Source organism: Bacillus sp. OV322 (assembly GCF_900112495.1).
Taxonomy (GTDB): domain Bacteria; phylum Bacillota; class Bacilli; order Bacillales; family DSM-1321; genus Peribacillus.
This window is the reverse complement of record NZ_FOMA01000002.1, coordinates 1-699,651: the sequence shown is the minus strand read 5'-3', so window position 1 is coordinate 699,651 and position 699,651 is coordinate 1. Positions and strand designations below refer to the sequence as shown.

639 protein-coding genes, 7 tRNA genes, 1 other RNA gene, 14 pseudogenes and 10 riboswitches are annotated in these 699,651 nt (G+C 42.3%); of the genes and pseudogenes, 195 read left to right on the top strand and 466 right to left on the bottom strand.

Annotated features, from left to right (window positions below; genetic code table 11):
• Window positions 1–542: 542 nt before the first annotated feature.
• A complete protein-coding gene (locus tag BM126_RS07660; RefSeq protein WP_090988943.1) occupies window positions 543–734 on the top strand; it encodes a hypothetical protein in 192 nt (63 codons plus the stop codon).
• Window positions 735–788: 54 nt separating this feature from the next.
• Here BM126_RS07660 and BM126_RS07655 read toward each other — a convergent pair whose 3' ends face one another.
• From BM126_RS07655 to BM126_RS07645, 4 genes are all read right to left on the bottom strand, one after another.
• Complete coding sequence (locus BM126_RS07655; RefSeq protein ID WP_090988942.1) at window positions 789–1,709, bottom strand: DMT family transporter; 921 nt, start codon at window positions 1,707–1,709, stop codon at window positions 789–791.
• Window positions 1,710–1,903: 194 nt separating this feature from the next.
• Complete coding sequence (locus tag BM126_RS22260) at window positions 1,904–2,074, bottom strand: hypothetical protein (protein WP_170846107.1); 171 nt, start codon at window positions 2,072–2,074, stop codon at window positions 1,904–1,906.
• Between the two features lie 413 nt (window positions 2,075–2,487).
• Window positions 2,488–2,700, bottom strand: a complete 213-nt coding sequence (locus tag BM126_RS07650; RefSeq protein WP_071350853.1) for a hypothetical protein — start codon at window positions 2,698–2,700, stop codon at window positions 2,488–2,490.
• 210 nt (window positions 2,701–2,910) lie between these two features.
• A tRNA-Ala gene (locus BM126_RS07645) sits at window positions 2,911–2,983 on the bottom strand.
• A gap of 172 nt (window positions 2,984–3,155) precedes the next feature.
• On the opposite strand from BM126_RS07645, the gene BM126_RS07640 reads away from it, so the two are divergent.
• On the top strand, window positions 3,156–3,377 hold the full coding sequence (locus tag BM126_RS07640; protein WP_090988941.1) for an alpha/beta-type small acid-soluble spore protein: 222 nt from the start codon (window positions 3,156–3,158) through the stop codon (window positions 3,375–3,377).
• A gap of 92 nt (window positions 3,378–3,469) precedes the next feature.
• Here BM126_RS07640 and pstA read toward each other — a convergent pair whose 3' ends face one another.
• The 5 genes from pstA to BM126_RS07615 all read right to left on the bottom strand — a co-directional run bounded on the left by pstA (window position 3,470) and on the right by BM126_RS07615 (window position 10,242).
• A complete protein-coding gene (pstA, locus tag BM126_RS07635) occupies window positions 3,470–4,399 on the bottom strand; it encodes a phosphate ABC transporter permease PstA (RefSeq protein ID WP_090988940.1) in 930 nt (309 codons plus the stop codon).
• Window positions 4,396–5,295 (bottom strand): phosphate ABC transporter permease subunit PstC, encoded by a 900-nt coding sequence (pstC, locus tag BM126_RS07630; RefSeq protein WP_090988939.1) that lies wholly within the window; start codon window positions 5,293–5,295, stop codon window positions 4,396–4,398. The genes pstA and pstC overlap by 4 nt, the downstream gene beginning before the upstream one ends.
• Before the next feature lie 71 nt (window positions 5,296–5,366).
• Window positions 5,367–6,263: a phosphate ABC transporter substrate-binding protein PstS family protein gene (locus tag BM126_RS07625; RefSeq protein WP_090988938.1), complete on the bottom strand. Its 897-nt coding sequence runs from the start codon at window positions 6,261–6,263 to the stop codon at window positions 5,367–5,369.
• Window positions 6,264–6,616: 353 nt separating this feature from the next.
• A complete protein-coding gene (locus BM126_RS07620) occupies window positions 6,617–9,556 on the bottom strand; it encodes an OmpL47-type beta-barrel domain-containing protein (protein WP_090988937.1) in 2,940 nt (979 codons plus the stop codon).
• A gap of 257 nt (window positions 9,557–9,813) precedes the next feature.
• Window positions 9,814–10,242, bottom strand: coding sequence for a cell wall hydrolase (locus BM126_RS07615; protein ID WP_090988936.1), 429 nt, complete (start codon window positions 10,240–10,242; stop codon window positions 9,814–9,816).
• Window positions 10,243–10,760: 518 nt separating this feature from the next.
• On the opposite strand from BM126_RS07615, the gene BM126_RS22255 reads away from it, so the two are divergent.
• The gene (locus tag BM126_RS22255; RefSeq protein WP_177201348.1) at window positions 10,761–10,925 is read left to right on the top strand and encodes a hypothetical protein; all 165 of its coding nucleotides are present in this window, start codon (window positions 10,761–10,763) and stop codon (window positions 10,923–10,925) included.
• 421 nt (window positions 10,926–11,346) lie between these two features.
• Entirely contained in the window at window positions 11,347–12,738 is a 1,392-nt protein-coding gene (locus tag BM126_RS07605) for an amino acid permease (RefSeq protein ID WP_090988934.1), read from the top strand.
• Between the two features lie 113 nt (window positions 12,739–12,851).
• Here the strand turns inward: BM126_RS07605 and chbG are convergent, their stop codons facing one another.
• Window positions 12,852–13,562, bottom strand: a complete 711-nt coding sequence (gene chbG / locus BM126_RS07600; RefSeq protein WP_090988984.1) for a chitin disaccharide deacetylase — start codon at window positions 13,560–13,562, stop codon at window positions 12,852–12,854.
• Window positions 13,563–13,666: 104 nt separating this feature from the next.
• Here chbG and BM126_RS22770 point away from each other — a divergent pair, with 104 nt between their 5' ends.
• Window positions 13,667–13,822, top strand: coding sequence for a hypothetical protein (locus tag BM126_RS22770; RefSeq protein WP_256213010.1), 156 nt, complete (start codon window positions 13,667–13,669; stop codon window positions 13,820–13,822).
• 12 nt (window positions 13,823–13,834) lie between these two features.
• Here the strand turns inward: BM126_RS22770 and BM126_RS23140 are convergent.
• From BM126_RS23140 to BM126_RS07580, 4 genes and pseudogenes are all read right to left on the bottom strand, one after another.
• A pseudogene (locus BM126_RS23140) lies at window positions 13,835–14,317 on the bottom strand (diguanylate cyclase domain-containing protein); the annotation flags it as partial.
• Between the two features lie 315 nt (window positions 14,318–14,632).
• Window positions 14,633–15,016: a PDC sensor domain-containing protein gene (locus BM126_RS07590; protein WP_090988932.1), complete on the bottom strand. Its 384-nt coding sequence runs from the start codon at window positions 15,014–15,016 to the stop codon at window positions 14,633–14,635.
• A gap of 51 nt (window positions 15,017–15,067) precedes the next feature.
• Window positions 15,068–15,460 (bottom strand): hypothetical protein, encoded by a 393-nt coding sequence (locus BM126_RS07585; protein WP_090988931.1) that lies wholly within the window; start codon window positions 15,458–15,460, stop codon window positions 15,068–15,070.
• A 13-nt stretch (window positions 15,461–15,473) separates the two neighbouring features.
• On the bottom strand, window positions 15,474–16,733 hold the full coding sequence (locus BM126_RS07580) for an ATP-binding protein (protein ID WP_371261426.1): 1,260 nt from the start codon (window positions 16,731–16,733) through the stop codon (window positions 15,474–15,476).
• A gap of 263 nt (window positions 16,734–16,996) precedes the next feature.
• Between BM126_RS07580 and BM126_RS07575 the strand changes: the two genes are divergently transcribed.
• A complete protein-coding gene (locus BM126_RS07575; protein ID WP_090988929.1) occupies window positions 16,997–17,515 on the top strand; it encodes a MerR family transcriptional regulator in 519 nt (172 codons plus the stop codon).
• Between the two features lie 53 nt (window positions 17,516–17,568).
• Here the strand turns inward: BM126_RS07575 and BM126_RS07570 are convergent, their stop codons facing one another.
• Together BM126_RS07570 and BM126_RS07565 are read right to left on the bottom strand one after the other, a co-directional pair.
• Window positions 17,569–18,387, bottom strand: coding sequence for a class I SAM-dependent methyltransferase (locus BM126_RS07570; RefSeq protein WP_371261417.1), 819 nt, complete (start codon window positions 18,385–18,387; stop codon window positions 17,569–17,571).
• A 90-nt stretch (window positions 18,388–18,477) separates the two neighbouring features.
• Window positions 18,478–18,756, bottom strand: a complete 279-nt coding sequence (locus BM126_RS07565; protein WP_090988927.1) for an HNH endonuclease — start codon at window positions 18,754–18,756, stop codon at window positions 18,478–18,480.
• Window positions 18,757–19,237: 481 nt separating this feature from the next.
• On the opposite strand from BM126_RS07565, the gene BM126_RS07560 reads away from it, so the two are divergent.
• From BM126_RS07560 to BM126_RS07550, 3 genes are read left to right on the top strand one after another with little or no spacing between them, the layout of a single operon-like run.
• Window positions 19,238–20,107, top strand: coding sequence for a permease (locus BM126_RS07560; protein ID WP_090988926.1), 870 nt, complete (start codon window positions 19,238–19,240; stop codon window positions 20,105–20,107).
• Between the two features lie 13 nt (window positions 20,108–20,120).
• The gene (locus BM126_RS07555) at window positions 20,121–20,960 is read left to right on the top strand and encodes a TIGR03943 family putative permease subunit (RefSeq protein WP_090988925.1); all 840 of its coding nucleotides are present in this window, start codon (window positions 20,121–20,123) and stop codon (window positions 20,958–20,960) included.
• A 24-nt stretch (window positions 20,961–20,984) separates the two neighbouring features.
• The gene (locus BM126_RS07550; RefSeq protein WP_090988924.1) at window positions 20,985–21,644 is read left to right on the top strand and encodes a DNA alkylation repair protein; all 660 of its coding nucleotides are present in this window, start codon (window positions 20,985–20,987) and stop codon (window positions 21,642–21,644) included.
• A gap of 67 nt (window positions 21,645–21,711) precedes the next feature.
• On the opposite strand, the gene BM126_RS07545 is transcribed toward BM126_RS07550, so the two are convergent.
• The 3 genes from BM126_RS07545 to BM126_RS07535 form a co-directional block, all read right to left on the bottom strand.
• Window positions 21,712–24,078 carry a penicillin acylase family protein gene (locus BM126_RS07545; protein ID WP_090988923.1) on the bottom strand — a complete coding sequence of 789 codons (2,367 nt, stop codon included), beginning with the start codon at window positions 24,076–24,078 and terminating at the stop codon, window positions 21,712–21,714.
• A gap of 235 nt (window positions 24,079–24,313) precedes the next feature.
• On the bottom strand, window positions 24,314–25,150 hold the full coding sequence (locus BM126_RS07540; protein WP_141770034.1) for an STAS domain-containing protein: 837 nt from the start codon (window positions 25,148–25,150) through the stop codon (window positions 24,314–24,316).
• Between the two features lie 183 nt (window positions 25,151–25,333).
• Window positions 25,334–26,200 carry an STAS domain-containing protein gene (locus BM126_RS07535; protein WP_090988921.1) on the bottom strand — a complete coding sequence of 289 codons (867 nt, stop codon included), beginning with the start codon at window positions 26,198–26,200 and terminating at the stop codon, window positions 25,334–25,336.
• A gap of 205 nt (window positions 26,201–26,405) precedes the next feature.
• On the opposite strand from BM126_RS07535, the gene BM126_RS07530 reads away from it, so the two are divergent.
• Together BM126_RS07530 and BM126_RS22250 are read left to right on the top strand one after the other, a co-directional pair.
• Window positions 26,406–26,621: a DUF3006 domain-containing protein gene (locus BM126_RS07530; protein WP_071350198.1), complete on the top strand. Its 216-nt coding sequence runs from the start codon at window positions 26,406–26,408 to the stop codon at window positions 26,619–26,621.
• A gap of 68 nt (window positions 26,622–26,689) precedes the next feature.
• Window positions 26,690–26,833 carry a hypothetical protein gene (locus BM126_RS22250; RefSeq protein ID WP_177201347.1) on the top strand — a complete coding sequence of 48 codons (144 nt, stop codon included), beginning with the start codon at window positions 26,690–26,692 and terminating at the stop codon, window positions 26,831–26,833.
• 41 nt (window positions 26,834–26,874) lie between these two features.
• On the opposite strand, the gene BM126_RS07525 is transcribed toward BM126_RS22250, so the two are convergent.
• From BM126_RS07525 to BM126_RS07510, 4 genes are all read right to left on the bottom strand, one after another.
• Window positions 26,875–27,159: a hypothetical protein gene (locus tag BM126_RS07525; RefSeq protein ID WP_090988920.1), complete on the bottom strand. Its 285-nt coding sequence runs from the start codon at window positions 27,157–27,159 to the stop codon at window positions 26,875–26,877.
• A 115-nt stretch (window positions 27,160–27,274) separates the two neighbouring features.
• Window positions 27,275–27,604 (bottom strand): hypothetical protein, encoded by a 330-nt coding sequence (locus BM126_RS07520; RefSeq protein ID WP_256213009.1) that lies wholly within the window; start codon window positions 27,602–27,604, stop codon window positions 27,275–27,277.
• A 144-nt stretch (window positions 27,605–27,748) separates the two neighbouring features.
• Window positions 27,749–28,960, bottom strand: coding sequence for an MFS transporter (locus BM126_RS07515; RefSeq protein WP_256213008.1), 1,212 nt, complete (start codon window positions 28,958–28,960; stop codon window positions 27,749–27,751).
• 190 nt (window positions 28,961–29,150) lie between these two features.
• Window positions 29,151–30,539: a branched-chain amino acid transporter BcaP gene (locus BM126_RS07510; protein ID WP_090988918.1), complete on the bottom strand. Its 1,389-nt coding sequence runs from the start codon at window positions 30,537–30,539 to the stop codon at window positions 29,151–29,153.
• A gap of 660 nt (window positions 30,540–31,199) precedes the next feature.
• Between BM126_RS07510 and BM126_RS07505 the strand changes: the two genes are divergently transcribed.
• Both BM126_RS07505 and BM126_RS07500 read left to right on the top strand, forming a co-directional pair.
• Entirely contained in the window at window positions 31,200–31,946 is a 747-nt protein-coding gene (locus tag BM126_RS07505; protein WP_090988917.1) for a glycerophosphodiester phosphodiesterase, read from the top strand.
• A 191-nt stretch (window positions 31,947–32,137) separates the two neighbouring features.
• Window positions 32,138–33,424, top strand: coding sequence for a glycoside hydrolase family 18 protein (locus BM126_RS07500; protein WP_090988916.1), 1,287 nt, complete (start codon window positions 32,138–32,140; stop codon window positions 33,422–33,424).
• Window positions 33,425–33,487: 63 nt separating this feature from the next.
• Here BM126_RS07500 and BM126_RS07495 read toward each other — a convergent pair whose 3' ends face one another.
• Both BM126_RS07495 and BM126_RS07490 read right to left on the bottom strand, forming a co-directional pair.
• Window positions 33,488–34,780 (bottom strand): ATP-binding protein, encoded by a 1,293-nt coding sequence (locus tag BM126_RS07495; RefSeq protein WP_141770033.1) that lies wholly within the window; start codon window positions 34,778–34,780, stop codon window positions 33,488–33,490.
• A gap of 52 nt (window positions 34,781–34,832) precedes the next feature.
• Window positions 34,833–36,743: an MASE3 domain-containing protein gene (locus BM126_RS07490; protein WP_090988914.1), complete on the bottom strand. Its 1,911-nt coding sequence runs from the start codon at window positions 36,741–36,743 to the stop codon at window positions 34,833–34,835.
• Between the two features lie 228 nt (window positions 36,744–36,971).
• Between BM126_RS07490 and BM126_RS07485 the strand changes: the two genes are divergently transcribed.
• Window positions 36,972–37,955: a potassium channel family protein gene (locus BM126_RS07485; RefSeq protein ID WP_090988913.1), complete on the top strand. Its 984-nt coding sequence runs from the start codon at window positions 36,972–36,974 to the stop codon at window positions 37,953–37,955.
• On the opposite strand, the gene BM126_RS07480 is transcribed toward BM126_RS07485, so the two are convergent.
• The 6 genes from BM126_RS07480 to BM126_RS07455 all read right to left on the bottom strand — a co-directional run bounded on the left by BM126_RS07480 (window position 37,956) and on the right by BM126_RS07455 (window position 44,626).
• Window positions 37,956–38,360 carry a YugN-like family protein gene (locus BM126_RS07480; RefSeq protein ID WP_090988912.1) on the bottom strand — a complete coding sequence of 135 codons (405 nt, stop codon included), beginning with the start codon at window positions 38,358–38,360 and terminating at the stop codon, window positions 37,956–37,958.
• A 205-nt stretch (window positions 38,361–38,565) separates the two neighbouring features.
• On the bottom strand, window positions 38,566–40,470 hold the full coding sequence (locus tag BM126_RS07475; RefSeq protein WP_090988911.1) for an FtsX-like permease family protein: 1,905 nt from the start codon (window positions 40,468–40,470) through the stop codon (window positions 38,566–38,568).
• Complete coding sequence (locus BM126_RS07470; protein ID WP_090988910.1) at window positions 40,445–41,215, bottom strand: ABC transporter ATP-binding protein; 771 nt, start codon at window positions 41,213–41,215, stop codon at window positions 40,445–40,447. The genes BM126_RS07475 and BM126_RS07470 overlap by 26 nt, the downstream gene beginning before the upstream one ends.
• Window positions 41,216–41,368: 153 nt before the next feature.
• Window positions 41,369–42,340, bottom strand: a complete 972-nt coding sequence (locus tag BM126_RS07465; protein WP_090988909.1) for a sensor histidine kinase — start codon at window positions 42,338–42,340, stop codon at window positions 41,369–41,371.
• Window positions 42,337–43,044, bottom strand: coding sequence for a response regulator transcription factor (locus BM126_RS07460; protein WP_090988908.1), 708 nt, complete (start codon window positions 43,042–43,044; stop codon window positions 42,337–42,339). The genes BM126_RS07465 and BM126_RS07460 overlap by 4 nt, the downstream gene beginning before the upstream one ends.
• A 418-nt stretch (window positions 43,045–43,462) precedes the next feature.
• On the bottom strand, window positions 43,463–44,626 hold the full coding sequence (locus tag BM126_RS07455) for an iron-containing alcohol dehydrogenase (protein ID WP_090988907.1): 1,164 nt from the start codon (window positions 44,624–44,626) through the stop codon (window positions 43,463–43,465).
• 137 nt (window positions 44,627–44,763) lie between these two features.
• On the opposite strand from BM126_RS07455, the gene BM126_RS07450 reads away from it, so the two are divergent.
• Window positions 44,764–44,997: a DUF378 domain-containing protein gene (locus tag BM126_RS07450; RefSeq protein WP_090988906.1), complete on the top strand. Its 234-nt coding sequence runs from the start codon at window positions 44,764–44,766 to the stop codon at window positions 44,995–44,997.
• Between the two features lie 430 nt (window positions 44,998–45,427).
• On the opposite strand, the gene yugI is transcribed toward BM126_RS07450, so the two are convergent.
• Window positions 45,428–45,832, bottom strand: a complete 405-nt coding sequence (gene yugI / locus BM126_RS07445; protein WP_071350220.1) for a S1 domain-containing post-transcriptional regulator GSP13 — start codon at window positions 45,830–45,832, stop codon at window positions 45,428–45,430.
• 579 nt (window positions 45,833–46,411) lie between these two features.
• Here yugI and BM126_RS07440 point away from each other — a divergent pair.
• Window positions 46,412–47,245 (top strand): alpha/beta fold hydrolase, encoded by an 834-nt coding sequence (locus tag BM126_RS07440; RefSeq protein ID WP_090988905.1) that lies wholly within the window; start codon window positions 46,412–46,414, stop codon window positions 47,243–47,245.
• Window positions 47,246–47,282: 37 nt separating this feature from the next.
• Here BM126_RS07440 and BM126_RS07435 read toward each other — a convergent pair whose 3' ends face one another.
• Window positions 47,283–47,543, bottom strand: a complete 261-nt coding sequence (locus BM126_RS07435) for a DUF1871 family protein (protein ID WP_090988904.1) — start codon at window positions 47,541–47,543, stop codon at window positions 47,283–47,285.
• A 141-nt stretch (window positions 47,544–47,684) separates the two neighbouring features.
• Here BM126_RS07435 and BM126_RS07430 point away from each other — a divergent pair, with 141 nt between their 5' ends.
• Window positions 47,685–48,854: a MalY/PatB family protein gene (locus BM126_RS07430; RefSeq protein ID WP_305728151.1), complete on the top strand. Its 1,170-nt coding sequence runs from the start codon at window positions 47,685–47,687 to the stop codon at window positions 48,852–48,854.
• A gap of 39 nt (window positions 48,855–48,893) precedes the next feature.
• On the opposite strand, the gene BM126_RS07425 is transcribed toward BM126_RS07430, so the two are convergent.
• The 4 genes from BM126_RS07425 to BM126_RS07410 form a co-directional block, all read right to left on the bottom strand.
• On the bottom strand, window positions 48,894–49,643 hold the full coding sequence (locus BM126_RS07425; RefSeq protein WP_090988903.1) for a TraR/DksA C4-type zinc finger protein: 750 nt from the start codon (window positions 49,641–49,643) through the stop codon (window positions 48,894–48,896).
• Window positions 49,644–49,941: 298 nt separating this feature from the next.
• Window positions 49,942–51,234: a CitMHS family transporter gene (locus tag BM126_RS07420; protein ID WP_090988902.1), complete on the bottom strand. Its 1,293-nt coding sequence runs from the start codon at window positions 51,232–51,234 to the stop codon at window positions 49,942–49,944.
• A gap of 438 nt (window positions 51,235–51,672) precedes the next feature.
• A complete protein-coding gene (locus BM126_RS07415; RefSeq protein ID WP_090988901.1) occupies window positions 51,673–52,356 on the bottom strand; it encodes a response regulator in 684 nt (227 codons plus the stop codon).
• 16 nt (window positions 52,357–52,372) lie between these two features.
• On the bottom strand, window positions 52,373–53,956 hold the full coding sequence (locus BM126_RS07410; protein WP_090988981.1) for an ATP-binding protein: 1,584 nt from the start codon (window positions 53,954–53,956) through the stop codon (window positions 52,373–52,375).
• 148 nt (window positions 53,957–54,104) lie between these two features.
• Here BM126_RS07410 and BM126_RS07405 point away from each other — a divergent pair, with 148 nt between their 5' ends.
• Window positions 54,105–54,896, top strand: coding sequence for a DUF817 domain-containing protein (locus BM126_RS07405; protein ID WP_090988900.1), 792 nt, complete (start codon window positions 54,105–54,107; stop codon window positions 54,894–54,896).
• A 9-nt stretch (window positions 54,897–54,905) separates the two neighbouring features.
• Here BM126_RS07405 and BM126_RS07400 read toward each other — a convergent pair whose 3' ends face one another.
• Window positions 54,906–55,166, bottom strand: coding sequence for a hypothetical protein (locus BM126_RS07400; protein WP_371261416.1), 261 nt, complete (start codon window positions 55,164–55,166; stop codon window positions 54,906–54,908).
• Between the two features lie 103 nt (window positions 55,167–55,269).
• Entirely contained in the window at window positions 55,270–55,863 is a 594-nt protein-coding gene (locus BM126_RS07395) for a peptidylprolyl isomerase (protein WP_090988899.1), read from the bottom strand.
• 394 nt (window positions 55,864–56,257) lie between these two features.
• Here BM126_RS07395 and BM126_RS07390 point away from each other — a divergent pair, with 394 nt between their 5' ends.
• Window positions 56,258–56,644, top strand: a complete 387-nt coding sequence (locus BM126_RS07390) for a kinase-associated lipoprotein KapB (protein WP_090988898.1) — start codon at window positions 56,258–56,260, stop codon at window positions 56,642–56,644.
• Between the two features lie 41 nt (window positions 56,645–56,685).
• Here BM126_RS07390 and kapD read toward each other — a convergent pair whose 3' ends face one another.
• Window positions 56,686–57,309, bottom strand: a complete 624-nt coding sequence (gene kapD, locus BM126_RS07385; RefSeq protein WP_090988897.1) for a 3'-5' exonuclease KapD — start codon at window positions 57,307–57,309, stop codon at window positions 56,686–56,688.
• Between the two features lie 366 nt (window positions 57,310–57,675).
• On the opposite strand from kapD, the gene BM126_RS07380 reads away from it, so the two are divergent.
• Window positions 57,676–59,553, top strand: coding sequence for a transglycosylase domain-containing protein (locus tag BM126_RS07380; protein WP_090988896.1), 1,878 nt, complete (start codon window positions 57,676–57,678; stop codon window positions 59,551–59,553).
• Between the two features lie 28 nt (window positions 59,554–59,581).
• Here BM126_RS07380 and BM126_RS07375 read toward each other — a convergent pair whose 3' ends face one another.
• Both BM126_RS07375 and BM126_RS07370 read right to left on the bottom strand, forming a co-directional pair.
• Window positions 59,582–60,139 carry a DUF5366 family protein gene (locus tag BM126_RS07375; protein WP_090988895.1) on the bottom strand — a complete coding sequence of 186 codons (558 nt, stop codon included), beginning with the start codon at window positions 60,137–60,139 and terminating at the stop codon, window positions 59,582–59,584.
• Between the two features lie 128 nt (window positions 60,140–60,267).
• Window positions 60,268–60,657, bottom strand: a complete 390-nt coding sequence (locus BM126_RS07370) for a hotdog fold thioesterase (protein ID WP_090988979.1) — start codon at window positions 60,655–60,657, stop codon at window positions 60,268–60,270.
• 179 nt (window positions 60,658–60,836) lie between these two features.
• Here BM126_RS07370 and BM126_RS07365 point away from each other — a divergent pair, with 179 nt between their 5' ends.
• Entirely contained in the window at window positions 60,837–61,241 is a 405-nt protein-coding gene (locus tag BM126_RS07365; RefSeq protein ID WP_090988894.1) for a YuzC family spore coat inner layer protein, read from the top strand.
• Window positions 61,242–61,443: 202 nt separating this feature from the next.
• Here BM126_RS07365 and BM126_RS07360 read toward each other — a convergent pair whose 3' ends face one another.
• Window positions 61,444–62,943, bottom strand: a complete 1,500-nt coding sequence (locus tag BM126_RS07360) for a leucyl aminopeptidase (RefSeq protein WP_090988893.1) — start codon at window positions 62,941–62,943, stop codon at window positions 61,444–61,446.
• Between the two features lie 308 nt (window positions 62,944–63,251).
• Here BM126_RS07360 and BM126_RS07350 point away from each other — a divergent pair, with 308 nt between their 5' ends.
• Complete coding sequence (locus BM126_RS07350; protein WP_071350236.1) at window positions 63,252–63,734, top strand: divergent PAP2 family protein; 483 nt, start codon at window positions 63,252–63,254, stop codon at window positions 63,732–63,734.
• Between the two features lie 91 nt (window positions 63,735–63,825).
• Window positions 63,826–64,635, top strand: coding sequence for a cobalamin-binding protein (locus tag BM126_RS07345; protein ID WP_090988891.1), 810 nt, complete (start codon window positions 63,826–63,828; stop codon window positions 64,633–64,635).
• A gap of 87 nt (window positions 64,636–64,722) precedes the next feature.
• On the opposite strand, the gene BM126_RS07340 is transcribed toward BM126_RS07345, so the two are convergent.
• From BM126_RS07340 to BM126_RS07325, 5 genes are all read right to left on the bottom strand, one after another.
• Window positions 64,723–65,424 (bottom strand): 3D domain-containing protein, encoded by a 702-nt coding sequence (locus BM126_RS07340; RefSeq protein ID WP_090988978.1) that lies wholly within the window; start codon window positions 65,422–65,424, stop codon window positions 64,723–64,725.
• 411 nt (window positions 65,425–65,835) lie between these two features.
• Entirely contained in the window at window positions 65,836–66,159 is a 324-nt protein-coding gene (locus BM126_RS07335; protein ID WP_071350238.1) for a YuiB family protein, read from the bottom strand.
• A 198-nt stretch (window positions 66,160–66,357) separates the two neighbouring features.
• Window positions 66,358–66,480 (bottom strand): YuiA family protein, encoded by a 123-nt coding sequence (locus tag BM126_RS22245; RefSeq protein ID WP_177201346.1) that lies wholly within the window; start codon window positions 66,478–66,480, stop codon window positions 66,358–66,360.
• Between the two features lie 151 nt (window positions 66,481–66,631).
• Window positions 66,632–67,114: an NUDIX domain-containing protein gene (locus tag BM126_RS07330; protein ID WP_090988890.1), complete on the bottom strand. Its 483-nt coding sequence runs from the start codon at window positions 67,112–67,114 to the stop codon at window positions 66,632–66,634.
• Window positions 67,115–67,368: 254 nt separating this feature from the next.
• On the bottom strand, window positions 67,369–68,595 hold the full coding sequence (locus BM126_RS07325; RefSeq protein ID WP_090988889.1) for an NAD(P)/FAD-dependent oxidoreductase: 1,227 nt from the start codon (window positions 68,593–68,595) through the stop codon (window positions 67,369–67,371).
• Between the two features lie 467 nt (window positions 68,596–69,062).
• On the opposite strand from BM126_RS07325, the gene BM126_RS07320 reads away from it, so the two are divergent.
• On the top strand, window positions 69,063–70,055 hold the full coding sequence (locus BM126_RS07320) for an NAD(P)/FAD-dependent oxidoreductase (protein WP_090988888.1): 993 nt from the start codon (window positions 69,063–69,065) through the stop codon (window positions 70,053–70,055).
• A 164-nt stretch (window positions 70,056–70,219) separates the two neighbouring features.
• On the top strand, window positions 70,220–70,861 hold the full coding sequence (locus tag BM126_RS07315) for an SDR family oxidoreductase (protein ID WP_090988887.1): 642 nt from the start codon (window positions 70,220–70,222) through the stop codon (window positions 70,859–70,861).
• A gap of 44 nt (window positions 70,862–70,905) precedes the next feature.
• On the opposite strand, the gene BM126_RS07310 is transcribed toward BM126_RS07315, so the two are convergent.
• Window positions 70,906–71,037 carry a YjcZ family sporulation protein gene (locus BM126_RS07310; protein ID WP_090988886.1) on the bottom strand — a complete coding sequence of 44 codons (132 nt, stop codon included), beginning with the start codon at window positions 71,035–71,037 and terminating at the stop codon, window positions 70,906–70,908.
• Between the two features lie 85 nt (window positions 71,038–71,122).
• On the opposite strand from BM126_RS07310, the gene BM126_RS22240 reads away from it, so the two are divergent.
• Window positions 71,123–71,275: a hypothetical protein gene (locus tag BM126_RS22240; RefSeq protein WP_177201345.1), complete on the top strand. Its 153-nt coding sequence runs from the start codon at window positions 71,123–71,125 to the stop codon at window positions 71,273–71,275.
• 528 nt (window positions 71,276–71,803) lie between these two features.
• Here the strand turns inward: BM126_RS22240 and BM126_RS07305 are convergent.
• The gene (locus tag BM126_RS07305) at window positions 71,804–72,166 is read right to left on the bottom strand and encodes a HesB/IscA family protein (protein ID WP_090988885.1); all 363 of its coding nucleotides are present in this window, start codon (window positions 72,164–72,166) and stop codon (window positions 71,804–71,806) included.
• Between the two features lie 208 nt (window positions 72,167–72,374).
• Between BM126_RS07305 and BM126_RS07300 the strand changes: the two genes are divergently transcribed.
• Window positions 72,375–73,085 carry a DUF2225 domain-containing protein gene (locus tag BM126_RS07300; protein ID WP_090988884.1) on the top strand — a complete coding sequence of 237 codons (711 nt, stop codon included), beginning with the start codon at window positions 72,375–72,377 and terminating at the stop codon, window positions 73,083–73,085.
• 156 nt (window positions 73,086–73,241) lie between these two features.
• Here BM126_RS07300 and BM126_RS07295 read toward each other — a convergent pair whose 3' ends face one another.
• Entirely contained in the window at window positions 73,242–73,478 is a 237-nt protein-coding gene (locus tag BM126_RS07295; protein ID WP_071351866.1) for a YuzB family protein, read from the bottom strand.
• Window positions 73,479–73,716: 238 nt separating this feature from the next.
• On the opposite strand from BM126_RS07295, the gene BM126_RS22235 reads away from it, so the two are divergent.
• From BM126_RS22235 to BM126_RS07280, 4 genes are all read left to right on the top strand, one after another.
• Window positions 73,717–73,857, top strand: coding sequence for a hypothetical protein (locus tag BM126_RS22235; protein ID WP_177201344.1), 141 nt, complete (start codon window positions 73,717–73,719; stop codon window positions 73,855–73,857).
• 49 nt (window positions 73,858–73,906) lie between these two features.
• Entirely contained in the window at window positions 73,907–74,974 is a 1,068-nt protein-coding gene (locus tag BM126_RS07290; protein WP_090988883.1) for an NAD(P)/FAD-dependent oxidoreductase, read from the top strand.
• 206 nt (window positions 74,975–75,180) lie between these two features.
• Window positions 75,181–75,354, top strand: a complete 174-nt coding sequence (locus tag BM126_RS07285; RefSeq protein WP_090988882.1) for an asparagine synthase — start codon at window positions 75,181–75,183, stop codon at window positions 75,352–75,354.
• A 447-nt stretch (window positions 75,355–75,801) separates the two neighbouring features.
• Window positions 75,802–76,050: a DUF2164 domain-containing protein gene (locus tag BM126_RS07280; protein ID WP_090988881.1), complete on the top strand. Its 249-nt coding sequence runs from the start codon at window positions 75,802–75,804 to the stop codon at window positions 76,048–76,050.
• Between the two features lie 281 nt (window positions 76,051–76,331).
• Here the strand turns inward: BM126_RS07280 and BM126_RS07275 are convergent, their stop codons facing one another.
• Window positions 76,332–76,637: a DUF3243 domain-containing protein gene (locus tag BM126_RS07275; RefSeq protein WP_071351870.1), complete on the bottom strand. Its 306-nt coding sequence runs from the start codon at window positions 76,635–76,637 to the stop codon at window positions 76,332–76,334.
• Window positions 76,638–76,879: 242 nt separating this feature from the next.
• The gene (locus BM126_RS07270; protein WP_090988880.1) at window positions 76,880–77,209 is read right to left on the bottom strand and encodes a YuzD family protein; all 330 of its coding nucleotides are present in this window, start codon (window positions 77,207–77,209) and stop codon (window positions 76,880–76,882) included.
• Between the two features lie 150 nt (window positions 77,210–77,359).
• On the opposite strand from BM126_RS07270, the pseudogene BM126_RS07265 reads away from it, so the two are divergent.
• Window positions 77,360–77,581, top strand: a pseudogene (locus tag BM126_RS07265) (NifU family protein); the annotation flags it as partial.
• 117 nt (window positions 77,582–77,698) lie between these two features.
• Here BM126_RS07265 and thrB read toward each other — a convergent pair.
• From thrB to yutH, 6 genes are all read right to left on the bottom strand, one after another.
• Window positions 77,699–78,631: a homoserine kinase gene (gene thrB, locus BM126_RS07260; RefSeq protein ID WP_090988879.1), complete on the bottom strand. Its 933-nt coding sequence runs from the start codon at window positions 78,629–78,631 to the stop codon at window positions 77,699–77,701.
• The gene (thrC, locus tag BM126_RS07255; RefSeq protein ID WP_090988878.1) at window positions 78,628–79,689 is read right to left on the bottom strand and encodes a threonine synthase; all 1,062 of its coding nucleotides are present in this window, start codon (window positions 79,687–79,689) and stop codon (window positions 78,628–78,630) included. The genes thrB and thrC overlap by 4 nt, the downstream gene beginning before the upstream one ends.
• Window positions 79,686–80,984: a homoserine dehydrogenase gene (locus BM126_RS07250; RefSeq protein WP_090988877.1), complete on the bottom strand. Its 1,299-nt coding sequence runs from the start codon at window positions 80,982–80,984 to the stop codon at window positions 79,686–79,688. The genes thrC and BM126_RS07250 overlap by 4 nt, the downstream gene beginning before the upstream one ends.
• Before the next feature lie 518 nt (window positions 80,985–81,502).
• Window positions 81,503–82,417, bottom strand: a complete 915-nt coding sequence (locus BM126_RS22765) for a L,D-transpeptidase family protein (protein ID WP_256213007.1) — start codon at window positions 82,415–82,417, stop codon at window positions 81,503–81,505.
• A 41-nt stretch (window positions 82,418–82,458) separates the two neighbouring features.
• The gene (locus BM126_RS07240; RefSeq protein WP_090988876.1) at window positions 82,459–83,442 is read right to left on the bottom strand and encodes a 2-hydroxyacid dehydrogenase; all 984 of its coding nucleotides are present in this window, start codon (window positions 83,440–83,442) and stop codon (window positions 82,459–82,461) included.
• A gap of 87 nt (window positions 83,443–83,529) precedes the next feature.
• Complete coding sequence (yutH, locus tag BM126_RS07235) at window positions 83,530–84,582, bottom strand: spore coat putative kinase YutH (protein WP_090988875.1); 1,053 nt, start codon at window positions 84,580–84,582, stop codon at window positions 83,530–83,532.
• A gap of 120 nt (window positions 84,583–84,702) precedes the next feature.
• Between yutH and BM126_RS07230 the strand changes: the two genes are divergently transcribed.
• Window positions 84,703–85,200, top strand: a complete 498-nt coding sequence (locus BM126_RS07230) for a phosphatidylglycerophosphatase A family protein (protein ID WP_071351877.1) — start codon at window positions 84,703–84,705, stop codon at window positions 85,198–85,200.
• A gap of 153 nt (window positions 85,201–85,353) precedes the next feature.
• Here BM126_RS07230 and BM126_RS07225 read toward each other — a convergent pair whose 3' ends face one another.
• From BM126_RS07225 to BM126_RS07215, 3 genes are all read right to left on the bottom strand, one after another.
• A complete protein-coding gene (locus BM126_RS07225; protein ID WP_090988874.1) occupies window positions 85,354–86,124 on the bottom strand; it encodes a TIGR01457 family HAD-type hydrolase in 771 nt (256 codons plus the stop codon).
• Between the two features lie 178 nt (window positions 86,125–86,302).
• Complete coding sequence (locus tag BM126_RS07220; RefSeq protein WP_090988873.1) at window positions 86,303–86,740, bottom strand: DUF86 domain-containing protein; 438 nt, start codon at window positions 86,738–86,740, stop codon at window positions 86,303–86,305.
• Window positions 86,741–86,759: 19 nt separating this feature from the next.
• Window positions 86,760–88,064 (bottom strand): EAL domain-containing protein, encoded by a 1,305-nt coding sequence (locus tag BM126_RS07215; protein WP_090988872.1) that lies wholly within the window; start codon window positions 88,062–88,064, stop codon window positions 86,760–86,762.
• A 212-nt stretch (window positions 88,065–88,276) separates the two neighbouring features.
• On the opposite strand from BM126_RS07215, the gene BM126_RS07210 reads away from it, so the two are divergent.
• Window positions 88,277–88,543 (top strand): DUF3055 domain-containing protein, encoded by a 267-nt coding sequence (locus BM126_RS07210; protein ID WP_090988871.1) that lies wholly within the window; start codon window positions 88,277–88,279, stop codon window positions 88,541–88,543.
• Window positions 88,544–88,616: 73 nt separating this feature from the next.
• Window positions 88,617–88,889, top strand: a complete 273-nt coding sequence (locus BM126_RS07205; protein WP_071351882.1) for a cytosolic protein — start codon at window positions 88,617–88,619, stop codon at window positions 88,887–88,889.
• Window positions 88,890–89,227: 338 nt separating this feature from the next.
• Here BM126_RS07205 and BM126_RS07200 read toward each other — a convergent pair whose 3' ends face one another.
• Window positions 89,228–89,503: a YutD family protein gene (locus tag BM126_RS07200; RefSeq protein WP_090988870.1), complete on the bottom strand. Its 276-nt coding sequence runs from the start codon at window positions 89,501–89,503 to the stop codon at window positions 89,228–89,230.
• Between the two features lie 114 nt (window positions 89,504–89,617).
• Here BM126_RS07200 and BM126_RS07195 point away from each other — a divergent pair, with 114 nt between their 5' ends.
• Window positions 89,618–90,316, top strand: a complete 699-nt coding sequence (locus tag BM126_RS07195; RefSeq protein WP_090988869.1) for a YhcN/YlaJ family sporulation lipoprotein — start codon at window positions 89,618–89,620, stop codon at window positions 90,314–90,316.
• 95 nt (window positions 90,317–90,411) lie between these two features.
• Here the strand turns inward: BM126_RS07195 and lipA are convergent, their stop codons facing one another.
• Entirely contained in the window at window positions 90,412–91,329 is a 918-nt protein-coding gene (gene lipA / locus BM126_RS07190) for a lipoyl synthase (RefSeq protein WP_090988868.1), read from the bottom strand.
• Between the two features lie 238 nt (window positions 91,330–91,567).
• Here lipA and BM126_RS07185 point away from each other — a divergent pair, with 238 nt between their 5' ends.
• Together BM126_RS07185 and yunB are read left to right on the top strand one after the other, a co-directional pair.
• A complete protein-coding gene (locus tag BM126_RS07185) occupies window positions 91,568–92,518 on the top strand; it encodes a M23 family metallopeptidase (RefSeq protein ID WP_256213006.1) in 951 nt (316 codons plus the stop codon).
• Between the two features lie 110 nt (window positions 92,519–92,628).
• Complete coding sequence (yunB, locus tag BM126_RS07180) at window positions 92,629–93,366, top strand: sporulation protein YunB (protein ID WP_090988866.1); 738 nt, start codon at window positions 92,629–92,631, stop codon at window positions 93,364–93,366.
• A gap of 40 nt (window positions 93,367–93,406) precedes the next feature.
• On the opposite strand, the gene BM126_RS07175 is transcribed toward yunB, so the two are convergent.
• The 4 genes from BM126_RS07175 to BM126_RS07160 form a co-directional block, all read right to left on the bottom strand.
• Entirely contained in the window at window positions 93,407–94,492 is a 1,086-nt protein-coding gene (locus BM126_RS07175; RefSeq protein WP_090988865.1) for an HD-GYP domain-containing protein, read from the bottom strand.
• Between the two features lie 261 nt (window positions 94,493–94,753).
• Complete coding sequence (locus BM126_RS07170; protein WP_090988864.1) at window positions 94,754–95,062, bottom strand: YunC family protein; 309 nt, start codon at window positions 95,060–95,062, stop codon at window positions 94,754–94,756.
• 57 nt (window positions 95,063–95,119) lie between these two features.
• Window positions 95,120–96,490: a bifunctional metallophosphatase/5'-nucleotidase gene (locus tag BM126_RS07165; RefSeq protein WP_090988863.1), complete on the bottom strand. Its 1,371-nt coding sequence runs from the start codon at window positions 96,488–96,490 to the stop codon at window positions 95,120–95,122.
• Between the two features lie 156 nt (window positions 96,491–96,646).
• Window positions 96,647–97,492 (bottom strand): DUF72 domain-containing protein, encoded by an 846-nt coding sequence (locus BM126_RS07160; protein ID WP_090988862.1) that lies wholly within the window; start codon window positions 97,490–97,492, stop codon window positions 96,647–96,649.
• 259 nt (window positions 97,493–97,751) lie between these two features.
• Here BM126_RS07160 and xylB point away from each other — a divergent pair, with 259 nt between their 5' ends.
• The gene (gene xylB / locus BM126_RS07155) at window positions 97,752–99,254 is read left to right on the top strand and encodes a xylulokinase (RefSeq protein WP_090988861.1); all 1,503 of its coding nucleotides are present in this window, start codon (window positions 97,752–97,754) and stop codon (window positions 99,252–99,254) included.
• Window positions 99,255–99,375: 121 nt separating this feature from the next.
• Here xylB and sufB read toward each other — a convergent pair whose 3' ends face one another.
• From sufB to BM126_RS07070, 19 genes are all read right to left on the bottom strand, one after another.
• Window positions 99,376–100,773, bottom strand: coding sequence for a Fe-S cluster assembly protein SufB (gene sufB / locus BM126_RS07150; protein WP_090988860.1), 1,398 nt, complete (start codon window positions 100,771–100,773; stop codon window positions 99,376–99,378).
• A gap of 188 nt (window positions 100,774–100,961) precedes the next feature.
• On the bottom strand, window positions 100,962–101,399 hold the full coding sequence (gene sufU / locus BM126_RS07145; protein ID WP_090988859.1) for a Fe-S cluster assembly sulfur transfer protein SufU: 438 nt from the start codon (window positions 101,397–101,399) through the stop codon (window positions 100,962–100,964).
• The gene (locus BM126_RS07140; protein ID WP_090988858.1) at window positions 101,389–102,618 is read right to left on the bottom strand and encodes a cysteine desulfurase; all 1,230 of its coding nucleotides are present in this window, start codon (window positions 102,616–102,618) and stop codon (window positions 101,389–101,391) included. The genes sufU and BM126_RS07140 overlap by 11 nt, the downstream gene beginning before the upstream one ends.
• Entirely contained in the window at window positions 102,618–103,925 is a 1,308-nt protein-coding gene (gene sufD / locus BM126_RS07135; RefSeq protein ID WP_090988857.1) for a Fe-S cluster assembly protein SufD, read from the bottom strand. The genes BM126_RS07140 and sufD overlap by 1 nt, the downstream gene beginning before the upstream one ends.
• Window positions 103,926–103,939: 14 nt before the next feature.
• Entirely contained in the window at window positions 103,940–104,725 is a 786-nt protein-coding gene (gene sufC, locus BM126_RS07130; RefSeq protein WP_090988856.1) for a Fe-S cluster assembly ATPase SufC, read from the bottom strand.
• A gap of 420 nt (window positions 104,726–105,145) precedes the next feature.
• On the bottom strand, window positions 105,146–105,298 hold the full coding sequence (locus BM126_RS22230; RefSeq protein WP_177201343.1) for a YuzK family famiily protein: 153 nt from the start codon (window positions 105,296–105,298) through the stop codon (window positions 105,146–105,148).
• Window positions 105,299–105,539: 241 nt separating this feature from the next.
• On the bottom strand, window positions 105,540–105,902 hold the full coding sequence (locus tag BM126_RS07125; protein ID WP_305728150.1) for a carboxymuconolactone decarboxylase family protein: 363 nt from the start codon (window positions 105,900–105,902) through the stop codon (window positions 105,540–105,542).
• Window positions 105,903–106,020: 118 nt separating this feature from the next.
• A complete protein-coding gene (locus BM126_RS07120) occupies window positions 106,021–106,860 on the bottom strand; it encodes a MetQ/NlpA family ABC transporter substrate-binding protein (RefSeq protein ID WP_090988854.1) in 840 nt (279 codons plus the stop codon).
• A gap of 29 nt (window positions 106,861–106,889) precedes the next feature.
• A complete protein-coding gene (locus BM126_RS07115) occupies window positions 106,890–107,558 on the bottom strand; it encodes a methionine ABC transporter permease (RefSeq protein ID WP_090988853.1) in 669 nt (222 codons plus the stop codon).
• Complete coding sequence (locus BM126_RS07110; protein ID WP_090988852.1) at window positions 107,548–108,585, bottom strand: methionine ABC transporter ATP-binding protein; 1,038 nt, start codon at window positions 108,583–108,585, stop codon at window positions 107,548–107,550. The genes BM126_RS07115 and BM126_RS07110 overlap by 11 nt, the downstream gene beginning before the upstream one ends.
• Before the next feature lie 182 nt (window positions 108,586–108,767).
• Window positions 108,768–108,878, bottom strand: a riboswitch (SAM riboswitch).
• A gap of 192 nt (window positions 108,879–109,070) precedes the next feature.
• Complete coding sequence (locus tag BM126_RS07105; RefSeq protein WP_090988851.1) at window positions 109,071–110,384, bottom strand: O-acetylhomoserine aminocarboxypropyltransferase/cysteine synthase family protein; 1,314 nt, start codon at window positions 110,382–110,384, stop codon at window positions 109,071–109,073.
• 112 nt (window positions 110,385–110,496) lie between these two features.
• Window positions 110,497–110,601, bottom strand: a riboswitch (SAM riboswitch).
• Window positions 110,602–110,943: 342 nt separating this feature from the next.
• On the bottom strand, window positions 110,944–111,489 hold the full coding sequence (locus BM126_RS22760) for an MFS transporter (RefSeq protein WP_256213016.1): 546 nt from the start codon (window positions 111,487–111,489) through the stop codon (window positions 110,944–110,946).
• 117 nt (window positions 111,490–111,606) lie between these two features.
• Window positions 111,607–112,056: an MFS transporter gene (locus tag BM126_RS22755; RefSeq protein ID WP_256213005.1), complete on the bottom strand. Its 450-nt coding sequence runs from the start codon at window positions 112,054–112,056 to the stop codon at window positions 111,607–111,609.
• A gap of 349 nt (window positions 112,057–112,405) precedes the next feature.
• The gene (locus BM126_RS07095; RefSeq protein ID WP_090988850.1) at window positions 112,406–112,711 is read right to left on the bottom strand and encodes a thioredoxin family protein; all 306 of its coding nucleotides are present in this window, start codon (window positions 112,709–112,711) and stop codon (window positions 112,406–112,408) included.
• Between the two features lie 6 nt (window positions 112,712–112,717).
• On the bottom strand, window positions 112,718–113,080 hold the full coding sequence (locus BM126_RS07090; protein WP_071351301.1) for a toprim domain-containing protein: 363 nt from the start codon (window positions 113,078–113,080) through the stop codon (window positions 112,718–112,720).
• 377 nt (window positions 113,081–113,457) lie between these two features.
• Window positions 113,458–113,841 carry a glycine cleavage system protein GcvH gene (gene gcvH, locus BM126_RS07085; protein ID WP_090988849.1) on the bottom strand — a complete coding sequence of 128 codons (384 nt, stop codon included), beginning with the start codon at window positions 113,839–113,841 and terminating at the stop codon, window positions 113,458–113,460.
• A gap of 82 nt (window positions 113,842–113,923) precedes the next feature.
• Entirely contained in the window at window positions 113,924–114,280 is a 357-nt protein-coding gene (locus BM126_RS07080) for an arsenate reductase family protein (protein ID WP_071351303.1), read from the bottom strand.
• Between the two features lie 145 nt (window positions 114,281–114,425).
• Window positions 114,426–116,210 (bottom strand): acyl-CoA dehydrogenase family protein, encoded by a 1,785-nt coding sequence (locus BM126_RS07075; protein WP_090988848.1) that lies wholly within the window; start codon window positions 116,208–116,210, stop codon window positions 114,426–114,428.
• Between the two features lie 64 nt (window positions 116,211–116,274).
• Window positions 116,275–117,453, bottom strand: coding sequence for an acetyl-CoA C-acetyltransferase (locus tag BM126_RS07070; RefSeq protein ID WP_071351305.1), 1,179 nt, complete (start codon window positions 117,451–117,453; stop codon window positions 116,275–116,277).
• A gap of 33 nt (window positions 117,454–117,486) precedes the next feature.
• On the opposite strand from BM126_RS07070, the gene BM126_RS22750 reads away from it, so the two are divergent.
• Entirely contained in the window at window positions 117,487–117,615 is a 129-nt protein-coding gene (locus BM126_RS22750) for a hypothetical protein (RefSeq protein ID WP_256213004.1), read from the top strand.
• A gap of 25 nt (window positions 117,616–117,640) precedes the next feature.
• Here the strand turns inward: BM126_RS22750 and BM126_RS07065 are convergent, their stop codons facing one another.
• The gene (locus tag BM126_RS07065) at window positions 117,641–120,031 is read right to left on the bottom strand and encodes a 3-hydroxyacyl-CoA dehydrogenase/enoyl-CoA hydratase family protein (RefSeq protein ID WP_371261425.1); all 2,391 of its coding nucleotides are present in this window, start codon (window positions 120,029–120,031) and stop codon (window positions 117,641–117,643) included.
• 218 nt (window positions 120,032–120,249) lie between these two features.
• On the opposite strand from BM126_RS07065, the gene BM126_RS07060 reads away from it, so the two are divergent.
• Complete coding sequence (locus BM126_RS07060) at window positions 120,250–120,378, top strand: YuzL family protein (protein WP_083392113.1); 129 nt, start codon at window positions 120,250–120,252, stop codon at window positions 120,376–120,378.
• A 163-nt stretch (window positions 120,379–120,541) separates the two neighbouring features.
• Here the strand turns inward: BM126_RS07060 and BM126_RS07055 are convergent, their stop codons facing one another.
• Window positions 120,542–121,456 (bottom strand): proline dehydrogenase family protein, encoded by a 915-nt coding sequence (locus tag BM126_RS07055; RefSeq protein ID WP_090988846.1) that lies wholly within the window; start codon window positions 121,454–121,456, stop codon window positions 120,542–120,544.
• Window positions 121,457–121,625: 169 nt separating this feature from the next.
• On the opposite strand from BM126_RS07055, the gene BM126_RS07050 reads away from it, so the two are divergent.
• The gene (locus tag BM126_RS07050) at window positions 121,626–121,907 is read left to right on the top strand and encodes a hypothetical protein (RefSeq protein ID WP_090988845.1); all 282 of its coding nucleotides are present in this window, start codon (window positions 121,626–121,628) and stop codon (window positions 121,905–121,907) included.
• A 26-nt stretch (window positions 121,908–121,933) separates the two neighbouring features.
• The gene (locus BM126_RS07045) at window positions 121,934–122,272 is read left to right on the top strand and encodes a spore coat protein (RefSeq protein WP_090988844.1); all 339 of its coding nucleotides are present in this window, start codon (window positions 121,934–121,936) and stop codon (window positions 122,270–122,272) included.
• A 67-nt stretch (window positions 122,273–122,339) separates the two neighbouring features.
• Here the strand turns inward: BM126_RS07045 and BM126_RS07040 are convergent, their stop codons facing one another.
• The gene (locus tag BM126_RS07040) at window positions 122,340–123,425 is read right to left on the bottom strand and encodes a GGDEF domain-containing protein (RefSeq protein WP_090988843.1); all 1,086 of its coding nucleotides are present in this window, start codon (window positions 123,423–123,425) and stop codon (window positions 122,340–122,342) included.
• A 189-nt stretch (window positions 123,426–123,614) separates the two neighbouring features.
• Window positions 123,615–124,790, bottom strand: a complete 1,176-nt coding sequence (locus BM126_RS07035; protein ID WP_090988842.1) for an FtsW/RodA/SpoVE family cell cycle protein — start codon at window positions 124,788–124,790, stop codon at window positions 123,615–123,617.
• A 324-nt stretch (window positions 124,791–125,114) separates the two neighbouring features.
• Between BM126_RS07035 and BM126_RS07030 the strand changes: the two genes are divergently transcribed.
• The 3 genes from BM126_RS07030 (at window position 125,115) to BM126_RS07020 (ending at window position 129,722) form a co-directional block, all read left to right on the top strand.
• On the top strand, window positions 125,115–126,077 hold the full coding sequence (locus BM126_RS07030) for a LacI family DNA-binding transcriptional regulator (RefSeq protein ID WP_090988841.1): 963 nt from the start codon (window positions 125,115–125,117) through the stop codon (window positions 126,075–126,077).
• A 144-nt stretch (window positions 126,078–126,221) separates the two neighbouring features.
• A riboswitch (Lysine riboswitch) is annotated at window positions 126,222–126,403 on the top strand.
• 82 nt (window positions 126,404–126,485) lie between these two features.
• Entirely contained in the window at window positions 126,486–127,934 is a 1,449-nt protein-coding gene (locus tag BM126_RS07025; protein ID WP_090988840.1) for an amino acid permease, read from the top strand.
• Between the two features lie 600 nt (window positions 127,935–128,534).
• Window positions 128,535–129,722, top strand: coding sequence for a D-alanyl-D-alanine carboxypeptidase family protein (locus BM126_RS07020; protein ID WP_090988839.1), 1,188 nt, complete (start codon window positions 128,535–128,537; stop codon window positions 129,720–129,722).
• A 170-nt stretch (window positions 129,723–129,892) separates the two neighbouring features.
• Here BM126_RS07020 and BM126_RS07015 read toward each other — a convergent pair whose 3' ends face one another.
• The 3 genes from BM126_RS07015 to BM126_RS07005 form a co-directional block, all read right to left on the bottom strand.
• Window positions 129,893–130,456 carry a YhcN/YlaJ family sporulation lipoprotein gene (locus tag BM126_RS07015; protein WP_090988838.1) on the bottom strand — a complete coding sequence of 188 codons (564 nt, stop codon included), beginning with the start codon at window positions 130,454–130,456 and terminating at the stop codon, window positions 129,893–129,895.
• 501 nt (window positions 130,457–130,957) lie between these two features.
• Window positions 130,958–131,287 carry a DUF948 domain-containing protein gene (locus tag BM126_RS07010; protein ID WP_090988837.1) on the bottom strand — a complete coding sequence of 110 codons (330 nt, stop codon included), beginning with the start codon at window positions 131,285–131,287 and terminating at the stop codon, window positions 130,958–130,960.
• A 341-nt stretch (window positions 131,288–131,628) separates the two neighbouring features.
• The gene (locus tag BM126_RS07005; RefSeq protein WP_090988836.1) at window positions 131,629–133,593 is read right to left on the bottom strand and encodes a lipoteichoic acid synthase; all 1,965 of its coding nucleotides are present in this window, start codon (window positions 133,591–133,593) and stop codon (window positions 131,629–131,631) included.
• A 644-nt stretch (window positions 133,594–134,237) separates the two neighbouring features.
• Here BM126_RS07005 and BM126_RS07000 point away from each other — a divergent pair.
• Window positions 134,238–134,513: a DUF1450 domain-containing protein gene (locus BM126_RS07000; protein WP_090988835.1), complete on the top strand. Its 276-nt coding sequence runs from the start codon at window positions 134,238–134,240 to the stop codon at window positions 134,511–134,513.
• Between the two features lie 147 nt (window positions 134,514–134,660).
• Complete coding sequence (pssA, locus tag BM126_RS06995) at window positions 134,661–135,374, top strand: CDP-diacylglycerol--serine O-phosphatidyltransferase (RefSeq protein WP_090988834.1); 714 nt, start codon at window positions 134,661–134,663, stop codon at window positions 135,372–135,374.
• 66 nt (window positions 135,375–135,440) lie between these two features.
• Window positions 135,441–135,530: riboswitch (cyclic di-GMP riboswitch) on the top strand.
• Window positions 135,531–135,827: 297 nt separating this feature from the next.
• Here pssA and BM126_RS06990 read toward each other — a convergent pair.
• Entirely contained in the window at window positions 135,828–136,766 is a 939-nt protein-coding gene (locus BM126_RS06990) for a F510_1955 family glycosylhydrolase (RefSeq protein ID WP_090988833.1), read from the bottom strand.
• Window positions 136,767–137,015: 249 nt separating this feature from the next.
• On the opposite strand from BM126_RS06990, the gene BM126_RS06985 reads away from it, so the two are divergent.
• Window positions 137,016–137,522 carry a cupin domain-containing protein gene (locus BM126_RS06985; protein ID WP_090988832.1) on the top strand — a complete coding sequence of 169 codons (507 nt, stop codon included), beginning with the start codon at window positions 137,016–137,018 and terminating at the stop codon, window positions 137,520–137,522.
• 46 nt (window positions 137,523–137,568) lie between these two features.
• On the opposite strand, the gene BM126_RS06980 is transcribed toward BM126_RS06985, so the two are convergent.
• The 7 genes from BM126_RS06980 to BM126_RS06955 all read right to left on the bottom strand — a co-directional run bounded on the left by BM126_RS06980 (window position 137,569) and on the right by BM126_RS06955 (window position 145,023).
• Complete coding sequence (locus tag BM126_RS06980) at window positions 137,569–139,083, bottom strand: sodium:solute symporter family protein (RefSeq protein WP_090988831.1); 1,515 nt, start codon at window positions 139,081–139,083, stop codon at window positions 137,569–137,571.
• Between the two features lie 222 nt (window positions 139,084–139,305).
• Window positions 139,306–140,052, bottom strand: coding sequence for a 3-oxoacyl-ACP reductase family protein (locus BM126_RS06975; RefSeq protein WP_256213003.1), 747 nt, complete (start codon window positions 140,050–140,052; stop codon window positions 139,306–139,308).
• A gap of 17 nt (window positions 140,053–140,069) precedes the next feature.
• The gene (locus BM126_RS06970) at window positions 140,070–141,794 is read right to left on the bottom strand and encodes a methyl-accepting chemotaxis protein (RefSeq protein WP_090988829.1); all 1,725 of its coding nucleotides are present in this window, start codon (window positions 141,792–141,794) and stop codon (window positions 140,070–140,072) included.
• 335 nt (window positions 141,795–142,129) lie between these two features.
• Window positions 142,130–142,217, bottom strand: a riboswitch (cyclic di-GMP riboswitch).
• A 278-nt stretch (window positions 142,218–142,495) separates the two neighbouring features.
• Window positions 142,496–142,633 carry a hypothetical protein gene (locus BM126_RS22225; RefSeq protein WP_177201342.1) on the bottom strand — a complete coding sequence of 46 codons (138 nt, stop codon included), beginning with the start codon at window positions 142,631–142,633 and terminating at the stop codon, window positions 142,496–142,498.
• A gap of 110 nt (window positions 142,634–142,743) precedes the next feature.
• Window positions 142,744–143,472, bottom strand: a complete 729-nt coding sequence (locus BM126_RS06965; RefSeq protein WP_371261415.1) for a nucleotidyltransferase domain-containing protein — start codon at window positions 143,470–143,472, stop codon at window positions 142,744–142,746.
• Window positions 143,473–144,156, bottom strand: a complete 684-nt coding sequence (locus BM126_RS06960) for a Dph6-related ATP pyrophosphatase (RefSeq protein ID WP_371261414.1) — start codon at window positions 144,154–144,156, stop codon at window positions 143,473–143,475.
• A 102-nt stretch (window positions 144,157–144,258) separates the two neighbouring features.
• Window positions 144,259–145,023 carry a class I SAM-dependent methyltransferase gene (locus BM126_RS06955; RefSeq protein WP_090988828.1) on the bottom strand — a complete coding sequence of 255 codons (765 nt, stop codon included), beginning with the start codon at window positions 145,021–145,023 and terminating at the stop codon, window positions 144,259–144,261.
• A gap of 381 nt (window positions 145,024–145,404) precedes the next feature.
• Between BM126_RS06955 and BM126_RS06950 the strand changes: the two genes are divergently transcribed.
• Window positions 145,405–147,291, top strand: coding sequence for a terpene cyclase/mutase family protein (locus BM126_RS06950; RefSeq protein WP_090988827.1), 1,887 nt, complete (start codon window positions 145,405–145,407; stop codon window positions 147,289–147,291).
• A gap of 95 nt (window positions 147,292–147,386) precedes the next feature.
• Here the strand turns inward: BM126_RS06950 and fosB are convergent, their stop codons facing one another.
• The 3 genes from fosB to BM126_RS23270 form a co-directional block, all read right to left on the bottom strand.
• Window positions 147,387–147,812, bottom strand: coding sequence for a metallothiol transferase FosB (gene fosB / locus BM126_RS06945; protein ID WP_090988974.1), 426 nt, complete (start codon window positions 147,810–147,812; stop codon window positions 147,387–147,389).
• A 217-nt stretch (window positions 147,813–148,029) separates the two neighbouring features.
• Window positions 148,030–148,995 (bottom strand): quinone oxidoreductase family protein, encoded by a 966-nt coding sequence (locus tag BM126_RS06940; protein ID WP_090988826.1) that lies wholly within the window; start codon window positions 148,993–148,995, stop codon window positions 148,030–148,032.
• Between the two features lie 111 nt (window positions 148,996–149,106).
• Window positions 149,107–149,190, bottom strand: a complete 84-nt coding sequence (locus tag BM126_RS23270) for a putative holin-like toxin (RefSeq protein WP_371261424.1) — start codon at window positions 149,188–149,190, stop codon at window positions 149,107–149,109.
• 744 nt (window positions 149,191–149,934) lie between these two features.
• Between BM126_RS23270 and BM126_RS06935 the strand changes: the two genes are divergently transcribed.
• Window positions 149,935–150,255 carry an HIT family protein gene (locus BM126_RS06935; RefSeq protein ID WP_371261413.1) on the top strand — a complete coding sequence of 107 codons (321 nt, stop codon included), beginning with the start codon at window positions 149,935–149,937 and terminating at the stop codon, window positions 150,253–150,255.
• A 285-nt stretch (window positions 150,256–150,540) separates the two neighbouring features.
• On the opposite strand, the gene glpK is transcribed toward BM126_RS06935, so the two are convergent.
• Together glpK and BM126_RS06925 are read right to left on the bottom strand one after the other, a co-directional pair.
• Window positions 150,541–152,031: a glycerol kinase GlpK gene (gene glpK, locus BM126_RS06930; RefSeq protein ID WP_090988825.1), complete on the bottom strand. Its 1,491-nt coding sequence runs from the start codon at window positions 152,029–152,031 to the stop codon at window positions 150,541–150,543.
• A 66-nt stretch (window positions 152,032–152,097) separates the two neighbouring features.
• Window positions 152,098–152,922 carry an MIP/aquaporin family protein gene (locus BM126_RS06925; RefSeq protein WP_090988824.1) on the bottom strand — a complete coding sequence of 275 codons (825 nt, stop codon included), beginning with the start codon at window positions 152,920–152,922 and terminating at the stop codon, window positions 152,098–152,100.
• A gap of 1,056 nt (window positions 152,923–153,978) precedes the next feature.
• On the opposite strand from BM126_RS06925, the gene BM126_RS06920 reads away from it, so the two are divergent.
• The 5 genes from BM126_RS06920 to BM126_RS06900 are packed head-to-tail and all read left to right on the top strand — an operon-like array spanning window position 153,979 to window position 157,360.
• Window positions 153,979–154,335 (top strand): YwqH-like family protein, encoded by a 357-nt coding sequence (locus tag BM126_RS06920; protein ID WP_090988823.1) that lies wholly within the window; start codon window positions 153,979–153,981, stop codon window positions 154,333–154,335.
• Window positions 154,336–154,340: 5 nt separating this feature from the next.
• Window positions 154,341–154,628, top strand: a complete 288-nt coding sequence (locus tag BM126_RS06915; protein ID WP_090988822.1) for a DUF5344 family protein — start codon at window positions 154,341–154,343, stop codon at window positions 154,626–154,628.
• 28 nt (window positions 154,629–154,656) lie between these two features.
• Window positions 154,657–156,267 (top strand): LXG domain-containing protein, encoded by a 1,611-nt coding sequence (locus BM126_RS06910; protein WP_090988821.1) that lies wholly within the window; start codon window positions 154,657–154,659, stop codon window positions 156,265–156,267.
• A 29-nt stretch (window positions 156,268–156,296) separates the two neighbouring features.
• Window positions 156,297–156,605 carry a hypothetical protein gene (locus tag BM126_RS06905; RefSeq protein ID WP_090988820.1) on the top strand — a complete coding sequence of 103 codons (309 nt, stop codon included), beginning with the start codon at window positions 156,297–156,299 and terminating at the stop codon, window positions 156,603–156,605.
• 29 nt (window positions 156,606–156,634) lie between these two features.
• Window positions 156,635–157,360: a hypothetical protein gene (locus BM126_RS06900; protein ID WP_090988819.1), complete on the top strand. Its 726-nt coding sequence runs from the start codon at window positions 156,635–156,637 to the stop codon at window positions 157,358–157,360.
• A gap of 328 nt (window positions 157,361–157,688) precedes the next feature.
• On the opposite strand, the gene BM126_RS06895 is transcribed toward BM126_RS06900, so the two are convergent.
• From BM126_RS06895 to BM126_RS06885, 3 genes and pseudogenes are all read right to left on the bottom strand, one after another.
• On the bottom strand, window positions 157,689–157,934 hold the full coding sequence (locus tag BM126_RS06895) for a hypothetical protein (protein WP_177201341.1): 246 nt from the start codon (window positions 157,932–157,934) through the stop codon (window positions 157,689–157,691).
• A 161-nt stretch (window positions 157,935–158,095) separates the two neighbouring features.
• A pseudogene (locus tag BM126_RS22745) lies at window positions 158,096–158,227 on the bottom strand (methyl-accepting chemotaxis protein); the annotation flags it as partial.
• Window positions 158,228–158,244: 17 nt separating this feature from the next.
• Window positions 158,245–158,796 carry a HAMP domain-containing protein gene (locus BM126_RS06885; RefSeq protein WP_090988816.1) on the bottom strand — a complete coding sequence of 184 codons (552 nt, stop codon included), beginning with the start codon at window positions 158,794–158,796 and terminating at the stop codon, window positions 158,245–158,247.
• Window positions 158,797–159,388: 592 nt separating this feature from the next.
• Here BM126_RS06885 and BM126_RS06880 point away from each other — a divergent pair.
• From BM126_RS06880 to BM126_RS06870, 3 genes are all read left to right on the top strand, one after another.
• Window positions 159,389–160,327, top strand: a complete 939-nt coding sequence (locus BM126_RS06880; protein WP_090988815.1) for an ABC transporter permease subunit — start codon at window positions 159,389–159,391, stop codon at window positions 160,325–160,327.
• A gap of 1 nt (window position 160,328) precedes the next feature.
• On the top strand, window positions 160,329–161,309 hold the full coding sequence (locus tag BM126_RS06875; RefSeq protein ID WP_090988814.1) for an ABC transporter permease subunit: 981 nt from the start codon (window positions 160,329–160,331) through the stop codon (window positions 161,307–161,309).
• A 219-nt stretch (window positions 161,310–161,528) separates the two neighbouring features.
• Window positions 161,529–162,152, top strand: a complete 624-nt coding sequence (locus tag BM126_RS06870) for a MarC family protein (protein ID WP_090988813.1) — start codon at window positions 161,529–161,531, stop codon at window positions 162,150–162,152.
• Window positions 162,153–162,208: 56 nt separating this feature from the next.
• Here the strand turns inward: BM126_RS06870 and BM126_RS06865 are convergent, their stop codons facing one another.
• Together BM126_RS06865 and BM126_RS06860 are read right to left on the bottom strand one after the other, a co-directional pair.
• Entirely contained in the window at window positions 162,209–164,494 is a 2,286-nt protein-coding gene (locus BM126_RS06865) for a sensor domain-containing protein (protein WP_090988812.1), read from the bottom strand.
• Between the two features lie 159 nt (window positions 164,495–164,653).
• A complete protein-coding gene (locus BM126_RS06860; RefSeq protein ID WP_090988811.1) occupies window positions 164,654–164,962 on the bottom strand; it encodes an iron-sulfur cluster biosynthesis family protein in 309 nt (102 codons plus the stop codon).
• A gap of 165 nt (window positions 164,963–165,127) precedes the next feature.
• Here BM126_RS06860 and BM126_RS06855 point away from each other — a divergent pair, with 165 nt between their 5' ends.
• The gene (locus tag BM126_RS06855; RefSeq protein ID WP_090988810.1) at window positions 165,128–165,574 is read left to right on the top strand and encodes a MarR family winged helix-turn-helix transcriptional regulator; all 447 of its coding nucleotides are present in this window, start codon (window positions 165,128–165,130) and stop codon (window positions 165,572–165,574) included.
• A gap of 109 nt (window positions 165,575–165,683) precedes the next feature.
• Here BM126_RS06855 and BM126_RS06850 read toward each other — a convergent pair whose 3' ends face one another.
• The 6 genes from BM126_RS06850 to BM126_RS06825 form a co-directional block, all read right to left on the bottom strand.
• Window positions 165,684–166,106, bottom strand: coding sequence for an organic hydroperoxide resistance protein (locus BM126_RS06850; RefSeq protein WP_090988809.1), 423 nt, complete (start codon window positions 166,104–166,106; stop codon window positions 165,684–165,686).
• A 258-nt stretch (window positions 166,107–166,364) separates the two neighbouring features.
• Entirely contained in the window at window positions 166,365–167,321 is a 957-nt protein-coding gene (locus tag BM126_RS06845) for a glycerophosphodiester phosphodiesterase (RefSeq protein ID WP_141770037.1), read from the bottom strand.
• A 332-nt stretch (window positions 167,322–167,653) separates the two neighbouring features.
• Window positions 167,654–168,694, bottom strand: a complete 1,041-nt coding sequence (locus BM126_RS06840; RefSeq protein ID WP_090988808.1) for an oxidoreductase — start codon at window positions 168,692–168,694, stop codon at window positions 167,654–167,656.
• A 61-nt stretch (window positions 168,695–168,755) separates the two neighbouring features.
• Complete coding sequence (locus tag BM126_RS06835) at window positions 168,756–169,703, bottom strand: aldo/keto reductase family protein (protein WP_090988807.1); 948 nt, start codon at window positions 169,701–169,703, stop codon at window positions 168,756–168,758.
• Between the two features lie 394 nt (window positions 169,704–170,097).
• Window positions 170,098–170,712, bottom strand: a complete 615-nt coding sequence (locus BM126_RS06830; RefSeq protein WP_090988806.1) for a PH domain-containing protein — start codon at window positions 170,710–170,712, stop codon at window positions 170,098–170,100.
• 63 nt (window positions 170,713–170,775) lie between these two features.
• Window positions 170,776–171,294, bottom strand: a complete 519-nt coding sequence (locus tag BM126_RS06825; RefSeq protein WP_090988805.1) for a GNAT family N-acetyltransferase — start codon at window positions 171,292–171,294, stop codon at window positions 170,776–170,778.
• A gap of 139 nt (window positions 171,295–171,433) precedes the next feature.
• Here BM126_RS06825 and BM126_RS06820 point away from each other — a divergent pair, with 139 nt between their 5' ends.
• The 6 genes from BM126_RS06820 to BM126_RS06795 all read left to right on the top strand — a co-directional run bounded on the left by BM126_RS06820 (window position 171,434) and on the right by BM126_RS06795 (window position 177,531).
• Entirely contained in the window at window positions 171,434–172,270 is an 837-nt protein-coding gene (locus BM126_RS06820; protein ID WP_090988804.1) for a class I SAM-dependent methyltransferase, read from the top strand.
• Window positions 172,271–172,663: 393 nt separating this feature from the next.
• Window positions 172,664–174,760 carry an EAL domain-containing protein gene (locus BM126_RS06815; RefSeq protein WP_090988803.1) on the top strand — a complete coding sequence of 699 codons (2,097 nt, stop codon included), beginning with the start codon at window positions 172,664–172,666 and terminating at the stop codon, window positions 174,758–174,760.
• A gap of 498 nt (window positions 174,761–175,258) precedes the next feature.
• Complete coding sequence (locus BM126_RS06810) at window positions 175,259–175,585, top strand: PadR family transcriptional regulator (protein WP_090988802.1); 327 nt, start codon at window positions 175,259–175,261, stop codon at window positions 175,583–175,585.
• A 14-nt stretch (window positions 175,586–175,599) separates the two neighbouring features.
• Window positions 175,600–175,938 carry a DUF1048 domain-containing protein gene (locus tag BM126_RS06805; RefSeq protein WP_090988801.1) on the top strand — a complete coding sequence of 113 codons (339 nt, stop codon included), beginning with the start codon at window positions 175,600–175,602 and terminating at the stop codon, window positions 175,936–175,938.
• Between the two features lie 59 nt (window positions 175,939–175,997).
• Window positions 175,998–176,768, top strand: a complete 771-nt coding sequence (locus BM126_RS06800) for an ABC transporter ATP-binding protein (RefSeq protein WP_090988800.1) — start codon at window positions 175,998–176,000, stop codon at window positions 176,766–176,768.
• On the top strand, window positions 176,761–177,531 hold the full coding sequence (locus BM126_RS06795) for an ABC transporter permease (RefSeq protein ID WP_090988799.1): 771 nt from the start codon (window positions 176,761–176,763) through the stop codon (window positions 177,529–177,531). Before BM126_RS06800 ends, BM126_RS06795 begins: the two co-directional genes overlap by 8 nt.
• Before the next feature lie 187 nt (window positions 177,532–177,718).
• Here BM126_RS06795 and ssrA read toward each other — a convergent pair.
• The 4 genes from ssrA to BM126_RS06775 all read right to left on the bottom strand — a co-directional run bounded on the left by ssrA (window position 177,719) and on the right by BM126_RS06775 (window position 182,029).
• Window positions 177,719–178,080, bottom strand: a transfer-messenger RNA (tmRNA) gene (gene ssrA, locus BM126_RS06790).
• 125 nt (window positions 178,081–178,205) lie between these two features.
• Window positions 178,206–178,673 carry an SsrA-binding protein SmpB gene (smpB, locus tag BM126_RS06785; protein WP_071352808.1) on the bottom strand — a complete coding sequence of 156 codons (468 nt, stop codon included), beginning with the start codon at window positions 178,671–178,673 and terminating at the stop codon, window positions 178,206–178,208.
• 168 nt (window positions 178,674–178,841) lie between these two features.
• Entirely contained in the window at window positions 178,842–181,214 is a 2,373-nt protein-coding gene (gene rnr / locus BM126_RS06780; RefSeq protein WP_090988798.1) for a ribonuclease R, read from the bottom strand.
• Window positions 181,215–181,282: 68 nt separating this feature from the next.
• Window positions 181,283–182,029 carry an alpha/beta hydrolase gene (locus tag BM126_RS06775; protein ID WP_090988797.1) on the bottom strand — a complete coding sequence of 249 codons (747 nt, stop codon included), beginning with the start codon at window positions 182,027–182,029 and terminating at the stop codon, window positions 181,283–181,285.
• A gap of 350 nt (window positions 182,030–182,379) precedes the next feature.
• Here BM126_RS06775 and BM126_RS22220 point away from each other — a divergent pair, with 350 nt between their 5' ends.
• Entirely contained in the window at window positions 182,380–182,541 is a 162-nt protein-coding gene (locus tag BM126_RS22220; protein WP_177201340.1) for a hypothetical protein, read from the top strand.
• Here BM126_RS22220 and secG read toward each other — a convergent pair.
• On the bottom strand, window positions 182,518–182,751 hold the full coding sequence (gene secG / locus BM126_RS06770) for a preprotein translocase subunit SecG (protein WP_090988796.1): 234 nt from the start codon (window positions 182,749–182,751) through the stop codon (window positions 182,518–182,520). The two genes, BM126_RS22220 and secG, sit on opposite strands and share 24 nt — an antisense overlap.
• A gap of 267 nt (window positions 182,752–183,018) precedes the next feature.
• Between secG and BM126_RS06765 the strand changes: the two genes are divergently transcribed.
• A complete protein-coding gene (locus BM126_RS06765; RefSeq protein WP_090988795.1) occupies window positions 183,019–183,807 on the top strand; it encodes a M15 family metallopeptidase in 789 nt (262 codons plus the stop codon).
• A gap of 79 nt (window positions 183,808–183,886) precedes the next feature.
• Here the strand turns inward: BM126_RS06765 and BM126_RS06760 are convergent, their stop codons facing one another.
• The 9 genes from BM126_RS06760 to rpoN all read right to left on the bottom strand — a co-directional run bounded on the left by BM126_RS06760 (window position 183,887) and on the right by rpoN (window position 194,032).
• The gene (locus BM126_RS06760) at window positions 183,887–185,020 is read right to left on the bottom strand and encodes a restriction endonuclease (RefSeq protein ID WP_177201339.1); all 1,134 of its coding nucleotides are present in this window, start codon (window positions 185,018–185,020) and stop codon (window positions 183,887–183,889) included.
• Between the two features lie 205 nt (window positions 185,021–185,225).
• Window positions 185,226–186,521 (bottom strand): phosphopyruvate hydratase, encoded by a 1,296-nt coding sequence (gene eno, locus BM126_RS06755; RefSeq protein ID WP_090988793.1) that lies wholly within the window; start codon window positions 186,519–186,521, stop codon window positions 185,226–185,228.
• A 30-nt stretch (window positions 186,522–186,551) separates the two neighbouring features.
• The gene (gpmI, locus tag BM126_RS06750; RefSeq protein ID WP_090988792.1) at window positions 186,552–188,090 is read right to left on the bottom strand and encodes a 2,3-bisphosphoglycerate-independent phosphoglycerate mutase; all 1,539 of its coding nucleotides are present in this window, start codon (window positions 188,088–188,090) and stop codon (window positions 186,552–186,554) included.
• Complete coding sequence (gene tpiA, locus BM126_RS06745) at window positions 188,083–188,844, bottom strand: triose-phosphate isomerase (protein ID WP_090988791.1); 762 nt, start codon at window positions 188,842–188,844, stop codon at window positions 188,083–188,085. Before tpiA ends, gpmI begins: the two co-directional genes overlap by 8 nt.
• A gap of 36 nt (window positions 188,845–188,880) precedes the next feature.
• Complete coding sequence (pgk, locus tag BM126_RS06740; protein ID WP_090988790.1) at window positions 188,881–190,068, bottom strand: phosphoglycerate kinase; 1,188 nt, start codon at window positions 190,066–190,068, stop codon at window positions 188,881–188,883.
• A gap of 152 nt (window positions 190,069–190,220) precedes the next feature.
• The gene (gene gap, locus BM126_RS06735) at window positions 190,221–191,228 is read right to left on the bottom strand and encodes a type I glyceraldehyde-3-phosphate dehydrogenase (protein ID WP_090988789.1); all 1,008 of its coding nucleotides are present in this window, start codon (window positions 191,226–191,228) and stop codon (window positions 190,221–190,223) included.
• Window positions 191,229–191,288: 60 nt separating this feature from the next.
• Window positions 191,289–192,311 carry a sugar-binding transcriptional regulator gene (locus BM126_RS06730; RefSeq protein ID WP_090988788.1) on the bottom strand — a complete coding sequence of 341 codons (1,023 nt, stop codon included), beginning with the start codon at window positions 192,309–192,311 and terminating at the stop codon, window positions 191,289–191,291.
• A gap of 148 nt (window positions 192,312–192,459) precedes the next feature.
• Window positions 192,460–192,759: a glutaredoxin family protein gene (locus tag BM126_RS06725; protein WP_256213001.1), complete on the bottom strand. Its 300-nt coding sequence runs from the start codon at window positions 192,757–192,759 to the stop codon at window positions 192,460–192,462.
• Complete coding sequence (gene rpoN / locus BM126_RS06720; RefSeq protein ID WP_256213014.1) at window positions 192,710–194,032, bottom strand: RNA polymerase factor sigma-54; 1,323 nt, start codon at window positions 194,030–194,032, stop codon at window positions 192,710–192,712. The genes BM126_RS06725 and rpoN overlap by 50 nt, the downstream gene beginning before the upstream one ends.
• Before the next feature lie 503 nt (window positions 194,033–194,535).
• On the opposite strand from rpoN, the gene BM126_RS06715 reads away from it, so the two are divergent.
• Window positions 194,536–194,796, top strand: a complete 261-nt coding sequence (locus tag BM126_RS06715; RefSeq protein WP_090988785.1) for a hypothetical protein — start codon at window positions 194,536–194,538, stop codon at window positions 194,794–194,796.
• A gap of 113 nt (window positions 194,797–194,909) precedes the next feature.
• On the opposite strand, the gene BM126_RS06710 is transcribed toward BM126_RS06715, so the two are convergent.
• A tRNA-Arg gene (locus BM126_RS06710) sits at window positions 194,910–194,981 on the bottom strand.
• Between the two features lie 330 nt (window positions 194,982–195,311).
• Here BM126_RS06710 and clpP point away from each other — a divergent pair.
• Window positions 195,312–195,920, top strand: a complete 609-nt coding sequence (clpP, locus tag BM126_RS06705; protein WP_071352830.1) for an ATP-dependent Clp endopeptidase proteolytic subunit ClpP — start codon at window positions 195,312–195,314, stop codon at window positions 195,918–195,920.
• 81 nt (window positions 195,921–196,001) lie between these two features.
• Here clpP and BM126_RS06700 read toward each other — a convergent pair whose 3' ends face one another.
• The 7 genes from BM126_RS06700 to BM126_RS06670 all read right to left on the bottom strand — a co-directional run bounded on the left by BM126_RS06700 (window position 196,002) and on the right by BM126_RS06670 (window position 202,764).
• Window positions 196,002–196,256 carry an HPr family phosphocarrier protein gene (locus BM126_RS06700; RefSeq protein WP_090988784.1) on the bottom strand — a complete coding sequence of 85 codons (255 nt, stop codon included), beginning with the start codon at window positions 196,254–196,256 and terminating at the stop codon, window positions 196,002–196,004.
• Window positions 196,257–196,277: 21 nt separating this feature from the next.
• A complete protein-coding gene (gene whiA / locus BM126_RS06695) occupies window positions 196,278–197,234 on the bottom strand; it encodes a DNA-binding protein WhiA (protein WP_090988783.1) in 957 nt (318 codons plus the stop codon).
• Between the two features lie 150 nt (window positions 197,235–197,384).
• Window positions 197,385–198,380, bottom strand: coding sequence for a gluconeogenesis factor YvcK family protein (gene yvcK, locus BM126_RS06690; RefSeq protein WP_090988782.1), 996 nt, complete (start codon window positions 198,378–198,380; stop codon window positions 197,385–197,387).
• A complete protein-coding gene (gene rapZ, locus BM126_RS06685) occupies window positions 198,361–199,266 on the bottom strand; it encodes an RNase adapter RapZ (RefSeq protein WP_090988781.1) in 906 nt (301 codons plus the stop codon). The genes yvcK and rapZ overlap by 20 nt, the downstream gene beginning before the upstream one ends.
• A 37-nt stretch (window positions 199,267–199,303) precedes the next feature.
• On the bottom strand, window positions 199,304–199,762 hold the full coding sequence (locus tag BM126_RS06680) for an NUDIX hydrolase (protein WP_090988780.1): 459 nt from the start codon (window positions 199,760–199,762) through the stop codon (window positions 199,304–199,306).
• 374 nt (window positions 199,763–200,136) lie between these two features.
• Entirely contained in the window at window positions 200,137–201,087 is a 951-nt protein-coding gene (trxB, locus tag BM126_RS06675) for a thioredoxin-disulfide reductase (protein WP_090988779.1), read from the bottom strand.
• Between the two features lie 174 nt (window positions 201,088–201,261).
• A complete protein-coding gene (locus BM126_RS06670; protein WP_090988778.1) occupies window positions 201,262–202,764 on the bottom strand; it encodes a tetratricopeptide repeat protein in 1,503 nt (500 codons plus the stop codon).
• Window positions 202,765–203,200: 436 nt separating this feature from the next.
• Here BM126_RS06670 and BM126_RS06665 point away from each other — a divergent pair, with 436 nt between their 5' ends.
• Window positions 203,201–203,857 carry a phosphatase PAP2 family protein gene (locus BM126_RS06665; protein WP_090988777.1) on the top strand — a complete coding sequence of 219 codons (657 nt, stop codon included), beginning with the start codon at window positions 203,201–203,203 and terminating at the stop codon, window positions 203,855–203,857.
• A gap of 51 nt (window positions 203,858–203,908) precedes the next feature.
• Here BM126_RS06665 and hisIE read toward each other — a convergent pair whose 3' ends face one another.
• The 8 genes from hisIE to BM126_RS06625 form a co-directional block, all read right to left on the bottom strand.
• On the bottom strand, window positions 203,909–204,547 hold the full coding sequence (hisIE, locus tag BM126_RS06660) for a bifunctional phosphoribosyl-AMP cyclohydrolase/phosphoribosyl-ATP diphosphatase HisIE (protein ID WP_090988776.1): 639 nt from the start codon (window positions 204,545–204,547) through the stop codon (window positions 203,909–203,911).
• Window positions 204,544–205,302: an imidazole glycerol phosphate synthase subunit HisF gene (gene hisF, locus BM126_RS06655; protein ID WP_090988775.1), complete on the bottom strand. Its 759-nt coding sequence runs from the start codon at window positions 205,300–205,302 to the stop codon at window positions 204,544–204,546. Before hisF ends, hisIE begins: the two co-directional genes overlap by 4 nt.
• The gene (gene hisA / locus BM126_RS06650; RefSeq protein WP_090988774.1) at window positions 205,303–206,037 is read right to left on the bottom strand and encodes a 1-(5-phosphoribosyl)-5-[(5-phosphoribosylamino)methylideneamino]imidazole-4-carboxamide isomerase; all 735 of its coding nucleotides are present in this window, start codon (window positions 206,035–206,037) and stop codon (window positions 205,303–205,305) included.
• Entirely contained in the window at window positions 206,034–206,669 is a 636-nt protein-coding gene (gene hisH / locus BM126_RS06645; protein ID WP_090988773.1) for an imidazole glycerol phosphate synthase subunit HisH, read from the bottom strand. Before hisH ends, hisA begins: the two co-directional genes overlap by 4 nt.
• Window positions 206,670–207,257 (bottom strand): imidazoleglycerol-phosphate dehydratase HisB, encoded by a 588-nt coding sequence (hisB, locus tag BM126_RS06640; protein ID WP_090988772.1) that lies wholly within the window; start codon window positions 207,255–207,257, stop codon window positions 206,670–206,672.
• A gap of 130 nt (window positions 207,258–207,387) precedes the next feature.
• On the bottom strand, window positions 207,388–208,665 hold the full coding sequence (gene hisD / locus BM126_RS06635) for a histidinol dehydrogenase (RefSeq protein WP_090988771.1): 1,278 nt from the start codon (window positions 208,663–208,665) through the stop codon (window positions 207,388–207,390).
• Window positions 208,666–208,689: 24 nt separating this feature from the next.
• Window positions 208,690–209,316, bottom strand: a complete 627-nt coding sequence (gene hisG, locus BM126_RS06630; protein WP_090988770.1) for an ATP phosphoribosyltransferase — start codon at window positions 209,314–209,316, stop codon at window positions 208,690–208,692.
• Between the two features lie 2 nt (window positions 209,317–209,318).
• Complete coding sequence (locus BM126_RS06625; RefSeq protein ID WP_090988769.1) at window positions 209,319–210,488, bottom strand: ATP phosphoribosyltransferase regulatory subunit; 1,170 nt, start codon at window positions 210,486–210,488, stop codon at window positions 209,319–209,321.
• A 380-nt stretch (window positions 210,489–210,868) separates the two neighbouring features.
• Here BM126_RS06625 and BM126_RS22215 point away from each other — a divergent pair, with 380 nt between their 5' ends.
• A complete protein-coding gene (locus BM126_RS22215; RefSeq protein ID WP_177201338.1) occupies window positions 210,869–211,015 on the top strand; it encodes a hypothetical protein in 147 nt (48 codons plus the stop codon).
• 9 nt (window positions 211,016–211,024) lie between these two features.
• On the opposite strand, the gene BM126_RS06615 is transcribed toward BM126_RS22215, so the two are convergent.
• The 5 genes from BM126_RS06615 to hprK are packed head-to-tail and all read right to left on the bottom strand — an operon-like array spanning window position 211,025 to window position 214,964.
• On the bottom strand, window positions 211,025–211,564 hold the full coding sequence (locus BM126_RS06615) for an acyltransferase (RefSeq protein ID WP_090988767.1): 540 nt from the start codon (window positions 211,562–211,564) through the stop codon (window positions 211,025–211,027).
• The gene (gene ppaX / locus BM126_RS06610; protein WP_090988766.1) at window positions 211,561–212,214 is read right to left on the bottom strand and encodes a pyrophosphatase PpaX; all 654 of its coding nucleotides are present in this window, start codon (window positions 212,212–212,214) and stop codon (window positions 211,561–211,563) included. Before ppaX ends, BM126_RS06615 begins: the two co-directional genes overlap by 4 nt.
• On the bottom strand, window positions 212,204–213,151 hold the full coding sequence (locus BM126_RS06605) for a nucleoside recognition domain-containing protein (RefSeq protein ID WP_090988765.1): 948 nt from the start codon (window positions 213,149–213,151) through the stop codon (window positions 212,204–212,206). Before BM126_RS06605 ends, ppaX begins: the two co-directional genes overlap by 11 nt.
• Window positions 213,152–213,178: 27 nt before the next feature.
• On the bottom strand, window positions 213,179–213,988 hold the full coding sequence (gene lgt, locus BM126_RS06600) for a prolipoprotein diacylglyceryl transferase (RefSeq protein ID WP_090988764.1): 810 nt from the start codon (window positions 213,986–213,988) through the stop codon (window positions 213,179–213,181).
• A 37-nt stretch (window positions 213,989–214,025) separates the two neighbouring features.
• A complete protein-coding gene (hprK, locus tag BM126_RS06595; protein ID WP_071349909.1) occupies window positions 214,026–214,964 on the bottom strand; it encodes an HPr(Ser) kinase/phosphatase in 939 nt (312 codons plus the stop codon).
• 336 nt (window positions 214,965–215,300) lie between these two features.
• Between hprK and BM126_RS06590 the strand changes: the two genes are divergently transcribed.
• Window positions 215,301–215,855, top strand: a complete 555-nt coding sequence (locus tag BM126_RS06590) for an N-acetylmuramoyl-L-alanine amidase (protein ID WP_090988763.1) — start codon at window positions 215,301–215,303, stop codon at window positions 215,853–215,855.
• A gap of 54 nt (window positions 215,856–215,909) precedes the next feature.
• Here BM126_RS06590 and BM126_RS06585 read toward each other — a convergent pair whose 3' ends face one another.
• The 5 genes from BM126_RS06585 to BM126_RS22210 all read right to left on the bottom strand — a co-directional run bounded on the left by BM126_RS06585 (window position 215,910) and on the right by BM126_RS22210 (window position 223,211).
• Window positions 215,910–217,010 (bottom strand): DUF4097 family beta strand repeat-containing protein, encoded by a 1,101-nt coding sequence (locus BM126_RS06585; RefSeq protein WP_090988762.1) that lies wholly within the window; start codon window positions 217,008–217,010, stop codon window positions 215,910–215,912.
• A gap of 317 nt (window positions 217,011–217,327) precedes the next feature.
• A complete protein-coding gene (gene uvrA, locus BM126_RS06580) occupies window positions 217,328–220,201 on the bottom strand; it encodes an excinuclease ABC subunit UvrA (RefSeq protein ID WP_071349912.1) in 2,874 nt (957 codons plus the stop codon).
• Window positions 220,202–220,207: 6 nt separating this feature from the next.
• On the bottom strand, window positions 220,208–222,187 hold the full coding sequence (gene uvrB, locus BM126_RS06575; protein WP_090988761.1) for an excinuclease ABC subunit UvrB: 1,980 nt from the start codon (window positions 222,185–222,187) through the stop codon (window positions 220,208–220,210).
• A gap of 373 nt (window positions 222,188–222,560) precedes the next feature.
• Window positions 222,561–222,794 (bottom strand): CsbA family protein, encoded by a 234-nt coding sequence (locus tag BM126_RS06570; protein ID WP_090988760.1) that lies wholly within the window; start codon window positions 222,792–222,794, stop codon window positions 222,561–222,563.
• Between the two features lie 228 nt (window positions 222,795–223,022).
• On the bottom strand, window positions 223,023–223,211 hold the full coding sequence (locus BM126_RS22210) for a hypothetical protein (RefSeq protein ID WP_177201311.1): 189 nt from the start codon (window positions 223,209–223,211) through the stop codon (window positions 223,023–223,025).
• On the opposite strand from BM126_RS22210, the gene BM126_RS06565 reads away from it, so the two are divergent.
• Window positions 223,210–224,091 carry an alpha/beta fold hydrolase gene (locus BM126_RS06565; RefSeq protein WP_090988972.1) on the top strand — a complete coding sequence of 294 codons (882 nt, stop codon included), beginning with the start codon at window positions 223,210–223,212 and terminating at the stop codon, window positions 224,089–224,091. The genes BM126_RS22210 and BM126_RS06565 overlap by 2 nt on opposite strands.
• Window positions 224,092–224,178: 87 nt before the next feature.
• Here the strand turns inward: BM126_RS06565 and BM126_RS23265 are convergent, their stop codons facing one another.
• Both BM126_RS23265 and BM126_RS23260 read right to left on the bottom strand, forming a co-directional pair.
• Window positions 224,179–224,478, bottom strand: coding sequence for a catalase-related domain-containing protein (locus tag BM126_RS23265; protein WP_371261423.1), 300 nt, complete (start codon window positions 224,476–224,478; stop codon window positions 224,179–224,181).
• A complete protein-coding gene (locus tag BM126_RS23260; RefSeq protein ID WP_371261412.1) occupies window positions 224,403–224,798 on the bottom strand; it encodes a catalase in 396 nt (131 codons plus the stop codon). Before BM126_RS23260 ends, BM126_RS23265 begins: the two co-directional genes overlap by 76 nt.
• A 445-nt stretch (window positions 224,799–225,243) precedes the next feature.
• On the opposite strand from BM126_RS23260, the gene BM126_RS06555 reads away from it, so the two are divergent.
• The 3 genes from BM126_RS06555 to BM126_RS06545 all read left to right on the top strand — a co-directional run bounded on the left by BM126_RS06555 (window position 225,244) and on the right by BM126_RS06545 (window position 228,204).
• Entirely contained in the window at window positions 225,244–226,779 is a 1,536-nt protein-coding gene (locus BM126_RS06555) for an N-acetylmuramoyl-L-alanine amidase family protein (RefSeq protein WP_090988759.1), read from the top strand.
• A gap of 426 nt (window positions 226,780–227,205) precedes the next feature.
• Entirely contained in the window at window positions 227,206–227,745 is a 540-nt protein-coding gene (locus BM126_RS06550) for a YceI family protein (RefSeq protein WP_090988758.1), read from the top strand.
• Window positions 227,746–227,910: 165 nt separating this feature from the next.
• On the top strand, window positions 227,911–228,204 hold the full coding sequence (locus tag BM126_RS06545; RefSeq protein WP_071353690.1) for an antibiotic biosynthesis monooxygenase family protein: 294 nt from the start codon (window positions 227,911–227,913) through the stop codon (window positions 228,202–228,204).
• 160 nt (window positions 228,205–228,364) lie between these two features.
• Here BM126_RS06545 and BM126_RS06540 read toward each other — a convergent pair whose 3' ends face one another.
• A complete protein-coding gene (locus BM126_RS06540) occupies window positions 228,365–228,802 on the bottom strand; it encodes a C40 family peptidase (protein ID WP_090988757.1) in 438 nt (145 codons plus the stop codon).
• 221 nt (window positions 228,803–229,023) lie between these two features.
• On the bottom strand, window positions 229,024–231,129 hold the full coding sequence (locus BM126_RS06535) for a catalase (protein WP_090988756.1): 2,106 nt from the start codon (window positions 231,127–231,129) through the stop codon (window positions 229,024–229,026).
• Window positions 231,130–231,748: 619 nt separating this feature from the next.
• Between BM126_RS06535 and BM126_RS06530 the strand changes: the two genes are divergently transcribed.
• Window positions 231,749–232,162 (top strand): acyl-CoA thioesterase, encoded by a 414-nt coding sequence (locus BM126_RS06530; RefSeq protein ID WP_090988755.1) that lies wholly within the window; start codon window positions 231,749–231,751, stop codon window positions 232,160–232,162.
• A 42-nt stretch (window positions 232,163–232,204) separates the two neighbouring features.
• On the opposite strand, the gene BM126_RS06525 is transcribed toward BM126_RS06530, so the two are convergent.
• Window positions 232,205–232,840 (bottom strand): metal-dependent hydrolase, encoded by a 636-nt coding sequence (locus BM126_RS06525; protein WP_371261411.1) that lies wholly within the window; start codon window positions 232,838–232,840, stop codon window positions 232,205–232,207.
• Between the two features lie 344 nt (window positions 232,841–233,184).
• On the bottom strand, window positions 233,185–233,358 hold the full coding sequence (locus tag BM126_RS22205) for a hypothetical protein (RefSeq protein WP_177201337.1): 174 nt from the start codon (window positions 233,356–233,358) through the stop codon (window positions 233,185–233,187).
• Window positions 233,359–233,539: 181 nt separating this feature from the next.
• Between BM126_RS22205 and BM126_RS06520 the strand changes: the two genes are divergently transcribed.
• Window positions 233,540–233,938: a GNAT family N-acetyltransferase gene (locus BM126_RS06520; RefSeq protein ID WP_090988753.1), complete on the top strand. Its 399-nt coding sequence runs from the start codon at window positions 233,540–233,542 to the stop codon at window positions 233,936–233,938.
• Window positions 233,939–234,000: 62 nt separating this feature from the next.
• On the opposite strand, the gene BM126_RS22740 is transcribed toward BM126_RS06520, so the two are convergent.
• Window positions 234,001–234,126 (bottom strand): hypothetical protein, encoded by a 126-nt coding sequence (locus BM126_RS22740; RefSeq protein ID WP_256213000.1) that lies wholly within the window; start codon window positions 234,124–234,126, stop codon window positions 234,001–234,003.
• Window positions 234,127–234,302: 176 nt separating this feature from the next.
• Here BM126_RS22740 and BM126_RS06515 point away from each other — a divergent pair, with 176 nt between their 5' ends.
• Window positions 234,303–234,965 carry a lysozyme family protein gene (locus tag BM126_RS06515; protein WP_090988752.1) on the top strand — a complete coding sequence of 221 codons (663 nt, stop codon included), beginning with the start codon at window positions 234,303–234,305 and terminating at the stop codon, window positions 234,963–234,965.
• A 27-nt stretch (window positions 234,966–234,992) separates the two neighbouring features.
• Here BM126_RS06515 and BM126_RS06510 read toward each other — a convergent pair whose 3' ends face one another.
• The 4 genes from BM126_RS06510 to BM126_RS06495 form a co-directional block, all read right to left on the bottom strand.
• Complete coding sequence (locus BM126_RS06510) at window positions 234,993–235,454, bottom strand: nucleoside 2-deoxyribosyltransferase (RefSeq protein ID WP_090988751.1); 462 nt, start codon at window positions 235,452–235,454, stop codon at window positions 234,993–234,995.
• A gap of 169 nt (window positions 235,455–235,623) precedes the next feature.
• Complete coding sequence (locus tag BM126_RS06505) at window positions 235,624–235,899, bottom strand: IDEAL domain-containing protein (RefSeq protein ID WP_071352594.1); 276 nt, start codon at window positions 235,897–235,899, stop codon at window positions 235,624–235,626.
• A gap of 423 nt (window positions 235,900–236,322) precedes the next feature.
• A complete protein-coding gene (locus BM126_RS06500; protein ID WP_090988750.1) occupies window positions 236,323–237,453 on the bottom strand; it encodes a cation:proton antiporter in 1,131 nt (376 codons plus the stop codon).
• A 287-nt stretch (window positions 237,454–237,740) separates the two neighbouring features.
• Window positions 237,741–239,099 carry a copper amine oxidase gene (locus BM126_RS06495; protein WP_256212999.1) on the bottom strand — a complete coding sequence of 453 codons (1,359 nt, stop codon included), beginning with the start codon at window positions 239,097–239,099 and terminating at the stop codon, window positions 237,741–237,743.
• 854 nt (window positions 239,100–239,953) lie between these two features.
• Here BM126_RS06495 and BM126_RS06490 point away from each other — a divergent pair.
• Window positions 239,954–240,349, top strand: a pseudogene (locus BM126_RS06490) (carboxymuconolactone decarboxylase family protein); the annotation flags it as partial.
• Window positions 240,350–240,481: 132 nt separating this feature from the next.
• On the opposite strand, the gene BM126_RS06485 reads toward BM126_RS06490, so the two are convergent.
• Window positions 240,482–241,312: a hypothetical protein gene (locus tag BM126_RS06485; RefSeq protein ID WP_090988747.1), complete on the bottom strand. Its 831-nt coding sequence runs from the start codon at window positions 241,310–241,312 to the stop codon at window positions 240,482–240,484.
• Between the two features lie 413 nt (window positions 241,313–241,725).
• On the opposite strand from BM126_RS06485, the gene BM126_RS06480 reads away from it, so the two are divergent.
• The 3 genes from BM126_RS06480 to BM126_RS06470 all read left to right on the top strand — a co-directional run bounded on the left by BM126_RS06480 (window position 241,726) and on the right by BM126_RS06470 (window position 243,145).
• Window positions 241,726–242,040, top strand: coding sequence for an ArsR/SmtB family transcription factor (locus tag BM126_RS06480; RefSeq protein WP_090988746.1), 315 nt, complete (start codon window positions 241,726–241,728; stop codon window positions 242,038–242,040).
• Between the two features lie 190 nt (window positions 242,041–242,230).
• Window positions 242,231–242,662: a DMT family transporter gene (locus tag BM126_RS06475; RefSeq protein ID WP_090988745.1), complete on the top strand. Its 432-nt coding sequence runs from the start codon at window positions 242,231–242,233 to the stop codon at window positions 242,660–242,662.
• Window positions 242,663–242,674: 12 nt separating this feature from the next.
• Window positions 242,675–243,145 (top strand): DMT family transporter, encoded by a 471-nt coding sequence (locus tag BM126_RS06470; protein WP_090988744.1) that lies wholly within the window; start codon window positions 242,675–242,677, stop codon window positions 243,143–243,145.
• Window positions 243,146–243,409: 264 nt separating this feature from the next.
• Here BM126_RS06470 and BM126_RS22200 read toward each other — a convergent pair whose 3' ends face one another.
• The 7 genes from BM126_RS22200 to gltB all read right to left on the bottom strand — a co-directional run bounded on the left by BM126_RS22200 (window position 243,410) and on the right by gltB (window position 254,102).
• Window positions 243,410–243,559, bottom strand: coding sequence for a hypothetical protein (locus BM126_RS22200; protein WP_177201336.1), 150 nt, complete (start codon window positions 243,557–243,559; stop codon window positions 243,410–243,412).
• 104 nt (window positions 243,560–243,663) lie between these two features.
• Complete coding sequence (locus BM126_RS06465; RefSeq protein WP_256212998.1) at window positions 243,664–244,485, bottom strand: SDR family oxidoreductase; 822 nt, start codon at window positions 244,483–244,485, stop codon at window positions 243,664–243,666.
• A gap of 94 nt (window positions 244,486–244,579) precedes the next feature.
• Window positions 244,580–245,971: a cytochrome P450 gene (locus BM126_RS06460; protein ID WP_256212997.1), complete on the bottom strand. Its 1,392-nt coding sequence runs from the start codon at window positions 245,969–245,971 to the stop codon at window positions 244,580–244,582.
• Window positions 245,972–246,142: 171 nt separating this feature from the next.
• Window positions 246,143–246,967: an alpha/beta fold hydrolase gene (locus BM126_RS06455; RefSeq protein ID WP_090988742.1), complete on the bottom strand. Its 825-nt coding sequence runs from the start codon at window positions 246,965–246,967 to the stop codon at window positions 246,143–246,145.
• Between the two features lie 454 nt (window positions 246,968–247,421).
• Window positions 247,422–247,982: a histidine phosphatase family protein gene (locus BM126_RS06450; RefSeq protein ID WP_090988741.1), complete on the bottom strand. Its 561-nt coding sequence runs from the start codon at window positions 247,980–247,982 to the stop codon at window positions 247,422–247,424.
• Between the two features lie 61 nt (window positions 247,983–248,043).
• The gene (gene gltD / locus BM126_RS06445) at window positions 248,044–249,525 is read right to left on the bottom strand and encodes a glutamate synthase small subunit (protein WP_090988740.1); all 1,482 of its coding nucleotides are present in this window, start codon (window positions 249,523–249,525) and stop codon (window positions 248,044–248,046) included.
• Window positions 249,526–249,542: 17 nt separating this feature from the next.
• On the bottom strand, window positions 249,543–254,102 hold the full coding sequence (gene gltB / locus BM126_RS06440) for a glutamate synthase large subunit (RefSeq protein ID WP_090988739.1): 4,560 nt from the start codon (window positions 254,100–254,102) through the stop codon (window positions 249,543–249,545).
• A gap of 130 nt (window positions 254,103–254,232) precedes the next feature.
• Between gltB and BM126_RS06435 the strand changes: the two genes are divergently transcribed.
• Entirely contained in the window at window positions 254,233–255,135 is a 903-nt protein-coding gene (locus tag BM126_RS06435; protein ID WP_090988738.1) for a glutamate biosynthesis transcriptional regulator GltC, read from the top strand.
• Between the two features lie 28 nt (window positions 255,136–255,163).
• On the opposite strand, the gene BM126_RS06430 is transcribed toward BM126_RS06435, so the two are convergent.
• The gene (locus BM126_RS06430; RefSeq protein ID WP_090988737.1) at window positions 255,164–255,973 is read right to left on the bottom strand and encodes a uroporphyrinogen-III synthase; all 810 of its coding nucleotides are present in this window, start codon (window positions 255,971–255,973) and stop codon (window positions 255,164–255,166) included.
• A 172-nt stretch (window positions 255,974–256,145) separates the two neighbouring features.
• Here BM126_RS06430 and BM126_RS06425 point away from each other — a divergent pair, with 172 nt between their 5' ends.
• From BM126_RS06425 to BM126_RS06410, 4 genes are all read left to right on the top strand, one after another.
• Window positions 256,146–256,442 (top strand): hypothetical protein, encoded by a 297-nt coding sequence (locus tag BM126_RS06425; RefSeq protein WP_090988736.1) that lies wholly within the window; start codon window positions 256,146–256,148, stop codon window positions 256,440–256,442.
• A gap of 91 nt (window positions 256,443–256,533) precedes the next feature.
• A complete protein-coding gene (bacA, locus tag BM126_RS06420; protein WP_090988735.1) occupies window positions 256,534–257,328 on the top strand; it encodes an undecaprenyl-diphosphate phosphatase in 795 nt (264 codons plus the stop codon).
• A 452-nt stretch (window positions 257,329–257,780) separates the two neighbouring features.
• Entirely contained in the window at window positions 257,781–259,067 is a 1,287-nt protein-coding gene (locus tag BM126_RS06415) for an MFS transporter (protein WP_090988734.1), read from the top strand.
• 156 nt (window positions 259,068–259,223) lie between these two features.
• Window positions 259,224–259,775: a GNAT family N-acetyltransferase gene (locus BM126_RS06410; protein ID WP_090988733.1), complete on the top strand. Its 552-nt coding sequence runs from the start codon at window positions 259,224–259,226 to the stop codon at window positions 259,773–259,775.
• A 15-nt stretch (window positions 259,776–259,790) separates the two neighbouring features.
• Here BM126_RS06410 and BM126_RS06405 read toward each other — a convergent pair whose 3' ends face one another.
• From BM126_RS06405 to BM126_RS06385, 5 genes are all read right to left on the bottom strand, one after another.
• Window positions 259,791–260,459: a GTPase domain-containing protein gene (locus BM126_RS06405; RefSeq protein ID WP_177201335.1), complete on the bottom strand. Its 669-nt coding sequence runs from the start codon at window positions 260,457–260,459 to the stop codon at window positions 259,791–259,793.
• A 6-nt stretch (window positions 260,460–260,465) separates the two neighbouring features.
• Window positions 260,466–261,494: a GTPase gene (locus tag BM126_RS06400; RefSeq protein WP_090988731.1), complete on the bottom strand. Its 1,029-nt coding sequence runs from the start codon at window positions 261,492–261,494 to the stop codon at window positions 260,466–260,468.
• 226 nt (window positions 261,495–261,720) lie between these two features.
• Window positions 261,721–262,698, bottom strand: coding sequence for a sugar ABC transporter substrate-binding protein (locus BM126_RS06395; RefSeq protein WP_090988970.1), 978 nt, complete (start codon window positions 262,696–262,698; stop codon window positions 261,721–261,723).
• A gap of 100 nt (window positions 262,699–262,798) precedes the next feature.
• Window positions 262,799–263,941: a methyl-accepting chemotaxis protein gene (locus BM126_RS06390; protein ID WP_371261422.1), complete on the bottom strand. Its 1,143-nt coding sequence runs from the start codon at window positions 263,939–263,941 to the stop codon at window positions 262,799–262,801.
• A 1,011-nt stretch (window positions 263,942–264,952) separates the two neighbouring features.
• The gene (locus BM126_RS06385; protein WP_256212996.1) at window positions 264,953–266,194 is read right to left on the bottom strand and encodes a PDZ domain-containing protein; all 1,242 of its coding nucleotides are present in this window, start codon (window positions 266,192–266,194) and stop codon (window positions 264,953–264,955) included.
• Window positions 266,195–266,585: 391 nt separating this feature from the next.
• Here BM126_RS06385 and BM126_RS06380 point away from each other — a divergent pair, with 391 nt between their 5' ends.
• Window positions 266,586–267,929, top strand: a complete 1,344-nt coding sequence (locus tag BM126_RS06380) for an amino acid permease (protein ID WP_090988729.1) — start codon at window positions 266,586–266,588, stop codon at window positions 267,927–267,929.
• A 39-nt stretch (window positions 267,930–267,968) separates the two neighbouring features.
• Here BM126_RS06380 and BM126_RS06375 read toward each other — a convergent pair whose 3' ends face one another.
• From BM126_RS06375 to selD, 5 genes and pseudogenes are all read right to left on the bottom strand, one after another.
• Complete coding sequence (locus BM126_RS06375; protein ID WP_090988728.1) at window positions 267,969–269,426, bottom strand: S41 family peptidase; 1,458 nt, start codon at window positions 269,424–269,426, stop codon at window positions 267,969–267,971.
• Between the two features lie 408 nt (window positions 269,427–269,834).
• A complete protein-coding gene (locus BM126_RS06370; protein WP_090988727.1) occupies window positions 269,835–270,209 on the bottom strand; it encodes a hypothetical protein in 375 nt (124 codons plus the stop codon).
• A 227-nt stretch (window positions 270,210–270,436) separates the two neighbouring features.
• Window positions 270,437–271,484 (bottom strand): annotated as a pseudogene (locus BM126_RS06365) (IS1595 family transposase).
• A 130-nt stretch (window positions 271,485–271,614) separates the two neighbouring features.
• Window positions 271,615–272,661 (bottom strand): tRNA 2-selenouridine(34) synthase MnmH, encoded by a 1,047-nt coding sequence (mnmH, locus tag BM126_RS06360; protein WP_090988726.1) that lies wholly within the window; start codon window positions 272,659–272,661, stop codon window positions 271,615–271,617.
• Between the two features lie 28 nt (window positions 272,662–272,689).
• Complete coding sequence (gene selD / locus BM126_RS06355) at window positions 272,690–273,733, bottom strand: selenide, water dikinase SelD (RefSeq protein ID WP_090988725.1); 1,044 nt, start codon at window positions 273,731–273,733, stop codon at window positions 272,690–272,692.
• A 287-nt stretch (window positions 273,734–274,020) separates the two neighbouring features.
• On the opposite strand from selD, the gene BM126_RS06350 reads away from it, so the two are divergent.
• Together BM126_RS06350 and BM126_RS06345 are read left to right on the top strand one after the other, a co-directional pair.
• On the top strand, window positions 274,021–275,055 hold the full coding sequence (locus tag BM126_RS06350; RefSeq protein ID WP_371261421.1) for a permease: 1,035 nt from the start codon (window positions 274,021–274,023) through the stop codon (window positions 275,053–275,055).
• 478 nt (window positions 275,056–275,533) lie between these two features.
• Complete coding sequence (locus BM126_RS06345; protein WP_090988723.1) at window positions 275,534–276,577, top strand: serine hydrolase domain-containing protein; 1,044 nt, start codon at window positions 275,534–275,536, stop codon at window positions 276,575–276,577.
• Window positions 276,578–276,615: 38 nt separating this feature from the next.
• On the opposite strand, the gene BM126_RS06340 is transcribed toward BM126_RS06345, so the two are convergent.
• The 8 genes from BM126_RS06340 to secA form a co-directional block, all read right to left on the bottom strand.
• The gene (locus tag BM126_RS06340; protein ID WP_256212995.1) at window positions 276,616–277,998 is read right to left on the bottom strand and encodes a murein hydrolase activator EnvC family protein; all 1,383 of its coding nucleotides are present in this window, start codon (window positions 277,996–277,998) and stop codon (window positions 276,616–276,618) included.
• A gap of 121 nt (window positions 277,999–278,119) precedes the next feature.
• Entirely contained in the window at window positions 278,120–279,013 is an 894-nt protein-coding gene (gene ftsX, locus BM126_RS06335) for a permease-like cell division protein FtsX (RefSeq protein WP_090988721.1), read from the bottom strand.
• Window positions 279,003–279,689: a cell division ATP-binding protein FtsE gene (ftsE, locus tag BM126_RS06330; protein WP_090988720.1), complete on the bottom strand. Its 687-nt coding sequence runs from the start codon at window positions 279,687–279,689 to the stop codon at window positions 279,003–279,005. Before ftsE ends, ftsX begins: the two co-directional genes overlap by 11 nt.
• 185 nt (window positions 279,690–279,874) lie before the next feature.
• Entirely contained in the window at window positions 279,875–280,123 is a 249-nt protein-coding gene (locus BM126_RS06325; RefSeq protein WP_090988719.1) for a hypothetical protein, read from the bottom strand.
• A 51-nt stretch (window positions 280,124–280,174) separates the two neighbouring features.
• A complete protein-coding gene (gene cccB / locus BM126_RS06320; RefSeq protein ID WP_071351749.1) occupies window positions 280,175–280,495 on the bottom strand; it encodes a cytochrome c551 in 321 nt (106 codons plus the stop codon).
• A 49-nt stretch (window positions 280,496–280,544) separates the two neighbouring features.
• Entirely contained in the window at window positions 280,545–281,408 is an 864-nt protein-coding gene (locus BM126_RS06315; protein ID WP_090988718.1) for a YitT family protein, read from the bottom strand.
• A 494-nt stretch (window positions 281,409–281,902) separates the two neighbouring features.
• A protein-coding gene (gene prfB / locus BM126_RS06310; protein WP_139194358.1) for a peptide chain release factor 2 occupies window positions 281,903–283,001 on the bottom strand; the annotation gives its coding sequence in 2 pieces (ribosomal slippage) (window positions 281,903–282,928 and window positions 282,930–283,001; 1,098 coding nt in all).
• A 200-nt stretch (window positions 283,002–283,201) separates the two neighbouring features.
• Window positions 283,202–285,715, bottom strand: a complete 2,514-nt coding sequence (gene secA / locus BM126_RS06305; RefSeq protein ID WP_090988717.1) for a preprotein translocase subunit SecA — start codon at window positions 285,713–285,715, stop codon at window positions 283,202–283,204.
• A 332-nt stretch (window positions 285,716–286,047) separates the two neighbouring features.
• Between secA and BM126_RS06300 the strand changes: the two genes are divergently transcribed.
• Complete coding sequence (locus BM126_RS06300) at window positions 286,048–286,374, top strand: helix-turn-helix domain-containing protein (RefSeq protein WP_071351753.1); 327 nt, start codon at window positions 286,048–286,050, stop codon at window positions 286,372–286,374.
• Window positions 286,375–286,488: 114 nt separating this feature from the next.
• Here BM126_RS06300 and BM126_RS06295 read toward each other — a convergent pair whose 3' ends face one another.
• From BM126_RS06295 to sipW, 5 genes are all read right to left on the bottom strand, one after another.
• Window positions 286,489–286,650 (bottom strand): anti-repressor SinI family protein, encoded by a 162-nt coding sequence (locus BM126_RS06295; protein WP_141770032.1) that lies wholly within the window; start codon window positions 286,648–286,650, stop codon window positions 286,489–286,491.
• Window positions 286,651–286,678: 28 nt separating this feature from the next.
• A riboswitch (cyclic di-GMP riboswitch) is annotated at window positions 286,679–286,766 on the bottom strand.
• Window positions 286,767–286,967: 201 nt separating this feature from the next.
• A complete protein-coding gene (locus BM126_RS06290) occupies window positions 286,968–287,153 on the bottom strand; it encodes a hypothetical protein (protein ID WP_090988715.1) in 186 nt (61 codons plus the stop codon).
• Between the two features lie 20 nt (window positions 287,154–287,173).
• Entirely contained in the window at window positions 287,174–287,911 is a 738-nt protein-coding gene (locus BM126_RS06285) for an LPXTG cell wall anchor domain-containing protein (protein WP_090988714.1), read from the bottom strand.
• A gap of 97 nt (window positions 287,912–288,008) precedes the next feature.
• The gene (locus tag BM126_RS06280; RefSeq protein ID WP_090988713.1) at window positions 288,009–288,623 is read right to left on the bottom strand and encodes a TasA family protein; all 615 of its coding nucleotides are present in this window, start codon (window positions 288,621–288,623) and stop codon (window positions 288,009–288,011) included.
• Between the two features lie 77 nt (window positions 288,624–288,700).
• Window positions 288,701–289,273, bottom strand: coding sequence for a signal peptidase I SipW (sipW, locus tag BM126_RS06275; protein ID WP_090988712.1), 573 nt, complete (start codon window positions 289,271–289,273; stop codon window positions 288,701–288,703).
• A gap of 306 nt (window positions 289,274–289,579) precedes the next feature.
• Here sipW and BM126_RS06270 point away from each other — a divergent pair, with 306 nt between their 5' ends.
• Together BM126_RS06270 and BM126_RS06265 are read left to right on the top strand one after the other, a co-directional pair.
• Window positions 289,580–289,906: a helix-turn-helix domain-containing protein gene (locus BM126_RS06270; protein WP_090988711.1), complete on the top strand. Its 327-nt coding sequence runs from the start codon at window positions 289,580–289,582 to the stop codon at window positions 289,904–289,906.
• Window positions 289,903–290,475 (top strand): class D sortase, encoded by a 573-nt coding sequence (locus tag BM126_RS06265; RefSeq protein WP_177201333.1) that lies wholly within the window; start codon window positions 289,903–289,905, stop codon window positions 290,473–290,475. Before BM126_RS06270 ends, BM126_RS06265 begins: the two co-directional genes overlap by 4 nt.
• A 38-nt stretch (window positions 290,476–290,513) precedes the next feature.
• Here BM126_RS06265 and BM126_RS06260 read toward each other — a convergent pair whose 3' ends face one another.
• The 29 genes and pseudogenes from BM126_RS06260 to BM126_RS06120 form a co-directional block, all read right to left on the bottom strand.
• Window positions 290,514–291,044, bottom strand: a complete 531-nt coding sequence (locus BM126_RS06260) for a chromate transporter (protein WP_090988710.1) — start codon at window positions 291,042–291,044, stop codon at window positions 290,514–290,516.
• Complete coding sequence (locus BM126_RS06255; protein WP_090988709.1) at window positions 291,041–291,613, bottom strand: chromate transporter; 573 nt, start codon at window positions 291,611–291,613, stop codon at window positions 291,041–291,043. The genes BM126_RS06260 and BM126_RS06255 overlap by 4 nt, the downstream gene beginning before the upstream one ends.
• 45 nt (window positions 291,614–291,658) lie before the next feature.
• Window positions 291,659–293,269 (bottom strand): gamma-glutamyltransferase family protein, encoded by a 1,611-nt coding sequence (locus tag BM126_RS06250; RefSeq protein WP_090988708.1) that lies wholly within the window; start codon window positions 293,267–293,269, stop codon window positions 291,659–291,661.
• 337 nt (window positions 293,270–293,606) lie between these two features.
• Entirely contained in the window at window positions 293,607–294,122 is a 516-nt protein-coding gene (locus BM126_RS06245; RefSeq protein ID WP_090988707.1) for a TasA family protein, read from the bottom strand.
• Window positions 294,123–294,159: 37 nt separating this feature from the next.
• Window positions 294,160–294,711 (bottom strand): signal peptidase I, encoded by a 552-nt coding sequence (locus BM126_RS06240; protein ID WP_177201332.1) that lies wholly within the window; start codon window positions 294,709–294,711, stop codon window positions 294,160–294,162.
• 20 nt (window positions 294,712–294,731) lie between these two features.
• Window positions 294,732–295,790, bottom strand: a complete 1,059-nt coding sequence (locus BM126_RS06235) for a hypothetical protein (RefSeq protein ID WP_141770031.1) — start codon at window positions 295,788–295,790, stop codon at window positions 294,732–294,734.
• Between the two features lie 496 nt (window positions 295,791–296,286).
• Window positions 296,287–296,850 (bottom strand): ribosome hibernation-promoting factor, HPF/YfiA family, encoded by a 564-nt coding sequence (gene hpf / locus BM126_RS06230; RefSeq protein ID WP_071351766.1) that lies wholly within the window; start codon window positions 296,848–296,850, stop codon window positions 296,287–296,289.
• A 161-nt stretch (window positions 296,851–297,011) separates the two neighbouring features.
• Window positions 297,012–297,359 carry a flagellar protein FliT gene (locus tag BM126_RS06225; RefSeq protein WP_090988704.1) on the bottom strand — a complete coding sequence of 116 codons (348 nt, stop codon included), beginning with the start codon at window positions 297,357–297,359 and terminating at the stop codon, window positions 297,012–297,014.
• Entirely contained in the window at window positions 297,359–297,760 is a 402-nt protein-coding gene (fliS, locus tag BM126_RS06220; RefSeq protein ID WP_090988703.1) for a flagellar export chaperone FliS, read from the bottom strand. Before fliS ends, BM126_RS06225 begins: the two co-directional genes overlap by 1 nt.
• Window positions 297,761–297,783: 23 nt before the next feature.
• On the bottom strand, window positions 297,784–299,277 hold the full coding sequence (locus BM126_RS06215) for a flagellar hook-associated protein 2 (protein WP_256212994.1): 1,494 nt from the start codon (window positions 299,275–299,277) through the stop codon (window positions 297,784–297,786).
• Between the two features lie 13 nt (window positions 299,278–299,290).
• Window positions 299,291–299,656 (bottom strand): flagellar protein FlaG, encoded by a 366-nt coding sequence (gene flaG, locus BM126_RS06210; RefSeq protein WP_090988702.1) that lies wholly within the window; start codon window positions 299,654–299,656, stop codon window positions 299,291–299,293.
• Window positions 299,657–299,917: 261 nt separating this feature from the next.
• A pseudogene (gene pseI, locus BM126_RS06205) lies at window positions 299,918–300,971 on the bottom strand (pseudaminic acid synthase).
• Between the two features lie 211 nt (window positions 300,972–301,182).
• Window positions 301,183–301,555 (bottom strand): annotated as a pseudogene (locus BM126_RS06200) (polysaccharide biosynthesis protein); the annotation flags it as partial.
• Between the two features lie 9 nt (window positions 301,556–301,564).
• Window positions 301,565–303,439 carry a motility associated factor glycosyltransferase family protein gene (locus BM126_RS06195; RefSeq protein ID WP_177201331.1) on the bottom strand — a complete coding sequence of 625 codons (1,875 nt, stop codon included), beginning with the start codon at window positions 303,437–303,439 and terminating at the stop codon, window positions 301,565–301,567.
• Window positions 303,429–304,028, bottom strand: a complete 600-nt coding sequence (locus BM126_RS06190) for a DUF8042 domain-containing protein (RefSeq protein WP_090988700.1) — start codon at window positions 304,026–304,028, stop codon at window positions 303,429–303,431. Before BM126_RS06190 ends, BM126_RS06195 begins: the two co-directional genes overlap by 11 nt.
• Before the next feature lie 361 nt (window positions 304,029–304,389).
• Window positions 304,390–305,634, bottom strand: a complete 1,245-nt coding sequence (locus BM126_RS06185; protein WP_090988699.1) for a flagellin N-terminal helical domain-containing protein — start codon at window positions 305,632–305,634, stop codon at window positions 304,390–304,392.
• A gap of 143 nt (window positions 305,635–305,777) precedes the next feature.
• Complete coding sequence (gene csrA / locus BM126_RS06180) at window positions 305,778–306,014, bottom strand: carbon storage regulator CsrA (RefSeq protein ID WP_090988698.1); 237 nt, start codon at window positions 306,012–306,014, stop codon at window positions 305,778–305,780.
• Window positions 306,014–306,463, bottom strand: coding sequence for a flagellar assembly protein FliW (gene fliW / locus BM126_RS06175; protein WP_090988697.1), 450 nt, complete (start codon window positions 306,461–306,463; stop codon window positions 306,014–306,016). Before fliW ends, csrA begins: the two co-directional genes overlap by 1 nt.
• Window positions 306,464–306,474: 11 nt before the next feature.
• A complete protein-coding gene (locus BM126_RS06170) occupies window positions 306,475–307,050 on the bottom strand; it encodes a DUF6470 family protein (RefSeq protein WP_090988696.1) in 576 nt (191 codons plus the stop codon).
• A 46-nt stretch (window positions 307,051–307,096) separates the two neighbouring features.
• Window positions 307,097–307,960, bottom strand: coding sequence for a flagellar hook-associated protein FlgL (flgL, locus tag BM126_RS06165; RefSeq protein WP_090988695.1), 864 nt, complete (start codon window positions 307,958–307,960; stop codon window positions 307,097–307,099).
• A 14-nt stretch (window positions 307,961–307,974) separates the two neighbouring features.
• Window positions 307,975–309,552: a flagellar hook-associated protein FlgK gene (gene flgK / locus BM126_RS06160; RefSeq protein WP_090988694.1), complete on the bottom strand. Its 1,578-nt coding sequence runs from the start codon at window positions 309,550–309,552 to the stop codon at window positions 307,975–307,977.
• A 74-nt stretch (window positions 309,553–309,626) separates the two neighbouring features.
• A complete protein-coding gene (locus BM126_RS06155) occupies window positions 309,627–310,118 on the bottom strand; it encodes a flagellar protein FlgN (protein ID WP_090988693.1) in 492 nt (163 codons plus the stop codon).
• Window positions 310,119–310,182: 64 nt separating this feature from the next.
• Window positions 310,183–310,446 (bottom strand): flagellar biosynthesis anti-sigma factor FlgM, encoded by a 264-nt coding sequence (gene flgM / locus BM126_RS06150; protein WP_090988692.1) that lies wholly within the window; start codon window positions 310,444–310,446, stop codon window positions 310,183–310,185.
• Window positions 310,447–310,693: 247 nt separating this feature from the next.
• Window positions 310,694–311,098: a TIGR03826 family flagellar region protein gene (locus BM126_RS06145; RefSeq protein WP_090988966.1), complete on the bottom strand. Its 405-nt coding sequence runs from the start codon at window positions 311,096–311,098 to the stop codon at window positions 310,694–310,696.
• A gap of 79 nt (window positions 311,099–311,177) precedes the next feature.
• Window positions 311,178–311,867 (bottom strand): ComF family protein, encoded by a 690-nt coding sequence (locus BM126_RS06140; protein WP_256212993.1) that lies wholly within the window; start codon window positions 311,865–311,867, stop codon window positions 311,178–311,180.
• Window positions 311,860–313,251, bottom strand: a complete 1,392-nt coding sequence (locus BM126_RS06135) for an ATP-dependent helicase ComFA (protein WP_090988690.1) — start codon at window positions 313,249–313,251, stop codon at window positions 311,860–311,862. Before BM126_RS06135 ends, BM126_RS06140 begins: the two co-directional genes overlap by 8 nt.
• Window positions 313,252–313,344: 93 nt before the next feature.
• Entirely contained in the window at window positions 313,345–314,187 is an 843-nt protein-coding gene (locus tag BM126_RS06130) for a DegV family protein (protein ID WP_090988689.1), read from the bottom strand.
• 453 nt (window positions 314,188–314,640) lie between these two features.
• Window positions 314,641–315,327, bottom strand: coding sequence for a response regulator (locus tag BM126_RS06125; RefSeq protein ID WP_090988688.1), 687 nt, complete (start codon window positions 315,325–315,327; stop codon window positions 314,641–314,643).
• Between the two features lie 53 nt (window positions 315,328–315,380).
• Window positions 315,381–316,523 carry a sensor histidine kinase gene (locus BM126_RS06120; protein ID WP_090988687.1) on the bottom strand — a complete coding sequence of 381 codons (1,143 nt, stop codon included), beginning with the start codon at window positions 316,521–316,523 and terminating at the stop codon, window positions 315,381–315,383.
• Between the two features lie 720 nt (window positions 316,524–317,243).
• On the opposite strand from BM126_RS06120, the gene BM126_RS06115 reads away from it, so the two are divergent.
• Window positions 317,244–317,876: a YigZ family protein gene (locus tag BM126_RS06115; protein ID WP_090988965.1), complete on the top strand. Its 633-nt coding sequence runs from the start codon at window positions 317,244–317,246 to the stop codon at window positions 317,874–317,876.
• A gap of 162 nt (window positions 317,877–318,038) precedes the next feature.
• Window positions 318,039–319,049 carry an LCP family protein gene (locus BM126_RS06110; protein WP_090988686.1) on the top strand — a complete coding sequence of 337 codons (1,011 nt, stop codon included), beginning with the start codon at window positions 318,039–318,041 and terminating at the stop codon, window positions 319,047–319,049.
• Window positions 319,050–319,334: 285 nt separating this feature from the next.
• Here the strand turns inward: BM126_RS06110 and BM126_RS06105 are convergent, their stop codons facing one another.
• The 8 genes and pseudogenes from BM126_RS06105 to BM126_RS22195 form a co-directional block, all read right to left on the bottom strand.
• A complete protein-coding gene (locus tag BM126_RS06105) occupies window positions 319,335–320,390 on the bottom strand; it encodes a glycosyltransferase family 4 protein (protein ID WP_071351786.1) in 1,056 nt (351 codons plus the stop codon).
• A gap of 309 nt (window positions 320,391–320,699) precedes the next feature.
• On the bottom strand, window positions 320,700–321,431 hold the full coding sequence (locus BM126_RS06100; protein ID WP_090988685.1) for a WecB/TagA/CpsF family glycosyltransferase: 732 nt from the start codon (window positions 321,429–321,431) through the stop codon (window positions 320,700–320,702).
• Between the two features lie 584 nt (window positions 321,432–322,015).
• Window positions 322,016–322,813: a teichoic acids export ABC transporter ATP-binding subunit TagH gene (tagH, locus tag BM126_RS06095; protein WP_090988684.1), complete on the bottom strand. Its 798-nt coding sequence runs from the start codon at window positions 322,811–322,813 to the stop codon at window positions 322,016–322,018.
• 17 nt (window positions 322,814–322,830) lie between these two features.
• Window positions 322,831–323,637 (bottom strand): ABC transporter permease, encoded by an 807-nt coding sequence (locus BM126_RS06090; protein ID WP_090988683.1) that lies wholly within the window; start codon window positions 323,635–323,637, stop codon window positions 322,831–322,833.
• 4 nt (window positions 323,638–323,641) lie between these two features.
• Window positions 323,642–324,850, bottom strand: a pseudogene (locus BM126_RS06085) (CDP-glycerol glycerophosphotransferase family protein); the annotation flags it as partial.
• 134 nt (window positions 324,851–324,984) lie between these two features.
• A complete protein-coding gene (locus BM126_RS06080; RefSeq protein ID WP_090988681.1) occupies window positions 324,985–327,036 on the bottom strand; it encodes a glycosyltransferase in 2,052 nt (683 codons plus the stop codon).
• Window positions 327,037–327,126: 90 nt separating this feature from the next.
• Window positions 327,127–330,444: a CDP-glycerol glycerophosphotransferase family protein gene (locus tag BM126_RS06075; RefSeq protein ID WP_177201330.1), complete on the bottom strand. Its 3,318-nt coding sequence runs from the start codon at window positions 330,442–330,444 to the stop codon at window positions 327,127–327,129.
• Between the two features lie 72 nt (window positions 330,445–330,516).
• The gene (locus BM126_RS22195; RefSeq protein ID WP_177201329.1) at window positions 330,517–330,681 is read right to left on the bottom strand and encodes a hypothetical protein; all 165 of its coding nucleotides are present in this window, start codon (window positions 330,679–330,681) and stop codon (window positions 330,517–330,519) included.
• A 403-nt stretch (window positions 330,682–331,084) separates the two neighbouring features.
• Between BM126_RS22195 and tagD the strand changes: the two genes are divergently transcribed.
• The 3 genes from tagD to BM126_RS06060 all read left to right on the top strand — a co-directional run bounded on the left by tagD (window position 331,085) and on the right by BM126_RS06060 (window position 335,148).
• Window positions 331,085–331,483, top strand: coding sequence for a glycerol-3-phosphate cytidylyltransferase (gene tagD, locus BM126_RS06070; protein WP_071351794.1), 399 nt, complete (start codon window positions 331,085–331,087; stop codon window positions 331,481–331,483).
• A complete protein-coding gene (locus tag BM126_RS06065; protein WP_090988679.1) occupies window positions 331,476–332,642 on the top strand; it encodes a CDP-glycerol glycerophosphotransferase family protein in 1,167 nt (388 codons plus the stop codon). Before tagD ends, BM126_RS06065 begins: the two co-directional genes overlap by 8 nt.
• Window positions 332,643–333,270: 628 nt before the next feature.
• Window positions 333,271–335,148, top strand: a complete 1,878-nt coding sequence (locus tag BM126_RS06060) for an N-acetylglucosaminidase (protein WP_256212992.1) — start codon at window positions 333,271–333,273, stop codon at window positions 335,146–335,148.
• Window positions 335,149–335,419: 271 nt separating this feature from the next.
• Here BM126_RS06060 and BM126_RS06055 read toward each other — a convergent pair whose 3' ends face one another.
• A complete protein-coding gene (locus BM126_RS06055) occupies window positions 335,420–337,852 on the bottom strand; it encodes an SH3 domain-containing protein (RefSeq protein ID WP_177201328.1) in 2,433 nt (810 codons plus the stop codon).
• 374 nt (window positions 337,853–338,226) lie between these two features.
• On the opposite strand from BM126_RS06055, the gene BM126_RS06050 reads away from it, so the two are divergent.
• Together BM126_RS06050 and BM126_RS06045 are read left to right on the top strand one after the other, a co-directional pair.
• Entirely contained in the window at window positions 338,227–340,371 is a 2,145-nt protein-coding gene (locus BM126_RS06050; protein ID WP_090988676.1) for a S8 family serine peptidase, read from the top strand.
• Between the two features lie 649 nt (window positions 340,372–341,020).
• Window positions 341,021–342,028 carry a C40 family peptidase gene (locus BM126_RS06045; protein ID WP_090988675.1) on the top strand — a complete coding sequence of 336 codons (1,008 nt, stop codon included), beginning with the start codon at window positions 341,021–341,023 and terminating at the stop codon, window positions 342,026–342,028.
• Here the strand turns inward: BM126_RS06045 and BM126_RS21875 are convergent.
• Complete coding sequence (locus tag BM126_RS21875) at window positions 342,023–342,208, bottom strand: hypothetical protein (protein WP_141770030.1); 186 nt, start codon at window positions 342,206–342,208, stop codon at window positions 342,023–342,025. The two genes, BM126_RS06045 and BM126_RS21875, sit on opposite strands and share 6 nt — an antisense overlap.
• Window positions 342,209–342,298: 90 nt before the next feature.
• On the opposite strand from BM126_RS21875, the gene BM126_RS06040 reads away from it, so the two are divergent.
• The 3 genes from BM126_RS06040 (at window position 342,299) to BM126_RS06030 (ending at window position 345,559) form a co-directional block, all read left to right on the top strand.
• Window positions 342,299–343,735 (top strand): MBOAT family O-acyltransferase, encoded by a 1,437-nt coding sequence (locus BM126_RS06040; protein ID WP_090988674.1) that lies wholly within the window; start codon window positions 342,299–342,301, stop codon window positions 343,733–343,735.
• A gap of 26 nt (window positions 343,736–343,761) precedes the next feature.
• Window positions 343,762–344,964 carry a DHHW family protein gene (locus tag BM126_RS06035; RefSeq protein WP_090988673.1) on the top strand — a complete coding sequence of 401 codons (1,203 nt, stop codon included), beginning with the start codon at window positions 343,762–343,764 and terminating at the stop codon, window positions 344,962–344,964.
• Between the two features lie 184 nt (window positions 344,965–345,148).
• Window positions 345,149–345,559, top strand: coding sequence for a hypothetical protein (locus BM126_RS06030; RefSeq protein WP_071351801.1), 411 nt, complete (start codon window positions 345,149–345,151; stop codon window positions 345,557–345,559).
• Between the two features lie 105 nt (window positions 345,560–345,664).
• Here the strand turns inward: BM126_RS06030 and BM126_RS06025 are convergent, their stop codons facing one another.
• Both BM126_RS06025 and secA2 read right to left on the bottom strand, forming a co-directional pair.
• On the bottom strand, window positions 345,665–346,540 hold the full coding sequence (locus BM126_RS06025) for an accessory Sec system S-layer assembly protein (protein WP_090988672.1): 876 nt from the start codon (window positions 346,538–346,540) through the stop codon (window positions 345,665–345,667).
• A complete protein-coding gene (gene secA2 / locus BM126_RS06020) occupies window positions 346,540–348,921 on the bottom strand; it encodes an accessory Sec system translocase SecA2 (protein ID WP_090988671.1) in 2,382 nt (793 codons plus the stop codon). Before secA2 ends, BM126_RS06025 begins: the two co-directional genes overlap by 1 nt.
• Window positions 348,922–349,095: 174 nt before the next feature.
• On the opposite strand from secA2, the pseudogene BM126_RS23255 reads away from it, so the two are divergent.
• A pseudogene (locus BM126_RS23255) lies at window positions 349,096–349,422 on the top strand (peptidoglycan-binding protein); the annotation flags it as partial.
• Window positions 349,423–349,464: 42 nt separating this feature from the next.
• Window positions 349,465–349,806 (top strand): annotated as a pseudogene (locus tag BM126_RS23250) (C40 family peptidase); the annotation flags it as partial.
• Window positions 349,807–350,168: 362 nt separating this feature from the next.
• Here the strand turns inward: BM126_RS23250 and BM126_RS06010 are convergent.
• Window positions 350,169–353,690, bottom strand: a complete 3,522-nt coding sequence (locus tag BM126_RS06010) for a S8 family peptidase (RefSeq protein WP_090988669.1) — start codon at window positions 353,688–353,690, stop codon at window positions 350,169–350,171.
• 436 nt (window positions 353,691–354,126) lie between these two features.
• Between BM126_RS06010 and BM126_RS06005 the strand changes: the two genes are divergently transcribed.
• A complete protein-coding gene (locus tag BM126_RS06005) occupies window positions 354,127–356,670 on the top strand; it encodes a YhgE/Pip domain-containing protein (RefSeq protein WP_090988668.1) in 2,544 nt (847 codons plus the stop codon).
• A 70-nt stretch (window positions 356,671–356,740) separates the two neighbouring features.
• Here the strand turns inward: BM126_RS06005 and BM126_RS06000 are convergent, their stop codons facing one another.
• Entirely contained in the window at window positions 356,741–357,421 is a 681-nt protein-coding gene (locus BM126_RS06000) for a spore coat protein (protein WP_371261410.1), read from the bottom strand.
• A 156-nt stretch (window positions 357,422–357,577) separates the two neighbouring features.
• On the opposite strand from BM126_RS06000, the gene BM126_RS05995 reads away from it, so the two are divergent.
• The 4 genes and pseudogenes from BM126_RS05995 (at window position 357,578) to BM126_RS05985 (ending at window position 362,751) form a co-directional block, all read left to right on the top strand.
• Window positions 357,578–358,987 carry an alkaline phosphatase gene (locus BM126_RS05995; protein ID WP_090988667.1) on the top strand — a complete coding sequence of 470 codons (1,410 nt, stop codon included), beginning with the start codon at window positions 357,578–357,580 and terminating at the stop codon, window positions 358,985–358,987.
• Window positions 358,988–359,161: 174 nt separating this feature from the next.
• Window positions 359,162–360,766 (top strand): annotated as a pseudogene (locus BM126_RS05990) (bifunctional UDP-sugar hydrolase/5'-nucleotidase); the annotation flags it as partial.
• Window positions 360,743–361,522, top strand: coding sequence for an Ig-like domain-containing protein (locus BM126_RS23245; RefSeq protein WP_371261420.1), 780 nt, complete (start codon window positions 360,743–360,745; stop codon window positions 361,520–361,522). The pseudogene BM126_RS05990 and the gene BM126_RS23245, both read left to right, overlap by 24 nt.
• Window positions 361,523–361,638: 116 nt before the next feature.
• Window positions 361,639–362,751: a DUF5050 domain-containing protein gene (locus BM126_RS05985; RefSeq protein ID WP_177201327.1), complete on the top strand. Its 1,113-nt coding sequence runs from the start codon at window positions 361,639–361,641 to the stop codon at window positions 362,749–362,751.
• 56 nt (window positions 362,752–362,807) lie between these two features.
• Here the strand turns inward: BM126_RS05985 and BM126_RS05980 are convergent, their stop codons facing one another.
• The 3 genes from BM126_RS05980 to BM126_RS05970 all read right to left on the bottom strand — a co-directional run bounded on the left by BM126_RS05980 (window position 362,808) and on the right by BM126_RS05970 (window position 366,209).
• The gene (locus tag BM126_RS05980; RefSeq protein ID WP_090988664.1) at window positions 362,808–363,524 is read right to left on the bottom strand and encodes a polysaccharide deacetylase family protein; all 717 of its coding nucleotides are present in this window, start codon (window positions 363,522–363,524) and stop codon (window positions 362,808–362,810) included.
• Window positions 363,525–363,603: 79 nt separating this feature from the next.
• Window positions 363,604–364,557, bottom strand: a complete 954-nt coding sequence (locus tag BM126_RS05975; protein ID WP_090988663.1) for an LCP family protein — start codon at window positions 364,555–364,557, stop codon at window positions 363,604–363,606.
• Between the two features lie 449 nt (window positions 364,558–365,006).
• A complete protein-coding gene (locus BM126_RS05970; RefSeq protein ID WP_177201326.1) occupies window positions 365,007–366,209 on the bottom strand; it encodes a right-handed parallel beta-helix repeat-containing protein in 1,203 nt (400 codons plus the stop codon).
• 541 nt (window positions 366,210–366,750) lie between these two features.
• Between BM126_RS05970 and BM126_RS05965 the strand changes: the two genes are divergently transcribed.
• The gene (locus BM126_RS05965; protein WP_090988661.1) at window positions 366,751–369,300 is read left to right on the top strand and encodes a bifunctional 2',3'-cyclic-nucleotide 2'-phosphodiesterase/3'-nucleotidase; all 2,550 of its coding nucleotides are present in this window, start codon (window positions 366,751–366,753) and stop codon (window positions 369,298–369,300) included.
• A gap of 49 nt (window positions 369,301–369,349) precedes the next feature.
• Here BM126_RS05965 and BM126_RS05960 read toward each other — a convergent pair whose 3' ends face one another.
• The 4 genes from BM126_RS05960 to BM126_RS05945 all read right to left on the bottom strand — a co-directional run bounded on the left by BM126_RS05960 (window position 369,350) and on the right by BM126_RS05945 (window position 374,243).
• Window positions 369,350–371,209 (bottom strand): S8 family serine peptidase, encoded by a 1,860-nt coding sequence (locus BM126_RS05960; protein ID WP_090988660.1) that lies wholly within the window; start codon window positions 371,207–371,209, stop codon window positions 369,350–369,352.
• Between the two features lie 208 nt (window positions 371,210–371,417).
• A complete protein-coding gene (locus BM126_RS05955) occupies window positions 371,418–372,635 on the bottom strand; it encodes a right-handed parallel beta-helix repeat-containing protein (RefSeq protein ID WP_090988659.1) in 1,218 nt (405 codons plus the stop codon).
• A gap of 250 nt (window positions 372,636–372,885) precedes the next feature.
• Entirely contained in the window at window positions 372,886–373,632 is a 747-nt protein-coding gene (locus BM126_RS05950) for a TasA family protein (RefSeq protein ID WP_090988658.1), read from the bottom strand.
• A gap of 65 nt (window positions 373,633–373,697) precedes the next feature.
• Window positions 373,698–374,243 (bottom strand): signal peptidase I, encoded by a 546-nt coding sequence (locus BM126_RS05945; protein WP_090988657.1) that lies wholly within the window; start codon window positions 374,241–374,243, stop codon window positions 373,698–373,700.
• 370 nt (window positions 374,244–374,613) lie between these two features.
• Between BM126_RS05945 and BM126_RS05940 the strand changes: the two genes are divergently transcribed.
• Window positions 374,614–376,992 carry an immune inhibitor A domain-containing protein gene (locus tag BM126_RS05940; RefSeq protein ID WP_090988656.1) on the top strand — a complete coding sequence of 793 codons (2,379 nt, stop codon included), beginning with the start codon at window positions 374,614–374,616 and terminating at the stop codon, window positions 376,990–376,992.
• A gap of 439 nt (window positions 376,993–377,431) precedes the next feature.
• Here the strand turns inward: BM126_RS05940 and BM126_RS05930 are convergent, their stop codons facing one another.
• The 3 genes and pseudogenes from BM126_RS05930 to BM126_RS05920 form a co-directional block, all read right to left on the bottom strand.
• Window positions 377,432–377,746: a hypothetical protein gene (locus tag BM126_RS05930; protein ID WP_090988654.1), complete on the bottom strand. Its 315-nt coding sequence runs from the start codon at window positions 377,744–377,746 to the stop codon at window positions 377,432–377,434.
• A gap of 441 nt (window positions 377,747–378,187) precedes the next feature.
• Entirely contained in the window at window positions 378,188–379,024 is an 837-nt protein-coding gene (xerA, locus tag BM126_RS05925) for a site-specific tyrosine recombinase/integron integrase (protein ID WP_256212991.1), read from the bottom strand.
• A gap of 111 nt (window positions 379,025–379,135) precedes the next feature.
• Window positions 379,136–379,920: pseudogene (locus BM126_RS05920) on the bottom strand (tyrosine-type recombinase/integrase).
• Window positions 379,921–381,337: 1,417 nt separating this feature from the next.
• Here BM126_RS05920 and BM126_RS05910 point away from each other — a divergent pair.
• The gene (locus BM126_RS05910) at window positions 381,338–381,781 is read left to right on the top strand and encodes a hypothetical protein (protein ID WP_090988652.1); all 444 of its coding nucleotides are present in this window, start codon (window positions 381,338–381,340) and stop codon (window positions 381,779–381,781) included.
• A gap of 924 nt (window positions 381,782–382,705) precedes the next feature.
• On the opposite strand, the gene BM126_RS05905 is transcribed toward BM126_RS05910, so the two are convergent.
• The 4 genes from BM126_RS05905 to BM126_RS05890 all read right to left on the bottom strand — a co-directional run bounded on the left by BM126_RS05905 (window position 382,706) and on the right by BM126_RS05890 (window position 392,742).
• On the bottom strand, window positions 382,706–385,609 hold the full coding sequence (locus BM126_RS05905; protein WP_090988651.1) for a hypothetical protein: 2,904 nt from the start codon (window positions 385,607–385,609) through the stop codon (window positions 382,706–382,708).
• Between the two features lie 736 nt (window positions 385,610–386,345).
• Complete coding sequence (locus BM126_RS05900; protein ID WP_256213012.1) at window positions 386,346–386,546, bottom strand: glycoside hydrolase family 3 N-terminal domain-containing protein; 201 nt, start codon at window positions 386,544–386,546, stop codon at window positions 386,346–386,348.
• 463 nt (window positions 386,547–387,009) lie between these two features.
• Window positions 387,010–390,096: a hypothetical protein gene (locus BM126_RS05895; RefSeq protein WP_090988649.1), complete on the bottom strand. Its 3,087-nt coding sequence runs from the start codon at window positions 390,094–390,096 to the stop codon at window positions 387,010–387,012.
• A 630-nt stretch (window positions 390,097–390,726) separates the two neighbouring features.
• Complete coding sequence (locus BM126_RS05890; protein WP_090988648.1) at window positions 390,727–392,742, bottom strand: penicillin-binding transpeptidase domain-containing protein; 2,016 nt, start codon at window positions 392,740–392,742, stop codon at window positions 390,727–390,729.
• A 175-nt stretch (window positions 392,743–392,917) separates the two neighbouring features.
• Between BM126_RS05890 and BM126_RS22190 the strand changes: the two genes are divergently transcribed.
• A complete protein-coding gene (locus BM126_RS22190) occupies window positions 392,918–393,082 on the top strand; it encodes a hypothetical protein (protein WP_177201324.1) in 165 nt (54 codons plus the stop codon).
• A gap of 52 nt (window positions 393,083–393,134) precedes the next feature.
• Here BM126_RS22190 and BM126_RS05880 read toward each other — a convergent pair whose 3' ends face one another.
• Window positions 393,135–394,586: a hypothetical protein gene (locus BM126_RS05880; RefSeq protein WP_090988646.1), complete on the bottom strand. Its 1,452-nt coding sequence runs from the start codon at window positions 394,584–394,586 to the stop codon at window positions 393,135–393,137.
• Window positions 394,587–395,172: 586 nt separating this feature from the next.
• Here BM126_RS05880 and BM126_RS22185 point away from each other — a divergent pair.
• Window positions 395,173–395,316 (top strand): hypothetical protein, encoded by a 144-nt coding sequence (locus BM126_RS22185; RefSeq protein WP_177201323.1) that lies wholly within the window; start codon window positions 395,173–395,175, stop codon window positions 395,314–395,316.
• A gap of 36 nt (window positions 395,317–395,352) precedes the next feature.
• Here BM126_RS22185 and BM126_RS05875 read toward each other — a convergent pair whose 3' ends face one another.
• Together BM126_RS05875 and BM126_RS22735 are read right to left on the bottom strand one after the other, a co-directional pair.
• Window positions 395,353–395,661 (bottom strand): hypothetical protein, encoded by a 309-nt coding sequence (locus tag BM126_RS05875; protein ID WP_090988645.1) that lies wholly within the window; start codon window positions 395,659–395,661, stop codon window positions 395,353–395,355.
• Window positions 395,662–395,940: 279 nt separating this feature from the next.
• Entirely contained in the window at window positions 395,941–396,069 is a 129-nt protein-coding gene (locus BM126_RS22735) for a hypothetical protein (protein WP_256212990.1), read from the bottom strand.
• Between the two features lie 195 nt (window positions 396,070–396,264).
• On the opposite strand from BM126_RS22735, the gene BM126_RS05870 reads away from it, so the two are divergent.
• Window positions 396,265–397,152, top strand: a complete 888-nt coding sequence (locus tag BM126_RS05870) for a tetratricopeptide repeat protein (RefSeq protein WP_090988644.1) — start codon at window positions 396,265–396,267, stop codon at window positions 397,150–397,152.
• Window positions 397,153–397,332: 180 nt separating this feature from the next.
• Here BM126_RS05870 and BM126_RS05865 read toward each other — a convergent pair whose 3' ends face one another.
• Window positions 397,333–397,902, bottom strand: a complete 570-nt coding sequence (locus BM126_RS05865) for an REP-associated tyrosine transposase (protein WP_090988643.1) — start codon at window positions 397,900–397,902, stop codon at window positions 397,333–397,335.
• A gap of 155 nt (window positions 397,903–398,057) precedes the next feature.
• Between BM126_RS05865 and BM126_RS05860 the strand changes: the two genes are divergently transcribed.
• Window positions 398,058–399,671, top strand: a complete 1,614-nt coding sequence (locus BM126_RS05860) for an SWIM zinc finger family protein (protein WP_090988642.1) — start codon at window positions 398,058–398,060, stop codon at window positions 399,669–399,671.
• Window positions 399,661–402,642, top strand: coding sequence for a DEAD/DEAH box helicase (locus BM126_RS05855; RefSeq protein WP_256212989.1), 2,982 nt, complete (start codon window positions 399,661–399,663; stop codon window positions 402,640–402,642). Before BM126_RS05860 ends, BM126_RS05855 begins: the two co-directional genes overlap by 11 nt.
• 52 nt (window positions 402,643–402,694) lie before the next feature.
• On the opposite strand, the gene BM126_RS05850 is transcribed toward BM126_RS05855, so the two are convergent.
• Window positions 402,695–403,147, bottom strand: a complete 453-nt coding sequence (locus BM126_RS05850) for a hypothetical protein (protein WP_090988641.1) — start codon at window positions 403,145–403,147, stop codon at window positions 402,695–402,697.
• Between the two features lie 251 nt (window positions 403,148–403,398).
• Between BM126_RS05850 and BM126_RS05845 the strand changes: the two genes are divergently transcribed.
• Window positions 403,399–403,791, top strand: a complete 393-nt coding sequence (locus BM126_RS05845) for a helix-turn-helix domain-containing protein (RefSeq protein ID WP_090988640.1) — start codon at window positions 403,399–403,401, stop codon at window positions 403,789–403,791.
• Between the two features lie 37 nt (window positions 403,792–403,828).
• Here the strand turns inward: BM126_RS05845 and BM126_RS05840 are convergent, their stop codons facing one another.
• From BM126_RS05840 to BM126_RS22730, 9 genes are all read right to left on the bottom strand, one after another.
• Window positions 403,829–407,569 (bottom strand): S8 family serine peptidase, encoded by a 3,741-nt coding sequence (locus BM126_RS05840; protein ID WP_090988962.1) that lies wholly within the window; start codon window positions 407,567–407,569, stop codon window positions 403,829–403,831.
• Between the two features lie 198 nt (window positions 407,570–407,767).
• Window positions 407,768–408,676 carry an ABC transporter permease gene (locus BM126_RS05835; RefSeq protein WP_090988639.1) on the bottom strand — a complete coding sequence of 303 codons (909 nt, stop codon included), beginning with the start codon at window positions 408,674–408,676 and terminating at the stop codon, window positions 407,768–407,770.
• Window positions 408,677–408,687: 11 nt separating this feature from the next.
• The gene (locus tag BM126_RS05830) at window positions 408,688–409,692 is read right to left on the bottom strand and encodes an ABC transporter permease (RefSeq protein ID WP_090988638.1); all 1,005 of its coding nucleotides are present in this window, start codon (window positions 409,690–409,692) and stop codon (window positions 408,688–408,690) included.
• Between the two features lie 407 nt (window positions 409,693–410,099).
• Window positions 410,100–411,686 (bottom strand): ABC transporter substrate-binding protein, encoded by a 1,587-nt coding sequence (locus BM126_RS05825; protein WP_090988637.1) that lies wholly within the window; start codon window positions 411,684–411,686, stop codon window positions 410,100–410,102.
• A gap of 51 nt (window positions 411,687–411,737) precedes the next feature.
• A complete protein-coding gene (locus BM126_RS05820) occupies window positions 411,738–412,706 on the bottom strand; it encodes an ABC transporter ATP-binding protein (protein WP_090988636.1) in 969 nt (322 codons plus the stop codon).
• Window positions 412,687–413,691: an ABC transporter ATP-binding protein gene (locus tag BM126_RS05815; RefSeq protein ID WP_090988635.1), complete on the bottom strand. Its 1,005-nt coding sequence runs from the start codon at window positions 413,689–413,691 to the stop codon at window positions 412,687–412,689. Before BM126_RS05815 ends, BM126_RS05820 begins: the two co-directional genes overlap by 20 nt.
• 380 nt (window positions 413,692–414,071) lie before the next feature.
• Window positions 414,072–414,440: a hypothetical protein gene (locus tag BM126_RS05810; protein ID WP_090988634.1), complete on the bottom strand. Its 369-nt coding sequence runs from the start codon at window positions 414,438–414,440 to the stop codon at window positions 414,072–414,074.
• A 24-nt stretch (window positions 414,441–414,464) separates the two neighbouring features.
• A complete protein-coding gene (locus BM126_RS05805; protein ID WP_090988961.1) occupies window positions 414,465–414,827 on the bottom strand; it encodes a single-stranded DNA-binding protein in 363 nt (120 codons plus the stop codon).
• A gap of 61 nt (window positions 414,828–414,888) precedes the next feature.
• Complete coding sequence (locus tag BM126_RS22730; protein ID WP_256212987.1) at window positions 414,889–415,023, bottom strand: hypothetical protein; 135 nt, start codon at window positions 415,021–415,023, stop codon at window positions 414,889–414,891.
• Between the two features lie 83 nt (window positions 415,024–415,106).
• Between BM126_RS22730 and BM126_RS05800 the strand changes: the two genes are divergently transcribed.
• On the top strand, window positions 415,107–415,541 hold the full coding sequence (locus tag BM126_RS05800; RefSeq protein ID WP_090988633.1) for a YwpF family protein: 435 nt from the start codon (window positions 415,107–415,109) through the stop codon (window positions 415,539–415,541).
• Window positions 415,542–415,898: 357 nt separating this feature from the next.
• Here BM126_RS05800 and fabZ read toward each other — a convergent pair whose 3' ends face one another.
• The 7 genes from fabZ to BM126_RS05765 all read right to left on the bottom strand — a co-directional run bounded on the left by fabZ (window position 415,899) and on the right by BM126_RS05765 (window position 422,019).
• Complete coding sequence (fabZ, locus tag BM126_RS05795; protein ID WP_071352312.1) at window positions 415,899–416,330, bottom strand: 3-hydroxyacyl-ACP dehydratase FabZ; 432 nt, start codon at window positions 416,328–416,330, stop codon at window positions 415,899–415,901.
• 97 nt (window positions 416,331–416,427) lie between these two features.
• Window positions 416,428–416,688, bottom strand: a complete 261-nt coding sequence (locus BM126_RS05790; RefSeq protein WP_090988632.1) for a DNA-directed RNA polymerase subunit beta — start codon at window positions 416,686–416,688, stop codon at window positions 416,428–416,430.
• Between the two features lie 42 nt (window positions 416,689–416,730).
• On the bottom strand, window positions 416,731–417,573 hold the full coding sequence (locus BM126_RS05785; protein ID WP_090988631.1) for a flagellar hook-basal body protein: 843 nt from the start codon (window positions 417,571–417,573) through the stop codon (window positions 416,731–416,733).
• A 72-nt stretch (window positions 417,574–417,645) separates the two neighbouring features.
• Window positions 417,646–418,485, bottom strand: coding sequence for a flagellar hook-basal body protein (locus tag BM126_RS05780; RefSeq protein WP_090988630.1), 840 nt, complete (start codon window positions 418,483–418,485; stop codon window positions 417,646–417,648).
• Window positions 418,486–418,874: 389 nt separating this feature from the next.
• Complete coding sequence (locus BM126_RS05775; RefSeq protein WP_090988629.1) at window positions 418,875–419,876, bottom strand: rod shape-determining protein; 1,002 nt, start codon at window positions 419,874–419,876, stop codon at window positions 418,875–418,877.
• 369 nt (window positions 419,877–420,245) lie between these two features.
• The gene (gene spoIIID, locus BM126_RS05770; protein WP_071350753.1) at window positions 420,246–420,518 is read right to left on the bottom strand and encodes a sporulation transcriptional regulator SpoIIID; all 273 of its coding nucleotides are present in this window, start codon (window positions 420,516–420,518) and stop codon (window positions 420,246–420,248) included.
• Window positions 420,519–421,161: 643 nt separating this feature from the next.
• Complete coding sequence (locus tag BM126_RS05765) at window positions 421,162–422,019, bottom strand: stage II sporulation protein SpoIIQ (RefSeq protein WP_090988628.1); 858 nt, start codon at window positions 422,017–422,019, stop codon at window positions 421,162–421,164.
• Window positions 422,020–422,358: 339 nt separating this feature from the next.
• On the opposite strand from BM126_RS05765, the gene BM126_RS05760 reads away from it, so the two are divergent.
• Window positions 422,359–422,778 carry a VanZ family protein gene (locus tag BM126_RS05760; RefSeq protein WP_090988627.1) on the top strand — a complete coding sequence of 140 codons (420 nt, stop codon included), beginning with the start codon at window positions 422,359–422,361 and terminating at the stop codon, window positions 422,776–422,778.
• Between the two features lie 37 nt (window positions 422,779–422,815).
• Here BM126_RS05760 and spoIID read toward each other — a convergent pair whose 3' ends face one another.
• From spoIID to glyA, 29 genes are all read right to left on the bottom strand, one after another.
• Entirely contained in the window at window positions 422,816–423,853 is a 1,038-nt protein-coding gene (gene spoIID, locus BM126_RS05755; protein WP_090988626.1) for a stage II sporulation protein D, read from the bottom strand.
• Window positions 423,854–424,074: 221 nt separating this feature from the next.
• On the bottom strand, window positions 424,075–425,379 hold the full coding sequence (gene murA / locus BM126_RS05750) for a UDP-N-acetylglucosamine 1-carboxyvinyltransferase (RefSeq protein WP_071351109.1): 1,305 nt from the start codon (window positions 425,377–425,379) through the stop codon (window positions 424,075–424,077).
• 32 nt (window positions 425,380–425,411) lie between these two features.
• Window positions 425,412–426,161: a YwmB family TATA-box binding protein gene (locus BM126_RS05745; protein ID WP_177201322.1), complete on the bottom strand. Its 750-nt coding sequence runs from the start codon at window positions 426,159–426,161 to the stop codon at window positions 425,412–425,414.
• A 167-nt stretch (window positions 426,162–426,328) separates the two neighbouring features.
• A complete protein-coding gene (locus BM126_RS05740) occupies window positions 426,329–426,571 on the bottom strand; it encodes a DUF1146 family protein (RefSeq protein ID WP_090988624.1) in 243 nt (80 codons plus the stop codon).
• Window positions 426,572–426,880: 309 nt separating this feature from the next.
• Window positions 426,881–428,368, bottom strand: coding sequence for an NADH-quinone oxidoreductase subunit NuoN (gene nuoN, locus BM126_RS05735; protein WP_090988623.1), 1,488 nt, complete (start codon window positions 428,366–428,368; stop codon window positions 426,881–426,883).
• A 6-nt stretch (window positions 428,369–428,374) separates the two neighbouring features.
• Window positions 428,375–429,895 carry a complex I subunit 4 family protein gene (locus BM126_RS05730; protein WP_090988622.1) on the bottom strand — a complete coding sequence of 507 codons (1,521 nt, stop codon included), beginning with the start codon at window positions 429,893–429,895 and terminating at the stop codon, window positions 428,375–428,377.
• Window positions 429,892–431,763, bottom strand: a complete 1,872-nt coding sequence (gene nuoL, locus BM126_RS05725) for an NADH-quinone oxidoreductase subunit L (protein ID WP_090988621.1) — start codon at window positions 431,761–431,763, stop codon at window positions 429,892–429,894. The genes BM126_RS05730 and nuoL overlap by 4 nt, the downstream gene beginning before the upstream one ends.
• Before the next feature lie 70 nt (window positions 431,764–431,833).
• Entirely contained in the window at window positions 431,834–432,148 is a 315-nt protein-coding gene (gene nuoK / locus BM126_RS05720) for an NADH-quinone oxidoreductase subunit NuoK (RefSeq protein ID WP_071351103.1), read from the bottom strand.
• Window positions 432,145–432,669: an NADH-quinone oxidoreductase subunit J gene (locus tag BM126_RS05715; protein WP_090988620.1), complete on the bottom strand. Its 525-nt coding sequence runs from the start codon at window positions 432,667–432,669 to the stop codon at window positions 432,145–432,147. The genes nuoK and BM126_RS05715 overlap by 4 nt, the downstream gene beginning before the upstream one ends.
• Window positions 432,666–433,085 carry an NADH-quinone oxidoreductase subunit NuoI gene (gene nuoI / locus BM126_RS05710; protein ID WP_090988619.1) on the bottom strand — a complete coding sequence of 140 codons (420 nt, stop codon included), beginning with the start codon at window positions 433,083–433,085 and terminating at the stop codon, window positions 432,666–432,668. The genes BM126_RS05715 and nuoI overlap by 4 nt, the downstream gene beginning before the upstream one ends.
• A 73-nt stretch (window positions 433,086–433,158) precedes the next feature.
• Window positions 433,159–434,166, bottom strand: a complete 1,008-nt coding sequence (gene nuoH / locus BM126_RS05705; protein ID WP_090988618.1) for an NADH-quinone oxidoreductase subunit NuoH — start codon at window positions 434,164–434,166, stop codon at window positions 433,159–433,161.
• Entirely contained in the window at window positions 434,166–435,266 is a 1,101-nt protein-coding gene (locus tag BM126_RS05700; protein ID WP_090988617.1) for an NADH-quinone oxidoreductase subunit D, read from the bottom strand. The genes nuoH and BM126_RS05700 overlap by 1 nt, the downstream gene beginning before the upstream one ends.
• Before the next feature lies 1 nt (window position 435,267).
• Complete coding sequence (locus tag BM126_RS05695) at window positions 435,268–436,410, bottom strand: NADH-quinone oxidoreductase subunit C (protein WP_090988616.1); 1,143 nt, start codon at window positions 436,408–436,410, stop codon at window positions 435,268–435,270.
• Window positions 436,411–436,923: a NuoB/complex I 20 kDa subunit family protein gene (locus BM126_RS05690; RefSeq protein WP_071351097.1), complete on the bottom strand. Its 513-nt coding sequence runs from the start codon at window positions 436,921–436,923 to the stop codon at window positions 436,411–436,413.
• Entirely contained in the window at window positions 436,914–437,288 is a 375-nt protein-coding gene (locus tag BM126_RS05685; protein WP_090988615.1) for an NADH-quinone oxidoreductase subunit A, read from the bottom strand. Before BM126_RS05685 ends, BM126_RS05690 begins: the two co-directional genes overlap by 10 nt.
• 1,048 nt (window positions 437,289–438,336) lie before the next feature.
• Window positions 438,337–438,741 (bottom strand): F0F1 ATP synthase subunit epsilon, encoded by a 405-nt coding sequence (locus tag BM126_RS05680; RefSeq protein ID WP_090988614.1) that lies wholly within the window; start codon window positions 438,739–438,741, stop codon window positions 438,337–438,339.
• A gap of 24 nt (window positions 438,742–438,765) precedes the next feature.
• Window positions 438,766–440,163, bottom strand: a complete 1,398-nt coding sequence (atpD, locus tag BM126_RS05675; RefSeq protein ID WP_071351094.1) for a F0F1 ATP synthase subunit beta — start codon at window positions 440,161–440,163, stop codon at window positions 438,766–438,768.
• A 95-nt stretch (window positions 440,164–440,258) separates the two neighbouring features.
• On the bottom strand, window positions 440,259–441,116 hold the full coding sequence (gene atpG / locus BM126_RS05670; RefSeq protein WP_090988613.1) for an ATP synthase F1 subunit gamma: 858 nt from the start codon (window positions 441,114–441,116) through the stop codon (window positions 440,259–440,261).
• 35 nt (window positions 441,117–441,151) lie between these two features.
• On the bottom strand, window positions 441,152–442,660 hold the full coding sequence (gene atpA, locus BM126_RS05665) for a F0F1 ATP synthase subunit alpha (RefSeq protein WP_071351092.1): 1,509 nt from the start codon (window positions 442,658–442,660) through the stop codon (window positions 441,152–441,154).
• A gap of 24 nt (window positions 442,661–442,684) precedes the next feature.
• A complete protein-coding gene (locus BM126_RS05660) occupies window positions 442,685–443,221 on the bottom strand; it encodes a F0F1 ATP synthase subunit delta (protein WP_090988612.1) in 537 nt (178 codons plus the stop codon).
• Window positions 443,218–443,745 carry a F0F1 ATP synthase subunit B gene (atpF, locus tag BM126_RS05655; RefSeq protein ID WP_071351090.1) on the bottom strand — a complete coding sequence of 176 codons (528 nt, stop codon included), beginning with the start codon at window positions 443,743–443,745 and terminating at the stop codon, window positions 443,218–443,220. Before atpF ends, BM126_RS05660 begins: the two co-directional genes overlap by 4 nt.
• A gap of 136 nt (window positions 443,746–443,881) precedes the next feature.
• Window positions 443,882–444,106: a F0F1 ATP synthase subunit C gene (atpE, locus tag BM126_RS05650; protein ID WP_071351089.1), complete on the bottom strand. Its 225-nt coding sequence runs from the start codon at window positions 444,104–444,106 to the stop codon at window positions 443,882–443,884.
• Window positions 444,107–444,185: 79 nt separating this feature from the next.
• Window positions 444,186–444,920, bottom strand: a complete 735-nt coding sequence (atpB, locus tag BM126_RS05645; RefSeq protein WP_090988611.1) for a F0F1 ATP synthase subunit A — start codon at window positions 444,918–444,920, stop codon at window positions 444,186–444,188.
• 22 nt (window positions 444,921–444,942) lie between these two features.
• Window positions 444,943–445,311, bottom strand: a complete 369-nt coding sequence (locus BM126_RS05640; protein ID WP_071351087.1) for an ATP synthase subunit I — start codon at window positions 445,309–445,311, stop codon at window positions 444,943–444,945.
• 9 nt (window positions 445,312–445,320) lie between these two features.
• Window positions 445,321–445,542 carry an AtpZ/AtpI family protein gene (locus BM126_RS05635; protein ID WP_071351086.1) on the bottom strand — a complete coding sequence of 74 codons (222 nt, stop codon included), beginning with the start codon at window positions 445,540–445,542 and terminating at the stop codon, window positions 445,321–445,323.
• A 256-nt stretch (window positions 445,543–445,798) separates the two neighbouring features.
• Entirely contained in the window at window positions 445,799–448,021 is a 2,223-nt protein-coding gene (locus BM126_RS05630; protein WP_305728147.1) for a S8 family serine peptidase, read from the bottom strand.
• 181 nt (window positions 448,022–448,202) lie between these two features.
• Window positions 448,203–449,345: a non-hydrolyzing UDP-N-acetylglucosamine 2-epimerase gene (gene wecB, locus BM126_RS05625; protein ID WP_090988959.1), complete on the bottom strand. Its 1,143-nt coding sequence runs from the start codon at window positions 449,343–449,345 to the stop codon at window positions 448,203–448,205.
• Window positions 449,346–449,367: 22 nt separating this feature from the next.
• Window positions 449,368–449,997 carry a uracil phosphoribosyltransferase gene (upp, locus tag BM126_RS05620; protein WP_071351084.1) on the bottom strand — a complete coding sequence of 210 codons (630 nt, stop codon included), beginning with the start codon at window positions 449,995–449,997 and terminating at the stop codon, window positions 449,368–449,370.
• A gap of 202 nt (window positions 449,998–450,199) precedes the next feature.
• Entirely contained in the window at window positions 450,200–451,441 is a 1,242-nt protein-coding gene (glyA, locus tag BM126_RS05615) for a serine hydroxymethyltransferase (RefSeq protein WP_071351083.1), read from the bottom strand.
• A 367-nt stretch (window positions 451,442–451,808) separates the two neighbouring features.
• Here glyA and BM126_RS05610 point away from each other — a divergent pair, with 367 nt between their 5' ends.
• Window positions 451,809–453,236 carry an MDR family MFS transporter gene (locus tag BM126_RS05610; protein WP_090988610.1) on the top strand — a complete coding sequence of 476 codons (1,428 nt, stop codon included), beginning with the start codon at window positions 451,809–451,811 and terminating at the stop codon, window positions 453,234–453,236.
• Between the two features lie 134 nt (window positions 453,237–453,370).
• Here the strand turns inward: BM126_RS05610 and BM126_RS05605 are convergent, their stop codons facing one another.
• From BM126_RS05605 to BM126_RS05540, 14 genes are all read right to left on the bottom strand, one after another.
• Window positions 453,371–453,958 (bottom strand): TIGR01440 family protein, encoded by a 588-nt coding sequence (locus BM126_RS05605; protein ID WP_090988609.1) that lies wholly within the window; start codon window positions 453,956–453,958, stop codon window positions 453,371–453,373.
• A gap of 18 nt (window positions 453,959–453,976) precedes the next feature.
• A complete protein-coding gene (gene rpiB / locus BM126_RS05600) occupies window positions 453,977–454,426 on the bottom strand; it encodes a ribose 5-phosphate isomerase B (RefSeq protein WP_090988608.1) in 450 nt (149 codons plus the stop codon).
• 234 nt (window positions 454,427–454,660) lie between these two features.
• Window positions 454,661–455,950 carry a methyl-accepting chemotaxis protein gene (locus BM126_RS05595; protein WP_090988607.1) on the bottom strand — a complete coding sequence of 430 codons (1,290 nt, stop codon included), beginning with the start codon at window positions 455,948–455,950 and terminating at the stop codon, window positions 454,661–454,663.
• A gap of 23 nt (window positions 455,951–455,973) precedes the next feature.
• Window positions 455,974–456,417, bottom strand: a complete 444-nt coding sequence (locus tag BM126_RS05590; protein WP_090988606.1) for a low molecular weight protein arginine phosphatase — start codon at window positions 456,415–456,417, stop codon at window positions 455,974–455,976.
• A 502-nt stretch (window positions 456,418–456,919) separates the two neighbouring features.
• The gene (locus BM126_RS05585) at window positions 456,920–457,435 is read right to left on the bottom strand and encodes a manganese efflux pump MntP (RefSeq protein WP_371261419.1); all 516 of its coding nucleotides are present in this window, start codon (window positions 457,433–457,435) and stop codon (window positions 456,920–456,922) included.
• Window positions 457,436–457,608: 173 nt separating this feature from the next.
• Window positions 457,609–458,661, bottom strand: a complete 1,053-nt coding sequence (locus BM126_RS05580; protein WP_090988604.1) for an L-threonylcarbamoyladenylate synthase — start codon at window positions 458,659–458,661, stop codon at window positions 457,609–457,611.
• A gap of 435 nt (window positions 458,662–459,096) precedes the next feature.
• Window positions 459,097–459,897 (bottom strand): stage II sporulation protein R, encoded by an 801-nt coding sequence (gene spoIIR, locus BM126_RS05575; protein ID WP_090988603.1) that lies wholly within the window; start codon window positions 459,895–459,897, stop codon window positions 459,097–459,099.
• Between the two features lie 299 nt (window positions 459,898–460,196).
• Window positions 460,197–461,066, bottom strand: coding sequence for a peptide chain release factor N(5)-glutamine methyltransferase (prmC, locus tag BM126_RS05570; protein ID WP_090988602.1), 870 nt, complete (start codon window positions 461,064–461,066; stop codon window positions 460,197–460,199).
• A complete protein-coding gene (gene prfA, locus BM126_RS05565; RefSeq protein ID WP_090988601.1) occupies window positions 461,059–462,129 on the bottom strand; it encodes a peptide chain release factor 1 in 1,071 nt (356 codons plus the stop codon). Before prfA ends, prmC begins: the two co-directional genes overlap by 8 nt.
• Before the next feature lie 407 nt (window positions 462,130–462,536).
• On the bottom strand, window positions 462,537–463,157 hold the full coding sequence (locus BM126_RS05560; RefSeq protein WP_071351071.1) for a thymidine kinase: 621 nt from the start codon (window positions 463,155–463,157) through the stop codon (window positions 462,537–462,539).
• Window positions 463,158–463,391: 234 nt separating this feature from the next.
• A complete protein-coding gene (rpmE, locus tag BM126_RS05555; protein WP_090988600.1) occupies window positions 463,392–463,592 on the bottom strand; it encodes a 50S ribosomal protein L31 in 201 nt (66 codons plus the stop codon).
• A 143-nt stretch (window positions 463,593–463,735) separates the two neighbouring features.
• Window positions 463,736–465,016 carry a transcription termination factor Rho gene (gene rho, locus BM126_RS05550; protein ID WP_071351069.1) on the bottom strand — a complete coding sequence of 427 codons (1,281 nt, stop codon included), beginning with the start codon at window positions 465,014–465,016 and terminating at the stop codon, window positions 463,736–463,738.
• A gap of 415 nt (window positions 465,017–465,431) precedes the next feature.
• Entirely contained in the window at window positions 465,432–466,394 is a 963-nt protein-coding gene (glpX, locus tag BM126_RS05545; RefSeq protein ID WP_071351068.1) for a class II fructose-bisphosphatase, read from the bottom strand.
• Between the two features lie 117 nt (window positions 466,395–466,511).
• The gene (locus BM126_RS05540; RefSeq protein WP_071351067.1) at window positions 466,512–467,795 is read right to left on the bottom strand and encodes a UDP-N-acetylglucosamine 1-carboxyvinyltransferase; all 1,284 of its coding nucleotides are present in this window, start codon (window positions 467,793–467,795) and stop codon (window positions 466,512–466,514) included.
• Window positions 467,796–468,104: 309 nt separating this feature from the next.
• Between BM126_RS05540 and BM126_RS22180 the strand changes: the two genes are divergently transcribed.
• Window positions 468,105–468,278, top strand: coding sequence for a hypothetical protein (locus BM126_RS22180; RefSeq protein ID WP_177201321.1), 174 nt, complete (start codon window positions 468,105–468,107; stop codon window positions 468,276–468,278).
• Window positions 468,279–468,390: 112 nt separating this feature from the next.
• Here BM126_RS22180 and BM126_RS05535 read toward each other — a convergent pair whose 3' ends face one another.
• Both BM126_RS05535 and BM126_RS05530 read right to left on the bottom strand, forming a co-directional pair.
• Window positions 468,391–469,248, bottom strand: coding sequence for a class II fructose-bisphosphate aldolase (locus tag BM126_RS05535; protein ID WP_090988599.1), 858 nt, complete (start codon window positions 469,246–469,248; stop codon window positions 468,391–468,393).
• Window positions 469,249–469,508: 260 nt separating this feature from the next.
• On the bottom strand, window positions 469,509–469,880 hold the full coding sequence (locus BM126_RS05530) for a response regulator (protein ID WP_071351064.1): 372 nt from the start codon (window positions 469,878–469,880) through the stop codon (window positions 469,509–469,511).
• A gap of 563 nt (window positions 469,881–470,443) precedes the next feature.
• Here BM126_RS05530 and BM126_RS05525 point away from each other — a divergent pair.
• Window positions 470,444–470,974 (top strand): DUF2529 domain-containing protein, encoded by a 531-nt coding sequence (locus tag BM126_RS05525; RefSeq protein WP_090988598.1) that lies wholly within the window; start codon window positions 470,444–470,446, stop codon window positions 470,972–470,974.
• 323 nt (window positions 470,975–471,297) lie between these two features.
• On the opposite strand, the gene BM126_RS05520 is transcribed toward BM126_RS05525, so the two are convergent.
• The 9 genes from BM126_RS05520 to BM126_RS05480 form a co-directional block, all read right to left on the bottom strand.
• Window positions 471,298–472,902, bottom strand: coding sequence for a CTP synthase (locus tag BM126_RS05520; RefSeq protein ID WP_090988597.1), 1,605 nt, complete (start codon window positions 472,900–472,902; stop codon window positions 471,298–471,300).
• Between the two features lie 317 nt (window positions 472,903–473,219).
• Window positions 473,220–473,807 carry a DNA-directed RNA polymerase subunit delta gene (gene rpoE, locus BM126_RS05515; RefSeq protein ID WP_371261409.1) on the bottom strand — a complete coding sequence of 196 codons (588 nt, stop codon included), beginning with the start codon at window positions 473,805–473,807 and terminating at the stop codon, window positions 473,220–473,222.
• 497 nt (window positions 473,808–474,304) lie between these two features.
• Window positions 474,305–477,571, bottom strand: a complete 3,267-nt coding sequence (icmF, locus tag BM126_RS05510; RefSeq protein WP_090988596.1) for a fused isobutyryl-CoA mutase/GTPase IcmF — start codon at window positions 477,569–477,571, stop codon at window positions 474,305–474,307.
• A complete protein-coding gene (locus tag BM126_RS05505; RefSeq protein ID WP_090988595.1) occupies window positions 477,549–478,229 on the bottom strand; it encodes a TetR/AcrR family transcriptional regulator in 681 nt (226 codons plus the stop codon). The genes icmF and BM126_RS05505 overlap by 23 nt, the downstream gene beginning before the upstream one ends.
• 134 nt (window positions 478,230–478,363) lie before the next feature.
• Window positions 478,364–479,503: an acyl-CoA dehydrogenase gene (locus BM126_RS05500; RefSeq protein WP_090988594.1), complete on the bottom strand. Its 1,140-nt coding sequence runs from the start codon at window positions 479,501–479,503 to the stop codon at window positions 478,364–478,366.
• A gap of 43 nt (window positions 479,504–479,546) precedes the next feature.
• The gene (locus BM126_RS05495; protein WP_090988593.1) at window positions 479,547–480,677 is read right to left on the bottom strand and encodes an acyl-CoA dehydrogenase; all 1,131 of its coding nucleotides are present in this window, start codon (window positions 480,675–480,677) and stop codon (window positions 479,547–479,549) included.
• 24 nt (window positions 480,678–480,701) lie between these two features.
• Window positions 480,702–481,562, bottom strand: coding sequence for a 3-hydroxybutyryl-CoA dehydrogenase (locus BM126_RS05490; RefSeq protein WP_090988592.1), 861 nt, complete (start codon window positions 481,560–481,562; stop codon window positions 480,702–480,704).
• A gap of 69 nt (window positions 481,563–481,631) precedes the next feature.
• Complete coding sequence (locus tag BM126_RS05485; RefSeq protein WP_090988591.1) at window positions 481,632–482,819, bottom strand: acetyl-CoA C-acetyltransferase; 1,188 nt, start codon at window positions 482,817–482,819, stop codon at window positions 481,632–481,634.
• A 393-nt stretch (window positions 482,820–483,212) separates the two neighbouring features.
• Complete coding sequence (locus tag BM126_RS05480) at window positions 483,213–485,327, bottom strand: (Fe-S)-binding protein (protein ID WP_090988590.1); 2,115 nt, start codon at window positions 485,325–485,327, stop codon at window positions 483,213–483,215.
• Window positions 485,328–485,598: 271 nt separating this feature from the next.
• Here BM126_RS05480 and cls point away from each other — a divergent pair, with 271 nt between their 5' ends.
• Together cls and uvsE are read left to right on the top strand one after the other, a co-directional pair.
• Complete coding sequence (gene cls, locus BM126_RS05475) at window positions 485,599–486,804, top strand: cardiolipin synthase (RefSeq protein ID WP_090988589.1); 1,206 nt, start codon at window positions 485,599–485,601, stop codon at window positions 486,802–486,804.
• 26 nt (window positions 486,805–486,830) lie between these two features.
• Window positions 486,831–487,787, top strand: coding sequence for a UV DNA damage repair endonuclease UvsE (gene uvsE, locus BM126_RS05470; RefSeq protein ID WP_090988588.1), 957 nt, complete (start codon window positions 486,831–486,833; stop codon window positions 487,785–487,787).
• A 66-nt stretch (window positions 487,788–487,853) separates the two neighbouring features.
• Here the strand turns inward: uvsE and argS are convergent, their stop codons facing one another.
• The 4 genes from argS to speE all read right to left on the bottom strand — a co-directional run bounded on the left by argS (window position 487,854) and on the right by speE (window position 492,469).
• Window positions 487,854–489,524 (bottom strand): arginine--tRNA ligase, encoded by a 1,671-nt coding sequence (argS, locus tag BM126_RS05465; protein ID WP_090988587.1) that lies wholly within the window; start codon window positions 489,522–489,524, stop codon window positions 487,854–487,856.
• Window position 489,525: 1 nt separating this feature from the next.
• Window positions 489,526–489,966: a YwiB family protein gene (locus BM126_RS05460; RefSeq protein ID WP_090988586.1), complete on the bottom strand. Its 441-nt coding sequence runs from the start codon at window positions 489,964–489,966 to the stop codon at window positions 489,526–489,528.
• A 606-nt stretch (window positions 489,967–490,572) separates the two neighbouring features.
• Window positions 490,573–491,451: an agmatinase gene (speB, locus tag BM126_RS05455; RefSeq protein WP_090988585.1), complete on the bottom strand. Its 879-nt coding sequence runs from the start codon at window positions 491,449–491,451 to the stop codon at window positions 490,573–490,575.
• Window positions 491,452–491,641: 190 nt separating this feature from the next.
• Entirely contained in the window at window positions 491,642–492,469 is an 828-nt protein-coding gene (speE, locus tag BM126_RS05450; protein ID WP_090988584.1) for a spermidine synthase, read from the bottom strand.
• A 472-nt stretch (window positions 492,470–492,941) separates the two neighbouring features.
• Between speE and BM126_RS05445 the strand changes: the two genes are divergently transcribed.
• Window positions 492,942–495,008 carry a transglycosylase domain-containing protein gene (locus BM126_RS05445; RefSeq protein WP_090988583.1) on the top strand — a complete coding sequence of 689 codons (2,067 nt, stop codon included), beginning with the start codon at window positions 492,942–492,944 and terminating at the stop codon, window positions 495,006–495,008.
• Window positions 495,009–495,173: 165 nt separating this feature from the next.
• On the opposite strand, the gene BM126_RS05440 is transcribed toward BM126_RS05445, so the two are convergent.
• Both BM126_RS05440 and BM126_RS05435 read right to left on the bottom strand, forming a co-directional pair.
• Complete coding sequence (locus BM126_RS05440) at window positions 495,174–495,686, bottom strand: YwhD family protein (RefSeq protein WP_090988582.1); 513 nt, start codon at window positions 495,684–495,686, stop codon at window positions 495,174–495,176.
• 24 nt (window positions 495,687–495,710) lie between these two features.
• A complete protein-coding gene (locus BM126_RS05435; protein WP_090988581.1) occupies window positions 495,711–496,379 on the bottom strand; it encodes a site-2 protease family protein in 669 nt (222 codons plus the stop codon).
• A 255-nt stretch (window positions 496,380–496,634) separates the two neighbouring features.
• Between BM126_RS05435 and BM126_RS05430 the strand changes: the two genes are divergently transcribed.
• The gene (locus BM126_RS05430) at window positions 496,635–496,820 is read left to right on the top strand and encodes a 2-hydroxymuconate tautomerase (RefSeq protein ID WP_071351043.1); all 186 of its coding nucleotides are present in this window, start codon (window positions 496,635–496,637) and stop codon (window positions 496,818–496,820) included.
• Between the two features lie 209 nt (window positions 496,821–497,029).
• Here BM126_RS05430 and BM126_RS05425 read toward each other — a convergent pair whose 3' ends face one another.
• A complete protein-coding gene (locus tag BM126_RS05425) occupies window positions 497,030–497,539 on the bottom strand; it encodes a YwgA family protein (RefSeq protein ID WP_090988580.1) in 510 nt (169 codons plus the stop codon).
• A 47-nt stretch (window positions 497,540–497,586) separates the two neighbouring features.
• Window positions 497,587–498,894: an HD domain-containing protein gene (locus tag BM126_RS05420; RefSeq protein WP_090988579.1), complete on the bottom strand. Its 1,308-nt coding sequence runs from the start codon at window positions 498,892–498,894 to the stop codon at window positions 497,587–497,589.
• A gap of 467 nt (window positions 498,895–499,361) precedes the next feature.
• On the opposite strand from BM126_RS05420, the gene BM126_RS05415 reads away from it, so the two are divergent.
• Window positions 499,362–500,108: an RsfA family transcriptional regulator gene (locus tag BM126_RS05415; RefSeq protein WP_090988578.1), complete on the top strand. Its 747-nt coding sequence runs from the start codon at window positions 499,362–499,364 to the stop codon at window positions 500,106–500,108.
• A 398-nt stretch (window positions 500,109–500,506) separates the two neighbouring features.
• On the opposite strand, the gene BM126_RS05410 is transcribed toward BM126_RS05415, so the two are convergent.
• Window positions 500,507–501,349, bottom strand: coding sequence for an octanoyl-[GcvH]:protein N-octanoyltransferase (locus tag BM126_RS05410; RefSeq protein WP_090988577.1), 843 nt, complete (start codon window positions 501,347–501,349; stop codon window positions 500,507–500,509).
• 156 nt (window positions 501,350–501,505) lie between these two features.
• Window positions 501,506–502,483, bottom strand: a complete 978-nt coding sequence (pta, locus tag BM126_RS05405) for a phosphate acetyltransferase (protein WP_090988576.1) — start codon at window positions 502,481–502,483, stop codon at window positions 501,506–501,508.
• Between the two features lie 752 nt (window positions 502,484–503,235).
• Here pta and hemQ point away from each other — a divergent pair.
• On the top strand, window positions 503,236–503,997 hold the full coding sequence (gene hemQ / locus BM126_RS05400; RefSeq protein ID WP_371261408.1) for a hydrogen peroxide-dependent heme synthase: 762 nt from the start codon (window positions 503,236–503,238) through the stop codon (window positions 503,995–503,997).
• Between the two features lie 258 nt (window positions 503,998–504,255).
• The gene (gene gerQ / locus BM126_RS05395) at window positions 504,256–504,750 is read left to right on the top strand and encodes a spore coat protein GerQ (protein WP_090988574.1); all 495 of its coding nucleotides are present in this window, start codon (window positions 504,256–504,258) and stop codon (window positions 504,748–504,750) included.
• Between the two features lie 97 nt (window positions 504,751–504,847).
• Here the strand turns inward: gerQ and BM126_RS05390 are convergent, their stop codons facing one another.
• From BM126_RS05390 to BM126_RS05380, 3 genes are all read right to left on the bottom strand, one after another.
• Window positions 504,848–505,216 carry a DUF423 domain-containing protein gene (locus BM126_RS05390; protein WP_090988573.1) on the bottom strand — a complete coding sequence of 123 codons (369 nt, stop codon included), beginning with the start codon at window positions 505,214–505,216 and terminating at the stop codon, window positions 504,848–504,850.
• An 18-nt stretch (window positions 505,217–505,234) separates the two neighbouring features.
• A complete protein-coding gene (locus BM126_RS05385; RefSeq protein WP_090988572.1) occupies window positions 505,235–505,534 on the bottom strand; it encodes a YwdI family protein in 300 nt (99 codons plus the stop codon).
• Between the two features lie 128 nt (window positions 505,535–505,662).
• The gene (locus BM126_RS05380; protein ID WP_090988571.1) at window positions 505,663–506,349 is read right to left on the bottom strand and encodes a uracil-DNA glycosylase; all 687 of its coding nucleotides are present in this window, start codon (window positions 506,347–506,349) and stop codon (window positions 505,663–505,665) included.
• A gap of 216 nt (window positions 506,350–506,565) precedes the next feature.
• Between BM126_RS05380 and BM126_RS05375 the strand changes: the two genes are divergently transcribed.
• On the top strand, window positions 506,566–506,895 hold the full coding sequence (locus BM126_RS05375; protein WP_071351030.1) for a YflT domain-containing protein: 330 nt from the start codon (window positions 506,566–506,568) through the stop codon (window positions 506,893–506,895).
• Window positions 506,896–507,011: 116 nt separating this feature from the next.
• On the opposite strand, the gene BM126_RS05370 is transcribed toward BM126_RS05375, so the two are convergent.
• The 4 genes from BM126_RS05370 to BM126_RS05355 form a co-directional block, all read right to left on the bottom strand.
• The gene (locus BM126_RS05370) at window positions 507,012–508,031 is read right to left on the bottom strand and encodes a MoeB/ThiF family adenylyltransferase (RefSeq protein ID WP_090988570.1); all 1,020 of its coding nucleotides are present in this window, start codon (window positions 508,029–508,031) and stop codon (window positions 507,012–507,014) included.
• A 6-nt stretch (window positions 508,032–508,037) separates the two neighbouring features.
• Window positions 508,038–508,271: a molybdopterin converting factor subunit 1 gene (gene moaD, locus BM126_RS05365; RefSeq protein ID WP_090988569.1), complete on the bottom strand. Its 234-nt coding sequence runs from the start codon at window positions 508,269–508,271 to the stop codon at window positions 508,038–508,040.
• A complete protein-coding gene (locus tag BM126_RS05360) occupies window positions 508,264–508,728 on the bottom strand; it encodes a molybdenum cofactor biosynthesis protein MoaE (RefSeq protein ID WP_090988568.1) in 465 nt (154 codons plus the stop codon). The genes moaD and BM126_RS05360 overlap by 8 nt, the downstream gene beginning before the upstream one ends.
• A 131-nt stretch (window positions 508,729–508,859) precedes the next feature.
• The gene (locus tag BM126_RS05355) at window positions 508,860–509,501 is read right to left on the bottom strand and encodes a molybdenum cofactor guanylyltransferase (protein ID WP_090988567.1); all 642 of its coding nucleotides are present in this window, start codon (window positions 509,499–509,501) and stop codon (window positions 508,860–508,862) included.
• Between the two features lie 200 nt (window positions 509,502–509,701).
• On the opposite strand from BM126_RS05355, the gene pdxK reads away from it, so the two are divergent.
• From pdxK to bshB2, 3 genes are all read left to right on the top strand, one after another.
• Complete coding sequence (gene pdxK, locus BM126_RS05350) at window positions 509,702–510,532, top strand: pyridoxine/pyridoxal/pyridoxamine kinase (protein WP_090988566.1); 831 nt, start codon at window positions 509,702–509,704, stop codon at window positions 510,530–510,532.
• Window positions 510,533–510,710: 178 nt separating this feature from the next.
• Window positions 510,711–511,058 (top strand): YojF family protein, encoded by a 348-nt coding sequence (locus BM126_RS05345; protein WP_090988565.1) that lies wholly within the window; start codon window positions 510,711–510,713, stop codon window positions 511,056–511,058.
• Between the two features lie 58 nt (window positions 511,059–511,116).
• Window positions 511,117–511,791, top strand: a complete 675-nt coding sequence (bshB2, locus tag BM126_RS05340; protein WP_090988564.1) for a bacillithiol biosynthesis deacetylase BshB2 — start codon at window positions 511,117–511,119, stop codon at window positions 511,789–511,791.
• A gap of 214 nt (window positions 511,792–512,005) precedes the next feature.
• Here bshB2 and BM126_RS05335 read toward each other — a convergent pair whose 3' ends face one another.
• Window positions 512,006–512,905, bottom strand: coding sequence for a Cof-type HAD-IIB family hydrolase (locus BM126_RS05335; RefSeq protein WP_256212985.1), 900 nt, complete (start codon window positions 512,903–512,905; stop codon window positions 512,006–512,008).
• A 198-nt stretch (window positions 512,906–513,103) separates the two neighbouring features.
• Between BM126_RS05335 and BM126_RS05330 the strand changes: the two genes are divergently transcribed.
• Both BM126_RS05330 and BM126_RS05325 read left to right on the top strand, forming a co-directional pair.
• Window positions 513,104–513,634, top strand: a complete 531-nt coding sequence (locus BM126_RS05330) for a C40 family peptidase (RefSeq protein ID WP_090988563.1) — start codon at window positions 513,104–513,106, stop codon at window positions 513,632–513,634.
• A 438-nt stretch (window positions 513,635–514,072) separates the two neighbouring features.
• Entirely contained in the window at window positions 514,073–515,050 is a 978-nt protein-coding gene (locus BM126_RS05325; protein WP_090988562.1) for an aldo/keto reductase, read from the top strand.
• 91 nt (window positions 515,051–515,141) lie between these two features.
• On the opposite strand, the gene BM126_RS05320 is transcribed toward BM126_RS05325, so the two are convergent.
• The 3 genes from BM126_RS05320 to BM126_RS05310 form a co-directional block, all read right to left on the bottom strand.
• On the bottom strand, window positions 515,142–516,248 hold the full coding sequence (locus tag BM126_RS05320; RefSeq protein ID WP_090988561.1) for a PRK06851 family protein: 1,107 nt from the start codon (window positions 516,246–516,248) through the stop codon (window positions 515,142–515,144).
• Between the two features lie 223 nt (window positions 516,249–516,471).
• On the bottom strand, window positions 516,472–516,978 hold the full coding sequence (gene ybaK / locus BM126_RS05315; protein ID WP_090988560.1) for a Cys-tRNA(Pro) deacylase: 507 nt from the start codon (window positions 516,976–516,978) through the stop codon (window positions 516,472–516,474).
• 6 nt (window positions 516,979–516,984) lie between these two features.
• Complete coding sequence (locus tag BM126_RS05310) at window positions 516,985–517,584, bottom strand: cob(I)yrinic acid a,c-diamide adenosyltransferase (RefSeq protein WP_090988559.1); 600 nt, start codon at window positions 517,582–517,584, stop codon at window positions 516,985–516,987.
• A gap of 518 nt (window positions 517,585–518,102) precedes the next feature.
• Between BM126_RS05310 and BM126_RS23240 the strand changes: the two genes are divergently transcribed.
• Complete coding sequence (locus BM126_RS23240; RefSeq protein ID WP_090988558.1) at window positions 518,103–518,324, top strand: YczI family protein; 222 nt, start codon at window positions 518,103–518,105, stop codon at window positions 518,322–518,324.
• Between the two features lie 110 nt (window positions 518,325–518,434).
• On the opposite strand, the gene BM126_RS05300 is transcribed toward BM126_RS23240, so the two are convergent.
• The 5 genes from BM126_RS05300 to BM126_RS05280 all read right to left on the bottom strand — a co-directional run bounded on the left by BM126_RS05300 (window position 518,435) and on the right by BM126_RS05280 (window position 524,363).
• Window positions 518,435–519,751: a heme ABC transporter ATP-binding protein gene (locus BM126_RS05300; protein ID WP_256212984.1), complete on the bottom strand. Its 1,317-nt coding sequence runs from the start codon at window positions 519,749–519,751 to the stop codon at window positions 518,435–518,437.
• Window positions 519,748–520,806 carry a FecCD family ABC transporter permease gene (locus BM126_RS05295; RefSeq protein WP_090988556.1) on the bottom strand — a complete coding sequence of 353 codons (1,059 nt, stop codon included), beginning with the start codon at window positions 520,804–520,806 and terminating at the stop codon, window positions 519,748–519,750. The genes BM126_RS05300 and BM126_RS05295 overlap by 4 nt, the downstream gene beginning before the upstream one ends.
• On the bottom strand, window positions 520,769–521,719 hold the full coding sequence (locus BM126_RS05290; RefSeq protein ID WP_090988555.1) for an ABC transporter substrate-binding protein: 951 nt from the start codon (window positions 521,717–521,719) through the stop codon (window positions 520,769–520,771). Before BM126_RS05290 ends, BM126_RS05295 begins: the two co-directional genes overlap by 38 nt.
• A gap of 123 nt (window positions 521,720–521,842) precedes the next feature.
• Window positions 521,843–522,021, bottom strand: a riboswitch (cobalamin riboswitch).
• A gap of 231 nt (window positions 522,022–522,252) precedes the next feature.
• Window positions 522,253–522,621: a DnaJ family domain-containing protein gene (locus tag BM126_RS05285; RefSeq protein WP_256212983.1), complete on the bottom strand. Its 369-nt coding sequence runs from the start codon at window positions 522,619–522,621 to the stop codon at window positions 522,253–522,255.
• A 128-nt stretch (window positions 522,622–522,749) separates the two neighbouring features.
• Window positions 522,750–524,363 carry a putative polysaccharide biosynthesis protein gene (locus BM126_RS05280; protein ID WP_090988554.1) on the bottom strand — a complete coding sequence of 538 codons (1,614 nt, stop codon included), beginning with the start codon at window positions 524,361–524,363 and terminating at the stop codon, window positions 522,750–522,752.
• A gap of 211 nt (window positions 524,364–524,574) precedes the next feature.
• On the opposite strand from BM126_RS05280, the gene BM126_RS05275 reads away from it, so the two are divergent.
• Complete coding sequence (locus BM126_RS05275) at window positions 524,575–524,841, top strand: autorepressor SdpR family transcription factor (protein WP_071351013.1); 267 nt, start codon at window positions 524,575–524,577, stop codon at window positions 524,839–524,841.
• Window positions 524,842–524,845: 4 nt separating this feature from the next.
• Window positions 524,846–525,478, top strand: a complete 633-nt coding sequence (locus BM126_RS05270; RefSeq protein WP_090988553.1) for an SdpI family protein — start codon at window positions 524,846–524,848, stop codon at window positions 525,476–525,478.
• Between the two features lie 53 nt (window positions 525,479–525,531).
• Here the strand turns inward: BM126_RS05270 and BM126_RS05265 are convergent, their stop codons facing one another.
• A complete protein-coding gene (locus BM126_RS05265; RefSeq protein ID WP_090988552.1) occupies window positions 525,532–526,401 on the bottom strand; it encodes a GNAT family N-acetyltransferase in 870 nt (289 codons plus the stop codon).
• Window positions 526,402–526,588: 187 nt separating this feature from the next.
• Between BM126_RS05265 and BM126_RS05260 the strand changes: the two genes are divergently transcribed.
• Window positions 526,589–526,662, top strand: a tRNA-Arg gene (locus BM126_RS05260).
• Between the two features lie 329 nt (window positions 526,663–526,991).
• On the opposite strand, the gene BM126_RS05255 is transcribed toward BM126_RS05260, so the two are convergent.
• From BM126_RS05255 to BM126_RS05240, 4 genes are all read right to left on the bottom strand, one after another.
• A complete protein-coding gene (locus BM126_RS05255; protein ID WP_256212982.1) occupies window positions 526,992–527,882 on the bottom strand; it encodes a protein kinase family protein in 891 nt (296 codons plus the stop codon).
• 652 nt (window positions 527,883–528,534) lie between these two features.
• Window positions 528,535–528,681, bottom strand: a complete 147-nt coding sequence (locus tag BM126_RS22175) for a hypothetical protein (RefSeq protein ID WP_177201318.1) — start codon at window positions 528,679–528,681, stop codon at window positions 528,535–528,537.
• A 266-nt stretch (window positions 528,682–528,947) separates the two neighbouring features.
• Window positions 528,948–529,766 carry an STAS domain-containing protein gene (locus BM126_RS05245; RefSeq protein WP_090988549.1) on the bottom strand — a complete coding sequence of 273 codons (819 nt, stop codon included), beginning with the start codon at window positions 529,764–529,766 and terminating at the stop codon, window positions 528,948–528,950.
• A 413-nt stretch (window positions 529,767–530,179) separates the two neighbouring features.
• Window positions 530,180–530,779 carry a TetR/AcrR family transcriptional regulator gene (locus BM126_RS05240; RefSeq protein ID WP_090988548.1) on the bottom strand — a complete coding sequence of 200 codons (600 nt, stop codon included), beginning with the start codon at window positions 530,777–530,779 and terminating at the stop codon, window positions 530,180–530,182.
• An 87-nt stretch (window positions 530,780–530,866) separates the two neighbouring features.
• Here BM126_RS05240 and BM126_RS05235 point away from each other — a divergent pair, with 87 nt between their 5' ends.
• A complete protein-coding gene (locus tag BM126_RS05235) occupies window positions 530,867–531,415 on the top strand; it encodes a hypothetical protein (protein ID WP_090988547.1) in 549 nt (182 codons plus the stop codon).
• 96 nt (window positions 531,416–531,511) lie between these two features.
• On the opposite strand, the gene BM126_RS05230 is transcribed toward BM126_RS05235, so the two are convergent.
• Window positions 531,512–533,698 (bottom strand): DNA topoisomerase III, encoded by a 2,187-nt coding sequence (locus BM126_RS05230; protein WP_090988546.1) that lies wholly within the window; start codon window positions 533,696–533,698, stop codon window positions 531,512–531,514.
• A 391-nt stretch (window positions 533,699–534,089) separates the two neighbouring features.
• Here BM126_RS05230 and BM126_RS05225 point away from each other — a divergent pair, with 391 nt between their 5' ends.
• Complete coding sequence (locus BM126_RS05225) at window positions 534,090–535,646, top strand: ABC-F family ATP-binding cassette domain-containing protein (RefSeq protein WP_090988545.1); 1,557 nt, start codon at window positions 534,090–534,092, stop codon at window positions 535,644–535,646.
• Between the two features lie 80 nt (window positions 535,647–535,726).
• Here BM126_RS05225 and BM126_RS05220 read toward each other — a convergent pair whose 3' ends face one another.
• The 10 genes from BM126_RS05220 to BM126_RS05175 all read right to left on the bottom strand — a co-directional run bounded on the left by BM126_RS05220 (window position 535,727) and on the right by BM126_RS05175 (window position 545,860).
• Window positions 535,727–536,677, bottom strand: coding sequence for an ATP-grasp domain-containing protein (locus BM126_RS05220; protein ID WP_090988544.1), 951 nt, complete (start codon window positions 536,675–536,677; stop codon window positions 535,727–535,729).
• A gap of 38 nt (window positions 536,678–536,715) precedes the next feature.
• Complete coding sequence (locus BM126_RS05215) at window positions 536,716–537,765, bottom strand: LLM class flavin-dependent oxidoreductase (protein ID WP_090988955.1); 1,050 nt, start codon at window positions 537,763–537,765, stop codon at window positions 536,716–536,718.
• Between the two features lie 95 nt (window positions 537,766–537,860).
• A riboswitch (SAM riboswitch) is annotated at window positions 537,861–537,967 on the bottom strand.
• An 83-nt stretch (window positions 537,968–538,050) separates the two neighbouring features.
• Window positions 538,051–539,244: a class I SAM-dependent methyltransferase gene (locus BM126_RS05210; RefSeq protein WP_256212981.1), complete on the bottom strand. Its 1,194-nt coding sequence runs from the start codon at window positions 539,242–539,244 to the stop codon at window positions 538,051–538,053.
• A 360-nt stretch (window positions 539,245–539,604) separates the two neighbouring features.
• Window positions 539,605–540,237 carry a response regulator gene (locus BM126_RS05205; RefSeq protein ID WP_071351003.1) on the bottom strand — a complete coding sequence of 211 codons (633 nt, stop codon included), beginning with the start codon at window positions 540,235–540,237 and terminating at the stop codon, window positions 539,605–539,607.
• Window positions 540,230–541,276 carry a sensor histidine kinase gene (locus tag BM126_RS05200; RefSeq protein WP_090988543.1) on the bottom strand — a complete coding sequence of 349 codons (1,047 nt, stop codon included), beginning with the start codon at window positions 541,274–541,276 and terminating at the stop codon, window positions 540,230–540,232. Before BM126_RS05200 ends, BM126_RS05205 begins: the two co-directional genes overlap by 8 nt.
• Window positions 541,273–542,004, bottom strand: coding sequence for a cell wall-active antibiotics response protein LiaF (gene liaF / locus BM126_RS05195; protein ID WP_090988542.1), 732 nt, complete (start codon window positions 542,002–542,004; stop codon window positions 541,273–541,275). Before liaF ends, BM126_RS05200 begins: the two co-directional genes overlap by 4 nt.
• A 96-nt stretch (window positions 542,005–542,100) precedes the next feature.
• Window positions 542,101–542,745, bottom strand: coding sequence for a PspA/IM30 family protein (locus BM126_RS05190; RefSeq protein ID WP_090988541.1), 645 nt, complete (start codon window positions 542,743–542,745; stop codon window positions 542,101–542,103).
• A gap of 22 nt (window positions 542,746–542,767) precedes the next feature.
• Window positions 542,768–543,115 carry a lmo0954 family membrane protein gene (locus tag BM126_RS05185; protein WP_090988540.1) on the bottom strand — a complete coding sequence of 116 codons (348 nt, stop codon included), beginning with the start codon at window positions 543,113–543,115 and terminating at the stop codon, window positions 542,768–542,770.
• Between the two features lie 341 nt (window positions 543,116–543,456).
• Window positions 543,457–544,365 (bottom strand): phosphotransferase, encoded by a 909-nt coding sequence (locus tag BM126_RS05180; RefSeq protein ID WP_177201317.1) that lies wholly within the window; start codon window positions 544,363–544,365, stop codon window positions 543,457–543,459.
• A 124-nt stretch (window positions 544,366–544,489) separates the two neighbouring features.
• Window positions 544,490–545,860 (bottom strand): DEAD/DEAH box helicase, encoded by a 1,371-nt coding sequence (locus BM126_RS05175; RefSeq protein ID WP_090988538.1) that lies wholly within the window; start codon window positions 545,858–545,860, stop codon window positions 544,490–544,492.
• A 350-nt stretch (window positions 545,861–546,210) separates the two neighbouring features.
• Between BM126_RS05175 and BM126_RS05170 the strand changes: the two genes are divergently transcribed.
• Complete coding sequence (locus tag BM126_RS05170; RefSeq protein ID WP_090988537.1) at window positions 546,211–547,509, top strand: NCS2 family permease; 1,299 nt, start codon at window positions 546,211–546,213, stop codon at window positions 547,507–547,509.
• A gap of 52 nt (window positions 547,510–547,561) precedes the next feature.
• Here BM126_RS05170 and BM126_RS05165 read toward each other — a convergent pair whose 3' ends face one another.
• From BM126_RS05165 to BM126_RS05150, 4 genes are all read right to left on the bottom strand, one after another.
• The gene (locus BM126_RS05165; protein WP_090988536.1) at window positions 547,562–548,554 is read right to left on the bottom strand and encodes a hypothetical protein; all 993 of its coding nucleotides are present in this window, start codon (window positions 548,552–548,554) and stop codon (window positions 547,562–547,564) included.
• A gap of 21 nt (window positions 548,555–548,575) precedes the next feature.
• The gene (locus BM126_RS05160; protein WP_090988535.1) at window positions 548,576–548,815 is read right to left on the bottom strand and encodes a hypothetical protein; all 240 of its coding nucleotides are present in this window, start codon (window positions 548,813–548,815) and stop codon (window positions 548,576–548,578) included.
• A 650-nt stretch (window positions 548,816–549,465) separates the two neighbouring features.
• The gene (locus BM126_RS05155; protein ID WP_090988534.1) at window positions 549,466–550,047 is read right to left on the bottom strand and encodes a hypothetical protein; all 582 of its coding nucleotides are present in this window, start codon (window positions 550,045–550,047) and stop codon (window positions 549,466–549,468) included.
• 8 nt (window positions 550,048–550,055) lie between these two features.
• Window positions 550,056–551,249 carry a ParM/StbA family protein gene (locus tag BM126_RS05150; RefSeq protein WP_090988533.1) on the bottom strand — a complete coding sequence of 398 codons (1,194 nt, stop codon included), beginning with the start codon at window positions 551,247–551,249 and terminating at the stop codon, window positions 550,056–550,058.
• A 537-nt stretch (window positions 551,250–551,786) separates the two neighbouring features.
• On the opposite strand from BM126_RS05150, the gene BM126_RS05145 reads away from it, so the two are divergent.
• The 3 genes from BM126_RS05145 to BM126_RS05135 all read left to right on the top strand — a co-directional run bounded on the left by BM126_RS05145 (window position 551,787) and on the right by BM126_RS05135 (window position 553,828).
• Window positions 551,787–553,328 carry an FAD-dependent oxidoreductase gene (locus BM126_RS05145; RefSeq protein ID WP_090988532.1) on the top strand — a complete coding sequence of 514 codons (1,542 nt, stop codon included), beginning with the start codon at window positions 551,787–551,789 and terminating at the stop codon, window positions 553,326–553,328.
• Between the two features lie 107 nt (window positions 553,329–553,435).
• A complete protein-coding gene (locus tag BM126_RS05140) occupies window positions 553,436–553,627 on the top strand; it encodes a hypothetical protein (protein ID WP_090988531.1) in 192 nt (63 codons plus the stop codon).
• Window positions 553,628–553,828: a YwbE family protein gene (locus BM126_RS05135; protein ID WP_090988530.1), complete on the top strand. Its 201-nt coding sequence runs from the start codon at window positions 553,628–553,630 to the stop codon at window positions 553,826–553,828.
• A 39-nt stretch (window positions 553,829–553,867) separates the two neighbouring features.
• Here the strand turns inward: BM126_RS05135 and rluF are convergent, their stop codons facing one another.
• Complete coding sequence (gene rluF / locus BM126_RS05130; RefSeq protein ID WP_090988529.1) at window positions 553,868–554,554, bottom strand: 23S rRNA pseudouridine(2604) synthase RluF; 687 nt, start codon at window positions 554,552–554,554, stop codon at window positions 553,868–553,870.
• Between the two features lie 131 nt (window positions 554,555–554,685).
• Between rluF and BM126_RS05125 the strand changes: the two genes are divergently transcribed.
• Window positions 554,686–555,315, top strand: a complete 630-nt coding sequence (locus BM126_RS05125) for an SIMPL domain-containing protein (RefSeq protein ID WP_090988528.1) — start codon at window positions 554,686–554,688, stop codon at window positions 555,313–555,315.
• A 53-nt stretch (window positions 555,316–555,368) separates the two neighbouring features.
• Here the strand turns inward: BM126_RS05125 and BM126_RS05120 are convergent, their stop codons facing one another.
• Window positions 555,369–556,628 carry a M14 family metallopeptidase gene (locus BM126_RS05120; RefSeq protein ID WP_090988527.1) on the bottom strand — a complete coding sequence of 420 codons (1,260 nt, stop codon included), beginning with the start codon at window positions 556,626–556,628 and terminating at the stop codon, window positions 555,369–555,371.
• Window positions 556,629–557,730: 1,102 nt separating this feature from the next.
• Between BM126_RS05120 and BM126_RS23235 the strand changes: the two are divergent.
• The 5 genes and pseudogenes from BM126_RS23235 to BM126_RS05095 all read left to right on the top strand — a co-directional run.
• Window positions 557,731–558,258, top strand: a pseudogene (locus BM126_RS23235) (methyl-accepting chemotaxis protein); the annotation flags it as partial.
• Between the two features lie 185 nt (window positions 558,259–558,443).
• The gene (locus BM126_RS05110; protein ID WP_090988525.1) at window positions 558,444–559,223 is read left to right on the top strand and encodes a transporter substrate-binding domain-containing protein; all 780 of its coding nucleotides are present in this window, start codon (window positions 558,444–558,446) and stop codon (window positions 559,221–559,223) included.
• A 33-nt stretch (window positions 559,224–559,256) separates the two neighbouring features.
• Window positions 559,257–559,922 (top strand): amino acid ABC transporter permease, encoded by a 666-nt coding sequence (locus tag BM126_RS05105; protein WP_071350983.1) that lies wholly within the window; start codon window positions 559,257–559,259, stop codon window positions 559,920–559,922.
• A 12-nt stretch (window positions 559,923–559,934) separates the two neighbouring features.
• Window positions 559,935–560,678: an amino acid ABC transporter ATP-binding protein gene (locus BM126_RS05100; protein WP_090988524.1), complete on the top strand. Its 744-nt coding sequence runs from the start codon at window positions 559,935–559,937 to the stop codon at window positions 560,676–560,678.
• A 276-nt stretch (window positions 560,679–560,954) separates the two neighbouring features.
• Window positions 560,955–562,607 (top strand): glutamine--tRNA ligase/YqeY domain fusion protein, encoded by a 1,653-nt coding sequence (locus tag BM126_RS05095; RefSeq protein WP_090988523.1) that lies wholly within the window; start codon window positions 560,955–560,957, stop codon window positions 562,605–562,607.
• A 303-nt stretch (window positions 562,608–562,910) separates the two neighbouring features.
• Here BM126_RS05095 and msrB read toward each other — a convergent pair whose 3' ends face one another.
• From msrB to BM126_RS05070, 5 genes are all read right to left on the bottom strand, one after another.
• A complete protein-coding gene (gene msrB / locus BM126_RS05090) occupies window positions 562,911–563,882 on the bottom strand; it encodes a peptide-methionine (R)-S-oxide reductase MsrB (protein WP_090988522.1) in 972 nt (323 codons plus the stop codon).
• A gap of 188 nt (window positions 563,883–564,070) precedes the next feature.
• A complete protein-coding gene (locus tag BM126_RS05085; protein ID WP_090988521.1) occupies window positions 564,071–564,673 on the bottom strand; it encodes an AmiS/UreI family transporter in 603 nt (200 codons plus the stop codon).
• Window positions 564,674–564,788: 115 nt separating this feature from the next.
• The gene (locus BM126_RS05080) at window positions 564,789–565,973 is read right to left on the bottom strand and encodes a NupC/NupG family nucleoside CNT transporter (RefSeq protein ID WP_090988520.1); all 1,185 of its coding nucleotides are present in this window, start codon (window positions 565,971–565,973) and stop codon (window positions 564,789–564,791) included.
• A 104-nt stretch (window positions 565,974–566,077) separates the two neighbouring features.
• Complete coding sequence (locus BM126_RS05075; RefSeq protein WP_090988519.1) at window positions 566,078–566,476, bottom strand: cytidine deaminase; 399 nt, start codon at window positions 566,474–566,476, stop codon at window positions 566,078–566,080.
• Between the two features lie 385 nt (window positions 566,477–566,861).
• Window positions 566,862–567,797 carry a sugar-binding transcriptional regulator gene (locus BM126_RS05070; RefSeq protein WP_090988518.1) on the bottom strand — a complete coding sequence of 312 codons (936 nt, stop codon included), beginning with the start codon at window positions 567,795–567,797 and terminating at the stop codon, window positions 566,862–566,864.
• Between the two features lie 362 nt (window positions 567,798–568,159).
• Between BM126_RS05070 and BM126_RS05065 the strand changes: the two genes are divergently transcribed.
• Window positions 568,160–568,864: a YukJ family protein gene (locus BM126_RS05065; protein ID WP_090988517.1), complete on the top strand. Its 705-nt coding sequence runs from the start codon at window positions 568,160–568,162 to the stop codon at window positions 568,862–568,864.
• A gap of 327 nt (window positions 568,865–569,191) precedes the next feature.
• On the opposite strand, the gene gntK is transcribed toward BM126_RS05065, so the two are convergent.
• Window positions 569,192–570,742, bottom strand: a complete 1,551-nt coding sequence (gene gntK / locus BM126_RS05060) for a gluconokinase (RefSeq protein WP_090988953.1) — start codon at window positions 570,740–570,742, stop codon at window positions 569,192–569,194.
• A 505-nt stretch (window positions 570,743–571,247) separates the two neighbouring features.
• Between gntK and BM126_RS05055 the strand changes: the two genes are divergently transcribed.
• Window positions 571,248–572,075: a MurR/RpiR family transcriptional regulator gene (locus BM126_RS05055; RefSeq protein WP_090988516.1), complete on the top strand. Its 828-nt coding sequence runs from the start codon at window positions 571,248–571,250 to the stop codon at window positions 572,073–572,075.
• Between the two features lie 147 nt (window positions 572,076–572,222).
• On the opposite strand, the gene BM126_RS05050 is transcribed toward BM126_RS05055, so the two are convergent.
• Genes BM126_RS05050 through BM126_RS05040 form a run of 3 tightly spaced genes read right to left on the bottom strand, consistent with a single transcriptional unit; the run spans window position 572,223 to window position 574,420 of the window.
• On the bottom strand, window positions 572,223–572,951 hold the full coding sequence (locus BM126_RS05050; protein ID WP_090988515.1) for an amino acid ABC transporter ATP-binding protein: 729 nt from the start codon (window positions 572,949–572,951) through the stop codon (window positions 572,223–572,225).
• Entirely contained in the window at window positions 572,948–573,592 is a 645-nt protein-coding gene (locus tag BM126_RS05045; protein WP_090988514.1) for an amino acid ABC transporter permease, read from the bottom strand. The genes BM126_RS05050 and BM126_RS05045 overlap by 4 nt, the downstream gene beginning before the upstream one ends.
• 57 nt (window positions 573,593–573,649) lie before the next feature.
• Window positions 573,650–574,420: a transporter substrate-binding domain-containing protein gene (locus tag BM126_RS05040; RefSeq protein ID WP_090988513.1), complete on the bottom strand. Its 771-nt coding sequence runs from the start codon at window positions 574,418–574,420 to the stop codon at window positions 573,650–573,652.
• Window positions 574,421–574,872: 452 nt separating this feature from the next.
• Here BM126_RS05040 and BM126_RS05035 point away from each other — a divergent pair, with 452 nt between their 5' ends.
• Together BM126_RS05035 and BM126_RS05030 are read left to right on the top strand one after the other, a co-directional pair.
• A complete protein-coding gene (locus BM126_RS05035) occupies window positions 574,873–576,762 on the top strand; it encodes an OPT family oligopeptide transporter (RefSeq protein ID WP_090988512.1) in 1,890 nt (629 codons plus the stop codon).
• The gene (locus tag BM126_RS05030) at window positions 576,755–577,111 is read left to right on the top strand and encodes a PqqD family protein (protein WP_090988511.1); all 357 of its coding nucleotides are present in this window, start codon (window positions 576,755–576,757) and stop codon (window positions 577,109–577,111) included. Before BM126_RS05035 ends, BM126_RS05030 begins: the two co-directional genes overlap by 8 nt.
• Window positions 577,112–577,158: 47 nt before the next feature.
• Here the strand turns inward: BM126_RS05030 and BM126_RS05025 are convergent, their stop codons facing one another.
• From BM126_RS05025 to BM126_RS05000, 6 genes are all read right to left on the bottom strand, one after another.
• Entirely contained in the window at window positions 577,159–578,205 is a 1,047-nt protein-coding gene (locus BM126_RS05025; protein ID WP_090988510.1) for a class I SAM-dependent methyltransferase, read from the bottom strand.
• A 348-nt stretch (window positions 578,206–578,553) separates the two neighbouring features.
• Window positions 578,554–578,997, bottom strand: coding sequence for a threonine/serine exporter family protein (locus BM126_RS05020; protein WP_177201316.1), 444 nt, complete (start codon window positions 578,995–578,997; stop codon window positions 578,554–578,556).
• Between the two features lie 12 nt (window positions 578,998–579,009).
• Complete coding sequence (locus BM126_RS05015; RefSeq protein ID WP_090988508.1) at window positions 579,010–579,765, bottom strand: threonine/serine exporter family protein; 756 nt, start codon at window positions 579,763–579,765, stop codon at window positions 579,010–579,012.
• A gap of 283 nt (window positions 579,766–580,048) precedes the next feature.
• Window positions 580,049–580,483 carry a hypothetical protein gene (locus BM126_RS05010; RefSeq protein ID WP_177201350.1) on the bottom strand — a complete coding sequence of 145 codons (435 nt, stop codon included), beginning with the start codon at window positions 580,481–580,483 and terminating at the stop codon, window positions 580,049–580,051.
• Between the two features lie 15 nt (window positions 580,484–580,498).
• A complete protein-coding gene (locus tag BM126_RS05005; protein ID WP_090988506.1) occupies window positions 580,499–580,843 on the bottom strand; it encodes an ASCH domain-containing protein in 345 nt (114 codons plus the stop codon).
• Window positions 580,844–580,938: 95 nt separating this feature from the next.
• The gene (locus BM126_RS05000) at window positions 580,939–581,748 is read right to left on the bottom strand and encodes an alpha/beta fold hydrolase (protein WP_090988505.1); all 810 of its coding nucleotides are present in this window, start codon (window positions 581,746–581,748) and stop codon (window positions 580,939–580,941) included.
• A 475-nt stretch (window positions 581,749–582,223) separates the two neighbouring features.
• On the opposite strand from BM126_RS05000, the gene BM126_RS04995 reads away from it, so the two are divergent.
• A complete protein-coding gene (locus tag BM126_RS04995) occupies window positions 582,224–583,489 on the top strand; it encodes a dicarboxylate/amino acid:cation symporter (protein ID WP_090988504.1) in 1,266 nt (421 codons plus the stop codon).
• 76 nt (window positions 583,490–583,565) lie between these two features.
• On the opposite strand, the gene BM126_RS04990 is transcribed toward BM126_RS04995, so the two are convergent.
• The 9 genes from BM126_RS04990 to BM126_RS04950 form a co-directional block, all read right to left on the bottom strand.
• Complete coding sequence (locus BM126_RS04990; RefSeq protein ID WP_371261418.1) at window positions 583,566–585,782, bottom strand: alpha-galactosidase; 2,217 nt, start codon at window positions 585,780–585,782, stop codon at window positions 583,566–583,568.
• A 112-nt stretch (window positions 585,783–585,894) separates the two neighbouring features.
• A complete protein-coding gene (locus BM126_RS04985; protein WP_090988503.1) occupies window positions 585,895–586,884 on the bottom strand; it encodes a LacI family DNA-binding transcriptional regulator in 990 nt (329 codons plus the stop codon).
• A gap of 23 nt (window positions 586,885–586,907) precedes the next feature.
• Window positions 586,908–587,957 carry an aldose epimerase family protein gene (locus tag BM126_RS04980; RefSeq protein WP_090988502.1) on the bottom strand — a complete coding sequence of 350 codons (1,050 nt, stop codon included), beginning with the start codon at window positions 587,955–587,957 and terminating at the stop codon, window positions 586,908–586,910.
• Window positions 587,958–587,972: 15 nt separating this feature from the next.
• Window positions 587,973–589,472: a UDP-glucose--hexose-1-phosphate uridylyltransferase gene (gene galT / locus BM126_RS04975; protein ID WP_090988951.1), complete on the bottom strand. Its 1,500-nt coding sequence runs from the start codon at window positions 589,470–589,472 to the stop codon at window positions 587,973–587,975.
• A 13-nt stretch (window positions 589,473–589,485) separates the two neighbouring features.
• The gene (gene galE, locus BM126_RS04970) at window positions 589,486–590,475 is read right to left on the bottom strand and encodes a UDP-glucose 4-epimerase GalE (protein ID WP_090988501.1); all 990 of its coding nucleotides are present in this window, start codon (window positions 590,473–590,475) and stop codon (window positions 589,486–589,488) included.
• Window positions 590,472–591,653: a galactokinase gene (locus tag BM126_RS04965; protein ID WP_090988500.1), complete on the bottom strand. Its 1,182-nt coding sequence runs from the start codon at window positions 591,651–591,653 to the stop codon at window positions 590,472–590,474. Before BM126_RS04965 ends, galE begins: the two co-directional genes overlap by 4 nt.
• A gap of 510 nt (window positions 591,654–592,163) precedes the next feature.
• Window positions 592,164–592,469 carry a hypothetical protein gene (locus BM126_RS04960; protein ID WP_090988499.1) on the bottom strand — a complete coding sequence of 102 codons (306 nt, stop codon included), beginning with the start codon at window positions 592,467–592,469 and terminating at the stop codon, window positions 592,164–592,166.
• 122 nt (window positions 592,470–592,591) lie between these two features.
• Window positions 592,592–593,281 carry a DsbA family protein gene (locus tag BM126_RS04955; protein WP_090988498.1) on the bottom strand — a complete coding sequence of 230 codons (690 nt, stop codon included), beginning with the start codon at window positions 593,279–593,281 and terminating at the stop codon, window positions 592,592–592,594.
• A 51-nt stretch (window positions 593,282–593,332) separates the two neighbouring features.
• A complete protein-coding gene (locus BM126_RS04950; protein ID WP_090988497.1) occupies window positions 593,333–594,529 on the bottom strand; it encodes a class I SAM-dependent rRNA methyltransferase in 1,197 nt (398 codons plus the stop codon).
• A 386-nt stretch (window positions 594,530–594,915) separates the two neighbouring features.
• Here BM126_RS04950 and BM126_RS04945 point away from each other — a divergent pair, with 386 nt between their 5' ends.
• Window positions 594,916–595,857, top strand: coding sequence for a Gfo/Idh/MocA family protein (locus BM126_RS04945; protein WP_090988496.1), 942 nt, complete (start codon window positions 594,916–594,918; stop codon window positions 595,855–595,857).
• Window positions 595,858–595,938: 81 nt separating this feature from the next.
• Here the strand turns inward: BM126_RS04945 and BM126_RS04940 are convergent, their stop codons facing one another.
• The 4 genes from BM126_RS04940 to BM126_RS04925 form a co-directional block, all read right to left on the bottom strand.
• A complete protein-coding gene (locus tag BM126_RS04940; RefSeq protein ID WP_090988495.1) occupies window positions 595,939–596,955 on the bottom strand; it encodes a PTS sugar transporter subunit IIC in 1,017 nt (338 codons plus the stop codon).
• Between the two features lie 697 nt (window positions 596,956–597,652).
• Complete coding sequence (locus tag BM126_RS04935; RefSeq protein WP_177201315.1) at window positions 597,653–598,147, bottom strand: DUF4825 domain-containing protein; 495 nt, start codon at window positions 598,145–598,147, stop codon at window positions 597,653–597,655.
• Between the two features lie 127 nt (window positions 598,148–598,274).
• Window positions 598,275–600,482, bottom strand: coding sequence for a sensor histidine kinase (locus tag BM126_RS04930; protein WP_090988493.1), 2,208 nt, complete (start codon window positions 600,480–600,482; stop codon window positions 598,275–598,277).
• A complete protein-coding gene (locus tag BM126_RS04925) occupies window positions 600,460–601,155 on the bottom strand; it encodes a response regulator transcription factor (protein WP_090988492.1) in 696 nt (231 codons plus the stop codon). Before BM126_RS04925 ends, BM126_RS04930 begins: the two co-directional genes overlap by 23 nt.
• 244 nt (window positions 601,156–601,399) lie before the next feature.
• On the opposite strand from BM126_RS04925, the gene BM126_RS04920 reads away from it, so the two are divergent.
• The 4 genes from BM126_RS04920 (at window position 601,400) to pepT (ending at window position 606,704) form a co-directional block, all read left to right on the top strand.
• Entirely contained in the window at window positions 601,400–602,866 is a 1,467-nt protein-coding gene (locus BM126_RS04920) for an alpha-amylase (protein ID WP_090988491.1), read from the top strand.
• A 262-nt stretch (window positions 602,867–603,128) separates the two neighbouring features.
• Window positions 603,129–603,611 carry a hypothetical protein gene (locus BM126_RS04915; RefSeq protein ID WP_090988490.1) on the top strand — a complete coding sequence of 161 codons (483 nt, stop codon included), beginning with the start codon at window positions 603,129–603,131 and terminating at the stop codon, window positions 603,609–603,611.
• 346 nt (window positions 603,612–603,957) lie between these two features.
• Window positions 603,958–605,316: an MATE family efflux transporter gene (locus BM126_RS04910; RefSeq protein WP_090988489.1), complete on the top strand. Its 1,359-nt coding sequence runs from the start codon at window positions 603,958–603,960 to the stop codon at window positions 605,314–605,316.
• A 149-nt stretch (window positions 605,317–605,465) separates the two neighbouring features.
• Complete coding sequence (gene pepT / locus BM126_RS04905; protein ID WP_090988488.1) at window positions 605,466–606,704, top strand: peptidase T; 1,239 nt, start codon at window positions 605,466–605,468, stop codon at window positions 606,702–606,704.
• Between the two features lie 193 nt (window positions 606,705–606,897).
• Here the strand turns inward: pepT and pulA are convergent.
• The 5 genes and pseudogenes from pulA to BM126_RS04880 all read right to left on the bottom strand — a co-directional run.
• Window positions 606,898–608,787: pseudogene (gene pulA, locus BM126_RS04900) on the bottom strand (type I pullulanase); the annotation flags it as partial.
• A 173-nt stretch (window positions 608,788–608,960) separates the two neighbouring features.
• Window positions 608,961–610,535, bottom strand: coding sequence for an MDR family MFS transporter (locus BM126_RS04895; protein ID WP_090988486.1), 1,575 nt, complete (start codon window positions 610,533–610,535; stop codon window positions 608,961–608,963).
• Between the two features lie 11 nt (window positions 610,536–610,546).
• Window positions 610,547–611,266, bottom strand: a complete 720-nt coding sequence (locus BM126_RS04890; protein WP_090988485.1) for a polymer-forming cytoskeletal protein — start codon at window positions 611,264–611,266, stop codon at window positions 610,547–610,549.
• A 16-nt stretch (window positions 611,267–611,282) separates the two neighbouring features.
• The gene (locus BM126_RS04885; RefSeq protein WP_256212979.1) at window positions 611,283–612,026 is read right to left on the bottom strand and encodes a polymer-forming cytoskeletal protein; all 744 of its coding nucleotides are present in this window, start codon (window positions 612,024–612,026) and stop codon (window positions 611,283–611,285) included.
• Window positions 612,017–612,643 (bottom strand): YhbD family protein, encoded by a 627-nt coding sequence (locus tag BM126_RS04880; protein WP_090988484.1) that lies wholly within the window; start codon window positions 612,641–612,643, stop codon window positions 612,017–612,019. Before BM126_RS04880 ends, BM126_RS04885 begins: the two co-directional genes overlap by 10 nt.
• A gap of 185 nt (window positions 612,644–612,828) precedes the next feature.
• Between BM126_RS04880 and BM126_RS04875 the strand changes: the two genes are divergently transcribed.
• Window positions 612,829–612,951, top strand: coding sequence for a DUF4023 domain-containing protein (locus BM126_RS04875; RefSeq protein WP_371261407.1), 123 nt, complete (start codon window positions 612,829–612,831; stop codon window positions 612,949–612,951).
• A gap of 79 nt (window positions 612,952–613,030) precedes the next feature.
• Here the strand turns inward: BM126_RS04875 and nagE are convergent, their stop codons facing one another.
• From nagE to BM126_RS04860, 3 genes are all read right to left on the bottom strand, one after another.
• The gene (gene nagE, locus BM126_RS04870; RefSeq protein WP_090988483.1) at window positions 613,031–614,494 is read right to left on the bottom strand and encodes an N-acetylglucosamine-specific PTS transporter subunit IIBC; all 1,464 of its coding nucleotides are present in this window, start codon (window positions 614,492–614,494) and stop codon (window positions 613,031–613,033) included.
• Between the two features lie 225 nt (window positions 614,495–614,719).
• Window positions 614,720–616,600: a molecular chaperone HtpG gene (gene htpG / locus BM126_RS04865; protein ID WP_090988482.1), complete on the bottom strand. Its 1,881-nt coding sequence runs from the start codon at window positions 616,598–616,600 to the stop codon at window positions 614,720–614,722.
• A gap of 124 nt (window positions 616,601–616,724) precedes the next feature.
• On the bottom strand, window positions 616,725–617,030 hold the full coding sequence (locus BM126_RS04860; protein WP_090988481.1) for an ArsR/SmtB family transcription factor: 306 nt from the start codon (window positions 617,028–617,030) through the stop codon (window positions 616,725–616,727).
• A gap of 353 nt (window positions 617,031–617,383) precedes the next feature.
• On the opposite strand from BM126_RS04860, the gene BM126_RS04855 reads away from it, so the two are divergent.
• Window positions 617,384–618,142 (top strand): TrmB family transcriptional regulator, encoded by a 759-nt coding sequence (locus tag BM126_RS04855; RefSeq protein ID WP_090988480.1) that lies wholly within the window; start codon window positions 617,384–617,386, stop codon window positions 618,140–618,142.
• Between the two features lie 124 nt (window positions 618,143–618,266).
• Window positions 618,267–619,442 (top strand): MFS transporter, encoded by a 1,176-nt coding sequence (locus tag BM126_RS04850; RefSeq protein WP_090988479.1) that lies wholly within the window; start codon window positions 618,267–618,269, stop codon window positions 619,440–619,442.
• A gap of 61 nt (window positions 619,443–619,503) precedes the next feature.
• Here the strand turns inward: BM126_RS04850 and BM126_RS04845 are convergent, their stop codons facing one another.
• Both BM126_RS04845 and BM126_RS04840 read right to left on the bottom strand, forming a co-directional pair.
• Window positions 619,504–620,349, bottom strand: a complete 846-nt coding sequence (locus BM126_RS04845) for a KPN_02809 family neutral zinc metallopeptidase (protein ID WP_090988478.1) — start codon at window positions 620,347–620,349, stop codon at window positions 619,504–619,506.
• Window positions 620,350–620,721: 372 nt separating this feature from the next.
• Window positions 620,722–622,068 carry an amino acid permease gene (locus BM126_RS04840; protein WP_090988477.1) on the bottom strand — a complete coding sequence of 449 codons (1,347 nt, stop codon included), beginning with the start codon at window positions 622,066–622,068 and terminating at the stop codon, window positions 620,722–620,724.
• A 186-nt stretch (window positions 622,069–622,254) separates the two neighbouring features.
• A riboswitch (glycine riboswitch) is annotated at window positions 622,255–622,335 on the bottom strand.
• Between the two features lie 538 nt (window positions 622,336–622,873).
• On the opposite strand from BM126_RS04840, the gene BM126_RS04835 reads away from it, so the two are divergent.
• Window positions 622,874–624,025 carry an amidohydrolase gene (locus tag BM126_RS04835; RefSeq protein WP_256212978.1) on the top strand — a complete coding sequence of 384 codons (1,152 nt, stop codon included), beginning with the start codon at window positions 622,874–622,876 and terminating at the stop codon, window positions 624,023–624,025.
• 462 nt (window positions 624,026–624,487) lie between these two features.
• Here the strand turns inward: BM126_RS04835 and BM126_RS04830 are convergent, their stop codons facing one another.
• Complete coding sequence (locus BM126_RS04830; protein ID WP_090988475.1) at window positions 624,488–625,111, bottom strand: hypothetical protein; 624 nt, start codon at window positions 625,109–625,111, stop codon at window positions 624,488–624,490.
• 203 nt (window positions 625,112–625,314) lie between these two features.
• Window positions 625,315–625,416: riboswitch (purine riboswitch) on the top strand.
• 90 nt (window positions 625,417–625,506) lie between these two features.
• Between BM126_RS04830 and ade the strand changes: the two genes are divergently transcribed.
• The 3 genes from ade to BM126_RS04815 all read left to right on the top strand — a co-directional run bounded on the left by ade (window position 625,507) and on the right by BM126_RS04815 (window position 629,616).
• A complete protein-coding gene (ade, locus tag BM126_RS04825; RefSeq protein WP_090988474.1) occupies window positions 625,507–627,249 on the top strand; it encodes an adenine deaminase in 1,743 nt (580 codons plus the stop codon).
• A gap of 206 nt (window positions 627,250–627,455) precedes the next feature.
• Window positions 627,456–628,187, top strand: coding sequence for a GntR family transcriptional regulator (locus BM126_RS04820; protein ID WP_090988473.1), 732 nt, complete (start codon window positions 627,456–627,458; stop codon window positions 628,185–628,187).
• An 82-nt stretch (window positions 628,188–628,269) separates the two neighbouring features.
• Window positions 628,270–629,616, top strand: a complete 1,347-nt coding sequence (locus tag BM126_RS04815) for a GntP family permease (protein ID WP_090988472.1) — start codon at window positions 628,270–628,272, stop codon at window positions 629,614–629,616.
• A gap of 48 nt (window positions 629,617–629,664) precedes the next feature.
• On the opposite strand, the gene BM126_RS04810 is transcribed toward BM126_RS04815, so the two are convergent.
• Window positions 629,665–630,096 (bottom strand): DUF3995 domain-containing protein, encoded by a 432-nt coding sequence (locus BM126_RS04810; protein ID WP_256212977.1) that lies wholly within the window; start codon window positions 630,094–630,096, stop codon window positions 629,665–629,667.
• 226 nt (window positions 630,097–630,322) lie between these two features.
• Here BM126_RS04810 and BM126_RS04805 point away from each other — a divergent pair, with 226 nt between their 5' ends.
• Window positions 630,323–631,615, top strand: a complete 1,293-nt coding sequence (locus BM126_RS04805; protein WP_090988471.1) for a phytoene desaturase family protein — start codon at window positions 630,323–630,325, stop codon at window positions 631,613–631,615.
• Window positions 631,602–632,456 carry an RNA polymerase sigma-70 factor gene (locus BM126_RS04800; protein WP_090988470.1) on the top strand — a complete coding sequence of 285 codons (855 nt, stop codon included), beginning with the start codon at window positions 631,602–631,604 and terminating at the stop codon, window positions 632,454–632,456. The genes BM126_RS04805 and BM126_RS04800 overlap by 14 nt, the downstream gene beginning before the upstream one ends.
• Window positions 632,457–632,568: 112 nt before the next feature.
• On the opposite strand, the gene BM126_RS04795 is transcribed toward BM126_RS04800, so the two are convergent.
• From BM126_RS04795 to BM126_RS04780, 4 genes are all read right to left on the bottom strand, one after another.
• Window positions 632,569–633,060, bottom strand: a complete 492-nt coding sequence (locus BM126_RS04795) for a methylated-DNA--[protein]-cysteine S-methyltransferase (RefSeq protein WP_090988469.1) — start codon at window positions 633,058–633,060, stop codon at window positions 632,569–632,571.
• Window positions 633,044–633,961, bottom strand: a complete 918-nt coding sequence (locus BM126_RS04790; protein WP_090988468.1) for a DNA-3-methyladenine glycosylase family protein — start codon at window positions 633,959–633,961, stop codon at window positions 633,044–633,046. Before BM126_RS04790 ends, BM126_RS04795 begins: the two co-directional genes overlap by 17 nt.
• Window positions 633,942–634,517: a bifunctional transcriptional activator/DNA repair enzyme AdaA gene (locus BM126_RS04785; RefSeq protein ID WP_090988467.1), complete on the bottom strand. Its 576-nt coding sequence runs from the start codon at window positions 634,515–634,517 to the stop codon at window positions 633,942–633,944. Before BM126_RS04785 ends, BM126_RS04790 begins: the two co-directional genes overlap by 20 nt.
• Window positions 634,518–634,858: 341 nt before the next feature.
• Window positions 634,859–635,743, bottom strand: coding sequence for a DMT family transporter (locus tag BM126_RS04780; RefSeq protein ID WP_090988466.1), 885 nt, complete (start codon window positions 635,741–635,743; stop codon window positions 634,859–634,861).
• 145 nt (window positions 635,744–635,888) lie between these two features.
• On the opposite strand from BM126_RS04780, the gene BM126_RS04775 reads away from it, so the two are divergent.
• Entirely contained in the window at window positions 635,889–637,262 is a 1,374-nt protein-coding gene (locus BM126_RS04775) for an aminotransferase-like domain-containing protein (protein WP_090988465.1), read from the top strand.
• Between the two features lie 337 nt (window positions 637,263–637,599).
• On the opposite strand, the gene BM126_RS04770 is transcribed toward BM126_RS04775, so the two are convergent.
• Entirely contained in the window at window positions 637,600–638,469 is an 870-nt protein-coding gene (locus BM126_RS04770) for a LysR family transcriptional regulator (RefSeq protein WP_090988464.1), read from the bottom strand.
• A gap of 122 nt (window positions 638,470–638,591) precedes the next feature.
• Between BM126_RS04770 and BM126_RS04765 the strand changes: the two genes are divergently transcribed.
• The 6 genes from BM126_RS04765 (at window position 638,592) to BM126_RS04735 (ending at window position 645,378) form a co-directional block, all read left to right on the top strand.
• Window positions 638,592–639,833 carry a benzoate/H(+) symporter BenE family transporter gene (locus tag BM126_RS04765; RefSeq protein WP_177201314.1) on the top strand — a complete coding sequence of 414 codons (1,242 nt, stop codon included), beginning with the start codon at window positions 638,592–638,594 and terminating at the stop codon, window positions 639,831–639,833.
• 782 nt (window positions 639,834–640,615) lie between these two features.
• Window positions 640,616–640,939, top strand: coding sequence for an ArsR/SmtB family transcription factor (locus tag BM126_RS04755; protein WP_090988948.1), 324 nt, complete (start codon window positions 640,616–640,618; stop codon window positions 640,937–640,939).
• A gap of 19 nt (window positions 640,940–640,958) precedes the next feature.
• Window positions 640,959–641,924 (top strand): TIGR03571 family LLM class oxidoreductase, encoded by a 966-nt coding sequence (locus tag BM126_RS04750; protein ID WP_090988461.1) that lies wholly within the window; start codon window positions 640,959–640,961, stop codon window positions 641,922–641,924.
• A 25-nt stretch (window positions 641,925–641,949) separates the two neighbouring features.
• Window positions 641,950–642,957: an LLM class flavin-dependent oxidoreductase gene (locus tag BM126_RS04745; RefSeq protein ID WP_090988460.1), complete on the top strand. Its 1,008-nt coding sequence runs from the start codon at window positions 641,950–641,952 to the stop codon at window positions 642,955–642,957.
• Window positions 642,958–643,067: 110 nt separating this feature from the next.
• Complete coding sequence (locus tag BM126_RS04740) at window positions 643,068–644,093, top strand: LLM class flavin-dependent oxidoreductase (RefSeq protein WP_090988459.1); 1,026 nt, start codon at window positions 643,068–643,070, stop codon at window positions 644,091–644,093.
• A gap of 163 nt (window positions 644,094–644,256) precedes the next feature.
• Window positions 644,257–645,378 (top strand): NADH-dependent flavin oxidoreductase, encoded by a 1,122-nt coding sequence (locus BM126_RS04735; RefSeq protein WP_090988458.1) that lies wholly within the window; start codon window positions 644,257–644,259, stop codon window positions 645,376–645,378.
• Between the two features lie 274 nt (window positions 645,379–645,652).
• Here the strand turns inward: BM126_RS04735 and BM126_RS04730 are convergent, their stop codons facing one another.
• The 6 genes from BM126_RS04730 to BM126_RS04705 all read right to left on the bottom strand — a co-directional run bounded on the left by BM126_RS04730 (window position 645,653) and on the right by BM126_RS04705 (window position 651,350).
• Window positions 645,653–647,041, bottom strand: coding sequence for an amino acid permease (locus BM126_RS04730; protein WP_141770029.1), 1,389 nt, complete (start codon window positions 647,039–647,041; stop codon window positions 645,653–645,655).
• Between the two features lie 404 nt (window positions 647,042–647,445).
• The gene (locus tag BM126_RS04725) at window positions 647,446–648,132 is read right to left on the bottom strand and encodes a DUF4386 domain-containing protein (RefSeq protein ID WP_090988457.1); all 687 of its coding nucleotides are present in this window, start codon (window positions 648,130–648,132) and stop codon (window positions 647,446–647,448) included.
• 4 nt (window positions 648,133–648,136) lie between these two features.
• Window positions 648,137–648,367: a helix-turn-helix transcriptional regulator gene (locus tag BM126_RS04720; protein ID WP_090988456.1), complete on the bottom strand. Its 231-nt coding sequence runs from the start codon at window positions 648,365–648,367 to the stop codon at window positions 648,137–648,139.
• Between the two features lies 1 nt (window position 648,368).
• Window positions 648,369–648,815, bottom strand: a complete 447-nt coding sequence (locus BM126_RS04715) for a hypothetical protein (RefSeq protein ID WP_090988455.1) — start codon at window positions 648,813–648,815, stop codon at window positions 648,369–648,371.
• Window positions 648,816–649,361: 546 nt separating this feature from the next.
• Window positions 649,362–649,859 carry an LURP-one-related/scramblase family protein gene (locus tag BM126_RS04710; RefSeq protein ID WP_090988454.1) on the bottom strand — a complete coding sequence of 166 codons (498 nt, stop codon included), beginning with the start codon at window positions 649,857–649,859 and terminating at the stop codon, window positions 649,362–649,364.
• A 261-nt stretch (window positions 649,860–650,120) separates the two neighbouring features.
• A complete protein-coding gene (locus BM126_RS04705; RefSeq protein ID WP_090988453.1) occupies window positions 650,121–651,350 on the bottom strand; it encodes a TerD family protein in 1,230 nt (409 codons plus the stop codon).
• Window positions 651,351–651,614: 264 nt separating this feature from the next.
• On the opposite strand from BM126_RS04705, the gene BM126_RS04700 reads away from it, so the two are divergent.
• From BM126_RS04700 to BM126_RS04680, 5 genes are all read left to right on the top strand, one after another.
• Complete coding sequence (locus BM126_RS04700; RefSeq protein WP_071349590.1) at window positions 651,615–652,355, top strand: SDR family NAD(P)-dependent oxidoreductase; 741 nt, start codon at window positions 651,615–651,617, stop codon at window positions 652,353–652,355.
• Complete coding sequence (locus BM126_RS04695) at window positions 652,345–653,376, top strand: S-adenosylmethionine:tRNA ribosyltransferase-isomerase (RefSeq protein ID WP_090988452.1); 1,032 nt, start codon at window positions 652,345–652,347, stop codon at window positions 653,374–653,376. Before BM126_RS04700 ends, BM126_RS04695 begins: the two co-directional genes overlap by 11 nt.
• A gap of 10 nt (window positions 653,377–653,386) precedes the next feature.
• Complete coding sequence (locus BM126_RS04690; protein WP_090988451.1) at window positions 653,387–653,737, top strand: VOC family protein; 351 nt, start codon at window positions 653,387–653,389, stop codon at window positions 653,735–653,737.
• A gap of 88 nt (window positions 653,738–653,825) precedes the next feature.
• Entirely contained in the window at window positions 653,826–654,944 is a 1,119-nt protein-coding gene (locus BM126_RS04685) for a GAF domain-containing sensor histidine kinase (protein WP_305728146.1), read from the top strand.
• Window positions 654,945–654,956: 12 nt separating this feature from the next.
• Window positions 654,957–655,583 carry a response regulator gene (locus tag BM126_RS04680; protein WP_090988450.1) on the top strand — a complete coding sequence of 209 codons (627 nt, stop codon included), beginning with the start codon at window positions 654,957–654,959 and terminating at the stop codon, window positions 655,581–655,583.
• 675 nt (window positions 655,584–656,258) lie between these two features.
• Here the strand turns inward: BM126_RS04680 and rlmH are convergent.
• The 23 genes from rlmH to BM126_RS04560 form a co-directional block, all read right to left on the bottom strand.
• Window positions 656,259–656,738 (bottom strand): 23S rRNA (pseudouridine(1915)-N(3))-methyltransferase RlmH, encoded by a 480-nt coding sequence (gene rlmH, locus BM126_RS04675; RefSeq protein ID WP_090988449.1) that lies wholly within the window; start codon window positions 656,736–656,738, stop codon window positions 656,259–656,261.
• Window positions 656,739–656,843: 105 nt separating this feature from the next.
• A complete protein-coding gene (locus BM126_RS04670) occupies window positions 656,844–657,002 on the bottom strand; it encodes a CxxH/CxxC protein (RefSeq protein ID WP_090988448.1) in 159 nt (52 codons plus the stop codon).
• Window positions 657,003–657,205: 203 nt separating this feature from the next.
• Window positions 657,206–658,417, bottom strand: a complete 1,212-nt coding sequence (locus BM126_RS04665) for a S1C family serine protease (RefSeq protein WP_090988447.1) — start codon at window positions 658,415–658,417, stop codon at window positions 657,206–657,208.
• A gap of 538 nt (window positions 658,418–658,955) precedes the next feature.
• A complete protein-coding gene (locus BM126_RS04660) occupies window positions 658,956–659,750 on the bottom strand; it encodes an MBL fold metallo-hydrolase (RefSeq protein ID WP_090988446.1) in 795 nt (264 codons plus the stop codon).
• Between the two features lie 5 nt (window positions 659,751–659,755).
• On the bottom strand, window positions 659,756–660,556 hold the full coding sequence (locus BM126_RS04655) for a two-component system regulatory protein YycI (RefSeq protein ID WP_090988445.1): 801 nt from the start codon (window positions 660,554–660,556) through the stop codon (window positions 659,756–659,758).
• Between the two features lie 2 nt (window positions 660,557–660,558).
• Window positions 660,559–661,863 (bottom strand): YycH family regulatory protein, encoded by a 1,305-nt coding sequence (locus BM126_RS04650; RefSeq protein WP_090988444.1) that lies wholly within the window; start codon window positions 661,861–661,863, stop codon window positions 660,559–660,561.
• Complete coding sequence (gene walK / locus BM126_RS04645; RefSeq protein WP_090988443.1) at window positions 661,860–663,692, bottom strand: cell wall metabolism sensor histidine kinase WalK; 1,833 nt, start codon at window positions 663,690–663,692, stop codon at window positions 661,860–661,862. The genes BM126_RS04650 and walK overlap by 4 nt, the downstream gene beginning before the upstream one ends.
• A gap of 5 nt (window positions 663,693–663,697) precedes the next feature.
• Window positions 663,698–664,405, bottom strand: a complete 708-nt coding sequence (gene yycF, locus BM126_RS04640) for a response regulator YycF (RefSeq protein ID WP_071349577.1) — start codon at window positions 664,403–664,405, stop codon at window positions 663,698–663,700.
• A 493-nt stretch (window positions 664,406–664,898) separates the two neighbouring features.
• A tRNA-Phe gene (locus tag BM126_RS04635) sits at window positions 664,899–664,971 on the bottom strand.
• A 5-nt stretch (window positions 664,972–664,976) separates the two neighbouring features.
• Window positions 664,977–665,052: transfer RNA gene (locus BM126_RS04630), tRNA-Asp, on the bottom strand.
• Window positions 665,053–665,132: 80 nt separating this feature from the next.
• Window positions 665,133–665,204, bottom strand: a tRNA-Glu gene (locus BM126_RS04625).
• 4 nt (window positions 665,205–665,208) lie between these two features.
• A tRNA-Lys gene (locus BM126_RS04620) sits at window positions 665,209–665,284 on the bottom strand.
• 229 nt (window positions 665,285–665,513) lie between these two features.
• A complete protein-coding gene (locus BM126_RS04615) occupies window positions 665,514–666,806 on the bottom strand; it encodes an adenylosuccinate synthase (RefSeq protein WP_090988442.1) in 1,293 nt (430 codons plus the stop codon).
• 232 nt (window positions 666,807–667,038) lie between these two features.
• Window positions 667,039–668,403, bottom strand: a complete 1,365-nt coding sequence (gene dnaB / locus BM126_RS04610) for a replicative DNA helicase (protein ID WP_090988441.1) — start codon at window positions 668,401–668,403, stop codon at window positions 667,039–667,041.
• A 173-nt stretch (window positions 668,404–668,576) separates the two neighbouring features.
• Window positions 668,577–669,026, bottom strand: a complete 450-nt coding sequence (rplI, locus tag BM126_RS04605; RefSeq protein WP_071349574.1) for a 50S ribosomal protein L9 — start codon at window positions 669,024–669,026, stop codon at window positions 668,577–668,579.
• On the bottom strand, window positions 669,023–670,993 hold the full coding sequence (locus BM126_RS04600) for a DHH family phosphoesterase (RefSeq protein ID WP_090988440.1): 1,971 nt from the start codon (window positions 670,991–670,993) through the stop codon (window positions 669,023–669,025). Before BM126_RS04600 ends, rplI begins: the two co-directional genes overlap by 4 nt.
• A gap of 45 nt (window positions 670,994–671,038) precedes the next feature.
• On the bottom strand, window positions 671,039–672,004 hold the full coding sequence (locus tag BM126_RS04595) for a YybS family protein (protein WP_141770028.1): 966 nt from the start codon (window positions 672,002–672,004) through the stop codon (window positions 671,039–671,041).
• A gap of 239 nt (window positions 672,005–672,243) precedes the next feature.
• Complete coding sequence (gene rpsR / locus BM126_RS04585; protein ID WP_071349572.1) at window positions 672,244–672,483, bottom strand: 30S ribosomal protein S18; 240 nt, start codon at window positions 672,481–672,483, stop codon at window positions 672,244–672,246.
• Between the two features lie 42 nt (window positions 672,484–672,525).
• Complete coding sequence (gene ssb, locus BM126_RS04580) at window positions 672,526–673,044, bottom strand: single-stranded DNA-binding protein (protein WP_071349571.1); 519 nt, start codon at window positions 673,042–673,044, stop codon at window positions 672,526–672,528.
• A gap of 60 nt (window positions 673,045–673,104) precedes the next feature.
• The gene (gene rpsF / locus BM126_RS04575; RefSeq protein ID WP_071349570.1) at window positions 673,105–673,389 is read right to left on the bottom strand and encodes a 30S ribosomal protein S6; all 285 of its coding nucleotides are present in this window, start codon (window positions 673,387–673,389) and stop codon (window positions 673,105–673,107) included.
• 493 nt (window positions 673,390–673,882) lie between these two features.
• Complete coding sequence (ychF, locus tag BM126_RS04570; RefSeq protein WP_071353229.1) at window positions 673,883–674,983, bottom strand: redox-regulated ATPase YchF; 1,101 nt, start codon at window positions 674,981–674,983, stop codon at window positions 673,883–673,885.
• 164 nt (window positions 674,984–675,147) lie between these two features.
• Window positions 675,148–675,345 (bottom strand): DUF951 domain-containing protein, encoded by a 198-nt coding sequence (locus tag BM126_RS04565; RefSeq protein WP_090988437.1) that lies wholly within the window; start codon window positions 675,343–675,345, stop codon window positions 675,148–675,150.
• 26 nt (window positions 675,346–675,371) lie between these two features.
• Complete coding sequence (locus BM126_RS04560; RefSeq protein WP_177201312.1) at window positions 675,372–676,238, bottom strand: mechanosensitive ion channel family protein; 867 nt, start codon at window positions 676,236–676,238, stop codon at window positions 675,372–675,374.
• 313 nt (window positions 676,239–676,551) lie between these two features.
• Between BM126_RS04560 and yyaC the strand changes: the two genes are divergently transcribed.
• Window positions 676,552–677,178, top strand: a complete 627-nt coding sequence (gene yyaC, locus BM126_RS04555; RefSeq protein WP_090988436.1) for a spore protease YyaC — start codon at window positions 676,552–676,554, stop codon at window positions 677,176–677,178.
• Window positions 677,179–677,242: 64 nt separating this feature from the next.
• On the opposite strand, the gene BM126_RS04550 is transcribed toward yyaC, so the two are convergent.
• From BM126_RS04550 to rpmH, 11 genes are all read right to left on the bottom strand, one after another.
• Window positions 677,243–677,956, bottom strand: coding sequence for a DUF554 domain-containing protein (locus BM126_RS04550; RefSeq protein ID WP_090988944.1), 714 nt, complete (start codon window positions 677,954–677,956; stop codon window positions 677,243–677,245).
• A 102-nt stretch (window positions 677,957–678,058) separates the two neighbouring features.
• Window positions 678,059–678,919, bottom strand: a complete 861-nt coding sequence (locus tag BM126_RS04545) for a ParB/RepB/Spo0J family partition protein (protein ID WP_090988435.1) — start codon at window positions 678,917–678,919, stop codon at window positions 678,059–678,061.
• The gene (locus BM126_RS04540; RefSeq protein ID WP_090988434.1) at window positions 678,912–679,673 is read right to left on the bottom strand and encodes a ParA family protein; all 762 of its coding nucleotides are present in this window, start codon (window positions 679,671–679,673) and stop codon (window positions 678,912–678,914) included. Before BM126_RS04540 ends, BM126_RS04545 begins: the two co-directional genes overlap by 8 nt.
• Window positions 679,674–680,028: 355 nt before the next feature.
• Entirely contained in the window at window positions 680,029–680,886 is an 858-nt protein-coding gene (gene noc / locus BM126_RS04530) for a nucleoid occlusion protein (RefSeq protein WP_071353235.1), read from the bottom strand.
• Between the two features lie 252 nt (window positions 680,887–681,138).
• Window positions 681,139–681,855: a 16S rRNA (guanine(527)-N(7))-methyltransferase RsmG gene (gene rsmG, locus BM126_RS04525; protein WP_090988432.1), complete on the bottom strand. Its 717-nt coding sequence runs from the start codon at window positions 681,853–681,855 to the stop codon at window positions 681,139–681,141.
• Window positions 681,856–681,884: 29 nt separating this feature from the next.
• Window positions 681,885–683,771 (bottom strand): tRNA uridine-5-carboxymethylaminomethyl(34) synthesis enzyme MnmG, encoded by a 1,887-nt coding sequence (gene mnmG, locus BM126_RS04520; protein ID WP_090988431.1) that lies wholly within the window; start codon window positions 683,769–683,771, stop codon window positions 681,885–681,887.
• Window positions 683,772–683,849: 78 nt separating this feature from the next.
• On the bottom strand, window positions 683,850–685,235 hold the full coding sequence (gene mnmE, locus BM126_RS04515; protein WP_090988430.1) for a tRNA uridine-5-carboxymethylaminomethyl(34) synthesis GTPase MnmE: 1,386 nt from the start codon (window positions 685,233–685,235) through the stop codon (window positions 683,850–683,852).
• A 290-nt stretch (window positions 685,236–685,525) separates the two neighbouring features.
• A complete protein-coding gene (gene jag / locus BM126_RS04510) occupies window positions 685,526–686,146 on the bottom strand; it encodes an RNA-binding cell elongation regulator Jag/EloR (RefSeq protein ID WP_090988429.1) in 621 nt (206 codons plus the stop codon).
• Window positions 686,143–686,931, bottom strand: a complete 789-nt coding sequence (gene spoIIIJ / locus BM126_RS04505) for a YidC family membrane integrase SpoIIIJ (protein ID WP_090988428.1) — start codon at window positions 686,929–686,931, stop codon at window positions 686,143–686,145. Before spoIIIJ ends, jag begins: the two co-directional genes overlap by 4 nt.
• 158 nt (window positions 686,932–687,089) lie before the next feature.
• Window positions 687,090–687,458: a ribonuclease P protein component gene (rnpA, locus tag BM126_RS04495; RefSeq protein ID WP_090988426.1), complete on the bottom strand. Its 369-nt coding sequence runs from the start codon at window positions 687,456–687,458 to the stop codon at window positions 687,090–687,092.
• A gap of 84 nt (window positions 687,459–687,542) precedes the next feature.
• Window positions 687,543–687,677 carry a 50S ribosomal protein L34 gene (gene rpmH / locus BM126_RS04490; protein WP_083392281.1) on the bottom strand — a complete coding sequence of 45 codons (135 nt, stop codon included), beginning with the start codon at window positions 687,675–687,677 and terminating at the stop codon, window positions 687,543–687,545.
• Window positions 687,678–688,707: 1,030 nt separating this feature from the next.
• Here rpmH and dnaA point away from each other — a divergent pair.
• From dnaA to BM126_RS04445, 8 genes are all read left to right on the top strand, one after another.
• Window positions 688,708–690,057, top strand: a complete 1,350-nt coding sequence (dnaA, locus tag BM126_RS04480; RefSeq protein ID WP_090988424.1) for a chromosomal replication initiator protein DnaA — start codon at window positions 688,708–688,710, stop codon at window positions 690,055–690,057.
• A gap of 201 nt (window positions 690,058–690,258) precedes the next feature.
• Complete coding sequence (gene dnaN / locus BM126_RS04475) at window positions 690,259–691,395, top strand: DNA polymerase III subunit beta (protein ID WP_090988423.1); 1,137 nt, start codon at window positions 690,259–690,261, stop codon at window positions 691,393–691,395.
• Between the two features lie 371 nt (window positions 691,396–691,766).
• Window positions 691,767–691,982: a S4 domain-containing protein YaaA gene (yaaA, locus tag BM126_RS04470; RefSeq protein ID WP_071353536.1), complete on the top strand. Its 216-nt coding sequence runs from the start codon at window positions 691,767–691,769 to the stop codon at window positions 691,980–691,982.
• A 16-nt stretch (window positions 691,983–691,998) separates the two neighbouring features.
• Window positions 691,999–693,117, top strand: a complete 1,119-nt coding sequence (gene recF, locus BM126_RS04465; RefSeq protein ID WP_090988422.1) for a DNA replication/repair protein RecF — start codon at window positions 691,999–692,001, stop codon at window positions 693,115–693,117.
• Between the two features lie 12 nt (window positions 693,118–693,129).
• Window positions 693,130–693,378, top strand: coding sequence for an extracellular matrix regulator RemB (gene remB / locus BM126_RS04460; RefSeq protein WP_071353538.1), 249 nt, complete (start codon window positions 693,130–693,132; stop codon window positions 693,376–693,378).
• A gap of 112 nt (window positions 693,379–693,490) precedes the next feature.
• Window positions 693,491–695,410, top strand: coding sequence for a DNA topoisomerase (ATP-hydrolyzing) subunit B (gyrB, locus tag BM126_RS04455; protein ID WP_090988421.1), 1,920 nt, complete (start codon window positions 693,491–693,493; stop codon window positions 695,408–695,410).
• A 148-nt stretch (window positions 695,411–695,558) separates the two neighbouring features.
• The gene (gene gyrA / locus BM126_RS04450; protein ID WP_090988420.1) at window positions 695,559–698,117 is read left to right on the top strand and encodes a DNA gyrase subunit A; all 2,559 of its coding nucleotides are present in this window, start codon (window positions 695,559–695,561) and stop codon (window positions 698,115–698,117) included.
• A 130-nt stretch (window positions 698,118–698,247) separates the two neighbouring features.
• Window positions 698,248–699,321 carry an HD-GYP domain-containing protein gene (locus BM126_RS04445; protein WP_071353558.1) on the top strand — a complete coding sequence of 358 codons (1,074 nt, stop codon included), beginning with the start codon at window positions 698,248–698,250 and terminating at the stop codon, window positions 699,319–699,321.
• Window positions 699,322–699,651: the final 330 nt, after the last annotated feature.

The following is a 699,651-nucleotide window of genomic DNA, read 5'->3' as shown; positions in this document are numbered from 1 at the left end:
CGCCAGCGTTCGTCCTGAGCCAGGATCAAACTCTCCGAAGAAATGTTTGACTTGCTCATTTGCTTTTAGAGTGTGTGCTCACTATTTTAAAACGTCGGCGCTTAGTTTTGTTCAGTTTTCAAAGAGCAATTACGATGTATTATTTTGTCGTTTCTCGCAAGAGGCGACTTCTATAATTTATCACATCTTAAGTTATTTTGTCAACAACCTTTTTTAAAAATTTCTTTCGGTCTGTTTCAGTAAATAACTTGTTGTCTCAGCGACATGTATTAATATATCATGGTTAAAAAATGATTGCAATATATTTTTAATACTTTTTTCAAAAAATATTCATGCCCCTAATTAGCCTTACAATAACTGCTATTCCTGCAACACTCACTAAAAGGCAGTGCAACTTTCTTATCTTATCCTTTTAACCGCTATTTGACTATAACTTTCCTTAAAGGCATCTCTTTCCGCTGATTGTCTTGGGCAAGATGTTAACTAGCATACTCCGCATGGATTACGCATACATTTTATAAATCACAATTTGAGGTGTAGCAATGATTCCTTCTATCGGACTAGTAATCTCTTACTTAATGGCTTTGTACTTATTTAACGTGGCTTATTTCGAAGCAATTAAAATCAGCAATCAAGAAGGAAAAGTAAATGGCACACTGTTAATCATGAGTGCCGCTATGGCCATGGTATTCACAGAGTTTACTATGGTATTCCACAGTCAATCTTTTGGATAATATAAAAAGAAAACGCAGCAAGCCCCAAAAGCTTGCTGCGTTTTCTTTTTTTGATTAACCGGATTTCGCTTCCAGACCTTCTGCATCTTTTTCTTTGATCTTACTTTTATTTGTTTCAGCCAGAAACAAAATCAAAGCAGCCAGAATGATAGCTCCCCCTGTTATTTGAGGCCACTTTACATGTTCACCCAGAAGAAAATACGCTAAAATAGACGCGCCGACTGGCTCAAGAAGAATTGCCATAGATATAACAGTCGTACTGATCCATTTTAAGGACCAATTAAAAAGCGAGTGCCCGAGAAGGTTCGGAAAAACAGCCAATAATATAAAATACAGCCAATCGAGCGGCGGATAAGGACCCAGATCCTCTCCTGATAACAGCACATAAAGAAACAATGTGACTGTACTGGCTGTATAAACAATAAAAGTATAGGTTCCAGAGGATATTCTTTGTCTTACATTCTGCCCAAATAGCAAATAGGCGGTTACCAGCCCGCAGGCCAGCAAAGCAAGGATATCACCCCACAGCGCCATGCCGTTTAACCGAAAGTCACCCCAGCTTATAAGTGCACATCCGCAAATAGCTACCGCTCCGCTCGCTATCGTTTTAAACGAGAAGCGTTCTTTAAAAAAGAAGTATGCACCAGCAAAAGCAAAAATAGGCTGGACAGTGACAAGAACAGTCGAACTTGCTACAGATGTAAAGTTGAGCGATTCAAACCACAGAATGAAATGAAACGCTAGAAATACTCCAGCTGCTGCAGCATAAATGGCATCTCGCTTTTTGACCAGGAGAATTTCAAAACGGTACTTCGTAATAAAAATCGGCAGCATCAGCAGCACTGTGAATAACAGCCGGTAAAACGCAATGACCCCTGACCCGGCTGTCGATGCCATTACCAGTATTGCAGAAGCAGAAACAGATAGCACTCCAATCATTAAAGCAATATAGGGATTTATTTTAGGCTCCTGCATGACAATTCCTTTCTGAACACTCAGCAATTGAATTCATTTTATAGATGAACAGATTTAATTCTGCAGTCTGAAAAATATGTACAGCCGTGCCTTCTGGAAAGAAGTTATGCAATTTTCCAAAAAAACGCCGTGTGAAAAAGCTCATTTTCTAAAAGAAGTGAGCTTTTTTTGGGAATATGAATTCATTCTGGCACTTAAAGGGTTAAAAATTCATCTTCAAAATAAAAAGTAGTAGGGTTTTCCTTGATGGTATACGAATATTTTTTCATGTTGGCAACATATTGCCATTTATTAATGGTAACTGTTTCTCCAGACGTTTTTAATTTCACTTTTTCTCCGGTTTGGTACTTGTTTTTAACTGCCACAATTACACCTCTTCTTTATAAGTAGAAATAATTCCATAGTCTGCGTGCATTTTTGCCAAATCAGCCAGTCATAAAGCAGGTTAAACATATAGCTCAAAGTCCCGGCAGGAAATTCCAGCTGCATTTCCGGGATAGAGCGTTACTTTTACTATTATAAAGTGATAGCCGGCATTAAAGGTATTAACAGACGTCTCCTTTAAACCCTCATTTAGACAAAAGGCGACACCATTCCTCCAATCCACTTTCATTAATAATTTTGCCCTAAAAGTATACTCAATCTCTATTTTACCATTATTGCACCAAATAATCTTTTATATAAATAAACAAATGTCAGGATAAAGCAAAATTACATCCTAAAAAAAGCCTTCCTCCCTGTACTGGCAGTACATGCAGGATAAAAAAAAAACATCCGATTAATCGGATGCATATTTCATTATGCCGTGTAAATAGACGCTATCTTCCTTCTCGACATACTCCCGTAATTTAATTTTCCCTTCTGACTCAAGCTCTTTGGCTATGGCTTGAATCTTACTTCCATCTTCTAGAGTGCTTTTAGGAATTTCTACTGAAAAAAAATTCCCTCCGCTGGCATTTTGCATATTTTTAAATAACGAAATTTTATCCATTGGACATCCCCTTTACTATCTTTTCGGCAAACAAGGAAAATATCCTTCTTTTGCAGCGGATACTGGCTAATTTTACATTCTTCTGCCATGCCGCAAAAGCGGATTCCATAATACAGGCTTCGCTGGCAAGCCAGGAAATCCGGGTACAAGATTAACAGATCAAAAAATAAAAGACCCTTGGGAATCCAATCCCAAGGGTTCTAAGAAAGATGGAGCATAGCGGGATCGAACCGCTGACCTCTACGCTGCCAGCGTAGCGCTCTCCCAGCTGAGCTAATGCCCCGTATGTATCAGGTACAATTTATATTTTATCTTTTTTTTGTAAAAAGTCAATACTTTTTTAAGTGAAAATCTGCAGACAGATTTCCTGCTGGATATTTAACCATCATTTACAAAGTATTCTTTCCCGGAAAGAAGGAAGATTAAAAGTATACCAACAAAGGAGGTGAAAACACATGTCAAACCGCAGTGGTGGAAGAAATCAATTATTGGTTTCAGGTGCTGAACAAGCTCTTGAACAAATGAAGTACGAAATCGCTTCTGAATTCGGTGTACAGCTTGGAGCAGATACTGTTTCTCGCGCGAACGGATCAGTAGGAGGCGAAATCACTAAGCGTCTTGTAGCTACAGCTCAGTCTCAATTAGCTGGACAATCAGGAACTTTTGGTACTCGTTAATCTAACTGAATAATATGGCATTGGCTACCTGTTTTCAGCAGGTAGCCTTTCTCAAAATAAAGGCTCATCCTAGGCGGATGAGCATGTCTTACCTATGCAGCACTTTTTAAGGCTTTATCTGCTTTCTTCTTCTTTTTTGATCCTTTGAAATGCTTATCAAGTAAATTGGATGCCAGGCGGGCCGAAATATTGAAAATCAGCACCATAATAATAAGGACTGCAGCAGACCTTGTCGCAATTAAACGCGCGTCCGGAACTATTCCTTCAGAATTCAGCTTCCAGATATGAACAGCAAGTGTTTCTGCCGGCCTGAAGATGTTAAAGGGATTAACAGGACTTGACAGATCAGCAGCAGAGTTTAACATCGGTGTCGTGAGCCCTGCCGTATAAATTAGAGCAGCCGCTTCCCCGAATACTCTTCCCGCTGTCAAAATGATGCCTGTAATGATTTCACGTGAAGCAAACGGAAGTGATACCTTCATTAATGTCTGCCATCTCGTTGCTCCCATTCCCAGACTCGCTTCCTTTATGTTTGAGGGTACAGTGCTTATGGCCATTTCACAAATCCTCGATAAGCTGGGCAGATTGAGTATAGTAATAACAAGTGCTCCTCCTATCAGTGTGTAGCCCCACTTTGCCAATGTTACAAAGATCAGCAATCCAAAAAGTCCGACTACAATAGAAGGAAGAGATGCCATCGTTTCTATGCAAAGTCTTACAAAGTTCAAAAATCTTCCTTTTTTTGCGTACTCAGCCAGGTAGATTCCAGCTCCGAGCCCTAATGGAACTGAAATGATCAATGAAAGCACAAGCAGATAAAACGAGTTAAAGAGCTGCGGGCCAATGCCGCCTCCTGCCATCGTATTGCTCGGTGTGCCAAAGAGGAAATCCGGATCCCAAAATCCCCAGCCCAGTGCCATGATTTTTCCGACCAAAAATACAAGCAGTGTGATGACCGCAACAGCAACGATATAAAATATTCCTGTCCAGATATTATTTATAACCCGCGCTTTATTTTTCATGCTTGTTCCGCACCTCTTTTTCCGATCATTCTGATGATGAAAATAAACAAGAAAGAAATAAGCAGCAAGATCATAGCCAATGTCCATAATGCGTTATTCCACGCTGTGCCATTAAGCGTGTTGCTCATATCCATAGTGAGGATACCAGTTAAAGTTGCAGTTGGGCTATAAAGGCTGTCGGCCATTTTGACTGTATTTCCGATAACCATTTGAACGGCAAGGGCTTCACCGAATGCTCTCGCCAGACCTAGCACTATCGCTGTTAATATACCCTTTTTGGCTGCAGGCACGATAATTCTGCTAATAGCCTGCCAGCGTGTGGAGCCAAGCCCATAGGAAGCTTCCAGATATTCAAATGGAACACCCTTTACAGCATCATCGGCAATGCTTGCAATAGTAGGCAGGATCATAATGCTCAGCACAATAATTCCTGCAATCAGACTGAATCCTACTCCGCCAAATTGGTCACGCAGCAGCGGAACCAGTATGGTAACACCCAAAAATCCGTATACTACCGACGGCACCCCAACAAGAAGCTCAAGTACCGGTTTTAAAACTTTCGAACCGAATTTCGGTGCAATGTAATTATTAAAAACGGCTAATCCAATAGCCACAGGCGTACTGAGCACAACCGCACCTATTGAAACAAAAGCAGACCCCATTATGAATATTAGCGCACCATAAGATTTGTCTGCAGGATCATTAGGACTCCAATTTTTAGACGTGAGCATTTCTGCAATTGAAAGATGGCTTTGCAGGAATGACTGAATGCCCTTGCCGCATATGAACACAATAATGGATAATGTGGTCAGCACAATCAGCAGTCCGCAAATCGTTACAAGTGTTCGTCCAAGGTATTCACTCGTAACATAGTTTATTGATTTTTTCCCCTTCATCCCGAGAACCCCCTTACCATTGACTGCAATGAAAGAAGGCTGACTGTCACAGCCAGCCATTCCAGCAATTTTTATTTTAAGTCTGACATTGGAATATAACCCATTTCTGTAACCTTATCTGCAAATTTATCTCCTGTTACATAATCAATGAAGCCTTTAATGCCGTCTTTAGGATGGCCATCTGTAATCATGTACTCATAAGACCAGAATGGATATTTTTTATTCACGATATTATCTGAAGTTGGTTCAACATCGTTAATTTTTAACGTCTTTAGGCTGTCCTTTTTATCTCCTACTAAATAGGATAGGGCAAGGTAACTGATAGAACCTTTTGTAGAGTTTACTGATTGCTCAACTGCACCATTTGAATCTTGCGCAGTACCGATGCTGTCATCAATCTTAACTCCGGCCATCATTGTTTTTTCAAAAGTTGCACGTGTACCGGATGATGCCGGGCGATTTATCACATTAATTTTTTCATCTTTTCCGCCAACTTCTTTCCAGTTCTTGATTTTGCCTGAAAAGATTCCTTGGATTTGATTTTCTTTTAAGGTTTCTACTGAAACATCTTTATTTACAACTAACGCAAATCCGATTCCAGCTACTTTAGTATCTACAAGCTTGTCGGCTTTTGATTTATCTTCTAATTTATCGGCTGAAGGAACATCAGAATTCCCGATATTCACAGCGCCGGCTGCTACTTGATTAACACCTGTTCCGCTTCCGCCGCCTTGAACAGTTACAGAGAGATCAGGGTATGTTCCTTGAATTTCATTGGCTGCTTCTTCAGCTAAAGGCTGAAGTGCTGTTGATCCTGCTGCAGTAACAGTTCCTGAGTAAGCTGTTTTATTATCATCAGCTTTTTTGGCATTATCACTGCCTTTTGAATCATCAGCTTTTCCGCATCCTGCAAGTGCTCCTGCCATTACTAGAGCAGCCATAGATAATTTCAAACCTGTAATCTTCATTAAATTTCCCTCCGTTAATAGCTATTTATCTTTCTAGTACTTTGTACTCTCTTTGGGGTACAATCTCATCTTAATGGTCAATTGTTATGCCAATATGAACTCACTTTGAATTCTATGTAAATATTTTTACTATTGTTTTAAGACAGACTCATGGCTAAAAGACGCCTTCCTAATTAAGAAACCCAAAGTTATCGGGTGGGGACAGCCTTTATTTCATCAGAAAAAAACCTGTGAATATTAGTCATTACTTTACATGAAGTTTACAATCCGAACACTTATGGCAGGAGTGCCATTTTTTATGCATAAAAAAAGAAGGCTGCAGACAATATCTGCAGCCTTCTCTACTATGCTATTTACTGTCCTTGAATATAATCCATGTCTTGAATGATGATTTCAGCAAATTCTTTATCGATGAATATCTTTTTCAGTGTTCTTACTTCAGTTTCAAGGGCCTTTAGCTTCTGCTCTATCACTTTCTGTTTCTTAGCTTGCTGGATAGAAGCAATCTGTGCCTGCAGGCTTTTTGCAATTCCTTTATTCTCGAATTTGCCCTGTTTGACTCCTATGTCAATTAGTTCATCAAGATGGTCTATGTCGATCTTTGACTCTAGCGTATATGTTTCTGTTATTGTATTTCCCGCTTCGTCCTCAGCGGTGACTCGAAGTTTATGTTTTCCTGCTGTTAAATCCAATGGAGAAACAGCCTGCAAATCTGAAATCACTGTATTATCCAGTATATATTTAACCGATTTTACTCCGCTAAGCTGATCTGCTGCTGTAATTTTCACAGGTATCGCTGAGTCTGTCTGGTAAAATGATACCTGTCCATCCAGCGTTATTTCCGGGGCATGCATGTCGATCCAGACCTGGACGGATTTCACGCTTTCCACATTGCCTGCTAAGTCATAAGAACGGAATTCTACTATATTCTTCCCTTCATCTGAAATGGCAGCATAGCCATTTGAAACTGTCCACTCTCCGCCATTAACTCTGTATTCGGTCCTGGCAACTCCTGTACCGCTGCCATCATTAGCGGAAAAGGCAATTTGAACAGTTTCCTTATTGTAAACACCCGCTCCAAGCTTGCCGCTGCTTGTAACTGATGTAACTGGCGGGGCAGAATCTGCAGACTGTATCTGTTCTATTGATAATGGTTTTAATTGATAAGCACCATTAAAAATAGAAGAAATCCCTGTAATGTTGACCTGGGAACCTGCTGGATACAATTGTGTTAAACGGTCATAAGAAATGCCTGTCCTGCCGTCAATTCGCACAATGGTTTCCTTTCCTTCGGGACTCGCTGCCGTAAATTGAAAAGTGCCTGAACCATTAGCAGGATCATATTTTACTATTTTAAGATTTTCCAGCGTGATAAGCTGCCCTTGATTTTCGTTATTCACAGCATCTTGTACACGAGGATCAACGCTTGCTGTTCCCGTCTTTTTCAGAGAAACAGGGTCTGTCAGCTCCACTTCAGAATTATAGGTTTTCTTAACTGCAGTTATCTGGACTTTGTCTCCTTTATGGTATCCCGCTTCATTTTGGTACACATATGTCCCGCCGGAGGCATCTTGCAGATAAAAGCCCATTCCTCCGAACACTCCTGGTTCAGAAGTAATCGTTCCTTCAACGGTAACAAGTGTGCCATCCGCGCTTTCTCTTGCATCAGTAACAGATATTGCATCCGGAATAGCAGGCTTGTCCTCAGGAAGCGGTTCTGCCGGCACATCCGCAATTGTTACCGCTTCTGTAACTGCGTTATTGCTGCCTTGCTTCAGTCTTAAGCTTGCAGCACCTTTTGTTCCATTAATATGAACGGTCAGGTCTTTATAAGCTTTTCCCTGGTCATTTGCCGTAACGGAAAAATCAGAGCTGTAGCCCTCCGTCTTAGGCCAGGAGCCATCTTCATTTTTCACCTTAGCAATCTGTGTCCCGCCTGATAAATATATGCCCAGCTTTAAGCCTGAAACTGTTTGTCCCGGGTTCAAGCCGCTCAATGAAACTCTTATTTGAAAATCCTGTGATGAAGGCAATGTGCTTTGGTGAATTAGGCTGTATGCAGGATTTGCTGCAGGTGTCTGGGATGAACCATATGATCCTGGCTTGAAGGTGGAAGGATCATACCATTTGTACCCTGCTTGAGGCTGTGACCACGGCTCAGCCTGAGGTTCTGTTGTCGTAGCAGGATCTTCGTTTTCCGCTTTAGCGGCATCAAGAATCAATGGAGTCTTCTGATCCAGTTCGATTCCAGCCTGGCTGAAGTTTGTATAGCTTTCCTTTTTAGCAAGCCATTCAACTGTCTGCACAAGGAATGTGCTGTCGTTTGCTTCTTTAAATCCATCATAGGTAGTTTTCTTTTGTCCCGTTTCCTCTCTCAGGTATTTCGGTGAGGCATCCTCTACAGGAGAAGAATCTCCAATGAATGCAGCTTTTCCGCCGCCAAGTTTGGAAATTGCCGCAAACGGCCCCTCTGCTTTTCCGCCTCCGCTGTAAACTCCCTTATCAACAGCCGAGCCCCAGGAAGGAGGATTTTGCGGAAGATAAACCAGACCCTTTGCTTTTGAAGGATCTAAAACAGCCAAAGTAGAACCGGCATGGACTGCTACTGACTTCACACCTTCTGTAATGCCAAAAGACTGTGCAGGAGCTGAAATATCCGACGCATTCACATCTCCTACTGCATTATAGCGGAAACGGATTCCAAAGTTGCTTGCCATCCAATCCGAGCTTTGCACCCCTTGCATCGCCGGGGAATTGGCTTCTTCCTGAGTCATCCCTTTTGAAGGATTATCAAATGCCCCGCGCCGGTAGCCATTCATTACTTCAGATGCATCCCAGCGATTTTTATTGCGGTCAGCATTATAATGGTCTGCAATGAAAAAGATGCTTCCTCCGCTTTGCACATATTGGATCATGGCATCCTGCTCTGATTTTTTATAAGGAATATTTGCTTCACCAATTACGAATACATCATAGTCCTTAAGTTTATCAAAGGTAACGGCCTGTTCACCGTAGTTAAAAGGAATATTGCGGGATAATTCCGATACAGCGAAGCCTTTTTCCTTTAAGCCATTAGCAAAATCCGAGAATCCCCCATCAATCACCCAATCCGCTGCTCCGGATGTCTGGCCATGAGTATTGTCAAAAAGCACCTTTTTTCCAGTGCCATCCGGCAGCACATTGTCAGCAGCTGCAGCATGGACATTCGAAGGCGCAAAGCCAAGCGCATTCGCAGCCACCATGAGTGTTAAAACCGCAATAGTAAGCCACTTACCGTTAAACCATCTCTCCATTCGTGAATTCCTCCTGAAATTTTTTTGTATTCAACTTGATTATACTTAGTAATAATGTCAATTTCTTCATTAAATTGAATATTAAATTTTGAAGGTTCAGAATAAAGTAGTCTTTTTGATTCTTGTTTTTGCCGTAATAGGCAAAAGGACCCTTCTTCTTCTATATGAAATAGATTGTCCAAAAAAGTGATACTGTTTACCTCACACATGGCAAATAAAAAAGCGCTGCTAAAAGAGCGCTTTTCCTGGCATTCAAATTAAAAAGTGTTATAAACGTTTTGGCAGGTGTCTGCTGTCGGTTCATAAAAGCAATGAAGCTTGTAGCGTCCCACAAAGGGCTGATTGTACCATTGAGAAGGACAATTAGCCGGCGGCCTGAAATACCATAAGCTGTACTTGCCCGGCCACTGCTGTTCTCCATTAATGCTCCTCCGCGCCAGGCGCCTTTCCTTTTCCCTCGCACGCTGATAGAAATATCCATGTATCGTGGCTTCAAAGGCATGCGGCTGATAAACCATTTGCGGGATTGTTCGCAATCCTTTAAAATCTGAACAATTGGCCCTGATTCTGTTAATGCCGACATTGCCGACCAGAAGCATTCCTTTAACTCCCTCTCCTTCCCCTTCAGCCCTGAGCAATCGTGCTAAAAGGTCAATATCTGCTGTTGTCGCTTTTACGACTGCCATGATGCAACGCCTCCTGTCTAAACCATTTATATGGATATTTACTAAATGAATGACAGAGGATAAGCAGTTTTTTTATCCCATTTTAACAAGCAATAAAAACCACACAGTCAAAAATGGACATCCGATGTCAATGAGCTCCTTCTTATGGCAGGTATTCGAAAATAAACATATTGTGCCTGCGCATGGAGAAAAAGGAATAAAATTACATCTACATACTTTTTATTTGTTTCTATAGGCATTATGATTAATTTAGGCTCTTTTCTTAAAGATTGTTGTTTTTTTAATTTGTTATGTGAGGCGTTCCCATTGTCAAGTCAGGCTGATTGGAGCGTTAGGTGCGAGACTCCTGCGGGATGAGCAGAACAGGTGAGACCCCCGCAGGCGCAGCCGAGGAGGCTCAACGGCTGCCCCGCGGAAAGCGAGCATCCTGGAACGGAAATCAACCACCTTGTCTCATAGCAACAAAGTTTACGAAAACAGCCTTAATTTAAAACATCTCAATGAAAAGGAGGCGCGGGATGGCGGATTCACGGAGAAAGAAGAAAAAAAAAGAAGAAGAAGAATCCTTTCTTTCTGAATTATTTGGAGAGCTTGTCGGATCACTGATTGAATATGTCATTTTTTGGCCATTTAAGCTGGCTGGAAGGGCTATCGGAAAACTTCTGGGAGGATTTTGGAACTAAAATAAAAAGCCCAACTGGCATATATCCTCCCTTTTTGGCATCCTGCTTAATGGGGTGCCTTTTTTTATCATTCAATATATCTATTTTACGGAGGTTTTCTTTACAAATTAGCCAATAAGATATACTATTATCAAATAATATTAATAGAATATTATAATAATTTTTTCATGTTCCAGAGCGATTTTATTAGACTTGCCTCAGTTAAGTTAAGCTTAAGCTTGATTTTGAACCAATGATGATTTTAGCCGAATATGGTGACTCTTGGAGGAAAAGCAGATTTAGGGAGATCGATTTGAAAAGGCTTACATAATCAAGGATTACGATAGCTATGAATTGATATTAAAACTGGACATGCATCTCTCCTCGTATTAATGTAACACTAATATACTATATTACATAATTGAAAGAAAAGGTGAAGGCTATGAAAAAGAACATCGATGACTCTCTTTTGCAGAGAGGCTTGGAACAAAGGCATATCACCCTTATGTCTTTAGGGGCGGCAATAGGAGTCGGATTGTTTCTCGGTTCGTCATCTGCTATTAAATTGGCAGGTCCGGGAATTCTCTTGTCTTACACTGTCGGCGGAATCATCATTTACCTTATAATGAGGGCCCTTGGCGAAATGGCGGTCAAAAATCCTGTTGCAGGATCCTTCAGCCGTTATGCCCGGGAAACCATCAGCCCGCTTGCAGGTTTTATAACCGGATGGAATTACTGGTTCTTATGGATTGCCACCTGCATGGCTGAAATTACGGCAGTAGGCATTTACATGCAATTCTGGTATCCCGGGACACCTGAATGGGTATGGGCGCTTGCAGCACTTATTTTAATGACACTTATTAATTTCCTGGCAGTCAAGGCATACGGGGAATTGGAATTCTGGTTTTCACTTATTAAAATTGTCACAATCATTTTAATGATAGCCATCGGCCTTGGCATGATTATTTTCGGAATCGGAAATGGCGGACATGCCTTGGGATTCAGTAACCTTTATAAAAATGGCGGATTCTTTCCGCATGGACTGAAAGGAGTGCTTTTATCCTTCCAGATGGTCATGTTTGCTTATCTCGGGGTAGAAATGCTTGGAGTCACGGCGGGCGAAGTAAAAAATCCGAAAAAAGCGATAAGAAAAGCCATCGATACAGTATTCTGGAGAATTCTCATTTTTTACGTGTTCTCACTGACTGTCATTATGTCCATTTATCCCTGGGACGAAATCACTGCCCGCAATAGCCCGTTTGTCTTGACCTTTGAGAAAATCGGCATTCCGGGAGCAGCAGGCATTATTCAGTTTGTTGTACTTACGGCAGCACTTTCCTCCTGCAACAGCGGGATATTCAGTACAGGAAGAATGCTATTTAATCTTGCACAGCAGGGAGAATCGCCAAAAGGCTTCAAACGGACTAATAAAGGCGGCGTTCCGGGCCTTGCTGTCATTGTTTCGTCAGCCGTGCTATTGATCGGGGTATACTTAAATTACATCCTTTCCAAGCATGTGTTCAGCTATGTAACCTCTATTGCGACATTTGGGGCCATCTGGACTTGGGGAACTATTTTGGTCACCCAGATGGTATCAAGGCATAGGATGAGCGCTGAAGAAAAGAAGATGCTTCAGTACAAGATGCCGTTTTACCCTTACTCTTCATATATCTCGCTTGCGTTTTTGCTGTTAGTGACCATATTATTGGGATTCTCAAAAGATACGAGGATTGCTTTAATTATCGGGCCGCTCTGGATCGGGCTTTTAGTAGTCATCTATTATGCGGCCGGACTTAAGAATCGGAGCCATCAGGCAGCAGCAGCAGAAAAGTAATAAGAAGCCCCCGCTTTAATGAGCGGGGGCTTTCTTATTACTTCTTTATCCAGTGCCTAGCCCCTCGAGGTCATAAGGTATGTATGCAGTGAAGGCAAAACTTCTAACCAGCTTTATAGTTTGGCTAGTGCCATATTTTTCGGCAGGACGGTGTTTGTTAATATTAATGTTTCACGCAGTCGGGCCAGATTGTAGGAAGATCCCTCCATGATAGAGGTGTCCAAATATGCCGGGTGGCACATCACTTCAACAAGGGCATTGTCGGATACTTTTTCATGAAGCTTATTAAAGTAATCCTCTGTTGCTCCTTCTCCATAAAAGTCATCTAAAAAGACGTCAGAAAAATAGGATACCCCTTCCTGCCCGTTTCCCGTTTTCCGGAGCGGCAAACCGTATTTCTTTGAAAGCAATTCAGTAACAGGCATGATTTCCTTTGTACCGTGCATATGGTGATGGCTGTCAAGATGGGTGGGCTCTAAACCGGAGGAAAGGAAAGCCTCAATTTGAGCAGACCATTCCCGTTCTATTTCATCCAGTGAAAAGCTGCCCTCTTTTAATAGCTGTGACTGTTTCTTAAAATTACCGTTTTGATCCGTCAAACTCCTCACATCCTTCAGCAGCGGACTGCCGCAGGTTAAGACAAGATGGATGCCTGTCTTTAACGAAGGATGCTCTTTCGCAAGCTGAATGGCATGTTCGGTTCCTTCCATATTCATCATCATTGTCGCAGAATTCACGATGCCAAGAAGGTGACTGTCGAGTATCCCATAATTCACACCTCTTGAGTATCCAAAATCATCTGCATTCACTATTAAATGAATCATTTCCCCACTCCCCGCCGTATAGCTATTCTGCAAAAAAACAGTAACTTTGACAGATATTCTGCACCCGGCAGGCATTTTCCTCCAAGACTCGCATTTTCTTTAAAATGATATACGCATGTATAGCCGTTTTAAACAGACAAAAGACATTCCTTTTTGGGAATGCCTTTAATCAATTATCGTTATTCCGCCATTTTCTTTTCAGAAAAGCAAAAGCGGTTTCTTCCATTGGCCTTGGCAGCATACAGTGCCTGATCTGCTAATTTCAATACCTCTTCAGGGTCTTTTCCATCCAATGGCTAAATAGCCCCGCCAATACTGCATCCTATTTGTATCAACTGGCCTTCAATTATAAACGGCCTATTTAAAACAGAGATGACCTCTTGGGCAAGCTGTCCTGCTTTTTCACGAGGCTGTTTCTGTTCATGCTCTATGGCAGCAACAAATTCATCTCCGCCAAGCCTGCAAAGACAGTCACCCTGCCGCAAGGTTTTTCTTATCCTCACCGCGGCCTGCTTTATTAACAAATCTCCAGTATGATGTCCAAAGCTGTCATTAACCGCCTTGAAACCATCAAGATCAAAGAAAAGAAATGTCAGTGTATGCCCTTTCAGATCCTGCTCTTTCTTTAGTTTTTCCATATAAAGAAGTATGGATATCCTGTTTGGCAGTCCTGTAAGCCCATCACGATAGGCAAGCATCTCCATTTCCCCAAGCTGAGTTTCTTTCTTGCTAAGGGATAACACCATCTCCCGCATTGAAGCGGAGAGGATCTCAATATCTTTTATTCCTTTCATGACAGGAATTTCTATACTATTTCCGGCACTTACCATTTTTGCTGCAGAGGTAAGGGACTGCAGGGGCTTTGATATTCTCCCTGCCATTGCCCAGCTCAATAGGGCGAAGATAACACTTGAAGCTGCACCTAGGAATATAATGAATCTTTGAAGATCTTCAGCCCGGGTAAATGCAGCAGCTTCAGGCTGGCGCACAATGACAGACCAGCCGAGCCCCGAATAGTTCTTGTAACCCTTGCTTTTTGCAAAACCTGTAACATATTTTTTTCCGTCCGGCTAGGTTACAGATTCCCAATTATGCCCAGCTCCCTGCTTGAGGTTCAGCGGTTTGCCTTCCATATTTTTAGGGCCGAGCAGGATAATGTGTTCTTTAGAGCTGATAATGAAAATGTCTATCCCTTTTCTCTTGCCTTGGAGCGGCCTTATGATGTCATTTTTTACTTCTCTTGACCATGTCCAGCTCAGGTGGGCAGCGAGCACACCCTTAAACCTGTTTTGCCTGTCCCTTATCGGTGTGCTGATATCAACAAATTGCAGCGGCTCTCCATTCGGGTTTGGCAATATCTTAGATAAAAGTACGGCGTCATGGACATCACCTATATACGGCTTTTTGACGGCATTTTTGAATACTGGACGTTCCGAGATATCTTTATTCGCCAAAATACGGCCGGTAGCTGCTCTTACTACTCCTTTATCATCCGTAATGCCGACCTAGGAAAATGAAGGGATGCTTTTTTTCAGCTGATTAAGCAAATGCTCATCTCTATAATCTCCGGCATGCTGTTTTTGTGTTAAAAGTTCACTTAGAACTTCCACTTCACTGTATCTCGACCACATAAAGTAATCTAGTTTATCTGCCATCTGAAAGGCAGCCTCATAAAGCGAATTCCCCGCCTCCCCCTTAAGCTGAGAAGTCGTCCTGTTTGAAATGGCACTGCTTAAAATTGCACTAAAAATAAAGATAAGAAAAGCAAAGCTAATAGCAAAAATCGTTCTTAGTTTCATAGACACAGGTACATTTCTCCAATTTCTTTTTTCTAAATCAATTGTCAGCAGACATGCTTCATGGAGCCTGTGCTGTACCTTCCAGGCTCTCTTGGGCATATTTTATTCATTCTTAAAATCTTTCATTTTTAAATGACGGCAAGGAAGTCGGGAAAGCTATTAAAAATTCCGTTCCCTCTCCTATCCCGCTTTGAACCCTGATGCTTCCGTTCAAGGCGCGGATGATTCCATAAGAAACCATCATGCCAAGGCCGGTTCCTTTCGAGCCCTTCGTAGAATAATATGGCTCTCCTAATCTTTTAAGCTGTTCTTTGTTCATTCCGCACCCGGTATCCTTGATCCTAATGTCAATCTGTTTTTCTGAGTAGTTTGTTTCGATGGTCAATTTTCCGCCATTAGGCATTGCCTCAATTGCATTTTTTATCAAATTTAGAAAGCATTGATGAAATTTCTGGCGATTTCCCTGAATGGTCCCCACTACTGCAAATTCAGTAATGATTTCAATTGAAAATTGATTCGCAAGAGGCTGTAAAACGTTTATGACATGCCTTAGCTCTTTTTTTACATTCACCTCTTCCATATATTCAAGCGCAGGTTTGGAAAAGGTCAGATAATCCTGGATGACTCTTTCAGCAGATTTCAATTCATCTTTTACCAGGGAGAGATACTGATTTCTTTTCACTGTGCTCACTGATGATTCCTGAAGAAGCTGTACAAACCCAATTGCTGCGGTTAGCGGGTTCCTGATTTCATGTGATATGGCAGCACCCATTTGTTCAACCGCCTGCAGCTTTTCAGCTTTAATAAGCTGCTGATACATATGCAGATTTTTAATGACAAATTCAATGGAATAAGAAATCATAAATACGCCAAGCGGAGGAACAGCCATGTATGCGAAATACACATCCACCCAATTATAGCGGGGATGAAGGTATCCCAGCGGAACTAAAGTCAAAACACTGATAAGAACAGTAAGTGATACAGAAAAACCTATACGCTTCCTGGGACCCTGTTTCCAAAACCAGGGGTAAAGCTTCCATAAAATCACTGCCAGAGGCACATAGAAGCCAAGAGTAAAATAAAAGCCCTGATTGACTCCGTAAAAGAAGCGGATCAAGATGACAGCCAAAGAAGCAAGCGGCCCAATTCCTAAATAAAGGCCGCCTATCACTATAGGGACCTCTCTTAAATCAAACAGGATGTTTGGTGCTGCTTCATACGAAAAATACAAGCACATCCACAGGGATGCAATGAACCAAATAATAGCAGACGACTTCGAAAAGGGCATTTCCCTTCTCCTATCTGACCAAATCAAGTAAATGAACAAAAAAATAAATAATATCACAAGCGTAAAGAAAAAATGCTTTGTCATTTCCATTCTGATCACCGCCTAAAGAGGTTCTTATGGAAAAATTCTACAGGTTTTTTCAATCTAGGACAATCCTATAATAGGTTATGTCGAATAATATTTTTTCCGCCATGATTGGCGAAGCAAATTCTTCTGCTGCAGTTTTAACAGCAATCATGATGAAAAACATAAAAAATACTCTTTCTTTGCTGAATGGAAACTTGTTTTGTCGCCTTGGAAGGAACTTGAAGGTTCTTAGAGAACTAAATGTTCTAAGGAGGGATCTTATGAATACAGTTGCAGCAGCAGAGTTATTAGGAGTTTCACCAAGGACCATCCAGCGCTGGGTGAAGCAGTTTAATCTCAAGATGGAGAAAAACGAACTGGGGCATTATTCGTTTACCGAGGAGAACATTAATCAATTAAGAGAAATACACGCTCAATCAGCAAATCCTGTTTCCCCTGCTGATCATAAAGATAACGAAAAGCCTAGAAGAAAAGGAAAAATTGAAGCATCTGAAGAAAGCCGCATTGCTGAAAATCTTATGGCCCGGTTCAATGAAATGGAATCAAGGCTCGAATCAAAGGCAGATTCTGTAGTCACTTATCAAATACTCCAGCATCGGCGGGAAATAGAAGATTTGCAAAGCCAGATCAAAGCACTGACTAAACGCCTGGAAAAAGCTGAAAATGCTGAAAAAGGCACTTCTGCATCATCCGCTGGGGATATGGCCATTTTTGACAGCGGCAGCCCGCAGAAGAAACAAAAAAAGAAAAAGCTGCTTAGCACCCTATTCAGCTTTTGAAAGCACAGCCCTTTTATAGTGCTGTGCTTTCCCCTTTCATTAACGCATTGGCTTCAGCATTTTTTTCCTATATAAAGCAAATGTGATGAAATGCCTAATATATACGGATCTGATGCTTTTTCTACAATCAATCTTCTAACCTTGCTTAATTCTTCCTGTCCTGCCTGCTCCCAATAATTCCAGCTTTCCTGACTGAGGGCTGCACCAACGTTGGACCCAATCAGTTCCAAGGTCTGAAAACCATTGGACTCCATAAACGGCTTTATTTCCTCCAGTTCAAAATAATAAACTCCTGTGAATCGTCCTGAATCAGCATGATTGAACAATCCGGTCGAATTAAACTCGTTAATGGAATCCATCGTGTGATTTGGCTTCCATGAAAGCGGATTTTGCAGGGAAGTAATCAAATGGCGAACCCTTGACATGCATGCCACAAAGACAATTCCGTCTTTTTTCGTGACTCTGTGAAGCTCACGGACAGCCTGGATTCTGTCCTGTTCCTTCTGCAAATGATATAGCGGGCCAAGCATAAGTGATGCATGATAAGTATTTTCAGGCAAGCCTGTTAACTGTCTGGCATCTCTTGCATAAAACCCTTCAAACTGATGTAATACATTCTGTTCCTTCGCTTTTTCCTGTGCAGTCTCTACCATCTTGGGAGTCAGATCGGTTAAAGTTACCCTGTATCCCTCACCCGCAAGCTTAAGTGCATATTTCCCTGGCCCGGCCCCATTATCCAGCACCCGTCCCTTTTTAAGCAGGTGCTTTTTTATATAGTGCCAATTAACCTGGAACTCCAGAGGTTCCCTGTCAAGGCGCCCCCACTCATCATAATTACTATAATAGGAAATTACGTTATCTGTTATATCCATTTTCATCCTCCCCTAATTGTGAGCATTGTTTGCATATAATGGTATTCTGCTAAATAAATGGATATCCTTTATTTCCTTATATTTCCAATATTATTTTTGCTTCGATTTTCTTGTTTTGACCAATTTTTGAGGAGGCTGCTTTCTGATCCATTTTATATACTTTTTAATTTCCTCATCATCCTGCAGTAATCCAATGGTATACATCCGTACAGCCAATTCTTTATTTGAATACATAGCATGTATTTGTTTGTGGCAGGGTTTGCACAATAAAGCCGTTGGCAGATGGCTTCCCCCTTCTTCCCTTGGTGTTAAGTGATGAATGGTCAGTTCTGTATGATTCCTTCCGCATAATTCACACTTGCCGTTCAAATTCCATCATCCCTCTCCGTGAATTATTAAGTGAAACCTCCATCATGGAGGGAATCATCTCATCACTGCTTCAGATCCTTCGAATAACACTGTCTTGACGCTATCTTAACTGCCATGAAGCAGGAAAAGGTATATGCAGGTATACCATGAGTATTGCCCTCATCCTTTACTTAATGCCTGTAAGAGGAATGGCTCTATCCTAAAGCCCTATTCTGATAAGATGCCCATCTGCTCATAGTAATGAAAAATTGACTTAGGGCAGCTCCTTCTCTACTATCTTAATGAATGGCTCTGTTAAACCTGCCTGCTGATCTATGCTTAAGGCGCTCTTTCACCAGGCAGTTCTTCTCTTGCATCTGCCGTGTCTTCCTTAACCCGCTTTCACGCAGTCTGCACCTATCGAACTAATCATCATTATTACTTCATATACAACTGAGCTTAACAGAGCATAATGAATAAAAGTTTTGGAGGAACGGCCCGTATGAGTCAGTCACTACTGCAAATGAACACGATCTTTATCAGTATTTTAATAGAAGCACTGCCATTCATCTTATTGGGAGTCTTAGTTTCCGGTGTGATACAGATTTTCGTCACCGAAGAAATGATTGCAAAAATCATACCAAAAAACCGTATTTTATCTGTTATTGTATCCACCCTGCTTGGAGCTCTGTTTCCAGCATGCGAATGCGGCATTGTTCCGATTGCAAGACGCTTAATATCCAAAGGAGTGCCGCTTCATGCAGCGATCGGCTTTATGCTGACAGGTCCTGTCATTAATCCCATCGTCCTTTTTTCCACCTTCATTGCCTTTGGAAACAACTGGAAAATGGTGCTGTACCGCGGAGGCATTTCCTTTTTGGTTGCATTGATTGTCGGACTTATTATTTCTTATCAATTCAAACAGCCCCAATTGAAACATGAACATGTATCCCATGTTCATATGGATACCTTTAAGTCTAAGCTTATGGCGATGCTCAAGCACTCTATTGAAGAGTTTTTCTCGGTAGGAAAATACCTCATCATAGGGGCACTGATTGCCGCAGCCGTCCAGACGTTCCTTAAAACATCTGTACTGCTTGATATTGGGCAGGGCCGGGTATCCGGCAACATGGTCATGATGGCCATGGCCTATGTGCTGTCTCTTTGCTCTGAAGCGGACGCCTTTGTTGCCAGCTCATTCAGGAGCACCTTCTCCACAGGCTCGCTGGTAGCCTTCCTTGTGTTCGGTCCCATGCTCGACATTAAAAATACCATTATGCTTCTCGGCACCTTCAAAGTGAAATTTGTCCTTTATCTGACGCTGTACATCATCCTTTCAGTCCTTGGCCTTACTTTATTGTTTAAATTTTAACGAGGTGTTTTTTATGATTCGGTTACTTATCTTAATTGGCTTTACTTTTTTATTCATGCATTTGCATGCCTCTGGAAATATTTCGAAATATATTAACATGAAATATGCCTATATCTCGGAAACAGCCATCTACATTTTGGCTATTTTCACCTTGATCGGATTATATCTATATGTAAAAGAAGATGACAAAAAAACGTGCAGTGATGATTGTCATTGCGGCAGCGATCATACCCATGAAAGCAAAGGCTGGAAGAAATACCTGACATATATATTATTTCTGATTCCAGTTTTCACAGGGCTTTTCCTTCCTGTTGCAACGATGGATTCAAATATCGTCGCAAAAAAGGGATTCCATTTCCCTGTCTATAATGACACAGACCAGTACAGCCAGCATCAATTTCTCCAGCCCAATACCAGTCTTTACTATGGGACAGACGATTATCAGACCCTTATGGACCGTTCATTGAAAAAGCTTGATAAAAAGGAAAAGCTTGAATTGAATGACAGCAACTATCTGACTGATCTTGAAACCATCTATAATTATCCTGGGGATTTCACGGGCAAGACCGTTAAACTGATTGGTTTTGCCTACCATGCTGAGGATGTGGCAAAAAATCAGATCTTCCTGTTCCGATTTGGTATCATACATTGTGTTGCCGATTCGGGCGTGTTCGGTATGCTGGTCGATCTCCCTGAAAACATAAAAACCAAAAATGATGATTGGCTATCTGTCACAGGTGAATTAGATACCGTATATTATCAGCCATTTAAAAAAACAATCCCTATTCTTAAGGTAAAGTCCGTCCAGACAATCTCAAAGCCGGATGATCCTTATGTGTACAGAAAATATTAATACTATGAAAGGGAGGCAGGTACAATGCTTACAATGATGCTTCAGGAGCAGTTCGAGCAGCACCGCGACACAGAACAGGCTGTGCCGATGAGCAAATATATGAAAAACCTGTTCCCTTTTTTAGGAATTAAAACTCCACTGAGAAACGAACTAACCAGACAATTTTACTCTGAAACAGAAATATTAATGAAACCCTTTCTTCCCGAGCTTGTTCTTGAGCTTTGGGAAAAATCTGAGCGTGAATATCAATATGCGGCACTGGACTATATCAGCAAAAAGCTGAACGTGCTGTCAAAAGAACATTTCCCCCTTCTAGAACAGCTTATTACAGAAAAATCCTGGTGGGATACAGTAGATGCGCTGGCAGCAAAGCCTGTTGGAAAATTGGCTATCCATTATCCGGAACTGATTGCTGAGCACCTAGATGAGTGGAGCACCTCCGATCATCTTTGGCGCAAGCGGACTTCCATTCTTTTTCAGCTAAAATATAAACATCAAACAAACGAAGAACTGCTTTACAGGTATATTCTGCAAAATGCAAACAGCAGGGAATTCTTCATTCAAAAAGCTATAGGATGGGCACTGCGCGAGTATTCCAAAACAGCACCTGACTCAGTAAGACAATTTATCAGTACCCATACATTGGCCATGTTAAGCATACGCGAGGGCAGCAAATATCTATAGCCGAGAATGGCCTGCACTCCATCATGGGAAAGGGAAGACACCAAATGGTGCCTTCCCTTTCCTTATGCTATGGTTTCAATGTCAAAATATCCCCCTTAGGGTTATTAAGAATTGTCTTATGATACCTTCCATTTGCCCAGTCATCCATTTGGTCATGATACCATCTGGATTTTACATTTCCTGATTGTCCAGGCCCGACAAGATGATAGGCTTCGTCCATGCGGCTAAGATCTATTACAAATCGCCAGGAGCCCCCATGGTTCACTATTCCTTCCTCTGTAAATGCAGCAGCCTGGACAGTGACACTGCTTCCCCCAACAGGAATGGGAGCTTCCCTGTTGAATAATAAATTCAGCGGAGCGACACTTGAGAGGGGATGGGTAAATTGAATTTGATGATAGTCTCCCCATTTCCAATCCTCCATTTTCTCCCCTTGCAGTTTTCCAGCCTGTTTTATTGTCTTTTCAAGGGACTGCTCCAAAACTTTTTCCAATCCTCCCGCTTCCGTCACCCATGGGCCCGGCTTTCCTTCAAGACCTCTTCTCAGCAATTCATCTACTGCCTGTTTTTTGCCTTTAAAAAGCTTTAACGTATCTTCAGGTATTTGCTTTGACAGCAGCACATCTGATATATTCTGCATCCACAAGTTAAAAATCAGCGGAGCAGGGGAATCCTTCGAGTCTATAAAATTCCAATCTTTTAAAATCTCCAGTGCCTGCTTATCCCTGCTGCTTTTAATATGTTTAAGTTCATGACTAAATTGCGGAACATACTCCCTTGCCTGCAGATTCATTTGATCCATCTGCAGATTTTCCATATCCTTCACAGTCAGGTGATCGTTCGCTTTCAGCACTTCCTGTATGCGCATTTGCCTGTACGGCTGGGCCCAGTTATTTGAGATATGATACGGATAGTCATCGGAAATCACTTTATTGTTAGCAGTTGAAATGAAGCCTTCACTTGGATTAACCGTTTTTGGCAGTTCATCGAATGGAATATAACCCTTCCACTCATACTCATCCGTCCAGCCGGGAACCGGAAGCATGCTGTCTCCTTTTTTCCGGATGGGAATTTTTCCATTTGCCTTATAAGCTATTGTCCCGTCTTTTGAGGCAAATACAAAGTTTTGGGCCGGTGTCTCAAATTTCAGCAGTGCCTCCTCAAAGCTGTTCCAGTCCTTCGCTTTATTCATTTTCAGGACTGCTTCCAATTCAGAGGAAGGATCTAATGCGGTCCATCTAAGTGCCAGAACCGTATTCTTTCCGCTTTCGCCTGCAAATTCGGATATGACTGGCCCATGCCGTGTCACCGTTACCTTATAGTCGATTGTTTTTTTATTTTTTACTTTTATTGGCTCGCTGACAATAGATGCCTTTTCCCATTTCCCCTTATAGTAAAATTCATTCTTTTGCACCGGATTTCTTCTTTCTATATACAGGTCCTGGACATCAGGGCCTGTGTTGGTGACTCCCCAGGCAATATTCTTATTATGCCCAAGGATTATTCCTGGAACGCCCGCAAATATGACACCGCTTACATTTACACTTGGGGCTTCCAGATGCATTTGATACCATATTGAAGGAGTTGCAAGTCCCAGATGAGGATCATCCGAAAGAAGAGGTTTTTTGGATGCCGTTTTTTGGCCGCTGACTACCCAGTTATTGCTTCCGTTGTATTCGAATGGAGTAACTGCATGTGCAAAGCTTTTTTCAATATTCAATTCTGATTTCCCGATTATATAGGGCGCGCTTCTTGGATAGCCAGGAAAAAGATCATATGCTTTATTCTTTGGGAAAGTCTGGAGCAAATATTGCCTAAAGGCCTGATCCTCCCAGTTTCCGCCTAAATCAAACGCCATATATTTTCCGATTGTGAGGCAATCTGCAGGCGTCCAGGGTTCTGGCTTATATCCAAGCAGCTTAAATTCAACCGGCCATTTCCCGTTTTTCTTCAGTTCTTTAATATAAGCATTGACTCCTTCTGAAAAGGATTGAAGAGCTTCCTTTCCTTTTGGGGAATATTGCTTATAAGATGATTCGGCAGCCCTTCTTAATCCCAGCGTGCGGAAAAACTTATCATTTTCTGCAGTTTTGTCGCCAATCACCTCGCTCAGCCTGCCTGAAGCCTGCCTCCTGCTCAAATCCATTTGAAACAATCTGTCCTGTGCCTGTATGTAGCCCTGTGCCATAAACAAATCATGTTCATTTTTTGCTTTAAGATGCGGGACACCGCTTGAATCTCTAACGACAGTTACAGGCCCCAAAAGGCCCTGCAGCCCAATTTCTCCATTTGTTACAGGCAGTGAACGGGCGAGATAAAAATTCGCGCCGGCAAATGCGGCGAGCAGCAGCACTGCCGCTATGCCCAGTACCCATAAAAGCCGTTTTCCTCTCTTTTTCTTCGTTTTTATCTGAGGTACAGCAGTATCAGCCATTTAAGTCCCTTCTTTCCACTTTTCAAATTCCCGCATTATCGTCTGCGATTAAACCTGAATGAAGATTGCCCTAAGCGATCCATTCAACTGGCCGCCAGCCAAAATGGGGCTGCGTGACTTCACTGCAGACGCATGTCTATTATATTCTCTGTTACCGTTCTTATTTCCTATTTTTACTATCCTGTTTTTTTGAAATCAAAAAAAAGCAAAGACATCAAGTCCCTGCTTTTTCTGCTTATTCACCATCCAGCTGATAGTTCTTTAAGGCGGCAGTCAAACTGGAGTAGACAGCAATATTGTCCAAGTTTATTTCCAGTTCTTCAATCTTCTCTTTTATTTGCTTGCTAATGCCTATAAAAGCTGTTTCCACTTTTATCTTTTCCAGCATAATAGACAGCTGGAAAATTTGCTGCATAGAATCATCCGCATCGGTTAACCCTGAAAAATCAATGAAGAGCAGACTGACCTTTTTGGATGCGCAGTGGGCGATAATATGTTCTTTTATCACCTTGGCCCTCTTCGTATTCATTTCTCCGAACAGCGGCATTAAATATGCCGCAGAAGAAATCGGTATGATTGGTACGGTAAGAGAATAAATAATTGTATTCTGCGCATCGATTTTATTGGAGCTCTCTTTCTGGAAAAAGCCTAAAAGCGCTTCGGTAATTTCATCAAAAGCTATATATACAAGATCGCTCCATAGCATAATTTCCTGATTGGAAATTCTGCCGGAATTCATTTCCACGAATTCACCAATGGCCTCCCAATATATTCCCCTGAGCTTTTTCACCTGATATGCCAGCTCAGAAATCGAAGAATCCTTATTTCCATGCTTGGCCACCTGTTCAATCCAATCCTGCAAAGATGAAAAAAACAGCCCTCTATCCACTAAAAAGACCTTATGCAAATGGATGATGAACAGCTGGCTCTGCACCCGCAGTTCATCCAGCCTGACTGAATCAGGCGAAGTAAACAATGAATCAAAATGATGATTAAATGTTTCAATCCACCGGTCTGCAATATCCGTTGAACGATCCAATAAAAAGTTATATAATTCCTTATTATTTTGCATCCTACCATCCCCAATATTAAAGCAAAAGCAAGGAGAGAAAAAGCTGCCCGGCTTTCCTTTCTTTATGTCCAGCTTAATCAAGCAGTTTATACCTTACTCCCCTTTTATTTTTCCCAAATAAAAAGAAAAGCAAAACATTATTTCTTACTATCAATGCGTCAGGAGTGCCTGAAGACGATTCTCCTATTTGGCCAGTTCAGCAAAGGATATCCCTTTTTCACTAAACAAATCATACATTGCCTGCCTGAAGCTGCCAAATGTTTTCACATCATTAACAAGACCCTGTTCTACGATTTTTCTAGCCGCACCAGGAGAAAACCCTGCAAATCTCGGTTCAGTTCCTATCAATTTCAATGATTTCACCAGCTGATCCAGAAGATGAAATGTAAAGGCATCCACATCCTCCGTCTGCCCGGAAAAGTCTAGAATAATATACTCAGCATTATTCTCAGAACAGCTGCTGAGCACATTCATCTGGATGGCTTCCATCCGGGACGCATCAATCCTGCCAATGAAAGGGACCAGCAGTGTGCCTTCTAAGACAGTCTGGACAACAGGAGCAGAAAGTTCTTCTATTAACATTTTATTCTCTTTAATTTGCAGTGCCGCATCATCCGCTGCTGCTGCATTTTCCTTAAAGCTTGCAATATAGCATTCGCTAATGCTGATTATGGATGCATCAAGCACTTGATCTACAATGGAAGCTGCCTGAAGCAGCGCACTTGCAGATAACCGCTCCTGATTTACTTCCTCCTCGAAAAAATCCCAAAAGGCTTGTCGGGCCTTCTTCGTGTTTTCCAGTGCGGATTCAAGAGTATACCCGGAAGAAATGAGTATCACCCCAATTTCCTTTGCTTTTATTTTCATTTTATCAATGGCTGTACCCGGGTCTCCTGACAATGCTTCGGCATGGATCCCGATAAGCTCGCTTCTGATTTTGACCATATCATTCCCCGAAATTTGTGAGCCTTCATATTCCGCGCCCAGCTTTTCAGCCATTTTGACTTTTACGGCGCTTAATCTTATTCCTATATTTTCTATACTTTTCATAGAATCCTCCAGATTGTTATATCTATATACCCAAAACCATCACTTTATATGTAAAAACATTACACTTTGTTTCTGAAAAACGCCACTATATTAGTTTTATAGATAGAATTTATCTCATTTTCTCCCGATGGCAGAAAAATTATTGTTTACAAACCAGTATGAAGCGGGAATACCAGCATTAATATAAAAAGGAGGGTGATTAAAAATGGATGAACTTAAAAAGGGCTTAATTAACCGCTTTGAAGGTGATTACGGAATTGTGGAAATAGACGGTGAAACCGAAGGCATCCCAAAAAATCTTTTTCCAGCCAATGCGAAACCTGGAGATTCTGTAGAAATTTTCGGAACGATGATTACGATTATTGAAAATGAAACCGAAAAGCTGAAATTCGAAATGGAAGAAATCATTGGCGGCATATAATTCATGTTTATCAACAGCCTTACCGGGTATGGAAATACTACATGATGCATACATCCGGGAGGGATTAGATGAGCGAAAACAGAAGAGACTATGAAGCCGAGAATATGACTGATTTGGTCAGGCTGATCAATTCAAAAAACAACGCGGGAAGAATCAAAAAAATTCTAACCGAGCATAAACAAAAAAAAGAAGCCTCTAAAAAGAGAGGCTGAATATAAAAGCAGCCTGGCCCCCCTTTTAAGGGGGCTAATTGCTATTTCTGGCCAGCCAATATGATAAGGTATATGACCATTATCACCAAAACACCTGAAATACCGGCGCCAATTATAGAAAACCATCTGCCTTTTCTATCTTTTTCCCTGAAGATTCCCGTTACGCATAAAAAACAGGAAAGATAGGCAAGCAGCAAGAAAACCAGCCCTATCGCTCCGTATACCAGCATTGGCAGGGAGAACTTCAGCCGGACCAGCGCATATAGCGCAGACCCGGTTAAAAGGGCGGCCACACTCATATAAAAACCCGCAATACCTTTTTGCACTACCCAAACACCCCATGAAACCAGTCTGATAGTATCATAACATCTTTTTGGGGCCCTGGATGCTGTATTTTTTTTTGACCAGCTGCTTACTATTATGTATTTAGCATAACTGCCGCTACTTTTTTCTTTGTATATCGGTCACATGATTTCCCTTATAGTCAATATAAACTGTATCCCCTACCCGATAATCCAGATATCGGCCGCAATCGATTTCCAGTGTTTTTCCGTTACTGAACTCCATCGCACATGAATTGCCTTCCGCTGTTTTGGAAACATTGATTACTTTTTTCGTTTTAAATCCCACAGCTTTTCCGTTTGCATATTCCGGATAATATTTTTCATTGATCCGCACCTTTTCCATATTGGAAGAATCCTGAAAAAATACAAAAAGTAAAATGGCCAGCATACCAGTTAATCCTGCGAGTACAGATGATTTATATTTCAATTTATCTATTAACCTCTCTTCTTTTCAAAATGGTGCTCTCTATGTATTTATCCCATTTGAGAAAATATATTCATAAACTGCAAAAAATATGACAGAGAGTTTTAGATTAATAAAAGAAGATCCCCCGGAGCCTGCATAGATGACTCAGCCATCTTCCCGCAAAAAGGCATTTTCTGTTTTACCGATGAATAGTGCCAAAACAAAGGCTGCAGCAAGCAAAATGCCAGCCGCACCGATTACACCGCCCCATCCATAGCTGTGAAGGAACACACCCCCTGCAGCACCTATTAAGCTCGACCCCGCATAGTAAAATAGCAGATAAAGAGACGAAGCCTGTGCTTTTTCGTTTTTATTTGCCAAGATTCCAACCCAGCTGCTTGCGATAGAATGGGAACCAAAAAAACCGAATGTAAAAGCAGTTAGCCCAGCAATTTTCATCACCATGCTTCCGCTTAATGTCAATGCACCTCCGGCTATCATTAAAAGTATTCCTGCAGAAATGACTTTCGTGCGGTCCATCCGATCAGCAAGCTTTCCCATCCAGGCAGAACTGAAGGTGCCTGCGAGATAAATGATAAAAATAAACCCGACTAGGGTCTGCGACAAGTTATATGGAGGTTCCATAAGCGGAATTCCGGCATAATTAAATATAGCCACAAATGAACCCATCAATAAAAAACCGATGGCATAGAGGAACAGAAGCCCTCTATTTTTCAAATTATGAATCAGCGAACTTCTTATGCTTCTGAGAGATATCGGGTTTGCTAAGATATGTTTTGAGGGCGGCAGCATTCTCCAAAAGGCCATGCTGATCAGCAGGCTTAAAGCCCCCAGACAGCCTATTGCAATATTCCAGTTCAGAAAATCCGATAATGAACCCACAATCAGCCTGCCGGCAAGTCCGCCAATGCTTGATCCGCTGACATAAATCCCTATAACATAGCCAAGGCTTTTCGGATGGAATTCCTCAGTAATATAAGCCATGGCAATGGAGGGAAATCCGGCTAATGCCGCTCCCTGTATAGCACGGATGGCAAGGAGCAGGGGAAGGCTATGGACAAAGCCGACACTGATTGAACATAAAGCTGAAAAAGTCAATGCAGCACCCATGATCGGTTTTCGGTCACCAGCCCCAGAAAAAATTGAGATAATGAACAAACATATGGCGAGCATGCCAGTGGAAAAAGAAAGGGCAAGACTGGCATTTGCCGGCAGTACATGAAATTGCTCCGCTATGACCGGAATCACCGGCTGTGTACTGTATAAATCCGCAAATGTTACAAAGCTTCCAAAAAACAAAGCCAGGATGGTTTTCCTGTAAAGCTTTCCTGAGGGTGATATATATTCCATATCCATTCAGACCTTTCAAATAAAAATTGTTCTTTATCTTAATCCTTTTCAGTGTGTGTGTCCAATGTACGGACTTCAGCGATTTTTAAATAAGGTCCTCTTTTTAAAAAAACTCCTGCTCTTTCGCACTAAATTAAACGGCACGCGCACGGAAAACCAAAAAGCTTCATCATAAAATTATGATGAAGCTTTTTTATTAACGCTGATTAAGATGGCTGTGTTTTTTACCGTAAAAGAGATAAACAGCAAGCCCTGCGATCAGCCATATGAGAAAGGATATCCAGGTAATCGCTGGAAGGCTTAATGTTAAATACACACAAAACAAGGCGCTGATTGCAGGTAAAACCGGCACGAAGGGAACCCGGAAGGATGCTTTGATTTCAGGATGCTTTACCCTAAGGACGATAATTGCTATTGATACTAGTGTAAAGGCAGCAAGAGTGCCCATGTTCACCAGGTGTGCAAGGGTCGTCAGATCGACAAATCCTGCAATAGCTGCAGCAACAATGCCAGTCAGCCATGTATTTGAGAAAGGAGTTTTGTACTTTTTATGGACCACAGACAAACGCTTGGGAAGAAGTCCGTCACGGCTCATTGAATAAGATAACCTTACCTGGGCATAAATCAGTGCAAGCAATACAGTCGTAATTCCTGCAACAGCCCCTACTGAAATAATACCCGCCATCTGATCCTGGCCGACAGCTTTTAATGCAAAGGAGACAGGATCACCGACATTTAATTTTGTATAGGGCACCATCCCTGTCAGGATAAGGGAAACAACCATGTATAAAAACGTACAGATACCAAGGGAAGCAATGATTCCAATCGGCATATTTTTTTTGGGATTTTTCACTTCTTCAGATGCCGTAGCGATGACATCAAATCCTATATAAGAAAAGAAAACTGTTGCAGCACTTGTAACAATCCCTTTGAAGCCGAACGGCGCGAATGGGGTCCAGTTCTCAGGTTTGACATAACCAGCCCCCGCAGCAATGAACGCCAGGATGACGGAAAGTTTTATAAATACCATTACATTATTAAATCTTGTACTCTCTTTGACACCTCTGCTTACTAGTGCTGTAATCAGCAAGATAATAATAACCGCCGGAAGGTTAATGATTGCTCCCTTCCCTGTCCCGGGTGCCTGGGTTAATATATCTGGTATGTATATGCCAAAACCGGCAATCAGCGACTGAAAATAAGAGGACCAGCCAGTAGCCACGGCAGACACAGCCAAAACATATTCGAGCATGAGGTCCCATCCGATCAGGAAGGCAAAAATTTCACCCAGGGTAGCGTATGTATAGGTATACACACTCCCTGACACCGGAACAGCCGACGAAAACTCGGCATAGCACAAAGCAGCCAGGGCGCAGGCAACACCGGCGATAATAAATGAGATAAGCAGCGCAGGACCTGCACTTTTTGCAGCGACCACTCCTGTAATTACGAAGATGCCTGTCCCGATTACGCAGCCTACGCCCAAAAAGATTAAGTCCAGCAGACCTAACGAACGGTTCAATTTTTTCACTTGGCTTTTTGCCACCAAGTCAGGAATTGAGACTTTACGGAAGATTGAGTTCATATAATTCTCCTTGAAAGCTAATTTAGTTAAGAGATTGAATTGTCTAAATATTTTAATTTCTTAACAGTTCAATATTTAAAGGATATTGTCGTTCTATGTCGAAGTCAAGACTTTTATCGTAAAATAATATAATAAGGCCTTTTTTATCAAAAAAAAACCAATAACTTACTAAAAAGCGGAAGCGCCTTGATCAGCCCGTGCAGCAAATAGGGTTTTGACCTTAGAGGCGCTTTTTGCCTCTCAGGGCAAAACATCTAACAAGGAACGAAGGCTAATTACTCTGCCTCCTGCAGAAACGCCTTCATGACCTGCATCGTGCAGGCCTCAGCGGGCTAGGCGCTGGAGCTGGATTACCAAAAAGTGCAGGCAAAGTACGCTCCTAATATCTTACCTTTTAAATCATCTTTTCAAACAACCGCAGGTTTAAGCCCACCTTAAGCAGCCATAAGCTTCAGGGTAAGAATTCCCTTGCATAACCAAAAATCCCGTCCTTGCAAAAGAGACGGGGCTGCCCGCAATTTATTAGTTTCTTTCAGAAAGGAAATCCGCCGGCAAAGCGGGACCCGGCTGCCCCCCGTTCCGTATGCCATTTTCTTTATAAGTGTAATTTCAAAGACAAGGGAATAGAGTAATAACTAATGTATACAAGGAGGATGACATATGAAGAATGTATGTATATTTGCCCACAGAGGTTCCAAAGGGACACATCCTGAAAATACCCTCTCAGCATTCGAAGCGGCTTTGAGAAGCGGTGCAGACGGCATTGAGCTTGATGTCCACCTGACCAAAGACGGTAAATTGGCAGTCATCCACGACGAAACTCTGGAACGGACTACCACTCTGTCAGGCTATGTAGCGGACTATACGGCCGAAGAGCTGAAAATGGGTGATGCAGGCATAAAGTTTTCTCCTTCTTTTAAAAATGAAAAAATCCCGCTGCTTGAGGAAGTGTTTCAATGGGCAAAAGACACCTCTCTTATCATAAACGTGGAGCTGAAAAATGATAAATTACCATACGCAGGATTAGAGAAAAAGGTTATAGAGCTTATACGCGGGTACTCCTATGAAAAGAGGATTATCCTTTCTTCCTTCAACCATAAATCTATCGGCATAGCCCAAAAAATAGCTCCTGAAATTGAAAGTGCCCTTTTATTTGAAAAATTTCCCGTTAATTTTGAAGAATTGCTTAAAGCTAATCAAGGAGCAGCTTTTCATCCGGCACTGGCCGGCTTCACTAAGGAACACGCATTAAAGGCGAAGGCTCTAGGATGCAAGGTCCGCCCTTATACAGCGAATTCAGAGTGTGATATTATCCATATTCTTGAACTGGGTGTTGAGGGACTGTTCACCGATTTCCCTGCAAGGGCCATCGAGCTTGCATATGAATTCCAGGAGAGCAAGAAGTAATTCATTTACTTGCGTCAGCTGCCATTTCAAAGATTTCACAGTAATATGTCCGATACATAATCAGACTCATTCAAGCTGTTTTTTCCTTTAATAACATTAATTGAATTTCCCGACATAAAATGATTATAGCGTACCCAAACAAAAATGACTTTTAATCATATGGCGAACGTGATCAATTAGGAGGGAAGAGGATGCAAATACATGTGGTTGCTTCTAATGAAACTCTGTCAAGCATTGCCCAGGCGTATGGAACCACTGCACAAAGCATCGCAGAATCAAATAGAGTGCCAAATCCTGATCGTCTGGTTATCGGGCAAACACTTGTTATACCGATCACCGGCCGCTTTTATTTCGTCAAAACCGGTGATACGCTTTGGAGCATATCGAGGAAATTTGGAATTTCATATGAAGAGCTTGCCAGAATTAATGGAATTCCGGTCAATCAGCCGCTTTCCTCCGGCTATCGCCTGTATATTCCGCCTATGCCAAAAACGGAGCGGGAATTCAATGGTTATGTGGAGCCTCTCGGAACAAGTGTTACACAAGCACTGGAAAACAGCGCAGTAGAGGCAGCACCTTACTTAACCTACCTGGCTCCCTTCAGTTTTCAGGCACAGCGGGACGGCAGTTTAAAAGCCCCCCCTCTTAATAATTTTGAAAGCATTGCGAGAAATAATCGAAATGTGCTGATGATGGTGATAAACAACCAGGAAAATGGCCAATTCAGCGATGAACTGGGCAGAATTCTGTTGACAAACCCTGCTATACAGGCTGCATTTCTGAACAATGTAGTAAGAACTGCCAAGCAATATGGTTTTAGGGATATTCATTTTGATTTTGAATACTTAAGACCTGCTGATAAGGAAGCCTACAACCAATTCTTGCGGACCGCGAAGGCGAGATTCAGCCAGGAAGGCTGGCTGTTGTCTACAGCGTTAGCTCCCAAGACGAGTGCAGCTCAAAAAGGAAAATGGTATGAAGCACACGATTATAAAGCACACGGTCAGATTGTTGATTTCGTCATCATCATGACCTATGAATGGGGCTACAGCGGCGGGCCTGCTCAGGCCGTTTCACCAATAGGGCCGGTCAGGAAGGTTCTCGAATATGCCATTACCGAAATTCCCCCATCCAAAATAATAATGGGCCAAAATTTATATGGGTATGACTGGACACTTCCCTTCGTCCAGGGATCACAAGCAAAGGCACTGAGCCCGCAGGCAGCCATTCTGCTTGCCGGAAGAAATAATGTACCCATTGAATATAGCAAAACTGCCCAGGCCCCGCATTTCAGCTATACGGACACACAGGGAAAGAAGCATGAAGTATGGTTTGAGGATGCCCGGTCCATCCAGGCTAAATTCGATTTAATGAAAACATTGGGTCTCCGCGGAATGAGCTATTGGAAGCTTGGACTGCCTTTTCCGCAAAATTGGCTTTTGATCAGTGATAATTTCAATGTAAGAAAGCGGAGCTAGTTATCGATATATCAAGCAAAAAAGCTGTCTCGGGCAGAAAGCATACCGGACAGCTTATCATTTTCAGGCTAGCGGCAGCTTCATTGTAACTACAGTGCCTTTACCCACTTCAGAATCAAAGGACAAATAACCGCCAATTTTGTGAACTTGTTCAAATGCCACATGCAGGCCATTTCCAGCAAATTTGCTTCCGCTCAGTCCATTGCTTCTCGCTATGTCACGCAGAACGTCCCTGGTCATCCCGATTCCCGAGTCTATTACCCGTAACTTCACGTGATTTCTCGATCTTTCGGCTTCAATTAATACCCTTCCTCCTTTAGAAGTGGCATCAATGGCATTTTTCAGGATATTCAAAATCGCTTGCTTGAATGGTATCTTATCTCCAGTAAGTTCTATATTCTGGTTCAATGAATAAGTAACTGTAACGCCTTTTGTATGGGAGTAGGGAGATGTAATTTCCACAATCTCTTCTATAGCCGGAAGCAGGAAAAAACCGGATTTCGTTCCATTTTCATTACTCGAATAAGATTGATAGCCTGAAAGAACGCGCTGTGCCTCCTCAAGCTGGTTCAAAGCAAGTTTATGATGCCCGGCACTTGATGCATCAGCAGTATTTAGCTGAATTTTCTCCAGACTTTCCTTTACATTCCCCAATGGCTTTTTCAGTTCATACGAAAAGAGAACAAACATTTCATTGACCATATGCGCCTTTTCTGTTTGATGAAAGGTTTCTCTTAGACTGGTTAACCGGATGATATTTTCCGAAAAGTAAATGAAAAGCAGCATCGATAATATATAGCTTGCACCCATAAGAAGAAAAACATTAGTTCCCTCTTCGTAAAAGAAACCGAGATTGTCCATGAACCAAAAATGAAACATAATCGCCACAAGAACTAATGAAAAGGTTAATACGGCCATTATAAAGCCAGCCTGCATTTTCTTTTTTAATGCTAAGCCGTGAAACCATCTCCGCATAACAATAAAAATGATAAATAAAATAACCTCTATAACTGTTACATTCAAGATGCTGGCCAAGCCCCCAAGACTCATGCGGTAGCTGAGAAGAATTACGCCGGCAATGCCGCCTGCCGGCCAGCCGCCATAAATAATGGCAATAATAAACGCCACCCAGCGCAAATCCCAAAGAAAGCCGTTTCCATAAGCAATCGGAAACGTCATGCATAAAACGGCTGCCAGCCCTGCAATGATTCCCAGGAGAATTTGCCCGTTTCTGGCTCTTTGCGTACTAATAAATTGAAAAAAATAAATCGGGGTCAAAATAAGAAAGAAGTTTAAGAGAACCTCTTTCATAGCAAGATGAAAATGCATCAAATAATCTCCCTCAATGAATTTCAAAAGCGCAAGCGCCCGTTCAGCCCGAAAATAGCCTGCCCCCCGCCATGGATTATCAGGCCCTTACAACAATCAATGTCTGGTCATCGTAAACACCTGGCCCATGATAATCCCTGATTGCATCGAACATACTATCAGCTATATATTGTACAGGCATTGTTAAATCAGCCTTGCGGAACGCTTCTCTTAATACATCATTATTATCAATTTTATTGTTCTTTTTCTCAATAATGCCGTCTGTATAAAGCAGCAGGTAATCCCCTTCTTCGAGCTGAATATCCTTCGATTGATAAACAAACTCATTATGGATCCCGATAATCGGATCTCCTGTCGTAAGTTCAGTAAATTCGTCTTTTTCTGTTTTATACAGTAACGCCGGTTCATGACCCGCGCTAGAATAAGAGAATATTTTTGTATCTTGATTATAGAATCCTACGAGCATAGTAATGAAAGAATAATTGTCCATATATTTTGCAAAAAAACGGTTAACATCCTCTAAAATAAGCGGTGGCTTCCGGTTAGCTTCCATAGCAAATTTCATCATGGTCATTTGTATGGCTGCGGGAATTCCTTTTCCGCATACATCTGCAATGGCAATTGTCATCCCTTCTGGCTGCTGGACAAAGGCATAGAAGTCCCCATTCAGCTTTTTAAAAGGTTTACTGACAACACCGATATTCTCCAAATCTGATGATTGATTCCCTGCAGATAGCAGTGACTGCTGAACAGAAACCGCAAGATCTATTTCATGATCCAGCATGTTCTGCTTATTCTGGAGAACTTCAAGCTGCTTTCTTTGGGAAATGTCAAAAAAGGTAACGACCGTTCCAACTATGTTTTTCCCTTCAAGAATAGGTCTTGTGAAAAACTCAACTGGTACAGGCGTACCGTCTTTTCTCCAAAAGCAGTCTTCTTTGACATGATGGGAAAGGCCTGTGCGCGAAGTATTTGAAATCACGCAATCTTCCTCAAAATGTCTGGTCCCATCTGCTTTTGTATGATGAATCAGGGGATGTAACTTCCTTCCTATCAGCTCATCTTCCCTATAGCCCAGCATTTTTGTACCTGAAGCATTGACGAAAATTAGCCTGCCATCCAAATCTGTTCCATAAATCCCCTCTACTACTGTATCAAGCAGCCGGCTGTACTTTTCAGACAGCACTTTAACTGTCTCGTATGGGCGTTCTCCCAATAATATGATAACGGCCCTGAACAGATAAAAATAACCAATGATCTTAAAGATGTGGCCTAAGAAATTTTTCTGGTCATAGTAATGTTCATACGAAGCAAACAGGATGGAAGAAAACATCAGCAAACATGCTCCAGCAGCAAGGAATAAATACTCTCTTTTTCCGCCGCTTTTATAAAGGAACAGCCCGCGAGCCAAAACCATTGCATGCAGAAGTGCAAATAGATATTCCAGGCAATTTTTTAATATAGTAGGTGAACCATTTTGGAAAAGGGCAGGAAAGCTTTCAGATTTCAGAAAAATAAGCAGGGAAATAAAAATGGCATAAAGACTGAAGGCTATGAAGGTATTTTTGGTGATTTCGTCATTTGTCCCTTTTTTTGGCAAAAAAATCACAAGAAGAAGTGCAATGGATTCCGTAAAACGGGCCGTAATCCAAAACAGATTTGAAAAAGTAAAACTATTATCAACAATATCATTCGCAAGCCCTTTATATGTCAATGTGTGAAAGAGGTCAAACACACCTGTTGCTATAAACGATCCTGCAAGGATAATTGCGGGAAGAGTAGAGGAATATTTGTAAAAAAAGATTCCGAGCAAAACAATTGTAAACACAATCAGTGTACTGGCCAATTCCAGAATGATATGAATAAATGTATAATGACTTTCCAAGTATTGTGTCCAGTCAGGAATCAGGCTGCGATTCACTAACACAGGCAAGAATACACAAAATGATACTATTGCCATGATGATCGAACTATTTTCAATTTTCTTCATAGCATCACCCTTTCATCCCTCTTATCCAAAGCATAAACTAATACCTATGGATTCACAATAAGAGGTTCATGGGTAATTAATATTATTTCAAAAAACTAAGGCATCTTAATATCTCTATTCAAGTACGTTCTTATCTGATTGATTTTTAAGGCAGGAGAAGGAAAAGCCCTTATTAGTTAGGGAAATGTTGTCCATACTGTTAGGAAAAGAAAAAAGAAGGGGAATTTAATGTTTAAACTCAGAACACTTCCGGCAAACGGGAATATGCTTCGTCTTTTAAGGCTGCTTGTCATTATCTTTATTTTCCTTGCAGCATTCGGAAGTGCCATACACCTCGCAGAGCCTGAAACCTTTCGTTCCTATTTTGACGGCATTTGGTGGGCAATCGTTACCGCCTCTACAATTGGATACGGAGATTTTGTTCCAGAAACCATGAAAGGAAAGGCAATTGGCATTTTGCTTATATTATCAGGTGCAGGAGTCCTAACCTCTTATTTTGCGTCCGTTTCAGCTATTGCTGCATCATCTGAACAAGATTACGCAGAAGGGAAAAAAATATGCAGCAAAAGCGGACATTTAATTATAATCGGCTGGAACGAACGATCAAAATTGCTTATTCAGTCCATTCTGGAGAAAAAAAGAAGGCAAATCGTTTTGATTGATGCTACTCTCACAAGGCATCCATTGATACAGCATAGATCCAATGTTCATTTTATCCGGGGTAATGCCGCCTATGACGGAGTGCTGGAAAAAGCTAATGTTGCGGGCGCTTCGAGAGTCCTGATCACGGCTGATTTAAAACAGGATGAATTTCAGACCGATATGTTTTCCATATTAACCTTAATCAGCATTAAAGGACTTAATCCGGATATTTATTGTTCCGTAGAAATACTGACAAAGGAACAAAGGTCCAATGCCTTGCGTGCGGGTGCCGATTCGCTGATCGAAACGAATGAGTATGCAAGCAGCTATATGTTCAGGGATCTGGGTGAAGCTGACCAAAAAAGTGTAAAGTTGGAAAGCTCCGTTTTTTCGGAAATTCCTTTAAAACCAGAATGGAATGGCCTCACGTTCCAAGAATTGTGCCATATTCTGGTCGATTCAAATATATTGCCAGCAGGCATCGTCCGAAATGGGAATACGATGATGAATCCCCCGCTTTCATTTTCTATGGAAAGTTATGATCTCCTGCTGATTGTGAATGACAAATAGTTAATCAAGCAGGATTTTTTCCAGCTCATGCAAAATGGATTTTCCAAGCGAAATATAAATATGAGGAAAGTCTCCGTCAGGGTCAACAGGTTCTGCAAATTGGTTAAACGAAGCGGATACGTTTCCTGTGTTTCCCTCCTGATCCAGGCCATTTTCATAAACATGTGACAGCAGATATGGTTTTTGCAGTTCGACCGTTACACCTGGGGAATCCAATTGCCCATCTATAGCTTTGAACGGGATGCGGAGGAACTGATATCCTTCTGCGTCATCTATCTTATAGTCAAAACAGCCATGATCGTAATCCCAATTCCCCCCAATCACATAACCTGCCGGCTTCATCATTGTTTCTAAATCCAATAAAGAAAAAACCCTGCCCTCAATACCAGAAGAAAGCTCAATCATCAAAAAACCCCCTAAACCGCTTTTCGTATAGCATATCCCCCCGCCGGGAAATAATCCGGGAAATGGGGTCTGACCCCTAAAATAAGATAACTCCTTCACAAGAACTGCAAAACACTGCCATTTTTATTTATGAGAAATATCAGAAAACCTACAATACAAAAAACATCTGAATAGGGTAATCAGATGTTTTTTGTATTATTCCTTTTCACACCAATGTTTTCTTCAAATTTTGCAAGTAACGGGAACGGATCAATAGGAAATAGATAACCTGAGCTATTAAGAAACTAGTCAGTACAATGACGATCTCCCGCACGATAGATATAGCGAAAAAGCTCTGTAATGCCATGAAAGCAAAAATACTATGAATAAAGGCCGCTAGAATTGGGACGAAAAAGAGTAATACCAGTTGACGAGTTACTATTTTATTCAATTCTTGATCCGTTAATCCAACCTTCGCAATTGTTAAATACTGACGGCGGTCATATTCCAAATCCGCATACAAGCGGAAGTATAGAAAGCTTCCTGCCGCAATAAAGAAGACAGCCCCGATCAGTAAAGCTACGAATAGCATCATCTTGTACATATTCATTTGGTTTTCATAGATAGTCCCGCTGACAGTCATAGAGTATGGACTTTTGGCAGAATAAAACTTCATCCCATTTTCCGCAAGATTTTCTCCCATACCTGCCGTTTTCTCAAGGTCCTTTGTGTAAAATCCGGTATACATTCTCGATTTAACCGCCAATAGCTTATCAAACAGTCTATCACTGACCACAAGACCTTCACTCATAATCAGCTGCATCGGGAATACCACATGTTCAGTCAGCTTAGTTTGAGAAAGCTTTATTTTTTCCTGCTTTAATTTATACGTATTCTGTTCCGAATTGCTTAGGGTTGCCGTTCGCATTGCGAATACATTCAGGCCAGATACAGACTTTTCCGTCATTTCATAGCCGGCTTCTGTTGCTATTTTTTTATAGTCTGAGAAGGCTACAACAGGTATTTTCTCAGGTGTATACCGATTGTTTGAGGACGCAATCGCCAGATATTTAATCGGTACCTGGTTGGTCGTATAATCAATCTTTTTCTCCTTAAATTCTGCTTTAATTTGATGTAGATTCTGCTGGTCAGCCTGTTGATCCTCCCCGCCTACATAACCGATTTCCGCAGGATAGTCTTGTTTTACTTGCTTGCTCACGACATTAAAAGAAGCAAGGGTTCCGACTGCACAAAAGGCCACCGTGGACACAATTGTTACCATAAAAAACATTCTGGCATTGTCTTTTAAGCGATACGCAAGTGAAGAAATGGTAATAATATTCGTTCTTCTCCAAAATAGGCCACGGTTTTTCTGGAGTAATTTTGTTAGGAATACGGAGAGCTGCGTGTAGAAGAAATATGTTCCACTAACTGTCATCGTAATGACTGGCAATATTCGAAACATTAATGTCTGGACTGTGGCAGTTGCAGCTAAGTAATAACTGGCAATAAGCAATACCGCTGATAATAGAGAGAAAAAGATGGATACCTTTGGTTCTTTTTTCGGTTTCTCACCCGCTTGAAATAGATCAATTAACTTATTAACTCGAACGAGTGCAGTTGTAAATAATGAAATACAAAAGAACAAAAATAAAAAGGCACAGATGGTAAGTCCCATTGCCTTACCAGAAAAATAGAATGGCAGCGCGCCAATGCCTATCATCTTCGCGCCAACCATGAGAAACAATTTTCCGGTAATTAACCCTAAACCAATTCCGGCACCAATCGCTCCTATTCCAATAAGCATATTTTCTAAAAATACCATAAGGTTTAATTGGTTTCTCGTCATCCCATGCATCATTAATATTCCAAATTCCCGCTTCCGTGATTTAAGAAAGGTGCTGACAGAATATAGAACAAATAAGAATGAAAAAACATACATGATGACTTCTGCTGCTCCCATTAACTGAATGGCAAGAATACTAGTCACACTCTTATGTATATCTGGATGAAAGATGAAAAGGGCATAAACAAAGAATATCATTACTGAAAAAGCACTGCTGAGAAAGTAGGCAGCATAGGTCCGTTTATTGCGGACAACATTTCTATAGACGAACTGCGGAAAGGTCACGGCTGTCCCCTCCTAACAAAGCAAGCATATCCATAATCTTTTGGAAAAAAGCCTGGCGGTTATCGCCATGATAAATTTCATTATAGAGTTGACCATCTTTAATAAAAATGACGCGATGGCAGTAGCTTGCTGCAAACGGATCATGTGTAACCATTAAAGCCGTTGCTTGTTCTTCTTGGTTGATCGCAGTCAATGTCTCCATGACATCCTTCGATGCTTTGGAGTCCAGGTTTCCAGTCGGTTCATCTGCCAAAATAAGTGACGGATGATGAATGATTGAACGTGCAATTGCTGTTCGCTGCATTTGGCCGCCGGAAATTTCATAGGTTCTTTTTTTCAAGATGGAATCAATTCCAAGCTTTTTTGCTACAGAATGTAATTTTTCATCCATCTCTTTCACACTTACACCATCAAGGGTTAAAGGCAAGACAATATTTTCCTCGACTGTTAACGTGTCGAGCAGATTAAAATGCTGAAAAACAAAACCAAGCTCGTGGCGTCTGAATAACGCTGTTTCCCTTCGATTTAACACATGAGGATTTTTGCCATTAATTAATATTTCACCAGCCGTCGGCCGATCAATCGTGGCAATCAGGTTTAAAAGTGTCGTTTTCCCGCTTCCCGACGGACCCATAATCCCAACAAACTCACCCTTTTCAATCGAAAAATTAATATTATCCAATGCCCTATGAGCAACCTTTCCTTCATAAATCTTCTCTATTTGATTCACTTCCAAAATGTACATAATCTCTCACTCCTTTTCCCTCAACTAATACCTCCATTCTAACCAGAAAATAGCCTGACCTCTATCTCTCTACCTTACAATTATCTTACACAATTGTAAGGTAGCCAAAAACGTCTTCTAGATGATCGAATGTACACAAATAGTACCTGTCAGCTAAATAACGATTCGCACGGTTGTTCCTTTATTGACGGTTGATTGGATTTCGATGTGATGACCTAATTTTTTACATATCTGCTTAGCGAGGTAGAGTCCCATTCCGGTTGATTCTTGGAAGTTGCGGCCGTTTTCCCCTGTGAAGTAGGGATGGAAGACGCGTGCTAGGTCACTTGCCGGTATTCCTACCCCTTCATCCCGAATTTCTAGGAACACTTGGTTCTCACGGTGATAGCCATGAAAGTAAATTTTACGCCCCTCATCAACTGTGTATCGAAGGGCATTGGTAATAATCTGAGTTAAGGCAAAGGACAGCCATTTTTCATCTGACGCAATCCGCAAATCGTCATCAAATTGAAAGGAGGGAAAAATGCGACGGCGGATAAATAAACGTTTTTGACTGGAGACTGCTGCTCTGGCAACAGCTTGCAGATCAAGAGTTTCCACATAAAAATCATGTTCAAAGTTTTCCAATCGTGATGTATATAGAACCATTTCCAGCCCTTTTTTTAGGCGATCCAGCTCGTCCCCAATTGCTGTAAAGCGGGAATTATCCTCATCCTGGATCATTAAGTGAATAACGGATAATGGTGTCTTCATTTGATGAACCCATTGATTAATAAACTGCGTATGGTTTTCCAGCTTATATTTATAATTATGTAAATCCGTTTTATAATGCCGAAATTGACTTTTTAAAAGTCTATCTAAACTTTCTGCCAGCGGAGCCTGCTGAGGAGGGAAGCTAAAATCGTCCACCGAGGATAACGGATTTTCTAATCGCGTATAAAAGGAGCGATTCATCAGGTAACGGATACAGAGATATCCGAGCAATAAACAGCTGCTGAGAAATGCTGCATACATACTAATCTTCATATGGTGATACCCATCAAGCCAATAAACGACGGTGATGACCAATAATTGAACTAGATAAAAAACAAGCATGAGAATTTGGTCACGTAAGAATAGCTTCATTCTTTATTCCCCCAATCCGAATTGGGCAAAAAGCGATAACCTTGGCCGCGGATGGTTTGAAGTGCCTCATGAATATCCAATGAAGCTAACTTCTTACGAACCCGGGCAATATAAACATTTAGCGTATTATCATCTACAAATACCTGATCATCCCAAATTTTTTCTAGTAACCGGTCACGGCTGACCACCCGCTCCGCCTTTTTCATTAATTCATCTAAAATTTTTGCTTCTGTATGACTTAGTTCGATTTCTTTACCACATAAACTAAGATTCAGCCTTTCCACATCAAGGGTTAATCCAGCAACCGTAGTTGTCCGTCCACTTTGCGGGACCGCATAGGTGCCATACGCCCTTCTTAGCTGACTATTGATTTTCGCCGTCACAATTTCATAATCAAATGGTTTCGTAATATAATCATCCGCTCCATTTTCTAATGCCATTATCTGATCCATCTTTCCTTCTCTGGCAGATATAAATAAGATTGGGCAGGTGGAGATACTGCGGATTTGCCGGCACCAATAATAACCATCGTATTTCGGCAGATTGACATCCATTAAAACCAAATGTGGCTCATATTCCTCAAATTGAGTTCTGACTGTATCGAAAACATCGACAGCCTTTGTATCATAGCCGAATTTATGTAAATGAGCCTGAAGCAAACTTACCAGTTGTTTGTCATCTTCAACAATGAACAGTTTAAACATCCTTATTCTCCTTTTCGTATATCCTACCTTGATTGTATCAAAAGCCAAGGAGTGAGCGAAAGTTCTGCCCTCTTCAATACAAAAAATCCCCTGATTCTTCAGGAGATGCTTGCAGGCGGCTTAAAAATCATTTATAAACAAGTTTATATCGGGTTTCATCAATCACTCTTTCATCTGAAAGAGTGTACAACTATTGTAAGAACAAAAAGACAAAATGCCAATTAAGGCTCATTCTCAGGGACTAACGTATATAAATCCGAATGAAATGGCATGACGATTGATTATGTTTAAGTAATATAGTTTAAACCTCATGAGGTATCGCTATTGTTTAATAGTAACAAAAAAACGCCCTACTGGGCGTTTTTTCTAAAAATGTAAATATTCTTGCCGTGGAGCTGTCTTTCCTTTTACCTATTTTTTATAAAGATGCGCGTAAAATGGACATAACATCTTCACGATTCAGAACCTTGAATTTGCCGAATTCTCCATTTGCCATCGCTTTATCAGCCATTGCATCAATTTGTGAATCGTCGATGTCATAATCAGCCAATCTTGTAGGCGCACCAAGGCTGCTCCAGAATTCACGCAGTTTAGCGATTCCTTCCAAAGCTGTTTCCTCGTCCGTCTTGCCTTCAGGATCTACATTAAAGACACGTACAGCAATTTGCTTGAGGCGTGTAGGGTCTTCTTTCATTGTATGCTTCATCCAGTTAGGGAATAGAATTGCCAAACCTCCTGCATGAGGAATATCATATACAGCTGACACGGCATGTTCAATGTTATGTGTAGCCCAGTCACCGCTGTAGCCGACTTGCAGGTAGCCATTTAAGGCAATTGTTCCTGAATATAAGATTGTTTCTCTGTACTCATAATTTTCCAGGTCGTTAAGCAGCTTCGGAGCTGTTTCAATAACAGTCTGAAGAAGTGACTCACAGAAACGATCCTGCAGAGGAGCACTTGTTGCCTCATGGAAATATTGTTCAAATACATGAGACATCATGTCTACAATTCCATATACAGTCTGATTTTTCGGCACAGTATATGTATTCTCAGGGTCCAGGATTGAAAGTTGAGGGAATGTCAGAGGACTTCCCCAGCCGTATTTTTCTTTTGTTTCCCAGTTTGTAATAACAGATCCTGCATTCATTTCTGATCCAGTCGCTGCAAGTGTTAATACTGTTCCAAATGGAAGCGCAGCTTCAACAGGGGCTTTCTTGATGACAAGATCCCAAGCGTCGCCATCATATTTTGCTCCGGCAACGATAGCTTTGGTGCAATCAATAACACTTCCGCCTCCTACTGCCAAAACAAATTCAATTCCCTGCTCTTTACAGATTTCTACACCTTTTCTTACTGTAGAAATCCGGGGATTTGGCTCAACACCTGCAAGCTCATGCAATTCGATGTCCAGTCCGTTTAATTCTGCAATGACCTTATCATACAAACCGCTTTTTTTAATGCTTCCTCCTCCATAAACAAGAAGAACCTTCTTTCCATAAGCAGGAATCTCATTTTTTAATTGCTCTATTTGTCCCTTGCCAAAAATTAATTTTGTAGGATTTTTATAAGTGAAATTTTGCATCATGCAACCTCCTTTTTTTTCATTATGCCTAAAAAGGACTCAAAATACAAAACATCCGTTTGTAATGTTTTTATGTATAGATTCACTGGAGAAAAAGAAAGATAAGTTAGAACACTATTCTTCAAGGAGGTAATACAATGAGTGGTATTCAAAGAACTGCCCTGGTACTGACTATCATCGGTGCTATTAACTGGGGACTTATCGGCTTCTTCCAATTCGACCTCGTTGCAGCCATTTTCGGCGGACAGGCTTCTGCTCTTTCAAGAATCATTTACGGTTTGGTGGGAATTGCCGGCCTTGTCAACCTTGGACTTCTTTTCAAACCAAGTGCAGAAGTTGCAAGAGAACCAGAAGCCAGAACCGAAAGATAAGATAAGGTGAAACTTCATTTAGCGGCGCTCTTTCCGCTGAAGGTTAGCTGAACCAATCGGACTTTTACTGGCAGTCACCTCGTGCTTAACTTTGGGGCCTTACTGCCAGTTAATGTCGGGTAAGGTGAAACTTCCTTCAGCGGAGTTCTTTCCCGCTGATGGTTTATAAAGACAGACCAGTATAAATGCCCATTCGGCAAAATTGAGGATCGTTTTCTTGTTCATGTCCATTTCTGCATACGATGATGTTAGCGGCTATGGAATGATTCATGCAGAGCGGTCCTCTTTTTTTCGTTTTTTGATATTTCTTTATTAAAAGGTACTGAATTCTTTCGCGTCACGCATAAAAAACAGGGGTTTCAGATGCAATGTCTCCAATAAAGCAAAAAAAAAACCAACAGATAAATACCTGTCGGCCTTGCAGCGGTTCTTATTTTTTAATTAAATCTTCGCGCTGAGATTGGTCAATCCACTCTTGAAGCTTATCTTTTAATGTGTTAAAGCCTTCACCAGAGTCGTTTGTTGTAGCTTTAACAGCTGCCTGGCGTTTTTTAGGCGCTTTTTTAGCTGGAGCAGCCGGACGCTCAGGAGCTTCTTCAGTTGCACGGATAGATAATCCGATTTTTCCTGCAGCTTCGTCGATTGAAAGTACTTTAACTTGTACTTCATCGCCAACTTTTAAATGTTCGTTGATATCTTTTACATATCCGTGAGTAATTTCAGAAATATGAACAAGACCTTGTGTAGAATCGTCTAACGCAACAAAAGCACCGTATGGCTGGATGCCTGTCACTTTACCTGCAACAACATTACCAACTTCGTATTTTTCAGACATGGAAACACTCCTAAATAAAATATATTTTTTCCTCTTTTTCACGCAATATAAAATTATATCATACATTTTCAAAATTATCAAAATGGATATTGATGACATTTTCAGATCAGCAATTATTTTCACTGGCTCATAATCTCCTTCACCATAACAAAAAAAAGAGGAAAAGGCTACAAAAAGTAATTTCCACCATTCAGCCATTCTTAAACCCTGCATACATTCTTGGCTTTTATTTCTGTCTAAGCAGGTATATTCCTTAAAAAGGGCGGTCATAATGATTGTAAGACTTTTAAGGCTTATTTGAGCCGGAAACATTTAATACGGCCGCGCTTGCTGTATGAATGCTTTTCAAGTATTCCCCCTTTTTGAAGGCTGCCTGTAATGGGCAGCCTTTTTTTCTGTTTGCACAAGCTGCTCACAGGGAGAGGCATAACCGGCCTATTATAATTCCTACTGCGCCTATAGCTTCTCCCCATCTGTTCCGCTTCATTCATGCCTTAAGCCAAAAAAAAAATAAACTTACGGCCATACGTTATATCATAATGGGTAAAATAAGGAAAACAGTGATAAGGAGAAATTATAATGGCGCTTAACATTGAAAAGTCAGTACACAATATTAATGGCACAGAACTATATGTCGAGCGTTTTGAGCAGAGCAGCAGTGCCCCTGTACTTGTCCTGCTGCACGGGTTTCTTTCTTCCTCCTTCAGTTTCAGGCGTCTCATTCCATACCTGGCGGACGACTTTACAGTGATATCCATTGACCTCCCTCCATTTGGGCAGAGCGGGAAATCCACTTCATTTACATATTCCTGCAATAATCTGGCTATGACGGTCATTCAATACCTTGAGGCGGAAGGTGTGAAATCCTGCTGCCTGGCCGGCCACTCCATGGGCGGGCAGATTTCCATGTATGTGATGAAAAACCGGCCTGATCTCATTTCAGATACCGTTCTCTTATGTTCTTCCAGTTACTTGCCGGGAGCTCAGCGGCATCTTAAATATATAAGTCATTTGCCTTTTTTTCCGTATCTTGTCCGGCGCCGGCTTGAAAAAACGGGAATCGAAAAGAATCTGCAGAATGTCGTATATAACCAGAATTTAATCGATGATGATATGCGCACAGGCTATCTCACACCATTTTTGGATAATCAGATATTCAAGGCACTGGCAAAAATGCTGAGAGACCGGGAAGGAGATCTTGCAGAACAGGATTTGCATAATATCCAGACAAGATGCCTCCTGATTTGGGGTGAACATGATAAAGTAGTTCCTTTAACAATTGGACAAAGGCTTCATCGCGATCTGCCTAATTCATCCTTGATTGTAATAAAAGATACCGGGCATTTGCTTCCGGAAGAACAGCCGGAAATGGTTCATCGTTATATGAGGGATTTCTTTTTGGACGCCAAATAAAAACACGGCAAGGAATTTGCTTCCTAGCCGTGTTGCCTTATATCGAACAGCTTGCATTATTTTTAATAAAAAAAAGATGGCTGGCCATCGACTGGCATTTCTCAATATCCAAAACTTCTTCAAAAGAAAATTCGTAAATGTCCTGAATCTTTTCTGCAAGCTGCAAACTGGTTGTACATTCCCGCATGCTTATGAGTACGTCGGCAATTTCCGTTTCATAAAAGTCCTCTCCAAGCTGAAAGGGATCCCAGTTTTGCAGAGCGGCAACCAATTCTATATTCATTTGCTGATTTTCCATTTGTTATCACCTGCTTAAAAATTTCCTGAGTTCTTGTTATGATATATAGTAACACATAATTTCATTTCCAGTCAGAGGCCGAATAATGATCAGGCAAAAAAGTAATTATATTTAAATCAAATTCATAGGCGGTGAACGATATTGGAATACAATACTTTTGAAAGCATGATTGAAAGAAGGAATACAGGATCAGTAAAATGGGATAAAACAGAAATCTTGTTTGGTGCCAAGGACTTGCTTCCAATGTGGGTAGCAGATATGGATTTCCCTTCTCCCCCTGAAGTCCAGGAGGCGCTCATTTCAAGAATTAAGCACCCAGTGTTCGGTTATACAGCGCCATCAGAATCCATATATACTTCTATTATAAATTGGATGGAAAAGCGGCACAGCTGGACCATCCAAAAAGAATGGATTACCTTTAGCCCGGGCATCGTCGCTGCGATTGGCACTGCAATCAATGCTCTGACAGAACCAGGAGATAAAGTTATGATTCAATCTCCCGTCTACACACCTTTCTTTGATATGATAAAAAATAATAATAGGACCGTCGTAAATAACCAGCTTTCTTTAATTGAAGATCATTATGAGATTAACTTTGAAGATTTTGAGCAAAAGCTTAAAAGTGGTGTCAAAATGGTCTTGCTTTGCAGTCCGCATAACCCCGGAGGAAGAATTTGGCGCCGGACGGAGCTTCAGAAAATTGGCGAACTATGCCTAAAATATCAGGCTTTAGTGGTTTCTGACGAAATACATGGTGATTTAAGCCACTCCGGTCTCACCCATTTGCCGCTTGCCTCCCTTGATGCCCGCTTCACGGAAAATGTCATTACACTTATGGCACCAAGCAAAACATTCAATATTGCCGGCCTGCAGTCTTCGTTAATCATATGCAGCAATACCCTCATTCAAAATCGCCTAAATGAATATCAGCACAAAAATGGCTTTCACGGTTTAAATTTGTTTGCACTTACTGCCACTGAAGCCGCCTACCTTCACGGAGAAGCTTGGCTGAATTCCCTGCTGACTTACCTGCAGGAAAACATCCGGATTGCAGAGGAATTCATTAAAAGTGAGCTGCCGCAATTAAGATGCATCCACCCAGAAGCCTCTTACCTATTATGGATAGATTGCAGGAAGCTGGGCTTGAGCGGCAAAAGCATCCAGGAAAGGCTCATTTCAAAGGGCAAGATTGCACTAGAACCAGGCGAAAAATACGGACCGGGCGGAGAAGAATTTGTCCGGATGAACATCGGCTGTCCGCGAAGCATGCTGCTTGACGGCCTAAGCCGGTTAAAAACCGCATTAGCATAATCAAAAAAGTGTGAAGACCTCTCTTCACACTTTTCCTTTTTAATCCTCTGTATAAGGATCATGTTCATATGCAGGCAGATCGCCAAAGCTTGTCATGGTACCTTGTTCATCAAGAAGATCTTCGTATTGCTCATGCTGGGAATTAGGATATACCGTAACATTTTTCCCCTCTATATCAGTTCCGGCAAAGTTTTCATAATCCTCAACATAGCCGGTATTTTCTTCTGATTCCACATACATGTCATCATAATGGCCAGGAGGCCTTGCAAAATCCGAAGGGGACTCTGAAGTGCCGTAGCTTGCGACATCCTGCCAGGAATCTTCCGCATCATATGCTACATTTTCATCTTCTTCATCTTTTTCAAATTTCCCGAAAGGTGGCATTAAAACACCCTCCTCTACCGGGCGGTTATGGGAGGTATCCTGTGAAGGACTGTGCGCTATACAAAATTGAGTCGTAGGCAAAGCCTCCAATCTTTCAACAGGAATCTCACCAGAACAGACCTTACACGTACCATAGGCCCCTTCATCAATCGCTTGCAGTGCACCCTCAATGTCTTTGATTTCGTTTTGGTAATGCTCGTACAAAGCGATGTCCTTTTCCCGTTCATAAAGTTCAGAGCCTTCATCTCCGGGATGATTGTCATAGCTCGATAGCTCGCCCGTTGAAGCATGCGGATGATCTTCATTCAAGTTCAGATCCCCATTTGCCTCTAATCTGTCCTCCAGATCCTTCTTTAGGTTTTGCAGATTCGTTTTAAATATTTCGGTTTGTCTTTTGGAGAGCATTTTTGCAACATCCTTTCCTTACCCCTGATCTATAAATCAGCAAGTGACATTTGAGAAGTGAACTTGACAGCATTTCTATTACATAGTATTTTCCGTCTCTCATTCTTTCATGAAGGGATTTTTTTACAATTGCATTCATATCCAAATATCATAAATGTCTGGATTTCGCTTCACCTAAAAATAGGGCAAAACCTCTTTCAAATCACGCTTTAGAACAAACACCATGTGGAGCCAAAGATAAAATAAAAAGAGGCTGCTTCAAAGGCCTTACATGGGCCAGTGAAACAGCTTCTTAGGATTATAAAGGGATGATAGAAAGTACAATGGCAGCAAGAATCATGATACCAGCCGAACCGCATGCCCATTTGAGGAAAGAACGCTGCAGATCGCCGAAATCCTCGCCTACCATACCTACCAATAAATATGTGGACGGCACAAGCGGGCTTAACAGATGCACCGGAAGCCCGAGTAGCGATGCCCGCCCGATAAATGCGGGATCAATCCCATAGCCTGCTGCTGCCTTCGAAATTAATGGAAGGATGCCATAATAAAATGCGTCATTAGACATGAAAAAGGTAAAAGGTGCCGAAATGATGGCTGTAATTAATGCAAAGTGCGATCCAAAAGCATCTGGGATATGTGTAATCATTGTATTGGCCATTTCATCTACCATCTTGGTTCCTGAAAGAATCCCGGTAAAAATCCCTGCAGCAAAAACCATGGAAACGACAGACAATGCATTATCTGCGTAATGTGAGACCCTTTCTTTTTGATCACTTAGTTTTGGATAATTAATTATGATAGCAATAGCAAATCCGGCCATGAACAATACTGGCGCCGGAAGCAGTTCTTTAATCAATCCAGCCAGTAATGCAATTGTCAGCAAATAATTTACAGCAATCAGTCTCGGCCTTTTCAAGGAAGGCCCTTCAGCAGCAGCAGCCTGCATCGCAGTTGTACGGAAATCGATTTGAAGAACCCCTATCCTTTTCCGTTCTTTCCTGCCAAGACAATAGGACATGAATAACACAAACAGAATCCCCGCTATCATCGATGGAATGACTGGAGTGAAGATATCATGCATTTCTAAATGCAGGGCGGTCATGGCCCTGGCAGTCGGCCCTCCCCAAGGAAGGAGATTCATCACTCCGGATGCAGAAACCGCAATCCCTGCCAGGACAAGGGGCTTCATCCCTATTCGTTTATATAATGGCAGCATGGCTGAAATGGTGATCATATAAGTTGTGGTTCCATCTCCATCAAGAGAAATCATAAGTGCAAGCACTGCAGTTCCGATTGCAATCTTCACTGGATCTCCTTTTACTATCTTAAGGATAGCTGAAATGATGGGATCAAATACACCTGCGTCAATCAAAATCCCAAAAAAGAGAATAGCGAACAGAATCATGATTCCAGTAGGCGCCACACTTTTAATTCCTTCGAGCGCCATTGGGCCTATTTCTTTCCCAAATCCCCCTATCAGGGCAAATATGATTGGCACCGCAATCAGCGCAACCATCGCAGATAACCGTTTCGTCATGATTAAAACCATAAATAGAAGAATCATTAAAAATCCAAGTAAAGCAAGCATCCATATCCCTCCCCTGACTTATACATTCAGTGTAATAAAAACACTCAAATTTGTAAGCGTTTACAAATTAAAATAATTAAAAGAAATTAAAACCATTTTGATCATAAAGTTCACAATTAAAGCGTAAGCGCCTTGGTTAGCCTCGACCAGCATAAGGCGCGCAAGAATAGAAGGCGCTCTTTGCCTTCAATTCACTTATGACCTCGAGAGGCTAGGCGCTGAAGCTGGATAACAAGTAAAGCGTAAGCGCCTTGGTTAGAGGAATAAAGACTAAATACGCCGCGTCCTGCGGCAGCGTCTTTGTGATTCGCATTCTTAGGGCCACAGCATGGGGCACGCAAGTTTAACAGCAGCCTTCCCCCAAGAGCTCCCCGCCCGGATGTGATTCAACAGCCATCCTATATACTAAAAAAGGCCGGTTCTATTGAACCTCGCCTTTTAAACAGGATAATACTTTCTTTCCGGCCTTCCTACAATCCCGTACACCACTTCGGCCTTCCCTTCTTGAACTGAAATTAAGTATTCAAGATAGCGGCGGGCTGTTGTTCTTGAAGCCCCTATTTCCTTGCCCGCTTCTTCAGCAGATAAGCCATTTCTTTGTGTCTGCAGAACATACTTTACTTTCCCAAGAGTGATCTCATCAATTCCTTTCGGCAGGACTTCGGAAGTGCCTGGTACTTCCCGTTTCCCTTTGGAAAATAATAGATCAATATACCTCTGATCTACTTCCTGTCCGGATTCCATCAGAGCATGCTTATGAAGAAACTCTTGTATGATGTTATTAAAACGTTCTCTGCTAACAGGCTTAATCAGATAATTTTCAATTCCGTAGCTTAAGGCTTTTTCCAGAAATACTTTATCTGCGGCCGCTGTCACTATGATAATTCCAATTCCCGGAAATCTCTCGCGTATCTCAGCAAGCAGCTCTGTCCCCAGCACATCCGGCATGTACACATCAAGCAGCAGCAGACCGGGATTTTTTGAGTTCAATAACTGAAGGGTCTCTTTTCCGTTCAGAGATTTTCCAACTACCTCGATTTCATCGAAATCCTCAAGAAACTTCTCATGAATATCAGCAATCCGAAAGTCATCCTCTGCGATAACCGCTTTGATTTTCTGCATATTTCTGCCTCCTTGCTCATTTCTTTGGAAGATACACGATAAAATCAGTACCGCTTTCTTCCGTGCTTTGCACCTCAATCATCCCGCCTAGTTCCCTAACCGCTTCTTCAGCATTTGAAAGCCCATAGCCTCTTGGTTCGCTTCCCTTCTTCGATGTGTATCCCCTCTCAAAAAGATGACTCTTTTCTTCAGGCCCCATTCCCTTGCCGTTATCAGATATCTCAAAAATAATATCCTTGCCAATATCAGTAGCAAAAAACGAGACCTCCCCATCTTCTTTTCCAAACACTGCCTCAAAGGCATTATCCAGCAAATTCCCGAGGATGATAATTAAATTGGAAAGCTTGATATGATCTGGCAGCGGTTCTAAATGGCTGTCCGGAACTACATGGAAATTCAGCTTTTTTTCCGAGGCCTTTCCTAATTTGCCCAGCAAAATCGCCTGGACTTTTATATCCTTAACCTGATTGAATACTACCGAATTCTGGTATTGCAGTATATTCGTTTCGTTTTGGATCATTTTGAGGGCTTCATCATGTTCCCCAAGCTGCAAAAGGCCGGACAGCACATATAATTTATTGGTAAATTCATGTGTTTGGGCTCTAAGGTCCTCTGAATATCTTTTTACTTCAGATAGCGTATTGACCATCTGTTCGATTTCTGTTTTATCCCGGAAGGAAGCGACAACTCCCCTCATTCCCCCATTCTCAAAAATAGGGGTACTATTCACAATAATTGTCTTATCTCTCCATGTAATTTCCCGATCTATCGCCGGAATTCCGGAGCTTAGAACCTCATAAAGATGATCAGACGGGAATAATCGGTCAGCTTTCATATGGCGGACAGATCCCTTAATATGAAGCAGCCTTTTGGCAGGCTGGTTCATCATCGTAATGAATCCCTCTTTATTGATGGCAAGTATCCCTTCCTTCACGGCATGAAGAACTGCGTTTTTCTCTTTGTAAAGAGAAGCAATTTCATAAGGCTCCAAGCCTAATGTATCTCTGCGGATATTCCCTGAAAGCACTATGCTTCCAATGATGGAGACTAAGAGGGCAAAAAGAGAGACAAACAAGACCTTTGTAATGTTTTCTGTAATTTGTTTATTAATATCCTCCAGCAGAAAGCCTACGGAAACGATGCCGATTACTTGTCCCTTTTGATTAAAGATGGGAGACTTTCCTCTAAGAGATGGTCCGAGTGAGCCTTTTGCCTTCGATACATAAAAATCCCCTTTAGTGATGGCCCTCTCATTATCTCCGCCCCTCATTTTTTTTCCGATTTCCGCTGCAAGGGGATGGGAATACCGGATTCCATCCTTGTTTCCGATTACTATAAATTCCGCTCCAGTTTTTTTCCTGACTTTTTCAGCAAGAGGCTGAATGGTTTTGGAAGGATCACTGCTATGGAAAGCCCGGATGACATCAGGCATAATTGAAACCGTTTTCGAAATTTCCAGTGCCAGCCTTCCTTTGCTCTCTTCTATCTGGCTGCTCTCCATGTAACTGAAAAATCCTGTGAAAATAATGATAAGCAGAAGCCCCAGGGATAGAACAAGCCCCAGTATTTTTATCTGCAATGATACTCTTAGCGCCTTCAGCCCATATCCCTCCACATCTTAACTGCCATTTTTACTAATGCAAGAAACAGGATTGTCTGCAAGAAGTATTCACGGTATTTTTTTCTATTCAAAAGTCCCTTTAACGTATATTCTTTAATTATTCCATTTTGCTGGAAGGAGCCGTTTTATGACTGTAATTAAAAATTTATGGAGTTTTGCCTATCAGCAGGCTTGGTCCTGCTTGTTTCCTGCTATCATATTCCTGACTTTGGCAATATCCAAAGTTCTCCCCTTCCCATTCCTACACCGATATGACTTTATTTTGCTTGTCTGCCTGTCTGCCCAAGTCCTGCTTGTCCTCACAGGCATTGAAACCTTGGATGAACTTAAGGTCATCATCCTGTTTCATATCATTGGGCTTGCTCTGGAATTGTTCAAGGTGCACATGGGTTCATGGGCATATCCTGAAAGTGCCTGGACAAAATTCCATGGCGTCCCGCTTTATAGCGGATTTATGTATGCCAGTGTCGCAAGCTACATGTGCCAGGCATGGCGCAGGCTGGATTTGAAGCTGCTCCGGTGGCCCCGCACTGATTGGGTGCTTATACTGGCCGGGGCGATTTATCTGAATTTCTTTACCCATCACTTTCTGCCTGACTTCCGCTGGGTGCTTACAGCTCTTGTAGTCCTGCTTTTTTTTAACACATATGTGTCGTTCAGGGCCGATGGCGAATTATACAAAATGCCCCTTGCCCTTTCTTTCGCCTTAATCGGATTCTTCATCTGGATTGCCGAAAACATCGCTACCTTTTTTGGCGCCTGGGAATATCCAGACCAGCAGAAGGCATGGCATCTTGTTTCATTCAGCAAGATAAGCTCCTGGCTGCTGCTGGTAATTGTAAGCTTTCTGATAGTTGCAATTCTTAAACACGTAAAGCAAAAAGAGGAAGTTTTAACAGAGATAAAAACTAGTATATAAAGGTTAGAGCTATTTCAGCTCATCACTGATTTGATTTTTCTTAAGAAGCTCTTCTTCCAAGTGCTTCGTTTTTAAAGCTTCTTTCTTTGAGACTGAGATAATAAGTTTCATCGTGAGCACAGCACCAATTACAAAGATCACAGATGTAATGGCTGCAGGGATATACTCAGATTTATCTTTTGGAAAATAAAGAAATAAAGCAAGCACTGATTCTGTAATATTCATGTCATTGCATTCCTTTCCGAATAGTCCGAAATTTCCTTCTTCCATTATATCAGTATCTCTCCGCACCAACCACACAAGTTCTTAGGCGGTATTTGCGCTGCTTATAGTAAAAAGAACGCAAGCAATAAATATGCTTGCGTTCTTTTTATTATCCCAGTACTTTGATGGACTTAATGATAATGTCTTCTACAGGTCTGTCACCGTTTAAAGTGGGGAAGTTCGCAATGCTGTCTACGATTTCCAGGCCTTCAATCACCTGGCCGAATACAGTATGCTTGTGATCAAGCCACGGTGTTCCTCCTTGTTTCATGTAAGCTTCAATAATTTCCTCCGGATAGCCGGCCTGTTTCATTTGCTCACCCATCCGGCTGTCCACATTTTGGGCCTGGACGATAAAAAACTGGCTTCCATTTGTACCCGGTCCCGCATTAGCCATAGAAAGCGCCCCGCGGAGATTGAAAAGCTCCATGGAAAATTCATCTTCGAAAGTATCTCCCCAAATGCTCTCGCCGCCCATGCCAGTTCCATCAGGGTCTCCGCCCTGAATCATAAAGTCCTTGATGACACGGTGAAAAATAACACCATCATAGTATCCATTTTGGGCATGAGTAATAAAGTTCTCCACAGTTTTTGGCGCCTGCTTCGGGAAAAGCTTAATTTTAATGCTTCCCTGGGAAGTTTCCATCACAACTGCTTTTTCATTTTCAGATAACTCTTTCGATAATTGCGGATAATGAACCATTGTACATTCCTTCTTTCCTATATATCTTCCATACGATAATGAAAGTTAACCTTCTACTAATCATTTCCTTACAATGTACACTTTACACGAATCAATAAAAAGCGCAAGCGCCTTGTTTAGCTAGCGGAGCGGAACAAAGACTAAGAACGCCGCGTCCTGCGGCAACGTCTTCATGACCCCCATCCCTGGGGGCCCTAAGCCGCGTAAGACGAGAAGGTGTTCTTTGCCTTCTCGTCTTACGTGACTTATGACCTCGAGAGGCTAGGCGCTGGAGCTGGATTAATAAAAAGCGCAAGCGCCTAAGTAGAGCGCAGAAAAAGACCACGCTGTAAAAGCAGGCCTATTTTATGTATGATAGTGTATATCAAGCGCATTTTTCCAAGGAGGAAAGAAAATGACAGATCAGGATTTTCAAATTGGCGACCGTGTAACCGCCATATATAAAACAGGAAAATATATCGGTGAAATAACCGCTATCCGCCCGCAGGCATATCTGGTAAAGGTCATGGCTGTTTCCAAGCATCCCATGCAAGGTGACCTTCACAATCCGAAGCAAACAGAAGTAGCCATGTTCCATCAAAGACGTTCCCTCGCCTATAGGGAACAGACCAATGTTCCAATGAACATGGTCAGGCATTACGAAGGAGAAATACCGGATTATACTGAATCACTAAAAGAAGCCGTGACAGCAATGAAAAATAAATTATCGGAAGACAAAACGGAGTGGAATCAAAAAAGCCTTGAAATGCTCGAGGATCTTGAAGGGGATTACTTCAAATAAAAGAAACAATAAAAGCCAAATCAGTGATAGTGATTTGGCTTTTATAATGCAAGATTATTCAAGACTTGGGATAAATCAATGCGTTCCCCAATCGTTGTCGGCTGGTGATTTTTCATATAGCTTTTATCTTTTTCAACCAGTTTAAAAATGTTATATGTGGTTATGGCATCATCCAATGCACGGTGATGCTTTCCAGTGCCTTCTTTTCCATATGCCTGTACAGCTTTCCACAAACCTGTCTGATTTTGATCTCCAAAAAAACGCTTATACTCCATAGACAAATCGATCAATTTCCCCTTAAACGGAAATTCTATTCCATTCCTCTGGCAGCTTTGCCTAAGCACCTTCATGTCCATATTCCCCCATGTCACGACAGTTGTCGGACACTTTTGCTCATAGCTGCTTAACAATGAAACAAGCTCATTGAAAGACATTCCCTGCTCCACCTGCTCCTGTGAAATGTGAAGAAAATTTTTACAGCGTTCTGTAAGCTGCGGGAACTTTACCGGGGCAACAAACGAAGAAAATTGATCATTCATCTCTTCACCCATAACTGTAACAAAACCGACCTCTATGATCTCCGCAAAAAAGCCTTGTGGATTCGCCCTTCCCTCCGGCATTGTAAACTCAAAATCGATAAATAAATACTGAACCTGGTCTTTCATCTTCAAAGCCTCCTTTTTTATGCTTTGTTTAAATATACTGACAAACAAGCTTGTTTCCAAAATGCTTATTCAAATTATAGCAGAAAATTTTGAAATTTTTTTACTTTTTTTAAAGCTCTATTAAACGCTCATTCTGATTTCCGTTTCAATCAGCAAAGTGCAGAAACCACAGTCTTTATTAATAAAAGGGCTTACACAGCAATCTGCGTTTTTTATTTGTTTTTTCTGGCGCAATATCCCTTATTTTGTGAAAAAGCACTCATCGAAGCCGATAAAACAAATGGGTTTGATATAACTGCACAGCTTTGAAAGTCTGTTGGCATGCCCTACGCCATACCCAAAATATATTAGATTGGAAGTATAAGTATGCGCACGATCCTAGGCTATATTTTTATTTTAATGCTAGTACCTTTTTTATACATCCTTCTGGTCATTTCTGTCAATGAGTGGACACATGCACAGAGTGTGGAGCAGTTACTTGATAAAAAGGTGAATTATAAAAGCATCACTATTCCTCAAACAAGCTACATGACTGATGATACAGGAAAAACCATATTGGAAATCAGCAATGCAGAAAGAAGAATCTATCTTTCCCAAAAAGACATTCCTGAATTCCTTAAGCAGCTTTTCATTACCATTGAGGATCGAAGCTTTTACCAGCATTCTGGTGTGGATGCACTTGCCATAGGCAGGGCGATACTCGTAAACTCCAAGCATGACTCGTTCAGCCAGGGCGGCAGCACCATTACACAGCAGCTCGCAAGAAATCTTTATCTTTCTCAGGAAAAAACGTATAACAGGAAACTGACAGAACTTTTATATTCCTGGCAGCTTGAAAAAAAATTGACAAAGAGTGAAATTCTCGAGCTATATATCAATGCTATATATTATCAAAATGGCTCCTATGGAATAGAAGCTGCATCCCAATTTTATTATAGCAAGCCTCTGAATCAGCTTTCGAAGGCAGAAATTGCCTACCTGGCAGCTATTCCTAATAATCCAACCCTTTACAATCCGCTGACACACTACCAGCTTACAAAAAAGCGGCAGGAAAGGATTCTAAAGCAAATGCTGCTGGCAAACAAGCTATCAAAGGCTGAATACCAAAAAGCCATCCATGAAAAAATTAAACTGGATATCAGCAAACCTAAATCATTATATCCTGACTATACCGTCTACGCCCTTCAGGAGCTCAGCCAATTGGTCGCACAGTCGGAAGGGCTGTCAGAAAAACTCAAAAGCCATGACTCTAAAGCAAGAAAAGAAGCAAATGAAAAATTGTCCAAAAAAGTCACGCTGCTTCTGCAATCCGGTATAACCATCCATACAGCTCTTGATCCTGCTGTCCAAAAACGAGCCCGGCAATCTGTTCAAACACGCTTGGCCGGTTCTGGAGCAGAAGGAGCTGCAGCGGTCATACAGCATAATACGCATCGGCTTGTCTCTTTGATTGGGGGAAAGAATTATAAAATTAATTCTTTCAACAGAGCCTACCAAAGTTTTCGCCAGCCGGGTTCAGCCATTAAGCCGCTGCTGGTATATGCGCCATATATTGAGGATTCTCATGCTGCCACTGCTGACATGGTAAGCGGTGCGGACTATTGCAAAAATGGGTATTGCCCTAAAAATTATACTCGGAAAAGCTATGGAATGGTAACCATTAAAAAAGCATTTGCCGAATCCTATAATACCCCTGCCATCCGATTATTTGAGAAAAATGGGATAGAGAGAAGCTTCCGCCATCTTGAACCTTTTCATTTTAAAGAAGTGACAGCTGCTGACCGCCGATTAACAGCTGCTGTTGGAGGATTCGCCTATGGCACCAGTCCCCTTGAGCTGACGGATGCTTATACTAGCTTTACGGATGGGAACTATCAGCCGGCCAGAGCCATTACAAGCGTAACTGATAAATCCGGCAAGACACTTTATAGGTGGAACGACCATTTAGCAGTTGTCTGGAACAGGGACACCGTCAAAAAGATGCGGGAATTGCTTCATGAGGTAACCGTTAATGGGACTGCAAAAAAAGCCTATATTCCTTCTAGCTACATAGGCGGGAAAACAGGAACAACAAACGGAGTCAAGGATATGTGGTTTGTCGGGCTTACAGAAGATTACACAACAGGCGTCTGGGTAGGCAAAGACCGCCCTGCAGGTCTGGCTGCCCTTCAGCCCTCTGCCCCGCATTTAATGATTTGGAAGGATATCAACAAGCTTATAAAAAGCAAAAAGGGCTTCGAATAATCGATGCCCTTTTTGCCTGCTTATTTTTTTATATCGGCAGGCTGTTCATGATGCTGTTATAGAGCTTTAGAGATGAATAAGCGACAAGCAAAATGAATAATGCCCAAATGATTGTGTGAAAGAAAATCAATCCGATCATTCCGGGCATGCTTAAATTCGGACTGACCGCAAAAACAAAATAAATAAAAGCTATAAAAGCGGTTCCCAGAAAAATGGCCGCTAATCCTGTAATGGATTGAACACTCACAAGTGAAACAGCGCCACCTGCCGCAAAAATAACGGCAGCCATGCGTATTCTCTTTAGTCCATTTCCATCGGAATCTTTCGAAAAAAACAGCAGGGAAACTTCAATAGCAGTATCTGATATCAGTTTCAATGCGGAAAATAGCATAAAAAACAGTAAAAATATAACAAGCAAAAGAGCAAGCTTTATTTCTGCCTTTGAAAGAAACTCAAGCATTCCTTTATAAATGCCAATCTTTTGAATCAATATCAATGCTTCCATTTCACCATATAAGCCAAATGAAAGACTGAAAAGAATGATGGATATCAGCGGAAAATGCCCGATTAAATAGGTGTTCTTCATTCTGTCTCTCCGTCTCTGTTTCTGCTTGGGCAATCCGTGATGAATATGCTGCATTTAACAGCCGGCTAAGACCGGCTTGCCTATCCCCTTCTTGCTGGTATGGCAGACATTCTAAAGTCCGGACTGCTCTACTCTAGCTTTCTTTTAATAACAGCCAAGGTACATCTTGAAACACAAATTAGATTTTCCTCTTCATCACGAATTTTAATATCCCACACCATAGTGGTCCTGCCCCTGTGAAGCAGGTTTCCTTCTGCGGTTACAATTCCTGATTTTTTTCCTTTTATATGGTTCGCATTAATTTCAAGCCCGACAACCGCTTCACTGGCCTGGTCCACTAATTCAAATCCCCCGACGCTTGCTACTGTTTCTGCCAGTGCAACGGAAGCTCCTCCATGAAGCAAACCATATGGCTGCCAGGTTCTTTTATCTACAGGCATTGTCGCAATGACCTTGCCTTGTGATAATTCCATAATTTCAATACCAAGCGACGTCATTAGAGTATCCTTCAAATTCATTTCCATTATCATATCTCCTTTTTTATGGGAATTTCCTGATGCTGCACAAATTTATATCTCTGCTGCATAAGTCTTCGCATACATTAGGAACATATAAACCTTTTAGCCTTCATACCTTATAGGCAGAACACTTCGAATTGCTGCTGTCTTAATCAGTCATACGCCAAGGAGGAAAGGACATGGGGAATATACCCTATTTTTATTATCCCGGTTATTATCAGCATCCATCTTATCTGCATCTATCTCCTTATTCATACCCTGTTGCAGCAGACAGGCAATTTAACATGACAAACCCGGATATGTTTATAAAGTCTGCAAATGTCTCCCTGGCCTTGTTGAGAGATGCTGAAAAACTGCTTTCATCTTTAACGCACTCCAGGGCCCTTTCACAGAAAATCATGTCTGCCGCCCAGTCTTCCGACATGAACGAAGTACGCAAACTGATTTTAAGGACGGGTATACAAACTTCTCCAGACATCCTCTTCTCACCTGACGGCATCCGCCTGGACTTCCATCCAAAAACAGCAAATGCCCAAGAAGGCTGCTGCCACATTATATTAAGAATAAAATGGATGAATTTCTAACAAAAAAAGCGGAAGCGCCTGTTTAGTGAATCAAAGACTAAGAACGCCGCGTCCTGCGGCAACGTCTTTGTGACCCCCATCCTGGGGGCCTTAGACCAGCATAAGGCGTCTCCGAATAGAAGGCGCACTTTGCCTTCAATCCGGAGATGACTTATTACCTCGAGGCTAGGCGCTTCATTCACAAACTGCAGGCATTATACCCTTATTTTTTCGACTCAAATCTTTCCACCAGCAAGGCAAGTGTTCTTGTCATGACACCTGTTCCACCTGCTGTACCAAGGTCAGATGAAGAGTTTGCTGTTGAAGTGCCGGCAATATCAAGGTGCACCCACGGAGTGTCCTCGGCGAATTCACCGACAAATGCCCCGCCCATAATTGCGTGCCCTGCAGCGCCCGGTGAATTATTGAGATCTGCAATCCGGCTTCCTCTTACACGTTCTTTATCTTTTTCCGTAATAGGAAGTCTCCACATTGGCTCACCTGCTTCGAATGAGGCCTCAAGCACTTGTTCAAAAAATTCCTCATTATTAGTCATGGCACCTGTCATATCATTTCCCAGCGCTGTGATAACACCGCCAGTCAGTGTGGCAACATCGACCAGATATTCCGCTCCGTGCTGCTTTGCATACGTGACTGCATCAGCCAGCACCAGCCGTCCCTCCGCATCCGTGTTCAGGACTTCAATGGTCTTGCCGCTCATTGAAGTAATAACATCGTCTGGCTTAAAGGCATTTCCGCTGACCATATTGTCTGTCGATGGAATGACAGCTACAACGTTTTGCTCTGGTCTTAGCTCGCCGATAATCTCCATGGCGCCAAGAACAGCTGCAGCGCCTCCCATGTCTGTTTTCATTCCGACAATACCTGTTTTCGTTTTCAAAGAGTATCCGCCAGTATCAAAGGTAATACCTTTTCCGACAAGCCCAATAACATCCTTCCACTCTTCTTTTCCCTGATATTTTAAAACAATCATTTTTGGAGGTTCAACAGATCCCTGGTTGACCGCTAAAAGTGCGCCCATTCCAAGCTCAAGCATTTCATCCTTTTCCAAAATCTCAATTTCAAATCCGTAGCGCCCGCCAAGATCTGCCGCATAATCCGCAAGATCGGTTGATGTTAGAAGGTTTCCTGGCAGATTGACAAGTGTTCTTGCCGAGTTTGTAGCTTTACCGAAAACATGGCCAACTGTCAGGGAAGCAAGAATTTCCTCAGAGTCTTCCTTTGTATAAACGTTAAAGGAATGCAGTGTTTTTACAGCAGCATTCGATTTCTGCTTATACCCCTCAAATTCATACGTTGACAGCGCAAGAGCTTCACTTAATGCATGTGCAGCGTCAAGTGCGCTAATTTTCTCAGAGGTAAAGGTATCAAGGTCTGCAGCAAGGGAAGTGAATTTTCCGTTCAGGCTTTTAAAAGCTCTTCCGTATGCCTCGCGAAGTGTTTCGAAAGTCAGTTCACTTTCTTTGCCTAAACCGATGAATACTAGCCTTTTCACACCAATTTTTCCTAATGTATGTATTTTGCCAATGCTTTTTTTCCTTCCGGAGACATCTCCGGATTTTAATAATTCCGAAAGCTGCCCTTCCAATTTCTGATCCGCAATTTCAGCGGCACCTGAAAGTCTGGCAGGTTTATCAAAAACTCCGATCAGCAGACATTCCTGGCTTTGATTTAAATCGAGCTCATTCAGGACATTAAACATTCTGTCATTCCCCTCTCATATTGTCTCTCTCCATTATATCCAAGTTATCGATATTTTTCGAATGTTAAGGATGAAAGAAAAGCAGCTGTAACTGGCCGCCGCTGTGAATACATGCTTTTTTTGCCGGCGAAATGTTTAAAGACTTGCAAACTGGAGAACAAAGAACATATGACAATGACAATTTTGGCAGTTTAAGAAGGAATTTGGCTTCATTTATTGAATCAATAAATTCTGCCGTCTGAAAAAGCTTTCTCACGGCCAATGTGAATCCACCATTAACATTATTAAAAGAAATGAGGCGAATAAGCTTGGAATTTTTTTTTAATTTCCCTTTAATATCATCTTTGGTTGCCATATTTTTCGCACAGTTCATCAAGGTTCCCATCCATTTCGTTGCTTTTAAAAAAATGGATTGGTCATTGCTTACCTCTACAGGCGGCATGCCAAGCTCCCACTCCGCTGCCGTTACAGCGCTGGCAACTGCCATAGGAATAGAGTCCGGACCTGACTCTCCTTCATTTGCTGTGGCTGCTGTTTTTGCCATTATTACGATGTTCGATGCAACAGGCGTTAGGCGGCAGGCTGGCGAACAGGCGGTGGTATTGAATCGTCTTGTGGCAGATTTCAACACTTTTGTAGAAGAAGCAAAGAATTGGCAGAAGAAAGAGGAAAAACAAAAGCAGCGGAAATTGAAGGAGCTGCTTGGCCACAAGCCTATCGAAGTGTTCTTTGGCGGATTGTCCGGCATATTTGTTGCACTTATTCTTAATATGCTTTTATTCCAGGGATAGGCTTTCACATGGCATATTCTGCTATTATTTAATCTGCAGGGCTCATTTCAACTGCATCAGAGAGCCATTTCATTTATTGGAAGGTGAGAGCATGAAAATCATTTCAATATGTCCAAGCAATACAGAGCTATGCGTTTATCTGGGTGCAGATGACCTGCTGATAGCCCTTGATGATTATTCTGATTGGCCAGAACATCTGCAAAGCCTTCCTAAGCTCGGGCCAGACTTATCCATCCGCATGGATCGCCTGGAAGCTTTAAATCCCGATCTTGTCCTTGCCTCGCTAAGTGTGCCTGGAATGGAAAAAAACATCGCGGAATTGGAGAAAAGGAACATTCCCCATATCATCTTCAATCCTCAGTCTCTGGATGATATAGCCAACGACTTAATTGTCCTCGGTGAAGCATTGGGAATGAAGGAGGATGCAGAAAAAAGAGCCGGGCAATTCCTTGCATCACTGGAGGAATTCCGCATGGCCGCAAGCAAAATTAAGCATAAGCCCTCCTTATACTGGGAATGGTGGCCAAATCCATTATTCACGCCCGGCGGCATTAACTGGCTGACGGAAATTTCAAGGCTGGCAGGTGCCTATAATATTTTTGAGAACATTGAGCTTGCAAGTGTACAAGTGACCTCTGATGATGTCATTCAGCACGACCCTGATTACATCTGCCTTGCATGGGTAGGCGTGCCTGAAAAGAAGGTAAAGCCAGATCTTGTTAAAAAACGGAAGGGCTGGGGAGAACTCCAGGCAGTGAAGAACAATAACATATTCATATTGGAAGAGCCTCTGTACTGCAGGCCGTCTCCTCGGCTCCTCGAGGGTCTGCACAAGCTTGCAGGACTTTTGCATCCAAATGAATTTCCACTATTAACGTCTTCTAAAGGCGCGCTGCAATAAGAGTTTATAATATAACAGAAGCAAGCACTGAGGCTAAATGTCCTCAGTGTTTGCTTCTGTTTTGTTCCGTTATGTATGTCATGCTTTTTAGTGCATTGATTTCCCTGTAAATTGCTGGCGGAAAACCTGCAGCTCTTTATTTTCGTTCAGGTTTGTAAGCTGTTTCTCCGACAGCTTTCCGTCACCCTTCTTTATGATATAAACATCCAGTGTTTTCTTTCCCCAGTTGCTGTAAACCTCTTCTACCGTATCATAAAATAAATCCAGTTCGTTGCCTTTTATAGCCCCTCCTTTATCTGCCACTACCCCATATCCATAGTCTGGAATCCAAAGGATGGTTCCGACGGGAAAGACATTTAAATCAGCAGCAACCGTGGAGTATAGGTCTCTTTTAACTTTAACTCCGGAATATGTAATGCCATATGAAGGGTTTCCAGGGTTTTTTCCGGTGGATTCGTATCCTGCCGTATACCCAGTTGCCTTAACCTTCGCTTTAGGATATTGTGAAAAATTCATTTTGCTTTCAATAGACTGCGGCTGCACATTTTCCATGCTGGATAAAACCTTGGGTGCTGCACCATATGCAGGATGCAAAGAGTTACTCTGCGGGCGTGTACCTAAGTCCATAGCTTTGCTCCATGATGTGCTGTGATAGGCAGAGCTCGTTTCCGGCAGCAAATCTGCTATTTTAGCATCCACACCTGTAATATGATAGAAGGTAGCATGAAGCGCTGCTGCAAAAAGCAGGATGATTCCCGCTCTTTTAGCTGTATTTTTAATTTTTGTCATATAAAAATATTTCACTCCTCTCATTTCATATTTCTTTCCCGAAAAAAGGAAAAGTATGCATAAAATAGGGAAACATTTTTTTCAGAAAAAGCGGAAGTGCCTCTCAGAGGATCAAAGACTACGAACGCCACGTTCTGTGGCAACGTCTTTGTGACCACCGTCCTGGTGGCCTCCGACCAGCATAAGCCACATAAGAATAGAAGGCGCTTTTTGCCTTAAATTCTTATGTGGCTTATGACCTCGAGGGGCTAGGCACTGAAGCTGGATTACATAAAAAGCGGAAGCGCCTTGAATGCAGGAGGACGGCATGAAGCGGAGAATATTATCCGCGATTGTTTTATAAAATCTTTATGGCATTTATTTTTCAGACAAGAAAAAAACAGGCTGTCATCTGACACAGCCTGTTCGATATTAGAACATTTGATACCCTTTATTTCTTAATAATTTAATAATGAACCCTGCTAAAATGGCCCCCGCGAGGCCGCTTGCCAAAATGATGATGTCTGCAGACTGCAGTGCAGAAAATTTTCCGCCCATCTGTCCAAATACTGTACCAGGTTCTCTGAAATACTGTATTAGCTTTGCACCATTGACAATGAAAATTGCTATTATTGGGAAAATAATGACCATAATCCATGAGGAACGAAACAACATATTAAGCAAAAAGCCGATTCCAAAAAATAATACAAAAAATAAAACAACGGATATGATTAAAACCGGCAGCGGCATTCGCATTCTATTTAAGACCCCCTACAAGAAGCATCTATTTTAGTTTACTTAATGCACGTTTGTCCGTCAATAACTGAAATGCCAGTATATTCAAGAAAATCAACTAAAGGAGAAATGGGTTTCATCGGATTTACTGCGTAATATATGAATCAGGTAAAAAAGTTTCTATATAATTTCAAAAAAAAAGGGCTCCAAAGGGCCCGTTTATTTTTGTTCCTTTATTTTTCCGCTTCCCTGACAGCAAGAACAGGTCTCAGATCCTCCAAGCAGCAATTGAAAATAACCTTTTCCAGCACAGTAAAGACACTCATTATTTTTATTGTTCATTTTCAGATCCCCTTTATTTTTTAAATTTTCTGATAATATATCAAGAATTAAAAAAATTGAAAACCCCCAAAATGGACATTATACTTTTATGTAAACGGATACATTGTATCATTTCTTCCATTTGCTCATCCTTTATTAAAATTACTGAAAATTACAAAAATAATTTATACGAAGTGTATCCAAAGTGGCTCCCTGGATCAATTCCATCCAAAATGGTTTGCATATGCTCTTTTTTATAAGACAGAAGGTGCTCAAGCAATACTGAATGCTTGCCTTCTTTTATCAAAATTTCAGGATCTATAAATTTAGCCTCATATAGCTCCTCTTTCTGAGCAATTACATCAAAGGATTGTGGCTTCAGCAGAAAGATCAGCATATTATCGCTTATTTCATTGCCGATAACGCCGCTTCTTACCCCAAGCAATCCTTCTACCTCTGCTTGTATTCCTGTTTCCTCCAAAACCTCCCGGATAACAGCTTCATCGACTGTTTCGTTTTCTTTTACAAAACCGGCAGGCAGAGACCATACACCCTTTAGTCCACCATATCTTTTATTGACGACAAGCCATTTTCCATCCTCTGCAGCGACAAGGCCTGAAACAGCCAGCCATACATTCTTACCGCGTTCTTTCATATGCTCATTGCCCCTCCCCATTTGAATTAATTTTCTTTTTATCCTGTCTGCTTCCACAGTTCCACAATCACAGCCTTCAAAACTTCCCGCTGCATCGCGCCTGCTTGATTCTCAAGGAATGACCAATTGGCTGCAAATCAGCTTACCGCTAAAAGTAAAAGACTATTAAGGAAAACCTTAACAGCCTTTCATTAACTCAGCAATACCCATTTAATGCAGAGGTGAATTATCCTCAGCTAATTATAAGCGGCAGATTAAAAAATATTGAATTTGCCCTTTTTCAGGACCATGGAGGCCCCGCCGATCATATACAATGAACGGTTATCAATTACTTTTTTCATAAAGGAAGCTTTCTTTCCTGCCATTTTTTTGCCAAATGCCACACCTATTGCATCGTGTTCCCCAAGTGAGCATACCGTACCTTTGATGTCTGGTTTAAAAGAAATCAAATCATCTTCATTACGGATTAGTTTAGTCAGATTCTTTGCCACCGCTACTCCCTGCTGCATGGCGATCTGTGCAGTCGGCGGATATGGCCGGTTTATTTCTTCATTAATGACCAAGCTGCAGTCTCCAATGATAAAGACATCTTCATGCCCAGGGACTCTCAGGTCATGGTTTACCTTCACACGGCCGCGGGCAGCCTCGATTCCGGAGGTTTCAATAATCGAGCTTCCGCGTACTCCAGCAGCCCAGACAACTGTCCCTGCCTTAATTTCCTCGACCTCTTCCTCTCCCTTGCCAACGATGATTCCATCCGGAGTACACCCTTTTATAGGAGTCCCAATCATAAATTCAATGCCTTTTTTCTCAAGGTATTGTACCGCATATTCTACCAGCTCAGGGTCAAAGCCCGGCAGAACGCTTGGTGCAGCCTCCACACAAATTACCCGTACATGGCGGAAGTCTACATCATAATCTTTGCATAGCTCGGGAATGCGGTTGGCCAATTCGCCAAGAAACTCGATTCCCGTAAAGCCGGCCCCTCCAACCACAATCGTCAGGCGCTCGAGCTTATTTTCTTCCTCTGCATGGAATGTCGCAAACTGCAGGTCAATATGTTCTTTAATCTGCCTCGCAGCATTTACATTCGTAATCGCGAAAGCATGTTCCTTTAGGCCTTGAATACCGAATGTTTCGGCTTCAGCCCCCAGAGATACAACTAAATAATCGTAAGAAACTTCCCTGTCCTCAAGGATGACTTTTTTATCTGCAATCTTCATTTCTGTCACAGTGCCTTTAATAAAATCTACTTTATTTTTATCAATGACGCTTTTAACATCGTACCGCACCCGGTCTGGATGCAGGGTACCTGCCGAGGCTTCATGCAGCCAGGTTGTTTCATAATGATAATCATGTTTATTAATCAGGACAATATCCGCTTCATTGACACCTAACGCCTTCTGCAGGCGGACAACCGTCATTAAACCGCCGTAGCCCGCCCCTAATATAACGATTCTTGGTTTGTTCAAGGGTATCACTTCACCTTTACTATTATTTCTGTTTACCTTGTACTTATCATTTACAGGTTGCACGAACAATAGTGATAAAAATACAAATTTTTTTTGTGAATGTATTCACTAAAGCATGAAGAGGCCAGGTGGTTTTATTCGAAAAATTCACATAATTTTTCTTAAAAAATAATATTCTTCATCATTTTTTCAATAAGAACCATTTGTTTTATACTAACTGAACAATAGAAAGCTTAATTTTACATACCCATTCTTTTCATAGCCCAATCCTTTTTAAAGTGTTCTGTTACCTTCAGCACCTTACTTAATCGTACTTTCCAGATGGCTTCCCCAGAGATGTTTGAAAGATTATTTTGAATAAAAGAAAAAATTGGCCTTTTAATTCACCTGCCAAATCAGTATTATTTAAAAGGATTAAGATACTATTTATGATAAAATATAAGGCAGATTAGAGTTATTACTTAGGGGGTTATCACTTGGAAGAAAATGAACAGGTATTTGATATAACAATCATCGGCGGAGGTCCGGTAGGCTTATTCACTGCTTTTTACGGAGGAATGAGACAGGCGACCGTAAAAATCATCGAAAGTCTGCCGCAGCTTGGCGGCCAGCTATCAGCATTATATCCGGAAAAATATATATATGATGTTGCAGGGTTCCCCAAGGTACGGGCACAAGAGCTTGTTAATAATTTAAAAGAGCAAATGTCCAAATTCGAACAAGAAGTGGTATTGGAACAATCTGTGCAAAAGCTTGAAAAGCAGGCAGACGGCATATTCAAGCTAACAACAGAAAAAGGAATCCACTATTCAAAAACAATTATTATCACTGCAGGAAATGGAGCGTTCCAGCCCCGCAGAATTGAATTGGAGGATGCCGTTAAATATGAGGGCAAAAACCTTCACTACTTTATTGATGATTTAAATCAGTTTGCCGGCAAGAAGGTTGTCGTATTTGGAGGCGGAGATTCTGCAGTAGACTGGGCACTCATGCTTGAGCCAATTGCTGAAAAGGTAACCATCGTTCACCGCCGCGACAAATTCCGCGCCCACGAACATAGTGTCGAAAACCTTAAAAATTCTAAAGTAGAAATCAAAACACCTTTCGTTCCTGCTGAATTTATCGGAAACGAAGACAAGATCACACAGGTTGTTGTTGAAGGTGCAAACGGAGAAGACAAGGAAGTAATTGACGTGGACTCCGTAATAGTCAATTATGGCTTTGTTTCTTCCCTTGGTCCAATTAAAGAATGGGGCTTGGATATTCAGAAAAACACCATTGTTGTTAATTCGAAAATGGAAACCAACATTCCCGGAATTTATGCAGCTGGCGACATCTGCACATATGATGGAAAGGTAAAATTGATTGCAAGCGGATTTGGCGAGGCTCCGACTGCCATTAATAATGCAAAGCAATACATCGATCCGAAGGCAAGAATCCAGCCTATGCATAGTTCTTCTATGTTCTAAAACAGAAATTTATATAAAAATGAAAGGAAACCAGGGCGATAGTTTTGCCCGTTCTGGTTTCCTTTTTTTATTGGGGGCAAGAAGGCTTAGGAACACAATGTAGTTTACTTCATTAACTGCCGGGGAAGATAATACGAGAAGCAAAAATGAGAGGGTGAAAAATAATGAAAGTATTAATCGTCGGCGCAAACGGACATACAGGAAGAATAGCGGCAGAAATTCTTAGCCGTGACAGCGAGCATCAGGCATATGCCATGATCCGCAGCCAGGAACAGCAGAATGACATGGAGGCTCTTGGTGCCATCCCGGTCATAGCCGATTTGGAGCAAGAGGTTGATCATGCACTCAAAGATATGGATGCTGTGATTTTCGCAGCGGGATCCGGATCAAAAACCGGCCCTGAAAAAACCATTTCCGTTGATAGAGATGGCGCGATAAAGATTGTCGATGCTGCAAAGAAAGCTGGCATTAAGCGCTTTGTCATGCTGAGCTCCATGGGATCAGATTATCCGGAGCAGGGAGCAAAGGAAATGCAGAATTATTATCAGGCCAAGCATGATGCAGATGAGCATTTAAAAAACAGCGGCTTGTCTTACTCCATTGTGCGTCCAGGAGCACTTTCATTCGATGATCCAACAGGTAAAATTGTCGCCCAGGAAAAATTGGAAAGCCATAAAGGATCTATCACAAGGGGAGACGTCGCCCAGGTGCTTGTCCATTCTCTTACGGCTGCAAGAACATTGAATAAATCCTTTGAAATATTAAACGGCAATGTGCCTATAGAAGAAGCCATTGAAAATCTGTAATAGATGGATAAATAAAAAACCGGCCTGCAGCAGGCCGGTTTTTTTCAGCAATATCCGCCGTATCCGTAGCCGCCGCCGGCATAACCGCCGCCACAGCTGCAGCCGATGATAATTAAAAGGATGAACAAAACAATTAATAATGCGAAACCTCCGCCAAATCCAAATCCATCAGACATGTAAAAACATCTCCTTATTCTTATTAAGGAAGTACTTCAATGGGTTAATACATAGTATGCCAGGCAGAGTGAAATGACACAGAAAATGAGTATTGGCATTTTATTGGGCGGGACTCGTTCAAAAGAAAACACCGTCTGCTTGTACAAATATATGGCCACTTCAAAATTCGTATTTAGATTTTCAGGAGGCCTTCAAACAAAACAAAATGGCCGTCTTGTTCCTCGTTTAAGGGAATGAGTCGGCTTTTTTTGTATCTCAATATTCAGGATAAATTTAAAATATGCATGCATTAATTTAAACCAAATTGAAATTCCAACCTTAAAAGACAATAAAAAAGGACTCTTATTCTCTGTTTTGATAGTCTTAAATCAAAAAGGACGTTTTTCTGAACAAAATCGAGGCTATTATTTTCCAATTAAATGGATAATTGATTCAATTGCGTCCTGATTCAAGCCAAATCCTCTTCCATTCGAGCGAAATCCAGCTCCATTCGAGCGAGATTGCATCGGATTCGATCCAAATCAAAATGCTCACCGAAAAAAGAGAAGTTTTATTGTAAATAGTTTCATCATAGCCCTATTAGGAATCGGACATTTCCATTACAAAACAAAAAAGCCAAATCTCTTTAAGTATGAGACTTGGCTTCTTTGTTTAGCAAATAGACTGATTGAAGCACAAAACGAGGCAACACTAAACTCCAATCAGCTGGCCGATTCCTTAAGGCTGCACTTCAATCAGCAGCCCCGGAGAAAGAGAGTTCAGCATTTAGCAATTCTCCGGAGTTCCTGCATTCGTTGCTGTTTTAAAGGATGATCCGCAGCCGCAAGATGCGATGGCGTTCGGGTTTTCGATGGTAAACCCGCCTCCCATTAAGGATTGTTTATAATCAATGACCGTGCCATTCAAGATGGGAGCATCTTGTCCGTCTACAAGGACAGCTATGCCGAATTGCTCATCTTTTTGATCATTTTCTCCGGCTTCCTGTTCAAAGCCCATTCCATAGGATAGTCCGCTGCATCCGCCGCCCTTTACCGCTACCCTTAAAAAGGACCCTTCTTCTCCGTTGTGTTTCATCATTTCTTTTATTTGAAAAGCTGCCGCTTCCGTAATTGTTACAACTTCACTCATTTGTAATCCTCCTTATCAATCTGCGTAAGGCATATTCTATTTATCAGTATATACCAGGAGATAAAGGCTTCTCAACTATCCCGCATTTAAGCTGTAAAAAGAATTTCTTCCAACGAAAGAAATATCCGCTATAATAAAAACATAGTCATAATATACTATATGCTTAATATGCCAAATGAACCACACAAATACATAAGGAGTGAAAATTATGGAAGGAATACAGCCATTGTTTGACCGTAAGATGGAATGCATATATTGCCAGCACAAATCCAGCGTCAAAAATATCCGTTCGCGTTTTATTAAAGTTTCAAGCTATGATACTGATTTCTGCCCGCAATACAGCGCTGAAAGTGAAAATGCCCTCTTATACAATATTCACGTCTGCCCTAATTGCGGCTTTTCCTATTCTGCAGATTTTTCTCCATATTTTCCGCCTGCCACCAGGGAATCCATCGAGGATAAAATTTGCGCAAACTGGGTCCCTCATGATTTCGGGGGCGAAAGAACTATTTATGAGGCTATTAAAACTTATAAACTAGCCAGTTATTGTGCTGTACTAAAAAAAGAAAAGCATATCACCATTGCCGGAATTTATTTAAGGCTGGCTTGGCTGTTCCGGCTGTCAGAGGATTTTGTCCAGGAAATCCGCTTCATGAAATTAGCACGCCAGGAATACATGAACTCCTATTCTACTGATGACTTTAAAGGAACACAGGTCTCAGAAGTTAAACTTTTATACCTTGCAGGAGAACTATCAAGAAGAATTTCAGATCTTCCGTCTGCAGTCAGGTACTTCTCTATGGTTATAGAACGCCAGAAACAGACGACAGAACCCAAAATCGTGGAAATGGCAAAAGAGCGCTGGCAGGAAATCCGTGAAGATAAGAAATCCCAGTCTGCTGAACTTATCGGATCTTAAGGTAAATTGACATAGGGACAGGCTCATTTGAGCCTGTCCCTAATTTGTTTATTTATATGGTACTTATCCCGAATAGCTCAAATGCCTGCCATTATCCTTACAGCGCAGCAAGCGGCTTACTCAGAAGGACACCATCATTGCCTGCTTGCTACTCTATTAAAACATCGGATTGTCTTCGAGATATTGGTAAATATTCCGGACAAGCTCCTCTGTGGTGTTTCCTGTTACAGGCTCTCCATTCACCAATGCAAATAAACTTCTGGCACACTTGCCGCAATAGCTTAAGCATCCATACTCGACAATATCAAAGTTTGGATCTCTTTCTAATTGCTCTAATGCTTCTTGAGAGCCGCTTGCCAGGTTGCTGATACAAAACTCGATAATTGGATTCATTCTACCACCTCACTATCACTAACAGAACATCCTACCCTTTTTCTTTAATCCAGTCAACTAATATAGAATAAAACAGCATCCTTTTTTTATAATTAAGTTGTGATTTTTTCACAATTTCGATATACTTTTGTATGGTATTTAAAAATATTTTACAATTAATCCTGCAGTAACGGGCAGTCATAACCCGCTTGAAAAATGGAATTATTATGAAGCAGAAAGAGTTTGTGTAAAATCCCGAATGGTACGCCTTGCTGCCGGCGGGAGGCTGAATGTCTCCGCTGACGGAAGTTTTACTTTACTGCAAAAACAAAACGAACAGCATAGAACAAAGGAATCAGGGGATTTTTTTGAATGCTGCATAATGGCAGCTGACGGCTGAGCACTTAACGATCTAACCAATAAGATCATACACAAAGGGGAAATTCAAGATGAAGAATTTAGTCATACTTGGCGGCGGTTACGGCGGAATGAGAATCCTTCAAAGATTACTGCCTGGACAGCTTCCTGAAGATGTAACGATAACACTTGTTGACCGCAATCCATATCATTGCCTAAAAACAGAATATTACGCACTTGCAGCCGGAACAATCTCAGATCATCATATCCGTATGGCCTTTCCTGAGCATCCTCGCCTTAAGATCGTTTACGGTGAAATCGTTTCCGTGAACACAGAGGAAAAGCAGGTTATCTTAAAGGATAAAGATCCTGTAAACTATGATGATTTAGTCATCGGCCTGGGCTGTGAGGATAAATACCACAATGTGCCTGGGGCAGATACCTATACCTACAGCATTCAAACCATGCATAAATCAAGAAAAACATATCAGGCACTTAACAACCTTGGCGGAGGAGCAACAGTAGCCATTGTTGGTGCAGGCCTTAGCGGTGTGGAATTGGCAAGTGAATTGATAGAGAGCCGTTCGGATTTAAACATCAAACTATTCGACCGCGGTGCACATATCCTTTCAGCATATCCTGAGCGCTTAAGCAAATATGTGGAGAGCTGGTTTACCAAACATGATGTTGAAATTGTCAATAATTCCAATATTACGCGTGTTGAACCTAACCTTCTTTATAACCATGATGAAGCCATTCCATGCGATGTCATTGTATGGACTGCCGGCATTCAGCCAAGCAGGGTCATTAGAGAAATGGATATTGAAAAAGACCGTCAAGGAAGGGCTGTATTAACTCCGCAGCATTTCATCCCGGGCAGCGACAGCGTCTTTGTAGTAGGGGACTGCGCAAGCCTTCCGCATGCTCCAAGCGCACAATTAGCAGAAGGACAAGCTGAACAAATCGTTCAGGTTTTGCTGAAAAAATGGGCAAATGAGCCGCTTCCCGAAAGCTTCCCTGTCATTAAGCTAAAAGGAGTCATGGGCTCACTTGGCAAAAAACACGGATTTGGCCTTGTAGCAGACCGTGCCATTACAGGCAGGGTAGCACGTCTCCTAAAATCAGGCATATTATGGATGTACAAGTATCATAACGGATAAGCATTTTGCTCTTTATATACTTTCACTGACCCCTTATAATAAAGGGGTTTTTTCCATTTATGAGGAGTTTCTATTCCGATTGCACATTTGAGGAACGTTTTGGATAAAACTTAATTGCTTTGAGTAAGTACATATGTTTTATTTCAGATGGTTATCCTAAAAGCGGGTAACAACCCTAACTAACTTCGATGTGGAGGGATACTTTAATGAATATACGTGAAGGTATGATCCCAACCGTTTTAGGTTCTGTAGTTACTGCTACTGGCTATGCCATGAAGCAAAAATCCGGTTCCAACAAAATGATTGCAAACACAGTTTTCGGATTTGGTTTAGCGCATATTGTATTAGGTACAATTGACCTTGTAGAACATCGCCGTTAGTAAAAATGAGAGCACTTAATGTGCTCTCATTTTTAATTTTTATGTTTCATAAGTGACGTGTTATCCGGTACATGCTTCACTTTCCCTGTATTTACAAAAAGAGAACCATATCAGGCACCCGCTCCCCCATCTTTAACATCTTTCCAGCTGGTTGATTTCCTCCCCAGAATGCTAGCTTTAAGCGGTGAGCCTCTTCACCTGTTCTGCTAATCAAAGCAGAGTCTCGCAGCTTACTCCAATCAACCTGACTTACGATGGAATCACCTCACATAACAATTAAAAAAACAACAACCTTAAATCACCTGTACTGAACAGTTTATATTCAGCAGGGATGAACTGCGAATTTTTCTTCCCCTGTACATACTTTTTTGAAATATTAAAGCCTTTGATTTCAGTGCTTACCCATGTATAGTTACAGGCATATCATATTATAAGGAGTGGTTTTTTTTGTTTTTAAAGCTTTCAAAAGAGCAACAGCAATTAATGATTTCCGAAATTCAAACATTCTTTTCACTAGAAAGAGATGAAGAGATAACAGAATTTGCGGCAGAAAGAGTCTTAGATTTTGTTAAGGAGTCACTTGCTCCCCATTTCTATAATGCCGCTATCCAAGATGCTAAACACGTTGCTGAACAACAGTTTTCTTCACTTGAAGATGAAATATTAACTCTTGAACGCCCCCTAAAAAACATATGACTTTTTTAGAGTGAATCAATTGGATTCACTCTTACCTTTTTTGCTTAACTTTCCCCAATCTCCCTTACAAAGTTCACAATTCACATACTCCGATGCTATAAGGCGTATTCTCATCGCTCAGGAAACCCCTTTCGACAGCATCTTTTATTTCTTCTTATCTAAAATCGCAAATAAAAAAATCCCCCTGCATGATAACTTCATACAGAGAGATCTCTATTCAAAATTGTATTGTTCATGGTTGCTTCCTTTTGCTCCTTGATACGGGGGAAATCCCCTGTTTATTATCCTACTAACTTAACAAGCAGATGTGCCAGTTTATGCTGTTCGTCCTTGTCGCCGACCTTCCAAAGTTCTTGAAGAAGTTTTTCTTCACGGTTGCGCGGCTCTTCATGTTTAGCCAGATAGCTTGCCACTTTTTCAGCTGTTTTAGCAAGCTGCTCTTCATTCAAACCAAGTTTTTCACCTTTAGAAACCTTATCGCCTAAATAGTCTTTGAATTCCTGGAAGCTGGATAGGATTTGTTCCTTTTGATCTCCATCCATGTTTTGTAATTTCTCTTCTACTTTATTAACATTTGTTTCTGCCATTTTGCATTCCTCCTTTTATTGTTTACACGTATTAAATAGCCATGTTTTATTCCTTTCAAACCTATCGATGTGTTGTGTAGTTTTAAGAATTTTTTCTTCAAAAGCTCCCGTTATATTTTTCTGCAAATAAAAAAGGGACTGATTTCACGCAGCCCCCCACTCTTGTTATTATTTTAGATGACTTTTTTATAACTGCCTGATTTTCAGCTGATAGCTGCCGCCTGTGCTGTCAGTTTCATTAATTATTCAGCAGGGACGTATCCATAGGTTTCCATCGTTTTGATAATCGATTTCAGGCGGGGATTTCCTTCCGCAATAATTTCTTCTTCAATTAAAACAACCGGATAAAACAAATCTTCATCAATGACCTTTTGTGCAAAAGCTTTTATTTTGGTTTCTTCTGCAGGATTGAAGATATCAATATATCTCACAGTGAATGGCTGTTCCGGGAACTTCCTTGCAAGCGCAGCCTCAAGCCATTCATGGGTATCTTTTGAGGATGGCAGGTTCACACAGCTTGCACAAATCTGTTCGGCACCGTATATTTGAATTTCAACTTGTTTTTCCTCCATAAACGTCTCCCCCTCTTTTTATCTCTATTGTAACTGATACCGTCCTGAAGAAGATAGGCGATTTTAGGTGAAGTTTCAGTTGGATTTTTTCATATGATGATATTATAATAAGTATTAGGAAAGGAGTCGATTGCAATGTCTGAACAAGCAATGGAAACTCAGGTTCAAGAGGTATTGGATAAGCTTCGCCCGTTTCTTCTTAGAGATGGCGGCGACTGTGAACTTGTAGACGTAGAGGATGGCATCGTTAAATTGCGTCTTCTTGGTGCATGCGGCAGCTGTCCAAGTTCTACAATTACCCTTAAAGCCGGTATCGAACGTGCTTTGCTGGAGGAAGTTCCAGGAGTTTTAGAAGTTGAACAAGTATTTTAATAACGATCCTATAAAATAAAGCTGACTCTTCTTGAGTCAGCTTTTTTCTATGGGCTATTTCCCGCGCACATGCCGTTAAATTTCCTCCAGCAGCGGATTCTCATATTTCCAATACTCTTATGCTGGATACATCTGGCCTTTTCCTTCCGTTAAAATGGTCGTTTGGCTGCCTTGATTTACGATTTCGATAATCTTGATACAAAAATCAGGAAATTCCTTAATCAGAATCTCCTGGATGCTTTTAGCCTTCTCATCCTGAACCAGGCAAAGTACAGTTGGCCCTGCCCCGCTTAAAGCTGTGCCTATGGCTCCTGCCCTGGCAGCCACTTTCTCTATCAGCTCCATATGCGGCACAAGATGTGAGCGGCAGGGCTGATGAAATCTGTCTCTCTTCATCATGGCCCCGGCAATTTCCCACTTCTTAGCCAAAATGGCCCCCAATAACACATTTGCCGCCGCACTTGCACTGACGGCATCCATGAATGACAAGGTATTCGGCAAAACATTTCTGGAGTCTTCTGTTAATAATTCATAATAAGGAATCACAGCAACCACTTTGATTCCTTCCACCGGAAAAGAAATGATATCGGTCCGCTCCTCCGTATGCCACCCTGCCACAAGTCCGCCATATACAGAGGCTCCCGCGTTATCAGGGTGGCCTTCCAGTATAGAGGCCTGCCTGTTTTTTTCGTGCAGGGACAGCTTTAGGCCGCATACGATATTAGCCAATTCTATTCCTGCTACAATAGCTGAAGCACTGCTTCCAAGCCCCCTTGCAAGAGGAATCTCGCTCTGAATAAACAGCTTGCAGGGAGGAAGTTCTCTTCCGTAAAGCCGGGCTGTTTTTATGGCAACAGAAACTATATAATTACTTTCATCTGCAGGAAATACAGATAATTCTTCATTCATCGGAATGACTTCCCACTTATCCGACAGACAGCCCTTCACTTCCAGATACAATCCCAGTGCAAGGCCGATGGAGTCAAAGCCCGGCCCAAGATTAGCTGTGCTTGCCGGAACACGGATCAAAAACATCTCTCCTGCTTTCATAGAACAGGAGATCCTTGCAGATGTTTTAGAATGACTTCTTCATCCATCGGGAGTACAGCAGGCTTAATATCACTTGTTTCCACAGCTACATTGGGATCCTTCAATCCATTACCTGTGAGGACAGCCACAATCTTGCTTCCTTTTTGAATTTCGCCGCTTTTCAATCCCTTGAAGATTCCGGCAATGGAAGCGCATGATGCAGGCTCTGCAAATATGCCCTCTTTTCTGGCCAGAAAATGATAAGCCTCCAGGATTTCTTCATCAGACACTTCATCAATCTTGCCCTTGGACTCATTTGCAGCCTCAACCGCGCTGTTCCAGCTTGCAGGGTTACCAATGCGGATTGCCGTCGCAATGGTTTCCGGACTTTCGAATATCCGGTTATGAACAATGGCTGCTGCACCTTCTGCTTCAAATCCCCTGATAACAGGAAGCCCTGTCGCTTTCCTATTATGATATTCTTTAAATCCCTTCCAGTATGCCGTAATATTGCCCGCATTCCCGACTGGGAGAGCCAGGATCTCAGGTGCGCTCCCCAAAGCGTCGCAGATTTCAAAGGCAGCGGTTTTTTGTCCTTCAATCCGGTATGGATTAACAGAATTGACTAAAGTAACTAGTGCTGTTTCACTAATATTCCGTACAATCTTCAGCGCCTGATCGAAGTTCCCCTTTATTGATATGATCTCGGCGCCATACATAACAGCCTGCGCCAGCTTTCCCATCGCAATTTTCCCTTGGGGGATAACCACAATGCATCTCAGGTTTGCTCTTGCCGCATACGCGGCTGCTGCTGCAGAAGTATTGCCTGTTGAAGCGCATATGATTGCATCACTTCCTGCCTCTGCCGCTTTTGCGACAGCCATGACCATGCCCCTGTCCTTAAATGAACCCGTAGGATTTGCACCTTCATACTTCACATACAGCTCAATATCCCACTCTTCTGAAATCCTGCTGCATTTTATCAAGGGGGTATTTCCTTCATGAAGAGATAGCTCCGGTGTATTTTCAGTAAGCGGCAAATAATCACCATATTCTTTTAAAAGGCCTCTCCAGCTCATAAAATGTTCTCCCCCTCAACACGATATGTACTTTCAATTCCTTTTACCATTTCATAGCTCTCAAGCTTGTGGAGAATGTTCTCGTAATCGCTTAAGGAAGCAGTATGCGTGACAAGTACGATTTCCGAGTAATCTTTGTCTTTTAAAGGCATTTGGAGAATTTTATCAAATCCCACACCATGTTCGGCAAATAATAGTGTAATGTTGGCAAGCACCCCTACTTCATCTTTCACATGAATCCGGATAAAGTACTTTGCAAAAATTTCATCTGGTTTTTTCAGTGATTTGGAAAACTGCGGAGACACAGCACTCTTTCCATTGACTCCCAGCCTTAAATTCTTAAGCACAGCCACAAGGTCGGACACAATGGCAGTCGCAGTCGGCAGACTTCCTGCACCCGGTCCGTAAAACATCGTTTCGCCAACCGCTTCACCATATACATAAACCGCGTTATATTCATTATTCACTCCTGCCAGCGGATGGCCTTCCGGAAGCAGGGCTGGCTGGACGCTTACCTCTACCTTATCTCCAACCCTAGAAGCAAGTCCAATCAGCTTCATGGTATAGCCTAGTTTTTTGCTGTATGTCAGATCCTCTTCAGATATTTCAGTGATTCCCCGAACCTTAACATCAGCCAAATCAATGTTCATTGAAAATCCCAGTGTGGATAATATTGCCATTTTTCTTGCTGCATCCAACCCGCTGACATCTGAGGAAGGATCTGCTTCAGCAAATCCAAGTTCCTGTGCTTCCCTTAGTACTTCTTCATATGCGCTGCCATTTTTGCTCATCTTTGTAAGGATGAAGTTTGTTGTTCCATTGACAATACCCATAAGCTTAGTAATGCGGTCTGATGATAAACCGTCGACTAAGCCCCTTAAAATAGGAATTCCGCCGGCAACACTCGCCTCATAAAATAAGTCACAATTATTTCGGGATGCAGCAGCCAAAAGCTCAGGGCCATATAAGGCCATCAGGTCTTTATTAGCTGTAACAATATGTTTGTTATTGGCTAATGCTTTCAATAAATATTCTCTTGCTAACTCTATTCCGCCCATCACTTCAATAACTGCATCTATTTCCGGATCCTCAAGTATCTCAGAGGGATTCAGAGTAAGCAAATTTTCATCAATGGACACTAGTCTCTCTTTTTCTATATCCTTTACAAGTACCTTTTTGATTAAAATTGGACAGCCAATCTGGTGCATAAGCTTGTCTTGGTGATTTTCAATAATTTTCACGACTCCAGAACCTACTGTTCCAAGTCCCAATAACCCAATCGAAATGGCCTTCACGTTGGCTCCCCCTCTTCACTGTACTCTATATAAATACAAACGTTCTTTCCTTGTAGACATTATAAGAGTTTCTCTAACTATTTACAATAGTCTGAAATCTATTTGCGGATTGATGTAATCGCTTTACACACAGGGAGAGTAAGACTCATTAATTTTCAAAAAAATATCTTTAATTGATTTTGCCTCTTGTTTTGTGAATCAGGCAGTATCCATCAAGCGAAACAGGCAAGGGTCAACGCTGTAACTGAAAAAATAGGCTGTTTTCGTAAACTTTGCTGCTATGAAACAAGGGGGTTGATTTCCGCTTCAGGATGCTCGCTTTCCGTGGGGCGGGCGGTGAGCCTCACAAGCAATGCTTGCGGGGTCTCACCTTCCCGCTAATCCCACAGGAGTCTCGCACCTTACACTCCAATCAACCCGGTTTAACAACGGGATCGCTTCACAGAACATATTAAAAAACAACAATCTTTAAGGAAAAGATCCAAAAAATAAAAGAAACCAGCTGTGAAGGCTGGCTTTTATAATTTTTCGAGATAATCAGTAGTACCTAAGAATATTCTGGGATTTTGTTTTGGGTCCAGCCAGTTTAAGATGCTGCGGACATTATATTCAGCGGTTGCTGTACATCCGGCCGTCCTGCTGTTCTCCCCTCTCCATACATGCAGAAATACCGCACTTCCCTTGCCCTTGATTATTGGATTTGTATTATAGTTAATGCTTATCCCATATTTATAGAGCGGATGATTCATCCTTTCAAAAGAATGCCATCTCTTCTGGGGATTTCCCTTGTAATGGATCCACTTATTATAGTCCCTGGAAGATGTATCATCTATCCAATAATCATATGCCCCTGTTTTTTTATAGGGCCATGTGACCCCTGCAGGCTTTGCTGAACTGCCAAATGCTGGGCCAAAGGAAAAAGTGCCCATAGGGGTTTTTCCATCCCCTTCTTTTTTGCTGCCGGCAAATCCATTATAGCCGATGACACCTTTCATTACCTTCAAACTTCTCCGCCACGATCCATAAACCTTTTCATAGGCTTCCATGTTTACTTTAACAGAGGCGGCCTTTGATCCTGTGACAGCTAGAATTTGATGAACTTCCTTGTTCCTCCCGATTTTTGAGAACAGCTTAAGCTGTTTTGAACTGAATACCTCTGATGTTCCCGCGGCTTCTGTATAACCCGTTTTTCCGCTGATGCAGACTGTATACCAGTTATTGTTCCGGCTGACAGCAGAAATCTTTTGTTTTTCTGAAAGCATCTTCAAGGTCTTCGAGCGATTGTCACGCGCAGCCTTAATGGCATGCTTAGCCGGAACCACAATTTGAAAATTTGTTTTTGCGCAGCTTGGCTGTTCTTGGGCGCTGCTATCTGGTGCAGCAAAAAGAGAGAGTATTAGAGAAGTGATCAGTAAAACAGTCAATGATTTCATTTTTTTGGCGCCTCCTCTAAGCTGTATGTGCGATATGGTCTTCATTGGCCCCTCCATCCCTTATTTACAATGGCCAGTGGTCTTTCACCATGCAGGACCCTTTCAATATTTCCGCAGCAAAGGTTCATCATCTTCGTTCTAGTTTCCCTGCTTGCGCTCCCGATATGCGGCAGTGCCACTACACTAGGAAGGGAAAGAAGCGGATGTGATTGCTGTATAGGCTCTTTTTGAAAGACATCGAGGCCGGCACCTGCAATTTCTCCTTGTACAAGGGCATTATATAAATCCTCTTCATTTGTTGTCGCCCCTCTTGAAACATTAATGAAGATGGTTGTGTTTTTCATTTTCTTAAAAACTTCAGCATTGAACATTCCTTGTGTTTCGTCTGTTAAAGGAGCGAGGCATACAACAAAGTCCGATGAAGAAATAAGTTCATCAAAGCTGTAATAAACAGCACCGAGCTCATATTCCGGGGTAGGCTTGCGATTACGGTTATGATAGAGAATTTTCATATCCAAACCTGATGCCCTTCTGGCCACCGCTTCCCCGATTTTCCCCATCCCCACTAGGCCGATTGTTTTATGATGAATATCCGTTCCGGCCAGTAAAAAGGGACTCCAGCTTTTCCAATTTCCTTCTTTCACCGTTTCAAAAGCTTCTGTTATTCTCCGGGCAGTAGCCAGAAGCAGTCCAAAGGTCAGGTCCGCTGTTGTGTCTGTTAAAACATCAGGTGTATGGCAAACTGCAATTCCCTTTTCATCCGCAGCCGCAATATCGATGTTGTCATAGCCAACAGCAAGGTTTGCAATAACTGAAAGATGTTCTGTCTGATTGATCATTTCCCTGTCAACACGGTCAGACAGCATGGTGAGCAGTGCATCAGCTTTCTTTGCTTCTTCCCGCAAGATGTCTGCGGGAACTGGAATATCTTCACTTTCCCAAACCTTTACAGTAAAGTTTACCTTAAGGCGTTCAATGGCTGATGGAGCTATTTGCCTTGTAATGAATACATACGGCTTGTCCATTTAATTCTCCTTCCCATGTCATGATGGCATTTATAGCCTAATCATAACATAGGAATATCCAATTTTACCCTGAGACCATTTTCCCTTTTAAAGCCAGCCTAATTCTGGAAGTTTATAATGCCTGGCAGGAATATGCGCCAGCTCATAAAAACCTGAAAGGAACTCTTCATAATAGCCGGATGATTCTGCATAGAACTGAAGCTTTTCTTCCAGAACAATGGATCGTGATTCAGATGGATTCAAATAATATTCTTCGATTGTTTCGTAATAATGCAGCGGGAAAATAAGCCTGGCATACAATAGCCTTGATGAAAATCCAGATAGCCGCTGCACACTCTGATAATCCTGCATGAACTGGGAAATTCCGGGCTGATGTGTATGGACATTGCCATTATAATGCTCTCGGATCCATTCGCCCGCATCACGGCTTGCATGGTCGAATATCCAGTCAAACGGATTTTTTATACAATACTTGCCGCTCCAGGTCGCTTCCGAAAATCGCTCATAGCACACTGTGCCTCCATCTGATTCTTCCGGATTTCCGTCAATTTCCGTATCCACAAGATATTGAATGGCCGTTTCTCCCAGTGACATGTAGTAAGGAAAGGTCTCGATAAACAGCTGTTCAAATTTTGTATGAGGGTGTGCCATCAATTTTTCATTCCACATCCTCTCCAGCTGATCAATCCGCTGCTCCCAAAGCTGCCTCCAATTTCCTATTCTTGAGCATTTTTTTATAGGATAGCTGATGGTCCTTGCCCTGTGATGAAACTTGGCAAGCTTTCTTCCAAGCCTGTAGCTTCTCGGCTCATCGAGTACAGGATTAGCCAGGAGAACAAACATGGCACCGTCCGCATCTGATATATAACTGCCGTGATTAGAAGCGACAAAGCCCGAAACATATCTGTCTCCCTGCTGAAGCAGGTGCTCAGACATTTTTTGCCTTTCCTCCAGCTCCTCTGGTTCCAATTCTTCAAGAGGAATAATACTATATATCACATTACCGGAATAAAAAGAGGGAAATCTGCTGCCCGCTTCTTCTTTTTCAACCGTAATATTGTAATTGCTGTAGATCACATCTTCAATCACGCAATCATCGCCGCCTTTATGTAAAAGTGTAAACAGGTCAATAATGGACATTCTAATTTATATATATGATAACTTAGCTGTTTTCTGCATACTTCTTGCAGAATGTTCGAAAACCGTCCATTGATTCCAAAAGGGTCGGTGGCTATTAACAAGGAAACCGGAGGCAGAGGCATGGATGATAAAATAAACAATCTCTCTGAGCAGACAGCAAGAAGATGGCTTGATGAGAGGGGCGTAAAGATTAAGGATATTGCAGAGCTGGTGATGTTTCTGCAGTCGAATTATCATGAAAATCTGCAAATAGAAGAATGTATTGAAAATGTTGAAAGAGTTCTCTCCAAGCGCGAGGTGCAAAATGCCATACTTACAGGAATCCAGCTGGATGTCCTCGCCGAGAAAAACCTGCTCGAAGACCCGCTGCAATCAATAATCCGAACAGATGAAAGCCTGTACGGAGTCGATGAAATCCTGGCATTCTCCATTGTAAATGTATATGGCTCAATAGGATTCACCAACTACGGCTACATCGACAAACTAAAACCCGGTATCCTAAAGTATCTAAATGATAAAAGCACAGGAATGGTCCATACCTACCTGGACGATATCGTCGGAGCCATAGCAGCAGCAGCCTCAAGCAGACTCGCACACCGCGTAAGGAATGAAATCTAACCTAATGCGCAAGCGCCTTGGTCAGAGGAACAAAGACTAAGAACGCCGCGTCCTGCGGCAGGCAGGCGTTCTTTGGTACAAATCGTATAAATAGGTAAACAATAAAACAGGTCTGACTAGCCCAAAAGGCATGGTCAGACCTGTTTTTGTCATTCAATCTTCAAATTTCCAGAAATCAAGGGAATCAATGGCATGTGTAGGCATTTCTTTGTAGCCCCCAAGCAATTCTCTGGTCGTTACGCCAGTATGCACAAGCAATGTATCCATCCCCGCATTGATGCCTGCAAGAATGTCTGTATCATAGTTGTCCCCGACCATAATTGTATCCTCCTTAGGGACGCCAAGTACTTTAAGGGCCTGTTCTACGATAATGGATTCAGGCTTGCCGATGAAAATTGGCTGAACGCCCGTAGAAACAGTTATGACAGCTGTAATCGATCCATTTCCAGGTAATAATCCTCTTTCTGTAGGGAGGGCTATATCGCCATTAGTTGAAATAAAGGTTGCTCCCTTTCGGACAGCAAGGCAAGCTTTAGCAAGCTTTTCATAGTTAATGTCCCTGTCGATGCCGACTACCACAAAATCAGGATTTTCATCTTCAAAGGTCATTCCCTTTTCTTTGAGCGCCTCCTTTATGCCTTCCTCGCCAATCACATAAACGGAAGCATTTTTCTTTTTTTCCGTTATGTAATTGGCTGTGGCCATGCTTGTTGTGAAAACCTGATCACCTTCCGTCGGAATGCTGAAGTCTCTTAGCTTTCCTGCCACCTGTTCAGGGGTTCTAGAGGAATTGTTGGTTACAAATAAATATGGAATGCCTCTTTTTATCAGCTCATCGATAAAGTCTCCGGCTTCTTCTATTTTTTCACTGCCTCTGTACATCGTTCCGTCTAAATCAATTAAATAGCCTTTATACTGTTTCAATGATGTCCTCCTTCTGTTTGCTGCAGCAAACAAGTCTTTATATATAGTGCCTCTTCTTCTGCTGACAAATCCAAGCATTCTATTTTCACACGAAACATTCTTCTAAAACAAGAAAAGGGCAGGCATAACGTTAATTACAGCCTCAGCAGCCAGTAATTATATGCCTGTCCCTTATAATTTAATTCTTAAAAGCCGAAACTGGCCCCAGTTCATTTGCCAAATACTCTCTTACAGCGGTCGGATATTGTTTAAACGCTTCCAGGTTGCGCGTGAATCCGTCAGCTATTTCATTATGGGAAGTGCTCAGGTAATCCTGGATCAGCATTTTGCGGAGCGGCAGCATTTCTTTAAATTGAATAGCTGTACCTTCCGTAATTACTTTTTCATCCTGCAGAATATCGAGAATATCCTCATAGCTGCCGGGATCTCTCATGATAAAGCCATCAATCAGGGCATTTCCTGTATCCAGTACCGAGTCAATCGAGACTTGTACAATCCTCTGCAATGCCAATTCGGAACGAGTCCCCTCCCAAACCGGATCGCTTTCAAAGCTTTTAATCTGCTGTTCAAGAAACACTAAGATTTGTTCAATTTTCTGTCTGTCTACAAAGTACATCTTCCCAGATCCTTTCTGCCTAAGATGACATAGGGATTTTTTCCATTGTGGCAGGTTTTGCATAGAAATACCCCTGTGCCAGGTCAACCTTATTCCTTGATAATACCATAGCTTCGGCGGCACTCTCAATTCCTTCAGCGACAACAAGGGATCCGGCTTCCTTCGCAATGAGCAGGAGTCCTTTCAAAATAGACTCTTTAATTGTGCTGCTGTCTATATCCTGGATGACCGAACGATCAATTTTAATGATGTCAGGTATAACCTCACTTATCGTATGCAGACTCGCATATCCAGCACCAGTGTCATCTACGGCAACCCTGAAGCCTAGTGAGCGGAGCAGCTTAATATTCTTAGCAAAGTAGGCTAAATCGTCAATTGAATCCCTTTCGGTAATTTCTATGACAATCCTTTCAGAATGAACATCCTGATATTTTCCCAGCATATTTTTCATATCGGAGACGAAGTTTTCATTTCCAATGGTCACAGGAGTAAAGTTAATGAATACCTGCTGCCCGGATTGATTTTCAGTAATCTGGTGTAGTGTTTTTTCAAGTACAATCATCTCAAGATCATACAGATGATTGGTTTGCCTTGCAACTGAAAATAGGGATAACGGGCTTTCCAGCTCTGTACCGACAGGACCCCTGGTCAATACTTCATACGCTCTTATTTCACTTGTGGCCACATCAAAAATCGGCTGAGCCATGAGCCGGATGTTTTTATGCATAATAATTCTGTTCATTTGCTGGAATAATTGATTAAACTCCGTCTCAACTTTGCGGTCCGCCATGCTAATTGCCTGCTGCTCCGCTTTTCTTATTGCCTCTTCTGCGGAATAATGCTTCTTTTCAACAAACATATACCCTGTATTATATTCCGCATCCACATCTGGCAAAGTGTCTTTTATCCGCTGTTCAGCTTCTCTTAAAACTGTATATGTAATGGCATCTATCTCGAGGAGACTTTGCTTTTCCCCTCCAGTCCGGAGCATAAGCGTGATTCCATCTGTATTATAATCATGGAGCACCAAAATCTCTTCTTCCGGGACAAGGTCCATAATCACTTCTTGAAAGGTTTTATTCAGGCAGCCTCTATATGTATGGTAGCGCTCATAACCCATGCTTTCGGTTAATTGCTGCAGGTTCTTAATGGTAAACACGATGACCGCAACTTCAAATCCCGATTCCAAAGCATTCCTGACACCGCTGACAACGGGATTTCTCAAAATAAACTGCGGGGGATAAAAGCGGATTTTTGAATGGGAGGAGAAAATTTTCATCCATTCAGCTAGTCGTTTCTTCCCTGTTCCGTATGGCTGTCTCATAGTATACATCCCTTCTGGGTGGACAATATTACCTATATATTATCATAATTATTAAAAAAAAGCGGACTTTTGTTATTTTTTATGGAATGCCCGCACATTTGTCCCGTGACTTTAGATAGATCCGCAAGATTTTGCAGTCAAAATCCGACATCCATTCGCTGTTTTCTTTTGTTATGATGGATATAATGATGCAGGAGAGGGAGAGATATCCAATGACTGAGCGATTTTTTTTATACAACGATTACCAGGATACGAAAACCAGGTTTGTGAGTTTTATGGGAAACCAGTCCAGGATGGATTTGGCCATTGTCGTGACCGACCGGTTTTATGGAAAAAAACTCGTACTGGACATGCAAAGCAGCCGTTTTGCCATCATAGGCCACGATGATTTAGAGGAAGAAGGATATCTGGAGCATGTTTTCCGCCTATCGGACGAAGAAGCAGAAGAGCTGCGGAGTTTTTTATACGAAGTCATTTAAAGCCTCCCCTCATGATTGTGCACCCTTTGGATACCCTATAAAGAGTGCTTACCGATCTTTACGAGGTGATAATATGGATAAGAAAGAAAAATACTTTGATTTCTCAAACGTTGAAAAACAAAGAAACTTCATCATTCCTGAAGACTTGCCAGAAGGGCCATACGGTGCGCCACGGGGAAAAGACACCCCTGTCGAAAACAAAAGCACACCATGGGAAGAAGGACAGCGCTACCAAAGCGCATTTAACTATGAAAACAAATCCCTTCACGAAGGCATACCGCGCCAAATGGATGGCGCCCACCCAACACACGACGACCCAAAAACAAACCAGCAAAAACCTTATTAAGGATGCGGAGGCGCCTGCTCTGCTTGCGAAGGAAATAGGGCTTTGATTCCAGAAGCCGCTTTTTGGCTTCTGGAGCAAAGCATCTTTTCCACAGCAAGCAAGGCGCTGCAGCTGGACTAATAAGGATGCGGAAGCGGACGTTTAGCCCCGTCAAGCATAAGACAAAGATATTCGGAAGGCGGTTTTCCTTCCCAATAGCTTTGGCTTATGACCTCGAGGGGCTGGCCGCTGCAGCTGGACTAGTAAGGAGGCGGAAGCTGACATTTAGCCATCTTTATGAACAACCGACGAAAGACCAAAAAACGATGGGCGGAAATTTTGCTTCCGGCCCATCGTTTTTATTTTTTTATTTTCTTTGCCACAAAGTATGGGCAGCCAAAATTACAGTATTCATAAAGATACTCGGTTAGAGTGCTTATTTTTGTATCGAAGGTGGCTTTTTGATTTTGGTCATCAAAGAAGCCCCGCAGTCTTAGCTGGCCATAGCCCCAGTCACCGACAATATAATCATATTTGGTCAATATTTCACTGTAGCGGGCTTTAAAAGCTTCTTCATTGTAGCCTTCACTGCGCTCTTCCACTATTTCATATGTCAGGTTATTGATGCTAATCATGTGATCACCTCTCCCTTGCGTGCTGCTTCCTTAAATTATAACTTATTCCCCATGAATTACTAAGCGAATTTTAGAGAAAAGTGTTCATCCTATCTGATAGGGGGTGTTTTACCGTTGAAAAAGACTATTATATCTTTAGGATTGGGGTCAATGCTGGCCCTGGCTGCATGCAGCAATAATCATGATCAGGGTGAAGGGCGCCGGATGAGCAATAGCCCTAATGACACCAGGAACACCGTCCATCCTGATCAAGTAAGCACACCAGTAAAATATTATGATGAAGATCAGCGCCAGAAGAAAAACAGCTCGCACGATTTTGGTTTTGTGAGGATGAACACTGCTGAAATTAACGGCAAGAATACCGCACATCAAACCCCGTCCATTGACAGGGAGCAGCTCGCGCATATGATATCACGATTATGTGCCCAAATGCCTGATGTCAGCAATGTTGCCACACTTGTGACTGATGAAGAAGCTTTGGTTGTATACAGAACACATTCCAAAAATAGGTTCGAAACAGCCGATCAGGTAAAAAAAACGGCAAGTTCTGTTCTCCCCCGTTATTTTCATATATATGTTAGCGACAACCATGCTTTGGCAAATGATATCGAAAGCTACGCCAATCTTCATACCACAAGCAAAAATATCGATTATGCCATTGATAAAACTATCCAGCAAATGCTGAAATCCCCTCAGGGAAGAAAGCTAAGTGATGGAGAAGATGCAAATGGCCGCATGTTGAACGAAAATAATTCGCTGCTAAACAAAAACAGCGAGAAATCCAGCAGCCCCTCCAATCAGTCCATGAAATGATTGAGCAGGATCTAAGAAGTATAGGTAAGGCTGGAGAGCGGGCAGTCAAATCACAAGAAAAAAAAGTGCCGGCTTTCGGCACTTTTCCCTCGTGTTTATTTCGCTTCAAGCACTTCTTCGCCTTTTAAATGCATTTGCTTTGCAGCTGCATTCACCTGCTCATCCGCATGATAAGATGAACGGACCATCGGACCAGCCTCACAATGGCTAAATCCTTTTTTAAGAGCAATTTCCTTCAATTCCGCAAATTCTTCTGGCGTATAATATTTCAGAACCTTTAAATGCTTTCTTGATGGCTGCAAATATTGCCCAATCGTCATGATATCGACGTTATGTGCCCGCAGATCGTCCATCGTTTCAATAATTTCCTCTTTAGTTTCTCCAAGACCAACCATAAGGCTTGATTTAGTCGGAATTTCCGGATACAAATCCTTGGCTCTTTGCAGAAGCTCGAGGGAACGGTCATATTTTGCTCTGGCACGGACGCGGTCAGACAAACTGCGAACGGTTTCAATATTGTGGTTCAGAATATCTGGCTTGGCATCCATAAGGGTTTTAATATTTTCGTAAACACCGCCCATATCTGAAGGAAGGACTTCAATGGAGGTAAATGGGTTTTTCCGGCGTATTGCTCTGACAGTCTCAGCAAATACAGCAGAACCGCCATCCTTTAGATCATCACGGGCAACAGCTGTGATAACAGCATGTTTCAGGTTCATTGCAAATACGGAATCTGCTACGCGTTCCGGCTCAGCAAGATCAAGTTCAGTCGGGAGTCCAGTTTTGACAGCACAAAAACGGCATGCCCTTGTACAAATATCACCAAGTATCATGAAAGTGGCCGTTCTTCTTACAGCCCAGCACTCATGTATATTGGGGCATTTTGCTTCTTCGCATACTGTATGTAAATTTTTTTCGCGCATCATTTTTTTTAGACCGGTATAGTTCTCATTTGTATTTAATTTAATTTTAAGCCATTCCGGTTTCCGGATGTGCTCTTCTTTGGTAGTCATGAAGATCCGCTCCAATCTATTTCTTAGAAAATTTTTGGGAAATCTTTAACTTGTTACCATGCAACTTTATCAAAAATTAATCATTCCGACAAGTTTCAGGGGATATTTCCAGTATTTAATTTCAATATTTCAGAAGAACTTCAGCAAACTATAAGTATGAAATCAAGAAGGGAGAACGGGGATGCTTTTTAGAAGGATTTTTATAGGATGCATAATTTTATTCCTGACTTTAACGGGCATGCCCTTGTCCAAAATGGAGCATGCACAGGCAGCGCCTGCAGTTTCTGACACCGCAAAACGAAGAATGGAATTGTATAAAAATATGGAGGCAGCCCTTCAGGTACCTTGGTATTACCTGGCTGCAGCAGATCAATATGAACAAAATATAAGAAATTCAAGAAGAGATGCGGAACCTGCGAAAGGTTCAATCAGCATAGATATTAACCCTGTACGCTGGAACGGCCCGCTGAATCCTAAAGCTGCGGATGACAATCCGCTCACCATCAATTTCTTTCATGGATTAGGAGCCGATGGAAATGGAGACGGTAAGGCTGATATCCATAGCGATGAGGATATACTATTTGCTTTCTCAAGAGTGCTGCTTTCATACGGAACAGATGATGATAACATACGGATTGCCCTTTGGAATTATTATAAGCGGGATAAAGCAGTCGGGATCATTATGGGAAACGCCAAAATTTTCAAGACCTTCGGAAGGATCGACCTTCAGGAAAAAGTATTTCCGGTTCCTGTCCGCACCCATTACACCTACCATAGCACATGGGGTTCTGCCAGGGGATGGGGCGGCCGGCGTATACATGAAGGAACAGATATTTTTGCCGATTACGGCCTTCCTGTCCGCTCCACCTGCTACGGAATCATTGAAATGAAAGGCTGGAATAAATATGGAGGATGGCGGATCGGCATCAGGGATATCAACAATTCCTACCACTATTTTGCGCATTTAAATGGCTTTGCCAAAGATTTAAAGGCTGGACAGGTCGTTTCACCAGGCCTGCTTCTCGGGGGAGTAGGCAGCTCAGGGTATGGCCCTCCAGGAACATCAGGCAAGTTTCCTCCTCATCTTCATTACGGGATGTACAAGGATAACGGTTACCTGGAATGGAGCTTCGATCCTTACCCATATTTAAAAATGTGGGAAAGACGGGATTTGGCAAAACCAGAATAAATATATATTGATTCAAAAGGGGCCCCCGTGCCCCTTTTTTACTCTTTTATCAGATACCAGGAAGATTCGCAGGGAGGTGAGCATAGGTATAGTACAAAGGGGGCTGTATCATGTTCCGAAAAAGATTCCGGCCAAAGCCTGGTTTTTCAAAAGGGCCGCTGCCGACCAGATACGTTATTTTAATTACTTTTATCTTTTTTTCCAGTACCAGCCTGGTTTCCCTCTGGATCGTAAATAAGTCCATTGAACCCGTCATTATGGACATAGCAAAAAATGAAATTAAAAGAGTGGCTTCCGAAGTAATCAATGATTCTGTTGATAAAAACATATTAAAGCAGCTCGATAAAGAGGAAGTTGTTCTTTACGATAAAAACGGAAGTGGAACAATCCGGTTTAATCCGAAGTATTACAGCAGCATCCGTGCCGATACGATAAAGGATATTCAAAAGAAGCTGGGCCTGAATGAAGAAAATCCATTTACGAAATCCCAAAATACAAAAGATCAATTTAAATCCATTGTTTATTATATACCTCTGGGTGTGGTGACCGGGAATGCGCTTTTGGCAAATCTCGGTCCCAAAGTGCCTGTCAAGATGTCGCTGGTGGGTGATGTTGATTCAACAGAAAGGCTCAAGGTTACAGATACAGGAATAAACAGCAGCTACATAGAACTTTTTATTAATTTTACTGTGAACGTAAAAGTCGTGATTCCTTCGCTTACTGCAGAAACGCAGGTCAAACATGAAGTGAAAATAGGAGATTACCTCTTCCCCGGAAAGGTCCCAAACTATTATGGAAATATGCCTGCTCCTGCAATCATCCAGCCAGGAACAGAAGAAAAAAAATAAAAAGCTTAAACCCGGGGTGCTCCCACGGTTTAAGCTTTTTTTATTCCGGCATGCACTGTACGATCATCAGTGACGTTTCTGTCTGCAAATTTATTTCATAGGCGTGATCAAGCTTCCTGCCTTCTTGTTCCAGGATAAAAATCTTAGGCCTTTCGCTCATCCCGCTATTCTGTGCAGAAACTACCCCTTTTCTTCCATCACTTAATTCAACTGTCAGACCTGTAGGGTAAATGGCGACGGCCTTTCTGAATGCCTCAATGACATTCGGGTCAAATTGTGAGCCGGAGCCTGCATATAAAATCTCCAGACCTTCATGCGGAAGCATTGCCTTCCTGTATACCCGGTTTGATGTAACTGCATCAAACACATCTGCTACCGCAATGATTTTCCCAAATTGATGAATTTCATCACTGACAAGGCCCCGCGGATAGCCTGATCCATCAAGGCGTTCATGATGCTGATAGGCACAATGTGCAACAAGCAGAGGAAGAGTATGAATCCCTTTCAGCAGATGAAAACCAAATTCTGAGTGCTTTTTTATCATTTGGAATTCTTCTTCAGTCAGCCGCCCTTCTTTCATTAACACCTGAGTGGGCACAAGCATTTTTCCGACATCATGCAAAATAGCACCGAGACCCAGGATCTCGGCTTGTTTTTGGTTCAGCTTTAATTCTATTCCGATTGCCAAGGTATATAGAGTCACATTTAGTGAATGAGTGAAAATATAGTTATCATATGTATAAACGTCAGCTAAAAGCGAGAGCAATTCTTTATTTCCCTTAATTTCGCCTATAATAGACCGTATTAGTCCGCTGAATTTCCTGACAGCCTTCTCAACAATAAACGAGGCAGATACGGAATTTTCATGCTTTATGTCATTAAGTATTTTCTTGATTGTATCAGCGGCTTCTCTTCTTAGCTGTTCAGGGATTGAAGTTCCTGGCTTGATATGCTTTGTTTGTTCATCTTCTATGTAAGCAAAAGGGATATCAAGCTGCACCAAACGGTTTATCAGCTTTTCTGACAGCTCCTTCCCGGCTGCCAGCAGGATATTTCCGTTATCGTTATAAATATTTCTCCCCAGCTTATCCCCAGGCTTAACCGAGTCTATTGTCACCAGCCTCATATTATAGCTCCTGTTCATTCATCATCTAAGTGGAAAATTTTAAAATGTTAGCTTTCCTTTTAATGTTAATATCGGCAGCTTTGTGAATTATTGAAGTAATAGCTGCTGTAAAAGAACCCCAAGCGCCTGATTAAGGAGTAACCCGTCTCTTCTCTTAATTGCCGGCAGACCCATTAAAGGATAAACTGCCAAGCGCTAGAGCTGCAGCCGGAAGACACAAAAGCAGCCTGGTTTCCATGAATGGACCAGGCTGGAATTTTGCTATATATCAAACATTTTCAGCATAGCAGATCTGCCTGTCATTCCTGCTGTCACGCCGATTTTTCCAGCTTCTTCAGTGACGGACTCCAAAGGGGCGGAAAGGAGTTCATCAATGGTTTTGACCCCTACAGCCCTTGCAGCAATAATTCCCCGGCCCTTAAGTTTTCTATTGAGCAGCCCCACATCAAGTGCACCGCACATAATGTATCCCTTCTCTGCAGTAACCGCAAGCAGAGTGGTTTTTGGCAATTCAACAGTGATGGCCAGGAATGTCTTGCCGTCAATAAGTATTGGTGACATGCTTATCATTTCCATCCACTCCTTTCTTCTATATTTATGAAGAAAGGAAGCAGTATTGCTGATGATTTATGTTAAAGGAAACATTTTTTTCAATTTCCATTCAAGGATATCTCTCATAAATTCAGGCAGAAGATACTCTTTATCCTCTGTTCGTTTTAAATGCGGAAAGAAATAACCAAACGTAAACATATCAGGAAGCGCCAGCCTGTATCTGCCTGCTGGATTCAGTTTCTCTCCATTTATCATGATTTCTTTAGGTGAAGTGAATTCAATTCCTTCATAAAGCATGATTCCCATCATTTTGCCCCGGAAGCCGAATCCTTTCACCTGTATATGCGGCCATTCTTCATTCATGGACTGCATCAGAATTTCTTTCAATTCACTGCCCGACAGCTCTGCAATGCACGGATTAATCGGGTGCGGACAAATCCGGTGAATGTCGCCTTTTGTGACATCACCTGCAGGCAGTCCGTCCAGAAGCAGGCCTGCATTTATAAAAGCACAATCCGCCTTTGTCCACTCCTTCAATGATTCACACAGTATCAGCGAAAGTGAAGAGGCTTCAAACCATTTATTTTCTAAGGGGTATGGCAGTGTTACGCACTTTTCCTGAAGAAGGCTTTCCCCTTTTTTATTAATTTCTTCAATATATGATGATTCCAAAGAATCGGCAGGTAAAGAATTTGTATCGTAGAGCCGTGCTGTCTTGCGGACTACACGGCGGTCATCGGAAACAGCCAAGTCAGCCTGGCCAACATAATAGCCGAATTTGCCGCCGCCGCATAGCAGGGTATTTTTTATGATTTTTCCTTCATGAAGTACATGATGGGTATGTGCACCTAAAATGACGTCGATTTCAGGATGCTCTTCTGCAATTCTTTCATCATCATGAATGCCTAAGTGTGAAAGCAATACGATGACATGTGCTTTATCTTTTATTTCATCGAGCTGTTTTTTTAACTCCTCATAAGGATCGGTGATATCCCAGCCCAATGCAGAATAGAATTTTTGGAAATAGGCTGTTAGCCCGATTAAAGCAATTTTCGTTCCCATTTTTGTTGTATGGATGCTATAAGGTTTGGCCCAGGCTGGCCGATCGCCGTTTTTATCGTAAATGTTGGCAGCGAGCACCTTAAAGGAAGCGGATTCGTACAAAGAGTCCAGGTCATTGTGAGGAAGTGTGATGCCTTCGTTGTTCCCTATGGCCGCATATTGATAGCCTGCCTCATTTAAAAGTTCTACGTTTCCCTTTCCCATTGTGCCTTCCGTGAAAGGATGCCACCGGTCCACATGGTCTCCAATATCCATGATCAGGCACTCTTCTCCTGCATCATGGTGAAGCTGTTTTCTTTTCTTCAAAAATGATTCAATCCTGGGCCAGTTTTCAAAATGGCTGTGAAGATCATTTGTATGATAAATATGTATATTCTCTGACACATGAATTACCCCATTTCCTGCCAGATAGTAAATGCCAATGTTTAGATGTCTTTTATGGCTGATGTGTGGAACTCCGCCTACGCTACCATCATACCACCATGGCTGTTTCCAGAAAAGAGAACGGTTCTATTCATTATTCTTTTCAGTTTCTTGCCGTTAAAACAGATCAAGCTGTTTTGGAGCAAGCCCCATATAGGTAAGGTCAAGAAGGTCAATCATTTCTTTCGCATTGCCGGCAGCATCCCCGCCGGAATTGTTATTGAACAGCACGTAAACATCCTTACTATTCTTTTGCAGGAGTTTAATTTTACTTGCCCATTCCTGAAGCTCCTGTTTATTATAGCGGTACAAATAGCGGACTTCTCTCCAATTTCCTGAAGACGGCTTGTTCCAGCCGTGAACATTTCTTCCATGAAACCGGACCAGTGCTGCCTCCGGATTGCTGGACTGAAGAACTATAGGCACAGAACCTTCTCCTGCCTGCGGTTCATCACAAACAGTGTGTATCCAGCCTTCCTCCTTCATAAAAGCAAGGGTTTTGTCATACATATGCGGGAGGAACCACGTATTATTGCGGAACTCCAGAGCCGATGGAATGCCATTCATCTCCTGTTTGCACCAGCGCAGGTAATCTACATTCTCCTTGCTGCAGTCGAACCATGGCGGAAACTGAAAAAGAACCATAGCCAGCTTTCCTGCTTCACTATAAGACTTTAAGGATTCCCTGAACGCTGCGAACATATCACTTTTATTCGAAAACGGATTTTCGCCACGCTGGTGCCCTGTCATCCCTTGATATGCCTTTACAATAAACCGAAAAGACTCCGGTGTATCACGCACCCACTTATCTGTATTCCGCTTAGGCTGAACCGCATAAAAGGAAGCATCCACCTCAACAGCAGGAAAATGCGAACCATACACCTTCAGCCTATCCCGCCCAGCCACATTCCCAGAAAACAAAGAATCATGATCCCCCCATCCTGTCACACCCACATAAATCATACAGCTTGCCCTCCTTTTGGGGTCAGACCCCATTTCCCGAGTATTTCCCTTTGTATCTTCTACCCTGTTTTTCAAGCTTTAAATCAGGAAATGTACGGGTGGAGCGGGTTCCGCGTATTTACTTTTTCACCGGAAATGGGGTCAGACCCCATTTCCCAGTTCATTTCCCAATGTTGGTATAATGGTTTATAAGAGTGAATTTGAATGCAGGTTTCTTTTTTAGCGTGCCCGCTATTTATTTTATTTAGGAGGTTTGAAGATGAAGTATGTGATCGGAGTTGATTTGGGTACAAGTTCTGTGAAGGTTGTTCTAGTTGATCAGGATGGGATTGTGCAGCATTCAGCCACTAAGCAATATCCTCTTATACAGCCTGAACCCGGGTATAGTGAACAAGATCCCGAGGAGTGGGTTGAGAAAACCATACAGGCGTTGAAGCAGCTTATGGATGAAGGAGGCGCCAATCCCCGGGATATTGAAGGACTGAGCTTTTCAGGCCAAATGCATGGCCTTGTTTTACTGGATGAAAATCATAAGGTCATCCGGAATGCGATTCTTTGGAATGACACTAGAACGACGATGCAATGCAGGGAGATTGAGCACAAAATGGGCAGCAGGCTTATGGAAATCACCAAAAATCCTGCTCTAGAAGGATTCACGCTGCCTAAACTTCTCTGGGTGAAGGAGCATGAACCTGAGAGTTTTGAAAAAACCGACGTTTTTTTGCTTCCGAAGGATTATCTCCGTTTCCGTCTGACAGGCACTCTTCATAGCGAGTTTTCAGATGCATCGGGAACACTTTTGCTAGATCTTGAGAATAAGGCATGGAGTACGGACATTATCCGCACTTTCGAACTTCCAGCTGATATCTGTCCTCCTCTTGTAAATTCAGACGACCATACAGGAGAAATACTTCCTGAAATCGCAAGCATTACAGGTCTTTCACCTGAAGTAAAAGTATTCGCAGGCGGCGCTGATAATGCTTGCGGTGCAATTGGGGCAGGCATCCTGTCAGAAGGCAAGGCACTCTGCAGCATTGGCACATCGGGCGTATTTTTATCATATGAAGAAAACACCGCCACAAGCTATGACGGGAAGGTGCACTTGTTCAATCACGGAGAAAAGGATGCCTGCTATAGCATGGGTGTCACACTCTCTGCAGGGCACAGCCTGACCTGGTTCAAAAATACATTTGCAGAAAATGAAAGCTTTGATGGTCTTATTGAAAAAGCTTCTGCATCACCAATTGGAGCAAACGGCCTATTATTTGCACCCTACCTTGCCGGTGAAAGGACACCACATGCGGATGCAAAAATCAGAGGCACTTTCACTGGGATTGACAGTACCCATAAAAAAAATGATTTCACCCGTGCTGTGCTAGAAGGCATTGTCTTTTCCATTAATGAAACAGTAGAGATTTTCCGCACTAAAGGAAAAAAGATTGATATCGTGGTCTCAACGGGAGGCGGGGCTAAAAATGAGCTATGGCTGCAGATTCAGGCAGATATTTTCAATACTAAAATTATCAAACTGAAAAGCGAACAGGGACCTGCAATGGGGGCCGCTATGCTTGCTGCAGCTGGTTTAAAGTGGTTTTCATCCCTTAAGGAGTGTACAGAGCGTTTTACATCATCAGATGCCGTTTATGAGCCCATACCAAACAATGTCCTGCGCTATCAGGAACTTTTCCAGTTTTATAAAAATATCTATCCGCATACAGCATCAATAAATCACGGATTATTTGATTTTAAATCAAATCAGTAATCCTTCCCCAAAATATACTGATTATAGGTTTCCAGAAAGTGATACCCGGACAATCATACTGAATTCCAAGCAAAAAAGCTGCCATTAAGATGATCTTAATGACAGCTTTTTAATAAAATAATTATCCGATAGAGCCTTCCATCTCGAACTTGATCAGACGGTTCATTTCAACCGCATATTCCATAGGAAGTTCTTTTGTGAATGGTTCAATGAAGCCCATGACGATCATTTCAGTTGCTTCCTGTTGAGAAACTCCGCGGCTCATCAGATAGAACAACTGCTCTTCTGAAACCTTGGAAACCTTCGCTTCATGCTCAAGGGAAATGTTGTCGTTAAGAATTTCATTGTAAGGGATCGTATCAGAAGTAGACTGATTATCCATGATTAATGTGTCGCACTCGATGTTGGCACGTGCGCCATCTGCTTTACGGCCGAAGTGCACAATTCCGCGATATGTGACTTTTCCGCCATGCTTAGAGATGGATTTAGACACAATAGTTGATGATGTGTTTGGTGCAAGGTGGGTCATTTTAGCTCCAGCATCCTGGTGCTGCCCTTTTCCTGCAATTGCAATGGAAAGGGTCATGCCGCGGGCGCCTTCGCCTTTTAGGATGACTGCCGGATATTTCATGGTTAACTTAGAACCAATGTTTCCGTCAATCCATTCCATTGTTGCATTTGCATCACAAACAGCGCGCTTAGTAACCAGGTTATAGACATTGTTCGCCCAGTTCTGGATAGTTGTATAACGGCAGTATGCGTCCTTCTTAATTACGATTTCAACTACTGCGCTGTGAAGGGAGTTCGTCGTGTAAACTGGTGCTGTACAGCCTTCGACATAATGAACATGTGCACCTTCATCAACAATGATTAGCGTACGTTCGAATTGTCCCATGTTTTCTGAGTTAATCCGGAAATAAGCTTGAAGCGGAGTATCCACTTTTATGCCCTTTGGCACGTAAATGAATGAGCCCCCGGACCAGACAGCAGAATTCAATGCAGCGAACTTATTATCTGTTGGAGGAATGGTTTTTCCGAAGTGCTCGCGGAAAATGTCTTCATTTTCTTTAAGAGCGGAATCAGTGTCTTTAAAGACAATTCCCATTTCTTCAAGATCTTCCTTCATATTGTGATAAACAACTTCTGATTCATACTGTGCAGAAACACCCGCAAGATATTTTTGCTCAGCTTCAGGAATCCCCAATTTATCGAAGGTTTGTTTAATTTCCTCAGGAACTTCATCCCATGACTTTTCGGATTTCTCAGATGGCTTAACATAATAGGTAATTTCATCAAAGTTTAAGCTCATCAAGTCCCCGCCCCATTGAGGCATAGGCATTTTATAAAAATGCTCCAGAGACTTAAGACGGAAATCAAGCATCCATTGCGGTTCTTCCTTCATGCGTGAGATTTCTTCAACGATTTCTTTGGTAAGTCCCCGTTTTGAACGAAAAATCGACACATCGCGATCTGCAAAACCATATTTATAATCGCCGATTTCAGGCATTTTCTTAGCCATAGTTCATATTCCTCCATTTCATAAATGGATGAAGCGTTTCGCTTAAAAAGCCCAGCCGCCAGCTCAGCCGCGGCAAAAGCATATAACACCTTATAACAGATGGCGCTTATGGGCTGGGCGCTGGGTTAAGAAAGCCGAGTTGAACTTTCTTATCTTTTTAAGAAACCAAACGCTTCAAACTTCATTTATCAATTTTCTTCCTGCAGGCCTTTTTCCATTGCTTTCCAAGCCAGAGTAGCGCATTTGATTCGTGCAGGGAATTTGGTAACTCCCTGAAGGGCTTCCATGTCTCCCAAGTCAACGCCGTAGTCATCATATTCTTTACCCTGAACCATGTTAGAAAAGGAACCCGCAAGCTTTAAAGCTGTATCTATATCTTTTCCTTTAATCGTCTGAGTCATCATAGAAGCGGAACTCATAGAGATTGAACAGCCTTCTCCGTCAAACTTAATGTCACTTACCTTCCCGTCTTCCACTTTCATGGTTAAACGAATACGGTCGCCGCAAGTAGGGTTGTTCATATCAATAGTCAGGCTTCCATCCTCAAGCGTTCCTTTGTTACGAGGATTTTTGTAATGATCCATGATGACTTGCCGGTAGAGTGTATCTAAGTTATTAAAAGACATTGCTGAAATACTCCTTTGTTTTGACGAGCCCTTCTACAAGCTTATCAATGTCTTCCTCTGTATTGTAGAGGTAAAAACTGGCTCTGGCCGTTGCTGAAACATCGAGCCATTTCATAAGCGGCTGTGCACAGTGATGTCCTGCCCTTACAGCAATTCCTTCAGCATCAAGGACGGTTGCCACATCATGCGGATGAACATCTCCAATATTGAAGGTGACAACGCCAGCACGCTGCTTAGCGTCCATTGGGCCATAAATCTGCAATCCTTCAACCGCGGACATTTTCTTAAGGGCATATGCTGCTAGTTTATGTTCATGTGCTTCTATATGTTCAAGCCCGATTTCTTCAAGGAAATCGATGGCAGCACCAAGTCCGATGGCACCGGCAATAATCGGTGTCCCGCCTTCGAATTTCCACGGCAGCTCTTTCCAAGTAGAATCATATAGGCCTACAAAGTCAATCATCTCGCCGCCGAATTCAATGGGCTCCATATTTTCCAGAAGCTCTTTCTTTCCGTATAAAACGCCAATTCCAGTGGGGCCAACCATTTTATGTCCTGAAAATGCGAAGAAATCACAATCCAGGCTGCGGACATCCACTTTAAGATGCGGTGTGCTTTGTGCTCCATCTACCACCATTATAGCACCATTGTCATGGGCAATCTGAGCAATTTGCTTAACAGGATTAATTACTCCCAAAACATTGGACACTTGCATAATGGAAACGATTTTGGTCTTGCTTGTCACCGTTTTTCTGACATCTTCAAGAGAGATTGTACCATCCTGCTGAAGCGGAAGGTATACCAATGAAGCGCCGGTCTCTTTCGCAATCTGCTGCCAAGGGATGATGTTGCTGTGGTGTTCCATATAAGAGATGACAATTTCATCACCCTCGGATAAGTTTGCTTTTCCATAGCTTCTTGCCACTGTGTTCAAGGCAGTAGTCGTTCCTCTTGTAAAGATGACTTCTTCCGTAGAAGCAGCATTAATGAATTTCCTAACCTTTTCACGAGCCCCTTCATATGCATCTGTTGCTTTTGTTCCAAGTGTATGGACTCCGCGATGGACATTGGAATTATATTCGCGGTAGTACTTATCAATTGACTCAATTACAGCAGATGGCTTTTGGGAAGTGGCTGCACTGTCAAGGTATACCAATGGCTTGCCATTCACTTCCTGATTCAAGATAGGGAAATGCTTGCGAATTTCGTATGGATTCATTACTTAACTTTCCTTTCAATTACCTCAACCAATTGCTTCTTTACTCCTTCAACAGGAAGTTCATTAACAACCGGTGCAAGGAAACCATGGATTACGAGCCTTTCCGCCTCTTGCTTCGGAATTCCGCGGCTCATTAAATAGTAAAGCTGAACTGGGTCAACGCGGCCAACCGATGCTGCATGTCCTGCAGTAACGTCATCTTCGTCAATTAGAAGAATCGGGTTTGCATCTCCGCGTGCCTTTTCGCTTAACATAAGAACTCTGGATTCTTGTTCAGCATTTGCTTTTGTTGCACCGTGCTCTATTTTACCGATTCCGTTAAAAATGGCAGACGCACTGTCTTTCACGACGCCATGCTTTAAAATATATCCTTCAGAGCGAAGCCCGTAATGGATAATGGAAGTCGTAAAGTTTTGTTTTTGTTCTCCGCGGCCTACAGTAACCATTTTCGTGTCTCCGAATGATCCATCGCCCATAAGATAAGTGATGTTTTCAGAAATGGTATTGCCGTCATTCATTAATCCAAGGGCCCATTCAATCCGTGCATCGCGCCCTGCAATGCCGCGGCGGTTTACGTACGTTGTATAGCCTTTTGACAGGGTATCAACCGCACCGTAAGCAACCCGTGCATTATCATTTGCAAAAACTTCGGTTACGATGTTTGCGATTCCCTGGCTTGATTCTACAGTGGAGATGTAGTTTTCTACATATGTCACTGAGCTGTTGCTTTCAGCCACAATCAATACATGATTGAATAATGCAGCCTCAGGATTGTCGACCAGGAATACTGCCTGCATCGGCTCCTTAATTTCAACATTCTTCGGAACATAAAGGAAAGAACCGCCGTTAGCCAAAGCAGCATGCAAAGCTGCCAGGCGGTGCTCATCTGCTTTAACGCCATTTTTCATATAATATTTTTCAACAAGATCGCTGTGTTCGCGAGCTGCTGTGAAAATATCGGTGAAGATGACACCCTGTTCCTTTAATTCATCAGAAAGCCTTGAAAACGCAGCAGTATTGTTCCGCTGGATGTACAGGTTTTTGCTTTCTTCAAGATGCACAAGGCTTTTCACGCTTTCCGGAAGATCTTCCAAAGAGGCAAAAGCATCACTTTCAACAATGTGTTTGCTGAAAGCTGTGAAATTCCATTTATCGATCTTTGTTTTATCAGGTTTTGGCATTGGGAGCGCATCAAGACCGGCAAGTGACTTGGTCCTGAGCTCCATAAGCCATGAAGGTTCATTATTTTGCTTAGAGAAGGAGCTGATGTACTCCTGATCAAATGGTAGTTTTGTTTCGGTAGTCATTCCAATCCCCCTACTTACGCTTCTTGGCCGACAGTTTCGTCTTCAATGCCTAATTCTTGCTTAATCCAATCATAGCCCTCTGCTTCCAGACGCTGTGCCAGTTCAGGACCTCCAGATTTAACAACGCGTCCCTGCATCATAATGTGGACAAAATCAGGAGTGATGTAGTTCAGCAAACGCTGGTAGTGAGTGATGATCAGGCAGCCGAAATCCTCGCTGCGCATTTGATTGATTCCTTTTGAAACAACTTTAAGAGCATCGATATCCAAACCGGAGTCAATTTCGTCAAGAATGGCAATTTTAGGCTCAATCATCATTAATTGAAGAATTTCATTGCGCTTCTTTTCTCCGCCGGAAAATCCTTCATTAAGGTAACGCTGTGCCATGTCTTCATCCATTTCAAGAAACTCCATTTTTTCATCCATTTTGCGGATGAACTTCATTAATGAAATTTCATCGCCTTCTTCGCGTCGGCTGTTAATCGCAGAACGAAGGAAGTCCGCGTTCGTTACGCCGCTGATTTCACTTGGGTACTGCATGGCAAGGAAAAGGCCGACTCTTGCTCGCTCGTCAACTTCCATTTCCAGAACGTCTTCACCGTCAAATGTAATGCTTCCGCTTGTTACTTCATATTTAGGATGTCCCATGATTGCTGAAGAAAGAGTAGATTTACCTGTACCATTCGGGCCCATGATTGCATGGATTTCTCCGCCCTTCACTTCAAGGTTAACCCCTTTTAAAATTTCTTTTCCATCGATTGATACATGCAGATCTTTAATCGTTAAAGTTGATCCTGACATTTTCATACCTCCGTAAACTAATATCCTAATAATAGACTGAAAAATTACGCATTTTTCCTTCTATTTATTTTCAAAAGTGATTCTCAATTTATTCTCATTACAATCTTATATCAAATGAAATCTGGAAGCAACTAATAAAGAGCGATTTTCACTGTATCCCCTGATATCACCGCATGGCCCTTATCGGTCAAAATGAAAGCATATTTATAAGTGTTCCGCTTCCTTCCATATTATAGCATCTCTTAATATCGCTTATTCATTCGGGCACTTTCTAATCCTGTTCTTTTTCCTCAAAAACAGAAGCCTATTCAATAAAAAAACCCGCGATGCATAAAGTTTAAGAAATCAAGCATACTTCTTGATTCACTCACCATTATCTCCGCGGGAGGCAGTCATATTTAATTTTCATTTAAAAATCCATTAAGAATGAATTCTCCGATTAAGATGATTCGCTAACAGATTGCCTTGTTCATAATCTTTCTCTCTTCGTTTTTCGACCTGGATCCGGGTATCCAATCTCCTGCTGTATTCGCTGTAGCCAATTCCATGTGATTGCTGCATAGCCTTTTCCATTTCACCTGTAACTTGTAAATCTAGAGAGTTGATAATGAATCAATCCTTTCATCTTTTATAGAACAGCTTAATTTTAACATGAGTGAAAATCTTTGTTCAAAGTCCTTATACCCTTATGAAAATGGGTTAAAACGTAACCTATGGGCTTTGCTCAGGAAAATCGCTGCCGGATGGCGAATTGCTTCAAATACCCTCTGATTGCTTAAGCTTACAGAAAAACATTAAAGCTTTTGCATTCATATTAATGAAATTCCGATAATTCCTGGATGGTGTCTTGTACAAGGGTAACTGCCTGGCTCATTACAGCTCCGCCGCCAAACGCAGCCGTTACGCCAATCGCTTCATGAATTTCCTGCTCACTGGCCCCCTGGTCAAGACATCCTTTAACATGATAAATGATGCAATATTCATCTTGTGTATATAAGCTTATCCCAAGTGCAATCAGCTGTTTCTCTTTTTGAGAAAGTGCTCCTTCCTGGAAACAAGCTTCTGTAAATGCATTGAATTTGCTGCCAAGTTCGGGCATTTTTTCAAGAAATACTCCGATTCCGGTTTTATAATCATGAAGAACACTTTCAGTTACATTCCTGGGTTCATTATTCAACGCTTTCATCTCCTTGCTTCATTGTCCTTCATAGTATGGACGGTTAATGGCCAACTATGCAGGAACGAATGCAAGGGAAGCATATAAAAAGCGGCCCATTATAGGCCGCTCCTTTTACTTATTTATCTACAGGCAATACAGCGCCTTTATATGTTTTCGTGATATAATCCTGAATTTTTTTCGAATGCAGAACTTCAACTAACGTTTTGATGTCTTTTTTGTTTTTATCGCCTTTGCGGACCGTGATGATATTAACATAAGGATTATCCTTGCCTGATTCAACCGCAATTGGGTCATGTACCGGGTCTAGGCCTGCATCCAGTGCATAGTTTGCATTGATGACAACAGCATCGCCCTGATTCTTTTTGTACACCTGAGGCAATAAACCTGCTTCAATATTCGGCTGGAATTTTAATTTCTTAGGATTTTCCACAATATCCTTTATAGTTGCATCTGTTTTCTTCACACCCGGCTTCAGCTTAATAAGTCCATTTTGCTGGAAGATGGAAAGAATGCGGCCTTCATCTGCCACAGCGTCCCTCATGATGATGGTTCCGCCTTTTGGCAGATCCTGAAGTTTTTTATATTTCTTTGAGTAGATGCCGATTGGCTCAATATGAATACCGCCGGCATTTTCAAATTTATAGCCTTGGTCCTTCATCTGTGATTCCATGTAGGGAATATGCTGGAAATAGTTAGCGTCAATTTCTTTATTGTCAAGTGCTTTATTAGGAAGAATGTAATCCTGGAATACTTTAATTTCAAGATCCACGCCTTTTTTCTTCAAGAGAGGCTTTGCCTGTTCCAATATTTTAGCATGGGGAATATTTGAAGCCCCCACAATCAGTTTCTTATCATCAGAGCTTGACTTCCCGCTATCGCTTGTTCCGCAGGCTGTTAGCCCCAATGCCAGTGCCGCCGAAGCCGCAAAAGCTGCAAACCACTTTTTCTTTTTCATTGTGTATTCCTCCAGATTTCATTTTATTTTTATCTTTTATCCAATTTGGATGAAATAATGTCTCCGATAAACTGAATGATAAATACGATGATTAATATGGTGATTGTAGCAACAAAAGTAACATCATTATTACTCCGCTGAAATCCCTGCAAATATGCAAGGTTTCCAAGCCCTCCTGCTCCAATTGCCCCGGCCATCGCAGTATAGCCGACTAGGGCTATTGCAGTTACAGTAATGCCGGAAATAAGCGCCGGCATGGATTCAGGCAATAGCACCTTAAAGATGATTGTACTTGTTTTTGCACCCATTGATCGTGCAGCTTCCACAACACCTTTATCAACCTCGCGAAGCCCGATTTCCACCATTCTGGCGTAAAAGGGAGCTGCTCCAATAATTAAGGCTGGCAAAGCTGCCTCTGGCCCCAGCATGGTCTTCACCAAAAACAGGGTAAATGGAATGAGCAAAATAATCAGGATGATAAAAGGAATGGAACGAAAAATGTTGACCACTGCGGAAATAAGAACATTGATTACTTTATTTTCCCACATTTGGCCCTTAGACGTCAGAAACAAAAGTGTTCCAAGCAAAATGCCTAAAATAAAAGTTGCAACCAATGAAATCCCAGTCATGTATAAGGTTTCTTTCGTTGCTGCCCACATATCTGCCCAAATCACATTTGGAAGTAAATCAGTCAGCATTTGATATCACCTCCACGCCTACCTGCTGCTCATTTAAATACGTTATCGCACGGGTGATTTCATCGCTTTTTCCATCAACATGAATGAACAGAGTGCCATATGGGCCATTTTGCGTATGAGAAATTTTCCCCTGGAGGATGTTTACATCGATATTGAAGTTTCGGATCAGCCCAGTAATGAGCGGGCTTTCCGTATTTTCCCCTATAAACGTTAACTGTATGACCTTGCCCTTTGGATAACGGGCTCCTATGTGTTCCAATACCGGTTTTGTTTCTTCAGGTTCTGTGACCTGCTGGACAAAACGCTTGGTAATCTGCGCAGCCGGATTTCGGAAAACCTCCAGCACAGGTCCCTGCTCCACAACCCTGCCGCCTTCCATAACAGCAACACGATGGCAAATTTTGCGGATGACATGCATTTCATGCGTAATCAAAACAATGGTAAGACCCAGCCTTTTATTGATATCAACGAGCAATTCCAGGATGGAATCAGTAGTCTGGGGATCAAGTGCTGAAGTCGCTTCATCACACAAGAGCACCTTGGGATTGTTGGCAAGCGCCCTTGCAATGCCAACACGCTGCTTTTGTCCGCCGCTTAGCTGTGAGGGATATGCACGCTCTCTTCCTTCAAGGCCGACCAGATTAACAAGCTCGCTGACCCTTTTTTTTCTCTGGTTTGCCGGGACGCCTGCAATTTCCAGGGGAAAGGAGATATTTTCTTCAACAGTCCTGGACCATAATAAATTAAAGTGCTGGAAAATCATGCTTATTTCTTGCCTTGCGCTTCGAAGCTCCGCGCCCTTTATCCGGGAAATCTCTCTGCCCGCTACAAGAACCGAGCCTTCAGTCGGCCTTTCGAGACCGTTCAGCATACGGATCAGCGTACTTTTTCCGGCACCGCTATATCCGATAATTCCAAAAATTTCCCCTTTGTCAATTGAGATATCTACAGAATCAACAGCTTTTATAGGTTCGCCTTTTGCCAGGCTGGATTTAAATAGCTTACTTACTTTCGATACCGTTATCATTGAATCCACCTCTTATCCGTATAAGCCTATGAACATAGTAAACTTTTGCTCATCATGTATCCATCTACAATATATCATTGCGCATTATCTGTTCTGCATGCATGGCGCCAGGCCAAGATCAGTGCCTTAAACAGAAAAAGCCTTTCTGCATGAGCAGAAAGGCAAGATAAGCTAAGGCCTTTCTCTCATCTCTAAAAGCTTTTCAGCTTTTTGTGAATTGGCACCTTTTCAAGGAAATCCTTGCCGGTTGCCGGGTTTCATAGGGCACATCCCTCCACCTCTCTCGATAAGAGCAACAGATATATGTAATTGACGGTTCACATCAATTATGTTCATTTTTAATTACGAAAGTGATCGTAACATACAGAAAGAAAGTGTGTCAATGCATAACGTTTAAAAGTTAGTAAAAATTTTAAATCCTTTGATAAACAATTTTTCGTGCATCAGCCAAGAAAGAGAATGCATGCCCGCACTCTCTTTCGGAATTATAAAGATTTGACAGCCAAGGACGCTAGGCCAGTTGCCTGTTCAATCGCCTGTTCAAGGTCTTCAATCAGATCGTCTGCATTTTCAATGCCGATTGACAGCCTGACTAAATCCTCGCTTACACCAGATTGAATCAGTTCGTTTTTATTTAACTGCTGATGGGTTGTGCTGGCAGGATGGATGATTAAGCTTTTTGCGTCTCCAACATTTGCTACATGTGACCATAGCTGTATGGAGTTAATCAGCTTGGCTCCTGCTTCTCTTCCGCCTTCAATCCCAAAAATGACAATGGCCCCTGCTCCTCTTGGAAGGTATTTGTCTGCCAGTTTCCTATCAGGGTGATCTTTATGCCCCGGGTGTGACACCCATGTTACGGCCGGATGGTTTTCTAAATAATCAATGATTTTCCCGGTATTGGATACGTGCTCTTTCATCCTTACATGCAGGGTCTCAAGCCCGAGAGTGAATTGAAAGGCGCTTTGTGGACTGAGCGAAGGCCCCAGATCCCTTAGTAACTGAACACGTGCTTTGGTTATAAATGCAGCCGGGCCTGCTGCATCACTGTATACGATATTTCCATAGCTTGGATCAGGCTCCGTGAACCCCGGAAAATCCGGGGAATTCCAATCGAATTTCCCTCCATCCACGATGATGCCCCCTAGTACAGTTCCATTGCCAAGAAGCCATTTCGTAGCAGAATGCACAATAATGTCAGCACCATATTCAATTGGCTTGCACAAATAAGGCGTTGCAAAGGTATTATCCACAATAAGCGGTATTCCTGCTTCATGGGCTATTTCTGCTATCTTTTCTATATCAAGTACACGAAGGCTTGGATTGCCGATTGTTTCACCGAATATTGCCTTCGTCTTTGGTGTTATAGCTTTACGGAAGTTCTCGGGATCATCCGGTTTTACGAAAGTAACCTTGATTCCATACCTTGGAAGTGTATTGGCGAACAAGTTATATGTGCCTCCATATAAAGTTGATGCTGATACAATTTCATCTCCCGCTGAAGCAATATTCAAGATGGCCAGTGTGATTGCAGCCATTCCGCTTGAAACAGCAAGAGCCCCAATCCCGCCTTCTAGCAGTGCCGCTCTTTCTTCAAAAGCAGTTACAGTCGGATTATGGATTCTGGTATAAATATACCCTGGTTCCTTCAGTCCAAATAAATCGGCTGCATGATCTGTATCTTTGAACAAATATGCATTGCTTTGATAAATAGGCAATGCCCTCGCTCCTGTAGCATCTTCCTTTAGCCCTCCGTGAATACTCAAGGTTTCAAAACGATAATTTTTGTTTTCTGCCATTTTCCTTCTCCCCCAACTTTTAATGAATTCATGGCTCTGAGTCTGAAATCATTCCTGGAAGGTTAACGAGAAACAAAAAAGCCTCTTCAAAAAGAAGAGGCTTTGCTATCTCTCCTTATCTGCCAGAGCCGATACTCTGCTGGAATTAGCACCGTGTATGATATATACCGGTTGCCGGGCTTCGATGGGCCAGTCCCTCCGCCACTCTTGATAAGATTAAGTTAATTAATCAGAAAATTTTGCTTAGTCAAAAATATAGCATATTCTTAAGGAGATAGTCAATTTTTATTTTGGGATTTTTTTCCGATGTTATTCTTGCTGCAAAAATACGCCGAAGGAAGACACATTCTAAGGAAATCACGAATAGATAAAAAGTGTCTAAATTACTGCCGTAATTTTTGTCATTTACCTTTATTGCCGACATATTCTCAAAGCGTTTCTGCCTATTCGCCGAAAATAACTGATATTTTGACTTTATTTCCTAAGAAATAAGAAAAAGCGGGAAGCTCATTGCGGCCTCGTGTCGTTTTTACATGAGCCGCATCACCCGTGAAGCATGTCAATGAGCCGATACTGGTTCCTTACTAACTCCCTCCTTGAAAGATGGCTGGCTCGACAAAGACTTAAACACTATAAAGAAAAAGGTTGTTGCAAGCAAATAAATCCCTGCGGTAATGGAAAATACAGCGGCATATCCCCAATAGCTGCCCAATGATATGACAAGAGAGGCAGATACCGGATCCATGAATGCCCAGCCCAGATTAAAGGCCATCTGGTTCATTGAATTAGCCAGCCCTTTAGAACGGTTGCTGACAAGCGACATCATTAAAGACATCTGTATCGGGTTTCCGGCATTCATTAATGCCTGCCGGAATAAAAAGGCGATGGCCCTATCCATAATTGATGGGTGTATGCTGTAAGCAATAAAAATGGCAGGGATAGCAGCTGCAGAATCCACAGATTTAACTTGTCCAAAGCGCTTTACAAACCTTGGGCCGATAAGCATAGCAGCTGCCGTAGCTCCCTGTCCAGCCGAGAGAATGATAGCAATCATAGAGTTTGAAACGAAAAAGCGGTCAGCAAAATATAAATTGAGATATGGAATAACAAGTCCAGACCCGGTACCAATCAGCAGCTGTGAGATAAAAAAGAGAATGATTACCTTGAGGCTTTTCCTGTCAAATCCCGCCGGATCGCTTTCATGGGATTCAAGAGGTTTAGGCTACTCTTTTGCAATGGCCAGGAATGGCACGATGGAGCAAAGAAAAATAATTCCCCCAGACAATAAGGATATGCAGATGGCATTTAGATCAGAGATGAAAAGCTTGAGGATATCGGTCAATGCACCTCCCAAAAGACTGCCTGCCACATTGGCAGCTGTCATAACGGCAAAATGCAGGCTGAAGATATGGACCCTCTCCTTGACTGACGAGTTTTCAGCTAAAAGGGGGATGATTAAAACCTGAAAAAAGGCTGTTGCCCCTCCGGCTAAGAAAGCCATGGCCAATAGGCTGACTTCACTTTGAAGTATGGATCTCAGGAGCATGAAAAAACCGGTAGCAGCCACTCCGGAGATAAGAAGCTTTCTTCTTCCGATTTTGTCTCCAAGCAAACCTGCAGGAATCAAGAGCAAGGCGGTCGCGAGCGAATCCGTATGAAATGACCTGGCCATTCACATTGTCACTGGATCCTAGCTCCCGTATATAAAAATTATAAATGACCATAAAAATGCCAAGGCCTGACTGTATGAAAATATTGCCCAGGAGCAGCATTCTGATGTTGCGGTTATAAGATGCAAAACGCTTTACAGTAGATTTAAACATAGCTGACAATCCGCCCTTTACTATTTCGTCTCCCTAAATATTAATGCTTGCTCCATGCTATGTAAATAATTTGAATTATTTTACTTTTCTTTAAAAACGATCCTGACCTATTACCTAGACACTCCCAATACAAAATGAACGAACAGCCAAATTGCATAAAAAAATTCTTGCCTGTTTGGGCAAGAATGGTGATGTTTGTTATATTTCTTTAAGGATATCGTATATATACGGGACAGAATGAAAGGCGTATATCTTTTTATCAAGCTTGCCTTCTTTAAAAACCAATAAGCAGGGAACACTTTCTATTTCATATTCAGCTGCAATATTCGCCATATAGTTTAAATTCATTTTGCCGCAGTCCAGATCAGGAAACAGCTCCAGGGAAACGGCAAGAATTTTCGAGGCAACCTGGCAAGTCCCGCACATTGGGGTGTAAAGGTATAAACAAAATGTCCGATTCCATTTCAAGGAAGTATTTAACTGTTCTTCATTCCACTCTTGCATAATTACTTAATTCATCCTTTGTTCTAAATACACGGGGTTTACCTCAATATCTGCCGCCAATAAAACAGTAGCAATATGATTCATCGGCGATGCAGCAACTTCTTTATACATTCGGTCAATATAAAGATGGTAAGCCTCTGGCATTTCTTTTTTAAACTGTTTGCGCAGCTTTTCCCCTGATTCATCAGCATCAACTAAAATGTAAACATCTTTCTCAGCCAGTTCATCAACAAGTTCGTCAAGCCTTGTAATTGAAATGGTGCCATTGGTGCAGATAATTTCCACTTCTTCCTTCAATACACTTTTCACTTTTCTTTTATCTGAAGTTCCTTCTACAATAATTACTTTATCGGGTTGTCCAAATTCCATGCAATCACCGCCGCTAAAGGATAAAGTGAACCTCCATCAGCAGAGGGCTCTCTCATCCCCGCTGATGATCAGTTGAACGAATCGGGCTTTCAGGCAGGGTCTCTAAAATTCACTGCCCCATACGGGACAGAAATGCGCACCCTGTTCATATAATAACCCAAAACAGAAAAAAAGTGTCCAAAGTGCTTTCTTGGTAAAAAGCTCTTTTAAAAAAAACTGTTGTTTATTAATAAGTTCTGTAAGGCGACCGCGTTAAATCAGTTTGATTGAAGCGTAAAGTGCGAGACTGAAGTAAACCAACTTGGTCCATTGCAGCAGCCTTTACGAAAAAAGCACTGTAAAAAAATAGAGAAGGCAAGAAGCCTTCCCGTCATGCATTATCCTTCGTTTGTCATTTCATCATATTGCTCTGAAGTCATAAGGCTTTCGACTTCACTGCTGTCAGAAGGCTCAATAACAACCATCCATGCCTTTTCATAAGGTGAATCATTTACATACTCAGGGTTGTCATTTAGCTCTTCATTGACTTCTACCACTTTGCCGCTGATTGGAGCATAAAGCTCAGAAACCGTTTTAACAGACTCTACGCTGCCGAATGGCTCATCCGCCTTCAGCTCGTCTCCCACTTCAGGAAGCTCAACAAAAACGATATCGCCCAATTCTGATTGTGCAAAATGTGTAATCCCGACGCGGACTTTACCGCCTTCTGTTTTTACCCACTCGTGTTCCTCTGAATAACGAAGATCCTTTGGTGTTGCCATGGTATATCCCTCCAAGGTATGTAAAATTATGATCTATTATAGTATAAAATAGATTTCTCTGATTTGGTGCAAAAAACTACTTCTATTGCCAAATCTTTTGGTATTCCTGTTCATTGAACCCGACTGTCACTTGATTTCCGTCTGAAGCAATCGGCCTTTTTAGCAGCATTCCGTCCGAGGCCAGAATATCCAGCTTTTCTGAGTCAGAAGCATCCTTAAGCTTGTCTTTTAAACCAAGCTCCCTGTATTTCTGGCCGCTTGTATTAAAAAACTTCTTTAATTCCAAGCCGCTTTTCAGGTAAAGCTCTTCAATCTGCTCCCTTGAAGGGGGATTTTCTGCTATATGGACAGCTTCATAAGAAACCTCATGATCGTCCAGCCATTTTTTCGCATTTCTGCATGTGCCGCATTTTGGATACCAATAAAATATCAATCCCATGGTTTCACCACCTAACGATAGGATACCCGTTTTTAAGCATTAATTCAAAAAATAAGCTATGCTTCCAGCAAAAAAACAGCTGCTGCACAAGCAAAAGCAGGAATATCCATCTTGGATATCCCTGCGGCTCCGCTTGCCCTACGAATTAAAGCACATATTTTTCTGCGTCTAACAATTTCACTGAAGCTTCGCGTTTTTTAGCAATCACATTAACAGGGTTATGCCTTGTTAATTTGCGCAGTGAAGAAAGCATGATACGCAGCGTATCGCCAGTCTCTACTGCAACCAAGGTTTCCTTCGCATGCTGCTCGATTTGGTTGAATGACTCCTGGCAGAAAATTTGAGTATAAAGTAGCTTCTGCTGATTTTTTTCTTCTCCGGATTGTGCAATGGCTTTTTCTGTACGAAGCACAACAGATTCCATGGCGTATGCAAGTGAAGCAAGGTCCGCTATGTTAACCAGGATTTCTTGCTCTTGCTCAAGCTTGTTGCCAAACTTTTGTGCAGCAAGCCCTGCAGCCAGCAGCCCAATTTTCTTGGCGTTTTTCACCAGCAGCTTTTCTTGCGCCAGCGGCTCGTCACCAGGCTCTTCCGGCATTAGCATCATAAGCTCTTCCTGCAGGCTTTGTGCTTTTTGAAGAAGAGGAAGCTCACCCTTGAAAGCTTTCTTTAAGAATGTGCCTGGAACCAGCAGGCGGTTGATTTCATTTGTTCCTTCAAAGATCCGGTTGATTCTGGAATCACGGTACGCTCTTTCAATTTCATATTCCTGCATGAAACCATAGCCTCCGTGCAGCTGAACGCCTTCATCCACTACATAGTCTAGAACTTCTGAGGCAAAAAATTTATTCAGTGAACACTCGATGGCATACTCTGCAATAGAATTCGCCACTTCCTTGCCGTCTTTTACCTGTTCGTCTGTAAGCTGGCTCATCCTGCTTTCGAATAGACCGACCGTACGGTAAACGGAGCTTTCTGCAGCATAAATTTTAGATGCCATTGTAGAAATTTTTTCTTTTGTTAAGTTAAAAGAAGAAATTGGCGTCTTGAATTGCTGGCGCTGGTTTGTATATGCTGCTGTAAGGGCAAGTGCATGCTTGGAGGCGCCCACAGCTCCTACACCTAATTTATAACGTCCGATATTGAGGATGTTAAAGGCGATAACATGGCCTCTTCCTTCTTCTCCCAAAAGGTTTTCAACCGGAACCTTGGCATCTTCAAGGATCAATGTGCGTGTTGATGAACTTTTGATGCCCATTTTCTTTTCTTCTGCACCCGTAGAAACTCCTGGATATTCACGCTCGACGATGAAGGCAGAGAACTTTTCTCCATCGATCTTCGCATACACAACGAATACATCTGCAAAACCTGCATTAGTAATCCACTGCTTTTCACCGTTAAGGATATAATGTGTGCCTTCAGCATTCAATTTAGCCGTTGTTTTTGCGCCAAGTGCGTCAGAACCTGAACCTGGTTCTGTGAGTGCATATGCTGCAATTTTTTCTCCTGTTGCCAGTAATGGAAGGTATTTATGTTTTTGATCTTCATTTCCGAAAAGGACGATTGGCAGTGAGCCGATTCCAACATGTGCTCCATGAGTGATTGAAAATCCGCCCGCACGTGAAAGTTTTTCAGAAATCAGTGCTGAGCTGACCTTATCAAGCCCCAGGCCGCCATACTCTTCAGGAACATCCGCTCCAAGAAGCCCAAGTTCACCCGCTTGCTTCAATAGCTTTACGGAACGGTCAAACTCATGCTTCTCCAGGTATTCTACCTGCGGAAGAACTTCATTTACCAGGAAGTCATCTGTCGTTTTTGCAATCATAATTTGTTCATCAGAGAATTCTTCAGGTGTAAAAACCTGGTCATACGTAACGTCCTCTACTAGAAACCCGCCGCCTTTTACAATGCTTTCAGTTGATTTTGACATCTTGTTACCTCCTAATATATTAAATGAAATAAATATCTATTAATCTAGACGTTTTCTTAACACATTACCCGATAAGCTCAAATACTCCTGCAGCACCCATACCTCCGCCAATACACATGGTCACTACTCCAAACTGTGTATTTCTGCGCTTCATTTCATGCAGCAGGCTTAGAGTCAGCTTTGAACCTGTACATCCAAGCGGGTGTCCCAGAGCAATTGCGCCCCCGTTCACATTGACGATTTCCTCATTCAAGCCAAGTTCGCGGATGATTTGAATGGACTGTGAAGCAAATGCTTCATTCAGCTCAAATAACCCAATATCAGATAGCTCAAGTCCAGCAAGCTTGAGGGCTTTTGGGATAGCGGCAACCGGGCCGATTCCCATAATCTCAGGCGGAACCCCGGCAACAGCAAAAGATCTGAACCTGCCCATCGCACTCAGTCCTAATGAAGAAGCTTTTTCGCTGTCCATCACCATGACCGCTGCAGCACCGTCGCTCGTTTGGGAAGCATTCCCCGCCGTTACAGTTCCTTTAACTGAAAATGCAGGCCTCAATTTAGCGAGGATTTCTGAAGTGGTTCCTTCACGTACGCCTTCATCCTGCGTAAATTGAAAGGTCTTTTCTTTTAACTTGTGATCGGCTCCAACGGATCGCAATGTAACATCCACTGGGACGATTTCGTCAGCAAACTTACCTTCAGCAATCGCTTTGGCTGCTTTCTGATGGCTCCTTACGGCAAAAGCATCCTGATCTTCACGTGAAATGCCGAATTTCCTCGCGACTTCCTCTGCTGTATGACCCATTCCCATATAATATTCAGGAGCCGTCTCAGCAAGCTTTGCATTAGGGCGGGTTACATGGCCCATCATTGGCACAAGGCTCATGGACTCTGCACCGCCGGCAATCACGGTATCGCTTTGGCCAAGCATAATCCTCTCAGCCGCATATGCTATGCTTTGAAGTCCGCTTGAGCAGTACCGGTTAATGGTGATGGCAGGCACATTGTGCGAAAGCCCGGCAAGAGCACCGATGTTTCTTGCCATATTAAGCCCTTGCTCCGCTTCAGGCATGGCACAACCAATAATCAAATCATCAATATTGCCTTCGTAATTTCCGGCGCGTTTTAAAGTCTCTTTTACTACAAGAGCCCCTAAATCATCCGGACGGACGTTTGCAAGTGACCCTTTTTTCGATTTACCGACCGGAGTCCTTGCTCCAGCCACTATTACCGCTTCTCTCATGAGGGATCCTCCTTATTAGAACGCAGCGCCTGATTGAATGGTTCAGACTCCTTGAATCAGCATGGAACGGCTGCAGCAGACAAAGGATTCTTTGCTGCCCAGCCGATTTTCTTCCCGCTGAAACTTCTGCCTGCACATAAACCAGCGCTTTTAGTTAGTTAATCATTTTTTTCATTCTTCATTAACCTTAATTGCGCAGCGGCTTGCCTTTAAGGAGCATATGCTGCATCCGCTGCTGAGATTTAGGCTGTGCTATCAAACTTAAAAATGCTTCTTTTTCCAGATCAAGCAGGTACTGTTCATCAACTTCTGTACCATATGGCACCTTGCCTCCAGCAAGTACGTAGGCCAATTTCTTGGCAATGCTCATATCGTGATCAGAAATAAATCCTGTAAGACGCATCGACTCTGCTCCCAATAATAGGGCAGCATATCCTGTTTCACCGACTACAGGAATCTTCACCCTCGCAGGAGCTGTATATCCAGATTCATACAGCGACAGTGCTGCCTGTTTGGCATCATACAGCAAATGATCAGGGTTGACGCTAATGCCGTCAGCAAAATTCAGGAAATTATTTTCACGCGCTTCATCTCCTGAAGTGGATACCTTAGCCATGGCTACTGCTTCAAACACTTTGTTGGCTACCTTTTGAAGATCAAATTCGACTCCATGCGGCATGCTCTTCAGATGCTTATAATAAAGCTCTTTTGTGCCTCCGCCTCCAGGTATTAATCCAACTCCGACCTCCACAAGCCCCATATACGTCTCAGTGGAGGCCTGAATATGTGCTGCAGGCAGGCAAACCTCCGCTCCTCCTCCAAGAGCCATATTGAAAGGAGCTGCTACTACAGGTTTTGCGCTATATTTAATTTTCAGCATCGCTTTTTGGAATTGGCTGATTACCATATCCAATTCAAAGATGTTGTCATCCTGCGCTTCCATGAGCATCATGGCGATATTGGCGCCTACGCAGAAATTTTTCCCCTGATTCCCGATTACAAGCCCCTTGTAATTCGCTTCTACTTCATCCACTGCGTAGTTAATCATCTGGATAATATCAAGTCCAATTGCATTATTAGGGGACGTAAATTCGAGCAATGCAATACCATCTCCGATATCAATCAGGCTTGCACCGCTGTTTTTCTTGATTACTCCATTTTGCTGTTTTATTTTTTTAAGATTGATCACCTTTGGATTCTCAGTGATCTCCTTGTATTCTCCGTTACTGTAATAGGAGGTTTCTCCAGCTTCCTGCCTGTAAAAAGATTCAAATCCTTTTCCAGCCATATCCTTTACCCACTGCGGCACAGTGTGGCCTTCTTTCTCCATCCTTGCAGCCGATTTTTCAAGGCCAATAGCATCCCATGTTTCAAATGGTCCCATTGACCAGCCGAATCCCCATTTCATAGCCTGGTCGATGGCAAGGATATCATCAGCGATATCACCAAGGAGTTCAGCAGAATAAAGGAGCACAGGTTTTAATACATTCCATAAAAGCTGGCCGGCACGGTCCTCACTGTATACAAGCGCTTTCATTTTTGCAGGGACGCCTTTAGCCTGCTTGCTTAATTCTGTCGATGCTGTTTTTAATTTCTTTCTTTCTTCATATTCAAGTGTTTCAGGATTCAGCTCCAGGATTTCCTTGCCTTTTTTCAAAAAGAAGCCCTGTCCGGACTTGCTTCCAAGCCATCCTTGATCAAGCATTTTTTTCATGAAATCAGGCAATCGGAAAACTTCTTTTTCTGCTCCATCTACCTGGTCATACACATTTTTGGCAACATGTGAAAAAGTATCTAAACCTACAACATCCAAAGTTCGGAATGTAGCACTTTTCGGCCTTCCGATCATCGGGCCAGTTACCGAATCCACTTCACCTACGCTATAGCCGCCTTCAAGCATTTCACGGACAGTCACCAATAGCCCGTATGTACCAATGCGGTTCGCAATAAAGTTTGGTGTATCTTTTGCTTCTACAACGCCTTTGCCTAATATATCTTCACCGAATTGCTTCATGAATGACAGCACTTCAGGATCTGTGAATTGAGTAGGAATCACTTCCAGCAACTTTAAATAACGTGGCGGATTGAAGAAATGGGTGCCGAGGAAATTTTTCTGAAAGTCCTCTGAACGGCCTTCTGCCATAGCTTCAATTGATATCCCTGAAGTATTAGAGCTTATAATGCTTCCTGGCTTGCGGTATTGATCTACTTTTGAAAAAACATTTTTTTTGACTTCCAGATTTTCAACGACAACTTCAATGACCCAGTCAATATCTTTGAGGCGCTCCCAATCATCTTCCAGGTTTCCTGCTTCAATAAGAGCGAGATTTTTTTTCGCAGTCAATGGAGCCGGTTTCTGTTTAAGAAGCTTAAGCTTGGCTGTTTGGCTGATCCGGTTGCGTACCTGTTTATCCTCCAGGGTTAAGCCTTTTTTCTTTTCATCCTCAGAAAGCTCCCGAGGAACAATATCTAATAATAAAGTTGGAATGCCGATGTTAGCAAGGTGTGCAGCAATTCCTGATCCCATTACTCCTGAACCAAGAACTGCAGCCTTTCGTATTTGACGAACCAAAATCATATCCCCCTTACGAAGTGTATTGAATGAATGCTCATTCATTTTTCTCGCAAAAAAATATAAATTCATTTTCCCTATAATAACTATAGAATATTTTAGAAAATTCCGCAATCAAAAAATACCAGAAAATTTGAATTTATTGTCCGCTTTTTTGAAAATAACTTCCTCTCATGATTGCCGGCTTCCCTGCAGAAACTATAATTGAACGCGAGGTGAATAGCATGAAAAGAAAACAAGATCCCACAAAGGCTGCAGTAAGTGCTGCAAGCGTAAAAGGAAACGCCGGTCCATCACCGGAGCAAGGCGGGAAAAATAAGGTGAACAGCCAGAACAATCAGTATAAAAGATAAATTGAAGAAGCCAATATCCTACATCAGGCTTCTTTTGACGGATAGCAGAGCCGGAAGCTCCGGACAGTCATCCCCCGCTTACCGTTAAGCTACAAAGCGGGGAAGCTCCCGTTTTATCTGGGAAAAGCCATGCTTATGGCAGCCTGGCTTTTCCCTTAAAAGTTTATTTAAAAATTCCTTTTAATACAAAGGCAACATTGGCAGGCCGCTCTGCCAGGCGCCGCATGAAATATCCGTACCAGTCTGTTCCATATGGGACATACACACGCATCTTATAGCCTTCTTTAGCAAGTTCAAGCTGCCGTTCATTGCGGATGCCAAACAGCATTTGAAACTCGAACTGGTCGTTCGGAATATTATATTCCTTTACCAGTTTTTTGGTGTACTCAATTATAACATCATCGTGGGTGGCAACTGCTGTATAGTTTCCGTTCAGAAGATGCATTTTTATGATTTTTTTGTAGTTATCATCTACATCCTTCTTTTCCGGAAAAGCTACCTCAGGTGATTCCTTATACGCACCTTTTACAAGACGGAGATTTGGGCTGTATTCATTTAGATCTTTAATATCCTGTTCAGTCCTGTAAAGATATGCCTGGATGACTGTGCCAATATTATCGTATTCTGATTTAAGCTTCTTGAAAATATCAATTGTTATTCCGCATCGGGCGAAATCCTCCATATCAATCGTAACGAACACTTGATTTTCCTTTGCCGCTTCCAGGATTCTTCTCATGTTATTCATGACAACGCTCTCATTTATATCCAGACCCATAGATGTCATTTTAAGAGAAAGCTGAGAATCCAGTCCGCGCCTGCCGATTTCCTTGATTGCCACAATGCAATTATCCGCCATTTCATTGGCTTCCTTTTCATTATCCACAAATTCTCCAAGATAATCGATAGTTACAGACAACCCCTTATTATTTAAATCCTTTATAACTTCTGAAGCAAGCTCAACTGTTTCTCCTGCTACAAATCGGGAAGCGCCGAACCTCAAACCATATCTTTTGGCCATCTTGGTCAAGCCTCTATTTTTAGATAAAAAGAGAAAAAAATTCCTCATTGTTTGTTCCATACTGCATCCCCCTGAAAACGGTTTATAGTTTATTAAAACAGAAAATAACCAAAATTTCGACACCATTATTTTATCATTTAAAACTATATTTGGATACAAATTATTGAGGTATATACCACGGGGAACAGGGAAGTTTATAGAGGAATGAATTTGCCAAGGAGGTAAAACCATGCAACAGCAAAATGAGAATCAAAACCAGCAAGGCGCCAGTGCACAAATCATGCAGCAGCCGCCCCAAATTTTATCTTCAAAAGATGCCATGTATTTGACAGACATGCTCACCTGGAACCTGCTGGCCGTAAAAAAGGCCCGCTTCTTCGCCGAACAGTCCCAGAACCCGAAAGTGGTGCAGGCACTGAATCAATGTGGTCAAATGCATCAGCGCCACTATGAAACCATCCTTTCACATTTGAATAAGGGACAGCAATCAAGCGGAAATCAGCTGCAATAAACATTTATAGAACAGGAGAATCTAAGATGCCAGATCAGAATAAGATTCAAAACCCGGAAACATCCGTTTCAAAGACAACTCAAATGAATGATCGCGACTTTTTAAATGATATGCTGACTACAGAAAAGTATTTTAATTCTTCATATTCTATTGCATTAAATGAAGCCAGCCATTCAGGGCTTTACAACGAATTGTTAAACATTTCTACTGAGGCGAAGGATATGCAGCGTACATTGTATAATTTAATGTTCGAGATGGGATGGTATTCTCTTGAAAAAGCGGAACCTCAGAAAATAAGCCAATCCTTTCAGCAGTTTACTGGTTATAAAAACCAGCTTCCCTACAGCCAGCAGGAGCTTCAATAGCATAATCTTCTTAAATAACTTGCACAGGGCACCAAGGTAGACTTGGCGCCCTGTTTTATGTTAAAGCTCATTTAGTTAGAACAGATTCTGTCCTATAAGATCTGTTTCTCTTTGACTCGTATAGCCGGTCATCTGCAAGCTGTATGAAATCCTGGAGAGTTTCGTGCATATTTGGCCTTATAGTTGCGATTCCTGCACTGACTGTCACATAAGGTTTATGAAATGATGATTCGTGGATGATCCGGAGATTTTCAACTGCAGACATCAATTCTTCAGTAAGCTCCCTCCCAGAACGGTAGTCTGTATACGGTAAAAGAACAGCAAATTCCTCCCCGCCGTACCTGAAAACTGTTCCTTTTTCGCCCGCAGCTTTTTTTAAAGCCTTAGCCGTGCTTCTTAAACAGGCATCACCTTCAATATGGCCATAAGTGTCGTTATAGCTTTTAAAGCAATCGATATCCAGCATGATTAATGAAAGTTCACTTTTTTTATCCTTCATTTCCCTCCAATGCTCTTTAATAAGAATGTCAAAGTAACGGCGGTTGGGAATCTCCGTTAAACCATCTGTCAGTGAAAGATTCTGCAATTGCTTATTCTTCTCTTTTAATAAATGATCCACCCTCATGACTTCAGTGATTTCTGTAAAAGAAAGAGCAGTTCTGCTTTTGCCTGAAGAAGCTGAAAAGGGCTGCCACTGAACAATAAGCCACTTTTCAATACGCCCAGTTTTTTTGCTTTTCAGGCCTATAATTTCTTTTTGTCCTGCTGCATGTTTTTCCTGTCCGAGGAGAACATGGCGAGTGTTTTTGACCTTGCCGTCTCTGTCTGTAACATCCCAGATGCCGGCAAACCCTTCTCCGCTTTCTATTCCAAGAATTTGTTTTCCTGCTGCATTAAGAGCAAGGAACTTCCCCTCCGCATCCGTAACTCCATATCCGCCTGGTATGCATGGTTCAAGAAGACCTGACTTTTGGATGGAACGTCTATTTAAATAACCTGCAGCACAGACAATATGCAAAAGAACGAACAGCAGCCATACAAGCCCGTTGTTTTCTCCGTATACCGCCGCCGTGGCATCTATTAAAATCAAAATAATAATATCAAAAGGGAGAGAAATTCCAAGGTGTTTTTTCCTGATCCCATTCATGTACATGTACCTGTCCTCCCGCTGTTCCCGAATAGTATATAGTACCCTGATAAACAGGATAAAAAACCCAAAAACAAGCCTAAAAACCCACTACAAAATACACAAAAAAGCGTAAGCGCCTGTCCAGCTCTCGCAGCAAAAAAAAAGACAAGCACATAAAATGCGCTTGCCTTCCTAACATACAGACTCTGCCGATTAGGAGTCAGTTGAGAACATATATTTTTTATAATGATAACGGATGCTGAAGATCAGCCCCATGCCAAGCATGTTGCCCATCAGGGAGCTTCCTCCATAGCTAATGAATGGAAGAGGGATACCCGTGATCGGCAGGACACCGATTGTCATTCCAATGTTTTGGAATACGTGAAAGGTAATCATGCTGATAACACCTACACAGAGGTACGTATAAAAATTGTTCTTGGTATCCATTCCTATTTTCGTAATGTGATAAACAAGCAAAAAGAATAAACTGATTACGATACTTGAGCCAATAAATCCGAACTCTTCTCCTATTACGGTGAAAATGAAGTCTGTATGGCCCTCTGGAAGATAGACCTCACGCCCGTTCAGACCCTTCCCTGTCGTCTGGCCAGAACCTATCGCCAATAGAGATTTTGTTAACTGAAAACCTTCGTTACTTTGGTAGTTGTATGGATCGACCCATGAATAAATCCTACCTAATTGGTATTGATGTACTCCAAGATACTTATCCAATAATTTTGGCTGCCATAAAACCAGATAAATGAGCAGTGATCCAAAAGCTGCCATTCCAGAAAAAATCGGTACGATAATTTTCCAGGTGACTCCTGAAATAATCACCATTCCTGATAAAATTGCTATTAATACAAGAGATGTCCCAAGGTCAGGCTGCTGCATGATTAATGCCAAAGGAAGGAGCGTTACGAGTCCGAGTTTAATAAGCAGCCAAAAATCTGTCTGGAGGGTCTTAACCTGATTTTTAAGATGATGGTTTGAACTGACATTCGCCAGTGCCATGATCAGAAATATTTTCATAAACTCCGAAGGCTGCAAAGAACCCATTGCCGGGACTTTAAACCAGCTTTTAGCACCATTAATGTGCGGAGCTATGCTTTCAGGTGCAACAATAATTAAAATAAGGAGAAAAATCCCAAAGCCATATGTATACCAGGATATTTTCTTTAACTGATCAGAATCAAGAGTAATGGTAGCAGCGATTAAACCTGCTCCTACTCCATACCAGATAATCTGTTTTAACAAAAAGTTTTCGCCATGATACTGCCCTGACTTCTGTGCACTGTATATGGAAATAGCACTAGCTATAAACATAAGAAATAATATAAATGCCAAGCCGTAATCTAATCGTGTGGAACCATTTTTTTCTGATTTCATGATGATAACTCTCCCTTAAAGAGGACAACGCAAATAATCCAATTAAAATACACCTTCTCATTATACTTTAATCAGACAAAATCTCAACAATATATAGACCTGGATATTTTTTCTTATTTTTCCCGTGAGATAGTTTTCGTAAACAATGCTGATATTGAACAAATGGCTGTAATTCTTCTGAAGAAGGCTCCTTTTCGCGGAGACTCACTTCCCGGCTCACACCTTACGCCCCAGCCAACCAGCACGATTGATTGACCCTTTTCTGGCAGAGCCTTTTAACATCAGGTAAAATATGAGTAAGAGCAAAAAAAGAATGGTGATAAAATGGCAAATATCCGGCAAATTGCACAGCTCGCTGGAGTATCAGTGACAACAGTTTCAAGGGTGCTCAATAATCACCCTTATGTAAGGAATGATAAAAAAGAAGCAGTCCTGCGTGCTATTGAGGAATCTCAATATTCCAGGAATATAAATGCAGTCCACCTTTCCCGGGGGAAAACCAATTTAATTGGGGTTGTCAGCCCTTATTCCAACCACCCTTACTACGGGGGAATCATTGAGGGAATCTCTAAGAAGGCCCAGGAGGCCGGCTGCCATTTGGTGATTTTCCAGACGGATTATGTAAAGGAAAAAGAGCAGGAAGCCCTGGAAATGCTGAAAATGAAACAGCTTGATGGTGTAATCATCTGCTCAAGAAGCAGCGATATTTCCTTATTAATGGAATACCTGGCTTACGGGCCAATCATTTTGTGCGAAGATACGTCACAGAAAGCTTTTTCATCGGTTAGCATTGACCACTATGCAGCCTTTTCCTGCGCACTCATGCATTTAGCAGAAAAAGGGCATAAAAGAATCGGCTACAGCCTTGGAAGAAAAAACAGCAGAAATAGCTCCCAGCGCAATAAGGCCTATAGAGATATGATTCAAAAATATGAGGCAGAGTACCAGGAAAACTGGATATTCGAAGGCTGCTATACCATGAAGGACGGCGAAGAACTTTTTCATAAATGGAGCAGGCTGAATAACAGGCCTGATGCCTTGATCATCACCAATGATGAAGCTGCAGCCGGCTGTATGATTGCAGCAAGAAAATCAGGAATTCAGATACCAGAACAATTAGCAATTGTTGGATTTGACAATAACTATATTTCAAAAATGCTGGACATTACAACCGTTTCTCTGCCGCTAGAACAGATTGGAATAACGTCCTTTGAGCTTCTTAGCAGCCAAACTGAAACCCGGCAAGTTAAGCTGGATTACACGCTTATCGAGAGGAAATCGGTTTAAACGGCATCTTCCGAATTTTACAGGAATTGATTTAATCGCATGAAAGGTAAAATAAAACTATTGCAGAATCACAAAAACTCATTTATACTGCTAACATATCAAACCGGCATCACTGCCGGACTTAATTGAATATTCCTCATTAACCGATGAGGTAGAGGCTGCGGCTTATATCAGTATAACGGACGAGATACAGTGAATATTAAAGACTCCGTTAAAAAGGATAAGCTGCCGAAGAGTGGAACCATTCCTGTTTTTCCACTCTGGAGATGTTTTCGAATAGGAACATCACTGTCACGTTTTTTTGAACGTGGGGAGCTATCTTCGGAAGGATTACACGGATATACAGCCGTCGATCTTTTTCGACGGCTGTTTTTTGTGTTTTCTTCCAAATCTAAAGGAGTGTAATACATGACAAAGCAAGCGGAGAACCAAAATAACCAGCTAAAAAGAGGACTGAAGGCAAGACACCTCAGTATGATTTCGCTAGGCGGCACCATTGGCACAGGGCTCTTTTTAGCAAGCGGCGGAGCCATCCATACAGCAGGACCCGGCGGAGCCCTGGCAGCTTATGCAGCTATTGGCATTATGGTGTATTTCCTTATGACTGGCCTGGCTGAAATGGCAGCCTTTATGCCTGTCGCCGGATCATTCAGGATATATGCTAATAAATTTGTGGATCCGGCTTTCGGATTTGCGCTTGGCTGGAACTACTGGTATAACTGGGCAATTACTATAGCAGCTGAGCTTTCTGCAGCAGTGCTTATTATGAAATTCTGGTTTCCTGACTCTCCTTCAAGTCTTTGGAGCGCCATTTGTTTAATCATCATGTTTCTTTTAAATTATCTATCCGTTAAGGGTTTTGGAGAAGCTGAATTTTGGTTTTCTTTGATTAAAGTAATAACTGTCATTATCTTTATTATTGTCGGATCTTTAATGATTTTTGGAATTATGGGCGGCAAAGCCATTGGTTTCGGTAATTTCACAATTGGAGACGCACCTTTCCACGGAGGGTTCCTGACTATCCTTGGCATCTTTATGGCAGCAGGCTTCTCTTTTCAGGGAACAGAGCTTTTAGGAATTGCAGCGGGCGAGAGTGAAAATCCCCGAAAAACCATACCTAAAGCAATCCGCCAGGTGTTTTGGCGTATTATTCTGTTTTATATACTGGCTATCCTGGTGATCGCGCTCATTATCCCATATACCAATAGCAGTCTTTTAAGCAGCGATGTTGCTGTCAGTCCATTTACATTAGTTTTCCAAAAAGCAGGATTGGCATTCTCGGCCTCCCTCATGAACGCCATCATACTGACAGCTGTTTTATCAGCCGGCAATTCAGGAATGTATGCCTCTACAAGGATGCTATGGGACATGGCCCGCGAAGGAAAGGCCCCGCACTTCTTAGGAAAGCTAGATAAAAGAGGCGTTCCGGTAAATGCTTTGATTGTAACTGCACTTGTCGGTACACTTGCTTTCTTGACGACATTCTTTGGCGACGGAGCCGTTTATATCTGGCTTCTGAATGCCTCAGGCATGTCAGGCTTCATCGCATGGGTCGGAATCGCAATCTGCCATTATCGCTTCAGAAAAGCGTATGTGGCTCAGGGAAGAGATTTAAATGAACTTCCCTACCGTTCAAAATGGTTCCCATTTGGACCGCTTTTTGCCCTAATCATTTGCATCGTGATTATATTAGGGCAAAACTATACCGCCTTCACTGGCAGTTCCATTGACTGGAGCGGTGCATTAGTTTCCTATATTGGCCTTCCGCTTTTTCTTATATTCTGGCTTGGACATAAATACATTTACAAAACAAAGATGGTTCCTTTGAAAGAGTGCGATTTTGAAAATGAACTTTAAGAAATAAGCGTTTTATATCCAATCAGGTTTTTAAAAAAATTGGCTGTTTTCGTACACTTTGTTGCTATGGAACAAGGGGTTGATTTCCGCTACAGGATGCTCCAATCAACCTGCTTTAACAATAGATTTGCCTCGAAAACTTACTAAATAACAACAACCTTTAAGAAAAGAGCCAAAAAATTACACAGGGAAAAGCATTCGTTATTAGCCATGTGCTGTACACGAATGCTTTTCCTTTTTTATTTGGCATACTCCTGCTTAGATGCGCAGCAGGGGATGCTCACCGCCTTCGCGGAAAGCGAACATCCTAAAAGCGAAGTCCAGCCACCTTTTTTCATAGCAGCATGGTTAACGAACTTAAAGCACTGCCGCAATTAATTCCATAAGCGGAAATAGATCCGGCACAAATGGCAAAGACTAAAAAAGGCTGCTCCGTAAAAATCCCAAATACTTCATATTATGAGGGAATCCTCCTTAATTATTAAGGAGGCATTAAGGAAGGATTACAGTTTCAATATAAATAGTGACACAGCCATTTCCCCTTCCCGTTTTGCCTTATGATGGTGAAGGATTAAATAAAAAAACATCAGGAGAAGAGACATGAGCAGATATATGAACCCCTTGCGCATCTTATTTTTCACATTTATTTTCATTTTTTCGGCTTCTGTAACCCATTCTGAGGCTTCATCACTAACAGCTCCTGCCATCACAAGCGGCGCTGGCGTTGTAATGGATGCTAAAACCGGAAAAATTCTATTCGGCAAAAATGCTGAGCAAAAAATGTATCCTGCCAGTTTGACAAAGGTAGCAACAGCCATTTACGCACTGGAAAAGGCAGACCCAAGAGAACTTGTTACGGTCAGCGAGAAGGCTGCTAATGAAATCGGCTCTTCCGTATATATCGAAAAAGGCGAAAAGATACAGCTAAAAAAGCTTATCGAAGGTTTTTTGATTAACTCTGGCAATGATGCGGGAGATGCAATTGCTGAGCATCTGTCTGGCAGTGAGAAGCAATTTGCCATTGACCTCAATCATTTCTTGAAGAGTGAAGTGCATGTTCAGCACACACACTTTACCAATCCGCATGGTCTCTTCAATTCTCAGCATGTAACAACAGCAGAGGATCTTGCGAAAATCACCAGGTTCGCACTTCAGAACCCTGATTTCAGGACCTTTATAGGAACTAAAGAACTGCCTTGGCATGTTAAAACCTGGGATACGACACTGGTTACCCATCATAAGCTTCTAAAAGGCGAATTCCCATATGAAGGTATCACAGGCGGTAAGACCGGTTATGTTCGCCAGGCCGGGCATACTCTGATAACTACAGCTCACAGAAACCAGCTCGATTTGATTGCAGTCACATTGAAAAATAATTCTTCAAAAAATGCTTATCTAGATACAGAAAAACTGCTGGATTATGGTTTCAATCATTTTGTGACAGCAAAGCTAAATAAAAACGAAAAGTTTAAACTGGCTGACAAAACCTACTCATTAAAAAATGATGTTTATTATACACAGGCCAAAGCTGATCATCCAAAAGTCTTAGCTATGAAAGACGGAAAACTTTCTATAAAAAACCAAGTGGGTCAGGTTATCCAATCTTTTAATCTCCAGCATATTGCATATGCTGAGGAAAAGCCGGATCTAAAAAACGCTCATTCAAAGCCCACGCCAGCACGCCATGCTTTTTTCTCTCTCTGGTCAATAGCGATATGGGTTATTATCATCGTTATATTGGCGATCATTATTAAATCGATCAGGAAAAGAAAGCAAAAAAACAAATAAAGCAGGTATATTAAAGAAGATCAAAGTGATCTTCTTTTTTGTGCTTCATTCAGCTTCAAAGTGCTGGCTTACCCTAACCTCCCCAAGAGGCTGCTGCAGCAGGAGAAAGAAACAAAACCAGCAAAAAAAAAACGGCTAAACCAAAGGTACTTGGCTTGCCGCTTTTTATTTTATCTTGCATCAGGAAAGACGCGCTTGATTGTCTGGCTGAATTCATCTGCAAATCCTTTTACAGGTTTCCCGTTCTGGAAATCATCGGAATAATTATCCAAACGCTGAACAAAGTCCGGGTTGATTGACACGTAAACTTTGTCAACAGATTTGTCGCTTTCTTTAACCTGATCTGCTATCTTATTTTCCAGGCTGCCAGTCACATCTTTAACATTCCTATCCGCCAGCACGGCACCTACATATGCAGTATGGTCTGCCAGGACTACTCTTGCATGCTTGACGTCTTTCAGTGCTTCCACACGATTAGCTACTTTATCAGAGAAGCTGTAATCATTGTCATGACGATTTGTCATCTGATTATCGTTGCCATTATTTACATTATCATTATTCATGATATCAGGGCGGTTATTGTCTCCAGTATTCCTGACATCCATCGTGTTATTGCGGTCTTTATGGTTGCTTGTATTCAACCCCAGATTTCTTTTTCCATCATTATTATGATCAGCGGCACACCCAGCGATAAAAAGCGCCAAAGCACCGCTTGCTGCTACAGCAAACTTCATTTCCCTTCACTCCTTTATAATGTTTATATGTTTACTATCCGTCTTTTCCAATTAAATATTCAGCGAAAAAATGGAAAAAAAAGCGAAGTGCCTCGAAAGCCCCGACATGCATAAGAAGCGCAGGAATAGAAGGTGCTCTTTACCTTTAATTCTGATGTGACTAATGACCTCGAGAGGCTAGGCGCTGTAGCTGGATTACATAAGAAGCGTAAGCGCCTCGAAAGCCTCGACAAGCATAAGGCGCATCAGAATAGAAGGGTGCTCTTCCCTTCAATTCTGATGTGACTTATGACCTCGAGAGGCTAGGCGCTGCAGCTGGATTACATAAAAAGCACAAGCGCCTCTAGCGGATCAAAGACTAAGAACGCCGCGTCCTGCGGCAGCGTCTTTGTGACCCCCATCCTTGGGGCCTAACCATAAGCCACGCGGGAATGCTACTGCCGCAAATAAAAAAACACCTCTTTGTAGAGGTGCCTGCAAAACCATTCATACTGCTATTGTTTATCTCATACGTACAGAAGGATGCCTTTTTTTCTTTCCTTTTACTGCCTTCCAGATTTGCTTAAAGGATTCTGGAGAAGCTTTAGCAGAATCCATAGTGTATTGGACCGCTTCCTTTTTGTATTCCATATCCTCTGCAATTTCCTGCTGTGTTTCGGTTAGTTTATCTGTCTCCGTTTTGATGAGCTGGGTTTTAGCCTGCATCCTTCCTGCAGTTTCCGACAAGCTGGCTAAAGCTGGTTTTGTGTCTTTATATGTCTTTATGGCAGATATAGCCAGATATATTAAAGATCCTGCAACCAGAATGATGCTTGCGTAAACAATAATCATGTTTTATCCTCCTTCTGCAAAAATCTTTATTCACTTTAAGAAAAGGCTCTGTCCCAGCTTTCCAGCTGATATCTGTACAAACGCCTTTGCCCAGCTTATTGGTTCATGCGGGCTTCGCTTTAATCCCCTAAGGATTTAAGCAGCTTTCAATCCAAAAATCAAGTGCATATATCAGCCGTTTCACACAACCTTAAAAAGCTGCCCTGCACCGGCTGAATGAACCTTTGCTGTGCATTCACTCATTACATATATTTACCCACTCTTTCAGGCAAAAAACAAGAACTGCAGAAAAATTACGCAGAAAAAAAGCCGGGAAGAACAAGTCCCGGCTTTTTGCTTTGTTATTCACCTGATGTTTGAGCCTTTGGAGCCCCTTCATCATGATTATAATCATACTTATTAGGATCTATAGGCTTGAAACCTTTTGGTGTATAAAATCTTAATAAATCTCCGTTGACGACTTCATCAGAAAGTCTTAGCGTGTTTTCAACCATCTTTTCATCGCTGATGATTTCATCATTCTTCTTAACCAGTTCGCCTGTCTTTGAATCATAGTACTTTCCGTTAAGCGATGTTATTTTTGGAGAAACAAAATCTCCATTTCGGAAAGGAACTACTTGGCGATGCTGCTTTGAGAGCAGATCTGATCCAAACTGCACATAATCCTTTGTATCAATTCCAAGCAAGTGCATAAGAGTTGGCATTAAATCAACCTGGCCGCCGTATTGGTGCATTTGGCCGCCCTTCACTCCTGGAACATGAATGAACAATGGCACACGCTGAAGCTGTGCATTTTCAAACTTGTTGACATCTTTGCCCAATAGCTGGGACATTGCTTTATTATGGTTCTCAGAAATACCATAGTGGTCACCATACATAATAATAATTGAATTATCATATAGACCTGACTTTTTCAGGTAATCAAAGAATTGGCGGTATGCTTCATCTTCATATCGAGCTGTCTGGAAGTATCCATCAACAGAAGAGTCTCCTGTTGTTGCTTTAGGGATTGTAGCATCTGCCGGATCCAAAGGATATGGGAAGTGATTGGAAAGCGTAATGAACTTCGCATAAAATGGCTGCGGCAATGTTTTAAGCATTGGAATGGATTCCCGGAAGAAAGGCTTATCCTTTAATCCATAATTCATTACATCATTATCATTCATATCATAGTAGCTGGCATCAAAGAATTTATTATAACCCAGTGATTTATAAATCTTGTCTCTGTTCCAGAAGGTTTTGTAGTTCCCGTGGAATACAGCGGACGTGTAGCCTTTTTCACCAAGTATGCCTGGTGCTGCCTGATAGGTGTTTTGAGCCTGTGTAGTAAAAGCTGCACCCTGCGGCAGACCGAATAATGAGTTTTCAAGCATAAATTCTGCATCAGCAGTTTTCCCTTGTCCTGTCTGATGGAAGAAATTATTGAAATACATGAAGTCTTTATTATTATTCGCAAGAGAATTCAAAAACGGTGTAACTTCCTGTCCGTTAAGCTTGTAATTAATCAGGAAATTCTGTGTTGATTCCAAATGCAGGTAAATGACATTTTTTCCTTTTCCTTTTCCAAAATAAGCAGGATTAGGAGGGGACTGTGCTGCCTTTGTATAGTTTACAACCTCAGCAATATCTGTGCTGTTGGCTGTGGCACGCTGTGCATAGGTTTTTGTGTTTTGAATGGCATCATAAACGGTGTAGTTGTACATGCCTAAATATTTCACGATATAATTCCTGTCAAAGGTTCTTGACAGAAGCTGCGGACGGTCTTTCTCTGCAAGTGCAAGATTAATCGAGAAAGTAAAAATTGCCAGGATGAAAACAGAAGCAACTGTACGGCGCTTCATCTTGATTTGTTCCGGCTTTATAATTTTCACATTGTAAAGCACGATTAAAATAATAGTATCAAGGAAATATAAGATATCATAGGGTTTAAGCAGTGCAGTGACACTTTGTCCTAAATCACCAGCATTTTTCACCTGTGTCAGTGTAGGCAGTGTGATAAAATCGCTGAAGAAACGGTAATACGTAAAGTTGGCATATAATAGGAACGACAGGACCAAATTCAGGGCAATGATCCACTTATATGCTTTTTTGCCCTTTGCTAAAAGCGCTAATCCAAAAATGAATATGGCTGAGCTTATCGGATTGATGAACAGCAGGAATTTCTGCATGGCATTATCTATGCCTAAATTTAGTTCCACTCTATATCCGATATAGGTTTTTATCCAAAACAAAACAACTGCTATTAAGAAAAAGCCCAGCAATCTTTGAGTCAGTAAATCCCTGCTCTTTTTCAACAAGTTATTCATGATTTCACCTCTATCAATCTAGTGGTAATAATTTTTTAAGTAAAATGTAAAAAGCTCTCTTACCGGTTGACTAAGAGAGGCGTACATGCACGACTAATGATAACTGCGGGTGAATAATAAGTCAACAGCACTCCGCTGTTTACCCGTAATTACCATCGTGCCCCTCTTACTGGTTTTACAAATTATAACATCGGCATAAGGACAGGTTAAGGTTCTAAATACTCAATTATCATATGAACGAGCTTTTACAAAAATTACATGAAATTATTACATTTTTAACAATAAACAATAACATGTTTAATACTATAAACAATTTAAAGGAAAATGACCAATAAATATAACTTCCACATTTATACCCTTTTTTCCCTTTTTATACCTCTTTGAATTTTTTCTTTCTTTAAATAAAAAAAGCCAACTTTAATCAAGCAGCACCCGGCAGGTTGATGTTATTTTCAAGACTTTACTATTATAAATGATTCCTTACTATATTTCCACTATATTACATATACAGCGATAATTCAGATTTTTCGATGCAGCCCTGCCATTCCCCGATTAACCCTCATTTTCCAGAAGTTTCATGATATAATGAGTGCTTAAGCTTCACTTGACCATAGCTTTCAAAAAGATTAAAGGAAGTGTTCCCGATGAAATCACTTTTCTCAAGGATACTGCCGAAACAAAAGTCGATAACCCTTGAGTTCTGCCAAAATAATCTGGATCAATTTATTCAGGACGATGAAAGTTTTTCCGCATATAGAGAAATTTTGACTAAGCCGGGTGTCCATTACAAAGAGTATGAATGTCTAAGCAACTGCCTTATTTGCCGGACACAGCCATATTGCAGGATAAATGGGGAAACAATAACAGGACAGGATCCGACAGATCTGCTGTATAAAATAAAAGAAATAGCAAAACTTTAAGATGACAGCAAGCCTATCCATACGCAATGTGCAGGGCATCGGCAGAATAGTGAACATTGCCTGCTAAAATACCGGCACGTGCTGTATAATAAACATGCAAAAAACACTATGAAAATTTTTCATGTACAGGAGAATTCTAATTAGGGAGTGAGAAAGATAGTTAAAAGAGGCATACCGAATTTATTTACATTATTTAACTTATTTTTCGGTTTTCTATCGGTAATGTTTTCAGCACAAGGACACTACAAAAATGCAGCAATCCTTATATTAATAGGAATGATGCTGGACAGCATGGATGGGCGTATAGCAAGAATGCTGAATGCAGAAAGCGAATTGGGAAAAGAACTCGATTCACTTGCAGATATTGTAACCTTCGGAGTTGCACCTGCCATGATGGCATATTACACCTTCTTCTCCGATTTCGGAGTTGCCGGGATGGCAATTGCCGGTTTATTTCCTTTATTTGGCGCCTACAGGCTGGCGCGGTTCAATATTAATGCAGTAAAATCTTCTCTGCACTATTTCACAGGAGTTCCTATTACAGCAGGAGGAGGGCTTTTAACTTTATTTACCCTGCTTCATGGCAAAATGCCTGTGTTTATTTTACCTCTGGCATTTATCGTCATATGTATCCTTATGGTAAGCAAAATAAAGATTCCAAGCTTAAAGGAAATTCCTCTCCCTAAATACGGGACCATCATTACACTTTTTCTGGCTTATGCAACTTATATGGTTTTTGAGAAAAAGCCTAAAGATTTTCCTTATTTTATTTATGTAGCTATTCCTTTATACATTGCCTTCATCAGCTACCAGCTCGTCAAAAAAAATGAAAAAAGGAAAGAAAACAGCAGCCGCAAATGAAACGGCTGCTGTTTTCTTTTCAAATTAGAATACTAAGTTAGGGATATGCCGCAAAAGTGTGATATTATTTTTATTGGGCAAATTTTACGAAAGTAAAAGACGCAAAGCCACGGGCCTAAAGCAGTCATTACTTGTCATGGCGGCCGGGTTGCCAGAATTTCATATTGATAAATTCTGTCCCTTTCTAATTTGCCTAATAAATTAGCTAAAAGAGGGAAATAAATGCTGTATCCATCAGTCACGTTGAATCATGCGAATGAAAGACATATTGTTAAAGATCAGAACCATTGTGAATGCGGAGTTCGATATCATACTTTTCCGACCTTCACTAAAAAGGATTTTAAAAAAATCCAGTTCAAACACATTAAAGAAATCACTTGTCCTCATTGCAAAGCCACCTTTCAATAAGATGGCTTTTCAGCATTTCCCATACTTTCCCCTTCAGGTTTTCATTTACTCTATTTTTCCTTCAACCGCAATTTCCTTCCAGCTTCCGCCTTTATCATTAGAAATATACACATTATTACTTGACGTAGATAATGCCAGTTGGTTATCATCTTCAGGGTTTTCTGCTAAATAGAGCACAGGATTTTCTGAGGTGCCTTCTATACTGGACATAGCCGACAGTTTTTTTGTTTTGTAATCCAGCCTGTAAAGAAGTATTTCATTTTCATTGGCAGCGGCAAACAAAATGTCATTTTTCCCATACGACATCGAGGTGACTGGATCGGGTGTTGGAAATAATACAAAATCATTTCCATAATTGCTTGATAAAAAGATTCCCTCCCTGCCGTATAAAGCAAATAACTTTTCATCGAGCGGATGCGCTGCCATCCCTCCCAGCTGCTTTGATGTCATCCCCTTCAGCCGGCTTTTAGTCCAGGTGCCGCCTTCATCTTTTGTATAAAAAATCCCTGCTCCAATCTTGGAATTTTTCTGCTGATTCAAAGCGTATACTATCCCGCTTTCATATCCGGCAGCCAAGGCGTGAAAGTCGGTTTCTCCATAAAACGAAAGCTTGTTTAGTGTCCTTCCGTTATCACTGCTTTTCACAAGTCCAAGCGGATCTTTCCAATGGGAGCCTTTGTCAGGATGGCCACTTGCATAAAAACCATTTTTGATCGTCTGGAATCCCATATAATCATGTTTATTTTTCGAGGTTGTGAACCACTTGTTTCCGGAATACTTTAAGATGCCTTTATGTGTGGCGATAAGAAGTTCATTTTCTCCCGTAAAACCAATTCCATGTACATGCTGAAACGTTGTTTTTTGCTGATGCTTAAAGAATGGCTGATCCTGCTTGCTTTCATCCTTTGTGCAGGCACCCAGAACAAAGAATACTAAAGCTGCAAGCAAAGCCAAAGGAAGAAACCTTCCAAAATACTTTTTCATATGTACAGACTCCTTCAACAATAAAGTGAACTTTCACACTCATCTCCTGCTGTGATTTCTCTGATGATTCTTTTGTGCCTATTTGAGTTTTAGGATGGGACAGCTGAGGTAACTCTAACTATATATTAAATACTTTATCAAACGCGGTGAAAAAAAGGAAAATAACATTTCTGTTTGATATAAATCTTTTTTAATCAGGGACACAGATAACCGCAGCAGCATTTCACCGCATTGAAGGGAGACTAATTTATGGATACTACTGTAGTAAAAACGTTGTTCTTTTCTGATGATGGCAGTATACCCAATCATCCAAGCCTGCCTGTTTTAATCTATCCTGGGGTTTTAAGAGACAAAGCCGGACAAACGGAATCCATTTTCAACCGGAATAATTGGGGAAACAGCTGGCAAAATGGAGTATTTGATTATCACCATTATCACAGCAATGCCCATGAAGTACTAGGGGTTATGAAAGGATCCGCCACACTAATGCTTGGCGGGGAAAATGGAAAGCAAATTGAAGTCCGCGAAGGAGATGTGCTTGTGCTTCCTGCTGGTACAGGCCATAAGAGGATACACGCAAGCAGCACCTTTAAAGTGGCAGGAGCCTACCCGGGAGGCATGGATTATACTACAAAAACCGGCAAATCCAGCGAACGCCCCCAAGTTCTAAAAGAGATCCAGGACGTACCGCTTCCCGATAATGATCCGATCTTCGGAAAAGATGGCCCTCTTATGGACCATTGGAATATTCGCTGATATACAAGAAGGGAAACCCATTCAGGGTTTCCCTTCCTTCTATCTATTATATAATTTTAGTACCCGTCTCTATATATGATTCTTTTTTCTCAGAGCTTTGAAGCTCATCAAGTGTTTTATCTTTTTCAATACGGTGCATTTCCAGTACCTCTTCAGTCGGAGGGATGATTAAGCTTGTAATCACAATGACCAGCCCTGAAACAACAGCTCCGGACAGCCCCGGGTTATGCCATAATTCAGTTATAAGCCCCAAAAATCCTGATGAGTCTGAATCAGGTCCCGGAACTGAAAATATAGAAGTTAAAATATAATAAATTAATCCGGCTGTAATGCTTGCCCATACGGCAGGTGTGCTCACTCTTTTCCAAAAAGGGCCAAGAACCAGAGGCCAGAAAAGGGTAACGAACACAATATCCCATGCCAGATAAGCAAGGTTGATGATTTTTTGGAAACCAAGTGAAAGGGCAAGACCTAACATTGCGCTTACTACAATAGCCAACCTTGAAAAAAGCAGAAGTTTTTTCGGATCTGGATTTGGATTAATAAAATCCAGATAAATATTTTTTGTTACGATTCCTGACGCCGCCACATAGCAGGCAGCAAGTGTGGACATTCCCATCGCTGCCATAGCGGTTAAAAAGATGGCTGAAATGACAGGCGGAAAATATCCTTGTGCAAATGCAAGCATGAGTGTTTCAGGATTCGAGCTATGAGGGAAAATGGTTTTAAATGCTTCCCCAAGCATCCCCGGTATCCAGCTGATTGAAATAACGATGCTGCCTGCAATAATCATGCTCAAGTATGCAACCCTCGGGTTTTTTGCTGCTGCAACCCGCTGCCCCAAGTCAGCTGCGGGGATGTCTCCAAGAGCCAGTATCAGGTATAGTGACCAAAATCCTGCACCGCCTTTGTTGAAAAGATGGCTGACATTCCACCAATTCGGATTGAAAGTGAAATCATGATACTTCAAGATAATGACAAGGGCAATGCCAAGTATCCCGATGATAGCAAATAAACCCTGGACAATCTCTGTATAAGCCACTGCCCATAAGCCCCCAACCACAGAGTAAATGACAGTCAGACTGACAAACAAAATGGCTGCAGGAATAAAACCGATTCCAAAAATATTCTGGATGATATATGTTCCGCCGACAGTCAGGGCCCCGGCATTGAATAATCCAAATGCCACGGCCATTACGCTGCCGGTATAGGCTCCCAGTTTTTTGCTTGCGTATCTTAAGCCGTAATAATCTGCAATCGTCCATCCCTTCAGCCTTCTTAGAGGTTTGGTCCAGATCAGCGCGCCTAAAATCATGCAGGTGCCGAGTCCGGCCATTGTGGCAGTCCCTTCAAAGCCCCCGTCATTATAGCCTGATCCGACTGCTGCAAAAAAGAAAGGTGCAGCAAGCAGAGCAGCAACAAGACTTCCGGTTACGACATAAAGAGGCATACTCCAGCCGGCTACAATCAAATCCTCTGCCGTATTGATTCTTTGATAGCCTTTAAAGCCAATATAGTAAATAAAGATAAGATATATACAAAAGGTAAATATTGCGATCACTTAACATCCTCCATACTAAAATAGTGTACAGGTCTCACATGGCACCTGCACATATTCTTACAATCTGGTCTTGCTTTTAACGTGCATCAAGAAACCCCATTGAAAATTCAGAGTCAGCTTAAGGAGGCTCACCGCCCGCCATGCGGAAGCGGGCACCCCTGAGCAGAAATCAGCCACCTTGTTTCATAGCAGCAAAATTCACAAAAACAGCCATTCACTTCTTTATCCGTTCATGACAACTCCGCCATTGGGACCTAAAATCTGCCCTGCATAAAAACTGGCAGAATCCGAAGCAAGGAATAACACACTTTTGGCAATTTCTTCAGGAGCTGCAAGTCTTTTCAGCGGATATTTGGCAGACTCTTCTTCAATATAATTCTCGCCAAATGCTTTAAGAATATCTGTCAAAGTTCCGCTTGGTGCAACTGCATTGACTAAGATGTCCGGTCCAAGCTCTCTGGCAAGCGCTTTTGTAAAGGCGTTGATCCCGCCTTTTGCAGCTGAGTAATGAGTGAACTCCTCACACCCCAGGCTCCCCAGGTCAGAGGAAATATTGATGATTCTTCCCCGTCCTTTTTCCTTCATCCTTTTTGCAGCAGCTCTTGCATTGTAAAAAGTGCCATATAAATGAACCTTTATCATCCGATCCCATTGTTCATCACTTAGGTCAGTAATAAGGGAGGATTGTGCGAACCCGGCATTGTTCACTAGAATATCAATACTGCCAAGTTGTTCATCCATATATGTGAACATGCTTTCCACCTGCGCGGAATCTGAAACATCTGCAAAATAGGCCAGGGCCTTCACGCCATGTTTTTCGGCTGCCGCTTTCACCTCTTCAGCCTCTTCATGATTGCCCGTATAATTAATCAGGATATTGGCTCCCTCACTAGCGAACCCAAGGGCAATGGCTCTTCCAATACCTTTGCTGGAGCCAGTAACCAATACATTCTTTCCCTGAAATTTCATAAAAATCTTCCCCTCCCTTAAATCTTAAATTTACCGACAAGCTCTTGAAGCTCTTCGGCTGTCTTTCCCAGAGAATTTGAGGTTGCTTTGATTTCTTCCATAGAAGAAAGCTGTTCATAAGTAGCATCAGAGACACGCCCCGAGAATTCCGATGTACTTTGAGCAGTAGCCTTCATTTCATTTACCGATGCTGCAACTTCTTCTGATGAAGCAGAAATTTGTTCAGAGGCTGCAGATACCTCATGAATCTGCATGGCCACCTCTTCTGCAGAATCCAAGATTCGCTTGAATACTTCACCAGCTTCATTTGTAAGCTTCAAACCTGCTTCAACATTTTCTTCTCCTTCTTCCATAACAGAAATGGAGGAAGCAGAATCCTGCTGAATATCCCTTATTAGCTCCGTAATTTGAGTGGCTGAACTTGCAGATTGCTCCGCCAGTTTTCTTACTTCATCAGCAACTACCGCAAAACCCTTGCCATGTTCTCCGGCACGGGCAGCTTCAATGGCAGCATTCAGGGCTAATAAGTTGGTTTGATTGGCAATGTCAGATATAATCCGGACAAAATCATCTATTTTTGTTGTATTGTCATTTAACTTGATGATCGCACTGCCAATTTGATTCACAGAGGTATTAATCAGGCTCATCTGCTGAATTAATCGCTGAATGATATGGTTTCCATCCTTCGCTTCACGTGAAGTAAGCGTGGAAGACTCTGAAACTATAAAGGATGATCCTGCAATTTTCTGAATTCCATAGGCAGTTTCTTCAATAGCTGCTGCACTTTCTTCGGTCGTCCTTAATGTAATTTCATTGCCCTTTGCGACCTTCGCCACATCATCTGAAACCTTCATTGAATAGTCATACGTTTCAGATGCGTTTGCTGAAAGCTCTTCTGCTGAGGCCGCAAGATAGCTCGAAGTATCATGAATATTGGTAATCAGCCCATTTAAGTTTTTCACCATCTCACCGATGGATCCTGATAGCCTGCCCACTTCATCCTTGGATGCTGCAGCTAAATTGATATCCACCGTCAAATCTCCTTTTGCGATGCTGTCTGCGATGCCAACCATTTTTTTCAAAGGCCTAAGGAGCCTGTTTATTACAAAATAGAGCAGTGACATCATGACAATCAGCCCGCCAAGGGAGATGAGAATCTGATTTAATATAGAAGAATTTAAAGATTTGTTTATGTACTCTGCCGAATAGTCAATTCCCAGCACAGCAATTGTTTCACCGTTATAGGTAACAGGTGTAAATACTGTTCTCCAAGTGCCGAAGCTGTCCTTAAAAATATCCGTAACCTGAGGCTTCCCTGTTGAAATTGCAAGTTTCGCTGTTTTCAAATGGATGGGAGCAATATCCTTGAATAATTGGCCTGGCTTATAAATTTCATTTAAGTCACTGGTATATCCAATCGGAGTAAATCCGCCCTGATCCGGTTTCCAAATATAACTCCAGCTCATGATTCCCTGTTCTTTTTTTATGGAATCAAGCTCTTTTTGGACATTCTTGAAAACAAAGTCATCTGAACTTGAAACACTGAGAAGCTGATGGATCTGTTCAGGATTCAAGTTCTTTTCTGTAAGCAGGCCGACACTGCTCAGTTCATGCTGTAAATCTTCCTGCATCTTACGCTCTAAACTGTAAATGCTTGTGCCAGAAAGTATACCCGTTAAAATCAACACAGTAATAAAGACAATAATTAAAATCTTGTTCCGAAGTGAAAGCTTTTTTATCATAAGTTTTCTCCTTTTTTAAATTGGCTCTTTTCTTAAAGATTGTTGTTTTTTAAGATGTTCTGTGAGGCGATCCTGTTGTTATACCGACCGGGTTGATTGGAGTGTAAGGTGCGAGACTCCTGTGGGATTAGCGGGAAGTTGAGACCCCGCAAGCGCAGCTGAGGAGGCTCACCCCCCGCCCCACGGAAAGCGAGCATCCTGGAGCGGAAATCAACCCCTTGTTCAGGTAGCAACAAAGTTTAAGAAAACAGCCTTTAAATTTGAGGTTCCTGGCCATCTTTAGCCATAAAAAAACACACCTGTTTACGGTGCGGTACAAATTAAAAACTAAAATGTACGGCAGCCCGGCTGTCTTAGCAGTTTAACTGCCTTAGATCCGCGGCTTTGCGTCCCCATCTTTCAATGGGTTTGCCTTTGGCTAACTATCTATAGATTTTTTTAAACATACCCTATTCCCTCATTTACAAATACTTATATCGGAAATAAACCATAAATATTAACTATCATTTCAATATTTATGTAAATTTCCTGAAAATTCCTTAACAAATCTAACTGACTTTTACAGCAAAACAATAACTCTGAATGAATTCATTAACGATTATAAAGAATGGCTTGTACAGCAAGGACATTGATATCTGCCCATAAATGAAGGCCAGTTTGAGTTAACTGGCCGTTAGTGTGTATCCCGGATTGCAGGATCTTTAATTTTCTTTTTGCTCCCCATTTTCTTTTTGTTCACCCTGGGCAGCATTTTTTTCTGCTGATTGTTGTTTAATCTGCTCACGTAAATTTTTCCGTAAATACTCACGCAATTGCTCTGTTCTTTTTATTCTTCCCATCGTCACTGCTCCTTCCATAATCATTTCATCATTAGTATATTATCCCGTTCTCCATTTTGTGTGGACAGTTTCCTAATATTCTAATAATTACTCACAAAGGAAGCATTGCCTCACTGATTTATTTTCCCTGATGAAAACCCCTCGAATAGCCGTCCCCCATATGGTCTTAAAACATTTTCAGTTAGAATAAGCACCCTATTTTTTTCATGAAATTGATAAAAAGCATCGAAAGCATCAACAAAGGTTTTTGCAAATTGGTCATCAAATTGTTTTAATGACCGGACAATCCATTTAGAAGACCCGATCCATTTCCCGTTTGTTCTCAGCACAAACTCATGAAGAAGATCAGCCAAAGTATTCGCTGAAAAAATCGCTTCTCCCCTGTCTTCTGCAGCAAGAAAATCATCCAATGCATCTGTTATAAAATACCTTTTTACATCAATAGTTTCTTTGCCCCATCGCTTCGGTCCTTGAGATAAAATTTCCTCAGCCTCTTTTTTCATTGAAGAAACGAACCCTTCATCTTTGATGACGATTCCTTCTGAAACCATTTTTGGCAGGCATGGCTCTGCCCTTTCGCAATCGCCTTTAACATACTCCTGATAAGATGTTAAATTATGCACAAACACTTCAATAGGCCAACCGTTTTCAAGTAAAGATTCTCTGTAAGAGGACGGGACACACTGATCAATGATCACAATATCTAAATCAGAGGCAACAGTCTCTTCTCCTCGGACTACACTGCCTGCAAGAATGGCGGCCTGGCAGCCTGCAAAATATGAAGCAACAAATTCCTCTGCGGCATCAATCGGTTTTTTCCTTAATACATCCCCCACCATTCATTTCCCCTTTTGTTTTTCAGCCAGTGAAAAGGATTCGAATTCCACTCGCTTTGTTGTTTCGTATTCGGCAATCTCTCTTTGAATCAATTCAATTTTTTTGCTGAACAAAGGGCCGTCATAAACAAATGTGTGATATTCTCCCGCTTCTCCCATTGGGCAAATATCCATCTTTGCTATTTCCTTTGCAAACTCCCAGTCTATTGTTCTTCCCAGCCACTTTTCCAATTTTTCATCTTTAATCGTACGGATGACCATTGCCCGATAACCTGATTTTGTGAAGCGGTGAAGATTTTCAAGTGCGTCCTTCTTTTCCGTCCAAAGTGGATACAAAGCCTCAAGTCCGGTTTTTGCGGCAACATCCTCACCCCAGTCTCGATGTTCCTGTAAATATAAATCTCCAAATGCAATCGCGTCTGCTTTGTACTTTTCCTTAAGGATCAGAACATCCCGAATAAAACAATCCGTGTATGTATCCATATCCACCTCAATAAAATGGATGGGAGTACCCAGGGCTTCTGATTGCGCCCTAATCATCTCCCGTTTTTCACCATGACCAAAGGTCCTGCCGATTTCCCGGGATGCAGTCGTTAATAAACATACTGCCTCATGCCCTTCTTTTCTCAGCTTGTCGAAACTTAAACATGCATCTTTTCCGCCGCTCCAGGACAATAATATTCTCAATTTAATAGTCTCCTTTTTCATAAAGGCAGGTTTCTACCCTTGAACATTTGGCAATAACATCATATTTACTGCTGCCAAAATGGCAAGTAATAATCCACTCCCTTATTTCCTTAGCTTCCTTGCTTTTATTATAAACGTCGTTGGAACCATTCTCGCTTTATATAACGAATAGTGCCTTTTTGAGAAATCCTCCTGCTGATTACGGTATTTGGCGGCTGCTTCCCCCTCTACCAATCTTTCAATTGTAAAACCGGCCTTAACTAATTCATTTATATAGGTGCTTAGTTTTCTTTTATATAAGTATACAGGCAGATTCCCGCCTTTAAATGAGCTGTATGAATAAACCCCTTCCTCCTGATAAGATCCCTGCAGCTTTACTATTCCGTCCTCTGCCAGCAGATTCGTGTAAAAAGGATGCTCCCAGCTAAAAATAAAACTGCCTCCTTCCTTAAGATAAGAATAAATGGCAGAAAGAGTCTTTGCTAAATCTGTGGTCCAGCCGAGTGCATAAATCGAATAAATAATATCAAAATACTCATTCGGAAGACCAATAGAATCCTCCATCGCAGCACAAAAGAGCCTGGCATCAGTGTCTTGAAGAACAGCTTGTGCCGTTTTGATTTGTGATGATGATAAATCTAATCCCCACAGCTCCCGTGCCTGATGATCTGCCATATATCTCAACGAATGCCCGCTTCCGCACCCGATGTCCAGCACCCGTTTGTTTTCAATGCTATCAAACAGTCCAATTTCCTCTTCCGTTACGGTGTATGGCCCAAACTCCGGCAGTGCTTCTTTTCCATAAAATTCAGGCGCCACATCATCCCAGCATTTTTTATTATGTTCGAGTATTTCAATTCCCTTCATAACCATGCTCCCTCCATATACCACCATACTTTTCGCTGCCCAAATGCAAAACTCCTCTATTCTTTAGGCTCTTTTGTTATAGATTGTTGTTTTTTAATTTAATGTGTTTTGTGAGGCAATTCCATTGTTAAGGCAGGTTGATTGAAGCGAAAGGTGCAAAGACTCATGCGGGATTAGCGGAACAGGTGAGACTCCGCAGGCGCAGCCGAGGAGGCTCACCGCTTGCGTGGAAAGCGAGTTTCCTGGAGCGGAAATCAACCCCTTGTTCCATAGCAGCAGAGTTTACGAAAACAGCCATTCTTTAATACGGGATATATGAATGGATAAAGGCAGAGGAGAATATATTGGGAAATGAACAGCTTTTTAAAGGAGGCTGGACGTATGCAAAACACACAGTCGGAAATCGGGAGAATTGCAGGGATACTAGTTAAAGATCAATTAACAAATGGCTCCTGGGATTATCCTTTTGAAACAGGATTAGTGTCAGATGCCTTTATGATTATTTTATTGAGGATATTAGAGAGAAATGATGAACAATTGATAAGACGGCTTACAGACAGAATTATCAGCAGGCAGGGGCCAAACGGGGCTTGGAAGCTATTCCATGATGAAAATGAAGGGAATTTATCACTGACCATTGAAGCCTATTACGCTCTTTTATATTCCGGGCTGAAGCATAAAGACGAACCTGACATGAGGAAGGCCCGCTCTTTTATACGTTCCAGAGGCGGATTAAAGAAGGCTCGCATGTTCACTAAAATGATGCTGACGATTACCGGCCAATACAGCTATCCGCCTATATTCCCTATACCTCTTGTAGCTGTACTTCTTCCCCCCTCATTTTTTGCAAGCATATATGATTTGTCAGTATATGCACGCTCGAATTTCATTCCGCTCCTTCTTTTGGCAGACCGCAAATTCCAGGCGATAGTGGCTAATACCCCTGATTTGAGCGATCTGCTGCATACAAAAAAGACTCAGGATGATAGCAGCTGGGAGGAATTTGGGGCCGAGGGATACCGTTCAATATTTTCTTCCATCAAGCATGGCGCAGAATCGCTCATTGATATTACAGCCAATCATCACACTTTTGCCGAAAAAGCAGCTGAAAAATTTATGCTTGAAAGAATAGAACCGGACGGGACTCTGTATAACTATTTCAGTTCTACGTTTTTTATGATTATTGCATTGCTCTCACTTGGATATTCCAAAAATGACCCTGTCATCGTAAGAGCTGTTGAAGGACTGAAAGCCACAGTATGCACCATAGGAGGACATATCCACATTCCCTATACTACGGCACATTTATGGAATACAGCTTTGATCAGCTACTCCCTGCAGGAATCCAAGGTACAGTCAGCAGATGACTGCATTAAGAAAGCAAATGGCTATCTTCTTTCCCGCCAGCATACGAGATACGGAGACTGGGCTATCCATAACTCAAAAGCAATTCCAGGAGGGTGGGGTTTTTCTGATTTCAATACAATCAACCCTGATTTGGATGATACATCAGCTTCACTCAGGGCTTTGATTCCTAAGCATGATGCCTTTCCGCAGCAAAAAAGCTCGTGGATGCAGGGTTTATCCTTCATTCTTTCCATGCAGAATGATGATGGAGGATTTCCGGCCTTTGAAAAAAATACCGATAAGCACCTTTTCACGCTACTGCCGATTGAGGGAGCAGACACCATCCTGACAGATCCGTCGACTCCAGACCTTACTGGAAGAACACTCGAATTCCTCGGAACATACGCCAATCTAAAAAAAACTGAAAGGTCCATGAAGAAGGCGGTCTCCTGGCTTCTCCATAATCAAAGAAATGATGGATCCTGGTATGGAAGATGGGGAATTTGTTATATCTATGGAACCTGGGGAGCACTTACCGGATTAATGGCGGCAGGCTTCCCGCACGATGACCGCAGAATAAAAAAAGCGGCAAAATGGCTGATGAACATTCAAAACAGCGATGGCGGATGGGGAGAATCCTGTTATAGCGATATCAAAAAAGAATACGTCCCGCTTGGCGCCAGTACCTTAATCCACACAGCATGGGCAGTTGACGCACTTATTTCCCAGTCCCCGCATGCCACAGACGAAATTGACAGAGGCATTTCTTTCCTGATTAAGAATGGGGAAAAGGAGGATTGGACCACTTCTTATCCGGCAGGGCAGGGGCTGGCTGGGTATGTATATGCCCACTATCACAGCTATCGCTATATTTTCCCCTTGCTTGCATTAAGCCACTACCGAAGAAAATACAGTGATTAAGAGATAAAGAGGAATCAGTGCGATCCGGTTCCTCTTTCCTCATTCCGGAATACGCCGGCTTACCCTCTCCCTAAATGGAAAAGCTGATTATTCTCTTAATTCATAAAAAAATCCATATGTTGTTTTTCACTTCTATAATAATGAAGCCGGTCCTGCAAAGTGCCAGTATGAAATTCGAATTTATGTCCATCTGGGTCCGTAAAATATATGGATTTTTTATCTTCATCACTTCTATCACGTCCCGGAAGAATGGATACCTGCAATTCTTCCAGGTGCCTTTTGAACGCATCAAAATCCCTTTCTTCTATTGAAAAAGCAATATGCGTATAGGATTGATGAATGTCACGCCGCGGAATATTCTTTTCCTCATTTAGAGCAAGCCATATTCCGCCTAAATCAAAGTATGCGGTGCTCCTGCCCTTTACCAGCAGCTTGGCTTTTAATGCCTGCTGATAGAAAGTGATTGATTTTTCCAGATTTGACACAGAAAACAGCATATGATTTAACCCTTTGATTTCCATCTCTTTCACTCCTTCAAAAGCAGCTTTTAATAAAATGCCGTTTTCGTAAACTTTGCTGCTATGGAACAAGGTGGTTGATTTCCGCTCCAGGATGCTCGCTCCAATCAACCCGATTTAACAATGGAATCGCCTCACAGAACTCATTAAAAAACAACAATCTTAAGAAAAGAGCCTAATTAAAAAAGCAGCTCCACCATAAAGCAGAGCCGCCTGAATTTTATGGTATCAGCAAGATTTTTCCGGTGCTTTTTCTGCTTTCCAGAAATTGATGAGCAAGCGTACCATCTTCCAATGGATATATAGCCGGTTCAGCAATTTTTACCTTGTTGTCCAGAATCCTTTGAAACAGCTCATTTGAACGTGATAATCTTTCCGAACGGGAAGTCAGGACATTCCAAAGATCTCCTCCGGTGAGCGTTTTTGAAGTATCCATAAGCATCCGGGGATCAACTGAAACCGGATCTCCGCCAGCCATTCCGTAAAACACAACTGTTCCCCCTGTACGCACTGCTTTAAAGCTATCCATCAGGGTGGATCCCACTGACTCATAAACCACGTCTGCGCCGCGGCCATTTGTCCAGTTCAGCACCTGTTCTGGCCATGGCTGATTATATAGGAAAACTTGATCTGCTCCTGCCTCTTTTGCTGTTTCCATCTTAGCTTCAGAGGATGTCAGGCCAATGACTCTTGCGCCCATCAGCTTCGCCATTTGAATAAGCAGCCCTCCAACTCCTCCGGCCGCTGCATGAATTAAAACAGTGTCACCTGCTTTGATTGTATAGCTGTCCTTCGTTAAGTAATGTGCGGTAAGCCCCTGCAGCAGAACTGATGCGGCTGTTTCAAACGAAATACCTTCAGGGAGCGGTACCGCCTTATCCAATGGAACAGTGACAAATTCTGCATTTGCATAAGGAACATCGGCAAATCCGATCCTGTCTCCCGGCTTTATGTCTGTCACATTAGAGCCGACTTGCTCAACAATGCCTGCACCTTCGTATCCTAAAATATACGGAGGCTCTCCAGCAAGATGGTAATTTCCTTTTCTTCTATAAACATCCGCGAAATTTAAACCAATCGCTTTCATGTTAACCAGTATTTCATCACGTCCAAAAGACGGTGTTTCAACCTCTTTCACTTTCAATACTTCCGGTCCGCCGAAAGATTCAAATACTAATGCTTTCATGTGGTTCCCTCACATTTTAATCAATTTGTTCTTGCTTACCAAAAGTCTACATGATGAGGAACAAGATTTCAAAATTTCAACGCTTCAATATGCAAGAGCAGCTTCATTGTCTTAATTATGGTCCCGAAAATTCAAAACGGAGAGAAGAAACATTCCAAAACTGATCATCAAAGATAAAATTTCAAATGTATCCATTTGGGATCGCCTCCTTGATATTCAGCTTCCCCGGGCCCAAGATTGTCCTATACATAAGAGGATTGGCCTTTTTTATAAAACTCATAAACTTTTCTGCTATGGAAACAGGGGGTTAATTTTTCTCTTTTTATAGCTGCATGTTGTGATTTGATTCCCAAGAACAAGTGTTTATAAGCAGAACCTGTGTCCTAATCGTTCCAAGGCATTAACCTGTCACGAACTATCTTTAACAAAGTTGTTACTTTATTGGGTTTACAATGAATGCTAGTGCATCCACCTTTATTTCGGTGTTCGATACTTCTGGAATATAAACTCACTCGATGAAAATAAGCAAAATCCTCTTTTAACAAGACTGTTTTGTATACTTTGCTGCTATTGAACAAGGGGTTGATCTCCGTTCCAGGATGCTCGCTTTCCGCGGGGCGGGAGGTGAGCATCCTCAGCTGCGCTTGCGGGGTCTCACCTTCCCGCTAATCCCACAGGAGTCTCGCACCTTACACTCCAATCAACCTGGTTTAACAACGGGATCGCTTCACAGAACATATTAAGAAACTACAATCTTTAAGAAAAGAGCCTTTAACAAAGTTGTTCTTTTGTACTGGAGGTAAAGGTATGAAGTTAAGAGAATTAATAGATGAAGTGAATAAGTTGTGGGGGGTAATGCAATTGTGTATATTTTGTAAGATTATTTCAAAAAGAGAGTAAGCGTATATTGTTTATGAAAATGATTATGTCTGTTGCTTTTTGGACAAATTCCCAATAAGTAAAGGTCACGTATTAATTGTTCCCAAAACACACTATCAAGAGTTCAGCGAGGTCGATTCAATCAGCCTTTCAGAAGTGATTCTCTCTGCTCAAAAGATTGCTCAATCGCTTGAAAAATTATTAAATACTGACGGTATAACTATTATGCAGAATAATGGTATTTTCAAAGATGTGGAACATTATCATATGCATATTATACCAAGATTTAATGGAGACGGGTTCTCTTGGGTGGAGCCAGATATTGATATAAATGATAGTGATTTTGAATTATTACAAATGAAATTAAACGAATGCCTGTAAATGCTTGATGCCAAAACCTTTTTTCATATAAAAAAAGGCCACATCCCTTGAAAAAAACAGGAATGCGGCCTTGTGAGGGTTATCAGTATTTTCGATGCTGGTTGCAGTAAATGCATGACACCTGGAAGCGAACCATCTTAACCGGAGAGCAGCCTGACAATATCACATTAGGCTATCCTTTATGATTTTCCAAACAGCTTTTCCCGGTTGGACTGCGGCTTTGTCAGCAGTTTCCCCGCCTATCGCTAATGATCCGCAATCCAGAAGCATTAATGCAGATTTCTCTTATTTAAAAGCCATAGAAGCTTTTACGGCCTTTTTCCAGCCTTCATATAATTGATTGCGGTCTGCATCCTCCATGGTTGGGCCGAAGGTTTTATCAATGGCCCATTGCTTGGCGATATCCTCCTGGCTTTCCCAATATCCCACAGCAAGGCCTGCCAGATATGCGGCTCCCAGTGCTGTCGTTTCATTAATCACCGGACGTTCTACCGGAACATTCAGCAAATCGCACTGGAATTCCATCAAGAAATCATTTTTGACTGCCCCGCCGTCAACCCGCAGCGTTTTAAGGTGAATGCCGGAATCGGCCTCCATGGCATCCAGCACATCCTTCGTCTGATATGCGAGAGACTCAAGGGTGGCTCTGACAAAGTGTTCCTTTGAAGTACCACGCGTAATTCCAAATACTGCACCCCGGACATCGCTATCCCAATATGGTGTGCCAAGGCCTACAAATGCAGGCACAACATATACTCCATCAGTGGAAGCTACTTTTTTGGCATAGCCTTCACTGTCCTGGGCAGTCTTTAGCATCCGGAGTCCATCCCGAAGCCATTGAATGGCAGATCCGGCGACAAATATACTGCCTTCTAATGCATATTCTACTTTCCCGTTTAAACCCCACGCTATTGTAGTCAGCAGGCCATGCTGGGACTGTACAGCCTTTTCACCTGTATTCATCAGCATGAAGCAGCCTGTTCCGTACGTATTTTTTGCCATTCCCTGCTCGAAGCATGCCTGGCCGAAAAGGGCTGCCTGCTGATCCCCTGCTGCACCGGCAATCGGGATTTCTTTTCCGAAGAAATGATAGTCAACCGTAGTGGCATATACTTCAGAAGAAGGGCGGACTTCAGGAAGCATGGATTTTGGCACACCCAAAACGCTTAACAATTCATCGTCCCACTTCAAGTCGTATATGTTATACATAAGTGTGCGGGATGCATTCGTATAATCCGTTACATGCGCCTTGCCGCCTGAAAGCTTCCAAATTAGCCATGTATCCATGGTCCCGAATAAAAGCTCACCAGCTTCCGCTTTGCTGCGTGCACCATCTACGTTATCCAGAATCCACTTTACTTTTGTTCCGGAGAAATAGGCATCAATAAGCAGCCCTGTTTTTTCACGGAATGTATCGTTATGTCCCTGGCTTTTTAACTCTGAACAAATTTCGCTTGTTTGCCTGGACTGCCAGACAATGGCATTATAAACTGGAGTTCCTGTTTTTTTATCCCATACAACAGTGGTCTCCCTTTGGTTTGTGATTCCAATCCCCGCAACCTGTTCCGGCTTCACTCCGGATTCTGACAGGCAGGAAGCGATGACTGCAAGGATAGACCCCCAAATTTCATTAGCATTATGTTCAACCCACCCTGGCTTGGGGAATATCTGAGTAAATTCACGCTGGGAAGTGTGGACAATTTCCCCTTTTTTATTGAATAAAATTGCCCTTGAGCTTGTAGTTCCCTGATCCAGTGATAAGATATACGTTTCCATTACGAATTCTCCTCCTAAATTTCATTCTATAGCGGTACTTTACCCAGTAATTAACTATAGCTAATCTTAAACCGAGGTGTTGATGCCCTTATCTGTAGCCAATCCCTTTTTTCCAACAAGAGCGGCAAGGCCCAATATTACAAGTGTTCCAATTACTACAATCCAAAAGGCTGTGTGAACTTCACCCTTAAATACTGCTTTATAGAATACAGCTCCCAGTGAACCTCCAAGGAGCGGCCCCGCAACAGGTATCCAGGAATATCCCCAGTTGGATCCGCCCTTGCCTGCAATCGGAAGCAAAAAGTGGGCAATCCTCGGGCCCAGGTCACGGGCTGGATTAATCGCATATCCTGTAGTTCCGCCCAAAGACATGCCGATTGCTACAATCAGCAAACCGACTGCAATAGGATTCAAGCCTTCCGTAAACTTATTGGCACCGATAAACAGAAGACCAAGCACAAGGATGAATGTCCCGATGATTTCACTAAGAAGGTTTGAAAAGGTGTGCGGGATGGCGGGTGAAGTTGAAAAAACTCCAAGCTTCCCAGCCGGATCATCCGTTGCTTTCCAATGAGGCAGATAATGCAGGTAAACAATGGCTGCTCCAAGAATGGCTCCTATCATCTGGCCAATTATGTATTCTGGCACATCTGCCCATGCAAAATCACCATTAATGGCAAGAGCCAGTGTAACTGCCGGATTTAAGTGGGCCCCGCTGATGGAACCTACTGCAAACACTCCCATCGTTACCGCAAGTCCCCAGGCAATAGTGATAACTACCCATCCTGCATTATTGGAGTATGACTTTTTCAGTGTGCTTCCTGCTCCGATTCCAGCCCCAAAAACAATTAAAATCATCGTGCCCACAAGCTCTCCCCAAAATGCCGTCATTACCTTTTCCCCCTTTTGTTTTTTATTTCCTTCTTTTAGAGATAAAAAAAGAGACCAGCAAACAGATTAACCCTTAGGTTAGAGTATGTTTGCGTGATCTCCTAATCTCCGTCACAATCATTAACTTAATAGAAGTATATGATAGCTTGAAAGCGTTGTCAAATGTTTATGTAAAATAATTGTAAAATTCCGTAAATTACAGAGATTAGGAGTAAGGTACTGCGTATGTCGAATTTCCGTCTGATTATTCCAATAAATATCATCTGCCACTTTAAGAATATTAAGCGGACAAATTTGATTGATGACACACTTGGCATTATTCAAAAAGCTCAACAAGGGTCAAACAGCCGCACTAAAAGTCGAAGCAGAGAGAAAAATTGATTCAGCAAAAAAGATGAACAGGGGGCCACTCGACTCCAACTGCCCCTTGAGCTATTAAATTCCCTTTCATGTGACGTAGGCTTTTCGAATCGTATGGACCTGATGGACAGAGTAGCCACTTATTTTTACATGGTAAGTGACAACAAAACAGAATTCCAATGAAAAGGATTATCCTCCCACTCTCAAAAGAAGCGAGACCACTCATGCAATCCATTCTTTTCCCTTTATAGCTGATAAAGGCGGGAGTACAATTAGTAAGGAGGACATGAAATACGGAGCGAAGTACCTGAGTAAGGCCTTTCAAGGCTACAAAAAACATTCGAAAGAGCGATCCTACTGCTAACGTTCATTTGCTTGTGACAAGAAGCTTTAACCGGAAAGTAACAGAGTCCATTGCAACCTCCTTTGTTCACACATTCTTGGACGTGCTTGTGCGATGCTGGATTTAATCCTGTCCTCTCTTAATAAATTAAAGTTTTGTTTATATATTCCTTTTTTGGGTATTTTTTAATAATAATTCTTTTTCCCTAAATATATATAGTTCTAAATAATTATGTATTGCCAATTTCAAACCATTCCACCTATTAATGCTTAATACCTAAAATGGTATAATTAAAATATTGGGAGAATTTCATTACATTGTATATCTTTAAAGAATTGAGGTGTGCATTTTTTATGTTTTCTGCATTATATGCTCGGTTACTGGAAAAAGAAGGGCAATTAACTAAGCTGCAAACTTGTTCGTCACAATTATATAGCTGTCAGCATGACTTTAAATTCAATCAAAAAATAATATCAGAACCTATTTTAACTCCACTAAATTGGAATGGAACTCTTGCGGCTGAATTCACTGATATACGTGAGAACAATATGGTACAGGAATACTCCAAGTTGGCAAATGAGCAACTGACAGATGTAATTTCTGCAGTAGAAGCCAAAATCATTGAGGTAAAGGCTGAAATTGAATCTATTAAACTGCAAATTGCTTCATTCGAAGAGCAGGAAAGATTAAATGCTAGTAAAGGGAAGTGAGAATAATGAGCAATAAAATTAACATTCGTATCCAAGAAATAGAAGCGAGTTTGGAACAAATGAGGACTAGTTCGGTAAACGTAGTTACCAAAATTCCTTTTGACGAAATGTCCCCAAATAATCTTTCGGTTACCCGTGAGATAACCTTGGTTAATCAGAATCTCCAAAAAGTGATAGAGCAATACAAAGCCCTTCTTTTAATTCATATAGACTCTACTAAAAAATCAGCTTATGAAATGTTAAAAGCAGATGAAAAAGTAGCTCAAGATATATCAAGCAGCACACATGGATAGACTTTATTAATAGGTGGCGAAAAATAATATGAAGATATTAGACGTTTCCTCCTTACAGGCGGGAATTGAAAAAATAGAAAAAAGTCTATCCTCTCAAATAGGAGAAATTGAACAACTTAACATCTCTGTGATGGATTTCTTAACCGAGAAAGATTCATTTTCAGGAAAAGGAGGAGATGCAATTCGATCTTTTTATGAAGAATGCCATTTGCCTTTTCTAAATTACTATAAAGACGTTCTGATAGACTACATTGATATTTTAAGATTAAACAAAAAATCTCTATTTTCTTTCGAATCATCCCAGAATGGCTTTATAGCTGAAGGATTTCTTAGCCATGAATTAGAACAAGGGATTAAAAAGGCTAAAGAATTAACAACATCGCTTACTAACGAAACCAATGATGTTATAGAGAGCGTTCAAAGTATCATTACTCTGAATAAATTGGATGATTTCGAATTCAGAAACGGAGCCAGCAATGCAGCAGCAAAAACAGATTCTGTTCTAGATAGCTTATATAAATTTGATTCAGAAAGTACGAAATCGCTGACCCCTATTACGAATCACACAACTGCAATGAATGACTATGTAAATAAAATTTCATCCATGTTTAATAGTAAAGAACTTTCTTTCAGCAGTTATAAAGCTGGTGTTCTTTACAAAAAATTGAATGATCAGTCTCTCAATGATACAATTAGCAGCAAAAAGGCTTCTTCTATTCTTACAAACTTTGAGAAAAAGAAAACAGAAGAAAAAAAAGATCTCTTAACAGCATTAAAAAACGGTGCAAGAGGTTCAATGGTACCTCTTGCTATGATGCTAGCGCTTCATAAATCAGGAGTTTTGAGAATTGAATATACAAAAAAGAAAAATCACTATGCTTTTAAGTATAATAAAGCTGCGTTAAAATACCTGAAGGGTAAACTAGGACCAGAATGGTCAAAAAAACTAATTACACGTTTAAATAATTTTTCAAAAGAAAGTAGCTTTATTGAAAAACAACTAAAAAAACAAAAAAATGGTTTTCCTGGTGCGAAAAATTTTAAGGACACACGTACATTAGCCCAAAAGACTAATGCCACACTTAATAAATTAATAACCAAAAATAAGCCCATACACGAAATGCTAAAAGGAAAATTAATAAAAAACTCTACGGGAGACATGCTTATTTTAAAGAAAGCATTTCCAAGAATTGCTGCAAAAACTAGCGGAACAGGAACAGCTATCATCGGCGTTGTCACCGGTATATATGCCGGCACTCAGCGATTCATTGAAAATAACAAGAAATATACAGGCGAAAAAAGGTTTGAAATGAACGGTAGAGTGGTGGGTGAGGAGGTAAATAAAGTAGCCATGAGTACTGCAGGTGCTGCTGCTGGAACTTATATAGGGGCCGTTATTGGCGGAGCGCTTACGGGACCTCTCGCACCGATTGGAGCAGCTGCAGGTGCTGCTATTGGCGGAGCAATAGGTGCAAGTGTAGGAGAATGGAGCACAAAGTATACAAAAAAATGGATGAGTGCTGCAGGGGCAGCTGTAGGAAAAGTAACTCATTCTGTTAAAAAGAAAATTGCCAAGTCAATTGATCAAGCAAAAGACGCTGTTTCAGATATCAGTAATAAAGTTCTTGGCTGGATTTAAACAATTTCCACAAAAAGGATGTAATTTAATTGCAAATAATAGGTATAGCAGCTGGCTTTTTAGGTTTAATCGCATTATTTAATTTTCTCTACACTATTTTATTTCTGTTCAGCAACCGTTTAGGGCGAGGAGTCTATGAATGGTTTACTGAAAGCTTAAACTTTTTAGAATTTCTCGTGTTTCCTTTTGCCGGTCCATCCTACATTGTTTCTTCTCATATTTATGATCATCGCAATTGGTGGGTTTCACGCTTCTTAATTATAGGCTTTTTGATTGTTCTAATGATCTTAATGACTATATTTTATTTAATTTACTCAAAATTAGCTCTTGGACTTTGAATAATATAATCACGTTAGGAGAATTCTGGATGAATTATGCTCTTTCTGTTGAAGAATACATATTAGCATTAACTCTTGTAGGAGCTGAAGAAGCTGCCTTCTCTATAAAAGAAGAAATCTTTGCCGATATATCAGAACAGGAATTAGAAGCACGGCTTGATAGTGCGACTAACGGACTTCTTGCAAAAAATTTGCTTTTAATAGACGGCGAGGAAGAAATAGTTGATCATGAATTTAAAACGTTTCTTCTCAGTTTACTCAACACACCTAGAGTAGTCAGATGCCAAATAGCGGATGGTACTTCCTTAATCACAGCCTCTGCTTTCTGTGGCGATACTTATAAAATTCAGCAAACTTTTTATCAAGATAGGGTTTTTAGATTCTGGGACAATGTTCCAATAGATCAATTGGGTACCTACCTGCACTTAACCGACCGTGGTGAATCTAATTCTGAATTACTAGTAAGTGAGCCACTATTCGATGGGGTTATTGATTCACTATTAGAAGGAAAAATGCTATCAGATGAGGACAAAGACTTATTTCCATCAGATTTTTTAGCTGCATTAATTAATAAGGAAGGCCGCCTTAATACCCTCTTTGATTACCAATTTAAAAGTGACAAAGTTACAGTAACCACCCAGTTGTACATCACTGACAATGGGCAGAGCTGGTCGATTGAACAAGATAAAGATTCAATTCAAATCAAATCACTCTCCATTGATTCGTTATTCAAGAAAGGCCAACCCATTAAATGACCAAATAACGTTTTTAAAAAAATGCAGGATTGTTCCTGCATTTTTTTATTTTTCCGGTTATCATAAGCTGAAGCACAATAGGGATAGAACTTTTTAAAAGGCTATTTTCTAAAGAATGTTATTTTCAGTGAATTCTGTGAGGCAATCACATTGTTCAATGGGGTCGTAAGGTGCAGGACTTCCTGGGGACTAGCGGGAAGTATGCTTACTGAAGCAGAAATCAGCCACTTCGTTCCATAGCAGCAAAGTTTACGAAAACACTCTTTTATAAGGTTACTTCCTACCTAAAAAGAACTGCAGAACAGAAAATCCTGTTCTGCAGCGGCTACTAAACTTTAAACTGTCCAACAGATGTTAGCAGGGATTCCGCCAGGATTGAAAGCTTTTCTGCCGAAACCGCTATCCCTTCCATTGATGAGTGCTGCTCTTCCGCTGATGCAGCTGCTATTACCGTATTATTGGCTGCTTCTTTGGAAAGGACAGCGACTTGTTCAGATTCTTCCGTTAAATAACGGACAGAACTTGACATCTCCTCTACCTTATTTTGTACTTCTGCTGTTTTTTCAGATACCAAAGCTGCTGATAGCGAAATATGCCTGAAAGAAGCAACAGTCTGTTTGACAAATGAAACACCTTAATCCATGGAGGCGGTTCCTTCCTCCATCCCATTTACAGCGGTATGGGAACTTCCCTGAACCTCCTGAACCAATTTTCCGATATCCTCTACAGCTATATTCGTTTCTTCTGCAAGCTCTTCCTTACTTCATTTGCTACAACAGAAAATCCTTTTCCGGCTTCACCTGCCCGTGCAGATTCAATTGATGCATTAAGAGCCAGCAGATTCGTCTGGCTGGAGATATTCTTAATCATACTTAATATGGTTTCTATACGGTTGACTTGCTTGCCCAGCTCAAAAATGGCAGAAGCTGTGCTGCCCATTTATCCTGTACATCCTCCATAACATGCAAGGTTTTTCTCACAGAATCAGCTCCTTCATCGGCCCGTTCATGCGCTTGCTTGTTCCTTAGGGCGGCTTCCTCTACAGATAACGAAAGGCTCTCTATCTTCCCCGCCAGGTGCAGGCTCTTATTCAATGATTCAGATGACGAACTGAGCTGCTGTCCGCTTCCCGCTGCCACTTCATCCATCGTAGCTGATATCTGTGCTGCAGCTCCAGAGGTTTCTGAGGATGATTCTGTCAGCTCTTCAGAAGCAGCTGCAACCTGGTTTGCAGCGTCTTCAACAGAAATCATAAGTCTTCTCAGTAAGCTGAAGGTTTTATTAAAGTATTCCGCTAGCTCGCCAAGTTCATCGCATCCCTGTACCTTTAACAGTTTTGTCAAAATCCCTCCCCCTTCAGCAATTTCTTTAAATTGCTTCGTCATCCTTTTGACCGGCCTGACGATGGAACGTGTCAGGTACAGTGCGAGCAGCATGGCAAGCAGCAGGGATCCTGAAACAATGCACCAATCAGAATCATTGCTTGTTTTGCATCATCTTCTGCCTTTTTCAGAGCTTGATCCGTATGTTTCATGTTGTCCTGTTCCACTTTTTTATGTATTTTCCGGAAAGAATCCATATAAACTCTTCCGCCTTCGATATCCTTTGACGCTTGATCTAATTGCCCTTGTTTAATTAAAGATATCTGCTTTTCATAGTGCCATTAAAGGATTGGACGCCTGATCGCTTCTTAGAATCCCTATATCTTTCTGCAGCTTAGCAATAAATACTGAACCCTCCCATCATTCCCAATAAAAGAATCATGGATAAAAAAGCCGCCTGCAGCTTTCTGCCGATATTCAGCCTAATACGTTGCATCTCTTTTGCCCCTTTCGGAAAATTGGTACTTTTTTTCTTATCGGAGCGCCAAAATGATTATTTATTGCTTCAGTCCAATCTTTACAGCAACTTTACACGGGTTTTACAAAGTCCTCTCTTCCTGCATTTGCATGAAACTATCGAAATATTAAAAATTATCTGGTATTATTTTACTGTTACTATTTGAAGAGATAAAAAGGAGGTTAAGTAATGAGATTGCTGCTCAAGTTATTTGGCAGTTTGTTGATGTGGGGGATTGTCGCCTGCCTTTTAATTTTGATAACGCTTCTACCAAGAGATATTGAATCACATCGCGTTGGCTATGATGATATTATGGAATACCATTTTAGCTGGGAAGCTTATGAAAATAATATAAAAGATTACCTAAAGGATGTAAAAATACATAAAAGCCTTGGTATCACCGCTTATGAAATGCCTGTAGAAACCGAGATGCTTCATTACGGCTGGAGAAGTGCAAAAGTAATCATTCCTGCCCTCATCATCAGCCTTATCGCCGGTATCTTTAAGGGAATTTATGATTATAACCACCAAAGCGGCTTTAGCAGGATTTTCGGGAAAAATGCAACGTGGCTTGGACAGTCCGTTCCCGAGTTTATTTCCATTATGTTTATACAGACAGTCCTTTTTGAAGCTGGAAAATACGGCTTTCCTGACGTGGATATATACGGAGATGAACACTGGTATAATATCTTCCTTCCTATACTATTTGTAAGCATGTATCCCGCTGCCATTATAGCCCGATATACTTCAGAGGCTATCGAAAATGAGGATGGAAGGGACTATATCCTGACTGCCCGCTCCAAGGGAATCGGCGATAGAATTGTACTTTGGCGACACACGCTCCGCAACTGCTGGCCAAATCTATTGCAGCAGAGCATCCCGGTCATGATGATCCTTTTATCTGGGATGTTCATTGTCGAATTTATGTCTCAGTACAGGGGCATAGGATTACGATTGGTGTCTGCCCTTCATATTAAAAGCAGCTTCATGGCCGGAGCCCCCATGCCAATCGACACTTCCGCCGTCATTGGTTTCAGCCTTCTTTTCACGCTGATCCTTCTTATCACCCAATGGCTGACCCAGATTGTGTCACATTTTGTGAATCCTGTTAAAAGGAGGGCCCGCTGAAATGAAAAATAATAAATCCTTCATATTTGGGATATCTGGCTTGGGACTGTTGCTCTTTCTGATTATTTTTGGACCTTATCTGCCTGGAATTGATGAACACCTTACAACAAGAAGCTACTTTCATTCATTTTTCAATCTCCCTCCCTACCATCCATCCCGCGATTTTATCCTGGGTTCAGACAGGAAAGGACGAGATGTGCTCAGTGTCCTTATTTTAGGAACGAAAACCACCTTGCTCACAGGTGCAGGATTAAGTGCAGCTGTATTTGCCCTGGCTATTCCGCTTGGAATCAGTTCTGCTCATTTTCCATATATTAAAGTACTTTTGCAGGGATGGAATTATTTATTTTCCCGCATTCCGCTGATTTTCTTTTTTATGTTCATTGTTACCATTCCCTTTTTTATTTTTTCTCAGCATCGTCCCGTATGGATGTTCATTATCCTGGTAGTCCTGGAAACAGGTAAGATAGCGGAGGTTATCGAAAAAAACATCCAATCCATTCACCAGACAACCTATTATGAAGCAGCCATGGTGTCCGGGACAGGCATGAAAGGGTTATTTAAATGGTACTACTGGCCGATTTGCCTTCCGCAATGGCTCTCCTCCTTTTTCACACACATCGGAAACATGCTTTTTCTGATCGGGCAATTAGGTATTTTTAATATCTTCCTATCCCAAAAATTCATCCAGCTTCCCGGCGGGCCAGGACCCACTTTTTACGGGGTAGTGAATACAGCAAATCTCTGGCCCGTCTATCTGACGAATATTATCAATGATATTAAAGTAGCGCCGTGGATACCGATATGCGCATCGTGCTTTATCATTTTTTCCATGCTGTCTTTCTTTGCTCTTGGTGAAGGAATCCGCCAGCTGGAACGGCAGTCCCGTGAAAGCTCTTCATTGCCAAGACGGCGTGCTCAAAGACTCTTCAAGCTCCAATCTCTGCTTGGAAAAGAGAGAAAAAAGGAAACGAACTTATAGACTTCTGCAGCGGGAATGCTGGTTCCCTTTTTAAAATTACGGATTTTTCAGTTAGGTTTAAGGATGGTTTGGGTAAGATAAAGTGAAACTGCCATTACCGATTTCCTTTCAGAAACACCGCTGATGGCCAGTTGAATGAAAAGGGCTCCCATTTATAGAAGCAGGGGCTGTCCGTTCATCCGGAAAAAATGTTGAACATCCAGGAAAGGAGTGTATCTGTTGCTGGCTCTTATTTTAAAACTGACAGTTTCTTTTTTTGCAGTCATGAACCCGCTTGGCAATATCCCTATATTCATTACATTGACAAATGGATATTCTGTCAGTGAGAAGCGCAGGACGGCAAGAAAAGCTGCGATTATTTCCTTTATCATTCTTACTGTCTTTCTAGTTTTAGGGAATTTGATTTTTTCTGCCTTCGGAATAACAATCCATGCTTTTCGTGTAGCGGGAGGCATTTTAATTTTTGGAATAGCCTATAATCTGCTGCATGCCAAAAACTCAAGGGCACAAACTCCTCATGAAGGAGAGCAGCAAGAAGCGAAGCAGCAGGATGATATATCAATTACTCCTCTTGCATTGCCTATTATGGCAGGACCAGGTACGATTGCAACGGTCATGGCCCACACTTCCACACATTCCGTTTCAAGCCTTTTGACTGTATTCATCAGTTTTACATCGATCCTTGCCGTTACCTTTGTTCTTTTTTATTATTCTACTTCTATCATATCCAAGCTTGGACAAAACGGATTAAATGTAATATCCAGGCTGATGGGACTTATACTTGCTGTAATGGCAATCCAAATGATTGCAGAAGGTATACATGGATTATTTCCTCACATATAGACGGATGACTGATTTGAAAGTCCGTGCTTATTCATGAAAAAAAGCGCTGGGCACAATTACGTGCTTCGGCGCTCTTTTTTTGTTCTCATTGCAGCTTCCTCCAAAGCAGGAAGAAAACGATGATTATCTTGAAGAAGATCTTCTATCTCATGTGAATCCAAAGGCTTTCTGTAATAGTACCCTTGCCCGATTTCGCAGGAATTCTCTAGAAGAAAATGCACTTGTTCGGCATTCTCGATTCCTTCAGCGATTACTTCAAATCCCAGGTTCAGACTCATATCAATGATTGCCTTCACTATGGATCCATGATTCAATGGGTCCATGATGTCATCAATAAAAGATTTATCAATTTTAATCCGGTCAATGGGAAGATGCTTTAAATAGCTTAGTGAAGAATATCCCGTCCCAAAATCATCGATAGATAGGGCTATCCCAAGCTTCTTGAGCTTATTAAGAATAAGAGAGGATCTTTTTATGTTTTGCATGATGCTCTCTGTAATTTCCAGTTCAAGATATTTGGGACTCAGTCCAGATTCGTCAATGATCTTTTGAAGCATTTCGATAAATGAGTCCTCCTGCAGCTGCCGCACTGAGATATTGACTGCTACAGGCATTGGTGTATACCCTGCTTTCTGCCAGCACCTGTTCTGCCTGCATGCTTCTCTTAACACCCATTCTCCTAGCGGCACGATCAGCCCGGTTTCTTCCGCCAAAGAAATGAACTCATTTGGCGGTACAATCCCAAGCACAGGATGCCTCCACCTGATAAGGGCCTCAACTCCAATAACCTTACCCGTTCCCAGTTCAACCTGAGGCTGATATTGAAGAAAAAATTCTTTCTGATCCAATGCCTTTCTTAGCCCTTTCTCGAGCTCCATCTTACGCATAGATGTATTATCCAAATCATGCGAATAAAATCTAAAGGTGTTTTTTCCCGCGTCCTTCGCCAGGTACATGGCATTATCAGCATGCTTGATCAGTGTATCCTGATCTTCACCGTCAGCAGGGCACAAGCTGATTCCTATGCTTGGTGTGATAAAGTATTCTTCCTTATCAAGGTAAAAAGGAGGAGCAAAAGAATCTAAAATCCGCCGTGCCACTTTCTCCGCTTTTTGTTTATCCGTATTTTCAAGCAGAATCAGAAACTCATCTCCTCCCTGCCGTGATACCAGACCTTCCTCCTGAACAGAATATGTGAGCCGCTCTCCTGCCTTGCGGAGCAAAAGGTCACCGATTGTATGTCCTTTTGTATCATTGATAAGCTTAAATCGATCCAAATCAAGGAAAATGACGGCTAATGACTTATCTCCAGGCTTATTCAATATACTATTAAGCTTGCGGTTGAGCATATTGCGGTTGGGCAGGCCAGTAAGGGAATCATAGTAGGCCATATGCTGAATCTTTTTTTCCGCTTTTTTTCTTTCTGTAATATCCCTCCCGACGATATGCCATGCCCGCCTGCCTTCATAAATAATAGGCATCGCCGATACTTCTACGTCCATAACTTCCCCGTTGATCCGAAATGCCTCAATCTCAAATCTGAGCTTTTCCGTTTCTTTGTTCCATTTGGCCTGGATTTTTTCTTTCGCTGACTTCAGCGTTTGTGGTGAGGCAAATTGTGTGGCAGGCTTTCCTATAAGCTCACTGGGATCGCCAGCACCAACCAGCCTGCTGCCTGTATCATTGATATAATCTAATTTACCCCGGCTGACAACCACGATAATATCCGGCGACATTTCCACAAGGCTTCGATAGCGATCCTCGCTTTCCCTGCGGAGTGTGATGTCGAGCAAAACACTTGTAAAACTGATCATCTGTCCGTCTTCATTAAATGCCGGAATTCCCCGGTCCTGAATCCACCGTATTTCTCCATCAGGAAGGACAATCCGATAAACACTCGTTGCGGGCTGGCGCGCATTGAATGCTGCCTCTCTATTTTTCAAAACATATAAATCCTCTTTGTAAATTACTTTTTTCCATAAGCTGTAGTCCCTGTAAAATTCATCCAGGGAACGGCCGTAAAGCTTTTCTATTCCAGCGGAAATCATAAGCTTGTCCGTTTTCATATCATGGGACCAGATGGCAACATCCAGCGTGTCGAAAATACTGTTCAGCTTTTGATTGCTTGTTATTAATTCCCCTGTGGTCCTTTTGTGGCCAGTAAACAATACATACAGCAATATAATGCTGCCAATTATAATGATAAGTTCAACTATATGAAAATACAGCCATTTTTCAGGAAACCTTGCTTCCCATATTTCCTTTAGCATCGCCAGCAGAATGGCTGCTATGCATATTAAAACTGGCCAGCACCAGTTTTTACTTTTATTCTCTGATTTCATGATGATAGTCTCCCATTATTCAGCATAGACATTTTTGTGCTTTCGTCATTCTATACTTTTATCGGAAACTATAGCTGAAATTGTATAGCTGCAGTATGTTCCGCTTACAAAAAAGGGAAGATAAACAAAAAAAGCCTGAATAAAAGGCTTTAGCTGTTTTTATGATTTAAGCTGCAGATTGTAGCGATAAGTTTCTTCATCCGAATAAAGCTTATAGCCGAGGGCTGGACTGTAGTCTAGAGAGATTTTATGATAAAGATGCTTTTGGCTTTCCTTCGATACCAAAACGGGAATTCCCTCCGTAATGAATAAGTCATCTTGTGGTCCTTTTTGGTCAATGCGAAGATCATGTTCGGCATATAAGGAACAGCTGCCCACAAATATGGCTTCAATCCTGACTCCTTCATTTTCCTTAAATTCAATCATCTTCAATTGAGCTGCGGCAGCCGGTTTGATGATAACCTCCATGCCCTTCACTCTCCTTTATTTCATGTAATAAGTATATACCCCAAATTTAAGGCACTATCCTATTGAGCTCCATATTCAATGTCGAATTATTTTATTAAATCGCCAATAGCGGTTATAGTAGTAATTAGTGATCAATGAATAAGAAAATAAAAAGATGGTGACATAATGTCTGATAATTTCGAACAACTAAAGCTGGAAAATCAGCTTTGCTTTCTTCTATATGCCAGTTCCAGGGAAATGACGAAGCAGTATAAGCCCTTGCTCGAAGAACTGGACGTAACTTATCCCCAATATCTCGCTCTTCTGCTACTATGGGACCAGGAAAAGCTAACGGTGAAAAAAATGGGAGAATTGCTTTATTTGGACTCCGGTACTCTGACTCCTATGCTAAAGAGAATGGAACAGAATGGGCTGCTACAAAGGAAACGTTCTCCCAAGGATGAACGCTCAGTAATCGTCGGGATTACAGAAAAAGGAATGCAACTCAAGCATAAAGCTGCCTCCATCCCCGGCCGCATCTTTGAATTGAGCGGGAACAGCGAGGAAGAATACACATCTTTAAAAGCTTCACTTTTCAATCTGCTGAATATACTGCATAAAAGTAATGAATAAGTAAATTGCAGACATCGCAGGGTTGTATCAGCGTTTTAGCAGCACGAGTAGGTATTAAATTTATCAATGAAGAAGGGTGCCTAAATTAGGTACCCTTCTTCATTGTTGATTAAATCACTTCCAGCACTGTTTCAATATTACCTTTTGTCGCCTTGGAATATGGACAGAATGCATGTGCTTTATGCACTAGCTCCTCTAATTGATCCTTTTCGATCCCGCTGCCTTTCACCTGCAATTTTACCGCTAATTTAAATCCTTGATCCGTTTCATCTTTTACAAGACTCACGTTAGCAGTTACTTCGGATGCAAAGGAGACTCTTTCTTTTCTGGCAATCAGCTGCAGCGCACTGTCAAAACATGCAGAATATCCAGCAGCAAAAAGCTGTTCAGGATTTGTAGCATCAGGAATTTTTTTCTTCCTTGGAGTGCCAGGCATAGCTATATCTAATGTTAAATTGCCTTCCGATGATTCCACTCTTCCCTCACGTCCGCCAACAGCAGTTACAGATGCAGTAAATAATGGTTCAGTCATAATATAGTTCCTCTTTTCGTTTTTTTTATTTTAATTGTGTACAATTGAATTTTACAAAATTGTAAGTAAAAATTCAAGCCTTTTTTTGATGCTAAATTCTCGTCTGCTGTTTCACTGCGGATATTCACTTTTCAAAGATAGTTCCGGAGCATGCACAACCCGCAGAAGTCTTGGCCTTCGGCTTCAATCAGCACCGTATAATGTACTTTAAAAAACCAATAAAAAAAGCTGATCTTTTCAGAGATCAGCTTTTGGTGTTTATTTTCTTTGTGAATGTTCTTTTTCATTATCGTTTTCTTTTTCAGCATTAAAATTCTTTATAGCTTCATTAAAGCGGTCCGTAAAATTGGTGAAAACCCCGTTCACTCCCCATTCGAGGGCTTTTTTCATATCAGCTTCATCATTGACGGTATATGGATGAATAAACAAGTGGTGCTTCCTGGTCTTCTCTACATATCCCTTGCTGATACCGCTGAAATTAGGTCCTATTCCAATGGCATATTTTTTGATATCCGCAAGCTCATCATCCGTGATGTCAGTTGGCTTGCTGTACGATAAAAGCTGGATCAGCGGGATCTTCCTGTTCATTTCATGGACTTTCAGCAAGCTTTCCTTACTGAAAGATTGAATAAGAGCATGGCTTGATTTAGGATTTTGGCTTGTAAGCTTGTATTTTTCCAGGAGCTGAAGAAGTTTTTCTTCCATACCCGGATATACATCCGGAGACTTCGTTTCTATATAATAGTTGGAGTCACTTCCAAATGCCTTAAGTATTTCTTCAAGTGTCAAAACTTTTAACCCTGCATATCCGGGCTTGGCATATTGAGGATACTTCTTATTAAACCATGAGCCAGCATCCAGATTTTTAAGCTGCTGCAGCGTAAAATCCTTTACCGCTCCTGTTCCATTCGTTGTACGATCAACTGTTTCATCATGCATGGCAACCAGCTGGCCGTCCTTGGTCATTTGCAGGTCAATTTCAATATAATCCCCCTTCAGTTCCTTGCCTAACTGATAGGAAGGAAGAGTATGCTCCGGCGCATAACCTGATGCCCCCCTGTGAGAAATGGTAATCACTCTATTTTCATACACTGGTGCAATGTTGTGTTTTTCGTGTTTTTCGTGTTTTTCATGTTTTTGGTGAGCGGAAGCATGAATACCTGCCGCCTGAAAAATAAAGCCTGCACTCATAATCAATAATCCTGCCTTTTTCATCGTTTTTTTCAATTTCCTCTCTCCCTTCCATTGATACCCCCATTGTAATAGAAAAATGTTAAGTGGAAGTTAATATCCTGTAAATGCCAGGGCATATAAGAAAAACAGGAAATCTACACTAGAAAATACATGGAAACTTCGTTTATGAAAAACATTCAATAAGGTATAAAGTCCTTTGTTCCATCTTTTCCAGCTTCATCTTACTGTATTCTATTTATTAAGCTCTCCTAAAATCTTTACAATCATTTAAGCTGCTGAAAATAACGAAAAGCTATCACCAACTTGACTGATAGCTTTTGCGCTTTTTCCACTATTTTTACAAGCTCCCAAAATTACGGCAGCAGCTTGATGACAGGCTGTTCATGATTTAACCCATTTTCTAGAATTTCCATAACAGTCACGATATCGTTATCACTGACTAATTTTTCATGGCCGCTGACAATGGTGCTGTACAGAGCATCATATACCATGCCATAATCTCCTTTGGGTGAGGCAATTTTTTGTACTTTGTCTTGCCCGGATCCATCCACATATATGGCCTCTCCGTACATACCAGGTTCATCCGCACCAAAACCCTTATCCTGAGGACCCTTCCCTTCTTTCAAAAACTCTTCCTGCCTGTCCATTCCATATTTAATGAAGCTTCCATTTTTGCCGTGAAGAATAAAGGAAGGGTAAGGACTCTTGACTAGATGATTGGTTTTAACAATATATTTGAAATGATCGTAAAAAAGCTCTGCATGATAATAATCATTAGTATTAACGGGATTGCGGACTGAGCGGATATCATAATACACCGCACGCGGTCTCCCGAACAGAGATACAGCCTGATCAATCAAGTGAACGCCAAGGCCATACCAAACCCCGTCATATCGGCTTCCTTTGTGATCTGGAGCATGAGGGCGGAAATAATCAAAATGAGATTCTATCTCAACAATGTCACCTGTATATCCGTCCTCAAGCACTTTTTTCATCGCCAGAAAATCACTGTCAAACCTTCTATTTTGATATGGCATGATGACGAGATTTTTTTCCGCTGCAAGCTCAAGAAGCTCCTTTGCTTCTTCGGCCGTTTCGGTAAAAGGCTTCTCAACCAGAACATGCTTACTATGGGCGAGGCACAGCTTTGCAAAATCATAATGAGTGTCTGGCGGCGTGCAGATAGAAACCAGCTGGATTTCTTCATCAGAAAGCAACTGATGCAGATCATCAGTAAATTCTATTCCATGGCCTTTATACTGGTTTTCCTGCTCTTCCTTTTTGCTTCTGTTATATATCATTTTGACTTCCAGATTACTTCTGATTAAGACATATGGAAGATGATAGCGTGTTACACTTTTGCCGAACCCGATAAATCCGATTTTCAGCGTCATGATCAGCCCTCCCAAAATAAAATACAGCCAGGGAAGATGGATCATCTCCCGGCTGCTTCGTTCATTGCAGTATTGTATCAACCTTTTTTAGAATTTCATCTGGCAAATGTGCATCAACCGCTTTTGCATTTTCCTCGACCTGCTCTGGCTTGCTTGCTCCAATTAGAGCACTGGCAACGTTCGGCTGTCTCAGGATCCAGGCAATCGCAAGCTGTGATAAGCTAATGTCCAGCTCCTTGGCTGTTTTTTCAAGCTGTTCTACCTTCAGGAGCACCTCATCAGAAAGAAGCCTTTCCATAAACATATTAGCTTTCGGGTCCCTTGCCCTGCTTTCATCCGGCAGGTTTCCGCCTCTTTTATATTTCCCTGTCAGCACACCCTGGGCAAGCGGAGAAAATACAATCTGGCTGATGCCGTTTTGTGAGCTGACTGGAATGATTTCTTTTTCTATATTACGGTGGAGCATGCTGTAATTTGGCTGATTGACAACGATCCTGTCAAGCAGATATCGATCTGCCGTTCCAAGAGCAGCCTGAATTTGCTGAGCTGTCCATTCACTTACCCCTACATACAGCACTTTACCCTGGCGGACCATATCGTCAAGTGCACGAAGCGTTTCGTCAAGCGGTGTTTCCGAATCAAACCTGTGGCAGTAATAGATATCCACATAATCCAGCTGAAGCCGTTTTAAACTGCCATGAAGCTGCTCGAAAATATGCTTTCTTGATAACCCTTTGTCATTTGGACCATCCCCCATCGCGCCGAAGACCTTTGTTGCCAGCACATAGGATTCCCTCGGATACCTGCGTAAGGCTTCTCCTACAATCTTTTCTGCTTCTCCCATTGCATATACGTTGGCCGTATCAAAGGAGTTAATGCCTAAGTTGTAGGCAGCTTCAATCGTTGAAATCGCTTTATTTTTTTCGGTTGAATTGCCATATGTAAGCCAGCTTCCTAAGCTGATTTCGCTCACCTTTAAGCCTGTCCTTCCCAGTCGGCGGTACTTCATGTGTCCGCTCCTCCACTCTTTTTAATTGACTATATATTTTAAATATTATAATAACATCAGGAGGATTAATAGAAAAGCAAAGCAGCTTCAGTTTTTCAATGTTACAAAACACTTGATTCATGACTAAAAAACCCATCCTGGTGGAATGGGCTTCTTTTACTTAGGCTGTTTTCGTAAACTTTGTTGCTATTCAACAAGTGGTTGATTTCCGCTCCAGGATGCTCGCTTTCCGCGGGGCGGGCGGTGAGCCTCCTCAGCTACGCTTGCGGGGTCTCACCTTCCCGCTAATCCCGCAGGAGTCTCGCACCTTACGCTCCAATCAACCTGATTTAACAATATGATTGCCTCACAGAATTCATTAAAAAACAACAATCTTTAAGAAAAGAGCCTTTACTTAATTATTGATATATTTCTCGAAAATTTCTCCATAATCCTTGATATGATATTGTTCATGGACACTTGTCATCCAGGTGAAGCCAAAATCAGTCAGGTCTCTATATGTATCTGCCAATTTAAGATCTTCCGTTCTAGAGTTTTGAAGGATGTTCACAGCTTTGTCCAGGCTTTGGGACGCCATATCAATAAATAGACTGTTTTCATATGATAATTCAGAAATACGGAGCAGTGATTTATAGAGATCCTTTAATTGTTCAATCTGGTCTTTGCGGACGTCTATGTCGAATTGTTCCTTGCCGGCCATGAACTTAATTTCAACATCCATATCAATCTTGCCTGCAGTTTCAAGAAACACATTGGAAATTTTGTGCTGGATATAAGGATACCGCTTCAGCACTCTTTTGGATGACACAGCGTTCGCACCATCTACATGAATGATTGCAAGATTGGTAAAACAATATTCATCCGCCTTAGTTTTGATTAAAAAGTATATTTTCTCATTGTCTTCATGCATAACATAATCATCAGCATCCGTTTTATCGTAATCCGCAGGGGCAATGATTGTTCCTATATCCGATAATCCCAGTGCATCGGCAGCTAATTTCTTAAACATCGTATCATCCTCTCAACATTCAATTATAGGGTTATCTAATTTTATCACATTACAATTCCATTTTTATACCATTTTTTTACTTTTCGGCATATGTAATGATTGGTGAAAAACAAGCTCCTCTCCGGACTCTCCAGCGAATTTTATTCCTTTATCCTTAAATCCGCACTTTATGTATAAATTCCGGGCCGGAATATTCGTATGATGTACCGTCAGCAGAATTTCATTTTTATAAGGAATAGCCCGTTTTACAAATTCAGGCAATAAATACAGCGCCTGCACGGCCACTTTCCTTCCCTGATAGCGCTGATCAATGGAAAAAGATTTAAAAATTACGGCTTCTTCATTCCCTGTATAAATATTCGACTCCGGTCCATAATCTACAACAAAAAAACCAGCTGTCATTTCATCCTCAGTAATTAGTACAGCCAGTTTATCTTCACCTTTCCTGCACACTTTTACAGCAACAGCCGGCATAGTTGTGTATATGGCCTGTTCCTCCGGGAGGACATACTGAAGGAGCGCCGGAAAGTCACGAGGCTCATACACCTTTAATTTCACAATGCCGCTCCCATCCGCTTTCATCTAATCGCCTCCGTCTATTTTTCATTTGGCCCGGCCTCAAATTCTGGGCGGCACCCAATTACTAATCGAACCAAAAAAAGGAATCAAGCCCTTCATTCGAGAACTATCTTAATGTCGCAAAATACAGAGAGGTGATGTAATGGAGCAAAACACACTGGATAAAATCACAAAATGCATGCTCACAAATTCAAGTATACAGAAAGTCCAGACGGAGCACCGGATTAAGTTGGCTCAATTTTGGGGAATAAAAGAAGGCAGCCGAGTGCTCGAAATTGGCTGCGGCCAGGGAGATACCACAGCAGTACTTGCCTATCTTGCCGGGGAAACAGGCTTTGTGCATGGAATTGACATCGCTTCCCCTGATTACGGGGCGCCGGCCACACTTGGAGCCTCTGCTGATTTCCTGAAAAAATCATATCTTGGAAACCGGATCACCTTTAACTTTGAAACGGATGTATTATCACCCGGCATCGATTTTCCGGAGAACTATTTTGATTTTATCATCCTGTCACACTGCTCCTGGTATTTCAAGTCATCCGGGGAGTTTTCAAGTGTGCTTGGCCGGACCAGGAAGTGGGGAAAACAATTATGCTTTGCAGAGTGGGATGCAAGAATTACCTCAATAGAGCAGTACCCCCATCTTCTGGCTGTCCTCATACAAGCACAGTATGAAAGCTTTAAGAATGATAGTGAATCTAACGTGCGGACACTATTTACTCTTGATGATATTAAGCGTCTTGCCAGGGAAGCCGGCTTTACGATTCAGAAAGAAACCGCACTATTTTCACCTGGGCTGCAGGATGCCGAGTGGGAAATTGATTACCTCTTACAAGAATATCACGGTGAGATGTCTTTAATCGATGAAATGCCGGACAAGCTTAAATCACTCATACACTCTGAAGTGAATTTGCTGCAGGAGTCCATTAAATACCGGCAAGTAAAACCAATGTCCATATATGCATGCACTGCTGAATAGCCTTCGTGTTTTATCACGAACGGCTTTTTTTAGTTAATCGCCCTAATCCATATTTGATTCATTAAAATTATTCATAATAGGAAAGAATGGCCGATACTACTAGATAAGAAATAAAGTTAAACCGCCAATAGAAAAATAATAAATCCTCCACACTCAAATTATGTAATTCATATATTCTATATTCTTTGCTCTGTTAAATTTGCCTGTTGATTTTCGCTCCAGAAGCTTAGCGGCCGGGGGCAATCGCCGGGCCTGAACGTTGATTCTCAGGGGCCAAGCGAATCCGCCCCAACCAACAGTATACAGATACTTTAACTCCTATTTTATAAAATCACCAGAATAGGAAGCTTTATAGACCGCTATACTCATTGTAACTGTAAAGGATGCGACCATATGACTGCTAAAGATCCACTGCCATCAGATCGTTTGTTTGATGTTTATCAATCTCTTTTTGATTATAACCCTGACGCGGGCTATGCGCTCGATATGGAAGGAAATTTTGTACTTGTTAATGATTCAGCTGTTAAACTTGTCGGTTATTCAAGGAAAGAACTGCTTTCGATGTCCTTTGTTTCGATTTTACCGGAAAATCAGATTGATCATACCCTTCAGTATTTTAAAAGTGCCTTAAACGGAAATCAGGAAAGATTTTACACGGCCATTCAAACAAAAAACAAGCAATATAAAGAACTATGTGTGATTGTTTTACCAATTTTTAACAAATCCGAAATCACTGGAGTAATCGGAATAGCTAAGGATATTACAGAAATAAAAAAGACCAGGCTGGAATTAATCAAGTCCCGCAGCCAGATGGAAAGCATATTTAATAGTGTGGATATTTGCTTATGGTCATTTGACCTCGGCATGAAAAGGCTATTAAATATTTCTCCTGCCTGCTTAAAAATATTCGGGCTCTCACAAGAGGAATTCATAAAGAATCCTGTTCTTTGGAAGGAATTCATACATCCTGAGGATATGGATATGGTCAGCAGGAAACAAACTGAGCTTTATGAAGGGACTTCGCTTGAATACGAGTATCGGATCATTCATCAGGAAGGCACTGTCAAATGGGTAAGTGAACGCACCATTCCCATGCGTGATCACACTGGCCAAATTGTCCGTTTTGAAGGATTGGTCATTGATATTACTCAGCGTAAAATGGCAGAAAATCACCTTCATCATATGGCGTACCACGATACATTGACAGGACTCCCAAACAGGCGGATGCTGAGCGAGCGAATCGAATCAAGCCTTGCAAAGGCGCAACTGAAGAAGGAAAAAGTTGTCTTCATGTACCTTGATTTGGATCATTTTAAATTTATTAACGATTCACTTGGCCATGACCTTGGTGATGAGCTGCTCCAAGTCATAGCCGGACGGGTAAAAGGCTGTTTACGGAAACAAGATACGCTATCACGCCAGGGCGGTGACGAGTTCGCTATAATTCTCGATGATATCGATTTAAAAGAAGCCTATGAAATTGCCGATATGTGCCTGAGTGTCATTTCAAAACCCGTTTTACTTCGTGACCAAGAATTTTTGTTGACTGCCAGCATTGGAATCAGCCTTTTCCCTGATCACGGCCAGACAGCTGAACATCTGATCAAGCGTGCTGACCAGGCTATGTACCAGGCAAAGGGCAATGGCAGGAATAACTTTAAGCTATACAAAGAGGAAATGGAAACTGACCTGACAAGAAGAGTTTTAATCGGCCAGAGCTTTCATAGAGCTTTAACTAATCACGAATTCTCTTTGCACTATCAGCCAATCGTGAATGTTGAGGAACGCAGGATTATAGGCTTTGAAGCGCTGATCCGATGGCAGCATCCTTCCCTTGGTTTTATTCCGCCATCTGAATTCATCGAATTATCAGAAGAAACGGGTATGATTCTCCACATTGGAGCATGGGTTCTCCAGACAGCATGCCGGCAAATCAAGGAATTGGAACTAAAAGGATATAGCGATCTTTATGTCTCTGTTAATGTATCGGCGCGGCAATTTGAAGAAGCTTCCTTCGTAAAGCAATTAATGGACTTGCTTCAGGAAAACCGTCTGAATCCGAGCCAGCTGAAAATAGAGATTACTGAAAGCACCGCCATGACAAATGTGCTGGATATCATTCATAAAATGAATGAACTGCGGTCAATCGGCGTCGAGATTTCCATTGATGATTTTGGCACCGGATATTCCTCCCTAAGTTATTTGAAGAGCTTTCATATCCATACACTGAAAATTGACCAATCGTTTATAGCGGATATCCTGCTTGATTCCAACCAGGAAGCCATTGTCAAGGCCATAACCGCGATGGCTGCCAGCTTGGGAATCAAAACCGTGGCAGAAGGCGTCGAACACCTCGATCAGCTAATATTTTTGTATTCTATAGGCTGTACCCAAATGCAGGGTTATTTTTTCAGCAAACCCCTTCCCTTTGCCCAGGCAGAAAAACTGCTCGCATCGGGTAAAGATTTATTTAAAGATTTTCCTGTATAACGAAACAAATATTCAGGCAAGGCATGAAAGGAGCGGATTATTTCCGCTCCTTTTTGATTCGCTGATTTTTCAATAAAAATAGAAAAGCCATTCTGTGCATCTACATAGTTAACTATTTTCCCATGTTTTCTCCTTGTTAAGTCCGGTTGATTGGAGCGTAAGGCGCGAGTGCGAGATTAGCGGAATAGGCGAGACCCCGCGGAAAGCGAGCCTCCTGGAGCGGAAATCAGTCACCTTGTTCCATGGCAAGGCAACAAAGTATACAAAAACAGTCTTCAAAATTATGCCCTGCAGTTGATTTACTTTGAAATAGACTAAAGTCTGGGCTACCAAATTTGATAAAAGCGTCTATGCCTTTTTGGCAAAATTTATTGACAATCACCACTATTCAGTAATACTATATACTAGTAGTAAGTAATACAGAATATCAGCACCACTAAATACCTTGCTGCTGAGTACTAAAAAAGTGCTAAACGAAATACAAATGGAGGAAGAATTTTGGAAAATATCACAGAAATGCTGAAAGGGGTGCTTGAGGGCTGTGTGCTTGAAATCATCAGCCGCGGCGAAACTTACGGCTATGAAATCACACATCAGCTACGGGAACTTGGCTTCACTGACGTGGTTGAAGGTACCGTTTATACGATTACCATGCGGCTTGAGAAGAACAATCTGGTGAACATCGAGAAAAAGCCATCCACCAAGGGACCGCCCAGAAAATTCTACACACTCAACACAGCAGGTCAAGAGCAGCTTGAACACTTTTGGAAAAAATGGGGTTTTGTCTCAAGTAAAATTAATGAACTCAAAACTAAAAAAAAATAAAAGGAGAAATTAAAATGAGTATAATTAAAAAAATCATCGGAAGCCTGGATGACAAACGTGAATGGAAGGAAATTGAGGCGCGCGGAAAGGCACTTCCAAGTGAGTACCGCCACGCTTACAACGCTATCAAAAAATATTTGTGGACCGCTGGCGGCCCCACCGACTGGAAGGACACCAGCCGTATCTTTTGTGGCATTCTCGATCTCTTCGAGCAAGGTGCAGCTGAAGGCAAGAAAGTCACTGACCTCACCGGCGAGGACGTGGCCGCATTCTGCGACGAACTAGTGAAGGACACGAAAACCTGGAACGATAAATACCGCGCTAAGTTAAATGATACGATTGGCCGCGGCTAAGAGGTTAACGGCAAAACCCTGGCACCGGCACTAACTGAGGGCAGAAAGGAACATGATAAATGGCTGAAAATATGATCGAAGTCACAGGTCTTGTCAAATCTTTCAAGAATAAGGAAGTCCTGAAAAGTTTGGACTTTGAAATAAAAAAAGGAGAAATCTTCGCTCTCCTCGGTGAAAACGGCGCTGGAAAAACAACCACTATCAAAATTCTTGCCACTCTTTCACAAATGACAGCAGGGACAGCAATTGTCAATGGCTTTGATGTGATCAAAAATCCGAATAATGTCAGAAAATCCATTTCACTCACAGGTCAATTTACTGCAATTGATGAAATATTGACTGGCCGTGAAAACCTCATCATGATGGCGAGGCTCCGTCATCTGCCGCAGCCTAAAGTTATTGCTGAAGAAATGTTAGAGAAGTTTGGCTTGATAGAATCAGCAGATTCTAAGGCTGCCACTTATTCCGGGGGAATGAAGCGCCGCTTGGATTTGGCCATGAGCTTTATCGGAGAACCTGCTGTGATTTTCCTTGATGAGCCAACTACTGGCCTTGACCCGAAAGTCCGTCTTGAAGTTTGGGAATTGGTGAGAAATCTTAATAAAAAGGGGACGGCTATTTTCCTGACAACTCAATATTTAGAAGAAGCAGAAGCACTGGCAGATCGCATCGCTGTTCTCCACAAAGGGAAACTTATCGCTAATGCTCCTCTTGCTCAGCTGAAAGCCATGCTGCCTGAAGCAGAAGCTGAATACGTCAAAAAAGAACCCACACTCGAAAAAATCTACCTGTACTTGACTGGTGGGGAAGGAGAAACAAACAATGACTAGTTATTTATTTCAAGATATTGCAACCATGACGAGCCGCTCGATGAGGCATATTTTCCGCAGTGCAGATACTATTATCACGATGACTCTGACGCCGATTGCCTTAATGCTCATGTTTGTCTATGTTTTTGGCGGAGCTATGCATGCAGGCACAAGTGCTTCCTACGTAAAATACCTGCTGCCAGGAATTTTGCTCCAGTCGATCGCAAGCGGGGTTGCCTACACCGCCTACCGTCTCTTCATTGATGTATCCAAGGGAATTTTTGAACGCTTCCACTCTATGCCGATTTCACAAAGTGCCGTACTCTGGGGACATATACTGACTTCACTAGTTTCTAATGCAATCTCAATTGTTGTGATTGTTCTGATTGCCTTGGTGATGGGCTTTCGCTCAACTGCTGATATCCTTAATTGGGTAGGAGTTGCCGAGATTTTCTTAGTCGCTGTTCTTGCATTGACTTGGCTGGCTGTCCTTGCAGGCCTTTCTGCCAAGACGGTGGACGGAGCGACAGCCTTCTCGTATCCTCTAATTTTCTTACCCTTTGTCAGCTCGGCTTTTGTCCCTACTTCCTCTATGCCTGCAGCAGTACGTATTTTTGCTGAAAACCAACCCGTCACAGCCATTGTCAACGCTACCCGTGCCCTGCTCAATAATCAATCTGCCGGAAACAATATCTGGATTGCTCTCTCATGGTGTTTGGGCATCACAATTGTTGCTTACCTCCTTGCCATGCGGAAATATAAAAAGCGCATCTTTGGGAATTAAGAACATTTACAGCCGCTATATAGCCCAGAAATTATAACTGGGATTAGCTTAGTTCAAAGAGAACTAGGCTATTTATTTTTTAAACAAAAAAACACCGAAGAACGGTGCGCGTTACTATCCCTTTTACAGAAACCTTTATTTGAACAGTAAAATTGTGCAAAAAACAAAAAACCACCAAATATGTATTTGGTGGAGACGGTGGGAGTCGAACCCACGTCCAGACATAACGGCACTTAAGCTTCTACGAGTGTAGTCGGCATATTAGTGTTTCGCTGAATCTTATGCCTGCCAACAGGCGTCAGAGCAGCTAGTCTGGTTGTTCTCTTCCTTCATCCTCAGACGGTGGAATCCGGCGTAGCCCACTTAGAGTGAGTCCCTTACCCTACCACATGGGCAATGGAGGGAGGAACCGCTATCGACTGTTATTAAGCAGCGAAAGCGAAGTTGTTGTTTTGTTTGCCAGTTATAGGCGTTGACGTTTTAACGAGGCCGATCCCCTCGACTCGCAACCTAAGCTCGAACTATCCCTGTCGAATCCGTAACGTCCCCATAATAGAAATGGAGCGTACGAGAAAGTGAATAGTCAGCTGGTGTGCTGATATTCAGTTGTCATCGGTACATAACTTATTATAACAGATTCGCTGAGAAATTCAATTGTAAGGTCTTGCTAATCCCTACATCTTCTGCCTGTCGCGGAAAGCGCGCTCGATATCTCTTTTAGCTTCCTTCTTCTTCAGGTCCTCTCGCTTGTCATATTGCTTTTTACCTCTGCCCAGGCCAATTAAAACCTTCGCAAAGCCGTTTTTTAAATAAATTTTTAACGGGACAATAGTATACCCTGTTTCCTTGGTATCCCCAATCAGCTTACTGATTTGCTTTTTGTGCAGCAGCAGCTTTCTTGTTCTTAACGGATCATGGTTAAACCGGTTTCCCTGCTCATATGGGCTGATATGCATATTGTGGAGATAAATTTCTCCTCTTTCAATTTTAGCAAAAGAATCTTTCAGATTAACCTTCCCTGCACGGATGGACTTGATTTCAGTGCCCTGCAGGACAATCCCGGATTCAAACGTTTCTTCAATGAAATAATCATGATACGCTTTTTTGTTTTGTGCTAATTGCTTGCCAGTACCTTTTGGCATCTCTTGTCTCCCCCTCATCAAAAAACAGAAACAGATAAATTGTCTTTAACAGAAGCAAGGCCCGCGCTTTAACCGCAAAAGCCTGACTGACGTAAAAACCCAATTTGTTTAACAAGCCATCAATGAAGAAAGAACTCCATTGATGGCTGTTTCACTTTACCCGCTTTTTTATCTCTTTCTTGGTCTCTTCTTTTTGCGTTTTGCTGCAGGTGCATTTTCGTAAAACTTTCTCTTTTTCTTGGACTTTCTTTCTGAAGAAGAACCTTCCCCGCTCTTTTCATTCCTTCCCCTGCTGCTTCCTCCGCTTTTCCGGTCATCATTACGCCCGCTTCGGCGTTTTCTGTCGCTTGGAGCAGCCTTAAAAATTCTTTTTTCGCCTGTTGAACGCGGCCGGACATTTTTCATCCCGATGATTTCAAAATCAATGGCACGCTCATCTTTGTTCACATTGGACACCCGGATGGAAATTTCATCGCCAATCCGGTATACCTTAGCAGTACGCTCCCCGATCATGGCAAGCTGGCGCTCATCAAAACGGTAATAATCATCACTCATCGCGCTGACATGCACAAGTCCTTCTATTGTATTAGGAAGCTCGACGAACATTCCGAAATTAGTTACAGAACCGATGATCCCATCATATTCCTCGCCAATCTTATCAAGCATGTATTCTGCTTTTTTCAGATCATCCGTTTCGCGCTCAGCATCGACAGCACGGCGCTCGCGCTTGGAAGTATGGTCAGCAATGCCCGGCAAAAGATCATTCCACTTTGCTTTTGTCGCTTCATTCATTTTTCCTTCTATTAGATAGGTCCTGATCAGCCGGTGAACGATCAAATCCGGATACCTTCGGATAGGTGAAGTAAAATGAGTATAATATTCCGTGGAAAGTCCAAAGTGACCCAAGCATTCAGGATCATATTTCGCCTGCTGCATCGAGCGGAGCATGACAGTTGATATTACCATTTCCTCCGGCTTTCCTGAAACAGCTTCTATGATATCCTGGAGTGCCCTTGGATGTACGGAGCTTGCAGAACCGCGGACAATGTATCCGAAGTTGGTGATGAACTCGAAGAAACGCTGAAGCTTCTCTTCTTTCGGGTCTTCATGTATCCGATACAGAAACGGAACTTTGAGTTTCTGGAAATGTTCTGCAACCGTTTCGTTTGCGGCAAGCATGAATTCTTCAATCAAATGCTCCGCAACAGAACGCTCGCGAAGAACTACATCCTTTGGATGCCCATCTTCATCTACAAGTACTCTCGCTTCCTTAAAGTCGAAGTCAATCGCTCCGCGTTCCATCCGTTTTTTCCGGAGAATCTGTGCAAGCTTCTCCATATCCTGAAACATTGGAACAAGGGGCTCATAGCGGTCCATCAGGTCCTGGTCTTTATCGACAAGTATTTTATTCACATCTCCATATGTCATCCGTTCCTTAGTCTTAATGACACTCTCAAAGATATCATGGCCGACAACCTGCCCTGAAGACGTGATTTCCATTTCGCAGGATAAGGTAAAACGGTCTACCTTAGGATTAAGGGAGCAAATGCCATTTGATAAACGATGAGGAATCATGGGAATGACACGGTCAACAAGGTATACACTTGTTCCTCTATCCAGTGCTTCTTTATCAATCGGCGAGTTTTCCGTCACATAATGGCTCACATCCGCAATATGGACACCGAGCTTATAATTTCCGTTATCAAGCACGGTAACGGTGACCGCATCGTCCAGGTCCTTTGCATCTGCCCCGTCAATCGTGACAAGGGATTCATTTCGGAGATCCCTTCTGTTTCCGATTTCGCTTTCCTCAATGGTATCCGGCACTTCATTCGCCTGCTTCATAACATCTGCAGGGAATTCCAGCGGCAAGCCATGTTTATGGATGACCGAAAGAATGTCGACCCCTGGATCATTTTTATGGCCCAGGATTTGAATGACTTCACCCTCGGCACTTGTCCGGCCCTCGGGGTAGGAAGTCAGCTTCACCACAACCTTGTGTCCTTCAACAGCTCCAGCTGAAGCATTTTTCGGAATGAAAATGTCATTGGCGATTTTCTTATCATCTGGAATGACGAACCCAAAATGCTTGCTTTCTGAATATGTACCTACGACTTCTTTAATTCCGCGCTCTACAATTTTTTCAACAGCGCCTTCTCTTCTTGATCCGGAACTCTCCGAGGAAACCCTCACAAGCACGATATCTCCATGCATGGCATTCTTTGTTTCTGTCGGAGGGATAAATATATCATCCGCTCCAGGCTGGTCTTCAGGGGTGACAAAGGCAAATCCCTTTGCATGCCCTGACAGCTTGCCGCGGACCAGGTTCATTTTTTGGGGAAGGCCGTATCGGTTGCTTCGTGTTCTGATCACAAGGCCTTTTTCCTCCATTTTAACTAACGCTTTAACAAAATCCTTGAAATCGGCAGAATCCTCAATCCCAAGCGCCTCTTCAAGCTCCTGGACCGTCAAAGGCTTATACGCTTCCTCTTTCATGTAAGAGAGGAGCTTATCCATATGTTTACGGATGCTTTCTTCCATTGATTAAAACCTCCTTTGCTGAAAAACAATCTATTCTATTATTTTTACCCATCTACATGTTTTATACTTCACTCAGACCAATCCAGTTCCTCAAGAAATCCATAGATATCCTCATGCAGCATATCCCGCTCCTTGTCAAGGGTAATGACATGCCCTGACTCTTCATACCATTTAATGCGCTTTAAATCGGACTCTGCCCCATTATAGATAATGTTGGCGCTGTCTGTATTGATCATCTCGTCAAGCCTTGCCTGTGCCACAAAAACGGGAGCATATATATGATCCACATGCCCGCGGACATCTGAGATCAATTCCTGAAGCGCCTTCAATGTTTTCATCGGTGTTCCGGCAAACCGAGCCATTTCTGTTTCGATTTCTTCAGCTATTTTTCCTTCCCGCCTTTTAAATTCTCTGGCGTAAGCTAAAACTCCTTTATACATGGTCTCTTCACTTTTGATATACATAGGCGCACACATGGGTACGATACCCTTTATAGGTACAGTGTAACCTAATTTGAGGGAAAATACGCCTCCAAGCGATAAGCCTGCTACAGCAATTTCCTGATGTCCCTTTGCCTTCAGGAAATCGTATCCCCTCATTACATCTTTCCACCAGTCAGCAGGGCCGGTTTCTACCAGCTCCTCTGGAGGTACGGCGTGCCCCTTATATTGAGGAGCATGGCAGGTATACCCCCTTTTCTCCAAAAAGCGTCCTAGCATGCGGACATCTGAAGAGTTACCGGTAAAACCATGAAGCAAAAGAACAGCCCGTTTTCCTCCTTCAAAGGTAAACGGCTGAGGCAATTTAATTTTCATTATATAAAACCCCTTTATTCCGGAATCAGGATGAAAACCTTTGGCAGCAAGAAAAAACCAAATTTAATCAAACGTTTGATTAAATGCCCGGAAGCCCTGTGGCAAAGCGCTTCCCTCGTTTTTATGAAGCAGCCGGGTGCTTACCGGATGTATAGTTTTATGGTCTCCATGCATCCAGCCATTTAACATCTCTTTTCCTATTAAATCAAAAAAACCTCATGTATGCTATTTGAAGGCATTAAAGAGAATGTCTTTCTCCATAATAGCCCAACACTCTTCCTTTACAGGCAGCTGCCTGCCGCTGTTCAAAGCCATAGACCTGAGGTTAAGGTTTAGCTACATTCAATTTAATGGGGATTAGAGCGGGCAAGGAATGGGTAATGGAGATCAGAGGCGTATGCGGACACCAGAAGCGGGAATCCTGCGGGGCAGCCAAAGACGGTAAGAAAAAAAGCCTGGCTGAACATCAGCCAGGCATCTTCACTACATTATACTTGGAAATAGGTCACTAACAATGCTAAAACAAAGAACAACACAGCAAGAACGACTGTTGCTCTGTGAAGAACCAAGTCAAGTCCGCGGGCTTTTTGCTTGCCGAATAACTGTTCCGCGCCTCCGGCTATTGCACCTGACAATCCCGCGCTTTTTCCGGATTGCAGAAGTACACAAATGATAAGGGCGATACTAACAATAACTAAAAGTGTTACTATTAATGCATGCATGCATGACACCTCCTGATAACCATTAAACATTACCTTTAATGTACCACAATATGTCACTTTCCACAATGCCGGCTGAACAACTAACTTTCATGGCGCTTAAATTATTAGAAGACATGCATTTTTCAAAATTTTAGGGGACTAAGTACTTTCCATTTAATTCCCCGAGGATATATGATATAAAAGCATGTAACCTATTTTATCTAGTGTATAATTCATAAAGGACAAGCACTTTGTCCTTCAAAAAGTTTCAAGTGGGGGCTTATTTACATGTTTAGAAACGTATTTACCGCAACAGCATTATCCTCTGTTATCCTTTTTTCCGCAGGATGCTCTGCAAATGATGATAACCAGGATGCAAAGGATAAACCAAAGGAACATCAATCCCATAATTCAGGGAAAACAGCTTCCAATGACAGCACAAAAGAAAATAGCAGCAGCTCAGATGATCAGCACAAAGCTGTGACTGCTTCTGCACATCCAAGCAGCATTGAGGTCTTAGTGAATAAGAGTAATTTATTGCCGGACAATTATGAGCCAGCCGATCTCGTGTATCCTAATGTACCATTTATCTTTAAAGATAAAATTGAAAAACGCATGATGCGCAAAGAAGCCGCCCAGGCCCTTGAAAAGATGTTTCAGGCTGCAAAAGCCGACGGCATGGAGCTTGCAGGCGTTTCAGCTTATCGTTCTCATACCAGACAGGTTGCCGTTTTTAACAGCTATGTAAAAAAAGACGGCATCGCGAAAGCTAAGACTTACAGTGCAGTGCCCGGAACAAGCGAGCACGAAACAGGGCTTGCCATTGATGTAGGAACCCTTGACGGCAAATGCGCTGCCCAGGACTGCTTCGGCCAGACGCCCGAATCCGCATGGCTTGCCAAGCATGCCGGCGATTACGGATTCATCATCAGGTACCCTCAGGGGAAAGAGAATATAACAGGCTACAAATACGAAGCCTGGCACATCCGATACGTCGGCGTGAAGATAAGCAAAGAAATCGCGGCCCGCGGAATTACGCTGGAAGAATACTATAATTCTGTGCCTGTTTCTAAATAAGCATGTGCGCGTATTCTTTACAAAACAATCTGCTTCCCTCAGAGGCAGCAGATTGTTTTGCTATTTATATTATTTTTACTTACTCTCCTTCAAAATATGAAAAGTCAATTTCTTTAACCACAAACTTCTTCCTTATACTAACTCCAATATCATTTTCAATCATAAGTCTTGCTAATTTTTTGCCTCCAATAAGAATTATTTTTTTACTTTCAAGGCGATCGACATATTCTTCAGCACCCTTTGTAAAGTTAGATGTTGTAATAAAAATACCCTTTCTAGCCCCTTTTGCATCTAAAGCTCCAGAAAAACTCATAACATCAGGTCTTCCAACAGTATTTTCCCAACGCTTTGCCTGAACATAGATATTATCAAGTCCTAATTTGTCCTCCTTGATAATACCATCCAGACCGCCATCATTCGTCTTTTCAGTTACTTGCCCGTCTCCGTATCCCATAGCAGTAAGTAATTCAACTACGATATTTTCTAATCTTCTCCAATGTGCCTTTTTCAGTTCCTCAACGAGATTATTAATTAACTCATCTTCGATTTCTTCAACTTTATCTTGGATTACTTCAAACGGGTCGATGAATTTTTCTAACTCTTCAATTTCATCATTTATTTCTTCCGAATTATCATTAAGCAATGTTAATCCATATTCTGTAATCTGATATGTGAATTTGCTAACTTCTTCTATGTAACCTTGCTTTTTCAAAGAATATCTTGAAGCTCTCATCCTATGTGTAAAAATAAATTCTTTGCTATCAGGATATGAGATGGTCAATTGTATTTCTGATAACGAAAAATAATCTGCTACACCAGCATTAAGCATAGAACTTGTGTAGGGCTTTTTATCTTTCATTACTTTTAATAATGGTATTATTATTTCTTTCGATGATGGTATGGAGTCAACGATAGTTTGGTCAAATTCATTTAATAATGACTTCTTTTCAATTATGTTTAATAGTTCTTGCTCTGTAGCCGGTATTCCATTCGCGCTAAAAAGTTCTAGTATTTGGCTACCATTAAAGTTTTTTTCACTTAAAGTCTTAATTATTAGTAAGACCTTATAAGACTCCTCATTGTAAAACTTATTTCTTCCATCTATAAGGACCGGTATGAATTCATTAAAGATTTTAATCCATCTTCTTCCATTACTTTCAGACCATCCAACTCTCTTGGATAAAGCAATTTGAGTCATATACCCCTTTTTCATATTCCCCATCTCCATATATTAAGTAATAGTACTATTTTATCATAACGAGAATTACACAATCCCTTATACTGGAAATTTAGTTGAAACAATTGAAGACAAACAAAAGCCCCTATAAATGCGAAGATATTAAATCCGCAATTATAGGGGCAATGACAAATTTCATATTAGAACTTGCTTAACACGAGTGTGTTTAGCAGTCTAATAATTATTTTTTCAAGTTATAGAAAGATTTCAAGCCATCGTAAACAGCAAGCTCGCCAAGCTCATCTTCAATGCGTAGAAGCTGGTTGTATTTCGCGATACGGTCTGTACGTGAAAGTGAACCTGTTTTGATTTGTCCTGCGTTCGTTGCAACAGCGATGTCGGCGATTGTAGCATCTTCTGTTTCACCTGAACGGTGGGATACAACAGCTGTATAGCCAGCACGTTTTGCCATTTCGATTGCATCGAATGTTTCAGTCAATGTACCGATTTGGTTAACTTTGATTAAGATGGAGTTGGCAATGCCTTTTTCAATTCCTTCAGCAAGCTTCTTTGTATTTGTAACAAACAAGTCATCGCCCACTAATTGAACTTTTCCGCCAATGCGGTCAGTCAATAGTTTATGGCCTTCCCAGTCATTTTCGTCAAGTCCGTCTTCAATGCTAAGAATCGGGAATTCATTAACAAGTTCTTCATAGAAGCTTACCAATTCTTCAGAAGTTACGCCTGTTTTTCCTTCGCCGGCAAGGTCGTATTTTCCAGTTTCTCTGTTATAGAATTCAGAAGAAGCAACGTCCATTCCAAGGTATACATCTTCACCAGGCTTGTATCCGGCTTTTTGGATCGCTTCGATGATGACTTCCAAAGCTTCACGGTTAGAACCTAAGTTTGGAGCAAATCCGCCCTCATCGCCTACAGCTGTGTTTAATCCTTTAGCAGAAAGAACAGATTTCAATGCATGGAAAACTTCCGCACCCATACGAAGAGCTTCTTTGAATGTTGGTGCTCCAACAGGAAGAATCATGAATTCCTGGAAGTCAACGTTATTGTCAGCATGTGATCCGCCATTGATGATGTTCATCATTGGAGTCGGAAGCTGCTTAGCGTTGAATCCGCCAAGGTAGCGGTATAATGGAAGGCCAACTGATTCAGCAGCAGCATGGGCACAAGCCATAGATACGCCTAGAATAGCGTTAGCACCTAATTTACCTTTGTTTTCTGTTCCATCAAGCTCGATCATTGCGCGGTCAATGCCGATTTGGTCTGTTACATCAAATCCGATGATTGCTTCTGCAATTACATCATTTACATTTTCCACTGCTTTAAGAACACCTTTTCCAAGGTAGCGGGATTTGTCGCCATCGCGAAGCTCCACTGCTTCATGCTCTCCAGTAGATGCTCCTGAAGGAACAATAGCGCGGCCGAAGAAGCCGGATTCTGTCATAACTTCTACTTCTACAGTTGGGTTTCCTCGTGAATCTAATACTTCTCGTGCGTATACATGTTGAATAAATGGCATAATAATTCTCTCCTTTTTTGTGTTCGGTTTTTATTTATTAATTAAAGATGATCCTGTCATTTCAACAGGTTTTTGAACTCCAAGCAAATCAAGCATTGTTGGAGCAAGGTCACCTAAAATACCGTCTGTCCTTAATGTTACATCATTTTTTGTCACAATGACAGGAACAGGGTTTGTTGTATGGGCAGTCATTGGATTGCCTTCAAGCGTTACCACTTCATCAGCATTCCCATGATCAGCTGTTATTATGGCAGTGCCGCCTTTTGAAATCATAAGATCCACAATTTTGCCGAGACACTCATCGACAGTTTCAATGGCCTTGATTGTCGGCTCAAGCATTCCTGAGTGGCCAACCATATCCGGATTAGCAAAGTTCAGAAGGATTGCGTCAAATTTATCATTTTCGATCTGCTCCATAAGTGCATCTGTAACTTCATAAGCACTCATTTCCGGCTTTAAGTCATAGGTCGCAACCTTCGGAGAATTGATCAGGATCCTTTCTTCGCCAGGAAACTTCTCTTCACGTCCCCCGCTCATAAAGAATGTCACATGCGGATATTTTTCAGTTTCTGCTATCCTCAGCTGTGTCAGATTATTTTGCGAAAGCACTTCTCCAAGCGTATTATCCAGGTTCGTCGGCTTGAATGCCACATAACCATCCACCGTCTCAGAAAAATGAGTCAGGCAGACAAAATGAAGATGCTTGGGATGCCCAGGACCGCGGTCAAAAGCACGGAAATCCTCATTTGTGAATGTATTGGAAATCTGTATGGCACGGTCAGGGCGGAAATTATAAAAGATAACAGAATCATCGTTTTTAATTGTAGCCACTGGTTTTTTATCGTCGTCTGCTGTGATTACTGAAGGAATAACGAACTCGTCGAAAATCCCGTGCTCGTACGAATCCTCCACACATTCCATCGCTGAAGTATAAGCAGGACCGTCTCCGTAAACCATTGCACGATACGATTTCTCTACGCGTTCCCATCTCTTATCACGATCCATGGAATAATAACGTCCAGAAATGGTAGCAAATTGTCCAACGCCAATTTCCTTCATTACTTTCTCGGCATCCTCAATGTATCCCTTTGCTGTTTTAGGGCCCACATCACGACCATCTAAGAAGGCATGTACATAAACATTCTTCACGCCTTCTTTCGCGGCAAGCCTCAAGAGTGCGTACAAATGATCGATATGGCTATGTACTCCCCCATCAGAAAGCAATCCGAATAAGTGAAGATTTGTTCCTTTTTCTTTCGCATGATTCATGGCATCAAGGAAGGTTTGATTTTTGGCAAACTCCCCTTCTCTAATAGCAAGATTCACACGTGTTAAGCTTTGGTAAACAACACGGCCAGCACCAATATTCAAGTGGCCGACTTCCGAATTCCCCATTTGTCCTTCTGGAAGACCAACAGCTTCACCGCTTGCTATCAGCTGTGCATGCGGATATTGCTCCCAAAAACGGTCGAAATTTGGTTTTTTTGCTTGATACACTGCATTTCCTTTATGTTCGCCGCGACATCCGAATCCATCTAGGATGATAATTGCCACAGGTGTCTTACTCATATTGTCCAGCCTCCAATAACTTCAGGAAAGATTGTGGTTCAAGACTTGCGCCACCCACTAAAGCTCCATCTATATCAGTCTCTGCCATATACTCATGAATATTCTCAGGCTTTACGCTTCCGCCGTACTGAATGCGGACTGCATCCGCGGCTTCTTTGGAAAACTGTGAAGCGACTACATCCCTGATATGGGCACAAACCTCATTTGCATCCGATGCATTAGATGATTTGCCTGTCCCTATAGCCCAGATAGGCTCATAGGCAAGGACAATGGTCTTCACTTGTTCTTCACTTAAACCGGCAAGGCCTTTTTTGATCTGGTTTTCCACATGTTCATTCGTCAGGCCGCTGTCCCGCTGTTCCAATGTCTCGCCGCAGCAGAGAATTGGTGTCAGATGATACTTAAATGCCGCGCGGACTTTTTTGTTCACCATCTCATCTGATTCATGAAACAGCTGGCGGCGTTCTGAGTGGCCCAAGATTACATAGTCAATGCCGATGTCTTCCAAAGATGCGGGACTGATTTCCCCTGTAAATGCACCGCTCTCTTCATAGTGCATATTTTGAGCCCCGATTTTTACATGTTTATTTTCTGCAGCCAGCACAAGCTGGCCAAGGAATAGACAAGGCGCGCATACTACGGCCTCCATTTTCTCGGGTGATGGAACTAAGCTGCTTACTTCTTCCAGAAAATGTTTAGCCTCAGCTAAAGTTTTGTTCATCTTCCAGTTTCCAGCAATAATAGGTTTACGCATTAACGACCATCCTTTCCTGGTTAGACGGTTTTTTGATTATATTATATCATTTAATGCGGTTACGCCTGGCAGTTCTTTTCCTTCCATAAACTCAAGGGATGCTCCCCCGCCTGTAGAAATATGTGACATTTTATCTGCAAGGTGGAATTTCTCTACAGCCGCAGCTGAGTCTCCGCCTCCGATGACACTGAATGTATCCGTTGATTCAGCCAGCGCTTCTGCCACTTTTTTCGTTCCATTGGCGAATTTATCAATTTCAAATACTCCCATTGGCCCGTTCCAGATCACCAGCTTTGAGCTTTTGATTACATCTGCATAAAGCTCGCGGGTTTTCGGTCCAATATCAAGTGCTTCCCAATCTGCAGGAATGGAATCTACATTAACTTCTTTTGTGTTTGCATCATTGGAAAAGTCGTCTGCTACGATTACATCAATCGGCATGTAAAGCTTAACGCCTTTTTCTTCTGCTTTTTTAATGAATGAAGCAGCAAGATCGATTTTATCTTCTTCAAGCAAAGATTTGCCGATTTCATGGCCTTGGGATTTGATGAATGTGTAAGCCAATCCGCCGCCAATGATCAGGTTGTCCACCTTTTCAAGGAGATTTTCGATGACGCCGATTTTATCCTTAACCTTCGCGCCGCCAATAATGGCAGTGAATGGGCGTTCTGGATTAGACAATGCTTTTCCAAGCACCTCTAATTCTTTTTGCATCAACAGCCCTGCAGCAGCTGGAAGGTATTGTGCAATTCCTTCTGTTGAAGCATGCGCCCGGTGCGCCGCTCCAAATGCATCATTTACATAAACATCCGCAAGTTCAGCAAAGGATTTTGCCAGCTCAGGATCATTTTTCTCTTCTCCAGGGTAAAAACGGACATTTTCCAGAAGAAGAATTTCGCCTTCCATCATTGAACTGATTTCAGCCTTAACAGAGTCTCCGAAGGCTTCATCTGTCTTACGCACATCTTTTCCAGTCAGCTCACTGAGTCTTTTTGCAACAGGTGTCAGGCGAAGCTCTTCTGTCACTTGGCCCTTTGGACGTCCAAGGTGGCTTGCAAGAATAACCTTTGCTCCTTGCTCTGTCAAATATTCGATTGTCGGCAAGGCTGCTCTGATTCTAGTATCATCTGTAATCTTTCCGTTCTCCATTGGAACATTAAAATCAACGCGGCAAAATACGCGCTTGCCCTTTACATCGATATCCTTTAATGACTTTTTGTTCATGGCTGGTACCTCCTTGAATTGCTTCATAATTTTAAACATTTAATTGATTAAAAAAGGGAGAGGGCAATATATCCCAACTCCCCTGTTATCTTTTTCATTATAGTCTGTTTTTGGGGCGCTTTCCAATAAGTACGCCGGTTCTTTCTCTTGTCTTACAGTCCTTTAGAAGCGATATAATCTACAAGGTCAACTACACGGCTAGAGTAGCCAGTTTCGTTGTCATACCAAGAAAGCACTTTAACCATGTTACCTTCCATAACCATTGTAGATAATGCATCGATTGTAGAAGATGCAGGGCTACCGTTATAGTCAGTTGATACTAAAGGAAGTTCGCTGTAGTCAAGGATTCCTTTAAGCTCGTTTTGTGATGCGGCTTTGAATGCTTCGTTCACTTCTTCAGCTGTTACATCTTTTTCAAGCTCTGCAACAAGGTCAACTACAGATACGTTAGGTGTAGGAACACGCATAGCCATACCGTTTAATTTTCCTTTTAATTCAGGCAATACAAGAGCAACCGCTTTTGCTGCACCAGTTGTTGTAGGAATGATGTTTTCTGCTGCTGCACGTGCACGGCGGTAGTCTTTGTGCGGAAGATCAAGAATCTGCTGATCATTTGTGTATGAGTGAACAGTTGTCATCATACCGCGCTTGATGCCGAATTTATCAGAAAGAACTTTAGCAAAAGGAGCCAGACAGTTTGTTGTGCATGATGCATTTGAAAGAACATGATGGTTTTGTGCATCGTATTTGTCTTCGTTAACACCCATTACAATTGTGATATCCTCTTCTGAAGCAGGAGCGGAAATGATAACTTTTTTAGCGCCAGCTTCAAGGTGCTTCGCTGCATCTGCGCGTTTTGTGAAACGGCCAGTTGATTCAACTACAACCTCAACGCCAAGATCTCCCCAGCCTAATTGAGCAGGATCGCGTTCTGCCAAAACTTTCACTCTATGTCCAGCTACAACAAGATAATCGCCGTCTACTTGTACTTGCTCAGGCAATTTACCGTGAACTGTGTCATATTGAAGCAAATGTGCAAGCATGTTTGCATCAGTAAGGTCATTGATTGCTACGATTTCTACATTTTCGTTCTTTAATGCTGCGCGGAATACGTTACGTCCAATACGTCCAAATCCGTTAATACCAACTTTTACTGTCATGTTAAAGTTCCTCCTTTAAAGTTCGGAAAATAATAAGTTATATTTATTTTAAAGAGATAGTTATCCCTTTATTAACTCTTGTGCTACTGCTTCATCTGTAATCAATACAGTCGAAGCAGGGGCTCTTTTCATGTAAGAGCGTATGGCTTTGGCTTTGGACTGCCCGCCTGCCACCGCTATGACATTCTTCAGGCCGTGAAGATCATCCAGCTGGATTCCCACTGTTTTTACCTTGTGCACCACTTCGCCGTTTTCATTGAAGTAATATCCAAAGGCTTCACCTACTGCCTCGCCATCTTTTAAGACCTCCATGATCTCCGGAGATGTTTTTCTCCGCTCCGCCATTCTCATGGCATCGCCAATACCGTGAAGGACAATATCAGCAGATTTGATAAGTGATAAAACGTCTTTAATGATTGGATCTTTCATGAATGACTGATAAGCCTCGTTGCTCACCTGATCAGGAATGTATAGCACCCTGTGTGATGCCCGGGCTTTTTCTGCCATTCTCGAAACAATCGTATTGGCCTGATTTTGCACATCTTCTCCAAGGCCGCCCCTGGCAGGCACAAACACTAACTTTTCATTGGCCGGGTCAGGCGAAAGCATATTGGCAACCTCTGTCATTGTTGATCCGCCCGTAACTGCAATGATATTATTGCCAGTCCACAGACTTTTCATGTATGCTGCGCAGGCTTTGCTTAATTCACTTTTTGCCCATGGAGACTGATCGCTATTTCCAGCAACAATAATGACCTGTTTTACTTTTAATGCCTTCTTCAGTTCCTGTTCCATTATGTCTATACCCATAACTTCCCGCATTACACTTTCTAATTTTTCGAGGATATCTTTCCCCTCATCTGAAAGCTGCATGCCTGAACTATTCACTTCTATCAAGTGCTGGTCCTTCAGGAATTCAACCTCGCTCCTTAAGACACGTTCAGTTAAGTTAAGGGAGACAGCCAGACTTCTCCGGCCTACAGGCTGCATAAATCCGATATATCTGAGAATGTCATACCTTTTTTGCATAGCTGTAAGAAAATCAGGCAATAATTTTCTTTGTATATCCAGCAATGAGCGCATATTTGTAAAACTCCTTGCAGTTTAAGTCTAGGACACTTTTTGTCCCGCTTAGTCATTTATTGTCCCACTTGGTCCAAAAAAATATACCTGCTTGATTCATATCTTAACAGGAATATTTTTTTTCTTCAACTGATAAACACCTATTTTTCTAAAAAAGCTGATATAGCCTTTCCCTTTCTATATTGCCATATTGTATTATCTCATTTCTCCATACCAGCACCGGAATCATTAAACCGTATTTTTCTAGCAGATCATCATCTGAATGAATGTCAATAATCTGAAAGCCAATGCCTGATTCTGCTTCTAATTCTTCCATAACCTTCTTTGCTTTATCGCACAGGGGACATTGTTCCCTGCTGTACAGCGTAAATCTTTCCTCTGTCAATGCAATCAGCCTTTCACTCATATCTTTTTCTTTTTGAAGATGACGGAATGCCGAGCTGCTCACGATATTTTGCAACCGTCCTCCTTGATAAAAGAATTCCGCACTCTTCCTTCAAAAGCTCTGCCAGTTCAAGATCTGATAAAGGCTTCAGCTTGCTTTCATTTGCGATGATTCTCTTTAAGCCGATTTTAGCCTGCTGCCCTGACATATCCTCATTGTTTGCAGATTGCAGCGAAGAAGCAAAAAATGTTTTCATTTCAAATGTTCCAAATGGCGTCTGGACATATTTATCCTTTACTGCCCTGCTTACTGTCGACTCATGGATGTGAAGTTCATCCGATATTTCCTTCATAGTCATCGGCCGGAGATGTCCAAGCCCAAAATGAAAGCAATCAGGCTGACATTCCGCAATTTTCGTCATCACTCTCAATATTGTATCCCTGCGCTGCTGAATTCCGCGTGAAATCCATTGGTATTCCTGCCATTTATCACGAAGGAAATGATTCACGCTTTTATCATGATGTCCCTGCATTCTTTTCAGGTATAGCTCATTTACATGCAATTCCTGGAATCCATTTTCATAATGGCTGACATACAGCTCACCATCCCTTGATTCTACGACGACATCTGGAGTAATATAGGAAGGCTTATCCTGAAAAAATCTTGAACCCGGACGGGGATTAAGCGACTGCACATAATCAAACACGTCCTGGATTTGCTTTAAAGTAATTCGCTCTTTTTTCGCGATCTCCTTCCATTTCTTCTCTGCAAACAGCAGAAAATGATGTTCAAGAATATGCTTGGCAAGAGAATCAGGATCTTCGTACTCAGCTTGTATGAGCAGGCACTCCTGAAGATTCCTTGCCCCGATGCCATGCGGCTCCAGGCGCTGAATGGCCTTCAGGCATCTCTCCGCTTCTTCAAGGGGCACACAATAAGCTTCCGCAATATCTCCAGCCCCAATGCGCATATAACCGTTTTCGTCAATGTTCCTGATATATTCCAGCATCATGCTTTGCTGTTTTCGGGTGTATTCACCAATATTGATTTGTGACAGCAGATACTCTTCGAGTGAAGGTGCATCTTCAGAAAGCTGTTCAATAAAGTTCTGCTTATTGCCATACATGCTCATCCGCTTGCTTTTTCTCCGGACAGAAGCAGCATGAAGAGGCAAAGCACTATTATGCTCAAGGGTCAGTAAGGGATTTTCTATAAGTTTATTTTCGAGAAACGATGACAGCTCCTGGGAAGAATATTGCAAAATGGCAATTGCCTGGCTTAATTCCTGTGTCATGGATAATTTTAGCGTCTGCTGCTGAAAAAGCCCCGCCTTCATATTCAAAATCATTCCCCCGTTCGTCCTTAATGCCTTGCACAGAGTTTATACTTATTTGGTAACGCTTTCTTTTTGAGTTAATTTTAATTTCAGGCGCTTGCTTCTGCAGGCAGTTCAATGACCTCTTTCCCGCAGAAATGCCGCATTTCGCTCCGCCCATTCCCTTTGAAGCTTTTACAGCGTCATATTTTTAAAGCCGTATGGCCGCTCCTATTTTTAATTATTCTTCCTCTATTATACTATGCAAACAGGCAAAGGGGGAATGACATTCACACATCATTTTTCCATTAGCGGGAGCAATGCGGAAATACATGCGGGTTAACTGGCTGGTAACTTAAGCTGTGTAATAAAAGGAGAAGGCCTATTTTTTTAAGCTTAGACTCGTGTACAAGCAGTTTCGCATATCGCAGAAATATATTTATATGAATGATTTAGGAGGTGAAATAATTTGTCTGATAATATTACTAATTAGCGATTGCGGATGCACTGCTGGGGAAGAATGCATGTTTTCTCCATCTTACGGAAACTTTTGGCATACAGGTTATGTAGTTATAAATCCAGGAGATCCTTTGCCTTTAAACAATACTAGTACTGCTGTAACAGGAGGAATCTCCAGGAGCGGGAATGTCATTAATATTCCTCAAGCCGGGGATTATTTGATTTCTTATTCCGTGACAATCTTTCCAGAAAACCGGGTTGCAGTTGCCGGAATCTACTTAAATGACAGTTTAGTTCCTAATGCTCAAACAAGAAGCCAATTATGAAATCAGGAAATTCCAATTAAGTAAGGCACTCAAGTATGGATGCCTTATTTTCATTTTGGCATAAAAAAATACCATCATGTTATAAAAACACAATGGTATCAAGTAAATTATGACGCCCTCGGCAGGAATCGAACCCACATCTCAAGAACCGGAATCTTACGTGCTATCCGTTGCACCACGAGGGCAAATTAGTATTTTACGACGTTTTTTATTATATTCTACTTTTGACTATATTGCAAGAGATGGTTCCATGTTTAAATATATCACTGATGGGTATCATGGTTAATGCGGAAATTACTTCCTTATTTACTTACAGCAAGACATCTTTTCGGGTCAATTCGGCAAGAATCCAGTTAATTTTCCAAGGTATGAGCACTATCCGGAAATTGTCGAACAAATTTTTGTCTAATGAGTCCGTTTCGTTTGACCTTTATTGACCAAAAAGTGTATCATACATACATACTAGGTTCCTGTTGGAGCCCATTTCATTCACATACGATCAAGGAGGAAAAAGCATGAACTTAATTCCTACAGTTATTGAACAAACAAGCCGCGGGGAACGTGCCTACGATATTTATTCACGTCTATTAAAGGACCGCATCATCATGCTTGGCAGTGCGATTGATGATAATGTTTCCAATTCCATTGTAGCCCAGCTGCTGTTCCTGGAAGCTGAAAATCCGGAAAAGGATATCACTCTTTACATCAACAGCCCAGGGGGAAGCATTACGGCAGGCATGGCAATTTATGATACTATGCAATACATCAAGCCAAACGTTTCTACTGTATGCATCGGTATGGCCGCATCAATGGGAGCATTCCTGCTTGCAGCCGGAGAAAAAGGAAAGCGTTATGCCCTTCCAAACAGTGAAGTCATGATTCACCAGCCTCTTGGAGGAGCTCAAGGACAGGCAACTGAAATTGAAATCGCTGCCCGCCGCATCCTTTTCCTAAGAGAAAAGCTGAATACAATCCTTTCAGAACGCTCTGGACAGCCTCTTGATGTAATTGCGAAAGACACAGAACGCGATAACTTCATGACAGCTGACCGTGCAAAAGAATACGGCCTGATCGACCAGGTTATTTCACGCAATGTGCTTGAAAGCAAAAAAGAAGAAAAGTAACAGCTGATTGCGCTGAATTACCAAGTAAAATACAAAAAAGTTTCTTCGGAGATTACTCCGGAGAAACTTTTTTTATGATCATTATTCCTGCTCAACGAACTTCTGAAGTGCTTCCACTGCTTCCTCTTCGTCGCGGCCGTCCACGATAAGCTTTATGGAAGAACCGGAACTTACAGCAAGGCTCATTAAGCCCATGATGCTTTTGGCGTTCACTTTTTTGCCGTCCTTTTCTAAATAAACATCAGAGCTGAAGCTAGTTGCTTCCTGCACAAATAATGCTGCCGGACGCGCTTGCAGCCCCGTTTTCATGCGGACCATAACTTCCTTTTCAATCATTTCCGTTCTCTCCCTTTTCTCTTAGATCTTATGGGCAGAAAGACCTTCTCCCCCTCTTAACTTATCAGCAATTTCATCAATCTTGCGCAGACGGTGATTGATGCCCGACTTGCTGATGATGCCGCCTGATACCATTTCACCAAGCTCTTTCAATGTAACATCCTGATAGGCCACTCTTAATTCCGCTATTTCGCGCAATTTATCCGGAAGTATACTTAATCCTACTGTCTGATCGATGAGCCGGATATTTTCTACCTGCCTTAAAGAAGCGCCGATTGTTTTATTTAAATTTGCTGTTTCACAGTTTACCAGGCGATTTACAGAATTGCGCATATCCCGGACAATCCTTACATCCTCAAATCTCAGCAATGCTGAATGGGCGCCTGCAATACTCAGAAATTCAGCAATTTTTTCAGCTTCCTTTAAGTAAGTAATAAAGCCTTTTTTCCGCTCCAGCGTTTTCGCCTTTAGCCCAAATTCATTCATTAACTCACAAAGAGCATCATTATGTTCTTTATATAATGAAAAGATCTCCAGGTGGTAGGAGGAGGTTTCAGGATTATTGACCGAGCCCCCTGCAAGGAATGCCCCTCTTAAATAAGCACGCTTGCAGCATTTCTTTCCAACGACTTCCTTTGAAATATCATGCTGGATTTCGTAGCTCGCACCCATTATTTTCAAGTCCTGCAAAACGGCCTGTCCGCCCGAAGACATCCTGACAATATATACATTATTCTTTTTCAGCTTCATTTTCTTGCGGACAAGCAGTTCCACCTGGACAACATAGCTCTTTTTCAAAAGGGTATAGATCCTTCTGGCTATTGCAGCATTTTCCGTCTGTATATCGACAACAAGCTTGCGGTTTGAAAAAGATAGAGAGCCGTTCATTCTTATGAGCGCGCATAATTCCGCTTTTCCGCAGCAATCCTTGCTGTCAATGGTTGTCAGTTCTTTTTTCGTTTCTGAAGCAAACGACATGGATTTCCGCCCCCAACCGAATTTCATAGTATCTTACCCTATGGGCAACCGTATCTCACCGGGCCATCCGATTAGTTTGCATCTCGGCTTTCCTAAAATTCCTCAGCTTCTTTTCCCCCTGAAGGAAAAACTGCAGGACTTCCATCTATTCTACGGTTTCATCCCATGTTTAGTTTCATCTATTAGCATATTATATAATAATTCAGCCACTTTTTTGGTATTATGCCTGATTGCATTTCCTTCATAGCTGAATATCTGGTCCTGGACAATTTCCAGGCCGAGATTTTTAAGGCTTTCCACATCATAGACAACAGGCTTCGCAAACTCCTCCTGGTACCTCTGCTGCACTTCCTCTGGTATTTCTTCATTATTTACAAGGATCCGGTCGATAAACGGACCTTCCATATGATCATATATCGCTTTGATGTGGTCGCTCGCAGTATAATCAAGAGTTTCGCCGGCCTGTGTCATCAAGTTGCAGACATACACCTTTTTAGCATGTGACTTCATTACCTCCCTGCCGATTTCAGGCACAAGAAGGTTCGGAAGTATGCTGGTATACAGGCTGCCTGGACCGATTACAATTAAGTCGGCTTGTTTAATTTCCTGAAGCGTTTCGCTAAGCGGCTGAATATCAACAGGAGTCAAAAATACCCTTTTGATTTTCTTGCCGGAAAAAGGTATTTTAGATTCCCCAGTTACAATGCTTCCATCCTCCATCTCGGCATTCAGGACCACACTCTGATTGGCGGCAGGCAGAACCTTTCCCCTGACATTCAGAACCTTGCACATTTCCTGTATGGCATGAACAAAGTCGCCTGTAATGGAGGTCATGGCTGCAAGAATCAGATTGCCGAGCGAGTGCCCGGCCAATTCATTTGCGCTTGCAAACCTATGCTGAAACATTTGCTCGACCAGGGGCTCAACGTCCGAAAGGGCAGCCAGCACATTTCTGATGTCGCCTGGTGCCGGTATGTCCATTTCATTCCTGAGCCTTCCAGAGCTTCCCCCATCATCAGCAACCGTGACAATGGATGTAATTTCAACAGGGTAGGTTTTTAAACCGCGCAATAGTACAGGGAGACCTGTGCCTCCCCCAATTATGACAACCTTAGGCTGCTTTTGTTTAACTTTGCTTGTTTGCATGATTTGTTCCCTTTCCCTTCTCAATATCGCGATGGGAAACCTGCGTTGTATAATCCTCTGCAAAATGATTTGCTATATACTCCGCCAGCGCTACTGACCGGTGCTGGCCTCCTGTGCATCCTATTGCAATGACAAGCTGCGACTTGCCTTCTCTCTTATATTGAGGAAGCATGAACGCAAGCAAATCTGTCACTTTTTCGAGAAATTTATGCGTTTCATTCCACTTTAAAACATAGCTTGAAACCTCTTCATCCAAGCCTGTCTTTGGGCGCATATGGTCAATATAATGCGGATTAGGCAAAAACCTCACATCAAAAACCAGATCGGCATCAATCGGGAGGCCATGCTTGAATCCAAAAGACATGACATTTACGGTAAAAATCGGTTTCTTATCGGTGGAAAACTCTGTTAATATCTTTTCCCTCAATTCCCTTGGCTTGATTTGAGAAGTGTTATATATAAGCTGCGCTCTCCCTTTCAGCTCCTCAAGAAGGCTTCTTTCCATTTGAATCCCTTCAAGCGGAAGCCCTGATGGAGCCAGAGGGTGAGTCCGTCTTGACTCTTTATATCTGCGGACAAGGGCAGGATCATCTGCATCCAGGAATAAGATCTGGGCGACCACCCATGAAACTTCTGCAAGATCGTCCAGCGCTTTAAATAAGTGGTCAAAAAATTCACGGCCCCTAAGATCCATGACAAGCGCTACTTTATTCATTTTATTGCCGGAATCTTTCATCAGCTCCAAGAATTTAGGAAGCAGGGTCGGCGGCAGATTATCCACACAGAAAAAACCCAGATCTTCAAAGCTCTGAATGGCCACTGTCTTTCCGGCCCCTGACATGCCTGTAATGATGACTAATTGTGTTTCGTTAGATCCTGTACTCATTATTTAACCCCCGGTTTACAACTTATCTCGGACATTGTCAGCCCGGATCAAGCCGGTATGAAAGAAGCTTGAATTCAGGCGTATACGTAAATGTGCCGTAAATAATTCCGCTTCCATGAATCATATATTCAAGGATATGGCGGTCGCCTTCAGCCATCGGCAATGTTTTTACATCATCCAGAGGATGCCAGTACAGCTCCCCTTCTTCGCATTCATCAACATTAACGCCGTCCGAATCTTCAGCAAAAAATGTAAACATCATCCATTCTGAAAGGACCTTTTCGTTTTCTGTCATAATGAAAGTAAAGATTCCTTTTAACGAAGGATTTTTTAGATATACAGCTGTTTCTTCCCGATATTCACGGATACAGGCATCCCTGACAGATTCACCAGGTTCCATCTTTCCGCCTGGGGCTACCCACCAGCCGCGCCTCGGTTTTTTTAAAAGAAGGATTTTATCGTCTTTTACCAGCACACAATTTGTAACACGCTGCATGTTTTTCACCTCAAATGCCTGACCATAACTCTTCCAGGTTCCGCTTTCCTAAGATGTATATATTAAATGACTTTATTTCATAACAATGGAGCAACTTGAATTCCTTTTATTATACTATTTTTAAAATGCTCCCACAATGAACAACCATTGCGAGAAGAAATGGAAATTAATGAATGGGGAAAACCAGGGCCTTTTTCTGGAAAAGGAGAAAATCAGTGGCAATGCAAAAAAATAGGCACAGATTATATCTGTGCCATCCAGGATTTATAGTTATTAAAGGGGGTCAATTTCTACTCTAACTATACCCCCGAAATGTTTCATCCGTGTTACAGTGCAGTTAAAACACTATGACGTTTTTTTGAAGCTGATTCAGCTTAAGCCTTAAGTTTAAGCTTATCCTTCAGCTCTTCAATGTAATGCTGGGCCGCTTGGGCAGCTATGCTTCCATCACCGGTTGCTGTGACGATTTGGCGAAGCGTTTTTTCGCGGATGTCGCCTGCAGCATAAATTCCCGGCACACGGGTTTCCATGCGTTCATTTGTTTCGATATAACCTGTAGCATTAGTAATGCCAAGACTTTCGAAAGGCTTAGACAATGGAAGCATTCCGATATAAATGAAAACTCCATCAGCAGGAAGCTCAGTTTCTTCACCATTTTCGGTTGAAATCAAAGTGACACTTCCCACTTTTCCGCTGTTTTCATTAATGGACTTCAATGTATGGTTCCAGATGAAGTTCACCTTTTCATTGGCAAAAGCGCGATCCTGAAGAATTTTTTGAGCACGCAGTTCACCGCGGCGATGCACGATTGTCACCTTAGAAGCGAATCGGGTAAGGTAAACTCCTTCTTCCACAGCTGAATCTCCCCCGCCAATGACAAATAGCTCTTTCTGTTTAAAAAACGCTCCGTCACAAACGGCACAGTAAGATACTCCGCGTCCGCCAAGCTCTTTTTCTCCCGGAACCCCTATTTTTTTGTATTCCGCTCCAGCAGTTACAATAATTGTACGGGCTTTATATTCCTTTGAGCCTGCAATGATGGTTTTATATTCATCGCCATCTATAACTTCCTTAACATCTCCGTAAGCATATTCAGCTCCGAATTTTTTCGCATGGTCAAACATCTTCGTAGAAAGCTCAGGCCCTAATATTGTTTCAAAACCAGGGTAGTTTTCCACTTCTTCCGTGTTGGCCATTTGTCCGCCAGGCACACCGCGCTCCAGCATTAATGTTGATAAGTTTGCACGGGATGTATAAACGGCAGCAGTCATTCCGGCTGGGCCGGCACCGATGATGATCACGTCATAAATGGTTTCTTCAGACACTTTATTCACTCCTTCAGAATTCCTGGCATTTTGTTCACCGGTAAAAATAACCCCGATGAACCTATGGCACCAAGCAATAATCCTGTATAAAAAGTTGCTTGCGCTTTTGTATCGCCTTTAGTATTTCCTATCTATTATCCTATATAACAAATAAATTTACGTCCAAGTTTTTGCTCATTGCAAAAGATCATTCACCAATTTTACATACTTGGAAAGAGTAGCTGAAGAAATGAAGTGTTTATCTGCTATTTCCTGCTGGCTTTTCTTTTCACCCCTAAGCTTGTTCCAGGCATATTCGACCGCTGCAGCCCAGCCTGCCGGATTCGTCAGCTTCTGTCCTGTATCGACTGCTTCAAGAAATACGGAAAACCACATTAAATATAACCCTGCCTCTGCAAGCTGGATCGGCTGGAAATGCTGATACAAAAGCTCTGCTGTCCGGTCTGCAAAGTCAACGGGAAGCGTTTGCCGGCCCGCTGCCGGCCCTTTAATGTAATCTCTGTACTCTTTTTCAGTCTCTGTAAGCAGTGTGTTTTTCACAAATGCAGGATGCCTCATTATGGTCTTTTTTTGGGAAGAATGCTTAGCAAGAAAAATGGCAAACAGCCTTTCTTCTGTAAAGTCACTTTCCAGCCTCTTGATGATAGATGGCAGATGGTGCTCAAAGCCATTTACGCTTGCATTCATGTCACCCCATGGTTCCAGTCCTTCTTTTTCAGGATTGATTTCAACCACGCGCTTCCAGGCCTGGTGAGCCGTGTTTTCATGACCTAAATGAAAGGCAGAGGCCGCGAGCCAATAATAAAAAGTGCCGTCTCCTTCAAATCCCTGCTTTTGCAGCTGTCTCAGCCACTTAAATGCCAACGAGTACTTCCCGATTAAAGCGAAGGTAGCCCCGAGCTTAAAGCGCTGCTCAAAAAGCATAGGCCTGATTTTGTCCAGTGCCTCCACCAATTCCTCGACCTTTTCTTCATTATGCTGATAATGATTGAAAACAACCAAGTTGCATAATGCATGCAGGTTCCCCGGACTCTTTTCGAGCACATCTTCAAGTGTTTCGAATGCTTCATCGATTTTGCCGAGATAAAAATAAGCAAGTGCCAGGTTGTTATATGCAGACCAATAATCCTGATACTCCTCAATCGTTTCCTTAAGCACATCAATGGCTTTCGGGAAATTCCCTGCTTCAAGGTATTCCTTAGCCTGCTCCTGCTTGAAAATCAGGCCGTCCTGCAGGTTCAGGCTTTCCTCGGTTTCATCTGATTCAAAAGTAATCAAATCAAGAAGATCCTCGGCATCTTCGCTGAACTCTCCGTCTTCCTCTTTATTAAGATATGAGCTGGCATGCCGGTATGCTTCCTTGAACATGCCAAGATGTGCATAGTTATTGGCCAGAAAATAGTGGCATTCTGTCATGAAAGGATCCAGAACATCCAGTATATTTTCCAGCAGATTATTGGAATAGGCATATTCGCCAATTTCTGTACACGTTATGGCGAGCTGGCAGGCAATCATTGGTTCTGATGGCTCCAGCTCCATTGCCCGTTCCAGGTATTTTTTCGCATTATATAAATCACGTCTGTGATAGGCTTTTAATCCCTTGGTAAAATAATATTCCCCAGTCGGATGAAAGGAAAATATTTTAGCAGTTTGGCTAAGTTTAGAGTCTTTGCTCATGAAATCCTCCACATTCAAGTTGTTTAGATATAGTAGTATACCATATATATGAGGATATAAGGAACCGCCGCATAGGATAATCGTTTCAGTCTTAAAAACCGCCAAACACACTATTCACCCCGCTCCTTAAAACAAAAAACCCTCCTTTATCCAGTTCTTCCTCAAAAAAATTAAAAAATAAGCCTTTCTATCCATTACACTTGTGGATAGGATTAATAAGATGGGATAATGGATATGTATATATAAAGCGGAAGCGCCTGTTCAGCCCCGACCAGCATAAGGCGCGCAAGAATTAGAAGGCGCCCTTTGCCTTCGTTTCACTTATGACCTCGAGGGGCTTGGCGCTGCAGCTGGATTCAATATAAAGCTAAACCGCCTGTTCAGAGGAGCAGACCATATAAAAGTTCTATAAAATTCCCATCTTAAGGAGCAAGTTATGTCAAAGAAAGCACTTTTTAAGTTATTCGATTTATCCGGATTATTAATTTTTCCTATTTTAAGCCTGCTGTACACCTGGCTGAACACTCATCCTCGTGAGGCTGTTAATATATCAATGCCCATTGATGATAAAATTCCGTTTCTGTCTGTTTTTATTGTTCCTTATATCATCTGGTATGCCTTCATTTTTGGCTATCTGTTTATATTTTGGCACAAGAATTCGGCCCTGTACTGGAAAACCATCTGGTCCATTGCCCTTGGAGAAATCATTTGTTTTGCCATTTATTATTTTTTCCAGACTACCGTACCCCGGCCTTCAGTCGAAGGAAAGGGCATGCTGTCGGCTCTTGTTATGCTGATTTACAGCAACGATGAACCTTTTAATTGTTTCCCGAGCATTCACGTGCTGACAACCAGCCTGATTATGATGACATCCTTCCATTTTAAGAAAACAGGAGCAGTCCGGAAATGGACGATTCATACGATAGGAGCTTTAATTATTCTTTCGACACTATTCGTAAAACAGCATGTATTTCTAGACTTAGTGGGCGGGCTATTAATCGCGGCCGGCATGCATGCAATATTCTTTAAAGTGACACTCCCCTCCTTCAAGGTGGCAAGGGAGAAAAGCAAACAGGACTATCAGGCCTTTTAAACAAAAAGAAGAGAGGATCAGCTCCTCTCTTCTTTTTTGCTATTCAGATTATCATTCTTTTTCAGCATGTCTCTTTTTCAAAACAGACAGCACTTCCTGAAGCGGAAGTTCCTGTTCCTGCAGCAGCACAAGCAGGTGATAAAGCAAGTCTGCTGTCTCCCACGAAAGCTCCCCGTGATCGCGGTTTTTAGCGGCAATAATTACTTCAGATGCTTCTTCACCTACCTTTTTAAGAATTTTATCTACACCCTCGTTAAATAGATATGTAGTATATGATCCTTCAGGCATCGTCTTCTTGCGGGTCTCAATCAAGGATTCAAGCTCGAACAGAAACGCTGCATCCGGTCGGACGGCTGAGCCGGTTTCCTTGCTTTCATACAATTTTTCCGTAAAGCAGCTTTGAGTTCCTTTGTGGCAGGCCGGGCCCTGCGGAATGACCTTTACGACAAGGGAATCCTGATCACAGTCATATATAATTTCTTTGATTTTTTGCGTATTGCCGCTTGTCTCTCCTTTATGCCAAAGTTCATTCCGGGATCGGCTGAAGAACCAGGTCTCCCCTTTTCCAATCGATAAGTTCAAAGATTCTTGATTCATATAGGCGAGTGTCAGGACTTCCCCTGTTTCAGCATTCTGAACAATTGCAGGTACCAGTCCTTTTTCATCATATTTAATGTTTTCGGCATTCATCTTACAATCACCCCTTGTTGTTTTAGATAATCCTTCACTTGTTTGACAGATGTCTCTTTATAATGAAAAATGGAAGCGGCAAGCGCTGCATCTGCTTTGCCTTCCTGAAAAGCTGTCTTAAAATGTCCGGCATTCCCAGCGCCTCCTGAGGCAATGACTGGAACATGAACCGCTTCACTGACCGCCTTCGTCAATTGAATGTTAAATCCTTGTTTTTCTCCGTCATTATCCATGCTTGTAAGCAGGATTTCGCCCGCTCCCCGTCTTACAGCTTCCTTGGCCCATTCTATTGCTTCATAATCAGCAGGCTTCCTTCCTCCATGAGTATATACCCGCCATGACCCAAGCTCTTCATCAAAGCGGGCATCAATGGCAATCACAATGCACTGTGAACCGAAGTAATCTGCACCTTCATTAATCAGTTCTGGCCTCAATACTGCTGCTGTGTTTAAGGAAACTTTATCCGCACCTGCACGCAGGATTCTTTTCATATCTTCAAGCGAATTGATGCCTCCGCCGACAGTGAATGGAATGGCAAGACTTGCAGCGACTGATTTGACCACTTCAGCCATTGTCTGGCGTCCTTCGTGGGAAGCAGAAATATCAAGAAAAACCAGTTCGTCCGCACCTTCTTTATCATAAAATCCAGCTAATTCCACAGGATCTCCAGCGTCTCTAAGCGATACAAATTGCACACCTTTGACAACTCTTCCATCCTTCACATCCAGGCATGGAATGATTCTTTTTGTCAGCATTCAATCACTCACCCTTTTAAGTGCTTCACGGACTGTAAAACGGTTTGTATAAAGCGCTTTGCCAATAATGGCCCCTATCACGCCATTCGCCTGATACTCCCTTAGGGCCGCAATGTCCTCAAGTGAGCTGATGCCGCCTGAGGCGATGACCTGCTTTCCTGTTTCTTCTGCCATAGTTACAATTCCCCCGATATTCGGCCCGGAAAGCATGCCGTCTGTTGCAATATCTGTTACTATGAAAACTTCAGCTCCTGCATCAGCCAATGCTTTTCCAAGCTCGACCGCCTTCGTTTCTGAAGTCTGGAGCCAGCCGTGTGTTGCTGCCATGCCGTCCTTTGCGTCTATCCCAATTGCAATTCGGCTTCCATAGCGCCGGATCATATCCTTTGTAAAAGCAGGATCTGAAACAGCAGCACTGCCAAGGATCACTCTCTCAATTCCATTTTCAAGGTAATGGGTCACATCCCGCTCACTCCTTATTCCCCCGCCTATCTGGATCTTGGCCTGCAGTTCATTCGCTGCCTTAATCACAAACGCATCATTTTTCCTCTCGCCCGCTTTTGCGCCATCAAGGTCGACCATATGGATCCATTCCGCACCTTGCCCGGCAAAGGACTTGGCCATATCAAAAGGAGAGTTTCCATAAACCGTTTCCTGACTGTAATCTCCCTGAATCAGGCGTACGCAGTTTCCGCCGAGCATATCAATTGCAGGATATATCGTAAAAGCCGTCATGCCCGAACTCTCCCCTCCACTAATTCCAGATAATTTTTCAAAAGCGACATGCCCATATCCCCGCTTTTTTCCGGGTGAAATTGCATGCCGAAAACATTTCCTTTGCCGACAACCGCCGGTACATCCACATCATATTTTGCGGATGCTTTCACCACTTCTGCATCCTTTGTGCGAACATAATAGGAATGGACGAAGTATACATAATCCTCCTTGAGCCCCGCCAGTATCGGGGACTCTCCGCGGAAAGCAAGATGATTCCAGCCCATATGGGGAACTTTGTAGGAAGCACCCTCACTGTCCGTCCCCTGAAATCGGATTACATCTCCAGGCAGCAAGGAAAGGCCTTTTGTATTTCCATTTTCTTCGCTGCTTTCAAACAGCAGCTGCATGCCGAGGCATATGCCAAGAAGCCACCCGCCGCGATCGGCATATTCCTGCAAAAAGCCAGTAAGATTTTGTTCATTGAGAAGGCCCATGGCATCCTTGAAGGACCCGACTCCAGGAAGAATGATGCCTGATGATTTTGAAAGGTGCTTTGGATCATCAGAAATGAATGAATCTGCCCCGAGTCTTTCAAGCGCCTTACTGACGCTGAATAAATTCCCCATGCCATAGTCGACAATGCCGATCATTTATAACATCCCTTTCGTGGAAGGAATGCCTTTCACCTGCGGATCTATGGAAGATGCCTCGTTTAGTGCCCTGCCTAAAGCTTTGAATACCGCTTCAATCATATGGTGGGTGTTTTGGCCATAATGAACGATAACATGCAGATTCATTCTTGCCTCAAGAGCCAGCTTCCATAGAAATTCATGCACCAGCTCTGTATCAAAGGTGCCGACCTTCTGAGAGGGGAATTCCGCACGGAACTCCAGATGCGGCCTGTTGCTCAAATCAACAACAACCTGTGCCAATGCTTCATCCATAGGCACGAATGCATTACCATAGCGCTTAATCCCCTTTTTATCGCCAAGCGCCTCCAAGAACGCCTGTCCAAGGCAAATGCCGATATCCTCTGTTGTATGGTGGTCATCCACTTCAATGTCGCCCTTTGCATCCACATTCAGATCAAAGTGGCCATGCTTCGTGAATAAATCCAGCATATGTGTCATAAAAGGAACACCCGTCTCAATCAAAGCATTCCCTTCACCATCAATCCCCAGCTCAAGCCTCACAAACGTCTCACTCGTCTTCCTCTCCACAAACCCTGAACGCTCCATCACACATCCTCCTTCTTGGTCCCTTAATGGTACTTTAATGGTCCCTTTTTGGGGTCAGACCCCATTTCCCAAATAACTCCCAAGCACCAAAACCCTTGGTGCACCTGCTATTTCGTTTACCGCCCGGGGGTCAGACCCCATTTCCCGGTTTGCGCGCTTCGATGGCACGTGCGTGTGCTTCGAGTCCTTCCAGGCGTGCAAACGCAGTGATTTTTGCTTGGTTTTTCCGGAATGCTTCTTCACTGTATTTGATGATGCTTGATTTTTTTTGAAAGTCGTCTACATTCAGCGGACTTGAAAATCTGGCTGTTCCGTTTGTAGGAAGTACATGGTTTGGTCCAGCAAAGTAATCTCCAACAGGTTCAGAGCTGAAGCGGCCAATAAAAATGGCCCCCGCATGGCGGATTTTTGCCATTACTTCCATAGGTTCAGCCGTCAGTATTTCCAAATGCTCCGGTGCCAGTTCATTTACGGCAGCAATGGCTTCGTTTAATCCGCTGCAGACAATCACTCTTCCATAATCGCGAATGGCTGCTTCTGCTATATCTTTTCTTGGCAGGCTTTCAAGCTGGCTTTCCACTTCGAGTACAGCCTGATTTGCCAGCTCCATGGAGGTTGTAATTAACACACTGCAGGCTCTTGTGTCATGTTCTGCCTGTGAAAGCAAATCTGCCGCAATTTCGTTTGCTGAGGCCGTTTCATCAGCCAGTACCGCAATCTCGCTCGGTCCGGCAATCATATCAATCGCTACGTCCCCGAACACTTCTCTTTTAGCAAGGGCCACATAGATATTACCCGGTCCTACAATTTTATCAACCTTCTTGATTGTCTCTGTTCCGTAGGCAAGAGCTGCAATAACCTGTGCCCCGCCAGCTTTGTATATTTCTGTAACTCCAGCAATTAATGCAGCCGCAAGAACCGCAGCATTCAGCTTCCCGTCTTTTCCAGGAGGCGATACCATTACAATCCGCTCCACCCCTGCAGCAATGGCTGGTATTACATTCATGAGTACGGATGATGGATAGGTCGCAGTCCCTCCTGGCACATACACGCCCACCGCATCAAGCGGGGTGATTTTTTGCCCGAGCAACGATCCGGTTTCATCTGTCGTGATCCAGGAATTGCGTACCTGCTTTTGGTGGAAAGAACGAATATTGTCAGCAGCTTCGCGGATGATGGAAATTTCCTCTTCGCTCAAAGCTCCATAAGCTTCATTCATCTCTTCTTCGGTCACTCTTAAACTATCTGGAAAAACACCGTCAAATTTCTCGGTATACCGCAGCAATGCACCATCTCCGCCGTTCCTCACGCCATCGATAATTTCCTGAACTACTCTCCGCTGCTCTGCTGTACCTGAATCAACAGAACGCTTTAAAGATATTCCTTCTGAAAATTTTTCAATCCTCAACTTCCCGCACCTCTTTTCTTCCGCTCATGAAATAATTGCTGCCAGACGATCAACTATTTCTGTGATTCTGCCTTCTTTGATCCGATAACTCACAGGATTAGCGACCAAACGTGAAGTAACCTCAGCTATCATTGCATATTCAATAAGGCCATTTTCCTTTAATGTCTGCCCTGTAGATACAATATCCACAATCCGCTCTGCCAAACCGATTAATGGAGCCAATTCGATAGAACCATTTAATTTGATAATTTCGACCTGCTCACCCTGCTCGCGGAAATAGCTTGAAGCTATATTCGGATATTTGCTCGCTACCTTTGGCGCAATATCACTGATCTTCGTGTCAGGAAGCCCTGCTACAGCAAGACGGCATGCGCTGATTTTCAGATCCAGCAGCTCATAAACATCCCGTTCCTCCTCAAGCATCACATCTTTCCCGGCAATCCCGATATCTGCCACGCCATGCTCAACATATGTAACAACATCCATGGGCTTCGCCAATATAAAGCGCAGATTTTCTTCTGCCACTTCAAGTATCAGTTTTCGGGAATCATCAAATTCATCAGGAAGCTGAAACCCGGCTTTTCTTAACAGCTCTGCCGCTTCTTCAAAAATTCTTCCTTTAGGCATGGCAATTGTTAAAAAACTCCTCATCTTCAGCTCTCCTTTCCTATATAAAAATGGACCTCAGAAAAAGTACGGGCAAATGCATCAACATTTTGTACAGAGCTTATATCCTGAATGGACACATTTTTTCCTTCAGCACGCAGCTTCCTTGCAGACTCAATTGCTTCTTTTCTTCTTTCCGGACTATAAATGATGCACTGAGCAGAAGGAGCTTCATCAAGCTCGCCAATTGTTTCCGTCAGCCTGTCCATCCTGATGGCAAATCCTGTTGCCGGGGCCTTCCACCCAAATTTATTGAGCAGGCTGTCATATCTTCCGCCGTTTCCGATCGGAGCGCTTGCCTTATCTGCATACACCTCGAATAAAGCACCCGTGTAATAGCTCATATGACTGACTAGTGTCAAGTCAAAGCTGACAAATTCACTTATGCCATAATCATTTAATTGATCCGACAATTCCTTAAGAGAAGAAAGCGTCTGTCTTCCCTGGCCATTTTCAAGCAGGTCCATGGCTTTTGTTAAAATATCCTCTGACCCTCTCAAATTAATGAACTCCAATAATCTTTGTTTATCAATAGATGAAAGCGAAAGCGATTTAACATGCTCCCTATATCCTACATAATTTTTTTCATATAAAAATTTCCGTAAAACGGAAGCTCTTTCTTCAGTCCCTAAAATGCTGATAAATAACTCCTGAAGAAATCCGATATGACCAATCGAGATTTTAAATTCTTCTAAGCCCGCTCCCTGCAGGACTTCTGTTAATAAAGAAATGATTTCTGCATCCGAACTGATTGAATGATCGCCGATGCATTCTATACCCAGCTGCTCAAACTCGGCGGGACGCCCTCCCTCTCTCTGCTGCGCGCGATAAACATTCGCTGAATAAGCAAGCCTTAAGGGAATCTGCTGCTTCAAAAGCTTGGAAGCAGCCACCCGGGCAATCGGCGCCGTCATATCAGGCCGAAGCACAAGGGTATTGCCCTGCTGATCAAGAAGCTTAAACAGCTGCTGATCCAATATTGCTGACGCTTCCCCGATTGTTTCATAAAACTCAAGGGCCGGGGTTTCAATAAACTGATATCCCCACCTCTTTATAGTGGAACTGATGGCATTCCTCACAGCAGCTTTCGTTTCATATAACAACGGAAGCGTATCTCTCATGCCCAAAGGCTTCTCAAACATAAACGGCTTGGTCACATGAACACACACCCTTCAGAAAAATATCCCTCTATATTAAAAATAAAATAAACTAAACAAAAAAATCAAAATCCTTTAGTTCGCTAACATACTAACATGGTGAAGTTATTAACAGTTTACCCCTCCTCCGCATCCCCGTCAAGCATTATGGGGTCAGACCCTATTTCCCGAACTTAATCAAAGGAGGGAATGTACGAAAATACACAGCTGTTCTTGTCCAACAAAGCCTTTCCCTTCCTGGTATTATTAACATATTTATTGGAATTTTATCAGCGGTTTTTGCAGCCGGGAAATGGGGTCAGACCCCATTTCCCGGTGGTTTATAAAGCGTTAATCTGGGGTATTAAAGTTGAGATTATGATATGGGGGTTTGTTTGAGTATGGATGAGAAGAGGCAAGAGGGGTTTTTTGAGCTTTTAAAGAACGCGTATGAGATGACGGCTGCTGCCGAACAGGATATTTCGCTGAAGGATATAATGAGGAAGCTTGAAGGTGAATTATCGATATTATTTAAACCAGTAAATTAAGACCTGCCATTAATCTGGCAGGTCTCTTTTTTTCGTTATTTCCGCATTTTCACGGGCGTGCATTTCTTCTTTTGTATAAATGACACGCATCGGATTTCCGCCGACAAAGGCTCCTTCAGGCACATCCTGGTGAACAAGTGTGCCTGCTGAAACAATCGCTCCGCTGCCGATGCTGACACCAGGCAGAATTGTCGAGTTTGCGCCGATCATGACTTCATCACCAATATGGACACCGCCAAGACGGTATTCTTTAATTAAATATTCATGCGCGAGAATCGTTGTATTATAGCCAATCACTGTATTTCTTCCCACAGAAATTTTCTCCGGAAACATAACATCCAGCATAACCATTAAAGCAAAGGACGTTTTATCTCCAACCTGCATTCTAAGCAAATGGCGGTACAGCCAATTTTTCACACTCAGGAATGGTGTATAGCGGGCTATCTGTATGACAGCAAAGTTTTTCACTACCTTAAAAAAAGGCACAGTCTTATACACATGCCACAAGGAATTTGCTCCCTCAACAGGATACCGGGTGGTGCGCCTCACTTATTCAGATCCTCCAAAATCCCAATTAAATCGCCCATATGTTCAAGCACATAATCAGGATGATACCCTTCTATGTACGCTCTTCCTTTAATTGTCCACGCAACGCCAGCCGTTTTAGTGCCGGTATTTTTCCCGGCCAGCACATCATGGTGGCTGTCACCGATCATAATGGCTTCCGCAGGAGATGACCCTACCCCATCAAGCGCCTTCAAAAGCGGTTCAGGATCTGGCTTTGCATGCACTACATCATCAAGTGTAACTATGACTTCAAAAAATTCATCCAGACGGCTGAGACGCAGCCCCTTCATCACTACATCGCGTTTCTTCGTTGTGACAATCGCCAGCTTATATCCGCTTTCCTTCAAGCTTTTGACCGTTTCATACACACCATCAAACTGGGTAACCATTAAATCATGATTTTCCACATTATGCTTCCTGTAATGAGCGACCATTTCTTCAGCACGTTCTTTATCAATTTCATTGAATGTATCGAATAAGGGCGGACCGATAAACGGAAGAATATCCTCGCGCTTATACTGGCCAGGATAGTAAAAATCAAGCGTGTCTGTAAAAGAAGCAATAATTAATTCATTTGTATTGATTAATGTTCCATCCAAATCAAATAGCAGTGTTGTAATTTTATTGTTCATAAACGGCTTCCTTTCCATGCTGTAACTCGATGCGTTTCCAGATCTGCCCCAAAGCCATAGTCAGCAAAACGGCAGTGATGAGCCTGATTAAAAATAAAGGCAAAACAGGTATTCCAAGCGGTAGAAAGATCAAGGTATCCTCAACCACCGCATGGCAGGCCACCAGAAAAACAAAGGCCAAAGTCATATCTTTTTTTGAAACATTATCTTCCTTAACAGCCTGTATCATGACTCCCGCCCCGTAAGCAAGGCCAATAGTCAAACCTGCGACAAGGGTCATGGAGGCATTCTGCTTAATGCCAAGCACTTTCAAGAACGGGGCCAGCCCTCTTGAAAATAACTCCAGCCACTTTAGATCCTTCATAATTTGGATAACCGCCATCAGCGGGATGACAATCAGCGCCAGCTTCCCGACACCCCAGGCTGCCTTTCCCAGTGCATTCAATAGAATGGGAACTGTGCCGGAAATGTGTGATGAAGCCTGGTTCGAAAGGCCGAATTGGGCGATTTCTGATCCGCCATGCCAAACAAGGTTAATGACAACAGCAGACAGGACCGCAAGACCCACACGAACAAGCAGGATCACCCACAGCTTGACCCCAGTCTTCAGGGCAACACCTGATTCAATAAGCAGGTTATGTGAAAAAGAGAGCATGACCGCAATGATGAACACTTCCTTCACTGGAAGGCTCAAAGTCAGGATAGCGCCGATTCCGGCATAAAGATTCAGGAAATTCCCTAAAACAAGAGGGATGGCTGCATCTCCGGACAGTCCAATCAGGTTTGTAAGCGGTGCAACGAGATGAATTATCCATTTTAACACAGGCGTATACTGAAGAATGGAAATCAGCAATGTGACAGGAAAAATGACCTTACCGAGAGTCCAAACCGTTTTTAAACCAGCAAGCAGCCCTTTTTTTATGGATTCTACAATCAAGTTTCTCTCCCCCTTGTTCAATAAAAATTACGAATCTAAATATCTTTGTTTTGAATACCCTTTTGTCCTTCTATAAATGAAGAGCGCAGCGGCGACTACTAACAGGACAATCGAGATAACCTGTGCCATCCGAAGCGAGCTGAGCATCAGGCTGTCTGTCCGCAGGCCTTCGACGAAAAAGCGGCCGACTGAATACCACATTACATATGATAAAAAGATCTCCCCTTGGCGCAGACTGCTTCTTCTAAGGAATAAAAGAAGAATGACGCCTGCAATATCCCATAATGATTCATAAAGGAATGTCGGATGGTAATAGGTTCCTTTTATGTACATTTGATTAATGATAAAATCCGGCAAGTGAAGATTTTCTAAAAACCCCCTGGTGACTGCCCGTCCATGTGCTTCCTGATTCATGAAGTTTCCCCAGCGCCCGATAGCCTGGCCCAGCAGCAAACTTGGTGCTGCAATATCCACCAGCTTCCAGAAGGAAACCTCTTTTACCCTTGCGTACACGATCGCAGTGATAACTGAACCTATCAGGGCACCATGTATGGCAATCCCGCCATGCCATATCTTGATAATTTCTCCGGGATGCTGCGCATAATAATCCCATTCGAAAATCACATAATAAATACGTGCTGATAGGATGGCAATCGGCACAGCAAACAAAATCATATCGATAAAAATGTCCTTAGCTAGACCCCGGCGTTCTGATTCCCTTATGGCGATAAAAAGCCCAAGCAGGACACCGCAGCCGATAATCAGGCCGTACCAATGAATCTGAAGCGGTCCCAAATGGAGCGCAATCGGATTTAACGGTTTAATGGCATATTCCATTTTTTCCCCTCTTTTCCCTTACTGTTTATATGCAGATTCACAGGTCTTCATGTTTTCCGCCATCCGCAATGGCATTATTCAGCCGGCTTGAAAATTCCTCTGCAGCATTGACCCCCATATTTTTCAGACGGAAGTTCATGGCAGCCACTTCAATAATGACAGCGAGATTTCGCCCGGGACGAACCGGTACTGTTAATTTCGTAACCTCTGTATCAATGATTTTCATTGTTTCCTCATCAAGGCCGACCCGGTCATATTGCTTATTTTTCTCCCATAGCTCCAGGTTGATCACCAGTGATATCTTCTTATTGCTCCGGACAGCACCAGCTCCAAACAAGGTCATAACATTTATGATCCCCAGTCCCCTGATTTCAAGCAGATGCTCGATCAGTTCAGGAGCATTCCCCACAAGTGTATCCTGATCTTCCTGCCTGATTTCAACACAGTCATCCGCTACAAGCCGATGTCCTCTTTTTACAAGTTCAAGCGCTGTCTCACTTTTACCGACCCCGCTTTTCCCGGTAATCATAACCCCTACCCCATAAATATCAATTAATACTCCATGGACAGCGGTTGTTGGCGCAAGCCTGCTTTCAAGGTAATTCGTCAAATGGCTGAACAGCCGGGTCGTTTTCATTTCTGACCTCATGACTGGCACAGACTCCCGCTCTGATGCTGCAATCAGTTCCTGGGGCACTTCCTCGCCGCGGGTGATAATAATGCCAGGTGTCTGATCCCTGCATAACTCCTCCATACGGATCTTCTGCTCTGCTTCACTCAGCTTATTGAAAAAAGACATTTCAGTCATGCCGAGAAGCTGGAGGCGCTCAGCAGGGTAGTAATCAAAAAAGCCTGCGATCTCAAGGCCTGGACGGGAAAGGTCGCTTGTTACGATAGGCCTGTTGATGCCTTCTTCTCCGCTTATTAACTCCAGACCAAACATCTCTATTACATCTTTTGTGCGAACTTTAGCCATCTATCCATTTCCTCCCTTAAGAAGCAATTTTTCTGTTTTCTCAAACACTTTCTTTATTTTAGCATTTTTCTTAAAAGAACCAAACAAAGCGTTATAAAATTTTGAAATCCCTATAATATGCCTGAAGGTTTAATAATCGGCCAGAGGTGATATGTACACATAAAGCCAAACTGCCGATCAATACTTAAAGCAGCATCTCTGATAAATTATAAATTTTACCTGCCTGCTATTTTCCTGCCCTGAATATATATCATACTATCGAAGAAGGATGTTAAACTCCCGGAACGGATATACTGCCCCCTTCTACTCTTGAAAAGAGAAAGGAAGAAGCGATCTATGAAGATCATGATTGATGCAGGCCACGGATTCAATACTCCCGGCAAACAAACACCAGATGGAATGAAGGAATACGAATTTAACAGAGCAACGGCTTTATGGTTAAAAAAGTATCTCGGACTCTACAAAAATGTAAGCGTGCATTTCGCCCATTCAGATGAATACGATGTGCCCCTTCAGCAAAGGACCGCCCATGCCAATTCAATTGGCGCTCACTTATATGTGTCACTTCACGCAAATGCGTACGGAAACGGCTGGAGCGAACCGAACGGTGTGGAAACATATATCCATAGCTCACGGCCGGCTGCTGCCGCTTCTTTGGCAAACATCATTCAGGAGCGGTTAGCCAAAGCCGCAGGCCTCCGGAATAGAGGCGTCAAGACGGCAAACTTCCAAGTGCTCCGCCAGACAAAATGCACAGCTCTTCTTGTCGAATGCGGCTTCATGACCAATCGACATGAAGCCGGCCTGCTCCGTGACGATTCGTTCCGCAAACTCTGCGCAAAGGAAATATCCAAGAGCATCGCAGATTATTACTCTCTTTCAACTATATAAAAATGCATAAAAAAAGGGCCTGACAGCATATTGTCAGGCCCTTCATATTTAAACTTAAGAAACAGAAATGGTGCCTGTCTTGGTATCGGCAAAGATATACAGTGCCGGCCCCTCATTCTTCGTTGTTTTGAATTTCAGGACTTTTTGGATGACATCGCTTTTCTCCTCAACGACTTGGATCCCCTCAAGGCTTACATTAAAACCGCCCAAATTGGATTTCAATTCGCCATCTACCGGCTGCCCCGCAGGCAATGATACTTGTATTTTACCGGTTACCGTTTTTGCATGAATAGACTCGCATTCCGCATCTTTCATCAAGCAGGATACCTGGCCATTGAAGGATTGAATATCCACTTTTTTAAAGTATCCTTCAGCATGGATGCCTCCATGCAAACTTTCGGCTTCCGCATTTACTACGCGGGAATCAGTCAGGGCAATCGCCCCATTTCCTGTTTCAAGCTGACAGAGGCTCCCATTCAGCTGGTTAATCGTAATCGGGCCATTAGCTGTTTTAGCCTTAAAGGTTTCCGCCGACAACCCTTCGCCTGAAATACCGCCATTAAACATTCTAATGACAATCTTTTCGTATTCTGCAGAAGGAATGTAAAGAACAGCATCCACTTTTATCCCTTTTTGCTGCACAAGAAAGGTCAATTTTTCATTTTCAATTGTAAAATGCACACTCTGCATAAAAGCATCACGGGCTTCTTCCTGGTTTTCTGTTTTATAGACCTTTGCCTGGCACTCAATTCTTACATCCTGCTGATTCCATGGGATAATGCTCGTTTTTCCATTAGCAATATCAATTTCTACCTCTTTAAAAAAGGCATTTCCCTGCTGAAAAATATGAGAAATGTCAGCTGACTTCCCAAAGTTGAAATCCAGATCGCTTTCCTTTATTTTTTTAAATGCAGTTTCCACAAAATCAAATATTTTCTCTTTTGAGGATTGCATCTTTTTATTGAAGCTGTCATAGCTTTTATCACTGCTGTCCGGATTAGCCACCACAGTGGAGAGCTCATTTTTCAATACCTGCTCCTTAACCTTGCTTTCTTCTCCCGCTTTTTCCAGTTCTTCTAAAATGCTCAGGGCTTCATCTGCCGTTATCTTGCCATCCTGAACCATTTGAAGGATTCTCTTTTTTTCCTCTTGCATCATAATCCCTCCCTTTTCTTCATAAGTGTGGGCATTCTATTCATATCATACTATGCGGCTATAGCACGATTCAATCGTCCATTGTATTACGCTTCAGACCAAAAAAAGTTTCACTGTCACCTTGTCAATCCAATGCCATAATCCGACAGAACCGGCCGACATATTTCTAAAAGCCGCTCACTTGATTTCCCCGGAAATACAAGGCCAAGCCATTTATTAATCAAACGTTTGATTAATAAATATGCGGCTGGATTCAGCAATTTCTTTCGAAAACTGATATTCCATTAATAAAGAAAAGCGGGCCATTCGCGGCCCGCTTATACATGTTCATGTTCCTTTTCACTGATTAATGCTTCCATCCGCATTTTATCTCTGGCAAGTACCGGCTTCAGGTATTTACCAGTATAAGATTCCTCAACTTTAACAATATCTTCAGGCGTGCCAAAAGCCAAAATGGTTCCGCCTTTGTCTCCGCCTTCAGGACCTAGATCTATAATATAATCAGATGCTTTAATTACATCCAGATTATGTTCGATGACAAGCACAGTATCCCCGTTTTCAACAAGCCTCTGCAATACCTCAAGGAGTCTTGAGATATCATCTACATGAAGACCGGTCGTCGGTTCATCCAGGATATAAAATGACCGGCCGGTAGAACGGCGGTGAAGCTCAGAAGCCAGCTTCACACGCTGTGCTTCCCCTCCAGACAAAGTGGTTGCAGGCTGGCCAAGTTTTATATAACTGAGGCCTACATCGAAAATAGTCTGGAGCTTCCTCCTGATTTTCGGGATATTTTCGAAGAAAGAAAGAGATTCTTCCACAGTCATATCCAGAATATCAGAAATATTTTTGCCTTTATATTTCACTTCCAGCGTTTCCCGGTTATAGCGTTTCCCATGGCATACTTCACAAGGCACATACACATCAGGAAGGAAATGCATCTCGATTTTAATGATTCCATCACCGCGGCAGGCTTCACAGCGTCCGCCTTTGACGTTAAAACTGAAGCGCCCTTTTTTATATCCTCTGATTTTGGCTTCATTAGTGGATGCAAACACATCCCGGATATCATCAAAAACGCCTGTATATGTGGCAGGGTTTGACCGCGGGGTCCTTCCGATAGGCGACTGGTCAATATCAATGACTTTATCCAAGTGCTCGATTCCCTTGATTTCCCTGTGTGCCCCAGGCCTTGTTTTAGCCCGGTGAAGCTTTTGAGCAAGTGCTTTATGAAGAATTTCATTGATCAATGTGCTTTTGCCTGAACCAGATACGCCTGTAACGCTGGTAAAGGTTCCTAGAGGGAACTTCACATTGACGTTTTTCAGGTTATTCTCTTTGGCTCCCTTTATCTCTATAAACCTTCCATCAGGCTTGCGGCGTTCCATTGGAAGCGGAATGAATTTCTTTCCTGACAGATACTGTCCTGTCAGGGAACCCGGATCATTCATTACCTCCTCAGGCGTGCCTGCTGATACAATATTCCCTCCATGCGCCCCTGCTCCAGGACCAACATCGATCAGATAATCAGCAGCAAGCATTGTATCTTCATCATGTTCGACAACAATTAATGTATTGCCGATTTCCCTCATGTTTTTAAGAGTATCAATCAAGCGGTCATTGTCACGCTGATGCAGGCCAATCGACGGTTCGTCAAGGATATATAGGACACCCGTCAAGCGTGAACCAATCTGAGTGGCAAGGCGGATACGCTGCGCTTCCCCTCCCGACAATGTTCCTGCAGCACGGCTTAGTGTCAGATATTCCAGCCCGACATTAGATAAGAAGCCAAGGCGCTCTTCAATTTCACGCAAAATAAGCTTGGCAATCTGCCGTTCCTTTTCAGAAAGTTCCAGATGATCAAAGAATTTTAGGCCTTCCTCAATGGAAAGAGCCGTTATCTGGCTGATATGCTGGCCCTGCACCAAAACGGCAAGACTCTCTTTTTTCAGCCTGTGTCCCTTGCAGGTTTGGCAGGGATTCTGGGACATGTATTTTTCCATTTGGTCTCTGATATAATCAGAGCTCGTTTCTTTAAAGCGGCGTTCAATATTTTTAAGAACTCCCTCAAAATTCATATAGCTTTCATGCAGCCGGCCAAAATCATTTGTATACCTGAAATAAATCTTATCTGTTTTTGAACCGTATAAAATTTTATCCAGCTGATCCTGGGGCAGTTCCCTGACCGGGACATCCATATCTATACCGTAATGATTTGCAACTGCCTCTAAAAGCTGAGGATAATACTGCGAGCTCGTCGGCTCCCAAGGCGCAATGGCATGCTGGCGCAATGAAAGGTCTTTATTTGGGATGACCAGATCACTGTCCACATTCAGCTTTGAACCCAGACCATCACAATCAGGGCAGGCGCCGAATGGGCTATTAAACGAAAACATTCTTGGTTCAAGCTCTTCTATGGAGAAACCGCAGTAGGGGCAGGCATGATGTTCGCTGAACAGAAGTTCTTCCTCTCCTGCCACATCGATGATCACCTTGCCTTCCCCCAGTTTCAGTGCGCTTTCCAGTGAATCGGCAAGCCTTGAGGCTACTCCTTCTTTGACCACGATTCTATCGATGATTACCTCGATTGAGTGTTTTTTATTTTTCTCAAGGGAAATATCATCGCCAAGATCATGCATATCCCCATCTATGCGTACCCTCACATAGCCTTGCTTTTTGATATCCTCCATAACCTTTGCATGCGTCCCTTTTCTTCCTGATACAAGCGGGGCAAGCACCTGAAGTTTCGTCCGTTCCGGATATTCAAGAATCCTGTCGACCATTTGCTCGATTGTCTGCGAGCTGATTTCAATGTTATGGATCGGGCAGGTAGGCCGCCCTACACGGGCATAAAGCAATCTCAGATAATCATAGATTTCCGTAACAGTTCCTACCGTAGACCTCGGATTCCTTGAAGTAGTTTTCTGGTCAATGGAAATAGCCGGCGAAAGCCCTTCAATCGCATCAACATCCGGTTTATCCATCTGTCCCAGGAACTGACGGGCATAAGCAGATAGTGATTCTACATATCTTCTCTGGCCTTCCGCGTAGATGGTATCAAAAGCCAGAGATGATTTGCCTGAACCTGATAAGCCTGTCAAAACGACAAGCTTATCTCTCGGAATGGTGACGTCTATATTTTTTAAGTTATTGGCTCTAGCGCCTTTAACAATGATTTTATCCATGGCCATTTTTCGTCATCCTTCCGCTTTCAGCTCTATTAATAAATCGCGGAGCTCTGCGGCCCTTTCGAAGTCCAGGGCTTTTGCAGATTCCTTCATTTCTTTCTCTGTTTTAATGATCAGCTGCTCTCTTTCTTTCTTGGTCAATTTCCCAAGAGAAGGGACCGCAGTATAATCCTCTGTCTCCTCAGCAGCATATGTTGCCCGGATGCTGCCCCGGATTTCCTTCTGTATGGTCAGCGGCGTAATGCCGTGTTTTTCATTATAGGTTTCCTGGATTTCCCGGCGGCGCTTAGTCTCGCTGATTGCTACTTCCATCGAATGTGTCATCTTGTCGGCGTACATGATGACATGGCCATTCGAATTCCTTGCCGCACGCCCTATAGTCTGAATCAGGGACCGCTCGGAACGAAGGAAGCCCTCTTTGTCCGCGTCAAGAATGGCTACAAGGGAAACCTCGGGAATATCGAGTCCTTCCCTTAAAAGGTTGATCCCAATCAGCACATCATATTTGCCCATACGCAGCTCCCGGATGATTTCAATCCTCTCCAGTGTCTTCACTTCTGAATGCAGGTACTGAACCTTAATTCCAATTTCCTTCAGATAATCTGTCAGGTCTTCAGACATTTTTTTCGTCAGGGTGGTTACAAGAACGCGTTCATCCTTTTTGATCCGGTCATGGATTTCTCCAATCAGGTCATCAATCTGCCCTTCGATCGGCTTTATCTCAATATTTGGATCAAGCAGGCCAGTCGGGCGTATAATCTGCTCGATCATGTCAGGTGTATGCTCCAATTCAAAAGGTCCAGGGGTGGCAGAAACAAATATGGCCTGGCCTACCTTCTTTTCGAATTCCTCAAACCTTAATGGGCGGTTATCCATGGCTGAAGGCAAACGGAAGCCATGGTCTACAAGCACCTGTTTTCTCGCCTGGTCGCCATTATACATTCCACGCACCTGCGGAAGCGTAACATGTGATTCATCAACCACAAGCAGAAAGTCTTCAGGGAAATAATCAAGAAGTGTATATGGAGTGGCGCCTGCAGGCCGGAGCGTCAAGTGCCTTGAATAGTTTTCAATTCCCGAGCAAAAGCCCATTTCCCGCATCATTTCCAGATCATAGCGCGTCCTCTGTTCAAGACGCTGTGCCTCAAGAAGCTTTTCATCCTCGCGAAGCACGATGAGGCGCTCTTCCAGTTCCTTCTCAATATTGCTGATGGCCACCCTCATTTTCTCTTCGCGGGTAACGAAGTGGGAGGCAGGGAAAATGGCAATATGGTCACGCTCGCCGGTTATCTCGCCAGTCAAGGCATCCACTTCACGGATCCGGTCTATTTCATCACCGAAAAATTCCACTCTGATGCAGTGTTCATCCTTTGAAGCAGGAAAGATTTCAACAACATCTCCCCTGACCCGGAAGGTACCGCGCTGGAAGGCAATATCATTCCGCTCATACTGGATATCGACCAGCCTGTGCAGCAGTGCATTTCTGTCAATTTCCATGCCAGTCCTAAGGGAAACGACCATTTCCCGGTATTCTTCCGGAGAACCAAGTCCATAAATACAGGAAACACTGGCGATTACAATAACGTCTTTCCTCTCAAACAGCGATGAAGTCGCAGAGTGGCGCAGCTTGTCAATTTCATCATTGATGCTGGCATCTTTTTCAATGAACGTATCCGTCGACGGCACATAGGCCTCCGGCTGATAGTAATCATAGTAGCTGACGAAATATTCTACAGCATTATCAGGGAAAAACTCCTTAAATTCGCTGTAAAGCTGTCCGGCCAGCGTTTTATTATGGGCAATGACAAGTGTAGGCTTATTGACTTCTTTTATAACATTTGAAACTGTAAATGTTTTCCCTGTTCCTGTCGCCCCTAAAAGCGTCTGGTACCTTTTGCCGTCCTTTATCCCTTCAACAAGAGAAGTGATTGCCGCGGGCTGGTCACCCTGGGGAGAATACTTTGATACTAGCTCGAACACATCTTTCACTAAACAAGCCTCCTAAAAGGAATTTGTCTGCATATATGATTACACCGCAGAAATGCGAATGATTTCAAAGCGGTTAATGTACTGTCTGTTATCTATTTAAAAAACACACTTAAAAAAATAGCTAAATCTATTTAAACCCATACATTCATTCTACCACAAAAGCCGCAAAACAAACCAACAAAAAGCGAACGTTTATTCCCTGTTTCTGATTATGAATTGTAATCAGCCTATAATTCCACACGCCTTTAACCCCAAAAAAGCATAAGCTGCCTAAGGATATTCTTAGATGGCTTATGCTCTTGATGGCTGTGCATCCAACTCGGCGCAGGCAATATTAATAGAAAAAAACTCTCCTGATTGAAAAAAACGCCAATCAGGCGCCTTCTTTCGAGTTTGTCTTTTTCATGCTGGATGAAAGCCAGAACCCCGCAGTCAGCGAGAAGGCATCAATCGTTATCAGCCACCAGGTATGAGTGTAACCTTTATAAGCGGAAGCGGCAATTAAGGCAACCGTTAAAATTAATCCCACCACACGATTGTAGGTAACCCGGGAAAAGAGCATAACCAGGAGACCGGGAAGAAACAGTGCAGAGAAAATTTTTATCATTCTATTCATCTCCTTTAAGAGAGCGATCCTTCTATCAGCCTCCAAAGATACAGGCAAGTAGTATCAGTGTAAAACATATTGATTCATTTTGCTATTCCTAAATGAAGCATTCAGAGATTTATTCCCGGCAGGGCCGGAACACTGGTTTTTTTCACAATTGAGACTTTTCCAGCAGCTGTTTTCATCCCCGCTTGGCGTTATACGTCAGCTTTTCATAAGCCTCAAGCCTTATCTTAAATTACTGCTAAGGAACATTTTTAGCATTTCGTTATCACGGTAAGATAAATAAAAAGAAAGAAGGTCATAAAAAATAATGAAGAAAACTAAAAAGAAATTCAGATTTTGGGCAGCCGCAAGGAATACTTTATTATCTATACTAGCCGTATTTGCTGCGTGGATTATTTTCAGCAATGTCATGAATGTTTTTGAACAAAAAAAGTACCCGCCGATCGGCAAGTTAGTAAGCTTGGATGGCAAGAATATGCACATTTATACAAAGGGCGAGGGTGATAACACAATCGTATTATTAAGCGGCCTGGGAACCACAGCGCCTGCATTGGACTTTGAACCTTTGATAAATGAAATGTCAAAGAATAATAAAGTAGTGGTGGCAGAGCCGCTAGGGTACGGATGGAGCGATATCACCAGTAAGGAACGGACAGTGGAAAACATTGTTGAGGAGTTAAGAACAGCTCTAAAAAAAGCGAACATACAAGGACCCTATATTTTAATGCCGCATTCAATTTCCGGGATTTACAGTATGTATTTTGCTAATAAATATCCAGAGGAAGTAAAAGGAATCATAGGAATCGATCCGACGCTGCCTCAGGCATTGGATTACTTTAGCGAAAAAGCTCCTACTATGCCTAAGTTTTTAAGTTATTTGGCTCCAGCAGGAATTGCAAGACTAGCATTATATATAAGTCCTGATAGCTTCTTGCCACTTGCTAAAGATGGCATATATTCCGAGAGTAATATAAAAATGACCAAAGCAATATCATCATGGAAGGGCTACAACAAAACCGTTGTTGCTGAAGCCAATGAAATAAAAGAAAATATCAGCAAAACGGCTGATATGAATTTCCCCTCTACTATGCCAGTTTTAATTTTCGCCAGAAAAGAAGAAAAGGAAACAAAGGATGGCAAAGATAAGGTGTCTTTTTATAAGACGCAGTTAACTGATTCCCCTGCAAGCAAAATTGTACTATTACAAGGACATCATTACCTTCATTGGACTCGTTATAAGGAGATAAACAAAGAAGTTAATGAATTCACCAAATCATTTTCTAAAAAATAAACGCGCAAGGAAGGTTCTGACAAGGCAGCTTGATATCGAAATAAAGAAGGCAAACTCCCAATCAGAGGAATTCGCCTTCTTACATGATTAATACGGATCTGCTTCATGCCCCTTTTTTGATGCGTTTTCCGGTGCATCCTCTGCCCCTTCAGCTCCAATTGATTCTTGTGACGAAGTATTTTCAGGCGAATAATTTCTGATGCTTTCTTCTACTTTGCTCCCATATTCCCGATCAGCATTTGTACAATATTCAATGATTTTGGATTGTTTCCGCTTGTCGCAAGGAGCAAGTGTACTGACAAGATACGATATCAGTTCATCCTTTTCCCGCTCTTCAAACTTATTATAGGTCTCACCAGCCTGTTTGAAGTCCTTCCGGCGGTCAATGCTTTCCGCCGCCCTTCAATGTGCGGAGTGTATTCTTTCCCTTCCTGCTCCGCTTCCTTAAGTCCTCCTAATGCAGAAGGTTCGTAGTTCACATGGGGATTTTGTTTTTTTCCAAAATAGGACCTTGTACTGCATTTGACCTCCACGCAGGTTTGTAGCCACACGTTTTTTCGGTGCATTGACCGGAAGCTGCAAATAGTTAGGCCCAAACCGTACCGCTGTGTATCCGAATAGGAAAAAGTCCTGCCCTGCAGCATTTTATCATCAGAAAAATCCAGCCCGTCAACAAGGACCCCTGTACCAAATGCCGCCTGCTCCACTTCAGTAAAATGGATATCCCTGCCGATTGGTCAGCGTCTCTTCCGTTTCAGAGTCTGAAAGATTTTTGTTCATACTTTCTTTAGTGAATTCTTAAACATAACTCCCTTTATTGGAATAATCATGCATATATCCGCAAACATCTTTTTATCCCCTCTTTTAGAATGCTAGTAAAATAGAACCATCTTACTGTATTTCCACTTAATCATTTGGAAATTACACCGATACAAAGTAATGTGCCATCATTCATCACTTTCTTTTGAAATATGTCTTTCTTCCTTAATATTTTCATATTTCATAAAACAAAACGGCACAAAAGACAAAAAAATACATCTTTTTCATTTTCCTTAATTTATTGGTCAATTTGTAAAAAAATAGGTTATAATGTTGATAGGGAAAATTTAAGATTTTTATATATTCAAATCTTTAAAGAAGGCGGCGAACATCATGAAAAAAAGAATAGGGGCACTGCTGACAGCCACGGTACTATTTCTATCCATTTTCGCGTTTACAGCCACTGGTGAACATGTTTTCGCAGCAACTCAGGCCAAGGTAACAGCAAGCAGCCTGAATGTCCGCGAAAAGCCAACCACCTCCTCCAAATCGCTTGGCATGCTGGCGAAGGGAAAAGTTGTTACCATTTCTGCGACACAGGGAAGCTGGTCAAAAATCCCTTATGGTAAATCATACGGATGGGTTTCATCGAAATATGTATCGAAAATCACTGTCACTGCTGTCAAAAATGGGTATGTCACGGCAAGCTCCTTGAACCTGAGGAAAACAGCTTCCACAAAAAGCGGCTCACTTGGCCTGCTTTCCAAGGGCACACTGGTAAATATCAAATCACAAAGCGGAAGCTGGATGAATATTTATGTGCCATCCAAAAAGAAAACGGGATGGGTTTCAAAATCATACATATCTGATAAAAAGCCCTCTGTAACCTCTGCAACCAAAGCCACGGTATCAGGCACGAAGTATTATGTAACCGCAGATTCTCTTAATGTCCGCAAATCAGCAACAGCCAGTTCCGCTAAAATCACAGCCGTCACAAAAGGCTCAGCCGTTACCCTTTATGAGAAAAAAGGGACCTGGGGAAGAATTAAAACGGCATCAAATAAAACCGGGTGGGTTTCACTCCATTACCTGACTTCAAAAAAGCCGGCCACAGCGCCAGCTAAGGCTGAAGTGCCAAGCAAGGCTTCACCTCCTGCCACAGGAACGGACACAGCGTCCGGAATTAAATATTATGTGACCGGAGCATCTTCTTTAAATATCCGTGACAGTGCAGGCACAAGCGGGAAGATCTTAACCGCTGTAAATAAAGGATTAACTGTTACTTTATTTGAAACAAAAGGAACTTGGGGAAAAGTCATAACAAGTTCCGGGATAACAGGATGGGCATCCCTTGCCTACTTAAGCAAAAATCCTCCCGCAAAGGGTGTAAAGGGAAAAGTTATTGTAATTGATGCCGGACACGGGGGAAAAGACCCAGGGGCTCCTGGGGAAACCAATGTTGAAAAAACAATCACCTTAAATTCCGCAAAAAAACTGCAGTCGATTCTTACTGCAGCAGGTGCAAAAGTAATCATGACTCGTACTGGCGATACGTACCCTTCCCTTTCTGACAGGGTAAACACCAGCCATAAGTATCATGCAGATGTATTTATCAGCATTCACTACAATTCTAATTTCAGCAAATCATCTAATGGCATCGATACCTATTACTGGGCAACAAACGTAAATGAACGCGAGCTTGCGCAGTGCATCCAGGAAGAAGTCATTAAACAAACAGGACTTTCAAATCGCGGTGTCCACACAGGAAATTTCCAGGTTATCCGTGAAAACAAGAACCCTGCTGTTTTAATAGAATTAGGCTTTATTTCTAATCCTGGCGAAGAAAAAACTATTGCTACAGCCGCATATCAATTAAAGGCTGCAACAGGTATTTATAACGGTCTCGAAAAATACTTTGCATCAAAATAACACAGTGCTGAAGATCTTGTTTAAGATCTTCAGCTTTTTTTGTTCGGCTCTTTTCTTAAAGAATGTTGTTTTTTAATATGTTCTGTGAAGCGATTCTGTTGTTAAACCGGTTGATTGGAGTGTAAGGTGTGAGACTCCTGTGGGATTAGCGTGAAGGTGAGACCCCGCAAGCATTGCTTGTGAGGCTTCACCACCCGCCCCACGGAAACGAGCATCCTGGAGCGGAAATCAACCACCCCCTGTTCCATAGCAACAAAGTTTACAAAAACGGCCTTTTGTTCAGTTCTATTTTAAGTGTCAGAAATTTTTAACTGTTTAGTAATTTTGTATTGACAACGCGACCGGCAACCTGTATATTTAGGCTATATTCAATTATCTTTAATTAGAGATATATAATTTCAAGATACAAATTTAGGAGGAAGAAAAATGACTGTAACAAAATGGACCGTCGATGATACACATAGTTCTATTGAATTTAGCGTAAAACACATGATGATTGCAAAGGTAAAAGGAAACTTTAACAAGTTTACTGCGGTTCTTGAAGCAGATCCTGCAGATTTAACAACAGCTTCTATTGAATTCACAGTAGATGCAGCAAGCATTGATACAAGAAATGAAGACCGCGATAACCACCTTCGCTCTGCTGATTTCTTTAAGGCGGAAGAATACCCGACTATTACGTTCAAATCTGGTGAAATTACCAAAAGAGATGACAATGAATATAATGTAACAGGAGATGTTACCCTTCTTGGTGTGACACGCAAGGAAACTTTCACTGTCACTTTTGAAGGCCAAGGCAAGGATCCATGGGGAAATGAAAAAGCTGGATTCAGTGCTGCAGGTAAGATTAAACGAAGCGATTATGGCTTAACCTATAACGCTGCACTCGAAACTGGCGGCATGCTGTTGGGTGATGTGATTACGTTAACCATTGACCTTGAAGCAGGAAAAGCTGCTCAAGAATAAAGATCAAACAAAAAAGCCAGCTGAGGAGAGTCACCTCCTTCCAGCTGGTTTTTATTTTTTCCATAGGCTCTGTTAATGTATGTTGTTGATTTTCTTCTTCAACTACCATGACAAAAAAGTCATAAAAAAAGAGTAATGTTATACTTTTGAAAAGGGGGAAATTAAATGATATTGGAAGCTGTTATGCTACAAGTTAAGGAAGGTATGGAAGCAGAATATGAAGAAGTATTTCGTGAGGCATCAGAAATTATTTCTTCAATGAAAGGGTATATATCTCACGAATTACAGCGTTGTATGGAAATTGAGGGAAAATATTTACTACTGGTGCAGTGGGAAACATTAGAAGACCATACAATTGGATTTAGACAATCCAACGAGTATCAAGAATGGAAAAAGAAATTACATAATTTTTATGACCCATTTCCAATAGTTGAACATTTTGAGAAGGTTAAACTTTAATAGTTATTCTTGAACTAACGGGTACGTAATTGAAGAAGATGCCTACAGGAAGAACTCATAAATGGGTTCTTTTCTTTTGATGAAGTATCAACATTAACGTTCGTTTAACAGAGCCTTTCCATAAAAAAAGAACCACAGAGGGTTCTTTTCTTTGAATCTATTATATGCGCTTAGCGCCAAGAAATTTTGGTTTCCAGTAGGAATTGCTTGTATAAGTGATTGACACTCCGCGAGAAGTTGCTGCATGAATCATTTTTCCGCTTCCCATGTAGATAGACACATGAGTAGGATTAGATGCTTTATTTGGCGCAAAAAACATTAAGTCTCCAGGTGCCAGTGAGCTGACTCTCTTTCCGGTTCTATACATTTGAGAAGCTGTTCTTGGAAGTGTTTTTCCCACTTTGTTATATGAATATTTCACAAGGCCTGAACAATCGAAACCGCTTGGAGTTGTTCCGCCCCATACATATTTTGTCCCTAAATTGCTTTTAGCTACTGAAATAGCTTTTGTATTATAGTAAGCTGCCTCACCCATTTGTGGTGCAACAGAACTAAATATAACGGCTAAAGACAAAGCTGCAATGATTTTCTTCAACATAGTTGTATACCCCCTGGTGTGATTAGCTAAACCTATCATACTTTGATAGCATAACAATGGCATCACAGGAATATTACAATTACATTACAAATAATAGGAACATCCTCCATTTAGTAGAATTGCAGTGCAATAACTGGTATAAAACATTTTTTTAATATATATCCTTGAAATTCAATTAAAAAATATGCCCTGCTGTTCAAACAGGGCATACTTTCTATCTTTTATATTTTTCTATTCCAGTGGCGATGCTGGGCGATTCCTTCAATAAATTGTTTGTTTAATCCAGCCAAATCTTCTGCATTCCGTGAAGCAATTACCCCGGGTACAGAGAGGGGCTCTTTACTTTCAGGAGAAACAATCTCTATACCGGCAAATGCCAGCAAGTCCGTTCCTTCATCTGCTGCTCCAACCGTTTTGTAATGGCTGTATGCGTCCTTAAGAAAAGCGGCGGCCTCCTTCACCGTTTTTAACCGGCCTGCACTTTCCTGTCCACCTGCAGCATACACGGCATCGAATAATACAGAATCGCTCGTCAGGAATGTCTGATTCACTTCAAGCTCCTGTCCATCAGAGCTCTTGATCATGCCCAGATTTTCACTGATCACCTCTGCTGTTACTCCTGCTTTTTTCAATGAATCCTTCAAACTCTTTATCTCTTCATAATTAAACCCGTCGGCAGCCAGTATGGCCGCTTTTCTTGTGGCAGGAGATTTAACGGTATGAAGCTGGCTGAGCGCAGGAGATGATTCGCTTACACCGGATGCCTTGCTGTTTGCCGGTACCTTTGCTCCAATGCCCTTTGCAATCTGCTCAGCAAGGTAATCATCCACATTGCTGAACATGTCCACTACCTGCTGCTGCACATCCTTGCTTTTAACTTTGCCTAGTTCAAAGCGGAAGGCCTTAATGATATGTTTTTTCTCTGTATCTGTCATGCTGTTCCAGAAAAGCTTGGCCTGTGAATAGTGGTCGTTGAAGCTTTCACTTCGCTGACGTACTTTCCTGCCCTCAACCTTTTCCTGATAATGCTCATATCCGCCTTCTTCTTTTGTTGATGTCTCAGGATAATTGCCTTGAAGCGAATTGTTTCGATAGGCAACCGGTCCCTTATTAATCGTCATTCTATGATAGCCATCATACTGGTTGTTATGGAATGGGCATACAGGGCGATTAATCGGGATTTCATGAAAATTCGGGCCTCCTAACCGGAGAAGCTGTGTGTCTGTGTAAGAAAAGAGGCGTCCCTGCAGTAACGGGTCATTTGTGAAGTCTATCCCCGGTACGACATTTCCCGGGTGGAAGGCAGCCTGCTCTGTTTCAGCAAACACATTATGAACATTATTATTTAATGTCATTTTCCCGATTATTTTGACTGGTACAATTTCTTCCGGCCAAAGCTTGGTGGGGTCAAGGACATCAAAGTCAAATTTGAATTCATCTTCCTCATCGATCATTTGAACGCCAAACTCAAACTCAGGGAAGTTCCCGCTATCTATGGCTTCCCAAAGATCTCTGCGGTGGAAATCGGGATCATTCCCGGCAATCTTCTGCGCTTCCTCCCATACAAGAGAATGTACGCCAAGCAAAGGCTTCCAGTGGAATTTCACAAAACGCGCCTTGCCTTCTTCATTTACAAAGCGGTATGTGTGAACGCCAAAACCTTCCATCATCCGATAGCTTCTGGGAATTGCACGGTCTGACATGGCCCACATTACCATATGGGCCGATTCCCTATTGTTGGCCACAAAATCCCAAAACGTATCGTGAGCTGTTGAAGCCTGAGGCATTTCATTATGAGGTTCAGGCTTAAAGGAATGGACAAGATCCGGAAACTTGATGGCATCCTGAATAAAGAAAACAGGCATATTGTTTCCGACAAGATCATAGTTTCCTTCTTCCGTATAGAATTTTGTCGCAAATCCCCGCACATCACGTACGGTATCTCCTGAACCGCGTGACCCGGCAACAGTTGAAAACCTTAAGAATACAGGAGTTTTCACAGCAGGATCTGACAGGAATTTCGCTTTTGTATATTCAGCCATGGACTCATAAACCTCAAAATACCCATGTACACCGTAACCCCGGGCATGGACAATACGCTCTGGAATGCGCTCATGGTCAAAGTGGGTCATCTTTTCCCTGAAATGGAAGTCTTCCATTAAAGTCGGCCCGCGAACTCCGGCTTTCAAAGAGTGTTCATCCTCACTTATTCTTAAGCCTTGATTAGTTGTAAGCTTTTTTCCGTCATTATCAGAACGGTATGGTTCCAGCTGTTCATTTTTACTGTTTTCATTTACTGTTCTTTCAAGCTTATCTTCATTTTTCACTCTTAGTGTCCTCCTTGGGATATTCGTGAATGCTTACAAAACGTTATCTACATCAGTGCTTTCTTATCCGCTGCTGATGATTCAAACTAATCGGACTTTTCCAGACAGATAAATTCTGCTTGCTCTCTTAGACAGAACTAAGACCTTAAAAGGCATTTATCGTCCGTTAAAAACGGGATATTTCTTTACGCTGATATGTACTGCATATTGCTCATAATAGTGCCTGCTATGTAACAGGCAGAACTACTAAACACTTACCCTTGAATGTGGAATATAAACTTTCAGGTGAATGCAGAAATCCTGGCATAGCTATTAAAATTTTTAAAATCAATGATTTTCCTTTGGATAAAGGCTCTTTTCTTAAATATTATTGTTTTTTAATATGTTCTGTGAAGTAATCATGTAGTTAAACCAGGTTGATTGGAGCGTAAGGTGCGAGACCCCCCGCAGGCATTGCGGAGGAGGCTCACCTCCTGCCCCGCGTGAAAGCGAGCACCCTGGAGCGGAAATCAACATCTTGTTCAATAGCAACAAAGTTTACGAAACAGCCTTGATAAAAAAGGTTTCATATCAATTGCTGGAGAATGTAGACATAATTGCTTTGAAAGGGGGATTTCGTATGTTTTTGACAAAAATACAGCCGAGGGTTTCTGAAACAGATGGAGTCGGACATATTAACAATACGACCATTCCAGTCTGGCTGGAGGCAGGGAGAGAGGAAATCTTTAAATTCTTCACACCGTCGCTTGATTTTGAGGATTGGAAAATGGTCATTGTTAATTTAAATACAGATTATGTGGATCAGATTTTTTATGGCAGGGAAGCTTTCGTCTCCACATGGGTGCAGAAAATCGGAAACAGCAGCTTTATACTATATGAAGAAATCCATCAGGAAGGCAGATTGTGCGTGAAGGCAACTGCAGCGTATGTCAACTTCAATCAGGAAACACAATCGACTGAACGCATTCCTGAACACATCCGGCTGTTGCTGTCACAGCATCTTTACGGCCAATCAGAGGAATCATCAAAATAGATAAAAAGGCGCTTCTCAGGAGAGAGCCGCCTTTAAACAATATTAAAATTCCTTTTTTGAGAAAGGCAAAAAGAACTTTACGCCCCGTTTATTGAAGGGCAGGATTTTCATATCGGCAGCCATGTGGCTGGCATACCCGGCTATACAGGTGATAAAGACTCCATCTATGTTCACGGATGCCTCAAATTTATAAGAAATGACTCCAAAGAAAATCAGCCCTATTATAGAATGGGTGTAGCTTCGGTGCGGGACAAATGAACCCAGAATAATAAAAATCCCCAAAAGCAGCACCCAGTTTTCTTCCAGGGATATTCCTCCGAGTAAAACTCCTATGCCCGTAAGCGTCAGCATTAGCCTTTGCGTGATAAATGCTGAAAGCAATAAAATGCCTATTCCTGCCCCAATTCCTATTGTTCTGCTATTCCCTGCATAGTTAAAACTGCTGTACAAAATCATAGCAAAACCGAGCAGCTGGGCTATGGTTCGAATGAGCTTGTGGGAAAAGGTAATTTTGTTGCTTAACTTCCCGTCTATATCAATATCTGGCATAAGACCTGCAGCTGCCCCGATTCCCACGAGCAGCATCGTCTCTGCAGGAGTGCTTTGCAGCGAGTCCGCACAAGCAAAGCCTGCCACTGCCCCAAGCACCATATGTGCTGTACCGTTCAAATTCTTCACCTTGCTTCTTATGTATGATTCTTGCTGAAAATTTTTCCTTTCTATATTTTATAGGATTTATAGGTAGACAGCCACAAGATATTTAAGAAGAGCTCTTTTGTTATATTGATTTTCAATGAATGATTTGAGGCGATTGTTAAATCAGGTTAAGTGGAGCCTAAGGTGCGCTACTCCTGCACAGCCAATTTGGTTTCGTCCTTAAAAGGAACTCCTTGCCTTTTAAGGACAAAAACTTTTCTATGGGAACAAAGTGCCGGATTCTTTATTGCATCCTTATGAATATAGCAAAAGGGATTCTTCTCAAAAAAAAATGTCCCTCCTGCAGTAGACTGATAGGAAGTTTTCTACTCCTCCGCCTCCATCAGGGTACGGGCTTCTTGTTCAGAAATCCTAATAAATACGCATTCTTCCTTCTTCACTTGCCGGAAGTCCACTTCTATTTCTAATAAAAGATAAAATTTTCCGCAGATCCGCACAATTGTATGATCTCCCACGGTAATAAATTTCCCCATACTCATTCTGCTCACATCCTTATAAATAACATGAAATGCTAAGACAAGCAAAAGGGTGTGGACAAGCATCACTAATTTTCATATTTCTTTAAACCAGCACCAAAAAATGGATGAATTAGAACTTACAATGGCATCCATTTGCCTTTATAATTGAATAATCTTAATAATCTAACAGGAGGAATACATAATGAAAATTGAGTATAAAGTTAATGCCGCTATTACCCCTCTCCAAATGTCAAAGCTGTTTAAAGCGTCAGGGCTTAATCGGCCTGCTGAAGATTTACCCCGCCTGCAGCGGATGATTGACCATGCCGACATCCTCATCACGGCTTGGGATGGCAATCACCTCGCAGGAATAGCAAGAGCCATCACAGATTTCAGTTATTGCTGCTATTTATCAGACCTGGCAGTTGACAAGCACTATCAAAAAAGCGGAATTGGCAGGGAACTGACCCGTCTTGTACAAGAGCAGGCCGGCAAGGAAACGGCATTATTGCTGCTGTCTTCCCCAATTGCGATGGAATATTACCCGCGAATCGGGTTTGAAAAAGCGGATAACGCCTTCAAGATTCCAAGGGAGAAATAAAATCCGGACAAAAGTGAAAGAGAGGGTTTCCCCGCCCTCTCTTATGGTTTCTTTTACAAGCATTAAATTACAGCGTTAAAGTACGGAAACTTAATTTTTTCAGGATTATAATCTCTCCGCAGCACATCGTATTCTTTATCCTCCGGCGTAATGACTTTTCCTGTCAGTCCGCTGATCCATCCCTTCACCCGCCGGTACGTCTGATATCTTATCCTCCCAAAACCCTCATGAAGGAAATCCTCTTTATATTATGCAAAAAGGACAAGTATGGTGCAGAGCTTGACTCTTTTATACAAAATGCATGATATCGGAAGCTCAGCAGTTTATAATAATGATAGACAGCTCATATTTTGGGAGAGACTCTATGAAAAAGAAAAAACGGAAAAAGCAGTCACGTACCATCTTTATCATGCTTGCATTATTGGCCGTGTTTTTACTGATAAAACAAGTAATATCGAATACTGCAGAAAATACCGTTCCACAAGTGAAACCAGATCCATATGCAAATGTTAAAAAGTATACTCCGCTCATACGGGACGAGCTGGGAAAATACCATCTTCAAAAATATACAGCTGTGCTGGTCGCCCTTATGCAGCAGGAAAGCAAAGGCAGAGGCGGAGACCCTATGCAGGCCTCTGAATCGATTGGCCTTGCCCCAAATTCCATCCATGATCCAAGGAAAAGCATCGAGCATGGCATAGAACATTTTCATAGAACCGTTGTTTACGGAAATAGAAAAAAGGTAGATTTTAAAACTATCATTCAAGCCTATAACATGGGAACAGGATACATCGACTATGTTGCGAGTCACGGCGGCAGGCACAGCGAGAAATTAGCCAAGGATTTCTCCATGATCCAAGTGAAAAAGAAGCCGGATCTTTACACCTGCGGAGGAGATAAGAATAATTTCCGCTATCCGTATTGCTATGGAGATTTCACTTACAGCACAAAGGTTGCACAAAACATCCAAGCCCTCGCAAGCAGCATACCTGCTTCTGCAAAAAGGAAAACCGGCGAGTCCTTTTAGACTGGCCGGTTTTCCTTCACACGCTGGTCAAACAACAGGTCCCTCATATGGAATAGATGGCATATTGAGAAAATCATAAGAAGCCGCATCTTCGACATTCTGCAAATACGCATGCAATCCCTCAACAAGCATTAAGTTAGGCACACCACTTTTTTCTTTGATTAATATAATCGGTTTCTGCAAGGCAAAAGCATACCCAATTTCAAATGCTGTGCCGCTGTCTGTGCATTTTCCGGTAAAATCATGAATAGCGGCCACAGCATCCGCTCTTCTTAAGAATTTTAAATCCTGCTGAAACGTTGCTTTTCTCCACTCATGCGATCCAAACGCAAGGTGTTTATTTTGATGAAAACGCGCAGAGAAAATATCTGCCACATACGGATTGTGTGATAAGGCTTTTTCCAGCCGTTTTACCCTTTCAACCTGCTCCTGATCGAAAAACGGGCTGGCAATAAACACTCTGGCCAGCCTCATTCCTCCTTGCTCCATCTCACTCGCTCCTCGCGTGCGCATATTCCAAACACATAATATACTATTAAAAAGAATCCATTTTGGCATCATTCAGTAAAACAACAAAAACGTCCGGAGCGATCCGCCTATTTAGGCCTAATCACTCCGGACTGATGCGGTTCTTCTATTTATATGGCAATTGTATTTTTTATGATAAAACATGCTCCCAGCCCTTGGATGTTAAAGCAAGGAATCTCGCTTCATTTTTATCATCTAAAGCCTTATCAATTTCGATGTATCTTCTTTCCTCAAGATATTTGCGCTGTACCCTTTTTATGACAGCATCAGCGCCGCGAGTATATTCCGTACGTTCTTTGGTAAGTATTTCTTTTGTTTTCAAATCTTCTTTATTCAACAATTCTTCAGTCAACGATGCAATATAACGGTCATGTTTGAATGATTTAGAATTATACTCAGAATTCATGCTGATCCCTGCCTTCTTTTTATAATATTTTCGTTAAATTAATGATTAATTTTTATTTACCCTAAAATATAAAAATATAACAAGATCAGCTAATGCAAATGCAAAATTTCATATAGAAATTTTCCAGACCATAACAGGGAAGCTCCGTTTTATATAGAAAAGCTCTTATCTTAAAGATGTTGTTTTTTTAAAATTTGTTATTTGAGACGTTCCCGTTGATAAATCAGGTTGATTGGAGCGTAAGGTGCGAGACTCCTGCGGGATTAGCGGGACAGATGAGACCCCTGAGGAGGCTCACCGCCCGCCCCGCGGAAAACGAGCATCCTGGAGCGGAAATCAACCCCTTGTTCAGGCAGCAGCAAAGTTTACGATTACAAAAACCTCCGTAGCGGGCAGCTTCTGGAGGTTTTTTCGGCACACATGCTATTTTTTATTCCGGAAAAACCATTTCATCAGCGGAGGTGTAATAATGGTTGTTGCCAGCACGACAACTACAATCACTGCAAACATTTCCTTTGAAAGCAGCCTTGCTTCCAAACCGATAGAAGCCATGATTAGTGCCACTTCTCCCCGTGACACCATTGCCGCTCCAATCCCCAGTGAACTGTTCCACCCAAATTCGGCTATTTTAGCACCCAGTGATGCTCCAATCAGTTTTGTGAAAATGGCCAGCAGGCTTAAGAGTACAATCAGGACCAGGTTTTCCTTTAAACCGGAAAAATCCGCCGCGACTCCTATGGATGTAAAAAACACAGGCACAAAAAGTGAGTAGCCAATCGTTTCAGCCTTTTCAAAAACCTCGTGTTTGAACTTTGTCACGCTTATCGAAACACCGGCAATGTATGCTCCAATAATGGCAGCCACACCTGTATATTCTGCAGCAAAGGCGTAAACAAAGCATAAAATCAAGGCTGATGAAATGACGGTTTCCGTTACTTTTAATGATGCAAATTTATTCATGCACCAAGGAACTGCCTTCCAGCCGAATAGGATGGCTGCAGCAAAGAATAAAACCTTTTTGAAAATCACCGCAGACAGGCTAACATCCCCGCCCGCAAAGCTCATTAAAAATGCCAGAGCAATAATGACGGCCACATCATCAATTACCGCTGCACCTAAAATCACGGTTCCTTCCCTTGTTTGCAGCTGGTTCATTTCCTTCAATGCCTGCACAGAGATGCTGACGCTGGTTGCCGAAAGCAGCAGGCCTAAAAACCAGGATTCCATGACTGTCAGATGCATAAGTACTCCAGCAAAGTACCCTAAACATAGCGGAACAATGATTCCCCCGAAGCCGACGAGAAGAGATGCCTTCCCGCTTCGCTTAAACTCCTGCACGTCTGTTTCAAGTCCGGCAAGAAACATCAATAAAATGACACCAATTTGGCTGAACTCCTCGAGAGCTTTCGTTTCGGTTATCACTCCCAAAAGAGACGGACCAAGGACTATGCCGATCAAAAGCTTGCCAAGAACAGACGGCTGGCCAAGCCTGACACTTATACTCCCTGCAATCTTTGAAGATATCAAAATAATAGCTAATTGAAGAATTAGCACGATAAAATCCCGCCTTTCTTAATCATATGATTTGCAGCATTGGCAGAAAAAAACACAAAAAAAGCCTGCCTCCAAGGGACATAATAGTCCCTTGGCGACAGGCTCCTCCGAGTTCGTTTCATATTTGATTACTTTTATTGTACCATATTCACCGGCATAAGTCTGCTGTAAATCTGTAGAACGGAACTTTCACTGCCTGTTAAACCGGATGAACTAAATAGACGCGGAATTTCCGCGTCTATTTAAGAGTGAGACACCAGTGCCCCTCCGCCTCTATGTGCCTGCTTTTATTGTTCGCTTGATTTTCTTCTTTTGATGACTAATGCGGATCCAAGCACAAGCATGGCTGCAATGGAAGCTTCCATCCACGGCATTTGTGAATCAGTGGTTTCACTCGCACCCCCGCCGCCTGTATGCGGCATTTGACCAGGCATGGATGTGCCTGCAAATTTACCTGGATTCTGAGAAACAATTCCATTTCCAAGCGCCTGTCCTACACCAAACATCAGCTTGTAGCCTTCTCTCCATGATTTGTATGCATCTCCATAGTTCCCTGAAGCTGCATTATCAAATGTAGTCCTGACACTTTGTTCATGGGCCATCAAAGCATCCTGTGCTGCCTGTGCAGGAAGCTTCCCACCAGTTGCTGTTCCTAAGAACGATCCAAATTCCTTAGTAAACCCGCTGATTCTGTTAACAACATCCTTTTTTGCGGCACTGTCGTTTTTCTTTACAGCCTGGACATAATCGCTTTGTGCATCAATATGGTCCGGCTGCCATACACTTACAAATTGTTCTCCGGCCTGATTTCCATATATGGAGGAAATAGCTGCTTTGAAATCTGCTGTGTTGGCATCCTGTGCCCAGTTCACGAAATCAAAATCATTAGCGCCTGCATACTCTTTCTGCATTTCCATCGTTGCTAAAGCAAAATGTTCGGAAGCCAATCTGTTTAATGCGGAGCGCAGATCTGCAGAAGGTGTATCTGCTTTTGTATTTTTAAACTTTTCCGGCATTTGGGCAACAATTGCCGATGACAATGCCTTGCTTACATCAAACATCTGCTTGAAACCTTCACGGTATGTGGTATAAGTGCCTTTATAATCTCCATTCACATAATCATCAAAAGCCTTCTGCACTAACTCTTCATGCATCCGGAGCGCCTGCCCTGCTGCATTTTGGGGAAGCTTCCCTTCCGTTGCAGCCCCGAGGAATGCAGAGAAGTCTTTTACAAATTTATCAACCATCATATCTGCTTTCTTCTCAGCATCTTTGTCATTTGCTTTTACTGCTTTGGCATAATCGTCTGTGTAGTTATTGTGCGCACGGAAAATCTTTTCAAATTGCTCCCCGCCTTTTTCGCCGTAAAGAGATGTAATGGCAGGCTGCATATCCAGTGCATTCTGGTCAAGAGCCTTCATGGCTTCACCAGCATCCTTCGAACCGTTATAGGCAGTGGTCATTGCGGTGAAAGCTAATGCAAAGTGTTCAGATAGAAGCTGATCAAGGGATGCTCTTAAATCTGCCGCTGGAGTATTGACAGTTGGCTTTTGTTCTGCCGCACTTACATTGGCAACCGTCGGGAACAATAATGAGATTCCTAGGACTGGTGCAGCTAATACCTTCAAGTTTTTGTTTACATTCATAATTCATTCTCCTCTTCAATTTAAATTTTTTTAATACAATGATTTTTCTTTTCTTACAAGAGCTAACGAAGCCACTTTCATTTTGGATCAGTTATTTGTTTTTTTTTGCTTTGTCCTTCTAACGTTCTGCAGATTCTTTTGGATCACTTCTTTTGTATTTTTTTGCTTTGTCCACCTAACGTGCCGCAAAAACTTTTGAATCACTCTCGGCTGTCATTTCTAAAAAATTTCTAATGGTTGACTTTCCATTAACCTAACGAAGAATTTTTGAATTCGGATCACTCCTTCTCCGAAAATTTTTTTCTTCTTATAAACTGGCTAACGATTGGTCTTGCTCTTTGGCTGATTTTCTTAAACTTAACAGCTGTGGACAAGGCGGCTGGTTTCTGTTCCTGGATGCCCGCTTTTCAGCCGGGCGGGGGACTCTTAACAATGGGATCGCCTCACAGTAAACATAAAAAAAACAACCATCATTAAGAAAAGAGCCATAAAAAAGAGCCTATTTCTTTTTGATCATTGTTTGATCTCTATTTTTAAAAGAATGTAAGGTACAAACTATTTTCCTGCAATTTATATTTTTTGCCAGGTAGTTAGTTGTAGGGAATTACAAATATCCACTAATTGAGATAAAGGGAGCTGGGAAAATGGGATAACTGAAGAAAATGTTAAAATATTTGCAGAGGATATTGGTGAAGGAAAGCCGTATAGAAGATCTTTATTGAAAATCCCTGTCAGAATAATACAAAATATCAGTTCTCTTTATCATGGAGATATGAAAAGAGAAGAATCAACCTATAAAAAAAGGAATATTTGTGCACAACCATTTACATTTATTTTTTATAGGAGGAATAATGATGGCACAAGATCGATATCAGCAAGGTTTAGATAAATTAATGGAATATACATTAAAGAGCAATGATGACATTTCCACACATTTAAAGATTTCTGATGATCTGCAGGATATCGCCCCGGATGTCAGCAAATTTATCATTGAATTTGCTTATGGGGAAATTTATTCCCGTCCAAGCTTATCAAATAAACAGCGTGCACTTGTTACCATTTCTTCTCTTGTCACGCAAGGAACAGAGCCTCAGCTTGAACTTCATATCAATACTGGGCTTACAGCCGGATTAACACCGGAAGAAATTGTTGAAAGCATTACACACTTAATTCCATATACAGGCTTCCCGCGTGTACTTAATGCCCTTTCTGTCGCAAAGAAAGTTTTCGCTATGCGCCATGTTAAAAATGAAGCTGCCGGTTCCAAAGAACAATATATATTTACACATCCAAAGCCGCCGATCCGGGCGGCTTTTTCGTGGTTTATACCTATTGATATTCGCTGAGGAAAATGGGACTTCCGCAGGAAATCTTCATGCACGTTATTTTAAAACAATAAATTCCTCCTCCTGGCTTTTCTTCATATCTTTCAGTTCACGGTAAGTGAAATAAATCAGTGTTTCTCCCGTTTCCTGCAGCTTTCCAACATAAAAATTGACTGACTTTATGTATGAATTTTCATCCATATTCTGTGCATCCTGCATGGTTTTCACATTCCCATCTTCAAATTTCCACGCTTCTCCTGACCAGGGACCCGTTATGGCCTGCTCACTGGATGCTTCAATTTTGCCCTTATAGGAAAGCACACCATATTTTGTTTTAACTGTATTGGCTTTCAGGTCAAAAACAGCAGTCTTGAAAGATGAATTGGGGGCGGTTACCGTCAGCTTGTCTCCTTGCCTTTTAATTTCAACAGAAGTTTCTCCTTTTTTTATCATTTCGGAATTATTCTGCGAGTCCAGCAGGAGCTGATATTCCTTCTCCGTGATTCCGAATTTAGGGCTGTAGGGCAGCGCTTCTCCTTCTTTCATATTTTTTTGGGTATATTCCGCAAACCATGCTTTATTGGCAGCAATGCTGCGCTGCATTTCTTGCGTAATGGCCATCACTTTCTTGCCTGTTTCAGGATCCATCCCTATTCCCTTAATATCTCCATTTGTTTTTTCTTCTTTCAAATAGGCCAGTACAGGTTTACCGGAAATATCTTCTTTTGCTTTCGTATCTGCCGGCTCTTCCTTGTTAACCGCCTTTTCTGCTTTTTCCTTTTTCACTTCACCCTGCACTTCTTTGCTTTTAGGCGTTTTCTCACCTTCTGAGGAATGCCCACAGCCTGCCAGCAGCACAGAAAACATAACGAATGCTAATTTCTTCAACGGTATTGCCTCCTTAAGTAAAATATCAATGGTTCTGCCGAAGTTATTTTACCCAGTTTTTTCCTTTCCAAACATACTTAATCTAGAGGTCACTCGCTAGTGATTGGCTATGTAATTTCAATTCGCTCGAATGAAGGTTGAATTGGCTCTAATGAGGATGGATTTCGCTCTAATTCATTTAAAATTGGCTCTAATCGAGGGCAATTTGCGTGCAATTATCCAATAAATTGGAAATTAATTTTGCAGAAGAGTCACTTTTTCAGCTGAGAAATCGCTATTTAGCTCATATGTAAGCTAAAAAGCATTTTAATAAGTCCAAAGCCCACCCTAACTTTCGGCGGAAAACCTTATCGAGTATGATTTAAAAGATTACGCATTTGACATATCGATAAAATCCGAAATAGAATATAAACATGAAACATATAGACATTTTCAAAGCATTATCCAATGAGACCCGTCTTAACATTTTAAAATGGCTGAAAGAGCCTGAGAAGAATTTTCCAAAGCAGCAGGCGCACCTTCCAAAGGAGGTTAGTATTGAAGGCGGTGTGTGTGTAGGGGACATCCAGGACAAGGTGAATTTATCACAGTCAACCGTTTCCCACTATTTATCCCTGATGCAAAAGGCAGGCTTGCTTGAAGCGGTGCGGTATGGGCAATGGACATACTATAAGCGCAATGAGGATACTATAAAGAAGGTCGCAGAATTCATGGAAAAAGAGATGTAGCAGTTCTAAAAAACACAGTAATCCGCTTCAGCATCATGTTACGCGGACGGTCCGGGAGTTTGGCGGGATCTCTCTTAAACCGCTTTTCCCGCACTTATGATTCATTCACCATTAACCCCAATATCAAAGAGTTACCACAAATAAATATATCTATTATTCTAGATATCTAAATTCAACGAGGTGGCAATTAATGAAATCATTTTTCATCTATATCATAGCTATCATTGCGGGCATGTCGTTAAGCTTTGAAGCAGCTATTGGAGGCACACTTGGGAAAACCATCGGGGAATTAGAAAGCACATATTATATCTTTATCATCGGTGCCATGGCTACATTTCTTCTTGTGCTGTTTTTTGGAAAAGGGGACGTCATCCAGATTCTTAAAGTTCCCAAATGGAACTTACTTGGAGGCATGCTCGGTGTTGTTTATCTTGCCCTGCTTGTGATAAGCGTCACGTTAATTGGCGTAGGCGTCTCCGTTACGTCAGTCATTATCGGACAGATTATGATGAGCATCATCATTGAGCATTTTGGTTTATTCGGCTCAACCCGTATAAAGTTTAATGTAAACAGGCTCACAGCCATTATCTTATTAATCGCATCATTATTTCTCATCATCTAGGAGGGACACACTATGAATAGCCTGATCGTCATTATCCCTATACTTGCTGGAATTGGTTTAAGCATTCAGTCAGCCATAAACGGCACCTTGGGAAAGAAAGCCGGTACAATTGAAAGTGCGTTTTTCACCTTTTTTACAGGAGCCATTATCTTGACCATTGTGGTGAATTTCTTTGGCAGCGGCAATATCCTGCATGTAACCGAGGTGCCGAAGTGGCAATTGATATGTGCCATTTTCGGTGTCATATATTTATCTTTAATGGTGCTTGCCGTACCTAAAATCGGTGTCACAGCTGCTGTTGTTTCTGTCATTATCGGCCAGTTGGCTGCAAGTATGCTGATAGACAATTTCGGCTGGTTCGGGAGTGAAACCGTCCACTTTGATACAAAGCGATTTATTGGAGTGTTACTCATGATTGCTGCCCTTTACTTCGTTTTCAAAGGAAATCAGGGAGCATCTGAAGAGAAAATCTCTGCGAAATAGCTATATTTTTAAGCCTGAATCTAAGGATTCAAGCTTTTTTTGGTCCGGCTATGCCTGCTGATTTCCGCTTCAGTGCCGTTTATGCTCTGATTAAACAGCTTTAACAGAGAAAAAACTGGCAGCCATAACAGGCTGCCAGTTATTTATTATTTATGGCTCTTTTCTTACGATGAGGCTCACCGCCCGCCCCGTGGAATGCGAGCCTCCTGGAACGGAAATCATCCACCTTATTCTATAGCAGCAAAAGTACGAAAACAGCCTTATTTATTGATGGTCATGCTCGTTCTTTGACTCTTCTTCCTGGTCAAGTTGTCTCAAGTATTCAAAAAATCCTGAGTATACCTGGGAAGCCATTCCTGCACTATGATTTTCAAGATTAATTATATTTTCATCTGGTATATATAACATATACATATACATCCCTCCCTTCCTTTCTTTATGAAACTTAATTCATGCGCCTGAAGGATGGGGGCCCCATGCATCATAGAGATCTCGATGTAGCAAACCTATATTTAAGGTTAAGCCAAGGCCGTGATCCCGCCATCCACATTAAGGATTTGTCCAATCATATAATCAGAAGCACTTGATGCTAAATAGATGGCAGCGCCTTTTAAGTCACTTTCGTTGCCATATCGCCGTGCGGGTATTCCTGACAGAACGCTGTGATTGTTTTTCTCCAAAACGCCCTTGGCGATTTTTGTAGGAAAGAATCCGGGTGCAATTGCATTCACTTGAATGCCGTATTTGGCTAATTTCACACTCAAATCCCTAGTAAAGGTAATCACTGCGCCTTTGCTGGTATTATAGGCGATAGCTTCCATTACTTCTGGAGGTGTCCCGCCATATCCAGCTATTGATGCAATGTTGATAATTTTCCCATTTCCTTGTTTCTTCATGACTTTTGCTGCGGCTTTGGAAAACAAAAAGGTTCCATTCACATTTACTTCCATTACTTTTTTCCACTTGTCCAAAGGAAGCTCATCTACAGGCGCAAGCCAGGATATTCCGCTGTTGTTCACAAGAATATCAAGGGTTCCAAACGTGCTGATGGTTTCATTGATCACTCTTTCAATATCTTCTTCATTTGATACATCGCAGCTGGAGGAAATAGAAGTCCCCCCCATCTCTACTATTTGTCTGCTCACTTCCTTGCAAGCCTCCAAATTCCGGGAGCAAACGACAATATTTGCTCCTGCTTCAGCAAGGGCAAGTGCGATTTGTTTCCCAAGCCCTCTTCCCCCGCCTGTCACAATGGCGGTTTTTCCCGTTAAATCGAATAAATTGTTCATGATGCTAGCCATTCCTCCCCCATCTTTTCTTTTGCAAAATGATAAACTCATAATTTCGATATCCTTTATCATATGCAAAATAATCAAAAGCGTATGGACAAGTATTTAGTTCTTTATTGAAAATCCGCATCTTCGGGATAACGCTTTAAGCATCAGGTGCTTGCAGCGGTAAATCTGCTTTTACTCTTTCTTCTGCAATCATCTGCAATCCTCTCCTCGGCCTCAATGTGATAGACGGAAACGGCTTCACCTCATGATGGTCCGGAGCAAGCCTTAACCGGTACCTCTGTGCAATGCATGCAAGGACCAGCACCGCCTCCATGACAGCAAAGTGATTGCCGATGCATACTCTCGCCCCTCCCCCAAACGGGAAATAGGCGTATGGAGGGAGAGTTTTTAAGTAGTTGTTTTCAAATCGTTCAGGAATGAATGAGTCAGCCTGCTCAAAATACTTTGGATCACGGTGCATCACATACTGGCTTACTAGAATCGTATCTCCTTTTTTAAAGCTGTATTCTCCAATCTCCACGTCCTCCTCCGCCTCGCGTCCTGTAACAAAGGAAGGAGGAAATAGCCGCATCGTTTCCCAAATGACATTTTGTGTGTACGGCAATTTCATGAAATCTTCAGGAGCAGGCGGGCGGTCCCCGATTACGGCATCAATTTCTTGAAAAAGCTTTTGTTCTGCTTCTGGATGCTGTGAAAGTAAATACATGGCCCATGATAACGCGTTCGCTGTCGTTTCGTGGCCGGCAAGGAAAATCGTCATAAGCTCGTCTCGGACCTGTTCATCTGTCATGCCTCTGCCATCCTCTGCATCTTTGGCATCCATTAAAATATCTAACATATCATCATATCTCTCTGTCTGCTTCCTGCGGCGGCTAATGATGTCATAAAGCACTGAATCCAGTTTTTTTATGGAGCTCCTGTATTTACGATTGCTCTTGACAGGCACCCATAGAGGAAGCTTAATAGTTGCTCTCATCCTCTTGATTGCACTTTTCATGGCAGTCTCCAAAGGTTCCCCGATAGAGTCATACCCTTCTTTAAAAGTCATGCTGAACATGGTTTTTGTGATGATACCCAGAGTAATGCCCATCATATCTTGGGTAATGTTCCTTTTCTGCCCATCTTCCCAGGAAGACATGTAATCCCTCGTTATATCAATCATATCCTGGCCATAGCTGCTGATATGGCTCTTTTTAAAAGCAGGCTGTATCAGTCTTCTTTGGCGCATATGATAGTCCTTTTCACTAGTAAGAAGCCCTTCCCCCATTAACGGCTTTAAAGCCTTGAAGTCTCTCGATTTCACGAATGATTTTTGCTTGGTAACAAGCACTTGCTTAATTAACTCTGGGTTTGTGACAAGATAAACCTTCTGAAAAGGGCCAAAACGAAACTTTGCAGCTTCTCCATACTCTTTAGGCAAACGGGAAAGAAATCCAAGCGGATCCTTCTGGAAATCTCTTAAATTCCCAGTAAATAACTTTCCTTTTGGGCCTTGAGGCAAAATTTTAAATCTTTCTATTTTACTCAATCGTACCATTCCTCCTTTAGCTGAATCCTACTACTCATGCTATGGAGAAGATTGCATTCGGCTTGTACGATTGCTTATAAACCTGCTGAATTTTTTTGCACAAAAATAGGCTGCCTAGTCGCCATATAGACTACTAGACAGCCATTATCTTAATATCGCAGTCAAACAACATCAGGATAAATTTTTGAAATGCTTCTGAATATACACATTTACTTTTTCAGGGGCTTCGATATGGATAAAGTGGCCTGCATCCGGGATGATATGAACATTTGCATGCGGCAGTCCCTCTTTTTGAAGCTTTCCGGCAAATTTGCTGGAAATATACCGGTCCTTCTCCCCCCAAAGTATCGTTGCCGGATTTTTGATTTTCTGCAATTTTTCTTTATAGTTCTTCACCGTTTCCAAATTTCCTGAGCGGTATAAATCCAGGATTACCCGCCCGGATTCTGGGGTTTGAAAGACTTTAAAGAAGTCATTCAGCGTTTCGTCATCACTATTAGGAATCTCCTTTTTCATGGCTTCAAGAAACTGTGCACGATTTGACATGCCTTTAATGGATGCCTCTCCTTTCCCCGGAGTTCTCCATATCCTGGCAAGATCGTGCCACATGTATTCATCTGAAATGGTTGAATCCGTGACAATCAGACTTAAGATGCGGTTAGGATGGTCACATGCCCACTTCAGTCCAATCAGGCCTCCCCAGTCATGCACGACAAGATGCAGGGAATCTAATTTCTGCAAAGCTGTAAACTCAGTTACAAATTGATCAAAACGCTCCCATGTTGAGGATTCATCAAATTTTTCGCTGTCGCCAAAGCCGGGCAGATCAGGGGCGTATACTTTATACCCGCATGACACAATGGCAGGGATGATTTCCTTCCATAGCAGTGCTGATTCAGGAACTCCATGCAAAAGCAGGACTGGAGGGTCATCTTCTCTTCCCTTTTCAATATAAGCTACTTTCTTGCCTTGCATATTTATAGATTTCTTATCCAAACCTTACACTCCCCGTCTGCATCAGATTTTAACCTCTTGAGGTCTCGTCCATTTTCGCTGTCTTCCGCACTCTCTACCATATGTGTATGCACGCTTCCGTTAACTGATTGTGCACTTCTCCATTTTTCTGTCCCTATTCAGCCGGAAAAGCAATATTTTTGGACTTCCGGGCGCTTCTATTGAAGAAACTTCCCTTACTGAACGGGTTTGAACTGTTTTATTTATTTTTTCACACAATTTTTTCCAATTAAATGGATAACAACGCCAAACCTGTCTCGATTCAAGCCAAATGTACGTTCTTTCGATCCAAATCCAGTCTGATTCGAGCGAATTCCTGTATTATATGAGCGAAATTCATGTTTAACCTGTTTAATAGAATGCTTGCACCCCCTCCTATCTTCAAGGAGCAGCAAAAAGGAGCTATCAGAAAGACAGCTCCTAATCACAGAGAATGCTAAACACTCAATTTGTCATTCTCCCATATTCTCGATAAAGATGCTGCATCTCCATTCACTTTCAGCAAAAACACATCCGGGTTTCCAAGCTTCTTCCAGTCTTCAAACCCAAATTCGGGCTGATAATGCTTAATCATCAGTGACATTAAATTTCCGTGTGTGACAAGCAAAATATGCTCTTCATCACTTTTCAAAGCATCTTCCACAACAGCAGTTCCGCGCGTCATTGCTTCACGGCTGGATTCCCCGCCTTCCAGCTTAACTTCTAAATCCGTAAAAGATGATTCCAATTTTCCCAGCCAATCAGGCAAATTTCCACTGCCTAAAACTCTCTCTGATAGTCTTTCATCTATTTCTATCTCCAGGTTTCTTTTCTCAGCCAGCGGCCCAGCTGTTTGAACCGCCCGCAAAAAAGGGCTCGAAATAATCCTGTCAATACTCACACCAGAAAGCGCAGCCGACAAGTGGCTTGCCTGTTCCTGCCCCCGGTCTGTAAGCCGGGCATCATAGGCTTGCCCTTCCGCTTCCGCATGCCTGACGAAATAAACGTTCTTTTTCATAATTCCCCCCAGAAATAATGACATGATGCTATTTTCGCCATTCAGAGGGGAAATCCCTTTTTCAAGGCAGGTTTGAACTCCCCATTAAATAGCGGTCCACCTCACGTGCAGCTTCACGGCCTTCCTGGATGGCCCAGACAATCAGGCTTTGCCCGCATCTCGCATCTCCTGCAGCAAAAACTCCTTCCACATTCGTCCGGTAATCTCCGTGGACCGCTTCTGCTTTTTGCCCGCTTGCGTGTACTCCGAATGCGTTAAGCAGAGGCTCGCTCGTGCCTTCAAATCCAATGGCTATAAAAACATACTGTGCATCCCAGACCTTTTCAGTACCAGGGATTTCCCTGTAGAAATAGGACCCGTTTTCTTCAGCGATTCTTTCCATCCCCATCGTATGAAGTTCCTTCACATGCCCATTTACATCCGCTATGATTTTCTTTGTCCCGATTTCATATTGCCGCGGATCTCTGCCAAATCCAGCTTCCGCTTCTTCATAGGCATAATCAAGAGTGAACACATTGGGATAAGCAGGCCACATATTTTCTGCCGCCCGCACTGCAGGCAAAATAGGATGTTTCCCAAATTGGACAACACTGCGGCATTTTTGACGAAGAGCGGTGGCAACACAATCTGCGCCCGTATCTCCGCCGCCTATGACAATCACATCTTTGCCTTCTGTGTTAATGAACTGGCCGTCAGCAAAGTCAGAATCCAGCATGCTTTTTGCTGTGCCTGTCAAATAATCCATAGCAAAATGAACACCTGCTGCTTCACGGCCCTCTATCACTAAATCACGCTGCTTTTGGGCACCGGTGCAAAGGATAACGGCATCATATTGCTCCTTTAAGTCTTCTGCAGAAATATCCTTGCCTACTTCTGTGTTTGTAATAAGTTCAATGCCTTCCTGCTTCAATAAAGAGATTCTGCGCTCGACGATATGTTTCTCAAGCTTCATGTTCGGGATGCCGTACATCAATAACCCTCCGGCACGGTCCGAGCGTTCGTAAACAGTGACAGCGTGCCCGGCCTGGTTCAATTGGTCGGCGCTGGCCAGTCCTGCAGGCCCCGAGCCTATAATCGCCACCTTTTTGCCAGTGGAGATCTTTGGAATCCGCGGTGTGATCCAGCCATTTTCAAAGCCTTTATCTATAATGGCCCGTTCAATGTTTTTTATCGTAACGGCAGGATCAGTAATAGAAAGAGTGCAGGATCCTTCACAAGGTGCAGGACATACCCGGCCAGTGAATTCAGGAAAGTTGTTTGTTTTTAAAAGCCTGCCGAGCGCTTCCTTCCATTTTCCCCGGTACACTAAATCATTCCACTCAGGTATCAGGTTATGAATGGGGCAGCCTGTCGTGACTCCTGCAACTTCCATTCCCATATGGCAAAAAGGAGTGGCACAATCCATACAGCGGGCGCCTTGCCTCACTGCCATATCGTCCGGAATGGCAGTGACATATTCATTCCAGTCATTCAGCCTGGCTATTGGATCCCGTTCCGGCCCCTTTTCACGGGGATATTCCATAAAACCTGTTGTTTTTCCCATCTTCTCTCCCCCTTTTCTTACTGCATCACCACTCCAAGAGTGTCAGGCGATGCCTTTTTTACTTTTTTAGAATGAAGATGAAAAGCGTTCAGCCTGGCCTGCTCATCTGAAGCACCCGCTGACTTTTGTTCGGATATGCTTTCCATCATGCGTTTATAATCTTTAGGAATGACTTTAACAAAATGGGCTGAAGCTTCTTCCCAATTTCCCAGTACATATAAAGCCTTTGAACTCTCTGTATAAAGGAAGTGCTTTATGATCAGCTCCTTTAATTCATTCAGTTCCTTTTTATCCGTCAATTTTTCAAACTCAATCATTTCCATATTGCATAATGAGTAAAATCCTTCTTTATCATCAGGAAGTACATAAGCAATACCGCCAGACATTCCTGCAGCAAAGTTCTTGCCTGTGTCACCCATAATGACGGCCCGGCCGCCGGTCATATATTCGCAGCCATGATCACCGATTCCTTCAACAACAACATCCGCTCCGCTGTTTCTGACTGCAAAGCGCTCGCCTGCGCGGCCATTGAGATACGCTTCCCCGCCAACAGCTCCGTACAATGCCACATTTCCGGCAATCACATTGCCTCCAGCAAATTGCTTGGAGGAAGAAGGAGCGCTGACTGCCAGTTTTCCTCCTGATAAGCCTTTTCCAAAATAATCATTCACATCACCCGTGACAATCATTGTCATTCCCTTTGGCACAAAGGCACCAAAGCTTTGCCCGGCTGATCCTTTAAACCGGAGTTTAATTGTATCCTCCGGAAGCCCTTCTTCACCGTAGCGCTTTGATATCTCGCTGCCCGTAATCGTGCCAGCCACACGATTCACATTGGTAATGGAGTAGGATGCCTCAAACGGAACCCCTTCACTAAGTGCCTTTTCCGCCGCAGGAAGAATTTCCTTCATATCAAGAGAATCTTCAATTCCATGGTTTTGAGGAGTTTTAAATGTGCGTGCTCCCTTAGGCTGATACAGCAGTGCCGATAAGTCGAGGTGCTTTGCTTTCCAGTGTAACTTAGCACGTTCGCTGACAGTAAGGACATCTGTGCGGCCGACCATATCTTCAATCGTTCTAAAACCAAGCTCCGCCATAATCTCACGCACTTCCTCCGCAACAAAACGCATGTAATGGACAATATGCTCGGGATCTCCGGCAAACTTTTCGCGGAGTTCAGGATTTTGTGTGGCAACTCCCACAGGACATGTATCCAAATGGCAGGCACGCATCATGATACAGCCCATTACAACAAGAGGCGCAGTTGCAAATCCAAATTCTTCCGCACCCAGCAGCGCTGCCATCACTACATCTTTTCCTGTCATGAGCTTGCCGTCCGTTTCCAGGACAACCCTGTCCCGCAGCCCATTCAGCATCAGTGTCTGGTGTGCTTCAGCAAGCCCAAGCTCCCATGGCAGACCTGTATGCTTGATGCTCGTTTTGGGAGAAGCCCCAGTTCCGCCGTCATAGCCACTGATCACGATTACATCCGCAGCACCCTTAGCAACTCCGGCCGCAATCGTTCCGACACCAGCCTTGGCTACAAGCTTCACACTGATCCTTGCTTCACGATTTGCATTTTTCAAGTCATGGATAAGCTGCGCCAAATCTTCGATCGAGTAAATATCATGATGCGGAGGAGGCGAAATCAGCCCTACTCCAGGTGTTGATCTGCGAACATCTGCGACCCACGGATACACCTTGCTTCCGGGCAGCTGACCGCCCTCGCCAGGCTTTGCTCCCTGGGCCATTTTGATCTGCAGTTCATCCGCATTAACAAGATAATGGCTGCTCACTCCAAAACGGCCTGAAGCAATTTGTTTGATAGCGCTTCTGCGGTTATCTCCGTTTTCATCAGGGTAAAACCGCCTTGAATCCTCTCCGCCTTCACCGCTGTTGCTTTTTCCTCCGAGCCGGTTCATACCAATCGCCAGCGTCTCATGCGCCTCTTTGCTCAATGAACCAAAAGACATGGCTCCTGTTTTGAAACGGCGCACAATGGAGCTTACCGATTCCACTTCATCAATTGGCAATGGCTGCTGTACTTTTTTATAAGAAAATAAATTGCGCAGAAAACTCATCCGCTCTTCATCCGCTAAATGTGAAAACTGCTTAAATAAGCGGTAGTCCCCTTTTCGGCATGCCCACTGCAGGGTATGAATGGTCTTAGGGTTAAATGCATGGTGCTCCCCCGATTTTCTCCATTGGAAATCGCTGCCCGATTCAAGCGTCTCTTCATAATGATGAACATACGCTTGATGATGCCGTCTCAGTGTCTCTTCCTCAATCGTTTCCAGGCCGATGCCGCCAAGCTGTGAGGCCGTGCCGCTGAAATACTTTCCAATCACCTCGGCACTGATTCCAACAGCCTCAAAAATCTGGGCGCCGCGATAGCTTTGCACGGTGGAAATCCCCATCTTGGACATCACTTTAATTACACCCTCCGTGATTCCCCAGATGTACTGGCGGACGCTTTCTTCATAACGAATAGGAAGAATTCCATCACTCGCAGCCTGCTTATATGATGCAAAAGCAAGGTAAGGATAAACAGCATCTGCACCGTATCCGATCAGTGCGGCAAAATGATGCACCTCCCTCACTTCTCCTGATTCTGCAATAATGCTTGCTTTCGTACGGATGCCGAGGCGCACAAGATGCTGGTGAAGTGCACTTACAGCAAGTAAAGGAGGAAGTGCTGTTTTCGTCTTATTCATGCCACGGTCTGAGAGAATCAGGATACTTGCACCTGCTGCAATGGCTTCCTCCGCAGTGCTAAGGATGTGTTCCAGCTCCATTTCCAAATTTTCTGAAAAAACAGCAGATATCGTAACACTTTTAAAATCCGGCCATTCATTTTTCTTTATCGCTTGGAATTGTCCGGCTGATAATACGGGGCTTTCAAGCTGAATCCGGCGGCAGTTCCTCTCATCCGGATGAAGCAAATCACCTTCTTTGCCTAAGTAGGTCACAGCAGATGTAACAATCTGCTCGCGGATGGAATCGATCGGCGGATTGGTTACCTGTGCAAACAATTGCTTGAAGTAATTAAACAGCGACTGTGGCTGGTCCGACAATACAGCAAGAGGCATATCATTCCCCATGGAACCAAGCGGGTCTTTTCCCTCCGCTGCAAGAGGAATCAGATATTTATTAATATCTTCATAGGTATAGCCGAAAGCCCTTTGGCGCTCAACGATGTCTGAAACTTCTATTTCCTCCGCTTCATGTGATCCCTCAGGCAATTTTACAATCTGTTCGTCAAGCCATTGCTGGTATGGATGCTCGGCTGCCATTTCTGATTTGATTTCTTCATCAGAAATAATCCTGCCTTTCTCCAAATCAATCAGCAGCATTTTCCCTGGGCTTAAACGTTCTTTGTAGAGAATATTTTCCTGCTCTAAGTCAAGGACGCCAACTTCAGAAGAGAAAATAACATAGTCATCTTTTGTTACATAATAACGTGCCGGGCGCAATCCGTTCCGGTCAAGCATTGCGCCGATTTGCTTTCCATCTGTAAAAGAAATCGCAGTCGGTCCGTCCCATGGCTCCATCAGCATACTGTGATATTCGTAAAACGCCCTTTTTTCCTTAGAAATATGGGGGTTCTCAGACCATGGCTCCGGGATGAGCATCATCGCTGCATGTGCAGGCTTGCGGCCGGACAAAATGAAAAATTCCAGGGCATTGTCAAGAATCGAGGAATCGCTGCCGCCTGTATCAAGGATGGGAAGAACCTTTTTGAGGTCTTCGCCAAACGCTTCTGAAACAAATTGCCTTTCGCGGGCCTTCATCCAATTAATATTGCCTCTCAGCGTATTGATTTCGCCATTATGAATCAGATAGCGGTTTGGATGTGCTCTCTCCCAGCTAGGAAAAGTATTTGTACTAAAGCGGGAATGCACTAAAGCAAATGCTGAAACAAAATTCCGATCCTGCAAATCCAGGTAAAATGCATCCACCTGTTGTGGAGTCAGCAAGCCTTTGTACACAATCGTGCTGCTTGAAAAACTGGCACAGTAAAAAGTCCTTTCCTGCTTAAGGGCCCACTGCTCTGCCTGCTTTCTAATGATGTATAATTTACGTTCAAACTGCAGTCCTTCCTCGATTTCCGGGCTTTTCCCGATAAAAACCTGGCGAATAAAAGGGCAGCTCTTTTGCGCAAGTTTCCCGACTTTTCTGAAATCAACAGGCACAGTTCTCCATCCAAGCACCAATTGTCCCTCTTGTTCAATATAGGCATTGATTTTCTCTTCAATTTCACCTTGTTTTTTGTCATCACTAGAGAAAAACAGCATGCCTACACCATAGCTTCCCTGCGTGGGAAGGTGTATTTCCGGATAGGCCAAGCGGAAAAACCGGTCTGGAATCTGCACCATCAATCCGGCTCCATCCCCTGTATGCGGGTCACTTCCCTGACCGCCGCGATGGTCTAATTGACGAAGCATTTGCAGTCCTTTTTCAACAATGTCATGTGTTTTATCGCCCTTTATATGGGCATATAAGCCGATTCCGCATGCATCATGCTCAAATTCAGGGCGGTAGAGTCCTTGTTCTTTGGGCATTTGATTGTACGTCAATATGATCTCCTCCGTTCGTTTGCTTTCAGGCGCAATTCTTTTGTTCATTATAGGGTGTTATTATTGATATAAACAATATATAATTTAGATTAAAATAATCTCGTTTCAAGATGAATAGGAGGCGGAGTCAATGGAATTGAGGCAATTGCGCTATTTTATCGAGGTAGCAGAACGGGAGCATGTATCAGAAGCAGCCGTGCATCTTCATGTTGCCCAATCCGCAATAAGTCTTCAGATATCAAAATTGGAGACTGAACTCGGCGTACAGTTATTCGAACGGGCTGGAAGAAATATTAAACTCACCCACATCGGCAAGATTTTTCTGCATCACATCAAAACAGCCATTAAAGCGATTGATTACGCCAAAGGACAGGTGGATGAATACTTGAACCCTGAGCATGGCACGATCAAAATCGGCTATCCGACAAGCCTTGCCAGCTACCTGCTGCCCACAATCATATCTGCTTATAAAAATAAGCAGCCAAGCGTTTCCTTTCATCTGCATCAGGGTTCTTATTCTTCGCTGATTGAATCCGTAAAAAATGGGGATATCAATTTAGCCCTGCTCGGCCCTGTCCCCCCTGAGGATGAAGAAATTAACACCCGCATATTATTTACAGAAAACCTGTCAGCTCTAGTGCCTATCAATCATCCCCTTGCTGAAAAGAAAAGCCTGGCTCTAAGTGAGCTTCGCAACGATGATTTTGTGCTGTTTCCTGCAGGTTACGTGCTGCGGAGAATTGCAGTGGAAGCATGCAGGCAAGCAGGTTTCAAGCCAAAAACAGCTTCAGAAGGAGCAGACATGGATGCCATCAAAGGGCTTGTGTCAGCAGGAATGGGCGTCAGTATTCTTCCAGACGGCACCTTTTACGACTCCACCCCGCGTTTTACCGCAAAAATTCCAATCGAAGCTCCCAGGGTAAGGAGAACAGTTGGGATCATTACGCCTAAAACCAGGGAACTCGCTCCATCAGAAAAGGATTTCTATCAATTCATCAAAGAATTTTTCACCGTTCTGGAGCATTATCAATAACAAAGCTGCCGGGTATCCGCCAGCTTTGTTACTGGTTTTCATAATAGCGGGAAAGCTCTACAACCATGGCTCCCATTCTTTCCTTGCCAGGCACCAGTATCCGCTCTATTCCTACTTCCTTCAATGCATCCGCTGTGACCTTGCCGACTGCGGCCGCCATTGCATGGCTGCCAAAGGAATGTATAAGGCCCTCTAAGCACCCTTCTTTTCTGGCAAAAGCAAAAAGAGAAAAAACCTGTATGGCCGTTGTGAAACAAACCGCATCCACTTCACCCCTTATCAGTTCTTTGCATAACTTTTCCACCGTTTCCCGTTCTGGAGCAATATGCTGATAAGGAAGAATCTGCATCACAGCGGCTCCGTTATTTTCAAGAAAAGAGATAAGGGAGGGAGCCTTCTCTCCGTGAAGCTGAACCATGACCTTTTTTCCGTTAAAGTCAAAGCTATTAAGCGCCTGAACCAGTCCACTTGTCGTACCGTCACTGTCCGCCGCCGTAATATCAATACCCAGCTTCTTTAAGGCACCTGCCGTTTTATAGCCCCGTGATGCCACTTTTGTTTTTCGGACAGCCTGCAAAAACGGTTCCTCCATACCCATCTTCCCGGCTATACGTATTAACGTTTCAATGCCTGCTCCTGTCGTGAATATAGACCAGTCCGCCTGAAAATCAATAAAAGACTTAATATGCGGTGCCGTTTGTTCTTCTGCTAAAAAAACCGTACCCTGCAGAGACCGTACAACTGGGACTCCTCCCTGTTTTTCAATCAGCAAGCTCATTTCCTCTGTTTTCCGCGAGCCGCCAATGGCAACTTTTCTGCCGGCTAATCCTTTTCCCATTGCTCTCCCTCTTTCCGTATGAAAATGATTTTGTATTCCATTATAGCGGATAGGAATAGTAAAGAAACAGCTATTATTCTAAATGAATCAAAGACACCGCTAAACAGTATACATTTTGATAGATTTGGAAATAATGCATGGCAAGAAGATAAATAGAGGAGTGGTGCAAACAATGCTGTCTTATCAGGAAATGCTAAAAGAAGTGAATGAATTAAGCACCTCAGGAAACATTGTCCTGTTTCATGGTAACTTTCACATTTGGCTGGCCAATAACGGACTATATTATTATCGCGACACAAGCTTTGACAGTGAGCTGATTCATCTGCCGCATTGCAAAACCGGCAGGGAATCATGCTTATGCTATCTTAGCTACCCAAACAGAATCTCATTTCGTTCTCCTAGCGCTGTCTGTGATTTTGTATATTTTAATAGGATGAAAAAAAGCGCGAAAACCAAGGTTTCCCTTTAAACTCCTAAAGTCTATCTCTTAAAAAACTACATAAAATCTTAACAATTGCCTTCTTTCACATATGATATTCTGTTAAAAAAGGAGGCACTAAATGAGCGAACATATCATTGCATTTATATTAGGGGTAGTAGAAGGCTTAACCGAATTTCTGCCTGTATCATCGACCGGGCACTTGATTCTTGCAGGCCACTTGCTTGGATTCAAAGGACAAAAGGCGAATACCTTTGAAGTGATCATCCAACTGGGATCCATGCTGGCCATATTAGTTTTATTCTGGAGAAGGTACCTCTCCCTGCTGAATTTCAAAACGATCGGAAAGCCCGAGAAAAAACTGGATCTTATACATATAATATTAGGAGTGGTACCAGCTGCTTTAGCCGGTCTTTTGCTTCATGATTTTATCAAAACCAAGCTGTTCTCTCCAAGTGTGGTCGTCGTCAGCCTGGTTGCCGGAGCCATTTTAATGATTTTTGCCGAAAAAAAACACGGCAGATTCACAGCCGGAACAGTCGATGAGCTTACCTATAAACAGGCCTTGGCTATTGGCCTGTTTCAATGCCTCGCCGTCTGTCCCGGATTCTCCCGTGCAGGCTCCACCATATCAGGTGGCCTGCTTGCAGGGGCAAACCATAAAACATCAGCGGAATTTTCTTTTCTTGTCGCGCTTCCGATCATGGTCGGTGCAACAGGACTTGATTTAATCAAAAGCCTGGACTTTTTGCATGCAAGCGACATTCCCATGTTTTCAATCGGCTTTGTTACTGCATTCATTGTAGCCATGCTGGTCGCGGTCGTCTTTCTTAAATTAATCGGAAAAATCGGCCTGAGCATCTTCGCCTATTACCGGATTCTCCTGGCGATTGTCTTTGCTTTGTTTATTTTATAAATAAGTGCGGAGCAGGCTGCACGATTTTTCCTGTAAGTTGCACGATTATGCCAGAAAGCTGCACGTTTCTTCCTGTAAGTCGCATGATTATGCCAGAAAGCTGCATGATTTCAGGCACAAACCGCTTGATTCCTGAAAAACTCGTGTATGAGCGGTAATTATCTTGTTAAAAGATCTGCAGAACATAAAACTACTATTAAAAAATCGATCAATGAACCGCGTGAAGCCTTTTAAGTGCCGCCCATTTCATCAATGGGCGGTTTTTTGTTTCCTTGCAGCTCTTGGTTATAAGCGTTTTCATTGTCATTTTAGAAAATTAAGATTATTTTATAAGTAGGCTCTAGTAAAATTGCCTGCTGATTTATCCATACCCCGAACCATAGGGAGCTTTAACAGATTCATAAACTATGAAACAGCAACATTGAAACCAGATCATCATGAGGAGGAGAACAATGAAACATTCATCTGAACGTGCTGAAACGCGGCGCATTACTGGCAACATTTTCAAAGGTTCGGTCGGCAACCTGATTGAGTGGTATGACTGGTACGTTTATTCTGCTTTTGCCGTCTACTTTTCGGCAGAATTCTTTCCGAGCGGCGACCCGACAAGCCAGCTGCTGAATACTGCAGCCATTTTTGCGGTCGGCTTTTTGATGCGTCCATTAGGAAGCCTGCTGATGGGACGTTATGCCGACCGCTTTGGACGGCGCTCAGCCCTTACCCTTTCCATTACCGTCATGGCAGGCGGTTCGCTCGTCATCGCCTGCACACCAGGCTATTCTACAATAGGGATGCTTGCACCAATTATCCTTGTTCTTGCACGGCTGCTCCAGGGGCTGTCGCTTGGCGGGGAATATGGAACTTCAGCCACTTACCTTTCTGAAATGGCCTCAAATGGCAGACGGGGCTTTTACTCAAGTTTTCAATATGTCACACTTGTCGCAGGGCAGATGGTTGCACTTGGTGTCCAAATCATTCTGCAGCAAATGCTCGATGAAGCGGATATGAAATCCTGGGGCTGGAGAATTCCATTTGTCATCGGCGCATTAGGTGCACTGGCCGTATTGTGGCTGCGCCGCACAATGGATGAATCAGAACAATTTGAAAAAATGAATAGCGAAAGCAAGAAAAACGCAGGTACTGTCCGGGCGCTAATGAAGCATCCCAAGGCTGTTTTAACAGTTGCAGGCCTTACCCTTGGCGGTACTGTCGCCTTTTATACATATACCACCTATTTACAGAAATTCATGGTCAATACTTCCGGCATCAACAAGGAAACCGTCAGCTGGATCAACTTCATCGCCCTTCTGATCTTTGTCGTGCTCCAGCCGCTTGCCGGCATGCTGTCTGATAAAATTGGCAGGCGCCCGCTTCTCATCAGCTTCGGGGTGCTCGGGACTCTTTGTACGGTTCCGCTCTTTATGTTGCTTGAACATACAAAAAATCCGATAGTCGCCTTCCTGCTCATGATGGCAGGACTTTTCATTGTCACCGGCTATACATCGATTAATGCCATTGTAAAAGCCGAGCTCTTTCCGACAGAGATCCGCGCGCTTGGCGTTGGTTTCCCGTATGCCCTTACTGTTGCTATCTTTGGCGGAACCGCTGAATTCATCGCATTATGGCTGAAAAACATCGGCAAAGAGCAGATCTTCTACTTTTACGTGGCGGCCTGTGTTTTTGTCAGCTTCCTTGTTTACTGGCGAATGGGCGAGTCATCAAAGGATTCTAAAATTTAAGGCACAAAAAAGGTGATCCGGCAGCGCATGACTGCGGATCACCTTTTTCATCTATTAAATAATCTTTTTAAACTCTCTTTCTTTCCCTTGCCAATTCTGCTTAAACTTATGGTAACATACAAAATAAACCAATTTTATTATCAGGGGGATAAAGCTATGTTTTTGCATAAAATTGATGATGAACTCTCTTTAAAGTTATTGGAGCTTAAAGATGCTGAGAGGATATTTGAATTAACGAATCAATCAAGGAGCTATTTGCGCGAATGGCTCCCTTGGCTGGATTTTAATACCAAATTAGAGGATACACAGGAGTTCATTTCTTCAAGCTTGAAGAATTTTGGCAATAATACAAGCTTGAACACAGCGATTCTCTACAAAGGGGAAATTGTGGGGACAGCCGGTTTTAACAGCATCAACTGGTCCAATAAATCCGCTGCAATCGGCTACTGGCTTTCTGAAGGATATCAGGGGCATGGCATTATGACGAGAACAGCCAAGGCGCTGACTGATTATGCTATCAATGATTTAAAGTTAAACCGTGTTGAAATAAGGGCTGCCTCTGAAAATATCAAAAGCAGAAGCATTCCTGAGAGATTGGGATATGTGAACGAAGGGAGAATCAGGGAGGCTGAATGGCTGTATGACCATTTTGTAGACCATATTGTGTACGGAATGCTTGCCGGAGATTGGAAGGCTATGGAGAAGTAAGCAAAAGGACGATCTCTAACTGAGATCGTCCTTAGCTGGATTTTTATGTTCCAAAACCTTCTTGAGTTCGTCTATTCCCTCACCGTAACGGTTGCTAACGAAAATCAGCGGAATATTATATCTCGTGTAACGAAATTTCAGCTGAAGGTCCCGTTCGATACTTGCTTTTTCTTCGTCTGTTAAATCATCAGAATAGCTTCTTATCAGTACAATCGATGAAGTTCTCCTGCTTTTTTCAAGAATGCTCTCAAACATCTCTTCATCACTGCCATGAATTTTGCCTCTAACCGAAAACAAGATCACGTCAAACCTGTCAAAAGGCAGATAATCACGGTAGCTTTTTAACGGATGCGCCAGTGTATCATAGCCGGGAGTATCAATATATAGGCTTCCATTATAGTCATACAATAGATTTGCCTGAGGATCAAGGCTCCAATCTGTTGCATCTGTCCCCTGTCCGATAACCGGCTTCGGAGTGCATTGGCCATTTGTCAGCTTCAAAAGCAGCGAAGATTTTCCGGCGCCCGGCTGCCCGATAATGGCGATTGTCTTTTTTTCTGATCTATCAAGAACGTGATCTAAACGGGAAAAGTTCTCTTCCAGCACAGATTTCCTTATATTTGGCTTATGTGAGGAAGCGGAATAATCCCCCGACTTCCTTAATCTCTTAAACGGATTGATCATCATACCTCAGGTCAATTCCTTCTTCAGTACCTCAGCAGCAAGCTCGTGGCAGTCGTTCAGGAAGTGGTTTCCTGCTGTATATGTCATAGCATAGCCTGCTGATGCCGCGGCAATTTGTCCCACGATAGGCACAAACTTTGCCGTGCTTTTCATGGCTGTCTTGGCCGCAAACCGTTTCAAAAGCAGGGCCACGCCTTCTCTTGTTGCATAATCCAAAACCTTCTTGGCCAGCGGAAGCATGGCTCCCTCGAGCTTGGAAATTTTTTCGTCATTTAATCCATATGATTTTCGGATATCCGAAAATAACTTCAGCATCACGGAAAAGTCCACACTCACATCCACACCAGGGATTGGATTAATTCCATTCGCAGCGGCAATTGCTGCATAACGCACGACAAGCTTTTTACATTCCTCTTTCTTTGCCTCAAGATGATCCATTGTATATGCTTTGGCATATCGCGTATACTTTTCCCTTTGGGCAGGCTTAAGGGATTGTGTAATGGCTTCCTGCAGAACATCAAAGCCTGTAGCATTCCTGCAGCTTGTAAAATAGACCTTTTCTTTAGACCCTACCTGCTTTTCAACATCATCCCTGATATTCTGTTCCAACTCTTCAAGGGTTTTTCCGTCTTCCCATAATTGGTCTGCCATATTGCGGACAAATAAACAAACCCTGCCCTCTTCTTTTAATTCCTTGAAAAAAGCCGTGTCTGCATCATGGAACTTGCCGGAAAACACACACAAAAACAAATCAAAGTCCTTGGGATCGAATCTGCTCATCCACTCATTGGGAGGAAACTTGGATGTTCCGTATCCAGGGAGATCGACAAGGAGCAATCCTTCATAAGGAATAAAATCCGCATCCACCGTCACATCTGTGCTGGCTCCGGTTTTAGCGACCTGCTCCCCGAACAGCTTATTGATAATGGATGATTTCCCTGCACCCGGCTGCCCAAACAGCGCAATCTTTAAAGGCACTTCATCTTCCTTTTCTATTTGTTGCTTAATTTTCTCAATATCATCATAAATACTCATATTTTCACCCCGCAGCTATATGTACCCAGTATTTTACTATAACAACCCAAAAAATACTCCGAAAGTGCTTTTGAGGCTAAGCTAAAGTTTATTCCTAAAAAAAATAGCCGCCCCCTGTCACTCATCGCTTTATAGGATTTTTATATATTAGGTGATTATTAACACTGTCTCGTAAAAAAACTGGCGGATTTCACATCCTCCAGTTTTCCCATTTAGTATTAGCCAGCTATCTTTTTATAATATCCTTTTCCTGAAGGTATCCGTCTTTAATAACTGTATCTTTTATATTATTTTTTGTAACAGCAATCGGATCCAGCAGAATAGAAGGGACCTTAATTTTCCCGTTGTCGATGCTTGTCCCTGTAGGAATCTGTTTCTTTTCCCCTGCTTTCACTGCCACTTCAGCAGATTTTTTTGCAAGAAGGGAAATTGGTTTATATACCGTCATGGTCTGTTTTCCGGAATATACTCTTCTTATCGCTTCCAATTCGGCATCCTGTCCTGTAACCGGGACTTTCCCTGTTAGCCCCGCTCCGGTAAGGGCATGAATGACGCCGCCCGCAAGCCCATCATTGGCGGCAATTACAGCATCTATTTTATTCCCGGTCTGCTTTAAGGCTGCTCTCATATTTTCTTCTGCTTTATCCGGATTCCATTCCTCTGTGTACTGATCATACACAAACTTCACTTTTCCGCTTTTAATAAAAGGCTGCAGGGTATTCATCGTCCCCTGCCTGAAAAGGATTGCGTTATTATCTGTCTTAGATCCGCCTATATAAGCAAATTGTCCGGATTTCTTCTCTTTTAACACCTGTTCAGCTTGGAGCTCTCCTACCTTTACATTATCAAACGAGACGTAATAATCCACATCTGCGTTTTTAATCAATCGGTCATAAGAGACAACCTTCACATCTGCTTTATGAGCGATTTTCACAATTTTTGCTGCAGCATCTGCGTCATAGGGAACAACAACTAAAACATCTGCACCTTCAGCAATAAGAAGTTCAGCCTGGCTGATCTGTACATTACTGTTGCCGTTTGCTGCAAGTGTTTTAACCTCTGCACCTAATTTCTTAACCTGCTCTTCGAATAGTTTTTTATCTTTGTACCACCTTTCATCTTGAAGAGTATCTAGCATAAAGCCCACATATATCTTATCCTTATCAGCAATTAGCTTTGTTTTGCCTAACGTTTTATTTTCCATCCCAGATTTGGAGCATGCAGTTCCTGCTAGGATAAAAAAAACAGCGATTAAACCAATCAATAATTTTCTGTATATATTCACCGAATTTACCTCTTTGTCATTAAATTTTAAATTGATGAATCAATTCGCCCATCCGCTGGACCATTAACCGCAAATCCTCAGCACTTTCGGAAATGGTCTCTATAGAATGGTTTTGCTGAAGTGCCGCAGCAGATACTTCCTCAGTTCCCGCTGCTGATTCTTCTATAATTGCGGCTATATTTACAACAGAAGCATTGATTTGCTCCCCTGCTTTATAAAAGTACTCAAAGGCTTCAGTAATATTTACTACATTGCTGTTCATTTGTTCCATTTTTCCCTTAATCTCTGTAAAACTGTTATCTGTCATTTTAATTTGTTCCGATCCTTTGCCAACTTCAGTAAAGCCAACATTCAATTCTTCCTTCATAACACCAGATTCTTTGCTGATATTGGCAACAATTCCTGTTATGTTAGCAACAGATTGCCCTACTTCTTCTGCCAACTTTCTGACCTCATTAGCTACAACCGCAAAACCTTTCCCTGCTTCACCAGCACGCGCGGCTTCAATTGAAGCATTCAAAGACAAAAGATTTGTTTGATCAGCAATTGATTTAATGACATTAATTAATTCTGTAATCGATCCGATTCGTTTATCGAAGCTATCTACTTTATCAACAACATTCTTGACTACTTTGTTAATAATGTTCATTTGCTTTAATGATTCTTCCATTTGCCTGCTGCCTGCTGCCAATACGTGCTGAGTTTCTTGCGAATAGCTAGATAATCTGCTGCTGTACTGCTTTGCCTCAAGCAATCTATCTTGAAAAGCTTTCGTGCTTTGAGAAATGGAAGAAGACTCATTAGCCTGGCTGCTCGCCCCTAGCGCAAGCTCTTCCATTGTAAGCGCAATTTGTTCACTTCCGAGCTTTACTTCTTTTGATGACTCCGCAAGAGAATCACTGTATTTATCTACGTTTCCTGCAACATCGGAAACTTCTACTATCATTTGCCGGAGGCTTTCTCCCATATGATTAATAGAACGGGAAAGCTTTCCGATTTCATCTTTCCCTTCATACTTCAATTCAGAAAAATTAAGATTTCCTTCAGCAATTTCAGAACTTACAGCCACTACATGGCTAAGCTCTTTCTTAATTTTCCGGCTGATATAAATGAGCAGCAAAAAAGAAACGGTGATGGAAGCGATTCCAGAAATAAGAAGCATTGAAGTCGTCATTCCAATATCATTCATCGCACCAGACATTGTTCGATAATTGGAGTCACTCGCTGCCTCCTTCAGCTGCCCTGCAACTTGATCAGTATCTGTTTTCAGTTTGCTGACAGCCTGCTGTAAATCCTTGAAATCATTTGATTTAAATTCCTTGACCCTAGGAACCATTGTGCTGAAAAAGTACTGGTCTAATTCATTATTATTTTTGATGATTTGATTGAACAAAGAAATCTGCTCTTTATCATTCAGCTTCTGCTGCAGATTTTTTGCCACACTAACAAATTTTTTACTGTCATCTAAGTATTCCTCTAAAAGCTTTTCATCTGTTAAAATCAGATATTGCGGAATTTGTATGTACTTTTTCTCAAAAAGCGTTACAAGTTCGGCTGAATAGATAGCGACATCATTTTTCTGCTGTGACGTTCCCATCGCATCCTTTGTTTTCTGCAGCAATAAGAATGTAAAAACAATACTGCCAATAAAGGTTAACGCCACTAACGCAAAAACTATAAAATATTTCGCCCCAATGTTTATGTTGCGTAAAAACAAATTCATATACCCCCTATGCCTAGAAAAATTCTTTCCATCATTCTTTTTTCTTATATCGACAGAGAGCGCGGTTTGGTAAAGAGAAAAAAGTAAGATTGGAATAGAAAATAAATATTGTTATGTTTTAACTTTTTCAGATCTATATATAGTTTATGGATTACCGGCCCATAATTTTTATACTGATTTTGGTATCTTAATAAATTAATCGGTGGATGATTCAAAAAATCACATCTATAAAAGATAGATGTTTGAGGCGTTTTTTTATAGTTACTAGCTCATCTGCATAAAGTAGTTATTATGAAAAGAGCCAATAAATATGGTGCCGCAAAAGAAAAAAACCCTTTTTCCACAAATAACCTTTGGAAAAGGGGTTTGTCTTCATTCTATATTATAAAAGATAGGATGTTTTCTCTGAAAATGCAGGTGAAATATCACCGCTATTGAAAACTTACAAATTTATACCGCTTTTCCGCTGTCACTGTCTGCGGCCTCAGTGAATAGAATGCCGAGCTCATGGTGTTCTCCCTCATAGAGGGCTTTTTGAGCAAAGCGGATTTCTCCATTATTGCCGATAACCTCAAGCTTGCAGTAGGCACGGTTTTTTTGAAGTGCTGCATAAAACTCCAGTTCGTTTCCGGCTGTCACACCATTCACTTTGCTGATGATTTCTCCCATTTCAAGTCCCATTTTATCAGCTGGAGTACCTGGTATAACACCCAGGATCCGGACACCAAGCTTGCTCGGGGAAAAGTAAAATGACCTCTTCGCATCTGAAGTTTTTACGAGGTAGGAAATCAGCTCCCGGCCAAGCATCGCCAGCACAACTGAAATGATAGACAAATTCGGGTACCATGTGCTCCCGGCTGCAATCAGTGTGACAATCACTCCCAAGAGCACAACCTGCCTACCGTGAGCCTTGATGGCCATGTATGGGAGCATACCTCGGACTTTTTGCGAAAAGCCGAGCAGAAATGGAAGCACAATCGGCATAATGTGTGCTGAGCCGATGGAAAAAACGGGATACCAGTCAAAGGTTGCCGGCAGGTTCCCTCCTGGAATAAGGACAAACATCGGAATCAGCCAGACTCTGCGTGATACATATACACCAACTGTCTGCCCGCGCTTCGAGACTGCCCGTTTGGGAGAAGGCCGTCTAATGGCACTCCTTCCAATTAAAAATCCTTCACTTATTAAAAGGAGGCCCAGCAGCACAGCAAGAGACGGATATTTCGACTGGCCCATTGCGGAAAATGCTTCATGAAAATAAGGAACCGAAACATTTTGGTCGTAGATAAAAAACAGGCCTAAAAATGCCAGACCAATGCTGTATGCAGGCGAAAGCAGCCTGAACTTTGTCGTTGCCGCGAGCACGATGGTAATGAAAGCAATCAATATTACGGATGCCTCCGGGATGACAATACCGCATCCCAGGGCAACAAGGGACAATATCAATCCCCATACTATTCCCTGCGGAAAAAGATAGCGCAATTCCTGTGACACATCAAAAATGCGGACATGAAAATCCTTTCTCTCTCTTTTCACACGGAGATATCCTGTTAATAGACTCACTAAAACAGCAATATATAAAACAGGATGCTGAAAGATTTTCACTATTCCCTGCAAGCATGCTATAAGCCAATCTTCCCTCAATTCCTCTTCACCATCCTTCTCAATCTTAATCACGATGCATGTACACATGGCTATGTTCTATTTTAACAAAATGCCGGTATCCTGCCTATTCGGAATATATGTACTGCCTTCTTCTTTCGATTTCCGCTCCAGGATGCTCGCTTTCCCCGGGGCGGGCGGTGAGCCTCCTCGTCTTCGCATGCGGGGTCTCACCTTCCCGCAAATCCCGCAGGAGTCTCGCACCTTATGCTCCAATCAACCCGATTTACCAATGGGACCGCCTCACAGCACTCATAAAAAAAACAATCTTCAAGAAAAGAGCCTTTATAAAAGCAATTTGAGGATTTCGCTGATTTGTGCTATATTTATAAATGTTACTTTAGTGCTTAAAAGCGTTTAAGCGTAAATTCATGCAATCATTTGAGATTGTTTACTATTTTGAGAGAAAGGTTGTCACATCATGAAGAAGCATGAGCAAGTGTTAAATAGAGGCCTATTATCGAGGCATGTGCAGTTAATAGCATTGGCAGGTATGATTGGCACAGGGATTTTCAAAGGCAGTTCAGATACATTGAATCTTGCAGGACCCAGCGTCATCATCGCATATTTAATCGGGGGGCTTCTGCTGTTTATCGTTATGGCAGCTCTCGGGGAGATGGCGATGGTTTTTCCGGATATGAATGTACAGAAATTGATTCATCATGCGTTCGGATCTCAAGTATCCTTTATCGCTGGCTGGCTGTACTGGATTAACTGGATCATCGTTACTATTGTTGAATTATTGGCAGCCGGCTCTTTTTTACAGTATTGGTTCCCGTCTCTGCCGCTGTGGCTGCTCGCCCTGGTATGCGGAGCTTTGATTATCGGGATCAATTTGACTTCAGTCAAAAATTACGGTGAATTTGAATTTTGGTTTGCCGGCATCAAAATTATCGCACTAATTGCTTTTATCATATTAGGAGCATGCATCTTATTCGGATTATTTCCAGGCTCGCCTGATCATCCTTTTACCAACTATACCGCACATGGAGGTTTCTTCCCCCACGGTGCAAACGGAATTCTCAGTGCCTTCTTAGTGGTTGTATTTTCTTACGGGGGAGCAGAACTGATTGGTGTGGCTGTGACGGAAACAAAAGATGCACATCGTGTCCTGCCAAAGATTATCAAAGGAACCGTGTGGAGAGTCATCCTCTTTTACGTGCTGCCTATTTTGATCATTTGCGGAATTATGCCTTGGGATAAGGTATCCTCTGCCGGTTCTCCTTTTGTGCAGGTATTCAGCACATCCGGGCTTCCGGGAGCTGCAGGCATCATGAATTTCGTATTGCTGACAGCTGTTCTTTCTGCTGCCAATTCAGGGATATACGCGACATCAAGAACATTATTCTCCATGTCACAAACTGGGGAAGCACCGCGGTTCCTTTCTCGGACAACAAAAAGCTCTGTACCGGTTTTCGGAATTTCTCTGACAGGTCTATTCATTGGAGCAGGCGTATTTCTTGCATACCTCGCACCAGAACAAATAATAAGCTATATGATGACCATTCCTGGCTTTACGGTCCTTTTATTGTGGATCGCCATACTTGCTGCACAGCTGAAGCTCCGCAGCGAGTATCCGGAGAAGCCGTCATTTAAGGTTTTGTGGCATCCGCTGCCATCCATATTCGCGATTCTTTCTCTTTCCTTCATTTTCTGCTCATTCATTCTGAGCAGCCAGAATGCAGTTGGAACCTTTGTATGCCTGATTATCCTGTTTATCCTGACATTTGCATCCTTTATCATAAAACAAAGGAATAGAGCATAACAAACCCAAGGCCCGGGAGCATGTTCCCGGGCCTTATTTCTATTCAGCTACATACTTCAGTGCCGTCTGCAGCTGGATATCATTGTTTTCATTCTTGATTTTTTCGATAATGCCAGCTTCCATATGGGCAGCGGTCTTCTTATCCAGCTCTCCTGTCGCCTCTATACCTTCATGCTGCTGAAAAGCCTTAACGGCAATTTCCGTTTTTTCGTCAAAATAGCCATCCTCCCGTCCCGGTTCGAACCCCAAACCGCGTAGAATTCTCTGGGCATGGCCAACTTGTTCATCATTGCTGTCCAATTTAAGCGGCTGCTCGATATTAAGCGGCTGTGAATTGAAATACTGGGGCTGATGGACCTCAATCGTCGGCTCGATGCCTTTTTTATGGATCCAGTGTCCCTCAGGAGTCAGCCATTTGAATAAAGTAAGCTTGATATTGCTGCCATCCCCCATGGGTACAGGCTGTTGGACGGTCCCTTTCCCGAATGTTTTTTCTCCGATCAGTGCATATCCGCCAGCTTCCTCCATTGCTCCTGCCAGGATTTCAGCTGCAGAAGCACTTCCTTTATCCGTTAAAACTGCAATCGGATAATTTTTTTCTTCCTTCAGCTTTGTGTAATAAGACTGTGTTTCCCCGTCACGCTGCTCGATTTGAAGATACGCTTTATCCTTCGGAATGAATTCCCCGAGGATGCTTTCCACACTTGTCAAAAGCCCTCCTGGATTACCGCGTACATCAATGACAAGACCCTCTATTTTTTTCTTTTCCATTGCCCCCAGCTGCTTCTTGAAATCCTCGGACGTATGTTCAGAGAAAGAAGACAGCTCAATATACCCGATTTTCTCTCCGTGTACCTTTTTTATAGAGGAAAACACCGTCTCAAGCGGAATTTCATCACGGACAATATCCATTGTAAGAGGTCGGGATATGCCAGCCCTCTTTATCTCGAGGCTAACACTGGTTCCCTTTTTGCCGCGTATAAGGAGACGTGTTTTATATAAATCCATATCTTCCACACTTTTTCCATCCACCTTTAAAAGCTGATCCTTCGGTTTAAGGCCAGCCTTCTCTGCAGGAGAATCTTTATAAGGAGAGACAATGACAATATGTCCGTCCTCCATGCCGATTTCTGTTCCAATACCTTCGAACGTGCTATCCAGCGCTTCATTGAACTGCTTGGCCGTTTCCTTGTCCATATAAACAGAATAAGGATCCTTCAGGGAAGACAGCATTCCAGTAATGGCACCTTCTATCAGCTGCTTATTGCCGACCTTTTCTACGTATTGGCTTTGAATCAGCTCATATGCCTGCTCAAGCTTTGTCCACTCTTCGGTTTTCCCAAAACCCGACCGGTCACGCGCTTCATTCGTATTGATCCCATTGGTTCCGCTGTAATCCTGCTGATTCCCAAACTTCGAACTCGCCAGATAACCCCCGCCGGCCCCAGCAGATAACGAAACGGCAATCGCCAGAGGAAGAGCCCATTTTTTAGCCATAATAATCCCCTTTTCAATCAATGGGGTCAGACCCCACATCTAGTGTAATTCACTATATGAAAAGCCTGTCCAGAATATGAATAAAAGTGCGCAAGCGCCTCGAAAGCCTCGACCAGCATAAGACGCGTAAGAATAAGAAGGCGCTCTTTGCCTTCTTTTCTTGCGTGGCTTATGACCTCGAGAGGCTAGGCGCTGAAGCTGGATTACATAAAGTGCGGAAGCGCCTTGTTTAAATGAACAAAGACAAGTACGCTGAGTCCTACAATTTTTTAAGATAAGGCTCTGTTAAAGTTTAATATTGATATTACTTATAAAAATGGAAGTTCCCAATTTGTGAAAGTTCCATTTTTATAATATTTGCTTGTTTAAGTGTAATTGTTCACAAACTTATTAATTAAATAGTTACATCTATTTTTTTTCAATCGCCATACGCAAGTTCGAGATAACTCCAATAAGCAATACTAACGAACAAACCATTTTTTCAAAAGGTGTTCCAAACAATTGTTGTATAAATCCAAAAGACCAAAGTACAACAAAAAACCAACTTATAACGGTTATTCCTCTTTTGTATTTATATAGTTTAATTCTACCAACAATCAACGTAAAAACTACTCCAATAATAGAAATAACGATATTTATAACAGATATTGGCAGCTGTTCAGCGAATGATTCAGACCTTCCACCATTAACCCATGTGAATGGAATACTTTTGCTTATAATAAGAAAGTGGATTAAGATAGTCAAAGTGTAAAAAATAATTCCCATAAATACAGCAGTTTTCATATTAATTTTCCTGAGTTTTTCTAAAATAAAATCACCTCATTTTTCTTCCTGTTTCAATTTTATTAATCCAGTAATATACTATTCCTATTTCTCTTACCATCTGACAGGTAACTGAAAGTAAGATTTCGAAGCGTTATCAAAAATCACCATTATTCTTAAACAGAGCAAAAACTTCGGCTAGGTATTCTTGTGGAACTAAACTGCCCGTGTTGAACAAGCAGTAACATTTATATCGTGAATTTAGATAACCTAATTGTATCATTTTTTACCATATTTTGTATTAAATTCCCTTTAATCATCAAGTCATTCATATTAATAGGATTCCTTTGATGTTGAATGGATTCTAACACCTGAAACCAAGCAAGGTAATTATTCAGATATTTAGTTGCAACTCCATTAAAACGTTGTATCCACCCTTTACGCCTTCGGTGATAATTGTTAACGTTCTGGATATGGTATAGACCCTTTGTGCGAACCTTACCATCAGACTTGAATTGATAAATATCCATCCCTTTTTCAGCAGTATATGTTTTAAAGGAACGCAAGAATCGGTGCATAAAACATTTTCATTTGAAAGTTTATGTCCGATAGCCTTGTCTAACTGCTCTTTTGTTAATCGACCCATTCCCAATGTTTGCGAAAAAGTCATCTTTTCATGGTCTCTTGCGACTAAGACACAAACTTGTTCGTTGCTTATGTCCCGTTTCTTAGCAGAACCTCCACGTTAGCGGGGTTTTCTGTCTTTTATCTTTCTTTGTCCTTTTTCTGAGTATAGAAAATAGGTCTCGTCCATTTCAACGATACCTTCAAAATTAGATATTTCCATTTGTTTTAATGATGATAAGAGTTTGGGCCTCCAGTAAAACAATGTAATGTGAGTAACATTACCAACTAATTCAGCAGATTTACGCAGAGAATATCCCTCTATCATACATTCGATGAATTTAATCCATTGATTGAGATGGCGTGTTCGATATAGAGCAGTATTTGTTAGGTCAGTAAATGTCTTTTTACACGCTTTACAGCGATAACGTTGCTTTCCTACTTCATCGCCATCAACAATCGTGAGTATGTGCCATACCGAACGATATGTTCTGATTCACAGTCAGGACAATGATAACCGCTCTTATTTTTGCGTTCAGCTATTTCTTGCAGAACAGTTCCTGTCGAAGAAGATGCAGTAAGTGCATCAATTAAATACTCTCGTAGTCGTTGTTTTTCAGCTGGATATAGTTTTTGAATGGCTTTAAGAATATCAATTGCTCTCACGTTCATCACCAACTTTTATATAGTTAACCCCATTATTGAACATAAGTTTCCGTAAATCGAATTATCAACAACAGACTTTAACAGATCCTTAAATAAAAACAAAAAAACAGCCTGGCACTTGGCCAGACCGTGATGTTTACTTGATATTGGCTTTTTGCCCAATCAGGATTTCCTGAATGGTTTCAGCCGCTTCTTCTGCATTTTTTACGGAGATGGTGATTCTGCGCTCTTCTGGAAACTGCTTTGCTGTATGCTCATAGCGCGGATCATAGTAGAATTCCAGCAGCAGCCTTACAGCAGATGCATAATCCTCCGCTTCGAGATTAGCCGCAATTTCAGCAGCAACCGGAGTGTGAATCCGGTTCCTGATTTTCTCGTAGGCCTCTATGCAGTCTTCTTTATGCTCCCAAGGCTTGTAATCATCAAGGATATGACGGACTCTTTCTTCCATTGGCATATCGATGAAAATCTGCATTCCCTGCTCTTTCTTTTCAATAAAAAATGGAGGAAGCACCACTTTGCCGATTCTCTTGCTTTCCGCTTCAAATAATACATACGGTGAATCTTTGTAGGCCATCAGGTCCTGAAGCAAAAGAGATTCAAAGGTTTTTTGATTATTGGGGCGCAAACCAATCTGCCCGAAAATCGAGCCTCTGTGGCTGGCCATTCCTTCAAGGTCCAGCACCGGAAATCCTTTTTCCCGGAGCTGCTGGAGGATAAGGGTTTTCCCTGAACCTGTATAGCCATTCAGCACGTATGCCTCCGGCTTGAAGTCGATATGTTCAAGGTTTTCCACGACCCATTTGCGGTACGCCCTGACACCGCCCTGCAGACGGTATGTCCGGATGCCCATGAGGTCGAGGACAGTGGCAGAGGTTTTGCTGCGCATTCCTCCGCGCCAGCAAAAGACTGCCTTATTCGCATCTATTTGCTGAAACTCCCTGATAAATTCAGGCAGCTTAGCGGACACAATTTCAAGTCCGCGCTTTTTTGCCGATTCTGTGCTGTCCTGTTTATAAATGGTGCCGATTTCTGCTCTTTCCGCATCATTAAACAGCGGGATATTCAAACTTCCGGGTATGGTAGAATCTCTATATTCAGAAGGAGACCGTACATCCACAAGCATCAATTCTTTTTTTTCCTGCAGCTTCAACAACTCATCTACAGTAATATCCTGGAACAAATTATTCTCCGCCTTTCACTGCTTCTACTTATATAACTGTTATATGTCCCGGATTTTCTTCAGTAACTTCACCGATGATTGCCGCTTCAACACCCGCAGACTTCAATTCCCCAAACAGTGCTTCTGCTTCTTCACCTGAAACCGAAATCAGCAGGCCTCCTGAAGTAACAGCATCACACAAAATCAATTGATCAATGTCATCCATTGCTTCAGGGAATGTCACAGAACCCTCCAGGTGTGCAAAATTGTTTCTTGTTCCGCCCGGGATCACACCTTTTTCAGCAAGCTCTCTCGCACGCTCAAGTACTGGTACCTGATCGCTGAAAATACGGAGTCCGGCACTGCTTCCTTTTGCCATTTCAGATGAATGTCCAAGCAGGCCAAATCCAGTCACGTCGGTACAGGCATGAACATCATACGATTCCATGGTTTCAGCCGCTGTTTTATTCAGTGTAGCCATAACTGCAGTTACCCGTTCAATTTCTTCATCAGAAAGCAGGCCTTTTTTAATGGAAGATGTCAGGATGCCGACTCCAATTGGCTTAGTCAGGATCAGCTTGTCGCCAGGCTTTGCTCCAGTATTCGCACGGATTTTATCCGGATGTACGAGACCTGTAACCGCAAGTCCGAATTTCGGCTCTTTATCTTCAATCGAGTGTCCGCCCACGAGTGTTGCTCCTGCTTCCTTCAGCTTATCAGCAGCACCGCGCAAGATATCTGCCAAAATCTCCTTTTCAAGTACAGCAATTGGAAATGCCACGATATTAAGGGCAGTCAGCGGTTTGCCTCCCATGGCATAAATATCACTGATGGCATTCGCTGCAGCTACCTGTCCGAATGAATAAGGATCATCTACGATTGGCGTAAAGAAATCAAGCGTTTGAACAAGAGCCATTTCATCGTTAAGGCGGTAAACTCCTGCATCATCGCTCGTATCCAATCCTACAAGAAGGTTAGGATCCGGGGCAGCCGGCGGAAGCATGCGGATAACTTGTGCTAAGTCTGCCGGCCCGATTTTACAGCCGCATCCCCCTTTTGTTGATAATGAAGTAAGTTTTATTGATTGTGTCATAAGACATCTACCTTTCTATTATGAAGACTGTTTACTTCTTATTATAAAACACATTCCGAAAAATTTCATAAAGCAGAACTTTCGTCAGCAGGGATTGCATTAGTCCGGGGGTAAAAAACCCCCCTCCAGCAAACATTATTTCCTGTGGTCCAGCTGATATCCATTATTTCTTCAGGCTGAAATATCTATACAGATTTCCTCTTTGTGCTATAATTAAAAATTGGATTTATACTAAAAGGAGGCAACTCATGGCTCACGCATCAAATCACTCGGTTCAACAGGAATCTATGAGCGGCAAAAAAGCTGCTATATTCCTTGTTATCTTTCTAATAATCGCTGCTGCCGGTCTATCGTATGTAAAATGGTGGCCTTATTACCAGAAAACATTTCTGGCTGCCGCCACTCATTCCATCGGCCCATCCATACTGGGGGAACATGCTTCATCCACTCCATCATGGCATGCTGCCTGGAGTTATGCTGTAACCTATTTCAATTCTGTCTGGAAGGCTGCTGTACTTGGAATCCTGCTGGGGTCTCTTATTCAGGTTCTGCTGCCTGCGCACTGGCTTCTTAAGGTACTTGGCAAAACATCCTTTGGAAGCACAGCAATTGCTGGTCTGGCTGCCGTTCCAGGAATGATGTGCACATGCTGCGCCGCTCCGATGGCTGTCGGCCTGCGGAAGAAAAATGTATCAGTGGGGGCAAGTCTTGCATTTTGGCTGGGCAATCCCACAATCAATCCTGCTACACTAATTTTCATGACCTTCGTTCTATCATGGAAATTCACGCTGATCCGCCTGTTTTTCGGGCTGATTCTGACATTCGGTGTCAGCTACCTTGCAAACCGTTTTGCTAAAGATACAAAGCCTCTGGATATGGAACAAGTAATCTCCCATACCGAGGAAAACCAGCCAACAGGCTCATTCTTTACACGCTGGGCCAAGGCTTTAGGGACTATGCTGCTTTATATTGTGCCTGCATATATCCTGTCTGTACTGCTGCTTGGATTTGTCAGTGTCTGGCTGTTCCCTAACCTGAGCGGTGCAGCTGCTGTAGGAATTCTGGCAGTCATAGGCTTTGCGATCACAGGCATGCTGTTCGTCATTCCAACAGCTGCTGAAATTCCGATCATCCAAACATTGATGTCATTCGGGCTTGGCGGCGGACCTGCTGCTGCATTGCTTGTCACATTGCCTGCAATTAGCCTGCCATCACTATTGATCGTCGGAAGATCTTTTCCAAAGAAAGTACTTCTGTTTGTCGTTTCGTCCGTTGTCGTTCTAGGCATATTGAGCGGACTCGCCGGCATGTTAATTCTATAACTATTAAAAAGCAGTTCCTTTAACGGAGCTGCTTTTTTTTGCGCCAAAAATGCTGCTCAATCTCCAATCCGACAGCCTTCATTTACCAATTCGCTCTAATGAGAGGCTATCTGGCTCTAATCACCAGAGATTTCGCTCGAATCAAGGAAGAATTGGCTCTAATCAAAGCGAATTTGAAACTATTATCCATTTAACTGGAAATTAAAGATGAGAATTAAGGCATATAGCAGTATTTCAAAAGGAAAACTGCCCGATTTTTCAAAAAAAAGAGTAATTTTCAATCTTCTGTAGTGGAATTATATGTAAAATGAGAATACGAAGTTTAAAACCATTCCTTTTCGTTCTTTTTAAACAATTTTTTAACCGCAGGCGAAGCAGAGGTGGCTTATCACTCGCTCCGCGGAAAACGAGCATCCTGGAGCGGAAATCAATACCTTGTACAATAGCAAACTATAAAAATGAAATCGGAGAGAATTCTATGAATGTAAACGTGGCTGATGTAATTTCAAATATTCAGAGGAAAAATGATTTCTCAGGCACCGTATTAGTTAAAGATGAGGATTTGGTGTTAGATGCATCCTTTGGTTACGCTAACCGTTCTGAACAGCGAAAAAACAATTCATCAACCCGCTTTGGAATAGCATCGGGATGCAAACTCTTTACTGCTATTGCCATATGTCAGCTCGCAGAAAAAGGTAAAGTTTCTTTTGATTCAAAATTAAGCGATTGTCTGGATATTGATTTTCCGTACTTTGACAAAGATGTAACTGTCCATCATTTGCTGACACATACTTCAGGAATACCTGATTACTTTGATGAAGAAGTTATGACAGACTACGAGGAACTTTGGATTACATATCCTATGTATCAATTAAGGAGGTTAAAAGATTTCCTTCCATTATTTCAAAACGAGCGGATGAAATTTCAAGCAGGACAATCTTTTCACTACAACAATGCGGGTTATATTTTATTGGGGCTTATTGTTGAACAGGCAACAAAGCTTGAGTTCTCTGAATATGTCCAAGACTATATTTTCAAAAAAGCTAACATGACGGACTCGGGATATTTTACATTCGACTCACTCCCTCCAAATACAGCATTAGGATATATCGATCACCCTGATGGTACTTGGAAGACAAATATTTATTCCTTACCTGTCAAAGGCGGGGCTGATGGCGGAGCATTTGTAACTACAGCAGACATGGAGAAGCTGTGGGAGGGGCTTTTTACCTTTCAGCTTTTAAGTGAAGAGTACACAAGCACATTAATAAAAGCTCATATTCAAGTCAATGAAAGTGACTTCTATGGTTATGGTATATGGATTAAGAAAACGGATAATCATGTACTAAAATACCATGTAATGGGGTACGACCCTGGAGTAAGCTTCCATTCTGCTTATTATCCTGAAACTTCTGCAAAAGTCGTAGTCTGCTCCAACAAGTCGGGGGGAGCTTTTGAGATGATGACTGGAATCGAAGCAGAATTAAAAATAGGCCCGAAAAATCCAAACAAAAAACCCTGAAAGGCCAATTGACAGGCTTTTCAGGGTTTCATTGTATCTTACATATTCAAGTAGTTTAATGGATTGACTGCATTTGTTTTTCCAACATTCCAAGGTCCGATGTGAAGTTCAAAGTGCAAATGCTGCCCTGTTGAGTGTCCTGTGTTGCCCATGATGCCGACTTGCTGTCCTTTTGCAACAACTTGTCCATTGCCGACATTTCTTGAGCGAAGATGCGCATAAACCGTTGTATACACCTGGCCATTGATAGAGTGGGAGATCATGACACAGTTTCCGTATGTGCTTGATAGATATGACCGGATTACTACGCCGTCAGCTGCAGCTACTACCGGATTTGTGCCTGGTGCTGCAATATCGATTCCCGCATGGAACTTGTTCCAGCGTGATCCAAGCTGTGAGGTAACGACACCAGCGCTAGGGCGGGTGAACATACCAGATGAAACAGCCGGTGCATCATGATGCTCGCTCTCACTTGGAGCTGGAGCTGGAGCTGGAGCAGGTGCTGGTGCCGGGCTGGAGCTATGGCTTGAACTGCTTCTTTTCGCATGATGAGAAGCTGCTGCCGCTGCCGCTGCTTTCTTTGCTTCCTCTGCACGTTTTGCCGCTTCTTCAGCTGCACGCTTCCTTGCTGCAGCAAGCTCTGCCTGTCGGGTCTTTTCAAGCTCAATTGCTTTTTTAATAGCTGACTCCTGGGCTGCAAGAGTTTCTGATTCTTCCTTCAAGCCCATTCTTTCTTCGTCAGTATCTCTTTCTTTCTTCTTCAATTGTGCCATCAGCACAGTTTTTTGTTTTTTCTGCACGATCAAGTTTGATTGCATATTTTTAAGATCTGCCAGCATTCCTTCAAGATCTGCCAATTTCTTTTCTACAGACTTCTGTTTGTCCTCGAGATCTTTTTTATCCTGTTCATTTTGCTTAAGGATTTCCTGGTCAGCATCTACAATTGTAGCAACCGCATTAACACGGCCCACAAAATCGCTGAAGCTTGATGAGCCAAGAATTACTTCAAGATAGCTGACATCGCCGCCGCTTTCCTGGAAGGATACAGCACGTTCTTTTAATACTTGATTTCTTTGTTTAATTCTTTCTTTTAAAACAGCAATCTCTTTTTTTAGCTTTTCAATATCTGCCTTAGTAGAAGCGATTTGACTATTTTTCTCATCAATTTTTTTGACGGAATCATCAATGGCTGCTTCGAGGCGGGAAAGCTGCTGATCTACAGTTTCCTGTTTATCTTGAAGCTGGTTGATTTTCTTCTCCGCATTATGTATGCCAGATTGTACCCCTGCACGCTTATCTTGTATGTCCTGCTGCTTCTGCTTCATATCCGAAATCGATTCCGCATGTACGTTCGGAAGTGCAAACACACTGCCAAGTCCAAGCATGATCGTCGTATTAAGCGCGATAAATTTCTTTTTCAATTCCCAAGTTCCCCTTTCTTTCCCCTTCAGATGTGATACCATCTGCTATTTTTATAAGCAAGGCTTCTCTCTAATGGACCTTAAAAGAGAGGCGCAAAGCCCTTCAGGCTTTGCAGACCATCTATACTTTCAGGAATTTCCTTACAGACATGACGCTTCCCCATATGCCGATCAATGCTCCCAGAACAATCAGGATAGCAGAGATTTGATATATGAAAGGATTCATCTGCAGCAAATCCACAAATTTTATCGTAAGCCTTGGTTTCATATAATCGTATAAGTAGTGATAGGAAACTCCGATGAGCACAATCGGCACCAAAGCGCCTAAAATGCCAAGCCATAATCCTTCAAGGAAGAATGGCCATCTGATGAAGGTGTTTGTTGCCCCTACCAGTCTCATAATCTCGATTTCTTTTCTTCTTGCAACTATTGTAATTTTTATTGTATTGGAAATCAGGAACATTGCTGTAAACAGCAGCCCGATGATTAAGACGATTCCGATGTTTCGTGCAATGTTGACTACTTTAAATAGCTTCTCAACATAGCCTTGTCCATATTTCACCATCTGGACATAGTTAAAGCCTTCAATTTCTTTCGCTACCTTGATAACATCCTTCGGCGATTTTGTCTTAACGACATACACATCACGAAGCGGGTTATTTTGCTTAAACAGCTTAAATGAATCCCCGTTTTCGCCAAGGTCGCTTATTAAGTTGTTCAATTCCTTTTCCTTAGGAGAATAAGTAACGGACGCTACCTGTGGAATGCTTTCAATTTTTTTGCCGATCAGCTGCTTGTCCTGTTCATTAGCGGCTGTATCAATGTGAGCCCTGATTTCAACATCCTTCTCTACGTTGCCGGCAATATGGTTCAAGTTCATCATGATGACAAAGAATACACCAACCAAAAGCAGTGTAACGGTAACGGCACTGATGGAGGCGAAGGTCATCCAGCCATTCCGGCCGAGATTTTTTCCGCTTTCTCTGAAGTGGCGGCGCAAGGTTCTAAATTTCATATCCGTATTCACCCCGCTGTTCATCGCGCACAATTTTCCCATTTTCAATGGCAATTACACGATGCTTCATGTTGTTTACAATATCTTTATTGTGAGTCGCCATGACGACTGTCGTTCCGCGCTTATTGATTTCTTCGAAAATATTCATGATTTCCCATGATGTTTCGGGATCCAGGTTACCAGTCGGCTCATCTGCAATCACCACTTTAGGCGAGTTGACAATCGAACGGGCAATCGCAACCCTCTGCTGCTCTCCACCTGATAACTCAGCAGGAAGCATTCTTACTTTGTGCTTCAAACCGACAAGATTGAGCACTTCCATTACACGGCGCTTGATTTCGTCAGGATGCTTTTCAATAACTTCCATGGCGAATGCCACATTTTCATAAATAGTTAGGGTTTGCAGCAATTTGAAATCCTGGAAGACCATTCCGATATTTCTTCGGAAAAGAGGCACCTTTGCATTACGGAGCTTTGGAAGGCTGAGGCCATTTACAATGATATTGCCTTTTGTAGGTTTTTCTTCACGATACATCATCTTTATAAAGGTAGATTTGCCAGCACCGCTCGGCCCTACCACATACACAAATTCAGCTTGCTTAATTTTTACATTGAGTCCGCTAATAGCAGTCACGCCATTAGGGTAAGTTTTCGAGACGTCTGTCATTTCAATCATTTAAAAACCACCTAATTAGCTATGTATTTCATAACCTATTGTATTTCCACTTTTAAGGATACTGCATTTTTTCGACAAGCTTTGGAATAAAAATGCGAAAAAATAACAGGTATTACCCTGTTTATGAAGCACAGAAACATTATAACATCAAAATTTGTCAAAATAAGAATAAAAATGTTACAGTTTCATTTCATTGGGATTGAAATATTCTGAATTTTAATAACGAGGAAAAAAGGCTTGGGCCATGCGTCTCCCATCTCTTCAGCATAGAATTCCGCTGGATATTTAAATGATTTTCCCCTTGCAGTCCTGCTGCAGACGATCATACCTGATATAGTGCCCGCTATAATTCCAATTGGCGTCCTCTTTCTTGCCCTCAATTTTGTGATTGCACTAATAGACAGCTCTAAACAGCTGGGGGCAGTTTGTCCCATAAAAAAAAGCGCGGCACCCTTATTTATTTCAGGGGGAGCCTGCGCTTTTGCTTATTTTTTCTTTGAAAGCCACTCTGCGACTTTGTCAGCATCTTTGCCGGTGATAAGCTCTGCCGGCATGTTGCCTTTTCCGTTCGCTATTGTTTTCTTAATCTGATCTGTTGTAAGCTTGGAGCCGATTTTCGTAAGGTTTGGCCCCACTGCTCCCTCCAGGTTCTGTCCATGGCATGCAGAGCATTTATTTTCAAAAATTTTCGCTGCATCCCCTGCACCCGCACTGGAAGTATCGTTTTTGCTGCTGTCATTTCCGCCGCCGCAGGCTGCAAGAACGATTGATGTTCCTGCCAATAAGGCAAATAGCTTTTTCTTCAAAACATTTCCTCCTAAACCAACTTGCAAGTATACCTTTATTATACCAGCTCTAAGCGTGATTAAAACCCTCGCCCAATACCTCAGAAGCATCAGTGACAATGACAAACGCCCTGGGATCAGCGGCTTGGACGATTTGTTTCAATTTAGTGAACTCCGATTGATCAATCACGCACATAAGAATCGGCCGTGAGTCTTCCGTATAGCCGCCCACTCCGGAAAGCTTGGTTACTCCGCGGTCCACTTCAGTAAGAATGGCCTTGCTTACCTCATGCTCGCGGGTCGTGATGATCAGCACCATTCTGGAACGCTTCAGCCCGATCTGCACCAAATCAATAGTCTTGCTTGTTACATATAATCCAATCAGGGCATATAGCCCTTTTTCTATATCAAAAACAATCGCCGCACTCAAAACAATCAATCCATCAATGATAGCTACACAGGCTCCAAGGGAAAAATGTGTATACTTATGGATGATTTGCGCGGCAAGATCTGTTCCGCCTGTAGATGCCTTCCCCCTGAAGACTATCCCAAGGCCGAGCCCTACACCCAGCCCTCCGCAAATCGAACCAAGAAGGGCATCATGTGTCCATGGCTCCCAGTTCTTCGTCAAAAACACGACAAACGGCAAAAAGACCGTGCCGACAAGTGTTTTCACACCGAACTGCATGCCAAGCAGCAGCAGGCCCGCAATGAAAAGCGGCAAGTTAAAGGCCCATTGCACATACGCAGGCTCCCAGCCGAGCTTTGCATTCAATATGGTACTGATACCGCTCACTCCGCCGGAAGCAATGTGATTCGGCAATAAAAACACGTTAAAGGCAATCGCCACAATTCCAGCACCAATCAGCACCAATAGATATTCAGTCAGTTTATCGGCCAGCGGATGCTTTGGATCTCTGTATCTCTTTTTCATCGTATCCTCCTTGAAAATCATGTTTTTATCTCTTATTAAGATTGTTTTCTTAAAAACTATTGTTACTTAATAAGTTCTCTAGGCAAACTATTGATTACGCAGGTTGATTGGAGCGAAAGGTGCGAAGACTCCTGCGGAATCTGCGTGACAGGTGAGACCCCGCAGACGCAAGTCGAGGAGGCTCAGCGCACGCCCCGCGGAAAGCGGAGCAACCTGTAGCGGAAATCAACACTTTGTTCTATAGCAACAAAGTTTACGAAAACAGCCCTTATTAAAGATTGCTGTTTTCAAACATTTCCTGCTTTTTAACATTATTGTAAAAAAAGAAAAAGAACAGAAGAAGTATAGCATTCCCTGCTTAGGTATGTAAATGGCACTCTGATAAAGCGTTGAAGAAATGCAATATAACGGTATTCAACAGTTTGCCCATAAAAAAAATCCAGACTTGCAAATGCACAAAAATGTGCTTCTGCGAGCCTGGACTTTTATATTTCTTATAGCTTTGAACGAAGGTAAGAATCGATGAAAACATCAATGTCTCCGTCCATAACAGCCTGGACGTTACCTGTTTCTGTGCTTGTGCGGTGATCCTTCACCATGGAATATGGATGGAATACGTATGAGCGAATCTGGCTTCCCCAGCCAATTTCGTCTTTCTCGCCGCGGATTTCATCAAGCTGTGCCTGCTGTTCTTCAATTTCACGCTGATAAAGCTTAGACTTCAGCATCGTCATCGCCTGGGCGCGGTTTTTAATCTGTGAACGCTCGGACTGGCAGGTAACAACCGTATTTGTCGGCAGATGGGTAATCCGGACGGCTGAATCGGTTGTATTAATATGCTGCCCGCCCGCGCCGCTCGCACGGTACGTATCGATCTTCAAATCTTCCGTACGGATTTCAATTTCGATATTATCATCGAATTCCGGCATAACATCACAGGAAACAAAGGATGTGTGGCGGCGGCCCGATGAATCGAAAGGTGAAATACGCACCAATCGATGCACCCCCTTTTCCGCCTTCAGGTATCCATAAGCATTATGTCCCTTAATTAAGAGAGTAACGCTCTTGATTCCCGCTTCGTCGCCAGGAAGATAATCCAGCGTCTCCACCTTGAAGCCGCGCTTTTCGCCCCAGCGGGTGTACATGCGAAGCAGCATGGAGCCCCAGTCCTGTGACTCGGTTCCGCCAGCTCCCGGATGCAATTCAAGGATTGCATTTTTCTTATCATATTCTTCGCTTAATAAAAGCTGAAGCTCAAAGTCATTCATTTTCTGAGAAAGCTCCATGATTTCCTGCTCAAGCTCAGCCTGAAGCTCTGCATCACTTTCTTCTTTCACAAGTTCATACGTCAAATCCAGGTTTTCATAGGACTCATTGAGTTCTGAAAGCTGATTCACCTGTTCTTTCAGCGCATTCGCTTCATTAATGACTGTTTGCGCTTTTTGCTGGTCATTCCAGAAATCAGGATCTGTCATGACATTATCAAGTTCTGCAATTCGGGCTTCCTTTTCTTCTAAGTCAAAGAGACCCCCTAAAGTCCGCTAAACGTCCCGCGGTTTTTTCAAGCTCATTTCTAATATCTGACAATTCCATATTCTTCACCTCATAAGTAGTAAATCCTTTATAAAAGGATATTCTTCATTTTAAAAACGTGCACGTTCATTTCTAGATAACTATATGCAAAAAACGGCCGATAAGCAAACTCTAATCAAAACGCACGAAAAGAGGCGGCACCGGAAGCTGCCCAGCCTCTTTCATGACAGGTCTGTACTATATGCCCGGATTAGATGCTATTATTCCATAGCGCCGTGGCAATTTTTATATTTCTTTCCGCTTCCGCAAGGGCACGGAGCATTGCGGCCAGTATCGGATTTGCTTCGGACAGGCTTTTTCTTAACCGTTTCTCCATCTTCTTTAGGATTCACGGCATGTCCTTTGATCACTTCCTGGCGCTCCAGGTTGTTCTGGATTTCCGCTTTCATGATGTATTGAGTCACTTCATCCTCAATGGACGCAATCATTTCTTCGAACATTGCGAAGCCTTCCTGCTGGTACTCACGCAATGGATCGATCTGGCCATATGCGCGAAGATGGATTCCCTGGCGAAGCTGTTCCATCGCATCGATATGGTCCATCCATTTGCTGTCAACAGCACGAAGCACGATAACCTTCTCGAACTCGCGCATTTGCTCAGAAGAAAGCAGCTCTTCTTTTTCATCATAGCGCACTTTCACTTGTTCAAAAAGCCACTCAGAAATTTCTTCTGTATCCTTGCCTTTCAGATCTTCCTCTGTAATGTCGCCTTCACTTAGAAGATTTGCATTCACATAGTCAACGATTCCAGCAGTATTCAATGATTCTTCTTCTTCACCGAACGTGCCGAATGCGGCAACCGCCCTATGGATAGAAGAGCTGATCATGTTTTCTGCTATACTGCGGAGATTTTCGCTGTCAAGGACATCAAAACGCTGTCTGTAGATGATTTCACGCTGCTGGCGAAGCACGTCATCATATTGAAGCAGCTGTTTACGGGCATCGAAGTTATTTCCTTCAACACGTTTTTGTGCTGATTCCACCGCTCTTGATACCATTTTGCTCTGTATCGGCTGGGTATCATCCATGCCAAGGCGTGTCATCATATTTTTCATATTGTCAGATCCGAACCTGCGCATCAATTCATCTTCCATTGATAGATAAAATTGTGTAACACCCGGATCTCCCTGGCGACCTGAACGTCCGCGCAGCTGGTTATCGATACGCCTGCTTTCATGGCGTTCCGTACCAATGACTGCAAGGCCGCCCAATTCCTTCACGCCTTCACCAAGCTTAATGTCAGTACCGCGTCCTGCCATGTTTGTAGCAATTGTAACAGCACCTTGCTCGCCGGCATTCGCAATAATTTCCGCTTCACGCTCATGATTCTTCGCATTCAGGACATCGTGGCGGATGCCTTTTTTAGCCAAGTAATTTGAAATGATTTCTGATGTTTCAATGGCAACTGTACCGACAAGTATCGGCTGCCCTTTTTGATGGCGCACCGCAATATCCTCGACAACTGCCCTGAACTTGCCGTCCATGGAAGCATAAATCAAATCTGCACGGTCATCACGGACAATGTCGCGGTTTGTCGGTATGACAATAACATTCATATTATAAATATTACGGAATTCCTCTTCTTCCGTTTTAGCTGTACCAGTCATTCCGGAAAGCTTTTCATACATACGGAAGTAGTTTTGGAACGTGATTGTCGCAAGAGTCATGCTTTCGTTCTGGATTTCCAGGCCTTCTTTTGCTTCAATAGCCTGGTGCAGCCCTTCACTGTAGCGGCGGCCCTTCATTAAACGGCCGGTAAATTGGTCAACAATGACAATTTCGCCTTCCTGCACCACATAGTCGACATCTAGGTGCATGGTTACATGGGCCTTTAATGCCTGGTTAATATGATGGTTCAAGGTAATATGATTGATATCGAACAGGTTATCAATATTGAAGGCTGACTCAGCGCGGTTGATTCCTTCTTCCGTAAGCTGGACACCTTTTGTTTTTTCATCATACGAATAATGAGTATCCTTTACCAGCGTTCTCACAAAAGCGTTCGCCTGGATATACAGGGCGGTTGATTTTTGCGCTGAACCGGAAATGATGAGCGGTGTACGCGCTTCATCAATCAGGATGGAGTCAACTTCATCGATGACTGCATAATGAAGCGGACGCTGAACCATTTGCTCTTTATACAGCACCATGTTATCGCGAAGATAATCGAAGCCAAGCTCATTATTCGTGCTGTAGGTGATGTCTGCCTGGTACGCTTCCTGCTTTTCTTCCTGTGATAAGCCATTTAGGTTCAAGCCGACAGTCAAGCCGAGGAATTCATAAAGCTTGCCCATTTCGGCAGCATCACGGCTGGCCAGGTATTCATTGACCGTAACCACGTGAACACCTTTACCAGTGATTGCATTCAGATATACCGGCAATGTGGAGGTAAGGGTTTTACCTTCCCCGGTTTTCATCTCAGAAATATTTCCGTCATGAAGGGAAATCCCCCCCATCAGCTGCACATGGAAAGGATAAAGCCCCAAGGCACGCTTGGCCCCTTCACGCACAACAGCAAATGCCTCAACAAGCAAATCATCCACCGTTTCACCGTTTTGGTAGCGCTGCTTGAATTCTTCCGTCTTCGCTTTAAGCTCGCTGTCAGAGAGAGCAGCCGTTTCCTGTGCAAGGCCCTCGATTTGATCAGCTATCCGCTGAAGCCTCTTTACATCACGTTTATTTGGATCAAATACTTTGTTTAATATATTAAGCATTCATTAACGCTCCTCTTTATCGATAGAATCAATAATACTTGCTGACTTAATGATAGATTTGTTATTTCAACTGTCCTGGCAGTAAAGCCAAGCCATTTTTGATTTTAAATAGAAGATGGGCATGTTTCTTAACAGCCGTTCTTATAGGCTGCTTTACAAAAAAACTGCCTAATAGGCCCACAATTTATATTACCATTTCTATATGGCAGGTACAACTTACTGTATTTGAAGAAAAGATGGATTATATAGCATAATTGCTGGTAAAATGTAAATAGACTAGATTAAATAACATATATATGATAAATAAAGAAAAAGTTTCAGGATGTGGTGACATGATCGGAATCCGCGTGAAAAATTTAAGAGAAAAAAGAAAAATGTCCATGACAGAGCTCGCTGACAAAGCAGGAGTAGCCAAATCATATTTAAGCTCACTCGAAAGAAACCTGCAAACAAACCCCTCTATTCAATTTCTTGAAAAAATATCTGCTGTGCTAGGGGTGCCGGTAGATTCACTTTTGCATGATGAGCCTGACACCGAAAACCTGGATGCCGACTGGCTGAACATCATTCAGGAAGCCATGGATTCTGGAGTGACCAAAGACCAGTTCCGTGAGTTCATTGAATTCAACAAGTGGAGATTGAAAAAAGAAGATGAATAGTAATCATAAGCAAGAACTAAAAGCAAATTAAGTATGTACTAGAAAGAATTCACCAAGACAAAGCCCTTAAACAACCGGCAATATGGCCGTTTGTTTAAGGGCTTTCAAATTACATCAGCTTTCCCTATATGTATTTTTACAAGTCTCTGGTCCGCCCTGATTGAATAATGATTGCTTTGATAAGAGAAATTGCCTGATTTCGTCCTTGTTAATTCCAATTAATTTAGCTTCCTTAATTAATTCAACCCACTCTAGATCCAATACAGTCTTTCCCATCATTAACCTCCCAAAATACCTTTGTATTTCAGGCAGACCGGCCGCCATAGCATTATTCCACCCTTAGACCCGTGACTTTGCGTCCCTATCTTTCAATAGGTTTGCCTTTTTCTGCATTCATATAAAATCAGCTAGTTTTCTTATTATAATAGTTAAGCAGGTTAACCTATGCTGTTTCTTGTCGATTATTTCAGGAATTTCCCAACTATTTATTTACATTTTATACTAAATTTTAACAAACCGCATTTTTTAGAAGGATGGAAATGTGCCTATGGCAGAAGCAGCTGCACTTCATGTCGAAAATAGAGTTTTTTTCTTTATTTATTTCCTGACGAGTAGCTTTTTTTAACAGATTCATATTTATGCTGGCTATTTTCTATTGAAACAGCCTGAAACAGCTTTTGATCCGTTAAGTCAGCCCCGCAGACAGGGCATATCCATTGGCCATCACCCGCACTGCTAAAAGAAGGCCTGTGGCATTTATAGCAATTTTTCCGGTACATACTGACAACTCCTCTATTATTTAATGCCGTTCTCGTTTTTTACGTTTCTGCAGAATAAGCAATGTGCCGCCTGAAAGGGTCAGAAATACTCCAGCCAGCAGGATGTTATAAGTATCAGTTGCTGTATCCGGAAGCTTTTCTCCTGTTTGGTTATGGTCAGTGTGCTTTGTATCCGCATTTTGCGGCTGTTCAGGTATGCTTCCAGGCTGCCCGGGATTGCTGCCTGTTTGATCCGGAGGCGTACCTGGATCATTGTTATCTCCTGGCGGCGGTGTTACAACGGAATCCGGCTCTTCAGCATAAAATTTAAATAGAGCTGCTGCCGCAGAACCCTGGAACTCATTCCCAAGCTCATCTGGCATCTTGACGGTAAATAGCAAAGTTTCTGATTTGCCGCTTTTTAAGAAGCGGGGAGGAAATCCCTTAAAATCAGCTAACTTCCCTTTGTATAAGAAATGATTATTCTTGTCTTGAACGGATAATGTCAGGTTTTCAAATAACTCTTTTTCCGAATGCTTTTTTTCAACAAAAGAATAATAATTAAAATCCCTTTTCCCCTCGTTGCTAATGGTAATTTCACGAGGCATCCAGTCACCTGGCTTTAAGTTGCCTACCTTAAATAAAAATTGATCAGGGCTTGTTGCAATATCAATTTCCTGCTCCGACGCTTCCGAGACACTTGGGTAGATAAAGCTGTATATCACCAATAAAGCAGCAACAATCAAAACAGGCTTTGCCAATAGCCTCTTATTATGCACGGCATTACCCCGCAATCACCATGTAGTTTTAAATCAGCATCACAATTAATTTAAATAAAGGCGGGAATAGATTTCCCGCCTTTATTTAACTATTTCATTATTTTGATTCACCAGCAGTTTGCTGAGCATCAAATTTCCAGTGAAGATTTATAGAATCTCCTTGGAACTGATTTTGGTCTGCGTTGTTATCGACAAATTCAAATTGTACATATAAGTTATCCTGAGTATGGGCTTTGAGTCCGCTCTTCTCTCCAAGCTGCCATCCAAAGAATGTTGGACTTACATTTTTCACTTGATCAGGAGTCATGTTTTTCAATTCGTAAAGAGTTTTGCTCGCAATTACATTGCTTGATCCAAGTACGCTAGATTTATCTTCATTTTTCAGAAAATTAACTCTAATATGCTTACCAAAATCATCTGCATTATTTTTTTGTGGATCTACAACGTCATAAGTGGTTGTTAACAACACTTTTGAAATATCTAAAGAACCATTATTTTGCAGTTTAAATGTACGGTTCATCCAGTCTCCCGGTTTAATGTTGTTCACGTTGATGATGACATCAGGATCAACATTTAAATCTAAAGTTCCTGCTGCAAATGTATTATTTGTTGTTTCAGAGTCACTGAAGAAGGCAAATGTTCCTCCGCCGACTAAAGTCAAACCTAGTGCAGCTGCACCCATTCCTAAACCTAATTTTTTCTTAAGACTCATTTCTTTCTTCCTCCCTGACCCTATTGGGTATGTAATTTTATATTGATTCCTGCATTACTGCAGGAAATGCAACCATTTTAAGCTGTTTTTGTTTTGTCCCCGTTCTTCTTAGGGTCAATTTCCTTAAGGGCTTTTAAGATGGAAACTGCTGCATAAGCCAGAAGCAGCAAGCCTGGAATGATCATCAGCAGAGCTGAACCTGTTTTCGATGAAGCGTAATTTATGAAATATCCCGCATAAGGAATTGTGAATCCGTTATATTTATCTACTACATTGGCAGAAAGCACGGGTTCCAGATCAGCAGCATCGTTGTTATCGCCTTTTGTCTGATAAGAAACATCTGCTCCATATTTCATGACCTTTTGGATCCTATGTGTGATGGTTTTATCCTGGCCTGCCTGGAAGGTAATGATATCGCCCTTTTTGAGCTGTGTTTTTTCATCTTCTTTCAGGGGCTTAACAGCAATCACTGAGCCGGTCAGGAATGTCGGTTCCATGGAGCCGGAAAGTACAGATTTCAGCTGATATCCAAAGGCCTGCGGAGTGCCGCCTGAAGCTTTGGACGAAACCACGAAAAAGGCCATCAAAATCAATAAAGCCGCGAGCACAGAAGTTAATGCATTACTCATGAACTTAATCATTTTTTTCAAAATAAACACCTGCCTATTTTTATTGATGAGTAATATGTTCTTTTTAAAGAACTAGTTCTTTAAAAAGAATAATATTTTGTATATTTCGGTATTTTCGTTCTTTTTATAGAACTTATATTTGAAGTATAGTACAAAGGTAGGAATCTTTAAAATCCTGAAATCGTCCATTTGTTCCGCAAAAAGAACTATTTTCGTTCTTTTTTAAGAATATTCTTCCATTTACTCATTATCTTGTATTTTTTTAAGAACATTATGTTCTTAATAGTGTAAAATAAATATGAAGAATATTTCATAAGGAGAGTCGATATGATTGGTGAAAAAATAAAGAAATTTCGGAAGGAGAAAGGTTACTCACTCAATCGGCTGGCTAATGAGATAGGAATCTCAAAATCTTATTTGAGCTATATTGAAAGGGGGATCCAGAAAAACCCTTCCATAAAAATCTTATCTCAAATTGCAGATATTCTGGAGACAACTGTTGAGGATTTAATGGGAGAATCCAAGGAACAGGAAGAGCTTGATCCTGAATGGGCGGCATTATTGCAGGAAGCCATTTCCTCGGGGGCAAGCAAGGAGGAACTCAGCTCCTGGATTGAATTTATAAAATTCAAAAGGAGTTCAAAAACGGAATGAAACAGACAGGGATTATCATCATGGTACTCGGAATGCTTTGCCTCTGCTTCTCTCTTTATAAAATTAATATCCAGCACAAAGAACAAAAACAAAGCTTGGCACAAGCAAAGTCAATGATCGCTCAGCAGCACATCCAGCAGACAGAAATAAAGTCTGCAGCAAAGCCGCACGCAAAAAATGGAGAGGTTATCGGAATTCTGCAAATTCCTCTTTTGAATAAGGAGCTGCCAATCGTGGAAGGAGCAGATGAAAACGACTTGGAAAAAGGTGTTGGCCATGTTTCTTCGACCTCACTTCCAGGAGGGCACAGCCAAATTGTCCTCTCCGGACACAGAGATACTGTTTTCAGAAGGATTGGAACCCTCAGGAAATCTGATGAACTGACTGTCCAGTTAAATAATAAAAGCTATACCTATATCATTTACCGAACGTACATTGTGGATAAAGATGATACTATGGTCATTCGCAGCACGGACCCTGAAGAAATTCTTACGTTAAGCACCTGCTATCCCTTTTCCTATATCGGCCATGCCCCGAAACGTTATGTGATTGAAGCAAAGCCAAAATAAAAATCTCCAATTACGGCACATCCGTAACTGGAGATTTTTTAGGATAGTGCAAGTCCGCCGTATATCAGCGCTCCTGCAATAACATATGCTGGATGGACCTTCAGTTTTTCCATTAGCACGTAGCTGATGGCCGCAATTGCAGCAGTCTGCAGAAGCCCTGAATCTTTGTACGAAGAAAAAAAGAAGTCGTATGTCATAACTCCAAGCAGCACGGCTATGACAGGACGTACACTCATGGTCATTCTTTTTACCTTCGGCGATTCTTTATACTTCATAATCAGGCTGAGAAGGGCCACCATGAGAAGAAGCGATGGGCCTACTGAAGCGAGTTCCCCGACAACCGCACCCAGGATTCCGCCCTGCTGGTACCCGATATAACCCGCTAGTTTAGTCGCAATCGGTCCAGGCAATGCGTTTCCCAGTGCCAGCACCTCACTGAATTCATTCACTGACAGCCAATGATAATGGTCAACTACTTCTTTTTCGACAAGCGGAATGGAAGCAGGCCCTCCTCCGTATCCAAGAATGCCCGGGACAAAAAAGGCCCAGAAAATCTTAAAATATATCATGGTGTTGTGCTCCCCTTTTGCTTTTTATCAGAAGGTGCATCTTTTTTCAGAAGCGCCCCGAGCAGCAGCACGAAAATAATAATCGCAGGATGTACATGCAGCACCTGCATCAGCACCAGGCTAATGAGGGCGAGAATGATGGTCCAGAGCCAGCCAAGATTTGAGTTCTTTGATTTCTTGATAAAATCCCAGGTCATTGTAAGGAGCATGACGGCAACCACAGGGACAACCGCTTTTGTCATCCCCCCTACCCATGGCTGATCCCTGAATGTATTTAACACATTCAGAAGTAAAACCATGAGAAGAATGGTCGGCACAATCGCTGCCGCAACACCGTTGAGCATGCCCCAAAAGCCTCCGACACGGTAGCCGATATATCCCGCAAGCTTGGTCGCAATCGGCCCTGGCAGCGCATTGGCCAAAGCAAGCACGTCCCCGAACTCATCCTGATCCATCCATTTATACTTTCCCACAACTTCCTTCTGTACAAGAGGAATGGCTGATGGGCCGCCGCCAAAGCCTAGCATGCCCACTCTGAAAAAAGCCATAAAAATATCCGTTTGTTTCATGTTGATTCACCGCAGTTCCTCTCTAAAATCTAACATATTTCCATTTTACCATGCGGCAATGCTTCCGTCTGTACGCGGCTCCGTTCCTCCCATCAGGACACCTGTTTTGGAATCGCGCCAAATGATCTGGCCCCTGCCAAAACCGCCCGTATCAAGTGCCACTTCAATTTGATGCCCTTTTCGGCTGAGGGCCTGGGCGATATAATTAGGAAAATGCGGCTCTACCTGAACCTTTTTCCCGGAAATCCACTGCCATCTCGGTGCATCAAGTGCCGCTTGCGGATTCAAATGAAAATCAACCGTGTTCATGATAACCTGCATATGGCCCTGCGGCTGCATATAACCTCCCATCACACCGAATGGCCCAACCGCCTCATTATCCTTTGTCAGAAATCCGGGAATGATAGTATGATAGGTTCTTTTACCAGGTTTCAGCACATTCGCATCATCCGGATTCAAGGAAAAATCATGCCCCCTGTTTTGCAGGCCAATCCCCGTTCCCGGCACAACAAGCCCAGAACCAAATCCCATATAATTGCTTTGAATGAAGGACACCATATTTCCCTCTCCATCCGCTGCTGCCAGGTAAACGGTCCCACCTTTAGCCGGCTGATAAGGCTCTGGTTCAATGGCTGAATCGCCGATTTCGCTTCTCCTTGATTCCCCGTAATGGCCGGACAGGAGCTCCTCGACTGCAGCTGCCATATCTGCCGGATCTGTTATGTATGCCTTGCCATCTGTAAAAGCAAGCTTCATTGCTTCTATTTGTTTATGATAGGAATCTGCTGTATCCTTCTCGTTAAACTCAAATCCTTTTGCAATATTCAAGCCCATCAGCGCAACAAGACCCTGTCCATTCGGGGGGATTTCCCACACATCGTATCCCCTGTAATTGACAGAGATCGGCTCGACCCATTCCGCCTGGAATGATGCCAAATCCTCTTTCGATAAATATCCATTATATTTCTTTGAAAAATCGGCAATTTTCTCAGCAATTTCTCCCCGGTAAAAGCTTTCCCCATCGCTTTCGGCAATCGACCTTAATGTAGCAGCATGTCCTTCTGAATGCCAGATTTCGCCGACTTTAGGCGCCCTGCCATCCGGTGCGAATGTTTCAAACCAATGCTGAAATTCATCGTCTTTTAATGTCTGCTGAAATCTTCTATATGCATATTCCCAGTACTTGCCCAAAATCGGTGAAAGCGGATAGCCTTTTTCAGCATACTCGATAGCAGGCTGAAGCACCTCTTTTAATGACAGCTTTCCGAACTTCTTTGAAAGCTCTGCCCATGCCGAGGGTGCACCAGGAACCGTAACAGGAATCCATCCATGAACAGGGATTTTATCGAAGCCTCTCTTTTTAATATCCTCTATGGATATGGAAGCTGGGGCCGGTCCGCTCGCATTCAGGCCGTGCAGCTTCCCTTTTGTCCATACAAGGGCAAAAGCATCCCCGCCAATTCCGTTTGAAGTCGGCTCTACAACCGTTAAAGCGGCGGCTGCTGCAATCGCTGCATCAATCGCATTGCCTCCCTTTTTCAAAATATCAAGTCCAGCCTGTGCTGCAAGCGGCTGCGATGTCGCTACCATGCCATTGCGGGCCATGACTGTTGACCTTTGAGATGGATATGGGTGATGATGATAATCGAAATTCATGCTGGCACCTCTATTCAAATATAATTAATTGTTCACAACACTACTTTACCTCAAGTGTAAAATAAATCCACAGAAAAAGGCTAAAAATTTTAAAAATTAAAAAAACTACAGAGATAGGTCTGCAGTTTTTTGAGAAAAAGGAATTTAGTTTAGTGAAAGAACATAGTTGCTATACACCTTGTTGATTGGAGCGGAAGACGCTTGACTCCTGGGGGATTAGCGTTACAGGCGAGACCCCGCAGGAGCAATAGCGACGAGGAGGCTCGGCGAACGCCCCTGCGGTCTTGCGTCTGGATCGGAAATCACCAGGCAACTGAGCCTAATATTATAGATCCATTCAATTCCAAGTTTTAGGTCCGTTTCCTTCATCGTTATTCCGCGACTGGACAGCGTCAAACACCACATCAAATTTTCCTTGTGCTTCTTGATAGGTTTTATCTGCTTTTAAAGGGAATTCATAGGTCACTTTGAAAGTGGCCGTTTCATTAGGGGCAAGCTTCTTTGCGCCGCTGTCATAGGTAATCACAACAGGTGTTTCACCGCCGAAAAGTGCGCCTGTTTTAGTAGCATTCGAAGCCACTTCATTAATTCTGACCCAAACATCAAGATTTCCGGTGTTTTTGACCGTAACCGTGTTGGTATCAGTATCTCCAGGTGCAAGAGCGGAAATATACTGTGATGAAGAAAAGCCCTTTGTTTCTGAAACATCCTCAATTTTCACTACGCCAGCAGTGAATGTGCTGCCGGACTGCGTGACAGAGTCCGAGAAAAAGGCAAATGTCCCGCCCCCCGTCAATGCGGCTGCAAGCATAATGGCCCCGATGGATAATCCCGCCTTCGATTTCTTTCCCATAGCATTCTTCCTTTCTTCCGCAGTAGTAAACTCCTAATCAGGAAATCTGCTCTTTCCGTTTACCGCTTGCATGATCATCATTCCATATTTTCAGGAACTGCCACAAAAATATGAATATTCCCGGTATGATTAATAAAAATAAAATCCCTGTTTTCGTTTTTGAAAAAGCCAACGCTTCTCCAACGTAGGGAATCATCAGCCCTTTGTACTGAAACAGAACATGATCTTCAGGAACAGGAATGGTATCCTCTATATTGTTGCTGTCCCCTTTAGTGATAAAAACTCTTTTGCCATTTTCAGAGATGATCCTTTTAATTCGATGGGTAATGAGCATATCCGGCTGATCCACAGCACGATAGGTAATTACATCCTTCACTTTAAGCGCTTCTGTATTCTCAAGCGACTTTACAGCAATCACAGATCCCGTCTTTAATACAGGCTCCATGGAACCTGAAAGAACGGTGAGCATTTCGTATCCGAATAAGCTCGGGGCCTTGCCTGTAATTTTTGAAGAAACAGCTGTATACCCAAGGACAATCAGTACCCCTGCTAATAAAACAGTCAATGTGTTTCCGATTATTTTTTTCACGATTCCACTCCCTGCTGCTTTTAAGGAGCACTATTATCAGTGCCAGCCGCTGAATCATCATTTCCTGGCTGCGCAGGAGAAGTTTCTGAGGTTCCTTTTGCAGAATCATCTTCTTTTCCTGGATCAGGATTTCCTTTGCTGGTATCACCGCTTCCAGCCGGTCCTTTTAATGCATCCTGCCCGCCATTGTCATTTCCCTGTTTAGCTCCTTGCCCATTGCCGCCGCTCTCAGGCTTGTCAATTTTCTCTCCTTTTGGAGGATTTTCTTCTTTTTGCTTGGCTTCTTCTTGCTTCTTCGCTTCTTCAGCCTGTTTTTTTACTTCTTCCTCTTCTTTTTTCTTTCTTTCTTCTTCCTTAATCCGTTCCTCTACACCAGCTGCGGCAGCTTGTGCACTCGATAATATCGAATCCATGCGTGCAAGTGTTTCCTCGGCATCCGTGTTTTCTTTATCTGCCTTTTTGAAGCCTGATTCTACATAGTTGTAAACACGATCATAGAATTTCACTTTATTTCCGATTTTCTCAAGCAAATCTGAATCCACTGCAACAGATTCATCACCGTAATTTTTCCGGGAAGCAGCGTCACCAAGTAACGACTGAACCTGTTTAAGAATTTCTCCTGTCAGACGATCACTGCTTTTTACTTGATCAAATATCGCCTTGCTTTCATCCTTTTCCTTTTGAGCCCGGTCATAATAATCCTGCAGCTGCTTTACCACTTTTTCCAGCTCTTTTTTGGTTTTCTCTGCTGCTGTGTTCTTGGCAGCTACTGAATCAACAAGAGAGTTTGCTCCTTCTGCCGTCTCCGAGGATGAAATCGTTCCGGCAGTGCTCTCTGCCTCTGCAGCGTATGTATCCATTTTCTCCTTAAGCTCCGCGGCCTTTTCCGCCAGTTCCTTGATTGATACCGGAAAAACAAAAGCAGCCTGCACTCCCTGTCCCGTTTCCTGGACTTGATCTGTCAGCAAAGCATATGTCGGGACAGACATATAGGGAATCATCGCCGCCAGCAAAACCGTGCCTGCATAAACCCTGTACCGCTTTTTCTTCTTATTCCTCAGTTTCTGATGCGTCTTCACTCGGGATAGAACCAATATTCCACCGCCATTCATTCTTAATATCGCACTATTTTCGTTCTTTATAAAGAATATATTATATGTTGAGTATATTACAAACAAACCAGTTTTAAAAGAGAAAATTCCTCAGATATATTTATTTATTATTTCTTTTTGTTCTTTATTGTGAATTTTATATGTGCGAAATTGAAATAATGAGCGGAGAAGAATACGAAAATGGCCACTTTTTCCCCTGTTTAGAATCTCTAACTCAAAAAAAGTATGTTTATTTACATTTTCTAAACGAAACTGCCTTAAAAATTTCCATTTAAATGGATAATCGATTCAATTACGCCTTGATTAGAGCCAAATCCTCTTCCATTCGAGCGAAATCAAGTCCCATTCGAGCCAGATTCCCAGAGATTCAAGCCAAACGGTACTCAGATTCCAGGTACATAACAACAAACATAAAGAAGCCCTGCAGCAGTGTGCAGGGCTTCTGGTATCTTATTTTTATTTATCAGCTTGGCTCAATCAGTCCGTAGCGGCCATCTTTGCGGCGGTACACCACATTGGTTGTATTTGTTTCTGCGTTTGTATAAACGAAGAAATTATGACCGAGCATATTCATCTGAAGAATTGCTTCCTCGCTGTCCATTGGCTTTAAATCAAAGCGCTTGTTGCGGACAACTTCAAGATCGCTTTCATCTTCTTCAACAGCAGGGACTGCTTCCGCTTCCTCCAGAGTAGTAGCGAACATTTCCTGTGTCGCACCGCCTGGACCGCGGAATTTGCGGTTCACTTTCGTTTTATGTTTACGAATTTGACGTTCAAGTTTATCATTGATCAAATCAATAGCTGCATACATATCGGGATTTTCTTCCTCTGCCCGCAATACCAGATTCGGCATTGGGATGGTCACTTCCACCTTTGAGGAATTGGTATTGTTCACCTTTAAGTTCACAAGAACATTGGAATTCGGAGCGTCATTAAAATATCTCTCCAATTTCCCGACTTTCTTTTCAATGTACTCTCTAATTGCTGGAGTTACCTCAATGTTTTCACCGCGAACGTTATAATTCATAAAACGAGTCCTCCTTCAAAAAAATAAAGCTATAATTGTTATATTCTTCAATACCCTTTACAATTCCTTCACAAACGCATAATAAAAAATTGTCGAATTTTTGCCGTAATTGCTAAAGGAACCCAAAAATAAAAACCGCTTGTCTAAAGCGGTTTGAAAGATTATTTTCTTTTATCGTAGAACATCCCGTCTGTTGCAAGAGATTGATAGGGGTTCACATATTTACGGGAAGATTCTTTTTTAGCGCTAAGCTGCTTGAGGTCTTTCTGAATAATTGCTTTTTGCTCATTCAGCAGCTGAATCACCCTGGCATCAAGCACCTTCAGCTTTCTTCCCAGTTCTTGGTCAGCAGAAGAGAACGGCGGAGAAATATGCTTCATCACTTCATCCCGCTGATTCAGCAGCTCCTGTATCCCGGCAATTTTTTCATCCCGCTCGTGTGCTGGAGCCTCTTCTAACAGACCAATTAATTTAAGTGAAAGAGTGTGATATGCAAACAATGCCTCCATTAGGCTTGTCCGTTTTGAGTAAATTGTTTTTGGCGGTTAAGCTGAACAACTTCCTTCCACGTATTGCGGAAATCTGTCACAAAGCCTTCCACTTCCTGGAGGATGGCTAAATCACTTTTTAGATTAGCCTCAATCAAACGGCGGTTCAAGTAATCATATAGAGACATCAAATCCTTGGATACATCAACGTCCATATTGAGAGTGACCATTAGTTCCTGAATGATTTTTTGCGCTTTGATTAAATTCGTATTTTTCTCCTGAATATTATTTTCCTCGATTGCTTTTTTGGCTAATGTGATAAATTTCAGACAGCCGTTATAAAGCATAAGAGTTAAATCTCCAGGTGATGCCGTTGTTACCGAGTTCTGCTGATACGCCTGATAAGGATTACCAAGAGCCATCATTTACACTTCCTTTAGAAAAATCATTTGCTTAACATTTGTGTTAAATAGCCGCTTTGTGAGTTAGCCTTTTGAATGGCTTGTTCCATGGCATTGAATTGATTATAATAGCGGGTTTCCGTACTAGTCAGCTTATCTTGAAAGCTTGTAATTTGAGTGCCGATTGAGTTTAAGAGCTTGCCGATTGTAAAAGTATTATTAACCGAAGATGTTTTTCCTGCTTTGCTTTCAATATCGGTCATTGTCCCTTTGATATCATCTCTTAAGCGGCGGGCAAGGCCCTTATCCGCAGAGGTGGCACCGTCTTTATTGAACAAATTATAAATAGCATTAGGGTCTTTCGCTATCGCAGCACGAAGCTTATCTTCATCAATGGTGAGCTTGCCGCCGTCTAAATAATTGCTTGTAGTTGTAATGCCGATCGCACTTAGCTGGCTGAATGTTTGAGTACCAGGCACACTAGTATAAAGTGAAGACCGCATCTTCGTAAGAGAACTGCTCAGCACAGAATTATTTCTCAAGGTACCGCTCTTCGCCTTATCTTCCCAAAGCTTGATTTCATCATCCTTCATAGACGTCCTTTGCTCCTGGGTCAGTGGCAAATAATCCCGGTACTTGGGCTCATCTGTTTTGTCTTTAATCTTTTTGATTGTGTCATTATATTTGGTGACAAACTTTGTAATCGTATCAAGGATTGCATCTGTGTCCGGTGCCGATGAGAAAGTCACCGGGGTATTCACAGCTGTTTTTTGCTTCAATGTAATTTCCACACCATTGATTTGGAAGGTGTTGGAGGAGCGGGTGGTTTGCAGCCCATTATAAACAATGGTAGCATTTTTTCCTTGTACTGAATTCCCCAAAGTACTAGTTGCATTATCAAGATCAACGTTTAATGTATTTTTAAAAAATTCATCTCCGGTAAAAATAATTTCCTTGCCGCCAGAAGTTTGTCCCGTATTTTTTGCAGTAAAAGAAACTTGTTTCGTATTTTGGTCAAAAAAGGCTGTTACACCTGAGTTTGAATTAATTTGTGAAATAACACTGTCTAATGTATCATCTGCTTTAATCGTATATGAAAAAGGCTTATCTTCTAATGTACCGTCTTTTGTAATTGCTTGGACGGTAATGGTTTTGCCTGCTAAGACTGTAAGCTTTGCTGTAGAATCTGTGACGTTTGTTGCAGTTTTGCTGGTGATAGAGGCAGGTGACGCCAGCTCCTTCACTTCTATCCTTCCAGAAAAGTCACTGGTAGAATTAACATTCCTTACAGAAATCATATTAGAATCGGAAATCGTTACATTCTTTTTAATGAACGATGATTGTTTTCCTACTCCATTAAAAATGGTTGTATCCAAATCCAATAGAGTACTATTCATATCCCGGTAATCATCGCGCTGCCATTCCATGGTCTGTTTCTTTTGATTTAATTTATCAAGAGGCATACGCTCAGCAGTCATAAGCTGCTTTACCATCGAATCAATATCCATCCCGCTCGCCAACCCGCTTATACGTACCAAAAACCTTCACCGCCTATATCTTTTTATCTACCATAATCCCAACGAAACCCGTCATCGCCGCATAAAAATCGAGCAGCTTCTTAGAAGGAATTTCGCGGATTGTTTCTTGCGTTTTATCGTCTATAACAGTCACATAATATTCATTCAGTTTTTCATGAAGTTTAAACTTTAACGAAGTATGTGTAGGCTCGAGAAACTGATTCAAACTATCTACTACTTCTTCAACCTTTTCCTTCTTAACTGGACTATCGGCCTGATCCTGATTTATTTCAGGACTGACAACAGCGTCATTTTCCTTTTGATTATTATTTGAGATTCCTTCTGCGTTAGTATTTCTTAGGTGAGAGGATAGGTTATTTACCGAAAGACGATCAAGCATCCTTTTTCCTCCAAATAAACAATTTAGATAACAATACTTTATATATCGGCCTATTTCTTGTGAATTTTAGACTGAATATCAAAAAGGAATCATCAACATATGAATATACATTTTTTTTATTTTTCATTTAAAAAGCTTAGTATAATTTTGTGATTTAACTATGATGTTAAATCACAAAATTAAAACGACTAGCATATATAGTCGTTTTCACGTTCTTATTTGAATTGCAGACTTACCCTTTTCTTTTGATAAATTATTTAATTAAAATAATTTATCAAAAGAAAGTGGCTCACCTGCCTTAAGATCCTTCTTTGCTACAGTTTTTAACGCTTGCTCATAATACCTAGGAGCTAGCCCATATCCTGGACGAATTACTTTAATATTACCTTCAGTAAACATTTCTCCTGCCTTAATATCTTTCGCTACATAAATCGAACGCCTGAACTTCAGAGAAGCTTTTTCTTTTTCTGTAGGACCATATGTCACCTTCCCTAATGACTGCCATGCTCTTTCAGAATCTAACACAAGGGATTTCATTTCTCCAGGTTCCATCGAAAACGCAGAATCCACACCCCCATCTGAACGTGAGAGAGTGAAATGTTTTTCAATAACCGTTGCTCCTAATGCAACACTTGCCACTGCAACGCCAGTACCCATTGTATGATCCGATAACCCCACTTGTACGTCAAATAATTTACGCATATGTGGAATCGTTAAAATATTTGTATTCTCAGGTGATGCTGGATAAGTACTTGTGCATTTTAATAATATCAATTCACTACAACCTGATTCTCTTACTGTTCGTACAAGTTCATCCAGTTCTGCAACTGTTGCCATTCCCGTAGAAACAATCATCGGTTTCCCAGTACTAGCTACCTTTTTTATTAACGGAATATCGGTGTTTTCAAATGAAGCAATTTTATAAAGTGGAACATCCAACTCTTCCAAAAAGCCCACTGCAGTTTTATCGAATGGGGTACTGAATGGTACCATTCCATGTCCACGGGCTCGGTCAAATATTGGTTTATGCCACTCCCACGGAGTATAAGCTTGCTGATATAAATTGATATAAAGAATTACCTTTCCACAAACTCTCTTCATCACTTATTACAAAATCTTGATTTTCAACATTTAACGTCATCGTGTCTGCTGTATAGGTTTAAATTTTCAGGCCATGGGCTCCCGCTTTTGCAGCAGCGTCGACAATATCAAGCGCACGTTCTAATGACTGGTTGTGATTTCCTGACATTTCAGCAATAATAAATGGACGATGTGAAGCGCCAATTATCATTTCACCTACTTTAATATCTTTCATTTCATTTTCCCCATTTCGTTGCCCCGATTAAATGAATAACGGGTGTGTCCCACCCTGTTTGTAATAAATGCATATATCTTTCTTTATCCTTTGAATTATGATAACTACCTTTTCCATTCTGGATAACTCGTCTATTTTTTTAAACACGGATATCCGGCCAAACCTTTTTGAAAAGACATTCTATTTCTCTGATTAATTTTTGATATGATGTGGACAGTGTTTCATCTGTTACAGGAAGGTACCCTGTTTCTCTAATTTTGAAAAATGGCACCACACTGCCTCGGCTTCCAACTACATTTCCGTATCGTACAACAGAGAATTTCGTATTTCTTTCACCTACATAGGAGTTTGCTGCTACAAAGAGCTTATCTGATGCAAGGTTAGTAGCGCCGTAGAGATTTATTGGACTAGCTGCTTTATCAGTACTTAGCGCAATTACCTTTTCAACTCCCCGATCAATTGCTGCCACTATAATATTTTGCGCACCATTACTTTTTCACATCTTGCTCTAACACCTTTTTTATAAATTTACGTCCAAAAGATCCTGTTCCGCTTGTTATTAATATTGTTTTTCCTATTATCATAATTAAACCTCACATTTTTATGCTATTTTCTAAACAATGATCGTTTATAGATTTATTAAGCTCCTCAAAGAAAGGAAGCACAAATTGATATATCGCTTGGCATTCATTTAAAAAATTACTAAATAACTCAACCACAGATAGACCTTTTTTCTCTAAATTACCTTCAAATTTGATTGTTTGAATTTCCTCTTCTAATCGTTTCGTATGAACTCTAAATATCGGGGCAATAAATGAATTATAAAATTCATTATTCCAAAATTCATTAAATGATTTATCAAACTTGTTGAATTTTCTTTCCATATTTTTTAGTTGTTTCTTTTGAAGATAACTATTAATCTCTAATAAGTCACTAGCAACCATCTTCATTTGCTTCTCAAATAAACCGGCCGTTTCCTTAAGTTGTTGATTCTTTATATTAATATAATCGAGATTATATTTAGAATTCCCTTTATACCACTCTTTATCAATAGTATTTTTTTGTGTCAATTTGGTGGAAATCACCTCTTGAAGAGTTTTAAAGGACGCCCCTTGAATATTTGCCCCACCTTTAGTTGTATTGATAACATCAATCTTGTGAAAGAACCCTATATACATTTCCAATTCTCTACGCATACTATTATATCCGTCATCTGTATAAACACTATTACCATTAACATCCTTAATTGTTATTAATTTTTTCTGTTGTTCTTCAGATAGTTCCGTTGAAATAAAATCATATTTGATACCATTTGCATATCGCTTATTGTGTTGAAAGCTAAGATTCTGTCCTGCTAAAATAATGGGATTACACTCTAGCTTGCATAATACTTGAAACATCACTACTGCAATAGAAGGCGCATCTAAAACAATATCCATTTCTTTATAATCCTTAAAGAATATTTGAGAAATTGAATCCTGATTCATAATCATATGAAGCATATTTCCAGGATATCCGTCTAGTGTTTCAAATCCAACACTGCTTCCAAAAATAAGAGGAATATTTTTTATGCCTCTATCTTTTAAAATTTGTATAACTTTGTAGTTATGGCCCTGTGGGTCATATGTACAGGCAGCATCTGGGTAAATACCATTTTCAATTAACGCGTTTATAGCGGAACCCACTGAGAATATATATGCCAAACCATTTTCTTTTATATATCTCAGGTTTTCTATTTCTTCATTTAGAGATGGCCCAGCTGCAACTATAATAGCAGGTTTATCTTTAAAGACTGTTTTATCGATATCTTGTAAAATATTTGGCGTTTTTATAACCACAGGAAAATTTTTAATAGAATTGATGGTCCAGCGTTTTTGAAATGAAACATTAGTTGCCAAGTTACTTTTTTTACCTTTAAGTAATTCCTTTAAAGTATTCAAAATTATCTTTTCTTCATTACTATACTGTTTAGAAAGAGATGGCAATGTATAGACAAAAATTTTTTCATCTTTTTTATTAGTTATTTTCTGTAACTCCAGACGTATAGCGTCATTATTTTGTGAAGTTATGAAGCTCTTTATTTGACCTTTTGTAAAATCACTCAAACTTTGAAATGCTAAAAAATTATGCAGCACCTCTAAATTAGGTTCAAATATTGAAATTGAAATATTTGGATATCTTTTTGAAAATTCCTTAATATGATAGCCAAGTCCTGTGCCTACAAAAATAATATGATTATATTCATCGAGCCCCTCTAACTGATCTATCATTTTGATCGCTTCATTTTCAGGGTTGTAGCGGCTATGAATATAATTATGGTTATTATTATTCAAACAAATTTTCATAGTTGGACTTCCATTTTTTGATGGTTCAATAATAACTTCTTTTCCTTCTTCAATATTATTATTTATTTGTTCAAGAAGCATACGATGGTGTAATCTCAAATAATTACGATTTTCAATTAGCATTACAAACATTTCCTTTTACATCTATTGTCATATTAATTTTCTTTTGAAGTAATTCAAAACCTGGCAATAATTCATATTGAAGAGTATCCGCTATTAAAATGTAGTCGGCAACTTCAATTGCCTTTGCTAAATTTTTTACTTCCCCACTAATAATATCACTAATTTCCAAGTAGCTATTCCAATTTATTGGCTTACTTTCCAATTTGCTGATACTATCGAATACTTGGTCAATCCATTGTATTCCCTCCAGCAGGTTATTAAATTGTTCCCAGGTTTGCATATTTGGATTACTGTAAAACCCATTCGTTAAATTAGAAATTTCTGGGATTGCACCTTTTAAATAATTATTTGTACTTACTAAAAAATCGAAAATATACTCTTCTTCTGTCCTGCCAATTACCTCTATTTTTTGTACTCTACTAATACTTTTCTCAAGGAATTGGTTTAATTCCTCATATATTTCTATTCCATCGGCAACTATATGACTATAATATGATTTCCCCAGCCAAAGATAAATCTTTTCTAAAACATTTTCCACAGAGGGTACTTTATCATAATATACTTTTTTATCTTGAAATTGTAACTCCACTAAAAATTCCTCCATTGATTCTTTATCAAAGAATTAATTTCTCATTATTTATATATTTTATTCATTTAATATATCGGTTTTCTTTTTTAATTTTTCATCTTATTCACAACAAGACATTTAGGTAATTTATTCCACACTGATAACTACCAATACCAATTATATCTTGAGGAAGTAAAACTGTTTTGTTCTTTTGTAACAAATGCAATTAAATAAGGGTTCACTGTAACAAGTTAATTAAGTTAATTAAGTTAATTACTTTAATTTGAATTGTTCGATTAGGAATCTAATGAGTTTTTTAAACAAAAAAAGACTGTAGACAACCTCGTCTTTTCGAGATTGTCTACAGTCTAATAAAAGGCTATTAACGTAACAATTGAAGTACGCCTTGTGGCTGTTGGTTAGCTTGTGCAAGCATTGCTTGTGCAGCCTGGGAAAGAATAGAGTTCTTAGTTTGGTTCATCATTTCTTTCGCCATGTCTACGTCACGAATACGAGATTCAGCAGCAGTCAAGTTTTCAGAAGATGTTCCAAGGTTGTTGATTGTGTGCTCTAAACGGTTTTGGTTAGCTCCAAGTTTAGAACGTTCAGCTGATACTTTATCAATAGCAGCTTGAATTGTAGTTACTGCAGAAGCAGCACTAGAATGTGAGCTTACATTAAGAGCTTGCTCAGTTGTTGTGTTGTTTGTACCGTTTGTAACAGCTAATGTAGCATCAGCTGATCCTGAAGTGGAGATACCCAAAGCCTTCGCCCTCATATCGGAAATATCAAGAGTTAAGCTTTGATTTTCGTTAGCTCCAATTTGGAATTTTAAGCTCTTAGCCGGAGTTGCAGCAACACCTGAAACAGCTGCAGCACCAGCAGTTGTTGTAGAAACAGATAGGCTTGATCCAGAAACAGTTGGAGCTGATGAAGATTCTTGACCTGATTTTTGAGTTAATGTAACAGTTGCATTTGCACCTGAACCAGTAACACTAACTGTGTATTTTGCTGATAATCCACTGTTACCAGAGATTGCAGCCTTGATTGTATTTGCATCTACACTACCAGAACCAGATGTAGAAATACCTGAAAGAGCTTGACCATCTAATGTGATGGTAACTCCACCTGATACTGTAGCAAGATCTCCAGTTTTGATCGTGTATACACCAGCAACAGCATCTTTAGCCGGTACTGCAGCACCATCATGATCTCCGTTAAGTAATTTTTGAGTATTGAACTCAGTAGTGTTACCAATACGGTTGATTTCAGAAGTTAAAGAGTTGATCTCTTTTTGGATTTCTCCACGGTCTGAACCTGTATTAGTATCGTTACCTGCTTGTACAGCTAGTTCACGCATACGTTGTAGGATGTCATGTGTTTCATTCAAAGCGCCTTCAGCAGTTTGGATCAAAGAGATTCCGTCTTGAGCGTTACGAGAAGCTTGGTCAAGTCCGCGGATTTGTCCACGCATTTTTTCAGAGATCGCTAGTCCAGCTGCGTCATCACCAGCACGGTTGATACGAAGACCTGAAGATAGTTTCTCCATTGATTTAGATTGAGCATTTGTTGCAGAGTTTAATTTATTGAAAGTATTTAACGCTGCAAGATTGTGATTGATTTGCATTTGTATTTCCTCCTTGAGTTTTAGCCCACATCCATGTGGTTTAATTTTAGGGGAACAGTGATTAAGTCGGCCGCCTCTTCACTGCTCACCCTTACATAGATAATATCGTCTGTAATTAATAATTATTTAGCAAATAAAAGAGTTTATTTGTTTTTTTTCTTAAAGTAATCATTTAGGCTGCTTAATAGATTAGACTTCGCATTCATGGCAGCGCTGTTTTCCTGCTGGATGGATAAATAAATTTCTTTCCTGTGGATGTCAATATCTTTTGGTGCTTGGATGCCAAGTTTAATCTGTTCTCCTTCAACAGCGACTATTGTAATTTCAATATCATCGCCTATCATGATTGATTCGCCCGTTTTTCTCGTTAAAACTAGCATTATAAGCCCACCTCATTGATTCGTTCTGAGGAACAGATAATTTTATGTCTGGTTGTATAGGCACCCCGATTGATAATATATTGTTTGCCCAGCTGACTTTTTGTATTGATGATAATTGGAGCCTGCAGATTTGCAGTTGTTTTATTAAAAGGCTCTTTAATAGTAAGAATGACAAAAACTGCAACATGTTCATTTGACTGGATTTTCAGGTTCTCCATTACTTCATCTGCTAAATCGAATTCATACTCTTTAAAAAAAGTGAAAGGATCAGCCATAATAAATGCCGTATTTGCAGAGTTGATTGATTGAAGCACATAAAATGGACTGTCTTCCAATGGCAGCACACAAAAACCCTTTTCCTCGATAAATCCTGGTATCCCTGATTCAAAGGTTAAAATATCGTCTTGTTTAATTTCTTGCTCTCCGTGATACTTTGTTGTAATGTTCATTTTTTCACCCTTCACTCACTTTTCTTTGGAAATATATTTATAAAATCTATATCAAGGCTGTTATTCTGCAAAATTTCCGGGGTTACTTTTCCTGGTGTGTACGTGTGGATTGGTTTTCTAGTTTCTGCACTTATGACAGGTCTTTGCTGTTCTACTTGAATATTAACTCTCCCAGGCTCGTAGTTTAATCTAACACTCCCATAAGAAGGAATCCAGCCGATGTTAAATTGCTTTTCTGGCCTTTCGCTATTTTGCCTAGCCTGAGAAGCAATTGGATTTCCTCCATTTTCAATGGAGGCTAATTCACGCCCCTGCTCTGCACGCCTCGCTAATCCGCTCAGCCAGTCCTGGTAGCCATTTTGTGCAAACTCTTCCACTCTTTTTGATAGATTTTTTAAATCCAGATCTTCTCTTGCTTTTGTCTGATCAATGGTCAATTGCCCTGGTGTAGTCTCCATTGTCACAATAGCCTGAGGCTGCTCTATGGATTGTATGGCCTGAGGCTGTTCTATTTCCTGCTTTGGCTGCTGTATGTTTAATCCTAATTGTACAAATTGTGACTGCAATCTGATCTGAGGCAGCTGCATCGTCTTTCCTCCCTTATAAAAAAAGCTATCTCATGAAAGATAGCTTTTACCTTAGAAAATCCATTAGTGACGGCTGAATGATTCTGGCACCAACACTGAGGGCTGCCTTTTGGACGCTTTCCTGAGTGGTTAGGTCCATAATGGCTTTTTCAATATCGATGTCTTCATTCTTCGAAAGAACCTGTGTAGCGAAGGTCTCCTGCTGGCTGAGACGGTCTTCCATCAGCTCCACCCTATTTTGCCTTGCACCAACCTGTGCACGGACAGAAAGCACCTGATTAATTTTATCATCAATGCCCTTAAGCATATTGCTGATGTTTGGATCATTATTTTCTAAACCGGCAATTAACTTATTAATGCTGCCATTAGGATCTTTCAAATCTCCAAAAAGTGCAGATCCATCAGTATTTACCTGCAGCTTAATGCCTGAAAACACCTCAAGCTCAATACTTCCGCTGCCGTAATTACCGGTATCAGAGGGACGGACATTCGTTTGCTGGCCGTTAAAAATATATTTATCGCCAATCTGGGTATCCCCAATATTTACAAGCTGCTCTTTTAACTGTTTTACTTCTTCATTAATGCTTTTTCTTTGGTCACCTTCAAGGGTGCCATTACTTGCCTGTACAGTCAGCTCCCGAATCCGCTGAAGAACAGATGTCGCCTGATCTAGAGCGCCGTCTGTACTGTCTACCCAGTTTTTCACTTCACCGATGTTTTGTGAAAACTGCTGTACCTGGTTTAAGCCTTTGCGATAGTTCATGCCCATCATGACGGCAACAGGATTATCAGAAGGCTTGGAGAATTTTTTTTGAGTGGAAATCTGCTCCTGCAGTTTCCCCATCCGGTCATAGCTGCTGCTTAAGTTCCGCAGCATATTACTTGTAAGCATTGATTGTGTTACACGCATCTTAGTTCACTCCTTTATCTTCCGCCTGTTCCCATGCCGTTGATTATTTTATCGAGCATTTCATCGACGATTGTAATGTTTCTTGCAGAAGCATTGTATGCCTGCTGGAACTTGATCATATCTGTCATTTCTTCATCAAGCGATACAGAGCTTACAGACTGCCTGTTTTTATCTACAGAGTCAGCAAGCACCTGTGAGTTTGAGGAGTTTTTTTGAGCACTCTGGGAGTTTACCCCAAGCTTGCCGATAAGCCCGGCGTAGAAAGAATCAAAGCTTCCTGTTAAGCCATCCGGCAATTTATTGGCAGGATCTTTATAAAAAGCATAATCACTGAAATTTACCTTTTTTAAATCAGCAAGAACTTGGGCATTTCCGTTATCTCCGGAAGCTCCGCTGTTTTTTCCTGCTGCGATATTGACGGGATTATCTAAAATTGTCTTAGAAACAGTGATAGACTTCGCTGCATCTCCCGCAGTAAAGCTGAAGAAATTCATCCCTGACTTCGTCGAAGCACCAAGAGCGTATCCTTCACTATGAATCTTGTTAAATTCATTCGCAAAAGCCTCTGTCATTTTATTCAATTGATTCAGCATATCAGGGTATGTTCCCTTTGCTTCGCCCGTGCTGCTAGTATAGCCATAGCTTTCAATAGCCCCGGCAAGCTCACCGGAAAAGTTCATGTCTGTTACTGTTTGGGCTCCAATTGTCACACCTGTAACAGCACCCTTAGGATCTGAAGATTTTTCATAATTAACAGTCAGCTTATTTACTGCCTTCATTCCATCTTCAGAAGTAACAGGAATCAGTTCGATGGCTGGACTATATGGCTTTCCTTCTTTATTTATCAGTTCTATGTTATACAAGCCTTCTGCGATAGGCTTTGCGTTTCCGTAATTAGCTGGCTTAACAGATGAAACCTTGATATTGATCATAGAAGATAGCTGGTCCACTAACGCATCCCGCTGATCATAGAGATCATTAGGCAGATAGCCGTTCGGCTCGACAGATGCGATTTGGTGGTTGAGCTGGTCTATGTTATCAATAATCGAATTAACGCTGCTTGTTTTTACATCAATTTGGTTCCCGATATCAGTCTGGATGCTTGAGAGCGAGTTGTAGTAATAATTAATGGTATCAGCGACCATCTGGCCGTTTGCTGCCACAACGTCACGTGCACCGGAGTTTTCCGGATTGCTCGATAGTGTCTGGAGTGAATTCCAGAACTTCTCCATTGTGCTTTGCAGCCCGCTGTCAGAAGGTTCATTCATAATGCCTTCCATTTTAGAAAGAGAATCGCTTAGCGTTCCATAATAACCGACTTTATTGCTTTCGCCTCGGTACTGGGTATCCAGGAAGCTGTCACGAATCCGCTGCACGGCGCCTGCCTGTACACCGGTTCCCATTTGGCCTGGTATTTGCGGGGCGTTCATCCCTACAGAAGGAAAAGAAGTGGTTTGTGTGAAGTTCACCCGCTGTCTTGTATATCCGGGGGTATTCGCATTGGAGATGTTGTGGCCTAGTGTATAAAGCGCGCTTTGCTGGGCTGTCATGCCTCTGCGTGCTGTTTCAAGTCCCATAAATGTAGAAACCATGAGTGTTTGTCCTCCTAACTGTATGTAACGCGGTGCCTATTAAGCCAGGAAGCAAACAGGCACATGTCTTCTTCTTATGCTTTTGAATCAAACATCCCAGTTGATGCCTGACTATATTTTTGCTGGACCGGCTTTTCATAATTGAAATTCTGATTACTCGGCCTCAGCATATCTAATGTTAAATTGACGAACTGCAGAGATTGATAGATGAGCTGCTGATTCAGATAGTTATTCTCCTTTAGCATGTGCGCTTCCTCAAGCAACTGTGCTTTTAATGCTTCCAGCTGTGCTTTTTCTTTATCTGAAGAAGTTTCTATCACATCTGTAATGGTCGCTGTGTTCTGTAATTGCCCTTGTTTCAGCAAATAGCTTTGAACCGCTCTTTCTCTTTCATTCTCGGTAAGCTCGATCGCTTTTATATGCTTTTGTTCATCCATCAGCAGCTGGCTGAGGGCGTCCATGTCGCCTTCTTTGATGATGTTTGTTTTTCTTTGCGCCAGGTTATTCAGGCTTATATGAAGCTTGATTAATTTTTGGAGCGCTGTGATGATATTTGCGGCGGACATTGTTTTCCCTCCCCTGCTGATGTGTTAATTTTTGGTCTGGTAAACGGACGGTTTTCCCGCCTCTTTATTTTTTAAAGTGATTTAGGATGCTTTTAGCGGTTTCTTGTGCATTTAATTTGTAGGTACCATTTTGCACCTGAAGCTTCAATTCCTCTACCTTTGCCTGTCTTTGGGCAGGAATTTGTGAAGTCTGCTGCAGTTCTTTAGCCGTTGATGAAATTTCTACTTTATCAGACGCCTTCACTGCCTGTTTTGTTTGGTCGATTTTGTTTGCTTGGCGATTGTAAGGGTTTACCCCTGAAGCACCAAAAGTATGATTAATTTTCATTACGTAACCCTCTCTTTCAGCCGATTTATATTTTCTCCCTAAAAGTATTATCGGACACCATTAAAATTTTTTTATCACATTTTATAAATTTATTATTGACAAAATTTTTACCCTGTTGTCGAAATAAGGTCTTTTATCCTACAACACAGGGACCTTTGTCATAATATCTCTTCATCCTTCTATTTTACTTGAGTTTCACGAAAAAAGCCTGCAGATCGATATAGAAATATCTGCAAGCTCCATGAATTCACTTGGTATAATACGTGGCTTTTTTTGAACGATCTTGTATTTCGCGCTGGCGGTTTTCTTCTTTTTCAAGGTTATAAATATCAGAACGAAGGGACTTTGTGCAGTCCCCGCAAAGCTTGCCTTCACGGATTGATTTGCCGCATCTTTCACAGGGAATGCCAAGATTCGGAAACTGGGCAACCCGGAGTCTCCCGCTTTTTATAAACCGGATGATCAGCGTCTCTTCCACTTCAGTAGCTTTCACTACCTGCGCCATGGTGGCGGTTCTGTTATCTCTTTTCCGGATAAATTGATATACTTTATCAAACTTTGCTTCTTCTTCTTTATAGCAGCTATCGCAAACTTCACGAAAATTGCTTTTCACAAACAGTGAATCACAGTTTGGGCAATTGCTTAATTCCATCTCTATTCCCCTTTTCATGTACCATTCTCTGATTTTTATATCGAACAGTTTTAGGGAAAAGTGAAGAAGTTTTTTAAAATTATCTGGCAAGCGTGAATGACTGAACCGAACTTGCCCCCGCTAACATCAATTCTTTTGCTGCATTCCTAATTGTCGAGCCGGTTGTATATATGTCATCCAGCAGCAATATATTTTTTTCAATCACAAAATCAGGACTTTTTACCTGAAAAATTTTCTTAATAATCATCCGTTCTTTTCGCGATTTTTTTGACTGCTTTTCACTGTGCACTCTTGCCAGAATATCATTGCAGCTGAAACCCGCACATTCCGCGAGGGCTTCTGCCTGATTGAACCCACGCTCAAACAATCGTTCCCTGCTTAACGGGACAGGAACAAGCAGATCATACTCCAATTTCGGCAAAGCAGCCTTTATATAAGAAGAAAACGCAGAAGCAATCGCATAATCGCCCCGATATTTATACTTCGCGATTGTTTCCTTTAAAAACTCATTATAGTGAAACAGAGACACATTTCTCTTCAGGATACCATTCCATTCCGGGTCCTGCTCCCACCTGATGCAGTCACTGCATACATCTCCCTCCCTGAAATCATCTTCCAGCACCCTGCCACACATAGAGCATGTTTCACCACTAAGGAATTGCAGCTGATCCCTGCAAGTTGTACAGACACTTTCTTCTTTGTTCAAAAATAGACTATTCCATGTTATAGGCTGCTTCATTTCAGTGTCACACAGCAGGCAATTACTCATCAAGCAGTCCTCTTTTCCTCGCCTCAGAGTTCATGTGTGAAATGTGATGGACTGCTGAAACCATACTGTTTGTTTTACCATAATGAAAAAAAGTAACATTGCCGCTGTAATGCTGGGAGCTCCTGCCGACCCGGCCGGAAATCTGGACAAGCGCACTTTCTGAAAACACCTCATGCTCTGCTCCAATTACCGCCACATCCAGCCTTGGAATCGTAACACCGCGCTCGAGGATGGTCGTTGTTAAAAGCCCAGGGACTTCACCTTTGCGAAGAGCGGATACCTTTTCCTTTCTCTCTGGATCCTGAGAGTGAACGGAAATTAGCCCTTCATGAAGATGCTGAAAAAGTGGAAGAACACTTTCCATCATGACAATGCTCGGGAAAAACAGCAGAATCGGTGTTTCTGCCTCAAGGCGTTTTTTTACCCATTCCTTGATAGCGGCCGGAATTACTTTTTTTAAAAATTGTTTAGGGTAATTGCCGCACCACTTCATCTCCGGAACAGGAATCGGTTTTCGGTGATAGCGCGCCGGAATGGTGACATGTGCGAGCTTGCCTGACCTGGCTGAACTTTGCATCTTTTTTGAAGGAGTGGCGGTGAGGTAAATGGTTGAGGATTGAGTTTTTTTTGATTTGTCGGCAGCATACTGAAGAGAGGGATCCATCGAGTAAGGAAAGGCATCGACTTCATCAATGATGATCGTATCGAAGGCCTGCTGAAAGCGGAATAGCTGATGGGTGGTCGAGACTGTTAGAGGGGCAAGCATATGCCGGTCTTCGCTGCCTCCGTATAGGGCAGCCACATCAATACCTGGAAAGGCCTGCTTCAGCCGGGGAGCGAGCTCTAAAACGACATCTGTTCTCGGAGTGGCAATGCAAACACGCTTTTCTGATTTCAGGGCTGTTTCTATCCCCTGAAACAATACCTCAGTTTTCCCTGCACCGCAGACTGCCCAAACCAGAACCTCTTCATTTCTGGTTACCGCTTCGGCAACTGCTTGGGATGCTGTTTTTTGTCCTTGGGAAAGCGTGCCATCCCATAGCATAGGATGTTCCGGTACAGAGAAACTGTAATGGTCGCCAGCCCAGCTGTACAAAAGCGAGCATTCGCTCACCCGTCCCATCATGATGCAGGAACGGCAATAGCTGCATATCTTTCCGCAGCGTTTGCAGGGAAAGGAATAAAACAGCCTCTGCTCGCGGCACCCGCACCTCCTGCAAACAAACCGGCCCTTTTCCCTTTCAACACCTGGAATACCCGAAACATAACCCTGTTCCTGATGATACCCAATCGTTTCAAGCGGGAAGGGAATTTCTTCAGCAAGAAGCGAGCGGCCATATAAATGCTTCTGCAGTTCTTTTAAAAAAGGAAAATCTCTTTTCATGTAACACCTCCAGGAAATCCATTCGGTGTCTTCTATTGAAATTCCTGCCTAATAAAAACAAACAGTCCTAAAAGGACTGCTTGCACCAAAACATTATACTTTGTACCAGCCCATCCCCATCGCGCCTTCTCCGATGTGGGTCCCGATGACCGGTCCGAAATAGGAAATGCCGAATTCAGCATTCGGGATCTCTGCCTGAAGCTCATCACGCCATTGCTTCGCTTCTTCTTCACACATAGCATGAATGATGACTGCTTTGTATTGCCCGCCATCCTTTGCGTCTTCGGCCAGCAGGTCCGAAATGCGCTTTAGTGCTCTTTTTCGGGTCCTGATTTTTTCAAAAGGCACAATCACCTTATTTACAAAGTGAAGCAAAGGTTTAACCTGAAGCAAACTTCCGATTAATGCCTGTGCACTGTTCAGCCTTCCTCCCCGCTGCAGATGGCGGAGATCGTCAGCCATAAAGTACGCACGTGCCGATGCTTTCATCTCTTCAAGCCGCTTCAGGATTTCCTGCGGGCTTTTGCCGTCCTTCGCCATGCGGGCTGCCTCAATAGCATAAAAGCCCTGCACCATGCAGCTGATTTCCGTATCAAACGCATACACATCAAGATTATCGACCATGTCCCCTGCCGCAATGGCTCCCTGATAGGTACCGCTGATGCCGCTCGACAGATGAATGCTGATTACATTGTCATAGTCCTTCGCTAGCTCCTCGAATTTCTCCACAAACTTTCCGGTCGGAGGCTGCGAAGTGGTCGGAAGCTTGTCTGCCTTTTTAACTTCTTCGTAAAATTGCTCCGATGTCAAATCCACCTCTTCCAGGTAAACCTCGTTCCCGAAAACAACTTGAAGCGGAACCATATGTATGTCAAGCTCATCACGCACATCTTTCGGTATATATGCAGTGCTATCCGTTACAACTGCCGTTTTCATAGAATAAAACCATCCCTTATAAAAAATAATGAGCTTCTATAAATATATATACACCATTCTATCTGAAAACCATCCATCATGCATTATATAGTTATCCCTGGGTGGTTTTTGAATTTTTGCTGACTTGGCAGCCGTATTACCCTGCTTAAGTTACGCTTTTCATTAAATGAATGACGTTTTCTTAAAAAGTCACTCTAAGAACATATCACTCTTTAAAAAAGCAGCTTTATTCTGAAGAACTGTTTAAAAACAGTATATAATTTCCAGTCAAATGGATAATTGATTCAATTAGGCCCTGATTCGAGCCAAATCGAGTCCCATTCGAGCCAATTCACCCTCCATTAGAGCGAAATCCCCCTTGATTCGAGCCAAACCTTAAAGATACAGCAAACCAAAAAAACCATAAAAAAAGCCCAGCCCCATAGGGAGCCAGACTTCTTCTAACATAATATATTATTTCACTTCCACCCAGCCGTTTTTAATCGCAAGGACTACGGCTTGTGTGCGGTCGTTTACATTCATTTTCTGCAGAATGTTGGACACATGGTTTTTGACGGTTTTTTCGCTTATGTATAGGGTTTCGCCTATGCCGCGGTTGCTTTTTCCGTCAGCCAATAGCTGAAGCACTTCGCATTCGCGTCGTGTAAGCAGGTGCAGCGGCCTTCGGATTTCAGGGCCAAAAGATGACTTGCCGCTGTCAGAGTTCGGCTCTGTAGCAAGTCTGCGGTACTCTCTCACCAGGTTATGAGTGACCTTCGGATGAAGGTAAGAACCTCCGTCTGCTACAACCTTGACTGCCTCTACCAATGCATCTGCATCCATTTCCTTTAAAAGATATCCCTGTGCGCCTGTTTTTAAAGCATGCTGCACATAGTTTTCATCGTCATGGATGGACAGGATGATTACTTTTGTCTCCGGATATTGGGAGATCAGCATCTTTGTAGCTTCGATTCCGTTTACTGTCGGCATGTTGATGTCCATCAATACAACATCTGGATTGTGTTCTTCAACAAGGCTGATTGCATCGCTGCCATCGTCGCCTTCTGCCACAACGTCGAAAGAATCTTCGAAGTCTAATATTCTTTTTACACCTTCACGAAAAAGCTGATGGTCATCAATAATGATTATATTTGTTGTCATGGGCTTCGCCCCCCTAATTCTACGTTTTTCTGTTTTTTTAAGTTATGCTTTGCTTATACTTTTAAAGGTACCTGGATCATGACAAGCGTGCCTATGTCAGGCTGGGAATTGATCGTGATTTCTCCTTCAAGAAGATCCACACGCTCTCTCATTCCCATCAGGCCGAACGAGCCTTCTTTTTGCTGTGAGGCGTCAAATCCGCTGCCGTCATCCTTCACCATGACCATGACCATTTCGCGTGTCATCGACAGCTTGACCGAAATGTTTTTCGGACTGGCATGCTTGATGGCATTTTGGATGGATTCCTGCACAAGCCTGAATAACGCAACTTCCATCTTCGGAGGCAGCCGCTTTTCTTCCCCGAGATTTATGAAGCTTAATGTAACATTTTCATTATAGTCTTCGGTTGTCTGCAGATATTTTCTTAGGGTAGGAATCAGACCAAGATCATCCAGTGCCATCGGGCGCAAATCATAAATGATTCTGCGGACTTCATAAAGCGCATTGCGGACCATGACCTTCAAGCTCTTTATTTCTGTCATGGCTTCACCGGCACCGCGGTCGCGGTAGACCCTCTCGATCAAGTCAGAACGCATCATCACGTTCGCCATCATTTGGGCAGGGCCATCATGGATTTCGCGGGAAAGCTTCTTTCGTTCCTCTTCCTGGGCTTCAATAATCTTCAGTCCAAAGTCCTGCTTCCGCCGTGCATCCTTAAGAGCCTCGCCAACCTGTTTAAGGTCACTCGTCAGATAATTAAGGACAACGGATATTTGCGAAACAAGATGATCAGCTCTGTCGATCGTTTGCTGCAAGCCTTTTAATCTTCTTTCAAGATCATCGCGCCGTACACGAAGCTGTTTTTCGAGCTGACGGTTCATTTGCAGATCAATCTGCAGCTTATGCGCCTTTTCGTAGGCATCGCGAACCTGTTCTTCTGAAAAGTTATTAAAGAACATGCTAACCTCTGAAAGCCGTTTTCTGGCATAACGGGCTTTTGTGTCCAGAGAATCACTTTCGTCAATGACTGTCGAAACCCGCACCCTGATTTCTTCTAGCTCTTTAGAAGACTCTTCAAAGTCACGGCGGCACTGTTCTTCAATTTCGAAGATCTCAGATTTGCTGTCACCTACAGTTTTCACCATGGTTTCTAATATCATGTCCAAAGAATTTATATCTAATTGGTTAATGGACATCAGGATTCCTCCGCTTATATGAACAAATTGGTTTATGTAAGTGATCGTATCCATTCTCGCTGTATTCAGTAAACCCATCAATGAAAAACAACCTTTGTTGACAGCTGACTTTACACTTATTTCCTCTTCATTGTAACAAATATCAGAGCAAATACGGCGAATTACTGTAAAAATATTAAGAAAAGAGATACGATACAAGAAGCGATATATTTTGTAAAAAACACATCGCACACAATGCATAGAAATAGATTAGTATATCCTTTATCCTAATCCATTCTATACAAAAGAATCAAATGGAAGAATCTTTATATTTCGTCCATATATTTCAAAACCCTGAGGCTATTATGCAGTTAAAACCTTTGATATCCCTGCAAAAACGGGTAAAGAGCCATGAATGTCGAAAAACATTTCTTGATTTTTTATGGAAAATATTCTTTTAAGCATACAACACTATTTTACGATAGTAGTTTCATTGAACATTAGTACTAATTATATCATGCAATTTTCTTGAGTATATTAAAATTCTTTTACATTCCGTTACCTTTACATTACATTCGACCGATAAATGAAGGAAACTATTCATTATAGTAAAATAGTCTTATCACTAAAAACCACTTCGATAGGTCTAAATACTCACTAATGATATTTAGAACAATAACAAAAAAGGCCCATTGCCATAATTCAATATGCGGGGAAACCCCAATGGAAAGGAGAATCATTTTGCTTCCACAATATTTGACTGTAAAGGGACAAGGCGAAAATGAGATTGTAATAGAGCGGTCGCGGTTCATTGCCTCCATCGCCCGAACTGAAACAGAGGAAGAAGCTTTAGCATTTATCCAGGAAATCAAGAAAAAATACCGAGATGCCACTCACAACTGTTCAGCCTATATGATCGGCGAACAAAACCTGATTCAAAAGGCGAATGATGACGGTGAGCCTTCAGGGACGGCTGGGGTGCCAATTTTAGAAGTATTGAAGAAAAAGAATTTGAAGGATACCACTGTTGTAGTGACCCGTTATTTCGGCGGCATTAAGCTAGGGGCAGGAGGGCTGATCCGCGCCTACAGCAATAGCACATCCGAAGGTATTGAGGCAATCGGCGTTGTTGAGAGAACACTTACGGCCGTCATGCATACAAAGCTAGAATACACCTGGCTTGGAAAAGTGGAAAATGAGCTCCGGTCTTCATCGTTTCCTATTAAAGAGATAGAATATCTTGATTCAGTCATCTTCCAGACCTATGTCAGCACAAGCGAGAAACAGCAATTCATCGAATGGATGACAGAATTGACGAACGGGCAGGGAATCATTACTGAAGGGGAAACCATCTATCTTGAGACAGATGTTTAGCCTTGATTTCATTTATTACAGTGTCACTCCTTATTTGTAAAGAAAATTTTATTTTACGGATGGTGAAATTCAAGGTAAAATGAATTTTGATTTACAACTATATCATCTAGAAAATGAAGATGGCAGTTTTAGAGCTGCTGTTTTTTTAAAGGAGAAGTAACAATGGCAAGAAGGCGTGTGTACAAGATTAGGAAAAGAAAGAAAAACCGCAGAAAACTTTTACTGTTTCTCGTTCCCCTATTCATCCTTGGCTTAGGAGCTTCCGCTTATGCGGCTTCCATCTATGTGAAGGCAAAAAGCGTGATGGACGATTCCTACAAATCTATCGGCACCTCAGATAAGCGCAAAACGGCTGTCAATCCAATGGCGGACAATGTGTCCATTCTATTCATTGGGGTAGATGACAGTACTAAGCGTAAATTTAATGGCCATGCCAGATCTGATGCCCTTATGCTTGCCACTTTTAATAAAAAAGAGAAATCGATTAAACTGCTCAGCATCCCGCGTGACTCTTATGTATACATTCCAGGCAAAGACAGGTATACAAAAATTAATGCGGCCCATGCATACGGCGGACCAAAAACCACTATCCAGACTATAGAGCACTTGCTGGACGTACCCGTTGATTATTATGTCCGCATGAACTTCAATGCCTTCATCGATGTAGTGGACGCTTTAAACGGCATTGATGTCGATGTACCGTATGATTTACGCGAACAAGACTCTAAAGACCATAAAGAAGCCATTCATTTGAAGCCGGGCATGCAAACCCTTGACGGTGAACAAGCTCTCGCACTTGCCAGAACAAGACACCATGACAGCGATATCCAGCGCGGCGAACGCCAGCAGCAGATATTAAAAGCGATCATGACAAAGGCAACATCTGTCGGCGCTGTTACCAAATATACAGACGTCATTCAGGCAGTAGGAAACAACATGGAAACAAATCTTAAGTTCACCGAAATGAAGTCGTTCTTAAGCTATGTAACAAGCGGCGCAGGACTTAACATTGAAACTATCAAACTCAAAGGCGCCGACAACTATACAGACGGCATCTACTATTATAAGCTTGATGAAACATCTGTCGAAGAAGTGAAAGCGACCCTGCAGAAGCATTTGAATGTCACCTCTAAAGATGACACAAACGGTTCAGCAGACAGCTCTTCCTACTAAACGGCGAAACCCTCCGCAAAGACTGCGGAGGGTTTTTTTTATAGGCCTCTTAAACTTGCCGGTAGATTGGAACGTAGGGATGCTTCGCTATCCAATCAACCTAGTGCTATTTAAAAATATTGACCTATCTTCACAAGACCAGATTTTGGTTTTAAAATGGGAGAACACTGGGGAGCTATAAACATGAAAAGCAGTTTGCCTTCCAGGCCAAATGTCTGTATATCTAATATAAAAAAGCGCCCTAATCAGCTCGTTCTTGAACAAGAAGATTAGGGCGCTTTTTTATTAAGGCTTCTCTTTTCTCGGTGCAAACATCTTCAGCAGTGGCTGGTAGTTCGATCCGATCAAGCCTACCTTTTCTACTATTATTTCAATTGTGATTAATAGAATCGCAACAATCAGCAATGCCCCCCATTGGGTAGCGAAGGAAAAGATAATGGCCGCTAGCCCAAATGATGCAGCAAGTGCATAAATAAGGACAACCGTCTGTTTATGCGAAAATCCGACATTTACTAAGCAATGATGCAAATGGGACTTGTCCGGTGCCGAAATCGGAGTTTTGTTCACCAGTCTTCTGATGATGGCAAAAATGGTATCTGAAATCGGTACACCAAGTATAATGATCGGTACAATCAATGAAATGACTGTAATATTTTTAAATCCTAATAGTGAAAGGACAGCAATGATATATCCAAGGAACAGCGATCCTGTATCACCCATGAAAATCTTGGCAGGGTGAAAATTGTATTTCAAAAAGCCAAGTGAACTGCCTGTTACAATTAAGGAGATTGTTGCGACAAAAATGTCTCCCATAACAAGCGCCATGACGGAAATCGTGACCAGTGCAATGGATGAAACACCTGCTGCCAGCCCGTCCAGGCCGTCAATAAGGTTAATGGCATTTGTGACTCCTACAATCCAGATGATTGTAATTGGAATGCTCAGCGCCCCGAATTCAAGCTCTCCTCCGAAAGGAAGATTGATGAACTGAACCTGGATGCCGCCCCAGAAGATAATGATGAGGGCTGCGCCCACCTGTCCGGCAAGCTTCATTTTAGCGCTTAATTCATAAATATCATCAAAAATTCCGATTAGGACAATCAGGCACGCGCCTGCTAAAATTGGCAAATAATTTTCATTTGGAACATCCGGCCGAAAAATAAGAAACGAAATCGCAAAGCTTAAGAATATCGCTAAGCCGCCCATCCGCGGCATGATCTTCTGATGGACCTTACGTTCATTCGGCTTATCGGTAGCTCCCCATTTAAAGGCGAGCTTAGATACAAACGGAGTCAGTACTATTGACAGGAAAAAAGCTGTCAACAAGGCTCCTATCAACATATGACCCACCTCTTCATTCTGCATTCATCATAATCGTGTAATACCCTGTTCTTTACAATGTCGAAACCACACATATATATTTGCTTTACAAAATTTACATAAATTCAATAAATAAATCACTCTCAACTACAAATTATATATGTTTTCAACAGAAAACACTACAATAAGTTTTCATGCCTGAAGAATTTTGTAAAAGTCCTTCTGCTTTTGTCGGAACCGCAGTCTGCAAATTCCCCTAGTCTTAAGGTAACCTAAATTCAATCCTTTATGAATGAGCACTAATTAGACGATTAAAGGCAAGGATTAGTTTCAAGCCCGGCTTTTCTTTGAAAGCATGACCTTAACGACAAAAAGAGGCAAAACCAGCATCCTTCTCCATCTCGATGGCTGCTGAATGAGTCTGTACAGCCACTCCAGGTTCAGCTTCTGCCAGAATTCAGGCGCCCGTTTAACAGTCCCGGCAAGGATATCAAAGGTTCCTCCGACACCCATAAACACGCCTGAATCGAATAAATGTGAATGCTGCGAAATCCATTCCTCCTGCTTCGGAAATCCAAGAGCAGTGAAGACAATATCAGGCTTATGCCCCGCGACTTCACGCGCTAAATCTTGATCATTAATATCTATATATCCGTGGTGATGGTGCAGCCGGATATTCGGGTGCTGCCTGTGCACCTCAGATGCCGCAGCCTCAATCACGTCTTCTGCCGCTCCCAGCATATAAACGCTAAGATGATGCTCATTGGCCACCTTCAGCAGCTCCATTGCAATTTCAAAGCCCGGCACACGCTCCTCAAGGGGTGTATTCAGCATCTTGGCAGCAAGAATGATCCCAGCTCCATCAGGGATTATGTAATCAGCTCCAAGGATGATCTCTTTGTAGGTTTCATGTTCATTTGCATACTCCACAATCTCCGGATTTGCAGTAACGATGAACGTCTTTTCTCGCTTCAGGATTCTCGGTACAAGAACATCCCTAATAAATGACGATTTATTTGTATTAAAAAATGGTATCGATAACACATTAATAATTGAACTCATTATAGATATTCAGCCTTTCTCATGACTATGCCTATTATTAAGAATATGTAAATTCTCTCTCATCATTATCGTCGAAAAGCACCCTGAAGAAAAGAAAATAGTGATATTCTCAAAAAAATGGCTCTTTGTCCATGTGTTTATGTTCTCCATAAGAAAAAAGGTCCATTACATTACTTTTTCAGAACAAATCAGGCCTTTCTTTTTCCAGTTAAATGGATAATTAGTCTAATTACGCTCTGATTCGAGCCAAATCCCTTTCCATTAGAGCGAAATACAGCTCCATTCGAGCCAAATTCCATGTGTTTCGAGCCAAATCGAATTCCAGCCTCAAAAATACAGCATGATGCACCTGTTAAGCGGCCCCTTGAAAAAACTCCTCACTACAATTCGACTTAGTTTTTTTTCAGTTAAATGGATAATAAGCCTAATTAACCCTGATTCGAGCCAAATCCCTGTCCAATAGAGCGAAATCCCACTCCACTCGAGCCAAATTCCAGGTGATTCGAGCCAAATCGAATTCCAGCTCCTAAAACAGAAAAAAGAGAGAGCCTTTAAAAAGAGCCCTCCCTCCCGCATTTCTATTCTCAGACAGTAGCTTTGCTTCGTTTCTCTGTCGCGTCTTCACGGTATTTTTTCTTTTCTGCCTTAGACATGGCCTTGTAATCCTTGAGGAACTTTTCGTACTTAGGCATGACTTCGGTAATCGGGCCAAAGGCCTTGACCTCGCCATATTCAAGCCAGAGGGCTTTATCACAGAACTGCTTCATCTGGCCTAAGCTATGGCTGATGAAGAACATGGTTTTTCCCCGTTCTTTGAATTCATTCATTTTTTCAAGGCATTTATCGGCGAATGCTTTGTCACCGACTGACAATGCTTCATCGATGATCAGCACATCCGGATCAATATGAACGGAAATCGCAAACCCAAGCCGCGACTTCATTCCGCTTGAGTACGATTTGACAGGCTGGTCGATGAATTTGCCGAGCTCGGAAAACTCAATAATTTCAGGCTCCAGATTGCGGATCTGTTTTTTATCAAAGCCGAGCATCAGCATCTTAAGCTCAATGTTTTCCCGTCCTGTAAGCTGGTTGTTCAGCCCGGCAGCCACGGCGATGAGCGCTGTTTTTCCATCGATTTCTACGCTTCCTCCAGTTGGGGGAATAATACCTGCAATGATATTCGATAGTGTGGACTTACCTGAGCCATTGACTCCTACAAATCCAATTACATCGCCTTTTTCCGCTTCGAAGCTGATATCGCGAAGCGCAAAGAAATCTTCTCCATAGCTTTTTGGAAGCAGAAGGTCCAGCAGTTTTTCAGAGTTTTTATTATAAAGCTTATAGCGTTTATTCACATTTTTAACAACAACGGATTTATCCAAATTTCTCACTTCCAATTTTACTTGAAATCGACAAAGCGGTCCCTGAACCTTAAGTGAAGAGCAGAACCAATGATAAATAATACGATGGTCAGCACCCAGAAATACAGCGTGTATTTATAATGATCAACAAGGTACCAGGAATGCCCAAGCAAGGCGGAACGGTAGCCTTCCACAATATAATAAAGAGGGTTGGCTCTCATGATCTCTCCAAGAAATGCCGGATTCCACTTGTCTTTAAACCAAAGGATCGGTGTTAAATACAATAATACCCTCATCAGCGATTGAATGACCATCTGAACATCCCTGATGATTGTGGTTAGTGTTGAGGTAATCAGCGACAGTGATACCAAAAAGGCAAGCGTCGCAAACAGGAAATATGGCAATTGCACAATATAAAAAGTCGGCGGATATCCTGAAAAAGCCAGGATGATGATGACAGCCGCAAGCAGCATTAAATGCTGGTAAAACTTCGCCAAAATGACATACGTCGGGATGACGCTCACTGGGAAGCTCATTTTTGAAATCATGTTAAGCCTTGAGTAGATGGCCTTTGACCCGAGTGTAATCGACGGGCTGATTAAAAACCACACCGAAATCCCCGCAAGCAGCCAAGGGAAATAAGGATCGCCCCCAATATCACCGCGGCGCATAATAAAGCCGAAAACATACCAGTAAATGGCGATTTGTATCATTGGGTTTATAATTTCCCAAAGTATGCCTAAATAATTATCGTTATTGCTGCTCTTCATTTCGTAGGCTGATAATCGCCTGACTAAATAAAAATTCTTTATTTGTTCGTTTAATACGGTCAAAGCAGATCTCATAATCTTATACAGACCTTCCTAACACTTTTTCTATCACCCGCTGTGAAGCATGTCCGTCTTCCAATCCGCAAAATTGTTCATAAAAAGCAGCAGAATTTTCATCCGGGACAAATCCCTTCTCTTCCTGGGCCTTAATTTCGCGGATCACCTCATCCGTCGTTTTCACGAGCGGTCCGGGCGCCGAGGCTTCAAAGTCAAAATAAAAACCGCGCAACCTGTCTCTGTAATTTTCAATATCATATACAAAAAACAGCATCGGGCGTTTTAAATTCGCATAATCAAAAAATACTGAAGAATAATCGGTGATCAGCATATCTGAAATCAGATACAAATGGCTGATGTCACCATAATTTGAGAAATCATAGGCAAATCCTTCAAAATCGGAAAGCTCCAGATTCTCTGAAATCAGGTAATGGAGGCGAAGCAGGATTACATATTCGCTTCCAAGCTTCTCTCTCATTTCATTCAAATCAAGCCTTAAAGAAAACTTGTACCGCCCTTTTGAATAAAATTCGTCATCTCTCCAGGTTGGAGCATACAGGATGACTTTTTTATCATCAGGAATCCCCATTTTCTTTTTCAGCGACGAAATCGAAGAGGAGTTATTTTCATTATAAAGCATGTCATTTCTAGGATACCCTGTTTCAATGACCTTGCCGGGATCAACTGCAAAAGCTCTTGAGAAAATTTCCGAAGAATAAGGATTTGGCGAGATCAAATAATCCCACTTGCTTGATTCTTGATGGAAATTCTTTTTGTAGCTTTCTGTGTCAGTTCCAGGCATGTAAACTTCCTTCATATCAGCAGCAAGCTTTTTCAGCGGTGTGCCGTGCCAGGTCTGCAGATAAGTGGTGTGCCTTGGCTTTGGAATCCAAAGCGGCATCCTGCTGTTTGTAACCCAGTAGGAAGCCCTCGTCATCTTGAACATCCACTCCACAGAAAAGCGCCTCAAATACGGCACTCCCTCGCGTTCAAAATTAGCTGTGTATTTCTTATCCGCACTCCAGTACATCTTATACTCTGGGTGCGTCTTCTGCAAATACTCATAAATCGCCCTTGGATTGCAGCTGTACTGCTTTCCGAGAAAACTTTCAAACACAATCAGCTTTTTGTCTGCAGGCAGGATGGCACCGCAGACCCTGAAGGCTGCTTTGTAGGCTCCTGTAATCAGGGATTTCACCTTATGTTTAATGGCTGAAAGCGACAAGCTCTTTGCCTTCGGTGCCGCTGCAGCCGCTTCTTTTGTTAATTGCATGCTTCTTCCCCACTTCTGATCCAAACATTTAGAAATAAGTTTACCACAATTTCCGCTGATGAAATTTCAAAATGTAATCAGCGGACATATTTTTAGCGAAAAAGCTTCTTCAGGAGACCGGTTTCCTTGCTTTTCGGCTCTTCCCTGACAGGCGTTTTTTCAGCTTGCGGTTCTGGCTGTACAGGCGCAGCTTTCATTGGCTTCACAGAAAGCAGGCCGTTTTTTGTGCCGTACACTCTTATTTTTTTGCTGCCTTCAGCAAAGCTCACTTCAAGTTTTTTACCATTTTCTGCACGCACATTTTTTGTATAATGGCCGTCCGAAACACGGATGAAAACATCACTGATTTTCTCTATTGAAACGAGGCTTTTTTTATCCAGAATAACTTTCCAGGATACTCCTTCGCCAGTCCCGGAAAATAAGAGAGTGTTTGTGCCCTCCCGCTCCTGGATATAAGCAGAAACTTCTTTTATGTTCTCCATCCCTGCTATTTTAAACTCTATTGTGACAGCATCATCTTGATTGCTCATATGTTCAAGAACAGCATGCGGGTGGCTCTCGAGCGGAAGTGATGCAATCTTAGGCACACTTTCATCAAGCTCCCTAAATAGCGTTTTCCATTCAGCTATGAATTTATCGTAGCCAAAACGCTTTGTAACCTCTCTAGCATTGCGGGAAAGTGTTTCTCTGAGCTCCGGATTTTCCATGAGAGAAATAATTTTCTCGCTCATTTCCTCCACGCTGCCGTCTTTTACGAGAAGCCCGTCCACACCATCACGTATGATGTCCCGGGGTCCAAAGTTAATGTCATAGGCAATGACAGGAGTACCGTATGAAAGGCTTTCTGTCATGCTCATGCCGAATCCTTCTGAACGCGAAGTCATAAGTGTTGCATATGCACCAGGATAGACAGCTGACATATCTGCAGCAAATCCTTTAAGAATCACGTTATCTTCAAGCTTTAAGTCATTAATCAATGAAACTGTTTCATTTTCCTGGTCATCGCTGTAGCCGAATCCGTAGATTTCAAGCCTTGCTTTCGGATTCTTTGCCGCAACCTTTTCAAAGGCCTTGATTCCATCCTCGACCCGCTTTTTATAATGAATCCGCGCGACCAAAATGAATAAGTTAGGATCTGCCTTTACCCCCTGCACATGTTGGGCAGGTTTGACAAAATGCGGAATCACTTCAAAGGACGGTCTGTCTCCATATAATAAAGCAGCCGATTCCCTCTGGCCATGTGTCAGATAAATCATTTTGTCAAAACGGTCAAGATTGGAATAAAGGGAATTCCACACACCGCTGACAGGTGCGCCGTCAGAATACGGAATGGTAAAGTGGCTGCTGTGTGCAAAACCTACTTTGCGGACGTTCGGATGATGCACGCCAAGAACTGCATCATCAAGATTCTTGTTTGGCAGATTATACAGCCGGTCCCTGAATTCAGCGAAGATGATTGGATTTTCATCTTCCGCAATCACTTTTTCTATCCAGTAGCTGTATAAATCAGCCATATCTTCAAACTCTTTATTTTCATCACCAAAGTACTGGCATTTCGTCCAGTTCTTTTTAGCATCCAGCCAGATCGATAAATAGCATTTGCCGTCTTTACCGAAGTATTTATGTGTCCGCTCATGCTTCGAGCCCGTGTCATAGATGATTTCTTTGACAAGATAGCCATCCGGAGAATATTCCTGCCTTTTCGTCCGGATGCGTGCCTCGTTCATCTTGTCGCAAAAAATAAGCCGGCCTTCCCTATCAAAACGTTTATATTGAACATAATCCCCATTTTTAAAATACCGGTATGAAGGATTTTCCTTTTGGCTGTGATCCTGAAAAGCAACGAGTCCTTCTTCCTCTGCCTGCAAGGCATGGGAATCCTTTTGTACACTCATATCCTTTGAAGGATCCAGATCATACAGGCAATTCATTACCTTAATGTTTTGATGGAGGATCCCCTCTTTTTTCATGGATCTGACATCTCCCCATAATGTCCGCTGATAGGAGATGGTAAGCAAGGAAATCATTCTTTCGGGCATTTCTTCACACATCATATTCAATCTCGCCACAACGGCCTTTGTTAATCCGCTTCGTTTAACCGCAATAGTATTTAAGATAAAATATGGATTACTTATCGTTTTCATAATGAACTCCTTATTTTAAATTATTTTTTAAGAATGTTGGCCTGCGGTTTAGCACGTCTGCATGCTGCCGGTGAATGGCAGGGCCATGGATCAATTTCCGAAGAAACGATCCACGATCCTTGCTGTAGCTTTGCCATCCTCCAAGCCGCAATATTTCTGTCTGAAGTCTTTATACTTACTGCTGTATGCTTTAGTCGTTTCTTCTATATTTGTGACTGCTTCTATGATATCTTCAGTGGTTTTCATGAAAGGCCCTGGTGCTTCATTTTCAAAATCGATATAAAAGCCGCGGATATTGTCCCGATAATCTTCAATATCATAGGTGTAATACAAGATTGGGCGGCCGGTGTTGGCAAAGTCAAACATAACCGAAGAATAATCCGTCATTAAGATATCACTGATCAAGTACAGCTCCTGGATATCCGGATACTTCGATACATTCATTACAAAATCACGGTACTCTTCCGGGATTTTCAAGGAATTGGAGATGACCACGTGCATCCTCAGCAGCAGAACATATTCATCGCCAAGGGCCTGCTTCATCCTTTCCAAATCGAATTGAAGGTCAAACACAAATTTATTTTTATTTGAGGTTTGATTATCCCGGAATGTCGGTGCATATAAGATGACCTTTTTGCCTTCAGGAATGTTCAGTCTCTCAGCAACTGACCTAGCCCTTGCTTCCCTATCATCTTTAAAGAATAAATCATTTCTCGGATAGCCTGTCTCAAGGATTTCCCCGTCATAGCGAAAGGCGCTCCTGAATGCATCCGATGCATACGGGCTCGGTGACACCAGGTAATCCCAGGTTTGGGTTGCATGATACACACGTTCTAAATACCCTTCATCTCTTCCCTGGATATTTTCAATATCAAACAGCATTTTCTTAAGCGGCGTGCCATGCCATGTTTGAATGTACGTAGTTTCCTTGCGCTTATCAAGATACGTAGGGAAGTTTTGATTATTAACCCAGTATCCTGCCTTGGCGAGGTAATAATAGTACTGCGGGCTCAGCCTGCTGATTTTTTTGGTATTCCTGTCTCTGACTGGCATCATTCCGCCGTACACCCAGACTTTTTTCATGTCGATTTTCCGCTCTAGCATTTCTTCATAAATGTTCCGCGGGCTGTCTCCATATTGCTTTCCTACTCCGCTTTCAAACAGAATAAGGTTTTTATCAACCTTCACCGTCTTCATCATGATTTTATATAACAGCTTCATGGTCGGGAAGTAGCGCTTGCTTTTCCTGAACTGCCTGAAGAACAGCTGATAATATTCGGTTTGGGCCACTTTTTGGAAGAAGCTTCTTTGGAGCACTGCATGCTCTGCCACTTCATAAATGCGCTCACTTGAATGCTGGTCACGATGCTTGATGAATTTATTCGCTCTTGCTTTATACAGCTCAGGCATGACAAAATCCTGGCTGCTGTACACATCCGCCTCATTAAGCAGGTCTTCAAGATTATCCGTGATATATCCTGGAAGATCATTATCCAAGTCCAGATGCGACCTTCTTTTTCCAATAAAACGGTCCCGGTCGAACTGATAATAAAGGACTGGTTTATGAAGGAAGCTGAAGTCAAATGCCACACTTGAGTAATCGGTAATCATCATCGCGCTTTCCTTGATCAGATGCTGAACATCCACTTCACCCTGCGAGATTACCCGGACAGGTGCATCTTTAAAGTAAGAAGTAAAGTTCTGCATATTAGGATGCAGGCAGAAAACAATCTCAAGATTTCTTTCTTTTGCCATAGCATGGAGCTTGGGATGATGAATCAGGTCCCGGTATCTTTCAAAATACTCGCTCTCAATAAATACTTCGTCCGAAGTAATCCAGTCCCTCCATGTAGGGATGATGAGCAGCTGGCGCTTGATCTCCACATCTTCTTTGAATAAAGAATCGAAGCGCGATAACCCTGTGACATATACTTGATCTTCGTCATAGCCGAAATCACTTATGATCATGTCTTTTTCAAACTCAGAGCTGACCAGAAACAGATCTGTATCAAAACCGGACGCTTTTTTGCCGTAATTGGCAAGCATATTCTTCGTTCCCATGACACCGTGCTGCAGGAAGATCTTCAGCGCCTTCACGTTCCGCTTAAACTTGCGGGTCCGCACAGGGTATAAATAATCAGGATGATGAGAAGAAATAACCTTTGATGCAATTACGGTGTTCTTTATATGCTCTTTTGATTTAAAATAAAGGACATTTCCAAGCGGTTCCACATTTCCAGCCTCTGGAGAATCCTTTTCAATAACATAGTAGGCTTTTTTATCAGGAAAGTTCTCCCGCACGTATTTAAAGAAATGGTAGCCTGTATCCTGGGCCTTATAAGACCTTTCGCCAATCAGCCAAACATCCTTGCTTTTATTAAACATTCTGTACAGCGGAGCAAAACGCCGCATTTTCCTCAAATAGTTGAACGTATCTACAGGGAAACCATACACTTCAATGGATAGGTTCTTTGCTTTGAAGGTAAAGTAAGGATTGATCACATACGCATCGCTGCCTTTTTTAATAAATGTCTCCTTAAGGAATAGCTTAACCCTGCCAGTCGGCCTCCCGATTCTGGCCCTTTTCACTTCAAGCTGATCATGCAGATTTAAGTCGAAATAATAGTCGTAAATGTCATCCTCGGCAGGACGGGCATCATGGAGCTTTTCCATATCAAGTTCCACCCGGTATGTGTAGCGGTTCAAGCCGTATTTCTTTGCTGTACCTTCATCGTCAAGAGTGAACCTCGCCTGTCCGTAGAGCTCCAGATTAGTTTTCCTTCCCTTAATGAAGGCTTCGCCGTGCGTAATTCGTGAGTTCCTTGAAAAAACACGGCCTTCAACGATCATCTTGTTTTGCTCATACGAAATCTTTTCTATCTGAGATCGTATGGAAGGTGCAGGTTCCTGGTTTAGAAGGATGGAAACATTCCCTTTTTTGGTAACAAAAAGGTGGACGGTTTTATTATCATCTGTACGATATGGAGCAGGATACTTAATGGAAGTATGCTGGAACCTCCCAAGCCTGATCAGGTACTCTGCGTACTCAACGCCATCTCTAACAGCAATTTCTGCTGCATCCTGATCCAATTCCTTTTCTAAGCTATCAACACGGACACTGACCTTGATGAAAAGATCCAATGCCGCCTGTTCTTCTTCGCTAAGATGGCTTAGCAGTTCATCTAGGCTGATACCAAAGGCAAAAGAAGGATTAGGCTTTATTTCTGCAGCCTGGTGCATCTCACCCGTTTCCCTTACCTTCACCCACAGCTCTTTTGCACAATAAAACTCCTTGGAGAATGCTCCCTGGATGAAGATTGTTCCATTTTCCTGTGAAACAGACAGCTTATGCTTGAGTCTGATTTTGTTCTTGCTGCGCTTTAAAAATCGAAATAATTTCATCTTCATGAATAACCACCTGGAATTTAAATATTTATGAAAAAATTGCTGTTTAGAATAAACCGGAAAAAACACTCGCATTTATTCAACTTGCACACTGATGAAAAAAAGAAATTCTTTCATCACAACCATTATAAAATCATATACGTTTTCAGCTTTTTTCTCAACAATGAATAGCATGTGCCCCGCTTGAGTTTCTAAGATTTTCTTCCTATTCTCCCCCCGCTTTTCAGCAGCATGCATCATTTATAGAGGGCCACCCTTTCTAAACCCCTTTTTTCGCTCAAAAAAGAAGCAAAATGGCCTATGCTCCTATCCTTAATTTGTCAGGATTTACAATAGTTCTTCCGTAGCTTTTATAATAAATTCCCTCTAATCCCTTGTATGGAATATAAAAACCAAGTAAAATAAATCACATTGCCGGAAGTCTATAAGAATTCAACACATGTTTGTTAAATGTTTGTTGTTTATTTGTAAATCAAATAGGTTATAATTAGGTAGAGTTTACACTATTAAAATGTTCTATTTCCTTATTATGCATAGAGCCATGAGATAAAAAGCGCAAGCGCCTGCTTACGCTGGTTTAAATAGACTGCTTTAAATTTAATCAAACGATTGATTAATAGATTAGACTGGAGGAATACTACGCATGAAGAAGGTTATTACGTACGGTACATTCGATTTGCTTCACTGGGGGCATATCAACTTATTGAAGCGCGCTAAAGCTCTTGGCGACTATCTGATTGTTGCCATCTCTTCTGACGAATTTAATGAACTTAAAAATAAAAAAGCCTACCACAGCTTTGAAAACAGAAAAATGATCCTTGAATCCATCCGCTATGTGGATGAAGTAATCGCCGAAAACAGCTGGGAACAAAAGAAAGAAGATATCATCCGTGAAGGCGTGGATGTGTTTGTCATGGGCGATGACTGGAAGGGCAAATTTGATGAATTGAACGAGGTTTGTGAAGTTGTCTATCTTCCAAGAACCATCGGAATTTCTACAAGCAAGATCAAAGACGATCTTCTAACAGTCAATAATGGCTAGAGAACTGGCAATAGAGCTGTATCTGTTTATATTTAAGGCTCTCTTTTCTATCTTCCGCCTTTTTCCTTTAAAAAAGAAAACAGCTTTTGTTGTGTCATTCGGAGATAATGCACGCTATATCCTCGATGAAATGAACGCACAAGGAATTGAAGGCAAAAGAATCATCATAAAAGGGAATCATAGCAGAGCAGATTTTAAAGGCGATGGGAAAACCATCGTCTTTCACTTTGAAATCAAACATCTTCTGCACTACCTGCTCTCTATTTACCATCTGGCTACATCCAAAGTGGTGATCATAGACAACTATTTCGGCTTTCTTTCTGCCATCTCGTTCAGGCCTACCGTCACTTGTGTCCAGGTCTGGCATGCTGCTGGGGCGGTAAAGCAATTCGGCTTAAAAGACCCTTCTGCCGCAAACCGCAGCCCGCGTGCGAAGGAGCGCTTTCAGCGTGTATACAACCAGTTCCATTACGTTGTTTCCGGATCTGATACCATGTCTGGCATCTTTAAGGCGAGCTTTGGGCTGCCTGACGAAAATATACTGAGTACAGGTGTTCCAAGAACCGATTTCTTTTTTGATGAAGAAAAAAAATCAGTCGCCTATCAGTCACTGCTGGGGCACTTTCCGGGGCTTGAGGAGAAAAGGACGATCTTATATGCTCCTACCTTTAGGGAAAATGAGCTGAAAACAAGTTCTATTGGGCTCGATATTCAAAAACTTTATGATGAATTTCAGCAAGATGAATATGTTCTCCTGCTTAAGCTCCACCCAGCTGTATCTGGTGAACACGATTTGGAGAAACAATTTCCGGGATTCGTTTATGATCTTACAAATTATCATGATGTAAATGAGATTTTGCTTATCACGGACCTGCTGATAACAGATTACTCTTCCATTCCTTTTGAATACGCCTTTTTGGAAAAACCAATGATCTTCTTTGCCTATGACTTGGAGCATTACGAAAAAGAGCGCGGCTTCTGGGAAGACTATGAATCACAAATGCCCGGGCCAGTCGTTTACACAACGCAAGAGATTATCGAAAAAATAAAAACAGCATCTGCTGATTACGGCAGCATCAAAAAATTTAAAGAAAAATGGAATGAATACTCTGATGGAAACTCCAGCAAAAAGCTAGTGGACTTTCTATTCAAAAAATGAACGGAGAAGACTCGTGTCGGGTCTTCTCCGTTTTTTTAATTGGCTGTTTTCGTAAACTTTGTTGCTATTAAACAAAGTGGTTGATTTCCGCTCCACGATGCTCGCTTTCCGCGGGGCGGCCGGTGAGCCCGCAGGAGTCTCGCACCTTACGCTCCAATCAACCTGTCTTACAATAGGATCGCCTCACAGAACTTATTAAAAATCAACAATCTTTAAGAAAAGAGCCTTTTATTTCGTGAACTTAATAATATTTCGTGATAAGCAAAAGTTTACCGACCTGATTATGCAGCTTTCCCTATAAATCATGCGACTTTTTAAAGAAATCGTGCAGCTTTCCTCCAGAATCATGCAACTTTTCAAATAATCTTGCAGCTTTCCTCCAGATTCATGCAACTTTTTAAGAATATCATGCAGCTTTCTGTTTTCATGCTCCCCTGCCTGCTCTTTGTATTCACTCTTCCTAAAAATTAAACATGTAAATTATGCCAAAGAAAAATATGGTCTTTTAACCATAAAATCGTATGTTACAATAGTAAAAGGGAAATTGAGGGATTAAAGATAGATAGAACCATAGTTTCCTTAAACTATTAAAACAGGGGATGTTATCAAAAAAATGAGAAAAGCTTGTATGTTTATCTTGTCGCTTTCATTATTGCTGTCTTTATTGTCTCTAACTGGCCCCGCGGCTTTTGCTGCAGAAGACCCGGTATGGGATTCATCACTGCCACTGACTCAGGGTATTGCCCTAAAGAGCCCTACACATATATACACCTCTGCTTCAACAAGTTCAAAAGCACTTAAAAGCTACAGCCAGGGAACTGCGTTAAAATATCAGGCGTATACCTCCAGCTGGTACAAGGCAAGGATTTTCATAAATGGCCAAGCAACAATTGGCTACATAAGCGCAAGTGATGTTGAAAATGTCACCGATAATCCGCAAACTCTTCGCGGAATCGCATTAAAAACCCCCACCAATATGTATTCCAGTGCATCAGCCGGCTCTAAAGTGCTGAAAACCTACCAGCCGGGAACTGTTTTAACATATAAAACCTTTACTTCAAGCTGGTATCAAGCCAGATTTTATGTAAATGGCAAGGCAGTCATTGGATACCTGAAGGCCAGTGATGCAGAAAACCTGTTATCATCACAGCAATCGGGAAAAGGATTAACATTAAAAAACCCTACAATCATGCATGAAAAAGCTTCGTTAAGTTCAAAAACCCTCAAAAGCTATGAGGCAGGAAAGGTTTTAGTCTTTAAAACCTTCTCGAAAAACTGGTATGAAGCCAAATTCTACGTGAATGGCATTCAAAAAACCGGTTACTTGAGTGTAAGCGATGCTGAAAAACTTGCTGATGAACAAAAAAACCTGCAAGGCATCGGAAAAAGCAGCCCGACCAAAGTTTACAGCACCGCCTATTCAGGCTCTAAGGTGTTAAGAAGCTACGAGGCGGGAACAATTCTAAAGTATAAAACTCTTTCTGCAAGCTGGATGGAGTGCAATATTTTTATCAGCGGAAAAGCAACGACAGGCTATATCAAGAAAAGCGACCTCGAAAACCTATGGAGCACCAAACAGTCATTAAGCGGGGTGGCTATGAAGAGTCCGACTAAGATTTATTCCAAGGCGGCAGCTGTATCCAAGGTTCTGAAAAGCTACAGCGAGCGTTCAATCCTGAAATACAGCACTCTTTCAGATAACTGGTTCGAAACGAGCGTCTATATCAGCGGCGTAAAAACTACTGGCTATATTAAAAGCAGTGATGTACAGGGATTATCTTACTATGATTTAACCTATGATGATGCAGTTTCCCTGCAAATGAAGGTGAATCCGCAGACTGACTCATCCGGCTCCTGGAAGACAGCTTCAAGCAGCCAGGTGAAATATTATGTTGATCCAGGAAACTTCATTCAAACATCCAGCTCATTTTATCAATTTCTAACACTATCAAAACCAGCAGGAACAGATGCATCTGAAATTAATAACACAATTTTAAAAAGTAAAGGAATCCTTACAGGAAAGGCTTCTTCCTATCTTTCAGCAAGCAAAACATACGGAGTCAATGAAATCTACTTAATCAGCCATTCGCTGCTTGAAACAGGAAACGGCAGTTCTACGTTATCCAATGGTATTCTTGTTAAAAGTGTAAACGGCAAGGCCGTGACTCCTAAAACGGTTTATAATATGTACGGAATCGGGGCAAAGGATTCCTGTCCGGAACGATGCGGCTCCGAGTACGCCTATAGCGCAGGCTGGTTCACTCCGGAAGCAGCAATTATCGGAGGAGCGAAATTCATCGGTGACGGCTATGTAAATGCCGGACAGGATACACTTTACAAAATGCGCTGGAATCCAGATGGAATGGTCACAAAAGGCTATGCCACACACCAATACGCTACTGATATTGGGTGGGCGTTCAAACAAACCTCCAGGATCTCACAAATGTATGCCCAGCTATCCAAATACACCATGCAGCTCGACGTTCCAACATATTTAATCAAGTAAAAGACGGTGCAGGCACCCTGATAAAATGGGGGCCTGCTTTTTTATGCCCTATTTTAGACGAATCCGGCAATTCGCTCGAAATGAGCAGGAATCTGGCTCTAATTAACAATGAATTGGCTCGAATCCAGTCTAATCCGGTACTATTATCCAATTATTTGGAGATTTCACTTTTAGAGCGCCTGCCTGAAACCACTTTTTTCACTCTAAACTATTGAACACGACATACCCGCTAAAACAACAAAAGACCCCGCATTTGCGGAGTCCATGTGGTTTATTGAAGTTCACGTGCTACATATGTGGCGCTGACCCATGCAAAAGTTCCATCGGAAAGCTGTACTTTATACCATGTTTTTGTGCTATTCATTGTGGCAGTGCCATCTTTTTGCGGAACAATCGAAACATAGTTATTCAATTTATAAGAACCAAGAATATCAGATGACACAGTTGCGTCTTTCCTGATGTTAACAGAGCTTGCACCGGTGATTCTGCCCAGATTCTGTACGGCAAGATAGTTTTTATATTTATCGAATTTGATAGTGTTTATCCAATATTCCACATTGTTGACTGATACTCTTACCCAGTAATCATTCGTTTTTTCCAGCAAATTGAATGATGATCCAGATTTGATAGTTTTTACTTTATCGTTCACGCCCTTAGCGCTGTTTAAAACCAGATCCTGTTTTGCTACTGCGGTTATGCCTGCTGGAAAAACGTCGCTTCCGCCCGGTATGCCAGGCTGGCCTGGAACAGTTGGATTAATCACTGCATTTTTGTAGTAAGCTTTATCATAAGGAAGCATATTTTCCATATGCCTTGCAATCGATTTTCCCCAGTTAGGATCGCTCGCATAGTAAAAGTTCATGCCTTCACTATTTTGATTGATGCGGGTATTCTTCATATCTTTTGTACTGAATCCAAGATATGCTCCACTATATTTCCAGTTGGCCTTATTTAAGTACGTGGATTTTATCTCAGCAGCAATATAATTAATACACAAATCTATCGTCGAAAAACGGTATGAAGCAACAAATGGAGAAATATCGAATGCTCCAAAGCCAAATAAATTATTTTTACCCAGCGAAATGTTAGATCTGCCAAAATCACTTTCATGTATGGCGTGTGCGGCAAGGTACAGAGCATTCACTCCATATCTATTTCCTGCATCAATGAATGACTGGCCTTTATTCGTTAATACACTAACCTGTCCAGCCTTCAAGTTTTTCGCAATATAGCCATTGATTTGTGCAGCCGTAACATTAGATTTTGTACGCAGGTCAATAAACTGGTAGCTGTCATGGCTTGTCAGCGGGTCTCCAGTAACTACCTGTTTCAGATAGCTTCCTGAAACATAACCTATTTTTCCATCATAGGCTACTTTATACCAGCCATTTGACGTTTTATAATCCGCCGCAACAAGGGTGCTGGCAGGAATGACCGACAAAAGTCCGGAAGCTGCATCAGCAGACCCTCTGATGTTCAGTTCGGAGGTTGTCACAAATGTTGTCTGCGTAATTTTCTGCTCAGTATAATCGGTATACGGAGCCAATTCACTTTCAGAAATATATCCAGACTGCCCTTCAAAGGAAACATGATACCAGCTGCCGATTTTTTTATCAGGAGTAACAATGGTGTCCTTTGGCACATTTGCGAGCACTTTATATTGAGGCCCAAATAATACATACAAGCTGGACGCTGCCGTTAGTTTAAATTTGGATGCTGATACCGGAATAAAGGCTTCACTGGTCACATCTGAATTTTTTACGTAATAATTTTTGCCGTTCATCTCCACAGAGTACCAAGTTTCGCCAAGGCTGTTCACTGCCTCTTTCTTTGACACAAAGCCCTCGTTAGCTCCTGAGGATAAGACGGGTTGCTTAGTGGAATCCGGTGCTGAATAGAGTTTAATGGATGATTTAGAAAAGTAATAGGTTTCATCTGTATCAATCAGCTTGAAGGTCACTTCATTATATTTAGCAAGATCAGCACTCATGGTGTATCCGGATTTTCCGCCGTAGGAAACCGCATACCAATCTCCAACTTTGCTTTTGGAGGTGACGATTGCCGACTTTGGCACTTTAATGATTTTAGTATAAGAGCTTCCGTAGCTTTGATAGATATAGGTATCCTTTTCAGCAGTATATTTAGTCTGCGAGAATGATGAAGCAGTTTTCTTTGCAGTATAACTGCTGTTTACGTATAAAGTTTTTCCTTTATAGGAAATCTGGTACCATGTTTGTCCTGCGCTATTTACCACTTTTATTTTTGAATAAAAACCGGTATTGCTAGCAACTGAGTAAACTTCCTTCTTTTTGGTATCCGGTGAGGAATAAAGCTTAGAGGTTTTATTTGTAAAAAGATAGACGGGTGAGATTGGGACTTTCACACCATTCAGGTAATTGCCGCTTGCCCAGCCTGACTTCGTAACATTCTTCCCGCCTGATTTATAGGTATAGGAAATTTTGTACCAGGTTCCTATTCTTTGAGTGGCCGTCACGATCTTGCCCTTCGGAACAGTGACAATCAGCTTGGCCTTTAAGTTGGCTGACATTCTTATATTTAAATTGGCTGTAGTTTGAAATGAAGTTTTGCTGATTGAAGTGATGCTGCTGGCCTCTGCCTGCAGATTCCCCGTTGAATTTACATATGCCGCCGCTCCAGCAAAAATACTTGTTGATAAAATCAGCGCCTTGCCGATATTCTTCATCATGACATCCTTTCCAGACCTTTAATAGTTTGTTGATTCTGTAAATTTAATTCCTTTGATTCATTTCCACAATGCTAATAGCCTGCAGTGCTTATTAAATTGGTAAAACACTAGCATCTTATAGTAATATCGGAAGCTATAACTCACCTTTTACATGGTAATTTTTTCATAAGTTCCGCGTCCGCACTTCTATTATCCTAGAAACCCACATTATTGTTAACACTTTTTTACATTATATTAAAATTCATCCTTTTTCTTTTCTTAAAAAATGGCTCTGTAGGCCAATGTGATTTGCTGTTTTGCCATGATAAAATGATGATAGATTGCAGGTTTGAAAGATTACAAACTATGCAGAAACAGACAGGAGACTGAAGATGAAACCTCTACTTTCAGTTATTTGTGCACTTTCACTCAGCTTCATGAGTGCAGGAGATGCGGATGCTGCACCTAACAAGGATGTGCTGCACAAGAATTCTTCCCGGCAGCTTTTCCAGACGGACAGCTCATACAGCAAAAATCATTTAATCATTAAATTTCGGGATGCTGTAAACACGCAGCAAAAAGAGGATATTTTGAAAACATACGGAGCCATTGAAAATGACGAACTGCAAACAGGGGGTTTTTCAAGGTTGGCCTTCCCTGTACATACAAACCTAATGAAAACGGCCAATATGCTTAAAAAGGACAGCCGAATTAAGGATGTTCAGCTGAATTATCTTGTGAAAGCAAGTTACATTCCAAGCGACAGCGGATACCGCAAGCAATGGAATGTTCCCATGATGCATGCTGAACAAGCATGGGATACTACACGCGGTTCCAGTGATATTAAAGTGGCCGTCATCGACGGGGGAATGCAGGTGACACACCCTGAATTTCAGGGCAGAATCATCACTCCTTATAATGCGGTGACTGGCACTAAAACCATTCCTGCTGATGAGCACGGGACACATGTTGCCGGAATAATCGGCGCCGCTGTCAATAAGAGCGGTACAGTCGGCATTGCGCCTGGAGTAAGTATCATGCCGGTCAATGTGTTCACGGGCAATGATTCAAGCGACTATGATATTGCAGATGCGATCATCCACTCAGTGAAAGCAGGAGCCGATGTCATCAACCTTAGCCTGACCATGAGCGACTATTCATCAATCATGGACTACGCCGTGAAATACGCCTCTTCACATGGAGTATTCATCACTGCAGCGGCCGGGAATGATCATACAAGCAAACTATGCTATCCTGCAGCCTTGAAATCTGTCGTCGGCGTTAGTGCCATTGATCCAGAAAAGCATGCCGCACCCTTTTCTAATTACGGAACTTATATTGACTTCACTGCACCAGGAACAGATATTTACTCAACAATGCCTCATAGTTCTTATGGATACCTGAGCGGAACCTCCATGGCCTCACCTGCTATTGCTGGTGCAGCAGCCCTGATTTTATCGAAAAATCCTTTTTTAAAGCCGGATGGGGTCATCAGCATTTTAAAGAAATCCGCAGCTGACCTTGGCGAAAAAGGCCGGGACAAATACTTCGGATACGGACTTCCTGATGCAAACCAGGCATTAATAAACACTCCGAGTCCCGTGTCCAGTTTAAAGCTTTCTGGCAGCACCCTTAACGAGAACGGAAAGAACACGATATCTGTGCAGTTTTCAGCTCAACAGCTGACAAAAGCATCCCTTTATGTAACAAATCAAAATCATAAAGTAGTCAGCATAATAACCAGGAATAAAACTCTCTCTGATACTCCTCTTTCTTTCACATGGAACGGGAAATTGACCAGCGGGGCATTTGCACCACAAGGAAGATATAAAATGACGGCAAGAGTCACGAACGGGAAGCATACTCTATTCAAAAGCTCTTATATCACCATTAACGACTCTGTCATTCCCCGTGTGAGTGCCAGCAGCACAATCCCAGCCTTTTCACCGGCCGCAAAAAAGACATTGATCGTGCCTATTGAGCTGAATAAAAACACGGCCCTTACAGCTGCAGTCACGGACAAAACAGGTAAAACCGTAAAAACGCTGTTGTCAAACAAGACCTTAAACGGCGGAAAAACTACGCTGAAGTGGGACGGGAAAAACAGCAAGGGCGAAACCGTTCCTGACGGCTCCTATACGTTAGCAATGTCTGCAAAAGACACAGCAGGAAGAGAAAGTGCTCCTGTAAGCTTGAAGCTGATTGCCGACAGCACGCCTCCTTCTATTTCCCTGAAATCGGCTCATACATTTAAACCGTCAGGAAGCAGCAGGATATCTGTCAAGATCGGCCTGAATGAAAAAGCAAAAGCAAGTGTGTCTATCATGAACAGCAAAAACCAGACGATTAAAACACTGATCTCCGGAAAATCCCTCCCGCAAGGAATATCCACCGCCGGCTGGGATGGGAAGCACGCTGCCAACGCACAAGCTTCGAACGGAAGTTACAGGTTTTTGGTTAAAGCGGTTGATAATGCCGGCAATAAAAGTACTAAAACTAGTTCTACTTTTAAACTAGTAAATGTGAAAAGCCAATGACAGCCGCTGTCATTGGCTTTTTTTTGGCGGGGAGCGCTCGGTATTTCCATTTAATTGGATAATAGTGCTGAATTAGGCCTGATTCGAGCCAGTTACACACCGATTCGTGCCAAATTCCTTCTGATTCGAGCCAAATCAACCTCCATTCGAGCGAATTCCTAAAAGACCGCTCCTCCCGCCCAACTTCAGCGGCTCAGAAACTCTCATAATTTCCATTTTAATGGATAATAGTGCCCGATTAGGCCTCATTCGAGCTAATTTCCTTCTGAATAGAGCCAAATCAACCTCCATTCGAGCGAATTCCAAAAGACCGCTCCTCCCGCCCAACTTCAGCGACATCGGAAACGCTCATAATTTCCATTTTAATGGATAATAGTGCCAAATAGGGCCTGATTCGAGCCAGTTACACACCGATTCGAGCCAAATTCCTTCTGATTAGAGCCAAATCCGCCTCCATTCGAGCGAATTCCCAAAAGACGCCTCCACCCAACTGCAGCACCACTAAAATGACGCTATTTTACATATATCAAGCAATTAAACTAAAATTCAGCATACAAATTGTTAAATCGCCAATTGTAATCAAATTGTAATATATCTTGCAATTCTTTATTTGGTAGAATAGGAAAAAAGACGTCGAGGTGGGAAATTAATGAACAAGGGCATTGTCACACTGTCAGCTGCAGCGGTTATATCATCCGCATTCGCCTCCCCGGCACTTGCTGATACATATATCGTAAAAAGCGGCGACAGCCTCTCAAAAATCGCCAGCGCTCACCATATAACCGTTACCAAGCTTAAACAAATGAACAAACTGACTTCTGATAGCCTGCGCATCAATCAGAAGCTGACGGTTCCAGATAACAAGATCACAATAAAGAAAGCCAATGCAGTTACATACACAGTCGCAAAGGGAGACTCCTTAATCAAAATTGCCAATAAATATTCTCTCACTCTGGCTGAACTGAAAAAACTAAACAATCTTAAAACAGCCAGTATATACATAGGTCAAAAACTGATTATCTCACAAACTAAACAAACGACCGTGCTGACACTGCCGAAGCCTGCCAATACAGAAGGCAAGACCGAAAGCTCTGCATATCTTGTAAAGTCTGGCGACAGCTTATGGAAAATCGCTTCTCAATTTAAAACTTCCCCGCAAAGCATCATTGATTTCAATCATTTAAAAACTGATGCACTCACTGTAGGGCAAAGCCTGCTGATTCCTAAAAGCGGAACTGCACCAGCACCGGCTCCTCCTGCTGAAGCAAAGCCAAATCCGCTTCCAGCCAAGGACGCAAGCTCTGTAATTGCGATGGCAAAGAAAATGATCGGTGTGCCATACTCATGGGCTGGAGCTTCACCTGACGGCTTTGACTGCAGCGGTTTCATTTATTACGTTTTTAAAAATTCCGGCTACCAGATTTCAAGAGTTTCTGCAGCCACTTATTATGACCTTGGCAAATCCGTAGCAACTCCTAAACCCGGCGACTTGGTTTTCTTTTCTACCAATCCGGCAAGCTCGGCCCTCATTTCGCATATGGGGATTTACATAGGAAATGGACAGTTCATTCATGCCAGCTCGAGTAAAGGCGTGCAAATCAGCTCACTCAGCATGTCTTACTATCAAACCAGATTCGCAGGTTATAGAAGCTTATAAAACCTGAAGAACCAGGCCGGCCTCAGCTGCCTGGTTTTTTGCAGGAACAGAGGATGCAAACGCCTTCTTTCCGGCGTAAGCTTTTTGAATCTCTTCAGCCGAATTAGCAGAATGGATAACCTTTTCATCTGATGACATTACTCGAATTCCATATTTTTCAATGACTCTATTGACTGACAATTCTATGAATGCCCTTGTACATACAACCGATTATTAGTAAAATGTATGAGATTGTAAACAGACTTTTTTTACTAGGAAGGTATAAAAATCATGCTATTTAGTTCTACAGTGTTCCTATTTTTATTTTTGCCCATTGTTCTATTAGGCTATTTTATTATCCCGAGAAAACTCAGAAACATCTGGCTGCTCGGTGCAAGTTTGCTATTTTATGCGTGGGGTGAGCCAAAGTTCGTTTTAATCATGCTTCTCTCCATTGTGCTTAACTACTTTTTTGCTTTAATCGTCAATTCGAACAAAAACAAGAAAACCACCGTCAAATGGATCATTGCCGCAATGGTGACCGCTAACCTGGCCTTGCTTGGAATCTTCAAGTATGCCGCGTTTGTGGTTGCGAACATTAACTCGATATTTCACTCATCACTTGATGTTCCGGATATTCCGCTTCCATGGGGCATCTCATTTTTCACATTCCATGGAATGAGCTATGTGATCGACGTTTACCGCAAAGATGGCGCATTGCAGAGGAACCCGCTGAATATGGCGCTTTATATCTCTCTATTCCCCCAATTGATCGCCGGGCCGATTGTCCGGTATCAGACAGTAGCCAAACAGATTACCGTGCGTGAAGAGACACTGGAAAAATTCGCATATGGAACAAAACGTTTCATTATTGGACTTGGAAAGAAAATGTTCCTCGCCAATAACTGCGGATGGGTCGCCGACCATGTTTTTGCCATGGACCCAGATCACATGTCAACGGGGATGGCCTGGATCGGTATCATTGCCTACTCGCTGCAAATATATTTTGACTTCTCCGGTTACTCCGATATGGCAATCGGGCTTGGCAGAATGTTCGGTTTTCACTTTCTTGAAAATTTCAATTATCCGTACATCTCCCGTTCCGTTGCGGAATTTTGGAGAAGATGGCATATTTCACTCGGATCCTGGTTCAAGGATTACCTGTACATACCGTTAGGCGGAAACCGCGGTACAACATTCCAGGTATACCGCAACTTATTTATCGTTTGGCTCGCAACAGGAATATGGCACGGGGCAAGCTGGACCTTCATCGCCTGGGGATTATACTACGGTGCATTTATTATGCTCGAGAAAGCTTTTCTCGGAAAATGGCTGGCAGCGGTCCCTGTTTTCATCCAGCATGTATATGCGCTGCTTGTCGTAGTGGTCGGATGGGTATTTTTCCGCGCCGAAACATTCACGTATGCGGCAAGTTATATTAAAACGATGTTCGGCTTTAACGGAATTGGCTTCTGGGACAGAAATGCTGCCTACTATTTCTCCGAATATGGTATTTTGATCCTGCTCGCCATAATAGGAGCGGCACCAGTATTAAAAGCTATTAATGGAAAGACAATCGGAAAAATTCAGTCAGCTAAAACGAATTCAAGTGTTGCAGCTGCAGCCTGGAGCTCAACACAGACAGCTTATTATATGATCGTTCTTTTAATCGCGATTTTCTCGGTTGTTTCCAGTTCATTCAACCCGTTTATTTACTTCCAGTTTTAAAATAAGATTTGGGGGCTTTACGTTTCATGAATCATAAAATCAATGACTATATATTATTGTTCTTCTTTTTGGGACTGCTCTGCTTTTTCACCATCTGGATCTGGACCAAGGAAGATCTGTCTTCATCAGTGCTTGAAAACCGTGCGCTTGCACAGCGGCCTGACGCGACCATTGACTCTGTCATTTCAGGAAAATATACAAAAAGATTTGAAACCTATTATAACGATCAGTTTCCTGCAAGAGAAAGATTTGTTGAAGCTAATTCAAAGCTTAACAAATACCTTCTTGGACAAAATGTTGTACGTGATGTGTATGTCCATAAAGACGGATACCTTATCTCTCCAGTGCCAAAGTTCACTGAAGATCGCGCGAAAGAGGTTGCAGCACGGATAAACGCCTTTGCTGCTTCTTCAAAAAAACTCGGCGTTAAAACGTATTTTGTGCTTATGCCGAATAAGTCTACTATCATGGAAGATAAATTCCCGGACTACTTCCCAAGCTATGGCCGGCAGGACACACAGCTTTTAATGAAACAGATTGATCCTGCTGCAAATCCCATCAGCCCTCTTGAGACGGTGAATAAGCATATTAACGAAGATAATATGTATTACTATACCGACCATCACTGGAAAGCTAAGGGAGCCTTTTATGCCTATCAGTATGTAATCAATAAAATGGTGAAGGATGCAAGCGGGATAGCCAAGGCACACAATCTCGAAGACTACTCTTGGACGGAAAGCGGTAAAGAATTTTATGGATCGGATGCCAGAAAGACTACAGCTGCCTTTGTTAAGCATCCTGACACAATCACGGTAGCGAAGCCTAAATTCAAAGAAAAACCGCTTGATGTCTGCTACAACGGCAAATGCGGCCAGAGCTTTTACACAGAAAAGTTCCTGACAGCTCCTGATTTATATACAAACAGGTATGCCGCATACATGGGCGGCGACCATCCAGAATCAGTAGTGAAAAACCCGAATGTTAAAGACAAAACGCAGCGTCTGCTGATTATTAAAGATTCCTATGCTAATCCTACTATTCAATTTTTCTCCCGGCATTTTAGCGAAACGAGAGTCCTGGATTTAAGGCACTACAGCAAAATGACGGTGAATGAATATATTAAAAGAAATAAAATAAAGTATGTTATGATTATTCATAATGTGAACTCTATCTACGTAACACCAAGCTTAACGAATTATAATGATCCAGGAAATGGAGAGAATCAGTAATTTCTTCATTCTTAAGATGATCAGGCTCCTACACTGTATAAAATGCCTCCATCATCCGGCATTTTAAAGGACAAGGCTTCTGTTCAGGCACCGCTTCCGCCTTTTTGGCGGTGCCTGACATATACATCAGGAGTATGCAAGTTGCCTGACATGGACTTGTATTCACTATAAGGAGGAATAGATCATGGATAATAACCAAAATCAGATCAACCATCTCAAAGAACAATTAAAAAATACCCCACCCAAGATCATTGGCGGCTACAAAAAGCCGGGCTGGGCATTAAAGGTTCTGGACAAAATCAGCAACGATGCTGTTGAAACTGAGCCAGATGGCAAGATCACTGCAAAAGGGATCCTTGAAGCAAAAGACCAAACTTATTATCCTGCATTTCTCACACTAGATATGAGCAGCAGCGGACAAATTGCCGGGGTATACTTTATCTCCGAAGCATCCGATCAATTTGAACTTCTGCCGTTTGAGCTGATCAGAGAATTCATCGGCAAGCCTGACAGCGATCTTCTTCCATTCAAATACCGGACACTTGAAAAAATAGAAGGCGACCAGATACAAATCAACTGGCCGGACTTTACATAAGGGCTAGAAAACGGCGGAAGCTTAGCCTTCTGGCGACAGTATACATAGAACAAGAGTAAGCACGAAAAAACCTGTTCAAAAAGAACAGGTTTTTTTGCGTCTTTATTAAGATTGCGGAGGATATACCTTCCACCTTTCAAAATTAGGCTGAGGCTTTGTAATAAGCGTAGCCGGGAAAATGAATGTCCATGGCTTACTGGTATTTGCTTTCACTTCAAAGTTCTCTAGTGTAAATCCGCCCTGGCAGACAATGTCGCCATCAGCGTCTTCCACAACTAGAGGAATGGTCTCAAGCTTGATGTTCTTATCGTTTCCATTGCGGATAAGAACCACGCAAGCAAGTGTTCCATCATCTTTCATAGTGGCTTCTATTCCCATTAAGTTAATCTCTCCGGGATTCAGTTTAGGAAGGTTCGTGACCATTTCCTCCAGATACTTGCGCTGTTCGGCGGAAATCTGATTTTCCCATGTACTATCAAGCTCTAAAGCTTCCTTTTGGGGCTGCTTCAGCTGAAAGGCAATCTTCCAGCCGTCTTCAGGAATTTCCTCGGATACCCGGTCTTCCTTCAAAAACAGAAATCTCCATGGCATGCAGGACATCGGCGGCATTTCACCGATATCATCCATTTCGAACTGTTTCTTGGCAAATGCTTTTCCGTCTTTATCAATCAGCAGCAGATCAACTTCTTCAAAATTTACGGCTTTCGGAAGAGTGTTGCGCAAAAATGCAACAACCATGATATCGCCGTCAAGCTCTGCCATATTCAGTCCTGTAATTGATAATTGATTAGGCTTCAGAGCTTCCAGCTGCTGATGGCGGAAACGGTATACATATTGTTCGGAAGCGCTAAGCTCCCAATCAGGATGAAAATACAAACTTGTATCCGTCCCTAAGTCAGCATGTGTTTCAGACAGATTCTCTGGGGTTTGTGCGATTGGTTCTTTAACTGGCATAGGTGATTTTTTCTTGAATAATCCCATCACTCTTCACCTTCTTCATCTTCATTTGTATAATCATAGGCATTTTTCATGAACTCGGAGAAGCGGATGCTGATTTCTGACTCGATATCGGCAATCAGCTGTTTGAATTCTGCCATTCCTTCTTTTTCAAACTGAACATAAGGATCATCCTGTGCATAGCTGCGAAGATGGATTCCATCTTTAATCTGGCTCATCAGATTCAAATGGGTGATCCAGTTCGTATCGATGGCCGAAAGCATGAACTGCTTCAATTGCATGCTTAACCCTTCATCTTCTTCGAGAGTGGAAATCATTTCTTTCAAATGGGCAAACTCGCTCCATATCAGACTCTCTGCCTCAGCTTTCTCAAGCTCAGCCAGACTTCCTTGCGGGAAATGCTGGGCAAAGAACAAGATGGAAAGTTCATATTCAAGCCCCTCATGATTCCATTCGGCAGGATCTTCCGGATAATATCTGTCTATAATCTGAACGATATAACGTTCCATATACTGAAGCAGCTCCTGGAACATTTCATCGCTTTGCAAATCAAGAACCCTGTCCCTCATCGAATATACAACCTTACTCTGCTGATCCAGCACATTTTCAAGCTTCAGCAGATGGCTGCGGGAGCTGTAGTGTGTGCTTTCGATCATTTCCTGGACCTTTTTCGTGAACTTTACGGGATCCGGAGTAAGCACAAGGCCGTTAGTGTCTGTTTTTACTTTTTTCATATAGCGTTCTTTTTCTTCTTCATCGTAATAAAGGAACAAATCATCTTCAAGCGAGATAATGAATTGTGATGAACCTTCATCTCCCTGGCGTCCTGAACGCCCTCTCAGCTGCATATCGATCCTGTTGCTTTCATGCCTTTCCGTTCCGATGATATGAAGGCCGCCAAGTTCCCTGACTCCTTCGCCAAGCAGGATGTCCGTTCCCCGTCCAGCCATGTTCGTCGCAAGCATAACCTGCCCTTTTTGGCCGGCCATTGAAATCACTTTTGCTTCATCTTCTTCTGTTTTGGCATTTAATATCTGATGCCTGATTTTGGCCTTCTTCAAATGTGCCGATAATTTCTCAGATTGCTCAATAGAAGTCGTCCCGATCAGAACCGGACGTTTTTTGCCGTGCATCACACTGACTTCTTCAATGATTTTCTTGATTTTTGAAGGCTGATCCTTATATACCAGATCTTCATAATCGATGCGGCGGACTTCTTTATTTGTAGGGATGGTGACGACGTTCAAGCGGTACGTTTCCCAGAATTCCTTTTTAGAAGGTGTGGCACTGCCTGTCATTCCGGAAAGGTTTTTGTACATGCGGAAATAGTTTTGGATAGTAATCGTTGCATGTGTTTCATTTTCTTCGGAAATTTCAAGGCCTTCCTTTGCTTCGATCGCCTGATGAAGGCCCTCGCTGAATGTACGGCCTTCCATAACCCTTCCAGTGAACTGGTCGATTATGACAATCTTTCCTTCTTTGATAATGTAATCCACGTCTTTTTTCATGATGACGGAAGCACGCAGAGACTGCATCACATGGTGAAGAAGCTCCTGGTGCTCTGCTTCATACAGATTGTCTATTCCAAAAGCATGTTCAATCTTTTTCGAACCTCCATCACTTAAGAAGGTTTGCTTCGTATCCTGGAATAAATCATAATCCTCATCTTTTTTAAAATTCCTGACAATCTCAGCGGTAATCCTGAACAGCTCGGCTCCCTCGCTGGACTGGTTGGCAATAATCAAAGGTGTCTTCGCTTCATCAATCAAAATACTGTCCACTTCATCGACAATCGCATAATGATGGCCCCTTTGGACCTTATCTTCCTTACGGAATACCATGTTGTCACGAAGATAGTCAAAACCAAACTCTGTTCCAGTTCCGTACGTGATATCAGCCTGATAGGCCGCTCTTTTTTCAGCGTTTTCCATCTGGGAGATATTCAATCCTACCGTCAGGCCAAGAAATTCATGAACCTGGCCCATTAGTTCTTTATCGCGGCTGGCAAGGTATTCATTCGCAGTAATGATGTGCACTCCTTTTCCTTCAAGCGCGCGCAGATAGCTGGGAAGAGTGGCAACAAGTGTTTTTCCTTCCCCTGTATTCATCTGGGCAATACTGCCCTCATTCATAACAGCTCCGCCAATCAGCTGCACATCATAGTGCCTGAGACCCATTACCCTTTTAGCAGCTTCCCTTACAACCGCAAACGCCTCTGATTGAATATTCTCAATAGTCTTGCCGGATCTCAGCTGCTCTTTAAAGTCCTCTGTACATGCCTTTAACTCTGAATCTGACAATTTCTCATACTTTTTCTCTAATTTATTTACTTTTTCTGTTAGTTTAAATAGTCTTTTCAAATCTTTTGAACTTTCATTAAAAAGCTCTTTAACTTTAGATATCATGCGATTCTCCCCTGTTACCATTAAATAAACATCTAGTCGAATTATATCATATTAAGAAATTATATGTTCATGTGTCAAAATTTACCTATATTAAATTTGCCAATGATTACTATTTCAAAATTGTAATACAATTGTAATATTATTGCACGTTTATTGTAACATTCCTGTATTACCATGATTGTACAAGTTATCCAAGATATTATTCGGGAGGAAACAACACACATCATGAAAAAAGTAATCGCTTCTGTTGCAGCCGCTGCCGCCATTATGCTATCGCCGCTTTTCAGCCATCAGGCTTCCGCAAATATCGGAGACAAAACTCTTAAACCTGCTATGACAAGTACAGATGTCAGGCAGCTCCAAAATCTATTAAAAATTAAAGGCTATTATAGCTATTCAGGTTCATATACTACATACTACGGTTCTTCAACTACTAGTGCCGTTAAAAGATTTCAATCCGCAAAAAGACTGACTGCCGACGGAATATCCGGCCGCAATACATACAATGCCATGGGTGTATACAAAGTAGACGTCCCTAGACTTATCAGTACTGCCAAACAATACATGGGTGTTCCTTACAGATGGGGCGGAATGACTCCATCCGGCTTTGACTGCTCAGGCTTAATCTATTACGTCTATCAAAAACAAGGAATCATCCTTCCAAGGACTTCCTCACAGCTTTACTCTAACATCGGACTAAAAACCTCTGCCCCTGTAAAAGGAGATCTCGTATTCTTCAACACTGGCGGCTCAGGCGTCTCACATGTTGGCATATATATAGGAAACAATCAGTTCATCAACTCATCTTCTTCCCACGGAGTAAGCATCGCCAGCTTAAGCAACTCCTACTGGAAACCAAGATATATGGGCTGTAAGACACTATAAGAAATTAAGCCCCCTGGCTCTTAGAAGCAGGGGGTTTTTTATGTTTGTTTTGAAACCTGTCTTGTTTTCAGGGTCTTTCTGAATGCACTTAAGGGTATCTTAAGGTTTGATACGCTCTTTTAAGGCTCTCCTCACAGCTCTGATGCTTTATAATCAGGGATTACTCCAGAAATCATATGGCTTTTAGCTATAATCATGCACCTTTACAGCAAATTCGTGCAACTTTTCTCGAAATCATGCGACTTTCCATGATAATCATGCAACTTTCCCATAAAATCTTGCAACTACCCAGATTCATGCACCTTCTCATGAGAATCGTGCAGAAAAAAGCAGCCCCCTTAGGAGAGCTGCTTAAAAGGTATCTAATTCAATGCAATTGTTAAACCGTACTGATTGAAAGATGCGTTTCCTTTACTGTCACGGACTTTGATGTAATACGTGCCTTTTGCTAGGTTAAGCGATAAGATTTCGCTGTCTCCCTGTGCGTAGTAATCACTATAGGCGACTCGTTTTCCGTTTTTATAAACTTCGATTACCCCGTCGATTTCATTGCCTGCTTTTAGTGTGATCAATCCTGTTTGAGTTTTATCGGATGTGAAGGCAAACCAGTCTTCATCGCCTTCTCCGACTCCCGCATTCAAACTTGCGCTCGCAGAGTAGGTTTTGCTATTAACCTTTTTAAACTGCAGCGGCTTAGATGGTGTATTATGCCGCACTTTAGAAGAAGCATCTTCATCTTTTAGATTCACCGGTGCCACAGTCAGCTTATATGGCCATAATGTCAGCGGTGAGGCACTATCAATATAGCTCTGCAATGTGACAAAGTACCTTTTTCCTTTTTCAGCCTTAAAGGAACCGTAATTAAAGCCGGATTGATCCATTTTTTCTACATAAGTAGTTTTTTCATATTCATCATCATCCAGCTTGTGGTTCAGGTTCGTATCCTCGGTGATGGCTACCAATCCGTAAAAAGGAGCCAGCAATGCTTGAGGATATTTTGCTTTCAAGGAATCTGTCAGTTCCTTACGCTGAAAGTCCACTCCGTAAATGGCGGTTTTGGAAGGCGCAAGATAAAAAGTGTCAGTATCATTCGGCATGGCGAAGTTTCCTTCAATCGGCCCTTTTGGCAGTGTTTTCGCCTTTTCAGGTGTGTCATTTTCTTCATAAGCATCACCTGGTGCTTTGGTAAAGAACTCTCCTTTAATTTGATACGGATCAAAGGAAAGATTCGAAGAAAATGGATTCATGGCAGCCGTTAAATAATACGTTTTTCCTGCCTTCAAACCTGTATAAACTTCATGTGACAATCCCATCGAAAAGAAATCGCCTTCCACGTTATAGCCAATCGGGTTTAGAAACTTGTGTATTTTCCCATCTTCATTCTTTGACTCAATCACTTCTGAAATCTGCAGCAGCGGCGTCCCATCTGTTCCTGGAAGGTCGAATTTGTAAATCCCGGTTTTATCTGCCGTGAAGGAGTACCAATCCTCATCACCCTCATTTTGAATATAGCCGCTTAACGTGCTCCCTAATTCATATGGAAGTGCTGCGCTGGAAATTTTCTCATATTCTTTATCAGAATCATAGTCTCCGCCATCATCCTCCCCATCCGGCTCTTCGCCAGGAAGGCCATCTTCATCCTCAGGAAGCGTTTTGCTGTCGAGGTGAACCTGATATGGAAGCAGGGATTGTCCCGGTTCCTGCTCACTCTGGGACATTCCAAACAGCAGCATGGTAATGAATTCTATGAAACTCATGGAATCATCCATCATCAGCTTCTTGCTCGTCACCTTCACATAATACTCTGTGTCAGGTTCAGACATAAAGGTGATGGTTTCACCATCTCCCGTGCCTCCATTGTTGGCTGAGTATAGAGACGGGATCTCTTCCTCTTTGGCCGGAACTGTATCACCCGAAGCGGATTTTTCATCTTCTGTTAAAGCGGGTTCCTTATCTCCTTCTTTAGAATCAGATCCCTTGTCTCCTTCTTTTGGATCTGTTCCTTCTCCGCTGCCGGAACCATCGTCAGCTGGAGGAAACAGGGAAGCCTTATCGTAAACTTCTAGCCCGATATTGACTCCCGGAATTCCTGAAGCACTGAATTTCATCAGCTGCGCAGTATTTCCGGATTTAAAGGTGAAATAGTCGTCGTCACCTTCTTCGCCTGTAAGATGCAAGGCTTGGGGAACGCTTTTCATATCGATTGGTGCTTCTTTGCTTGATTCATCTTCTGGAAGCTTGTCTGTTTTGATGATGGATAACGAGTACTTTGAACGGCTTTTATCAAAGTTTCCGTTCACGTCCTTCACCCCGATAGCGACATCTCCTGTAAATGGTGCCTGAATCAGCTTTGCTTCATTTTTCCCTTGTACCACATCATTGATTTCAAGCTCTTGTTTATGAAAAATATCTCCAAAGAAATTGACCATTACCTTGTAATCATACGGAGAGCTGCTAGAAAGGTTTGTCTGGATATACTCCCCTTTTTCCACATGAAACTTCACCCAGTTCTGCTGATAAGGCTTTGTAATCGATCCGGAGATTTTCGATTCTCCTGCTTCGGGTTTGATGGCTTCTGCCTTTTTGAAAATTTCGTCCTCTGACCACTTTTCTTTTACGAAAGCCGGAAGTTTTTTTATATCATATTTCAAGGCTGCAACTGGATTGACAAGCCCGTTTCCATATTTGATATCATAGCCAGATGCTCCAAGATCTGTTGATGTTTGTTCCAAAATGTACTCAACCTGTGCCGGAGTAAGCTTCGGATATTTGGAAAGAAGCAGTGATGCCGCTCCGGCCACGACCGGCGAAGCCATGCTTGTTCCGCTCAACGTCCCAAATGCTGATTTTTTCTCTTTATCATAGATAGGCGCATATACATCCTCTCCAGGCGCCACAATATCTGTTGCTGCTCCGTAGTTGGAAAAATAGCTGAGCTTCTTCTTGCTGTCAACTGAGCCGACGCTGATAACCCCTTCATAGGCTGCAGGGTAACTCCGCATTTCCATCCCGTCATTTCCGGAAGCGGCTACCACTACCACTCCTTTAGCGATTACCTTTTTGATAGCCTCTTCTAGAACCGGCGAGGGAAATCCTCCTCCAAGACTAAGATTAATCACCTTGGCCCCCTTTTCAGCTGCATACAAAACACCCTGGGCAATATTATAATCATAGGTGCCTTCTTGGCTGTCAAACACATCGACTGAAAGAAGATTTACATTCGGGTTGACTCCATACCCGCCGATTCCATTGCCTTTTTTGGCAGCGATGATTCCTGCTACATGTGTACCGTGAAGATCTGGATTGGCCGGATTCATCGGATTCACAACATTATAGCTTGGAAGCAAGGATCCTTTCAGTTCAGGATGATTGCGGTCAATTCCCCCGTCGATGACTGCCACCGTCACTTTGTTCTTTCCTGCGAGCTTCTGAGCTTCATTAATATGCAGAAGGCTCAGTGAATACTGCTTGTCCATTTTAGGATCAGCTGCAGCCAAGGGTTTATAAATCGGACTGACATTGACAGACACAACCTTTTTATTTTTTTGATACTTTAACAGTGCCTTCTTAAAATCTTTTTTGTTTTTTACTTTAACAACAACATAATTCAGTCCGCTCACATGCCGAATGACAGTCCCTCCTGCGAGCTGATGATCTGCTGCTGATAATGGCTTCGAGTATTTCACAATAAGTGTATCATCGCTGTAGTTCCCCGCATTGGCATTCTGCAGCTTGCCATTTAGAGAAGCACGGGCACTTTTCAGCGGCAAAGCTGCTTTAGAGATTGCCGGTCCCTTTGCCAAAACTTCATGATGAGAAAAAAACGGTGTTGAGGCTAGAGACAAACTTACGCCAAGTGATAGAATTTTTTTCGCAATCGTCATATCGTTCCCCCTATTTCTTTATCATCTCTATCATAAGTTATTTTTACATTATTGGAAATATTTTCTTTTCGCGCAATTTTGTGAACCGTGTCGTAACTTCTTTTATTTAGGATCTTTTCTTTTTTTAATGTGTTCTGTGTGAGGCAATTCCATTGTTAAGTCAGGTTGATTAGAGCGTAAGGTGCGAGACTCCTGCGGGATTAGCGGGAAGGTGAGACCCCGCAAGCATTGCTTTAGAGGCTCACCGCCTGCCCCGCGGAAAGCGAGCATCCTGAAGCGGAAATCAACCTCTTGTTGAATAGCGAATAAAAATATTTGTAACCATCATAAAGTTAGCAGGTATTAAGTACCAATATTCAGAATATTATACTTTACGCTCAAAAAGTGAATACCTATTCATTTTCTGAGCGTAAAAAAGAGTCAATGGGGGGATAAAATGAAAGGTTATGCATTACAGTCTAATGGACTTAATGGGAGAAAGGGATGGATTATTGCACTTATCGCTGTTTTATTAGTACCGCTTGTGTATGCGGCAATCATCCTTACTGCCAATTGGGGTCCTTATGACAACTTATCAAAGGTGCCGGTAGCCATTGTAAACCAGGATGAAGGCGGCATGTCAGGAGATCAGCCGATTAATGTCGGCAGTGATCTGGTGGCAGATTTAAAGAAAAACAATTCACTCGGATGGGATTTTGTTAGCTCAGACGAGGCAGCTCGGGGACTGAAGGACTTAAAGTATTACATGGTCATTGAAATTCCCCGTGATTTCTCCAAAAATGCAACAACTGTTTTGGATGAAGATCCCAAGAAGCCGGAATTGAAATATACACAAAATGAAGGGCTTCATTTTATGGCGGCACAGGTCACGAAAAATGCAGCAGCCACGATTCATGAACAGCTTGATAGCCAGATAACCAAAACATACACCAAGACATTATTCGCTAAGCTATCAGATATTTCTTCAGGCTTCAAAGACGGAGCTGATGGTTCAGGAAAAATCAATGCCGGTGCCGAGGAGCTGCATAAGGGAACAGGAAAAATCCTTTCTTCCCTATCGGAAAAGGCGCCTGATATCTCAAAATTAGCAGATGGTTCCAAAGAGCTTAAATCAGGAACAGGCGAATTATACCGCTCTCTTTCCGGCAAACAAAATGATATCTCAAAGCTTGCAGATGGCTCTATGCAAGTGAACGACGGAACAAACACTCTATTATCTTCACTGAAGGAAAAGTCTTCAGATATCTCAAAGCTGGCGGACGGAACACAGCAGCTTGAAAACGGATCTGGTCTTCTTTTGAAGTCTCTGAAGAACGGTTCTGGAAGCATCGGCCAATTAGCTGATGGCGCAAAGCAGGTCGACGGAGGCGCGAAAAAGGTTGCAGGAGGCGCACGTGATTTAGCTATTGGGGCCGGAAGCCTTGAAGCGGGTTCTGTACTGGTGCTTAACGGTTTAAAAGATGCAGCATCCGGAAGCACTTCTTTGGACAGCGGTTTGGCCAAGCTTGAGCCTGGAAGCAAGGCGGTTGCTGACGGCGCAGGCGAGGTAAACAAAAATGCAAAAGCCTTGTTTGCCGGAGCGCAGTCAGTCGCTGCAGGACTTGACCAATTGGCTGAGAAAGTGCCTGGCCTTAAAGAAAGCCCTGACTTTAAAAAGCTTTTAGAGGGAAGCAAAGCAGTTTCTGGCGGACTGGGTCAGCTTGCAGCAAAAACTCCTGAACTTAAAGCGGGAGCTGAACAGGTGTCAACTGGAATTGCTGCTGCAAAAACCGGTTCAAAAACCCTGAATGGGGGATTGAGTGATTTGGTAAAAGGCCAAACCTCAGTCAATGCAGGTGCGAAAAAGCTTTCAGCAGGAGCAAATACCTTATCGGTAGGAGCAGGCACACTTGCTGCCGGGACAGAAACACTTGCTGCAGGAAACGAAACTGTTAACTCTTCCTGGAAAAAGGTGACGGATTCAGTGGCTGCCATAAATGGTGGCATCTCTTCTGTTAATAAAGGCAATCGTACTGTTGAGAGCGGATGGAAAGACATGACCTCCGGTGTTTCCACACTCGCAAATGGCACAAAACAGGTTGCTGACGGAAACCAGACAGTCAAAACTGGATGGGGCGCCTTAACACTCGGTGCTAACAAACTCGATAACGGGATGCTTCAAGTATCAAATGGAACACAATCTGTTAAAACAGGATGGGATGCCCTGTCATTTGGCCTGAAAAAAGTTGATAATGGGGTGGGACAAATTGAAAGCGGTTCCAACGAACTCACTACTGGACTGGCAGGCGGTGCTGAACAAACAGGCGCCATCCATGCAGGAGATAAAAACATCGAGCAATTTTCCGCTCCAGTCAAGCTTGCTGGAACAGCGATCCATAAATTCAAGGCATATCGCTATGCGAATGCTCCATATATCTTGTCACTGGCCCTATTTACAGGAGTATTGCTCTTGACTCTTCTATTTGATTTGAAGCTGCCGGAAAACCTTGAAGTTTCAAAGTTCCGTTTTTACGGAGGCAAATTAGGAACCATGGCAATGCTATCTGCCGCCCAGGCAGCCATTGTTTCCCTGTTTACTTTATTCTTTATTCATTCTAATTTTATGAACGGAATCAGCATGGTGCTGTTTTCTATTTTTACAAGTCTGGCATTCCTGGCGATCGTCTTCTTTTTGACGGTGCTTGCAGGAAATATCGGCCGCTTTGCGGGATTGGCATTTCTGGTTCTGCAGCTTTCAATAACTGGCTCAAGCCTGCCTATTGATATGCTGCCGCAGGGCTACCAGACATTAAGCAAATTCCTTCCGCTGACTTATTCAATCGGTGGATTCAAAGCTGTCATCAACCTTGATAACTATGCATCTTTTTGGGGAAATATAGCTGCGCTGGCCCTCTTTATAGTAGTCTTTTCCCTATTAACAACAGCTATCGTTTTATTTAAAAGAAACAAACCTGCTCACACTGCAAAAGCTGCTGCGTAATCAGGCAGGACCCTTAAAAACACGCAATGCCCTTAAGCAATATGCTTAAGGGCATTTTTTATTTGAAATCTTAGTGAGCCATTCCGCCATTTGGCATCTGGTTCTGATTCGGTAATGGTGCCATTTGCTGCCCAGTGGCTGCTGCAGGTGCAAATGCATTCAGCATCTGCTGCACATCCTGCTCTGCCAGCTGCGGCACCTGGTAGTAATGATGCTTATTTTGATAAATCGAAACTTCATAGGCCATTTCAATGCAATTTGGAAGTGAATCTGCAAGCACGCGGCGAACAACCGGATTTGTTGTTTCAAGGGCAGCCACGGTTTTCACAGAAGCACTCGACTTCAGTGCACCGAGCATACAACTTGAAACGGCTGAGTCCGTCATTTCGGAAACATTTTGCATCGGCTTTGTTGGCGATGTTGGTGTTAAGCCGTAAATGAAGTCATTTCCCTGGTTCATTTTATAGCTTTGAGTCGGCTGGGCCGGATCTTGCCCGCTTTTAAAGCAATCCAGTGTAATGTTATATTCATTCTGGATAAATTGGCACTGGCGGTCTAAAATTCCCAGCAGCTCAGGATCCTGCACATGCTGGCGGAGCAGCATAAAAGAATTTAACGTATTAATCGTTCCCATGAGCACTTCTCTGACATCAAATATTTCATGTCCTCCGTGGTTCAAATGAGGAGGCACGCTGCCTGTATGCATATTTTGGTGGTTTTGACCCTGATTTTGATCTTGGTTTTGCATCATTATAAATTCCCTCCCAGATTGTTGATAACGAACATAATTAATATGGATTCCCCTCCTTGTTTTATACCCCTTCCCTCCACTTTTCTTATGGAGCATCATGAATAATTCAAGCCGCATCACGCACCCTATTGGTAACTGAAAGGGGGTTGATGGTTGATGAAGCCTCACAATATCAAAGCCTTCACTTTAACAGCCACTCTGCTTTTTGGCAGTTTTTGCGGGCTCCCGTTAAAAACGGATGCCAAACAAAGTTCTGTTCCAAAAAATATTATCATCATGATTGGTGACGGAATGGGAATCGGGCAGATGGAAATAGCGAGGCAGCTGGAATATGGAAAAAAGGGCGTGCTGAATATGGAGAAAATGGAGCATCTGGCTTTGATGCATACCTATTCTGAGAACAATTCTGTAACAGATTCAGCTGCCGGCGGAACAGCAATTGCAACAGGGGTGAAAACCAATAACGGTTCTATCGCCACAGATCCCAGCGGAAAGGAAATAGACAGCATCCTTGACGCCTCACAGATGAATGGAAAACGGGCCGGAATCATTTCAACAAGCATGATCACCGATGCCACACCAGCAGCCTTTAGTGCAAGCGCTGTAAACAGGTGGACAGGAAATGCCGATATTGCGAGGCAAATTTACAAGCATAATCTGGATGTTATCCTCGGCGGCGGAGCTAAATACTTTTCTCCAAAAGAACAGAACGGAACAGATTTGATTGATAAATTCCGTCAATCCGGGTATACCGTTGCTGCTGACAGAAATCAGCTGCGGGCAGCTCCTTCTAATCGAAAGCTTATAGGTTTATTCAATCAGGGATATATGCAATTTGTTAATGACCGGGATATTTATCAATCAAATGAGCCCACTTTGAATGAAATGACTGAGAAAGCACTCGGTGTTCTTGATGGCTCTGACAAAGGCTTTTTCTTGATGGTGGAAGGCGGGCGCATTGACCATGCCTCACACGCAGCTGATTTCACTGGAATCTGGAAGGAAACAGCCGAGTTTGATTCAACAGTCAAAGAGGTTACATCCTGGGCAAAAAAACGCGGAGATACACTTGTTGTTGTGCTTGCCGATCATGAAACGATGGGCATTTCGTCTTCAGAACCCATGAATGTCAGCGGACTGAAAAATGTAAAAGCTTCATCTGAATACATGGCTTCACAGCTTAAAAAAACAAGCGATGGAGAAATAATTCCTGAAAGCCTTTTAGAGGTATTTCATAAGTATGCCAATATAAAGCTTTCACCGCAGGAAACTCAGGAGCTGATTAAAAATCTTCAGTCTCCAGGCAAATCCATCTATCCTTCACAAATTACCGGCTGGGAAATCGGAAGTGTCATCGCTCTTCATAATCTTGCAGGGGCCCAGGACCGCAGCATCCGGGCAGCAAGCAAAACAACCGGAGGACATACAGCTAACAGCATTGCCGTTTTTGCAGAAGGACCAGGCAGCGAGAATTTCAAAGGTGTCATAGATAATACAGACATATCAAAGATCATCATGAAAGCTGCACATATCTCCTTTGTTCCCGGACAGCATAAAACACGTTAGTTGTTTAGCCGCCATGAATTTTCATGGCGGCTTTTATATTTTTTCTGAAAATTACCTTTTCACATAACTAATAGAAATATATAATAATTAAGATGTTAGCTAGCAAGCTGCGCCCTTGTTTTACTTATTTTTCTATTAATCTACTAATTTGTGAAAAGGAACGGTGTAACCTTGATGAAAAAGAAACAGTTTACCAGGCTCGGCCAGATTACTGCCTCTGCCCTTCTATTCGGATCCTTCATGTCTCCAGCAGGACAAAAGCTTGCTCATGCTGAAGATACAGCCGCAAATGTAAAGGTCCAAATTCTTGGCATCAATGATTTTCACGGACAGCTTGATAAAACAACGAAGATTAATGGACAAGTCACTGGAACGGCTGCCTATTTGGCTGCCTATCTAAAGAAGCTTGAAGCGACAAATCCGAATACCATCAAGGTTTCGGCTGGAGATGCTGTCGGCGCAAGCTCGCCGGTTTCCGCCCTGCTGCAGGACGAGCCAACCATCAAGTTTTTGAATTTGATGAAATTTGATATCGGCACTCTTGGCAACCATGAATTCGATGAAGGTGTTGCTGAAATGAAGCGCCTTGTCAATGGCGGAGAGCATCCGAAAACCAAACAATACGGCACCTTTGAAGGAGCAAACTTCCCATACATCTCCGCAAACGTAATCGACAAGTCAACCGGAAAACCGATCTTTGATCCTTATATCATTAAAGAAGAAGCTGGACAAAAAATCGGCTTTATCGGGGTTACCTATTCTGATACACCAAGCATCGTTATTCCAAGCGGTGTTGAGGGTGTTGAATTCACAGACGAAGCAGAAGCAATCAATAAATATACGAAAGAATTAAAGGATCAAGGAGTCAAGGCTATCGTTGTATTAGCCCATAATCCCGGAACCTCCAATCTGGATGGATCAAATCCCACAGGTGAAGCGATCGACCTTGCCAATACCGTAGATGATGAAGTGGACGTAATTTTTGCAGCTCATGACCATAAATACCTGAACTCAACGGTAGACGGAAAATTGCTTGTTCAAGCTTATTCTAGCGGTGCCGCTATCTCTGATGTGAATCTGGAGATAGACCCTGCAACACATGATATCGTAAAAAAAGATGCACAAATCGTGAATACACTGAACACAGGCATCGAACCTGACGCTGAAGCACAGGCATTGGTAGATAAATATCTGAACGACATCAAACCGATTATTTCTGAAGAAATCGGCACAGCCAGCATGCCTCTTACAAGAGACCAAAATGAATCAGGCGAATCTGTTCTCGGAAATGTGATTGCAGACAGCATGCGCACTGAAATGAAAACAGACTTTGGATTCATGAATCCAGGTGGAATCCGCGCCAACATCGATCAAGGAACCATCAACTGGGGCCAGGTTTACACGGTTGAGCCATTCGGCAATGACCTTGTGAAAATGACCCTGACAGGTGCGCAGATCCGCGATGTATTAAATCAGCAATGGCAGCCTGAAAAAACCAATATGCTTCAGATCTCTGGGCTGACCTATACATGGTCCGATGCACTTCCAAAAGGGCAAAAAGTTGTGAACATCTTCCTCCCTGACGGAAAGAAAATTGACCCGAATGCTGAATATACGGCAACAGTCAATAACTTCATGTCAACAGGCGGAGACAGCTACACAGCCTTTACCGGCGGCAAAAACAAAGTGACTGGCCCTGTTGATTTTAATGCCCTGCTTAACTACCTGAAAGCACAATCCCCAGTTTCAGGAGCCATCGAAGGAAGAATCAAAAAAGTAACAGACATTACAGCTGATGCTCCAGTTGTTAATCCGGTTACAGATCATGACTCTTTCATTACTGGTAAAGCTGAAGCAGGATCGAAGCTTACAGTCTGGATTAATGGAAAAGAATTTAAACGTGATGTTCTTATCGGTGCAAATGGCACATTCAAAATTAAGACATTACACTTAAAAGCAGGAACAACCGTATCTGCAAGCATCACAGATGCTGCTGAAAACGATAGCGAAAAAACAACAGTTACCGTTCTGGACAAAACGGCTCCGCATGCTCCATATGTTCATATAGTAAGAGATTATGATAAAAAGGTAACAGGTAAAGCAGAAGCCGGATCAACCGTTACTGTTAAAAGAGGCAAAACGCTTTGGACAGGAGTTGCAGACCGTAAAGGTATGTTCTCTGTAAAACTGGACAAACAGCAAAAAGCAGGAACCCTGCTTTATGTATTCGCTGCAGACAAAAGCAAAAACATCAGCTCTTCTGTAAAGCTTATCGTTAAGGATGCAACGGCGCCTAAAGCACCAGTTGTTCATGCTGTTAAAGCAGGTGAAGGCTGGGTAACAGGTAAAGCAGAAGCATATTCCAAGGTTTATGTAAAAAGCCACAATAAAGTAATCGGCTATGCATATGTAGGCAAAAACGGAACCTTTACTGTGAAAATGAAAAAACAAAAAGCAGGAACAGCACTGTATGTGTCTTCAAAGGACCGAGCAGGCAATACCTCAAAAACAGTTAAAATCTTCGTAAAAAGATAATATCAGCACCATCCCGCCATACCGGGATGGTGTTTTTATTTGTGCTCACTAATAATGGCAAATCTATGTTACATCTATTAAAATAGGAAATACAAATTATGTATAGGATGTGGAGAATGTTTAAGCGAAAACTATTTCTGCCGCTGCTGCCTGCCATTTTGATTTTTTCCTTGCTTATGCCTATTTCCGCCCCAAAAGCCAGTGCAGCTTCTTCTGATGATTTTCTGTATAACTCGATCTACAACGGAATTCTCCACATGCAATCTAAAATTTCTCTCGGCAAATATGGCCAGGAAAGCAGCAAGATTACTGCCGCCTATCAAAAGGTGCTTGATAACCATCCGGAAATCTTTTATACCCAGTACTACTTTCAGTGGTCACCCGGTTATTTTTATCCGAAATATATCAGCTCCAAAAGTGAAATCACCAAAATGCAAGCGTCCCTTAACAGCAAGGTGAACGCTGCTGTAAAAACAGCAAAAACAAAGAAAACCGAACTTGAGCGCATCATTTATCTTCATGATTTCCTTGTGAACAGCACGTCCTATGATTATGATCATTATGTAAAAAACAGCCTGCCGCAAAGCTCCTTCACAGCTTACGGAGCGCTCGTTTCCCATAAAGCGGTTTGTGACGGATACGCCAAAGCCTTGAGGCTCCTCTTGAATAAAGCAGGCATTTGGGCAATTAAGGTGAACGGCACAGTAAGCAGCGGAGACCACGCCTGGAACATGGTGAAAACAGGTGGAAGCTATTACTATATCGACAGCACCTTTGATGACCCTGTGACAAACGACCGTTCCGACGTGCTCACGTACAAGTACCTGCTTGTTCCGGAAAGCAAGCTTGCAAAGGACCATGTCTGGAATAAAAGTAAGCTTCCAAAAGCAAGCAGCACCAAATATCAAAAGCTCTATTCCCTATCTGATTTTGTCCGGTATAATTCAAGCATCTACTATGCCAATCAAAATGATCACAAGCTTTACAGGATGACTCTGACAGGATCTTCGGTTACTAAAGTAGACAACCATCCCATCTACTCGCTGAAAATCATTGGAAGCACGCTTTATTATATTAATCTTGCAGACCATAATTCTGTCTATCAGATGAAGCTTGGGGGCACTTCTAAACAAAAAATCAAAAATACGCAGGCGGGCTTTTTATCTGTAAAAGGCTCAAGCCTCTACTTCTACAATAATGTTTCGAACAAAATGGTTAAGCTGAGATAACACAACTTCAGCTGCAAGAAGCCCAAGCCCCTTCAATCAAGGTGCCTGGGCTATTTTTATAGCCTTTTATCATTAAAGAAGTTCACAGTAAAATGATGCTTTGGATCATAGGCTTTCATCTCGTATCCCCTTTTACGGAGATAATCCAGAATCTGCGGCAGCTCCTTCACGGTTTGGCTGTTTTCATGAAGAATGATTACCTCACGTGTCCGCTTTGTTTGAGCTTTAATATTTTCAAGGATTTTCTCCGGATGCCGGGCCAACGCCCAGTCTCTTGGATCCACTGTCCAATCCCACATTTTAAAGCCCTTTTTGACCGCATAATCTCTCATCACCTTAGTTGTATACGTGCTTCCGTAAGGGGCCCGCATTAACCTGCTTTTAAAGCCGCTGATTTTATACAGAGTTTGCTGTGCAGTGACCATTTCATTCGCAAAATTTGTTGAGTTGATTTTATATAGCTTATGAGCATCATGGCTGACACTATGCAGTGCTGGATAATGTCCTTCACGGGTAATGCGGAGTACATTTTTAGGGTTATTTTTCATATTTCCGCTGATCATGAAAAACGTCGCTTTCGTATGGTATTTCTGGAGGATGTTCAAGATGCTATTTGTATATTTGCCTGGACCGTCATCAAAGGTAAGGTATACGGTCTTCTTTGCTGCGGTTTCTTTCGCGTTAACAGGATATGCTGAAACAAGCAAAACAGGAACCAAAAGAAAAAACAGTAACATCAGCTTCCTGCAATTTTTCACGCTCCAATTTAACATCCGCTATCCCCCTGCACTTTTAATGTATCAAAATTATATGCTGCACGAACTTTCCACAAAACAAAAAAAATCCCCCAAATTATTTGGAGGATGACAAAAATTGCTGAAGTGCGGCTTTATTTTTTTCAAGATCGACAGCAAGCACTGCGCCGATTCCGGGAATTCTTTCATTTTCAAAGGTGCCGTCAAGCGGAATTCTCAGCTTATCAACACTTTTAGCTTGTCCTGTAATAACATCCTTGCCTAAAATCAGCATGGTCTTCGTGTCGATATTTGTATCAATATATGGTGCTGTCATGCCAAGAATTTTTGGCAATTTGACGACATTATTGATTTCTGTTGCCTTATCCTTTAACTTACCAAGGACCTCCTGCTGCCGCTGCACCCTGCCGAAGTCACTCATATTATCATGGCGGAAACGGACATATCCGAGCAGCTCCTTGCCGTGGAGGGTTTGTTCTCCCTTATGGAGCGTCATATCGATGCCTGATGACATATCATGCGGCACATTGACCTTGATGCCGTCCGGGGCAATCGTATCCACAATTTTAGGGAATCCTTTAAAATCAACAATCGAATAATAGTTGATATTGATCCCGAAGTTTTCTTCAATGGTTTTGCGCAGAAGCTCTGGCCCGCCAAATGCGAAAGCGGCGTTAATTTTCTGCTTGCCGTGCCCTGGAACATCAACATAGCTGTCTCTCATGATCGATACAAGCTTCGGTTCATGCGTGTTTTGATTATAGTGGGCGATTAAAATGGAATCTGTCCGGGAATGCTTTTCACCGCGGGAGTCACTTCCCAGCAAGAGAACATTAATCTGCCCGTTATTCGGCAGCTTACCGTTAAAGTCGTAACTCGCGGCCTTCTCCTTGCCTGCCCCGTCCAGAGCCTCTGACATGCCTTGCTTATACTGAAAATAAACATAGGCACCAGCTGCAATAAGCAGCAGAACAAGAACAGTAAGAAACCTTCTTAATCCCCGTTTCTTCTTCTTTTTCTTTTTATGTCTTGTGCTTCGTGAATTATCCAAATCTAAATACCATCTCTCTGTATTTAATTTTTAATGAATTTCTTTACTTTATGGTTTGCAAAAAACTCCAAAATAACAGCAAAAACTACATAATGTACTATATCATGTTTAATGCCATTCATCATCTTTAAATATCTTTTTTTCATGCCCAATAATATTGAATTAGAGGAAAAAACAAGGTATTTTCATGAAGAATATCAGTGCGGGTTCAAAAAAGCAGGGTGTGATTTCCATTTATCTGGATAATTGTTCCGAATTCCCGCTGATTAGAGCGAAATCTGCTCCCATTCGAGCCAAATCCAGTGTCATTCAAGCGAAATGCCAACTTATTAGAGCCAACACTAGATAAAAGCAGCAAATTTTAAGAAAACATCCTTGTCATAAAAACCTTACAAAACATGAAACACCCCGCACAGCTCTTTAAAGGAACCATGCGGGTGTGTCTAAGCTTATTCCTTTATTACACAAGGAATTTTAATCGTGTCATTGTACACATTATAGAAGTGGTTGATACGGATGAAAGTTTCGCTCGTATTCTTCACTATATTTGTTTTAAGCGCGTCCATGTTTTTCTGGCTGAGTGTATTATACGTTATCGCATATTGAGAGCCAGGACCGTCATTTTTTGCCGCAAGAAATTGCATCGGGCGCCCTGTGTGTTCAAACGTATTATTCTGGAAAATTGGATTGGATGCTCCGCTGGCAAGAATTCCGCGGTATTTCGCATCACCTGCAGCCACGTCTTTGAAGCTGTTTTTTTCGATTACGGCATTCGACCAGTTCATGACCCGAATAGCATCCAAACGGGTATTCGTTATGCTGTTTTTCCGGATAGTCACATGTTCATGATACGAGCCTCCGGAGTATTTATGTGTCCCAATGGCCCGGTCCAGATTACGGAATGTATTGCACTCTATCGTCACATACCTGTTTGGCGTTTTATCATATGTACTCCATTCCTGGCTCCAGCCTTTAGTCGAACGATCTGGGGTGTCCAGGTTGATCGCCTCTTTGTTCCGGTTCGGGGAAGGCTTGGAATCAACAAAAGAATTGTTGATAACGGACACATGATCAGATGCGTCCATTTCGATAAAATGTCCTGACTGCATATGCTGAAAATGTATATTCTGCACCTTCACATTTTTATTATGGCCCATGATGATCGCGATGCTTTCATTATCATACTTCATATCAATTACAGCATTTCCCTCACCGATGAAGGAGATATTTTTTTCACCATTATATTTCCCGTATACACCCTTTTTTCCTGAACGGGAAGGCCTAATCAGCTGGAACATGGATTTAGCTGCGGCAAATTGCTTCGTTCCGCTTACTGTCCCTTTCACTAGTCTGACACCGTTTTTCAAACGTATGGTGACATTTGAAGGAACATATAGGGTATTCGAAATGGTGTATGTGCCGCCATTTAGGGTCAGTGTGCCGCCGCCCTTTTTCTCCAGCTGCTCCAGATAAGAGCGAAGCAGATAATAATGCTTGGTATTATTATTGTAGGTGCTGAAGTTCATCATATTTCCGCTAAAAGTCTTGCTGCTAGGTGTAATTGTGTAGGCTGCTGCTGCGCTTGCCTTTGGCGCAAGCATACTCGCTGAAAGAAGCAGGGCCGCTGCCGCTGCTCCGTATTTTCTCATCATGCTGAAAAACTCCTTCTTATTTAAAATATCCTCTTGTTTTATCGGATACTTTGCCGGGGAATTTAGCAGGTGCCAATCCTCCTGCCTGATAAACATAAAATAAAGTCATTTCCGGAACGATATACACATCTTTTCCTATTAATAAAGGGTCTTTTCTTAAAGATTGTTGTTTTTTAATCTGTTCTGTGAGGTGATCTTATTGTTAAGTCAGGTTGATTGGAGCGTAGGTTGCGAGACTCCTGCTTAGATTAGCGGAAAGCGAGCATCCTGGAGGGAAATCAATAATTCGTCAATCAAATATAGCTTAAACAATACCAAATATTAAGAAATTATTATTTTATCTGCAAAATTGAAATTTTTCATAAATACAGTACTTTTTACCTATATATTTCCTTCTCTCTTCCTAGTAATAATTAAGAGTATTGTTTTGATATATTGCCTCGCGATATGTCGTATCCGGCAGAAGGAGTTGGTAGTTTTTATTTAGATTTCATCGCTAAACTGGCTTTTAATTTTAGGAAAAGGAAAGGTGTATACCAGAATGACAAAAAAACTGACTAGATTCAGTAAAGCAACTGCCTCGGCATTTTTATTCGGTACATTGATTTCACCAATCGGATCCCTATCAGCTAACGCAGAAGGAGAAACTGCACCAGGACAAGTAAAGCTTCGCATCCTCGAAACAACAGATATCCACGCAAATGTTATGCCATACGATTACTACAAGGATGCTCCTACTTTAGAGTTCGGATTGGCAAAAACGGCTACCCTGATTAAGGAAGCCAGAAAAGAAGTGGACCCTGAAAACTCCATGCTGTTTGACAGCGGAGATTTGCTTCAAGGTAACCCTTTGGCAGATTATGTTGCAAAAGTGAAGAAGCTTCAGCCCGGTGAAGTGCATCCTGTTTATAAAGCGATGAATACTCTTAATTATGATGCCGCTTCTCTTGGAAATCATGAATTCAACTACGGTTTAGACTTTTTGGATCAGGCAAAGAAAGGCGCCAACTTCCCGTATGTGAATGCCAATATCTACAAAGTGGATGGCGACAATGATGATTCAAATGATGTAAATGAATTTGAGCCATATAAGATTTTAGATAAAAAAGTAAAAGACGCAAATGGCAACGAACAAACGATTAAGGTCGGTGTTATCGGCTTTGTCCCTCCGCAAATCATGGATTGGGATAAAGACAATCTTGCCGGAAAAGTGAAAACGAAGGATATCGTCAAAACAGCTGAAAAGTTCATTCCTAAAATGCGCACCGATGGAGCACAGGTTATCATTGCACTTGCCCACTCAGGCTGTGACGTACAGGCGGATGGCCTTGAAGATGCGGAAAATGCAGTGTATTCCCTAAGCAAAGTCAGCGGAATAGATGCCATCCTATTTGGCCACAAGCATGTAACATTCCCTGAAGCAGCAGAGTTTGCCGGCAAACCAGGCATTGACCAGGCAAAAGGAACCATCAACGGAGTACCTTCCCTTGAAGCTGGTTATTGGGGAAATAACCTTGGAGTTATGGACATCACGCTTGAAAATGAAAACGGCCAATGGAAGGTCAAGGATTCCCAGTCGGTTAACAGGCCAATCATGGAAACTGTGAACGGTGTTAAAGTATCTAAAGCTGATGCTGACCAAACAATCGTGGATGCAGTTAAAGAAGCGCACGAAGGCACTCTTACTTATGTAAGAGGCAAAATCGGGGAAACAAGCGCACCAATGGACAGCTATTTTGCCCGTGTGCAGGATGACCCTACCATTCAAATCGTGAACAATGCACAAATTGCTTACGTGAAAAATTATATCGACACTAAGCTTCCAGAATATAAAGGCTTAACGGTATTATCTGCTGGTGCCCCTTTCAAGGCAGGACGCCAGGGACCAAGCGATTATACAAACATTGCAGCTGGAGATCTTTCCATCAAAAGCGCAAATGACCTGTATCTGTATCCAAATACATTAAAGGCAATCGAGCTTACTGGCGCACAAGTGAAAGAATGGCTCGAAATGTCTGCCGGACAGTTCAACCAAATCGATCCAGCGAAAAAAGATCCTCAGGTGCTAATCAATTACGGCTTTGAGCCATTTAACTATGATGTTATCGATGGCGTGAAATATCAAATTGATGTAACACAGCCGGCTAAATATGATCTTTCTGGAAAAGTCGTGAACCCTGATGCTAACCGCATCAAAAATCTGACTACACTTGACGGAAAAGCGATCGATCTTAATCAAAAATTCATCGTTGCAACAAATAACTACCGTGCAAGCGGCGGCGGAAACTTCCCGGGACTCGCTGGCGGAAAAGCCAAGATTGTCGTTGATTCACCAGATGAAAACCGTCAAGTATTAATGGATTACATCTCATCAACTGGAAAAATCAATCCGTCTGCAGACAGCAACTGGTCGATCCAGCCAATCAATAAAGACGTTACACTTACATTCAAATCTTCGCCAGACGCAGAAAAAGCAGCTGCACAAACGAAAACAATTAAGTACCTTGCATCACTAACAGATGATAAAGGAACTTGGGGTTCATACTCCATCACTCCTCAGTCATTCACTCCTGCACCGTCACATGGCGATACAACACCGCCAAAGGCTCCATCTGTCAGCTCAGTAACAGATCATGATAGATATGTGACAGGTAAAGCAGAAGCTGCTTCAAGTATTACAATTAGGGCAGGAAAAACTATAATCGGAGTGGGAATGGCCGATAAATACGGCAAATTCTCTGTTTCCATCAAGACCCAAAAAGCAAACACATTATTAACTGTCACAGCAACGGATAAAGCCGGCAACATGGGCAGACCTGCTGTCGTTACTGTAAAAGATAAAACAGCGCCAAAATCGCCAAGTGTACACCCGCTTAAAACAAGCTCTACACTTGTATACGGAAAAGCAGAGCCTCGTTCATATGTATACATCCGTTCATCGAATAAGACGATCGGCTGGACTACAGCAAGCAAAACAGGCAACTATGCAATCAAGATCAAGAAACAAAAAGCTGGCCACGCTATCTATGTAAAAGCAAAGGATGCTGCCGGCAACATCTCCATTCCTAACAGAGTGGTTATTAAGAAGTAATACGAAAACCCCCGTCTCAAACGAAGAATTGAGACGGGGGTTTTGTTTGTTATGGCTGTACCACAATTTTTGTTGCCTTGCTTTTATTTCCTGATTTATCTGCTGCGGTCAGATAAAGAACCGTTCCCTTTGCCTGCCTTGTTTTCAACTTTACCGAAAAGGTTCCTGTACTGCTTGCCGTGCCTTTAGCAAGCACTGAACTTCCTTTTTTAAGCAACAGTGAACTGTTCTTCTCCGCTTTCCCCTTGATTATTAAATCTCTGCTTTTTACTTTATAAACAATCGGTGTTTTTGGAGCTGTTGTATCAAGGGCTGTCACCTTAAATGAGTAATTCTGCTGTGACCAGTGATTGTTCGCGTCATAAACTTCAAAGTAATAGGTTCCAGGCTTTAGTGTGCGGGTAAAAGATTCCTTGCCGCTTATTTTTGCCCGGTCATATTGGACGGGAGAAACCGATTTCCCGTTTGCATACTGATCCATCCATACATCACTGTCGATGTTTGTAACACCTGATACATCCACTCTTACCTTCATATTCTTCGTCACCTTCAGGCTGTACCAGTCGCTGTCTCCTGAATAATCGTACCGGTCACTATACGCTTTGTTTAGCGTAACTTTACGTGCTTTTGAGCGCACATTGCCGCTATCATTTTTTATAGAAGGAAAATCCGTCTGGAACGTCCTGGCTGCATCAACCCTGCCGAAGCCAGCTTTCGTACTCCAGCCGTTTTTGCTGCTGCTGAGCTTCGCTGCTCCCTTTTCAAGCAGATACTCTACTTCTATGGGATTCAGGTTTGGTGCCGCAGATAAAACCAGTGAAGCCACACCTGTAACGATCGGTGCAGAAAAGGAGGTGCCTGATCCTATGCCATAGCGTTTATTCATCATGGTAGTAGCGATATTTTCTCCAGGTGCTACCAAATCAAGTGCTCCACCATAGCTTGAAAATTTTGAAACAGCATCATTTTTTCCGGTTGACCCGACACTGATGACCGTCGGATAACCAGCCGGATAATTGACGGATTTTCCATCGTTCCCTGATGCCGCTACAACCACGATACCCTTTCTGTATGCTTCATAGATGATGTCGAATTCTATACTGTTCGGAGCAGGAAAACCGTAGCTTAAATTAATGACCTTGGCCCCGCTTTTAATCGCATAAGAAAGCCCTGCAAGCGCATCAACGGAATTAATGCTTTTAGATGCCGATACCCGGATTGGTATGATTTGCGCAAGCGGGTTAACACCTGCAACACCTACCCCATTATTGGCTTTGGCCGCAATGACACCTGCAACAGCCGTTCCATGTCCTAATGTATCGTTCGGGTTACTGTCTTTACTGTAAAAATCATACCCCTTCAGCAGCTGACCTGAAAGATCGGGCTGCGTGGCATCAACTCCTGAGTCTACCACTGCTACCTTCACTTTGTTTTTTAAAGAATAGTTCTTCCATAAAACAGGCATGCCAATTTTAGAAAGATGCCATTGGTTATTAAGATAAGGATCGTTGGGCAGAGTATAGCCAAACCCTTTTCCTTCCCCCTTCATATTCTCCTCAGCAGAAGTAATGGAGCTTGAATTCTTCATATCCGATAAAACAGATTTGAAGTTTTTAGACTTCGGTACCTTCACAGCAAAAATCCCTTGTTCCTTTAACACTTCCGGCGTGGCTAAAAGCTTTACACCAAACTTCTTAGTTAATTGGGAAGCACTTATTTTGGTTTTCACCACAATTTCACTGCTGTTTTCCGACAATGATGCCAATGTGCCGCTTCGAGATGCACTTCCTCCGAACAAACTCGCCTTTCTCCGATCCTGCTCTTCATCCGCCTTTGCCGAACCAGGAAGCGCTGAAAGCAAAATGGCACCTGCCGTCAGCACCGCCGCTAAGCTATTTAATTTTTTCATAGATTTCTCCTTTTATGTAATTGGCATTCCACTCACAAAAACACACAATACTACAATATGTTTCTGTGATTTCCAGTATTCTCTAAAAATATTTGCTAGCTTCATTTTATTATAGATGTGATGAGTATGTAAAACATAGTAAAAAATTTAATCAAACGTTTGATTAACATGAAAAAAAGCAGAAACACCAGGGTCTCTGCCTTTCACTCTATTCTTCCTCCACAATGCACGGTATGAGCACTGTGTTTTCTTTGCTGTAATCATTAAGAAAAGGATTATATCGGATGAAGCTTTCTTTTGTATCAATGACAATATTTGTTTCAAGGGCGGTATAATTTTCGTCTGAAAGTTCATTATATATCTCAGCATATTGTTCGCCAGGTCCAGTGTTTTGATGAACGATAAATTGAATCGGCCGGCCTGCACGGATAAATGTATTGTATTGGATCACCGGATTGCTTGCGCCGCTCACAAGCATCCCCCGATATTTGCTTACGCCATCTGCCACATCGGAAATGGTATTATATTCGATCACAGCATCTGACCAGTTCATCACCCGGATGGAATCGAGACGCGTTCTCTCTATAATATTGTTGCTGATTGTGACATGCTTGTGGAGCATTCCCTCTGAATATTTATGAGTGCCGACCGCCCTGTCCAAATTCTGAAACAGGTTATTCTCAATATTCACCGTGTCATTTGCTGTTTTATCGAACTTGCTCCACTTCTGGCTCCAGCCTAATGTTGCATGATCCGGCGTATCAAGATTGATGGCTTCTTTATTTTGCTTAAGAGATGGAAGAGAATCTATGAATTTGCAGTTCTCCACTCTCACATTCTGAGAAGCATCCATTTCAATAAAGTGGCCAGAATTCATATGATAAAACCCGATATTTTTCACATTCAGATTTTTATTGTGCCCCATAATGATCGCCAGGCTGTCCGGGACATACATCAAATCCATCTGAACATTACCTTCACCGATAAAGCTGATATTCTTCTCTCCATTATATCCTCCGTACACACCAGACTTCGCAGCCCTTGTTGGACGGATCAGCTGAAAGAGAGACTTTGATGGGCCAAATATTTTTGTGCCTGTATTGACTCCCTTCACCAGCCTGGTACCATCCTTCATCAGTATGGTGACATTGGACGGAACATAGAGGGTGTTGGTAATTGTATAGGTTCCTTTTTTAAGGACCAGCGTCCCCCCTCCCTTTTTCTCCAGGAGTTCAAGGTAAGAACGGAGCAGATAATACTGTTTGGTATATTTGTTATAAGACTTGAACAGCAGCATCTTCTTATCATATGGCTTACTGTCGGGTGTGACGGTGTAAACTGCAGTGCCAGCGTGGGCGGGAAACGGGGCAAGAAGTCCGATCAGCAGAATGACGGCCAGCAGCGGTGCGAAATATTTCTTTTTCATAAAATAAAATCTCCTTATCTATGTATCTGATTTTCATTCATGGATGCTTTTAGCTTACTTCCGATCCAGTAAAATGAAACATTTACTTTATTATACAATATTTGTAATTAAATATTAGAAGAATTAGATAAGTTATATATAGGAAGAAAAAAACATGCTATATAAAACAGAGGGCCTATTGGTCAGAGAGAATATAGACAAAAGAAAAAACTGTGATGAGCTGCATCACAGTTTTTTCTTTTGTCTTCTATTACTTTATTTCAGAGGCATACTTTGCACCATCATCTGTTTGTTTTGCTTCAGCTTTAAGAGTAGCTGAATAAGTAGCTGCCTGGTACTCGTTTCCTGCATTTTCATCCAGCTTTACATCAAATGCGATATCAATGTACTGGTCAGATTTCAAAGTGAAGAAATTGTTATCCCCGATTGTGTATTGCTTGCTGCCATCTCCTGCTGCTTTAGTTGCAGCAGCTGCAGCCACCGCCTGTACGTCTGCAGAAGATAGTTCACCTGATACAACTTCCACTCCTGCAGGAAGAGCAGGCAATGCAGGTGCCGCCGCTAAAGATCTGGCTTGTGCTGGTGCCGGGTTATGGTTTCCTTTAAAGAAGCCTTTTTCCCACTCGATTTTCCAGTTCTTCAAAACATCACCGCTTGGCTTGCTCTTATATTTAAAAGCAACATAGTAGATTTTAAAAGGTGAGGCCGGAGCTTTATCAACGGATGCAGAGTATGTAAGCTTCAGCACCTGATCAAGGCTTCCTGTATTATCAAGTGTGATGAAGTTTCCTGACACATATTCAGAAGGCGCCAGATTTTTTTCGTCAAACAGCTTAGTCGTAATTGCCTGGCCATTATTTACAGACAAGGTGCCATCCTGGATTGTTCCGCTTGCCTGTGTTTCAGATGTAAACCAGGAATATGTGCCGTAGCCTGCACTTACCAATACAGCCCCTGCCATTGATGTTGCTATTAATGCCTTTTTAATATTCTTCATTAAACCATTCCTCCTGAAAATAATATTTATAAATGCATTTAGGTGAAACCAATAAGAATTGAATTTCAGGACTCAGTAACAGCAGGATCTTCTTTTCTGTTCAAGGCCTTTAAAATTCTCTGATACACTTCAATCAATAGAAGGAGCAGCAGCGGAAGGATAATGAAGATGGAAAATCCGGCTGGACTTGCGAGAAACTTTGCGATATTACCTGCTTTCGGTACGATCACAGCCGCAGTCCCTATTATATTCTCCGGTTTAACCAGCCACTTATCTCTTACGTTATTGTTGTCTCCTTTGGTCATTAACCCTTGCTTTGTTACTGAAACAACCCGGTGTGTGATGAGCTTTCCATCTGATATTTTAAAGGTGATGATGTCACCCTTTTTAATGTTGGCAGCTTTCTTCTCTTTCACAAAAATCATATCTCCTGCGCTAATCTTCGGCTGCATACTGTTTGTTAGGACTGTAAATGGCTTATATCCCCCAAATGAAGGTATTTTATCCGGATTTCCCTGTGCCTGGTGTGTGGCAAATACGAGAAAAGCGATACAAAGGATAGCAGCTGCCATAAACAATGAAAATATGATTCTAAAAATCTTTCTGTTCAATATATCACCCCGTTTTGTACTTAATAAAGAACAACTCTATATGACAAATCTACTAAACTTTCGCAGTATAGTCAATGTTAAAAAATAAATTATTTTTATTCGACTTTATTCTACAAAATTCATGCAGTATTTTTACCATTTTTACCCCTCAAGAGACTTTTGTCCCAGAAAACAAGCGTGGCATGTTCTCAATCAAGAAAAAACAAAAGAAAACCTCCTAATTTTTTACAAAATCAACTCTTTAAATCTCCTAAAAATAAAGAGAGAGTATCTTCATCTATGTAGAAATTTGTTGAATAACTCTGCTACCACTATTAAATATTATGAAATATTATAATATTGTGACAAATAATCAGTAGGGGGTTTTCCATTGAAAAGAGTTTTCAAGTCTAGTATCACAGCCGCCATTTTTGCCGGTACTTTCTTCTCCGGCTTCCCGGTACATTCCCCGGGACCAGTCAATGCCAATCAGCTTAAGGACTCTGCACAATCTCAAGTCTCTCAATCACAAAGTTCGCTGGATCTTTCCATCGTTAACGATGATAAATTGATAGACGCTCTCATCAAACGCGGAGTTATTTCCAAAAATGCCTCAGAAGCAAATAAACAGAAAGCCCTGAAAAACTACATTGCATTCAAGGGCAAAGCAGATAAAGTTCAGATTGCTGATCCTCTTGCGCCAAAAGCAAAAGCAGCCGAAGCTGAAAAACGCAATAAATTTAAAAACTACAATAAAGGACACAAAGGCAAGACCAATCTAAAGGGTAAGAACCATCCTGATCCTGTCAAAGAAACTCCTTACACAGGAGCAAAACAGTCTGTGAAGGTTTTAACCTTAATGGTGGAGTACTCTAATTTTGAGCACAACAAAATCCAGCCTGGTGAAACAGATAACTATTATAAAGACTACGATACGAAGCATTACGAAGATATGATTTTTGGTGCTAATGGTGTCAAAGGTCCAAATGGAGAAAATTTAGTATCACAAAAGCAGTATTACGAGCAGCAATCCGGCGGAACCTTCACTGTTGAAGGAAAAGCATATGGATGGCTGAAGGTCCCAGGTACAGCGAAATATTACGGAGCAGATAACGGAAATGGTGGCCATGATAATTTATCACCTGGCGGAGCCCGTAAATTGGTGGCTGACACGTACAACGCTGCAAAAGCAGCTGGCATTCCCTTGCAGGATTATGATTTAGAAGATCCGCATGATTTAGACGGAGATGGAAATTTAAAAGAGCCAGATGGCTTAGTTGATCACCTTCAAATTATCCATTCAGGAATGGGGCAAGAAGCAGGCGGCGGCACACTTGGCGATGATGCCATCTGGTCTCACCGTTCAGCTGTTTTGTATGATCCCGATGGCAGAGAAAAAGGATTACCTGGATTCTATGATTACACGATGATGCCGGAAGACGGGGCAACTGGCGTATTTGCCCACGAATTTGGCCATGACCTTGGTTTGCCAGATGAGTATGATACACAATACACCGGAACTGGTGAAGCGATTGGCTACTGGTCTATCATGGCTTCAGGTTCATGGGCAGGAAAGATTCCAGGAGCAGAGCCTACAGGATTCTCTCCATGGGCGAAGTCTTACTTCCAATCTACCATGGGAGGAAACTGGACAAATCCAACTGTTGTCGATTTAGCAGACGTTACGAAAAAAGGCACGTCCTTCTTGCTTGACCAGGCAAATTCACCAAATGGCCAAAATCAGCAGGCTGTCCAAGTGAATCTGCCTCAAAAGAAAACACCAATTAATACTCCTGCAGCCGGAACATATGAATATTGGGGCGGCCAAAAGGATGAAATGGATAACAGTATGGTCACAAATGTTGATTTAACAGGCAAGAAATCTGCTACTCTAACATTTGATGCATGGTATGACATGGAAGAGCAGTGGGATTATGCATTCGTACAGGTGTCTGAGGATGGCGGGAAAACATGGAAATCCGTTGGCAATAATCACACAAGAAGCGATGTTGTTGCTGAGGGGTATCCAACTATCATAAATTCTATGCCTGGATTCACTGGCAATTCTAACGGATGGCAAGCGGAAAGCTTCGACCTTTCTGCATATGCCGGCAAAAACATCCAGCTTCGTCTCCGCAGTGCAACAGACTGGGGCAGCTCATTAACCGGTTTCTTTGCTGATAACATTAAAGTAACAGCTGACGGACAGGAACTGATCAATGACGGCGGCGAAAATGGAACTTCTCCATTCACGCTTAACGGCTTCACAAAAATGGACGGTAACAAACTGACAAACCACTACTACCTTCTTGAGTGGAGAAATCACCAAGGTGTAGACCAAGGGCTTGCTGACATCGCCCGCGGAAACTCCCTCATGAGCTATGACGGCGGATTAGTCGTATGGTACGTGGATGACAGCTTTAACGATAACTGGACTGGCACACATCCTGGCGACGGCTTCCTTGGAGTCGTAGATGCCCACGATGACACCAACCTGCATTGGAGCACCGGACAGGAAGCATCAACCCGCTATCACCTAGCAGATGCGGCATTCAACTTCCTGCCTACTTCAGGACTAAACCTTAACTACCCTGAACAAACCCTGACGCTTCCAAGCGAAAGAGGAATTGCCTTATTCAACGACAGCAAAGACTACAACAACCCTTACATGCCTGACGCAGGACGCAACATCGGCCACTACGGCCTAAAAGTAATTGTGGATGAGCAAGCAACTGATAAATCGGTTGGTGCGATTACGATTACGAAATAATAGTGAGATTGAAACCCCCATGTGCAGACAGGTGAGCCTGTTTGTGCTTGGGGGTATTTTATTGTATCTTATTCAATCCTAAGTTCGGCACCAGAATTCCCTTTACTCTTATTGGATGTAAATGCCATTCTCACATCAATAAAGAAGTGAAGTAAAATGCAGGTCCACAGGTTTCCTGTAACGAAATAGATATAAAAAAAATACCCCCTATATACGCTGTCCCAATTACTCCCCTCAAGAAGTGACGGAAAACTATTCACGCCAACAGCAAAAAGTGTTGCAGCGATTAAGATATTGAAGATTGATTTATAATTGAAAATAGGCACCTTCATAGGATAAGAAATCCTATGAAGGTGCCTATTTTTTAAACATTTCTAGTTTAAAATCGTCTCAATGTCCAGAAAAATCTTACTGACTTTTAGTCTGGCACTCACTAGAATTATGCGACTTTGGAAATAATTTGACTATTTTCTAATAAGGCCCTTGACTCATTATTGGCAGGCTGGTAACCTTTTTCGATTAGTTCTTTTATATATATTTTATTGTAAACAAAAGAAAATACAATCCCAGTTACAAACGAACCAATCCCCAGAGTAAATGAACCAAGTACTGCTTCAATGATAAACATGATAACAGCCCATTTTAAATCCCCACGGAATAATGCTGGTAAAAAACCAAAGAAGAAAGTAGTCCAACTAAAACCAACTTTCACTTCCTTTGTTAATCCACCAGAGTTTTTTAGTACAGCTTTCATCTAGAACACTCCTTTTTAATATCAGGAAAGATAGGGATAATGAATTATTTTAATAAAATGATTATACCTGAAACCCATCCAATTCTCTTCTAAATAAGAATATAACAATTTATGTGAAATTGCGAGGCATTTTTCCAATTTTTTTATATTTTATAGAAGAAAAAGGAAGTTATTAAGTAGATCTTAACTAGTTTAATTGACTTAAATAAAATTGGATGTATATTATATTAAAAAAATATAAATCATTAACGGAATAAGTATAATCAAGCCCCTCCATTATTTTTGAAAACAGTCAAAAATCTACAAATTTATATTAAACTAGGTATATCTATGCATAAGAATTAAGGAGCTACTTTTTAGATGTCCGGTTTTTTTGATAAAATTAAGTAAGTTGTACAAGTGGCTTGGAAAAAAGCTCAAGTTTACTTTAATCTCCTTCTACTATTTATCCCTGATATCGGACATATTGTTTTTTTCGGGCGTGTTCATTAAACGTGTGTAGATGCTTGTTGTGTTGATATTCACAAGACCGAGAAGTTCCTGTATGTAGCTCTGTGACATATTTTTTTCAGCCAAGTGCGCAGCAAACGTATGGCGCATCGTGTGCGGTGTAACTTTAAAGCCTAACGTTTCCGAAAATTCCTGGAAGCGGATTTCAATCAACGTACGATTCCACCGTCCTCCTCTACTGTTTGAAAACAAAAATTCACTATTTACTTTTCGACTTTCAAGGTACGCTTTCAGGCGCTCAGCACAATCATGTGTAAAGAGGACAAACCTTTCTTTATTTCCTTTCCCTTTTCGTATCCAGATTTGCCTAGTCTCCAATTTGATATCTTCCAGCTTGATATTGAGTAATTCGCTAATCCTGACTCCTGTGGTATAAAGAGCTTCCACAAGGGCCCTATCTCGAAGATCATTTCTTGTCAGTTCCTGAAAAAGAGCCACTTCACGCTTGCTCAAGTAATATGGAAGGGAATCGTCTTTTTTTGGAGTGTGTACGGTTAAAGTCGGATTTTTCTTCGTTAGATTTTCTTCCATAGAATATTGATAAAACGACTTCAACGCACTCAGCTTCACGTGGATAGTACGAGGCTTCAGTCCCTGCTCTTCTAATGATGCCAGCCATGCCCGAACATCAGCCGCTTTTACATCGTTCAAGTCTTTTTTGCAAAAGGAGAAAAATTGGGTAAGAGAACTCTTATAGCTCCGAACCGTTTCCGGACTGAAACGAGCCAGATTATCGGTAATAAAAGACTGAATTGCTTCATTACTCATTGAATTTCACCCCATAATATTTTGATAAGCCTAAATCATATCCTCTGTGGGAATACGTTCATACACACGGGTTGTATTTAAATCGGCATGCCCCATTTTATCCCCAATAAATTAAAGGTCTGCGCCCCTTGCCAGCAAGGTGGTTGCGAATGTATGACGGCATGCATGGGGGTGTAATGACTGGTTTAGCTCTGCTTTTTCCCCTAGTTTTTTAATAATGTCATAGATTCCATTTCCCTGAAGAGGGCCGTATCGTCCCATAAATAAGGGCCCCTCACCATTATCCTGTCTTGTTTGTAAATACTCTTTTAAAACGAGGGCACACTCTTGAGAAAAATGGATGTCTCGAATTTTTTTCCTTTTCCCTTCACTCTGGCTGTTCTTCTGTCTAGCTCGACATCTTCAATGGATAAATTCGTCAATTCAGATTTACGGCATCCTGAGGAGAAGAGGAATAACACAATCGCCCGATCACGAAGCGAAAGGCTTTCTGATTCAACTTTAACCCTGGCATATTCCTGTTCATTCAGATATTTGGGTAGTGATTGAGGAATTTTTGGTCTCCATCGTTTCTTAATGACAAATTGTTTCTTGTACTCTTCAGCCAGGCAGAATTTGAAAAAGGAAGAGAGAACAGATAAAAACAAGTCTACTGTCCTGGTTTTTTTACCCTGAGAAAATTCATTGAGCCACTCTTGAACATGATTTGATGTTATCTCCTCAAGCGAAAATCTACATTCACTGAAAAAACGCTCTAATACCGATCGGTATTTCGTAATGGTTGCTTCCGCTTTGTTGGAGATTTTCAAACTTAACAAGTACTCATTTAAAATCGTTTTGGTTTGCAAAGGTAAGCCTTCATGGATACTTTGCCAATATTTTTCCGATTTGATCACTATTAATCTCCTTTCTTTTTACACTTGCTGTTCTTCCGACATCAATGTAATAGTATCAGTGTAATCAAATATTCCATTTCTAAACGTAAGCACGGGAAAAAGAGCTACCGCACTGGACCGCGATAACCCTAAGGTATGTATCTTAACTTTTCTGCTACCATATATACAAGGATATTTTTATACTTAGCATTTGTTTTTTTGTTCAAAGTATCCCATTTGACTCTTTCAACTAAAATTGAATTATGTTGAAAGAGTCTTAATACGATTATAGACATTTTAAAGAGAAAATAATCATTCGATAAAAAAATTGTTTTAAGGATATGTTAAATGGAGAGGATAAAATTGATTCATTATAAAGGGGGATATGTTAGTGAATCTCAATAAGATAGTCTTATACATATTTATTTTAGGGATTTGTTTCCCCGTCGCCTCTACCTATACATTAATTGTGAAGTTGATTACCCAACAACCAATTGAGACAATGTCTTTGTTTGTACTAGCTTTTAGCTATATTATAATGTTTAAGTATAACTTGCTATTTCGAGAATTACGAAAAAAATGGTTCAAATAGCTAAAATTCTATTTTCATGGGTTATGCCTCAATTTATATTTTCTCCAACTTTGGAATTTAAGCTAAATTAAAAACAGTGAGCCGCAAGACCCTCTGTTTTCTAATACACCCCACAATTATGTGTATGCGTGAAGGGGGCAACAAATATCGCAGCAATGGTAGGGAATCGAGTAGGAGGTGGGCGACTAAGCTTCCTCAAAACGAACCGTTGGCCTTAGCCTTCCATTCCGTATATACAAATCTAAAGTTTTTGTCTTTTGACGGTGTCTAACACCAATTATTTTTTCAAAAATAATTTATTTTGAAAAATATTGCAATAAAGTCTTTTTTTAAAGTAAAAACCGCATTGGTATGAATACCAGTGCGGCTTTAGATGTTGTTAATTAGTTTACACTATAGTTAAAAGTTGCTTCTTCAACAGTAGCATCATGGTTTGATGTATCTACCAATGTAATTACAACGGAGTAGTTTCCTGCTACTTTTAAAGTTACCTTAAACGGGGTTGTTACTCCTGGTGATTGTTTTAATGCACCAATAGCTAGAACACTTAAACCGCCAGATGGTCCGAAATATGCAGTACCAGTCTCATCTGTTGTAAATTTATTAGAAAAATCAACACTTGGGGCTTCATTGTATTTAATTTCAAGTCCACTTACTGGTTGACCATCTTTTGTAATAACAGCTTTAAATCTTAGGGTTTGACCAGCCGCATCGTAGCTAGGGTCTAAATTAGCTTTAACAGAAAATTGTTTCTCTGTTAATAATGCAAAATCATTTTCATTACTATCTGCACCAAAAGTAACCGATGCAGGAGTAAGGCTACCATTACCATTAACTGTTGAGATAGTGCCTGCACCAGTTAATGTAGTACCAGTTGCATTATTTGTTAAAGTTGATACAGTACCATTTGCAACTATTTCAGTTCCTGTTGCTTCGCTACCAACTGTTAAAGCTGTTACAGTAGAAGCCGCTGGAATAGTTATTTCAGCAGGTTTGTTAAGTGTAAGACTTGCTACTGTTTTCCCTGCTCCAATATTTAAGTGTGTACCAGCATTAGGATCATTAAACTGTAGTTTATTCCCGTTAGCATTCTCGTTCCAAGTCGAAGAACTTACATTGTTAATAACTACATTTCCATTAACGGTTGCACCGTTATTTACTGTTGCTCCTGGAACATCAACCGTTAAATTACCAGTGATTACTAAATTACGGAGATTAATAGTGCCTGTTGCATTACCAGTAATACTTACATCGCCATCTATAGTGCGAGAACCAGTAGCTGGACCATAGTTAATAGTTGTTGAACCAGTTGCATTTAGACTTAAGTCACCTACATAAGTTCCACTTGTTTGATTGATTAATGATGCTGCGCTATTCTCGACTTATACCATTAAATCATGGCTTTCGTTTCGAGCCTACACCGTGCGGGCGCCTTTCAGCGCACACGGCGTGCCACCAATAGTTCAATTCTCACTAACAGGTTTAGAAATTAATAATCCTAAATACCTATATATTTCGCAAAATGTTGGACCAATCATTTCTGATTGGTCCGTATTTAATTTGAAATACGACACTATTTTGGGAAAATAAGTCGTCTAGAGAATCTACTACTGACTGCACCCCTTCGCTCCCATCTGTTTTACCCTCTCCCTATGTTACCATAGAGATTCAACCGGCAGATGATCAACACTACTACGAGTGCGCCGCCATCCTACTAGCCTCATTGGTGCTAACCCACCTCTTCTAGCAAGACTTCAAACGTTCCATTGTTACCATCCCTCTTTTTGATGACCGTAGGTCTCCACTATTCAGGTATGAGAAAGATCAGGTTAATAGTCAATTCACTGATCCCCGTTAAACCATTTCAGGTTTAAGGATGAACACCAAACTCCTAGCGATTCTTAATGTTCACTACCTCACCCTGCCTAAGCATGGATTCGTCTCCTAACCATAGCCACCTTTTATGGAACCCCGCCTCAACTTCATGAGTACGACTTCACCTGACTTCACCCCTTCGGTTTGTTAGAACCTCATTGGATGCAGGAGGATTAGGTACTTGCTCCTAACTATTTAGCAAGTGTAGGTATTTCACCCACAATATGGTAACAATAGTTGAAAAAAACACCTCACGGTATCAACCGTGAAGTCAAAACATGAGGTGTCTTTTCACTTTTTTCACTAGAAATTTAGTTTATAAAGTAACGTTTCGTTTTATTATTCAGCAGGAGTGCTTGTAACAGTTACATTTACAGTTGAAGTAAATGTGCCAGTTGTAACCTTTGCTGTGAAAGTATCGCCAACTTGTAAGCCAGAAATATCCGTAGATGAAGATCCGTTGTCTGCAATTGAAGGAGCATGTTGAGCATCTTTATCTGCATTTACTAGGTTAGATACTGTTAAACGAGTTACAGCAGTTGTAGTGTCATCCGCAAATGTAATTGTAGAACCTGTTACATCCTTAGCATCTACACCATATTGGTCAACAACATATACATTTTGATCAAGATCAGCTAAAGCAAAATCTCCATTAGTAGCAGCCAAATCTAAAGCAGATGCAACTGTACCATAGTCAAGACTACCGTCAGCATCAGGTAGACGTACTTCGAATGTGCTAACTTTCGGAGCTTCAGCTGATACAGGAACTGTCAGATTGAGTTCATCACCAGTATTGTTGATAACTACTCTTACAGCTACATCTTTAGATACTGGAATATCTGTTGTTGCAGAGCTAGTATCAACAAGCGGTTGATTACCGGGCGTAACACTATCAATATCAGCTACTGTAGATAATTTACCTGTTTCAGAATCAAAGCTTAATCCCGCTCCAGCGTAAACATGGAAATCATCAGTTGGTAATTGTACTTCTTGTCCAGATGCTGTTACACCATATACTTCTAAATCTTTAGCGTAATCAGAATCGTTTGTATAGAATGTTGCACCTACAGCTTTAGCTTTATAAGAAGCAAATTCTGACTGCTCAACTGTAGTAAATTTAGCGTCAAAGCTTGAAACTTTTTTATTTAAATCTTTAACATCTACTAAAGTAAATGTAACAAGTTCAGAACCTTTGTTTTCACCTTTTACCGAGATACCATCTGTATCTGATGAATCGTTATTGGCATCTGCGATTGAAACTGCAGAGGTACCTACTTCAGGTGTTGCATCTTCAGCTAAAACTGTGTAAGAAGCAGCATCTTCAGCTTTTGTAAATGCACGACCGTATTGGTCTTCAAATTTGAAGTTAGCCCAATCTAATGATTTAGATAATCCTTTGTAAATAGAAGTGCTAACTTTAGAGCTCAAGCCAGTAATTGCAACAGGTTTTGCATTAGGTTTAACTTCAATTACTTTAGTAGCAATTTTGTTAGTAGGAGTTGATGCAGTTAATACAAGAGTACCAAGGTTGTTAGCAGCAACATCTTTAGTAGTTAACTTAACATATAATTTTCCGTCTTTTGCAACTGCTTCAGTGTCTACATCTGCACTACCTTGAGTAGCTTTGAAAGTTACACCAGTTAGTTTCTTTGGATCTGTAACTGCAGTACCTTTGTTATCAGTTACTTCAACTGGTACTAATACTTCTTCTCCACCAGCAATAGTTCCTTCTGGGCTTGAGATAGATACTGTGTCAGCTTTTGTTCCTTCTCCGACTGTAACTTTGTATGAAGTAGACTTACCAGTTGTATTAGAGATGATTGTGACAGTTGATTCACCTTTAGCTTTTGGTGTTAATTTGATACCAACTTTTTTGTCAGTGCCAACTTCAATAGCATTCGAAATATCTGATTCAGAAGCATCAACAACCGCTGGGTTTGATACAACAAATGTAAGGTCATCTTGAAGGGCTTTAACATTTGTAACTGCATTTCCATATTGGTTAGTTGCATTAAATAGTAGATAGAAATCTGAAGTTAGTGTATCTTCATTTAAAGATTTGTTATCTTTATTAAAGATTCCAGTAACTGCTGTTTCAGCTACTTTAGATTCTCCTACGATAGTAACTGTTGTAGTAGCTGATTTTGTAGTTGCTTTATCAACAATTGTTAAAGATAGTTTGTCATCTGCTTTGAAAGTAGATGCTGAGGTAAGTGTTACTGTACCTTTGTTATCTACTTTTGCATCTTTAGCAGAAGTTGAAACTACAAGGTTTGACTCATTAGCTAAAGAAGAAGAAGTAATATCCTCACCGTATTGGTTTAATACTTGATATCCAACTGTAGCTGTTGCATTACCTGTTTCAAGTACAGCTTTATCAGAAAGGATTTTAACTTCTCCAACCTTTTCGTTTTCAGCTGTTACTGATCCTACTAGCGGTGCTTCAGTTAACCCACTAACTGTAACTGCATAAGTACCTTCAGAAATTTTAGTGTTCAATTCTAATGTAGCAGTTTTCTTGTCATCAGACCAAGTTGTTGCTGCAACACCGATAGAAGAAGTTCCTTTTTTAACAGCGAATTGAGCTTTCGTGCCATCAACTGCTTTGCTAAATTTCACTTCTATTTTTTTAGTAGTAATCGCACTTACTCCCGTTACTGTCGGAGTAGCAAGTTTTTCAAGAGCTGCTTCTACTAGAGAAAGTTTTCCTTCGGATAATCTTTTGAAAGTTGAAGTTAATACTTCGCGAACTACTGGACCGTAGATTTTGCTGATTCCAACATAACCTTGGTTTTTAGCGTCTTTAAGTTCAGCTTGAGCTTTTTCAAGTTCAGCTACAGTGTTAGCTTTAAGAGCAGCATCTGCATTTTTATAAACTTTAGAGATTGAAGTTAGACCAGCAACATACGCATTAGAACGGTCTAAGTATTTTTTGTAGCTATCAAGTTTAGCTTGATATGTTTTAGTGCTTTTGCCGCCAGATTTTTTAACTAGTGCAGTTGCATCGTTATAAGCTTTAGTACCAGTAGTGATTAAAGCTTGTACTGTTGCAGCTGATACAGTCTTTTTAGTAATACCAGTTTGGTAGTATTTGTCGAATGGAGCTTTCATTGCTTTTTGAGCGTTTGAAACTGTAGTAGCTACGCTTGTAGCTGCTTGAGATTGTGTAGGTGCAACTGCTGCAAATGCTGAAGCTGCTATTGCGGAAGCAGCAACAATTTTGATTGCTTTCTTTTTATTCATTTGTTTGGTGTTCTCCCTTCAAATTAAAAAACTAGTTCGTTAGAATCATTTTATTACAATAATATCCTAATTCTAACATTTACAAGATTACGCAAGACGAAATCAGGATAAAAATACTAAATTGTAAACAACCTAGTATATAAAAACTAAACTTAAGAAGCAGCAGGAACAAATTCCATATACTTCATGTATAGAAATATAATACATTTTTCTACTAAAATCTAGGTATTTTTCTAGTTTTTTTAACAAAAGTACTTAGTATATTTTTCCAACACATATTTTTAATTACAATTTATTACATGTATGGGTTGTTTTAGATATATTTGGTTTTAAATGTAAATAGCTATTATAGAAAAATATTCCATATACTGTTACTTATGTCCCGAAACATTTTTACCCTCTTTTTTGGATGGTTCACCCAATAAAAATTACAATCATTTCAAATAGCGATAGTCCATAATTCGTTCTGTAACACTATTAAAATATTACATCCAAATTATTCATTTCCCTGTATGATAAATCACTTGAAACCTGGTTAAATAGAACCAAAGATCGGCATGGTTACTTCATTTGAAGTACCCATGCAATAAATACTCCCACGAATTAACCAACTGAAAAAGCCGGCACAATTTTATGCCGGCTTTTAAGAATTTAAGCTATTTTAGTTTGAGGGCATTAATATAATTAAGGCTGTTTTGGCTTTTTACGGTTTTTTCTGCACGCTTCGGATTCACTTCTATTCGATGTATGTTTGTATATTTATGACAGGTATTTCACCGCTGTTCACTGCATCAATCAAACCATTGTATACCTCTAACTGGTGGGAGTATTCATGGCAGTCTAATAATAAGTCTCCCCCCGCTTGGATGGCGTCTTCCCCCATATCCTTAAAGGAGTAAAACTTATTCACTGCTCCCATCTCAAGATCATCTGTTATGACTACTCCTTTCTATCCAAGCTTTTTGCAGAGCAGGTCTTGAATAATTACTTTTGAGAGACTGGCCGGTTTTTCTTTATCATAAGCCTGATACTTTATATGCACGACCATGACAAAGAATTTCTGATTACAATTGTCCCAGAGGATAAATTTATGATATTCACCAAATACTAACGAACCAAATTAATTTATAATTCGTTACTCTGACTATTAATGTTTTGTATTATATACTCTCTTTATTAGAAAAATTACGCCCTCTTAATATAGTAAATACTTGAAATATTTATAATGCGAACTTTCTAACCCGTTCAAACTACTTCTCATAAATGAGATTAGATTCATTTCAAAAATATTAGGATAAGTATTATAAATATTTTACTAATATTGAAAAAATAAATTAAAAAAACCCCTGAAGAGATTTCTCCCTACAGAGGCTTTACTAATAAATCAATGTTTTATTTCCTTAAAGAGAGTCTACTACTTCTTGGAGTTCTGTAACTGTTAATGAAGAGCCTTTTAACGCACGTTTATCTTGAACACCTGACTTAACATCAAGAAAATTCGTTTGAGTAACTCCAGTAACCCCTGCAGTTGTAAAATCCCCAATTGTCACATCGTCCCACACTTTAGCTTTTGCTGCAGCATTAATTTTGGAAAGAGCAGCGGAAGCTTCATTATTTGTAGATAAATCTGTTAAATTAACGGTAGTTGTAGCAGTTGTTAAACTATTGCTATTTGTAGCTATAATTTTAAGACTACCATTATAAACTGTATTATTTGCAACTGTATATGACCCAGCACCAGTTGATGCATTAACATTAGCGTCTCCTAACAGGGTATTACCAACGTATACTTTGTAAGTATTACCGGCAGTACCAGTGAAAGTAAGTTCTCCTGCAACTTCTCCTCTATCCGCATCAGTATCTGTAAAAGATGGATTAGTTGCAGCAGCCGCAACAGCATAGTCATTCACAAAACGGAAAATATGTTTTCCATCTGCACCTCTTTCGAAGGTAACCACATCGCCAGTATTTATAGAATCTTCAAATTGGACAAGGGTAGTAACATCACCATTCGCTTTATAGAAGGAAGCGTTAGTGTAAGAAATCCACGCTGTATCTGTACCATTGTCATCAAGTTTCAGTCTGTTGTTAGCAGTATCAACTGAAGTAACTCTAGCACTTGTTAATTTGGTAGGAATTCCATCATAACCAGCGAACGATACTGTTGCTGTCTTAGTTGGAAGGATTCCACTTGCACCTGTAACATTAACAGATACTGTATCAGCAGAAGTTGTAGTTACGCGAATAACTGCTTGACCATTTGAATCTGAAGTTACTTTGTAAGTTTTTGTGTTTCCTAAATTTTGAGTTGCATTTAATACATTACCAGAAGCATCTTTTACTTTAGCATCACCAAATGTAGAAGTTACATCAAATGATAAATCATAACTATAAGTACCAGTTGCACGGTTTAGAGCTGGATGGTAATTGAAACCATTTTGGTCTACAGACTGGTAAGTTACGTATGCATCAGTACCTGCCGTTGATGAAGTGATATCATTACCTTGTGCATCAGTTACTGATAATACTGCATTTGTTACAACTGGTGCTTTGAAGTATGTTGCATCAGCAACAAATTGTACATCAGTTTTATCTAGAGCTGGACTAACACTACCAGCTGTATTTAGGAATACTGTAGGTTTCACGAAAGTAGTTGAACCAGTTCCCGCTACTCGGAATGTCGCTTGGCCATTTTTACCCACAGTAATTGCTTTAACAGACCCTGTTGAGACAGATTGGAAATTATTTGTTCCAGTTGAGAAGTACACGTTTCCATTAATATTACCATCTTCAAAAGTAACATAAGCAGTTGTGCCTTCCGGAGCTAATTTACCATCTTTATCTTTTACAGTAACTGTATAAGTGCGACCACCAGTAGAATTTCCGTCATAAGCCAATGGAGTACTTTGGTATTCTGCAGAATTTGCAACACCTTCAGCAACTACATTTAAAGCTAGTAAATTCACCTGTGAAAATTTTACTGTTGGTGCCTGAGATTGTAATGATAGTCCAGAATATGAATAATCAGTTGAGTTCGTATTTACCGAAGATGGTAAGTATACAATTGGTGTTGCTGTTAAATTATCACCGTAAACAGTGAATGAACCTTCACCAGCAGAATTAGTATGAACTGTTGCATAAACATCTGATCCAGTATTTAGTTCGTAAGGTGTAACAAAACTGCTTGTTCTATAATCTTGTACTTTAACGTTCGTAATTTTATCTGGATTGATAGCTAAATTCTCTTTTATTGCTACATAGTAAGTGGTATCTGCTGCCCCAGTAACTTTATAAGATTTTTTAGTACCATTTGCTAATTCATTACCAGATGTAATTTCGCTAACTGATAATTGAGAAGAAGATGCCCAGTAAACTTTCCCACTAGAATATACATTTGGATTTCCTGTTGCGTAAGCTTTAACTGAATCTACACCATTACCATACTGTGTATAAGAATATTCAGCAACTCCATCAGCATTTGTTAATACTTCTACTACTTGATCCTTATTGAATCCACCTTTAGCAATATCAGCATCAGCATCAATATTGAAAGTTACAGGTACACCAGCAACTTTTTGGCCAATATCAGCTTTAACCGTTACTTGACCGCCAACTTTAGCTTGTTGTGAGCTTGAAACAAAGCTAATTGATGTAGGAAGAACAGCAGAACGTCCTTTAAAAGTGAAACCAAGAGTGTCACCGTTCAATTTAACAGAGTATTCTTTTGCACCATCTTGGACAGATGTTGTTAACACAACAACTTTATCGTTAGTTTGTTTTACAGCTGCGTTTGTAACTGTCAAACCATCGATAGTGAAGTGAAGGCTATCTAAGTTTTTAGCATTAACCGCGTCTTTCATTGTTACTTCAACAGTAGTAGCGTTAATTGCATTTACGCTTTCTACTTTAGAAGTTACTTTTGCGATTGTGTATTGGACTTTTGCTAGTTTGTCAGCAGACAATCTAGTGAAAGTTGCTTTTAATACGTCGCGTGTTGCTGGGCCGTATACTTTAGAGATGCCCACAAAGCCTTTGTTGCTAGCGTTCTTAAGTACAGCTTCAGCTGATTTAAGGTCGCCAAGGTTTTCAGCTTTTACAGCACCGTCAGCTTGCTTGTAGATAAGAGAGATTTCGTTCAAAGCAGATACATATGCTTTAGAGCGCTCTAGGTATTTTTTGTAGCTGTCAAGTTTAGCTTGATTTGTTTTAGCGTATTTGCCGCCAGCTTTTTTAACTGCTGCAGAAGCATCAGTGTAAGCTTTTTGACCAGCATTGATCAGGTTTTGAACCGTAATAGCCGGTACAGTTTTCTTAGTGATACCAGTTTGGTAGTATTTGTCGAATGGTGCTCTCATGGATTTTTGTGCGTTAGCAACAACCGTGTTGATGCTTGTAGCTGCATGAGATTGTGTTGGTGCAACTGCTGCGAATGCGGAAGCAGCGATAGCAGATGCTGTAACTAGTTTGATTGCTTTCTTTTTGCTCATCTGGTAAAAAATCTCCCTTCGAATATAAAAAGTAGTGCATTGTGATCCTTTGCTTCTGGAGAACCAAAGATTTCCAATGGCTTACACAACTAACAACGTTTGTACCAGCCACACTCGAAGTCTACTTGACTATGTATGCCCGACTGCTTAAAACTAGTACTAAAAGCACACAAAAATGGAAATTGGACTATTTCCAAATCCTTCTTGTAGTCCTATAATAATACAACTAATTAGAAATTTCTAGCTTTTTATTTAAATATTTACCAATTATTTTTAATAAAATTTACCAACTATGTATCATAATTGTAAGTTTTATAGAAATTACTTACAATTATTCTATAAAATGTTATTGGAAAATATATTTATAAATGGAAATTCTATTTAAGATTTTATCAGTCAATCCTCCTAATTACATGCTAAAGTTTATTACAGTGCTGGCGAACTAGAAATACAAGAAAATATACATTATATGGTTATTAGTATATTAGAAGAGTTAGTTTAATTTGTCGGAATTATCTGTATTTTAAGAGAGCAATTATTTATTGTTTAACTTTTTTATAAAGGAATCTGTCGAAACACCCCGCTTTACACAAAGAGAAGCAGCAGACCATCATAGTCTGCTGCTTCTCTTTATTTCTTCAAATACTTTTTCAGTACAGGCTCCATCTTATCTACAACATGATGGCTGCCACCTTTGTTCTGCAGTCCTTCCATCATCCAGGCCATCAGTAGCTTAGGATGATCGGTGTTCATGGCAACAAACCAGCCATTTTCCGTTCCGCTTTCTCCTTGGGACATTTTTAATTCTGCAGTCCCGGTTTTGCCTGCGAGCGGTATTTTCAGCTTGCTGGCAGCATGTGCGGTGCCGTGCGGGTTATTCACTACCTGCTTCAGCATATTCAGCACCTGGGCTGCCTCTTTTGGCGATGCGGCGTTTTGCTTCCAGAATTTCTGGGCTGGCTGCTTTCCTTCTATAAGGTATGGTGAAACGATGTTCCCCTGATTAAGGAAGGCTGTATACGCAAGTGCGACGTGAAGCGAGCTCATCTGAACCTGCCCCTGTCCATAACCGCTGTCTGCTAGGCGCCCTTCGCTGTCAATGCTTCCATAAGACGAGCCTGTTATCGGATATTCAAAAGGAAGCTTGTCTTTAAAGCCGAATGACTCAAGGCCTGAGGTAAACTTCTTCGTTCCGAGATCCAGTGCCTGACGTGCAAAGTAAATATTATCCGAATAAATCAATGCATCTGTCATGTTAACCGGCTTGCCGGGATCAGAAACACGTGTGATACTATGGTCTTTCCAGTTGGACTTCTGCCAGTGAAGGCCCTTGATGTCCAAAGCTTTATTTGAATTCACTCCATTTTTAAGAGCAACGGAAGCTGTTATGGCTTTAATGGTAGAACCCGGTGCATAGGTGGAGCTGAACCTGTTTAGCAGCGGCTTCCCTGGATTATTTTCCAGCGCCTTTTGCTCTTCCCCTGAGATGCCCAGCACATATTTATTAGGATTAAATGACGGAGAGCTGACAAGAGCCAGTGCTTCTCCTGTCATAGGCTGGATGGCCGCTGCAGATCCTGTTTCTCCTTTATATTGCTTATAAATGCTTTTTTGGAGCTCTGCATCAATCGTCAGTGTAATAGTTTCGCCTTCTTTGGCAGGATGATCGGCAATGACCTTTTCCTGTCCGTTGTCTCCCTTAATATAAACCTTCGCTCCTGCCGATCCTTTTAACCGGTCTTCAAGAATCTGTTCAAGACCCCGCTTGCCGATTGTATCGTTGGCAGTGTAGCCTTTTCCCTTCAGCTTTTTCAAGTCCTCAGCTGATACAGGGCCAATATAGCCGATTAAGTGAGCCGTCGCTTCTTTATACGGATATACACGTTCGTTTATTTCCTGCACCGATACAGATGTAATTCCTGACAGCTTGGTCATCAGCGCTGTCTGATCGGCAGGGAGTTTTTTGATTGGCACAATATAATTCGGCTGTACCCATGGCTGATTCAGCTTTTTCTTGATTTCATCTGTTGTCATGTTCAAAAGGGATGCAACCTGAGGAAGAACGATTGACTCCTTCCCTTTTAGCTGTTCAGGGACAATTCCGACTTCACCTGCCGTGCCGTTCATGGCAAGTCCCCGTTCGTTGCGGTCAACAATCTCCCCACGGACTGCCGGATATGTCTGGACAGATACCTTTTCATCATCTTTTAACTGAGGAAAGATATAGGATGCATTCCAATCCAGGTACCAGTTTGTTTTATCGTCCTTTTCCTGCTGGACAAGCTTTGCAGATTTTTCAAAGCTGACCTGTCCTGCTATCGTGTCCATCTTCACAGAGATTGGCAAACTTACATTCTTTTTGTCGCCGTGGTCTTTCGGTTCCTTTGGCTTCTTATAGGTCACCTTAAGATTCTCTGCTTCTACACCTTTATAAATCTTGGTATAACGCTCGGTAAATTGCTTTTTGCTTACCTTTTGTTTTGTATCGTCTGAAAGGTAGCTGTACATTTGGTCGAACTTCTTTTCATTCCAAAGCTTGGTGTATGCCGCCAGCCGGTCCTCCGGCTTCGGATCATTATTTGAACAGCCTGCCAAAAGCAGGATGCCTGTTAGAATGAGACTGGAAACTAATAGAAGTTTCTTCATGACTTCCTCCTATTATCTTGGATTTTATTTACTTATTCATTTTAACAAATGTTGGACGTTATGGTTAAGAAGAATGATTTTTATTCAAAACACTTGTTTTTTCTCTCTTGGAAAAAAACTTCTCACAAACAAATATGTTAAAATTTGGGTATTGATAAGAGAGGGTGAAAAATATTTGAAAACAAATACGAATATCTTTTGGATATTGCTAATTGCTGTCATTGCCTATTTCACAGGTGAAATCGCTACGGTCATGATGCTGTTCTTAATTTTAGTTGCCCTGAACGGAATACATTCTACAATCCAGGACTTTTATGAGGATTGGAAACGTAGGCCGTAGGATTTTTGGGTCCAACAAAAAAGCCCCCATCAATGATGAAGGACTGCAGACGTCATATTTTCTTTCTGCGGCTTTTCCGTTCTCTCAGGTAGCTTTTTAGCGAGGCCATACCAATGACGATGGAAATGATAATGCCGCTTATTGCCACGAAAAAGGATAGATACTCAAAAATCGTGTAATGGGCGAGCTTGCCCCATTTCACTTCACCCTTCCAGTCGCTGATTACCAGGTTCATTCCGTATATACCTGAAATCACGGTATAGATGGTTAAGATCTGCAGCAGATAATTATTCCGCTTGCCGGATAACTTATCCTGATTTTGATACAGTGACGCGAGGGTTTTTTTGACATCATTATAAAGCCTGTCGATACCAAAGTTCACTTTGAAAATCTGTGAAATCTCACGTCCGGATGTAGAGCTGTTCACTTCAGGAAAAAGGTACTTGGCGGAAAACTCCGTGATCATGACGATCAGCAGTTCGGTGCTTGACTGGTCTTTTTCGATATCAAGCTTCGCATGAGCGTGGGTGAGCTTCATTAAGACGATTTTGTAATAAAAAAACAGCAGCAGCGAATAAAAGTCCTTGCCGTACATCTGGCTGGAAATCTGGCCTTCAAATTCCTTGCCCGCCCTCGTCACACAGGCAAAATTATACTCGCTCATCACATAATACGTTTCGTCTCCCCATCGGTCATACACATTATTGGTATAATAACGGTCGATATAATCCGGATTATTTGCCCCGACAAAGGGTTTTCCTTTCCGGTCATAGCCATTCAGCTGTCCCGCCCGGAATAAATCTGTCTTGGTGACCCTGCTTTCAGGCGGAATTGCTATCTGGCTGATTACATACATTCTTTCATCAATGAAAAAGGGCAAACTTCCAAAGTATGAAGCAGCTTCTCCTTCATCTTCGTCAATATAATCCCTCATAATAGGAGACAGTTCCTTAAAGATAAAGTCCTTGACCAGCTTATAGCTTTCATCCGAGCATTCAATCCGCACCGTTTCTTCATCATCATCAATGGGTTCAAGCACTCGGAAGGTATCCCCAAAGAAAAGAACATCCGAATAATCCATATGGTCAGGAAGTGTCACACGGATATTAATGAGGCCGATATGAAAAGGACAAAGAAAAATATCGAAGGAATCAACGGTAAATTCGGTAACGAGACGGTCTGATGTAAAAAGGCAATCACGCTTCTGGTTATTGGTAAAGCGGCGGAAACCTTCTTTATCCCTATAAGATCCAGGAAAAAGAAAACGTTCTATATTAGGCATAAAGTAGCTTTCAAGTGTGCGATGATGGATTTTCTTGCCGCCATAAAAGGCGTCCTGCTGCTTCATATCCTTCAAATCAAAGAAAATAAAGTCATCTTCAAGAAGCTTTTCTGCAAAAAGCTCCACTTTATCCTCTTTTAACATAAAAGGAAATAAAAACTGCAGGTAAGCACTTTCCGTTTTTAAGTCTTTCGTCATATCGGAATACGTTTTAGGCTCCATTCAGTTTCCTCCGGCACACAGTCTAATTCTTAATGTACCCGAAGGAGCCCAAACTAAACTGGTGGATGATGGATGAAAATTAAGAAGGCCAGAAGCTTGATCATAAAAAAAATCCCGCCGGCAATAAGCCAGCGGGCCAAAGAAGAGTATGTTCGAAGTACTCTTCACTCTCGGGTACTAGAAACTAAGGGTTTCCAGGAATTCGGGCAGTTGAAATAACCTGCTGTGCTATTAATAAAGGACTCCGCATAAACTGATGAGGAATATGCTTGTCACCTAAAATTAATAGCAGGAATAGTCTTATTTAAGCATTTATAGCGTACCTGACAAAACGCCAAAAAACGCCTTTATAGACGTTTAAAGGCGATTATCAGCCGTTTTGTCAATATAAAACATGGTTTTCCTACTCAAATATAACTAAAAGAATATTTTAAGGAGTAAAACGTCATTTTCGCTAACAAATTTATTATCCCTATCGTTTTTTACGTTTTTTAATTTATTTTCACAAAAGTGGTTTATGCGATAACTCGCTGGGTATTAGGTACCATAGATAGTTAAGATAGTTATCCGCAAAGGGGCGACTTCAATGAAAATCGAAAAATTCAAACTGTGCCAGCAGCCGGCTAATAAACCCGTGTTACCGCGTGCAGGTTATAAACCATCTGCAGTAAACGAACGAAAGCAAATGAAGGAATTTTTATATAAGAGAAAAAAATCAAGTGTTCTTTAACGACCTCATAGCTTCTGCGCTGTGAGGATTTTTTTATTAATTTAAAACTTCCTCTATCCTGCGCTGCCTGCATTTCTTAATGCCAAGTATATTTAAGAACTGAGTAATCTTCTCCATTGAAGCACTCTGGTATTCTTTTACGATAGAAAACTGCTCCACATAAGCCACTTTCTCTTTCAGTTCCTTCGAGTCAGCCTGGCAATCCTTCTTGAGGCAATCTTCCTCTTCGCATGTATAAATAACCGCTTCCCCAATCTTCTTCGCTTCCTGATCGAAATAGAACGAAAACACAATGGCACATTCTTCATCAAAAAAAGAGGGCTGAACTTTCATATTAATATCCATTTATCCTTACACCTCTCTCCGATTTGTTATTTCAACTATAGCAAAATACCACAAAGGAGGAATGGCCTACTATTTTGCACCTGGGCGCAAGTACCATATAAATCATCATACTATATACACCCTTTCTAAATAAATATAACTCTAGGAATATGCCTATAAGAATATTTATGCAAAAACAATGCATGACTATAGAACTAATTTATTTAAATAATCAAAAAAATACACCGCCGGAATGGAAGTGTATTTCTTGTAGGAGTATAATATTAAGTGTAGTAGTTATTAAAATAGTGATGGTAACTCAGTAACTCCAACATTTCCGTGAGTAGGCGTTGAACTTGAAGTTCCAACCAATCCAAATCCCGCAACAAGAAGAGCAGCCACCATAAATCCTAAAAATTTCTTTTTCATAGGTAATTCCTCCTTTTTTCTTTTAAAAACATTGGATTTAATAGAATTAACTTCTATAGTTATATTTAACCACAATCAAAAAAACCACATATTTGGGTTCTCATGCATTCATAATTAAAATTGGTCAGGTATCCCAATGTTTACCTGCTGTTATTCACTAAAATATAACTCTAGGAATATTTAAGGAGAGTTACTATGGATTTTTCTGCGGTCGGACAAAAGATAAAAGAACTAAGAAAACAAATGGGGCTATCTCAGGGTGAATTGGCTTCAGGAATATGTACTCAAGCACAAATCTCAAAGATTGAAAAAGGTGACGTGTACCCTTACGCCTCTACCCTTTATTTAATTTCGCAAAGGCTTGGAGTGGATGTGAACTACTTTTTCGATATCGGGATGACTCCGCGTCTGGATTATGTACAAGAAGTGACGCATCAGCTAAAGCTTACAAGAAGGACAATGAATTACCTGGAAATGAAACAGATCGTTAAGACCGAGCAAAACAACCCGCTGTTTTTGCAGAACACAAAGAATTATCAGCTGCTTCTCTGGCATAAGGGAATTTATGAATATAATATTGAAAAGGATACCGAAAAGGCCCTAGGCCATCTGAAAGAAGCCCTATCTCTATCCCGGTCCACCGAAAAAGTGTATTCTGAACGTGAAATTGAATGTCTTTTAAGCATGGGTGTTATCTATTTTGAAGAAAAACGATATCAGGAAGCCCTTTCAACCTACCATATAGCAAAAGATCACTTGAAATTCATCCCCTACCTGACAGATAAAACAATTAAAGGACGTTTATATTATAATATCGCCCGGGTACTGACACGGTTGAAGAATTATCATGAATCTATCGAGTATTGCGAGGATGCCATTAAATGGTGCATTGAGCAGGACCAATTATATCTGCTCGGTGAGTTGCATTACCATATAGGCTATAATCTCGAGCTTCAGGAAAATTACGCGGTCGCATTGCAATACATGAAAAAAGCCCAGTTAATATTCGAGCTTCGCAACGACGAACGCTTTTCAGACTTCATTCTGACAAAAATAGAAAAACTCAGCTCCATCACCACCTAAAACCATTCCAGACTCCAGGAATGGTTTTTTTCTTGCACACCAAACCAAACTTCCACATCAAATCCAACTCCCCACTCAAAATTCCAGCCAAAATGAAGTATAATAAAAAGATGATCAAAAATCGGGAAATGGGGTCTGACCCCATTTCCCATGTTACCAACATGTACAGCAATAAGGGTTTTAAGCGTTTGTGGAGTTTTGGGAAATGGGGTCTGGCCCCATCATTTTGCTTGTGACGTAGGTTTTGTAGTTTTCTGGGGTATGGAAGTAGTGAAGGATGTGCCGGGTGGTGACGTGGGGATCAGGTTTGCTTAGGACAAAGGCCGGGTAGCTGCTCCACTTATATTGTTCTGGTTTTTCGACCATATTGGCTTTATAGGGATTTAGGTGAATATAGCGGCTTGTTATGAGGAATTGTTCTGCGGATTCGATTAAAACGGAGTGGAATCTTCCTTGAAAGACATGGCCATCCAGTTCATGCCTCTTGTTAAAAGCGATGGCATATCTGGAGTTGAGCTTTCTCATAATGGAGCTGATGGGGTAATCCTTGGTTTCAAGGAGCAAATGTACGTGATTGCTCATTAAACAGTAGGAATGAAGCTGAAAATAATATTTTTCCTTCGTTTCTTCAAGGTAATGCAGATACCGAAATCTGTCCCTGTCATCAATAAAAATGTCACTGTGCCGGTTTCCCCGGCACGTTATATGGTATACCGCACCCGGATACCAAACCCTCGCCTTTCTTGCCATATTGAAAATCATCCTTTCTACTTAATTTGGTGCGGGAAATGGGGTCTGACCCCGCTGCCGCATGGTTATAAATGCTGTTATGTATACATTATAGGAAATAATTTGTTTTTGGGAAATGGGGTCTGACCCCATTTCCCATTAGAGGAGGCTGTGTGATGGAGGAGCTGCTGCGGTTTGAGGAGCATTTTGGGAATATGCTTGATCCTGAGGATAGTGAGGCTGTTAGGGCAGTCCAGATTGGGCAGAGGCTGTATCGCCAGGGGATGGTGTTCAGGAGTATTGAGTCTCCTGATATGATCATTGCTGAGGTGCAGGATGTTATCCGCTATAAGGTGGAACTTGACCTAGATAAGGCTGAGCGTTCATCCTGCGATTGTGATCACGATTTTGTCTGCGAGCATATGGCAGCTGTTTTCTTTTCTGCTTATTCAAAAATCCGTAGTGTGAATGAGTGGGTTTCTGAGTGGAGGCAGGATCCTTCACCAATGAATACATTTATGAAGGATCTTGGAATCATCACAGCAAAGGACTTGCTGGATACGGATTCTCCTATTGAAAAAAGCTATTCAGCATGGAAGGATTTCGTGACAGCGAACTTCAACAAAAGCATTGAAAACAACTTGAACCTCGCTCCCTATATACTCGATGACCATCTAACAAAATTCTTTAGAAAAATAGAAGCAAAGGCGCCCATGGAAAGAGAATGGAGCCTTTTATATCACTTTGTCACAGATTTCACCTCCCTTATGAATATCCTGAATCTCATAAGGAAGCATCCTGAAAAGAATATGCATGCACGCATGTTTCATTCGGCCGCAGAAAATCTTGCAGAAGATCTGCAGGCTGCCGTCCAGCAGTTAAGCAGGCAGGCCCGCCCCTTCGCCTTTGATCCATTCATCACTGGTATTAAGGAGGATGCTGCAGAACTCCTTGAGGGCCGGGATATGCTGTCTTATGAAAAAACCGATCTGTACCGTTCCATCTGGAGTTCCCTGCTGGTGAATTCCGCCTGGCGCAAGGAAGAACAAAAGCGCGTCAGCGATGCCCTTGAAAATGCCAGGCATCCTGAGGAAAAAATGACCTATACGGTTGCGGCGATTCACCTCTCACTTCTTTCAAGCGAGAACGAAACGGCAGCTTCCCTGCTGAAAGGACTCAATTTTGAGGCATGTCCATATATGTTTTACTGGATCCGCTCCTTTTCAGAAAATGAAAATGAAAAACAGGCAGCGCCTTTCATTGATTTCCTTGTTGCCCATGTAAGGGAATACCTGAAGGATAAATCCGATTACTATTATTCAACCGATTTTGTCCGGACCTCTTCAGGACCAGTCAGTAACTACTGCTATAAAACAAAGCGCATGGACCTGCTCGATAAATTTTACCGTGAATGCCTTCCGTACAGCTATTGGAATTACTCACACTTCCTGTTCGAACAAGGTTCATATAAAAAATGGGTAGAGATGCATATCTATACGGACGTGAGCATCGATTTAATCAGCGGAGATATGATTAAAGAGGTCTCTAAACAAGATCCTTCCCTCATTCTGCCCTTGTACTATCATGCCGTTCAGCAAACGGTCAGCCAAAAAAACAGGTCTGCTTATAAACAGGCTGTGCGCTATTTGAAGAAGATGCGTACGCTTTACAAAAAAATGAAGCAAGAAGACGTGTTTAACAGGTACATCCAATATGTAGCGCAGTCCACAAAACGGTTGCGCGCATTTCAAGAAGAATTGCAAAGGGGTAAGCTGACTGATGCAAATTAGAGAAAAAATGATCGTAAAAACCGCTTCTATCGGAAATGGAAGCTTTAGTATTTCAGTATGTGATGAGCACGGTGAATACTACAATCCGCAGAAAATCAGAAAGCTGCTGTTTACCTGGGATGAATCCAGCTTTTACGGCACAAGGCTGGAATACTCTGAAATTGATGATATCCCGGTTTTCATCCTGGATGCATGGGGCCTTCTGAATTTGTTTGCCAAGGAGAGCTTTAACTCATTTATTGATTGGGAATGGTCCGACCTTTCCTCTACCCTGTTATCATCTGCACCCATTCTTCATGAAACCATCTCTTCCGGCATTCCGGTTCCTGACTTTGCGAGTCTTCAGGAAGAAAAGATCGGCTGGAAGCTGCCTCAAGAGGTAAAAGAGGAATTCGGCCCGAGCTTTTGGGAAGAAACGGTTACTCCTGGCAGTGACGGTAATGAAGAAAGCATGGAAGCCTTTATTGGCAAATGGTATAACGACGCAGCCAATACGTTTCTGAAAGACCATTCACCCATCAGCCATAAATGGGGAGAAGCCCTTCAGGCACTGAAGGATACCCGGCTGTCACCTGAAGAACTTCAAAGCTTCTTTAATCAGGAAAGCTGGCTGGATTGGCTTGGCCTTGAAGAAGATCCTAAGCCATTTGTCATCGGGCTGCAGCTTACAGAGCCGCTTGACGGTGAAGGCCCTTGGGAGCTGACAACCGTTCTTCGTTCCAAAAAGGATGAAACTGTTGCGGAAACCTACCCGGCTAAAAAACTGCCGCGCGGCTGGAATAAATATACGAAAGAAATCGATAAAACGATCACTCGCTGGGCAAAGGTGGTTCCATGGCTCAGTGAAAGCGGCACCTTAAAAGAACAGCTCTCTGAATTTGAAGCCTGGGAGTTTTTAACCGAAGCCAGTGAAAAACTGATTTTCCTTGGTGCTGAAATCATGCTTCCTTCCTGGTGGGTAGCACTCAAGGAATCCAATCTAAAGGTCAAAGCGAAGGTGAAGAGCCAATCAACACGCGGGCCTTCTTATGTCGGCCTTCAGGCTTTAATGGACTTTGACTGGCGTTTTTCTCTGAACGGAGAAGAATTGTCAGAAGCGGAATTCCAGAATCTTGTGGATGAAAAAAGAAGGCTTGTTTATATCCGCGGCCAGTGGGTGAAGCTCGATCCTGCTTTCATCAGGCAAATTCAGACACTGATGGAAACCGCTAACGAAAAAGGCCTGCAGCTCAATGACCTTCTTCAGCAGGAGCTTTTGAGCGAATTAGGCGAAGGAAATGATGAAGAAGATGAAGATGGAGAAGATATGCTTCGGATTCAGTTTGAGCTGAATAAGGACCTGAAAAAGCTGGTGAACCGCCTCAGGGAATCTAAGAATATTCCGGCCGTCCCATCACCCGAAGCCCTTCAGGGAGATCTCAGGCCATATCAGCAGCAGGGCATGAGCTGGCTCCTTTTTCTCCGCGAAAACGGCTTTGGCGCCTGCCTCGCTGACGATATGGGGCTAGGGAAAACGGTTCAGATGATAGCTTATCTCCTGCATGTAAAGCAAAAGGAAAGCCTTGCTGCGCCAGCTCTTGAGGTACAGCCGGAAAACCAGCATGCTGCCATCATCGAAAGCGCAGAGGAGAGCAGCGATTACACGGAAACAGATTCCGAAGTCACAGAAACTGAAAGTGACTTCATTGTTAAGCCATCTGTTTCTGCATCTCTCATTGTCTGCCCGACCTCCGTACTCGGGAACTGGCAGCGTGAGCTTGAACGCTTCTCGCCTGATCTGAAGGTACATCTGCATTACGGATCCAGCCGGACAAAAGGCGAAGATTTCGCTTCTATAATGGCGAAATATGATGTGGTGCTCACTTCATACGGCCTTACACACCAGGATACCGAGGAGCTGACTTCCCTTCACTGGAACAGCATTATTCTTGATGAGGCGCAGAACATCAAAAACGCACAAACGAAACAATCGCGGGCTGTCCGCAAACTTAATGGGCGGCATCACGTAGCCCTTAGCGGAACTCCAATGGAAAACAGGCTGAGCGAGCTATGGGCCATCTTTGATTTTATTAATAAAGGCTATCTCGGCTCCCTTGCCCAGTTTCAGGAAAAGTATGTTTCCACTATTGAACGCGAAGAGCAAAAAGGAAAGATTAAAGAGCTGCAAAGCCTGATTCAGCCCTTCTTATTGCGTAGGACGAAAAAGGATAAAGATGTGGCACTTAACCTTCCGGACAAACAGGAACAAAAAGAGTTTGTGCCGCTGACGAAAGAACAGGCTTCGCTGTATGAACAGCTGATCAAGGATACCTTTGCAAATATTGAAAACCTTTCGGCCTTTGAAAAGAAAGGCATCATCCTTGCCATGCTGAATAAGCTGAAGCAGCTTTGCAACCACCCTGCCCTTTATTTGAAGGAAGAAGCAAAAGAAGATCTTATGCAGGCTTCCAAGCGTTCAGGCAAGCTTGAAAAACTGACAGAGCTCGTTGACGCGGTCAGGGAACAAAATGAAAGCTGCCTGATTTTCACCCAATATATCGGTATGGGGAATATGATGCAGGATCTGCTTTCCAAGCGCTACGGAATCGAGATCCCTTTCCTGAACGGAAGCGCCAATAAAAAACAGCGTGATGATATGATTGCAAAATTCCAGAACGGGGAATTTCCGATCTTCATTCTTTCACTGAAGGCAGGCGGAACAGGGTTGAACCTGACAGAAGCCAACCATGTGATCCACTATGACCGGTGGTGGAATCCGGCTGTTGAAAACCAGGCTACTGACCGTGCATACCGTATCGGCCAGAAACGCTTTGTGCATGTCCATAAAATGATCTGCACAGGTACACTGGAAGAAAAAATTGATGCCATGCTTGATAAAAAGCAAGCGCTGAATGACGAAATCATCTCAAGTGACAACTGGATCACCGAGCTCTCAACCGATGAGATCAAAGAACTGGTTGCCCTTCATTAGATTAACGAAAATCCTCAGCCCTGTGAGCTGAGGATTTTTCTATGTATGGAATTCATACCTTTTGCTTTTGGCAATTTCCTTTGTTCTTCTTCTCTTCTACACGCACCTTTAAGTGATCAGGTACTACCGTTAAAAACGCATAGCTGCTTTCTCTTTTGAACATCATATGCTGAAGCGCTTCAAAAGCTGCTGATGCATTGCCGCTTTTTTCGGCGATCATTATTTTATCTTTTTTCTTTTCTACAGTGATATGCCTTTCATCCTGTGAGCCTGGCACCATAAATGTAAGTTTCAATGGTTTACGAAGGGAATATTCCTGGTAGCCGTCCTGGCACTGGGGTTTTTTATTGAAGGGCGGAACCGTATACTGTATGCTATCAAAAAATGTCATCCTTGAAAGTGAGGGCTGCTTTCCTCCTTGTCCGGTTTTTTTCAGTATCACTCTAACGCTTTTGCTTCCTCTGCTGCTATAGCAGAGATCTTCGTTTTCCATGCTAAAATTCATACACTCCTCCTGTCAAAAACTAGTAATTTATTCCTATTAATATTTGACTTTATTTTACAATATCCCTTCTTTTTCAACAAAATAAATTTTCCTGTCCCAAATGAATAATCCTTTGGTAAATGGGGGGGTTCTTCGCCCGCTCCCCTTTGTTCTATTTTTGAACAATAACTTTTGTTCCCAATTAGAACATCAGCTCTTTTTTCCCTCGGCACGTTGTACTTTTAAGAAAAGCGGAAAACGGAGAAGAAACTATGTCCTTACCCTCTAAATTAAAAGAGCTGCGCCAAAGCAAGAATTGGAACCAGGATTATGTTGCCAATAAGCTGAATATCAGCAGATCTGCCGTCTCAAAATATGAAACTGGCCGGCAGGCTCCTACTGTGGATGTATTAATGCGATATGCCGACCTTTTCGGAGTGAGCCAAAACCTGCTGTTATCCGAACTTACCGGTATTGGCAAGGAAAATAGAACCTCCTATTATGCAAAAACAAGAGATTCCGAACTTCTCATTCTGCAAAAGCTATTTGCAAGCAATCCAAAGTTAAAGAAAATTCTCCTCGAAATGGATCAGCATCCATTTAAAAACCAGCAGCAAATCACAGAGTTTCTGGAAATAATGGTAAAAGGCATGAAAAAACGATAAAGGCAGCTTCCAATAAAATAGGAAGCTGCCTCTTTTGTTATTTTCGCTTTGTTTCTTTTGTCAGTTTGACTGTTTTTGAAGTTTTGTGTCCTGCAAGATCAGTTACTTCGAACGTGAAGGTATTTTTGCCCGCAGCAAGCGGCAATTCAAGGTTTTTGACTGTATGCTTGATGCTGCGCATTGCATAAGGCTCTTTGAATGAATGATGGTACACTTCACTGCCGTTAAGAGTTAAACGGATCTCATCAAAATTATCCTCTGCAGTCACGCTCACTTTAGGGTACTTTTCTTTTGCGCCTACTGTATTCTTCTTAGGCAAACCTGAGATTGATAGTATTGGATCTTTTCCGTCCACAAGGATTTGGCGCTTGAAGGAAATCGTGTTTCCGGCATTGTCGGTTGCTTTGGTCACAAAGAACTGAACGCCGTCCGCAAATTTCTTTGTCATTGTGAACGAATAGCGTTTCTTTTGCTGGTCATATGTCAATGGAACAGATTTTCCGTCAATGGTGAATTCCTTCAATCCTGACGGCTCTTCGATATAACCGGCAATGTTCACAGTGTTTTTATCAGAAACGCTTAACGCTTCTGGAGTTAAGATATACACAGCAGGAATCTTTGTATCTGCTGTTGTATCTTCATCAAGATTTCCTTCTGCCTCCGTTTCATTTCCTGCATAATCGACGGCAATGACCTCATACTTTTCTCCTTTGGTATCCGGAAGCTTGAATTCCTTCGCTGATGAAGATAAAGGTGTTTTTAGGATCGATTTTCCGTCAATTTCAATATCGTAATAAGCAACTCCTGATCCGCCCCCATTGTCGGATGCTGCAAGTTCCAGAACATTTCCATGCTTGGATACGGCAACACTTGGTGCAGCAGTGTCAACTTTTACAGGGATTTTGAAGGTCTGCCATGCAGCATTTTTATAATTGATGACCGCTTTAATCTGGTAATAATACTGGCCATCCCCTGCAACACGGTTATTCACTTTTCCATCCCATTTGCGTACAGGATCCAGTGTATAAGCTGTGCCTTTACCGCTGTCATAATAGTCTTTTGTGACGTTCTCTTCGGTCCGCAGTACTTTTAGTACTTTGCCTGAAGAATCTGTAATGCTGTACTCTACTTTTGAAGCATTTCTCAAGAACGAAGTAACCGGGATGATATCATCCTGGAGGCCGTCGCTGTTTGGCGAGAATGCTACATTAAGAGAATTATAGGTGTCAGCAGCCGGATCATAGCCAAGATATCCAAAGTCATCTCCAGCGGTAGATACAGCGCCGGCAGTGCCATAGTACGAGCTGATGTCATATACCGTGCCGTCCAGAATTGGCGCCTTATTCCAGTCTCCTTTGAAACCTACATAGGGGACATGCAATTCAGGATTCTGATCTTTTGGATCCTTTAACGTTACATACCCTTCCACAAAATAGCCATTCGGGAAGACCTTATCAATGCTGACTGGTATTTTCTTATCATCACCGACAACCTTAGCCTTTGAAAGATCCACACTCACTGTAAATGTCACAGATTTTTTTGCAGGAACCTTGATTGACCCTGTATCTCCTCCGTTGATTTTGATCGTGGAATCAAGGATTTTCTGTGCTTCCAGTTCATTTGCTGAAGATCCCAGCTTTCCTTTTAGAGCCAAGTCAGTCTGGATATTTCCTTTTACATCGTAAGCAGCATCTTTATCGCTTACGTTTTGTGCTTTAAGCGTGAAAGAAAATTTAGATCCGACTTCTTTAAGTGCAACTTTAGCTTCATTTTTAGCAGCATCTGTTACGATGACCGGTGTGCTTAGCGCAGAATGAAGCTGCATGACGCCTGCACCCTGGCGGCGTGGAGAGTAAGGAATCCCCCACTGCTGTTCTGTATTGACAGTTCCTTTATCAATCAAAGGCTGTGAAGTATTCATTAAGATGTTCTTAGCCATGTACACACGGTCAAGACCCTTTAATTTGAAATCTTTATTAACTCTTTCTAGAACGAGTGCAGATCCTCCTGAAACATGTGGCGCCGCCATGGAAGTACCGCTCATCATTCCATACGTATTATTATTTAATGTTGAATAAATCTGTCCTCCTGGAGCAGTGATTTCCGGTTTCAGCTCCAGATTTGGCGATAATCCCCATGAAGAGAACGTGCTCATTTTTCCCGCTTCAGGGTTTGCTGTTTTGATTTTCCCGCCAGTGAAGCTGATAGATACTGGCTTGCCTGAGCTGAGCGCATTTTGAAGCTTGTCACCGTCTGATTTCAGCATAAATAGCTGAGGAATGACGATGCTTGGATCTGTGGCCATGGAGATGAAGCCATCTGCGTTATTATAAATGATAACGCCTGCCGCTCCAGCTTCCTGGGCGTTTACTGTTTTTTCAACAAAACTTATCGTGCCGCGTTTGATCAGGGCAAATTTCCCCTTAACATCAACCTTCGCAAGCTCGTCCTTGCTTCCTTGGCCAGCGTATACAAGATCATAGGATTTCTGCTGAAGATTTTTAGGGTGTACATTTCCTGCTGACATGTAAGGGAAGTCCCCTTTTTCGCCGCCTGTATCATAGGCCACATCATCAAGATCAAGGAAATTATTTTCTACTGAAGCGACCTGAAGGGAATCATACGCTACCCCAGGTGAACCTGAAACACCGATATCCGGATTGGATGCCAATGGATTGCTTGAAAACCCGTCGCCGAAGTGTCCGGAGTTGCCTGCTGAAATGGACATTAAAATACCATTTTGCACGGCACGTGATACAGCTTGCTGTTCTGGTTCATCAGGAGCAACAAAACCAGCTGTCGATCCTAAACTCATGTTCAATACATCCGCACCAAGGACAATTGCATCGTCAATGGCTTTTACATAAATATCTGCATAAGTTGATGGCATATTCGGGTCATTTCCGAATACCTTAAGTGCAAGAAGCTGGGTTTCAGGAGCAATCCCCTTGATTCCTCCATTTGATTCATCACCATTTGCACCTACTGTACCGGCCACATGCATGCCGTGCATGGTTGCATCAGGACCTAAATCAAGAATCTGGTCATTTTCATCGGCATAGTTATAGCCGTAAGGAACCTTACTTGTATAAAATTTTCCCGGAAGATTATGAGCGGCCTTTAAGGCATTAACCTTATCCTGAGTCAAGGCAGGCTTTGTATCTTTGCTCAATACCATATCGCGGTGGGAAGTGTCGATTCCAGTATCAATGATTCCGACTACCATTCCCTGGCCTTTATAGCCATAGTCGCGCCATGCTTCCTGAGCCTGGACGATTTCCTTGCTGTAAAGCATATCAGGCTTTTCTGCAGGGCGTTTGTATTCATTAACTATATGTACAGCGCCTACTTCTGGTATCGCTTCAAGCTTTTTAATATCGCCAAAAGGGACTGTTGTGCTGAAGCCGTTGACAACCGTTGTAAAATTCTCAAGTTCTTTGATGTTTACATCCTTTTTTTTGGCCTCTGCTTTTACCTTTTTATGTCCGGCTAGCTTTTCTGCCTTCAATTCTTTTTTCTTTTTGCTCGGCAGATCTTTAAAGCGCGTATGCTTTTTTTGGGCATAAACGATTGAAGGGGCTTCCTTCATTTCTACTAAAATACGGACTTTATCACTGGCTTTATATTTCTTTTCCAGCTTTGCCTTTTTCAAAGAGGCTGAATCCTTATTGTTTGATCCTGTCTGGGACACGCTGTTCTGTTTTTGAATCGGTGCCGCCGAGACGGCTGCCGTGAATGATAGCAGGAAGATACATAGAATGGCAAAGCTTCTTTTCATTAACAAAATGTCTTTCCCCCTTATAATAATTCAAAATTTTCTTACTAAAATAAACACAACATACCTAATATTGTTATTTTAAGGTAAATTAGTCTTTGATGCACTATAATATTACCAGTCTATTTGGCCTATTTTTACTATTTTAAAATTATAAAACCCAATCTGCTAAACACAGAATGGGTTTTATAGATGCTTTATTTACTTCTTCATCCGCGGATCCAGTGCATCACGCAGGCCATCACCCATCAGGTTAAAGCCCAGAACGGTCAGCATGATGGACAGCCCTGGAAAGATAACCGTCCACGGGGCTTCGATGATGAAGTCCTTGGAATCTGCCAGCATCTTGCCCCATTCCGGAGCAGGTGCCTGGGCTCCCATTCCAAGGAATCCAAGAGCGGCCGCTTCAATAATGGCTGTGGCAATAGCCAATGTGCCCTGGACAATTATCGGTGCTAAGCTATTTGGCAGGATATGATGGAGTAAAATCCGGCCATCTTTCATCCCGATAGCTTTGGCAGCCGTGATATATTCCTCTTCCTTCACAGATAGCACCCTTGAGCGCAAAAGCCTCCCGAAAGTAGGCACATTGATAATGGCAATGGCAATTAAAGCATTTCTAAGCGACGGCCCCAGTACAGACACAACCGCAATCGCTAGAAGGATACTCGGAAAGGCAAGCAGGATATCAAAGAACCTGGAGATGATGGTGTCGATCCACTTTCCGTAATAGCCTGCAATGATGCCCAAGAAGGATCCTGCCACAACGGAGCCTGCGACAGATAAGAACCCAACGCCAAGAGACAGGCGCGCTCCAAAAATAATTCTGCTTAAGATGTCCCGCCCGAATTCATCGGTTCCGAACCAATGCGCTGCCGATGGGGACAGATGCTTATCGGACAGATGCTGCTTATCAAAAGGATGCGGCGCAATTACATTTGCAAAGATTGCAAGCAAGATAAAAAATATAACAATGCCTAAGCCAATAACGGCTGCCTTATTTTTCTTAAAGCTCTTCCACCCTTCCTTCCAGGGGGAAACAGCCAGTTCTTCTGCCGCCTGCGACGGCGACGGCATAAGCGGAGGCGTGCTGTTAACCAATTCTGCCATATGTATTCCTCCTATTTATACTTGATTCTCGGATCAATTGCTGCATACAGCAGATCAACAATCAAGTTGATCATGACAAATATAAAAGCGATCACAAGTATCCCAGATTGAATAACCGGATAATCCCTAGAGCCAATGGCATCATAAATGTAGTTCCCAATGCCCGGCCAGCCGAATATCGTTTCTGTTAAAATTGCCCCTCCAAGTAGGAGCCCTGTCTGAAGCCCGATTACGGTAACAACAGGAATCAAGGCATTTTTCAAGGAGTGCTTATACACCACCCAAAACATCTTCATTCCCTTCGCACGCGCTGTCCGGATAAAGTCAGACCTCATTACTTCAAGCATGGAAGACCGCGTCATTCTTGCGATGATAGCCATCGGAATTGTCGCAAGTGCCGCTCCAGGAAGAATCAAATGCTTGATCACTTCAATAAACTGATCGAATCTGCCATCCAGCAGTGAATCAATCAAATACAGATTGGTAATGGCCGCCACCGGATCCCTTATGTTGTCGCGCCCTGTTGTCGGCAGCAAGTCCCAATGAATCGCGATTACATACTGTTCCATTAAACCAAGCCAGAAAATCGGCATCGAGACGCCTACAAGCGCAATGATCATCGCTAAATAATCGAACCAGGAATTCTGGAACCAGGCAGAAATGATTCCTGCATTCACGCCAATAACAACGGCAATCAGCATAGCCACAAGAGCAAGTTCAAGAGTAGCGGCCAAATATGGCCAGATCTCATGGGCAATTGGCTCCTTGGTCCTGATCGAAACCCCAAGATCACCCTTCAATAACCCTCCCAGATAGCCAAAAAACTGAGTATGCCACGGCTTATTCAAGCCAAGCTCTTCAGTCAGTGCAGCAACAGCCGTCTTCGTAGCCTGCTGCCCCAAAATAATCTGGGCCGGATTCCCCGGAATCGCCCGGATCATCATAAAAACAATTAACGTCATCCCTAACAAAACCGGCACAAGCGCCCCTAAACGCCGAATAGCATAAGAAAACATAACATCACCTCTCTAATGAAAAGCGGAAGCGCCTTGACCGGCTCCCGAAGCAAATAGGCACTTGACCGCAGAAGGCGCTCTTTGCCTTCTCGGGCAAGGGATCTTTTGCACAGGGAGCCAGGCGCTGCAGCTAGACACCATTCTTGTTGGTTTGCAAAACTTGTCCCACACACGTCCTGGTCAGCTTGCGAAGCAGAAAGGGATTGAACCAAAAGGCGTTTTTTGCCTTATGGGGCAATCATCTTCTGCACAGTAAGCTGGACGCTGGAGTTAGACACCGTTACTTTTTGTATAAGCCTGCATTTTTTCCGAAAGGATTTCTGTAATCACTTATTCTCCTAGGCTTTCAGTCTGCGAAACAAAAGGGAAGCATGCAGGATCCATACTTCCCTTTTGTACGGCTGAAATTATTTCATAGAAGTATCGATAAAGGATTGTGTTCCTGTTGGATGCGGAACAAAGCCTTTGATTGTGCTGCTTCCTGCAAGCTGTGGCTTAGAGTGTACAAGCGGTACCCATGGTGCGTCCTCGTGGATAATTTCTTGTGCTTTTTTGTAAAGCTCACTGCGTTTTGCTTCATTGGCAGTAGACTGTGCTTCTAGTAATAATTTATGAACATCGTTATTTGAATAGCGTGCATAGTTATTGGATCCGATAGTGTCCTTATCAAGCAATGTGTAAAGGAAGTTATCGGCATCCCCGTTATCGCCTGTCCAGCCCATCATGAATACTGGAGCTTCGCCAGCTTGAAGTTTTTCAAGATATGTTGCCCACTCAAACGTCACAATCTTAGCATCAATATTTACTTGTTTTAAGCTTGCTTGAATGGCTTCTGCCACCTTTTGTCCATTAGGCATATACGGACGAGGCACCGGCATTGCCCAAAGATCCATTTTGAAGCCTTTTTCATATCCTGCTTTTTTCAGTAATTCTTTAGCTTTTTCTACGTTATATTCATAATCCTGGATATCATCATCATATCCGCCTACAGAAGGCGGCATTGGGTTTTTCGCTGGTTCAGCCGTTCCTTCATAGAAGTTTTTGATAATATCTTCTTTATTGATTAAGTGGCTGATCGCCTGGCGCACTTCTTTTTTATCAAAAGGCGCTTTTTGGTTGTTAAATCCGATATAGCCCACATTCATGGAAGGGCGTTCGAACAATTGCAATTTGCTGTTAGACTTAACCTTGCTCATGTCGCTTGGATTCAAGCCATCCATCAAGTCGAGTTCGCCTTTAACAAGGGAATTCAATCGTGCAGAGTTGTCTTTGATGACCTTGAATTTCACGCCGCCAAGCTTAGGAAGGCCTTTTTGCCAGTATTTATCGTTTTTAGTAACTTCGATTGTATCGCCTGGTTTCCATGACACAAATTTAAATGGTCCTGTTCCTACAGGATGCTTCCCGAAATCAGCTTTCGCAAAAGCTGTAGGGCTTGCGATAGCAAATGGGCTCATTGCCAGGTTTTTAAGGAATGGAGCCTGAGGCCTGTTCAATGTAAATTGAACAGTTTTCGCGTCGACTGCCTTAACCTCTTTGATTACATGGCCCTTATCTCCTTCAAATCCTCCAAACATGGAAGGATAGTAGGCAAACTTTGCAGGGTCTTTGCTTTGTGCCCAGCGCTGGAAGTTTTTAACGACAGCGTCTGCATTGAAATCTGTTCCATCCTGGAATTTGATGCCTTCACGCAGATGGAAGGTATAGGTTAATGCATCCGGTGAGATGTCCCACTTTTGAGCAAGGCCCGGTTCAATATTCGTATTATCTTTTCCATAGTTCACAAGGGTTTCAAAGATCTGGTGTGTGACGATGAAGGATTCCCCGTCTGTTACAACGGCAGGGTCAAGGGAAACTGCATCTCCTCCCTTGCCGTAAATCATTACATCTCCGCCTTTTGCACTGGAATTGCCCTTTTTCGAAGATGAACAGCCGGATAATGCCATCGATAAGGCAAGTACACTAATTAAAAATAGCCAATATGCTTTTTTCATGCGTTTTCCCCCAATTATCTAATTTATATGCCTTTATATATCTACGCTTTGTCATTGATATAAATGACATGCAGCGTAATGGCCTGTTTCAATTTCCTGCATGACCGGTTTGGCCGTTGAACATACCTCCATTGCATTAGGGCATCTGGTATGGAACGGGCAGCCTTTTGGCGGGTTAGACGGGCTTGGCACATCACCCTGCAGCAGGACTCTCTCCTTCTTGTAATCCACATCAGGAATCGGCACGGCAGAAAGCAGGGCCTGTGTATACGGGTGAAGCGGATTCCGGTACAGCATTTCGCTGTCAGCCAGTTCCACAATATGCCCAAGGTACATGACACCGACACGGTCGCTGATGTGCCTTACGACTCCGAGGTCATGCGCAATGAATAGGTATGTTAAATCAAATTCCTTCTGAAGATCCTGAAGAAGGTTCAGCACCTGTGACTGAATGGATACATCGAGTGCAGAGACCGGTTCATCGGCAATGATCAGCTTCGGGTTTACGGCAAGTGCCCTTGCAATTCCTATCCGCTGGCGCTGCCCTCCGCTGAATTGGTGCGGATAGCGCTTGGCATGGTAGCTGCTTAAGCCCACAATTTCAAGCAGTTCCTTTACCCGGCGTTTTCGTTCCTTCTTATCCGCTGTTCCATGGACAATTAAAGGCTCCTCCAGAATTTTTTCCACGGTGTGCCGTGGATTGAGCGAGGCGAACGGATCCTGGAAAACCATCTGCATTTCCCGCCTCATTTTCCTCATTTCTCCTTGTGAGAGGGTGGTAATGTCTTTTCCTTCAAAGTAAATTTTTCCCTCACTCGGTTCGAGAAGCCTGAGCAGCATCCGGCCCGTTGTTGACTTGCCGCACCCGCTTTCACCTACCAGCCCGAGCGTTTCTCCTTTTTTTATGAAAAAGGATACCCCGTCGACAGCTTTCACTTCGCCGACATTCTTCCCGAGCAGCCCGCCTTTGATCGGAAAATGCTTTTTCAGGTTTTCTACCTTAACTAATGGCTGTGACATGGATTTTATCTCCTTTCCCGTCTTCATGAAGCCAGCATCTGACCTGCTGCCCATTTTCAAAGGCATGAAGCGGCGGAGTCTCACTCAGGCATCTGTCCATGGCGTGTGCACACCTTGGGGCGAACTGGCAGCCAAGCGGGGCACCTCCAGGTTTAGGAACATTTCCAGGTATAGAGTAAAGCCTATCCTTTTTCTCTCTCATATCTGGCACAGATTCTATCAGGCCAATCGTATACGGATGCTTTGGACTTTTAAAAATAGACCTGACATCCCCTTCTTCCACAATTCGCCCTGCATACATAACAGCTACACGCTGGCAGATTTCTGCTACAACACCCAAATCATGAGTGATCATCATTATGGCCGTGTCTGTTTCTCTATTCAGCTTTTTCATCAGTTCCAGAATTTGCGCCTGAATGGTCACATCCAGGGCCGTTGTCGGCTCGTCCGCTATCAGAAGTTCAGGTTCGCAGATCATGGCCATCGCAATCATGACACGCTGCCTCATGCCTCCTGAAAGCTGGTGAGGATACTCATTCAGCAGTTCCTCCGCCCGTCCAAGGCCAACAAGCTTCAGCATGTCAGCTGCACGTTCCCTTGCCTTTTGCTTATTCCACCTTCTATGTATCCGGAGCGACTCTGTTAATTGCTCCCCAATGGTAAATACAGGATTTAAACTTGTCATCGGCTCCTGAAAGATCATGGCAATTTCATTTCCGCGTATTTTTCTCATTTTTGCTTCCGACGCATCTGCCAGGTTATTGCCTTTAAAAAGAATTTCCCCTTCTACCTTCCCTGCGGACGGATCAACCAGTCCCATTATGGAAAGTGAGGTTACACTTTTTCCGCATCCTGATTCGCCTACAATCCCTAAGACCTCTCCCGGGTTAATATGAAAGTCGATTGAATTTACCACCGGAATTTCGCCGTCATCTGTTATAAAGCTTGTTTTCAAGCCTTTTACTTCCACAATCGGATTGACCATAAATCACCCTCCCTTATCTGGATGTTGTAAAACTAGATAAATAGTCTCATTGAATTATGCCATTTTTCTAAATATTTGACAATAACTATTTTTTGAATATTTTATTTTTACAGATAACTGGGCATACTCATAATTTCACAAGCAAGTAACTCCGCTGCATAATCTGCTGTCATTTGGACTTCACACATTAGTCTGCAGGTTTGCATAATGTGCTTTGCTGGACGAAAAAAAGGGCTGCGGGGAGCAGCCACTGTGCAAGGAGTCTATTTTGTATTTTATAGGGGAAACATGCGCAGAATTTTGGGGGTTTTGCGGAGTAATCATTCTTTGGGCCGAAGAAGGATTATATCAGTCATTTTTGGATAATGGAGGGGCAAAGACTAAAGAAGTGTGTGCTGTGAGCGGAAGTGCAGCGATCCTCCTTCCATGAAGAATGATTGTTTTCTTCTGATTGTTTGAGGAATGGCTGCCTGTTCAAGCTCAGAAAGCCTTTGGATAAGTGATTCATTTTGGGCGCGTAAAGCTTTCGATTCGCTTTCTACCCGGGCAAGTATAATTTCCAGCTGAACCATTTGATATTCGCTGTTGGAAACCTTCACATGCGTCTTGGCAATATATCGGATCAGGTCGCCGATAAGCTGATCTGTCCTCTCTGTCTTTTGTTGAAAATTCAGCCGGTCGAGAGCCGGGAACTCCCCTTTTTCATCTTCAAATAATCTGCAGCTTTCCTGACGTTCATTTTCTCCCATTATCTTCACCTCTACTTAGTTTAATTAAAACTTGATTGCTTCATATTCCTGCTTTGGATTCTCAGCTTGCTTAGTACCGACAAAACGCACGGTTTCTGCTACAACATCTGTAACGTAGACTTTTTTTCCATCCTGATTTTCATAGCTGCGCGTTTGGATTCTCCCGACGATTCCGACTATAGAACCTTTCCGGCAATACTGGACCGTGTTTTCTGCTGTTTTTTTCCATAGCGTACATTGTACAAAATCTGCTGTATATTCACCATCTCCATTCCGGAAATTCCGGTTCACGGCAAGCGTTACATTAGAAACAGCTGTACCTTCGGGCGTATATCTCAGCTCGGGATCACGGGTCAGCCTTCCTACCAGCGTAACTTGATTAATCAATAAATCAGCTCCTTTCTGTCTGAGTGCCTTTATCATACTGAATTCAAAGACCTCCGTAAAATCAGCAAAAGAACCCTGCAAAACCCTTTTGCTGCTGCATTCCTGTATTTTTTCCTGAAGAAAAAGGGCGATTTAGTTGAGGGTTTGGATATAAAACTTGATTTTGATCATTTTCAAACTTTTTTTCGTGTTCCATTTTTCTCTAAATCTTTTGCTTTTAATACTGAATAGTAATCGGGTATGCTAGAGAAAGATGGACAAGAGAAAGGGAGGGAATGTATGAAAACGTTTAAATTAATTTCTTTGCAGATAGCGGATGAAAAACAGGAATTAATTGAAGCAGAGCTTACGGATGGGCTGATCATCAATAAAGAAGATGACCAGAGCACATGGCTGCTGGAGGCTTTGATTGAGAACGAACAATTCAAAAAAATCAAGGACGCTCTCCCGCCAGTGAACGGAGAGGTGAACATCCAGGCTGTCATTACCAAAAAAGAAAACGATCCGGCTTCCTTTAAAACCATTCTGCGGATCATCAAAGATTTAGAAGGCCATAAAAGCATCATGTTTGAAGGCCATCTGCAGCGATCCCGAAGCAAGTATGCCGAATTGCTTCTTGAAGATCTGATCCAGCAAGGAATGACCGGAGAAGCACTTGTGGAACAATTCAAAGAGAAAATCCGCTCCCGTCCAAAACTGACTGCTAACAAATAACCGTAAAAGCGTCCCTGCAAAAAAGCTGATTCTGCAAGAGCAGAATCAGCTTTTATAAATTTACGGCGCCTGTATTTCCCTTTAAGAAAAAAAATGGCCGGACACATGTGCCCGGCCTCCATAGGGAGAAAATAAAGATTGGTTTACCAAACCAAAAAATTCAAATGAATTAATGAACAAAAATCCTATGCAATGCTGCATAGAATACTGCTTCCACTTATATCATTGCACATTTTCACATAAAATAAACCTTCTCTAAGAAAAACAGGCCTATATCACCAAATCTTCTTCTGAATTCACGTGAATATACGAAAGAAGATGTGCGCATATAGACACACATCCGGATTGTTTATGTATTTATTTTTTATCTCCAAAGGCAAACATGATTTCTGCTTCACAGGCAATTTCACCATCCACAGTGGCAACTGCTTTGCCTTTGCCGACTGACCCTCTAAGCCTTGTCAGTTCAACTTCCAGTCTTAATTGATCACCGGGCTTTACCTGCCTTTTGAAACGGCAGCTGTCAATCCCCGCAAAAAATCCAAGACGGCCTCTATATTCTTCTTGAATTAAAACTGCTACAGATCCCACCTGTGCCAGAGCCTCTACAATCAAAACGCCAGGCATTACCGGATATTCAGGAAAGTGGCCGTTAAAAAATTCTTCATTTGCCGTAACGTTCTTGATGCCTACCGCTCTTTTTCCATTTTCGATTTCAACGATTTTATCAATAAGCAGGAAAGGATATCGGTGCGGAATAATTTCTTTAATTTGTGTAATATCTAACAAAGCATTCACTCCTTCATAAGGTTTCCTTTACTAGGATAACACGAATATAAGGAAACATTCTAGCGCACAAGCAGGCAAAAGAAAATCCCGGACTGCTTTAGCCGGGATTTGTATCTTTATTTACGATGTCTGTAATATGTGTCCATGTTGATTTGTGGAAAACATCCATTGCACTGCCGCCGCCTATTACACTATAGCCGACAATGGCTCCAGAAATGGTGCATACCGCTATTAGACCAGCCACAATAAGGAGCCTCAGCCAGATCGGCAAAAGCCTAATGCGGATCCTTTTATTCTTGTTTTTTTCTTTACCGGCCTTTTGTTTATATTCTTCTCTGGTTAAGTTATTCTCTGGCATACTAATGACTGAAAGCTCCTTTTAGCCCGACATGTTCCTCAATTAACGGATTCCGTTGATTAATCCCATCATTTGGTCAGCCACTGTAACCGCTTTTGACTGAAATTGATATTGGCGCTGCACACCCATAAGATCTGTCATTTCCTTAGACAGATCCACATTGGACGTTTCGAGCGCTCCCTGCTGCATGGATATATTTGAGCGGAGGCCGCCAGTTAAGGAGGTCATGATATCCGCGGGTGCAGCTCCAAGTCGATTCAGATTAGCAGGCATGCCTAATAAGTTCTCACCGATTTGTTCCATGAATTGAGGTTTTTTAAGAGAAACGACTCCAAGATCAAAGTTTTGAACCGTTCCATTATTCTTCTCTGCCGCTATCTGGCCATTTTCTGAGATGGTCAGTTTTTTCACATCACCGGTAATTACAATTGGCTGATCAGCTGAATCCAAAACGGGATAACCGCTTCCGTTTACAAGCTGTACAGCATTCCCTCCGGCTGGTGACAGATAGAAAGCGCCATCTCTAGTATACCGTATATTTTGCCCTTTTTCGTCAGAAACCCGCACTTTAAAGAACAAATCTTCCTTTTTTAGTGCTATATCCAGGTTGCGGTCTGTGTTCTTGATGGCTCCCTGTGTCAAAACAAGCTGGGACTGGCTGAGCTTGGCCCCGTTTCCCTGTCGGATGCCAAGTGGTGTCAGCCTGCCTATTTCTTTAGATTTGTTGGTCTGGTTATCAACCTGCTGAACAAGCAAGTCATTAAAATAGGTTTCTTTTCGTTTATAGCCGTTTGTCTGGATATTGGACATGTTATTTGAAATAATGTCCATTTTCTGCTGAAGCTGGTTCATTGTATTTGTAGAGGTAATCATTGTCCGATTCATTGCTATTCCCCTTTTGCTGGCTATGCCGGATTTCTCTGGGCTTCATTGACATAAGAATTCAGGGACTTTTCGTTATCCCAGTTTCCCGACTTCATTTACTGCTTTATCCATGCTGCGGTCATATGCCTGCAGGATCTTTTGATTGGCTTCAAAGGATCTGTAAGCAGACATCATATCTGTCATGGTACGTGATTGATCTACATTCGAGCTCTCAATAAAGCCTTGCTTCATAGTAAAGTTTACGTTCGGGCTGGTGTAAGCGCTGTTCAGCACCGTACCTGCAGGAGCCTTAAACAAGCCGTCTCCCTCTTTAACAAGCTGATAGGGATTATCAGAAAAGGAAATCCCCAGACGGGCAACAGGCTGACTGTTTTCCTCAATGTATCCTGTGTCGCTTACCGTAAAATTTTCGCTGTTCAGCTTTATGCGTTTTTTATTATCATCCAGCACATAGTCACCTGCTGAGGTTGTTAAATACCCCTGTCCATCAAGAGCAAAGTTTCCGTTGCGGGTATAACGCGACTGGCCGTCTGCGTTTTCAACCGTAAAAAAGATGCTGCCTTTCTTGCCGTTAGCGGCATTAACAGGCATGTCTCCATCTACAAGGGCAACGTCTGTATTTCTTTGCGTTTCTTTTGTATCTCCCTGTGAAAAAAGCGGAGTGGCTTCCTGCATATAGATACCCGTTGAAAGGTTCCCAACCGTACTGCTGACAGGAAGACTCAGGCCATTTTCAGCAGGGACGGCATTTCGGTCGATCCGTTCAAGAAGCATGTCGGGAAATGACCGCAGGCTTGACTGATCGGTTTTAAATCCTGGAGTATCAGCATTCGATAAGTTATTCGTCAGCATTTCTGTTTTTCTTTGCTGGGCAATCATGCCCGAAGCAGCTGTATAAAAACCTCTTAACATTCCTGCACCTCACCTAAAATATATAAAAGCCCAGTCATCCTGAAGGGCAATAAAAGCAAAATCCGGATTCTTTTCGGTAATATAATAAATATCGGAAGGAAAATCAGCTTCTTTAGCGAAATACATAAAAAGCGCAAGCGCCTGTTCAGCCTGACAAGCATAAGCCGCGTAAGAATAGAAGGCGCTCTTTGACTGAATTACATAAAAACCGAAAGTGCCTTTAAAACCGGTTTTTAAAAAGGGGAAAATTATTCAAATACAAAGGAATTGTGTTAAAAAAATACAAGAGGGCCCATTGTTCACAATCATTTTTTGCACAAACACTGTTGTGCCTTCATGTTTATCTGAACATTGAGACCCTTTTGGCTATTAGTATTTTACATTCATTGTCAGCTGAATTTATGTCTTGGAAGCTTGTCCATGTTATCGAGCATAATGCCTGTACCAATTGCAACGCAATCCATCGGCTGTTCTGCAACAAGGACTGGAACCTTCAGCTCTTCTGCAAGGAGCAGGTCAATGCCATGAAGCAATGCTCCGCCGCCGGTTAAAATAACACCGCGGTCTATGATATCAGCAGAAAGCTCAGGCGGAGTACGTTCTAATACACTCTTGGCAGCCTGGACGATAACTGCTACCTGTTCGCGCAGTGCTTCTTCTATTTCTTGAGATCTCACTGTAATGGTTCTTGGAAGACCGGAAACCATATCACGTCCGCGGATGTCTATTTCTTCATTTCGCGAGCCGGGAAAAACAGTAGCAACCTTGATTTTAATGTCTTCAGCTGTTCTTTCTCCGATAAGAAGCTTATACTTGCGCTTAATATAGCTTAAAATTTCACCATCGAATTTGTCTCCAGCCATTTTGATGGAAGAAGAAGTAACAATATCACCCATGGAGAGAACGGCAATATCCGTTGTTCCGCCGCCAATGTCAACGACCATGTTTCCGCTTGGCTGGAAGATATCCATGCCTGCTCCGATAGCAGCCACTTTAGGTTCTTCTTCAAGGTAAATCTTTTTGCCGCCGCTTTTTTCAGCAGCTTCCTTAATGGCCTTTTGTTCAACGCTGGTAATATTCGTCGGGCAGCAGATCAAAATTCTCGGCTTCGATAAAAAGCCTTTCACATTCAGTTTATTGATAAAGTGCTTGAGCATGGATTCCGTTACATCAAAATCAGCGATGACTCCATCTTTGAGCGGCCGGATAGCTACTATATTCCCAGGGGTCCGCCCTACCATTTTTCTTGCTTCCTCGCCGACTGCAAGAACACGATTAGTGTTTTTATCAATCGCAACAACAGAAGGTTCGTTTAACACAATTCCCTTACCTTTGACGTGTATCAGCACATTAGCTGTACCGAGATCTATCCCAATATCCCTAGCAAACATGATACTCATTTCCTCCTTGAATGTCTCTCATAACAAACGTTCGTATTTTTATATTCCGAACCCATAACAGGATGTTTTTAGAATGAATTTTTTTTTGCAGATTCGGCACTTTTCATCGAAAAACCACTTTCTGTCCTAATTTTATATTTTATCATATTGAATAGTCCAGAAATAGTGAGAAATATAAATTAAGTAAATTTTTTCCTAAAGGTGCAATAATAACAAGCAAAAAACCGGTCTTCAGTGAACATTCAATTAAGGTTCATTTTTTAAGGTAACACTTTTTTCAAAGTATTTCCTTTTTAAACCCCTTTTATTTGAACGTATTCACATAAAGGACCGGCTTAGCATTCTTCTTTATTAAATTCTTTATTTTACGGTTTCCTCCTCTCTTTCTGAACGCTTGTATTTTAACTTGGTTGCTTCCCCGCCCCTCAGATGGCGGATCGATTTATGATAATCTAATATATCCTTTACTTCATTTGCCAGCTCCGGATTGATTTCCGGCAGCCTTTCTGTCAGATCCTTGTGGACAGTACTTTTGGATACACCAAACTCCTTCGCGATTACGCGAACCGTTTTTCTTGTCTCCACGATATACTTTCCTATCTTGATAGTTCTTTCTTTGATGTAATCGTGCACACCCTCTACCTCCCCAAATTGGATGTGAGAAGTATGAAATGAGATTCGCTTTCGGCTGAAATAAGCCGCTGCCCCGGAAATTACAAACAAATATATGTTCAACTGTATTTATAATTTAATCAAAACGATTACTCACCTCAACCGCTCTCTTTGTATGGTTTCTAACATCTTATTAGCTTGGTTAAAAATTTATGCACAATTTGCTCAATTAGGACGGGCAATTTTATTTTTTGCCGAAAAACATCCATAAACCAAAAAAAACCCCTCAAAAACTGCAAATCTCTATTAACTCTATGAAAATCACTATTATTTCCCAAGAAATTTGTCGAGTAAGCAAAAAGCGGAAGCGCCTGTTCATAGGATCAAAGACTAAGAACGCCGCGTCCTGCGGCAACGTCTTTGTGACCCCCATCCTGGGGGCCTAAGCAAATAGGGTTTTGGCCTTGGAAGGCGCACTTTGCCTTCTGAGGACAAAACAAAACATCTTTTGCAAAACGAGCTAGGCGCTGGAGCTGGATTAATAAAGATTAACCAAACCCAATGCAAAAAAAAGAAACCCGCCGTATGGAGGGTTTCTTTACCAAATTTTCAGTTTGCTGTGTTAATGGGTACGATATATGGTTGCGTTTAGTTGATTTTGTTATTAGCCTTCGTCAGATGTATCAAGAGATGAACCGTCTGTTTCATTGTCAGTTCCATCTAAGATTTGGCCGGGCTCGCCGGATTGATCCAAGTTCTTATCAAGCTGATCGTTTTCCTCAGTTTGGCTCTTATCAGAAGAAGAAGCTTTTTCTGAAGTTGCTTTTTCATCAGAAGCAGATTGGATAGCTGATACTTGTTTCTCAAAATAATCTTGCGGGTTCAAGGCTACGTTGTCTTTGCGGATTTCGAAGTGTACATGTGTGCCGGCTTCTTCATTGATCAGGCTGCTGCCAGCTTTTGCAATGGTTTGTCCTTGCTTCACTTGATCTCCAACTGCTACTTTGATATCTGTGATTGATTGGTAACGGGTAACCACACCATTGTCATGTTCAACTTCAACTACGTTTCCAAGCAATGCATCATCTTGTACTTTTGTAACGTTTCCGCTGAATGAAGCAACTACATCAAAAGTCTTTCCGTCGTTCATGGCAATATCTATGCCTTTATTGGGTTCAAATCTGTTATTGTAGGAAACTAATGCTGCTTCCTGTTCTTTTGCGTCTGCTTTTGCATCATAGAATTGTTTTTTGATAACAGAGTCAGTGGAATCCGCAACAGGCATCTTAATTGTTTCTAACTTGCTGTTTACCTCAACTGCAGGCTCTTTGAATCCTTTGCCAGTGGTCTGTGATTGTTCTTTGCTTTTGTCAGCAGAGTCATTATAGCTGTTCTGCATCCAAAATGCTCCTGCCAGGATAATTGCTGCACTTGCGATATAAATTGCCGGTAAAGCCCAACGCCGGTTTTTTAGGCGCTGTATGTTTGTTTTTTTGGAAGTATTCTTTTCTTCCTCTCTCATATTTATCACCTCTGCTAACATTTTGAACAGATTGCAAGGATTATATACATGAGGGATAAAAACTTTTTTACATGTATCTTTTGTTTTGATGCATTTAATTATACATCCATTATTTTCTTTTTGTTCAGGAATGCGATTTGGCCTTGTTCCTTGTGTTTCCCTTTCCTGCTAATACTGATAAAATGGCTAGTATATCTAGTGAATCTCCATCTCTCTATTTCGAATGAAGCTAGATTCAAACAATGGGCATTTATGGGCTAGTTGTCTCTTTCTAAGTAAAGTTGCCAATCAAGGCGCCTGCTGCCCGTTGATGTGAGATCAAGTAAAGGAAGTATTGCCATGAAAAATTACGCACGCATCATTTTAACCATCCTGCCTTTTATCTATATGGGTGTGATCTGGTTCTTATCCAGCCACTCAGATAATCTGGTGATGGAGCTGCCATCATCCTCTGCAGACAGATTCATCAAAGAGGCCATGCATTTAATTGAATTTGCCATCTTGTATGCACTTTTCGCCGCAGCCCTTGCTGCCCATACAAAATTAACGGCACGAACCAGCTTATTTGCTGCTGTCATCGCGGCCCTTTATGCACTGCTGGATGAATTTCATCAGTCCTTCGTTCCTTCACGGGATGCAAGCTTGATTGATATTGTGAAGGATTTCATCGGTATTGCCGCTGTATACTTTCATGTCGGCTACCATTACTTCAAGCACCACCGCGGTTTTTTAACCAAGATAGAGAAATTAAACACATAAAAAAGAGATGATCACATCAGCTGTGATCATCTCTTTTTTATTTTCTGGCCGTTAATGTATGAAGAAGATTGTTTGATGATTGTATTTCCACACCCCGGTAATAGTACTTGACAATAGATTTATAATCTTTTCCCTGCTCTGCCATGCCATTTGCTCCATATTGGCTCATCCCCACTCCATGGCCAAAGCCCTTTGTGGTAATGACAATGTCGCTGCCTTTTCGGACCCATTCAAAATCAGAAGATTTCAGATCAAGGGTCTCCCGGATCTGTTTTCCTGTCAGTTTTTTATTTCCGAAGTCAACGGTTCCGACCCTCTTTCCAGGAGTCCGTTTAGTAACTGTGCCTATTGCATTCCCGGAAGACAAATGGATGCCGAGCTTCCGTTCGAATTCAGATACCGGAATGGTCTTTTTATAATAAAACTTAGGAGATGACTTATCCCATGGGCTTGATACACTTTTTAAATAAGGGATAGAACTGGACCAGTAATCCTCTGAGTTTTCTGTATAGCCATTGCTTGTTGAAAAAAACAGGGCCTGTATGGGCTTGCCGTTGTAAGTCAGGATCTGCCCGCTTGTTGCTGCAACTGCCTTTGTTATTTTACTTAATTTATCTTTGTACTGGGAGCCCCATTCTTTTTTTAATTCTTCGTCATTTCTGAACACCTGATGTTTTATTGTATCTGAAACATCAGCGCCGTCCGGCAAGCCAGCTTTCTCATGAGCCATCAGCTGATTTACGATATACGTTCTGGCTGTCAGGGCCTGCGCCTTAAGCGCTTCTATTTTAAAATCGGCTGGCATTTCAGCTGCCACTACGCCTGCAACATAGGATTCGAGCGGAAATTTCTGAATTTGCCTGGATTGTGCCCGGTATACGGAAACCTCTATAGCAGGTTCTGAAATAGCGTTCACCTTCTTTCCTTCATGCCTGACTTGCCCCTCTAAATGCTGTGATAACCTGCCATTTTCCTCCTTACCGGAGAATGGCAGTACAAGGAGTGCTGGAACCATGATTAGTACAAATGCAGCTGCAATAAAAAGTGCGATGAACGGTTTAATGGCTTTCAAGATTGGCGGTCCTCCCTATGCATTTTCTGCTCTATAGAATCTCGTGCTTTGGCAGGTCTTCTATAAAAATGTATGGGATTGGACAAGCATTTATGACAGCCTTTCGATGATTTCTGCAGGTTTATAAAACCTCCTGTTTGAAAGCAAAAGGGCCAGTTCCCGTTTCAGCAGTCATACTGAAACGGGAACTGGCCCCATGTAATCCTATGCGGATTATTTTCTGATTAAGCGTTCAAATCAGCGGCGATTGTTTCGCTGCCTGTTTCCGTTTCGTCTTGAACACGTTCAATGTCTGCACCAAGAGATGCAAGCTTGCCGTGGAAATTAACATATCCGCGGTCCAGATGCTTAAGCTCTGTCACACGAGTGATTCCTTCAGCAACAAGGCCAGTCAGGATTAAAGATGCAGCTGCACGCAAATCAGTGGAAGCCACTTCAGCACCCTGCAGATCTGACGGTCCATTAATGATAACAGAACGCCCTTCAATCTTAACGTCAGCATTCATGCGGCGGAATTCCTCAACATGCATAAAACGGTTTTCAAATACCGTTTCTGTAATCATGCTTGTTCCTTCAGCACGAAGCAATAATGCCATCATCTGTGATTGCATATCTGTCGGGAATCCTGGATGCGGCATTGTTTTGATATCAACAGCCTTAAGCTTTTCAGGTCCGATAACGCGAAGCCCTTCGCCTACATCTTCAATGGAAACGCCCATTTCTTCCAATTTCGCAATCAAAGAAGTCATGTGCTCAGGCATTGCACCCTGCACGACAACATCTCCGCCGGTTAGAGCTGCAGCAACCATGAATGTTCCAGCTTCAATGCGGTCTGGAATAATGTTATGCTCAGCACCGTATAATTTATCTACACCTTCAATTTTAAGGGTTCCTGTACCTGCACCCTTAACTTTTGCTCCCATTGCATTCAGGAAGTTTGCAAGGTCTACAATTTCAGGTTCTTTTGCTACATTTTCAAGAATGGTTGTTCCTTCAGCAAGAGTAGCGGCCATCATGATATTTTCAGTAGCGCCAACACTCGGGAAGTCCAGGTATACACGTGCACCTTTTAATCTCCCGTTTACCTCTGCTTCGATAAAGCCATTTCCGACTTTAACACTTGCTCCCATTGCTTCAAAGCCTTTTAAATGCTGATCGATGGGGCGTGATCCAATAGCACATCCTCCAGGCAAAGCAACGCGGGCACGGCCGTTCCTTGCTAATAATGAACCCATTACAAGCACTGAAGCCCGCATTTTGCGCACATATTCAAATGGTGCTTCATCCAATAACTCTCTAGATGCATCTACAGTGATTTCATTATTTTGAAAGGCAACCTCTGCATTCAAGTTGCGCAATACTTCATTTATTGTATATACATCGGAGAGTGTGGGAACGTCTTTAATGATACTTTTCCCATCACTTGCTAATAATGTTGCAGCGATAACTGGCAATACGGCGTTTTTTGCGCCTTCTACTTTAACTGTCCCGCTTAGCCTAGTTCCGCCGCGGACGATGATTTTTTCCAAAAGTATTCCCCTCCGCGTCCAATTTCTCTATATTAATATTCAAACGTGATGATGGGTGTGCCAACTGTAAAGCTGGTTTTTCCGCCCAATCCTTCTGTTCTTAAAGCAAGCTGCAAATTCATATGTTCACTAGTCAATGATTGCTCGAACACATTTGTGTGTCCAGTTACAGAAATAAAATTTTGCTCTTTTACATGTTCAATTTCCTTTGCTTGAAATAAGTCTAATAATCTTGTAATTTCTAAGGGTAAAACCTTATCAATAGTATCACTGAAATGACCCTTTACACAAGAGAATATTGAAGGATTTCCTCGAAAAATGTCATGAATCCTTTTTTGAAATGGTGTTTTCAAAAAAGATGCATAATCCTTTTTCCAGACGGAGCCCTTCACCTCATATATTATATACGTAACCTGATTTGTTTTTCCGTGGGTAGTCATGAGATTTATAGACTCTACTAGACCGTTTTCGACATGTTCAAAAGTAGCTGAAGCCTTCCAGCTCTGTTTGTCTCCTTCTTTTTTCCATTGAAAATCAGGAGAAATTTTCTTTAATTTTTCTACTTCATGATTAAATTCAGATTCAGTCGCAATCCCCTTCATTCTTTCTCTGGCATATACAGACCAATCCTCGATATGCATGCTCTTTTCCTGCTGTAAAAGTCCGGTCATTTTGACGATATCGGGTTCCGCTTTTGTGCTAATCGTACTATTCCCAAACAAAAACATAATCAAACCCAGAATACCTATGTATGGCAACAATTTTTTCAATTGATTTTTCATGGCATTAGCCCCTCTCTTTATTTCTATGTTTTCCATAAAGAGAGTGTGCACATACTAAGTTTTTCTCGTCAGTAATCGACACATGCAATAGACAAACTATACATCGCTTTTACGGTTGTTACAACCTTCACAAGAAGAAACATGATCTGAACTGCATATAAAAGTCCTTATCCCTGATGAAACATGAAAGGAAGCTGATTTGAATATACGAGATAATCCAGGAAAAACTTGCTTACGGCTGATCCTATTGCAATGGTCAGCAATATGTACAGGACCCTGGCCTTCAAAACTGAATTCGATCTTAATAGCTTATCAAAGTTCAGCGCCTGAAGCGCCCACCAAGTTATGGCAATAAAAAAAAGATGCACCACAATACCCGTTAAGGCCTGCTGTCCAATATCTGTAAACATAAATACCTCCTATAATACACTCATAACCATTTTAGCATAGATCACAATTGGATTTGGAATTAAAAAGGAAGAATGCATCTAAAGTATCAAACAATTATTCTTAATTTAGACACAATTTGTACAAAAATCCTCCGGAAAAGGAAGCCCTTCTGCTGCACAAAAAAAGAACCTCATTTTCAAGGTCCCTTTAAGGCATCATACAGATTTTCAGCTACCATGGTTACATGAGCTTCAGTTCCATCCAGCTTTCTAGTGAACTCCTGCCACTAGTCCACAGGGTTAACTCCTTTAAACTATCCCCATGCTCCTTCATTTCAGCAGATTTATAGCAAGGTTAGGCGCAACACCAAACAATATTGTCCCAGTCAGGCAGAGTACGAGTACCACGATGATTCCTGCGGGAACCTTAGGCACCGGGTTTGTGTGCACCGGCCTGAAGAACATTTGGGTCAGGAGGCCAAAATAGTAGATATAAGAAACGATGGTGCCTCCAATTAAGATGGAAGCCAGTACATAATGTGCAGGCTGATCGGAGAAAGCGCCCATGAAGATATACACCTTTCCGATGAAACCTGCTGTACCTGGGATTCCGGCTAGAGAAAGAACGAAAACAGCCATGGTACAAGCGAGCCACGGAGAACGTTTATATAACCCGGCAAGAGAGGAAATGTCTTCTGATCCAGTATGGACGGTTATTATCTGAATGACTGCAAAGGCGCCCATATTCATCAGCAAGTAAGCAAGCAGATAAAACCATGTTGCATCATAGAAGAATGGCTGTGCACCTATCGAGACGATTGAAACAAGCAGATATCCGGCATGGGCGATGCTTGAATACCCAAATAAGCGTTTGATGTTTCGCTGCCTTAGTGCTGTTACATTTCCGATAATGATCGACAGTGCCGCGAGCAGTGCTAGATACACATTGTTTTTCTCCAGAAAAGTCTGGGCACCGAGCTCGTCTCCGGGGACATAAAAAAATAGTGTCCAAATGATTCTTATTAAAATGACAAAGCCTGCTGTTTTTGAAACGGTGCTTAAAAAGGCTGTGACAGGTGCCGGCGATCCTTCATACACATCCGGAGCCCACATGTGAAAAGGCGCGGAAGCCAGTTTAAAGGACAGACCGCCAACAATCATAAAAAAGGCAAGCCCAATTAAGTATAGAAATTGGCTGTTTGCCAGATTCGCCATATACGAGCCCATCTTTATTAGATTAGTTGTGCCCGTCAAGCCGTATAAATAGCTCATTCCAAACAGGGTAATGGCTGTAGCAATGCTTCCGCTGATAATATACTTCATCGCTGCCTCATTAGATGGCAAGTGTTTTTTCCTCATGCCTGCAAGGATATAGGAAGAAACCGACAATAGTTCAAGCCCTGTAAACAGGGTGATTAAGTCGCCGCTTGACGCCATCATCATTGCACCGAGAAGCCCTGTTAAAAAAAGATAATAAAATTCTCCGCGGTATTCCTTCATTCCTTCCTTGGGATGATAGCTTTCTGCTAAAAGCAAGACCATGGCACCACCGCTTAGCAATAAAAGCTTAAACGCTTTCGAGAAGGAATCCAGCCGGAACGTATCATATAAAATGCCCGCATCTTTTTCATCCATCAAACCAATTAGCGAAATCAGCGACAGCAGAATTCCTGCAATCCCAATCCAGGCAAGCGGCCTCCTGCTTAAACGTCCAGGCAAAAATAAATCGAGCAGGGAGAGAATGACAGCAGCAGCAAGAATGATAAATTCCGGAAGCATGAGCCTCCAGTCATATGAAAGCATTGTATGCATATCCATTTCCCATCAGCTCCCTATCCCTAACAAAATTGTATCCAGTGCCGTTTGCAATGGACCGCTTAATACCGCCGGATACACACCGATCAAGACAATCAGTCCGAGCAGTATGATTACAGGCGTCAGTTCAATACCCTTTATGTCTTCTGAAGATGGCAGGATTCCGGATTCATTTTTACCGAACGTAATGTGCAGAACAGCCCGTAAAATATAAACTGCAGTTAAGATGATCCCAAGGGCTCCTGCCGATGCAAGCACCGGATATACCTTGAATATCCCCAGAAAAGCCGTAAATTCGCTAATGAAGCCCGACATGCCTGGAAGTCCGAGCGAAGCCATGCCGCCTGCAAGCAATAAGCCGGATATCCGCGGCATTTTCTTACCCAGCCCGCTAAGTTCAATCAGTGACTGGGAAGAGCTCCTCACATGCATAACACCCACCAGGAAAAATAACAGCGCAGCGATCAATCCGTGTGAAACAACCTGGAAAATGGCGCCTTGAATCCCCGCTTCATTCAAAGCAGCAAGTCCGATCAGTACAATTCCCATATGAGAAACGGATGAATAGGCCAGCACTTTTTTAAAGTCTGACTGTATCAAAGCTAAAAAGGCACCGTAAAGAATATTGATCACACCCAGTATCCCAATTAGATACGCCCACTTTTCAAATTGTTCCGGGAAGATCCCCATCCCAAACCTGATCAGTCCATAGGCGCCTATTTTCAGCAGCACACCGGCATGAAGCATCACAATCGAAGGCGGCGCCTGGACGTGGACCTTAACCATCCAGCCGTGTAAAGGAAATATCGGCAATTTAATGCCGAATGCAATCAGCAGCGCAAAAAACAGTCCATTCTTTAAAGCTTGGGATATCGGCATATATGGTGCTTCACTTCCGGCTGTCATCACACTTTTTAAGTACTCAATATTTGTAGTGCCTGTTTTGGCAAATAAAATCATGATAACAATCAGCAGAATGGCTGAACCGATTCCGTTATAAATCAAGAAGCTGTACGCAGCTTTTTCTTTATGGATAAATCCCCACTTTCCAATCAGGAAGAACATCGGAATCAGTGTGATTTCAAAGAAGATAAAAAACAGAACCAGATTTTGAGCTGCAAAGACACCGAGCATCCCTATCTCTAACAGCAGAAAGAGAAGGAAGTATCCTTTCCATTCACTTTTAATAGAAAGAGAGGCTATTGCACCCATTGTACAAAGTACTGCCGTCAAAAGCAGCATAACAAGGGACAGGCCATCCACTGCCAGCTCATAATGTACAGCAAAAAAATCAGGTCCATACTGCTTCAGATTCCCAAATTTCAGCCAGTCTGTGTTTATTGAAAACCTGGATAGGTCTGTACCCGAGCGATACTGAAGGTACAAATAACATGCCAAAACAAGAGCTGGAATGGTACCAAAAACCCCAATCCATTTAATCATTCTTTCCTCATCAGCCGGCCAGAGAAGCAGCAGCACAATGCCGAGTACAGGTGAAAATATAAGGATGGTCAGCAAAAGAACACTCATAGAATATAGCCTCCCGTCAAAGCGTAAATCACCATGATGGCGGCTATACAAAAGAAGGCAATGGTGCCGTATAGCTGAACATGGCCCGTTTGAAGCTTAGAGCCGCTTTTCCCCAGACTTTGCACGGCACCCGCCACGCCGCCGGCAAGCCCTCCCAGGATGAAACGCTCAAATCCCGAAAGGAATAAACTAATACCTTTTACCGCCTTGCCGATGGAAAAGAAATAGATTTCATCAATAAAAAATTTATTGAATAACGTCTGAAAAATAGGCGAGTCCGCATTCATCAGCCAGTTTCTCGAAATGGAGCGGTTTCCGTAAATCAGGTAGGCAAGCAAAATTCCGCACAGGGAAACAGCAGCCGCTGCAAACATGATCCAGCTCGGAGCTTCTATATGGACCGGGCCAGGCAGGGAAGTATTCCCTTTGGCCAGCCAGTCTCCAAGAAATGAACCAAACCAGGGGGTATTCACATATCCGCTCCCCACAGCCAGGATTCCAAGAATCATCATCGGCCCTGTCATGCTGGCCGGAGATTCCTGAATGCTTTCACGTTCACTCCCTGCAGAGCCTGCAAACACCATAAAAAACAGTCGGAACATGTAAAAGGATGTTAAAAAGGCAGTAACCAGGGCCAGCCAAAATAGTACATCATGTCCGCTTGCCCAGGCTGAGGCAAAGATCTCGTCTTTACTGAAAAATCCCGAGAAAAGCGGTACACCAGATATGGAGAGCGTGCCAATCAGGAACAGCGGCCCTGTCAGCTTCATCTTCCTCCATAAGCCTCCCATTTTCTCGATATCCTGAGTATGTACAGCGTGTATGACGCTTCCGGCAGCAAGGAACAGAAGTGCTTTAAAGAAGGCATGCGTCATTAAATGAAAGATGCCGGCCGTGTAGCCAGACGTTCCAAGTGCAAGCATCATGTAGCCTAGCTGCGATATCGTCGAGTAAGCGAGGATACGTTTGATATCCTTTTGGACAAGCGCAATGGATGCTGCAAAAATAGCGGTAAATCCGCCTGTAACAGCAACCGCCGACATCGCTGTTTCGCTGCCCGAGAAAAATGGAAACATTGTGGCGACCAGGTACACGCCAGCCGCTACCATTGTGGCGGCGTGTATCAGTGCCGACACCGGTGTCGGTCCCTCCATCGCATCAGGGAGCCAGCTATGCAGCGGAAACTGGCCTGATTTCCCAACCGCTCCAATGAAAATCAAAATGGAAATTATGGTTACCATCCCGGAAGAAATGCTGCCAGTCTGGACTGCGCTAAAAATTACATCAAAGCTGAAGCTGTGTGTTTGCCAGAATAATAGAAGAATCCCGATTAACAAGCCCACATCTCCGATTCTTGTCATGATGAAAGCCTTTTTTGCTGCCTGTTTTGCTTCTTCTTTTTGAAAATAAAAACCTATTAATAGGAAGGACCCAAGCCCGACAAGCTCCCAAAACATATAGAGCTGAAGCAGATTTGGCGAAATGACCAGACCGAGCATGGCAAATGTAAACAGTCCCAAGTAAGAGTAGAACACAGAAAAACGCTGGTCCCCGTTCATGTATCCTTTTGAATAGACCTGCACAAGCAAACTGACCAGGGAGACAATCACCAGCATTAAGGCATTCAGCTGATTTACGGTAAACCCGGCGTCTATTGTAATATTCCCAATCACCAGCCATTCTGCAGACGCCTTGTATGATGGCGAGTGAAACCGTTCAAACAGTACCAGCAGTGAAAGGACCAATGAAAAAAGAGTTAAAAAGATGCCGATATATGCCGCTTTTCCCTTAATAACGTTTCCGAATAGAAGAAGAAACACAAAAGAGACTAGGGGGAACAGCGGGATCAGCCATGCAAATTCCATCATCGTATCAAATCTCCTTCTCTGCATGCCAGCATCTTTTAAAGCATGCTGTGAGCTTCAATTCTGTAAAAAATCAGTGCTTCATAGAGCTGTTATCTTCCATATTCACAGATTGGCGATTCCTGTACAGAGCCATCAAAATGGCAAGGCCGACAGCTGCTTCAGCGGCAGCAACCGTGATTGTAAACAATGAAAATACCTGTCCTGTTATGGACGGAGTGACACCTAATTTACTGAATGCCACCAGATTAATATTCACTGCATTCATCATCAGCTCGATTGAGATTAGGACAATGACCGTATTTCTCTTCGTCAGTGCCCCGTATAGTCCAATACAAAATAGGGCCAATGCCAGCGCCAGATAAGCAGAAAGCGGTACAGAGGTCATGACTTGGCATCCTCCTTTTCTTCCTCATCTTTTCTCGCAAGTACGATTGCTCCAACCAATGCGACCAGCAAAAGTACAGAGGTTATTTCAAAAGGTATGACATTTTTTGAATATAGGGCTTTTCCGATTTGTTCTGTATTTGAAACATGAAGCGTATTTGGCTGTGCCGGAATATCCAGACGGTAGATGCCCATATACACAGCAAAAGCAAATCCGGCAAGTGAGAAAAGAAGAAGAATTTTCCGCCCCTTGCCCATTTGCTGGACCTCGGCATCATTATGGCGGGTCAGCATAATGCCGAACAGCATGATGATTGTCACCGCTCCTGAATAAATCAGAATTTGGACCGAGGCAACAAATTCCGCTGAAAGCAGGATATAAATACCTGCTATGCTGATAAAGGAAAAAACCAGGGCCTCCACCATATGAACCACTTTTGTCAGATTGATTAGAAAAATCCCCCCGCCGACAGCGATGATGGCAAGCACAATGAATGCAGCAAGCTCTCCTGAAAGACTCATGCCTTATTCACCTGCCGGATATTTTCATCATTTTCATCAAGCCACTCCAGGTTCTTAAAAAGATCGTCCCGGCTATATGCAGCCAGTTCAAAATTATTGGTCATGACGATTGCTTCAGTCGGGCAGACTTCTGTACATAAATCGCATAAAATGCAGATCTCGAAATTGATATCATAGGTATCGATGATCTTGCCTTTCTTAGTTGGGTCAGGGTGTTTCTTGCCTGTTAATTGGATGCAGTCTGTCGGACAAACCGTGACGCACTGATTACAGACAATGCACTTTTCCGGATAAAACTTTTGTATGCCGCGAAAACGGTCAGGCAATGGGAGCGGTTCATTAGGGTAATCATACGTCACCTTTTTCCGGGTCAGATTTTGAAGAGTGTATTTCAGGCCTTTGGCTAATCCAATCATCTATCGTCCCTCGCTTCCTATGGCTATTTTTTCATCCCCACGGCGGGACCATATCCTGCTTGGAGGTTTTACTTTATAGCAGTTTATATAACTCCTTGGCCAGAGCTGTCAGGAATATGTTTGCCAGCGCAATCGGCAGCAGAATTTCCCATCCAAACTCCATCAGCTGATCTGCACGAAGGCGGGGGAAAGTTACCCGGATCCAAATTAACAGATAGATGACTGCACTGAATTTCAACCCGAACCATATCACTCCCGGAATGAAATGGAGGAACGGAAGTGCATGCCATCCGCCGAGAAATAAAACTGTCGTCAATGCTGCCATGGCAAACATATACACATATTCAGAAAGCATGAAAAACGCCCAGCGGAACCCTGAATATTCAACATGATAGCCTGCCACAAGCTCTGATTCAGCTTCAGGCAGGTCGAATGGAACCCGGTTCAGTTCAGCAACAGCACAAATCATGAAGATAATGAAGGCAATCGGCTGTTTAATGATGTACCATAGCCCAGCCTGTGCATGGACGATATCATTCAGGTTTAGGCTCCCGGCAAGCATGATGACACCCACAAGAGACATCACCAGCGGAATTTCATAGGAAATCATTTGTGCTGCTGCACGCATGCCGCCAATCAGGGCATATTTATTATTTGAAGCCCAGCCGGCCGAGACCACTCCGACTGTGGTAATCCCTGATAGCGCGATATAATATAGCAGGCCTACTCCCATATCGGCAAACTGCAGCCGGCTGGTGAACGGGATTGCTGCAATCACCATAAAGGAAGGTGCAAAGGCGATGACTGGCGCCAGAATAAACAGGGGCCGGTCTGCAAGCTTGGGTATGGTATCTTCCTTGATCAATAGTTTGAGGACATCGGCACCCGTCTGCAGGAGCCCCCATCTTCCGCCTACCTGATTAGGGCCGATGCGCATCTGCATAAGCCCCATTATTTTTCGCTCAGACAAAATGGCATAGGTGACAAATCCCAGAACAACAAAAAGAAAAATAAGGGCCAGCAGAAAGAAGATTGCAAAGTTCATGAGACTCGGCGCTTTTTGCAGCAGTTCATGGATCATTAGCCGTCCACCTCTCCAAGCACAATATCAATCGCGCCCAATATAGCGATCATGTTTGCCATATTTTCTCCCTTCAAAAGCTTTGGCAGCATCTGCAGATTATAAAAAGACGGCCGCCTGAACTTTAGGCGGTAAGGCTCCTTTTTTCCCTCGCTTGCAATATAGCAGCCAATCTCCCCCCTGGGTGATTCTATTCTTACAAACGCCTCTCCCTTTGGCGCTTTGATAATCTTTGGCACCTTGGCCAGTATAGGTCCGTCTTTTGGAAACTGTTCTGCGCATTGCTCAATGATTTTAAGGGACTCTTCTATTTCTTCCATCCTGCAATGATATCTGGACCATGCATCACCATCTTCTCTTACCGGAATGTCAAAATCAAAACGATCATAAATGGAATACGGTTCATCTTTGCGCAGGTCCCACTTTACGCCGGTACATCTTAAATTGGCTCCGCTCAAGGAATAATTGATGGCATCTTCCTTTGAATAAACGCCAATCCCCTTCACCCTGTTCATGAAGATTTCATTGCCTGTCACAAGCTCATGGTATCCTTTCAGCTGTTTCCTCATATACGGGACAAAATCCTTGACCTTTTCAATCCAGCCTTCAGGGGCATCCCATTTTACACCGCCCACCCGCATATAATTAAAGGTGAGGCGTGCACCTGAGAGCTCATTAAGCATGTTCACAATCATTTCACGTTCACGGAAGGCATATAAAAACGGGCTGGTGGCGCCGATATCAAGCAGATAGGTTCCCCACCATACTAAATGGCTTGCAATCCGCCCAAGCTCCATGGCAAGGACACGCAGGTATTCTGCCCTGTCTGGGATTTCGATGTTCATCATGGTCTCAACAGCATGGCATAATACATAGTTATTCGTCATGGCGGCCAGGTAATCCATCCGGTCCGTATAGGGAATAATCTGGGTATATTGAAGGTCTTCAGCAATCTTCTCCGTCCCGCGGTGAAGATATCCGATAACCGGCGTTGCTTCCTTTATGGTTTCTCCATCAATCTTAATCACGAGCCTGAAAACTCCATGTGTACTCGGGTGCTGGGGACCGACATTAAGTAGCATTTCTTCTGTCCGGATCATGCTACACCTCCACATCAAAAGGTTCATAGTCTTTTCTGAGCGGATGGCCGACCCAATCCTCTCCAAGTAAAATCCTCTTGAGGTCTGGATGCTGGTTAAATGTAATGCCCAGCAGATCATAGGCCTCACATTCCGGCCAATTCGCCCCCTGCCATAGCGGCACAAGCGAATCCGCAGCAGGATTTTCGCGATCAAGCTTTACCTTGAGGGCAACGGATCTTTTGTATTTAAAGGAATAAAGATGAACGTAGATTTCCATGTGTGTTTCATAGTCTGTTCCATGCAGCTCCGATAAGTAATCAAAGCACATTGATTCATGGTTTTTCAGTAATTCGGCAACTTGAAAATATGTATGGCGGGCAGCTATCAATGTAGGTACTTCTTTCGATAGCTGATTAATATAGGAATCTTCCAAAGCATGTTCGCCTAGCTGGCTTTCGATCGTGCTTACATATTCCTTAAGAAGGGGCAAATTTCTTGATGGCTTTTCTGTTTCTGGGGCTGTTTCACTGGATGTATGTTCTTTTGCTTTCAGCTTTGCTTTTGCCGCTACTTCCGCTTTTGCCTTTGCTGCGGCAATTGCTTTTGTTTTTTCAGCATCATTTCCGGCGGTTTCACTTCTGGTTTGCTTGGCTAGCGCTGCCGCTTTCGCCTTCGCTGCAGCAGCAGCTTTTGCTTTCGCGGCTGCAAGTGCCTTTTGTTTGATAGCCTCTTCTCCGTCTCCGCTATTGTCCGCAGCTTCCTTCTCCTGCCTCTTGGCCAGGGCGGCTGCTTTTGCTGCGGCCGCTGCTTCTGCTTTCTTCTTCGCTTTGTCCTCCTCCGGCACTGCAGCATCTGATGCTTGTTCTCTTTCCTTCCACTTAGCCAGGGCGGCTGCTTTTGCTGCGGCCGCTGCTTCTGCTTTCTTCTTCGCTTTGTCCTCCTCCGGCACTGCGGCATCTGTTGCTTGTTCTCTTTCCTTCCTCTTGGCCAGGGCGGCTGCTTTTGCTGCAGCTGCTGCTTCTGCCTTCTTCTTCGCTTTGTCCTCCTCTGGCACTGCCACATCTGTTGCTTGTTCTCTTTCCTTCCTTTTAGCCAGGGCGGCTGCTTTTGCTGCAGCTGCTGCTTCCTTTTTTATCTGTTCGGGACTTTTATCTTCGCTCATTTAAATCACCTTCTTCCCGGTTTTTGCCTCATAGCGGATTTTCTCTTTCAGCTTGTTGATTCCATATATGAGTGCGGCCGGATTAGGCGGGCAGCCTGGGATGTATACATCGACTGGCACAATTTGATCAACGCCTTTTACCACGGAATAAGAGCGGACATATGGCCCGCCTGCAGTGGCACAGGACCCCATGCTGATGACCCATTTAGGTTCAGGCATCTGGTCATATAGCCGCCTTAAGATGGGGGCCATTTTCTTTGTGACAGTACCGGAAACGATCATCACATCAGACTGTCTTGGGGATGTGCGGAAAAAAGAGCCAAACCGGTCAAGATCATAATGGGAAGAACCTACACCCATCATTTCAATTGCACAGCAGGCAAGTCCAAATGTCATTGGCCATAAAGAATTGCTCCTGGCCCATGCCTTTACTTGCTCCAGCGTGGATAAAAACACGCTTCTTTTCAATTCATTCATCTCTTCTTGAGAAATACCCTCAGCATTTAAGTCCATTTCAGCACCTTCTTTTTCCAGGCATAAATTAAACCAATGGCTAACATAGCCGTAAAGATAAACATTTCAATAAGAGCAAATATTCCAAGCTTATTATATGCAACAGCCCATGGGTAAAGAAAAACAGTTTCTGCATCGAAAATAACAAACATCAGACCGAATATATAATACCTGACATTAAATTGTACCCTCGAATCATGAAACGGCTCCATTCCGCTTTCATATGTCGTATTTTTAATTTTATTAGGCTTATTGGGCCGCAGCAGTTTTCCGAAAAATAGAGCGATGACAGGAAGTAAGATTCCTAAACATAAAAACGCGGTGACTATTAAATAGTTGTTTTGGTATATATGCAAATCTCCCATAGCTATCCCCCATGTTCAAAATTAAGGCTGCGGATGGCTGTCAACTAAGATGAAGTCTGCTCGCCTTTTTGGCCATTCATTGACGATTAAACAAACTGAATGCCGGCTCTTTTCTGTCCAATTACAATATATGTTCCTTTCCAAGCCCGTATGCGGTTTTAAAATGATTGATTATTCTGTTATTTATTATTATGTAAACGCTATCATTATAACATCGAAACCGTAATGTGTCGATTGTGTCTTCTAATCATTAGTTTCTTTCTTAAAGGCTGCATTCGAACATTTTGTTGATGGGGAACAAGATGGCTGATTTCTGCTTTTTGAGAACTTCACACCTTCAGCTCCAATCTCCCTGATTTATAATGTGTTTGCATGAAAAAGCCTTTTTAAATAAAGCTGTTTTCGTAAACTTTGTTGCAATAAAACACAGTGGTTGATTTCTGCTCAAGGATGCTCGCTTCAATCAACCTAAATTGACCATATAAGCGCCTTAAAATTTAACAATATTTCAAAAATAAGCATTAAATAAAGAGAATGGCTCTATATAGATCAAAATAAATAAGGATTTTCCCATTTTCAGTGTTTTAATTTCCACAAAAATGGAAGATAATATTAAATTTAGCCTGATTCGAGCCAAATCGCTCCCCACTCGAGCGAAATCCAGGGTGATTAGAGCCAGATTCCGGTTCATTCGAGCCAAATGGCATAAAGAGCTGTACTTAAGTCCCAGGCTTCTAAACAAAACACGATCAGAATATAGATTAAAACAAAAGGCTCTTTTCTTAAAGATTGTTGTTTTTTAATTTACTGTGTTTGGTGAGGCGATTCCATTGTTAAGGCAGGTTGTTTGAAGCGAAAGGTGCGAGACCCCTGCGGGATTAGCGGAACAGGTCAGACCCCGCAGGCGCAGCCGAGGAGGCTCACCACCGCCCGCGGAAAGCGAGCATCCTGGAGAGGAAATCAACCCCTTGTTCCATAGCAGCAAAGTTTACGAAAACAGCCAAACAAAAAAAGGCACATTCCCTTAAGTAAGGAATGTGCCTTTTGCTTAAAAATTGCGTTCTGCAATATTAATCCGGTTAACTGCGCGCTTTAAAGCAAGTTCAGCACGTTTTGCATCTACTGCATCTGTGCCGTCCTGCAATCTTTGCTCAGCTCTAGCCTTTGCGGCCTGTGCCCGGGCTAAATCGATAGTTTCAGCTCTTTCAGCAGTTTGAGCCAGAATAGTCACCACATCAGGACGGACTTCCAGGAAGCCGCCATTTACAGCAATAAGGTCTGTTTGGCCTTCATTTTTCAATCGGACCGAACCTATTTGCAGGGGCGCAACCATTGGAATATGGCCAGCCATAATTCCTAGTTCGCCGCTTTTTGCCTTTGTGCTTACCATTTCAACTTCTGCATCATATACTGGGCCATCGGGAGTAACAACACTGACTTTTATGGTCTTCATTTCATACCCTCCTTGGTCCCTTTGTTAAGCCATTTGTTTTGCTTTTTCAACAACTTCTTCAATTCTTCCCACTAGACGGAAAGCATCTTCTGGAAGGTCATCATATTTGCCGTCAAGGATTGCTCTGAATCCAGTGATTGTTTCCTTAACAGGAACATATGAACCTTTTTGACCAGTGAACTGCTCAGCCACATGGAAGTTTTGTGATAAGAAGTTTTGAATTTTACGAGCGCGGGAAACAATTAATTTTTCCTCATCGTTCAGTTCATCCATACCCAGGATCGCAATGATATCCTGAAGTTCTTTATAGCGCTGTAAAGTCGATTGAACTTCACGTGCTACTGCATAATGCTCTGTGCCTACTACTTCTGGAGATAGTGCACGAGATGAAGATGCTAACGGGTCAACCGCTGGATAGATACCCATTTCAGAAAGCTTACGCTCAAGGTTAGTTGTTGCATCCAAGTGAGCGAAAGTAGTTGCCGGAGCCGGGTCAGTATAGTCATCCGCAGGAACGTAAATCGCTTGGATGGATGTTACAGATCCTACGTTTGTAGATGTGATACGCTCTTGCAATTGTCCCATTTCTGTAGCAAGTGTAGGCTGGTAACCAACCGCTGAAGGCATACGGCCTAGAAGGGCAGAAACCTCTGAACCTGCTTGTGTGAAACGGAAGATGTTATCGATGAAGAAAAGTACGTCTTGTCCTTGTTCGTCACGGAAATATTCAGCCATTGTCAAACCAGTCAAAGCAACACGCATACGTGCACCAGGCGGTTCATTCATTTGTCCGAATACCATGGCTGTTTTCTTGATAACGCCAGAATCAGTCATCTCGTAGAAAAGGTCATTTCCTTCACGAGTACGCTCTCCAACGCCGGCAAATACAGAAATACCGCCATGCTCTTGAGCGATGTTATTGATAAGTTCCTGGATAAGAACTGTTTTACCAACACCCGCACCGCCGAATAGACCGATTTTTCCGCCCTTGATATAAGGAGCAAGAAGGTCTACTACTTTAATTCCTGTTTCCAAAATTTCTACTTCAGTAGAAAGATTTTCAAAAGTAGGTGCTTGTCTGTGGATTGGATCTTTTCTTACATCAGCTGCAAGAGGTTCAGCAAGGTCGATGTTTTCGCCTAATACGTTGAAAACACGTCCAAGAGTTACATCTCCTACAGGAACAGAAATTGCAGCTCCTGTATCTACAGTTTCAGCACCGCGTGTTAATCCATCTGTTGAAGACATCGCAACTGTGCGGACTGCATCATCGCCTAAATGAAGGGCTACTTCAAGAGTAAGGCTTTTGCCTGACGCTTTGTCATCGATTCTTAGTGCGTTATAGATCTTTGGAAGATGTCCGTTTTCAAATTTAACGTCAACAACCGGACCCATAACTTGGGTAACGCGTCCTACATTCATCGTTTTCCCTCCTACCATTACTGTGACGACTAACTATTAATCGGAACGGGAAGCAAATCGTCCAGTCTTGCCCGTTCCCTTTACGTTCATTGTATCTATTCCAGCGCAGCTGCTCCGCCGACAATTTCAGTGATTTCTTGAGTAATCGCAGCTTGACGCGCACGGTTATACACAAGAGACAGGCTGTCAATCAATTCAGATGCGTTATCTGTCGCATTCTTCATTGCAGTCATACGGGCTGCATGCTCGCTCGCTTTTCCATCTAACAGTGCCCCGAAAATTAAGCTCTCGGCATATTGAGGAAGCAGTACTTCCAGAATTTCTTCAGGTGACGGCTCAAATTCATAGGCTGTCATTTTGCCCCCAGGATGGATATCCGTTAAAGGCAGGATTTTCTTCTCAGTGACATCCTGCTGGATGGCACTTACGTAATGATTGTAGTACATATATAATTCGTCGCACTGCTTGTTTTGGAACAAGCCGACTGTAGACTTAACAATATCATTAATATCAGCAAATGACGGCTGATCCGGAACTCCGATTACTTCCAGTTCCACAGGCATTTTACGGCTGACAAAGAAATCGCGGCCAACTCTTCCGATTGCAATGATTACATATTCATCAGAGGACTTGTGGCGCTGATTAATTGTTTTAAAGACGTGGCGGAGTACACTGCTGTTGTATGCCCCTGCTAATCCGCGGTCAGATGTAATCACAAGGTAACCGGTTTTTTTGACAGGACGGGATACTAGCATTGGATGAGCCACACCATTACTGCCATGCGCAATACTGGCTACTACTTCTTGAATCTTCTCCATATATGGGACAAAAGCTCTTGCATTCGCTTCTGCACGATTCATTTTGGAAGCAGATACCATTTGCATCGCCTTGGTAATCTGGCTAGTCTTTTTAGTCGACGTAATACGGGACTTTATGTCGCGCAAAGAGGCCATTGCTTCTCACCACCCTTTAATATTAGTTAGACCAGTTATTCAGAAACAACGAATGTCTTTTTGAATTCGTTAATTGCAGAAACGATAGCATCGTCTTCAGGCAGGTTGCCTGTTGTACGGATGTGGTCTAGTAATTCAGGATGATTATTATCTAACCATACGTAGAAGTCTCCTTCAAAACGAAGGATATCAGATACAGGAATTTGATCCAAGTGTCCGCGGGTCAATGCATAAAGGATCATAACCTGCTTTTCTACTTTGATCGGTTTGTTCAGATCCTGTTTAAGAACCTCAACTGTACGTGCACCGCGTGCAAGCTTAGCCTGGGTTTGCTTATCTAGGTCAGAACCGAATTGAGAGAATGCTTCAAGCTCGCGGTAAGAAGCAAGGTCAAGACGAAGTGTACCTGCAACCTTCTTCATCGCTTTGATTTGTGCTGATCCTCCTACACGTGAAACGGAAAGACCGGCGTTGATCGCAGGACGTACGCCTGAGAAGAACAAATCAGATTGAAGGAAAATCTGTCCATCAGTGATGGAAATTACGTTTGTCGGGATGTACGCAGAAATATCTCCTGCCTGTGTCTCAACAAATGGAAGTGCTGTAATAGAACCGGCACCTAATGTATCATTTAATTTTGCTGCACGCTCAAGCAAACGGGAGTGCAAGTAGAATACGTCACCAGGGAATGCTTCACGGCCTGGAGGACGGCGAAGAAGCAAGGAAAGTTCACGGTATGCAGATGCTTGTTTAGAAAGATCATCATATACAACAAGAACATGCTTGCCGCTGAACATAAAGTGCTCGGCCATTGATACACCTGCGTATGGAGCAAGGTATAAAAGCGGTGCAGGCTGAGATGCAGAAGCCGTTACGACGATTGTGTAATCCAATGCGCCATTTTTGCGAAGAGTTTCAACTGTTCCGCGGACAGTGGATTCTTTTTGGCCGATTGCCACATAGATACAGATCATGTTTTGGTCAGCCTGGTTAAGGATTGTATCGATAGCTACAGATGTTTTACCAGTCTGGCGGTCACCGATGATTAACTCACGCTGTCCGCGTCCGATTGGAACAAGTGCATCGATCGCTTTAATGCCTGTTTGAAGAGGCTCATGAACTGATTTACGGTCCATAACTCCTGTTGCAGGGCTTTCGATTGGACGAGTTTGTGTTGTGTTGATTGGACCAAGTCCGTCAACAGGCTGTCCAAGAGGATTAACAACACGGCCGATTAGTTCTTCACCGACAGGAACTTCCATGATCTTGCCTGTGCGTCGAACTTCGCTGCCTTCCTGGATGTCTCTGAAAGCTCCAAGAATTACGATACCCACGTTGTTTTCTTCAAGGTTTTGAGATAAACCCATGGTGCCATTCGCGAATTCAACAAGCTCCCCAGCCATAACATTATCTAAACCATGAACGCGTGCGATACCATCCCCTACAGAGATAACAGTACCCACATCGCTTACTTTTATTTCAGACTGATAATTTTCAATCTGTTTTTTAATCAGCGCACTGATTTCTTCAGCTTTGATGCCCATGAATTTCACCCCTATCTGTGAATGTTAACGAAGCAGTTGTCTTTCAAGGCGTTCTAGCTTTCCGCTTACGCTTCCGTCAAAAATGCGGTTGCCGATGCGGAGCTTGATGCCTCCAAGCAAGCTGCTGTCTGCTATATTTTTAATTCTAAGCGTTTTTTTGCCTACTTTTGCTGCAAATACTGCAGATACTTCTGTTTTTTCCTCTTCAGTAAGAGGGCGGACAGTGTATACTTCAGCGTCTGCTATCGATCTTTCCTCATTAGCCCTGCTGATGAATTCCTCTGCCATAACAGCAATCGAATCAGCACGGTGGCGGTCAATCATAATGAAAAGTGTGTTCAAAACCTGAGTGTTCAGGCCGGCGAAAGAAGCTGTGATCAAATCTCGCTTCGCCTCTTTTGTTACTTTTGGATGCTCCAGAAATTCTAAAAGCTCTCCCTCATTCGAGAAGACATCTTTTACTGCACGTACATCCTCTTCTATTTTCTCCAGAAGATTCTGTTCCGCGGCAATTTGAAAAAGAGCGGCTGCATAAGGTTTAGCTACAGAAATATCGCTCATTGCTCTTTTCCTGCCTCTGCAATGTATTCACTGATTAATTTCTCTTGATCAGCTTCAGATAATTCCTTCTCGATCACTTTTGAAGCTATAAGTACGGATAAAGAAGCCACTTGTTCGCGCAGGGCGGCCACAGCTTTTTCTTTTTCCTGGATGATTTCGCGTTTAGCTGATTCTTTAATGCGGTCAGCATCTGTACGGGCAGCAACGATAATATCTTCACGCTGCATCTCGCCTTGCTTCTTCGCATTTTCGATAAGCTCAGTTGCATCGATGCGGGACTGTTTTAATAGCTCGCGCTGTTCTTCCAGCATTTTCGCTGCTTCCGCACGGCTTTGTTCAGCTGCTTCGATTTCTCCGGCAATGTGTGCTTCACGGTCTTTCATGATGCCCATTAGCGGACCGAAGGCAAATTTCTTAAGCAACGCTAACAAAATGATAAAAATGACAAGCTGGAAAATGATATCCCCGCTGTTGAAATGGGCTTCACCCACTGATGCCCCAAGTAAAAAACTGCTTGTTAACACGCTCGGTTCACTCCCTTCATGGAATTCACTATGATTTTATATGGTCGAAAGAAGATTATATTATCCGTTAAACATAAAGCAATGGCGAAGGTTCTCATGGAATGATCTTCGCCATTATTGAACTTCCTGAAATTAATTATTTACCTTGAACGATAAATGCGATAACTACCGCTATGATTGGAAGTGCCTCTACTAATGCAACACCGACGAACATAGTAGTTTGAAGCATACCGCGGGCTTCTGGCTGGCGAGCCATCCCTTCGATTGTACGTCCTACGATAAGACCGTTACCGATACCAGCACCTAATGCACCTAATCCAACTGCGATTGCAGCTGCTACAAGACCTAATGAACCTGTCATGATAAAATTTCCTCCTTGAAAATTAAGTTTTTATTTTTAAACAATGATAGAGCGTTCAATAGTTGAACCTTTTTTATAATTAATGGTCCTCGCTCACTTTGTGAGAGAGATAAACCATTGTTAACATAGTGAAAATGAAAGCCTGGATAGATCCTACAAATAAACTGAAGCCTTGCCATGCAAGCATTGGCACAGCTGCTACGATTGTTCCGACAATGCCGCTTCCAACAGAGTTGGCATAGCCGTTTGTTGCTAGTCCTGCAAGTAAAGATAAAAGAATTTCACCAGCATAGATGTTTCCGTAAAGACGCAATCCAAGAGTCAGAGTGTTAGCGAACTCTTCAATGATCTTCAATGGGAATAAGAAACCCATCGGCTGAAAATAGGTTTTGCCGTAATTTCTTGCACCTCTCATCTTGATGCCGTAATAGTGGGTTAGTCCCAATACCATTACTGCCAGAGTTAAGGTAACGGCCGGATCGGCTGTTGGCGATTTCCACCAAAGCTCGTGTCCTAATACAACTGAGAAAGGCAAGCCTAACATGTTTGATACAAAAATGTACATGATGAGCGTCATTCCCAGTATAAGAAAGCGTCCGCCTGTATTCCAGTCCATCGTGCTATTGATTAGGCCTTTAACGAAATCCATGATCCATTCTACAAAGTTCTGGATTCCTGTTGGCTTCATCGCAAGACGGCGGGTGGAAGCTACAGCGATTATGAAGACTATGAGACTTGCAATAGTAATCATCATGACGTTTGCCATATTGAAGTACAGTCCCATAAATTCCACGTAAGGAGCTTCATGATTCAACAGTATTCACCTCTCTTCTTGACTACCGACGTAAGTTTTGGATAAAAAAATCTATCATAATGACTAAATATCCTGTCATTAATCCTATAACCACACTTGCCATTTGAAACTTTTCGGGATAATTAAGTGCAATGACCGCAGCTAATGCTGCTGCTGCCATCCTGGTCAGACTGCCCAGGGATTTCATTTTCCTGCCTTCTGCTGCCGCTTCGGAAAACTTCCTGTTTTTCTTGACCATGGACCAGTAATTAAACAGGCTGAAGGACGTTCCCAGTATTAAGCCCAGGAAGATTGTGTAGTAGGGAGTGAAACCAGCTCCCAGTACATAAATAGCCAAAAGGTATATTATGTACTTTCTCTGCCTGTTGAACATCTTATCTAATTCTGGCATTTTTGTTTTTTAATCTCCCAAGAAATATTGTCGAACTGTGCTCAGCATGGCTAATACGCCTGTAGCAAGTCCTAAAAGAAGGCCAACCACTAAAAGAAGCGGCTCGGTATCAAGCAATGAGTCAAGCCACCTTCCAGTGAAGATTCCGGCTAAAATGGAACCGGTCAGCTGGGCAAGTATAGCGGACATTAATCTCATGGCTTTAAAGAAGCTGCGATTTGTTTGACGCATCTTTGCATCCTCGCGTTTTTTGTAGGCGGATAATATGCTATCCCGGTGTAAAATGTGGACAATCAACCTTGCATGGAGAGCTGTAAACCCTCCCATTCTATATCCTTTGTTAGCATACAATAGGCGACATTTAATGTCAATGTGCGTATAGGGAAAAATGTCAGGCGTCAAGAATAATTAACTAAATGTTCACATTTAGTTTTTTGGTATACTATTGACTTTTTTGCAATGATAGTAATTCCCCCTCTCCCAGAGGCTATTCTATTATGATTGTCACTTCTATCCTGTCTTCCCTGCCGCTTTTTTTAGCGAAAACAATGGCTCTGTATACCCCTGGTTCCGGAAGGTCTTTTTTCAGGATTTCCTTTTTTATCAGACCGTGCGGAGCATTGACTGACCAATCCATATAACCTGCAAATCTGAAGCTGTCTGCATCATATAGGGCAATCCCGAATTCATCGGCTCCCCTCGGCAGGTACATTTCGTATCTGTATGTTCCATCTTTATCTCCGGGCGAGAATTCAAAGCCCATAACACGCGGATAATTAGGCTCTTCTTTTACATATAAAAATGGCATACTGATTCTATTGGTTCCTTCAAGCATCGTTAAATAACCATCATAAATCCCTTTATTCAGCTGCCGGGGATTCACTTGAAGCCCTGTTTTAATTTCCTTCTTCTCACCCGGGCCTACGTCAAACGATGAAGGAAGATCCCATGTCAGCCCTTTTTCTTTATGCGGAAGGATAAAGGAGTAATGCTTTTTTGTTCTCCCCGTATTTTCGATAACAATCGTTTCTTCATGTTCATCCGTTCCTTCAGACTTTGTGAACATCCCAAAGCTGAGCGAGCTGGGATAAAGCAGCGTGTCAGCCTTAATCGCCTGATCTATCCGTATTCTGCCCGCTCCCTGTTCATATGTGTGATATAGCTCTTTCCCCTTTTTATATAGAGGCATTGCCGTACTCATCAGTGCTGACTTCACCTGCTCTGGTGTCCACTCCGGGTGCTTTTGCAAAAGCAGGGCGCAAGCTCCGGCGACATGCGGGGCTGCCATGCTCGTTCCCTGCAGTGATTGATATCCCGAAGGAACCGTACTGTCAATGGCTACACCAGGTGCAAGCAAATCCGGCTTGATTCCCCATGTCACAGTGACAGGCCCGCGGGATGAAAAATCAGCAAGTTTATCTTGTTCTTTCTTATATATAATACGTATCATTGCATTCTTATCTTTTTCTGTAAGGACCTTCAGCATTTCCCCGTCTCTTTTCGAAATGGCAGCAGCAGGGATGCGTGATGGCTTTTCGAGGTTACCCATGAAAAGGCCGCTTGTATTATTGTAGACTAAAACAGCGGCAGCGCCTGATTGTTCAGCATTTCTCACTTTCTCCGAAAAGGTGAGAGTTCCTCTTTGGACTAAGACCACTTTTCCTTTCGCATGCTTCAGATCGTCTTTTCTTCCAAGACCTCCAAATAAGACGCTTTGCGAAGATGTAAGTTTCCATTTTTCCGAACCTTGAAGAGGGAGCATGGTCATTTCCTTTCTCCCGCTCCCAATGCCTGCCATTAATACAGGCGTTGTCAGGGGAGGTGTGGAGGCTCCAACAGATATGGCCTTTTCAGCTGTTCCAGGAGATCCGACTGTCCATATATCGGGCCCGGAATTGCCATTAGAGGTAACTGCAACAATTCCTTTGTCCACAGCTTCATTTAGAGCAAGTGAAATAGGCAGATCAGGACCGTTCACTTCATTTCCTAATGAGAGATTGATGACATCCATTTTATCTTCAATGGCAGCATCTATTGCAGCAAGCACCTGTTCCGTGTCTCCTGCTCCTCCGGGACCGAGTGCCCTGTATGCAGATATTTCGGCTTCAGGGGCAACACCTTTCATCTTTCCATTTGCCGCAATAATTCCTGCGACATGGGTGCCGTGAATAGTAGATAGATCTCCCTGGTTTTTCGTTTCCATAGGATCTCTGTCACCATCGACCAGATCCCTGCCGCCCTTGTAGGATCTCTTCAAGTCGGGGTGTGTATAGTCAATGCCTGTATCAATAACCCCCACCTTCACTCCGCTGCCGGTAATTCTCCGGTTTTTATCATCAAAATAGTTCCGGACTTTATCTGCACCGATGAAAGGAATGCTTTCATCACCCTCTGCATGATAAATAGATACTTCCGTAACAAACTTGACCTTCATTTCTCTTTTAAGGCTTGAGATTTCCGAGGTTTTTCCTGAAACAGAAAAACCATTTATTGCATGTTTATAGACTTTCCGTAAATGAAGGGAGGGATATTTTTTCAGTACAGAAGATATGTCTGATACAGTAGCCTTATTATCGAGCGCTACGATGGCTCTGATGACTTTGGACTGCGACACAACAGGCAGCGGCGGCAGCTCAACTGCAGCGAGCGGACAGTAAGCCGGCAGAAGAAATTGAACAGACACCAAAAGCAATAAGCATTTTTTCAGCACAGAAATAGTCCCCCTTTTCCCCTTATGTTTTCTCCCAGGTCAAAGGATATGCATGGTAAATGAAATAAATCGTTCCAGCTGGGTATGCTTCATAAACGGTATTTTTGTTTGGCGGGAAACCAAAAAAAAGAAGCTGTCTCATTAGCCTTGTTTAGACTTTCGAGACAGCTTCCTCAATTAATTATTGCCGAAACGGCTCAGGAGCCGTATCTGTTTTTTTGAAATAATAACGTATCGCTTCCGCTATGCGCCGAGAGGCATCGCCATCTCCATAAGGATTTGACGCCTTTGACATAGCACGGTGTTCATCGTCATCTGTCAGCAGGTCCATGGCCATACGGAAAATCGTATCCTCTTTGGTTCCGGCAAGCTTCAGTGTGCCAGCTTCAATTCCTTCCGGGCGCTCAGTCGTATCCCGCAGCACGAGGACTGGAACTCCCAAAGATGGGGCTTCCTCCTGCACGCCGCCTGAATCGGTAAGAATTAAATAAGATCTGGCTGCAAAATTATGAAAATCGAGCACATCCAGCGGATCAATCAGGTGAATACGGGAATCATCCCCCAGTATTTCCCTGGCCAATTCCCTGACTGCCGGATTTAAATGCACAGGGTAAACAACCTGTACATCACTTTGTTCCGCAAGAATTCTTTTCACCGCACGGAAAATATTGCGCATCGGGTCTCCGAGGTTTTCTCGGCGGTGTGCTGTCAGAAGAATCATGCGGTCACTGCCTATCTTGCTGAGGACAGGATGCGAGTACTCTTCTCTGACAGTGGTCTTCAGGGCATCTGTCGCTGTGTTGCCTGTTATGAAGATTTGGCCTTTTTTATTTTCATCACGAAGGTTGCCGGCGGCTTTATTTGTCGGGGCAAAGTGAAGATCTGCCATTACACCGGTAAGCTGGCGATTCATCTCCTCAGGAAATGGAGAATATTTATTCCAGGTCCTCAAGCCCGCTTCCACGTGCCCCACTTCAATTTGGTTATAAAAAGCTGCAAGGCTTGCGGCAAAGGTTGTGGTAGTATCTCCATGAACCAAAACTATATCGGGCTTGGCCTCCTTCATTACAGCATCAAGGCCCTCAAGTCCTTTTACGGTAATATCCACAAGTGTCTGGCGGTCCTTCATAATATTCAAGTCATAATCAGGCTCTATGGAAAAAAGGGTAAGAACCTGGTCCAGCATTTGCCTGTGCTGGGCAGTAACCGCAACAATAGGTGTAAATTCTTCCGGGTGCTTTTGGAATTCAAGGACAAGCGGAGCCATTTTCACAGCTTCAGGCCTTGTCCCAAAAATCGTCATAACCTTGATAGGCCCTGTCATCATATACACCTCAGAAAATGATTTATTTTGTTCCGAACAATCTGTCTCCAGCATCCCCCAGACCTGGAACGATGTAGCCATGGTCATTTAGTTTTTCATCAAGTCCGGCAATGTAGATATCTACATCTGGATGTGCTTCGCTTAAGGCTTCAACGCCTTCAGGAGCTGCAATCAGGCACATGAATTTAATATTCACCGCACCGCGCTTTTTAATGGAATGAATGGCTTCAATGGCCGATCCGCCTGTAGCAAGCATCGGATCAACAACAATGCACTCTCTTTCAGCCAAATCGCTTGGAAGCTTTACATAATATTCAACTGGCTTCAATGTTTCCGGGTCGCGGTATAGACCGACATGGCCTACCTTTGCAGCAGGGATGAGTTTCAAAATTCCATCAACCATACCGATGCCGGCGCGAAGGATAGGAATGATGCCCAGCTTTTTTCCTGAAAGCATTTTGAATTTTGCTTTGCTTACCGGCGTTTCAATTTCCACATCCTCCAATGGAAGATCTCTCGTAATTTCAAATGCCATCAGCGTTGCCACTTCATCTACAAGCTCGCGGAATTCTTTTGTACCTGTATGTATATCACGTATATAGGCAAGTTTGTGCTGAATAAGCGGATGATCAAAAACATATACCTTAGCCATCAAGATCTCTCCTTCTACTTCCGAAATTTTGTGTGTGCCATTCTTGCGGTTTTACCTGCATGCCAAAACATCATGGTCCAGGGAAAATTCACTTCTACTCATTTTACAGAAAAACAATTCATACTTCAACAAAAGCTTCAGGAGATTTACTTTCCACTTTTCTTTAAAAAAACCGCTCCCTAAAAAGGGAACGGCTGGGGTATTAATATTCAGGATATAAACTGTATTTGCCAGAAAGAGCAGAAACTCTTTCCTTAGCTTCTTCCAGCTTGCTTTGGTCTTCAGGATTCTTAAGCACAAGACCGATGATTGATGCGATTTCATCCATATCTTCAAGGCCAAATCCGCGCGTTGTTACGGCAGCTGTGCCAATCCTTATGCCGCTCGTTACAAACGGGCTTTCCTTATCAAATGGAATCGTATTCTTATTAACTGTGATACCGATATCATCCAAAGCCTTTTCTGCTACCTTTCCAGTCAGGGAAACTGAAGTCAGATCAAGAAGCAATAAGTGGTTATCCGTTCCGCCTGACACTAAAGTAAGCCCTTCTTTTACCAAAGAGCTGCCAAGGCGCTTGGCGTTATTAATGATATCCTGTGAATATTGTTTAAAATCATCCTGAAGCGCTTCTCCGAATGCCACCGCCTTAGCAGCAATAACATGCATAAGCGGGCCGCCCTGAATTCCAGGGAAGATGGATTTATCAATTTTCTTTGCAAACTCTTCCTTGCAAAGAATCATTCCGCCGCGCGGGCCGCGAAGTGTTTTATGGGTCGTTGTCGTAACAAAATCAGCGTATGGCACAGGGCTTTGGTGAAGGCCTGCAGCTACTAGTCCGGCGATGTGAGCCATATCTACCATTAAGTAGGCACCCACTTCATCCGCAATTTCCCTGAAGCGTTTGAAATCAATGGCGCGCGGATATGCACTTGCGCCTGCGACAATCAGCTTCGGCTTGTGCTGGCGCGCTTTTTCCAAAACATCGTCATAATTGATCTGCTGATTTTCCTGGTCGACTCCGTATTCAACAAAGTTATATTGGACGCCGCTGAAATTCACCGGACTTCCATGTGTTAAATGGCCGCCATGTGATAAGTTCATCCCAAGAACCGTGTCGCCTTGCTCAAGAATGGTGAAGTATACTGCCATATTGGCCTGTGCGCCAGAATGCGGCTGGACATTGACATGCTCGGCACCGAAGATTTCTTTCGCGCGGTCACGGGCTAAATCCTCCACAACATCAACAAATTCACAGCCGCCATAATAGCGTTTGCCAGGATAGCCTTCTGCATATTTATTTGTCAATACAGACCCTTGAGCTTCCATTACAGCTTCACTTACGAAGTTTTCAGATGCAATTAATTCAATCTTGCTTCTTTGTCTTCCTAATTCTTCTTGAATCGCTTTAAAAACCTGCTCATCTTGCTTCGCTAAACGGTTCATTGGAAATCCTCCTCTTATAGGCCCATTCATTATGTATTATGTGTAAACAATTCCATAAGAAATGCCTTTCATTTCTCTCTTTCAATCACTTTCATTTTAACATGTTCAATTTGGGAACGGTAGTCTTACCTTTACATAACTTCACCATAAGCGAACTATTAAAGGAGCAAATTGTTAAACGTTCGTTATTTTCTGCACTCTTTTTCTTTTTTTCCATAAAACATAAGGACAGTTGAAGACACCTCTGTTAAACTGATGTTTTGGCCCATTTTATTTACTGCATTTATATAAAGTGAAACTTCTGCCAGCGGGGCTTTTCCTTCCCGCTGACAGAAAGTGATTTAGAAACAGAAACAGGGGGCACGTCATGAGAAACAAGGTAATGATTGCATTAATGCTCGCCACTTCACTGGCAGCAATGGAAGGAACGATTGTCAGCACAGCTGTTCCCAGCATCACTAACGACCTTTCGGGAATACATCTTGTAAGCTGGGTTTATGCTGCTTACATGCTGGCCACAGCCGTTTCCACTCCTATCTTCGGAAAGCTTGCCGATTTATTCGGCCGGAAAAAAATCATCATTTATGGAATCGGGATCTTCTTGCTGGGTTCGGCTCTGTGCGGCATGGCCCAGACGATGGAACAGCTCATTATCTGCCGCGCCATCCAAGGGATTGGAGCAGGCTCTGTTATGCCGGTTACCATGACAATTATCGGAGGGCTGTATACAGAACAAAAAGACCGGGCAAAAGGGCAGGGCTGGGTCAGTGCTGTTTGGGGAATTTCGGGAGTTGTCGGTCCTTTAATAGGCGGATTTCTCGTGGATCAATTATCTTGGCGCTATATCTTCTATTTAAATATTCCGTTTGGCATAAGCTCCATCATCATCATTCTGAAGTACTATAAGGAAAATATCAGCAAAACCAAACAGCATATTGACTATAAAGGAGCGTCTATCCTTTCGCTTGGCACAATCAGCATTTTGTACGCTTTATTAAATGGAAGCAGCAAGCAGGATTGGGGCAGCCCTCTTATCATATTTCTGTTCATATTTTCAGCTTTGTCTTTCTTCCTTTTTTACAAAGTGGAGAAAAGCTCTCCAGAACCGATCATACCGCTTAATCTGCTAGGCAGCCGCAGCTTAATTCCTATCAACTTGCTGACACTATTTGCCGGAATGATCGTCATCAGCATCACAGTCTACCTGCCTATATGGAGCCAGGGTGTACTCGGGAAGAATGCTACGCAAGCCGGGCTGATTCTGACACCAATGCCTGTAGCCTGGACGGCAGGCTCTTTCCTCGCAGGGCATCTGGTAGGAAGAATCAGCAGCAGAACCATCATACGTATTGGAACGATCGTCTTAATCGGAGCAACTTTCCTGTTATTTTCAATATCCAGCACCTCTCCCGATATTGCAATATACTGCGGAATGGGACTACTTGGCTTGGGAATGGGAATTGTCACTCCCATCATTATGCTGCTGGTTCAGTCTACTGTTGAACCGCAAAAGCTTGGTACAGCAATCGGGCTGAATTCTTTCATTAACACATTCAGCCAGACACTGGGATCTGCCATATTCGGCATGATCTTCAACCTGGCTACAGCAGGCATAGCAGGACAAAAGGGCGCCGGCCAGCCGCATTTGGCCATTGACTCTCATCAAGAGAACGTGAGTGATACATTCGCCTCAGGCATACATCTCATATTTCTCGGCACCTTCATTCTTGCGATATGCGCCTTTTGTATTTCATTGGTGATTTCGAAGAATAGGGCTGTTAAAACAGCTTCATAATGCTTTACTGGAGAAGCAGCTCACATTTCCTCCAAAGGGGATCGGGCACTTCTCCTTTTTGCTTTTACTCTGTTAAAGTATATATCCAGCATAGAAGATCCCGCTGAAAAAAAAACCCCTTATAAAAGGAGTTTTTAGGTACAGCTATTATTATCTATGGATTGTTCATATACAGCACGCTGTCCGCCAATCAGCTTCGGCCTAGATTTTGCCATGGTTACATGGGCATGTCCGATTTCCTTTATGGATGCCCGGATCGGAACGGCCACATGCTTTATATGCATGCCGATGAAGGTGTCACCGATATCGATTCCCGCGTCCGCTTTAATATGCTCCACAACGACAGCATCAGCAAGGTGCTGATGGGCATATGCGGCCATTGCCCCGCCTGCATGCCGGACAGGTATGACCGATACCTCTTCATATCCATATTTATGTGCCGTTTTCTTTGATAAAACAAGTGCCCGGTTTAGATGCTCGCAGCACTGAAAGGCCAGAAGTGCGCCAGTGCGCTGATGAAAGGACTCCAATTCACTAAAAAGCATTTCAGCTACATCGAGGGTTCCTTGGGTGCCAATTACATTTCCTGTTACTTCACTCGTGCTGCATCCGATGACAAGCAAATCATTTTCGTTCAGCTTGGCCGCTTCTTGAAACTCATTCAGCAGATCGTGAAATTGATTTCTCCAGATTTCCCGATTTCCAAGAGCATAGTTTTCCATAAAACACCCCTCCTTCTCCTAGATGCTCCGGTCTTCATATTCCTTAATTTTTCTGAGTCTATTACTGTGGCGTCCGCCTTCTTCAAAGTCTGAAGCCAGCCAGGCAGCCGCAATTTCCCTGGCAAGTCCCGGCCCGACCACACGCTCTCCCATAGCCAGGACATTGCTGTCATTATGCTGCCGCGTCAGTTTCGCACTGTACACATCATGCACTAAAGCACAGCGGATCCCTTTTACTTTATTCGCAGCAATACTCATTCCAATTCCCGTTCCGCATATTAAGATGCCTTTATCAAAATCACCCTTGGCCACTTTTTCAGCTAAGGGAAGCGCATAATCGGGATAATCCACCGATTCACAGCCGCTGCAGCCAAAATCCTCAAATTGAATATTCATTTCAGCCATCAAGTTTTTTATTTCTTCCCGAATACGATTTCCGCCGTGATCTGAAGCGATTGCTACTTTCATGTTCTTCCCCCTGACTTTTCCACAAAGTGACATACTCCGCTAATGGCTAGCCTGATAAATCTTTTCGGGCAGTTATCCCTGTTTAGGCTTCTTCTCCATCAGATCTTAGCAATGGCTCAGCCAATTAAAGCGGGGCAATTTATTTTCCTGCCCTTATTTTGGCACAAAAAAAAGCAAAGATAAAGGCAATTGAAAACAAAAAAGAACCCCGCACAGCAGGGTTCTCATTTTCTTCTATAGATGGAACTGTGTGATCGTCTGCTTCAGTTTTTCCGCCTGCTGTTTCAGCTCAAAAGCAAGCCTGTCCACATCTTCAATAACACTTGTCTGATCTTGGGCAGAGCTTGTTACTTCGAGTGCACCGGCAGAAGTTTCCTGCGCAATCGCAGCAACTTCCTGCGACTGGCGGGAAGTTGTTTGAATGTTTTCCATTTGCCTGTCCACTAATACAGTGATATCCTGAACCGCTGATGCCACACTATGCACAGTTTCAGTCATTTCCTCAATTGCCCTGTTTGTTTCAGAACCTTTTTCAGCTTCTGTGTTAGCCGTTTCAACCTGCTCGCTGATTTGCGTAACAACGCTTTGGACATCATTTTGAATCGTTTGGATCAAGGCAGAAATCCCCTGTACGGCTTTAGCGCTTTCATCTGCCAGAAGTCGAACCTCCTCAGCAACAACAGCAAACCCTTTTCCATGCTCCCCTGCCCTTGCCGCTTCAATGGACGCATTCAAGGCCAAAAGATTGGTCTGTCCTGCAATGTTTCCTACCAGCTGAATGATGCGCTCGATTTTTTGCGCATTTTCCTCCAGACGCCTAACCGCCTGAAGCGCATCCTGATTTTCATGGGCAAGCTGCTGGATGCCTGTCACAAGCGAGTGAATAACTTCTTTGCTGCTTAAAAGATCTGACACCATTTCTCTTGAGGTTTCCGCTGAAGAGTTCGCTTTATCTTGAACCTCTTTTGCAATGGTAATCACATCTTCAACAGATTCTGCTGTATGCTGGATAGAAACGGCCGATTGATCTGCTCCCTTTGCAATTCCCTCAATAGTTCTGGAAATGCTTTCTGCCTGTGTTGATGCCTCTGCAGACTTATGCGAAATGGATATAACCTTTTCATTTGTTTCCTGAAAATTCGTTTCTATATTTTGGACCATGTCTCTTAAGTTAAAAAGCATGTGATTGAATGCTTGTCCTAATGAACGGATTTCATCATCCGATTTTGGAAGCTCGGCATCTTTGCTAATATCCCCCTGAGAGGCCCTAAGTGCGGCGGTTTCAAGCTTCTTCAATGGCTTTACAATGAGTGCAGCTGCAAAAAATGCAAGAATTCCAGACCAAATGACTCCCATGAAAAGAGTCAGGATGGTGAACATTCTTTCATCCATGCTCTTAAAAAAAATCGGATGCACATAATAAATGAATAATTCGCTCGTCGCATACGTAATTAAAGCAAGTGAAGTAATAAACAATACTAACTGTTTTCTCAAACCAAACTTATAATGCTTTTTTTCCGGCACTGAAAGCTCCCCCTGCGGACATTCTACTCTTCAAGCTTATTAATCAGCCTGCTGATTGCTTCCTGAAGTTCTTCGAATGTTTCCCGATAAATTTTTTGCGATCCCCCGTAAGGATCTGATATGTCTCTATCATATTTATCGTCATAAACAAATTCTTTTAAAGTAAAAGTTTTGTCCATCGCAGCCGGAAATGAATTTACAAGGATCGATTTATGTCCTTCAGTCATGGTAAAGATATGGGTTGCCCAGCTTATGGCATCTGCGGTAAGAGGCGATGAGGAATGTCCCTGCCCCATTTCATTGTCTTCAAGCACCTGTTTTGCATGCATCGAGGCTTCCATTCCTTCAGCCGCATATACTCCTGCAGACTTCACTTCAATGCCAGGAATTCCTTTATTTTTCAAAATGGCTTCAGCCATCGGGCTTCTGCAGGTATTTCCTGTACAAACAAATAAAACACGGATCATGCAACATTCCTCCTTTTGGATTTATTATAATCCATAATGCTTCATCTTCAAAAGCCCGCGGTTTTATTCTAATTAACCTTTTGGTACGCCTGTCTGCGCGCCTCTTTTCATAATTATCAATGAACATTTTTGCAGGATGATGCCGTTTGGGCCAAAATTTGTGCATACTGACTTTGTTAAATTCCAGTTAATTGGATAAACAGCTCGAATTCACCTGTCATTCGAGCCAATTCAAAAATAGCTCTTAAAATAAAGGCTGTTTTCGTAAACTTTGTTGCTATGAAACAAGGGGTTGATTTCCGCTCCAGGATGCTTCGCTTTCCGAGGGGCGTGCGCTGATCCCTCAGGAGTCTCCGCACCTTCCGCTCCAATCAACCTGCTTTAACAACGGAATTGCCTCGAGAACTATTTAAGTAACAACAATCTTTAAGAAAAGAGCCAAAATAAAAAAGCCCGGAGACTAAGCATTGCTTTGTCCTCAAGCTTTATACGTTTATAAATTTTAAATGGAAAATAGCAGTTTTAATCCAAATGCGCAAAGAATGCTGCCCCCAAGAACCTCGCTGTACACTCCCAAAAGGCCCTGAACCTTTCTGCCAACAAGCAATCCGGCCCAAGTAAGAATGGTTGCGGCTGCACCAAAGCAGATAATGGTCAAAATTGTCCTTGCCCCGTAAATTCCAAGGGTCAGACCCACCGAAAAACTGTCCAGGCTCACACTCAGCGAGAATATAAATAAACCCATTCCTACAGGAGCAAGCAGACTGCCCTCACCCCCTCTTAATCCTGAAATAAACATCTGGATTCCAAGGATCACAAGCAAAAGCCCGCCTGCATATGCAGCAATCGTGCCGAAATGACCGGAAATATACCGGCCGGCAACCATGCCGAGCATAGGCATCCATATATGAAAAAAGCCGACTGTCAAACCGATGAATAAGATTTGCTTCAGCCTAAGCTTAAACATTCCCATTCCTAAACCAACTGAAAAAGCGTCCATTCCCAGCGCAAATGCCATGATCAGCAATGTCAGTAATTCCCCTGATATTCCATTCAATCTTCCTACCCCCTTGGACGTGCCTATTTCATGTTATGCATGTCCGGGAATAAAAAGAATTAAAAAAGCACAAGCCGCACCGGACAGCTTTGCTGGTCCAGGAGGCTTGCACGTTAAGATAAAAAAATCGATCATCAATTATCATTTTGTGAAATTACATGATGTCCCGCTGCTTTATAAAGTCTGTTCATTACTGCTTCGCCAATTCCCTGTTCAGGAAAAACCTCGCTTAAAATAATATCGGCATCCAGTTCATCGAATTTCCTCAAAGTATCATACAATCCTTGAGCTACCGTCCTTAAATCAGCAAGCTTTCCCGGAGAAAGAATATAGTCTGCATGATAGTATCCGATATGTTCAGCAGCAGCTATAATTCCAACCTTCAGTCCCTCTGACTGTTTACGGTCTGCGATGTTCTGCAGAAATTCCATATCTCCTTTTACCAGTTCAAGCGGTGCTTTTGGCGCATAGTGGGTATATTTCATTCCAGGTGCCTTCGGGGCGGCCGCTGCATCCTTCAGCGAAGAATCCAGAATCACCGTACCGATTGTTTCTTCAATCTCTTCCTTTGTAATGCCACCTGGCCTTAAAATAACCGGAATATCTGACGTACAGTCAATCACGGTAGACTCGACCCCTACACCTGTAGGACCGCCATCCACAATGCCAGCAATCTTTCCTGTTAAATCAGATTCCACATGCACCGCAGAGGTAGGACTCGGCTTTCCAGAGGTATTTGCACTGGGGGCAGCGATCGGCAGCCCGCTTTTTGCAATCAGGCTAAGTGCAACAGGATGGTCCGGCATTCTTACACCTACAGTATCCAATCCAGCTGTCACAATTTCAGAAAGTACACCTTGACGTTTTTCTAGAATAACAGTCAATGGTCCTGGCCAAAACTTATTCATTAATGTTTTAGCTGCCTCTGGTACTGCTGCTACGATTTCACCGAGCTGTTCTTTTGAAGCGATATGAACAATTAGCGGATTATCGCTTGGACGACCTTTTGCCAGGAAAACTTTTTTCACAGCTTCATCGCTTTTTGCATTGGCTCCTAATCCGTAAACTGTTTCAGTAGGAAAGGCAACTACCTCATTTTTCTGCAGCAAAACAGCGGCATTTTTCAGTTGTGGATAACTATCTGACTTGTCCACATTATTATCCACCGTCCAGATATTTGTTTTCATTGTTAACACCTTCACTTTATTTGTGCATTTCATCGGCAAAAATACTTACTAAAGTTAATTTTACCTTAGAAATTACGTATTTTTATCATTTTGGTACTTTGAAAGTATAAAAGAAGAAAAAAAGGAATACAAGTGTTATCCACAAATTGTGCATAACTATGAGGATATTGTGGACAACTATGTGGATATTTGACAATTTTAAATCATTTGACACATATCCACAGCTTTTTCCTGTAGATAACTTTTTTTTGGCAAATATACATAGCATTTTAAAGGAATATACACACACTGTCATCTTATTCAAAAAATCGCTGCAGATATTGTTAGCTTGCCGATTATTTTTGCTGCATACGCAAAGCCCCGGAGAGCATTAGCCATGCGTCCTTTAATTCCCGCCCGCAACACTGCTCCCCAGCATAGAAATCAATAAATGTTTTAGAAAATGTCAGAGAATATTTCGGCAAAAAAGGATTTGACTACAACAGGCTGTTCTTCACTGCTTGCAAAGACATCGTCATGCTTTTCACTTTCTTCCTGGTAATTGGCATTCAGCGGCGTGACTGACGATGATTCAGATTCTGTCCGGTCATCAGAAGAAGCTGTCTGAGAAGAAGAATGCTTGTCCGATTTCTTTAATTCGGGCTCCTCGGCAGATTTACTTTTTTCTTCTGCTGCAGGCGTCTTTACATCAGGCTCATTTTGATCTTCCTTCATTGGACTCTGGCTGACTGCTGTTCCATTTGAAAAATCAAGGAAGCATAAAGGCGGAAACAGTACACACCACCAATTGGCTCCTTCACCGTCACCCAGCGTGATAACGACTGCCTCATAATCTCCAGCAGGATATAGATATTGACCGTATAGTTTTGTCGGGAAATCCGCCTTGCCAAAACGCACCTTCACAGCTTGGTCCAAACCCTGTTTTTTCATCATTTCTTCTGCCCTTTTTTGAATATCAGGCAGATGTGAAACAATAACGTTCCTTGCCTCTTTAATGGAGGTTAACTGGCCCACCCAACCTGCAATATCCTGGTTGACCTTGTCTCTTATAGACCTTTTGATCTCCTGGTCTTCTTCTTTATCACTGTTGGCTAAAATCCGGAGCCTGATTGCCTGATCCGGAATTACAACCGAATTCTTAGCGGATGCTGTTTCTGTTTTAGGCATATATAAACTTGAGATTGTTCCTAAAGTTAAGATTAATAGATAGATAATGGCTAAATGTTTTCTTTTCACGTCATCTCCCCCTCAACAGCCAGTCTGTCCAGAAGAGGGATATCTTAAACTACTAAATTGATTAATTTAAGGATGTTTTCGTAAATGCTGCTTCTACCTGAACAAGGGGTTGATTTCCGCTTCAGGATGCTCGCTTTCCGGGGGGGGCGTGCGTTGAGCCCGCAGGAATCTCCGCCCTTTCGCTCCAATCAACCTGCATTAACAATGGATTTGCCTTGACCACTTATTAAGAAGTAATAATCTTTAAGAAATGAGCCTTTTAAAAAAAGGGAAAAGGGATTTGACCCCTTTTCCCCGCCTTACTTCATCCCGGCGAAAACCATCCGGTCCTTGCCGTTAATGTCATTGATGACTGAAACATCGGCAGCAGGGAAAGTGTCCTGCAAAAGTGCAGCTACAGCCTCTCCCTGGCCCGCTCCAATTTCAAAGCCGATGAGTCCTGGTTTTTTAATAGCTTTGGGAAGCTGTTCCATAAATCGCCGGTAAAAATCCAGACCGTCCGCTCCTGCAAATAATGCACGGTGCGGCTCATGGCCCGTAACAACAATAGACATGTCTTTCTTGTCTTCTTCCGGAATATACGGCGGGTTTGACAGGATGATGTCAAACCGCCTCCCCTCTGCGATCAGGGGCAACAGCATATCTCCTGAAACAAAGCTTACATCTGCTTTCAGCTCTTCGCTGTTTTTTCTTGCTGCCTCAAGAGAGGGCACTGCAATATCCGTTGCAGTAACATTCAATTCAGGAACTTCAAGCTTCATGGTGATGGCAATAGCACCGCTTCCAGTCCCGATATCTGCGAGCTCCAAGTCGTTTCTGCCCGGAAAGATTCCAGGAATTTTCCCGATGGTATGATAAATCAGCTCTTCCGTTTCAGGCCTTGGGATTAGGACCTCTTCATTCACCATGAATGTCCTGCCGTAAAATTCCTCTGATCCTATTATATATTGAACAGGCATGCCATCAGCATGCTGCTTTACCGCCTTTTCGAAGGATACGCCGGCTTCTTTCGGCAGCAAGTCCTGCAGGCTGGCGAGCATTTGGGACCTGCTCATGCCCAAGATATGCTTCAGCAGGATTTCACCGGCATTTTCATCGCGTCCATTTTCCTTTAAAAAAGAAGAAGCCCAATTCAGGGCTTCATATACTTTCGTAAATGAATTAGTCATCCGAATTTTCCAGTCTTGAAGATTGATCTTCAAGGATCAGAGCATCAATCACTTCATCAAGCTTTCCTTCAATGATTTGATCAAGCTTCTGAATGGTTAATCCAATCCGGTGGTCCGTCACCCGGTTTTGCGGGAAATTATAAGTTCTGATCCGTTCAGAACGGTCTCCCGTTCCAACCGCAAGCTTTCTGTTTTGATCATATTCTGCCTGTGCTTCACGCTGAAATTTGTCATACACGCGGGCACGAAGAACCTTCATCGCTTTTTCTTTATTCTTTATTTGAGATTTTTCATCCTGGATGGAAACGACAGTATTCGTCGGAAGATGGGTCAGGCGGACAGCCGACATAGTGGTATTAACGCTCTGCCCTCCAGGACCGCTTGATGCAAAGGTATCCACACGGATATCTTTATCATGTATCTCAATTTCGACCTCTTCAGCCTCAGGCAAAACCGCTACCGTTGCCGTTGAAGTATGGATACGTCCTCCTGACTCGGTTTCCGGAACACGCTGAACACGGTGGGCTCCATTTTCAAACTTCAGCTTGGAATATGCCCCTTTTCCGTTGATCATGAAGATAATTTCTTTAAATCCGCCAAGTCCTGTGGGGCTCGATTCCATGACTTCCGTCTTCCAGCCCTGCACCTCCGCAAAACGGCTGTACATTCTGTAAAGGCTTCCTGCAAATAATGCAGCTTCATCCCCTCCTGCAGCTCCCCTGATTTCCATGATTACGTTTTTATCATCATTCGGGTCTTTTGGAATCAAGAGGATCTTCAGCTTTTCTTCCCAATCTGTCAATGAATCTTCAAGCTCACTGAGTTCTTCTTTTACCATTTCGCGCATTTCCGGATCAAGCTTTTCCTCAAGCATGGCCTTAGCGTCCCCATGCTGATCTTTCACCTGCTTATATTCCTTATATGCCATCACGGTGTCCTGAATGTCCGATTGCTCTTTTGAGTACTCTCTCAGCTTCTTCGAGTCATTAATGATTTCCGGATCGCTTAGCAATTCATTTAATCTTTCATATCTATCTTCAACAGCCTGTAATCGATCAAACACAATATTCACCTCATAATATTTCCGGCTTTTCTTCTGGCCGCTCACGATGAGTTAGGCCAAAAAAGGTGCCTGATTGGTCAATGGGCGTTCAAGGCATATGTTTTTCTATGCCATTTCAGTTTCTCCATATAGTGTCATTATAGTATAGGTGAAGAATACACGTCAAAGACAATCAAACACATCAATAGAGCAGAAAAGCCCGTTTCTGCCTAATTATGCCGCCATTTGCTATATCGCTGTATTTTCTTTTTAGCTTTCCCATAAAAGAAGTGAAAATTACCCACTGCATCATACGTCCTATTCAGCCTTCAAACAGTTTCTATCAGAAAAAAAGAACGCAGAGTATTCTGGTCCCTATAATAAAATAAAAAAAAACTGCACAAAGACATTCGTCTTCACGCAGTAATCTATAATTTTGTGCTTTTCCATTCTTTTTCCTTTAGCCTATCTGAACTTCCCGGCACTTCGTGATGATGTCTGCATCTCGGTTCATAGCTTTCCGATGCGCCAACAAGAATGACAGGATCATCATGGGAAGCAGGGGAACCATTAATAAGCCGCTGTGTTCTGCTTGCAGGGGATCCGCATACTGCACACACTGCCTGCAGCTTGGTAACTGATTCAGCCAAAGCCATTAAGTCCGGCACAGGGCCAAATGGTTCGCCGCGGAAATCCTGGTCAAGGCCTGCCAGAATGACGTGATAGCCGCTGTCAGCAAGATGCTGCGCCACGTCCACAATTTCATCGTCAAAAAACTGCACTTCATCTATGGCCACAACATCCAGGTCTTCATGGATATATTGAAAAATTTCTGTAGAATGTGAAATTGGTTTTGCTATTACCGATGTACCGCTATGTGACACAACAGCTTCTTTTGCATAGCGATTATCCAAAACCGGCTTAAAGACAGCAATCTGCTGTTTAGCAAATTGAGCGCGGCTGACTCTTTTTATTAATTCCTCGGATTTTCCGGAAAACATGCTTCCGCAAATGAGCTCCATCCAGCCAGATTGTTTCATTACGTACATTGAAACAGCCTCTCCCTTCCACACAGTAATAAACTTTCTGAAAAACCACGACCGGGCAGGCCGGAATAAGGCGAGAAAATCATGAGGGCTGCCGTTTCTTCAAAAGGGGGATATAGTCCTTAAACTCCCCATTTTTGCCTCTTTTACCCGTGGTTTATGTAGCATATGTCTTCTATCTTGCATGAAAAAAACAGGCAAGAAATTGCACTTGCCTGTTTCTGAAGTTTCTTCTTATTACTTAAGGCCGTATTTTTTGTTGAAACGGTCAACACGTCCGCCAGCTTCAGCGAATTTTTGACGTCCAGTGTAGAATGGATGACATTCAGCGCAAGTTTCAACGCGGATATCTTCTTTTACTGAACCAGTTTCAAATTTGTTTCCGCAAGAGCAAGATACTGTTGCAGTTTTATAATTTGGATGAATTCCAGCTTTCATCTTTTTCAGCTCCTTCTGCCCTGAATCATTCGAAACAGAGTTATATAAGGCGAGGATTTATAAATCCTCACAGATATTGTAAAAACACATGAACTCATTATATCAACTATAAACTAGCTTTGCAACTGTTTAATAGAGAATACTTAAGAACGTTTTGTTCCTTGAGGACTCTTTTTCATTTCTTCCTCAAGCTTGGCAAAAAATTCTTCATTGCCCTTCGTTTGTCTCAAGCGGCGCAAAAACTTCTCTGCAAAGTCCGGTGTATCAGACATCGTTTTGCGGATGGCCCATAGTTTATCAAGACGATCCTTAGGAATGAGAAGCTCTTCCTTCCGGGTACCGGAACGGCGGATGTCAATGGCTGGGAAGATGCGTTTCTCTGCAAGAGAGCGATCCAGGTGAAGCTCCATATTTCCTGTTCCTTTAAACTCCTCATAAATCACATCGTCCATCCGTGAGCCTGTGTCCACAAGGGCTGTGGCGAGAATGGTCAGGCTGCCGCCTTCTTCAATATTCCTTGCTGCCCCAAAGAAGCGTTTCGGACGATGGAAGGCTGCAGGATCAATACCGCCTGACAGTGTACGTCCGCTCGGCGGAATGACAAGGTTATAAGCGCGCGCAAGACGAGTAATGCTATCCATTAAAATGATGACATCCCGCTTATGCTCAACAAGGCGCATGGCTCTTTCCAAAACAAGCTCTGCCACCTTAATGTGGTTCTCAGGAACTTCATCGAAAGTGGAACTGACCACATCCCCAGCAACAGAACGCTCAATATCGGTCACTTCCTCAGGGCGTTCATCAATCAGCAGAACGATCAATTCAGCTTCAGGGTGATTGGTTGTGATTGAGTTTGCAATCTCCTTGATCAGCATCGTTTTACCGGCTTTAGGAGGCGCAACAATTAATCCCCTCTGCCCGAATCCAACTGGTGCAAGAACATCCATAATCCTCGTCGATATATGTTTCGGCTCGGTTTCAAGCTTGATTTGGCGGTCTGGGTAAAGAGGAGTCAATCCCGGAAAATGGACACGTTCTTTAGCCGATTCCGGGTTGTCCCCGTTCACAGCCTCAACATGCAGAAGCCCATAATACCGTTCATTCTCCTTGGGTGGCCTTACTTTCCCCGACACTTTATCTCCATTGCGAAGATCAAACCTTCGAATTTGCGATGCGGAAATGTAAATGTCCTCAGAGCTCGGAGAATAGTTGATTGGGCGCAGAAAACCAAAACCCTCAGAAGGGATGATTTCAAGAACGCCTTCCATGAAAAGCAGCCCGTCTTGTTCAGCCTGGGCTTTAAGTATTGCAAAGATAAGCTCTTTTTTCGATAGTTTACTGTAATAGGAAACTTTATACTGGCGGGCATGCTCGTATAAGTCCTTTAGCTTCATCGTCTCTAAATTAGAAATTGTTAAATTCATTATGACACCACACTTTATTTAATTAAAACGTTTACACCCGCTTCGCAAAAGAAGAATTTGGATAGTAAAAATTTATTTTTTATTTGCCGGCAAGGCTTTTTTCTTTTTGTAGAAGAGATATTTACTTTCTTACATGTTAATGAAGAAGTTAATTGAAGGCTTCTTGAAGTTAGGAGTAGTAAGCAGAATTTCTTTTTAAGAAAACTTTTGAAAACAAAACCTATTTTACTTTTTTTGCTTTAATTATTCAACTTTTATTTTTTTACAGCGAAAGCGAGCGATAAAATCCGCCCGCTTTTTTTTGACAGGAGGCACAGCGCCCTTAATCGGCAGGAGCGCTTCCCGTCTTGATATATAAAGGATTCGCTGCAGGATCAAGTGACATCCCGCAGCGGCCAGGTGTATATTCAGGAAATCAGTAATTGGAAAGATTTGGCTTCCTTTTCAGGCTATGTCTTCCATCAATGAAGCGAACCGTCCCGGATTTGGCACGCATGACAAGGGAATGTGTGATGCCGTGCTGGCCTTTAAACTGAACGCCTTTCAGCAGCTCACCGTCTGTTACACCTGTTGCAGCAAATATAGCATCATCACCGCGCACAAGGTCTTCCATCCTCAAGGTGCTGTTTACATCCAGTCCCATTTTGATGCATCGCTCTAACTCTGCATCACTCTGCGGCAGCAGTTTCCCCTGTATTTCCCCGCCCAGGCACTTTAGGGCTACTGCAGCGATAACTCCCTCAGGTGCTCCGCCAGAGCCAAACAGAATATCTACGCCCGTCATGTCAAAGGCCGTATTGATGGCACCGGCAATATCACCTTCGTTAATGAGCTTAATGCGCGCTCCGGCCTCTCTTAATTCATGGACAATATCTGCATGGCGGTCCCTGTTCAAAACAGTGGCCACTACATCTTCAATATCTTTATTTTTGGCCTTTGCCACTGCTTTAAGGTTGTCCAGAACCGAGGCATTAATATCGATTTGGCCAACTGCTTCAGGTCCGACTGCAATTTTATCCATATACATATCAGGGGCATGCAAAAGGTTTCCGTGATCTGCAATGGCAAGCACAGCCAGCGCATTCCACCCTCCTGCAGCTACGATGTTGGTTCCTTCGAGCGGATCTACCGCAACATCAACAAGCGGCCCGGTGCCTAAGCCAAGCTTTTCTCCTATATACAGCATCGGCGCTTCGTCCATTTCCCCTTCACCGATTACCACTGTGCCCTGCATTGGTATCGTGTTGAATACATCCCTCATGGCAGTAGTAGCTGCATCATCCGCTTCGTCTTTTTTGCCTCTTCCCATCCAGCGTGCTGAAGCCAATGCTGCCAGCTCAGTCACCCGTACAAGCTCCATTGATAGACTTCTTTCCATGTGAGAATCCCCCTAAGTATGTCTAATCTGATTTTTCACGTAAATTAGTATAACACAATAAAGCGAGTACTGTAACACAAATAGATTTAGCGGAAGTCAGGAGATACCTTGTTTGCTTTAATGCTTGAGCTGCTCTACTTCAAGAGCGGTCATCTTCTCGCGCCAAATCGTGGCACCAAGTCCTGACAGCTTTTCTACAAGGTGGCTGTATCCTCGGTCAATATGTTCCACACCTGTTACCTCGGTGATTCCTTCTGCCATAAGGCCGGCAATGACAAGAGCCGCACCTGCCCGCAAATCACTTGCTTTTACCTTTGCCCCCTGCAGCTGTACGGGTCCATTTATAATGGCAGCCCTTCCTTCCACCTTAATGGAAGCATTCATTCTTCTCAGCTCGTCAATATGTTTAAAGCGCGCTCCATATATCGTATCCGTTACAACACTTGAGCCTTCCGCCTTTGTCAGCAGTGACGTGAACGGCTGCTGCAGATCCGTTGGAAATCCAGGGTATACAAGGGTTTTTATATCGACTGACTTGAATTTTTGCCCTGGTGAAACAAAAATCTGGTCATCTCCCGCTTCTATATTGACACCCATTTCCCTAAGCTTTGCTGTCAATGATTCAAGATGCTGCGGAATGACATTATCAATCAGGATTCCATCTCCCGCTGCTGCTGCCAGGATCATGAAGGTTCCAGCTTCAATCCGGTCCGGAATGATTGTATGCTTGCACCCGCTTAGTGATTCGACACCATCAATTCTGATAATATCCGTGCCCGCTCCTTTGATTTTCGCTCCCATATTTGTCAGGAGGGTCGCTACATCAATGATTTCGGGTTCCTTGGCAGCATTTTCAATAACGGTGCGGCCTTTGGCCAGCACAGCAGCAAGCATGATATTGATGGTTGCGCCGACACTTACAACATCAAGATAAATCCTTGCCCCTCTTAACTCGTCCGCTCTCAGGTAAATCGCTCCCTGCTCATTGGTCACCTGTGCCCCAAGCGCTTCAAAGCCTTTGATATGCTGATCGATCGGGCGCGGTCCCAAGTGACAGCCTCCAGGAAGCCCAATCACTGCCTTCTTGAACTTGCCAAGCATGGCGCCCATAAGGTAGTAAGAGGCACGAAGCATCTTCACACGCCCATTTGGGAGCGGCATGGAAATCATTTTGCCCGGGTCGACTGTCATTTCTCCATCCTTGAATTCAACCTCTCCTCCTATTTCTTCAAGAAGAGACTTTAATGTCTGTACATCCGATATATCAGGAAGGCCCTCGATCGTAACTGGGGAATCTCCCAGGATTGTAGCTGGAATAAGAGCAACTGCACTGTTTTTAGCACCGCTGACGCGAATATTTCCTTTTAGAGGATATCCTCCGGCAATTTTAATTTTTTCCATGTTAATACTCCCTTCTACGCTATGCACTGAAGAAGATAGGCTAATGAAAGGCCTGAAACATCAGGCATTTTTTCCCATAAACCTTTTTCCAAAAACCGACATCATTCATGTTCTATTGTAATAGTTTACACAAAAATAGAAAAGTCATGTAAAAAAATGAAAAAATTTTACATTTTTGCAGAATATAAGAAAAAAATACAGAAGGGTATGTTAGGGAGAGTGCTAATCTCCTGAAAAGAAGTTGCCTTTTCACATAATGAATCATTAATATATCATTCGGCACACTAGTGAAATTTCCTTTGCACCCTTTTGCATTCACTGAATACTTTTGCGGCAGCAGGAATCTCTGCATTTGCTGCTTCAAAAATCAGCCACGATTTTCTGATTCAGGCATTGATAAAACATTCCTCTTCGTTTTCAAAAGCTGCTTCAATTAAGTGTACAGGATGCGAAGCCGGATTTCCATTTTTCGGGATTGCATAAAATAAAAAAGCCCATCCCTTCCTGCCGGATGCGGAGCAATTGTGCAGAGGCTGCCAATAATTCCTAGGCTTGAAGGGAGAGGCTCTATATACGAGAATTGTAATAAAATGATTTACGCCTTGCCGTCAGAACCAAATTCACGGATTTTCGCGATAACAGTTTCCTTGATCGCTTCACGGCCCGGCCCCATATACTTGCGGGGATCGTAAACCTTCACATCTTTGGTTAAGATTTCTCTTACAGCATGTGTAAACACGAGCTGGTTTTCCGTATTCACATTAATTTTTGAGGTGCCCAGTGAAATCGCCCTCTGGATGTCTTTAAGCGGGATTCCTGTGCCCCCGTGAAGGACGAGCGGGGTATTAGTCAAGTCCCGCACTTCTTCCATTTCTTTAAAGCCCAGATTAGGATCACCCTTATATGGACCATGAACAGATCCCAGGGCAGGAGCGAAACAGTCAACTCCGGTTTGTTTAACGAGCTCCTCACATTCTTTCGGGTCCGCGTAAATGACTCCATCTGCAACAATGTCGTCTTCCTGTCCGCCAACCGTTCCTACCTCAGCTTCTACTGAAACATTCTTGGAATGTGCATATTCTACAACTTTTTTAGTCTCTTCGATATTCTCTTGAATTGGATGGTGGGAAGCATCTATCATTACTGAAGTAAAGCCTGCATCAATGGCCTTTTTACAGTTTTCGAAGCTTGAACCATGATCTAGATGAATGGCAACAGGAACCGTGATTTCCATATCTTCAAGTAAGCCTTGAACCATCATGACCGTCGTTTTGAATCCGCCCATATGACGGGCAGCGCCTTCTGATACACCAAGGATTACAGGAGATTTTTCTTGTTCAGCAGCAGCTAATATCGCTTGTGTCCATTCAAGGTTATTAATATTGAATTGGCCAACAGCATATTTTTCTTCAAGTGCTTTGTTGAGCATTTCTTTCATGGATACTAAAGGCATGTAATTTCCTCCTACCAGTCATTAATCCTGCAAGTTAGCATTCTATCTAGATATTACATCCGGCTTTCTATCGGCACCGCCAATCGCCGAGTAATACCGTTCCACATTAAGCATATCAAGATGATCCCAAAACAGCAACAAATTATCTGAACTGTTATATTAGAGGCTAAATTCAGAAAAAACCTTAAAAAGCGGCAATCTTTTAAAAAGAGAGCCGCGGGCTTTGAGCATATTTTCTATTTCCCGATGAATGGCAAAGGTTAATTAGATTTGACAGGCAGGTATTCCCTTACCGCTGCCCGGATATCATCAATGTCAAAAGGCTTGGCAAAGTGTGTCATTGCTCCTAGATCCTTCGCTTCCTGTATCATATCCAGTTCACCATAAGCAGTCATGATGATTACCCTGATATCAGGATCGACTTGTTTCATACGCTTCAGAATTTCAATTCCATCCATCCCCGGTATTTTCATATCTAATAGCACCAAATCTGGAGAATGGGTATTCACAACATCCAGGGCCTGAATTCCATTTGCAGCCTGAAAGGTTTCGTAGCCCTCTTTATGAAGCACTTCATTGAGCAAAATTCTAATCCCGAATTGGTCATCAACAATTAATATTTTTCCTTTCATTCTCTCACCTCTTTCTTATTTGAAGGCTCTGCTAAATTTTCCTGCTGATTTTTCCGGCTCAAGACTTCAGGGGCTGCGCAAGCCAACTCACAGCCTGGGTCCTGCAGGGTCTTTCCTGCCGCGCTATTTCCCCAGGAGTCAAACGAACCCGCTTAATCAACAAAAATGCAGCTTAACAAAGCCTATTTGAAAGAATTACGACCTCATTTGCAGCCTTAGCTTCATTATTTTCTTTTATGCACCAAATCCCGCTGCCGCAACGTGAAGCTAATTCCAGCTATTTTACTTTTAATGTATTATTCCTTTTTAAATAATTCGCCAATTGTCAGCAAATTCCTTCTTTCTCCTACCTCAAAGTGAAAAATTTAGATATTTTTCACTTTCCCATATTAAGAGAGGCAGTAAACTCTTTTCCATACATCAGGAAGCGGAAATCATGCGGATTTGTCCTGCTGGCTGTTCTCCAGCTTCATTTATTAGAGCATCATAAAAACTGCTTTGCTTCCGTAAAGATTGCCTTTGTTCTATAATAATATCATCATTGAGATTAAAGGAGATTTTCTATGCTTAAAATGTTCTCCACCCAGCTTACAGGGGTATTTAAGAAATTAATGGATGAAGAAAGCTTTAGCTTTGAAGACAGTGCCCGTTTGCTTGCTCAAGCAGCCATCGGCGACGGTACCATTTACATACACGGAACGGGTGAAATGAAAGGAATCCTTGCAGAAGCATTCGATGGACCTGAAATTTTCCCTCATGCCAAACCTTACGATACGGCATCCGGCAGCCCTGCCCTGACTATTGAAGACAGAGTACTCATCTTCACCAGATATGCCAATGATCCCGAAGCACTTTCACTGGCAGAAACCCTCAGGGAACAGCACATTCCAACCGCAGCCGTTTCTTCCATCATGGCAGATATCGAGCAATCTTTAGAGAAAATTACAGATGTTCATGTTGATCTAAGACTAAAAAAAGGGCTCCTCCCTGATGAAACAGGCGGCAGGTACGGCTACCCTTCACTAATGGCTGCCCTATTCGCCTATTACGGAATTAAGTTCACTTTGGAAGAAATATTGCAAGAGTACGAATAAAAAAGCGCAAGCGCCTGTTCAGCCTGTGAAGCAAATAGGGTTTTGGTATTAGAAGGCGCTCTTCGCCTTCTGAGAACAAAACATCTTACAAGGAACGAAGGCTAAGTACCCTGCGTCCTGCAGAAACGCCTTCATGACCTGCATCCTGCAGGCCTCAGCGGGCTAGGCGCTGAAGCTGGATTTAATAAAAAGCGCAAGCGCCTTGCATAGCGCAATAAAAAAATTTATGCCTACCACCGTAATGGGGAGTTTTAACGCAAAAACACCCCGCATTCAGAGTTTCCTGGATGCGGGGTGTTTTTAAACTGTTCAATCAGTTAGAATTATTTTTCACTGAATTGCAGGGATGCCTCAACAAAGTCGCGGAATAGCGGCTGCGGGCGGGTTGGGCGTGAGATGAATTCCGGATGGAATTGTGATGCCACAAACCATGGGTGATCCTTCAATTCGATAATTTCCACTAGTCTGCCGTCAGGGCTGGTTCCAGAGAAAATGAATCCAGCTGTTTCCATGGCCTGGCGATAGTGATTATTGAATTCAAAACGGTGGCGGTGGCGCTCATACACCACTTCGTCCTGATAAGCAGCATGAGCTTTAGTGCCCTCAGTCAACTTACATGGATATAATCCAAGACGAAGGGTGCCTCCCAAGTCTTCAACATCCTTTTGTTCAGGAAGAAGATCGATGATCGGGTCTGGTGTTTCCAGATTAATTTCCGCTGAATGCGCACCTTCAAGTCCGAGCACATGGCGGGCATATTCCACTGATGCCAGCTGCATGCCAAGGCAAATGCCAAGGAATGGAACCTGATTGATCCTTGCATACTCGATAGCTGAAATCTTTCCTTCAATTCCCCGGTCGCCGAAGCCTCCAGGAACAAGAATGCCGTCAGCATCTCCAAGTAGTTCGTTCACGTTTTCTCTTGTCACTTCTTCCGCATTCACCCATTTGATGTCAATATCTGAATCAAACGTGTAACCAGCGTGTTTTAACGCTTCTACTACAGAAATGTATGCATCCTGCAGCTCAACGTATTTACCTACAAGAGCAATTTTAGTTGTCTTGGATAGGGAAGTCACTTTTTCAACTAGCGCCTTCCACTCTGTCATTTCAGCTTCCTGGCAATCCAGCTTTAAGTGATCGCACACAATCTGGTCCATTTTCTGCTGCTGAAGCGCAAGCGGGATGGAATAAAGAGTATCAGCATCTTCACATTCAATAACGGAATTTGTGTCTATATCACAGAATAGGGCAATTTTATCCTTCATGTCCTGTGAAATCGGCATTTCTGTACGAACTACAATGATATTTGGCTGAATGCCAAGACTGCGAAGCTCTTTAACACTATGCTGGGTCGGCTTTGTTTTCAGCTCTCCTGCAGCTTTAATATAAGGAACAAGCGTACAATGGATGTACATAACATTATCGCGGCCAATATCACTCTTGATCTGGCGGATAGCTTCAAGGAATGGCAGGGATTCGATATCTCCGACCGTTCCGCCGATTTCTGTGATTACAACGTCTGCATTTGTTTCATGTCCAGCACGGAAAACCCGGTCTTTGATTTCATTTGTAATGTGGGGGATAACCTGGACCGTTCCTCCTAAATAATCTCCTCTGCGCTCTTTTCTAAGAACCGTAGAGTAGATTTTACCTGTCGTTACATTGCTGTGCTTCCCAAGGTTGATATCGATAAACCTTTCATAATGGCCAAGATCCAAATCTGTTTCAGCGCCATCATCGGTTACGAATACCTCTCCATGCTGATAAGGGCTCATTGTCCCAGGGTCTACGTTAATGTATGGATCAAATTTCTGGATCGTAACATTCAGCCCTCTATTTTTTAATAATCTTCCTAATGAAGCTGCTGTAATTCCTTTTCCCAGGGAAGAAACTACTCCGCCTGTAACAAAAATATATTTTGTCATCATATATCCCCCTTCAAGTTTTTCCATGATTGCCTGTTCCAAAAAAAGACTGTTCTTAAGAAACCGATTATGAATTCTCAAATAGTTTTTCCATAAAAAGAGAATTCATTTCTAAAAAACAAAAAAATGATGTTTTTTGAATGTATCAGTCATTCATCCATCATTTGATTAGCCATGCTATTTCTGCTTATCTTATATTGAAAAACAAAAACGCTCCGCTTACAAAAGTAAGGGAGCGGTATAATTTATCAACGTGTCCTTTTTTAAGGAGCCCAAAAATGATTCTACAAATTTCGATGATAAAAGTCAAGCACTTCTTATTTTTCTTTTTCCTCATCATCCAAATCTTCTTCGTCTTCATCTTCTTCATCATCTTCGTCGATATCAAACTCTTCATCTTCAATAATGTCTTCGTCAATATCTTCTTCATCTTCATCATCATCTTCTAAAAGATCGTCATCTTCATCCTCATCGAGGCCATCATCCAGAAGATCATCTTCATCTTCGTCTAAATCATCAATATCTTCTTCAAAGTCCAGATCTTCATCCTCCAGCTCATCGAAGTCATCATCTGCAACAGCAGCTTTTTTGCCTTTTTTCTTCTTAGGCTTAGCTGTATGAACTACTTCCTCTTCAATCTGGTCGAATGGATACCAGGTTTTCAATCCCCAGCGGTAGTCTCCAAGTGATGTAAAGCGGCCATCCACATTCAAATCTGTATAAAACTGTGAAATTTTGCGTTCTTTCTCCGCTTTGCTCATTCCTTGAAGAGCAGTCAGCTCTGCCATAATATCTGAAAAAGATAATGGTTCATTTCTTTCAACAAGCAATTCATAGGTCATTTCTATTAAAGACATTTCTTTTATTTGCTCTTTTGTGAAATTTTTCAAACTCAAAACCAGCACGTCCTTTCTCTATTCCAACAGCCTATATGTTTTCTGCATAAAAAATAATATACAAGATATAATTTCTGCCATTCTTCGCCCATTTTCAAGGCATATTTATCATTATAAACAATATAATCGTGTTTATGCTAGTTCTATCTTAATCTTTCAGTGATTTTCCGCACCTTTAAATGGGGACAATACCCTTCATTCCATCCAAATTGTTTATGCTGAATCTTCATTCTTGCCTCATCGCCCGGTTTTTATAAGTAAGGCTCCGCACCTCTTGTAATTATTTTCGCTTCAGGCGCCTGCAAACAATGCAGGCAGATCAGCAATGGGCAAACAAACACATAGAACATTAATAGAGTCTAAAAAAAGCAATGGAAAGTCAATTTCCACTGCTTTTTCTATCGATATAGTTTACTTGGAATTACCTGATGATTTTAGCTGCAGATGTCCGTTTTCTGCTTCAATGCCGGACTCCGCACTTTTTTAGCCGGCACTTACATGGCTTTTTACATATTCCTTCTGTACTGGCCGCCAACCTCATAGAGGGCATGCGTGATTTGGCCAAGGCTTGCTGTTTTTACGCAATCCATCAATTCGGCAAAGATATTTTCACCCTGTACGGCAGCTGCTTTCAATCTTTTTATCGACTCTTCATACTGGCTGCTGTTTGCATTTTGGAAATTACGCAAATTGGTGATTTGCATTTCCTTTTCCTCCCGCGTCGCACGGGCAATTTCCATTGAGTTCATCGCTTCTTCAGAGGGAGGGTTTGGATTAAGATAGGTGTTCACCCCGATGATCGGAAGTTCCCCGGAATGCTTTTTCATTTCATAATGCATGGATTCATCCTGAATTTTCCCGCGCTGATATTGGGTTTCCATTGCCCCAAGAACTCCGCCTCTGTCATTGATCCGGTCAAATTCCTGAAGCACGGCCTCTTCCACCAGATCTGTCAGTTCTTCCATGATAAATGATCCCTGAAGCGGGTTTTCGTTCTTGGACAGGCCATGCTCTTTTGTAATGATCATCTGGATGGCCATCGCCCGCCGCACTGATTCCTCTGTAGGAGTTGTAATGGCTTCATCATAAGCATTTGTATGAAGTGAATTACAATTGTCCTGAAGGGCCATCAGAGCCTGGAGAGTGGTTCTGATATCGTTGAAATCAATCTCCTGAGCATGCAGGGAACGCCCAGAGGTCTGGATATGATATTTCAGCTTCTGGCTCCGCTCATTCGCTCCGTATTTATTCTTCATCACTGTAGCCCAGATTCTGCGCGCCACACGGCCGATTACACTGTATTCCGGATCAAGGCCGTTCGAAAAGAAGAATGATAGATTTGGAGCAAAGTCATCAATATTCATGCCTCTGCTTAAGTAATATTCCACATACGTAAATCCATTTGCCAGTGTAAAGGCCAATTGGGATATCGGGTTTGCGCCTGCTTCAGCAATATGATAGCCGGAAATAGAGACAGAATAATAATTCCGCACTTTCTGATTGATAAAGTATTCCTGGATATCTCCCATCATTCTCAGCGCAAATTCAGTAGAAAAGATACATGTGTTTTGCCCCTGATCTTCCTTCAGGATATCTGCCTGGACTGTCCCTCTGACTGTTTGAAGCGTGAAGGCCTTCACCTCTGCAAATTCCGTTTCCGTCAGCTTCCGTCCAAGCTCGGCCTCTTTCTTCTCCACCTGCTGCTCAATAGCTGTGTTCATATACATGGCCAGAATGATTGGTGCCGGGCCGTTGATGGTCATGGATACTGAAGTTGAAGGATGGCAAAGGTCAAATCCTGCATAGAGCTTTTTCATATCATCCAGTGTACAGATGCTGACGCCGCTTTCTCCAACCTTTCCGTAAATATCCGGCCTGTAATCCGGGTCCTCTCCGTAAAGCGTTACAGAATCAAATGCTGTGCTCAGCCGTTTTGCATTGTCATCCTTTGAAAGATAGTGGAACCGTTTGTTAGTCCGGTCCGGAGAGCCTTCGCCGGCAAACTGCCTCTTCGGATCCTCTCCCTCTCGTTTAAACGGAAATACACCCGCTGTATAAGGGAAATAGCCCGGTACATTTTCACGGTACACCCAGCTCAGAATTTCGCCATAATCTGCATAGCGCGGAAGAGAAACCTTTGGTATAAGGAGGCCTGAAAGGCTTTTTGTTTTTAGCTCTGTGACAATCTCCTTGTCACGAATCTTTGTAACTAGGCGGTCACCGGAATACTTTTCTTTAAACGATGGCCATTCCTTCAGGATTCTCCTTGATTCTGCACTCAGTCCGGAAGCCGTCTCTTCTTTTAGTGATTCCAGAGATTGAATGATACTTTCACTGTTTCCCTGCTCTCTAACCGCAGCAATGGCACCCTCCAGCTGAAAGATCCGTCTCGCCACTTGTGACTGCTGCTGTGACTGCTTATGATAGTTCCTTATCGCTTCAGCAATTTCACGCAGATAATATCTTCGGTCATTTGGAATAATCATGTTCTGCTTTTGAACATCAGCATCCTTGGAGAAAGATGTGCTCCAATTTGTTCCCGTTTTTTCATTTACCTTTTCCACCAATGCAGCAAATAGTGCGTTGGTGCCCGCATCATTAAACTGCGAAGCAATGGTCCCATAAACAGGCATCCGGCCAGGATCTTCATCAAAAAGTACATGGCTTCTCTGGTATTGCTTTTGAACCTGGCTTTTCGCATCTTCAGATCCTTTGCGCTCATACTTATTAATGACAATCAAATCGGCATAATCAATCATGTCGATTTTTTCAAGCTGTGAAGGAGCCCCAAACTCACTTGTCATCACATACAATGAAACATCGCAGATATCAGCTATTTCCGCGTCACCCTGGCCGATACCGCTCGTCTCTACGATAACAAGATCATAGCCTGCAGCTTTTACTACTGAAATGGCATCCCTGATGGCAAGGGAAAGCTCGCTTTTGGAATGGCGTGTTGCAAGACTTCTCATATAAACCCGGTTTGAGAAAATAGCATTCATGCGGATGCGGTCGCCAAGTAGTGCTCCGCCGGTTTTTTGCTTGGTTGGATCAATGGAGAGGATGGCTACGGTTTTCTCGGGAATCTCATTAATGAACCTGCGGATCAGTTCATCCGTTAATGAACTTTTTCCGGCACCGCCTGTTCCTGTAATACCGATAACAGGAACTTGATTAGCTGCATTCTTAATTTGCTCAAGAAGACCTTCAGCAGCAGCTGCTGTTTCATCAGCGGCATCCAGCCGGTTTTCAGCTAGTGTTATAAATCTGGCTACAGCACCTGTATTGCCTGATTTAAGTTCCTCGAGCTGTCCGGAAATAGAGGTATTGACTGTCGGGAAGTCACATTCCTCAAGCATTTTATTAATCATGCCCTGAAGCCCGTTTGTCCTTCCATCCTCTGGAGAAAAAATACGGGCAATCCCATATTCATGAAGTTCCTGGATTTCACGTGGAATGATAACGCCTCCGCCTCCTCCGTAGATGCGGATGTGCGAGGCGCCCCGCTCTTTTAGAAGGTCATACATATATTTAAAATACTCAACATGCCCGCCTTGGTAGGAAGACATGGCAATGCCCTGCACATCTTCCTGGATAGCGGCGCTGACAACCTCTTCAACAGAACGGTTATGTCCAAGATGGATGACCTCCGCCCCGCTTGATTGAAGGATTCTTCTCATAATGTTAATTGAAGCATCATGACCATCAAATAAACTCGAGGCCGTGACAAAACGAATATGATTTTTTGGTTTATAAGCTTCCACTGTGCTCATTTTGCCCCTCCTTAGGGTAAAATTCCGAATCTGCATTTTTTAAAAATAAACCCTTGATCATCATTTCAGTCTGAAGTTCAATGTACTCCTCTAGCGAAAACAGTTTATGGAGAGCCCATCTCCGGAAACTCCACATTTGTCCCTGCACAAATATGTTGTGGGAAACGATTTTTATTTGCTGTTCTGATAATTGAAGCTCGCCATTTTCCACACATCGGGTAATGACCTTCTCAAACATCCCCACCATCTCAAGCTCCTTATTCAGAACATATGGCAGCGCATCCCTTGTTAAGGATTTAACCTCCTGATACATCACAAGCACTTCATCCTGCATATCATCCATCACTTGAAAAAAGTAAGAAATTGTCCGCTTCAGGCTTTCAATGGTGCCGCTATTATATTCCAATTCCTTCTGCAGCCTTTCTTTGACCTCGTCATAGATGAAATCGCATACAAGATACAGCACATCTTCCTTTGTACGTATGTACTCATAAAGAGTACCGATACTAAAACCGGATGCTTTTGCAATTTCGCGCGTTGTGGTCCTGTGAAATCCTTTTTCCTTAAACAGTGTTACGGCGCCCTTGATCATTTGATTTCGTCTCATACTGACGAGGCGCTCATCTTTGACAGAGGCATGAACTTCTCTCTTTTTCATACAGCACCACCTTCAGCCTTGATAGATGCCTCTTTCTCTAAAAACGGCCTAAAATGAATCTCCAAGGCGTTAAACATGCGGCATTAGCTAAACAGTGAAACTTCCGCTGGCAGAAGTTTCACTTAAAATAGATGTTATTTTGTGATCATTCTTGAGATAACAAGCTTTTGGATTTCTTGAGTGCCTTCATAGATTTGTGTGATTTTTGCATCTCTCATATAGCGTTCTACCGGATAGTCTTTCGTATAGCCATAGCCTCCGAACACCTGGACCGCTTCCGTAGTAACCTTCATGGCCGCATCACCTGCGAATAATTTAGACATAGCCGATTCCTTTCCGTAAGGAAGCCCTTCAGATTCAAGCCATGCTGCCTGATAGGTCAATAGCCTTGAAGCTTCAACGCTCGTGGCCATTTCTGCAAGCTTAAAGCCAATCCCCTGCTGTGCTGCAATCGGCTTGCCGAATTGCTCGCGTTCCTTTGCATAATCTATGGCCGCATCTAATGCACCTTGAGCTATTCCAACCGCTTGGGCCGCAATTCCGTTTCTTCCGCCGTCAAGAGTCATCATCGCAATTTTAAAGCCTTCACCCTCTTTTCCAAGAAGGTTTTCCTTCGGCACTCTGCAATCTTCAAAAATAATCTCAGTTGTCGGTGATGAACGGATGCCGAGTTTCTTTTCTTTTTTGCCGACACTGAATCCTGCAAAATCTTTTTCCACGATAAACGCACTCGTGCCTTTTTGTTTGGATTCCGGGTCAGTAAGGGCAAACACCACATAGGTATCGGCAATGCCGCCATTTGTGATAAAAATTTTCGATCCATTTAGGACATAATGATCTCCATCCAGCCTGGCAGTCGTTCTCATGCCGCCTGCATCCGAGCCTGAGCCCGGTTCTGTCAGTCCGTAAGCACCGATTTTTTCTCCCTGTGCCATAGGACGGAGATATTTTTGTTTTTGTTCTTCAGAACCGAATTTATAGATGGGCCATCCAGCAAGCGACGTGTGTGCTGATAGAGTCACTCCTGTAGAGGCACATACACGTGAAAGCTCTTCAACTGCAATGCAATAGGCAAGAAAGTCACTGCCTATGCCGCCGTATTCCTCCGGCCATGGAATGCCTGTCAATCCCAGTTCAGCCATTTTATCGAAAATTTCACGATCGAATCTTTCTTCTTCATCACGTTCCGCCGCTGTCGGGGCCACTTCATTCCTTGCAAAATCACGTACCATTTTACGAATCATTTCATGTTCTTCTGTTAGTTTGAATTGCATCTAAAAGTCCCCCATTATCATAATTTTAGCTTTAGTCACCGTTCTACAGATGCTTACTGATCACAATTCGCTGTATTTCACTGGTGCCTTCATAGATTTCTGTGATTTTAGCGTCCCGGAAGTACCTTTCAACCGGATAATCCTTTGTATAGCCGTAACCTCCATACACCTGAACAGCTTCGCTTGTAACCTCCACTGCTGTTCTTGAGGCAAAAAGCTTTGCCATGGAGGCTTCTTTTCCGCAAGGCAAACCTTGGGATCTTAAATATGCCGCATGATAAACAAGCAGCCTTGCCGCTTCAACACTTGTGGCCATTTCTGCAAGCTTAAAGCCCACTCCCTGAAGATAGGATATTGGTTTTCCGAACTGCACACGCTCTTTCGCATACTGAACTGCATATTCGTATGCCCCCTCGGCAATGCCGAGTGCCTGGGTGGCAATGCCTATTCTTCCTGCATTCAGATTGGCCATGGCAATCTTATAGCCGTCGCCTTCATCTCCAAGCATATTCCCTGCAGGCACTCTCATATCTTCAAATGTAAGCTGGACAGTCCTTGAGCCAAGCAGGCCCATTTTATGTTCATCTTTTCCGATGATTAGCCCTGGTGTGTCTTTTTCTACAATGAACGCTGAAATTCCCCTGCTTTTATCTGAAGGGCTTGTTGAGGCAAAAACAATGTAAATGTCAGCTTCCCCGCCATTTGTAATAAATGCCTTGGAGCCGTTAAGCCTGTAATGGCCGTCTTCTTTTAATGCCCTCGTCTTCAGGTTGGCTGCATCAGATCCGGCACTTGGCTCAGTCAAAGCAAACGCGCCAAGATATTCCCCTGAAGCAAGCTTTGGAACGAACCTTTTCTTTTGCTCGTCTGTGCCAAAATAAAGAATCGGGTACGTTCCTACAGAGGTATGGACAGAAAGAATAACACCGACTGTAGGGCTTACCTTCGAGATTTCATGAATCGCAATAATATACGACATATAATCCATTCCAGCTCCGCCATACTCTTCTGGAATTGGAATCCCCATCAGGCCTAACTCACCCATTCTTTTAACGATTGATCTTGGAAACACACCCGCTTCCATTTCCTCTATAAACGGCTCGATTTCCTTCTTAGCAAAATCCCGCACCATTTTCCGCATCATGTTTTGTTCTTCATTTAATTGAAAGTTCATACTTGCCTCCCTCAGATGCAAACTCTATGCCTGTTCGTTATAGTTATAGAAACCGCGGCCAGTTTTTTTGCCAAGCCATCCAGCTTTTACGTATTTCCTCAGCAGCGGGCAAGGACGGTATTTGTCATCCCCAAACCCTTCATGCAAAGTCTCCATGATATATAAACAGGTATCCAATCCGATAAAGTCAGCTAGTGTAAGCGGTCCCATCGGATGGTTCATTCCAAGCTTCATCACATCATCGATCGCCTCTTTTGATGCGACGCCTTCATATAAGGTGTAAACCGCTTCATTGATCATCGGCATTAAGATCCTGTTGGAAACAAACCCCGGAAAGTCATTTACTTCAACAGGAACCTTTTTTAGCGATAGAGCTGTTTCATGAATAAGCGTGTAGACATCATCTGCAGTAGCCAGGCCGCGAATGATTTCCACGAGCTTCATAACAGGAACAGGATTCATGAAATGCATGCCGATTACCTTCTCCGGCCTTGTTGTGGCAGCAGCAATTTCAGTAATTGGAAGGGAAGATGTATTAGTAGCTAAAATCGCATGCTCTGGAGCAATTTTGTCCAGTTCTGAGAAAAGCTTTGTCTTGATGTCCATGTTCTCAATGGCTGCCTCTATGACGAGATCAGCATGCTGCGCATTTTGCAGATCTGAGGACAGTTCAAGATGGGATAGCGCCTTATCTCGATCTTCCTCTGTCATTTTTCCTTTTGAGGTTTGGCGAGTCAGGTTTTTTTCGATAACTGATAAGCCTTTTTCTGCAAACTCAGGCTTCAGGTCATGCAGAATCACTTGATAGCCGCTCATGGCAAAGACCTGGGCAATTCCCGATCCCATTTGCCCTGCCCCTATCACCATAACTTTATTAATATTCATAGATATGCCTCCTTAAAAACGAGTGGATTTACATCATGCAGCTTTATAGTCGTTCAATTATGCTTACAATCAGCCTTTCGGGACCTCAATCATAATGGCATCTCCCTGCCCGCCTCCGCTGCAGATTGCCGCTATTCCAATTCCGCCGCCCCGGCGCTTTAATTCATGCATCAAGGTAATGATAATTCTTGCTCCGCTTGCTCCGATTGGATGCCCAAGCGCAACTGCCCCGCCATTCACATTGACTTTTTCAGGATCTGTGCTGGCCAGCTTTCCGCTTGCAAGAGCAACTGCGGCAAATGCTTCATTTATTTCAAAAAGGTCAATTTCCTCTAATTTCTTCCCTGTTTTTTCTAAAATGGCGTTAATCACCAGCCCTGGAGTTTTCGGAAAATCCTTCGCTTCAACAGCTACCTCGGCATGGCCGATAATATATGCCTTTGGCTTTTTCCCTTCTTTTTGGGCACGTTCCTCACTCATCAATACAAGCGCCCCGGCACCGTCATTCACTCCCGGAGCATTTCCGGCTGTTATGCTGCCTTCGTTATTAAATGCTGGCCCAAGCTTCGCAAGCTTTTCAACAGAAGTGTCTCTGCGGGGTGCTTCATCATGCTCGACGATAACCGGCTCTCCCTTTCGGACAGGAACTGTTACAGGGACAATTTCCTCTGCAAAGATTCCTACCTCTATTGCAGAAATGGCCCTTTGATGGCTTCTATATGACCAATCATCCTGTTCCTCTCTTGTCAGTCCAAGTTCTTCCGCCGTGCTGTTTCCATAGGTTCCCATGTGGACACCCGTAAAGCTGCAGCTTAGGCCGTCATGGATCATCAAATCCTTCAAAGGAGCATCTCCCATACGAAGCCCCCATCTGGCTTTCGGAAGGAAATACGGCGCATTACTCATAGATTCCATGCCGCCTGCAACAATAATCTCTTCATCTCCAAGACGGATAATCTGATCCGCAAGCGTCACGCTTCTTAGCCCAGATGCACACACCTTATTGATCGTTTCTGTTTTAACTTCCCAAGGAATGCCTGCATGCTTAGCTGCCTGCCTGGAAGGAATTTGCCCCTGTCCTGCCTGAAGAACATTCCCCATGATTACTTCATCTACCTGGCTGCCTGAAATACCGGCACGCTCCAATGCCTCTTTAATGGCAAATCCTCCAAGCTCTGATGCTGTAAAACTGCTTAATCCTCCGCCAAATTTTCCAAATGGTGTTCTCACTCCGCTGACAATAACTGTTTTAGCCATAATGGGTTCCTCCTCTAATTTCAATCCATTTTTTCTCTCATCCAGCCGAAAATTCTAAGATTAGCCGATTAGCAAGCGTTGACTGAACGCTCGCTCGAAATCCAGCCAAAAAAACTCATCAAATGTAAGCGCTTTACTACAGTTTACACAATATAAAGAAAAATTTAAATAATAAAGTATAAAAAGCATAAGCGCCTTGGTAGCCTCGACCAGCATAAGACGCCTCAGAATAGAAGGTGCTCTTTGCCTTCAATTCTGAGGTGACTTATGACCTCGAGAGGCTAGGCGCAGGAGCTGGATTAAATAAAAAGCCTGCTTCCAAAATAAAAATATTATTTTTAGAAACAGGCCTTCATTTTGTATTAAAATCTATCGTTTTGTGACTGTCTTAATTTATGAAGCCATGCTTTTTCCTTCGCCGATTACGGATTTCTCCAATAACTCTGCGACATCATACGTTTTTACGTCTTCTTCTACTTCCTTCGCTTTTGTACCATCTGTTATCATTGTCAGGCAGTAAGGGCAGCCGGAGCTGATGACTGATGGGTTCACTTGGAGTGCCTGCTCAGTTCGGGCTACATTGATACGGTTTCCGGTTTCCTCTTCCATCCACATCAATCCGCCGCCCGCTCCGCAGCACATTCCCTTTTCACGGTTTCGTTCCATTTCGACAAGCTTAACACCTGGAATGGATTTCAAGATATCCCTAGGGGCATCATAAACCTCATTGTATCGGCCAAGGTAACACGAATCATGGAACGTGATGGTTTCATTTACCGCGTGCTTTGGAGTAAGAAGACCATCGTTGACAAGCTGTGCCAAAAGCTCGGTATGGTGATATACTTCAGCCTCAAGCCCAAAGTCAGGATATTCATTTTTAAATATATTATAAGCATGAGGATCAATGGTTACGATCTTCTTCACTTCATTCTTCTGGAACTCCTCGATGTTTTTGGCAGCAAGCTCCTGGAAGATGAATTCATTGCCCAGACGGCGAGGTGTATCTCCAGAGTTTTTCTCCTTGTTGCCGAGAATGGCAAACTTCACACCCGCCTCATTGAGCAATCTTGCAAAAGACAAGGCAATCTTTTGGCTGCGGTTGTCGTAAGATCCCATGGAACCAACCCAGAACAGATACTCAAATTCCTCATCAGCCTTTTTCATTTCTTTGACTGTCGGAATATGGACATCGTCCCTTATTTCTCTCCAGTCTTCTTTTTCCTTGCGGTTCAATCCCCATGGGTTGCCTTGGCGCTCAATATTCTGCATGGCTCGCTGTGCATCGGGGTTCATTTTTCCTTCCGTAAGCACCAGATAGCGGCGCATATCGATGATTTTATCAACATGCTCGTTCATGACCGGACACTGATCTTCGCAATTCCGGCAGGTCGTGCATGCCCAAAGCTCTTCTTCGGTAATGACTTCTCCTATCAGGCTCGGGTTATAAATCTCTGTCGCAGCAGCTGACTCCTGGACACCTTCCTGGGCTCCGGCAAGAGCCAGCTGATTTCCCTTTGTATGTCCGAATACAAAGGACGGAACCCATGGCTGCTTAGCTGTAACCACTGCTCCTGTGTTTGTTAGATGGTCACGCATTTTAATAATGATATCCATCGGCGATAGCATTTTGCCTGTGCCGGTTGCCGGACACATATTTGTACAGCGTCCGCATTCCACACAAGCATAAAGATCAATTAATTGGTATTGAGTAAAGTCTTCAATTCTTCCGGCACCAAATGACTCCTGTGACTCATCTTCAAAATCTACCGCCTTTAACTTGCCCGGGTTATCCATGCGATTGAGATAAACATTCGCCGGTCCGGCAATTAAATGCGCGTGCTTGGACTGAGGAACATAAACCAGGAAGGATAATAAAAAGATTAAGTGCATCCACCAGGCTATATAGAAAACGGTAATAGCAGCTGAATGCCCCATCCATCTGGTTAAAGATGCAATGCCTGAGGCAACAGGTTCAGACCAGGAAGCAGCTTCATTGTGCCAGATTAGGCCCATTCCATTCCCGAGCAGGACAGATACCATAAGCCCGCCGATGAAAATCAATACTAAACCTGCCTTAAAACCTCTTTTCAAGCGGACTAACTTTTCAATATATCTGCGGTAAAAAGCCCATACTACTGCAACAAGAATGACAAGCGTTACAATTTCCTGAAAAAACGTAAAAGCTGGATATACTGGCCCAAACGGCAAATGCGAGCCTGGGGAAATTCCCTTGATAATGAAATCAATCGCACCAAACTGAACCAAAATGAATCCATAGAAAAACATCACATGAATCGCTCCGCTTTTCTTATCCTTCAAAAGCTTCTTTTGGCCAAATACATACACCCAAATTTTCTCCAGTCTTTCTTTGACACGGTTATCGAATTCCACTTTTTTCCCTAGCTTAATATAAGCAATTCTCGTTTTGATCAAGTAAACAAACAGGCTGATTGCGTAAGCGGTTACAAGAATGAATGCGATTAAGTTAATCCAAAGCAATGTATTCAATGTTTGCGCCCTCCTTTGTTGATGCTGGCACTCCTGCCGCCACAATAGTTGAAACAGTAAAATTTTTCTGATATTTGTTACTTCCATTATATAATGAATGAGCATTCAGTCAACGAATTCTTTTCATTTTTACATACTTTTTTTCAAAAAATTATCATGACTGATCACATTCACCCTGCCAAACCTCTTCTGCGTTATTTAACGGGGATTAGACATCATGCCACAGAGCAAACTAACCTCATAATATTCGAGGATTTAAGGAGATGTTTACATGAAAAAACTTGGAAAGGCCCTGCTTTTGCTGATAGGAGTCCTCAGCTGGCTGGCAGCAGATTTTAATTTGGGCAGAAAAAAGCATGCGGCATGCGGCAAAACCGCGGAAAAATTCCCTTTCCGCCACAGCAGTTTTTCCATCTATTCTAATGGCCCATCTTTTTTCGGCGATTTCTTTGAAGATATCAGGCATGCCCAGAAAAGCATTCATATTCAATTTTTCACGGTCAAAAAGGATGCATTCAGCATGGATTTCCTCCAGCTGCTTATGGAAAAAGCGGAAACCGGCATCGAGGTCCGTCTATTGCTGGACCGTATTGGAAGCAAGGATATCAGTCCGCTGCTTATCCGTGAGTTGAGGAGAATGGGGGTCTATGTTTATTTCGCAGCAGTTCCGCAATTTCCTTTCATTTTTTATTCATCACAGACCCGCAACCACAGGAAAATAACTATTATTGACGGAAAAATCGGCTACCTTGGGGGATTTAACATCGGCAAGGAGTACATGAATGGCAATCCCAAATTATCTCCATGGCGTGATTATCATATAAAGATTACTGGGCAGGGCGTGCAGGATCTGCAGACTCAATTTCTGAAGGACTGGAATATTTCCTCCAAAGAGGACTTAACAAACCGCGAAGCATACTTTCCAATGCTTGGCAAAGGAGAGAGTCCGCAGCAGTTTGTTTCAACCAATGGAGCTGGGCTTGAAGATCTGATGCTGGAAATTTTAAACTCTGCAAAAAAGCATATAATAATCGGCACTCCCTACTTTATACCGAGCAAAAGAGTATTAAAAGGTTTAAGGGAAGTCCTTGCAAGGGGTATAAAGATAACAATCATTGTGCCTAAAAATGCGGATCACCTTTTTGTAAAAGAAGGGGCATACCCCTATTTTAGGGTGCTGCTAAGGGAAGGAGCACACATTTTTCAATATCAGAGAGGGTTTTACCATCCAAAAATCCTGTTAGCTGATGATACAATCTGTGATATCGGCACCGCTAATTTTGATAAAAGGAGCCTATTTCTCAATCAGGAAATAAACTGCCTTATTTACGATAAGACATTCATTTCAATTGTCCGAAAGCTGCTTGAAGAAGATATACAGCAGTCACGGCCATTGACTGAAGATATGCTCGCGAATATGGGGATTTTTATTAAAATTAAGGAACGGATTGCGGCAATGCTCTCCCCATTCCTGTGACAGCTGCTGACTGTAAGGAGGACAACATGAAGATAAGATTTGGCTACGTTGCAAACGCAACATTGCTATGGGATGCTTCACCGGCAAAATCCCTTACCTTTAAACGATTCAGCGAGCTCGGAAAAGATGAAAGAATAAATAAACTGCATGAAGTGACGCTGCAGAACATTGAGAATACACGAAGAATCCTTCTCTATAATGCTGCACATCAAATTGAAGTGTATCGCCTTTCCAGTTCGATTGTACCGCTTGCCACACATCCCGAGGTACAATGGGATTTTGTGGCACCTTTTAAAAAAGAATGGGAAGAGCTTGGAAGCCTCATCAAACAGTATGGCATGCGTGTCAGCTTCCACCCTAACCAATTTACCCTGTTTACAAGTTCAAACCCTGTCATAACGGCTAATGCTGTAAAGGATATGGTATTTCATTATGAGATGCTTAATGCCATGGGTGTGGAGAAAGAATCTGTCATTAATATCCATGTTGGCGGTGCCTACGGTGACAAAGCAAAGGCAACAGCACGCTTTTATGAAAATATTGCAGCACTGCCCCTTCATGTCAAACAGCAGATGACTCTGGAAAACGACGATAAAACATATACTGCGGATGAAACATTGAAGGTCTGCCAAAATGAAAACATCCGAATGGTTTTTGATTATCATCACTATATGGCTAATCAGGGTGAGAAACCTTTTGGGGACCTGCTTCCAGATATTTTTGCAACCTGGGAGCATACTGGCCTTATACCTAAAATACATGTTTCATCACCTAAAAACGAAAAGGAATTCCGCTCCCATTCCGACTTTGTCGATTTGGAGTTTCTTATGCCTCTAATCAAGGCACTGAGGACACTAAACCAGGATGTTGATTTCATGATTGAAGCGAAAAAAAAGGACCAGGCCATGCTGAAGCTTGTTGACGACATATCCAAAATCAGAGGTGTAAAAAGAATCTCGGGCGGATCTGCTGAGTGGAAGTAACACCCGGGGCATAATCAAAAAGGCAGCCATACTCTTCTAGAGCCTTGGCTGCCTTTAATTATGACTTTACATTTTTTCCGGTGCAGAAACTCCGATTAGAGCAAGCGCGTTTTTAAGTGTAATCTGTACAGATTTTACCAATGAAAGACGTGCTTTGCTTCTATCCATGTTTTCGGGATCAAGCACTTTGTCTGCATTGTAGAAGCTGTGGAATACAGAAGCCAGATCAAAGATATAATTCGTCATTCGATGCGGCATGCGTTTTTCTGCAGCTTCTGCAATAGCCTGCGGGAATTCTCCAAGTTTTTTCAGAAGCTCTACTTCTTTTTCAGATGAAAGAAGCGAGAAGTCTGCTGTTTCATCAAATTGGATGCTCTGCTCCTCACCTTGGCGCAGGATGCTGGAAATACGGGCATGTGCGTACTGGGCATAATAAACCGGATTGTCATTTGACTGGGAAACAGCAAGATCCAAATCAAAATCCATATGTGTATCGGCGCTTCTCATTGCAAAGAAATAACGGACAGAATCCAATCCTACTTCTTCAATCAAATCGCGCATTGTCACTGCTTTTCCAGTCCGTTTGCTCATTTTCATTTTCTCGCCGTTTTTATATAAGTGGACAAGCTGAATGATTTCGACCTCAAGCTGGTCACGGCTGTAGCCAAGGGCTTCAATTGCCGCCTTCATGCGGGGAATATAGCCGTGGTGGTCGGCACCCCAGATGTTAATAAGCTTATCGAATCCGCGTTCCAATTTATTGCGGTGATAGGCAATATCCGGAGTCAGGTAGGTATATGAGCCATCCTGCTTGATTAAAACCCGGTCTTTGTCATCGCCTAATTCTGTAGAACGGAACCAGGTTGCGCCGTCCTGTTCATAGATATGGCCTCTTTCCTTAAGTTCAGCAAGGGCTTCATCAATTTTGCCGTCTTGATAAAGAGATGTTTCTGAATACCAGACATCAAAAGGAACACGGAAGTTTTCAAGATCCGTCTTAAGTTTGCCCATTTCATATTTAAGCCCATATTCTCTGAAAAAAGCAAAACGGCTTTTTTCATCTTCATGAACATATTTATCGCCAAATTCTTCTGCAAGTTTTTTGCCGATATTAATAATATCTGCACCATGATATCCGTCCTCAGGCATTTCTTTATCCATGCCTAGCGCCTGGAAATAGCGGGCCTCTACAGAATAGGCAAGGTTATTGATCTGATTGCCTGCATCATTGATATAATATTCGCGGGAAACATCGTAACCTGCTTTGTCCAGCACATTGCAAAGAGAATCGCCTACCGCTGCTCCGCGGGCATGGCCAAGGTGAAGATCTCCTGTCGGATTAGCTGAAACAAACTCAACCTGGATTTTTTCCCCTTTTCCAAAATCACTTTCCCCATAAGTATCGCCAGCCTGTAAGATAACAGGAATCAGCTCAGTCAGGTACTGATTATTCATATAAAAATTGATAAATCCCGGTCCTGCAATTTCAATTTTTTCAATGGAGGCTTTTGAATGGTCAAAGTTTTCAATAATCGCTTCAGCAATTGCACGAGGTGCTTTCTTGGCCACACGGGCCAGCTGCATTGCCATATTTGTGGAATAATCTCCATGAGTTTTATCTTTCGGAAGCTCCAGAATGACACCTGGAATTTGTTCCTCCGCCGCCAAGCCAGCCTTGATGGCGGCATTTTTAATTTCCTGCTTTAATTTACTCTGAACCTGTTCAACTATGTTCATTTCATGCTTCCTCCCTGAATGCAATCGTCATTTCATAATATCCTTTTTCACTGCCCTGCATGGTTAATTCATAATTAAGGACCAGCTTGCCTTCCTTTTCATCTTCATTCCAATGGTATTCAATGGAATTTGTATGAGTGATCATCCCCAATGTTCCATATACACTTTCATAATGGCCATGTGCAGTTTCTTCCGGCACAAATGACTGCCTCATCTTGACAGCGCCATTTCTCAGCAGCAGTGCTTCGTGCCCTTTGTATTTAATGGTGGTCTGCGTTTTTCCGTACTCATTTTCTTCACCATATTGAAGGTAAAGAGATCCCGCTTTGAAAAACATATCTCCAAAGGTGATTAATTCATACGATTCCGTTCCAGATCCATTTCTGATTTTTGTTTGCAATGTAACCTTTATATTCTTTTTTCCGCTATCCTGAAGAGTCAATTTTACACTTCCTCACTACACTTATAACCCTATAAGTATAAATATTCTTTGGGCAAGTTTCAACACCTGAAAAATAAGCAGGCTGCAAGCCTTTAAAAAGGAGGAAAAATAGCTATATCAAAAACGTGTATCAGAGAATTATTCTTAACACAATCGCACCTCTATAAACGTTTCTACTAACTAATAAAAATCCCCTCTGAAATATGGATTATTTTTACAAAAAATGCTTTCGTAATCTTTGCTGCTATGGAACAAGGCGGCTGATTTCCGCTCCAGGATGCTCGCTTTCCGCGGGGCGGGCGGTGAGCCTCCTCGGCTGCGCCTGCGGGGTCTCACCTTCCCGCTAATCCCGCAGGAGTCTCGCACCTTTCGCTCCAATCAACCTGAGTTAACAACGGGATCGCCTCACAGAACACATTAAAAAACAACAATCTTTATGAAAAGAGCCTTAAAAAAATCAGGCTAGGATGTTTCATCTTCCATTTTAATCGATTCTATCTGGGCTTTATTCGAGCCAATTCATGCCCAATTCAAGCGAAATGCAAAACGGCTAGTTAAAAGTAAAAGCGGTCCCAGCTCTACGCTGAAACCGCTATTCATTCTATTTTATCGTTTTTGCACCCAGCCCAGAATCATTTCACGAATCAGTTTGCTTGCTGTATTCGCTGTTTGTTCGGATGGATCATAAATAGGAGCTACTTCGACCAGATCACAGCCCACTACTTTTACCTCAGACCGGGCAATTTCATGGATAGATGCTAAAAGCTCTTTTGATGTGATTCCGCCTGCATCCACTGTGCCTGTGCCAGGAGCATGGGCAGGATCCAGTACATCAATATCAATTGTGACATATACAGGACGTCCAGCAAGTTTAGGAAGCACTTCTTTCAATGGCTCCAAAACTTCAAATTTAGAGATCTGCATGCCATTTTCCTTGGCCCACTGGAACTCTTCCTTCATGCCGGAGCGGATTCCGAAAGAATATACGTTTTTCGGGCCGATATGCTCAGCAATTTTACGGATTGGCGTAGAATGTGAAAGCGGCTCGCCTTCATACTCTTCACGAAGATCAGTATGGGCATCCATATGGATAATGGCTAGATCCGGATACTTCTTGTACATAGCCTTCATAACAGGCCAGGCAACCAAATGCTCCCCGCCCATGCCTAGCGGAAATTTACCTGCCTCTAATACGCTGTCTACAAACTCTTCAATCATATCTATGCTTCGCTGCGGATTACCGAACGGAAGCGGAATATCGCCTGCATCAAAATACTTTACTTCCTCAAGCTCACGGTCCAAATATGGACTGTATTCTTCAAGGCCGATAGAAACCTCCCTGATTCTTGTCGGTCCAAACCTTGAGCCTGGACGGTAGCTGACTGTCCAATCCATAGGCATTCCATAAATGACAGCTTCCGCTTCATCAAAATTAGAATGGCTTTTAATAAATACATTGCCTGAGTATGCTTCATCAAAACGCATCATTTTTCCTCCTTCATTTCAAAATGAAAGGGAGAGTATGCTCTCCCTTTCATCACAGTTTTCTTTATTTAAATCCAGCTTCTGCGCCTAGCCCTTCGAGGTCATAAGTCAATCAAGATTGAAGGCAAAGAGCGCCTTCCTATTCTTGCGCGCCTTATGCTATTCAGGGCTAAACAGGCGCCTGCGCTTTTTATTTAATTAAGTCTTGTACAAATTTCGGTAAAACGAATGCAGCTTTGTGAAGTTCTTTTGTGTAGTATTTTGTTTCGATTTCATGGAAACGCTCTTCGCTTACTTGAAGCGGGTCATGTTTTTTAGAGCCGATTGTGAATGTCCACATGCCGCTTGGGTAAGTCGGGATATTCGCTGTGTAAAGGCTTGTGATCGGGAAGATTTCCTTTACGTCTCTTTGTACGTCTCTGATCAGGTCCGCTTTGAACCAAGGGTTGTCGGTCTGGGCAACAAAAATTCCATCTTCCTTCAATGCTTTTGAAATTCCTGCATAGAAGCCTTTTGAGAATAAGTTGACAGCAGGGCCTACTGGCTCAGTGGAGTCAACCATGATGACATCATATTCGTTCTCGCTTTGGGCAATATGCATGAATCCATCATCCACTTGGACGTCCACTCTTGGATCGTCAAGCATTCCTGCAATTTCCGGAAGGTACTTTTTAGAGTACTCAATTACTTTTCCGTCAATATCCACAAGTGTTGCTTTCTTCACGCTTGGGTGCTTTAGGACTTCACGGATTACACCGCCGTCTCCTCCGCCCACTACTAATACGTTTTCAGGATTAGGATGCGTAAACAATGGCACATGGGCCACCATCTCATGGTATACAAATTCATCGCGTGTTGATGTCATGACCATGTCATCAAGAAGAAGCATATTGCCCCACTCTTCAGTTTCAACCATATCCAGTTTTTGGAATTCTGTTTGTTCCGTATGTAAAGTGCGGTTAATTTTCATTGTAATTCCAAAATTCTCTGTTTGTTTCTCTGTAAACCAAATGCTCATTATTCCGCTTCCTTTCTTGAATCCGTTTTTATTTTATCCCGCATTAACGGGCAATTGTTCATCATGAAGGATGAAAGAAAATCCCCTGATGGAAGTTTCACTATATTTTACACGAACATTATTAATATTCCCTAACAATACTATAACAATGACTTTAATTCTGTCCGGTAATTCGACACGATTTTCATCATGATTAGCTAGAAAAAGTATAGACGAATTCAGCAAAATTGCAAGATTTTTTTTGTCTGCAGCTTCCTTATGTTTAAAAAAGGAAGTTTTTTTTCATACTTACTAATAAGTTCCTTTCTTAAATGGCATGACGTCAATTCAGCATGCTTTGCAAGAAAGGAGATTGATGTTTTTAGGCTCTGTTAAAGTCCATGCTGATTTTAACCCCAGATGAATGCGGCAGAACCGGTCGGGGCCTGCAGTGAACACGATATTATCATAGCCAAAAAAAGAGGTGGAAACAGTGGAGCTAATTACTGAGCGTTTCAAGAGATCTTCCAAATACATACGCGCGTTCATCATCATGACAGCACTCTCTGCTCTGTTGCTGTTTTTAATGTTTCTTGCTCTTTTCATGTATGCAAAAGTTCTGGGGCCGCCTCCAGTCGCGGTGCCGCAGTCTACCTTGTATTATAGCGAAAGCGGCAAGGTGATCGGCGAAACCAGCCATGGGCAAAAACGGTACTGGGTCCCGATTCAAGAGATATCGCCGGATTTGATTAACGCTACAGTAGCTGTTGAAGACCGGCAGTTTTATACACATCGGGGATTTGATTTAAAAAGGATTGCGGGCGCTGTTTTGGCGGATATGCGCTCCATGTCCAAGGTGCAGGGTGCAAGCACCATCACCCAGCAGTATGCCCGGAACCTTTACCTTGGGCATGATAAAACCTGGAAAAGAAAGTTAAGTGAAGCCTTTTACACGATCCGCCTTGAAATGAATTACTCGAAGAGAGATATTCTTGAAGGCTATTTAAATACCATTTACTATGGGCACGGAGCATACGGAGCCCAGGCAGCGAGCCTTTATTATTATGGCAAAAATGCAAAAGACCTGACACTTGCCGAATCCAGCATGCTTGCTGGTGTTCCAAAGGGGCCTTCACGATACTCGCCACTGGCCAACTTGGAAAAAGCAAAGCTGCGCCAGCAAGTGGTTTTGTCCTCCATGGTTCAAAAGAAATATATCAGCACAAAACAAAAGCTTGCAGCAAGCCGCGCCCCCCTCTCCTTTAATGGAGAGAAAGAAACGGTGCATGGCAGGGTTGCTCCCTACTTTCAGGATGCGGTGAAACAGGCTTTAAAAACGCAGCTGCATTTGGACGACAGGACGATTGAGCTTGGCGGGCTCCGAGTTTATACCACCCTAAACGAAAAAACGCAGGCCGCCGCAGAAAAATCTTTTTCTGATATTATATCAAGCCAATCCAATGTCCAGGCAGCACTTGTGGCTATGAATCCTAAAACAGGCGCTGTAACGGCGCTTGCAGGCGGAAGGGACTATGATAAATCGCCATTTAACCGGGCAACGCAGGCTATACGACAGCCTGGCTCAACCATTAAGCCGATCCTGTATTATTCTGCACTGGAGAAGGGATTCACTCCTTCTACCACACTGAAAAGCGAGGCAACGACATTTAAATATGACGGAGGCCAGTCGACATATACCCCTCATAATTACAATAGCCAATATGCCAACGGGGACATTACCATGGCACAGGCCATCGCGCTTTCGGATAATATATTTGCGGTAAAAACCAATCTTTTTCTCGGCGAGAAATCTCTGGTCCAAAACATCCGGAAGTTTGGACTGACAACGAAAATGCATGCTTCTCCTTCACTCGCACTCGGCACCTCTGGCGTACGGGTGATTGAGATGGTCAATGCTTACAGTCTGCTGGCTAACGGCGGGAAGCATGTTACACCTATTTTCATTAAAAGGGTGGAAAATCAAAAGGGCGATGTTATTTTCGAACAAAAAAACGACCATGAACAATTGCTTGACCGGAATAAAGCCTTTGTCATGACTGAAATGCTTACAGGTGTCTTCGATAAAAAGCTGAATGGATACACAAAGGTAACCGGCAGTACAATAGCTCCAGAGCTTACAAGACCGTATGCCGGAAAATCCGGATCGACCACAACAGATAGCTGGATGATTGGTTATGCGCCGCAGCAGGCAGCGGGAGTCTGGGTAGGTTATGACCAGGCTAAGAAAATGGAGAATCCGGCTGAGAACGTATATGCCAAGAAAATTTGGGCTGATTTTATGGAAACCAGCCTTGAAGATACACCCGTAAAGCCTTTCAAGAAACCCAGCGGTGTTGTCGGGGTATATGTGAATCCTCAAAACGGCAAACTGGCAACAAAAGACTGCCCTGTCAAAAGGAAAACATACTTTGTCAAAGGCACTGAGCCCGAAGAGTACTGCACAGAGCACCTTCCGAATAGCCAAAATACAATACTGGCATCTCCCGAAAAACAAAAGAAAAGCTGGTATAAACGGATCCTGCATTTCTGGGGGCATTAACTCACTAAAGACAAAAAACCTCGAAGCCAACATGGGCTTCGAGGTTTTTCGTGTCCTAGCTATATAGCGCTTTAAACGCTTTCTATCAGTTTACTGATATTCCTTTAATTTCACAAGATTCCAGAAGTCATTTTTCGAAATTTCACAAAAATGACACAAAGTGATTTATTGTACGGTTAGTCCCTGTTTTAATTCCTCTGATGACCGTTCCCACATACCTGCATCATGATTCATCAAGAATGTCGCCAGGATTTCCTTCGAACGATCATCCATGTGCCCGACAATGATCTTTCTTTTAAGGGATTTATCCATGCGGTTCACGTGCTCTGGAAGCGATTTGTATCCCCGCCTGATTTCACGGTCTACAGTCATCTCGCATGCCGTCACACCTGCATACATAGGGCCTGCCTGAGTTGGTTCGATTGTTACCCATACAAGCCAGTATGGTTTGGCATTTGGCACTTCTTCTTTTGTTTTCAAAAATTTAATTCCGCGCTCCACTGTACTTCTTGCGTGCATGGCGCCAATATCTACAGCAGCCTCTCCTGCTTCAATATCAATGATGACTGGAGCAATATTATCCAGCGTCAGTACACCGGCACCATATCCGCCATGGCCTTCTGTCGGATCATTTTTAATAATATTAAAACCCAGTTTCTTTTTTGGCTGTTCTTCCACGAATATTCCTCCTTATATCAGAAGCTATAAAAATAAAGATGCGAAGAAATTATTTAATCCATCCATAAAAAACGGCAGCACCGCATTGAAAATCGGCTGAATGGTGTAGCTGTTCAGCTGCGGAATCAAAATGAGGATCAGAAAAATCAATGAGCCGTATCCTTCATATTGAGTCATCTTTGCCCGTATATCCCTTGGTGCAAGGTCCTGCAGGATGCGATATCCGTCAAGCGGAGGCAGCGGCAGCATATTAAAGACAAACAGCACAATATTCAGCTGATAAAATGTATTGAAAAATGAAGTAACATAAAACGGCATGTCAGCATCCGCCCCTGAAGCCACAAGAATATACCAGATAAGCAGGGCAAAAACAGCAAGAAGCAGATTGCTTAAAGGGCCAGCAAAGGACACCAGAATGCCTGCAAGCCTTGGCCTTTTAAAATTAAAATGGTTAACGGGCACCGGACGCGCCCAGCCAAATCCGGCAACCAAAAGCAGCAGGGTCCCAAAGGGATCAAGATGCGAAACAGGATTGAGCGTCACCCTCCCCTGATTCTTAGCCGTAGGGTCACCAAATTTATACGCTACATAAGCATGCGAAAATTCATGAAATGTAAATGCAATCAGCAAAGTCAAAACTACATACGGAATTTGATCAAGACTAAATGCTAAATATTGATTTAAAAAATCCAATCAGCTTCTCCTCCATCTTTTACTAAACAATAGTATACATGAAAATCATGCAGAAAGTAAAAAGCTCAAGCCCCTTAATTGATAGGAACAAAGACTTATCACACAACACCATGCACGGCTGCGTATTTGCTGCCCCGTCCAGCACAAAGTAAGCCGTATAAGAAAGGACCGCCTAGACTCTATCTAACTTTTCTTGCAATTCATATATGAGTATGAAACACTACAATCATAGAATATGAAAGGAGGGCTTTGTACATGCCATTTGTAACTGTCAAGATGCTTGAAGGACGCACGGAGGAACAGAAAAAAGCATTGGTCGAAAAAGTAACAGAAGCCGTTATCGAAACAACCGGAGCATCCAAAGAAAAAGTGACTGTCTTCATCGAAGAAATGTCCAAAAACCACTACGCAACCGGCGGAGTCCGCCTAAGCGACCAGTAACATATAAAGCGCAAGCGCCTTGGTCAGCTTGCGAAGCAAATAGGGTTTCGGCCATGGAAGGCGCTTTTTGCCTTCTATGGCCGAAACATCTTTTGCACAGCAAGCTAGGCGCTGGAGCTGGATTACATAAAAAGCGCCTGTCGACTAAGTACACCGCATCCTGCCGCAGGGTATCAACAGGTGCAGATATCAAAAAGAAAAGCTAAGCCCTATTGCGGCTTAGCTTTTCCTTTTAATTGTTCTATATAAAGATAGGCCTCGTCAACTTCTTCAAGGGTATACTTCTGTTTGCTTTTCAGGGTGAAGATTTTTTCAGCTACTTCTTCCCTCTCCAGCTCCTCAAAGTACAATACGGTCGACACCAGTTCCAAAAAACGTGCACTTTGGTCATTCATATCCACCAGGCAGACCTCCATGGTTGGAATCTCCATATCGTGCATTTTCATAAATTCTTTGCCCGAATCTGTAATAGAATAACAATATTGATAATATCCGGCCTTTTTTTCTTTTACCTCATTCAGGTAACCCATATTGCACAGCTCTTCAATTCTGAGAGTCAGTTCTTCTGAATAGGGCCCGTAAAAGTGAAAATGGAATTTTTCATGAAAAGGAAAGGACAGTTTTTTTGCTATATATATAATTTTCTGCAGCTTTTTCCTTCCAGAAATTTCTCCCGCAGCAAAAACAGCATGCATAATCTTGGCATGATCCTTAAACAAGGCTCATCACTCCTCACCCAAAATGTTCCCAAAACAAAGCATCATTCTCATTCCGGCAGTTCCAGCAGCTCGCGGATCTGCCTTTTTATATTCTTTTTCGATGACTCGTCCCTCAGTAAATCGGCGGGGAAATACAGCTTGTGGTCTGTACGCCTTTTCCCTGAAATGGCATCGACTATCTCCGATTCACGCGATAGTTCGCGGACTTCACCGTTATTCTTCAGCAGGTGTATGGGCAGTCGCTCTTCCTCTTCGCCCGGCCTGTAGAAATCATATGGCAGATCAGAGGAAGAATCGACCTCCAGATAATAATCCGGATCGATTCCTGCCTTCTTGAACAGCCTGTTCAGTTCCATTAACTTATTCATTTGATCATTTGATGGATGGAACTCCGTGTACTTGAAAAGCCTGCGATTCATAAAACGGTCGCACAAATCGCTCAGCACCGGATCCTCTTCCTCTTCCCACATCTGAAAGTAATACAGCATCACAGCTTCGTCCAGCTTCAAGTAATCCTCAAGCGTGACGTTCCCTTTGAAAAGAGAGTAGAAGTGCACCGGGTCTTGCCTAAAGGAATAGCCTGCCTCGAATAAGTGCTTTGCTCTATGCAGTATCTTCGTAAGAATGACTTCTGCGCTTCGGGTAACAGGATGAAAGTAAATCTGCCAATACATCTGATAGCGGCTCATGATATAATCTTCCACCGCATGCATGCCGCTTTGCTTGATGACAGCGCCGTCCTCGCGCGGCCTCATGACACGCAAAATCCGCTCCATGTCAAACTGGCCATAGCTTACCCCTGTGAAATATGCATCACGCTGCAGATAATCCATGCGGTCGGCATCTATCTGACTAGAAATCAGGCTGACTACTAGTTTGCTTCCGTATGTCTTGGCGATAACCTCTGCAACTTTTTTCGGAAAATCCTCCGAAACCCTTTGCAGGACCTGATTTACTTCAGTATCTCCCAGAACGATTTCACGGGTGAAATGTTCATGATCTGTGTCGAAAACCTTTTCGAAAGAGTGGGAAAACGGGCCATGCCCCAAATCATGCAGAAGTGCTGCACACAGGGAAAGCAGCCGCTCGTCCCCATTCCATTCCGGCCTTCCTTCAAAAACATCATCAATGATTCTGCGGACGATTTCATACACGCCCAGCGAATGATTCAGCCGGCTGTGCTCAGCTCCGTGAAAGGTCAAGTAAGTCGTTCCGAGCTGCTTGACCCGGCGGAGACGCTGAAATTCCCTTGTTCCTATCAAATCCCAAATGACCCTGTCACGCACGTGAATATAACGGTGGACCGGATCCTTAAACACTTTTTCTTCGCTTAATTTTTCGCGGGAATATGCCATGGACGACCCTCTTTTTTATAGATTCAAAATTTGTATAGGTGAACTGAAATGTTGTTTTATTTTCTTTGTACAGCTTCATGGCTTTTCAAGCTGTACATGATTTTTTATTCTATCATGCTGTTATTATAGCTCGTTTCATACAAAAAAAATATGCCTAAACCTTTCTCCTTTTCAATCAAAAACAGGTGAAAACCTGATGGCTGCAGCAAAAAAAGACATTTTTTGCACATAAGAATTTTTTTCTCTAACATTCTACCCTGCCTGCACTGTTAGAAAACAATGCTGCCTTACATTTGCGGCTGAAAAGTCCGCTGAAATAAAAACTATTATCCTTTTAGTTTTCTGTATAAAAAGTCCAATAGGTGTCAAACATGTAGATAAGCAAATACATTACAGGCAAACGCAAAAACGAATTTAGTATGTTACCAATTTTGTTTTTGGATGCTAGAGGAAAGGGAGTTGGCAGTATGAAAGTCCGTCAAGATGCTTGGACCGATGAAGATGATTTATTGTTGGCAGAAACAGTTCTGAGACATGTCCGTGAAGGAAGCACTCAATTGAATGCATTTGAAGAAGTCGGAGATAAACTTAACAGAACCTCGGCAGCCTGCGGGTTCCGCTGGAATGCCGTTGTCCGCCATACCTATGACAAAGCGCTTCAATTGGCAAAAAAACAGCGAAAGCAGCGCCAGCGCATTTTAGGAAAAGATCAGGGAGGAAAGAAGCGCCTCCTGTATACCCCTCCTGCACCGACCATCCAGGATATCGTCACTGTGCAGCCGGATATAGACGAACAGGAAGAATCCGAAACTATCAATTATCAGGCTGAAGAGCTTATTTATGCCGAAGCTAGGCCTGAACCGAAAGCCGCTGCTCAAAGCCGGCCTTATGCAGCTGCAGGCAGCCCGCTGTCTCTTGATCTTGTTATTTCTTATCTTCAATCCATGAACGGTGCAGTGCTTCAGGCAGAGGTCCTGAAATCCGAAAACGAACGGCTTCACCTGGAAATTCAGGAGCTTAAAGCAAGAAATCAGGAATTGGCAAAGAAGGTATCAAGTCTAGAGCAAAATACAGGACTTATCCAGGAAGATTATGAAACTTTAATGAAAATCATGAACCGGGCCAGAAAGTTAGTTTTACTGGAGGAAGATGATCGTCCTGCCACTAAGTTCAAAATGGACCGAAATGGAAATCTTGAAAAACTGGCAGAATAATGGACAAGGTATATTGATATACAAGGGCTCTGTTAGCGTAAGCTTTAACATAGCCTTTTTCTTATGGGCAGCGGGACAATTTGAGGCAGTAAAATCCCAAGAATCCCGCATCGGCTCGAATGGGTCGGGATTTGGCTCTAATCATAGCGTATTTCGCTCTAATCAGAGAGAATTTGGCTCTAATCGCCGCTGATTTAAATTGATTTTCCAAATAAATGGTAATTATCCTCAGAAACTGCATGCCGTTCCCTCATGATCCTATTGAAAATGAGCTTATTTTCGTTATACTTCACCAAATAACCTTTATTTTAACTGAAACATTAATATCCTTAGCTATAAAAATAAAAAAATCTGTTTTTGAACCCAGCTCGGGATCAAAAACAGATTTATTCCGGACCTCAAAGTGACTGAAAGACTTTTTCATTTCTTTCCGTCACTCTTGTCAGATATGCTTCATATAGCGGCCATTCTTCTCCTGATAATTGAGAGGAGGCTACGGGGCCTCCCATTTCCTTTAAAGATTTCAGAAACCTCAGCATGACATCGCCAATGGTCAAAGGTACAGAAAGCAGCTCTGTTAAAGATGCCATGACTGAAGGCTTAATTTCAGGATAGGAAAACCTCGTTTCCTCATTTTCTTTAGCAGCTTTGTAGAAGTCTTTAATGAGGGAGGCCCTGTCTGATCCGCTGCCATTTACGCACAGATATATCTGCACAGCCACACCATTGCGGATGCGCCGCTGTGAAATACCTGCGAATTTTTTTCCGGCAATGCTTAAATCATAGCTCCCTGGACAATAGGAACCTGTAATTTCTCTGGCTTCAATAGTTGCGCCAAAATCGGAAAACATGCATTTGACCAGCTCAAACATCGCATCATAGCCCCTGTTGATTTCTATCTTCCGTTCCGTCTCAGGGAATATTAAAGATAGATTCAATACCCCTTCATCAAGGGCCACTGCCAGTCCGCCGGAATTTCTGACAATCACCTGATATCCTTTTTCGCCAAGTATTTTCAGGCCATTTTCCAGAAAAGGAAGCTTAGTATCCTGAATCCCAAGCACTATGGTCCGATGGTGAACCCATGCTCTAGCGGATGCAGAGGAATCCCCCCCGCCAACAGAAGCACAAAGTGTATCATCCATGGCAAAGGACTGCAGGGCGTGAAAGCCTTCCCCAAGTGATGATTGATCAATAATCCGCCATTGCGGCTGTTTGAGCAATGAACTTGTATCATTCATAAGTATTCTTCCTTTAGCGATGTAATTTAAATAGTGATCTATAGAACGCTTTTTATTATAGCATGGGCAATCCGCCACTTCGAGATGACAGGAGAAGACCACAATGAAAAGTCAAAAAAGCAGGCTGCCTGTTAACCTGCAGCCTGCTTTCTTCTTTTAATGATGCAAAGCCTGTGCAGCGGTAATCAGAGCCAGCTTATAGACATCTTCTTCGCTGCAGCCTCTTGACAGATCATTTACAGGACGGTTCAGCCCCTGCAGAATCGGTCCTACCGCTTCAAAATTCCCAAAACGCTGAGCAATTTTGTATCCGATATTTCCCGCTTCCAGACTTGGGAAAACAAATACATTTGCATCTCCCTGAATAAGGGAATCCGGTGCTTTTTTCTGTGCAACGGAAGGTACAAAGGCTGCGTCAAACTGGAATTCACCATCAAGGATCAAGCTTGGGTCCTTTGCCTGTGCTTCCCTAACAGCATGTGACACCTTTTCGGTTTCCGGCGATACGGCTGAACCCTTCGTCGAAAAGCTAAGCATTGCTACACGCGGCTCAATATCGAACATGCGGGCAGTTTTAGCACTTTCTATGGCAATTTCAGCAAGATCGTGGCTGTCCGGAGAAATATTGATGGCACAATCTGCAAACACATAACGTTCATCATCACGGACCATTATAAACACACCAGAGGTTTTATTCACTTCCGGCTTGGTCTTGATGATTTGAAGTGCCGGCCTTACTGTATCAGCAGTAGAGTGTGAAGCCCCGCTTACCAGCCCGTCTGCTTTGTTTGTATGAACCAGCATCGTGCCAAAGTAATTTTCATCTAAAAGGATTGAACGGGCAGATTCTTCGGTTGCCTTGCCATTGCGGCATTCCACAAAGGAAGCTACCAGCTCGTCCGCCATTATATAGTTGGAGGGATCATAAATTTCACAGGCTTCCACTGATATCCCCAATTCCTTTGCTTTGTCCATTACCCCTTCAATTGGGCCGATTAAAATAGGAGTAAGCAGTTTTTCTTCCGCAAGCCTTCCTGCTGCCCTGAGCACTCTTTCATCCATGCTTTCCGGAAAAACAATCCTTAAATTGTTGCCGGTGATCTTTTCTTTTAAAACGTCAAATAAATCTCTCATATACACATCTCCTCTATTTTCAAAAAAGTATAACAGCTATATTCAGAAGCAAAAAGAAGAATTTGGCTTTACCTTGCCTTAACCGGCTGCAACCATCCTTCTTCAAATACTTTATTGCAGTTAATAGTATTCAATTTAAACTAATTTCTTTATCTAAGACTGTTTTCGAAAACTTTGTTGCTATTCAACAAGTGGTTGACTTCCGCTCCAGGATGCTCGCTTTCCGCGGGGCGGGCGGTGAGCCTCCTCAGCTGCGCTTGCGGGGTCTCACCTTCCCGCTAATCCCGCAGGAGTCTCGCACCTTACGCTCCAATCAACCTGATTTTAACAATATGATTGCGTCACAGAACACATTAAAAAACAACATTCTTTAAGAAAAGAGCCTTATCTAAACAGCGCAGGGGTGAAAAACCCCTATGGAAGTTTCCCTAAATTGATAATTTCCTTTTTTTCAGCATCTTAATCCTTTTATATGAATTCCTTTGAATCCAAAAGACCAGAATAAGAGTTTTTCGGATTTTCACCATCCTTGGACAATGGGTTCCGTGTTTATAAGCGTCATTCATCGAATTTATCTGCAGCAAGCTTCCATGAAGAAATAAAACGAATAAAAAGGCCTGTTTAAAGCAGCTCCCCTTGGAAATGCTGTAAATATGAACTTTTTTTGAACATAGTCCCTGTTCCTTACGGATTGGTGTTCTTATAAATTTTCTTTAAATCAAACTATGGTATAGTAAGGATATACGTTTTGAATGATTAGGAGTGATTGTATGAGTGAAGCAGCACAAACACTTGATGGCTGGTATTGCCTTCATGATTTCCGCCTGATTGACTGGACATCATGGAAACAGATTTCCAGCGACGAGCGTCAACTGGCAATTTCCGAATTTCAGGGATTGCTTGATAAATGGAATACCGTACAAAGCAATAACGAAGGCAGCCACGCCCTATATTCCATAGTAGGACAAAAAGCTGATTTCATGTTAATGTTTGCACGCCCGACGATGGAAGAATTAAATCAGATTGAAATGGAATTCAACAAATCCAAATTGGCTGAGTTTACAATTCCAGCTTCTTCATATGTTTCAGTAGTTGAATTGAGCAACTATCTCCCTGGCGGAGAAGATCCTTACCAGAATCCTGGTGTACGTGCCCGTTTGTATCCGATTCTGCCTAAGTCCAAGCATGTGTGCTTTTATCCGATGGACAAGCGCCGTGACGGAAATGACAACTGGTACATGCTTCCGATGGACGAACGCCGCAGCCTGATGCGCTCTCATGGCATGATAGGCAGAAAGTATGCCGGCCTTGTTAAACAAATCATTTCCGGCTCTGTGGGCTTTGATGATTATGAGTGGGGCGTTACCTTATTCGCTGATGATGTGCTTCAATTCAAAAAGCTTGTGTATGAAATGCGTTTTGATGAAGTAAGTGCACGCTATGGCGAATTCGGTTCATTCTTCGTCGGTAATCTGCTTCCTGAAGAAAACATCCCTGCTTTTTTATACGTTTAAAACATAAAGCTTCCGGTATCCCGGGGGCTTTTCCTTTTGTCTCTTCAAGCTGTTTCCCCGTACATACTGACTTCCTCCCTTTTTGGAATAAATATTCAGCTAAGCCCATACAATTCAAATAGTGATGAATTCATTTCACCGGCTTAATAAATTTCGTTCATACATCTTCTTCAGCATCATGTGAGGTGGATTTTTTCAACATAGCCGAAAAGCTTTTTCTGGGCACGTTCATATTTTGCGATACTTGGAGGGAATGAAATGAATCAAGGAAATTATAATAATCCCTATGGTAATTACGGCACACCTTACACTCCATACGGAAATGTAAACCCATCTCAGAACAAAGGCCAGCAGCAGGGGCAGCAGGGCTATCAGCAGCCAATTTCGTATCCATCGCAGCAGCCCCAAATGCCTCCTGTGAGTGCCGGGGGATCACAGGGATCGGGAGGACCCCAGGTTCCTGGCATGCTTCCTGTCGAGGAGTCTTACATTGAAAACATTCTCCGCCTCAACAAAGGGAAGCTGGCAACCGTATATACCACTTTTGAAAACAACAAAGAATGGAACGCCAAAATTTTCAAAGGCATTATTGAAGCAGCAGGACGTGATCACCTTATTCTCAGTGATCCGCAAACAGGAGTACGCTACCTGATACCTATGGTTTATCTGGATTATGTTACATTTGAAGAAGAAATCGAATATGAATATCCATACGGCGGAGGAGCAAACCTCGCCTCCTACCCTCCACGCTAAAAAGCGAAAGCGCCTTGTTTAGCCTTGACCAGCATAAGGCGCGCAAAATAAAAAAAGGAAGGCAAAGCATTTTCATTAGCTTTTGCCTTCCTTTTTTTTATAAATGCTTAGATACAGCTGTAATCAGCAGGACCCAGGCCGCAAGGAACGATACTCCGCCGAGGGGCGTAATGGCTCCGAGCGGTTTAATTTGAGTGACACTTAATACGTACAGGCTGCCGGAGAATAAGATGATGCCGGCAAACATCAGCCACCCTGACCAGTTGATTAGCGGGCTTGATATTTTTCCTGCAAGTATACCGAGTGCCAGTAGACCGAGGGCATGAAACATTTCGTATGTAACACCTGTTTTCCAGACTTCCAGGTATTTATCCGGAATTTTGCCCTCAAGGCCATGCGCTCCAAAGGCACCTAAAGCTACTGCAACAAATGCGTTAATAGCTCCTAAAATCAAGAATATTTTCATGCTTTTTCTCCTTTGTTCTTAAAAGTCAAATAGTGAATCACCATTTGCATCTTCCATTTTTACAGGCTTTGTTTGCGGCATAGAGACAGGTGAAGGTGATTGCGTAACCTGGGTGCCTGTATAAAGACTGAGCTGCTGATCTGCACGGGCAGTGACTTCATGCCTCTTGTCTGTATGCTCTTTGTCATCGATCAGAACTTCGCACAATGCCTGGATGGCTATTGCATAGCCTATCAGCTTATCCTGTGATTCAGCAAACTTTGCCTTAGTAATCATATCTTCCATTTTAGCCAATACTCTTCCTGATGAAATATTCATTTTTCCCACCTCATTCAGATGCCAGATCATTTTCCTTTTTCAGCATAACAAAAATGGCATTTCCATTCAAAACTTGATTGGAAATTATGATTCACAAAATGTTTCATGTGGAACATTGTCGATTTTTATCATTTGTCTAAATCATGGATTTGCCAGTCAATTTCCGTTTCTCCTGCTTCTTTAAGGTAAGCATTTACGGCAGAGAATGGCCGGCTGCCAAAAAAACCTCTGCTGGCTGAAAGCGGACTTGGATGAACTGATGTAATGATTTTGTGTCTGCTGGTGTCAATTAAAGGTATTTTACTTTGAGCCGGCTTGCCCCATAACACAAATACAATGGGCTTTTGTCTGCTGCTCAGAGTTTCAATCACCTTATTGGTGAACGTTTCCCACCCTTTTCCCCTATGGGAATGCGCTTCACCCTCCCTGACAGTTAATACCGTATTCAGGAGAAGTACTCCCTGCTTCGCCCATTGTATTAAATAGCCATGATTTGGAATGCTGCAGCCGAGGTCGTCTCTCAGCTCTTTGAATATATTTTTCAAAGAAGGAGGAATCCGTACTTCCGGTTTAACTGAAAAGCTTAGCCCATGAGCCTGATGCGGTCCATGATAAGGATCTTGTCCAAGTATGACAGCCTTTACATCTTCAAAGGACGTGTTATGCAAGGCGTTAAAAATATCATTTTGCTCAGGATATATCGTCCTTTGTGCATATTCATTCTTTAGGAACTCTCTCAGTTCCAAATAATAGGGCTTCTCAAATTCACTTGCCAGCAAAGGCTCCCAGTCATTATGAAGAATTTTTGCAGTCATTTCCCCTATCTCCTTTCTCCGTACGTTGTCTTCTAACATTATACGATAAGAAAGGAACTTTAGCTTGCCGCAGACCATGGTTCTGCTGGCGGGATTTTAATGATGGCAGAAAATAGATGTTTTAGATTCTATCTAAACGGCTACATATAAAATATAGCTATTCACCATATCATTTAAAAATATCAAAACGGATAAATCTTAAGGAGGAATTTCATTATGTATCAAGTACATGTATTAGAAAATGGCGTTCAGGCAAAAGAAAAGATTGATGAGTTGACAACTTCAGGCTTTACAAATGAAGATATTTATCTTTTTGCACATGATAAAGACCGTTCAGAGCACTTAACGGAAAATACTGACACAGAATCAGTAGGCGTTAAAGAACAAGGCCTTCTGGATTCAGTGGGAAATCTATTCAAATCACGCGGCGATGAGCTTCGCAATAGAATGGGCAATCTTGGCCTGACAGAAACAGAAGCTGCCCAATATGAAAAAGAATTGGATAAAGGCAAGGTTGTGCTAGTAGCAAGCAAGGATGCTGATTGATCCAATAAATGAAACACAAAAAGGGCTGCAGACTGCAGCCCTTTTCCATAAAGAAATCCAGCACCTTAGCCTCTTAGGGCCATAAGGCGCTGGATTTTTTTATACCTCTTTAATTTTCAGCCCATAATCCGCTGATAGAAGGCTTTGGCATGTGCAAGATCCTTTGTGCCGTGAATCAATGCCCGTCCATCCCCAAAAACAACCATTCTTTCTCCCTCATGCTCCAGGGAAACTAAAAATGGATTCGATTTCACTTGATACCCGCTTCCTGCCAAATCACAAGCAAGCTTATCAAGCTTGATAGCAAGTGAACGGGGCGGCCTTATCTGAACCGTATCCCGGCCGCATAGAACTGTGGACTTTGTGGCATTTTCAAGCTGTAAAAATGGATAAACTGCATTTTCGCCGCAGGAAAGGCAATCCTTTTTCTTTGCCTTGCCCATTTTTATAGTCTGATATTGATTTCTCCAAACATCAAAGGTAGAAAAGCCTGGAGAAACAGCTTCCCAATCCTCTACTAGAATCTTAAAAGCCTCGGCAGACTGATGGGCAACCGTCATCATGACCGCTGGAGAAATAATGCCCCCGGTATCACAGGTCATACCCTGTATGGGCATCGATCTCAGCAGACAATTCAGGCAAGGAGTCACACCCGGGATTATAGTGAAACTCATTCCCACACTTCCGACACAAGCTCCATATATCCAGGGTATCCGATGTTTCTGGGAAAGATCGTTGATAACCATCCTTGTTTCAAAGTTATCTGTCGCATCCATGATCAGTGATACACCTTCCAGCAATCCCCCGAGACTCACGGCTGTCGCATCCATAATAACAGCCCTTATATCGACCTCGCTGTTTATGAGCTGCAAGTGCTTTTTGGCCGCCTCAGCTTTAGGCAGCTTTTCTTTCACATCTTCCTCCGTGTACAGCTGCTGGCGCTGCAGGTTGCTTTCTTCCACATAATCACGATCCACAATAGTTAGCTTGCCGATGCCAGCCCTTGCCAGAATTTCCGCATTTGCAGACCCAAGAGCACCTGCCCCAATCAGCAATACATGCTTTTCCCTGATTTTATCAAGCCCTTTTTCACCGACAGGGGCGAATAGAGTTTGTCTGGAATAGCGCTCATTCATCCTTCATTACCCCCCGCTGACCGGCGGAATAAAAGCAACGGTGTCTCCCTCTTGAAGAACTGTATCCTCATCGGCAAATTCTTCATTGATGGCTGTCATGGCAGAATCAAGCGTGTCAATGCCAAATTCAGAAGCGATTCTGTCCTTAAGGCCGGAAACTGTCATGCCGCTTCCCTCAATAGAAATTTCATCTTTTCCAGCTGCATCCTTTAAATGAGCAAAAAATAAAACCTTAATCATTCAAATCCACTCCTTCAGGTTTTCCGGATGGATAACTGATGGTCTCTTTTTGATTTCCGATCCACTTTTCTCCATCTTCCCAATGTTCCTTTTTCCAGATCGGAACAATTTCCTTAATTCTTTCTATGGCATAGCGGTTGGCTTCATAGGCATCATTCCGGTGCGGCGTACTTACAGCAATGACCACTGCCACATCCGTTATTTCAAGTCTGCCGGTACGATGGGTAATGGCCGTTTTCGCATCTGGCCAGCGTTCCTTGATTTCAAGCCCAATCTGCTCCAGCTTTTTCACAGCCATCGCTTCGTATGCTTCATATATTAAATGCAAGGTTTTCTTTCCCTTGGTCATTTCCCTGACAGTTCCGATAAAAGTAGTGATTGCTCCTGCATTTCGATCCGCTACTTTATCAATCACGTCTTGTATTTGAATAGGAGTCCCTGATATTTCATAATTCATGAATTTCATCCTTTTTATAAAAAATTGCTTACCAAGATGTATCATATAAATTATATGCTATTGAACTCTGTTTACAAAGCTGTATGCTTCTAAACCATTACTTATAAAACATACAGCATTTCATCCAGCTATTAATTGAGGAAATGCCGGTATTCCCGTTCCAGCTTTTTTGCCTTTTCATACTCCTCACGGTCATTCATATTGTAGAAGATGTGGGGGAAAAATTCAGGCTGCTGATGGAATAGTTTAAAATCAGTTTCCTTTAGCACTTTTACGCGTACTCCATTTAAGAATTGGCGCACTCTCAGCTGCCCCTCCTCCAGACATGCCTGCAATACGGGCAGACAAGATCTTCTGTACACAGCAAATAAAGGATGCATCTGGCCATGAATCTCAGGAACTGCTGCGTCATATTCCCCTATATGCATAACCATCTCACGGGCAGCTTCAGCCTTAATAAATGGCATGTCGCAAGCAGCAATAAGGTTGATGTCAGTCTTTGAAGCACACAGCCCGGCGTGAATTCCCCCTAAAGGGCCAGAATCTTTATAGCGGTCTGCAATCATCGGCAAACCAAGGAATTTGTAAGATTCCGGGGTATTTGTAATCAGCAGCGCGCCACCCGCTTCTTTCTCTAATTCCCCGGCAATGGCAGCAATATTAACTCCATGTGACATACTTAAGAGAGCCTTATTTACACCCATCCTGCTTGACTTCCCGCCGGCCAGAAGAATAGCTGTTGTTTCACTTTTTCTCTTTTCTGTGTCCTTCATAAATCATTCTCCTTCACATGGTACCTGCCGGACTTTATTATCGGCTATTGTACAAGATTACTCCATTTTCCTTATTCATGCACTTGAAGTTATTGCCGTCCTCGGAAATCTCATTTCATGTAGTTTTAGCCGAATATGGTATACTAATCATAAGATATTTCAAAAGAAATACCGCAGATCTTTTTGGGGAGGCACGTATAATGACAATGAAAAAGGCACTTTCCATCGCGGGCTCAGATGCCAGCGGCGGAGCAGGAATCCAGGCAGATTTAAAAACATTCCAGGAGCTTGGCGTTTATGGAATGACCGCTTTAACAGTTATTGCAACTATGGATCCCAAGGATAATTGGAACCATAAAGTATTCACCCAAGATATAGATGCACTAAAGGCTCAATTAGATACAATTCTTTCAACCGGCATTGATTCCATGAAAACCGGGATGCTCGGAACAGTGGAAATCATTGAGCTCGCCGCCCGTACAATTGATGAAAATCAATTAAAGAATGTTGTCATCGATCCAGTTATGGTGTGCAAGGGAACAGATGAGGTTCTGAATCCGGAAACAGCCGTGGCGCTTCGCGAAGTATTGGTTCCGCGTGCGACTGTTGTAACACCGAACCTTTTTGAAGCTTGGCAATTATCACAAACTGGACCTATTAAAACTGTTGATGATATGAAAAAAGCCGCTGAAAAAATCCATGAACTTGGTGCTCAATATGTATTGATCAAAGGCGGAAGCAAGCTTGAACATGAAAAAGCAATTGACTTGCTTTATGATGGAAAAGAGTTTGAAATCCTTGAGTCAGAAAAGGTTGAAACTGCTTATACGCATGGAGCCGGATGCACTTATTCTGCTGCAATAACAGCGGAGCTAGCAAAAGGAAAATCTGTGAAGGAAGCCATTTATACTGCCAAGGAATTCGTTTCCGAAGCAATCCGCCATTCATGGAAGCTAAACCAGTATGTCGGCCCTGTTATGCACGGTGCATACCGCAGCTATGGTGCAGGCCGTCCGGAAACTGAAAAATAAGATGCGCAAAGAGTGCTTGTTCCTTTTAGGACAAGGCTCTTTTTTTGAACTGTGAAAGCTTTTCTGGAAAACTCAATCTCATCCTTTCGCTTTTTGCTTATGTTTTTAGTAAGATAGAAAGATACTATACATTAGCTATAGATATTCAGATTGCCGGGCTATTGAAGGAGGAGTTGCAATGAAACCAATCGATCGCACAGGAGTGCAGCAGGCTATAGATTCGTTTGCCCAACAAGATGTGTATTTGCATCTTGAAACAACGAACGGTGCATATGCCACTCATAATGATGAATCTTTTTTCTCAGCAGGAGCTTATATACGCAATGCATTCGTTCAATATGAACATGGGAAAATAGCAGGAACCGATCCCTACAGGGTTGGTTTGAAGCTTGAGATAGGCTGGGTCTATGCTGAAGGCCTGACCCACTATGAAATTGATAATCAGGGAAGATTGCTGCTTGCCGGGCTTGATTTCACAGGCAAGCTTGCAGTAGCACTCGAAATCAGTCCCTTCCCTTTTGAATAACAGGCAGAGGCCTAACTTGCCGTTAAAGCGGGATAGGTATTAGAAAGGAGCACATACATTGGAAAAAGAACGTCAGGTACTAGTTGTATTTCCTCATCCTGATGATGAGGCATTTGGAGTTTCCGGAACACTTGCTTCTTACGCAGAAATGGGCACCCCTGTAACCTATGTCTGCCTGACATTGGGCGAAATGGGCCGTAACCTGGGCAATCCGCCATTTGCAACAAGAGAATCGCTTCCTAAAATCCGCAAAAAGGAATTGCAGGATGCTGCAGATGCAATAGGCATCAAGGATTTGCGCATGATGGGACTTCGTGATAAAACAGTTGAATTCGAGGACGATGAGGAGCTGACAGGAAAAATTTCCGCTATAATCAGCGAATTGGATCCTTCTCTAATCATCACATTCTACCCCGGATACAGTGTCCATCCCGATCATGAAGCAACAGGCAGAGCAGTGGTCCGTGCTGTAGAACGCATTGATGAAGCAAGCCGGCCAAAGCTGTATTGCGCCGCATTTTCAAATAATTGTACAGATGAACTCGGTGAGGCTGACATCACCCATGATGTCACTGCTGTCCAGGATAAAAAGCTGGCAGCCATGAAAGCTCACCGCTCCCAGACTGAATCCATGCTTGCCACATGGGCAGACAAAATGAAGAACAACGATCCGCAGCTTCTTTCCTGGATCCGCAATGAACGGCTTTGGACCTATCAGTGGCCCAAAAAATAATCGTTTATAAAACCTTCAAAGCAGGAAACATTCCCGCCTTGAAGGTTTTTTTACATAAAAAATAGCCTGCATGCAGCAGGCTCTAAAAAAGGGGGATTACTATGAAAAATTCATCATGCTTTAAGGATAGCCCCTTTTTGCTTTTTTTATTCATAAAAATTATTAAAAAATATGCCCGCAGATGCCAAGCCAAGCACCAGGAAGCTTCCGGCTGTTAGATTTCCCGGCCCTCAAGCACGCTTAAGATAGCATGTGCTACGCCATCTTCATCATTGCGTTTTGTGACAAAGTCAGCCTGCTGCTGAATTTCATGCGGTGCATTCCCCATTGCAACAGAAATTCCGGCGGCCTTAAACATGGAGATATCATTATAATTATCTCCGATTGCCATTGCCTGTTCCAGGGATTTCCCCTTGCTCTCCAGGTATTTCCTGAGAGTAATTCCTTTTTGGGCTTGCTTATTTGTGATTTCCAGGTTGTCAAATCCGGAAGAGCTGACTGCAAAACGGTTTTCTTCAGTCAAAAATTCAGCTGTGGCATTCATTTTGTTATCATCATTTGAGAATGCAAGAAGCTTTAAATACTGAAGTTCAGGGTTATTATATAATATGTCATAGTTTTCAACCGAAATGACATGTCCCAGCGTCAAGCGCTCCATGGCATGATCTGTGGCTGTTTGCCGGTCAAGTTCTGGATTGGCCGTTATAAAGATATCAATCAATGCATTGACTGATTTCTCGTAGTTCCTGGAGTATACCCCTTTATCCGTGTAAATTTCAAAGTAAATTTTCTTCTCATCAAGGGTTTTGGCAGCAAATATGACGTCCTTGACATCGAGTGTACTTGAATAGGCAGGCACGCCGCTTTCAGAAAAAACGGCGGCACCATTTACACAGATCACCGGGCACACGATATTTGCCTCGTCCAAAGCAAACCGGGCTTCCTGAAAAGAACGCCCTGTTACAATAACGATTTCCACTCCCTCTTTCTGTGCATGCTCTATAGCTCTTTTATTTTCCGCACTTACTTTTTGCTGCTTATTTAATAATGTTCCGTCCATATCAATTGCTATCGTTTGAATCAATGAATACACCCCGCATTTTTTCTTTTGCACTGTATTAAGTTCCCCATTGTTATCTTTCAGAAACAGCTTTTATTAACATACTTCCACTAATATGCTTTTTTTACACACTATAACATATTGTCTTCTCATCGCGGAGTTTTTTGTCCTGACGGCATTGCTGCGTTTTCTTTTAAGGCAAACGGGTACATGAAAAGTGATTGAAAATCCAAAAGATTGCGAGGAGATACTATGACGTCAAAGAAATCCTTATCAATGATGGCTGCTTCAGGAGCATTGGCCTTTTCAGCATTATTTGGTGCAGCTTCAGCACAGCCTGCCGCTGCAGCACATGCAGGGACGAAAGAGCCTGCTATGGAAATCGTCAAAAAGATGGATGCGGATGCCATCCGGAAAAATGTAGCCATGTATGCAGCTTCCCTTAAAGGAAAGCCATACAAATATGGCGGTCAATCTCTGAAGGGATTTGATGCTTCAGGTTATATTTCCTATGTTTACACCCATGCAAACCCCTCAAAAATAAAAGTGGAAAGAACAATAGCCAAGCAATATAAACAAGGCATGACTGTGAAGTCGATGAAGGATTTAATGCCAGGTGATGTCGTATTCTTCAGTTTCAATGGAAAAACACCTACTTTTGCCGGTATTTACACAGGCAAAAACACGTTTTATGCTGTAACAAGCAAAGGCGTAACAATGGAGAAGCTTAACACCAAATACTGGTCAAAAGCATACGCTGGCGCAAAGCGCTGGATTAAATAAACCAGGATATCCATCACAGGGAGCGATTCCTCCTGAGCCCGGCTTTGCCGGGTTTTTGCTTGTTCTTTATGCAGCAGCACATGCTCTTTTTAAAAAGGCTGTTTTCGTAAACTTTGTTGCTATTAAACAAGGTGGCTGATTTCCGCTCCAGGATGCCCGCTTTCCGCGGGGCAGCCGGTGAGCCTCCTCGGCTGCGCCTGCGGGGTCTCACCTGTTCTGCTCATCCCGCAGGAGTCTCGCACCTTACGCTCCAATCAACCTGACTTGACAATAGGACCGCCTCACATAACAAATTAAATATAAACAAAATGTATTTGTACTGCTGATCATCGAGAGGGATTTCTTTTTTTTTGCCATGAAAAGTTGTATGCTTTAGTAGTTCTGCAGATGAAGACGATTACATAACAACTAAATGATATAACGAAAGGGGTTATTTTTATGCGCGTGATGCCTTTAGAGAAACGAGAGGTTACAGCAAGCCGATTAGTACTAGGCTGCATGGGATTTGGGGGCAGCTGGGACAGCAGCCCGATATCTGATGAAGATGTTGCAAAAGCAGAGCAAGCCATCGATGAGGCCCTTTCTTTAGGAATTACAATGTTTGACCATGCCGATATTTATACAATGGGAAAAGCAGAGGAAGTCTTTGGCAGAGTGCTGAATTCCCGTCCTGGTTTAAGAGATCAGATGGTCATCCAGAGCAAGTGCGGAATTCGCTTTGAGGATGAAATAGGTCCTGGCAGATATGATTTTTCAAAAGAACATATCCTGAACTCTGTGGATAAAATCTTAAAGCGTCTGTCCATCGAATACCTGGATATTATGCTCCTTCACCGTCCTGATCCTCTTATGGAGCCGGAAGCAGTGGCTGAAGCCTTTTTGCAGCTGAAGTCTTCAGGAAAAGTCCGCAATTTTGGAGTCTCCAATATGAATAAAGGCCAAATTCAGCTTCTTCAGGCTTTTACGGAAGAAAAGCTTATCGTTAATCAATTAGAATTAAATCTGAAAAAGCTTGACTGGGTAGATCAGGGGGTTCATGTGAACCAGGCGGAAGGAACTGGAACTCACTTTGGTGAAGGTCTGTTAGAGCACAGCATGCTTCATGATATCCAAATCCAGGCATGGTCTCCTTTGGCAAAAGGAATCTACTCAGGAAATGATTCTGAAAAGCTGTCTGAAGCTGATTTCAAAACAAGGGAGCTAGTGCAGAAGATGGCGGCTGAAAAGGGAACGTCCCGTGAAGCAATCGTTTTGGGCTGGCTTATGCGCCACCCTGCAATGATACAGCCTGTTATCGGCACAACAAACACTGAACGAATCAGAAATTGCACGGATGCCATCGAGATGTCAAAACAGATGACCCGCGAAGAATGGTATTCCCTTTATGTATCTTCCAGAGGCAGCAGATTGCCATAAAAACCAAGTGCCTTAAAGTTTGGCTAGGCGATGCGGCTATAGAAGCAAGAAAAGGAAGAAGACAATCCTGTCTTTTTCCTTTTCTAATTTGCTAACTTTTTGAAAATTCCCCTGCGAGCGATTCGATTTCAGACTTAATGCTGTTCTGGATTTCTTCTATTTTTTTGAAATTCATTGCTTTTACGTATATTTCCTCAAGCTTATCATGAAGAGACTTTGCCCTTGCCAAAAATGCATTTGCTTCATTCATCTTCCCCTTGTACCTTGCAGAGATGTCACTGATTACTTCTGCATATATCTCGTCTGTACCCGGATTGACAGCCGCTTTATATAAATCTATAATTTCGTCGCCCGCTCTGCTGGGGAAATATTCATGTGGTGCTGTACTGTCAAAAATAGCGATGCCAATTTCCCTTACAATGACCATGTCCAGGCTTTCAGGATCAAATCCGCAGTGGTACACCTCAATATCGAAACCTCTCTGCTCGGCGGCGGATGCCAGCTTTTTAAGCAGGGTTGATTTTCCTGATCCCGGGCGTCCTTTAAGAAAGTACCGCTTCGGCAGGTCTTCCGTTAAATTCGGAATAAAGTCCCGGGCTCCCTTAGGAGTCGCGGCACCCAGGAACCGATGCCTTACGTCAGCAGTCTTGTTAATGAAAATGTCGCCAAAGAAGGATTCCTTCCATTTAGCCGCCAGCACATTAAGCTTTCCAAAATCTGTACTTTCAATATAGATTTCTTCCCATTCATCATGTATGGACAGGGCCTCGGCAAATTTACCGTAAGCCGATTTAAAGGATGAACCGATTTGTTTTGTCAGTCTTACAATCTCTTCTTTTTGGGAAACCAGAAGTGCAGAATCCCAGGCAACACCCAAGTTCACATACTCCTCAACGGCCCCTGGTGCTGCTGGTTCAATGACATGCGGAGCTGTGCCATCCACAATCCCGATTTTAAAGGCAGGGATAATGACTCCATCAATTGATTCATTATCTGAAGAACAGTGAAGGTATTCAATATCAAAGCCTTTTTTAACCCAATCCTCACCTATTTTTTTCATTAATGTAGATTTACCTGTTCCCGGCCCGCCTTTTAAGATAAATAATTTTTCAAGTCCCTTAAGATTGGAATCATATAAACTATAAAAGCCTCTTGCTGTATTTCCCCCGGCGTAATAGTTTTTAATTTTACCTGTCAAGATCAAACACTCCCTTTTGTTCCGTGTTTCTCTACATTGACTAAGGTATGCAGCTCTCCCCGCCTGGGTGAATGCCTAAACAAAGTTTTTAGGATGATTACGCATTTAATTTTCTTTTGAAAGGCTGTTTTCGTAAATTTTGCTTCTTTGGAACAAGGAGGTGATTACCCCAGTCTGCTCGCTTTTCGCGGGGTGTGCAGTTTTCAGCAATGCCTGCAGGGTATCACTTCCCCCACAAGTTATCCGTAGTAATATTTTTAGTCAGCTGTTTAAATTGTGCTTCTACAGCCTTTTTTAAATCTGCAGGACTTATGATAATTTGGACACCGATTCTGCCCCCGCTTACTGCCATTTTTTCCAATGCTTCAGCACGGCAGTCAATGAAGGTTGGAAAAAGCTTCTTCATTCCCACAGGAGAGCAGCCGCCCCTGATATAGCCTGTTACTTTTTGCAGCTCTTTGACAGGAAGCATTTCTACCTTTTTGGCTCCTGCAGCCTGTGCAGCCTTTTTTAAGTCCAGCTCATCTTCGACAGGAACAACAAAGACATAGAAATGGCTGCTTCCGCTGCGGGCAACCAGTGTTTTAAATACCGTTCCAGGCGCCAGCCCTGTTTTTTCCGCAACAGATACCCCATCAATCTTTCCGTCCCCTGCATCATAGGTTTCCAGACTGTATTCCAGACTTTTAGACTCTAGAATCCGCATGGCATTGGTCTTGGTGATCCCCAATTTCTCTCACTCCTTTTTTTCATCGCTCCGTTCCTTTCTTTTTCCGCCCCTGAATACATTTGCGCTGCGAATATACTCCACATCCTTCACGCCAAGCCTGAAGTTTATGACACGTGCCAGGGCAAAGAAGTAATCAGATAGACGGTTTAAATACTGTAACGGCAGCTCTGATACACTGCTATCTGCTTTAATTAATGAAACTACAAGCCGTTCTGCCCTCCTGGTTACCGTCCTAGCAATATGGATCGATGCCGCTGGCTTTGATCCGCCGGGCAGGATGAATTTTTCCAGTTCCGGAGCCTCTTCAATAAATTTATCGATGCGTTCCTCAAGATAGTCAATGCTTCCAGGTGCCAGCTTTTTTGGTGCCTTTTCAGAGACAGTCGCGAGGTCACCTCCGCAGTCAAAAAGCTCATGCTGGATTTTTTCCAGATCCTCCAGTACATCTCCAAATACAGACGGATCGAGTTCTGTTACAGCTTGTCCTACATAACTGTTCACCTCGTCCACTGTCCCGTAGGATTCAACCCGGATGTCATCCTTATCAATGCGTCCCCCGATTACACTTGTTTTCCCCTTATCGCCTGTTCGTGTATAAATTTTCATTTACTTTCCTCCCTATTTTATAACTCAATTGATTTTGACATCACATTCCCAAGCCCCTGCCAAACTTTTTAAATCCTAAATAGCCCTTGCAGGTTTATGCAAAACGTTTCCTTTTTTTATGGCTGTTTTCTTAAACTTTGTTGCTACCTGAACAAGGGGTTGATTTCCGCTCCAGGATGCTCGCTTTCCGTGGGGCGGTGAGCCTCACAAGCAAAGCTTGCGGGGTCTCACCTTCCCGCTAATCCCACAGGAGTCTCGCACCTTACACTCCAATCAAACCGGTATAACAACAGGATCGCCTCACAGAACATATTAAAAAACAACAATCTTTAAGAAAAGAGCCTTTTTTATAAAGCAATGCAGGCTTCCTTTTTAGAGTTTCGCCATTTTAGAGGCTAAATCCTCCGCAAACCAGCTTTTTGAAAATTTTGTATGTGAAATCACCCGTACCTATGATAGGTAAGATTGCAGAGTCCATTAAATGAACAAGACATGTTCAAAAGAAAGGTGCGATAATCTTGCTGAAAGTACTTCGTTATATATGTTCCAGTTCTCTTATTAGCAGCATAGGGGTAATCACGAAAAATTTTGAGTATAGTTCTATAACGGTATTGTTCATAGGTCTAGCATTCCTGGTTATGGGCTTAGAGGAATTTCAAAAAAAGCGGACAACGAATGGCTGGCTGCATATTCTTTTGTCTTTATTTTCATTTTATGTATCCATACAAGGTTTTTACTAAGCTAAATTGTCGTTTTAAGCATTGGAGAAATCTCTGTTTTCCTCAGAGACCTTTCAAAAAAAACACCTCCAAATATAATTGAAGATGCTCCAGTATGGCAGAGACTGCCTTCACAGCTCCAGCAGACAGCTCTGTATGCTGTCAGCAACCAGCTCCTTTAAAGAAGTGATTTGCTTGCGCTCTTTGATTTCTTTTCCTTTTTGAGTGGAAGCAACTAAAATCTCTGTATGAGGATCTTGGGTCCCGTTTCCTGAATGTGCCCTTGCTTGTGCATCTGCACAGACAGCAACACACTCTATCATCGCTGCTTCTGATAATGCGGCATCGATAAACACCCATATCCCCCGCTGCTCCCTATGCTCTCCTGTACTGTGAATCATGACCGCAAATACAGAATCATCCTGTGTGCGCCCAGTGCTCACATTAAGACGGTCAGCATTTGTACTAGACCAATAGGTTCCTGAACCAACTTCCAAGCTGCCATCATGAGTGTGTTCAGTCTTCATTAAAAATCGGCTGTACCAGCTTATCCCGTGCTCAGTAGATACCGTTTTCAGCGGAATGGGAGATTGAAACTCAACGACGCCGGGCTCAGTGTGCAGAAATTCTCTGCTCATTTTATAGCAGCTATCATTGCCGGCGGCTCTTTCAGGCATTATCACCATTTGAGGCTTATCGAGAGCAGGGTGGCTTTGTTTAAGAATTTCTGTTTTATATACCCTGCTGATCCGCTGTTCCTGCAGTACATGATGCGGAACAGAAAGCAGGTCCATTTTTCCCTTTTCCATAAGAAGCAGCTTGTCGCAATAAAGGGCGGCCAGATTCAAATCATGAAAGATGGAAATGACCGTAAGGCCTCCTTGGGATGTCCACTTTCTCAGCAAATCCAGGAGTTCTTTTTGAAAGGAAAGATCCAGATGATTGGTGGGCTCGTCCAATAGCAGGATCTCAGGCTCCTGTGCGAGGGCCTGCGCGAGAAATACACGCTGTCTCTCTCCTCCCGAAAGCTCCTGTATGTACCTATTCTCGAAGGAGTCCACTCCTGTATCAGCCATGGCTTTTTGAACAATTTCTTCATCCTTTTCATTCCATGACTGCAGCCATCCTCTTTGATGGGCATATCTCCCGAGAGAAACTGTTTCTTTCACCGAATAGGCAAAGCTCTGATCATAATGCTGCGGCAATACAGCCACAATTCTGGCAAGTTCTTTAGCTGAATATTCATTCAGGTTTTTGCCCTTTATTTCAATTCTTCCTTTTTGTGCCTTAATAATCCCGCTCAACATTTTTAACAAAGTAGTCTTACCGCTTCCATTTGGCCCAAGTATTCCAAACAGCTCTCCCTGCTTAACTTCAAAGGATATATCCTGCAAGACGGACCGGCCTCCATAGCCGCCCTCCAAGCTGTCCGCACTCAGCATCTTCATCCCCTACTTTCTGCTCTTCTCTTTAATAAAATTACCGCAAATGCCGGCGCGCCAATCAGGCTTGTAATCACACCAATCGGCAATTCGGCCGGTGCAATAATAGTGCGTGAAATAAGGTCGGCCAATATTAGAAAACCGCTCCCTGAAAGCATCGAAAGCGGCAGCAGATGCTTGTGGTCGGGTCCCCAAAGAAGCCGGGCAAGATGAGGAATGACCAGCCCGACAAACCCAATGGTCCCTGAGACCGCTACAGCAGCTCCTGTTAAAATGGAGCCTGCAATCAGGATGATCAGCTTCCTTTTCTGAACATCCACACCAAGATGACTGGCCTTTTCTTCGCCAAAAGACATGGCATTCAGTTCCCGAGCATTAAGCACCAGCAATAATGCGCCGATGATAAAAAATGGCAGCAGGATCACGATGTAATCCCATCCCCGCATCGAGACGCTTCCAAGCAGCCAGCCAATGATCTGCCGCAGCTCCTCCCCGCTCAAGGCAATCATCAGTGAGATGACCGCCCCTAAAAAGGAACTGAAGATAATACCCGTCAGGATAATGGTCTCAACCTTCATGGCCGGGTCAATTTTGCGCGAAAACCAAAGCACGATAAATATCGTAATCATTGAAAACAAGATGCTGAGAAGCGGCAAAGTGAACAACCCTAAAAAAGGGATGGATATGTTAAAGAATAAAGTAAGGACTGCGCCGGCAGAAGCACCTGAAGAAACACCGAGTGTATACGGATCAGCCAGCGGGTTCCGCAGCAGCCCCTGAAATGAGGCACCTGCAACAGCTAGAGAAGCCCCGACAAGCCCTGCTAAAATAACGCGCGGAAGCCTTATGTTCAGCACTATATTCGTGTACATGGAATCTGAATAATCAAGGGGAAGATGAAATACACCCTTCCCGATGATTTGGAGAATGCTTAAAAAAGGAACTGAAACACTGCCTATGGAAATACCCATGAGGGCAGCCCAAACTAAAAAAGCAGCTGCCGCGGCATAGGCAAGCCCCCGATTATTTTTTAAACGTTTCCGGATAGACTGTTTTAGCAAGTTCCTCTACTCCTTCAGCAAGACGCGGGCCTGAACGTGTCAGAAGATCTGTATTCACATCAAACACCTGCTTGGTCTTAACTGCATTCACATCCTGCCAGCCTTTTCTGTCCAAGACCTGTTTGCTTCCGCCATATGTTGTGATAATGACATCCGGATTATGCTTAATCATAGCTTCCTGATCCAGTTTAACCCATCCATTTTGGTCTCCAGCTGCATTTTTAGCATGTATGATGTCTGTCATTTCATCCATAAAAGTATTTTTGCCTGTTGTATAGATTTCCGGTGCAGGTGACACTTCAAAAAGAACTTTCTTCTGTTCCTTTATGCCCTCAGCCTTTTTTTCTATCCCTGCTATTTTTTTCTTCATGCCGTCAATAAGCTGATCCGCTTTGACCTTTTCCCCTGTTGCCGTTCCAATCAGTTCGATGCTTTGATATACTTTGTCAAAGCTTTGGGCATCGTTTACCACAACAACAGGAATTCCGGCATCCTGCAGCTGTTTATGCAGGTCAGCTGCACTTTTTATGATAGATTCATGAGTCAGCACCAAATCCGGCTTCAAGGAAAGGATTTTTTCGACGTTGAATTCCATGCCGCCTATTTTTTCCTTATTCTTCACGTCACTTGGATAGTTATCAAAATCAGAGACTCCCACAACCTCTTTGCCAAGGCCTAAAGCATAGGCAGTCTCTGTGTTGCTTGGGATAATGGAAACAATCCTCTTAGGCTTCTTTTCAATCGTTACTTCATTTCCGGAAGCATCTTTTACCTTCAGCGGAAATACTGCGGTTTGCTCCGTTTTATTTTTGCTTTCTCCTGAATTCTCCGTTTTCTTCTGTTCCGGGGCGCACCCTCCCATAAGCATGCCAACCAGAGTTATTAAAAACAGCAGTGAAAAAATTTTCTTCATTCTACACAACCTCCGCTTTCTTCATTTTTCCTGAAAACAAAAAAAACTCCAATAATCATTGGAGATAGCTGCATGGCAAAATATTAACCTTGTCCGCCACACACCTCCCCATCCTCGCGGGTTTATTGGTGTACAGTTACAGGCAGGTCTCCTGGCTTATGGTCATTGTCTGCAGCGCCTTCCCGTAGCATGTACAGTGGCATATTGCTGCTTACTCCCATTTACAGTGGCGGGACCGCGCTGGCATTTCACCAGCTTCCCTTTTAAGTCTTAAAAAAGACACCCAGTACTGTTTTCACATTTATTTTGTTCATATCGATTATACACCAAACATTATTGAAAAAAAGAGATGTTTGCTGTTTATGCATGCAAATGTTTAGAAAATTCATAGAGCGGAAGGCAGGGAAAAGGATTTGATCAATCATTCAGCCATAAAACCGCTGTTTAAAAAAGAGGAAATCCTCTAATAGTGCCAAACAAAAAAAGAGCGGATTGCCAATAAATTGGCTGCGCCCTCTTTCAAGTCATAATCTCTATAGCCAGGATTTCATCTGTGTCCTGATGGTGTTCTTCTCAATCAGTCCCCGCTGCATACTGACCGGGCACTGACTATTATACTTTCTTATTTTTTCGTTAATACCAGCAAGAAGAACGTCAGCTTTATCCTGCTCAACCGCTTCTTGCAGAAGATCTCTTATTTCCTGCTGGAGCTTCACCCATGGAGGAAGGTATCCTGCATTTTTTGCTGTATTGACAAAGTTATCATACACATTTCCCGTAAACAGCTTTTTGGGTAAAGGCTTTCCGTATCCCGGGTTCGATTTTAATCCGGCTTCATCTCTTTCATATTCTCTAAAAATCTCTGACATTAAGTCTCTTGGGCCTTCATTATTGGAATTCATGTCATCCCTCCTATTTCGGCTTGCTATCTTTCTTGAATTATACCACCCGCCCTCTTGCTGGAACGCTGAATTATCTGAAAATTTTGTGTCAAAAAAAGCAGCACCCCTATTGGGAGTGCCGCCGCCATCTATTGTTTCATTTTAATATATTTTTTTATCCTGGTAAAATTCAGTGCATATAGCACACCGCCAAATGCAAGTATGCCAGCAAGAACTCCGATAATCACAACAATTAATTCATTCACGTAAGTCGCCTTTGGAAAAAACAAAGCTATCAAAAGGTTTTTCAGCGCTGATACGACAAGTACCATAATGGCGGTGGAAGCGATGAGACTTATAAGCCTGAATTTTATATTTTTGAGATTGATGCCAATATTTCTATTTATAACGATGATATTTACAGTCAGAGATGTAAGATATCCAAAGTATGTTGCAATGATGAATCCGGACTCAGGATAGAAGTTTGGCAGAATGAAGTTCAAGGCCAGCTTAACAATGAGACCAGCTGCAAGACCAGCGATTGCTTTTTTTTGCTGATTCACGGTCTGAAGGATGGATGTTGTAACACCATAGATGGCAATAAGGAGACCTGCCGGAGCATAAACCCTCAAGAGCCCACCCCCCATTTCAGGAGTTGCATTAGGAAACATAATGTAATAAAGAGGCTCTGCTAAAGCAAACATTCCAAATGCTGCCGGCAGCATGATGGTCATCAGCACCAGGAAGGACTGATTCATCTGCTTTCTCATCATTTTATAATTATTGGCAACAAAGGATTTCGTCATATTCGGGATAATTGATACACTGAGACCCGTCGTGATTGAAACTGGAAGCAATACAAGGACCTGGGCATATGAAATTACACCATTAATATCCTCAGCATCATGCTGCTTAAAGCCGATATGCATTAAAATCCTATTAATCGAATATGAATCGATATTCTGATATAGCGGTAAACTCATTCCCATCACAACAAAAGGAATCGAATGCTGAATAATTTCTTTGAAAATTTCCCTGATGGAAATGTAGGGGCTGCCCTCTCTCGCGGCAGATGGACTGAAGATATGATCCCTTCTTTTCCAAACCTGTTTAATAAGTACAGCAATTCCAAAAACAGCTCCGATAAACGCAGCAAAGGTGGCAACTCCCACTGCAGCCGTTACGGACAGATGCAGGAATTTTATTGTGACAAAAACTCCTGCCAAAATAAAGATAACCCTTGCAATTTGTTCCACTACCGTACTTACAGCTGGAGGGCCCATCGTCTGGTGCCCCTGGAAATAGCCGCGGAGAAAACTCATCGGCGGGACAATAATCAAGGCAAAGCTCACCAGCTTAATATTAAAGATGACACTTTCCAGCGAATTTCCGCTGCTGCTGTCATTCACGACAATTCTGGCCATTAAAGGGGAAAGCATATAGAGAACGAGAAAGGCGGTAAATCCGGAAGCCAGCATCAAAAGGATGCCTGATTTAAAGATTCTCTGCACCACATCCTGCCGTTCCAATTCATTATATTTAGATATCATTTTGGAGATGGCAAGCGGAATGCCCATGGTGGATAAACTGATCATGATGGCATAGGGTCCATAAGCATATCTGTACAGCGCGTTCCCTGTACTTCCAATCATCATTCCAAGCGGGATCATATAGATAAATCCGAGAATCTTGGAGATAAAGGATGCAGAAGAAAGCTGGACTGTACCTCGCAATAATTTATTGGCCATTAATCGTACTCCCATTTATATCAAATAAGTGCATGTGAAAACAAAACCTGCGTATCTAAAATAACACTTGCTTGGCTAAAATCCAAATGAATTATTTCACTTCATAAAAAAACTTTATATGTAAAACATGAGAGCAGCCTATTTACTTTTGAAAACGGACGTTTTATAATTTAGTTAAATAACTAAATACTTAATTGAAAAACCAGGAAGGGAAGAATTTTTTGTTATGAACGATGCATTCAAAGCCCTGTCAGACGCTACAAGAAGGAAAATCCTCGACCTGCTGAAAGAGGAGGATTTAAGTGCAGGAGAAATTTCAGATCACTTCAGCATGAGTAAGCCAAGTATTTCTCAGCACTTGAAAATCTTAAAGAACGCCGGGCTCGTTAATGATGAAAAAAAAGGACAATTCATCGTGTATTCATTGAACACCACCGTCTTCCAGGAATTAATAAGCTGGGCTTTTAATTTTGTAGAAAAAGAGGAGAAGTGATTGTATGAAAAAGCATCTTATTCCAATAGTAATCATAGGAGCTACTGTCATGGTTTGGCTCATTTTTTACCGGGACCTTCCCGGAAAGATTCCCGTTCACTGGGGCACAGACGGAGCGGACGGTTATGGAACCAAACTGGATGCGATGTTAATGAATACAGGGATGATGATTCTGCTGTATGTCATCCTCGCCTTTAGTCCAAAACTTGATCCAAAAAAAGAAAATTACAAGTACTTCCAAAGAAGTTATGGAATTATCACCTACTGTCTGCTGATGTTTTTCTTTTTCATCAATATATTTACCATTTTATCCGGTCTTGGCTATCAGCTGCCAATGAGCCATCTAGTCACTATTTTTGTGGGCCTATTGTTTATCGTCATCGGAAACTACACAAACTCTTTGAAGCCTAATTATTTTGTCGGAATTAAAACACCTTGGACACTGAGTAATGAAACAGTCTGGAAGAAAACCCACCGATTTGGCTCCAAAACCTTTATGATTGCCGGAGTTTTATTGATGGCTTCTGCCTTTTTGCCTGCCACACTGCTCACATCCGTCATGATTCCCATCATCCTGGCAATCGCCCTGCTCCCCATTGTCTACTCATATTTTATTTTCAAAAAGACAGTAAACTAATCAAAGAAACAGGGTCCCGAGTTTAACGGACCCTTTTTTTTATTAAAAATATTTCAAAGCGGGCTGGCATAGTAGTCGATGCTTCTTACTGTTACAAATCCGCACGATTGATATAAATGCAATGCGCCTTCGTTCTCTGCGGCCACTTCGAGAGAATTATATTTTTTCTTCAGCACTTCTTGTGTGTATTGGATGCTCTGCTGCAGGATTTGCCGTCCATAGCCCTTGCCTCTCAGCTTTTCCATAACGCTGAAACCGTATATAAAAACATTGTCCGACTCAAGCTTCAGACCGATTTTACCGACCGGCATCCCCTCTATTTCGGCAATAAGTGTAATATCCCCGCTATTTTCCATCATGTTTTTTAAGAACTCCTCCGCTTCCTCCTTTGAAATGGAAAATCCTTCTTGATTAAGCGTGACTAATGTTTTAAAGTCACCAGGCTCGGTTTTCCTTAAAGAAATAGATCCTGACGAGGCAGGGAGAGCCGCATCTTTACGTTCCATAAAATACTCCGAGAAGGAATACTCTGCTTTTTTCGCAAGGGCAAATTCCTTTCCTGTTGATGAATTGCCGGGACAAATCAAAAGAATTCGCTGAAACTTATTCTTCCTGCATTCATCCTCAGCCTTTTTCAAAAGAGCAGAAAAAATCCCTCTCCTTCTAAAGTCCGGATGTACTATCCCGCTTATTTCTGCCTCTGTCCTGCCAAAGAAATAAATACCCAGGAAACCCGCCAGCCTCCCATCTTCATAATATAAAAGGTCATTTACCTCACTGCCCCGCCTTTTGCAAAGCATACTCCAATTTAATTTCATCTCGATTCCATCATGCTTCACACAAATCAGCTCAAGTTCCTTAATTTCTTCAAGCTGAGCAGCAGTCAGGGTAATGCAGGGTACTACTTTTTGTAATTTTTCCATCTATCTCTTCTCCTTTATGATCTATGCCATCTTCATATATATTCTAAAAAGCCCCCGTCATTTCCTCTGAGAATTCCTTCTAATTTCATCAAATCCGAGATTATAAATAGCTGGTTAGAGAATTATTTAATCAATATACTTGAAAAGTGACTGCGGCCGGCATATAATATAACAGATGCTTCAACATGTCCCAGTAGCTCAGCAGGATAGAGCGACAGCCTCCTAAGCTGTAGGTCGTAGGTTCGATTCCTATCTGGGACGCTAATAAGAACCTCCAAGCCCTAAGGGTTTGGAGGTTTTTTTGTTATTGAGTTAATATTGGTCTCTTCAAAGTGTTGTCTATGTTTAATAATGCTGTTTTCGTAAATTTTGTTGCTATGGAACAAGGGGGTTGATTTCCGCTCCAGGATGCTCGCTTTCCGCGGGGCGGGCGGTGAGACTCCTCAGCTTCGCCTGCGGGGTCTCACCTTCCCGCTAATCCCACAGGAGTCTCGCACCTTACACTCCAATCAACCCTGTTTAGCAACTAATTCGCTTCACAGAAAAATTTAAAAAACAACAGTCGTTAAGAAAAAAGCCTTTAATAAAAACTATTTTAATGCTTTGTTCCACGCTTCATAAAATTCTTTCACAGTCGCATAACGATTATTTCGCTCTTTTTCAACAGCTTTAAAGGCTACTTCATATAATTCCTTGTCAGCTTCCCACTTTGACAAGGTGTGATCCGTTTCTCCGCCTAACAGACCAAATGCAATGGCTCCCATTGTAAAAACATTGGTTCTTGAATCAATAGTGGCCCATAAAGTGAATTCCTCTGGAGCTTTAGATCTTTTAGCACCCCAGAAATGCTCCCCTATATTATTTACAAAAGGGGATTTACGATAAAAGTCTATATCACAAATTTTCGTTTTATGATATTTAAAATCATATAATATACTTCCATCATAAAAATCTACTGCAATGAAACCTTGTGATTCTACAAAAGTATGAAAAGAGAAAATTGTATCAAGGGCGTCCAAACGTTTTCTAATATCAAGGCTTTTAAATCTATAGAATGGAGACTCAGGGTTTGTATACTTAGCCATTCCCCCAAAAGACCAATGAGAATGCAGGCATTCACCTTCGATCCATTCAAATACTGCTGCATAACCTTTTCCAACAGAAAAATGGTCAACCAGCTTTATTAAATTTGGATGCTCTAATTTCTTATAAATTGGTATTGCTTCTATTAAGCGAACAACTGCATCTTTTGTGTCACCTGAAAATTCCAGCGTTTTAGCTCCAGCATATTTGACAAAAAGCTTTTTATTGTTAATTTCTACTCCAAAACAAATATTCCCAGAATCCTGTTCATCGAATACACAAAAAACATCCCCGATTTTTTTTAGCCATAAAAAATCATGATGCTCTTTTAACTGGAATGTCACTTTGCCAATTTCTATCGTATATCGGCTCTGTTGTTGTTGCTCTATATATCCCAAAATCATATTCCTCCTATTATTTAGGTAACACGCAGTTTATAGGGGGAATGATACGCTTACCCTATAATCAATTTAACCCCATTAAGTATAATTGCCATTTTCATAATACAACGCCACCTTTCATTTCATTAATTCAGGCATTAATGCCTCTAAACTTATTTTTCGTTATTGGAACTGTATTGGTTTCAGTAAGTTGTTCATCATATAATTTATAAATTATCATATCTTCATTTTCTAAATTATGCCTTTTTATTACATTTTTTAATTTAAAATGAATGCTTTCGTAAACTTTGTTGCTATGAAACAAGGTGGTTGATTTCCGCTCCAGGATGCTCGCTTTCCGCGGGGCAGCCGGTGAGCCTCCTCGGCTGCCCTTCGGGGTCTCACCTGTTCTGCTCATGAAGCCACTGAAAAAGTCAGGAATTTCAAAAGTGAAAAATGATGTACAAAAAACGAAGCTCTAGAATCGCTTCTAAGCGACGATAAGAGGGTCAGGAATCATTTTTGACCCCCTATAAACTCATCTTTTTTCCATAACATATAGTTTTTCAGTGGCCTGCTGCTCATCCCGCAGGAGTCTCGCACCTTACGCTCCAATCAACCTGACTTGACAATCGAAAAGCCTCACATAACACATTAAAAACAACAATCTTTAAGAAAAGCCTTTAAAAATCACCTCTAAGAAATTTAAAGGTTTGATAGGTTTGATCGATGAAACCTCATTGCTTTGTTCAATTAAGCTAACTTCAAAATAATTTAAAGAACAGTTACTAGCAAAGTCTTTTATTAAAATTTCCATAATGCCTCCAAAACTTCTGGCTTTGTAGAACCTTATTTGCACTTATACTTATCCAGCACATACCTTAAAATTACTTATAAGGTGAAAATTCAACAACTCTAAGCTGTTATCCTTCTTTTCCAAACCTGCAGATTTATTCGAAAAAAACCACTTCAAAAAACCGCCCATAAAATCCAGGCGGTTTCATCCATTTCTAATATTTAAGCTTTCTCGCAGGCCATTCCAGGTTTGTCTGAAGCCCTTAGAGAAAGAGGCGGCTGACAATGCTATACAAGTTCAAGATTTCTTTTTATATTTGCATTTTTGAAATCAAGCCCCAGCTGGATGGCTGTTTGAGCGATTTCCGGCCGGATACCGGATAAGATAGATTTTACTCCAATTAAGCTTAGAGCTTTGATTAATTGAAAAATCTGCTGGGCAACCATGGTATCCATAATGACTACTCCAGATAAATCAATATACAGCAATTTAATCAGCTTCTCGGCACATTGTTCCAGTGTATTTTCAAGAATGAATTTAGCCCTTGCCGTATCAATATCCCCCACTAGCGGAAGCAAGGCGGTACTGCTGCCAATCGGGATGACAGGAGAACTCAATTCATTAATCATTCTTTGCTGCGATTCGAGCCTTTTCATGGAATAATTATGGTTTTCCTGTACAAACCAAATCATGACCTTACTAAATATTTTAATAACTTTCCGTTCCCATGAGGAAATTGCATCCTCTGAATAATTCCCTTTATGAAGTGAAAAAAATTGCTGAAGCAAATCCAAATACTGTTCCTGTGTCCTGAAAAACTCCCTTAATATGAAATGGATAGGCGTACCTAGATGCTGTTCATCCTGGGCAATTTCCAGAATCCAGGATTCGAAGTTTTCTATAAAACTAGATTCATCTTTTATAAAAAGATCACAAAAATGAATATGAAATTCATAATTTTGCTGTTTAACGGCTTTAATAACTTCAGGATCAGTAGACGAATATACACCGGCGGGATCGCTTTTATCCAAAGAAGCATACCATTCTTCGGTTAAACCCCAGGTTTTCTCCAATAAAAATTCGTGCAGCTCTTTATTTGCGTCCATATTCTACCCCCGTCAGTTTTATTTCTAATAAAAATCATACCATACAGTTATTAGATCTGTTCACTAAAATGCATGCTCCATCTATCATAGCAGCACGCTTGTTAGCAAGCATACAAAAACACCCGCCAATGCGAGTGTTTGTTTTATCTATTTCACATTTTTATGGTTGAGTATTTCATAAACTGATTGGCAAATTGCTTCATTGGGAGTTGAACCATAATACGCCGCGTGCTGTTCTCCGACTTTTCGGAGCTGAGCTATGGAGCGATAGGCCTTCCCATCCAGCTTCTCCAGACTAATGTCCAAAGTTGCCGATTAACAGCCAGAGTCTTTTTCGTATAACACCATCTCATTTCATCCTTACTTCCCGTATAAGCAAGTTATGAAACTTAGTGATGCCCTGGATTTTCCTTTCAAGAATTTCTTCTGCAAAGACTTTCTAGATGAAGTTCAATTACAGACTCCATAAGCTTTGGTGTGACTTCATCTCCCTTTTGCAGGTGATGTAATGCTAGTCCATCTATAAGAGCATACAGCCGCTCTGTTTCAAGAAATACATCGAGATTGGGGGATGCAAGCCCAAGGTTTTCAAGTGATTGTATGATGAAGAAAATGGCAGATTTCGTTTCTTCATAGATTTCATTACTGAATTTGCGGAGTGAGGGTTCACTCATCGCTTTCACTGTAAAAGCAAGCCATACCTCCGTTTCATACCTTTTTTGTTCATCCACAGGCAGGATTTCTCTTAAGATCAGTTTCATGTCTTCTACCGGCGGGCCGTCAAGTTTCAAGCTGCTTGCCCTTTTTCTTATTCGTTCCAATACTAGCTGCATTGAAAAAAGGAGCAGTTCTGATTGTGTAGGAAAATAATGACGCAGCGACCCAAGCGAGATGCCTGCTTCTTTAGCGACTCTTCTGACGGTAGCATGCTCCATCCCTTCTTCAGCAATGATCCGCCAGGCTGCTTCGGCTAATTTTTCTTTTTGTTTTTGATGATCAACTATTTTTGGCATATTTTTATTATATCACCATTGATTGTTTTAATACAGCTGTGCTATTATGTTTTTAATACATTTGTATTAAAAAAGGAGTGAGGAATATTGATTGGTTGGCTCATTTTAGTTTGTGAAGCTGGATTTTGGCTGATAGTCCTTGGAGGGCTGTTTATCCGCTATGTCCTTAAACAGAGAAAAATAGGCGGAATGGTTTTATTATGCACACCCATCATAGACTTGCTTTTACTTATTTTCACAGTGATCGACTTAAAAAATGGAGCTCCGGCAACTATATTCCATGCCTTATCTGCTGTATATATAGGTGTAACAGCAGGGTTTGGCCATTCCATGATTAAATGGATGGATCAGAGATTCTCTTATTGGATGGCTGATGGTCCCATACCGGAAAAAGCTCCTAAATTCGGATCCGGGCATGCACGCGCTGAACGCATAGGATGGTTCAGGCACTTTTTATCCTGGATGATCGGCATTGCACTGATGTACGGAATGATTCTATATATTGGCGATTCTGACAGTACTGAAGAAATACAGAAGCTAATTAAATGGTGGTCTATTGCTCTTGCAATCGACTTCCTATACAGCTTCAGCTATTCACTTTGGCCCAGGCGCAAAAGAATAGATGATAAGGCATAAGGCTTTTCCTTTATGTATCACAGTCTGTAGGGGCCCAATCTGATCCCTGACGCGATAAAAAAAGGATGAAGCAAATCTGCTCCATCCTTTTTTGAGTTAATCAAACTTTAGTTTAGCAAGTGCATCGGCTAGAGCCGTATTGATTGGTTCATCTTTATTTTGCTTGTTCAGATAGCTTGATACGTCTTTTTTGGATGCTTTTTGGTCTTTGCCTTTGCCTCTTCTTTTATTAAAAGAGGAAAGCTTCTCATGATAGCCGCACTTGCAGACAAAGGTCTGTGCCTCACCCTGGCCGCGCATTTCCATCTTTTTATGGCATTGCGGGCATCTTGCGTTTGTCGCCCGGGAAACTCCTTTTCGGTATCCGCATTCCCTGTCCTGGCAGACGAGCATCTTTCCTTTTTTCCCATTTACCTCAAGCAGCAGTTTTCCGCAATCAGGACATTTAGTTCCTGTCAGATTGTCATGCTTGAACTTCTTGCTGCTGTTTTTGATATCTGTGACTATATCCTTGGCGTATGCCTTCATCTCGCTGATGAATGCCTGCTTAGGAAGCTGCCCTTTTGCAATGGCAGTCAGTTTCTGCTCCCACTGGGCTGTCAACGCCGGCGAGCGCAGTTCATCCGGTGCGAGGTCAAGAAGCTGTTTGCCTTTGGAGGTGACAAATATCCCTTTTCCCTTTTTCTCAATTAAGAAGGTGTTAAAAAGTTTCTCAATCACATCTGCACGGGTTGCAACGGTTCCGATTCCGCCGGTTTCACCCAGTGTCTTTATAAGATCCTTTCGTTCACCGCTCATGTATTTCGATGGATTTTCCATGGCAGAAAGCAGGGTGGCTTCATTCAGCGGCTCAGGCGGCTTTGTTTCCCCATTGGTCATAGAGAGGTTTGTAATCTTCAGCACATCGCCCTTTGTCACGGAAGGCAGCATTTGTTCCAGGAGACCGTCATTAGAGTCTTCTTCATCTGTTTGATGATCATATGCTTCCTTCCATCCGGAATGTAACGCCACTTTGCCCCTGGCTGCAAAAACTTCTCCTCCGATTATTGCTTTGATGGTTGTCTGCTCATATTCAAAAGGTGGCAGGAGCACAGCAAGAAATCTTCTGACAACCAAATCATATATTTTATATTCCTTGTCGCTTAATTTACTCATGATAGGCGTTTGTTCAGTCGGTATGATGGCATGATGATCTGATACTCTGCTGTCATCAACAAACGATTTGTTCACTTTAATGGGGCTTCTGAGAATTTTGGAAGCGAGCATGGCATACGGCTTCACCCTAACAGCTTCAAGCCGTTCCTTTAAGGTATCAACAATATCCGAAGATAAATGCCTTGAGTCGGTTCTCGGATAGGTTAAGGCCTTATGGCTTTCATACAGCCCCTGCATAATGGACAGTGTTTCCTTTGCAGAGTACCCGAACTTTTTATTCGCATCCCTCTGAAGCTCCGTCAAATCGTAAAGCTGCGGAGCAAAGGATTTTTTAGTCGTCTTATCAACGTCTGCCACCTCGGCGCTTTGGTTTCTTGCCTTAGCCAGGATGCTTTCTGCCTTCTCTTTTTCAAATGTGCGGGTATCCTTTGTTTTTCCATCCTGCCAGACCAAATGCATATTAGAGGCAACCGCTTTTAACCCGTAATAAGGCTTCGGGCTGAAGCTCTTTATTTCTTCCTCTCTTTTCGCAATCATGGCAAGTGTCGGGGTCTGTACCCTGCCGCAGGATAATTGGGCATTATATTTGGTTGTAAGCGCCCTTGTCGCATTCATGCCTACGATCCAGTCGGCTTCCGCCCTTGCAACCGCAGAAGCATAAAGGTTTTCATATTCCCTTCCATCCTTTAGCTTGCGGAATCCGTCTTTGATTGCTTTGTCGGTCACAGATGAAATCCACAGGCGCTTGACGGGCTTTTTGACATGGGCCTTCTCAAGGATCCACCTTGCGACAAGCTCTCCTTCACGGCCGGCGTCTGTCGCGATAACGACATCCTTAACATCTTTCCGGTTCAGTTGGGTTTTGACGGCCTGAAACTGCTTTGAGGTCTGTTTGATGACTACCAATTTCAAAGAGTCGGGCAGCATCGGCAGGTCCTCTAGCTTCCAAGCTTTATACTTTTCATCGTACGCCTCAGGATCTGCATGGGTAACTAAATGTCCCAGCGCCCAAGTGACAATATATTGATCTCCCTCAAAAAAACCGTTTCCTTTTTTATGGCTATTCAGCACTTTAGCTATATCTCTTCCGACTGAAGGTTTTTCAGCCAGTATAAGTGTTTTACTCATCATAACATCCTTTCAATTTCCTAAAATTCAAGAAATGTTTGTTCCCTTCCATTATCTCATAAATTGCTTTGGAGAGCGACGATATGGGATGTAACTTACATGGCTCACAATAACTTGGGTCTGTTATACTTGTCTGCTGATTTCCGGTACGAAAGCTTCCATTTTGAGGCCAGCCCGGCGAGCTCCCTGCAGCCAAGTGTACCCCTGTAATCAGCAAATCACATTTACAAACATATAATTCAACAATTATTTCCCGAGAAATTTGTCGATTGGTGCTTCCTTGCTGTTTCTGGTATTTTTGGGCGGGCTGGCAAGCAAGGATAGCAATCTATCACGGATTTTAGTAAGATGGACTATGGATGTTTTAATAAATATTGGAGGTTCACAAATAATGAGCTTACTTTCTATAGATAAATTGGGCCATAGCTTCGGCGACCGTACATTGTTCAAGGATGTTTCCTTTCGTTTAATGGCTAGTGAACATGTTGGCCTGGTCGGCGCGAATGGCGTCGGCAAATCTACTTTAATGAATATCATTACCGGACATTTAATTCATGATACAGGACGGTTGGAATGGACTCCGGGCGTCGTATACGGATACTTGGATCAGCATACCGTGCTTACGAAGGGAAAGACCATCCGTGATGTTTTAAGAGCTGCCTTTCTTCCGCTGTTTGAAGAGGAAAAGGCCCTGAATGAAGTTACAGAGAAGATGGGGACAGCTTCTCCGGAAGAGCTTGAAGAGCTTTTGGAACAGATGGGTGTCATTCAGGACAAGCTGGAAGCAGGCGGCTTTTATAATCTTGATATCAAGGTAGAAGAAGCTGCACGCGGACTTGGCCTGGATGCCATTGGACTTGACCGCGATGTTTCTGCTCTTAGCGGCGGGCAGCGTACTAAGGTTCTGCTCGCCAAGCTGTTATTGGAGCAGCCTGAGGTTCTTTTATTAGATGAACCTACCAACTATCTGGATGTCGAGCATATCCGCTGGCTAAGCAACTATTTGAAGGAATATCCGCATGCCTATCTTTTAATTTCCCACGACACGGAATTTATGAATGGCGTAGTTGACGTTATCTTTCATCTCGAATTCTCCAAACTGACTCGTTATACAGCTACCTATGAAAAATTCCTGGAATTAGCTGAAATCAATAAAAATCAGCATATCCATGCCTATGAAAAACAGCAGGAATTCATCAAGAAGCAGGAAGATTTCATAGCGAAAAATAAAGCACGCTATTCAACAACAGGCCGCGCAAAGAGCAGACAGAAGCAGCTTGAAAAAATCGAACGAATCGACCGTCCTGAAACGGCCATGAAGCCTACCTTTGATTTTAAAGAGTCGCGAGGGAGCAGCAGGTTTGTGTTCGAGGGTGAAGCATTAGAAATTGGATATGACCGCCCGCTCTTCCCTAAGCTTACAACAACGATTGAACGCGGAGACAAAATTGCAGTGGTCGGTAGCAACGGTGTCGGGAAGTCCACACTGCTAAAAACCATTCTCGGCAAAATTAAGCCCATTAGCGGCAAGGTCATCCTTGGCGATTTCCTTTTCCCTTCTTATTTCGAACAGGAAGTGAAAGCTGCAGGCACCACGCCGCTTGACGAAATTTGGAATGCATTCCCGAGTCTGGAGCAGCCTCAGGTAAGAGGAATCCTTGCAAGGGTCGGCTTGAAAAATGATCACATAACCCGCCCGCTGAACCAGCTGAGCGGAGGTGAACAGGCAAAGGTCCGCTTATGCAAGCTAATGCTGACAGAAAGCAACTGGCTTTTGTTTGATGAGCCGACCAACCACTTGGATATTGTAGCTAAAGAAGAGCTTAAGCGCGCCATGAAAGCCTATAAAGGCACTATTGTCCTTGTCTGCCATGAGCCTGATTTCTATGAGGATTGGGTGACAAAGGTATGGAACGTGGAAGATTGGGCGAATGAAGGCCAAAGCTGACTCTTTTAATAGCCTTAACTGTTATAAACAAAAACCATCTTTGGGTGCCCCAAAGATGGTTTTTGCTGTATATGAATATCTTATAAACGGGCTGGTTCCACTATTTTCAATTCATTGCCCAATAGCCTGGCTAATTCCAGCATGCCAAATTTCCCTGCCGCTTTTTCTGCATCGCTGTTATAATTTGTATTTGTATTAATGTCATATGTGAAGATTTCCCCTTCACTGTTTCTGATAAATTCAATCCCGGCAACAGCAATTTGATTTTCTTTCAGGAACGTTTCGTATTGCTCGATAATGGGCTCCCGGAAACCTTCAATAACCTGGAATTTAGGCTTTTCAGGAACCTCTTCCCCAACAGGGCAGAATAAATCGCCAATCTGGCATGCGTCCGCCGGGCATAGCTCAAAGCCCTCAGAAGTGTCGACACGGACAGCATACACAAATTTTCCGCCAACAAATTCACAGCGGGTGATATATGGCTCAGGGGATTTGATATATTCCTGAATCAATGTAATGCCATCGACCGGTTCTTCAAAATCAGGGCCATCCACATATTGCTTCAATGCATCAATGGAATGGAACAGCTGGACCCCAAGTCCCTTTCCGGCACGGTTATGTTTGGTGATAAAGGATTCTGCACCCAGCTTCCCGGCTGCTTCTATAATCATATCTCTCCCGGCTGCAGCAATGGTTTTAGGCGTTTTAATGCCATGGCTGGCTAGTGCTGTGTATTGATTGACCTTGCTCACTTCCAATCGGAGAGCACGGCTGCCGTTCAGGACCTTCCGTCCGTGCTGCTCAAGCCATGCCAAGACCGACTCGGTAAGTTCAGGCGCAAAACGGTGGCCCCTTGTATGGGAAGAAGCGCTCATTCTGCTGTAAAACACGCCTTCCGGCGGCTCCTGGGATAAGTCCACCAGTCCATGGTCAAGATGCCACTCTTCATAAGGCAGGTTCAGTTCGTTCAATCTGTTTGTCAGATGCTCTGTCCATTCGCTGTTTTCGTGAATGATGTATATTTTGCTCATTATTATAGCCTCCTGTTATAAGCTTCAAAACTTGACCGTCAGGCTTTTGTTTTTTGGCGTTTTTTCTCCACAAGCGGTTTTACCTGTTTCGCGAATCGCTCCATTTCTTCCAGCTGCGGTGAAAACTGAAGCAAAAGCAAATCTACTCCCGCTTCTTCAAATTCAATGATACGCTCCGCAATCTGTTCTGGAGTCCCAATAAGGTTCGGGCGCAATCCCCTGTTGGAAACAGAATAATCATAAAGCTTGACCTGCTGCTCAAGCTGCGACTTATTAACGAAATCATTGTATCCGGCATAAGCACTGGATTCTTTAACATCCGTAATTCTCTTAAGTTCTTCCTGTGCTTTTTCTTCACTGTCCCTGCAGATTACATATGCGGCCAATCCAAAAGAAGAGAAAGGCTGTTTTCCTGATTCTGCCCGTCTTTCCTTCATTCCCTGAATTTTACCTCTGATTTCCTCAACTGTCCCGCCATGCATCACATATGCGTCACATTTGCCGGTTATCACCTGTTTGCCGCGTTCACTTTCACCGCCGGCATATAGGATTGGATTAGGCCGCTGCACCGGTTTTGGGCTTAAATGGGCGTCTTTGATATCATAGTACTTTCCCTTATAGGAAAAGATATCTTCTTTCCATAAGCCCTGAATAACATCAATGAATTCTTCCGTGCGGTCATATCGTTCGTCATGGGCCGTAAAGATTCCCCCATACTGGCGAGCCTCTTCCTCCCACCAGGCAGAAACAATATTCAGCGTGAATCGGCCATTGCTGATCTGGTCGATATTCGCTGCCATTTTTGCTGTAACAGCCGGATTATGGAATCCAGGCCTGACAGCGGTCATGATTTCAATTTTTTCGGTCACTGCAGCAAGCCCTGCTGCCGTAGTCCAGGCCTCAAGGGAATCTTGTTCAGGCCCTTTTATATCATTTAAGTAAAGTTCAGCAATCAACGTCGTATCATATCCCCACTGTTCTGCAGCCTGGATGACAGTTTTTGCATATTCAAAGGTTGGCGGCATGTTTTCATCATCTACATTTCGAAGCCATCCGCCAAAGATGGGAAGCCAAAATCCAAATTTCATCTCTCTATCTCCTTTTCCATTCAATTCTGCCTGCATCTTGAATAAAAGAAAACAAAAAAACTTCCCCCGATAAGAAGAAGTTTCGATTTATCCCCTGCTTATCTGCCAGAGTGCATGACTCTGCTGGAATTGGCACCATTCTGACTATGTCAGCGGCTGCCGGGCTTCAAAGGGCCAGTCCCTCCACCTCTCTCGATAAGTACTATTCAATTTTCACATAAATTAATCCTACTACGAACCTTGGTTATCCGTCAACTTTATTGTTAGATAATTTTCAATAATACATTAATATGTTTTTTCACAGACAAGTGTGTAGGTTTTTGGAAGCCCGATATCGTGGATTTTATGATTCGGCTCCTCCTCCAGCACCTTGATTACAAGTCCTGATTGGCCAATTGCCGTAATCAGCTCGCCTATGGTCCATTTTCTTTGGACAACATTTGACAGGCTTTCCTGCTCTTGCTCGGGCATATGCTTGGTAAATGCCACCCTATTATTTTCAATCTCCGGATCAAAATAATTGCCGGTTACTTTATGCTTTTTTCCTGAAGAGGAAATCAGCTTCGTTGAAATAGGATGAAACTCATGAAGGACAAATCTTCCGCCCTTCTTCAGCAAGGCCCTGATAACCTCTGCTAACGGCTGAAGGTCGATTACATAATGCAGAACGCCAAGCTCCATTAAAACAAGGTCATATTTTCCGCCAAGCTCTGCTTGCGGCAGCGAAAGAACATCTGAAACGATATAGTTTATATCGACTCCGCAGGAAGCTGCCAGTTCTTCTGCGAATGCTTTATTTTCTTTTGAGAAATCAGCCACCGTAACCTCTGCACCCAGTAATGCCAGTGCTGCTGCTTTCACTCCATTTGACCCCATCAAATGGGCTACTTTCTTTCCATTAAGATCACCTAAATATTTATAGAAGGGATGCAGCCTCCAAGCAGGATTCTGCCTGATTTTTTCTGCCATATCTTCCGGGCGCCCGTACCTGTTAATAAGCGCCAGATAATTATTCTGGTTCCAGGCCTGCTCATTATGCTCGGTGAACCCCTGCTGCTGCTTCAATAGATGCGCATGGATGCTGCTGCTGAATCTATTCATTTCTTTATCGTATAAATGGCTGTAAAGTGAACGGCACCAGATCTCTTCGCCGCCATGCTGAATGGCTATCCGGTATGGATCCGTTTTAACAGTGGTATTGTAAAAGAAGCTTATTACCGCTTCTATTTGGTTGATCTTAAGATAAAACTCTGCTTTTTCCGGCGTTTTCACGAGTTCAGAAGGCTGGAAGGTTTCAAAAAGGCTATATGCCTGCTGAAGAAGATCCCATTGTACGCTTACGGTTATTCTATCTTCATCCTCCAAAATGACCCCCTGAAGCAAAAGTGCTGAAGCCCCGGTAAACTCATAGGGTATTCCCGCATGGTTTAAAAGAGAGCCTATGTGAAGGATGCCCTTATAATAAGTGTTGTCTTCCATTTCCTATCCCCCATTTTTGTCAAAGCCTGTTTCGTTCTCATCCTGCTATAGCGGGCAATATATTTCCGCTTAGAGAATCTTCCTATTATGTAAGGCTCTTTTCTTAAAGATTGTTGTTTAATATATTCTGTGAAGCTATCCCGTTGTTAAACCGGGTTGATTGGAGTGGAAGGTGCGAGACTCCTGTGGGATTAGCGGGAAGGTGAGACCCCGCAGGCAAAGCCGAGGAGGCTCACCGCCCGCTCCACGGAAAGCGAGCATCCTGAAGCGGAAATCAACCACTTGTTCCATAGCAGCAAAGTTTACGAAAACAGCCTATGTAAAAGACGCCCTTTTATAAAGAATCTCCAGTTTCCCCTGTTATTTCACCAGTGCATGCTTGAATGCATAAATGACGGCCTGTGTGCGATCCTGCACTTCTAGTTTGCTCAAAATATTGCTGACATGCACCTTTGCGGTTTTCAGGGCAATATATAGTTCGTCTGCGATTTCCTGATTGGTTTTCCCCTGTGCGATCAGCAGCAAAATTTCCATTTCCCTGTTTGTGAGCTGTTCATGGAGAAGCCGCACAGCTGGTGTTCTCATTTTTTTCATCATCTTGCCTGTCACTTCCGGTTCCAGCACAGAATGGCCATGGAAAGTAGAACGCACTGCCTCTGCTATATCACTCGCCCTGGAGGTTTTCAGCATATAGCTGGAAGCTCCTGCTTCGAGAGCCGGGTATACCTTTTCATCATCCAGAAAACTTGTGACAATAATGACTTTTGCTTCCGGCCATTTATCAATTATCAATCTGGTTGCCTCAATTCCGTCCATTTCTTTCATGACCAGATCCATTAATATAATATCCGGACGCAGTTCAAGTGCCAGCCTTACTGCTGCACCGCCATCATCTGCCTCGCCGATCACTTCTATATCAGCCTGCATAGATAAATAAGAAGATACCCCTATTCTTACCATTTCATGATCATCTACAAGCAATACTTTAATCAATATCTTCACCTCCTGAAGAAATTAATGGCACTTTTACTTCGAGCCTTGTTCCTTTATTGATCACACTGACTATTTTCATTGTGCCGCCAATTTCCGCTGCACGCTCCTGCATATTAAGAAGCCCATAAGAACCTGCTTTGGAGTTTTCTGAGCGGAAGCCACAGCCATCATCTGCAATGATAAAGATAATCAGGCCGTCTCTTGATATTAATGAAACCTCAAGTGATGAAGCTTTTGCATGCCTTAGAGTATTGGAAACAGACTCCTGAAGGATGCGGAATAAATGATCCTCTATCCCCCTGTCCATAGAGACAGGTTCTATCTTCCATGTGATTTTCATCGGAACTTTTTGAACGAGCTCCCCAAGCAATGAGGTAATGCCCTCTTGAAGGGACTTGCCTCTTAGCGGCACCGGGCGCAAATGGAGGAGAAGTGCCCGCATTTCAAGCTGTGACTGATGAATGACACTCTCTGTTAGCTTAAGCTGCTTCATTTCATTGCTGTCGGTATCCTGCCTGCTTTCGGTTATGGCGGACATGAGCATCGAGGCGGCAAACAGCTGCTGGCTGACAGAATCATGGAGCTCTCTTGCCAGGCGGTTTCTTTCCTGAGAAATAATTTCCTGAACATATTTTTCCTGATCCTTCACTTTTTCATTGGCCAGCTTTTGAACTGATTTGGCCTGTTCAGCGATATGCCTGCGCACATTTTCAAGTTGTGCTGAAATTCTGGCAAACTCCTGGACTTGTGTGTTTCCTTCAAATGAAGATGCAGAGCCTTGTGATATTTTATATAACTCGTCACCCACTTCAGCAAGCTGCCTTTTCCAGTAAACACCTGAAATGGATCCATAAAGGACACCAAGGATAATACTCGCGATCGGCAAAAACAGCGCAAACGGGAAATTCATGATTTTCCTGTTCCATAACAGTGACCAATCGTACAGCGGATATATAAAAAAAACAAGCGAAGGCAATAGAATTGACATAGCGAAAGAAATGGCTGCACTCCTGATAATCTGCCTGGTAAGAATGTTCATATCCGTTTCACCTCTAAATCTCCGATAAGCAACGAGGTGATGATGGCAATTTTCTGTTCTGCATCATTAAATCCAGGTGTCTGAAAAGAAAGAATACTATTGAAAATTTTCCTGTCCGTGTTATTGAACACCGACGTGCTTCCAGCAATGACAGAGTGGTGAATGCTCACTTCCATATCATATGGAACTAAAATGCGGACATTTCCCGCAATACCCCGGATGGAAATAAAGGTGTCCCCTTTAGGAAGAATCGTATTGCTCAAATCAATGACAGTATCACCAATCCCGGTCTGTATGTTCACATCATTCCATTCATATACATGGTCAGGCGTCTTTCTGCCTCCGAACAGCTTGTTTTCAAAGAGGGAATTCTTCTTGATCAGCGGCTCCTGGCCGCGATTCTTAGACTCTATCAGTACCGGACTGATATAATCCGGATTCTTTTTCGATTGATAAAAAGTGTATAAAAGATAAGCAAGAATAGCTAAAATGAAAAATTTAAAGACCATCATCTGCAGCACAATTACAACCGTACTGAATAGTCCGATCCAAAACAGCATTTTCCCTATTGCACGATGATATTTTTTTTTGCCAAGGTATAAACACCCGAAGGATAGAGGAAGTGAGATGAATAAATCCCCATCAAAAAATACTAATTCTAAAAATAGCAGTACAATGCCAGTTAAAAAAACCCAGCCAATCCACTCTGTTCTATGTTTATTCAACACAGGGCCTCTCCCTTCGCTGATACTGCTTTTTCATTGCTGCATATATTTCAAAAGAGGCGCAGATTTCTGCGCCTCTTTAAGAATACCACGATTGCTTTAAGAAATAGAATGGGTTTCTTTATTTTTCAATTCCTTTTCAAGGCGGGCAATCCTGCCGTCAATGGTTTGATGGTGATAAGAAGAATTAACCGTATCTTCGAGCCTTTCAAGGTATTGCCCCATTTCTTCAAACCGCATAAATGGCTTATCCGCATTGCTTTCTGTATCCAGCACGCTATTGATTTTATAATGTGCTCTGGCAGCATTCTCGCGCCCCATCAGCTCCAGGCGTTTGATATTCATATCTTTTAATTTATGCTTCATTTCTTCGTACTTCTGTTCAAGCTCCTGCAGCTGATTCTCTGCATCATGAAGAGCCGTTTTTAAGCGCTCAGCACGCTTTTCGTATTGATCAATTTCACGCTCAGCAAACTCCTGCAGACCGGTTTCCCCGGCCTTGGCAGCTACCTCTGCCTGATGCTTCCGTTTGCCGGCTAAATTAAGCGCATATGCCAATTCCCGTGTAAACTCTTCCTTCAGCTGGTATTGGCGCTCTACAAGCTTGCGTACCTTTTCTGTTTCCTGTTCGCTTTGGCGCATATATTGATTCAAGACGGCAATTGGATTCTTCTTTTCCTTTTGATCCAGAAGTTCATGAAAATCAGCAGCAATTGTCTCTTTTAATCTTGTAAATACGTTCATGTTTTTTCTCTCCCTTTTCATATTAGTTTTTATTTAAATCTGCCCATTGTTTCTCGAAATTAATAAAAGGATCTTTTTCTCCGCTAACTTGCTCACTTTTTGTTCCGTTCCATTTCTTATAAAAAAAATACAGAACAAGGGCGGCAGCAATGCCAATAACAGATGGAATATTTGCGATCGCCGCAGAAAGTGCAGCGAGGGAAATGATTGCCCAAATTACTTTTCCCCATGCGGATTCTGCTTTAATAAACTGTTTGAACACAAAATATAAAATCACCAGGCTTATTGCCAAGCCAGCCAGTGGGCCAACATTCGCAAGCAGTATCATCGCCGCAATAACACCCGCAGCTGCTAATCCGAATTTTTTCATATTTATTTTCCTCCTTTCAATCTATACTCCAAGTTTACCTGCCTTCCCCCTTTTTCATAATGAGCTCTGGCCATATTTTCATATAAGGCTTGAGGCGTACTATTTGCGAATGTGCCTTTTACTAGTCACTAAAAAGCATGGTCAGGTTGATTGGAGCGTAAAGCCGAGACTCCTGCGGGATAAGCAGGAAGGTGAGAACCCGCAGGAGCAGCTGAGGGAGGCTCACCGCCAGCCCCGCGGAAAGCGAGCATCCTGAAGCGGAAATCCGCCACCTTGTTTCATAGCAGCTCAGTTCCCGAAAACAGCCAATAAAAAAAACCCGGCATCCGCCGAGTTATGTTTCAATCAAGCATTGACAGCTTCAGCCCTTTTCTGGCCAGTGCAATCAGAGTATCATCTTCTTGATCATGGCCGTAAAGGAACAGGTTAATAAGCGTATATACTGACTTGAAGCGTGCTAATATTTCTGTTTCCCTATCTATTTCTCCGTAAATCGAGAAAAACTCTTTGCGTGTATCTGGAGGAAAATAACTATAAATAAAGGAAATGTCCACTGCCGCATTTCCTAAATGAACATCTCCCCAATCTATGATTCCATAAAGCATGCCCTTTTCATCTAAAATGACATTGCGGACATGGATGTCTCCATGAACTAATTGATTTCCACTATTATTATTTACTGTTTCTGCATGATACAGGTACTCACCTGCAATTTTCGCGTCATCTGTGTATCCGGCATCAAAAAGTTGTTTGATATTGGAGGCGAGCTTTTGCTTTCGCACCTGCATATTAATCCGTCCCATAGAATCAGGCAAGACTCCCAGGGCACGGGCCTTTTCTTCAGGAAAATCATGAAGGGCTCTCAGAAAATATGCCAATTTCCTAGCTGAAACTGCCCGTGCCTGGTGTGATTCATCTACAGGCAGCTTCCCCTTTACAAGACGGTATCCAGTAAAAAGAAAAGGAAAAATTTTTTCAGGCTTTCCAAGAAAAATGGGCTCGGGTATTTTTAGAGGCAGCACTGGAACAAGAGCAGGAAGCAGCTTACTTTCTGTGCTTAACAGCGGCACAGCGATATCACGGCGCGGAAACCTGAATACATATTCGCCATTTACTCCAAAAACAGTATTATCGAATCCTTTGCCCAGTATTGTAACATTCGCTGGACAAAGCTCAGGAAACTGATTATGAATAATGCTCCTTGCGGTGTCAGCACTAACGGGATATTCGGCTTGCCATGGCTTATTCATAGGCATGCTCTCCATTCATGTTTTTTTCAAAGTGGCTCTGTTAATCTTTTCCGGTATTTCTGCAGACGCGCCATTTAACTGGTTAAAAACCCTATCTTCCTCTGCACCCGTTGCCGCTTCTATCCTATCGTCCGCTTTCCCTGCCGCGGCGGCCTTCAGGACGGGAACTTGAAGTTTCCTGCCTTTTCCTCCGGTCTTCACTGCCATTTCGCTTATCGGCCCTGCGCTGGCCGCTGCGGGATTCTGAACGGGAACTATCGCCATCAGTGCGGCTGCCCCGGCTTCTCTGGCTTCCGCTGCTTTCACGGGAGAATTCTTTCCGTCCTCTTTCTCCTGATCCCTGTCTAGCCTTTTTTTGTACCTCATCCGGCTGATTCATATGAATTCCTTCAATTTTCCTTCTCGGAATTTTCATGGAAATGCCTTTTTCAATGTCACCCAGAAGCTGAAGATCTTTGGTAGCGATAAAAGTTACAGCCAATCCATTCTCACCAGCTCTCCCAGTCCGGCCGATTCTATGGATATAGCTTTCAGCATCCTCAGGGATATCATAATTAAAAACATGTGTAATTCCTTCAACGTCCAATCCGCGTGCTGCAACATCTGTCGCTACCAGATATTGAATGGAAGCATTGCGGAAATTCTTCATGACACGCTCTCTTTTCGCCTGGGAAAGGTCACCATGAAGCTCCTCGGACTTATAGCCTGCTCCCTTTAAAGCTTCATTCAGCTTGGATACTCTCCTTATAGTCCTGCAGAAAATAATAGCCAAAAATGGCTGTTCTTCATTCATCACTGTAATAAGTGTATCCTGTTTGGCACGATCTGTTGTTTCAATTGCCAGCTGCCTGATCTTCTCTACCGTTATCTGCTGAGATTTCACTGCCACCGTAATCGGCTGGCTCATGAATCTTCTTGCCAATGACTTCACTTGATCCGGCATTGTTGCAGAAAACAGCAGCGTTTGCCTGTCAGATGGAAGCTGTTCTATAATTTCTTCCACTTCCGGCAAAAATCCGATATGAAGCATTTGATCTGCTTCATCCAGAACCAGCTTTTCTACATGGGACAAATCAATCGTACCCCTCCTGGCATGATCCAAAAGCCTGCCTGGTGTGGCAACCACCACAGATATATTGCGCTGAAGCTTTTTCATCTGCCGCTCAACATCCTGGCCCCCGTAAACTGCCAAGACCTCAAAGCCATCAATATGCTCTGCAAAGTTATTCAGTTCTTGTGTAATCTGAAGGGCAAGCTCCCTGGTAGGAGTAACAATCAATGCTTCAATGGACGAAGACTCTATATTCCATTTTTCCAATATCGGAAGCAAAAAAGCAAAGGTCTTTCCCGTTCCAGTCTGTGCTTTGGCAATAACATCTTTTCCTGACAGTATTTCAGGAATTGCCTGTTCCTGAATGGGTGTGGGTTCCATGATGCCCCGTTCCTTCAATATATTTTCAAATGCCGGGCTGATTCCAAGCTGATTAAATTTCATATCATACCTGCCTATTCTAATAATGATTTTTGTCTAGTATAACATTCCCATTATAAGCTTGCTTTTGAAACTTTCCTTGTTTGTCCAATGTTTCGAAAACAGCACTTCACCTTTAAAATATCCCTTTTAACGCGTTTTTTCCCGGGAACAAAATTTATTTTTTGATTTGAAGCGTTTACACGCCGATAATCGGTGACACTTAACCTTTACATGATTGTGCTTTTCACTGTAATTGATTATAATTTATAGGATTTTTCATTTTTGAACAAACTAACAATATTCAAGCTTTGGAGTAACGTTTTCCTCCTTGCTATATGCAAGGAGGTTTCTATTTTAAAAGGAGTGGCAGCATGTTCAAACTTCAAGAAAGAAAAACAACGGTTAAGACTGAGGTTTTAGCCGGGATTACGACATTTCTTACTCTGGCCTATGTGGTTGTCGTCAACCCAATGATCCTATCCGATGCTGGCGTGCCTTTTAACCAGGCCTTTTCAGCAACCATCATCGCTACCTTAATTGGTACATTGAGCATGGCCTTCTTTGCAAATTACCCAATTATTATCGCGCCTGCGATGGGATTAAATGCATACTTCGCCTACTCTGTTCTGGGAACGCACCATATTCAATATGCCATTGCGTTTTCTGCCGTATTCGTGACAGGAATCATTTTCTTAATTTTATCGCTGACATCTTTCCGTTCAAAGCTCATTGCAGCGATTCCCAATAACTTAAAACATGCAATCAGCGCAGGAATCGGATTATTCATCACCTTCATCGGTCTCCGTTTATCCGGAATCGTAGCCGATCACCCTACTAATTTAGTGACCCTTGGAAACTTCAGCGACCCTAAGGTGGCACTTACACTGATCGGTTTAGTTATTTCCATTATCCTAATGACGTTAAATGTACAGGGGGCATTGTTTATAGGGATGGTTATTACCGGGGCAATTGCTTACTTTACAGGACAGCTGCATTTCACTAAAGGCATTATTGCTTTGCCTCATTTGCCAGAAGGCATTGTCGTTTATAACCCTATCACCTCTGTTAATGATGTCATTCATTATGGGCTGTATGGAGTCGTCTTTTCCTTCCTGCTCGTCATGCTCTTCGATACGACCGGCGCGCTGCTTGGCATTGTACGGCAGGCGGGATTACTTAAAAACGAAAAATTAGAGAAGGCAGGAAGCGCCTTTTTTGCTGATTCAATTGGTACAGCCATTGGCGCCATGTTTGGCACAAGCCCGACAGCTGCCACTGTTGAATCCTCTGCCGGTGTCGCGGCAGGAGGCAAAACAGGGCTGACAGGCATTACAGTTGCCGTATTATTTTTGATTACCGCTTTTTTCAGTCCTTTGGTCGGCGCGCTTTCAGGTGTCGCGGCCATTACGGCGCCCAGCCTGATCATAGTCGGCAGTTTTATGATAAAAAACATTTCAGAAATTAACTGGCATGATTTCGATGAGGCATTTCCAGCCTTCCTTGTTATTGTCAGCATGCCTTTAACATCAAGCATAGCCAACGGAATCGCACTTGGATTCATTTCATACCCGATTATGAAACTTGCCAAAAGGAAGTATCGCGAGGTCCATCCCCTGGTTTACATTTTTGCCATTTTATTTTTATACCAGCTGATATTCATCACGAGGTAACTGAATATTGACAGGCAAAAAACCGTTCGCTTTTTACAGCGAACGGTTTTTTTTAGCCTGCATTTTGTTCCTGCAGGCTCTCTTGATCGGATTGTCCATGCTTTAAAGTCAGGATAAGCGGTGTAATGGCGCCGATAAGAGCAACGGGAATAATCTCCCACAGAACTGCCGGCGGCGTTATCAGCACTCCTGACTTGCAGATAGCGTAAAGTGCGGCGAAGTATAAAACACTTCCTGCCAACCCTGCTGCCCAAGGAATTTTTTTTATGAGCAAATAGCATAAAGGAATGAATAATAGGGTAATAGGCACATATGACGTTGGATAGCCGACTTCAAAAAAGATCAGCTTGCCGATAAATCTTAAACCTATATACAAGGCAGCTGCTGCGAGCGGAATTCGGGAATTCCGGAAATACCGGATCACAAAAACAGTGAATAAAGATACTACAGCCGTTGAATAGAGCGGATACAGCCATGGCGCAATTCCGCCGAAGATCTGCGATGCCGGATCAGACAGCAAATCCAGTATCTCCTGTGAAGCAATGGATTTCCCATGGATATATTGATCATAAGAAATAGATCCGTTTTCCTGCTGCATATTCGGGAAAACAAGGCATTCAAGCAGGAACATAGCAAACCATGTGTGATAGGATTTCCATCCAGGCTTAGTGCCTTTAGTATATAGGTGATAGCCGCGCCACACGCCAGCAATCATGATTGCAGTCGCTATATAATAAACAAAGTGCGTTGGGCTCCATGTTGTAAGATCAATTCCATAAGCAATGTGATAGCTGAAATCCAGAGGGATTCCAATCAGGAATAAAACATAGCCAATTGTAGCAATATTTCTTGATAAACCGTCCATATATTTTAGCTTTCTCCACTCCTGAAAAAGCAAAAAAGCGCCAATCGCAAAACCAGCAAAATTAACAATATGAGGGATAGAGTATTTCTCAAATAAATACTTAAAGTGATAAGAAGCATCCCAGGCTGACCCCGCAAATTTCAGAAAAAAAGCGATAACCCATAATCGGTAGAATTTCAAAATTCCAGCCTCCTATTCTTTCTAGCCTAACAAATCAAAAGCACTTCCAAAAATTAAAACCAGCACATAGTTAACCAGCAAAGAAATCCCGAAGATGATAGCAATTTTCCGCCCAGTTCTTTGTTTGAACAGCTTATAAATAAAAATGAATCCAGTTATCACCATAAAGAGGTTGCAAACAAGCAAAAGCCATAGCTGAAAATCATTTTCCACGTGGGCATCTGCAGTAACATGCGCTAATACCAGCGGCAAGAATCTCATTTTACTACCCTCCAAGCATATCGTTCCATGTAGTACCCATTTGCCTGCACGAGTGCATGCAAATATTAAAAGACCGGCAAACAGGAAAAATTCCAGCATGAAAGCTTCCCCAATTATATCATCGATATGGACCAAATTGGAGATTAATAGAGTTTATTTTACTAGAAAGATGTTAATATCATCCACATTCCAAGGATATCACTTCATAAATAGCTTATAAAATCATTCAAATAACCTGCCATTAGGCGACCTTCTGCATAGAAAAATCGGCTTTTTATGAAAGGCTGTTTTCGTAAACTTTGTTGCTGCCTGAACAAGGGGTTGATTTCCGCTTCAGGATGCTCGCTTTCCGTGGGGCGGGCGGTGAGCCTCATAAAGCAATGCTTACGGGGTCTCACCTTCCCGCTAATACCACACTGTCGAACCTTACACTCCAATCAACCTGGTTTAACAACAGGATCGCTTCACAGAACAATTAAAAAACAACAATCTTTAAGCAAAGAGCCTTATGAAAAAACCAGGATGTATCCGTAAACTTTGCTTCGATGAAACAAGGCGGCTTGATTAAAAGCGGGGCAGTCTCTAAAAAAAACTATAATAAATGAGCCAATAACAAAAGCGCCTGCAATGAACAGACGCTTTTAGTAATGTTATTTATTCATTTGAGCCAGAAAGTCACCTAATAAATCATCAAGGCTTTCTTCCTGTTCTTGTTCCTCTTCTAACTTGCCAGAAGAATCCTGATTAAGAGAGGACCAATCAAAATCGTCCAGGTCCTGATCATTATTGTTTTTTTGCGGTTTCTGCGCAACCGTCTCTTTCTCTGCCTCAGAAGGAGAAACAGATGGAAAATGGTCTTGCAAGTAAAGTGCTTCATCAATTTCCAGAGCGCTGCTGTTCAAAGATGCAAGCAAAGATGTTGCCCTCAGCGGATCTGACAGCAGCTGAAAAAGGATGCTTCCAAGCATTGCTTCAGAATGGGCATGCTTCAGCCAATCACGCTGAGATTTATTCAGTTTCTGCGGGAGAGGGATGGAGATCATCTCTCTGTCCTGTACAGACTCATTTCCCACTCCATCTAAAACATACTCAGCCACTTTACTGGAAAAATTTCTTTTCTCTTTTTCCTTTAACTTCTGCAGCTGCCTTAATATATGATCAGGCACATCAGAGGGGATGCGGAATGTGATGGCTTGTCCCCTTTGAATTTCTGAAGAATTTGGTTTTTTCATTTTATCACCTATTTAGCAGATCCGGCTTTTTGTTCTTCCTTTTTGGTATCTGCTTTTGCAGCTCTTGAATTTCTCTTGGCGAATTCTGAGATCAGCTTATAATAAGCATTTGCCATCATCCAGATGCTCTCTTTTTCATCTTCAAAAAAGTCAATATTATAGCCATCCAAGTTGTTGTTCAATGTCTTTAGATAATCTTTAAGTACAATAGCTCCTCCACCAACAAAGTAGCAGATTTCAGTCTGGGAATTCTTCTGCCAGACATTACGCAAGTGGCGGTACTGTTTTTTTGCAAGCTCGCCGAGTATGCGGTCAGTGATATCATGTACACTTGTCCTGCTTCCCCGCACCATAATATGGTTTCTATCATTCTTCTTTGTAATGATTTCAACCACGTCTCTTCTGCTATCCAATTCAACTCCATGCTTGGAGCGGATTTCTTCTCTGATTGCCTCGAGCGCTTCCGCCACACCTAGATTAAATCCCTGGGCCTTATCATCATCCACTTTGCGGTTCTTGATTACAGCGATGTCTGTAGATAATCCGCCAATATCCTGAATAAGAATTCTTTTGTCTATTAAATCTCTGTTTATGATATTTGAATCATTGTCCATAACCAGATTTATGAATGCTGCAAAGCCCTCTGGATAAATTTTGACCTCATCAAATCGGATATTCACCTTTTTCCCCTGATACTTAGGAGTTACAAGGAATTCAACCTGATGGACAGACCCAAGTAGACGGGAGCGGTAGCCGACATCCTTTCCTTCCTTTACTTCACGAAGGGGCAATCCTGTTCCTAATGTATAATTTGCTTCAACAACGGAATTATTCGACTTGAAAACTTGATTATTCTCTTCCTTCACTGCATCAAGTGCAAGTGCAGCAAAAAGCATGATTAATGTCTGGTCTTCTTCCGACTTGCTGCTTCCTGGATCTAACTCAGATGGATTGTCAGCTTTTGTAGCCAGGTTACCCACACGATAGATGGCATTGTTATCCTGAAGGGCAGGGGAGTGGACCCTAATATGAATACCTTCAATAGGATCATTGTCATCCAAATCTTCAATACCGATTACCGGGCGGTCTTCTATATCTCTTGCGATGACATTCGGTATGTAAAGCTCAGAATCCATTTTTCCAAACAAAGCTTTAATTGCATCATTTCCTACATCAACTGCTGCGATTCTTGAGTTACTCATCAAACCATTCCTTCCCTTATAAAAAATGATAAAACTCTTAACATGCTCTATTCACTTTTTATCGGCCTTACACGGCCATCTTTTTTTTATGAGCTTTTTCTACTTACAGAAAAACTCTTACACTAAGAATAAAAAAAATACCACGTTTGGTCAATACTTCTTTAGTTGCATACTTTTATGTATACATGTAAACAAATTCGTGTACAAGATATTTAAAATTGTATACATCCCGTCGTATCAACATGTATACACATTTGTACACATGTAAACAATAATTGTATACAACGCACACAAAAATGTTTACAAGTATACAAATTTGTAAACATACAAAATTTAGGTGCTGTCCTCCTGTCCTCCCCTCCTTCCTTATCCCCCTGCAAAATAAAATGACGAAAGACACGTATTCAATAAAATGGTAATTGGTATTTCTTAAAGAAGCGATGAACATTTAACTCTGTAAAAACCGTGTATAAATTTCCAATATGGGTATGGTAATAAATGGACTTAATCTGATTAAAAATACAGGAGGGGTTATTTATGGCTGACAAGCCGCAAAGCCTGCCGAAGTACCCGGAATCTTATTGGAGAGATCATATTACCATTCCGTCTTTTTCTAAATTAGAAGAAGATATAGAGACAGAAGTAGCGATTGTAGGAGGAGGAATAACCGGCATAACAGCTGCTTATCTTCTAACCAAGGCAGGAGTTCCAACAGTTCTTATAGAATCAGGGGAACTGCTGAACGGTACCACAGGCCATACAACAGCTAAAGTGACTGCACAGCATGGATTGATTTATGATCGCCTGATAAAGGAGCATGGCCAGGAATGCGCAAAATTATATTATGAAGCAAATCATGAAGCAATGAACTTTATTAAAAATCTATCAGAAGAGCTGCATATTGATTGTGACTTAACCATTGAGGATGCTTATGTATACGCACAATCAAAGGAGTATTCAGACCGTATTATTGATGAATTAAAAGCATATAAATCTCTGGACATTCCCGGAGAGTTTGTTGAATCGCTTCCTTTCTCCATTCCATGCACAGGTGCAGTTGTGATGAAAAACCAGGCTCAATTCCATCCGGTAAAATATCTTGCCGGATTAATTCCATCCATCGAGCAGTCGGGGGGAAGAATTTTTGAGCATACAGCAGCTATGAAAGTGGAGGATGGCGACAATCCCGTCATCATTACCGACAACAAGAAAAAAATACGCTGCAGTTATCTGATTACAGCTTCACACTTCCCTTTTAATGATGAAATGGGACTATACTTTGCCAGAATGCATGCAGAAAGATCGTACGTGCTTGGTGTAAAAATGGATGAGGAGTATCCTGGAGGCATGTATGTTAGTGCAGACAGCCCTTCACGTTCACTGCGATACACTATGGTGGATGGAGAACAGCTGATCTTAGCCGGCGGGGAAAGTCATAAAACAGGACAGGGCATATCAACACACCAGCATTACGAAGAACTGGAGAAGTTCAGCAGAAACCACTTAGGCGTAAAGGAAATTCCATACCGATGGTCAGCGCAGGACTTAATCACTCCAGACCATCTCCCCTATATTGGCCCGATAACCGTAAACCATCATAATATATTGGTAGCTACAGGCTATGCCAAGTGGGGAATGACCAATGGAACTGCAGCAGCAAGGATTCTTACTGATCATATTTTAAAAAGAGAAAATCGATATGCAGACTTATTTCATCCCAGCCGTGTTAAAGGGGTTAAAAATCTCATCAAGGACAATGCAGATGTTGCGAAGCATTTGGTTCAGGGCAAATTTGCTATTGTACACAAAAATCCAGAAGACCTTGCGAATGACGAGGGAGCCATCGTCAAGGTTAATGGACAGAAAGCTGGCTGCTATCGTGATCCAGAAGGAAAGCTTCATATAGTCGACTCCACTTGTACACACATGGGCTGTGAGGTGGAATGGAACAGCGGCGACAGATCCTGGGACTGCCCTTGCCATGGGTCCCGATTCTCGGTTTCAGGGGAAGTCCTTGAAGGTCCTGCTGTAGAGCCACTGAATGTTATAGAAAACCAAAATCATCAGGACCTTGACTAATTGTCCTTTCCTTCATTAAAATGCATGGGTAGTGAAAATAACTCACAGCTGGCAGGCATTATCGATTATACTGTAGTTACCGCATACCTGCTCAGGAGGGATATTATATGAGTGAATCAGAACAATCAGCACCTAAAAAGAAAATAAGCCTGCAAGAGGCCATTAAAAAACAGCTGGAAAGCAAGAAAAATCAGGGAGATTCTGGAAAATCAACTATCAACTCTTCCCAAACAACAAAAAAAATGAAAAGCCAGCAAACAAAAAAAGCAAATAATCAGCGAAGAAGAACAGGTGTTTAAATGAATGGACAGAACCGCAAAGACATTATCCCCGGAACAGCAGTGGATATTGTCTTAAAGGCAGACCAGCGAACAGGAAAACTTACCAGCGGCATTGTGAAAGATATATTGACAAATTCCCAATTTCACCCGCACGGAATTAAAGTCCGGCTCACGGATGGCCAAGTGGGAAGAGTACAGGAAATTAAAAAGCAGCCTTAAAGTAAAAAGCATTCAGAATGTCATCTGAATGCTTTTTCTTTATAATTTATTCATCAAATCCTGAAGTTCGCCGGCAGTAAGATTGCGCCAGCTGCCAGATTTAAGTTTATTTAAATGAATATTCATGATCCTGACCCGTTCAAGCTTGTCTACACGGTAATCAAATGCCTGGCACATTCTCCTGATTTGGCGGTTCAGACCCTGTGTCAGAATGATCTTAAATGTCCTGCTATTAATCCTGTATACCTCACAGGGCTTTGTAACTGTATCCAAAATTTCCACTCCGCTTGCCATTCCCTTTAAAAAAGAATCAGTGATAGGCTTATTAACAGTGACAATGTATTCCTTGTCATGGTTATTTTCAGCCCGCAAAATTTTATTAACAATATCCCCGTCATTTGTCAGCAAAATTAATCCCTGCGAATCTTTATCAAGTCTCCCGATTGGAAAAATCCGCTCTGGGTAGCCGATAAAATCAATGATATTCCCCGGGACATGAAGCTCAGTCGTACTTGTGATACCCACCGGTTTGTTCAATGCAATGTATACCGGCTTTTTCTTTTCTCCAAGAGGCCTGCCGTCAACCCTGACATCATCATCTGGCCCAGCCTGGCTTCCGAGCTCTGCCAGCTTGCCATTAATGGTTATTCTTTTTGCCTCAACAAGCTTGTCTGCCTCTCTTCTGGAACAATAGCCTGTTTCACTAATAAATTTATTAATTCTCATCTATTCACATTCCTTATATCACTAAAATTACGTTCATTGTAACACATCCGGCACTTAAACTCGAAAAAGCGAATGCTGTTCCAGCTCAAGCCGTATACTAATATACCTCCATAAAAGGAAGTGGAATATGCATGCCTCAAAAAGAACATAAGCTGATTTCTGTTTCAGGAGAAGGTTCTGTGCCTGCAGTACCTGATCAGGCTGCCATAACACTCGGTGCGGTCACAGAGTCCAAGGATCCGGCATCCGCACAGAAAGAGAACAATAAGTCTATCACAGACATCCTCTCTGCTTTGGCCGCTAAGGGAGTTAAGAAGGAAAACATGAAGACCATTGAGTATAGAGTAGAACCTCTTTATGATTATGCGGAAGGAAAAACGGTTCCTGCCGGCTACAGAGTGACTCACATGATCCGGATCATAACCGATGATATTGAACAGTCAGGAGAGCTGGTAGATACAGCTGTCCAGCATGGGGCAAATGCGGTTGCCAGTGTCAGCTTCACCTTAAAAAACCCGGAAATGTATTATAATAAGGCATTCACCCTTGCATTGCTGCAAACAAGGAGTAAGGCAGAAGCCGCAGCAAAAACATTAAGGGTTTCCCTTAACGAAAAACCTGTACATGTCCAGGAACTTTCCCAGTCCCCTCAGCCATTTTCCTATCAAAGTGCTGTTTTCTCCAAAAGCCCCGGTGCTCCCATCCAGCAGGGAGAACTGCTTATTTCAGCATCAGCCAAAGCGGACTATACGTACCAATAAGAAACAAAAATGCAGTGTAATTGGCTCCATGCCACATACACTGCATCTTTTGATTAACGATTCATAATCCCGCGGTTTACAAGCACTCCGGTAAGGCCTTGACGGAAATCCCTTACTGCTTTTTTGCGCCATTTTTCATCAGTTGGGTAAAACATCTGCAGATACCTGTTCCTGATTATTTTTTCTGTTATCTTGCTCGTTGAACCATGCTGATATAGACGATTTTCATCAATTGTATTTTTTAGAGATTGTATGGAGGCGGGCATATCTTCCCCTAATGTTCCAAACTCGAATGTTGTGGAATACAGCGTTTTATGAGGTGCAATGGATTGTTTCAGTTTATTAAAGTATTCAGTATTATCGCCATTTGTCACATAATAATCTTCAGCATCCGGTGTTAAAACCAATGGATAGTTAAAGGCCTTCTCTGCCTCTTTTTGATTCATCGTTTCATTGCTGGAGCTGAAAATGCTCATTTGGCTGCGCGGGCCATACCCTGTGTGGAGGTCCACATGAACAATATTGCTATACGGTCCCTTAAGAATGCTTTTATACAGCTTCTTTAATAGCTTAGTAGAATCAGTATCGCTGTTCCCTCCAAAATAAACACCATTAGGATTTGTATATTGCCCTGTCAGCAAAGCATCCTGAATTTTTCCTGTACCTGAAAAGACCGCTTCTTTTCCGAGACCAGCATAAAACCCAATTTCATGCAGTGTACTGTTGCCAAGCCCGCTGTTTTTTTCAAAAAATGCGGCAAGATCACTATAATCCTTATTTTTGTTAAGATTGAATGTTTTCCAGTTATATATAAAATTGCGGTTAAGATCTACATTATTTTCATTATAGCGCCGGAAATTTTTCATTCCCCATGGATTTACCGAATGTACAATCACGATTCCCGTGTTCTCAGGGTTAATCTTTGATAAAAATTCATGCTGAAATACATCGAGCATGGCAGATCCCTGATAGCCCTCGATTCCATGCACGCCTGCTGTAAGCACAATCAGGTTCTTCCGTGTTCCATTTGCATCAGCCATCATATAATCCTGTGTTAAGCCCGTTTTTCCTACCTGGATTTTTTTGTATTGAACACTTTTCCAGGTTTTCTTAAGCATTGATTCATAGTTTAGAAAACGGTTCAGTGACTGATCGTAGGTATTAATATAATACGATAATTCTTTCCCATCCCCCACCTCCTGAGATGCATCTGCTTTAGACAGCTGAAGCAATACGGGGGGAATCACCCATTGGATAAGGATGATACTGAGTAATACAGTAATTAATACTACATATCCACTTTTCTTTTTCATGCGTCTCTCCTGCAAAATATATTTTTCCTTATAATACCTTAATTACTATGAATATGTATAATTTACTATATTTATCATAACAGCTATATTAAAATGGTAAATAGTTCAAAAATTTAAGTCATACAGGAGCGTTAACATGGAAAATAAAACTGCTGTTCGAAGTGAGGAAATGGTAAACAAGATCATCTTTCGTATATTCCTGGCAGCTGCCGTACTCATGGCGCTAAACGATGTTTTTCAAATTGTACTTTACGGTATGCCAAAGCTTAAGGTCATGAATGTTCTTTATAATCTTCAGTTCATTTTGTTCCTTGTGCCGGCTATGTATTATAAATTAGGCAGGGACGCCAGGAAATTCAAAAGTTTATCACTAATTTCCATGCTTCTCTTTGCCTTTATCCTGCATACTGATTCCTGGGTCAATGTTCCATTTGTCTGGCTGATTCCCTTAGGCCTTGCCAGTTTATATGCCGATTATTCTCTTATTAAAAAGACATTATTTTTAACAGTTCCCCTATTGGTTCTGTCTCAATTCACACATTACTATTTTGCAGACCGGATGATTATCGAATCAAGCATTCACCGCTCCATTTTGACTTCGGTCTACTATGGCGTTCAATTTATATTGGTAGGTATTATTTTTCTGAACAGCACAAAACGGGCAAGAAAAACTCTTGAGAATAGCGAGCAGCTTGCAGCGGATATCCAGGCTGTCCTGGAAACCGTTAAAAATTCCTCCATTCAGCTTAATCAGAATGTTTCAAGCCTGAATCAAAACATATCCGATTCAACCGGCGCCCTTCAGCAAATAGACGGATCTGTCCAGGGGATCCATACGGAAAGCCAGGACTTCTCGCATATCATTGAAGATACAGAGGAGAAGGTAAATGACATCATCGGACGTTTAAGGGAAAACTCTGAAAAAGCAATTGAAATCAAAAGTTATACCAATCATGTTTCAAAAATGGCGGAAGAAAATAAAACAGCTCTTGAAAATACCGCGGTCCATATCGGGGAAGTTAAGCAGGCATCAACAAAGTCCAAATACGCGGTTACAGCTCTTGATCATAAAATAAGCGATATCACGGAGGCGCTGAATTCCATCTCTGCAATTGCCAGTCAGACGAACCTGCTGGCCTTGAACGCCGCAATAGAAGCTGCAAGAGCCGGTGAACAAGGGAAAGGCTTCGCAGTCGTTGCTGATGAAGTCCGCAAGCTTGCTGAGCAATCTTCACAGTCTTCCCAGTTCATTCAGCTGCTGCTGAAGGAAATAATGGATGAAAAAGATAAAGTCATAGAATCACTCAATGAAACAGACTCCATAGTTGATTCCAATGTCACAGCCATCACCGCCTCTATAGACGGATACGATGAATTAGTAGGCCTCCAGAAGGTGATGAATGCTCAATTGCAGGAAATGGCAGGTTCAATTAATCAGCTATCACAGAATGGCAGTGTTATTTCTCTATCAATGGGTGATCTTCGGGAAAAGCATGCTAAAAACAACGGCAGCATCACGGAAATTGCTACAGCCATCGAGCAGGTTTCAGCAACCTTCCAGGAAATAGCTGCAAATGTGGAAAATGTGCATGAAAAATCAAGCAATTTACATGAACTTCATAATCTTTAATTCGAAAAACCTGCATGGATGAATGCAGGTTTTTTTGTACTTCCCCTTCCTTCTCAAGTCTCCATCTTCCCTATTGGCTTATCAATTAATGGAAATTAGTTAACTAGCGGATTACCAAGGAAAGATTAGGGGTATGGAAATAACTAAGCTGAAAATTTATGTAAAAAGGGGGCTAATTATACAGCATGAAAAGAAAAATGACATTTTTTCTTTCTACCGTTCTCCTGCTGGGTCTTTTGGCAGGCTGTGCTGAGAAAGATCAGTTGCCGGATGGCGCCAAGCTCATCCATAAAGGTGAATTCGTATTTGCGGCTTCCGGCGAATTTAAGCCGTTCAGCTATGTAAAGGATGATATGTCTTTAACCGGATTCGACATTGAAGTAGGACGTGCCATTGCCAAGGAATTGCATCTGAAGCCAGTCGAAAAAAGGATTAAGTTCAAGGGAATCGTAGAAGGAGTTAAAACAGGCCGGGCTGATGCCGCGGTAGCCAGCCACACTATTAATCCGCTGCGGAGCAAACATGTTTCATTTTCAACGCCCTATTACTACTCCGGACCGCAGATTTTTGTAAGGCCGGACAGCAAAATTAAAACGGTCCAGGATCTAAAAGGAAAAGAAGTGGCTGTTGCAAAGGGTTCTACATATGCTGATACAGCAAAAAGGTACACAAGCAACATAAAAATGTATGACAGTGACATAACTGCTTTGAAAGCATTAAGCGGCGGCAGGCATGATGCCGTAATTACAGATTTCGTAACAGGAAAAACCGCTGCCAAGGAAGGGTTCAAAATTACGGGACGCCAATTGATCGAACGAAGCGAACAGGCTGTCGTTCTTCCGCAGGATAATCCCCAGCTTGTTAAAGATATTAACAAAGCGCTTGAGAACCTCCGCAAAGACGGAACTCTTGCCAGAATTTCAAAGAAATACTTTGGTGAGGATATCACAAAGAAGCCTGAGTGAACCAAAAGTCCAGAAAGAAAGGAAGTTGTCCATTTGCCTAGTTTTTCTCATTTTTTCGACACTTTATTTGGCTCGACCAATGTATTTGTCGATGCCATGCTCCTGACTTTGGAGCTGACAGTCGTATCTGTTTTAATCGGTATTGTGATCGGCCTGTTTTTTGCACTTCTTAAAATTTCAAATATTAAAGTTCTGGAGTATATCTCCAACGCCTATATCTATCTCATCAGGGGAACACCGTTAATCGTGCAGATCTTTATCCTATACTTCGGAATCAGCGGCATTTTCCTGCTTCCTGATTTCTGGGCAGCTGCACTGGCTCTTGCCCTTCATAACGGCGCATACATAGCGGAAATTTTCCGCGGAACGATACAATCCATTGATGAAGGACAAATGGAAGCCGGCCGATCCCTGGGAATGAGCAAGTCACTTACGCTTCGCAGGATCATCCTTCCTCAGGCTCTTCGCAGGGCATTGCCGCCGCTTGGGAACCAGTTCATCATCGGCTTGAAGGATTCATCACTGGCCGCCTTCATTTCAATGAATGAATTGTTTAACGTTTCTACAACGCTCGGTTCCAATAATTTTGACGAAATGACGTACTTGCTGATCGTGGCCGTTTATTATTTAATTCTGGTTGCGATATTAACGATTGCTGTGAACCTGATTGAAAAGAAACTGGCAGTCAGCGACCGATAGGAGGATGCTTACATGGAACAAAAAGTGATGATAAGAATTAAAAACCTGAACAAGTCCTTCGGTGACTTGCACGTTTTAAAAGATATAGATATGAAGGTCCTTGAAAGTGATGTAGTTTGTCTGATCGGTTCAAGCGGTTCCGGAAAAAGCACCCTGCTCCGCTGCCTGAATTATCTCGAAAAAAAGGACAGCGGCCAAATTATCATTGAAGGCAAGGAAATCAATCCCGGCAAACAGGATATCAATAAACTAAGAGAAAAAATCGGCATGGTATTCCAGCACTTTCAGCTGTTCCCGCATATGACCGTCCTTGAAAATGTAATTGAAGCTCCCATTCATGTCAAAAAGGTATCAAAAGACACAGCCATTCAGGAAGCACATGAGCTATTAAAAAAGGTTGGCCTTGAAGATAAGGCGGATGTGTATCCAAGCAAGCTTTCAGGCGGACAGAAGCAGCGCGTTGCCATTGCCAGGGCTCTCGCCATGAAGCCTGACATTCTCCTTTTCGATGAACCTACATCCGCGCTTGATCCGGAGCTGGTGGGCGAGGTTCTTGCAACCATGAAGCAGCTTGCCGATGAAGGAATGACAATGGTTGTTGTTACGCACGAAATGGGCTTTGCCCGGGAAGTAGCTGACTGGATTGTCTTTATGCACGAAGGCAAAATCGTAGAAAGCAATAGCTCGTCCCAATTCTTTGATAACCCAAAAGAAGAGCGCACAAAAGAGTTTCTTCAAACTACATCTCTTAAGTAAAAGTTATAAGGCTGTTCCAAAAGGTCCCATTTACAGGACCTTTTGGAACAGCCTCTTTTTTTAGAAAAAAAAGCTTTTAAACAGAAAATGTCAAGGCTGACGGACTTTCAGCTCAGAACATGGAAAAAAGTCTGTATTTATGGTATATATACAGGTAAAATTATATGATATAGATTTGCTCCCTTTACGAAATTTAAAAGGCGCATGCATATGCCCGGCGCTATGAGATCCTATTATCATGATATATATCCTTAAACACGAAAGAGGTCGAAACAGTTGGAACATAACTCTTCGAATTTTATCAGAAATATCATCCAAGAAGATTTAGAGACTGGAAAACACGAGAAAATTGTCACTCGTTTTCCTCCTGAACCAAACGGATATTTACATATTGGACATGCTAAATCCATTATCCTGAACTTTGGCGTGGCGGATGAGTTCAACGGAAAAACAAACCTGCGTTTCGATGATACTAATCCTTTAAAAGAAGATATTGAATATGTGAATTCCATCAAAGAAGATGTAAAATGGCTTGGCTATGATTGGGACGGACTCTTCTTTGCTTCGGATTATTTTGGCGAAATGTATGACAGAGCCGTGCTTTTAATCAAAAAGGGCTTGGCTTATGTGGATGACTTGAGTGCAGATGAAATCCGCGAATTCCGCGGAACACTGACTGAACCTGGAAAAGACAGCCCCTACAGAAACCGCACAGCAGATGAAAACCTGGAACTGTTTGAAAAAATGCGCGATGGCGCATTTGCCAATGGAGAAAAGGTTCTGCGCGCGAAAATTGATATGTCTTCGCCTAATATCAACCTGCGCGACCCGGTTATTTACCGAATTTCACACACGGAGCACCATAACACAGGCAATAAGTGGTGCATTTATCCAATGTATGCCTTCGCACATCCGCTTGAAGATGCCATTGAGGGTGTGACCCATTCTCTTTGCACGCTCGAGTTTGAAGACCAGCGTCCGCTATACAACTGGATCATTGAACAATGCGAAATGGAAAACAAGCCTCAGCAGTATGAATTTGGCCGGCTGAATCTTTCCAACACCGTAATGAGCAAGCGCAAACTGAAACAGCTTGTTGAAGAAGGATATGTAGACGGCTGGGATGACCCGCGTATGCCGACTGTTTCCGGTCTTAGGCGCAGAGGATATACACCAGAAGCCATTCGTGCGTTCTGCCATGAAATCGGCGTCTCCAAAGCATATGGAACAGTGGATTCACAGGTACTGGACCACTTTGTAAGGGAAGACTTAAAGCTGAAAGCACCTCGTACAATGGGTATTCTTGATCCGTTAAAAGTAGTGATCACAAATTATCCTGAAGATGCAGTTGAAATGCTTGATGCGGAAATCAACCCGGAAAATCCTGAAATGGGCACACGCCAGATTCCATTTTCACGTGAAATATATGTAGAGCGCGATGATTTCATGGAGAATCCTCCAAAGAAATACTTCCGTCTGTTTCCGGGCAATGAAGTCCGCCTGAAGCATGCTTATTTCATTAAGTGCGAAGAAGTAATCAAAGACGATGAAGGCAATGTTATTGAGCTCCGCTGCACATATGATCCTGAAACAAAGAGCGGTACAGGATTCACTGGACGGAAGGTAAAAGGAACTCTTCACTGGGTAGATGCCAAACATGCGATTCCTGCTGAATTCCGTATTTATCAGCCTTTAATCTTAGATGATGAAACAGAGGAAGAAGAGGAAAAAACATTCCTTGAACGAGTAAACCCTAATTCCCTGACTATCCTTAACGGGTTTGTAGAACCAAACATGAAGGAAGTAAAACCTCAGGACAAATTCCAGTTCTTCAGGCACGGATACTTTAACGCAGATCCGAAAAACACAACAAAAGACCATATCGTCTTCAACCAAATAGTAGAACTGAAAAGCTCATTTAAACTATAAAGCGGAAGCGCCTTTTCAGAGGAACAAAGACTAAGAACGCCGCGTCCTGCGGCAACGTCTTTGTGACCCCCATCCTGGGGGCCCTTGACAAGCATAAGACGCATCAGAATAGAAGGCGCACTTTACCTTCAATTCTGATGTGGCTTATGACCTCGAGAGGCTAGGCACTGCAGCTGGATTAAATAAAGCAGAAGCTCCTGGTCAGAGGAACAAAGACTAAGAGTGCCGCGTCCTGCGGCAGCATAAGACAAGTAAAAAGCCTGAATCTCCAGCTGCCGGGATTCAGGCTTTTTTCTGTCCTTATTATTTGATCCGGAACAGCAGCAGCAGATCCCCATAGCCCTGCTGTTCCATCTCTTCCCTTGGTATAAACCTTAAAGCGCTGGAATTTATACAGTAGCGCTGTCCTTCAGGTCCTGGTCCGTCTGGGAACACATGGCCAAGGTGTGAGTCCCCTTCCCTGCTCCTAACCTCTGTCCGCGTCATCCGGTGGCTCAGGTCCACGGTTTCTTTTACACTTGCATACATAATGGGTTTTTTGAAGCTGGGCCAACCGCACCCGCTGTCATATTGGTCCCGGGAGCTGAACAGCGGTTCTCCCGAAACAATATCCACATATATGCCTTCTCTTTCATTGTCCCAATATTCATTCTCAAAGGGAGGTTCTGTGCCGTTTTCCTGCGTGACACGGAACTGGAGTTCTGTAAGTTTTTCTTTTAAAGCTGAAAGATCCCTGGGCCAATGCTCTTTTAAATATGATTCCCTCCCTGATCCCCTGCGATAGAGGGCATAGCGAAAAGCATTCTTTTTATAAAAATCCTGGTGATATTCTTCAGCATGATAAAAGACTCCTGCCGGTAAAATTTTAGTGACAATTTCTTTTTTAAACCTGCCACTTTCCTGAAGCAGCCTTTTAGAGGCTTCAGCCTCCCTTTTTTGGTTTTCATTACTATAAAAGATAGCTGTCGAATAGGAATGCCCTTGGTCTGAAAACTGGCCAGCTTCATCTGTAGGATCAATTTGCTTCCAATACACATCAAGAAGTTCTTTGTAGGTAATCTTATTGGGATCATATAGAATTTCCACTGCCTCCAGATGTCCAGTCACTTCTGATGTTACCTGTTTATATGTTGGGTTTTCTGCAAAACCGCCTGTATATCCCGATATGACCCGGATAATCCCTTCCTTTTCATCAAAGGGCTCAACCATGCACCAAAAACAGCCCCCTGCAAATATGGCCCTTTCAGCGGAGCGTTCATGCTGAGCTGATATCATATGATTTTCCCTCCTCTTCATCCTTTATTTACACAAACAGGCATAAGCCCCGTTATTTCAATACTGAGCAACGCTGGAGTTTCACTATTATTATAAAGGGTATGTTTCTGCAAATTAAACCAGACAGCTCATCCAAACTAAAAAGGCAAACGAGCGGGAATGAACATTCCTTGCCGTTTGCCGGGACATTAAGAAGCATATTGTTTTCTGCGCTGCCAGCTGAAGGTCAGATAGCAGAAATATACGATGGCACCAAGTGAGATGACATAATTTACTAGAGCCACTGTTTCTGCTGCTACTCCTGTCAGATTGAGTAATGAGGGTATTGTCAGTGTGACCCATGATAACACGATAGCGACTCTTCCGACATACTCATCAATATCTTTGCCGCGGGACATAGACAGGTAAAACAAGAACCAGAGATATGCCCACATTATCCATGTCAATGCACTTGATAAATCTCCAAAGTGAATGATTGAAACAGCAGCATATACAATGGCTGCAATGCTTACCCACAGCGAATAATAGCCAAGTCCGCTGCCATTCAGGTCCTTTATCGTAGTAACACCAACGTAGAGATACGTTAACCCGAATAAAAAGATACTGGCGTTATTGTATAGCTCCCAGTTGCTTTGATCCGAAACAACCGCCAAATAAAACGGAGAAACAGTTTGAATCGCCCCTACGAATAAGTTGAAATATGCAACGCTTTTTCCATCTGCTTTTCCAAGCAGCATTAGTCCATTTAAAAATAAAACTGCGCCTGATAAAAATAATCCTATTGTACCCATATGTCACTGTGAAAAGCTGCCTTTTCACAATCCCTCCTTATTATTCCATAATTATATTGCTAAAAAAAGAAAAGGCAGTTCTCCTTCTTTCATGAAGGAGAATTGCCGTATTTTATTATTTGATTATAAGACTTACAATGATTGATGACAATACACTTACAAGTGTAGCGCCATATAGAAGCTTTAATCCAAAACGAGCTACTGCATTACCTTGTTTTTCGTTCAGCCCTTTTACAGCTCCCGCAATGATTCCGATGGAAGAGAAGTTGGCAAAAGAAACAAGGAAGACAGAAATGATTCCTACAGTTCTTGAGCTCATTTGTGAAGCAGTTTTGCTTAGGTCAAGCATTGCCACGAATTCATTGGTTACCATCTTTGTAGCCATGATTCCGCCAGCTTTAACTGCTTCTCCTGCCGGTATTCCCATAAGGATGGCAAATGGAGAGAAGATGTACCCCAAGATCTGCTGGAAGCTGATTCCGAAAATCATGTCAAACAGATTGTTAATCGCAGCCATTAATGCTACGAAACCAATTAGCATGGCAGCAACAATGATTGCAACCTTAAAGCCGTCAAGAATATATTCACCCAGCATTTCAAAGAAGGACTGTTTTTCTTCTTCTTGAACAATAAGAATATCCTCTTCATCAGCAATCGTGTAAGGGTTAATGATAGAAGAGATAATAAATCCTCCGAACAGGTTGATTACAATGGCCGTTACCACATATTTAGGTTCAATCATTGTCATATATGCACCAACGATGGACATAGATACTGTGGACATGGCAGAAGCACATAGCGTGTATAGACGCTGAGATGTTAATTGGCCCAGCTGTTTTTTCACAGTGATGAAAACTTCTGATTGGCCTACCATAGCAGAAGCTACCGCATTGTAAGATTCAAGCTTGCCCATACCGTTTACTTTGCTCAGCAGGAACCCGATCCATTTCATGATGAAAGGCAGGATCTTAAAGTACTGGAAGATTCCAATCAGTACAGAAATGAAAACAATTGGAAGCAGCACGTTCAAGAAGAATGGCCCTTCCCCTTTATTGGCAATTCCGCCGAACACGAAGGAAATTCCTTCTCCTGCATATTCGAGGAGCTTGGAGAAAACATTCGCAAAGGCTTTTATAATAATGTAACCGAATTTAGTATTCAATAAGAGAAAGGCAAGAACAATCTGGATGATGACCATCGTTATGATAGGCTTGATTTTCACTTTTTTACGGTCGCTGCTTGCAAGGAATGCAAGTCCAAAGACCACAATCAGGCCGGCAATCGCAATTAGATATTTCATGATGTACCTCCGCAGGATGATTTAAATTACTGTATGTGCATGCCAAAAGCATGCTTACGTATATCTTGTTTATTCTTTGTACTGACTTCCTGAATTATAACTGATTACTGATTCAAATCTGATGCAGCAAAATACCCTGGTAGCAATTGCTTAATCGTTGTTTCAGTGACATCGCCTTTAAGATTGGTCAGGTAAATTTTTGTGTTTTCATCTGAGAATTCTGCAATTACCTGTCTGCAGGCTCCGCATGGAGAAACCGGGCCTTCTGTATCACCAACCACCGCTATGGCCTGGATACCTTTTGCGCCTTCTGATACTGCTTTGAAAATAGCTGTCCGCTCTGCACAATTTGTCAGGCCATATGAAGCATTTTCAATGTTGCACCCTTGATAAACACGGCCGTCGGCAGTCAGGAGGGCTGCTCCCACCTGAAATTTCGAATACGGTGTATATGCCTGCTTTCTTGCTTCTATTGCTTCTTGTATTAATGTTTTTTTATCCATATAAAACACTCCGTTTCTTCAAATATGGAACGCATTCATCCTAAAATATACTATTTTTGCATCTATTACAGGAAACGCTTTCATCGAATTCAAAAAAAGAGACCCTCTCGTAAACTCATACAAAGAGGTACGTACTTCTAACACTTTTATACTACAACAGGACTTGAACAATTGTAAACAGGAAATTGAACAAATGTAAAAAAAATTTTTCTGGTATATAATTTTTTTCGTAAATTTTATTGATATGGAACATGGTGGCCAATGGGATCGCATCCCAGAACTTATTAAAACCAACACTTTTAAGAAAAGGGGTTAAAAACAGAGCCAAAAAATAAACCAGGCAAAAAAAAACGATCCCGCTATAGGATCAGTTTTTTCATCTCCGCTATCCAAGCAGAGCCTGTGCAGTATATTGGTCGGTTATTAAAATGTTGGCGTATCCTCCGCTTAAAGCACCTTTGATTCCAGCAATCCGGGCAGAACCCCCGGCTACCAGAATCGACTGATCCTTATCTTTCAGGCAATCCAGTTCAATACCTAATGTCCGCTGATTAATTCCTTCATTGCAAACTTTCCCGCTTTTATCATAAAACCGGGAGCAGATATCACCTGCCGCATGCTCATAGAGGTGCCTTTTTTCATCCTCAGTAAAATAGCCCATTTGAAATAATAGCGATTCTGCTTCAACTGAACCGACCGTGAAAACAGCAATATTTGCTTCCTTGCCTGTATCCAGCACCCTGCGTATATGGCGGTCTGCCTCCATGGCTTGCTTGACAGCCATATGGTCAACAATAGCAGGAAGATGAAGCTGGATAGGCACTGAGTTGTAAGCCTTGCCAAAAAGGAATAATATTTCAGATGCATATGTGTTTTTTTCGGAGTGGCTGACGCCTCCCTTTAGCTGTACCACCTTAACATTTCTCACTGCTTTGGGCTTTAATTCAGAAGCGATATGGTAAAGTGTTGTTCCCCACGTAACTCCGACAATATCGCCGTCCGCAACAACTTCATGCAAATAAGCCGCTGCTCTTTCACCAAGCCTCCGTTTTATCAGTTCTTCATCATTGAAGGGCACCGGCACAATGATGGCATCTTTAAGCTGATATCTATGCTGTAGCTTTCTTGCCAGGTCAGCCGAATTTTCTGCCGGATCCATAATGGTGATTTGGACAATTCCCTTGGTTTTTGCCTGCTGCAAAAAGCGGGATACTGTAGGCCTTGACACCCCAAGCTTTTTGGCAATGTCGTTTTGATTATAATCATGCAAATAATAGAGCTTAGCCGCCTCGATAATTTTTTTGATTTTTTCATCATCCATAAAGCACACCCGCTCACCTAATTGAATTAACATTATTCTACCAAAAATATTGGAAAGTGCTACTTCTTTTTTTCGAATGCACTCCAATCAACAATGTACTTTAACAAAGCCAACTTAAAATAGGACATTCCTCACAATGAACGTAAAAAAAGGGAACAATGACCGCTTTCCCATTCAATCCAGGAAAAACCTCTACTTAATTAAAGTAAACGGAATATTTAGTGAATTCATCTTAAAATGTGGTATAAATAAAGAGCGGACATTTCGCAAACGCCAGATATTTATGGAAACTGTTACGCGCATATAAAGCCATGTTTAGTCCCTCTCATTGTTACATTCTTAAAAATGTCAGGAGGATGTTTATGCCAGTTCAGAATTATGGTGTACTGAAGGGAATTGTTTTAGAAGGCCGTCCTGAACGGAATGCCGATACTCCCCATTACCAAATCCATATGATTGGCGAGGAAGGCATACATTACAGAATTGCAGTGAATGTGATGTCAAGCTCACAGCAGTCCGAGGTGCTGTATATGGCAGATGAAAATTTTAACGATACTTCCTTGAGTGCCCTCCTTGCCATGAAGCCGGGATATACAAGAATTGACAAGGAAAGCAGCATTCCTGGGCTGGATTATGTACGAGGCAGACTATTTGACCCTTCTTTAATGAAAGCATTGCCCTTTGATGCAGCAGGTCCAAATGATGATTTGAATGACAGGCTTGATGCTTATATTCAAAAAGCAAAAACAGAGAAGGCTGCCGTATATATCTACGGATCCAGATTCGGGCCTGAAAATACCACTGATAAAGTGTTCGGGTTCCGCCCGGAAAATGGGATGCATAATGTTCATATGAACCAGGGAAATGAAGATAAACCTGGAAACGAAAAGGACTGGGCCAGGGACAATGGGATCTATCATGATGGGGGCATCCTCATTCAATTTGATTCACATTGGACGGCCGTGTTTTTAGCATTTCTTTCGCAGTCCTGGTGTACAGATGAACGAGGCTACCCCAATGGGACCTGTACACATGATCAATTGTTAAAAAATGCGGGAGCGCCTTGACCTCCGCTGATTATAATATATGGCTCTTTTATTAAAGATTACTGTTTTTTTGCGTTCTGTGAGGCATCCCATTGTTAATTCAGGTTGATTGGAGCGAAAGGCGCAAGACTCCAGCTTATTAGATTAGCGGGAAGGTGTGACCTAAGCAGGCGCAGCAGAGTAGGCTCACCGCCCGCCCCGCGGAAAGCGAGCATCCTGGAGCTGGAATCAGCCACCTTGTTCGATAGCAACAAAATTTACGAAATCAGTCTAATATATAAAGAAAATCCCCAGTTTCCTTTCACGGCAGAAAGGAAACTGGGGACTGTAAATGTATATTTTCTGGACTTAAGAATTCGAACTCATTTTACGCTGAAAATCTGAGATAGCTTTATATTCTTCCTTCAGTAAACGGGACATTCTAATGAAAATTGGAACAAGTTCTTCATAAATTTCCACATTTTCAGGAACTGGCTTATGATAATGGTCTGCTCCCACCATATCGGATACAGCATCAAGCGAGTCAATCTCTCCTAAAGAATATAAGCCAAGAATAACTGCACCCAGGCAAGAGCTTTCAACGCTTTCCGGGACAAATACTTCATGGTTGAAAATATCAGCCATCATCTGCCTCCATAGCTCCGATTTAGCAAAACCGCCTGTAGCCTGGATTTTCACTGGTTCTCCGATTAATTCCTTCAGTGCAAGCAGTACAGAATACAGGTTGAAAATTACACCTTCCAATACAGCCCGGATAAGGTGTTCTTTTTTATGGTGGAGCCCAAGACCAAAGAATGAGCCTCGTGCATTAGCATCCCATAATGGAGCCCTTTCTCCAGCAAGGTATGGATGGAACAGCAATCCCTCAGAACCCGGGCTTACTTTGGCCGCAATGGATGTCAGTACTTCATAGGCATCCATTCCAAGGCGCTTCGCCGTTTCAACCTCTGCTGAACCGATTTGTTCTTTTACCCAGCGGAAAATCATGCCGCCATTGTTGACCGGCCCGCCGATGACCCAATGATTTTCCGTCAATGCATAACAGAAAATCCTTCCTTTTGGATCTGTTATCGGGCGGTCAACTACTGTGCGGATTGCACCGCTTGTACCGATTGTAACTGCCACTACCCCCGGTTTAATAGCGTTCACTCCAAGGTTTGACAAAACGCCGTCATTGGCGCCAACGACAAACGGCACACTTTGCGGCAAATTCATTTCAGCTGAATAGCCAGCATCAAGGCCAGTCAGGCTGTAAGTAGTCGGCACAAGCTGTGACAGCTGATCACTGGTAATGCCCGCCACATTTAATGCACCCTCGTCCCATTGCATGGCTTTCAGGTTCAGCAAGCCTGTTGCAGAAGCTATAGAATGGTCTACAACATACTGTCCAAACAGCTTAAAGAAGACATATTCTTTGATAGAAATAAATTTATATGTCATTGAAAATAGGCTGCTTTGTTCATTCTGCAGCCAGACTAGTTTCGAAAGCGGCGACATTGGGTGTATTGGCGTGCCTGTCCTGAGATAAATTTCGTGTCCGCCCATTTCACTCAGAATCTTCTCTGACCATTCTGCACTCCGGTTATCCGCCCAGGTAATGCACCTTGTAAGCGGCTTTCCATCTTTGTTCACAGCAATAAGGCTGTGCATGGCCGCACTGAAAGATACACACAGAATATCCTCTGGATGCACATTACTTTTCTTTACGGCTACTTTTACTGTGGAAATTACGGCCTGGAAAATTTCTTCCGGATCTTGTTCAGCCGTCTCTGGAGTAGGGGAATACAACGGATACTCTTGGCTATGGCTGGAAATGATTCTTCCGTTTTTTGCGAATACCACAGATTTTGTACTCGTTGTCCCTATGTCTACACCAATTAGATATTTTTCGCTCATTATGCTGCCTCCTTGCATCTAACTTTTTTAACTCATCATGCATGTCCAAATAAAAGAAGACATTAGCTGCCTTCCTGGCCCAATCTTAAAAGTATATATCTTCCAAGAATAAACTAAGGTTCTATTATATGAGAATAAATTGAATGCAAAGGCATCATGTGCTGTTCATTGCATAATTCCGCTTCATCCGTCGCAATGAAAAAAAGAATGCGCTTAAATTTAAGTCTCTCCCGTTATTGCATGCAGAAAATCACAGCACTTCAAAAAAATCCCGAAAGAAGCAGCAATCCCCTTATAATCATAAGAATCCCTTAGGCGCACATATATCTCCCTAACATTTTATCATATGAAAAAAAATTTTTCATACTTGTATAGCTTCCGAAAAATATTTCCGGCGATATTTGTGCTATAATTTTTTTAATAACGCTTACATTTTTTTATAGCAGAAAACCTTTTTACATGAAAGATAGGGAAAACACCACTCAATAACGCAGAAGGGAAATTTTACATGAATACAAATTGTTTGAGTAAAATACGTTCCTATTATCCGAGATTCAGCGATAAAGAAAAAATAATAGCTGATTATATTCTTGAAAATTCCGGTAAAATTATTCATTGCTCCATAAATGAAGTGGCTGAAGACCTAAAAGTTGCAGAAGCAACCGTATTTCGTTTTTGCAAGCGGATCGGCTACAAGGGATACCAGGCCATGAAGATTGCACTTGCTTCTGAATCCATGACAGCCGTTCAGCCAGCCAGTGAATTAATTAACGATGGAGAAAACATTACCGAAAGAATTTTCAAGTCCAATATACGTTCTTTGGCAAATACGCTGCAATTAAATGAATGCGCTTCCGTAGAAAAAGCAGCTGAATGGATACTTTTAGCAAAACGAATTTCTTTTTATGGAGCTTCCGGTTCATCTTCTATTGCAATGGATGCATTCCAGAAGTTTATCTCTGCTGGATTTCATGCGTACTCTTTTATGGACTCACATTCTCAGTCAATGTTTGCTTCCCAGCTTGACAGCCAGGATACAGCTGTTATCATTTCTCATTCTGGGTCTGATAAAGAGAGCCTGAAGATACTGGATGCGGCGCTTGAAAAAGGAGCAAAAACAATTGCCATTACTGGCTTTCCCAACTCCCCTCTGGCTCGGAGGGCACATGTTTCACTTTGCACAAGTTCGGAGGAAACCGAATACAGACCAGAAGACCTGGCATCCCTGATCACACAGTTGAGCTTGATCGATGCCCTATATGTAAATGCTATGGTGAAAAGAAGAGAAATGTCGGGATTGCCTGCCAGCAGAGAAACAGCAACATCCAGAGCTTGAAATAAAAAAAGCTGCTTCAGCGGCTTTTTTTATCATTGGCTTTTTTGGTTTTTCGGAAAAATCACTTCTATCTTTATTCCTTTACGTAATTCGTAAACAAAAAAAAGACCAGGTCAACGTTCACCTGATCCATCTCTGCATTTTCTCTTACAATACCTTGCTTAAAAATAACTTTGTTCTTTCATGCTGGGGATTTCCGAATAAAGCTTCCGGTTTATTTTCCTCCACGATGTATCCGCCGTCCATAAATAAAACACGGTCACCCACTTCACGTGCAAATCCCATTTCGTGGGTAACAACCACCATCGTCATTCCTTCTTGTGCAAGCTGTTTCATGACATCCAGCACGTCTCCCACCATTTCCGGATCCAAGGCTGAGGTAGGCTCATCAAACAGCATGATTTTAGGATTCATAGCCAGTGCCCTTGCGATGGCTACCCGCTGCTGCTGTCCGCCTGATAATTGAGCAGGATAATTTTCGGCTTTGTCCGATAATCCTACCTTCTTTAACAGTTCCAATGCTTTATTTTTAGCAGCTCCCTTTTCCGCCGACCGCACTTTCATGGGCGCGAGCATTATATTTTCCAGGACTGTTTTATGCGGAAAAAGATTGAACTGCTGAAAGACCATCCCGACTTCCTGGCGAATTTCATTAATATTAATTTTGGGGTCAGTGATGTCATGACCATTCACGATTACATGTCCGCCTGTAATATCTTCAAGCCTGTTCAGGCAGCGGAGGAATGTACTTTTCCCTGAGCCGGATGGCCCGATGACACACACCACTTCTCTTTCGTTAATTACCGTATTGATGTCTTTCAGCACTTCAAGCTCACCGAATGACTTTTTTAAATTTTTCACTGAAATCATGCTCATCTGACTATAAATCTCCTCTCTAGGAAATTGGCAAGCAGTGTTAAGAGATAGATGATGATGAAATAGATGATTCCGACTGCCAGCCAGATTTTAAAGGCTTCGAATGTTGCCGCCTGCTGAATCTGGCCTCTCTGTGTTAAATCAGCAATGCCGATTATAGAAAGCAGCGAGGTATCCTTTAAGCTGATAATTGCCTGATTCGTGATCGTTGGCAGCATCCGGCGGAATGCCTGCGGGAGAACGATGGAGGTCATCGCCTGTCTGCTCGTTAAACCAAGCGACCTTGCCGCCTCTGTCTGGCCTTTGTCTATTGACTGGATGCCCGCACGGATAATTTCCGCAAAGTATGCACCTGCATTAATGGCTACCGTCACAATTCCGGCTGTTGTTCTATCTAAATGAATGAAAGATAGAGTGTTTAAACCCTGATAGATAAAAAATAATTGCACGATGAATGGCGTCCCCCGGATAGCGTTGATGAAGACCAGGGCGATCCCATTTAACAGCTTAAGAGGCGCAAGCCTCATTAATGCAACAATCAGACCAATGATAAAACCAAGAATGACAGCAATAACAAAAATATAAAGCGTCGTCTGCAGCCCTTTCATTAAATAAGGAAAGGCTTCACTGATTACATCCATAATTCCGCTCCCCCCAAAAAGAAGACGCGCGGTATGCACGCCTTAACAATCTCTTCTCTATTTTTGATCACCAAGATATTTTTTGATGATTTCATCGTATTTTCCGTTTTCCTTCAATTCAGCCAGGCCCTTGTTGACTTTTTTCAAAAGGTCACCGTTCTCCCCTTTTAAAACAGCAATGCCGTATTTATCTCCATTCAGCCTGTCCCCGACAATTTCAAGCCCAAGATCTTTTTTGGAAATAGCGTAGGCAATAACCGGATAGTCTTCGATCAGGACATCTGAACTTCCATTTGACACTTCCTGGAACATGGAGGGGCTGTCATTGAATTGAACAACCTTAAATCCTATCTTATCTGCCTTTTCTGCAGCAAATGCCGCACCGGTTGTCCCTTTTTTAACAGCCACTTGCTTGCCCTTTAAATCATTGATAGTCTTAATATCCTTATTGCCCTTCTTTACAACAAGGCTAAGGCCCGCATTGAAATACGGATCTGAAAAGTCAACTACCTTTTTCCGTTTATCTGTGATGCTCATGCCTGCAATGGCCATATCCAAATCTCCCGCCTGCATAGCAGGAATGATTCCAAGGAAGTCCATGGCACTGTATTTCACTTTAAAGCCCTGGCTTTTAGCAATTGCATTCATTACATCAATATCTATCCCTTTATACTTCCCGCCTTCTTCATATTCAAATGGTGGATATGTCGTATCTATGCCCACACGGTATGTCTTGTTCTTCCCGCTTCCTCCGTCATCGGAAGTTCCGCAAGCAGACAGTGCAATAATCAACGCAAAAAATAAACCTAATACTCCTATTTTCTTCAAAAGTCTTTCCCCCTTGGATCCAATAATTGAATTTTTTAATTATTGAGAATAAATTGAAGCTGCATTATGTATAAAGCTACTGCTATTTACCCTGTAGCAAAACTCTTTAAACATCGTCAAACTAAAATTTTGCAGTTGGCTTCATGTAAGTGCAGTAAAATTAAAACTTCATTTAAGCCGGAATAATTCTTGACAACCAGGCTTCTACTTCCCTGCAATTGACGACAATAATAACCTTCCAGGTTAAATATATTGCTGTAAGTTGTGACAGAATAGTAATAACGGAATGAACCGTTTCACGCATGGATCTCTGTCAAATCCCTTTAATGCAGTAAAGTAAGCGTGGCCAACTATCAGAAAATAGCAAATATAAAGTTTTCATTGCATACCTTAAAATTAGAGTGCTATAATGTTTTTTATGTTTTTAAAAGTTCAAACAGGCGGTGGAAAAATTGTCTAATAATTCGAAAGAAAGTAATTTCGTCCCTTACGTTTCCGCATCCAGATCTCTTCCTGAACTAACTGTAACTGCAATTATTCTCGGGATCATTCTTGCGGTCATTTTCGGGGCAGCAAATGCCTATTTAGGATTGCTCATCGGTTTAACTGTTTCAGCCTCCATTCCGGCTGCTGTTATTTCCATGGCCATTCTTCGGGGGGTTTTCCGCAGAAATTCAATCCTGGAAAACAATATTGTCCAAACCATGACAACAGCCGGTGAAGCGATTGGAGCCGGTGCAGTCTTCACACTTCCTGCCTTGTTTCTCTGGAAGGTTCCGGTCAGTCAGGGACTGATCATGTTTATCGTATTAACAGGCGGATTTCTGGGAGTCTTCATGATGGTTCCCCTTCGCCAGCTTTTGATTGTAAGAGAACATGAAACACTTCCATATCCTGAAGGCACAGCTTGTGCAGAAGTGCTTAAGTCAGGTGAGGAAGGCGGCACAAGTGCCAAGCTGATTGGTATCGGCTTAGCCATTGGCGGTGTTGTAAAAGCACTTGGAGACGGTTTTAAACTCTTCAAAACTGAGGTAGAAACAGGAATCTCACACTTTAAAAATGCTGTAGTCGGCCTTGATGCTTTTCCTTCGCTATTGGGTGTCGGATATATCATTGGACCGCGTGTAGCAGGGGAAATGCTTGGCGGCGGTTTATTGGCTTGGGTTGTCCTGATTCCGGCCATCAGCTTTTTCGGAAGCGGCAGTGCTCATGCTATATTCCCGGCAGATGTTCCTATTTCCAAGCTTGATGCATGGGGAATCTGGGACAGCTATATCCGGTATATCGGTGCAGGTGCCGTTGCTACAGGCGGATTGATCACGCTCATTAAAACGATTCCTACTCTGGTTGGTTCCGCTGTAGCCACTATTAAAGGTGTACAGGCCAATAGAGGCCAATTAAAGGCGGGTTCACTGCGCACTGAAAAGGATATGCCGGCAAAATATGTCTGGATCGGCATCCTTCTTATCATTTTAATTATTGCTTTCACGCCATTTACTGATGTCGGCATTATCGGTGCTATCGCCATTGCCGTCTTCGGATTTTTATTTGTTACCGTGGCATCACGTATTGTCGGAGTTGTCGGCAGCTCATCATCCCCTGTTTCAGGTATGACGATTGCCACTTTATTGATCGTTACACTGATTTATAAAGCGACTGGGTTTACGGGCATGAACGGTATGGTGGCAGCTTTGACGGTTGCTGCAATTGTTTGTACGGCCCTGGCAGTTGCAGGAGACGTTTCACAGGATTTAAAAACGGGATATATTGTCGGCGGTACTCCATGGAAACAGCAGGTAGCCATGATGATTGGTGTAGTTGCTTCTGCTTCTGTCATTGGATTTATCCTGATTTTAATGAACAAGGCGTATGTAATGGGCTCTCCAGCTCTGCCTGCTCCTAAAGCGGCCCTGATGAAAATCCTGGCTGAAGGTGTATTGGGCGGCGACCTTCCATGGACACTGATTTTTATCGGTGCAGCCATTGCCATTACACTTGAATTCTTTGGTCTGAACTCTTTGGTTGTTGCTGTGGGAATTTATCTTCCTGTCCATACAAGCGCTCCAATTATGTTTGGCGGTTTTGTTCGCTACTTTGTGGAACGCTCTGCAAAATCGAAGGAAGAACGAAAGCTGCGTGTAGATCGCGGTACATTATTCGCATCTGGTTTAATTGCAGGTGAATCCCTGATTGGTGTTGTGATTGCCATTTTAATTGCGGCCGGCATATCAATACCTGACGCTGCAAAATCAGCGAGTAACCTGCTTCCATTCATTTTATTCTTAATCCTTGCAGGACTGCTCTGGTTCGTTTCAAATAAAGGGAAAAACCAGAATGTCTAATAAACGCAATTCAAAAAAGAAGAACCTGCTTACTATGGTCCCTCTTTTAGAAGACCGTGTCAGACTTGAAAGTGACTCCGCTGATTCATTTCTTGTAATCAGCAGGACGAACCTCATCGAACGTTTTTCGGTTAAATTCCTTAAGCAGCCAGGCTTCCGCCGGATTAAGCTGGATAAATTCGGGGCTTTTGCAATCGGCCAAATGCAGCATCACAAAAATGTCGAGCAAATTTCAAATGACATGCTGCTGCATTTCGGAGAAGAAGCAGACCCTTCCTTGCCAAGGCTTGTAAAGTTTCTTGAAATCCTGGAAGCCCACGATTGGCTGAAATGGGAAAATGAAAAATAAGCAAATTGAAGGCCGAAGCGCAAAAATCAGCGCTTCGGCCTTTTTCATTACCTGGGCTTTGCAACGATTCCGTTATGAACCTTAATATAGCCATGGCGAAGAATGTCAAAGCCTGATTCATACACATATAACCCCATCTGCCGCACATCCATCAGTTCTCTGTAGGTATGGTTCATCACATCTGCCATGATGGTATAGAAAAGTTTGGATTTGAACTGCAGCCTCGGAGTAGTCATGATGACATATCCCCCGGGTTTCAAAAATTTCCTGTGCCATTCCATCACTTCATGTTTATGCTCATCAGGAAAATGCTCCAGTAAACCAACACTTAAAACAATATCAAATTCATGGCCAAACGGAAGGTTTCTAATGTCGTTCACTTCATAGTGAATATTCATCTCACTTTTATGCCAGACTTTAGGATGCCCTGATACTGGATTTGATCCTAGGAAGGGATAACTATCCGGAAAATGCCCAAAGCGGTCTGTCCGGCAGAAGTCATCATAATCGACCATCACAACTTCTCCTTCCGGATACATGGCATAAAGCTGCATGGCTTCATATCCTTCCGCTGCACCCAAAAAGAGTATCCTCGGCTTCCTTACATCAAGCCCTTCAAAAAGGGCCCTTTTCCCCCGCGGATCCCAGATTCCATCCTCCACCCTGTGGGCATAATTCCAAAGCGATAATTGGATGGTCTCTCCAAGGGCCGCTTTTACATCACGCAACTGAAAACGTGATAAGTATTTTTTCAGCTCTTTTTTTGACCTGTCAAGCTCTTTTGGGACATCCTTAATAAACCATTCATGAAAGGAACGGTTAAAAAACTCCCAGGAAGTTTTAACAGACATTTCTCCATGTTCTTTTTCCCAATTCTGCCTGGACTTTGCGACAGACTTTACTTCATAGGGCCTGCCTGCTTCCTTCCATGATAACTGTGGCCAGTCAGTGACCATATCTGCATTAAAAAACTGGTCGAGATGTTCATTTCCCGCATTCCGCAAATCAATCCGGTAGCCGGGAGTGAGCAGCGTTGTCTCAAAATCTTTTTCCGAATAATAGCCTTGATCTTCCTGAAGCCTGCCTATACTCATACGTCCTCCTCCTTTAACTCATGTTTTTTCAGTTCCTCCCCATCTGTCTGTCGCTAAGCGAAACAACGAGAGATCAGTCAAAACTCAGTGGAAATATGATCCGTGTATAATACAGAGCTTATGCCGCTATAGTTCCATATACAGCCGCTCAGTTTGCAATGCTGATGGAGATAAACTAGTCTAGTGAACTTCTGTCAGAAAGAATATGGACCAATGTTGTCTGAATGCACCATTTTTTAAGCGCTTACATAAACATTCAACACTTTACAGAACAATTCCTTTTTCTTCAGGAAAACAAAAAAGACAGGATGCTAACAAGAGCATTTCCTGCTGCCTGCTATAATCCCATCATGCTTTCACTCTTTTATTATATTTGATATATACCTGATTCATTACTTCTGCAAACATCAGACCCATGGCTATGGCTCCTGAGAGCATAAAGGCTTTTGCCGCAAGCTGTATGGCGACATTATAATCATTTTGGACAAAATGCCTCATCGCATCATAAGCCATTCCTCCAGGCACAAGCGGGATGATGCCGGATACGCTGAAAATAATGATGGGTGTTTTATAAGCCTTAGCAAAAACCAGGCTGATCACCGCTACCAGAAAAGCTGCGGCAAGTGTTGCGATCACACTGTTCACGCTATTTTCAACAAGGGCATAATAAAGAAGCCATCCAATCATCCCGACCAATCCGCATTTAACGATTGAGTTTTTAGGAACATTAAAGATAATTCCAAAGGATGCTGATGCGATAAAACTGGTGATAAGCTGTGCTAACATCTTCATTTCCTTTCTTTTTTAGTTGAATATAAATGCAACGGCAATTCCCGTCCCGATGGCAAAGGCTGTCAGAAAGGCCTCAGCACCTTTTGATATCCCTGATACCAAGTGGCCTGCAATTAAATCCCGCACTGCATTAGTTATTAATAATCCCGGAACTAAAGGCATTACAGAACCGATAATAATTTTGTCCACTTCACGCCCCAGATCCATATTTACAATGCAAATGCTAAATACTCCAACGACTAAAGCAGCTATGAATTCTGCAAAAAACTTTATTTCAAGAAGCCTGTGCAAGTAAATTAAGCACGAAAAGCCCAATGCCCCTGCCATGCATGCTACAAGGAAATCGTGCCACTGGCCCTGAAACATGATTGTAAAGCAGCCGCTTGAAATAAAAGCAGCAAAAATCTGTACCCAAATCGCATAAGCATGGCTGGCCTTTTCCACTTCCTTTAAAAGTCCATATGCTTCGATTGCAGACAGTTCTCCAGCAGAGATCCGCCTCGAAATGCTATTGACATTGGCAACCTTCTGCAGGTCAGTCGAGCGTTCGGAAATTCTGACCAGCTTGCTTGGATCAGCTCCATCCGCGGAAAAAATGATGCCTGTCGGCGTGACAAAGCTGTGGGAACTGGTAATTCCAAATGAGGCGGCAATGCGTGTCATCGTGTCTTCCACACGGTAGGTTTCTGCTCCGCTTCTCAGCATAATTTTCCCCGCCAGCAGACATACCTCTATAATGTCATATCGATTGTTCATTTGTTTTTCCATTCATCTCTCTCCGAAGAAACTAAAATTTCAGGTGATAAAAAGCCATCAAAATGCCGCCTCAGAAAAGTGAGGGGCGCCTTACTGCTCTTATTGTGTGATGTTCATGTTCATGGCATTCTAAAAGGCAGTTTCAATTACATCATTCATTTTCTTGCGTTCGTCTTTCTTATTCAATATAACACTAAATTTCACAAGATGTTTAGTTCATATTTACTTTTCCTATATATTTAGTGCGGCACAAAAAAAACGATTATTCCCTGACAGAATAATCGCTGCAGGCTGCTCACCATAAAACCGGTTTTGCGACCATAAACCAGAGCATGATCAGCAGCAAAGCCATATAAATGTAAACTGCATTTCTCAGGGAATCTGCTGTTTCCCTGAATCCTTCCTTTTGCTCTCTATATTTTCGCAGCTTTGGTGAAAAAGCACGCGCAAGAAAATACAGGGAAGCAGCAAGAATAATAAGCGTCATGTCAATCCAGGCAGTCTTCCAGGTCCAGGGACCTATTATGACTAGCACGACTCCTGATCCCACGAGGACATGGCCTGCGTGCTTTGCCAGCCGCACCACAGACTGAAACACATTCAAATATCCTTCATTTCCGCTATCTTCACGCACTTCGAGCTTTTTTGCAATAGGGAAAAGAATGACAAACGGGCCGATAGAAGAAATTACGCTTAAAATATGAATATATAAAATCACTTTATATAAAATATACATACCCTGATCCTATGCTTGGCGGAATTCGTGCACCCATACCTTCATTTGAGGCAGCCATTTCATGCCTTTATGCATGGAAAGAATGAATTCTTTGTAGCTCTCAAGATTTTCATATCCTTCTGAAACCGCATGTTCTTCCGTCATTTCTCCAAGTGTCTGCTGATAGACTTTTTCCACTGTAAAATCCTTGCCGTCAAGGACCATCACTTCCCCGGCATCTGCATACCGGCCATTTCTCCGTGCCGCTGTTTTTTCGCCGGCAATTACTTTTTCGATATCCTGTTTTACGGTCACTAAGCGGTCAATACTGCAAGTTTTTGGCGGCAATGTCTGCTGGATATTTTCATTGGTCATTTTATTAATCTCCCCTGTTCGAAAGTTACATCCCCTAATTTACTTCCTTATTGTACCTGCTGGTCCTTGAAAAGGAAATAAAATTCATCCTGCAGTCAAATTCCATTTTTCTTAAGAAATGCAGCTACTGTATCGTTAAACAGGTCCGGTTCTTCCAGGAAAGGACAATGGCAGCTATTCTCAAAAATGACTAGCTCTGAGGAAGTTATATGCTGATTTAAATGTTTCCCTGCCGCAACCGGTATGACTTTCTCTTCCCTCCCGAAGCAAAGCAGGGTTGGAACGCTGATCTGCGGCAGAAAGTCTCTGTAATCCACAATGGACTGATCAAACAGTATCGCACTCGCTGTGGACTCAGGCATTCTCGTCACTTCCCTCAGCATCCATCGGGTGTCAGCCGGACTGCATTCTTCCTTAAACATGGAGGACAAAAATCCTCTTAAAAACTCTGTCCGGTTCATTTGGATTTCCGTCATAAAGGCAATTAATGTTTCCATTGTAAACGCGCCAATATCAAAGCCTGGCCACTTAAAATCAGATGCAAGCTCATCCACAATAACAGATGACTTTATATTGTCACCGCCAAACTGTTTCAGATAATCCCAGACTACGAACGCTCCCATCGACCAGCCGACAAGTGTAACATCCTGAAGATTAAGTTCATGTATCAGGTGATGTAAATCACGGGCATAATTAGCTACGGTGTGGCCATGATGGACTGGGGAAGAATGGCCATGTCCTCTAAAGTCCACTAAAATAGTCCGGTAATTTTTCGAAAAATAGGAAAGCTGCTTTTCAAAAAAGCGGCTGCTCATCCAAACTCCGTGCAGGAAAATGATGGGTTTCCCTTGGCCCTTTTCTTCATAATACAGCTCTGTATCCTTTTCAATATGTATAAACGGCATTTCTATTCCTCCTTTAGTTAGGCTGTTTTCGTAAATTTTGTTGCTATGGAACAAGGTGGTTGATTTCCGCTCCAGGATGCTCGCTTTCCGCGGGGCAGCCGGTGAGCCTCCTCGGCTGCGCCTGCTCAGGTCTCACCTGTTCTGCTCATCCCGCAGGAGTCTCGCACCTTACTCTCCAATCAACCTGACTTGACAATGGGAACGCCTCACATAACAAATTAAAAAAACAACAATGTTTAAGAAAAGAGCTTTTAGTTCACACCCGGTTTTTAGCCTGCCCGCAGAATTTCAGGCGGTAATTCCTGGATGATTTCACCTATCTAAGCGGTATTTGGGGAAACAAATATCCCCTCTGGCGGCAGCCTATCTTTTGATCATTATACAATCACTATAGAAATAGAGGTTGTCAAACTATGTCACAGCCCTGATAATAAAATTTATGCACTTATAAGCAATCTTAGAAAGGCGTGACAAAATGAATTACTTTAAAAATTACCGCACCACGATCTTCCTTCTTGGAGCGATTCTTATCGGAGGGGCTGCAGGCGTTATCTTTGGCACTAAAACGTCGATTGTCCAGCCGCTTGGAGATTTATTTTTAAACTTAATGTTTATGATCATTGTTCCATTAGTATTTTTCAGCATTTCCTCTGCCATTGCCAATATGAGTGAAATGAAGCGGCTTGGCAAAATTATGGGAAGCATGGTCCTTGTCTTTTTAGCAACGGCTGCCATTGCTGCCGTTTTGGGATTTGCAGGCACATCTGTTATGAATCCGCTCGAGCATACGGATACATCTGCGATAAAAGAACTTATGTCAAAAAGCGATCCTTCCGCAGATACAGAAGATGTAACCTTTTTAGGGCAGCTTGTCAAAACCTTTACTGTCTCTGATTTCACAGAGCTGCTGTCTAAAAGCAATATGCTGGCACTTATTGTGTTTTCTGTTCTTTTCGGACTTTCTGCTGCACTTTCAGGGGAAAAAGCCAAGCCGGTTACTGCCTTCCTGTCAGCAGGAACAACCGTCATGATGCGCATGGTGAAAATCATCATGTACTACGCTCCAATTGGATTGGGCTGTTATTTTGCAGCAATCATCGGGCAGCTTGGACCGCAAATTCTGGAAGGATACGCAAGAAGCTTTGGGCTTTATTTAATCCTGGCTGTTATCTATTATTTTGGCTTTTTCACTTTATACGCATTTTTTGCCGGCGGAAGCCAAGGAGTGAAGGTATTCTGGAAAAACGCGATGACACCTTCCATTACGGCTATTGCCACTTGTTCAAGTGCAGCTTGCATACCAGTCAATCTGGAATATACAAAAAGAATGGGCGTGCCAAAGGACATCGCAGAAACGATTGTTCCGCTTGGCGCCAACACGCATAAAGATGGATCCGTTTTTGGCGGAGTATTAAAAATCGTCTTTTTGTTCAGCTTATTCGGCAAGGATATGACGAGTATTTCAAGCATTCTCAGCATTCTTGCCGTCTCCTTCCTCGTGGGAGCCGTCATGGGTGCCATCCCAAGAGGAGGCATGATTGGCGAAATGCTGATCCTGAGTGTGTTCGGCTTTCCAGCAGAGGTGCTGCCGATCATTGCAGTCATCAGTACAATTATTGATGCACCTGCGACTCTTCTAAACTCTGCAGGCAATACCGTAAGTGCCATGATGGTAACCCGCCTAGTCGAGGGGAAAAATTGGATGAAGCGGTCTCTTAACCGGGAAAAAACCGTTTCATAATATGTATTCTGAAGTTCCCTATCCTGGCAGGATAGGGAGCTTTTTATATTCATAGAATAAGAAAAACCTTTAATCCTTACTTATTAGCCAGATAAAATACTGCCGACTGGAAATCTCCTGCCCGTTTTGCCCGCTTTTTGTTAGGGCCATTGAATTCTAGCGGCAAAGTAAGGCCATGATACATGAGCTCATCCCCATTATAGATCTCTTCTGTTTGGACAAGCATATATTTAGCAGCAGGAGCCAGGCCGGCCAGTTTCAGTTTCTGCTGGATGTTGGGATTCGGTTCTGCCAGGATTTTGTACCACCCGCAAAGCGCCTCCTTTTTATCTTTGCTGACCACCATCCATGCAGCTTCGTTCCCTTCAAACGGGCTATTAAGGCGAAAAAAATCCCCTGTCATGATTAGATGGCGATGCTGTTTAAAAAAACGGATTTGTTCTTTGACTTCTTTTTCCTCCGCATCAGAAAGCGCTCCAGGATCCAATTCATAGCCGAATGTTCCAAAATAAGCCACATTTGCCCTCATAGATAGCGGAGAACTGCGCTGTGTCTGGTGGTTCGGTGCAGCTGATACATGGGAGCCTATACTGTAAATGGGATAGGCATATGAAGATCCGTATTGGATTTTCAGCCGTTCCACAGGATCCGTATCATCGCTTGCCCATGCTTGAGGCGCGTAATAAAATAATCCAGGATCAAACCTGCCCCCGCCTCCTGCACACGATTCAAAAAGAATCTGCGGAAATTCAGAGGTAAGCCGTTCATACAGCTCATACACACCCAATATGTAGCGGTGAAAAAATTCATCCTGCCGGTCAGCGCCCAGCCCCCTGGAAAAAGCTTCAGTAATATAGCGGTTCATATCCCACTTGATATATGAAAGGTTTGTTTCCCTAATGATATCTGCCATTCTACTGTATACGTCTTTAACAATATCCTTTCTCGAAAAATCCAGTACAAGCTGATTTCTGCCCAGTGAAGCAGGCCGCCCGGGCGTTTTGACTGCCCACTCGGGATGGGCCCTCATCATCCTGCTATCCGGGCTGACCATTTCAGGTTCAAACCAAAGCCCGAATTTCAAACCGATTCTTTCTATCTTTTCTGCCAGTGATTTCATGCCATGCGGAAGCTTTTTAGGATCAGCATACCAGTCGCCAAGAGATGAAGAAGCATTGTTTCTTTTGCCAAACCAGCCATCATCGAGGACAAACAGCTCAACACCAAGCTCCTTTGCCTTCCTGGCAAATTTCAATAGAATATCTTCATTGAATGAAAAGTAAGTTGCTTCCCAGTTGTTAATGACGATGGGCCGCACGTCATTTTTCCACTTTCCTCTAAGGAGATGCTTACGGTACAGATCATGATAAGCCTGGCTCATGCCTGTCAGGCCATCACTCGAATATACCATCACAGCTTCAGGCGCCTGAAAGTGTTCATTCTCGGAAAGCTTCCAGGAAAAACGGAAAGGATGGATGCCCATCGTCGCCCTTGTTACCCCAAACTGGTCTACTTCTGCCTGAGCAATGAAATTTGAACTGTAGACAAAGTTAAAACCATAAACCTCCCCCTTGCTTTCTCCCGCATCCGGCCTCTTCAGCACAAGGAGCGGATTATGCTGGTGCGAGCTTGCCCCGCGGATGCTGGAGATGGACTGTATGCCCGCTTCAAGAGGGCGCTCCTTCACATAGCGCTCCCGGGCCCATGCCCCGCTCAGCTGGAGCATGCGGAAGTCTGCATCTGGAAAATCCACTGACATACTCATGAAGCGCTCGAGGTAAAAGGGGTCAGACCCCTTGTTAAAAATATAGGCGCTTCTTGCAATCACAGGAAAGTCTTTGAATATGGTGTAGCATAAGATCAGCTCAGCCTGGAGTTCTCTATCTTCAAGAATGATTTGGATGCTCTCAGCATCCCCCTCATTCACGGTATACGTAGAAGGCAGTCCTGCAAGCGGAGGTTTGCCGGAGGATCTGACATAGGTTTTATAAGTAAAATCTGTGATATGGCTGCCATTTTGGAGGCGGATACTGTAGGCAGGCTCCCTGAAGTCTGATGTACCGTAGGCTGGATATTCCTGGCGCAGGGTTTCAAGGCTGAACGCCCGCTTCCCATGATATTGGGCGGTATAGGTGGCAGGAACTCCATATGTCTGCATATGCGAAAAGTCTTGCTGGTGATGAAGCGCTTTTCCATAATACAAAGACCCAAGCTGGCCATTTTCCATCACATGAAAAATATAGCTTACCTTGCCATTGCATAAGTGAAATTGTTTTTTTTCATCATTTATCATGATCAGCACAGCTCTTTCCTCCAATTCACAGAAATCTTCCTCCACTAAATCTATGCAGGCCCATGGCCCATTAAAACAAACAAGGGACCGCTTATATAAGCGGTCCCCGAAATTAAAAGCTGCTATTTCTAATTACCAATTCTGTTGCGATGAAAATTTTCTTCGCGATTTTCCTGTCTGCCATTCTTTCTATAAGCAGGTCGACAGCTGTCTCTCCCATTAATTCAGTATGCACCTTCACCGTGCTGAGAGGCGGGTATACGTATTTAGATACGCTTATATCGTTTACGCCGATAATGTTCACTCTCTCAGGAACAGCAATCCCATTTTCATGAAGGGCCCTTAATGCGCCTATTGCAAGCAGGTCATTCCCGGCAAAGAAAGCTGTTGGCAGGGCATCACCGAAATCTTCAATGGCCTTTTGCATAAGGAGGTAGCCATCCTGAACGGTAAATTCCCCTGTATAGACAAAGGTCTCATCATACATATTTTTCTGGGACATATATTCCTTGAAGGTTTTTTCCCTCAAGTCTTCTATTTCGGCTGTCTGATCTTTAAACGTCTCATGACCGCCGATATAGCCGATTTTTTCGTGGCCTTTATTCATAAAATAATTCAGTATCTTTTTTGCCGCTTTATCAAAATCAATTACAACAGAGTCGAATCTCTCATCATCGGGGCTTGAATCCACGAAAACGATTGTATCACAAACACTTGAAAGCTCTTCTACCTGCTTTTGGCTGAACTTGCCGATAGCGATGATTCCCTGTATGTCTGATGATTTTATCTGCTCGGTATTATAAGAAAAGAACTTTACCAGCTGCAGGTTCTGGTGCATACACTGCTGCTCGACACTTAAGCGGATTGACATATAATACAGATCATTCAACTCTTCTTGCTCAGAATACCAGTGGATCATGGCAATCCTTGGGGCAGCGGCCTTTTTTGACGGACGTTTTTTATAGGAAAGCTCTTCGGCAATTTCGAAGATTTTCTTTTTCGTCTCATCGCCTACAGACAGCGTTGTATCATAGTTCAGTACCCTTGAAACCGTTGCAATTGATACATTGGCTTTTTCAGCAATATCTTTAATGGTTGCCATCTAATGTCTCCCGTCCGGTTTTCTTAGCTTTGCACGCTGAATACGTACTTTGTAAGAGAACGGTATTCCTCATTCTTGTCCAGCACAATAGAAGGAAAATTGGAATGATGGATAGCATCTGGCAAACCCTGTGTCTCCAGGCAGATGGCCAAATGGTTGCTGGCCTTGACGCCTCTGATGGAAAAGTCCCCTTCCAGCATGTTGCTCGTGTAAACAACGACGCCCGGCTGGTTTGTTTCAATAGTCAGTGTACGGCCTGACTCGGGATCTGCCAGATGAATTTCCCGGTTATTATTTTCACTCAAGCAGAACGGAGTATCAAAGCCTCCGCCAGCAACCAGGTTTTGGGGATGCCGGTAGGCTTTTTCCTCAAATAATTGGCGCTCTTTCCTGAAGTCGAATGGAGTTCCTTCCACATCAAGCAGTTTTCCGGTAGGAAGAAGCTCCTCGTCCAGCTCAAGAAATTGCTCACTTTTCAGTGTCAGCATATGTTCTTCCACATTACGCTTTATTTCTCCTGAAAGGTTAAAGTACGTATGATTTGTTGTATTAATCAGCGTCTTCTGGTCGGTTTCAGCTCTTGTTTCGATCGTAAACTCATTCTCATCATTCAGGCTGTATGTGACTGCCACTTTTAGATTGCCGGGATATCCTTCTTCACCATCCGCGCTTATCCGTGTAAATGTGATGCCTGATGCATCTTCGCGTTCAAATAAGGAAGCATTCCAAAATATATTGCTGAAGCCTTTTATTCCTCCATGAAGATGCTGGTTACCATCGTTTTTAGCAAGGGTATACGAAGTGCCATCCAATTCAAATTCCCCTTCTTTGATCCTGCCGGCCACTCGTCCAACTATGGCCCCGAAATAAGGGGAATGCTCTATATACTCCTCTATGCTGTCAAAACCAAGGACAATGTTTTCAAGCTTTCCGCTGCTGTCAGGCGTCTTGATTTCCGTGATGATGCAGCCGTAATTCAAACAAGTGATGCTCATGCCGCGGTTATTTTTGATTGTATAGGCCTGAACCTTTTCGCCATTGATTTCCCCAAATTCCATAACCTTGACTTCCATCCAATCTCTCCTGACCTAGATCATTTTTAATGAATCAATAAATCTCAGAAAACCATCTTTTCCTTCACTGTCTCTCTTAAAAACTCCTGCGTCCTGAAGCACCCTCAGAAATTTAAGGCCAGTTTCCTTCTTCACAATATCGGACACATTATTTTCATTCAAATCTTTTTCGTATCTCATTTTCAGCTCTTTTGCCCAATCCAAATGGTAAGAAGCCACCGCTGCATCAGGGTTTCCGGCAAGATAGCTTTCGATTTCTTTAAGCTCCTGCTCCAGACGTGCAGGCAATACAGCGAGTCCCATCACCTCAATCAGTCCGATGTTTTCCTTTTTAATATGATGTACATCGGCATGCGGGTGAAATATTCCAAGAGGATGTTCATCATTGCTCCGGTTATTCCTCAGCACAAGATCTAATTCAAACATTCCGTTCCTCTTTCGGGCTATAGGGGTGATGGTATTATGCAAAGACCCATCAGACATTGCTAAAATACCCAATTCAGGGTCACTGTAATCCTTCCAGAAAGCAAGAACCATATCGGCTGCATCCGCAAGTGTGGAGGCATCCCTGCTTTTTAACCGCAGGACAGACATCGGCCACTTTACAATTGAAAGTTCCAGATCTGGAAAACGCTCCCATCTGCACGGGAATTCTTCCTGTGCCTTAGCCATGGCAAATTCATAGCGCCCGCCCTGATAGTGATCATGAGTTAAGATCGATCCCCCTACAATTGGCAGATCTGCATTTGAACCGATGAAATAGTGGGGGAATTGTTCAACAAAGGACAACAGCCTTTCAAAGGTTGCTTTACTGATCTTCATATCTCGATGCTCTTCACAAAGAAGGATGCAATGCTCGTTATAATAAACGTATGGCGAATATTGCAGATACCATGTTTCACGTGGAACATTTACTCGAATCATGCGGTGGCTGGATCTTGCCGGATGTCCAATTCTTCCTGCATAGCCTTCGTTTTCAATGCATAAAAGGCATTTGGGATACTTTGTTTCAGGCTGTTTGGCCTGACGTTCCATGGCAATTTGCTTAGGGTCTTTTTCAGGCTTTGATAAATTAATTGTAATATCAAGGTTTCCGTACTCGGATTCTGTTTGAAAAACAATATTCTTAGAGATTCTGTTCATTTGAATATAATTGCTATTTTTGCTTAATTCGTAAAAGTAATCAGTTGCTTCAGCTGGGTCTTGTGCATACTTTCGGTAAAAGGATTCATTAACGGCAGACGGCAAAGGGATCATTACATCCATTATTTTGCTCGCAAAAATTTCCCGCGCATCTAGATAATCCCCGATAATTCCCTTTTCACACGCATATTCAGTCAAGTCATCCAGAAGATCAGGAATTCCCCTATCAGAGCCTGCCTGCACCGGGATGTAATCTTCTATAGAAAGCAGAGAAAGAATCTGGTTTCTTGCGTAAATCTCATCTTCTTTTTTTAGTAAAAAAACCTCTTCTGCCTTGTTAAGCAGCTGCTGGACAGTGCTGAATATATTCATGATGATCTCTCCCTCAGCTTTCATAGCCGTTTTGATGGTTTACATGCCAGTTCCAGGCATCCTCAATAATTTTTTCGACTGATGTTTTCTTAGGCTCCCATCCAAGTATTTGGCGCGCTTTTTCAGAGGAAGCAATTAATGTGCTTGGATCACCTGCTCGCCGCTCGCCAATCTCGACAGGAATGGTCCGGCCAGTTACAGCCTTAGCCGTTTCGACAATTTCCTTAACTGAAAAACCCTGGCTGCTTCCCAAGTTGAAGATATTGCTTTCTCCGCCATTTTGCAGATACTCAAGTGCAAGGATGTGAGCATCAATTAAATCCTCGACATGGATGTAGTCTCTGACGCATGTACCATCCTCTGTTTCATAGTCTTCACCGAAAATAATGATTTTCTCTCTTTTTCCTAATGCAGCCTGCAGGACAACTGGAATTAAATGTGTTTCAGGATCATGATCTTCGCCAATTTCTCCAGTAGATCTGGCGCCTGCCACATTGAAGTAGCGAAGAGATACGAATTTCATACCATTAGCAATTTCCGTCCACTTCATCATTTTCTCCATAGCAAGCTTAGTTTCACCGTATGGACTCGTCGGATTGGTTTCCATATCCTCTGTAATCGGCACCTGCTTAGGTTCTCCATACGTTGCAGCAGATGATGAGAAGACAATCTTCTTCACATTAAATTCTTCCATGACCTCTAGGATTGCCTGGGTTCCAAAAACGTTGTTGTCATAGTATTTAAGAGGCAGTGCCACGGATTCCCCAACAAGGGAATTAGCCGCAAAGTGGATGACAGCTTCAATTTGCTCTTGGTCAAAAACACTGCGCAAAAACTCGCGGTCACGAATGTCACCTTGATAAAATTTCGCCTTCGGGTGAATGGCTTCTTTATGGCCGGTTTGAAGATTATCGACGACCACCGCTTCAAAACCTCTGTCAATCAGCTGATATACCGCATGTGAGCCAATATAGCCGGCTCCTCCAAATACAAGAATACTCATATTCCTTCAACCTCCTTTAATTCCTTTGCTCCGTCACCGATGAGCACTTGATAAAATTCTGCTTCGTAACCAATCTTTTCTTTATACACTTTTCCTATTGCCTTCATGATCGCTTCCGCTTTGTCTGTTTCAACAATGGCAATGGCACAGCCGCCAAATCCTGCCCCGGTCATGCGCGCACCCAAAACACCGTCTTCCTTCCAGGCTGTTTCAGCAAGTGTGTCAAGTTCTGTCCCTGTAACCTCATAATCACCCTTTAAAGATAAGTGAGACTGGTTCATAAGCTCTCCGAATGCTTCAAGATTTCCGCTCTTTAACTCTTTTAGTGCTTCAAGTGTGCGGCTGTTTTCATAAACCACATGCTTTGCTCTTTTTCTGAGCACTTCACTGTCAATTATAGACTGATATTCATCAAATTCACTTGGAGTTAGATTTGCTAATTCCTGTATATCCGCTTTTTTCTGAAGCTGTGCTAATGCCTGCTCGCACTCGCCTCTTCTCTCGTTATACTTCGAATCAGCCAGCTCACGCCTTTTATTGGTGTTCATGATTAAGATGCTATGCTTTTCCAGCTCAATAGGCGCATATTCGTATTCAAGGGTGTCGCAATTTAGAAGGATTCCGGCATTTTTTCTGCCCATCCCTATTGCAAACTGATCCATGATCCCGCTGTTGACCCCTATAAATTTATTTTCAACCTGCTGGCCGATTTTAACCATTTCAATCCGGTCCATGTTCAGTTCAAAAAGACTGTCCAATAACACACCGGTCACCAGTTCAATGGATGCGGAAGATGACAATCCGGCACCATTGGGAATATTCCCGTAAAACAGCACATCGAATCCGCTGCCGATGCTGCAGCCGCTTTCCTTAAAAAAACGGAGCATTCCCTTTGGATAGTTCGCCCATTCATGCTTCGCCTCGTAATCGAGATTTTCGAGTTCGAATTCAACTATGCCAAGCTCCTTAAAGTTAACGGAATACATGCGGATTTTTTTGTCACTGCGTTTTGAAGCAAGGGCATATGTCCCCTTTGTAATGGCACATGGAAATACATGTCCTCCATTATAATCTGTGTGCTCTCCAATAAGATTGATTCTTCCCGGTGCAAAAAAGACACGCGGGCTTTCTTCATGAAATATTTCCTTATATAAGGTACGGAGCTCCTTTACATCCATGACGATTCCTCCCCAGCCCATAATCGAGCTGCTTCTATTTTTTTATTCTGCTATGGCCGCTCATCAGCCACGTTCTGAAAGCGCCTTCAGTTTTATTATAATACAGCGGATTTTAGAGTCAATTATTTTTTAGTAAAAAATATATGTTTTTTTACTTAAATTAATCTTATGCAGCAGCACTGAAACCGCCATTTTTTAAAAAAGGCTCTTTTCTTAAAGATTGTTGTTTTTTTAATTTGTTATGTGAGGCGTTCCCATTGTCAAGTCAGGTTGATTGGAGCGTAAGGTGCGAGACTCCTGCGGGATAAGCAGAACAGGTGAGACCCCGCAGGCGCAGCCGAGGAGGCTCAACGGCTGCCCCGCGGAAAGCGAGCATCCTGGAGCGGAAATCAACCACCTTGTTTCATAGCAACAAAGTTTACGAAAACAGCCAAAAAAAAGCCCCCGTTCAATTCAAGAGGGCTTCACTATGGAGTGCATCTTATGAAAGTCTTTCGTTCAGATGAAATTTTATTTCGTTAACGCACCCTTGGTAATCTTTTGGAGGAGTATCCTTAAACCCTTTCCGCAGAGAGATAACGTAATGATTACCAAAAACAGTTCGCTAGTTACTTTAAGAATCTTATTCTCAAAATACCCGGAAAGGGAATTTCCGATGAAGTATATAATCATAAAGGCTATAAGTAATGTGACAAAAAATGAAACTGCGGCACCTAGAATTTGTAGTTTTGTTAATTTTTTTAATATGCTTTTATTCCTATTGATGACATAAATCATAACTGCGAGAAACAATATTGACGTTAACATATCATTCATATACATTTCCCCCTGACAGCTTTACAATACCAAATTTCCCCAGTTTATTTACTAAAAAAAACTCGCCAATATTGACGAGTTTTTTAACACTTGGCTCCTTAGATTTACTCTGCAGTGCCTCGTTATTCGGATGCTTTTTCAACCATTTTCTTCAAATCTTCGAGAGTTTTGCCTTTGAACTGCTTTCCGTTGACAAATATGGCCGGGGTGCTTTCTACTCCCAGTTTGTTTGCAATTTCCACATCTTTGTCAGAAGCTTTTGCTGACTTTCCTGCACGGAAGGCAGCCAATACTTTGTCTGCATCCTCTTTGCTTGCTGTCTCTCTCAATACCTTAACAAGCTTATCTTCTGTGAAATAGTCAATCTGCTCATATTTTCTGTCATCCGGCTGTGCCGCATATAACTTATCATGAAATTTCCAGAATGCATCATTGCCAAGTTCTTTATAAACAGCCTCTGCGAACCTTGATGACCGTGTAGAATCATTATTAATGAAAGGATAGTTGAAGAAATAAAACGATGCTTTTCCCTTTTTAACGATTTCCTTATCAATTTGAGGAAAAGCAGATAATGTGAAATTTTTGCAATATGGACATTTATAGTCGCCGAATTCTACGATTTTCACAGATGCTGATTTATCTCCCAAAACTGGCTGGCCGCTATAATCGATCTTGGAGTCATTGTGCGCTGTCTTTGCCAGGATGATAAAGACGACTATGGCAGCTATCACCACTCCGAGTACAACATATAAAGCAGTATTGGACTTCTTTTGCTTGTGCACTGAATTTTTATTTTTTTGCTTGTTCGCCATTTTCCCACTCTCCGTTTTATCTATTAATCTCATGCAGAAAAAACTGCTCCCTTAGTTTACTTTTTTTATAAACACAACTTTTAAATAGTTGCCTTCTTTAAATTCAGGAATCGTTTTAAAATCTTCCGGCAGTGAAAACTCTTCCATCAGCCTGTATGCGCCGCCTGTTTCTTTAAAGGCAGCTGCAATGAATCCTTTGAATCTCTTCATATCAAAAGAGCTGCTGTTGGTTGATGCTACGATCATGCCATCTTTCTCAGTAATGGAAATGGCATCCTTTAATAAGTTCTTATAGTCCTTGCCTGCACTGAAGGTGAATTTTTTGGACTTGGCAAAGCTCGGAGGATCCAATATGACCATATCATACTTGATTTCTTTTTTGGCAGCATATTTAAAATAATTAAACACATCCATGACGATTATATCCTGTTCAGCAGAATCGATGCCATTCACCTGGAACTGTTCAGTTGTTTTCGGCAGGCTCCTGTTGGCAAGATCTACACTTGTTGTTTTTTCTGCACCGCCGAGGGCCGCAAAAACGGAAAAAGCACCTGTATACGAGAAGGTATTTAATACTTTTTTGCCAGAAGCATATTTATCACGGATTGTCTTCCTCACCTCACGCTGATCTAAAAATACACCCACCATGGCACCATCATTCAAATAAACGGCAAAGCGGACTCCATTTTCTTTCACAATCAGCGGAAATTCCGGCACTTCACCCATTACAAAATCATCTTCATCCATATACTGGCCCTTTGCATCAAATCGTTTTTTCTGATAGATCGATTTAACTTCGGCCGTATTGCACAGCGACTTTATGATAAGGTCTTTATATTGATAAATCCCCTGACTGTACCAGCTAATTACATAATGTCCGTCATAATGGTCAATCGTGACCCCGCCGATCCCGTCACCTTCACCGTTAAAGACTCTAAAAGCAGTGGTGCCTTCGTCATTAAAGAGGTTCTTTCTGTGAGTTACGGCAGTATTTAATTTTTTATCAAAAAACGCCTGATTGAAAATATCATTTTTATTTCTGGTTAAAATCCAGCCAATTCCTTTATTCTGCTTCCCATGGTACCCTTTTGCCAGGAAATTTCCGCCCCGGTCCACCAGCTTTACGGCACATCCTTCTTCCTTTAAATCCCCGATGTTAACAACCGCATCTTTGGTGATCAGCGGAAATCCCTTTTGAAATTTATGGACATTCTCCTGTTTCACTTGTAACACAATCTCAGTTTTCATGCAGACCATCCTTCTACTTTACGGAAACCTCAAACGTGTTTCCAGACTTAGTATAGCTCTACTTTACCCTATCTCCCCCGCTGTTTCAAAAAAACAATGAAAAAGAGCTGAATATTCGAGGCCACGCTTTGAAATTTGGCCTTCTGATCCTCCTCTCCAGGTTGCTTGCTTTCCGCGTGGCGTACTGTGAGCCTGCTGGAGACTCGCACCTTGTGCTCCAATTGGCTAGTGCTTGAGAATCTTGCAGCTTTTTGAAGGAATCATGCAGCTTTTTAAGGATTCATGCATCCATGCAAAGAAATAGTGCGGCATTTTATTTCAACCTTTTGAATATTTACATTTCATACTATAATAATCATAAAACATGGAAGATAAGGCGGGGTAATATGATTAAAACAGGGATTATCGGGTTAGGGGCAATTGGACAGCGCCTGATTAAACAATTTGAAAGCCATCCGGAAACCGAAATTGCAGCGGTATGCGATTGGGATGGGACTCTTGCACAGCAGGTTTCTGATAATCTTGGAAGCATCCCATTTTTTTCTGATTATAAAGAGATGCTTGAAACAGCTGAACTGGATCTTGTTTATGTTGCCGTTCCGCCTAAACATCACTACGGGATAGCAGCTTCTGTCATGGATAGGGGAATACATATCCTTTGTGAAAAGCCTTTGGCAAATTCTCTGGAGGAAGCAGAAGATCTTTTTAGAAGATCACAGGAAAAAGAACTGGTTTCAGCCATGAATTTTCCCCTTAACTACAGCACGGGTGCCAGGACATTTGCAAATCTTATTCGTTCAGAATACATAGGAAAGCTTCGGAGGGTAGAATTGCATATGCGTTTTCCGCAGTGGCCAAGAGCCTGGCAGCAGAATAACTGGGTGGCAAGCAGGGAGCAGGGCGGATTCGTCCTTGAAGTTGGCATCCATTTTATTCAGCAAATTCACATGCTGTTTGGACCATTAACCGTGAAAAACCGCGTTTTAGAGTTTCCAGAGGACACACTCGCAAGCGAACAGGGCATTGTTGCGGAATTAAGCCTCTGTGACGGAACTCCTGTCATCATTGACGGAATGAGCGGTATTGCAGGAGATGAGGAAATCCGATTAACCGCATACGGAACGGAAGGAACGCTTTCGCTGCTAAACTGGTCTGATCTCGAAGGCGGCAAGCTTGGTGAATCCCTTGCTCCAATCAAGCAGGATTCTTCCTTGAACGAAGCACTTATTGATCATATAGTCAGGGCATTAAAGGGTGAAGAAAGCATCATTATCGGCTTTTCAGAAGGTTACCAGGCACAAACCGTCCTTGAACAGCTTAGAAATTAACAAAGAAAGAAACTGCAGCAGCAGCTATAGAGAACGGACAAAACAGTAAAAAAGCGCAATCTCAGCAGATTGCGCTTTTTTTTATTGGACTTCCATATGCAAGTCCCCTTTTTTCGCCCAGCCGAAAGCCTTGATTAGCTGGTACAAACCCAGAGAAATGACAATTGGAAGTATGACCCCTACTGCAATATAAATCAGAAAAACCCTTATTCCCTGTGTAGCAAGGATGTTGATTGGTGCAATCATGGAATTTAAGCCAAGCCCTGCAATTTCATAGGTGGCATGAAATCCAAAAGCAAGTGTTGCAATAGGCGCGCATACAATTGCCGAAACAAATGTCGGAATGGCCAGCCGCGGATTTTTAATTAAATTCGGAAACTGAACCTTAGGTGTCACCAGCACCTGGGCAAGAAAACCTCCCAGGTCGTTTTGGCGAAGAGACATTGCTGTGAACCCTACAAACTGTGCCGTGCATCCTATTAGTGCAGCAGCACTGGAGACCGGATCCATCTGAAGAGCGATGGCAATCGCCGCAGAAGAAGCGGGTGTCATGAGAAGGATGCTCCACACAAGCGATATCACCATGGAAGCAATAAACGGGCTTCCCTGGACAGAGGAAGTAATCTCTCCGCTGATCCACTGTAATAAAGGAGTTGTCACTGCAGCAAGCCCCACACCAGCTATCCCTCCGGCAAGAATGGAGGCAAGTGGAATAGCCATCATGTCAAGCTTGGTGCGTCCAGTTAACCTCTTGCCTACAAACGTAGCGACTGCGGCAGCTAAAATGGCACTGATTGGCTGCCCTGTAACTAGCGTGAACACTCCATCCGGTGTTTGATGGATAGCGTTGCCCCCGATGGCCGCACAGGCCATAGCGCTAAAAAGGACCAGGGTATTGCCGCCAAGCTGATAAGCAATTGCAGCACCTATTGCAGGAGCCAGGAGAACCTTCGTAGTGCCGCCGATAATCAGGAATATTTCCCAGCCCGTAAATTTTCCGATAGATTCAAAAAGCAGGCCAATTCCCAGTGTTACCAGCACGGCATTGGCAACCCCTGCTGATGCTTTATACATTCTTTCAACAATATAAGCTTTCATATGCTTCACGCTCCTGTTGCTTCATTTAATTAATTGAATTTTCAGTTAAAATATCAAATTTTCTTACCATTTACTATGTATGCAGGACCTCCAATTAATACCTGTTGGTTTTCATCTAAGAGAAAGAATGGATTTCTTTTTTAAGACAATAAAAGAATCATATCTTTGTGTGATACAGGTGTCAATTTTGATAAGTTGTTTCTCTTTGCTTAACTTATGGGCAATAATATCACAAATATTCTGACAATGTAAGTACCTTTTTATCTTAGAAAAATAAGTAAGCGCTTAACTCATTGGTAAATCAATATATATTTTTTTTATTATTTAAAAAACACTATTTAGAAATAGAGATTTCTTACAAAATTAAATGGAAATAATTTATAGGGAAGGCTTAGCTTCACATGGGGGGTATAAAGCTGGATTAAAAAAAGCCAGCTGGATTCATTCCAGCTGACATCCTTGTTTCTTTATCAGGTTCTAACTATCTTTCAAAATGGCTGTCTTCGTAAACTTTGTTGCTATTCAAGTGGTTTATTTCCGCTCCAGGATGCTCGCTTTCCGCGGGGCGGGCGGTGAGCCTCCTCAGCTGCGCTTGCAGGGTCTCACCTTCCCGCTAATCTAAGCAGGAGTCTCGCACCTTACGCTCCAATCAACCTGATTTAACAATATGATTGCCTCACAGAACTCTTAAAACACTTTAAGAAAAGGCCTTCAAAATAAATCCATTCATTTTTTTCTCATCCTCAAGGTATTCTTTGGTGATTTTTTTCAAATCTCTTTCTTTTGTAAAACTGCTTAATTTTTTTCCGTACCAGTTTTGCAATTCATTTCTTGTTACTTTATATGCCTGGCCTTTAACATCAAAACTAACCCAATCTGCACTTTTAACTAAAGCAAATATAAATGCAGCATTATATATGACCGTTTCTTTAATGGCATCTCCTTTGGATATTGCCTCTATATCTCCATACTTAATGACCATTCCATAAGGTTTTTCCTTTGTTTTAAGTTCAATTTTTTTGACATGTTTACCATTCGGGAGCTCCCTGATAATGTTCACTATCGCACTGTTGTCTCCTGCATATGAGCCTTTATACCGAAATATATCATGATTTTCTTTATCGCCTGAACTGCAGCCGCCTATGAATATCCATATAATCAAAAAGGAGATGCCTATAGTAATTCGCCTCAATTTTCGCCCTCCTATTCTTCCATAGAATCATTCATAAGATTTGATAACCCGTTAAAGCTCTTTTTCTAAGCATCTTTTAGCACCAGTGTATGGCAATAAACAATAATTCATGAGAAACACTTCAGATTTAAATGGACTCAATTATGATGGAAACCTTAAACAAATCTCCGTCCACTTCAATATCCATGCTGCCATCATGCAAATCCATGATTGACTTTGCAATTGCGAGGCCAAGGCCGGATCCTTCTGTATGGCGCGAGGTGTCTCCGCGCTTGAATCGTTCAAACATTTCATCGACATTATCACCGAGCTCATATTTAGTGACATTTTTAAAGACAATAACTGCACGGCCGTTAGTTTCATTAAGGGAAATGTAGACTCTCGTATTTTCCAGTGAATATTTCATGATATTGCCTATCAGATTATCAAAAACCCTCCATAGCTTTTGTCCATCCACTAAAGCATAAACTGGTTTTTCCGGACAGGTTACCCGAATGGTTAAAGATGATTTCTGAATAACTTCGTCATATTCTGCCAGGGACTGCTGCAGTAGCTGGACAATGTCTGCCTTTTCCTTAACAAGCTCAATGGAACCGCTCGCCATTTTAGATGCTTCAAATAAATCATCAATCAGTAATTTCAGCCTTTTGGACTTTCTATCAATGATTTCAATGTACTCTCCTCTTTTTTTCCCTGAGGTTTCCTCTTTCTTCAGCAGCTCAGCGTACGTTATGATCGAAGTCAATGGTGTGCGGAGGTCATGGCTCACATTCGTAATCAGTTCCGTTTTAAGCCTCTCGCTTTTCGCTTGCTCTTTTCTGGAGGCTTTAACTCCATGCTTAAACGTATTAATATGTGCAGCAAGCTGTCCGAGTACCGAGCTTCCTTTTACGGCTAAATCCGGTTCATTGAGGCCGTCAGCAACCCTGCCTGCATATTGAGCTATAATGTTTAGATAGCTCACTTTTTTTACAAGGAAGAATAACGCCGGAAAAGCAACCAGCAGCAGAAGCGGTATATATATAACAATTAAATGATTGACCGCTATCACACCTGCAAATCCTGCTCCGGCAAAAAAGACAATGGCAAGCATGATAAATAATTGGATCCCTGTGTTTCGATAGAGGAAAGTGTTGGCCGTATTCGTAAAAACCTTATAAATCAGCGATTGCTGATATTCCTGCTCCATGCTGATTCTGCTGTCCCTTCTTTTCCAAAAAACTGCCTGCAGCAGCAATATTGTTAACGGGATAGCAGAAATCAGTGTTTGGATCAGCACTCTTTTCACAATGGAAAGGGAATCATCCGGTTCATAAATGTATATGCTCTCCTCCAAAAAAACCATAAAAGTGCAGAAGCCTGACAGAGCTAACAAAAGCAGTCTGACATCAATAGGAATACGATTATAATAAACTTCTGGACTTTTAAAGGAAATTCCGTTCATTAATCCAGTTTTTTTATATAAAAACAAACAAATCAAAAGTGATGCCATTCCTCCTGCAAGAAGGGCTGTGTACCATATTTGGGTTTTCTTATAAGATTGATAGTTTGCCATAACAGCAGTATCTTCAGGAGCAGTTTTAACAATTCCGATTTTCCCTTTTAAATAATGCTTAGGCAGCTCAGTTATACTATCCGGTGCATCGAAATAGCCTTTTTCCACAGGGAAGTACTGCCCGCCGGCTGATGACGGATAGCTCTTTACAAAAAGCATGTCTTTACTGCTAAAGTAGCTTTCAGGCTTATCATCACTGCTGATATTGAGGTTGGTGTACGTCTTTCCTGTTGCCATATCCTTCAAATAGTAGCTGAATACTGCTTTAATTTGGTTATAGTCTGACCGGTAATCTCCCAGCTTTCTGAAATAATCGATAATCGTCTGTTTTTTTTGTTCAATGATTTTATTTTCCACATACTTGTCACTTTTAAAATTACTGGTGATATCATTGATTTTCCGGTTTCTTTCTGCTGTATATAAATTTGCGGCTTCTTTATTTTTTGCAGCCTTTGCATCCGCAATCTTTGACTCATATTGATTTTTTATATTCGTGATCTGCTGTGTAAGGCTTCCATATCTATACCGGTGCTCCTGAATTTCATCCGGCGTTACCTTAATTTCTCTAATCAGGGCATCTTTATCATGCTCCGTTATTTCAAAAGCAGCCAGAAGAGATGTGAATTGCTCGTACTCGCTTGAGAAGTCAATTGATTGAAAGTAGCTTTTTCCTATGTACTTGCTTCCGTACGCAATTGCGGATACAACTCCATTAATGCCCAGGGCGAGCAGCAATATCCAAGTGATGACCAGCGTCCTATTTTTCCATTTTGTATCCAATTCCCCATACCACCTTTAAATATCTTGGATTCTTCGGATCAATTTCGATCTTTTCCCTGATTTTGCGGATATGAACAGCTACGGTGTTTTCTGCATTATATCCAGGTTCCTTCCAGACACGTTCATAGATATCGTGAATGGAGAATACACGCCCTGCATGGACCATCAATAGCTCGACGATTTTATATTCAATCGGCGTCAATTTCACCGACTCACCATTTACAGCCACTTCTTTTTCTTCCTGATTTAACGTCAAACCATGAAGATCGATGACTCTTGATGCACCTTCATATGTACCAAGCAGCACATATCTCCTGAGCTGGGATTTTACCCGGGCTATCAATTCCAGCGGATTAAACGGCTTTGTAACATAATCATCCGCTCCTACCTGAAGGCCAAGAATTTTGTCTGTATCTTCATTTTTTGCACTTAATAATATGATCGGGATGTTTCTTTGCTCGCGAATTTTAAAGGTTGCAGCTATTCCATCCATCTTAGGCATCATAATATCAAGAATGATCAGATGGACGGTCTGCTTCTCCAGGATCTCCAGAACTTCGGATCCGTTTGCGGCCTGTACCGCCTTGATTCCTTCATAAGATAGGTATATTTCAATGGCATCGCGGATCTCCTTTTCATCATCTGCAATCACCACGGTGAAATCCTGATTCATCTAACCTCACACTCCTTTCTCAAATATAACAGAATCTCCCTTGAAGTTATTTACATTTTAAGCAAAATTTCTTAACAATTATTTAGTATAAATCTTAAGAGTTTCTTAAGATTCACCAGTCATGACAGTCCGGTTTCAAGGGGCAGGCCAGTTGTTTACATTCTTAGACTATTGGGTAAATTGAATTCATTCATTAGATGACGACAGATGATAAAAAGAAATCAGGAGCAGGGGGTAATGTTTAGTGGACAGGAATCATACCATCATGCAATTTTTCGAGTGGCATATTAAGCCCGATGGTTCGCATTGGAACGCATTGAGAGATTCTGCTTCTCAATTAAAGGATATCGGGATTGACTCAGTGTGGATCCCGCCGGTTACCAAGGGCCAATCTGCAGAAGATACCGGGTATGGAATTTATGACGGGTATGATCTTGGCGAATTTGATCAAAAAGGCACAGTCCGGACAAAGTATGGAACGAAAGAAGAGCTACAGGAGGCCATTGCAGCCTGCCAGGAGCAGGGGATTTGCGTTTATGTGGATGTGGTGATGAACCATAAAGCCGGCGCAGATGAAACAGAAGCCTTTCAGGTCGTTGAAGTAGATCCCATGAACCGGAATGAAGAGATATCAGAGCCTTTTGAAATAGAAGGATGGACCAAATTTACTTTTCCAGGCCGCAAAGGGAAATATTCTGACTTCAAGTGGAACTTCCAGCATTTCAATGGTACTGATTATGATGCCAAAACAGATAAAACAGGTGTCTTCAGGATATTAGGAGAAAACAAAAACTGGAATGAAAATGTCGATAATGAATTTGGAAACTACGATTATCTGATGTTTGCCAACATTGATTACAATCATCCTGAAGTCATTGAAGAAATGATTTCGTGGGGAAAATGGCTTTGTGAAAATGCTTCATGCGATGGGTTCCGGCTTGATGCCATAAAGCATATCAACCATGAATTTATCAGGCGCTTTGCACAGGAAATGCTGGAACACAATAATGGGAAATTTTATTTACTTGGCGAGTTTTGGAATCCTGATCTTGATGCCTGCCGGAATTTCCTGGATGAAACAGACTATCAAATCGATTTATTTGATGTTGCACTTCATTATAAATTGCATGCGGCTTCACAGGCTGGCAGGGATTTTGATATGACAACAATCTTCGATGATACGCTGGTACAATCGCATCCGCTTCATGCGGTAACCTTTGTGGACAACCATGATTCACAGCCTCACGAGTCCCTGGAATCCTGGATAGAAGACTGGTTCAAGCAAATCGCTTATTCATTAATCCTTCTTCGCAAGGATGGATATCCTTGTGTATTTTATGGAGATTATTATGGAATCGGCGGACCTGCACCCCAGCCGGGGAAAAAAGAAGCGCTCGATCCCCTTTTGTTTGCGAGATATCATAAGGCATACGGCGAGCAGGAGGATTATTTTGATCATCCTAATACCATTGGATGGGTAAGGTTTGGAACGGAGGAAATTCCCCATTCCGGATGTGCTGTGGTTATTTCTAACGGTGATGAAGGAGAAAAGCGGATGAACGTTGGAGAACACCGGTCAGGACAGACCTGGGTGGATCTGACGGGCACACGTGAGGAAAGCATAACTATTGATGACGGCGGGTTTGCAGTTTTCCCTGTAAACGGAGGAAGTGTTTCCGTTTGGGCTGAGCTGGAAACAGGCGGAGAATAACTATTAAAGCGTAATAAAATCCCTCCCCGGTAATTTTTCCGGGGAGGGATTTTTATGCGGAGATATATTCCGGCATTGAATTATTGACGTTTTAATTTTTTTGTTTTTACAATATAACTCGGGATATCATCAAAAGGCTGTTTTCGTAAACATTGCTGCTTTGGAACAGGGCAGCTGATTTAACAGCGGTGATTCTCATACAACTCATTAAAAATATAACAATCTTTAAGAAAAGAGCTTATCAAAAAAAGGGCGTGAAAACTTGAGCACCAGAAGTAAAAGCATTGATATTGATACACATAAGCAGCTGGCCATCCAGCTTTTTAATCAAACATGGGATTTAATAGAGAAACAAGACCGGACAGCAGAAGACGAAGAACTGATGCTTTATGCAGCAAATGGCTCCCGCTACCATTGGGGAATTGCCGGGGAGCCGCTTCATTTTGCACGGGGTGAATGGCAGATTTCCAGAGTATATGCCCTTCTCAAACGGCACGAGCCCGCGCTTCATCATGCCGAGAGGTCGCTTCAGCTGTGCAGGGAGAATGAACTAGGCGCTTTTGATACCGGATTTGCTTTTGAAGCAATGGCAAGAGCGTTCACAGTGGCGGAAAATCAGGAAAACATGGAAAGATACACAGATTTAGCTATCCAGATGGCTGAAACAATTTCAAAGGAAGAAGATAAATCCTGGCTGCTGAAAAATATAGCGACAGTAAAAACGAATACACTGCCAGTTTTTTAGCTTAAAGATTGTTGTTATTTCATAAATTCTCGAGGCAAACCTATTGTTAAAGCAAGCTGATTGGAGCGAAAGGTGCGGAGACTCCTGCGGGATCTGTGTGACAGCTGCGACCCCGCAGACGCAAGTCGAGGAGACTCAGCGCACGCCCCGCGGAAAGCGGAGCATCCTGAGAGGAAATCAGCCACATGTTTAGACAGCAGCAGAGTTTACGAAAACAGCCTTTCTTAAAGAAAGCAATATTTTTTTATGACATTTTTTCCTATTCCCTTTACATTGCCCATATTTTGAGTAGAATGGAGGTTGTGTTTTTTATTTCCCTACTCGAAATACATAAAGGAGAATCATTTTGGGCTACAAAAGCAATAACTTTCAAGATCAGACTCTTTTCAATATTACTTGGCCAATTTTAATAGAATTAGCCCTTCATATGGGCATGGGTATGGTTGCCACCCTTATGCTCAGTCATTATTCTGATTCCGCTGCGGCCGGCGTCGGTGTTGCCAATCAGTTATTAAATATTTTCATTCTGGTGTTCACCGTTACATCCGTGGGAGCAACCATTTTGATTGGACAAAGACTAGGGGCTCAGCAATTTAGTGAAGCGCGCCATCTTGCCAGATCTGTGTTCGGCTTGAACTTCTGGGCAGGCCTCTGCGTTGCATTTTTTGTCTTTTTGTTCGGAGAGCATTTTTTGCGGCTGTTCGGCATAGAAGGGAAAGTTCTGGGCTACGGCCTGACTTTCATCCGCATCTGCGGGATCTCTCTATTCCTGGAATCTATTTCTCTTGCATTAAGCGCAGTCCTTAGAAGTCATGGACATGTAAAGGAATCTATGATGGTGACAGTTATCATGGATGTCATCAGTGCAGGCGGAAACCTGGTGGCGACAGCGGGGATTTTCGGGTTGCCGGTGACCGGTGTTGCAGGCGTTTCCTGGGCTATGTTTGCTGCCCGCGCCTTTGCGGTTGCAGCCCTCTTATTTCTTGTGTACCGCAGGCTTTCATTAAGGCTTGGGATTGCCGATATCTTTCATGCCAGAAAAGCAGACATTAAGAATCTTCTGGCAATCGGAATTCCTTCAGCTGGTGAAAACCTGTCCTATCAGCTGTCACAGCTTTTCATAACCGGATTTGTTGTTACGATGGGGGCCCCTTCACTGACAGCAAGGGTATACATTTTGAATATTTCCATGGTCTGTTATTTATTTACCCTCGCAATTGCACAGGGCACACAGCTCCTTATTGCACGCTATATAGGGGGCAAACATTATGAACGGGCATTTAAGCGCGGAATAGGGACACTGAAAATCGCCATGGGTGCCTCTTTGGCCGCATCGCTGATTTTAGCCCTGTGCGGAAAACCTGTTCTGCAGCTTTTTTCAAATGATGTGAATGTCATGACAGTGGGACTTCCTGTTTTGTGGGCCATCGTATTTGTTGAACCAGGCAGGGCAATGAATATTGTACTGATGAATTCATTAAAATCAGCTGGTGACGTGAACTTCCCTGTTGTTATTGGGATTTTCTCCATGTGGGGAATCTCCGTCGTTTTCAGTTACATGCTTGGCGTCCACCTTGGCTTAGGGTTGCTCGGAGTCTGGATCGCAACCGGCATGGATGAATGGCTTCGGGGATGCTTTGCCTTCAAGCGCTGGCTCTCTAAGCCCTGGGAAAGAAAAAAAGCAGCGGCAGCCGTTGCCGTTTAGCATTAGGAAGCAGCTTGCATGCTGCTTCTTTTTTGTGCATTCCTTTCAGAGAACAGATAGAAAAGCAAATAATTAGAAACTTAACCTTATGGAAGAAATTCCTCGCGTGATAAGATAGAGATATTACTCAAGAAAGGCAGTTGATTAAAATGAAGGAAGAAATAATCAAAAGGTTTACATCTTATGTGCAGGTCGACACACAATCCAGTGAAGAAAGCGAAACATGCCCTTCTACCCCAGGACAGCTGACACTTTTAAACATGCTTACAGAAGAGCTTAAGGAAATCGGCATGAATGATGTAACAATCGATGATAATGGTTACGTCATGGCCACCCTTCCCTCCAATACAGATAAGCAGGTTGAAACCATCGGGTTCCTGGCCCACGTGGATACTGCCACTGACTTCTCAGGCAAAAATGTCAATCCAAAGCTGATCGAAAACTATGATGGCTCTGATATTGTCCTTAATGAAGATCTACATATTGTTCTTTCACCTGAAAGCTATCCAAATCTGTCCAACTACAAGGGACAGACACTCATCACGACAGATGGAACCACACTGCTTGGGGCAGACGACAAGGCAGGCGTCACTGAAATTATGACAGCCATGGCTTACCTGATTCAGCATCCCGAAATCAAGCATGGCAAAATACGTGTCGCCTTCACTCCGGACGAGGAAATTGGCAGAGGGCCGCATAAGTTTGATGTGGCTGCTTTTAATGCTGATTATGCATATACAATGGACGGAGGTCCTGTGGGAGAGCTTGAATATGAAAGCTTTAATGCAGCGGGTGCAAAAATCACGGTAAAGGGGAACAACATCCACCCCGGATCTGCGAAGGGAAAGATGGTCAACTCCGCTAAAATCGCGATGGAGCTCCAAAGCATGCTTCCGGCAGAACAGTCACCCGAAAATACGGAAGGCTATGGGGGGTTTTATCATTTGCTGTCCATCACTGGTGATGTTGAGCAAACAAGGCTTTCCTATATTATCCGTGATTTTGATAAACGGGAGTTCGAGAACAAAAAGGCCAATCTTGAAAGAATCACAAGCGAGCTTAAAGAAAAATACGGGCAGGAAAGCATTACCCTGGAATTGACTGATCAATATTACAATATGAAGGAAAAAATTGAGCCTGTTAAGGAAATTGTGGATATTGCCTATGAAGCTATGAAGAATCTTGATATCGAGCCTAAAATATCTCCTATCCGGGGCGGCACGGATGGCTCCCAGCTTTCCTACATGGGCTTGCCTACTCCGAACATTTTTGCAGGCGGAGAAAACTTCCACGGAAAATATGAATTTGTCGCTGTTGAAAGCATGATGAAAGCTGTCAGCGTGATAGTTGAAATTGCCAGGCTATTTGAACAAAAAGCTGCACATTGACAAACTCCTGACAGTATCTATGCAAACAAAAAGCTAACCCGGGGGTTAGCTTTTTGTTTTAGGCTCTTTTCACATTGTCAAGTCAGGCTAATTCGTAAGGTGCGAGACTCCTGCCCCGCAGAAAGCGAGTATCTTCTGAACGGAAATCAGCCACCTTGTTTTATAGCAGCAAAGCTTATGAAAACGCCTTGCTTTATGAAGGAACTTCCTCAGCTTTTAGTACATATGAACAAATGGCCGGAACAGATGCTGTTTTCCCCGTAATCACTGAAAGAGGAACAGTGCCGGATTTATTTCCATCAGATAAAACAGCCCAGCTGTCATTTCCGGGCAGTTCAATACTCACTTCATGCTGGTTTGCATTATGAATGACGATGAACTTCTCTTTTTCACTTTCAATCATAAAAGCAACAGCCTGGGCTGGGGCATCCATAAAGGTAAGCTGTTCATGAATTTCCTGATAAGAGCTCATCCGGAATGCAGGATATGCCTTCCTTATTTCAATTAGCCCTTTCATATATTCAACTTCTTCATTAAATGCAGCACGCCGATTCCAATCCAGCTCATTCACGGAATCTGGTGATTTATAGCTGTCATGTTCCCCGCCTTTTGTCCGCATGAATTCCTGGCCTGCATGAATAAGCGGAATGCCCTGTGCAGTGAGGACGATGGAAGAAGCGAGCTTATGCATTTTTTTCCTGTCTTCCCAAGAAGCCTCTGGACTTGCAATCTCAAGCTTATCCCATAAGGTATGATTGTCGTGGGCTTCTGCATACACAACCACCTGCTGCGGAGACTGAAAGGAAGCAAGCGAGGAGTCATAGCCCAATCCTCCTGCAATTCCTTTTTTTATCTCTTCCTCCAGGTGTTTTTTGCCGTTGATAAATCCCTGGTCACTATCTTCTAGTGCGCTTCCTTTTATAGCATCCCGGATGTGATCATTAAAATGGGCAATCCCGGGCATGGACGCCGCATTTTTCTGGTTTGCCTTTTTGTCAGGGGGCAGCGGGGTATCGAGATCCCATCCCTCACCAAGAATGATGATGGAAGGATCAATCCGGCTAAGAGCGCTGCGCACCTCATTCATTGTCTCTACATCATGGATGCCCATTAAGTCAAATCGAAACCCGTCGAGATGGTATTCCCTGGCCCAATATACAACAGAATCCACAATAAACTTACGCATCATTTTCCGCTCTGAAGATGTATCATTTCCGACACCCGTTCCATTTGAAAGGGTCCCGTCTTCACCTGTCCGGAAATAGTAGCCTGGCACCAGCCGGCTGAAATGGGACTCAGCGGCAGAATAGACATGGTTATAAACCACATCCATAATGACCCTAAGCCCCTTCTCGTGCAGGGTCCCAATCATTGTTTTCAGCTCGCGTATCCTGGTTTTCGGAGCAAACGGGTCAGTAGCATAGGAGCCTTCAGGTGCATTATAATTTTCAGGGTCATATCCCCAGTTATAGGAAGGATTCTGCAATTCGGTTTCATCGACCGTCGCGTAATCGAAAAAGGGCAGGATCTGGACATGGGTCACGCCTAAATCGATAATATGGCTGAGGCCGGTATTCACGCCATCCGGGCCCCTGGTCCCAGATTCAGCAGCGCCAAGGAATTTCCCCTTATGCTTTATGCCGCTAAGTGGATGGATCGATAAATCGCGTATATGCATTTCATAGATAATCGCATCTTCCGGTCCAGCGAGCAGCGGTTTTTTATCATTCCAATTTTCCGGATTGGTGCTTTCCAGGTCAACAACTGCCCCCCTGGTTCCATTAGCTGTGAGGGCACGGGCATACGGATCAACCGCTTCATTCCACTTTCCTTCCACCTTGACTTTATACGTATATAGAAGGCCGTCCTGGTTACCGGCCAATTCTGCTGTCCATGTTCCTTTTACTGAACGGGCCATCGGGATTTCTTTTTTAACAGAATCATCCCCGGTTCCATATGTCACAAGCAGTGCCTCGGATGCCGCCGGGGCCCATACCCGGAATTGTGTCTTATCAGCATCATACCTGCATCCCAGATCGCTTCCATCATAATAAAAATATTTATCCAATTCATCAGCGCTTAAATGCCCTGCTTCATTCCTGTATTCTGTATCTTTCAAAAATACCCCTCCATCTTCAAGATGCCTTAAAGTAAATTAATTCCACGTTTCATGCCTGTTAAAACACAGAAGCAAAACTTCGTGAGAAAAGGAAAGGCACAGTAGCTATAAAAAGTACTGTACCTTGTTCCCTGCCATTATATGCCTTTGTCAGTGGCCGGTTTCAGAGCCGTTTTTTTATCTCCCTTAGCACCTTGCTGCCTGTTTATAACCAGGCGCTCATTACCCATTAAGAAAATGAACAGAAAGGCCATTCCGGCTGGGACAAGTGCCCAGAGGAAGGTATGGACAATCGAGCTTGACAGAGCATCGATAATATTATGCAGAACCTGCGGCGGCATCATGCTGCGTGCATGTTCAGACAATAGCCCATTCGGGTCAGCGGATTGGAATCCGGGAGCCGCAGTATTCCCTGCACCTGCCCCTAGCTTCTTAAATCCCTCCTTTAAAAGATCCTTGAAATCATTGTTCTGGATCGTTCCGTATACGGTGACACCAACTGTCATGCCAAGCGAGCGGAGGAAGTTGCTTGTTGAAGAAGCCTGGCCGCGCTGCTCCATTCCAAAGCCATGGATGGCTGACATTCCGAGCACAGAGAATGAAAAACCGACTCCAAGCCCAACCACAATCATATATATAGTGATTACAAACCTGCTGGTATCCGGGGTCAGAGTGCCAAGCAGGATGATGCCTGCTATTGTAATGACAGAAGAAATGAACATCACATTCCGGTAGCTCATCCGGGAAGCCAATATACCCCCAACTTGTGCAGTTACTGTTGAACTGAGCATCATCGGCAGAAGCAAAAGACCGGAATTTGTAGCAGACCCCCCGTGCACACCCTGAATGAAAATCGGGATATATGTAGTTGCACCCATGAACGCAGCTCCGTAAAACATTCCAACCATTGTACTCCCTGCATATAAGCGATTTTTAAACATTTTAAACGAAATAATCGGTTCGGCCGCGTTTCTTTCAATAAAAATAAAAGCAACGATCAATAAAATAAATCCTGAAAATAAACTTATGATTTCATTGGAATTCCAATCATACTTTTTGCCGCCAAGCTCTAACGCGAACATAAGACAGACAACAGCACCAACCAATGCAATGGCCCCGAGCCAGTCGATTTTTTGCTTGCTATGGACGCTTGATTCTTTATAAAACAAGGCAATTAAAATAAATCCAAGGATGCCAAGCGGAAGATTAATATAAAAAACCCAATGCCAGCTGAGATTGTCTGTAATATATGCCCCAAGGAGAGGACCGAATATACTGGAAAGTCCGAAAACCGCACCAAACAGCCCGCCCATCTTGCCGCGTTTTTCTGGCGGAAAAATATCAAAAACAATCGTAAATGCTATGGGAATCAACGCACCGCCCCCGACTCCCTGTATAGCCCTGAAAATACTCAGCTGCGTAATATCTGTTGCGATTCCGCATAACGCAGAGCCGGCAAGGAACAAAATCATCCCCATCAGGAAGAAGATTTTCCTGCCGTACATATCGGACAACTTACCAAAAATCGGCATTCCTGCCATTTCAGCCACCATATATGCAGAAATGACCCATACGAAGCTGTCAAGCCCCTTCAAGTCGCCGACAATGGTCCCCATTGCCGTAACGACGATAGTATTATCCATTGAAGCCATTAGTATGGCCAGCAGCAAGCCCGTCACTATCAGCTTTAATTTAGCGTTAGTTTGTTCCATGTGATCCTCCTTTAGCTTTTCCGTTCTTCATGAACAATAGAATCTTTAGACTTCTTATATATTCCTTGATGCTCGATAATATTAATCTCACAGCCTGGCCCAATTTCAATATTTCTGCCGCGGACGACTTCGGCTGCCGTGTATTCAAGGTAAATTTCATCTCCTTCAATAACTGAAGCCTTCATCTGCAGCATGGATTTTTTCAGCTGAAATATTTCGCCAAGACCTCCTTTGGCACGTATGCTGATCCTTTCCCCGCCAATTTCCCCTGCAAAGCTGTGATCATATCTTAATGACACATTAACTTCTTCAGCATTGAGCAATCCATCTATTTGGAATTGGCCCTGCGAGTTGAATACTTCCGCTTCAACATCTCCTCTGACAGTAAATCCTCCTTTTACTTCAACCTGTTCCCCATGATAAGACCCATTAATATCCAGCAAACCCCGCACTTTACTTTCTTTGATCACAGCATCTCCCTTAATCAGGCAAGAACCGTAAATCTTCACCTTTTCGGCTTTTAAGTCCCCATTCAGTTCAGCTTCCCCATATACAGACAGAGTTTCTGCCTTTGTATTTCCTTCAACTTTGCTCCTGCCCATGATTGTGAAAGCCTGGCACTCGAGATGATCCGTAACGGAAGCCTCTCCGTTCACCTTCACTTTGCGATACAATCCGCCCCCATAAGAACCAGATCCATTAATGGTTAAATTGCTTATTCCTGTCTCCATCATCCTGTCTCCTTTTTTATACTTTTCGGGACTCTTTCACTTGCGAAGCTTCTTCCTGTTCAAAAACACCCGAATATTCAACAAGGCCTATTTCGCAGCCTTTTCCGATCTTCACATTTCTGCCGCGGACAATCTTGGCTTTCGTGCTTTCAAGTGCAATGTCATCACCTTCTATAATATCCGCAGTCAAAATATGATCAAAAAAAGGTTTTAACCATTGAAGGAAAAAATGATGATGGTATTTGACAGAAATGCTTTGGCCGCCGATTTCAGCAATTTGGCAATGCCCGAAAGGCTCGATGGCAATTTTCTCAGCATTTAATTGTCCCTGGATTTTCACATTGCCCTGCACAAGGAAATCTTCTGCGTCACAGTTCCCTGCTATGGATGCCCTCCCTTCAATCATGACACTGTCCGCCCTGACATTGGCGCCGAATGTTCCATTGCCTGAAACTTTCAGAATCTCTACTTGTACATTCTTTTTTATTTTCGCATTTCCTTCTGCCTTCAGCTCATTCCCTGAAATTTCTCCGTCCATCGTGCTATGACCGCTTATACGCGTTTTCTTTGAAACAATGTTACCCTTGAAAGTTCCCGATCCATTGCACTCCAGATATCCGCAATCGACATCTCCATTCACAGTGCCTCTTCCATTTACATGAACGCTTCTAAACACGCCTCCATTTGAGGAACCATACCCGTTTATTTCAAGAACCCCTTTTTCTGCAAGCTCCACCTTAATCCCCTCCGTCATACCCATTTAATTTTAAGCTCCTCAGAGCATTTGGAAAAATCAATCGCCGAAATGATTTTTGTATCATTTTCAAAATAAATATCCTCTGTGTTTGAAACGAGCAAACAAGATGATATACCAAACTTCCTGATGACCAGTAAAGACAATTCCTTATTTTCATCTGATGACTCATACTTATCATGCAGAAGATGAAGCACCATTTTTCCTTCCTCAAGGCTTATATCCCCTGATTTAAGCAGTTTTTCAAGGATATATAAAACAAGCATGCTGTTAAATTGGAAGGAATTATCCTTAAATCCGGTATGCTCTAAATAAAACTGGACCGTATATTCAGAGGCCACTCCCCTCCTTATTATTTCTTCCTTATTCAGTAGCTTTCCGCTTCCCGGTGCAAACATATCTGCTAATTCATCTAGTGATAAACTTTCTTTCATTGTTTGGATTCTTTCAATGCGTTCAAGGATACGTGACTTTGGAAAAAAGGTTTCCTGCCCGGTAAAGGTTGATTTTCTTATGAACCAGTCCTCAGGTATCAGGTCTTTTCTCTTCCATCTATACAGCTGTCCATATGAAATGCCGCTAATTTCCAGCAATTCCTTTTTGGATATCAAGTCTTCATTCATATTTGACGACACTCCCTTTTTGGTATTTTTAATGTAACATAACACTGTTACGTTATTCAATTATTTTTTTGTTTTTTATTGTAATACAGGGAATCGCCTGGAAGCATCCTATGAAATAGGCTTGCATGTTCTGCGGGCCGATGGGTGAATTTATAAACAAATCGGATAGAAGATGGAGGGATAACATGATGGATAATACCGGAGAATTTGTTGAGAAGCTTCATGACAAACAGGAGAAGGATGAGGCGAACCGCAAACGCCAGGGTAAAGGTAAGCCTACTAAAAAACTGCCAAACAAGCAGCACTGAGGAAATTACGTTCACTCGGCTTGAAATATGACAAACCTAAAAGCCATGATTTTTAAAATCACGGCTTTTAGGTTTGTTCTTAAGATTTACGGATTTTCTCGATTTCGTCCGCTACAAATTGGACGGATGGTCCAATGATTACTTGAATGCTGCTGGTACCGACAATGTTTATGCCAGGTATGCCTGTTGACCTGATTTTCTGCTGATCAACCGCAAACATATCTTTTACCTCGACCCTCAAGCGTGTGACGCAATTGTCTACGGATGTTACATTGGCATCTCCGCCTAGTCCGTCATATATAACAGCAGCCATTGCAGTGAATTTATCTTCCTTTGATGTGCTCGCTGCGGAAGCCGCTTCGGCACTCGCTCCATCAAAATCGTCCGTTTCTTCTCTACCCGGAGTCATCAGGTTGAATTTGGTAATCAAAAAGCGGAAGATTGAATAATACAGAACCGCAAAGACAAGCCCTTGAATCAGCAGCATATAAGGGGCATTTGCCAGCGGCAGCTTTGAGCTCAGGACAAAATCAATTAAACCTGCACTAAAGCTGAATCCAGCCGTCCAGTGGAACCATGCCGCTATGGCCAGTGACAGGCCTGTTAGAACTGCATGAACAAGATAAAGGAGCGGCGCAGTAAACATAAAGACAAATTCCATGGGCTCCGTTACTCCTGTAAAGAAGGAAGCGAACCCTGCAGCAAGCATCAGTGAAGCAACCTGTTTCTTCTTTTTTGTTTTAGCTGTGTGATACATGGCAAGGGCTGCCGCAGGCAAACCGAACATCATGACAGGGAAGAATCCTGCCTGATACATGCCTGTTACACCCTTCGTTCCCTTTCCTGACCAAAACTTTCCGATATCATCAATGCCTGCTACATTAAACCAAAATACGGAGTTGAGCGCATGATGCAGACCGGTAGGAATCAGCAGCCGGTTGAAAAAACCATAAAGCCCGGCTCCCGCAAAACCAAGCTTTGAGATCGATGTGCCGAATGTAACAAGCCATGTATAAACAACGGGCCATACAAATAACAGCACCAGCGATACAAATAGCATCGCAACGGCCGACATAATCGGGACAAGGCGCTTTCCGCTAAAAAAGGCCAGGAAATCTACTAATTTCACATGGCTGAACCGGTTATACATGATTGAAGCAACAATTCCTGAAATAATCCCTATGAAAGGGTTTTCAATTTTGATAAAAGCTGCGTTGACCTTTGCTACGTCCACACCCTGCAGCATAGCTACTGAACTGCTCGAGAGCAAAGTGGTAATCACCAGATAGGCTACAAGCCCGCTCAATGCAGCCGATCCATCTTTGTCCTTTGACATGCCAAGAGCCAAACCTACCGCAAACAAAATGGCAATATGATCAAGAATGGCAGATCCTGCTTTAATCAAAAAGGCAGCCGCTTCATTACCCGAACCCCATCCTGAAGGATCAATCCAATACCCGATTCCCATTAAAATTGCCGCTGCCGGCAATACAGCAACCGGAAGCATTAAGGAGCGGCCCATCCTTTGAAGATATTTCATCATCTGAAAAACTCCCCTCATGTTTTAATAACCGTTTTATGAAGAAAATTTAATCTTTCCCCCCTTTTACCGCATAATGAAAAGAAAAAAATATAAAGGCTTATACATTAAATATTATATCAAGTCCATCCGATAAAATATGCTGAATATTCAAATATTTATTTTTAAGTATTCCAAAAAAAAAAAAAAAAACGCAGGATAATCCCGCGCTTTTTTCTCAGATGGCATTCAGACCATAATTTTACAGATTTCATTCGTGAATTCCACCGGATCCTGAATCGGAAGCCCTTCAATCAGAAGTGCCTGATTATACAGCAGATTGGTGTATAAAATCAGTTTATCCTGATCAGACTCAAAGGCATTCTTCAAGGATGCAAATACTTCATGATGGATGTTGATTTCTAAAACTTTGTCAGCTTTGACATTTTGGCTATCCGGCATGGCATTTAAAATCTTTTCCATTTCAATGGTCAAGTCGCCATCAGCAGCAAGGCATACAGGGTGTGACTTCAGCCGTTTGGATACCCTGACATCCTTCACTTTTCCGGATAAAATCTTTTTCATACTATCAAAAAGATCTTTGTTTTCGTTGTCCTTTGCGCTGTCATCATTTTGGTTTTCTTCCTCTTCAATACCAAGGTCCCCGCTTGATACAGACTTGAATTCTTTATCTTTATAGCTCATCAGCATGCGGATTGCAAATTCATCGATATCATCTGTAAAATACAGGATTTCAAACCCTTTTTCAGATACCATCTCAGTCTGCGGCAGCTTTTCAATTCTTTCAACAGATTCCCCGGATGCATAATAGATATACTTTTGATTTTCAGGCATCCGCGATACATATTCATCCAGTGTAACCAGCCTTTTTTGAGAAGATGAGTAAAACATCACCAGGTCCTGCAAAACTTCTTTGTGGCTTCCATAATCACTGTACATGCCGAATTTCAGCTGTCTGCCAAATGAGTGATAAAACTCTTCATAGTTTTCTCTTTCATTTTTCAGCATGCTTTGCAGCTCGCTCTTGATTTTCTTTGAGATATTCTTAGCTATCAGCTTCAGCTGCCGGTCATGCTGCAGCATTTCCCTTGAAATATTCAGAGATAAGTCCTCTGAATCAGCCATTCCCTTCACAAAGCTGAAATAATCAGGCAGAAGATCGCTGCATTTGCTCATGATCAGGACGCCATTGGAGTATAGCTCGAGCCCTTTTTCATATTCCTTTGTGTAATAGTCATAAGGCGTTTTTTCCGGGATGAATAAAATAGCATTATATCGGATCGATCCGTCCACATTGATATGAATATGCTTTAGCGGCTTGTCGAAGCCATAGTGCTTTTCAGCATAAAATTTTTCATAATCCTCAGCTGTCAGCTCACTTTTATTCTTTTTCCAGATAGGCACCATGCTGTTGATGGTCTGCTCTGCCGTAACTTGTTCATATTCATTTTCGCTGCCATCTTTAAGCTTGCTTTCTGTTACGTCCATTTTGATAGGATAGCGGATGAAGTCTGAGTATTTTTTAATGATTTCTTTCAATCTGTACTCGTCGAGATATTCATCATAGTTTTCGTCTTCAGTATTTTGTTTTATATTTAAAATGATTTCTGTACCCACAGAATCCTTCGCGCAGGCCTCAATCGTGTACCCGTCAGAGCCTGTAGATTCCCACTTATAAGCCTCATCACTGCCTAATGCCCTGCTGATCACGGTAACTACATCAGCTACCATAAAGGCTGCATAAAACCCGACTCCGAACTGGCCGATAATATCATGGCCATCCTTCAGTTCATTCTCGCTTTTAAAAGCCAAAGATCCGCTTTTCGCAATGATTCCCAGATTGTTTTCAAGCTCTTCCCTTGTCATGCCGATTCCGAAGTCCGTAATGTTCAGGGTGCGGCTTTCCTTATCTGCTGCCACTTTTATGTAATAGCTGTCTGGTTCGAAGCTTAAGGAATCGTCCGTTAATGATTGATAATAGATTTTGTCGATAGCATCACTGGCATTTGAAATCAGCTCTCTCAAAAATACTTCCCGTTTTGAATAGATGGAGTTAATCATCATTTCTAACAATCTTTTAGATTCTGCTTTAAATTGCTTTTTTTCCATTTGATTTTTTCCTTCCCCTCTCAAAACCTTCTGGCAGAATAAATTAGCCAGTTAAGTACCCATTTCACTAATTAAATATCATATCTGCCGGAATGTGTCAATATTTAGAAATTACAATCTCTAGTTACAGCAGGCACTCGCTCTCAACAATTCTGATCAGCTGCTTCAGCTGTGCTACGCTTTGGTCTAAAGAAAGCGAGTAGCATCTCTGTGTGCCTTTTTGCTCAATTTCAACAAGATGATTGTCCCGCATGATTTTTAAATGATGTGAAATGGCCGGCCTCGATAAATTGGACTGCTCAGCAATTTCATTTACGCTCAAGCGCTCCCTCTCTGCCAGCAAAAGGATGATATCCTGCCTTGCCGGGTCACTCAGTGCATTAAATAGCGGTATACATGCCCGGAATACATCAATAGCTTTGGTTTCCATTCTTTCCTCCACCTTTCATTTCCTTACTTTTCACCCGCAACATACTTGGCGACATTGGCTGTTTCTTGCGACTAAAACCAGATTATATCCATCTTTTTTGCAAACAATTGTACAATCATAGCCCAAACCGCTTGTTGTCCCTGTAGTAAGTGTTGTTTTTCATATTAAGTTCATTCATCTATTATATGAGTTCGTATGTTCAAACATTTAAACATATAATAATTGAAATATCCTTTTAAGTCAACCTGGTTCCTTTTCACGCTGCCTTCACAGCAGATATTTCTTGTTTCTGAATTCTGATAGTATAATACCTAGATAATAGAAAAAGGTCCCATTTTTGTTTAGGAGGCAATATGTTACAGAAATTCGGCTATTCCCAATATGAAAGCCAAGTATATGAAACTCTTTTGTCCAGTCAGGAATCTATGGATGCAACCGCCATTGTCACACATTCACAGGTGCCAAAGGCTAAGGTATATGAAGTGCTGAATCGAATGATTGATAAAGGACTGATCATGAATACCGTTTCTGAAAAGAAGAAGCTGTATTACGCTGTCCCGCTTGAAACAGTGATAAAAAAATTAACCTATGAGTTTGAACAAAGTGTTGAATCGCTAAAGCAGAAGAAAATCCAGCCTTCTTATACAGATGACCGTGTTTGGAGCTTAAAGGCCCGCTCTACAATTTTCGCTCAAATTGAAACGATGCTCCAGCAGGCGCATACCTCTATTCTCATGTCATCCTGGAGTGAAAATCTGGTTCCTTATCTCCCTATCCTGGAGAAAAAGGAACGAGAAGGTCTCGAGGTCGAAATTCTCACGATCGGGAATATTGAAACCTCCTTATCCCGAGTTCATACGCTTGTGCCATTAGATGAGCATGAGCGGCTGGAGAAATCCCACCTGCTTGTAATTGATCAGCAGGATGCCGTCTTTGCTGGTATTGAACACGATCAATGGAAGGCCATCAAAACCATGAGCCAGCCTTTTGTTAAGTTTTTTACAGATTTCTTTTATCATGATGCGGCTCTAACGACCATTACCGAGCGTTTCCATGACCAGCTTGTCCATGACGAAGTGACAAAGAAACTTTTGACCCGTTTGCGTTACTGAGAATGTAAATTAAGAAGCAAAATGTTCTCTTTAAGAGCGTTTTGCTTCTTTTTTATTTTCCTCTTGTTATTACAGTTAAAAAAGGTTACTATTCCTGTAGTAACTTTTTAAAGGAGGACATAGTGTGAATCCAAAAATTTATATTCTAGCCGTTTCGTGCTTCGTAATCGGAACAGTGGAGCTCATTATCGGCGGAATTTTAGATATCATTTCGAAGGACTTAGGGATTTCTGTAAGTACAGCGGGCAATCTTATTACGATTTATTCGGTTTTCTTTGCTCTATCCGCTCCCATCCTTTTAAATGCAACAGCTAAATTTGAACGGAAGAAAACATATTTATGGACTTTATTTGCCTTTTTTCTCAGCAATATCCTGTCTGCCTTTAGTGTCAATTACGGAATGCTCTTTACAGGGCGGATTTTGGCTGCCATGAGCGGGTCATTTTTAGTGGTCCTTTCAACCACAATGGCATCACGCATGGTAGCACCGGAATTCAAAGGCCGGGCAATCGGCACCATTTTCATGGGAATCAGCGCTTCCCTTGTTCTAGGAATACCGATTGGCATTTTAGTGGGTAATGCTTATGGCTGGCGTGCGGTTTTCATTCTTATTGCCTTGCTGACTGCAGTCATCATGATTGGTGTCCAGGCCATGCTTGAAAAGGCCGCACCGCCTCCAGTCATCTCCCTGCGCGTGCAGCTTCGTTCATTAAAAGAAGGTAAAATTGTCGCAACCCAGTTTTCATCAGGGTTTTTATTAGCCGGACACCTGACTTTGTATGCCTATTTAACTCCATTCTTGCGTACCGCCCTGCATCTTAATACAGCAATGGTCACAGCTATGTATCTTGTCTTTGGACTGGCGGCTGTCGCGGGAGGCGGAATCGGGGGCTTCAGCTCTGATAAGTGGGGATCAAAGAAATCGATTTTAACCATCATTACTTTATTCTTCGTGATGATGCTCTTGATTCCGTTTAGTGTCGAGTGGCCCATATATCTGTTCACCGCAGTCATTATCTTATGGAGCGCTTTGAGCTGGGCAATTTCGCCTGCCCAAAACAATTTTATTATCCAAATGGCACCGCATAATTCAGACATCCTGTTAAGCTTGAACACGACCGCCAGCCATCTCGGCATTGCGCTGGGATCATTCATCGGAGGCATTGTTATTGAACATACCTCGATTATATATAATGCCTGGGTCGGGGCCATTTTTGTTTTAATCGCTTTGCTTTGTTCCATCTTCTCCGTTACACGGCATAGTGAATCTCAAAATGCCGAAAAGTATATTCACCCATAATAAAAAAAGCTGTCCTAAAAAGGTCTCATTTCAGCCTTTTCGGGACAGCTTTTTTCATGCGTCAAAGGTTTTTAGCAGAAAACGTATCTCCGCCTTCTATCGTGCCAGATTGGAAGCCTTTATTAAACCAGCGCTTCCTTTGTTCGGATGTTCCGTGTGTAAAGCTCTCCGGCACCGCATAGCCTTGAGCCTTTTTTTGAATATTATCATCACCGACCGCATTCGCTGCATTTAATGCTTCTTCAAGATCGCCCTTTTCCAGCAAATTCATATCCTTTGCATGGCTGGCCCAGACACCGGCCAGATAATCTGCCTGCAGTTCAAGCCTGACTGAATACTTATTATATTCATTTTGGCTCACCTGCTGCCTATTTGGCATTTCCTTTTCTGTTGTCCCGAGCAGTGTCTGTACATGATGGCCCACCTCGTGGGCAATTACATAGGCCATGGCAAAATCGCCTGGAGCCTTGAACTTCTGCTTCAATTCCTCATAAAAGCTCAAATCAATATACAGCTTCTGGTCACCCGGACAATAAAAAGGTCCTACCGCTGATCCTGCTGTGCCGCAAGCAGAGTCTACACTTCCGGAATACAGAACAAGCGTCGGTTTTTTGTAGGTTAGGCCTTCTTTCTTAAATACATCTGTCCAGACATCCTCTGTATCTGCGAGAACTACAGATACAAACTGTGAAAGCTCCTTCTCCTGTGCACTTTCCTCATAAGGTGCATTTGTCCCTGATTCTGGAGCATTCATCATGCCATTTAAAAGATCACTCGGATTTCCCCCAAGCAAAGTCACAAGAAGCAAAATGACAATTCCGCCAATACCGCCTCCAACAAGCGTTTTGCCGCCCATCCCTCTTCTATCCTCAACGTTGGAGCTTTCTCGTCTCCCTTTCCATTTCATAATACTTCCTCCTCTTACACTATTCACAATAAACTAATAAAAAAATGGCTCATCTTCCCTTAGTGTTATACCCGCGATTAACCAGTTTATTTAGCTTTTGTAGAAAATTCTTTTATTTAAGGCTTTGTCCTTGCCTGTTGATTACTATTCAGGCGCTCATTTTCCGGCTGTATGGTCTGCCATTACCCGTTTTTCCGGCTGGATTCCCTCCCCAGCCGCCATAAAAAAATTTGAAACGATCAGGCTTATCCATAAGAAAAGCCATAAGAGAAGTTTTTATAATTTCAGTGCAACCTGCAAAAAAGCTGAACCAATAGGAAAGAACTCCTTTTGGTTCAGCTTTTTCTTTTGGGAGTGTGCCATCTCCCCGGGTTACTTTTTGCCAGCTGCTCTAGATAAATACACGATAATTAAGAACGCAAACCATAAAGGCGTCAGCAATACAGGCAAGCGGGTTGCTTCAGCAAACAGCATAATGATTAGAATGCAAATAAACAATAGTAGAACAGCGTAGTTAATAAAAGGAGTAAGGGGTGCTTTAAAGCTTGATTTCTTTCTTAAATCCGGACGTTTTCTGCTGTACCTTATATGAGAAATCAAAATGATGCTCCATACCCAAATGAAACAGATGGCACTAATGGTTGTCACAATGCCAAAGGCCTCGCCAGGTATGAGCTTGCTCAAAAGGGCCCCAATGGAGAGAACAGCCGCTGATGTATATAGAGCACGGCCGGGGACATGGTTTTTATTCAATTTAGCCAGTTTAGCAGGCCCGGCGTTATGCCGGCTTAAATTATATAAAATCCTGCTCGTTGAAAACAATCCGCTGTTAAAGGCCGAGGCAGCGGAGGTTAATACCACGAAATTAATGATTCCGGCGGCAACGGGAATGCCCACTAAACTGAACGTTTTTACAAAAGGGCTATTGTCTGCAGACAATTGGTTCCACGGATTAATGCATAAAAGTATTATTAATGCACCCACATAGAAAAAGAGAATTCTCAGCGGAATTTTGTTTATGGCTGACGGAATATTCTTTTTAGGATCTGCTGTTTCTGCTGCAGAAACACCAATTAACTCGACCCCCACAAACGCAAACACTGCCATCTGAAACGAAAGCAGGAATCCGGATATCCCATGCGGAAATATCCCGCCAAAATTCCACAGATTTCCTGCAGAAACCGTTCCTGCATCTGTTTTGAACCCAATAAAAAGCAAAACGATCCCGATAATTATTAAAGCAAGAATGGTAATCACCTTGATTAAGGCAAACCAAAACTCCAATTCTCCAAACAGTTTAACAGTCAGCAGATTAAGCCCCAATAAAATGACTAAACAGACGACAGCAGGAACCCACTGCGGAATATGAAACCAGTATTGTACATACACGCCAACCGCTATCATGTCGGCCATAGCAGTCATGATCCAGCAAAACCAATAGGTCCATCCTGTCACAAAGCCAGCCCACGGGCCGATATAATCTTCGGCAAAATCCGTAAAGGACTGATATCCGGCATTAGACAGAAGCAGTTCTCCCAGTGCCCTCATAACGAAAAACAAAGCGATCCCTACGATGAGATAGGCCAGTACGATTGAAGGGCCAGCTAATTGTATCGCTTTTCCTGAGCCAAGAAATAAACCGGTCCCGATTGTGCCGCCAATCGCAATCAGCTGTACATGCCTATTTTTCAGATCTCTCTTTAACTCCTGCTCTTCCATGCTGCATTCCCCCGCTCATATTAGTTAAGAAAACTCTTTTAAACGTGCCTGCTGCTCTCCCTTATAACGCCATTCCAACCACCACTGCAAAGCCAATAAAAAAAGAGACTGGAGTTCTCCAATCTCATACGGCAGAATAATAAATGTTTTTTTATTATCTTTTAAGAAAATAAAAAATTTACGTTTTATTAAACTTCTGTTCTTTTTGCCTGAGATAGTGAACCCTTCGGCGCCGCAATAATGTGCGGTCTCTCCAGAAACTGCTCCTGCTAAAGTCTGATCCCCAGCAATCATAGCTTGTTAACTATTTAATTAAAATTTTCAATATAATTTCACATTCTATCAATGTTTGTTAGACAGAACAAGGATAATTAGCTGGATTTAATAGAAAATGCATGCAAAGAAAAGACGCCTGTGCAAATTAACCCCCCAGTTTGAAAAGATAATCCCCATTTTAGACTTTCTTGTTCCAGGAAAATTGTGTAAGAAAATTCCTGATGTTTTTCAATGAGGCTGAAAAATTCCCACAGGCGCAATGTCGCTATATAACACCCGCCATACTTTCAATAAATTGTTTTCTCCATTGATTCATATTGAAACAAAGCAGATCATTCACTAATATATATAATTATAGTATTCTAATAATATTATCTTTTGTAAGACTCTGTCTAAAATTCTAATAATTTTCATACACGATAACAGGCCCGTACCCATTTCCCCAATGCATTTAATTCTTCTTCATATCGCTCAAAAGAGTTAATCCACTTAATAAGCATGACATCAAGTAAAGAAAGGGATGAAACATTTGAATTCACAAACGCAGACTTTTTCGGAACTATTTAAAAGGAAAATCTATGAAACTTTCAGCCATCTTCATAAAAACCCGGAGCTTAGCTGGGAAGAATGGAAAACCACCGAATATATTGAAGGCATTTTAAAGGATGCAGGCTGCCACAGGGTAATCACATTTGACGACTGTACAGGTGTGATTGGAGACATGGGGAATTTCAGCGGAGACTGTCCGGTCATTGCCATCAGGGCAGATATGGATGCCCTGTACCAGGAAGTAAACGGTAAAATGCAGAACAATCACTCCTGCGGGCATGATGCCCATATGACACTTGTGTTAGGTGTCTTATGGAGCCTGCAGCATAATGAACATCTGAAAAAACAAATAGGTGTACGTTTTATTTTCCAGCCTGCAGAAGAGGTTGGAGCTGGCGCCATGAGACTGGCTGAAAAGGGCGTCGTTGCTGATGCGGATTACTTATATGGAGTCCATCTCAGGCCGATACAGGAGCTTGCGGCCGGTTATGCCGCTCCTGCCATTCTGCACAGTGCGACACGCTCCATCGAGTTTGAAATACATGGAGAGGATGCCCATGGCGCAAGGCCGCACCTCACACAAAGCGCAATTGAAATTGGCGCCTATATTATGAATGCGATTCATTCTCTGTATTTCGATCCCAATATTCCGCATTCCGCGAAGGTTACACGATTTATTTCTGGAGGAAGGAATACAAATATTATTCCCGGAAAAGCTTCCCTGGCTATTGATATGAGGGCACAAACAAATGAACTTATGGAAAAACTCCATAAACGCGTACTTGATGTCATCCATAATGCACAGGAAATCTATAAAACAGATATTGAGATTACCAGTGACCATGGAATAGTTGCTGCAGAATCAAGCCAGACTGCGCAGAACATTGCAGACAAGGCCATACAGCATATTTTGGGACCTGAAAAAACAGCTCCCCCTGTCGTGACTCCAGGCGGTGATGACTTCCATTTTTATAAAGTGAAAATGCCGGAATTAGAAGCCACAATGATTGGTTTAGGGTGCAATCTTCAGCCTGGTTTGCATCATCCTGATATGCATTTTGAGATTGATTCACTATTTACCGGAATTCATATCTTTAACGAAATTTTGCGCCTGCATAGTCTGGCAGACTAAGGATTGGGGCAGCAGAATTGACAGTCTGTCTGCTGCCCTACCATCAAAGAAACAGCCAGGCAAACAAGGATGATTCCGCGAAAAACCCATTCTCCAGCATTAATAACCATAATAAGAATATCAATCTTCTTTGTCCGGGGATTCTAAAAACCCTGTGTTATGAAAGATGTATGTTAAGGAATATTCATCATACACATTCATAATCCAAAGGCATGATTAAACAAATTATAAATCCGTCCCTCAAAGAAAAAATAAGGTGCTGCTAACCCTAGCCTGCTGACCGCCCGTTTATGACGGGGGGAGACCACCGCGGGTCTCGTTACAGCTCTAATCCCAAAGAAGTTAAGCCTCTTCCACTGCAAACAGCCATATACTTTAACAAAGCCCAAATGAAAAAAGGAAGCTGGACTTTGGATCCTGCTTCCCCGGCTTTTGAGACTATTTATCCGCTGATCCTATAAATCAGTAAAAATTAATCGCTGAAATGATATATTTCCCATTTGACTGCAAAATGAATGTAAATGCTACCTTGGCAGATATGTAAGAGCCGGCTGGTTTATATTCATATGTGATCTGCGCAGAATAATCCTTAATATATTTTTGTTCTACTTTGAGCTTTGAAGCCGTTGCTTTTTTCAAACCTTTTGAAAAACTGCTCACTCTTTCCTTTGAATTATACTTCTTAGTTGTGCTAACCCTTGTTTTGTAGGATTTTTTAGTAGCTTCACGGCCGCCTACGAATATTTTTGAAGTGCTGTTCATCATGTGTTTATCTACATATGCATTGAAACTCTTGGTACTCCCTGTCTGAAGGGTTGAAGCATAGGTTTTTATTAGATTGACTGCTTCTGGCTTCAGCTCGTTGATGACATTTTTTTTGCTGAATCTTTTCGGAAATGACATGACACCCTTTTTCGATACAGTTGCAGTTGCTTTTACTGAACTGGCATATAGCTGAGCTTGCCCTGTTTTACTTGCTGCAGCGCTGCTTTCTGCTCCAGCTCCCATTGAACCAGCAAAAAGACTGCATGCTGCAATCGCCGAGATCACGATAGTTTTTTTAGATTTCCTGTTTAATAATTTCATATAGTTACCTCCCATATCTGATCATTAATTTAGAAATATATATTTCTAATGTTTAATTTTACCATATTTTCCTTACCCACTTTAGCTTTATATAAACCTTAGTTACCTTCTTCTAAGCTAGTTGGCAGAATTTTTAAAATTCCCCATAACCATTGACCTCTCTGCTGATGATAGTTAGAATGTAAAATAATAAAATTCCAACAAAAAAATGTATATAGTCCACTCGTATAATATTGGAGATAGGGTCCAAAAGTTTCTACCAAACCGCCGTAAATGGTTTGACTACGAGAAGGATCTAAGTTTTAGCACTCTTTTTTTGCTATGACTCTATTTTTCCTTCTCCATGTTAAACCTTAGATAAATCTAGGGTTTATTTTTTTTAGGGAGAGATGAAAATGACAGCTGAAAAAACAACATTAAGAAAACAAATAGCCTCCGCCGGCAAACAGACACCTGCAGATATTGTGATTAAGAATGGACGGATTATTGATGTTTTCAACCTTGAAATAATCGAAGCTGATCTTACTATTTCAGAGGGTATGTTTGTTGGCATTGGAGAGTTTGAAGGAAAGCAAATTATCGATGCAAAAAACCGGTATGTCTGCCCTGCATTCATTGATGGGCATGTTCATATCGAATCCTCCATGGTGAGCCCTGCTGAGTTCGCCAAGGTCCTGCTTCCCCATGGGGTTACAGCCGTTGTCGCCGACCCCCATGAGATTGCTAATGTATCGGGAAGTGAGGGCATACGCTTTATGATTGAAAACTCCAGCGGCCTTCCACTGGATACATTTTTCATGCTCCCTTCCTGTGTACCTGCCACTCCCTTTGAGAACTCAGGAGCCGTGCTGAAAGCAGAGGACCTGGAACCTTTTTATGCCCATAAAAGGGTGCTGGGATTGGCAGAGATTATGGACTACCCTTCTTTAGCTAATACAGAGGATGCCATGATGGATAAAATTGCGGCTGCATTGAAGCACCGAAATCAGATAGATGGCCACCTGGCAGGATTGGATACCAATGCAATTAATATATACAGGGCAGCCGGGGTCAGCACCGACCATGAATGCAGTACAACTTCTGAGGCGTTAGAGCGGTTAAGGCGCGGCATGTATCTATTGATTCGCGAAGGATCTGTTGCAAAGGATTTAAAGTCGCTCATTAAAGCAGTGAATATCCATAATGCTCGCCGCTGTTTATTTTGCACGGATGATAAGCATTTGGATGATTTGATGCAAGAAGGCAGCATTGACCATAATATCCGTTTAGCCATCCAATGCGGCCTTTCTCCGCTAACAGCGATCCAGATGGGCTCATTAAATGCTGCCGAATGCTACGGTTTGTCTAAAAAAGGGGCAATCGCTCCAGGCTTTGAAGCAGATTTCTTATTGTTGGATGAACTGGAGTCCATTGCGATTTCGGAAGTATTTAAATCCGGAAAGCTTGTTGCGAAAGATGGAAAATATACCGGGGAGTCCATTGTAAAGGAAAAACCGCTATCTCAGCTCACTGCTACCGTCCATATCCCTCACATAGAGGAAAAGGATATCCAAATCCCAATCGGGAAGACTGGCAGAGCGAACATCATTGAAATCATCCCCAATCAGCTGAGAACCAATAAGCGAATAGAAACCGTCCATGTAAAGAATGGCTGCTTTTCTCCCTCTGGTGATGAGGACCAGCTGAAGATATTAGTGATAGAACGGCACAAATATTCAGGGAATATTGGAAAAGGCATCGTGAAAGGATTTGGGCTAAAAGGCGGAGCCATCGCGACAACCATTGCCCATGACTCCCACAATATAGTTGCAGCAGGCACCAATGACAGCGACCTTTTAACAGCAGTACGGGTCTTAAAAGAATTAAATGGCGGACTAGCCATTATCAAGAATGGAGATATACTCGCCTCCATCCCATTGGCAATCGCGGGATTAATGTCCGATAAAGACTACCAATCAGTAAACGCGGAACTGAATCTGCTAAAATCTGCTTTATCGCAATTAGGCTTTGCTGGGGCATTTAATCCTTTCCTTACCCTTACATTCTTAACCCTGCCTGTCATTCCGGCATTAAAGTTAACCGACACCGGCCTGTTTGATGCAGAGAGTTTTCAGCATATTGACGTATCGATTACCTGACATAACGCTAAAAAGGCCGCTTTGAAAGTGGCCTTTTTTGCATGATGCATATAAAGATGACTCTATTATTCTCACATCATCTCTCACCTTAAAAGATTTGCAAGCCAAAAGAACTATTTTTTTATTAAAAGCGCTTGCATAATTTGAAATACCCGTTATACTACTTGTATACAAGTATACTTCGAAAAATTAAAGGGAGGGAGTTCATGGCCAAAGAGGAGTTTTTATATCCTGAAAAGTGGCTTTTAAAGGCTTCAGCCGGCGAGAGAATCGCAAGTGAGCTAAGAATATCGATTATTTCAGGGATGATTGAAAGCGGTACCATACTATCTGAAAATAAAATTGCTGCAGACTTTTCTGTAAGCCGGTCTCCCGTCCGTGATGCATTAAAAATTCTGGCATCTGAAAACATGGTCCACTTAAAGAGAATGGGTGCATCAGTCACTGGTTTAACAGATAAGCACATAGAGGAAATTTATGATGTCAGGCTGATGATCGAGTCGTTTGTATTTGAACGAATCGTAAAAGCAGATACCGGTGATTTAGTAAAAGATCTCAGCAAAATATTGGAAATGATGAAAGTTGCCGTCAAATATGGCGATGCAGATGATTTTTCCTGCCAGGATGTCATCTTTCACGAAACCATTATACGTTTTATCAATCATTCCTATATTCTGATGATCTGGAATAACTTGAAGCCTGTTATGGAAAGCTTAATTCTCTTATCCATGCGAGTGCGTTTCAAGGAGAAATACGATGACTTTCAAAGAATTCTTAAAAATCATGAGCTATATATTGATGCCATTAAAACAAAAGAAAGAAACTTAATGATTCAGTCCCTGCACCAGAATTTTGATGATGTTCAAGGAAAAGTCGAAGACCTGTGGATGTCTCAGCAGCTCTTGGCTAAAGGTGCTGGCCAGGGTGAACAGGCTTAACGCACATACCATTGAAACCGATTCCAAACAACCGTGTTTAAATCAATTGCCAAATAAATTTAACTTATAAGGAGAAATTATCATGCCATTAATCATTGTTGCAGCTGGTATTCTAGCATTGCTGCTGTTAATTATGGGCTTAAAGCTCAATACATTTGTTTCACTGATCATCGTATCATTCGGAGTGGCTTTAGCACTCGGGATACCTGTAGAAAATATTGTAAAAACCGTTGAAACCGGACTCGGCGCCACTCTCGGCCACTTAGCACTGATTTTCGGCCTGGGAGCCATGCTCGGCAAGCTGATTGCTGACTCAGGCGGCGCACAGCGGATCGCTATGACTCTCGTTAACAAATTTGGAGAAAAGAATATTCAATGGGCAATCGTAATCGCTTCTTTCATTATCGGTATTGCTTTGTTCTTTGAAGTAGGTTTAGTCCTATTGATTCCAATTGTATTTGCGATTTCAAGAGAATTGAAAGTATCCATCCTGTTCCTTGGCATTCCGATGGCTGCTGCACTATCTGTTACACACGGCTTCCTTCCGCCTCATCCTGGACCAACAGCGATTGCAGGCGAATATGGAGCAAACCTTGGAGAAGTACTTCTTTATGGATTTATTATAGCTATACCAACCGTGATTCTTGCTGGACCTGTTTTCACGAAGCTTGCTAAAAAACTCGTGCCAGAGTCTTTCAAGAAAACCGGCAGCATTGCTTCACTAGGAGAACAAAAAACATTTAAGCTTGAAGAAACACCAGGATTCGGCATCAGTGTATTCACTGCCTTGCTTCCAGTTATCTTAATGTCCGTTGCGACAATCATTACTTTGATTCAAAAAACAACAGGAGCTGCAGACAATCACCTCCTTGTTGCCATCCGTTTCATTGGAGACGCATCACCTGCCATGCTGATTTCCCTTTTAGTAGCAGTCTACACAATGGGAATCGGCAGAAAGATTCCGATCAGCAAGGTCATGGATTCCTGTACAACAGCCATCACCCAAATTGGAATGATGCTTCTGATTATCGGAGGTGGCGGCGTTTTCAAACAGGTATTGATTGACGGGGGAGTCGGAAACTATGTTGCCAAGATATTTGAACATAGCTCCCTGTCACCTATCCTGCTTGCATGGCTGATTGCAGCGATCCTGCGTATTTCCCTCGGATCTGCAACTGTTGCAGCCCTTACGACTGCAGGACTGGTCATTCCGCTGTTAGGACATTCTGACGTCAACCTTGCACTGGTTGTGCTTGCAACTGGAGCTGGAAGCCTGATTGCTTCACACGTAAATGACGCAGGTTTCTGGATGTTCAAGGAGTACTTCGGTTTAAGCATGAAAGAGACATTTGCTACCTGGACACTGCTTGAATCCATTATTTCTGTATGCGGGCTGGGATTCACTTTACTTCTTAGCTTGATTGTTTAATAAATTGATAGAACAGGAAAGCACCCTCAAAATATCGGGGGTGCTTTCCTATTTCATTTGAATGGCTGCATAAAAAATGAAACAAAACCATATGCAAAGTGGTGTAAATAAATAAGTATCGTAATAGGAGAACTGCGAATCCCATTCCTTTTTAAACAGACCGAAGTACTTGAGATCCCCAACCACTCTCAGACCGAAAACGGCGATACATGTCCAGCATCCCCACTTAATTATAAAGTTCGGCTGAACCACAGGAAATAGTCCCCCTTGCAGGATAAGAAGCAATGCTGAAGAAAATACAAGAAACGCAACAACAAGCGTCGCCATTTTACCGGGAGCAAACACTGGCTGCCGCCCCCTTGTTTTACCTTGAGGCAGAACATTATTACCGCCCAATTTGCCACCGAACGCCCAGTAGACATGTATGCATCCAATCCCAATCAAAAGCACAGCCGATATTCCAATCATCAGTAAAATCAACAGCAGCCCTCCTTTGAACGATAATACAGGTATATTCTATGGAGATTAGCGCTATTCCTTGTTCATATCATTCTCAGCTACTGGTCATACAGCCACTCTATATCAAATATTTATAGTTAGTCTTTGCATTGTCATATTTAATTTACGCTAATATTTCATGAAGCTTTGTCACATACATTTCCTCTTCATCGTCATACGTTATGAAATAACAAATGGAGGTTATCTTATGGCTGAAAAATGGGATGTTGTTATTATTGGCGGCGGCCTGGCAGGTTTGGTGGCGGCTAATTATTTAGCGGGAAACAATTTATCCATATTATTAATTGAAAAAGGTAAAAAAGCCGGCGGAAGGGCCAGGACCGATCAAATACGTCAGCAATATTTCAACTTAGGCCCACATGCGCTATATAAAAAAGGAAAAGCCATGTCGATACTCGAAGAATTAAATATACAGATCTCTGGAAGGTCACCTAAATTAGGCGGCATTATAGTCAAAGACAATCGGGAATATACGGCACCATTTACTCCTTTAGGCATACTTGCAACAAGTCTATTAAACTGGAAAGAACGTATTGAATGGGCTAAGGCTTTGATGAAATTGATGACAACTGATACGGAAAACCTGGCACAGCTGACATTCAAACAGTGGGTTGAGCAAACCTCGCATTCAGCAAACATTCAATCACTGCTCTATACATTAGGCAGGCTTGCGGCCTATTGCCATGCTCCTGAAGCTAGCGCAAAAATTATCGTATCACATTTAAAAACGGTCATGAGCGGTGTACTTTATGTAGATAACGGCTGGCAGACAATCATAGATCAGCTCCACAATAAAGCCGTAATCTCCGGTGTGCAGGTGCAAACACATAAGAGCGTCAAGGACATTAATCCCATCGAACAAGGTGGTTTTTCATTAGTTCTATCTGGGGATGAGGAAATTTCCGCGAAATATATATTATGTACAACTGGCCCTCATGAACTCCATCACATGTTAGGTGAAGAATCTGCTTTCTCCCGCCCCTCTTTTGCCAAAATTACTCCTGTACAGGGAGCGGCGTTTGATGTTGCTTTAACACAGCTTCCAGAACCCAAAAAATTGTTTGCCATGAGCCTGACAGACCCGATTTATTTCTCCGTTCATTCAAATTATGCCCGCCTCTCCGATGATCCGGGAAGTTCAGTTATGCATGTATTTAGATATCACCACCCTGATGATACTTTAGATGGAACAAAGGTAAAGAATGAGCTTGAACTTTTTTTAGAAAAGATGCAGCCAGGATGGGAAAAATACGAAATCACCAGTCGTTACATGCCACAAATTACAGTTAACCAGCGCTTACCTCAATTGGGTGATGAACAAATGCTGCAGAATTCCAGCAGTATAATTCCCGGATTATATATAGCCGGAGACTGGACTTCTCCACACTCCATTTTGTCAGAGGGGGCAGCCAGCAGCGGAAAACTAGCAGCGGAGGAAATTATTAAAAAGGAAAAGAGTGGATTCCGTGCAAATCAGTAATGAAGATTATCGGCAATTTAAGCCCTTAATGTTTTCAATAGCCTACCGTATGTTAGGTTCGGCTGCGGATGCAGAAGACATTGTGCAAGAAACCTTTTTAAAAGCATATCAAATGGATGAACAGAAGATAGATAATAAGAGAGCTTACCTCTGCAAAATAGTGACTAACCGATGTCTTGATGAACTAAAGTCAGCACGTCACAGACGGCAACAATATACAGGGCCATGGAATCCTGTACCTTTGCTCCTCGAGAACACCGATCCTTCCTACATGCTGCTGCAAAAGGAAGGGTTAAGTATTGCCTTTTTACGAATGATGGAGCATTTAGCACCAGATGAACGAGCTGTCCTCCTTTTAAGAGAGGTTTTTGAATTCCCCTATTCGGAGATCGCTGCAATTATTGGAAAGAAAGAGGAAAACTGCCGGAAAATTCTCAGCCGCGCTAAGCAAAAAACCTCACGAATAGAGGGTGAAAGTTTAAACTATGAGGACAATAAGTCCATTGTTAATCACTTTATCCAAGCATTTCAAACACAAAACACTGATGCCTTAATACATCTTATCTCTGAAAATGTCACGCTATACTCTGATGGCGGCGGAATCGTCAAGGCAGCTGTCCGGCCAATCGTGTCCCGCACTAATGTTTTGGCTTTATTATACGGAATCACAAAAAATGTACCGGAAGACTTCAATATTATGATTAAAAATGTCAATAATCAGCCAGCAATCGTGATTTATATGAATGGTAAACTTCAGAGCATAATGAGTTTTTACATTTATAATGCTAAAATTAAGGAAATTTATATGACGATGAATCCTGATAAGTTACCCGCTGTTTAAACAAATGAAGGAAAGGGTCCGGGTGTTAAACACAATTCCCTAAAGGCTGGATGTAGCCTTTAGGGAATTGTGTTTTATCCATGCCTATTTTATGAGTTCTCCCATAGCAGATTTATTTGAGTTCTGCCCTCTTGAAAGATTTCTCATGCTGAAGCAGCCATTCCTTTCTCCACAGGCCACCTGCATAACCGGTTAACTTCCTATTTGATCCGATTACTCTGTGACAAGGAATGATAATGCTCAACTTGTTTTTCCCATTCGCATTTCCTACCGCTCTCATCGCTTTTTCATTTCCAATAGACACGGCGATATCCTTATAAGACCCCGTTTCCCCATAAGGAATTTCTTTTAAAGCTTCCCATACAGTTTTTTGAAAGCCAGTCCCTTCAGACTGATAAGAAAATGTAAATTCACAGCGCTTTCCTTTAAAATATTCGTCGAGCTGGTTATAGCATTCTGCTAAAATTAGGGGAGTTTCAGCATGAAGCAGATTCACCTTTTTTTCCTCTTTAGAGAACATAATGGAACATATTGTTTTATCCGTACCGATTATTTCCATCACGCCAATCGGTGATTCATAATCTAATTTATATATTGTTGTCATATAAAGACCTCCAAAGATAAAAGACAGCATATGCCTGCCACCCTTCCCAATCTGCTGCATATGCTTCTATTTCTTTTATAGCAGGTTTTTTCTCAAGATTTAATACATTCTTCAATGCATGATGGAGGCCGACATCGGCAACTGGTAAGGATGAAATATCATGCAGGCATTTCATCATCACATAATCTGCTGTCCATGGCCCGATACCCCTTATTTTCAATAATGACCCGCGTATTTGCTGATGATTTTTTTCCTGAAGCAATAATTCCTTTGTTAATTCGCCGTTTGTCATCGCCGCAGCAATGCCAATGATATACTCTGCTTTCCTGCCAGTAAATTGAAGTTTCCTCAAATCATCTGTGTTTATTAAAGCTGTTTTTTCAAATGAGGGAAATAGCCAAAACGTTTCACCTTCGAATGTAAGACTTTCTCCAAATTGTTCGACGAAGCGTTTCTTAATTGTGTAAGCAAATGTTAAATTAATTTGCTGTCCTATAATCGCCCACACTAACGCCTCAAATAAATCCGGAATACACATCATACGTAGCCCATAATATTTACGAACAAGATTCTTTAAAACTTTGTCCTGTGCTGCCATTTGATAAAATGCCCCTAAGTTCTGCTCCAAGTCATACCATTCCCAAATAAATTCTGCTGCTTTTTTGCGAAGTTGAGCGGACGGGGAACCCAGCGGAAATTCGATTTTCATGACATTATTGATGAACTCAATTTTACATAATATCAGGAATCCGTTAACTTTTATTAGTTTATATACAGCCCCCTCTTTAATATGATGAAGGACTTCAAGATCAGATCGTTTTAAAAAAATCAAACACTCTTCAAAGTTAAATTCCTCTGGAGGATATATTTCTATATATGATTCATGATCCATCCAATTCATGCATATGTTCCTTTCGATATTCACTAGGTGAACAGTGTTTTAAGCTGCGGAATACTTTATAGAAATTGGAAGGGCTCCTAAATCCCGCCTCATAGCAAATATCCAGGTTCGTCAAGGACGTGTTTTTAAGAAGATGGGCTGCTTTATCGATGCGTATTTTATCTAAATAAGTCCGCGGAGTCTCAGAGGTTTCTTGTTTAAATAAACGGTCCAAATAAAAGGGACTTAAACCTGCTTGATCTGCTATATCTTTTAAAACCAAATTTTGCTTATAACAGTTGATCAGGTACGTAATGACATTCTTAACAACCTCCATATGCGGGGATTGTTCAGCTTCAGGCTGACATCTTTTGCAGGCACGAAAACCCGCTTTTTCAACTTCAGTGATATCATCGTAAAACTCTACATTCACTTTTTTAGGCTTTCTTGATCTGCAGGAAGGACGGCAGTATATTTTCGTTGTTTTTACAGCCGTAAAAAATAGGCCATCATACATACGGTCACACGCGATGATTTTCTCCCACATCTCTTCGAAAGAAAGATTGATATTAGCCATGGTCCCACTATCCTTTCTGCACGAATGCTAGTGCGCATACAGGGGATGTATTTTCCGATAACCTCCGCTTGCCGCAGCAAGATTGCTTTGAAGTATGCTATTGAAACCATTTTAACAAGTATCCGGCATCCATTTCATCCTCATTCTTGCTCTTATGGTCTGTCATTAAGAGGACAAAAAAGTGAAGCTAGATACCGCTTCACTTCTGGGGACTTTTTATTATGCAGCCATTCATTAATTATCTTATTTCATCTTACTCTGGAGGTCAGTTAAACTTATGAACATTCAACCAATCTATTAAACTCTTTACAGCTGAACACTGCAGTTCCCTCCAATTGCATTTATGTCGATAAGCCATTTTTAGATACCGCGGCATTTTTGCCAATGAGTACGGAAAATACTACAATGATTGCCGTTATTATTGTTACGGTTGTAATAGATTCTCCTAAAAAGAGCACTGCAAACAAAATCATCAGAAACGGCTGCATATATTGCAGTTGGCTAATTCGTGCAATTCCGCCTAATGCCATCCCGCCATACCAGGAAACATATGCTAAAAACTGGCTTACAATAGCTAAGTAAAGTAAACTGGCCCAAGCTTGTATTGGAGCATTTAACATTTCCAAAGAAATACTCATCCCTACTGGAATCAGAAAGAATGGTGCTCCTATTACAATAGCCCATGCGATGACCTGCCAGCTTCCTATTTCTTTTGAAAGCTTTCCGCCCTCAGCATAACTAAAACCTAAAATAACGACTGCAGCTAAGAGTCCTAAATCCTCCAATTGAAGTTTTCCAAAACCTAAATTAAACGCATATAAAATAACAGCTCCTGCACCAATGAAACTTGCCAGCCAAAATTTCAAAGAGGGTTTTTCCCCCGCTCTAAACAGCGCGATACCAGCTGTTGCTAACGGCAGTAATGCTAATTCAACGGCTCCGTGTGAAACGGGTAATGACTTCATCACCCATGAAGTCATTAATGGAAAACCTAAGACAGCCCCTGCAGCGACAATTACAATACTTTTAAATTGCTTCCGGTCAGGTACTTTTTCCTTTCGAACAATCAGTATTACACCAACCAGGATTCCTGCAATGACCGTTCTTCCTAAACCAACTACCGTTGTTCCGAAGTATTCAACAGCAATCCTGGTAGCCGGCAATGTCAGACTAAAACAAATAACACCCGCCAACCCAAGCAATAACCCCAATTTTTCTTTTTCCACACAGCTTCCTCCCTAACTCCTGTAAATTGTCCTGAAAAATCTGATGATAATTTTGTTATAATCACATAATACTAGATACAGATAATGGATATGATGGCTGTTTTCTGCATCTGTCAGGGTACAGTTTAAGGAGGATGAAATAATATTGAATCCAAAGTACATGAAAATTGCAGATGAGATTAAGCAGCAGCTTTCAAATGGAAATTTAGCTGCTGGTCATAAACTACCCTCTGTTCGACAGCTATCTAAAAAATTTAACTGCAGTAAAAATACGGTCATTAAAGCTTACAGTGAGTTAGAAAGAGAACACTTAATTTATGCAATACCTCAAAGCGGCTATTATATTGTCAATGAATTCAAACTGCCTGATAATCAGCCTGATGTAATTGATTTCTTGTCAGCAGGACCTGATAAGCATTTGCTGCCATACATTGAGTTTCAGCATTGCTTAAATCAGGCGATTGAAAAATATAAGGAAGAAATTTTTACATATTCCGATCAACAAGGCCTTCTATCATTACGTACAGAAGTCGTGAAAAACCTTCAAATTTCGCAAGTCTTTACTGAAATAGACCGTGTTGTCATAGTCTCAGGCTCTCAACAGGCTATTCATCTATTAACGGCAATCCCCTTTCCAAACGGCAAAAAAAATATCCTTATTGAACAACCAACCTATTTCGGGATGATTGAATCTCTTGATTTAAACCAGGTTACAACCTTTGGCATCGAATTATCCATGAAAGGAATCGATTTAGAACACCTTGAATATATGTTCAAAAACAACGATATTAAGTTTTTCTATGTCATTCCAAGATTTCATAATCCTCTTGGACATTCTTATACAAATGGTGAGAAGAAGAAAATTGTGGAATTAGCAAATAAGTATGATGTATATATTGTGGAAGATGATTTTCTAGGTGAATTAGAGCCTGATAAAAAAGCTGACCCGTTTTTCGCTTTTGATCCGTCTGGAAGAGTCATTTATATTCAAAGCTTTTCAAAAGTATTTCTTCCCGGGCTGCGGATTGCCAGTATTGTATTGCCAAAAATAATGATAAAAAGCTTTTTGCGTTATAAATTCAGTTCAGATTTCAACAGCCCTGTCCTTTCTCAAGGAGCATTAGATATCTATTTGAAAAGCGGGATGTATCAGAGTCACTTGAAAAAGATAAAGAATGTATATTTAAATAAAATACAATTGCTAAAAAGTGCTTGCGAACAATTCCTTCCGGATGGCACACAATACACAAAGCCGGTTTCAGGATTTTATCTTTCCATCTATTTACCAGATCACATTTCAGCAATAAAACTCGCTATTCTACTTTCTGAACAACAGATATTAATAGATGATACAGGCAGAATGTTCTTATCCGATTTTAATAAAGACAATCTCATTCGTTTATGTATTTCTCAAGTGCATGACCATCAAATAAAAGATGGTATGGAAAAGATCGCTCAAACCATTACCGATTTGGGCAATAAAAAGAACTACTACTTAAATATGATCTCACTCATTTAAACAAACCTTCCTCTAATCATAAGAAGCACCAGACATATACAGGACTGGTGCTTTATTAATTCATTGGAAAATCGCGTGAAAACTAATACCTGTTTCATTTTATTTGATATTTTCCAACGTTGAAGTCTTTTACTTTGCCTCTTTTCTTAAAGATTGTTGTTTTTTTATGAGTTCTGTGAGGAGATTTCATTATTAAATGAGGTTGATTGGAGCGTAAGGTGCGAGACTTCTGCGGGATTAGCGGGAAGCAAGCATCCTGAAGCGGAAATCAACCCCTTGTTCCATAGCAGCAAAGCTTTCGAAAACAGCCTTTACTTTTGAGAAATAGTGTTGGTGTCTAAAAAAGTTTTAAAAATTCTTTTGCTGCTTTTGATAAATAACTATTCTTCCTCCAAATCACTTTGGGTTCAGATATTAAAGTCTGATCCTTTAGCTGAATGACCCTCAATCCTCCCAATGACTGGAGGGATAATAACGAGAGCGGTAAAATCGTTGCACCAAATCCCGATGAAACGAGACCAAGTAACATAATTAAATCCTGACATTCGCACAGTATATTTGGTTCTAAATCTAGCCGTTGAAATTCATTGACAATTTGTCCATACGCACCTAAACCATAGTTTGGTCGCAGAAGAATCAATGGCAAATCGATGATTTCCTCTAAGCTGCATTGCTCCGATCCACTCCACGTCCATTTTTCAGGCAAAACAAGCACATATGGGTCACTTTCCAATTTCATTTGAGAGATACTTTTTTCTGTTATTGGACTATTTGTTACCGCAATCTCAATCTGACGTTTAGATAACATTTTTATGAGATGAATCGTTTCACCTTCCCATACTTTGAAAGTAAGACCAGGATTTCTCTCACGAATATCTATCACCTTAGAAAGAATTAAAGATGCACAATAAAGATTGGATCCGACAGATAAAATCCCACTGGCGTCTTTCCTCAATTCTTGAACTTCAACCATTGTTTCATCAAGTTTATTTAAAAGTTCTTTTGCTCGAAGAAGTAATCTTTCCCCCTCCAAGGTTAAATTAAGACTTTTGTTATCTCGGTCAAATAAAATGACGCCTAGCTCTTCTTCCATTTGTTTGAGTTGTCTGCTCAAAGGGGGCTGGGCAATATTTAATTTCTTTGCAGCTGTCGTGATCTTACCTTCTTCTGCTATAGTGACAAAGTATTTTAACTGTCTAATATCCAAGATGAAACCTCCATCATACCTAAAAGATATAGTAAAAAGATAAAACAGATATTTTAAGTATTAATAAATTAAGTATACACTAAGGTGTAGTGTAATTCATAAGGTGAAGGGGAGTGACTTTGTTGTTCAAAAAAAATACCATACAATTTCCAAAGCTTTTATCGGTTGGGAATATATCAAATGGATTTGTGGCCTGGCTTTTTGGTTCAGCAGGACCATTATTAATTGTTTTACAAGCTGCTGCAAAAGGTCATTTGTCTGATAGCATAACCAGCTCATGGATTTTCGCCATTTATGGAATGGGTGGACTCCTAACGCTCATCGTCTCCTTATATTATGGGCAGCCCATAGGCTATGCCTTTTCAATACCTGGAGCCATTCTTGTCGGCTCAAGCTTAACCCATTACTCTTTCAACCAAGTGGTTGGTGCCTATATTATAACCGGGATCCTTATTTTTCTTTTAGGATCAACTGGCCTTGTTACAAAATTGATGAAGGTTTTGCCTATGCCAGTTATGATGGGGATGGTGTCAGGTGTCTTACTCCCTTTTGGAACTAACATGATCGGCTCGGTTGTAAAAAATCCGTTACTCAACGGAATCCCGTTACTTGTCTTTCTTGCTCTTTCTTTTTTCTTACGATTTTCAAAAAAGTTCCCTCCTATATTAGGAGCGATTATAGCAGCAATTCTTTGTCTTAAATTTTTGCCGAACGTATCGGTACAGCCTCTCCATATAGCAATGGGCATTCCCCATTTTATCATTCCATCATTTAGTTTTTCCGTTGTAGGGGAACTTGTCATACCATTACTCTTAACGGTTATTGCCATTCAAAATGCCCAAGGGATTGCTATGTTAGAGACCCATGGCTATCGTCCGCCGATCAATGCCATGACCAATTGGAGCGGAATCGGTACCATTATAAATGCTTTTTTTGGGGGCCACCCAGCCTGCATTGCAGGTCCCATGACGGGCTTACTTGTTAATAAAGATTCAGGCAAACTAGAACATAGGTATGTCGCTGCTATTGTATTAGGAGTATTATCCTGTTTATTAGCTATATTCTCTCCAATAGCTGCGCAAATCCCATATGTCATTCCTGCCTCATTAATACAATTACTAGGCGGCATCGCCATGATTAGTGTACTGGTTGACTCTTTGAAAATGAGTTTCTCTGGTCCATTCAAGTCAGGCGCCCTCTTTTCCTTTATAATCACAATCTCTGGAATCTCTATACTCCATATTGGAGCGCCATTCTGGGGTCTGGTCGGGGGTACCTTGGCCACCGTATTCTTGGATAAACAAGATTTTAACTCTGCATCAAGTGACACAAACAATGAAACTGACTTGAGTAAAGCTTCCTGACACAGTTTCTTTAGACCTCGGATACATCTCATTACAAAATAAATGACACCTAGACATAGTGCAGTCTAGGTGTCATTTATTTTTTTGTATAGAATAACAGCCTCAATTCTTATGATAGGGTCCCCCTAATAAATCCTGCTGTCCTTCAAGTTATTCACTAACTTCTGAAACATTGTTAATAACGATTGTGAATCTTTCTGAGGACCATTGAAAAGAATATAATAAAAGTTTCTCTCTCCAATTATGAAACAGCCTTTTGTTCTTGATGTGAATTTAATTCTATAGGGATATGACAGGAATGATTCTTGGATCGGGCGAATTGCAGGTAGCATCAGAATCATGGATAGCATGTCCTTGACCAAGTATTTCATTTACCCTTCCATTCCCATTCAACCCTAATCCTGCGTTAATCACTTCCTAACCTGCCTACTCGATAATTCAAATTTTGCATAATATTCTAATTGGGCCAATGCCTTCAGATGAAATTCGGCCAATTACTGGACCAGATTTCTCTTCCCGTATGCCAACCCAAACCATTTAAAAGATAGGCAAAATAATCCTCAACTCTTCGCCACCTGTTCTCAAAGCTAATTTGTGCAGTTCCTTTAAAGCCGTTTCCCAGCCCTGTCTAAAACAAAGCATAAAAGTTGATTTTGGGTATAAAGGAAATTAATATAGATATATCGCAAATTATCAATATCCTTTTGTTTGGTTTGTTTATACGTATTCCTAAATAGATTTTAATCAGAAAGGGGCAAGCAGCGTTGAATCAGGAAGCAAATATGATAAAAGACGAACAGGCAGTTGAAATTTTCAAAGCTCTGGCAAATCAAACGAGAGTGAATATATTAAGAATGTTGAAAGAACCTGATAATAATTTTTCCCCGCAAGCCCATGTCATCTATGAAAAAGGCTTTGATGGCGGGGTTTGTGTTAGTGATATTCACAGCAAAGTAGGATTATCACAGTCCACTACCTCCCAGTATTTGTCTATATTATTGCAAAGCGGTCTGGTGGAAATGAAACGAATCGGACAATGGACTTATTATCGACGCAATGAGGAAACCATTAAACAGTTTGAAAAGTATATTGGCTTAAAAATTTAACCTTTAAGGAGGACCAAGAGTGAGTTTTCAAAATCATCATGCCTATAACAGCATGTACCTGAAAGACAAAATGACACTCGGATTTGTCCTCCCGACTGCCAGGATGTCTAAAAATCCGATTATGGAGAATCAGCTGGAGCTTGCCCGTAAAATCGAGGAATTTGGCTTTGCTTCATTATGGCTCCGTGATATTACGATGCAGAATTTGAATATTGACGATAACGGCCAAAAGTACGATTTATGGATTTATTTGACGTATCTTGCTGCCTATACGAAGCACATTGCGTTAGTGACTGGAAGTGTCGTTCTCCCTTTGCGCCACCCTGTCAGGGTAGCCAAGGAAGCTGCATCAATCGATCAATTGTTTCCAGGCCGATTGATTATGGGAGTGGCCTCAGGCGACAGGGAAAAAGACTTTACAGCTTTAGGGGTATCTAAGCAAGAAAGCGGTCCATTATTTAAAGAAAACTTCGAAATTCTCGACCGGCTGTTAAAAGAGGATCAGCCGACGATTCACAGCAACAGAGGGCTGATCGATGGTACGGATATGAGGTTAATCCCAAAGCCTGTATCTTCAATTCCGACCATGGTAACTGGATTTAGCAATCAGTCTATCAATTGGATAGCCAGGAATGGGGATGGGTGGCTTCAATACCCAAGAAGCATTATTCAACAGGCGCAGCTTATCCAGGATTATCGTGCTTTAACTGAAGTTCATGCTCCAGGAGTTTTTAAACCCTTCTCTCAAAGCTTGTTCATCGATTTAGTGGAAAATCCCGATGAAATGCCTGTCCCCATACCCTTAGGCTATTCCGTAGGAAGAAACCATTTAGTTGATCTGCTTTATCAATTTCAAGCGATTGGTGTCAACCATTTGGCGTTTGTTCTGTATTTTTCCAAGCGCCCTCCAGAGGAAGTAATCCAGGAGCTTGGAGAATTTGTTTTACCCTACTTTCCAACCCATAAAGGTACAAGCCAGCTTTAAAAGCTGTATAAAAGGAGGAAAAATTATGACAAAGAAAATAGAACTTTCAGTACTGGATCCCTCCCCAATTGTCGAGGGAGGATCAGCCGGATTTTCCCTTCAAAACACGCTTGATCTAGCAAAGAAAACAGAACAGTGGGGATATAAACGGTTTTGGCTGGCAGAACATCATAATTGGGCAGGAATGGCGAGTTCAGCATCTCCGATCGTAATTGGACGAGTAGCCTCTGTCACGGAAAAGATGCGTATTGGATCAGGCGCAATGCTGCTTTCCCATTATTCTCCTCTCTCCGTGGCAGAGCAATTTGGAACATTAGAAACCTTCTTCCCCGGCCGGATCGACCTTGGATTGGGGCGGGCACCTGGCACCGACCAATTTACAGCAAATGTATTGCGGCAGCGGGTTGCTGGGGAACCAGAATTTGATGCCCGGCTTCAGGAGCTTATCGCATATCTTTATGGTACAGGAACAGCCACTGAGGATAGTTCATTTAGTTTTCACGCCATTCCCGGCGAAAAGACAAATGTGCCAATCTGGCTGTTAGGTTCAGGATTATATAGTGCACAATTGGCTGGAATACTTGGGTTACCATTCTCTTTCGCGGGACATTTTGCTCCAGGTAACATGATGGAGGCCATAAGACTGTACCGGGATTATTTTCGTCCTTCTCAATTTTTGAAGGAACCTTATGTACTGTTAGCCGTTCAAGTAGTGGCTGCTGATGAGAAGCAGGAGGCACAAAGGCTTGCCACTTCGATGTATCAAAAATTTCTTTTGTTAACCCGCGGAAAGCCCTCGCCCATTTTGCCTCCTGTTGATAATATGGACGAGATTTGGAACGATAATGAGCGCAGGGCGGTTGAAGAACAGCTTTTCACTTCCATCATCGGGGACCCTGCAGGTGTGAAGCAGCAGTTCCATGAGTTAGTAGAAAAGACTGGCGCTGATGAAATTATGGCTCATACAGAGATTTTCGATCATAAGGCACGGCTGCGCTCTTATGAAATTTTGTCTCAGGCTGCAGTAAATTAGTCTAATAAAGGATGTATTTTCTGCAGATATTAAATCAGTTAAATTAATGTGATTTAGATTGAAGCAGTAAAAGAAGACAAAGAAAATTATTAAAGAAAGAAGATGTGCATATGCCTGAAAATGATACAAAACAAATTACAAATATTCCATTCTCGGTCCTGGATCTCTCTCCAATTGCGGATGGAAGTACGCCGGCTGATTCTTTTCGCAATACTTTGGAGCTCGCCCGGCTCGCTGAAAAGCTGGGGTATAACCGATACTGGCTCGCTGAGCATCATAATATGCCATTTATCGCCAGCTCCGCAACATCGGTAGTCATTTCCCATGTTGCAGCAGGTACATCAAAAATTCGGGTAGGTTCAGGCGGCATTATGCTGCCGAATCATGCACCTCTTGTTATTGCTGAGCAATTTGGTACTCTGGAATCATTATATCCAGGACGTATTGATCTTGGCTTGGGCCGTGCACCAGGCACTGATCAGCTGACCGCACGTGCATTAAGACGTGACTTGAGAAGTTCTGGAGAAGATTTCCCTGAGCAGCTGGCTGAGCTCCGGAATTACTTTGACCCTTCCCTGGCACAAGGAAATAATCGTATTAAAGCAATTCCGGGTCAGGGATTAAACATACCTATTTGGCTGTTAGGTTCAAGCGGATACAGTGCTCAGCTGGCAGGAGAGCTTGGACTGCCATTTGCATTTGCGAGCCATTTCTCGCCGCATAACACACTGCCGGCTATCCAGCTGTACCGCCGTTCGTTTAAGCCTTCTAAAGTTCTGGACAAGCCGCATGCAATGGTAGGGTTAAACATCATTGCGGCCGAAACAGATCAAGAAGCTGAGCGGCTCGCTACAACATTGCAGCAGCAGTTCTTGAATTTAATGCGCGGGAAGGAAGTCCCATTGCAGCCGCCAGTGGATAATATTAATGATTTAGCGAGCGACTATGAAATAGCAGCGCTTAAAAATCAATTAGGAACTTCGATAGTCGGCAGCCCTCAAACCGTAAAAGAAAAGCTGGAAAAGTTTCTGGTTGAAAGTCAAGCCGATGAAATCATGGCAATCGCCCAGGTTTATGATCAGAAGGCCCGCCTCCATTCCTATGAAATATTGGCAGAAATTACTCAGCTAAAATAGGTCAAAATTGGCAATCTTAATAGCAAGCTTTTAATGTATATCTAAAATTTTTTTGTTTAGAATATAAAAAAAGTGCCTGTCAAAGACATTTTATAGTCTATGTTATCTATTTGCTAAATAGAAAACCCTTTAACAAACTTGATGTAAACAAAAGGAGAAAAAAATGAATCCAAAATATGAAGCTGCTTTTAAACCATTTACTTTCCGTTCTGGAGTTGAAATAAAAAACCGTATTACAATGGCTCCCATGACCAATACGGCGGCACATGAAAATGGTGAAGTATCAGACGAAGAAGTTGCGTATTATCAAGAACGGGCCGGTGGTGTAGGAGCGGTCATCACCGCATGCACATACGTCACCAGGAATGGAAAAGGATTCCCGGGTGAATTTGGTGCAGATTCCGATTCCCTAATCCCCAGTTTAAAACGTGTGGCGACAGCTATACAGGAAAAAGGTTCAAAGGCAATTTTACAAATTTTTCACGGTGGCAGAATGTGCCCTCCTGAAGAACTGCTCGATGGTCAACCAATTGCTCCGAGTGCGGTAGCCGCGGAACGGGACGATGCTGTGGTACCTCGGGAAATGACAGCAGACGAAATCGATGAAATTATTAAAGCATTTGGTGAAGCAACCAGAAGAGCAATCGAAGCTGGGTATGATGGAGTTGAAATACATGGTGCCAATACGTATTTGATTCAGCAATTCTTTTCTCCACACTCAAATCGCAGAACTGACAAATGGGGTGGAACACTGGAAAAACGTATGTCCTTCCCGCTTGCTGTAGTTGATGCTGTTAAAAAAGCAGTTTCAGACCATGCAGCCAAACCTTTTATCATCGGCTATCGGTTATCGCCTGAAGAAAGAGAGAATCCTGGCATTACCATGGAAGACACGTTGCAATTAGTGGACAAGTTAGCGGATCAGGACCTTGATTATCTCCACATTTCTGTCGGCGGCTTTTGGAAAGGATCAATCCGTGATGATAACGATCAGACATCCCGAGTTGTTATGATCCAAGAACGTGTCGGCAATCGTGTTCCTGTGATGGGTGTTGGGATGCTGCGGACAGCCGATGAAGTGATGAAAGCATTTGAAACAGGTGTACCTTTAATCGCTTTAGGTAGGGAATTGATAATGGAACCTCAGTGGGTACAAAAAGTACAAGCCGGTGAAGAAGACAAAATCCGTACAACATTATCTAAAAAAGATCAAAAAGAACTGGCTATTTCTGATAAAATATGGGAGTACTATACTAGCATCCCTGGCTGGCTTCCTATTGTATAAGGAGTTCACTTATCTCATTCCATCTCTGCTTCTATGAATTGTTCAAAAAATGGGAATCGTGATAATAATTGACCTTGCTCTGCAAGTATAAGAATATAGCTTAAACTAAATAAGACAGAACATTTTAAAGGGAAACCATCTTAGTGGTTTCCCTTTTTTATTGAGTATTAGAGCAGAAAATCAGCCATAGTTCATTTGTTTATGACTAGAAGTTATTATTAATATAAACAACAATAGACGCCCGCATATAGGTTTGGATCTAATATTGATATGTTCAGGAAGTCTTAGAAACGCGTTTAGTTTGAGCTTTTGCTGCGCTCTTTCCGATGCCAAATGCGTAATAGCTGATGGAAACAAGCGCGAGAAAAACAATACCTACAACAAGCGATACGCGTGTATCTTTATTAAAACCCATCCCTATTAGTATTAGAATCAGAAAAATAATTGTCAGGTAGTTTGATACAGGGGCAAAAGGCATTTTGAATGGATGATTGTTCATTTTGTCACCCTTTGCTTTTCTGAATTGAATTTGGCTGATTAAAATGACAAACCAAGGAATCATCCCTGGAAGTACACTGGCACTATAAACATAGACGAATAAATTTTTTGGTGCAATATAACTTAAAATAATGCCCACTGCCAAACCAGCCAATACACCAATCGTGCTTAAAAGCGGGACCCCACCTGAAGTCAATTTCGTGAAAATTTTGGGTGCTTGTCCATTAACGCCCAATGTGTACAGCATCCTTCCTGCACTGTAAATCCCGCTGTTACACCCGGACATTGCCGCAGTGATGACAACAAAGTTAATAATTCCGGCTGCCGCTGTAATGCCAACTTTTGCAAAGGTTGCAACAAACGGGCTACCAACTGAATGCAGCTGGTCCCATGGAAACACAGTCACAATCACAAATATTGCCCCTATGTAAAAAATTAAAATCCGCCAGATAATGCTCTGGGTTGCTTTTGTTAAGGTTTTTTGCGGATCTTCTGCTTCTCCGGCTGTAATCCCGATTAATTCGACACCTTGATATGCCCCAATAACAAGTGACAGAGCAAAAAAGAATCCTGTCCAGCCTCCTGTAAAGAAGCCGCCATGTTCCCAGAGGTTTGCGAATCCGGTTGGGGTTCCTCCATTGCCAAATCCAAAGAAAATGAGACCAAATCCGCCAACGATCATGATTACAATAGTGGCAACTTTAATCAACGAAAACCAAAATTCAAACTCACCAAATGATTTAACGGAAATTAAATTTGCTGCCCCAAGAATGACAAAGGCAACTAAACCTGGAATCCAAGCAGGGAGATCCGGGAACCAATACTTCATGTAAGCTCCAACGGCAATAATTTCTGACATCCCGACAATCACCCATTGAAACCAGTTGCTCCATGCTGTTAAATACCCTGCCATAGGGTGAATATACTTATAGCCGAATGTTGCAAAAGAGCCCGTACTTGGTTCCACATATAACATTTCACCCATTGCCCGCATAATAAAAAAGATAAAAATCCCGGCAATCATATAGGCAAGCAGCACAGAAGGACCCGTCCATTGAATCGTCTTTGCTGAGCCCATAAATAATCCGACACCAATTGTACCGCCTAACGCAATCATTTGAATATGACGGGATTTTAAGCCTCTCTTTAATTCTTTCGCTGCCACTTTGACTCCCCCATTCCAGCAAATCGCTTCTTTTTTACTTATCTGAATTATTATACAATTATAATACTACCACCCAAAAGATACAATTGTGTATTTCAGAAATACATCTATTTACCCAGCATTTTTAAAAATAAAGGCGAGAGTATAAACAAAATTCAATTCTTGCAATATCTTTACTGTTATTATCTTCATTTGATTTCACTTACTAACTAAAGCAAAAAATGCCTTCATCTTACTAAAGAAAAGATTTTGTTTTCTTAAAGATTGTTGTTTTTAATGAGTTCAGTGATGCAGGGGATGAAAACAGCTTATATAATAAAAAAAGCACCTCTCAAATTTGCGAAGGTGCTGTTTTTGTATACAAAAATCTCAATTGCTATTAAAGGCTGATGACTTACCTACCGTTACTTCATTGCAGAAATATTGAAGCCTCTTGTGATGAGCCAAACTGCCAAAATCATTTCATTGGCGAAGACCGGAAGTGCCAGGATTCCTCCCCATGCAGAAACTTGATCAATGATTCCAAACATTTCTAAAACGGCAGCTAGAAAAATGAGTATGGAACCAGACATACCTAATATTGAAATGAATCTAGGCACAAGTTTAGATTTATAGAAGATATAGCTATACATCATTGTGTTGATTCCCAGGAAGAAATTAGGTCCAAGTAAAAAGGTCCAGTCATGCACTGCTTTCAGCAAAATACCGGAAACTTGATAAGAGGCGAGATTTGAACCTCCAGCGGCTATATAATGCTCGCTCAAGGTAAGCAGAGACAATACACTGATAACCCCGACCGTGATAATAATGGCCTCCATAAATCGGAAGCAAACATGCCATATGGCAATCGTTTTATTATATTTTTTCAAGAATGGGAACATAACGGTTGCAGTCCCGACTGCTGAAACAACAAGAACTAACTCCATAAGCGCACCAAGAACCACAAGATTAGAATGTGCGGGACCTTGAATTAAGTAGTTTGAATCATTGAGTATCGGTTTATAAAAAATGACACCTAGTATCGCTGTAATAGCAGCAATAATAAACAGAATACCTGCAATTCTTGATGCTGTCCTCGTTGAAAAACCCATTTCCTCATCTCTCCTCTTCTGCATGGTCTCCGTAAAAGAATACCTCTTCCAACGGTAAGTTAAAGGCGTGAGCAATACGAAATGCCAACTCCAATGAGGGGGAGTAGTTTCCCTTTTCAAGTGCCACGATTGTTTGCCTGGTTACACCCACCTTGTCGGCCAACTGCTGCTGGGTCATTTCATTATTATTGAAGCGAAATTTTCTGATGTAATTGCCAACAAGAACTTTACTCATCTTAAACTCCTCTCCTGTAGTGATACAGTTTTGATAAAGAACCGGTTACGTCTGAAATAAATCCTGAAATAATTAAAACAAGAAACATTACCTTCAAAGTATGGTCGAGCACCAAGGAGCCCATAGCCAGAAGAAAACCGGCGACAAAAACAGCAAATGAATTCCGGAATGCTAACAGATCAATTCGCTGATCCAGTTCATCCGCGAATGCAGGTTCTTTTTCTCCTGTCGTCATCCTGAAGACGATATTGAAAATAATACTGATTATGATGTGAGCTGCGATGGAAACCAGTGTCAATATTAGTATGAACGATCCCCAGTAATGGAGCACTTCCCTTGAACTTGCTCCCCCGCCTGGATAATGCGGGTACCTGTACAAGCAGTACGCAGCAAAAATGAGAATGGAACTGATTAACGATATAATGCTTTTCTTTTCTTGATAGGTCATCCGCCATACCCCCTTCAAAGTAAAGAACTATATACATAATGTAAAGTAAACTATACATGAAGTCAACTTTTTTATACAAAAAAGTTTGTAATTTCCTTTTCAAGAAAAGTCAGGTTGCGTAAACCATACAGTAGCCCTGCTCGATATAGAACTCGCTGTAAAAAATTAATCAAATTGATTGTGCCATCACCCTCACTCTTGAGGGCTCTTAATTTTTGATGATTTTCAATGGAAGAGCAGTGAAGAAGCTCTAGAACAAAACTTGAAGATATCACTGATGTGTTTATCTATGGACTTACGCTTTACAGTGGATTTGGATGTAGAGACTGCCATTAATGAAAAGATTAATGGTTTTGAAGTATCCTATCTCTGATACAAACGGGATAGGTGTTATTTTTATTTCGTTAATGGAAACTTATAGAAACTTCAAAAAGTACTTTTGCTGGTTATAACAAAAGGAAGCACAGAATCCGTCCCTGTGCTTCCTTTTATTTTACTGCGGTTCACCGCACCTATTCTGGGCGGAATTTTTAATAGCTGTTTAACTTAAATTGACGCTGTTGAGGAAGCAGCTGATTGATCAGCCTTTACACAATCAATGGCAACAACAAGTGCAATAATAATGGTTTCCAGCTCTTCATCTATTATTTGAACCTTATAGCTATCGCCCCAAGTGAACCACTCCTTGCTCACTTCACCTGCGAGTTTACCATGATGAAAAACTTGAAAATCCATATCCCACCAATTACCATGTACTTCGATGCCTTCCGCATCAATTGAATAGCGTGCTTTTAAGAAGGAAAATTCCTTCTTTATAGTAATTACATCCCGGCCATTCACATCAACCAGGAATTTTGGTAAAAAGCTGAACATCTTTTTCGTAATGAGTGCTACTTCATCTCTTGATGCATTCATAATAGAGAAAGTCTTTGGAACTCTCATAAAACTTCCCTCCACGTAATATACATCCTTCTCCTGTTGATCCTTTACTGTAAATTTCCCGCTAAGACTGAATACCTTCTGCTTTATATAAAGCTGCCTCATACTCATGCCTCCCAAGCCTACGTCTTTTACAATACTTACGTTTGAAATGGACATTTGTTTCAACCTTATGCATTAAAACCCAAATAATAACTCATTTAAAGCCCCTTTAAAGAGTTCAGGATAAAAAAATCCCTTCCTATTTGCATACAAGGGCAGCAAATCAACTAACTGGTTGCAGTCTTCTTACCTGGAATAACAAGAAGAGGCCTTACCCATTTAGGTTAAGCCCTCTTCTGCTTGTTCTATAATTGCTGTCTTTGTCTACTTGTAATCATTTATAGGCCCAGAATCCATCAAAACTTCTACCATGTTTGAAGCACCCATCCTAAGCTTGGGCCTGAATTCAGAGTTCGGGGCACTATACAGCTCCAATGGAGTGATTGCAATGCCATCTTGCGTATTATGAAGAATGCCAGGCACACAGGTATAGATTCTATCATTGTTATTTGCATTTTTGGAGGATATCGTAACGGAGGTTCCTTTGTGGTTATCTATACTCATGGACACTTTGTATCTGTAAAAGGAACCTGTTCCATTTGACTGAGCAGAGTACACCACAGGAACAACGGCGAGAATATCATTATTTAGCCTTAATTTAATAATCTCTGTCTTCATCGACTTATTATCTCTTCCCACATCTCCCATATGCTCAACCGCACCGTTGCCATAGCTTCTGAGGGGAGGAGTTCCTTGTGCCCCAAACATAGCAACATCTATCTGCTTGCCGTTCTTTGTATAAACTAAAGCATATATATCGTAATCGGTACCCGTCTTCCACGATACCGTAGCCGTAATTTCGGGAGTTTTTTCAATGATCACCGATTTTTGCCCTTTGTCTAGACTGATTTTACCTTTCACCTTTTCTAGGCTGATTGACGGAAGCATGTTTTTGTTTTCAGGAACTGCTGCAGCGGGAGCCTTGGACGGCTGCTGCTGAATAGTGTTAGGTTCAGAAGGCTTGTTTTGCTCATCTTCAACCTCAACACCAAAATGGTTACATAATCCATCAAGCCCTGAATCAAATCCGCGCCAAATGGATTTCGCCTTTGTCTGGCCATTTCTTACATATACCTCTAACGCAACAATCCCATTTTCATTTTTAAAACTGGATGGAACAAAATCAATAACAGTTCCCTCTGAACTTATTTGTGCCTTTAAGTTTTTTACATTAGCAAACCCCGTGCTATTATCCTCCGTAAGAGTTATAGCTATTTTGGCAATACCTTGTGGAGCTTTACTCATGTCAAAATGAATTTTATGTACTTTTGTATGGCCGGTTTCCTCCGTTGGCATAAGTGCAGCTACACCAGAGGTAGTCGTTGGCTGATTATAAAAGATAACCCCGCTGTCTCCCTGTACCTTTTCTGAATCTGTTAAAAGAAAAGCCGTTAAGGAAATATCTATTAAATTAGACTTATCATAGCTGACCGTAACCGTACCTTTAGAAGAGCTTAACGATGTATTCGCTCCCATCTGAAGCAATTGGTTCATTTTACCCTCTCCCTTTTCCCCGATCCCTTAACCTGCTGATGGATCTCCATGTTTTTTACATACTATTTTTGATTTTAATCATACCATTATGTTCCCTGCGATCCAATTCGATTGATTAATAAATTTTTAGAGGAAAAGGAGGCTTAGAAAACTGTATCTGTATCAAAAGTATTAGAGAAACTTCACTCCTTTTGAGGAAGAAATTACAAATATTACATCATAAAATAAAGTCAGGAAGAAAAACGTAAAGGGAGTTGTTGATATATGAATTTTCGTAATAAAGTTGTGATGATTACTGGTGCATCAAAAGGTTTGGGAAATGCGTTAGCTATCGCGTTTGCAAAAGGAGGCGCCAAATTGGCTATTTGTGCACGTAACCCTGAAGCAATTACTGCGGTTCAAAAAGAACTTGAACAGTTCGGCTCACCCGTAATAGCGATACCAGCCGATGTCTCCCTCACACGAGACGTTGAAAAATTTGTATCTATTACAGAGGAAACGTTTGGCCAAATTGATGTGCTCATTAACAATGCCTCCATTCTTGGCCCTAGCCCGATGCCCTATCTGCTGGATTATCCAGAACAAGACTTTACAGAGGTATTAAAAGTGAACACGCTCATTCCATTCCTAGTTAGCAAACGCGTTCTCCCAGGAATGCTTCAGCGTAACGAAGGGTCGATTATTAATGTAACTTCTGAAGCAGGGCACACCGGATATGCCGGATGGGGGGCATACGGGTTATCCAAATTTGCTGTCGAAGGTCTGACACAAACGTGGGCTGACGAAGTGAGCCATACAAACGTCAGAATTAACATGGTTGATCCAGGTGAGATGGATACGGAGATGCACGCACTCGCTATCCCAGATGCAGATTATGAATTAGCCGATCCCGCCGATATTGTTGCTGTATTTTTATACCTAGCATCAGAGGCTTCAAGCCAAATAAATGGGCAGCGTTTCATGGCACAAAACTTTCAAAAGGGAAGTGACTCTCATGACTTCTAACACTTCTATTAATTTCTATCTTCCTGATGAACTTAACGCTACAGCACCACCAGAACGCAGAGGCATACGCCGGGACCACGTTAAACTGATGGTGCTTGACAGAAATACAGGACAGGTTCGACATGATGTTTTTTATAGTTTAGAAGATTATCTCAAGCCAGGAGATGTTATTGTACTAAATGATAGCCGAACGCTGCCAGCCATCTTAATTGCAAGTCACCACAGATTGAACAATACGCTCACTAATCAAACAGAAATTCGCCTTGCGCGAAGGGTTCATGATGATATTTGGGATGTTCTGGCAGTCACCGATCAATTAAAGGCAGGGGACACCTTTCACTTTTCTAGCACGCTTTTTGCAACAGTTATCGACATTCCTTGCAATGGTCCGATTTCAAGGCTTAGATTTTCCAAAAAAGGGACCTCTCTATTAGAAGAGATTTATTCACTAGGTGAACCAGTACGTTATGAATATATCAATACCCCTTGGGAACTTGAATATTATCAAACAGTCTTTTCCAGTAAACCCGGTTCAGTTGAGATGCCTTCTGCTGGACGGCCGTTTAGCTGGCAGCAATTCATGAAGCTTCAAAAAAAAGGCATCAAGTTAGCGTTCCTGCAACTTCACACCGGATTAAGCTATTTTCTCGACGATAAATGGGAACACGATCCCACTGAAAATCATGAAGAATACAAAGTTCCAATAAAAACAATGAATGATATTCAGCAGGCCAGGGCAAATGGACATAAAGTCATTGCAGCCGGTACGACTGTAGTAAGAGCACTAGAAACAGCCGTTCAGATGGGGCAACTTTCAGGCTGGACAAATTTATATGTCACAAAGGACTATCATCTCCAGATTGTCGATGCCATTATCACTGGACTTCACGAGCCCAAAGCGAGTCACCTTGATATGCTTTGCGCCTTTGTGTCAGCTGAACATTTATATAATGCCTATGAACTTGCCATCAAAGAACAATATTTGTGGCATGAGTTTGGTGATATGAACTTAATCATATAGGAGGTAGGACATGTACCTGCATCATATCGCAATTGGAGTGACAGACATTGAAGCATCCATAGACTTCTACCAGCGCATACTCGGGTTTACATTTTCCCGGACTGTTCAATTCCGAGGTTCAGATATTCCTTTTTTAGAGCTTAATGGATGTACGCTTGATCTCATTTTGGTGAAAGAAGTCCCCAAAGATTTAGGTGAACATCATTTTTGTTTCGAAGTACCCTATCTTAAAGAAACGATTAGGAGACTGCTAGCAGAGGACATTCCCCTATTAGAGGGGCCATTTCAACTAGAGAATCTGCAAACAGTTTTTTTTCAAGGGCCAAGCGGAGAAGTCATTGAGTTTTTACAAAGGGCCTAGCAGAAAAAGGGCACATCCTTGTGCTGTTTTTATCTTCGAAAAGTTATAATAGCAGTACCTTATTTTTTTACAGAAAGGAGGGGGTGTTTTGACCATTCGAAGGATAGATAAAGAGATTCATATTTTAAAAGAAATTGCAGAACTATTAAATGAGGGTACAGATATAATTCCTGTCTTACAGGAGGTTCTTAAAAAATTACTGGATGTTACTGGACTCAAAGTTGGCTGGGTATTCCTAATTGAAGATAATGGCATGCATCGGCTCGCAGCCCATCAGTCCCTTCCACCCGCACTTGCTAATGAACAAGACCGCATCATGTGCCAAGGAAACTGCTGGTGTGTGGACCGTTATAACAGAAAGACTTTAACAAAGGCAACCAATATCATTGAATGTGCACGGATTGAGGAAGCCATTGAGAATAACATCGGCAGCCATCTAGGCATTACCCATCATGCGACAGTACCGCTCCGGGCGGGTGATGAACGATTTGGACTGCTTAATGTAGGATCACCGCACAAGACTCATTTTGAAGCCTCAGAGTTAGATTTACTGGAATCCGTAGCCTATCAAATTGGTACAGCACTCAAGCGAATTACCTTAACACAGCGCGAGCAGGAACATGCGTTACTCGCCGAACGCAACCGCTTAGCAAGGGACTTGCATGATTCGGTCAACCAACTATTATTTTCCCTTTCACTCACGGCACGAGCAGGAAAGGAACTATCAGAAGAAAAACAAGTCAACCAAACCTTTTCCCATATCCAGAAACTTGCTCAGGAGGCTCTAGGGGAAATGCGCGCTCTCATCTGGCAGCTGCGACCGCGAGGGCTTGAGTGCGGCTTGATCAGTACTCTTACAGGCTATGCTGAATTACTTGGATTAACAATGAATACGACGGTTACCGGTATAACTAGTCTCCCAGGAAAAATAGAAGAGGCTCTACTGCGAATTGGCCAAGAAGCACTTTCCAATTGCAAAAAACATGCGCAAGTCAATCACGTAGAGGTCAATCTCCACACCACTTCACGACTAGTGACCTTGACGATTACGGACAACGGTTGCGGATTTTCATATTCCAAAGATTTCAACCTACCATCTCTGGGGCTCAGAACTATGCGCGAGAGAACGGAAGACTTACAAGGTCAGTTTTCGGTAAAGTCATTACAAGGGAAAGGAACATCCATCAATATCAAAATCCCATTATAAAGGAGGCTCGTTATGATCAAAGTACTTATCGCAGATGACCATCATATGGTCCGCAAAGGCCTTGCCTTTTTTCTCAGTACACAAACCGATATGGCTATTGTTGGGGAAGCCAGTGATGGGAAGGAAGTGGTGCAGCTTGCTAAACAGTTGCAGCCTGATCTTATTTTAATGGACCTCGTCATGCCTGGAATGGATGGAATTGAAGCAACAAAGCAGATCAAGAAATTATATCCCCCTATAAAAATTATGATGTTGACCAGCTTTTCCGACCAGGATCATGTTATACCGGCACTTGAGGCAGGAGCAAATGGGTATCAGCTAAAGGATATCGAGCCTGATGAACTCGCTCAGTGTATTCGTAAGATATACAACGGATCCAACGAGTTAGACCCTAAAGCCACATCACACTTATTAACTCGCTTATCTAATCCGAAACGGAATATGAATGAATTAACAAAACGTGAATTGGAGGTCCTAAGAGAAATTGCGACTGGAAAAAGTAATAAAGAAATTGCGGATGCACTAGTCATCACTGAACGCACAGTCAAAACACACGTCTCAAATATACTCTCAAAATTAGAACTCGCTGACCGCACACAAGCTGCACTTTTTGCTGTAAAGCATAAATTAGTGGATTAGGAATAAAAGATATCCATGTCTTTAGTGAATATAAAGAAATAATGATCGGGGTAAGTTGATGAAAAAATTACGAGGATATGCAGCATAAGTAATTAAAAAAATGATCTATGAAGGTGAATCGATTTTCGAAATTGGTGGAAAGAGATACTTTTTATCTGTAATTGATGACCCGAAACAACAGTAAAAGACGACGTTGGGAGAGATCCTGAATTGAAACAAAAATTATTTCAAGCAAAAAAAAGACATTTTAGAAGGAAATGTTTTTTCAACTGATGATGTTTTAGACATGATTGAACAAGGTGACCTTTAGCATGAACATAATATGGACGAAACAAGCATTTCGAAGGGTTTAATAACATTCAGAGTCATTATTTTACAGCAAGCGAAACAAAGGAATATAAAAAAGATTTGGTTAAAAGAGTCTAAGTAAAAATCCCCCTACTGGGAACAAGTATCCCAGCAAATCAGCCAGATTGGGAAGGAAGCTACAAAATCATGAAGGTAAGTACATTGTCTATTATTCTTTTTCAGTTGACCAAACTATTTGCTATATTGAATACTTCAGGCATTCCAGACAAGAAACATATACTAGACAAGATAAACAAAAATCTCTTGCCTAGTTTATATTTTTATTCCCATAATCCAGGAGTTTTTCAATTTTAACAAAAAACGCCTCTATTTATGATACGGTTCCCCCCGATTAATCCTAAACGCCCGGTAAATCTGTTCCACAAGTATCAGCCTCATGAGCTGGTGCGGGAAGGTCATTTTTGAGAAGGAGAGGGATTCGTCTGCACGCTGCAGGACTTCTTTGCTGAGGCCGAGTGATCCGCCGATGACGAAGGCGACTTTGCTTTTGCCGTATGTGGCGAGTTTGTCCAGGGTTTCTGCAAGATCTTCGGATGATTTCATTTTTCCCTGGATCGCAAGGGCAATGACATGGGCGTCGATGCTGATTTTCTGAAGGATTCTTTCTCCCTCTTTTTCTTTGATTTGTTCCATTTCTACTTCACTTAGTGTTTCAGGTGCTTTTTCATCCGGCAGCTCGATGATTTCAACTTTAGCATAAGCTGATAGCCGTTTCAGATATTCATCAATGCCCTGCTTCAGGTATTTCTCTTTTAGCTTTCCTACTGTTACAATACTGATATTCATTCTTCATCCCCACTTTACAAACAGGTTACAAACAGTTTACGAACACGTTATCCACAATACTTATCCACATATACACATTTTCTATCCACATGTTGTATGCGAATATTAGTTCCCTACCATATATACAGCCGTGTTTCGACAATATTCACAGCATGTTGATAACTGTTTTTCCGATGGTATTTCCTCTAATAATGGAGCTGTTTCATGCTCTGCTACCACTGTATCCAGCGCCTTTTCTACATGGTCCTTGCAACAATAAATCATATAGGGCGGCCTCCTTTACCCATCATAAATTTCGACATATTTCTTGTTTTTCGCCTGTGCCTTTTTTTATCCACAATTCTCTATAAATGGCCTTCAATTTATTTTATCCACACCGTATCTATCCTATCAGAAATAAGAAAAATCGTCATTACCGCACGAAAAAACGGAAAAGCAACTGCTTTCCCGCTGAATATTTGCCTTTATTACATCGTTTCAGCAGATAACCGGACTGTTGCCGATTTCTTTTTGCCGTCACGGTAGAACGTTATTTTTACGCTGTCGCCAATTTTCTTTTCATTATAAAGGTACTTTCTTAATCCTACCACGTCTTTAATTTCTTTGTTATCCATGCTAATGATGACATCGAATTCCTTTAAGCCAGCTTTGGATGCCGGTGAATTTGGCTGCACACCTGTAATGGCAACCCCAAATTTGACTCCAGCAGGCAGCTTAAGTGTATTTTGCTGATGATACTGAGAAATTTCCTCTACAGAGCTAAGGTTAACTCCCATATAGGCTCTTTTCACTTCACCATACTTTTCAATATCGTTAATAATTGGAATGGCTGCATCGATTGGAATGGAAAGGCCAATGCCTTCAACAGCGCTTTCGGCAATTTTCATGGAGTTAATGCCGACAACCTGCCCCGCCATGTTGACCAGTGCACCGCCGCTGTTGCCCGGGTTGATAGCCGCATCGGTTTGGATGACCTCGGCATTCCAGTCCACTTCTCCATCTTCATTGATATCTACATCAATCGTGCGGTTTAACCCAGACACAATTCCCTGTGTAATGGAGCCTGAAAATTGCAGCCCAAGCGGATTGCCGATTGCTATTACAGGCTCACCTGGCTTCAGCTTGTCTGAATTCCCGAATTCAACAACCTTTTTGACCTTGCTTCCATCTACCTCAATAACCGCTAAGTCTGTCCAGGGATCACTTCCCCTAAGCTTAGCCGTAAGCTTTGTGCCATCCTTTAATGTTACCTCAAGTTCATTGGCACCTTCGATTACGTGATTGTTCGTAACGATGTACGCTTTGCCATTGGCCTTTTTATAAACTACCCCTGAACCTGAAGCCGAGGCGGATTTGCCGTTATCCTGGTCCCAGAAGCTTGATTTCTGGATATTTTCGATGCCGACAACCGCATCTCCTGTTTTATCTACTGCTTTCGTGACAGAGGTTGTAACATCCAGGTTCACATGTTCATTGACGCTTTTACCGTTTTGAACGGTTGCATCCTGGGAAACATTTTCATCCTCGTTATTCTTGAACATCCCAAGACTCGGCAGTATGCTCAGTACCAGAATGGCTCCGATGATGACGCCCGCAAGCCCCGCCAGGAAATAACCGAGTTTGCTTCCTTTTTTTCTTTGTTTTCGATTTTCAAAATCGTGGTCGTCGTAATATCCCAAGCCCTTCCATCCTCTCTTGTTTAAACATGCGATAATTGCAATTTCTAGTCTTTGTTTATACCCATAATTATACTCAAAGAACTCTTTATTTATAAAATAATTATACTTTAATTGGCCGATTAAGCAGATTTTATGATTTCTGTAAGGAAATCCCATTGTTAAATCGGGTTGATTGGAGCGTAAGGCGCGAGACTCCTGCGGAAAGCGAGCATCCTGGAGCGGAATCAGCCACCTTGTTCCATAGCACCAAAGTTTACGATTACCTCCTTTTTTAAAGATCGTTGTTATTTACTAATTCTCGAGGCAAATCCATTGTTAAAACAGGTTGATTGGAGCGAAAGGTGCGGAGACTCCTGCGGGATCTGCGTGACAGATGAGACCCCGCAGACGTAAGTCGAGGAGGCTAGCGCACGCCCCGCGGAAAGCGTAGCATCCTGTAGCGGAAATCAACCCCTTGTTCTATAGCAGCAAAATTTACGAAACCAGCCTGAAAAAAAGGAATGAAAAGAAAATTCCCTTCTCATTCCTTCCTGCTATTTTACAATTGTACAAGCTCTGTAGGCTTTTTCGGGTCTGTATCATACAAGGAGAATTGCTCGCCGATTACAATGCCCTGTGTCTGCAGGGTTTGCTCCACAGACATTCTGGCCAGATCCTTCATATTATTATCAAGGCTTAGGTGGGCAAGGTAGATCCGCTTGGTACGGTCGCCTGCCACGTCACTCATGGCAAGCGCGGCATCTTCGTTGGACACATGCCCGACATCGCTTAAAATCCTCCGTTTAATGCTCCACGGGTACCTGCCCATTCTCAGCATGGAAACATCGTGATTGCTTTCGAATATATAAGCATCTGCATTAGAAATGATGCCCTTCACCCTGTCACTGACATACCCGGTGTCTGTTATTAAAACCAGCTTTTTCTCACCCTGATGAAAGACATAAAACATCGGTTCTGCTGCATCATGTGAAACACCAAAGGATTGAATATCAAGGCTGCCAAAGGTTTTGACCTGTTCCATTTCAAAGGCGAATTTCTGCTCCAGGGGAATGGCCCCTATGGAACGCTCCATAGCATCCCAGGTTTTCTTATTTGCATAGATTGGGAGATTATGTTTCCTTGCAACAACGCCGAGGCCCTTAATATGATCGCTATGTTCATGGGTGACGAGAATTCCGGATAGCTTGGACATATCCCGGCCGATTTCGCTGAATAAACCCTCCATCGCTTTGCCGCTCAATCCTGCATCCACGAGAAAGGATTGATCCTCTGTCTCGACGAAAAAGGCATTTCCCGTACTCCCGCTTGCGAGAACACTAAAATGCATAGTCATGAAACTCACTCCAATAGTATTTTTTCTTCTGTATTTAATTCAATGATTTCACCGTCAAAGGCATTTACAAACAAATCCTTCTTATCATTCACAGTAATTTTCCAGGTCGGAATCAGCAGATTGGAAACCGAGGAGGACTGAAGTGAATTATAATAACCGAGTTCGGCTTTTACTTCACTTTTCGCAGGGATATCGCCATCGATGTATAAGTTTTCAATCGCCTGGCTTGCCGGCTGAATTTCCTTCTCCTTGTTAGACTGTTCATTGATTCCTTCAAGAAATGTTTGCTCATATGAAGCAATTTCCCGATTATCATTGAGAAATAACTTCAGTTTTCCCTTGCTATTATTAAAAAAGGTCTTGTTGTCCGCAAACTGGTAATAAATGAGTACATTATTGGTTTTATCATATGACCAAAAGCGGTACTGGTCGCCGTTCAATATGTTCCCCTTCAGATATGTGTCCAGCTGATTGGACTGAAACTTGTCACTCAGGCTGATTTTATTTTTGAATGTTCCCCTGATCTGGGTCCCTCCGCTTAAAATCTGCACCTTCTGATTTTGAAGCTCCTGTATATCCTTTTTTTCAAAGACCTTGCTCTTGGCAATAAGGAACTTTTCCTTCAGGCTTTCCTTGGGCATATCTACGTATTTAATGTCATCCTCTTTAATCAAATCCTCTGTAGAGGTTTTTGACATGAGGTCGTATTTGCTGCTGTTTCTTTTTTCAATAAATTGATACAGCAAAAAGATATCGAGAATAAGAAATACCATAATGAATATCGTTTTGGTTTTATTCCAATCCACGCTTATCGCCTCCTGGTCCCGGGATCTTCATCGGGAACCATGATCCAATCATCGCCGGAACGATAATACCACTTAGGCTCCAGTGAAACTAATTTACTATCAGTCGGATCCTTCATCATCATATATCCGCATGCAAGGTCCTGGACCGCATCCATATCGATATTCCGCATATTCCTGAGCCTCTGGTACACTTCTTCGCCAGATTGCAGGGTGATGGAGAGATCTTCCGGCAGAGGCACCTCCAAGAAGAAGCTAGGATGCTCATAGCGGTAGATATCTGCACTGCCCCAGATTTCATTAATGCTGCCAATATCATTAAACACAGGATATCCTTTGACAAGTAACCGGAAGCGGACACTTTGTTCTTCCTCATTTAATCCGTCAAACAGATAGCGGTTATCTTCCCAGCCCGCGTGATTATTGATAAAATCAATGCTTTTTTTCAAAAGGTCACTTGAGCTTCCGAATACTTTGCTTTTTTGAGCCGGATTCACAAAGGAAATCATCGAGCTTTCTTTATTTACAAGCATAAGCCTCAAGCCATCTGAATACTCATCGCCCTGGATTACGGACTCATGGCGGACAACATATTTAGGATCGCTGAATAATGCATCCTTGAATTTTTCAGTATTGATTCTTGTAATGCTGTACTTATACTGATTCATTTTTGAAGGATCTTTTGAAACATATAAGACATTGCGCTTGCCGTGCTCCTGGTACTCGGGGTAATCAGCTGCCTTTTGATAAAAGGCCTGATTGAATTTTTTTATAAAGGAAGAATTCACTTTAGCTTCGAATACCCTCTGCTTTTCATACGAAACAAAGTAGACATTTGCTTCTCTGCGAGGCGAATCGGCAGGCTTAAATACGATTCTGTCGAATGAGATGGATGGAAGATTTTCTTCATCGATATCAAGGGTTTTTTTAAATAAATCAAGCGGCACAATATCCCTGAAGATGATTTCCGTATTTCCGTTCCCATGGACAAAATCCTTGAATTTTAAAGAGTTAACGGTTGAAGAAATGTCCCGGAAATTGTATAAAGTCCAGCCCGACAGCTCTTTTTGAATATTGTATATATCTGCTTCCTCAAAAGTCTGATAGTGCTTTCCGTTTTTATGAAAAAGGACACTGCTTGGCTTTACAACGTCATCAATACCTTTTTTGTCAATATCAACCGAATACGTGTCACCGCTTTGGCTGATGGGATCATACTTCGGCTGATATGTCCAAATATTCCAGGTCAAAAATGCACTAATCATTATGAGAAGCGTCAGTATAATGCTCTTTGCTCCTTCTATATTCATGACCACTCATCCTCTTGTTCCGGTTCATAAGGAAGGGTAAAGAACACTGTTGTTCCTTTGCCTTCAACACTTTCAGCCCAGATTTTCCCGCCGTGGGCCACAACCATTTCCTTCGCTATGGCAAGTCCCAATCCGGTTCCGCCAAGGTTCCTTGAACGCGCCTTATCCACCCGGTAAAACCGCTCAAAGATCTTATGGATGGTATTCTTCGGTATGCCCACTCCCTGGTCGCTGATGCTGATGATAATCTGCTTTTCTTCAGCACGCAGACCAAAGGTGATCTGCCCGCCCTCAGGTGAGTACTTCATTGCATTGGAAATGATGTTGTAGAGAACCTGGGTGATTTTATCTTCATCAATTTCCACAAGGAAGGATTCTTTAGGAATGAGCCTTTTAAAGGTGATGTCTTCCTTTTTCGACATTTCAAAACGGTCTATAATATGATTAAAGAACTCGCCGAAATCAGCCCAATCCTTGGATAGCCTATAATCCCTGCTGTCCATTTTAGATAGCTTCAGCAAATCATTAACCAGTCGGATCATCCGCTCGGTCTCGTTTTGGGTAACATTTAGGAAAGAAGGAGCAAGATCCTCATCCTGCCATGCCCCCTCTGCCAGCGCTTCAAGATAGCTCCTCATGGTAGTCAGCGGTGTCCGCAATTCATGCGAAACATTCGCCACGAACTCACGGCGTTCTTCATCGATTTTTTCCTGATCGGTTATATCATGAAGAACCGTGATCAGGCCATTAACAAAGCCTGTTTCTTTCTGGATCACGGAAAAATTCGCCCGCAGTATATAAGGCTTATTTTGTTTTCCGTAATCAAGAATTAAAGACTCCTGCTGCTCGAGCAAATCCTCAAATGTATACTCATCCTCAAGCCCCAGAAGCTGCAGAATGGGCTGGTTAAGCACTGTTTCACGTGAAACATCGAGAAGCCTTGCTGCAGGTTCATTGATCAGATTGACTCTTCCTCTGCGGTCGGTCGAAATTACTCCATCCGTCATATAGGAAAGGACAGAGGATAGCTTTCTCCGTTCGCCTTCCGTGCTTGACTGGGAGTCCTGAAGCTTCTTCGTCAAGTTGTTAAAGGTAACAGCAAGCTGGCCGATTTCGTCATCTCCGTACACCTTAACCTTCCGCGAGAAGTTCCCTTTTGACATCGCAATGGCCTGTTTCCTCATATCGGTCATCGGCCTTGTGATGGTCTTGGCCAGGAAAATGCCGAGTATGGCTGTAATGCCTAATGCAATGGCAGTCCCCGTAATGAAAATGCGGTTAATGACATTCATTTGCTGATACACATTTTCCATCTGGGCAATGATATAGATGGCGCCAATCACCTTGCCTTTTGATTCAATAGGGGTGGAAAGCACCAGGATTCTCCGGCCATTTTTTGGATCACGGAATATTTTATTTTCATTTGTGCCAAAAACAAGGGTCCGCTTGATCATGACTTCTGTTGTTTTCCGGCCGACAATCTTTTGATTGCCAGGATCAGATGTTGCGATGATTCGTCTGCTTGGCAAGTCAATGACCCGTACCTCTGATATATCATTGGAAGAGTTATTTTTTTCCGATAGAATTCTATTGATGTCTGTCTCAAGCGGCGGTGAATCCTTGTCTCTTTCCTTCGCCATTTCTTCACCAACACTGTAGGCCAGAAGGTTAACATGGCCTTCTATAGAGTTTTTGAAGTTTCCGACAAGGTTTTTCTCCAGCTTCCCGACGAAATATACGCCAATGATCTGCATGGCAACAAAAATCAGCAATACATAGATTAAGACAAACTTAAGCTGTATGGAACGGAATATTCCTACCTTTTTCATGCATCTTACTCCTGTTCAGGGTTACGAAGGTAATAACCTACCCCTCTTCTTGTTACAATCCAGCCTGGATGGCTTGGATTATCTTCAATTTTTTCGCGCAATCGCCTTACAGTGACATCCACCGTACGGACATCTCCGAAATAATCATAGCCCCAAACGGTCTGCAGCAGATGTTCCCGTGTCATAACCTGTCCTATATGTTTTGCTAAGTAGTGAAGCAGCTCAAACTCACGGTGAGTCAGCTCAATGGTCTCGCCCCGTTTCGAAACGACATATGCATCAGGATGAATAATAAGAGAGCCTATTGTGATTTCTCTCGATTCATCTTCCGTTTCTGTAACCGCTATGGCCTGCTGGCGCCTAAGATTTGCCTTGACCCGTGCAATTATTTCCCGGGTGCTGAACGGCTTCGTTACATAATCGTCCGCTCCCAGTTCAAGCCCAAGCACCTTATCAATCTCAGAATCCTTTGCCGTCAGCATAATGATTGGAATTTCGTATTTTTTCCTTACTTCCCTGCACACTTCCATACCGTCTCTTAAAGGAAGCATGATATCAAGCAAAATAAGATCGGGCTGAAGTTCTTCCACCATTTTTAGCGCTTCATTGCCGTCATACGCACACTGTACATCGAAGCCTTCTTTTTTCAGGTTAAACTGCAGAATGTCTGCAATTGGCTTTTCATCGTCCACTACAAGGATTTTCTTTTCCATATCTCCCGCTCCTTTGTTTACAATTCATTCTCTGTATTTATGAAAGAAAGGCTTGTATCATAATAGCAAGCCTTGTCACCGGTACTTATAAGCGCATGCAGCTTGCATGCTTCCCTCAAGCATCGCATATCTTGTCTATTCTACTTTATCATTTTATTACCGGTAAATCACCTTTTTACTTTTCAGCTCAACATTTACCAAATACAAGATTTCCACTCTTGTATTCATTCAGCTAATCCATCAATCCTTTATGAAGGCTCCCTTTTTCTTAGGCTCTTTTCTTAAAGATTGTTGGTTCTTAACAAGCCCTCGAGGTAAATCCATTGTTAAAGCAGGCTGATTGGAGCATCGTGCAGCGGAAATCAGCCACTTGTTGGGGCAGAAATAAAGGTTACGAAACACCCTTACAAAAAAAGTCCCCAGTTTTAGTAAGCCGGGGGACCGAATGATATAATCAGAAAATAAAAAAAACGCCCTAAAGGCGTTTTAGAGATGGCTCAGGACGGAATCGAACCGCCGACACAAGGATTTTCAGTCCTTTGCTCTACCGACTGAGCTACTGAGCCAAATATGGCGGTCCCGACGGGAATCGAACCCGCGATCTCCTGCGTGACAGGCAGGCATGTTAACCGCTACACCACGGGACCACATTTGATTATTTGCTAGCATCAAGGCAAGCTTCGGATGGGAGAGAAATCCTTCCCATCTCCTGCTTCGCTTTTGCTAATGACCCATACGGGATTCGAACCCGTGTTACCGCCGTGAAAGGGCGGTGTCTTAACCGCTTGACCAATGGGCCGAAATGGTGAGCCATGAAGGATTCGAACCTTCGACCCTCTGATTAAAAGTCAGATGCTCTACCAACTGAGCTAATGGCTCGGCATAAAAGAGTGTATCAATAAAACGTTACAACCTGAGTGTGCCGCTCTTTGGCATCCCTTGCTGTTTTACTCTCTATTGTGACGACGCTTTTGATAATATCATAGAATCTATAACTATGGCAATAGTATTTCAGAATAAAAATTTTTTTATTTTTTCACGGATCAATTTTCAACTGGATGTAAGGCAGAGAAAAGGCCTGCTGTTTTAACAAGCAGGCCGATTTTCCTTATACCTGGCGCCATGGGCTTCTGACAACATTAGTCTGCATGCGGTCAGGGCCGACTGAAAAAGTCGTTAATGGAATCCCTGTAAGCTGTGAAACACGCTCAATATAGTGACGCGCATTTACCGGCAGCTCATCAAGAGATTTGCAGCCCGTAACGTCCTCTTCCCATCCTGGCAGCTCTTCATAAACAGGCTCACATTCAGAAATGGTTTTCAGGCTTGCCGGGAATTCTTCTATGATCGTTCCTTTATGATTGTATGCTACACAAATTTTCAATTTCTCAATGCCTGTAAGCACATCGATGGAATTCAGAGATAGATCTGTAATCCCGCTCACACGGCGTGCATGGCGGACAACAACAGAATCAAACCACCCTACACGGCGCGGCCTTCCGGTCGTCGTACCATATTCGCGTCCGACCTCGCGGATTTGATGGCCGATTTCATCATCCAGTTCGGTAGGGAATGGGCCATCTCCCACACGGCTTGTATAGGCCTTGCATACACCGACAACATGATTGATTTTAGTAGGGCCTACTCCTGATCCGATCGTTACGCCGCCCGCTACAGGATTGGAAGAAGTAACGAAAGGATATGTTCCCTGATCAATATCAAGCATTACTCCCTGTGCACCTTCAAATAATACCCGTTTTCCGTCATCCAAGGCATCATTCAGCACCACAGAAGTATCGCAGACATACTGCTTCACCTGCTGGCCATATTCAAAGTATTCATCAAGGATTTCTTCCAGTTTGAAACCTTCTGTTTCATAAAAGCGTTCAAGAAGGCGATTTTTTTCCTCCAGATTGCGTGCAAGCTTTTCTTCAAAAATCTCCCTGTCCAATAAGTCTGCCATGCGGATGCCCATTCTGGCTGCTTTATCCATATAAGCTGGACCGATTCCCTTTTTCGTTGTTCCAATCTTGTTATCGCCTTTGCGCTCTTCTTCCACTTGATCCAGTTTTAAATGATAAGGCAGAATCACGTGGGCGCGATTTGAAATGCGAAGATTATCCGTTGTTACTCCATGGTCATGAAGATAAGCAATCTCTTCCACAAGCGCCTTAGGATCTACAACCATGCCATTTCCAATCACACAGATTTTATCGCTATAGAAAATTCCTGATGGAATTAAGTGAAGCTTGTACGTTTCTCCGTTAAACTTAATCGTATGCCCAGCATTGTTTCCGCCTTGATAACGAGCGATGGCTTCCGCATTTTCAGATAAAAAATCTGTAATTTTGCCTTTGCCTTCGTCTCCCCATTGCGTACCGACCACTACCACTGATGACATATACAGCACCTCCAAAGATTTCACGTAATACCGGTTCTCATAACCGGTTCTTATCAAACAAACTCATTTTAACAGGTTAACGGGAAAGAAGTCAATAAAAAACCGAACAATATACAACATAATTACTTTATATGTTCGTGAATGAGTACAATAGCCCGCTTTTACAGGATAACCAAAAATAAGGCCATTCTTCCCTAAATAGAAGAATGGCCCTATTTTATCTTGCATTATATTATGCGCCAGGCGGCATCTGCGAATCGTCAAGCCTTCGTTCCAGGTTTACGAATTTATTGTATTCCTTCACAAAGGCAAGAGACACCGTGCCTACAGGTCCGTTACGCTGTTTGGCGATAATGATTTCAATGATATTCTTGTTTTCGGATTCTTTGTCATAATAATCATCGCGGTATAAGAAAGCAACGATATCAGCATCCTGCTCAATACTTCCTGATTCACGGATATCCGACATCATCGGGCGTTTGTCCTGGCGCTGCTCCACTCCGCGGGAAAGCTGTGACAAGGCAATGACCGGCACCTGCAGTTCACGCGCGAGCGCCTTAAGGGAACGGGATATTTCAGAAACCTCCTGCTGGCGGTTTTCACCTGATCTTCCGTTTCCTTGGATTAGCTGCAGATAATCAATCAGGATCATGCCAAGGCCATGCTCCTGCTTCAGCCGGCGGCATTTTGACCTTATATCCCCGATTCTTACCCCAGGGGTGTCATCAATATAAATGCCAGCATTGGAGAGGCTTCCCATCGCCATGGTCAATTTCCGCCAGTCTTCATCGGTCAATGATCCTGTCCGCAGATTCTGGGCATTGATATTGCCTTCAGCACACAGCATACGCATTACAAGCTGCTCAGCACCCATCTCCAGGCTGAATATAGCTACATTTTCTTCCGTTTTTGTGGCTACGTTTTGGGCGATATTCAGTGCAAATGCTGTTTTACCTACAGAAGGACGGGCAGCCACAATAATTAAATCGTTCCGCTGAAAGCCGGCTGTCATCCTGTCCAATTCGGCGAACCCTGTTGGTATACCTGTAACGTCGCCTTTGCGGTTCGTTAAAACCTCAATATTATCATAGGTGCGTACCAGTACATCCTTGATATTCTGAAAGGCGCCAGAGTTCTTTCTCTGTGCCACCTCCATGATATTCTTTTCGGCTTCGCCAAGGAGATTTTCCACTTCATCTTCCCTGCTGTAACCTTCCTGTGCAATATTTGTAGCTGTACGGATCAAGCGCCGCAGGAGGGATTTTTCCTCCACGATCCGCGCATAATATTCAATATTGGCAGCAGTAGGCACAGATGCTGCAAGTTCGCTTAAATAAGAGACACCGCCCACTTCTTCAAGGTTCTTTGCAGCTGCAAGCTGTTCTGTGACCGTAATTAAATCCACGGCTTTTCCTTCATCATTCAGGTTGAGCATGACATTAAATATTTTCTGGTGCGAGCTGCGGTAAAAGTCTTCTGGAATCAGCATTTCCGATGTAACTGTCAAAGATGATGGTTCCAGGAATATAGCCCCTAGTACAGCCTGTTCCGCCTCCACATTTTGCGGCGGAATCCGATCCTGAAATAATTCGTTCATATGCAGCCTCCATTCGAGAGGATTTCTCTTGCTATAGTGAACTCTTCTTTAAAGAGTTTAGTAGGTGTATTCATAAATGTCCAAAAAGAAAAAAAGTGATGGACGCGAAAGACCTATCACTTTTTTCCCTAGTTCTATTTTATCAAGTTTTCATAGATTTGAAAGAGCTAAAATTAGTTAATTTCTTTGACTTGCACGGTAAGTGTCGCCGATACCTCTGGATGAAGCTTTACAGGAACCTTTGTATGGCCCAATGAGCGGATGCCTTCACTTAGCTCCATTTTGCGCTTATCGATTTTGATTCCATGCTTTTTCTGAAGCTCTTCGGCAATTTGTTTAGTCGTGATGCTGCCAAACAATCTGCCGCCTTCACCAGCCTTGGCAGAAAGCTCCACAGTCAGCTTTTCAATCTTTTCTTTTAGTTCCTTCGCTTGCTGCAGCTCTTCTTCTGCAAGCACTTTTTCTTTGTTTTTCTGTGCATCCAATGTTTTAACATTGGCGTTAGATGCTTCTACTGCAAGGCCCTGCTTCAGCAAAAAGTTATGTGCATAGCCATCTGCCACGTTTTTCACTTCGCCTTTTTTACCTTTGCCTTTTACGTCTTTTAAGAATATCACTTTCATTCTTTTTGTCCTCCTTCTAAATATTCATCTATAGCGGCCTTTAATTTAGCTTCCGCTTCATCTATGGAGCATACCTGCTGTGTTGCGGCATTGGTCAGATGTCCGCCTCCATTCAGCATTTCCATGATTACCTGGACATTGATATCCCCAAGCGATCTTGCACTGATCCCGACCATATCCTCAGAGCGCTTGGCAATGACGAATGAAGCAATGACCCCTTCCATCGTCAATAGGGTATCAGCTGCCTGGGCAATCAGCACCTGATCCTTGGTCTCGCCTTCCGTTCCTCTCGCAATGGCAATGCCCTCCTTATAGAAGGATGCAGATTCAATAAGCTTGGAGCGCTTAATATAGGTATCCACGTCTTCTCTCAGGAACTTCTGGACAAGCACTGTATCTGCACCGTGTGCACGGAGGTAGGAGGCAGCATCAAATGTTCTTGAACCTGTCCTTAGGGTAAAGCTTTTTGTGTCTACAATGATGCCGGCAAGCAGCGCCGTGGATTCGAGCATATCGATCTTGCTTCGTTTTGGCTGATACTCCAATAGCTCTGTAACGAGTTCTGCCGTTGAGGAAGCATAAGGCTCCATATATACAAGCAGGGAATTATTGATGAATTCCTCTCCGCGCCTGTGATGGTCGATCACAACCACTTTATCGATTCTGCCAAGCAGCTTCTCTTCAATCAGCATGGATGGCTTATGCGTATCGACGACCACGAGCAAAGTATCTTCAGTCAGTATTTCAAAAGCATCCTCCGGGGTGATGAAACGGGAATGAAGCTCCGGCTTCGTATTTTTCGTTTCATCCATCAGCTTGCGGACGGCTGTATCAATTTCCTGGAAATTAACAACAATATAACCTTCACGCTGGTTCATCTGGGCTACTTTTAAGATCCCGATGGCTGATCCGATTGCATCCATATCCGGATGCTTATGCCCCATTACGATGACTTTATCGCTGTCGAGGACAATATCCTTCAAAGCATGGGAAATGACCCTGGCGCGTACCCTTGTCCGTTTTTCCATAGGGTTTGTTTTTCCGCCGTAGAATTTCACCTTTCCATTAGGCAGCTTAATGGCTACCTGGTCTCCTCCCCGGCCTAACGCCAAATCCAGGCTGGACTGGGCCATAGATCCGAGTTCCGGCAGTGAGGAAACGCCAGAGCCCACTCCTATGCTTAATGTGAGCGGAACATTTTGCTTTGATGTCGTTTCACGGATTTCATCAAGAATGGTGAATTTCCCTTTTTCAAGAAGCTGCAGGATGCTTTCATTAAAAACGGCAATAAAACGCTCTGATGAAGTTCGTTTTAAGAAGGCACCATTGTCTTTAGCCCATTTATCAAGCAAAGAGGTGACAATGCTGTTCAGGCTGCTTTTTCTCTGGTCATCCATACCCTGTGTCAGGTCATCATAATTATCCAGAAAGATAAAAGCAATGGCTGTACGCTCTTCTTCATATAGCTTTTCAATTTCAATCTGTTCTGTCACATCAAAAAAATACAGCAGCCGTTCCTCTGTTTTATGAATCACTCTGAACTTCCTGCCATGAAGGGTCACCGTTTCTGATTCCACTTCCTGTTTGATCAGGGGCACGATAGATTCCGCGACATCATAGAGCGACCTTCCTGCCAGTGTGCCTTCATCAAAGCAGGACGCAAGGAAGGGGTTGGTCCATTCAATATAATAGTCTTCATTAATCAGCATAATTCCTATCGGCATTTCAAGCAGGGCTTCTTCCCCTACCTTCTTCAGCCTGTAGGAAAGCGTCGAAATGTACTCTTCCGTTTCACGCCGTTTAAGGGACTCAGCCCTTAATGTAAGAATAAGAATTCCGCCAAGCAGCAGAAACCCCAATGCTGCAGCCCACCAATTATAAAAGGCAAGGACGCCTAGAAATACGATGCTGATCACCAATAGTCCATATATGGATGAGCTTCCTGTCTTTTTTAAATAAGATGGCATATATTCAGCTCCTAAAAACATCTGCTGCAATGCAGAAAGTGTAAACTAGTTCTTTTTCCGGATGTATTCCCTAAAAGGAAAACCTAAATCTATTATACCTAATAATCTTACAGCAGACTGTATGATTGGAATGAAAAATGAAGCAATTACCAAAATGACCGGCACAGCTTTTGGCAGCTTCTTGATATAGCTGATATAAAAAAACAAGGAAAGACCCTGTATGGTCATAAAGAACTGCAGGATGGAAAACAGGTTCATCAGCACAATATACCAGGTGCTGCCTTTATCCGGATGTATGACTGCCAAAAGTATCATGGTAATTAAATAATACCACAAAATGCTTTTAGGAAGCTGAATCTCCCGGAATCGGGGCCAAGCTGTCTTTTTAGGACTAAACCTTTTCAAAATCGGATGTGCTGCCCAAAGAAAAAGTAAAACCATGAATATGGAAGCAGTCACGATAAGGCTTGGCAGCAGGGTCATAATAAGTTCAGCTCTCTCTATAAACTGATCTTTAAACTGCCCGGCAGATGTTTGTCCCATTGAGGATAGCAGTCCTGCTGACTTATCAATCTGGAGCAGGGCTTGTTTCATGAACTGTTTATATAAGGAGATAAAGTTAATATGAAAGAATAATGCTGCACTGGCTGCCATAATGGCAAAGCCCGCTATAAAGACAAGAACCGTACGGATAAACATCAATATAGGAGATTTATCATGCTGGATATGATATCCGATTGTAATCCCGACCAAACCTGTCACAAGCACCATCGGAATTTGCGACACCATCCCAAGGACAGTTGCTAGAAGGCTGGCCATGAACAGCATTCCAAAAGACCATGACAGCTTTTGTTTAATAGCTGCCAGAATAAATGGAGCCGGCAAAAAGAAAAATAAAAAAATCAAAAATGGCAGCTGAACCACCAGTAACAATAAAATGCTATACAAAGCGAGGAGCACTCCGCCCTCGGCTACTTTTCTCCCATTATTCAATCCTTCACTTCCATTCATCAAAAATCAGAAAAGCCTGCTATATATTCTTTCCCTATTGTAGCTGTTACAAAAAACAGATTCAAACGATTGCTTTTAGATTTAGGGGGCAATCTAGTAATAAGGGCAGAAAATGTTGATTCAGCAGGCCTGCTGACATCTTCGGCCATCCGCACAATGTGCAGGCATATAAAAACAGCGTGTATTTTCACGCCAAATAAAAAGCACACCAAGGCAAGCGCCTTGATGTGCTAATTGGATTATTCACCAACAACGTATGGTAATAATGCCATTGTACGAGAGCGTTTGATAGCAATCGTTAATTTACGCTGCCATTTTGCGCTTGTACCTGTTACACGGCGTGGTAAAATTTTACCGCGCTCTGAGATAAACTTTTTAAGAAGATCTACATCTTTGTAATCAATTTTAGTGATTCCGTTTGCTGTGAAGTAACAAACTTTACGGCGTTTTGCACGTCCGCCTTTACGGTTTCCTGCCATGATTATTTCCCTCCCTGCAATTTAAAATTATCCATTCATCCATTAAAATGGAAGATCGTCATCCGAAATGTCGATGGTTTTGCCGTCGCTGGCAAATGGATCATCGTCTACACGAGTGTAGTTGTTGTTGTTGTTGTTATTGCGTTGATTCTGATTCTGATTTTGTCCAAACGGATTATCGTTATTGTAGCTTTTCTGATTTCCGTATGAACCGCCATCATTTCTTTCACCCGCTGAACTGCTTCGTGGTTCAAGAAATTGAACGCTCTCAGCCAGAATCTCTGTTACATACACTCGTTTGCCGTCTTGTCCTTCATAATTACGTGTCTGGACTCGTCCATCCACGCCAGCCAGGCTTCCTTTTTTAAGGAAGTTAGCTACATTTTCTGCCGGTTTACGCCAAACTACACAATTAATGAAGTCTGCTTCGCGTTCTCCCTGCTGATTCGTAAATGCACGGTTAACAGCCAAAGTGAACGTTGCTACAGGAACCCCATTCGGTGTATATCTTAGTTCAGGATCTTTAGTTAAGCGTCCTACTAAAATCACGCGATTCATCATCAGAATCAACCCCTAAGTTTCCAGATCTTTTTCAATCAAATATGCTTTATTATACTGGCATTAAGCTTCTTTAACAGCCATGTGGCGGATAATGTCTTCGCTGATTTTAGCCAAACGATCGAATTCCTGGATCGCAGCTGCCTCAGAGTTAACACGCACGATTTGGTAGTAACCGTCGCGGAAATCATTGATTTCGTAAGCAAGACGGCGTTTACCCCACTCTTTTGATTCAGAAACCTCTGCACCATTATCAGTAAGAATTGTGTTGAAACGTTCAACTAACGCTTTTTTAGCGTCTTCCTCAATGTTTGGACGGATGATATACATAATTTCGTATTTTCTCATCTCTGTCACCTCCTTTTGGTCTAAGCGGCCCTATTGGGCAAGGAGCAATTAAATTTAAATTACTCACAATGCAAAATTATATCACAGTGTCCGTCTCTTTGCAATGCCCGCTGCAGGGATATTTTTAAAGGCTTTTTTCTAAACTTTATTGCTATGGAACAAGGTGGCTGATTTAATACTGGGATGCTTGAACATAAAAAAACAACAATCTTTAAGAAAGGCTCTTTTTTTAAAGATTGTTGTTTTTTAATATGTTCTGTGAGGCGATCCTGTTGTTATACCGGGTTGATTGGAGCGTAAGGTGCGAGACTCCTGTGGGATTAGCGGGAAGGTGAGACCCCGCAAGCTTTGCTTGTGAGGCTCACCGCCCGCCCCACGGAAAGCGAGCATCCTGGAGCGGAAATCAACCCCTTGTTCAGGTAGCAACAAAGTTTAAGAAAAGAGCCTTTTTAAATGAAACACCCTGCAGCCGTATCAGCTGCAGGGTTACTTATTATACGTTAAAGCGGAAGTGGATAACATCTCCGTCTTCTACGATATATTCTTTGCCTTCAAGGCGGACTTTGCCTGCTTCTTTAGCAGCCGAATGGCTTCCTGCAGCAACCAGATCATCATAGGAGACGATTTCTGCACGGATGAACCCGCGCTCGAAATCTGAATGGATGATGCCTGCGCATTGCGGCGCCTTCATTCCTTTTCTGAACGTCCATGCACGAACTTCCTGGACTCCTGCAGTAAAGTAAGTAGCCAGGCCAAGAAGGCTGTATGAAGCGCGGATTAATTGATCTAACCCAGATTCTTCAATGCCCAGCTCACCAAGGAACATTTCTTTTTCTTCGCCTTCAAGTTCAGCAATTTCCGATTCGATCTTCGCACAGATGACAATTACTTCAGCATTGTCTTTTTCAGCGAATGCACGAACCTTCTGAACATATTCATTATCAGCGGGATCTGCAATATCATCTTCTCCAACATTGGCAACATAAAGGATTGGTTTGATGGTTAAAAGGTGCAGGCCTTTTACGATTTTCAGCTGTTCTTCTGTAAACTCGACAGTCCGTGCCGGTCTTTCTTCTTCAAATGCCTCTTTCAGCATCGTTAAAATTTCATGTTCAACCATCGCTTCTTTATCTTTTTGCTTGGCCATTTTGCCTACGCGTTCGATACGTTTTTCTACAGATTCTAAATCGGCAAGAATAAGCTCCAGATTGATAACCTCAATATCCTCAATCGGATCGACCTTTCCGGCAACATGTGTAATATTATCATCTGCAAAGCAGCGTACAACCTGGCAGATGGCATCTACCTGGCGGATATGTGACAGGAATTTATTTCCTAATCCTTCTCCCTTGCTTGCACCTTTTACTATTCCGGCAATATCTGTAAATTCAAAAGCAGTTGGAACCGTTTTTTTCGGCTGCACGAGCTCAGTTAACTTCTGCAAACGGTGATCCGGCACTTCTACAATACCGACATTCGGGTCAATTGTGCAGAAAGGATAGTTGGCAGACTCGGCACCCGCCTGTGTAATTGCGTTAAACAAAGTAGATTTACCGACATTCGGCAGTCCTACAATACCAGCTGTTAAAGCCATGTATATGTCACTCCTCTTATACTCTCTATATCAAAAATGTTTGTCCAAAAAAATTTGCGTATTATTCCATTGGGCAACTTAAGCCCTTCACAATTATAGATTTTGCGCGAAAAAAAGACAAGTCCGTGAAAAGCCATCACCTTTTGATTTCCATACGGGATGGGCTATTCCTCGTGTTTCTTCAGTATTTTTTTCATTTTTTTCGAAAAGTCTTTTCTTGGCAGCATGACACTGTGCCCGCAGCCTTCACATTTTATCCGGATATCCATTCCAAGGCGGATGATCTTCCATTGATTTACACCGCATGGATGAGGTTTCTTCATTTCAACCACATCATGTAATGCATACTCTTTTTCTTCCATTCCTCATCCCTCCTTCAAGGATTTCCCTATTCGCCTTCATTGCGGTTTACCATAACCATCCGTGGTACAGGGCTTTCTATGCCGTGCTCATCAAGTGAAGCCCGTATCTCCTTTCTAAGGATGCGGGCCATATTCCAGTGGCGCATAGGGCTTGTTTCTGCCACGATCCTCAGAACAATCTCCGTCGGATTGAGCGACTGAATCCCCAATAGCTCTGGAGCTTTGATTAAATCCTCATGCTTTTCCGGCATGCCTTCCAGCAAATCATTGATAACCTTTTCGGCAAGCCCGACATTGCCGTCATATGGAATACTGACATCTACCACGGCCACACTATTTAATATAGATAAATTTGTGACTTCAGAAATCCCTCCATTTGGCACAACATGCAACTCGCCTGTAGAGGTTTTTACCTTCGTTGTCCGAAGTCCAATTTCGAGCACTTCTCCTTCAAAATTTCCTAATCTGATATAATCTCCAACAGAAAATTGGTCTTCCAGAATGATGAAAAATCCTGAAATGATATCTTTTACAAGACTTTGCGCTCCAAAACCTACCGCAAGGCCCACTATTCCGGCACCAGCCAGCAAGGCCTTCACTTCAATTCCGCATGCATCCAGAATCATGACAAGCGAAATAAAGTAAACGGCATAGGTAATCACATTTTCTAATAGCTTTAATAAAGTAGCTTCCCGGCGTTCGGAAATCCGCAGCGGGCTTTTCGAACGGACCAGAAAGAATTTTTTTATCAGGGCCTTAGAAACTCCGATGATAATCCGGGAAATGACTAGAATAGCAATTATCTTGATGAGACCTTCTCCAATATGAATCCAAGTATCTTCATCAGACAGTTTTTTATAAAATTTTCCTTTTATATTCCACAAATAGTTCACCAGCTTTTCAAGAGAATTCTGCTTAAATACTATAATAACAACAATTATAGGTTTTTGTACAAAAAAACTATGGGTATATAGGTAGAACAAATAAACCACAGGAAAGCAAAATAAAACCAGGCACGCACTGCTTCATATCTCACGAAGATTTCTGCACGTTTAAAAAAGCACATCCTGCCGTTTGGTTCCTTATATAATGTACAGCTCCCGGCTGCTTTATCTGAAAAAACGGGATAAGTTTCTTACCGCCTGCATGTATACTATCCGTGTTTTTTCCGTATACTGTTACTACTATTAAAGAGGAGTGGAACCGATGAACCTAAAACCCAGTTTTTTAGAAAATAAAAATCGAATGAGCCGGGTCATGCATGAAGATTTAGATGCACCGAGACAAATTTCAAAAGAATTGCTCGCCCTGCTTCCTGCCTCTCAGACTCAGTCCATTGTTATTGTTTGCATCGGTACAGATCGCTCCACTGGAGATTCGCTCGGCCCTCTTGTCGGGACATTCCTGAAAGAGAAAACGTTCGCTTCTAACTTTTCCGTTTATGGAACCCTGGAAGATCCGATTCACGCGATGAATCTCGAAGAAAAACTAACTGAAATCAAACTGAAATATGACCGTCCATTCATCATTGGAATCGATGCATGTTTAGGCAAGCTGAAAAGCGTAGGAGTTGTCCAAATTGGCGAAGGTCCAGTCAAGCCGGGTGCCGGTGTAAATAAGGAGCTCCCAAGTGTGGGTGATGCCCACATTACAGGGATTGTCAATGTGAGCGGATTTATGGAATTCATGGTCCTTCAGAACACTCGGCTGAACCTTGTCCTTAAAATGGCCAAAACCATTTCAAACGGTATTCACATGGCTTCAAGCCAGCTTAGCCGCCCCTCCAGCTTCACTCCATTCACCTGGAGCTATGAACAGGAAAAAACGCTATAATATCGAAAAAAAGGAAGGCAGCCGCCTTTCCCTTTTTTATGTTTGTTGATTTGAAGTCAATAGATCATAGCTTTATATCAAAATAGTAAAAAATAGTGACAAGTACAGCTGTCACAAGCACTCCTGGAAGCAGGTTCGCCGCTCTGATCTTAGTCAGGCCCATCAGATTCAGCCCGATGGCTGCAATCATGAGCCCCCCGGTTGCGGTCATTTCCATAATAAAGGAATCCATCAGCTGCTGAGGAACCCATTTATCAATTTGTGTGGCAAATAAAGCAATGGCTCCCTGGTAGAGGAATACCGGAACTGCGGAAAAGATGACGCCTATGCCAAGCGTGCTGGCTAAGATAATGGAAGTAAATCCGTCAATGACTGCTTTTGTGTACAGCACGTCATGGTCATGACGGATTCCGCTGTCGAGCGCCCCGATAATGGCCATCGCACCAATTAAAAAAATCAAGGTGGCTGTGACAAACCCCTGAGAGATCGTATTGCCCTCCTTAGCCTTCATCTTTCTTTCGATATATCGGCCGAGCGAATTAAGGCGTGCATCAAGATCCGCCCACTCGCCAAGGACCGCCCCAATCACCAGGCTTAATATTACTATCAGGTATTGCTGGCTTTTAAATCCCATTTGAAGGCCAAGCACCGTTACCGCAAGGCCAATGCCGCTCATTACCGTTTCCTTCATTTTCTCAGGAATATTCTGCAATATCCTGCCAAGAAGCGTTCCAGCGATTATACAAATAGCATTAACTATGGTCCCTAAAAGTATCATTTTCTTTTCACCTTTATATAAGCAAAACTGGCTTTTTACATTGTCAGCTGCTTCTTTCCTTCTGTTAATGTTCAAAAAAATAAACCACCTGATCAAGATGGCTTAGAAATTTTGATTTTCTTGATCGATTATATCTAAGATTCTCTCCAGATCTTCCTGTGAGAAGAACTCGATTTCAATTTTGCCTTTTTTCTTATTTTGTTTAATTGTAACGGTTGTTCCGAAACGCTCTCGTAAACTCGATTCACGCTCTTTAATGAAGACATTTTTTTTAGGCTTCGCGGGCTGCACTGTTTCACGTGAAACAGGCTGGTTCAAACCCTGGATATAAGTTTCAAGCTGACGTACATTCATGGATTCCTTAAAGATTTTTTCTGCCACAGAAGGCAGCAGATCCTTATTTTTCAGGGCAAGAAGCGCCCTTCCATGGCCCATCGAAATTTTCCCTTCTGTAATTAGGTTTTGTATATCCTCAGGCAGGGAAAGCAGACGGATATGGTTTGCGATATGAGGACGGCTTTTGCCAAGGCGCTTCGCCAGCTCCTCCTGCGTTACATCCAGTTTATCTAAAAGAGACTGATAGGCCACTGCTTCTTCAATAGGATTCAAATCTTCTCTTTGAAGATTTTCAAGGATGGCGAGCTCCATCATCTGCTGCTCAGACAGCTCCCTGATGACGACAGGAACAGTTGTCAGTCCTGCTTCCTTCGCTGCACGAAAACGCCTTTCCCCAACGACAATTTCATATCCCTTAATACTTTTCCGGGCAATAATCGGCTGAAGGATACCATGCTGCTCGATCGATTCCTTCAATTCGCTGATTGCCTCCGCATGGAATATTTTTCTCGGCTGATAGGGGTTCGGCCGTAAATCTTTTATATTGATATTATGGATCGTATCTTCTTTTCCTGCCTCCATATTTGTAAATAGAGCATTGATTCCTTTGCCAAGTCCTCTAGCCATGTGATTCCACTTCCTTTGCCAGTTCTAGATAAACCTCCGCACCTCTTGACTTGGGATCATATATAATAATAGGTTCTCCGTGGCTTGGCGCTTCGCTTAAACGGACATTTCGCGGAATAATTGTTTTATATACTTTGTCCTGAAAATACTTTTTCACTTCGTCGATGACTTGTATGCCCAGATTTGTTCTTGCATCCAGCATGGTAAGCAGGACCCCTTCAATTTTCAGATCCTGATTAAGATGCTTTTGGACCAGCCGGACTGTATTCAGCAGCTGGCTGAGCCCTTCCAATGCGTAATATTCACATTGAACAGGAATCAGTACTGCATCGGCTGCTGTCAAAGCATTTAATGTCAGCAATCCGAGGGAGGGAGGACAATCAATGATAATATAATCGAATTGTTCCTGCACTTCTTCCAATGCCCGTTTCAAGCGAACCTCCCTTGAAATAGTAGGGACCAGTTCAATTTCCGCCCCGGCAAGCTGAATTGTCGCCGGAATGGCAAATAAATTCTCGACCCTTGATTCCTTGATCACTTCCCGTGCCTCAATATCATCAACAAGCACATCATATACACATTGTTCCACGTCCGCTTTGTCAATCCCTGCTCCGCTGGTCGCATTGCCCTGCGGATCGATATCAACCAATAGCACTTTCTTGCCTATGTAAGCTAAACAGGCCCCCAGGTTCACGGAAGTAGTGGTTTTTCCCACACCGCCTTTTTGATTTGCAATGGCGAGAATCTTTCCCACAAAGTCACCCACTTTCCTAACAAATCTAGTAACAATCTATTAAAATACCGCAAAAATTTTCATGTAAAGGATCTGTTAAACTTGCCTGCTGCCAATCAAAATGGAAGCATGGCATTTTATCAAAACCTATATTGCAAACCTTATTCCAATTAATTGAAGTTTCGCTATCTATTTTATCATGAAAAAATAAAGTTGATATTATTTTCCGGGAAAAAAACTAAGCATACATGCTTTGCCAAAAAGCACGACCAAGCTTCCTGCTCTCCAGAGACGGCTGCAGCGGCCGTTACCGGCAATTTCCCCGAGACAATAAGAAAGCCCGGCAATCCGCAGCTGCCAGGCGCAAAAAAATCTATTAGGGCTTTTTCTTTGGTATTTTAATGGTGAACTGATAATATTCCTCAAATTCCTCTTCTTCTGAATCAAGGTTAATGCCATTATCGGTAACCATGCTTAAAGACTGTCTGATTGTATTAACGGCAATTCTCATATCCTTTGAAAATGCCTTTCTTTTCGGTTTTGGCTTCTTCTCCAGGCTAGTGAGCATCTTGACAACCCGTTCCTCGGTCTGCTTAACATTCAGGTTTTTTTCGATGATTTCTTCCAATAGCTTAACCTGCTTTTCAGGGTCCTTCAGGGGAATCAGCGAGCGCGCATGCCGCTCTGTTATATGCTTTTGAAGAAGGGCATCCTGAATTTCCTGCGGAAGCTTTAAAAGCCTTAGTTTATTCGCTACTGTTGACTGGCCGATTCCCAGCCTTTGGGCAAGCGCCTCCTGGGTAAGCTCATGAAGCTGGAGGAGCCTGCTGTAGGCCAGAGCCTCCTCTACAGGCGTAAGCTCTTCACGCTGCAGGTTTTCTATAAGTGCTACTGAAGCTGTTTCAGTATCATTGAAGTCTTTGATCAGGACTGGTGCAGTATCCCAGCCAAGTTTCTGAATGGCCCGGAATCGCCGCTCTCCAGCAATGATTTCGTACTTGCCGGGTTCATATTCCCGGACTACGATCGGCTGGATGATCCCATGTGTATGAATGGTCTGGGCCAGCTCCGTAATTTTATTCTCATTAAAAACCGTTCTTGGTTGATATCGATTCGGCACAATGTCAGAAATGGAGATTTTTTTTATTTCTTCGCTGCTAACTGGTGCCTCCATCTCTATTTGCTGTTCTTCTTTTTCGCCTAACCCAAAGAACCGCGAAAAAGGATGCTTCATCTCCCTACACCACCTTTAAGGAACTCCCATATAACATATTCTCTACAGAAATGACATGTCCTGCTTAAATATTGACAATATTAAACAATTCCTTTGATTCATAATCCGCTACCTTTAATAGTAAAAGAAAATCAGGGTTTGTGCTATAAGAAATTCAACCCAAACTATCAGCTTAAGCCTGCCAGCCGTCTCATGCGGCAGGAATTTCAGGATAAAAATCCCATGGTCCCGCCAATAATTCAGGAAACAATGCTATTCTATCGGCGTCTTATTTGGTGTCCCTGGTTTCCTTGGATACTTTTTCGGAGTCGGTTTCACCTTTTTAATTGTGATGATATTTCTTTCGCTGTCTTCTTCAGGAAGCAGGAAAGGATGAATTTGTTCCACTTTTCCGCCCAAAAGGAAAATTGCTTTTTTTCCCGCTTCCATTTCTTCGCCAGTGCTTGCAGCTTTCATCGCGACAAAATGGCCTTCAGGCTTTACAAGCGGCAGGCACAATTCACTTAAGACAGACATTCTTGCCACGGCCCTGGCCATTACTACATCGTATTTTTCACGATGTTCAGGGTTTTGTGCAAAGCTTTCAGCCCTGTCATGATAGAAAGATACATTTGAAAGATTAAGCGAGCTTGCAAGCTGTTCCAAAAAGGTAATCCGCTTATTCAATGAATCCACAATGGAAACATGCAGCCCGGGGAAGCAGATTTTCAGCGGAATGCTTGGAAATCCTGCACCTGCCCCTACATCACATAATTTATAAGGCTTAGTAAAATCAAAATAAAAAGCAGCACTGATTGAGTCATAAAAATGCTTCAGGTACACTTCCTCTTTGTCGGTGATGGCTGTCAGATTCATTTTCTCATTCCACTCAACCAATAGGGAATAATAGGTTTCAAATTGCTGGAGCTGCAGCTCACTCAGGTCAATTCCCCGACCCTTGAGCTCTTGCTGGAATTGTTCAATATTCATAGGTTTTCAATCCTTTTTCGGAATTTCCTCTATTTAGAAACACGTGCGATTCTGCCTTGTTCTAAATAAACAAGCAAGATAGAAACATCAGCCGGGTTCACCCCAGAGATTCTGGAAGCCTGTGCTACTGAAAGCGGGGCAACCTCTTTTAATTTCTGGCGTGCTTCTGATGCAAGGCCGTTAATGGCATCATAATCAATATTTTGAGGAATTTTTTTATTTTCCATTTTTTTAAGCCTGTCTACCTGCTGGAGGGACTTTTCAATATATCCTTCATACTTAATCTGGATTTCTACCTGTTCAGTCACTTCTCCGCTAAGCATTGTTTCACTTGGAGCAAGAAGCTGAATGTGGCTGTAATTCATTTCAGGTCGTTTAAGCAAATCTGATGCCCTTATGCCATCCTTCAATTCACTGCCGCCACTTTCCGTAATAATTTCCTGCACCTGCTTGGTCGGCTTGATAAAATGGCTATTCAAGCGCTCTTTTTCAGCTTCCACAGCTTCTTTTTTAGCGAGGAACCTTTGATATCGCTCTTCTTTTATCATCCCGATTTTATGGCCGGTTTCAGTCAGGCGAAGATCGGCATTATCATGGCGCAGAAGAAGGCGGTATTCAGCGCGGGAGGTTAACAAACGATATGGCTCATTCGTTCCTTTAGTTACTAAATCATCTATTAATACCCCAATATATGCATCTGCTCTTCCAAGAATCAGCTGCTCTTTATCCAAAGCATTCAGACCGGCATTAATACCAGCCATCAATCCCTGTCCGGCAGCTTCTTCATAGCCTGATGTTCCGTTGATCTGCCCCGCTGTATACAAGTTTTTCACTTTCTTGGTTTCGAGGGTCGGCCATAGTTGTGTCGGAACGATCGCATCATACTCAATGGCATATCCGGCACGCATCAATTGCGCTTTCTCAAGGCCAGGAATGGATGCAAGAATCTTTCGCTGCACATCCTCAGGCAGGCTTGTGGAAAGTCCCTGCACGTAAACCTCCTGGGTATTGCGTCCTTCCGGCTCCAGGAAAATCTGGTGGCGGGGTTTATCATTGAATCGGACTACTTTATCCTCAATAGACGGGCAATAACGCGGTCCTGTTCCTTTGATCATGCCTGAGTACATCGGTGAACGGTGAAGATTGTTATCAATGATCAGGTGTGTTTCTTCATTTGTATAAGTCAGCCAGCATGGAAGCTGGTCTGTAATGAATTTTGTCGTTTCATAGGAAAACGCTCTTGGCACTTCATCTCCAGGCTGTATTTCCGTTTTTGAATAATCGATGGTTGAGCTGTTCACACGAGGAGGCGTCCCTGTTTTAAAGCGGACTAAATCAAAACCAAGCTCCTCCAGGTGTTCTGACAATCGGATGGAAGGCTGCTGGTTGTTCGGGCCGCTTGAATATTTCAATTCTCCAAGAATGATTTCTCCGCGCAGGAAGGTCCCTGTTGTAATAACCACGGTTTTCCCTTTATATACAGCACCTGTTTGGGTAATAACCCCTGTACATACGCCATCTTCTACAATCAGCTGCTCTACCATTCCCTGAACTAATGTCAGGTTCGGCTCATTTTCAATCGTCTTCTTCATTTCGTTCTGATAAAGAAACTTATCCGCTTGTGCCCTTAATGCACGTACGGCTGGTCCTTTTCCAGTATTCAGCATTCTCATCTGAATGTGGGTTTTATCGATATTTCTGCCCATTTCTCCGCCCAATGCATCGATTTCCCTGACCACGATTCCCTTTGCCGGCCCTCCGACAGAAGGGTTACAAGGCATGAATGCTACCATATCCAAATTGATAGTAATCATGAGGGTCTTCGCGCCGACTCTTGCTGCTGCCAGACCTGCTTCACTGCCTGCATGACCTGCTCCTATGACAATGACATCGTAGCTGCCTGCATCATATTGCATAGCTTTTTACCTCCACTTTCAAAATATATATTTATATCCAGCTGTCGGGGCTATAACTGTCCCGCCCGGTGCTTCACATTACTTACCAAGACAAAATTGGGAGAATAATTGGTCAATCAAGCTTTCATGGACGCTTTCTCCAATGATTTCGCCAAGCAGCTCCCATGCTTTCGTGAAATCAATCTGCACTAAATCAACAGGTGTGCCCGACTCGATGGCATCAATGCTGTCTTCTATTGCTTGCAAGGCTTGTCCAAGCAATGCAATATGCCGCGAATTAGAAACATACGTCAAATCGCCAGCTTCAATTGCCCCTTCGAAAAACAGGGAGGATATGGCATCTTCCAGTTCATCAATGCCCTCGTCTTCAAGCAAAGAAGTGGAAACGATTCTTTGTGTCGGTGCCAGCTGCTTCACCCGCTCTATGTTAATCTTACGCGGAAGATCTGTTTTATTAATGATGATGATTACATCCATGCCTTCAACGGCCTGAAAAAGCAATTCATCTTCCTCACTCAGCTCATCAGAATTGTTCAGCACAAGAAGGATTAAATCTGCATCCTTTAAAACAGCACGTGAACGTTCCACGCCTATTCTTTCTACAATATCCTCTGTTTCGCGGATACCTGCCGTATCAAGGAGCCTCAATGGCACTCCGCGCACATTCACATATTCTTCGATAACATCTCTTGTTGTTCCTGGTATGTCCGTCACAATCGCTTTATTTTCATGAACCAGGCTGTTCAGCAAGGAGGACTTGCCGACATTCGGGCGGCCGATAATGACCGTGGACAATCCTTCCCTGAGGATTTTCCCCTGTTCGGAAGTCCTGAGGATTTTTTTAATTTCTCCGCGGACAAAATGGGCTTTCTCCATAAATAGCCGATGTGTCATTTCTTCCACATCATCATATTCAGGATAGTCAATGTTCACCTCGACCTGAGCGAGGGTTTCTAATATATCCTGCCTTAGCTTCCGGATCAGCTGTGAAAGCCTGCCTTCCATTTGCCCCAATGCTACATTCATTGCTTTGTCTGTTTTGGCACGGATCAGATCCATGACCGCCTCAGCCTGAGAGAGGTCGATTCTGCCATTTAAAAAGGCACGTTTTGTGAATTCGCCAGGTTCAGCAAGCCGCGCGCCCTGGGACAGGACAAGCTGAAGCACCCGATTTACAGAAACGATGCCGCCATGACAGTTAATTTCCACAACATCTTCCCGTGTAAAGGTTTTAGGGCCTTTCATGATTGAGATCATGACTTCTTCCACTGTATTGCCTGTTTTAGGATCCCTTAAGTGGCCATAATGTATGGTATGAGAATCCACCCCGGCTAAACGTTTGCTGCCAGGGCCCTTATATATCTTATCCGCTATCGCTATTGCTTCTTCGCCGCTGAGCCTGACAATCGCTATTGCGCCTTCTCCCATGGGTGTGGATACAGCCGCAATCGTATCATATTCCATTCCTGTCACCCCGCAAATGTATCTTTTCATCTATATCAAAAAAAAATTTCGTTTTTATACCCAAATAACTACAATAACACAATCAGCCATTGAAAAAAAGCACATAACCTTTGGCGCGTGATGTTATCCACAACGCGCTGAAAATTCACTTTCATTACCGTTTATTTTAACTTATCCACATGTGAATAACAAGCAAGCCCGACCTTCCCTCATCATTCACTTGCTTCTGTCTGCTTCAATATTTTTGAGAGGACACAAAAATGCCCCCTGCATATGCAGAGGGCATTCCATTATTTTATAGGTTTAATCAACAGATGGCGGTATGGTTCTGCACCGCTTGATTCGGTTTTGATTTTCCGGTTTCCCATCAGGGCGTTGTGAATCACCTTGCGCTCATTAGAAGGCATCGGTTCAAGAGCAACTTCTTTCCCGGTTTTCATGGCTTTATTTGCCATTCTTTCCGCGAGCTGGACCAATGTATCACTTCTGCGCTGCCTGTAATCTTCGGCATCTACCTCAACTGTCAAATACTGCTTCGAATAGCGGTTAGCAACCAGCTGTGTAAGATACTGGAGAGAGTTGAGTGTCTGTCCCCTTTTTCCGATCAGCAGCGCAATTTTATCGCCTGAAACCTGAAAGGAAATATTCCTGCCATTACGTTTCACAGCAACTTCGGCACTTACACCCATTTTTTCGCTCACATTCTTCAAAAAGCGAATGCCTTCTTCAATAGGATCAGGAGGCAATGTGACATTTACCACTGCCTGTCTGGCTCCGAAAATTCCCAAAAAACCTTTTTTTCCCTGATCAGCAATTTCAATTTCTACGCGGTCTCTTGTGGTGTTTAGCTGAGATAAAGCTGATTCTACTGCTTCTTCGACTGATTGTCCTGTAGCAGTTATCCTTTTCACTTTTTCTTAGCTCCTCCCGCATCACCGGAAGCTGTTTTTCTCAGATCCGGACCTTTAATGAAATAGGTTTGTGCAATCATGAAAATATTGCCGACTACCCAATACAGAGACAGGGCAGCTGGGAATCTTATCGCAAAGATAACGATCATTACCGGCATGATATAGAGCATCATTGTCATTTGAGTTGCCATTTGAGGGGTTGTCGTATTCCCTGCCATTGTAAGCTTTTGCTGAATGAACGTTGTTATTCCCGCAACAATCGGCAAAATGTACAGCGGATCTGGTGTTCCAAGGTCAAACCACAAAAAGCTGTGGTTAGCGATTTCCCGCGTTCGGCTGATTGCATGGTAAAAGCCAATCAGGATAGGCATTTGTATTAATAGCGGAAAACAGCCCGCTAAAGGATTTACATTATATTTAGAGAATAAAGCCATGGTTTCCTGCTGCAGCTTTTGCTGTGTGGCAGCATCTTTAGAGCTGTATTTTTCTTTAAGCTTGGCCATTTCAGGCTGCAGGGCCTGCATAGCTTTAGAGTTTTTTGTCTGTTTGATCATCAATGGCAGGATCACTAATCGGACCAGTATGGTAACCACTACGATTCCAAGGCCATAGTTATTTCCTAAGAATTTAGAGACACTTGTGATAAGCACCGATAATGGATACACAATATAGTGATTCCAGAATCCTGTGCTGCTTGAATCAATCGGCTGCTTGATTTCCGTACAGCCGGAAAGAAGCATGATAATGGCAGCGATCCCCATAATGAGAAATATTCTTTTTTTCAAGCGTTTTTTCCTCCTATCTTTCGAAAGATCCTCAAGCTTGCCTGCAAAGGCTTTTTTGCATGCCTGTCCGGCTATCTTCAGGCCAAAGGCCAGAGCACCGGCAGGTCATGATTCTCTTTCGGTCACATATATTACGGTATGCAGGCTAAATGGTTTCATTATTTGGTGAATTTATTGCTTGCTTTATTTAGGGTTAATGATTTGGAACGTTTTAAAACGTGGATCAGACTGTTCTTCACTTCAAGAAAGTCCATTTGTGATGCAGGCTTGCGGGCAATTATGACATAATCCTTGCCAATTCCGATGTCTTCTATAAGTTCCAGGAAGGCTTGCCTTATGTACCTTTTAATTTGGTTTCTTACTACGGCATTTCCGATTTTTTTGCTGACAGAAAGGCCGATCCTGAAATGGTCCTGATTCGGCTTTTCAAGGACATACACTACAAATTGCCTGTTTCCGAATGATTCACCCTTTTTAAAAACATCCTGGAATTCATCATTCTTCTTAATCCTTAGCTTTTTTTTCATTCTTTACACCTACATTAAACGAAATTGGGCAACCCCAAAAACACCTTCTATTGAAAAAAAAGACCACTGAGACTTTTCAGTGGTCTATGCAGATAATACTTTTCTGCCCTTGCGGCGACGTGCAGCTAACACTCTACGTCCGTTTTTCGTGCTCATGCGGCTACGGAAACCGTGAACCTTACTGTGCTTGCGCTTATTCGGTTGATAAGTTCTTTTCATTATATGACACCTCCCTGAGGAATAACAGTTAAAGACAGTCTTCGTAATTATATAGATGGCAGGACTAAAAAGTCAACCTCTCTATAAAAAAAAATCAATTTTATATCAAAAAAGCCAAGTGATCTTTTTGTTCGTATTCTCCTATTGTAAATCATTTTACTGCTTTGGAACATAGAAAATTTTGGCTCAGCATATTTTCCGATTGAAAAATCAGGCTGTTTTCGTAAACTTTGCTGCTATCTGAACAAGGGGTTGATTTCCGCTTCAGGATGCTCGCTTTCCGCGAGGCGGCCGGTGAGTCTCCTCGGCTGTGCCGCTAATCCCGCAGGAGTCTTGCCTTACATTCCAATCAGCCTGACTTACCAATGGGACGCCTCACAGAACTTATTAAAAAACAACGATATTTAAGAAAAGAGCCAAAAAGTAATACTTCATTAATTGCTGATCTACCCCTCAGCTTTTTTCATTATTTCAGTATTAATAGAGAGCTCTTCATATTGAACCGCTTGTCCATTTATAAGCTTACATTTACAGCTGTGGATACTTTTTCGACATTTTTCTCAATATCCACAGCCTTCCAGTTATACTTTTGCACATAAAAAAGGACTGTGGAAAAGTTTTTCCCGCAGCGTGTGGTCTTGTGGATAAAGTTTTTAAATCCATTGCAACTAAGGCAAATATCTGATATTATATTTGTGTTTTCACTCTGAATAACTTTCAATCATTTTAGCACTTATCCACAAAATGTGTATAACATGTGGATAAATTATTCTAGCTGTGAATATAAATTTGTCCACAATCGGTGGATATTGTCGAAAACTGTTTTACTTCTTATTATATATTTTTTTCCCATCCCTGTTGATGCATAAAAATACTGTCTACGTATTTTAATGTATTTCCGCTTATACAAATGTTGCACAAGAATGGAAACAGGGTCAGAAACCAGAAAATGCGGAGTTAGAATACAATCCTGAACTTGCGTATTCATTTTCATTTTTTATAGAAATATCCTTAGCAAAGGAGGGATTAGATGGAGAACATTGATAGTTTATGGAACCAGGCTTTATCAAAGATTGAAAAGAAGATTTCAAAGCCAAGTTTTGAAACATGGCTTAAATCGACAAAAGCCCATATGCTGCAGGGAGACCTATTAACTGTAACGGCTCCCAATGAGTTTGCCCGTGATTGGCTGGAAGAACGCTATTCCCGGCTTATATCAGATGTTCTGTTAGAGCTGACAGGTGAAGAATTAGAAGCTAAATTTATCATTCCCCCTAATCAGGGAGAAGATGACTTTGCTGATTCGCCTCCTGCCAAAAAGCCAAAGAAACAAGACGATGATCAAAATGATTTTCCGCAGCACATGTTAAATACTAAAAATACATTTGATACATTTGTCATTGGTTCAGGCAACCGGTTTGCCCATGCAGCATCGCTTGCAGTAGCCGAAGCTCCAGCTAAAGCCTATAATCCTTTGTTTATATACGGGGGAGTGGGCCTTGGCAAAACGCATTTAATGCACGCTATCGGCCACTATGTGCTGGAACATAATCCGCGGGCAAAGGTGGTATACCTTTCTTCGGAAAAGTTCACCAATGAATTCATTAATTCCATACGTGATAACAAGGCGGGTGACTTCCGCGACAAATATCGGAATGTAGATGTTCTTCTTATTGATGATATTCAATTTTTAGCCGGAAAAGAACAAACACAGGAGGAATTTTTCCATACTTTCAATACCCTCCATGAAGAAAGCAAGCAAATTGTCATTTCAAGTGATCGTCCTCCTAAAGAGATACCTACACTCGAAGACAGGCTGCGTTCCCGTTTTGAATGGGGGCTGATTACAGATATCACACCGCCTGATCTTGAGACCAGGATCGCGATACTCCGCAAAAAAGCTAAAGCAGAGGGCCTTGATATCCCAAATGAAGTGATGCTTTATATCGCAAACCAGATTGATTCGAATATTCGTGAGCTTGAGGGGGCACTTATTAGAGTTGTCGCTTATTCGTCATTGATTAATAAAGATATCAATGCAGACCTTGCAGCTGAAGCATTAAAAGATATCATTCCAAGCTCAAAGCCTAAAATCGTTACGATCCTTGATATTCAAAAAACAGTCGGAGAGCATTACAGTGTTAAGCTTGAAGACTTCAAAGCTAAAAAGAGAACAAAGTCAGTCGCTTTTCCGCGGCAGATCGCCATGTATTTATCCCGCGAGCTGACAGATTTTTCTCTTCCTAAAATAGGAGATGAATTCGGAGGAAGAGATCATACCACCGTCATTCATGCTCATGAAAAAATTTCAAAACTGCTTCAAACAGATTCCCAGCTGCAAAGACAGGTTAAGGAAATACAGGTGCAGCTAAAAGTCTGACATGCGAATAGTGTTGATAACTTCTTTACACTTACTCACAGTCTGTCCACATGTGGATAGACTGTTTTTCCTTATGTTTATCGCAGTTATCCACATATTAACAGGCCCTACTACTATTACTACTATCTTTTTTAAAAAAATAATAACTAAAACACTATGCTTAGCAGGCTGAAAATATCACTTAACGGGAGGAAAAATAAAATGAGATTTATCATCCAAAGAGATCGTTTGGTCCATAGCGTCCAGGAAGTTCTAAAGGCTGTTACATCCAGAACGACAATCCCTATTCTGACTGGGATAAAAATCAATGTTACAAGCGAAGGTGTCACACTTACCGGAAGTGATTCGGATATTTCCATTCAATCTTTTATTCCGGCAGAAGATGAGGGCAATGAGATTGTTGAAGTCAAACAAAGCGGGGCAATCGTCCTTAATGCCCGTTTTTTCAGCGATATTGTTAAAAAACTTCCCATGGATACGGTTGAAATTGAAGTGCAAAACCATTTCCAGACAATTCTCCGTTCAGGAAAAGCTGAATTTAATTTAAATGGATTAGATGCGGAAGAATATCCTCACCTGCCAATGATTGAAGAAGAAAACATTTTTAAGATTCCAGCGGATCTCCTTAAAACGCTAATACGCCAAACTGTCTTTGCTGTGTCCACGTCAGAAACACGGCCCATCTTGACAGGTGTAAACTTGAAGGTTGAAACGGACGAATTAACCTGTATTGCAACAGACAGCCACCGCCTGGCAATGAGAAAAGCAAAAATAGAAAGCGGCATCCAAGGATCACATAGTGTGGTCATCCCCGGAAAAAGCTTAAATGAGCTAAGCAAGATCCTGGATGATACGAACGATCCGATCGAAATTGTTATTACAGAAAACCAGGTGCTTTTCAAAGCTCAAAACCTGCTGTTTTACTCAAGGCTGCTTGAAGGAAACTATCCTGACACATCCAGACTGATTCCAAACGACAGCAAAACTGATGTCACCGTCCGCGCCAAGGATTTTCTGCAGGCGATTGACCGGGCGTCACTTCTTGCTAGAGAAGGCAGAAACAATGTCGTCAAATTATCTACACATGATGGAAAAATCATTGAAGTATCTTCCAATACTCCTGAAATCGGGAAAGTCATTGAAGAAGTGCTTGCTGAATCGATTGAAGGCGAAGATCTTAAAATATCCTTCTCTGCAAAGTTTGTCATGGATGCTTTAAAGGCTTTGGAAGGCACGGATATTACAATTAATTTCACTGGCGCCATGAGGCCATTTGTCATCCGCTCGCTAAACGATGACACAATGCTGCAATTAATCCTGCCTGTAAGGACATACTAAAAAGCAAATAACACACATTTCAAAGCTTTGCGGCACAAACAGCGTAAAGGGCAATATATGTATTTAGTTCTGTGAAAGTAAAGGTCTGTCTTGCGGGCCTTTTTCTTTTTATCATGCTTTACGATCGGCTTAAGGGAAATTGCCCAAATTACGTACATATTTTCTAAGGGGTCATGGAGGATCGAATGCTATAGTCAGCCTAAAAAAAGAGAAGCAAGTATGATCAGCGTAAAATCGCAATGACAGCTTTCAGCACACATAAATAGCCGTCATTGCGAAAAATGCCCTGGCTGTATCGTCAATACTTTGTCTATTTGCGTTTTTTTTAGTAAAATAAAATATTAGAGACTACTGAGAAATGAGTGAGCGATATGCAAGAGATTCAGATTGGAACGGAATATATCACACTGGGTCAATTTTTGAAGCTGGCTGATGTCATCCAAAGCGGAGGGATGGCGAAATGGTTCCTGAGTGAGCATGAAGTATTTATAAACGGTGAATTGGATGTCCGGAGGGGCAGAAAGCTTAGGGAAGGTGATAAAATAGAGATCCCGCAGGTCAGCGGCCGTTTCTTGATCACTTCCTAAGCAAAGGATAGAACATATGCATATAGAAAACATAAAACTGAAGAATTACCGGAATTATGAAGATCTTGAACTATCTTTCGAAAACAAGGTGAATGTTATCCTTGGAGAAAATGCCCAGGGCAAAACAAATGTCATGGAGTCCATCTATGTGCTGGCCATGGCAAAATCCCACCGGACATCCAATGATAAAGAACTTATTCGCTGGGACCAGGAATATGCTAAAATAGAAGGTAGGGTAAAAAAGAGAAATAATTCTATTCCACTTGAATTACTCATTTCCAAAAAGGGTAAAAAAGCTAAAAGCAATCATATTGAACAACAGAGGCTAAGCCAATATGTCGGGAATATGAATGTAATTATGTTTGCTCCGGAGGATTTGAATCTGGTCAAGGGAAGTCCTCAGGTGAGACGCCGTTTTATAGATATGGAAATTGGGCAGGTTTCTCCCGTCTACCTTCATGATATGAGTCAATATCAAAAAATACTTCAACAAAGAAATCATTATTTGAAACTTCTTCAAATCCGAAAACAGACAGACACCACCATGCTGGATGTCTTAACAGAGCAGCTTATTGACCACGCTGCAAAGATTGTGCTGCGCCGGTATAAGTTCCTTTTTTTGCTGCAAAAATGGGCAGAACCGGTACATTCCGGCATATCAAGAGGACAAGAAATTCTGAAAATAGAATATAAGCCCTCTCTCGATGTATCAGAATCTATGGATTTGTCGAAAATGATAGAAGAATTCCAAGAAAAATTTGCTAAAATAAAAGCAAGAGAAATTGAACGGGGTGTGACACTGACCGGGCCCCATCGGGATGATCTGGTCTTTTATGTGAACGGACGGGATGTACAGACCTTTGGATCTCAGGGGCAGCAGCGTACCACTGCCCTTTCTTTGAAACTTGCTGAAATTGAATTAATACACGCCGAAATCGGCGAATATCCAATACTCCTGCTGGATGATGTCTTATCAGAGCTGGATGACTTCAGGCAGTCACACCTGTTAAATACCATCCAAGGGAAGGTGCAGACATTTGTTACTACCACTTCTGTAGAGGGGATTGACCATCAGACTCTGCGTGAAGCTGCAGCCTTTACAGTGAATCAGGGACATGTAACAAAGGTCAAATGATGAGGTGAGTTCATGTATCTGCATATCGGGGAGGATATACTTGTTAAAACGGATGATGTAATTGCCATCTTGGATAAACAAATCCTCCATTCTTCAGCCATTACCCAGGAATTCCTGGAAAAGAAAGAAAGCATCATCTCCAACCTGGCAAAAGGGTCAATAAAATCGGTTGTTATTACAGACAAGCATGTATTTTATTCGCCTCTTGCTTCAGGTACGTTAAAAAAAAGGTCGCAGCAGCTGTCCGTTTTGAATGACTGATGACCCGCTGCAAAGATTGCCAGCTAAAACTATCCTTTTTTCAGTCCTGGACTGAACAATTAACATACAAGCATAGAATGCCAATAGAAAAGTGTAGGTGATAGGCGTGTCAATGGAACAAAAAGAAGCTCAAAATCAAGCGTACGATGAGAATCAGATACAGGTATTAGAAGGCCTGGAAGCTGTCCGCAAGCGTCCCGGGATGTATATTGGGTCAACTGCTTCAAAAGGCCTCCATCATCTTGTCTGGGAAATTGTTGATAACAGCATAGATGAAGCCCTTGCTGGTTTTTGTGATGAAATTAAAGTAACGATCGAAGAAGATAATAGCATTACTGTCGTGGATAACGGACGGGGCATACCAGTAGGAATACATGAAAAAATGGGACGTCCCGCAGTCGAGGTCATCATGACAGTCCTTCACGCTGGCGGAAAGTTCGGCGGAGGCGGATATAAGGTATCCGGCGGACTTCATGGAGTGGGTGCTTCTGTAGTTAATGCACTTTCCACTATTTTGGAAGTATTTGTCCATCGCGATGGCAATATTTATTATCAAAAATTCATGCGCGGTGTACCACAGGAAGATCTTTCGATAATCGGAGAAACGGACCATACAGGAACAACCATTCATTTTGTTCCAGATGGCGAAATTTTTACCGAAACGCTTGTTTATGAATATGATGTGCTTGCCATCCGTTTAAGGGAGCTTGCATTCTTGAATAAAGGAATCAAGATCATCCTTGAAGATAAGCGCGGAGAAGGACGCACGAATGCCTACCATTATGAAGGCGGCATAAAGTCTTACGTCGAACATTTGAATAAATCAAAAGAAGTCCTTCACGAAACCATCTTCATGGAAGGCGAGAAAGATGGCATATCTGTTGAAATTGCGCTGCAATACAATGACGGCTATATCAGTAATTTGTTCTCTTTCGCCAATAATATTCATACTTACGAGGGCGGAACGCATGAGTCCGGCTTCAAAACGGCCCTGACAAGGGTTATTAATGATTATGCCCGCAAAAGCGGTATCTTCAAAGACAGCGATACCAATTTATCCGGTGAAGATGTAAGGGAAGGTTTGACAGCCATCATTTCCATCAAACATCCAGATCCTCAATTCGAGGGCCAGACCAAGACGAAGCTTGGCAATTCCGAGGCGAGAACTGTAGCAGATTCCATTCTTTCTGAAAAGCTGGATTCCTTCATGTATGAAAATCCTTCAGTTGCCAGGAAGATTGTCGATAAAGGTTTAATGGCTGCGAGAGCACGTCTGGCAGCGAAAAAAGCCCGTGAATTAACCAGGAGGAAGAGTGCACTTGAAGTGTCGAGCCTTCCCGGAAAGCTTGCAGATTGTTCCTCAAAGGATCCTGCAATAAGCGAATTATATATCGTTGAGGGTGACTCTGCGGGCGGTTCTGCGAAACAAGGGCGTGACCGTCATTATCAGGCAATCCTGCCATTGCGCGGCAAAATTATCAACGTAGAAAAAGCGCGCTTGGATAAAATTCTTTCCAACAACGAGATCCGGACCATCATTACGGCTCTTGGAACAGGTATTGGAGAGGAATTTGATATCACAAAGGCAAGATATCATAAAGTCGTCATCATGACAGATGCAGATGTAGACGGTGCGCATATCCGTACGCTTATGCTGACATTCTTCTACAGGTACATGAGAAAAATTATCGAGCACGGTTATATATATATCGCACAGCCGCCGTTATATAAAGTATCACAGGGCAAAAAGGTGCTTTATGCGTACAATGACCGTGAGCTTGAAGAAATCACGGCAAGCCTTCCGAGCCAGCCAAAACCGGGATTGCAGCGCTATAAAGGTCTTGGCGAGATGAATCCTGAACAGCTTTGGGAAACTACCATGGATCCTGACTCAAGGACACTGCTTCAGGTCAGCCTGAGTGATGCCATAGAAGCGGATGAAACGTTTGAGATACTTATGGGCGACAAAGTAGAGCCCCGCCGCAACTTTATTGAGGAAAATGCCATTTATGTAAAGAACCTCGATATTTAAATTCCAGCAGGATAGATGACCATTCTTCTATCCTGTTGTTTACATTTTTGTTTCCGGAAAATATGAGGACCAGGGAGAATCACCTGTTATAGCTCTCATTATACTTTTTTACAAAAAGCTTTTTGCTTTATAAAAGGAGGTTGGCTCCATGTCAGAAAATCAGCAATCAAATGTAAAAGAGATTAACATAAGCACCGAAATGCGCACTTCCTTTTTGGATTATGCCATGAGCGTTATTGTATCGCGTGCCCTTCCTGACGTCAGGGATGGACTAAAGCCTGTTCACCGCCGTATCCTTTATGCCATGAACGACTTAGGAATGACAGCTGAAAAGCCATTCAAAAAGTCTGCCCGTATCGTCGGCGAAGTAATCGGCAAGTACCATCCGCATGGCGACAGTGCCGTTTATGAAACGATGGTGCGGATGGCGCAGGATTTCAACTATCGCTATATGCTTGTAGACGGCCACGGCAATTTCGGTTCTGTAGACGGCGACCCGGCAGCAGCCATGCGTTACACTGAAGCCAGAATGTCAAAAATATCAATGGAGCTCCTTCGCGACCTCAATAAAGACACCATTGATTATAAAGAAAACTATGATGGTTCCGAAAAAGAACCGGCAGTTATGCCTGCCCGCTTTCCGAACCTGCTAGTAAATGGCTCTTCGGGCATCGCGGTCGGCATGGCGACAAACATTCCTCCGCATCAATTAGGAGAAGTCATTGACGGTGTGCTTGCGTTAAGCACGAACCCTGAAATTACCATTCCTGAGCTAATGGAAATTATTCCAGGTCCGGATTTTCCTACTGCAGGAATGATTCTTGGCCGCAGCGGCATTAGAAAAGCGTATGAAACCGGACGCGGCTCCATCCTGCTTCGTGCAAAGGTTGAAATTGAAGAAAAATCAAACGGCAAGCAGGTCATTCTTGTTAAGGAGCTTCCTTATCAGGTTAATAAGGCCAAGCTGATTGAAAAGATAGCCGAGCTTGCCCGCGACAAGAGAATAGACGGCATAACAGATCTCCGCGATGAGTCTGACCGGAACGGAATGCGGATCGTCATTGAAGTCCGCCGTGATGCAAATGCGAATGTGCTTCTTAACAATTTATATAAACATACCGCTATGCAGACAAGCTTCGGAATCAACCTTCTTGCGCTTGTTGATGGACAGCCTAAAGTACTGAATCTGAAGCAGACTCTGCATTATTATCTTGAGCACCAGCAGGTCGTAATTAGAAGAAGGACGGAATTTGAACTAAGGAAAGCTGAGGCACGTGCCCACATTTTAGAGGGATTGCGCATCGCTCTTGATAACCTGGATCGGATCATCAGTTTAATCCGCGGTTCCCAGACTACTGAAATTGCCCGTGAAGGGTTAATGACGGAATTCTCCCTTTCTGAAAAGCAGGCACAGGCCATCCTGGATATGCGCCTTCAGCGTCTAACCGGTTTGGAGCGGGAGAAAATTGAAGAAGAATATCAGGAATTGGTTAAGTTAATAGCAGAATTGCGTGCAATCCTGGCAGATGAAGAAAAAGTATTAGCCATCATCCGTGAGGAGCTGCTGGAAATCAAGGAACGCTTTAATGATGAAAGACGCACAGAGATTGTTTTGGGCGGATTTGAAAGCATTGAAGACGAGGATTTGATTCCAGAGGAAAACATTATTGTCACACTGACTCATAATGGCTATATCAAGCGTCTTCCTGCTTCCACGTACCGCAGCCAAAAGCGCGGCGGAAGAGGCATTCAGGGAATGGGCACAAATGAGGATGATTTTGTCGGTCATCTGCTGACAACATCTACGCATGATACACTCCTCTTCTTTACGAATAAGGGAAAAGTATACCGTGCTAAAGGATATGAAATCCCTGAGTATGGAAGAACAGCGAAGGGGCTTCCAATCATTAATCTCCTTGAAATTGAAAAAGGAGAATGGATAAATGCCATCATACCTGTAAAAGACTTTGTGGATGACTGGTTCCTGTTCTTCACCACCAAGGATGGGATATCAAAACGATCTCCACTATCCTCTTTCGCAAATATCAGGACTAACGGTTTGATTGCCCTTGGCTTGAGAGAAGAGGATGAACTGATTTCAGTAAGGCTGACCGATGGTACGAAGCACATCGTAATCGGCACGAAAAACGGCATGCTGATCCGTTTCCCTGAAGAAGATGTCCGCTCAATGGGCCGGACTGCTTCAGGAGTAAAAGGAATCACACTGCGGAATAATGATGAAGTTGTCGGCATGGAAATACTGGAAGAAAGCGAAGAAGTGCTGATTGTCACTAAAAACGGTTACGGAAAGCGGACGCCTGCTGACGAATACCGTATTCAAAATAGAGGCGGAAAAGGAATTAAAACATGCAATGTTACCGACAAGAACGGTGAACTTATTGCAGTTAAAACTGTTACCGGAGAAGAAGATCTGATGCTGATCACAGCAGCAGGTGTTTTAATCAGGATGGCTGTTGAGGATATCTCCAGAACCGGAAGAAACACACAGGGCGTTAAGCTTATCCGCCTGGAAAACTCTGAAAATGAGTATGTATCAACAGTTGCTATGGTAGAACGTGATGAAGAAAAAGAAGTTATTGAAGATATAGCTGAAACACCTCCTGTTGAACCATTTAAGGATGAAATAGGAGAAGAAGGAAGTACACCGGAAGAAGCACACGAAGACACTGAAAACGGTGAAGAATAATAAATGCAAAAAGGAGGAGCATGGATGCCATGCTCCTCCTTTTTGCATTCTGAGAAAATATATAGTCTTTTCAGAAAAAGTGAAGTAATATTATGGTAAAAACAAAAATTGCGTTCTAGAGGTGCACAAAGTGCGAGTAAAAACACATTATTTAGAAGAGGGCTGCATCCTTTCAAAAGATGTTATTGGAATGACAAAGCGCCCCATCATAACTAAAAAAACCATCATTACAAACGAAATGCTGGAAGTGCTGCAGGCCTTTTTGGTCACTGATGTCAGTGTTGAAAAGACATTGATTGACGGAAGCTGGTTTTCTCCAAAGGAAATCATTGATGAGGAATCAGAAGAAGAGGGCAGCGATTCAACATTTTTAACTCAATATTTAAAAGCGGTACAAGCCTATAAGAAGCTTTTTAAGAACTGGCAGGCAGGAAGCATAGCAGATGTGGCAAAAGTGCGCAGTATAATTATTCCTTTATTTGAAAAGTTTTTGGAAAATCCTCAGGAGCTTGTTTCGCTTCATCATTATTGCAGCAAAGAGGACTATTTATATCATCATGCTATTTCAATGGGCATCATCTGCGGATTTATCGCAAAAAAAATGAATTACGAATTGGCAGACATCATGCAGATTACGATGGGAGGCTGTCTGGCAGACTGCGGAATGGCAAAGATTCCTCCAAAAATACTCGATAAAAAAACGAGCCTGACTTCTGAGGAATACGAAGAGATCAGAAAGCATCCCATATATAGCCTGAGAATGCTTCAGAATACCCCGATACTAAAAGAAACAGTAAAATATGCAATTGTTCAGCATCATGAAAGATTGGACGGAAGCGGATATCCCGCTGGAAGGAATGGAAAGGAGCCACATTCCTTTTCAAGGATTGTGGCAGTTGCTGATGTTTATCATGCAATGACTTCTGAAAGGATATACAGGAATAAACAATCGCCGTTTAAGGTTATGGAAATGATCCTTCAGGATGACTTTGGAAAGTTTGATATTACAGTAGTTAAAACACTTCTTGAATGTGTGACAACCTACACCATCGGAAGCCGGGTAAGGCTCTCAAATGGCTACACGGCAGAAATCATTTTCATAGATGCACATTCTCAGACACGGCCTCTCGTAAAAGCTGCAGACAGCGGGGAAATCATTAATCTTGGTAAAACCCGGGAGTTGTTTATTGAGGAAATCCTGTAAACATTCCTCACGAACTCTAGGTAAAGGATCGATATAAACCAAGGCCTTTAATCTATTAGTCATGGAATCTATTATTCAGAGGGGGAGATTTCCCCCTTGCTTTTCTTGTCCTTTGCCTTTATAATAACGAAGTTGCACCAGAAGAGGATTGCAGGATATTTTCTTTTAAAAAAGTTATTGACCTTGTAAACTATGCATGGTATGATATTAAAGTCGCTTACGAGATAAACGACAAATTGCTCTTTGAAAACTGAACAAAACTAAGCGCCAACGTTTTAAAATAGTGAGCACACACTCTAAAAGCAAATGAGCAAGTCGAACATTTCTTCG

What these genes read in the sequence shown, in the direction of transcription:
- BM126_RS06585 (WP_090988762.1), bottom strand. Translation starts at nt 217,010, where the DNA reads ATGCAAGAGGAAAAAAAGAGAATCCTTCAAATGGTTCAGGATGGCAAG.
- BM126_RS07050 (WP_090988845.1), top strand. Translation starts at nt 121,626, where the DNA reads ATGCAACAGCAAAATGAGAATCAAAACCAGCAAGGCGCCAGTGCACAA.
- BM126_RS06950 (WP_090988827.1), top strand. Translation starts at nt 145,405, where the DNA reads ATGCAAAACACACAGTCGGAAATCGGGAGAATTGCAGGGATACTAGTT.
- sufD (WP_090988857.1), bottom strand. Translation starts at nt 103,925, where the DNA reads ATGACTACCGAAACAAAACTACCATTTGATCAGGAGTACATCAGCTCC.
- BM126_RS06665 (WP_090988777.1), top strand. Translation starts at nt 203,201, where the DNA reads ATGTCAAAGAAAGCACTTTTTAAGTTATTCGATTTATCCGGATTATTA.
- BM126_RS05230 (WP_090988546.1), bottom strand. Translation starts at nt 533,698, where the DNA reads ATGAGTAAAACACTTATACTGGCTGAAAAACCTTCAGTCGGAAGAGAT.
- fliW (WP_090988697.1), bottom strand. Translation starts at nt 306,463, where the DNA reads ATGAACATTACAACAAAGTATCACGGAGAGCAAGAAATTAAACAAGAC.
- BM126_RS06820 (WP_090988804.1), top strand. Translation starts at nt 171,434, where the DNA reads ATGGAGCAAAACACACTGGATAAAATCACAAAATGCATGCTCACAAAT.
- hisG (WP_090988770.1), bottom strand. Translation starts at nt 209,316, where the DNA reads ATGAGGAGTTTTTTAACAATTGCCATGCCTAAAGGAAGAATTTTTGAA.
- noc (WP_071353235.1), bottom strand. Translation starts at nt 680,886, where the DNA reads ATGAAGCATCCTTTTTCGCGGTTCTTTGGGTTAGGCGAAAAAGAAGAA.
- BM126_RS06830 (WP_090988806.1), bottom strand. Translation starts at nt 170,712, where the DNA reads ATGTTTAAGAAATTAGCTGCCGATGCACTGGGATTATCGGATATAGGA.
- upp (WP_071351084.1), bottom strand. Translation starts at nt 449,997, where the DNA reads ATGGCTAAGGTATATGTTTTTGATCATCCGCTTATTCAGCACAAACTT.
- rpoN (WP_256213014.1), bottom strand. Translation starts at nt 194,032, where the DNA reads ATGAAGGCGGGGCTTTTTCAGCAGCAGACGCTAAAATTATCCATGACA.
- flaG (WP_090988702.1), bottom strand. Translation starts at nt 299,656, where the DNA reads ATGCTTGATCGTCTTTCGGTAAATAACCTATCCTCTCACCTAAGAAAT.
- BM126_RS06850 (WP_090988809.1), bottom strand. Translation starts at nt 166,106, where the DNA reads ATGACTGAACCATTATTTACTGCATCTGTAACTGCTGTTGGCGGACGT.
- pta (WP_090988576.1), bottom strand. Translation starts at nt 502,483, where the DNA reads ATGAGAGATTTATTTGACGTTTTAAAAGAAAAGATCACCGGCAACAAT.
- BM126_RS05590 (WP_090988606.1), bottom strand. Translation starts at nt 456,417, where the DNA reads ATGATCCGTGTTTTATTTGTTTGTACAGGAAATACCTGCAGAAGCCCG.
- BM126_RS04735 (WP_090988458.1), top strand. Translation starts at nt 644,257, where the DNA reads ATGAATCCAAAATATGAAGCTGCTTTTAAACCATTTACTTTCCGTTCT.
- BM126_RS07490 (WP_090988914.1), bottom strand. Translation starts at nt 36,743, where the DNA reads ATGAAGAAAATTGAAAATAGTTCGATCATCATGGCAATAGTATCATTT.
- BM126_RS05150 (WP_090988533.1), bottom strand. Translation starts at nt 551,249, where the DNA reads ATGAGTAACTCAAGAATCGCAGCAGTTGATGTAGGAAATGATGCAATT.
- BM126_RS05240 (WP_090988548.1), bottom strand. Translation starts at nt 530,779, where the DNA reads ATGCCAAAAATAGTTGATCATCAAAAACAAAAAGAAAAATTAGCCGAA.
- BM126_RS22735 (WP_256212990.1), bottom strand. Translation starts at nt 396,069, where the DNA reads ATGAAAAAGAAATTTTTAGGATTTATGGTGGCTGCTCTTCTTGTTGCG.
- BM126_RS05635 (WP_071351086.1), bottom strand. Translation starts at nt 445,542, where the DNA reads ATGCGTCAAACAAATCGCAGCTTCTTTAAAGCCATGAGATTAATGTCC.
- BM126_RS06565 (WP_090988972.1), top strand. Translation starts at nt 223,210, where the DNA reads ATGAATGTTTTTGAACAAAAAAAGTACCCGCCGATCGGCAAGTTAGTA.
- BM126_RS22185 (WP_177201323.1), top strand. Translation starts at nt 395,173, where the DNA reads ATGAAAATCGAAAAATTCAAACTGTGCCAGCAGCCGGCTAATAAACCC.
- BM126_RS07205 (WP_071351882.1), top strand. Translation starts at nt 88,617, where the DNA reads ATGGATAAGAAAGAAAAATACTTTGATTTCTCAAACGTTGAAAAACAA.
- BM126_RS07080 (WP_071351303.1), bottom strand. Translation starts at nt 114,280, where the DNA reads ATGGGATTGATATTTTATTGGTATCCAAAATGCGGCACATGCAGAAAT.
- BM126_RS05985 (WP_177201327.1), top strand. Translation starts at nt 361,639, where the DNA reads ATGTTTAAGCGAAAACTATTTCTGCCGCTGCTGCCTGCCATTTTGATT.
- BM126_RS06835 (WP_090988807.1), bottom strand. Translation starts at nt 169,703, where the DNA reads ATGAAGTACCGCCGACTGGGAAGGACAGGCTTAAAGGTGAGCGAAATC.
- BM126_RS07570 (WP_371261417.1), bottom strand. Translation starts at nt 18,387, where the DNA reads ATGGATATAACAGATAACGTAATTTCCTATTATAGTAATTATGATGAG.
- sufC (WP_090988856.1), bottom strand. Translation starts at nt 104,725, where the DNA reads ATGTCAGGATCAACTTTAACGATTAAAGATCTGCATGTATCAATCGAT.
- BM126_RS07580 (WP_371261426.1), bottom strand. Translation starts at nt 16,733, where the DNA reads ATGACAAAGCATTTTTTCTTTACGCTTGTGATATTATTTATTTTTTTG.
- BM126_RS07000 (WP_090988835.1), top strand. Translation starts at nt 134,238, where the DNA reads ATGAAATCACTTTTCTCAAGGATACTGCCGAAACAAAAGTCGATAACC.
- BM126_RS06680 (WP_090988780.1), bottom strand. Translation starts at nt 199,762, where the DNA reads ATGCAGCGTGTTACAAATTGTGTGCTGGTAAAAGACGATAAAATCCTT.
- BM126_RS06350 (WP_371261421.1), top strand. Translation starts at nt 274,021, where the DNA reads ATGAGCGGCAAAAAAGCTGCTATATTCCTTGTTATCTTTCTAATAATC.
- smpB (WP_071352808.1), bottom strand. Translation starts at nt 178,673, where the DNA reads ATGCCAAAAGGTACTGGCAAGCAATTAGCACAAAACAAAAAAGCGTAT.
- BM126_RS07330 (WP_090988890.1), bottom strand. Translation starts at nt 67,114, where the DNA reads ATGAAAGAACGCGGTAAGAATGTATGGCTGGCTGTTTCAGGCCTTGTC.
- ftsX (WP_090988721.1), bottom strand. Translation starts at nt 279,013, where the DNA reads ATGAAATTTAGAACCTTGCGCCGCCACTTCAGAGAAAGCGGAAAAAAT.
- BM126_RS07455 (WP_090988907.1), bottom strand. Translation starts at nt 44,626, where the DNA reads ATGCAAAATTTCACTTATAAAAATCCTACAAAATTAATTTTTGGCAAG.
- atpG (WP_090988613.1), bottom strand. Translation starts at nt 441,116, where the DNA reads ATGGCCTCTTTGCGCGACATAAAGTCCCGTATTACGTCGACTAAAAAG.
- ade (WP_090988474.1), top strand. Translation starts at nt 625,507, where the DNA reads ATGACAGCTGAAAAAACAACATTAAGAAAACAAATAGCCTCCGCCGGC.
- BM126_RS06255 (WP_090988709.1), bottom strand. Translation starts at nt 291,613, where the DNA reads ATGAAACAAACGGATATTTTTATGGCTTTTTTCAGAGTGGGCATGCTA.
- BM126_RS07465 (WP_090988909.1), bottom strand. Translation starts at nt 42,340, where the DNA reads ATGAAGCTATTCTTACGTGACCAAATTCTCATGCTTGTTTTTTATCTA.
- BM126_RS06925 (WP_090988824.1), bottom strand. Translation starts at nt 152,922, where the DNA reads ATGACGGCATTTTGGGGAGAGCTTGTGGGCACGATGATTTTAATTGTT.
- dnaN (WP_090988423.1), top strand. Translation starts at nt 690,259, where the DNA reads ATGAGATTTATCATCCAAAGAGATCGTTTGGTCCATAGCGTCCAGGAA.
- gap (WP_090988789.1), bottom strand. Translation starts at nt 191,228, where the DNA reads ATGACAGTAAAAGTTGGTATTAACGGATTTGGACGTATTGGACGTAAC.
- BM126_RS06730 (WP_090988788.1), bottom strand. Translation starts at nt 192,311, where the DNA reads ATGCGCTCATTGCTGGATATACAAAGAAAATTATTGCCTGATTTTCTT.
- yvcK (WP_090988782.1), bottom strand. Translation starts at nt 198,380, where the DNA reads ATGCAAACAAGCAAAGTTAAACAAAAGCAGCCTAAGGTTGTCATAATT.
- BM126_RS06510 (WP_090988751.1), bottom strand. Translation starts at nt 235,454, where the DNA reads ATGGAGCAAGGAGGAATGAGGCTGGCCAGAGTGTTTATTGCCAGCCCG.
- BM126_RS06050 (WP_090988676.1), top strand. Translation starts at nt 338,227, where the DNA reads ATGAAACCTCTACTTTCAGTTATTTGTGCACTTTCACTCAGCTTCATG.
- BM126_RS05285 (WP_256212983.1), bottom strand. Translation starts at nt 522,621, where the DNA reads ATGAATTCCAATAATGAAGGCCCAAGAGACTTAATGTCAGAGATTTTT.
- BM126_RS22225 (WP_177201342.1), bottom strand. Translation starts at nt 142,633, where the DNA reads ATGGGAAGAATAAAAAGAACAGAGCAATTGCGTGAGTATTTACGGAAA.
- rsmG (WP_090988432.1), bottom strand. Translation starts at nt 681,855, where the DNA reads ATGAATATTGAACAATTCCAGCAAGAGCTCAAGGGTCGGGGAATTGAC.
- BM126_RS06470 (WP_090988744.1), top strand. Translation starts at nt 242,675, where the DNA reads ATGAATAGCCTGATCGTCATTATCCCTATACTTGCTGGAATTGGTTTA.
- BM126_RS05760 (WP_090988627.1), top strand. Translation starts at nt 422,359, where the DNA reads ATGAAAAATTACGCACGCATCATTTTAACCATCCTGCCTTTTATCTAT.
- BM126_RS07340 (WP_090988978.1), bottom strand. Translation starts at nt 65,424, where the DNA reads ATGACAAAAATTAAAAATACAGCTAAAAGAGCGGGAATCATCCTGCTT.
- BM126_RS05085 (WP_090988521.1), bottom strand. Translation starts at nt 564,673, where the DNA reads ATGGGTACAATAGGATTATTTTTATCAGGCGCAGTTTTATTTTTAAAT.
- rpsR (WP_071349572.1), bottom strand. Translation starts at nt 672,483, where the DNA reads ATGGCAGGAAACCGTAAAGGCGGACGTGCAAAACGCCGTAAAGTTTGT.
- BM126_RS06860 (WP_090988811.1), bottom strand. Translation starts at nt 164,962, where the DNA reads ATGGAGGTTATCATCAAACCGGCTGCCGCAGCTCAATTGAAGATGATT.
- htpG (WP_090988482.1), bottom strand. Translation starts at nt 616,600, where the DNA reads ATGGAAAAAAAGCAATTTAAAGCAGAATCTAAAAGATTGTTAGAAATG.
- BM126_RS07380 (WP_090988896.1), top strand. Translation starts at nt 57,676, where the DNA reads ATGCGCACGATCCTAGGCTATATTTTTATTTTAATGCTAGTACCTTTT.
- BM126_RS06715 (WP_090988785.1), top strand. Translation starts at nt 194,536, where the DNA reads ATGTTTTCTCCATCTTACGGAAACTTTTGGCATACAGGTTATGTAGTT.
- BM126_RS05065 (WP_090988517.1), top strand. Translation starts at nt 568,160, where the DNA reads ATGCCAGTTCAGAATTATGGTGTACTGAAGGGAATTGTTTTAGAAGGC.
- speE (WP_090988584.1), bottom strand. Translation starts at nt 492,469, where the DNA reads ATGAGCATTTGGTTTACAGAGAAACAAACAGAGAATTTTGGAATTACA.
- BM126_RS05375 (WP_071351030.1), top strand. Translation starts at nt 506,566, where the DNA reads ATGTATCAAGTACATGTATTAGAAAATGGCGTTCAGGCAAAAGAAAAG.
- BM126_RS04815 (WP_090988472.1), top strand. Translation starts at nt 628,270, where the DNA reads ATGCCATTAATCATTGTTGCAGCTGGTATTCTAGCATTGCTGCTGTTA.
- uvrA (WP_071349912.1), bottom strand. Translation starts at nt 220,201, where the DNA reads ATGGCCATGGATAAAATCATTGTTAAAGGCGCTAGAGCCAATAACTTA.
- BM126_RS06380 (WP_090988729.1), top strand. Translation starts at nt 266,586, where the DNA reads ATGAAGAAGCATGAGCAAGTGTTAAATAGAGGCCTATTATCGAGGCAT.
- BM126_RS07090 (WP_071351301.1), bottom strand. Translation starts at nt 113,080, where the DNA reads ATGGAATTTGGACAACCCGATAAAGTAATTATTGTAGAAGGAACTTCA.
- BM126_RS22255 (WP_177201348.1), top strand. Translation starts at nt 10,761, where the DNA reads ATGGCGGATTCACGGAGAAAGAAGAAAAAAAAAGAAGAAGAAGAATCC.
- BM126_RS04725 (WP_090988457.1), bottom strand. Translation starts at nt 648,132, where the DNA reads ATGGGTTTTTCAACGAGGACAGCATCAAGAATTGCAGGTATTCTGTTT.
- BM126_RS05020 (WP_177201316.1), bottom strand. Translation starts at nt 578,997, where the DNA reads ATGAAGATGTTAGCACAGCTTATCACCAGTTTTATCGCATCAGCATCC.
- BM126_RS04785 (WP_090988467.1), bottom strand. Translation starts at nt 634,517, where the DNA reads ATGGCTAATATCAATCTTTCTTTCGAAGAGATGTGGGAGAAAATCATC.
- BM126_RS06815 (WP_090988803.1), top strand. Translation starts at nt 172,664, where the DNA reads ATGACTGCTAAAGATCCACTGCCATCAGATCGTTTGTTTGATGTTTAT.
- BM126_RS05790 (WP_090988632.1), bottom strand. Translation starts at nt 416,688, where the DNA reads ATGCCAGAGAATAACTTAACCAGAGAAGAATATAAACAAAAGGCCGGT.
- BM126_RS05415 (WP_090988578.1), top strand. Translation starts at nt 499,362, where the DNA reads ATGAAAGTCCGTCAAGATGCTTGGACCGATGAAGATGATTTATTGTTG.
- BM126_RS06845 (WP_141770037.1), bottom strand. Translation starts at nt 167,321, where the DNA reads ATGAAAAAGGCAGGATTATTGATTATGAGTGCAGGCTTTATTTTTCAG.
- hisF (WP_090988775.1), bottom strand. Translation starts at nt 205,302, where the DNA reads ATGCTGACAAAAAGAATCATTCCATGCCTGGATGTGAAGGATGGAAGA.
- BM126_RS05845 (WP_090988640.1), top strand. Translation starts at nt 403,399, where the DNA reads ATGTCCTTACCCTCTAAATTAAAAGAGCTGCGCCAAAGCAAGAATTGG.
- BM126_RS22755 (WP_256213005.1), bottom strand. Translation starts at nt 112,056, where the DNA reads ATGGCCAGGTCATTTCATACGGATTCGCTCGCGACCGCCTTGCTCTTG.
- BM126_RS05955 (WP_090988659.1), bottom strand. Translation starts at nt 372,635, where the DNA reads ATGAAAAAGAAATATTTCGCACCGCTGCTGGCCGTCATTCTGCTGATC.
- BM126_RS05660 (WP_090988612.1), bottom strand. Translation starts at nt 443,221, where the DNA reads ATGAGCGATATTTCTGTAGCTAAACCTTATGCAGCCGCTCTTTTTCAA.
- BM126_RS04965 (WP_090988500.1), bottom strand. Translation starts at nt 591,653, where the DNA reads ATGGATGTAAAGGAGCTCCGTACCTTATATAAGGAAATATTTCATGAA.
- BM126_RS07620 (WP_090988937.1), bottom strand. Translation starts at nt 9,556, where the DNA reads ATGGAGAGATGGTTTAACGGTAAGTGGCTTACTATTGCGGTTTTAACA.
- BM126_RS06290 (WP_090988715.1), bottom strand. Translation starts at nt 287,153, where the DNA reads ATGTACCGGAAAAATTGCTATAAATGCCACAGGCCTTCTTTTAGCAGT.
- BM126_RS07390 (WP_090988898.1), top strand. Translation starts at nt 56,258, where the DNA reads ATGACAGATCAGGATTTTCAAATTGGCGACCGTGTAACCGCCATATAT.
- rlmH (WP_090988449.1), bottom strand. Translation starts at nt 656,738, where the DNA reads ATGAATATCAGTATTGTAACAGTAGGAAAGCTAAAAGAGAAATACCTG.
- BM126_RS06795 (WP_090988799.1), top strand. Translation starts at nt 176,761, where the DNA reads ATGACTAGTTATTTATTTCAAGATATTGCAACCATGACGAGCCGCTCG.
- BM126_RS04715 (WP_090988455.1), bottom strand. Translation starts at nt 648,815, where the DNA reads ATGACCTATCAAGAAAAGAAAAGCATTATATCGTTAATCAGTTCCATT.
- BM126_RS07395 (WP_090988899.1), bottom strand. Translation starts at nt 55,863, where the DNA reads ATGGTTCATTATCCGCAATTATCGAAAGAGTTATCTGAAAATGAAAAA.
- BM126_RS05525 (WP_090988598.1), top strand. Translation starts at nt 470,444, where the DNA reads ATGCTTAAAATGTTCTCCACCCAGCTTACAGGGGTATTTAAGAAATTA.
- BM126_RS07480 (WP_090988912.1), bottom strand. Translation starts at nt 38,360, where the DNA reads ATGATTGAGCTTTCTTCTGGTATTGAGGGCAGGGTTTTTTCTTTATTG.
- BM126_RS07460 (WP_090988908.1), bottom strand. Translation starts at nt 43,044, where the DNA reads ATGTTTAAACTGTTCATTGTTGAAGATGACAAACAACTGGTAAGTTTG.
- hisH (WP_090988773.1), bottom strand. Translation starts at nt 206,669, where the DNA reads ATGATCGGCATTGTCGACTATGGCATGGGGAATTTATTCAGCGTCAGT.
- wecB (WP_090988959.1), bottom strand. Translation starts at nt 449,345, where the DNA reads ATGACAGGGCCTATCAAGGTTATGACGATTTTTGGGACAAGGCCTGAA.
- BM126_RS05140 (WP_090988531.1), top strand. Translation starts at nt 553,436, where the DNA reads ATGAGTGAATCAGAACAATCAGCACCTAAAAAGAAAATAAGCCTGCAA.
- BM126_RS04940 (WP_090988495.1), bottom strand. Translation starts at nt 596,955, where the DNA reads ATGAAAGCTTATATTGTTGAAAGAATGTATAAAGCATCAGCAGGGGTT.
- gyrA (WP_090988420.1), top strand. Translation starts at nt 695,559, where the DNA reads ATGTCAGAAAATCAGCAATCAAATGTAAAAGAGATTAACATAAGCACC.
- BM126_RS05275 (WP_071351013.1), top strand. Translation starts at nt 524,575, where the DNA reads ATGAACGATGCATTCAAAGCCCTGTCAGACGCTACAAGAAGGAAAATC.
- BM126_RS06885 (WP_090988816.1), bottom strand. Translation starts at nt 158,796, where the DNA reads ATGCTGCTCGCACTGTACCTGACACGTTCCATCGTCAGGCCGGTCAAA.
- BM126_RS05290 (WP_090988555.1), bottom strand. Translation starts at nt 521,719, where the DNA reads ATGAAGAAAATTTTTTCACTGCTGTTTTTAATAACTCTGGTTGGCATG.
- BM126_RS05005 (WP_090988506.1), bottom strand. Translation starts at nt 580,843, where the DNA reads ATGACCAATGAAAATATCCAGCAGACATTGCCGCCAAAAACTTGCAGT.
- BM126_RS05700 (WP_090988617.1), bottom strand. Translation starts at nt 435,266, where the DNA reads ATGATCCGGACAGAAGAAATGCTACTTAATGTCGGTCCCCAGCACCCG.
- BM126_RS07055 (WP_090988846.1), bottom strand. Translation starts at nt 121,456, where the DNA reads ATGGAACAAACAATGAGGAATTTTTTTCTCTTTTTATCTAAAAATAGA.
- BM126_RS06955 (WP_090988828.1), bottom strand. Translation starts at nt 145,023, where the DNA reads ATGAAGGGAATTGAAATACTCGAACATAATAAAAAATGCTGGGATGAT.
- ssb (WP_071349571.1), bottom strand. Translation starts at nt 673,044, where the DNA reads ATGATGAATCGCGTGATTTTAGTAGGACGCTTAACTAAAGATCCTGAA.
- BM126_RS06865 (WP_090988812.1), bottom strand. Translation starts at nt 164,494, where the DNA reads ATGAAATCAGAGAATAAAAGTAAAAACTGGTGCTGGCCAGTTTTAATA.
- BM126_RS05215 (WP_090988955.1), bottom strand. Translation starts at nt 537,765, where the DNA reads ATGAAATTTGGATTTTGGCTTCCCATCTTTGGCGGATGGCTTCGAAAT.
- BM126_RS05070 (WP_090988518.1), bottom strand. Translation starts at nt 567,797, where the DNA reads ATGGATGATGAAAAAATCAAAAAAATTATCGAGGCGGCTAAGCTCTAT.
- BM126_RS04745 (WP_090988460.1), top strand. Translation starts at nt 641,950, where the DNA reads ATGACAAAGAAAATAGAACTTTCAGTACTGGATCCCTCCCCAATTGTC.
- BM126_RS05385 (WP_090988572.1), bottom strand. Translation starts at nt 505,534, where the DNA reads ATGAATATTTCATCAGGAAGAGTATTGGCTAAAATGGAAGATATGATT.
- BM126_RS07015 (WP_090988838.1), bottom strand. Translation starts at nt 130,456, where the DNA reads ATGAAGTTTGCTGTAGCAGCAAGCGGTGCTTTGGCGCTTTTTATCGCT.
- whiA (WP_090988783.1), bottom strand. Translation starts at nt 197,234, where the DNA reads ATGTCGTTTGCTTCAGAAACGAAAAAAGAACTGACAACCATTGACAGC.
- BM126_RS05175 (WP_090988538.1), bottom strand. Translation starts at nt 545,860, where the DNA reads ATGAAATTTAATCAGCTTGGAATCAGCCCGGCATTTGAAAATATATTG.
- BM126_RS07170 (WP_090988864.1), bottom strand. Translation starts at nt 95,062, where the DNA reads ATGATAAGCATGTCACCAATACTTATTGACGGCAAGACATTCCTGGCC.
- BM126_RS05120 (WP_090988527.1), bottom strand. Translation starts at nt 556,628, where the DNA reads ATGAAAAAGAAAAGTGGATATGTAGTATTAATTACTGTATTACTCAGT.
- BM126_RS05930 (WP_090988654.1), bottom strand. Translation starts at nt 377,746, where the DNA reads ATGAAAGCTGTACTAAAAAACTCTGGTGGATTAACAAAGGAAGTGAAA.
- BM126_RS07200 (WP_090988870.1), bottom strand. Translation starts at nt 89,503, where the DNA reads ATGATTAGCATCAATAACCTGACATATGAAATAGTGGAAGAGCGCAGT.
- BM126_RS05145 (WP_090988532.1), top strand. Translation starts at nt 551,787, where the DNA reads ATGGCTGACAAGCCGCAAAGCCTGCCGAAGTACCCGGAATCTTATTGG.
- BM126_RS05850 (WP_090988641.1), bottom strand. Translation starts at nt 403,147, where the DNA reads ATGAATTTTAGCATGGAAAACGAAGATCTCTGCTATAGCAGCAGAGGA.
- BM126_RS06265 (WP_177201333.1), top strand. Translation starts at nt 289,903, where the DNA reads ATGAAACAGACAGGGATTATCATCATGGTACTCGGAATGCTTTGCCTC.
- hpf (WP_071351766.1), bottom strand. Translation starts at nt 296,850, where the DNA reads ATGAATTATAACGTTCGCGGTGAAAACATTGAGGTAACTCCAGCAATT.
- BM126_RS05535 (WP_090988599.1), bottom strand. Translation starts at nt 469,248, where the DNA reads ATGCCTTTAGTATCCATGAAAGAAATGCTCAACAAAGCACTTGAAGAA.
- BM126_RS06035 (WP_090988673.1), top strand. Translation starts at nt 343,762, where the DNA reads ATGAATCATAAAATCAATGACTATATATTATTGTTCTTCTTTTTGGGA.
- BM126_RS06555 (WP_090988759.1), top strand. Translation starts at nt 225,244, where the DNA reads ATGAAAAAAAGAATAGGGGCACTGCTGACAGCCACGGTACTATTTCTA.
- BM126_RS07335 (WP_071350238.1), bottom strand. Translation starts at nt 66,159, where the DNA reads ATGCGAATGCCGCTGCCGGTTTTAATCATATCCGTTGTTTTATTTTTT.
- yycF (WP_071349577.1), bottom strand. Translation starts at nt 664,405, where the DNA reads ATGGAAAAGAAAATCCTTGTAGTGGACGATGAAAAGCCAATTGCAGAC.
- BM126_RS05265 (WP_090988552.1), bottom strand. Translation starts at nt 526,401, where the DNA reads ATGGAAAAATTACAAAAAGTAGTACCCTGCATTACCCTGACTGCTGCT.
- fliS (WP_090988703.1), bottom strand. Translation starts at nt 297,760, where the DNA reads ATGGCTCTTGGTAATCCTTATCAGGCGTATCAGCAGAACTCGGTAACA.
- BM126_RS04705 (WP_090988453.1), bottom strand. Translation starts at nt 651,350, where the DNA reads ATGAACCAATTGCTTCAGATGGGAGCGAATACATCGTTAAGCTCTTCT.
- BM126_RS06045 (WP_090988675.1), top strand. Translation starts at nt 341,021, where the DNA reads ATGAACAAGGGCATTGTCACACTGTCAGCTGCAGCGGTTATATCATCC.
- BM126_RS06840 (WP_090988808.1), bottom strand. Translation starts at nt 168,694, where the DNA reads ATGACGCTGAAAATCGGATTTATCGGGTTCGGCAAAAGTGTAACACGC.
- BM126_RS07300 (WP_090988884.1), top strand. Translation starts at nt 72,375, where the DNA reads ATGGAAGGAATACAGCCATTGTTTGACCGTAAGATGGAATGCATATAT.
- BM126_RS06880 (WP_090988815.1), top strand. Translation starts at nt 159,389, where the DNA reads ATGAGATTGCTGCTCAAGTTATTTGGCAGTTTGTTGATGTGGGGGATT.
- nuoH (WP_090988618.1), bottom strand. Translation starts at nt 434,166, where the DNA reads ATGATCCATGAACTGCTGCAAAAAGCGCCGAGTCTCATGAACTTTGCA.
- BM126_RS07545 (WP_090988923.1), bottom strand. Translation starts at nt 24,078, where the DNA reads ATGGCTGATACTGCTGTACCTCAGATAAAAACGAAGAAAAAGAGAGGA.
- BM126_RS05745 (WP_177201322.1), bottom strand. Translation starts at nt 426,161, where the DNA reads ATGAAAAATCAATTGAAAAAATTGTTGCCATACATAGGTATTCTGGGT.
- BM126_RS07415 (WP_090988901.1), bottom strand. Translation starts at nt 52,356, where the DNA reads ATGCAGAAAATCAAAGCGGTTATCGCAGAGGATGACTTTCGGATTGCT.
- BM126_RS04695 (WP_090988452.1), top strand. Translation starts at nt 652,345, where the DNA reads ATGACTTCTAACACTTCTATTAATTTCTATCTTCCTGATGAACTTAAC.
- BM126_RS05970 (WP_177201326.1), bottom strand. Translation starts at nt 366,209, where the DNA reads ATGATGAGAAAATACGGAGCAGCGGCAGCGGCCCTGCTTCTTTCAGCG.
- BM126_RS05830 (WP_090988638.1), bottom strand. Translation starts at nt 409,692, where the DNA reads ATGTTTTCTTATGCTATTCGGCGTTTAGGGGCGCTTGTGCCGGTTTTG.
- BM126_RS05370 (WP_090988570.1), bottom strand. Translation starts at nt 508,031, where the DNA reads ATGAATGAGCGCTATTCCAGACAAACTCTATTCGCCCCTGTCGGTGAA.
- BM126_RS05300 (WP_256212984.1), bottom strand. Translation starts at nt 519,751, where the DNA reads ATGAAGATGCTGAGTGCGGACAGCTTGGAGGGCGGCTATGGAGGCCGG.
- eno (WP_090988793.1), bottom strand. Translation starts at nt 186,521, where the DNA reads ATGCCATTTATTCAACATGTATACGCACGAGAAGTATTAGATTCACGA.
- BM126_RS04985 (WP_090988503.1), bottom strand. Translation starts at nt 586,884, where the DNA reads ATGGCAACCATTAAAGATATTGCTGAAAAAGCCAATGTATCAATTGCA.
- BM126_RS06450 (WP_090988741.1), bottom strand. Translation starts at nt 247,982, where the DNA reads ATGAAAAAGAACGTTTATTTCGTCAGGCATGCGGAAGCGGAAGGGCAA.
- BM126_RS06975 (WP_256213003.1), bottom strand. Translation starts at nt 140,052, where the DNA reads ATGAAATTTCAGGGAAAGAATGTATTGGTTACTGGCTCCAGCAAAGGT.
- hisIE (WP_090988776.1), bottom strand. Translation starts at nt 204,547, where the DNA reads ATGAATGCCGAAAACATTAAATATGATGAAAAAGGACTGGTACCTGCA.
- BM126_RS07115 (WP_090988853.1), bottom strand. Translation starts at nt 107,558, where the DNA reads ATGCTGACTGATTTACTTCCAAATGTGATTTGGGCAGATATGTGGGCA.
- BM126_RS06800 (WP_090988800.1), top strand. Translation starts at nt 175,998, where the DNA reads ATGGCTGAAAATATGATCGAAGTCACAGGTCTTGTCAAATCTTTCAAG.
- BM126_RS22210 (WP_177201311.1), bottom strand. Translation starts at nt 223,211, where the DNA reads ATGACATTGCTGAAAATAATCCACGCAGCAAATACGGCTAGTATAGAT.
- BM126_RS05500 (WP_090988594.1), bottom strand. Translation starts at nt 479,503, where the DNA reads ATGCAATTCAAACTAACAGAAGAACATGAAATGATTCGTAAAATGGTA.
- BM126_RS06425 (WP_090988736.1), top strand. Translation starts at nt 256,146, where the DNA reads ATGCTGTCTTATCAGGAAATGCTAAAAGAAGTGAATGAATTAAGCACC.
- BM126_RS22175 (WP_177201318.1), bottom strand. Translation starts at nt 528,681, where the DNA reads ATGGAAATTTTAATAAAAGACTTTGCTAGTAACTGTTCTTTAAATTAT.
- BM126_RS22200 (WP_177201336.1), bottom strand. Translation starts at nt 243,559, where the DNA reads ATGTATATGTTATATATACCAGATGAAAATATAATTAATCTTGAAAAT.
- hisB (WP_090988772.1), bottom strand. Translation starts at nt 207,257, where the DNA reads ATGGAGCGTTCAGGGTTTGTGGAGAGGAAGACGAGTGAGACGTTTGTG.
- BM126_RS05055 (WP_090988516.1), top strand. Translation starts at nt 571,248, where the DNA reads ATGAATACAAATTGTTTGAGTAAAATACGTTCCTATTATCCGAGATTC.
- gpmI (WP_090988792.1), bottom strand. Translation starts at nt 188,090, where the DNA reads ATGAGTAAGACACCTGTGGCAATTATCATCCTAGATGGATTCGGATGT.
- thrB (WP_090988879.1), bottom strand. Translation starts at nt 78,631, where the DNA reads ATGAAAGCAGGAGAGATGTTTTTGATCCGTGTTCCGGCAAGCACAGCT.
- BM126_RS05050 (WP_090988515.1), bottom strand. Translation starts at nt 572,951, where the DNA reads ATGAGCATGATTTCAGTGAAAAATTTAAAAAAGTCATTCGGTGAGCTT.
- BM126_RS07560 (WP_090988926.1), top strand. Translation starts at nt 19,238, where the DNA reads ATGAGTCAGTCACTACTGCAAATGAACACGATCTTTATCAGTATTTTA.
- BM126_RS05180 (WP_177201317.1), bottom strand. Translation starts at nt 544,365, where the DNA reads ATGAATAAGCCATGGCAAGCCGAATATCCCGTTAGTGCTGACACCGCA.
- BM126_RS07035 (WP_090988842.1), bottom strand. Translation starts at nt 124,790, where the DNA reads ATGAAATCAGAAAAAAATGGTTCCACACGATTAGATTACGGCTTGGCA.
- BM126_RS07105 (WP_090988851.1), bottom strand. Translation starts at nt 110,384, where the DNA reads ATGGCAGAAAACAAAAATTATCGTTTTGAAACCTTGAGTATTCACGGA.
- BM126_RS07045 (WP_090988844.1), top strand. Translation starts at nt 121,934, where the DNA reads ATGCCAGATCAGAATAAGATTCAAAACCCGGAAACATCCGTTTCAAAG.
- BM126_RS06550 (WP_090988758.1), top strand. Translation starts at nt 227,206, where the DNA reads ATGACTGTAACAAAATGGACCGTCGATGATACACATAGTTCTATTGAA.
- BM126_RS07110 (WP_090988852.1), bottom strand. Translation starts at nt 108,585, where the DNA reads ATGATAACGGTATCGAAAGTAAGTAAGCTATTTAAATCCAGCCTGGCA.
- BM126_RS04700 (WP_071349590.1), top strand. Translation starts at nt 651,615, where the DNA reads ATGAATTTTCGTAATAAAGTTGTGATGATTACTGGTGCATCAAAAGGT.
- BM126_RS07025 (WP_090988840.1), top strand. Translation starts at nt 126,486, where the DNA reads ATGACAAAGCAAGCGGAGAACCAAAATAACCAGCTAAAAAGAGGACTG.
- BM126_RS04680 (WP_090988450.1), top strand. Translation starts at nt 654,957, where the DNA reads ATGATCAAAGTACTTATCGCAGATGACCATCATATGGTCCGCAAAGGC.
- yugI (WP_071350220.1), bottom strand. Translation starts at nt 45,832, where the DNA reads ATGTCTGAAAAATACGAAGTTGGTAATGTTGTTGCAGGTAAAGTGACA.
- kapD (WP_090988897.1), bottom strand. Translation starts at nt 57,309, where the DNA reads ATGAAAGACCAGGTTCAGTATTTATTTATCGATTTTGAGTTTACAATG.
- BM126_RS07535 (WP_090988921.1), bottom strand. Translation starts at nt 26,200, where the DNA reads ATGAAAAGTATAGAAAATATAGGAATAAGATTAAGCGCCGTAAAAGTC.
- BM126_RS06465 (WP_256212998.1), bottom strand. Translation starts at nt 244,485, where the DNA reads ATGAGTTTATCATTTTGCAAAAGAAAAGATGGGGGAGGAATGGCTAGC.
- BM126_RS06270 (WP_090988711.1), top strand. Translation starts at nt 289,580, where the DNA reads ATGATTGGTGAAAAAATAAAGAAATTTCGGAAGGAGAAAGGTTACTCA.
- BM126_RS05580 (WP_090988604.1), bottom strand. Translation starts at nt 458,661, where the DNA reads ATGAAAACAAATATCTGGACGGTGGATAATAATGTGGACAAGTCAGAT.
- csrA (WP_090988698.1), bottom strand. Translation starts at nt 306,014, where the DNA reads ATGCTAGTTTTAACGAGAAAAACGGGCGAATCAATCATGATAGGCGAT.
- BM126_RS05605 (WP_090988609.1), bottom strand. Translation starts at nt 453,958, where the DNA reads ATGGAAAACTATGCTCTTGGAAATCGGGAAATCTGGAGAAATCAATTT.
- BM126_RS07420 (WP_090988902.1), bottom strand. Translation starts at nt 51,234, where the DNA reads ATGCTTGCTTTACTTGGATTTTTAATGATTCTTCTATTTATGGTTTTA.
- BM126_RS04890 (WP_090988485.1), bottom strand. Translation starts at nt 611,266, where the DNA reads ATGGAGACAGGAATAAGCAATTTAACCATTAATGGATCTGGTTCTTAT.
- rpsF (WP_071349570.1), bottom strand. Translation starts at nt 673,389, where the DNA reads ATGAGAAAATACGAAATTATGTATATCATCCGTCCAAACATTGAGGAA.
- BM126_RS04880 (WP_090988484.1), bottom strand. Translation starts at nt 612,643, where the DNA reads ATGAATGAAGACTTGATATCCAAAAAGGAATTGCTGGAAATTAGCGGC.
- BM126_RS06375 (WP_090988728.1), bottom strand. Translation starts at nt 269,426, where the DNA reads ATGGCTAAAAAATGGGCTCTTCCTCTGGCGATTGCCGTTTCGTTATCT.
- BM126_RS06505 (WP_071352594.1), bottom strand. Translation starts at nt 235,899, where the DNA reads ATGAATTCTGAGTATAATTCTAAATCATTCAAACATGACCGTTATATT.
- BM126_RS04945 (WP_090988496.1), top strand. Translation starts at nt 594,916, where the DNA reads ATGATTAAAACAGGGATTATCGGGTTAGGGGCAATTGGACAGCGCCTG.
- BM126_RS06100 (WP_090988685.1), bottom strand. Translation starts at nt 321,431, where the DNA reads ATGAGTTCAATTATTAATGTGTTATCGATACCATTTTTTAATACAAAT.
- rnpA (WP_090988426.1), bottom strand. Translation starts at nt 687,458, where the DNA reads ATGAAAAAAAAGCTAAGGATTAAGAAGAATGATGAATTCCAGGATGTT.
- dnaA (WP_090988424.1), top strand. Translation starts at nt 688,708, where the DNA reads ATGGAGAACATTGATAGTTTATGGAACCAGGCTTTATCAAAGATTGAA.
- BM126_RS07140 (WP_090988858.1), bottom strand. Translation starts at nt 102,618, where the DNA reads ATGAATCCATACGAAATTCGCAAGCATTTCCCTATCTTGAATCAGGAA.
- BM126_RS06110 (WP_090988686.1), top strand. Translation starts at nt 318,039, where the DNA reads ATGGCAAGAAGGCGTGTGTACAAGATTAGGAAAAGAAAGAAAAACCGC.
- BM126_RS05995 (WP_090988667.1), top strand. Translation starts at nt 357,578, where the DNA reads ATGAAGCCTCACAATATCAAAGCCTTCACTTTAACAGCCACTCTGCTT.
- BM126_RS07310 (WP_090988886.1), bottom strand. Translation starts at nt 71,037, where the DNA reads ATGTCTGATGGATTTGGATTTGGCGGAGGTTTCGCATTATTAATTGTT.
- BM126_RS22215 (WP_177201338.1), top strand. Translation starts at nt 210,869, where the DNA reads ATGGATGAGAAGAGGCAAGAGGGGTTTTTTGAGCTTTTAAAGAACGCG.
- BM126_RS05840 (WP_090988962.1), bottom strand. Translation starts at nt 407,569, where the DNA reads ATGAAAAGAAGCTTTGCCATTCTATGTATCTTCCTGCTATCATTCACG.
- BM126_RS05245 (WP_090988549.1), bottom strand. Translation starts at nt 529,766, where the DNA reads ATGGACGCAAATAAAGAGCTGCACGAATTTTTATTGGAGAAAACCTGG.
- BM126_RS07005 (WP_090988836.1), bottom strand. Translation starts at nt 133,593, where the DNA reads ATGAATAACTTGTTGAAAAAGAGCAGGGATTTACTGACTCAAAGATTG.
- BM126_RS22730 (WP_256212987.1), bottom strand. Translation starts at nt 415,023, where the DNA reads ATGGAACACGAAAAAAAGTTTGAAAATGATCAAAATCAAGTTTTATAT.
- yaaA (WP_071353536.1), top strand. Translation starts at nt 691,767, where the DNA reads ATGCAAGAGATTCAGATTGGAACGGAATATATCACACTGGGTCAATTT.
- BM126_RS04840 (WP_090988477.1), bottom strand. Translation starts at nt 622,068, where the DNA reads ATGGAAGAGCAGGAGTTAAAGAGAGATCTGAAAAATAGGCATGTACAG.
- BM126_RS04755 (WP_090988948.1), top strand. Translation starts at nt 640,616, where the DNA reads ATGATAAAAGACGAACAGGCAGTTGAAATTTTCAAAGCTCTGGCAAAT.
- sufU (WP_090988859.1), bottom strand. Translation starts at nt 101,399, where the DNA reads ATGTCTTTTAATAACTTAGATACACTCTACCGGCAAGTCATCATGGAT.
- BM126_RS05875 (WP_090988645.1), bottom strand. Translation starts at nt 395,661, where the DNA reads ATGGATATTAATATGAAAGTTCAGCCCTCTTTTTTTGATGAAGAATGT.
- BM126_RS06700 (WP_090988784.1), bottom strand. Translation starts at nt 196,256, where the DNA reads ATGATTGAAAAGGAAGTTATGGTCCGCATGAAAACGGGGCTGCAAGCG.
- BM126_RS06345 (WP_090988723.1), top strand. Translation starts at nt 275,534, where the DNA reads ATGAATGTAAACGTGGCTGATGTAATTTCAAATATTCAGAGGAAAAAT.
- BM126_RS04895 (WP_090988486.1), bottom strand. Translation starts at nt 610,535, where the DNA reads ATGGAACAAACTAACGCTAAATTAAAGCTGATAGTGACGGGCTTGCTG.
- BM126_RS06400 (WP_090988731.1), bottom strand. Translation starts at nt 261,494, where the DNA reads ATGAGTATTTATGATGATATTGAGAAAATTAAGCAACAAATAGAAAAG.
- BM126_RS05740 (WP_090988624.1), bottom strand. Translation starts at nt 426,571, where the DNA reads ATGTTTACAGATATTGGACAGCAGGCCTTAACGGGTATTGTGGTGCAT.
- BM126_RS05775 (WP_090988629.1), bottom strand. Translation starts at nt 419,876, where the DNA reads ATGTTTGCTAGGGATATTGGGATAGATCTCGGTACAGCTAATGTGCTG.
- BM126_RS05380 (WP_090988571.1), bottom strand. Translation starts at nt 506,349, where the DNA reads ATGACTGCAAAAATTCTTCATAATGACTGGGAGCCTTTGCTGGCAAGT.
- BM126_RS05125 (WP_090988528.1), top strand. Translation starts at nt 554,686, where the DNA reads ATGCCTCAAAAAGAACATAAGCTGATTTCTGTTTCAGGAGAAGGTTCT.
- BM126_RS07605 (WP_090988934.1), top strand. Translation starts at nt 11,347, where the DNA reads ATGAAAAAGAACATCGATGACTCTCTTTTGCAGAGAGGCTTGGAACAA.
- speB (WP_090988585.1), bottom strand. Translation starts at nt 491,451, where the DNA reads ATGCGTTTTGATGAAGCATACTCAGGCAATGTATTTATTAAAAGCCAT.
- BM126_RS07585 (WP_090988931.1), bottom strand. Translation starts at nt 15,460, where the DNA reads ATGCCCAAGAGAGCCTGGAAGGTACAGCACAGGCTCCATGAAGCATGT.
- BM126_RS04600 (WP_090988440.1), bottom strand. Translation starts at nt 670,993, where the DNA reads ATGCCATCTTATTTAAAAAAGACAGGAAGCTCATCCATATATGGACTA.
- tpiA (WP_090988791.1), bottom strand. Translation starts at nt 188,844, where the DNA reads ATGCGTAAACCTATTATTGCTGGAAACTGGAAGATGAACAAAACTTTA.
- moaD (WP_090988569.1), bottom strand. Translation starts at nt 508,271, where the DNA reads ATGATTAAGGTTTTATTTTTTGCTCATTTAAAGGATGCAGCTGGAAAA.
- BM126_RS05960 (WP_090988660.1), bottom strand. Translation starts at nt 371,209, where the DNA reads ATGAAAAAATTAAATAGCTTAGCGGCGGTGCTGACGGCAGGTGCCATT.
- gcvH (WP_090988849.1), bottom strand. Translation starts at nt 113,841, where the DNA reads ATGGCAACACCAAAGGATCTTCGTTATTCAGAGGAACACGAGTGGGTA.
- prmC (WP_090988602.1), bottom strand. Translation starts at nt 461,066, where the DNA reads ATGACTAATTCATTTACGAAAGTATATGAAGCCCTGAATTGGGCTTCT.
- gyrB (WP_090988421.1), top strand. Translation starts at nt 693,491, where the DNA reads ATGGAACAAAAAGAAGCTCAAAATCAAGCGTACGATGAGAATCAGATA.
- BM126_RS07065 (WP_371261425.1), bottom strand. Translation starts at nt 120,031, where the DNA reads ATGATTTTGGTTCGTCAAATACGAAAGGCTGCAGTTCTTGGTTCAGGA.
- BM126_RS05430 (WP_071351043.1), top strand. Translation starts at nt 496,635, where the DNA reads ATGCCATTTGTAACTGTCAAGATGCTTGAAGGACGCACGGAGGAACAG.
- BM126_RS06385 (WP_256212996.1), bottom strand. Translation starts at nt 266,194, where the DNA reads ATGTGTACATGCATCGTGATTAAGATTGAGAAGGATGGTGAAGAGGAA.
- yunB (WP_090988866.1), top strand. Translation starts at nt 92,629, where the DNA reads ATGTTCCGAAAAAGATTCCGGCCAAAGCCTGGTTTTTCAAAAGGGCCG.
- BM126_RS06295 (WP_141770032.1), bottom strand. Translation starts at nt 286,650, where the DNA reads ATGGGAAAGACTGTATTGGATCTAGAGTGGGTTGAATTAATTAAGGAA.
- flgL (WP_090988695.1), bottom strand. Translation starts at nt 307,960, where the DNA reads ATGCGTGTAACACAATCAATGCTTACAAGTAATATGCTGCGGAACTTA.
- BM126_RS05780 (WP_090988630.1), bottom strand. Translation starts at nt 418,485, where the DNA reads ATGTTAAGAGGTTTTTATACAGCTGCTTCGGGCATGATTGCCCAGCAA.
- BM126_RS06080 (WP_090988681.1), bottom strand. Translation starts at nt 327,036, where the DNA reads ATGAAAACGATAAGTAATCCATATTTTATCTTAAATACTATTGCGGTT.
- lipA (WP_090988868.1), bottom strand. Translation starts at nt 91,329, where the DNA reads ATGACTACCAAAGAAGAGCACATCCGGAAACCGGAATGGCTTAAAATT.
- BM126_RS06140 (WP_256212993.1), bottom strand. Translation starts at nt 311,867, where the DNA reads ATGAGTAATTGCCTGCTGTGTGACACTGAAATGAAGCAGCCTATAACA.
- BM126_RS06915 (WP_090988822.1), top strand. Translation starts at nt 154,341, where the DNA reads ATGAGCAATAAAATTAACATTCGTATCCAAGAAATAGAAGCGAGTTTG.
- BM126_RS06315 (WP_090988718.1), bottom strand. Translation starts at nt 281,408, where the DNA reads ATGAAAAAGAGATACAGAGATCCAAAGCATCCGCTGGCCGATAAACTG.
- BM126_RS07075 (WP_090988848.1), bottom strand. Translation starts at nt 116,210, where the DNA reads ATGTCAAAATCAACTGAAAGCATTGTAAAAGGCGGCGGGTTTCTAGTA.
- BM126_RS07305 (WP_090988885.1), bottom strand. Translation starts at nt 72,166, where the DNA reads ATGAGTGAAGTTGTAACAATTACGGAAGCGGCAGCTTTTCAAATAAAA.
- BM126_RS04550 (WP_090988944.1), bottom strand. Translation starts at nt 677,956, where the DNA reads ATGATACTTTTAGGGACCATAGTTAATGCTATTTGTATAATCGCTGGA.
- BM126_RS05530 (WP_071351064.1), bottom strand. Translation starts at nt 469,880, where the DNA reads ATGAAAGGAAAAATATTAATTGTTGATGACCAATTCGGGATTAGAATT.
- BM126_RS07405 (WP_090988900.1), top strand. Translation starts at nt 54,105, where the DNA reads ATGACTGTAATTAAAAATTTATGGAGTTTTGCCTATCAGCAGGCTTGG.
- BM126_RS07095 (WP_090988850.1), bottom strand. Translation starts at nt 112,711, where the DNA reads ATGCAAGAGTGGAATGAAGAACAGTTAAATACTTCCTTGAAATGGAAT.
- BM126_RS05420 (WP_090988579.1), bottom strand. Translation starts at nt 498,894, where the DNA reads ATGGCATATTCCCGCGAAAAATTAAGCGAAGAAAAAGTGTTTAAGGAT.
- BM126_RS05610 (WP_090988610.1), top strand. Translation starts at nt 451,809, where the DNA reads ATGAGAAACAAGGTAATGATTGCATTAATGCTCGCCACTTCACTGGCA.
- mnmG (WP_090988431.1), bottom strand. Translation starts at nt 683,771, where the DNA reads ATGCAATATGATGCAGGCAGCTACGATGTCATTGTCATAGGAGCAGGT.
- BM126_RS04990 (WP_371261418.1), bottom strand. Translation starts at nt 585,782, where the DNA reads ATGATAAATGATGAAAAAAAACAATTTCACTTATGCAATGGCAAGGTA.
- BM126_RS07400 (WP_371261416.1), bottom strand. Translation starts at nt 55,166, where the DNA reads ATGGAAGAAGGAAATTTCGGACTATTCGGAAAGGAATGCAATGACATG.
- BM126_RS07290 (WP_090988883.1), top strand. Translation starts at nt 73,907, where the DNA reads ATGAAGAATTTAGTCATACTTGGCGGCGGTTACGGCGGAATGAGAATC.
- BM126_RS06390 (WP_371261422.1), bottom strand. Translation starts at nt 263,941, where the DNA reads ATGCTTCTTATTTCTGGAATCGCTTCCATCACCGTTTCTTTTTTGCTG.
- BM126_RS07450 (WP_090988906.1), top strand. Translation starts at nt 44,764, where the DNA reads ATGAGTGGTATTCAAAGAACTGCCCTGGTACTGACTATCATCGGTGCT.
- rho (WP_071351069.1), bottom strand. Translation starts at nt 465,016, where the DNA reads ATGAATTTAACAATTTCTAATTTAGAGACGATGAAGCTAAAGGACTTA.
- BM126_RS06590 (WP_090988763.1), top strand. Translation starts at nt 215,301, where the DNA reads ATGAAGATCATGATTGATGCAGGCCACGGATTCAATACTCCCGGCAAA.
- BM126_RS05895 (WP_090988649.1), bottom strand. Translation starts at nt 390,096, where the DNA reads ATGAGCAAAAAGAAAGCAATCAAACTAGTTACAGCATCTGCTATCGCT.
- BM126_RS06195 (WP_177201331.1), bottom strand. Translation starts at nt 303,439, where the DNA reads ATGCTAATTGAAAATCGTAATTATTTGAGATTACACCATCGTATGCTT.
- pstA (WP_090988940.1), bottom strand. Translation starts at nt 4,399, where the DNA reads ATGAAAAATAAAGCGCGGGTTATAAATAATATCTGGACAGGAATATTT.
- BM126_RS05950 (WP_090988658.1), bottom strand. Translation starts at nt 373,632, where the DNA reads ATGAAGAATATTAAAAAGGCATTAATAGCAACATCAATGGCAGGGGCT.
- BM126_RS04790 (WP_090988468.1), bottom strand. Translation starts at nt 633,961, where the DNA reads ATGAATTGGATGGATCATGAATCATATATAGAAATATATCCTCCAGAG.
- BM126_RS04845 (WP_090988478.1), bottom strand. Translation starts at nt 620,349, where the DNA reads ATGAAATGGAAAGGGAGACGAGAAAGCTCCAACGTTGAGGATAGAAGA.
- BM126_RS06010 (WP_090988669.1), bottom strand. Translation starts at nt 353,690, where the DNA reads ATGACGATTGCGAAAAAAATTCTATCACTTGGCGTAAGTTTGTCTCTA.
- BM126_RS05980 (WP_090988664.1), bottom strand. Translation starts at nt 363,524, where the DNA reads ATGTTAAATTGGAGCGTGAAAAATTGCAGGAAGCTGATGTTACTGTTT.
- glpX (WP_071351068.1), bottom strand. Translation starts at nt 466,394, where the DNA reads ATGGAAAGAAGTCTATCAATGGAGCTTGTACGGGTGACTGAGCTGGCA.
- remB (WP_071353538.1), top strand. Translation starts at nt 693,130, where the DNA reads ATGTATCTGCATATCGGGGAGGATATACTTGTTAAAACGGATGATGTA.
- BM126_RS07425 (WP_090988903.1), bottom strand. Translation starts at nt 49,643, where the DNA reads ATGCTCTCCAAAAGACAAACCGAAATATTTAAAACGAATCTGCAAAAC.
- pstC (WP_090988939.1), bottom strand. Translation starts at nt 5,295, where the DNA reads ATGAAGGGGAAAAAATCAATAAACTATGTTACGAGTGAATACCTTGGA.
- BM126_RS05505 (WP_090988595.1), bottom strand. Translation starts at nt 478,229, where the DNA reads ATGAAAAAGAGAGAAGTTCATGCCTCTGTCAAAGATGAGCGCCTCGTC.
- BM126_RS04925 (WP_090988492.1), bottom strand. Translation starts at nt 601,155, where the DNA reads ATGAATCAGGATTTCACCGTGGTGATTGCAGATGATGAAAAGGAGATC.
- BM126_RS06520 (WP_090988753.1), top strand. Translation starts at nt 233,540, where the DNA reads ATGAAAATTGAGTATAAAGTTAATGCCGCTATTACCCCTCTCCAAATG.
- BM126_RS22235 (WP_177201344.1), top strand. Translation starts at nt 73,717, where the DNA reads ATGGTACGCCTTGCTGCCGGCGGGAGGCTGAATGTCTCCGCTGACGGA.
- BM126_RS05800 (WP_090988633.1), top strand. Translation starts at nt 415,107, where the DNA reads ATGAAAACGTTTAAATTAATTTCTTTGCAGATAGCGGATGAAAAACAG.
- BM126_RS05905 (WP_090988651.1), bottom strand. Translation starts at nt 385,609, where the DNA reads ATGAATAAAAAGAAAGCAATCAAAATTGTTGCTGCTTCCGCAATAGCA.
- BM126_RS05685 (WP_090988615.1), bottom strand. Translation starts at nt 437,288, where the DNA reads ATGGGAGATTTGCATATATACCAAAACAACTATTTAATAGTCACCGCG.
- BM126_RS05490 (WP_090988592.1), bottom strand. Translation starts at nt 481,562, where the DNA reads ATGAATATTAATAAAGTTATGGTGATAGGGGCAGGGCAAATGGGATCG.
- BM126_RS06155 (WP_090988693.1), bottom strand. Translation starts at nt 310,118, where the DNA reads ATGTCCGCCGCAAATATCATCACAGCGCTCCAAAAATTAATCAAGCTT.
- BM126_RS07070 (WP_071351305.1), bottom strand. Translation starts at nt 117,453, where the DNA reads ATGAGAGAAGCGGTAATAGTGGCTGGAGCAAGGACTCCGGTCGGTAAA.
- BM126_RS05075 (WP_090988519.1), bottom strand. Translation starts at nt 566,476, where the DNA reads ATGGATAAAAAAACATTAATACAAGAAGCAATAGAAGCAAGAAAGCAG.
- ychF (WP_071353229.1), bottom strand. Translation starts at nt 674,983, where the DNA reads ATGGCTTTAACAGCTGGTATTGTAGGACTGCCGAATGTCGGTAAATCT.
- BM126_RS05185 (WP_090988540.1), bottom strand. Translation starts at nt 543,115, where the DNA reads ATGAAAAAATTCGGATTAGCAGCTGCGGGTGTTATTGCGGCGATGATA.
- BM126_RS06395 (WP_090988970.1), bottom strand. Translation starts at nt 262,698, where the DNA reads ATGGAAAATAAAACGTTAGGCAAAACAAAGCTAATTGCTGATAAGGAT.
- BM126_RS04950 (WP_090988497.1), bottom strand. Translation starts at nt 594,529, where the DNA reads ATGAAAACTGAGATTGTGTTACAAGTGAAACAGGAGAATGTCCATAAA.
- BM126_RS05880 (WP_090988646.1), bottom strand. Translation starts at nt 394,586, where the DNA reads ATGGAGCCTAAAACGTATTCCGATATGACGAAAGACTTAAAAACGGAA.
- BM126_RS05210 (WP_256212981.1), bottom strand. Translation starts at nt 539,244, where the DNA reads ATGGAAGACAACACTTATTATAAGGGCATCCTTCACATAGGCTCTCTT.
- BM126_RS05815 (WP_090988635.1), bottom strand. Translation starts at nt 413,691, where the DNA reads ATGGTCAATCCGATTGTGGAAGTAAAAGGCTTGAAAACAAGCTTTATA.
- BM126_RS05135 (WP_090988530.1), top strand. Translation starts at nt 553,628, where the DNA reads ATGAATGGACAGAACCGCAAAGACATTATCCCCGGAACAGCAGTGGAT.
- BM126_RS07530 (WP_071350198.1), top strand. Translation starts at nt 26,406, where the DNA reads ATGGATGAACTTAAAAAGGGCTTAATTAACCGCTTTGAAGGTGATTAC.
- BM126_RS06530 (WP_090988755.1), top strand. Translation starts at nt 231,749, where the DNA reads ATGTTTTTGACAAAAATACAGCCGAGGGTTTCTGAAACAGATGGAGTC.
- atpD (WP_071351094.1), bottom strand. Translation starts at nt 440,163, where the DNA reads ATGAATGTAGGACGCGTTACCCAAGTTATGGGTCCGGTTGTTGACGTT.
- BM126_RS07060 (WP_083392113.1), top strand. Translation starts at nt 120,250, where the DNA reads ATGAAAAGAAAACAAGATCCCACAAAGGCTGCAGTAAGTGCTGCAAGC.
- BM126_RS06170 (WP_090988696.1), bottom strand. Translation starts at nt 307,050, where the DNA reads ATGCAGCTGCCTCAGATCAGATTGCAGTCACAATTTGTACAATTAGGA.
- BM126_RS06670 (WP_090988778.1), bottom strand. Translation starts at nt 202,764, where the DNA reads ATGAGCAAAGACTCTAAACTTAGCCAAACTGCTAAAATATTTTCCTTT.
- BM126_RS04690 (WP_090988451.1), top strand. Translation starts at nt 653,387, where the DNA reads ATGTACCTGCATCATATCGCAATTGGAGTGACAGACATTGAAGCATCC.
- BM126_RS07365 (WP_090988894.1), top strand. Translation starts at nt 60,837, where the DNA reads ATGGGGAATATACCCTATTTTTATTATCCCGGTTATTATCAGCATCCA.
- atpE (WP_071351089.1), bottom strand. Translation starts at nt 444,106, where the DNA reads ATGACAGGTTCATTAGGTCTTGTAGCAGCTGCAATCGCAGTTGGATTA.
- BM126_RS05225 (WP_090988545.1), top strand. Translation starts at nt 534,090, where the DNA reads ATGAGCTTACTTTCTATAGATAAATTGGGCCATAGCTTCGGCGACCGT.
- BM126_RS07485 (WP_090988913.1), top strand. Translation starts at nt 36,972, where the DNA reads ATGTTTAAACTCAGAACACTTCCGGCAAACGGGAATATGCTTCGTCTT.
- BM126_RS04960 (WP_090988499.1), bottom strand. Translation starts at nt 592,469, where the DNA reads ATGAATGATATGTTAACGTCAATATTGTTTCTCGCAGTTATGATTTAT.
- BM126_RS06495 (WP_256212999.1), bottom strand. Translation starts at nt 239,099, where the DNA reads ATGAATGTAAACAAAAACTTGAAGGTATTAGCTGCACCAGTCCTAGGA.
- BM126_RS06900 (WP_090988819.1), top strand. Translation starts at nt 156,635, where the DNA reads ATGAATTATGCTCTTTCTGTTGAAGAATACATATTAGCATTAACTCTT.
- BM126_RS05110 (WP_090988525.1), top strand. Translation starts at nt 558,444, where the DNA reads ATGAAAAGAAAAATGACATTTTTTCTTTCTACCGTTCTCCTGCTGGGT.
- chbG (WP_090988984.1), bottom strand. Translation starts at nt 13,562, where the DNA reads ATGATTCATTTAATAGTGAATGCAGATGATTTTGGATACTCAAGAGGT.
- uvsE (WP_090988588.1), top strand. Translation starts at nt 486,831, where the DNA reads ATGAAGATAAGATTTGGCTACGTTGCAAACGCAACATTGCTATGGGAT.
- rpiB (WP_090988608.1), bottom strand. Translation starts at nt 454,426, where the DNA reads ATGAAAGTAGCAATCGCTTCAGATCACGGCGGAAATCGTATTCGGGAA.
- BM126_RS23270 (WP_371261424.1), bottom strand. Translation starts at nt 149,190, where the DNA reads ATGGATACATTTGAAATTTTATCTTTGATGATCAGTTTTGGAATGTTT.
- BM126_RS05820 (WP_090988636.1), bottom strand. Translation starts at nt 412,706, where the DNA reads ATGTCACAGCCATTAGTTAAGGTAGAAAACCTGAAAAAGCATTTTCCG.
- BM126_RS05360 (WP_090988568.1), bottom strand. Translation starts at nt 508,728, where the DNA reads ATGAATTATGAAATATCAGGGACTCCTATTCAAATACAAGACGTGATT.
- BM126_RS05025 (WP_090988510.1), bottom strand. Translation starts at nt 578,205, where the DNA reads ATGAGTATAGGCAGGCTTCAGGAAGATCAAGGCTATTATTCGGAAAAA.
- BM126_RS22195 (WP_177201329.1), bottom strand. Translation starts at nt 330,681, where the DNA reads ATGATGCATGCTGCTGAAAAGCGGGGGGAGAATAGGAAGAAAATCTTA.
- BM126_RS22770 (WP_256213010.1), top strand. Translation starts at nt 13,667, where the DNA reads ATGATATACGCATGTATAGCCGTTTTAAACAGACAAAAGACATTCCTT.
- BM126_RS07370 (WP_090988979.1), bottom strand. Translation starts at nt 60,657, where the DNA reads ATGAATTTGAAGGATACTCTAATGACGTCGCTTGGTATTGAAATTATG.
- BM126_RS06025 (WP_090988672.1), bottom strand. Translation starts at nt 346,540, where the DNA reads ATGGGATTATTCAAGAAAAAATCACCTATGCCAGTTAAAGAACCAATC.
- BM126_RS05560 (WP_071351071.1), bottom strand. Translation starts at nt 463,157, where the DNA reads ATGTACGTAATGAAACAATCTGGCTGGATGGAGCTCATTTGCGGAAGC.
- flgK (WP_090988694.1), bottom strand. Translation starts at nt 309,552, where the DNA reads ATGGTTTCTACATTTATGGGACTTGAAACAGCACGCAGAGGCATGACA.
- BM126_RS05540 (WP_071351067.1), bottom strand. Translation starts at nt 467,795, where the DNA reads ATGGAAAAAATTAAAATTGCCGGAGGATATCCTCTAAAAGGAAATATT.
- BM126_RS07175 (WP_090988865.1), bottom strand. Translation starts at nt 94,492, where the DNA reads ATGAGGCTGGTGACAATAGACTCGGTTAAGCCTGGGGATAAGCTGGGG.
- BM126_RS05695 (WP_090988616.1), bottom strand. Translation starts at nt 436,410, where the DNA reads ATGAGCGAAGATAAAAGTCCCGAACAGATAAAAAAGGAAGCAGCAGCT.
- BM126_RS05355 (WP_090988567.1), bottom strand. Translation starts at nt 509,501, where the DNA reads ATGAAGGACACAGAAAAGAGAAAAAGTGAAACAACAGCTATTCTTCTG.
- BM126_RS04795 (WP_090988469.1), bottom strand. Translation starts at nt 633,060, where the DNA reads ATGACAACAATATATAAATTAGATTATGAATCACCGATTGGCGTGATG.
- clpP (WP_071352830.1), top strand. Translation starts at nt 195,312, where the DNA reads ATGAACTTAATTCCTACAGTTATTGAACAAACAAGCCGCGGGGAACGT.
- BM126_RS06130 (WP_090988689.1), bottom strand. Translation starts at nt 314,187, where the DNA reads ATGAAAACGGCAGTTGTAACGGATAGCACTGCATATATACCGAAAGAT.
- gltD (WP_090988740.1), bottom strand. Translation starts at nt 249,525, where the DNA reads ATGGGAAAAACAACAGGTTTTATGGAATATCCCCGTGAAAAGGGGCCG.
- BM126_RS07640 (WP_090988941.1), top strand. Translation starts at nt 3,156, where the DNA reads ATGTCAAACCGCAGTGGTGGAAGAAATCAATTATTGGTTTCAGGTGCT.
- BM126_RS04650 (WP_090988444.1), bottom strand. Translation starts at nt 661,863, where the DNA reads ATGAATATAGAAGGAGCAAAGAGCATTATACTGACGCTTCTCATAATG.
- BM126_RS07435 (WP_090988904.1), bottom strand. Translation starts at nt 47,543, where the DNA reads ATGGAAAATCAGCAAATGAATATAGAATTGGTTGCCGCTCTGCAAAAC.
- BM126_RS07010 (WP_090988837.1), bottom strand. Translation starts at nt 131,287, where the DNA reads ATGATTATTGTTTACGCAAGCATCATTCTGGTTGCAGGATCTTTAATA.
- BM126_RS06325 (WP_090988719.1), bottom strand. Translation starts at nt 280,123, where the DNA reads ATGGGACAAACTGCCCCCAGCTGTTTAGAGCTGTCTATTAGTGCAATC.
- BM126_RS06260 (WP_090988710.1), bottom strand. Translation starts at nt 291,044, where the DNA reads ATGATATATTTTAAGATTTTCTGGGCCTTTTTTGTCCCGGGCATTCTT.
- BM126_RS07470 (WP_090988910.1), bottom strand. Translation starts at nt 41,215, where the DNA reads ATGTACATTTTGGAAGTGAATCAAATAGAGAAGATTTATGAAGGAAAG.
- BM126_RS07540 (WP_141770034.1), bottom strand. Translation starts at nt 25,150, where the DNA reads ATGCAAAATAATAAGGAATTATATAACTTTTTATTGGATCGTTCAACG.
- BM126_RS06910 (WP_090988821.1), top strand. Translation starts at nt 154,657, where the DNA reads ATGAAGATATTAGACGTTTCCTCCTTACAGGCGGGAATTGAAAAAATA.
- BM126_RS06855 (WP_090988810.1), top strand. Translation starts at nt 165,128, where the DNA reads ATGTCTGATAATTTCGAACAACTAAAGCTGGAAAATCAGCTTTGCTTT.
- BM126_RS06370 (WP_090988727.1), bottom strand. Translation starts at nt 270,209, where the DNA reads ATGAAAACTGCTGTATTTATGGGAATTATTTTTTACACTTTGACTATC.
- BM126_RS06940 (WP_090988826.1), bottom strand. Translation starts at nt 148,995, where the DNA reads ATGAAAGCATTAGTATTTGAATCTTTCGGCGGACCGGAAGTATTGAAA.
- hisA (WP_090988774.1), bottom strand. Translation starts at nt 206,037, where the DNA reads ATGACGGCTTTTACGATATATCCTGCAATTGATATGCTCGGCGGAAAC.
- BM126_RS06760 (WP_177201339.1), bottom strand. Translation starts at nt 185,020, where the DNA reads ATGAAAAAGGGGTATATGACTCAAATTGCTTTATCCAAGAGAGTTGGA.
- BM126_RS06075 (WP_177201330.1), bottom strand. Translation starts at nt 330,444, where the DNA reads ATGAAGATGAAATTATTTCGATTTTTAAAGCGCAGCAAGAACAAAATC.
- BM126_RS07500 (WP_090988916.1), top strand. Translation starts at nt 32,138, where the DNA reads ATGCAAATACATGTGGTTGCTTCTAATGAAACTCTGTCAAGCATTGCC.
- BM126_RS06920 (WP_090988823.1), top strand. Translation starts at nt 153,979, where the DNA reads ATGTTTTCTGCATTATATGCTCGGTTACTGGAAAAAGAAGGGCAATTA.
- BM126_RS05330 (WP_090988563.1), top strand. Translation starts at nt 513,104, where the DNA reads ATGACGTCAAAGAAATCCTTATCAATGATGGCTGCTTCAGGAGCATTG.
- BM126_RS06985 (WP_090988832.1), top strand. Translation starts at nt 137,016, where the DNA reads ATGGATACTACTGTAGTAAAAACGTTGTTCTTTTCTGATGATGGCAGT.
- yyaC (WP_090988436.1), top strand. Translation starts at nt 676,552, where the DNA reads ATGAACCTAAAACCCAGTTTTTTAGAAAATAAAAATCGAATGAGCCGG.
- BM126_RS06065 (WP_090988679.1), top strand. Translation starts at nt 331,476, where the DNA reads ATGGCTAGAGAACTGGCAATAGAGCTGTATCTGTTTATATTTAAGGCT.
- BM126_RS05080 (WP_090988520.1), bottom strand. Translation starts at nt 565,973, where the DNA reads ATGAAATATCTAATTGCGATTGCCGGCCTGATTGTGGTCTTTGGACTT.
- BM126_RS06540 (WP_090988757.1), bottom strand. Translation starts at nt 228,802, where the DNA reads ATGTTGAAGAAAATCATTGCAGCTTTGTCTTTAGCCGTTATATTTAGT.
- nuoK (WP_071351103.1), bottom strand. Translation starts at nt 432,148, where the DNA reads ATGACCTCTGTACCGCTTTCTGCTTATCTGGCGCTGGCATTGGCCCTA.
- atpA (WP_071351092.1), bottom strand. Translation starts at nt 442,660, where the DNA reads ATGGGCATCAAAGCTGAAGAAATCAGTGCGCTGATTAAAAAACAGATT.
- hemQ (WP_371261408.1), top strand. Translation starts at nt 503,236, where the DNA reads ATGATTAGGAGTGATTGTATGAGTGAAGCAGCACAAACACTTGATGGC.
- BM126_RS05160 (WP_090988535.1), bottom strand. Translation starts at nt 548,815, where the DNA reads ATGAGATTCTTGCCGCTGGTATTAGCGCATGTTACTGCAGATGCCCAC.
- BM126_RS07650 (WP_071350853.1), bottom strand. Translation starts at nt 2,700, where the DNA reads ATGGATAAAATTTCGTTATTTAAAAATATGCAAAATGCCAGCGGAGGG.
- BM126_RS05485 (WP_090988591.1), bottom strand. Translation starts at nt 482,819, where the DNA reads ATGGCTAAAACAGTTATTGTCAGCGGAGTGAGAACACCATTTGGAAAA.
- BM126_RS22240 (WP_177201345.1), top strand. Translation starts at nt 71,123, where the DNA reads ATGAGTATTGGCATTTTATTGGGCGGGACTCGTTCAAAAGAAAACACC.
- BM126_RS07440 (WP_090988905.1), top strand. Translation starts at nt 46,412, where the DNA reads ATGGCGCTTAACATTGAAAAGTCAGTACACAATATTAATGGCACAGAA.
- secG (WP_090988796.1), bottom strand. Translation starts at nt 182,751, where the DNA reads ATGCATGCATTAATAGTAACACTTTTAGTTATTGTTAGTATCGCCCTT.
- BM126_RS05965 (WP_090988661.1), top strand. Translation starts at nt 366,751, where the DNA reads ATGACAAAAAAACTGACTAGATTCAGTAAAGCAACTGCCTCGGCATTT.
- BM126_RS05325 (WP_090988562.1), top strand. Translation starts at nt 514,073, where the DNA reads ATGCGCGTGATGCCTTTAGAGAAACGAGAGGTTACAGCAAGCCGATTA.
- BM126_RS05015 (WP_090988508.1), bottom strand. Translation starts at nt 579,765, where the DNA reads ATGGAAAAACAAATGAACAATCGATATGACATTATAGAGGTATGTCTG.
- gerQ (WP_090988574.1), top strand. Translation starts at nt 504,256, where the DNA reads ATGAATCAAGGAAATTATAATAATCCCTATGGTAATTACGGCACACCT.
- BM126_RS06410 (WP_090988733.1), top strand. Translation starts at nt 259,224, where the DNA reads ATGTTTTTGCATAAAATTGATGATGAACTCTCTTTAAAGTTATTGGAG.
- dnaB (WP_090988441.1), bottom strand. Translation starts at nt 668,403, where the DNA reads ATGAACGAATTATTTCAGGATCGGATTCCGCCGCAAAATGTGGAGGCG.
- rapZ (WP_090988781.1), bottom strand. Translation starts at nt 199,266, where the DNA reads ATGAGTACAGGATCTAACGAAACACAATTAGTCATCATTACAGGCATG.
- BM126_RS05890 (WP_090988648.1), bottom strand. Translation starts at nt 392,742, where the DNA reads ATGAAGAAACTTCTATTAGTTTCCAGTCTCATTCTAACAGGCATCCTG.
- BM126_RS06105 (WP_071351786.1), bottom strand. Translation starts at nt 320,390, where the DNA reads ATGTTGATAGGAGCCTTGTTGACAGCTTTTTTCCTGTCAATAGTACTG.
- BM126_RS05585 (WP_371261419.1), bottom strand. Translation starts at nt 457,435, where the DNA reads ATGGCATTTGCGCTGGGAATGGACGCTTTTTCAGTTGGTTTAGGAATG.
- rpmH (WP_083392281.1), bottom strand. Translation starts at nt 687,677, where the DNA reads ATGAAAAGAACTTATCAACCGAATAAGCGCAAGCACAGTAAGGTTCAC.
- pepT (WP_090988488.1), top strand. Translation starts at nt 605,466, where the DNA reads ATGAAGGAAGAAATAATCAAAAGGTTTACATCTTATGTGCAGGTCGAC.
- cls (WP_090988589.1), top strand. Translation starts at nt 485,599, where the DNA reads ATGAAAAAACTTGGAAAGGCCCTGCTTTTGCTGATAGGAGTCCTCAGC.
- xylB (WP_090988861.1), top strand. Translation starts at nt 97,752, where the DNA reads ATGAAGTATGTGATCGGAGTTGATTTGGGTACAAGTTCTGTGAAGGTT.
- BM126_RS04980 (WP_090988502.1), bottom strand. Translation starts at nt 587,957, where the DNA reads ATGGAAGTCAAGGTTATGGAATTTGGGGAAATCAATGGCGAAAAGGTT.
- BM126_RS07345 (WP_090988891.1), top strand. Translation starts at nt 63,826, where the DNA reads ATGAAAATCATTTCAATATGTCCAAGCAATACAGAGCTATGCGTTTAT.
- BM126_RS05785 (WP_090988631.1), bottom strand. Translation starts at nt 417,573, where the DNA reads ATGAATCGGACAATGATTACCTCTACAAATACAATGAACCAGCTTCAG.
- BM126_RS05045 (WP_090988514.1), bottom strand. Translation starts at nt 573,592, where the DNA reads ATGGATGTAATCAGTGAAGCCTTTCCTTATTTAATGAAAGGGCTGCAG.
- ftsE (WP_090988720.1), bottom strand. Translation starts at nt 279,689, where the DNA reads ATGATTGAAATGACAGACGTCTCGAAAACTTACCCTAATGGCGTGACT.
- BM126_RS06245 (WP_090988707.1), bottom strand. Translation starts at nt 294,122, where the DNA reads ATGGGAAAGAAATCGAAGGCGGGATTATCCATCGGGGCCATTATGCTT.
- BM126_RS04740 (WP_090988459.1), top strand. Translation starts at nt 643,068, where the DNA reads ATGCCTGAAAATGATACAAAACAAATTACAAATATTCCATTCTCGGTC.
- ppaX (WP_090988766.1), bottom strand. Translation starts at nt 212,214, where the DNA reads ATGAACAATAAAATTACAACACTGCTATTTGATTTGGATGGAACATTA.
- recF (WP_090988422.1), top strand. Translation starts at nt 691,999, where the DNA reads ATGCATATAGAAAACATAAAACTGAAGAATTACCGGAATTATGAAGAT.
- BM126_RS06430 (WP_090988737.1), bottom strand. Translation starts at nt 255,973, where the DNA reads ATGGGAAAAGGATTAGCCGGCAGAAAAGTTGCCATTGGCGGCTCGCGG.
- BM126_RS04805 (WP_090988471.1), top strand. Translation starts at nt 630,323, where the DNA reads ATGGCTGAAAAATGGGATGTTGTTATTATTGGCGGCGGCCTGGCAGGT.
- BM126_RS04855 (WP_090988480.1), top strand. Translation starts at nt 617,384, where the DNA reads ATGTTACAGAAATTCGGCTATTCCCAATATGAAAGCCAAGTATATGAA.
- BM126_RS06300 (WP_071351753.1), top strand. Translation starts at nt 286,048, where the DNA reads ATGATCGGAATCCGCGTGAAAAATTTAAGAGAAAAAAGAAAAATGTCC.
- nagE (WP_090988483.1), bottom strand. Translation starts at nt 614,494, where the DNA reads ATGATGAAATATCTTCAAAGGATGGGCCGCTCCTTAATGCTTCCGGTT.
- BM126_RS07625 (WP_090988938.1), bottom strand. Translation starts at nt 6,263, where the DNA reads ATGAAGATTACAGGTTTGAAATTATCTATGGCTGCTCTAGTAATGGCA.
- BM126_RS05390 (WP_090988573.1), bottom strand. Translation starts at nt 505,216, where the DNA reads ATGAAAATATTCTTGATTTTAGGAGCTATTAACGCATTTGTTGCAGTA.
- BM126_RS07555 (WP_090988925.1), top strand. Translation starts at nt 20,121, where the DNA reads ATGATTCGGTTACTTATCTTAATTGGCTTTACTTTTTTATTCATGCAT.
- BM126_RS04545 (WP_090988435.1), bottom strand. Translation starts at nt 678,919, where the DNA reads ATGGCTAGAGGACTTGGCAAAGGAATCAATGCTCTATTTACAAATATG.
- BM126_RS05280 (WP_090988554.1), bottom strand. Translation starts at nt 524,363, where the DNA reads ATGGGAGTACGATTAATGGCCAATAAATTATTGCGAGGTACAGTCCAG.
- galT (WP_090988951.1), bottom strand. Translation starts at nt 589,472, where the DNA reads ATGAATATATTCAGCACTGTCCAGCAGCTGCTTAACAAGGCAGAAGAG.
- BM126_RS07515 (WP_256213008.1), bottom strand. Translation starts at nt 28,960, where the DNA reads ATGGATATGGAATATATATCACCCTCAGGAAAGCTTTACAGGAAAACC.
- BM126_RS05190 (WP_090988541.1), bottom strand. Translation starts at nt 542,745, where the DNA reads ATGAACGTATTTACAAGATTAAAAGAGACAATTGCTGCTGATTTTCAT.
- BM126_RS04720 (WP_090988456.1), bottom strand. Translation starts at nt 648,367, where the DNA reads ATGAGTAAAGTTCTTGTTGGCAATTACATCAGAAAATTTCGCTTCAAT.
- BM126_RS07220 (WP_090988873.1), bottom strand. Translation starts at nt 86,740, where the DNA reads ATGTACTTTGTAGACAGACAGAAAATTGAACAAATCTTAGTGTTTCTT.
- BM126_RS06135 (WP_090988690.1), bottom strand. Translation starts at nt 313,251, where the DNA reads ATGAAAAGAGATTTTCCTTTTTTAAAAGAACTGCAGAAGCATTTATAT.
- rpmE (WP_090988600.1), bottom strand. Translation starts at nt 463,592, where the DNA reads ATGAAAGCTGGAATTCATCCAAATTATAAAACTGCAACAGTATCTTGC.
- BM126_RS05715 (WP_090988620.1), bottom strand. Translation starts at nt 432,669, where the DNA reads ATGAGTCTTTCAGGAGAGCTTGCTGCATTCATTGTGCTTGCCATCATC.
- BM126_RS04955 (WP_090988498.1), bottom strand. Translation starts at nt 593,281, where the DNA reads ATGGCGAACAAGCAAAAAAATAAAAATTCAGTGCACAAGCAAAAGAAG.
- BM126_RS05345 (WP_090988565.1), top strand. Translation starts at nt 510,711, where the DNA reads ATGAAACCAATCGATCGCACAGGAGTGCAGCAGGCTATAGATTCGTTT.
- secA (WP_090988717.1), bottom strand. Translation starts at nt 285,715, where the DNA reads ATGCTTAATATATTAAACAAAGTATTTGATCCAAATAAACGTGATGTA.
- BM126_RS07510 (WP_090988918.1), bottom strand. Translation starts at nt 30,539, where the DNA reads ATGAACTCAATCTTCCGTAAAGTCTCAATTCCTGACTTGGTGGCAAAA.
- BM126_RS07160 (WP_090988862.1), bottom strand. Translation starts at nt 97,492, where the DNA reads ATGATTTATGTGGGTGTGACAGGATGGGGGGATCATGATTCTTTGTTT.
- BM126_RS07275 (WP_071351870.1), bottom strand. Translation starts at nt 76,637, where the DNA reads ATGGCAGAAACAAATGTTAATAAAGTAGAAGAGAAATTACAAAACATG.
- sufB (WP_090988860.1), bottom strand. Translation starts at nt 100,773, where the DNA reads ATGGCTAAGAAAATGCCTGAAATCGGCGATTATAAATATGGTTTTGCA.
- BM126_RS06000 (WP_371261410.1), bottom strand. Translation starts at nt 357,421, where the DNA reads ATGATGCAAAACCAAGATCAAAATCAGGGTCAAAACCACCAAAATATG.
- BM126_RS05270 (WP_090988553.1), top strand. Translation starts at nt 524,846, where the DNA reads ATGAAAAAGCATCTTATTCCAATAGTAATCATAGGAGCTACTGTCATG.
- BM126_RS06805 (WP_090988801.1), top strand. Translation starts at nt 175,600, where the DNA reads ATGAGTATAATTAAAAAAATCATCGGAAGCCTGGATGACAAACGTGAA.
- BM126_RS06435 (WP_090988738.1), top strand. Translation starts at nt 254,233, where the DNA reads ATGGAATTGAGGCAATTGCGCTATTTTATCGAGGTAGCAGAACGGGAG.
- BM126_RS07655 (WP_090988942.1), bottom strand. Translation starts at nt 1,709, where the DNA reads ATGCAGGAGCCTAAAATAAATCCCTATATTGCTTTAATGATTGGAGTG.
- BM126_RS04660 (WP_090988446.1), bottom strand. Translation starts at nt 659,750, where the DNA reads ATGACTATGCATTTTAGTGTTCTCGCAAGCGGGAGTACGGGAAATGCC.
- BM126_RS07120 (WP_090988854.1), bottom strand. Translation starts at nt 106,860, where the DNA reads ATGAAAAAGAAAAAGTGGTTTGCAGCTTTTGCGGCTTCGGCGGCACTG.
- icmF (WP_090988596.1), bottom strand. Translation starts at nt 477,571, where the DNA reads ATGAGCACAGTGGAAGCTTATAAACCAAAAAATCATATTCGTTTTGTC.
- BM126_RS04670 (WP_090988448.1), bottom strand. Translation starts at nt 657,002, where the DNA reads ATGATTTATTGTTGCAAGGACCATGTAGAAAAGGCGCTGGATACAGTG.
- BM126_RS06060 (WP_256212992.1), top strand. Translation starts at nt 333,271, where the DNA reads ATGTTTATCTTGTCGCTTTCATTATTGCTGTCTTTATTGTCTCTAACT.
- xerA (WP_256212991.1), bottom strand. Translation starts at nt 379,024, where the DNA reads ATGAGTAATGAAGCAATTCAGTCTTTTATTACCGATAATCTGGCTCGT.
- BM126_RS04995 (WP_090988504.1), top strand. Translation starts at nt 582,224, where the DNA reads ATGAATTACTTTAAAAATTACCGCACCACGATCTTCCTTCTTGGAGCG.
- BM126_RS06965 (WP_371261415.1), bottom strand. Translation starts at nt 143,472, where the DNA reads ATGGTGGGGGATGTATTAAGGAAAAAACCGATTGATGCCGCAGAGGAA.
- BM126_RS07615 (WP_090988936.1), bottom strand. Translation starts at nt 10,242, where the DNA reads ATGGCAGTCGTAAAAGCGACAACAGCAGATATTGACCTTTTAGCACGA.
- BM126_RS05155 (WP_090988534.1), bottom strand. Translation starts at nt 550,047, where the DNA reads ATGAAAAAACCAAATTCTTCAGAAATTCAAAGGGGACAAGCCATCACA.
- BM126_RS05810 (WP_090988634.1), bottom strand. Translation starts at nt 414,440, where the DNA reads ATGGGAGAAAATGAACGTCAGGAAAGCTGCAGATTATTTGAAGATGAA.
- BM126_RS06875 (WP_090988814.1), top strand. Translation starts at nt 160,329, where the DNA reads ATGAAAAATAATAAATCCTTCATATTTGGGATATCTGGCTTGGGACTG.
- BM126_RS07240 (WP_090988876.1), bottom strand. Translation starts at nt 83,442, where the DNA reads ATGGACAAGCCGTATGTATTCATTACAAGGCAAATAGCTCCATCAGCC.
- BM126_RS05495 (WP_090988593.1), bottom strand. Translation starts at nt 480,677, where the DNA reads ATGAACTTTCAATTAAATGAAGAACAAAACATGATGCGGAAAATGGTG.
- BM126_RS04885 (WP_256212979.1), bottom strand. Translation starts at nt 612,026, where the DNA reads ATGGGTATGACGGAGGGGATTAAGGTGGAGCTTGCAGAAAAAGGGGTT.
- secA2 (WP_090988671.1), bottom strand. Translation starts at nt 348,921, where the DNA reads ATGATATCTAAAGTTAAAGAGCTTTTTAATGAAAGTTCAAAAGATTTG.
- BM126_RS07550 (WP_090988924.1), top strand. Translation starts at nt 20,985, where the DNA reads ATGCTTACAATGATGCTTCAGGAGCAGTTCGAGCAGCACCGCGACACA.
- BM126_RS22250 (WP_177201347.1), top strand. Translation starts at nt 26,690, where the DNA reads ATGAGCGAAAACAGAAGAGACTATGAAGCCGAGAATATGACTGATTTG.
- BM126_RS05220 (WP_090988544.1), bottom strand. Translation starts at nt 536,677, where the DNA reads ATGAGCAAAATATACATCATTCACGAAAACAGCGAATGGACAGAGCAT.
- BM126_RS07660 (WP_090988943.1), top strand. Translation starts at nt 543, where the DNA reads ATGATTCCTTCTATCGGACTAGTAATCTCTTACTTAATGGCTTTGTAC.
- BM126_RS06515 (WP_090988752.1), top strand. Translation starts at nt 234,303, where the DNA reads ATGAAAAAGAAAAAACGGAAAAAGCAGTCACGTACCATCTTTATCATG.
- BM126_RS06825 (WP_090988805.1), bottom strand. Translation starts at nt 171,294, where the DNA reads ATGAAAGCGGATGGGAGCGGCATTGTGAAATTAAAGGTGTATGAGCCT.
- BM126_RS07185 (WP_256213006.1), top strand. Translation starts at nt 91,568, where the DNA reads ATGCCCTTGTCCAAAATGGAGCATGCACAGGCAGCGCCTGCAGTTTCT.
- BM126_RS06055 (WP_177201328.1), bottom strand. Translation starts at nt 337,852, where the DNA reads ATGAAGAATATCGGCAAGGCGCTGATTTTATCAACAAGTATTTTTGCT.
- BM126_RS07575 (WP_090988929.1), top strand. Translation starts at nt 16,997, where the DNA reads ATGAATACAGTTGCAGCAGCAGAGTTATTAGGAGTTTCACCAAGGACC.
- BM126_RS07215 (WP_090988872.1), bottom strand. Translation starts at nt 88,064, where the DNA reads ATGAGACAGCCATACGGAACAGGGAAGAAACGACTAGCTGAATGGATG.
- nuoL (WP_090988621.1), bottom strand. Translation starts at nt 431,763, where the DNA reads ATGATGGAATTTGCATGGCTGATCCCGCTGTTCCCCCTAGTCTCTTTT.
- fosB (WP_090988974.1), bottom strand. Translation starts at nt 147,812, where the DNA reads ATGGAAATCAAAGGGTTAAATCATATGCTGTTTTCTGTGTCAAATCTG.
- BM126_RS06145 (WP_090988966.1), bottom strand. Translation starts at nt 311,098, where the DNA reads ATGGAATTAAGCAATTGCCCAAACTGTGATTCACTGTTTGTGAAAAGC.
- nuoI (WP_090988619.1), bottom strand. Translation starts at nt 433,085, where the DNA reads ATGATTGGATTAGCCAAAGGCCTGAAATACACTCTTCAAAATCTGACC.
- BM126_RS05310 (WP_090988559.1), bottom strand. Translation starts at nt 517,584, where the DNA reads ATGAAAATTTATACACGAACAGGCGATAAGGGGAAAACAAGTGTAATC.
- BM126_RS06280 (WP_090988713.1), bottom strand. Translation starts at nt 288,623, where the DNA reads ATGAGTCTTAAGAAAAAATTAGGTTTAGGAATGGGTGCAGCTGCACTA.
- BM126_RS06185 (WP_090988699.1), bottom strand. Translation starts at nt 305,634, where the DNA reads ATGCAAATCAATCACAATCTTGCAGCGTTAAATACTTTCAATAAATTA.
- BM126_RS04830 (WP_090988475.1), bottom strand. Translation starts at nt 625,111, where the DNA reads ATGAAATTATTAAACAGGAAATCTAAAAAAACTATCGTGATCTCGGCG.
- BM126_RS06405 (WP_177201335.1), bottom strand. Translation starts at nt 260,459, where the DNA reads ATGATCAATCCGTTTAAGAGATTAAGGAAGTCGGGGGATTATTCCGCT.
- rplI (WP_071349574.1), bottom strand. Translation starts at nt 669,026, where the DNA reads ATGAAAGTGATATTCTTAAAAGACGTAAAAGGCAAAGGTAAAAAAGGC.
- bacA (WP_090988735.1), top strand. Translation starts at nt 256,534, where the DNA reads ATGAGCGAACATATCATTGCATTTATATTAGGGGTAGTAGAAGGCTTA.
- BM126_RS05835 (WP_090988639.1), bottom strand. Translation starts at nt 408,676, where the DNA reads ATGGCAGAATTGGTTAACAGCACGCCTCCGCTTATGCCGTCGCCGTCG.
- BM126_RS06005 (WP_090988668.1), top strand. Translation starts at nt 354,127, where the DNA reads ATGAAAGGTTATGCATTACAGTCTAATGGACTTAATGGGAGAAAGGGA.
- BM126_RS22220 (WP_177201340.1), top strand. Translation starts at nt 182,380, where the DNA reads ATGGGGATTAGAGCGGGCAAGGAATGGGTAATGGAGATCAGAGGCGTA.
- BM126_RS06970 (WP_090988829.1), bottom strand. Translation starts at nt 141,794, where the DNA reads ATGATAAAAAAGCTTTCACTTCGGAACAAGATTTTAATTATTGTCTTT.
- msrB (WP_090988522.1), bottom strand. Translation starts at nt 563,882, where the DNA reads ATGATATCAGCTCAGCATGAACGCTCCGCTGAAAGGGCCATATTTGCA.
- walK (WP_090988443.1), bottom strand. Translation starts at nt 663,692, where the DNA reads ATGAAAAAGGTAGGAATATTCCGTTCCATACAGCTTAAGTTTGTCTTA.
- rnr (WP_090988798.1), bottom strand. Translation starts at nt 181,214, where the DNA reads ATGGAAGAAAGCATCCGTAAACATATGGATAAGCTCCTCTCTTACATG.
- BM126_RS07285 (WP_090988882.1), top strand. Translation starts at nt 75,181, where the DNA reads ATGAATATACGTGAAGGTATGATCCCAACCGTTTTAGGTTCTGTAGTT.
- BM126_RS06570 (WP_090988760.1), bottom strand. Translation starts at nt 222,794, where the DNA reads ATGATAAAAATTTTCTCTGCACTGTTTCTTCCCGGTCTCCTGGTTATG.
- BM126_RS22765 (WP_256213007.1), bottom strand. Translation starts at nt 82,417, where the DNA reads ATGAAATCATTGACTGTTTTACTGATCACTTCTCTAATACTCTCTCTT.
- BM126_RS07270 (WP_090988880.1), bottom strand. Translation starts at nt 77,209, where the DNA reads ATGGAGGAAAAACAAGTTGAAATTCAAATATACGGTGCCGAACAGATT.
- nuoN (WP_090988623.1), bottom strand. Translation starts at nt 428,368, where the DNA reads ATGGATATGCATACAATGCTTTCATATGACTGGAGGCTCATGCTTCCG.
- lgt (WP_090988764.1), bottom strand. Translation starts at nt 213,988, where the DNA reads ATGGAATATGCCATTAAACCGTTAAATCCGATTGCGCTCCATTTGGGA.
- hprK (WP_071349909.1), bottom strand. Translation starts at nt 214,964, where the DNA reads ATGGCTAAAGTTCGCACAAAAGATGTAATAGAGATGTTTGGTCTGGAG.
- BM126_RS05640 (WP_071351087.1), bottom strand. Translation starts at nt 445,311, where the DNA reads ATGCCAGAATTAGATAAGATGTTCAACAGGCAGAGAAAGTACATAATA.
- BM126_RS04860 (WP_090988481.1), bottom strand. Translation starts at nt 617,030, where the DNA reads ATGGAAACCAAAGCTATTGATGTATTCCGGGCATGTATACCGCTATTT.
- BM126_RS22205 (WP_177201337.1), bottom strand. Translation starts at nt 233,358, where the DNA reads ATGAGTATGGGGAAATTTATTACCGTGGGAGATCATACAATTGTGCGG.
- BM126_RS05730 (WP_090988622.1), bottom strand. Translation starts at nt 429,895, where the DNA reads ATGAGTGTTCTTTTGCTGACCATCCTTATATTTTCACCTGTACTCGGC.
- galE (WP_090988501.1), bottom strand. Translation starts at nt 590,475, where the DNA reads ATGAGTATTCTTGTATTTGGAGGAGCCGGCTATATTGGCTCACATGCG.
- BM126_RS07230 (WP_071351877.1), top strand. Translation starts at nt 84,703, where the DNA reads ATGGATGATAAAATAAACAATCTCTCTGAGCAGACAGCAAGAAGATGG.
- BM126_RS05520 (WP_090988597.1), bottom strand. Translation starts at nt 472,902, where the DNA reads ATGACAAAATATATTTTTGTTACAGGCGGAGTAGTTTCTTCCCTGGGA.
- BM126_RS05865 (WP_090988643.1), bottom strand. Translation starts at nt 397,902, where the DNA reads ATGGCAAGAAAGGCGAGGGTTTGGTATCCGGGTGCGGTATACCATATA.
- BM126_RS07315 (WP_090988887.1), top strand. Translation starts at nt 70,220, where the DNA reads ATGAAAGTATTAATCGTCGGCGCAAACGGACATACAGGAAGAATAGCG.
- BM126_RS05100 (WP_090988524.1), top strand. Translation starts at nt 559,935, where the DNA reads ATGGAACAAAAAGTGATGATAAGAATTAAAAACCTGAACAAGTCCTTC.
- BM126_RS07040 (WP_090988843.1), bottom strand. Translation starts at nt 123,425, where the DNA reads ATGTACATGAATGGGATCAGGAAAAAACACCTTGGAATTTCTCTCCCT.
- BM126_RS04820 (WP_090988473.1), top strand. Translation starts at nt 627,456, where the DNA reads ATGGCCAAAGAGGAGTTTTTATATCCTGAAAAGTGGCTTTTAAAGGCT.
- thrC (WP_090988878.1), bottom strand. Translation starts at nt 79,689, where the DNA reads ATGAGCTGGAGAGGCCTTTTAAAAGAATATGGTGATTATTTGCCGCTT.
- BM126_RS04875 (WP_371261407.1), top strand. Translation starts at nt 612,829, where the DNA reads ATGATGGATAATACCGGAGAATTTGTTGAGAAGCTTCATGACAAACAG.
- BM126_RS22230 (WP_177201343.1), bottom strand. Translation starts at nt 105,298, where the DNA reads ATGGAAAAGGCTATGCAGCAATCACATGGAATTGGCTACAGCGAATAC.
- BM126_RS06415 (WP_090988734.1), top strand. Translation starts at nt 257,781, where the DNA reads ATGAAACATTCATCTGAACGTGCTGAAACGCGGCGCATTACTGGCAAC.
- BM126_RS06040 (WP_090988674.1), top strand. Translation starts at nt 342,299, where the DNA reads ATGCTATTTAGTTCTACAGTGTTCCTATTTTTATTTTTGCCCATTGTT.
- BM126_RS05870 (WP_090988644.1), top strand. Translation starts at nt 396,265, where the DNA reads ATGGATTTTTCTGCGGTCGGACAAAAGATAAAAGAACTAAGAAAACAA.
- BM126_RS05765 (WP_090988628.1), bottom strand. Translation starts at nt 422,019, where the DNA reads ATGAGAGAGGAAGAAAAGAATACTTCCAAAAAAACAAACATACAGCGC.
- BM126_RS06990 (WP_090988833.1), bottom strand. Translation starts at nt 136,766, where the DNA reads ATGAAAAAGTATTTTGGAAGGTTTCTTCCTTTGGCTTTGCTTGCAGCT.
- BM126_RS06250 (WP_090988708.1), bottom strand. Translation starts at nt 293,269, where the DNA reads ATGAATTTCGATTATCATCATCACCCATATCCATCTCAAAGGTCAACA.
- BM126_RS05030 (WP_090988511.1), top strand. Translation starts at nt 576,755, where the DNA reads ATGTCTAATAAACGCAATTCAAAAAAGAAGAACCTGCTTACTATGGTC.
- selD (WP_090988725.1), bottom strand. Translation starts at nt 273,733, where the DNA reads ATGACACAATCAATAAAACTTACTTCATTATCAACAAAAGGGGGATGC.
- BM126_RS04710 (WP_090988454.1), bottom strand. Translation starts at nt 649,859, where the DNA reads ATGAGGCAGCTTTATATAAAGCAGAAGGTATTCAGTCTTAGCGGGAAA.
- BM126_RS07505 (WP_090988917.1), top strand. Translation starts at nt 31,200, where the DNA reads ATGAAGAATGTATGTATATTTGCCCACAGAGGTTCCAAAGGGACACAT.
- BM126_RS06090 (WP_090988683.1), bottom strand. Translation starts at nt 323,637, where the DNA reads ATGAGATCTGCTTTGACCGTATTAAACGAACAAATAAAGAATTTTTAT.
- tagD (WP_071351794.1), top strand. Translation starts at nt 331,085, where the DNA reads ATGAAGAAGGTTATTACGTACGGTACATTCGATTTGCTTCACTGGGGG.
- BM126_RS07030 (WP_090988841.1), top strand. Translation starts at nt 125,115, where the DNA reads ATGGCAAATATCCGGCAAATTGCACAGCTCGCTGGAGTATCAGTGACA.
- BM126_RS05170 (WP_090988537.1), top strand. Translation starts at nt 546,211, where the DNA reads ATGTTCAAACTTCAAGAAAGAAAAACAACGGTTAAGACTGAGGTTTTA.
- flgM (WP_090988692.1), bottom strand. Translation starts at nt 310,446, where the DNA reads ATGAAAATTAATCATACTTTTGGTGCTTCAGGGGTAAACCCTTACAAT.
- BM126_RS07020 (WP_090988839.1), top strand. Translation starts at nt 128,535, where the DNA reads ATGAGCAGATATATGAACCCCTTGCGCATCTTATTTTTCACATTTATT.
- BM126_RS07375 (WP_090988895.1), bottom strand. Translation starts at nt 60,139, where the DNA reads ATGAAGAACACCTATTTAATCGGGCATTTTCCGCTGATATCCATCATT.
- yutH (WP_090988875.1), bottom strand. Translation starts at nt 84,582, where the DNA reads ATGTCCATTATTGACCTGTTTACACTTTTACATAAAGGCGGCGATGAT.
- BM126_RS06120 (WP_090988687.1), bottom strand. Translation starts at nt 316,523, where the DNA reads ATGTCCATTAACCAATTAGATATAAATTCTTTGGACATGATATTAGAA.
- BM126_RS06475 (WP_090988745.1), top strand. Translation starts at nt 242,231, where the DNA reads ATGAAATCATTTTTCATCTATATCATAGCTATCATTGCGGGCATGTCG.
- BM126_RS05000 (WP_090988505.1), bottom strand. Translation starts at nt 581,748, where the DNA reads ATGCCGTTTATACATATTGAAAAGGATACAGAGCTGTATTATGAAGAA.
- BM126_RS04565 (WP_090988437.1), bottom strand. Translation starts at nt 675,345, where the DNA reads ATGGAAGAAAAAGAGTATGCATTACATGATGTGGTTGAAATGAAGAAA.
- pdxK (WP_090988566.1), top strand. Translation starts at nt 509,702, where the DNA reads ATGACAATGAAAAAGGCACTTTCCATCGCGGGCTCAGATGCCAGCGGC.
- BM126_RS04595 (WP_141770028.1), bottom strand. Translation starts at nt 672,004, where the DNA reads ATGAATGGAAGTGAAGGATTGAATAATGGGAGAAAAGTAGCCGAGGGC.
- argS (WP_090988587.1), bottom strand. Translation starts at nt 489,524, where the DNA reads ATGAACATAGTTGAACAGGTTCAGAGTAAATTAAAGCAGGAAATTAAA.
- BM126_RS05680 (WP_090988614.1), bottom strand. Translation starts at nt 438,741, where the DNA reads ATGAAGACCATAAAAGTCAGTGTTGTTACTCCCGATGGCCCAGTATAT.
- BM126_RS04615 (WP_090988442.1), bottom strand. Translation starts at nt 666,806, where the DNA reads ATGTCATCAGTGGTAGTGGTCGGTACGCAATGGGGAGACGAAGGCAAA.
- BM126_RS06545 (WP_071353690.1), top strand. Translation starts at nt 227,911, where the DNA reads ATGATATTGGAAGCTGTTATGCTACAAGTTAAGGAAGGTATGGAAGCA.
- BM126_RS05410 (WP_090988577.1), bottom strand. Translation starts at nt 501,349, where the DNA reads ATGAATGATACAAGTTCATTGCTCAAACAGCCGCAATGGCGGATTATT.
- glyA (WP_071351083.1), bottom strand. Translation starts at nt 451,441, where the DNA reads ATGAACCGTTTAGCGAAGCAAGATGAGCAGGTTTTTAAAGCGATTCAA.
- BM126_RS06480 (WP_090988746.1), top strand. Translation starts at nt 241,726, where the DNA reads ATGAAACATATAGACATTTTCAAAGCATTATCCAATGAGACCCGTCTT.
- BM126_RS06125 (WP_090988688.1), bottom strand. Translation starts at nt 315,327, where the DNA reads ATGACAACAAATATAATCATTATTGATGACCATCAGCTTTTTCGTGAA.
- BM126_RS06225 (WP_090988704.1), bottom strand. Translation starts at nt 297,359, where the DNA reads ATGGAGGCATTGTTTGCATATCACACTCTTTCACTTAAATTAATTGGT.
- BM126_RS05690 (WP_071351097.1), bottom strand. Translation starts at nt 436,923, where the DNA reads ATGGACTTAAATGCTGAGGGTATTTCTCAAGAAGAGATGAATGAATTG.
- BM126_RS05825 (WP_090988637.1), bottom strand. Translation starts at nt 411,686, where the DNA reads ATGAAAAAAGCATATTGGCTATTTTTAATTAGTGTACTTGCCTTATCG.
- BM126_RS05860 (WP_090988642.1), top strand. Translation starts at nt 398,058, where the DNA reads ATGGAGGAGCTGCTGCGGTTTGAGGAGCATTTTGGGAATATGCTTGAT.
- BM126_RS05200 (WP_090988543.1), bottom strand. Translation starts at nt 541,276, where the DNA reads ATGAACATTCTTACCAGGCAGATTATCAGGAGTGCAGCCATTTCTTTC.
- pgk (WP_090988790.1), bottom strand. Translation starts at nt 190,068, where the DNA reads ATGAACAAAAAGTCATTAAAGGATATCGATGTAAAGGGCAAGCGCGTA.
- BM126_RS07295 (WP_071351866.1), bottom strand. Translation starts at nt 73,478, where the DNA reads ATGAATCCAATTATCGAGTTTTGTATCAGCAACCTGGCAAGCGGCTCT.
- glpK (WP_090988825.1), bottom strand. Translation starts at nt 152,031, where the DNA reads ATGGAAACGTATATCTTATCACTGGATCAGGGAACTACAAGCTCAAGG.
- mnmE (WP_090988430.1), bottom strand. Translation starts at nt 685,235, where the DNA reads ATGGAATATGATACGATTGCGGCTGTATCCACACCCATGGGAGAAGGC.
- rluF (WP_090988529.1), bottom strand. Translation starts at nt 554,554, where the DNA reads ATGAGAATTAATAAATTTATTAGTGAAACAGGCTATTGTTCCAGAAGA.
- BM126_RS05855 (WP_256212989.1), top strand. Translation starts at nt 399,661, where the DNA reads ATGCAAATTAGAGAAAAAATGATCGTAAAAACCGCTTCTATCGGAAAT.
- BM126_RS06030 (WP_071351801.1), top strand. Translation starts at nt 345,149, where the DNA reads ATGGATAATAACCAAAATCAGATCAACCATCTCAAAGAACAATTAAAA.
- BM126_RS07360 (WP_090988893.1), bottom strand. Translation starts at nt 62,943, where the DNA reads ATGTTTAATGTCCTGAATGAGCTCGATTTAAATCAAAGCCAGGAATGT.
- BM126_RS06775 (WP_090988797.1), bottom strand. Translation starts at nt 182,029, where the DNA reads ATGAAAATTAAATTGCCTCAGCCGTTTACCTTTGAAGGAGGAAAACGG.
- BM126_RS06765 (WP_090988795.1), top strand. Translation starts at nt 183,019, where the DNA reads ATGTTTAGAAACGTATTTACCGCAACAGCATTATCCTCTGTTATCCTT.
- BM126_RS07210 (WP_090988871.1), top strand. Translation starts at nt 88,277, where the DNA reads ATGACTGAGCGATTTTTTTTATACAACGATTACCAGGATACGAAAACC.
- BM126_RS22245 (WP_177201346.1), bottom strand. Translation starts at nt 66,480, where the DNA reads ATGAACAATAAAAATAATGAGTGTCTTTACTGTGCTGGAAAAGGTTAT.